Below are 903788 nucleotides of genomic sequence, written 5' to 3'. Positions count from 1 at the left end.
GCGCAGCGCCGGCGCCACGCTGCCGTCGCCGGCCTCGCGCGCGCTGACGGCATGGTCCACGCGCAACGCCTGCTGCGCGAAGCCGTCGCCGAGCGTTTCCACCAGCCGCTCGCCCGCCGCGGCGTTGCCGGCCAGGTCGCCGCCGCGATAGCGCCGCGACGGCCGGCCGTTGTGCGCGATCCGCAGCTCCACGTCGGGGCGTGCGAGTGCGAGCGAACGCAGCCACTCCTCGATGTGCCCGAGCTCGGTGCGTTCGGCGCGCAGGAACTTGCGCCGCGCCGGCACGTTGAAGAACAGGTCGCGCACCTCGACCGTGGTACCGACCGGATGCGCGCTCGGCGCGACGTCGCCGACCTGGCCGCCATCGACCTGCAGGCTGGCGCCGTGCGCCTGGCCTTCGCGCCGCGAGGTGATGGTGAAGCGGCTGACGGAGGCGATCGACGGCAGGGCCTCGCCGCGGAAGCCGAGCGTGGCCACCACTTCCAGGTCGTCGAGCGAGGCGATCTTGCTGGTGGCGTGGCGCGAGATCGCCAGCGGCAGCTGCGCTGGCTCCACGCCACCGCCGTCGTCGCGCACGCGCACCAGGCGCACCCCGCCTTCCTCGATGTCGATGTCGACGCGGCGCGCGCCGGCGTCGAGCGCGTTTTCGACCAGTTCCTTGACCACCGACGCGGGGCGTTCGATGACTTCGCCTGCGGCGATCTGGTTGACGAGGGTGTCGGGTAGCTGGCGGATGCTCAAGGTATCGGCGCCGGCCGCGACGCGTCCGGCTCTGTGGGCCAGACGCGATGATAAGCGAGCTTCAGCGGCTGCCGCCGCTCGCTGCCGCGGACGAAGCCTGGGCCGAGGCCACGCGCGCGGCGAACAGCGTGCCCGGCGGTGGCTGGCTGGTGAAGTAGGTCTTGACCCCGTCCAGCACCGCGCGCGCCACGTTGGCCTGGAACTGCGGGTCGATCAGGCGCTTTTCTTCTTCCGGATTGGAGAGGAACGCGGTTTCGACCAGCATCGCCGGTATGTCGGAGGTGCGCAGCACGGCGAAGTTGGCGCGCTCGATGTGCGGCTTGTGGTTGTTGCCGATGCGCTTGAGGCCGTCGAGGATGTGGTTGCCGGCATCTTCCGAAGCCTTCATCTGCCCGCTCTGGGTCAGGTCGAGCAGCACGTTGGTCAGCATGCTGTCGGACGTGGGCAGCTTGCCCCCGCCGATCAGGTCGGCGGCGTTTTCCTTGTCCGCCAGCCAGCGCGCGCGCTGCGAGGACGCGCCCTTCAGCGAGAGCACGTACACCGACGAGCCCTTGGCGTTGCGGTTTTCGGCGGCATCGGCATGGATGGAGATGAACAGGTCCGCGCCTGCGGTGCGCGCCAGCTGCGCGCGGCGGTTGAGCGGGATGAACACGTCGGCGTCGCGCACCAGGTGCGCCTTGAGGCCGGGCGTGGCGTTGATCTGCCGCGCGAGCTCGCGGGCGATGGCCAGGGTGATGTCCTTCTCGCGCTTGCCGGTCGGGCCCACGGCACCGGGGTCCTGGCCGCCATGGCCGGCGTCGATCGCGATCACCAGCGGTCGGCCAGCGGCGGCCGGCTGGGGCTTGTTCGCGGCCGCCGCGGCGGTCGTCGCGTTGGCCGACGCGACGCGCGCGGGCACGCCGGTGGCGACCGTGGTCGGCACGGACGGCGCCCCGGGGCGGACGCCCGCAGGCGGTGCGGAACGTGCCGGATTCGATTGCGCCCGGGCGACAGCCGCGGGCGGCGGCGTGTCGACGGGCGGCAGGCCCGCGATCAGTCGCGAAGTCGCGGCCGCTGACGCCGCGGACGGGTCGGGTGCGGGCGGCGACGCCTGCGGCGCCGCGCCGTTGTCGCCTGCACTGGCCGCGGGCTGGACCGTACCGCCCTGCGCGGCCGCGGCGATCCTGGCGATCGGGTCGTTCCCCATGTCCCCCGGCCACTCCAGAACCAGGCGGCTGCCGTCGCCCGCGGCCTCGAGCCGCGGGTTCAACACCACCACCGGGGACGCCAGGTCGAACACGATGCGCGTGGTGCCGGGCACCGGCTGGCCACTGCGCACCGCCTTCACCACGCCCACCGCCGCCGGCAGAGAAAACCCGCGCGCCAGCCCGCTGCCCGGCAGGTCGACGACCAGCCGGTCCGGATTGGCGAGGTTGATGAGCTTGAATTCGGCCTGCGTGTCCAGCTGCAGCTCGGCACGCGTGCCGGTGGGGCCGGTATCGACGCGCAAGCCCTTGATTTCGGCAGCGTGGGCAAGGTTCCACAGCAGTGCGGCCAAGAGGGCCGCACCGAGCAGGATCTGCTGGAGGTTGATTCCCCGGGCGCGCATGGCAATCAGTCAATCACCATAACGGAATGTTTGCAACCTCTTTTCCCTTTGTAATCCGTGGCCTGCCCCACCTTCCTATGGGCACGGTTCAGGAAAGAACGGCAACCCGGCATCCAGCGCGGCGAGCCAGGAGGTCCCGGCGTCCGTGGCCGCGTCAAGACGGCAACGTCGCCCCTCGCCCTCCACCGCCAGCGAGACCACCAGATCCGCGCGCGGCAGTGCCGCCAGCCCGCGCTCCGGCCATTCCACCAGCCACAGACAGGCGTCGCTGTCGTCCAGGCCGAGGAACTCGAGCTCGCCGGCGTCCCCGATCCGGTACAGGTCCAGATGCAGCGCCTCGCCGCCGCCGGCCAGCGGATAGCGCTCGACCAGCGTGTAGGTGGGGCTCCGCACCGCGCCGGTCACGCCCAGCGCGCGCAGCCAGGCGCGCGCCAGCGTCGATTTCCCGGCGCCGAGATCGCCATGCAGGTGGACCACCGCACGCGGCGGCTGCGATGCGGCCAGCGCTGCAGCCAGCGCAGCGGTCGCCGCTTCATCCGCCAGGTGCAGCTCGCGCATCGCCGTGCTCATGGATTCACGCTCCGCCGCAGCGCGTCGATGAGGTCGGATGGCAGCAGCCCACGCGCCCCGCCCTCGGCAGCGGCGCGATCGCCGGCCACGCCATGCAGCAGCGCGCCAAGGGCGGCGGCATCGGCAGGCACATGTCCCTGCGCGCACAGGGCGGCGACGACCCCGGTCAGCGCATCGCCCATGCCGCCAACCGCCATGCCCGGATTGCCGGCATCGATGACCATGATGTCGCGTCCTGGCGCAGCGACCAGCGTGCCCGCGCCTTTCAGCACCACCACGCAGCCCAGCCGCTCACGCAGCGCGCGCACGGCGCCGAAGCGGTCGCCCTGGACATCGGCGGCGGTACTGCCTAGCAGCCGCGCGGCCTCGCCGGGATGCGGGGTGACGATCGTGGACGGCGGCAGCACGCGCGGCGCTTCCGCAAGCAGGTTGAGGGCGTCGGCATCGAGCACCAGCGGCGTGCCGGAGGCGAGCGCCACGTCGAGCAGGCGGCGCGCCCACGCCGTCCGGCCAAGCCCGGGGCCGACCGCGCACACACTCGCTGCCGCGCACAGCGCGGACCATGCGTCCGGATCATCGCCGCCATGCGCCATGGCCTCGGGCGCGCGGGCCAGCAGCGCCGATACGTGCGCTTCGCGCGTGGCGACCGACACGAGCCCCGCACCGGCCCGCAGCGCCGCCGCGGCCGCGATGATCACTGCGCCACCCGTGCCGTGGTCGCCGCCCACGACCAGCACGTGGCCGGAATCGCCCTTGTGGGCGTTGCGGCGGCGCGGCGGCAGGGCTGCCGCAAGCACGTCCGCCGTGGGCGACAACAGGCGCGCACAGGCCTCGACGCCGCTGCGCACCTCACCGGGAATGTCGAGGGTGGCCAGCGCCAGCGCGCCGGTGTACTCCAGCGCGTGCCCGCTGCGCAGGCCGGCATGCTCGGCGAGGAACTGCAGCGTGCGCGTGGCGTGGACCGCGGCGCCTGCGGCATCGCCGCGGGCGGCGTAGATGCCCGAGGGCACGTCGAGCGACAGCACGTCGGCATCGAGCGCGTCGATCGCTTCGAGCAGCGCCGCAGTGGTGGCATCCGGGGCGCCGCCGAGACCGATGCCGAACAGCGCGTCCACCACCAGGTCGCACCCCGGAAGCACGTCACCGGCGACATCGACCCGTCCACCGGCGGCTTCGTAATCGGCCCGCGCGCGCAACGCCAGCGGACTTCGCGCTTCGTGGCCGGCGGCATGGAGCACGCGCACTTCGCGACCGGATTCCAGCGCATGGCGCGCGAACACGTAGCCGTCGCCACCGTTGTTCCCCGGCCCGCACAGCACCAGCACCCGCTGTGCCTGCGGCCAGTGGCGCAGCGCGAAGCGCCAGGCCGACACCCCGGCGCGGCACATCAGCTCGAAGGCGTCGCCGCCCAGCGCCGCGATGGCCCGGGCCTCGAGCAGGCGCACGGCCGCGATGTCGTGCAGGGGCGTCCCGGCGATGGTTGCAGGGGCATCCATGGCGGGGATTCTATACTTGCGGCACCGTGATCCTTCCCCCACCACCGATAGCCGCGCGCGTGCACCAGCCCGCCTCCGCACCCGACGCGCTGGCGCTCGCTGCGCGCATCCGCGGCCTTGTGCGCGAGGCCGGCTTCCAGCGTTGCGGCATCTCAGGCGTCGACCTCGGCGCCGACGAAGGCCACCTGCGCGAGTGGCTGGGGCGCGGTTTCCACGGCTCGATGGACTGGATGGCGCGCCACGGCGACAAGCGCTCGCGGCCGCAGGAACTGCTGCCGGGTACGGTCAGCGTGTTGTCGGTGGGCCTGGACTACGGCCGCCGCGACGACCAGGAGGCGTGGGCGACGCTCGCCGATGGCCAACGCGCCTATGTCGCCCGCTACGCGCTCGGTCGTGATTACCACAAGCTGATGCGCAACCGGCTGCAGGCGCTGGCCGATCGCATCGCCGCCGAAGTCGGCCCGTTCGGCCACCGCGTGTTCGTCGATTCCGCGCCGGTGCTCGAACGGGCGCTGGCGCGCAACGCCGGCCTCGGCTGGATCGGCAAGCACACCTGCCTGATCGACCGCGACGGCGGCTCGTGGTTCTTCCTCGGCGAGATCTACCTCGACCTGGCATTGCCGGCCGACGCGCCGGCGACCGCGCACTGCGGCAGCTGCGTGCGCTGCATCGAGATTTGCCCCACGCAGGCGATCGTGGCCCCCAACGTGCTCGACGCGCGGCGCTGCATCAGCTACCTGACCATCGAGCACGACGGCGCGATCGACGAAGCGCTGCGGCCGCTGATGGGCAACCGCATCTTCGGCTGCGACGACTGCCAGCTGGTGTGTCCGTGGAACAAGTTCGCGCGGCGCAGCGACGAGCCCGACTTCCGCGCGCGCAACAACCTGGACGAGGCGACGCTCGCCGAGCTGTTCGCGTGGACCGAGGACGAGTTCCTGACCCGCACCGAAGGCAGCGCGCTGCGCCGCAGCGGCTACCGGCGCTGGCTGCGCAACATCGCCGTGGCGCTGGGCAATGCGCCGACCGCGCCGGAGGTCCTCGCGGCGCTCGCCTCGCGCCGCGACATCGCCGACCCGGTGGTGGCCGAGCACGTGGAGTGGGCACTGGCGCAACACGACCTGCGTGCCGGCGTGGCGGGTGCCATCCCGCTGCGCCTCATCCCCGCGCCCTGATCTCCTCGACCAGTGCGCGCGTGACCGCGTCCGATGCGGCGGATTCGCCACGCAGCGCGGGCAGCACCTCGCCGGCCAGGCGCTTGCCCAGCTCCACGCCCCACTGGTCGAAGGCGTTGATGCCCCACAGCACGGACTGGGCGTACACGCTGTGCTCGTACATCGCCAGCAGCGCGCCCAGCGCATGCGGCGTCAATGCATCGAGCAGCAGCAGCGTGGACGGCCGGTTACCGGCGTGGGCCTTGTGCGGATCGGCATCGGCATGGCCATTGGCCAGCGCCTCGCTCTGCGCCAGCAGGTTGGCGAGCAGCACTTCATGGTGTTCGCGATACGGATGCGCCGGGCGCACCACGCCGATGAAATCGGCCGGCACCACGTCGGTGCCCTGGTGCAGCGCCTGGAAGAAGCTGTGCTGCGCACCGGTGCCGGCCGCGCCCCACAGCACCGGCACCGTGGCCACGCCGGGCGGCTGGCCATCGGCACGCACGGATTTCCCCAGGCTCTCCATCACCAGCTGCTGCAGGTATGACGGCAGCAGCGCGAGGCGCTGGTCGTAGGGCAGCACGGCCTGCGTCGGCAGGCCGAGCGCGTTGCGGTTCCACACCGCGACCAGCGCGTGGCGGATCGGCAGGTTGGCGTCGAATGGAGCCTCGACCGCGTGCGCATCCATCTCCGCGGCGCCTGCCAGCAGCGCGTCGAAGCCGTCCATGCCGACCGCCAGCGCGATCGCGAACCCGACCGTCGACCACAGCGAATAGCGGCCTCCCACCCAGTCCCATATCGGCAGCACCCGTGACGCGTCCACGCCGAAGGCCTCGGCGCGCGCGACATTCGCGCTCACCGCATACAGGCGTTCGCCGCCGCCCAGCCAGTCGCGGATCACCGCGCCGTTGAGCAGGGTTTCCTGGGTGCTGAAACTCTTCGATACCAGGATCGCCGCGGTGCGCGCCGGGTCCAGCCCGCGCAGCACGTGCTGGATCTCGCTGCCGTCGACGTTGCTGACGAAGTGGATGCGGAAGCGGCCGTCGTGCAGGTCCTTCAGCGCATCCACCACCAGCCGCGGTCCCAGGTCGGAGCCGCCGATGCCGACGTTGATGATGTCGGTGACGCCCGAGTCGCGCAGCCCGGCCACAAGCGCCGCCATCTGCCCCCGCGCGGCCAGCGCCGCGGCGCGCGCATCACGGGCGACGTTGCTGCGCCCGATCGCCGAACGCAGCGCGGTGTGCAGCGCCGGGCGGCCTTCGGTGGCGTTGACGGTGGCGCCGTCGACCAGCGCCCGCAGCGCCAAGGACAGCCGCACGTGGCCGGCCAGCGCGCCAAGCGTGGCGAGCGTGGGCGCATCGAGGCGCTGGCGCGCGAAGCTCGCGTACAGCGGGCCGACGCGCAGCGCCAGCGCCTGTGCGCGGCCAGCTTCGACCGCGACGAGGTCGGCGATGCACGCCGGCGCGAGCCGCTCCGCGTGGGCCAGGAGTTGTCGGACCAGCGCTTCGCCGGCCATCCCCTCAGGCGGCCTGTGCGGGGATGGCGTCGTTGGTGTGCGTCATCCGGTTCTGCCGGTCGACGTACACCAGGCTCGGCTTGAACGCCGCCGCCTCGGCCTCGTCGCAGGCGCCGTACGCGCAGATGATCACCAGGTCACCGGTCTCGGCCTGGTGCGCGGCGGCACCGTTGACGGAAATGATGCCGCTGCCTTCTTCGCCGCGGATCGCGTAGGTCGCGAAGCGCTTGCCGTTGTTGATGTTGTAGATCTCGATGCGCTCGTACTCGCGGATACCGGCGAGGTCGAGCAGGCGGCCGTCGATCGCGCAGGAGCCTTCGTAGTGCAGCTCGGCGTGGGTCACGGTGGCGCGGTGGATCTTGGCTTTGAGGAGCGTCAGCAGCATGGTCGTCGGGCCGTGGGGCCGTTCAGGCGGGGATGGGGCGATTCTACAAGATGGTGGTTTCACACCTGCGGGCGCCCTGCGGAAGCCGTTCACGCGTCCAGGCTGAATTCCAGGTTGTCGATCAGCCGCGTGCGGCCCAGCCGGGCCGCCACCAGCGCGACGCGCTCGCGGCCTTCGTCGTCATCGGGCTCGGCGAGCAGTGGCGTACGCACCACGGCGTAGTCCACGGCGAACCCGGCCTCCGCCAGGCGCGCCGCACCGAGCGCCTCGACCTCGCGCCACGGCATGCCGCGGCGCAGTGCGTCGCGCATCGCCAGCAGGCCACGGTGGATTTCCGGAGCCAGTGCCCGCTCGTCGGCGCCGAGGTACTGGTTGCGCGAACTGCGCGCCAGGCCGTCGGCCTCGCGCACGATCGGTGCCGGCAGCAACTCCACCGGGAACGCCAGGTCGCGGACCATGTGCCGGATCACCGCAAGCTGCTGGTAATCCTTGCGACCGAAGGCGGCAACGTCGGGCTGCACCTGGTTGAACAGCCGCGCGACCACCGTGCACACGCCGTCGAAGTGCCCCGGACGATGCGCGCCATCGAGCACGTCGGTGATACCCGGCACCTGCACGCGCACCGCGCGCGCCAGGCCGAGCGGGTACATCACGTCTAGCGAAGGCATCCATGCCAGGTCGCAGCCGGCGGCCTCGAGTCCCGCCACGTCGGCTTCGGGCGTACGCGGATACTGCGCATAGTCTTCGTCGGGCCCGAACTGGGTGGGATTGACGAACACGCTCGCCACCACCCGGTCGGCATGCGCGCGCGCCAGCTGCACCAGCGAGTGGTGGCCCGCATGCAGGTTGCCCATGGTGGGCACCAGTCCGACGCGCAGGCCTTCGCGATGCCAACCGGCCACGCGCGCGCGCAGTGCATCCAGGGTCGTTGCAACCTCGATCATGTGCTGCCCTGCCCTGTCCTTACGCGTACGAGTGCGCGGCGTCCGGGAAGCTGCCGTCCTGGACGGCGGCGATGTAGGCGCGCGCGGCGCCTTCGACCGAGCCGCCCTCGGCGAGGAAATCCTTGACGAATTTCGGGCGGCGATGGCCGGAATCGAGGCCAAGGAAATCGTGCATCACCAGCACCTGGCCGTCGCAATGCGGGCCGGCGCCGATACCGATCGTCGGCGCAGCGCTGTCGCGGGTGATGTCGGCGGCGAGGTGTGAGGGCACGCCCTCCAGCACCACCAGCGTCGCGCCGGCATCGACCACCGCGCGGGCATCGGCGCGCAGCTTGGCGGCGGCGGCATCGTCGCGGCCCTGCACCTTGAAGCCGCCGAAGCGCAGCACCGACTGCGGCGTCAGGCCGAGATGCGCGGAGACCGGGATCTCGCGTTCGGTGAGGAAACGGATCACATCGAGCTTGTGGTCGGCGCCTTCCAGCTTGACCATCTGCGCACCCGCCTGCAGCAGCCGCGTGGACGCGTCCAGCGCGCGCTCGGGCGTGGCGTCGGCCTGGAACGGCAGGTCGGAAACCAGCAGCGCATGGCGCAGCACGCGCGCGACGCAGGCGGTGTGGTAGGTGATGTCGTCGACGGTCACCGGCAGCGTCGAGTCGCGGCCCTGCACCACCATGCCCAGCGAATCGCCGATCAGGATGAGGTCGATGCCGGCGGCGTCGAAGACGCGCGCGAAGCCCGCGTCGTAGGCGGTCAGCATCGTCAGCTTGCGGCCCGCGCGGCGCGCGTCGGCAAGTCCGGGGACCGTCATCGGACGGCGTTGTTCAGTTGTGGCCATTGCGGATCATTGCAACCGGAAACCAGGGGGAGCGGCCATGTTACGCCGACGCCCCGCGCGGGGGTTCCAGCGCCACCACGCCTTCGGCATCAACGCCTGCCAGCAGCGCGCGCACGGTACCGTGGCCAGGCACCTCCATGTCGGGCGCGATCTCCGCCAGCGGCACCAGCACGAAGGCACGCAGGTGCAGGTGGGGGTGCGGCAGTACCAGGCCCGGCGCGTCGATCACCGCATCGCCATGCACCAGCAGGTCGAGGTCAAGCGTGCGCGGGCCCCAGCGACTGCCGTCCGCCGCGCGCTCGCGCCCATGGTCGCGCTCGATCGCCAGCAGCGCATCAAGCAGCGCGCGCGGCGCGAGCGTGGTCTGCAGCGTGGCCGCGGCATTGATGAAGTCGGGCTGGGACTGCAGGCCCCAGGCGGGCGTGCGGTAGCTGCGCGAAGCGCGCAGCAGCCGCGTGCCGGGCAGCGCGTCGAGCGCCGCAAGCGCCGACGCGAGGGCCTGGCCGACGTCCCCGACGTTGCCGCCAAGACCGACCGCCGCCGTGACGGCTGTCGCGGTCATCCCGCCTGTGCGGGCCGCGGACGGCGGCGACGACGGCGCGGAGCGGCCGCCTCGTCGTCTGCTTCGAACGCCGAGCTGATGGCGATCGCGTTGTCCGGGTCGAGCTGCGCTTCGCGCCAGAACGCGATGTCCTCGGCGTGGTCGTCGGACGCCGCCTGCCTGGCCAGCAGGAAATCGAACGCAGCGCGGAAGCGCGGGTGCGCGATCATCCGCGTCACGCGCTTGCGCTGGCGCTGGCCGAAGCGCGACTGCATCAGCCAGATCTCCTGCATCGGCACCGAGAAGCGGCGCGGCAATGCGATCGCCTCCAACTGGTGCACGGTGACGCGGTCCGCGGCGCGGCGCTGGGCATCGGCGGCATGCACATCCTGCGCCTGCAGCGACATCAGGGTGCGGCAATAGGCCGGCCACAGCAGCAGTGCGAACAGGAACGACGGCGAAACCGGCTCATCGGCGGCGACGCGCGCATCGGTGCCGCGCAGGCCTTCAATCAGCACCCGGCGCAGCGCGCCGCTGCGGTTGGCGGCCAGCGCCGCCGCGCTTTCAGGCAGCAGCGCGCGCAGCAGTCCATGGCGTTCGAGGCCTTCGAAACTCGCGACCGCATGGCCGGACAGGAACATCTTCAGGCATTCCTCGAACAGCCGCGCGGGCGCGGCCTCGGCCAGCAGCGGCGCCAGCGCATGCAGCGGCGCCGCGGTGGCATCGTCGATGCGGAAGCCGAGCTTGGCCGCCAGGCGCACCGCGCGCAGCATGCGCACCGGATCCTCGCGGTAGCGGGTCTCCGGGTCGCCGATCAGGCGCAGCACCCGGTTCCGTACATCCTCGAACCCGCCTACGTAATCACGGACCGAGAAGTCGTCGATCGTGTAGTACAGCGCGTTGGCGGTGAAGTCGCGCCGGATCGCATCGTCCTCGACGCTGCCGTACACGTTGTCGCGCAGCAGCCGGCCACCCTCGTGGGTCTGGCGGTCGCCGCTGCCGTCGTCGACGTTGGCGCGGAAGGTCGCGACCTCGATGATCTCGCGACCGAACACCACGTGCGCCAGGCGGAAGCGGCGGCCGATCACGCGGCAGTTGCGGAACAGCGCGCGCACCTCGTCCGGCGTGGCGCTGGTGGCGAGGTCGAAATCCTTTGGATTCCCGCCCACCAGCAGATCGCGGACCGCGCCACCTACGAGGTACGCATCGTGGCCGCATTCGCGCAGGCGGTAGAGGACGCGCAAGGCGTTGGGACTGATGCCCTTGCGGGAAATGCAGTGCTGGTCGCGGGGGATGACCCGCAGGACTGGGAAGTCGGTTGTTATGTCGTTGGGCATCTGAAAAAAGTTCGGGCCGGGCTGCCAAACGGCGCCCGCAGCTGGTTATACTAGCAAGCCACGCTGCGTTGACGACGCTGTCGTGGGCCGGTCGTCCAACCGGTGCCGCCCCTCCGGGTCGGCGATGCAACATCCAGCTCCCTTCGTCTAGAGGCCCAGGACGTGGCCCTCTCAAGGCTAAAACACGGGTTCGAATCCCGTAGGGAGCACCAATCCAGCAGGGCCCGCAGCCGGCGACGGACGCGGGCCCTGTCTTTTTGCGGAGGCCATGCGCGGCCAGTCGCCGCCCCGCTGGCGCTACAATGGCGGGCCTCAACGGACCCCGCGCGCATCATGCCCTTCGTCGTCACCGAAAACTGCATCAAGTGCAAGTACACCGACTGCGTCGAAGTGTGCCCGGTCGACTGTTTCCACGAAGGTCCGAACTTCCTGGTGATCGATCCGGACGAGTGCATCGACTGCACGTTGTGCGAGCCGGAGTGCCCGATCGGCGCCATCTATCCGGAAGACGACGTGCCCGCGGGGCAGGAAGGCTTCCTGGCGCTGAACGCCGAGCTGTCGAAGGAGTGGCCGGTGATCACTACCCGCAAGGACGGCCCGGCCGACGCCAAGGAATGGGAAGGCAAGCCGAACAAGCTGCCGCTCCTCGAGCGCTGAGCGCCTCCATACGGACCGGATCCGCACAGCAACACGGCCCGTTTCCGGGCCGCGTCTGGACACATGGCGCATGCGCCGGGCGATGCCCGGCGGCGCTTACTCCGCCAGGCCGGCCTTCAGGGCCTCGATGACCTTCACCGCGCCTTCGCCGGTGGCGGCCAGTCCGCGCGGATCGACCGCGGACACGTAGGTACCGCCATCGACCTTGGTCACCCGCACCAGGAACTTGCTGTCGGCGAAATCGATGTCGTAGGTGCCCAGCACCTGCGCCTTGCTGACCACGGTCACGCCGTCGATGCCCTGCAGCAGGCCTTCGACGCGCTGGAACACCACGTCACGCTCGGCCGCCACGGTGAAGCCGTTGCTGGCGGCGGCGGTACCGGCCGCGGCAGGCGCCGACATGCTCGAACGGCTCACGCTGCCGGCTTCGGGCATGCGCAGCGCCGAACTGGTGTCGGGGCGGTCGAGGTCCGGCGGCACTTCGAGCGGGCGGTTTTCGGGGCTCTGCGCGTACAGGGCGTTGTCCTTGCGCAACCAGCTGCAACCGGCGGTGGCGACCAGTACGACGGCGAGCGCGGCGACGGTGGTCGAGCGAAGGGCTGTGCGGGAAAGCGGCATGGGGATCTCCTGGGAAAGCGGTTCAGGCCGCGAGTGCGTCGCGGCAGGATTGTTCGAGGGCCTCGAGGCCGGCGGCAATGCCGTCGGCTGCGGCGGCGTGTGCGTGGGACAGCGGCAGCAGCGGCAGGCGGATGCCGTCGCGATGGCCAAGGCCGCGCCGTGCAAGCAGCGCCTTGACCGGGATCGGGTTGGATTCGACCCCGCAGAACGCGACCGTCTCGCCAAGCCGCGCATTGAGCGCGGCGGCAGCGACGGCGTTACCGGCGCGGGCCAGGTCGCACAGCAGGCGGAACGCCGCGGGCGCCGCGTTCGACGCCACCGACACCACGCCGTCGGCACCGGCCAGCATGTCACGCACCGCGGTGGGATCGTCGCCGCTCAGGATGCTGAAGCCGGGGCCGCGCAGGCGCAGCAGGGCCTGCATGCGGTCGGCGTCGCCACGCGCTTCCTTGATGCCGATGATGGCCGGATGCGTGGCCAGCCCCGCCACCGTTGCCGGCAACATGTCGCAGCCGGTGCGCGGCGGCACGTTGTACAGCACCACGGGGAGCGCGCCGTCATCGGCTACGGCCCGGTAATGCGCCACCAGGCCGGCCTGTGTAGGTCGCACGTAGGGCGGCGTGACCACCAGCGCCGCATCGGCACCGCATGCGGCCGCGCGGCGCGTCTGCGCGATGGTGCGCGCGGTGGCCGACTGCCCGGTGCCGGCCAACACCGGTACACGCCCCGCCACCTGCGCCACCGCGGCACGCAGCAGCGTCTCGTACTCGTCATCGGTCAGCGCGGCGGCTTCGCCGGTGGAACCGGCGACGACGAGTGCCTGGGTGCCCGCCGCCAGCTGCGCGTCGATCAGGCGCTGCCAGGCGTCGAGGTCAAGGTCGCCGGACGCCGTGAACGGGGTCACCAGCGCGGTGATGCTGCCGGAAAGATGCAAGCTGGGCCTTCGAGGGGAAACCGTGCGGAATGCGGCGCAAGTATGCGCGCGGCGGGTCGATCTTACTTGCGGGCTCGAAGCGCGGGCAAGTATGCTGGCCGCAGCCTCCGGGCGCCCGCGGAGCCTGCGTTCAGGCCACCGGCGGGAAGCGGCTCCCCGGGTCTCCTTCGCCATCGCCGCTCCCGTGGAACCCGCCTTGACCGACACCGATACCACCGCGCGGCCCGCGCCGACCGAAAACCACCTGCTGATCAACGCCTATACGACGCATCCGCGCTCGCCGCTGCTGGCGGTGTCGCGACGCATCGCCGACAGCGGCTGCAACCTGGTCGACACGCGCCTGTCCACCGTGGGCCGCGATGTCTCGGTCACCGCGCTCGCCACCGGGTCGTGGGACGCGGTCGCCAAGCTCGAAGCCATGCTGTCGCGCCTGGAGCGCGAGGAAGACCTGAAGCTCGTCTGGTACCGCACCGGCCCGAAGCCCATCCAGTCCAACCTGCTGCCGTACATCGTCGAAGTGGTGGCGTCGGACAAGCCGGGGATCCTGTTCCAGCTGGCGGATTTCTTCGACCACCAGAACATCACCATCGAGAGCCTGCACTGCTCGCGCTACCGCGCCATGCAGACCGGCGCCGACATGTTCTCGGCGCAGATCACCATCGGCGTGCCGGCCGACATGCACATCGCCGCGCTGCGCGACGACTTCCTCGAGTTCTGCGACCACCTGAATCTCGACGCCATCATGGATCCGATGAAGTTCTGACGCGGCCGCCGACAGCAGACCGATGAACGAAGCCGACACGATCGACCGCGCGACCCGCGACCTGCCGTTGCAGCTTTCGGGCGGCACCACGACCACGCTTGGCGCGTATGCCGGACGCTGGCTGGCGCTGTACTTCTATCCCAAGGACGCCACGCCCGGCTGCACCACCGAGGGCCTGGACTTCAACGCCCTGCTCCCCGAATTCGAAGCACTCGCCGCCGACGTGCTCGGCGTCTCGCGCGACACGGTGAAGTCGCACGACAACTTCTGCACGAAACAGGGGTTCCGCTTCGCGCTGGTGAGCGACGCGGAAGAGGCCCTGTGCCGCGCGTTCGACGTGATCCGCGAGAAGAACATGTACGGCCGCAAGGTGATCGGCATCGAGCGCAGCACCTTCCTGGTCGATCCCGGCGGCCGCATCCATCGCGCCTGGCGCAAGGTGCGCGTGCCCGGGCATGCCCAGGCCGTGCTCGACGCACTGAAGGACGCGCGCTCCCGGTGAGCCGCCCCTGCGCCGCGTGGCTTCCCCGCCCTCCCGCGCACTCCCCGCCGGCCTGCCGCCGCGCGCATCCACTTGCCACCCTCACCTGACGGGACTGGAGTCCTGATGATCACAGACGCCAAGCTGATCTACGTGCTCGACACCAATGTGCTGATGCACGACCCGACCGCGCTGTTCAAGTTCGAGGAGCATGACGTCTACCTTCCGATGCAGGTCATCGAGGAGCTCGACAACGGCAAGAAGGGCACGACGGAAGCGAGCCGCAACGCACGTCAGGCCAGCCGCTTCATCAACGAGCTGATCGAGGCGCAGGGCGCCGACCGCATCGCCTCGGGGCTCAGGCTCGAGCGCCCGGGCGGGCTGCAGCTGCGCGGCACCGGGAGTTCCGGCTGCCTGCGCTTCCAGACCACCGCGCCGAAAGAGGATGCCGGCTCGTTCGCGGTGACCGGGCCCGACAACCGCATCCTCGGCGCGATCCTGGACCTGCGCCGCACCGAGCCCGACCACCCGGTGGTGTTCGTCTCCAAGGACATCAACCTGCGCATCAAGGCCGCCATCGCCGGCCTGGCCAGCGAGGACTACGAGAACGACCGCGCGCTCGACGATTTCAGCCTGCTCTACACCGGCGCCACCGCGCTGCCGGAGGATTTCTGGCAGCGCCACGGCAAGGAGCTGAAGTCCTGGACCGACAAGGGCCGCACCTATTACGAGCTGCGCCGCACCGATGACGATGACTGGCATCCCAACCAGTACCTCTACCTGCCCGGCGACGAAGATGCCGAGCTGCGCGTGGCGAAGGTGGAAGGCGACCGGGTCACGCTGCAGATCGTCGACGACTACCGCAGCCACCAGCATGCGGTGTGGGGCATCGTGGCGCGCAACCGCGAGCAGAACTTCGCACTGAACGCGCTGATGGACCCGGAGATCGATTTCGTCACGCTGCTCGGCACCGCCGGCACGGGCAAGACATTGCTGGCGCTGGCCGCGGGCCTTGCGCAGACGATGGATGCGCAGCGCTACCGCGAGATCATCATGACGCGCGCCACCATCAGCGTGGGCGAGGACATCGGTTTCCTGCCGGGCACGGAGGAGGAAAAGATGACGCCCTGGATGGGCGCGTTGACCGACAACCTGGAAGTGCTGATGCCGCACAACAAGGACGGCGGCAGCTGGGGCCGGGCGGCGACCAACGACCTGCTGGCATCGCGCATCAAGATCCGCTCGATGAACTTCATGCGCGGGCGCACGCTGCTCGATCGCTGGTTGATCCTGGACGAGGCGCAGAACCTCACGCCCAAGCAGATGAAGACGCTGATCACGCGCGCGGGCCCGGGCACCAAGATCGTGTGCCTCGGCAACGTGGAGCAGATCGATACGCCGTACCTTACCGAGACCACTTCCGGGCTGACGTACGCGGTGGATCGCTTCAAGCACTGGGCGCACAGCGCGCACGTGACGCTGCGCCGCGGCGAGCGGTCGCGGCTGGCGGATTACGCGTCAGAGGTGCTGTAGCGGGTTTGGTCGCGCCCGCTGTGGCCCTGTGGGTTGGGGCCTCGCGGGGCTGTGGTCGCACGAGGTGCTCGGTAGCGGGCGAGCCGCCCCTCAATCGTCCTGCGGTGCCTCGGCGCCCTTGCGCGTGGCCTGCGTGTAACGCAGCGCGGACGCGAGGTCCTTGAAGTAGCTGGCGGGATCGTCGCGACGGATGATGTCGGCGCGCAGCAGTTTGCGCAGGACGCCGAGGTTGGCGCCGCTGAGCAGCACCTGGATGCCGCGTGCGCGCAGGCCGGTGATCGTGGATTCGAGTCGCTTGAGACCGGTGGCGTCCATGAAGGGCACGCGGTCGAGGCGCAGCGCGACGTGGCTCGGCGCGGTGCGCGACCAGGACAGGGCGCGCTGCAGCGAGTCCACCGAACCGAAGAAGAACGGGCCCTCGATCGCGTACACCAGGACGTCCTCGGGCAGGGCTTCCATGCCGGCCAGTGCCAACTCCTGCTGCAGGCTGGCCTGCCCGTGCTGGACCACTTCGACCGAAGCGCTCATCCGGCGCATGAACTGGAACATGGCCAGGATCACGCCGATATTCACTGCCACCACCAGGTCGGTGAGGAGCGTGAGGGCGAAGGTCACCAGCAGGATCACCACGTCGGCGCGCGGCGCCTTGCGCGCCATGCGCAGGAACCGTCCCGCTTCGCTCATGTTCCAGGCGACGACGAACAGGATCGCCGCCAGCGCGCACAGCGGGACCTTGCCGGCATACGGCGCCAGCACCACCAGCACCAGCAGCAGGGTGATCGAGTGCACCACGCCGGCCAGCGGACCGGTCGCGCCGTTGCGGTGGTTGGTGGCGGTGCGCGCCAGCGCGCCGGTCGCGGCGATACCGCCGAACAGCGGCGACAGGATGTTGGCGATGCCCTGCCCCACCAGTTCCTGGTTGGAGTCGTGGCGGGTGCCGCCCATGCCGTCGGCGATCACCGCCGACAGCAGCGATTCGATCGCGCCGAGCATGGCGATGGTGAACGCCGCCGGCAGCAGCAGGGTCACGGTGTCGAAGTCCATGTCCGGCCAGGCGAACGACGGCAGCTGGCGCGGGATCGCGCCGAACGCGGATTCAATCGTGGCCACGCCCTGCGGCGCGAACGCGACGTTGAACACGGTTGCGGCCAGCATTGCCAGCAAGGGACCCGGCACCTTGGCCAGGTACGGCAATCGCGGGCCGAGGACCGCCAAGGCCAGACTGCCCAGCGCCAGCAGCGTGGTCGGCAGGTGCAGGCCCGGCAGCGCCTGCAGCAGGCCCCAGGCCTGGCGGTAGAACGCGCCTGCGGCCGGCGCGGGCAGGCCGAAGAAGTACTGCCACTGGCCCACCCAGATGATCACCGCGATGCCGGCAGTGAAGCCCACGATCACCGGGTCGGGAATGAAGCGGATCACCCCGCCCAGGCGCGCCAGGCCCATCAGCACCAGCATCACGCCGGCCATCAGCGTGGCCACCAGCAGCCCCTGCACGCCGAACTCGGCCACCACCCCGGCGAGGATGACCACGAAGGCGCCGGTAGGACCCGCGACCTGGATGCGCGTGCCGCCGAACAGCGCCACCGCCGCTCCGGCGATGATCGCGGTGTACAGGCCCTGCTCCGGCTTGACCCCGCTGGCGATCGCGAACGCCATCGCCAGCGGCAGGGCGACGATGCCAACCACGATGCCCGCGGTGATGTCGGCGAGCCAGCGCTCACGCTTGAACAGCCCGGCGCGCCAGGCTTCGACGGCGGCGATCATGCGGTGGGGGCCTCGGCCTCGATCGGGAACTGCCCCATCATAAGCAGCCGGCAGCCGGCACAATAGGCGCATGTCCAAGACCATCGTTTCCGCGCTGACCATCGCCGGCTCCGACTCCGGCGGCGGCGCCGGGATCCAGGCCGACCTCAAGGCATTCGCCGCGCACGACGTGCACGGGCTGTCCGCGATTGCCGCACTGACCGCGCAACACACCCGTGGCGTCACCGCGGTGCACGTGCCGCCGGTGGCGTTCCTGCGCGCGCAGATCGATGCCTGCTTCGACGATTTCAACATCGGCGCGGTCAAGCTGGGGATGCTCGCTTCGGCCGAGGTGATCCACGCGGTCGCCGATGCGCTCGAGGTGCATCGCCCCGCCTGGCTGGTCGTCGACCCGGTCATGGTCGCCACGTCCGGCGCGCGCCTGCTGGAATCCGACGCGCTCGACGCCATGCGCACGCGGCTGCTGCCGATGGCCGACCTGCTGACGCCCAACATCCCGGAAGCCGAGCTGCTGCTCGGCGCGCCAATCGCCGACGCAGCAGCCGCAGCGGACGCGCTTGCGGCGCTGCGCGCGATGGGCGCGCGTGGCGTGCTGCTGAAGGGAGGTCATCTCGCCGAAGGCGACACTGTCGTCGACCGGCTTTCCGAAGGCGCCGGCGTCCGCGAATTCCGCCAGCCGCGCATGGATGTCGACGGCCACGGCACGGGCTGCACCCTGGCGTCGGCGATCGCCGCGAACCTCTGCCTCGGCCGCTCCATGGCAGACGCGTGCAGTGACGCCGTGGCCTATGTGCACCGGGCACTGCAGCTCGGCATCCGCCCGGGGCGCAGCGACGTGCTGGTGCTCGGCCACATCGCAGCGCGCCCGCGGTGAGTGGTGCCGACGGGGCGCGCGTGATCGCGGTCGAGGCTGCCGATGGCCACCGCTACGAGCTGCTCGCCCGCATCCCCGCGCAGCCACGCCGCAGCCTGCTGTGGCTGCCGGCGCTCGGCATCGCGGCGCGCCATTACCTGCCATTCGCCGAAGCGCTTGCCGCGCGCGGCATCGCGGTGTTCATCCACGAATGGCGCGGCCACGGCAGCAGCAGCCTGCGCGCCAGCCGCGCCGTCGACTGGGGCTATCGCGAACTGCTTGAACGTGACATTCCCGCAAGTGAAGCGGTGATCGATGCGACCCTGCCCGGCCTGCCGCGCGTGGCCGGCGGACACAGCCTTGGCGGGCAGCTTGCCTGCTGCCGGCTCGCGCTCGCGCCGGCAGCGGCGGGCACGCTCTGGCTGGTCGGCAGCGGAGCACCATGGTGGCGCGCCTTCCGCCTGCGCGAGCGCTTGTGGCTGCCGCTGGCGTACCGCTTCCTGCCGTGGCTCGCGGATCGCGCCGGTGCACTGCCCGGCCGCCACATCGGCTTCGGCGGCAACGAGGCGCGCGGGCTGCTGCGCGACTGGGCCGCAACGGCCATCAGCGGTCGGTACGCCGCGATCGGTCTTGGTGACCTGGAGCCACGCATGGCCGCGGTGGACGTGCAGGTGCGTGCCGCGCTTCTGGAACGCGACTGGCTGGCACCCGCGTCATCACTGCAATACCTGCTGTCCAGACTTCCCCGGGCGCAGGCCGAGGTCACGGTCCTCTCCGCTTCCGCGCTGGGCGTGCCCGCGGATCATTTTGCATGGATGAAGTCGCCGCACGCGATCGCCGCCTGGCTCGGCAGCTGAATCAGCGCGGCTGAACGGAACACCAGACGCGGGCCGCTGACCGGGCGCGCTTCGATTTGCCGTTGTTACTGGCAATCCGGTTCCGTGGAAGTGCAGCACATGATCGTGTTCCGACTGATCACCACTATCGCGCTGGCGGCCCTGCTGGGCGCATGCGCATCGTCCCATGGCAGCGTCGATGCCCCTCCCGACCAGCCCCGCGCCGCCGTCGGCGAATACCTGATCGGCGTCGACGATATCGTCCAGGTGACTGTGTGGCGCAATCCTGAACTGGGGATCACGGTTCCCGTTCGTCCCGACGGAATGATCTCGGTGCCGCTGGTGGGTGACGTGGTGGCCGGTGGCCTCGCGCCTTCGGCCGTGGCCGCCAACATCCAGGAGAAGCTCGCCGCCTACGTGCGCGACCCGCAGGTGGCCGTGATCCTGACCGACCTGCGGAGTCATGAGTACCTGTCGCGCGTGCGGGTGACCGGGGCCGTGCGGCAGCCGATTTCAATCCCGTACCGCCAGGGGATGACGGTGCTCGACGCGGTGCTGGCAGCGGGCGGTGTCAACGAGTTCGCGGCGTCCGACCGTGCCGCCCTGTACCGCCGCAACGACGACTCGACCACGACCTATGCCGTGCGCCTGGACCGTATCCTCGACCGCGGCGACCTGACCACCAACCACCGGGTGGCACCGGGCGACGTGATCACGATCCCGGAGCGCGCATTCTGATGGCTTCCAACGCCCTGGCCGCGCCACGTCGTCCCGGCCTCCCGCTGCCCAGCACCTCCGAGCTCGCGCCAAACGAGTTGCTTCCCATCCTGCTGCGCGAAGTGCGGGCACGTATCGTGCCCCTGGTTTCGATATTCACCGCGATCGCCCTGCTCACCCTTGTCGTGGGCCTGTTCGTGATCCCGCGCATCTACACCGCCTCGGTCACGATCCTCGCCCAGGACAGCGACATCATCCAGCCACTGCTCGAGGGCCGCGCCGTTCCCACCGGCGTTGCCGACCGTGCCGGCATGGCGCGCCAGATTGTCTACGGCCGCAAGGTCCTGTCAGCAGCGATGGCTGTCGGTGGTTGGCTTGATGCAAGTCCCAGCCCGCTCGAACAGGACCGGCTGATGGAGGAGATCCGCAACCGCACGCTGATCGAGAGCCCGCGACCCGAACTGGTGCAGATCAGTTACCGCGACCGCGACCCCGAACGCGCCTTCCGGATCACCGAAGCCTTTGGCTCCATGTTCATGAGCGAAGCCGCGGCGGCCAAGGGACGCGAGAGCCGCGAGGCCTACGAGTTCATCGACAGCAAGGTGCAGGAGTACCACGCCAAGCTGTCGAGCGCCGAGGGCAACCTGCAGGAATACCAGTCGCGCAACGTCGACGCCCAGCCCGGCAGCGCCGCAGATGCCACCACCCGGATCGGTGCACTGCGCACCCAGCTCGAGCAGACGCGGATGGCGCTGCTGGAGCAGGAATCGCGCGAGTCGTCGATCGAGGCGCAGCTGTCGGGCGAGTCCGCGGTGACCGCGGTGCAGACCCGCGAGGGCCTGTACCGGACGCGCCTGATCGAGCTCCAGTCCGAGCGCGACCGCCTGTTGCTGACCTACACCGAGCAGCATCCCGACGTGGTCCGCCTCCGCCACCAGATCGACGACATCAACCGGATGCTCGCCGACGAGCGCAGCCGCCGCGAATCACCCGGCGGCGCCGGCAGCCTGTCCGACGAAGCGCAGGCCAACCCGCTCTACCAGGAACTGCGCAGCCAGCTGGCACAGGCGCGGCGCGAGACGGCGGCCACACGCTCGCGGCTGCAGATCGCGCAGTCGCTGCTGGACGACGAGCTCGACCGCAGCCGGCGCATCGCGGCCTCCGAAGGTGCGCTTGCCGAACTCACCCGTGACTACGAGGTCAACCGCGAGATCTACCAGGACCTGTTGCGTCGACGCGAGAATGCGCGGGTATCGATGGGCCTCGACCAGGAAAACCGCGGCCTCACGCTGCGCATCCAGGATCCCGCGACCATGCCGCTGCGCCCGACGGGACTGCGCTTCATGCATATCGCGGCCGCCGGCCTGCTGGTTGCGATCGCGCTGCCACTGGCCCTGGTGTTCGCGGTGGTGCGCTTCGACCCGCGGGTGCGGTCGCCGCACCTCATCGTCAAACACTCCCAGCTGCCCCTGCTGACCACCGTGCCTGCCTATCCCACTCCCGGCGAGCGCCGGCGCGAGTATGCTTCGATGGCGCTCGCCATCGCGATGGTCGGCTCGGTGGTGCTGGTCTATGTCTTCACCTACGCCTACAAGGTGGTAGTCGCATGAGTGCCGCATCGGTGATCGACCCGCACCCCACCCGCGACACCCCGGAGGGCGCCGCCAACGCCGCGAAGCCGCGCCATGAAGGTTCGCGCAACCTGGCCCGCGTCCAGCAGACGCCGCTGACCCCGCGCGCACTCGAGGAGCGCCGCCTGATCCACCGGCAGGACTCGGTCCGCGTCCAGGCCGACGCATTCCGCGACCTGCGCACGCGGCTGCTCAACCTGCGCGGCAACCAGAACTTCATCACCCTGGTGGCGCCGGTCGGGCATGGCTGTGGCGGCAGCTTCGTTGCCCGCAACCTCGCGCTCGCATTCGCCTTTGACGAGGCCAAGACCGCCCTGCTGGTCGACTGCGATGCGCTGCATCCAAGCCACCACATGGCACTCGCTGCCGGCAGCGACAACCGCGGGCTGATGGACTACCTCGGCGGCGGCATCGATGACCTTGCGGAGATCCAGTACCCGACCGGCATCCCGCGACTGCAGCTGATCCCCAACGGCAGCGTGCGCGAGATCGCCGGCGAGTACTTCACCTCCGCGCGCGCGCGCACCATGATCGACTCGCTGCGCGCCGCCGACCCGAACCGCTACATCATCCTCGATGCACCCTCGGCCCTGAACTCTCCCGACGCGCGCATCCTGTCCGACCTGGCCGACGTCGTCGTGCTCGTCGCCGGGTACGGCAAGGTGACGCTCGACGCGATCGACAAGGCCGCCGCCAACTTCGACCCGGACAAACTCGCGGGCATCGTGTTCAACGACAACCACTGATCGCCAGCGGAGGGGGATTGCCATGGGAAGGTCCCGCATACGGACTTCGTTGATCGCCGCCGCCGTGGCCGTGGCGCTCGCGGCACCGGTCGCCGCGCACGCGGCCCGCATCAGCTACGTGGTCGATGCAGGCGTCGAGCACGACGACAACGTCCGCCTGGACGCGGTGGAACCGGACAGCCAGGTGATCATGCGCGCCGGGGTCGGCTTCGTGGCCACCCAGGAAGGCTCAACCGTGCAGGCGGTGGTCACCGGCCGCGCCGACTACCGCCACTTCGAAGAAGGCGTCGACAACGGCGTGGAAGGCGTCCTGTCCGCCTACCTGAACTGGGTCATGGTTCCCGAACGGCTCAGCTTCGCCATCCAGGACGAACTCGAGCTGCAGGCGATCGACCGCTTCGCACCCGACTCGCCCGACAACCGCCAGCAGGTCAACGTGCTCTCGCTGGGCCCGAACTTCCTGTTCCACGTGGGCGACACCCTGCAGGGCCGCCTGGAAGCGCGCTACATCGACACCCACGCCGAGGTGACCGACGAGTTCAACTCGAACCGCATCGGCGCCGCGCTGCGCGTGGCCAAGGCCTTCGACGAGAACAGCAGCCTGGGCGTGAACGCGCAATGGACCGATGTCGATTACGACCAGGACCTCGTCGCGCGCGACCACGAACGGATCGACCTGTACGCCCACTACGTCCGCGTCCTCGCCAACACCGACTACGCCATCGACGCCGGCTACTCGCGGCTGGATTACGACGACGGCGAGCGACGCACTGGCCCGCTGCTCCGTTTGGAGGCGGGCTGGCGGCCAGGCGAGCGCACCCGCCTGTCGCTGGCGCTGGTGGACCAGTTCTCCGACGCCGCCGACACGGCGCTGATCGAAGGTGTCGCCGACAGGTCCGCGGCCAGCATCCCCGAAGGCGTCCTGGTCGACGACAGCGCGGTCATCGCGTCGGCCTACCGCGAACAGCGCGTCAGTTTCGCATGGGCCTACAGCGGTGAGCGCCTCGGCTGGCGGGTTCAGCCGTATGCGCAAAGGCTCCGCTACATCGATGCGCAGCAACCCGACGAGGAGGTCCAGGGCGTGCTGCTCGGCCTGGACTACCGCTTCCGGCCCGACCTGACGTTGCGCGCCTGGGCCGGCGGCGAACGCGTCGACTACACGCTGCTCGATGCGCAGGAAGACACGCGCCGCGCCGGCCTCACGCTGGAGAAGCACTGGACGCGGCACTGGAGCACGTCGCTCAGCTATTTCCGCTACGAGCGCGACAGCGACATCCTCGCCGACGTCCACCAGAACATCTGGTACATCTGGATGTCCTACAGCAACCGCCCGCGATGAGGCCACCGGACGTGGGCATGACGACGTGAACGCACTGGCGGCACTTCGCCACTGGACGCGCACCTCGGCCCACCCCGCGGCTGCCGCCGCGCGGCGTGCGAGGGGGATCGGCCGCGGCCTGACCCTGCCGGCACCGCGCATCGTGGTGCGGCCTTACCTCTGGCTGTTCCTGGCCGCGCGCGGCACGCTGTTCTTCCTGCGCCGCATCCTCGTGGCCGAGCCGCTCTTCAAGGCGTACTGCACCCGCGTCGGCCGCGGCGTGACCACCGGCATCTACGTTCCCTGGGTGCAGGGCAGCGGCGAACTCGTGGTCGGCGACCACGTCCACGTCAGCGGGCAGATCTCGATCAACTTCGCCGCGAGCTTCAGCGATCGCCCACGCCTGGAGATCGGCGATCATTCCGATATCGCCCACCTGACCCGTTTCGTGGTCGGGCGCGAGATCCGCATCGGGCGTCACGTCCAGGTCGCAGGCGGCGTGACGTTCCGAGACTCGGGCGGGCATCCCACCGATCCCGAGCGCCGGCGCCTCGGCGGCGCGCCGGACCCGGAAGACGTCAAGCCCATCGTGGTCCACGACCACGCATGGATCGGGACCGGCGTGCTGGTCATGCCGGGCACCGAGATCGGCGAGGGTGCGATCGTCTCCGCACACGCCGTGGTCTCCGGCAAGGTGGCGCCGTACAGCATCGTCGCCGGCAACCCGGCGCGCCGGATCGGCATGGTCGAGCAGTCAGCCGCCGCCTAGGTGGCGCCAACGGCCGGCGGCGCGCGTCAGACCAGTGCTTCGGCCACGTCGGGATGGCCGAGGAAGGCACGCGGGCTCGCGCTGCGCCCATAGGCGCCGGACTGGAAGACCACCACAAGGTCGCCGGGTTGCGCGACGCCCAGCTCCATGCGGTCGCCGAGCAGGTCCAGCGGCGTGCACAGCGGCCCGACGACACTGGCCGTCTCCACCGCGCCACGGCGGCCGTTGACCATCACGGGATAGTTGCGGCGCATGACCTGGCCGAAGTTGCCGGAGGCCGCGAGATGGTGGTGCATGCCGCCGTCGACGACCAGGAACACCTGCCCGCGCGAGTGCTTGCGGTCGACGACGCGCGACACGTAGATCCCGGCCTCGCCCACCAGGTAGCGGCCGAGCTCGATCACGATGTGCGCGCCGGGCGCATCGCCGCGCAGCCGCGCGGTCAGCGCGGCGAGGTTTGCCACGACCGGCGCCAGGTCGAGGTCGCTCTCGTTGGGCGCATAGGGGATGCCGAAGCCGCCACCGAGGTTCAGGCTGCGCAACGGCGCCGGCAGCAGGCCTGCCCACTCCATCGCCAGTTCGTAGCTCCGCGTCTGCGCCTCGACGATCGCCGCGGAGCGCAGGTTCTGCGATCCGGCGAACATGTGGAAGCCCTCGAACGCCAGTCCCGCCGCACCGATGGTGCGCAACGCGGCCGGGATCTCCTCGGCGTCGATGCCGAACTGGCGCGCGCCGCCGGTCATCTTCATGCCCGACGCCTTGAGTTCGAACGGCAGGTTCACGCGCAGTGCGACGCGCGCCGGCGTGCCCGTGGCCTCGCTCGCGCGGGCGAGGATGTCGATTTCACGGAACGATTCGATGTTCACCAGCACGCCGGCCGCTTGCGCCTGGACAAGCTCGGCGTCGGATTTCCCGGGCCCGGCGAAGCTCACGTGCTCCGGGTCCGCTCCTGCGTCCAGCGCCACGCGCAGTTCCCCCGCCGAGGCGACGTCGATGCCGTCCACCAGCGATGCCATGTGCGCGACGAGGGCGGGCATCGGGTTGGCCTTCATCGCGTAGTGCACGCGCACGCCGGCAGGCAGCAGGGCGCGAAGGCCGTCGCTGCGCGCGGTCAGGCGCGCGCGGTCATACAGGTAGCAGGGCGTGGAGCCCACGGCCGCGACCACGCGCGACAGCGGCTTGCCGCCCACCAGCAGTTCCCCGGCGGCGTCGGTAGGCCATGCCATCACCGGATTGCCGGCGTTGCTGGAGTCGTTCACTGGATGGCCTTCCGCGCGGCAAGCGCATGATGGAACGCGATCAGTTCCTCGATATTGTTGCGCCATTGCCGGTGGGCGGCGATATAGCGGCGCGCGGCGGCGCCTACCCTGGCCAGGACCGCGCGGTCGCGGCTCCGCGCCAGGACACTCGCGACCGCGGCATCGAGGTCGCCGGCCTTGAACATCCAGCCCGTCTCCCCCTCCACCAGCACTTCGCGGATCGGCTCGAAGTCGGGCGCGACCGGCGGCACGCCGCAGGCCATGAACTCGAACAGCTTCACGGGCGACGTGTAGTCGCCGGCGCTCGGCAGGACGGCCATGTCCATCGCCGCGAGCAGCCCGGGCACCTCGTCATGCGCCACGCGCCCCGTCATCACCACCTGCGACGACAGCCCGCGGGACTCGACCAGCGCACGCAGCGCGGGATAGGTGGCCCCATCGCCCACCAGCAGCAGTTTCAGGTGTGGCGCCGCCTCGAGGTGGTCCGCGATGCGGTGCACGAAGCGGTCGATCGCATGCCATGGCACGAACCCGCCGAGGTAGCCACAGACCACGTGGCCGTCCAGCCCCAGGCGCGCCCGGGTGCCCTCGCGCTGCTGCTCGCTGAAGGTGAACTTGGCGATGTCCGCGGCGTTCGGCGTCACGATGGCCGGTGCCATGGCCCCGTGCGCCGCCAGCGCGCGGTCGCGGAAGATGCCCGACACGAACACCAGCCCGCTGGCATTGCGGAAGGCCAGGCGCTCGATGGCCATCGCCAGCCCGCGGAACGCCAAGGGCCGCACCCGTTCGACGGTGGCCGAGTCGTTGACCTCCAGGATGATCGGGATCCGGCGCAACCGCGCCAGCCAAATCGGCGCGTACATGAACAGCGAATAGCGCTCGTAGATGAAGTCGACGTCGCGGTTGCGCAGCAGCCAGGCGGCGATGCGCCAGCCCGCGACGACGTTGTAGGCGAGCTCGGCAAGCTCGAACAGCGGCTCGGGCAGGCCGGTCACCAGCTTCATCCACGGCCTCGCCTGCCGGGTCGGCGACATCGCGCGTGGCGACGAATAGGGATCGGCGCCCGGCAGCGAGATGATGTCGACCGCGACCCCCTTGGCACGCAGGGCATCGGTGATCCCGCGGATGTGCACGCCCTCGACGGCCTTGCCCTGCGTGCGATGGTGGTAGAGCACCTTGCGGACCGACTTGCGGCCCGCGTGGCCAATGCTGTCCATTCCGTCCGTTCCTCTGTTCAATCCAGCGCGACCAGGGCGTTCTCCAGCAGGTTCGTGCCCTGCTGCCGGCGCGCCAGCTTCGCCAGCAGTCGCTCGCACGACGCCAGCGGCCCGGCTTTCCGCACGTCGATCCAGTGCAGGCGGCGCGAACGCGTCGCCATGCGTGTCTTGTAGTCCTGGGTCCCGGCGAGGAAGTCGAATTCATCGCGCCCCTCGCCCATGGCCTGCTCGATCGCCGCGTGCAGCGCGGCGACGCCGGGGCGATCGCCCTTGTGCAGCAGCCCGTAGTTGAGCCCGCAGTTGTAGAAGTAGACCCGGTTGCGCCAGCACAGGTTGTAGAGGTAGCCGACGAGGCTGTCGCCGGCGGTGACCCTGGTGATGCGGGTGTAACCGGCTTGCGTTCCCGTGGCTACGAGGTCGCGATGGAAGCGCCCGAAGAACGGGCTGGCGAAGGACCCTTGCTTGCCCCTGGAGCGCCAGTACCGCGTGTGCAGCACTTCAAGTCCGCCGAGCCACTGCAAGGCGGTGCCCGCCTCCGCGGCAACCTCGCATCGGATCGGCCCAAGTCGCGCGTACGCGCGGGCCGTCTGCCTGAGGCTGCTGCGGCTGCTCGCACCCAGTGTCGCGACGTAATCGCCACCAGCCGCCCGCACGGCGCCGAGGTCCACGTAATGGGAGCTCTGCGCCTCGATGCTGACCGCGTGCATCGACCGGGGCAGCGCGGCGAGGATGGCACCGCCGTGCGTCGTCGCCACGATGCGCAGGCGACGCCAGCCGGGCCGGAAGGCACCGAGCGCTTCGAACAGCGCGGCATAGGCACGCTGCTCGGCGCCCCGGCGCGCCAGCAATCCGGAGTACTCGACGGTGATCTCATCGAGCTCGGCGTCCGCGGTTTGCTGCAGGTGCAACGAATGCCTGCCGAACACGCGGCTCGCACCGCGTTCCGCCGCGAGCACCAGCAGGCCAAGTCCGGCCGGGCCGGCGTCGTCATGGGCCCGGAACACCAGCGGCCTGACGTCGGCGGGAAGATTGCGCAGCCAGGCGGCGATCCAGGGCCACGTCGTGAAAGGCGACCCGTCCGCCTCCGCCTCCAACCGCAACCACTCGGCCTCCAGGCCATGGCACGTGGCCAACGGCACGATCTCCCCTCGCATGTGTGCGGGCATGCCCTACCCGTCCTGTTCGAGATCGGTGAAACGCAGGGCCGGGGGCTCTGCGGCGAGCGCCGCGTCGAACCACCTGCCGTAGACGTCCTGGCGGCCGCGTTCCGCGAAGCGTGCCGCGAACCAGGGCGCCTGGCCCGCGCTGTCCGTGCACAGCGACAGGCTCACGGTCGCCCTGCCGTCGCACCATGCCTGTCGCAGCAGCGCGCGGACCTCGTCCACGGAAGGCCGCCCGCCAGCGCCGGCACGCGACCAGAAGTCGAGCACATTGAGGATGTGTGGCCATCGCGCATCGACCTCGCAAGCGAACCAGCAGCACGCCTCGCCGCGATCGTCGCTGAGCACGAGGTAGCGCACCGCGGCGCCCGCGGCACCGTCGAAGCGCCAGCGCAGCATGTCCGTTCCCCGCTCCGAAGTCAGGGCCTCGCCATGGCCGCCCTGCATCCAGAGCCGATCCATGCGTGCATCGCAGGCTTCGACCCACTCCCGGCGCAGCGTCGGCGCGCGCCATGCGGCAGGCACGTCCAGCAGGGCCTGGCCACGGTCGACCAGCCAGCCCGCGACCAGGGCCAAGGGCTTCGGCAGCTTTCGCGCGAGATAGGGCCCGTGGCGGATGACGCGTACCAGCCGCAGCATCTCCCCGACCGGTCGCAGGCCGGCGCGACGCAGGGCGGCACCCGCGCTTTCGCTGTTGCGCGGGATCCCATAGACCAGGTCGAAGCGGCCTGCGGCCTGGGCCAGCAGGCTCTCGAGCAGCATCAGTGCCGGCCCCAGCGACCTGTGCCCGTGATGGATCGCGAAATGCGCGAGCACGGCGGCACGGACCTCCCGGCCGCGGACGACCATGCGCCGCGGAGCCAGCGCGGCAACGCCCACGAAGCGGCCGGTGGCCACGTGTCGCACCAGGTGCATCACCGGCGCGCCGAACGGCGAACGTTCGCACAGCGCTTCGTAGCGCTGCTCGAGCATGTCGTCCGGGCCCAGGGTCCCGCTCCACGCTTCGATCGCGCCGGCGCGGAGATCAGTCTCCCCGGCGCCAACGACCACGTAGGCCGGCAAGCAGGTGGCGCCCTCCATGTTCACGCGGTGCAGGCCTGGTCCGGCTCGCCCATCAGGACCGGCGGCGCATGCAGGTAGCGCGTCGTGCGGCGCTTGTTCTCGATGTCGGCGTAGATCGCCGCGGCGCGCGCCGGCTCGATGCCCAGCGCGTGGCCGAGCTCCACGGCGTCGCGGCCGTGTTCGAGCGCCCACAGCGCGAGGTCCATCTCGCGGTAGCCGAGCGCGAAGTAGAACTCGTCCTGGCCCTGGGACAGGCTGTAGGTGTCGGTGGTCGGCACCGCGTCGCACAGCCGCGCGGGGAGCCCGAGGTGCCGCGCCATCGCGTAGACCTGCGACTTGTAGAGATGCGCGATGGGTTTGACGTCCGCGGCACCGTCGCCGTTCTTGACGAAGAACCCCTGGTCGTACTCCAGCCGGTTCGGCGTGCCGACCACCGCGTAGTTGAGGCGATCGGCATGGAAGTACTCCAGCGCCTTGCGCAGCCGTTGCTTGAAGTTGGTGGCGGCCACGATCTGCAGGTAGTCGGCGAGACCCAGGGTGCGCTCGTGGCGGCTTCCATCGGGGGCCTCGGCGAGCAGCCGGAAGATGTTGATCCGCCCTTCGGAGCCGCCATCGATGGCGATCTTGAAGCGCCAGCCCTCGCCATACGCGGGCAGCGCCCGGCGTACCGCCGCATCGCGCTGCTCGTAGCAGCCGATCGCGGCGAGCGCGGGAGCGATGTCCTTGGTCTCGCTGCGGATGCCGAGATGCTCCACCAGCAGCCTTGCGCGCGCTGCGCTGTCTTCGGCCGAATCGCGCTCGGGGAGGATCAACGCGAACACGCGTTCCGGACCGAGCGCACGCACCGCCAACGCGGCGCAACAGGACGAGTCGATGCCGCCGGACACGGCGACGACGAGCCCGCGGCGATGGAGTTCGCGCGCCGTGACGGCGCGCAGCCTGGCGGCGATGCGGTCGGCCTCGGCCTCCAGGTCCATGTCCAGCACATCGTGGCCGAGCGCGCTCATGACAGCACCCGCTCGGCGATCCGGTCGCCAAGCTCGACACGCCGCACCTTGCCGGAGGCGGTTCTGGGCAGCTCGCTTGCGAACTCGACCAGCCTCGGCACCTTGTGCGCCGCGAGCCTGGCGCGGCAGTGCGCGCGCACCGCGTTCGCGTCGAGCGTGCGCCCGTCGCCGACCACGTAGGCCTTGACCACCTGCCCCAGCACGTCGTGATCCACGCCGACCACGGCCGCCTCGACGACGCCCGGCAGCTCGATGAGCACTTCCTCGACTTCCAGCGGATGGACCCGATGCGCACCGGTCTTGATCATGTCGCTGCGGCGCCCGGCCAGGAACAGGAAGCCTTCGTCGTCGAGGTGACCCATGTCGCCAGTGCGCAGCCAACCCTCATGCAGGACCGCGGCGCTCGCCATGGCGTCGTTCCAGTAACCGGACATCACGTTGTCGCCCTTGGCCCAGACCTCGCCTGCCCTGCCCGGCGGCAGCGGCGCGCCGGCCTCGTTGCGCACTTCAAGGGTGACGCCGGCGATCGCCTGGCCGGCCGAGCCGGGCTTCTCATCAAGCCGTGCCGCAGGCAACCACGCCAGTCGCGACGTAGCCTCCGTCTGGCCGTACATCACGATCAATGCCGCACCCGGCAGCGCTGCGCGCAGGCGGCGCGCGAACGCGGCGGGCAAGGCGCCGCCGGCATTGGTGAGGTAACGCAGGCTGGACAGGTCGTGCTCGGGGCGCGCCAGGTGGTCGAGGAGCAACGCATAGTTCGAAGCGACGCCCGAGAACCCGGTGGGGCGCTCGCGCACCATCGACTCCACCAACAGGTGCGGGAACATGGAATTCGTCTCCAGCACCACGCGCGCGCCGGCCGCGAGGTGCGTGTGCAGAACGGACGCGCCGTAGGCATAGTGGAACGGCAGCACCGACACCACGCTGTCCGCCGCGCAAAGCCCGAGGAACCCGTTGATGGCGTCGACGTTCGCCGCGAAGTTCGCGTGCGTCAGCGTCACTCCCTTGGGGCTGCCCGTGGTGCCGGAGGTGTACATGATCGACGCCATGGCGCCGGCCGCACGCGATTCGGCCAGCGGCGCGACGCGCATCGCGTCGTCCCAGCCTGTCGCCACGGCGCTCGGCGGGCGGCCGCCGGACACGATCCGGACCAGCGGTGGATCGCAGCGATCCGCTGCACCTTGTGCATCGGCGTTGTCCGGCTCGTGCACGATCATGCGCGCGCCGGCATGCCGCAGCAGTGCATGCAACTCGCGCATCCGCGACTGCGGCGCCAGCGGAACCGCGATGCAGCCGGCGAGCCAGCAGCCGTAGCAGGCCACCACCGCCTCGATGGAGTTGGGCAGCACGATGGCCACGCGCTCACCGCTGCGGATTCCCTGCGCAAAGAGCATCGCTGCGAAGCGCTGCACCTGGTCGGCGAGGCCGGCATAGTCGAGGCGCTCCACGCCGGAGGCGATCGCGACCGCATCGGGCGTGGCACGCGCTGTCATCAGCAATCGTTGGGCCAAGGCGATCACGGCGGGCTCAGGCGGTCGTCTTGCGCTGGAGGAATGCACTGATGGTGTCGATGGAGTCGAAATTGCCCGGCACCATTTCTTCCGCGTCGATGCGGATCCCGCAGGTGGCTTCGAGAAACTCGATCAACTCCAGGATCCCCGTGGAGTCGACGATGCCGCCGCGGATCAGGGATGAATCGTCCGCGACAGCGGAGGCGTCGTCGGTGAACAGGAAGTTGCCCAGGATGAAAGGTTTGACGATCGTCTTGAAGTCCATCTGGCTCGCGTTGCCCCTGTCGGTTGGCGATGGGCATCCCGCAATGCAAACCTGCCCCTCTTGCATCCAGAGAACGGGGAATGCGGTGCAAACCGGCCCTGGGCAAGCGTGCACGCAGTGCCGCTACGCGATCGATGCGGCTCCCGTCGCCGCGTCCGGACGCCTCTGCCCCAGCAGTTCCTCGCAGGCGGCCAGGGTGTCGGCGGCGACTGCATCCCAGCCACGGCTGCAGTCGGCCGACATCGCGGCAGCATCCCAGGTCCTCGACATGGCCTCTGCCAACGCGCGCTCCAGCGCCCCGGCGTCGCGCGCCGGCACCAGCAGTCCATTGCCCGCATGGATGATTTCCCCCGCCCCGCCGACGTCGCTGGCAACCACCGGGCAGCCACACGCGATCGCCTCGACGACGACGTTCGGATAGCCCTCCGACCAGCTCGGCAAGGCCAGCACGTTCGACGCGGCGATCCATTCCGCCACCTGCCCCGGTTCCAGGCCGCCGGGCATGTGCACGCGATCCTGCAGCCCCGCAGCGGACACCATGGCGACCAGCTGCGAGCGCATCACGCCGTCGCCGACGAGCGCGAGCGAAACATCCGGGTCGCGCGCGGCCAGCGCGGCAAACGCCGCCAGCAGCTCGTGCATGCCCTTGGCTTCGACGAAGCGGCCGACGTATGTCACCAGCCTGGCGCGCGCATCGATGCCAAGCAGGCTTCGCATCCGGCCGCGGTCCCTCGGCCGGAACACCGCGGTATCGATGCCGTTGACGATCGTGCGCACCTTGTCCGGCTCCACGCCGTAGTCGCCGATCGCCGCGCGGCGCATCGCCTCGCTGACGGTCAACACCGCGTCCGCGCCCCGCAGTGCCCGGCGCGTGAGGTGGCGGCTGATCCCCGACCGCACGTGGATGTCGGACCCGCGCGCGCCGATGATGCAGGCCAGCCCGAGCCGTCGCGCGGCCATCAGGGCCGCATAGCCATCCGGGTACACCCAGTACGCCAGCACGACATCGGGCGCGAAGGCCCGCAGCCTGGGCGCGAGCGCCCATGCCCCGACCACGCCGTTGCTAGCACGCGAGATCCCGGGCAGTCCCGGATAGGTGTAGGGCTCCAGGTCGATGCCGTCGAGGCGGTAGTCGCCGCCGACGTGGCCCTGCAGGAAACTCCTGGGCGCCAGGCCGGGGATGCGCGGGTACCGCACCTGCGGGAAGAACACCCTGACCGTCGCCAGGCGCGACAGCGCGCGTGCGGTCTCGTGGATGTAGCGCCCGCGCGTGAGGTCGTGCGGAACGGGAAGGATCGGCGTGACGATGGCGATGCGTCGCGCTGGCGGCCGTGCACGTGCGTCGATGGTCATAGTCTCGCCAGAAGCACCTTGAGGATGAGGTAGAACACGACCACCGCCACCCCCGAATACAGCACCCAGCGCACGAGGTCCTGCCTCAGCCGGAACGGGACCACGTCGGGCCAGCGCTGCCGGACGTCGGTGAAGTGCGCGACCACCACGGCCGCCAGCAGGTAGAACAGGATCAGGTAGCTGCGGCTGAGGAAGAAGGCGCAGGTGGCGAAGCCGGCCAGCGACACCAGCAGCGTCCACGCAATCGCGCGGTCGGTCGCCCATGATTCCGCGGCCACGATTTCGTTCGCCACGTCGTCGGCGTCATCGCCATCGCCATCGCCATCGCTGTCGCCGTCGCCGTCGGCAAGCTCGGGTGAATGCCGCACCACCCTGAGCATCATCCAGAAGCAGTAACCCACGAACGCCAGCCAGGGAATGAACCCGACCAGGCCGTTCTCCGCCAGCACGAGGATCAGCGAGTTGTGCGCGGTCAGCGTGTGGTACTCCTCGAAGCTGCCCGTCCCCACGCCGAACAGCGGGTTCTCGACGAACATCCGGAAGCCTTCGTACCACGCCTCTACCCTGCCCGTGGCCGAACCTTCCTGGACATCGAGGTCCGTGAGCCGCGACGGCATCAGGCGCATGGTCGTCAGGCAGCCCGCCGCGATGAGCGCGGCCAGCATCGGCCCCCGGCGCAGCCAGACGTGAGCCCCCGCCATCACCACGACCGCGAGCATCGCGCCGCGCGAATTGGTCAGGTAGACGCCGTAGAGGAGGAACGCCCCGACCGCGACCCACAGCAGGCGTCGCATCCCCATCATGCCGCCGCGGCTGCCCATGTAGACCGTCATCGGCAGGCAGATCACGAACAGCAAGCCCAGGTCGTTCGGATCGCTGAAGATACCCACGTACTGGATGCGTCCGTCCTCCACCAGCGGCATCCCGGTCCAGCCCACGCCGAGCGCCGACTGCTCGACGCCATGCCAGGCCAGCAACAGCGCGCAGAGGATGAAGACCACCATGACCTGCTCCGTCCGCCGCCGGGTGGTGATGGCATTGGCCAGCAGCACGAACGCGACCAGCGTGGGCATGAACTGCTTGTACTGCTCCACCGCACCGCCCAGCCAGCCGTTCACCGCCACCGAAATGCCCGTGGCGACGGTGAACAGCACCAGCAGCGGGTACTGCGGCTCGTCGAAGCGCTTGTTGCGCGAAGCGAGCCACGCCAGCACCGCGAGGATCAGCGCCACCGGCAGGAACGGCACGCCGGAATCCGCCCAGCGCGGATACTCCTGCGGGCGGATCAGGACAAGAATCAGGTAGGCGACGATGAATACGAAGGCGGGCATGGGTGGTTCCCGCTCACCACAGGCGGGTCGCGTCGCGGCGCGCGAACGCGATCGCCGCTTCCGCGGAATAGAGGTTCATGTGCAGGAACGCCGACAGCAGCCGGACCGGGAGCGATCGTGACAGCGCAGGCAGCACGCGGGCGAGCAGCAGCAGGAACCCCGCGGCGAGTGCCAGCCACAGGCACGCCTGGTAGAAGGTTCCGCGCGTGGCCAGTACGCAGGTAGCGGCGAGGAGCACGAGGATCGCCCATGGCGCCACCAGGCGCAGCAGCTTGTGGCTCACGAAGCGGAACCACAGCGGGTTGGCGGACGGGTCCAGCAGCCAGGGCGCCAGCTGGAGCAGCTGGAAGTTTCCGGCCAGCGTCCTGACCTTGCGCGCACGCTCCTGGGCCGGCGACGGCGATGCACGGTCCCAGGCGATGGCACGTTGCTCGAACACCACCCGGAACCCGCGCGCCGCGACCCGCATCGGCACCAGCACGTCGTCCAGCACGGTGCCTTCGGGGAGGGGTTCGAACAGGTTGCGCCGCAGCACGTACAAGGCGCCGGTGACACCGACCACCGAGCCACTCCGGCTCTCCGCCAGCCGCAGTATCTTCTCGTAGCGCCAATAGGCGTCGACGCTGCAAGCGAAACCCGATTCCGGGTCCTCGAAACACAGCTCGCCACTGGCCGCGCCGACGGCGGGATCGGCGAGGCGCGCGACCAGTGTGCGCAGCGCCTGCGAGTCCACCCGCTGGCGCACGTCGACCATCAGCAGCACCTCGCCGCGCGCCACGGCCACCGCGTCGTTGAGGCACGCGGCCTTGCCGCGCCTGGCGTTGGATTCGAGCACGTGCACGCGTGGGTCGCCAACCGCGCGGCATGCCTCGGCCGTGCCGTCGGTGCAGCCGTCGCATGCGACCACGATCTCGAGCCGGTCCCCCGGCCAGTCGAGCTGGAGAAGGTTGTCGAGCTTGGCGCGCACCAGCCCCGCCGCATCACGCACGACCAGGACCACGGTGACCATCGGCTCCTGCGCGGACCGGGCCTCGGGCAGCGGACGCAGGCGCGCCAGCAGTCGCATCAGCAACGGGTAACCGGCATAGGTGTATGCCAGCAGCACGACGCAGGCCCAGAACACGCTGCTCACGGCGCTGCCGCGTACGCAGGGCTGTCGGCCCGGTCGGCGGTCAGTTGCGGGCGGATGGGCATCGACATGGCCTTCGGCTGCGGACGTGGCATTCCGTGCAATGACAACGCGCGGAATGTCTGCAACCGGCCATGGCCAGGCGCGAACGGCAGCCACGTGCGGGTCGCTGGAATGTTCCGCTACTATCCGGCGGGGCCATCGCCAAGGGTGAGCACATGGGCAATGAAGCGTACCTGCAGCCGCGCGTCGTCGAGGACTTCGCCACGCGTTCCGCACTCACGCCCGCGGAAGTCGCCGCGCTCGGTGAAGCCTGGCCGCTGGTGCGCGGCGACGTGCTCGATGTCGGCGTCGGCGGCGGGCGCACCACCGGCTACCTGCATGCGCTCGCGCGCAGCTATCGTGCGCTCGACATCTCGCCGGGCATGGTGGACGCGTGCAGGGCCAGGCATCCGGGGGTCGACATCCGGCTGGGCGATGCGCGCACGCTCGAGGGCATCGGCGACGGCAGCTGCGACCTGGTGCTGTTCTCGTTCAACGGCATCGACTACATCGCATACGAGGAGCGCGCGCAGGTCCACCGCGCGGTGGCGCGCGTGCTGCGCCCGGGTGGCGCCTTCGTGTATTCGTCGCACAACATGCGCATCCTCGGCGGCGCGTTCCCCCCGGTCTCGCTGCCCGGCGTCAAGGTCACCGCCAACCCGCTGCGACTCGCGGTGCGGATTGCCAGGGCCATGGCCGCGCGCAGGACGCGCGAGGCCAACCGCAGGCGCCTGGCCGGGGACCAGGTCATGGCGCAAGGCCACGCCGTGGTCAACGACGAGGCCTACGACCACTCGTCGCTCACGGTGTACGTGGACCCGGCGCATGAACTGGAAGCGCTGGCCGCGGCCGGCTTCGTCGACGTGGTGACCATCGCGGCCGACGGCCGGCGTGGCCTGGACGTGCTTGACGACCCCTGGATCTATTACGTCGCCTACAAGCCGGGCTGAGCTTCGCCTGGCGCGTTCAGCGCACGCCCAGGCGCGCCAGCGCGGCCAGCAGCCCGCAGGCGCGCGGAAAGCGCGTGGTCAGCTGGGCCAGCATCTCCAGGTCCTGCGCGCTCCACGACTTGAACAGGAACGAGCAGACGACCATGGCGACCGCATAGACCATCGCCGCCACCAGGCCGATCCAGGGGCCATCGCCCGCCCACCACACCAGCGCCGCCAGCGCGGCCGCGACCATGGCACAGGCGAATTGCCTGCCGATTGCCCGCCACGGCAGGCGCACCTGCATCGTGCGCGTCGCGGTGAGCACGATCGTGGTGAACATGACCATCTTCGCGATCAGGTGCGCGGCCACCGCGCCGTTCAGTCCGTAGCGGGGGACCAGCGCGAAGGCGAGGATCGCGCTCACCGTGACCGCCGCGATGGTGAGGATGACGCGCAGGCGCTGGTGGTCGGTCGTGGTCAACAGCGCGTTGAAGGCCCCCTCCATCAGGGTGAGGCCTGCGACAACCACCATCGCGCGGAACACGTTCACCACCGCCGCGTACTCGGGCCCGTACAGCAGCCTGATCGCCAGCTCCGCGCAGAGCACGCCGACGCCAGCCAGCACCAGGCCCATGAACAGGAAGTAGCGCACCGAGTTCGACAGGATCGGGTTCAATCCGGCGGCACCGCCACGGCCGTAGGAGTGCGCCATCGCCGGGATCAGGACCGCGGTGAGTCCGTTGACCAGCAGGTCGGCGCCGCCGCGGGTGATCGTGGCCGCGATGATGAAGAAGCCCACGGCCTCGGCGCCGACGGTCTTGTTGAGGAGGAAGGTCTCGACAGTGCGGTTGGAAAAGGTGGCCAACAGCACCAGCAGGACCGTCCAGGCCAGGTGGATGCGCAGGCGCCTTGCCATTGCCTGCTCGATGGGGCCCCGGGCGGGACGGATGGCGGTCCGCCGGATGAAGAAGAAGGTCAGCAGCGCATGGCAGATGCTCAGCACCACCAGCAGTTCGAGATAGGAATCCAGGGGCCGGCGCGCGACCACCAGGCCGATGGTGGCGACCAGGCCCACCATGCCCAGGATATTGGTGGTGTTGGCCTCGATGCTGAAATTGCCGTAGCCCTTGGCGACCGACGAATGCAGGAGGTAGAACGCCTTGGCCATGCCGCTGGCGAGCACGATGATGGCGAACAGGCCGATGCCGCCCTCCCAGCCGTCCGGCAGGGTGAAGCGCGCCAGGACCAGGAATGCGAGGCACGCCGCCAGCGTCGACAGCATGAAATAGCGCCGCAGCAATCCATAGATACGCGCGGCTCCCTCGCTGTCGTCGCGACCGAGGCACTCGGCGACGAACTTGATTCCGGTCGTGGTCAAGCCGTTGGTGCAGCCGACCACCACCATTCCCGACAACCACACCACGTAGGAGTAGCGGCCGTAGTCCGCGGGCCCGAGGCCACGCGCGGCCAGCATGCTGATCACCAGGCCGGTGACGTAGGTGACGTAGGTGGCGCCCGTGACGATCAGCGCGGAGCGGATCAGGGCATGGCTGCCGAAGGCGGACTTCATCCGCGACCGCCCGCCCACGCTCCTGCCGTGCGCCTTCGCCCCGGCGCGTCCTCGAGCACCTCGACGACGAGATCTCCCAGTGCACCGGCCTGCCGCTCCGCCACGAAGCGGTTCCGCGCTTCCCATGCGACATCCTTCAGCTCGGCCATCCGCGAACGGTCGGACAGCTGGCGATGCAGGTCGTCCGCGGACGAGAACGTGACCAGGGCTCCGTGATCGCGGAGATAGCTCTTGGAGGCCGCGTATCCGTGCCGCGGCAACGCCACCGGCGTCCCGCCCAGCACGCTGGAGATCAAGCGATCGGGGACAGTGAGATCGAAGCGGTCGGTGCGGCTGCACGCGTCCAGGTTGTAGGCGACCAGGCTGGCATCGAAGGCCGACATCCCCTCCATCAGCTGCAGGTTGGACAGCGGCTTGAACTGCACGCGATTGGGATGACCGTCTTCGGTCTCCGGGGAATAGGCATGGTGAAGTTCGATGCCCGCGTCGAGCAGGCTCCCCATCAGTTCGCGGATGTCGTCGGCGCCATGGACGGTTTTCCCGGAGAGGTCGGTGCGCCCGACGTACACCAGGTTCGGCCGCGAGCGGCCCGGTTCCACCCGCTGCGTGGGACGGACCGCGTCCGGCCAGCACGGCGCGACCACGCCGACTCGCGTGCGATGCCGGCCCAGGACGCGGCGCTCCAGGTACGCCGCCATCTCGGGCGTTGGACAGATCAGCGCGTCGATGCCCGGCAGGCAGCGGCGCAGCACCAGGTTCTGGCGCGCGATCCCGGCCGCCGACAATGCCAGCGGAAAGCACAGCAGCATCAACATGGTCCTGAGCGCCGGCCGCGCGCGCCTGATGGCAACGATGTCCGCCAGCGGCAACGTGCCCCAGTGGAACACCAGCACGTCGGCGCGGCTCGCGTCGATGGCGTCCAGCACATAGCGCATCCAGGACGGGTCGCGCGTCCCCCAGGCGATGTCCATCGCCCGCGCCACGCGGCCGCGGCGGTCGCCGCCGTCGCGCGAGAGGAAGGTGTGGGAGTCATCGGCGCTGGCTGCCTCGATCGACAGCGCCGAGAACATCGCCAGCAGTGCCTGGCGGTGGAGGATGTCCGGGCCGATCACGCAGGCACGTATGCCGGCCAGGCCGGGGCGCGTCGGCATCCGCTCACTGACCATCGGCATCCGGCACCTCCCCGGCGTGGTCCTCGCGCACCATGGGCACGCCGTCTATGCTCGCCCGATGGAACCCTCCCGGAAACTCGCGGTCATCCACGTCGTCGATTCGCTCGACCTCGGCGGCCTGGAGCGCGTGGTCGCCGACCTGGCCATCGCCCAGACCGCGCACGGCCACCGGGTGACGGTCTTCAGCATCAACGACACCGCAGGATTCCGCGCGGAACTGGAAGCGGCCGGCGTGCCGGTGGTCATCGGTGGCAAGCGCCGTCCGCTTGATGTCGGCGTGCTGCGCGCCCTGCGCTCCAGCGCGCGCAGCCTGCGGGCGGACATCGTGCACACGCACAACTTCGTGCCCAGCTACTACGCGGCGCTGGCGATGCTGTTCAACCGCCACGCGACCCTCGTCAACACCTGCCACAACATGGGCGGGAGGCTGTCGAACCGGCGCCTGCGCATGCTGTATCGCTGGTCGCTGGCGCGGACGCGGCGCATCGCGATGGTGGGCCAGCAGGTCCACGACCAGCTGGTCGCGAACGGCACGGCGCGCGCGCAGCTGGCGGAGGTGGTTCACAACGGCATCCCGATCGTCCGCCATGCCGATCCCGTGGCCGCGCGCGTCGATGCACGCAGGGCGCTGGGCCTGTCCGAGCACGACGGACCGGTGATCGGCTGCGTCGGGCGGCTGGTGGAACTCAAGAACCATCGCATCGTCCTGGAGCAGGTGCCGGCACTGCTCGCGAGCTTCCCGCGCCTGAAGGTCGTGCTGGTCGGCGAAGGCCCGCTTTCCGCCGACCTCGAGGCACTCGCCGACCGGCTGGGAATCGCCGACCGGGTGTTGCTGTCGGGCCCGCGGAACAACGTGCAGGCGCTGCTGCCCGCCTTCGACGTCTTCGCGCTGCCGTCGCTCACCGAAGGCCTGTCGATCGCCCTGCTCGAAGCCTGCGCCGCCGGCCTGGCGGTCGTGGCCGGCCGCGTCGGCGGCAATGTCGAAATTGTTTCGGATGGCGACAACGGCCGCCTGTTCGCCCCCACCGACGGCCTGGCGCTGCAGGGCATCCTGCACGAACTGCTGCGCGACGACGCGCTGCGCGGCCGGCTGGGCGCGGCGGCGCGGCATCGGGTGGAGTTGCACGGGTCGGTCGATGTCATGCGGGCCAGTTACGATGCGTTCTACCAGAGGGCGCTGGGCGGGACGGAAGCTGCGTTGCCGCAGGGCCTCACGCGCTAGGGCGGCTTGCCGGCCAGCGCTTCGAACGTGCGCGCAAGCCCGTCCTGCGTCGGAACCCGTTGCCGCCAGCCCAACGCCTTCAGCGCCGCGTTGGAATGCCGGAACGGACGGTACATCGAGCGCACCACGTAAGGGGTGAATACGGCCGGAAGCTGGCCCTTCGACACGCGGTTGTAGCGCACGAGCCAACGCGAGCCGAGCAGGAAGAGCCAGTAAGGCACCGCCAGCACGCGCAGTCGCCCGACCCTGGCCTGGTAGCCGCGGAGGTACTGGCTGCAGCTCGGCAGCTCGTCGTCGACGACGTTGTAGGCGCGGCCATCGACGCCGTTGAGCGTGGCCTGTGCCACCGCATCGGCGCAGTTCTCGACGAACGTCAGCGGCAGCTCGGCGCCGCGACCAAGGCTGAAGAACACGCCCATGGCGCGGATACCCACCCGCGACGAGAACGCGCCGCCACCGGGGCCGTAGATGACGCCGGGCCGCAACACGATGGTCTCGAATCCGTACCTGCCGCGGTATTCGGCCAGCAGATGCTCCTGGCGCGTCTTGGCGTGGGCGTAGGCTCCCTTCTCGATGCCGACGTCCTCGATCGGGACGGATTCGTCGTGCACCGCGCCCCGCGGCAGCGACTCGGTGCGGTAGACCGAGAATGACCCGACCATCACCACGCGCCTCACGCCAGCCCCCGCGGCGGCGTCGAGCAGGTTGCGCGTGCCGACCACGGTGTTGGCGAACATGTCGGCGGCCGAGCCGCGCATGCCCGCCGCCGCGTGCACGATGCACTCCACGCCCGCGACCAGCGCCGGCAGGTCGCGGGCATACAGCAGGTTGGCCGCGGAAGCCTCGATGCGCGCACCCGGGTGGCGCCGACCCAGGTCCTCGAGCAGACCGTGGGGCGGGTCACCGCGGAAGTGCAGGCGCAGGTCGTCGATACCCGCCGCGAGCAGGCTGTCGGCCACGCACCGGCCCAGGAACCCGCCCGCCCCCGTCAGCAGGACCTTCATGGCCGCTGCGCCAGGGCGTCGACGATGCCATCGATGATCGCGGCCACGCGCAGGATCTCCGCCTGCGGCACGGGGTCCTCGCCGCGCCCCTCGATGGCGTCGTAGAAGCGGGTCAACAGCACCCGCATGCACTGGAAGTAATGGAACTCGTGGCGACCGAAGGCACCCAGGTTGCGCACCCCGCAGCGCGCGTACCGCCAGGCCTGCACCCAGGCCGGGAACAGGCGACCCACGGCACTCGGCTGGTCCTGGCGGGCGCTGCGCACCAGCGTGCGCGCCGCGTAATCCAGCTCCACCGTGTCGCGGGTCCCGTACACCTTCATGGCATGGCCGATCGGCCGCGCATGCGAGCCGACCATCGCCGACACCGTCCTGCCGTCGCGGTCCTTCAGCAGCAACCTGAGCTCATCGGGCATGGCGTCGACCACCGCGTCGCCGCTCGCCGGGCGCATGCGCCGCGCATCGGCGCACACCACGACCGGTTCGGACAGCATCGGCACGACCTTGGCCAGCACGTGGTCGATCACGTTGTGGAACAGCTTGCCGGGCAGCCGGTGCACCCAGTGCGCGGGATCGGACATCACCGCGATCCCGTAGTCCCCGGCCAGGTTGTAGCCGTAGCAGGTCTCCACGTGCACGACCTCGCCCAGCGCGCCGTCGGCCAGCAGCCTTCCCAGCTCGAGCGCGGGTGATTCGAAGTTGTAGAGGTAATTGACGCTGACGCGCCTGCCAACCGCGTTCGCGCAATCGAGGATCCTGCGCGCACCCTCGCCGTCGAGCGCGAAGGGCTTTTCCACGAAGACATGGCAACCCATTTCCAGCGCGCTGCACGCCAACGCCACGTGTGAATCGGGCGGCGTCGCCACGTGCACCACGTCCAGTCGCTCCCGCAGCACCATCTCCGCCATGTCCGCGTATTGCGCCAGGCCACCCCAGCGCTGCGAGAACTGTTCGGCCATGAGCGGCTCACGGTCGCAGGCCGCCACAAGCTGCGCGCGCCCGATGGCGCGCAGCTGTTCGGCATGGCCATCGGCGATCTTGCCGCAACCCACGATTCCAACCCTCATCCCTTTCCCCCTGTGGCCCCGTGATCCCGTGGTCCGGTCACGGAGTAAGCGCCGCGCGCTCTCCGACGGTGCTCGTGGCCGCCGCGCCGCGCCGCGGCCGATAGTGGGGACGGGGAATGGCGTGGTCGCGGTACATGCCAGGGTCGCCCTGCAGGCCGGCCTCCGCGGCCTTGGCGATGTTGTAGGCCTCGCGCGCGCTGACGTAGTGCAGCTTCCATTCGCGACCATCGTTGTAGCGCGACTCCAGGTACGAGTGCGCCTGGTCCATGGCAGCGCCCAGCAGCGTATCCATGTCACGGTCCTCGGCTCCGTGGGTGTGGATCTTGACGAAGATCCACTCCGGCCGACCTTCGACGTGGATCCCCGTGCGCACCCAGGCATCGATGCGGTCGGTGGTGGGCGGCGCCACCGCGCGGACGTCGGCGTTCTCGATTCGCGGCACCAGGCCGAACTTGCGGCTCCGCCAACGGAATCCCAGCGGGCCCTGTATGAGCATCAGGTCGCCCTCCGCGGAACCGCCCACGCGGACGCGCGGACCGCGATCGTGGGACTTCGGCCGGCATGGATCGTCCTTGGCGTAGTAGATGCGGTTGATGGCGCGCGTCTGGCACGGGTCGGGAGCCGCGGGGAAGGTGAAGTCCGCGTAGCAGCCCTCCTCCCGCAGCACGACCAGTTCGTTGTCGACGCCGCAGTGGCGGCCCGACGGGTGGCTGTTGTCGAGCGCCCAGTTGCCGTGGATGAAGGCCCACCGCGGCTGGCCGGTCACGGGATCGCGCGGGAGCGCATCGTGGTCGCTCGCCAGCAGCTCGGTGAAGCGCGAGAGCTTGCGGCGCAGCTCGGCTTCGGTGTCGTTGTCGTGGTGGAGGTGGATCTCGATCTCGCCGAGCCCCATCCGGCACAGCGTCGCGAGCGCATCCAGGTGCTCGGGCCGGTACTCCTCCTCCGGATAGAAGAACGTGTGCATCGGCGGACGACCTTCCGAATCGCGATGGCTGGCGCACAGGCGGGGCAGCTCTTCGAGCCAGCGGGCGACGCGCGCATCCTCGCGCGCGCGTCCGGGATTGCCCCAGGCGGGCTCGTAGTGGTCGACGAAACAGAACATGAGGTGCCGGGTCGTTCCGTGCGGGACCGGGGCGCGCCAATCCTGCCGCAGGTAGGCGGCGAGCCAGTCCGTGACGTTGCGCCGCCGCACCAGGATTGCGCCGGCGACCATGGCCAACAGTGCCAGCGCGGCAAGGAGCGCCGCGCCGATCGCGGGCAACAGCGTCGTGATACCGCGCCCGCCCGCCAGCCATGCGAGCGGAAGGACCGCGGCGGCGACCATGGTCTCCGCCTGCGCAGTGGCCGGCGCGTCACCGCCACCCGTGCCCGCTCCTCCGGCTGCGGGCACGGCCACCGGCACCTGCACGTGGTACGCGCCAATGGTCTGCGCGCCATCGCGGCGCGCACCCTCGATGTCATCGGAAACGCCGTCGACCGGCACGCCGGCACCGATGGCCGCGCTGCCGGCGCCCGGCCGCCCGTCGGCATCGAGCGCGAAATCGGCCGACACGCTTCCCGCCTCCGTGCCGCTCGCCAGGCGCCATGCCGGCAGCGACAGCGGAAGCGCGATCGAGCCCGGACGGGCATCGCGCAGCAGGCAGTCCGGTGCATAGCCGTTGTGGTCGCTGTGCGGCCAGCCGGTGAGGCCGGACAAGCCACCGAGTTCGTCGGAATGGCGGATCTCGAAACAGCGGCCGCCACTGCCGCGCACCAGGTTGTTGCGAAGCGTCGCATTCACGCTCGGGGGACGCCCACCGTCGGGATCCCAGTCCTGGAACGGGATGCCGAAGTACAGTGCGGCATGCCCGACCCGGGCGGCGTTGTCGATCGTGTTGTTCACCACCACGGCGTCCTTGGCCGCGTACAGGCCGATGCCCGCGTAGTTGGTGTTGCGCACCACGTTGTTGCGCACCACCCCGCGGATCGACTCGTGGTATTCCGGGTTGAGCGCGGTATCGAAGAATTCCAGGCTGGTGTCGAACCCCACCAGGATGCCCGCCATCCCGGTGTCCTCGATGCGGTTGCGCTGCACCACCACGTCGGCCGCTCCACCCTTGAAGTACAGGCCGGTCGTGGCGATATCGTGGATGTAGCTGTCTTCCACCACCATCCCCGAACCGTTGACGTTGTCGATGCCGTCGGCGTTCATCTCTTCCAGCGGCGTGCCGGGCGCGTAGATCGCGCCGGTGTCGCGGATCTCGGTGCGGCGGATGGTGATGTTGTCCGACTTCGGGGTGATCTTGATGCCGTCACGCCCCGTGTCCCGGATCAGCAGGTCCTCGAGGACGATGTCGGAGGCGCCCCGCTCGGCCGGCGCGGCCTCCTGTTCCCAGCCGGTCTGCATCATCACGCCATAGAAGCGCCCGCCGCTGATCTCCAGGCCGCTGACGCGGCTCCCGGAGGCCGGGGGATCGATCTGCACCGCGACACTGTCCGGGGTGGCGATGTCGCAGTGGATGTGCGCGCGCTCACCGGGGTGCGACCGCAGCACCAGCCTGACGCGCAGGCGCACGTCGCACTCGGAATAGGTGCGGTTGCCCTCGGGCGCGCGCAGGGTGACGGTGTCGCCATCGCGGACCAGCGCGCTCTCCGGCGACAGCACGTGCCCGATCGTCCGGAAGGGGCGCGCCAGGGAGCCGTCGTTGCTGTCGCTGCCCCCGGTCGAGACGAACCATTCGCGGGCGTGTGCGGGTGCTGCGAGGCCCGCCAGCGCGACCAGGATCCAGCATGCCGCCAGTCGCTTGCCGTGCGGTGAGCCACCGGTGTAAACGCTGTACCGGGGTGGCACGCTATGTCGATGCATGTTGACTGCTTTTCCAGATGGCTGGTTGCGACAGCATTTGCCGTTGGTAAGGGACAACGGATATCCGGCCGGTAACAGGCCGCGCATGTGGGGGCATGGAATGATGAAACGGGACATGGCTGCGAAGGTCTTGGCAACACCGGGCATGCGCCGCCTGGTGGCCGCCGCGCTGCCTCACGATGGAGTGCTGGTCCTCAACTACCACCGCGTGGGCGACAGCAGCCGCTCGCGGTACGACCGTGGGCTCTGGAGCGCGACGGCCGAGGGTTTCGACGCCCAGGTCAGGTTCCTGAAGGACAACTGCGACATCATCGGCCTGGACGACATCGCCGACGCGCTGCGCCGTCCAAGTGGCCGCTACGTGGCCATCACCTTCGACGACGGCTATCTCGACAACCATGACATCGCCCTGCCGGTGCTGAAGCACCACCGCGTGCCCGCGGCGTTCTTCATTGCAACCGGCTTCATAGACCGCAACCTCCTGCCCTGGTGGGACGCGATCGCCATGCAGGTGCGCGAGAGCGCCAGCGGCACGCTCGACCTGTCGCCCTGGATTGCCGGGCGGATCGCTCTCGGCAAGGACCGCGAAGCCTGGATACGGCGCATCATCGCCGCCTACAAGGACCTGCCCTTCGGGCAGACGCTCCCGTTCCGCGCCCGCCTCACCGAGGAGACCGGGCTCGAGCCACCGGACACCGTGGAAGGCCAGTGGATGGACTGGGACATGGTCCGCGCACTGGCCCGGGCCGGCATGACGATTGGCGGCCACACCGTGAACCACCCGATCCTGTCGAGCCTTCCGGTCGAAGAGCAGCGCGCGGAAATCGAGGGTTGCGCCCTGCGCCTGCGGGAGGAACTCGGGATCGACATGACGCACTTCGCCTACCCCGTCGGCGGCCCCACCGCGTTCGACGACAACACCATGCGCCTGCTGCGCGATGCCCGCGTGGCGCAGGCGTTCTCCTTCTACGGCGGGGTGGCCCGCGCCTCGTCCGCACCGCTCGACCTGCAGCGCGTCCCGGTGTCCAAGGAGACGGGACAGGACCTGTTCCGGGCCATGGTGCAGCTGCCGCACATGTTCTGCCGTCAGCTGGCCGCCTGAAGCCGCTGCCCCGGCGATGAACCATGCGACCGACTTCGCAAGGCTCTATGCCGAGCTCGGCGTCTCGCCGCAGTGCGGCCTGCACGCGTTCAAGCAGGCGTACCGCCGCCGCGTCGCGGAGCTGCATCCCGACCGGCCCGCCACCGGACCGCGCGATCCCGACAGGCTCATCGCGCTCAACCTGGGCTACGCCGCCGCGCTGGACTTCCATCGCGCGCGTGGCCGGCTGCCCGGGGCTCCGGCGCACGCCGCCGGCACCACCGCGCAGACCGCGCCGCTGCAACATGGCAGCCAGTGGAACGGGCGGCACATGCAGGCCCGCACCGCGTCACCCACGGCGCAGCTGCCCCCCTCGGCCACACGCCATGCAATGTGGATGCGCTCGGTGCTGACGGTGCTGATCGTGGCGGGTGCAACCTGGCACTGGCTGCCGGCCTCCGAAGAGCCAGCCGCGCCGGCCGCCGAGTCTCCGCAGGCCGCGCCTTTCGCGGAAGCCCCGATGGACGTACAGCTCGTACCCGGCATGGACCGCCGCACCGTCGCGGTCCTGCTCGGCGAACCCATGGTGCGCGACGCCAGCGACTCGCTCTGGATGTATGGACCGTCCTGGGTGCACTTCGAGTGCGGGCGGCTGGCGGACTGGCACAACACCCCGCTGCATCCACTGCCGGTCGCCACGCAGCGCCCGCAGCACGCGACAGCGGGCGGGGCCAGACGCACCGCCAGCGCACGGCCGCGCGCCTGCGCGGACCATGCGGCCATGACTGCAGACGTCGCGCCCCAGGCCCACGGGGACGACTGACCATGTGCGGGTTGGCCGGCTATCTGGGGGCCGGCATTGCCGCGCACGATGCGCGCGCGGTGCTGGCATCGATGATCACCACCCTCGCCCATCGTGGTCCCGACGGCTACGGCTTCCACGTCAGCGAGGGCGTGGGTCTCGCGCACGCGCGCCTGTCCATCATCGACCTCGCCACCGGCGCCCAGCCGATGGCCAGTCCGGACGCCCAGGTGTGGATCGTCTTCAACGGCGAGATCTTCAATTTCATCGAACTGCGAGCCCGGCTCGAAGCGCAGGGCCACGTGTTCCACACGCGGTCGGATACCGAAGTAATCGTGCATCTGTACCAGCGGCACGGAGATGCGTTCGTCGACCACCTCAACGGCCAGTTCGCCATCGCCCTGTGGGATGGCAGCCGGCGCCGGCTGGTGCTGGCGCGCGACCGCCTCGGCATCCGCCCGCTGTACTACACGCGCGCGCGCGGCGCGCTCTGGTTCGCCTCCGAGGCCAAGGCGCTCTTCGCGGCGCTGCCTGGACACGCATGCATTGATCCGACGGGCCTCGCCCAGGCGCTGACCCTGTGGGCGCCGCTCGATCCCGACACCGTCTGGCAAGGTGTGGCCACGCTGCCGCCCGGCCACCTCCTGACCATCGAGGCCGACGGTCGTGAGCGCCTGCGCCGCTACTGGGACTTGACCTTCCCGGACGCGTCCGACCCGGCCCGTCACTGGCATGACATCGACCAGGCCGCGGGCGAACTGCGCGAGCGGCTCGTGGATGCCGTCCGGCTGCAGCTGCGCGCCGACGTACCGGTGGGCGCCTACCTCAGCGGTGGCCTGGACTCGTCGGGCATCGCCGCCCTGATCCGCACCGCCACGAATACGCCGGTGCGCACGTTCTCGGTGGCGTTCGCGCAGCGCGAGTTCGACGAGAGCCGGCACCAGCAGGCCATGGTCCGGCACCTCGGGACGGACCACACCACGCTGCATGTGGGAGCCGCCGACATCGGCCAGGCATTCCGGCGCTTCATCGCGCATGCCGAAACCCCGGTGCTGCGCACCGCGGGCGTGCCCCTGATGCTGCTTGCCGACGACGTGCGGCGCCAGGGGTATCGCGTGGTGCTGACCGGCGAAGGCGCCGACGAGGTCTTCGCCGGCTACGACCTGTTCAAGGAAGCCAAGATCCGCCGTTTCTGGTCACGCCAGCCCGGATCCAGCGCGCGTCCCCGCCTGCTCGGACGCCTGTACGGCTATCTCGCCAATTCGCCATCGTCCAATCCCGCGTTCGCCGCGGCGTTTTTCGGGCAGGGCATGGAGCACATCGACCGGCCCGTGTTTTCGCACGTGCCGCGCTGGACCACGTCGGGGCGCGCGCTCCGGTTCCTGTCACCCGAACTCCGCACCGCGGTCGCCGGCTTCGACCCGCTGGCGCTGGTGGAGTCCCGCCTGCCAGCCGCGCTCATGCGCTGGACGCCGCTGGCCCGCGACCAGTACGTGGAGGCGAAGACGTTGCTCGCCGGGTATCTGCTGGCCAGCCAGGGCGATCGCGCGGCGATGGCGGCCTCGATCGAGGGCCGCTATCCCTTTCTCGACCACACCCTGGTCGAGTTCGCGAACCGCCTGCCGCCGCAGTGGAAACTGCATGGGTTGTCCGAAAAGCACGTGCTGCGCAAGGCCTTGGCCGACCTGTTGCCGGCCGACATCCTCAGCCGCACGAAACAGCCCTATCGGGCTCCCGACAGCGAATGCTTTTTCGTCGACGGAAAGCCGCTCGACTACGTGGCCGAAGCCTTCGATCGCGACGCGATCCGCGCCGATGGCATGTTCGACGCCGACGCGGTGTCGCGCCTGTACGAGAAAGCGCGTGCCGGCAACGCGGGAGGCTTCGCCGACAACCAGGCCTTCGTCGGCATCCTCTCCACGCGCCTGCTGCAGGGCATCCACGCCGCCGGCGGGCGGCGGCGCGAGGAAGCAGCGGCCGGGGCCGCCTGACCCGGGCGTCCGTGGCGGCTCAGGCCTCCGCGGCCTGGCGCCCCTCGGCTTCGGCCTGGAGTTCGCTGCGCCGGATCTTGCCGGTGCCGGTCTTGGGCAGCGATTCGCGGAACTCCACCGTGCGCGGCACCATGAACTCCTCGAGGTGGGCGCGGCAGTGCGCGATAACCGCGCGCGCGTCCAGGCCGGGATCGTCGACCACCAGCAGCGCCTTCAGCGCATGGCCGAGCACCGGATCGGGAACACCCACCAGTGCGGCCTCGCGCACGCCGTGCATCGCATACAGCACGTTCTCGACTTCCTTGGGGCTGACCTTCTCGCCACGCGACTTGAGGATGTCGTCCTTGCGGCCGACGAAGTACAGGAACCCCTCGGCATCCATGCGGAACAGGTCACCGGTGTGCAGCACCCGCTCCCAGGGGTAGCGGCCGGGGCGCAGCGCGCGCGCGGTGGCTTCGGCATTGTTCCAGTAGCCCTGCATCACGTGGCCACCGCGCACCACCAGTTCGCCGACCTCGCCCGCAGGCAGCGGTCGCCCGGCATCGTCGGCCACCCAGGCCTGCGTGCCGGGGATGGCGATGCCGACGCTCTCCGGGCGTCGCGCAAGCTCCTCCGGCGGCAGCCAGGTGCAGCGCTTGGATTCGGTCATCCCATACATCGAATACACCCGCGCGGCCGGGAACAGGTCCTGCAACCTGCGGATGTGCGCGGGCGGCAGCGCAGCGGCAGTGTTGGTGAGATAGCGCACGCTGGCGGCCCAGGCCGGGTCGAAGTTGCGCAGCTGCACGATCAGCGCCGCCATCGTCGGCACGAGCGGGAACGCGGTCACGCGCTCGCTGGCCAGCAGCGGCAGCACCTTCTGCGGAAACGCGAAGGACGTCTCCAGCACGAGGGTGGCGCCCAGCTTCACGCACATCAGCAACTGGTACAGGCCGTAATCGAACGCCAGGGGAAGCACGCTGAGCACGACGTCGTCGCGGCTGGCCTGCAGGTAGGTGGTGATCGACGTGGCCGCGAAGCGCACGTTGGCGTGCGTCATCATCACGCCCTTGGGATTGCCGGTCGACCCCGATGTGTAGACCAGCATCGCCAGGTCGGTATCGATGCCGACCTGTGGCGGCAGGCAGGCCGGGTCGGACGCGGCGAGGAAGCGCCGGTACCCGATGGCCGCGCCATCAACGCCATCGCCATCGGCATCGACCACCACGATGCAGCGAACGCTGGGCGCTCGCGCCGCCGCCGACTGGGCGACCGGCAACAGGCTGGCCTGGGTCAGCAGGACCGTCGCACCGCAATCCGCGAGCACGAACGCCAGCTTGTCGGCCTTGGTGGTGGGATTGATCACCGAGAACACGCCGCCGGCGCGCAGGGTGCCGAAAACGCCGACCGCGGCTTCGACCGAGTTGTCCATGAACACCACGCAGCGCTCGCCGTCCTCCAGGCCGACGTGTTGTGCAAGCGCGGCGGCGAAGCGTTCACTCTCGGCGTGGAGCTCGGCGTAGTCGACGCGGCGGTCGCCGCGGACGATCGCCGACTTCCCGGGCTGGTGCGCGGCCGCCCGCGCCAGCCAGCGCTCGCAACGTGCCGTCACTCCGCCAGCTCCATCTCCTGGAGCTTGCGCGCGACGAAGGCATCGATGGCGGCGATGCTGTCGAGGTTTTCCGGCAGCACTTCATCGTCGTCGACGATGAAGCCGAACTCCTGCTCCAGCCAGGTGACGAGCAGCAGCACGCCCATGGAATCGATGACGCCCGATTCAAGCAGGCTCAGCTCGGCCGCGGGCGGCCCGCCGGGACCCGCCGGGGGGAAGTTCTCATCGATGAATGCGCGGATGCGCGTTTCGTGCTGGCTCACTGGATCATCCGTTCGAGGGTCTGATCAGTTAACGGAATCCGCGGCCGCATGCGGCCGGTCTAGCGCGCACCGCGCCGGAACAGCACGACTTCCACGGTCTGCAGCAGGATCATGAAATCGAACACGAGTCCCTGGTTCTTGACGTAGAAGAGGTCGAACTTGAGCTTCTCGTGGGCATCGCTGACCGATGCGCCGTACGGATAGCGCAATTGCGCCCAGCCGGTGAGCCCGGGTTTCACGGAGTGGCGCACGTTGTAGTAGCGGATCTCGCCGTTGAGCTGCTGCACGAACTGCGGCCGCTCCGGCCGCGGGCCGACAAAGCTCATGTCGCCTGCAAGCACGTTGAACAGCTGGGGCAGTTCGTCCAGGCGGGTCTTGCGGATGAAGCGCCCCACGCGCGTGGTGCGGTTGTCGTCACGGCTCGCCCATCGCGCGACGCCATCGCCTTCGGCGTCGGCGCGCATGCTGCGGAACTTGGCCAGCTCGAAGCTGCGCCCGCCCTCGCCCACCCGCACCTGCCGGTAGAGCACGGGCCCGTCGCCTTCGATGCGCACGGCCAGCGCGACCAGCAGCATGGCCGGCCACGCCACCAGCAGCAGCGCCGTCGCAGCGGCGAGGTCGAAGCAGCGCTTGCTCAGGCGTCGCATCAGTGAATGGTCGAAGCCGCCGGAGAACACCAGCGAAGACGGATCGGCCGCCTCGAGCTTGATCATGCCCGCCTCGCGCTCGAAGAACATCGGGATGTTGACCACGGAGATGCCACGCTGTGCGCAGGCCAGGATGTCATCCATCGGCAGGCCGCCGCGACGCTCGTCCGGGGCCAGGACGATCTCCTGCACGCTCAACTCGCGGGTCAGGGAAACCAGGTCGAGCGGGCTGCGCACGAGGAGGTCGGCGGCCACCACGACCCGCTGGCCGGGGGCCGGCACGAATCCGACCACGCAGAATGCCTGCCGGTCGGCCCGGCGGCGCATGCGGCGGTTGATCAGGTCGGCTTGCTCGCCGGCACCGTAGACAAGCACGCGGCGCTTGTAGGCAGCGCCGCCCGTCAGGCTGCGCGCGCCCCAGCGCAGGGCGGCAACCGCCACGAACCCGAGCGCGAGGTTGATCGAGAGCAGGCCGCGTCCCATGTAGGTCTGCGGCAGCACGTAGTAGGTCACCAGCAGCCCGACACCACCGAAGGCGAACGCCAGCACCATGCGCAGCAGCAGTTCCGAGGGGTTGTGGCGCACGTGGGACTGGTAGAGCCCGAATGCCGCCATCGCCATGGTGACGTACATCGGTACCAGGATCGCGGGAAAGGGCACCATGGCCAGGTGCAGGCTGCGGCCATCGGGATCATCGGAAAACCGCAGGCAGATCGCCGCCACCGAGGCGAGCAGCAGGGCCAGCGACTCGAGCAGCCACTGGATGCGCACGAGGCGCTGGGCACGCCCGCCGAAGGCCCCGATCACGGGACCAACCCATTGCATCTGAACGACAACATGCCGACCCCCGTGAGCGATCGCGGCCACTGGACATGGGCGCCGCATGGCGGTGCCCATCCAGAAAAACTCCGATCACGCTGCAAACCGGCCAAAAAAAAAACGCGGCAGGCCGCGTGGGGTGTGGTCGACGGGGCCGGGGCCTGGCTGCCGCCCGGGACGGGCGGCAGCCAGGTGACACTCAGTCGGCGGAGAGCTTCTGCTTCGCGCCGTCGATCCAGCTGCCCACCGTCTTCCATGCGGCGGCGGCCGGCGACGTGATCACCACGTCGGACGCTGCCTCGGCCGGTGCGCTCGTGGTGAGCGTCGGGTTGCTGATGCCGGGACGCGCCGGGGTGCGCGCCGGAGGCGTACCGGTATCGACCGGACCACGGAGCCGCGGGCGCGGCGGCGTCGCCACCGGCGGCAGGGTGGCCGTCGGCGTCTTCAGCCGGTTACGACGCGGCGGATTGGTCGTCGGCGGCGGGGTCGTGCCGCCGGCGAGCTGATCGGCACCGATGTCATTGCTGGTGCCACGGACGTGCATGTCGATGTCGTGCACCACCTGGGACAACGGAATGCCGCCGCCGATGGCCGGGCTGCCCGCGGCGATGTGGCCGGTGGCGTTGACCGAGAACGCGGCCAGCTTGCTGTTCGCGTCCTGGCCGGTGGCCGACCGCCACTGTCCCAACGTGCCGGCCGTGGTCAGGCCACTGCCGGGACGCGAATCGCGGAACGTGCAGCTCGCGTTGTGGAAGCCGTTGTAGTTCGAGTTGGCCGAACCGCTGAGGCCGGAAAGCCCGCCAAGTTCACCGCTGTAGCGGATATCGATGCAGTTTCCGCCGTCCTGGATCACGAGGTTGTTGACCAGCTTCGGGTTGACGCTCGCCGGACGGCCCGCCAACGGGTCCCAGTCCTGGAACGGCACGCCGAAGTACAGGGCGCCGTGGCCCTTGCGCGCCGCGTTGACGATGGTGTTGTTGGCGACCAGCGCATCCTTGGCCGCATAGAGGCCGATACCCGCGTACTGCGTGTTGCGGACGACGTTGTTGCGCACCGTGCCGCGGATCGACTCGTAGTACTGCGGATTGAGCTGCAGGTCGAAGAACTCGGTGCTGGTGTCGAAGCCCACCAGGATGCCCGCCATGCCGGTGTTCTCGATGCGGTTGCGCTGCACCACCACGTCCGCCGCTCCGCCCTTGAAGTACAGGCCGGTGGTGGCGATGTCGTGGATGTAGCTGTCCTCGACCAGCATGCCGGAGCCATTGACGTTGTCGATGCCGTCGGCGTTCATCGCATCCGGCGACGTGCCGGCCGGGTACATCTTGCCGGTGTTGCGGATCTCGACGCGACGGATGGTCGCGTTGTTCGACTTCGGGGTGACCTTGATGCCGTCACGGCCGGTATCGCGGATCAGCAGGTCTTCAAGCACCACGTTCTCGGCGCCCTTGTTGCTGGACGGGCCGCCCTGGTACCAGCTGGTCTGCAGCATCACGGCGTAATAGCGCCCGCCACTGATCTCGAGGTTGCTGAGGCGGCTGCCCGAGGCACCCGGATCGATCTGGATGGTGACGCTGTCGGGGGTGTTCACGTCGCAATGGATGTGCGCGCGCTCGCCGGGATAGGAACGCAGCGTCAGCGGCTTGCGCAGGCGGACGTCGCACTCGTTGTAGGTGGCGCCACCGCGCAGCGTGACGGTGTCGCCCGCCGACACCACGCCATTGGTGGTGGAGAGCACGCGCTTCACGGTGCGGAACGGCGAGCCGATGCTGCCATTGCCGCTGCTGTCGTTGCCGGTGGGGGAGACGAACCACTCGGCGGCGTTGGCCGGGGCGGCCACGAAGGCCAGCAGGAGTGGGGTCGCGGCGAGGGCGGCGAGGCCGCGGTGCCGCTTGGACGAGGAAGGCGCGCTATGCGGCCGGGTGGAATCTGTTGCGGAGTGTTGCGGGTTGGAGATGACGGTGGTGGCGGGTAAGCCCGGTAACGGGCGCAGGATTGGTAAACGTAAGCTCGAACGCATGGGTGACTCCGGGTATGCAACAGCGCCCCTGTTCGCCGTGCGTGGATGGTTACAGCCGGCGCAGATTAGCCGCGACGCCCACGCACGAAAGCGACCGCGATCACAGTTGTCCCAGCTGGAAAAGCTGGCATTCATCGGCGCAAACCCGGAACCATCCGCGTAAAACACGAACGCCAGCGGCGGGCCGCTGGCGTTCGTGCACCACATGGTGCGCCCTGAAGAAGGTCCCACCTCCGCCCGACCCGGGTGCGTGGACGGTGCCTGGGGGACGGCACAGGCCGGTGGCGATCGGGTCAGCCGGCAGGCCTCGGCATCTCGTTGATTCTCAGGCCATTTCCCCACATCCCGCGGGCCAGCGCGGGCAAAACGACGCACCATTCCTTGAACTTCGTCACACTATTTCGGCGCTGATCAAGCCGTCGCCGCGGGTCGCGTGAACTGCTCGCACCAGTCGCCGAGGCTCGACAGCACGTGATCGCGATCGGCGGGCGACATAAGGGTGTGGTCGAACGCTGGCCAGTACGTGGTCGTCAGGCCCGCATGCCGGCAGGATTTGCCGAAGGTGTCGTCAAGCTGGCGGCGATCCAGCATGTACTTCGACACCCCACCCGTGTACATCGCCAGGATACGCACACCGCGCGAGAGCAGGTCGGTGGATTGCCGTCGGAATGCCTTCGGCTCGGGCCAATCGCGAATGACGGCGATATCTGCCGCGTACACCCCTTCTTCCGGACGCAGGCCGCGGAGCAGCCGCCAGGCCAATCCCGGCCATTGCCACGGCGGTCGACGCAGTGCCTTTCGTACGCGCGCAAGGCGGAACCACCGGCCCCGATGGGCGAACCCGTCAAGCAGCCAGACGCCCGCGATTCGTGGATCGTCCTGCGCGATGTGCCAGGCCATGTCGGCCGCACTGCAGATGCCGCCGATGACAAAACACCTGGAACCGACCTCCCGCTCCAGCGCATCCAATGCCGCCGCCACCATTGCATTGACCGACACCCCCGCCGCAGGCCCGTCGCCGACCCGCGGCAGGTCGAAGCGGAAGACATCCACGCCACGCGTGGCAAGGTATCGGGCGATCGCAACGTAACCGCGGAACGGCCCGACCCGATGCGTCAGGCCCGCGTTGAGCAGGACCAGGGTCACCGGCGTCGCCCGACGCCTGGCGGGGGTGAGTATCCCGTAGCCGAACCCCGGGATGTCGATCACTTCATCCATGAGCCACCGTCCGGCGGCGCTGCGGCAGGTCGAGCAGCAGCGCCTGCACCACCGGCTCGGCGTCGCGAAGGTGGATGACGCTGCGCAGGTCGAGTTCGTCGACCCAGTCGGAAGCGACGTCCGGCAACACATGATGGGTGCCGTCGGCAAAGGCCACCGGCATGGTGCCCGGGCCTGTCACGACCGCCACCGGCAATCGCGTACCGCCCGCCACCACGCAGCGCGAGGCGAGCTCCCTGCGAAACCCCGCCGAGGTGCGGAACCCGACCAGCTCGTCGCGTTCGGCCGGCACCGGCAGTGCGCGCAGCGGATAGCGGCGTGGATCGGTCCGCGCAGCGAGGTCCTGGGCTTCCAGCGATTGCACGTGGGCACAACCGTCCACCACCGGCAGCCAGAGCCACAGCGCATCGGCCCGGGCGGGATTGGCGGCATGGAATGCCAGTGGCGCGGACGCGCGGATTCCCATCAGGACCAGCGGATGGTCGCCGGCGCGCCGGCGCAGCTCGGCGGCAGCGCAGGCGATGTCCGCAAGCGCCAGGTCCGGGCTGAAGTCGGCGTCGTCACCTTCGGCGTCGCCGGTTCCGTGGTAGTCGAAGCGCAGGCAGGCGACGCCGTCGGCCGCCAGCCGATCGGCCATCTGCGAGAAGAAGCGATGGCTGCGCGCGTGCTCGTGCAGCAGCGGCGGACACATCAGCACCAGGGCGCGCGGCGTGCCCACTGCGGGATGCAGCACGCCGAACAACCTTCGCTCCTGCGCGAAAAAGTGGAAAGGCTGCATGCTCATGAGAGTGGCGGCGGAAGCTCCCGGCTTCCCGGCACAACGGAAGTGGCGACAGCGGCCGGTCAGCCTCGTGCCGACGCAGAGCCGAACAAACGTTTGACGCGCCCTACCAGGCGGCCGCCGGAGCTGCGCGCACCCGGCGCCACGTCGTCCGGCAGGTCGGCAGCAATTTCGCCCAGGCTCTGCACCGCGAGCTGCATCAGCTTGATGCGCACGCCGGTCTCCTTCGAAACGCGTTCCGACATCTGTATGGCGAGCATTGAATTTCCACCGATGTCGAAGAAGTTGTCCGACGGTTGCACGTCAATGTCCAGCAGCTCCGACCAGATCCCGACCAGATAGGACTCGCGGGACCCGGCGGCCGGGGGCTGGACACTGGTCGCGGTGTTGTCTTGCATGGAGTTCTCCCCCCGTTGAAGCGGCAATCATTCCAACGTCGATTGCGGTGGTGAGCGGCCGGATCCGCGCCAGGCCCGCGTAACGCAGTCCCCGTCGGCGTCGGATTCAGGCGGATTCCGTTCGGTTCTGCTACGCCAGCCCGCCGGCGTCGCGCGTGGCCAGGCCCGCGAGCGCCCCGACGCTGCGCGCGGGGTCGTCGGCGATGGCGCGCAGCAGCGCCATGTAGCACGCGCGCAGCCGGAGGATGCTCTGTTCGAACAGGATGTCGGAGTTGTAGATCAGCCCGCCGGCCATCCCGCCGCCATCCTCGACGAACCACAGGCCCAGGTCCTCGGTCGCACCGGGCTGGAAGACCTCGATGCGGCTGTGGTCGAGGTCGCCCCAGCGCACCACGCGCTGGCGGATGTCCTGGAACGAGAACAGCGCCTGGTACAGCATCGTGCCGCCGCCCTCGCTGCGCAGGCTCAGCTCGCGGGTCAGGTCCTCGAGCCGGATGTCGGGCGCGGAAAAACTGTCCAGCACCACGTCGCGTACCTTGCGCACCAGCTCGGTGAACGGCCGCGCCGGGTCGATCTCCATGCGCAGCGGCAACAGGTTGGTGAAATAGCCCATCAGGCCCTCGACTTCCGACGAGTTGCGCCCCCGCACGGGGGTACCGATCACCATGTCGCGCTGGCCGGCATGGTCGGCAAGCAGCAGCGCGTACGCGCTCAGCAGGGTCACGAACAGGGTCACGTCCATGTCGCGGCTGCGGGCATGCAGGGCCGCGGTGAGGTCTCCCGGGACCAGGACCTTGCACGACGCACTGTTGCCCGACATTCCGCGCTTGCGCGGCTTGTCCGTTGGCAGGGCCTGCGGCCGGCCGCCCTGCGAGTTGGGTGCACCCAGCCGCTCGCGCCAGGACACCAGTTGCTTCGCGTACTCCGGGCCCTTGACCCATTCGTTGTGCCAGGCCGCGTAGTCGCCGTAGGTCACCGGCAGTTCCGGGAGCCGTGGCGCCCGTCCCTCGACCAGCGCCGCGTAGCTCTCGGCGATGTCGGAGTACAACAGGTCGAACGACCAGCCGTCCCAGATGATGTGGTGCGGCATGAAGAACAGGGCGTGCTCGTGTTCGGCAAGCTTGAACAGCTGCGCCCGGAACAGCGGCGGCCGCGACAGGTCCTCGAAGGGCGTCTCCACCATCACCTGCATGCGGCGCGCGACTTCGGCTTCTCGCTCATCCTCCGGCACCGTGCTCAGGTCCTGCACCTGCAGCAGGCCCGGATCGATCTCATCGTGGATGACCTGGACCGGCTCGCCACCCTCGGTGGCGATCGTGGTGCGCAGCACGGTCTGCCGCTGCGCGACTTCGCGGAACGCGCGGTCCAGCAGGGCCACGTCGAGCGGGCCACGCAGGCGGTGTCCGGAAGGCGTGTTGTAGGACAGGATGCCGGGATTGAATGCCTCCAGCATCCGCAGCCGCTCCTGCACCAGCGACAGCGGTGCGCGACTCTGGTCCTCGCGTCGCACGATCCGCGGGCGCGGCGTCGCTTCTCCTGCTTCCTGCTCGACGACCTCCGCCAGCCTGGCCACCGTGGGGCAATCGAACACCGAACGCAGCGACAGCGCCGCGCCGAGGTCGCGGTTCAGTCGCGTGGTCAGCTGCGCGGCCAGCAGCGAATGGCCGCCGAGCGCGAAGAAGTCGTCATGCACGCCGATGTCCGGCACGCCGAGCACGTGCGACATCGCCTCGGCGATCGCACGCTCGGTCTCGTTGCGGGGCGGCACCAGGTCGCTGGCGACGCGCGCCGCCAGGTCGGGCGCCGGCAGCGACTTGCGCTCGGCCTTGCCGTTCGGCGACAGCGGAATCGCGTCCATCGCGATGAAGTGCTGCGGCACCATGTAGTCGGGCAACACCCTTTTCAGATGCGCCGCCAGCCGGGCCGGATCGGCCTGGGCACCCGGTCTGGCGACCACGTAGGCCACCAGCCGGACGTCGCCGGGCCGATCCTCGCGGGCGATGACCACCGCCTGGGCGACCGATTCATGCGCCGCCAGATTGCTCTCGATCTCGCCCAGCTCGATCCGGAAACCGCGCAGCTTCACCTGGAAATCGTTGCGGCCCAGGTATTCGATGTTGCCGTCGGCACGCCAGCGCCCGAGGTCACCGGTCCTGTACATGCGCGCATCCGGTTCTCGCACGAAGGGATCGGGCAGGAAGCGCTCGGCGGTGAGCGCGTCGCGGTTGAGGTAACCGCGGCCGACCTGCACACCGCCGATGAAGATCTCGCCGGACACGCCGATCGGCACCGGCTGGCCGGACGCATCGAGGATGTAGATGCGGGTGTTGGCTATCGGATGCCCGATCGGCACGCTGGCCGCTCTGGCGCCGGCACTGCACGCCCACGCGGTGACATCCACCGCCGCCTCGGTCGGCCCATACAGGTTGTGCAGTTCGACGCCCGGCAGTTCGCGCCCGAATGCCTCCACCAGCGATGCAGGCAGTGCCTCGCCGCTGCAGATCACCCGTCGCAGGCCCGCGCAGGCGCGACCCACGCCGGGATGCTCGAGGAACGCATGCAGCATCGATGGCACGAAATGCATCGTGGTCACGCCACGCGCCTGCACGGTGTCGGCCAGGTAGGCCGGATCCTTGTGGCCGTCCGGCCGCGCCATCACCAGGCGCGCGCCCGACAGCAGTGGCAGGAAGAACTCCCACACCGAAACGTCGAAGCTGAAGGGAGTCTTCTGCAGCACCGTGTCGCCAGGGCCGATGCGGTACTCGTCGCGCATCCACAGCAGCCGATTGACCACGCCGCGATGTTCGTTCATCGCGCCCTTGGGCATGCCGGTCGAACCGGAGGTGTAGATCACGTAGGCGAGGTTGGTCGCGAGCGCAACGGGCGCGGGATCGGTGCCTGGCTGCCCCGCCCACTCGGGCTCCGCGGCATCGAGCACCAGCCGCGGCAGTGACGGGGCGATGCCCGCCAGCGTCCCTGCCAGCGCCTGCCGGGTCAGCAGCACCGATGGCCGGCAATCGCCGAGCATGTAGGCGAGGCGATCGGCGGGATAGGCCGGGTCCAGCGGCACGTAAGCGGCACCGCTCTTGAGCACCGCCAGCAGGCCCACCACCATGTCCAGGCTGCGGTCGACGCACACCGCGACACGGTCATCGGGTTTCACGCCGATGCTGCGCAGATGGTGCGCCAGGCGATTGGCCGCCGCGTTGAGCTCATCGAAGCGCAGGCACGCGCCCTGGTGCTCGACCGCGATCGCGTCGGGCGTGCGCCGCACCTGCTGCTCGATCAGTTCCTGGATGCAGCAGTCACGCGGATAGTCGACCTGGGTGTCGTTGAACTTCTCCAGCACCAGCCGGCGCTCGGTCTCGGCCAGCAGCGGCAGCTGCCCGAGTGCCCGCGAATCGTCCTCGACCATCGCCTCGAGCATCGTGCGCCAGTACGCCATCCAGTGGCGGATGGTGGCGGTATCGAACAGGTCGCGGCTGTACTGGCACTCGAGGCGCAGCCCGTCCCCCACCTGGACCGCGTTGATGAACAGCTCGAAGTTTTCGAACGTGCGCGCGTTGCTGGCGAAGTCCATCTCCAGGCCTGGAAACGCGGCGTGTTCGCGACCCAGCGCCTGGTCGATGTTGAACATCACGCTGATCAACGGCAGCCGCGACGGATCGCGGGCGACCTTGAGCTTGCGCAACAGCGTGCCGAAGGTATAGCGCTGGTGGTCGAGCGCATCGAGCAGGGTCGCCTGCGCAGCGTCGATGGCCGCGGCCACCGGCTGCGCGGGATCAAGGTCGAACAGCAGCGGCAGCGTGTTGACGCAGTGCCCGACCAGGTGATCGTGCCCGTCAACGGACTGGCCCGCGGCGGGGATTCCGACCACGACCTGCGACTGGCTCGACAGCCGGGACAGCAGCGCGGCGAAACTGGCCAGCAGGGTCGCGAACAGGCTCACGCCACGGCGCGCGCCCATCTTCCTGATCGCTGCGACCACCTCGCCATCGAGCACGTAGTCCTCGCGCGCGGACGCGAAGCCGCGGCGCGCGGGGCGCGGCCGGTCGGTGGGCAGGTCGAGTACCGGCGTTTCGCCGGCGAAGCGCGACAGCCAGTAGGCCTCGTCCTCCGCGAAGGCGGCATTGGCATGGCGCGTGGCCTCGGCCAGCGCGTAATCGGCGAAGTCATCCGCCGGCGGCAGTTCGGACGGCGTGCCCAGCCGCGCTGCGTACAGCGCGGCCAGCTCGCGCGTCAGCACCCACCACGACCAGCCGTCGCAGACGATGTGGTGTGCCGTGAGCACGAGCAGGTGGTCATCGTCGCCCAGGCGCAGCAGTTCGGCGCGGAACAGGCGGTCGTGCTGCAGCGCGAACCGGGTTTCCACCGCCAGCCGCAGGCGCTCGGCGACGGCTGCTTCGCGCGCGGCATCGTCCAGCTTCGAATAGTCGAACGTCGGCAGCGCCAGCTCCACGCAATCGAGCACGCACAGGGTGTCGCCCTCCGGCCCGAGATTGCCACGCAGGGCGCCATGCCCGTCGAGCAGGTCCTGCAACGCGCCGTGCAGCGCGGCGGCGTCCAGGCGGCCCTTGAGCCGCATCGTCACCGACTCGTTGAACGCCAGCGAGGCGTCCCTGCCGAGCTGGTCGGCCAGCCAGATCTCGCGCTGCGGCTCGGTGGTGGGCACCACGCGCGCGACTGCGCCTTCGGCGAACGGATCGTATTCGACCGCGGCTCCCGCATCGGGGACTGGCTTGACTGCGGACATCGTCAACCTACCTTGAGGAACTTGCCGGGGGCATCGGGATTGGGCACGAACCAGGCAGGGCGACCGTCGGGGTCGCGGCCGAGGCGCGCGCCGGGCACCGCCGGCCGCGCCGGATCCATCACCGTATGCGTGGTGGCGACGCGACGCGGCAGGAACCCGGACTCCTGCAGTTCGGTGATCGAACCCGTGAACGCCTGGATGATCTTCCCGAAATCGGCCTCGCTGTGCGCCGTGGTCAGGAAGCACGGGAAGTTGTCGAGGATGTGCACGCCGCGACTGCGCATCATCGCGAACAGCAGGTCCTGCAGCGGGTGGTCCTCGAGGAAGAAGGTCTTCCACACCGAGGCGAAGTGGCGAACCTCGACCGGCGCGCCGACCTCGGCGCAGAAGGCGTTGAGCTCCTCCACCATCGTAGTGGCCCGGGCGTTCAGACGCTCCTGCATCTGGCCGCCCTGCGCCTTGACGTGCTCGAGCACCGCCTTGGCCGCGGCCAGCGCCAGCGGGTGGCGGACAAAGGTGCCGGCGAAGTAGGTCACGCCCACGGTCGGCACCGAGTCGTCGCCGAACTGCCATTGGCCGCCGTCCAGCGCGTCCATGTACTCGCGCTTGCCGGCGATCACGCCGATCGGGTAACCGCCGCCGACGACCTTGCCGTAGGTGCCGAGGTCGGCCTGGATGCCGAACAGGCCCTGCGCGCCGGCAGGATGCGCGCGGAAGCCGGTCACGACCTCGTCGAATACCAGGAGCGCGCCGGCCTCGCGGGTGACCTCGCGCAGCTCCTTCAGGAACCCGACCGGGCGGAAGTCCGGACGCCGGCTCTGCACCGGCTCCACCAGCACCGCGGCGATCTCGTGCGCGCGCTCGCGGATGACCTGCATCGCCTCGGGCGTGCCGTAGTCGAGCACCAGCACGTGCTCGGCCGTGTTGCGCAGGATGCCCGGTGCCGCCGGCACCGCGCGCAGCTTGCGCGTGCCACGCACGATCATCTCGTCGACGATGCCGTGGTAGGCGCCAGTGAACAGCACGACGGTCTCGCGCCCGGTCACCGTGCGCGCGATGCGCAGCGCGCCCAGGACCGCCTCGGAACCGGTGTTGCACAGCGCCGCGCGGTCGTGGCCGGTGACTTCGCACACCAGCCGGGTGACGTCGCCGGCCAGCGGATGCTGCGGGCCGATCTCGTAGCCGAGATCCAGCTGCCTGCGCACCGCGTCGAGCACGAAGTCCGGCTGCCAGCCGAACAGGCTCATGCCGAAGCCGTTGAGCGCGTCGACGTACTCGTTGCCGTCGAGGTCCCACAGGTGCGAGCCCTTGGAGCGCTCGACCACGATCTGGTAGGTCATTTCCTTGAGCAGCGGCTTGAAGCCGTTGACCACCCGCGGGTCGGCCATGTGGGCCCGGTTGGCCTGGGTGTAGTCCTTCGACTTGCGGGTGCGCGCGACGTAGCGCTCGATGAAGGCGTCGAGCTTGCGGCGCTGGTGCAGGCCCAGTTCGCCGGATGCGGACCTGTCGATCCGGGCGATGGCGCCGAAGGCCTTCCTGACGTCATAGGTGGTATGGGCGAGCGCCGCTTCCTCGTCGTCCACCGCCTGCGGCGCGGCATCACTCGCCGGCTGCACCGACGGAGCAGCGGCGGCAGCGGTAGCGGGCGCCGGTGCCGTGGCCGTCTGGGCGCCGGCGCTCGACAGCAGTGCGAGCTGCTGCGCCATCAACTGCATCTGCTGGTCGATGACCTGTCGCACGTAGTCGCCGCCCGCCGGAGGCTGCGCCGACAGCGCCATCGCCGGCGCAACCATCGGCGCGGCCGGCGCGGCAGCGGCCGCCGGCTGCGGCGCGGGCGCCGCCTCCGGCGGGAGCTCCTCGTCCAGACGGGCGGCGAGCCGGTCGAGCGAGGAGCATTCGCCCATCAGCTGGCGGAAGCCGATCCTGCAGGTGAACGCCTTCTGCAGCTGCAGCGCGACCTGGGTCAGCATCAGGCTGTCGAGTCCGAGTTCGATGAAGTTGGCGCCCGTGTCGGCGTCGTCAAGGTCGAATCCCGCGACATCCTCGAACAGGTCCTTGAGTTTGGCGATGAGGCGCGGTTTGCGATCCATGGCGGCGACCGGTTGTGCTTGCGTGGAAGGAGAAGGCGGTGGCTGGAGCGGCTGCGGCGCGACCGCCGCGGGCACGGGGGGTGCCGCGACGGTGGGAACCGCCGCAACCGCATCGACCCAATGCCGCTTGCGTTCGAAGGGATAGGTGGGCAGCCGCACGCGGCGGCGCGAGACGCGGTTGTCGAAGACCGACGGCCCGATCGCCACGCCCTGGCACCAGAGCTGGCCGCCGGCAAGCCGCAGCAGCGCGATCTCGCGATCCGGCGCATCGGCCAGCGTCGCGACCGCGCCCACCTGCTGCTTCTGCGCCTGCGGATGCTGGCGGGCGAGCGTGCACAGCGTCGTGCGCGGGCCGACCTCCAGCAGCGTGCGCGCGGAGCCGTCGAGCACGTTGCCGAGCGCAGTGGCGAAACGCACCGGCTCGCGCAGGTGTCGTGCCCAGTAATCGGGGGAAACCGCGCGCTCGGCATCGAGCGGATCGCCGCTGACCGTGGAGATGATCGGCAGGCGCGGCGCGTTGCGCGCAACCGCCTCGACCTGGGCGCGGAACGGCGCGACCACCGGATCCATCATTGCCGAATGGAAGGCATGCGAGGTCCGCAGCATGCGGCAGGCGATGCCCTCGCCCTCCAGCTGCGCCTGGAACGCCGCGACGGCGTCCAGCGGCCCGGCGACCACGCAGCTGCCCGGCGAATTCTCCGCCGCCATCGACAATCCCGGGGGCAGGCGCTGTTCGATGGCCTCGAACCCGGCGCGCACCGACAGCATCGCGCCGGCAGGTTGCGCCTGCATCAGCTGGCCGCGGCGCGCGACCAGGCGCATCGCGTCGGGCAGCGCGAACACGCCGGCCAGGGTCGCGGCGACGAACTCGCCGACGCTGTGGCCGATCATCGCCACCGGCTGCACGCCGAGATGCATCCACAGTCTCGCCAGCGCGTACTCGATCGCGAACGTCGCCGGCTGCATCACCGCTGTCGGCAGCAGCGCATCGGCATCGTCGCCGAATACGGCCTCGCGCAGCGCCTGCCCGCCCATGCCGCCGACGCCGCCGGCGTCCAGCGCGTCCATGCAGTCGTCGAAGGCCTGGCGGAACACCGGCTCGGTCGCATGCAGTTCGCGCCCCATTCCGGCGTAGACGGCGCCCTGCCCGGGGAACAGGAACACCACGTCGCTGTCGCGCGCCGGCCTGCCGCGCGCTGCGGTCGCCGCGGCTTCGCTCCCGCGCAGCTGCGCGGCCGCGTCCGCCGGATCGGCGGCCACCAGCGCCAGGCGATGGGCGAACGCGGTGCGGCCCACGGCCAGCGTCCACGCCGCGTCGGCCAGGTTGATGCCCGGCGTCGCGGCGAGATGCTCGCCCAGGCGCGTGGCGGCCTGCGCCAGCGCGGCCGGCGTGCGTGCCGACAGCACCAGCAGCTGCGGCCCCTGCGCCGGTTCCGAAGCCTCGCGCGCGGGCGCCTGCTCCATCACAACGTGTGCGTTGGTGCCGCCGACGCCAAACGAGCTCACGCCCGCGCGGCGCGGCGCGGCGCCGTCCGGCCATGGAGTCATCCCGCTGTTGACCACGAACGGGGAGCCGGCGAAGTCGATCGCCGGGTTCGGCGCCTCGAAATGCAGGCTGGCGGGAATGCAGCGCTGCTGCAGCGACAGCGCGGTCTTGATCACGCCGGCCGCGCCCGCGGCGATCACCAGGTGGCCAACGTTGCTCTTGACCGAGCCGATGCGGCAGAAACCGACGTCGTCGGTACCGCGGCGGAAGGCCTTGGTCAGCCCTTCGATCTCGATCGGGTCGCCGAGCGGCGTGGCGGTGCCGTGCGTTTCCACGTAGCCGATGCTGCGCGGGTCCACGCGCGCGTCGTCGTGCGCCATCGCGACCAGCGCCGCCTGCCCCGCGCTGCTGGGCGCGGTGAAGCTGGCCTTGTCGCTGCCGTCGTTGTTGACCGCGCCGCCGCGGATCAGCGCGACGACCTCATCCCCGTCCACGAGCGCGTCGGACAGCCGCTTGAGCAGCACCACCGCCGCGCCGTCGCTGAACACCGTGCCCTTGGCGCCGGCATCGAAGGTGCGCGTGCGGCCGTCCGGCGACAGCATCGAACCCTCCTGGTAGAGATAGCCGCTGTTGGGCGGGCAGGTCACCGACGCACCGCCGGCCAGGGCCATGTCGCAACGGCCGGCGCGCAGGCTGTCGACGGCCTGGCAGATCGCCACCAGCGAGGTCGAACAGCCGGTATGCACGCTGATCGCCGGCCCGGTCAGGTTGAGCTTGTGGGCCACGCGCGTGGCGATGTAGTCCTTCTCGTTGCCCAGCATCACCTGGAACGCGCCGACCTTGTCGATCAGGTCCGGATGCCGCGTCACGTGGCGCTGGAAATAGGTCGCGTTGTACATGCCGGCGAAGATGCCGACCGGGCCGCGCGATTCGCCCGGCGCGTGCCCGCCGCGCTCCAGGCACTCCCAGCACAGCTCGAGGAAGATGCGCTGCTGCGGATCCATCAGCTCGGCCTCGCGCGGGCCGATGCCGAAGAAGGCGGCATCGAACTGGTCGACGTCGTCGATCACCCCGCGCGCCGGGACGTAGGCCGGGTTGGCACGCTCGGCCGCGGTCACGGCCGGGTCGAGGGTATCGGCGTCGAAGTGCGTGATCGTGTCGCGCCCCTCGCACAGGTTCTGCCAGAACGCCTCGACGTCGGCGGCGCCCGGGAAGCGCCCGGCCATCGCGACGATCGCAATCGGCTCATCGGCCGCGTCGCCGCCGCGTTCGCGGCGGCCGCGGGCGACGCGGGTCGCGTCGATGGCGCCGTCGCCGTGCCCGCCGCGCAAGGCCACGGCCAGCGTCGCAGGGGTCGGGTTGGCGAAGATCGCGGTGACCGCGAGTGGGCCTGCGTGCCCGGATATGTGGCGAATGCGTTCGGCCAGTTTCGTCGCCAGCAGCGAGCTTCCGCCCAGTTCGAAGAAATTGTCGTGGCGGCCGACACGGTCGATGTCCAGCAGTTCCGCGCAGGCTTCAGAAACGGTCCGCTCCAGCGCATCGACAGCCGGCTCGAACGCCACCGCCAGCTCCGGACGCGCGCGATCGGGTACCGGCAGCGCACGGCGGTCGAGCTTGCCGTTGCCGGTGACCGGCAACGCGTCGAGGCGCATGTAGCGCGCAGGCAGCATGAACTCCGGCAGCGACGCGGCCAGGAACGCGCGCAGCCCCGGCGCCGACGGCACCGCGCCCTGCGCCACGTAGTAGGCGACCAGCCGCTTCTCCCCGGGATGATCGGCGCGCGCGAGTACCGCGCACGACGCCACGTTGGCGTGCCGCGCCAGCGCGGCCTCGATCTCGCCAAGCTCGATGCGGTAGCCGCGGATCTTGACCTGCTGATCGCCGCGGCCGACGAATTCGATGGTGCCATCGCCGAGGTAGCGCACGCGGTCGCCGGTGCGGTACAGCCGCTCGCCTTCGGCCGCGAACGGATCGGGCACGAAACGCTCCGCGGTAAGTTCGGGCCGGCCGAGATAGCCGCGCGCCACGCCCTCGCCGCCCACGTACAGCTCGCCGATCACGCCCACCGGCACCGGCTCGCGGCGCGCGTTGAGGATGTACACACGCGTGTCCGCGATCGGCCGGCCGATCGGGATCGAGGTGGCGTCGTCCGGCAGCCGGTCGGGGACCGGATGGGTACAGGTGAAGGTGGTGCACTCGGTCGGGCCGTAGCCGTTGTGCAGGGCCACGCCCGGCGCCGCCTCGCGCATGCGCCGGACGTGGTCGACCGACAGCGCTTCGCCACCGGTGAGCAGCGTGCGCAGGCCGGACAGCTGCCGCGGATCCTCGTCGACCACCGCGTTGAACAGCGCCGCGGTCAGCCACGCCGTGGTTACGCCGTGGCGGTCGATGGTCGCCGCAAGCCCGGCGCCCGTGGGCAGCGCTTCGTCGTGGACCACGACGCAACCGCCGTTGAGCAGCGCGCCCCACAGCTCCAGCGTCGAAGCATCGAAACCCAGCGGCGCGGCATGCAGCATCCGCGTGTCGGGGCCGAGCTCGATGAAGCCGCCGTCGCAGGCCAGGCGCAGGATCGAGCGGTGGCGGATCTCCACGCCCTTGGGCGTTCCGGTCGAACCCGACGTGTACATCACATAGGCCAGCGCGTCGCCGTCGACACCACCATCGTCCACGACCACTGCCGGGTCGTCGGACGCGGGCATGTCGTCGACCACAACGCGCGGGATCGAATGCCCGGGCAGCGTCCCGCGGTGCGCGGCATCCACCAGCAGCACGCGGGCCGCGGCGTCCTCGAGCATGAAGGCCAGCCGACCCTGGGGCTGGGCGGCGTCCAGCGGCAGATAGGCCGCGCCGGCTTTCAGCGTAGCCAGCACCGCGACCACGGCCTGCACCGAGCGCTCCATGGCGATGCCGACCACGTCGCCGGGTACCACGCCCGCCGCCCGCAAGCGAGCGGCAAGGGACGCGGCACGGCGGTCAAGCTCGGCATAGCTGAGCGATCCGGCCGCATCGACCGCCGCGGGCGCGCCCGGGTTGCGGTTGCACACCGCGGCAAAGCGGCCATGCACCGTGTCGCGCAGCGAACGCGGGCGCGCGGTGTCGTTCCATTCCAGCAGCTGCCTCCTGCGCTGCGCGGGGTCGAGGATGTCGATGTCGGCGGTGGAACCCTCGCGCCCAGCCAGCAGCGCGGCCAGCACGCGCGACACGGCCTCGGCCACCAGCCGCACCGCCTGTTCGCACAGCGGCGCGCGGAACGTGGCCACGAGCTTCGGCGCATCGCCGTCCAGCACGACGCTCCACAGCGACAGCGCCGCATCGTCCGCAACGACGCGCGCGGCCGCGTCGGCCAGCACCGCCCAGGTCACCGGCGCGGGCGCGTCATTCGCGAAAAGCGCGCCGGCCTGCCGCAACAGGTCCGCGACCTGTCCCTCGCCGGGAGTCGCGAGCGTCGACTGGCGGACGCCACCGTCGACGACAAGGGTGGCGACCACTGCATCGAGGCCGGTCAGGCGGGACTCCGCGATCGCCAGCGCGGCGCAGAGCAGCGTGTCCCGATCGCCGTCGGCGAGCGCATCGTTCCAGGCATGTGCAAGCGCCGGCGCGAAGACGAATTCCGCGCGAGCCGCGCCGCCACCGGCAACCGCCTGCGGCAGCACGTCCAGCAGCTCCATGCCGTCGCACGGCGCGGGTGCCGACCGACTCACGAGTTCGGTACCTCGGCGAACCGGGGTGGCGCGGACCGCCTGGCCAGCAGCGAGAGCATGCCGTGGACCGCCGTGTCGAACACGGAATCGTGCGCGACCGCGGGCGGCGTGATCCTGGCGCGGCGGATCAGCGCATGCGCCTTGTGCAGCCGCGCATCGCGGCGCGTGGCATCGGTGTAGTAGGTGAAACTCGCGGTGATCGAAGGCTCATCCCCGTTCTCGACCATGTGCGGACTGGTCGACGGCATGTACGCGCCCTGCCCAGGTTCCAGGTCAAAGATGCGCGCGCGCTCGCGGAACTCGTCGCGCCAGCGCAGCAGGTAGCGCTCATGGCTGAGGTGGAACAGGTCGCGCGCGTGCTCGCTGGCGACGACCTGGTCGCGGTGGTCCCAGACATAGATGCGCTTCTTCCCGTGGATCTGCAGGATGAAGTTGTGTTCCTTGTCGAAGTGGAACGGCGTGACCGTGTTGGGCGAAGTGACGAAGATCCAGCCGGCGCGGTGGCACATGCCGGGGTCGCGCCGCTCGACCTGCGGCCGGGCACCTTCCAGCACCTCGTCGACGAGCTCGCGGTAGACCGGGTCGGTCTGCACGTTGAGCAGGGAGGTCCAGGCCTTGGCGTCGCGGATCGCGCGCAGGGTTTCCGCCGCGGACTTCGGGTTGGGGAACAGTTCCTGGGCCGAGTTGAACGGCGTCCCGGCCTTGGCATTGTTGGTATGGCTGCGGATGCTGCCGCGCGCCTCCAGCCGCTCGCCCAGCGTCACCAGCGCATCGGGCTGCAGCAGCGGATGCGTGGACAGGCGGTGGCTGACGGCCATGATCCGCCATGGATCGAACGCCGCGTCGTCGAAGTCGATCCACGGCCCTGCGCCGCGCGCCTGCTCACCGGATATCCCCACGGTTTCTCTCTTGACGGCGTTCATGCTTCCCCGCTGCCCATTCACTGACGGAGTAGAAAACGCGTAGCGCATCGCGACGCGGCCAGTGGCCCGCGGCGTTCAGGACCGGGGCGACAGCCAGGCGCTGGCGATCCCGCCCGGCAGGCCGGCGACCGCCGCGAGGCAGCGGTCGCCGTCGTCGAACACCCGCAGCATCGCCGCACCGGCGATCCCGCCGGGCAAAGCGAGCATCCTGCCGACGGGTGCCCGGAATGCGTCCATCCCGACCGCCATCCCGATCCCCGCGGCCTTGAGCAACGCTTCCTTGCGCACCCACAGCGACAGCAGCGCGCGCGCGCGGGCGGGTTCCGGCAGCCCGGCCAGCGCGTCGAGTTCATCCGGGTGGCACACGCGCGCCGCGATCTCCGGCATGTCCGCGGCACGGTCCGCCGGCTCGATGTCGACTCCCACCGGGCCGCTGCCCGCCACCGCCAGCGCGATCAATCCATCGGCATGGCTGAGGCTGGTGCGGATGCTCTCGCCGTGCAGCGTGGGGCAGCCCAGCCCGTCACGGCCCAGCGGCACCTCGCCGGGCGGGCATCCCAGCACCTGCGACAACAGCAGGCGATGGCAGGCGTAGGCGAGCGCGGTGGTTTCGCGGTCGTGGTCGCGCCGCTTCCGCTGCACGCGCCCGCGTTCCTCGGCCGACAGCAGCGCCATGGCTTCCGGCACCCGGGCCGGCCACGCGTCGGTGGCGACGAACGCGACCAGGATGCCGCGCCGCGCCGCAAGCGGCCATGCCGGTGACGGCATCGCATCGATAAACGCGGCTTGCAGGTCCATCGTCGGTCGTCGGGTGGCGCCTGGAGGGTGCACGATAGCCCGGCGAGCGCGGCCGTGGCGTTCCGGGCATGTCGGCGGGCGCCGATGGATCCATGTCCCCGCCGGTCCGCGGATGCCGTTGAACCGTTCAGACCACGACGGACGGATTCCCCGGAAAACGCATGTCCTCCCCGCCGAACACGATCCGTACCCTGCTCGGCCGTGGCGGCCTGTACTTGATGGAATTGCCCGCCCTGCGCCCGATTTCCGAACGCATGCGCCGCAACCTCTTCAGGCGCCCATACCGCGTGGAGAATGATTACTACGGCGTCTACCCCACGTTCGCCGCCGCGCAGGAAGCCGCGAATGCGCTGTCAACGGCGTCGATACCCGCGTCCTACGACACCGAGGCGGCGGGGCGCCTGTACCGCGGCCACATGCGCCGCATCCGCGCAAGCGACTATCCGCTGGTGTTCTGGCTGGGACGCCTGCTCGCCGACGGCCGGCGCCGTGTTTTCGATCTCGGCGGGCACATCGGCGTGAGCTACTACGGATTCAGCGACTACCTGGACTATCCGTCCGATCTCACGTGGACGATCCACGACGTGCCCGCGGTGATGGCGGCCGGACGCAAGTGGGCAGACGGGCACGATGCCCGGCGCCAGCTGTCCTTCACCGACGACCCCGCTGGGGCCGACGGACAAGACGTCCTGGTCAGCACCGGGGCGCTGCAATACCTGGAGTACACGCTACCGGAACTCCTGCAGCGCCTGCGCGCAAAACCGCCGCACGTCCTCGTGAACCTGACCCCCATGCATCCGAGCCGCAGCTTCTTCACGCTGCAGAACCTGTCCATCGCGATCTGCCCCTACAGGGTGATGTCCGTCGTCGAATTCACCGAGGGCATGCAGGCGCTGGGCTACCGCGTCGTCGACCACTGGCAATCGCCCGAACGCCACCTGCGCGTGCCGTTCGAACCCGGCTGCACGGTGGACAGCTACCACGGCTTCCACTTCGAACTGCAGGCCTGAGGACGGGAAGAACGGCGAATCGCCAGGCATTGCATCGTTCATTGGCGGACAAACAAAAAGGCCAACAACCGCGAGGTCGTTGGCCTTCATGCTTTATCCATGGTGCGCCCGGAAGGATTCGAACCTCCGACCCCCAAGTTCGTAGCCTGGTGCTCTATCCAGCTGAGCTACGGGCGCGCTAGAAGCGGAATTCTGCAACAACACGCCAACTTCGTCAACGCTTTGAAACTGGCGGAGAGTGAGGGATTCGAACCCTCGATGGAGTTTTAAGCCCCATACTCCCTTAGCAGGGGAGCCCCTTCGGCCACTCGGGCAACTCTCCGGGATGAAACACCACGCCGGCCTTCAGGCCGGCGTGGGAGCGAAGGATACCGGCTTGCAGCGCAGCCGGCAAACATCAATCCGGTTCGGCCTCGCCCTCACTCCCGGTCGCGCCCTCGCCGCCGTGGATCCGCTGGTAGATCTCTTCGCGGTGGACCGAGACATCCTTCGGCGCGGTGATACCGATGCGGACCTGGTTGCCCTTGACGCCGAGCACCGTCACGGTGACCGAGTCACCGATCATGAGCGTCTCACCGACCCGCCTGGTCAAAATCAACATGTGGGGTACTCCATGTCCCGGCCATCCGAATGGCCGGGGCGACTGAGGAGCCGTGACGTTGTCACCGCATCCAAGATTGTTCACGTAGCTGAAACATGATACCGGCCGCATGTGCCCCGACGTGTAGGTCAAAGGTAATGCCCTGCGTCGTTTCAGACCACGCGGTCTGCTACCCACCCCGCCACCCCGGCGAGCGCTTCAACCAGCGCCGGCCCGTCGGGTCCACCGCCCTGCGCCATGTCGGGGCGGCCGCCACCCTTGCCGCCGATCCGGCCCGCGACATGCGACAGCAGCTCGCCGGCCTTGACCTTGCCCTGTGCGGCGCCGCTCACGCCGGCTACCAGGGTCGCCTTGCCGTCCGCCGTTCCCGCCAGCACGACCACCGCATCGCCGAGCTGCTGCTTGAACCGGTCGAGGGCATCGCGCAGCGCGCGCGCGTCGAAGCCCTCCAGCCGCGCCGCCAGCACCTTGAGTCCGGCCACGTCCACCGCGCCCGAGGCGAGGTCGGCGGTGGCGCTGCTGGCTTCGCGCGCCTTCATCGTCTCGAGCTCGCGCTCCAGCTTCTTCTGCCGTTCCAGCAGCGCGCGCAGCTTGTCGCCGACCTCCGCCGTGGTGCCGCCCAGCATCCGCGCGGCGTCGGCCAGGCGCGTTTCATCAAGCGCGACCTGCTCCAGCGCCGCCTGTCCGGTCAGCGCTTCGATGCGACGCACGCCCGATGACACGCCACCTTCGGACACCAGCTTGAACAGGCCGATCTCGCCGGTGCGACCGACATGGGTGCCGCCGCACAGTTCCACGGAATCACCCATGGCCACGACCCGCACGCGCTCGCCGTACTTCTCACCGAACAGGGCGATGGCGCCGGCGTCGATCGCCTCGTCCATCGCCATCTCGCGGATCGCCACGCCATGGTCGGCGCGGACTTCCTCGTTCACCCGGCGCTCGACGTCGCGCAGCTCGGCGGCGGTGATCGGCTCGAAGTGCGAGAAGTCGAAGCGGAGGCGGTCGGGTGCGACCAGCGAGCCCTTCTGCGCCACGTGCGTGCCCAGGCGCTCGCGCAGCGCGCCGTGCAGCAAGTGGGTCGCGCTGTGGTTGAGCACGATGCTGGCGCGGCGCGCGGCATCCACGCTGCCCAGCATGTGGTCGCCGACGCGCAGCACCCCGTCGCGCATGCGGCCGACGTGACCATGGAACTGGCCGGCGAACTTGCGCGTGTCGTCCACCGCGAAACGGATGCCCTGCCCGTCCAGCTCGCCGATGTCGCCGACCTGGCCGCCGGACTCGGCATAGAACGGGCTGCGGTCGAGGAACACGATCGCCTCGTCGCCGGCCACCACCTCCTGCACCGGGCGGCCGTCGCGCAGCAGCGCCACGACTTCGAGGCCACCCGCCTGCACGTGCTCGTAGCCGAGGAACGCGGTGGGCGCCATCTGCGCCACCAGTTCCGCGGGCAGCGTGGTACCGCCGCCGAATTTGCCGGCGGCACGCGCGGTCTCGCGCTGCTGGGTCATGGCCGCGTCGAACCCCGCCATGTCCACTGCCATGCCGCGCTCGCGCGCGATGTCGGCGGTCAGGTCGACCGGGAAGCCGTAGGTGTCGTACAGGCGGAACGCGTCGCTGCCGGGGATGGTGACGCCGTCGCTGCGCGCGGCGACCTCGTCGAAGATCCGCATGCCGGAATCCAGCGTCTCGGCGAAGCGTTCCTCTTCGGCCAGCAGCGCGCGTTCGACCAGCACGCGCTGCGCGCGCAGCTCCGGATAGGCGTCGCCCATCTGCGCATCCAGCGTGGCGACCAGCTTGTGGAAGAACGGCTGGCGCACGCCCAGCATCCAGCCATGGCGCAGCGCGCGGCGGATGATCCGGCGCAGCACGTAGCCGCGCCCCTCGTTGGACGGCAGCACGCCGTCGACGATCAGGAAGCTGCACGCACGGATGTGGTCGGCGATCACCCGCAGCGACTTGTTGTCCAGGTCCGCGCCGGTCAGCGCGCCAGCCTCGGCGATCAACGCCTGGAACAGGTCGATCTCGTAGTTGCCGTGCACGCCCTGCAATACCGCCGCCAACCGCTCCAGGCCCATGCCGGTGTCCACGCAGGGCGCGGGCAGCGGCTGCAGGCTGCCGTCCGGCTGGCGGTCGTACTGCATGAACACCAGGTTCCAGATCTCGATGAAGCGGTCGCCATCCTCGTCGGGCGAACCCGGCGGGCCGCCGGCGATGTGCGCGCCGTGGTCGTAGAAGATCTCGGTGCAGGGGCCGCAGGGGCCGGTATCGGCCATCTGCCAGAAGTTGTCCGACGCGTAGGGCGCGCCCTTGTTGTCGCCGATGCGGATGATGCGCTCGGGCGGCAGGCCGATGGCGTTGTGCCAGATGCCGTAGGCCTCGTCGTCATCGTGGTAGACGGTGACCAGCAGGCGATCGGCCGGGATCTTCCAGACCGTGGTCAGGAGCTCCCAGGCCCACGCGATCGCGTCGGTCTTGAAGTAGTCGCCGAACGACCAGTTGCCGAGCATCTCGAAGAACGTGTGGTGGCGCGCGGTGTAACCGACCTGGTCGAGGTCGTTGTGCTTGCCGCCGGCGCGCAGGCAGCGCTGCACGTCGGTCGCGCGCACGTAGCTGCGCTTCTCGGCGCCCAGGAACACGTCCTTGAACTGCACCATGCCGGAGTTGGTGAACAGCAGCGTGGGGTCGTTGCCCGGCACCAGCGGCGCCGACGGCACCACCGTATGGCCGCGGCCGCTGAAGAATTCCAGGAAATCGCGGCGGATGTCCGCGGTGGTTGGACGGGGGGAGTCGATGGGGTTGGGCATCTGCGCTTGAGGCTGGCGGGCTGGGGGGCGGCACCGCACCAGGTGCCGCAGGCTCCGCGCAGCGCGCGAAGGCGACATCCGGTGGCGTTCCGATGCCGCTAGGTTAGCAGGCCGCACGCGGCCCGCAGTACCCGCGCCCCCTCCCCCGGCTCAGTCGTCGTCAGGATCGAAGGCGGTCGCGGCACGAACCGTATCGCCACCGAAGCCCCGCCGGAACAGCAGTTCGGCGGCCTTCCGCCGCTGCACCAGGTCGCCCTCACGCGCCAGACCCAACCGCCGCCCGACCAGCCTGCGGGCACTTGCCAGCCAGTCGTCGTCGCCGCTCTCCGCCAGGTCGACGAAGGCTGCCTCGATCACTTCGGCCGCCAGGCCGTGGGTGCCCAGCTCGGCGCGGATCCGAAGCGGCCCGTAAGCAGTGGCCGCCCGCATGCGCGCAAGGCTGATGGCGAACCGGCGGTCATCCTGCCAGCCGCCCTCGACCATCCGTTCGATCGCCACCTCGGCTTCGTCGTCCGCAACGCCTCGCGCCTCGAGCTTGCGACGCAGCTCCTTGCGCGAATGCTCGCGGCGAACCAGCAGCCCCAAGGCCCGCTGCGCCGGCGTGGGTTCCGGGCGACGGCGGCGCTTGCCGCCGCCATCGTCCTTGCCCGGAACCTGGCCGTCCTGCTCCACGCCGCGGTGCGAGGCCGTCAGGCCTCGGCCGCCTTGGCCCGCGACTTGGGCTTGTCCTTGGTTTCGGCCTCATCCTCGGCGTCTTCAGCCGCCACGACCGGCGCCACCACCGGCGCCAGGCGCGCGCGCAGCTCGGATTCGATGCGCTGGGCCACGGCGATGTTCTCCTTGAGGTACTGGCGGGCGTTCTCCTTGCCCTGGCCGATGCGCTCCTCGCCGTAGCTGTACCAGGCACCGGCCTTCTCGACGATCTTGGCCTCGACCGCCATGTCGATCAGCTCGCCTTCGCGGCTGATGCCCTCGCCATAGAGGATCTCGGTGATGACCTGCTTGAACGGCGGCGCCATCTTGTTCTTGACCACCTTGATGCGGGTCTGGTTGCCGATGATCTCGTCACCCTTCTTGATCGCGCCGATGCGGCGGATGTCCAGGCGCACCGAGGCGTAGAACTTGAGCGCGTTGCCGCCGGTGGTGGTCTCCGGGCTCTGGCCGGGCATCATGATGCCGATCTTGTGGCGCAGCTGGTTGATGAAGAACACCATGCAGTTGCTGCGCTTGATGTTGCCGGTGAGCTTGCGCAGCGCCTGGCTCATGAGCCGCGCCTGCAGGCCGGGCAGCTGGTCGCCCATCTCGCCCTCGATCTCGGCGCGCGGGGTGAGCGCGGCGACCGAGTCGATCACCACCATGTCGACGGCATTGGAGCGCACCAGCATGTCGGCGATCTCCAGCGCCTGCTCACCGGTGTCCGGCTGCGACACCAGCAGGTCATCGACGTTGACGCCGAGCTTCTGCGCGTAGGTGGGATCGAGCGCGTGCTCGGCGTCGATGAACGCCGCCACGCCGCCGAGCTTCTGGCATTCGGCGATGGTCTGCAGGGTCAGCGTGGTCTTGCCCGAGGACTCCGGGCCGTAGATCTCGATCACGCGGCCGCGCGGCAGGCCGCCGATGCCGAGCGCGATGTCGAGCTGCAGCGAACCGGTGGGGATCACCGGAACCACTTCGGCGACGCGGTCACCCATGCGGATCACCGAGCCTTTGCCGTACTGCTTTTCGATCTGGCCCAGGGCCGCTGAAAGCGCGCGCTTCTTGTTCTCGTCCATCGTGGTCGTCCTCGGATCAGGTATTCGGGATGTGTGCAGTGTGTCCGCCGCCGGTCGCAGGGACTGCGACTTCGGCGCGGGGAATCGAAACTAGCCGGTGGCGCGGGGCGTCGGCAGCGGCCATGGCCCGGCAGAACGGTGGGAAAACGCCGCCACCGGGGATCGGCGCGCGCAGGTCACGGGGCAGCCTCACCGGTTCGGCCTCACCAGGCCGCAGTACAGGCCCTCGATGGCGAACTCCTGCCCCGGCTCGACCTCGATCGGCGCGTAGTCGGGATTGCGCGGCAGCAGGCGGATGCGGTCACGCCCGATCTTGAGCAGCTTGACGGTGATCGTGTCGTCGATGCGGGCGATGACGATCTGCCCCGAGCGCGCATCGCTGGTGCGGTGCACGCCGATCAGGTCGCCGTCGAAGATGCCCTCGTCACGCATCGAGTCGCCGCGCACGCGCAGCAGGTAGTCCGGCGCCGGCGAGAAGAACGCCCGGTCCATCAGCACCATCTGGTCACTGCCGATATCGGCGCCGATCGGCAGCCCGGCCGCGACCTGGCCCAGTACCGGCAGCTCCAGCACATCGGCGTTGCCGGCCAGCGGCAACGCGCCCTGCGCCGGGCGCGCCGCCTGCAGCACGCGGATGCCGCGCGCGCGCCCGGGCACGCGCTCGATGGCGCCAGCGGCCTCGAGGGCTTCCAGGTGGTACTGCGCGGCGCGCACGCTGCTGAAACCAAAGGCGCGCGCGATCTCCGCCTGCGAGGGCGGCACGCCTTCCTCGGCGATGCGCTCGGCGATCAGGTCGAGGATGGACTGCTGGGTGTCGGTCAGTTGCATGGTTAGTAGTATTACTACTAACGCCCTTCGCCGTCAACGCCGTCCGCCGCGGTCAACGGTGGTGGCTGCCCTTCCAGATCGAATAGACGATCCAGACCCCGGCGGCCGCAGCGCCGACGAAGCCGAGCACGCCGAGCGCCATCAGTCCGCGATTGCCGACGCCGCCGCCGACGCTGTTCATCACGATCGACGAGCCGATGATCAGCGCCGCGGTGATCACGCCGATCGTGAGCCGGCTGGCCGCGCGGTCGACCTGGTCGCCAAACGACTTCAGCTCCGGGACATCGATCCGCGCACCAACCCGGCCACCGCGCGCGGCGCGCAGCAGCCGGCGCAGGTCGCGCGGCAGCTCCGCGCCCAGCTCCACCAGGCCCGCCAATCCGCGACGCCCCCGGCGCGCCAGCATCGACGGCGCGTAGCGTCGCAGCATCACGCGCTCCAGCCACGGCCTGGCCTCGCTGGCCATGTCGAAATCCGGGTCGAGCTGGCGCGCAAAGCCCTCCAGCGTCAGGAACGCCTTGACCACCAGCGCCAGGTCCGGCGGCAGCACCAGGCCATGGTTGCGCAGCAGGCCGGCGGCGTCCGACAGCATGGTGCCCATGCGCAGGTCCTTGAGCGGGACGCCGCGATAGCGGTCCACCAGCGCCGAGGTGTCGGCCTGCAGGCGCTCCTCGTCGACCTCGGCGCTGCCGCTCCAGTCGAGCAGGATGTCGGCGACCGCTTCATCGTCCTGCACCACCATGCCGTGCAGAAGGCGCGCGATTTCCAGGCGCCGTCGTTCGCCCAGGTGCCCGACCATGCCGAAATCGATCAGCGCAATGGCGCCGGAGCGCAGGAAGAAGATGTTCCCCGGGTGCGGGTCGGCGTGGAACAGGCCGTCCTCGAGCACCATCTTCAGCACGATGCCGGTGCCGGCGCTGGCCAGCGCGGCCCGGTCGAGTCCGGCCGCGTCCACCGCCGCCAGGTTTCCGGCGGGGATGCCGTCAATGAAGTCCTGCACGTTGAGGCGCTCGCTGGTCCACTGCCAGTGCACGCGCGGCACCACCACGTCCGGGTCGTCGGCGAAGCTGGCGGCAATGCGTTCGGCATGGCGGCACTCGGCGGCGAAGTCGAGTTCGCTGCGCAGCGACGTGCGGAACTGGCGCACCACCTCCACCGGCCGGTAGCGGCGCAGGTCGGGCACCTGCGATTCCACGATCACCACCAGCCGCGCGAGCAGACGCAGGTCGGCCTCGACGGTGTCGGTGATGCCCGGGCGGCGCACCTTGAGGATCACGGCGGTGCCGTCATGCAGCCAGGCACGGTGCGCCTGGGCGAGCGATGCCGCGGCCACGGGGATCTGCTCCACCCGCGCGAACACCGCCTCGGGCTCGGCGCCGAGATCCTCGACCAGCTGTGGCCGCACCGTGGCCCAGGGCAGCGCCGGCACCTCGTTCTGCAGTCGGCTGAGCTCGGCGATCCACTCCGGCGGCAGCAGGTCCACGCGCGTGGACAGCACCTGGCCGAGCTTGACGAATGTCGGGCCGAGTTCCTGCAGCGCGCAGCGCAGGCGCTCCGGCGGGCGCATCGCGTGGCGTTCCTCGACATGCTCCCAGCGCAGCAGGCGCCCGGCGCGCTCCAGCGCCCCGGCCATGCCGCTGCGGCGGACCAGGTCGCCGAACCCGTGGCGCACCAGGACGCTGGCGATCTGGTGCAGCCGCCCGAGGTCACGCACGCCGGCCAGCCGCTCCCACATCATCGTGCGCTCCGGCCGCTCAGAGCAGGCGTTCGAGGCCGCGCAGCGCCTCGCCGACCGTCTGCCGGCGCACCGCGTCACGGTCGCCGTCGAAGTGGAAGAGCTCGGCATGCGGATAGCCGCCGCGACGTTTCCAGGCGATCCACACCGTGCCCACCGGCTTGTCGTCGGTGCCGCCGCCGGGCCCGGCGATGCCGGTGACCGCGACCGCCACCGACGCACCGGAATGGACCAGCGCACCGGACACCATCTCGATCGCGGTGTCACGGCTGACGGCGCCCTGCTCTTCGAGCGTCTGCGCGCGCACGCCGAGCAGCGCCTGCTTCGCCTCGTAGCTGTACGCCGCGAGCCCGCAGTCGAACCACGTCGACGAGCCGGCGACATCGGTCACCGTCTTGGCGATCCAGCCGCCGGTGCAGCTCTCCGCCGTGACCAGCCTGTCGCGCGCGGCTTCGAGCCGCGCGCCAAGCGCTTGCGCAAGGTCCGCCAACAGGGCGTCACCCGGAACATCCATTGCGTCTTCACCGTCTGGAAAGCGGCCAGTATCGTCCCTGCCCGCCGGGCTTGTCGCGCCGGAACGGAAACGGCCCGCCGAAGCGGGCCGTTCCAGGCTCACGATGCCGTGTCCGGGCTCAGAAGTAGTTGAAGCGGACGGTCACGCCATAGGTCCGCGGCGCGCCGAGGAAGGCATTCCACGAACCGGACTGGATCGGCGCGTCGATGCCGACCTGCTTGTAGGTCTCGTCGGTGAGGTTCTGGCCCCACAGTTCGACCAGCCAGCGCCGGTCCTGGCTGCCGAAGCCCAGGCGTGCATTCACCAGCGCGTAGCCGTCCTGCATCTTCTGCACGTCGAGGTCGGAGCCGGTGTTGTACTCCGACATGTACTTGGCGCCGACGTTGAAACGGCCGATGTGGTTGGCGCCCAGGCCCCACTCGTAGGTGACCGAGGCGTTGCCCGACCACTTCGGTGCGAAGCTCATCTGGTTGCCGGGCAGCAGCGCCAGGTCGGCGTCAGGCAGCAGGTCGTCGCCGTATTCCGTCTCGGCGTAGGTCAGGCCACCCTGCAACATCAGGCCCGGCACCGTCGTCTGCCACATCAGGTCGGCCTCGAAGCCCATCGACACCACCTGGGGGATCGAGCGCACCACGAAGCTGGTACCAAGGAAGCTGTTGAGCTGGAAATCCTCGTAGTCCTGGTAGAACAGCGCCGCGTTGAACAGCAGGTTGCCGCCGGCCCAGTTGGTCTTCAGGCCGAGCTCGTAGCTGTTGACGAACTCGCCCGGGAACGACGTGTCATCCACCGGGGTGATGCCCTGGATGCCGCTGGACAGTCCGTTGGACGACTGCACGCGGTCGAGGTTGAAGCCGCCGCCCTTGTAGCCACGCGCCGCCGAGGCATACGTCATGACGTCGTCGGTCCAGTTGTAGGCGGCCTTGAACGTGCCGGACCATTCCTTTTCGGTGCGCGACTGCGACACGACGCGGCCGTCGTGCAGGGCGTTCGCCCAGGGCAGGCACATGAAGCCCACCACGCTGGGCGCGACCGCCGGCACCAGGCCCGCCAGCAACTGCTGCTGCAGCGCGGGCGGGAGGCTGGCGAAGCCGTTGATGCGCGCCGCCAGCGCGCCACCGACGCGGGCAGCCGGGTTGGACAACGCGGAGCCGCATGCCAGGCTGCCGTTCGGATTGCTGTACACCGAATCCAGCTCTTTCTTCTCGTGCGTGTAGCGGAGGCCGAGCGTGAAATCGAGTGCGTCGGTGGCGTGGAAGGTGTTGTTGCTGAAGATCGCGGTGCTGCGCGCGTTCTGGTCGTGGCGGTCTAGCGCGCCGAGGCCGGTGTAGTTGGTCCCGAACGGCCGGCCGCTGACCTGCGACAGGAACGTCGCCGGATTGCTCTGGTTGACGGTCAGCCCCATCGGCGCCAGTTGCGCCGCGACGCCAGCCAGCACCTGGCTGCCGACCAGGGTCGACAGGTAGGGCTCGTAGGCGCTGCCGAACCGGTACGAATCATTGCGCGTCAGGTCTTCGTCCGAATAGAACACGCCCACCATCCAGTCGAGGCGGTCGGTGGAGCCGGTCAGGCGCAGCTCCTGGGTGAAGGTCTCGAAGCGCGTCAGCGACTCGTTGTCGTCGGGTGCGCGGTACAGGATGTCCGCGGCGCTGTAGTCGAAGTCGAGGCCGTTGATCGCCTGCCAGTCGCGGAACGCGGTGATCGAGCTGAGCGTGGCGCCGTCGGCCCAGGGCGTGGTCCAGTCGACCTGCGCCGACATGCCCTTGTCCTTCAGGTCCTGCTCGGTCGGCCGGTTGCTGTACGCCAGGCGCCGCTCGGGGTCCGCCACCGGAATCACGCCTTCGCCGCCCGGGGTCAGCGCGTTGATGATGGCCGCGGTAGGACCGCGATGGGTGGTCACGGTAACGCAGCAGTTCTCTTCGCGGCTGCTGTAGTCGGCCACGAGGTTGATGTCGATGGTGTCGGTGGGCTCGATGAACAGCTGGCCGCGGACGGTATGGTAGTTCTGGTCGCCGTCGTCGGTTTCCTGGCGCGGGCCGGCGCCGACGCGGACCTCATCCACGCCATCGCGCTTGCGCTTGGCGGCATAGACGCGGAACGCGGCGTTTTCGCCAAGCGCGTCGTTGTACGCGCCGGACACACCAAGCAGGCCGTAGTTGCCGGCCGTGATCTCGGCTTCCGCGCTCTGCGAGTAGCTCGGCTTGCGGGTGATCACGTTGATCACGCCGGACGACGTGTTCTTGCCGAACACCGTGCCCTGCGGGCCCTTGAGCACCTCGATGCGCTCCACTTCGCCCAGGTCGCCAAAGCCGACGCTGTTGCGCGAGCGGTACACGCCGTCGATCACGATGCCGACCGAGGACTCCAGGCCGGCGTTGTCGCCCACCGTGCCCACGCCGCGGATGCGCGCGGTGGTCTGCGCCGCGCTCTGCGTGCTGGTGACGGTCAGGCCGGGCACCAGGACCTGCAGGTCCTTGATGTCACGGACGCCGGTATCGAGCAACAGTTGCTCGTCGATCACGTTGATCACGATCGGCACGTCCTGCAACGCCTCCTCGCGCTTCTGGGCGGTGACCGTCATGGTGGCGAGGGTGGTCGGCTGGTCTGCCGCCGGCTTGGTGGCCGGGGCATCCTGTGCACGGGCCACCTGTGCGATGGACATTGAAGCGAGTACGGCGAAAACAGCTGTCGCGAGCGCGTGGCGCTGCGGGTGGCCTTGGACCATTGGTTGTCCCCCTAAACCGGATGTTGGATGAGCGTCATTGACACGGATGCGACCGCCGCCATGGATCCCATGACGGTTCGCGCCGGGCCAGCGTGGGGGACGGGCCTGACGCAGCGGTATCGCAACCTCGGCGGGACGCTAGCACATTTCCGGACGCATACGTATGTGACTGGCGAGGTGCGGAAACCGGTGCCCGGCAAGGCCTTGGCAAAGGTTCCCGGATCGCGACTGGTCCACAATAGCCGCCATGGATGTCCACTCCCTCCCGACCCTGCCGGAACGCGCACGCGCGCAGGATCCACGGCTCGCCGCGCACTGGCTGCGGGCGCTCACCGCGATCACCCCTGGCGCGCGCGCCCTGTTCAACCACGCCGCCTCGGCAGCGGCCCCGCTGCTGGCCGAACATTTCTACGGCGAGATGCTCGATGACCCCCGGGCTGCGCGGTTCCTGTCCCCGGAGCAGGTCCGCGACCGCCTCAAGCCGTCGCTGCAACGTTGGCTGCTGGAACTCCTGCGCGCCGGGCCCGACGACGTCGATGCCCTGGCCGCCACCCAGGAAACGGTCGGCCTGGTGCACGCGCGCATCGGCATCCCCGTCGACCTGGTGGGCCGGGGTGCGCGCATGCTGAAGGGCGAGTTGCAGGCGGCGATCCGCACGGCCGGTGCCGTGGGTCGCGCGGACGATGTCATCGATGCGATCGTCGGGGTGGATGCGCTCATCGACCTGGCCCTCGAGGCCATGACGCGCGCCTATGACATCTCGCGTGAGCAGGCCGGCACCATCGACGCCTCCTACCGGTTGTTCTCGCTGATCCAGAACGTCGGCACCGAGCGCGAGCGCCAGCGCGCGCTGCTGCTCGCATGGGAGAACACGCTGCTGTACGCGCTCAGCCTGGAGCAGCCGCCGGCAGCGGCACCGTTGCTGCTGTCGCGCTCCGAGTTCGGCCTGTGGTTCACGCACAAGGGCATGGCGAGTTTCGGTGAAACGCCGGAGACGCGCCGCGTTGCGGAGCTGGTCGAGACCGTCGACACCGGCCTGCGCGATGGCCTGCCCCACTCCGGGGATCCTGCGCTGCGGCGCGCGCTGGTCGACGACACGCGCGCCGTCGTGGCCGAGATCCGCAACCTGCTCACGATGATGTTCGACGGCATCGGCGACCTCGAGTCGGGGCGTGATGCGCTCACCCGGCTCCTCAACCGGCGCTTCCTGCCGACCGTCCTGCGCCGTGAGATCCAGCTGCAGGCGAACACCGGCCGCATGTTCGCGGTGCTGATGATCGACCTCGATCACTTCAAGGCGATCAACGACGGCCACGGCCACGAGGTCGGCGATCGCGCGCTGCAGCATGTCGCGGCGCTGCTGGTGCAGAACACGCGCGGCAGCGACTACCTGTTCCGCTACGGCGGCGAGGAATTCGTGGTGGTACTGGGCTCGGTGGGCGCCGCCGAGGCGCTGGCAACCGCGGAGGGTCTGCGCAGTTGCGTCGCCGGCGCCCCGGTGGCGCTGGCCAATGGCGAAAGCCTGATGGTGACCGCCAGCATCGGCCTCGCGCTGCAGGACGGGCATCCCGACTACGAACGGATCCTCGCCCGCGCGGATGCCGCGATGTATGCCGCCAAGCGCGGCGGCCGAAACCGCGTTGTCGTCGCGACCGACGACCTTCCCGATCCGCCAGGCGTGGTGCAGCTCAGGCAACGCTGAGTCGCATGTGGACAGCACCGGACACCAGGACCCCATGAAGTCGGAAGCAAGACCCGAACACACCCCTTTGATGAAGCAGTTCTTCGCCGCCAAGGCGGAGCACGCCGACGTGCTGATGTTCTTCCGCATGGGCGACTTCTACGAGCTGTTCTTCGATGACGCCCGCAAGGCGGCGAAGCTGCTCGACATCACCCTGACCCAGCGCGGCTCGTCCGCCGGGCAGCCGATCCCGATGGCCGGCGTGCCCTACCACGCAGCCGAAGGCTACCTGGCGCGCCTGGTGGCGCTGGGCGAGTCGGTGGCGATCTGCGAGCAGGTCGGCGACCCGGCCACCAGCAAGGGGCTGGTGGAGCGCAAGGTGGTGCGCATCGTCACGCCCGGCACGGTCACCGACGAGGCATTGCTGAGCGAGCGCCGCGACACGCTCCTGCTGGCGGTGGCGCGCGGCAAGTCGGGCTACGGCCTGGCGTGGGCGGACCTCGCCGCCGGCCGCTTCCTGGTCAACGAAGTCGCCGGCGACGACGCGCTCGAAGCCGAGCTCGCGCGCCTAGATCCCGCTGAGCTGCTGCTCCCCGACGACGACGGCTGGCCGGCGTTCGCGACAACCCGCGGTGGCGTGCGCCGGCGCGCGCCGTGGCTGTTCGACGCCGACGCCGGGCGCCGCCAGCTGCTGCAGTTCTTCGCGCTGCACGACCTGTCGGCGTTCGGCATCCAGGACCGCCCGCTGGCGATCGCCGCTGCCGGCGCCCTGCTCGGCTACGTCGAGGAGACCCAGAAGCAGCGCCTGCCGCACCTCACCGCGATCGCGGTGGAATCCAGCGACGGCGCGATCGCGATGAATGCCGCCACGCGCCGCCACCTCGAACTCGACACCCGCGTCGACGGCGAGCAGAAGCACACCCTGCTCGGCGTCCTCGACAGCACGGTGACGCCGATGGGCGGGCGGATGCTGCGCCGCTGGCTGCACCGCCCGCTCCGCGACCGCGGCGTGGTCGGTGAGCGCCAGCATGCGGTGGGCGCGCTGCTCGACAGTGGCATCGAACGCGACCTGCGTGAGCGCTTCCGCGCGCTTGGCGACGTGGAGCGCATCCTGTCGCGCATCGCGCTGCGCTCGGCGCGCCCGCGCGACCTCGGCACGCTGCGTGACGCGCTCGGCATGCTGCCGGAGGTGCGCGCGATGCTGGCGCCGCTGGATTCGCCGCGGCTCGGGGCGCTGGTGGCCGAACTCGGCGAACACGACGTACAGGCCGCATTGCTGGCCACGGCGCTGGTCGAACAGCCGCCGGTGCTGGCGCGCGACGGCGGCGTGTTCGCCGATGGCCACGACGCCGAGCTCGCCGAGCTGCGCCGGCTGTCCACCCACGCCGACCAGTTCCTGGTCGACCTGGAGCTGCGCGAACGCGAGGCCAGCGGCATCGCCACGCTCAAGGTCGGCTACAACCGCGTGCACGGCTACTTCATCGAGATCGGCAAGTCGCACGCCGCCAGGGTGCCCACGCACTACAGCCGCCGGCAGACGCTGACCGGGGCGGAGCGCTACATCACCGAAGAGCTGAAGGCCTTCGAGGACAAGGTGCTGTCGGCGCGCGAACGCGCGCTGGCGCGCGAGCGGCTGCTGTACGAAGAACTGCTGGATGCCCTCAACACCGACCTCGAATCGCTCAAGCGCTGCGCCGCCGCGCTGAGCGAACTCGACGTGCTGGCCTGCCTGGCCGAGCGTGCATTGGCGCTCGACTGGGCACGGCCGGAACTGGTCGAGGACGCCTGCCTCGAGGTCGAGCGCGGGCGCCACCCGGTGGTCGAGGCGGTGCGCGACGCGCCGTTCGAACCCAACGACCTCGACCTGCATGCCGATCGCCGCATGCTGGTGATCACCGGCCCGAACATGGGCGGCAAGAGCACCTACATGCGCCAGAACGCGCTGATCGTGCTGCTCGCCTACATCGGCAGCTTCGTGCCCGCGCGCGCGGCGCGCATCGGCCCGATCGACCGCATCCTGACCCGCATCGGCGCCGGCGACGACCTCGCCCGCGGCCAGTCGACCTTCATGGTCGAGATGAGCGAGACCAGCTACATCCTCCACCACGCCAGCGAGCAGTCGCTGGTGCTGATGGACGAGATCGGCCGCGGCACCTCGACCTACGACGGCCTCGCCCTCGCCGATGCCTGCGCGCGCCACCTTGCCGCGCACAACCGCTGCTACACCCTGTTCGCCACCCATTACTTCGAGCTCACCGCGCTCGCCGAGCCCGGCAGCGGCATCGCCAACGTGCATCTCGACGCGGTCGAGCACCGCGACAAGAACGGGGGCGACACGCTGGTGTTCATGCACGCGGTCAAGGACGGCCCGGCCGACCGCAGCTTCGGCCTGCAGGTGGCCGCGCTGGCCGGCCTGCCGAAGCCGGTGCTGCGACAGGCGCGCGCGCGCCTGGCCGAACTTGAACGGCACGGCCATGCCGCGTCACCGCCGCTGTCGGCCGAGACGCTCGATGCGCCGCAGCAGTTCGGCCTGTTTTCGCCGGCGTCGGCGGCTCTCGACGCGCTGGCCGGCATCGACCCGGACGAGCTGTCACCAAAGCAGGCGCTGGAAGCGCTGTACCGGCTGAAGGCGCTGGGGTGAAAGGGGCCAGGCGCGGGCCGACCGCGCGCCGATGCGTGCTGTCGCCGGCCGGTCCGAAGCGTAGGATCCGGGGCACACACTGGAGATGCCCTCATGGCCATGTTGACCGACGACCTCCTCGCGCAGCTGCAGGGCGCACCTGCGCAGCGGCTGGCCCAGCAGCTGGGCCTCACCCCGTCACAGACCTCGGGTGCGATCAGCGCGGCCCTGCCCCTGCTGCTCGGCGCCCTCGGCCGCAATGCCAGCCAGCCGCAGGGCGCGCAGGCGCTGTACGGCGCGCTGCAGAAGGACCACGCAGGCATGGATATCGGCAGCGTGCTGGGCGCGGTGCTTGGCGGCGGAGGTGGCCAGGGCGGAGCCATACTCGGCCACATCTTCGGCGACGGCCAGGAACGGGCCGAAGCCGGCGTGGCCCAGGCGACCGGCCTCGGCCAGGGCACGGCCGGCCAGTTGCTGAAGATGCTCGCGCCGATCGTGATGGCCTACCTCGCAAAACGCGCCCTGTCTTCCGGACAGGCGCGGCCGGCCGATGGCGCCGCGGCGCTCGGTGGCCTGCTCGGCCAGGAGCAGCAGCAGATCCGCCAGGAAGGCGGCCTGGGCGGCGGGCTGCTTGGTGCCGTGCTCGACCAGGACGGCGACGGCCAGCTCGGCCTCGGCGATCTCGCAGGACTCGGCGGGTTGTTCGGGCGGAAGTAAGGCGATCCGACGTCCTGCCCGCGTCTTGGTCGCAGGTCAGCTCAGGTCGATGTCGCCAAGCGCCCGGATCAGGCGGCGCGCGCGCTTGTCGGGGCGATGCTCCGGCGCGCGATAGCCGGCCTGTGCATCACGGCGTGCAAGGCGTGCCTCGTCGCGCGCCCTGATCGAGTCCGCGTGCTCGCGGTACAGGGCCTGGGCGACCGGGGCCGGACCGCGGGAATCGGATAGACCCGCCACCTCGACCACGAACACCTCTTCGCCGCGCGCCACGCGCAAGGTGTCGCCTACGCGCACCGCACGCGAGGCCTTGGGCCGCTGTCCACCCAACTCGACCTTGCCGTGCTCGACCGCCTGACGCGCGAGTGTGCGGGTCCTGAAGAAGCGCGCCGCCCACAGCCACACGTCGATGCGGATCGAGGCAGGCGCAGCTTCATTGGCGGCGGAATCGGGTGCGGACATGCGTCGATTCTAGTCCCTCCTCCGCACCGCTCCTGTCACGCCGGGGCATCGCGCGGCGCCATCCTGAAACGCGAACGGCCACCTTACGGTGGCCGTCGTGTGTCGCGCCTTGCGGCAGCCGGTTACTCGGCGGACGACTCGGCAGCGGCGGCGGCCTGCGCGGCGGCCTTGGCCTTGGCGTTGCCGGCCAGATCCTCGCGGATACGCGCCTTCTTGCCCTGCAGGCCACGCAGGTAGTACAGCTTGCCGGCGCGCACGGCGCCGCGGCGCTTCACCTGCACCGAATCGATCATCAGGCTGTGGGTCTGGAACACGCGCTCGACGCCGAAGCCGTGCGAAATCTTGCGCACGGTGAAGGCGGAGTTCAGGCCGGCGTTCTTCTTGGCGATGACCACGCCTTCATAGGCCTGCACGCGCTCGCGGTTGCCTTCCTTCACCTTGACGTTGACGATGACGGTATCGCCGGGGCCGAAGACGGGCAGCTCGCGGGTGGTCTGCTCGGCTTCGAAATTCTGCAGCAGCGTGTTGATCGAGGGCTTGTTCATGGTGGGTCTTCGCTTGCCTGTTGGTAGTGCCCCTTTTTGGGGCGTGTTGTAGCGCGAGTGCACGTGGACCCGCGTCTTGGCGTGTTTACAGCTAAGCCGGACATTATACGGGCAAGTTTCCCTTGCGCGCTAGGGGCTTACGGGCCGTCGCCGAGCGCGTCCCCGTCGGCAGCCAGGAATTCGTCCAGCAGACGCGCGTCGGCCTTGGACAGGGCGCCGCGGTCGATCAGCTCCGGCCGGCGCTGCCAGGTGCGGCCGAGTGCCTGCTGGCGGCGCCAGCGGGCGATGGCGGCGTGGTTGCCGGACAGCAGTACCGGCGGCACCTCGCCGTAGGCGTGCTCCAGCGGCCGCGTGTAGTGCGGGCAGTCCAGCAGCAGCGGCCCCGCTCCATCGGCCGACGGCTCGAAGCTGTCCTGCGCGGCCGACTCGACATCATTGAGCGCACCCGGCAGCAGCCGCGCGACCGCGTCGACGACGACAGCGGCGGCCAGCTCGCCGCCCGAAAGCACGTAATCGCCGATCGACAGCTCCTCGTCCACCTCGGCGGCCAGCAGGCGCTCGTCGACGCCCTCGTAGCGACCGCACAGCAGCACCAGGCGCGGCTCCAGCGCCAGCGCACGGGCGCGGGCCTGGTCGAATGGCCTGCCCTGCGGGCTCAGATAGACCACGCGCGCAGGCTCCGGTGCCGCGGCGCGGGCGGCGGCGAGCACCGCGCGCAGCGGCTCCACCATCATCACCATGCCCGGGCCGCCGCCAAACGGGCGGTCGTCGACGCGCCGGTAGCTGCCTTCGGCGAAATCGCGCGGGTTCCAGCCGTGCACCGACAGCAGTCCACGCTCGCCCGCTCGCCCGACCACGCCATGGCCGGCGACCTGGGTGACGAACTCGGGAAAGAGGCTGACAACGTCGATGCGCATGGCGGCTGCGGGATCCGGGTGCCCTAGAACTCGGGATCCCAGTCGACGGTGACCAGGCCCGCCTCGAAATCGATCGACACCACGTAGTCCGGCACCACGAACGGGATCATCCGCTCGCGGTCTCCGCGCGCGACCAGCACGTCATTGGCGCCGGTGGAGAACAGGTGCGACACGGTGCCGAAGTCGCTGCCGTCGACGTTGCGCACGCGCAGGCCTTCGAGGTCGACCCAGTAGTACTCGCCGGGCGCCGGCGGCGGCAGCGATTCGCGCGCCACCCAGACCTCGGTGCCGCGCAGTGCCTCGGCGGCGTCGCGGTCCTCGACACCGGGCAGGCGCGCGACCAGGCCCTTGGCCGTTTCGCGGCCAGTGGCACCTTCGGCCACGCGCTCGACGCCCTGCGCATCGCGCAGGGTCCAGGGCTGGTAGCCGAGGATGGCGCGAGCCGGCTCGGTGAAGGACTCGAGCTTCAGCTCGCCACGCACGCCAAAGGCGCCGTGGACCCTGCCCAGCAGGATGCGGCGCCCGGTGACGTCCATTGCAGGAGCTGGGCCGCGCACGGGGCGCGGCCCGCGCGTCAGGCGGCCGTAGCCGTCGGGGCGGCCTTGCCGGCTTCCCGATACAGGTTGCGGACCTTGTCGGTCATCTGCGCGCCCTGCGTGACCCAATGGTCAACGCGGGCGGTGTCGAGCACCACGCGCGACTCGGCGCCGGTGGCGACCGGGTTGTAGTAACCCACGCGCTCGATGTTGCGGCCGTCGCGCGAGCTGCGCGAGTCGGTGACGACGATGTGGTAGAAGGGGCGCTTCTTGGCGCCGCCGCGGGTGAGGCGGATCTTGACCATGGTGTTTTCCGTGTTGCCCAGTCGCCAGGGTGGCGAGGTAAGCGGCGAATTGTAGCGGATCCCCCGGCGGGGAGGAAGTCGCCCCAGCCGACCGGTTCAGATCGCCTGCCAGGCAATACCCTCGAACGCAGCCCGCACATCCGCCACCAAGCGCGGATCGCCGCGGAAGGCATGGCTGTCGATCGACGCGATCTCCTGCAGCCCCCGAGAATTGGCGGCGAACGCAAAGTCGAAGGCTCCCAGCGCATCCAGCCGCACCGGGCCAGCCTGCTGCCCGATGCCGACGTCTGCCAGGCGCGCCTGCAGCAGGCGTTCGGTCACGCCTCGCAATGCGGGCGCGACGGGCCAGGTGATTCCGTCGCGCCCGCCCAAGCCGATGTTCCAGAAGCTCCCTTCCGCCACAAGTCCGTCGTTGTCGACCAGGAGCGCATCGTCGAACCCTTCCGCCTGCGCCTCGCGACGGGCTGCCAGCTGGGGCGCGAGCGCGAGGTGCTTCAGCTGCGGATCGACGCGCAGCATGCGCCGCGACTGCAGCCGCAATGGACGGGCGCCGGGTTCGCGCGGCGCTTCGATCTCGATGCGCGACACAGGTGCACCAGCGGCATCGGCGTCGCCCTGCGCACCTGCGACCTGCGCCCGGGCAACCACCACGCGCACGGTGCAGGCCTGCGCGGCGTCGCCGGCGATCGCCGCGCGGATACGCATCCGCAGGTCCGCAAGATCCAGGCTGGAGCCGAACATCGCCCGGGTCGCGTCATCGAGACGCGCGAAGTGCAGGTCCAGCCCGCGCACCGCGCCGCGCCGCACCTGGAACGTGGTGAAGTGCCCCGCCTGCACCGACGCGTCCATCAGGCTCGCCGCGGTGCCTGCCTCAGCGGAACGGCATCGCGCCGCGCCCGCCCATCATGCCCTGCAGGCCGCGCATCATGCCCTTCATGCCGCCACGGCCCAGCTTGGCCATCATCTTTTCCATCTGCTGGTACTGCTTCATCAGCTTGTTGACGTCGGCGGGCGTGACGCCGGAGCCGGCGGCGATGCGCTTGCGGCGCGAGCCGTTGAGCAGCGCCGGGTTGCGGCGCTCCTTCTTGGTCATCGAACCGATGATCGCGACCATGCGCGGCACTTCCCGGCCGGTGACCTGGTTCTTGACCTCGTCGGAGATCTTCGCCATGCCCGGCAGCTTGTCCATCAGGCCGTGGATGCCGCCCATGCCCTGCATCTGCTCGAGCTGGTCGCGCATGTCGTTGAGGTCGAACTTCTTGCCCTTGGCGACCTTCTCGGCGAGCTTCTGCGCCTTGTCCTTGTCGACCTGCCCTTCCACCTGCTCGACCAGCGACAGCACGTCGCCCATGTCGAGGATGCGGCTGGCGATGCGGTCCGGGTGGAACACGTCCAGGCCATCGACCTTCTCGCCGGTGCCGATGAACTTGATCGGCTTGCCGGTGATGTAGCGCACGCTGAGCGCGGCGCCGCCACGGGCGTCGCCGTCGGTCTTGGTGAGCACCACGCCAGTCAGCGGAAGTGCTTCGCTGAAGGCCTTCGCGGTGTTGGCGGCGTCCTGGCCAGTCATCGCATCGACGACAAACAGGGTCTCGACCGGATTGACGGCGGCGTGGAGGGCCTTGATCTCGGCCATCATCGCTTCGTCGATCGCAAGGCGGCCGGCGGTATCGACCAGCAGCACGTCGATGAACGACTTGCGCGCGTCGTCGATCGCCGCGCGCACGATGTCCACCGGCTTCTGCGAGGCGTCGGAGGCGAAGAAGCGCACGTCGACCTGTTCGGCCAGCGTCTTCAGCTGCTCGATCGCGGCCGGACGGTAGACGTCGGCGCTGACCACCATCACCTTCTTCTTGCGCTTTTCCTTCAGCAGCTTCGCCAGCTTGCCGACCGTCGTGGTCTTGCCCGCGCCCTGCAGGCCGGCCATCAGCACCACCGCAGGCGCCGGCACGTTGAGGTTGAGGTCCGAAGCCTGCGCGCCCATCACCGTGGTGAGCTCGTCGCGCACGACCTTGATCAGCGCCTGGCCGGGCGTCAGCGACTTCAGCACTTCCTGGCCGACCGCGCGCACCTTGATGCGTTCGATCAGCGCCTGCACCACCGGCAGCGCGACGTCGGCCTCGAGCAGCGCGATGCGCACTTCGCGGGTGGCTTCGCGGATGTTCTCCTCGGTCAGTCGCCCGCGGCCACGCAGGCGCTCGATGGTGCCGGACAGGCGCTGGGTGAGGGACTCGAACATGGAATGCGACCGCGTGATCTGAGGGCCGACCAGTATACCGGCACGCTGCGGGCCCCCAGGATTGCCCTACACTTGCGCGATGACATCGCTTCTCATCGCGGCCCTGCTCTACGCCATTGCGACCGCGCTGCTGGTCCGCTCACTGCGCCGGGGCCCGTCGGTGGGGCGCGGCTGGCTACCCTTCGCGGCCGCGGCGGTGATCGCGCATGCCGTCACCCACGCCGCCGAGTGGCACGCCGTTGGCGGCGTGGACCTGCATTTTTATGCCGCGCTGTCACTCGTCGGGCTGGGCATGGCCGCGCTTACCGCAGGCTATGGCGCACGTGGCCGCATGGCGGCGCTGGGCGTCGTGGTGTTTCCGATCGCGATGGCGTCGCTGCTGGCGTGGGCCAGCCAGCGCGGCGGTGGCCTGGGCGCGTCGCAGCTCTCGCTCCCGCTGCGCCTGCATGCCGGCTCGGCACTGCTCGCGTACGCCACGCTCGCCGTCGCCGCGGTGCTGGCGATCATGCTCTGGCTGCAGGAACGCAGCCTTCGCCGGCGCGAATTCCACGGCTGGCTGCACGTGCTGCCGCCGATGGTCGAACTCGAAACCCTGCTCTTCCGCACCATCACCGTCGGCTTCGTGCTGCTCACCGCGACCCTGCTCACCGGCCTCGTCTTCGTCGACGATTTCTTCGCCCAGCACCTGGTGCACAAGTCGGTGCTGAGCGTGCTGTCGTGGCTGGCCTTCGGCGCACTGCTGGTCGGCCGCTGGCAACGTGGCTGGCGCGGCGCGGTCGCCGTGCGCTGGACGCTGGCGGCGATGGTGCTGCTTGTGCTGGCGTTCTTCGGCAGCAAGTTCGTGCTGGAAATGGTCCTCGGCAGGCGCTGACGCCCGCCCGACTATTCGGAAGCGGCGGTGATCGCGTCCGACAGCCGCTCCACCGCCACCACCTCCATGCCCTTGTAGGCAGCCGCGCGCGGCGCATTGGCCTTGGGCACGATCGCCCGCTTGAAACCGTGCGTGGCGGCTTCCTTGAGGCGCTCTTCGCCGTTGGGCACCGGGCGGATCTCGCCTGACAACCCGACCTCGCCAAACGCGATGGTCTTGTCGGCCAGCGGCTGGTCGCGCAGCGACGACAGCACCGCCAGCAGCACCGGCAGGTCGGCCGCGGTCTCCTGCACCCGGATGCCGCCGACCACGTTCACGAACACGTCCTGGTCGCCGACCATGACGCCGCCGTGGCGGTGAAGGACGGCCAGCAGCATCGCCAGCCGGTTCTGCTCCAGGCCCACCGCCACGCGCCGCGGGTTGGACAGCGGCGAGGAATCGACCAGCGCCTGCACCTCGACCAGCAGCGGCCGCGTGCCCTCGCGCGTGACCATCACGCAGCTCCCCGGCTGCCGCGTGGCACCCGACAGGAAGATCGCGGACGGATTCGGCACTTCCTTCAGCCCCTTGTCGCCCATCGCGAACACGCCGAGTTCGTTGACGGCGCCGAAGCGGTTCTTGAACGCGCGCAGCACGCGGAAACGGCTGCCGCTGTCGCCCTCGAAATACAGCACCGCGTCGACCATGTGCTCGAGCACGCGCGGGCCGGCGATGCCGCCCTCCTTGGTGACGTGGCCGACCAGGAACACCGCGGTCCCGGTTTCCTTGGCGTAGCGCACCAGGCGCGCGGCGGATTCACGCACCTGGCCGACGGATCCGGGCGCGGCGGTCATCGATTCCGTCCACAGCGTCTGCACCGAATCGGCGACGATCACCCGGGGCCGCAGCTTGGCGGCATGGCCGAGGATGTTCTCCACACCGGTTTCCGCCAGGGCGCTGAGGCCGTCGAGCGGCAGGCCCAGCCGCGCGGCGCGGCCGGCCACCTGGGCCAGCGACTCCTCTCCGGTGACATACAACCCCGGCAGCGTGCCCGACATGCTGGCCATCGCCTGCAACAGCAAGGTGGACTTGCCGATACCCGGATCGCCACCCACCAGCACCACGGCACCTTCCACCAGACCACCGCCGAGCACGCGGTCGAACTCACCAATGCCGGTGGAGACGCGCTCGTCCTCATGGTGGCGCACGTCCTTGAGCGCCGTGACCTGCGGCGCCTCGACCTTGCCGGCCCAGCCGCCACGGCGCGCGGGCGACGACGCCTTGGCCGCCGACGCAGGCTCGAGCACGATCTCCGACACCGTGTCCCACGCCCCGCAGGCGCCGCACTGGCCCTGCCACTTGCTGGAATCGGCGCCGCATTCGGTGCAGACGTAGGCGGTGCGCGCCTTGGCCATGGACATCCCGGGGGTGTTGGAGAGGGCGCAGGATAGCGGCCACCGGTCGCGTCGGGCGAGACGCGACGCCCCTGCGCCCTTCCGCTTTGACCGTATGCGCCCGCTCGCCCTACAATGCGCGGCCACGCCGGAATAGCTCAGTTGGTAGAGCGGCGCATTCGTAATGCGTAGGTCGTAGGTTCGATTCCTATTTCCGGCACCAGTGACGCAGAAAGGCCGCCCTCGGGCGGCCTTTTTGTTGCGCGAGCCAGGCCGGGGTGGCCCGGCCGCCCTACTCCACCAGCCGCAGGCGCAGTTCCTTGGGCAGCGCGAACACCATGTTCTCCGGCTCGCCGGACAGCTCGCGGATGCCTACGGCGCCCAGCTCGCGCAGGCGCGCCAGCACGCCTTCCACCAGCACGTCCGGCGCCGAGGCGCCGGCGGTCACGCCGATGTGGCGGCGGCCTTCGACCCAGCGCACGTCGATCTCCTCGGCACCGTCGATCAGGTAGGCCTCGACACCATCGCGCTCGGCCAGCTCGCGGAGCCGGTTTGAATTGGAGCTGTTCGGCGAACCGACCACCAGCACCAGGTCGCACTGCGACGCCAGCGCGCGCACAGCGTCCTGGCGGTTCTGGGTGGCGTAGCAGATGTCGTCGTTCTTTGGCCCCTGGATCGCCGGGAAACGCAGGCGCAGGGCCTCGATGACGCTGCGGGTGTCATCCACCGACAGCGTGGTCTGGGTGGTGTACGCCAGGTTTTCAGGCTGCGAGACCTCGAGCACGGCGACATCGGCGACGTCCTCGACCAGGTAGATGCGTCCGGTGCCACGTTCCTTGTTCCACTGGCCCATGGTGCCTTCGACTTCCGGATGCCCGGCATGGCCGATCAACACCACGTCGCGCCCGGCGCGGCACTGGCGCGCGACCTCCAAGTGCACCTTGGTCACCAGCGGACAGGTGGCGTCGAACACCTTCAGGCCGCGCCGGTCCGCTTCCTGGCGCACGGCCTGCGAGACGCCGTGGGCGCTGAAGATCACGGTGTTGCCATCGGGCACCTCGTCGAGCTCCTCGACGAAGATCGCGCCGCGCTTCTTCAGGTCATCGACCACGTAGCGGTTGTGGACCACCTCGTGGCGCACGTAGATGGGCGCGCCGAGCGTCTCGATGGCGCGCTTGACGATCTCGATGGCGCGGTCCACGCCGGCACAGAAACCACGGGGGTTGGCGAGCACGATATCCATGATGGCCATTCTACCGCCCCGGCAAGGGCGCCGCCCTTCCCGGGCTGCGGGAGGAGCGGCGCGCGTTTATGCCGGCTTCGGCTTGCCTGCGATCAGCCCGAACAGCGCGATCCCGATCGCACCGCCGACGATCGCGGCATCGGCGATGTTGAACGCCGGCCAGTAGTAATCGCGCCAGTGCCACTGGACGAAATCGATGACATGGCCATGCACGATCCGGTCGATCACGTTGCCGATCGCGCCGCCGATCACAAGCGCGAACGGCAGCGCCGTGCGCCAGTCACCACGCGGGGTGCGCGAAAGCCACACCGCCAGCAGGCCGCTGATGCCGAACGCCAGGATGCTGAAGAACCACTTCTGCCAACCACCGGCATCGGACAGGAAGCTGAACGCGGCACCCGTGTTGTAGGTGCGGTACCAGTTCCAGAATCCGTCGATCACCGGGATCGCCGTGTACTCCGGCAGGCTGGTGAGTACCCACTGCTTGCTCAGCTGGTCGAGCACGATGACCAGCGCGGAAAGCAGCAGCCAGGGCAACGCATTGCGGGCGGGCTTCAGAACCATTGGCGATCCTCAGTGTTGCCTTCGACGTTGCCCGCGCAGCGCGTGCACAGCAGCGGATGCGCGGCGACGGTGCCGATGTCGCCGCGGTGCTGCCAGCAGCGCACGCACTTGGGCTTGGTGGTGGCCGTCGCGCTGACGCCGATCTCGGTGGCGCCATCGGCGACCACCAGCGCGACATCGCCGCTGATCAGCAGGAAGCGGAGTTCGTCGAGCAGCGGCGACAGCCGGTTCTGGTCGGCGACGCCGCATGCGAGCGTGATCTCGGCTTCCAGCGCGGCACCGATCACGCCGCTCGCGCGCATCGGCTCGAGCACCTTGGCCACCTGCTCGCGCAGGCGCAGCAACTCGTCGAACTCGCGCGCCGACATCGCGGCGTCGTCGGCCATCGGCGCCAGGCCGTCGTACCAGGTGGCGAACAGCACGTTGTCCTCGCGCGTGCCCGGCAGGTGGCTCCACATTTCGTCGGCGGTGAACGCCAGCACCGGGGCGATCCAGCGCACGAAGGCCTCGGTGATGCGGTACATCGCGCTCTGCGCGCTGCGCCGGCCGCGCGAGTCCTCCGGCATGGTGTACAGCCGGTCCTTGGTGACATCGAGGTACAGCGAACCGAGGTCGACGCTGCAGAAATTGAGCAGCGCCTGGATGATCTCCGCGAAATCGTAGCGCGCGTATGCGGCGACGATCTTTTCCTGCACTTCCCACGCGCGGTGCACGATCCAGCGGTCCAGCGCCACCATGTCGTCGAGCGGGCGCAGGTCGCGCACCGGGTCGAACCCGTGCAGGTTGCCGAGCAGGAAGCGCGCGGTGTTGCGGATGCGGCGGTAGGCATCGGCGTTGCGCTTGAGGATCTCCTTCGACAGCGACATCTCGTTGCTGTAGTCGGCCGACGCGATCCACAGGCGCAGGATGTCCGCGCCCAGCGTCTTCATGATTTCCTGCGGCTCAATGCCGTTGCCGAGCGACTTCGACATCTTGCGGCCGTTCTCGTCGACCGTGAAGCCGTGCGTCAGGCACTGCCGGTACGGCGCGGCGCCGTCGATCGCGATACCGGTGAGCAGCGACGACTGGAACCAGCCGCGGTGCTGGTCCGAGCCTTCGAGGTACAGGTCGGCCGGCTTGCCGATGCCGCGCGCGGCCAGCACGCACTCGTGGGTGACGCCGGAATCGAACCAGACGTCGAGGATGTCGGTGATGCGGTCGTAGTCGCCCGCCTCGTCGCCCAGTAGCTCGGCCGGATCGAGGTCGTACCAGGCATCGATGCCGGCAACCTCGACGCGGTCGGCGGCAGCGCGCATCAGTTCGCTGGAGCGCGGGTGCGGCTCGCCGGTCTCGCGGTGCACGAACAGCGCGATCGGCACGCCCCACGTGCGCTGGCGCGAGATCGTCCAGTCCGGGCGGCCCTCGACCATGCCCGCGATGCGCGCTTCACCCCATCCGGGAAACCACTCCACGCCCTGGATCGCGGCGAGCGCGTCGCGGCGCAGCCCCGCCTGGTCCATTGAGATGAACCACTGCGGCGTGGCGCGGAACACGACCGGCGTGCGGTGGCGCCAGCAGTGCGGGTAGCTGTGCTGCAGGCTGGCATGCGCGAGCAGTGCGCCGTTGGCACGGAGGACTTCAACAATCGCGTCGTTGGCCTTCCAGATGTGCGTGCCGGCGAGCGCCACGCCGTCCGCCGCCGGCGTCGAGGGCAGGTACACGCCGCGTCCGTCGACCGGGTTGAGCTGCGCCGCTGTGTACTTCTCGACCAGCCCGTAGTGCCGGGCCGCCACGAAATCCTCCTGGCCATGCCCGGGGGCGGTATGCACCGCGCCGGTGCCGTCTTCGGCGGTCACGTGTTCGCCGAGGATCAGCGGAATGTCGCGCTCGGGGTAGAACGGGTGCGCAAGCAGCTGGCCTTCGAGCGCGCTGCCCGGGGCGTGGCCGTGCACGGTCACCTCGTCCACCCCGTAGCGTGCAAGCGCCTTCGCCTCGAGCCCCGAGGCCAGCACCAGCCAGCGGCGTCGGCCGCCATGCGCCGGCCCTTCGACCAGCGGGCCCTCGACAAGCGTGTAGTCCAGCCCCGCGCCCAGCGCCACCGCCAGCGATGCCGGCAGCGTCCACGGCGTGGTGGTCCAGATCGGCACCGCGATCTCGACGCCTTCCGGCACTTCGGTGCCGAAGGCCCGCGCCAGCGCCTGCGCATCACGTGCCGGGTACGCCACGTCGACCGCGGTCGACTGCTTGTCCTGGTATTCGATTTCCGCCTCGGCCAGCGCCGAGCCGCAATCGAAGCACCAGTAGACCGGCTTCACGCCGCGCACCAGGTGGCCGTTGTCGACCACCTTGGCCAGCGCGCGCATCTCGTCGGCCTCGAACTTCGGGTCGAGCGTGAGGTACGGGTTGTCCCAGTCGCCGAGCACGCCCAGGCGCTTGAAATCGCGCATCTGCAGTTCGATCTGCGACAGCGCGTAGTCGCGGCAGGCCTGGCGGAACGCGGTGGCATCGAGCTTCACCCCCACCTTGCCGTGCTTCTTCTCGATCGCGATCTCGATCGGCAGGCCATGGCAGTCCCAGCCGGGGATGTACGGCGCATCGAAACCGGCGACGGTCTTCGAGCGGACGATGATGTCCTTGAGGATCTTGTTGACCGCATGCCCGAGGTGGATGGCGCCGTTGGCATACGGCGGACCGTCGTGCAGCACGAACTTCGGCCGACCCGCGGCGTGCGTGCGCAGGCGTGCGTACAGGCCCTCGCCCTCCCAGCGCGCCAGCGTGTCCGGCTCCCGCTTGGGCAGGTCGCCGCGCATCGGAAACGCGGTCTCGGGCAGGAGGATGGTCGGCTTGTAGCGCTGGCTGTCGTCGTCGGTCACGCGGTCGCTCGCTGCGGGGGCTGCATCAAAAGGTGGCGCGCCTGCTCGGCGTCGCGCTGCATCTGCGCGACCAGGGTCGGCAGGTCGGGGTATTTTTCCTCGTCGCGCAGGCGCGCGACGAACTCGACCTCGATGCGCCGACCATAAAGGTCGCCGTCGAAGTCGAACAGGTGGGCTTCCAGCAGCGGCTCCACGCCGTCCACGGTGGGTCGGGTACCGAAGCTCGACACCGAGGGCCAGGGCCGGTCACCGACGCCGTGCACGCGGGTGGCGTAGATGCCCTGCAAGGCCGGCACCTTGCCGCCGAAGCGCAGGTTGGCGGTGGGGAAACCCAGCGTACGGCCGAGTTGGCGTCCACGCACCACGCGCCCGGCGATGGCATAGGGCCTGTCGAGCAGCCGCGTGGCGGCGGCGAAGTCGCCTGCCGTCAGCGCGGCGCGGATGCGGGTGCTGGACACGCGCTCGTCGTCGAGCAGGACCGGAGCGATCTCGCCGGCGGCGAAGCCGAGTCGCTGCCCCGCCTGGCGCAGGGTGTCGAGGTCACCGGCGCGCCGCTGGCCGTAGCGGAACCCGGGGCCCACCCAGACCTCGCGGGCAGCAAGGCGTCCGGCCAGTACCGATTCGGCGAACGCATCCGGCGACAGCGCCGCGAATCCGGCGTTGAAGCGCAACAGGCCGACGGCATCGGCACCAAGCGCGCACAGCCCTTCGAACTTTGCCCGTGGCAGCCCCAGCCGCGGCGGTGGAGCGACAGGCGCGAAGAATTCCCGCGGCAAGGGTTCGAAACTCAGCGCGACCAGCGGCAAGCCAAGGGCGTGGGCGCGCCCGGCCGCGTGGCGCAGCAGCGCGCGATGGCCGAGATGCAGGCCGTCGAAGGCGCCGATGCAGGCCACGCTGCCCTCGGGGCACAAGGGCCCGCCGTCGACGTCGCGGAACAGCTGCTTCATGGGGTCCTGGGTGGAGAGGTGCGGCCGCCACCGGCGCCGCGACCGCGTGGGGTCGACCGCAGAGTATAACGGCGGCGCTCCACCCCCGGCCTCAGTGGCGCAGGTGGCGGGGCCGCAGGCCCAGCACCAGCAGGGCCAGGCCGTAGGTCGCCGCGCCGGCGGCAATGGTCGCCAGCAGCAAGCCGGCACGCGCTTGCCAGCCCTCGATGGCCGTCCAGTCGCCGATCCAGCCGCGCATCGCCAGCACGGCCGCCGCCATCGCCGCGCACGCCAGCAGCAGCCGCAGGCCGAATCGGCCCCAGCCCAAGGCGGGCACATAGACCCCGCCGCGGCGCAGGTAGCGCCACAGCAGCCAGGCGTTGGCCACGCCGGCAAGACCCGTGGCGAGTGCGATGCCACCGTGCGCGCCCGGCGTGTCGTGCAGCCACATCGGCGTGGTGAACGCGATGGTCAGCGCCACGTTGATGGCGACCGTCAGCAGGGCCGCGCGCATCGGGGTCTTCATGTCCTGGCGGGCGTAGAACGCCGGCGCCAGCACCTTGCTCAGCATGAACGCCGGAATGCCGATGCTCATGGCGGTCAGGCTGAGCGCCGCCATGCGCGTGTCCACCGCGGTGAACGCGCCGTAGTTGTAGACCGTGGCCGTCACCGGCTCGGCCAGCAGCAGCAGGCCGAGGCCCGCCGGCATGCCGGCCAGCAGCGCCATGCGCAGCGCCCAGTCCAGCGAATGGTTGTAGCCGTCCGCGTCTTCGGCCGCATGCCGGCGCGACAGGTGCGGCAGGATCACGGTCCCCAGCGCCACGCCGAACAGCCCCAGCGGAAACTCGACCAGGCGGTCGGAGTAGTACAGCCAGTCCTGGCTGCCATCGGCCAGCAGCGACGCGAATGCCGTGCCCACCAGCAGATTGACCTGCGCCACCGAGGACGAGAACAGCGTCGGCAGCATCAGCTTGCCAACCCGGCGCACGTCCGGATGGCGGAAGCCGGGGCGCAGGCGCGGCCGCAGCCCCAGCCTGCCGAGCGCCGGCCACAGCAGCACCAGCTGCAGGAAGCCGGCGACCAGCACGCCCCAGGCAAGGCCCACCGGCTGCACCTCGAAACGCGGTGCCAGCCAGAACATGGCGGCGATCATCGTCAGGTTGTGCAGCACCGGGGTGAACGCCGGCAGCGCGAAACGCCCTTCGCTGTTGAGCACCGAGCCGGCCAGCGCCATCATCGAAATGAACAGCAGGTACGGGAAGGTGATGCGCAGCATCAGCGCCGTCTGCGAGAACTTCTCCGGTTCGTCCAGCGCACCTGGCGTGAACAGAGCGGTGATCACCGGCGCCAGCAGCACGCCGGCGGCGCAGACCACCAGCACCACGGCACACAGCGCGCCGGCCATGTGGTCGATGAAGTCCTTGAGCGCCGCGCGGTCGCCGCGTTCCTTGATCTCGTTGAGCACGGGCACGAAGGCCATCGCCATCGAACCCTCGGCGAACACGCGGCGCAGGAAGTTCGGGATGCGGTAGGCGACAATGAACGCACTCATTGCGCCGCCGGTGCCGAACAGCGTGGCCTGCAGCATGTCGCGCACGAAGCCGGCGATCCGCGACAGCAGGGTCATCGCACTGAACACCGCGGTCGAACGCATCAGCCCACCCCGCGGGCGGCGACCTCCGGGACCGGGGGCGACTGGCCCGCTTGCCGAAGCGGCAGACGGCGCAGCCGCGGCCGGATCCGGGCTGTCCAGGCCCGGTGCCGGGGCGGACCCGGTCACGCCCGCAGCCCCGCGTGGCGGGCATTGTTGACGCAAGCCCCTGATTCACCCATAATTTCCTGCTTGCTCGACCCCAAACTCATCTCTACCCCAGTTTCCAGGATCCCATCGTGGCCAACATCAAGTCCTCCAAGAAGCGCGCCAAGCAGGCTGTCGTGCGCAACCTGCGCAACAACAGCCAGCGTTCGCAGCTGCGCACCGCCGTCAAGAAAGTGCTCAAGGCGCTCGACGCCAACGATGCAACCGGCGCCCGCGAGGCCTTCAACGTCGCGCAGCCGATCCTCGATCGCTTCAGCGCGCGTGGCCTGATCCACCGCAACAAGGCCGCCCGGCACAAGAGCCGCATCAACGCCCGCATCAAGGCGCTTGCTGCCGCCTGAGGCCGTTGTACCGGCGCTTCCCGAAAACCCGGCCTCGGCCGGGTTTTTTGCGTCGGCTGGGCGGGGTGCCAGGGCAAAGGCGTTCCTGGCCACGGATTTGCGCGGATTTACCCGGATCTGTCCGAGGCGAGCGGACAGGTCACGCGACTGGCCGGGGCTTTGTTGTGGTTGTTGCCCTTTATCCGCGCTGATCCGCGCAAATCCGTGGCAAAAAAACGCCCCTGCCCTTTCCACCCCGCCCACCTCAGCCCCCGGCCGGGGCTGCCGGGGCTGCCGGAGCGGCGGCATCGGCTGCATCCGCGGCTTCAGCGGCCAGCAGGGCCTGTTCGTCGAGGAACGCCTGGACCTTGAGCATCACGTCGCGGGTGCCCGTGTGCGCGAGGCCCGAGACCACGAACCAGGGCTGGGTCCAGCCGAGTTCGGACACGATGCGCTCGGCCAGAGCGCGTGCGTCGTCGACCGGCAACAGGTCGGCCTTGTTGAGCAGCAGCCAGCGCGGCTTCTCCATCAGGCCGGCATCGAACTTCGCCAGTTCGTGCTCGATCGCGCGCACCTGCGCAACCGCATCGGAGCCGTCGAGCGGCTCCACTTCGACCAGGTGCAGCAACAGGCTGGTGCGCTGGATGTGGCGCAGGAACAGCGCGCCGAGGCCGGCGCCATCGGCGGCACCCTCGATCAGGCCCGGGATGTCGGCGATCACGAAACTCCGCGCCGGCTCCACGCTGACCACGCCGAGGTTCGGGTACAGCGTGGTGAACGGATAGTCCGCCACCTTCGGCGTGGCCGCCGAGACCGCGCGGATCAGCGTCGACTTGCCCGCGTTCGGGAAGCCCAGCAGGCCGACATCGGCGAGCAGCTTCAGTTCCAGGCGCAGCGCGCGCTGCTCGCCTTCGCCGCCCGGCGTGGCCCGGCGCGGGGCGCGGGTGATCGAGCTCTTGAAGTGCATGTTGCCCAGCCCGCCCTGCCCGCCGCGCGCGACCAGCAGGCGGTCGCCGTCGTTCACCAGGTCACCGATCACCTCGTCGGTGTCGATGTTGAGCACCTGGGTGCCCACCGGCACGGTGATCACCGTATCGGTGCCGCCCTTGCCGTAGCGCTGCTGGCCCATGCCGTCTTCGCCGCGCTGGGCGCGGAACGCCTTCTGGTGGCGGAAATCGACCAGCGTGTTGAGGTTGCGCGTGGCTTCGATCCAGACGTTGCCGCCGTCCCCGCCATCGCCACCATCAGGTCCGCCGAGCGGGATGTATTTTTCGCGCCGGAAACCGACGCAGCCATTGCCGCCGTTGCCGGCGGTCACGGTGATTTCGGCTTCGTCGACGAGTTTCATGTCTGGATCCGCTGCTTGATTGGGGGGATTACAACAAAAAGCCCCGCCGGAGCGGGGCCCTTGCTGGATCGTGGCGCCAGGCTCAGGCCTCGGCAACCACGCTCACGGTGCGACGCTTCTTCGGGCCCTTGACCGCGAACTCGACCTTGCCGTCGATCAACGCGAACAGGGTGTGGTCGCGGCCGAGGCCGACGCCCGCGCCCGGGTGGAACTGGGTACCGCGCTGGCGGATGATGATGTTGCCGGCATCGATCGCCTGGCCACCATAGATCTTCACGCCGAGGTATTTCGGGTTGGAGTCGCGGCCGTTGCGCGAGGAACCTACGCCCTTTTTATGTGCCATGGCTGCTGCTCCTTACTTCTTGTCGCCACCGGCGATGCCGGTGATCTCGATTTCGGTGTAGTGCTGCCGGTGGCCCATCTGCTTGCGATGGTGCTTGCGGCGGCGGAACTTCACGATGCGCACCTTGTCGGCGCGGCCGTGGGCCTTGACGGTGGCGGTGACGGTGGCGCCCTTGAGCGCGTCGCCGATCTTGATGCCTTCGCCATCACCGAGCATGAGCACGTTGTCGAACGTGATCTCGTTGCCCGCCTCGACGTCAAGCAGCTCGACGCGGAGCGTCTCGCCTTGCATCACGCGGTATTGCTTTCCGCCTGTTACCAGGACTGCGTACATGACCAAGCTTCCTATGTAGTTATTGTGGTCTCTGTCACCTTTGCGGCAGACAGGAGCGGAATTGTAGGCGATTCATGAAGTTAGCGTCAAATCAACCTGAATACAGCCAATACGGTTGCGTGCGGGGTGCTGCATCAAGTAGCGTCGGGTGACGGTAGCTTCAGGGGGTTGCCGCATAGGGAAGTCAAGACTGCGTGCGGAGCCCGGTGGCTATGGACTCCGCGATGGATGAATGTCTACGGGGGCCTCTGTTCGTGCAAAGCGAGACCAGCGCCAAGTTGGCCAGCGATGGCTGCGCGCCCCCGACCCTGCCCCGCCAGCCAGCGCATCCGCCCGCGGCGCGCCTCATCGACGCCCTTGCCCGGCGCCCCTCCGTATACAGCCTTCCCACACGTGCCGCCGACGCAAACCGTCGCGCCGCGGGCAGGCCTGCAAGTTCCACTGCGGTCGCACCAGCAACTCTGTGGATAGGGCCGACGCCCTGAAAAGCGCTCGGATCGATAAAAGGGAGAGAGGATCGAAATGACACGACGCACTCGCAGCACCACGACAACGACCGCGCTCGCGGTGGCCATTGCAGCCGCACTGGTCGCAGCACCCGCGGCCTACTCGGCTGGCAGGCAGCCCGCCAAGACCGCCAAGGGCCCGGTGTTTTCCAAGCCGGCCCAGGCCTACGGGACCAACCTCAAGGCCCCGACCAACGAAACCCACGACGGTTTCATCATCAGCTTCCAGAAGGGCGCCAAGCCCAGCGCGGCAGCCCTCCGTGACCACCTCCAGGCCGTCGGCAAGAGCCTGGGCATCCAGATCGCGGTCGACCGTGACCTGGCCACCGGGGCAAAGCTGGTCCGCACCAGCCGTGCCCTCGACCGTGACGGCCTGAAGCAGCTGACCATCGAGCTGATGAAGAGCCCGATGGTCCGCGCCGTCGACCCCAACGGCCGCATGTACCGCGCGTTCACGCCGAACGACCCGCTGTTCGCCGAGCAGTGGCACTACCAGGGCGGCGGCATGGGCATCAACGCCGTCGAAGCCTGGGATACGGTGGACGGCGCCGGCTACATCGTCGCCGTGCTCGACACGGGACAGGTGAACCATGCCGACCTCGCGGGCCAGTTCATCGCCGGCTACGACTTCATCAGCGATCCGGCCAACGCCCGCGACAACGATGGTCGCGACGCGAACCCGAATGACGAAGGTGACTGGGACGACAAGTACGACAGCTCCTGGCACGGCACCCACGTCGCCGGCACCGTTGCCGCACTTACCGACAACAACGTCGGCGTCGCCGGCGTAGCACATGGCGCCAAGGTCCAGCACGTGCGCGTGCTTGGCAATGCCGGTGGCACGTTCGCCGACATCAACGACGCCATTGTCTGGGCGTCGGGTGGCACGGTGGCCGGTGTTCCGACCAATGCCACCCCCGCGAACGTCATCAACCTCAGCCTGGGTGGCACCACGGTCTGCCCGACCGCCATGCAGGATGCGATCGACATCGCCATCGCGAACGGCACCGTCGTGGTCGCCGCGGCCGGCAACTCCAGCGCGAACGTGAGCGGGTTCTCCCCCGCTGGCTGCAATGGCGTGATCGCTGTCGCGGGCACCGGGCCGAACAACACCGCCTATGCGTCGACCAACTTCGGTACGCGCATCAACGTGGCGGCTCCGGCCGGCAGCGGCTCGCAGCCGGCCACCAACCAGGTGCTTTCAACGCTGAACGCCGGACTCGAAGGCCAGGGCGCGGACTCGTACGCCTGGTATGCGGGTACGTCGATGGCGGCACCGCACGTCGCGGGCACCATCGCGCTCATGATGGAGGCTGCGGACGAAGCATTGCCGCCGGCCGAGGTCGAGACCATCCTCGAGAACACCGCGTTCGCGGCGAACGGTCTGGTCGCGGGCTGCAACAACGCCGAGCGCTGGTGCGCCAGCATGATCGACGCCGGCCGTGCCGTCGCGGTCGCCAGGGGCGAGGAGCCTCTGCCCCCGACCCCGCCGGCACCGCCGGAGCCGCCGCCGCCGACCGTACTCCAGAGCGGCGTGACGGTGGACCTGCCGGACATGGTGGCCAACGACAACCTGTACTTCGTGCTGGACGTCCCGGCCGGCCAGGGTCAGCTGAACTTCAACCTCGGCGCCGGCACCGCGGGTGACTCGGACATCTACGTCCAGTACAACCAGCGTCCGACGAACTCGATCTGGCAGTGCCGTCCCTGGACGGGTGGCACGGTGTCGGAGCTCTGCTCCTTCACTGCGCCCACGGCAGGCCAGTGGCATGTCCGGGTGAACGCGTACACCGCGTCCGCCGGGTACACGCTGACCGGCACCTACACCGAGGAAGGTCCGCCGCCGCCGACGACGACCGTGCTCCAGAACGGCGTCACCGTGTCGGGCCTCAGCCTCGCGACCAACCAGGAGCTGTTCTTCGTGCTCGACGTGCCGGCAGGCGCGACCGACCTCAAGTTCCAGATGACGGGGACGAACGGCGATACGGACCTGTATGTCCGCCGCGGCAGCCTCCCGACCGACGCGGCCTACGATTGCCGTCCATGGCTGTCTGGCAGCAACGAGACGTGCACCATCGCCGCGCCCGAGGCGGGTCAGTGGTTCGTCCGCCTCGACGGCTATGCCGCGTCGACGGGCGTGAGCCTCACCGGCAGCTTTGTCGGCGGGCCGGCCGGCGAGCCGCCCACCAACGTGTCGGCAGCCTATGCCTTCGCGCTCAAGGCGTTGCGCGTCCGAGTGCCGCTGAAGTGGGAAGGTGGCGGCGAGCAGGTGGACATCAAGCGCAATGGCGCGACGGTGGCCACGGTGGCCAACAGCGGCTACCTGCTGCACACGTTCACTGCCAGCGCCCCCGGTGCCGGCAGCACGACGTACGAGGTCTGCAATGCCGGGACCGCCGAGTGCGCCTCGACCACGGTGAACTACACCGCGCGTCGCTGATCACCCGGTAACACGCTGTAATCAAGGGGCCCGGTTCGCCGGGCCCCTTTTTGCTGCCCCGGGCAAGCCGCGCCGGCACGCCGCCAGGCGCTGGCAATCCGCGGATTTGCCCCCAAATACCCGGCTCGGTAGGCTGCCTGATTGCCCTGCCCGTCCTGTCCCACTCCCCCTGCCCCACCCGGACCCCACCCGATGGCGATGGACTACATCCGCATCCGCGGCGCACGTACCCACAACCTCAAGAACATCGACCTCGACCTGCCGCGCGACAAGCTGATCGTGGTCACCGGCCTGTCCGGATCGGGCAAGTCGTCGCTCGCGTTCGACACCATCTACGCCGAAGGCCAGCGCCGCTACGTCGAGTCGCTCTCCGCGTATGCGCGGCAGTTCCTGAGCGTGATGGAAAAACCCGATATCGACCACATCGAGGGCCTGTCGCCGGCGATCGCGATCGAGCAGAAGTCGACCTCGCACAACCCGCGCTCCACCGTCGGCACGATCACCGAGATCTACGACTACCTGCGCCTGCTGTACGCGCGCGTGGGCCAGCCGCGCTGCCCCGACCACCACTATCCGCTGGAAGCGCAGATCGTCAGCCAGATGGTCGACCAGGTGCTGGCGCTCGATCCCGACCGTCGCTGGATGCTGCTTGCCCCGGTGGTGCGCGAGCGCAAGGGTGAGCACGCGCAGGTGTTCGAGCAGCTGCGCGCCCAGGGCTACGTGCGGGTGCGCGTCGACGGCGCACTGTACGAGCTCGACGCCGTGCCGCCGCTTGCGCTGCGCCAGAAGCACACCATCGAAGCGGTGATCGACCGCTTCAAGGTGCGTGACGACATCGGCCAGCGGCTGGCGGAATCGTTCGAGACCGCGCTCAAGCTCGGTGACGGGATGGCCGAGGTGCGCGCGCTGGACGGCGAGGACGTCCCGCCGCTGCTGTTCTCGTCGCGCTACAGCTGCCCGGTGTGCGACTACGCGCTGCCGGAGCTGGAGCCGCGCCTGTTTTCGTTCAACGCGCCCGCCGGCGCGTGCCCGACCTGCGACGGGCTCGGCGTGAGCCAGTTCTTCGACCCGGTGCGCGTGGTGGTGCATCCGGAGCTCAGCCTCGCCGCCGGCGCGGTGCGCGGCTGGGACCGCCGCAACCACTACTACTTCCAGCTGATCGCGTCGCTGGCCAGGCACTACGGCTTCGACGTCGACACCCGCTGGCAGGAGCTTCCCGAAGACGTGCGCGAGGCGGTGCTGTTCGGCAGCGGCAAGGACCTCATCGGCTTCACCTACGTCACCGAAGGCGGCGCGCGCAGCCAGCGCCGCCACCGTTTCGAGGGCGTGGTGCCCAACCTCGAGCGCCGCTACCGCGAGACCGAATCGGCGGCGGTGCGCGAGGAGCTGTCCAAGTACATCAGCGAGCGCGCCTGCCCCGACTGCGGCGGCGCGCGCCTGAACCGTTCGGCGCGCAACGTGTTCGTGGCCGAACGGCCGCTGTCGTCGCTGGTGGTGCTGCCGATCGACGAGGCGCTGCGCTTCTTCACCGGCCTGGAGCTTCCGGGCTGGCGGGGCGAAGTGGCCAGCCGCATCGTCAAGGAGATCCGCGAACGGCTGGGCTTCCTGGTGGATGTCGGCCTCGACTACCTGACCCTGGAGCGCAAGGCCGATTCGCTGTCCGGCGGCGAGGCCCAGCGCATCCGTCTGGCCAGCCAGATCGGTGCCGGCCTGGTGGGCGTGATGTACGTGCTCGATGAACCCTCCATCGGCCTGCACCAGCGCGACAACGAGCGACTGCTGGGCACGCTGGTGCGCCTGCGCGACCTCGGCAACACGGTGATCGTGGTCGAGCATGACGAAGAAGCGATCCGCCTGGCCGACCACATCGTCGACATCGGCCCCGGTGCCGGCGTGCATGGCGGCGAAGTCGTCGCCGAAGGGAGCTACGCGGACATCCTCAAGGCGCCGCGCTCGCTGACCGGGCAGTTCCTGTCAGGCAAGCGCCGGATCGAAGTGCCCGCGCTGCGCCACAAGGCCAATCCGAAGATGCTGCTGACGCTGCGCGGCGCGTCCGGCAACAACCTGAAGGACGTCGACCTGACCATCCCCTCGGGGCTGTTCACCGCGATCACCGGCGTGTCCGGCTCCGGCAAGTCCACGCTCATCAACGACACCCTGTACGCGCTGGCCGCCAACGAGATCAATGGCGCCTCGCACACGCCGTCGCCGGTGCGCGAGGTCCAGGGCCTGGACCTGTTCGACAAGGTGGTCGACATCGACCAGTCGCCGATCGGGCGCACGCCGCGCTCCAATCCGGCCACCTACACCGGCCTGTTCACGCCGCTGCGCGAGCTGTTCGCGCAGGTGCCCGAGGCGCGCGCGCGCGGTTACGGCCCGGGGCGCTTCAGCTTCAACGTGCGCGGCGGCCGCTGCGAGGCCTGCCAGGGCGACGGCCTGATCAAGGTCGAGATGCACTTCCTGCCCGATGTCTACGTGCCCTGCGACGTGTGCGGCGGCAAGCGCTACAACCGCGAGACGCTGGACGTGCTCTACAAGGGCCACAACATCCACCAGGTGCTGGAAATGACCGTGGAGGCCGCGCTCGACCTGTTCCACGCGGTGCCGTCGATCGCGCGCAAGCTGGAGACGCTGTCCGACGTGGGCCTGAACTACATCAAGCTGGGACAGTCGGCGACGACGCTCTCGGGCGGCGAGGCGCAGCGGGTCAAGCTGTCCAAGGAGCTGTCGCGCCGCGACACCGGGCGCACCCTGTACATCCTCGACGAGCCGACCACCGGACTGCATTTCCACGACATCGAACACCTGCTGGGCGTGCTGCACAAGCTGCGCGACGACGGCAACACGGTGGTGGTGATCGAGCACAACCTGGATGTCATCAAGACCGCCGACTGGGTCATCGACCTCGGCCCCGACGGCGGCCATCGTGGCGGCCAGATCATCGCCCAGGGCACGCCGGAAGAAATCGCCGCAATGCCGCAGTCGCACACCGGGCGCTTCCTCGCCCCGCTGCTCGGCGCGCACGCACACCTGCCGGCGGCGGCCACCGGCGACAAGCCCGCCCCCCTCCGTTCCAGGGGTCGCACCGGCACGCCGACCCGCGGCCGCAAGACAAGGAAGACGACATGAGCCAGGCTTCCGGCGAACACGGCAAGCTGCTCCATCGCATGCCCATCGAACTGCGCTGGCGCGACCTCGACGCGTTCAACCACGTCAACAACTCCAACTTCATGACCTACCTCGAAGAGGCACGGATCCGCTGGTTCGAGACGCTGGGCCAGGAATGGGTGACCGACGAGGTGGCGCCGCTGCTCGCGGCGGTGCAGATGAACTACCGCCAGCCGATTCCCTATCCGTCGTCGATCGTGGTCGAGCTGACCGCCGACCGCGTGGGTACCAGCAGCGTCACCCTCGGCCATCGCATCACCAGCGCCGACGGCGACGTGCTGCACGCCGACGGCCACGTGGTGATGGTGTGGGTGGCGCGCGCCAGCGGCCGGCCCACGGCGCTGCCCGAGGGCGTGCGCAACGTGGCGAGCGGCTGACGGCGCGACGGCGTTCAGCCCGTTCCGGCGACGTCCAGCCTGCTGCCGCGCAGGCCGTGCCGGATCATCAACCGGTACAGCGTGACCCGCGAGATCGCCAGGTCGCGCGCGGCCGCCTGCAGGTGGTGGCCGTTGCGCAGCAGCGCGCGCTCGATCGCCATGCGCTCGCCCTCGCAGCGCGCTTCGGACAGGGTCGTCGGCTCGCATGCCCCGGTGTCGAGACGGAGGTCGCGCGCACTGATCCGTGGCCCCTCGGACATCACCACGGCCTGGCGCACGCGGTTGACGAGCTCGCGCACGTTGCCCGGCCACGCATGGTCGTGGAGCGCGCGCAGTGCGTCGCGGCTGAAACCGCGGGTGCGTCCACCCCCTTCGCGGCCGTGGCGCACCAGCGCCCAGCCGGCGAGCAGCGCGATGTCGGCGCCACGCTCGCGCAGCGGCGGCATGTCCAGCTCGATCACGCGCAGCCGATGGTAGAGGTCCTCACGGAAGCGCCCGGCGGCGACCGCCGCCACCAGGTCCACGTGGGTCGCGCAGATGATCCGCGCGTCGGTGGGAATGTCGTCGTGGCCGCCGAGCCGCTGCAGCGTGCCCTGCTCCAGGAAGCGCAGCAGCGACGCCTGCGATTCCAGCGGCAGGTCGCCGATCTCGTCGAGGAACAGCGTGCCGCCATTGGCCAGCTCGATGCGCCCAAGCTTGCGCTGGTTGGCACCGGTGAAGGCACCGCGCTCGAAGCCGAACAGTTCCGACTGCACCAGGCTTTCCGGGATCGCCCCGCAGTTGATGACGACAAGCGGTCCGGCGTGGCGCGACGAATGGCGATGGATGGCGGTGGCGGCCAGTTCCTTGCCGGTGCCGGTCTCGCCGCTGATGTACACCGGCGCGTCGGTCATGGCGGCACGCTGCATGCGGCGGTACAGCGCCTGCATCGCGGGACTGTCGCCGATCATGCCTTCCGGCCGCGGCGCCACCGGCTGGCCCACGCCGCCGCAGTCACCCAGCCCCGCCATGCCATACGCGTGGCCGAGCACCAGGGCCAGCAGTTCGTCGTGGCAGGGAAGCACCACGTAGTCGTGGCAATGGTCGAGCACCAGCCGCCGGATGCGGTCCAGGTGCAGCTGGCCCTCGGAGATGCCGGCCACCCAGCCGACGCCGCCACAGGCGAGCGCGGGCAGGATGCGGCTGAAGCCGCGCTCGCCAAGCCGGTCGCAGTCGCGCAGGTCGATCAGCCCGACCTGGCAGCGCGGACTGGCGTTGGCCAGGATCCCCAGCACCTGGTCGGGCTCGGTCACCTGGCGCGGTTGCCATCCGCGCTCGACCACGCCCGCTGGAAAACCGTGGTCGTCTCCACCACCCGCGACGACCCAATGGAGAATCTCGCGCACCTCCGCGCTTTTCGGCATGCAATCGCTCCGTACCCGCCCCCCCGGGTCACGCCTCGTTCCCAGTCCACAGCAGTCAACGCGCGCCGTGCGCGCGACCGGACATCGGGCCGCACATCCGGCCCGATGACATTGCCGGTCTAGAACGTGACCGGCAGCCGCAGCGTCAACGACACGTCGGGCGTGTCACGCGTAAGACCGGCGCCGAGCGCGAAGTTCAGGCTGGTCCGGTCGCTGAGGCGGTAGGTGGCGCCGAGCAGCAGCGTGCCCAGCACGACGCGCACCGAACCGGGCATGTCGTGCCCGTTCTGGCGCGCGCGGCCGACGATGCTGTGGTCATAGCCGATGCTGATCGCGGCCTTCTCGTTGAGCGCCAGCCCCATGCCGATGTTGAAGCCGAGGATGTCACCCGGATCGACCTCGCCGATGAACTCCGTCGTGGTCTGCGGGAAGCCCTCCGGTGCGCCGCTCAGGACCGTGCGCGAGAGGTCATCGCGCGCGAAGTTGTGCAGGTAGCTGAGGCTGCCGAAGAACACCACCGGATCCGACGCATACACCCAGGTGACGCCGGGTTGCAGGGCGGCGAAACCGCTGCCGGTCGGCAGCTCCAGCGGCAGGCCGGTGCCGGTGGCGTTGGACACGCAGCGCGTCACGCAATCGGTGACCACGTCGAACACATCCTTGCCGGTACGCGTCTTGTAGCGCAGCCACAGCACGTAGTACGGATGTTCAGGGCCGCGGTTCGCCAGCTGGTAGCGCGCGCTCAGCTCCACGTCGCCGATGCCGCGGCCGTCGGAGGTGAACACGCTGTCCTGCGCGGTGCCGGTGAAGATCTCGCGGCTGACCGTATCGCCCTTGATGTAGACATACGGCACCCGGGCTTCGACCTCGAAGCGCTTGCCCAGGCCATAGCGCGCGCCGAGCGTCGCGGTCACGCTGGTGGTCTTCACCTGGCGCACGTCGATCAGGCCGATCAGGATCGCCGGGATGATGGTGTACCCGATCAGCGCCACGCGGTCGTTGGCGTAATAACCCGTCTGCAGCGACGGCTCGAGGATCAGCTTGCCCTTCGGCGTCAGCACGCCGGGCTGGTCGAAGATCTGCGCCACCTCGGGCGGCCGGTCGTAGCTTTCCGGCGCCTGGCCCACGCGTGTGTCGGACGGATCGTCGCCGCGCGCCGCTGTCGCGTCCTGCGCCGCTCCCGCCGGCGCCGCCTGGCCTGCCGCGCCGCGGGCGCGGAGGCCATCGAGCGCCAGCGCGTCGACCCCCGAAGCCGCCGCATCCCAGGCGGCCTGCTGGTTCATCACCTGCGTGCGCAGCGCATCGATCTCCCGCGCCTGCGCCTCGACGCGCGCTTCCAGCGCCGAGAGCCTGGCGTCATTGCCGCCCACCGGCGCCGGATCCTGTGCGCGCGCGGCCAGCACCGGCACCAGCGCCAGTGAAATCGCCGCGCTCAGCACAAAACCGCCACGGCGCCGCGGCGCCCGGATCCCAGTCCGCATGTCCATGCCTTGCACTCCCCGATGCCTCACGGTGTACCGATCGCGCCGATGCCGGCGTTGCCCATGGCTTCGCCGAAATTGACCGCCTGCAGCATCCCCAACGCCGTCGTGCCTGCATTGATCGTCGTCATCACGCGGATATCGGCGCCATCAAGCGAGTTCTGCAGCACGAGGCCGGCGCCGCCGCCGCTTGCGACCACGTTGCCGGCGCCCACCTGGACCAGCTGGGTTTCACCCAGGCGCGCGAGCTCCTGGGCCTGCTCGGCCGTGATGTTGGCCACGTCCGGCACATCGATGTGCAGCGATGACACCAACTCGCCGTTGACCCACGCCATGCGCTCGAACCCGAACGACACCAGCAGCCCGGAGGGCAGCACGTACCCGCCGCGCAGGGCATCCAGCCGGTCCGCCTCAAGCGGCGTCCATCCCTCGGGCATGCCATCGGCGGATGCCGCCGGCGGCGACCAGCCGATCGCACCGGTGGCGAGCAGCGCGGTGACCAGCAGATGCCAGAGCCAGCGCCTGGTCGTGAAGGTCTTCATGGCTAGATGTCCCCGGGTCCGCGACGGCTCATCACCACGTCCTGCAGTCCTTGCCGCTGCACGGCGAGGGCGATCGGTGCCAGCGGCGCCGCGCGCCAGTCGCGTGAAGCGTTGAATGCCGCCAGGTCGCGGCGGTTGTGCACCACGAACAACACACGGTTGTCCCACAGCCGCTCCAGGTCGCCCCGCTTGAGCAGCCGCGTGCCGCGTGCCGGGTCGCCGAGCAGGACGCGCCCTTCGCGCATGCCCTTGACCACCACGAAGTGGCGGTAGCCGCGGTCGTTGATGAGGATGATCGCCGGCAGCCCTTCTTCGAGCAGCTTGTCGAGCGGCAACTCGAAGCCGTCGGCCTGGAAGCCCTGCGCGTGCAGGTACTCGCGCATGTCGAGCAGCGAAAAGCCTTCGCGACGGATGCGGGCCTGGTCGCCGGCCGCGTACATCGCCTTGAACACCTCGGCCTCGCCGACCGGCTGGCCGTACTGGAAGGTGAGCAGCGTCGCCACCGCGGCCGAGCCGCAGCTGAAGTCGTATTGCTGGCGGATGGTGGTGCGGTAGCGCGCCTCCTTGAGGCTGGTGACGCGAACCGCGTAGCTGCCGCCATGCGGCACGCGGATCTCGGCCGGGGAGCCTGCCGCGGCGCACGGTGCCGCGACCTGCAGCATGCAGGCAGCTGCCAACACGAGCCCCGGGGCGGCCGCGCGCGGCGTCACGGCGCGGGTCCGCCAAACTGCACGTTGACCGCGGTGCCGTTCTGGATGAGCACGTTGTTGCCGCTGTTCTGGATCACCGTGATGATGCCCGCGGCGTTGCCGAACGCGCCGCCGTCGACCACGTTCTGGCCCGTCACGTTGTCATGCGCGACGTTGCCGCTCACGGTGCCGGCGTTGTCGACTTCGACCAGGATGCCCGGATCCAGGCCGACGTTGCCCGATTGCATCTGCAGCGCGTCGCCGCTGACAGCCGGGCCGAGGCCGGCTACGGCAGCCGCATCCGGTGCCGGTGACGCCAGCGCAACGGCGCCGGCCATGATCAAGATCGTGATTGCAGGCATGAGGAGTGCTCCTGGGCGCAGCGCGGGTGCGCCGCGGTCATGCCGCGGCGCACACATCCGGTCACACGCTCAGGTCACGGACCGGCACCACCGCCCACGCTCAGGTTGGCCTGCACCGTCACGCCCTGCTGGATCAGCGAGGACGCGCCGCTGTTCTGCGCCATCACCATCAGGCCCGCGGCTGCATTGGCCGTGCCGTCCATCGAGTTGGACATGTCGAACGAGCCGGCGTCGGCCCAGGCGTTGCCGCCGCTGCCGCCGTCGCCACCGTCGCCGCCGCTGCCGTCGCCGCCGTTGCCCGCGCCACCGGTGCCGCTGCCGCCGTTGCCGCCAGTGCCCGACGTGGTGCTCGCGTTGCCGCTGCTGCCGGCGTTGCTGGCCGTGGTGGCGCCGCCGGTGGCGGTGGCATCCGCGGTCGCGCTGCTGTCGGACGTGGCCGACGAGTCGGAACTCGCATCGCCGTCCCCGCGCTCCCGCGTGCGCGCGCGGGAATCGGCAGTCGAATCGGAATCCGAGTCGCTGCCCGCGCCGTTCAGGCCGATGGCGCCGGAATCACCGTCGCGCCCGCTGAAGGCAAGCCCGTCACCGCTGTCGCCACCGCTGCCGCCGTCACCGTCGCCGCCGCTGCCGCGCCCACCGTAGCCCTTGCCACCGTCACCGCCGCGCGCGCCATTGGCGTTGCCGCTGTTCTCGGCGTAGTTGCCGATGCCGTACACGAGATTGCCGGTCACCGTCCCTTCCAGGTAGGTCTTGGCGATCGCGCGGTTGCTGTTGAACGAACTGTTGATCTCGGTGGTCGCGCTGCTGTTGTTGACGGCCGATGCGTTGGACAGGCCAAGGCCCAGCGCTGCGTCTGCGTGGTCGCGGTTGTTGCCGCTGCTGTTGTCTTGTTCGTTGATCGCGTTGTTGTCGCCGTCGCCGGCCTCGCTCTGGTCCTGGGCCCAGGCGGACGTGGTCATGCCGATACCCAACAACACCGCCACTGCCATCATGCTCTTACGGATGCGCATCTCGTTCTCCTTGGGGGATGTCGCGCCGTCTCGCGTGGGGAGGTCCGCGTGGATGACGCCACGGACCATCCTTTGCAGGATTGGTGCCAACTGCCCAAGGCAAGATGCAAGGCCATGATTATCATCGGGTTCTTGGCGGCGTACGCGGCGCACGCATGGTCGCAACCGATGTCGGGCGCGCCACGGCGAGCGGAATGTTCCAGTCCTGAAGCACGCGCCGCGTGGCGCGGCCGGCAAACGGCGCGGGGCGGCACGCCAAGAGGCGGAACGTGCCGCATACAACGGCGCGCCGTGCGAGTCCGACGGCATGTTCCACATCCGTACAGGCCCCCGAAAAGGGCCGCCCTTGAAAGCGCGTGCGCCGCCCATCCGCGGCCCATTCAGCGTGTGACGGGCGCCCGGACCTCGAATACGCCCTCGACGGTTCGACCGTCCGCGAGCGTGAACCGCAGCACGGCGCGCTCACCGGTCACCGGCGTGGCAGCGGGTCGCATGAGCATCAGGTGCAGGCCGCCAGGCTTCAGTACCGCCTCGCCACCCGCTGCGATCGCAAGCGACGGCACCGCGCGCATGCGGCTGACGCCGTCGACGAGCGTGGTCTCGTGGATCTCGACGCTGCCAAAGCCTGCTCCCGAGGCCGCAACCACCTGCACCGCGGTCGCACAGGGATTCTCGATGCGCGCGAAGCCGGCCAGCATGGGCATCGGCACCGGTGGCGGCCGCAGCCAGCCTTCGACCACGCGCGGCAGGCAACCGGCGGCGGCGTCCCGCGCCGATGCGGAGGGTGCGAGTGCAAGCAGGGCGAGCGCGAACGGCAGGGTGCGAAGCATCTTGTCCATGTGCCTATGATATCGGCCCGTTCCAACATGAGCATCCGCATGCCGGCCATCATCGACAGCATCCGCCACGACGGCGCCATCATCGAACTGCGGCTTGCGCGGGCGCCGGTCAACGCGCTCAACCCCGAACTGTGCCGGGCGATCGCGGACGCGGTGCCGGCGGCCGTCGCCGCGGGCGCGGCGGGCATCGTGCTGTCGGGCGGGCCGAAGGTGTTCTCCGCCGGGCTCGACGTGCCATACCTGATGTCGTTGCAGTCGCCGGAAGAGGTTGGCGCGGCGTGGACGGAGTTCTTCGCCGCGGCGCGCGCGCTCGCGCAGTCGCCGGTGCCGGTCGCCGCGGCGCTCGCCGGGCACGCGCCCGCCGGTGGCTGCGTGCTGGCGCTGTGCTGCGACTACCGGGTAATGGCGAGCGGCGGTTATCGCATCGGCCTCAACGAGACCCAGGTCGGACTGGTCGCGCCGGAGGGCATCCAGCGACTGCTGCGCCGCGCGGTGGGCATCAACCGCGCCGAACGGCTGCTGGTGGGCGGCGAGCTGGTGGAATCGGAGCGCGCGCTGCAGATCGGCCTGGTCGACGAACTGGCGGAGATCGACGAGGTGGTCGTGCGCGCCCGCGCATGGCTGGAGGCGCTGCTGCAGCTGCCGCGCGAACCGGTGCTGCGTACGCGCGCCATCGCGCGCGCCGACCTGCTCGCGGCGCTGGAACCGGAACACATCGGCCTGGATGGTTTCATCGAGGCCTGGTACGCGCCCGACACCCAGGCCGGCCTGCGCGCGCTGGTCGAGCGCCTCGGCAAGAAGTAACGCTCAGCCGGGGCCGGTCGCCACCGGCCGCGCCGGGTCCTCGATCCAGCCGCTCCACGAGCCGGTGTAAAGGCCGGCACCGTCGAGACCGGCATGTGCCATCGCCAGCAGGTGGTGGCAGGCGGTCACGCCTGAGCCGCACATCGCGACCACGTCGGACGGCGGGCGCCCGTCCAGCAGCGCTCCGAACTCGGTCGCCAACCGGGTGGAGGACTTGAAACGGCCGACCTCGAGGTTGTCCGCGTAGGGCCGGGAGCGTGCGCCCGGAACGTGGCCGGCCACGCGGTCGATCGGCTCCACGTCGCCGCGGAAGCGTTCGCCGGCGCGCGCATCGAGTACCAGACCGCCGGCGGCGAGATGCTCCTGCACGCGCGCGGCATCGAACAGTCGGCTGCGGTCGAAGGCAAACGGTTGCGACTGCGTGGTGGCGACAGCCGGGGACGCGGCATCGAGCGGCAAGCCCTGCGCGCGCCACGCGGCAAGGCCTCCATCGAGCACCGCTACCGCGGCATGCCCGGCGAGGCGCAGCAGGCACCACGCGCGCGCGGCGAACGCGCCGTCGGCGGCGTCGTAGACCACCACCTGGCTGTCCTTGACGATGTCCCACCCCGCCAGCGTGCGCGCGAATGCCGCCTCGTCGGGCCACGGGTGGCGACCGGCGCCAGGCGCGTGCGCTGCCGACAGGTCGCGTTCGAGGTGCGCGTAGTACGCACCCGGAATATGCGCCTCGCGCCAGTCGTCCTCGCCCGAACCGGGTCCGGCTGCGGCTGCGGCTGCCAGCGCGAAGCGCGCATCGAGCACCACGAGCCCGGGCGCGCCCAGGCGTGCAGCGAGCTGATCTGGCGAAACAAGCGTGGTCCAGCTGTCGTGCGGGTTCATCAGCGGCCTCCGGCGGCCTGCAGGCGCTGCCGCAGGTTGTACAGGATGGACGCGGTCGCGCCCCAGATGCGCTGTTCGGGCGCCCGCTGGTGGCGGCGGTATTCGAACACCGCCCGCGCGCGGCCGCCGAACTCGATGGCGATGCTGTCGAGGTTTTCCGGCGCCATCAGCCAGTCCAGCGGCACCTCGAACACATCGGCCACCTCGCCCGGCTGCGGCCGCGGCTCGAAGCCCGCAGGGATGCGCGCCACCACCGGCAGCACGCGGAAGCCGGTTACGGTGGCCAGCGGATCGAGATAGCCGAGCACGCGCGCCTGCGCCGGCGCCAGGCCGATCTCTTCCTCCGCCTCGCGCAGCGCGGCGGCCACCGGGCCATCGTCGCCAGGGTCGACCCGGCCACCGGGGAAGCTGACCTGTCCGGCGTGGTGGCGCAGCCCGTCGTGTCGACGGGTGAGGATGACGCCGGTGTCGCGGTCCCCGATCAACGGCACCAGCACGGCCGCATCGACCAGGCGCACGTCGGCGGGCAACAGGTCATGCAGGTCGTGGAGGTTCCAGGCAGGTCCCGCCGGCACCGCGCCCAGCGGATTGAGCGCCGCCTGCAGCAGGGCATCGGCGGAGGCGGCATCCATCAGCCGCGGCGCGCCTCGCGCGCGGGCAGGACGTCTTCCATCAGCCGCAGGCGCTCGTCGTCGCCCATCGCAAGCCATCCCGCGATCTCGTGGCCGGTGCGGTGGCAGCCGTCGCAATAGCCGTCGTCGGCCATCGTGCAGACGCCGGTGCAGGGACTCAGGACGGCACGGAAAGCGGTGGTCATCGGGATTCCGGGTCTCGGGTCACGCGCGATGCGCGCTGCCCACATGCGAACGCGCCGGCACGAAGGCCGGCGCGTCCAGGTTCACTGCGCGGCCTGGGCCGCGCGTGTTGTCGCCGGGGCGTCGCCGCCCCGTGGCACTTACTTGACGCTGACCAGCTTGACGTCGAACACGACCGCCTGGTTGGCCATGCGGCCGGCGCGCATGTCGCTGCCGTAGGCCTTGCTGCCCGGGATCACGACTTCCCAGCGCGCGCCGGAGGGCATCTGCAGCAGCGCCTCGCGCAGGCCGTCCAGCGGCACCTGGCTCACCTTGAGGGCGACCGGGCCCGGGGTCTGGCCGGCCGGCGCCTGGCTGGTGTCGACCAGCACGGTGCCGTCGGGCAGCGAGCCCTTGTAGGTCAGCTGCACGTCGCTCGCCTGGGTGGGCTTGGCGCCGCTGCCGGCTTCGATGACGCGGTACTGCACGCCGCCCGGGAGTTCCTTGACGCCGGCCTTGGCCTTGTTCTGGGCCAGGAACGCATCGCTGGCGGTCTTGTTGGCGCTGCTCAGCTTGGCGAACTCCGCCTCCATCTTGGCCTGCTGGCGCTTCTGCATGTTCTCGACCGCCACGCGCAGCTGGTCGACGGGGACCGTCGGTTCCTTCTTGGCGTAGGCATCCTGCATGGCCTTGATCACGGTGTTGACGTCAAGCGCCTCGCCGCGCGCGGTGAGATCTGCAAGCTCGGCGCCGGTGTTGTAGCCGATCGCGTAGCTCAGCTTCCCCTTTTCCGAGGTGGTGTCCTGTGCGGCGGCGGAACCGGCGACCAGGGTAAAGGCCGCGATGGCGGCAGCAAGCAGGCGCAACTTCATTCGAGGGACTCTCCGGGATTCGATCTGGTTGGGTCCGAGGCAAACCGGGGCGGTCTGGCCGCCGCGGTGGACACGGTAGGATACTGGGCGCAGTGCTTAACCGCCACTGACGACCTTCCGATCCGACCACGCCTGCGGCGTCGAGTTCCCACGCCCGCAGTGCCGCCGCCAGAGACCCCCGCATGACCGATTCCCTGCTCCTGACCTCCAACCACGGCGCCGTGCGCGTGATTGCCGTCAACCGCCCGGAAAAACTGAATGCGCTGAATCGCGCCACCATGGAGGCGCTGCACGCTGCATTCGACACCGCCGCCGCCGATCCTGCCGTGCGCGCGGTCGTACTCACCGGCAGCGGCGCCAAGGCGTTCGTGGCCGGGGCGGACATCGCCGAGATGGCGGCGCTGAGCGCGGTCGAGGCGCGCGAGTTCTCGCTGGTCGGCCAGCGCCTGATGCGCCGCATCGAGCGCATGCCCAAGCCCGTCGTGGCCATGGTCAACGGCTTCGCGCTGGGCGGTGGCCTGGAGCTGGCGATGTGCTGCCACCTGCGCATCGCCGCCGACAGCGCCAAACTTGGCCTGCCCGAAGTCACGCTCGGCCTGCTGCCCGGCTTCGGTGGTACGCAGCGCCTGCTGCGGCTGTCCGGCCGCGCCGCGGCGCTGGAGCTGACGCTTGGCGGTGCGCCGATCGACGCCGCGCGCGCGCTGGCGCTGGGCCTGGTGAACCGCGTGGTGCCGGCGGCCGAACTCGAAGCCGAAACCATGCAGTTCGCCGCCAAGCTCGCCACCGGCGCTCCGCTGGCCATGCGTGCCATCCTCGACGCCATCCACGTCGGCGGCGAGTGCGCGATCGACGACGGCCTGGAATACGAGAGCGCGCAGTTCGGCCTGGTGTTCTCCACCGACGACGCACGCGAAGGCATGACCGCCTTCCTGGAACGCCGCAAGCCGGCGTTCGAAAACCGCTGAGGCGCGGCGTGTCGGCGGGCACAGGCGACGACAGCAATCCGGGCGCCCGCGCGGTGGATGCGCGCGAGCTGTTGCGGCTGGTGCGGGCCGACGAACTGGATGCCGCCATCGAAGCAGGCCTGGCCCGTTTCGTCCCGTGCGCGACGTTGATCGCCAGCGAAAACGCCGAGCTTGCCGCCGCGCGCGACCGCCTGGTCGTCGCCTGGGCCGCGCGTGAGCGTTACCACGCCCGCGCCGCGCGCCTCGCGCGCCGCGCCGCCGAGCGCAAGGCCGCGCGCGCCGCGCCGCCGCCGCCGTCGCCGGACGCATCGACCGCTGCGCTGCCGGCCGATGGAGAGCAGCCAACGTCGCCGCCCGCACTTCCCGCAGCCGCGGCCGCGGCATTGGCACGCGCCCGTGCGCGCATGGCGGGCAAGCCTTGAGCCCGCCGGAGCGTCGCGGCCGCGTCATGCCCACGACGGCGGTCGGCGAGATGTTCGCGCGGCTGCGGGAACTGAACCCGAAACCGGTCACCGAGCTCGAATACACGACGCCCTACGAGCTGCTGGTCGCGGTGACGCTGTCGGCGCAGGCCACCGACGTGGGCGTCAACAAGGCGACGCGGCGGCTGTTCCCGGTGGCCAACACCCCGGCGGCGATCGCCGCGTTGGGCGAGGACGGACTGAAGCCGTACATCAACACCATCGGCCTGTTCAACGCCAAGGCCGCCAACGTGGCGGCGATGGCGCGGCTTCTGCTCGAGCGCCACGGCGGCGAGGTGCCGCGCACGCGCGAGGCGCTCGAAGCACTGCCCGGCGTCGGCCGCAAGACCGCCAACGTGGTGCTCAACACCGCGTTCGGCGAGCCGACGATGGCCGTCGACACGCACATCTTCCGCGTCGCCAACCGCACGGGACTCGCGCACGGCAAGGACGTGCGCGCGGTCGAGGACCGGCTGCTGCGCCGGGTGCCGCGCGAGTACCTGCACGACGCCCACCACTGGCTGATCCTGCATGGCCGCTACGTGTGCAAGGCGCGTCGGCCCGAATGCCCTGCGTGCGTGTTGCGCGACCTGTGCACGTATCCGGACAAGACGCCCGGGATCGCCGGCTGAAGGGCTACCGGCGGCGCGCGGTCAGCGCGCGGCCTGCGACACCAGCGTGACCCGCGGATCCAGCGGCAGCACGGTCTTGCTGGAGAAGCGCTGGTCGTCCGGCCCGGTCCAGCTGCAGGCCTCGGGCGTCGAATGGGCGCCGAGGTAGCAGACCGGCCACAGCAGCGTCGCCGCCACCGGCGCGCCGCCCACCTCTTCGGTGGCGAACCGCCACTGGCGTGATGCATTGACCGCAGCCGTGGCCATCGCCCGCGACACCGAGCCGGTGGCCGCGTGCACGTCGGCGGCGCGCACGCGGCCGTCGGCAGCGACCTCGAGCTTCAGCACCACCATGCCCTCGTGCCCGGCAAGCTGGTCGCGCATCGGATAGTCCGGCGCAGTGGTCGCGGCGAGCGCCGGACCGGTGGTCGCCGACACCACGCTGTAGCCGCCGGGTTCGCCCTGTGCGTCGTCCACGACCACGCGCAGATAGGTGCGGGCGGCGGCGCCGGCCTGGTCGACCGGGCCCGGATGGAACACCCAGGCGCGGATCTCGTCGGCCAGCGCGTCGGTCACCGCACCGGGCACGGCGCCATGCGGCGCGAGCCGGGTGATGTGGCCGTCGGCATCGAGGTCCAGCACGAAGGTGTGGACCTGCTGCGCGGCGTGCGCGGAAGCGACCGGCAGGACCAGGGCGAGGAGAAGTGGAATCGCTGTGCGTTGCATGTTGGTGCTCCCGCGCCGCAGCGCATCGGATGAATGCACCCGATGACACTATGTCCGCGCCCGCAGTGGGTTACACCGTTATGACAAGCCCTGTTTGTGGCGATGGACGGCATCGTTCCGCCGACAGGCGGTCAAGCAGCGTCATGCGTGGCGGCCGATGCGCAGCCATTTGGTTGCCACCCACTTCTCGCCCTCGACCACCGGCGCGCCGCCGTGCAGCGTGCCCGTCATCGGGTGCGGCCGATCGTAGGCGAAGAACACCGCGTTGCCCTTGACCGCAGCGACCTCGAAGCGCGCGTCGGGAAACGTGGTCGCGCCGCCGCGCGCCGGGGTGTTGAGGTACATCACGATCGAGGCCACGCGCTGGCCGCCGCGCGCCAGTGCCACGTGCGCGCCCGGGGTGGCGGGGTCGAAATAGTCGTAGTGCGGGCGGTATTCGGCACCCGGGCCATAGCGCAGCAGCTGCAGGCCTTCGCCATTCTCCAGCGGCCAGTCGACCAGTGCCGCGAGGCGCTGCTCGATGCGCGCGCACAACGCGTTCTCCCCACGCCGGAAGAACATGCCTTCGCTGGTGCGCGCCGGGTGCGCCTGGTCGGCGCCGGTCTCCGGGTCGAACACCGGCGAGGGCGCCAGCCGTTCGCGGCCCAGCGCCACCAGCGCATCGCATTCGTCGTCCGACAGCACGCCGCCGAACACCACCACGCGCGGATGCAGCAGGTTGGCCAGCACCGCGACCTCGCGGTCGCCCGCATCGATGAGCGACGGCCCGTTGAGGACGATCGGCGACGGCACCTTCTGCGGCAGTGGCAGTCCGTGATCGAGCGCGTGCGCGTCGAGGTGGCCGCGCATCGCGTCCTCGATCGCCACCGCCGCCGCATCGCCGTCCCAGCCGCGCCCGACCATGTTGTCGAGGACGTCTTCCGGCGAGGCGCCGCAGCGCACGCGATCCAGCAGCCACTGCACGAGTGCGGCGTCGACGACGGGTGTGTCCATGGCTTCGTGATGTTCGGGGCGGTGGCCTCCTAGGAGGCCGTGGAGATGTGACGGAACGATGACGCGGAGCGAACCGACTCACGACCCGGACGCAGCGCGCAATGCGAAACCAAGACAGCCGCATGAATGAAAGAAAGCTGTCATCGACGCTGCCTATCTTGGCCTCCGATCCGTCCGCCCCGCAGCGGCGCGACGACCCGCGACACAACGCGCGCCGCCAGGCTCGCCCGCCTTCGCCAGCGTCAACTTCCTCCCGGAGAGAACCGATGTCCATGCGCCAAAGCTCCAAGGCCCTTCTCACGACTTTCGGCGCGGTGCTCGCGCTCAGCGCCTGCGGAGGCGGTGCCGACCGCGTCGCCTCGCCGGGTGAGGGTGCGTTCCCGCCGCCGCCGCCGACCGCGCCGCCGCCGCCGCCGACCACCCCTCCGCCGCCGCCGCCGACCGGTGGCCCCGCGGCCGACTGCCCCACCGGCTTCACCAACATCGGCACCGTCGCCGACGGCGCGCTGCGCGCCTGCCGCCTGCCCGAGCGCATCGTCGGCAACCTGCTGGTCCCGGAGCGCGCCGGCACCGTGTACGCCATCAGCGGCCGCGTCGCGGTCGGCGACGACCAGGGTGGCGACATCAACAACGAAGCCCCCGGTGCCCAGGAAGGCGTGCTCACCATCGAACCGGGCGTGACCCTGTACGGCTCCGCCGGCGCCGACCTGCTGGTCGTCAACCGCGGCTCGCAGATCTATGCCCAGGGCACGGCCACCAAGCCGATCACCCTCACCGCACGCGCCGACATCGAAGGCCAGACCAACGCCAATTCGATCGGCCTGTGGGGCGGCCTGGTGCTGCTCGGCCGCGCGCCGATCAACGCCTGCCCGGGCACCACGGTCTCCGGCACGCCTGAGTGCCAGGCGACCATCGAAGGCACCGACGGCTTCTACGGCGGCAACGCGCCGCGCGACAACTCCGGCATCGTCAAGTACCTGCGCGTCAAGCACTCGGGCTTCGAGGTCACGCCGAACAACGAACTCAACGGCATCACCCTCGGTGGCGTGGGCGACGGCACGGTGTTCGAGTACGTGCAGGTGCACAACAGCTCCGATGACGGCATCGAGTGGTTCGGTGGCACGGTCAACGGCCGCTACATCGTGGTCACCGGCGCCGACGACGACAGCCTCGACACCGACACCGGCTGGAACGGCTCGCTGCAGTACGGCATCGTCATCCAGCGCGCCACCGGCGGCGACCGCATGAACGAGTGGTCGAGCATCCGCCGCGAGCCTTACTCGAACCCGAAGGTCGCCAACTTCACCTACGTCGGCCGCGCCGGCGGCGGCGCCGCGATCACCCTCAACCAGGGCACCCAGGCCGCGTTCTACAACACCGTGGTCACCCGTCCCGCCGGCGGCACCGGTGCCGGGCTGCAGTGCCTGAGCATCTCGGACGAAAACACCACCGGCACCTTCGGCTCGGTGTTCTTCTCCTGCCCGACGGCGTTCGCCGACGCGCGCGCCGAGACAGCGTTCACCTCCGGCACCGGCAACGTGGTGGGCACTTCGAGCCTCGCCAACGTGTTCGTCAACGGCGCCAACGAGACCGCAGTCGCGGCCTACCAGGGCCTGACCTCGGTGGACAGTTTCTTCCAGCAGGTCGACTACATCGGCGGCGTCCGCAACGCCGGCGACACCTGGTGGCAGGGCTGGACCTGCGGCCTGACGGCCGACACGTCCTGCTGACGGACTGATGCCACACCGCATCACGTCGACCCGGGGCGGCCATGACGGCCGCCCCGCGTTCCATCCAGGCCGCAACCGGCACCGCACAGCGAAGGTCACCACATGAAACGCACCCCGTCACGCAGCGGCCTGTCCGTCGCGATCACCACCCTGCTCGCCTGCCAGGTCGCGTGGGCCCAGCAGCCTGCCCCGCCACGTGGTGACGCCGCCGCCATTCCGGCGCAGGCCACCATCGTGCAGGCCACGCTCGCGCAGGCGGCCGGCACGCAGGACGCGGCCGCGCAGGCGGCGTCCACGCCGGCCCAGCTCGACGCGGTCGAGGTGCGCGGCGAATACATCCCCGAGCCGATGCTGCAGACCGCGGAAGTCGCCTCGTTCATCACCCGCGACGACTTCGAACGCACCGGTGACGGCGACGCCGCCGCGGCGCTGGCGCGGGTTTCCGGCGTGAGCATCGTCGACGACAAGTTCGTCTATGTGCGCGGCCTCGGCGAACGCTACTCCTCGGCGCTGCTCAACGGCTCGCCGCTGCCCAGCCCGGAGCCGATGCAGCGCGTGGTGCCGCTGGACCTGTTCCCGGCCGAGGTGCTGCAGGGCATGACCGTGCAGAAGACCTATTCGGCGAAGTACCCGGGCGAGTTCGGCGGCGGCATCATCGACCTGCAATCGCTGACCATCCCCGATGCGCCGTTCTTCAAGGTGAGCGTCGGCGGCGGCGGCAACAGCGTCACCACCGGCGAGAAGGGCCTGACCTATTACGGCTCGGAGGATGACTGGTCGGGGTATGACGACGGCACCCGCAAGATGCCGCGCGCGCTGCAGGATGCGATGGCCACCGGCCAGCGCGTGGACCTGGGCAATTTTAGCCGCGAGGACATCCGCCGCATCGGCCGCAGCTTCCAGAACGCCAACCTGAACCTGCTGCAGGAAAACGACAGCATTGATCCGGACGGCAACGTCGGCGCCAGCGCTGGCTACACGGCCGAGATGGGCGAGGACGCGCGCATCGGCTTCATCGCCGTGGCCGGGTTCGAGAACGAATGGCGCACCCGCTTCGGCGACCAGCAGCAGGGCGTCTTCGTCGGCGACGTCGTCGAGTACGACTCCGACTACGAGTTCCTCTCCACCCAGAACAACGCACGCACCAACGTCATGCTCGGTGCCGGCTACGAGTGGGGCGGCAACAGGATCGGCCTCACCAGCCTGTACGTGCACGACACCATCAAGGAAGCGCGCAGCCGCTTCGGCGCGGACAACCTCGCCGGCTTCGAGGCGCGCGACGACTACACCGAGTGGTTCGAGCGCGAGCTGCTCAACCACCAGCTCACCGGCAGCCATGCCTTCGGCGAATACGACGACCTGAAGGTCGATTGGCGCGCCGCCACCGCGCGCGCCACGCGCGACATGCCCTACGAAAAGGGCATCCGCTACGAGAACGTCGACGGCTTCTGGAGCCACGACGCCTCGCGCGTGCAGAACTACACCCGCTTCAGCGCGGTCGAGGACACCGTCGACAGCGCCGGCGTCGACGTCACCTGGCGCCTGCCGGTCGAGCGCGACCTGACGCTCGGCTTCGGCGGCGCGTACATGGACAACGAGCGCAACGCCTGGGCCCGCGAGTTCAAGTTCCTCGCCCTCGACGGCGCCCTGCCGTTCCACAACCGCTACCAGCGCCCCGACTACCTGTTCTCAGACTACAACCTCAGCCAGGACCTGCTGCGGCTGCGCGAGACCACCGGCGGGTTCGGCGCCTCGGCCTATGACGCGTCGCTCGAGGTCAAGGCGCTGTACCTGCAGGCCGAAGGCGAGATCACGCCCAACCTGCGCGCCACCGTGGGCGTGCGCTATGAGGACGCGACCCAGTCGGTGACCCCGTACGACGTGATCACCGGTGTCGCCCAGGCCTCCCCGGCGCCGCTGGAGAACGATTACTTCCTGCCGGCGCTCACCCTGACCTGGAACATCGCCGACAACCGCCAGCTGCGCTTCGGTGCCTCGCGCACCATCGCCCGCCCGCAGTTCCGCGAGATGGCGCCGCAGCAGTACAGCGATCCCGACAGCTTCCGCCAGTACTACGGCAACCCGTACCTGGTGGACAGCGAGCTGACCAACTTCGACCTGCGCCATGAGTGGTTCTTCGGCTCCGGCGAGTACTTCACGGTCGGCGCGTTCCACAAGACCATCGACAAGCCGATCGAGACCAACATCAACGTGGGCGGCGGCGGCACCATCTTCCAGAGCTTCCTCAACGCACCGGAGGCCACGGTCTACGGCGCCGAGGTGGAGTTCAAGAAGTACTTCGACGACGTGTTCGCCGCCGACTGGTGGGGCGCGAACCGCCTGTACCTGGCGACCAACTACACCTGGTCGCAGTCCGAGGTGAATGCCGACGAAGGCGACACGGTGCAGCCCTTCGGCTACCCGGCGCCGGTGGACGCACGGCTGTTCGTGCGCGACGGCAGCGACATGCAGGGACAGTCCGAGCACATCGCCAACCTGCAGTTCGGCGTCGAGAACGAGGCCACCGGCCTGCAGGCCACGCTGATCGCCAACCATGTCAGCGAGCGCGTCTCCGCGCGTGGCCGCCCGGGCCAGCCCGACTACATGCAGGAGCCGGGCACCACGCTCGATTTCGTGTTGCGCAAGGGCTTCAACCTCGGCGACACCGCGATGACCCTGGGTTTTGCCGCGCGCAACATCCTCGACACGGAGTTCGACGAGTACCAGGAGCGCGGCGGGCAGAAGGTGCACGTGCTGCGCTACGACCCGGGCGTGACGTATTCGGTGAGCCTGTCCGCCGAGTTCTGAGCACTGCATCGCCTGACAGGGGCGGGGCCGCGAGGCCCCGCCCTTTTGCGTTTCCTGCAGGCTTGCGACGGTTTCGTGTCAGTTGAAACCGGATTGTCACCAAACGTTCGCATGATCTGACCATCGCGCGGATTCGCCGCGCCGCCGAGTCCGTCATTGGCCACGCCGTTCGCCCTCCATGCACCGCATGCACTGCTCGCCCGCGCCCGCGATGCCGGGCTGCTGCGCCGCGTGGTCACGGTCACTGTCGTCGCCCTGCTGGCCGTGCAGGCCGCGCGCCTGGCGTGGCTGTTGCTCGTGCCACCGGCACCCGTCGGCGCGCCGCCCGCGCCAGCGCGCGCAGCCATGGACGCGACGCGCCTCGAACGCCTTGCCATCGATGCGTTCCATCCGGCGCAGGCCAGCGTGCAAGTCGCGGCCGACAGCTCAGGGCTCCGGCTCCACGCCGCGCGCCCGGCGGCGGATGCCGGCTCCGGCGCGGCGATCATCGCAGGCAAGGACGGCCGGCAGCGCGCGTTCGTGGTCGGTGACGAAGTCGCGCCCGGCGTGGTGCTCGCCGCGGTGGCGAGTGACCATGTGACGCTCGCCGCGTCCGGTGCGCGCAGCGAACTGCGCTTCGCGTTGCCGCCGGGCGGAGCGCCCGCGCCTGCTCCACGCGAGGCGTCCGCAGGGCTGCCCGCGGCGCGCGCGCCATCTCCCACCGCAGGCACAGCCCGCGTCGATCCCGCCCAACTCCTCGCCCAGGCCGGCCTGCGTCCGGTGCAGGCCGACGCCGGCCAGCCCGCCGGCTACAGCGTGATCCCGCGCGGCGACGGCGCGGTGCTGCGCCAGGCCGGCCTGCAGGCCGGCGACGTGCTGCTGTCGATCAACGGCCAGGCGCTCACCCCCGAACGTTATGCGGCACTGCCGGCCGAGTTGGCCGGCAGCCGAACGATCACCTTCACCTACGCGCGCGACGGAACGACGCACACCACGACCTTGCAGGCAGACACTCCGTGAAACAGCGACTCCTCGCCACCGCTCTCGTCATCGCGCTCGCGCTGCCGCCGCCGTCCGTCGCACTGGCGCAGGCCAGCGGCGCCGGCGCCGCCGTGACCGCGCAGGACGCCGACATCCGCGCCTTCATCCAGGACGTCGCACGCGCCACCGGCACCACCTTCATCATCGACCCGCGCGTGCAGGGCACGGTCAGCGTCACGCGCGACCGCGCCATGGACGAGGCCGAGCTGCTCGGCGTGCTGCTGGCGGTGCTGCGCGCCAACGGCCTGCTCGCGGTGCCGGCGGGCAGCGGCGCCTACCGCGTGGTGCCCGACGACATCGCCGCGCAGCAGCCCGGCGCGGGTTCGGGCGGCTCCGCGTTCACCACCCAGGTGCTGCCGCTGGCGATGGTGGATGCACGTATCGCCGCCGAGACCTTGAAGCCGCTGGTCGGCCGCGGCGGCGTGGTGGTACCCACGCCGCAGGGCAACGCGCTGTTGGTCGCCGATTACGCCGACAACGTGCGCCGCATCCGCGGCCTGGTGGCGCAGATCGACAGCGACACCGCCAGCATCGACACCATCACCCTGCGCAACAGCTCCGCGCGCGAGGTCGCCGCCACCGTCGGCGGCCTGTTCGCCAGCGGCGGCGAAGCGCGCAACGGCCAGCTGTCGATCCTGCCGGTGGAAGGCAGCAACTCGATCGTGGTGCGCGGCGATCCGCGCGTCGTGCAGCGCGTGGTGCAGACCATCCTCGAGCTCGACCGCCGCGCCGAGCGCACCGGCAACGTGCGCGTGGTCAAGCTGCAGCACGCCAGCGCCGAACAGCTGCTGCCCGTGCTGCAGCAGCTCGTCGGCCAGGCCACCGACGGCGCGGACGGCAGCGCCGCCCCGGCGACCGCGCAGGCGGGCGATGCCGCCACCGCCACGGTGATCACCGGCAGCCAGGGCAAGCGCCCCACGATCGTGCGCTACCCGGGCTCGAACTCGCTGATCATCAACGCCGACCCGGAAACCCAGCGCCTGCTGGCCGAGGTCATCACCCAGCTCGACACCCGCCGCGAACAGGTGCTGGTGGAGGCGATCGTGGTGGAGATCTCCGACAACGCCGCGCGCAGGCTGGGCGCGCAGCTGCTGATCGCGGGCAAGGACGGCAGCAACATCCCGGTGCTGGCCACCCAGTTCCCGGGCGCCAACCCGCAGATCATGCCGATCGCCGGCGGCGTGGCCGCGCAGCGCGCGCGCATCCGCGGCAATGACGATGACGACTCCGTGCTCGACATCGCGCGCAACGTCGCGGTGCAGTCGCTGCTCGGCCTCAACGGCGCGCTCGGCGGCATCGCCGGCGGCAACGACAACGCCACCTTCGGCCTGATCATCGACGCGGTGAAGAGCGACACGGCGTCCAACCTGCTGTCCACGCCGTCCATCCTCACCCTCGACAACGAGGAGGCGCGGATCCTGGTCGGCCAGGAGGTGCCCACCACCACCGGCGAAGTGCTCGGCGACAGCAACAGCAACCCGTTCCGCACCATCCAGCGCCAGGACGTCGGCATCCAGCTCGAGGTCACGCCGCAGATCAACGCCGGTGGCGGCATCACGCTCACCCTGCGCCAGGAGGTGTCGTCGATCGCCGGGCCGGTGAGCGAGGACTTCTCGGAGCTGGTGCTCAACAAGCGCGAACTGGAGACGCGCGTGCTGGTGGACGACGGCGCGATCGTCGCGCTCGGCGGCCTGCTCGACCAGAGCGAGCGCAGCACCGTCGACAAGGTGCCGCTGCTCGGCGACATCCCGATCATCGGCAACCTGTTCCGGCACAAGTCGCGCGCCAGCGACAAGACCAACCTGATGATCTTCATCCGCCCGACCATCGTGCGCAGCGCGCGCGAGGCGCAGGCGATGACCGCGCCGCGCTACGACTACATGGTGCGCAGCCAGGGGCCGGTGGCCGGCGAACGCGAGGCGGCGCTGGAAACGCTGGTGCGCGACTACCTGCGCACCACGCCGCCGACGTTGCCGGCGCCTGCCGCCGCGACTGACGCCGCGCCACCGCTCCCGGCCCCGACGACGGACGCCGCGCCACTGCCCCCCGGGACCGGATCCGCGCGATGAGCGAGCCGCTGCCCGCCTTCAGCTATGCCTACGCCAAGCGCCACGGCGTGCTGCTGCTCGGCATCGGCGCGGCGAGCGCGCGCGTGGGCCTGTGCGACGACGCCGACCCCGTTGCACTGCTCGAAGCACGCCGCAGCCTCGGCCGCGCGCTCGAGGTGGAGGTGCTGCCACGCTCCGCGTTCGACCGCCGGCTGTCGGAGCTCTACGCCGATGCCGCGCTGGCCGCCGGCGCGGGCGAGCTCGACCTGCCCGGCAACCTCGACGCGCTCGCCGACGACATCCCGGCGAGCGCCGACCTGCTGGAAGCGCAGGACGACGCCCCGGTGATCCGCCTGATCAACGGCCTGATCGCCGAGGCCGCGCGCAGCGGCGCGTCCGACGTGCATGTCGAGCCTTTCGAGTCCGCGCTGGTGGTGCGCATGCGCGTCGACGGCGTGATGCGCGAGGCGCTGCGCCTGCCTGCGCGCATCGCGCCGCTGCTGGTGTCGCGCGTCAAGGTGATGGCACGGCTGGACATCGCCGAGAAGCGCGTGCCGCAGGACGGCCGCATCGGCCTGACCATGGGCAGCAAGGCGCTGGACGTGCGCGTGTCCACCCTGCCCGCGCGCGGCGGCGAGCGCGTGGTGATGCGCATCCTCGACAAGGACCAGGGCGGCCTGCCGCTCTCCGAGCTGGGCATGCAGCCGGACGTGCTGGACGCGCTGCAGCGCGCGCTGCGCGTGCCCAACGGCATCATCCTGGTCACCGGCCCCACCGGCGCCGGCAAGACCACCACGCTGTACGCGGCGCTGGCCACGCTCAACGACGGCCGCCGCAACATCCTCACCGTCGAGGATCCGATCGAGTACGCCATCGACGGCGTCGGCCAGACGCAGGTCAACGCGCGTGTCGGCATGACCTTCGCCGCCGGCCTGCGCGCGATCCTGCGCCAGGACCCGGACGTGGTGATGGTCGGCGAGGTGCGCGACCCGGAGACCGCGCAGATCGCGGTGCAGGCCAGCCTCACCGGCCACCTGGTGCTGTCCACCGTGCACACCAACGATGCGCCCGGCGCGGTCACCCGCCTGCGCGACATGGGCATCGAGCCGTTCCTGCTCGCCTCCACCCTGCGCCTGGTGCTGGCGCAGCGCCTGCTGCGCCGCCTGTGCCGGCACTGCCGCGAACCCGTGGTGGCGGATGCCGCGACCGCGCGCCTGCTCGCCGCCGACGGCCAGCCGGATGCGACCGGTGCTGTGGTGTTCCGCGCGGTCGGCTGCGCGCACTGCAGCCACGCCGGCTATGCCGGACGCATCGGCATCCACGAAGCGCTGACCGTCGACGAACGCATGCGCCAGCTGATCGGCGCCGAGGCCGACGAGGACGCGCTGGCCGCGGCCGCGTTCGCCGGCACCGGCCGCCTCGGCGACGCCGCGCGCGCCGCGGTGCTGCGCGGCGAGACCACGCTCGAGGAAGCCATGCGCGTCACCCGCCAGGAGTCCGACCATGCCGGCGTTTGACTACGCCGCGTTCGACGTCGACGGCCGCAGCCGCGAAGGCGTGCTGCAGGCCGACAGTGCCGCCGATGCGCGTCGCCTCCTTGAGCGGCGTCACCTGCTGCCGGTGCGCGTTGAGGCAGCCGCCAGCACGCCTGCGACGACCGCGCCAGGCCGCGGTCGCTTCACCGCCAAGGACCTGACCCTGCTGACCCGCCAGCTCGCGACCCTGGTCGCGGTGGCACCACTCGAAGAAGCGCTGCGCACCATCGGCAGCCAGGCCGAGCGCCCCGCGGTGCGCCGGGTGGTGATGGCCACCCACGCCCACGTGCTGGAAGGCTTCCGCCTCTCCGATGCGATGGCGCGCCAGGGCAAGGCGTTCCCGCCGCTGTACCGGGCGATGGTCGCCGCCGGCGAGGGCACCGGCGCGCTGCCGGCGATCCTCGAGCGCCTGGCGGACCTGCAGGAGCACGAGCAGCACGTGCGCGGCAAGCTGGTCTCGGCGCTGGTCTACCCGGCGGCACTGGCCGTGACCGCGGTGCTGGTGGTGATCGCGCTGATGGCGTTCGTGGTGCCGCGCGTGGTCGAGCAGTTCGAATCGATGGGGCGCGCGCTGCCGCTGCTGACCCGCATCGTGATCGGCATCTCCGACGCGATGGCGGCGTGGGGCCTGCCGCTGCTGGTGCTGCTTGCGGTGGCGGGCGTGGCCGCGGCGCGCCTCCTGCACCGGCCGGGACCGCGGCGTACGTTCGATGCCACGGTGCTGCGGCTGCCGCTGCTCGGCCGCCTGCTGCGCGACGTCCACGCCGCGCGCATGGCACGCACCCTGGCCACCATGGCCGACAGCGGCATGCCGCTGATCGAGGGCCTGGCGATCACCGCACGTACCGTGGGCAACAGCGTGCTGCGCGAAGCCACGGAGGCCATGGTCGAGGTGATCCGCGAGGGCGGCAGCCTGTCCGGCGCGATGAAGCGCGCCGGCGTGTTCCCGCCGACCCTGCTGTACATGGCCACCAGCGGCGAGGACAGCGGCCGCCTGGCGCCGATGCTCGACCGCGCCGCCGACTACCTGGAACGCGAGTTCAACACCTTCACCAGCGTGGCGATGAGCCTGCTCGAACCGCTGATCATCATCGTGCTGGGCGCGGTGGTGGCGGTGATCGTGCTCGCGATCATGCTGCCCATCCTGCAATTCAACGCCCTCGTGGCCGGCTGACCGGAGACCCGAACATGCACCGCCCCCGCAGCACCATCCGTCCCATGCGACGCACGCGTCCCGAGCGCGCGTCCGGCTTCACCCTCGTCGAACTGATGGTCGCGATCGTCATCATCGGCCTGCTGTCGACGGTGGTGATGATCAACGTCATGCCGAGCCAGGACCGCGCCATGACCGAGAAGGCGCGCGCCGACATCTCGGTGCTTGAGCAGGCGATGGAGACCTACCGTCTCGACAACCTCGCCTACCCGACCACGGCGCAGGGCCTCGACGCGCTGCTCAAGGCGCCGGCCGGGCTCGCGCGGCCGGAACGCTACCGCAAGGGTGGCTACATCCGCCGCCTGCCGACCGATCCCTGGGGCAACGCCTACCAGTTCCGCCAGCCGGGCCGCGACGGCAGCTTCGACGTGTTCTCGTTCGGCGCCGACGGCGTCGAGGGCGGCGAAGGCGACGGCGCCGACATCGGCAACTGGGGCTGAGTGGACGCCCTGGTGCGCATGCACGGCTTCACGCTGGTCGAGCTGATAGTGGGGCTGGCCGTGATCGGGCTCGCCGGCGCGGCCGTGGCGCTGACCCTGCCACCCGGCGAGGACGTGCTGGTCGCGGAGGCCGACGCGTTCGGCGCGCGCCTGGCGCACGCGCGCGACGAAGCGATCCTCGGCATGCGCAGCATCGAAGTCGGCGCCACCGCGCACGGCTATGAATTCCGGCGCCGGCGCTTCGACGGCTGGCAGCCGCTGGACGGCAAGGGCTTCACGACGGTCGCGTGGCGCCCGGGCACGCGCCCGCTGCTGCCGCAGGGCCACGACCGCGCCAGCGTGCGCTTCGACCCCACCGGCGCCAGCGAGCCGGTGACGCTGGTGCTGCAGCGCGAAGGCCGCAGCGCGCGGATCAAGGTCGATGGCAGCGGCGGGATCGACGTCGATGCCGGCGCGCACTGAGCACCTGGCGCGCCGCCCCTGCGCGCGCGGCTTCTCGCTGATCGAGATGCTGGTCGCGCTGGCGGTGTTCGCGCTCGCCGTGCTCGGCCTGCTGAACCTCGCCGGCGAGAGCACGCGCACCGCGGTGGCCATCGAGGAGCGCGTGCTGGCGGCGGTGGTGGCCGACAACGTCGCGGTGGAGGCGATGACGATCGACACGCGCCTGCTCGGCGATGACGCGCACGGCAGCGAAACCGCCGGCGGACGCGACTGGCGCTGGACGCGCACAGTGGCGGCGACCGCGGACGCGTCGCTGCTGCGCGTCGACATCACCGTCATGCCGCCGGGCGAAGAGCGCGTGGCCGCCGAGCTGGCGCTGTTCCGGGGTGTGGCCGAATGAGCGCCTCGCGTGCGGCGGTTCGCGACGGCGGCGACGCGCGGCAGCGCGGCTTCACCCTGCTCGAAGTAATGGTGTCGCTGGCGATCTTCGGCCTTATCGCCGCCGCCGGCGTCGCGGTGATGGCCTATGCCGCCGACAGCCAGCAGGTGCTGCGCGAGCGCATGGCGCGGCTGGGCGAGTTCCAGCGCGCGCGCGCCCTGCTGCGCACCGACCTGTCGCAGGCGGCAACGCGCCTGGCGCGGCGCAGCGACGGCTCGCCCGCGCGCGACGCCTTCATCGGCGGCCGCCCCGGCGAATCCGGGCCGCTGTTCGCGTTCGTGCGCCGCGGCCACGAGAACCCGGACGGCGCGCCGCGCGCGTCGCTGCAGCACGTGGAATACCGCATTGTCGACGGCCGCCTCGAGCGCAGCGCGCGACCCGCGCTGGACGGCACTGCCGCGGCGCCGGCACGCGTGCTGCTCGACGGCATCACCCGGGCGCGCGTGGCGTATTTCGACGGCGACGCCTGGAACGACGGCTGGCACGGCGGCGCCGCCAGCCTGCCGCGCGCGGTGGAGCTGGAACTGGTGCTGGACGATATCGGCGATGTCCGCCAGCGCTTCCTGCTGCCGGGGACCACGCCGTGAGCGCCGCGCGCGAACGCGGCGCCGCCCTGCTCACCGTGCTGCTGCTGGTGGCGGTGATGACGGTGCTGCTGGTGGCGGTGATGGACGACATCCGCTTCGGCCTGCGCCGCACCGGCAACGCGCAGGCGCTGGCACAGGCGCAGTGGTTCGCACTCGGCACCGAGGAGCTCGCGCGCGGCCGCATCCTGCAGCTGGCCAGGCCCGACGGCCGCACCACCCTCGAAGGCGGCTGGAACGGCCGCCCGTTCGTGTTTCCGATCGACGACGGCGCGATCCGCGTGCGCGTGGACGACGGCACCGCCTGCTTCAACCTCAACAGCGTGGTCGAGGGCGCGGTGGGCCAGTGGTCTGTGCGCGAAGCGGGCGTTCGCCAGTACCTCGCCTTGCTGAAGGCACTCGGGTTCAACGCGGCACAGGCAGGCAGCATGGTCGACGCGCTGGTCGACTGGATCGACAGCGACAACCTGCCGCGCGCGTCCGGTGCCGAAGATGCCGCCTACGCCGCGCGCGTGCCCGCCTACCGCACCGCAGGCACCCTGCTGGCCGAGGTCAGCGAGCTGCGCGCCGTCGCCGGCCACGATGACGACGCCTACATGCGCCTGCGCCGGCACGTCTGCGCCCTGCCCGATGCCGCGCTCGCGCCGGTCAACCTCAATACCCTCGAGGACGACGACGCCGTGATCCTCGCCATGCTCACCGACAACGCGCTCGACATCGAGGCGGCAAGGCGGGTGATCGCCTCGCGCCCGGCGGACGGCTGGCGCGACATCGCCGCGTTCTGGGCGCAGCCCGCGCTGGCCGCGGCCGTGGCACTCGACCCGGAAATCCAGCAGGTGCGGCTGCGCACGCGCTACTTCACGCTGCGCTCGGAGGTCGAGCATGGCGGCGCCGAAGTGGTGCTGAGCGCCCTGTTGCAACACGACCCCGGCGGCCCGGTGCGGCTGCTGGCACGACGATGGACCCACGACGAATGAGCACGCGCATCCTGTGGTTGCCAGCGGACCCGCTGGCGGACGCCACCTGTTTCCATCTCGGCGACGACGGCCGCGTGCTGGCGCGCACCGCGCTTGTGCCTGCCACGCCGCCGGATCCGCCCTCGTTCGACGGGGCGCAACACACGGTTCTGGTGGTGCCGGGCGCGGAGGTACGCATCGACTGGCTGGAGCTGCCCGCGCGCAGCGGCGCACAGGCGTTGGCCGCCGCGCGTGCGCTGCTCGCCGCGCGCCTCGCGCGCCCCGACGACCTGCACGTGGCGCTGGCGCCGGATGGCGGCCAGGCCACCCGCATGGCGGCTGCGCTGGATCCACGCCTGATGCACGAGTGGCTGGCACGCGCCGCGGCGCTTGGCATGCACGCCGATGCCGTGGTGCCGGAACAGCTGCTGCTGCCGGTACCCATCGCGGGCGATGACGCCGACACCGACATACGCGTGTTCGACGCCGGTGACCGCTGCCTGGCGCGCGGCACCGCGCTGGCGTTCAGCGCCGAGCCTTCGCTCGCCGCGCGCGTGCTCGCCGGGCGCGCGCAGCAAGCGCTTCCCTCGGATGGCATCGACAGCCTCGTCGCGCGTGCCCTGCAGCCCGAAATCGACCTGCTGCAGGGCAGGTTCGCGCCCGCCGCAACCCGCGCGCGCCCTGCCAACCGACGCCGGATGGCCTGGCTGCTGGCGGCGCTGCTCGCGTCGCCGCTGCTGCTGGTGGCCGCGCAGGCGCTGCGCCTCGAGCTTGCCGCACGCGGCCTGCAGCAGCGCGCGGCGGAGACTGTGCAGCAGGCGCTGCCGTCCGCCGCCGCGGCGAGCACCGATTCCGCGGCGCTGCGGGCGCAGCTCGACGCCGCGCGTGCTCCGCAGGCCTTCGTCGCCGCATCGGGCGCACTGTTCGCCGCGGTGGCGTCGCGCCCCGGTGCCTACCTGGCTTCACTCGACTACCAGCGCGGCGACCGGCTGCGCGCATCCCTGTTCCACACCACGCCCGACGACCTCGAAGCGATCCGCGGCGCGCTTGCCGCCGATGGCTGGCAACTGGTGGAAGGCACCGGCAGCGACGCGCCCGGCGGCCTGCTGACCGGCATCACCCTGGAGCCCGGCGCATGACCACGACCACGCAACTGGCCGCCTGGTGGCACGGACTGGCGGCGCGCGAGCGCGCCATGGTGGTGACCATGCTGGCACTGCTCGCGGCGTTTGCCTGGTGGTACGGGCTGCTGCACCCGCTGCGCACGCTGCGCGACGGCGCCGAAGCCCGCTATGACCAGGCAGCCGCCGCGCTGCTTGCAGTCGAAGCCGAAGTCGGCGCGCTGGCGCAGGTCGGCACCCCTGCCACGCCCGCCGTGCCCGGACTCGAAGGCATGCAGCAGCGCGTGCTGGACAGCACGCGCGTCGCCGGACTTGCGCCCGGCAGGCAGCGCACCGCCACCGACGGCACGTTCGGGGTCGAATTCGACCGCGTGGCCTCTCCCGCGCTGTTCGCGTGGCTGGGCACGCTCGCCGATGCCCACGGCATCGCACCGGCCACGCTCCACGTCGAGCGCGCCGACGGCCAGCTGCGCGCCGAGGTCGGCTTCGCGGAGGTCGCGCCATGAGTCCACGGCGCGGCCTGGCCTGGGCGTTTGCCGCGTTCGCGGTGGCGATGCTGCTGCTGGCGCCGCTGCAGCTGGTGCTGCCGCGCATCGGCCTGCCGGCGGGGCTCGGCGCGCTCGAAGCCCGCGGCAGCGTCTGGAACGGGCACCTGCGCGCAGCGCACTGGCGCGGCCAGCCGCTCGGCGACCTGCAAATCGGCCTGGCGCCACTGCCACTGCTGGCGGGACGGCAGCAGCTGCACCTCCAGGGCGGCAGTACGCGGCTGCTGCTGTCACGCGGACGCAGGGCGGGGCTCGCCGCGGGCGACGGCGTGGTGGCGCTGCCGCCGATCGCCGGCGTCGGCCTGCGCGCGCTGCTCGACGACGCCCGCCTGCTGTTCGATGCCGGGGGTTGCCGCGAGGCCCGTGGCCGGGTGCGCGTGGAACTCACTGCCGCTGGATGCGCTGCCGCCGATGATCCTGTCCGGAACCCCGGTCTGCGACGGCCGCGGCGGACGCCTGGTCCTGCTGCCGGAGGACGCCAGCGGCCCGCTGGCACTGGAGGCCACCCTGGACATCGAAGCCGACGGCCGCTACCGGCTGCAGGCCCTGGCCCGCGGCGACAATCCGGCCCTCCGCCGCGCACTGCAGGCCGCGGGCTTCCAGGCCGCGGCCGGGGGCATGAGCCGGGTCGACGAAGGCACCCTGAACTGAGGCGGCGCGCGGGCTGCAGTGTTGCGGGCAGGGGGGGAAGGCCTTGCGTAAACTGGGCGGTCCCCCGATTCCAGGTTCCTGCCATGACGCGCTCCCTGCTTGCCCTCGCCCTCTTGTCCACCGCGACCATCGCCTCACCGGCGCGCGCGGAGGTACCGCTGGGCACGGTGGCCGGCTCCGACGTGGCGTTCGAGGGCATGTTCCAGGTCGACGGCAACTGGTTCGACAACGACCGCGCCGACCTCGACGGACGCGCCGACGGTCGCGACCGCGCCACCGGCATCCGCCGCTTCGAGCTGGTGCTCAAGGGCAGCGGGCCGGGCGGCTTCGGCTGGGTGGTGGGTTACGACGTCGAGAACGAGAGCTACCTCGACAACAACCTCAGCTGGCGCTTCGGCGGCGATGGCGCCCCCAGCCACACCCTGGTGCTGGGCCAGGCCAAGCAGCCCAGCGGCCTCGAGGAGCTGTCTTCCAGCCGCAACAACGACTTCATCGCCAAGGCGGCCGCCACCAACACCTTCGCCCTCGGGCGCCGGCTTGGCGCGTCCTGGGCCTATGACGCCTCCGATTACGGCGCCACCGTGGCCTGGTTCGGCCGCGAGCTGACCAGCGATGGCGCCCATGGCGCGGGCTACGGCGCGCGCGGCTGGTGGGCGCCGCTGCGCACCGACGGCCAGGTCCTGCACCTGGGCCTGAGCCACGTCGACCGCGACACGCCCGATGACAGCCTGCGCCTGCGCACGCGGCCCAACGCCGATCTGTCCGCGGTCCGCCTGGTCGACAGCGGCACCCTGCCCGACGCCGACCGCGTCGCCACCACCGGTCTCGAAGCGATGTGGATCACCGGCCCGGTGAAGCTGCAGGGCGAGTACTTCCTGGCACGCGCCGATCGCATCGGCACCAGCGGCTACGACGCCGGCGGCGGCTACGCCAGCGCCATGTGGAACCCCGGCGGCACGTCGTGGGGCTACCGCGGCGGCCTGCCGCGCACCACGGTCGGCGATGGCGGCCTGTGGCAGCTCGGCCTGCGCTACGACCAGCTCGACCTGGACGACGGCGGCGTGCGCGGCGGTCGCATGGATGCATGGACCGTGGGCGTGAACTGGTACTGGCGCTCCAACGCCAAGCTGATGCTGAACTACGTCGACGTGGCCAGCCGCCGCACCGATGCCGTCAGCGGGCTGCGGATCCACGACGACCCTTCGATCGTCGAGGCACGCGTCCAGCTGCACTGGTAAACGCTGTCACGCCACCGTCAAGCAGTTGCAACAGGCGCGACACCGCATCGGTCCAGGCTGCTCCTCAAACGGGAGCAGCGCATGCACTACGCGATCGTCAGCGAAACCTACCCGCCGGACATCAACGGCGTGGCGCTCACCGTGCAGGACCTGGAGCGCGGCCTGCGCGCCCGCGGCCACGCGGTCGACGTGGTGCGCCCGCGCTGTCCGGGAGACGGGGCACCCGCCACGCATGAACTGCTGACGCGCGGCGCCGCACTGCCGGGCTATGCGGGCCTGCGCTTCGGGCTGCCGGCGGCCGCGCGGCTGCGCCGGCACTGGCAGCGGCAGCGCCCGGATGCGGTGTACATCGCCACCGAAGGTCCGCTCGGCTGGTCCGCGCTGCGCGCCGCGCGCGCGCTGGGCATCCCGGCTGCCACCGGCTTCCATACCCGCTTCGACCAGTACGTGGTGGACTACGGCGCCGCCTGGCTGCAGCGCCCCGCCATGCGCTGGATGCGGCATTTCCACAATGGTGCCGATGCCACCCTGGTGCCGACGCACGAGCTGCAGGATGCGCTGGCGCGCGGCGGATTCGCGCGGCCGACGCTGCTGTCGCGCGCGGTCGATACCGAACGCTTCGACCCCTCCCGACGCAGCCCCACGCTGCGCGCCGCGTGGGGCGTCGACGACGACGGCCTCGCGGTGGTGCACGTCGGGCGCATCGCCAGTGAAAAGAACCTCGCGCTGGTGGTGCGCGCCTTCCGCGCGCTGCAGCGCGAGCGCCCAGGGGCGCGCATGGTGTGGATCGGCGACGGACCGCAGCGCGCGGCGCTGGCCGCCGAACATCCGGACTTCGTGTTCAGCGGCATGCGCCGCGGCGACGACCTTGCGCAGCACGTCGCCAGTGGCGACCTGTTCCTGTTCCCGAGCCTGTCGGAGACCTTCGGCAACGTGACGCTTGAAGCCATGGCCAGCGGCGTGGCCACGGTCGCGTTCAACTACGGCGCCGCGCGCGAGCACCTGCGCCACGGTCTGCACGGCGCGGCGATCAGCGCCGGCGACGAAGACGGGTTCATCGGCGCGGCGTGCCGGATCGCGCTCGAAGACGACGCACGCCGCGAGATGGGCCGGCGCGCACGCGCCGCCGTGGCGCCGCTGCGCCCGGCCAGCGTGGCCGCGGAGTTCGACGCCATCCTGCAGCGCATCGGCAAGCACCGGGAGACGCCACATGCCACAAGCGCCAACGCCCTCGCCTGAGGCCGCACGCGGCGGCGACCTTGCCTGGTGCCTGCGCGCCAATGGCTGGTGCGCCAGGGTGCACGTGTTGCGCGTGTTCGCCACCATCAGCCGGCTTGGCGACGGCGTGGCCTGGTACGTGCTGATGGCGGCCCTGGTGGTGATGGATGGCATGCAGGGGTTGGCGGCATCGGCACACTTGGCAGCCACCGGCGTGGTCGCGCTGCTGCTGTACAAGGGCCTGAAGCGCTGGACGCGGCGCCCGCGCCCGTTCGCCTCCGACGTGCGCATCCGCGCCTGGATCGCGCCGCTCGACGAGTTCAGCTTTCCCTCCGGGCACACGCTGCACGCGGTGGCCTTCACCGTCGTCGCGCTCGCCTATTACCCGCAGCTGGCGTGGCTGCTGTTGCCGTTCACCGCGCTGGTGGCGCTGTCGCGCGTGGTGCTGGGCCTGCACTACCCCAGCGACGTGCTCGCGGCCACCGCGATCGGCGGCGGCCTCGGCGCCCTGTCCCTCTGGATCGGGGCGCCGCTCCTGCAGGCCTAGCTTGGCGACACTCCACCTGGCTCCGCGACCTGCCCGTCATCCGCCGGGGCGATCAGGGTCCGGCAGGTGCGGAACCAGCTTGTTGCGCCTGGCATTGAGCTGACCACGGACCTCGCCGCCGGGAAACGTGGTCGAGTGCACATTGACGTAGGCCACGCTCACCTGCGGGCCACGGCGGACAGCTGGTACCAGTCGACCCGCCGCGTCACCACCATGATCGCCGCCAGCACCACGAACAGCAGGCCGGCGCCGAGCACCAGCGCGTTGTCCTCGGACACCAGCAGGCCGTAGAGCGCGGCGTAGAGGGTGGCCAGCATTGCCGCGAACGCCGCACCACGGAGCACACCACCCAGCACCGCCGCGAGATAGAAGCCGATGAGGCCGATGCAGGCCGCGGCCGCCGACAGGTAGGCGAACCCGAACGGAATGTGTTCTCCGAGGCTCACCAGCAGCAGGAAGAACAGCGCGATCGCGAGCCCCACCAGGCCGTACTGGATGGGGTGGATCGGCTGCTGCCGGATGAGTTCGAACATGAAGAAGGCCACGAAGGTCAGCGCCACGAACAGCACGCCGTATTTGGTCGCGCGCTCGGCCTGCAGGTAGGTGTCCACCGGGTCGATGAGCGCCACGCTGACCGCACTCGTCGCCCACCCGTCGGTGCCGCCTCCTTGGCCGGCGGAATCGGGCGCGTGGCGGTATTCGCGCTGCGCGCCGGTGGCCAGTGCCGCCACCTGCCAGCGCGCGCGGAAGCCGTCGTCGCCGATGTCGTGCTGCGGCGAGAGGCCTTCGAATTTCGGATGCCGCCACGACGACTGCAGGCGCAGGTCGTTGCTGCGCGCCACCGGCAGCATGGCGAACGATTCGGTGCCGCGCAGCTCCAGCGCCAGCGCGGTGGCGAAGACCAGGCGCTGGCCCGCACGCGGCGCTGCCAGGCGCGCATGCAGGCCCGGGCCATCGGCATGGCCCAGGCCCTGCGACAACGGCAGCGCCGCGCCGTCCAGCGTGAACACCGGCAGCTCGCGCAGCCCGCGCACGTCGGCAATGCCGTGCGCCAGCCACGGCCGGCCGATGCGCCGCACCCTGGCGCCGTCGTCGGGTATGCGCGCGTCGAAGCGCGCACGCAGCGAGCCCGACCACTGGTACACCCGCACCTGGTGCAGGCCGCGGCGGCGCGTGTCCGGCGCCAGCGCGCCATCGACCAGCAGCGTTTCCGGGAAGAAGGTCCACTGCCGCTCGCGTGTGCGCGTCACCTTGTGCAGGACACCGGCCGCATCGCGCACGTCCTCTTCGACGTCCTCCACGTACGGCACCACCAGCACCGGCCCCGCCAGCAACTGGGCACCGCCGAAGCCCGCCACCACGCTGGCCACCGCCTGCGCGCGATGCGCCTGGCGCTCGTCGATCACGCCGCGGACCATGGCCAGCGCCACCAGGATCGCCAGTGTCATCGCCGCGACCATCACCACCTTGAACCAGAGCCGCATGTCGCCCTCACCCATGGAGAAGAGAGCGGACAGGCTGCCGGCGGCGAATGGCGGCACGACGGCGCCACGATGAAGCGAGGGTGAAGCGCGCGGCCTGGCGAGCGCCCCCGCGCCACGCGCTGCACGAGCTGCAGGCGTTACCTGGCCGGCTGCAGCGGCAACAGCAGGCTGGCAACAGCACCGAGGCCTTCGCGGTTGCGAACGGCCGCGCGCCCGCCGTGCAGCGCCGCGACCTCGGCGACGAAGGTCAGGCCAAGCCCGCTGCTGCGGCCGCGGTCGCCCGGTCGCGGCAGCGAGTAGAAGCGCTCGAAGACGCGGCCCGCCGCGTAATCGGGGATACCCGGGCCGTCATCGGCAACCGCCACCTCCACGTCGCCGTCCACGTGTCTCAACGTCACCAGCACGCGGCCGCCGGCGGGCGAGAAGCCGATCGCGTTGTCGACGAGGTTGGCCAGCGCCTGGCGCAGCAGGAACGCGTCCCCCGCCACCACCGCAGGCAGCGGCGAAGCCTCGACCTGCAGCGCCAGGCCGGCCGCGGCCATCCGCAGGATCGCGTCATCGCAGACCTCGACGACCAGGGCCGCGAGGTCCACCGGCAGCGGTGCGTCCAGCTGCTGCCGATGCTCCACCGCGGCCAGCGCCAGCAGCATGTCGATCATCGTCGCCATGCGCGTGCTCTGCGTGCCGATGTGCCCGGCGAAGCGCGCACGGTCGGCATCGGGCAGCGGCGATTCCAGCAGCTCGGCCGCGCCGCGGATCGCGGCCAGCGGCGCCTTCAGTTCGTGGGTGAGCGTGTGCACGTAGCGCTCGACGTACTGGCGGTCTTCCAGCCGCAGGCGCATCGACTCGATCGCGCGGCCGAGGTCGGCGAACTCGCCGGCGGAATCGGGCAGCACCGCGCGTTCGCCGGCGGCGGCCGCGTCCGCATAACGGCGCAGGCCACCGAGCTGGCGCGCCAGCCACCACGCCGCCAGCAGGCCGACCAGCAGCGAGGTGCCCAGCAGCACCCAGCCCCAGCGCATCACCACCGCCTGGCTGCGCGCGATGAACGGTGCCATCGCCTGGTTGGGCTTGGACACGGTGAGCACGCCGGCAATCCGCGCGCCATCCATGATCGGCGCGGCGACATGCATCACCGAGCTGGCGTCGTCGGCCGGGTCGCTGCGCGTGGAGCGCGCGCCGTACTCGCCGCGCAGGGTGCGATGCACGTCGTTCCACCGCGAATAGTCGCGCCCAAGGTCGCGGCCGGCGGAATCGAACACCACGATGCCCTCGGCGTCGGTGACCGTGATCCGGTAGCTCACCGCGTGCTTGTCGAAGCCCCAGATGCGGGCGGCGGGGTCGCGTGCGGCCAGCGCGCGCACGCGCGTGGCGAAGCGGCCGCCGTCGATGCGCCCGGCCAGCAGGTCGTCGGTGGCCAGCTCCGCCAGCACGTTGGCGGTGTCGGCGAGGGTGTCCTCCATCGCCTGGCGCACGCCGGGCTTCACCTGCTGCACGAACACGCGCCCGAGCAGCAACGCGGCCAGCGCCACGATCACGAAGTAGCCGAGCAGGATCCGCAGGCCGATGCGCATGCCGGCTCAGCCGACGTCGAGCGAATAGCCCACGCCGCGATGGGTGCGCAGCGGGTCGGCCGCGGCATCCACGGCGCGCAGCTTGCCGCGCAGCGTCTTGACGTGGGTATCGATGGTGCGTTCGCCGCTTTCGCCGGCGTCGTGCCAGGCGCGGTCGAGCAGCTGGGCGCGGCTGAGGATCGCGCCGGGCCGTCGCAGCAGTTCCGCCAGCAGCGCGTATTCGTAGCGGGTGAGCTCGAGCTGCACGCCGGCGAACGCGATGCGCCGTGCCTCGGGATCGTGTTCGAAACGCCCGCTGCGCCGCACACCATCGCTGCCGTCGCGGTCCGCGACCGGATGCCGGCGCAGGCGCGCGCGCACCCTCGCCACCAGCTCGCGCGGCGAGAACGGTTTGGCGATGTAGTCGTCGGCGCCGAGCTCCAGGCCCAGCACGCGGTCGAACTCGTCGCTGCGCGCCGTCAGGAACACCACCGGCAGGGCGCTGAACGCCCGCAGCCGCCGGCACACTTCAAAGCCGCCCACGTCCGGCAGCCCGACATCCAGCAGCACCAGGTCGATGCCGCCGGCGCGCACGCGCTCCGCCACGCCGCCGCCCAGCAGGTGGTGCTCGACGGCGAAGCCCTCCGCGCGCAGCGGATAGAGGATGGTCTCCGCGATCGCCAGGTCGTCCTCGACCAGCAGCACGGTGGAGCGGATGGCGGTATCGGCGGTCATCGCGGCAAAGCATACCCGCGGCCAAGGGCCCGCCCGCGTATCCTTGGCGCGATGAACTACCGCCACGCCTTCCATGCCGGCAACCACGCGGACGTGCTCAAGCACGTCGTCCTGCTGGCGCTGTGCGACGCCCTCACCGCCAAGCCGGCGCCGCTGTTCGCGCTGGACACCCACGCCGGCCGCGGTCGCTACCGGCTGCGCGCCGACGCCGCGCTGCGCACCGGCGAGGCCGACGAAGGCATCGAGCGCCTGCTGGCCGAGGATCCGCGCGTACCCGCGGTCACGCGCTACCTGGCCGCGGTGCGCGCCTGCCGCAAGGCGCACGGCAGCGATGCCTACCCCGGGTCGCCCTGGCTGCTGGCGCACGCCCTGCGCGAGCAGGACCGCATCGCCTGCTGCGAGATCCAGCCGGCCGAGTCCACGGTGCTGGCGGAAGGCTTCGAGCACGACCGTCGCGTGCGCGTGCTGCCCACCGACGGCTATGCGGCGATGCGCTCGCTGCTGCCGCCGCGCGACGGCGACGCGCGCATCGGCCGCGGCCTGGTGCTGATCGACCCGCCCTACGAAACCCAGCTGGCCGAGTTCGACGACGCGCTGGCCGCGATCCGCGAAGGCCTGCGGCGGTTCCCGCAGGGGGTCTTCGCGCTGTGGTATCCGATCAAGCTGCGCCGCACCCTGGGGCCGTTCCAACGTCGCGCGGCGGACCTGCCGGCCAAGTCGGTGCTGGTGTCCGAGCTGCTGGTGCGGCCCGACGACTCGCCGCTGCGCATGAACGGCAGCGGCCTGGTGGTGGTCAATGCCCCCTGGAAGTTCGACGCCGCCCTGACCCCCGCGCTGGCCGCGCTGGCCGGTGCGATCGGCGGCAAGGGTGCCTCGTCGCGCGTGCAGTGGCTGCGCGGCCCGGAGTGATCGGCCGGCCGCCGCCGGCCATGTAAAAAAGGGCTTCACTTCGACCGTGCGAGCATCCGCCCATGGTCGCTCGCAACCGTCTCCCGCCCTGGCACGAGGAAGTCCGCCTCGCCAACGGCCGCAACATCGTCATCCGGCCCATCCGGCCCGACGACGCACCCGCGCTGCGCGCCGGCTTCGAGCTGCTGCAGCCGGAAGAAGTCCGCCAGCGCTTCCTCGACGACGTGCCGGAGATGACGCCCGAACTCGCCCACCGGATGACCCACCCCGACACCCGCAGCGAGTTCGCGCTGGTGGTGTCCGAGCCATTGCCCCCGGGCGAGGCATTGATCGGTGGCGTGGCCCGGGTGGCGGTGGTGCCGGGCACGCGCGATGCGGCGTTCACCGTGCTGGTCAGCAGTTACGTGGCCGGCATGGGCCTGGGCCGCCACCTGATGCGACGCGTGGTGCGCTGGGCGCGCGGCAAGAAGCTCGACAGCGTGTACGGCGAAGTGCGCGAGGACAACGCACCGATGCTGGCCCTGCTCGACTCCATGGGCTTCAGCCGCACCCCCGGCAAGACCGACGGGCTGGTGCAGGCGGTGCTGGATCTCACGCCGCCCGCCACCAACGGCGCGGCTGCCGCGCCCGCCGAGGCTGGACCCGGCGAGGGCGGAGCCGCCGACCGCGGGTAAACTGGTCGGCCTTGCGCTGGAGCGGATCGACCGCTCCGGCGCTGTCGTTGTTCTGAAGTGCCGATGACCGACAAGCCCCAGCCCAGCTCCCTCCTCCCCCTTCTTCCCGTCCCGCCGCTGCCCGGCCCCGGCCGACCGCGCGCCTGGTGGCGCGCGCCGGCGTCGCGCTCCGCGCTGGCCTGGTTCGTGGCCGGCGCCGCGCGTGCCCATGGCGGTGTGCTGCTCGCCGTGGCCCGCGACAACCACGCGGCGACCCAGCTGGAGGCCGACCTGCACACCCTGCTGGCTGGCGACGAGGGGCTGCCGGTGCTGGCGTTCCCGGACTGGGAAACCCTGCCCTACGACCGCTTCAGCCCGCACCCGGACATCATTTCCCAGCGCCTGGCGACCATGCGCCGGCTGCCGACGCTGGCGCGCGGCATCGTGGTGGTGCCGGTGCAGACGCTGATGCAGCGCCTGCCGCCGCTGTCGTACGTGGTCGGCAACAGTTTCGACCTGCGCGTCGGCCAGCGCCTCGACCTCGACGCCGAAAAGCACCGCCTGCAGGCGGCCGGCTACCGCAACGTGCCGCAGGTGTTCGACCCCGGCGACTTCGCGGTGCGCGGCGGCCTGCTCGACGTATATCCGATGGGCGCCGCCGCACCGTTCCGCATCGAGCTGTTCGACGAGGACATCGACACCATCCGCGCCTTCGATCCCGAGAGCCAGCGCTCGCTGGACAAGGTCGACGCGGTGCAGCTGATGCCCGGCCGCGAAGTGCCGCTGGACGAGGCCGCGACCACGCGCGCGATGGCCGCGCTGCGCGAGCGCTTCGACATCGACACCCGGCGCAGCGCGCTGTTCCAGGACCTGAAGGCCGGGCTGGCGCCGGCCGGCATCGAGTACTACCTGCCGCTGTTCTTCGACGAGGCCGCCACCGCCACGCTGTTCGACTACATCGGCGACAAGGCGCTGCCGCTGGTCGACGACGGCGCATCGGCGGCGGCCGATCATTTCTGGGCGCAGGTGGGCGAGCGCTATGAGCAGCGTCGCCACGACATCGAGCACCCGGTGCTGTCGCCCGACACGCTGTGGCTGCCGCCCGACGACCTGCGCGCGCGCTTCAACGCCCGCGAACGCGTCGACGTGGCCGGTGCCGGCCATGCGCGCGCCGCCGAGGCCGCGCCGCTCGGCGACCAGCCCGCGCCGGAGCTGCCGCTGTCCGGACGCCACGAGCAGCCGGCGTCGGAGCTGAAGGCGTTCCTCGGCAGCTATCCGGGTCGCGTGCTGGTGGCCGCCGATACCGCCGGCCGCCGCGAGGCGCTGCTGGAAGTGCTCGACGCCGCCGACCTGAAACCGAAGGTCGTGGCCGGCTTCGGCGAGTTCCTGGCCGCGGGCGGCCCGGCGTTCGCGATCGCGGTGGCGCCGTTCGATGACGGCTTCGCGCTTGACGGCCCCGTGGCCGGCGGCACGCCGGTCACCGTCCTCACGGAGCGCCAGCTGTTCCCCGAGCGCGCCGCGCAGCCGCGGCGCCGCAAGCGCGCCGGGCGCGAGCCCGAAGCGATCATCCGCGACCTCGGCGAACTCACGGAAGGCGCGCCGATCGTCCACGAGGACCACGGCGTCGGCCGCTACCGCGGCCTGGTGACCTTGCACGCGGGCGGCATCGCCGCCGAGTACGTCGAGATCGAATACGCCAAGGGCGACCGCCTGTACGTGCCGGTCGCGCAGCTGCACCTGATCAGCCGCTACTCCGGCGCCTCGCCGGAAACCGCGCCGCTGCATTCGCTGGGCGGCGAGCAGTGGACCAAGGCCAAGCGCAAGGCCGCCGAGAAGGTCCGCGACGTCGCCGCCGAACTGCTGGAGATCCAGGCCCGGCGCCAGGCGCGCGTGGGCCTGGCGATCGACCTCGACCGCGCGATGTACGAGCCGTTCGCGGCGAGCTTCCCGTTCGAGGAGACCCCCGACCAGCACGCGTCGATCGAGGCCGTGCTGCGCGACCTGCAGTCGGCGCAGCCGATGGACCGCGTGGTCTGCGGCGACGTCGGCTTCGGCAAGACCGAGGTCGCGGTGCGCGCGGCGTTCGCGGCCGCGGCCGGCGGCAAGCAGGTCGCGGTGCTGGTGCCGACCACGCTGCTGGCCGAGCAGCACTACCGCAACTTCCGCGACCGCTTCGCCGACTGGCCGCTGCGCGTGGAGGTGCTGTCGCGCTTCAAGACCGCCAAGGAGATCAAGGTCGAGCTGGAGAAGGTCGCCGAGGGCGGCATCGACGTCATCATCGGCACCCACCGCCTGCTGCAGAAGGACGTCGCCTTCAAGGACCTGGGGCTGGTGATCGTCGACGAGGAGCAGCGTTTCGGCGTGCGCCAGAAGGAGGCGCTGAAAGCGATGCGCGCCAACGTGCACCTGCTCACGCTCACCGCCACGCCGATCCCGCGCACGCTCAACATGGCCATGGCCGGGCTGCGCGACCTGTCGATCATCGCCACCCCGCCCGCGCACCGCCTGGCGGTGCAGACCTTCGTCGTGCCCTGGGACGACCAGCAGCTGCGCGAGGCGTTCCAGCGCGAACTCGCGCGCGGCGGCCAGCTGTACTTCCTGCACAACGACGTGGAGTCGATCGGGCGCATGGAGCGCGAGCTGCAGGAGCTCGTGCCGGACGCGCGCATCGGCATCGCCCACGGCCAGATGCCCGAGCGCGAGCTGGAGCGGGTGATGCTGGACTTCCACAAGCAGCGCACCAACGTGCTGCTGTGCTCGACCATCATCGAGTCCGGCATCGACATCCCCAATGCCAACACCATCATCATCAACCGCGCAGACCGCTTCGGCCTGGCGCAGCTGCACCAGCTGCGCGGCCGCGTCGGCCGTTCACACCACCGCTCGTATGCCTACCTGGTGGTGCCGGACAAGCGTTCGATCAGCGCGGATGCAAAGAAGCGCCTGGAGGCCATCGCGTCGATGGACGAGCTGGGCGCGGGCTTCACCCTGGCCACGCACGACCTGGAGATCCGCGGCGCCGGCGAGCTGCTCGGCGAAGACCAGAGCGGGCAGATGGCCGAGGTCGGCTTCAGCCTGTACACGGAGCTTCTGGAGCGCGCGGTGCGCTCGATCAAGCGCGGCGAGCTGCCCGATGTCGACGGCACCGCGGCGCGCGGCTCCGAGGTCGAGCTGCACCTGCCTTCGCTGATTCCCGACGACTACCTGCCCGACGTGCATACGCGGCTGACGCTGTACAAGCGCGTGAGTTCGGCGCGCTCGGTCGATGACCTGCGCGAGCTGCAGGTGGAGATGATCGACCGTTTCGGGCTGCTGCCGGATCCGGCCAAGCACCTGTTCGCGGTCGCGGAGCTGAAGCTTGCGGCGACGGCGCTCGGCATCCGCAAGATCGATCTGGGTGCGAGCGGCGGCCGCGTGCAGTTCACCGAGAAGCCGTCGGTCGATCCGATGGCGGTGATCCGCATGGTGCAGGGCCAGCCAAAGGCCTACCGGATGGACGGCCCCGACAAGCTGCGCATCACCCTGGAATTGCCGACGGCGGAAGAGCGCATCAAGGCGGCGCGCGGGTTGCTGGCGGTGCTTGCGCCCGGAGGATGACCGCGCGCCCAGCGCGCACGCATCCACTCGGATTGACGTGGCAAGCGCGCATGCGCATGATGCGCGCGCCCACGAACGGGCGACCTACTTTCAGGGAACACGGATCAACATGAAGAAGCACCTCATCCTGGCCTCCGCGCTGGCGCTGGCTGTCATTTCTCCTGCCGCCATGGCGGTCGACGGCGGCGCCGGGTTCATCCGCGCAGAAGTGGGCCAGAGCGATGTCGAACTCGACTACGCCGGCTTTTCGGAGAGCGAAACCGACACGTCGGCCACGTTCGGCGGCGGCTACTGGTTCAACCGGCACTTCGCGGTCGAAGGCCATATCGGCACGCTGTACACCGAGTACCTCGGCAACGACACCGACATCGATCTCGTGTCGATCGGCATCGGCGTGGCTGCGAAGCGCAACTTCGGTGCCGACGGGCACGGCTTCTTCGTCGGCGGCCGCGTCGGCATGGCGCGCCTGACCGCGCAGGTGCGCGAGGACGACTGGGACGTGGTGGACGACGCGCATTCCACCAAGCCGTATTTCGGCGCCAGCGTGGGCTACGACTTCAACCGCCGCTGGGGCGTGTCGCTCAACTGGGATCGCCGCCAGGCCGATTTCGAGGGCGTGGACGTGGACGTGGACACGATTGCCGTCGGCGGTGAATTCCGTTTCTGAGCCTGCCCATCGGGTCCAGCACGCGGCCGCCTCCGGGCGGCCGTTCTGTTTCCGGTCAGAAGTTGAAATGGCAGACGGTGATGTCTTCTTCGGGGTCGAAGCCCGGATAGATGCGCTGCATTTCATGCAGGAGCCCTTCGAGGGTCCGGCACTTCGGATCATGCTCGAACCGGAGGTCGCTCTCCGACAGCGCCGAGAATTTCTTCAGCGCCGTCTCAAGCGGCATCGGCGGGGAGAGGCTGCCGTCGCGCAGGCGAAGCCGGGCTTCCGGAACCGAATGCCAGCGGTCGCCGCGGCGGATCGTCGTGTTGCGCCCGGGGTGGAAGGTCGGCGTATCGAACTCGAGTATCGGAATCATTCCTGGGACCGCTTCACCGGAGCCGAGGCCTTGGCGGCGGAATCCGCGATGCGCCACAGGTACATGCCGGCGTGGGTGCGGAACGGGCCCCAGCGCTCGCCACGCGCGGCCAGCTCGCGCGGCGTCGGCATCGCGTCCGCGCGGTCGAGGAGCTGCGCGCCCTTGCGGATGCCGAGGTCGTCGACGGGGAGCACGTCGGGGCGGCCGAGGCGGAACATCAGCATCATCTCCACTGTCCAGCGCCCGATGCCGCGGATCGGCACCAGCGCCGCCACGATGCCGTCGGCGTCGAGGGTGGACATCCGCCGCAGGTCGGGGATCTCGCCGCGTGATTCGCGTTCGGCGAGGTCGCGCAGCGCACGCGCCTTGTTGCCGGACACCCCGCACGCGCGCAGTGCGGCGTCATCGATGCACGCCAGCGTGTCGCAATGGAAACGGGTACTGCCGATAGCAGCTTCGACGCGGCCGACGATCGTCGCCGCGGCCTTGCCGCTCAGCTGCTGGTAGAGGATGGCGCGCGCCAGCGCGTCGACCGGATCGAAGGACTTGCGCCAGCGCGCATCGGGCTCGATCGGACCCAGGCGGCGGATCCAGGTGCCCAGCTTGCGGTCGCGGCGCGACAGCCAGGCCTCGGCCTCGGCGGTGTCGTAGCCGCGGGCGTGTCGGGCCACGCGCTCAGTCCCGCAGCGCCGCGGTGGCGTGCAGCAGCCAGCCGGCCATCATCAGCACGCCACCGAAGGGCGCGAGGCGCGTGGGCAGGCCGTAAAAGTGCGCGCCGGCCAGCGAACCCGAGAACAGCAGCACGCCGGACAGCAGCATGCACAGCGCGGCCAGCGCCAGGCGACCGGGCGTGCGTGGCGCCAGTGCGGCCAGTGCAAGCCCGTGGCCGAACGCGAACACCGCGGCGAGCATCAGCCGCGATCCCTCTTCCGCGGCGGCGACGTGCGAGGCGTATGCGGCCAGCGCCACGGACGCCGACGCGAGGACCGCGCCACTGGCCGCGAGTGCCCGCCCCAAACGCAACGCGCCGCATCCTGGGATGCGGCGCGCGGCAAGACCATTCACTGGAACGTTCGTCCGTGCGTCAGCGCTTGAGCACCCAGCGCACCTCGAACTCGCCGTCGGCGGTGAAGGCCTGGTCGATGCCGTTCTTGTAGAGCTCGTACGGGCGGCCGATGACTTCCTCGCCCTGGGTCAGGGTCCAGGCGCGCACGGCGTTGCGTACGTTGTCCAGCTCCGCCATGTAGCCGACGTAGTCGCCGGTGGCGACGCGGGTCGCTTCGCTGTGCACATAGCTCACCGGGCCCATGAGGTTCAGGCCTTCGAGGGCTTCGGTCGCGGCGACGGCGGGAGCGGCCTCGACAGGCTCGGCGGCGGCAGCCTGGTCGGCCGCCGCGGCGTCGGCGGCAGCAGCCGGCGCGGAAGCCGCAGCGCCCGCGGCACGGCGACGCACCGGCTGGACCACGTCAAAGGTGTAGGTGTCGCGCGCGAACTCGGTGCTCACGATGCGCAGCGGACCGGCCGCGACCAAGCCGTTGGCGTCCATGGTGCGCTTGATCCACTCGGCGTTGGCCTTCATCGAGGTCTTGATGATCTCGTTGTTGCGCTCGACCGCGCCGGCGTTGACCACCAGCAGGTGCTCGGCCGGGACGTCCACGAACTCGAGGCCGCTCAGGCGGACATCCGCGGCGCGGTAGTCGATGTTGGGCACCGAAGCGAGCATGTTGCTCAGCCGGCCGAGGCCCAGCTTGATGCTGTCACCGATGTTGCGGCTGACGTACAGGCCCGCGTAGCGGCCCAGCAGGTCCCAGCCGTACTTCACGTCGTAGGTCTGGGTGATCTCGACGTTGCGGTTGTTGCGGCCCGTGGGCTTGAGGCTGAACTCGCTGCGCTTGTCATTGCCGCGCTTCTCGTCCTGGATCGCGTAGACGACCCGCTGGTCCTCGTCGGACTCCACGATTTCCCAGCTGCCGCTGGCGACTTCCGACTTGTAGTCGATCCGCGCGCCCACGCCCGAATCGGGCCCCGAACGGTTGAGCTTGACGTTGCCCAGTGCGAGGGGATGCCAGTCGTCGAAGCGACGGAAGCTGTTGAGCGTGTCGTACACGATCGAGAGCTTGCGATTGGTCTCGACGCTCTCGGAGAGGTGGCGGCTTGACGGCAGCAACACGCCGACGATCACGAACAGCACCGCGACGATCGCGATGGAAATCAGGAGCTCGAGCAAACGGGTCATACAGGGTTCTCCGGGACCAGGACCGGCCGGGGCCGGGGCGCAGACCGCCAATCCTATCAAGATTGCCCGCGCGGCTGCGAGCGATCCGCGCGGCAAATGTCAGACGAGCTGCAGTTCGAAGGCCTTGAGCACCGCGCGGGTGCGGTCGCGGACGCCCAGCTTGCTGAGGATGTTGGAGACGTGGTTCTTGATGGTGCCCTCCGCCACGCCCAGCGAATTGGCGATTTCCTTGTTGGAGAAGCCCGAGGCCATCAGTCGCAGGATCTCGGTCTCGCGGTCGGTCAGCGGGTCCGGGCGATCGAGGCTGACGAACTCGTTGCGCATGTGCTCGAGCCCCGACAGCAGCCGCTGGGTGACCGCCGGCTGCACCAGCGAGCCACCCGCGGCCACGGTGCGGATGGCGCCCACCAGCTGCTCCAGCGACACGTCCTTGAGCAGGTAGCCCTTGGCGCCGGCCTTCAGCCCGGCCAGCACCAGCTGGTCGTCGTCGAAGGTGGTCAGGATGATGGTCGGCGGCAACGTCCCGGCCGCGGACAGCGCCTGCAGGGCCTCCAGGCCGGACATCATCGGCATGCGCATGTCCATCAGCACCACGTCCGGGCGCGACTCGGGGATCACCGTGACCGCATGGCGGCCATCGATGGCCTCGGCCACCACCTCGATGCCGTCATCCAGCGCCAGCAGCGAGCGGATTCCCTGGCGGACCAGGGTCTGGTCATCGACCAGGCATACCCGGATCGGCGGCGGGCGGGTCTCGGTTTGCGTATTCATGTCGACTCCGGGAGGGTCTGGGAGGGGCCCGGCCCGGACGGGTCGAGCACTGGCCTGGCGATATCGGTGGCGTCATCGAGCGGCAGCCGCAGGCGCAGCACGAAGCCCTGGCCCGGCGATGTCTCGGCGGCGACCTCGCCACCGTACGCCGCCAGGCGCTCGCGCATCCCGCGCAGGCCGTTGCCGGCGGTAAAGCCCTCGGCCCCGCGTCCGTCGTCACGGGCTTCCAGGCGCACTGCGCCGCGCTCCACCTGGTACCTCAGGCGCAGGATGCTCGCCTGCGCATGGCGCACGGTATTGGTGATGATTTCCTGGGTGCAGCGCAGCAGCACGTGCGCGCGCTCGGGATCGTCGAGCAGGAACGGCCGCGGCAGGCTGATGTCCACCGTGAGCCCGGGCACGTTGTCTGCCAGCGGCAGCAGGGTGGCGGCCATGTCGATGGCCTCGTTGCCGCGGATCTGGCTGACCGCTTCGCGGACGTCGCTCAGCAGCAGGCGCGCCAGGGTGTGCGCCTGCCCCACGTGCTCCTGCGCCTTGCCGCTGGTGAGGTGGTTGGCCACCTCCAGGTTCAGGCTGAGCGCGGTCAGGTGGTGACCCAGCAGGTCATGGAGTTCGCGCGAGATGCGGGTGCGCTCGTTGACGCGCACGCTTTGCGCCAGCAGCGCGCGGGTGGCGCGCAGCTCGGCGTTCAGCCGCCGCTGCTCGTCCCGCGCCTGCGCCTGCTGCCGGGCCACCAGCCCGGTCACGAACGCGAAACCGGTGAACCCGACGTACAGGCTGGCCTGCAGCACCGCTTCGCCCCACGAAAAATCGAAGCCGCGCACGTACACCGGCACGATCACGAATTCGCACAGCACCAGCATGGCGACGCCCTGCCAGACCGGCAGCAGCCACGGCAGCACGCAGGCCACCACCATCAGCAGGATGCTGCCCAGGCCGCTCTGGCTGTAATAGCTGATCGCGATCGCGCTGCCGGCGAGACACGCCAGCAGCAGCTTGTCGAGCAGGGTCACCCGGCGCTGGCCGAGCGCGCGCGTCAGCCATCCGTAGCAGGCACCAAACGCCATCCACGCCAGCCAGGCCAATCCGCCGCCGGTGGCTGCCACCACCTCGCCCGCCTCCAGCGCGCCGCGGTCGGGCTGCGGCAGGGTCAGCAGCAACAGCGGCAGCCCGATCACCGCCCAGGTGAACAGGCCTGCATAGCGCAGCAGGCGATTGTGGTCGAAGCGCGCGAGCATGGCCCCATGGTAGGGGCAATCGGCCGCGCCCGAGCCGCCCGGAAGTCATGACGGACGTGGTGCGGCTCCGGTCGCCCGCCGCCGGCGCACCATGCGATAATCCCGCCGTCGGCAGCAACCGCCGTCGATGGCCCCCTCGGCCCCGGCACCGCGTTGCCAGTACATGTTTTCTTCCACGGAGTCTGGAATGTCGATTGTCATCCGCGACGTGCGCGAGCACGAGCTGGATTCCGTCCTTGCCCTCAACAATGCCGCCGGCCCTTCGATCCTGCCGCTCGATTCGGGACGGCTGCGCCGCTTCTACGAAACCGCCGAATATTTCCGGGTCGCCGAGCGTGACGGCACCCTGGCCGGGTTCCTGGTCGGCTTCGGCTCGGCCAGCGACCACGCAACCAGCAATTTCCACTGGTTCGCCGCGCATTACCCGCACTATTTCTATATCGACCGGGTGGTCGTCGCCAGCCGCCGCCGCGGCGGTGGCGTGGGCCGCGCGTTCTACGCCGACGTCCAGAGCTATGCCGAGCTCCGCTACCCGGTGCTGGCCTGCGAGGTGTTCGTGGAGCACGACAGCGACCCGGCGCGCATCTTCCACGGCAGCTTCGGCTTCCGCGAGGTCGGCCAGCACGTGATGCCCGAGACCGGCATCCGCGCGTCCATGCTCACCAAGGACCTGTGCAGCTACGCCTGGGTGCATTCGCACTACGGCGACGCCCTGCCCGACGAGCCGTGGCTGCTGCAGCCGCGCGTGGTCGGCGAGGCGCAACTGGCCACGGGTACTTGATGATGGCCCAGGCGCACGACGCGGCAGCGGCCGGATTCGAACCCGCAGGTGAACTCAAGATCGGCCAGGTCGGCATCGCCAACCTGCGCATCCGCACGCTCGACATCGACCGTCTCGCGGCGGAAATGCGCGAACGCGTGCTGCGCGCGCCCAAGCTGTTCGAACGCGGCGCCGTGGTCGTGGATTTCGGCGGCCTGCCCGGCATTCCGGATGCGGCTACCGCGCGCGCCCTGATGGACGCGCTGCGCCAGGCCGGCGCACTGCCGGTCGCACTGGCCTGGGGCAGCAGCGAGAACGAGAAACTCGCGGTGGAGCTCGGCCTGCCGGTGCTGGCCCGGTTCCGCGCCCAGTACGAATCCGCCGGCCAGGCCGGCGCGCAGGCGCCCGCCGCACCCGCGCCCGCCCCGGCACCCGCCGAGCGTGCGCCGGCGCGCAAGCGCGCAGCCGACGAGCCCGCCGCCGCTCCTGCGACCTCCGGCGGTGCCGGCCTGATGCAGACCACCGCGGTGCGTTCCGGCCAGCAGGTGTATGCCGCGGACCGCGACCTGACGGTGCTCGCCGCCGTGGGCGCGGGTGCCGAGGTCATCGCCGACGGCTCCATCCACATCTATGGCGCGTTGCGCGGGCGTGCGCTCGCGGGCGCCCAGGGCAATCCCCGCGCCCGCATCTTCTGCCGCGAGTTCCATGCCGAACTCGTCGCCGTCGCGGGCCACTACAAGGTGCTGGAAGACATCCCCGCCGAACTGCGCGGCAAGGCCGTGCAGGTCTGGCTCGATGACGACCAGCTCAAGATCGCAGCGCTCGTCTGAAGCGCGCACACATCCACAGGAGAGAGACGTTGGCCGAAATCATCGTAGTCACATCCGGCAAGGGCGGCGTCGGCAAGACGACCACCAGCGCAAGCCTCGCCTGCGGTCTCGCACGGCGCGGCAAGAAGGTCGCGGTCATCGACTTCGACGTCGGCCTGCGCAACCTCGACCTGATCATGGGCTGCGAGCGCCGCGTGGTGTACGACTTCGTCAACGTCACCCAGGGCGAGGCGACGCTGAAGCAGGCGCTGATCAAGGACAAGCGCTTCGACACGCTGTTCATCCTCGCGGCGTCGCAGACCCGCGACAAGGACGCGCTCAACAAGGAGGGCGTGGAGAAGGTGCTCAAGGACCTCGCCGCCGATGGCTTCGACTACATCGTCTGCGACTCGCCGGCCGGCATCGAGAAGGGTGCGTTCCTGGCCATGTACTACGCCGACCAGGCCGTCGTGGTGGTCAACCCGGAGGTCTCGTCCGTGCGCGACTCCGACCGCATCATCGGCCTGCTCGACTCCAAGACGCACCGCGCCGAGAACGGCGAACCGGTGAAGTCGCACCTGCTGGTCACCCGCTACAACCCGGCGCGCGTGGGCGACGGTGAAATGCTGTCGATCACCGACGTCGAAGACGTGCTGGGCCTGAAGACGGTCGGCGTGATCCCCGAATCGGGCGACGTGCTGAACGCCTCCAACAAGGGCGAGCCGGTGATCCTGGACATGGAATCGCTCGCGGGTCAGGCCTACGACGATGCCGTCGCCAGGCTGATGGGCGAGGAGCGGCCGATGCGCTTCACCCAGCTGGAGAAGAAGGGTTTCTTCAGCAAGCTGTTCGGGGGTTGAGTCATGGGCATGTTTGATTTCCTGAAGCCGAAAGCCAAGAACACCGCGTCGATCGCCAAGGAGCGATTGCGCATCATCGTCGCCCAGGAGCGCAGCACGCGCGGCGCGCCCGACTACCTGCCACTGCTGCAGCGCGAGCTGCTGGAAGTGATCCGCAAGTACGTCAGCGTCGATGTCGAAGCGGTCAAGGTGGACCTGATCAAGGACGGCGACCATGACGTGCTCGACATCTCGGTGGCGCTGACCGACGAGCGCGCCGCCGCCGGCTGAGCCCGCCGTGGCCGCTCCGCATTCCCCGCCGGAAATCCCCGCGGGGCCCTCACTCGCGGCGGACGTCCTGCGCCTCCGCGACATCGCGTTTTCCGACGCCGCCTCCCTGCTCGCACGCCACGGCCTCGCACTCGTGGCGGTCGATGACGGCGCGCCGATCCCCGGCAGCTACTGGGGCGACGACGAAGCCGGGATCATCGGCGGCACCGTGTATGCGCGCGGCGACACGCCGGTACACTCGCTTCTGCACGAAGCCTGCCACCTGGTCGTGCTGCCGCCCGAGGCCCGCACGCGGGTACATACCGACGCCACCGACTCGATCGCCGAAGAAGACGCGGTCTGCGTGCTGCAGGCGCTGTTCGGCGACGAGCTCCCGGGCGTCGGCCGCGAGCGCGTGCTCGCCGACATGGACACCTGGGGCTACACCTTCCGCCTCGGCTCGGCGCGCGCCTACTTCGAACACGATGCCGAGGCCGCCTGGGCGTGGCTGCAGGCGCGCGGCCTGGTCACCGCCACGCGTGGCCTGGCACCGGCCGGTTCCGCACTTGCGACGCCCGCGGCCGCGCTCTAGCCTCGCACCCTGCCCCACTCCGACCAGGAACCTCCGCCGTGACCACACGCCACGCCCTGCTTGCCCTCGCGGTCACCGCGAGCCTGACGCTCGCCGCGTGTTCGCGCGCCCCCGAACAGACGCCCGCCGACGGCCGGCTGTCGCAGGCCGAACTCGACAAGGAAACCGCCGACGAGTTCGTCGCCCGGGTCAACCGCGAGCTCGCGGAGCTGATGCCCGAATTCACCGCTTCGCAGTGGATCTCGTCGACCTACATAAACGACGACAGCCAGCTGCTCGCGGCCAAGGGAAACGAGCGCTTCCTCGCCCAGACCAAGGCCTGGGTGGAACAGGCGCGGCGCTTCGAGGGCAAGGAGATGTCGCCCGCGACCCAGCGCGCGATCAACCTGCTGCGCCTCGGCACGTCCATGCCGCCGCCGCGCGACCCGGCCAAGCTGTCCGAGCTCACCCGCCTGGCCAGCAAGATGGAAGGTGCCTACGGCGCCGGCACCTACTGCAAGACCAAGGGCGATGCCAAGGATTGCCGCCAGCTCGGCGCGCTCGAAGACGTGCTGCGCAACGACCGCGACTACGACGCCCAGCTCGACGCCTGGCAGGGATGGCATGGCGTAGCGGCGCCGATGCGCGGGGACTACACGCGCTTCGTGGAGCTGGTCAACGACGGTGCGCGTGACCTCGGTTTCGCCGATACCGGCGAACTGTGGCGCGCCGGCTACGACATGACGCCCGCGGAGCTGTCGGCCGAGACCGACCGCCTGTGGAACCAGGTCGAGCCGCTGTACGAACAGCTGCACTGCTACGCGCGTACGCGCCTGGAGGCGCAGTACCCGGGGCGCGGTTCGGTCGATGGCATGCTGCCCGCGCACCTGATGGGCAACATGTGGCAGCAGGACTGGAGCAACCTCTGGACCACTCTGGCGCCCTACCCGCAGGCCGGCAAGCTCGATATCAGCGGCGCGCTGGAGCGGCAGTACCAGGCCACGCTCAACGACCACCTGGTGCGCGAGAACGCGCTGATCGATACCGACCAGCGCGTCGAAGTGGCGCGTACCGCGCAGACCGAGCACGCGCGCGAGATGACCCGCCGGGCCGAGGAGTTCTACACCTCGCTGGGCATGCCCGCCCTGCCGGAGAGCTACTGGACCAAGACCCAGTTCATCAAGCCGCGCGACCGCGAAGTGGTCTGCCACGCCAGCGCCTGGCCGATGGACACCACCGGCACCGACGTGCGCACCAAGATGTGCATCAAGCCGAACGAGGAAGACTTCACCACCATCTACCACGAGCTCGGCCACGTGTATTACTACCTGGCCTACGGCAAGCAGCCGCCGCTGTTCCAGGGTGGCGCGCACGACGGCTTCCACGAGGCCATCGGCGACACGATCGTGCTGGCCATGACCCCGGGCTACCTGCAGTCGATCGGCCTGGTGGACGCGCAGCAGGCCGGCCAGGAATCGCTGATCAACGCGCAGATGCGCATGGCGCTGTCGAAGGTCGCGTTCCTGCCCTTCGGGCTGATGATCGACCGCTGGCGCTGGGGCGTATTCGACGGCTCCATCACCCCGGACAACTACAACAAGGCGTGGTGGGAGCTGAAGGCCAGGTACCAGGGCGTGGCCCCGGCGACGGCGCGCGGCGAGGAGTTCTTCGACGCGGGCGCCAAGTACCACGTGCCGGGCAATACGCCATACACGCGCTACTTCCTCTCGCACGTGCTGCAGTTCCAGTTCTACAAGGCGCTGTGCGACTCGTCGGGCTACCAGGGTCCGCTGTACGACTGCAGCTTCCACGGCAACAAGGCCGCTGGCGAGAAGTTCTGGTCGATGCTGTCGAAGGGCAGCAGCCAACCCTGGCAGCAGACCATGAAGGAGCTCACCGGCACCGAGAAGATGGATGCCAGCGCGGTGCTCGAATATTTCTCGCCGCTGCAGGAATGGCTGGTGCAGCAGAACGAAGGCAAGACCTGCGGCTGGGAAGCCGCCGCCGCGGCGCCCAAGGCGCCGACCGCGCCTGCGGCGCCCGCGCAGCAGGGCTGACGCGCCGACGCTGTTCCAGTCCCTGGCATGCCGCAGGTCGTGACCTGCGGCATGCATCCGCGCGCCGTGATCGTTTCGTGAACGCATCGCGCACGGTGAGGCCGTATCGTCCCTGAGCGGATCCAGCGATCCGGAAAACCAGGGGGACAGGACCAGTGACGCAGACAACGCAGGGGCGGCGCAGCGCCCCGGGCGGAGACATCGCCGTGGACGATGCCGGCGACCCGATGCGGATGATGCTGTCCGCCCTTCAGGCGGTCGCGCAGGGCGATTTCAGCGTCGAGTTGCCCGGCCATTGGGAAGGGCTTGAAGGCCGGCTGGCCGACGCGTTCAACGCGGTGGTGCGCGGCAATCGCGGGCTGGCGCACGAACTCGCGCGCGTGGGCCAGAAGGTCGGCCGCGAAGGCCTGACCCGGCAGCGCATCGCCCTGCCCAACCGGCACGGCTGCTGGGGCGACATGGAAGACTCGGTCAACGAACTGGTCGACGACCTTGTGCGCCCGGTCGCCACCATCACCGAGGCCATCGCCGGTGTGGCCAAGGGCGACCTCACCCGCAGCGTGCCGCTGGAAGCCGACGGCCGCCAGCTGCAGGGCGAGTTCATGCGCTCGGCGACCATCGTCAACCGCATGATCGAGCAGATGGGCGAGTTCAGCTCCGAGGTCACGCGCGTGGCGCTCGAGGTCGGCACCGCCGGCCGCCTGGGCGGCCAGGCCAAGGTGGAAGGCGTGTCCGGCGTCTGGAAGGAGCTCACCGATTCCGTCAACCAGATGGCGTCCAACCTCACCGCGCAGGTGCGCAACATTTCCGAGGTCACCATCGCGGTCGCCAACGGCGACCTGTCGCGCAAGATCACCGTGGACGTGCGCGGCGAGATCCTGCAGCTGAAGGAGGCCATCAATACGATGGTCGACCAGCTGCGCGGCTTCGCATCCGAAGTCACGCGCGTGGCGCGCGAGGTCGGCACCGAGGGCAAGCTCGGCGGCCAGGCGATCGTGCCCGGCGTCGCCGGCACCTGGAAGGACCTGACCGACTCGGTCAACGCGATGGCGTCGAACCTGACCAGCCAGGTGCGCAACATCGCCGAGGTCACGACGGCCGTGGCCCGCGGCGACCTGTCGCGCAAGATCACCGTGGACGTGCGCGGCGAGATCGCCCAGCTCAAGGACACCATCAACACGATGGTCGACCAGTTGAACGGCTTCGCCGCCGAGGTGACGCGCGTGGCGCGCGAGGTCGGCACCGAAGGCAAGCTCGGTGGCCAGGCGCAGGTACCGGACGTCGCCGGCACCTGGAAGGACCTCACCGACCACGTCAACTCGATGGCGTCCAACCTCACCAGCCAGGTGCGCAACATCGCCGAAGTGACCACCGCGGTGGCCAAGGGCGACCTGTCGCGCAAGATCACCGTGGACGTGCGCGGCGAGATCGCCGAGCTCAAGGACACCATCAACACGATGGTCGACCAGCTCAACAGCTTCGCCGCCGAGGTGACGCGCGTGGCGCGCGAGGTCGGCACCGAAGGCAAGCTCGGCGGCCAGGCGCAGGTGCCCGGCGTCGACGGCACCTGGGCCGACCTCACCGACTCCGTCAACGCCATGGCGTCCAACCTGACCAGCCAAGTGCGCAACATCGCCGAGGTCACCACGGCCGTGGCCAAGGGCGACCTGTCGCGCAAGATCGCGGTCGACGCGCAGGGCGAGATCCTGCAGCTCAAGGACACCATCAACACGATGGTCGACCAGTTGAACGGCTTCGCCGCGGAGGTGACGCGCGTCGCGCGCGAGGTCGGCACCGAGGGCAAGCTCGGTGGCCAGGCGCAGGTGCCGGGCGTGGCCGGCACCTGGAAGGACCTGACCGACAACGTCAACTCGATGGCGACCAACCTCACCACCCAGGTGCGCAACATCGCCGAGGTCACCACGGCGGTCGCCAAGGGCGACCTGTCGCGCAAGATCGCGGTGGATGCGCAGGGCGAGATCCTGCAGCTGAAGGACACCATCAACACGATGGTCGACCAGTTGAACGGCTTCGCCGCGGAGGTGACGCGCGTCGCGCGCGAGGTTGGCACCGAGGGCAAGCTCGGTGGCCAGGCGCAGGTGCCGGGCGTGGCCGGCACCTGGAAGGACCTGACCGACAACGTCAACTCGATGGCGACCAACCTCACCACCCAGGTGCGCAACATCGCCGAAGTGGCGACGTCGGTGGCGAAGGGCGACCTGTCGCGCAAGATCGCGGTGGATGCGCAGGGCGAGATCCTGCAGCTCAAGGACACGCTCAACACCATGGTGGACCAGCTCAACGGCTTCGCCGCCGAGGTGACGCGCGTGGCGCGCGAGGTCGGCACCGAGGGCAAGCTGGGCGGCCAGGCGCAGGTACCGGGCGTCGCCGGCACCTGGAAGGACCTCACCGACAACGTCAACTCGATGGCCACCAACCTGACCGCGCAGGTGCGCGGCATCGCCAAGGTCGTCACCGCGGTCGCCACCGGCGACCTGCAGCAGAAGCTGACGGTGGAAGCCAAGGGCGAGATCGCGGAGCTGGCCGACACGATCAACGGCATGACCGACACGCTGGCGATCTTCGCCGACCAGGTGACCACGGTCGCGCGCGAGGTCGGCGTCGAAGGCCGCCTCGGCGGCCAGGCCAACGTGCCGGGCACCGCCGGCATCTGGAAGAACCTCACCGCCAACGTCAACCAGCTCGCCGCCAACCTCACCACCCAGGTGCGCGCCATCGCCGAGGTCGCCACCGCGGTGACCCAGGGCGACCTCACCCGCTCGATCACGGTCGATGTCCGCGGCGAACTCGCCGATCTGAAGGACAACATGAACCTGATGATCGGCACCCTGCGCGCGACCACCGAAAGCAACAGCGAGCAGGACTGGCTGAAGACCAACCTGGCGAAGTTCAGCGGCATGATGCAGGGCCAGCGCGACCTGCTGACGCTCGGCCAGATGCTGCTGTCGGAGCTGGCGCTGCTGGTCGACGCGCAGCAGGGCCTGATCTACGTGGTCGAGGCCGACGACGCCAGCCACCATCCGCGCCTGCGCCAGCTGGCGCGCTACGCCGACGCGCCCGGCGCGCCGCATCCGGGCACGCTCGCGTTCGGTGAAGGGCTGGTGGGCCAATGCGCTGCCGAGGGCCGGCTGATCCTGATCGAGGACGTCCCGCCGGGCTCGGTGCAGATCGCATCGGGGCTGCTGAGCGCGGTGCCCAAGAGCGTGATCGTGCTGCCGGTGCTGTTCGAGAAGCAGGTCAAGGCAGTGCTGGAACTCGCTTCGCTTTCCGGGTTCACGCCGTCGCAGCGCATCTTCCTCGAGCAGCTCTCCGGCAGCATCGGCATCGTGCTCAACACCATCGAATCGACGATGCGCACCGAGCGGCTGCTGTCGCAGTCGCAGCAGCTCGCCGGCGAGCTCCAGGTGCAGCAGGACGAACTGCAGCAGACCAACGAGGAGATCGCGCTGAAGGCGCAGATGCTCGCCGAGCAGAAGGCCGAGGTGGAGCAGAAGAACCAGCAGATCGAACACGCACGCCGCGAACTCGAGGAAAAGGCGGCCGAGCTTGCCCTCACCTCGCGCTACAAGTCCGAGTTCCTGGCCAACATGTCGCACGAGCTGCGCACGCCGCTGAACTCGATCCTGATCCTCGGCCAGCAGCTGGCGGAAAACCCCGAAGCCAACCTCAGCGGACGCCAGGTGGAGTTCGCCAAGACCATCCACGCCGCCGGCACCGACCTCCTCAACCTGATCAGCGACATCCTCGACCTGTCGAAGATCGAATCGGGCACGGTCACCGTCGACAGCGAGGCCGTGCGCTTCGCACACCTGCGCGACAACCTGATGCGCGCGTTCCGCCACGAGGCCGAGCGCCGCGACCTCGAGTTCACCATCGAGCTCGACCCGGCCCTGGGCCCGGTACTGAGCACCGACCCCAAGCGCCTGCAGCAGATCCTCAAGAACCTGCTGTCCAACGCCTTCAAGTTCACCCAGCAGGGCAGCGTGCGGATGCGCGCGTACAAGGCCACGGCGGGCTGGTCGCACGAACACGACGTGCTCGTCGATGCCGGCACCGTGGTCGCGATCGAAGTCAGCGACACCGGCATCGGCATCTCCGCCGACAAGCAGCGGATCGTGTTCGAGGCCTTCCAGCAGGCCGACTCCGGCACGGCGCGGCAGTTCGGCGGCACCGGCCTCGGGCTTGCGATCAGCCGCGAGATTGCCGGCCTGCTCGGCGGCGAGCTGACGCTGCAGAGCGAACCCGGCACCGGCAGCACGTTCACCCTGTACCTGCCGCTGCACTACGCCGGTGCCGACCGCGCCCACAGCGTGCGCGCCGCGCAGGCCCTGCGCGGTCCGTCCGGCGCGGTGGAAGCCCCCGTGGCCGCGCCGGAAGCGGTCGCCGACGACCGCGACTTCGAGGCCGACGGCGCGCCGGTCCTGCTGCTGGTCGAGGACGACGCGCGCTACGCGACGGTGCTGCGCGACCTCGCCCGCAAGCAGGGTTTCCACGTGCTGGTCGCCGGGTCCGGGGCGGAAGCGCTGCAGCTGGTGCACGCCTGCCAGCCGACCGCGATCTGCCTGGACATCTTCCTGCCGGACATGCTCGGCTGGACGTTGCTGGCGCGACTGAAGCAGGATGCAGGGACCCGGCACATCCCGGTGCAGATCCTCACGATCGAGGAAGGCCGCCACCAGAGCCTCGAGCGCGGCGCCTTCGCCTACCTGGCCAAGCCCGCCACCACGCAGACGATCGACGCCTCGCTGCAACGGATGCGCGAGTACGCGCTGCCGCGCGTCAAGCGCCTGCTGGTGGTCGAGGATGACACCAACGAGCGCCTCGGCATCGAGGCCCTGATCGGCCACGACGACGTCGCCATCGACACCGTCGACAGCGGCGAGGCAGCGCTCACCGCGCTGGCCGGCGGCGCCTACGACTGCGCGGTGGTCGACCTGCGCCTGCCCGACATGGACGGCTTCGAACTGCTCGACCGCATCCAGGAGCAGCCGCAGCTGCGCGACCTGCCGATCGTGGTGTTCACCGGCAAGGAGCTTTCTGCAGAGGAGATGCAGCGGCTCCGGCACGCGGCCAAGAGCGTGGTGCTCAAGGACGTCGAGTCGCCTGAGCGGCTGCTCGACGAGACGGCGCTGTTCCTGCACCGCGTGATCGCCCACCTGCCGCCGGACAAGCGGCGCATGGTCGAGCGCCTGCACGCGTCCGACGAAGTGCTGGCCGACAAGCGCGTGCTGGTGGTCGACGACGACGTGCGCAACATCTTCGCGATGTCGAGCGTGCTCGAGCGCCACGGCATGGACGTGATCACCGCCGCCAATGGCCAGGAAGCGGTCGAAAAGGTCGCCGGCGACTCCACCATCGGCCTGGTATTGATGGACATCATGATGCCGGGCATGGACGGCTACGAGACCATGCGCGCGATCCGTCGCCTGCCCGAGTCACGCGCCCTGCCCATCGTGGCCATCACCGCCAAGGCGATGAAGGGCGATCGCGAGAAATGCCTGGAGGCCGGCGCATCGGATTACCTGGCCAAGCCGGTGGTGACCGACGAACTGCTGGGAGTGCTGCGGCAATGGCTGCATCGCTGAGCCCTCCGACCGCGCCTGCGGCGATGCGCCATGGCGCGCGCGCACCGGCCGACGAGCCGGTGCGGATCCTGCTTGTCGACGACCAGCCCGGGCGCCTGCTCACGTACGAGGCGATCCTGGAGCCGTTGGGCGAGCACCTGGTGCAGGCGAGCTCCGGCCGCGAAGCGCTGGGGCTGCTGATGCAGGACGACTACGCGCTGATCCTGCTCGACGTGAACATGCCGGACATGGACGGCTTCGAGACCGCGAGCCTGGTCCACCAGCACCCGCGCTACGAGAAGACGCCGATCATCTTCGTCACCGCGGTCAATGTCACCGACATGGACCGGCTGCAGGGCTACCAGCTGGGCGCCGTCGACTACGTGATGGTGCCGGTGATCCCCGAGATCCTGCGCAGCAAGGTCGAGGTGCTCGTCGAGCTGTACCGCAAGCGGCGCGAACTGCAGTTGCTCAACGCCAGCCTGGCCGCGCAGAACCAGGCCCTGCAGCGCGAGAAGTCGCGCGAACTGCAGGCACTGAATGAATCGCTGCGCCTGGCCAACGAAACCCTCGCCAGCCGCAACATCGAACTGCAGAACGAGGTCTCCGAGCGCGCGCGCGCCGAAGAGCGGCTGCACGACATGGCCCAGCGCAAGGATGTGTTCCTGGCGACCCTGGCGCACGAGTTGCGCAACCCGCTGGCGCCGCTGCAGAACGCCCTCGCCATCCGCCGGCTCCAGGCCGACGGCGCCGCCGACCCGCTGCACGCCACCATGGAGCGGCAGCTGGCGCTGCTGGTACGCCTGATCGACGACCTGCTCGACATCGCGCGCATCGCCCAGGGCAAGTTGACGCTGCGTCCGGCCAGCGTCGCGCTTGCCGACGTGCTCGATTCCGCGGTGGAGATCGCGCAACCGCTGCTCGATGCCGGCCAGCACCGCTTCCACGTGGCACTGCCGGCGCAGGACGTGCTGCTGCACGCCGACCGCGTGCGCCTGGCCCAGGTTTTCGCCAACCTGCTCAACAACGCCGCCAAGTATTCCGACCCGGGCAGCAGGATCGACCTCGAGGCGCGCCTGGATGATGCCCGCGACGAAGTCGTGGTCACCATCCGCGATACCGGCATCGGCCTGGCCAAGGACCAGATCGAAGCGGTCTTCGATGTGTTCCGCCAGGTCGACACCACCATCGAGCGCGCGCATGGCGGCCTCGGCATCGGCCTTACCCTGGTGGAGAAGATCACCGCCATGCACGACGGGCGGGTCGAGGTGGAAAGCGCGGGACTCGGCCAGGGCTGCACGTTTCGCGTGTGCCTGCCGCGGCAGCGGGCGGCACTGGCCGGCGCGCTGGAGGCGTCGGTGACCAACGCGGCGGCGGCCGACACCGACGTCACCGATGCCTCCCGCCGGGGCACCACCCGGATCCTGGTGGTCGACGACAACCGCGACGCCGCCGATACGCTGGCGATGATGGTGCGCGTGCTCGGCCACGAGGTGGCGCAGGTGTACGACCCGCTGCAGGTGGAGGCCGAAGTGGAGCGCTTCGCGCCCGACCTGGTCTTCCTCGACGTCGGCATGCCCGGTCGCAGTGGCTACGACATCGCCCGCAGCCTGCGGCAACGTCGCGACGCGCGGGCGCTGGGCATCGTCGCGGTCACGGGCTGGGGACAACCGGAGGACCGCGAGCGCACCCGCGCCGCCGGCTTCGACGAACACCTGGTGAAGCCGCCACAGCTGGATGCGATCCGGCGGCTGTGCGCCGGCGCCGGCCGGGATGCCGACACATGAGCGCGCCCTCCGCCAAGGCCTGGATGGACCGCCTCGCGCACGACCTGCGCGGGCCGCTGTCGCCGATGCAGACCGCGGTCTACCTGCTGCGCGATCCGGGCCTGGGCAACGAGCAGCGTGAAGAGCTGTTCGCGGTGCTGGAGCGCCAGATCCAGCGCCTGGGCGGGATGATCGACGAGTTCAGCGACCTGGGGCGCGCCGAACAGGGCCGGCTGAAGGTTCGCAGCGAGCCGATCGACCTTGAACTGCTGGTCATGGACACCGTCGCCCGCCTGCGCGAGGTGCCGCCACGCGTGGAGTTCGCCGGCGACGCGCGAACCCTGCGGATCGATGGTGACGTGCAGCGTGTCGCCCAGCTGTTCCATGCCCTGCTCGGCCTGCAGCTGTCGCGAAGCAGCCCGGTCGCCGTACAGGCGCGCATCGAGTGCCACGACAACCGCCTGCGCATGGTCTGCACGGTGCATTGCCGCGATGCGTCGGACGCCCTGATCGCGTCGCTGCTCACCGCGCCGCACCCGGACCCGCCGGACGACGCCCTCGGGCTCGGCCTGGTGATTGCCGCTGCGATCGCCGACGCGCATGGCGGCGGCCTGCACGGTCGTGCCAGCGGCGACGACACGCTGGAACTGGTGCTGGAACTGCCCGCCGCCCCCTAGGCTGGAGGTTCGCGCAAGCGACGCGCCCCGGTCAGACCGGCTCGGCCGGATCCGGCATCCCCGGCTCGCACGGCCCGGCCGGCAGCTGCTTGATGCGATGACGCTCCAACCGCCACACCAGCCAACCCGCGAGCGTGAACACCGCGGCGGCCACCGCCAGCGTCACCATCGAACCACTCACCAGCGGCGACAGCACGCCCGCCACCACCGCATTCAGCGCGAGGCTGGTGAAGGCCTGCAGCGATGACGCCGACCCGCGCTGGCGCGGGTACATGTCCAGGATCGCGAGCGTCAGCACCGGGAACACCAGCGCCACGCCGAAGGCGTTCACCGCCGCCGGCAGCACCGCCCAGGGCACCGTGGGATCGGTCACCAGCAGGCCGTAGGCGACGTTGCCCAGCGCACCCAGCCCGCAGCACACGAAGCCGAGGTTCACCTGCATCGCGTGCGGGATGCGGCCGGCCATGCGCCCGGAGGTGAAAGCGCCGAGCATCATGCCGCCGATCATCGGCGCGAAGAACCAGGCGAAGCTGCGCTCGTCGAGCTTCAACAGGTCGAGCACGAACGCCGGCGCCGAGGCGATGTACAGGAACAGCGCCGCGAAGTTCAGGGCGCCCGCCGCGGCCAGGCGCTGGAAGCGGCCGTTGGTGAAGATCGCCACGTAGTCCCGCAACAGCCGCCGCGGCAGCGGTGCGATGCGGTTCTGCGCCGGGTGCGTCTCCGGCAGCCAGGCCCAGGTTGCCGCCAGCAGCAGCACGCCGAAGCCGACCAGAAACCAGAAGATGTCGTGCCAGTGGCCCCAGCCGAGGATCCAGCCGCCGATCACCGGCGCGATCGCCGGGGCGATGCCGAAGATCATCGACACCTGGCTCATCAGCCGCTGCGCGTCGTCGCCGTGCAGCACGTCGCGGATCACCGCGCGGCCGACGATCAGGCCCACGCCCGCCGACAGCCCCTGCAGCGCGCGGAACGCCAGCATGGTCGGCAGGTCGTCGGCCAGGGCGCAGCCGACCGAGGCTGCGATGAACACCACCAAGCCGGACAGGATCACCCGCCGTCGCCCGAACGCGTCCGACATGGGGCCATGCACCAGGCTCATCAGCGCATACGCCACCAGGTAGACGCTGATGGTCTGCTGCATCGCCAGCTTGTCGGCGCCCAGGCTCGCTCCCATCGCCGGGAAGGCGGGGAAGATGGCGTCGATCGAGAACGGGCCGAACATCGACAGCCCGGCCAGCAGCAGGGCGAGCCGGCCGGTGGATTTGGGGAGATGGGGGGACATCAGGGACAGGATACCGGGGCGGAACTGCGACCGGGCTATAATCGCCGCGTGAAACCCTCCAGCGGGAGAAGCCGCCCGGTTCGACCGGTCCGGCTGCCGAAGGCGCAACGCCCGTAATCGCTCAGGCCCACGTACCGCCGGCGGGAAAAAACTCTGGAGAGACCGGTCAAACCCGGCGCCGAAGGTGCATGGATGGGGCTCGCGCCCGTCCCGAACTCTCAGGCAAAAGGACAGAGGGGCGCCCCGCGTGCATGCACGCGGCCCACCCGCGCCCGCCAGAGTCCATTGCCATGTCAAAGCCCGCTTCGCTCCGCTCGCTCGAGCACCATGACGCGTTCGTGTCGCGCCACATCGGCCCCAACGACGCCGAGGTCGCGCAGATGCTGCGCGTGGTCGGCCATGACTCGCTGGAGTCGCTGACCGACGCCATCGTGCCGGGCGCGATCCGCTCCGGGCAGGGCCTGGCGCTTTCGCCGTCGATGACCGAGGTCGACGCGCTCGCGCGCATCCGCGCCATCGCCGACCGCAACCAGGTGTTCCGCAGCTTCATCGGCCAGGGCTACTACGGCACGCACACGCCGAACGTCATCCTGCGCAACATCCTGGAAAACCCGGCCTGGTACACGGCGTACACGCCCTACCAGGCGGAGATCTCGCAGGGCCGCATGGAAGCGCTGATCAACTTCCAGACCATGGTCGCCGACCTGACCGGGATGGAAATCGCCAACGCCTCGCTGCTCGACGAGGCCACCGCCGCCGCCGAGGCGATGACGCTGGCCAAGCGCATGTCGAAGTCGAAGTCGAACGTGTTCTTCGTGTCGAAGCACGTGCATCCGCAGACGCTGGAAGTGCTGCGCACGCGCGCCGACGGCCTGGGCATCGAACTGCACGTCGGTGACGATGCCGACGCCGCCACCGTCGACAGCTACGGCGTGCTGCTGCAGTACCCGGACACCTTCGGCCGCATCGGCGACCACCGCGCCGTGGCCGACGCCGTGCACGCGCGCAACGGCGTGGTGGCGGTGGCGGCCGACCTGCTGGCGCTGACCCTGATCGCCGCCCCCGGCACCTGGGGCGCGGACATCGTGGTCGGCAACAGCCAGCGCTTCGGCGTGCCGTTCGGGTTCGGCGGCCCGCATGCCGGGTTCATGGCCTGCCGCGACGCGTTCAAGCGCTCCATGCCCGGGCGCCTGATCGGCGTGTCGGTGGACGCGGAAGGCAACCCCGCCTATCGCCTCACCCTGCAGACCCGCGAGCAGCACATCCGCCGCGAGAAGGCGACCTCGAACATCTGCACCGCGCAGGTGCTGCTGGCGGTGATGGCCTCGATGTACGCCGTCTACCACGGCCCTGAAGGACTGACCCGCATCGCGCGCCGCGTGCACCGCCTGGCCGCGATCCTGGCCGACGCGCTGCGCGGCGCCGGCGCCACCGTCGGTGGCGAATTCTTCGACACCCTGCACGTCAGCGGCATCGATGCCGCGGCCGTGCACGCCCGTGCCCGCGACGCGCGCATCAACCTGCGCGCGCTCGATGCCGGCAGCGTCGGCATCAGCCTCGACGAGACCACCACCCGCGACGACGTGGTGGCGCTGGCGGCGCTGTTCGGCGCCACGGTCGGCGACATCGACGCGCTCGACGCCGCCACGGCCGACGCCCTGCCCGCCGGGCTGGCGCGCGACACCGCGTTCATGGCGCACCCGGTGTTCAACACCCACCACAGCGAGCACGAGATGTTGCGCTACATGCGCGCGCTGGCCGACAAGGACCTGGCCATGGATCGCACCATGATCCCGCTGGGCTCGTGCACCATGAAGCTCAACGCCACCGCCGAGATGATCCCGATCACCTGGCCCGAGTTCGCCGACATCCATCCGCTGGCGCCGGCCGACCAGACCGAAGGCTACGACGAACTGATCACCGGCCTGGAAGCGATGCTGGTGGAGATCACCGGCTACGACGCGGTCAGCTTCCAGCCGAACTCCGGTGCGCAGGGCGAGTTCGCCGGCCTGCTGGCGATCCGCGCCTACCAGCAGTCGCGCGGCGAGGGTCACCGCGACATCTGCCTGATCCCCGAATCCGCGCACGGCACCAACCCGGCGTCGGCGCAGATGGTCGGCATGACCGTGGTGGTGACCCGCTGCGACAAGGACGGCAACGTCGACGTCGACGACATCCGCGCCAAGGCGGAGAAGTATTCCGACCGCCTGGTCGCGATCATGATCACCTACCCGTCCACGCACGGCGTGTTCGAGGAGGACGTGGTCGAGATCTGCGAGATCGTCCACGCCCACGGCGGCCAGGTGTACACCGATGGCGCCAACATGAACGCGCTGGTCGGCGTCGCAAGGCCCGGCAAGTGGGGTTCGGACGTCAGCCACCTCAACCTGCACAAGACCTTCTGCATCCCGCACGGCGGCGGTGGCCCCGGTGTCGGTCCCTGCGCGGTGAAGTCGCACCTTGCACCGTTCCTGCCGCGCGCGTTCAACGCGGATGCCGGCGCCACGGCGACCGGCGGCATGGTCTCCGCCGCCACGCATGGCTCGGCCTCCATCCTGCCGATCAGCTGGATGTACATCGCGATGATGGGCGCCGACGGCCTGCGCCGCGCCACCCAGGTCGCGCTGCTCAATGCCAACTACGTGGCCAGGCGGCTGGAGCCGCACTACCCCACCCTGTACACCGGCCGCAACGGCCTGGTGGCGCACGAGTGCATCCTCGACCTGCGCCCGCTCAAGGACGCCACCGGCATCGGCGCCGAGGACGTGGCCAAGCGGCTGATCGACTTCGGTTTCCACGCACCGACGTTGAGCTTCCCGGTCTCGGGCACGCTGATGGTCGAGCCCACCGAGAGCGAGTCGATGCACGAGCTCGACCGCTTCATCGACGCGATGATCCAGATCCGCGACGAGATCCGCGCGATCGAGAACGGCACGCTCGACCGCGAGGACAATCCGCTCCTCAACGCCCCGCACACCGCCGCACAGGCCAGCGCGAGCGAATGGACTCACGCCTATCCGCGCGAGCTGGCGGTGTTCCCGCTCCCCGGCCTGCGCCAGCAGAAGTACTGGCCGCCCGTGGCGCGCGTGGACAACGTGCACGGCGACAAGAACGTGTTCTGCAGCTGCATCCCGATCGGCTCGGCGGAAGACGAGCCGGAGGCGTTCAGCGAGCCCGACGTGGTCTGACCCCCGACAGCCGTGGCGGTCCTGCCGCCGCGGCGACAGGGGCAACGCGGCCATAACCCCGCTTCACACGCGTGGCGCTAGGCTGCGCGCATGCCCTCCGTCCAGGCATCCATCGCAGCCCCACCGGCCGCCATTGACGACGGCGCGCCGGACCTCCGCGCGCGCTTCGTCGCCGTGCGCGCGCGCACCTGCGCGCTGGCCGCGCCGCTGTCGGCCGAGGATGCGCAGCTGCAGAGCATGGCCGACGCCAGCCCGGCCAAATGGCACCTCGCCCACACCACCTGGTTCTTCGCGCGCTTCGTACTGGGGCGGCGCGGCGAGCCGCCCATTCCCGACGGCTGGGACTACCTGTTCAACAGCTACTACGTCGGTGCGGGCGCGCGCCATCCGCGCGCCAGCCGCGGACTGGTGTCGCGCCCGACGCTGGCCGAAGTACTGGCGTGGCGCGACGCGATCGACGAGCGCGTCATCGCGCTGCTCGACGCAGGCCACCTGGATGCGGGCGCGCGCGACGTGCTGCTGCTCGGTACCCACCACGAACAGCAGCACCAGGAGCTGCTGCTGACCGACATCAAGCACGCGTTCTGGTGCAACCCGCTGGCGCCCGCATACCACCCCGGTGCCGCGGCATCCGCACCCCGCGCACCCGCTGCAGCAGCGGGTCCAGTTCGCTGGCTTGCGCGTGACGAAGCGATCACCGAGCTCGGCGCCGCGCCGTGGCCAAGCGGGGCTTTCGCCTTCGACAACGAGACGCCGCGCCACCGCGCGCTGGTGCCCGCGCACGCGCTGGCCAGCCGTGCGGTGAGCAATGCCGAATTCGCCGCATTCGTGGACGACGGTGGCTACGCCACGCCCACGCTCTGGCTCAGCGACGGCTGGGAGCTGGCCGCCCGCGAAGGCTGGCAGCGACCGCTGTACTGGCATGCCGACGGCGCGCGCGAGTTCACGCTCGCGGGCTGGCAGGAACGCCACCCGCACGCCCCGGTGTGCCACCTGTCGCATTACGAGGCGGATGCCTTTGCGCGCTGGGCCGGGGCGCGCCTGCCCACCGAAGCCGAGTGGGAGCTCGCCGCGGCCGGCCTCGCGGTCGAAGGCGACTTCGCCGATGGCGCCGCATTTCACCCGCGCGCGCAGGACGCCCACGGCGACGGTCCGCACGGCATGTTCGGCGGCACCTGGGAATGGACGTCGAGCGCCTACGCACCCTACCCCGGCTTCCGCCCGCTCGCCGGTACGCTGGGCGAATACAACGGCAAGTTCATGAGCGGCCAGCTGGTGCTGCGTGGCGGCAGCTGCGCCACGCCGCGCGACCACGCGCGCGTCAGCTACCGCAACTTTTTCCCACCGTCCGCGCGCTGGCAGTTCAGCGGCGTGCGCCTGGCCAGGGACCCCGGGTGAGCGGCGACCTGCCAATCACCGACCTGCACCCCACGCCCGACGACATCGCCGGCGACGTGCTGCGCGGACTGGCCGCGACGCCAAAGCGGCTGCCGTCGAAATACTTCTACGACCGGCGCGGCTCCGAGCTGTTCGAAGCCATCACCCGCCAGCCGGAGTACTACCCCACGCGCATCGAGCTGGCGCTGCTGGCCGAATGTGCCACGCGGATCGCCGCCGCGGTCGGCCCGCGCGCGCACGTGGTCGAGTACGGCAGCGGCAGCGGGCGCAAGACGCGGCTGCTGCTCGACGCGCTTGATGACCCGGTGGCGTACACGCCGATCGAGATCTCGCGCTCGGCGCTCACCGCCAGCGCTGATCGCCTGGATCGTGAATTCGGCGACGTCGAAGTGTTGCCGGTACTGGCCGACTTCACCTGCCCGGTGCCGTTGCCTGCGCCGTCGCGCGCGGCCGGGCATGTGCTGGTGTTCTTCCCCGGCTCCACGCTCGGCAACTTCACCCGCGAGGAATCCGTGCGCCTGCTCGCGGCGATGCGCGACACCATGGGCGAGCGCGGCAGCGCGCTCATCGGCATTGACCTCGAGAAGGACCCGGCGGTGATCGAAGCCGCGTACAACGACGCGGCCGGCGTGACCGCGGCGTTCACCCTGAACCTGCTGGCGCGCCTCAACCGCGACATCGGCAGCGATTTCGCGCTCGACGGCTTCGCGCATCGCGCGCGCTACGTGCGCGACGAGGGCCGGATCGTGACCACGCTGGAAAGCCTGCGCCAGCAGGTGGTCACGGTGGATGGCCGACGGTTCGCGTTCGCGGCCGGCGAGCAGATGCACGTCGAGCAGAGCCAGAAGTACAGCGACGCGCGCTTCGAGGCGCTGGCGCGTGACGCCGGATTGCACGTCGTCGAACGCTGGAACGACCCGCTCGACTGGTTCGGCCTGCGCCTCCTGCGCCGCGACCGGCTGCCCGCGCAACGGCCCACGTAAATACGGGCGGGATGCGATCCCCACGTCGGCTTTACATCACGGGGCAGACCATGGCGCTCCAATCCAGCCGCGGAACGCCCCAATGGCCAGATCCAAGACGCCAACCGCCACGCCGCCCGGCAAGCAGCCCCCGACCGCACCCAAGGCGCCGGCCCCCAAGCCGGCCGGCAGCATCGGCCGCCGCGCCGGCGCGGATCCCGATGCCGATGCCCCGCGCGGACATGGCGACGAGCTCCAGCAGCAGGCCGGAGACACACATCCGCAGCTCACCACCAACCAGGGTGTGGTGGTCGCCGACAACCAGAACTCGCTGCGCGCGACGCCGAAGGGGCCGACGCTGCTGGAAGACTTCATCCTGCGCGAGAAGATCACCCACTTCGACCACGAGCGCATTCCGGAACGCATCGTGCACGCGCGCGGTTCCGCCGCGCACGGGTACTTCGAACTCACGAAATCGCTGGCGAAGTATTCGCGCGCGAAGCTGTTCACCCAGGTCGGCACGCGCACGCCGGTATTCACCCGCTTCTCCACCGTGGCCGGCGGCGCCGGCTCGGTCGACACACCGCGCGACGTGCGCGGCTTCGCGGTGAAGTTCTATACGTCCGAAGGCAACTTCGACCTGGTCGGCAACAATATCCCGGTGTTCTTCATCCAGGACGCGATGAAATTCCCGGACGTCGTGCACTCGGTGAAGATGGAGCCGGACCGCGCGTTCCCGCAGGCGGCCAGCGCGCACGACACGTTCTGGGACTTCATTTCGCTCACCCCCGAATCGATGCACATGATCATGTGGGCGATGAGCGACCGCACCATCCCGCGTTCGCTGCGCACCATCGAAGGCTTCGGCGTGCACAGCTTCCGCCTGCTCGACGAGGCCGGCAACAGCACGTTCGTGAAGTTCCACTGGCGGCCGAAGCTCGGCATCCAGTCGACCGTCTGGGACGAGGCGCTGAAGCTGCAGGCCGCCGACAACGACTTCCACCGCCGCGACCTGTTCGAGAACATCCAGGCCGGCAACTACCCCGAATGGGAGTTCGGCGTGCAGCTGTTCACCGAGGGCGACGCCGAGGCGTTCCCGTTCGACCACCTCGACCCCACCAAGATCATCCCCGAGGCGCTGGTGCCGGTGCAGATCGTAGGCCGCATGGTGCTGGACCGCTGGCCGGACAACTTCTTCGCCGAGACCGAACAGGTCGCCTTCTGCCCGGCCAACATAGTGCCCGGCATCGACTTCAGCAACGATCCGCTGCTGCAGGGCCGCCTGTTTTCCTACCTCGACACCCAGCTGATCCGCCTCGGCGGGCCCAATTTCAACCAGATCCCGATCAACCAGCCCAAGTGCCCGTTCGCCAACCACCAGCGCGACGGCCACATGCAGATGCAGGTGCACAAGGGCCGCGTGAACTACGAGCCGAGTTCGCTTGAGGACGACAGCCCGCGCGCCGATGCGCAGGCCGGCTTCCGCAGCCACGCCACGCCGCCGGATGACGGCGCCAAGGGCCGCATCCGCGCCGAGAGCTTCGCCGACCACTACACGCAGCCGCGCATGTTCTTCCGCAGCCTCGAGGCGCCGGAGCAGGCGCACCTGGCGTCGGCGCTGGTGTTCGAACTGTCCAAGGTGGAGACGCCGAAGGTGCGCGAGCGCACTGTCGGGCATCTGCGCCACATCGATGAGTCGCTCGCGCAGCGCGTGGCCGATGGCCTGGGACTCGACACCCTCCCACCGGCACCCGCCGCGGCGGTACCACCGCGCGACATGCCGCCGGCGCCGGAGGTGCGCATCATCGGCCGCATGAAGGACACCCTGCAGGCGCGCTGCGTCGGCATCCTCATCGACGACGGCAGCGATGCCGCAGCGCTGAAGGCCCTGCGCAAGGCAGCCGAATCCGCCGGCGCGACGGTCAAGATCGTTGCGCCCAAGCTCGGCGGCGCCGTGCTCTCGGACGGCAGGAAGCAGCCGGCCGATGGCCAGCTTGCCGGCACGCCTTCGCAGGTGTTCGACGCCGTCGCCGTACTGTTGTCGGCGGACGCCGGAAAGAAGCTCGCCAGGGAGTCTGCCGCCGTGGACTTCGTCGCCAACGCCTGGGTGCACCTGAAGGCGATCGCCTCCGACGCCGGGGCGGCGCCGCTGCTGAAGGCCGGCAACGTCGGCAAGGATCCCGGCATCGTGGACGCCGCCGACAGCAAGGGGTTCGTCACTGCCGCCAGCACGCGGCAGTGGGCGCGCGAGCCGAAAGTGCGGACGCTGGCCTGACCGTGGCCTACGTCGGCAGCTACGCGCCCGAAGCGAAAACCCGCGACGAGGTCGACGCGCTTGCCGGCGCGACGGTCCTCGAGTTCGGCACCGACTGGTGCGGCTTCTGCAAGGGCGCGCAGCCGGCGATCGAAGCCGCGCTGGCCGCGCATCCGGACCTGCGCCACATCAAGGTCGAGGACGGCAGCGGACGCCCCCTCGGCCGCTCCTTCCGCATCAAGCTTTGGCCGACGCTGGTGCTGCTGCGCGACGGCGAGGAAGTCGCCCGCGTGGTGCGGCCGTCGACCCGTGGCGAGGTGGACCGCGCACTCGAACTGCTGGACCCGCCGGCCTGACGCCGGCGCCCCGCAGGCAGGCGGCCCTGCTCAGGCGCTGCGGATGTGCGCGACCTGCGGCTGCAGCATGATCCGGGCGCCCTTGAAGTACAGCATGCGCAGCTGCCTGCCGCGCGGCGACCAGCCGATGAAGTGCGCGGCGGGCTCCTGCTCGTACATGTCCTGGTAGCGCACGCTCATCGCGTCGTTCTGCAGTTCGATCATCACGCCCACCGACTCCGGCTGCGGCAGCGACGCGTTGTACGCCTCCAGCGTCTCCCGCGCGCGCACCAGGAACGGCATGGTCTGCTTCATGCCGCGGTGTGAGGCCGCGAAGAACTGCCGGTACAGGTAGGTCGGCTGCCCGAACGACGGCACGATGCCCAGCACCGCGGTGCCCACGCTCCAGATCTGCCCGTCTTCGTCGCGGCCCACCAGCACGGCCTGCGTGGCGCGATCGGCCGCCTTGGTCGGATCCGGGATGGCGTTGTTGCGCGCCCAGAACGCGATCAGCTCCGATGCCAGCGCCGGCGTGACCTGCTTCCAGACCGGAATCATTTCCAGCGCCATTACGACCGGCCCCGCTGTGGTGATGCCTGTTTCATCGCGTCCACTCCCTGCGTTGGTTGGTCCCGATCATGGCGCATGCCGTCGCCGCGCCGCAATCCGATGGCGAGGGGCCGGCATGGCAAGGCCGACGCCTAGAATGTCCCGTCACCCGGGAACCCGAGGCCCGTGCCCCCGTCCATCCTTGCCAGCCTGCTGCGCGGCATGTTCGAAGTCCGCCCGATGCCGCCGGACCGCCTGCGCTTCTCGCTGCGCGCGGCCGGCTGCATGGGCACGCCGATTCTGGTCGGCTGGCTTGCCGGAGACATCCCCGCGGGCCTGATGGCCTCGATCGGCGGATTCACCGCGCTGTACGGGGGTGGTCGCGCCTACCTGCACCGGGCCGCGCAGCTGGCGTCGATCGCCCTCGCCTTCGCGCTGGCCACGTGCCTCGGCCTCTGGGCGGCACCGGACATCGCTCCCGTTGTGGCGGTGGTGGCGCTGGTGGCGATGGCGGCCACCTGGATCGGCAACGCGCTGCGCATCGGCCCGCCCGGTGCCTACATGTTCGTGCTGGCCTGCGCCGCGGGGAGCGCGATGCCTGCCGGACACCTCACGCCGTTGGACGCCGGACTGCTGGTGGGCGCAGGCGGGCTGTTCGCCTGGGTGGTTCACATGTCCGGCGCGCTGTTCGGCTTCCGCGGGCCGGAGCGCAAGGCGGTGGCCGCGGCAGGCAAGGCGGTCTCCGTGTACGTGGCCAGCATCGGCACGCCGGGCGAATCCGCGGCGCGGCAGCAGGCCGCCTTCGTGCTGCAGAACGCATGGTCGGTGCTGGTCGACCAGCAGCCCGGACAGGCCCGCGGCAGCGCCACGCTCGGGCGGCTGCGCACCGTCAACCGCGGCCTGCACCTGTGCTTTGCCGAAGCGATGGGCGCCGCCAGCCGCGGGCAGGCGCCGAGCGCCGACCTGCTGGCGCGCACCACCGAGTTGAAGGACGCCATGGCGCGGCTGGAGACGGTGGATGCGACCGCACACGATGCCGTGCCGCTCGGCCATCCGCGCGCCTGGTCGCGCCTGCGCGAGGCGCTTGCCCTCGGCTCGGACGCGCAACGCATCGTGCTGCGTGTCGGCGTGGCCGCGTTGGTCGCCGGCACGCTGGGCGCGTGGTTCCACTTCGAGCGTGCCTACTGGGCAGTGGCGGCCGCGGTGCTGATGCTGCACCAGGGCTTCGACTGGCTGCGCATGCTGCAGCGCAGCCTCGAGCGCCTGCTCGGCACCTGGGTTGGCCTGCTGCTCGCCGGCGCCCTGCTCTGGCTGCACCCGCAGGGGCTGTGGCTGGTGCTGGCGGTGATGGCGCTGCAGTTCACCATCGAGATGGTGGTGCTGCGCAATTACGCATTGGCGGTGGTGTTCATTACCGCAGCCGCGCTCACCATCGCCAGCGGCGGGCGCCCCGTCGATGCCCTCGGCAGCTACCTGCTGGCACGCGGCCTGGACACCCTTGCCGGCTGTGCGGTCGCGTTGGCCGTGTTCCGCCTGCTGCCGCCGCGGGCGGCCAGCGCCGCCATCCCCGAGCGCATCGCCGCCGCACTGGCTGCGGTCGAAGCGCTGGTCCCCATCCTCGCCAGCGGCGAGGTCACCGCTCGCAGCGCCCGCCACGCACGCGACCAGGTGCTGCAGGCGAGTTTCGCCGTGGTACGCGCGCACCAGCAGGGACTGGCCAGCTCCCGCCGCCAGCGCCGCGCCGCCGACGAGGCCTGGCCCACGGTGGCCGCCACCGAGCGCCTCTGCTACCGCGCGCTGTCGGCGTGCTGGGCGCTGGAGCGGCTGGGCGGCGAAACCGCCGGCGAGACCGCCGCCGCAATGTTCGCCGGCGGCGGCGCATCGCGGCTGCGCGCCACGCTCGACACACTTGCGGCTGCGGCGATCGCAGGCCACGCGCCGCAAGGACTCCCCCCGCTGCCGCATGTGCTGGAAGCCGAGGTGCAGGGCGTCCGGGAGTGCATGGCCCGGCAAGCCGCGCCGCCCGCGGCAGACCCGGCGAGTTGACGGCGCGCGACGTCAGCCGCGCCGGTACCAGCGCTCGACCTGCGCCGGCAGCAATGGCGTGACATCGATGCCGAGCTCCGAGTAGGCATCCAGCACGTCGCGGACGTGTGCCTGCGCCGGCGTGGATCGGGCGACGCCTTCGAGTTCATCCACCGTGAGCTGTGCCTCGGCCCAGTCGTGCAGCTGGTCGCTGCGCGCCAGCAGCGCCTCGCGCAGCCACGGCCGAAGCGCATGCACCGTGTACCCGTCGATTCCGAGCGCGGCCACCGCCGCATCAAGCTGCGCGCCCGCGCCGCGATACCACTCGGTGTGGCCTCCGGCCTCATGCCGCGCGGTCAGCGGCGCCGGGGCGTTGTGCTCGACGAGGCGCCGGCGCAACGCCAGCTCGAGGTCACGCGCGTCGCGGACGGTCTCGGTCTCCACCAGCCAGCCGCGATCCAGGTCGAAGAACTCGAACCAGCGGCGATGCAACTGGCGCAGCCTGGCCAGGGGATCGCGCGAAAATCCGAGCTTGCACTGGTCCTCCCAGTGGCAGGGAAACACATACAGATGGCAGCGGCCGGCCATCAGCGCGGGCGAACGCGGAACACCACGCTGATGCGCGCGCCCACCGGGCGCGTTGTCTTTGGGATGCCGTGCTCGTGGCTCACCTGCGAGGCGTGGCTCATCGCCAGCAGGCTGCCGTGGTCAAGCTCCACGGTCAGCCCTTCGCGCCGGCCCGCCTTGGCGCGGATGCGCATGCGCCGCGGGTCGCCCAGGGACACCAGGGCAATCGGGTGCCCGGGCACCAGGGTGTGCAGCTTGTCGCTGTGCATGGCCACGCTGTCGTGGCCGTCGCGATAGAGGTTCAGGCCAACGCCGGTATACGGCGCCGGCACTTCGGCCTGCACGCGCGCGAGGATCTCCGCCAGCGGCAGTGCCGGCGGCAAGGCGTCGGTGCGGTAGGACGCAAGCAGCCGCGGCACGTCGACCACCCGGTCGTACATCGGGCGGCTCTCGCTGTGCCAGTCGGCATCGCGCCGCAGGGCCTCGAACCAGGCATCGGCGATGTCCGCGGCGACAAAGTCCGGCCAGTACCGGATGCCGCCTTCGGCGTCGTCGATGAGCACCTGCGGCGGAGAGGCGAACAATCCCATCCCCGCAAGCATGCCAACGCCGGGTCTCACCCCGTGTGACGCTTGCACCTGCCGTCTGGACAGCGTTGTCGACTGGCAGCCGCGCGGGCGACTAGCGTAGTGGCTGGCTGGCGGTTGGTACGAGGGCGCCGGTGGCTGGCCGGCTGGCGGGTTGGTGGGTACTCCGCGGGCGACCCCCGTTTGGATCGCTGGGTGTTTCCTCGGGGCTTTGGTCGCAGCGAGGGTCTTTATGCCCACTGCGCACCCACCAACCCGCCATGGCGCGCATCAGGCGGCCGCGGTGAGAGCACAGCCGCGCAGCCCTTGCATTCGTCAGCCGCGAGAAAGACTCGATCTTCGCGACGCTTTCCCTCAAGCCGCAGCGCCGGTGGCAGCGGAGGGTGTACGGGTACGCAGCCGGCCTAAAGGGCCCGCGCTGCGAAACCGCCGCGCAGAACCCGCCAACCTCCCGACCAGGCCAAGGCCCATGCAGCGGGGACCAGCCGGCGGAGTACCCGTACACCCTCCGGACCCGCCAACCAAGAGAAGGCCCGGAGTACCCGTACACCCTCCGCCAAGACCAACCAGGAGAAGGCCCGGTCAGACGGCCCGGAACACCAGGGTCGCGTTGGTGCCACCAAAGCCGAAGCTGTTGGACATCACCGTGCGCAACGGTGCATCGCGGGTTTCGCGGACGATCGGATAGCCCTCGGCGCGCGGATCCAGCGACGTGATGTTGGCCGAAGCCGCCACGAAGCCACCCTGCAACATCAGCAGGCTGTAGATCGCCTCGTGCACGCTGGCCGCGCCGAGCGAATGCCCCGTCAGCGCCTTGGTCGACGACAGCGGCGGAACCGCATCGCCGAACGCAGCGCGCACCGCCTCCAGCTCCACGATGTCGCCCAGCGGCGTCGACGTGCCGTGCGTGTTGAGGTAGTCGATAGTCCCCACGCCCTGCCCGTCCAGGCCCGCCATCGCCATGCGCATGCAGCGCGCGGCGCCCTCGCCATTCGGCGCCACCATGTCGGCACCGTCGGAGGTCACGCCATAGCCGACCAGCTCCGCATGGATCCGCGCACCACGCGCCACCGCATGCTCGTAATCCTCGAGCACCAGCATGCCCGCGCCGGAACCGATGACGAAACCGTCGCGCGCCTCGTCGTACGGACGCGACGCCTGCTCCGGCGCCTCGTTGTGGTGCGTGGACAGCGCGCCCATGGCATCGAACTGGCTGGTCATGCCCCAGTGCAGCTCCTCGCCGCCACCGGCGAACATCACGTCCTGCACACCGTGGCGGATCATGTCGGCCGCCGCGCCGATGCAGTGCGCGGATGTCGCGCACGCCGCCGACAGCGAGTAGCTCACGCCGCGGATGCCGAACGCCGTGGCCAGGTTGGCCGACACCGTCGAGCACATCGTGCGCGGCACCATGTACGGACCGATCTTGCGCACGCCCTTGTTGCGCAGCAGGTCGCCGGTTTCGATCTGCCACTGCGGCGAACCGCCGCCGGAGCCCGCGATCAGGCCCGTGCGCGGATCGCGCACCGCCTCGTCCGACAGGCCGGCATCGGCGATCGCATCGCGCATCGCCACGTACGAATACGCCGCCGCGTCGCCCATGAAGCGCCGCAGCTTGCGGTCGATCGCGGCTTCAAGGTCGATCGTGCAGGTGCCGGCTACATGGCTGCGCAGGCCGAGCTCGACCTGCTCCGGCACCACGTGCAGGCCGCTGCGGCCCTCGCGCAGCGCGGACGCCACTGTCTCCTTGTCGTTGCCAAGCGGCGACACGATGCCCATTCCGGTAACAACCACGCGTTTCATCAGAAGCCCTCCACGGACTGGAACAGGCCGACGCGCAGTCCGTCGGCCTCATAGATCAGGCGGTCGTCGACATAGGTGCGGCCATCCGCGATGACCAGCGCCAGGCGGCCACGCATGACGCGCTTCACGTCGATCTCGTAGCGCACCACCTTGGCGGTAGGCAGCACCTGGCCGGTGAACTTCACCCCGCCGACGCCGAGCGCGCGGCCGCGGCCGGGCTCGCCGAGCCACGGCAGGTAGAAGCCGGCCAGCTGCCACATGGCGTCCAGGCCCAGGCAGCCGGGCATCACCGGGTCGCCTTCGAAATGGCAGGCGAAGAACCAGAGGTCGGGGCTGATGTCGAGCTCCGCGACGATCTGGCCCTTGCCGAAGCCACCACCGGTGTCACTGATGTGCGTGATGCGATCGAACATCAGCATCGGCGGCGAAGGGAGGCGCGCATTGCCGGGGCCGAACATTTCACCGCGGGCGCATTCGAGCAACTGGGATTTATCGAGTGAAGCAGGCCGTGACATGGACTGGACCGTGTGGGGAAACCATGTAGTTTGCCTTACTGCACGGATGTCTCGCTGACTGCGGTCAAGAAAACTCCGTCCGCTTGCGTATGGAAAGTTCGAAATCGCCCCCTAGTAGCGGTAGTCCACGCGCACCCACGCGGTGCGCCCCGGCTCGCTGATGCGCACCGGATCCGCCGGGTAGCCGAAGTCCGCGTTGCCGGCGAGGTTCAGGTGCTCGCTGAAGGCGCGGTCGAAGGCATTGTCCACGCCGGCAGTGAGCTGCAGGCTGGCACTGAAGCGGTACCCGGCATTGAGCGCGAGCGTGGCGAAGCCGCTGCTGGCGTCGAAGTCCTGGCCGACCACGTTGCCGTAACCGGGTGCCACGCGGTCCTGGCCGTCGACGGCGCGCAGCAGCGCGCCGGCCGACCACGCGCCGTTGTCCCAGGCCACGCTGGCGCGCGCCTCCAGCGGCGGCATCTGCGGCAGCGGACGGCCGCTGTCGCGGTCCTCGCCGCGCGCATGGGCGAGGCTGCCGCCGAACGTCCATTCCGCGAGCGGCCGATACTCCACGCCCAGCTCCGCGCCACGGATGTCGGCCGTGATGTTGGACACCCGGCTCATGCCGTCGTGCATGCCGCCGCTGAGGTAGCGGAACTGGATGAAGTCGTCGACGCGCCCGGCATAGGCCGACACCCAGGCGTGCAGCACCTTGCCGCGGTACTGCAGGCCGGCGTCGAGCTGCGTGGTCTTCTCCGTGTCCACGACGGCAAAGGCGTTGGCCGCGCCCATCGGCCCCATGTCCGCGGAGAACAGCTCCCAGTAGTCGGGCATGCGTCCGGTATGGCCCAGCCCGGCGAACCACGTCACCGGCGCGTCCGCCACGTCGTGCTCGAAGCGCAGGAATCCCGCCTTCAGCGCCTCGCTGCGGGTCTGTCCGGCAGTCGGGTTGGGCATCGCCATGCCGCCGTGCCCGCCGGACACCGTGGCACGTTCGTCGGTGGCTTCGGAGCGGTCGATGCGCGCGCCTGCCACCCAGCGGCTGCGATCGCCCTGGAACAGCGTGCCTTCGGCAAACGCGCCCAGCCCTTCGAAGCGCGCGTCCGTCATCCAGGGCCGGGTGGCATAGGTGCCGCGCCCTATCGCGCTGCGGCGCCGGTGGCGGCTGTCCTGCAGGTCCATGCCGGTGACCAGCTCGAAGCTGTCGCCGCGCCAGGTCGCCGCCACGCGACCGCCTTGGGTCCGGCGCTCCACGTTGGACGCCATCGCCATCGGCATCGGGCCATCCGGATTGGGCTCGCGCAGACTGTAGTTGTCCATCACATGGTCGGCGCTGTTGCGGAATGCGGTCGCCTCGAGCTTCGCGAGTCGTTCGCCGATGTCGGCCTTCTCGAAGCGCAGGTTGTAGTTGTTGCGCCTGAAGCGGGCGCCATCCATGCCGCGCGTCGCGTAGCGCGCCTGGCCGTCGCCCGTGCCCACGCCGAGCTCGAGCAACGTGACCTCGTCCGGCGTCCAGCCGAATGCCACGTCGGTGTTCCACTTCTTCCAGGCCGAGCCGACCGTGCGCCCGTCGCCATCCCGGTAATCACCCGACTCGGAGCGGTTGGCGGTCAGCCGCGCATAGCCGGGGCGCGCACCGTACAGGGCATCCAGCACCTGGTCGTTGCGTCCGAAGCTGCCGCCCAGCGCACTGGCCGACACCTTGAGCGCCGGATCGGTGAAGTGCTCGCGGTCGCGCTCGAAACGCACCGTGCCCGCCGACGCGCCCGGCCCCCACAGCACGGTCTGCGGTCCCTTGGTGACCACCAGCCGGTCGTAGGTGTCGGGCGCGATGTACGACATGGCGTTGTCCATGCGCGACGGGCACGCGCCGTGCATCGCGCCGTCGTTGGTCAGCAGGTTCAGGCGCGAACCGAACATGCCGCGCAGCACCGGGTCGCCGTTGCTGCCGCCGTTTCGCACCGCGGTGAAGCCGGGAATGGTCTTGAGGTAATCGGCGCCGTCGCTGGCCGGGATCGGCTGGCGCGGGATGCCGGGATCGGTTTCATAGGTCAGCGCGGACACCGGCGCGGCGGCGGTGACGACGACGGCATCGAAGTCGACCGTGCGCGGCGTATCCGCCGACTGGTCGGGACTGGCAAGGAGCGCGGGGCTGGCCAGCGCGGCCGCGATGGCCACGAACAGGCAGCAGGGACGGACCACACGGCAACAGGGGATCGTCATGGCAGGATTCCATGGAAACAGCAGGCTTCAGATGCGCGGCGCGGCCTGCGCCGGCGCGCGGGGGCGACGATCAGCCGTGGAGCGGCGGGCCGCGCGAGCCGAGTCCGTTGGGATGCAGCCAGCGCAACCGCAACGTGCTGCGCGGCCGGGCAGCCTCGGCTGCCACGGCGGTTGTCGCAGGCAGGCCTGCATGCGACAGGACGGCAATCGATGCCAGCAGCGTGCAGTAGTCGCAGTCCTGGTTGTCGGCCGCCGGGAGCGCGGGAGCGTCACCCTGGTCGCCTCGCGCGCGGTGCTGCGCGCCTGCCGCGTGGCGATGCGCATCGTGTGCGGCGTGCTCCGCGGCGCGGCCTGTTGCGCCGTTTGCCGCTGCCTGCAGCAGGCGTCCCGTCGTGGGCACGAGCAGCAACAACAGCGCTGCCGCCAGTCCGAACCGGGCCATCCAGGGCTGCACTGCGCGACGCTTCATGATGGTGATGATTATCCGCGGCACGCCACCGGCAACCCTGACCCAGGTCAAGGGCGTGCATCGCGGTCCGCACATTCGTGCACGGCGCAAGGCGCGCGGAGCACGCATTGCACGAAGGGGTCATCGCCCAGTCACACCGCATGCGACGACGCCGCCGACAATAGGCGCCATGCAACCGATGATCGAACTCCATCCCCGGGCCGATGCCCTCCGCGGCCTCGGCCTTCCCGCCATTCCCTACCCGGTCGCGCTGCCTGCGTTCAAGGCGGCGGTGGCCAACGACGGCGCGCTGCCGCTGGCCGACATGCTGCACGGCCTGCAGCTGCGCGCGGCGCACGCCAACGCCAACCACGACCGCCTTGAGCCCGCCATGGCACGGCTCGCCGAGCTGCTCGCAGCGGATGACGGAGGTGACGTGACCATCGCCGCCGGCGACCACTGGTGGCTCGAAGTGGGCCCCGTGGACCTGGATGGCCCGGTCGTGACCGTGCAGCGCGGTGATTCACTGCTCGCCGCACTCACGCCGCGCAGCGACGGCAGGCTGCGCGTTGCGGCCTATCGCCCGCTCGATGCGCGCGCCGCCGGCCTGCTGCTCGCGTTCGCGGCCGGCAACGGCTGGCAACGCGCACTGGACGCCGCTGCCGGCGTGGGGCAGCGCTTTGCGGGCATCGAGGGCGCGGCGTACATCGCGTACTGGGAAGGAGGTATCGGCATCGGGCCCGACGGGAGTGCGCTGCCGGAATGGCACGCCCAGCGCACGCTGCCCGCGCGCCGCGCCGCGCACGTCGCCGCCGAGTTGGACACCTGCCACGCATTCGGGCTTCGCGCCACGCGATAGCGCCTCACTGCGCCCGCAGCGCGCGCTCGATGTCTGCCAGCGGCGAATTGGTGAGCGTCTTGCCGATCTCGGCGATGAGGCGCTGCTGCACCTCCTTGTGGAGCAGCGGGCGGATGCGCCCGAGCGTGCCTGGATCGGCGATCAGCACGAGGTGCTCGAACTGCTGCTTCAGCGCGGCCTCGTTGAGGGCCAATGCCAGCTGCTTGGTGAACGTGGCCTCGTCGACCTGGCTTGCGGTGGACTCGTGCGGCATGCTGCCCGACGGCCCGTCGTCATCCATGTTCATCAGCTCCAGCATTTCAAACTGATGCAGCGCGGGCGCGCGTTCATCGCCACGATTGAGGAACACGCGCGCGCCTGCGCCGTCGGCAACGACAACCAGTGTGTCTGCGGGGATCAGGGTCATGGAGGGCTCCGTTCAAGGGGTGGCCCCACCTTCAGGCAATGCCGATCAACACAGCGTGACCCGTGCGCAGGGCACGCACCGGGGCGCCAGCGCAGGATGTGACGCCGCGTTAACGCGCCAAAACCTAACGTGCGCGGTCAGTTCAGGGGGAATCCATGTCGTCCAACCAGTCGCCCGCGCCACCCGTCGACCTGGCGGATGAACCGCGCCAGTTCGCGATGCTGCTGAATTCGGTGATCGACTACGCGATCTACATGCTCGACGCCGAGGGCTATGTGCGCACGTGGAACCCCGGCGGCACCCGCATCAAGGGCTACCAGGCGGACGAAGTCATCGGCACGCACTTCTCGCGCTTCTACACGCCGGACGATGTGCGCGAGGGTGTTCCGATGCGCAACCTGCGCACCGCTGAAACCGAGGGGCGCTTTTCCGCAGATGGCTGGCGCGTGCGCCGCGACGGCAGCCGTTTCCTGGCCAGCGTGGTCATCGATCCGATCTGGAACGAAGGCCGGCTGATCGGCTTCGCCAAGATCACCCGCGACATCACGGAAAGGCACGAAGCAGAACAGCAACTCCAGGCCACCCATGTCGCCCTGTTCCAGGCGCAGAAGATGGAAGCCATCGGCCTGCTGACGCTCGGCCTGGCCCACGACTTCAACAACCTGCTGACGGTGGTCATCAACAGCCTGGACGTCATTGGCGGCAGGACCGAGGACAAGAAGATCGCGCGCGTGCTGGAAACGGCCATGCGCGCGGCCGACCGCGGCGTGCTGCTCACCCGGCAACTGCTGACCTTCGGGCGTGGCCAGGCGCTGATGGCCGAGACCATCAACCTCAACGACCTGATCCTCGACAACCGCGACCTGCTGCGCAGGGCGGCCGCCGACCAGGTGGACTTCCACATGGACCTGGCGGCGGACCTGCCGCAGGTGGCCATCGACCGCGGCCAGTTCGAGGCGGCGATCCTCAACCTGGTGAGCAACAGCCGCGACTCGCTGCCGGACGGCGGACGCATCAGCATCCGCACCTTCCTCAGGCACACCCGGCTTCCGCAGGAGCCACCACAGGTGGAGCGCCCGTACATCTGCACCGAAGTCACCGACAACGGGCCCGGCATACCTGCCGAGCACCAGGCCCGTGTGTTCGAACCGTTCTTCACCACCAAGGACGTGGGTCGCGGCAGTGGCCTCGGGCTGAGCCAGGTGTTCGGCTTCGCATCGCAGTCCGGTGGCTTCACCGAATTGCACAGCCCGCCCGGCGGCGGCACCACTGTCTGCATCTGCCTTCCTGTCTGCGAGAACCCCTGATGCCTCCATCCCGCCTGCTGCTTGTCGAAGACGAAGACGACCTGCGCTTCCTCATCTGCGATGCACTCTCCGACCTCGGCTACGAAGTCACCACCGCGTCGAACGGCAAGGAGGCGATCGCGGAGCTCAACGGCGAATCGCGCTTCGACCACGTGGTCACCGACGTCAGCATGCCCCACGGCATTTCCGGCCTGGATGTGGCGGCGGAAGCGGCCAAGGTGCAGCCCCTCGCCAGGCTTGTGCTGGTGTCCGGCTACCAGCGCTCGCAGCTCCCGCAGATACCCGAAGGCACGCGCTTCCTGCCCAAACCGTATCGCATCCACCAGCTGCTCGGCGTGCTGCAGGATGAGGAGGCCTGACCCGGCGCTTCCTATGCGTGCTGTGTCGCTAGCGCGCCCAGCTGCTGCCGCACCGCGGCCCGCAGCTCTTCGATGGCGTAGGGCTTGCGCAGCACCGGGATATCCAGCGCCTGCGCCTCGGTTCCGGTGGATTCCGCGAATCCGCTGGTCAGCAGCACCGGCAGGTCGGGCCTGCGACGGCGTACTTCCCGCGCCAGTTCGATGCCGTTGGTGCCCCCGGGCATCATGATGTCCGAGAACACCAGGTCGATCCTGCGCCTGTCGGCGAGCGCACCCAGCGCCGCCTTCGCGCTCAGCGCGTGCACCACGTCGTAACCGATGACGCGCAGCATCTCCTCGACCAGCGTGGCTACCTCTGCATCGTCCTCCACCAGCAGCACGCAGAGGTCGGGTGCCGATGCGGAGCTGTCCGTTTCCGGCACGTGGGCGGCGTCCGCCGTCGCGGGCTGCCGCGACCTGGGCAGCAGCAGCGTGATCGCGGTGCCCTGCCCGACCGCCGAATCGATGCTCACCCGCCCACCCGACTGCTTGGCAACGCCGTAGACCTGGGCAAGCCCGAGCCCGGACCCCTTGCCGACGTCCTTGGTGGTGAAGAACGGTTCGAACACGCGCGCCTTGACCGCCTCCGACATGCCGGCGCCGCTGTCGCGCACCACCAGGCGCACCAGCTCCGTCGCAACGCCGTCGTCGTCGTGTTCCACCACGTTGTGGCCGGCAATGGTGATCCGGCCGCTGCCGTCCATCGCATCGCGCGCGTTGACCGCCAGGTTGAGGATGGCCAGCTCGAACTCGCCGGCGTCGACGAACACCGGCCACAGGTCCGCGGCCAGCTGCACGTCCACGTCGACATCGCCGCGCAGGCTGCGGTCGAGCAGCTCGCGCATGTTGCCGATCAGCTTCGCCAGATCGATGGTCTCGGGCCGCAGCGCATGGCTGCGCGAGAACGTCAGCAGCTGCCGCGTCAGCGCTGCGCCGCGCCTGGACGCGTGGCGCATGGCCACCATGAAGCGTTGCCGGCGTGCCGGATCCTGCTGCAGTTCCAGCATGTCCAGGCCGGCGGTGATCACCATCAGCAGGTTGTTGAAATCGTGCGCCACGCCGCCGGTCAGCTGGCCCAGCGCTTCCATCTTCTGCGCATGCCGCAGCGACTCCTCGACGCGCGCGCGCTCGGTCATTTCGTCGCGCAGGCGCGCGTTGAGGTGGAGCAACTCGGCCGTGCGGTCCTGCACCTGTTCTTCGAGGTTTGCCGCAGCCGCCTCGCGTGCTTCAAGCAGCGCGCGGACCTCCTGCTGGCGCTTGCGCGCGCGCAACGCGGACTGCATCACGCTCACCAGGGTGATGGGCTGCACCGGCCGTTCGATCAGCGCCACGTTGCCAAGGCGTTCGACCTGCTCCTGGCGCCACGCACCCACCTTCGGATGGCCACGCTGGCTGGTGAGCATGACGAACGGCAGGTCGGACCAGGGCGGCTGGCGCTTGACCCAGTCGGCCAGCGTGTCCAGTGGCTGCCCGATCAGGCCTTCCTCCGCTACGAACACCGCCGCCGCCGAGTCCAGCCCGGCGACGAGCGTCGCGTAGTCGGCGCAGATGCGCGTGGGGATACCCGCGCGTTGCAGCAGGTCGGCGGCGGCGCCCGCGTCGCGCCCGGTGGGCGCGAACACCAGCACGGGCTGCACGGCGGCTTCAGTTGGCGCCACTGTCGTCGCCAGGCAGGAGGGGCGCGCTGCCGCCGGTGTAGATCGGCATGCCGGACAGCACGCCGCTGAACTCCGTCAGCGGCGGGCCAAGCACCACCCCATGGCGGCCCAGCTGGAACTCGCGGATGGTCTGCTCGTGGAAGCCGCTGCGCTTCTTCACCACCGACAGCGCGCGCCGCACCCTGCCGGCGTGCTCGAAGTAGCGCAGCATCAGCACGGCATCACTCAGGTAGCTGATGTCGAGCGGCGTCTCGACCGGCCCGACCATGCCGTGCTGGGCCAGCACCAGGATGGTCACCACGCCCTGCTGGGCCAGGTAGGTGAGCAGCTCGTGCATCTGCAGGATCAGGAAGCGTCCGTCCGGCATTGCGTTGAGATAGCCGTTGAGGCTGTCGATCACCACCATCCGCGCGCCGTCACGCTCGACGCGCCTGCGCACGATGGCCGCGAACTCGCCGGGCGACATTTCCGCGGGATCGATCTGCTGGAACACGACCATGCCGCTGTCGATCGCCGACGCCAGGTCGAGGCCCAGTGCCCTGGAGCGCGCTTCGATCGTGCCGCGCCCCTCGTCGAAGGCGAAGATCGCGCTGCGCTCGCCGCGCTCTGCCGCCGTGATGGCATAGGTCAGCGCCAGCGAAGACTTGCCCACGCCGGCGGCGCCGATCAGCAGGGCATTGGTACCGCGTTCCAGGCCGCCGCCAAGCAGCTTGTCCAGCTCACCGTTGCCGCTCGGCGTGAAATGGCCGGAGAACTCGGTCTGGTGGTCGGACGCGACCAGCCTTGGATAGACCTCGATGCCGCCCCTGACGATCTTGATGTCGTGGAAGCCGCCACGGAACTCGATGCCGCGCATCTTGATCACGCGCAACCGCCGGCGCTCGGCGCCGTAATCGATGGCCAGCTGCTCCAGCAGCACCACGCCGTGCGAGATCGAGTGCAGCTGCAGGTCGTTCTGCTGCGAGGTCATGTCATCCAGCAACACCACCGTGCAGTTGCGGTTGGCGAAGAACTGTTTCAGCGCCAGCACCTGGCGCCGGTAGCGCAGCGAACTCTGCGCGAGCAGGCGCAGTTCCGACAGGCTGTCGATGACCAACCGGCTTGGATTCAACGCGCTCACCTGCTCGAGGATCAGGCGCGTGGTCTCGCCCAGTTCCAGCTCGGCGGGGTGCAGCAGGGTGATCTCCTGGCTCTGGTCGAGCATCGCTTCCGACGGCACCAGCTCGACGACCTCCACGCCGGTCAGGTCCCATCCGTGGCGGCGGGCGACGAGCTGCAGCTCGCGCTCGGTTTCCGACAGCGTGATGTACAGCACGCGCTCTCCGCGCCGTGCGCCATCGATGAGGAACTCGAGTGCCAACGTGGTCTTGCCCGCGCCGGGCCGGCCTTCGTAGAGGTACATCCGATCGGCGTCCAGCCCGCCACCGAGGATGTCGTCAAGGCCGGCGTTGCCGGTGGAGACGCGCGCGTCGTTGCAGTCGGTGGAAACTTCTGGTTTTGGCATTGACATTGACTGGCCCCGGGATTGCGAATTCCGTGTGCGCCAGACTATGAACAGGCAAGCGTGAAAACCGCATTGACCAGGAGAATGCGGGCGTGTGCGGGTTCAGCGTTGTCTACATGACGTGAGTCGGCCGGGTCTTCCATACTGGCCCTCCTCCCGACCGTCCTGCTGCAGCCCGCCTCCCTCCATGCAACCGCTCAAGTACCTCGCCGGCTACCCCCAGCACCTGCAGATCCAGGTGCGCGAGCTCATGGACCAGGACCGTCTGGGCCCCCTGCTTGCCGGCAAGTACCCCGAGCCGCACGCCGTCCGCAGCGATGGCCTGCTCTACGACTACGTGCAGGCCCTCAAGGACCGCTACCTGCGCAAGTCAGCGCCGCTGGGCAAGGTGCTCTACGACAACCGGCTGCAGGTGCTGAAGCAGGCGCTCGGCACGCACACCACCATTTCCCGCGTGCAGGGCAACCGGCTCAAGGCAAGCCGCGAGATCCGCATCGCCAGCGTGTTCCGCGATGCACCCGCGGCGTTCCTGCGCGTGATCGTGGTGCATGAGCTGGCGCATGTGAAAGAGTCCGACCACGGAAAGGCCTTTTACCAGCTGTGCATGCACATGGAGCCGGACTATCACCAGCTCGAGTTCGACATGCGGCTCTACCTCACCCACCTGGGGTCGGTGCGCGTGGCAAGGGCGTAGGATGCGTTTGGGGATCACGAAACGGACACACGGCATGCAAAGCGGGCTGGCGGACTTCATCGAACAACGCGCCGAAACCATCGTCGAGCAGGCCATCACCTTCGCCAGATCGATCGACGTGGACACTCCACTCGACAGCGTCACGTTGCGCGACCACCTCCCCGAGATCATCCAGGCCATCGTCAGCGACCTGCGGACGGCGCAGACGCGCGCCGAGGAGATCGCGAAATCCGAGGGCAATGCGCCGATGCAGGCCGGCCATTCGAGGTCGGCGGCAGCCACCCACGCGCTGCATCGCGCGCACAGCGGTTTCAGCATCTCGCAACTGGTAGCCGAATACCGCGCGATGCGCGCGTCGGTGCTGCGCTCGTGGGCCGCGGCATCCGATGACCAGTTCGCTGCGGCCGGTGAGATCACCCGCTTCAACGAGGCGATCGACGAGGCGATCGCCGAGTCGGTCAGCCATTACGCGGACGAAGTGGAACGCTGGCGCAACATCTTCCTGGGCGTGCTGGGCCACGACCTGCGCAGCCCGCTCACCGCGATCATGCTGACCTCGGAACACATCGCCGGCCTGGCGGTGGATGCCCCGCTGGCCAAGGCCGCGCAGCGCCTGATCCGCAGCGGCGAGAGCATGAACCAGCTGTTGGACAAGCTGCTGGTTTACAACCGTTCGCAGTTCGGGATCGGCTTCGAGATCACGAAAGAAGACATCGACCTCGCGCAGGCATGCCGCGACGAGATCGAACAGCTGCAGGCCGCGATGCCGGCAACGCGCATCCACTTCGATGGGCCGGACACCATGCGCGGCCTGTTCGACGCCGGCAGCATCCGCGAGGCCTTGGCCAACCTGGTGGTGAACGCCCGCAAATACGGCGCGGAAGAAGCGGAAATCCGCGTGGTACTGCGCGAGGATGGCGCCCATGCCGCGCTGGCCGTCGCCAATGCGGGCGACCCGATCCCGCGCGAGACGCTCGACCTGATGTTCGAGCCGCTGCGGCGCGGTGGCGTGTCCGGCGGCGAACTTGAACAGGCAAGCCTGGGGCTTGGGCTGTTCATCGTGAGCCAGATCGTGAAAGCCCATGCCGGCAGCATCCGCGCGGAATCCGTGGATGGAACCACCACCTTCAACCTGCAGCTGCCGCGCGGCATGCCGCAGTAGCGGCGGGACGCGCCACCGCACATAGAGAGGCCCCGCAAGCGGGGCCTCGTGGTTGCTGCGGATCGGCTGGTGAAGCCGACGCCGTGGATCAGCGGCCGTCGCCGTCCGCGTCGCCCGGGAGGGCGCGCTCGACGCGATGCCAGGCAGCACGCGTGGCGTGCTTGGCGTCGTTCCATTCCAGACGCGAGTTGCCCTTGGCCTGCTCGTACTCCGAACGCAGGTTGTTCTCGACCTGGTCGAAGCTCTGCCCGGCATAGCGCGAGCGCGCTTCATAGCCGGTGCGATAGGCGGGCTGGTAATCCTCATAGCCGTACTGCTTGTTGTTGTACGGCTCGCTGGAATAGTTCTCGCGCCAGTAGGCGTCTTCGACGGTCGGGTTCACCGCTTCACCGGCGGCCTTGCCGCCAAGTCCGCCGGCCACCGCGCCGACCGCGGCGCCCACCACGGTGCCGATGGGGCCCGCGACGGAACCGACGGCTGCGCCGGCCACACCGCCGGCTGCGGCGCCGAGGCCGGTACCGACCGGATGTGCACCGGGGGTGCCGGTGATCGGGTCACGGTTGGCATCGTGCTTTTCGTTGCTCATTTCATGCTCCTTTGGGGGGGTCGGCCGGTTGCCGGTCACCAACATGCGCCGCACTTCGTGACGCGTGCGTGTTCCAGCACGGCTGAACGCGCAGCGGAGCTGTACGGTTCATGGACGTGGAGAGCGCGTGCAGGATTCTCTAAAGGTTGGACTCGTCCGGCGGCGTGTCCAAGGCAAGCGGGGCCGCACCCGCGCTGATTGCACTGTCCGGCGGACATGTCGCGCCTACCGTATACGAGGTCATCGACAACGATCCGTACGCGGCGCCTTCCACCAGCACATCCGCGCCCTTGCCCGATGCCGCCGCGATGCCGGCGAGATACAGCAGCGGCAGGAAGTGCTCCGCCGTGGGAGCCGAAGCCGCGTAGTCCGCATGTTCGATGAGCGCAGCGGCATCACCCGGGCGCTCCGCCAGCACCTGCATCGCATCGGCGTCGAATCGCTGGTTCCAGTCAAACCCGGAGTCCGGCTGCTTCCAATCGATCGCGCGCAGGTTGTGCACCACGTTGCCGCTGCCCACCACCAGGATGCCGCTGGCGCGCAGCGCCGCCAGCTTCGCGCCGAGCGCGACATGGAACTCCGCCGGCTTCTGCGCGTTGATCGACAGCTGCACCACCGGAATGTCGGCATCGGGGAACGCGTGCACCAGCACCGACCAGGTGCCATGGTCCAGGCCCCAGCCGTCGCGGTCGGCGCCCACGTAATCGGGATGCGCCACATCGGCCACTTCCTCGGCCAGTTCCGGCAGCCCCGGCGCCGGGTACTGCACGTCGAACAGCGCCTGCGGGAAACCGAAGAAGTCGTGGATGGTGCGCGGCCGCGGCATCGCCGTCACCGCGGTGGCGTTGACGTACCAGTGCGCCGACACCACCAGGATCGCGCGCGGGCGCGGCACCGATGCGCCGAACGCGCGCCAGGCTTCGGTGAACCGGTTGCGCTCGAGCGCGTTCATCGGGCTGCCGTGGCCGAGGAAGGCGGCGGGCATCAGGGGCGCTGCGGACATGGCGGGTTCGCTCCAGGAAGGCCGGATCACCCGAGTCTATGCCTCCGCCAGGCGCCTGCGCAGGAACGCCAGCACTTCGTCGCGCGCCTCGATGGTCGGCTCGCCGGCCGCGTCGATGAGGTGCGCGGTCAGCACGCTGTGCGGGCTGCCGACGACATGCTTGAAGAACGGTGGCGGTTCGGGATTGGCCGCTGCGTCTGGCAACACGCGGGCGATGAAGCGCGGGCCGAGTGCCGACTGGTAGGCGGCGAAGCGCTCGGCGCGGCAATGGCGATCGCCCTCGAAGCGGTACGCCAGCACCGTCAGGTCGTCGCGCTCCAGGCGTTCGCGTACCGCAGCCAGTTCCGTGGCGCTGCTTTCAACGCCGGCCGGGTCATCCAGCGGCAGCGATGGTTGTGCCAGCACCGGCGCCAGCATCACCGGCTCCAGCATCATGGACAGCGCGAAGTTGCCGGTGAAGCACATGCCGATCGCGCCGACGCCCGCGCCGCCGCATTCGTCGAGCGACTGCCGCGCGAGCGCGCGCAGCCATGCCGTGACGGGGCTCGCGCCCTTACCCGCCAGCGCATGGAACTCGGCGCTGACGCAGGCCCGGCGCATGATCGCCAGGCCCTCCTCCGCCTGCGGAAAGGCGCCGTCGGTTCCGAACAGCGATGGGATGTAGACGGTGAAGCCGGCGTCGCGCACCCAGCGGGCGAAGCGCGCCACGTGCGGGCTGATGCCGGGCATTTCCGCCATGACGATGACCGCCGGGCCGGCGCCCGCGACTAGCACGCGCTTGGCGATGCCATCCAGCGTGTACATGCGTGCCTCGAAGTCCTGCAGGGCATCGTCCTGTGGCGGGTGGTCGTCGATCGACATCGTGGCTCCTTCGCGGTGGCGGTTGGTGGGCGTCCCGGAGCATTGGACCCTCGACGGCGTCGCCGGCGCAGTGTCCAATGCGTCATCTTCCGGGCGGAAACGGACATGAAGGATTTCGAGATCCTGGTGCTCGAGGGCGCGTATCCGAGCAGCGTCTCGATGAGCCGCGACATCCTCGATGCCGCCGCGCGGATGGCGGCGATGCGCGGCACGCCGGTGCCGACCTGGGGCCTGTACTCGATCGGCGGAGGCCGGGTGTCGCTGCGCGATGGCATCAGCGTGGAGACGACGCGACTGCCGCCGCGCAGGCCGGGGTCACGCGCGATCTGCGTCATCCCCGGGCTCGGCGCGGATCCGAAGGACGTGTTGGCGCAGATGCGCACGCCCGATGGCCTTGCGATCGCACGCCGCCTCGCCCGGCATGTCGCGATCGGTGGCCAGGTGGCCGCCTCGTGCTCCGCTGTCTTCGTCCTGCATGCCGCAGGGCTGCTCGATGGCCGCCGGGTGACGACCACCTGGTGGCTGGCCCCCGCCCTCGCCCGCATGGCGCCCACCACCACGGTCGACGCGGACCGCATGGTCTGCGCCGATGGCCCGGTGGTCACCGCCGGCGCGGCGTTCGCGCACGCGGACCTGATGCTGCACCTGCTGCGCGAACGCTTCGGCCCGCGGCTGAGCGAACAGGTGTCGAAGATGCTGCTGCTGGAGCCGCGGCACTCGCAGTCCACGTTCGTGGTGCCCGAGGTGCTCGCAAGCGGTCACGCCCTGGTGGCGAAGCTCACGGCGCGCCTCGAGAGGTCACTGCCCGACGTACCACCGGTGTCCGCGCTGGCCCGCGAGCTGTGCGTGTCCGAACGCACCCTGGCGCGCCATGTGCGCCACGCAACCGGCAAGAGCACCAGCAGCCTGGTGCAAAGCGTGAAAATGCGCCGCGCACGGGCGCTGCTCGAGAACAGCCGGATGACGATCGACCAGGTCGCGGCGGCGGTCGGTTACCAGGACGCGACCGCGTTGCGGCGACTGGTGCGCAAGGCCGCGGGCGTCAGCCCGGCGCATTTCCGCGCGGCGGCGAGTGCGGGCCGGTAGCAACGCTAGCGCGCGAGGCGCTCGCGCACCGCGTCTTCCAGCCCGCGCAGCCCCCAGCGGCGCCCTTCCTCCACCGCGGCGTCCGCATCGGCGCCCTGCAGCCATGCCGCGCGCAGCGCCGCCAGTGCGCCCACACGGTTGCCGCTGGCGCAGTGCACGAGCGTCGGCCCGTCGGCGGCCCGCAGCAGCTGGTCGAATGCCACCACGGCCTCGCGGTCCAGGTCAGCGGGGCCGGCGATGGGCAGGTTGTCGTAGCGCATGCCGGCGGCGCGCACTGCGTCGGCTTCGTCGAAGCCGGGTGTCTCGGAATCCTGGGTCAGGTCGATGACGTGGCGGATGCCAGCGGCGTGCAGCGCCGGCAGGTCGTCGGCGGTGATGCGGCCGCCGGCGTGGATGCCTTCGGCGGGCGTAGTGAAGCGTTCGAGCAGTGTGGATTGCATGGTCACCTCGTCTTGTGCCGGCGCGGCCGGCACGCTTTCGGTCGTGGTGCAGGCTGGGAGTGCGAGGGCGAGCGCCATCGATAGTGCGGCGGCCGCCGGCAGCATGCGGGATCGTGCGGACATGGTGGACTCCAATGGCTGCGCAGCGCGGGATCGTGGACCAGGTGGTGATGATGCGCTGTCGCGCCCCGGCGAGACGCGAAAACTATTAGCCCAACGCCTTCGCACACCGCCTTGACTACCGCGTGCTCCTGTCGGGGCCACTGGCTGGGGAACCCTGAGGAGCCCCTCAACTGCAACGGTTTGAAAGCGATACCGCACTCCGCGGGTCGACTGATCGCAGGGTGACGCGGCAGCTGCGCCCGTCGCCTCCGGTGTATCCGATGGACTCGCCGCTGCGCAGGAACTTGCGACCGGACTCCCCATCCCTCGATACCACCGACACGTAGGCGCCGTTGGAAGAGATGGACTGCACGCCCACCTCGGACTGCGCGTCCAGGGACATGCCGGCATCCGGCGTCAGGATGATGTCGAGCCCTTCCGGAAGACCGACCACCTGCGACATCCTCGCGTTCTCCGCAGTTGCCAGGGTCAGCCGCGCAATCAGTCCGCTGTTCAGATGCCTGATCTCATCCACGGCGCCCTTGACCTGGGACATCGCGTCGCGGTTTCCACTACCGACCGAAGCGGCCAGCGCGTCGAGGCTGTCCTGAAGCTTGCCGAAGGACTCCGCCTGCTGCTGCTTTATGCCCTCCAGCCCCGGATCCGACGGCACGACCATTCCGCGGACGTACTGGTAGGCCTCGGCACCCAGCACGCCTACGACGACCAGCGCCAGCGCGATGAACGTCCGGCTGACCGGATTCCCTTTTTCGCCCTCGTCCCGCTTGCCCCAGTACCAGTGGAGGCAGCGCACGATGAAATTGGGTCGGCTTGCCACCGGAGCTGCCGCATCCTGTCCGCGTGCATCCTGCTGCGTATCCATGCTCTCCCCTCATCTGGCGTCGGCCGCCCCCGCGGCCCAACGGGCCCAAGTATGCCGAACAGCTCCCGCGCGTGCGACGCGTCACATCTGGCGAGCGCACTCAGCTTCCGCACCGCCCCGCCAACGCCAGAAACGGAGAGCCCCGCTCGGGGCGGGGCTCGGTTTCCAAACGGGAGCAGGCATCAGGCAAACGGATCCTGCAGCACCATCGTGTGCTCCCGATCCGGCCCGGTGCTCACGATGCTCAGCGGGCACCCGGCCAGCTCCTCCAGCGCACGCAGGTACGCGCGCGCCGCGGGCGGCAGCTTGTCCCATTCGGTGATGCCGTGGGTGTTCTCGGTCCAGCCGGGAAATTCCAGGTACACCGGCTCGCATTCGGCCCAGCCCTGGGCATCGAGCGGGGCGTACTCGGTCTGCTTGCCGCGGTACTGGTAGCCGATGCACATCTTCAGCTTGTCCAGGCCGTCGAGCACGTCGAGCTTGGTGATGCACAGGCCGCTGATGCCGTTGATCGCCACCGCGCGCTTGAGCGCGACGATGTCGATCCAGCCGCAGCGCCGCGGGCGGCCGGTGGTGGCGCCGTATTCCTGGCCGCGGTCGCGCAGGCGCTGGCCGTCCTCGTCGTCGAGTTCGGTCGGGAACGGGCCGCCGCCGACGCGCGTGGCGTAGGCCTTGCAGATGCCCAGCACGTAGTCGATCGCGTCCGCGCCCACGCCGGTGCCGGCCATCGCGCCGCCGACGGTGGTGTTGGAGCTGGTGACGTAGGGATAGGTGCCGTGGTCGATGTCGAGCAGCGAACCCTGCGCGCCTTCGAACAGCACCTTCTTTCCCTGCTTGCGCAGGTCGTGGAGGATGCCGGCCACGTCCGACTTCATCGGCTCGACGTAGTCGCCGAAGGCCAGCGCTTCGTCGTAGGTCTGCTGGAAGTCCACCGCCTCCGCGCCCAGGTACCGGGTGAGCACGAAGTTGTGGTAATCCAGCGCGGTGCGCAGCAGCTCTTCGAGCTGCTTGGGGTAATGCAGGTCAGCGACGCGGATGCCGCGACGCGCCACCTTGTCCTCGTACGCCGGGCCGATGCCGCGCCCGGTGGTGCCGATGGCCTTGCCGCCGGCGGCCTTCTCGCGCGCCTGATCCAGGGCGATGTGGTACGGCATGATCAGCGGGGTGGCCGGGCTGATCTTCAGCCGCGAACGCACCTCGACGCCGGCTTCCTCGAGCTCGCCGATTTCCTTCATCAGCGCCGCGGGGCTGAGCACCACGCCGTTGCCGATCAGGCACAGCGCGTCATCGCGCAGGATGCCGGAGGGGATGAGGTGCAGCACGGTCTTCTTGCCGCGGATGACCAGCGTGTGGCCGGCGTTGTGGCCGCCCTGGAAGCGCACCACGGCGCCGATATCCGTCGTCAGCAGGTCGACGATCTTGCCCTTGCCCTCGTCGCCCCACTGGGCGCCCAACACCACGACCGACTGGCCCATCGCTACTTGCTCCTGAACATGGAAAAAGCCGGCGGTCCGCGCTGCGTTCAGCGGGCCCGTCCGGCTTTTGTGCATTCTCCGGGTTTCCGGCCCCCGGGGCCAGCCCGGTGATCAACCCGGCGTCGGGGATTCAGCCTTGGCGCAGGAACCAGAGCGCCATGAGACCCGCGCCGAGCACCAGACCGCCGATGACCCGCAGCTGCCGGTCAGGCGTGGCCAGCATCTGCGCCATGGCCCGCTTCCAGGCGCCGGGGGCCGCGAACAGCAGCAGCCCCTCCAGCACGGCAACCAGGCACAGTGCCGCCCACAGGTCGCTCATCGCGTGCGGCCGCGGTCAGCGGTCGCTGCGCAGGTACTGCAGGAACGGGTCGTCGCGCTCCAGCACGATCACCGCGTCGCCATCGTTGAACGAGCGCCGATAGGCCTCCAGGCTGCGCTGGAACGCGAAGAACGCCGGGTCGCGGTTGGCGGCCTGGCCATACAGGCGCGTGGCCTCGGCATCGCCTTCACCGCGCAGCTTCTGCGCGTCGCGCTCGGCCTCGGCCAGAAGCACGGTCTGCTCGCGGTCGGCCTCGGCGCGCACGATACGTGCCTGCTCCTCGCCTTCGGCGCGCAGCGCACTGGCCACCTGCTGCCGCTCGGCGCGCATGCGGTTGTAGACCTGGTCGATCACGTCGCTGTCGGTGGGCAGGTCGATCTGCTTGAAGCGGATGTCGACGATGTACATGCCCAGCGTCCGGGCGCCCTGGTTGATGCCCGGCAGCAGGCGCTCGATCACTTCGCTGCGGTTGCCCGACACCAGCTCGGTCAGCGTCTGCGTATTGATCTCGTTGCGCAGCGATTCCTTGATGATCGGCGCGAGGCGGTCGGTCACCAGCACCTCGTTGCCGCCGGTGGCGCGATAGAAATCGCCGGCGTCGACGATGAAGCCGATGGCCACGAAGTCGACGCTCACGTCCTTGCGCTCGGAGGTCAGCGAACGCTCGGGCGGGAACTCGTTGGCCTGGAAGCGGCGGTCGAACACGCGCGCGCTCTCCACCAGCGGGATCTTGAAGTGCAGGCCGGGGCCGATGTCGGTGCGCGCCACGCGGCCGAGGTTCAGCACCAGGCCGACCTGGCCTTCGCGGACCACGTACACCGAGCCAAGCAGGCCCAGCAGCACGACCACGACGATCGGGATGATCAGGTTGAGTCTCATCGGGTGGCTCCCTCGCGGGTCGGACGCGGCAGGCGGCTGGCCGCCGGTTCGCCGTTGGTGGTGGCATTGACGGTCGGCGACACGAGCTCCGGCGTCAGCAGCGGCGGCGCGGTGCCCGCACCCTGCCCGGCCATCGGCACGTAGATCAGCTGGCGGCCGTCACCACCGACGACCTTGCGGTTGTCGGCCAGCACCTGCTCCACGGTCTCGAGCCACAGGCGCTTGCGGGTGACCTCGGGGGCATTGCGGTATTCGTCGACCTGCAGCGTGAAGCGCTGCGCGTCACCGGTGGCGCGGGCGATGGCGGCGGTCTTGTAACCCTCGGCGGTGGTGCGCACGCGCGCGGCCTGGCCGCGGGCCTCGGGCACGATCTTGGCGGCATAGGCGCGGGCCTCGTTCACCAGGCGCTCGTTCATCTGCTGCGCGCTGTTGACCTCGTCGAACGCCGGCTTGACCTGCTCCGGCGGTCGCGCGTCCTGCAGGCTGAGCTCGGTGACGACCAGGCCGGTGCGGTAGGCATCCAGCGAGCCCTGCAGCGAGGTCGCGGCGGCCGCCGACAGCGGGCCGCGCGCGTTGAGCGCGGAGTCGAGGTTGGAGCGGCCGATCTGCTCGCGCACGGCGCTCTGCGCCACCTGCTCGAGCACGCGGTCGGCATCGCGCGAACCGAAGAGATACATCTGCGGGTCGCTGATGCGGTACTGCACGTTGAACGACACGGTGACGATGTTCTCGTCGCGGGTCAGCACGGGCAGGCTGTTGCTGAAGGTGCGCACGCCGGTGGTGTTGAGCTTGGTCACGCTCTCGACCGGCCACGGCGCCTTGAAGTTGGGGCCGGGCTGCATGACGCGCGCGAACTTGCCGAAGCGCAGCACCACGCCGCGCTCCTGCTCGCCGACCAGCACGAAGCAGTTGAACGCCAGCCACAGCACCAGCGCGATGCCGATCCAGCGCAGCGGATTGCCGCCACCACCGCCGAACATGCCGCGCAACTGGTCGAGGATGCCGTCGAAGGGACCACCACCACGCCCGCGCCCGTTGCCACCGCTGCGACGCGGCGGCCAGGGGTTCTTGCGCTGGTCGTCGCGGCCCGAACCGCGGTCATCGTTGTTCTTGCCGGGAATGTTCCAGGCCATGCTGGCTCCAATCGTGAGGTACGCGGCGCCGGCGGACCGGCGGCGAGCGCACATTCTACAAGGTGTGGCGTTCCATGCAGCCGCCGGTCACTCGGCGGGCAGCAACGGCCTCAGGGGTGTGCCGTCCGCGAGGGCCGCCAATCGGCGCGCATCGGCCAGGGGAATGTCGAGGTCCAGCAGCCAGCCGTCCTCGTCGTGCGACTCGCCGCGGATGGCATCGATCTGGTGCAGGCGCGCGCGAAGGCGGCCGGCTTCCGGCGGCAGGCGCAGCTCACCATGCAGGCGGCGCAGTCCTAGGCGCTGGCCCAGCGCCTCGCGCAGCAGGTCGATGCCGAGGCCGTCTCGCGCCGAGATCCACACGCGCTCGCGTGTCGCCACCTCGTCGAGGTGGTCGCCGGCATGCGGGCGGTCGTGGCGCGGCTCGACATCGAGGCGGTCGATCTTGTTGTAGACCAGCAGCTGCGGGATGTCCCCGGCGCCGATTTCGGCCAGCACGTCGTCCACCTGCGCGATGCGCTCCTCGCGCAGCGGGTCGGCGGCGTCGATCAGGTGGATCAGCAGGTCGGCCTCGCGCGCCTCGCTCAGGGTGGAGCGGAACGCGGCGACGAGTTCGTGCGGCAGGTCGCGCACGAAGCCCACGGTATCGGCCAGCACCACGTTGCCGCCGGCCAGCGCGACCTTGCGCACCGTGGGATCCAGCGTGGCGAACAGCTGGTCGGCGACGTAGGCGTCGGAGCCGGCCAGGGCGTTGAACAGCGTCGACTTGCCGGCGTTGGTGTAGCCCACCAGCGCCACGCGCGGCAGTTCGCTGCGCACGCGCGCGCGGCGCATCTGCGTGTTCTGCACTTCCACCTTGCCGAGGCGCTTCTGCAGCATGTCGACACGCTTCTGCAGCAGCCGGCGGTCGGTCTCGAGCTGGGTTTCGCCGGGGCCGCGCAGGCCGATCGAACCGCCGCGCTGGCTGTCCAGATGGCTCCAGCCGCGCACCAGGCGCGTGGCCATGTGCCGCAGCTGGGCCAGTTCGACCTGCAGCTTGCCTTCGTGGCTGCGCGCGCGCTGCGCGAAGATGTCGAGGATCAGCCCGGTGCGGTCGACCACGCGGCGCTCGAAATACTTCTCGAGGTTGCGCTCCTGGCCGGGCGACAGCGGGTGGTTCACCAGCACGAGATCCGCGCCGGTGGCTTCGGCCACGGCCTTGAGCTCCTCGAGCTTGCCCTTGCCCAGCAGCATGGCCGGGTTGGGACGGTCGATGCGCGCGGTGGCGACGTGGGCGACGGCGGCACCGGCCGAGCGCGCGAGTTCGCCGAATTCCTCAAGCACGCCTTCATCGGGCGGGCCGCCGGCGTGCGGCTGGATCAGCAGGGCGTTCTCGCCCTTGCGCGAACGTTCAAACAGCTGGGTCGGCATTCGGTCTGCGGTCTCGGGTCAGGCGTCTGACATGGGGCCGGCAGGGCGCCGTCGCAAGCCTATCCGGCGTCGTCGTCACCCTCGCCGTGCGGCCCGGACTCGGCCTCGCCGTCTTCAGGGGACTGCACGTAGCCGCCACCCGGGCCGACGCGGACGTTGCGCGCGGGGACCACGGTGGAGATGGCGTGCTTGTAGACCATCTGGCTGACGGCGTTGCGCAGCAACACCACGAACTGGTCGAACGACTCGATGGTGCCCTGCAGTTTGATGCCGTTGACGAGGTAGATCGAGACCGGCACGCGTTCGCGGCGCAGAGCGTTCAGGAAAGGATCCTGCAAAGACTGTCCCTTGGACATGGTGTTCCCCAACTGGTTCTTGTTGTTATGAGGTGCCTGGCACGCGGTGGCCAGTGTCGCCTGTCCGCTCCCCGGCGGCGACTGCCCGATCTTATACGACCCGGGACCCACCGAGGAAACCGGCGACCGCGCGTGCGATGCCGGCAGCGTCGGTCGCGGGGTCGAACCAGCGCGCGTCGAGTTCGCCGCGCAGCCAGGTGAGCTGGCGCTTGGCCAGCTGCCGGGTGGCGGCGATGCCGCGCGCGCGGAAGGCTTCGGCATCGCAGGCGCCGTCGAGGAACTCCCAGGCCTGGCGGTAGCCGACGGCGCGGATCGCCGGCAGGTCGAGCGGCGCCGGATGGGCCTGCAGCGCGGGCAGCGCGCGCAGCGCCAGCACTTCGTCGAGGAAGCCGGCGGCGAGCATGGCGTCGAAACGCGCGGCGATGCGCGCGTGCAAGGTGTCGCGCGATGCAGGCGCCACCACGATCTTCAGCACCCTGCAGGGCAGCCGCGCGGACGCGGCGGCTGGCCGCGCCTGCCACTCGCTGATCGCACGCCCGCTGGTGCGCCAGACTTCAAGCGCGCGCTGGATGCGCTGCGGATCGTTGTGGCCAATGCGCGCCGCGGCCACCGGATCCACCGCCGCGAGGTCGGCGTGCAGCGCGGGCCAGCCGCGCGACGCGGCGTCCGCCGTGATCGCCGCGCGGACATCGGGATCGGCGGGCGGCATCGGCGCCAGGCCGTCGAGCAGCGCGCGGAAGTACAGGCCGGTGCCGCCGGCGAGGATCGGCAGCCGGCCGCGCGCCACGATGTCGGCCACCGCCGCACGCGCGTCACGCGCGAAATCGGCGGCGGAATATGTTTGCCAGGGGTCACGCAGGTCGAGCATGTGGTGGCGCACGCGCGCCTGCTCGAGGGCATCGGGCTTGGCCGCGCCGATGTCGAGCCCGCGGTAGACCAGCGCCGAGTCAACGCTGACCACTTCGCCGCCGTAGCGCTCCGCCCACTCGAGCGCGAGCGCGGTCTTGCCCGAGGCGGTCGGGCCCATCAGCGCGATCGCCAGCGGTCGCGCGTCCGTCATGTCGCGCCGGGGAGCCATGGCAACCGCCTAGTGGCCATTCTCGCGCAGCGTCAGCCGCACCTGGCGGTGGGTCGCCTGCACGTCGGCCGGGGGCGCGCGCCCCAGCAGGCTCACGACCACGATCGCGATGCTGGCGGCGATGAAGCCCGGCACGATCTCGTACAGCGCGCTGCCGGTCTGCTTCCACAGCACCACCACCAGCGCGCCGGTCAGCATGCCGGCCAGCGCGCCGTTGCGGGTCATGCGCTGCCAGACCAGCGACAGCACCACCACCGGCCCGAACGCGGCGCCGAAGCCGGCCCACGCATACGCCACCAGGCCGAGCACGCGGCTCTCCGGGTTTCGCGCGATGAAGATCGCCAGCAGCGCCACCGCCAGCACCATCGCGCGGCTGAACCAGACCAGCTCCTTCTGCCCGGCCTTGGGACGCACGAATCCGCGGTACAGGTCTTCGGTGAGCGCGCTCGAACACACCAGCAGCTGGCAGGACAGCGTGCTCATGATCGCGGCGAGGATCGCCGACAAGAGCACGCCTGCCACCCACGGATTGAACAGCTGCTGCGCCAGCGCGATGAACACGCGCTCCGCATCCGCCGTCACCGGCCCGGCGGCAGCCGGATGCGCGCTGTACCAGGCAATGCCGAACAGGCCGACCGCCATCGAGCCGAACAGGCACAGCGCCATCCACGTCATGCCGATGCGCCGCGCCGCCGGGATGGTCTGCAGCGATTCCGCGGCCATGAAGCGCGCCAGGATGTGCGGCTGCCCTACGTAGCCCAGGCCCCATGCCAGCGCGGAGATCACGGCCAGCAGCCCGCCGGTGCCGACCCAGTCCAGCCGCGCTGGATCCACCTGCTCCACCAGCGCGAGGCCCTCGCCCACGCCGCCCACGCCAATCAGCACCATCACCGGCACCAGCAGCAGCGCGAAGATCATCAGCGTGGCCTGCACGGTGTCGGTCCAGCTCACCGCAAGGAAGCCGCCAATGAACGTGTAGAGGATGGTCACCGCTGCGCCCCACCACAGCGCCTCGCCGTACGGCAGCCCGAACACGCTCTCGAACAGCTTGGCGCCGGCGACGATGCCTGACGCGCAATACACCGCGAAGAACACCAGGATCACCAGCGCCGACAGCATGCGCAGCAGGCGTTGGTCATCGGCGAAACGGTGGGTGAAGTAGTCCGGCAGGGTCAGCGCGTTGCGGGTGCGCTCGGTGTAGACGCGCAGCGGGCCGGCCACGAAGCGCCAGTTCGCCCAGGCGCCGATCAGCAGGCCGAACGCGATCCACGACTGCGACACGCCGCCCAGGTAGAGCGCGCCCGGCAAACCCATCAGCAGCCAGCCGCTCATGTCCGAGGCGCCGGCCGACAGCGCGGTGACCACGCTGCCCAGCGAGCGCCCGCCGAGGATGTAGTCGTCGAACGTCTCGGTGCGGCGGTAGGCCCACAGGCCGATGCCGACCATCAGGACCAGGTAGGCGGCGAAGGTGATGACGAGCGGCGCGCTGGCGGTCATGCGGTGTCCCCGGGCCCGGACGCCGGGCCTCCCCGGGGCGCAGCTTACGCGAGCGGCCGCTTACTCGGGCCAGCTGATCGATGGTGCCTGGCCCTTCGGGCGCGGCATGGGCACCGCGTCGACCGCCAGCCACACATTGATCGCATCGATGGTCGCGGCGACGTCGTGGACACGCAGCAGCATCGCACCGCGCTGGGCGGCGATGAGGTGCGCGGCGACCGAGCCGTGCACGCGATCACGCGCCTCCTCGCGGCCGGTGATGTCGCCGATCGTGCGCTTGCGCGACAGCCCGGCCAGCACCGGCACGCCGAGCTCGGTGAAGCGCTGCAGTTGGGCAAGAAGCGCCAGGTTGTGCTCGCGCGACTTGCCGAAGCCGAAGCCCGGGTCGGCGATGATGCGCTTGCGCTCGATGCCGGCCATCTCCGCGGCGAAGATGCGCTCGGCCAGGAAGCGATGCACTTCACCGACCACGTCGTCGTAGTCCGGCGCATCCTGCATCGAACGCGGCTCGCCGAGCATGTGCATCAGCACGACCGGCACGCGCAGCTCCGCGACCGCATCGAGCGCGCCTGCGCTGCGCAGCGCATTGATGTCGTTGACCATGCCGGCGCCGGCCGCGACCGCGGCGCGCATCACCTCCGGCCGGTAGGTGTCGATGCTGATCGGCAGCGTGGTCTCGCGCGCCAGGCACTCGATCACCGGCACCACGCGGCGCAGTTCCTCTTCGACGCCGACGCTGTCGGAGCCAGGGCGCGTGGATTCGCCGCCGATGTCGAGGATGTCCGCGCCCTCGGCCGCGAGCTTCAGGCCGTGGGCGACTGCCGCATCGGTGTCGGCGTGTTCGCCGCCATCGGAGAACGAATCCGGCGTCACGTTGACGATGCCCATCACGCGCGGTCGGTCGAGCCGGAGCATGCGGCCTGCGCAGTCGAGTTGGGGCACGGTGTCGAACATGGGGCGGCTCCATCGGGCGTCCCATGATAGCGACGCCGGCTCAGTCCAGGCGCGCGAGGATCTCGCGGTAGCGCGGCAGGTCGCGCAGGTTGGCCAGGTCGGAATCGTGTTCGATCCAGTCGCGGAACCCCAGCCCGGCGGCGACCGCCCGTTCCAGCAGGTCGAGGGCACGGTCCGGCTCAAGTGCCTGGGCATAGAAGCAGGCCGCGTTGTACAGCGTGTCGAAGTCCGCCGGGCGCAGGCCGAGCGCCACCTGGATGAGGCGATGCCCGCCGTCGACATCGCCCTTGTGCAGCAGCAATCCGGCGGCCAGGTAATGCGCGCGGGCGTTGTCCGGATCGATCTCGACCTGGTGCAGGCAGGCCTCCAGCGCAGCGCGCATCAGCCGTTGCATGCGCGTGGTTTCACCGGCCGCCTCCGCCGCGTTGACCGCGAGCGCCAGCGCCTGGAATTCCCCCGGGTCGGCGGCATGCGCGGATTCGAACAGGTCGACCGCCCGCGCGAACGCGCCCTGCGCGAAGCAATGCCTGGCGAAGTAGTAGTGCGCGACATACAGCGTGGGATCCAGTTCGAGCGCACGCTCGAAGGCGGTCGTTGCGGCATCGTGCCGCCCGTCCAGCGACAGCGTGTGCGCGTAGGCGACGTGCGCTTCGGCGAGTTCCGGCGCAAGTTCCAGCGCCCGGCGAGCCGCGGCGCGGGCTTCGTCCAGCACACGATGCGGCGGTTCCAGGCGCCATAGCGCCAGTTCGACCAGCGCATCGGCCAGGCCCGCATGCGCATGCGCGTAGCCGGGATCGATCTCGATCGCCTTGCGGAACATCTGTGGCGCCTGGCGCCAGCTCAGCGTGGTGGTCCGCTGCTCCAGCTGCCGGCCGCGCAGGTAGAACTCGTAGGCGCGCATGTCGCGCGGCGCATAGCGCTGCAGGTCGAGCTCGACCGTCGGCTTCAGCGACGGGCGCATCAGCTCGACCACCTTGCGCGCGATTTCCTCCTGGATCGCGAAGATGTCCTCGAGCCGGCGATCGAAGTTGTGCGACCACAGGTGGTAGCCGGTGCCCGCGTCCACCAGCTGCGCGGTCACGCGGACCTGTTCCCCGGCCTTGCGCACGCTGCCCTCCATGATCGCGGCGACCCTGAGCTGGCGGCCGATCTCGCGGATGTCGGTGGCGCCGTCGCGGAAACGGAACGAGGACGTCCGCGATGCCACGCGCAGGCCGCTGACCCGGGTCAGCGCGTTGAGGATCTCCTCGGCCAGCCCGTCGCAGAAGAAATCCTGGTCGTGGGTCTCGCTGAGGTCGGAGAACGGCAGGATCGCCACCGAGGCTTCATCGGCTGGGACGCCCGCGGCCTCCGGGGCCGCGTTCGCGACCGCAGCGGACGCTGCCAGCGGCGATGCCGGGGCCGCACGCGTATCCCGCGACGGCTGCGGGCCGGGGCCCGGCGCGGGCAGCGAGGTGCGTTCGATGCCCCTGGGCCCGATGTCGTAGATCCACGCCAGCGCGCAGGCGAGCACGAAGCCCAGCGCGAGCAGCACGATCAGCAGCCGTGTCGACCATTCCGGCAACGCCAGCGGTTCGAACGTGGCGTCGGCCACCTGGACCAGCAGCCAGGCGACCACGAGATAGACGGCCATGACGCGGAACACGCGACGCCGCCGGAATTCGGCCAAGCCGCGCCTCAGCGATGCGGTCCAGTCGGACATGCGAGAGCGGCCTCTCCGCGCGGTTGCGGGTCGGCGCGGGTCCGGGCACGACACGGCGTGCGTGTCCGAGGCTGGCACCGCTACCCAGCAGAACGCACGCAGCGGCGACGATCGGCCGCTGCACCGGATCCGGGCCTTGGCCCGGGCGCCCGGGCCCGCCTCAGGTCTGCGCGGCGGGCCCTGCGATCGGCGGCATGGGCTGCGGGTCGCCCTTGCCGTCCTTGCCGGAACCTGCCGACTTGTCCTTGTTCCAGCCGATTGGCGGCGGCGGGTCGCGGCCTTCCATGATGGCGTCGATCTGCGGCACGTCGATGGTCTCGTACTCGAGCAGCAGTTTCGCCATGGCGTGCAGCTTGTCGATGTTCTCTGTGAGGATGGCCTTGGTGCGGTTGAACGCGTTGTCGAGGATCTCGCGAACCTCCTCGTCGATCCTGCGCGCGGTCTCGTCGGACACGCTCTTGTGCTGCGTGACCGAACGCCCGAGGAACACCTCGTCCTCCTCCTCGCCATAGGCGATCGGGCCCAGCTCGTCGGACAGACCCCACTTGGTGACCATGTTGCGCGCCATCTTGGTCGCGCGCTCGATGTCGTTGGACGCACCAGTGGTGACCTTGTCCGCGCCGAAGATCAGCTCCTCGGCGACGCGGCCGCCGTACAGCGTCGCCAGGCGGCTGTGCAGGCTTTCGCGGGTGGAGCTGTAGCGGTCGCCCTCGGGCAGGAACTGGGTCACGCCCAGCGCGCGGCCGCGCGGAATGATCGTGACCTTGTAGACCGGGTCATGATCCGGAACCAGGCGCCCGACAATGGCGTGGCCCGCCTCGTGGTAGGCGGTGTTGGTCTTCTCTTCCTCGCTCATCGCCATCGAACGGCGCTCGGCGCCCATCAGGATCTTGTCGCGCGCCTTGTCGAAGTGGTCCATGCGGACTTCCTTCGCGTTCTCGCGCGCCGCGAACAGCGCCGCCTCGTTGACCAGGTTGGCGAGGTCCGCGCCGGAGAAGCCGGGCGTGCCGCGCGCGACCACCATCGGCTCGACATCGTCGGCCCGCGGCACCTTGCGCATGTGCACCTGCAGGATCTGCTCGCGGCCGCGCACATCGGGCAGGCCCACCACGACCTGGCGGTCGAAGCGGCCCGGGCGCAGCAGCGCCGGATCGAGCACGTCGGGGCGGTTGGTGGCGGCGACCACGATCACGCCCTCGCCGCCCTCGAAGCCGTCCATCTCGACCAGCAGCTGGTTCAGCGTCTGCTCGCGCTCGTCATGCCCGCCGCCCAGGCCGGCACCGCGGTGGCGGCCGACGGCGTCGATCTCGTCGATGAAGATGATGCACGGCGCATGCTTCTTGGCCTGCTCGAACATGTCGCGCACGCGCGACGCGCCCACGCCGACGAACATCTCGACGAAGTCGGAACCGGAGATCGAGAAGAACGGCACCTTGGCCTCGCCGGCGATGGCGCGCGCCAGCAGCGTCTTGCCGGTGCCGGGCGGGCCGACCATCAGCACGCCGCGCGGGATCTTGCCGCCGAGCTTCTGGAAGCGCGACGGATCGCGCAGGAACTCGACCAGCTCGGACACTTCTTCCTTGGCCTCGTCGCAGCCGGCGACGTCGGCGAAAGTGACCTTGACCTGGTCCTCGTTGAGCAGCTTGGCGCGCGAACGGCCGAAGGACATCGCGCCCTTGCTTCCGCCCTGCTGCATCTGCCGCATCATGAAGAACCAGAAGCCGATGATCAGCAGCACCGGCAGGAAGTTGAGCAGCAGCGACCACAGCGTGACGCCCGACTCCGGCGGCGCCTGCTTGATCTCCACGTTGTGGTTGATCAGGTCGTCGACCATCTTCTCGTCGCGGCGCGGCGCGGTGGTCGCGCCCTGGCTGCCGTCCTTGCGCTCGAACTTGATGGAGCGCTCGTCGCTGGAGATGTCCACGGCCTTGATGCGGTCGTTGCGGACGTCGGTCATGAACTGCGAATAGATCACGTCCTGGTCGGCTGCCACCTTGGGGCTGAAGCTGTTGAAGACCGCCATCAGCACGACGGCGACCACCACCCACAGCATCAGATTCTTGACCAGGTCGTTCATTCTTTTTTCGCTCCGCGGCAACGCCGCTACCTTACTTGATGTGTGCCAGCTTGCCCTGCGCCAGGGCATAGACTTCCGGCGAACGCTTGCGCGATGCCGCCGGCTTGCGGATCGCCACCTTGGTGTATCGCCGACGCAGCTCGCGCACGTAGTCGTCGAATCCCACGCCGTGGAACAGCTTGATCAGCAGCGCGCCACCGGGACGCAGGTGCTGGTCGGCGAACTCCATGGCCAGCTCCGCCAGGTGCATCACCCGCGGCTGGTCGACGGCGTCCATACCACTCTTGTTGGGGGCCATGTCGGACAACACAAGGTCGACGGGCTCGCCGCCCAGCATGGATTCAAGCTGCGAGAGCACCACAGCGTCCCTGAAATCGCCATGAAGGAAGTCGACGCCGGCGAGCGGCGGCATGTCCAGGATGTCGAGGGCGACCACGCGGCCGCTGTCCCCGAGCGCCTGGCGGACCCACTGCGACCAGCCACCCGGGGCGGCGCCGAGGTCGACCACGGTCATGCCGGGCTTCAGCAGGCGGTCGCGGGCGACCAGCTCCTCGAGCTTGTACGCCGCGCGCGAGCGCATCCCCTCCGCCTGCGCCTTCTTGACGTAGGGATCGGAGAAGTGTTCCTTGAGCCAGCGCTGGCTGCTCTTGCTGCGGGTGGCCATCGCGTCGGGACTTGCGGCTGCCGGGCTGCAGCGGGCCGCCATGATACCCTGCGCCTCCCGAACTCCATGCCTCTCACATGAACGTCGACCTGACCTCCGCCCAGACCCGTTTCCTGCGCGGCCAGGCCCACGACCTGAAGGCCATGCTGCAAATCGGTGGCAAGGGCCTGACCCCTGCCGTCGTGGCCGAACTCGATGGTGCCCTCGAGCACCATGAACTGATCAAGGTGAAGGTGGCCGCTGCCGACCGCGAGTCGCGCGACGCGCTGATCGCCGACCTTGCCAGGCAGAGTGGTGCCGCGCTGGTCCAGCGCATCGGCCACGTGGCCGTGCTTTACCGCCCCAGCCGCGACAAGCGCCAGATCGTGCTGCCGCGCGGCTGAACAACACCACGTTGTAGCCGCCATGCAGATCGCCCACGAACTTCCCGATTTCGACTTCGTCCTGCGCGGCGCCGACGGCCGCTCGGCGCTGGTCAACGAGCTGCGCCTGGAGGCGAGTTTCATCATCACGCCCAGGCAGCTGATCACCGGCTGGGCGGCCACCGACGTGGCCAGCCTGGAGCCGGAGATGCTCGAGCCGCTGCTGGCGCTCGATCCCGAAGTGGTGGTGCTGGGCACCGGCGAGGCGCAGGGCTTTCCGCCGCCGCGCACGCTGGCGGCCTGCCTGCGCCGCGGCGTGGGCCTCGAGGCGATGACCAATGCCGCAGCGGCGCGCACCTACAGCGTGCTGGCCAGCGAAGGCCGCCGCGTGGTCGCGGCGTTCATCATCAACGCCTGAGCAAGCGCAGGCGCGGCAGGTCCGCCTCAGCGCGTCGGCAGGTAGCGCAGCGGGTCGACCGGCTTGCCGTTGTAGCGGATCTCGAAGTGCAGCATGTCGCGATCGGCCCCGGTACGGCCCATCTCGGCGATCTGCTGCCCGGCCTTCACGCGCTCGCCTTCGGCGACCATGCGCCGGCGGTTGTGTCCGTAGGCCGACAGCCACTGCTCGTCATGCTTGACGATCACAAGTTCGCCGTAGCCGACCAGGCCGGAACCGGAATACACCACCACGCCGTCGCCGGCGGCACGCACGGGCTGCCCCGCCCGGCCGGCAAGGTCGATGCCCTGGCGGGTGGGATCGCCGGCCACGTAGCGGGCCACGATGTTGCCGTCCGCGGGCCAGCGCCAGCCGATGGCGCTGGTCGCCGGCGCGGGGCCGGTGGGCTGCGGCGGTGCCTGGGTCGGCTCGACGCGACGGCCGCTGGCGCTGGTGGGCGGCCGCGCCACCGTGGTCGGGGTGCCGGTGGCGACGCGCGCGCCGTCCGAACCCGCGGACGGATACAGCCGCAGCCGTTGTCCGGGATAGATGGTGTAAGGCGGCTGCACGCTGTTCCACATCGCCAGGTCGAGCGGGCTGATGCCGTTGTTGAGCGCCAGCCGGTAGAGGTTGTCACCCTTTTGCACGGTGACCGACTGCCCATGCTTGGGGGCCGACACCCGCGGCGCCGACGTGCCGCCTTCGCGCACCACCTTGCTGCTGCCGCAGGCCGCGAGCACGACCGACAACACGCACGCGACGGTGATGGCGACGAGGGGGCGCGTTGCGCGGAAGTGGCTGGTCATGCGCTGTGGTGTGCTCCGTTCCGGGTCGCGGCCGCTCATCCGGCCATCCGCTGCATCAGCTCGCGGATGGCCAGGCCACCACCGCCGATCAGCACGCTGAAGTACGCGACCGTGCCGATCGTGGCCAGGTGTCCCAGCAGGACCGCGCCGCCGTCGCGCTGGATGAAGCCGACAGCGTAAAGCAGCAGCGCCAGCGCCGGCAGCGTGTTGCTGAATGGAACGAATCCGAACGGCGCCATCAGCAGCAGTGCCGCGAAGATGAAAGCAAGGTTGTTGAATGCCTCCGCCGCACGGCCGTCCACCACGCCGCGCATGCGATGCGGACGACTGACGCGTTCCAGGCGCCGCACCCAGGCCATGCCCGCGGTGAGCGCCGGGCGCAGGCGGTCGGCCGGCAGTGCACGCGTGCGCAACCGCGCCGGGATCCATAGCGGGCGCCCGGACAGGCGACTGATGCCGACCAGCAGGATCGCCGCGCCGAACACCGTGCTCACGCCGGGGATCGACACCGGGATCAGGAATACCAGGGTGAGCAGGATGGCGATCACCAGCAGGCCTTCGTCGCCCAGCACCTCGAGCAGGCTGCCGAGCGTCATCTCGCCTGCTGGCAGCCGCGCGATGACCGCGGACAGCTGCTCGCCAAGCGAGCCTGTGTCTACCGGCTCGCCGGCTTGCGGCGGACCGTACGTGCCGCCGCTCAATCGATCATCCCCGACAGCAGCGGCACGAACGCGACGTTGGCCAGCACGTCCTGCACGACATTGCCCTCGGCATCCTTGCGCAGGCGCAGCAGCGACTGCGCACCGCCCATCCCGACCGGCGCGACCAGCACGCCGCCGGGCGCAAGCTGCGCGGTCAGCGCATCGACCAGCGCCGGCGCGCCCGCGGTGACCAGGATGCCATCGAACGGCGCTTCCTCCGGCCAGCCGATGCGGCCGTCGTCATGCTTGCTGCGCACGTTGAGGCCCAGCGAGCGGAACCGCTTGCGCGCAACGCGCAGCAGCTCGCCGATGCGCTCGACCGTGAACACCTCCAGGCCAAGCGCACCGAGGATCGCCGCCTGGTAGCCGGAGCCGGTGCCGATCTCCAGCACGCGCCTGGGCTGCACGCCGTCGGCGAACAGGGCTTCGGTCATGCGCGCCACCACCCACGGCTGCGAAATGGTCTGGCCGTGGCCGATGGGCAGTGCGGTGTCCTCGTAGGCGCGGGTGGCGAGCGCCTCGTCGATGAACAGGTGTCGCGGCACCGTGCGGATCGCGTTGAGCACGCGCTCGTCGACGATGCCGTGGCCGCGCAGCCGCTCGATGAGCCGGTCACGCGCGCGCTGCGAGGTCATGCCGACGCCGATCGCTTCGGGCTGCAGGCGGATGCGCTGGATCATGCGCCACTCCCGTTGCGCAGCGCGGCTTCAAGCCCGCCCACCCATGCAGCCACCTGTTCCAGCGCCTGGTAGCGCGTGAGGTCGACCTGGATCGGGGTGATCGCGATGTGCCGGGTGCGCACGGCGTGGAAGTCGGTCCCGGGGCCGGAATCCTGCTCGGGACCCGCGGCGCCGATCCACCAGAACCGGCGGCCGCGCGGATCCTGCACCGGAATGCAGGGTTCGGCGCGATGGCGGTTGCCGAGCCGGGTCACCTCGAAGCCTTCCACCTCGGCCCACGGGATGTCGGGCACGTTGACGTTGAGGATGGTGTCGGCCGGCAGCGGGTCGGCCTTGAGCCGCGCCACGATCTCGACCGCGGCGCGGGCGGCGGTCTCGTAGTGGAGGCCCACGTGGTCACGCGTGGCCAGCGACACCGCCACCGCGGGCAGGCCCAGGAAGCGGCCTTCCATCGCTGCGGCCACGGTGCCGGAATAGATGACGTCGTCACCGAGGTTGGCGGTGTTGTTGATGCCGGACACCACGATGTCGGGCTCGACCTCGAGCATGCCGGTGATCGCCACGTGCACGCAGTCGGTGGGCGTGCCGTGCACGCGCCAGGTCTCCGCGTCGACCTGCACGACCTGCAGCGGCAGGTCGAGGGTCAGCGAATTGCTGGCACCGGAGCGGTCGCGGTCGGGCGCGACGACGATGACCTCGTGCCCGGCGGCGCGCAGCCCCTCGGCGAGGGCGCGGATGCCGGGTGCATCGACGCCGTCGTCGTTGCTAACGAGGACTCTCATGGCCTTCCAAGCGCGCTGAACCTTCTGATGTCGCCGCGTCGCGGTGGGCCAGACATCATAGCGGATGGCGACGCAGCCGGCCCGCGCATGCGCCGTTCGCGGACGCGTTACGCTTCCACCATGGCCAAGCGAGACCGACCCGAAGCGCCCACGCCCGACGACCACGGCGTGGTCGACGATGCCGCCCTGTTCCGCGCGGCGATCGGTGACGTGCGCGAGCTTCCGGGTGCGCCGCTGCCACCGGCCAGGCCGCGCCCACGTCCGCGCGCGCGCATGGCCGAACAGGACGAGGCGCAGGCGCGCGAGGATTTCCGGCTGGGCCGTGGCGAGGCCTTCGTGCTGGACCGCGGTGACGCGCTTTCGCATCGCCGCGACCAGGTGCCGCCGCGGACGCTCAAACGCCTGTCACAGGGCCTGTATGCCGCGCAGGACGAGCTCGACCTGCACCACAGCGACGCCGCCACCGCCGAGGCGCTGCTGCGCCGCTTCCTCGCCGAGGCGCGCGATGCGGGCTTCGGCTGCGTGCGTGTCGTGCACGGCAAAGGGCTCAACTCCAGCGACAGCCTGCCGGTGCTGAAGAACGTGGTCGACCGGATCCTTCGCCAGCGCGCGGACGTGCTGGCGTTTCATTCCGCACCCGCCGCACAGGGCGGGACGGGCGCGGTGCTGGTGTTGCTGGCAAGGCGCTGAACTACTGCGCGGAGCCGCGCGGAAGCCGCTTGAGTGGCGGAGCAATCCACTGCACGTCCACGCCACGGCGGCGCGCGACTTCTTCGACATTCGCCATGTAGGCCGTGTCGGTCACCAGGACATCGCCAGTGGGGACCGAGGCGACGCCACCACCGCTTGCGCAACCGGCAAGCGCGAGTAGCGCCAAGGCGCCAAGCCCACTCCGAAAGCAGGTATTCATGACTGTCTCCCGTCGCTGCCGCCCGGTGGCGGCGTGCAGGACCGGTGTATACCCGCCATCCGGGGCCAGCCAGTGCCGACCAGCGGTTTCCGACGGACGGCTCAGCCGCGCCGGCTGGCGTCTTCGACCACGCCCAGTTCGGCCAGCACCGTGGTCGCATACGTGCCTGGAGGAAGGTCGAAGCGCAGCTCGATGCCATCGTCGCCGAGGTCCTGCCAGGCGAGGTCGCCGGGACGCAGGCGCGTGGCGCGCCGCTCCTGTTTCAGGCCCGCCGCCTCCAGCCCCGAGCGCAGCGCCAGGCACTCATCGTCTTCGAGCGCGGCCAGCTCGACGGCGCGTGCCTCGCCTTCGCTGCGCAGCTCGCCACGCCCCCACAGCGGCGCGCTTGGATGGATATCGAAGTCCGCCAGCCGCGCGGCAAGGGTGTCGTCCCACGGCAGCGGACCGAACACGCTGCGGCTGCCATCGAGCATCCAGGCCTCGCCCTCCAGGCCGCGGTCCCAGCTGGCCGCCGCGACGCGCACGGCCAGCACGCGGTTGAACAGCGCCGAGCGCGCCGCCGACAGCAACAGCGTGCGCTCGTCGCGCCGTACCCGCTGCCCCGCGAACATGCGCAACGCCTTGTCGACGTTGCCACCGCCATAGCCGAAACGCTGTTCGCCGAAGTAGTTGGGCACGCCGCGCGCCGCGATCGCCTGCAGCCGCGCCTCGATCGCATCGCGATCGCCGGCCACGTTGCGCAGCCGCAGGACGAAGCGATTCCCGGCCAGCGCGCCACGCGGCAGCTTGCGCGAGTGCCAGGCGTGGCTGGTGACATGCAGCGATTGCCCGCTTTCCGGCTCCTGCCAGTCGAGGGCGGCGATGTCCGGCGCCTGCCTGCGCGGCAGGTGCACGGTGAAACGCTGCCGGGTCACCGCGTGGCGGTCCTTGAGCCCGGCATAGCCGATCGCCGCGATGTCCACGCCCGCCCAGTCCGCCAGCCGCTGTGCGACGTAGGCGGTGTTCATGCCGCGCTTCTCGATACCGAGCAACAGGTGCTCACCTGCCCCACTGGCCTCGAAGCCGTGCAGCTCGGTGACGTCGAAGTCCTCGGCCACGCTGCGCATCGCGGCGCGCAGCACCGGCGCGCCGTGGGCGCGCGGCGACGCCTCGCTCATGCCCTGACGAGCAGGCAGGCGACCTGGGCGGCGATGCCCTCGCCGCGGCCGATGAAACCGAGCTGCTCGCTGGTGGTGGCCTTCACGCTCACCGCGTCCAGGGCGATGCCGAGGTCGGCGGCGATCGCTTCGCGCATGGCCAGCGCATGCGGCCCGACCTTGGGCCGCTCGCAGATCACCGTGGCGTCGGTGTTGCCCACCGCCCAGCCGCGCGCGGCCGCCAGCGCCACGCAACGGCGCAGCAGCACGCGGCTGTCGGCACCCTTCCAGCGGTCGTCGGAGGGCGGAAAGTGCACGCCGATGTCGCCCAGCGCCAGCGCGCCGAGGATGGCATCGCACAACGCGTGCAGGATCACGTCGCCGTCGCTGTGCGCCACCAGGCCACGGTCGTGTGGCACGCGCACGCCGCCGAGCATCACGTGGTCGCCGTCGCCGAAGGCGTGTACGTCGTAGCCGAAGCCGATGCGCACGCTCACGCCCTGCCACCGCGCGCGCGCAGCGCGACCAGGTATTCAAAATAGGCCAGGTCCGCCGGCGTGGTCACCTTGATGTTGTCGTCGGCGCCCTCCACCAGCAGCGGACGCAGGCCCTGCTGCTCCATGGCCATGCTCTCGTCGGTCGCCTCGACGCCGGACGCGGCGACCGCTTCCAGCGCGCGGCCGAGCTGCAGGCGCCGGAACAGCTGCGGTGTCTGCGCGCGCCACAGGCGCTGGCGCGGCTCGGTGCCGTCGATGCCGCCATCGTCGCCGGCACGCTTGAGCGTGTCGCGCACCGGTGCGGCGAGGATCGCGCCCACCGGATCCTCGCGGCCGCGCTCGAGCAGTGCCTCCAGGTCGGCGAGCCGCAGGTTGGGGCGCGCCGCATCGTGCACCAGCACGAACGCATCGGGTCGCACGGTGTCGGGCAGCGCGGCCAGGCCGGCCAGCACCGATCCGGCGCGTGAATCGGCACCGGTGCAGGTGACCAGCGGACGGCCTTCGAAGTCGGTCCAGCCCGGCCAGAAGGCGTCATCAGCGGCAACCACCACCACCGCGCCCTCGACCCCGGGATGCGCGAACAGCGCGCGCAGGCTGTGCGCCAGCAGCGGCTCGCCGGCGACCTCCAGGTACTGCTTGGGGACGTCGCCGCCGAAACGCGCGCCGCGGCCGGCAGCGGGCACCACCGCCCAGGTCACGGCGTGACCCCGGCTTCGGGCTCGCGCGTGCGCGGCGGCGCGCGGTCGACCACGCGGTAGAAGGTCTCGCCGGGACGGATCATGCCGAGCTCGCCCCGGGCACGCTCCTCGATCGCCGCCTCGCCCGACTTCAGGTCGGCGACCTCGGCGGCCAGCGCCTCGTTGCGCTCGTGCAGGCCTTCGTTCTGCCGCGCCTGCTGCTCCACCTGCGCGACCAGCGCCGCGACCTCGTGGTTGCCGCCGCTTCCGAACCACAGCCGGTACTGCAGCCACGCCAGCAGCGCGACCAGCAGCACCAACACGATCCGCAGCGTGCGCATGGCGTCGGGCTCAGCGCTTCAGCGAGACGAAGGCGTCGCGGCCCGCGAAACGCGCGTCGGCACCCAGCGATTCCTCGATGCGCAGCAGCTGGTTGTACTTCGCCACGCGGTCGCTGCGGCACAGCGAGCCGGTCTTGATCTGGGTGGCGGTGGTGGCCACGGCGATGTCGGCGATGGTGGTGTCCTCGGTCTCGCCCGAGCGGTGCGACACCACCGCCGCGTAGTTGGCCGCATCGGCCATGGCAATCGCTTCCAGCGTCTCGGTCAGGGTGCCGATCTGGTTGACCTTGATCAGGATCGCGTTGGCGGTCTGCGACTCGATGCCCTGGCGGAAGATCAGCGGATTGGTCACGAACAGGTCGTCGCCGACCAGCTGCACGCGGTCGCCGAGGCGCCGGGTCAGCAGGTTCCAGCCGTCCCAGTCGCCTTCGGCCATGCCGTCCTCGATGGTGACGATCGGGTACTGGTCCGACCACGACGCCAGGAACTCGGTGAACTGCTCGCTGGAAAGGCGCTTGCCCTCGCCGACCAGATGGTACTTGCCGTTGTCGTAGAACTCGCTGGACGCGACATCGAGGCCGAGCAGCACGTCGTCACCGGCGCGGTAGCCGGCCTTGCCGATCGCCTCGAGGATGGTGTCCAGCGCCTCCACGTTGCTGCGCAGGTCGGGGGCAAAGCCGCCCTCGTCGCCCACCGCCGTGGAAAGGCCGTGGCCCTTCAGCACCGACTTAAGCGCGTGGAAGATCTCGGTGCCGGCGCGCAGGCTCTCGGCGAACGAATCGAAGCCCACCGGCAGCACCATGAATTCCTGCAGGTCGACGTTGTTGTCGGCGTGCGCACCGCCGTTGATGATGTTCATCATCGGCACCGGCAGCACCGGCGCGCGGTCGCCGGCGAGCAGCTTCCACAGCGGTTCGCGGCGCGAGGCGGCCATCGCGTGCGCGTTGGCCATCGACACGCCGAGCAGTGCATTGGCGCCCAGGCGGCCCTTGTTGTCGGTGCCGTCGAGATCGATCAGGCGGCGGTCCACGCCGGCCTGGTCCGAGGCATCCGCACCACGCAGCGCCTCGGCGATCGCGCCGTTGACGTTGGCGACCGCGTTGCGCACGCCCTTGCCCATGTAGCGCGTCTTGTCGCCGTCGCGCAGTTCCACCGCCTCGCGGGTACCGGTGGACGCGCCGGAGGGCACCATCGCCCGTCCGAAGCTGCCATCGGCCAGCGTGACCTCGGCTTCGAGCGTGGGATTGCCGCGGCTGTCGAGGATCTCGCGGGCGTGGACTTTGGCGATCGTGGTCATGGGGCTCGGTCGTAGTTGGACAAGGGTCGTGCGATTGCAGCCGGCGGATGCCGGCGATGGATCAGAGGTCGCTTTCCAGGAACCCGGCGCGCTTGGTGACGGCGTCGAGCTCGCACATGGTTTCCAGCAGCGCGCGCATGCGGTCGAGCGGCCAGGCATTGGGGCCGTCGCTGAGCGCCTTGGCGGGATCAGGATGGGTTTCCATGAACACGCCGGCCACGCCCACGGCGACGGCGGCGCGCGCCAGCACCGGAACGAACTCGCGCTGGCCGCCGCTGGAGGTGCCGTGCCCGCCCGGCAGCTGCACCGAGTGGGTCGCGTCGAACACCACCGGGCAGCCGGTGTCGCGCATCACCGCCAGCGAGCGCATGTCGCTCACCAGGTTGTTGTAGCCGAAGCTCGCACCGCGCTCGCAGACCATGATGTCGTGGTTGCCGGTGGCCTTGGCCTTCTCGACCACGGGCTTCATGTCCCACGGCGACAGGAACTGGCCCTTCTTGATGTTCACCGGCTTGCCGGCGGCGCAGACCCTGGTGATGAAGTCGGTCTGGCGCACGAGGAACGCGGGCGTCTGCAGCACGTCGACGACGCTGGCCACTTCATCCATCGGCGTGTACTCGTGCACGTCGGTCAGCACCGGCACGCCGATCTGGCGCTTCACCTCGGAGAGCACGCGCAGGCCTTCCTCCATGCCCGGGCCGCGGAACGCGGTGCCCGAGGTGCGGTTGGCCTTGTCGAAGCTGGACTTGAAGATGAAGTTGATGCCGAGCGCCGATGTGATCTCCTTCAGCTTGCCGGCGACGTCGAGCTGCAGCTGCTCGGACTCGATGACGCAGGGCCCGGCTATCAGGAAGAACGGCTGGTCGAGGCCGACGTCGAATCCACAGAGTTTCATTCAGAAGCCTTTTCTTGCCAAAAGATGCTCATGCCGTGGCGTCCTTCAGCAGCTTCCCGCCCGCCTTGCGCTCGCGCGCGGCGCGGATGAAGCCGATGAACAGCGGGTGCCCGTGGCGCGGGGTGGACAGGAACTCCGGGTGCGCCTGGCAGGCCAGGAACCACGGGTGATCCGGCAGCTCCACCATTTCCACCAGCAGGTCGTCCATCGACTTGGCGGACACCACCAGGCCGGCATCCTCGAGCTGCGTGCGATAGCGGTTGTTGAACTCGTAGCGGTGGCGGTGGCGTTCGGCCACCACGTCCTTGCCGTACAGCGCGCGCGCCAGGGTGCCGGGCTTCAGCCGCTGCTCCTGCAGGCCCAGGCGCATGGTGCCGCCGAGGTCGCCGTCTTCGCTGCGGCGCTCCACTTCGCCCGCCTGCGTGCGCCATTCGGTGATCAGGCCGATCACCGGGTGCGGGGTCTGGCGATCGTTCTCGGTGCTGTTGGCGCCGTCCAGGCCGGCCATGTGGCGGGCCACGTCGACCACCGCGGCCTGCATGCCGTAGCAGATGCCGAAATACGGCAGGCCGGTCGCGCGCGCATGCTGCGAGGTGAGCACCTTGCCTTCGAAGCCGCGGTCGCCGAAGCCGCCCGGCACCAGCACGCCATCGACGCCGGCCAGCACCGCCGCGGCACCGTCGCGCTCGATGTCCTGCGATTCCAGCCACTTCAGGGTGACCCGCGTGCGCTGGCGGATACCGCCGTGGCGCAGCGCCTCGCCGACCGACTTGTAGGCGTCCTTGTGGTCGACGTACTTGCCGACCACGGCGATGGTGACCTCGTCGATCGGGTGTTCGGTGGCGTCGACCACCGCGTCCCATTCCGCCATGTCCGGATCGGCCGAAGCCTTGCCTTCAAGGCGCAGGCGCTCGAGCACGATCTGGTCGAGGCCCTGCTCGTGCTGCCACAGCGGGATCTTGTAGATGTTGTCGAGGTCGACCACCGAGATCACGGCCTTTTCCGGCACGTTGGTGAACAGCGCGATCTTGCGGCGCTCGCTGTCGGGCAGCGGCTGCTCGCTGCGGCACAGCAGCACGTCGGGCTGGATACCGATCGAGCGCAGTTCCTTCACCGAGTGCTGGGTGGGCTTGGTCTTGAGCTCGCCGGCGGCGGCGATATACGGCACCAGGGTCAGGTGCAGGAAGATCGCCTTGTCCGGGCCGCGTTCGGTGCGGATCTGGCGGATGGCCTCGAGGAACGGCAGCGACTCGATGTCGCCCACCGTGCCGCCGATTTCCACCAGCCCGACGTCGAAACCCTGCGTGGCCGTGTCGATGCAGCGCTTGATCTCGTCGGTGATATGCGGGATCACCTGCACGGTGGCGCCGAGGTAGTCCCCGCGGCGCTCCTTGCGGATCACGTTCTCGTAGATCTTGCCGGTGGTGATGGAATTCCTGCCCGACAGGCGCACGTTGACGAAGCGCTCGTAGTGGCCCAGGTCGAGGTCGGTTTCGGCGCCGTCGTCGGTCACGTAGACCTCGCCGTGCTGGAACGGGCTCATCGTGCCGGGATCGACATTGATGTAGGGGTCGAGCTTCATCATCGTCACGCGCAGGCCGCGGGCTTCGAGGATGGCCGCCAGCGAGGCCGCGGAAATGCCCTTGCCAAGCGAGGACACCACGCCGCCGGTGACGAAAATCAGGGGAGTCATGATGGGGCTACCGCAGGAAAGCCATAGTCTACCGGTTGCCCGTGACCGCCGCGACCGCTTGACATCGACCGCCCGCGCGGCCGGGGCACCGCTCAGTGCGCGCCGCGCAGCCCCTGGACCACGCGGGCGAACAGGCCCGCGGCCGGCGGCGGGACCGGCGCGGCGGCCGCGCCGTCGCGCGCCTTGAAGGTCTCGATCACCACGGCCATCGCCTGCCGCCAGCGCGCCATCAGCGCGTCATCGGCCTCCGGGTCGGTCTCCGCGACCACCGCCAACAGGCTGTCGATCCAGCCCTGGTACATCCCGGTTGGCACCGGGCAGCGCCCGTGGCTGGCGTGCACCGCGCCCATTTCGTTGATCCCGCGCTCCACCACGGCGCTGCCACCGGCGTGGAAGATCGCCATGGTGATCCCGCGCCGCAGGGCCATGCGCTGCTTGCTGAAGTCGGTGTGCGCGAACATCGGCGGCACGTCGGGGTTGCTGGCCAGGAACACGTCGTAGAAGCGGCCGATGAAGTCCTTGTCGCGCAGGCAGCGGCCGTAGCTCTGGTGCAGGTCGGCGTAGGGGTCGGCAGCGTTCATGGCGGGTCTCCGGGTTGCGCGGCGCAGGGAGCGGGATGGTCGCCCGCGCGCGCGCCGCGCCTATTGACCGGCGTCAATGCCTGCCTTGACCGGTCCTGCCGGCGCCGCCATTCTGGCCGGCTCCCCCTTGTCCTCCCGGCCGCCCCACACATGAGTTCCCGCTACGACGCCGCCGATATCGAAGTCCTGTCCGGCCTGGATCCGGTCAAGCGCCGGCCCGGCATGTACACCGACACCACGCGCCCGAACCACCTGGCGCAGGAAGTGGTGGACAACGCCGTCGACGAGGCCCTCGCCGGGCACGCGCGCGAGATCGAGGTGACCCTCTACAAGGACGGCAGCTGCGAGGTTTCCGATGACGGCCGCGGCATGCCGGTCGACATCCACCCCGAAGAGAAGATCCCCGGCGTCGAACTGATCCTCACGCGGCTGCACGCCGGCGGCAAGTTCAGCGGCAAGAACTACACCTTCTCCGGCGGCCTGCACGGCGTCGGCGTCAGCGTGGTCAATGCGCTGTCCACCGTGCTCGAGGTCCACATCAAGCGCGACGGCAACGAATACCGCATGGGCTTCCGCGACGGCGACCGTGCCAGCGAGCTTGAAATCACCGGCACGGTTGGCAAGCGCAACACCGGCACGCGGCTGCGTTTCTGGCCCGACCCGAAGTATTTCGACACGCCCAAGTTCAGCCTGCGCGCGCTGCGCCACCTGCTGCGCGCCAAGGCGGTGCTGTGCCCGGGCCTGACCGTCACCCTGTTCGACGAAGCCACCGGCGAGCGCGACCGCTGGCACTACGCCGACGGCCTGCGTGACTACCTCGCCGGCGAGCTCGACGGCCGCGAACTGCTGCCGCCGGAGCTGTTCCTCGGCCACCTGCGCAAGGACACCGAGATCGTCGACTGGGCCGTGGCCTGGGTGCCGGACGGCGAACTGGTGCAGGAGAGCTACGTCAACCTGATCCCCACCGCGCAGCACGGCACCCACGTCAACGGCCTGCGCACCGGCTTCACCGATGCGCTGCGCGGGTTCTGCGACTTCCGCAACCTGCTGCCGCGCGGCGTGAAGCTGGCGCCGGAAGATGTCTGGGACCGGGTGTCGTTCGTGCTCAGCCTGAAGATGACCGACCCGCAGTTCAGCGGCCAGACCAAGGAGCGGCTGTCGTCGCGCCAGGCCGCGGGCTTCATCGAAGGCGCCGCGCACGACGCGTTCACGCTGTGGCTCAACCAGCATGTGGAATTGGGCGAGCGCATCGCGCAGCTGGCCATCGACCGCGCCAGCGCGCGGCTCAAGACCGAAAAGCAGATCGTCCGCAAGAAGATCACGCAGGGCCCCGCCCTGCCCGGCAAGCTGGCCGACTGCATCAGCCAGGACCTGTCGCGCACCGAGCTGTTCCTGGTCGAGGGCGACTCCGCCGGCGGCAGCGCCAAGCAGGCGCGCGACCGCGATTTCCAGGCAATCCTGCCGCTGCGCGGCAAGATCCTCAACACCTGGGAAGTCGCATCGGGCAGCGTGCTGGCCTCCGACGAAGTGCACAACCTCGCCATCGCGATCGGCTGCGACCCGGGCAAGGACGACATCAGCGGCCTGCGCTACGGCAAGGTGGTGATCCTGGCCGACGCCGACTCCGACGGCCTGCATATCGCCACGCTGCTGACGGCGCTGTTCCTGAAGCACTTCCCGGCGCTGGTCGACGCCGGCCACATCTTCGTCGCCATGCCGCCGCTGTTCCGCGTGGACGTGGGCAAGCAGGTGTTCTACGCGCTGGACGAGGAAGAAAAGCGCCTGCTGCTCGACAAGATCGCGCGCGAGAAGATGAAGGGCGCGGTCAACGTCACCCGTTTCAAGGGCCTCGGCGAGATGAATCCGTCGCAGCTGCGCGAATCCACCGTGCACCCCGATACCCGGCGCCTGGTGCAGCTGACCGTCGATGACGAGGACGGCACCTCCTCGCTGATGGACATGCTGCTGGGCAAGAAGCGCGCCGGCGACCGCAAGGCCTGGCTGGAAGACAAGGGCGACCTGGCGACGCTGGAGGTCTGAGCGGAGCGGCGGCCGGGCCGCCGCTCCGCGGTCGGTCAGGCCGGATCCTGGACCGTGAGCACCACGCGGCTGATGCCGGCACCCGGCGGCAGCTCGCAGCTGTAGGCGATCGCGCGCAGGCTCCATGCGCCGGGGGCGGGGCTTTCGAACGCCATCCAGGTGCCATAGCTGCTGGCGGGCAGCTCCATGGTTTCCGTGAAGTACATGGGTGAGTTGGCGCCGACCACCAGGGTGCAGCTCACGCTGACGGGCGCCGCCGCCACGTTGAGCAGGTACAGGCCCACCTCGGTCGGGCTTTCGTCGAAGTCGCTCTGCTGCGCGCAGCTGACGAACGCACTGGCGGATCCCTCGTTCTGGACCCCGCGCGGCCTGCTGCGGATGTTGCCGTCGAAAACCGGCAAGGCACTCTTGCATGTGCCTGCCGCCGACGTCTGGTATTCGGCCGCCGCCGTGGCGCCCATGCCGCCCAGGGCGGCGGCTCCGGTTGCCGCGGCAACCACCAGGATCCATGCCTTCATCAATGCGCTCCTCGTCCTTCCCGGGATGGGTCTGGAGGCAAACGCGGTGGGCGTGCCCGATCGGCCAGGCGCAGCTGGGCGCCTTACGCCAGGCAGGTCTCCAACAGGGTGTGGAGCACGGGCTGCAGGCGCGCGGCGGCAACCGGATTCCAAGCATGCGTCGCTTCGTCCATGTAGCAACGCTGACTGACCTCGAGCTGCACGGCATCGATGCCGAGTTCCGGACGGCCGTAGTGGCGGGTGATGTGCCCGCCCTTGAAGCGGCCGTTGGCCACCCAGCCGTACTCGCCCTGCCCGGCCAGCGCCAGGCCCAGGCGCTCCTGCAGCTCGGGCGAGCAGCTCGCGCCACCGGCGGTGCCGAGGTTGAGGTCGGGCAACAGGCCCTCGAACAGGAACGGCAGCACACCGCGGATGGAGTGCGCTTCCCACAGCACCACGCGGCCGTGGGTCGCGTGCACGCGATCGAGCTCGGCGCGCAAGGCCTGGTGATAGGGACGCCAGTAGCGTTCGACGCGTTCGCGCACGTCCTCCGGCCCCGGCTCCATGCCGTCGCGGTACACCGGACTGCCGTCGAACTGGCGCACCGGACACAGCCCGGTGGTGTTCTGCCCGGGATAGAGCGACACGTCGTCCTCGCCACGGTTGAGATCGACCACGTAGCGCGAATGCGTCGGCACCAGAACCGATGCACCGAGTTCGCGCGCGAAAGCGTACAGCCGTGCCACGTGCCAGTCGGTGTCGGGCACGCGTCGGGCGCTGTCGGTGAGGCGCGCCATGATGGCGTCGGGCACATGCGTGCCGTCGTGCGGCAGGCTGACCAGGAGCGGCGCGGTGCCGCGGTGCAGGGTGAAGGTGTCCATGGCCCGCGATGCTACATGGCGGCACGTTTCCGGCGGGAACGCCTCAGCGCAGCAGCACGATTTCTTCGGCGCTGGTGGGATGGATGGCCATCGTGTCGTGCAGGTCGGCGAGCGTTGCACCCATCTTCACCGCCACTGCGAAGCCCTGCAGGATCTCGTCGGCGGCCTCGCCCACCAGGTGCAGGCCGACCACGCGCTCGTCGGGCCCGGTGCAGACCAGCTTGAACATGCTGTGGCGCTGCACGTCCGCCAGCGCGTGCAGCATCGGCCGGAACGTCGTGCAGTGCACGGTGACGTCAGCGCCGAAGCGCGCGCGCGCCTCGGCCTCGGTGAGTCCCACCTTGCCCAGCGGCGGATGGGAGAACACCACGGTGGCGACGTTGTCGTGGTCGACGCGCGCGCCAGGCTGGCCGCCGAACAGGCGGTCCATCAGGCGGCGCGCCTCGGCGATCGCGACCGGCGTGAGCGCCAGCCGGCCGGTGACGTCGCCGACCGCGTGAACGCCTTCGGCGCTGGTGTCCTGGAACGCATCCACGACCACGTGGCCGTCCTTGCCGATGGCAACGCCTGCCTCTTCCAGGCCGAGACCCGCGGTATGGGCTGCGCGTCCGGTGGCGAAGATCACCGCATCGAAGGGATTGCCGGCATCGCCGCCCTGTTCGCGCAGGCGTACGCCCTCGCCCGCCTTTTCGAGCGCGGCAAGGCGATAGCCGAAATGAAGGGCGATGCCGTCCTGGTGCAGGTTGGCCTGCAGCCGCGCGGTGACCTCGTCGTCGAAGCCCGAGAGGAGCCGCGCGCCGCGCACGAACATCTCCACCTGGCTGCCCAGCGACTGCAGCAGCGACGCCAGTTCCACGCCGATGTAGCCGCCGCCGATCACCGCCACCCGTGCGGGCGCCGCGGTGAAGGCGAAGAAATCGTCGGAATCCAGCCCCAGCCCGGCGCCCGGGATGTCCGGCCGCTGCGGCCGCCCGCCGGTGGCCAGCAGGATGTGCGGTGCACGCAGCCGCGCGCCGTCGGCGCATTCGACCACGCCACCGCCGGCCAGGCGGCCGCGCACCGGCAGGGTCACGACGCCCGCTTCGTCCAGGCGGCGCCGGTAGCTGGCGTGGATGTTGGCGATGTAGCCCTGGCGGCTGGCCACCAGCGTCGGCCAGTCCACGGCCACCGGCGCCACGGGCAGCCCCAGTCCGTGGGCCATGCCGATGCGCCCGACCAGATCCGCGGCCAGCCACATCGCCTTCTTCGGCACGCAGCCGAGGTTGACGCAGGTGCCGCCGAACTCGCCCGGCTCCAGCAGCGCCACGCGCGCGCCGTGCTGGGCTGCGCGGAAGGCAGCCGCCAGACCTCCGGAGCCGCCGCCGACGACGATGAGGTCGAAGCCCAGCGCGCCGCCGCTCATGCGAACCGCGCCGGTGAATACGGCGCGGGATCAATGCGCGGCGCACGGCCGCACACCAGGTCCGCCATCAGCTGGCCGGTCGCCGGACTCATGCTGACGCCGAGCATGCCGTGGCCGGTGGCCACCCAGACATGCGCCTGGCCGGGCACACGACCGAGGATCGGCACGTCATCCACGCTCAGCGGCCGCCAGCCACACCATTCCTCCTGCTTCACCGCGCCGAACGGCTCGTGCAGGTACTCGGCGGCGCCGCGCTCGAGCGCGTCGAGCCGGCGGCGGTTGAGGGTGGCGTCGTAGCCGGAGAATTCCATCGTGCTGCCCAGGCGGAAACCGCTGTCCCAGACCGTAACGCAGACGCTGCGCTCGTGCAGGACCACCGGCCGCTGCGGCACCAGCCGCGGACGCTCGTAGGTCATGGAATAGCCCTTGCCCGGTTGCACCGGCAGCGCGCCCAGGCCGGCGGACTTCACCAGCGTCGGCGTCCATGCACCGGTGGCGATGACCACCTCGCCGGCCACGACGTCACCGCCGCTGCCGCGCACGCGCACGCCATCGGCCTCGCGCACGATGCCCTCGACCTTGAAGCCTTCGTCGATCACGCCGCCCAGCGCGCGCAGCGACGCGGCCAGCCCGTCGACGTAGCGATCCGGGCGCAGGCGCGCATCGCCCGGGTAGTGGATCGCCGCGAACACGCCGTCCCTGAATGCCGGATTGGCGCGCAGGTACTCGGCGCCCGGCACGGCCTCGGCGGCGATGCCCAGCGCGTGCAATGCCGGCATTTCCGCGGCCATCAGGTCGAAATCGGACTCGGTGCGGAACACGCAGTCCGCGCCCTCTTCGGCGTATTCGGCCCCGGGCGCGTGCCGCGCGACCCAGTCGGGGAACGCGGCGCGCGAGGCATTGAGGATGGTCGCGCGCGACGCCATGGCGCTGTGCCAGTCACGCGCGTTGCAGCGCCGTGCAAAGCCGAACAGCCAGCGCCACAGGGTGGGATCGAAGCGCGGTGCAACGTAGAACGGGGCATCCGGGGTCAGCATCCAGCGCATCGCCTTGGCGATGGTGCCCGGCGCGGCCAGCGGGCCGGCGTGGCTGGGCGTCAGGGTGCCGCAGTTGCCGTGCGAGCTGCCGCTGCCCATCGTGCCGGCTTCCAGCAGACGTACGCTGCGCCCGGCCTCGACCAGGCACAGCGCGGTGCACAGCCCGATGACCCCGCCACCGACCACCACCACATCGACGCGTCCACCCATCGCTGGAGTGTAGCGGCGGGGCCGTGGGTCAGTGGTCGTGACCGCCGTCGCCGTGCACGTGGCCGTGTTCGATCTCGACTTCCTGCGCCTCGCGGACCTCGATGATCTCGACGTCGAAGTGCAGCTGCTTGCCGGCCATCGGGTGGTTGAGGTCCACGTCGACCACGCTCATCCCGACCTTCTGCACGGTGACCGCGCGCGGGCCGAAATTGGTGTTCAGCACCACCTGCATGCCGGGGACCAGCTTCTGGTCCTTGAAGTGCTTCTTGGGCACGCGCTGGGTCAGGCCGTCGCTGCGCTCGCCATAGGCGTCCGCAGGCGCCACGTCCACGGCGAAGGACTCGCCGGCCTCGCGCCCGTCCATCGCCTTCTCCAGGCCCGGGATGATGTTGCCGTGGCCGATCAGGATCGCCAGCGGTTCGCCGCCATCCTTCGAGCTCTCGAGCGGCGCCTGGCCGGCCTCGGAGACGGTGTAATGGAAGCGGACGACGCGGTCTTTCTCGATCTTCATGGGCAAGGCGCTCGGTGGTGCGGCACGGGGCCGCTTGTCAGGAATCGGGGGGGTCGGCCAAGATGCCGGCCGTGAACAGTGCCGCGCATTATCCAGTCTCGACCCGCCGCACGCCAATCGCGGCGGCTGTCCTCGTGCTCCTGCTGCTGGCGACGGGGTGCGGGCGTGAGGCCGTCCGGCCCGCCGCCCAGCGCCCGGCGGTGGTCCCGCAGCGCGACTGGCCGCAGGTCGCGCCCGCCGACCCGGCGGCCGCGAACTCGGTGCTGATGCGCGCCATCAGCCTGGTCGGCACCCCGTACCGCTATGGCGGCAACACGCCCGAAGGCGGCTTCGACTGCTCCGGGCTGGTCAACTACATCTATCGCGACATGCTCGACCTGAAGCTGCCGCGCACCTCGCGCGACCTCGCCGCGTACCAGGGGCCCAGGATCGCCCCGGAGCGCCTCGCCACCGCCGACCTGGTGTTCTTCGGCAGCGGCGGCAACGTCTCGCATGTCGGCATCTATATCGGGGAAGGCCGCTTCGTGCATGCCCCGAGCAGCGGTGGAACCGTGCGCCTCGACCACCTCGACGGCAGCTACTGGCGCAAGCACTACAGCGGCGCCAGGCGCGTCCTGCAGTGAAATTTGTGAACGGAATCACGCACTTCGCTGAACCATGCTGACGCGTCCTTAACATTCCGCCGGTCGGCATCCGGCACCATCACGCCCTGCTGACACAAGTGAAAGCCGCGTGACGAAACCAGCAAACACCCATTTCGAGCCGCGCCGCGCCCTCCGGGCGTACCGCCTTCTCTTCTCCGGATTGCTCCTGGCCGCCGCCGCCCCGGCATTTTCGGCGCCGATGCTCTCCGCCGATTCCGCCGACCAGCAGCGCATGCCCTCGACCAGCCAGGCGCTGGCGGGCACCGACATCCTGGCCGAGCGCGCCATGCTTTCAGCGGCCGACGTCAACATGCTGATCGAGGCCAGTGATGCGCTGGCCGGCGGCGAGCCCGCCGCGCAGGGCCGGGTGCAGACCCTCCTGCAGCGCGCCATGACCCTGCTCGGCACCCCCTACCGCTGGGGCGGCACCTCGCCGGATTCCGGCTTCGACTGCAGCGGCCTGGTGGGCTATGTATTCCGCACCGCGCTGGGCATCGAGCTGCCGCGCGTCTCCCGCGAGATGGCCGGCAACGGCCAGAAGGTCGAGCGCGCAGCGCTGGCCGCCGGCGACCTGGTGTTCTTCGGCCGCCGCGGCAAGCGCGTCGACCACGTCGGCATCTACATGGGCAACGGCCGCTTCGTGCACGCGCCGCGCACCGGGCGCGACGTCACGGTGTCCAACCTCGACGACGGCTACTGGGCGGGCAAGTTCCTGCAGGCGCGTCGCGTCGAAGGCCTGAACGGCTGATTCGCGGGCGCCTCACGGCGCCGTGGGGTACTTCGCCAGTGCGTAGGCGCGCACCCTGCCGGCCAGCCGCACGCCGCCGTCCCAGGCGGCTTCGGCCCAGGCCTTGAATCTCGCCGCATGGCGCCTTTCGACCAGCACGTGCACCGCGTGCGACGCCACCAGCACCAGCGCCAGCGTGCCCCAGAACACGACATGCGTGTTCGCGGGCCAGGCGAGGTTGAAGAGCATGAAGCCGATGTTCTGGTGCAGCAGGTACAGCGGATAGGTCAGCGCGCCCAGCGCCACCCAGCGCCGTGCGCCGAACGCGCCGGTGAGCCGCAGCGACACCAGCAGCATGGCCACGAAGAACGCGCTGATGATCGCGACCAGCACCCGCATGTCCAGCGTCGTCCCGTAGTGCGCCTCGAACTGCGGCACCCAGCGGGCGGTCTGGAACACCGCCAGCGTCCATGACGCCAGCAGCATGGCCACCCTTCCCCGCGACGGGCCGTTCGACCACATGAGGTAACAGGCCGCACCGGCAACGAAATACGCCGCGGAGTCGGTCGCCAGCAGGCGCCGCAGCGCTTCGACGGGAAACAGGGTCAGCGCCAGCGACGCCAGCAGCCACGCCACCATGAAGGCCGGCGCCTGGTGGATGCGGCCCAGCACCAGCAGCAGTGCGACCATCGCGTAGAAGCGGATCTCCACGAACAGCGACCAGTACACGCCATCGATCGATTCGACGCCGATGAATTCGCTCATCATGGTCATGTTGGCCAGGTACTGCGGGAGCGTCACGCTGAAGCGCGTGCCGCCGATCGCCAGGGTCACCAGCACGGTGAGGGTGCAACAGGCCCAGAAGGCCGGATAGAGGCGCACCACGCGTGACACCACGAACGCGCGCAGGCTACCGCGCGCCGCCGTCATCAGGATGACGAAGCCGCTGATCATGAAGAACAGCTGCACGCCGAGGAACCCGTAGCGCGCCACCGGCGCCAGCGCGGGATATCCCATGAGCGACATGTCGTCGGCGGCAACTCCGCGGAACGCGTAGTGGAAGAACACCACCGCAAGCGCCGCGACGAACCGCATCAGGTCGATCTCGTTCAACCGGCCTTGCGACATGGCGGACCCTCTAGGCGCCGGCAACGGGCCGGCCCTTCCGGGAGCAACGGCGGCGGCTGGCGGCGTCGGCCACGCCGGCGCCCGCGCTGCTTGCCACGATGCCCGGCGTTGCGCGTGCCTGCCCGAGCGGCGATCCTGCGGCGTCCCCCGTCCGGGGCGACGCGACCCGGAGGGATGCATGGAATCGACGCTGCTGACCAGCCTGCTGCTGCCACTGGCGCTGGGCGTGATCATGCTGGGGCTCGGCCTGGCGCTCACCCCGGGCGATTTCCGGCGCGTGGCTCGCTACCCGCGAGCGGTGCTCACCGGGCTCACGCTGCAGGTGCTGGTGTTGCCCTGGGTCGCATTCGGTCTCGCCCTGGCGTTCCGGCTGCCGGCGGAGCTCGCAGTGGGCCTGATGCTGCTGGCGGCGTCACCCGGCGGCGCCACCGCCAACATCTACAGCCACCTGGCGCGCGGCGACGTTGCGCTCAACATCACCCTCACCGCGATCAACAGCCTGCTGTGCCTGCTGACCCTGCCGCTGATCCTCGACCTGGCGCTGCAGTACTTCATGGGTTCCGGGCAGTACGTGCCGCCGCCGGTGCGCAAGATCGTGGAGGTCGCGGTGATCATCGTGCTGCCGGTGGCGCTGGGCATGGTCATCCGCCGCTTCGCGCCGCGCTTCGCGGCGTGGTCGGAAAAGCCGCTGCGCATGCTGTCGGTACTGGTGCTGGCGCTGCTGGTGGTCGCGGCCGTGGTGCAGTCACGCGAGGTGCTGGTCGCCTATTTCGCGGTGGTCGGGCTGGCCTGCCTGCTGTTCAACCTTGCCAGCATGGGCATCGGCTACGCCGCGCCGCTCGGGTTGCGCCTGCCACGCCCGCAGGCGATCGCGATCGCCATGGAAATCGGCATCCACAACGGCACGCTGGCGATCTACGTCGCGCTCAACGTGCTCGGCAATCCGGCGATGTCGATCCCTGCGGCGGTGTACAGCCTGGTGATGTTCTTCACCGCGGCGGCCTTCGCCATCTGGCTCAAGCGGCCGCGCGCGGTGCCGGTGACCGCGTAGGGGACAACCCGCGGGCCGCCCCTGCCGCGCTACTGCCCGGCCTTGAACACGCCCCACGGCGCCAGCTGCTCCGAGACAGCGCCACCGTCGCCGACCACGATGATCGACTGGCGCTCCGGGGTGAAGTACTTCGCCGCCATCGCCTGCAGTTGGGCCGCGGTCACGGCACGCACCTTGGGCACGTACTCGCCGAGGTACTCCGGCGGCAGGCCGAGCAGCCAGTTGCCGGCCAGCGTCTGCGCGACGGCCGCCTGCATCTGGTTGGAGATCAGGTAGCCGCCCGCCACATAGCGCTTGGTGTCGTCGAGCTCGACCGTCGGCACCGGCTCCTTGCCGATGCGCGCGTATTCCTTGAAGAACTCGCTGAGCGCCGCGCCGGTGACCTCGTTGCGCACGTCGGCGCCGCCCTGCACGTAGCCGCCCTTGGCGGACGCGTTCAGTCCGGCCCGGGCGCCGTAGGTGTACCCCTTGTCCTCGCGCAGGTTCTGCATCACCCGGCTCGAGAAGCTGCCGCCGAGCACGGTGCCCGCCAGCTGCAGCGGGATGTAGTCGGGATCGGTCGCCGACACCGCCGGGCTGCCCAGGCGCAGCGTGGACTGCACGCTGCCGTCGCGCTGGACCAGCACGCGCTGCGCCACCGCGTCGCGCCGCGCCGGCGGCAGGTCGGGCACGTCGGCGCCGACCGCCTTCCAGTCGCCGAACGCCTGCTCGGCCATGCGGAACGCGTCCTCCGGCGCGATGCGTCCGGTCACCACCAGCAGCGCGCGGTCGGGGTGGAAGCGGCGTGCGTGCTCCTTGCGCAGGCCCTCGGGCGTCACCGCGTTGATCGAGGCCTCGGACTGCTGCGTACGTGCGTAGGGATGGTCACCGTAGGTGGCGGCGAGCAGCGCGCGGTTGGCCTTGAACGCCGGCTGCGCCTCGGCGGCCTTCAGCGCCTGCAGCGCGTTGGCCTGCGCCAGCTTGACCTCGCCATCCGGGAACGCCGGCGTGCGCGCGACCTCGGCGAGCAGCGACAGCATCGGCTCCGCGTTGGCGGCCAGCGCGTTGGCGAACACCATCGCGCCATCGTTGCTGGCGGCGGCGCCGATCGCGCCACCCTGGCCCTGCGCGAACTCGGCGATCTCGCGCGAGCTGCGCGTGGCGGTGCCCTCGCTGAGCAGGCCGGTGAAGAGCGTGGCGAAGCCCGGCATGTCCCTGGCATCGGCGGCAAGGCCGGCGTTGCGCACCGCGAGCACGAAATCGACGCGCGGCACGCCGTCGCGCGGCACCACCCAGACTTCCAGCCCGTTGGCCAGCGTCTTGCGCTCGATCTCGGGGATCGGCAGCGGCTTGTCGGCCGCGTACGGCGGCAGGTCCTTGGGCAGGTCGGCGGCTGGGCCGGCGACGGCGGCGCCGGCGGCGAGCGCGGAGACCGCCAGCGCGAGGAGCGTGTGCTTGAAGAAGATGGTCATGGTGGTGTCCTCAGTCCTGGCCAGCGGCAGGAGCAGCGGTGGGCGCCTGCAGCATCGCTTCCGGCTTGCGGTCGATGACGGTGCGGTTGGCCTGCGTCAGGTAGGTGCGCGCGGCGCGCTGGATGTCGGCCGAGGTCACGGCCTCGATCCAGCCGGGGATGCGGTTGGCGACGGCGGCATCGCCCCACATCAGCTGCAGCTTCGCCAGGTTGTCGGCGCGCGACAGGAACGACTCCATGCCGTCGTACCAGTCAGCCAGCATGCCGGTCTTGACGCGCGCGAGCGTCGCGTCGTCGACGCCGTCGGCGACCACCGTGGCGATCTCCGCGTCGATCGCCGCCAGCACTTCATCGGCCGACGAGGTCGGCTTGTACAGCGCGAACACGGTGAACAGCGTCGGGCCGTCGTACTCCCACTCGCTGGTCAGGCCGTAGAGCGAGTCGACGTTGAGCGCCAGCTCGCGGCCCTTCACCAGCCCCTGGTACAGGCGCGAGGCGTCGCCATTGGCGAGCAGCGCGCCGAGCACCGCCATCGGCGCCTGGTCCGCGCTGCCGCGGTCGGGCATCTTCCACGCCGCCGCGATCGCCGGCACCTGCGCCAGCTTGTCGCCCTGCTGCAGGCGCTTTTCCTGCGTGTTCAGGCCTTCGCTGAAGTCCGGCGCCGGCGGCGTCGGGCGCGCCGCGATGTCGCCGAAGTACTTCTCGGCCAGCGCGAAGCCCTCGGCCGGCGAGATGTCGCCGGCCAGCGACAGGATCGCGTTGTTGGGGCCGTAGTAGTCGCGATGGAAGGCCTTCACGTCGTCGAGGTCGGCGTTTTCCAGGTCCTCGAAGCTGCCGTAGCCGTCGTGGTTGTTTTCCCACTTCTGGAACGCATGCTGGCCGATGTCGATCCACATGAAGCCGCCATACGGCTGGTTCTGCACGTTGTTGCGGATCTCTTCCTTCACCACGTCCTGCTGGTTCGCAAGCGTGCTCTCGCTGAAGTCCAGCAGGCGCATGCGGTCCGCCTCGAGCCACAGGATCGGCTCGATAGCGGACGACGGCGCGATCTCGATGTAGTTGGTGAAGTCGGCGCGGGTGGAGCCGTTGTTGCGGCCGCCGCCGCCGGTGATCACGCGGTCGAACACGCCTTCGGGTGCATTGACCGAGCCCTCGAACATCAGGTGCTCGAACAGGTGCGCGAAGCCGGTGCGGTTGCGCGGCTCGAGGCGCATGCCGATGCCATACACCACGCTCACGCCCACCACCGGCGCGCTGCGGTCTTCGGAGACGACAACCGTCAGGCCGTTGTCGAGCTTCTTCACGGCCACCGGAATCTCCCAGCGGTCGGTGTCGGCGGCGAAGGCCGGCGCCACGAACAGCAGCGTCGTCAGCCATGCCAAATGTCTGTGCAGCTTCATAGGTTCCCCGTTGTCTCCGTGGACAGCGTCACACCATACCGTCTGGCCAAGCGGCCGCTGCCGGCCAGAAGTCATGGCCGCGGAGGCGGCGTGCATGCGACGCGAGCGGCGATACTTGGCCTCCCGTCTCCGGCCCGCCACCACACATGTCCGCATTCGCGCCTACCGTTTCCGCCCTCGCCTTCGCGTTCTTCGCTGCCGGCCCCGTGTCGGCCGCCGAGCCCGTGCTGCCGCAGCTCAAGGCCTATACCGTCCACGACAGCTGGCGGCAGCCGGTCGCGCCGGTGAGGATCGCCGACAACACCTGGCACATCGGCACCGCCAACCTCAGCGCGATCCTGGTGAAGACCGCGGAGGGCGCGGTGCTGATCGACGGTGGCATGCCGCAGGCGGCCGACATGCTGCTGCGCCACATGGCGGACCTGGGCGTGGCACCGGCCGACCTGAAGCTGATCCTCCTCAGCCAGGCCCACGCCGACCACGTTGGCCCGCTGGCCGAGCTGCGCCGGCGCACCGGTGCACGCGTGGCCGCCAACGCGGAATCCGCGGTGCTGCTGGCGCGCGGTGGCAGCGACGACATCCACTTCGGCGACGCCATCGTCTACCCGCCGGTGCAGGTCGATCGCCTGCTGCTGGACGGCGAAATCGTCGAGCTCGGCGGCATGCGCTTCACCGTGCACTTCATGCCCGGGCATACGCCCGGCAGCATGGCCTGGACGTGGACCGACCGCGAGGGCGCCCGCCCCGTGCGCATCGCCTACGCCGACAGCCTGACCGCGCCGGACTACCGGCTGGTGGACAACCCGCGCTACCCGCGCATCGTCGACGACTATCGCCGCAGCTTCGAGGTGGTCCGCGGCCTGCCCTGCGACGTGCTGCTGACGCCGCATCCCGGTTTCAGCGGACAGGATTACGCGAATCCGGCGGCATCAAAGCCGATCGGGTGCGCGACCTACGTCGAGCGCGCCGAGCGCAGCTTCAATGAACAGCTCGAGGCCCAGCGCAAGGCTCGCACGCCCTGACAGGGTGGCCGCATGACCGGGCTACGCCCGGCCGCTGCGCTCCGCCACCGTCGCCGTGTCCCCATCCTCGATGCCGACGTTGCTCGACGCGGCGTCGTACACCGCCTGGTCGAGGATCCCGGTCTCCTTGGCCACCAGCACCGGCACCAGCACCTGGCCGGTGACGTTGGTCATGGTGCGCATCATGTCGAGGATGCGGTCGATGGCGACCAGGTAGCCGATGCCTTCCAGCGGCAGGCCGGCCGCGCTCAGCACCAGGGTGACCATCACGATCGCGGTGCCGGGCACGCCCGCGGTGCCGAAGCTGCCGAGCACCGAGGCCAGCAGGATGATGAAGTACTGCGACACGCTCAGGTCGATGCCGAAGTACTGCGCCACGAACACCGCGGTCAGCGCCGGATAGATCGCGCCGCAGCCGTCCATCTTGACGCTGGCGCCGAGCGGCACGGCGAATGCCGCGTAGTCCTTGTCGACGCCGAGGTTGTGGGTGGCGCTGCGCAGGCTTGCGGGCAGCGCCGCGAAGCTCGACGACGCCGCGAACGCCACCTGCATCGCCGGCGCCGCGCCGCGGAAGAACTTCAGCGGGTTGAGCCCGTGCGCAAGCAGCAGCCCGCCGTACACGAACACGATGTGCAGCCCGCACGCCAGGTACAGCGCGCCGATGAAGCCGAGCAGCGGCAGCAGCTTCTCGAAGCCATACGCCCCCACCAGCGCCGCGATCAGGCCGAAGGTGCCGAGTGGCGTGAACTCCAGCACGAAGCGCGTGACCTGGATCATCGCCTCGCTGCCTTCGGCCATCAGCGCGCGCAGCCGCGTCGCCTTGTCGCCCAGCTTGACCAGCGCGAAACCGAGCAGCGCGGCGAAGAAGATCACCTGCAGGATCTTGCCTTCGGCCAGCGCGCGGAACGGATTGGACGGCACCACATCCACCAGCACCTGCACCGGGCCGGGCACATCGCGCACCACGTAGTCCGGCGCCATGGCCAGCGCGGCCACGCCCTCGCCCGGCTTGAACACCAGGCCGACCGCCAGGCCCACGCATACCGCCAGCGCAGCCGTCGCCGCGAACCAGGCGAAGGTGCGCCCGCCCAGCGACACCATCGATTTCTGCCCGTGCAGGCTGCCGATCGCGCTGGTCACGGCGAAGAACACCAGCGGTGTGGCGATCATGCGGATCAGGTTGACGTACACGTCGCCCAGCGGCTTGAACCAGATCGCCGCCGCGGGCCCCACCAGCCAGCCGGCAAGCGCGCCCAGCACGAAACCGGCCGCGACACGCTGCCAGAACGGAATGCGGAACCAGGCTTTGACGAACGTCATTGGTGAGCACGCGGGAGGGAATGAGCCACCTTAGCCGAGCAGCCAACGCGCGGCGATGCCCATGGCGGAACGCCGGCGTGTCATGGGCGGGATACCGACGAACGGCATAATTGCGCATTCACCTGACACGAAGCAGCACATGACCGGTCCGTCCCGCGCCACCCTCGCCGTCCCCCTTGCCATCGCCTGCGCCACCCTGGTCGCCTGCGCGTCCGCGCCCGCGCCACGCATCGATGCCGCGTCTGCGGCGGTGGTGGTCGACGTGCCGGCCATCGCCCGTCCCGCGGGCGAAACTCCGGCCTGGTGGTACCGCAGCGGCGCCGCGCGCGCCGCCGGCAACGGCGCCATGGGCGGGCGCGCGAAGAACGTGATCGTGTTCCTCGGCGACGGCATGAGCCTGACCACGGTGGCCGCGGCGCGGATCTTCGCCGGCCAGCAGGCAGGCAATCCCGGCGAGGAGCACCTGCTGGCGTGGGAGCACTTCCCGGCCACGGCGTTCAGCAAGACCTACAACACCGATGCCCAGACCCCGGACTCGGCCGGCACCATGACCGCAGTCGCCACCGGCGTGAAAACCCATATCGGCGCCATCGGCGTCAGCGCCGGTGGCCACAACGACTGCGCGCAATCGCGCGGCAACCGCCTGCAGGGCTGGCTCGCGCTGGCCGCCGATGCCGGCATGGGCACCGGCATCGTCACCACCGCGCGCCTGACCCACGCCACGCCCGCCGCGACCTACGCCCACGTGCCCAACCGCAACTGGGAGAGCGACGCCACGCTGCCGGACGCGGCGCGCGCGGCCGGCTGCACGGACATCGCCAGCCAGTTCATCGACTTCGTACGCGACCGCGGCGCCCCGCAAGTGGTGCTTGCCGGCGGCGCCCGTGCGTTCCTTCCCGCTGAAGAAGTGCTGCCCGGCGTGCGCGGCAAGCGCAGGGACGGCCGCAACCTGGTGGCGGAATGGCAGGCCCTGCATCCCGAGGGCGCATTCGTGCACGACACCCGGCAGTTCGAGGCGGCGCGCGGCGCCTCGCCGGTGCTCGGACTGTTCGAATCGAGCCACATGCAGTACGAGCACGATCGCGACCGCGGCCCCGAAGGCGAACCGGACCTCGAGGCCATGACCCGCTTCGCGATCGAATCGCTGGCGCGCAACGACGCGGGCTACGTGCTGCTGGTGGAGAGCGGCCGCATCGACCACGCCAACCACGAAGGCAACGCCTACCGCGCGCTCGACGAAACGGTGGCGATGTCGCGCGCGGTACAGGCCGCGGTCGACATGACCTCGGCCGACGACACGCTCATCGTGGTCACCGCCGACCATTCGCATGTGCTGAATTTCGCCGGCTATCCGCGGCGCGGCAACCCGATCCTCGGCAAGGTGCACGAGAAAGGCGACGGCCCCGCGCTGGATGCCCTCGGCCTGCCCTACACCACGCTGAGCTATGCCAACGGCCCCGGCTATCCCGGCGCCAGCGCCACCCAGCCCGAGGGTCCGAAGCGCCACTACCATGCTGCGAAGGGTGTCGTGGCCGCGGCCGGCCGCCCCGACCTCTCCAGCGTCGACACCACCCATCCGGACTACATGCAGGAAGCGTTGGTGCCGCTGGAGTCCGAGACCCACGGCGGCGAGGACGTCGGCATCTGGGCGCGCGGCCCGGGCAGCGCCGCGTTCCGCGGCACGCTGGAGCAGAACGTCATCTATCACGTGATCGTGCAGGCCACGCCGGCGCTTCGCGAGCGCCTGTGCGCCATCGGCAACTGCGACCCGGCGGGCGTACCCGTGGAGCTGCCGTCACTGGAAGCGGGGCGTCGCGGGTCCGTTCCGCGATAACGACCAAGGCATCGCAGCTTCCGGCGCCTCCGGCTCAGATGCCGAGGACGACAGGGTGCGCATCCGCGGTGACTTGATGCGCGGGTGCCCTGGACATTGCAGCCAGGCCCGGCGCCTCCAGTCCCTGCAGTCGACGCAGCGACTCGGCCGGCGACGTGGCCAAGGCGTCCGCGACGGACAACGAAATCCGGTGCTGAGCTGGATCGTCCAACCGGCCCTGCACCACGACCATGCGCGCCCCGCGCGACGCACCGGCGGCGGACTGTGCGAACAGGACATGGTCGGCCGATGAGAGGCCCTGCTGCGCCGCGCGGCCGGCCAGTGCGAGTGCCAGGCGCTCGCCGTCGGCATCGGGCATGTCACCGAGCCTGGCCCCGTTGTTCCGGAGATGGTCGCGGATCTGATCCAGCAGACGGAATTGGCCGCGCGGCAACCCGGGTGGAGACATGGAATCAAGGACAGGCGGCGGCAGCGCCGGCCTGCCCAGTGCGATGTCGAGGGCAGCGCGCCAGGTCGGCGGGTCGATGTCGCCGGTCGGTGCCAGGCTGTTGGCCTGCTGGAACGCGAGCACGGCGCCCTGCATCGACAGGCGATAGACGCCATCGACCGCAATCGGGGCGTCGCCAACCGCGCGGTAACCGCCCGCCACCAGGGCGCGCTGCACCATCGAGACCCGCTCGCCGGACTCGCCGACACGCATGACACCATCGTCCAGAACCGGGCGCGGCTCGATGCCGGCACGGTGCGCTGCCGCCACGGGCAGGCGGCCCTCCACGAGGTCGCGGACGTAGTGGTCGAACTGCTGGTAATGGCGCGTGTCCATCTCGATGTGGACATGCTTGCCCGCCGAACGCGGCAAGCCGATGTTGTTCTGCGTGCCCAGCGCTTGGCCGTAGGCGATGTGCTCGCCCACCTCGACCGCGATCGGGCCGAGATGGCGGATGCGGACAATCAACGCCCGGTCAGCCGGATCGAGGATGTCGACCACGCCGTTGCGCGCATCGACGCGGCCGACGATGCCGGCCGCCGGCGCAGGCACGTCCACGCGGCGGCTGTCGTCCACCGTGGGATCGTCGAGGATGAAGTCCTTGATCAGGAGGACCTGGTCGGGAGCCACGGAACGGTATTGCTTGTCCGTCCGCAAGGATTGCACTTCCTGCAGCTCAGCCCCGATGACGGCGTACGAGCGCTTGTCGGCGTGCTCCACGTCCTTCGGAACGCCATCCAGGAATTGGCCTCGCCTGTTGGCACGCGGGTGGTGCGTGACAAGACTCTCCAGATCCTTCACTCCGATGTTCCGGGGCGGTCCCGCGGGATCAGCCAGCGCGTACTGCGTCACCTTGTACGTCTTCGGTTCGATTGCAGGCATGCGACATCCTTGTCCGAGCCATGATCATTTGCAGCGGATATAGACCTCGGCGCGCTCGCCATTGGTGACTGCGAGCGTGTCCATCTTGAGAACATAAATGGTCGCCTCACCAACATCATCGGAAGGGTCCAGACTGGTCGTGGCGACAACCCGCCATGTCATCGGTGCCGTCGCCACCCGCTCGATCGACACGAGCGTATCGGTGTCTTCATAGTTTCCGCGGACGTGCTCGCTGATCGTGAAACGCATGTCGCTGTCGGACGGCTCATCCGCGACGCAGGGCATGGGATAGGCATCCCAAACGCCGCGGAGTTCGTGAGGAAACGTGGCCCCCGCTGCTGAATCCGTGGCTGTCGCAGGGGACAGCTGGCAGGCAGCAAGCATGGCAATGGCAACAGCGCAGGAAACTCGCATGACGTCCTCCATGACCATGAGCAGCCCGGATCCTAGCACCGCGCGACGCCCGGGAAAGTAGGAGATTGCCCACCGCCCGCCGCGATCCGCCAGCCGCCATCCGTGGCTCAGAACGGCTTCGCGAGCACCAGATACACAATGCCGAGCAGCACGAACACCGGGATCTCGTTGACCCAGCGCAGCGCGCGCGTCGACGGCAGCACGCCGCCGGCTGCGCTGCGCTTCAGCCAGCGCCCGCAGGCGATGTACAGCGCGAACAGCAGCGCGACCAGCGTGAGCTTGGCGTGCATCCAGCCGCTGCCGGCGGCGACCATGGTCGGGAACCCCGGGATCACCCGGTAGCCCAGCCACAGCACCAGGCCCAATACCGCCGCCAGCCCGAACATCACGTGGCCGAAGCGGTACAGCCGGCGGCCCATCAGCACCAGGCGCGCGTGCACCGATGGCTCGCCACCCGCCTCCACCAGGTTGATCAGGATGCGCGGCAGGTAGAACGCCGCGGCCACCCAGGCCATCACCAGCACGATGTGCGCGGACTTGATCCAGAGATAGGTTTGCATGGTCACCCCGTGTCGATTCGCCGCACAGGATCGCACGGCGCGCGCCGGAGCCGGTATCGTGCGCGCCCATGGACAACAAGACCTATGACCGCGACTACTTCGACCGCTGGTACCGGGGCGGCGGCATCGGCGGGCGCCAGCGGCTGGCGCGAAAGGTGGCGCTGGCCGTGGCCACGGCGGAGTACCACCTCGAGCGCCCGCTGCGCACGGTGCTCGACATCGGCTGCGGCGAAGGCGCATGGCGCGCGCCGCTGCTCAAGCTGCGTCCCGCGGTGGAATACCTCGGCTTCGACAGCAGCGAGTACGCGATCGCCCGCCATGGCCGCCGTCGCAACCTGCACTTCGCGCGCTTCGGCGACTTCGCCTCGCTGCGGCCGTGCGCGCCTGCCGACCTGGTGGTCTGCAGCGACGTGCTGCACTACCTCGAAGTCCGCGAGATCGATCGCGGCCTGCCCGGCCTTGCCGAGCTGTGCGGCGGCGTGGCGTTCCTGGAAACCTTCGCGCGCGAGGATGAGGCGGAAGGCGACGACCATGATTTCCGCCGCCGTCCCGGGCGCTTCTACCGCCAGCGTTTCGAGGCCGCGGGCTTCCGTGCACTGGGTTCGCACTGCTGGCTGTCGCCGGGCCTGGTGCCGGGGGCGACCGCGCTGGAGCTGGCCTAGCCCCCCCGTCCGCGGCCGCCGATCGTCGCTGGAGGGGCCTGCGGCCGGCATACCGCCCTTGCACACGGCCTGCGTTATGCTGCGTCGCAGCACTTACAGACCGGGCTTCCGACAATGCTTTACCAGCTCCACGAGCTCAACCGCACCTGGATGGCACCCTTCACCGAACTGGCGCGCGCCAACGCGCGGATCTTCGGCACCGACGGCACCTGGCTGTCGTCGCTGCCGGGTGCCGATCGCGCGTCGGCCGCCAACGAGCTGCTGTACCGCATCGGCAAGGACTACGAAAAGCCGCCGTTCGCGATCCACCAGGTGGTCAAGGACGGCCACGACGTGCCGGTGGTGGAGAAGGTCGCGCTGGACAAGCCGTTCTGCCGCCTGCTGCGCTTCAAGCGCTACACCGACGACGCCGCCAACATCCTCGGGATGAAGGACCAGCCGACCGTGCTGGTGGTGGCGCCGCTGTCCGGCCACCACGCCACGCTGCTGCGCGACACCGTGCGCACCCTGCTGCCCGACCACAAGGTGTACATCACCGACTGGGTCGACGCGCGCATGGTCCCGACCGAAGCCGGTGCGTTCACCCTGGACGACTACGTCGCCTACATCGAAGAGTTCATCCGCCACATCGGCGCCCAGCGGCTGCACGTGATCAGCGTCTGCCAGCCGACAGTGCCGGTGCTGGCAGCGGTATCGCTGATGGCGGCGCGTGGTGAACCGACGCCGCGCTCGCTGGTGATGATGGGCGGGCCGATCGACACCCGCGAATCGCCGACCGCGGTCAATACGCTGGCCACCCAGAAACCGCTGTCTTGGTTCAGCGGCAACGTCATCCACACCGTGCCGCAGGACTATCCCGGCCAGGGCCGCCGCGTCTATCCGGGCTTCCTGCAGCACACCGGCTTCGTGGCGATGAACCCGGAGCGCCATTTCATGTCGCACTGGGATTTCTACAGCAGCCTGGTGCAGGGCGACCTCGACGACGCGTCATCGCACCGCCGCTTCTACGACGAGTACAACGCCGTACTCGACATGCCGGCCGAGTACTACCTCGACACCATCAGCGTGGTGTTCCAGCAGCACCTGCTGCCGCGCGGCCTGTGGGACGTGGCCGGAGAGCGCGTCGATCCGTCGGCGATCACCGGCACCGCATTGCTGACCATCGAAGGCGAGCTCGACGACATCTCGGGCCAGGGCCAGACCCGCGCCGCGCACGTGCTGTGCACGGGCGTGGACGATGCGCACCGCGAGCACCTGACCGTCGAGGGCGCCGGTCATTACGGCATTTTCAGCGGCCGCCGCTGGCGCACCCAGGTGTATCCGCAGGTACGTGACTTCATCGCGCGGTACGCCGCGCCGCCGATGGCGCAGGCCGCGCCGTCCGCACCGGTGCCTGCGGCGCGCAAGCCGCGCTGACGCCGCGCCGGCGCCGCCCCGCGGTGGCCGGCGGGCCGCGCTCGCTCAGGCGTACTGCGCCGACTTCACCAGCAGGTGCTTCGCGAAGCGTCCGTGCAGGCGGCCGACGCCGCGCGCCAGGTGCAGCGTCGCGAACAGCAGCAGCACCCCGGCCAGCGACACCAGCGGCAGCAGCCACGGCGCTTCGGCCGGCAGGTCGATGCCGAACATCCACACATTGAGTTCAAAGCCCGGCAGCAGGGCCAGCGGGGCCGCGATGAAGCCCAGGGCCACGCTGCCCAACGTCGCCGCGACTGAGAAATACAGGATGCCAAGCGGCAGCATCAGCAGCATGTAGAGCATCGTGCTCCAGGTGCGCGGATCGCTGAACATGTCACCGATGCGCCGCCAGATGCTGCGCCCGCGCGCACTGTAGAGCGGCCGGCGCGGCATGCGCTCGCCGAGCATCACTTCCACGATCCGGCCTTCCACCAGCGACAGCACCCGTACCGAGCCGAAGAACAGGATCACGAACGGGATGCCGATGATCAGCACCGCCAGGCCCGCCGACATCGACAGGCCGGCCACCACCCAGGTGAAGTAGAAGATGCCGGTGGCCAGCGCCAGCACCATGTAGAACAGCGACGCATACGCTCGCGGGTCGGCGGCCACGCCGAAGAAGCGGCCTGCCAGCGACTTGCGCTGCGGCGGCGGCGGCGCACGCAGGGCGGTCTCCACGGTGGCCTCGGTGTCGCGGTAGATGTCGGCAACCTCGTCCGGGTCGCCATAGCTGGACGCCACCGCGGCGATCACCTCAGCCTCGGACATGCCCGGGTTTTCGGCGAGCTCCGAGCGCAGGTATTCCTCCGCGTCGTACAGCGCGTCATGCACCAGCGCGGGGTCCGCGCCCGCAAGGGAGCGGCGCAGGTGCTCCAGATAGGCGGGAATGCTTGTGGGCAGCGCGGTGTTCATGGAATCCCCTCCAGGACGGTGTCGACGGAATCGCGGGTCGCATGCCAGGCGGCGGCCCACGCGCGCAGGGCGTCGCGCCCGGCGTCGGTGATGCGGTAGTAGCGGCGTGGCGGCCCGGCCATCGACGGTTCGACGTGGCTCGCCAGCAGCCCGGTGGCCTCGAGGTTGCGCAGCACTGGATACAGCGCGCTCTGCTTGCCGCTGAGCACACCCTCGCCGAAGCGCTCCAGCGTCTTGGCGATCTGGTAGCCGTACATCGGCTCGCCGGAGCGCGACAGCACCGCGAGCAGCGCCAGCGACACCGTGCCGGCGCTCAGTTCGCGCTGGAACTTCCTCAGGGTGGCGTCGGCATCGACCATGGGCACAGACTAGTGTCCAGTTATGTATAGCGAGCGTGCCATTAGTCACCGCGCACGTCGGCAGCGCGGCGCCACTTCGGCAACAATCGGGGACACCTTCCAGGAGCCCGCCGTGCACCCGATCCGATCCTTGCCGCCCCTCGCGCTGCTTGCCGCCGCCTGCACCCTGTGGACGGCCACCGCGGCCGAACCCGTGTCCACCGATGCCGGCGCCGGCAAGCCGAAGACCACCCAGGAGCTGCTGGACGCCTCGCGGCCCGGCGACTGGCGCACGCCGGATCCCGCCAGCACCCTGTACCTCGACCTCGCTGCCGGCCGGGTGGTGATCGAACTCGCCCCCGACTTCGCGCCGGAACACGTCGCCAACATCCGCACGCTGGCGAAGGAAGGCTTCTGGAACGGGCTGACGCTGTACCGGTCGCAGGACAACTTCGTGGTCCAGTTCGGGGACATCACCGAGGAGGGCGTGCCGGGCAGGCCGATCGGCACGGCCAAGCCGAAGCTCCCGGCGGAGTTCTCGCGCGCCGCCGAAGGTCTTGCGTTCCACGCCCTGCCCGACCGCGACGGCTGGGCGCCTGAGACGGGCTTCGCCGCCGGCTTCCCGGCCGCGCGCGACCCGCACGAGGGCCAGGCCTGGCTTGCCCACTGCTACGGCACGCTGGGCGCCGGACGCGACATGGCGGCGGACTCGAGCAACGGCACGGAGCTGTACGTCGTCACCGGCCAGTCGCCGCGCCAGCTCGACCGCAACATCACCGTGGTCGGCCGCGTGCTGCAGGGCATGGAACACCTGAGCGTGCTGCCGCGCGGTACCGGTCCGCTCGGCTTCTACGAAGATCCGGCGCAGCGCACCGCGATCACCGCGATCCGGTTGGCGTCGGAGGTGCCGGCTGCCGAACGCACGGCGCTCGAGGTGCTGCGCACCGACACGCCGCTGTTCGACGCCATGGTGGAATCGCGCCGCAACCGCCGCGACGGCTGGTACCTGCGCCCGGCCGGCCACATCGACCTGTGCAACATCAGCGTGCCGGTGCGCAGCCCGCCCGCAATGTGACGCGCGGCGCACGCGCCGTCACGCGGCGTTGGCCCGCGGCTTCCTAGCCTGCGGGCATCCCCCTGCGTTCGTCCGAAGGATTTCCGATGGCACTGCTCCGCATCCTCCTCACCAGCTCCGACGCCACCGCACGCGCGGTGATCAACCTGCTGCAGAGCGTCGAAGGCATCGAGCACGTCGAGGAGGTCTCCGACCTGATGCCGAGCCTCGACGATGCCGATTCCAGCTCCGCTGGCCTGAGCGACGTTGCCGGTCCGAAGATGCACGCCATCGAGATCGAGGTCCCCAACGAGTCCACCGGGCGCAAGGTGCGCGAGGCGGTCGAGGCGCTGTCGTTCGACCTCGACGCGCTGGTGGAATTCGAGGAAGACGACGAGGCCTGACCCGCAAATTCCCGCCAGCGGCGGTCAGCCCTTGCGGCGGCGGCGCCAGCGACGCAGCAGCACCAGCAGGATCCCGAGCACGGCCACGAGTGGCAGCAGGAACGCCGCCGCGCGGATCGTCCACGCCGTGCCGGTTGCCAGGGTGGCGCCGATGTCGCGCACCGCGAGCGCGACCTCGTTGCGTCCCTGCTGGGTGCGGGTGGCCTGGAAATTGATCGTCAGCAGCTGGGTGTCGATGCGCCGGCGATGCTGTGCGGCTTGCTGCTCGATGGCTTCCAGCGCGGCCTCGGTCTCGGCCAGCCGCTGCGACAGCGCGATCATGTCGGCCACCGCCAGGTCGCGGCGCGCCTGGAACTCCTGCAGCCGCGCACGCTCGTTGCGCAGGCGCTCCGCGGCCAGCGCGTTGTCGCGCACCACCACGGCGAGATCCTCGGCGTGGGTGCTGCGATGGCCGAGCTCCGCGCCCGCGCTGGCCAGCGCGATCATCGGCTCCACGCCTTCCGGCACGATGCGCACCCCCAGGCTGGCGCTGGGATAGTCGCCGCCCTGCTGCGACAGGTTGAGCACCACGCACGCACCGAAGCGCCCGTCGTTGCATGCCGCCTGTGCCTCGCGCAGCCGCGGCTGGATCGCGTCGGGGGCCAGCGAGATGCCGGCGCTGTGCTCGTAGGCGAGGAATTCCTGCCCGCCCGCCGCGGGCGCTGCAGCATCCGCCATCGGTGCCGGTGCCGAGGCGGCGCCGTAGTCCATCGCCTCCGACCGTGACGCGTCCTGCGCACCACAAGCCGCGAGCATCGCGACCAGGGGCAACGCCAACCAGCGCACTCGCCTGGAATCAAGCAGGTTGCAGCGTGCCGTCATCGTCCTTCTCGCTCGTCCGTGGAGCCGCCACCATATGGCATCGCCGTGGCGGCCGCGCCCTCGCCGGTTGGGAGATGCTTCCCCAGGAACGCGAACACCCGGCGGTAGTACTCCCTGCGTGCGGTGTCCGAGAAGAATCCGTGCGTTTCCTCGCGCGGCAGGTACACCTCGTACGCCCTGCGGGCGTCATCCAGCGCGCGCCGCATCTCGCGCAGGTGCTGTGGCGGCACGCGTTCGTCGCGACCACCCTGCACCAGCAGCAGCGACACCTGGATCCGCGCGGCATGCTGCGTGGGCGAGTTTTCGACCAGCGCCGCGCCGTCCCGACCCAGGGTCGTTTCAAGCCGGCCCTTGCCCCAGCGCGAGCGTCGGGTATCACCCCACGCGTACATGGTCGGCAGGTTGTAGGGCCCGGAGACCCCGATGGCACAGGCGTACATGTCCGGCTGTCGCACCGTGGCCATGACCGCCGCGTACCCTCCGTAGCTCGCTCCCCAGATGCAGGCACGGCGCGGATCGATGCCCGGCTGCGACTGCGCCCACCGCGTTGAATCGCTCAGGTCGTCCTGCATGCGGCCACCCCATTGCCGGTAGCCGGACTCGATGAAGGCGCGGCCGCGACCGCCGGAGCCACGGAAATTGACCTGCAGCACGGCGTAACCGCGCGCCGCGAGCATCTGCACTTCCTCGTCGAAGCCCCAGGCGTCGGAAACGCCGAAAGGACCGCCGTGGACCAGCACCACCAGGGGCGCGTCGGCGGCGGCGAGGGGTCGCGTGAGGTAACCGTGCAACACCACGCCGTCGCGCGCCGGGATGGTGACCGGCACCTGTCGCGCGAGCGTGTCGCGCTGCAGCCAATGGCGGCTGCGTACCAGCAGGCTGAGGTCACCGGTGGCGACGTCGAGAAGGTGGAAGGTGCCCGGCTCGCGGTCGCCCGAGACGTGGACGACGGCCTTCCGACCATCGCGCGTGGCGCTGCTCACCAGCACGCGGTCTTCCGGGAATGCGCTGGCAAGCTCGCGATACAGCTGCGCGTGCGGATGCGTCTCATCGAAGAAGCGCAGCGCGGGCACGCCCGTGCCGACCTGCACGCCGATCACTTCGCTGCGGTCGAACGAATGCACCAGCATGGCCGGGGTCAGTTCTGGGTCACTGGCCACGACGTCGCGGGCCCCGGTTTGCAGGTCGATCCGCTCGATGACATCCGGCCCCGCCAAGCGCTCCGACCACAGGTAACCATGGCGCAGGTCGTGGCTGGCGCCGATCGGAAACACCTCGACCCCGGAGGTGGACTCGTCGTTGACCGCGACCCACGCATCGCCGCGACGCAGGAACGTGCGCTGGATGTCGTCATCATCGGTGGCATGGGCGAAGATCGGCCGCCCGGTCCGGTCGGTGACGAAATTCGCATCCGGCACCGGGCCATCCACGATGTCGCGCAGCTTGCCGCGGCCGGTCGTGCTGGCCTCGCGCAGGCGGGTCTGGCACGCGCCACTCAAGACCTTGACGCACTCCGCCACCAGCACGCGTTCCTGGTCGTGGACCATCGGATCGACCACGCTGCCGTGGAATGCACGACGATTGCTGCCGTCGACGTCGATGCTCTGCAACGACCACATGCTGTAGGGCTCGGCCACGTTGCCGAACTTGCGGGACCACGTGGCAAACAGTCGTTCGTCGCCCACCCAGGCGGTGGCATCGACGTAGCCCTCCTTCCCGGGGTCGATCGTGGCGGTGGTGGTGCCATCGGCGCGGCGCACGATCGCGAGCACGGTGCGGTCATCGAACGGCAGCCGCATCGCCAGGTAGTCGCCGCGCGGCGAGATCGTGACGTCGAGATATTCGGCGCGGCGCAGCAGGGCTTCGTCCGTCGGCGGTACCGCGGTGGCTGCGCCGATCGGCAGCACGACCGCCAGCACCGCGCGCCACGCCCCCGCCCGACGCCGGGCAGCGACGCGCCCGCCCCGCGATCGCCTGTTCGTTCCCCCCATGGCCGCTCCCCTTCCCTGGCGCCAGAAGGTAAACCATCGGCTGATGCGCGTCGCGGGTCGGCAGCCTTATGCTGCCCAACTTTGCCGCCCCGAGGTCCACCGCATGTCCCGTCCGCTGCTTGCCACTTCCCTCCTCGCCCTGGCGCTCGCCGCCTGCCAGGCCCCGGCGCCCTCGACGCCCATCGGCACCGACGCCGCCGCCACGCAGGCCACCAGCAACGCCCAGGACGCGGCGTTTGCCGCGCTGTCGGCGCGCTTCCTCGACGAGGGCATGGCGCTCAGCCCGATCTCGGCGACGCAGGTCGGCGACCATCGTTTCGATACCGAGGTCGACGACCTCAGCGCCGCGGGCCGCCAGAAGTCGATCGACTGGGCACGCGCGCTGCTCGCCGACCTCGACAAGGTCGATGCCTCGGCGCTGTCGCGCGAGAACCAGGTCGACGCGCTGATCCTGCGCAACGCGCTGGAAGGCACGCTGTGGGACATGGAAACCATGCAGAGCTGGGCCTGGGATCCGCAGGTGTACAGCGGCCTGGCCGGCGGCGCGATCTACAACCTGATGGCGCGCGAGTTCGCGCCGATGCCCGAGCGCCTGAAGTCCGCCGCCGTGCGCATGGAGAAGATCCCCGTGCTGCTGGCGCAGGCCCGCGAGAACCTCGACCCGGCACGCGTGCCGAAGACCCACGCGGAAACCGTGGCGAGGCAGAACAAGGGCGTGCTGACCCTGGTCGACACCTTCATCACCCCCAACGCCGACCAGCTCGCCGGTGCCGACCGTGCGCGCCTGGACGCCGGCGTCGCCACGCTGCGCAAGGCGGTGGAGGAGCACCAGAAGTGGCTCGACGGCACGCTCGTGCCGAACGCGAAGGGGGAGTTCCGCATCGGTGCGGAGCGCTACGACCAGAAGCTGAAGTTCTCGCTCAACTCCTCGCTGTCGCGGCAGGAGATCCACGACCGCGCCACGGCGGAGCTCGCACGCGTGCGCGACGAGATGTACGCCATCGCCCAGGTCGTGCTGAAGGACAAGCCCGGTGCGCCGGCCACGCCGGCCGCGCCCGATGACGACCAGCGCCAGGCCGCGATCGAGGCGGCGCTGGAGTTCGGCTACGCCGACAAGCCGGCGCGCGACGAGGTCGTGGACTTCGCCAAGTACACGCTGGATGAAGCCACGAAGTTCGTGCGCGCCAAGGACCTGGTCACGGTGCCCGACGATCCGGTGAAGATCATCCTGATGCCGGAGTTCCAGCGCGGCTTTTCGGTCGCCTACTGCGACTCGCCCGGCCCGCTCGACAAGGGCCTCGACACCTACTACGCGATCTCGCCGATCCCCGACGAGTGGAGCGACAGCCAGGTCGATTCGTTCCTGCGCGAGTACAACAAGCGCCTGATCCACGTGCTCAGCATCCACGAGGCGATGCCCGGCCATTACCTCGAGGGCGCGCACTCCGCCAACCATCCGTCGACGCTGCGCGCGGTGATGCGTTCGGGTCCGTTCGCCGAAGGCTGGGCGGTCTACACCGAGCGCGTTGTTGCCGACGCCGGCTACCTCGACAACGACCCGCTGTTCCGCCTCATGCAGCTGAAGTTCTACGCGCGCGCGGTGGCCAACGCGATCCTCGACCAGGGCGTGCACGTGGAGAACTGGACGAAGGAGCAGGCGATGGACCTGATGGTGCGCCAGACCTTCCAGCAGCAGAGCGAGGCCGACGGCAAGTGGATCCGCGCCCAGCTGTCATCCACGCAGCTGGCGACCTACTTCGTCGGCGCGCAGGAGCACTTCGACATGCGCCGCGCGGTGGAAGCGAAGGAAGGCGACGCCTTCGACCTCAAGCGCTACCACGACCGCGTGCTCGCCCAGGGCGCGCCGCCGGTGCGCTTCGCGCGGCAGCTGCTGCTGGACGAGCCGATCCAGTAACGCGATGACATCGAGTGCCCCCTGCTCCGGGGGCACTCGGCAGTGTCGTGGCCTACTTTCCCGCGACCGGCACCAGCCGCAGGTCGTGGAAGTCGAAGCTGAAATCGGTCAGCGGCGACACGGCTTCCATCCGCACCTCGCGCACCTTGCCGTCATGGTCGAGGCTGAAGTCGACGAAGGCGTCGGCGTTGAGGGCGCGGTCGTGCCAGCGCACGATGTACGTGTCGTGCTGCCAGTGCTCCAGGGTGCCGACCAGCTGCGGGGTCTTCGCGAAACGCAGCTCCAGGCCCTTGCGACCCTCCGCGACGACCACATCGCCGTACCACGGGTCGCGATACGTCGCGGCATAGCCGCGCAACGGCAGTGACGGTCTGGACGTCGCGTCCCGTGCCGCGAGATGCTTCTTCCAGTCGTCGTCCGCACCGCCGCGCGCCTTCTCCACCGCCGCGGCATACGCGGCGATCCAGTCGGTTGGTGGCGCTTCGAGGTAGGCATCCAGCACCTGCATGGTGACCGCGTTGAACGCGGCACCGACCTCCTGGCTGGTCAGCACCACCACGCCCAGGCCGAGCTCCGGCACCAGCGTCAGCCGCGACACCATCCCCGGCCAGCCGCCGGTGTGCCAGACCAGCTTGCGGCCGCGGTAGTCGCTGACGCTCCAGGCCTCGCCATAGCCGGAAAACTGCGGCGTGGCGGCGGCAAGCTCCGGCACCGCCGGCGGGCGGATGGTGATCGGCGTCACCAGCGACCACATCTCGCGCTGGCGCTTTTCACTGAACAGTCGCGTCGCGCCGTCGCCCTCGCCCGCGAGCACCCCGCCGGCAAGCTGCACGCGCATCCACTGCGCCATGTCGCGGGCGCTGGAATAGATGCCGCCGGCCGCGGAGTTGTTGGCCCACGCCATGCGCGGCACCGGCACCGGCGCACCTTCGAAGCCGGGGCGTGCGTGGCCGCTGGCGACGTTGCGGTCCGATGGCCGCAGCGCATCGCTGTTGATGCGGCTGGCGTGCATGCCCACCGGTGCGAACAGGCGCTGCTGGACGAAATCGCCATACGCCTGCCCGGACACCTCTTCGATCACCAGCTGCGCCACCGCGTACAGCACATTGTCGTAGGCGTAGCGCTCGCGGAAGCCGCCGCTGATCGGCACGTGCGCCAGGCGCTCCACCACTTCGCGCGTCGCGTACTGCGTGGGCGGCCAGAACAGCAGGTCGCCCGCGCCCAGGCCCAGGCCGCTGCGGTGCACCAGCAGGTCGCGCACGCGCATCTCGCGGGTGATGTAGGCATCGGCCATGCGGAACCACGGCAGGTGGTCGATGACGCGGTCGTCGAGCGACAGCTTGCCCTCGTCGGCCAGGATCGACAGCGCCGCGGAGGTGAAGCCCTTGGTGATCGAGGCGATCGCGAACAGGGTGTCGCCGTCGACCGGCTCCGGCTTGCCCACCTCGCGCACGCCATAGCCGCGCACCAGCACGACCTCGCCGTCCTTGACCACCGCCACCGCGATGCCCGGCACATCGAAGCGCTTGCGCACCGCTTCAACATGCGCATCCAGGCCTGCGATCGGCGCCGCCGCATCGGCGGCGTCCCGGGCGTGCGTGCCAGGCACGGAGAACAGCAGCAGCGAGAAGAGGACGATGGTGGACTTGCGCATTCATGGACACCGGCATGGACTCGCGCCAGTATCGACGCCGACGTCGCGCAAGGCCACAGGATGGACCTGTCCCCCGACAACGCGATCACGCCGGTCGACGGCATCCGCACCGGCATTGGCGGCTGGACGTACGCGCCATGGCGCGACAACTTCTACCCCAAGGGCCTGGTGCAGCGTCGCGAGCTGGAGTACGCCAGCCGCCAGCTGTCCGCCATCGAGGTCAACGGCACGTACTACGGCGCGCAGAAGCCGGCGACGTATGCGAAATGGCGCGATGAAACCCCGCCCGGGTTCGTGTTCACGGCCAAGGCGCCGATGCGCATCGTGCAGTCGCGCACGCTGGCCAAGGCGGGTCCCCAGATCGAGGATTTCATCGGCGGCATTGCCGAGCTCGGCGACCGCCTTGGCCCGCTGCTCTGGCAGTTCGACCAGGGCAAGCCCCGCGACCGCGACGATTTCGCCGCGTTCCTCGCACTGCTGCCGCGCGAAACCGGTGGCCGCACGCTGCGCCACGTGCTCGACGTGCGCGACCCGGACTTCGTCGACGACGGCTACATCGCGCTGGCGCGCGAACATGGCATGGCCACGGTGTTCACCGACTCCGAAGAACACCCCTCGTTCGCGGACGTGACCGCCGGCTTCGTCTATGCGCGATTGATGCGCGCGCGTGCGGAACTGGCCACCGGTTATCCGCGCGCCGAGCTCGTGCGCTGGGCGGCGCGCGCGCGGGAATGGGCCGCCGGCGGCGAGCCCGATGACCTTCCGCGCATCGGATCCGCGGGCGGCGCGGCGGTGCGGCGCGAGGTCTTCGTGTTCTTCATTGGCGCGGCCAAGGAACGCAATCCGGCTGCGGCGATGGCGCTGCACGCGCTGCTTGCACAAAGCTGACCCGGGCGCGCGCCTGCCGTCCGCGCGCCTGCAGTGACCGATGGGACTGGCCGCTGGATGTGATTGGCCGATCCTTTGAAAGCATCCGGGCACAGCCCGCACCGCAGGAGAAGTCGATATGCCATCCCGCCGCGAATTCCTGTCCGCCGCCTCGCTCGCCGCCACCGGCCTCGCACTTGCGCCGCTGGTCGCCTGCAGCCGCGACACCGGTGCAGGCGCAGGCACCCCGGCCAGGGGCACGGCGCAGGGCGCTGCCGCTGCAGCCGGCGCCATGCTCGCCCGCCCCATTCCGTCCACCGGCGAACTGCTCCCCGTGATCGGCGCCGGCACCTCCGGCAGCTACGAGGTGCCGCTCGCGTCGCCGGAATACAGCGCGCTCAAGGAGGTCGTGCGGATCTTCTTCGAAGGCGGCGGCAGCGTGATCGACACCTCGCCCAACTACGGCAATGCCGAAGACGTCGTGGGCGCGCTGCTCGATGAAGGCGGCTGGCGCGAGCGCTGCTTCCTCGCCACCAAGCTCGCCGCCGACACCCGCCCCGCGCTCGAAGCGCAGTGGGCGGATTCGCTGCGCCGGCTGCGCACCGGCAAGGTGGAGCTGCTTGCCATCCACAACCTGCGCAACCTGGCCGAGGCCATGCCGTTCGCACGCGAGCTCAAGGCGCAGGGCCTGGTGAAGTACATCGGACTCACCCATTTCCAGGACAACCGCCACGCCGACCTGCTGCAGGCGATGACCGCCGAGAAGCCGGACTTCATCCAGGTGAACTACTCGGTCGGCTCGCCGGCCGCGGCGTCGACGCTGCTGCCCGCGGCGCGCGACCAGGGCGTCGCGGTGATGATCAACCGCGCCTTCGAGGACGGAAAGCTGTTCGCCGAGGTGGGCGGTCGGGCGCTGCCGGGCTGGGCGGCGGAAGCCGGCGTCGACTCGTGGGCGCAGATGTTCCTCAAGTTCGTGATCAGCCATCCGGCGGTCACCGTGGTCATCCCGGCCACCGGCAAGCCCGAACGCCAGGCGGACCAGCTCAAGGCCGGGCACGGCGCGCTGCTGACGCAGGCGCAGCAGGACGAAGTGGTCGCGATCTTCATCTGATGGCGGCGCCCATCGCCCGCTGGCTGGGCCGTGCATTCGACGTGCAGGAGGACGAGGCCGGCGCGGTGATCGCCGGCTTCGCGCTGTTCTTCCTGCTGTTCGCCGGGTATTTCATGCTGCGGCCGGTGCGCGAGACCATGGGTATCGCCGGCGGCGTGCGCAACCTGCAGTGGCTGTTCACCGGCACGTTCGTGGCCACGCTTGCAGTGATGCCGCTGTTCGGCTGGATCGCGGGCCGCGTGCGGCGGCGACGCATCCTGTACTGGGTGTATGGCTTCTTCACCGCCAACCTGCTGCTGTTCGCGCTCGCGTTCGCGCTGTGGCCGGGCGATCCGTGGATCGCGCGTGCGTTCTACATCTGGCTGTCGGTGTTCAACCTGGTGGCGATTTCGGTCGGCTGGAGCGTGCTCGTCGATGTGTTCACCACCGCGCAGGCCAAGCGCCTGTTCGCGCTGATGGCCGCCGGCGCCAGCCTGGGCGGACTGGTCGGGCCGCTGGCGGGCGTGTTCCTGGTCGGCGTGCTGGGTCACTCCGGCCTGGTGCTGGTGGCCGCGCTGCTGCTGCTGGCATCGACCGTCGCGGCACGCCACCTGCATCGCTGGCGCGATGCACGCCCGCTCGACGATGCGTCGGACCTGCAGCGCCAGCGCCCGCTCGGCGGCAGCCCGCTGGCAGGCGCCACCGACGTGTTCCGGTCGCCGTACCTGCTCGGCATCGCGGTGTTCGTGGTGCTGCTGGCCAGCGTCACCACGTTCCTGTACTTCGAACAGGCGCGGCTGGTGGAAGCTCGCTTCCCCGACCCCACCGACCAGACCCGTGTGTTCGGCATCATCGACACCGTGGTGCAGGCGCTGGCGATCCTGTCGCAGCTGTTCATCACCGGCCGCGTGGCGCGCACCCTGGGCGTCGGCGCGCTGCTGGTGGCGGTGCCGGTGGTGGTGGCCTTGGGCTTCCTGTGGCTGGCCTTCGCCCCGACGTTCGCGGTGCTGGCGGTGGTGATGGTGGTGCGCCGCGCGGGCGAGTACGCGTTCGTGCGCCCTGGCCGCGAAATGCTGTACACGGTCGTGCCGGCGGAGGCCAAGTACAAGGCCAAGAACTTCAACGACACCGTGGTCTACCGCGGCGCCGATGCGGTCAGCGGCTGGGTCAAGGCGGGCATCGACATGGTCGCGCAGCAGCCGGCGGTGGCGATGGTGCTGGGCACCGTGATCGCCCTCGCCTGGAGCGCCAACGGCGCGTGGCTGGCGCGTGCGCAGCGCCGCCTCGCCAGCTGAGCACTTCTCGCGCACACTGCCCGACCCCACTCCGCCGCCCGTTTCCGATGACTCCCAGCGCCAAGGCCCACTGGCAGATCCACCTCTGTGTCCTGCTGTGGGGCTTCACCGCGATCCTCGGCAAGGTGATCACGCTGCAGGCGCTGCCGCTGGTGTGGTGGCGGATGCTGCTGGTGGCCGCGACCCTGCTGCTGGTGCCGCGCGTGTGGCGCGGGCTGCGCGCCATGCCGCGCCGGCTGCTGCTGTCGTATGCCGGGATCGGCGTGCTGGTGGCCCTGCACTGGCTCACGTTCTACGGCGCCATCAAGCTGTCGAACGCGTCGGTGGCGGCGACCTGCATGGCGTTCGCCACGGTGTTCGTGGCGATGATCGAACCGAAACTCGCACATCGGAAATTCTCGCGCGCCGAACTCGCGCTCGGCGTCGCCGTGCTGCCGGGCGTGGCGCTGGTGGTCGGCGGCATCCCCGACGACATGCGCATCGGCGTGCTGGTGGGCGCGGTGTCGGCGCTGTTCGTGGCGCTGTTCGGCTCGCTCAACAAGCGCCTGGTGGACCATGCCGACCCGCTGACCGTGACCGCGGTGGAGCTGGGTGCCGGCACCATCGCGCTGACCGTGCTGGCGCCCTTGATGCCGCTGGTGTTCCCGGCGCTGGCCGGGCCCCTGTTCGTGCTGCCCGGCGCGCACGATGCCGGCTACCTGCTGCTGCTGGCCTTCGCCTGCACGCTGTTCCCGTTCGCCCTGTCGCTGGTGGCGCTGCGCCACATGAGCGCGTTCTCGGCGCAGCTGGCGGTGAACCTGGAGCCGATCTACGCCATCATGCTGGCGATCGTGCTGCTCTCCGAGCAGCAGGAGCTGTCGACGCGCTTCTACGTGGGCGTGGCGATCATCCTGGCCGCGGTGCTGGTGCACCCGCTCATCGCGCGGCCGCGGCGGATCCGCCATGCGGAGACGCTGGCCACCGGCGAAGCGCGGGACGTGACGGAGTAGGCATGTACCTCGCGCACTACGGACTCACCGAGCCGCCGTTCTCGATCACGCCTGATCCGCGCTTCGTGTTCCTGGGCGAGCGCCACCGCGACGCGCTCGCGCACCTGATGTTCGGCATCACCCAGGGCGGCGGCGGCGGCTTCGTGCAGCTGACCGGCGAGGTCGGCACCGGCAAGACCACGCTCAGCCGGCTGCTGCTCGGGCAGCTGCCGGACAACGTGCGCGTGGCGCTGGTGCTCAATCCGCGCGTCGATCCGACGCAGCTGCTGGAAACGGTGTGCGAGGAGCTGCGCATCGACCTCGACGGGCGCCGCGGCAACGCCAAGGCGCTCATCGACGCACTCAACGCCCACCTGCTCGACGCCTACGCACAGGGCCTGCGCGTGGTGCTGGTGGTGGACGAGGCGCAGGCGCTGTCGGTGGACACGCTGGAGCAGGTGCGCCTGCTGACCAACCTCGAGACCGACACCCAGAAGCTGCTGCAGGTGATCCTGATCGGCCAGCCCGAGCTGCGCGACATGCTCGGGCGCCCGGACCTGCGCCAGCTGGCGCAGCGCATCACCGCGCGCTTCCACCTCACGCCGCTGGATGCCGCGGGCACCGCCGACTACCTGCGCCATCGCTTCCGCATCGCCGGTGGCCAGCATTTCCCGTTCGACGCCGGCGCCGTGCAGCGCATCCACCTGCGCAGCGGCGGCATCCCGCGGCTGGTGAACGTGATCGCCGAGCGTGCGCTGCTCGCCGGCTACGCGCGTGACCGCGCCACGCTCGATGCCGCGCTGGTCGAGGAAGCCGCGCGCGAAGCGTTGCCACCGCCGGTGCACGCCACAGCCCGATCGCGCCGCTGGATGCTGGCGGCCGCAGGCGTGGGCGCCGCGGCGGTGCTGGCGATCGCGCTGGGCGCGCTGCTGCCGCGCGCGGATGCACCGCGCGCGGTCAACGCGGCGGACGATGCTTCGCGTGCATCGGGCACCGTCGCCATGGCCGCCGACGTGGACGGCGCGGCGTCGCCGGCGGCAGCTGCGGGCGCCGCGGCCGTGGCGACGGGCGTCTCCGCCAACAACGCATCGGCTGCGCGAATCGCCGCGCAAGGCGCGGATGCGGCCACGCTGGCCACGTACATCGCGGATGCAGCCAGCAGGCGCGCGGCAGAAGGCGCCGACGGCGACACGGAGACAGCTGGCACCGGCAGCAGCGACGAGCGCGCGTGGCAGGCGCTGCTTGCCGCCTGGGACCTGCCCACCACGCTGGACGACGCGCGCGCGGCGTCGGCCTGCGCGCGGGTGATCGCACCCGGCACCTACTGCGTGCGTGGCAATGCACACCTCGACCGCCTGGTGGCGATCGGCCGGCCGGCACTGCTGCAGCTGGAAGCCGACGGCCGACAGGCGTGGGCGCTGCTGCAGGCGTCCGACGGCGGGAGGGCGCGCCTGCTGCTCGACGGCCGCACGCTGGATGTCGACCGCGCAACCCTGCAGCAGGCGTGGAATGGCCGCTACGCCGCGGTCTGGCGCGCGCCGGCGGCGCTTGCCGATGCGCCGGAGCAAGGCCAGCTGGGCGCCGCCGTCGACTGGCTGCGCGCACAGCTCGTGACTGAAGGCGTGGCCGCCCAGGCAGCGGACGGCGCGGCGTTCGATGCCGCCCTGGCCGCATCGGTGCTGCGCTTCCAGCGCGCGCGTGGCCTCGCAGTCGACGGCGTGGTCGGGCCCGAAACACTGTTCGCGCTGGCCGCGAACGATGCCGGCCCGCGCCTCGCGCGGACCCTGGATTGAGGGCGCGCCGATGTCGCTGATCCTCGAAGCCCTGCGCAAGTCCGAAGCCGAGCGCCGCCGCGGCGAAGTCCCCGGGCTGCGCGTCGAACTGCCGCCGCTGGCGCCGCGCGCGCGTCGCGGCATGCCGGCGTGGGCCTGGTTTGCGCTCGCCGGTGTCGCTGCCGCCGCGGCGCTGGCGTTCGTGGTGCTGCATGACGTCGATCCGGCACCCGCTGCGGAGGACCTTTTCGCCCGGGGCGATACACGCCCGGCAGCCGCTGCGGCGACGCCCGACGTCGACGCCGGCACGGACACCCTGCCCCGCGTCGAGCGCATCGTCGCGCCAGCGCCCCGGCCCGCGCCCGCACCCGTACCGGCGCAGCCACAGGCAGTCGTTGCCGCAACGCCGCCACCGGCACCGGCACCGACACCAGGCGCCACGCCACGGGCAAGCACGGCAGTAGCAGACATCCCGCGCGCTTCCGCACCACCGGTTCCGGCACCCGCGGATCCGCTGCCGCCACGCCCCGCAGCTGCAACGGCCACGCCCGCCCACGACCTGCCGCGCATCGCCGAACTCCCCGCCAGCCAGCGCGAGCGCCTGCCGGCGCTGAAGATGACCATGCACATGTGGAACGCCGATCCGGCTCGGCGCTTCGTGATCGTCGACGGCCAGCGCCTGGTGGAAGGCGACCGCGTCGGCGAGGCCACGGTGCGCACGATCGATGCCGATGGCGTGGTGCTGGACCTTGACGGACAGCCGCTGCGCCTGCCCCTGCGCTAGGGCGTGACAAACCCGACGGTGCGGCGAACCACCCCGGTGTCACGCATGATCGCGGCCGGAGCCGCACGGGAATGGACAGCATCGCCAGCACGCACGCCACCGACGCCGACGCCTTCGCCGCGCTCCTCGACCGCCACCGCGGCATCGTCTTCAAGGTTGCCGGCACCTACGCCCGCGGCGCAGACCGCGACGACCTCGCACAGGAGATCGCCGCGCAGCTGTGGCGCGCGTGGCCGCGCTACGACGCGTCGCGGTCGTTCTCCACCTGGATGTACCGGATCGCGCTGAACGTCGGCATCTCGTTCCTGCGCGGCGAGGGCCAGCGCCGCCGGCACGCCGTGCCGCTCGACGACGCGCTGCACGACGTCGCCGACGACAACGCCCACGACCCGGTGCGCGACGACGGGCTGCGCCTGCTGCACGGCTTCATCGCCGCCCTCGCGCCGCTCGATCGCGCACTCCTCCTGCTCTACCTCGAGGAGCGCGGCACGCGCGAGATGGCCGACGTGCTCGGCATCTCCGACAGCAACGTCACCACCCGCCTTTCCAGGCTGCGCCAGCGGCTGCGCGAGCACGCCGCCAACCAGGGACACCACTGACATGACCGCTACCGACATGGGCAGGACGATGGAACTCGACGACCTCAAGCAGGCCTGGCAAACGCTCGGCAGGCAGATGGAACGGCAGCAGGCGCTGGACCTGCAGCTGCTGCGCGAATCCCGGCTGGAACGCGCGCGCCGCGGCCTGCGCCCGCTGGTCATCGGCCAGCTGCTGCAGCTGCTCCTCGGCGTCGCGCTGGTGGTGCTGGGCGTCGCGTGCTGGACGCGCAACACGGAGGTCGCCGGCCTGTTCGCCAGCGGCATCACCGTCCACGCGTTCGGCGTGCTGACGGTGGCGCTGGCCGGTATCACGCTGGGCCTCGTCGCCAGCATCGACTACTCGGCGCCGGTGCTGCGCATCCAGCAGCAGATGGCACGGCTGCTGCGCTTCTATGGCGTCAACTCGAACCTTGCCGGCGCGCCGTGGTGGGTCATGTGGGTGCTGGTGGTGGTCGCCGTATCGGGGCTGGGCGCGGCCCCCGTGCAGGCCGCAACCCCGGTGTGGATCCAGGCGAGCCTCGCGATCGGCGTGCTCGGACTGCTGGGCACCTGGCTGTACGCCTGGCGCTCGCGGCGCGCGCGGGCAGCGTTGGATGTGGCGACAGATCCGGACGCACATGCCTGCGTCGCCGACGGCGGCGACGGCATCCGCCGCGGACAGCGCATCCTCGACGAGATCGCGCGCTTCGAACGCGAGTGACGCGCGCTCAGAACAGCGCGGTCAGCACCATCAGGATGCCGAGCAGCGAGATCCCCCAGATCAGGCTGCGCACATAGGGAATGCCGGCCGCGTATGCCGGGATGTAGGCGACGCGCGCCCAGAAGTAGACCTGCGCACCGAGCACGGCGCGCTCCCCGCCCTGCCCCGACACGACCACCGCCAGCACCGCGGCGGCGAACATCGGAAAGGTCTCGAGAAAGTTGCTGAAGCTGCGGTTGACGCGGCCCGCCACGCCCTCGAGCGGCGGCATCGCGCCGTCGCGGGGGCCGGTGTTCCAGGCCAGTCCGCGCTGCGAGGTCTTGAGCGTGGCGTCGAGGAACAGGTGCACAAGGCCCAGCACGATCGCCCAGCCCAGGATCTGCAGTTCGGTGGTCATCGCAGCGTCTCCTCCCCCCCGGCGGCGTGCCGCGGCTGACGGCAGGGTAACGCCGATGGCGGCCCGGTTGCGCTAGGCTCGCCACTTTCCGAAAACCAGCGCCGGACCGCACATGCCACGCATCGAATTCGAACTCCAGGGCGAGCACGTCGAGCTCAACCAGCTGCTCAAACTGGCCGGGCTGTGCGACAGCGGCGGCGCCGGCAAGGCGCTGGTGGCCGCCGGCGCGGTACGCGTGGACGGCACCGTGGAAACCCGCAAGACCGCCAAGATCCGCGCCGGCCAGTACGTGCTGCTGGGCGATACCGAGATCGCGGTGCTGGCGGGCGACGCGCCGTGACCGCCGCGGTCGTCGCGCTGCTGCTGCTGGCGGCGGCGCTGGTCGCGTGGGGGGTGTTCGCCTTCAACCGCCTCGTGCGCCTGCGCAACCAGGTGAAGACCGCCTGGGCGGATATCGACGTGCAGCTGCAGCGCCGCCACGACCTGGTGCCGCAGCTGGTCGCCGCGGTGCGCGGCTATGCCGGGCACGAGAGCGCCCTGCTCGAAGCCGTCACCGCGCTGCGCGCGCAGGCGATGGCGGTCGCCAGCCCTGCGAAGCTCGGCGCGCTCGAGCAGGCGCTCGAGCAGGCGGTCGGCCGCCTGCTGCTGCTGCGCGAGGCCTACCCCGACCTCAAGGCCAACCAGAACTTCGCGCAGCTGCAGCGCGAACTGGTCGAGGTGGAAGAGCAGCTGCAATACGCGCGGCGCTTCTACAACGGCGCGGTGCGTGACCTCAACGACGGCGTGCAGCGCGTGCCCGACCTGGTCGTGGCGCGCGCCTTCGGCTTCGGCGATGCCGAGTTCTTCCAGGCCGCCGAAGGCGGTCGCGCGGCACCGGTGGTGGAGCTGTCGCGATGAGCGGCGTGGCGTCCACGCTGCGCGCGCTGCTGGCGGCGGCGCTGCTCGTCGTCGCTGGCGCCGCGACGGCACAGGAACGCATCCTCGCCTACGACAGCGAAGTGCAGGTCAACGCCGACGGCAGCCTCGACGTGGTCGAGCGCATCCGCGTGCGTGCCGAGGGCGACAACATCCGCCGCGGCATCTACCGCGACTTCCCGACGCGCTACAAGGATCGCCACGGCAACAACGTCGTGGTCGGCTTCGACGTGGTGGACGTCGCGCGCGATGGCGCCGCCGAACCATGGTTCACGGAGCGCGTCGGCAACGGCGTGCGCATCAACACCGGCAACGACGACCTGCTGCCGGTCCCCGCCGACTACACGTACACGCTGCGCTTCCGCACCACGCGCCAGGTGGGCTTCTTCGCCGGGCATGACGAGCTGTACTGGAACGCGATCGGCCACGGCTGGGACTTCGCCATTGAAACCGGCAGCGTCGAAGTGCGGCTGCCCACGCCGGTGCCCGCGGGCGACCTGGTGGCGGAAGGCTACTCGGGCGCATACGGCACGCAGGGCGGTGATTTCGAGGCACGCATCGTCGCGCCCGGCGTCGCCCGCTGGACCTTGACCCGCCCGCTGCCGCCGCGCGAAGGGCTGACCACGGTGCTGTCGTTCCCCAAGGGCGTGGTGGCGGCGCCGACGCGTTCGGACACGCTGTGGTGGCTGCTGCGCGACAACCTGTCGCTGCTCGCGGCGTTCGCCGGGCTGTTGCTGCTGGCGGCATTCTGCTGGCGGCGCTGGAACCGCATCGGCCGCGATCCCGCGACCGGCGTGGTGATCGCCCGCTACGATCCGCCGCGCGACGAATCGCCGGCGGCGCTGCGCTACATGGTGCGCCGCAGCTACGACAACCTCTGCCTGTCGTCGGAGCTGCTGGCCTGCGCGGTCAAGGGCGCGCTGACCATCGAGCGCGAGGAGCGCACGCTTGGCGACGCCTGGACGCTGCAGCGCAATCCCGGCCCGGCACCGATCGACAACGCCGACGAGCGCCGCCTGCTCGAAGCACTGCTGCCCGGCAGCGCCGGAAGGCTCGCGCTGAAGAAGGAAAGCGCCACGCGCATCCAGGCGGCCATCGCCACCCACAGCAAGGCGTTCGCCAAGCGCTTCCAGCCGGCGATGTTCTCGCACAACGGCGGCAGCATCGCGATTGCCTGCGTCCTCTTCGCCGTCACCGTGGCGGCCACCCTGGTGCTGACCGCGATCAACGATGGCGGCGGCATGCCGTGGGCGCTGGTACCGCTGGGCCTGGCGCTGGTGGTGCTGATCACGTTCTGCATCGTGATCGGCGCGCCCACGCCCGAGGGACGCAAGCTCCTCGACGAGATCGAAGGCTTCAAGCGCTACCTGTCGGTGGCCGAACAGGACGACCTGGCGCGACTGGACGCGCCCGCGAGCGCCGGCGGTGCGGGCCCCGAGCCCCAGCTCGACGCCGCGCGCTTCGAAGCCCTGCTGCCGTATGCGGTGGCGCTGGGCGTCGAGGACGCGTGGACGCGCCGGTTCACGCTCGCGGTCGGTGCCGCGGCCGCCGCCGCCGCCACCGCGGCCATCGCCTGGTACCAGGGCGGCAACTTCGGCAGCGTCGGCAACTTCACCAAGTCGGTCGGCAGTGCCCTGGGCACGCAGATCGCGTCGGCGTCGTCACCGCCGGGCAGCGCGTCGGGTGGCGGCGGAGGCGGCTTTTCCGGCGGCGGTGGTGGCGGTGGAGGTGGCGGTGGCCGCTGACGACACGCGCCGCGGCCTGCTCGGCTGGTTCGAACGCAGGCTGGATCCGTTCCCGGACACCCCGCCGCGCCAACCGCCGCGCACGCTGATCGCGTTCTGCATGCACTACACGCGCGGCGCCGGCCCCTGGCTGGTGGCGCTCGCCCTGCTCGGCGCGGCCATCGCCGCCGCGGAGCTCGCGCTGTACGTGTACCTGGGCGCGCTGGTCGACCGGCTGGGGGCGCACACGCCGGCCACGTTCCTGGCCGTGGAAGGCCCGCGGCTGGCGTGGATGGCGGGGCTGGTGCTGGTGGGCCTGCCGCTGCTGGTGCTGCTGGATTCGATGGTGCAGTTCCAGGCGCTGCTCGGCAATTTCCCGATGCGCATCCGCTGGAACGTGCACCGTTACCTGCTGCGGCAGTCGATGGGCTACTTCCAGGACGAGTTCGCCGGGCGCATCGCCACCAAGCTGATGCAGACCTCGCTCGCGGTGCGCGAGACCGTGGTCAAGCTGCTCGACGTCGGCGTGTACATCGTGGTGTACGTCACCGGCGCGACGCTCGCCGCCGCCGCGGCCGACTGGCGGCTGATGCTGCCGTTCGCGGGCTGGATCATCGCCTACGCCCTGCTCATGCGGTACTTCGTGCCGCGCATGGAGCGCGTCTCGCGCGAGCAGGCCGACGCGCGCTCGGACATGACCGGGCGCATCGTCGACAGCTACACCAACATCGCCGTGGTCAAGCTGTTCTCGCACTCGCGTCGCGAGCAGGCCTACGCGCGCGAGGCGATGCAGGGTTTCCTCGGCACCGTGTACCGGCAGATGCGCCTGGGCACGCGGGTCAGCGTGGCCAATTACGCACTCAACATGCTGCTGCTGGCGTCGGTGGCCGGCGTGGGCGTGTGGCTGTGGCTGGGTGATGCGATCAGTGCCGGCGCGGTCGCGGTGGCGGTCGCCCTGGCGTTGCGCATGGTGGGCATGTCGCAGTGGATCATGTGGGAGCTGTCGGCGCTGTTCGAGAACATCGGCACCGTGCAGGACGGCATCAGTTCGATCTCGCTGCCGCCGACGGTCGACGACGCGCCCGGCGCGCCGGAGCTCGGCGCGGTGGCCGGCGACATCCGCTTCGAAGGCGTCGGCTTCCACTACGGCAAGGGTGCCGGCGTGATCGACCACCTCGACCTGCACGTGCGCCCGGGCGAGAAGATCGGCATCGTCGGCCGCTCGGGCGCCGGCAAGTCGACGCTGGCCAACCTGCTGCTGCGCTTCCACGACGTCGAGAGCGGCCGCATCCTGGTCGACGGCATCGACATCGCCAGCGTGCAGCAGGACACGCTGCGCGCGCGCATCGGCGTGGTCACCCAGGACACCTCGCTGCTGCACCGCTCGGTGCGCGAGAACATCCTCTATGGTCGGCCCGATGCCAGCGAGGCCGAGATGGTGGAAGCCGCGCGCCAGGCCGAGGCGCACGACTTCATCCTCGAACTCGGCGATCCCGAAGGCCGCCACGGCTACGACGCCCAGGTCGGCGAGCGCGGCGTCAAGCTGTCCGGCGGCCAGCGCCAGCGCATCGCCGTGGCGCGCGTGCTGCTGAAGGACGCGCCGATCCTGGTGCTGGACGAAGCCACGTCCGCGCTCGACTCCGAGGTCGAGGCCGCCATCCAGGGCAATCTCTACCGGCTGATGCAGGGCAAGACGGTGATCGCCATCGCCCACCGCCTGTCGACGATCGCGGCGATGGACCGGCTGGTGGTGATGGACCAGGGGCGCATCGTCGAGGAAGGCACGCATGCCGAGCTGGTCGCCAGCGGCGGCCTGTACGCGCAGCTGTGGCAGCGGCAGTCGGGTGGTTTCCTGGCCTGAAACCAGGTTCCGCGCGGGATCGCCAGCCGGCGGGCGCGCTCAGTGCGTGCCGCTGGCGCCGGTATCGGTGCTCTCGCCGCGGCGCTGGTAGAACGCGCTGCGCACGGCGTCGAACTCGCTCATCGGGCTGTCGTCGGGACAGGCCTCGTCGGGGAAGCTGAAGGAGTCGCGCAGCGCCAGGCCGCAGCTGTTGAGTTCTTCGATGTCGGTGTCGGGCGCCTTGCACTGGCGGTCGAAGGCGCGCTGGAAGCTGTCGCGGCGGCGCACGAAATCCGCGCCGCACTTGCGCATCAGCTTCAGCCGGTCGAGGTCGTCCTGGGCCGGGTTGGTGCCGTCCAGGCCGTATTCCTGCAGCTCGGTCGCGCTCAGCACGCGCAGGTTGCGGTTGGGCACCGACATCATCAGGTCGGCCACCGCCACCGCCACGCCGTTGCGCTCCAGGTATTCCTTGACCCGGCCGTAGACGGCCTGCAGTTCGGAATTGAGCTCGGCGCGCGTAGTAGCGGTGGAGCTCATGCGGATGATGCGGTGGATGCCGACCGGCCCCGAGATCATGCGCACGTCGCCGGCGCCGAGGATCAGCACGCAGGCGCTGTGGCAGGCGGCGCCCTCGCGCACCCAGACGGTCCAGCCGGAAGCGCCGATCGCGTCGCCCGCCTTGATGGCGTCTTCCACCTGGCCGCCGCTGGAATCGATGTCGAGCACGCGCTTGCCGATCTCCATGCGGTCGGCGATCACCGCCACCCGCTCCACCAGCGCGTGGAAACCGGCGTTGATCTTGCCGTCGTAGCGCAGGCGCACCAGGCCGCGCTCCTGGCAGGGCTTGAGCGTATCGACCACGTTGAAGAACGACAGGTCGGTGAGCGCGTCGCCGTCACCGGCGCCGGCATAGTCGAGCTCGCAGCTGATCGAGGCGATGCCGTCCACCAGCGCCACCTGCGGCCAGTCGGTGCCCTTGCGCACGTCGTAGGCCTTGGGCACGACTTCGACCGGGGCGGAAATGAATTCGCCGTCGTTGGCCTCGGCTTCCACTTCGATCGCCTGCTGCACGGGAACGACGTCCTGCGACGGCGCGCTGCAGGCCGCAAGCAGCAGGCACAGGACGGACGCGCGGAAGGGGAGCGACATGCAGGCGGCTGCGGGGTGTTGGACGGCTGCCCAGTCTAGTGGCTGCCCATGCCGGCGGACGAACGCGAGGTGAACCGGGCTCAGCGGAAATCGCGCGACTCCGAACGCAGGCCGCCGAGCAGGGCGGACAGGTCCTCGAGGTGGCCGGCGATCAGGTGCTCCACGCCGTCCACGCGCTCCCAGCGCCCGCGCACTTCCAGCAGCGTGGCGCCGAGCAGCGCCTTGCGCCCGCGCTCGGCCACGCGCGGCCACACGATCACGTTGACCATGCCGTCCTCGTCCTCGAGGGTGACGAAGATCGTGCCGCTGGCGGTCTGCGGCTTCTGGCGCTGGGTGACGATGCCGGCCACCCGCACCGCGCTGCCGTGGTGGCGGCCGCGCAGCTCGCGCGAGGCCAGCAGCCGCCGCGCGCGAAGCCGGTCGCGCAGCAGCGCCAGCGGGTGCGCGCCCAGGCTCAGGCCCAGCGCGCGGTAATCTGACAGCACGTCCTCGCCGGCGCCGGGCGCCGGCAGCAGCACCGCGTCCTCGTCGGGGCTGCCCGGCAGCAGCGGCCGCTGGCGTTCGATGCCGGCCACCTGCCAGCGCGCGTCGTGGCGATGCCCGGCCAGCGACGCCAGCGCCCCGGCCTCGGCCAGCGCGCTGCGCGCCTTTTCATCGAGCGCGGCGCGGCGGCAGAGGTCGGCGATGTCGCGGAACGGGCGCTGGCTGCGCGCTGCAACGATCGCCCTGGCGACGGCTTCGGAGAGACCTGCGATCTGGCGCAGGCCGAGGCGGATCGCGGGGGCCGCCATCAGCCCCGCCACGCCCTCGCCTTCCAGCGTGCAATCCCACGCGCTGCACGCCACATCCACCGGCAGGACGTCCACGCCCGCGCGCGCGCCCTTGCCGCGGCGCGCGTCCTGCACGATCTGGCTGGGCGAATAGAAGCCCATCGGCTGCGCGTTGAGCAGCGCGCAGGCGAACGCCGCCGGCTCGTGGCGCTTCAGCCAGCAGCTGGCGTACACCAGCTTGGCGAACGACGCCGCGTGGCTCTGCGGGAAGCCGTACGAGCCGAAGCCCTTGATCTGCTCGAAGATCTGGTCGATGAACTCCGACGAATAATCCTTGGCCTCCATCAGTTCGCGGATGCGCACGCGGTGCGGCTCCATGTCGCCGCCGTGGCGCCAGGCGGCCATCGAGCGGCGCAGCTTGTCGGCCTCTTCCGGGGAGTAGCCGGCGTGGATCACCAGTTCCATCACCTGCTCCTGGAACAGCGGCACGCCGAGCGTGGGCCCGAGGATCTCCTCGATGCCCGGCGACGGATACGACACCGCCTCCTGGCCCTGCCGGCGCCGCAGGTAGGGATGCACCATGCCGCCCTGGATCGGCCCCGGGCGCACGATCGCCACCTCGATCACTAGGTCGTAGAACGTCTTCGGCTTCAGCCGCGGCAGCATGGTCATCTGCGCGCGCGATTCGATCTGGAACACGCCCACGGTGTCGGCCAGCTGCACCATGTCGTAGGTGGGCGTGTCCTCGTTGGGGATGGTGGCCAGCTCCAGGTCGCGGCCGCGGTGCGCGCGCACAAGGTCGAGCGCCTTGCGGATGCAGGTCAGCATGCCCAGCGCCAGGCAGTCGACCTTCAGCAGCCCCATCGACTCCAGGTCGTCCTTCTCCCACTGGATGATGGTGCGGTCGGCCATGGCCGCGTTTTCCACCGGCACCAGCTGCCACAGCGGCGCATCGGAAATCACGAAGCCGCCGACGTGCTGCGACAGGTGCCGCGGCCGCCCGCGCAGCATGGTGGTCACCGCCAGCACGCGCGCGATAAGCGGGTTGTCGATATCGAAGCCGGCATCGGCCAGGCGCACCTCCATCGGCGTCTCGCCGTTGCCCCAGCCGAAGCAGCCGGCCAGCAGCGCCACCTGGTCGGGCGGCAGGCCGAAGGCCTTGGCGACATCGCGCACCGCGCTCCTGCCGCGGTAGCGGATCACCGTGGCGGCCAGCGCGGCGCGGCTGCGCCCGTACTTGCCGTACACGTACTGGATCACCTCCTCGCGGCGCTCGTGCTCGAAGTCGACGTCGATGTCCGGCGGCTCGTTGCGCTCCTTCGACAGGAAGCGCGCCATCAGCAGCCGGCTTTCCGCGGGATCGACCGAGGTGATGCCGAGCGCGAAGCACACCGCCGAGTTCGCCGCCGAGCCGCGCCCCTGGCAGAGGATGTCGCGGCTGCGCGCGAAGCGCACGATGTCCTCCACGGTGAGGAAGAACGCCTCGTATTTCAGCTCCGCGACCAGCGCCAGCTCGTCGTCGATCTGCCGCGCCACTTTTTCCGGCACGCCCATTGGCCAGCGCCGGCGCATGCCCGCTTCGGTGAGCTTGCGCAGGTGGCTGGTGGGCGTTTCGCCGGCGGGCACCAGCTCGGCCGGATAGTCGTAGCGCACCTCGTCGAGCGAGAACGTGCAGCGCCGCGCCAGCGCCACGGCTTCGGCCAGCAGCGCATGCGGATGGATGTTGCCCAGCGCGCGGCGGCTGCGCAGGTGGCGCTCGCCGTTGCGGAACAGCTGCGCGCCGCAGTCGGCCAGGGCCAGGCCGTGGCGGATCGCGGTCACGGTGTCCTGCAGCACGCGCTGGCGGCGCGTGGCCATATGCACGTCGCCGGTGGCGAGAGGCGTGAGCCCGGCCTGCGCGGCCAGCGCCAGCAATGCGCCGAGGCGCGCCCCGTCGTCGTGGTCGCGGTGCAGCTCCACGGCGAGGAAGGCGCGTTCGCCGAACGTTTCGCGCAGCCACGCGCCTTCTTCCGGCTGCCCCGGCAGCCAGAGGGCGAACAGGCCGGTGTTACCGGCGTCGAAGGCGTCGCGCGCCAGGTCGTCGCGGCCCAGCTGGTAGGCGCCCTTGCCCGCCGCACGGCGCGCGGTGGTGATCACCCGGCACAGCTGCGCGTAGCCGGCGCGGTTCTCGACCAGCAGCACCAGGCGCAGGCCGTCGTCGAGGGTGAACTCCGCACCGACCACCAGCTTCACCCCGGTGATGCGCGCGGCATCGCGGGCGCGCACGATGCCGGCCAGCGAGCATTCGTCGGTGATCGCCAGCGCCTCGTAGCCGCACAGCGCGGCGCGTTCGAACAGCTGCTCGGCGCTGGCCGCGCCGCGCAGGAAGCTGAAGTCGGACAGGCAGTGCAGCTCGGCATAGGCGGGCGCGTCGATGCCGTGCGGCTCGACGCCGACCGACGCATCGTTGGCCGCGCCCAGGCCGGGGACCACCAGCGCCCTGCCGCGATCCGCGCCACCCAGCGCCAGCTGCATCTGCTGCTGCATGCGCACGCTGCGTGGCGGCCGCGCACCGGGCGTGTCCGGCGCGACGCCGGGCGGCAGGCCGTGGTCGTCGTCCCAGTTCATGCGAACCAGCCGTGCAGCATCCAGTTGCCGAGCTCGCCCGGCGCGGCGAACGCCCAGGCGCGCTGGCCCTGCGCGGTTTCCAGCACGTAGTAGTCGCGGCGCGCGTCGTCGCCGTCCCACCAGCCGCTTTCCAGGCGCTCCGGCCCGGACACGATGCGCACCCGCCCGCGCAGCGGCAGCGGGCGCGGCAGCAGCCACGCCGGGCGCGCCGGGCGTGGCGGCGCGGGCTGCAGGCAGGCCGCGTCATCGCCCGCGGCCGCCACGCGTCGCCATGCGCGCTCCGGGCGCGGATCGCCGCTGGGCGCGATGCGGTGCACGGCCTCGTCGCCGAGGCGTGCACGCAGGCGTTCGCGCAGCTGCGGCCACGGCACCGCCTGCGCCGGGCGGGTATCGAACAGGTCGCGCGCGGCCGGCACGAACGGCGGCAGCTCGCGCGCCAGCAGCCGCATCGCCACCACCGGCGCCGGCAGCGCCACCTGCTCCAGTCGGTTGCGGGTGAGTTCGAACAGCAGGGTGGCCTCGCGTTCGGCGGCCAAGAGGCCCACCGCCACGTCGGTATGCGCCGGCGCCGCCACGCGCTCCATGTCGGCGGCGTGCGAGGGCAGCGCATGGCTGCGCTCGTGCTCCAGGCGCAGCGTGAAGCGCTGCACCCCGCCGTCGCGCGCCGAGAGATACGTGGCGAGGTCGGCGATCATCCGCCGCAGCGGGAACAGCAGCGCCTGGTGGCTTTCCACCTCGAAGCCGAGCTCGATGCGCGCGTCGAAATGATCCGGCGGCGCGTAGCACTCCAATGGATCGTCGACATCGCCATGCAGGCGGCCGAGGTGCTCCAGCAGCTCCACGCCGAAGCGCCGGCGCAGGCCGTCGCGCGGCAGCGCACGCAGCGCGCCCAGCGTGCGCACGCCCATCGCATGCAGGCGCGTGCCGGCGGTTCCCGGCAGCGCCGCACGGCGCACCGGCACCTGCGCCAGCGCCTCGTGCATCGCCGGCAGCGAGGTCACCGCGAATCCATCCCGCAGCCATGCGAACGCCAGCGCCGCGCGCGGCGTGGGCGCCAGCGCGATGCGGTGGTTGAAGCCGAGCCCGGCGAGTTCCTCGCGCAGCCGCGCCTCGAAGCGCGGCCACGGCCCGAACAGCCGGAAACTCGCGCGCGCCTCCAGCACGATCGCGCCCGGCCATTGCGTGCTGACCAGTGAGCTGTGGCGATACGCCCACGCCGCCAGGAACCGCTGCCAGCGCTCATCGGCGCTGGCGTCGTGTTCGACCAGCGCCACCGTGCTGCAGAGCGCGTGCGCGGCGGTCAGGCGCATGCCGGGCTTCAGCCCGGCGGCGGCGGCGGCGGCGTTGACCGCGTGCAGGCTGCGCAGCTGCGCCGGCCCGCCGACCAGCGCCAGCGGTTGCGACGGATCCGCCGTACGCCGGAGGACGGCGTCCAGCGCCAGCCGCGGCAGCGCGATGCAGGCCCAGAGCACGCCGATGCCCTAGGGAGCGACGGGGGCGAAGGCGACGCGCCCGCAGGCCGCGACGGCGTTCGCACCCGCAGGCCTGAAGCCCTGCGCCGGTGGATTGGCGCCACGGCACTTGCGGACGTACCACGCGCCCTCGCCCGCCGCGGCGAACTCCAGCCGCAGCGCCGCCGGCGACGGATTGGCCGCGTGTTTCGCATCGCGGAACGCGAAGCCCAGGCAGTCGCCGCTGTCGGCCGCCACCTGCAGCCGGCGCAGCGCCTGCGCATCCGCCTGCAGCGGCCAGCCCAGCACCGCCGCGCAGGCCGCGCTGCGCAGGCACTGCTCGAACGCCCACAGCGCACCGCGCGCATCGGCCTCGATGATTTCCAGATGGCGCAGGTCAACGCCCGCCGCCTGCCACGCCGGCGCATACGGCAGGTACGGCGGCGCCACCAGCGCCACCACGCCACCGGCCTGCGTCAGCCGCGCCAGCGTGGGCAGCAGCAGCGCCAGCTCGCCCACGCCATCGGCCGGCAGCAGCAATTCGGTGAGCGCCGCGCGCGGCCAGCCGCCCTGCGGCAGCAAAGCATCCAGCGCGGCATGCCCGCTCGGCTCGCCACCCGCGGCCACCGCCGGCGCACGCCCCGCGCGCCACACCGTCTGCGCCGAGAGCATGGCGTCGAGGCTGGGCAACACCGCGATGGACGCGACCGCGTTCATGCCGTGCGCACCAGCCCGCAGTACAGGCCCTCGATGGCGAAGTCGCTGCCCGGCGGCACCTCGATCGGCGCGTAGTCCGGATTGCGCGGCAGCAGCCGCAGCCGCGTGCGCGTGCGCTCCAGGCGCTTGATGGTGATCTCGCCGTCCACGCGGGCCACCACCACCTGGCCGTTGCGCGCGTCGCTCGCCCGCTGCACCGCCACCAGGTCGCCGTCGAAGATGCCGTCGTCGCGCATCGAATCGCCCTTCACCCGCAACAGGTAATCCGGCTTGCTGGTGAACAGCGCGCGGTCGAGCAGCACATGGCGCTCCACGCCAGCATCGGCACCGATCGGCGCACCCGCGGCCACGCGGCCGAGCACCGGCAGCTCGAGGCGGTCATCGCGCAGCTTCAGCCGCGTACCGGGCACGTGGCGCGCACGCCCTGCCCGGCCGCCGCCGGCCTGCGCCATGCCCGCGACCACGCGGATGCCGCGCGCCTCGTTGGGCCGCACTTCCAGGTAGCCCGCGGCCTGCAGCCGGCGCACGTGCTTGTGCGCCGCGCAGGCCTGGCGGAAGCCGAACGCGTCGGCGATCTGCTGCAGCGTGGGCGGCGCGCCCTCGGCCCCGGCATGGGCCTGGATGAAGCCGAGCACGTCGCGCTGTCGGGGAGTGAGGTCGTCGGTCATGGGTAAAAATCTATTTACCTTGGCGGACATAAGCAAGCCCGGCGGTCGGAAGATTCCAGCGCCGGGCGGTCTCAGGAGATGAGAGGGGGTTTCAGATCAAACGCTTGCGGCGGACTCTGCAGCCGCGTCCTGCGCTTCGCGCTCGGCCACTACGACGACGCACGCTTCACTGGCGCGCGGTCCGTGCGCGTTTTCCATCGTTGCGTTGCGTAGCCGCGCGACCTTGCGCGAACTCGGGGAATGTTTCCGCGATCGACGCCGCATCCGGCAGGATGTAGAACACCCCGCCCCGCTCGAACGTCGGACGGATGATCCGCTCGTAGAACTCGGGCGAGACGTTGATGCAGCCATGCGTGACGCGGTTGTCGTCAGGCGTGGGCGATGCAAGGCGTTCGGGGCGCCGCTCGGCCGGGACGCCGGTCGCGGTCGGGTGGATGGAGACCGCGGACTCGTAGTCCACCCACAGCACGCGCCCGGCATCGATCGACGGACCGTAACCGCCGACGAAGCGGCCAGCCGGCGTGGTGCGATCGCGGCCCGGAATCTCGCGAAGCGCGAGACCGGCGATGCCGGGGGCCGTGTGATCGCCGACCGCCGAGCCGAAGAGCCCGGGGGCCGCGCCGCGAAGCCGGCCGTCGCCACCGAACACGAAGATCTGTGCGGCGGCCTTGTCGATGACCGCGAACGGATAGCCCTGGCTGTCCTTGGCTGCGACAACCCAGCCCGCAAGCTCGATCACCGTGCCGGACACATCCTGGCCTGGTGGAAGCTGGTCGACGGGGGCGACCGGTTGCGCGGCGGCGTCCTCGGCGCTGGCCACGTCGAAGCTCGCGAACGCCAGCACAAGCGCCAGCGCACCAATGACGGCCCGGGCCGCAGGGTGTGTGCACGTAGGGATGGGAAGGTTCCTCGGAACGAAGACTGGATGGAGACAAGGAGACCGGTGGCCAGCAAGGCCACCGGGTCACGGCTCAGGCCGTTCGTCGCGGTTTGCGCAAGTAGAGATTAACCGCGCGGCGCGCGGCGCGGCGCTGCTTCAAGCTGCTGGACGCGGCTTTCCATTTGATCCAACCGCTGGTTGGCCTGCTGCGCGGACTGGTTGGCGGACTCTGCGCTCTGGGCCGCGCTCTGCACCTTCGTGTCGAGTTGATCGAGGCGTGAGTTGATCCCTGCAAACTCGTCATCGTAGGTGGCACAGGCGGCAAGGCTCAGGGTGGCGACGATCGCCAGGCCGAGCGTACGCGCCATCACCAGATGTTTTTTGGTCAGAAACATTTCAATGCTCCTTCGTCGGGGGGATATCGGGGCCAGTCTGGCGTTGGAATACGTAGATGGATTGTGAAGAGCACTTTACGAGATTTGCGGCCAGTGGATAAGCTCTCGCGACGCGTTCGCGTATTCAGGGGAAAGGGGAAGAGATGACGATTCGAAGCATGGCGCTGCCGCTCGCGGCGGCGGTTCTTGCGTGCGCGTGCGGTGCCGCGCACGCGGCGAACGAAAGGCCGCAGGGCCACGATCCGTCGCAGGACGAACTGCTCGCGGGCATGGCAGTGCATGCCGTCGCCGCGCATGACCGGCTCAAGAGCCAGATCACCTACGGGTTCATCAACGTGGGCGGCACCGTTGTCAACGCCACGAACAACCTGTACACGAGCACCCCCGGACTGTCGTACGGCAGCGCGGCTGCCGCTGGCCTCGCCGGCGGCCTGATCGCCTCGGCGCTCATCAATGCCGAGGCCAAAGCCTCAGCCAAGCGCCAGGTCCGGGATGCGAACGCGGAGTTCGAACGTGCCCAGTGCAAGCTTTCGAACACCGACGCACTGTTGGGTGCGATCGAGCGCAGCGTTGGTGGCACGCCATGGGGTGCGGGACGAAGCGTCCAACGGCATGTGCTCGCGCCAGATCGTTCGGTGGACGACCTGGTGCCGCAGGACGAGCCGCGCTACGAGCTGGTGGCGACCTACAGCATGACGCCGGACTATTCCGCGCTGGTCACCTCGGTCGCGCTGGCCGCGTATTCGGCGCAACTGCCAGGGGCGACGACGCGCTGGCAGAAGAAGCCAGCGTGGAGCAACGACCTTGTCGTGGTGTCTGACGTCGTCCCATTGGCCGGGAAAACTCCGGCGGACATTCAGGCCGCGATCTCACGCGAGACCACGCGCTACGCGGACAGTGGCGTGCACAAGCTGATCCAAGCCGCCAACGGGGGCGACCGTACAGCCCGCCGCGCCGCCAGCGCATTGCTCAGGACCCACCAGGCGCGCATGCGCGAGGCCAGGGGAACGGAGTGGACACCGCGCGAAGCAGCTGCGGCGCGCGCGCGCGCATGGACGGCCGACGACTGCAGCCTGGTTCGTTCGGCGCTCACGCAAGGCGCGACCGACATCGAGACGCTGCTGAACGGCCTGTTTGCCGGCTCACTCCCCGCCCGCGCAGAAGCGGGTGTGACGGAGGTGCCACTGCGCGACGATACCGATCGTGTCGTACAGGCGCTGCCAGATGGACAGTACGTCGCACGCGCGGTCGATGCCGACGCGCCACTCGGTTGGCGCTACTCGTGGTATCCCGAGGAAGAAACGCCGGACGAGGCGTCGGCGGAGTAAGCCGGGGGCAGGGCCCCGCACGCGCGGGGCCCTGCGTGTTCCGTCCAGGGTCGGCTCTCCGCCGATCTTGAAATCCGCTTGATATGGCAGCGCCATCCTGTCCCTCCCCGGATACGACTGGAACCGCCATGTCCCGCCTGCCCCTCACCTGCCTGCTTGCCGCCCTCCTGCTGTTGCATCTCCCGTCCGCGTTCGCCCGCGACACCGTCCTGGTCGTGCTCAGCGGTGAAGGTCGCGATGCCGGCAAGACCCGCCCCGGCTACGAGTTCGACGAACTCTCCCAGGCCTGGCTGATCTTCAAGGCCAACGACCTGGCCGTGGAGGTCGCAAGCCCGCAGGGCGGTGCGATCGAGGCCGACAAGTACAACCCCGACGAGCCCTTCAACGCCGCGCTGCTGGCCGATGCGGACGCAATGCGCCAGCTGGCCGACACGCGCCGCATCGACGCGCTGCGCGCCGAGGATTACGCCGCGGTCTACGTGGTCGGCGGCAAGGGCGCGATGTTCGACCTGCCGCGCAATACCGACCTTCAGGGCCTGCTCGCCCGGGCCTGGGACAACGGCGCGGTGCTGGCCGCGGTCTGCCACGGCCCGGCCGCCCTCGCCGACGTCCGCCTGGCCGACGGCAGCCCGCTGGTGGCCGGCCGGCGCATGACCGGCTTCAGCAACGAGGAGGAGACGGTGTTCGGCAAGAAGTGGGCATCGCAGTTCCCGTGGCTGCTGGAAGATGCGTTGCGCGCGCGCGGCGCGGCCTGGGACGAGGCGCCGCTGATGATGCCGAAGGTGGTGGTCGATGGACGCCTGGTCACCGGCCAGAACCCCTACTCCACCACCGCGGTGGCGGAAGCGATCGTGCGCGCCCTGGGCCGCACGCCGGTCGCGCGCACGCCGTGGCGCGACGAACTGAGCATGGCGTTGGTGGAACGCCTGCGCAGCGGCGACAGCGCCGGCGCGACGGCGGCGCTGCAACAGGAGCCCACGCGCTACCACGTCGAACTCATTGGCCTGCTCGGCTATTACCAGGCGCAGGTCGCCGGCGACGATGCCGCCCAGCTGCGGCCCGCGCTGCAGACGATGCAACTCGCCCTGCCGCACATGGCCGAGCCGCAGCTGAAGCTAGGTGCCGCCGAAGCCCACCTGCGCCTGGGCCAGAGCGCGCAGGCGCGCGCCCTGGTGCTCCAGGTACTGGAAGCGGCGCCACAGATGGAAGAGGCTGTCACCCTCCTGAAGCGGATCGACGGCTGAGCCATGCACCTGCCCGCGCTGCGCATCCTGGTGGTCGAGGACAACCCGGTGCTGCGCGGGAACCTGGAGGCGATGTTCGCCGACAGCGGCATTGCTGCCAGCTTCGCCGCCGACGGCCTGAGCGGGCTGCAGGCGGCGCTGGCCGATCCGCCCGACGTGCTGGTGCTCGACCTCGGCCTGCCCGGCCTCGACGGCCTGCGCGTCTGCGAGCGCCTGCGCGCGCAGGCCGATCGCCACATTCCCGTGCTGATGCTCACCGCACGCGATGCGCTGGACGACAGGCTGCTGGGCTTCCGCAGCGGTGCCGACGACTACCTGGTCAAACCGTTCGCCGGCGCCGAACTGCTGGCGCGCTGCCTGGCGCTGTCGCAACGCCACCGCGCCGGCACCCCGCACGTGCTGCGCATCGGCAGCCTGGGCATCGACCGGCGCAGCGGCGTGGTGCAGCGCGAAGGCCGCACCCTGCACCTGCAGCAGACGGCGCACCAGCTGCTGCTCGCACTTGCCGAGGCCTGGCCGCGCACGCTGACCCGCAGCGAGCTTGTCGAACACATCTGGGGCGACGCCCCGCCCGACTCCGATCCGCTGCGCACGCACCTGTACATGCTGCGCCAGGCACTGGACCGCCCGTTCGCGGTGCCGATGCTGAAGACGGTGCATGGCGTCGGCTTCCGCCTGGAGGCCGACACGTGAGCAACACGACGCGTCCGCGCCGCCGGCTGCGCCACCGGCTGATGGTCGCCTTCGGCGGATTCGCCCTGTTCGTGGCCGCGCTATACGGCTTCTACGTGGTGCTGTTCGTCTACGTGGTCGAAGACCGTTTCTTCCATGGCCTGCTGCAGCAGGAAGCGCAGGCGCAGCTGGCGCACCACGCCGCGCACGGCGAGTGGACGCGCCCGCAGCTGCACTTCATCGCGGTGCATGCCGATCCGGCCACCCTGCCCGACGGGCTCGGCACGTGGCTGGCCGAGGAGCCTTCGCGTCGCGAGTTCCCCGGCAACGACGGCCGCCACTACCACCTGCAGGTCCTGCAGCCAGCGGCGCCGGCTGCACCGGCGTGGCTGGTGGCCGAGGTCAGCCAGCAGCTGGCGGTGCGGCCGATGCGCAGCGGCATCCTGCAGTGGCTGGGCGTGTCCAGCCTGGCGGTGCTCGCGCTGGCGCTTGTGCTCGGCGCCTGGCTGGCCCGGCGGATGACCGCGCCGCTGTCGCGGCTGGCTGCACTGGTCGATGAGGCCACGCCGTCGCGGCTGCCCGCTGGATTCTCGGATGCCTTTCCCGACGACGAGGTCGGCACGCTGGCGCGCGGGCTGGAGCGCCTGATCGCGCGCATCGACGACTTCGTTGCGCGCGAACGCGAGTTCAGCCGCGACGCCAGCCACGAACTGCGCACGCCGCTGGCGGTGATCCGCAGCGCCTGCGAACGCCTGGCTGCGCGCGACGGCCTCGATGTCGAGTCACGGCTTCAGCTCGAGCATGTCCGCCAGTCCGCACACCAGCTCGAGCAGACGGTCGCCACGCTGCTGGCGCTCGCGCGCGAGGAGCACAGCGCCGAGGCCGCCAGCGATGTCGCCGTGCTGCCCCTGCTGGAGCGCGTGATCGTCGACCAGGCGCCGCTGCTGGATGGCCGTGCGGTGGAGGTGCGGCTGGATGTAGCGACCGGCACGCGCGCGCACTTGCCGGCGACCGTGCTGCACATCGTGCTGTCGAACCTGGTGGGCAACGCCTTCGCCCACACCCGCGACGGCCAGGTCGTGATCGACGTGGACGGCGACTGGCTGCGCATCGCCAACCCCGGCGATGGCATCGCGGCAGATGCGTTCCAAGCCTTCGCCAAGGGCGAGGCCAGCGCCGGCTTCGGGCTGGGCCTGGCCATCGTGCGCCGGCTGGGCGAGCGCCACGGCATCGCCCTGCGCTTCGACACCGATGGCGAGGGCACGGTCGCCCGGCTCGCACTGACTGCTCAGCCCTCACCGCGCCCGAACGAGAACAACTCGGCCAACGGATGCCTGCGCCGCTCGATCAGCGCGCGCACCAGCCCGGCGCCGATCATCGAATAGGTGATGCCGTTGCCGCCGTAGGCCATGGCGAACTGCACGCGCGGGCCGTGCTGCGGGTGCGGACCGAAGAACGGCAGGCCGTCGCGGGTTTCGGCGAAGGTGCCGGCCCAGGAGAACGCCGGCCGCAGCGGCAGGTGCGGAAACAGGGCCGCGGTCTTGTCCAGCAGCTTGCGCGCCTTCTTCTCCACGCGTGCGTCGCGTCGCGCCGGCACGTCGACGCTGTCGTCCTCGCCGCCGACCAGCAGGCGCCCGTCGCCGGTGCTGCGCATGTACAGATAGGGGCGCGCCGTCTCCCAGACCATGGTGTCGACCAGCGGGCCCAAGGCGTCCTTGTCGATCGGGTCGGTGATCACGGCGTAGCTGCTGCGATCGGCGGCGACGCGCTTGCGCAGCCACTTCTGGCTGGCGTAACCCGCGGCGATCACGACGTGCCCGGCACGCACCGCGTGGCCCTCGGCGGTGGTGAGGAGCACGTCGCGCGAGCGCGGCTGGATGCTCTCGATGGTCGTGCGGTCGAACACCGCGCCGCCACTCTTGCGGAGCCGCGCGAACAGGCGGTAGGCCATGCGGTAGGGATCCATGCGCGCGGCCAGCCGGCTGAGGATGGCGGCAGGCGCCTCGAAGCCGAACTGCTCGCGCACCGCATCCGCCTCCAGCCACGCCACGTCGAAGCCGTGGCGCTGGCGCAGCGCGAATTCCTCGCGCAGCGCGCGTGCATCGCGGCGACGGCTGGCGTAATACAGGCTTTCGGCGCGCGCGAAATCCACGTCGCGCACCTCCGCCGCCTTTGCCTGCAGCATCGGGATGGCCTCCGCGCAGGCGCGGTAGGCGAGCACTGCGTTGTCCTCGCCGTAACGCCTGGCCAGGTCGACCATGTGCGTGTCGATCTCGTACTGCAGCAGCGCCGTGCTGGCGGCGCTGCTGCCCCAGCCCACGTCACGCTGCTCGAACACCGCCACGTCATGCCCGTGCGCGGCCAGCTCGTCGGCAAACAACGCCCCGGTGATGCCGCCACCGATCACCGCCACGTCGCAGCGATGGTCCGCCTGCAGCGGCGGGAACGCGTGCAGCAGGCCGTTCTTGACCGCCCACCAGGGGTAGCCGCTTTTCAGGTCCATCGGGGTGCAGCTCGCAGTCGGGATGCCGGGGCGTCCATGACTGCATGGCCGTGCGAGAAGAACCGGTGAACTCGATCTCCAGACCAGGCCTGCGACCCTTCCATATTGCGAGCTACCATCCGCGGATGACGGACGACCTCACTACGATGCTTCGCCAGCGCCTTGGGCTGGCCGACCCTGTCCCTGTGGAATTCCAGCGAGGCGACGCTACCGAGGCCGACGGATTCACCCGTGAAAGGATCGAATACCGCGGACTCGAAGGTGATCCCATCCCGGCGTTCCTGTTCACGCCCAACGGGCGCGGCACGCTCGGTGGCGTGGTTGTCTTCCACCAGCACAACGGCGAATTCCACTTCGGCAAGAGCGAGGTCGCCGGCGATGTGGGCGACGCGTTCCAGGCCTTCGGGCCGGCGCTCGCGCGCAGGGGCGTCGCGGTCCTGGCCCCGGACGCCATCACGTTCGAGGATCGACGGGGCGCAGTTCACGGGGTGGAGCCGGATTACTACGACTGGCTCCAGCACTACAGCGCCATGAGCTACCGGCTGCTGGATGGCGACCTGCTGATGAGGAAGTGCTTGGATGACGCCCAGCGCGCCCTGAGCGTCCTGCTCCAGGCCGCTGACGTGGACGAGCGACGCGTGGGCGTGGCTGGGCATTCGTACGGTGGCTACACGGCGCTCTACCACGCGGCCGTCGATTCGCGATGCCGGTTCGCATGCATCAGCGGTGCCGTATGCAGCTTCGAGACCCGCCGCCGGGAGAACACCGGGATCACCCTGTTCGAGGCCGTGCCCGGGCTCGCCCGCCAGCTTGAAACGCACGATCTCCTTTCAGCCATCGGACCCCGGTCGACACTGGTCGTATCGGGTACCGGCGACAAGTACTCACGCGATGCGGACCAGGTCGTGGCCAAGGTCACCGGCGACTTCATCACCGAGCTCCGCGTGGACAGCGGGCATGCGCTTGATCAGGAGAGGTTCGATGCGATCGTCGAGTGGATTTTCGAACGCGTATCCGACACCTGAAGAGAAACACCTAGCGTCCACGAGCGGACATCACGTTTCGGCACACCACAATGAGCATGTGGAACGCCAGCAATATCAGACGTTTGCGTTAGAGGCGCTCGCAGGGGTTTCGGTACAGGGCGGGGACTCGTCACCACCTGCTGCGCAAGCGAGGGGGCACGGGGGGAGGCCGCAGCGTCCGCTTGATTGATGCCGCTTCGGATTTTTGTGCGAGCTCGGGCGCCTCTTGCCCTTGAATACGTTCCAGGCGACCCCCAAAGCCACTTCTTGGGGAGTAATGCAAGAGGGGGCCGCGGCTGGCGCGACTCGCGCCAAGACTCTCGTTCAGATGCGGAAGTTGGCTTTATTCGATCATTTAGTGTTCGATGTCTTCTTTGGCCACTACATGTTGTGGTGCCTAAAATGCTAATGAACGGATTCTGTGGTAGCCTGAGATTGTGCGTTCCATTCCAGTTTGAACCTCAGAAACGAAAACGCCCTGCACATGGCAGGGCGCTCGCTACAGCTCACCAGCAATGGAGGTAGACCCGCAGACCAATCCAACTGATCACGGTGTCCGACGAATCGGACGGTGGAAGACCTTCAGAGCTGCTTTGTCTTGGCAGACGCGGAAGTATAGGCCTACTAGGGCCGCTTTCGCAAAAAGCAATCTGCGGGTCTTCCACCTCTCCGGCCTCACGGCCGCTTCCCGCTCCCTCTTTGGGTGAGGGGAGTGATTTCGTTGGAGTTGCAATGACTTCCAACAACAGAGGTAACGCCAATGGCTGACAAGAAGATCACTCAGTACCGCAGTGCCGAGTCCGGCGAGTTCGTAACCAAGCAGTACGCCGAGCAGCACAAGTCGACCACGGTCAAAGAGCGCAACAGTGCTCCGAAGCCGTCACCGTCGAAGCCAAGCGGGAAATGAGTAAGCCGGGGGGCGGCCGCGAGGCCGCCCTCCGTCCATCCGTAGATTGCTCGAAGGAAAAACAACAACCATGAGTGCGATTCCCAAGTTCCCTCCCCAGATCCACCACGACACTCCGCCTCGCCTGTCCGTGCCCACGGCCGCGCGATTCCTGCGCCTGCCTGCCGTCGAACAGTGGAACATGCTGCGCGAGCAGAAGTATCCCAAGCGGGCACCGCAAGTTTTCAAACGACAGTTCTACGGCGTTGCACGCCAGGGTATTCGTCGGATGCTCGACGATGGCATGGCGGGCTTGATCCAAGCTCGCGCCGCCGCGGAAAGCATTCCTGAGGCGCCGCGCCGAGAACATACCTTGCGGGTGCTGGAGAGCTTTGCGTCATCGGGCCACATGGCCCGTCAGTTGCGCATCGCGATCAACAGGCAGTACCAGTTCGATGTAAATGGTTTGGAGCTCAGGCTGTCTCCGGACCTTTTTGCATACGAGGGAGACGAACAGCGTTTCATCTACTTCAATCTCAAGGCGGAGCAGTACGACCCTGAGGCTGCAAAGATGACGCTAGAGATCGCGCATTGGCTGTTGGAGCAGGTGGGCGTGAAAATCGCGCCTCGGCAGATTGAGTTCGTCGACCTCTTCACCGGCGTGCTCTACAAGATCAGTCGCCGACGCAGCAGGACGATCAAGCTCTTGAGCGATAACGCGAAGTTGATTGAGCGGATGTGGCCCGCGATCGAACCTTGACCTGATCCGCGACGTCAACGCGCCCCGAAAGGAGTCGGGGCGCGTTACGTAGGTGTACTAGTCAGGTGTACTAGATGTCTTCGCCAGCACTTTCGTAAATGCGTGATTTGCAAAGCGAATCTAAGATTGGTGTCGGAAATAGGATTCGCCCATTCCCTTTCGAGCCCACCTCGGGTCGTAAGCGGACAAAGCATTCTCACGTTGCAATGCAGCGGGAAAGAAGTTGCCCCACCTCGACCGGGCCATCCCTAACCCTTGACGCACACCACCTGCCGCAAGGTATGCACCACCTCCACCAGATCCGCCTGCGCCGCCATCACCGCGTCGATGTCCTTGTAGGCCGCAGGCGACTCGTCGATCACGCCCTGGTCCTTGCGGCATTCGACATGTGCCGTGGCCTCGCGGTGCTCCTTCAGCGTGATGCTCGCGCGCGCCGCGGTCCGGCTCATCACCCGCCCGGCACCATGACTGCAGCTGTGGAAGCTGTCGTCATTACCCAGCCCGCGGACGATGAAGCTCTTCGCGCCCATGCTGCCGGGAATGATGCCGAGCTCGTCCCTGCCCGCCCGCACCGCACCCTTGCGCGTCACGAACATCTCCTCGCCCCCGTGCACTTCCTTTTGCACGTAGTTGTGGTGGCAGTTGACGGCCATCGCCTGCAGCTTGAACTTCGGAAGCTCCGCACGCATCGCGTGCAGCACGCGCTGCATCATCGCCTCGCGGTTGGCGCGGGCGTAGTCCTGCGCCCAGCCGACGGCCTCCACGTAATCGTCGAACAGCGCCTCGCCTTCCATGAAGAACGCGAGGTCCTTGTCGGGCACGTGGTAGCCGAGCACGCGCTTGCCCAGCTCCTCGCGGGCCAGCTGGATGAAGTACGTGCCGATCAGGTTGCCGGTGCCGCGTGAGCCCGAGTGCAGCATCACCCACACGGCTTCGCTCTCGTCGAGGCAGACCTCGATGAAGTGGTTGCCGCCGCCGAGCGTGCCCAGCTGCTGCTCCACCTTGTCGAGGCGGATCCGCGGATGCCTGGCCTTGATGCGCTCGAGCCGCTGCCACAGGCCGGAGCCGGCCAGCGCCGACTCGACGCTGTCGGGCGTCTTGCGGTGGTTGCCGCCCGGGCCGTTGCCGACGGGAATCGCGCGCTCGATCGCCGAGCGAAGCCGCGCAAGTGAATCCGGCAGGTCGCGCGCGTTGAGCGTGGTGCGTACCGCGGCCATGCCGCAGCCGATGTCGACGCCGACCGCGGCGGGGATGATCGCGCCGCGCGTCGGCACCACCGAGCCCACCGTGGCGCCGATGCCCAGGTGCACATCGGGCATCACCGCGACCCACGGCCCCACGAAGGGCAGGCTCGCGATGTTGCGCAGCTGCTCATGCGCCTTGTCTTCCAGCTGCACGCCGCGGACCCAGCCCTTGATGGGGGTCTCGCCTTTGCGGTGCAGCCATTGGTAATTCGAAGTGTCCATGTGGTCCATTCCTTGAAGGACCCGCGCGCCCGTCCATTGGGCGCGCGGGTGTTGTTACTTCAGCGTCACGAGTTGCTTGACGACGCCATCCAGGCCGCCGAACACGGTCAGCCGGTCGATCTTTTCCGTCACCTTTTCCAGGGCTTCCAGCTCCTTCAGGCGCATCAGCACCGGGCTTTCCTCGATCAGCTTCGCGGTGTTGAGCAGCGAGCGCGTGGCATTCGCCTCCTCGCGGCGGCGGATCACGTTGGCCTGCGCCAGCTTCTCCGCCTGCACCACACCGTTGAGGATCTCGCGCATCTCGCCCGGCAGGATCACGTCCTTGACGCCGACACCCAGCACCTCGATGCCGAGCGCCTCCACGCGGCCACGCACATGGCCGAAGATCTCCGCGTCCAGCGTGGCCTTGTCGCCGAGCAGCTCGTCGAGCGTCTTGGCGGCCACGGCCTTGCGCAGGCCGTACTGCAGCTCGCGGTACACGTAGTCGCTGTACTTGGCCACCCGCGTACGCGCGGCGACCGGGTCGGTCACGCGCAGCGAAGCAGCCAGGTTCACGCGCAGGCTCACCTTGTCACGGGTCAGCAGTTCCTGGCCGGAAACCTCCATGGACTGCACGCGCAGCTCGATGGTCTCCACCGCCACGTTCTTCTGGAAGTTCCAGAAGGCGTAGCTGCCGGCGCCGAGCACCTGCTCCAGCGTGTTGTCGACGAACACCAGGCCCGCAGACTCCACCGGCACATCGAGCACCACCGCCACGCGGCCCAGCATGCCGAGCTGGCGCAGACGGCGCGTCACGTCGGGCGCGACGCGCAGGCCTTCGGCAAGCGAAGCCTTCTCGACCTCGACCTGCACCAGGCCAAGCCAGTGCAGCTTGCGCAGGCCCGGCGGCAACACGTCCTCGAGGCGGCCGTTCCTCGACACCAGCCCGACTTCGTCCATGCCGATGTCGGCCAGCACGAAGGTCCCGTCCAGCCTGGTGCCGAGCGCGGCGATCAGCGCATCGACGTCGTCGCCGGCGTAGTCCGGCTTCCGGATGTCGTGCACGACCACGTCCAGCTGGTCGCGCCACGCGAACAGGCGATGCACGCCCGGCGCGAGGACGCGCTCGAAACGACGGTTGCGATACACCAGGCCGCGCTCAGCGTCGCCGATCACGACCCGACGGGTCCAGTACATCATGGGTTTTCTCCTTGTACGGCCGGCGGAAGAAGTGGGAACGCCCCTGGCAGGTAGCGGGCGGGCGGCCGATGCTTGCGATGGCGTCTGCCGTGGATCCATGGCCGCGCCCGTATCGGCACGCGCCCGCTTTTCCACGTTGTCTGCCACCGCCAGGACGCGGTGCCGGCGCGTTACCCGCTGCGTGCTTCGTTGCGCATCGCGATCCACTGCGACGCATGGCGGAACAGGCACGGGACGTTCCCGGTTTCGGGCTTGCGCCCTTTTGCTGATGACAATCAGCGATCGTTGGAGCGGGATTCGAACCCGCGACACGTGGAAACAAAATCCACTGCTCTACCCGTCTGAGCTATCCAGAGGTCAACGTGCGGGACTCGCACGTTGTCGCAGTCGCCTCGAACCGGCATCGGCATGCGCCACGGCAATGCCGCGCGCACCGGACGGGACACAAGCCCGTACCGCTGTCACCGATCGAGATTCGACTGCGCATTGCCGCCTCTTTCGAAACGGCAATTCATTTGCGTTGCCCCGCTACCGCGGTGCCCGCGTGTGTTGGACGTCCTTTGCGAACGCAGAAACGAAAATGCCCCCGGCATGGAGTCCGAGGGCATTCGCAGTGCCTCGGAAGATCGGGGTGACCGATCTCCCGTGGAGGAGTCGGTCAGGCCTGGTATGCGCCTTCGTACGCGAAACGCGCGCGCCGGCCCGCATCGCGCTTTGGCAGCGATGGCAGCAGGCGGTCGGCTATGCGGTTCTGCGTGGACATGATCGAAGTACGACTCGAATGAGGGAACGGGTTGCGTGGCTACGCAACGGGAGCGCACCTTACTCGCGGCAGTGCACGCGCGCAAGCGAAATGATGACATGACGACGAACGGTCACCATCCGCAACCAGGCGGTGGGCGCAGCCCGCTATGCAGACACCTCGCCATCCACATACACCCAGCGCCCATCGACGCGCTCGAAGCGGCTGACCTCGTGCATGCGGACCGCCGGCCTGCCGTGCACCTTGTAACGCGCCACGAGCTCCACGATCGCGGTGCCGTCGCCGTTGTCGACGTGGCGCTTCACGTCCAGCCCAAGCCAGCGCAGGCCGGGTGTGTCATCAAGGTCGAGTTCCGCAGGTCGCGTCTCGGGATGCCAGCTGTGCAGCAGGTAGTCGCGCAGGCCGAACACATACGCGCTGTAGCGCGATCGCATCAGGACCTCGGCGGTGGCGGCCGGCGCGCGGCCGTCGTGGATCGGCTGGCAGCAGGCCGCGTATGTGGCGCTCGGGCGGCAGGGACAGGCTTGCGACGACGCTGCACCCACATCGGCGCCCGGCTTCAAGCGTTTCATGCATCGGCCCGAACATTGGAGATGACGGAAGAATACGGCGAACACGCGCCCGCAGCCGACCGGATTCACCACGGCAAAACCCCCGCGGAGGCAGACTTCCGGCTCCCCCGCCCCAGGACTCCCCCATGGCCAAGCGCATCGCCATCCTCGCCACCAATGGCTTCGAGCAATCCGAACTCACCGGTCCGCGCGATCGCCTGTTGGCCGCCGGTTTCGACGTCGACATCGTCGCTCCCGAATCCGGCGAGATCCGCGGCTGGAAGGACAAGAACTGGGGCGACACGGTGGATGTCGATGTCACGCTCGACAAGGCCTCCCCGGACGACTACGCCGCCCTGGTCCTGCCCGGTGGCGTGATCAATCCGGACAAGCTGCGCATCAACAAGGCGGCGGTGGCTTTCGTGCGCGCCTTCGACGCCGCCGGCAAGCCGCTTGCCGCGATCTGCCATGGCCCCTGGCTGCTTGCCGAGTCCGGCGCGGCCAAGGGCCGCGAACTCACATCGTGGCCGTCGGTGCGCACCGATCTGGAAAACGCCGGCGCACGCTGGAAGGATGCGGAGGTCGTCACCGACGGCCACATCATCACCAGCCGCAAGCCCGACGACATCCCGGCCTTCAGCAATGCGGTGATCGCCGCGCTGCGTTGACCGGTTCGCCCAGGAAATCGCGCGGACGGAAGTTGTAGTCTGCCTCCGGCCCGGCTCGCCTCCAGAGCCGGCGCCTTGCGATTGACCTGCAGGCAACCCGGCAAGCGCGCCTGCTCCCAGGCCGCCCGGGATTCACCGCAAAGGAGCAATGCAATGAATCCGGACGAAACGATGGGCATGCTGCAAGCCGCCGCCGGCTTGTTCACCTTGGCGGCTCTTGGCGGCCTGGCGATGGCCGCGATCCGCTTCGGCGGCACACGCAATCCGCCGGCGTGGCTGGCGATGTTGCACGGATTGCTGGCTGCCGCAGGCATCACCTTGCTGGCCTATGCCGCGCTGATGGGCGATGTGCCTTCCTCGGCTCTCATCGCCTTGCTGCTGTTCCTGGCGGCGGCGGGTGGCGGCTCGGTGTTGAGCCTGGCCTACAAGTGGAAGCAGCTCCTGTTGCCGTCGTGGCTTGTGCTCGCGCATGCACTGCTGGCGGTGGTCGCATACGTCCTGCTGCTGCTGGCTGTATTCGGAAACGCATCGGCGACAGCAGGCAGCTGACCCCGCTGCGTGGCGGGTAGCGACGGCGCGGGGGCCGGCAATCACCGGCCCCTTACACGACGGCGCGAAAAATGGCGGCTCGGCATGTGCGCAGAGCAGTGGCCAAAGCGGCCATCCGTACTGCCCGGAGCAGACGATGAAGACCTACAACGTGGGATACCTGATCGGCAGCATCGCCAAGGACTCGATCAACCGTAAGTTCGCCAATGCGCTGTTCAAGCTGGCCCCGTCCCAGCTCAAGTTCGCGGAGATCTCCTACCGGGACCTGCCGATCTACAGCTACGACTATGACGCCGACTATCCTGAAGCCGGCCGCAAGTTCAAGCAGGCGATCAAGAGCTCGGACGCGATCCTGATCGTGACGCCGGAGTACAACCGCTCCATTCCCGGCGGCCTCAAGAACGCCATCGACTGGGCCAGCCGCCCGTGGGGCACCAACTCCTTCGCCAACATTCCGTCAGGCGTGATCGGCACCTCGCCAGGTGCGATCGGCACGGCCGTGGGCCAGCAGCACCTGCGCAGCATCCTCGGCTTTCTCAACTCGCCGCAGATGAACTCGCCGGAGGCCTACATCCAGTTCAAGGACGGGATGATCAACGACGCCGGCGAGATCGCCGATGCATCCACGGCGAAGTTCCTGGGCGACTACCTGGAGGAATTCCACCAGTTCATCGCGCGTGTGTTGACGGTACTGCCGCGCGACGCCTGACGCATCAACCGAGCAGCTGCGGATTCATGCGCCACGCGGCATGGTTGAGGAACGCAGCGAACGTGACCCATGCGAGATACGGCAGCATCAACATGCCGGCAAGCGGCCGCACGCGCCAGAACAGCCAGGTGGTGGCCGCGATCACCAGCCACAACAGCACGATGTCGGCGAACGCCAGCCCGCCCATGCGCCAGGCGAAGAAGCACCACGTCCACAACGCGTTGAGCACCAGCTGCACCAGGTACAGCGTCAACGCGACGCGCGCGCCCTGCCAGCCCGCGCGCCGCCAGACCATCCACGCCGCCAGCGCCATCAGGATGTACAGCAGCGTCCACACCGGGCCGAATACCGAGGCCGGTGGCGCCCAGGTGGGCGTCGCCAGCTGGGCGTAGAAATCGTCGGAGCGCACCGACGCCGCGCCGCCGATGGCCGCGGTGGCGAAGGTCACGGCGGCCCAGCCTGCGAGGCCGGTCCAGGGATGCTGCGTACGTTCGGTCATGGCGTGGTGGCTCCGCTGTGGTGACGCGCGACGCTACGCGATGCGCCGTGGTGCGCGGGTCAAGGCGCATTCACGGCAAGCACGCCACCGGCGCATGCCACCCAGTGGCGCGCGTCGTCCAGCCGCTGGCCGCCGGTGAACGCGGAAAACGCCGGCAGCACCGACTGGTGCGCGTCGAGCGCGAGCGCGGGATGGCGCCCCGGCAGACCCGGCAGGCGCGCCACGGGATGCACGTGCCCGCACAGCACATGTCCGGCCGCGGGCCCGGGGACGTCGAGCGGATGGTGGCGGAACCGGAACGGGCCATCGCGCACGTCGTCGGGCAGGCGCACCACGCCCACGGAATCTGCCAGCAGCGATCGGTCGTGGTTGCCGGCCACCACCGCGGCCACGCAGCCGGGGTGCGCGGCAAGCAACGCGCGCCAGGCGGCGTCGACCTGCGGCTGGTGCCGCCCATGCAGGAAATCGCCGAGGATCCACAGCTCGCGCGCCTCCGAGCGCTGCAGCAGCGCGTCGATGCGCGCGAGGTCGTGCGCGGTGCCGCCGCTGGGCACGGCGATGCCGGCCGCGCGCAGGATGTCGCCCTTGCCGAGGTGCAGGTCGGCGATCAGCAGGCGGCTGCGCGCCGGCCAGTACAGCGCGCGGTCCGCGTACAGCCGCATCGGCTCGCCGGCGATGACGAGTTCAAGCACGTCGGGCATGGCGCTTCTCGAGCTGTGCCGCGGCGCGCTGCACGCGCGTGCGCCAGTCCTCGCTGCTGAGCTGGCCGCGCATGGCGTCCGCCCACAGCGGGAACGCCAGCGGCGTCAGGCTGCGCGGGGTGCGCAGGTCGAGCGTGCGGTCGCGACAGCGGCGCAGGGTGTCGCCGAGGCGGCGCACGTCGAGCTGCGCCTCCAGCACTTCGCGTTCGGCCTGCGCCAGCAGCATGTGGCCCGGGTCGTGGCGGCGCAGCACGTCGAACAGCAGGCCGCTGGACGCCTGCAGCTGGCGCAGCGAGCGGATCGCGCGGCCCGGCAGTGACGGCGGCAGCAGGCCGGCGACGCGGGCGATGTCGCGGAACTGGCGGCGGGCCAGCTCGGCGATGTTGAGGCTGGCGTGCAGGTCCTCGAGCAGGCCATCGGGCGAGAGCATGCGCGCGAGCAGCGCAGCGTCCGGCCAGGCTTCGGCCTGCGCGCTCAGCACCAGGCCGTAGTCGTTCATCGCCCAGGCGAAGGTGTTGGGTGCCTCGCGTGACCAGCGCAGCGCCAGCAGCGGCGCCAGGCCCTCGTGCACCGCGCGGCCGGCGAACGGAAACACGAACAGGTGCCAGCCCTGCCGCGTCTTCACCGCTTCCACCAGCAGCGTGTCGGGCGTGGGCAGCGCAGAGAGACGTGTCTGCAGTGCCAGCAGCGGCGACAACGCGCGCATCTCCGGACTCGCCGGTGGCTGCGCCAGGGTCGCTTCCACCTCGGCGGCCAGTTCGCTGGACAGCGGCATGCGCCCACCCTGCCAGCGCGGCACCATGCCGTCGTTGCGCGTGGCCAGGCGCACGTAGGCGGTCATGTCCTTCAGCTGCACCAGTTCCAGCGTGCGGCCGGCGAACTGGAAGCGGTCGCGCGGCCGCAGGCGCGACACGAACGCCTCTTCCACCACGCCCAGGTGCCCGCCTTTCATGTAGCGCACCTGCACGCTGCCATCGCTGGTGATGGTGCCGATGGACAGGCGGTGGCGGAACGCGACGCGGCGGTCGTGCACGCGGTAGCTGCCGTCAGCGTCGCGCAGCACGCGGCGGTAGTCGGGGTAGTGCTCGAGCGCACCGCCGCCGCGCACGACGAAATCGAGCACCGCCTGCCAGGCCACGTCCGGCAGGTCGGCGAATGCATGCGTGCCACGCACTTCCGCCAGCAACGCGTCTGCATCGAAGCCGCCGCCCAGCGCCAGGGTGACGCAGTGCTGCGCCAGCACGTCGAGCGACAGCCGTGGCGGTGGGCGCGCTTCGATGCGGCCGCCGGCGAGCGCATCGCGTGCGGCGGCATATTCGGCGAGCTCCAGCGCATGCGTGGGCACGCACACCACGTGCCCGGCCTCGCCCGGCCGGTGCCGCGCGCGGCCGCCGCGCTGCAGCAGGCGCGCCATGCCCTTGGGGCTGCCGACCTGCAGCACCTGGTCCACGGCCGGGAAGTCGACGCCGAGGTCGAGGCTGGAGGTAGCCACCACGCAGCGCACGCTGCCGTCGCGCAGGCCGGCCTCGGCGGCGGCGCGCAGCGAGGCGTCGAGCGAGCCGTGGTGCAGCGCGAGCGTGGCCGGGTCGTCCAGCCACACCGCCTGCAGCGCGCGGTGCCAGAGCTCGGCCTGCGAGCGCGTGTTGGTGAACAGCAGGCTGCTGCGCGCGCGCTGCAGCACCGCGGCGACGCGCTGCAGCTGCGACAGGCCGAGGTGGCCGGCCCAGGGGAAGCGCTCGCCCTCGGCCGGCAACAGGGTTTCCAGCGTCATCTTCCTCGGCCTGGGCGCGGACAGGATCGCGGCGCCCGGCGCATGCGGCAGCAGCACGTCGCGCGCTTCGTCGAGGTTGCCGAGCGTGGCCGACAGCCCCCAGGTGCGCGCCGCGGGCGCCAGCGCGCGCAGCCGCGCCAGGCACAGCTGCAGCAGCACGCCGCGCTTGTTGCCGAGCAGTTCGTGCCACTCGTCCACCACCACCGCGCGCACGCCGGCCAGCAGCGCGCCGGCATCGGGATACGACAGGGCGAGCGCGAACGATTCCGGCGTGGTGACCAGCACGTCGGCGAGGCCCTGGCGCGCCAGGCGCCTGTCGCGCGCGCTGGCGTCGCCGGTGCGCATGGCCACCGTCCACGGCACGCCGAGCGCGGCGATCGGTTCGCGCACGGCGCGCACCGTGTCCACCGCCAGCGCGCGCAGCGGGGTGATCCACAGCACGCGCAGGCGCGGCGTGGCCGGCACGCCGGGGCGCGCGCGCTTCGGTGCGGTGGTGTCGCCGAGGCGCAGCGCTTCGAGCAGCGGCCCGCCGAGCGCGGCCAGCGTCTTGCCGCTGCCGGTGGGCGTGACCAGCAGGCCGGATTCCCCGGCGAGGTAACGCCGCCAGGCCTCGCGCTGGAACGCCGCCGGCCGCCAGCCCTGCGCGGCGAACCACGCCGACAGCGGCGCGTCGGCGCGGCTGCGTGCAGGCGTCTTCGCGCGCATCGGCGGCGAACGCGCTGCGTCCGCCGTCATCGCGCCAGCGCCCGCAGGCTGTCCAGGGTGTCGGCCTCGCGCGCCAGCTTGTCCTCGCGCCAGCGCAGGATGCGCGGGAAGCGCACCGCGATGCCCGACTTGTGCCGCGCCGAGCGGTTCACCCCCTCGAAGCCGAGTTCGAACACGTGCATCGCCTCCACCGAGCGCACCGGCCCGAAGCGCTCCAGCGTGTGCGCGCGGATCCAGCGGTCGAGGCGCAGGATCTCGGCGTCGTCGAGGCCCGAGTACGCCTTGGCCACCGGCACCAGCGCGTCGCCGTCCCACAGGCCGAAGGTGTAGTCCGTGAACAGCGTGCTGCGCCGGCCGTGGCCGGACTGGGCGTAGATCAGCACCGCGTCGATGGCGAGCGGATCGATCTTCCACTTCCACCAGTCGCCGCGCTTGCGGCCATGGCGGTAGGGCGAATCGGCGCGCTTGAGCATCAGGCCTTCGACGCCGCGGTCGCGCGCTTCCCCGCGCAGCGTGGCGGCATGCGTCCAGTCGTCAGCCACGACGCGCGGTGACAGCGCGAGGCGCGCCGGATCGGCGTCGGCCAGCACCCCGGCGAGCAGCCCGCGACGCTCCGCCAGCGGCCGCCCGCGCAGGTCCTCGCCCTCCAGCTCCAGCAGGTCGTACGCCAGCACCCGCGCGGGCGCGGCGGCCAGCGACTTCGGCCCCGGCTTGAGCCGCTGGATGCGGGTCTGCAGCGCACTGAACGGCATCGGCTCGGCACCGCCGGGCTGCCAGGCGAGCAGTTCGCCGTCGATCACGCAGTCGCGGCCCAGCGCGGCGGCCGCGGCCTCGATCTCGGGAAAGCGCCCGTCCATGCGCTCCTCGCCGCGCGACCACAGCGCGACCCCACTGGCGCGGCGGATCAGCTGCAGGCGGATGCCGTCCCACTTCCACTCCAGCAGCCAGTCGTCGATGACGCCAAGCGACCCGGCCTCGGCCTCCAGCGGCGACGCGAGGAAAAACGGATACGGCAGCGCGGCATCACCGGGCTGCGCGTCCGGCGACAGCAGGCCTTCGAGGAACGCCGCCGACGGCGCCCAGCGCCCGAGCATGCGCTGCGCGATGAGCGCGATGTCGACGCCGGAAAACTCCGCCAGCGCCTGCTGCACCAGCCCCTGCGACACGCCCACGCGCAGCGCGCCGGTGAGCAGCTTGTTGAACACCAGGCGCTCGCCGAAACACAGGCTGCGCCAGGCATCCACAACCACCTCGCGCCGCGCCTCCGGTGTGTCGTTGGCGATCGGTGCGAGGCGCAGCTCGATCCAGTCGGCCAGGGCGATGTCGCCGCCGCCCTGCGCGCCCGCCGGCGGATCGTCCAGCAGCAGCGCCAGCGTTTCCGCCAGGTCGCCGACCTGGTGGTGGCAGTCCTCGACCAGCCAGTCGGGCGTTCCGCTCTCCTCGCCGATCCACGCGCGCAGCTCGCCGGTGGCGGCGATCTTCGCGCGCGCGCCGCCGATCTTGCCGCCGGCCAGCAGCCAGATCGCCCATGCGGCATCGCGCGGCGGCGCATCGCGGAAGTAGTCCGCCAGCGCGCGGCGCTTGTCACCGGTGCCGGTGCTGCGGTCGAGCCGCTCGTAGAGCGCGGCGAAGCGGCGCATCAGTCGTCCTCGCCGTAGCCCGTGGCGAACACGCCGGTGTGGATGCCGCGGTCGTTGAGCACGCGCACCAGCGCGTCGGTGTCGCCGTGGGTGGCGATCACCCGGCGCGCGCCGGTCTCGTGCGCGGTGCGCAGCAGTGCCGGCCAGTCGGCGTGGTCGGATACCACGAAGCCGCGGTCGTAGTTGCGCCGCCGGCGGTTGCCGCGGATGCGCATCCAGCCCGACGCGAAGCCCTGCTGCGCGCGCTTGAAGCGTCGGATCCACGGGCTGCCCGCTGCCGACGGCGGTGCCAGCACCAGCTCGCCGGCGAACGCCGTGCCGCGCGCCTCGTCGGCCACGCGCCGGGTGTCGAGCATGGCCACGCCGGCCTCGCGGTAGACCTGCACGCCCGCATCGATCGCGCCGTGCACGAAGGCCGGGCGATCGGTGTGCGCGGCGAGTTCGGCCAGCACGCGCTGCGCCTTGCCGAGTGCGTAGCAGTACAGGATCGCGGCCTCGCCGTTGGCCGCGCACTCGTCGCGCCAGGCGACGATGTCGGCGGCGACGTCGGCGGCCGGCGTCCAGCGATAGATCGGCAGCCCGAACGTCGCCTCGGTGATGAACACATCGCACGGCACCACTTCGAACGGCAGGCAGGTCGGATCCTGGTCGCGCTTGTAGTCGCCCGAAGCGACCCAGGTTTCGCCATCGACTTCGATGCGCACCTGGGTGGAGCCGAGCACGTGGCCGGCGGGATGGAACGACACCAGCGCGTTGCCGATGCGCACGCGCTCGCCCAGTGCGTGCACGCGGTAATCCTGGTCACCCAGCCGCCAGCGCAGGATCGGCAGGCCCTGCTCGGCCACGTGGTAGGTGCCCATGCCGCTGCGCGCATGATCGCCATGGCCATGCGTGATCACCGCGCGCGGCACCGGGCGCGACGGATCGATATGGAACCCGCCGGCGGGGCAGTACAGCCCCTCCGGCGTGGAGACCACCAGGTCGCCGACCGGCATCGCGGCGCCGGCTCAGCGCAGGTCGATCTCGCCGACCTTGTCCTTGTAGTCCTTCTTGGGATCGACGCCGAGCATCATCTTGACGCCGGCCAGCATGCTGGAGGCGTCGATCCAGACTTCCGCGTCCTCGGCGTCCAGGCGCAGGAGGCGCAGCTCGGGGTCGTCCTTGCCTTCATACCAGGCGGCGACGAAGGGATTCCAGAGGCGATCGACCACGGCGCGGTCGGTGTCGACGCGCAGCGTGCCGCGGATGCTGGCGAACAGGTCATGGCCCTTGGAGGCGAAGCCGGCGATCGCGCGGCCGCCACCGTCGCCGAGCTGGCGCACCAGCGCGTTGTGGCTGGATGTGAAGAACCACAGCGGCGCGCGGCGGTTCTCGGCCTGCGCGGTCATGGGACGGGCGTGGCCGTCTTCCATGCCGTCCAGCCCCAGCATGAGCGTGCGGTCGCTCTCGAGGGCCTTCCAGAATTTTTCTTCAAGCTTGTGGGCATCGGTCACGGAGTGCTCCTTGGGTGTCGCCGGGGGATGCGTCGAGAACGCGGTTTAACACCGCGAAAGTGACAGCGGCGTATGAACGCGCACCGCTGCGCGTCGCCGGCATGACGCTGCTTGAACACCGGTGCGCGGACACTCCGCCTGTCGGTGCGCCAGCGTGCGCCGCCGCCCCCATTCCACCCCCGGAGACTCCAGACATGACTGCCAACAACAAGGCCAAGAATGAATTCAAGGCCGTCGCCCGCGAGGCGGCGCAGCTCGGCGCACGCTTCGTGGGCGTGACCCGCGACTGGTTCGACAACCGCAGGCAGGAGGCAAACCGCCCGTCCGGCTCCAGCCGCTACGTCACGCCCGGCCGCCCGGCCGATGACGACGAGCGCACCTACGGCCGCGATGAGCATGCCGGGACTGCATCGAGCGGCACCGCGGGCCGGCGCAGCGGTTTCCGCGGCATCGGGCCGCGCGGCTATACGCGCACCGACGAGCGCATCCGCGAGGACGTGTGCGAAGGCCTGTGCGACAGCGACGACATCAATGCCGCCGACATCAACGTGGATGTCAGCGGCGGCGCCGTGCGCCTGTCCGGCACCGTGCCCAACCGCGCGATGAAGCATCTTGCCGAGGACATCGCCGAATCCTGCAGCGGCGTGCGCGACATCGAGAATTCGATCCGCGTGGCCGGAGTGGACCCGGTAGGCGGATCGCATGCGTATGGCAGTAGCGGCGCGCGCGGCGCCAGCGCGGGCGCGGGCACTTCGTCCGCGAGCTACGGTGGCTCCACGGGCGCGTCGGCGTCCGGCTCCGCCGCGGCCGGCGGCGGCGGTTCGGCTGCCGGAAGCACCACGGGCCATGTCTATGGCGCGCCGGGCACCGTGACGCCCGGCCATGACACATCCCCCGGCGCTGCCGGCAGCGGCACGGCCAGTGGCGCCGGCAGCGTGGGCGGCCACCGCCCCGACCGCGCTGTCTGATCCGGGCGTGATACGACGGCGCGGCACGCATGCGAATGCGGCCGCGTCCGTCATGTCGGCGGGTGGTCGCGCGCTACCGTCGCATCGTCGGCCATCGCCTCCAGCAGGCTGCACAGACTGCGCAGGTCCTGCGCGTTGTGCAGGCCGACGCGGCGCAACTTGGCGGCACTGCCGCCGCGCAGGTACGACAGCCACGCCGCCGGCGCTTCCGAGCCGGGCAGATCGTCCTCGCGCACCACGCCCAGCAGTTCGCGCTCGATGGTGGCGAGCCTGCAGTTCGCCCACACACCACGGTAGCGGCGACGCACCGGATGCAGCAGGTCGACGTGTCCGCGACCGAGCACGGGATCGGCCAGCCGCGCCAGGCGATAGCGCGTGGACAGCAGCGGACGGTCGTAGCTCTTGCCGTTGTAGCTGACCAGCACCGTCTCCGGCGCCAGCCAGCCGGCGAACGTGCGCAGCATCGCCGCCTCCGCACCCAGCGTGGTGATGCACAGCTGGCGGATGCGCAGCCCGCCGTCGCGCCAGTCCGCGGCACCGATCATGAACGCGCGCGTCCCCGTGCCACCGGCAAGTCCCGTGGTCTCGGTGTCGAAGGCGAGCAGGTGTCCGCGTGCGATCGCCCCTTGGCCCATGCCGTGCAGCGGCAGCACGTCTTCGCCTGGCGACCATGGCGTCCACTGTTCCAGGTAACGCAGGCCCGGCGCGATCTCGTCGCCGGGCAGGCCGCGGTCGGTCGCGCGCGGCAGCATCGCGGGCGCGGGCGTGCGGATCTTCAGCAGGGTGCGCAGCTGGTTGATGGTGGCCTGGCGCGTGTCCGCGGCGCGCGGCGCGACCGCGTTGTCGCGTGCCCGTTCAACCGTCGTGCGTAGCACGCTGCCAGCAGCGCGAACCGCGACAGGGTTTGCCGGCTCTCCACCCGCTTCCCCGCGCAGCCGCGCAAGCTTCACCGCAAGCGCGCTCATTCCGCCCCGGCGAGCAGGTCGAGCACGCGCAGCGCCAGCGCGCGCGGCGCGAGGCTCGCGGTCTCGTCGGCTGCGAGGATCGGGCCCACGCAGGCCGGGCAACCGGCGCCACAGTCGCAACCTGCCACCAACGTGCGTGCCTGCGCGAGCAGCGCCGCGTGGCGCTCGAACAGCGGCGACGACAGCCCCACGCCGCCGGGGTAGTTGTCGTACAGGTAGATCGTGGGCGTGAAGCGGCCCAGCAGCTCGATGGCCGTGTCGGGCGTGCCATCCCCGCTGCGCAGCTGGCCGCGGCCGCGGCTGTCGGCGGTGGCGAACCACGCGCCATCGCCGCTGCCCACCGACTTCAGCAGGTCGCGGCTCTCGGCCATCACCGCGACCTGCGCCACCAGGTGCAGTGCGTAGGCCGCGCCCAGGAACCCATCCAGCGCCTCGTGGCGCATGGCGAACGCGTCCTCCAGCGTCGCCTGCGGCAGTTGCCACCACACCGCGCTGGTGTGCAGCTCCTGGTCGGGCAGGTTCACCGGCCCGTAGCCGATGTTCTCGTGGGTGTGGAAGCGGATTTTCTTGTAGCCGGACACGCGCCGCACCACGTGCACCTCGCCCAGGTGCGCCGAGCCCTGCCCGGCCGTGCTCTGCTCGGCGTCATCGAGCACCTTGAGCTTGGTGTAGTCGATGGCGTCGGTGTAGTAGTCGACGCGGGTGCGGGTGACGAACGCCTTGCGCCCCTCCCAGTCGAGTTTCTCCACCTGGAACGGCTCCGACTGGATCATGTGGATCGCGCCCTCGTACAGGGTGAGCGCGGCGGCGGAATAGTCGACCTCGGCCACGATCACCTGGCGGCCGTCGGTGCGGTCGACGACCACGAAGTTGCCGTCGGCCACCGAGCGCAGGTTGACCGCCTGCGCCGGGTAGCTGTCGGCGATCCATTCCCAGCGCTCGCCCTCGCGGTGCAGTACGCCGCTTTCGGCCAGCACCTCCAGCCACGCCGCCGGATCGACCGGACCGAAGCCGTCGCCGTCGTGGAACGGCAGCTCGAACGCGGCGCAGCGGATGTGGTCGAGCAGGATCACCGGCTGGTCGGCCTCGATGCGCGCGTGCTCGGGGTTGGCGTCGGCGAAGAACTCCGGGTGGCGCACCACGTACTGGTCGAGCGCGTCGGAGCCCGCCACCAGCACGCCCACAGACGGCTGCTGGCGGCGCCCGGCGCGGCCGAAGCGCTGCCACGTGGCGGAGATGCTGCCGGGATAGCCGTTGAGCACCACAACGTCGAGGCTGCCGATGTCGACGCCGAGCTCCAGCGCCGAGGTGCTGACGATGCCGTCGATGCGCCCGGCACGCATGTCGCGCTCGACCTCGCGGCGCTCGGTGGGCAGGTAGCCGCCGCGATAGCCGCGGATGCGCTTGGGCTTGCGCGGGTCGTGGTCGAAGACTTCCTTCAGGTACTTGGTGAGTACCTCGACCATCAGCCGCGACTGGCAGAACACCAGCGTCTTCAGCCCGGCGCGGATCGCCAGGCGCGCGATGCGGTTGGACTGCGAGCGGGCCGAAGCGCGGATGCCGAGGTCGACGTTGACCATCGGCGGATTCCACAGCAGCACGTGCTTGTCGCCGCGCGGCGCGCCGCTGTCGTCGACCAGCGCGATGTCCTCTTCCGCGGCCTCGATCAGCGCACGCCCGTGTGCGCCGGCGTTGCCGATGGTCGCCGAGCACAGGATGAACTGCGGGCTGACGCCGTAGAAGGCGCACACGCGCTTGAGCCTGCGGATGACGTTGGCGACGTGGCTGCCGAACACGCCGCGGTAGGTGTGGATCTCGTCGATCACCACGTAGCGCAGGTTCTCGAAGAACTGCGCCCACTTGGTGTGGTGCGGCAGGATGCCCTGGTGGAGCATGTCCGGGTTGCTGACCACGATGTCGCCGCTGAGGCGGATCGCCTGGCGCGCATCGCCCGGCGTGTCGCCGTCGAAGGTCGCCGCGCGCAGGCCGAGGCCGCCGGCGGCATTGAGCTCCAGCAGTTCGGCCACCTGGTCCTGCGCCAGCGCCTTGGTGGGAAACAGGTACAGCGCCTTGCCACGCGCCTTGAGCGCACTGGCGACCACCGGCAGCGTGTAGCAGAGCGATTTGCCCGACGCCGTGGGCGTGGCCACCACCACGTGGCGGCCGGCCTGCGTTTCCGTCCAGGCCTGCGCCTGGTGGCTGTACAGCCGGTCGATGCCGCGCGCATGCAGAGCGCGCACCAGCGGCTCGGGCAGGTCGTCGGGCAGCGGCGCGTAGCGGCCGTCCTGGCCCGGCAGCAGCAGGCTGCCGGTGACGCGCGCGGGATACTTCTCGGCGAGGCGCGCGGCGAGCGTACCGCCGGCGCCCGGGGCGACCAGCGCCTGCGCGGGCTTGGGGATGGCGTTCAGGGCGGGCTCCTGCATGGCGGGGGCCGCCAATCTGCGGGAGGGCTGTCTCACTCCATGCGACGTGGCCTGGCCGCCTCAGCCGTCGCTGGAACCGCGACTGTCGGCGGGAGGGCTGGCGTCCAGCCGTCGCAGCTCCGACTCGATCAGATTGCGGAGCGCCGGCACCTCCTGGGCCCCCATCTCGATCGCCTCCCGGTAGAGCTCGCGCGCACGAACGGGATCGACCGGCATGCCCTCGCCGTTCACATGCATGCCGGCAAGGCTGCGCAGGGCATGCGCGTTGCCGAGATCGGCGGCCTGCCGATAGAGCGTCGCCGCCCTGGCGGAATCCTGCGCCACGCCGTCGCCCGTGGCGTACATCACCGCCAGCGAGACCATGCCATCGGGCCAGCCCGACGCGGCCGACTGTGCAAACCAGAGCACGGCCTGTGCGCCATCCTGCGCGCGCTCCTCGCCGCGCACCCAGGCGATGCCTATGCGCCACTGCGCGCGGGCCTCGCCCTGTGCAGCGGCCTTCTGGTACCAGTCCAGCGCCGCGCCCATGTCGATCGGGCCGGCCCAGCCATATTCATGCGCGCGTCCCATGTCGTATTCGGCCGCGGGCTCGCCGATATCGGCCGCTTCCTGGATCATCGCGATGCCACGGGCCATGTCCGCTGGCTCACCGCACTCGCCCAGCGTGGTCGCGACGCCCATTGCATGCGAGATGTGCGGCCGCGCCTGCTGGTCACGGGCGAGCTGCCTGAAGAGTGCGCAGGCGCGATCGACATCGCGGGCCACGCCGTCCGTGCCGTAGTACAGCCGCAGTGAATAATTGAGCTGGGCGCCGGTTTCGCCCGCGTCGACGCCACGCACGAGATAGCCGATCGCGACCTCATCGTCGGCCGGAACGCCCCAGCCGTTGGCGTGGATCATCCACAGCAGGCTCCAGACATGCGGACTACCGAGCGCGGCGGCACGCTGCGCGTGTTCCAGCGCGGGCTGGATGGCTGCAGTCGCGATATCCGCGGGCTCCACGCCTTCGATCGCCAGCCGCATGTGTGCCATTGCGAGTTGGAACGCGACGTCGGGGTGGTCAGTGCCGGCGTACGGCGCCAGCACCGCGATGACCTCGCGCGGATCCCCTTCTTCGAGCATCCCGGCCCTGGACAGGGCTTCGTCGAGCCCCGCGGGAGGCGTTGCTGACGCCGGACCCGACCAGGCGAAGAACACGACAGCAAGGAAATTCAGCGCAATCCGTTTCATGGTCGAAGTCCTCTCCAATGGTCTCCGCGGGAATGTACCGTTCCTGCGGGCCCCGGGCCCACCAGGCGGATGTTGCACAAGATTGTCCACGGGCCAAAGACCGAATGCTGCGATCATGGCGGCATGGACACATCCCTCGCTTTCTCCACCCTTTCCCTCCCGCCCGCCCTGCTGCTCGGGGTGGAGGCACTCGGCTACACCGCGATGACGCCGGTGCAGGCGCAGTCGCTGCCGCCGATCCTCGAGGGCCGCGACGTCATTGCCCAGGCCCCGACCGGCAGCGGCAAGACCGCGGCGTTCGGGCTCGGCCTGCTGCAGCGGCTCGACCCGACCGCGGTGCGCACGCAGGCGCTGGTGCTGTGCCCCACGCGCGAACTGGCCGAGCAGGTCGGCGGCCAGCTGCGCAGGCTCGCGCTGGGCGTGCCCAACGTGAAGGTGTCGGTGCTGTGCGGCGGCATTCCGCTGGCGCCGCAGCTGGCCTCGCTCGCGCATGCACCACACGTGGTGGTGGGCACGCCCGGCCGCATCCAGGAGCTGCTGCGCGGCGACGCGCTGCAGCTTGGCGGCGTGCTCGGCTTCGTGCTGGACGAGGCCGACCGCATGCTCGACATGGGCTTCGAGGACCAGATCCGCGACATCGCGCGCCGCATTCCCGCCGGCAGCCAGCGCCTGCTGTTCTCGGCCACGTTCCCGGAGGCCATCCGCACCCTGGCCAAGGCCACGCTGCGCAACCCGGCGGAAGTCAGCATCCGCGGCGCCGCCGACGCGCCGGCGATCAACCAGGTGGTGGTGGAGGCCGACCCCGAGCGCAAGGCGCCGCTGCTGGCGGCGCTGCTGCTGGAGCACCGCCCCGAATCCTGCGTGGTGTTCTGCAACATGCGCCGCGACGTGGACGAAGTGGCGGCATCGCTCGCCCACTACGGCTTCGACGCGCTGGCGCTGCACGGCGACATGGAGCAGCGCGACCGCGCCGAGACCCTGATGCGCTTCGCCAACCGCAGCTGCAACGTGCTGGTGGCGAGCGATGTCGCCGCGCGCGGCCTCGACATCGAGGACCTCGCCGCGGTGGTGAACTACGACGTGCCGTCGGATCCCGACACCTACCTGCACCGCATCGGCCGCACAGGCCGCGCCGGGCGTGGCGGCATCGCCATCACCATCTGCACGCCGCGCGAGGTGCCGCGCATGAACGCGATCGAGGACCACCAGTTCCGCACCCTGCCGCGTGACCGCGCGCAGCCGGTGACCGGCAAGCCGAAGGGCGTGCCGCGCGCCGCGATGGCCACCCTGCGCATCGATGCCGGCAAGACCGACAAGCTGCGCCCGGGCGACATCGTCGGCGCGCTGACCGGCGATGCCGGGCTGGCGGTGGCCGCGATCGGCAAGATCGACGTGCTGGCCACGCGGTCCTACGTGGCCATTGCCCGCGCTCAGGCCGCCAACGCGCTGGCGCGGCTGCGCGAGGGCAAGATCAAGGGACGGAAGTTCCGGGTCAGCGCGTTGTAGTTGCGCCGTCCGGCGGTCCGAGCCCTGTGCCATGCTCCGAAGGCGCTGTCTCGTCAGGATAATCGTCCGGGTAATACCAGGAGAGAGGCTTCCCATCGAACGTGAAGTGGACGCCCGTCAAGGACAATCCCAGATCGTTCTCCACGAGCCAAAGAACGCCCGTCGCGATGACATGCAGGCGATCTTCAAGTGCGGCCGTGACATGGTTCACGCCCGTCGGCAGGAACGCAGCGGACAGATCCACGATCACCGTGTTTTCCGACCGGTCCAGGCGCAAGCCATTGAGCATCCGTGCACTGGATTCCAGTTCAAGGCGCTCGCGAACCTGATCCTCGATCAACGTCTCCAGGTCTTTACGCTGCTCGGCACCCAGCTCTGATGCCTTGACACGTTTCAGGGCAGGCGTTGCCGTCGAGCAGATCCCAGCGAGTGTTGCCGCAAGGCAGACCGCCAGGATCGTTCTCCACCAGACGTTCGACTGACTCATCGCCTCTGTCCTTCTTGTCGTGACTCCCGCTTGCGGAATCCTTCAAGAGTCATCCTAGCGTCACGCGCCGCAGTTGACGGAGACATCCGGCCCGCCCGGCAACCGCGAATCGGGCGAACTCCCGTTAGCCGGCGATGTGCAGCCGGCGTTGACGCACGCGCCGATCGGCGGGATGGTGCGGGGACGCCCAATCCGGGAACCCGCATGCGCATCCTGATTACCGGCGCCACCGGCCTCGTCGGCCAGGGCGTGCTGCGCGAATGCCTGGCCGCCGATGACGTGACCCATGTCGCGGCACTCGGCCGCCGCGCCTGCGGCGTCACCGATGCCAGGGTGGAGGACATCCTGGCGCCCGACTTCGCCGACCTCGATGCCGTGGCCGCGCGATTGCAGCCCTTCGACGGCTGCCTGTACTGCGCCGGCGCGCCACCACTGGGCACGCCGGAGGCCGAATACCGCCGGGTCACCGTCGACCTCACCCTCAACGTCGCGCGCACCCTGGCCGAACGCAACCCGGGCATGACCTTCGTGTACATCTCCGGCCTTGGCAGCGATCCGCGTAGCCGGGTCATGCAGTTGCGCGTCAAGGGCGAGGCCGAACAGGCGCTGGCCGCGTTGCCGATCCGCACCGTGATGCTGCGCACCGGCGGCATCCAGCCAGTCGGCGGCGAACACTCGCCACATGCCGCGCTGGCCGCCGTGTACCCGGTCCTTGGCCCGTTGATGGGCCTCGGCATGCGTGTCCTGCCCGGCCTGGTGACGGATACCCGACGCGTCGGGCGCGCGATGCTGGCCGTGCTGCGCGATCCGGAACCGCCGCCGGTCCTGGAGAACGCGGAGATCAACCGCCTCGGCCGCTGAAACAACACGCGTCGCGCGTACGGAGCCGGCCGCGGGCCCTGGTCAGCGCAGCACGTCGACGCGGTCGCCGCGGCGCACCGTCCCCGCCGAGCGCGGCAACAGCAGCTGCCCGAAGGCCACGCCGTCCGGCGTACGCCGGTAGCCGATCAGCGTGCGCAGCGGCTCGCCGCCGGGGTCACGCTCGCCACGCAGCGGGTCGACCGTGGTGAACACGCAACGCACGCAGGGCTCCGCCACGTCGAACTCCACCTCGCCGATGCGGATCCGCGCCCAGCCGTCCTCAGCGTGCGCGGGCACGCCATCGACCACCAGGTTGGGACGGAAGCGCTGCATCGACACCGGCGACGCCAGGCGTGCGTTGAGGCCGTCCAGCGATGCCTGCGACAGCAGCAGCACCGGAAAGGCATCGGCGAAGCTCACCACGTCGCCCGACATGGCCCGCGACGAGGTCACGGCGCGCGTCGCAGCGGCATCCATGTGCACCAGGCGCAGCGGCGTGCCGAGGAACGTCGACAGCCAGGCTTCGGCCTCCGCGCCGAGCAGCGGCGCGCGCAGCCTGCTGTCCCACACATCCACCGCGAGCGTGGCGGCGTCGACCGGCATCGCCGCATGCAGCCGCGGCATGCCGGGGGCTTCCAACACCAGGCCATCGGCCGCGGGCGTTGCGCGCACCAGGGTCAGACGCGGGAGTTCGCGACCGGTGACGCACTTGCCGGCGGCGTCGACGGCCATCCAGCGCCGGTCGTGGCGCAGGCCGCGACGCTCGACCACCGCGTCCGCGAGTTCGATCCCCGCCGCCGACTTCAGCGGATAGACGTGGATGCCGGAAAGTCGCATCGGTCCGTGCCGGTCCGCGGGCGGCGGCATGCCGCCGCTCAGCGCGCCTCGTCGACCGGCAGCTCGCCGCGCGCGCGCAGCCCGACGCGCGAGTGCCGGCGGCCATAGGCGAAGTACACCGCCGTGCCGACCAGCAGCCACACCACGAAGCGCACCCAGGTGAGCGTGGTGAGGTTGAGCATCAGGTAGAAGCACAGCACCGCCGAGACGATCGGCAGCACCGGCGAGAACGGCACCCGGAACGCGCGCGGCAGGTCCGGGCGCGTGCGCCGCAGCACCACCACCGCGATGCTGACCAGCACGAACGCCGACAGCGTGCCGATGTTGATCATCTCCTCGAGGATCTCGACCTGGGTGAAGCCGGCCAGCAGGGCGACCGCCGCGCCGCAGATCAACTGCAGCCGCACCGGCGTGCGGTGCGTCTCGGAGGTCACGCTCAGCCAGCGCGGCAGCAGGCCGTCGCGGCTCATGGCCAGCAGCACGCGCGACAGGCCCATCAGCAACACCATGATCACGGTGGTCAGGCCGATCAGGATGCCGACCGAGATCACCTGTGCCGCCCATCCCGCGCCGACCGCGACGAAGGCCGTCGCCAGCGACGGGTTCTCGGCCTCGGCCAGCACCGTGTACGGCACCATCCCGGTCAGGGCCAGCGCCACCAGCAGGTACAGCACGGTGACCAGCGCCAGGCCGCCGAAGATGCCCAGCGGCAGCGTGCGCTGCGGGTTCTTGACCTCCTCGGCGGAGGTGGCCACCACGTCGAAGCCGATGAAGGCGAAGAACACCAGCGCCGCGCCCGACAGCACGCCGGGAATGCCGTACTTCGCCGGCACGGCGCCCGTGGCCCACGAGAACAGCGACTGCGACCAGACATCCGCCGCACCGCCGCCGGTGGGCGCGGACGGCGGAACGAACGGGGTGAAATTCTCGAGCTTCAGGTAGCTCAGGCCGACCACGATCACGAACAGCACGATGCCGATCTTGATCAGGGTGAACACGTTGTTGACCCGCGCCGACATCTTGGTGCCCTGGATCAGCAGCGCGGTGAACACGCCCACGATCACCAGCGGGCCCCAGTCCATCGACAGCCCGAACAGGCTGACCGTGGTCGGGATGTGTATCTCGAACAGCTCGAACACCATGCCGAGGTAGATGCCCCAGTACTTGGCGATCACCGCACCCGCGGTGAGCAGCTCCAGGATGAGGTCCCAGCCGATGATCCACGCCAGGAACTCGCCGAGCGTGGCGTAGGTGTAGGTGTAGGCGCTGCCCGCCACCGGGATGGTGGAGGCGAACTCGGCGTAGCACATGATCGCCAGGCCGCAGGTCACCGCCGCCAGCACGAACGACAGCATCACCGCCGGGCCGGCGAAATCACCCGCTGCGCGCGCGCCGACCGAGAAGATGCCGGCGCCCACCGCCACCGCCGCGCCGAGGATCATCAGGTCCCAGGCGGTCAGCGAGCGCTTGAGCTGGCGGCCGGGTTCGGCGGCGTCGGCGATGGACTGCTCGATGGACTTGGTGCGGAGCAGGCTCCGGAACGGACTGGCCTTGGCGGCGGCTTCGCGGGACATTCGACGGCTCGTGGGGACGACCGGCCACACTACGCCGCCGCGCCGAGCCCGGGCAATGGCCCAGGTCACAAGGGCCGGGGGGTCAGGTGATCCGGAACATCTGCCGGGCGACGCGTGCATCGCGCAGCGGTCCTGGCAGGTAGTGGCTGCGGCCGTAGCCGTGGTGCGGGTCGCGACGGCGCGCCAGCGTGCCGTGGACCGGCGTGGAATGCGGCGGCGGCATGCCCGTCTGGATGCGGGTGATGCGGCTGGCGGCCTGCGCGGTGCGGGCACGCATGGACCGGCTGCGACGGTGGCCGGCGGGGATCAGGGACAGGAGCGTTTGCTTCAGGTAGTTTTTGATTGTTTCCTCCATAAATTCAATGTTTACAACGACTTGCGGTGCGCATTGTAGCACGGACGGCGATTTATGAATAGGGACATGGCGGTCGGCAGGCTGACTGCTGCGCGCTTGACCCCGATCAGGGGCACGCGCTCCATAGCGCCTAACATCCGTGTGCGATCTTTCTCCACCGGAGCCAGCCATGAGACACGTCCTTGCCGCCGCCACGTTGGCCCTCGCCCTGGGCCTGGCCCTGACTCCCGCCGCCGCCGCGGCGCAGGACCGCCACGATGGCCATGCGGCGCATGCCACGCAGGGCCGCCCCGCCGCGCACGATGCCCATGCGGCCGACGCAGCCACCGACGTCCCCGCCGGCCACGTGCAATGGACCCCGGACGCGCCGCTGATCGAAGGGATGGCACGCGTGCGCGAAGCGATGACCGGTCTCGCGCATCACGAAATGGGGCACCTGGGCGAATCCAACGTGCTCGTGCTGGCCGGCGACATCGATGACGCGATCGAATACATGTTCGCCAACTGCAAGCTGGACGCGGAGCCCGACGTTGCCCTGCACGGCATCCTGGCGCGGCTGATGGCGGGCACGCAGGCCCTGCGCGCCGACCCGGCCAGTGCCGCGCCGGTGGCCGACATGCGCGCCGCGGTGGCCGACTACGCCCGGCTGTTCGACGACCCGGAAGCCGCCGCCGACGACGGCGGGCACGGCGACGACGGCCTCGACTGAGCGCAACGCCGGCGCGCGGCGCGGGGCTTGGGTTTTGCGCGACCAAGCCCATCTCCCGGGGCTGTCTCCACATGCAGCACGGACCGCCATGACCGATACCACCGAAACCCGCCCGTTCGAAGCCGAAGTCGCCCAGGTCCTGCACCTGGTGACCCACTCGCTGTACTCGCACAAGGAAGTGTTCCTGCGCGAGCTGGTCTCCAACGCGTCGGATGCCTGCGACAAGCTGCGCTTCGAGGCGATCGCCGACCCGGACCTTGCCGCCGGCGACGGCGAGCTGCGCATCGAGGTGAGCGTTGACCGCGCGGCGCGCACCATCACCATCGCCGACAACGGCATCGGCATGGGCCGCGACGAGGTGGTCGCCAATATCGGCACCATCGCCAGCTCCGGCACGCGCCGGTTCCTGGCGGCGATGGCCGCCGAGCAGAAGGCCGACGCGCGCCTGATCGGCCAGTTCGGCGTGGGCTTCTACTCGGCGTTCGTGGTCGCCGACCGCGTCACCGTGCTGACCCGCCGCGCCGGCGCGGATGCGGGCGAAGGCGTGAAGTGGGAAAGCACCGGCCAGGGCGAGTACACGCTCGATACCGTGGAACTGCCGGCGCGTGGCACGCGCGTGGTGCTGCACCTGAAGGACGGCGAGGACGAGTTCCTCGACAGCTGGCGCATCCGCTCGCTGATCCAGCGCTACTCCGACCACGTCGCCTTCCCGATCCGCATGCCGGCGGACAAGACCGGCGACGACGCCGAGACAGCCGAAGCCACGTGGGAGACCGTCAACTCCGCGTCCGCGCTGTGGACCAAGCCCAAGGCGGAAATCAGCGATGAGGACTACCAGGGCTTCTACAAGTCGCTCGGCCACGACTTCAACGACGCGCTGGCGTGGAGCCACAACCGCGTCGAGGGCAACCAGAGCTTCACCACCCTGCTCTACCTGCCCGCGCAGCCGCCGTTCGACCTGATGATGGGCGGCCGCGACGAACGCAAGGGGCTGAAGCTCTACATCAAGCGCGTGTTCGTGATGGACGCCGCCGAAGAGCTGCTGCCGAACTACCTGCGCTTCGTGCGCGGCGTGGTCGACGCCGACGACCTGCCGCTCAATGTCAGCCGCGAGCTGCTGCAGCACAACCGCCAGTTCGAGCGCATCCGCGCCAGCTGCGTGAAGCGCGTGCTCGACCTGATCGAAGGCCTGGCGCGCACCGACGCGGCGAAGTTCGAGACCTTCATCAAGGCCTTCGGCAACACGCTCAAGGAAGGCATCGCCGAAGACCATGAAAACCGCGAGCGCATCGCGAAACTGCTGCGCTTCGCCTCGACCCGCGGCGAAGGCGCGGCGCGCAGCGTGGCGCTGGACGACTACGTCGGGCGCATGGCCGCGGGCCAGGACACCATCTGGTACGTCACCGCAGACAGCCACGCCGCCGCCGCGGGCAGCCCGCAGCTGGAGGCATTCAACGCACGCGACATCGAAGTGCTGCTGATGTCCGACCGCATCGACGAATGGATGCTCGGCTACCTGCGCGAATACGCCGGAAAGACGCTGCAGAGCGTCGCCAAGGGCGAACTGCCGCTGGACGACGCCGCCAGGAAGCAGCAGGAGGAAGCCGGCAAGGCCGCCGGTCCGCTGGTTGCGCGCATCAAGGCGCTGCTGGGCGAGCGCGTGGCCGACGTGAAGGTGTCCGCGCGCCTCACCGATTCGCCCTCATGCCTGGTGCTGTCGGATCACGAGGTGGCTCCGCATTTCGCGCGCCTGCTGCGCGAGGCGGGACAGGACGTTCCGGAGAGCAAGCCGACGCTCGAGGTGAATCCCGGACACGCGCTGCTCGCCCGCCTGGGAGCCGAGGCCGACGACGGCAAGGCCGCCGACCTCGCCAACCTGCTGCTCGAGCAGGCCGAGATCACCGCCGGCGCGCAGCTGGATGACCCGGCGGCGTTCGTGCAGCGGATGAACCGGGTGCTGCTGGGCGCGCCCGCCTGAGCGTCGCGGGCCGGGTGACTCACTGCGCCGCCGGGACCTCCGGTGGCGCCGCGGATGGCGGGGCGGAACGCAGCCACACCACGTCCACGCGGTGCGTCGCCCGGTCGTCCACCAGCGGGAAACGCAGGCCGTCCTGCGCCACGCCATCCAGCCACAGGCCGGGCGCTGCGGCCCCGGGTTCCGCATCGACCTGGCGCACGTCGATCAGATACCTGCTCTCGCCGTAGCGGTACTGGATGCGATAGCCGGGCCAGTCGGCCGGGATGCACGGGACCAGCCGGATGCTGTCTCCACTGCGCCGCAGGCCGAGCAATGATTCCACCAGCAGCCGGTACATCCAGCCCGCGGACCCGGTGTACCAGGTCCAGCCACCGCGGCCGGTGTGCGGCGCGACGCCATAGACATCGGCGGCCAGCACGTAGGGCTCCACCTTGTAGAGCGCGGCTGCTTCGGCATCCAGCGCGTGGTGGATGGGATTGATCATGCGTGCCAGTTCCCAGGCGCGCGCGCTGTCGCCAAGTTCGGCGAACGCCATCGCCGCCCAGACCGCGGCGTGCGTGTACTGGCCGCCGTTTTCGCGCACGCCGGGCACGTAGCCGCGGATGTAACCCGGATCCTTGCCGGTCTTGTCGAACGGGGGATCGAGCAGCTGGACCAGCCCGGCATCGCGCCGCACCAGGTGCCGGTCCAGCGCGTCCATCGCCTTGCGCGTGCGCGCCGCCTGCGCCGCGCCCGACAGCACCGACCAGCTCTGCGACACCGCATCGATCCTGCACTCGTCGCTCTGTGCCGAGCCGAGCGGCGTGCCGTCGTCGAACCACGCGCGGCGATACCACTCGCCATCCCAGGCGTGCAGCTCCAGGTTGTCGCGCAGGCGTTGCGATGCCGCCACGCAATCGTCGGCGAAGGCGGCGTCACCGCGCGCGCGCGCCACGCCGGCGAACTGCGCGAGCGCATCGAACAGGAAGAAGCCGAGCCACACGCTCTCGCCCTGCCCGCCGTCGCCGACGCGGTTCATGCCATCGTTCCAGTCGCCGGAGCCCATCAGCGGCAGGCCGCGCTCGCCCAGCAGGGCCATGCCGCGCCTGAGCGCGAGCACGCAGTGTTCGTAGAAGGTCTGCTGCTGGCCCGAGATCGCCGGAAGGTCGTAATACGATTCCTCGTCGGCGTTGACCAAGCGGCCTTCGACGAAGCGCACGCGCTCGTCCAGCACGGTGTGGTCGCCGGTGACCTGCAGGTAGCGGCAGGCGGCCAGTGGCAGCCAGAGGTAATCGTCAGAGCATCGCGTGCGCACGCCGCGCCCCTGCGGCGGGTGCCACCAGTGCATCACGTCGCCCTGCGGGAACTGATGGGCGGCGCTCAGCAGCAGGTGCTCGCGGGTCAGCGCCGGTGCCGCGTGCACGGTGGCCATGGTGTCCTGCAGCTGGTCGCGGAAGCCGAACGCGCCGCCGGACTGGTAATAGCCGCTGCGCGCGGTGTAGCGACAGGCCAGCGCCTGGTATGGAAGCCAGCCGTTGACCAGCGTGTCCACCTCGGGTTCCGGCGTCTCGACGCTGATCGCCCCCAAGGTGTGCCGCCAGTGCACGCGCACGGCATCGAGCGCATCGTGCGCAGGGCCGCTGCCCTGGATGCGCTTGGCCAGCTGCATCGCCGCCCGGTGGTCCGCGCCGGCGCCGAGCCGGAACACCGTTTCGAAGGCCTCGCCGGGCGCCAGTGCGACCGGGACCTGGATCGCAGCGCAGGGATCCATCCCCACACCGAGCTTCCCGGACAGCGTCACGCGTCGCATCGCCGCCGGGCTGCGCAGGCTGCCGTTGCGGCCGATGAATTCACTTCGATCGGCGGTGAACGACCGCACCCCGCCATCGACGTCGAAAAAGGCGACCAGGCCACCCCATTCGGAGTTGTAGGGATTGCGCGCGGTCAACGCCCCGCTGTCGCCGTCGAGTTCGCTGACCACGTGCATCCGCGACCTGGACCGGATATCACCCAGCACCCATTCCACGTAGCCGGTGGCGGACAGTCGCCGCGCACGCCCGGACAGGTTGCGCAGCCTGAGCACCGAGTATTTCACCGCGTCGTCGAGCGCTACATAGACCCACAGCTCGCTGGCGATGCCGTCCTCGACGTGCTCGTAGACGCTGTAGCCGAGGCCGTGCCGCGTGCGGTATGCGCCCGTGCCGCGCCATGGCAACGGCATCGGCGACCACACGCTGCCGGTGTCCTCGTCGCGCAGATAGAAGGCCTCGCCGCCGGTGTCGGACACCGGGTCGTTGTGCCAGGGCGTCAGCCGGAACTCGTGCGCGTTCTCGAACCAGGTGTATCCGGGCGCACTTTCGCTGACCACCGTGCCCAGCTGCGGATTGGCCATGACGCTGGCCCACGGCGCCGGCGTCGCTTCGCCTTCGCGCAGCAGCACCACGTACTCGCGGCCGTCCGCGGAGAAGGCGCCGGTGCCGTTGTCGAACAGGAAGGTGTCGGCCACCGGCTCGAACGGCCACGGATCCTCGCCGTGCGCCAGCGGCACGGGGGGCGGCAATCCCGCTGTCGCCGCATCGGCTTGCGGCGGCGCCGGGCGCGTTCCGTGCGCGGCCGATGCGCCAGCGGGCAGCAATGGCGCCATGCTGCGCTCGGCCGGCTCGTGCCGGGTCACCTGCGCGGCCAGCGTGCCGTGGCGGTCGCTGACGACCACGCGCGCCACCGACTGCATCAGGATGCGGTCCTCGTGCGACATCTGCTGCGACTGGCGCACGAAGATGCCGCCCGGCCGGTCGAGCACGTTGCCCTCGGGGCCCGCCGAGACCAGGCCGAGGATCTGTTCCTGCAGGTGCTGCCGGTAGCCGCCCTGCTCCTCGTTCCAGATCACCAGGTCGACATTGAGGCCTTTCAGCCGCCAGTACGCGTGCGCCTGCACCATCTGCCGCACCAGCGCGATGTTGGCGGCATCGGCGATCGTCAACAGCACGATCGGCAGGTCGCCGGAAATGGAATGCCCCCACAGCCCGGATTGCCCGCGCCGGTTCTGCAGCAGCACCGCGGCGTCCGCGCGCATGAACGGGTGCGCGTAGACCATCAGGCCCGCCAGCCGTTCGTAGAGCTGCGCATCGGCCTGCGACGCGTCGATCTGGCGCCTGACCACCTGGCTGTGCGTCCACGCCAGGTCGAACACACGGTCGGCCAGGCGCCGGTCGCGGTACTTGTCGATCAGCGCCGCGCAGGCCGCGCGGTCGCCGCCCACGCCGGTGACCATGTCGATGATCGCGGTCTGCTCGGGTGCGAGCACGATGCGGGTGCGGATCGCGATGATCGGGTCCAGCACCGAACCGGCGGTATCGGACAACGCCCCCGACCCCGCACCACGGGCGGTCATCGCCTGCGGGCTGCGCGGCGTGTTGCCGCGGCCGAGGAAGCGCGCGCGGTCGGTCTCGTATGAAATCGCGCCGATGCTGGCGTCGTGCACCGCGACCAGGTGGAACATCCACGGCGGCACCTCGTCGTGCGAGCGCGGCCGGCGCGTGCACAGCAGCGCCTGCTTGTCGCGCACGATCTCGGTCTGCACGAACAGGTTGCTGAAGGCGGGATGCAGTTCGTCGGAGAGCGATGACGCCAGCACCACCTCGGCATAGGTGGTCACCTCGATCGTGCGCTCCCGCCGCGAGCGGTTGCTGATATGCAGCCGGCGCAGCTCGATGTCGTCCTCGGCCGAGATCGCGATCTCGAGGTGGGTTTCATAGCGCTGCTTGCGGCCTCGAAACTCGGCCTTGGCGTCGGAGAAGATCGCCTCGTAGTGCTCCACCGGCACGCAGGTGGGCTGGTGGGTGGCCGACCAGAACTCGCCGCTTTCGACGTCGCGCAGGTAGCAGAAGCTGCCCCAGTGGTCGCGGGTGCCGTCCTCGCGCCAGCGCGTGATGGCCATGTCGCGCAGGCGGCTGTAGCCGCCGCCGGCGCTGGTCAGCAAGCCGTGGTACCGGCCGTTGGAGAGCAACTGCACCGGCGAGCGGCCGGCATCGGGATCGTGGAAGACGCGCAGCCGCGTTTCGGCGGCGGCCGGCGCCACGCGCGGGCCCTGCTCGGCTTCGTGCGGGTGGAATACGCCGGTGCGCGGCACGCGCTCCTGCAGCAGCAGCAATGTGGCCTGGAACTCGGCATCGGCGACGAACCGCTTCTGCATCGGCTGGTCGCGCAGCAGGTAAGCCAGCGACAGCAGGCTCATCCCCTGGTGATGCGCCATGAACGAACGCACCAGGGCGTGGCCCTGTCCGCGGGGAACGCGCGACGGCGTGTAGTCGATCGCTTCGTACAGCCCGAAGCGTCCGGCGAAACCGGCCTCGGACAGCCGCTGCAGGTTCTGGCACGCCGCTTCCGGCGCCACCATCAGCGCCATCGCGCTGGCATAGGGCGCAACCACCAGGTCCTGGCCCAGCCCGCGCTTGAGGGCAAGGCCGGGCACTCCGAACGCGCGGTACTGGTAGTTCATCCGCGCATCGACCGTGTTGTAGCCGGACTCGGAGATGCCCCACGGCACGCCATGTTCGCGACCGTGCAGGATCTGCGCGTGCACCGCGCGCCGCGCGGCCTGGTCGAGGAGCGTGTCCGGGTAGCTGGGCATGACCAGCTGCGGCATGAGGTACTCGAACATCGAGCCGCTCCAGGACAGCAGCGTTACATCGCCGTCGACCTCGGTCAGCAGGCGACCAAGTGCGAACCACGTCTCCTGCGGCAGCTGCCCCTGGGCGATCGCCACGAAGCTGCCGAGCCGCGCCTCGGATGCGAGCAGGTCGTAGTGGCCGGGGTCGATGCGGCGCTCGTCGGCGTTGTAGCCGATCGTCAGCAGGTGGCGGTCTTCGTCGTAGAGGAACCCGTATTCCATCAGCGAGAACTGGCCGGCGATATGCGCCAGGCGTTCCAGCAGATCGAGGCGCTCGCGTGCGCGTTCCTGCACCAGCCTGTCGTGCGCGGGCGAGCCCGAAACATGCTGCTGCAGCGCGCGCAGGCCCGGAATGCCGCTGGCGGCTGCATCCCCTTCCGCGCTGTCCTCGACGAACTCGGGCCCGTCCAGCCACGGCGCGAAGTGCAGCAGTTCATCCTGCGCGGAGCGGCAGGCGTCGAGCAGTGCGGTCGGCCAGTGCCAGGGGTCGGGATGCTGCAGTCCGGGCGGCTCGGGCCAGGCAGACGCGAGCGCCTGCGCCTGCACGCACAGTCCGGCCAGCGCGCGCGCGGCGTCCGCCGGCGATGCAGGCGGCTGCGCGCGAACCGCGTTCAGGTGCGCGCGGAACGCGAGCAACGCCGTTTCCACCGCGCTGTCCTGGATGCCGGTTGCGCGGTGGGCGTCGTCCGCCGCGCCGAGGGTGTCGGCAAGCCCCTCGAAGGTCGAAGGCGCGAGCACCGGGGCGTCGCCCAGCGCCAGCAGCCCCTGGCGCAGCGTCAACAGGTGTCCGGCGAGATTGCCGCTGTCGACCGTCGAGATGTAGCGCGGCGGCAGCGGCTCGAGCGTGGCGGTGTCGTACCAGTTGTAGAAGTGGCCGCGATGGCGCGGCAGCACGTCGAGCGTGTCCAGCACATTGCGGGTGCGCTCGAGCAGGCCGCCCACCTGCAGGTAGCCGAAATCGTATGCCGCCAGGTTCGCCAGCAGCGACAGGCCGATGTTGGTCGGCGACGTGCGGCGTGCCACGACGAGTGCCGGGTGCTCCTGGATGTTGTCCGGCGGCAGCCAGTGGTCTTCGGCGCGGACATGGACTTCGAAGAACGCCCAGGTACGGCGCGCCAGCCGGCCCAGGAACGCCAGCTGCGCGCGGGAAAGATCGGTGCGCCGCTGGCTGGGCGGACGCCCGAGCCACGCCATCAGCAGCGGCGACGAGGCCCACAGCAGCAGGAGCGGCGCCGCGGTCCACAACGCGCCCGGGTTGACCCGCCACAGCACGGACGCGACGGCGGCGGAAAAGGCCGGCGCGAACCACATGCCGCGCAGCTCCGCGCCGATGCCGCTGCCCAGCTGCCGCTCCACTTCGCTGGATGGATTCCATTGCAGCAGGTGACGCCGGCTGACCGCGACCCGCCACAGGCTGCGCACGATCGCGTCGAGGCTGAAGCCTGCCTCGTAGGGCAGGCAGGCCAGTGTGGAGGCCGCGCGCTGCAGCTGGCGGGTGGTGGATTTTGCCGACTGCACCAGGTGCGCCTCCGGCGTCATGTCGGCCGGCCGGGCCAGCAGGTCCCAGAGCGCCGGCACCAGCACCGGCAGCAGCCACAGGCCGAGCAGCGCCAGCGTCCACGCCAGCGGCTGTGGCAGCAGCGCCCAGCCCAGCACCAGCAGCGCGGTCGCGGCCACCGGCACCAGGCTGCGGCGCAGGTTGTCGACCAGCTTGCCGCGCGACAGCCAGGACAGCGGGTTGCGCTCCAGCCCACCGCCCGCCCGCGGCACCCAGGGCAGTACCCAGGGCAGCAGTTGCCAGTCGCCGCGGATCCAGCGGTGGCGACGCTTGACGTCGGCCGCGTAGCGCGACGGGTATTCCTCGAACAGGCGCACGTCGCTGACCAGTCCGGCGCGCGCGTAGCAGCCTTCGAGCAGGTCGTGGCTGAGGATGCGGTTCTCCGGGAAGCGCCCCTGCAGCGCGTACTCGAACGCGTCCACGTCGTAGATGCCCTTGCCGATGAACGAGCCTTCGCCGAACAGGTCCTGGTAGACATCGGACACGGTGCGCGAGTACGGATCGATGCCTTCCTCGCTGCCGTACATGCGCGCGTAACGCGTACTGCGTCCGCCACCCATGCTGTTGCCGACGCTCGGCTGCAGGATGCCGTAGCCGCGGGCGACGCGATGGCGCTGCCCATCGAAGCGCGCCGCGTTCAAGGGGTGCGCCAGGGTTCCGACCAGGCCCCGCGCGGCATCGCGTGGCAGCCGCGTGTCGGTGTCCAGGGTGATCACGTAACGCACGCCCTGCAGCACGGCGGTATCGCCCACCACCGCCAGGAACGCATCCTGCGTGCCGCCGCGCAGCAAGGCGTTCAACGCCGCCAGCTTGCCGCGCTTGCGCTCGAGCCCCATCCACGTGCGCTCGCGCGCATTCCACACGCGTGGGCGGTGGAAGAGGAAGAACAGGTCGTCACGCCCGGGCGCGTAGCGCGCGTTGAGTCCTTCCACCTGGCGCCTGGCATGCGCCAGCAGGGCTTCGTCGCCGGGCAGGACGGCCGCATCGGCGTCGAGGAAATCGGTCAACAGCGCGAAGTGCAGGTGGGGATCGCGATTGGCCAGGAAGCGCACTTCCAGCCCCTCGACCAGCGCATCCACCGCGTCCTCGCTGCCGAGCATGCCCGGCACGACCACCAGGCTGCGCGCATCGGGCGCAATGCCCTTGGAATAGTCCAGCCGGGGCAGCGGGTTGGGCGCGACCAGCCTGGTCGACGTCCAGTTGACCAACGCGATGCCCAGCTCGCTGAAGGCGATCACACCCAGTATCCCGAGCAGCCAGACGAGCGCGGACGGCAGCAGCGCGACCGGCTCCTGCGCCTGCGCCAGCAGGTACCAGGTGGACATGGCCGCAAGCACGGCGATCGGCAGCAGGTACACGGCAAGCGGTATGCGCCGCGAGCGCATCCGCACCGGCTTGCGCGCGCCGACCGACGCGGCGACCGCTGCCCGGGTACGGGCGAGGCCGTCGTCGACCAGGTAGTAGCCGACGTGCGCCTCGATGTCCGACGTGGTGGCGTGCGATCGCGCGAGCTCGAGGACCAGGCCGGCGACCACCGGTTCAGGCGCGCCGCTGAGCCGCGCGATCTTTTCCACCACGTGCCGGTAGATATCGCGCGTGCCGAAATCCATCAGCGTGTAGATGCCGGCGGGATCCTCGCGCAGCGTTCCGTCGACCACGCTCATGGCCTCGACGAACTCGCGCCAGTCCATGTTGGCGAGGAAGCGGAGGCTGCCGATGCTGTTGCTGATCGACACCTGGTCGGCGGCCTGCTGCTGGCTCTCGGCGTGCACCAGCGCCTCGATGCTGTGCCCGCCGTCCGCCACCCACTGTTCGATCCAGCCCATCGGCATGGCCAGCGCCGCGCTGCGTCCATGCAGGCCGCGCGTAAGCCCGGCCACGAACGACCCCGACAGCGGCGGCTCCGAGCGCGCCATGTCGGCGACCACCAGCACCACGTTCTTCGGATCCTTGTCGGCGGCGTCGTTGAGCAGGCGCGCCCAATCGCCGGCCAGGCGGTGGTCCTCGCCATTGCGCATCACCTGCGTGGCGACGCGCCGCAGGTTCTCGATCAGCGCCAGCCGCAGCATGATGGGGATCGCCCACAGCTCGCCGAGCTTGAGCGGCGTGAGCGACTGGTAGGCGGCGATGAAGCGGGTCATCGATTCGCCATCGATACGACCGTCGCCATGCGCGATGGCCTCCATCGCCAGCGCGTAGACGCGCGGCAGGCCGGCGGAGGGTCCCGCGCTCAGCGAGGGCAGTTCGCGGCTGTAGCCCTTCGGAAGGTGCCGCCGTGCGGTGCGGATCTGCTCTTCGACCAGGTAGTAGTTGTCGAGCAGCCACTCGCCCGCCGGGGTCACGCGCACGTCGTCCTGCACCATGCCGGTGAGCAGCGTGCTGGCGCCGTCGAGGACGCTTTCGTTTTCCCTCAGCCGGCCGAGCAGCAGGTCGGAACCACCATGCTCGTGCACGCGGTGCGCCTGCGCCAGCGACCGGCCGTGCGCCTCCATCTGTTCCGCGCTGAACAGCTGCGAACGCAGCGGCGGCTCCGCAAGCCACGGCTTGCCGGCGGCCGTGCGCCCCCAACGACCGAGCCGACGGCGCAGCCGCAGCCATTGGCCGAGAACGCGCCAAGCTGGGAGCATGCGTGACTCCGTGGCGCCCCGGGAGGCGGGACGCGGATCATTGCATCGCGACGGGTACGCGGCCGTGAAGCGCCGACAGCGGTCGCAGCGGAAACTGCTACAGCATCGGCAGCTTCAGGCCCTGTTCCCTGGCGCAGGCCCTGGCGATCTCGTAGCCGGCATCGGCGTGGCGCATCACGCCGGTGGCCGGATCGTTCCACAGCACGCGCGCGATGCGGTGATCCGCTGCCTCGCTGCCGTCGCAGACGATCACCACGCCGCTGTGCTGCGAGTAGCCCATGCCCACGCCGCCGCCGTGGTGCAGCGACACCCAGGTGGCGCCGCCGGCGACGTTGAGCATGGCGTTGAGCAGCGGCCAGTCGCTGACGGCATCGGAGCCGTCGATCATGGATTCGGTCTCGCGGTTGGGCGAGGCGACGCTGCCGCTGTCGAGGTGGTCGCGGCCGATCACCACCGGCGCCTTCAGCTCGCCGTTGCGCACCATCTCGTTGAACGCCAGGCCCAGCTTGTCGCGCAGGCCCAGGCCGACCCAGCAGATGCGTGCCGGCAGGCCCTGGAAGGCGATGCGCTCGCGCGCCATGTCCAGCCAGTTGTGCAGGTGTGCGTCGTCGGGGATCAGTTCCTTGACCTTGGCGTCCGTCTTGTAGATGTCCTCGGGATCGCCGCTCAGCGCCACCCAGCGGAACGGGCCCACGCCGCGGCAGAACAGCGGACGCACGTAGGCCGGCACGAATCCCGGGAAGTCGAACGCGTTGGCGCAGCCTTCGTCGAACGCCATCTGGCGGATGTTGTTTCCGTAATCGAAGGTCGGGATGCCCTGTGCCTCGAACGCCAGCATGGCCTCGACGTGCACGCGCATCGACTTCTTGGCTTCGTCGCGCACGCGTTGCGGATCAGCCGCCTGCGCCGCCAGCCACTGCTCCACCGTCCAGCCGATCGGCAGGTAGCCATGCACGGGGTCGTGCGCGCTGGTCTGGTCGGTGACCGCGTCCGGGCGTACGCCGCGGCGCACGAGTTCCGGCAGCACTTCGGCCGCGTTGCCGAGCAGCGCGATGGATTTCGCCACGCCGGCATTCGTGTAGTGCACGATGCGCGCCAGCGCGTCGTCGAGGTCGGTGGCCTGCTCGTCGACGTAGCGCGTGCGCAGGCGCATGTCGATGCGCGACTGCTGGCACTCGATATTGAGGCTGCTGGCACCGGCGAGCGACGCCGCCAGCGGCTGCGCGCCGCCCATGCCGCCGAGCCCCGCGGTGAGGATCCACTTGCCGGTGAGGTCGCCGGCGTAATGCTGACGCCCCATCTCCACGAAGGTCTCGTAGGTGCCCTGCACGATGCCCTGCGAGCCGATGTAGATCCACGAGCCGGCGGTCATCTGGCCGTACATCATCAGGCCCTTGCGATCGAGCGCGTTGAAGTGCTCCCAGGTGGCCCAGTGCGGCACCAGGTTGGAGTTCGCAATGAGAACGCGCGGCGCGTCGGCATGCGTGCGGAAGATGCCGACCGGCTTTCCGGACTGCACCAGCAGCGTCTCGTCGTCACCGAGCGTGCGCAGCGACTCGAGGATGGCGTCGTAGCAGTCCCAGTCGCGCGCCGCGCGGCCGATGCCGCCGTAGACGACCAGCTCCGCCGGGTTCTCGGCCACCTCGGGGTCGAGGTTGTTCTGCAGCATCCGGTACGGCGCCTCGGTGAGCCAGGAGCGGCAGGCGAGTTCGCTGCCACGTGGCGCGCGGATGTTGCGGGAGGGGTCGTTGCGGTTCGACATGGTGTGCCCGTGCTGCGTGGAATGCGCCGGATTATGGCCGCAAACGGAAACGCCCGGCACGTGGCCGGGCGTCGTTGTCGGGCAGGGTAACCGTCAGCGGATCGACGGATCGAGCTTGCGCAAGGCGTCCTTGATGTCGACCGAGCCGGTGCGGTCGATGTCCTCGCGGGTGTAGACGCGACCACCGGCCGCCACGCACTCCTTCTCGTCGGACTTCGAGCGCGCATTGCGCGCCGCGACGATGCGCGAACCGGTTTCCTGGATGCAGAACCGGTCGTCGCTCTTCTTCGGCTTGGCGCGGGACTGGCTGGCCTCTTCGGGCTCGTCCTGGGCGTGGACCAGCATCGGTGCGGACGCGAACGCCATGGCCATGAGCGCACCGGCCATCACTGTGGATTTCATCGGATCACCTCATCGGGCGGGGGACTCCACCGCGTACGATACGCTCCCGGCCGCGCACCGCGGGTCGTCTCCCGCCCGGCGTTCACCGCGTCGTCAGCTGTCCGGGAGCCGCGGCACGTCGGCCGCCGGCAGCAGCCGCGCGCGGTAGCGGCGCTCGGCGAAGTAGCGGATCTTGCGGCAGCGCACCGGGTGCGGCAGCCCCTCGTAGAGCAGGATCTCGCGCTGTGCGCCCATCGCCTTGAGCTCCTGCGGCAGCATCAGCGCGCGGCGCTCCTCCGACTCGCTGCGCGACACCTCCGCACGGCTCCGCCCACGGGTGAGGTTGCGGCGGCGCACCGTGGTGTAGCCCAGCATTTCCGAGTAGTCGTTGGCGTCGTGCTGCTCGCGCGGCGCGAACACCACCTGCATGGCGTGGTTGGTGAGGATGGCGCGCGCGACGTCCTTGCCGTAGGTGGCATCGAGCTGCGCCATGCTCTGGATCACCGGCAGCAGGCGCAGGTTGTAGCCGGCCATGTAGGCCATGGCGCTGGCGATGATGTCGATGCGGCCGATGGCGGTGAACTCGTCCATCAGCAGCAGGCACTGCTGGCGCAGGCTGGAGTCGTCCTTCGGCAGCACGCGTGTATTGAGGTTGATCAGCTGGCTGAAGAACAGGTTGAGGATCGCCCTGCCCTCCGCCAGCCGGTTGGGCTGGATGCCGACATAGATGGTCATCGGCCGGCGGCGCACGTCGTCGAGGATGAAGTCGTTGCCGCTGGTGGCCGCGTCCAGCGCCGGATCGATCCACGCATTGAGCGGCTCTCGGAAGCTGCCGAGGATCGACGCGAACGTCTCCTCGGCCTGCGACAGCAGGTTGCCGAAGGCGCGGCGCGCGTGCTCGCCGAGGAACGGCCGGTCCGCCAGGTCCTGCACGTGCGCGCGCGCCGGTTTTCCCTCCGCCGACGACAGGCGGAACAGCCTGCCGATGGTGGGAAACACGTGGTATTCCGGCGGGAAGCCCTCGCGCGCCTGCGCTTCGTAGTTGTCGAACAGGAACAGCGCAAAGGCCATGAACGCGTTGCGTGCCTGGCTTGTCCAGAACTTCTGCTCGGCGCCGGCATCCGGGTACAGCATGGCGGCGATGCCCTGCAGGTCGGAGACACGCTGCAGCGGCTCGGTGGACACATAGGCCAGCGGGTTCCAGCGATGCGTGCGCCGGTCCTCGGCAAACGGATTGAACAGGAACACCTGCTGCCCCTGCGCCGCGCGCCAGCCGCTGGTGAGCTGGAAGTTCTCCTGCTTGATGTCCAGCACCACCACCGAACCGCGGTAGTCCAGCAGGTTGGGCACCACCACCCCGACACCCTTGCCCGAGCGCGTCGGCGCGGCCAGCACCACCGACTGCTGGCCGGCCAGGCGCAGCAGGCGCCCGCGGTAACGTCCAACGACGATGCCTTCGCCGGACGACGTGAACAGGCCGTGCCGCAGCAGGTCGACAACGTTGGCGAAGCGCGCCTTGCCGTGCATCGCGCGCCGCGACGGCCGCAACAACAGGAAGACCGGCACCGTGGAGGCCAGCAGCGGGAGACCCAGCCCCAATGCGCCGGCCAGGCGTATGCGGCCTGCGAATGGCGCGAGTGCGGGGATGTCGATGGCGCGCAGGTAGGCCGGCCAGGTGTCGAGGCCTGCGCTGAGATCACCGAGACCGAGCAGCCTCAGCACCAGCCACCCCGACAGCCACAGCCCCGCGACAAGCGCGAAGCCCACGCACGAAAGCGCCAACGCGCCCCTGGTCCTGTCCATGTCCACCTTCCCTGGTGATCCGCATCCCGGCCGCAGCGCGGCTTTTGCCGCCCTGCCACGTGCCCGTCCCGGGCGCGTCCGAGCTTAGCGTAAGCTCGGGATGCTGGCCCAGCCTGGAGGTTCGGTGACGATGCACTGGCCTGGCTTCAATGCTGAAGGCGCGCTGCTGCTGCCGCTCGAAAAGCGCGAGCTCCTCCCCGCGGACATGCCGCAGCGGCTGAGGCTCGACGGCCTGGTGCTGGAGCAGAAGCACGAGCTGCACGTCACCCTGCTCAACCGCGCCACCGCCACCGCCGTGCTCGAGCGACTCGATGCCGCCGCAGTCGCTGACGCCTTCGCCGCGCTCGACTGGCAGCACATCGCCACCCGCCGCTTCGCGCTGGTGCACAAGACCAAGGACGAGTGGGACGGCCCGCTGCAGGCCTGGGCGGTAATCGAGCACCTGCAGATGCCGGCTTTCGCCGCGTTCCGCCACCGGCTGGCGCAGGCAACCCGCCTGCCGCTGGACTGCGGCATTCCGCACGTCACGCTGTATGTCGCGGGGGACCCCGCCGGCATCGGGCTGCCGGACCTGGCCACCTGGCGTGCGTGCTTCGTGCGCGAGGTCGGCGCCGATGAGGTGCGCAGGTCCGAGGTACTACCGACCGCGCCGCGCGGCCCGGCATCCTGAGCTGCGCCGGCCTGCCGCGGACACGAAAAACCCGGCACGCGGGCCGGGTTTCGTTCCTTCGCCACTGAAGTCCGTGAAATCAGGGACTTGAGTGGTGGGCGGTGAGGGTTTCGAACCCCCGACCCCTACCATGTCAAGGTAATGCTCTACCACTGAGCTAACCGCCCGAAGGGAGGCGAATTCTAGCGGCTGCCTGCGGCGGCGGCAAGCCTAGCGGAATGCGAGCATCGCCTCCTTGAGGCGATGGATCTCGTCGCGCACCCCGGCGGCGGCCTCGAACTCGAGGTCGCGGGCATGCTGGTACATCTGCTGCTCCAGCGCCTTGAGCCGGGCGGCGGCCTTGGCCGGGCCCAGGCTGGCGTAGTCCTCGGGCCGCTCGGCCACCGCGCGCACCTTGCCGCGACCACCCCGGCCGGCCTTGGATTCGGCCTGCTCGCTGCGGGCGCCTTCCATGATGTCCATCACCGGGCGCGCCACCGAACGCGGGGTGATGCCGTGTTCCAGGTTGTATTCGACCTGCTTGGCGCGGCGGCGGTCGGTCTCGTCGATCGCGCGCTTCATCGAGTCGGTGACGCGGTCGGCATACAGGATCGCCTTGCCGCGCAGGTTGCGGGCGGCGCGGCCGATGGTCTGGATCAGCGAACCGGTCGAGCGCAGGAAGCCCTCCTTGTCGGCATCGAGGATCGCCACCAGCGACACCTCGGGCATGTCCAGGCCCTCACGCAGCAGGTTGATGCCCACCAGCACGTCGAACTTGCCCAGGCGCAGGTCGCGGATGATCTCGACTCGCTCAACCGTGTCGATGTCGGAGTGCAGGTAGCGCACGCGCACATCGTGCTCGGACAGGTACTCGGTGAGGTTCTCGGCCATGCGCTTGGTGAGCGTGGTGATCAGCACCCGGTCGCCCATGGCCACGCGCGCGTGGATCTCGCCGAGCACATCGTCGACCTGGGTGGCCACCGGGCGGATCTCGACTTCCGGATCGATGAGCCCCGTGGGGCGCACCACCAGCTCCACCATCTCGCCTTCGCAATGCTCGTACTCGTACTTGCCCGGCGTGGCGGACACGAAGATCATCCGCGGCGCGCGCGCCTCCCACTCCTCGAAGCGCAGCGGCCGGTTGTCGAGCGCCGACGGCAGCCGGAAGCCGAACTCCACCAGCGTTTCCTTGCGCGCGCGGTCGCCGCGGTACATGCCGCCGATCTGCGGCACGGTGACGTGCGATTCGTCCACCACCAGCAGCGCATCGGGCGGCAGGTAGTCGAACAGCGTGGGCGGCGGCGCGCCTGGCTCGCGCCGGGTCATGTGCCGCGAATAGTTCTCGATGCCGTTGCAGTAGCCGACCTCGGCCATCATCTCCAGGTCGAACTGGGTGCGCTGCTGCAGGCGCTGCGCCTCGACCAGCTTGTTCTCCGCGTACAGCTGCTCCAGTCGCTCGCGCAGCTCGACCTTGATGGTCTCCACCGCGGTGAGGACGCTCTCGCGCGTGCTGGCGTAATGCGTCTTGGGATACACGGTGAAGCGCGGCACCTTGCGCTGCACTTCGCCGGTGAGCGGGTCGAACAGGCTGAGGTTCTCGACCTCGCCGTCGAACAGTTCGATGCGCAGGGCTTCAAGCTCCGACTCGGCCGGGTGCACGTCGATCACCTCGCCGCGCACGCGGTAGGTGCCGCGGCGCAGCTCGGTGTCGTTGCGGGTGTACTGCAGCTCGGTGAGCTGGCGGATCAGCTGGCGCTGCTCGATGCGCTCGCCGCGCGCCAGGATCAGGCGCAGCTTCAGGTAATCCTCCGGGTCGCCGAGGCCATAGATCGCCGACACCGTCGCCACGATCAGCGCATCCGGCCGCGAGAGCAGCGCCTTGGTCGCCGACAGCCTCATCTGTTCGATGTGCTCGTTCATCGCGCTGTCCTTGTCGATGAACGTGTCGGACGACGGGATGTACGCCTCGGGCTGGTAGTAGTCGTAATAGCTGACGAAGTACTCGACCGCGTTATGCGGGAAGAACGACTTGAACTCGCCGTAGAGCTGCGCCGCCAGCGTCTTGTTGGGCGCCATGACGATGGTCGGCTTCTGCACCGCCTCGACCACGTTGGCGATGGTGTAGGTCTTGCCGGAGCCGGTCACACCGAGCAGCGTCTGCCGGGCCAGGCCGGCCTCGAAGCCGTCGATGAGCCGCTTGATGGCCTGCGGCTGGTCGCCGGCGGGCTGGTAGGGCGAGACGAGCTGGAACGGCGTATGGGTGGCGGATTTCATCGCGCCATTGTAGGCGCGGGCGTCAAACGCCCTGCGAAGGCCGGCGGTTGGCTGACAGATGCGCCGGTCGCTCGCCGACCGGCACCGGCCCTCCCCGCCTACCCTGCGCCGGGTCCCCGGGCGACTGACCCGACGGACGCCATCGCCTAGCGTGGTTCGCCCGTGATACCGGCAAGGAGGCTGGGCATGGCAAGGCACGACGCGGTCGGCTTCACCCTGATCGAGGCAATGGTGGTGGTGGCCGTCGCCGCCGTCACTCTCACCCTCGGCCTGCCCTCGTTCAACGGCACGCTGGAGCGGCATCGCGTTTCGGCGAGCCTGCACCTGCTGTCGGCCGACATGGCGATGGCGCGCAACAGCGCGATCCTGCGCCGCGAACAGGTGGTGGTGTGCCCGGGCGCGGCAAATGCCGGCTGCCGCGGCGACCACGACTGGAGCACGGGATGGCTGGTGTTCCGCGACCCGGACGGCAACCGCCGGCCCGATGCCGACGGCGACCTGCTGCGCGCCACGGATGCGCCTGCAGGCGGGGCGGACCGCCTGCGGCTTGCCTCCACCCGCCCGTTCCTGCGCTACCAGGCCAGCGGCATGAGCGCGCACAGCAACCTGAGCGTGAACGCCTGCGTACGCGGCCAATTGCGCGGCAAGGTGGTCGTGAACCGGCTCGGGCGGGTGCGCGCGGAGCGCCCGACACGCGAAACCGCGTGCCCGTGAGCCGTTCTCCTTGACCGCGGCCAGTTACGCTCTAAAATACCGGTCCCCGCCCGAATAGCTCAGCCGGTTAGAGCACTTGACTGTTAATCAGGGGGTCGTTGGTTCGAGTCCAACTTCGGGCGCCATTCTTTCTGTTGCATGCGCGGACCATCGTCCGCAGTGTTCTGGCTGAGTCCACTCCAGCCCCTGTCCGCCCGCTGCGGCGGATGCTTCACTTCCCTGCGATGCCCCTGCTCCCAAGGTGTCCACACCACCCTGACCGTGTGCGCGCGGCGGTGCGACCGGACGCCGAACCGAGGGAGGCAACATGCCGCGCGGCAAGACCCTGAAGCTGGCCACGTTCAATGTCAACGGCATCGCCACCCGCCTGCCTCAGCTGCTCGCGTGGCTCGAGCAGGAAAAGCCCGACGTGGTGGCGCTGCAGGAATTGAAGGCGCTGGACGAGACCTTTCCCGTGGATGCGCTGGAGAAGGCCGGATACGGCGCGATCTGGCAGGGTCAGCGCTCCTGGAACGGCGTGGCCCTGCTCGGACGGGACACGGTGCCGGTGGAGAGCCGCCGCGGCCTGCCGGGCGACCCCGCCGACGCGCAGAGCCGCTACATCGAAGCGGCGGTCCACGGCATCGTGGTGGCGTGCATCTACCTGCCCAACGGCAATCCTCAGCCCGGCCCGAAGTTCGACTACAAGCTGGAATGGATGGCACGGCTCGCCCGGCACGCGCGGACCATGGTCGGTCTTCCGCATCCGGTCGCGATCATCGGCGACTTCAACGTGATCCCGACCGACGACGACGTCTACGACGACAAGGCCTGGCGCAAGGACGCGCTGATCCAGCCCGAAACGCGCGAGGCGTACTTCGGCCTGCTCGAACAGGGCTGGACGGACAGCCTGCGGCACGTGCATGGCGAGCAGAGGATCTACACGTTCTGGGATTATTTCCGCCAGCACGCCGAGCGCGACCGCGGGCTGCGCATCGACCACCTGCTGCTTAACCCGGTGCTCGCCAAGCGCCTGAAAGGTGCCGGCGTGGATCGCTGGGTGCGGCTGCAGGACAAGGCAAGCGACCATGCACCGACGTGGGTCGAGATCGCGGCGACGGGGTGAGGCGCGCTGCGCCTTGGGCACGCGCGCAGTCGAGCATGCTGATCGCGTCGCAGTGCTGCTCCGCGGGCTCCGAGCGTTCCGCGGCAGGCAGGGCTGCACGGGGGCAGTCCTGCCTGCATGGTGGGCGAGCATGCCGACGCAGGCGGCGACTAATTGCCGGCCTTCTTCGCCGGCACCCGGCCAGCGTCGCGGTTGGTCTCGCCCTCGGCAAGCATGCTGAGTTTCTCGTCCGTGGCTTTTTCCTCGGCCAGGGTTTCGTGCAGCAGCTTCACCGCGTCCGCGTAGCCCAGCTGCTTGCCGAGCGCACACAGCGTGCCGTAACTCGCGATCTCGTAGTGCTCGACCTTCTGCGCGGCGTTGATGAGCGCGGCATCGCGCACCGGGCCCTCTCCCACCTCGTCGATCGCCTCCTTGCCTTCCTCGACCAGGCCTTCCATGGCGGCGCACTTGATGCGCTTGAGCTTGATTTCCAGCAGCTCGACGACGCGGTCGATGCGTTCGATCTGCCCTTCCGTCTCGCCGAGATGCGTCGTGAACGCATCCGCGAGCTTCGGATTCGCGGCGGCCTTCGCCATCTTGGGCAAAGCCTTGGTCAACTGCTTCTCGGCGTTGTACATGTCGGAGAGCGCATGCACGAACAGGTCTTCGAGTGTCTTGACAGCCATTTTCTCGATCCTCAGCGTTGAATGGTGGACTTCGACGGGACTTGCCCGCGAAACGCTAGGACTGCGGAGATGCGCCCGATGTGAAAAGAACCGGCGATGTCGCCGGGGCAGTGTCTATTCAGGCACACCCCGCGCGCGGCCATGGCGCCCTGCGCATCGTCGCGACCCGCGCACGCGCGTGAGCGTTGCCTTGACGCAGCGGACGCTAGCGTAGCGCCCATGAACGACCCCTCGAGCGGCAGCCTCGCGCGCAGCGCGCGCATCCTCGGCTTTCTGATGAAGTACCGTCGCGCCGGCATATTCGCCAGCGCCGATGCCGATCCATCGCCGACCGCCCCCGACCCGGCCGTGGATGCCGACGGCGACACCGGTCCGGAAACATTTGTCCGCGACCTCGAAGCGCTTGGTCCCACCTTCATCAAACTCGGCCAGGCACTGTCCACGCGTCCCGACATGGTGCTGCCCGCCTACCTGCCCGCGCTGGAGCGGATGCAGGACGAGGTGAGCCCGATCCCGTTCGATGCCGTGCGCGGCGTGGTGGAAGCGGAGCTCGGCGTACGCCTGGGCAAGCTGTTCGCTGAGTTCGACGAACAGCCACTGGGCAACGCATCGATCGCGCAGGTGCACCGCGCGGTGATGAACGACGGCCGCGAGGTGGCGGTCAAGGTGCAGCGCCCGGACGTGGAGGCCGAGATCCGCCGCGACCTGGACATCCTCGCCGGCATCGCGGCGCGGGCCGACTTCGTGACGCGCATAGGGCGCCGCCTGCATTTCGCCGACTGGGTGCGCGAGTTCCGCAAGACCCTGCTGGCCGAGCTCGACTACCGGATCGAAGCCGACAACCTGGAACGCTTCGGCAAGCATTTCGAGGCCTACCCGTTGTTGCTGGTGCCCCAGCCGATCTGGAACCTGACCACCGGCCGCGTGCTGACCATGGATCTGGTGCGCGGCACCAAGGTTACCGCGCTCGGTGGACTGCGCCGCACCGAGCACGACTACCAGCCCCTGGCCGATGCCCTGGTGCGCGGCTACCTCGACCAGACCTTCGTGCACGGCGAGATCCACGCCGACCCGCACCCCGGCAACATGCTGGTCACCGACGACCAGCGCCTCGCGATCTTCGACCTCGGCATGGTCGCCCACGTGCCGCCAAAGCAGCGCGCCCGCCTGCTGAAGCTGCTGTTCTCCGCGGTCGACGGCAGTGGCGAGGAAGTGGCCGAGGAATCCATCGCGCTGGGCGTGCGCCTCGAGGATTTCGACGAGGACCGCTACGTCCGCGAGATCGGCCAGCTGGTGGCGCGCTATGCAGCGCACGGCTCCAAGACCATGACCGAAGGCTGGCTGATGCTGGAGCTGGCACGCATCGGTGCCGACTGCGGCCTGCGCACGCCGCCGGAACTGCAACATCTCGGCAAGACCCTGCTGCATCTGGAAGGCGTGTGCCGCGCGCTGGACCCCCAGCTGGACATGCGCCAGGTGGTCGAAGGCCACCTGCAGCAGATGCTGCGCGAGCGCCTGCGCAAGTCGTTCTCGCCGGCGAGCCTGGCCAGCGAGGCCATGGAGATGCAGGCACTGCTGCAGGACGCCCCAAGGCGCGTGTCGACCCTGCTGTCACTGCTCGCCGAGAACAAGATGCAGGTGCGGTTGACGGGATTGCAGGAGTCGCGGCTGACCGAGAACCTGCAGAAGATCGCCAACCGCGTCGCCACCGGTGTGATCGTCGCCGCGCTGATCATGGCGAGTGCCACGTTGATGCGTGGCGATGTGGTGGGGCCGCGGTTGTTCGGCTATCCCGCGATCGCGATGGGGATGTTCCTGCTCGCGTCGGCGCTGGGGCTGGGCATCGTGGCCAGTGCGTTGTTCAGTGATCACAGGTCGCAGGATCGCGGTGAGCGAGGGCCCCGTACGTGAGCGATGCGGCAACCGGTCCGTCGGCACCCGGCTCTGCAGAGGGAGCGGATTGATGTCACCCGACATCGTGGGCTGGGCGGCATCGGCGATCCTGCTGGCCACCCTGATTCGGCAGATCGCCGCGCAGATGCGCGACCCGGATGCACGCGGGGTATCGCGCTGGTTGTTCATCGGCCAGAGCGCGGCGTCGATCGGATTCATCGTCTACAGCGTAATGGTGGACAACCTGGTGTTCATCGTGACCAACAGCTGCATTCTTGCGACCGCACTTGGCGGGCAGGCGAGCCTCTGGTGGCGGCGAAGCCACCAGGGTAAAAAGACGCGCGCCTCGTAGGCGCGCGTCTATCAGGGGCCCGTCAACCCAAACCCGCACTCGGTGTCATTTCCCGTGGTGTGCCATCTCGAGCCGGCCTGGTTGATCGTGAGGACGCCGCACCGATCAGTGGCTTGCGCGGTGCCTGCCACCGGGGTTGCGGTCGCCGTGAAGGTGGCGCCACCTTCAGGCACGTTCAGGCCCAGCACATAGGACGCGGTGCCTGTCGCGGGGGAGTTTGTAGTGATGAGCGTAAAGCCCCCATACGTACTGTTGACCGTGCGATAACGCTCGGCTTGTTGCGCCACATCCACGAGATCTGCTTTCGCCTGTCCACGGCGCCCCTTCCGCACTGACTCCTGGTAGGACGGCAGCGCGATGGAAACCAGGATGGCGACGACCGCCACCACAACCATCAGTTCGATCAGGGTGAACCCGCCCAGCTGCGAGCGCGTGAGGCGTCCAGGCCTCGTCAGGCACGTATGCGAACTCATTTCAGCTGCCTCCAGGATTGGCGACCACACGGCCTCGGCAATACGAACCCGCCCGGGTAGATCACAACTTCGCATTGCTCGAACGAGGCGCAGCTCGCGCCTACGCAGGTCGGGTCGACCAGCGTGACTGGATTGATCGCCACGACGCCGGTGCCCATGACAGGCGGCTGCGCCGCCGGGGTTCCGCTTGCGCCCTGCGACCCGATGGCGACCGCGCCACATTGGCCTCCCGTGCAAACCGGAGCACCGCCTTCAGTCACGCGGACATCGGACAGGGCACCAGCCCCGGACAGCAGGTCCAGACCGTAGACGAAGTTCAGACCGCCCGGGCTGCAGCTGTCCTCCAGCGGCGTGTACGTGGTGAAGAAGACGCGCCCGCTCTGGATGCGCGGAGTCGCGATGAACCGCTCGCCTACCGCATTCAACACGGGACTGGTGGGGCCACCGGTTTCCACCGCGAGATCCATGTACCAGCCACGACGCGCGCCCGGCCCGTAATAGTTGACGACGTTGCGCGTGATGTTCCGCACGACCTGGCCGGCATCCGTGGTCAGCTGTCCCGACACAACCTGCCTTGCCAGCGACCCTCGCCCACCGACGTTGGTCTGCGACGGAATGGCGGCGTCCAGGTTGTCGAAGATGCCGTAGAGCGATTGCAGCTGGGGATTGGTGACGACGGTATTGTCCTGCTGGTACTGGTAGCGACCCGTGCCGAAGAACACCATCACACCCGAGCCCGGCCCCGCCGACACGCGGATGCCGCCCGTGACCGGCTGACGCTCTCCAGCCACCTCCGCGGTGAACAATGGCGCGCCGGCGTAAGCGACGCCCCAGTTGCTCGCATCGGCATCGGAGAGGTCGAACTTCCAGAGGTTGCCCTGCAGGTCTCCGCCATAAACCGCGTCGATCCGCCCGTCACCGTTCTTGTCGATCGCCGTGATCTGGCCAAGACCGTTGAACGGGTCGATCTTGAGCGCACACGTCAGGCCCGTGGTAGTGCAGATCCAGTCCGACACGGTGTTGACGATCGAGGCCCGATGACCGTCGTTCGCCGTGATCTTGCTGATCACTGCACCAGTGAAGGCGTCGAGGACGTATAGCGCAGGGTCACTTGTATTGCCGCCGTACCCATTCCCGAACAACACGCCCCAGCGACCATTCTGGAGCGGCACGACCAGTGGCCGTCCTTGGAGGTACCCAATGTCGCTATCGATGCTGCTGTTGCGCTCCCAGAGCACGTCTGACGCCGAGAAGCCATTTGGATCGGTCACGTCCAGCGCGAAGATCGAACGCCCGCCCGCCCCGGTGGTAGCTGCGAGAACTGTCTTCCAGGTGGTTCCCTGCTTGGCATCGCTTATCGCGATCTGCCCATCCACATGGTAGCGATGGTCAAAAAGATCGTCCGGAAGTGGCAGTTCACCGAGCTTGCCCAGCACGCCATTGGGTATGAAAGCGAAGACTTCGGAGCCCGCCCCGGATGCGGCACAAGTCTTGGTGATGTCTCCAGTGCACGGCTGCGTGTTGCCGTTGAACGCATGCAGCATGCCGTCATTGGCGCCTACATAGACGAAGGTGTTCTCCGTGGCGCGCTTCTGGGTCAGGAACGTTCCATAGCCATTAAACATCGAGTTGCTGTACATCGCGTAGCCGAAGTTCGAACGCGGGGACCCGATCACGGGTTCAGAGTTGATGATGCTGCCCAGGACCGAACTGCGCCTGCGCAGCGTGCCACCGCTTCCGGCCTCCAACTGCTGGTTGCCGCGCAGGTACTCGATGAACTGCAGCGGCGTGTAGTTGCCACCGTACCGCGAGGCGACCTGCGGCGGATTGATGCCCAGCAGCCTGAGCTTCGCGTCGCTGTCGCCAGGCAAACCGACATCGGTGAACGCGGACTTCCCGACCGTCGTGGAGGTGCCGCTGCCCATCGTGTGGATCGTGAAGATGTCGCGCGAAGCATGCCCGGGAATACCGGCAGCCGCATTCCAGATGGCGTCGCCAAGCGTTCCGTCGGCGTTGACGCCGATGGCAGCCAGGTCTCCGACCCAGTCCTTGCCGTTGCGCTCGCGCTTGAAGCTCGGCTGCAGGGTGAACGACGCACCGCCGCCACCGACGCGCGCTCCACTGATGCTCTGGCTGCCCAGTTCGAGATCCAGTGAAGCCGCGCTGTCGAATGCCTTGGCCAACTGCTCACGCATGGTGAGTGGATTGGTCACGAGGAAGTAATTGTCGGGCTCGCCATCACCGTCTTCGTCGGGATTGATGCCGGCGGGCGTGCCGTACTTCGCGGCATACCACAGCGGATCATTGAGCTTGTCACCCACGCCCGCCGTGCCGACAGTGAAGGTACGAGTTGAATTGAGTGTCAGGCCCGCATTGCATGGCGCCGAGCCTGTGACGCCGATGCAACCGCCCGCCCAGACGTTTGCAGGCGTGTTCAACTCGTAGACCGAGGTGTTCTGCGCGCTGTCGGTGTCGCGCACTTCCAGGTAAACGCCGTCGCGCGTGGTACCGGAGATCACGTAGCCGATGTTCTGGTTCGCCGAGCCGGCTGCGTATTCGGACGCCAGAGCCACGGTCACGGACTGGTTCGCATTGGCAGTGATCGTGTAGCGCACGATCGCGTCCATGTCGTGGTCGTTGCCCTGCTCGACGTCTTCGTAGTTGATGCGGAACACCGCGTACGGACGCCCGCCGTTGATATTGGCGTTGCTCGCCCCGCCCGGGAAATTCACCATCTCCTGGACGAAGAAGTCGACGATGGTGTTCACCGGCTTGCGCGCGGCACCGCCGAAGGTGCCACTCACCGTCTTGGCGAACGGCAGCAATTCAACGACGCGGTCACCGATCGGAATCTCCATCCGCGGAAGCGGCGAAGCCAAGGCGACCGAATACGTGGTGAGGTATGGATAATCGGCACGCGAGTTCAGCGCGGTCCTCGCGCCATGCCGCGCCACGGACGCGGCATAGTACGTGCCGCCCTTGGTGGGCTCTTCCGGTGCCAAGCCGCGGATGTTGCCGAAGCTCGAGGCGACCTTGGCTGTCGGCGCACCATCCGTGACGCCATTCACTTCGCCAATGAATACGCTACGGGTGCCACCAATCTCCTCGTTCCAGATCGTCTGGCCGATGGTTGCAGCATTGAAACCGGGCAATGAGGGATCTGCTGCGACGTTGGCGAACGCGCTTCCCGGCAGATCACCGTCATAGCTCGGGTTGATGTCGCTGATCACCGTCATCACCGGGCGCGAGCACGCCGGATAGCCACCACCGGCAGGTGCGCCACGATATGGGTCGCGCCATGTCGGACTCGACAGACCAAGACGCGTGTCTTCGGCCTGACCTTCCGTGCTTCCGCCGGTCGTGAAAGTAGACGTACCGCCAGTGGCGCCGGCGAAGTAGCGCACTGCTTCGAACATCATCTCGGCGATCGGGTTACCCCACATCCGGCACTCGCCGTTGCCGACCATGCGGTCGCCCTGCGATACGCAATTGCCCCCCAGCCCACCTTCGCTGTTTGCCCAGTTCCAGTTCTTTCTGGCCGAGATGTTGTCACCGCCACCGTTATATGCGCCACCGATCATGCGCAGGCGGTCGATATTGCGCACCACTCCCTCCACGTCGGTATTGAAGACGCCAGTCAGGGAGTTCACCTCGTCGGCGAAGTTCTCGACGTTGCGGCGCAGCACGCCGCCCTGCAGGTTGTTCCGCTGCGTTCCGGTAATCAGGCCGAAGTACATCTTCTGCCCCTCGCCGTAGTCGTGCAGGATCCCAACAGGCTTGAAGCTGCCGCTTGGATAGGTCTTGCACGATGTGTCGCGATGCCGCACATCGGCCGGGCACGCCTGCACGCGGACATAGCGATCGGTATCGAACGACGCACCACCGGTCGTCCGGACGAGGGAATAGACGCGCCTGCTCAGACCATGTAAACCCGTGACGTTGTTGCCACCCGATGCCGGGATCGTCTGCCAGGCGCCCCAATTGTTGTTGTTCGTGTTCTGCACGCGATAGCGCAGGACATAGCTGGCGTCGCCGTCTCCCTCTTCATGCCGGAAACTAATTGAATAGTTGCCGCCGGTGTTCAGGACGACGTTGCCGGACGCGTGGTCATTCTCACAGCCGCTACCGTTGCCATTGTTGGGCGGCGTGCAAGCGCCATGGCCACCGTACCAGCCAACCTCCCCGTTTGTGATGGAGGTTCCGTTGGTCTGCGTGATCCGGAAGTCCACTGCATCATCGCCGACTGCGGCGAATTGAAAGGTACGGGTGGCGCGGCTGCCGTCGGTCGCAACACGGAACTGGCCTGCGATGACCGTAAGGAAGTTGTCCACCTGGGTGCCACCGCAATTGGCGGTGCACTCGACGGTCGTGGGCGTATCCGCGTAAAGCTGGTTCGCTGGAAGCGCCCAGTCGGTGACGCGTTGATTGAACTCGGCGCGATCGTTCGGATGGCCCGGGAACGGCGTCGTGGTTCCGCCGCCGGTGCACGATGTCCCCTGCTGGAAGCAGTGGTCACCCGCGACAGGACCTTCCATGGCCACCCAGTTCCACACGCGCGCCGTTGTATTGCGCAGGACGCGGAACATGGGCGCCTGGTAGGCGGGGAACGTGGCGAGGTTGCCCGAACGGGTCGTCACGGCAAACAGGTGGTAGCGGTCGTTCTCCGGCAGCGACAGCGGCGTGTAGTTGCGGATGTCGTAACCGTCGCGGGCAATGCTGAAGTACTCCTTGCCCCAGCTATGCGCGTCCTGGGGGAAGAACGCGCCCTGCAGAACCGTGCGATCGGATGTATCGGTCGCGCGGAAGCCGCCGTAGAGCACGCGCCGCAGCGTGTCCATGCGCGACATCGTCGCGTAGTTCAGGAAGTCGCCACTCCACAACCCGGTACAGGTCTTGGTGGTCGTCCGATCGCCTTGCGGCACGAACTCGTTTCCATTCCACGAGTAACAAAGGAACGAGTCGAAGTAGCCGAAGTAATCGATCTTGTAGGGCGAGGCCCCATCAGTCGGCGCCGGGCTCTTGAGCTCCCAACCCCGATAACCGACATCCAGCACACCATCGCCGTTGAGGTCGGACGCGTCGTTGTACGCCTCGTAATAGATCTTGTGGTCCTTGCCCATCACCAGCATGTTGAGCGGAGGCACGGCATCGCGCATGTACAGCGGCGATTGCGCCGGCACGGGCGTATCGCCTGCGAAGAACACGGGATCTGACTTCACCGCGACCGTGGCGACAATGGCCGCAGCCGCGACTGCACCTACGGTACCGAGCCGGATCTTGGTCCTGCGATTCATGCCTTGACTCCCGTTGACGCCGTTCATGGGATGAACACCGTGTCGACCACGGACTCGGAGCTGGAGAACACCGCGCGATCTTTTGCGAATGCGGTGACCTGGTAGATCTGGTCGGTGCGCTCTGCCTCGTCGCTGGGGTAATCCATCCCACCCCAGGAGAAACAGAGGTCCAGACGCCGCACATACGGGGAGGCCGAACTCCAGCTGGCGGCGTCATGCGCCGTCGTGCAATCCGTGGGCGGGACGTTGGTGGGTGGCAACAGCTGTGCGAGCACGTCCGACTTCAGGCCCGATTCCTGCTCGCGCGCCGCACCCTCGGCATTCTGGAATGCCATGTTGGTCGCCTGATAGTTGGATGCCATGCGCTCCTGCTGACCCGCGACCTGCATCGCGACAATGCCGATCAACGTGAGGAGGATGAGCATGATCAGCGCGACGTAGAGCACGGCGCCTGACTGCTTGGCTGGATGGGATCGTGGCATGGCTTGTTTTCCAGTCAGTTGCCGAACAGTCGATTGCGAAGCGCAATCGAATCTTCGTAAACCGTGCGATAGAAGGTGTCGGATGGCGCGGTGACGGTAACGCCCAGCGCGGAGAGCGGCGGCGTGACGGCCGAAACGTCGCGCTGCCCTGCGGCGGCAGGCTCCGAACTCCTCGCAATGAGTCCGAGCTGTACCAGGCCGACGCGGCGCCAGGCGTCTTCCCAGTTCGCGCCGACCAGTTCGTCCGCGACCGCGCTCTGGCCAATATTCCCGGACGGCCGCTCACCCGCCCCGGTGAAGCTGTCCTGGCCAAACCGGAGCTGGATGGATTCGATGCCTTCCACCAGTTCCTCGTTCACGGCCTGGACCGCACCTGCGGCAGTCATCAGGTAGCGCAGGCGGTACATGGCCGGAACGTCTTGGGCGTTGAGGCCCACGTAGTACACGAGGCTGTCCGCGCGATAGAGCATCGCCTGCCCGGCCGCCAGCGGAAGCGTGCCCAACGGCGTTACGTTGCCCGCGCCGCTGGCAACCGTCATGCTCCCGGCGCCCAACGTGACGTAGTCGGCCTTGAACACCGCCGCGCCCATGCAGTCCGCCAAGGCAAGCAGGTGCGGCTCGGCCACGCCCTCGGAAAGGCGCACGGAGTGCGCGGCCTCGAAGAGGATCGTCGCGGGGTCTCCGGCGGTGAACGACGTGACCTGCGCACCCGTGGGCGAGAAATTCCGCAGGATCAGGATGTCGCTGCCCGGCACCGGCCGATTGAGGTCAGTGAACAGCTGCGCAGGCAACGCCGGCGACCACTCGCCCGACGTGAGCGCCGCGGTGAACGTCGCGGGAAGCACAAGGGTATCGCCGGTGGCGGTCCCGACGGCTTCGTACGCTTCGATCGCCTTGTCGAAGCGAAGAGCCCCGTGCAAGCCCGGTTGCGCGTAGTTGCCGGAAGCCTGGTTGGCCGCCGTCAGGAAGGTGGAGACCAGTGCCGGGCGGGAGGGCGTGATGTTCTCGGGCAGGAAGCGCGCCTGATCGTTCACACACCCCGAGTGCCCCGCCATGCGCACGTCGCGCTGCAGTAGGTCGAGGGCGAACCGCCCGTTTTCCTGCGCGCGTGCCAGGCCGGTTGACAGCTGGTAGGCGGTACGCGAAGCCGCGAATACCTGTACCAGGCCCAGGATCAACAGCGAGCCGATCGCGAGAGCGATGAGAAGTTCGATCAGCGTGACGCCCGCCTGGGGACGCTTCCAGTTCATAGCACCGTCTCCAGCGTGATCTCCGCACCATCGGCCAGCAGTGGAAGGTTGTCTTCGGACCAACGCAACTGCACCCGTACCGTCGATCCGGCCACCACGATCGCACCGGTGGCCTCCGGCCCGAGCGCCTCCTTCACTTCGCACATCCAGCGCGCGATATTGCTTGCGGCGTCAAGTGCCGCATCGCGACTGCAGCCGCCAACGGGGTCGACATCGGCGAAATCGGCGTCATCGACGACGTAGGCCGCCACCTCGCTTCGATTGGTCCGCATGGTGTCCAGAATGGCGCTGGCAAGGTTGACCGCCTTGGTGCGCTGCTCCGCACTCTTCGTGTAGCGCAGATTCATCGTCTGCAGCAATGCAAGGCCCAGCAACCCGATTGCCAGGATGACGAGCGCTATCAGGACCTCGATCAGCGAGAAGCCGCCTTGCGACTGCTGTCCCGCACGGCGGATGTGGCCGATGTGCCTCATGGGCATGCTCCCTTCAGCGTCTTGGTCTGCCCGACAACGGTCATCTGGATGCTTCGCACGAACTCGCTGCCGGTTGGGCAACTGCCGGGGGTCAGCGTCCAGGCAAGTGGCATGGCGGCGGCAATCGGCCGGCCTCGCGTATCGAACCCGACGCCAGTCACCGCCACTCCGCCGATGTCGACCAGGGCGACGTCGACCCCTTCGCGCGCATTGACGTGGCGCACGATGACGTCGGTTCCTTCGTCAAACGTGGCCGGCGTTCCGCCCTCCACGTCTTGCCAGACGATCCAGCCATTGCTCCACGTGCCATCGCATTCCGTCCCCTGCGAGCTTGCGCAGATGCCGCCCCCGCGCACGCTGCGAATCGCCTCCGAGCGGACCAGCGACAGACTTGCCAGCAGTTCGTTGTTCGTCCCCGCCACGCGATTGGTGCGCAGGGAGCCCTGGAAGCTTGGAAACGCGATGGCGATGAGGATCGCGAGGATCGCGATCGTGACCAACAACTCGACGAGCGTGAAGCCCCTGGCGCGCATGATCGACCCATCCTCCCCGGAAGGTGCCAGCCTACTGCGCCCCCCCGCTGGCGCAAGCGCCCGGCGGACCAACGGTCAGATCACGGACATGAGCGTCCGGCGGGATGGACCCGCGGGACCAACCGCGCAAATCTGTCGATGCCATTGCGTGAGGTCCGTCACGCCTGCTTTGAGCGGTCGACGCAGCCCCTCACGTCACCACCTCATAACAAGGCCGGTACTCCCCGCTGATCTTCATCCGCCGCTGCTCCACGAACGCCCGCAGCAACGCATCCAGCGACTCCATCATGTCCTTGTCGCCGTGGATCTGGAACGGCCCGAACGCCTCAATCCGCCGCATGCCGTCTTCCTTCACGTTCCCGGCGACGATGCCCGAGAACGCCCGGCGCAGGTCAGCGGCCAGCTCGTGCGGCTTGCGGCCGTGGTGCAGGTCCAGCCCCGCCATGGCCTCATGCGTCGGCACGAACGGCTGCTGGAACGGCAGCGGCACCTCCAGGCCCCAGTTGAAGTAGAACGAATCCTTGTGCGCGATGCGCGAGCTGCGCACGCGCTTGACGCCTTCGACCATGCGCCGCGCGACGGTCTGCGGGTCGCCGATGATGATCTCGTAGCGCTCGGTGGCGGCGTCGCCGAGGGTGAGGCGGATGAAGCGGTCGATCTGCTCGAAGTACGGCGCGGCGGCGACCGGGCCGGTGAGGATCAGCGGGAACGGCAGCTCCATGTTCTCTTCGCGCAACAGCAGGCCGAGCAGGTAGAGGATCTCTTCGGCGGTGCCCACGCCACCCGGGAACACGATGATGCCGTGGCCGATGCGCACGAACGCTTCGAGGCGCTTCTCGATGTCCGGCATGATCACCAGGTTGTTGACGATCGGGTTGGGCGATTCGGCGGCGATGATGCCAGGCTCGGTGATGCCGATGTAGCGCGGGCGGCGCTGGCGCTGCTTGGCATGCGCGATATTGGCGCCCTTCATCGGGCCCTTCATGGCGCCGGGGCCGCAACCGGTGCAGATATCGAGGCCGCGCAGGCCGAGCTCGTAGCCGACCAGCTTGGTGTACTCGTATTCGTCGCGTCCGATGGAGTGGCCGCCCCAACACACGACCAGGTTGGGATCGGTGGGATACAGCAGGCGCGCGTTGCGCAGCAGGCCGAACACGGCATCGGTGATGCCGGCCGACGATTCCAGGTCCTTGGCGTACTCGGGGCCGAGCTCGATCGACATGTAGGCCAGGTCGCGCACGGTGGCGAACAGCAGTTCGGCCACGCCGCGGATGATCTCGCCGTCCACGAAGGCCATGGCCGGGGCGTTGCTCAGTTCAATGCGCACGCCGCGGTCCTGCTGCGCCACCTGGATGTCGAAGTCGGGGTACATCTCCTGGGCGGCGCGCGGGTCGTCCGACGCGCTGCCGCTGGTCAGCACGGCAAGCGCGCAGCGCCGCAGCAGGTCGTGCAGGCCGCCGGCGGAGGCGTCCTTCAGGCGTGCGACTTCCTCGCGCGAGAGCACGTCGAGGCCGCCACGCGGGTAGATGCGCGCATCGACGGTGGGAAGGATGCTCTCGGGCTTCAAGGTGTCATTCATGGGACCTCTCTTTCTTATTGTTGTCGTCGTCGTTCAGGGCGAAGACTCTAGCGCAGGCGATGGCGCAAACGGAAACGGCCGGGGCAAGCCCGGCCGTTCCGAATGTCACGCGTGGTGTCGCTGGATCAGAAGTCGTACCTCAGACCCACGGTGACCGACCACTGCGAGATGCCGTTCGTCTGCGAGTCCGCATCGGTCGGGACGGCAAGCGCCGAAGCCTGGCCGAACTCCGTGCCGCTGCGGTAGCCGTAGACGTACTTGCCTTCGTGGATGCCGACCAGGGTGGCGGCGGCGACGTTGCCGTTGAAGCCGTAGTCGACGATGTGCCCCCAGTCGTCATTGATCAGGTTGCCGATGTTCTGCACGTCGACCCACAGCTGCGACTTGTGGCCCTTGAAGAAGCCCGGCAGTTCCTGGCTGAAGCGCACGTCGAACGTATTCACCCAGCCAGCGCGGAAACCGTTCTCCGGCGCATAGGTGCCGCTGTAAGCCTGCAGGCCGTCCTGCGCACCGAGCCACGACCAGAACGCAGCCTCCATGGCGGGATTCGCGGTGAAGACGCCGGTCGTGGAAAGCGCGCCGAACTTGACGTCGCCCGGGCCCGACGGCACGTAGAACAGGTCGTTGAACGTGCGGTTGTCGCCGTTGGCGTCGCCCGCGAAGATGTAGCTGTACGGGCGACCGCTGCGGCCCTCGTAGAACATGCCGACCTGCGTCTTGTAGTCGCCGAAGAACGCATGGCTCCAGTTGAGCGAGCCGCTGAAGCGGTCCTTGATCTCGTAGCGCGCGGTGGTCGCCGAGGGCTCATTGATGTTGAAGCCGTACTGGCCGCCAAAGCCGGAACTGGCGGTCGAGCTGGTCAGCGCGCCCACTTCCTCGGCATTCGTGTAGGTATAGCCCAGGCTCCACGACCAGTCGCTTTCCTCGCCGAACGGCTTGGCCAGCGACACGGTGAACTGCTGGCCACGGCCCTCGTCGGTGTTCTCGAGGAGGAAGGCATCACCGAAGAAGCTGTTGTTGTTGTAGCGCGCCGGGTTGGCCGGGTTGGCCGCAGTCGGGTTGGCGGTGTTGCCGAACGGGCGCACGCTGTTCGGGTTCCAGTACAGCGTACGGCCGTCCGGGCCGGTGAAGCCCGGACCCACGTTCAGGCTGCGGTAGAACAGGCCGTTCTTGACGCTGCTGACCAGCAGTTCCGCCGACGCCACAAGGCCGCCCCACGGCAGTTCGTGGTCGATCGCCAGGTTCGCCTTCCACACCGACGGCAGCTCGAAGTCGGGATCGATGACATTGATGTTGCGGTTGGCGCTGGCCGACGGCGGGATGGTCGGATTCAGGCCATCGGGGTTGAACGGCGACGTCAGGCACGTGGCGTTCGGGCCCGAGGGCGCCGGGCCCGTGTAGGCGCAATTGCGGTAGTTCGAATAGGCGATGTAGTTCAGGCCGGTGCTCTGGTAGGCGTTGCTCACCCACACCTGCGGCGCGTCACCCTGGAACAGGCCCACGCCACCGCGCATCTGTGTCGGGCGGTCGCTGTCGAAGGTGTAGTTGAAGCCGAAGCGCGGCTGGACGATGAAGTCGCCGTTGTAGGTGCGCGAGTTGTCGAGCCCGAAGCCGCCGGTCCAGCGACCGGTGACGGGATCGATCGTCTGCGGGCCGGCGAACACCTGATTGAAGGCCGGCTGCGGGCTGGCCGACGGCTTGTCCGCACGCACGCCAAGGGTCAGCGTGAGGTTGTGGTTCACGTACCAGGTGTCCTGCAGGAACAGACCGATGTTGCGGTTGCTGTACTGCGCCGGCACCGAGCCCGGGGCGGTCTGGTACTGGAGGTCGTAATCGAAATACTCGCCACGGATAAGCGCGCCGTAGTCACGCACGCCGGCGGCGTTGCGCGACGGCAGGTAGAAGCTGTAGTTGCCCCACGAATCCTGCAGGAAGTAGTTGTAGATCTCGTTGTCGCTGTACTCGCCGCCGAACCGGATGTCGTGGTCGCCCACCGTCCAGGTGGCCGCGCCGGAGTAATCCCAGGTGTTGGTGAGCAGCGCGTTGCCCATCGAGCTGCGCTCGGTGCCCAGGCGGATGAAGTCGCCCGCGGTCGGGAAGTTGCTCGGGTTGCCGTCCTCGAAATAGACCTGGATGGCGGGTGCCGTGGTCGGCGTGACGCGGATCGCCGAATAGTCGCGGTGCGAGACCTTGAACTCGGTCGAGAAGGTGTCGCTCCAGTCGCTGAACACCTGGCCGACGACGCTCTCGACGGTCTTGTTGTGGGTGAACCAGTTCGAGCTCAGGGCCAGCGCGGTGGAACTCGAGCCCTCGGGCCGCACCTTGCTCTGCTCCAGCTTGCTGTAGCGGACGTTGGCACGGTGGTTTTCGTTGATGTTCCAGTCGAGCTTGATCGCATATTCCTCGAGCTCGGTGTCACCGTTGCCGGTGGTGCCGCCCGGCTCGAAGCCCCAGATGTCGCGCGCGATGCGCTGCACTTCGGCCAGGTCGTCGGCGTCGAAGTCGCCGTCGGTACGCATGACCGGGTTGTTGGCGAGATCCGGGCTCGGCTTGCCGCGCTGGGACTTCTCGTAGTTCACGAAGAAGAAGAGCGTGTCCTTGACCAGCGGGCCGCCGAACGTCGCGCCGAAGGTGGATTCTTCGGAGAACTCGGAGAACTCGGCACCGGTGAGCGGGTGCTCGCCGAACCAGTCGCCGTCGCGGTAGTAGCCGTACACCGAGCCGCGGAAATCGTTGGTGCCCGACTTGGTGACGGCGTTGATGTTCGCGCCGGCGGCGCCGGACAGGCTCACGTCGTAGCTCGACAGGTTGATGTCGAGGGCTTCGATGGCTTCCATCGACACCGGCTGGCGCTGGGTCGGCATGTTGTTGCCTTCCAGGCCGAAGGTGTCGCTGGCCGACACGCCGTCGATGGTGATCTTGTTGAAGCGCGGGTTCATGCCGCCCGCGGTGATGCTGCCCGAGGCGCGGTCGGTGAACGCGATGCGCGGATCCAGGCGGATGTAGTCCTGGATGTTGCCGCTCGCCGACGGAAGGGCCTTGATCTGCTGCTGGCTGACCGAGGTGCCCGAGCCCATTTTCGAGGCGCTGAACACTTCCGAGCCGACGCCGATCGCGGTCACGGTGCCGAGCGTGGTGACGTCGCCGGTGAGCGCTGCGTTCACCGTGCCGATCTGGTTCAGCGCCAGGTAGACGTTGTCTTCCGTCTTGGTGCCGGCGCCCGCCTTGGTGATCGTGACCTCGTACGGACCACCGACGCGCAGGCCGCGCGCGTTGTAGCGGCCGCTGGCATCCGTGGTGGCACGGCTCACGGTGCCCGATTCGATATGCGTGATGACCACTTCGGCACCGACCACCGGCTGGCCGTCGCTGCTGGTGACCAGGCCGCCGACACCGGCGGACGTGCTCTGTGCGAAGACAGGTGCAGCGGCAAGCACGGCGATCAGGCCGAGCGACAGTTTCGACACACGGAAGGCATTGCGACGGGTCATGGCTGGACTCTTGGTAGGCAAGGAAATTTCGGCCCGTAGACCGGGCACGGCAGGCGAAAGATGTAGAGGGTCCCCACACGCCGAGGGCCGCTGCGGCGGCCCACGGGTTAACAACAGATTAACACGTTAGCTGGCCGTGATGACAGTCATATGACGCTTTCGCCCGGCGCGGCCGGAGCACAAGTTTCCAGCTCAAGCAATGACTTAGCCTTGGCCCGCAAGTGATTGAGCGAACGTGAGGCTCAGCCGCCCGGCAGGCTGGCCAGGTAGCTGCCCACACCGTCCAGCAGCATCTGCACCGAGATCGCCACCAGCAGCATGCCCATCAGGCGCTCGACCGCGATCAGGGCACGGATCCCCAGCAATTTGTAGAGATAGGTGGCCGAAAACAGGATCGCTGCCGTTGCCGCCCATGCAAGGAACAACGCCAGGCTCCATTCGCCAAGGCGATCGGGTTCCCGGGTGCCCATCAGCATCACCGCCGCCATGCCCGAGGGGCCGGCGACCAGGGGGATCGCCATCGGCACGATGAACGGCTCGCCGCCCGGCAGCTCCCCCATCAGTCCTTCCGGCGGCGGGAAGATCATCCGCAGGCCGATCAGGAACAGCACGATGCCGCCAGCGATCGACACCGACTCCTGGCGCAGGTGCATCAGTTCCAACGCGTACTTGCCGCCCCACAGGAACATCATCAGCACCGCCAGCGCGATCAGAAGCTCGCGCGCCAGCACCACCCGCTGGCGGTGCGGCGGGAGCGTCCGCAGCATGCTCAGGAACACCGGGATGTTGCCCAGCGGGTCGAGGATCAGGAACAGCAGCAGCGCCGCAGAGGCGATGGTCATGGCGTCGGCGCCCAGACCTGGCCGCGATGCGCGACGCCCGCGGGCGCGAGCAGGTGCACGCAGGCGTCGGCGTAACGCGCCGGATCGCGCGCCCGCAGGTCCTGGTCCTCGACGTAGGCCCGCGCGCGCAGCGGAGTGCGCATCGGGCCCGGGCGCAGGGCGGAGACCCGCACCGGTGAAGTCGCCAGCTCGGCGTGCAGCGTGGCCAGCAACGCAAGCTGGGCCTGCTGGGCGATGCCATAGGCGCCGCGATAGGCCGCGTCGGGCGCGGCATCGTCGACCACGAACACCACGGCGCTGTCGGACGCCTGGCGCAGCATCGGCAGGCAGGCCTGGGTGAGCCACCAGCGCGCGGTGAGGTCGACGTGCAGGGCGCGCGCGAATGCCGCCGGGTCGGTGTGTTCGAGCGGGGTCAGGCCGGCGAAGTCGGCGGCGCAGTGCAGCACGCCATCGAGTCGGCCGAGCTGGGCCTGGATGCGCGCGGCCAGTTCCGCGTGGTCCTCTAAGCCCGCCCCGGCAAGGTCGAAGGGGTAATTCACAGGTTCCGGAAGCCCGGCCGGGTCATTGGCGATGGCGTCGTACACGCGGTTGAGCTTCGGCACCTTGCGGCCCAGCAGCACCACGCTCGCGCCCGCGCGCGCGCAGGCGTGCGCGGCGGCCGCGCCAAGCCCACCGGCGGCGCCGGTGACCAGCACCACGCGGCCAGCCAGCGCGGCGGGCGCCCCGTCGTCGGCCGCGTGTGCGCTCACGCCTTCTGCGTTTCCGCGACCATGCGTGCCAGCTCGCCGGACTCGTGCAGTTCGAGCGTGATGTCGCAGCCGCCGATCAGCTCGCCGTGGATGAACAGCTGCGGGAAGGTCGGCCAGTTGGAGAAGCGAGGCAGGTTGGCGCGGATCTCCGGCTCTTCCAGCACATTGACCGTGTGCAGCGCCGCCATGTCCGCACCGGCTGCGCGCAGGGCGCCCACCGTGCGGCTGGAAAACCCGCACATCGGAAACTGCGGGGTGCCCTTCATGAAGAGCACGATGGGGTGGCCGTCGATTTCGGCCTGGATGCGTTCAATGATCGCCATGGTGGCTCCGGCAATGCGCTGCAGGCCGCGCGGGCCCGCATGCGGGGGACTGTGATCGCGGTATTGTAAGGCCATGCCCATCGAACTCGCCGCCCTGCCCTTCGACCGCACCGCGCTCGAGCCGCATATCTCGGGCGAAACGCTGGACCACCACCATGGTCGCCACCACCGCGCGCACGTCGATGCGGTGAACTCGCTGGCACCCGCGGCTGGCATGGCCGAAGCCACGCTCGAGGAGATCGTGCGCGGGGCGCAGGGCCGTCTGCAACAGCATGCCGCACAGGCCTGGAACCTCGCATTCCAGTGGCGCTGCATGAAACCGGCCGCGGCCGGTGGCGGCGGCGAGCCGCGCGGCGCGCTGGCCGACGCCATCCAACTGCGTTTCGGCGACGTGGCCCGCTTCCGCGAGCGCTTCGCAGCGCTTGCGACTTCCACATTCGGCTCGGGCTGGCTGTGGCTGGTGCAGCGACCGGACGGCAAGCTGGCGCTGGTGCAGACTGCCAACACCGCCTCGCCGATCACCGGTGACGACCGCCCGCTGCTCGCCTTGAGCCTCTGGGAACACGCCTATTACCTCGACTACCGCGACGCCCGCGGCAAGTACATCGAAGCGTTCTGGAACGTGGCGGATTGGGGTTTCGCGGCGTCGAACCTCAAGTAAGGAGGCGCGCGACCACCGGCGCCACCTGGGTTTCGCGACCGAGCGCCGCGCCTACGCGGATGAGCGCCTGGGCGAGGTCTTCCGTGTCATCGGAGCGCAGGGTTGCATGCCCGACCTTTCGCCCCGGGCGTGCCTGCTTGCCGTAGTCGTGCCAATGGCCGCCGGCTTCGGCCAGCACGGCCTCGCAAGGCGGCATCTCGCCGACCCAGTTGAGCATGCAGGCCTGCCCCAGCGCGCGGGTCGCGCCGAGCGGCAGCCCGAGCACGGCACGCAGGTGGTTGGCGAACTGCGAGGTCTCCGCGCCTTCGATGGTCCAGTGGCCGGAGTTGTGCACACGCGGCGCCAGCTCGTTGGCCAGCAGCACGCCGTCGCGGCAGAACAGTTCCAGCGCGAACACACCCACGTAGTCGAGCGCTTCCGCCAGTGCGCGGGCATGCGCGACGGCCAACGCCTCGATCGCCGGCGCTACCGACGCGGGCGCCAGGCTTGCCGAAAGCACGCCGTCGACGTGCCAGTTCTCGGTGAGTGGCCAGGTCGCGAAAGTGCCGTCGCGGCCGCGCACGGCGACCACGCTGAGCTCGCGTTCGAACGGCACGAAGGCCTCGAGGATCAGGCCCACGCTGGTCGCCTGCGCACCGAGCACCTGCCAGGCCGCGTCGGCATCGCTGGCGGCGCGCATCCGGTACTGGCCCTTGCCGTCATAGCCGAGGCGCCGGGTCTTCAGGATGCAGGGCGCGCCGACGGTCGCGATGGCGGCGTCAAGCTCGTCGCGGGTCGCGACAGCCACGAAGGCGGGCACCGGGATGTCCAGCGCGCGGAACAGGGTCTTTTCCGCCAAGCGGTCCTGGCTGGTGCCGAGCGCGCGCGGATTGGGGAACATCGGCACGCGCTCGCTCAGCCACTGCGCCGAGGCTGCGGGAATGTTCTCGAAATCGAAGGTGGCGACATCGATGCGCGCGGCGAACTCCGCGAGCGCGGCCTGGTCGCGGTAGTCGCCGACCACCAGCGGCGCGAACTGCCCAGCGCAGGCGTCGGCGCTGGTGTCCATCACGGAAAAGCGCAGGCCCAGCGGCGCGCCGGCCAGCGCCATCATCCGCGCCAGCTGCCCGCCGCCGAGGATGCCGACGGTGGTCATCGCGCCGGCCGCGCGGCGCCGTGGCGTCGGGCGCTCATTGCCGCGGGTCGTCGTTGGACGCGACGTCGTCGGTCTGGCGCTGGCGGAACGCGTCGAGCGCCGCCGCCACAGCGGTATCTCCGGCCGCTGCCAGCATCGCCGCCGCGAACAGCGCGGCGTTGGCGGCACCGGCGTTGCCGATGGCAAACGTCGCCACCGGAATTCCCGCCGGCATCTGCACGATCGACAGCAGCGAATCCATGCCGTTGAGCGCCTTCGACTGCACCGGAACGCCCAGCACGGGTACCGGCGTCTTGGACGCCAGCATGCCGGGCAGGTGTGCGGCGCCGCCGGCCCCGGCGATGATCGCCTTCAGGCCGCGCGCGCGCGCGCTGGCGGCGTATTCGAACAGCACGTCCGGGGTGCGGTGCGCGGACACCACGCGGACCTCGTGGGCGACGCCCAGTGCTTCGAGCCGCTGCGCGGCGTGCTGCATCGTGTCCCAGTCGGAACGCGAACCCATCACGATGCCCACGACGGGCGAGGTGTGGATGGCGGTCATGGCCGTCCCCCGTGGCAAAGACGTATTCTAGCGGGCCCACGCCGAGACGTATCGCCATGGATCGCAAGCTGCTCGACATCCTGGTCTGCCCCGCCACGCGCCAGTCGCTGGCGCTGCTGGAGCCGGCAGGCCTGGAGTCCCTGAACCGCGCCATCGCCGCCCGCGCGCTGCTGCGCGGCGACCAGTCGCCGCAGGCCGAGCCGTTGCGCGAGGCCCTGGTCACGCGCGACCGCCGCACGGTGTACCGCATCGACGACGGCATTCCGGTGCTGCTGGTCGAGGAGGCCATCGCCACCGCCCAGGCTGCGGATTTCCCGAAGGCATGAGTGCTGGCGTGCGCTTCGATCCGCCGCCGGCCGACGTGGTCGCGGCCGACGTCGCACGCGCGCTCGCCGAGGACATCGGTGCCGGCGACGTCACCGCCGCCCTGCTGCCCGACGCACCCGAAGTCGCCTACCTGCTGTGCAAGGAGGACGCCGTGGTTTGCGGGCGGCCGTGGTTCGACGCCTGCCATCGCGCGCTCGATCCCGGCGTCGCCATCGACTGGCGCGTGGCCGAAGGCGACCATGTCCGCGCCGGCACGGTGCTCGCCACGCTTGCCGGTCGGACGCGCGCACTGGTCAGTGCCGAACGCAGTTCGCTCAATTTCCTGCAGACCCTCGGCGGCACAGCGACCACGGTCGCCGCACACGTGGAGGCCGTGCGCGGCACGCGCGCGCGCATCCTCGACACCCGCAAGACGCTGCCGGGCCTTCGCCTGGCGCAGAAGTACGCCGTGCGTGTGGGCGGCGGCGAGAACCACCGCATGGGGCTGTACGACGCGGTGATGCTGAAGGAAAACCACGTGCGTGCGGCCGGCTCGATCGCCGCGGCCATCGCCGTCGCGCGCGCAAGCCAGCCACAGTTGCCATTGATCGTCGAGGTCGAGACGCTTGCCGAACTGGCTGACGCGCTGGCCGCGGGCTGCGACCGCATCCTGATCGACGATTTTGACGCCGCCACCCGCCGCGAGGCGGTGCGGATCACGGCCGGCCGGATCCCGCTGGAAGTATCAGGCGGCGTTGACCTGGCTGCGCTGCGCGCGATCGCCGAGGACGGCGTCGACTGCATCTCGATCGGTGGCCTGACCAAGCACGTACGCGCGGTCGACCTTTCGCTGAAGCTCGGGCCGCCCCCCGCCTAGCGCAGGAGCAACACCAGCGCCGCCACCGCGCCCAGCACGGCGAACACGGCCATCCACGGCCATGCCGAAGTCTTTGAGGGCGTTTTGCGCAACGGAGCCGGCTGTGCGCCAACCGCCCCCGGCGCGACCACGCGGAAGCGCAGCACGTCGAAGCCGAGCTCGTCGCCATGACGTGCCCAGGCGCGCTGCTGAACCACCTCGTTGAGCAGCCAGCCATTGGTGGAACCGAGGTCCTCCACCAGCAGTCCTTCACTGGTCGGCGTCAGCCGCACGTGCTGCCGCGACACACCCGGGTGATCGAGGTGGATTCCGCAATCGGGCGCGCGCCCCAGCACGGTCGGGCCTACCAGCGCGAATGTGCGGCCGAAGCCCGCGCCCCCGACGCCGCGCAGCACGAAGCGTGGCAGTGCCGGTCGCACCACAGTGGCAAGCGTGGAGTCGCCATCGCCGGTTGCGATCGCCAAGGAGGTGGGGGACATGTCGACTCGGCGGATGGTATTCATGGGGCGCAAACTGCGGCGTCATGCGTGAAGCCCACGCAAAGGCTTGCTCAAAGCAAGGGCTTGCCCCAGATTGCGAAGCTATGCCCAGCCTGATCCTGCTAATGATAGCCGGCGCGTTCGCCTATGCGTGGTGGAATGCCGGCCGCGCCGCCAGCGAGCGCGCCATCGACGTCGGCCGCAACGCCTGCCACGCCGCCGGCGTGCAACTGCTCGACCAGACCGTCCATGCCATCGGCCTGCGCCTGCGCAGGCGCGATGACGGACGACTGGGCCTGGAGCGGACGTTCCGCTTCGAATACTCCCACGAGGGCAGCGACCGCAATCGCGGCCGGATGGTATTCCACGGCGAACGCCTGGTGGCGTTCACCGGACCGAGCCGCGCGGTCGTGGAAACCCTGCAGCAGATGGACTGATCTGCGCCGGCCGAGCGCTCCGCCCGCGACTGGCGCGGCTACTTCACCACGCGCAGGTGGCCGCGCCGCGGTGGCGCACTTCCGCCATCGGACGGTGGACGTCCGTCGGGGTCATCGTCGGAGGTGTCGCCCTGGTCACTCGCGCCGAGGCCGTTGTCGTCCGCGTCGTCGGCCGGCGGGGTGCCGGCGACATCCTCGGGTAGTGCCATCCCCTGCCCGGTCTCGCGCGCGTAGATGGCCAGGATTGCGGAAATCGGCACCAGGACCGGATGGCTCACGCCTCCGAAGCGCGCGGTGAAACGCACTGCGTCGTTGTCCATCTCCAGGCGCGACACCGCCCGATCGGCGACATTGAGCACCACCCGACCTTCCTTGACGGTGTGCGCGGGTACGCGCACGCCCGCCTGCATGGCATCGACCAGCAGATGCGGCGTCATGCCGTTGTCGGCGATCCATTCGTAGAGCGCCCGCAGCAGGTACGGGCGGTGGCTGGTCATCACGGGTGCGTCGTTACTCATGCGCGCAGTTTACCGCGCGCCATCGACCTCAGGTCGGCAGGTCGCGCAGGTGGCGTTCCTGCGGCGTGAGGCTGCGCGCGAAACCCGGGTTGCGGAAGATGCGGTTGCCGTAATCCTCGATCGCCTTGCCATCCTTGGGCAGCGGGATGTCCAGCGCCTGCAACCGCCAGATGATCGGCGCCATCGCGCAGTCGGCGAGGCTCATCTCCGGGTTGAGGAAGAACTTGCTGGCCTGGAACAACGGCACGGACGCGGTCACCAGCTCTTTCAGGCGCTTGCGGGCGGCATCGGCCTGCGCCTTGCTTCCCACCTGGATGGCCTGCACCTGGGGGACCCAGTCGTGCTCGATGCGCAGCATCGCCAGGCGGAGCCGGGCTCGCGAAAGCGGATCCACCGGCATCAGCGGCGGGTGCGGATACCGTTCATCGAGATACTCGGTGACCACGCTGGAGGCGTACAGCACGAGGTCGCGCTCGACCAGGGTCGGGACCGAGTGGTAGGGGTTGAGGTCCAGCAGGTCCTCGGGAGGACTCTGCGGATCGACCATGATCAGGTCGTAGGCCACGCCCTTGGCCGCCATCACCAGGCGGACACGGTGGCACAGGACGTCGTCGGCGGAAGAAAACAGCGTCAGGGCGTTACGCATGCGCGGACTCGCAGCCATCATCGGATCTTCTCCCGCGACCGGATTCCGCCGGCCGCAACGACGCCGCCTGCCCCTCGCAGGCGGTCGCCCGGTTTCCTTCCCGTCAGTGCACGTCCCGCCAGTATTCCTTCTTCAGCAACCAGGCGAGGAACGTGAGCAGCGCAAGGAACAGCATCACCCATACACCGATGCTCTGGCGCTTGAGGGCGGCGGGCTCGCCGGCGTACTCGAGGAAAGCGGTGATATCGCGCACGGTCTGGTTGAACGCCACGCCATCCTGGCTGCCCGGGGTGGACACCTCCAGGCTGGCAATGGTGGGCTCGCCGGTGGCCGCGTCGCGATCGCCGTGGATGGGGCGCTGGATGCCCTGCAGCTCCCACAGCACGTTGGGCATGGACGCGTTCGGGAAGACCGTGTTGTTCCAGCCCAGCGGACGCGACTCGTCGATGTAGAACGACTTCAGGTAGCTGTAGATCCAGTCGCTGCCGCGCACGCGCGAAATCACGCTGAGGTCGGGCGGCGCGGTGCCGAACCAGCCGCCGGCTTGCGCGGCCGGCATGGCGGTCAGGATCTGCTCGCCGAACTTGGCGCCGGTGAAGTTGAGGTTTTCCATCACCTCTTCCTCGGTCAGTCCGAGGTCCTCGGCCATGCGCGAGTAGCGCATGTACTTCAGCGAGTGGCACGCGGAGCAATAGTTCATGTACAGCTTGGCGCCGCGCTGCAGAGAACCCTGGTCGCCCAGGTCGGTACCTGCCTGCTGCACCGGGCCACCGCTGGCGGCCAGCGCGGAGAACGACAGCAACATGGCGCCCGCGAACGCGGCGGCGCGCCCGAGCAGGGTGGCAATCGGCTTAGTCATGCGTCGTCACCCGTTCCGGAACCGGCCTGGTGCTGTCGATCTTGGTCCACAGCGGCATGGTGATGAAGAAAGCGAAGTAGAAGAAGGTCAGCACGCGGCCGATGATGGTTTCCACCGGGTCGGTGCCGGGACCGGCGCCGATCTTGCCGAGCCACACGAAGCTGATCGCGAACAGGCCGAGCAGGACCTTCGACATCAGCCCGCGGTAGCGGTACGACTTGACCTTGCAGCGGTCGAGCCACGGCACCAGGAACAGGATGGCGATCGCACCGAACATCACCAGCACGCCGGAAAGCTTGTGCGGCACCACGCGCAACATCGCGTAGTACGGCGTGTAGTACCAGACCGGCTTGATGTGCGCGGGCGTCACCAGGCGGTTCGCCTCGGTGAAGTTGTCATGCTCGAGGAACCAGCCGCCGAACGCCGGGGCGAAGAAGATGATGAAGGCGGCGATCATCAGGAAGAAGCCCACGCCCACCAGGTCCTTCACCGTGTAGTACGGGTGGAACGGGATGCCGTCGGCCGGCTTGTTGGGATCCCAGCGGTTGCCCTTGGGTCCCTTCTTGATGTCGACGCCGTCGGGGTTGTTGGACCCGACCTCGTGCAGCGCGCCCAGGTGCAGCACCACCAACAACAGCAGCACCAGCGGCAGGGCGATCACGTGCAGGGCGAAGAAACGGTTGAGCGTGGCATCCGAGGGCAGGTAGTCGCCCATGATCCACTCGGTCAGCCCGGTGCCGATGACGGGCACCGCGCCGAACAGCGAGATGATCACCTTGGCGCCCCAGAACGACATCTGGCCCCATGGCAGCACGTAGCCGAGGAAGGCTTCGGCCATCAGCACCAGGTAGATCAGCATGCCGAGGATCCACACCAGCTCGCGCGGCTTCTGGTAGCTGCCGTACATCAGCCCGCGGAACATGTGCAGGTAGACCACGATGAAGAACAGCGATGCGCCGGTGGAGTGCATGTAGCGGATCAGCCAGCCCCACTCCACGTCGCGCATGATGTATTCCACCGACGAGAAGGCCTCGGCGGCGGACGGCTTGTAGTGCATCGTCAGGAAGATGCCGGTGACGATCTGGTTGACCAGCACCAGCATGGCCAGCGAGCCCATGTAGTACCAGAAGTTGAAGTTCTTCGGCGCGTAGTACTCGGTCATGTGCTTGCGGTACATCGGCATCATGCCGGGCGCGCGCTCGTTGACCCAGTCCATCACGTTGTTGGCGGTGCGCGTGATCACGTTCGACATGGCTTACGCGGCCCCCTGCGGGTCGACACCGATGACGATGGTGTTGTCATCGGTGAAATGGTGCGGCGGCACCACGAGGTTGGTCGGCGCCGGGACGCCCTGGTACACGCGGCCGGCCATGTCGAACTTCGACTTGTGGCAGGGACAGAAGTAGCCGCCCTTCCAGTTGGCGTCGAACGGCGCGGGGCGGATCTCGGCGACCATTTCCGGCGAGCAGCCAAGGTGGGTACACAGGCCCACGAGCACGGAGATCTCCGGCTTGAGCGAGCGCAGCTCGGGATTGGCCGCGCGGATGTACTCCGGCTGCTGTTCCACGTTCTCCGACTGCGGGTCGCGCAGCTGGTCATCAAGGGTCGGCAGCGCGGCGAGGATGGCCTGCGAGCGCTTGACGATCCAGATGGGCTGCCCGCGCCACTCCAGGATCAGGCGCTGGCCCTCGGCGAGCGCACTGATGTCGGCGGTCACCGGCGCGCCGGCGAGCTGGGCTCGCGCGCTGGGAAACCACGACTTGATGAACGGAACCGCGGTGACGCCCGCGCCCACGGCGCCGACCACTGCAGTGGTGGCTGTCAGGAAGCGGCGACGGCCGTGATCGACCGAGCCCCCCTCGACAGGATCCAGAACCCCTTCATTGCCCATCCGCCACTCCGAAAAACCGTCTGGTCGCTGATCAATTGGCTGCCACTGCACGACGCTCCACGAAGGGAACGCCGGCCACAAAGACAGTGAAGTGTAGCGGAACGCCGATTCAGGGGACAACGCCGGCGACGGCGAAACCCGGAATCAGTTGGCCGCGTGGCCGCGATAGCGGTCGGCCAGCACCGCGACGCGTTCGACGTAGCGGCGCGTCTCGTTGTAGGGCGGCACGCCCTTGTGGCGATCCACCGCGCCCTCGCCGGCGTTGTATCCGGCCGCGGCAAGGGTCAGGTCACCCTTGAAACGCTTGAGCAGCCACGAGAGGTACTGCACGCCGCCGCGGATGTTCTGCTGGGGATCGAATGCATTGACCACGCCGAAGCGCTGCGCCGTGGCCGGCATCAGCTGCATCAGCCCCTGCGCCCCGACCCGCGACAGCGCATTGGGATTGAAGGCGGATTCGGCATGCATGATCGCGCGGATGATGGCGACCTCGACCCCGAACTCGCTGGCTGCGGCCTTGATTTCCGCGTCGAAGGCCTGGGTGTTGAGGCGCAGCGTGCCGAAGTTGACGCCCGGGGAACCGCAGGCGTAGCAGGTCTCGAAGAAGCTGTAGCGGATCGTGCGCAGCGCGGTGGCACCGGTGCTGCCCTTGGGCCTGCGACTGGTGTAATGGCGCACGCCGTCCTGCACGTAGGAGTACACCTCCCCCTGCACCAGGCGCCGCTGGCTGCTGCTGGCGGCCGGGGCCGCAGGCGCGCTGATCATGACTGGAGCGGCGGCGGCGCCTGATCCACCCATGAAGGTCGCGGGCGCATTGGCATTCAAGGACACCGGCGACCCTTCGACAACGGTGGAGGCGGTCACGCCACCCACTGCCGCGGACACCTGCGAGGGCTTGCTGGGAGATGAGGGACGGCTCGGGCGGCTGCCGCTGTAGGTCGTGGCCACCGTGCAGGCGGCGCCCTGGATGCGCTTGCTGACGTAGCTCTGCACGCCGTCGCCCACGTCGCAGCGATAGATCGTGCCGGCCACGGCAGGCGCTGCCGCCAAGAGGCAGGCAAGACCCAAGATTGCCCCGACGTGCTTCATCCCTGCCCCTCCATCGCGTCGCAGTCTCCTACCTTCAGGTGGGCTTGCCAAGGGCCCGGAACGTGACGGCCGGCGAGGATCCGCGCTCCGCGAAGCCCGCGCGGCCCCGCCGGCGCCATTTGCGTCGACGTAACAGCAAACGCGCCCGCGCGCGCGCTCCGGACGCCGGCGCTACACTTTGCCGCCCCCCCGCCCCCTCCGGCCCGGACTCATCGCCGCGCCCCGGACACGCCATGACCCAGTCCCCACCCCCGCCCGCCGCCACGACCGAAGACAGCCCTCGCCTGGCCGGCAAGCTCTTCATCGAGACCCACGGCTGCCAGATGAACGAGTACGACTCGGCCCGCATGGCCGACGTACTGGCCGCGTCGGACGGCCTGGAGCTCACCACAAATGTGGACGAAGCCGACGTGATCCTGGTCAATACCTGCTCGATCCGCGAAAAAGCGCAGGAAAAAGTGTTCAGCCAGCTGGGTCGCTGGAAGCGGCTCAAGCACGGCGACCGCCCGGTGCTGATCGGTGTCGGCGGATGCGTCGCCAGCCAGGAAGGCGCGGCGATCGTGAAGCGCGCGCCGCACGTCGATCTGGTCTTCGGCCCGCAGACCCTGCACCGCTTGCCGGACCTGATCCGCGGCCGCCGCGAGAGCGGCCTGCCACAGGTCGACATCAGCTTCCCCGAGATCGAGAAGTTCGACCGCCTGCCCGAGCCACGCGCCGAAGGACCCAGCGCCTTCGTGTCGATCATGGAAGGCTGCAGCAAGTACTGCTCGTTCTGCGTGGTGCCCTACACCCGCGGCGAGGAGGTCAGCCGGCCGTTCGAGGACGTCCTGGTCGAGGTCATGCAGCTCGCCGCGCAGGGCGTGCGCGAGGTCAACCTGCTGGGCCAGAACGTCAACGCCTACCGTGGGCCGATGGCGCCTGCCGAAGGGGATGACGGCGCGGCTGCGGGCGAGCCGCAGTTCGCGGACCTCGGGCTGCTGATCCGCACGATCGCCGAAATCGACGGCATCGACCGCATCCGCTTCACCACCTCGCATCCGCTCGAGTTCTCCGACTCGCTGGTCGAGGCCTACCGCGACGTTCCGCAGCTCGCGAACTACCTGCACCTGCCGGTGCAGTCGGGCTCGGACCGGATCCTCTCGGCAATGAAGCGTGGCTACACCGCGCTCGAGTTCAAGCAGAAGATCCGCAAGCTGCGCGCGGTGCGGCCGGACATCTCGATCTCGTCCGACTTCATCGTCGGCTTCCCGGGCGAGACCGAAGCGGACTTCGAGAAGACCATGAAGCTGATCGAGGACGTCGGTTTCGACCAGTCGTTCTCCTTCATCTACTCGCGCCGCCCGGGCACGCCGGCCGCCGACCTCGAGGACACCGTGACGGGCGAGGAGAAACATGCCCGCCTGTCGCGCCTGCAGGCGCACATCAATGACCACGCCGCCGGGATCTCGCAGGCGATGGTGGGCAGCGTGCAGAAAGTGCTGGTCACCGGCCCGTCGCGGAAGAACGCCGACGAACTCACCGGCAAGACCGAGAACATGCGTCCGGTGAATTTCGCCGGGCATCCGCGGCTGGTGGGCCAGTTCGTCGACGTGGTGATCACCGAGGCGCTCAGCAACTCGCTGCGTGGGCGCGTGGCCACCGCCGAAGCGCCTGCCGCGGCCTGACCGCGACGCGCTGCATGGAGCGCCCGCCGCCCATGGCCGCCCCCGCGCGCAGGTGCCGCGTCGACCCGCTCGGCCTGTGGTTCTGCAGCCTGGCCGCGCTCGGCCTCGCGCGCGCCTGGCTCTACCTGGTCCGCGATGGCGGCGATGCCGGTGCGGTGGGCTGGGCATGGCTCGGCGGCTCGCTGCTCCTGGCCTGCCTCGGCGTGGGGATCGTGCTGCGCGGTCTCCGGCGCCCGCGACCGGACGCCAGGCCGCAGTTCCCACCGCGCGCATAGCTCCTGCCGCTCAATCGAGCCGCTTGCGGAAACGCGCGATCGCCAGCGCCATGGTCACCGTGGTGAACACGACCAGCGCCAGCACCGCCGGCCACAGCTCCCAGAGGCTCGCGCCGCGCAGCATGATGCCGCGGATCAGGCGCAGGAACTGCGTCATCGGCAGCAGCTCCGCGCCCCACTGCACCACTTCGGGCATGCCCGCGAACGGGAACATGAAACCCGAGATCAGGATCGACGGCAGGAACACCAGCATGGCCACTTGGATCGCCTGGAACTGCGTGCGCGTATGCGTGGAGATCAGCAGGCCCATCGACAGGTTTGCGAACACCAGCAGCATCGACGCGAGATAGACGTCGAGCAGGGTGCCGCGCAGCGGCACGTCGAAGAATTCGAAGCCCAGCACCAGGATCAGCGTTGTCTGGATGAGTCCGATCGCCGCGTATGGCAACACCTTGCCGATCATCAGCGCGCTGCGGCTGAGCGGCGTGGCGATCAACAGCTCCATGTTGCCGCGCTCGCGCTCGCGCACCGCCGCCATCGCGGTGAACATCATCATGGTCATGGTGAGGATCAGGCCGATCAATCCCGGCACGATGCTGACCGCTGAACGCCGCTCCGGGTTGTAGAAGCTCACCACTTCGATCTGCGGCGCGCGCGGCGCCGCGCGCTGGCCGCCAGGCAGCTCGAGCGGCAGCTGCGCGAGCTGGTTGGCAGCCGCCTGCACCACGGTGTCGGTGCCGTCCACCATGACTTGCACAGCGGGGCGGCCATCGGCGAGCCGGCGCTCGTAATCCGGCGGTATGACGATGCCGACGCCGGCCTGGCCGCGGCGCAACATGTCCATCAGCTCCTGCGGCGTATCGGCCACGCGGCGGATGTCGATGATGCCGGTGGCAGCCATGTCCATCACCGCCGCACGCGAGGTCGAAGTCATCGCCTGGTCCGCCACGGCGGCATGCAGGTTGCGCGGGTTGTAGTTGATCGCGTAGCCGAACAGCAGCAGGTCGACCACCGGGATCGCCACGATCATCACCACGCTGATGCGGTCGCGGCGCATCTGCCTCAACTCCTTCAGCGCCACGGCCCACATGCGGCGGAGGTTCTTCATACGCGCCCCTCACGATCGCTGCGCCCGCGGGTGGCGGCGACGAACACGTCCTCGAGATTGGAGCCGACCGGAGCCACGTCGGCCTGCAGCCCGGCGCCACGCAGCGCGCGGCCGATCGCGTCGGCCGCATCCTCGCCCGGTGCGGACAGCACGCGCAGGCTGTTGCCGATCTGCGCCACGCTGAGCACGCCCGGCAATGCCGCCAGCACGCGCTGCGCCTGGCGCGGGCGTGCGGCCCGCACCTCCACACTGCGGCCGCGCAGGTCGCCTGCCAGCTCGCCGGGGGCGCCGTCGGCCACCAGCACACCCTGGTCGAGGATGGCGATGCGGTGGCAGCGTTCGGCCTCGTCCATGTAGTGCGTGGAGACCAGCAGCGTGGTGCCGGCATCGGCGAGCTCGAAGAGCTTTTCCCAGAAATCGCGGCGCGACTCCGGATCCACCGCGCTGGTGGGTTCGTCGAGGAACAGCAGCTCGGGCTTGTGGATCACCGCGCCGGCCAGCGCCAGGCGCTGCTTCTGGCCGCCGCTCATGGTGCCGGCGAGCTGCTTCTCGCGGCCTGCAAAATGATAGAGCTCGACCAGCTCATCGACGCGCGCGCGCGTTGCGCGCCGGTCCAGGCCGTAGACGGCGGCAAGGAACTCCAGGTTCTCGCGCACCGTCAGGTCCTCGAACAGGGAGAACTTCTGGGTCATGTAGCCGATGCGCAGGCGCAGGGCGTCGGCTTCATCGGGAATGCGCAGGCCGAGCACCTCGATCACGCCCGCCGTCGGCGTGAGCAGCCCGCAGAGCATGCGGATGGTGGTCGACTTGCCGGAGCCGTTCGGACCGAGGAATCCGTACACATGCGCGCGCGGCACGGTGAGGTCGACGTGGTCGACGGCAGTGAGGTCGCCGAAGCGCTTCACCATGCCGCGCGCGCGGATCGCGGGCTCGCCCTCGCCTGCCGTCGGCGACGGCGACGGCGGCTGTGGTGGATCAACGGCCGCCATCGAACACCACGCGCAGCGGCAGGCCAGCGGGCAGGTCGCCGGCGTCCTCCAGCTCGACTTCCGCCAGGTAGCTGAGACGCGCGGCGTCCTCGCCGGCCAGCGCGTAGTACGGGGTGAACGCGGGCTCGTTGCGGATCATGCGAACGCGTCCCGCATGCCGGCGTTCGCCGTTCGCGCCGACCAGCACGGTCGCGCGGTCGCCGACCTCGATGCCCGCGCGCAGCGGCTCGGGCACATGCACACGGGCGAACGGCGCCTCGCCAACCAGCATCACCGCGAGCGGCGCACCCACCGGCGCCTGGTCACCGAGGCGGTAGGGAAGGCTGTCGACGCGGCCTGCACGCGGTGCGACGACGTCCAGCCTGCCGGTGGCGAATGCCTGTGCCTGGAGCCTCGCCTCGGCCGCTACGAGCGCCGCCTCGCCTTGCGCGACCTGCTCGGGGCGCACGCCGTTGCGCAGCTCCGCCAGTGCCGCCCGCGCTGCCGCCACCTGCGCCTCGGCGTTGCCGGATGCGGCGCGTGCGCGATCGACATCCGCCGCGGACGCCAGTTGCTGGCTGCCCAGCGGCCGAAGGCGCTGGAAATAGGCGCGGGCATCGCGCGCCTGCGCTTGCGCTGCGGCCACGTTGGCGCGCGCCTGGTCGAGGGTTTCCGCGCGCGCGCCGTTGCGCAGCTCGTCCAGTGCTTCGCGCCGGTTTGCCACCTCCGCGCGCGCGGCCGCCAGCTCGGCGTCTCCGCGCACATGCTCAAGGCTCAGGATGCGGGCGCCGGCTTCGACACGCTCGCCCTCGCGCACGGCGATGTCGACGATCCGCTCGGCCGCGGGTGCGGGAAGCGTGATGCGGTCGTACTCGAGGGTGCCGAGGGCGTAGTCGGGTTCCGCGGTGCAGGCGGCAAGCAGCAACAGGAGCAGGGCCGCGATATGCGGGCGAAGCTGCAGCCGGCAAGCGCGTGTGCCGGAGCGGTCATTCATGGGATGTCTCCAGGCCGCGCTCAAGCAATGCGAGCGCATGGCGGCGGATGTCGTCGATGCCGAGGTCGTCGGCGTCCAGCAGCGGCCGCCAGATCGGCAGCCCGGCAGCGGGGAACAGGGTGAGCCCGACCAGCGACACCATCAGCAGCCGCGGGTCGAGCCCGGGGTTCAGGCGACCGGCCGCCTGCTCTTCGGCAATGCGCGCGGCCAACAGACGGGAGAGTCCTGGCGCAAGCTGGGTGCCCATCCAGTCGCGCAGGCCGCCGCCTTCGCTGACCACCTCGCGGATCCACAGCGCAGGCAGCCAGTCGTGACGCGCCACGAGCTCGCACATGCGTTCGACGAAGGCGACGAAGATGTTGCCCGGTGCCGGTTCCCCGCGCTGGACGAGCAGCGCCTGCGCCTCTTCGAACACCGGCAGCAGGCGTTCGGCCAGCACCGCGTCGCGCAAACCTGCGGCATCGATGAAGTAGTAGTGCAGCGAGGCCGGGGTGACGCCGGCATCGGCGGCGATGTCACGCAGCGAACTCGCGGCGATCCCCTGCCGTGCATAGCGCGACAGGGCGGCATCGAGCAGGTCGCCGCGGCTGCTGCCCGCGCCAGCAGTTGGGCGTCCACGCGCACGGCGTGCAGGCGCTCGTTTCGTAACCATCGCGGCCCTCCGGAGTAACAGGCGCATATTTAATTCAATGATCAATTAAAGCGGTGTGAACGGCCTGCAGGGACGCGCGCTGCCGCAGCGCGCTACCCTTGCCCACCTATGTCGAACCAACACCAGCGCGACTTCACGCTCGAGCCCGCCGACACCGAGCGCCTCGCCAACCTCAGCGGCCCCTTTGATGGCCACCTGCGCCAGGTCGAGCTCGCGCTTGGCGTGGAAATCGCAAACCGCGGGAATATCTTCCGCGTCAGCGGGGCGGACGCCGAGCGCGTCGATGAAGCCGAGCGCCTGCTTCGCGACCTCTACCTGGAAGCCGCCACCGAGACCTTCGACGGCCAGGCGATCCACCTCCGGGTCAGCGCGTCGCGCGCCGCGCGCGATGATGTCGAGGCCACGCGCCGCGTGGCGCGGCAGCGGCAGGCGGAACCGGGCTTCGTACCCCAGGACGTGGCCATCCGCGTCAAGCGCGGCACCATCCGTGGCCGCGGCGACAACCAGCAGAAATACCTGCATGCGATCGCCACCCACGACATCAACTTCGGCGTCGGCCCGGCCGGCACGGGAAAGACGTTCCTGGCCGTGGCCAGCGCCGTGGAAGCGCTCAACGAATCGCGCGTGCAGCGGCTGATCCTGGTGCGCCCCGCGGTCGAGGCCGGCGAGAAGCTCGGCTTCCTGCCCGGCGACCTGTCGCAGAAGGTCGACCCCTACCTGCGGCCGCTGTATGACGCGCTGTACGAAATGCTGGGCGTCGAGAAGGTGCTGAAGCTGCTGGAAAAAAACGTCATCGAGATCGCGCCACTGGCCTACATGCGCGGGCGCACGCTCAACGACGCCTACGTGATCCTGGACGAGGCGCAGAACACCACCATCGAGCAGATGAAGATGTTCCTGACGCGCCTGGGCTTCGGCAGCACGGCGGTGGTCACCGGCGACCTGAGCCAGATCGACCTGCCCAAGCACATGAAGTCCGGGCTGCGCGATGCGGTCGAGGTGCTGCATGAGGTGGACGGCGTCAGCTTCACGTTCTTCGAATCCCGCGACGTGGTGCGCCACCCGCTGGTCGCCAGGATCGTCAATGCCTACGAACGCCGCGATGCCGACAACGCCAATGCCGCCCCGTCGGCAAGCGAGGCATCGCCGTGACCAAAGGCCCAGTCCGCCTTGATGTCGCCGTGGGCTACGCGCTGCCGCGCGCGGGCCTGCCGGCCGCGGTGAGCTTCCGGAAATGGGTCGCCGCCGCGCTGGCCGGCCGCATCCTCGAGGCCGATCTCGCCGTCCGGATTGTCGACGAAGCCGAGGGGCGCGCACTGAACCGCCATTACCGCGGCCGCGACTACGCCACCAACGTGCTCAGCTTTCCCGCCGAACTCGATGAAGGCATCAAGCTCCCCAAGGGCGTGCGCATGCCGCTGCTCGGCGACGTGGTGCTGTGCGCTCCAGTGGTCGCACGTGAAGCCGGCGAACAGGGCAAACGGCTGGTGGCCCACTACGCCCACCTGACCGTCCACGGCACCCTGCACCTGCTTGGCTGGGACCACGGCGACGAGATCGAAGCCGAGGCCATGGAGAAGCTCGAGCGCGAGATCCTCGCCGGCCTGGGCATCGACGACCCTTACCGCGACGCCTGACAGGAGTCGCCAGCTGGCTCGCGCGCTTCACAGGCAATCGATGAGCCCGTCGTAGAGCGTCCGCGAGCTGCCCGGCAAGGCGGCATGCAGCGGTTCATCGCCCTGCAGTGCATCCAGCAATCCCTCGATGGTCGTGCCCGGCACCAGCGGCGACAGGCACAGCCACGCCGGGGTCTGCGCGGAAATGCGGCCGCTGCGTCGCGCCACCGACTCTTCGCTCGCGGCGAAACTCCATGCGCAGCTGCCGATCCGGCCACTGACGCGGTGCACCGAGCAGACATAGCGCAGCGACTGGATGTTGCTGAAGTCGCCCTCGCAGAACGTGTCGCCACAGATGGCGTCGAAATTGCGATACAGCTGGTGGCGAAGCATCAACCAGGCCTCGTAGGCGTCATCGCTCTGCAGGTAGGCCGAAACCTCGACATAACTGCCCGGCCGCAGGCCGGGGTCGCTCCTGGCAGGTGAAAGGACGGCGCAGAGGAGCAGGCCGAGGATGGATGTGGTGGCGCGGAGCAGGCTGGGGCGTGGCATAGGGGCTCTCCTTGGCTCGAGGCACTTGCGGCGGGCGGCTCGCGGTAGCGTCCTGCGACGTGTCCAGCATGTGCACCGCGCCTGGCATCTGCCGTCGGCTGACGCCACGCCGCGTCACCAGCCAAGCGTGACGCCCCGTATCGGTGCTTTCCCCTGCCAACGCGCCTTCGCGGCCGCCACGCCCCGGACGGGGTAAACTGCGGTGGCCGCCCCTCCCCCCGGGGCGACGATGCGAGCGAGATGTCCGAGGACGACAGTAGTCAAAGCCACGCGCCGGACCACCCGGAGCGGCGGCGCAGCTGGCTGGAACGCCTGAGTTGGGCGATTTCCGGCGATCCCAGTTCACGCGACGACCTGGTCGAGTTGCTGCGCGACGCGCAGGCCAACGGCCTGATCGAATCCGACACCCTGCGGATGATGGAAGGCGCGATCTCCGTGTCCGACATGACCGTCGGCGACGTGATGGTGTCGCGTGCGCAGATGGTCGCGCTGCCGGTGGCGGCGCCCTTCCTGGAGCTGCTGAAGCAGGTGGTGGAATCCGGCCACTCGCGCTTCCCGGTGCACGGCGACGACAAGGACGAGATCCTCGGGATCCTGCTGGCCAAGGACCTGCTGCGCGGCGTGGTTGCCGACAACGGCCCCGGCACGGTGCGCGAACTGCTGCGCCCGGCGGTGCTGATCCCCGAATCCAAGAAGCTCAACGTGCTGCTGCGCGAGTTCCGCCAGTCGCGCAACCACATGGCGATCGTGATCGACGAGTACGGCGGCGTGGCCGGGTTGTTGACCATCGAGGACGTACTGGAGGAGATCGTCGGCGAGATCGACGACGAGCACGACGACGCAGAAGACCCGGAGGCGCTGATCGCCGCACAGGCCGATGGCCAGTACGTGGTCGACGCGCTGACCCCGATCAGCGATTTCAACAGCCGCTTCGGCGCGGATTTCGACGATGACGAGTACGACACCGTCGGCGGCCTGGTCACAGCGGCCATCGGCCACCTGCCCGAAGCCGGCGAAGAGCTGACGCTCGGCCGCTTCTCGTTCCGCGTCGCCAGCGCCGACGCCCGCCGCCTGCACGCCCTGCACGTCGCGATCCATGCCGAATAACCCGCAGCACCCCGGCCGCCGCTGGTCGCTGGCGCTCGTCCTGCTCCTGCTGTTGTGTGCCTTCTGTGCGACTGCGGTGGCGGCGCCACGCATCGGCGTGGCCACCATGCAGCCTGGCGAAGTCTTCTTCGAGCGTTTCGGCCACAACGCGATCGTGGTCGACGACCCGGCAGCCGGGCCGCCGATCTCCTACAACTTCGGCTTCTTCGACCCCGACGAGCCGGACTTCGTGGCGCGGTTCGTGCGCGGCGACATGCGCTACCGGCTGGCCGCGCTGCCGCTCGCCGACGACCTCGCCTATTACCGCGATGTCGGACGCGGCGTGTCGATCCAGTGGCTCGACCTCGACAACACCGCGGCCACCGCCCTCGCCGCCCGCCTCGCCGACAACGCGCGCCCCGAGAACGCGCACTACGCCTACGACTACTTCACCGACAACTGCTCGACGCGGGTACGCGACGCGCTGGACGCCAGCCTTGGCGGCGCGCTGCGCCGGCAGATGCAGGGCCGCTCGCAGGGCAACACCTTCCGCAGCGAAGCCGTGCGCCTGGCGCGCCCCGCGGCGTGGATGGCGCTGGGCTTCGACCTCGGCCTCGGGCCGGCGTCCGATCGCCCGAACGCGCTCTGGGAAGACGCCTTCGTGCCGATGCGCCTGGCCAGCGCGCTGCGCGACATGCGCCATGCCGATGGCCGCCCGCTGGTGGCGTCCGAAGAGGCGCTGCTGCCGCACCGCATCGCGCCCGAGCCCGAGCCGCGCCGGGTGGCGTGGATCCCGTGGCTGGTCGCCGGGCTGGTGCTGGCGGCGCTCGCCTGGTCGCAGCGCCGGCGCCCCGGCGTCGTGGCGTGGGCGGCGATCGCGACGTGGCTGGCGTGCGCGCTGCTCGGCGGGCTGATGCTGTACCTCTGGCTGGGCACGGCGCACCGCTTTGCGTGGGCCAACCACAACCTGATCCTGTTCAATCCGCTTTGCCTGTTGCTGCTGCCGGGCGCCTGGCGCATCGCCCGCGGCGGTGACGGCGGCAAGGTGTTCCGCGTGCTGCTTGCGGGCATCGGCGTCCTGGTACTGCTGTCGCCGTTCCTGCTGTGGATGCCGCTGCAGTCGCAGCGCAACGGCCACTGGATCGCGCTGATGCTGCCGCTGCAGCTGGCGCTGGCCGCGGTGCTCTGGCGCCCGCGGCGAACAGGCGCATGATGCGGCCATGACCGCCCCCGCCCCGCCCCTTCCCGCCTGCGTCGTCAACTGCGCCGCCTACGACCGCGAAGGCCGGCGGCGCAACATCAGCCTCGACGAAATCAGCGACGTCCTCGGCGTCGACGACGGGAGCTTTGTCTGGGTGGGGTTGTTCGAGCCGGACGAGGCGGTGCTGGCCAAGCTGCAGGAGGAATTCGACCTGCACGCGCTTGCGGTCGAGGACGCACACCACGCCCACCAGCGCCCGAAGCTCGAAGCCTACGGCGACTCGCTGTTCGTGGCCGCCAACACCGCGCAGGTGGTCGACGAGCGCATCCGCTATGGCGAAACCCACGCCTTCCTGGGCGCGCGCTACCTGGTGACGGTGCGCCATGGCGCATCGGTGTCCTATGCCCCGGCCCGGGCGCGCGTGGAGCGCAATCCGGGGCTGCTCGCGCTGGGGCCCGGCTTCGCGCTGTACGCGGTGCTCGATGCCATCGTCGACGACTACGTGCCGATCGTGGACGAGTTCAAGGCCACCCTGCTGGCGCTGGAGCAGGACATCTTCCGCGACACGTTCCACCGCGGCATCGTGCGCCGGCTGTACGACCTCAAGCGCGAGCTGACCTACATGCGCGTCGCGCTCACGCCCATGCAGGACGTGCTTTCGCAGCTGCTGCGCAGCAACACCCTGCTGCTGCACGACGAGATCCGCCTGTACCTGCGCGATGTCCTGGACCATTCGGTGCGGATCAACGACAGCATCGACATGCTGCGCGACATGCTGGGCACCGCGCTGAGCGTCAACCAGGCGCTGGTGACGCTTGCCCAGGGCGAGGTGGTGAAGCGCCTGGCCGGCTGGGCTGCGCTGCTGGCCGCGCCTACCCTGATCGCCAGCTGGTACGGCATGAACTTCGTGCACATGCCGGAGCTCGCCGGCCGCTGGAGCTATCCGGTGCTGGTGGGCGTGGTGGTCGTGGTGGTGGCCGCGCTGTACGCGTACCTGCGCAAGGTGCGCTGGCTCTGAATACGGCCTGCGGCCTGCGACCAAAGTCTTAGACCGCATTTTCCCGCATTGCAGCACCTGCGATTGACCGCGCCGGGCCATGGGTAGAACCTTGGCGGAGCCGGCACACAGACGGGGAATCGCATGAAAGGTGGACTCGGGAAGGTGGCATGGGCGGCGCTCGCCCTGCTTGGCGCGTTCTGCCTTGGCACCGTGGCCCTGCGCCGCGGCGAACCGATCAACGCGCTGTGGATCGTGGTCGCGGCGGTGTCGATCTATCTGGTTGCCTACCGCTTCTACGGGCTGTACATCGCCGACAAGGTGCTGGGACTGGACCCGACGCGCGCGACGCCTGCGATCCGCCGCAACGACGGCCTCGACTTCGTCCCGACCAACAAACACGTGCTGTTCGGTCACCACTTCGCCGCGATCGCAGGCGCGGGCCCGCTGGTCGGGCCGGTGCTGGCGGCGCAGATGGGCTACCTGCCCGGCACGCTCTGGCTGATCGCCGGCGTGGTGCTGGCCGGCGCGGTGCAGGACTTCATGGTGCTGGTGGTATCCAGCCGCCGCGACGCGCGTTCGCTCGGCGACCTGGTGCGCGAGGAGATGGGCCAGGTGCCGGGCACCATCGCGCTGTTCGGTGCGTTCCTGATCATGATCATCATCCTCGCGGTGCTGGCGATGATCGTGGTGAAGGCGCTGGAAGGCAGCCCATGGGGCATGTTCACCGTCATCGCCACCATCCCGATCGCGATCATGATGGGCGTCTACATGCGCTACGTGCGCCCGGGAAAGATCGGCGAGATCTCGGTGGTGGGCATCATCCTGCTGGTCGGCGCGATCTGGATGGGCGGCAAGGTCGGCGCGCACCCCACATGGGGCCCCGCGTTCACCTTCACCGGCACGCAGATCACCTGGATGCTGATCGGCTACGGCTTCGTGGCCGCTGTGCTGCCGGTGTGGCTGCTGCTGGCGCCGCGCGACTACCTGTCGACGTTCCTCAAGATCGGCACGATCCTTGGTTTGGCGATCGGCATCTTCATCGTCATGCCGGAGCTGCGCATGCCGGCGCTGACCCAGTTCACCGACGGCACCGGCCCGGTGTGGAAGGGCAGCATGTTCCCGTTCCTGTTCATCACCATCGCCTGCGGCGCGGTGTCGGGCTTCCACGCTCTCATCGCCTCGGGCACCACGCCCAAGCTGCTCGCCAACGAGGGTCACGCACGCTACATCGGCTACGGCGGCATGCTGATGGAATCGTTCGTGGCGATCATGGCGATGGTGGCGGCATCGGTGATCGATCCCGGCGTGTACTTCGCCATGAACAGCCCGGCCGCGATCATCGGCACGGACCCGGTGGCGGTGGCGGAGATGGTGTCCAGCTGGGGCTTCGTGGTCACGCCCGACGTACTGGTCGCGACCGCCGCCGACATCGGCGAGAACTCGATCCTGTCGCGCGCCGGCGGTGCGCCGACGCTGGCGGTGGGCATCGCGCAGATCTTCCATGCGGTGATCCCGGGCGAAGGCATGATGGCGTTCTGGTACCACTTCGCCATCCTGTTCGAAGCGCTCTTCATCCTCACCGCGGTCGATGCCGGCACGCGCGCCGGGCGCTTCATGCTGCAGGACCTGCTGGGCAACTTCGTGCCGGTGATGCGCAAGACCGAATCGTGGGGGCCGAACCTCATCGCCACCGCCGGCTGCGTCGCGCTGTGGGGCTACTTCCTCTACCAGGGCGTGAACGATCCGCTGGGCGGCATCAACATGCTGTGGCCGCTCTTCGGCATCGCCAACCAGATGCTCGCCGGCATCGCGCTGATGCTGTGCACGGTGGTGCTGTTCAAGATGAAGAAGGACCGCTATGCGTGGGTGTCGATCGTGCCGACCGTGTGGCTGCTGCTGTGCACGCTGACCGCCGGCTGGATCAAGATCTTCGACCCCACCCCTGCAGTCGGCTTCATGGCCCAGGCCAACAAGTACCGCGATGCGCTGGCGGCGGGCGAGCTGATCGCGCCGTCCAAGGACTTCGGCGGGATGCAGCAGATCATGATCAACAACTACGTCAACGCCGGGCTCACCGTGCTGTTCATGCTGGTGGTCGTGGCGGTCCTGGTGTACTCGATCGGCGCGGTCCGCAAGGCGCGACGCAGCGACGTGCGCACCGATCGCGAGACGCCGTATGTCGCGCTGACGCCCGAACAGCAGAAGATGTGGCTCTGATGGCCGGCGCACTGGTCCCGCTCGAGTACTACGCCACGCACCGGCGTGTGTGGCGCAGGCTGGTGCAGACCGCGCGCCTCTGCTGCGGCATCCCGGACTACGACAACTACGTGCGCCACATGCTGGAGACGCACCCGGACCGCGACGTCATGGACTATCCGACGTTCTTCCGAGAGCGCCAGGATGCGCGCTATGGCGGGCGCGGCGGGTTCCGCTGCTGCTGAGCGGGCCCGTTCCCGCCCAGCGATGCAAGCGAGGCAATGGCCGCCAGCACTGCCAGCGGGAACGCCGGCTGCAGGTAATCGACGCGGATCGCGGCGAAGGCCGACATGTCCACCAGCGCCAACAGCCCCACCCGTGCGGCCACCAGGCACCAGGCGACCGCCGCCAGCAGATACAGAGGCGCCACCCGCCTGCTGCGCACCGCACTCGACGTTGCCCACAGGAATGCCAGCAGGCCGGCGATGGCCAGCCACGGCAGGACATACTCGTGCACGCGCCAGACGACATGCCGGGCGGCGCGCGGCCAGGCATCCTCGCGCGCGGCGCGTGGGATGCCCTCGAACACGGTGTCGATGTTCAGCGTGCCGGAACCCAGGTTCACGGCCCTCGGCGGCGCGGCGAGTGCCATGAGCGGGACGGAAGCCCCACCCGTGGTGGATTCGAACGCGCAGCCCTCGAGGGTCGGGAGCACGACATTGAAGCGGTTCATGCCCGCAGCTGGATCGCCGAAATGCAGGGCGATGTCCGGGCTCGGCTGGCGCGTGACCTCGACGCGCCCGTCCGCACCGGCGCAGCGCACCGCCAGCCAGCCCGGCCGGGTGTCGTGGAACCAGCCGACCACCTGCACGCCCAGCGCGGCGGCCGGGTCGCGCACCGGCGGACTTCCGACAAAGCGCCACATCGCGCGCACTCCGCTGGTCGCCGTGTCGCTTGGCGGCTGCCCGCCACCGATCCCCTGCCAGGTGAGCAGCGTGGTGGCCTTGGCGACGCGGGCCGGCAGGGTGCTCCACTGCGCCTGGTCCACGGGCGGGATGCTGGCGGCGAGCCGGCTCGTGCACGCAAGCCGCCCGTCGTCGCAGGCCGCGTCCACTTCATCTGCGACCTGCCGGAAATAGGCGTCGGCGGCGGGCGCGGAACGGTACTCGCCGATCGACGCGGCAGCCGCGCGGAGTGCCCAGAGGAACCAGCCGCCGCTGTAATCGCTGCACGCATGCGGAGGAAGCCGGCAGGCGTCGCCACCGCGCTGCGCGGGGTCTTCGAGATAGGGCCGCAGGCGGGCAAACGCCGGACTGGCGACGTAGACCGCTTCCCTCACGCGTTCCGGCACGGGTACCTGGGCGACCGGGGGCCCGACCCTCACCCGCTGCAGCGTCGACAGCGCGTCGCGGTACGACGTCGCCCGGGTGTCGACCGTTGTGAACACGCCGTACTGGACCAGGTTGGCGCCGGCCACCAGCGACAGCCAGGCAGCGAAGGCCAGCGCCATGAGCGCCAGCCCCACGCCGAGGCGCCGGCGGCCGGCCCGCTCGCGCCAGGCGGCCGCGGCATGCGCGAGCAGCAGCAGGGCGACGCCCGGCAGCACCCAGATCCCGTCCTCGCGCGTGGACCACAGCCATGCGAACGCGAACCCGGCAAGCAACGCCCATCGCCATCCGCGCTTGCCGGCGCGCGGGGCGTACAGGAAGTACAGCAGGCAGGCGAGCGCGATCAGGATCTGCGCGCCGCCGATGTTGTCGCGGATCACCCGGTTCCAGCCCAGCGCCGCCGGATGCCACTGCAGGGCGATCACCAGCAGCATCGCCAGCAGCGGTCGCCCGCTCATGCGGTACACGGCTCCACCCAGCAGCAGGCAGGCCAGGGCGTAGAGCACGGCCTGCATCGTCGTCGCCGGCAGGCCGAGGACGTGGCTGGCGGCAAGGAACAGCGGATAGCCGGAGCCCTTGATCAGGGTCATGTGGTCGAATGCGCCGAGCCACCGCCCGGCCGCGATGCCTTCCGCGCGCTGCCAGAACCACGCATCGTCATAGCTGGCACCAGCCAGGATCGAGACCGGCAGGTGGTGGACCAGGGCAATGAACAGGAGCGACGACAGCGCGAGGGCGACCGCGATGCCTCGCGCTTGCCAGGCGTCGATGCCAGGCCTAGCCGGCATGCGCGGCGTCTCCGCGCGGCGCAGCCATCAGCGTCGCCTGCGGCCGTCGCGCGACCAGCAGCAGGTTGCTGGGCCATCCGAGGAGCGCCACGCTGTCGATCCGCCACTCCGGCAGCCGCGCCTGCGCGCAGGCGTCGTCGAGTTCACGCCGGCCGAGCAGGTTGAGGTTCTCCTCGCGCGACAGCTCGCGATGCCCGAGGCGCCGCAGCAGCGCGCGGAACCACGGCTTCGGCAGCCAGTGCACGACCGGCAGCACGGTGTGGAACTCGACGGGGAACCAGCGGTTGGGCGTGGTGAGGAAGACTCCTTTCCTGGAGACGCGGTGCAGTTCGGCGACGAACCGTGCCTGCTCCTGCGCCGACCCGACGTGCTCCAGGACCGCGCTCGAATGCACCCAGTCGAAGCTCGCATCGGGGAACGGCAGGTCCTTGCCGTCGCCGCGTACGAACGTCATGCCCGGGTACACATCTTCCAGGAACGATGCGTCGTCGATCCCGCACGCCGTGATCAGGTCCTTGCGCGGGTGCCACGCCTCCAGGTAGTTGGACGCCAGCTGTGCGCGGTCGCTGGTCACGCCGACGTCGAGGATGCGGTCATCGTCCGCCACGCCGGCGGCCATGAAACGCGCGTACATCTTGCGCCGCATGTGGGTGGACACGCGATCGGTGAGCCCGCCACCGCGCGCCGCGTTGTACTGCGCGCCGATGCGCCGCTCGCGGCTCACCTGGGCGCGTCCGGCAGGCGCAGCGCCTCCAGGAAAAACGCCGCCAGGCCGACCTGGCCGCCCACGCCCATCAGCGTGACCGAGGGGATCACCCAGCGCATGGTGGCACTCGGGTCGAGCACGCCGAAGTCGCGCGCCGCCCACAGGTAGACGGCATGGAGCGACATCGCGATCCCGGCGAGGAACATCAGCGCCGCGGCGACCAGGCAGCGCTCGAGCGTGAACGCCGACAGCAGCCCCCTGCCCCGGCCATCGGCCGGCAACCAGCCGTGGCGGATGCCCATGGACGTGGTCAGCACGGCAAACAGCAGCATCTGCACGCCGAGCACGATGGCAGCGCCCGCGTAGGACAGGGTGTGCACGTCCAGGTTCAAGGCGCCGATGCTCACGCTGCGCACGCCGATGACGGCCATTGCCGCGCCTCCCACCGCCACCAGCACGGAACCCGGCAGCAGGAACAGCCAGCGCGGGCTGTGCACCAGCAGGAAGCGCAGGTGCCGCCAGCCGTCGCGCCAGGTCCGCAGGTGCGGTGGCCGCGAACGCCCGTCGGGCCGCAGCGTGGTCGGCACCTCGCTGATGCGACACCCGGCGAGCGATGCCTTGACGACCATCTCGCTCGCGAATTCCATCCCCGGCGCCACCAGCCCGAGCGCGGCGATGCGGTCGCGGTTGAAGCCGCGCAGCCCGCAGTGGAAGTCGCGCACCTGCACGCCGTAGAACAGCCTTCCCAGGAAACTGAGCACGGGATTGCCCAGGTAGCGGTGCAGGAACGGCATCGCACCGGGCGCGATGCCGCCGCGGAAACGATTGCCGATCACCAGGTCGCTGCCCGCGCGGAGCGCATCGAGGAACGCATCCAGGCGCGAGAAATCGTACGACGCGTCGGCATCGCCCATCACCACGTAGCGCCCGCGCGCCGCGCCAATCCCGGCCGCAAGCGCCGCGCCATAGCCGCGCTGCGCCACATCGACCACGCGCGCGCCTTCGCGCTCGGCGATCCGCTGCGAGCCGTCGGTGCTGCCGTTGTCCGCCACCAGCACCTCGCCGCGAACGCCGGATCCGGACAGGTACGCGCGTGCCATGCGGATGCACGCCGCGAGCGTCTCCGCCTCGTCGAGGCAGGGCATGAGGATGGTGAGCTCCAGCGACGCCGCGGCCGCCGAACTGCCGTCCACGTCCGGCAGCGGCCCGTGGTTCATGCGCCCGCCATCGCCCGCAGGGTGATGCCGACGATGTAGGCCAGCACGGTTCCCGTCGCATAGCCCAGCGCACCCAGCAGCGCACCGACCGGGGCCAGCGAGGGATGGAACACCGAGGCGACCACCGGCGCCGAAGCCGGGCCGCCGATGTTGCTCTGCGAGCCCATCGCGAAGTAGAAGAACGGCACCCGCAGCAGCTTCGCCAGCCCCCACAGCAGCGCGATGTGCACCAGGATCCAGATCAGCCCGAGCGCGAACAGCCACGGCCGGTCGGCGAGCGCGAGGATGTCCATCTGCATGCCGATGCAGGCGATCAGGTAGTACAGGAACAGCGTGCCGATCTTCGAAGCCCCCGCGCCGTCCAGCGTGCGCGCGCGGGTGAAGCTCAGGCCCAGGCCGATGAACGTCGACAGCACCACCACCCACACGAACGGCTCATGCAGGCTGGCCGTGCGCGCCCACGACACGTTGGCGCCGAACCACGCCGACGCGGGCCCCGCGATCGCATGCGACAGGCCGACCGCGCCGAACGCGACGCCGACGATGATCATCAGGTCGGAGAGGCTGGCGACGCGCTCATGCTCCTTCTGGTAGTCCTCCAGCCGCGTCTTGAGCGACTCGATCGCAGCCGTGTCGGCACCGCTGCGCGCGTCGATTGCATTGGCGCGACCGGCGAGGAAGATCAGCACCGCCATCCACACGTAGCCGACGCCGACGTCGATGACCACGAACTGGCCGAACGTGGTCTCGTCGACCGCGAACACCTCCTTCATCGCCATCATGTTCGCGCCGCCGCCGATCCAGCTGCCGGCGAGCGCGGCCATGCCGCCCCAGGTGTCGCCGGCGACGGTTTCCGGATGCAGCACGCCCATCAACCAGAATGCGGCGAACGCACCGAGCATGACGCTGACGGATGCCGCCGCGTACATCGCCAGCAGCTTCGGCCCCAGGCGCAGCACGCCCTTCAGGTCGATGGTCAGGGTCAGCAGCACCAGCGCCGCCGGCAGCAGCACGCGGCTCGCCACCGGGTTGTAGAGGCTGCTGTTGGCACCGTCGATCAGCCCCACGCTGTTGTAGATGCCGGGGATGAAGTAGCACAGCAGCAGCGCCGGCACGTAGGTGTAGAACTTCTTCCAGGGTCCGCTTTCCCGCGACGCGGTCCAGAACACCGCGCCCAGGGTTGCCGCGATCAGTCCGAACAGCACGATGTCGTTGCTGATCAATGCCGTCGCCGGTGCAGAGGGGTCCATCGCCATCGGTACCTCGGTCTGTTGCGCACGCGCGTCCGCGGCCGGCGAATGCCGGCCGCGCGCATGAGGTGGGTCAGTCGCCGATGTGCTGCTTGAGCCAGGCGTTGACGGTGTCGTGCCAGAGCACGCTGTTCTGCGGCTTCAGCACCCAGTGGTTCTCGTCCGGGAAGTACAGCAGCTGCGACGCGATGCCCTGGCGCTGCAGGGCGGTGAACGTCGACAGACTCTGGTCGAGGGGCACGCGGAAGTCGTTCTGGCCGGCCACCACCAGCATCGGCACGCGCCACTTGTCGATGTGCCGCGCGGGGTTGTAGCGCTCGTAGGCCTCGGGCTTCTCGAACACGGTGCCGCCGTTCTCCCACTCGCTGAACCACAGCTCCTCGGTCACCAGGCCCATCGAACGGGTGTCGAACACGCCGTTGTGGTTGACCAGGCACTTCCACGGCGCGTTCCACTGGCTGGCGATCCAGTTGACCATGTAGCCGCCGTAGCTGGCGCCCAGCGCGCAGGCATTGTCGCCGTCGAGGAAGCCGTACTGCTTCTGTGCCGCGGCCCAGCCCTTCTGCAGGTCGACCAGCGGCGCATCGCCCCAGTCGCCGCTGATGGCATCGGTGAACGCCTGGCCGTAGCCGGTGGACCCGTGGAAGTCGATCATGACCACGGCATAGCCCTGGCCGGCATAGGTCTGCGGGTTCCAGCGGTAGCTCCAGCCGTTGCCGAAGCTGCCCTGCGGCCCGCCATGGATCAGGAAAGCGACCGGATAGGTCTTGCCTTCCTCGAAGTTCCACGGCTTGACCACGTAGCCGTGCACGGTCGCGCCCTTGGCGCCCTTGAACGAGAACTGCTCGTAGGCGCCGAAGTCGACACCCGGCAGGCGCTCGGTCGCGGTCGGCGTGATGGCGCGCAGCGCCTGCGCATCCAGCGTGGTGGTGTAGATCACGTCGCCGGTCGCGATGGTGTTGCGGCCGATGGCCAAGGTGTCACCGGCGAGAGCGAACGACGACACCGTGCCATCGCCCACCAGCTTCGCGACGTCGCCGCTGGCCACGTCGATGCGGAACAGCGGGTAGTCGCCGGTGTCCTGTGCGGCCACGTAGAGCGTGCGGCCATCGGCGGAAGGCACCAGCTGGCTCGGCGAGCGGTCCCAGTTGGGGGCGATCTCGCGGCGTTCGCCGCTGGCCAGGTCGAGTGCCATCAGCGCGTAGCGGTCGGCCTCGAATCCCGGGCGCTTCATGGCGCGGTAGAACAGGGTCTTGCCATCGGCGCTGAACACCGGGCCGGCATCCCAGGCGGGGTTGTCGGCGGTGAGGTTGACCGGCGCCGCCTGGCCGTCGACGGCCAGGCGATAGAGGTCGAAGTTGGTGGTCCACGGCTCCTCGCGTCCCGCGACCTTGACGCTGGCCACGACGCTGCCGCCGTCGGGCGCCCAGCTGTAATCCTCGGCGCCGCCGAACGGCTTGCCGGGGACGTCGCCATCGAGCGCGCCGCTGATGGCCACCGCGGTCGCGACCGGGCCGGCCTTGCCGGTCGGCAGGTCGGCCACGAAGAGGCGGTTGCGGCGGCCGTCGTTCCACGTGTCCCAGTGGCGCACGAACAGCTGGTCGTAGAGCACGCCGGACGTCTTGGCCGCCTTGCGCTCGTCGAGGCGCTTCTGCGTGCAGGCGAAATCGGCCGCGCAGTCGCCGAAGGTGTCGGCGCTGAACGCGATGCGGCGGCCGTCGGGTGACACGTGGTAGGTGCCGACGTCGAGCGCGAAACCGGTGAGCTGGCGCGGCGCGCCGCCGTCCAGGCCGATCGCGTACAGCTGCTGCGACCCGTTCTTCGCGCTCAGGAAGTACACGGTGGCGCCATCCGGCGAGAAGCCCGGCGAATTGACGTTCCAGCCCTCGGGCGTGAGCCGCCGCGGCGGCGCGTTGTCACGCGTCACCAGATTGCGCGCGTACAGCGCCGTGGTCGACGTGTTGGCGGCCAGGTCGACCGAACGCTGCGCGAACACCAGCTGCGTGCCGTTGGGCGACAGCGTGGGCGAGGACACGCGATCGAGCGCGACCAGGTCGCGAGCCTCGAGCCCGCGGGCGTCGGCCACCACCGGCAACGCGGCCAGCAGGCACAGGGGCAACAGGGCGGTTCGCAGCATGGATCGGGACTCCGGAACGGAAAGGCCCGATGGTAGGCGGCGGCGGCGGCCGGCGCAAAGGCCGGACGTCGCACGCCGCGCGCACCCGTGCGGCCTGGCGCGCACCCGCCGGTGCCAGTCAGACGGGTCCGGGCTCCACCGGCGCGGCCGTGGTGTCCTGCCTGGCGCCGCTGCGGTAGAGCAGCCAGGCCACCACCGCCAGCACCGCCAGCCCCACCCACTGGTTGAAGTGCAGCGCCTCGGACACCGCCAGCACGTCCGCGCGCTCCGTGACCACGATAGGCACTGCGATGGCGATGCCCATCAGCGCCTCGCCGGTGATCAGGCCGGCGGCGAACAGCGTGCCCGGGCGGTGGATCCTGTCGCGCGCCGCCTCGTCGTGCGGATGCACGCCGTGCTTGTTCTCCACCAGCCAGGCCAGCACGCCGCCGAGGAAGATCGGCACCATCAGCTCGATCGGGAGGTAGATGCCGATGGCTGCCGCCAGCACCGGCACGCGGAAGGTCGAGGCGCGCGACTTCAGCCACTCGTCGAAGGCGATGATCGCCGCGCCGACGCCCGCGCCGATCGCGATCATGTCCCAGGGCAGCTCGCCGCCGAACATGCCCTTGGCCACCGAGGCCATCAGCGTGGCCTGCGGCGCGGCCAGCGACTGCGGCTGCTCCGGAGTGGGCGCGCCGATGCCGTAGGCCTGCGCCAGCAGGTTGAGCACCGGCGCCATGATCAGCGCGCAGGAAAACGCACCGATGCCGAGCATCAGCTGCTGCTTCCACGGCGTCGCGCCGACGATGTAACCGGCCTTGAGGTCCTGCAGGTTGTCGCCACCGACCGCCGCCGCGCAGCACACCACGGCGCCGATCATGATCGCCGCCACCGCGCCGACCGGCGAGTCGCGGCCAAGCAGGATCACCAGCACCGCCGCCGCGAACAGGATGGTGGCGATGGTGATGCCCGAGACCGGGTTGTTCGACGAACCCACCAGGCCCGCCAGGTACGCCGACACCGACACGAACAGGAAGCCGGCCACGATCATGATGATCGTCATCGGCACGCTGACGAACCAGTTGCCGACGATGGCCTGGTACAGCACCAGCAGCGGGATCACGAACAGGAGCAGCGCGATCAGCATCCACTTCATCGGCAGGTCGCGGTCAGTCTCGGCCACCGCCTCGCCACTGCCCTTGCGCGCGGCGGCGATGCCGCTCTTCACGCCCGACAGCAGCGACTTGCGCAGCGAGAACAGCGTCCAGATGCCGCCGATCAGCATCGCGCCGACGCCGAGGTAGCGGATCTTGGTCGACCAGATGGCGCCGGCCGCGTCAGCCGCCGATGCGCCCGCGAGCTGCGCGGCCAGCACCGGGTCGCTGCCCAGGAAGAACGCGTGGTAGATCGGGATCGCGATGTTCCAGGACAGGATCGCGCCCGACAGCACCACGATGCCGATGTTGAGGCCCACGATGTAGCCCACGCCCAGCAGCGCCGGCGACAGGTTGGTGCCCATGTAGCCCAGGTATTTGCCCATGAAGCCCGACGCCACCGCGTTGTCCGGGATCATGCGCATGCCGCTCTCGGCGGCGACCTTGACCAGGGCGCCGATGCCCGCGGCCATGGCGAGGATCCTGAGCCCCGGCCCCGGGTTCTCGCCGGCCTTGAGCACCTCGGCCGCGGCCTTGCCCTCGGGGAACGGCAGTGGATCCTCGACGATCATCGTGCGCCGCAGTGGCACCGAGAACAGCACGCCGAGCAGGCCGCCGAGGCCGGCGATCGCCAGCACCCACCAGTACTCGAACGTGTCCCAGTAGCCGAGGATGATCAGCGCCGGAATGGTGAAGATCACGCCCGCCGCGATCGACGAACCGGCGGAGGCGCCGGTCTGCACTATGTTGTTCTCGAGGATCGTGCCGCCACCGAGTAGGCGCAGCACGCCCATCGACACCACCGCCGCCGGGATCGCGGTGGCGATGGTCAGGCCCGCGAACAGGCCCAGGTAGGCGTTGGCGGCCGACAGCACCACGGCGAGGATGATCGCCAGAAGCACCGCGCGGAAGGTCAACTGCGGGACGGCCCCGTGCTTGTGTTCGCCCATCTGGCTGGATTCTCCATGCGAAGTCCTGCCACGCTACTAGGTGCACCGGTTCGGCGTCCAGCGGCGTCCAGCGGCGTCACTCCGCCGTTGCCACGTCCCTGCCTTCGCCGATATGCCTGTCGAGGAACGCCAACAGCCGCTCGTAGAATTCCCGGCGATGCGCCTGGACGTAGAACCCGTGACCTTCGGACTTGTAGTAGAGCGTTTCCACCGGCACGCCCGCTTGCTTCAGCGCACGCTCCATCAGCCTGGAATGTTCGATGGGCGCACGCTCGTCCTCGCCACCGGCGGCAAGGAACACCGGGATCTTGATCCTGTCGGCGAGGCGGCTCGGCGAGACCGCCGCGAGCGACTCCGGGTCACCTATCCATTCGCGCAGGTAGGTCTCGCCGGAACCGCGCCGCTGCATGTCGCCACGCGCGTGCATCATCGGCAGGTCGTAGACGCCGATGTAGCCCACCGCGCATCTGTAGAGGTCAGGCTCCTTGGCCGCACCCATGAGTGCCGCATAGCCGCCGTAGCTCGCGCCGTAGATGCAGATGCGGGCGGGGTCGGCAATGCCCTGCTGGACAGCCCAGCGGGTCGCGTCGGTGAGGTCGTCCTGCATCTTGCCGCCCCACTCGCGCGCGCCGGCCTGTTCAAACGCGCGACCGTGGTTGCCGGAACCGCGGAAGTTGATGCGCAGCACCGCGTAGCCCGCCGCGGCCAGCAACTGGCTGCCGTCGTGGAACTGCCACTCTTCATGGATGCCGAACGGACCGCCATGCGGCAGCACCACCATCGGCAGCGCGTTCCCTTCGGAACCTGGCGGCAACGTCACGTAGCCCGTGAGCCGCAGGCCATCCCGGCTGGCCAGCGTGATCGGCCTGGACTCGGCCATCGCGGCGGGATCCAGCCATTCGCGCCGGCTGATGATGCGCGCGGCGTCCTTCTTTACGGTATCGAACAGGAAGTAGTCACCCGGGTTCCGGTCGCTCACCACGCGCACAAGCGTGTAGCGGCCGTCCCGGGTCTTCGAGGTGATGATCGGCGACTCGCCCGGGAACGCCGCTTCGAGGCCTCGGTACTGCCGCGCATCGGCGCTTTGGGCGTCGAAGAATTCCGTGCGCGGCTTGCCGTCCAGGTAAAGCGCGCCGACCGGCTCGTGCGTGGCAATGCTGTAGATGATCTCTTCCGGGTCGTGCACGTCGTCCACCAGGAGCGTCTTGCGCTCCGCGGTGGCAACGTCGTAACTGACGATCCGGTCCGGCCCGGTCGGATGCTCCGCCTGCAGGAACAGTTTGCTGCCGTCATCGGAGAATCCCAGCGGGAACTCGATCCGCTGGCTGGTGGCTTCGTCGTTGAGCAGCTTCCATTCATCGCCGCTGCCGCTGCGCAGGTAGAGCTTGGAGACATTGTCGATACCTGCCCCGATGACGGCCCGTACCTGGCCCGCCTTGTCGGCCACGAAGGTGCCGCGCGGCACCGGGGCAAGTGCCACACGCACGCGCCGCCCGCTGTAGATGTCGAGGCGCTCGGCGGTCGTGAACGGGTCCTCGGTGAACTTCTGTACCGAGATCAGCACTTCCCTGGGATTGTCCAGCAACGGATCGACGAGGAACGCGGCGACATGCTCCATCTTCCGGGGCTTGATGTTGCTGCCGGTCTCCTTGACCTGGAGACTCTGGCCCACCAGGATCTCCGCGCCCTTGCCATCCGCGCTCACCGCGTACAGGTCGCCGGTGAGGCGTGGCGCGTCGTGTGCGCCGATCTTTTCCGAACCGCTGAACACGAGGCGGTCGTCGGTCGCCCACCAGAAGCCGGCGACATGCCTGTTCCGGCCCAGGTTCGCACCGCCCACGGGCTTGTGGTCGGACCGCTGGAGGATCACGAGCACGGTGCGGTCTTCCAGCGGAACCGTCGCGGCCAGGTACTCACCCGTCGGGGAGATCTTGATCTGGTGGAACGCGTCGGTGCGGACGAAGGCGTCGAGGTCGACGGCCGTCGCCGGCATGCACACGAACAACAGGGCGACCGCAACCACGGCCGTCTTCACGAATCGAATCATTGTTTCCCCCGATTTTTTTTCATCTTGCGCGCTTCCATGCGTACGCCCGGCCGCTCCACGCGGCCGGGCGTCAGCCGATTCCGCGGACTACTTCGCCCCGGCCGATGACGGTCCTGCCGTGGCACCTCCCAGGTGCGCGCCAAGGAACGCGAGCAGCCGGGTGTAGTACTCGCGCCGATTCTCCTCGACGTAGAAGCCGTGGCCCTCGGTGGCGTAATACAGGGTCTGCACTGGAACGCCTGCGGCCACCAGCGCCTTTTCCATCCTGCGGCTGTGTTCGATCGGCGCGATCTCGTCCTCGCCGCCCGCCGCCAGGAACACCGGCACCTTGATGCGGTCGGCGATGCGGTTTGGCGACGCCGCGGCCAGCGCCGCGGCATCATCGCCCACCCAGTCCTTCGACCAGTTGCCCAGCCGCTTGCTGTCGCGGCCGTCCGCGGCCTGCATCAGCGGCAGGTCGTAGACACCGACGTAGCCCGAAGCGCACCTGTACAGCGACGGTTCCTTTGCCACGCCCATCAGAGCGGCATAGCCACCGTAACTGACTCCGTGGATGCAAACGCGGTTCCCGTCGGCGATGCCCTGCGCCACGACCCAACGGGTGGCGTCGGTCAGGTCGTCCTGCATCTTGCCGCCCCATTCACGCGCGCCGGCCTGCTGGAAACTACGGCCGTGGTTGCCCGAACCCCGGTAGTTCAGGCGCAGGACGGCGTAGCCCGCGGCCGACAGCAGCTGCGTGTCGGTGTCGAAGAACCAGCTTTCGTATATGCCGTACGGACCACCATGCGGCATCACCACCATCGGCAGGTCCTTGCCGGTCGAGCCGTGCGGGATGCTGACGTAGCCGGTCAGCGCCAACCCGTCGCGTGCCTTCAGCGTGATCGGGCGCACCTCGGCCATTTGCTCCGGGTCGACCCCGGCACGACGGCTCAGGACGTGCGCGGCGGTCTTGCCCTCGGTGTCGAAGAGGTAGTAGTCACCCGGGTTGCGGTCGCTGGAGACCTGCACCAGGGTGAGCTTGCCGTCCTTGGTCTGCGACGTGACCAGCGGCGAGTGGTCGGGGAACGCGGCTTCCAGGCTGCGGTACTGGCGGGCGTCGCTCGAGGCCGGATCGAAGAACGCGGTACGCGCCTTGCCGTCCTCGTACAGCACGCCGACCGGCGCATCGTTGGTGATGCTGAAGATGATCGACGACGGATCGCGGTTGTCGTCGCGCAGCACCTCCTTGCGCGCGCCGCTGGCGACGTCGTACGCGACGATCACATCCGGGCCGTCGTCGCGCTCGGACTGCAGGTAGAGGGTGAGGTTGTCGTTCGAGAAGCCGATCGGCCAGTCGATGCGGTTGCTGGTCGTCTCGTCGTTGACCAGGGTCCACTCATCGCCCTTGCCCTTGCGCAGGTACAGGCGCCGGGCATTGTCGGTGTGCAAGCCATTCGCCACGCGCACTTCACCGGCGTGGTCGGTCAGGAAGCTTGCATTGCGCACCGGCGCCCTTGCCACCGGGGTGCGGCGCCCGGTCACGATGTTCATCCTGTCGACGCGCGTGAAGGGATCCTGTGTGAACGGCTGCACCGAGACCAGAACCTCGGTTTCGCTGTCGCGCAGCGTGTCGACCATGTGCGCTGCGACCCGCTCGATCTTCTTCGGCCTGATGTTGCTGCCGAGGCCCATCACCGCGACGCTCTGCCCGACCAGGATATCGGTCTTGCCGTTGATGCTGGTGGCATAGATGTCGCCGGTCGATTGCGGCCGGTCGAGCTCGCCGATCTTCTCGGCGCCGCTGAACAGCACGTAGCCGTCACTGGCCCACCAGAAGTTCGCCACGTGCTTGTTGCGGCCCAGGTTGGCGCTGGCAAGCAGCGCATTGTCGCTCCGGCGCAGGATTACGAGCGCGGTGCGATCGGCCATCGGCACGGTGGCGGCGAAATACTCGCCCGTCGGCGAAATCTTGATCTGGGTGAAGGCGTCGCGCTTGATGAAGCCGTCCACGTCGACGCTGCGCGTGGTGGCCCCGGCCAGCGACGACGCGGCCATCAGCGTGACCGCGATGCAAGCGGCCCTGGCGAATCTGATCATGGTGCAGTCCCCTGTGGTGTTGACCGCGCACGCCTCCGGCGCCGCGACGGCCGTGCTCCCCACGACCGCGACACATCGTCCCGCACTCAGGACGCGCTTGCCACCATTTCGTCGAGAACCGCGTCAAGCGCGTGCCTCCAGTCCGGAAGTGCGATGCCGAACGCGGCGCTGAATGCGGCCGTGTCCAGGCACGACCACGCAGGGCGGCGGGCCGGCGTCGGGTAGTCGCTGGTGGTGATCGCGGTGACGCGCGGCATGGCCTTCAGCAGGCCCCGGGCGTACGCGCCGGCCACGATCGCCTCGGCGAATCCGTGCCAGCTGGTCCGCCCCACGGCAGTGAGGTGATACAGACCCGAGCTTCCTGGCACCGCCTGGAGCGCGCGCGCGGTAGCCGCGGCGATCAGGCGCGCCGACGTCGGCGTGCCCACCTGGTCGCCAACCACGCGCAACTCATCGCGTTCGGCCGCGAGCCGCAGCATGGTGCGCATGAAATTCTGCCCGTGGGCGCCGTAGACCCACGCGGTGCGCAGCACCAGGTTCCGGCCGCCCGCGGCACGCACAGCGTGCTCGCCTGCAAGCTTGCTTTCTCCGTACACGCCCAGGGGCGAGGTGGCATCACCCTCGCGGTAGGGCTGCGTGGCGGTGCCGTCGAACACATAATCCGTGGAGTAATGGACCAGCAGTGCACCACTGCGCGCGCAGGCCTCCGCCAACGCACCCGGAGCTTCGGCATTCGCGCGGAACGCGATGGCGGGTTCCTGTTCCGCGCGATCGACCGCGGTGTAGGCCGCCGCGTTCACCACGACATCCGGCGCAAGCCGCGCGACCAGTGGCGGCAGTGACGCCGGGTCGTCGAGGTCGGCGCGTTCCGCCGGCGTTCCATCGGCAAGCGTTCCGCTGCGCGTGGTGCACACCAACTCGCCCAGCGGCGCCAGCGCGGTGCGCAGCGCATGGCCCACCTGCCCGTTGGCGCCGAGCAGCAGCAGCCTCACGGTGCGTAGACCGGGAGCCGCTCTTCGGCAACGTCCGCCAGGAACGGCGCGCGCGCGTCCTTGTCCGACAGCACGGGTTCCGACACCGGCCAGTCGATCGCGAGCGTGGCGTCGTTCCAGCGGATGCCGGCATCGGCGTCGCGGTCATAGGTGGCGGTGCACAGGTAGGTGAACACGGCGCGCTCGCTCAGCGTCACGAAGCCGTGTGCGAAGCCCTCCGGAATCCAGAAGTGGCGCCGGTTCTCCGCGCTCAGCAGCACGGCGGTCGACTGGCCGAACGTCGGCGAGCCGCGGCGGATGTCCACCGCCACGTCCCACACCTCGCCTTCGATCACCGACACGTACTTGCCCTGCGGCTTGGGCCACTGGTAATGCAGGCCGCGCAGCACGCCGCGCGTGGACGACGACACGTTGCCCTGCACGAACGCGGGCTTGAGCCCGTGCGCTGCGAGCTTGTCGCTGTTGAAGGACTCGAAGAAGAATCCGCGCTCGTCGCCGAACACCTGCGGCTCGAACACGACGCAGCCCGGCAACGGGGTCTCGATGACCTTCACCGCACTACTCCGCGCTTCGCCAGCGACAGCAGGTACTGGCCGTAGCCGTTTTTCGCCAGCGGCGCGGCAAGGCGCTCGAGGTCGGCATCGTCGATCCAGCCGTTGGTCCAGGCGATCTCCTCGGGGCAGCACACGCGCAGGCCCTGGCGCGCCTCGACGGTCTCGATGAAGTTCGAGGCCTCGATCAGCGACTGGTGGGTGCCGGTGTCGAGCCAGGCATAGCCGCGACCCAGTTGCTCCATGTGCAGGGCGCCCTCGTCGAGGTAGCAGCGGTTGAGGTCGGTGATCTCCAGCTCGCCACGCGCAGACGGCGTGAGCGACGCCGCGAAATCGCTCGCGCGGCCGTCGTAGAAGTACAGCCCGGTGACTGCGTAGTTGGAACGCGGCTTGGCCGGCTTCTCCTCCAGTCCCACGACCTTGCCGTCGGCGTCGAAATCGGCCACGCCGTAGCGCTCCGGATCGCTCACCCAGTAACCGAACACCGTGGCGCCGTGCTGGCGCGCGTCGGCGCGCTTCAGGACCTCGGTGAAGCCGTGGCCGTGGAAGATGTTGTCCCCCAGCACCAGGCAGCTCGGCTTGCCGCCGACGAAGTCGCGGCCGATCAGGTAGGCCTGCGCCAGTCCGTCCGGGCTCGGCTGCACCGCGTAGTGGATGTCCATGCCCCACTGCGAGCCGTCGCCGAGCAGCTGCTGGAACAGCGCCTGCTCGTGCGGGGTGTTGATGATCAGCACCTCGCGGATCCCGGCGAGCATCAGCGCGCTCAGCGGGTAGTAGATCATCGGCTTGTCGTACACCGGCAGCAGCTGCTTGCTGATCGCCTGGGTGATCGGATACAGCCGGGTGCCGGATCCGCCGGCCAGGATGATGCCGCGGCGCGACGTCATGCCGCGGCCCCGATGCGCTCGAGGCGGTAGCTGCCGTCGAGCACGCGCTGCACCCAGGGCTGGTTGTCGAGGTACCAGTCGACCGTTTCGGCGATGCCGCGCTCGAAGCTGTAGGCAGGCGTCCAGCCCAGTTCGTCACGCAGCTTGGAAGCATCGATCGCATAGCGGCGGTCGTGCCCGGGGCGGTCGGCGACATAGGCGATCTGTGATTCACGCGGCTCGCCGTCCGCGCGCGGGCGGCGCTGGTCGAGCAGCGCGCAGATGGTCTTCACCACCTCGATGTTCTGCTTCTCGGCATTGCCGCCGACGTTGTACGTCTCCCCCACGCGGCCCTTGGCCAGCACCGTGCGGATCGCCTCGCAGTGGTCGGTGACGAACAGCCAGTCGCGCACCTGCTTGCCGTCGCCGTACACCGGCAGCGGCTCGCCGGCCAGCGCCTTGGCGATCACCAGCGGGATCAGCTTCTCGGGGAAGTGGTACGGCCCGTAGTTGTTGCTGCAGTTGGTGGTCAGCACCGGCAGCCCGTAGGTGTGGTGGAACGCGCGCACCAGATGATCCGATGCCGCCTTGGTCGCCGAATATGGCGAATTTGGCGCGTAGGGCGTGGTCTCGGTGAAGAGCCCCGTGTCGCCCAGCGTGCCGTAGACCTCGTCGGTGGAAACGTGCAGGAAGCGGAACGCGTCCTTCGCCGGGCCGTCCAGCGCCTTCCAGTAATCACGCACCGCTTCCAGCAGCGCCAGCGTGCCGACGACATTCGTCTGCACGAAGGCGGCCGGGCCGTCGATCGAGCGGTCGACGTGGCTTTCCGCGGCGAAATTGACCACCGCGTCGGGCCGGTGCTCGGCGAGCAGGCGCGCGACCAGCGCGCCGTCGCCGATGTCACCCTGGACAAAGGTGTGTGCCGGGTTGTCGTCGAGCGACGCCAGCGTGTCGAGGTTGCCGGCATAGGTGAGGACGTCGAGGTTGACGACGCGCACGCCGGCCGCGACGGCCTCGAGCACGAAATTTCCGCCAATGAAACCGGCGCCGCCGGTGACAAGCCAAGTGGTCACGCTGGTGGTTCTCCTGGAAGCGGGCGGGGGACGCCGGACTGGTTCAGAACGGGATGTCGTCGTCCGAGAAATCGTCATTGAACGGCGCCTGCGCGCCAGCACCGGCACCGGCCGCCGCCGGCGGACCCTGGCGACGCGGTGCGTCCCCCTGCTCCTGGCGCTGCGGGCGCGGGCCACGCTCGCCACCACCGCCCTCGCCAACGCCACCCATCATCTGCATCTCGCTGGCGATGATGTCGGTGGTGTAGCGCTCGACGCCGTCCTTGCCGGTGTACTTGTCGGTGCGCAGCGAACCCTCGATGTAGACCTGGCGGCCCTTCTTGAGGTATTCGCCGGCGATCTCCGCCAGGCGGCCGAAGAACTTCACCCGGTGCCACTCGGTGCGTTCCTGCTGCTGGCCGGTCTGCTTGTCCTTCCACGCCTCGGTGGTCGCCACGCTGATGGTGGTGATGGTGGAGCCGCTCTGGGTGTACTTCACGTCGGGGTCGTTGCCGAGGTTGCCGACGATGATGACCTTGTTGATGCCGCGGGCCATGGGTCTGGTTCCTTGCGCTCTCCGCCGGGATTGGCGGACGGAAAGGGTGAGTATACCCGTGGCCCCGCGGCCATCCGACCGACCCCCGCGCCCGGGTGGGGAAACCCCGCGTGGCCGCGGCAGGGGGACGGGCCGCCTATAATGCGCGACCTCCGCAGCGCCCACGACATGGACTCCAAGCCAACCCAGGCCTCCCCCGAAAACGCCCTCCCCGCCCTGCCGTTGCCGGCCATCCAGGCCTTCGCGGCCGCGGACATGGCGGCGGTGGACGCCCTGATCCGGCGCCGGTTGGCGTCCGACGTAGTGCTGGTGAACCAGGTGGCCGAGCACATCATCGCCGCCGGCGGCAAGCGCCTGCGCCCGATGTTGCTGCTGCTCGCCGCGCGTGCCCTGGGCCACCAGGGCGCGGATGCCCACCAGCTGGCCGCGGTGGTCGAGTTCATCCACACCTCCACCCTGCTGCACGACGATGTGGTCGACGAATCCGACCTGCGCCGCGGCCGCAGCACCGCCAACGCGGTCTGGGGCAACGCCGCCAGCGTGCTGGTCGGCGATTTCCTGTACTCGCGCAGCTTCCAGCTGATGGTGGAGCTCGGCTCGATGCCGGTGCAGGAGATCCTCGCCGACACCACCAACCGCATCGCCGAGGGCGAGGTGCTGCAGCTGCTGCACGTGCGCAACCCGGACGTGGACGAAGCCGCCTACCTGCACGTGATCGAGCGCAAGACTGCGATCCTGTTCGCCGCGGCCACGCGCCTGGGCGCGTTGCTGGCCGGCACCGGCGACGACGTGCAGCAGCGCCTGCACGACTACGGCCTGAACCTCGGCCTGGCCTTCCAGATCGCCGACGACGTGCTCGACTACAGCGCCGACGAGGCCACGCTGGGCAAGCACCTGGGCGACGACCTCGCCGAAGGCAAGATGACCCTGCCACTCATCCACGCCATGGCGCATGCCGATGACGCGCTGCGCGCGCGGCTGCGCACGATCGTCGAGCACGGCGACGTGGCGGCGCTGGAAGACGTGGTCGCGGCGATCCACGCCAGCGGCGGCCTCGAGTACAGCATCGACCGCGCCCGCGTGTACGCCGCGCGCGCCGAGGCGGCGCTCGCCGGCCTCGAAGACAACGAAGCGGTCGCCGCACTGCGCGGCCTCGCCCGCTACGCGGTGGACCGCACCACCTAGGCCGCGTTGCCCGCGGCGATGCCGAGTCCCGGGATGGCGGTGATCGCATCCGGATCGAAACCCGCCAGCCGCGCGAAGTCGCGGCCACGCTCGGTGTAGTCGCGGTACGCGCCGAAGCTCGGCGCACCGGGCGACAGCAGCACCACGTCGCCACTCGCAGGCCGTGTGCTGAGCGAAAGCCCCGCGCGCGCCTGATCCATCGCGGTCGCGAGATCGGACGCCTGGCGCAGGTCGAAGCCGCCTTCCACGGCCACCTCCGCCAGCAGCGCGTGGATCCGCGGGCCGTTCGCGGCCATCGCCACGACCACCGCCGGCGCGCGCGTGCGCATCACGGCGGCGAAGTCGGACCAGTCGAGGCCGCGGTCATGGCCGCCGACCAGCAGCGCGACGCGGCGATCGCGATAGACCTCGAGCGCGGCGAGGCTTGCGTGTGGCGTGGTGCTGATCGAATCGTTGACCCAGGTGGCGCCGCCGCGCTCGCCGAGCAGCTGCAGCCGGTGCGGCAACGGGCGGAAGCCGCGCGCCGCACCGGCCAGCGCGACCGCGTCGAAGCCCAGCGCCTCGACCGCCGCCAGCGCCGCGCACAGGTTGCCGAGGTTGTGGCGGCCCGGCAGCGGCACGTCGCGCCCATCCAGAACTGCCGCCTCGCCGCGATGCACGACATCGCCGCGCAGGTGCCAGCCGTCGGCGCGCCCGTACCAGCGCACCTCGGTGGCCGGATCGAGCCGTGCGCCGACTACTGCCAGCCGCGGATCGTCGGCATTGAGCACCGCCACGCGCGGCCGCGCCTGCATGACGAGCGTCAGCTTGTCCTCGATATAGCGGTCTTCGCTGCCGTGCCAGTCGAGGTGTTCCGGAAACAGGTTGGTCACCACCGCCACATCCGGGCGCACGCCGCTGGCGGCGACGTCGCGCGTCTGGTAGCTCGACAGCTCCACCGCCCACGCGTCGGCGCGCGCGTCCAGCAGTTCCAGCAGCGGCACGCCGATGTTGCCGGCCAGCGCGGTGCGCGTGCCGCCGGCGCGCAGCAGGTGCGCGAGCAGCGCGGTGGTGGTGCTCTTGCCCTTGGTACCGGTGACGCAGGCCACGCCGCGTGCGATGCCGCTAGCGCCAGCCTGCTCACCGAACCACAGCGTGGTGCCACCGATGAAGGCGGTGCCGGCGTGCGCGGCGACCAGCGCCTCCGGACGGTAGGGGCTGATGCCGGGCGACTTCACCACGACATCAAAGGACGCGAGGCGGCCCGCACTGGCGTCGGTCTCGACCGCAAGCAACGGGTCGCCCGGCGCGGTGGCCGCAGCGACTTCGGGCGCCTCGCAGAACAGCGTCAGCGCGAGTCCGGGCAGGCGGCCGCGCAGCGCCTGGTACGCGGCGCGGCCTTCGCGGCCCCAGCCCCAGAGCGCGACGCGGCGCCCGTCAAGCTGCGAAATGCGCATGCAGGCGGCTCCAGACCGCGTCGGGAATGCCGTGCTCGCTGTCGGGCACCAGCTGCGGTTCGATGGCCAGTTCGCGCGCATCCAGCCGCGGCAGGATCTCGCTGCGGAAGCGTGCCACCACCGCGTCCTCGCGCCACTCCGGCCGCGCCGCCAGCGCCGCCATCGCCGCGCGGGACTCACGCGCCTCGCCTACGCACTCGAACGGTTTGTGGTCGTGGTATTCCATCAGCGCGTCGTAACCGGGGATCTGCGCCGGATCATCGAGCAGGTTGCGCCCGAGGATGCCGACCAGCCGCGGCTTGGGCATGAACGGCGCCAGCGCCAGGAACACGAAGTGGCACTTCGGGCACACCCCGCACCAGCGGCTGGTGGGGCGCTCGCCGAGCAGGTGGAAATTGCGGTTGCAGCTGGAGAACCAGGCGTCGTAGCGGTCGATGCGCGCGAACTGCCGCGCCACGGCCAGCTCCGACAGCGGGCGCAGCAGCGAGTAGTAGCGCAGGTCGGCGGCGACGTGTCGGGTGAGGTACGCGGCAAAGGCCTGCTCGAACGCCCAGCCCTTCGACCACTGGTGGTTCACCTCGCCGGTGCCCTCGATCAGGCTGCCGTAGCTCGCCGAGCGCTCGTTGGAGAACACTACCTGGTCGGCGTCGAGCACCAGCGCGGACAGCGCCAGGATCGCCGAGTTGATCGCGGTCACCGGGATGTGGCCGTTCCAGGCGCCCTGGCGGTTGTACTCGAACAGCTCCGGCGCCAGCTGGCGCTGGATGTTGAGCGTTGCCAGCCCGGTGCGCTCGGCGCAGGCGCGGATCAGCTGCGACCCGCCCACCCAGGACACTGTCTGTTCGACGCCGGCGGCGCGCAGCGCTTCGATGGACACCAGCGAATCCTTGCCGCCGCCGATCGCGACCAGCGCGTGGCGGCGCAGGCCGACCGCTGCCGCCGCGCCGCCGGCATCGGACGTCCGTGGAAACCGGATCCTGCCGTGCAGGTCGAGGCCGTTCCGGTACGCGAACTCGCCGAGCCCCTGCAGGTAGATCTCTTCGAGGAGGCTCGCAGTGGCGTCGTCGATGCCATAGCCGTCGATGCGGATGTCGTCCGGCACCGCGGCCTTGTAGTAGCTCACGCCGGCGACGAGGTGCAGCAGGCGCAGCGCCTTCTCCACCGCCTCCGCGCGCGCCGCGTCAAGCGCGAACGGCGCGCCCGGCAGGGTCACGGTCTCCACCAGCTCCGGACCGTCGTCGAAGGCATAGCGCAGCCTTGCGATGCCGGTGGCCGGATCGAAGCCACAGCCGACGAAGCGGAAACAGCGCACCGCTGCGCGATCGAACACGACACTCATTGCTTGCTCTCCGTCAGCACCACCTCGGTGGGCAGTGCGCGCAGGTTGTAGGTATTGGCCATCGCCATGCCGTAGGCGCCGGCATCGGACACCAGCAGGATGTCGCCGGGCGCGGTGCCGCGCGGCAGCAGGCGCCGCTCGCCGAGCACGTCGCCGGATTCGCAGATCGGCCCGACCACGTCGCACTCGACCATGTCGGCGGCGTCATCGCGCGACAGGTTGTGGATGTCGTGCCAGGCGTCGTACAGGGTGGGACGCATCAGCGCGTTCATGCCGGCGTCGGCGCCGACCCGGCGGATGCCGCCCTTCTCCACCAACTGGGTAGTGGTGAGCAGCAGCACGCCGGATTCGGCGACCAGGAACCGGCCGGGCTCGATGGCCAGGCGGTAGCCGGGGTACGCGGCCTTGACCTCGGCCAGGCCCGCGCTCCACGCGTCGAGGTCGAACGGCTCCTCGTCGTCGCGGTACGGCACCGGCAGCCCGCCACCGATGTCGATGGTGGCGATGCTGCCGATGCGCCCGGCAATGCCGCCGAGCTCGTCGCAGACCGCACGCCAGTGGCCGGCGGTGTCCACGCCGCTGCCGAGGTGCGCGTGCAGGCCGGTGACGCGCACGTCGAGCGCACGCGCCGCGGCGAGGAAGGCCTCGATGCGCTCCACCTGCAGGCCGAACTTGGAGGCGATCCCGCCGGTGCGCACCTTGGCGTGGTGGCCTTCGCCGCGCCCGAGGTCCACGCGCAGCCACAGCGCACGCCCGCGGAACACCTCCGGCCAGCGCTCCAGCGCTTCCACGTTGTCAAGGGTGACCGTGGCCCCCAGTTCGAATGCGGTCGCGTATTCCGTCACCGGCGCGAAGCTCGGCGTGAACAGCACGCGCGCCGGATCGAGCCCGGGCACCGCGGCAAACACGTGGGCCAGTTCGCCGGCCGACACGCATTCCAGGCCAAAGCCTTCCTCGACCAGCAGCCGCAGGAGCTGCGGATGCGGATTGGCCTTGATGGCGAAGTAGCGAAGGTCGACCGGCGCCACCGCGGCGAGCGCGCGGGCACGGGCGCGCACCGTGTCCGCGTCGTAGACATAGCGCGGCGTGCCCTGCGCGGCCTGCGCGAGCAGCTCGGCGCGCCGCGAAGCCCACCATGGCACCGGGCGCCGCCTCAGCGTGCCGTCGAGCTCGCGCCAGCGCGGCCCGAACACACCGGGCTCGCGCACCGGCATCGCACCGCTGGCGATCAGGGCGTCATGCAGTTCCTGCAGCAGGCCCTCGGCATCAGCCTCGTCGATGACGAAGGTCAGGTTGAGGTCGTTGGACGACTGCGAAACCAGGTGCACCCGCTCGCGGCCGAAGGTGGCCCAGACGTCCGACAGCTTGTGCAGCAGCGAACGCATGCCGCGCCCGACCAGGGTGATCGCGGTGCACGGCGCGATCACCTTCAGCCGGCAGCTGCGCGCGAGGTCTTCGGAGAGTCGCGCGATCACGTCGGTGCTGACCAGGTTCTCGCTCGGGTCCAGCGACACGGTGACGTTGGTCTCCGACGAGCCGATCAGGTCGACCGACAGGCCGTGGCGGCGGAAGCACTCGAAGATGTCGGCGAGGAAGCCGACCTGCTGCCACATGCCCATGGTTTCCATCGACACCAGCACCACGCCGTCGCGGCGGCTGATCGCCTTGACGCCCGGCACGGTGGCGGCACTGCCGTCGATGCGCGTGCCCGGGAGTTCGGGGCGCGAGGTGTCCAGGATCGCCATCGGCACGCCGGCATCGCGGCAGGGCTTGATGGCGCGCGGGTGCAGCACCTTGGCACCGGTGGTGCAGATTTCCTGCGCCTCGGCGTAGTCCAGGCGCGTGAGCAGGCGCGCATCGGGCACCTCGCGCGGATTGGCGCTGAACATGCCGGGCACGTCGGTCCAGATCTCCACGCAACTGGCGCCGAGCAGCGCGCCGAAGTGCGCGGCGGAGGTGTCCGAGCCACCGCGGCCAAGCACCGCGGTACCGCCATCCTCGTGGCGGGCGATGAATCCCTGGGTGAGCAGCATCGCGCCTGGTTGCGCGGCGAATCGCTTGCGCCAGTCGCCGCCGACCTCGCGCCGGCAGGTCACCGACAGCCGGCGCGCCCACTCGTTCTGGTTGGGCAGCGCGACCGCCTGCAGCCAGTCACGCGCATCGCACCAGCCGAAGTCCAGGCCCTGCGCGCGCAGGTAGGCCGCGCCCAGCGTCGACGACAGCAGCTCGCCCTGGGCCAGCAGCTCGGCCTGCCAGTCCAGCGGACGGGTGCTGGCACGCTGCTCGGCAACCAGCGTGCGCAGTGCGCCAAGGCGGTCGGCGAGCACGGTGTCGGGATCGAGGCCGAGCGCCACGGCGAAATCGCGGTGGCGGGCTTCCAGCGCTTCCAGTTGCGCAGCGGCGTCGGCCGTACCGTCGGCGATCGCGGCGAGCGCATTGGTCACGCCGGACAGCGCCGACACCACCACCAGCACGCGGCTGTCCGTGGCGGCGTGCTTGCTGGCCAGGCGGCCGATGGTGTCCCAGCGCTCGCGGCGCGACACCGAGGTGCCGCCGAACTTGAGCACGATCCAGCGGGCGGATTCGGGAATGTTGGGCATGGCGGTGGGCTTGCCCGGGACGGCGGGCGCGATCCGCGATTCTAGGCGTTGGTGGCGGGTGCGGCCACGCCGGCGCGGACAGGTGGTTGCACGGGGCCGCAGCTACACTGTCGCGCCCCGCGCAGGATCCACCCATGTCCGTACGCCGCTACGTCCAGCTCGACGTCTTTGCCGACCGTCCCGGTGCCGGCAATCCGCTTGCCGTCGTGCTCGACGCGGACGGCCTGGACGACGCGGACATGCAGGCCATCGCGCGCTGGACGCGGCTGCCGGAAACCACGTTCGTCTTCCCGTCGCCGTCGCCGACCGCGGACTACGGCCTGCGCATCTTCAGCCCACGCCGCGAAGTGCCGTTTGCCGGACATCCCAGCGTCGGCACCGCACACGTGCTGCTTGATGCCGGACTGGTCGCCCCACGCGACGGGCTGCTGGTGCAGGCCGGCGCCGCCGGCGAACTGCCGCTGCGCGTCGATGGCGAGGGCCCCCGGCGCACGGTCGCCGTACGCACCCCGCGCGCACGCGTGGTCGACGTGGCCGATCCCGGCGATGCGCGCCTCCATGCCGCGCTGCAAAGTCTCCCGCTCGGACCCTTGCCGCCGGTGCTGATGGATGGCGGCCGGCGCTGGTGGCTGGCCGAGCTGCGCGACGAAGCCACGCTGCGCGCCGCCGAACCCGACTGGGCGGCGATCGCCACGCTTGCCGAGGCGACCGGCAGCATGGGCCTGTGCATGTTCGCGCGCAGCGCCGATCCGGTCTACCACCTCGCGGTGCGCGCCTGGGTGGGCGCGCCCGCCCCGTTCGAGGACGCCGCATCGGGCGCGGCCAACGCCACGCTCGCGGCGTGGCTGGCCGAACGCGACGCCCTGCCCGGCGACGACGGCTTCTACCGCATCAGCCAGGGCCGCGAGGTCGGCCACGACGCGATCATCGAACTGCGCGTGGACGCGGACGGCGAGGTCTGGTCCGGCGGCCGCGCGCGCGCCATCGTCAGCGGCACGATCGACTGGTAGTTGCCGGCTTCAGTCGGCGGCGGCGCCCGTCTCCGTCGCCGACCCATGGACGGGTCGGCCGTCCACCCAGGTCGAACGCACATGGAGCGTGTCCAGCTCACTGCCGGACACCGCCAGTGGATCCTCGGCGAGGACCACGAAATCCGCGCGCAGGCCCGGAGCCAGCCGCCCCGCCTCGTCTTCGTCGAACGCTGCCCACGCGGCGCCCGCGGTGAAGCCGTGCAGCGCCTCGGCCGCGGTCAACGCCTGGTCCACACGCCAACCGCCGGGCGGTTGGCCATGCACGTCCTGTCGGGTCACCGCCGCATGCAGGCCGAGGCGCGGATCGGGCAACTCGACCGGAAAATCGGAGCCGAGCGCCAGCGGCACCCCGGCCTGTACGAAGCTGCGCCAGGCGTAGGCGCCTTCAAGGCGCGCCTCGCCCAAGCGCTCGCCGGCCCAGGGCATGTCGGAGGTGGCGTGCGTGGGCTGCATGGATGCCACCAGATGCAGGCCGGCGAAACGTTCGATGTCGGCAGGCACCAGCACTTGCGCGTGCTCGACGCGCCAGCGGTGGTCGCTGGACGCCGCATCGCCGAGCACCCGCTGGTAGGCGTCGAGCACGATGCGGTTGCCGCGGTCGCCGATGGCATGCGTCGCCACCTGCAGCCCGCAGCCCTTGGCGCGCAGCGCCGCGGCCTCGAGCGCTTCTTCGGTGAGCAGCAGCAGGCCGCGGTTGCCCGGGTCGTCGCTGTAGTCGTCGATCAGCGCCGCGCCGCGGCTGCCGAGCGCGCCGTCGACCATCAGTTTCACGCCGCGCATGTCCAGGCGCCCGGAGGCGTGGCTGTAGGCGCCATCGCGGCACCGGTCCGCAACCAGGTCGCTGTCGCCGAGCGCGTAGGCGCGCACCCGCAGGCTGAGCGCGCCGCGGTCGGCGAAGCGCTGCATCACCTCGAACTCGCTGCGCGAGGTGCCCATGTCGTGCACGCCGGTCAGGCCGAGGCTGGCGACGTGGCGCAGCGCGCGCTCCATGGCGCGGTCCTGCCAGGCGTCATCCGGGGCCGGCACGACGTCGTAGACCAGCGATGCGGCGGTATCGATGAACACCCCGGTGGGACGTCCATCCTGGCGCAGCACCAGCCCGCCCTCGGGCTGCCAGTCACCGGCGAGGTCACGCCGGGTCGCGCGCATCGCCGCGCTGTTGGCCCAGGCCGCATGGCCATCGATGCGTTCCAGCACGACCGGGCGCTGCGGGAAGGCGGCATCGAGCACCGCCGCTGTCGGGAACGCCTTGTCGGGCCAGAGGTTCTGGTCCCAGCCGCGACCGATCAGCCACGCATCCTCCGGCAGAGACTGCGCGAACGCCTGCAGCCGCTCGACGATCTCGCCTGTGCTGCGCGCGCCCACCAGGTCGGCCTGCATCAACGCATGGCCGAGATCGACGAGGTGCACGTGGGCGTCGATCAATCCCGGGATCACCGTGGCGTCGCCGGCGTCGATGCGTTCGGCGCCGGGATGGCGCGCGGCCAGCTCGCCGGCGTCGCCGACGGCGAGGATCCGGCCGTCGGCACTCCACACCATGGCGGTGGCCACCGGCATGGCCGGATCCGAGGTGTGGATGCGTGCGGCGGTCAGCAGGCGTTCGCCGTCGGCGGCGTGCGTGGCGCCGGCCAGCGCGAGCAGCACGCCGGCGGCGACCGGTGCGAAAGGATGGAAAACGATTCGGCGCATGCAGCAGGCTCCCCGTGACGGACCGTGCCGACTATGTCGGCGATCGCATCGCGGGGCAACGCCCGGGCGGTCGGCGCGCTGCCGACCTCCGGATGGCGCCCTATTCCGGACGCACGTCCACGCGCACGCGGATGGTGTCGCCAGGGTGGTAGGCGGTGCGCGTAGTGTACTGGCGCCCGCCGTACTCGTAGGTGACGTCGTACGCGTTCACGCCGCCGTAGTTGTTGTCCGAAACCTGGTAGGAGCGGTCCGGCACCGGGTCGCACACCGTCACCCGGCCATGGCGCGCGCCGCGGTTGCGTTGCGTGGCCTCGTAGATCTCGCGACCTGCCATGCCGCCGACCATCGTGCCGATCGCCGAGGTGGCGTAGCGGCCGGAGCCGCCGCCGACCTTGCTGCCCAGCACCGCGCCGACCAGCCCGCCGACCACGGTCGCGACCATCCGCCCGTTCTCGCTGCCGCCCTGGTAGCCGCCGTTGTCGCGGCCGTCGTAACCATCGCGCGCGTAGGGATCATTGCCGTAACGGTCGCCATAGCCGTAGCCATCACCGGCGTAATCGCCGGCGTAGTAGTCGTCGCGGCTGTAGCAACGCTGCTGTTCCGAGGTGGGGTAGCCGCGGGCGTTGTCGAACACCGGGTCGACGCGCAGCACGCGGGCCTCGTCGTAATAGGCGTCCTGCTCCTGGCCGTAGCGGTCGGCCTGCGGATATCCAGGGTTGTAGCCGAGCGACTGCGCGGATGCGGCGCCGGAGGCGACGGCCAGGGCGACGGCGAGGACAGTGGCGGCGGAACGACGCATGGCAGGCTCCCACGCCAGGATTGGCGCATGGGTGCAACGCTAGTGCGTTACCGTTGACGGCTTGCTGAACCCGGAGCCCCCGCAAGCGGCCACGCGCGCGGGGTTTAGCCGGCCGACAGCCTGGATGCCGACGGCCCCCGGCATCAATCCAGCAGTTCGGCTTCCAGCGTGATCGGCACGGCGCTCAGCGCCTTCGATACCGGGCAGTTCTGCTTGGCGTCATCGGCGATCGCACGGAACTTCGCCGCCTCGATGCCCGGCACCTTGGCCTTGGTGAACAAGCGGATCGCACTCAGCGTGGGTCCGCCTTCCATCGACAGGTCGACCTCGGCGCGGCTGTCGACGGACTCGGCGACATGCCCGGCTTCGGCCAGCGCATTGGCCAGTGCCATGGTGAAGCAGCCGGCGTGCGCGGCGGCGATCAGCTCCTCCGGGTTGGTGCCCTTCTCGTCGCCGAACCGGGTGTTGAAGCCGTAGCGGGTGCCATCCATGAGACCACTCGCCGGCGTGCTGATGGTGCCGCGGCCGCTCTTGAGGTCGCCCGACCAGTGTGCGGTCGCCTTGCGCGAAATACCCATATCGCCTGCTCCAGTGTGTGCATGCATCGGTGTGCACGCGGCCCAGCAGGCTAGCGCCGTGGCTGTTACGCCTGCGTGGCCGCGCCCATGCTGCGTCGCAACGCGACGGCCCGGCGCGGGCCGCGCTACTGTTCCAGTCCGCCATGACCGCCCGCCGCATGCAGGCCCGGTCGCGATACGCGACGGACAGCCATGACGTCCCTTCAACCCGACCCTGGGAGAACGGACTCATGTCCTACAGCACCCCGCAGATCCGCAACGTGGCCCTGGCGGGCCACCCTGGCGCCGGCAAGACCACGCTCTTCGAAGCCCTGCTGCATGCCGGCGGCGCGATCCAGGCGGCAGGCACGATCGAACGCGGCAGCACCGTGTCCGACACCGACCCGCTGGAGCGCCAGCGCGCGCACTCGATAGACGCCGCGATCGCCAGCCTCGACCACGCCGTGGACGGCGCCGCGCGCGTGCACGTCAACCTGCTGGACACCCCCGGCTATCCCGATTTCCGCGGCGCGACGCTGTCGGCGCTGTCGGCGGTCGAAACCGTGGCGGTGGTGGTGGATGCCGATGCCGGCATCGGCCACGGCACGCACCGGATCATGGCGCACGCCGGCGAACGCGGCCTGTGCCGCGCGATCGTGGTCAACCGCATCGACCACGAAGCGGCCGACTGCGCGCGGCTGCTGGACGAGCTGCGCGACGCCTTCGGACCGGAGGTGCTGCCGGTGAACCTGCCTGCCGACGGCGGCCGCCGCGTCGTCGACTGCTTCGCCGGCGACGGTGGCGACAGCGATGTCGGCCCCGTGGCCGACTGGCACCGGCGCATCCTCGACCAGGTGGTCGAGGTCGATGAGTCGGTGATGGACCATTACCTCGACCGCGGCGAGGCCGGCCTGAGTGGCGCCGAGCTGCACGCCGCGTTCGAACAGAGCCTGCGCGAGGGGCACCTGGTGCCGGTGTGCTTCGTGTCCGCGCGCACCGGCGTGGGCATCGCCGAACTGCTCGATGTCATCGCCACGCTGTTCCCGCACCCCGGCGAAGCCAATCCACCGCCGTTCCAGCGCGGCATCGGCGAGGCATCCACGCCGGTGACCTCGACGCCCGATCCGGACGCGCACGTGATCGCCGATGTCTTCAAGATCATCAACGATCCCTTCGTCGGCAAGCTCGGCATTTTCCGCGTCCACCAGGGCACGGTGCGCCGCGACGGCCAGCTGTTCGTCGACGACGGCCGCAAGCCGTTCAAGGTCGCGCATCTGTTCCGCATCTTCGGCAAGGACCACATGGAGATCGAGCAGGCGGTGCCGGGGGACATCGCCGCGGTGGCCAAGATCGACGCGCTGCATTTCGATGCCGTGCTGCACGACAGCCACGACGAGGACACCCTGCACCTGGCGCCGATGGCCTACCCGAAGCCGATGTTCGGGCTTGCGGTGGAGGCGGCGAGCAAGGGCCAGGAGCAGAAGCTCGCCACCGCCCTGCACAAGCTGTCGGAAGAGGATCCGTGCTTCCAGGTCGAGCACGATGCCGAGACCGGCGAGACCGTGGTGCGCGGCCTGTCGGAACTGCACCTGCGCGTCCACCTCGAGCGCCTGCGTGAGCGCCACGGCGTGGAGGTCACGAGCCGGCCGCCGCGCATCGCCTATCGCGAAACGATCGCCGCGGCGGCTGAAGGCCACCACCGCCACAAGAAGCAGACCGGTGGCGCGGGCCAGTTCGGCGAGGTGTTCCTGCGCGTGGAACCGCTGCCACGCGGCACCGGCTTCGAGTTCGTGGACGCGGTGAAGGGCGGCACCATCCCCGGCCAGTTCCTGCCCGCGGTCGAGAAGGGCGTGCGCCAGGCATTGGGTACCGGCGCCATCGCGGGCTACCCGATCCAGGACGTGCGCGTGATCGTGCATGACGGCAAGCACCATCCGGTGGACAGCAAGGAGGTCGCCTTCGTCACCGCCGGCAGGAAGGCCTTCCTCGATGCCGTGTCGAAGGCCGCGCCGCAGGTCCTCGAGCCCATCGTCGACCTGGTGGTGGTGGCGCCGGAGGACTGCATGGGTGACGTGAGCGGAGGCCTCGCAAGCCGGCGTGCGCGCATCCTGGGCACCGACAGCGCACGCGGCGGCGACATCGTGGTCAAGGCGCAACTGCCGCAGTCCGAGCTCGAGGGCTATGCACCGGAGCTCAAGTCGGCGACCGCCGGGCGCGGCCGGTATTCGCTTGATTTCAGCCATTACGAGCCGGTTCCCGCGCAGCTGCAGCACACCCTGGCGACGGCATGGAAGCCCCGCCAGGAGGACGACTGAGCTTCGCGGCGCATGCCGGTCGCGAAAAAAAGCCGGATTCCCCGTGCTTTCCACTTGGCGCGGCCCCGGGCATGCCCTACATTGCGTTTGCCGACGGGGTCGGCCCGACAACCCATCTACGAACAACGGAATCACACACACATGGCGAAGAAAGCTACCAAGGCGGTGACGAAGGCCGCCCCGAAGAAGGCCGCTGCGAAGCCGGCCGCCGCTCCGAAGCCGATCAAGGAAGCCCTGACCAAGTCGGGCCTCGTCGCACACATCGCCGAGGCGACCGGTGTTGCGGCGAAGGACGTGCGCGCAGTCATGGGCGCCCTCGAAGGCGCGGTGCACGCGTCGGTCAGCAAGAAGGGCGCGGGTGCATTCACCCTGCCTGGCCTGCTGAAGATCACCTCCGTCAAGGTTGCTGCCAAGCCGAAGCGCAAGGGCATCAACCCCTTCACCAAGGAAGAGCAGTGGTTCGCTGCAAAGCCCGCCTCGATCAAGGTCAAGGTGCGCCCGCTGAAGAAGCTGAAGGACGCCGCTGCCTGACCGGCACGCGCCATCGTGGTACCTGCTCGGGACGGCATTCGCCGTCCCGAGTCGTTTCCGGGCCGGCAACATTTTCGCAACGACCTGTCGCGCATCCTCGGCGCAGTGCCGGCGACGTGCCGGCATCCAACGACATGCACGATCCAGGGAACGACCAATGAACCTGCAAGGCTTCCTCGAACATCTCCTCAAGTCCGAATCCAGCGGCTCACCGGCCACCGGTGGCCAGTCGTCGGCCCGCAGCCTGCTCAATGCCGACTTCGGCAAGGGCGCCATCACCGGTGGTGCGCTCGGCCTGCTGCTCGGCAAGAACAAGTCCACGCGCAAGCTCGCCACCTACGGCGGACTCGCCGCCGTCGGCGTGATGGCCTACAAGGCCTATGGCGATTACAAGGCGCAGCAGGGCCCGGGACAGCCGGCGCCGCAGACCGTCGACCGCCTGCCGCCAGCGCAGGCGGCCGTGCACAGCGAGGCGATCCTGCGTGCGCTGGTGGGCGCGGCCAAGGCCGACGGCCACATCGACGAACGCGAGCGCGGCGTGATCGAAGGCGAATTCGCACGCCTCAACCCCGGCACCGAGGTGCAAGAGTGGCTGCACGCCGAGCTCGCCAAGCCGCTCGATCCCGCCGAGGTCGCGCGCGCGGCCACCACGCCGGAGATCGCGTCGGAGATGTACCTCGCCAGCCTGATGGCGGTCGACGAGCAGAACTTCATGGAGCGCGCCTACCTCGATGAACTCGCGCGGCAGCTGAAGCTCGACGACGAACTGCGCCAGCGCCTGGCAAGCGAACTCGAACGCGCCTGAGCATGCGCGCGCTGGGTCGCCTCGCCGCCTGGCTGTTCGTGCTGGCGGCGCTGGCGGCCGTGGCGCACTGGTCGTGGCAACAGCCGTTCATGGCAAAGCCGCGAACGCTGTGGGAGCTGTCGCGCATGCCGGCGCCCGAGGTGCTGGCCATGCCGGTCGCAGGCGTGCGCGCCGCGCGGGTCGCGGATACCTTCGGCGCGCCACGCGGCAGCGACCGCACGCACGCCGGGGTGGACATCTTCGCGCCACGCGGCACTGCGGTGAGCAGCGCCACGCGCGGCATCGTGGCATCGGTGCGCGAAGGCGGACTTGGCGGCCGCCAGGTCTGGGTGCTCGGCCCGGCTCGCCAACGCCACTATTACGCGCACCTCGAGGACTGGGCGCCTGGCCTTGCCGAAGGCGACATTCTGGTCGAGGGCAGCGTGCTTGGCCGTGTCGGCGATACCGGCAACGCGCTCGGCACGCCGCCGCACCTCCATTACGGCGTGTACGACAGCGAAGGGGCGATCGACCCGCTGCCCATGCTGCGCGCGGGCGAAGACGGGAAGCAGGCGGACGCCGCGGCGCGATGATCGACGCCGCGACGGCGCGGCGCTAGGCTTCGCGTGTCGCGCGGCGTCACCGCGCGGAAGGACGTAGCGACGGCATGGACAAGCGCTTCTTGATCTGCGGGATCGTGGTGGCCGCGGCCGGGCTCATCCTCGGCTTCGCCGTGCACGGGCTGCTGCTGCGCGCCGACTACCAGGCGCTGGCCCCGCTGTACCGCACCCAGGAACAGGCGAATGCGCAGGCGGTGTGGATCCTGCCCGCCTACCTGCTGCTCGGCCTGTCGATGACCTGGCTGTACCGGCGCATGCCGGCCAGCGACGGCGTCGACCTTGGCCGCGGCGCGCGCTTCGGGCTCGCGATCGCGCTGGTGTCGTACGTGCCCTGGCACATCTTCGCCTTCGTCGCACAGCCGCTGCCGATGTCGCTGATGCTGCGCCAGGTGGCGCTGGACCTCGTCGCCATGGTGCTGCTCGGCATGCTGCTGGCGTGGCTGCAGCCACACCGCCGCGTGCTCACCGATCCGCCGTGAAGCATGCTGACGGCACGTTCATCGCCGCTGCGTATGGTCGTGCGTCGCCCGCCCCCTCCGCCTCCGCCATGACCGGTTTCCGCCTGCTTTCCTGCCTCCTCGTGTTGGCCCTCGCCGCCTGCGGCGATGACAACGACGCTGCGCCCACCCGTGGGTCCACGGACGAAGACCTCGCAGCGCTGCCCACACCCGCGCAGTCCGGTGGCTCGGTCACCGGCATGCCCGACGCACCCGGTCCCGGAAACGTGCCGCTGGGCGGCCTGCGCCCGGCGGCCTCGGACGGGATCGCCATGGTCGTGCCGATCCCCGGCGCCATGCCCGGCGATGGCGGCCTGCCGCCACTCGAGGACAACCCCGAGACCGGCCTGATCGGCGTGGTCGACCTGTCGGCGACGACCGCGACGACAGCGACGGCTCCGACAGTGACGCCAGTGACGCCAGTAACGCCCGTGATGTCAGCGCTCGAACCGGCAGCCGCCGACGCCGTCGCCTTGGTCCGCGACTACTACGCCGCGATCGCGCGAGGCGATCACGCGCGCGCCTACGCGATGTGGTCGGACGGCGGCCGCAGCAGCGGCCAGACGCCGGAACAGTTCGCGGCGGGTTTCAGCGGTACGCGGACGGTGGTGCAGCCGGGTGAGCCGGGCGTGGTGAGCGGCGCAGCCGGCGCGCGCCTGGTCGAAGTGCCGGTCTCGGTCACCACCACCCGGGCCGACGGCAGCGAGCAGCGCTACGTCGGCGCCTACGTCCTCCGGCGCGCCACGGCCGACGGCAGCGGCGCATGGCGCATCACCGCGGCGGAGCTGCGCGAATACCAGCCCTGAGCGGCCTCACAGTTCGAAGCGGTAGCTCAGTTTGACCAGCAGCTGTTCGTCGTCGCGCAGGTCGAAGCTGTCGCGCAGGCCCCGCAGCGGCGTCTCCGCGAACGGTTCCTCGAGGTAGCCGCCGCGCGCATACACGACATAGAGATACGACAGCGGCGCCAGCTCGTAACGGTAGCGGACCTGGAACCCCAGCGTTCGCACACTGAAGTCGTCCACCGGGTCATCCACCGGCACGGCGCGGCCCGACTGCTCCACGCGCCAGGCCTGCCGAAGCCGCGCGTCGATGGCCAGCGCCTGCAGCTTCACCCGCAGTTCCTGGCGCGCGCCGATCGACCAGTCCAGGCCTGCGTTGAAGGCGAGCTCGCGCCCGTCGAACCCGCCAACCAGGTTGCCGCCCTGCCACAACAGCCAGTCCGGCCGATGGATGGCCGAGCCACCGGCGTGCAGCCGCAGCGCATCACTGGCGAACCAGGACGGCTCGACGCTCAGTGCATAGCCGAGCCGGTCGTTGCCCGCCAGGCCGTGGCTGAAGACTTCGGCGTCCATCTCGTACGCCCAGCGCCCCTTGCGCGGGCGTCCGTACTCGAAGTACGCGCTGAAATTCGGCGGCAGGCGGAGCACGCCGTTGCCGCGGGTCAGGCGGTCGTCCATGCCGGCGCTGTTGACGTTCACCTGTGCGTATTCGGAGCTGCCATCGCGCAGCTGGCTGTCGCGGCTCATGCGGAACTGGTGGCTCAGGCGCTGGCCGTGGTCGTTGAAGGTGGAGCTCGCGCGCCAGCGCCAGTCCTTGGATGCGTAGCGCGATTCCCCGGGCAGCGAGGTGAAGCGCCGCGAGACCTGCCAGTGGCCGTAGTTGAGGTTGTTGCGCGCCAGGTAGCCCATGTCGTTGATCTCCAGCGCGTCGCCGAAGTGCATGGCGATCCACTGCTGGCGCCAGCCGTGCTCCATCTCGTAGTCGGCCCAGACGGTGGCGCCAAGGTCCTCGCTGTCGCCGGCGGGCTGGCCGATGCGGCTGCCGAAGACGCGGCTGCGCACGTTCCAGCGCGCGCTGGGACGCCAGTTGTGGTCGACGCCCAGCACGGTGGCTTCCCGGTCCAGCCACGGCCGCTGCACGCGGGTCAGCATCATGCCGACGTCCTGGTTGCTGAAGTCGCGCACCAGCCGCAGCGCGGCGAAGCTGCGCCCGGCCTCTCCCGATTCCTCCGCGGCGAACAGGCCGTATTTCGCGGCGCCCAGGCTGCCGTTGAGCTTGAGCGCGGCGTCGATCTCGCTGGACCCCATCCCATCGTCCGCCGGGCCGCCGATGCGGCGCGTGTACAGCAGCTGGCTGTAGTCCGACGGCGTGGTGTATTCGAACAGGCCCTGGTTCTCGGTGAAGAACGGGCGCTTGTCGCTGATGAAGGTCTCGGTGGCGCTGAAGTTGACCACCAGGTCGTCGCTCTCGACCTGGCCGAAATCCGGCTTGATGGTGGCGGTGAGCTGGAACTGGCCGTTCGGCTTCCAGAAGATGTCGACGCCGGCGTTGCCGTCGCCGTGGCCGCCGACGTTGTCGTACAGCCCGGACACGAACGGCGTGACGGCGAGCAGCGACTGGCTGTACAGCGGCACCTCCAGCGCGGCGAAGTCGGACAGGAAGCGCGCGCGCTGGTAGCTCGCGGCCGGCCAGCCCACGCGCTCGCCCGTGGTGCCCACCACGCGATCCAGGTAGACCTTGAGCGTGCGCACGCCATCTGCGCCGCTGCGCATCGGCGCGATGTACCAGGGGATCAGCATCTCCACGGACCAGCTGTCGTCGTCCTCGGAGACCGCGTGCTGCCAGTGGCCGTCCCAGTCGTCATTGAACTGGTTCTGGTTGGTGATCACCGAGTCGCCGACGCCTCCGGTGGAGGCGACCACGAAGTCATAGCCGGTGCGGCCGTCGCCGTCGAAATCGACCATCAGGTTGACCCGGTCGACCTGCTCGTCGAAGTCGCGCTGGACGCGTTGCCGCGTGCGAGGAACCGAGGCGGGCTGCTGGTTGCGGAAGGCCACGGCCAGCCCCTCCGGGGTCGCCAGCACCCAGGCTTCCGTGGCCAGCGAGGCCGGCTCGCCCGACAGGGGCTGCACCTTGCGGAAGTCGGTGACATGCCGGGCACCCGCCCATTCGGCAGGATCGATGCGGCCATCGACCTCGATCGCGGCCGCCGGCGCGGCGATGACGGACAGCAGGGAAAGGAGCGCGAGGCGACAACGGGTCATGCGGAATCCGTAGCGGGTACATCCGACCCGCTTTGTACGCGGATCGGTGCCCGCCACCGACCGGCACAAGTCATGCAAACCTTCCGGCCGCTTCGCGCATCGACGCCACCCCGGGCGCCGGGCGCGGGCAGCTGCCTCAGCGCTTGGGCTGCAGCATGGTCCCGGTGCAATCGGGCGCGCCGCAGCGGCAGCCCCAGAGCTTCTTGAGCTTCGCGGTATGGCGCTCGTCCAGGACGATGCCGTAGTTGTAGGTCAGCTCTTCGCCTGGCTTGATGTCGCGCATCGCCTCGATGAGCACCTTGTCCTTGTGGCGACGGTCCCGGTCGTCTTCTTCGATCACGGCTTCGCAGTTGGGCGCGCAGCTGTGGTTGATCCAGCGCGCCACGTTGCCGTCGACGTTGCCGTCGATGACGTATTCGTCGTTGAGCGTGAACAGGAAGGTGTGGCCGTCCTCGTCGAGGTCGCCGTATGCGCTGTCGACCTCGTCATGGGTGCGCAGCGCGCCCTTGTAGCGCACCACGCGCTCGCCCTTGGCGATCGGGGCGATGGCGAACACGCCCTTGCCGTGGATCCCGGACTCGCGCGCCTCGATCTTGCGGACCTTGGCGCTGGCTTTTTCCTTCTTCGACATCTGGTCTTCGCCGGCAAAAAAACCATTGTGGTGCAAGCGCGGCGGTTCTGCCATGGCAGCTGAACGTGCCAGCTTGGACCGCGCGCGGGCAAAGAGTACAATTTCGGTCCTGATTGAGGATCGCCCATGCTCCGCGTCACCCGCCTGACCGACTACGCCACCGTGGTGCTCACCGTGCTCGCCGCGCGGCCCGGCCGCGTGCTGAGCGCCGTCGAGCTGGCCGAGCAGGCGGGTCTCGAACCGCCGACGGTCAGCAAGGTGCTGAAACCGCTGGCGCAGGCCGGCCTGGTGGACGCCTTCCGCGGCGCGCATGGCGGCTACCGCCTGTCGCGCCCGGCCTGCGACATCAGCCTGATCGCAATCGTCGAGGCCATGGAAGGTCCGCTGGCGATGACCGAATGCAGCCTCGACGACACGAGCTGCGGCATCGCCAGCCAGTGCGGCGCGCGCGCCAACTGGCGGCGCATCAACGACGTGGTCGCCGACGCGCTGCGCGGGGTAAGCCTTGCGCAGATGCTCGACACCCCGCCCCTCCCCGACACCCCACCCGGCACGTCGAGGCGCATCCCCGCGCGCCTCGCCGTGACCTGAGTCCACAGGCAGCCCCCATGGCCACCCAGATCGCACCACAGGACGAGGTTCTCGCCAACCGCGAGATCCACGAACAGCTCGGCCGTCGCTACGACGCCGGCTTCATCACCGACATCGAGTCCGATTCGCTGCCCATCGGGCTGGACGAGGGCACCGTGCGCGCGCTTTCGGCCAAGAAGGACGAGCCCGAGTGGATGACCGAATGGCGCCTGGCGGCCTACCGCCACTGGCTGACCATGCCGGTGCCGCACTGGGCCAAGCTCTCCATCGCGCCGATCGACTTCCAGGCGATCAGCTACTACTCCGCGCCCAAGGGCCCGAAGTACGCCTCGCTCGACGACGTGCCCAAGGAACTGCTCGACACCTACGACAAGCTCGGCGTGCCGCTGCACGAGCGCGCCCGGCTGGCCGGCGTGGCGGTGGACGCGGTGTTCGACTCGGTCTCGGTGGGCACCACGTTCCGCAAGGAGCTGGCCGAGAAGGGCGTGATCTTCTGCTCCATGTCGGAAGCCATCAAGGACCACCCGGAGCTGGTGAAGCAGTACCTCGGCACCGTGGTGCCGACCGGCGACAACTATTTCGCGGCGCTGAACTCGGCGGTGTTCTCCGACGGCTCGTTCGTGTTCATCCCCAAGGGCGTGCGCTGCCCGATGGAACTCAGCACCTATTTCCGCATCAACGCCGGCCACACCGGCCAGTTCGAGCGCACGCTCATCATCTGCGAGGAGCGCGCCCAGGTGTCGTACCTGGAAGGCTGCACCGCACCGATGCGCGACGAGAACCAGCTGCACGCCGCGGTGGTTGAGCTGGTGGCGCTGGACGATGCCGACATCAAGTACTCCACGGTGCAGAACTGGTACCCGGGCGACGAGAACGGCGTCGGCGGCATCTACAACTTCGTGACCAAGCGCGCCGAGTGCCGCGGCGCGCGCAGCAAGGTCACGTGGACGCAGGTCGAGACCGGCTCGGCGATCACCTGGAAGTACCCCAGCTGCGTGCTGCTGGGCGACGACTCGGTCGGCGAGTTCCACTCGGTGGCGCTCACCCACCACCGCCAGCAGGCCGATACCGGCACCAAGATGATCCACGTCGGCAAGCGCACCAAGAGCACCATCGTCAGCAAGGGCATCAGCGCCGGCCACGGCCAGAACACCTACCGCGGCCTGGTCAAGATCGCCGCCGGCGCCGACGGCGCGCGCAACCACACGCAATGCGACAGCCTGCTGATCGGCAAGACCTGCGGCGCGCACACCTTCCCCTACATCGAGGTGAAGAACCCGGGCGCCACCGTCGAGCACGAGGCCACCACGTCCAAGATCAGCGACGACCAGATGTTCTATTGCCGCAGCCGCGGCATCAGCGAGGAAGACGCGGTGAGCCTGATCGTCGACGGCTTTTGCAAGCAGGTGTTCAAGGAGCTGCCGATGGAGTTCGCGGTGGAAGCCAAGAAGCTCCTGGAAGTCAGCCTTGAAGGCTCCGTCGGCTGACCGCCGGCCCCTGCGAACCTCCCACACCGGACCACATACATGCTCAAGATCACCAACCTCCACGCCGCCATCCCCGGCGGCCGCGAAATCCTCAAGGGCCTCTCGCTCGAAGTGAAGCCCGGCGAAGTGCACGCCATCATGGGGCCCAACGGCGCCGGCAAGTCGACGCTCGGCAACATCGTCGCCGGCCGGGACGGCTATGACGTCACCGAGGGCGCGGTCGAATTCGAAGGCGCCGACCTGCTCGCGCTGGAGCCCGAGGCGCGCGCCGCCGCCGGCGTGTTCCTCGCGTTCCAGTACCCGGTCGAGATCCCCGGCGTAAACAACACCTACTTCCTGCGCAGCGCGCTCAACGCGCAGCGCAAGGCGCGCGGCGAGCAGGAGCTGGACTCGATGCAGTTCCTGAAGGTGGTGCGCGAGAAGCTTGGCGTGCTGCACCTCGACGACCAGCTGCTGCACCGCGGCGTCAACGAGGGCTTCAGCGGCGGCGAGAAGAAGCGCAACGAGATCTTCCAGATGGCGGTGCTGCAGCCGAAGCTGGCGATCCTGGACGAGACCGACTCCGGCCTGGACATCGATGCGCTGCGCCAGGTCGCCGACGGCGTCAACGCGCTGCGCTCGCCGGACCGCGCCTTCCTGGTGATCACCCACTACCAGCGCCTGCTCGACTACATCAAGCCGGACGTGGTGCACGTGCTCGCCGACGGCCGCATCGTGCAGAGCGGCGGCCCGGAACTGGCGCTGCAGCTCGAAGCCCAGGGCTACGAGTGGATCAAGGACCGCGTGGCGCCGGAGGCCGTCGCCTGATGGCCGCACTGCTCGACTCGCTTGCCGCCGGCTTCAGCGGCGCGGCCACGCGTCGCGCGGCGCTCGATGCCGCGCTGCGCGACGGCCTGCCGGGCGCGCGCAGCGAAGCCTGGAAGTACACCTCGCTGCGCGCGCTCGAGCGCCGCAGCTTCTCGCCGGCGCCGCTGCTCCACGACGCGATCGATCCCGCGCTGTTCGCCGACATCCCGGCGCCGCGGCTGGTGTTCGCCAACGGCCGCTACCTCGCCGCGGACTCGGACCTGACCGGATTGCCTGAAGGCGCGCGGCTGCTGCCGCTGTCCGCCGCACTCGCCGACCCCGACCCGCGCGAAAGCAACTTCCTCGACAAGGCCTACGCGCGCGCCGACGAGGTCTTCGCGCGCCTCAACGCCGCGCTCGCCGATGACGGCGCGGTGTTGCGCGTGGCCGAGGGCGTCGCGATCCCGCTGCCGGTGCACCTGGTGTTCGTGGGCGCGCCGGCCGGGGGCGACGTGGCCTGGCATTCGCGCCACTTCATCGAGCTGCGCCGCGGCGCCAGCGCAACGGTGATCGAACACCACATCGCCAGCAGCGAGCACGCCCACCTCGGCAATACGCTGAGCCACGTGCACGTCGCCACTGGCGCGGTGCTGCGCCACGCGCGCATCCAGGACGAGGCGCCGCGGGCCACGCTGTTCACCCGGACCGACGCGGTCCTCGCACGCGATGCCACCTATCGCCGCCTCGACCTCGAGCTCGGCGCCGGCCTGTCGCGACACGAGCTCAACGTGCGCCTGGAAGGCGAGAACGCTGAACTGGTCGCCAACGGCGTGATGCTGGCCTCCGCCCGCCGCCACCTCGACACCCGACTGGGCATCCAGCACATCGCCCGCGACACGCGCAGCCAGCTCGGCTGGCGCGGCATGGCGGCGGGCCGGGGCCGCTCCGTGTTCCATGGCGGCATCGAGATCCGCGAAGGCGCCGACGGCAGCGATGCGCGCCTGTCGAACAAGAACCTGCTGCTGTCCGACACCGCCGAGATCGACACCCAGCCGGTGCTGGTGATCCACGCCGAAGAGGTCCAGGCTGCGCACGGCGCCACCGTCGGCCAGCTCGATCCCGACGCGATGTTCTACCTGCGTTCGCGCGGCCTGGCCGAGCCCGAGGCGCGCGCCCTGCTGACGGCCGCGTTCGTGCGCGAGCCGCTGCTGGCCGTGGTGACCACGCCCGCGCTGCGCACGCTGCTGGAGGCGGTGCTGGACCGCGCGGTGCAGTCCCAGGCGCTGGCATGAACGGTCCAGGCCAGCCGCATCCCCATCCTGGCCCCGCCGCACGGGCGCTTGCGGCGGACGCGGTTGACTGGGCGGCGGTACGCGCCGATTTCCCGCTGCTCGCGCGCGAGGTGCACGGCAAGCCGCTGGTGTACTTCGACTCTGCAAACACCGGCCAGAAGCCGGCCGCGGTGATCGACGCGGTCGACGCGTTCTACCGCCACCACAACGCCAACGTCAGCCGCGCCGTGCACCAGCTCGGCAGCGAGGCGACCGAGGCCTATGAAGGCGCGCGGCGCAGGATCGCGCGCTTCACCAACGTGCGCCCCGACGACCTGGTGCTGTGCAGCGGCACCACGTTCGCGATCAACCTGGTGGCGTATTCGTGGGCGCTGCCGCGGCTGGGGCCGGGTGACGTGATCCTGCTCACGCGCATGGAGCACCACGCCAACATCGTGCCTTGGCAGCTGGTGGCGCAGCGCACCGGCGCGCGCATCGAGGTCGTGGAGCTGCTGCCCGACGGCAGCCTCGACCTCGACATGCTGCGCGACAAGATGACCGGTGCCGTCAAGCTGCTGGCCGTTACCCACGTCAGCAACGTGCTGGGCACCGTGAACCCGGTGGCCGGGATCTGCCGCGAAGCGCGGCGCCGCGGCATCACCACCGTGGTCGACGGCTCGCAGGCCTTGCCGCACCGTCCGGTCGACATCGCCGCGATCGGCTGCGATTTCTACGCCTTCACCGGCCACAAGATGTGCGGGCCGACCGGCACCGGCGCGCTGTGGGCGCGCCGCGAGCACCTGGCAGCCATGCCGCCGTTCCTCGGCGGCGGCGAGATGATCACCGAGGTGCGCCTGGACGGCACGGTGTTCGCCGACCCGCCGCGCAGGTTCGAGGCCGGCACGCCCAACATCGCCGGCTTCATCGGCCTCGGCGCGGCGGTGGACTATCTGGACGCGCTCGGCATGGCCAACGTGGAAGCGCGCGAGCAGGAGTTGCTGGCCCACTTCAATGAAGAGCTGCGCAAGGTCGACGGCCTGCGCATCCTCGGCGCCGCGCCGGGCAAGGCCGCCGTGGTGTCGTTCGTGGTCGATGGCGTGCATGCCCATGACCTGGCCACCCTGCTCGACCTCCAGGGCGTCGCGATCCGCTCAGGCCAGCACTGCGCGCATCCGCTGCTGCAGTGGCTGGGCGTCACCGCCACCTGCCGCGCCTCGCTGGCGTTCTACAACACGCACGACGAGATCGAGGCCTTCGTGGCCGCGCTCGGCAAGGTCCGCCGCCTGCTGGCCTGAGCGTGCCCGCGCGCCGACGGACAGGCGGTGCTGCCAAAATGCCGGCATGGACACCACCGCGCCCGCCCTCCGCTTCCGCCCCGCCACCGACGACGACGTCGATGCCCTCGTCGCGCTGGTGACCTCCGCCTACCGCGGTGACGCCAGCCGCGCCGGCTGGACCACCGAGGCCGACCTGCTCGATGGCGAGCGCATCGACGCCGGCGTGCTGCGCGGCGACATCGGCCGCGCGCGCAGCCAGGTCGTGCTCGCCGAACATGCGGGCCGGCTGCTCGCCTGCGCGCACGTCGCCGACGACGACGGTCGCGGCTACTTCGGCATGTTCGCGGTCGATCCGCGGCAGCAGGGCGGCGGCATCGGCCGCGCGCTGCTGGCCGAATGCGAGCGCATCGCGCGCGAGCGCTGGGGCCTGGCGACGATGCGGATGACGGTGATCGACGCCCGCGACGAGCTGATCGCGTGGTACGAGCGCCGCGGCTATCGGCGCACCGGCGAGCACAGCCCGTTCCCGTATGGCGACACCCGGTTCGGCATCCCCCGGCGCGATGACCTGCGCTTCGAATACCTGGAGAAGGCGCTGTGACCGACACCTGGACGTTTGTCTGCGCCACCGGCGCGCTGCTGCCCGGCGAAATGCACACCGTGTTCGACGAGGTGACCGGCACGCCGATCCTGGTGGTGAACCTGGATGGCGAGCTGTACGCGCTGGAGGACCAGTGCAGCCACGAGGACTTCGAGCTGTCCGCAGGCACGCTCGACGCCGGCGAGGCGACCATCGAATGCGTCCTGCACGGCGCGAAGTTCGACCTCCGCGACGGGCGCGCGCTGTGCGCCCCGGCATACGAACCGGTGGCCAAGTTCCCGGTGAAGCGGGACGGCGACGGAATCTGGACCCGCGACGACCGGGACTGAGATCCGCGTAACGGGCCGGCTTCGCCGATCGCGGAGGCCTGGCCGCCAGTGTTTACAAATGCCAATCACTCTCATTAACATTCGCATCCGGTCCGGCCCCACGCCTTGACGAGCCCCTCTGATGCGCTTTCCGTCGCTCCCCCCACGCCCCCTCGCCATCGCGCTTCTTGCCGCCCTCGCCCCTCCTGTGCTCGCCTCCGGCGGCGCCGGGGCACAGTCCACGCCCACCGACCTGGACCGCATCGAGGTGCATGGCGAGCGCCCTGCGCCCTACGCAGTCGAAGCGACCACCAGCGCCACCCGCACCAGCACCCCGCTGCTCGAGACGCCGCAGGCGATCAGCATCGTCACCCGCGAGCTGATGCTCGACCAGGGCATGAACTCGCTGGCCGACACCGTCCGCTACCTGCCCGGCGTGACCATGGCCCAGGGCGAGGGCAACCGCGACACCACGGTGATGCGCGGCAACAGCTCGACCGGCGACTTCTTCGTCGACGGCTTGCGCGACGACGTGCAGTACATCCGCGACGTCTACAACATCGAACGCGTCGAAGCGCTCAAGGGCCCGAACGCGATGATCTTCGGCCGCGGCGGGTCCGGCGGCGTCCTCAACCGCGTCACCCGCAAGGCCGACTGGGGCGAGCACCACGAGCTCACGGTGCAGGCCGGCTCCTGGAACCGCAGCCGCTTCACCATCGACCAGGGCCAAGCGCTGGGCGACGGCGCGGCGTACCGGGTCACTGCCATGGCCGAGGACTCGGACAGCTATCGCGACGGCATGACCGTCGAGCGCTACGGCATCAACCCCACCCTGGCCCTGCGCCTGGGCGAAGCCACCACCGCCACGTTCGGCTACGAACACTTCCGCGACGACCGTGTCGCCGATCGCGGCGTGCCCTCGCGCGGTGGCCGGCCGCTGGCGACCGATCCGGAAACGTTCTTCGGCAGTCCCGAGCTGAGCCCGGTGTGGGCGCGGGTCAACGCCTTCGATGCGGTCCTGCAGCACGACTTCGCCGGCGGTGCCTGGCTGCGCAACGCCACCCGCTACGCGGTGTACGACAAGTTCTACCAGAACGTGTTTCCCGGCAGCCTGCGCGGCGACCTGGTTTCGCTGGGCGCCTACAACCACCGCACCGACCGCGAGAACCTCTTCAACCGCACCGACCTCGGCTTCACCGTCCAGGCCGGCGGTACCACCCACGCACTGCTGGCCGGCATCGAACTCGGTCGCCAGGTAACGGACACCTTCCGCCAGACCGGCATCTTCCCGGCCAACAGCAGCTGCCTGCCGGGGACGCCGGCGGTGACCAGTTCGTTCTGCGTGCCTTTGGACGACCCGCGCTACCGCGGGCCCATCGGGTTCGCGCAAAGCGCGAGCGATGCCGACAACCACAGCGTGGCCAAGGCCTCCGCGCTCTACCTGCAGGACCAGATCGAGTTCTCGCCACGCTGGCAGGCGATTCTTGGCTTGCGCCTGGACCGCTTCGAGATGGACCTGCGCAACCTCCGCAATGGCGAGCGCTTCGGTGCCGAGGACAACCTGCTGTCGCCGCGCGCCGGCCTGGTCTACAAGCCCGCCGAAACGGTGTCGCTGTACGCGAGCTATTCGGTCACCCACGTGCCGCGCTCGGGCGACCAGCTGTCCTCGCTCAACGCCGACAACCGCGCCCTGGATCCGGAAGAATTCCGCAACAAGGAGGTGGGCGTGAAGTGGGATATCCGTCCCGGCCTCGCGCTGACTGCCGCCGCGTATCGCCTCGACCGCACCAACGTGGCGGTCGCCAACCCGGCCTACGACCCGGTCACCAATCCCGATGCCCCGACTTCGATCCTGGTCGACGGCCAGCGCAGCGAAGGGCTCGAACTGGGCATCGCCGGCAACGTTTCCGAGCGCTGGCAGGTGATGGGCGGCTACGCCTGGCAGGACGGCGAGAACCGTGTGGATGGCCGCGACCTGGCCAACCTGCCCCGCCACACCGTGTCGCTCTGGAACCGCTACGACTTCACGCCCGCCTTCGGCATCGGCCTGGGCGCGGTGTACCGCGACGACATGTACGCAGCCGCGGACAACGCGGTGGTCCTGCCGGGCTACACGCGCCTGGATGCGGCGGCGTTCTACACCGTCAACGAGCGCTTGCGGCTGCAGCTCAACGTCGAGAACCTGACCGACCGCGAGCACTTCGCTTCGGCCCACAACAACAACAACATCACCCCGGGCACCCCGCGGGCCTGGTACGTCGGCCTGCGCCTGGCGTTCTGATCAGCGGGCAAGGCGGCACGTGCCGGAGCCGCACGCGGCCTGCCGTACTGGTCGATGCCCCCTGCAAATGCGAACCAGTTGCGATATGGAAATGGTTCTCATTACAATTGATGGGCAAGCGGCCACCTGGCCACCGGACAGCCAAGCGAAGCGAGCCCTCCGGCACCCGCCCCTCTTCCAGAGACTCCATGCAGCCGCAGCCCTCCCCGCGCGCCCGTTCGCGCCTTGTCCCGCTCGCCCTCGCCCTCTCCGCCATCCTCTCCTCCCCAGCCCTGTACGCCGGAACGGCCGCGGTCGGTGACCCGGTGGACCTCGACCGCGTCGTGGTGACCGCGACCGGCTTCGAGCAGAAGCTCGCCGAAGCGCCGGCCAGCATCAGCGTGATCACCCGCGAAGAGCTTGCCGCGCGCCCCTACACCACGCTGGTCGACGCGCTGCGCGACGTCGAGGGCATCGACGTGGGCATGGAAACCACCGACAAGAACGGCCAGGGCAGCATCAGCATGCGTGGCCTGCCCTCGGAGTACACCCTGGTGCTGATCGACGGCCGCCGCCAGAGCAATGTCGGCCAGCTGTACCCGAACAACTTCGGCGGCGGGCAGTTCAGCTTCATGCCGCCGCTGGACGCGATCGACCGCATCGAAGTGGTGCGCGGGCCGATGTCCACGCTGTACGGCTCCGACGCCATGGGCGGCGTGATCAACATCATCACCCGCCGCATCGGCCGGGAATGGACCGGCTCCTTCACCCAGGGCTTCACCCTGCAGCAGGAGGACGAGTTCGGCGATGCGCGCACCACGGACGTGTACCTCAGCGGCCCGCTGGTGGAGGACGTGCTGGGACTCACCGTGCGCGGCAGCTGGTACGACATCGACGAGTCGATGCCCGAATGGGATCCGCTGCCGCTGCCCGACGGCAGCCTTTGGGAGCGCACCCTGGGCTTCGGTGGCGGCGGCAAGCAGGTCGCCAACACCAGCTGGAACTCCGGCATCCGCCTGTCGCTGACCGCCGATGAAAACCACGACCTGTGGCTCGACTACGACATCGCGCGCCAGAAGCACGACAACACCCGCGGCCAGACCGGCACGCTCGACGGCATCGACAGCTTGTGGCGCAGCGGCAACGCGACGCTCGCCGACGGCAGCAGCCGCCGCGTCGTGCAGCCGCGCGTCGGCTACACGCCGTACCAGCGCTACGAACGTGACCAGCTCGCGCTGACCCACGTCGGCCGCTGGGCGTTCGGCAGCAGCCAGACCAGCCTGACGCGGCATACCACCAGCAACCTCGGCCGTTCACTGCCGTTGACCATCGCCGAGCGCGGCGAGCTGCAGGACCTGTGGAACGATGTCTGCGCGCGACGCGCCCAGGCCGCGTACTGCAACAACGGCACCGGCGCGGCGGGCATCGCCTCGAGCGGCCTGACCGCCGAGGAGCGCGCGCGGCTCGAGGCGTTCCTGCCGCGGCCGATGCGCGTCATGGAGCTGGACGGCCACGTGCTCGACACCCGCCTGGACATGGGCTTCGGCGACCACCAGGTCACCGTCGGCGGCCAGTACAACGACACCGATATGGAGGACGGCGTGTTCGGCATGGACGGCGCCGGCTTCCGCGACGGCACCACCCAGACCCATCGCCAATGGGCGCTGTTCGCCGAGGACAACTGGGCGCTGACCGACCGGCTCACCGCCACCCTCGGCGTGCGCTACGACCGCCACAACATGTTCGGCAGCCAGGTCAGCCCGCGCGCCTACCTGGTGTGGGCCGCCAACGAGCGCTGGACGGTCAAGGGCGGCGTGAGCACCGGTTACAAGACCCCGCGCCCGGACCAGCTGTTCCCCGGCATCACCGGCTTCGGCGGCCAGGGCGTGAGCCCGTTCGTGGGCAGCCCGGACCTGCAGCCCGAGACCAGCCGCAACTACGAACTGGCCGTGTACCACGACGCCGGCCGCTACGGCTTCGACGCCACGCTGTTCTTCAACCGCTTCGAGGACAAGATCGCCAGCGGCGACAACATCCCCAACTGCGAAGTGGCCCCTGCGGGAGGCGGCTACTGCGTGGACATCGGCCCCGGCTGGGCGGCGCTCGGCTACAACACCTTCAGCCAGTCGATCAACATCGCGTCCGCCGAGACGCGCGGCGTGGAACTGGCGGGCCGCGTGGACCTGTCCGAGCGCTGGCTGCTGCGCGGCAACTACACCTGGACCAGGAGCGAGCAGACCAGCGGCGACGACCGCGGCAATCCGATCGCGGGCAACCCGGCCGAGCACATGCTCAACGCCAACCTGGGCTGGCGCGCAACCGACGCCCTGACGCTGTCGCTGATCGGCGAAGGCCGCTACGACCGTTATCGCGACACCCTGCTGCCCGGCGTCACCAGCGTGTCCGAGCGCACCGTGCGCCATTACGACAACTACACCGTGTTCCACCTCGGCGCCAACTGGAAGGCCACCGATGCGCTCACCTTCAACGCGCGCATCAACAACCTGACCGACAAGGACTTCGTTTCGCAGAGCTGCCTGCTGGCCACCAGCCAGGCCGAATACACCTGCGTCGACGACTACGCGGTCAAGGAAAAGCGCCGCAGCCTCTGGCTGTCGGTGAACTACCGCTTCTGATGCGACCGCCGATGACCGCACCCGCCGAACGCTCCATCGCCCAGGCGCAGCGCCGTGGCTTCTGGTTGCGCACGCTGCACCAGTGGCACTGGATCAGTTCGGCGGCGTGCCTGGTCGGCATGCTGCTGTTCGCGGTCACCGGCATCACGCTCAACCACGCCAGCAGCATCGAGGGCAGCCCGACGGTGGACAACCGCCAGGTGGCGCTGCCGTCGACGCTCTTGCCGCTGCTCGCCACGCAGGAAGACGGCAAGGCGGCATTGCCCGCCGGGCTCGCCGCGTGGCTCGGCGATGAACTCGACATGCCGGTCGCCGGCCGCGAAGCAGAATGGTCTGCGGACGAGGTCTACCTGTCGCTGCCGGGGCCGGGCCGCGATGCCTGGCTTGCAATCGACAAGACCAGCGGCGAGGTCGAGTACGAGCGCACCGACCGCGGCTGGATCTCATACCTCAACGACCTGCACAAGGGCCGCAACGCCGGGCCCGCGTGGGGCTGGTTCATCGACGTGTTCGCGATCGCCTGCATCGTGTTCACCGTCACCGGGCTGTTCCTGCTGCAGATGCACGCGCGCCAGCGGCCCGGAACCTGGCCATGGGTCGGCCTGGGGCTCGTGGTCCCGGTGCTGCTCGCGCTGCTCTTCATCCACTGATCCCGATTGCGCGAGGCCTTCCCATGCGCATGACCCTCACCATCGCCCTCGGCGGCCTGCTCGCCATGCCTCTGCACGCGGCGGAGATGACCGTCGACATAGAGATCCCGCAGATCAAGGTCGCCGAATACCACCGCCCCTACGTCGCGGTGTTCGTGGAAGGCCCCGATGGCAAGGCCGCGGCCACGCTCGCGGCCTGGTACATGATGAAGGACACCGACGAAGGCCATGGCACCAAGTGGCTGCCCGACCTGCGCCAGTGGTGGCGCAAGGCCGGCCGCACGCTCGATGTGCCGGTGGACGGCGTGACCGGACCGACGCGCCCTGCCGGCCGCCACGCGCTCAAGGTCGATGCGCGCGATCCGCGCCTGGCTGCGCTCAAGCCCGGCCGCTACACGCTGGTGGTCGAGGCGGCGCGCGAAGTCGGCGGACGCGAACTGCTGAAGATTCCCTTCCAGTGGCCGGCGACGTCGGCGCAGTCCGGGAAGGCACAGGGCATGAGCGAACTCGGCGCCGTCGCGCTGGCCGTCAAGCCCTGAGCCACCCGACCCCATTCCCGACATCCCGGAGACCGTCCCGATGAAGAACACCCTCGCGCTTGCCCTCGCGCTCGCCGCCGCCCTGCCGCTCACCGCCCACGCCCACAAGGCGTGGCTGCAGCCGTCGCAGACGGTGATCGCCGGCACCAACCCGTGGATCACGGTCGACGCCGCGGTCTCCAACGACCTGTTCCATTTCAACCACGTGCCGTTGCGCACCGAGAACCTCGCGATCACCGCGCCTGACGGCAGCCGCGCGGAGGCGCAGAACCCGGCCGCCGGCAAGTACCGCAGCGTGTTCGACCTGGAACTCACGCAGCAGGGCACGTACCGCATCGCCGTGGTCAACGCGGGACTCACCGCGAGCTGGCAGCAAGAAGGCAAGCCCAGGCGCTGGCGCGGCAACGCCGCGAGCTTCGCCGCCGAAGTACCGAAGGACGCCGCGGAGCTGAAGGTCACGCAGACCGTGAGCCGCGTGGAGACCTTCGTCACCAACGGCTCGCCCAACGACACCGCGCTGCAGCCGTCGAACGAAGGCCTCGAGCTCGTCGCCATCACCCACCCCAACGACCTGTTCGCCGGTGAAGAGGCGCGCTTCCGCATGCTCGCCGACGGCAAGCCGGCCGCCGGCATCGAGTTCGAGATCACCCGCGGCGGCACGCGCTACCGCAATGCGCAGGAAGAGATCCTGGTGACCACCGACGCCAACGGCGAGTTCGCGGTCACCTGGCCGCAGGCCGGCATGTACTGGCTGGAAACCTCGCTGCAGGACGACAAGCCGAGCCTCCCGCAGGCCGGCGCGCGCCGCCTCGGCTATGTGGCCACGCTGGAAGTGCTGCCGCAGTAATGACGGTCGCGGGCACCGTGGCCGCACCCGCGTCGGGCCTGGTGGTCCACGCGCTGGGTGGCGAGAGCATGGGCACGCGCTGGCAGGTCAGCCTGGCGGCCGCGGCCGGTGCCGACCTGCATCCCCTGCACGCCGGCATCCAGGCGACGCTGGACCGGGTGGTGGCGCAGATGAGCAGCTGGGAATTCGACTCGGACCTCTGCCGCTACAACCGTGCGCCGGCCGGCAGCTGGCAAACGCTGCCACAGCCGTTCTTCGAGGTGCTGCGCGCATCACTGCGCGTGGCCGAAGCCAGCGACGGCGCCTGTGATCCGACCGTCGCGCCACTGGTCGACCTGTGGGGCTTCGGCCCGTCGGGCGGCGCCGGCCGAATCCCGGATGCGGCCGCGGTCGCTGCCGCGCGCACGCGCGTCGGCTGGCGACGCGTGGTGCTGGATGAAACCGGGCAGCGCGCGCTGCAGGCGGGCGGCGTGGCGCTCGACCTGTCGGGCATCGCCAAGGGCCATGGCGTGGACGCGGTGGCCGCCTGGCTGCGCGCGCAGGGTGTGCCCGCGGCGCTGGTCGAAGTCGGCGGCGAACTGTACGGCTATGGCCGCAAGCCCGATGGCCGCCCGTGGCGCGTGCTGGTTGAAGCCTGGCCCGACGAGGGCGACTGCGACGACGACCGCGACGCCCTGCCTCCCTGCGTGCTCGCGCTCGACGGCCGCGCAGTCGCCACATCGGGCGACCACTGGCATCGCTTCGCCCACGACGGCCGCGTGTTCGCGCACAGCATCGATCCACGCAGCGGGGCGCCGGTGGCGCACGCACCGGCTGCCGTCACCGTGGTGGCCGATGACGCCCTGCACGCCGACGCCTGGGCGACGGCGCTGACGGTCATGGGTGCAGACGCCGGCTTCGACTTCGCCACGGCACGCGGCATCGCCGCGCGCTTCGTCATCAGTGGTGGCGATGACGCCGGCGGCTCCGGTGCGGCTGGCGGCAACACGGCAAGCGTCCGCGCCACCGCAAGCTTCCTCGCGGTGCTCGCGCAGTGAGCGCGCGGGGCGCAATGCAAGGCGCGACACGCGACCGAGGCCGCCTCGGCAACTGGCTCGCGCTGTTCGTGCTTGCCGGCATCGCGCTGGCGCTGCTGCCGCTTCACGACGACCGTTGGTGGATCGCCGCGCCGTCCACGGCACGCGGCTGGCTGGCCGTGCTCGCGGCGGTGGCCTACGTCGGGGCCACGGCGGGCATCCTGTGGCGCGCGCGACGCACGGCACGCACGCGCCAGGCAGCCGATGCCGCGTCGGAGGCAAGCGCCGGCGACAGCGACTGGCTGGTGCTGCACGCCAGCCAGACCGGATATGCGGAGGAGCTCGCTGCCCGCACCGCCGCTGCGTTGCGCAGCGCCGGCCAGGGCGCGCGCCTGCGTGGACTCGCGCAGGTGGACCTGGCCATGCTCGCGGCCGCGCAGCGCGTGCTGTTCATCGCCAGCACCACCGGTGAAGGTGATCCGCCCGACCCGGCGCTTGCCTTCGTCCGCGACGTGATGCAGCGCGCGGCCGCCCTGCCCGGCCTGCAATACGCCGTGCTCGCGCTGGGCGACCGCAGCTATCGCCAGTACTGCGGCTTCGGCCACCAACTGGAGCGCTGGCTGCGCGCCGCCGGCGCCAGCCCCCTGTTCGACCTGGTGGAAGTCGACAACGGCGATACCGCCGCGCTGCGCCACTGGCAGCACCACCTGGGCGTCGCAGCGGACGCCACCGGACTCCCGGACTGGTCGCCCGTCAAATATCAGGCCTGGACACTGGCGGGGCGCGCCGAACTCAACCCCGGCAGCATCGGCGCGAGCGTGTACGAAGTGCGCCTCGCTCCGCGCGCCGGCGCACCGCCGTCGTGGCGCGCGGGCGACATTGCCGAAGTCGGGCCGCGCCAGTCGCCTGCGAAGGTAGCGGCGTTGCTGGCGGCGCTGGATCTCGACCCGACCGCCGAGGTCCACGCCTCCGCGACCGCAGGCACGGCGGATGCCACCGGGACCACCGGCACTGCCGACACCACCTCGGTTGCCGACCTGCTGTCCCGCTCGCACCTGCCCGAGCCCGCCGACGTGGCCGGCCTCGACGCCGCCGCGTTGGCGGCACTGCTGCAGCCGCTCCCGCACCGCGAATACTCGATCGCCTCGATCCCCGCAGAGGGCGACATGCGCCTGTTGCTGCGGCGCATGCTGCAGCCGGACGGCACGCCGGGCATCGGCAGCGGCTGGCTCTGCGACCACGCAGCGATCGGTGGCCCGGTCGCGCTGCGTATCCGCACCAACCGCAACTTCCGCGGCCCCGGCACGACGCGGCCGCTGCTGCTGATCGGCAACGGCACCGGCATTGCCGGCCTGCGCGCGCACCTCGCCGAGCGCATCGCAGCTGGCACGCAACGCAACTGGCTTCTGTTCGGCGAACGCCACGCCGATCGCGATTTCCACTTCGGCGAGGAGATCGCCGCGTGGCTCGAGGCCGGTGACCTGGCGCACCTGGACCTGGCGTTCTCGCGCGCCAGCAACGGCGCCGCGCCCGTATTGCCCGCCGGCGCGCTGGAAGACGGCCGCGCCGACGTGCACGACGGCTATGTGCAGCATGCGCTGCAGGCACAAGCGGCGCGGCTTCGCGCATGGGTCGACGAAGGTGCAGCGGTGTACGTGTGCGGCAGCCTGCCCGGCATGGCCCCCGGGGTGGATGGCGTGTTGCGCGAGGTCATCGGCAGCGCCGGCGTGGACGCCATGCTTGCCGACGGACGCTATCGCCGCGACGTCTACTGAGCGTCGGCTGGCGGCTCGAACCGCACCAGCAGCACCTCGCCGCCACCGTCCAGCACATGCCGGCCGCGCTGCGCGCCGGCGCCAAGCAAGACCGTGTCGCCCATCGACAGCCGCAGCGGCGCCCCCACGCTGCCCGACACCGTGGCCTGGCCGGCAATCAGGTAGACCACCCAGCAGCTGCCGGGATCGACGAACACCACCATCGGGCCCACCAGCGGCCGATGCCACAGCTGCGCGCTCACCGCCTGCGGGCGCCACATCAGGTTGAAGACTTCGGCACGCGTGCCCAACAACCTGCAGTGCGCCAACCGCCCACCGGAAAAGCGCAGGCGACCATGCGGCGGCAACAGCACATGCGGACCCGGGTCGCTGCCGTCGAACGCCAGCTGCAGGCCGTCGCCGGACAGCAGCACCTGCTCGCGCTCGACGCCGGGAAACACCGAGTAATCGCCGTCGGCCGCGATCTCGGCGATCGACAGCCGCCAGTCCCATGCTTCGGATGCCTCGCCGCCACCGCGCCCCGTGGCGTGGATCTCGCGCGTCCAGCCTGCGCCGTTGTGCCAGCGCACACGGCGGTACTCGTTGGCGGGGAGATGCCGCGCGTGCGCTGCTGGGGGCTGCATGGGCGCAGTGTAATCGCCGCGCCCGCCACTGGCCGCCGCCCGGCGCGCGTCCCTGCGGCCGGGTGGCGGAACCGCGTGCAGGCAGCGCGCCTGCCGGCGGGGTGACGCGTGCCCCGCCGCCGCCACATCGCGTCCCTGCGATGCGGGCAGTGCTTGCCGCGCCGATCAGCGCTGCGCGGCCGCCGGCTTGGCTGCGACGGGCCTGGCTGCAGCTGCAGGCTTGGCGGCCGAGGCGGCCGTGGCGGCCGGCTTGGCTGCGGCGCCGCCACCCACCACGATGCGGTCGCGGTTCTTCTCGATGGTCTTCAGGCCCACGCCCTTGACGTTGGCGAGCTCGTCGGCGCTCTTGAACGCGCCGTGCGCCTTGCGGTGGGCGACGATGGCCTCGGCCTTGGCCATGCCGATGTTGACCAGCACGCGTTCGATGGTGGCGGCGTCGGCGGTGTTGATGTTCACCTTGTCGCTTGCGAAGGCGCCGCCGGCCAGCAGCAGCGACAGCAGGACCGGGGCAAGCACGTTTTTCAGCAGGATCATGGCGTTCTCCTTGGGTGTTGGAATCCGTTCCGCCGGGCCTTCCTGGCACCGGCAGCCGCAGTGTCGGGGGCCGCGGACGTGCGTTCCCATCGCCCGGAGGCACGCGCGGCTGCGGGGCGGCCTCCCGCCGTGGCGTGCGGAAAGTCCCACCCGGCGCGCGGGAGTAGAATCGTGGTTTTCCACCGCAAGGCCCGAAATGGACGCCAGCAGGTTCGACCCCGCGCTCGTCGAGCGCCATGTCTCCGCCAAGTGGGATGACGAAATCGTCCCGCAGCTCGTCGAGTACATCCGCATCCCCAACAAGTCGCCGATGTTCGACACCGACTGGGTGAAGAACGGTTTCATGGACGATGCGGTGAAGCTGATGGAAGGCTGGGCGCGTCGCCAGGACATCCCCGGCATGCAGCTCGAAGTGGTGCGCCTGGAAGGCCGCACGCCGCTGATCTTCGTCGAGATCCCGGCGTCCAACGGCGGCAATGCCGACGACTGCGTGCTGCTCTACGGCCACCTCGACAAGCAGCCTGAAATGACCGGCTGGGACGACGACCTCGGCCCGTGGAAGCCGGTGCTGCGCGACGGCAAGCTCTACGGCCGCGGCGGCGCCGACGACGGCTATGCGATCTATGGTTCGCTGACCGCGATCCTGGCGCTGCACGAGCAGAAGATCCCGCATGCGCGCTGCGTGATCCTGATCGAGGCCTGCGAGGAATCGGGCAGCTACGACCTGCCGGCGTACGTCGATCATCTCGCCGACCGTATCGGCAAGCCGTCGCTGGTGGTCTGCCTGGATTCCGGCTGCGGCAACTACGAGCAGCTGTGGTGCACCACCTCGCTGCGCGGCCTGGCCGGCGGCAACTTCTCCGTCCAGGTACTGGACGAAGGCGTGCACTCCGGCGACGCCTCGGGCGTGGTGCCGTCCAGCTTCCGGCTGCTGCGCCAGCTGCTGTCGCGCATCGAGGACGAGGACACCGGCCGCATCCTGCTCGACGGCCTGCACGCCGACATCCCCGCCGACCGCCTGGCGCAGGCGCGCAAGTGCGCCGAGGTGCTGGATACCGCGGTGTTCGACAAGTTCCCGTTCCTGCCCGGCATGACGCCGATGAACGACGACCTCACCGAGCTCGTGCTCAACCGCACCTGGCGCCCGGCGCTGTCGGTGACCGGCGTCGACGGCATGCCGCCACTGGCTTCGGCCGGCAACGTGCTGCGCCCGCACACCGCGGTGAAGCTCTCGCTGCGCCTGCCGCCCACGCTCGACGGCAAGCGCGCCGGCGAACTGCTGCAGGAGGCCTTGCTGCGCGATCCGCCAAACGGTGCCAAGGTGACCCTGGACCTGGAGAAGGCCTCGACCGGCTGGAACGCACCGGCCATGGCGCCGTGGCTTGAAAGCGCGATCGATGCCGCCAGCCAGGCCTTCTTCAAGCGCCCGGCGATGTACATGGGCGAAGGCGGCTCGATCCCGTTCATGGGCATGCTCGGCGAGAAGTTCCCGGGGGCGCAGTTCATGATCACCGGCGTGCTCGGCCCGCACTCCAATGCCCACGGCCCGAACGAGTTCCTGCACATCGAGATGGGCAAGCGCGTCACCGCCTGCGTCGCGCGGGTGATCGCCGAACACCAGGCCGCCAGCGCGCGTGGCGAGACCACCGGCGGCGCGGCCATCGCCGACAGCGGCACGCGCCACGGCGACCACGGCTGCTGCTGAGGGCAGGACGACACCCGCATGGCGGGGCTGGCGCACCGCCGCCGGCCCTGCCAAGCTCGCCATTCATCCACCAGGTAAAGGGGAGCTCATGGAAGGTGTATTCGGCGGCGACAGCTGGCTTTGGATCATCCTCGTCGGACTGGTCGTTGGCGTGCTCGCGCGCCTGATCAAGCCCGGCAAGCAGAACATCGGCATCATCCTGACCATCGTGCTGGGCATCGTCGGCGCGCTGCTCGCCGGCTGGGTCGGCCGCATGCTGGGCTGGTACGGCGAAGGCGAGAAGGTCGGCTTCATCGCGTCGCTGATCGGCGCGGTGGTGCTGCTGTTCATCGCGGAATTCATCAACGGCAGGCGCCGCAGGCGCTGACGCCACGCACCCAGGCATGAAGAAGAAAGCCGGGCACATGCCCGGCTTTTTTCATGTCAGTCCAGCAGCATCGCGATCACCCGCTCGGCCAGGCGCTCGGGCGGTTCGGCCATGGTGTCGAGCACCAGCTCCGCGTGCTCCGGCGGCTCGTAGGCGGAGTCGATGCCGGTGAAGTGCGGCAGCTCGCCGCGGCGCGCCTTGGCATACAGGCCCTTGACGTCGCGACGCTCGGCTTCGGCCATCGGCGTGTCCACGAACACCTCGATGAACTCGCCTTCGGCGAACAGCTCGCGCGCCGAGCGGCGCTCGGAGCGGAACGGCGAGATGAAGCTCACCAGCACGATCAGGCCGGCATCGGTCATCAGCTTGGCCACGTGTGCCACGCGGCGCAGGTTCTCCACTCGATCCTCGTCGGTGAAGCCGAGGTTGCGGTTGAGACCATGGCGCACGTTGTCGCCATCGAGCAGGTAGGTGTGGCAGCCGCGCGCCAGCAGGCCGCGCTCGACCAGGTTGGCGATGGTCGACTTGCCGGCGCCAGACAGTCCTGTGAACCACACGCAGCGCGGATGCTGGCCCTTGAGTGCGGCGCGCGCGTCACGGTCCACGTCCAGCAGCTGCCAGTGGATGTTGTCGGCGCGGCGCAGGCCATGGCGGATCATGCCGGCACCGACCGTGGCGTTTGTGAGCGGGTCGGCCAGCACGAATGCGCCGAGCACCGGCTCCTCGGCGTAGGGCGCGAAGGCGGCCATCGCGTCCAGCGACAGAGTCACCTCGCCGATGTCGTTGGCCTGCAGGCGCTTGGCGGCCAGCGGCTGCAGCGACTCCGGATCCGACAGGTGCCGGATCTCGCCGATGCGGGCGCCGAGCACGCGGGTGCCCAGCTTGATCAGATAGCGGCGGCCGGGCAGCAGCGGCGCCGTGTCGAACCACAGCAGGTCGGCGCCGAACTGGTCGCTGACCGCGAGTGGCACCGCCGCCGCGCTGAGCACGTCGCCACGCGCGGCGTCGACATCCTCGGCCAGGCGCACGGAGATGGCGTCGCCGGCATGGGCGACGGTCGCCGCGACGCCGGCGCGATGCAGCGCCGCCACCGTCGCCGCAACGCCCGCGGGCTGGACGCTCAGCGCGTCACCGACCCGCAGCGTGCCGGACGCCAGCGTGCCGGCGAGCCAGCGTTCGCCACCGTGACCGCGCAGCACCACCTGCACGGGGAGCCTTGCCGGCAGCTGCGCGCCGCGCTGCGGCACGTCGACGTTGTGCAGGTGCTCGAGCACCGTGGGGCCGTCGTACCACGGCATGCTGGCCGCTGGCGTGGCGACGTTCTCGCCGCTCGCGGCGGCCAGCGGGATCGCGGTGACGCCGGTGATCCCGAGCTTCGCCGCATGCGCGCGGTACGCGGCGGCGATCGCCTCGAACACCGCGCGGTCGTGGCCGACGCGGTCCATCTTGTTGACCGCCAGCAACACATGGCGGATGCCGAACAGCGCCGCGATCGCGGTGTGGCGCAGGGTCTGCGGCAGCAGCCCGCGGGTGGCATCCACCAGCACGATGGCGAGGTCCGCGCGCGAGGCGCCGGTGGCCATGTTGCGCGTGTACTGCACGTGGCCCGGGCAGTCGGCGATCAGGAAGCGGCGACGCGCGGTCTCAAGGTGCCGCCAGGCGACATCGATGGTGATGCCCTGCTCGCGCTCGGCGTCCAGTCCGTCGAGCAGCAGCGCGTAGTCGATGTCGTCGCCGCGAGTGCCGTGGGTCGCGCTGGCGCGTGCAAGCGCGGCGCGTTCGTCGTCGGGCACGCGGCCCGCTTCAGCCAGCAGGCGTCCGATGAGCGTGCTCTTGCCGTCGTCGACGCTGCCGCAGGCGACGATGCGCAGGACGTCATGCGCCATCAGAAATAGCCCTCGCGCTTCTTCTTTTCCATCGAATCCCCGTCGGCGTGGTCGATCAGTCGCCCGGCCCGCTCGGACTGCGTGCCCGCCTCCATCTCGGCGATGATCGCGTCCAGGTCACCGGCGTCGGATTCCACCGCGCCGGTCAGCGGATAGCAACCAAGCGTGCGGAAGCGCACGCGGCGCAACACCGCGTGCTCGCCGGGTGCCAGCGCGAAGCGTTCGTCGTCGACCATCAGCAGCGCGCCATCGCGCTCGACGATCGGACGCTCGGCGGCGAAGTACAGCGATACCACCGGGATCGCCTCGCGGCGGATGTAGCGCCACACATCGAGTTCGGTCCAGTTGGACAGCGGGAACACCCGCATGCTCTCGCCCGGGCCGACGCGGGCGTTGTACAGGTCCCACAACTCCGGGCGCTGGCGGCGCGGATCCCAGCGCTGGTTGGCGTCGCGGAACGAGAACACGCGCTCCTTGGCGCGCGACTTCTCCTCGTCGCGCCGCGCGCCGCCGATCGCGGCGTCATAGCCGCCGGCGGCCAGCGCCTGCTTGAGCGCGAGGGTCTTCATCACCTCGGTGTGGCGGCTGGCGCCATGGCTCTGCGGGCCGATGCCCTCGCGCAGGCCGTCGGGGTTCACGTGCACGCGCAGCTCGACGCCGGTCTCGGCCGCGCGCCGGTCGCGGAACGCGATCATCTCGCGGAACTTCCACGTGGTGTCCACGTGCAGCAGCGGGATCGACGGCCGCGCCGGCGCGAACGCCTTCAGCAGCAGGTGCAGCAGCACCGAGCTGTCCTTGCCGATCGAATACATCATCACCGGGTTGCGGCACTGGGCCGCAACCTCGCGGAGGATGTGCAGGCTCTCCGCCTCGAGGCGGTCGAGGTCGCGGTCTTGGCTTGCCGTGCTCATGAGCGCCCGTAGACATCCTCGTAGCGGACGATGTCGTCCTCGCCCAGGTAGTCGCCGGACTGCACTTCGATCAGCTCGAGCATCTCGGTGCCCGGGTTCTCGAGGCGGTGCTTCGCACCGAGCGGGATGTACGTCGACTGGTTGGCGTGCAGTTCGAACACGTCGTTGTCGCGGGTCACGCGCGCGGTGCCGCGCACCACGATCCAGTGCTCGGCGCGGCGCGTATGCGACTGCAGCGACAGACGTCCGCCCGGCTTGACCTTGATGCGCTTGACCTGGAAACCGGCGTCCTGGTCGATCGAGTCGTAGCTGCCCCATGGGCGGTGCACCTCGCGGTGCAGCACGGCGTGGCTGCGCTGCTCCGCCTTGAGCAGGGCCACCACGTCCTTGACCTGTTGCACGCGGTCCTTGTGCGCCACCAACACCGCGTCGTCGGTCTCCACCACCACCAGGTCATCCACGCCGACCAGCGCCACCAGCCGCCGCGCATAGGCATAGCTGTTGCGGCTGTCGACGGCGATGACGTCGCCATGGTGGGCGTTGCCTTCGGCATCCTGCTCGCTCACCTGCCACAGCGCCGACCACGAGCCGACATCGTTCCAGCCGATGTCGACCGGCAGCACCATCGCGCGGTCGGTGTTCTCGAACACCGCGTAGTCGATCGAATCCGACGGACTCGCCGCGAACGCCTCCCTGTCGAGGCGCACGAAATCGCCGTCACGGGCGGCGCCGGCAAACGCCTTGCGCACGGCCGCGAGGATGTCGGGGCGGAAACGGCCCAGTTCCTCCAGGTAACGCGAGGCGCGGAACAGGAACATGCCGCTGTTCCAGTAGTAGCCGCCCGCGTCCAGGTACTGCTGCGCGGTGGCGGCGTCGGGTTTCTCGACGAAGCGCCGCACCTGGCGCACGCCGTCGCCGGCCTCGGCCTGGATGTAGCCGAACCCGGTTTCCGGTGCCTCGGGCACGATGCCGAAGGTGACCAGCGCGCCGGCTTCGGCGGCCGGCATGGCGGCCTGCACCGCGGCGCGGAACGCCTCCGCATCGCGCACCACATGATCGGAAGGCAGCACGAGGAGCAGCGGATCGTCGCCGCCTTCGCTCGCCTGCAGCGCGGCGGCGGCGATCGCCGGCGCGGTGTTGCGCCCGATGGGCTCGAGCATGATCGCGGCCTCGGCCATGCCGACCAGGCGCAGCTGTTCGCCGGCCAGGAAGCGGTGCTCCTCGTTGGCGACCACGATCGGCGCGCGGCTGGCGAGCGGCGCGACCCGCAGCCAGGTGTCCTGCAGCATGGTGTGCTCGCCGGCCAGGGCCAGGAACTGCTTGGGATAGGCCTCGCGCGACAGCGGCCAGAGTCGCGTCCCGGAACCACCGGACAGGAGCACGGGTTGCAGCTGGGTCATCTCGCCTCGATTCGCATGCTGTCGGACTGGAAGCGCGGAGTTTACCCTGTGGGCCCCGCCGCCCTGGACCTCCCCGAGCCCGCATGACCCTCGATCCCGACGACCTTCGCGCAGCGCAGCGCCTGGACTGGGCGCGCGCCGCCAGCGGCGATCCCGCCCTGCGCCTGGAGCGCGCCTCCACCGATGCCGGCTTCCGCAGCTATTGGCGCGCGACCGGCGCCGACGGCGCGACCACCATCGTCATGGACTCGCCGCCGGACAAGGAAGACGTGCGGCCGTGGCTGCGCGTGCTGGCGCTGCTGGTCGGCGGCGGCGTGCGCGTGCCGGTGGTGCTCGCACGCGACCCGGAGCAGGGTTTCCTGCTGCTCGAGGACCTCGGCGCGGACACCCTGCTGCAGGTGGTCGACGCCGGCAATGCCGACGCGCACTTCGACGCCGCCATCGAACAGTTGCTCAAGCTGCAGGCGATCCCGGTCCCCGACGAGCTGCCGCGCTACGACGAAGCGCTGCTGCGGCGCGAGCTGCGGCTGTTCGACGAATGGTTCCTGACCCGCCATCTCGGCGCGGCACTTGGCGACAACGACCTCCGGGCGCTGGACCGCATCTACGCGCTGCTCGTCGCCAGCGCGCTGGCGCAACCGCAGGTCCTGGTGCACCGCGACTACATGCCGCGCAACCTGATGCCGGTCGAGGACGGCCCGGCGGTGCTGGATTTCCAGGACGCGGTCGCAGGCCCGGTGGCGTACGACGCGACCAGCCTGTTCAAGGATGCGTTCCTGAGCTGGCCGCCCACGCGCGTGGATGCATGGCTGGCCGATTACCACGCGCGCGCGCGCGCCGCCGGCGTGCCGGTGCCCGCCTCGCTCGCGCAGTTCCGCCGCGATGCCGACCTGATCGGCGTACAGCGGCATCTCAAGGTCCTGGGCATCTTCGCGCGGCTGAAGCATCGCGATGCCAAGCCGAAGTACATCGCCGATGCGCCGCGCTTCCTCGCCTACCTCGACGAGGTCATTCCGCGCTACCCGGAACTCGCGCCGCTGGCGGGCGTGCTCGAGCGCCACGTGCGTCCGGCGCTGGCAGCCGCCGTGCAGCCATGAGCGGCGCGCGATGAAGGCGCTGGTGCTGTGCGCCGGCCTCGGCGAGCGCATGCGCCCGCTGACGGACACGACCCCCAAGCCGCTGCTCGCCGCCGGCGGCAAGCCGCTGGTCGCCTGGCACCTGGAAAAACTGGCCGCCGCCGGCGTGCGCGACGTCGTCATCAATACCTCGTGGCTGGCGCCGCGCTTCCCCGAGATGCTCGGCGACGGTGCGCAGTGGGGCCTGCGCATCGCGTATGCCTACGAGGGCGCGGTGCCGCTGGAGACCGGCGGCGGCATGCTGCACGCGCTGCCGCTGCTGGGCGACGCGCCGTTCATCGCGGTCAATGGCGACATCTGGTGCGACCACGACTTCGCGCGCCTGCCTGCGGAACCCGCGGGCGAGGCGCATCTGGTGCTGGTCGACAACCCCACGCACCATCCGGGTGGCGACTTCACGCTAGCCGGCGACGGCCGGCTCGTTGCCGGCGGCGGGCACGCGTTGACCTTTGCCGGCATCGGCGTTTACCGGCCTTCCCTGTTTGCCGACTGGCGCGCCGCCATCGGCGACGAGGCCGGTGCCGACAGCGTGCCGCCGCGCTTCAAGATGGCGCCCCTGCTGCGTGCCGCAATGGCACGCGGTGGGGTGAGCGGCGAACACCACCGCGGGCGCTGGACCGATGTCGGCACGCCCGCGCGGCTCGCCGCGCTGTCGGACGCGCTGTCGGACACACCAGGCGACGCGGCCCACGGCAGCGACCCGTAGCGGAGCATTTCCACGCCGGATCGGGCCCGGCGTGGCGAGTGCGCTCGCGCAGGCTGCGACGCGTATGCTGCCGGCGTCTTCCGCAGGTCTCCGCCCCCATGCAGCTGCCCCCTTCTCCTGCGCCGCGCGCTCGCGGCGCGGCCATGGCCTTGGCATTCGTCGCGACGGCGTGCCTGCTGGCCGCCTGCGCGGGTACCGATGTCGTCGATACCGCTGCAGGCGCGGCCGCGCCGCTTGCCTTCATCGTGGTGCGCCACGCGGAAAAGGTGGATGACTCGCGCGACCCGGACCTCTCCGCCATTGGCAAGGCCCGGGCCGATGCCCTGGCGGCGCAGCTGCGCGACGTACCGCTGGTGGCGGCCTGGACCAGCGCATTCGCGCGCACGCGCCAGACCGGACTCGCCGCGGCGACGGCGCACGGGCTCCAACTGCACGAGTACGACGCCGCGATGCCCGCCGCCGACCTGGCGGCGATGCTGCGCGACGCGCACAGCCACGGCACGGTGCTGGTGGTCGGACACAGCAACACCGTTCCCGGCATCGTCGCCGCACTGTGCGACTGCCACGTCGATCCCATCGACGACACCATCTACGGCGGCCGCTACGACATCGACCACGACGCCGACGGGCGGCCGCACCTGCGCATCGGCGCGTTCTGATGGCAATGCCCACGGACCACGAGGATCCCCCGGACCTGGCGTCGCTGCCATCCGCGGCCGCCGGAGAGCTTGAGCTGCGCGACCGTTTCACGAAGCCGCTGCGCACCATCGCAGGCTTCCATGCCCGCGCCGAGGACGATGGCGCCACCGTGCGCGGGGCCGCGGTGCTGCTCGACGCCGACACGCTGGAACTCATGGCCGGCGAGGTCGTGAGCCTCGGGTTGCCGGGAGGTGCGGACCGAGCGTCCTTCGACGCGCTGCCCGTCCTGCTTGCGGCGCTCAAGGCGCTGCCACGCCCTCCCGATCTCGCATTCATCCATGGCCACGGCGGCGCCCATCCGGACCACGCGGGCATCGCCACGCGTTTTGGCGTCACCGCCGACCTGCCCTGCATCGGCGTGGCCGACACGATCGTCGCCGGCGGCGGTCCGGAGCCACATGAGACGCGCGGCGCCTACACCGCCCTGCGCAGCCAGGTACGCGGTCCGCAGATCGGCTGGCTGCTGCGCAGCAAGCCCGGCAGCGCGCCACTGGTAGTCTCCGCCGGGCACCGGGTGGCGATGGCGTCGGCCGCCGACCTGGTGATGCGCTTCACCACCACGCATCGGCAGCCCGAGCCCACCCGGCTGGCGGAGCGACTGGTGGCGCGCCACCCGCCAAGCTGACGCGCGTACGCTGCGTTGCAGCGGCGAGGCGGCCGGCGCCGTGGCAACCTGCGATGCTGGCACCAGTCGATTGCCATGGAGGCACTGCATGACCCTCGTCATCCGTCCGCGCGAACACGACCTTGGTGGCGGATTCACCGTGCGGCGCGCCGTTCCGACGATCGAAGCGCGCAGCGTCGGGCCGTTCGTGTTCGCCGACCACATGGGCCCGGCCGTGTTCGAGCGCGGCACCGGCCTCGACGTGCGCCCGCATCCGCACATCGGGCTGGCCACGGTGACCTACCTCTGGTCCGGTGCCATCAACCACCGCGACACGCTCGGCTTCAACCAGGACATCCTTCCCGGCGACGTCAACTGGATGACGGCGGGGCGCGGCATCGCGCATTCCGAGCGCACGCCGCGGGCAGTGCGCCAGGCCGCCCACCCGATCCACGGCATGCAGACCTGGGTGGCCCTGCCGAAGTCGGACGAGGAAGCGCCGCCGGCCTTCCACCACCACTCGGCGGCCAGCCTGCCCACGATCACGCTGCCCGGCGCACGGCTGCGGGTGATCGCGGGCCGCGCCTGGGGAGAGGTGTCGCCGGTGCATGTGTTCAGCGAGATCCTCAACGTCGCGATCGATCTCGCGCCGGATGCGGAGCTGCGCATCGCGGCCGACCAGCCTGAGCGCGCGCTCTACATCCTCGAAGGGGACGCACAGCTGGACGGCGTCGACATACCCGCACGGCACCTGGTGGTGCCCGATCCAGGCCGCGCCGCGGTGCTGCGCGCAAAGACGCCGCTGAAGGCGATGCTCCTGGGTGGCGAGCCGCTCGACGGCCGCCGGCACCTCTGGTGGAACTTCGTGTCTTCGTCAAGAGAACGCATCGAACAGGCCAAGGCCGACTGGCTGGCAGGGCGCTTCGGCGAGATCGAGGGCGACAACGAGTTCATCCCCCTGCCAGAACGGTGACGCAAGTCACAGAATGACAAGTCCCCCCCAAGGGAGTATCCAGAGGCTGCAGCGCCTTGTCCTGCGCTGCCCGGGGGGGACCACCATGAAAACGATCTTGCTGGCTTCGGCGTGCCTGCTGATGTCCGGTGCCGTGCACGCGCAATCCGGCGGGGGCTGTCCGGCCCTGCCAGCCGACAGCGGACTGGCCTGGGAAAAGCTCGAGGGCAGCGGTTACACCTTCTGCAAGGCCATCCGGGCCAGCGACGGTGGCCAGGTGCTGGCGGTGATGCTCAGCGCGGAGGCGCCGTTCAAGCCACGCCGTGGTGATCGCGTGCAAGAGACCGTGATCGACGGGCAGTCGATCTGGTGGTACCGGGGCGAGCTGTCCAGCACGGCCGGCGTCGAAGTCAGGGAAACGATCGTCGAGCTGGGTCGCAACCAGGTTGCCCACATCTCGCTGCGCGCGGGCAACGCCCAGGAAATGTCGCAGGCGATGTCGGTGGCCGAGTTGCTGCACTTCGGCGACGTGCGAATTTCCAGCAACTGACCCCGCCGGGCGCCTTAACAAAGGGCGAACACACCCGGGCGTGCGCGCGGTTAGCGTGCACGTCGGGGGCGCGGCCGCCACGGCCGCCCGATGTGAGGGGACGACATGATCAAGAAACTCGCGGCCGAGTTCCTCGGCACGTTCTGGCTGGTGCTTGGCGGTTGTGGCAGCGCGGTGCTGGCCGCGCATTTCGGCGGTGATGGCAATTCGCTGGGGATCGGGTTTCACGGCGTCGCACTGGCGTTCGGCCTGACGGTGCTCACCGGTGCGTACGCGTTCGGCCACATCTCTGGAGCGCATTTCAACCCGGCGGTCAGCGTGGGACTGTGGGCCGGCGGCCGCTTCCCGATCTCCGAACTGGTGCCGTACATCGTCGCCCAGGTGGCGGGTGGCATCCTCGCGGCCTGGATCCTGCTGCTGATCGCCAGCGGCAGCGCCGGCTTCGCGATCGACCCGACTGCCGCCGGTGCCTTCGCGACCAACGGCTTCGACGCGCTGTCGCCCGGCGGCTATTCGATGGCCGCGGCCTTGCTGTGCGAAGTGGTGCTGACCGCGATGTTCGTGGTGGTGATCATGGGCGCAACCCATGGTCGCGCACCGGCAGGCTTCGCACCGATCGCGATCGGCCTGGCGTTGACCCTGATCCACCTGATCAGCATCCCGGTCACCAACACCTCGGTGAACCCGGCGCGTTCGACCGCAGTGGCGCTGTTCGCCGGGTCCGGCGCACTCGGCCAGCTGTGGCTGTTCTGGGTGGCGCCGATCGTCGGCGCGATCATCGGCGGCGGCCTTTACGGCTGGCTGGGCCGCGAGGACGCGCCGGTCACCGGCACGCCCTGAGCATCCGCGCGGGGCGACGCTCGGCGCCGCCCCGCGCGTGTCTCAGAAGCGGCCTTCCTGCAGGTCCACGAAGGCCTGCATCAGCTCCTCGCGGGTGTTCATCACGAACGGCCCGTGGCGCGCGACGGGCTCGCGCAGCGGGCGGCCGGATACCAGCAGCAGGCGCGTGCCCGCCGCGCCGGCCTGCACGCGCAGCAGGTCGCCGCCGCCGAGGATGCCGAGTTCGTGCGCGACGAGCTGGCGCGCCTCGTCGCCGCTGCCGAGCAGCGCATCGCCCTCGAACACATAGGCGAAGGCGTTGTGGCCTTCCGGCAGGCGGTGTTCCCAGGCGGCACCAGGCGCCAGCGACGCATCGAGGTACATCGGATCGGTCGCCGGCTGCTCGATCGGGCCACGCACGCGCACGCCATCGTCGCCGCTGACCTCACCAGCCACCACGCGCACCTCCACGCCCTCGGCAACCGCCACCAGCGGGATGCGCTCGGGCGCGAACTCCTGGTAGCGCGGCGCGGTCATCTTGTCCTTCGCCGGCAGGTTCACCCACAGCTGGAAACCGCGCATGCGGCCCTCCTGCTGCTCGGGCATCTCCGAGTGCACCAGGCCGCGGCCCGCGGTCATCCACTGCACGCTGCCGGGCACCAGCAGGCCTTCGTTGCCGTGGTTGTCGCGATGGCGCATGCGCCCGTCGAGCATGTAGGTGACGGTCTCGAAGCCGCGATGCGGATGGTCGGGAAACCCGGCCAGGTAATCCTCGGGGCGATCGGTGCCGAACTCGTCGAGCAGCAGGAACGGGTCGAGGTCCGGGAGCTCCTGGCCGCCGATCACGCGCGTGAGCCTGACGCCCGCGCCGTCGGACGCGGCGCGGCCGCGCACCTTGCGGACGACGCGGGTGGAATCGAAAGGGGTGGCCGGGGACATGGCGTGGCTCCTGGATGTGTCTGCCCACATCATCGGGGCGGCGCGCGCGCATGACAGCACCGCTGTTGCAACGCTGCGATGCCCGCGCTCCGCATCCCTGCGGGGGACTCCCTGCGGCGGCCAGGGCCGCTCCCGTGCCTGCCCGGATTACACCGTCCTACGAACGCCGCCGCAGCCGCCACGCGCGATGGATGCGCGGATTGCGGGCGAAGTCCTGCGGGATGGTCGCGGCACTGATGTCCTCGCACTCCGCAAATGCGGCCACCGCTTCGTCGTCGAGGCGGAAGCGCCGGTAGTTGTTCGAGAAATACAGCACGCCCTCGTCCGACAGCCGCTCCACCGCCGCGCGCAGCAGGCGCACGTGCTGCGCCTGCATGTCGAAATCGTCGGCGCGCGCGGAGTTGGAGAACGTCGGCGGGTCGCAGAACACCAGGTCGTACAGGCCGTCGTCGGCTTCGAGCCAGGCGACGGCATCGGCCTGCACCATGCGGTGGCGGCTGCCGCCCAGCGGGCGGCCGTCGACACTGTTGCCGCGCAGGTTGTCCGCGGCCCACTGCAGGTAGGTGGCCGACAGGTCGACGCTGGTGGTGCTGGCCGCGCCGCCGACGGCCGCCTGCACGGTGGCCGCGCCGGTGTAGCAGAACAGGTTGAGGAAATGCTTGCCGCGGGCTTCCTGGTACAGGCGTCGGCGCAGCGGACGGTGGTCGAGGAACAGGCCGGTGTCGAGGTAGTCGAACAGGTTCACGCGCAGCCGCGCGACGCCTTCGCGCACCTGCAGGAACTCGCCGCGGCGGTCGAAGCCATCGGCGTACTTGCTGCCGCCCTTGCCGCGCGCCCGCACCTTGGTGGCCACGCGCTCGCGCGGCACGCCGAACACTTCGCGGGCCGCGGCCAGCACCTCGCCGAAGCGGCGGCGCACGTCGGCCTCGGGAATGTCGGCCGGCGCGGCGTACTCCTGCACGTGCAGCCAGGTGGCATCCGGGTCGTCGGCTTCGGTGTAGACATCGATCGCCACGGCGTACTCGGGCAGGTCGGCATCGTAGGCGCGGAAGCAGTCCACGTCCTCGCGCGCGCGCCACGCCTTCAGCGCGCGCAGGTTCTTGCGCAGGCGGTTGGCGAGCATCTGCGCGCCGGGTGTCAGCGCGCGCGGCGTGGCGTCCTCGCGTACCGGCGGCAACACGGGGTCGCTGACCAGCAGGCTGCATTCCAGCGCGCCGTTGAACAGCTGGTAGACCTTCTGCGCGCGCAGGTTGGTGGCGCGGGCGAGATCGGCGCTGCCGCAGAGCAGGCTCGCGCGCCAGCCCGGCGCGATCCGTCGCAGGCTGTCACCCAGGGTGCGATAGAGCTGGGCATCCGCGAACAGGCGCGCGTCGTACGGCGGATTGCAGACCACCAGTCCGCGTGGCTGCGCCATCGGCTGCAGCGCGGCGACCTGGCGCTCGTCGAAGGCGATGGCGTCGCGGAATCCGGCGGCGGTGGCGTTCTCGCGCGCCGCGCGCAGCGCCGCGGGATCGAAATCACTGCCGAAGAACACCTGGCGCAGCGCGCCGCGGCCGGCGCGTTCGCGCTCAAGGGCATCGGTGCGCAGGGTCGCCCAAGCCGCGGTGTCGAAACCGCTCCAGCGCGACGGCAGCGCATCGCCGTGGCGCAGCAGGCCCGGAGCCACGTCGGCGGCCATCGCGGCGCCTTCGACCAGCAGCGTGCCGCTGCCGCACATCGGATCCAGCAGCGCGCCGCCGTCGGCATACACCTGCGGCCAGTGGCCGCGCAGCAGTACCGCCGCGGCCAGGGTTTCCTTCAGTGGCGCCTCGCCCTGTGCGCGGCGCCAGCCGCGGCGATGCATCGGCCCGCCGCCAAGGTCGACGGACAGCACCGCGCGGCCCTTGCGCACCACCAGGTTCAGGCGCAGGTCGGGTGCATCGAGGTCGACGTCGGGGCGGTCGCCGGTGTCGGCGCGCAGGCTGTCGACCACGCCGTCCTTGACCCGCTGCGCGGCGAAGCGTGCGTGGGTGATGCCGGTACCCGACACATGCGCATCCACGGCCAGCGTGAGCCCGGGTGCGAGATGGCTGGCCCACGGCAGCGCAACCACGTTGCGATACAGGGTGTCCTCGTCATCGCAGGGGAACTCGATCAGCGGCCAGAGCACACGGCTGGCGAGGCGCGACCAGAGCACCGCGCGCTGCGCGTCGACCAGGTCACCGTCGACGTGCGCCCCGGCCATCGTCGCGGTGGCACGCGCGCAGCCGAGCGCGACCAGCTCGTCGGCGAGCAGGTATTCGAGACCCTTGCCGCAGCTGGCGAAGAACCTCACGGCGCCACCGCGGCGAGCAGGTCGAAAAACAGCGCGGCCGACGCCTCGACGTGCGAGGACAGGCGATGGCCGTCGTCGACCAGCAGCAGGCGATCGTGGCGCTCGCCGGCCCAGCCGACGACATCGGCGACCGGGATGAGTTCGTCGTGCCAGCCGTGGATGATCGCGGTGGGCACGCGCGCCGCATCCAGCGGATATTCGGCGTTCAACCGCACCGGTGGCGCCATCAGGAACAGCGCGCGCACGGGCACCCGCAGCGACACCTGCCCGGAAATCCACGCACCCAGGCTCGAGCCGGCCAGCACCAGCGGGCCCTGCGTCGCGCGCGCTTCGGCCAGCGCCTGCAGCCGCGCAAGGCGTTGTGCCACGTCGCCAAGCCGGCCGAGTTCGCTGCGTGCATCGAGATCGGTGTAGTCCGGACGCTCGTGGCTCCAGCCCAGGCGCTCCGCGGCCTCGGCGAGGGCGGTGACCTTGGTGGCATCGGGGCCGCTCTCGAAGCCGTGCGAGAGGATGCAGTGGCCGCGTACGGTCATGGGAGGCGAAGGATCGGCGGCGACATGCGTGAATGCTAGCATCGCCGCGACCTCGCCCTTGGCCATGACGTGCGCCTGGACCCGCTGCCCTACGAGCACCTGCTGGACACGCGCCCGCTGTCGCAGGTCGATCTTGTCGTGATCCACTGCACCGAACTTCCCGACCTCGCCACCGCGCGCACGTACGGCGAACGCGTGCTGTATCCGGCGTCGGGCACCGGCAACAGCGGCCACTGGTACATCGACCGCGACGGCGACACCGTCCGGTACGTCGCCCACGACCGCATCGCCCACCACGTGCGTGGTTACAACGCGCGCGCGGTCGGGATCGAGCTGGTCAACACCGGGCGCTGGCCACACTGGCTCGATTCACGGCACCAGGCCATGGACGAGGCGTATCCCGAGGCGCAGCTCGCCGCGCTCGACGTGCTGCTCGCCACGCTGGTGGCCGACCTGCCCGCGCTGCGCTGGATCGCCGGCCACGAAGAGCTTGATGCCGGAACGGTGGTGGCGAGCGACGATCCCGCCGTACTGGTGCAGCGCAAACGCGACCCCGGGCCGTTGTTCCCGTGGGCGCGCGTGCTGCGCGCCACGCGGCTGCAGCGCCTGCCGCAGTCCTGATGCCGGGGCGGCGGCCCGTATAATCCGCGGATGCCCAACCGCCCTGCCCCCGCCTCCGAACTCGTCGACCTCCTGTCCCTGGAGCGCCTCGAGGACAACCTGTTCCGCGGCCAGAGCCGCGACATCGGCACCAAGTACGTGTTTGGCGGCCAGGTGCTGGGCCAGGCGCTGTCGGCGGCCCACGCCACGCTCGAGCAGCCGCGCGATGCGAACTCGCTGCACGCCTATTTCCTGCGCGCCGGCGACGTGGATTCGCCGATCGTCTATGACGTCGACCGCACCCGCGACGGCGGCAGCTTTTCGGTGCGCCGGGTCACCGCGATCCAGCACGGCAAGGTGATCTTCTTCTGCGCCGCGTCGTTCCAGCAGCACGAGGACGGCGCCGAACACCAGCTGTCCATGCCCGAGGTGCCGGATCCCGACGACATCGAGCCGGCGCCCGGCGTACCGCCCGCGGTGCTGGCCACGCTGTCCACCAAGGTGCAGCGCTGGCTCGACCGCAGCGGCCCGTTCGAATTCCGCCACGTGTACCCGCGCGACGAACTCAACCCGCCCAAGCGCCCGCCCTACCAGCAGGTCTGGTTCCGGCTGGCGGAAAAAGTCGGCGACGCGCCGGAACTGCACCGCGCGCTGCTCGCCTATGCGTCCGACTTCCACCTGCTCGGCACCGCCACCTTCCCGCACGGCATCAGCTACTACCAGCCGAACGTGCAGATGGCCTCCCTCGACCACGCGCTCTGGTTCCACCGCCCGTTCCGCGCCGACGACTGGCTGCTGTATTCCATCGACAGCCCCAGCGCGCAGGGCGCCCGGGGCCTGGCGCGCGGCCTGATCTACGACCGCGCAGGCCGGCTGGTCGCCAGCACCGCGCAGGAAGGCATGATCCGGGTGGTGGCCGACGATCGCGCGGGCCCCCTGCGGGCCAAGGACTGACCCCGTGCGCCAGCTGTTTTCCAGCCCGCGCATCGAGAATGTCGAGGCGGTCGCCAGGCTGCTCGAGGAGGCCGGCATCGAGGTGCGGATCAGCAATGGCCGCTCCTACCGCGGCGCGATCCGCGGCAATTTCAGCTACCGCGACGGCAGCGACAGCGCGCCGCGGCCGGCAGTGTGGGTGCTGCGCTCCGACCAGCAGCCCGAGGCGCGGCAGCTGCTGCGCGATGCCGGCCTGCTGCAGGCCGCGCCAGTGCGCGGTGAAAGCTTCCTGCCGCCCGCAGCCATCGCCGGCGGCGATCGCAGCCCGCTGTCCGCGCGCGGCGGCGGGCGCTTCCGCTACGGCCTGCTGATGGGAATCGCGGTGATCGCGGCGGTGGTGATCGTCAATTTCAGCAGCGGCGACAAGCCGCTGCCGGCGGATCCAGCGCCCACGGTCGCGGCTGCGCCTGATGCCGGACACGCATCCGCGTCTACCGCGACCGGCGCCCCGGGTGCGGCCGGCCTGGACATGCTCGCCACGCTTCCGGAAGAGGTCCATCGCGTTCCCACGCCGCCGCTCCTGGCCGCGACCCTGGTGCGCGACGTGCTCGACGACCGCGCAGGCAGGCGTGCCTGCCTCGCGATCGATGACGCCGACCCGGCGGCCAGCCTGATCGAAACCCTGGCCGCCGACGGCCTGGACGTGGTTCCCGCATCGTCGGCACGCTGCGACGAAGCGGACCGGACCCGGGTCGAGGTGCGGGACTACCGCACCGATGGTTCGGGCTCGGGCAGCGTCCAGCTGGCGGTGGCCGGCGAGGCGGCGCGTGAGCTCGCGGTCAGGCGCGACGGCAGCGACTGGCAGCGCGTCGACGGACCCTGAGTCGCCGCCCGGTCACATCCGGGTGCCTGCGCGCGTCCCGGTACCATTGATGCGGCCCCGATGCGCCGCCATGAGCCGCCCATGTCCACCACCGCGATCGACGCCCTCATCCACCGCGACCTTCCGGCCGCCGCGAACGGCTGCGAGCACGCCTACGGTCGGATCATCGTCGCCAGCCAGAACACCGTGACCGCGGTGGCGCTGGCGATCACCCGCGACGTGACCGCCAGCGAGGACATCGCCCAAGAGGCGTTCCTGTCCGCCTGGCAGAACCTGAAGCGCCTGCAGAACCCGGCGAGTTTCCTGCCGTGGCTGCGGCAGATCACCCGCAACCTGGCCTATGACCACCTGCGCAGCCAGCGCAACCGCAACGTCCATGGTGAAGCCGCCGAGCTGGCCATCGCGCATGCCGCCGATCCCTCCGCACTGCCAGACGAGCGCCTGCTCGACGCCGAACGCGAGCAGCTTGCCGCCGACCTGATCTCGGAACTGCCCGAGGAAAGCCGCGAAGTCCTGCTGCTGTACTACCGCGAGGGCCAGAATTCGCGCCAGGTCGCGTCGCTGCTCGGCCTGTCCGACGCCGCGGTCCGCAAGCGCCTGTCCCGGGCACGCAAGAGCGTGCGCGCAGACCTCATCGGCCGCTTCAGCGAGTTCGCGCGCGGCAGCGCGCCAGGCACGGCGTTCGCCGTCGGCGTGGTGGCGCTGCTGGGCGTGGCGCGGCCGGCGGCTGCGACGGGGTTCGCCAAGGCGGCGCCCGCGGTGCTCGGCGGCCTGCTCGGCAAGAGCGTGCTCGGCACCGCCGGCGCGCTCGGTGGCGGCCTTCTGGCCACGCTGATCACCGCCTGGCTGTGCCGTCGGATGCTGCTCGGCTATGCCGAGAACGAAGCCGAGCGCGAGGAGGTCATCCGCGTCTACCACAGCTATCTCTGGACATCGCTGGTCGCGGTGGGCGCCACGCTCGTCGCGGCGCTCGCGTTCGACAGCATGGTGCCGGCGTCGGCATTGGCACTGGCGGCGATCGCGGTGCTGAACTACCAGCTGCTCGGCCCGATGCAGAAGACCATGGCGCCGCTGCTGCGCCGCGATGCGCAACGCCATCCGGGCGGGGCGAAATGGCGGCAGCTCGGCTACCGCCTCACCTTCGGCACCAGCGGCGTGCTGGTCAGCAACATCGCGATCATCGGCGGCATCGTGCTGCTGTACCTGCACGGCTGACGCGACGTGACGCGGGGCGCCGGGTACCAAGGCCCTTGAGGGCTCATGTCCCCCGGCGATGGCCTGCGGCCATCACCTCCTCCTTGACTTCCCCCTCAAGGGCCTTGGCACCCGGTACGCCGCAGTACGCGGTGGTTCAAAGGCATACCCCGCGATCTGGTGCTTGGTTCTCCGGTGCCTGCAGCCGCGGCCCAGCCCCGAAGTGGCCGGGAGGCCTTCGCGGGGAAGTAAAGGAGGAGGCATCCGCCGCCAGGCGGATCCGGGGGACATGAGCCGCGAAGGCCTCCCGGCCACCACAGGGGCCTCCCGGCCCAAAAAATGGCCCGCGCCTTGCAGCGCGGGCCACCGGCGCCGGGCATCCCGGCGCCACCCCGTCAGCGGTTCAGCGGTGCGAGCCGGCCTGCAGTTCGGCCTTGCCCAGGAATCCGTCGCGGTTGTCGTCCATCCACGCGAAGCGCTTCGCCAGGCGCGGCATCTTCTCGTCCACCTCGACACGGCTCAGCTTGCCGTCCTTGTTGAGGTCGGCGGCCGTGAACGACTCGCTGAAATGGCGCTCGCGTTCGCTGCGCATCTGCGCCTGCATGCGCTCGCCGTGCGCCATCGCCTCGGTGCGCACGATCTGGCCGTCCTTGTTGGTATCGACGGCGTCGAAATCGATCGCCATGCGCGGGCCGCGGAGCTTGCCCGCCTGCGGTGCGGAGCCATCATGACCATCGTGGCGCGATCCGCGACGCGACGACCCGGCCTTTTCGGCCTCCGGTTTCGCGGCGGCACGCGCTTCACGTGCAGCGGCGCGCGCGGCCTGGCCCGCGTCGAATTCGGCGCGGCTGACGCGGCCATCGCCATCACTGTCGAATCGTTCGATGCCGCCTCCGAAGCCCATGCCCGGACCGTGTCCACGACGCGCGTGGTGGCCGTGGCCGCCGCGCTGCGGACGCTTGCCGGCATCGGCCGGTTTGGCGCCGTCGGACTGCGCCTGGGTGCTGCGCGCCGGAGCGTCGGCCTGCGCGCTGGCGACGGACGCCGCGCCCAGGGCAGCGACGGAGAGGGCGGTAGCGAGAAACAGGGCATGACGCTTCATGCGTGACTCCTTTGCGCGCAGCGACATTGCTGCATGTGCACCGGTCAACGCCCGGCGCGCCGCCGGGTTGACGCCGCGCCCGGCGCGTTCAGCCGCCGGTCGGTTCGCAGCCACTGCGACGCGCGGCGGTATCCTGCACGCATGCACCGCGCCCGCCATGCACCGCCGCAGCCGGCCCGCCACCATGGTTGAGTCGGCATCCATGCGCCTGTTCCACACCGCGGAACATCCTTGCGGCTACTGGCCCGAGCGCGAAGCGCGCGACCTGGTGCTCGACCCGGGCGATCCGCGCCTGCCCGCGGCCTATCCCCGAGCGCTGGAACGCGGCTTCCGGCGCTCCGGTGATCTGGTCTATCGCCCGCACTGCCACGGCTGCCGCGCCTGCGTCGCGGTGCGGATTCCGGTGGCCGGGTTCACGCCCGATCGCAGCCAGCGGCGCTGCTGGACGCGCAACGCCGACGTCGAGGCACGCATCACCACGCCGGGCGAGACCGACGAGCGCTTCGCGCTGTACCGCCGCTATCTCACCGGACGCCATGCCGGCGGCGGCATGGATGCGCACGGCAAGACCGAGTTCGACCAGTTCCTGGTCGGCAGCTGGTCGCAGGGGCGCTTCCTCGAACTGCGCATCGACCATCGGCTTGTCGCCGTGGCGGTCACGGACCTGGCCGATGATGCGCTGTCCGCGGTGTACACCTTCTACGACCCCGACGAGGCCGCGCGCGGCCTCGGCACGCTGGCGGTCCTGCACCAGCTGGACTGGGCGCGCCGCGACGGCCGCCGCCACCTTTACCTTGGCTATTGGATATCGGGACACCGGAAGATGGATTACAAGCGCAGGTTCCAACCCCTCGAACGCTTCGACGGCCGTGGCTGGCAGGCGTTTCCGCAGGAAGGCGGCGCATGAGCGCGTGCGTGCCTGCGCGACCGTGGGCCATGCTGCTGTGCTGCGCGCTGATTGCCGGCTGCGTGCGCGTGAACGTCCACGGCGACCCCGGACAGGCCATGACCCGACCCGACACCCTGCGCATCGCCAGCTACAACGCCTCGCTGTATTCCGACGACGCCGGTGGCCTGCAGCGGCGGCTCGCGGCCGGCGACGCCGATGCGCGCAAGGTGGCCGCGGTGCTGCAGCGCGTACGCCCGGACATCGTGCTGCTCAACGAGTTCGACCATGACCCCGATGGCCATGCGGCCGACCTGTTCCAGCGCGATTACCTCGAGCAGCCGCAGGCCGGCGGCGGCGAAGCGCTGCGTTACCCGTACCGCTATTTCGCACCGGTCAACACCGGCGTGCCCAGCGGCCTGGACCTCGACCGCAGCGGCACGGTCGGCGCAGCGTCCGCGGTGCCCGGCGAAAGCCCGGCCGCGCGCCGCGAGCGGGGCAATGACGCCTGGGGCTACGGCCTGCACCCGGGCCAGTACGGCATGCTGCTGCTGTCGATGCATCCGATCGACGCCGCCGCGGCGCGCACGTTCCAGCTGCTGCGCTGGAGCGCCATGCCGGGTGCGGCACGGCCGCTCGACCCGGCAACCGGCCTGTCCTGGCATCCCGACGCCATCTGGAGCCAGCTGCGGCTGTCATCCAAGTCGCACTGGGACGTGCCGGTGCGCACGCCGCTGGGCGTGGTGCACGTGCTGGCCTCGCATCCCACGCCGCCGGTGTTCGACGGCGCCGAGCGCCGCAACAGCGCGCGCAACCACGACGAGATCCGCCTGTGGAGCGAATACCTCTCGGCAGGCAACGCGGACTGGCTTTGCGATGACCAGGGGCGCTGCGGCGGGCTGGCGGCCGGCGCGCGCTTCGCCATCCTCGGCGACCTCAACAACGATCCTGTCGACGGCGACGGCCGCCACGAGGCAATCGTCGAACTGCTTGAGCATCCGCGGGTGCTGCGCATGGCCACGCCGCGCGGCGATGGCGCCCCTTACGCCGCGGGTGCCGACAAGCCCGGGCGGCGCGGTGCGGTCGTGCATGCCACCGGCGATTTCGGCGCGCGGGTCGGGCCGCTGCGGCTGGATTACGTGCTGCCGTCGACCGGGTTCCGCGCGGTCGACAGCGGCGTGTTCTGGCCCGCGCCAGGCACGCCCGATGCCGCGATCATCGACGGCAGCGACCACCGCCTGGTGTGGGTGGATCTCGCGGAGTAGATCCGGCGCTGCGCGCGTGCCGACGCGCGGAGCGTCTCAGGGAGACGGCTTGTTGGCCGCGGTGCTGCCTGTGGCATCCGCCGGCGCGCCTGCCACGTCGGTGCCGACATCGGGACCCGTCGTCGCTGTCGCCTCTACCGCACCGACGTCCGGACCGGCATCGGGCACCGCATGCGCGGGAGCCGCGGCAGGCGGGGCCGGCGCCGCAATAACCGGCAGCACGGTAGTCGCCTCGTCGTACGTGCGCGGTCCGAAGCCGAACAGGCCGCCGCTCTGGCGCGACACGACCATACGCACCATCGACGCCGGCACCATCATTTCCAGCGTCACGTCCTCGCCGGTGGGCATGCGGCCCTTCATCGTCATTTCGATCAGGCCGCCGCCGGTGTCGATCTCGTCGCAGGACAGATGCTGGCCAACCACCGGGTTGTCCTGGATGTAGGGCTTGATGGCCTCGCCAAGCGCTTCGAGCGCCTGCGGGAAGAAGAACACGGCATAGCCGTCACGGCCTTTCATCGCGGGTCGGTTCCTGTCGGTTGCCTGGTGGCCATCATCGCAGCTCGACGGTGAGCGCCGCAGCAGCGTCGCGCGCGGTCGCACGGGCGGTGTCGATGTCGGCTGCGCGCGCCAGGGTCACCGCGACGCGGCGCTGTCCCTCGACGCGCGGCTTGCCGAACAGGCGCAGCGCGGTGTCGGGCGCACGCAGCGCGGCATCGACGTTGCCGAACTCCGGCACGCCATGGCCTTCGGCCAGCACCGCGCACGACGCCGACGCCCCCCACTGGCGGATCACCGGAACGGGCAGCCCGAGGATCGCGCGCGCATGCAGCGCGAACTGGCTGAGCTCCTGCGAGACCAGGGTGACCAGGCCGGTGTCGTGCGGTCGCGGCGAGACTTCCGAGAACCAGACGTCGTCGCCCTTCACGAACAGCTCCACGCCGAACACGCCCCAGCCGCCAAGATCGTCGGTGACCGCGCGCGCGATCGCCTGCGAGCGCGCCAGCGCCGCGGGCGTCATCCGCGGCTCCGGTTGCCAGCTTTCGCGGTAGTCGCCGTCGCGCTGCAGGTGCCCGATCGGCTCGCAGAACGTGGTGCCGGCCGCGTGGCGAACGGTCAGCAGGGTGATCTCGTAGTCGAAGTCGACGAAGCCCTCGACGATCACGCGGCCGGCGCCGGCGCGGCCGCCGCGCTGCGCGTAGTCCCAGGCGGCATCGATATCGGCCTCCACGCGCAGCGTGCTCTGGCCCTTGCCGGACGACGACATCACCGGCTTGACCACGCAGGGCAGGCCGATCGCGGCCACGGCCTCGCGGTACTCGGCGTGGGTGTCGACGAAGCGGTACGGCGATGTCGCAAGGCCCAGCGTTTCGGCGGCCAGCCGGCGGATGCCTTCGCGGTCCATCGTCAGCCAGGCCGCGCGCGCCGTCGGCACGACGCGCAGGGCGCCGGCCTCGCCCACCGCGGCGGCGGATTCGCGCTCCAGCTCGACCAGCGTCCGGGTGGCGATAGCCTCGAGCTCCGGCACCACGATGTGCGGCCGCTCGCGGTCGATCAGCTTGCGCACCGCGTCGCCATCGAGCATGTCCAGCACGTAGCTGCGGTGGGCGACCTGCATGGCCGGCGCGTCGGCGTAGCGGTCGGCGGCGATCACTTCCACCCCCAGCCGCTGCAGTTCGATGGCGACTTCCTTGCCGAGTTCGCCCGAACCGAGCAGCAGGACGCGGGTGGCATGGGCGGACAGCGGCGTACCGAGGCGGATCATCCGGATTCCTGGCTGGGAGGGGACGATAGTGTATGGGGCACAATCGACCCCTGATCGCCGCATCCCCACGCCAGAGGATCCAGATGACCTCCATCGACGCCCGCCGCCCTGCCCGTCTCCGCCGCGCTGCACGCTTCGCCGTCGCCGGCTTCGTTGCCAGCCTGCTGTTGGCCACCACGGCCTGCGCGAAGCCCGCCGCGCCCGTGAGCGACGACGAGGCGGTCGCCATCGCCACGCGCTTCCTCGACCTGTTCGATGCCGGCCAGGTGGAAGAGGCGCACGAAGCATTCTCGGTGGAGCTGCGCAACACACTGAGCGTGGAGGACCTGCAGGCGACGCACGCCGCCTACGCGCGCCGCGCGCCAGAAAGCACGCGCGGGGAGCCGCGGGTCGAGCGGATCGGGGACGCCGCGGTGGTGGAAGTACCCGTCCAGCGCGGCCAGCTGGTGATGCAGGCCTCGATCACCGTGGGGCCCGACCGCCGCATCGAAGGCCTGTTCTACAGCCTCGATGAAGGCCCGCAGGCCAAACCTGCGCCCGCCGCGGACGATGCCGACGCGCCGCATGCCGACCCCGAAGCCGCGCCCGACGCGCTGCCCGATGTCGACACCGACGCCGACGCCGGCGTCGCCGCCTAGGCCGCACGCATGCGCCGCGGCAGCGACCGGATCCTGCTCAATACCCCGGATATCGAACTCTGGCCCGGCGGGGTGCTGCGTGCGCGCGGCAATCGCGACGCCCGCGCACTGGCCGGCGCGCGCACCGTGCTGCGCCGCAAGCGTGATGGTGCCCTGCTTGCCGCGGAGCTTCCCGAAGGCCTGCTCGCGCTGGTGCCGCGGCTGGCGCGCGAACCCGGCATCGATGCCGCCCTGGATGCCCTCGCGCATCCTGTCCACCATGAGCGCGCCGGCCTGGATGCGGTCGCCACGCTCCCCGTGCAGCGGATCGAGGCAAGGCTGGAGGCGCTCGGCATCGACGGCCACGCCTACGCCGCGCGCACCGGCCTGGCGCTGGTGCCGGAACCCGCGTGGCTGGCCCACGCCGGCCACGACCGCTATCGCCGCGCGCTGTGGCTGCGCGCCGACGCTGCCCGCGCCTGGCGCAGCATGGCCGCCGCCGCGCTGCGCGACGGGATCGTGCTGGAAGCGATCTCCGGCTACCGCAGCCACGATTACCAGCTCGGCATCCTCGAGCGGAAGCTGGCGCGCGGGCTGGCGCTCGACGCGATCCTTGCGGTAAACGCCGCACCCGGCTGGTCCGAGCACCACTCAGGCCAGGCGCTCGACATTTCCGCCCCCGGTGAGCCCGCTGCCGAGGAATCCTTCGAAGCCACCCCGGCGTTCGCCTGGCTGGCGACCAACGCGGGCGGACACGGCTTCACCATGAGTTATCCGCGCGACAACCCGCACGGGATCGTCCACGAACCCTGGCACTGGTGCTTCCAGGGCTGAGCGGCACCGATTGAGCTCGCCGCCGGCTCCCGCTACAGTGGAGTCCAAGGAAATCATTGCCGCCGACCATTCCGCGCCCCGGGGCCGACGCCAGTCGACCCGGGGCGTCTTGCTGGCGGCAGGCCCACATGCAGGAGAAGCACGCGTGGAAACCCGACCCAAGATCATCATGTCCAGCCTGGACGCCGAGCGCCTGGAAAGCCTGCTCGAATCCCTCCCGGACGGCACCTTCCCCGGCCGCGCGGCGCTCGAGGCCGAGCTGCTGCGCGCCGAAGTGGTCGGCCCGAAGGACGTGCCGCCGACCGTTGTCACCATGAATTCCACCGTGCGCTTCCGCGTCGGCCCGGAAGAAGACTTCAAGCTGACCCTGGTCTATCCGCGCGATGCCGACGGCAGCGCCGACCGCATTTCGGTGCTGGCCCCGGTGGGCAGCGCCCTGCTCGGCCTGTCGCAGGGCGACGAGATGGAATGGCCCAAGCCCGGCGGCGGCACGGTCAAGGTGCGCATCGAAGAAGTCACCTACCAGCCCGAACGGGCCGGCGAGTACCACCGCTGAGCGGCACCGGCGCCTAGGCGGCGTCGGGACCCAGCACCTGGCGCAGGAACGGCACCGTCACCCGCCGCTGCGCCGCCAGCGATGCCCGGTCCAGGGCATCGAGCTGCGCCGTCAGCCCGACCAGGTCACGCCCGGTCCGCCTCAGCAGCCACGCGATCGCCGCCTCGTCGAACTGCAGCCCGCGTCGCCGGGCGCGCAGCCGCAGCACTTCGGCACGCCCATCGTCATCCAGCGGCTGCAGCGTGATGCGCACGCACTGCGACAGCCGCGACCGCAGGTCCGGCAGCCCCGGTGGCAGCGCATCCGGCGCGGCGCGCGCGGCATAGAGCACCTGGCTGCCGGCGGCGCGCGCGCGATTGTGGAAATCGAACAGCGCGATCTCGTCGTCTCGCCCGCCGGCGACGGCTTCCAGGCCGTCCAGCGCGACCAGCGCCATGCCGTCCAGCGCCTCCAGCGCGTCGCCCACGCGACCCGCGGCCGCGGCCAGCGGCAGATACGCGGTGCGTCGGCCCTGCGCTTCGGCTTCGGCGCAAGCCGCAAGCGCGAGATGCGTCTTGCCGGTGCCGGCGGCGCCGGAGAGGTACAGCCAACCGCCGTCGCCCAAGGCCAGCGCGCGCACCTGGTCGAGCGCACCGGCCGGCGCGCCGACGAATGTGTCGAATCGCTGGTCCGGCGGATAGCGCAGCGCCAGCGGCAACTGCCTGGTCACGCGCCGCCGCTGTCCTTTCCGGCCTGGCCGTCGGGCGACACGATCACCGACCTTGCCGGCGCAACCACGATCGCAGGTGCCTGGCCCGCGTACAGGCGGCTTGCCGTGTAGCGCTCATGGGCAAAACGCAGCAGCACGTTCGCCACCGCCGCGGCGGGCAGCGCCAGCAGCATGCCCAGGAACCCGAACAGCTGGCCGCCGGCCAGCACCGCGAAGATCACCGCCACCGGGTGCAGGCCGATGCGGTCGCCCACCAGCTTGGGCGTCAGCCAGTAGCTTTCGATCACCTGGCCGATGCCGAACACCACCAGCACCCCGGCCACGTGCTGCCAGTCGCCGAACTGCACCAGCGCCGCGATCACGCCGAGCACGATGCCGCTGGCCGGGCCGAGGTACGGCACGAAGGTGAGCAGGCCGGCGATCAGGCCAATCAACACGCCAAGCTCCAGGCCGACGCCCCACAGCCCGACGCCGTACATCACGCCGAGGATCAGCATCACCAGGAACTGTCCGCGCAGGAAACCGCCCAGCACCTCGCTGGAGTCGCGCGCGAGCCGTGACACCGTATCGAGATGGTCGCGCGGGATCATCGCCGCCACGCGCTCGACCATGCGGTCCCAGTCGCGCAGGAAAAAGAACGTGATCACCGGCAGCAGCACCAGGTTGGTCACCCAGCCGAGCACCGCGAAGCCCGACCGCGACACGTAACCCAGCGCGGTGGCAGCGATCCCGCCGGCGCGCTCCCAGTGCTCGCGGACGTAGGCCGCCAGGCGCTCCGGGTCGAGCCAGCCGAGGATGTCCAGCCCGGTGCGCGCTTCAACCCAGGGCAAGGCGGTCTGCAGGATCCAGTCGCCGTAGCCGGGCAGCGAGTCCACCAGCGTGGACACCTGCCGCACGATCATCGGCACCAGGATCACCAGCGCCAGCACCAGTACCAGCAGCATCGCGGAGAACACCAGCAGTACCGCCACGTTGCGCGAGCGTCCGCGCGCCTCGAGCCGGTCGACCAGCGGATCGCCCAGCCAGGCCAGCATCGCGGCGAGCACGAACGGGGTCAGCACCGGCGCGAGCAGCCAGACCAGCCAACCCAGCGCAAGCAGCAGTGCCGCCCGCTGCAGGCGCACCAGGAAACGCGAGATCACCGCATCGGGCCCGTCGGGCGAGGAAGGATTCATCGCAGGATGAACACCGGCGGCGCGCCTTCGATGTTGTCCGGAGACTCGGCCAGCACGTCGCCGTCCAGCACGCGCCGGAAGCCGGGCAGCCCGGTCAGCAGGTCGAGCTCAAGCTCGAGCGAGTTGGCCGTGGCGCGCACCGGGCGCATGCCGCGCACCACCGAGTTCGACTGCAGCCACGACGACAGGCGCACGAAATCATTGGCGCCGTTGATCCCGGTGATCACCACGTGCTGCACGCCCGGCTCGCCGACGGCATTGGCCTTGGCGTAGCGCCGGACGAGCGCATCGGCGGCGCCGTCGGCACCGCCAGCAATCGCGCGGCGGGCGCTGGCTTCCTCGGTGGTCCACTTCGACAGCACGCGACCGCCGTCCACGAATACCCAGTCGGCCTTCCAGCCGCCGGCACCGCGGTAGAGCTTGCCGATCAGCTGCATCGGCGGGTTGTAGCGCGCGGAAAGGCGTGCGATCGCCGCGGTGTCGCCACGCCAGATGGCGCCGACCGCGGCCTGTTCGGCGGCGCTGCCGTTGGGCAGGCCGAGGCGGTAGCCGCGCTCGATGGCGCGGTCGAGCACCGGCCGCGCCACGGTGTTCTGCGCCAGCGCCACCAGCCGCGGGCCGCTGCCGTCGTCGATCGCCAGCCACAGCACCGGCTTCGGGCGCGGCTCGGGCCACATCGGCAGCCCCAGCGCCCCGGCGATGGCGTTGACATCGTCCTCGCGGAACCGGACCACCAGGGTGGTGGTGTAGGTGGGCGCGCCCGCGGCGGAACGGCCCTCGTCCTGGCGGTAGTCGTAGCCGGCCACGAAATCCCCGGCACGGCGCAGTTCGCGCGCCACGCCCGGGCGGCTGGCGACGCTGCGGTCGCCGGAAAGTTTGCCCAGCACCTGGGCCAGGGCGCGCGAATACGCCGACTGGCGCGCGCCTTCAGCCTGGCTGGCAACCGTCACCTCGGCCTCGTAAAGCCCTTGCGCGCCGGCGCGATCGCCTTCCATGCGCTGCGCCTGCGCCCATCCGGGAACCAGCAGTGCGACCAGCAACACCAGCAGCCACGCCTTCGACATCGTCGTTTCCAGGATCCGGTTCATGGCGAAATGGTGCCGCAGTGGGCGCGTGGCGTCCATGAAGGCCTGTCCGGGACTGCTAAAATCGCCGTTTCCCCGTTCCGGCGAGCCATCGTGACCACCCCTACCCCGCTGACCTACCGCGACGCAGGCGTCGATATCGATGCCGGCAATGAAGTCGTCGAGCGCATCAAGCCGCTGGTGAAGCGCAGCTTCCGTCCCGAGGTGATGGGCGGGCTGGGTGGCTTCGGCGCGCTGTTCGACCTGTCCGGCAAGTACCGCGAGCCGGTGCTGGTCTCGGGCACCGACGGCGTGGGCACCAAGCTGAAGCTCGCGCAGCAACTCGGCCGCCACGACACCATCGGCATCGACCTGGTGGGCATGTGCGTCAACGACGTGCTGGTGCAGGGCGCGGAACCGCTGTTCTTCCTCGATTACTTCGCCACCGGCAAGCTCGACATCGACACCACGGTGGCGGTGGTCGGCGGCATCGCGCGCGGCTGCGAGATGGCCGGCTGCGCATTGATCGGCGGCGAGACGGCGGAAATGCCCGACATGTACGCGCCGGGCGACTACGACCTGGCCGGGTTCACCGTCGGCGCGGTGGAGAAATCCGAACTGCGCGACGGCGGCCGCGTCCAGGCCGGCGACCTGCTGATCGGCATCGCGTCCAGCGGCCCGCATTCCAACGGCTATTCGCTGGTGCGGCGCATCTACGACCGCGCCGGCCGTCCCGGCGACCTCGACCTCGGCGGCACCCGCCTCGACGATGCGCTGATGGCACCGACCGCGCTGTACGTGAAGCCGATCCTCGAACTGCTGCGCGGCGCCGAGGGTGATGCCGTGCACGCCATGGCGCACATCACCGGCGGCGGACTGACCGAGAACATCATCCGCGTGGTGCCCGACGGCCTGGGCCTGCGGATCGACGCGTCCAGCTGGACGATGCCCGCGGTGTTCGACTGGCTGCAGCGCGAAGGCGCGGTGGCGCGCGAAGAGATGTGGCGCACGTTCAATTGCGGCATCGGTTTCGTGCTGGTGGTGTCGCCGGGGCGCGCCGCGGCGATCGAGGCGCAGCTCGACGGCCTTGCACTCGCCCACTGGCGCATCGGCGAAGTCGTTGCCGCCGGCGATGCGCCGCGCGTGCTCATCGGCTGACGCCCCATGGCCGCGGCCACGCCGGATGCAGCGGCCGCGCCACCGCGACTGGTGGTCCTGGCATCGGGACGCGGCAGCAACCTGCAGGCGCTGCTGGACGCCATCGCCGACGGTCGCCTGCACGCACGCATCGTGGGCGTGCTGGGTGATCGGCCGAAGGCACCTGCGCTGGCGCGCGCGCGCGACGCCGGCATTGCGGCACTCGCCCTGCGACCACGCGACTTCGCATCGCGTGACGCCTTCGATGCCGCGCTGTTCGCCGAGGTCGCCGCGCTGCAGCCGGACTTCATCGTCTGCGCCGGCTACATGCGCCTGCTGGGAGCCGACGTACTGGCGCCGTGGGCAGGCCGCATCGTCAACATCCACCCCTCGCTGCTGCCGGCCTTCAAGGGCCTGGACACGCACGCACGCGCGATTACGGCCGGCGTGGCCGAGCACGGCGCAAGCGTGCATTTCGTCACCGCCGACCTCGACGGCGGCCCGGTGATCGCGCAGGCGCGGGTCGCGGTTCAGCCGGATGACGACCCCGCGAATCTCGCCGCACGCGTCCTGGTGGTCGAATACCCCCTGCTGGTGGCGACTTTGGAGCTGCTCTGCAGAGGCCGTCTCACGCTGCAGGGCAATGTTGTCCGCCTCGACGGCGTACCGCTGGACACACCGCTTCAGCTGGCAGCCAACCGCCTGACAGCATGATGGCCGCCCGATGAAGACCTCTCCCGCCCTGTTGGCGATGTGCCTGTTCCCGCTGCTGCTTTCGGCCGCGTCGGTCGAAGCGCGGCGCGTGCAGGATGCGGGCCCCGTTGAAGCGCCCGTTGACGGCGAGCGCCCGGCACTGTCGCCTTTTGTCGCGACCTACGACGCGCGCAACGCCGGCAAGCCCGCAGGCACCGCCAGCATGCGTCTGGCGCGCGAGCCTGGGCACTGGCGCGTCGAACTCGACATCACCGGCAACCGAGGCATGGCGCGCCTGGTGCAGCTCGACATCGACCAGGAAACGCTGTTCGACGAACGCGACGGGCAGTACCGACCGCTGAGCCAGAGCACGGTGCGCAAGGCGCTGTTCTTCGGCCGCAAGGTGCATGGCAGCTACGACTGGGGCAAGCGCGAGGCGCGCTGGACGGGCGACATCAAGGAGGAGCGCCGCGCGCCGGTGGCGCTGCACGAGGGCGACATGAGCGGGTTGCTGATCAACCTGGCGATCGTCCGCGATGCCGCGCCGGGCCGCACGCTGCATTACCGCTTCGTCGACGGCGGGCGCGTGCGCGATCACGAGTACGCCGTTTCCACCGACACCGAAAACGTCGTGGTCGACGGCCTCGCATACGACACCATGCGTGTTTCACGCACCAATGGCGGCAATGATGAAACGATCTTCTGGGTGGCACGTGGCGTTCCCACGCCCGTGCGCATCCTGCAGCGGCAGGATGGCGAAGACGCCATCGACCTGCAGCTGACCGCTTACCAAGGAGTGCAATAGATGCCGATGTCCAACCGCCGAAAGCCCCTCGTCGCGGTCGCTGCCGCGCTGGTCGCCATGGCCAGTGCGCCGGCACTCGCGATCAAGCCGTTCTCCGCCGACTACGCGGCCAACTACATGGGCATGGAAGCCAAGGCGACGATGAGCCTCGCCAGCAAGGGCAACGAACGCTGGGAGTACCGCCTCGACCTCGCCGGCATGGGCGCCGAACTCGCGCAGAGCACCGTGTTCGAAGTGCATGACGGACAGTGGCGGCCGATCTCCAGCACTGACAGCCAGCGCGGCACCAACGGCCTGGCGGCCATGCTGGTGAAGCGCAAGGCCGTCACCGCGAATTACGACTGGAACCAAGGCGTCGCGCGCTGGACCGGCGACGTCAAGCCCGAGCGTGCGGGGCCGGTGGCGCTGCAGGCGGGCGACCTGGACGGCATGCTGATGAACCTGGTGCTCGTACGCGACGTGGCCGCCGGCAAGCCGCTCGACTATCGGCTGGTCGAGGACGGGCGCGCCAGGCGCCAGCAGTTCACGGTTGCCGGCGAGGAGACGATTGCGATTGCCGGCAAGTCGCACAAGGCGACGCGCGTGGTGCGCAAGGACGGCAAGCGCGAGATCATCGCCTGGGTGGTCGACGGGCTTCCGGTCCCGGCGCGCGTGCTGCAGCGCCGCGACGGCAAGGACGACATCGACCTGCGGCTGACCGCGGTGAAGTGAAGCTCTTTTGGCGCCAACACGAAGCCCCGCATTGCGGGGCTTTTTTTTTGGGCCCAGCGCGCCCTGCGGCGTACCGGGTGGTACCCGGCACGAGCGGGAAAGGACCCTGCTGTCGTGCCGTCAGTCGATCCGGCGGATCCGCGCGCCAAGCCCGGACAGCTTGCGCTCGATGTGTTCGTAGCCGCGATCGAGGTGGTAGATGCGGTCGATGAGCGTCTCGCCGTCGGCCACCAGGCCGGCCAGGATCAGCGAGGCCGACGCGCGCAGGTCGGTGGCCATCACCGGTGCGCCGCTCAGCCGCTCGACCCCGGTGACGGTGGCGCGGTGGCCTTCGATATGGATTTCCGCGCCGAGCCGCATGAGCTCGTTCACGTGCATGAAGCGGTTCTCGAAGATCGTCTCGTCGATCGTCGCCACGCCTTCGGCGATGCAGTCCATGGCCATGAACTGTGCCTGCATGTCCGTGGGGAACGCCGGATGCGGCGCCGTGATGATGTCGACCGCGCGCGGGCGCCGGCCACGCATGTCCACGCAGATGCGGTCGCCGTCGATGCCGATGTCGGCGCCGGCCTCGGCAAGCTTGGCCAGCACCGCATCCATGGTGTCGGCGCGCGCGTTGGTGGCGGTGACGCGGCCACCGGTCATCGCCGCGGCCACCAGGAAGGTGCCGGCCTCGATGCGGTCCGCGACCACGTCGTGGTGCGCGCCATGCAGGCGCTCCACGCCGCGCACGACGATCCGCGACGTGCCCTCGCCTTCGATGTCGGCACCCATCGCGCGCAGGCACACGGCCAGGTCGACGATCTCCGGCTCGCGCGCCGCGTTGTCGATCACCGTGGTGCCATGGGCGAGCGTGGCCGCCATCAGCACGTTCTCGGTGGCGCCGACGCTGACCATGTCGAACGCCACGTTGCCGCCGCGCAGGCGGCCGGCATTTGCCTTGATGAAGCCGTGCTCGACCACGATCTCGGCACCCAGCGCCTCCAGCGCGCGGATGTGCAGGTCGACCGGACGCGAACCGATCGCGCAGCCGCCGGGCAGGGACACCTCCGCGGCACCGTAACGCGCCACCAGCGGACCCAGCACCAGCACCGAGGCACGCATGGTGCGCACCAGCTCGTAGGGCGCGACATGGCTGTCGACGCTGCGCGGGTCGACGACGATATGGCTGCCGTCGGAATCGTGCGTCACGCCGGCGCCCAGCCCCGCCAGTACGCGGGTGGTGGTGACCACGTCGTGCAGGTGCGGCACGTTGCCGATCGTCACCGGCTCGTCGGCCAGCAGCGTGGCGCACAGGATCGGCAACACGGCGTTCTTCGCCCCGGAAATGCGGACGTCACCCTCGAGGGCCACGCCGCCGGTCACTTCGATCTTCTGCATCAGGCGGTCCGCTGTTCGTCCGGGGTATGGGTGCGCAGGGCGAGCGCATGGATCTCGTTGCCCATCAGTGCGCCGAGCGTGGCATAGACCATGCGGTGGCGGGCCAGCGGCATGCGGCCGGCGAAGTCCGGATGTATCACCACGGCTTCGAAATGCACGCCGTCGTCGCCGCGGACGTCGACCTGGGCACCAGGGAGACCCTGCTCGATCAGCTTGCGGATGGTCTCTGCGTCCAAGGCGGTCGCTCCGGTAATGAAGGGCACGTGAGTCGGTTGCCGGAGGCAGGCGCGGCGTGTCGCCGGCCGCGGGGCAATCCGCGTAATATGAACACGATAGCGTAGCGGAAAAGGCCCCGCCCCGGAAATGCCCGACAGCAGCAACCAGACTCCCGGCGCGCTGGCTGCGCACGGCTTCGCAGCGAGCGGACGGCGCGTGTTCGCCATCGAACGCGATGGCCTGGCGGCGGTCGCCGCGCGCATCGACGGCGAGTTCTCGCGCGCCTGCGCGCTGCTGCTTGCCTGCCGCGGCCGCGTGGTCTGCACCGGCATGGGCAAGTCCGGCCACATCGCGCGCAAGATCGCCGCCACCCTCGCCTCCACCGGTACGCCTGCCTTCTTCCTGCACCCGGGCGAGGCCGGCCACGGGGACTTGGGCATGGTCACCGATGTCGACGTGCTGCTCGCCCTGTCCTACTCCGGCGAGTCCGACGAAGTGTTGATGCTGCTGCCGGTCCTGAAGCGCCAGGGCAACGCACTGGTGTGCATGACCGGGCGCCCGCAGTCCACCTTGGCGCTGGCCGCCAACGTGCACCTCGACGTCAGCGTGCCGGACGAGGCCTGCCCGCTGCACCTGGCGCCGACCGCGAGCACCACCGCTTCGCTGGCGATGGGTGACGCGCTGGCGGTCGCCCTGCTCGAGGCGCGCGGTTTCACCGCGGACGACTTCGCACGCTCGCACCCGGCCGGAGCGCTCGGACGGCGCCTGCTGCTGCATATCGCCGATGTGATGCATGCCGGCGACGACGTGCCGCGCGTGCACGGCGACGCCACCCTCGGCGACGTGCTGGTAGAGATGAGCCGCAAGCGCCTGGGCATGAGCGCGGTGGTCGACGACGACGGCCGCCTGCTGGGCCTGTACACCGACGGCGACCTGCGCCGCACGCTCGCCGCTCCCGGCATCGACGTGCACGGCACGCGCATCGCCGAAGTCATGACGCGTTCGCCGGTGACCATCGATGCCGACGCGCTCGCGGTCGAAGCGGCGCGATTGATGGAGACCCACAAGATCAGCGGACTCATGGTGGTCGACCGCGAAGGCCGAGTGGTTGGCGCCTTGAATATTCACGACCTGTTGCGCGCGCGCGTGGTCTGATCCGGCGCCCATGCCTCCCGCGTCCCCCGCCCCTGTGTCCACCGAAGTGCTCGCACGCGCCGCACGTGTGCGCCTGGCGTGCTTCGACGTGGACGGCACCCTGACCGATGGCCGCCTGTACATCGGCGACGACGGCCGCGAGACCAAGGCCTTCCACGTGCACGATGGCATGGGCCTGTCGCTGCTGCGCCGCGCCGGCATCGCGGTCGCGTTCGTCACCGCGCGCGACAGCCGCGCCGCGGAACACCGCGCGCGCGACCTCGGCGTCGACGTCCATGTGGGCGTGAAGGACAAGCGCGCCTGCATCGAATCGATGCGCGAGCGGCTGGGCCTGGCTGCGGACCAGGTGGCGTTCATGGGCGACGACCTGACCGACCTCGAGGTGCTGGCCGCGGTCGGCTTCGCGGCGGCGCCGGGCAACGCCCATCCGTCCATCCTCGGCCATGTCCACTGGCAGGCCATGCGGCGCGGCGGCGAAGGTGCGGCGCGCGAGTTCTGCGACCTGGTGCTTTCCGCGATCGGTGCCGGCGGTGGCGCTGCCGGCGACATGCCGCAATGACCTGGCGCACGCCCGTCACCCTGGTGCTGCTGGTGGCCGCGCTGCTGAGTGGCTGGTCCGCCTGGCGCCAGCGCGCCGGCGACGCACCCACGTCCGTCGCCAGCCACCGTCCCGACTATGTGCTGCAGGATTTCGAACTGGTCTCGCTCGACAACGCCGGCAAGGAGGCCTTCACGCTGCGCGCGCCCTCGCTCAAGCGCGACCCGCGCGACGAGACCATGGCGCTCGAGTCGCCGGTGTTCCTGCTGCCCGAACGCGACGGCCTGTACTGGGACCTGCGCGCGCGCACCGGCTGGATCAGCGCCGACAGCGAGGAAATGCGCCTGCGCGGCGACGTGGTGGCGGTCACCGACCCGGCCGGCGCGCGCGACATGCGCCTGGAAACCGAAGAACTCGATGTCTTCCCGGGCACGCGCCGGGCCCGCTCCAACGTTGCCGTGACCGTCAGCCAGCCCGGCACTACAATGCGCGGCACCGGTATGGAAGCCGACCTGGCCGGGAAGCGCTTCCAGCTCACCTCCAAGGTAAAGACCCGCTATGTCCCCACGCGCCGCTAGCCTCCTGACGGTCCTCGCCTTCGCGTGCGCGGGCTCCGCTTGGGCGAAATCCACCGACCGCAACCAGCCGATGGACATCGATTCCAGCAGCATGGACTGCTCGGTCGAAGATACCGGCGGCCCCTGCGTGTTCACCGGCAACGTGCGCATCGTCCAGGGCACGCTCGACATCCGCGCCAGCAAGGCCGACGTGCGCCGCGGCGGCGACGACATCCAGAAGGTCATCCTCACCGGTGGGCCGGTGCGGCTCAAGCAGCAACTCGACAGCGGTGGCGCGATCGACGCCAGCGCCCAGAACGTCGACTACGACCTGCGCACCGAGACCGTGGTCTTCACCGGCAACGTCGAACTCGTGCAGCCCGGGCGCGGCACGATGAGCGGCGCGCGCATCACCTACAACATGCGCACCGGCCATGTGCAGGGCGCGGGCAGCGCGACCGGCGGCCAGATCCGCACGCGCATCCTGCCCAAGGCTGCGCAACCCGCGCCGGGCGGCGGCTGATGCTGGTCGCCGAGGGCCTGCGCAAGCGCTACGGCCAGCGCGAGGTCGTGCGCGAGTTCGGCCTGACCCTCGACGCCGGCGAAGTCGTCGGCCTGCTCGGGCCGAACGGCGCCGGCAAGACCACCTGCTTCTACATGATCGTCGGCCTGGTGCCGGCCGACGCCGGACGCATCGTCCTCGACGGCCGCGACATCACCGGTGAGCCGATGCACCGGCGCGCGCGCCTCGGCGTCGGCTACCTGCCGCAGGAACCGTCGGTGTTCCGCAAGTTGAGCGTCGCCGACAACATCATGCTGGTGCTCGAGCTGCGCGACGACCTCGACCGCCAGGGCCGCGAGGCCGAGCTGGCGAAGCTGATGGACGAACTGCAGGTGGGCCACGTTGCCGGCCAGACCGGCGCCAGCCTGTCGGGCGGCGAGCGCCGCCGCGTCGAGATCGCGCGGGCGCTGGCCGCCAAGCCCCGGCTGATGCTGCTCGACGAACCGTTCGCCGGCGTCGATCCGATCTCGGTCGGCGAGATCCAGCGCATCGTGCGCCACCTCAAGAACCGCGGCATCGGCGTGCTCATCACCGACCACAACGTCCGCGAGACCTTGGGCATTTGCGACCGCGCGTATATCCTCAGTGATGGTGGCGTGCTCGCGCAGGGGGCTCCGGACGCGCTGCTGGCAAATCCCGACGTGCGCCGGGTCTATCTGGGGGATGCGTTCCGCCTGTAGCCGTCGCGCGTCGCCCGCCATGAACCGGGGACGCCGTGAAGCCTCGCCTGCAGACATCGTTGGGACAACAGCTGGTGCTCACGCCCCAGCTCCGCCAGGCGTTGCACCTGCTGCAGTTGGCGACGCCCGAGCTCGAAGCCGAGATCAACGCGGCTGTCGAAAGCAATCCGCTGCTCGACTGGGAAGAGCCCGCCGCGACCGGCGATGGCGATAGCGATGGCGGCGAGCAGCACCACGACTCCCCTGGCAACGACACCGAAGCCGCGCGCGATGACGACCGCGGCGACGACTCCTGGCAGGACGATGGCGACGGCGCGTGGTCCGGGAGCGGCGGCAGCGGCGGCAACGATGACGGCGATGGCGACGGCGACGCGTCCGAGCGCATCGCCCAGTCGGAAACGCTGCGCGACCACCTGTCCTGGCAACTCAACCTGAGCCACCTGTCGCCGCGCGAAGTCGCGGTCGGCGAAGCGATCGTCGATGCCATCGACGATGACGGCTACCTGCGCGAGCCGCTGGCCGCGATCGCGCAGGGCCTGGCACCCGAGATCGAGTGCAGCGAAGCCGAGGTCGCCTGCGTGCTGGGCAAGGTCCAGCGCCTGGATCCCACCGGCGTGGGCGCGCGCGACCTCGGCGAATGCCTGCTGCTGCAGCTGGCCGTCCTGCCCGCCGACACGCCAGGCCTGGACGGCGCGCGCCGTGTCGTGTCCACGCTGATCGACCGCCTCCCGCGGCTCGGCGTGTCCGGGCTGGCAGATGCATTGGGGTGCGACGCGGCGGACGCCGAAACCGTCCTGCACCTCATCCGCAGCCTCGACCCGCGCCCGGGCGCACAGGTGGGCGGCATGCCGCAGGACACCTACGTGGTACCCGACTGCAGCATCGTGCGCCGCAACGGCATGTGGCGCGTGGTGCTGGCCGGTGGCAGCCACTCGCGGCTCACCATCCACCGCGGCTACGAGCAGATGCTGCAGCACGCCGCCGGCGCCGATGCCGGCTACCTGCGCGGCCGCCTGCAGGAGGCGCGCTGGCTGCTGAAGAACATCGAGGCGCGCGGCGAAACCCTGCTCAAGGTGGTGCGCTGTCTGGTGCGCGAGCAGTCCGGCTTCCTCGAGTTCGGCGCCCAGGCGCTGCGTCCGCTCACCCTGCGCGAAGTGGCGGCGCAGATCGGCATGCACGAGTCGACGGTCTCGCGCGCGGTATCGCGCAAATACGTGCACACGCCGCGCGGCACCTTGCCGCTGCGGGCGTTCTTCGCATCCGGCATCGACACCGGCTCCGGAGGCGAAGCGTCCAGCACCGCCATCCAGGACATGATCCGCCGGCTGGTGGAAGCCGAGGACCCGCGCAAACCGCTGTCCGACGCGCGCCTGGCGGCAAGCCTGAAGGCCAGCGGCGTGCCTGTGGCCCGGCGCACCGTGGCCAAGTACCGCGAGGCGCTCCACATCGCCTCTTCGCACGAGCGCGTGCGTATCGCCTGAACCGCGATGCAACCTTTCCGGCCCTCCGGCCGTGGGTTAACCTGTCCATGACCACCGCGCCATCGACTTGCGCGATGCTGGGTTCCCACCGAACGAGGAGGTTGCCGATGCGTATCGAGACCCATGGCCAGCAGATGGATGTCACACCTGCCCTGCGCGACTACGTCGAGACCAAGCTCGGGAGGCTGTCGAGACTCTACGATCCGCCGCTGGAGATGCGCACCCAGCTCAGCATCGACAAGCCCGACCACCTCGCCGAGGTCACCGTCTCGGTGTCCGGCAAGATGCTCCACGCCGACGCCCGCGCGGTCGACATGTACGCGGCGATCGATCTCCTGGCCGACAAGCTCGACCGCATGCTCGTCAAGGAGAAGAAAAAGCTCATCGACCAGCACCGCCGTGGCGGCAACCCGCTGCGCGAAGAAGCCGGCTGACGCCGAGACAGGAAGGACCCGGGGGGCATGCCTTACACCGACCTGCTGGCCGCGGAGCGCATCGTGCTGCTGGCCGCGCCCGGCAGCCGCGACCAGGTGCTCGACGCCGCCGCGCGCCTGCTCTGCGACGCCGACCCCGGGTCCCGCGCGGCGCTGGCCGCAGGCCTGCGTGAACGCGAGGCGGTCGGCAGCACCGCGATCGGCCACGGGGTGGCCATCCCGCACTGCCGCAGCGGTGCCCACGCCGCCAGCGCGGCGTTCCTGAAACTGTCGCCCGCCGTGGACTTCGGCGCGCTGGATGGCGCACCGGTCGACCTGGTGTTCGCCATGGGCGTACCGGTCGGCAGCGCGCAGCAGCACCTGGACACCTTGTCCGAACTCGCCGCGCGCTTTGCCGACGCCGAATTCCGCGACGCGCTGCGCGCCGCGCCCGACCTGCCCGCCCTGCGCAGCGTATTGCTGCGCGACGCCGCAGCGCCCGGGAGCGGCAGCGCATGAATGCCGCGATCACCGCGCGGGAGCTGTTCGAGCAGCTGCGCGAACGCCTCGGCCTGCGCTGGCTGGCAGGCCAGGGGGGCGCGGCCCGACAGCTGGAGACGGTCGACACCGTCGCGCGGCGCCCGTCGCTCGCCGGCTATCTCAACATCATCTACCCCAACAAGGTGCAGATCCTGGGCTCGGAGGAGCTCGCCTGGCTCGACGGCCTTGACTCGCGGGCGCGCTGGGAGACGCTCGAGCGGATCCTGCAGTACCGACCGCTGGCGCTGGTGGTGAGCAAGGACCAGTCCTGCCCCGAAGACCTGCGCAAGATGGCCGAGGAATCGGGCACGCCGCTGTGGTCCTCGCCGCGTCGCGGCCACGAACTGCTCAACATGCTGCAGTACCACCTCGCCGGCGCCCTCGCGCCGCAGGTGACGCTGCATGGCGTATTCATGGAAATCTATTCGGTCGGCGTGCTGATCACCGGCGAGTCCGGCACCGGCAAGAGCGAGCTGGCGCTCGAGCTGGTCACCCGCGGGCACCGCCTGGTCGCCGACGACGCCCCGCAGTTCGCCCAGATCGCGCCCGATGTGCTCGACGGCACCTGCCCCGAACTCCTCCAGGACCTGCTCGAACTGCGCGGCCTGGGCGTGCTTAACATCCGCGAGATGTTCGGCGACACCGCGGTCAAGCGGAACAAGTACCTGCGCCTGGTCGTGCACCTGGCGCGTCCGGACGCCGCCGCCGAGGCGCAGGACGCCAGTGGCATGGTGCGCCTCACCGGCGACCTCGGTTTCCGCCGCGTGCTCGACCTGGACGTACCGATGATCACCCTGCCGGTAATGCCCGGCCGCAACCTCGCGGTGCTGACCGAAGCGGCGACCCGCACGCACATGCTGCGTGCCAAGGGTGCCGACCCGGCGGTGGCATTCCTCGCACGCCATTCCAGGTTCCTCGAGGGCTCGTCATGAACGATGCCGGCCACTCGCTGCTGATCGTCAGCGGCATGTCGGGCAGCGGCAAGACCGTCGCGCTGAATACCTTCGAGGACATCGACTTCTACTGCGTCGACAACCTTCCGGCCGAACTGCTGCCGGATTTCGTGCGCAGCGCCACCCATCCTGAACGCGCCTCGCAGAAGCTTGCGGTGGGCATCGACGTGCGCAGCCGCGGCGACCTCGCCAATCTCCCCGAGTGGCTGTCGGCGGTCGGGGCGATGGGCCTCGACCCGCGCCTGGTGTTCTTCGATACCCGAAACGAGGTGTTGCTCAAGCGCTACTCCGACACCCGCCGCCGCCATCCGTTGACCCGCCTGGGGCTGGCGCTGAACGACGCCATCTCGCTCGAGCGCCAGGTCCTGAAGCCGCTGCGCACGCAGGCCGACGTGATCATCGACACCAGCGAACTCAACGTGCACCAGCTGCGCCGGCGCGTGCTGACCGAGCTCGGGCTGGCCATGGATTCGTCGCTGTCGCTGCTGTTCGAATCCTTCGCCTACCGCCACGGCGTTCCGCCGGACGCGGACTTCGTGTTCGACGCGCGCGCCCTGCCCAACCCGCACTGGGACGCGCGCCTGCGCCCGCTGTCCGGGCGCGACGGCGGCGTGCGCGAGTACCTGGAGGCGCAGCCTGACGTGTTGGAGTACCGCAAGCACGTCTCCGATTTCCTCGACATCTGGCTGCCGCGCATGCGCTCGTCGACGCGCAGCTACGTCACCATCGCGTTCGGATGCACCGGCGGCCGCCACCGCTCGGTCTACCTGGCCGAGGCGATGGCCGCGCACGCCCGGGCGCAGGGCTGGCACGAGGTCGCCACCCACCACCGCGAGCTGGATTGAGTCGTCCGGCGAGCTATCGGCCCGCCGGCGCTTCCTGACGGTCATCCGCCTCTGTTAATTTGTGCCGATGGCTGTCGGCATACTCCTGGTCACCCACGAAGGCATCGGTACCGCGCTCGCCGCGGTGGCGACCACCCTCTTGCGCACCCTGCCGTTGCGCGTCGAGGCGTTCGAGGTGCCGTTCGAGGCCGATCCGGACGTGTTGCTGCCGCAGGCGAGTGCGGCGCTGCGCCGGGCCGACGGCGGCGACGGCGTGCTGGTGCTGACCGATGTCTACGGCGCCACGCCCAGCAACATCGCCGCGCGCCTGGCGCGCCTGGGCACGCCCGTGCGCCGTGTGTCCGCGCTGAGCCTGCCGATGCTGCTGCGCGTGCTCAACTATCCCGAGCTCGCGCTCGACGACCTGCCCGCGGTGGCCGCCGCCGGCGCGCGCAATGGAGTGGTCCACGATGACGCATGAGGCAAGGCAGCCATGATCGAGCGCGAACTCCTGGTCGCCAACAAGCTGGGGCTGCACGCCCGTGCCACCGCCAAGCTGGTGCAGGCGCTGTCGGGCTACGGCTGCAACGTCACCCTCACCGCCAAGGGGCGCGAGGTCAACGCGAAGAGCATCATGGGCGTGATGCTGCTCGCAGCCGGCCCCGGCACCACCGTGGTGCTGCGCACCGACGGCGTTGACGAGGAAGCGGCGGCAGATGATGTCGCCGCCCTGTTCGAGCGGCGTTTCGACGAGGACAGCTGATGCGCAGGGAGTTGCCCGGGCACGGTGCATCCAGGGGCAACGCCCTCGGCCGCGCCCGGGTCCGCCAGCCGCACGCGCTGGAAGTCGCCGAAGAACACATCCGCCTGGCCGACGTGCCCGGCGAGCTCGCGCGCCTGCACCAGGCGCTCGACGCGGTGCGCGAGGAGCTGCGCATGATGCGCTCGCGCCTGCACGGCGCGCTGGCCCAGGAAGTCGGCGAGTTCCTCGACCTGCACGCGCTGCTGCTCGACGACCCCGAGCTCCTGCAGGGCCTCGACGACCTGATCGCCAAGGGACTGTACGGCGCCGACTATGCCTTGCGCCTGCAGCGCGACCGCCTGGCCGCGGTGTTCGAGGGGATGGACGACCCCTACTTCCGCAGCCGCATCGAGGACATCGACCACGTCATCCGCCGTGTGCACGCCGTGCTGCACCAGCACGATGCCACCGTCGAGGGCGTGGCCGGCGAGATCCTGGTCAGCGACACGCTCGCGCCGTCGGAAGTCGCGCGCCTGCAGTCGCAGGGCGTGCTCGGCATCGTCACCTCGGGTGGCAGCACGCTGTCGCACAGCGCCATCCTCGCCCGCAGCCTGCACCTGCCGCTGGTGGTGGGCGCGGCGCATGCACTTGGCCAGGTGAACGACGGCGACGTGCTGCTCATCGACGGCACCACCGGCCAGGTCATCGTGGACCCGGATGGCGACGACCTGCTCGCCCATCGCGCACGCGTGCGCGAGGGCAAGCGCGAGCGGCGCCAGCTGCACCGCCTGCGCCGCGAGCCCACGCGCACCCGCGACGGCATGGACGTGCGCCTGTTCGCCAACGCCGAATCGCGCGAGGACGTGGCCGAGGCGCATGCGCTCGGCGCGGCCGGCGTGGGCCTGTACCGCACCGAGTTCCTGTTCCTGCAGCGCAACGAACTCCCCGACGAGGACGAGCAGTTCCTCGCCTACCGCGACCTCGTACTCGGCATGACAGGGCGCATGGTCACCATCCGCACGCTCGATGTCGGCGCCGACAAGGCCGACCGCAGCGGACTGGCGCTGGTCAACGAGCCCAACCCGGCCATGGGCGTGCGCGGCGTGCGCCTGGCGCTGCGCCGGCCCGAGGTGATGGAGACGCAGCTGCGCGCGATCCTGCGCGCGTCCGCCTACGGCCCGCTGCGCATCCTCGTGCCGATGGTGACCTGTCGCGAGGAGGTCATCGCGGTGCGGCGCGCGGTACGCCAGGCCACCCTGCGCCTGCGCCGCGAAGGCCACGTGGTGGCCGACGGCATCGCGCTCGGCGCGATGATCGAGGTCCCGGCTGCGGCATTGGCGCTGCCGTCGCTGATCGACAAGCTCGACTTCATCTCCATCGGCACCAACGACCTGGTGCAGTACCTGCTGGCCGCCGATCGTGGCAACGACGCGCTCGACGCGCTGCACAGCCCGCTGCATCCCGCGGTGCTGCAGCTGCTGCAGGCCGTGATCGCCACCGCGCGCGCGCACGACACGCCGGTAGCGGTGTGCGGCGAGATGGCCGGCGATGCGATATTCACCCCGCTGCTGCTCGCGCTCGGGCTCGAGGAGTTCAGCCTGCATCCGGGCACCCTGCTCGAAGTCCGCCGCGCGGTGCGCGCGCATGACCTGGGCGACCTGCAGCGACGCGCGCCGGCGTTGCTGCGCGCGCGCGACCGCGCCGGCATCGTCCGGTGGCTCAGGCAGTGCGAAGGCGGCATGTGAGCGACGGCGCGGTACCACCTGCGATCGTGGCACCGGCCGTGGCCGAAGCGGCGGATGCGGTGCGCGCGCGGTTCACCGCCGCACGACCGTTCGCGCACTGCGTCATCGACGGCTTCTTCGATGCCGCGTTCGCCAATGCGCTGCTGCGCGACTTTCCCGCCTTCGAACGGGGCAACCACCTCAACGAGCATGGCACCGCGGGTGGAAAGTCCGTGGTCGAGCGCATCCGCGGCCTGGGCGACGCCTGGCGCGCGCTCGACGACTGCGTGCAGTCCGCCGGATTCCTCGGCCTGGTCGGTCGCATGACCGGCATCCCGGACCTGCTGTATGACCGCGATTACTTCGGTGGCGGCAGCCACGACAACCGCGATGGCCAGAGCCTCGACGTCCATATCGACTTCAACCACCACCCCGGCACCGGCTGGCACCGTCGGCTCAACCTCATCGTGTACCTCAACCACGAGTGGGAGGCGGGCTGGGGTGGCGCGCTCGAGCTGCATCGCGATCCGCGCGATCCGGCACGCGACGAGGTCGTGTCGGTACTGCCGCTGTTCAACCGCTGCGTGATCTTCGAGACCACGGAGCACAGCTGGCATGGCTTTTCTGAAATCCACCTGCCTGCCGAGCGGGCCGCTCTGTCACGGAAATCCGTGGCGCTGTATTTCTATACCCGCGAGCGCCCTGCCGATGAGACCGCGCCGCGCCACTCGACGGTCTACGTGGACCGGCCGCTGCCGGCACACCTGCAGCCCGGGCATGTGCTGCACGCGGACGACGTCACCGCACTGCATGAACTCCTCGCGCGACGCGACCAGCACAACCTGCGCCTGTACCGGGAACTCGAGGCGTTGCAGGCTAGGCTGGACCAGTCCGCTGTCGGGCGGCTGGCCGGTCTCGCCCGGCGCGCCGCCGGACGCCTGCGACGCACGCGCGGATAACGCACGCACACGGCGGTGGGCAAGGCCCGCCATGCGGGCGATAATGCGCGCATGAACGCCTGACCCTGTCGCGCACTCCGTCGCGCGACGCTCCCCGGAAGCCCGCCATGGCCGAAGCCGTCCGCCACGACAAGACCGCGCGCCAGCTGCGCCTGCTGTCGGACGCCATCGACAGCGGCCGCCTGGGCCCGGTGCGGCGGCTGGTCAACACGCTGGCGCCGGCCGAGATCGGCAACCTCCTCGAATCCCTGCCTCCGGGCCGCCGCATGGTGGTCTGGGGCCTGGTCGATCCCGAAGACGACGGTGAAGTGCTGGTCCACGTCGGCGACGAAGTGCGCGAAAGCCTGCTCGCCGACATGGACACCGATGAAATCGTGGCCGCGGTCGAGGACCTCGACATCGACGACCTCGCCGACCTGGTGGGCGACCTGCCCGGCACGGTCATCGAGGAAGTCCTCAAGTCGATGGACCGGGAGAACCGCGAGCGCCTCGAACAGGTGCTGTCCTATCCCGAGGACACCGCCGGCCGCCTGATGAACCCGGACGTGGTGACGGTGCGCGCCGACACCACGGTGGACGTGGTGCTGCGCTTCCTGCGCCTGCGCGGCGAGCTGCCCGAGCACACCGACCACCTGTACGTGGTCAACCGCCGCCACCAGCTGATCGGCTGGGTGGCGCTGCAGGACCTCGTGACCCATGAGCCTGCGAGCCCGATCAACCGCCTGATCGATGATGCGTTGACGGCGATCCACGTCGACGAATCCGCCGAATCGGTGGCGCGCCAGTTCTCCGACCATGACTGGGTCTCGGCGCCGGTGGTCGACGAGGGCAACGTGCTGCTTGGCCGCATCACCATCGACGACGTGGTCGACATCATCCGCGACCAGGCCGAGCACCAGGCGCTCGGCGCCGCCGGCCTGGACGAGGACGAGGACCTGTTCTCGCCGGTGCGACGCGCGGTGCGCGGGCGCATCGTGTGGCTCACGGTCAACCTCGCCACGGCGTTCCTCGCCGCCTGGGTGATCGGCCGCTTCGAAGGCACCATCGAGCGGATCGTGGCGTTGGCGGTGCTGATGCCGATCGTGGCCGGCATTGGCGGCAACGCCGCCATGCAGGTGCTGACGCTGATCGTGCGCGGCCTGGCGCTCGGCCAGGTGGGCGCGAGCAACGCGCGCGTGTTGCTGTGGAAGGAGCTGCGCGTGGCGCTGATCAACGGGCTGCTCATCGGCTCGTTCGTGGGCCTGGTGGCGTTCGCGTGGTTCCACGACTGGTTGCTCGGCGTGGTGATCGCCGTCGCGCTGGTCATCAATTTCTGCGCCGCGGCGCTGGCCGGCGTGCTGGTCCCGCTGGCCATGAAGCGCGCCAACATCGATCCGGCCGTCGCCGGCGGCGTGGTCGTCACCGCCGTCACCGACGTGATGGGCTTCTTCAGCTTCCTCGGCCTGGCGACGGTGATCCTGCTGCGCTGAGGCGCGGCACCGCTCAGGCGAGCAGCGCTTCCAGCACGGCCATGCGGATCGCCACGCCATTGCCGACCTGGCGCAGGATCAGCGACTGCGCGCCGTCGGCGACCGCGTCGTCGATCTCCACGCCGCGGTTCATCGGCCCGGGGTGCAGGACCACTGCATCTGGAGCGGCGCGCAGCAGGCGTGCCGTGGTCAGCCCGAAGTCGCGGTGGTAGGCCTCGAGCGACGGCACCAGGCCTTCGACCATGCGCTCGCGCTGCAGGCGCAGCATCATCACCGCGTCCACGCCGTCGAGCGCGGCGTCGAGGTCGTCGCCGACCACGCAGCCGGCGAGCGTGTCGTCATCCGGGAGCAGCGCGCGTGGGCCGCAGGCGCGGATCTCGCCGATGCCGAGCGTGCGCAGCGCATGCAGGTCGGAGCGCGCGACGCGCGAATGCCTGATGTCGCCGACGATCGCCACCTTGAGCCGCGCGAAATCGGCGCCCTTGGCCTGGCGCAGGGTCAGCATGTCGAGCAGCCCTTGCGTGGGATGCGCGCTACGGCCGTCGCCGGCGTTGACCACAGCGGTGCCGGGCTGCGCGGCGGCGGCAAGCGCAGCGGCAGCGCCGTCGGCGTGGTGGCGCACGATGAAGCCGCGCACACCCATCGCCTCGATGTTGCGCAACGTGTCGAGTGCGGTCTCGCCCTTGCTGGTCGACGAGGTGGACGCGTCGAAATCCAGCACGTCGGCCGCCAGGCGCTGCGCGGCACGCTGGAACGACAGCCGCGTGCGCGTGGACGGCTCGAAGAACAGCGTGCACACGGCGCTGCCTGCGAGCGCGCGCGGGTCCGCCGCGCCCTGGCCGTCGACGAACGCCTGCGCGCGGTCGAGCAGGGCCACCAGCGTCGGGCGCGTCAGCCCTTCCAGGGTCAACAGGTGGCGCAGCCGGCCGTCGTCTTGGGTCTGTACGGGCAGGGGCGGCCGCGCGACCGGTTGCTGCGATGCGGTCATGGCGTCACCGCCACCGCATCCTGCGGCGCCGCCAGCCAGCGTTCGATGATCACCGCAGCCGCCACCGCATCCAGCGCCGCGGCATCGCGCCGGCGACGGCGGCCCTCTGCACGGTCGAGGGCGAACCGCTGCGCGGCCTCGATCGAACTCGAACGCTCGTCAACCAGCACCACCGGGATCCCGTAGCGCACCGCCAGCGCGTGCGCGAACGCGTGGGCGCGTGCGCGGATCGGCTGGTCGCCGCCCTCCAGGGTCAGCGGATCACCGACCACGCAGCCGTCCGGGCCCCACTCCTTCCTGATCCGGTCGATCGCCGACCAGTCCACCGCGTCGCCGTGCACGTCGACCACTTCCAGCGCGCGTGCGCCGTGGCCGAACGCGCTGCCAACGGCCACCCCGATGCGGCGCGAGCCGACATCGAAGCCGAGCACCGTGCCGTCGCTGCGGATCGTGCTCATCAGGCGTGCCCGGAGTAGTCCGCCATGCGCGCCATGTCGACGCCGATGCGGGCGGCGGCGGCCTGCCAGCGCGATTCCAATGGTTCTTCGAACAGCAGCGCGGCGTCGGCGGGCACGGTGAGCCAGCTGTTCTCGGTGAGTTCGTGCTCCAGCTGCCCGGCGCCCCAGCCCGCGCAGCCCAGCGCCATCGTCACGTTCGCCGGGCCTTCGCCAACGGCCATCGCCTCGAGCACGTCGCGCGAGGTGGTGACGAACAGGCCGTCGGCGATCGCCAGGCTGGAATCCCAGCCACGATCGCCGTCATGCACCACGAACCCGCGCTCCGGGTGCACCGGCCCGCCGGCGAGCACCGGCACCGCGCACAGCGCCTCGTCGGCGCAGGCGATGCCCATCTGCGAGAACACGTCGCCGAGCGCGTAATCGGACACCCGATTGACCACGATGCCCATCGCACCCTGGGCATCGTGCTGGCACACCAGCGCCACGCTGCGCGCGAAATGCGGATCGGAAAGCGCGGGCAGCGCGACCAGCAGCTGGTTGGCGAGCGGGGACATCGACATGCCGCCATTCTAGCCAGTGGCGGCCGACCTCGCCTGTACCCGCGCAGGCATACTCGCCGCACCGACGACCGCAGGATGCAAGCCGATGACCGTGGACACCCCGCTGCCCAGGAACGAACGCGCGTTCATCGTGCTGCTGGCCGTCCTGCAGGGCGGACTGATGTTCATGGCGCAGAAGGGCGACGCCGCGGGCTGGTGGCCGTTCGACGCCCTCGGCGGGCGCGTCTGCTGGTACACGCTGGTCCTCTCGGTGCCGACGATGATGGCGCTGAGCGTACGGCGCCTGCGCGACGCGCGGTTCTGGCAGCACGCGATCGCGACCACGGTGGTGGTCGCCGCGCTCGCGGCCTGGGCGGCCTGGAACGCCACCGGCGGGCCCGGTATCCGCGCCTCCGAGGTGCTGGCGCCGTTTGGCGTGTCGATGGCCATCGGCCTGTTCGTGATCCTGCCCTGGCTGCAGTGCCGGCTGGCAGACGGGCACTGGCGCGCCGCCTACCCGGCGCTGGTCGAACACGCCTGGCAGAACGCGCTGACCCTGGCGCTGGCCGCGCTGTTCACCGCCATCTGCTGGGCGGTGCTTTACCTGTGGGCGGCGCTGTTCGCGCTGGTCAAGATCACCTTCTTCCGCGAGCTGTTCCGCGAGGACGCGTTCGTCTATCTCGCCACCGGCGCCATGGCCGGGCTCGGCGTGCTGATCGGCCGCACCCAGGCGCGCGCGGTGCAGGTCGCGCGCCAGGTGCTGTTCGCGATCTTCACCGGCCTGCTGCCGCTGCTGGCCTTCATCGCCGTGCTGTTCGTGGTGAGCCTGCCGTTCACCGGGCTCGCGCCGCTGTGGGAGCGGGCGTCGGCGGCGACGATCCTGGTCAGCGTGGTCGCCCTGCTGGTGGTGTTCACCAATGCCGTGTTCCAGGACGGCGAAGGCACGCCGCCATACCCGGCCTGGCTGCGCCGCGTCGTGGACGCCGGGCTGCTGGTGCTGCCGCTGTACGCCGTGCTCGCGCTCTACGCCCTTTGGCTGCGCATCGCGCAGCATGGCTGGACCAGCGCACGCGTCTGGGCGGTGCTGCTGGTGGTCGTGGTCGCGGCTCACGCGTTCGGTTACGCATTCGCCGCGCTGCGCGGGCGCGGCCACTGGCTGGGGCCGGTGCGCGGCGTGAACCGGGTGATGTCCTGGGTGGTGGTGGCGCTGGTGGTGCTGGCGAATTCGCCGGTGATCGACGGCCAGCGCATCGGCGTGGCGAGCCAGATGCAGCGCCTCGCCGATGGCCGCACCGCGCCCGACGACTTCGACCTGGCGTGGCTGCGCTTCGACAGCGGACGCCGCGGCTACACGGCCGCGCTGTCGCTGCGCGACGATCCGGCGTTCAACGGCGACCCCGCGCGCCTCGCCGAACTCGAGCGGGTGCTGGCCCGGCCATCACGCTGGGGCGGGTTGGAGCCGGGCGATGACAACAGCAAGCGCGACGCGGGCGCGCTGCGCGCCGGCCTGCAATTGGCAAGCAACGCCGTCGCGCCCGAGGACGGCTGGTGGCAGGCGCTCGCCACCGGGCGCCTGGGGGCCGAAGAATGCCTGCGCGAGGGCTCGGACTGCATCCTGCTCACCCCGGACCTGGACGGCGATGGCACGCGCGAAACCCTGTTGTGCGTGATGCGCGAGGACATGGGCGGCGACTGCACGCACGCCACGCCCGGTGCCGATGGCGCCTGGCGCGTGACCGGCAGCCTGGGCCTGTGGCAGCAAGCCGATGGCGGGCGCGCGGGCCGGCGGGAACTGCGCGCCGACCTGCTTGCCGGGCGCATCGCCCCCCAGCCGCGCCACTGGCCGGACGTGCGCATCGGTGATGGCCCGGTACGTGAATTCCACGACACCCGGAACGAGGCCACGGTCGAGGCCGACGCCAGCACGGGGCCGTGCATCGACTGCGGCCTCTGAGCGCTCGCTGCCGCTCGGCGCAACCTGGGTTCGTTTGCCTCAGCCGAGACCGAACTGCACCTCGTCCGGCGTAGGCACGCGCACCGAAAGCACTTCGACTTCGGCGCGGAACGCGCGCCCGGCCAGCGGGTGGTTGCCGTCGACGGTGATGCCGTCAGCGGACACCGCGGTCACCACCACTTCGAGCGGTCCGCTGGCGGTGGTGGTCTCGAGCTTGTCGCCGACCCTGGGCTCCGATGACGCGCGCCACATCGCGCGCGGCAGGGTCTGCACCAGCGCGTCGTGGCGCTGACCGAAGCCATCCTCCGGCGCCACCACCACCTCTAAGCGCTCCCCGGCCTTGCGTCCCTCGAGCGCCTGCTCCAGCCCGCGCGCGATGCCGCCGCTGCCGTGCATATAGGTCAGCGGTTCGTGGCCGCGTGTGCTGGTGATCGCCTGGCCGCTGGCTGCGTCAGTGAGCGTGAAGTGCACGGTGGCAATGCGGCGGTCTGCGATATCCATCGGCGGCGCGGTCCTGGAAGGGTGTCGCCGCAATCCTCGCCAGCGTGGCGCCGTGGCGCAACCCCGGGCGCGCCCGGGCGTGATGAGCAACTGTCGTGATTCCTCACAATGGAGGAAGAGCGTTGCGCTGATGCGGGCGCCGGGTACCAAGGCCCTTGAGGGCTCATGTCCCCCGGCAATGGCCTTGCGGCCATCGCATCCTCCTTGACTTCCCCCTCAAGGGCCTTGGCACCCGGTACGCCGCAGTACGCGGTGGTTCCCGGAGCACAGCCCGCGATCCCGTGCATTTGCTCTCCGGCACCAGCGACGCGCGCAGAGCACCAGAGTGGCCGGGAGGCCTTCGCGGGGAAGTAAAGGAGGAGGCAGCCGCCGCAAGGCGGATGCCGGGGGACATGAGCCGCGAAGGCCTCACGGCCACCACGGGGCCCTCGAGGCCAAACAAGAAAAACCCCGCATTGCTGCGGGGTCTGTCGGTTCGGAGCCACTATCCCCGGCACTGCCGGGGAAGCGCGCGCGGCTCAGCCCGCGATGGCTTCCTGGTAACGGCGCTCGACTTCGTTCCAGTCGACCACGTTGTAGAACGCGCCGATGTAGTCCGGGCGGCGGTTCTGGTACTTCAGGTAGTACGCGTGCTCCCACACGTCCAGGCCCAGGATCGGGGTGTTGCCGGAACCGATGCCCTTCATGAGCGGGCTGTCCTGGTTGGCGCTGCTTTCAACCAGCAGCTTGCCGGCCTTGTCGGTGGACAGCCACGCCCAGCCGCTGCCGAAACGGGTCAGTGCGGCCTTGGTGAAGGCTTCCTTGAACGCGTCGAAGCCGCCGAGGTCGCTGTCGATGCGCTTGGCCACATCGCCCACCGGATTGCCGCCACCCTCATGCGACATCACCGTCCAGAACAGCGAATGATTGGCGTGGCCGCCGGCGTTGTTGCGCAGCGGGACGCGCTTGTCCTCGGGCAGCTTGTCGAGGTTGGCGATGATCTCTTCGGCGCTCTTGTCGGCCCACTCCGTGCCTTCCAGCGCGGCGTTGGCGTTGTTGATGTAGGTCTGGTGGTGCTTGGTATGGTGGATTTCCATCGTCTGCGCGTCGATGTGCGGCTCGAGCGCGTCGTAGGCGTAGGGCAGCTTCGGCAGGGTGAAGGCCATGGGGATCTCCGGAAGGTTGGAACGGCCGATCATTGTCGCCGCTGGAAGGTAAAAAGTGCGCAAACGCGAAGGGCGCCACCAGGCGCCCTTCGCGGAACACGTGAAATGCTGCGTTTCAACGCACCTCGGCGACCTCGACCCCGTCCAGCCCCTGCGACAGCGTGCGCGCGTCGCCACCCTGCGCCAGCTTGATGCGCAGGCGCACCTCGTTGGCGGAGTCGGCGTAGCGCAGCGCATCCTCGTAGGAGATCTCGCCGGCCTGGTAAAGCTCGAACAGCGCCTGGTCGAAGGTCTTCATGCCGAGGTTGGTCGACTCCTTCATCACTTCCTTGAGCTTGTGGATCTCGCCGTCGCGGATGTAGTCCTGCACCAGCGGCGTGCCGAGCATGATTTCCATCGCCACGCGCCGCCCCTTGCCGTCCGGCGTGGGAATCAGCTGCTGCGCCACCACGCCCTTGAGGTTCAGCGACAGGTCCATCAGCAGCTGGCCGCGACGGTCCTCGGGGAAGAAGTTGATGATGCGGTCCATCGCCTGGTTGGCGTTGTTGGCGTGCAGCGTGCACAGCACCAGGTGGCCGGTTTCGGCGAAGGAGATGGCGTGGTCCATGCCCTCGCGGGTACGCACCTCGCCGATCATGATCACGTCGGGCGCCTGGCGCAGGGTGTTCTTGAGCGCGTTCTCCCAGCTGTCGGTGTCGATGCCGACTTCACGCTGGGTGATGATGCAGCCCTCGTGCTTGTGCACGAACTCGATCGGGTCCTCGATGGTGATGATGTGCCCGGTGGAGTTCTGGTTGCGGTAGCCGATCATCGCCGCCAGCGAGGTCGACTTGCCGGTGCCGGTGGCGCCAACGAACAGGATGATGCCGCGCTTGGTCATCGCCAGGGTCTTGATGATCGGCGGGAGGTTGAGCTCCTCGACGGTCGGGATCCTGGTTTCGATGCGGCGCAAGACCATGCCCACCTGGTTGCGCTGGTAGAAGCACGACACACGGAAACGGCCCACGCCCGAGACGCCGATGGCGAAGTTGCATTCGTGCGTGCGCTCGAACTCCTCGCGCTGCGGCGGCGACATCACGTTGAGCACCAGGTCGCGCGCCTGCTGCGGCGTGAGCGGGTTCTGGGTGATGGGCGAGATCTTGCCGTGGACCTTCATCGACGGCGGCATGCCGGCGGTGATGAACAGGTCCGAGGCCTTCTGGTGGGCCATCAGTTTGAGGAACGAGGTGAAATCGATGGCGCTCATGTGGTGCTCCGGTTACTCGAACAGCCGCTTGTCCTTGGCGTAATCCTTGGCCTGCGGCCGCGTGACCATGCCGCGCTTCACCAGGTCCTGGAGATGCTGGTCGAGGGTCATCATGCCGTGCTGCTGGCCGGTCTGGATGGCTGAATACATCTGCGCCACCTTGTCCTCGCGGATCAGGTTGCGGATGGCCGGGATGCCGACCATGATCTCCCAGGCCGCCGTGCGCCCGCCGCCCACCTTCTTCAGCAGCGCCTGCGAGATCACCGCGCGCAGCGATTCCGACAGCATCGAACGCACCATCGGCTTCTCGCCGGCGGGGAACACGTCGATGATGCGGTCGATGGTCTTGGCCGCCGAGCTGGTGTGCAGCGTGCCGAACACGAGATGCCCGGTTTCCGCGGCGGTCAACGCCAGGCGGATGGTCTCCAGGTCGCGCAGCTCGCCGACCAGGATGTAGTCCGGGTCCTCGCGCAGCGCCGAGCGCAGCGCCTCGTTGAAGCCGTGGGTGTCGCGATGCACCTCGCGCTGGTTGATCAGGCACTTCTGCGCGGTGTGCACGAACTCGATCGGGTCCTCGATGGTGAGGAGGTGCCCGTATTCGGTCTTGTTGATGTGGTCGACCATGGCCGCAAGCGTGGTGGACTTGCCGGAGCCGGTGGGACCGGTGACCAGGATCAGGCCCTGCGGCTGGTCGATGAGCTCCTTGAAGATCCGCGGCGTGCCGAGGTCTTCGAGCGTCAGCACCTCGGAGGGCACCGTGCGGAACACCGCGCCCGCGCCGCGGTTCTGGTTGAAGGCGTTGACGCGGAAGCGCGCCAGGCCGGGAATCTCGAACGAGAAGTCGACCTCGAGGAATTCCTCGTAATCGCGGCGCTGCTTGTCCGACATGATGTCGTACACCAGCGAATGGACCTGTTTGTGGTCCAACGCCGGGATGTTGATCCGGCGGACGTCGCCGTCGACGCGGATCATCGGCGGCAGGCCCGCGGACAGGTGCAGGTCGGACGCCTTGTTCTTGACCGAGAATGCCAGCAGTTCAGCGATATCCATGCATGCTCCCCAGCGGCATTGCATCAGTAAAAAATCGAGTGGCCACGCCACCCCGCGGCTGGCGCCAGACTACTCCCCGCAGGCAGTATAGCCCCGTATCCGCGTCACAAATCCACGGTGGCCAGGGAGGCGGACCGATGTCATCCGGACGGCTCGAACGCGTACTTCGCGACATTGAAAACGCATCCCGCGACGCCGGAAGGCCATGCGCGCGGCTGGTCGCGGTGGGCAAGACCCGCGACGCCGCCGAGCTTGCCGCGCTCGCTGCGGACTGGGCGCGGGCGAAGCCGGGCGTGGTGCCCGCGTTCGGCGAGAACTACGTCCAGGAGGCCGCGGCCAAGATTGCGGCGCTGGAAGGTGCCGGGATCGAATGGCATCTCATCGGCCACCTGCAGTCCAACAAGGCCACGCAGGCCGCCGCGCTGTTCGACTGGGTGCAGTCGGTGGACCGCCTGAAACTGGTCGACGCGCTGGCCGCTGCGCGCCCGGCCGACCGGGCTCCGCTTTCGGTGCTGGTGCAGGTGAACATCGACGACGAGGACAGCAAGCACGGCTGCGCCCCGGGCGACGTGCCCGCGCTGGCCGATGCGATCGCCGCCCGTCCGCGGCTCGCGCTGCGCGGATTGATGGCCATCCCGGCGCCGCGCCCCGACGCCGGTGCGCGCCGCGCGGCATTCGTCGCGATGCGTGGGCTGTTCGACACCTTGGCTGCGCGCCATCCCGGCGTGGACACGCTGTCGATGGGCATGAGCGCGGACTTCGCGGAGGCGATCGCCGAGGGCGCGACGATGGTCCGTGTCGGCACCGCGCTGTTCGGCGCGCGCACCTGACACCGCCTCGGCGACAATGCCGCCGTCCCTCGCCATCCGAGACCGCTGCCATGCCCGCACACGCACCCGCTCCCGCCGACATCGGCACCACCGCCTTCATCGGCGGCGGCAACATGGCGCGCAGCCTGGTCGGTGGCCTGGTCGCGCGCGGTGTCGATCCCGCGCAGATCCGCGTCGGCGAACCGGTCGTGGCGCTGCGTGATGCGCTGGCGCGCGACTTCGGCGTGCAGGTGTTCGAGCACGCGCGCGATGCGGTGGCGGGTGCCGGCACCTGGCTGCTGGCGGTCAAGCCGCAGGTGATGCGCGAAGTCTGCGAGGACCTGGCCGCCACCGCGCGCGCCGCGCGCCCGCTTGCGATCTCGATCGCCGCCGGCATCACCGCGGCACAGCTGGAGCGCTGGCTGGGCGGCGATGCGGCCGTGGTCCGCGCCATGCCCAACACCCCGGCGCTGCTCGGTGCCGGCGTGACCGGACTGCACGCCAACCACCATGTCGATGGCGAGGGCCGCACGCGCGCCGAAACGCTGCTGGCCAGCGCCGGCGCCACCGTGTGGATCGACGACGAAATGCTGATGGACGCGGTCACCGCGGTGTCGGGCAGTGGCCCGGCGTACGTCTTCCTGCTCGCCGAAGCCATGGAAGATGCCGCGCTTGCGCAGGGCCTGCCCGCGGACGCCGCCCGCACCCTGGTGCTGCAGACCATCCTCGGCGCCGCGCGCATGCTGGCCGAGTCCGGCGAGGCGCCGGCCGAACTGCGCCGCCGCGTCACGTCGCCCGGCGGCACCACCCAGGCAGCGGTCGAAGCCTTCGAGTCCGGCGGACTGCGCCCGCTGGTGGCCGCCGCCATCGACCGCGCCACCGTGCGTGGGCGCGAACTGTCCGCCGCCAATGACTGATCACGCCATGACCCCGCGTCTGCGCCTCTCCGCCCTGTTGGCCGTTTCGCTGGCAGCCGCGCTGGCCGCCTGCGGCAACGGCCCCGCGCCGTCAGCGCCGCCGAATGCGGTCGAACCTCCCGCCGAACTCCGCGTCGGCGACCGCGTGTTGCGCGCCAGCCTGGTGCCCGCGGGTGCAGTGGGTGCGGCGATGGCCCGGGAATACGGCGTCGATCGCGAAGCCGGCGGCATGGTGCTGGTGATCGGCCTGCGCACCGGCGCGGACGAGACATCGCTGCCGGCGCGCGTGGAGGCGCGCGCCAGCGACCTGCTCGGCCGCGGCCAGCCGATCGCGCTGCGCGAGGTGCGCAGCAATGGCTACATCGACTACGTCGGCACCCTGCGCGTGAAGCCGCCCGAGACGCTCAGCTTCGACATCAGCGTGGAGGCCGCGGGCGCCGCGCCGATGACCCTGCGCTTCAGCCGCGACATCCTGCCCTGAGCGCGGCGATCAGCGCTCGTTGATGCCGTAGCGGCCGGGGCCCAGCAGCATGATCGCCACCGCGGTGGCGAGGAACATGCCCTGCAGCTCCAGCGCCCAGCCGCCCTCGCCGTTGAGCTGGCCGAGCTGCCCCATGTGCGCCAGCACGATGGCGAACAGCATGTTGATGGCGACCAGCGCCGCACCGAGGCGTGCATGGAAGCCGAGCAACACCATCAGCGGCGCCAGCACCTCGCCGACGAGCACGCCGTAGGCCAGCACGCCCGGCAGGCCGTTGGCCTCGACCAGGCGCTCGATGCCGGACATGCCTCCGCGCAGCTTGGCCACGCCGTGCAGCAACACGAGCACGCCGAGCGTGATGCGCAGCAGGAGGCGGGCGGCATCGTGCATGGCGGCCTGGTTCATCTCGGTTCTCCTCGGTGGTGGCGGATCATCGCAGAGCGCGCGCCGCGCGTCAGCCCCGGCCGCGCGCGCGTTCGCGCTGCGACCAGCCATGCACGATCGCGGCCAGCGCGCGCACGCCGTCGGTCAGCGCGGCCGGACCCGGCTGCAGGATCAGCGGCGACTTCACCTCGTGCAGCTCGCCGTCGCGGACCGCCGGGATCGCGTCCCAGCCGGGCCGTGCGGCGACCCTGTCGGGGCGGAACTTCTTGCCGCACCACGAGCCGATGATGATGCCCGGCGCCCGGCGCACCACCTCGCCGGCGTCGGCGAGGATGCGCTGCTTGGCCAGCGGCTCGGCGGCGAGCTCCGGGAACACGTCGTCGCCGCCGGCGATGCGCAGCAGCTCGGCGACCCAGCGGATGCCGGTGATCGGCGGGTCGTCCCATTCCTCGAAGTACACGCGCGGGCGGCGCGGCAGCGTGGCCGCCCGCGCCGCGACCTCGTCGAGACCGCGCTGCAGGCTGTCGGCATACGTGTTCGCGCGCGCGGGCACGCCGACCAGCGCGCCGAGCCGGCGCACGTAATCGACGATGCCGTCGACGCTGCGGTGGTTGCTGATCCACACCTCCACGCCGTTGCGCACGAGCTCGGCGGCGATGTCGGCCTGGATGTCGGAAAAACCGATCGCCATGTCGGGGCGCAGCGCCAGGATCGCGCCGATCTTCGCACTGGTGAACGCGCTCACCTTCGGCTTTTCGCGACGCGCCTCGGGCGGCCGCACGGTGAAGCCGCTGATGCCGACGATCCGGTCCTGCTCGCCCAGGGCGTACAGCGTTTCAGTGGGCTCCTCGGTCAGGCAAACGATCCGCCGTGGTCCATGCAAGGTGACCGCGTCGCTCACGGGTACAGCATCCGCTTGCTGCAATCGCCGGCGTGGTCGCATTCGTACAGCCAGCGTTCGTGCAGGCGATAGTCGGCGCCGTACCAGAACTCGATGCGGTCGGCGCGCACGCGCAGGCCGTTCCAGCGCGGCGGACGCGGCACCTCGCGGCCGTCGAACTGCTGCGCATACTCTGCCAGCCGGCGCTCGAAGTCCTCGCGCGCGTCCAGCGTCTCGGACTGCAGCGACGCCCAGGCGCCGAGCTGGCTGCCGCGCGGCCGCGTGGCGAAGTAGGCGTCGGCCTCGGCCTCGTCGATGATCGCCACGGGGCCTTCGATGCGCACCTGCACGCCCTGGCGCACCCGCGGCCAGTGGAACAGCAGCGCGGCACGCGGATTGGACTTCAGCTCACGACCCTTGCGCCCGTCGAGGTGGGTGTAGAACACGAAGCCGCGCGCGTCGTGCGCCTTCAGCAGCACGGTGCGCGCGGAAGGCCGGCCGTCGGGCGTGGCGGTGGCGAGGGTCATCGCGGTGCGGTCGGGCTCACCGGCATCGCGCGCCTCGTCGAACAGCGTGTCGAAGGTGGCCAGGGCCTCGGCGTACAGGTCGGTCATCGCGGCGGAACTCCACATGGTCGGCGCGCGCACGGCACGCGCCGGCGCTGCGCTATCGTTGCACGCATGGCGACGCCCTTGCATCCGCGCAGCGGTTTCAGCGACGACGTGGTGGCCGCGGTGCTGGCCGACGTGGTGGCGTCCGGCGCGCGCGTGTTCGCGATCAGCGGCGTGCAGGGCAGCGGCAAGTCCACGCTGGCCGCGCAGCTGGCGCAGGCCGCCGACGCCCACGGCCTGCGCACCGCGGTGCTGTCGATCGACGACGTCTACCTCGACCGCGACATGCGCCAGGCGCTGGCGCGCGATGTGCATCCGCTGCTCGCCACCCGCGGCCCGCCCGGCACGCACGACCTGCCGCTCGCGTTCGCCACGCTCGACGCGCTGCGCGACAGCGGAGCAGCCCATCTGCCGCGCTTCGACAAGCTCGGCGACCAGCGACGGCCGCGCCGCGAGTGGCCCCGGGTCTCCGGCATCGACCTGGTAGTGCTGGAAGGCTGGTTCATCGGCACGCCCGCCGAGGACGAGACCGCGCTCCGCGCCCCGATCAACGCGCTTGAACGCGACGAGGACCGCGACGCCACCTGGCGCCGCTGGTGCAATGCTGCGCTCGCCCGCGATTATCCGGCGCTGTGGGCGCGCATCGACCGGCTGCTGTTCCTGCAGCCGCCGGGATTCGACATCGTGCCGGAGTGGCGCTGGCAGGCGGAACGCGCGCTGCACGCCGACACGCCATCAGCCACCGCGATGGACCGCGCCGGGATCGACCGTTTCGTGCAGCACTACGAGCGCGTCAGCCGCCAGGCGCTGCGCACGCTGCCGGCAATCGCCGACACGGTGCTCGCCCTCGATGCCGCGCGGCGGCCGACCACGCCGGCGCCGGTTGCTACTCGACCACGAACGTCACCCGCAGGTTGACGCGCCACTCGGTGATGTTGCCGCCGCCGTCGGTGACCACCTTGATCTCGTTGATCCAGGCGCCACGGATGTTCTTGACCGATTCCGCGCATTTGGCGAGGCCACTGCGCACGGCATCCTCGACGCTGGTGGGCGAGGAGGCGTTGACTTCGATGATCTTGGCGACGGTCATGGCTTGCATCCCGGTGGGCGGCGACAGTGCCGCTGCCTGCATCCTGGGAGGGGGGATGTTAAGGGCGCGCCGTGGGCCACCGGCTGCTAGCATCGCGAGGCATGAATCCAGCCCCCAACCTCGTGCTCGTGGGTCCCATGGGCGCCGGCAAATCCGCGATCGGCCGCCGCCTCGCCGAGCGCTTCGCGCTGCCCTTCGTCGATGCCGACCGCGAGATCGAGCTGCGCACCGGCACCAGCGTGGCGACGATCTTCGAGTGTGAGGGCGAAAGCGGTTTCCGTGCGCGTGAACGCGAGGTGCTCGCCACCCTGCTGGCCGCCACGGGCTGTGTCGTCTCCACCGGCGGCGGGGCCGTGCTCGACGCCGGCACCCGCGAACTGCTGCGCGGCCGCGGCTACGTGGTGCACCTGCTGGTCGACGTGGAGGCGCAGCTGGCGCGGCTGGCCCGCGACCGCAGCCGCCCTTTGCTGGCCGGCGGCGATCGCGAAGCGGTGCTGCGACGGCTGGCCGAAGTGCGTGACCCGCTGTACGCCGCCGTTGCCGACATGCAGTTCGACACGCGCGCGCTGAGCGCTGCCGACGCGGCCGTACGCCTCGGACACGCGCTCGACGCGGCCTGGCAACGCGGCCTGGAGCTGGCGTCGTGAGCGCGGTGCGCCACGTCGACGTTGGCGGTGACGCCCCGTATCGCATCGTCATCGGCAAGGGGCTGCTCAGCGACGGCGCCGCCCTCACCGCCACGCTGCGCGGCCGCCAGGTACTGCTGGCCAGCGACAGCAACGTCGCGCCGCTGCACGCGCAGGGCGTGGAAGACGCGCTGCTGGCCGCGCGCCCGGATCTCCGGATCGCGCGTTTCGTGCTGCCCGCCGGTGAAGCGTCGAAAACCCTGCAGGGTTTCGCCGGCGCCATCGACGCGCTGGCGGCACTTGGCGCCACCCGCGACGCCTGCGTGTTCGCGCTCGGCGGCGGCGTGGTCGGCGATCTCGCGGGTTTTGCCGCGGCCTGCTGGATGCGCGGCATCGACTGCGTGCAGCTGCCGACCACGCTGCTGGCGATGGTGGACTCCTCGGTGGGCGGCAAGACCGCCGTCGACCTGCCCGCCGGCAAGAACCTGGTCGGCGCCTTCCACCCGCCGCGCGCGGTGCTGGCCGATACCGCCGTGCTCCGCACCCTCCCCGATCGCGAGCTGCGCGCGGGGCTGGCCGAAGTGGTGAAGTACGGCGCGATCGTCGACGCGCCCTTCCTCGACTGGCTGGCCGGACACGCCGGCGCGCTGCTCGAACGCGAGGACGCGCCGCTCGCCGAGGCCATCGCCCGCAGCTGCGCGCACAAGGCGGCAATCGTCACCCGAGACCCGTTCGAGCGCGGCGAGCGCGCCCTGCTCAACTTCGGCCACACCTTTGCCCATGCCATCGAGACCGAACAGGGCTACGACGGCCTGAACCACGGCGAGGCGGTGGCGGTGGGCATGGTGCTGGCCGCGCGGCTGTCCACGGTGCTCGGCATGGCCGGCAGCGACGATGCCGACGGCCTGCGCAGGCTGCTGGCGCGCTTCGGGCTGCCGGTCGACCTGCCGCGCGGGCTGCAGCCCGCCGCCCTGCTGGAACGCATGCGCCTGGACAAGAAGGCCCAAGCCAGCGGCCTGCGTTTCGTGCTCTGGGAGGGCGCTGGCCGCGCGTGCGTCGTGTCCGACGTACCCGAAGCCGCGGTACTGGACGTCCTGCGCGGGTAGGCGGCCGGCGGCGCCCGCGACCCGCTGCCGGCTACAATCGCGGGATGCGCCTGCTCCTGCAACAACGCCCCGAAGGCCGCGAACCGCCGCGCTTCGTGCAACTCATGCTCCAGCCCGACCTCCTCGGCGGCTGGGCGCTGGTGCGCGAAACCGGGCAGATCGGCGGCCGCAGCACGGTGCGGCGCGAGCAGTTCCTCGACCAGACCAGCGCCATGAACGCGCTGGAGCAGGCCCGCGACCAGCAGATCAAGCGCGGTTTCCAGCTGATGTTCGCGCAGGGCGCGGACATGCCGAAGCCGTGACCCTGCCCCGCGGGCCGTTACCAGGACCCAAGACGTGCCCCAGCCCCTGAAGAACGACCGTTTCCTGCGTGCCCTGCGCCGCGAGCCCGTGGACCACACCCCGGTGTGGCTGATGCGCCAGGCGGGCCGCTACCTGCCCGAGTACCGCGCCACGCGCGCGAAGGCCGGCAGCTTCATGGGCCTGGCCACCAACCCGGAGCTGGCCTGCGAGGTGACCCTGCAGCCGCTGGCGCGTTTCGAGCTCGACGCCGCGATCCTGTTCTCGGACATCCTCACCATCCCGGACGCGATGGGCCTCGGCCTGTATTTCGTCGATGGCGAAGGTCCGAAGTTCAAGCACCCGGTGCGCGACGCCGCGGCGATCGCGAAACTCGGCGTGCCGGACATGGAAACCGACCTGCGTTACGTGATGGACGCGGTGCGCGTGATCCGCCGCGAACTCGACGGCAGCGTGCCGCTGATCGGCTTCTCCGGAAGCCCGTGGACCCTGGCCTGCTACATGGTGGAAGGCGGCGGCAGCAAGGACTTCGCGCGCATCAAGGCGATGGCGCACAACGACCCCAAGGCGCTGCACGCGCTGCTCGACGTCAACACCCGCGCGGTGATCGCCTACCTCGCCGCGCAGCGCGCGGCCGGCGCGCAGGCGCTGCAGGTGTTCGACACCTGGGGCGGCACGCTGTCGCCGGCGATGTACCGCGAGTTCTCGCTGCCGTACATGGCGCGCATCGCCAGCGAACTGGACCGCGGCGAAGGCGCCGAACGCACGCCGCTGATCCTGTTCGGCAAGGGCAATGCGAGCCACCTGGAGGCACTCGCCGACACCGGCGCAGAAGGCATTGGCGTGGACTGGCTGATCGAGCTCGGCGACGCCGCGCGCCGCATCGGCGACAAGGTCGCCATCCAGGGCAACCTCGACCCGACCACCCTGTTCGGCAGTCCCGATGCGATCCGTGGCGAAGTGCGCCGCGCGCTCGACAGCTACCGCGACGGCAACGGTGGCTCGCGCGAGGGCCACGTGTTCAACCTCGGCCACGGCATGTCGCCGGGCATGGACCCCGAACACGTGCGCGTTCTGGTGGACGAAGTGCACGCCTACAGCAGGCGCTGACCTTCGGCCGCGGCCTGCTCAGCCCAGGCCGTCCCGCGACGGCGCCAGGCGGCCACCGCGATCACTGGGCGCGCCTGCAGGCGCGCGGTACTCGAAGCGGATTTCACGATGTCCCGCGGGCACCTCGGGATTGTGCGGCTCGGCACCCACGCAGCCTGGATGGAGGCGGTTGTCCAGGCTCATCGCAAGCAAGGCCAGGGCCTGCGCCGCGGCGCTCGACGGATCGCGTGCCAGCACGCGGTCGGCCACCAGGTAGGCGCTGTCGCCGGCATCGGATTCGATCGCAGCCCGCGACTCCCCCGGCGCTGCGGCGCCAGCGGGCAGCGCTTCGATCCGCGCCGGCGACCAGCAGCGTCCGGTGCTGCCGATGTAGGTGCCGCGGACCAGTTCCGCGACGAAACTTTCCAGCTCGCTGCGGACCTTGCCGCGGCGCATCGCCGTGGCGGCCACGCTGTAACGGCCCTTCACGTAGTACATCCGGTCGACCAGCAGCGTCATTGCCGAGTGCCAGGCGCCGCCTTCGCGCAGCAGGCGCATGTCGGCCGATCGCGCGGAGAGCGGTTTTTCGTCGTCCCCATCGCCTGTCACCACGTGGAAGCTGCGCAAGGCCCCGAATTCGGCCGACGTGTAGCCTCCGGGGACGCCAACGCCCGATCCGATCTCCTGCAGCGTGGCCCGGGCGGCCTCGTCGAGGTGCGAGTCCGGTACCACGCCGACGGGATAGAAATAGATGTCGATCCAGCGATCGAGGCTGCCCCCGGATCGATACCGCACCGACGCTCCGAGCTCGGCGACGTCATAGAGCTTTTCACCAACGGCTTCCCAATCGCCGACGCGCAATGGGTAGACGATGCGCGTCTCTGCCAGGAATCCGCCGAGGAACGGCTGCGGCGCGTTGTCCCCGCCCTGGCCTGCATCCGGGACATCGGCCGCCGCGGCCCCGCCCGTTGATACCAGCAGCACCGCCGCCATGACCGCCGCCCAACGCCCACTGCCTGTTGTCGCCATCACTCGTCCTCCCTGGATTGCAGCGCAGCGATCGCATCGGCCAGCAATGTGCCGGTCACCGGCTTGCGCAGGAACAGGTCAAACCCGGCCGCGCGCGCCGCGGGCTCGGCGTCGGCATCCGCGCGCGCGGTGACCGCCATCAGCGGCGCGGTGAATCCCCGCGCATGCAGCTGGCGCGCCAGCGCCAGGCCGTCGATGCCGGGCAGATCGAGGTCGAGCATGGCGAGATCGAAGCGGCTGGTGGTGGTTTCGGCCAACGCGGCGAGCCCGTGCGGCACGTGCACCACGCTGTGCCCCTGCGCATGCAGCAACCCCACGATCACCTCGGCAACGGTGGCATCGTCCTCCACCAGCAGGATGCTGCGCGGCCGCTGTGCCGGGCGCGGCGGGCGGATGTCCACGGGCCGCGCCTCGGGTGCCTGCGCGCCGGGCAGCGGCAGGTCGACGGTGAAGTCGGTGCCGTGCCCGGGCGTGCTGTCGAGCTCGATGCGGCCGCGCATCGCCACGGCAAGCTCCTGGCAGATCGCCAGGCCCAGGCCGCTGCCGCCGTAACGTGACGCGGTGCGGATGCCTTCGGCCTGCTCGAAGCGCCGGAACAGGTACGCCTTCTGCTCATCGTTGAGCCCGGGCCCCGTATCGGACACCACCAGGCGCACGCCCGCGCCGGCCATGGGTGCCGCCTGCAGCGTCACGCTGCCCGCCTCCGTGAACTTGATGGCGTTGCCGAGCAGGTTGAGCAGGATCTGCCGGACGCGCCCGGCATCACCCAGCAGCCAGCGCGGGGTCTCGACATCGATGTGCCGCCGGAACGCCAGGCCACGCTGGCGGGCCATCGGCTCCACCATCCCGGCGACCTCGTCGAGCAGCGCCACCAGGTCGAATGGCTGCGCATCGAGCTCCAGCTTGCCGGCTTCGATGCGCGCGAGGTCGAGCGCGTCGTTGACCAGGCGCATGAGGTGTTCGCCGGCGCGGCGGATGGCGTCGGCATAGCCGCGCTGGCGGGGCTCCAGCTCCGTGCCCAGCAGCAGCTCGCTCATGCCCAGCACGCCGGTCATCGGCGTGCGCACTTCGTGGCCCAACGTGGCCAGGAACCTGGTCTTGGCCAGCGACGCCTGTTCGGCCAGTTCGCGTTTCTGCTCGCTGAGCTGCCACGCGTGGCGACGCTTCAGGCGGCCCCGGTACGCATGCCCGATCCACAGCACGCACAGCGCCGCCAGCGCGATGAACAGCAGTTGCGCCCAGATGGCCTGCCACCACGGCGGCTGCACATCCAGCACCAGCTGCTGCGATGGCGACCACGCGTCGTCGGCGGTCCGCGCCTGCACCTGCAGCCGATACCGGCCAGGTGCAAGTTTCGGGAAGACCCGCTCCCCGGCGGCGCCGGTTTCCACCCACCCGGCATCGTCGCCTTCCAGCAGGAAGCGGTAGCGATGCGCGTGCGCATCGGTGAACGACAGCAGCCGCGCCACCACGCGCAGGTCGCGGTCGTCGTGGCGCAGCCGCAGCTCGGTGGCCAGCGGCGACATCGACACGCGCTCGTCGCCGCGGCGCAGGTCGACCGACTCCACCGCCAGCGTCGGCGTGCCCTGCGTCCATTGCACCTGCCGCGGATGGAACAGCAACAGTCCGTCGGCGGTGCCGGCCGCCACGTAGCCCAGCGGCGACATCTGCATCGGGTATTCGCTGAACTCATGGCTGGGCAGGCCATCGCGCACGCCGTACAGACGCAGCCGGCGCGTGTCCGGGTCGAACCGGACCAGCCCGCGTGCCGTGGTCATCCACACCACGCCGACGTCGTCCACCAGCACGCCTCCGGGAGCGACAGTCGGCAGGCCCTGGGCGGCGTCGACCGTGTCGAGGTGATGCAGCGTGGCTCCATCCCAGCGATACGCCGACAGCACACCGTTGCCCGCCAGCCAGATCCGGTGGCCGTCGGGCGCGGGCTCGATGGCCACGCCATGCAGCGCGATCCCGGGCGCGCCGGGAATCGGCTCGAACCTCCGCAGGCCGGCATTCCACGCGCGCAGCCCGCCGCTTCCGACCAGCCACAGGCCGCCATCCGGCGCGCGCGCGAGTTGTTCGACCGAGTCGGTGAACCCGAGGCCACGGCCGTCGCCGCGGTGCAGGGTGTCCAGCACGCGACCGCCGGCGTCGCGGAGCTGGACGCTGTGCAGCGTGGCCAACCAGAGCGTGTCGTCCTGCAGCTGGACGAAATGTGCGATCCGCCCGGCTGGCGCGGCGTCCGCATTGCCATCCGCATGCCAGCGGCGCGCCGCCCGGGTCACCGGATCGAACCGCACCAGCTGGTCCTGGCAGCCGAGCCACACGCCGCCGTCGCGCGTCTCGAGCACGCCGGTGACCAGCAGCGAACCGCAGATTTCAGTGAAGCGGTGCTCGATGCTGCCCGTTTCCGGATCCATCCAGTCGAGCACGCCGCCGCTGCCGACCAGCCACAATCCCCGTCCGCCGCCGGCGGTGGCCGGTGCCACGCCATAGACGAACGCGTTGGCCGGCGACGACGGATCGTTGAGGCGCCGCTGCAGCACGGTGAAATTCCGCCAGTTGGCTGGCAGGTGCCAGAGGCCGGCGTCGGAGCTGGCGAACCACAGGCCGCCCTCGCGGTCTTCGTAGGCGCTGGACCAGGCGGGACGCACCAGGCCGCGGCTGGTGGTGCTGTACAGCGGCACGTTGTCGACGCGGCCATCGCGCTCCCAGGCCAGGCCGCTGCGCGTATCCAGCCAGCGGGCGCCCTGCGAATCCTCCAGCAGCATGTGCAGCGCCGGCTGGCCGAGCACCGGGTCCATCCACGGCAGCCGTTCGATGCGGCCATCCGCGCGGCGCACCATGCCGGCGCCATGCATGCCCATCCACACGTCACCGCCGTCGTCCACGGTCAGCCCGTCGATCAGCAGCGACTCCAGCGCATCGCCCGGCAGGCGGGCGAAACCCGACCCGGTCCAGCGCGCCACGCCGCCCTTGGTGCCGACCCACAGCGTGCCGTCGCGCGGGTCCACGCCGAGGTGCGACACCCCGTTGGACGGCAGGCTGTCGGCCCTGCCGGGCTCGTATGCGTAGTGGCGCACGCGGCCGTCGGGCGACAGCCGGTGCAGGCCTGACTCGGCGGTACCGAACCAGACGTCGCCATCGGGCGTACTGGTGACCGACCAGACGTCGTGGCCGGCGATCGCCGCATGCGAGTTCCGGTCGTACCAGGTGAACGCTTCGCGCTCCACGTCGAGCATCGCCAGGCCGGCGGTCTGGGTGCCGATCCAGACACGGTCCTGTGCATCGACATGCACGGACCAGATGAAGTTGTCGCGCAAGCCGTCGCCCACACGCCAGATGCGGAAACCCACGCCGTCATAGCGCGCCAGGCCGTCACGGGTGGCGATCCACAGGTAACCCTGGCGGTCCTCGGCGAGCGCGTTGACGCGATTTGACGGCAGTCCGTCGAAGACGCTGATCTGGCGCGGCTGTGGCAGCTGCGGCACCGCGGCCACGGCGACGCCCGCCAGCAGCCCGCACAGGCAGAGGCCGATCCATCTCGCCAAACCTCGCATGTATCTCCCCGGACATCCGCGGCGGGCACGTGCCCACCCACCCCCGCGCATCCTCGCAACGCACCGTATCGGGCGCAAGTTGCGTGGGGCCCGCGGCCTGCGCCTAGAATCCCGCATCGGCGCAGGGCGTCGTTCGCAGGGAGCCGCTGGACGCCATGGCGCGAACATTCCGCTTGCCGCAACTCTTGGTGCCCGCGCTGGCGATGTTGCTGGCGATGCTGGTGGCCGCCTGCATGCCGGCGGTGTCGCGCGACGCGGCGGACGTGGCCGATGCCGCGGGCGCGATACCGCCTGCGGCACAGGCCGACACCGCCAGCGGAATCGAAGGCGATGCCGACAGCTATGCGCTCGACCCGGTGCATACCCGCGTTGCGCTGGCCGTCGACCACGCCGGCTTTTCGCGCGCCATCGGCACCGTGTCCGGGACCACCGGCCAGCTGCGCTTCGCTCCGGGCGACTGGAGCGGCGCATCGGTGGTCGCCGAAGTTCCGCTGGCCAGGCTGGACTTCGGCGATGCGGACTGGAATCGCGCCGTCGCCGCGCGCGGCCTGCTCGACAGCGAACGCCACCCGGTGGCGCGCTTCGCATCCACGCGCATCGAGACCGTCGACGATCGACATGCACGCATCCACGGCACGCTGTCGCTGCGCGGCGTGACCCGGGACGTGGTGCTCGACGCCACCCTCAACGGCCATCGCCGCCACCCGCTGCCGCCGTTCCGCCGCACGATCGGCTTTTCCGCCACCACCACGCTCAGCCGCGCCGACTTCGGCAGCACCGCGTGGGGCTCGGTGATCGGCGATGCGGTCGAGCTGCGCATTGAACTTGAAGCCGTGCGCTCGCGCGACGACACGCCCCCGCCCGCCACCGCCACGCCGCAAGACGAGGACACCACCCCGCCATGACCCTCAAGAACATCACCCGCTGGGGCGCCGTCAGCCAGGCCTTCCACTGGATCATCGTGCTGCTGCTGCTGGTGGTCGCCGTGGTCGGCCTGACCATGGGCGAACTGCCGCGCACGCCGAAGTATTTCTGGGTCTACACCGCGCACAAGTCGATCGGACTCACGATCCTGGCGCTGGCGCTGCTGCGCCTCGGCTGGCGCCTGTACGCCGGCGCACCACCGCCGGTCGCGGGCACCCCGCGCTTGCAGGCGATGGTCGCTTCGGTGACCCACTGGGCGCTGTATGCGCTGATCTTCGCGATGCCGCTCAGCGGCTGGCTGTACGACTCGGCCAGCGGTCTGCGTCCGTTCCGCTGGTTCGGCCTGGCCGAGGTGCCCAAGCTGTCGCCGCCGAACGAAGGCCTGGCCGACCTGGCCAACGACGCGCACGAAACCATGTTCTGGGTGCTGGTGCTGCTGGTGGCGGCGCATGCCGGCGCCGCGCTCTACCACCACATCTTCCGGCGCGACGACACCCTGCGACGCATGCTGCCCGGCCGACGCGCGCGCGGCTGAGCGGAGCCCCGGTCAGGGCGCGAGGAATCGCCGCAGCGCCGCGGCGTCGAACGGCCAGTCGAGCTCGCGCCCTCCGGCGGCATCGCGCAGCACCGGCACGCGCACGCCGTAGCGCTCCTCCAGCGCGTCGTCGCCATCGATGAACACGCTGTCGAACTCCGGCGCGCGCGCCTCCGCCAGCACCGCGATGGCGAGGTCGCAGAGGTGGCAGTCGTCGCGCTGGAACAGGGTGAACGGCATCGATCGGGGCCTTGGAACGGGCGGCCCGCGCAGGGGTGGCGCACCGGCGCGGCTATGATAGCGGGCATCCGCGCGCGCCTTTCGCGCCGCCTGGACCCGGCAGCCTCCGGGACACCCGGATCACCATGGCCGTCAGCACCTTCGACCTCTACAAGATCGGCATCGGGCCGAGTTCGTCGCACACCGTGGGCCCGATGCGCGCCGCGGCGCGCTTCGTCGAGCACCACCTGGCCGACGCCGGCAAGCTGCAGGACGTCGTGCGCGTGCGCGCCGAAGTGTTCGGCTCGCTCGCACTGACCGGACGCGGCCACGGCACCGACAAGGCCGTGCTGATGGGCCTGGAAGGCAACGTGCCCAACCTGATCGACCCCGACATCATCCCCGGCGCGCTGCTGCGCATCCGTAGCGAACACCGCGTCAACCTGGCCGGCCGCCATTCGGTGGCGTTCGAGGAAAAGCGCGACCTGGTGATGAACAAGCGCCAGAAGCTGCCGTTCCACACCAACGGCATGCGCTTCACCGCGTACGACGCCAACGAGGAAGTCGTCGCCAGCCGTGACTATTACTCGGTCGGTGGCGGGTTCGTGGTCAACCAGGACGAAGCCGCGGAGGACCGCATCGTGGCCGACACGACGCCGGTGCCCTACCCGTTCTCCAGCGGCGATGCGCTGCTCGCGCAGGCGCGCGAACACGGCCTCAGCATCGCGCAGATGATGATGGCCAACGAGACCTCGTGGCGCAGCGGCGACGAGGTGAAGGCCGGCCTGCGCGAGATCTGGCAGGCCATGCAGTCCTGCATCCAGCGCGGCATCGCCAATGGCGGCACCCTGCCCGGCGGCCTGCACGTGTCGCGACGCGCGCCTGCGCTGTACGCGGAGCTGTCGTCGAGGCCGGAAGCCGGCATGCGCGACCCGCTGACGACGCTCGACTGGGTCAACCTGTACGCGCTCGCGGTCAACGAGGAAAACGCCGCCGGTGGCCGCGTGGTCACCGCGCCCACCAACGGCGCGGCCGGCATCATGCCCGCGGTGCTGCGCTACTACGAACGCTTCTGCCCCGGCAGCACCGAACAGGGAATCTTCGACTTCCTGCTCACCGCGGCCGCGGTCGGCATCCTCTACAAGGAGAACGCCTCGATCTCCGGCGCCGAAGTCGGCTGCCAGGGTGAAGTGGGCGTGGCCTGCTCCATGGCCGCGGCAGGCTTGACCGCCGCGCTCGGCGGCACCCCCAGCCAGATCGAGAACGCCGCCGAGATCGGCATGGAGCACAACCTCGGCCTGACCTGCGACCCGATCGGCGGCCTGGTGCAGATCCCCTGCATCGAACGCAACGCGATGGGCGCGGTCAAGGCCATCAACGCCTCGCGCATGGCAATGCGCGGCGACGGCAAGCACAAGGTCAGCCTGGACAAGGTCATCAAGACCATGCGCGACACCGGCCGCGACATGCAGGACAAGTACAAGGAAACCTCGCGCGGCGGCCTGGCGGTGAACGTCATCGAGTGTTGAGCGGCCCGCAACGCCGAAGGGAGTTCCCCATGCCGAAGCCATCGACCCCGGCCATCGTTGCCGCCGCGCTCGCCTGCGCCTGGAGCGCATGCGCCGGCGCCACCGACCACCCCGTCTACGGTCCACGGCTGCAAGGCTTCGATTACCCGCATCCCGTGCAGACGTTCGCCTTCGACAGCCAGCGCCAGGCACTGCAGATGGCCTACCTCGACGTCGCGCCGACAGGCGCGCCGAATGGCCGCACCGTCGTCCTGCTCCACGGCAAGAATTTCTGTGCCGCGACCTGGGACGCGGCGATCGCGGCGCTTGCCGGGGCCGGGTGGCGCGTCGTCGCTCCCGACCAGGTCGGCTTCTGCAAATCCGACAAACCCGCGCACTACCAGTTCTCGTTCGCGCAACTGGCCGCCAACACGCATGCACTGCTGGCTTCGCTCGACGTCGAGCGCAGCGTGGTGGTGGGACATTCCATGGGCGGGATGCTGGCGACCCGCTACGCACTGCAATATCCCGACGCGGTCGAGCAGCTGGTGCTGGTGAACCCGATCGGCCTGGAGGACTGGAAGGCCCTTGGCGTGCCGTGGCGCGACGCCGCCGACTGGTATGCCGGCGAGCTCAGGACGTCGTTTGATTCCATCCGCGCATACCAGCTCGATGTCTACTACGGCGGCCAGTGGAAACCCGCATACACACGCTGGGTGACCATGCTCGCCGGCATGTACGCAGGGCCGGGCGGCGAGCGCGTGGCCTGGAACCAGGCACTGGCCTCCGACATGGTCTTCAACCAGCCGGTCGTGCACGAGTTCGGCGACATCGCGGTGCCGGCCACGCTGTTCATCGGCCAGAAGGACCGCACCGCCATCGGCCGCGACCGCGCGCCGGAAGGCCTCAAGGCCCGGCTCGGCGACTACCCGGCGTTGGGCCGGCGCGCCGCGGCCGCCATTCCGGGCGCAACCCTGGTCGAGTTCGACGATCTCGGCCACTCGCCGCAGGTCGAGGCCCCGGAACGCTTCAACGCCGCACTGCTCCAGGCGCTGTCGACGACGCCAGCCGGCAAGGCGGACTGACCTCGCCCTGCCCCGACGCCGGCGCACCCAGCGCCGAGCGCAGGATCGCGTCGATGCGCTGACCTCCCTTCAGGAACGCATCGTGGCCGTGCGGAGAGCGCAGCACGCGCAGGCGTGCCGGGCCGCCGATGGCTTCGACCAGGTCGACCGCGTCGGAAAGGGGGACCAGCTGATCGCCATCCACCGCGACCACGGTGGTGGGCACGCGCACCGATGCGGGATCAAGACGATGCAGCTCGGTCGACTCCGAGAGTCGCTGCTGGCCCGCGGGATACGCGCGATGCGCTCCGCTCACCGCTACCAGGCATGCGAGGCGACCGCCGTGGCGCACGGCGAACTGCAGGCCCACCATCGCGCCGTACGAATAGCCGACGAACGCGTGCAGGCGCGCGATGCCGAGGGCGTCGAGCAGCAGCGCCGAGGCATCGGCCTGGTCGGCGGCGTCGATCGGGGCGTCCAGGCGGCCATCGGCACCGACATGGTCGAACGCGAGCAGGCGCATCCGCGCGGGGTCAAGCGCGGTTCCGGCACCGGCTACCGCGTCGGCCCAGCCACGCGCGGGGAACGTCGCGCAGGACACCAGGTGGCGATCGGCGGAGACGCCGCCGGCCACCAGCACGACCGGCGCGTCCACCGCCCCCTGTAGTTCGTAGGCCAGCCGCAGCCGGCGCGGGTCGGCGTGGCGCATCGGCAGCACCACCTCCACTTCGCCACGGACGGCGACGCAGCGCGTGGCCGTATCCGCTGCAGGCGGCGCGGCATCCGCCGCGTCGTGGTGCGAAGGCGTGGATGCGAAGGCGGGCGTGGTGCGTTCGACGAGGCTCATGGCAAATCCGGAAGGGGACAAGGCCATCGACGCCAACGGGGCATGCCGGAGATGTGCCGCGCGCTTCGCAGCGCGCAACGCCACGGATGCCGCATGGGCGATCCGCAACCATCTTCCGGTGGACACACAGGTCCCCGCAGGACTTGGCACAGCGGACGGAGCTTGCGCTCCATCCAGTTGCCCCGGCGTCTTCGGGCCTGTCCCTCGGCCGGTCACGATGGATGGCGCGCAGGTTGCCAGCGCCCGCGCGGCTTGTCAATCGCTTCATGCGGATAGAGAGATGGATATATTCGCCCGCAATGCGTGGCGAGCGATCGCCGGTCGCGCGCCGCTGCCGCATAATCCCGCGATGCGAAACACACTCCTCGCCGGCGCGTTCGCCGTGCTCCTGTCCGCCTGCGCCACACAGGCCCCGCAGCCCCGGATGCAGCCCCCCGTGGCGCGTACCACCGCCGCACCCGCAGCCGCGGGCGTCGTGCTGGTCCAGGAAGCGTGGGTTTCCGCCGAAGTGCGCGGCGAGGAGCTGGACTCGCTGGCAACGTGGAGCTCGGAAGACGGCCGCGTCTGGCTGTTCGCCACCGGCAAGTCGAGCCATCGCCTGTCGCTGTTCGACGGCGACAGCGGTGCCGTGCTGCGCACCGTCGGCGAACGCGGCGACCGGCCCGGCGCCTTCAACCGCCCCAACGGTGTCAGCGTGTTCGGCGACCTGCTGTTCGTGGTGGAGCGCGACAACCGCCGCGTCCAGGTGCTCTCGCTGCCCGGCTTCGAGCCGATTGGCGCCTTCGGCCAGGACCAACTGCGCAGCCCCTACGGCATCTGGCTGAACGAAGTCGCCCCCGGCGAACTCGACGCCTACGTCACCGACAGCTTCATGTATGGCGCGCGTTTCGACGAGCTGCCTGCCGACCAGGAACTCGACCAGCGCGTGCGCCGCTACCGCCTGGATGTCGGCGACGACGGCCTGGACGCGCGCTACCTGGGCGCCTTTGGCGCCACCAGCGGCGCCGGCAAGCTGCACATGGTCGAGTCGATCGCCGGCGACGCCGCGCATGATCGCCTGCTGATCGCGGAGGAAGACCGCAACCGCCCGTCCAACCTGCGCGAATACGACCTCGCCGGCCGCTTTGCCGGGCGCAGCCTGCCGGAGGGCACGTTCGACGGGGAGGCCGAAGGCGTGGTGCTGTGGACCTGTGGCGTGGACAGCGGCTACTGGATCGCCGTGGACCAGCAGGCGCCGCGGACGCACTTCCATGTCTTCGAGCGCGCTGGCCTGGTGCCCGTCGGCAGCTTCCACGGTGCCAGCGTCGCGCGTACCGACGGCATCGCCCTGCACGCCGCGGCCACCGCGCGCTTCCCGGCGGGTGCGTTCTACGCGGTCCACGACGACCTGGCGGTGGCGGCGTTCGATCTCGGCGACCTGGTGCAGGCGCTGCAGCTGGACCCGGCCTGCCTGCACTGACCACGATGCGCGCGTTCGCCGCCTGCCTGCTGCTGCTGGCGACCGCCAGCGCATCGCCCCAGACGCCGGCAGCGCTGGCCCGCCTGGTCATCGAGGATCGCGGCGCCGGCCACGAAGCCTGGGCCGAGAACCTGCTCGCGGGCCCGATCGAGGTGGTGCTGCGTGTCGACGGCGGGCCTGCACCCGCGGCCCGACCTGCCCTGCCGGCGCGCGCGACCGTGCCCGCCCGCGGCCGCGTGCTGGTGGCCCGCGTGGCCGCCGCCGATGCGCGCCTGCGCCTGGAGGCGGTGCCCGGCCATCCGGCGGCGCAGGTGCGCGACATCGAGTACGCCTGGCCGCTGGCGACCGCATCGCTGCGCATCGAACAGGCCTGGGGCGGTCGCTTCAGCCACGCCGACGACGAGAATCGGCACGCTGTCGACTTCGCGACGCCCGTCGGTACCCCGGTGCTCGCCGCACGCGAGGGCGTGGTGATGCAGCTCGAAGGTGGATTCGCCGAAGGCGGACTCGACCGCCCGGAGGACATGGCGCGTGCCAACTTCATCCGCATCCTCCACGACGACGGCACGATGGCCGTGTACGCGCACCTCGCCGCCGACGGTACGGAGGTCCGGCCGGGCGAACGGGTCCGCCGTGGCCAGCGCATCGGCCGCTCCGGCAATACCGGCTACAGCGGCGGCCCTCACCTGCACTTCGTGGTCCAGGCCAACCGCGGCATGCGTCTGGTGTCGCTGCCGTTCCGCATGTTCGGCCCGGGCGGCATCCTCCGCTTCACCGAGGCTGCCGCCGGCGACTGAAAGGCCGGACCTTGAGGGCCCGCGGTGGCCGGTACCGCGACCGTGCGCCAGATCGCGGGCTGTGGCTTTGCTCCTCAAACCACCGCGCAGTGCGGCGTACCGGGTGCCAAGGCCCTTGAGAGCGAAGTCAAGGAGGAGGTGATGGCCGCAGGCCATCGCCGGGGGACATGAGCACTCAAGGGCCTTGGCACCCGGCGCCCCCGCGCGCACAGCCACCGCACCGTATAATCGCCGGCTTCCCGCACACTCCCGGCGCCAGCGCGGCGCGTATCGCCATGCCTGACGTTTCCACCGAAGCCGCCCGCCGCCGCACGTTCGCGATCATCTCGCACCCCGACGCCGGCAAGACCACGCTCACCGAGAAGCTGCTGCTGTTCGGCGGCGCCATCCAGATGGCCGGCTCGGTGAAGTCACGCAAGACCACCCGCCATGCGACGTCCGACTGGATGGCGCTGGAGAAGGAGCGCGGCATCTCGGTGACCAGCTCGGTGATGCAGTTCCCCTATGAGGGCTGCGTCATCAACCTGCTCGACACCCCCGGCCACGCCGACTTCGGCGAGGACACCTACCGCGTGCTGACCGCAGTGGACAGCGCGCTGATGGTGATCGACGTCGCCAAGGGCGTGGAGGAACGCACCATCAAGCTGATGGAGGTGTGCCGCATGCGCGACACGCCGATCATGACCTTCATCAACAAGCTCGACCGCGAAGGCAAGGACCCGATCGACCTGCTGGACGAGGTCGAGACCGTGCTCGGCATCCAGTGCGCGCCGGTGACCTGGCCGATCGGCATGGGCAAGCGCCTGAAGGGCGTGGTGCACCTGATCACCGGCGAAGTGCACCTGTACGAGCAGGGCCGCAACTTCACCCGCCAGGATTCCACCATCTACTCCTCGCTCGATGCACCGGGGCTCGCCGAGCGCATCGGCGCGGACATGCTGGCGCATGTGCGGGACGAGCTGGAGCTGGTGCAGGGCGCCAGCCATGCCTTCGACCTCCAGGAATACCGCGCCGGCCGGCAGACCCCGGTGTTCTTCGGCTCCGGCGTGAACAACTTCGGCGTGCAGCCGCTGCTGGATTTCTTCATCAAGCACGCGCCGTCGCCGCAGCCGCAGCCCACCACGACGCGCCCGGTCGCGCCATCCGAACCCAAACTCACCGGCTTCGTGTTCAAGATCCAGGCCAACATGGATCCGCTGCACCGCGACCGCGTGGCGTTCATGCGCGTGTGCTCGGGCCGCTTCGAAGCCGGCATGAAGGTGTTCCAGGCGCGCACCGGCAAGGAACTCAAGCTCGCCAACGCGCTGACGTTCCTCGCCAGCGACCGCGAGATCGCCGCCGAGGCCTGGCCGGGCGACGTGATCGGCATCCACAACCACGGCACGATCTCGATCGGCGACACCTTCACCGAAGGCGAGCAGCTCGCGTTCACCGGCATCCCCAACTTCGCGCCGGAGCTGTTCCGCCGCGCGCGCCTGCGCGACCCGCTCAAGCTCAAGCAGCTGCAGAAGGGCCTGGCGCAGCTGTCGGAGGAAGGCGCCACGCAGTTCTTCAAGCCGATGATGTCCAACGACATGGTGCTGGGCGCGGTCGGCGTGCTGCAGTTCGACGTGGTCGCGTACCGGCTGAAGGACGAGTACGGCGTCGACGCGATGTTCGAGCCGGTCGGCGTGGCCACGGCGCGCTGGGTGCGCTGCAAGGACGCAAAGAAGCTCGAGGAATTCCGCGAGAAGAACGCCACCAACCTCGCCATCGACGGCGCCGGCGAACTGGTTTACCTGGCGCCCACGCGGATCAACCTGCAGCTCACCACCGAGCGCTGGCCCGGGGTCGAACTGCTCGCCACGCGCGAACACGCCACGGCCCGCACCGACGGCTGACAGGCACGCGACATGGCGGGGGATTAAGATCGTGGCCTCGCCGCCACGGTCGCCCGCCATGACACCTCGCACTGCCCACCCGACCGTGCTCGCGGTCGCCATCACCCTGATGTGCGTGCTTGCGGCCTGCGGCCCGCGTTCCACCGGGGACGACGACAAGCAGGTGGCCGCCGCCGACGCGCCGGACTCGCCGGGCGAGGTCGCGGGCCCGAATGCAGGCGGTGCCCCAGGCGACGCGGCCGCCACCCCGCCGGCCGCGGGAGACGACGACGTGCTGAGCGGCGTTCCGCAGTCCATTCCCCTGCCCGCGCGCACGACCCCCACTCCACCGCTGCCGGACGACACCGAGGTCACCTACCTGTGCGCCGACGGCAGCGACCTGCGCGTCCGCTATGCCGCAGGCCTGGCCAGCGTGACCCTGGGCGTCGACAAGGTCGCGACCCTCGCGCTTTCGCCCGAAGCCAGTGCCGAGCACGGCGGCGAGGTCTACGTGGGGCAAGGCCAGGGACTGCGCAGGATCGGTGGCGTGGTGGAATTCGACCCCGGCAAGGGCGAAGACGCGATCCGCCGCTGCGGCGAGGCGTCCAGCACCGCCTGAGCCGCCACGCCGCGTCTGGTGGGAGGCGGCGTGCAGGCATGTGCATGTCATCATCACCCCTCGGACCTGTCCCCCGGAGGCCGCGTTGAACACGATGAGCCTGCGCCAGAAGCGCGAAGAACTGGCCAGTGCGCTGACCCACGGCCTCGGCGCCTCGGCGGCGCTCGCCGGTGGTGCGGTGCTGGTGACGCTGGCGGCGATGCGTGGCGACGGTTGGCAGCTCGGCGCCGCCATCGTCTTCGGCACTTCGCTGCTGCTGCTCTACGTCGCGTCGACCCTCTACCACGCGTTCCGCGATCCGGTGCTGAAGGGTCGGCTCAAGGTGTTCGACCACTGCGCGATCTACCTGCTGATCGCCGGGACCTACACACCGTTCACCCTGATCGGCCTGCGCGGGCCGCTGGGATGGTGGATGTTCGCCGCGATCTGGACGCTGGCACTGGCCGGCGTGGTGTTCAAGCTGTTCTACACCGGGCGTTTCAAGCGCCTGTCCACGCTCGTCTACGTGGCCATGGGCTGGATGGTGCTGGTCGCGATCAAGCCGGTGCTGGCGGCGCTGGACACGTGGACCTTCGCCTGGCTGGTGGCCGGGGGCGTGGCCTACACGCTGGGAACGTTGTTCTACCACCGCGAGTCGCTGCCTTACTCGCACGCGATCTGGCACATGTTCTGCGTCACCGGGAGCGCCTGCCATTACATCGCGGTCATGGCCCAGGTGGCGGTTCCGGTCGCCTGAACATGAAGGCCGTGTGCACCGGCAGTGGGAGATTCACTCCCGTTTGATGTTCCTCGGCGGAAGGTGGCGGCCTGACCGCAACCGGGCCGCGCATGCCTCCTGAAACCCCGCCACCTGCCGCGTCGCCCCCGCGGGCGCCACGGCCGCGTGCGCTCGACGCGGTCATCGCGCACCCGTGGAGGAGCGCTGCCACCGCACTTGCGGTGGCGATCGTGGTCCTGGTGCTGCTCTGGGACTGGAACTGGTTCAAGGGACCGGTGGAGCGGATCGTCTCCGCGAAGACCGGTCGCAGCTTCGACATCGGTGGCGACCTCGATGTCGATCTCGGGCGCATCACGGTGGTCCGCGCCGGCAAGCTGCGGCTAGGCAACGCCGACTGGTCGGACGAACCGATGATGGCCAGCGCCGACCAGCTTGAACTGCACGTGCGCCCGTTCACGCTGCTGCCCGGGCGCCAGGCGCGCATTCCCGAACTGCGCCTTTCGCGGCCCGACCTGCTGCTGGAGAAGGGCGACGCGGGCGGCAACTGGGTGTTCCCCGGCATGGATGGCGATGGGCCGGGCCCGGTGTTCGAGCGCCTGTGGGTGGATGACGGCCGCCTGCGCTTCATCGATGCCGCCGGGGGCACCGACATCGATCTCGCGGTGGCCAGCCGCGCGCCCAAGGACACCACCACCGCACCGCCGATCACCGTCAAGGGCAGCGGCCACTGGCGCGGCGAAGCATTCACCCTGTCGGGTGCCGCGGCGTCGCCGCTGGCCTTGCAGGCGAGCGAGCGCCCCTACGCCATCGACCTGCGCGCCTCGGCGGGCCCCACCCGTGCCCACGCACGCGGCACGGTGACGGACCCCATCCGGCTGGCCGACTTCGACCTGCGCATGGCGCTGTCCGGTCGCAACCTGGACGACCTCTATCCGCTGATCGGCGTGGCCCTGCCGCCCACCGCGCCGTATTCGCTCGACGGCCGCTTCACCCGCGATGGCGCCACCTGGAACTACGACGATTTCACCGGCAAGGTCGGCGACAGCGACCTGGCCGGCTCGGCCAGCGTCACGACCGGCGGAGAGCGGCTCATGTTGCGCGGCAACCTGCATTCCGCGCGCCTGGATTTCGATGACCTCGCGGGCTTTGTCGGCGCTGCACCGCAGTCCGGCGGCGACGAGACCAGCAACCCCGAGCTCAAGGCGCAGGCCGCAAGGCAGGCGGCGAGCGGGCGCCTGCTGCCGGACACTCCCTACGAACTGCACAAGTTGCGGGCGATGGACGCCGACGTGCGCTGGAAGGCCGCGCACATCGAGGCACCGGGCTGGCCGCTCGATGACATGGACGCGCACATCAAGCTGCAGGCGGGCCTGCTGCGACTGGACCCGCTCGATTTCGGCGTGGCCGACGGCACCATCCGCTCGACGATCCGCATGGACGCGCGCAAGGATGTCATCCGCACCGACGCGGACATCCAGGCGCGGCGCCTGGACCTGGCGAAGCTGTTCCCAAAGGTCGCACTTACCCGCGACGCCGTGGGTCGCGTCGGCGGCAACATCAACATCGCCGGCAACGGCAATTCCATCGCGAAGATGCTCGGCTCCGCCGACGGCGACATCGCACTCGGCATGGGCCGCGGCCAGATAAGCAACCTGCTGATGGAACTGGCGGGCATCGACATCTACGAGGCGCTGAAGTTCCTGATCGGCAAGGACCGCAAGGTCGCCATCCGCTGCGCGTTCGGTGACTTCGGCGTCAAGGACGGATTGATGACGTCGCGCGCGCTGGCGTTCGACACCAGCGACACGATCATCATCGGCGAAGGCACCATCGACCTCGGCGATGAGCGCCTGGACCTGCTGCTGAAGCCACGGCCCAAGGATCGCAGCATCCTGTCGCTGCGCTCGCCGCTGGTGCTCGACGGCACGTTCCGCGACCCCCGATTCCGCCCCGACATGGGCCGGCTCGGGCTGCGCGGTGCCATCGCCCTGGCGCTCGGCAGCATCGCGCCGCCGGCGGCATTGCTGGCGACGCTGGAACTCGGCGGCGGCGAGGACAGCGGCTGCGGCGGCGACTACGCGAAGTAGCCGTCAGGACGTGATGTAGCGCTGCAACTGGTCGAGTTCTTCCTGTTGTTCCTCGATCACCGCCTTCACCAGGTCGCCGATCGACACCACGCCCAGCACCGCGTCGCCATCGACCACCGGCAGGTGGCGGATGCGGCGCTCGGTGACCATGCGCATGCACGCCGAGGCGTCGTCTCCGAGGCCGACGGTCACCACGTCGGCGGTCATGATGTCGCGCACAGGCGTGTCCTTCGACGAGCGCCCGGCCAGCACCACCTTGCGTGCGTAGTCGCGCTCCGAGAGGATCCCGACCAGCCTGCCACCGTTGCCGAGCACCAGCAGCGCGCCGATGCTCTTTTCCGACATCAGGCGGATCGCATCGATCACCGGCGCGTCCGGGCCGATGGCGTGGACTTCAGGTGCCTTGGACTCCAGCAGATGCCTCACCGTGCGCATGGCGGCTTCCCTCGATGTTGGATGGCACGCCCGAGCATACCCCGCCCGCCGGATGCCAGGCGTCGACCAGGTACAGCGGACGCTGCTTGGACTCTTCGTAAAGCCGGCCCAGGTATTCACCGATCAGCCCCAGCGCCACCAGCTGCACCCCACCCAGGAACAGGATGATCGCCATCATCGTCGGCCAGCCTGCGACCGGGTCACTCCACAACAACGCCTTGATGATGATCCACAGGCCATAGGAAAAGGCGACCAGCGCGGTGGCCACGCCAAGGTAGGTCGCCAACCGCAACGGCGCGGTGGAGAAGCTGGTGATGCCCTCCAGCGCGAAGTTCCAAAGCTGCCACAGGTTGAACTTGCTCTTGCCCGACAGCCGCGCGTCGCGCAGGTACGGCACGCTGATGCGGTTGAAGCCGATCCAGCCGAACAGGCCCTTCATGAAGCGGTGGCGCTCACGCAGTTCACGCAGGGCAGCGAGCGCCCGCGGCGACAGCAGGCGGAAGTCGCCGGTGTCGGCCGGCACCGGCGTCTTCGACAGGTGCTGCATCACGCGATAGAACGCATGCGCCGACCCGCGCTTGATCCAGCCTTCGCCCTCGCGCGCCAGGCGCGTGCCGTGGACATCGTCGTAGCCCTCGCGCCAGCGCGCGACGAACTCGGGGATCAGCTCAGGCGGATCCTGGCCATCGGCGTCGAGGATGAGCGCGGCACCCTGCGTCACCCGGTCCAGGCCCGCGGTCAACGCCGCCTCCTTGCCGAAATTGCGCGACAGGCGCAGCAGCGACACCCGCGCATCGGCGGCCGCCAGCGCCTGCATCACCTGCCAGGTGCCGTCGCTGCTGCCGTCGTCGACATACAGCACGCGACCCTCGACGCCGCTGGTCGCGGGCAGCGCGTCCAGCACCACGGCCAGGCGGCGGTGCAGCACAGGCAGCGGCTCCGCCTCGTTGAAGGCGGCCACCACCACGGTCAGGCGATCGGGTTCCATGGCGGCATCGTAACGCGCGGGCTTACTTCAGCGCCTCGCGCCACGCCGGGCCATCGAGGTTGCGCATGTTGCGTTCGATCCAGCGTGCGCGACGCTGCACGTAGGGTCCCGGCCGGTGCGCGCTGTAGCGCTTCGGGCTGGGCAGCACGGCCGCCAGCCGCGCGCTCTCCGACGGCCCGAGGCGAGCCGCATCCTTGCCCCAGTAGCTGCGCGCCGCCGCCTGCGCGCCGTAGATGCCGTCGCCGAACTCGGCGACGTTGGCGTACACCTCGATGATCCGGCGCTTGGGCCAGAGGGCCTCGATCAGCAGCGTGTACCAGGCCTCGGCGCCCTTGCGCACCCAACTGCGCCCGCTCCACAGGAACAGGTTCTTGGCCAGCTGCTGGCTGATGGTGCTGGCACCGCGCGTGCGCCCGCCGCGGGCGTTGTGCGCGCGCGCCTGCTCGATGGCCTTGAGGTCGAAGCCGCGGTGGGCGAGGAAGTTCTGGTCCTCGGCGGCGACCAGCGCCAGCGGCAGCGTCGGCGCGAGCTGCTCGAGGTCGCGCCAGTCGTAGGCGATGCGGAAGCCGGTGTCGCCCGCGCGCAACGCGTCGAACTGGCGGATCGCCATGAACGCCGTGAACGGCGGATCGACGAAGCGCAGCGCCAGCACCTGCACGACGCTGAGCACGACCAGCAGGAGCGGCAACTTCCACAGCCAGTGCCAGCGGCTGCGGCGCCGCGCCGGCTCCGTCGGTGGCGGTGACAGCCTGTCCTTGTCACGCGAAGCGATCATCCCCATCTCCCCCGGTCTCCCGCAGCGGGCCGGAACCGGCGATTATCCGCCCCCGACCACGCCCGGCAATGCACCGGAACCCCCATGACCCATCCAGACCGCGACCATCTCACCCGTTTCCTCCTGCCGCGCGCCGGCGTGCGCGGCGTGCACGTGCACCTCGATGCCACCTGGCAGTCGATCGCCTCGAGCGACGACTACCCACCGATGGTGCGCGCCATGCTGGGCGAATCCGCCGCGGCCTCGGCGCTGTTCACCGGGCACACCAAGGTCGACGGGCGGCTTTCCGTGCAGCTGCGCGGCACCGCCGGGCTGCGCACGCTGTTCGCCGAGTGCACTGCCGCCGGCACGCTGCGCGGGATCGCCCGCGTGGCTGACGGCGCGGGTGACATCGCCGGCCTGCATGCCATCGGCGAGGACGCGCTCCTGGCGATCACCATCGAGAACCCGGGTATCGGCGACCGCGAGCCGGTGCGCTACCAGAGCCTGGTGTCTCTGGATGCGGCCGACCTCTCGGCCGCCTTCGAGGCGTACTTCGTGCAGTCCGAGCAGTTGCCGACGCGTCTCCTGCTGGCCGCCGACAGTGACGCCGCCGTGGGACTCATGCTGCAGAAGCTGCCGGGCGACAGCGTCGCCGACGTCGACGGCTGGGACCGGGCCAGCGCACTTTTCGCCACCCTGCGCGCCGGGGAACTCCTCGAGACCGGCGTCGCCGAGCTCCTGCACCGCCTGTTCCACGAGGAAGATCCGCAGATCGTGGGTGGCAGGCCGTTGGAGTTCGCCTGCTCATGCTCGCGCGGGCGGGTGGAGGCCATGCTCGCCTCCCTCGGGCGGGTCGAAGCCGAAGCCGCGTTGGCCGATGGCGTCGCCTCGGTGCGTTGCGAGTTCTGTGGCCAGGCCTATACGTTTGACACGGCCGGAATACACGCGATCTTCACGGAAGACAGGCGCCCAATGGATGCCCCGCCCCGTCTGCAATGAGACGTGGCGCGGTATTCAGGGGATTGTTAAGGAAACATAAATCCACTAGAGTCCGGCTTGAACGGGCAGGGAACTTCCGCCCGGAATTAGGGGTCGAAAGCGGGCCATGAAGCTGCGCATTGCACAACTGTCGCTGTCCCTGCTGCTCGCCTTCGGCGTGGCGGCTGGCGCGCATGCCCAGTCGTCCAAGCGCGACCAGGCGGTGCTTCCGGTCTGGAACCAGTCCAGCGGCAAGGTCGAGGCGGTGTTGCTGCTCGAGCCCACCAACAACGAGGCGGGATCACGGCTGCGCTTCGGCGACAGCACGCTGGACGCCGCGTTCGGCATCGAAGCCGGGAACTCGCTGGGCGTGTTCTGCGACCGCGAAACCGGCCTGGCAAGCGCGCTCGGCAACCTGGCCAACAATTGCATGCTGGCCAGCTTTGGCGACGGTGAAAGCCGTCGCGCCAGTGGAACCGCCGCGTTCAATGCCGGCAACAGCCGGGTCGGCCTGACCGCGGGCACTGGCACCGGCACCCTGCCCGGCTGGCTCAGCCCCGGAACCCGCGTCGGCGCCAGCAAGATCGATGTCAACGACCTGACGGTGTTTGCACAGCGCAACATCGGCCGCGAGGGCGTGGTGTCGATTGCCGGCACCATGGCAAAGGCCACCCTGATGACTCCCGCCGAAGCCACGAGCCTCGGCCTGTCGGACCAGTGGACGTCGCGAACCCTGAGCATCGGCGGCGGTTTCGGCCGCTTCGGAGCCAACATCGTCGGTCACGTGGTCGACACGCCCGGCCAGCCGAAGTGGGAAGGCCTCGGCCTCGGCCTCACCTGGCGCACGCCGTGGAGCGGCCAGCTCACCGTGGGCGCGGACAACCTCGTGACCCGCGGCAAGAATCCCTTTACCCCGACCATCGACGGGCGTGAAGACGAGGGCACAGTGCCCTATGTGCGCTACGAGCAGGATCTCTAAGCGCCTGATTTCATTACGCTTCCTGCAACGAAGCACTCGGCTTTTAACAACACTTTAATTTTCTCTCCGTCGGGACTACTATCGGTCCCGGCCTTGCTGGCATTGGCGTCTCCTTGACGTCACCGGTGGGGTTCCCATGGGATTTACCCAAGACTCACTTGGAGAGAGAGAGATGACCCTTAAGACCACAAGGCTCCGCGACGCGATTACTTTCGCGATCGCAACGGGCGCCACGGCCCTCGCGGGCACTGGCATCGCATATGCCCAGGACGCCACCGACCAGACCACAACGCTTGACCGCATCGAAGTGACCGGCTCGCGCATCAAGCGCACCGAAGTCGAGACCTCGCAGCCGGTCTTCACCCTCAGCCGCGAAGAGATCCAGGCCCAGGGCCTGACCTCGGTCGGCGACGTGATCCAGAACCTGTCCGCCAACGGCTCGGCGCTCAACAGCACGTTCAACAACGGCGGCAACGGCGAGACCCGCGTCAGCCTGCGCAACCTCGGCTCGGCCCGCACCCTGGTGCTGGTCAACGGCCGTCGCTGGGTTGGCGGCACCGGCCTGGGTGGCGCGGTCGACCTCAACACCATTCCGACCGCCGCGGTCGAGCGCATCGAAGTCCTGAAGGCCGGCGCGTCGTCGATCTACGGCTCCGACGCGATCGCCGGCGTGGTCAACCTGATCCTGCGCACCGATTTCCAGGGTGCCGAAGGCAATGCGTTCCTCGGTGGCTACGACAAGGGCGACGGCTTCCGCGAGTCGTACGACCTGACCATCGGCACCTCCGATGATCGCTTCACCGCGATGTTCGGCGTCGGCTACGTCAAGGAAGAGCCCGTGATGGCGGGCGACCGCCCCGAATCCGCCGAGCCCTACTACAAGACCGGCAACCTGCTCGGCAGCTCGACCACCCCGAACGGCCGTTTCGCGATCTGTACCGGCGTGATCAACCCGATCAGCGGCGCGTGCTCGGTCACGGAAACGCGTCCGAACGGCACCGGTGGCCAGTTCACCTACGACCCCGGCCAGTCCGGCACCAACTGGCGCAACTACGCCGGTACCGATGCCTACAACTTCGCCCCGCTGAACTACCTGGTCACGCCGCAGGAGCGCAAGTCGATCTTCGGTCGCGCCAGCCTGGCGCTCACCGACAACACGTCGGCGTTCGTCACCGCGACCTACAACAACCGTCGCTCCGAGCAGCTGCTCGCCGCGATGCCGATCGTCCTCGGCACCGGCCCTGGCGCCGGCGTGCAGGCGCGTACCGTCAGCATCAGCGAGTTCAGCCTGTACAACCCGTTCGGCGAGCCGGTGAGCCGCATCCAGCGTCGCGCCAACGAGACCGGTGGCCGCTCGTTCGCCCAGAACGTCGACACCTTCGGCTTCAACGGCGGCCTGGAAGGCAGCCTGGAGCGTTGGGGCAAGTTCATCACCTGGGATGCCGGCTTCAACTACGCCCGCAACGACCAGAACGACACCACCAACGGCCTGTTCAACATCCCGGCTCTTCGCCAGGCGCTCGGCCCGTCCGAGCTCCGCAACGGCATTCCGGTCTGCGTGACTGCCCCGGGTGGCGCGGTCATCGCCGGTTGCGTGCCGATGAACCTCCTCGGTGCGCAGGGTTCGATCACGCCGGAGATGCTCGCGTTCTCGAGCTTCGTCGCGCATGACGAGTTCGGCTACAAGATGAAGCAGTACTACGTCAACGGCTCGATGGAGCTGTTCGACCTGCAGGGCGGCACCGTCGCGATCGCTGCGGGCCTCGAGCACCGCGAAGAGTCTGGCTTCGACCAGCCGGACGCGCTGATCAACTCCGGCAACACCACGGGCAACGCGCGTACCGCCACCAATGGTGCCTACAAGGTCGACGAGGCCTACGTCGAGCTCGCGATCCCGGTGCTGTCCGACCTGCCGTTCGCCGACCTGCTGGAATTCAACCTCGCCTCGCGCGTGTCGGATTACAGCAACTTCGGTGACACGGTCAACTCGAGCTTCGGCTTCAAGTGGCAGCCGATCGAGGACCTGCTGGTCCGCGGCAACTGGGCCCAGGGCTTCCGCGGTCCGTCCATCGCCGAGCTGTTCCAGGGCGTCTCGGATTCGTTCCCGAGCATCTCGGACCCCTGCTCGACCACGTTCGGCGGCGTGTACAACCAGCTGACCCCCGAACAGCAGGCGCGCTGCCATGCGCAGGGCGTCCCGGTCGGTGGGTATGACCAGGGCAACACGCAGATCCGCATCAGCGTGGGTGGCAACACCGAGCTGATGCCGGAGACCTCGGTCACCAAGACCCTGGGCATGGTGTGGAACCCGGGCATGATCGAAGGCTTCGACGTGTCGCTCGACTGGTGGAAGATCGATCTCGAGAACACCATCACGTCGTTCAGCGGCCAGTTCATCCTCGACCAGTGCATCGAGGAAGGCATCAGCGCGTTCTGCAACTACACCCGCTCTGCTGGCGGCAACATCGACACGCTGCTGTCGGGCGGCCTGAACGTCGGCGCCGCCGAAGTCGAAGGCTGGGACCTCACGCTGAACTACCGCATGCCGGAAACCGCATGGGGCAAGTTCTCGTTCACGTGGGACACCACGTACATGTCCAGCTTCAAGACGGACAACGATGCCGACGGCGACATCGACCAGGATGACGGCGGCAGCGTGGTGGGCGAATACTTCGACCGCGACAACAACTGGCGCATCCGCAGCAACCTCATGACGCGCTGGGAAATGGGCGACATGGGCGCGACGCTGTTCACGCGCTACTACTCGCGCCAGGAAGAGGATTGCCCGTTCTATTACAACGACTACGGCTTTGGCGAGCTCTGCAATGACGCCATCACCGACGTCGACGGCATCAACCAGGCGGGCTCGCAGAACCAGATCGGCAGCCGCATCTATCATGATGCGACCGTCTACTGGAACGCTCCGTGGAACGCCAAGATCACCCTGGGCGTGAACAACCTGGCCGACAAGACCCCGCCGCTGGCCTACACGGCCTTCGCCAACAGCTTCGATCCGCAGTACGAGATCGGCGGCCGGTTCTTCTACCTGCAGTACAACCAGCGCTTCTGATCGTTTCACCGCTGGTTTGAAATCGACTACGGCCCCTCACGGGGCCGTAGTTTTTTGTGGATCGTCGTCGGGACAGCCGCTTCAGGCGCTCTGGCAACCACCGTCCGCAAGTGCGTCAACCAACGGCTGCAGTTCGCGCGCATATGGCGTCCATGCCCGGCCACGGTCGCGCCGGAACCCTTGCCGGGCAACGTTCGCGCTCGGAGTGGACACCACGCCGGTGCTGCGCTCGATGTCGACCATCGCCGGCTCGAACACCAGGCCACAATGCGCGGCCACGCGCCTGGCCATCGCCTCCGGCTGTTCGACGAGGGCGTCGTAGGACACATCGAGCACGCGACCGGGCAGCACGTCGTGCCAGTGGGCCATCATGCGGCGGTACAGCAGGTAGAAGCCCGCGAGCTCCGCCTGGTCATACGAGTAAAGCGCCGCGCCGGAGAACAAGGTGCGCAGGTTGGAGAAGCAGGTGTCCACCGGGTCGCGGACCAGATGCAGGAACCGCGCCTGTGGCAGTGCCTTCGCGATGAACCCGACGTTGAAGAAGTTCTGCGGCAGTTTCTCGGTGAACCATGGGCGCCCGCGCGACAACCAGCGCGCGCTCTCGGCATAGCCCCGCGCCACGTCATCGAACCCGACCCCTGCGGCGGCCCGCACGAAGTCCGCGTTCGGCCCGGCAGGCGAGGCGATATCCGTGGCGAGTTCCATCTGTGCATGGAACGCGGACGTTTCACCGGCATCGCCGACGTCGCGGTGGCCGGCGAGCATGCGTTCCAGCAGGGTGGTCCCCGAGCGATGCATACCGACGATGAAGATCGGCACGGCAGGCTGCTCGATCGCGCTGGTTTCCGCCAGGAACGCGGGGGTGCAGATCCCCTCCAGGTTCGCGACCAGCCGCGAGTCGTCGTCCAGTTTGTAGTTCACCTGCCCGCGCTTCGTTCGGCAGGCCCGCTGCAGCGCGGCCCAGGCGCCCGCATGGTCCTTCAGGTCGTGCAGCTCCTTGAACAGGGCGTAGGCAAGGTAGACCTCGCCTGGGCCGCCCGGCCGCGCCTGGGAGAGTTGCTGCCGCAGCCTGGGGACATGATTGCGCTCTGGCGTCTGGGTCCGCATGTTGGCGAGCATCAGCGCGTTCTGGAACAACAGCGGATCCTTGCGCAGCGACGCTTCGTAGTGCGGTTCGGCGGCGTCGGGGTCACCGCGAAAAACCTGGAAGTTCCCCCAGACATGGAGCAGCGCCGCATTGTCGGGCGTGCGCTCCAGGCCGCGCTCGACAAGATCGCTTGCCTGCTGGTGGGCGCCGATGGAGCTCAGCATGACGGCCGCGCGCGCCAGTACGTCCGCAGGCGCGCCGTCGGCGAATTCGGGCCAGGCCAGGCACTCGGTCAAGCGGCGGAACTCGTGGAAGTAGCGCAGCCGTTGCGCCACGGCATAGACCAGCGGCGGCTGCACGGGCCGGGCATCGAACGCGCGCAACGCCGCCGCATGGGCGTCCCGGTGTGCGCGACGCCGCGTCAGCATCGTGGACAGACCGATCAGTGACGCGGCATGCGTGGGCTGCGCACTGAGCGCCTCGCGGTACAACGCCTCGGCCGCAGCGAACTCCTTGCGGTCGGCAGCCGCCTCCGCGCGCAACCAGAGCTGGTCGGGTATCAAGGGCATCTCCTGCAGGTGGTCATGGGCGGCGCGATGCCGTGCTGGCAGCGGCCATCAACCGCCTATATTGCGCGATGGTGGGCCTCGAGTGCCCACGCTTCGTCTGCCAGCGCAGGGCGGACGAAGCGCTGGAACCAGTCCAAGGCCTGCCCGACTTCCCGCTCGTGTGCCTGGCGCAGCGCCGCGGCATCCCGGCGGCGGCGGTCCGGCCCGTAGCCATGGGCCACGGCCTTGGCATTCTGGCGCACGACGCGTTCGACGCGGCCCGCCAGCAGGTCCGGCGGTATCCCCAGCCGCAACCATGCGTTGCAGCGCAATGCGACGCCCGCGACGTCGGCAAGGAAGGCGGACGCATCCAGCACCCGCAACTGTTCGCCACGGGTGTCGAGGACCCGCGTGCAGAGGTCGCGCTGCGCGGCCCACTGCAGCGTGGCCGCCGCCGAGAGATCGGGAGGCTGCAGCGCGGCGGCGGGCAGGCGCGACGCCAGGCCTCCCGCACGCAGGGCGCGTTCCGCGAGCTCCGGGATCTTGAGCCGGGTCTCCGTGGTCTTCTTGAGGTTCGAGACCACGAAATCCTCGAGCGACGACGTCAGCACGATGCCGCGGCTTGCGGGCGCGCTCGCCATGAGGTCTTCGGCGACGTTCAGTGCGGCGTGTGTCGGTTTCACGACCACCGCGGCGCCCGGGAACCAGGGCCGCGACAGCAGTGCGACCGATGCCTCGAGCAGTCCGTCCAGCGGCCACCCCGCATGACGGGCGTCCGCCAGGCGACGCAATACCAGCGGCTCCTTCAGGGACGTCGAATACGGCGGGACATGCAGCGCCCTCGCCAGCAGGGTCGAACAACAGAACGACGTGTGGAACAACCACGCCAGCGCGGGCGCCACAGCCGGACGCGGCAACGTGTCGGCACGCACGGCGAGGGCCTCGCCGAGCGGCGCAGGGATGCGACTGTCCAGGAACACGGCATCCTCGAGGCACGCCACGTCCAGCGGGAGGAACCCGAAGCTGCGCTCGGGCACGTGCAGGTCGACCGGGAACCAGCGGGCATCCGACAGGTCCGGCGACGGCCGGGACTGCGGAGCAGCGGGTTCGATCATGGCGCTGGCGCGCCCCGCGGGCCAGCCGGCTCCAGCCTCGACACGGTTTCCTGGTGCGCTGCAGTCAGCCGCGGCGGCATGCGCTCGCCGAACGTCGCGAGGAAGTCGCCGATCGTTCGCATCTCCTCCCGCCAACCGGCGCGGTCGACCGCGAGCAACTCATGCATCGTGTCGGCGTCGACGCCGACGCCCGCGAACGCGTGGCCCTGCGCCAGCGGCAAGCGACCGATGGCCGTGTCTTCCGCATCGGCCCGTCCTTCCACTCGCGCGACGATCCACTCCAGGACCCGCATGTTCTCTCCGAAGCCCGGCCACATGAAGCGGCCATCGGCGTCCTTGCGGAACCAGTTGACGTGGAACACCTTCGGCAGCTTCGCACCCGGCGTGTCGAACGACAGCCAGTGCGCGAAATAGTCGGCGAAGTTGTAGCCGCAGAAGGGCTTCATCGCCATCGGGTCGCGGCGCATCACGCCCACCTGCCCGGTGGCCGCGGCGGTGGTCTCGGAGCCCATCGATGCACCGACCAGCACGCCATGCGCCCAGTCGCGGGCCTCGAACACCAGCGGCACGAGCGAGGCGCGGCGACCGCCGAAGACGATGGCACTGATCGGCACGCCCTGCGCATCCTCCGCGTGCGGCGACCAGCTCGGGCACTGCTTCGCGCTTACCGTGAAGCGTGAGTTCGGGTGCGCGGCCGGTCCGTTCGCGGGCTCGTAGGGACGCCCCTGCCAGTCGAGCGCCGGCACGCGATCGTCCAGGCCCTCCCACCACGGCTGGTTGTCAGCGGTGACCGCGACATTGGTGAAAATGGTGTCGTGCTGGAGGCTGGCCAGGGCGTTGGGATTCGACTTTTCCGACGTGCCCGGGGCCACGCCGAAGTAGCCGGCTTCGGGATTGATCGCCCACAGCCGTCCGTCCTCGCCAGGCCGCATCCAGCAGATGTCGTCGCCGACCGTCCACACCTTCCAGCCTTTTTCTCGATAGGCCTCGGGCGGGACCAGCATCGCCAGGTTGGTCTTGCCGCAGGCGCTGGGGAACGCGGCGGCGATGTAATGCACTTCGCCCGCGGGATTCTCGATGCCGACGATCAGCATGTGCTCCGCCAGCCAGCCTTCGTTGCGCGCCTGGTGCGAGGCGATGCGCAGCGCATGGCACTTCTTGCCGAGCAGGGCGTTGCCGCCGTAGCCGGAGCCGTAGGACTTGATCGCGAGCTCTTCGGGGAAATGCATGATGTAGCGGCGCGCCGGGTCGAGCTCGCCGGTGGAGTGCAGGCCGCGTACGAAGATGTCGCCCTGCTCGCCACGCGCAGCCCGCTCGCTGCCCTCGCGCTCGATGCGCGCCAGCGCGGCGGCGCCCATGCGCGTCATCATCCGCATGTTGACGACCACGTACGGCGAGTCGGTGAGCTCCACGCCGCAGCGCGCCAGCGGCGAATCGATCGGGCCCATGCAGTACGGCACCACGTACATCGTGCGCCCGCGCATGCAGCCGTCGAACAGGGCGTCGACCTTGGCATGCGCCTCGGCCGGGGCCATCCAGTGGTTGTTCGGGCCGGCATCGGCCTCGTCCTGGTGGCAGACGAACGTGAGGTGCTCCACGCGGGCCACGTCTTCCGGGTGCGAGCGGTGCAGCACGCAGCCGGGGTGGCTGTCCTGGTCGAGTTCCAGCAGGGTGCCATCGGCGAGCATTCCGGCCACCAGCGCGTCGCGCTCGGCTTCGCTGCCATCGCACCAGTGCACGCGGTCGGGACGGGTGAGCGCGGCCATGTCGTCGACCCACTGCTGCAGCACGGCCAGACGGGAACCTGAGATAGGCGCCTTGGCCTGCTGGGGAACTGCGTTCATTGGCTTGCGACTCCGGGCTGCGCCAGTACTGGAAAGACCGCGCATTTTAGCCGTCGGAAGCGGGTGACGCGTGCCGCAGTGCCGCATCGTCCACCGCGCGCGCGGCGAATACGTACCTCAGCCCGGTACCAGCGTCCTGGCAAGGTGTTCCACGTAGTCCTCGAACTCGTCCTGCGGCATGCGCGGCTGCTGCAACTGCAGGTTGAGCTGCAGGAAGCCGACGTAGGCCGCATAGGTCAGGCGTGCGCGATGGCGTGCTTCGTTGCGGCCGAGCCCAGTCTGGCGGAACGACGCGGTCAGGTATTCCAGGCGGCGCGCGGAGACGCGGTTGATCACCGGCTGCACCGCGGGATGGTCGAGCGACTTCAGCAGCGCGCTGTAGACCACGTGCGACTTGAACTCGTGCGCCACCAGCTGGAACAGCGCGCGCAGCCGTGCGCGGGGGTCAGGCACCGCTTCGAGCTTGCCGAACACGTCTTCCTGTTCGACCGCCTCCCAGCGTTCCAGTGCCGCCTGCAGCAACGCGTCGCGGGACGGGAAATGCCAGTAGAAACTGCCTTTCGTAACGCCCAGGCGGCGCGCCAGCGGCTCGACCGCCACGGCGGACACTCCCTGCTCGGCGATCATGTCGAGCGCGGCTTCCGCCCAGTCATCGGCGCTGAGGCGGGTGCGTTCGGTCTTTGCGGGGGGGCTGTCCATCCTCCGAGTGTATCCATACGCCCGGGTGCGGAACAGTATCTGCAGACGCGTTGACACGCGCTCGCGGCAGTGTCCATACTGCAAAGTATGGTCAATGTTCCGGCGCCGTCATGGCCGGTGCACACTGGCCTCGTCCCGACCCCAGGCGAGCCACGCGCTCGCGGAGCCCACGCCATGAGTATCCTCGCACCGTTCCTGGTCCTGCTTCTGGCCGGCGCCATTGCCGCCTATCACCGCCTGCGCCTCGCCACCTGGGTGGCGATCACCGCCGCCGGACTGGTGGCCTGCGCCCTGCTCGGCGCCAGCACCGCAGCGACGGTGATCGCAGCGCTTCTGCTGGCCCTGGTCGCGGTACCGCTGCTGGTGCCGCAGATCCGCAAGCCGTTCATCACGGCACCCGCGCTGAAGTTCTATCGCAGGATCCTGCCGCCGCTGTCGCAGACCGAGCGCATCGCGCTGGAGTCGGGCTCGGTCGGGTTCGAAGGCGAACTGTTTTCGGGCAAGCCGGCGTGGGACATGTTGCTGTCGCAGCCGAAGCCGCAGCTGACCGCCGAGGAGCAGGCGTTCCTCGACGGGCCGGTGGAAGAGCTGTGCCGGATGACCAACGACTGGCAGATCACCCACGTCGATGCCGACCTGTCGCCGGAGCTGTGGCAGTTCATCAAGGCCAACAGGTTCTTCGGCATGATCATTCCCAAGGCCTACGGCGGCCTCGGCTTCTCGGCGCTCGCCCACCACAAGGTCATCCAGAAGGTCTCCTCGATCTCGTCGGTGGTCAGCTCCACCGTCGGCGTGCCCAATTCGCTCGGTCCCGGCGAGCTGCTCATGCATTACGGCACCGAGCAGCAGAAGGATTACTACCTGCCGCGCCTTGCCGACGGCACCGAAGTCCCGTGCTTCGGCCTGACCGGGCCGTTCGCGGGCTCGGACGCCACCTCGATTCCCGATTTCGGCATCGTCTGCAAGGGCGATTGGGGCGGCGCGCAGGTGCTCGGCGTCAGGCTCACCTTCGACAAGCGCTACATCACGCTGGCACCGGTCGCCACGCTGATCGGCCTGGCGTTCCGCATGTACGACCCGGACGGGCTGCTCGGCGACACCCGCGATATCGGCATCACCCTGGCGCTGGTGCCGCGCGACGTCGAAGGCATGGAAATCGGCCGTCGCCACTTCCCGCTCAACTCGCCGTTCCAGAACGGCCCGCTCCGCGGCAAGGACGTGTTCGTGCCGCTCAGCCAGATCATCGGCGAGGAAAACGGCTTCGGCGAGGGCTGGCGCATGCTCAGCGAGTGCCTGTCGATCGGCCGCTCGATCACGCTGCCGTCCACCGCCAGTGGCGGCGCCAAGATGGGCGCGATCACCACCGGCGCCTATGCGCGCATCCGCAAGCAGTTCGGCCTGTCGATCGGCCGCTTCGAGGGCGTGGAGGAGGCGCTCGCACGCATCGGTGGCAAGGCCTATGCGATCAGCGCGCTCTCGCAGGCGACGGCGGCGGCAGTCGACCGCGGCGACGTGCCCGCGGTGCCGTCGGCAATCGCCAAGTACCACTGCACCGAAATGGGCCGCCAGGTTGCCAAGGACGTCATGGACGTGATCGGCGGCAAGGGCATCATCCTCGGCCCGCGCAACTTCGCCGGCCGCTCCTGGCAGGCGTCGCCGATCGCGATCACGGTGGAAGGCGCCAACATCATGACGCGCAGCCTGTTGATCTTCGGCCAGGGCGCGATCCTCTGCCATCCTTGGGTGATGAAGGAAATGAAGGCGGCTCAGGATCCCGACGTGCAGGCCGGGCTGGACGCGTTCGACCGCAGCCTGTTCGGCCATGTCGGCTTCGCGATCTCCAATGCCGTGCGCTCGCTGTGGTACGGGGTGACCGCGGCGCGCTTCGGCAAGGCGCCGGGCGACGACTACACGCGGCGTTTCTTCCGCAAGCTCGATCGCCACTCAGCCAACCTCGCGCTGATGGCCGACGTTTCGATGCTGATGCTGGGCGGCAAGCTCAAGTTCAAGGAGTCGCTGTCCGGGCGCCTGGGCGACGTGCTCAGCCACCTGTACATGACCAGCGCGATGCTCAAGCGCTACCACGACGATGGCGCGCCGGTGGCCGACCAGCCGCTGCTCGCGTGGGCCTTCCACGACAGCATCCACCAGATCGAGACCGCGCTGTCGGCCGCGCTGCGCAACTTCCCGATCCGCCCGGTGGGCTGGCTGATGTGGGCGCTGATCTTCCCGCTCGGCCGTCGCGCCGAAGCGCCCGGCGACCGCCTCGGCCATCGCGTCGCCGCGCTGCTGATGACGCCCAACGAGGCGCGCGACCGCATCGCGCACGGCGTGTTCACCACGCCCTGCGAGAACAACCCCGCGGGCCGCATCAATGCGAGCCTCGCGGCGGCGGTCGCGGCCGAACCGGTGGAGCGCAAGTTCCTCAAGGCCCTGAAGAACAAGGGCATCGAGGCGCTGGACTTCGCGTCCCAGCTCGACGAGGGCGTGCGCGAGGGCTGGATCAGTGCCGAAGAGCGCACCCAGCTGGAGGAGTTGCGCGAGCTGACGCTCGACGCGATCACCGTCGACGACTTCGACGTCCATGAGCTGCGCGCGGCGACCTATCGCGACGCCTCGCAGCCGGCGTCATCGCGCGAAGCCGCCTGACGCAGCAACAGCCCCGTCGCGCCTGCGCAACGTCGCAGGCGCGGGAGACGCGCATGCAAAACCGCCTCATCGCGCTGCATCGCCGCTTCAGCCGCTGGCCGGGCGGGCGCTGGCTGTTCTCGCGCCTGGTGTGCCTGAAGGCGCCCTACTTCGCCAGCATCTCGCCGCTGGTGGAACGCCTCGAGCCCGGTCGCTGTGAAGCGACGTTGCGCCACCGCCGGCGCGTGAGCAACCACATCGACACCGTGCACGCGATCGCGCTTTGCAACCTCGCCGAACTCAGCGGCGGGCTGGTGACCGACGCCAGCCTGCCGCCATCGATGCGCTGGATTCCCAAGGGCATGCAGGTGGAATACCTGAAGAAGGCGGTGGGCACGATGCGCGCGGTGGCAACACCGGCGCAGCCGGTGGTGGGCGCGGACCAGGGCTATGCGCTGCCGGTGGACGTGGTGGTCAGCGATGCCGCGGGCGACCCGGTATTCCGTGCGCGGATCTCGATGTGGCTTTCGCCACGCCCGATGGGCGCGCCGAATCCCTGAGCGCGCGCCTCAGCGGTGTGCGTGCCAAGCCTGGAGTACCTCGGCCTCGCGTTGCGGCGACAGCCCGGCCTTGGGCTGCGCCTTGCGCTCGTCCGGCAGCGAGTGCCAGTACTCCAGTGTCGCGGCCACCGTGTCGTCCAGCGGACGCGTGCGCAATCCCAGCGCCTGCGCGCGTGCCGTGCTGATGCGTCCGAAACCGGCGTAGTCGCCTTCCGCGGGAATCCACGCCGGCATGTCCTGCCAGGCGGACACGCCCTGCGCCTCGAGGAATTCGGCCGCCACCCAGGTCAGCGTCGAATCGTGGCCCGGCGGCTGCGGACACGGCGCGCGCACGCACTGGATGGTGTTCATGCGACGCGATACCTCCTGGCAGGTCGCCAGCAGCCGGCCCATGGTGATCGAACCCGCGGGCGCGTCGGCGTTGACGATGCCCGTGTGGCGCTGCTCGAGCGCCAGCAGCAGGAAATCGGCCAGGTCGCGCACGTCGATGAACTGCGTCGGATCGTCGGTCGAACCCGGCGCGAGGATTTCGCCGCCGCGATCGGCGCGCGCCGGCCAGTAAGTGAAACGATCGGTGGTGTCGCCGGGACCGACGATCAGGCCGGGGCGCACCACCATCGTGCGGCCCGGCAGCTCGGCTTCCGCTGCGCGCTCGCACAACGCCTTCAGCGCGCCGTAGGTCTCACCGCTCACTTCGGTCACCGTCGGGTCGGCGAGCGTCGCCAGCGGCGCGTCTTCGCCCTGCCCCGGCGTGTCGGTCTTCGCGTACACCGAGATCGAAGAGACGACCAGGTAGCGGTCCACCCGCTTCGCCAGCAGTCGCGCCGACCGCGTGACGTCGCCCGGTATGTAGGCCGAAGTGTCGAGTACCGCGTCCCAGCGGCGCGTGTCGCCAAGCGCCGACAGGTCGACCTTGCGGTCGCCGCGCAGCTGTTCGATATCGGCGAACTCTTCACCCTCGAAACGGCCCGGGTTGCTCTTGCCGCGATTGAACAGGGTCAGCGCATGGCCGCGCGCACGTGCGGCGGCGACGAAATGCGGGCCGAGGAAGCCTGTCCCACCCAGCACCAGGATCTTCAGCGGCGTGCCGCCGGCGGGCGCGGCATCCCTGGCCGCGGTACGCGCGCACGCCGGCAAGGCGGCGGCTACGGCACAGGCCAGGCCTGCCTTCAACAGTTCACGTCGACTTGCCATGCTCGGGCTCCACGCGGGTGTCCTGCGGGAGACTGCGCTCGGCGCGCACCACGCGCCATGCGCCGTAGGTCATGCCCAGGGCGATGCCCAGGCCGGCCATGAACACCACGTGCGACCCCAGCGCCGACAGCGCCTTGTGCGCCCAGACGAAGGTCAGGTCACCGCCCCGGTAGATCGCCGTGTCGATCACCGCCTTCGCCTTGTAGCGCTCCTCGCGGTCGACGCGCGTGTACACGGTCTCCCGTGCCGGCTTGGCGAGCGAGAACTCGCTCGCCCGGGTGACGATCTGCACCATCGCCACCAGCACCGGCAGCGGCGACGCCGACAGCAGCGCGAAACCCAGCACGATCGCCAGCGCCGGCAGAAGCAGCAGCGGTGCGATGCCGTAGCGCTGCAGCAGGAACCGGGTCAACAGCAGCTGCACCAGGATGGTCAGCAGGTTGATCGCGCCGTCGATCATCGAGTAGTACGCGGTGCGCGCCTCGGCGGTCGCGAACGCGGCGCGCGCGATCGCCGCCTGCTCGTTGTAGAGGATCGTGCCCACGCCGACCCCGAAGAACATCAGCACGGCCAGCGCGCGCAGCAGCGGACGCTGCCAGACCAGGCGCAGGCCGGCGAGCACGGACCCGCCCATCGGCCGGCCGTCGCCGTTGCCCTGCGCCTGCTCGCGCCGCTTCGCCCACGGCCGCAGCTTGTAGATGCACAACAGGCACACGCAGAGGAAGCCGGCGGAGACCAGCAGCAGGTTGGCCACGCCCACCGGCTCCACCAGTACCCGGGTGATCGCCGGACCGAGCAGCGCGCCCACCGTGCCGCCGGCACCGATGTAGCCGTAGACCTGCTTGGCGTGTGCGTTGTCGAACACGTCGGCCATGAAGCTCCAGAACACCGTGACCGCGAACAGGTTGAACACCGCCACCCAGACGAAGAACAGCGCGCCACGACCGGCGGCGCCGCTGTCGAACGCCCACCAGAATCCGAGCAGGCAGCCGATGAAGACCAGGTACACCGCCGGCAGGAACACGCGGCGCGGGAAGCGCGACACCAGCGCGCCGTACAGCGGCTGCAGCAGGACCATCGCGATGAACGTGGCGGTGAACAGCAGCTGCAGGGTGAAGTCGCCGACCGCGAAGCCGTGCCGTTCGCCAAGCGCGATCAGTCCGCGCGGGAACACCGCCGCCGCATCGGCGGACGATCCCATGGCGTCGCGCACCGGGCGCAGCACGTAGTAGCCGCAGAGCAGGCAGAAGAAATACAGCATCGCCCACCACAGCTGCGGCGATGCTCCCAGCTCGGCGCGGAAACGCCCAAACCGCCGGGTGTCCCCGGCCGTCACCTTGCTCATTGTTGTGCTGCCATCTGGCGGATCGCTCAGCCGTGCTCGAGCATCGGTGGCAGCGGGCAGTGCAGCACCGCGCAGATCGTGCGCAGCAGCTCCGCCTCGGCCACCGAGATGCGGCCATCGTGGCTGGCCGCCGCGGTCACCGCCTCGACCATCATCTGCTTGGCAAGCGGCTCCAGTCCGTCCAGCGCCGGCCAGACGTCATCCAGGGCCAGCACGCCATCGGCCGGTGGCGCGTACGGCAGGTGGTCACGCGGCAGCACGCGCTGCAGGCCGGCGAGATAGGCGCGCTGGGCCTCGGCGCGATCGTCGGGATTGCCGGCCTGCGCGACAACCGCGAGCAGCGTGGCGAACTCCTCGCGCAGGCTGTCCGGCTTGCGGCGGCCGAAGCGCGCGTGGCGGCGCGGATCCAGGGACTCGCGCAGCTGCACTTCGAGCAGTCGCGCCATGCAGTATTCGAACAGCGACACGCGTCCATCGCAGTGGACCATGGCGTGCACGGTATCGAGGATCGACTCCAGCTCCGGGCGCGGCCTGCGGCGCAGCACGGGGAAGGCGATCGCGGCCAGCGGCAGGCGCAACATCGGGTGCAGGCCGGCCAGCTCGCCGCGCTGCAGCGCCATGGCGGCATCGGCCACGACGTGGCCCAGGCGCGCGCTGGCCTCGGTGGCCTGGCGCGTGCGGATCGTGTCATCGGCATCGAGCAGCAGCCCGATCAGCAGCGGCACCACGGTTTCGCGCGACTGCGCCAGCGCGCGCAGCGGCGCCGGCAGGCTGCGCGCGATCGCGTCGGCGCGCAGGTAGTCGCCGGGCTCGGGGTTGGCGACCTGGGCGGCCACCATGGGCGGGGTGATGTTGATGCGCGCGTCGCGCGCCGGAAGCCCACCGGCCTGGCTGTCGAAGCCCAGCCGCACGTCTTCTTCCAGCCCCGACGGCGGCGCGACCATCCACTGCGCGCGCAGGTGTTCGAGCTGGTCGGCGCGGAACGACGGCTCCAGCGCCTGGATCCGCTCGAGCAGCGGCGGATGCGTGGCGAACAGTCCGCTCAACCCCACGCCGTCACCGAACAGCATGTGGCTGGCCTCCTCGGCGTCGGCGCGGTCGTTGAGGCGCGCGCCGGCCGGCAGCCCGGCGATCTTCTTCAGCGCACCGGCGAGGCCGGAGGTCTGGCGCGTGAACTGCACCGCCGAGGCATCGGCCAGGCGTTCGCGCGTGCGGCTGACGCTGGCCTTGATCATGCGGCCGAACAGCAGGCCGATGCTGCCGACCGCCAGCGCCACCAGCGCGGCGACCATGATCGCGGCGCCGTTGCGGCTGCGGCCGCCACCGAGCCACAGGATCTTGCGGCCGATCAGGCTGATCATGAGGATGCCGAACAGCACGCCGATCAGGCGGATGCTGAGGCGCATGTCGCCGTTGAGCACGTGGCTGAACTCATGCGCGATGACGCCCTGAAGCTCGTCGCGGTTGAGGCGGTCGAGCGCACCGCGCGTGACCGCGATCGCGGCGTCGGACGGCGAGTAGCCGGCGGCGAAGGCGTTGATCGCCGTTTCGTCCTCGAGCACGTAGAGCTTGGGGACCGGCACGCCGGAGGCGATCGCGATCTCCTCGACCACGTTGCGCAGCCGCCTGAGGTTGCGGTCGCTGGTGTCCTCCGGCACGGGCACGCCACCGAACTGCAGCGCGACCGCGTCTCCCCCGCCGCGCAGCGACGCCATCCGGTACAGCGAACCGAGACCGATCACCGCCAGCGTCGCCAGGGTGGTGAACCCCAGCACGCCCCAGTGCGCGCCGAAGAACACGAGCACCGCCAGATCGACGGCCAGCACGATGCCGGCCACTGCCAGCGCGAACAGGATGACCAGGCGGCTACTGGTGCGCCTGGCCCGGGCCTGCTGCTCGAAGAAGTTCATCCCGCGTCAGAACTGGACCTTCGGCGCCTCGCGGACCTCGGCCTTGTCGGCCGGGATCTCGAGCAGCGCCGCGTGCTGGAAGTTGAACATCCCGGCCAGGATGTTGGACGGGAACACCTCGCGCCTGTTGTTGTAGGCCATCACCGAATCGTTGAAGGCCTGGCGCGCGAAGGCGACGCGGTTCTCGGTCGACGTCAGCTCTTCGGTGAGCTGCATCATGTTCTGGTTGGCCTTGAGGTCCGGGTAGGCCTCGGCGACCATCAGCAGGCGACCAAGCGCGCCGTTCAGCGCGCCCTGCGACTGCGCCAGCTCGGCCATCGCCGCCGCGTCGCCGGGATTGGCCTTGGCCGCCGCGAGCCCCGACACTGCCGCGCCACGCGCCGCGATCACCGCTTCCAGCGTCTCGCGCTCATGCGTCAGGTAGCCCTTGGCGGTCTCCACCAGGTTGGGGATCAGGTCGAAGCGGCGCTGCAGCTGGACATCGATCTGCGCGAAGGCGTTCTTGAAGGCGTTGCGGGCCGCGATCAGGCCGTTGTAGATGCCCACGCCCCACATCAGCGCGACCACGACCAGGCCGACAATTACCAGCAGGATCAGCAAGCTGGACATCAAAGCTCCCCTTGTTCATGCAATCGCGGAAGCAGGCGAATATGATCGGCCTGCCGTCGCAGCATACGCAGGGGATTCGCCCGATGAAAGGCATAGCACGCAGCCCGCGCCGACTGATCGCCGGGGCCGGCCTGCTCGCCGCACTGGTCCCGGTCGCAGTGGGTTCGGCCGCACAACCACTGGCCTGGAACGCGGCCTCGCCGCCCGCCACCACACCCACCACGACCGCGGTGGCCAACAACGTCGCGCCGCTGCTCCCGCCCGGCGTCAAGGCGATGCCGCTGGCCACCGATTTCGACGTCGCCCGCTTCGAGGCGATGGCGCAGGCGATCGTCGCCAACCAGCGCGTGCCGGGCCTGGCGATGGCGATCGTCCACGACGGCAAGGTGCTGAGCGCGCGCGGCTATGGGATCACCGACGTGCGCGCCGCCGAACCGGTCGACGCACATACCGTGTTCCGCCTGGCCTCGCTGTCCAAGGCCTTTGCCGGCACCGTCACCGGGCTGCTGGTCGCCGAGGGTGCGCTGCGCTGGGACAGCCACGTGGCCGACTACATGCCGTCGCTGCGGTTCTCCGATCCGCAGGCGGCAAGCCAGCTCACCGTGGCGGACGTGCTGAGCCATCGTGTCGGCCTCGGCCGCAACACCTTCGACCGCGACCTCGAGCGCAATGCCGACTACCGCACCCTGGTGCAGCAGCTGGCCAGCGCGCCGATGACCTGCGGCGTCGGTGACTGTTACAGCTACCAGAACATCGCCTTCAGCCTGGTCGGCGACGTGGTGTTCGGTGCCACCGGCCAGTTCTTCAGCGAAGCGGTGGCCGGGCGGATCTTCAAGCCGTTGGGCATGAACGATGCCAGCTACGGCCTCGAAGGCATCCAGGCGAGCCCGCGCTGGGCACGCCCGCACGTGCGCGCCGGCGGCGGCTGGACTTCGCTCACACCCAAGCCCACCTACTATCGCGTCGCGCCGGCTGCGGGCGTCAACGCCAGCATCAGCGACATGGCGCAATGGCTGCTCGCGCAATCCGGGCGGCGCCCCGACGTGCTGCCGGCGCCGCTGCTTGCCACGCTGCAGCAGTCGCTGGTGTCCACGCCCGGCGAACTGCGCAGTTCGTCATGGCGGCGCCAGCGCCTGAACGAAGCCGGCTACGCGCTCGGCTGGCGGGTCTACGACTATTCCGGCCATCGCGTGGTCTTCCACGGTGGCGCCGTGCAGGGTTACCGCGGACTGATGGCGATGATTCCCGAGCGCGACCTCGGCGTGGTGCTGCTGTGGAACAGCGACAGCAGCGTGCCATCGGGGCTGCTGCCGACGATCCTCGACAGCGCCATCGGGCTGGCGCCGCAGCGCTGGCTGGACGTCGACTTCGAGGCGGTGGACGAACTGCTGCAGGCGGCGACCGACACCGGCAGGCCCGCGCAGCCTCACGCTGCGACTGGGGACGTGCGTCCCGGCAGTGGCGGCGCGGCGGCATCGGTCGCCCGCCCCGAATAAGGCGCGGCACCGGCGCAGCGCGCTCCGCCACACCCCGCAAATGAAAAACCCCTCCCCCGCCTGGGCTACGGGAGAGGGGTCGCGTCTTACGACAATCGGATTGCTTACATCAGGGGCGCGGGCGCCGCGGGGATCGCGACAACCGGAGCTTTGGCCTTGCGGGCCGGCTTCGCCTTCTTGGTGCTGGCCTTCTTCGCGGCCTTCTTTGCAGGTGCCTTCTTCGCCGCCTTCTTGGCCGGGCGCTTGGCAACCTTGGTCGCCGCCTTCTTCGCGGTCTTCCTGGTGGCCTTCTTCGCCGTCTTCTTGGCCGCCTTCTTGGCGGTCTTCTTCACCGCCTTCTTGGCGGTCTTCTTGGCGGCCTTCTTCGCCGTCTTCTTCACCGCCTTCTTGGCGGTCTTCTTGGCGGCCTTCTTCGCGGTCTTCTTCACTGCCTTCTTGGCGGTCTTCTTGGTGGCCTTCTTGGCGACCTTCCTGGTGGCCTTCTTCGCGGTCTTCTTGGCGACCTTCTTGGCTACCTTCTTCTTGGCGACCTTCTTCGCGACCTTCTTGGCAGCCTTGCGCGCCGGTGCCGCCTTGCGGACGGCCTTCTTGGTCGCCTTCTTGGCGGTTTTCTTCTTCGCGACTTTCTTCGTGGCCATGAGATGGCTCTCCTCGTCAGTGGGTCTTGCAGGTACTACTGCCCAGTACGAAACACACCGCGGGTATCGGACCCGCGGTCAACCGCCGACGCGCTTGGCGCGTCGGGACGGATCACATCGACCGGCCATCGCTGGCCCGGTCCCGCGACGTGGACATGTCGTCCCGTCGCATCGAAAGCTGTTGGCGCGACACGAAAAAACCCGCTGCGCTTGGCGCCGCGGGTCGCGTGTCGTTGCCCACCTGGAGGTTTCGCGAGGGAGACAACTCCTGAGTCCACCATGACATCCTTGCGGGCGGAGGACTGTGTTGTGTTGCATGTTGTCGCCGGGTTCGCACTCACTCGCTGATGTGGCCAACTGTTGTTGTGGCGAAACCTAATCACGGTTTTTTTCGCTGTCAACACCCTGATCGCGGCCGCATCAGGCGAACGCACCGCGCCGAGGGAAGGCGCGAGGCCGACAAGCTGCAGCCGGGACCATGTCGTTCCCGTCGCGCGGAGTTGACGCATGCATCGTGCTGTCACGAAAGCACTTGTTTTAAGCGCTATTGCGATTGACTCAAGAGTGTCGCCCGACCCTGCGCGGGGAACGCGTGCGATACGGACCTGCCATCGGGCAGCGCAGTGACACGGGTGAACGCGGCGTGCACGCGCACCTACCCTGATCGCCGTGCGAGGTAGCGCGGATGTCCGATTGCGCCAAAGTGCGCAAACTTCCTGCCGCGTCCGGCGACCTGCGAGAGCCAAAAAAAACGCCGGGCGATCGCCCGGCGCTGTGTCGACCTGGCATCGCCGGCATGCCGCCGGCGCGCCGTGGACAACCGTTACTCGTCGGCTTCGATCAGCTCTGCGTACTCGTCGGGGCCGAGCAGCTCCTTGAGCTGCTCCGGCTCGTCCATCTCGATCACGAACAGCCAGCCTTCTCCGAACGCATCCTCGTTGATGGTCTCGGGCTTGTCGGCCAACGCGGTGTTGACCGCGACGATGGTGCCCGACACCGGCGCATACACATCGGACGCCGCCTTCACCGACTCGACCACCGCCGCGGCGGTACCGGCTTCGGCACGGTCACCGACACCCGGAAGATCGACGTACACCAGGTCACCGAGCAGGCCCTGGGCATGATCCGAGATGCCGACGGTCACCTTGCCGTCGCCCTCGATGCGGGTCCATTCGTGGGACTTCATGAACATGAGGTCGCCTGGGATATCGGTCATGGCTAGTACTCCGGATGCGGCGTGACAGGGGAATGGGGGGCTAGTTTAGCGAAGCCGGGCGTGCGCGCATCAAATCCCGTCGCGCGCCTTGCCGTCGCGGACGAACGGGAACTGCACCACCCGCACGGGCACCTCGCGGCCGCGGATGTCGACGCGCACCTCGCCCGGCTCGCCCGCCGGCACCCGTGCGAACGCGATCGCCTTGCCCAGCGTCGGGGCGAACGTGCCGGACAGGATCTCGCCCTCGCCGTTGCCGGCGACCACCTTCTGGCCGTGGCGCAGCACGCCCTTGTCGTCCATCACCACGGCGATCATCTGGCGGGCGTCGCCGGCGTCGCGCTGCGCCTCGAGCGCGGCGCGGCCGATGAAGTCGCGGCCCTCGTCGAACGACACGGTCCACGCCAGCGCTGCTTCCAGCGGGGTGACCGATTCGTCCATGTCCTGGCCATACAGGCCCATGCCCGCTTCAAGGCGCAGCGTGTCGCGGGCGCCGAGCCCGGCCGGCGCCACGCCCGCGGCGAGCAGCGCGTCCCAGAGCGCCACCGCGTGCTCCTGCGCCGTCACCACTTCAAAGCCGTCCTCGCCGGTGTAGCCGGTGCGTGCAACGAACAACCGCGCACCCGACGCCGCGCGCACGTTGCGCGCCGCGAACTTGGCAAGCTTGGCGACCGCCGCGCGGTCCGCCTCGTCGATGAGCCCCAGCACCTTGTCGCGCGCGTTCGGGCCCTGCACCGCGATCATCGCCAGGTCGTCGCGCTCGCGGACCTCGACGGCGAACGGCTCGGCCTGGCTGCCGATCCACGCCAGGTCCTTGTCGCGGGTCGAGGCGTTGACCACCAGGCGATAGAAGTCGTCGCCGAGGTAATAGATGATCAGGTCGTCGATCACCCCGCCCTGGGGGTTGAGCATGCAGGTGTAGAGCGCCTTGCCGGTCACCTTGAGCTTGTCGACCGAGTTGGCCACCAGGTGGCGCAGGAATTCCTTGACGCGGGCACCGTGCAGGTCGACCACGGTCATGTGCGAGACGTCGAACATGCCGGCGTCGCGCCGCACCTGGTGATGCTCGTCGATCTGCGAGCCGTAGTTGAGCGGCATGTCCCAGCCGCCGAAGTCCACCATCCGCGCACCGGCGTCACGGTGGCTCTGGTTGAGGATCGTCTTGCGGGTCATGGCGCGGCTCCTGGACAGTGGTCGGCCATTATCCCCGCCCCGGCTGGATAGTTCACTCCGCCAGCAGCACCTCGAGCACCATTCCGTCGCTGCCGACCACCCGCACCATCGTGCCCGCGGGCAGCTCAACGCCGCGGACGACCCAGTAGGCATCGTCGATCTTGACCCGCCCGCGGCCACCGACGATGGCGTGGTCGAGCGGCACCACGCGGCCGACCAGCTGGTCGGCGCGCCGGTTGAGCAGCGGGCGGTCGCTCGGGCGCTCGCGACGGCGGAACCATTTCCGGTACGCCAGCACCGCGACCACGCTGAGCGCGACGAACAGGATCACCTGGGCCAGGACGCTAAGTCCCGGCACCAGCAGCACGACCAGCCAGACCAGCGCCGCGGCGATGCCCATCCACAGCAGGAACGCGCCCGGCATGAGGGTCTCGGCGGCAATCAGCACCAGCGCGATCGCGGCCCAGACGGTGGCATCGGCAGCCCAGCGCATGGCTCAGGCCCCGCCGCGCTTGGCGTCGATCCGCGCACGCGTATCGACCTGCTGCTTGCCCAGCGCCTCCTTGCCCAGTTCGGCGATGCCGGCGATCGAGCCGATGATCCCGCTGGTCTCCATCGGCATCATCACGAACTTGGCGTTGGGCGCGGTGGCGAGCTCGCGGAACGCCTCCACGTACTTCTGCGCGATGAAGTAGTTGATCGCCTGCACGTCGCCGGCGGCGATCGCGTTGGACACCATCTCGGTGGCCTTGGCCTCCGCCTCGGCCAGGCGCTCGCGCGCCTCGGCCTCGCGGTAGGCAGCCTCGCGCTCGCCCTCGGCCTGCAGGATCGCCGCCTGCTTCTCGCCCTCGGCGCGCAGGATCGCCGAGCTGCGATGGCCTTCGGCTTCCAGGATCACGGCGCGCCGGTCGCGCTCGGCCTTCATCTGCCGGCCCATGGAATCGATCAGGTCACGGGGCGGCTGGATGTCGCGGATCTCGATGCGGGTGACCTTGATGCCCCAGGGGTTGGTGGCGTGGTCGACCACATTGAGCAGCTGCGCATTGATGGTCTCGCGGTTGGACAGCGACTCGTCGAGGTCCATCGAGCCGATCACGGTGCGGATGTTGGTCTGCACCAGCGCGATCGTGGCGACCTCGAGGTTGGACACCTCATAAGCGGCCTTGGCGGCATCGAGCACCTGGAAGAACACCACGCCATCGACCTTCACCACGGCGTTGTCCTTGGTGATGACCTCCTGGGATGGCACATCGAGAACCTGTTCCATCACGTTGACCTTGCGGCCGATCGCCTGCATCACCGGGATCAGCAGGTGCAGGCCCGGCGACAGCGTGTGCGTGTACTTGCCGAAGCGCTCGACCGTCCACTCGAAGCCCTGCGGCACGATGCGGACCATCTTGAAGAAGAAGACGATGAACGCGACCGCCAGTACCGCGGCGATGAAGGTCCCTCCAGCCATTGCACACACTCCCCAGTTGTTGATCTGGAGTATAGACGGCGCCTGGAGACCACCTGTGACCCTTACTTGGTGAGGATCAGCTTGTCGTTGCGGGTGTGGCGCAGGCGATAGACCTCGTTGCCATGGCGGATCAGCACTTCGCGCTGGCCATGCAGCAGTTGCACGCTTTCGAGCGACTGTATTGCCATGGGTGCGGCATACGGCGCGTGCGCGGACAGCGTGTCCACGACCTGGGACGTGTTGGGCTCGTACTGGGAGGCAAGCATTGCAGGGCTCCGTCGCGATGTGAGCCAGCAATGCTAATGATTCTCATTTGCGTGTCAACAGGAAGATCAGCGCGCGGTGACCGCCTCGGCACGCGCGAACGCGGCGTCGTCGAGTTCACGGGCCAGTGCCAGTGCACCCAGGTTCTCGAGCAGCTGCGCAACCCGGCTCGCCCCCAGCAGCACCGTGGACACGTGCGGGTTGCGCAGGCACCAGGCGATCGCCAGCGCGGCTGGCGCCACGCCCAGCTCCGCGGCGAGCGCTGCGAACCGCTGCGCACGCGCGACTCGATCACCCTCGCCTTCCTCGCCCTCGATGACCATCCGCGCCAGGTCGGCATCGCGCCCCAGCCGACTGTCCGCCGGGATGCCGGCGCCATACTTTCCGGTCAGCAGCCCCGAGGCGAGCGGCGACCACACCGTGGTGCCCATGCCGAACTCGGCGTACAGCGGTGCGTACTCCAGCTCCACGCGGCGGCGGTGCAGCAGGTTGTACTGCGGCTGCTCCATGGAAGGCGGGTGCCAGTGGTGGGCACGCGCTACCGCATGCGCCTCGCGCACCAGCGCGGCCGGCCACTCCGACGTCCCCCAGTACAGCACCTTGCCCTGGCGGATCAGCGCGTCCATCGCCGCGACCGTCTCCGCCACGGGCACATCGGGATCCGGGCGATGGCAGAAATAAAGGTCGAGGTAATCGACGCGCAGGCGCCTGAGCGCGCCATGGCATGCGTCGTGCACGTGCTTGCGCGACAGCCCGCGCTGCATGGGCAGCGGATCGGCGGCGGATCCGAACATCACCTTGCTCGATACCGCGAACCCGTCGCGCGGCAGGCGCAGGTCGGCGATCACATCGCCCATCACGCGCTCGGCCTCGCCGTTGGCGTAGCCCTCGGCGTTGTCGAAGAAGTTGATGCCGTGGTCCCAGGCGGCGGCCACCAGGTCCCGCGCCGCACCACGTCCGATGCCGGAACCGAACGTCGTCCACGCGCCCAGCGACAGCGCCGACAGCGCCAGTCCGGACGCGCCAAGCCTTCGGTAGTCCACCCGCCTGCTCCAGTCCTTGTCGAGCGCCGCAGTGTACGCGCGGCGCGGCGCGCTATCCTGCGGGCCGGACGTGGGGACACAGACCGATGCACGCCAGTGAAGGCCGGATCCGCGACACGCTGCAGCGCCTGCTGGCGCCGCCGGACGAACTCATGCGCGAACTCGGCGCATCGGGTGAGCGCCTGGTGGCCAAGGTACGCGCGGTGCTGTCGGCGCTGATCCTGCTGCTGCCGCTGGTGGCGGCGATCACCGGGGCCGGTACGCCACAGGTCCTGCTTGGACTCGGCGCGGCCGTGCTCGCCAATGCCATGGCGATGCTGTGGCTTGCGCTGGCGCGGCACGCGCGCCGCTGGCCGTGGCTGCCCTACGCCACCGGCGCCTGGGACGTGACCCTGACCACCGCGGCGCTCGTGCTGCTGGCGCTCGATGACCCCATGGCCGGCCTCCACACCGTGGTGGCCTGGTGCTTCTACCTCATCGCCATCTGGTTCACGGCACTGCGCAACAACGGGCGCGTGACGCTGTTCGTCGGCGCGCTGGCGATCGTGCAGTACGCGGTGCTGGTGGGGGTGCTGCTGGCCACCGCGCCGGTGCACGACGCGCTGCTGTCGCCGGAACACGGTGCGGTCGGCATCGGCGGACAGGTCTCGCGGATGGCGCTGCTGGTGCTCGCCACCGGCCTGGCGGCCACCCTGGTCCACCGCATGCAGCGGCTGGTCGAACTGTCCGGGCACGACGGCCTGACCGGCCTGCCCAACCGCTCGTGGCTGCTGCAGCGCATGCCCCACGTGTTCGCCACCGCACGCAACGCGGGCGCGTCGCTGACGCTGGTGCTGCTGGACATCGACCGCTTCAAGCGCGTCAACGACGAGGCCGGGCCGCAGGTGGGCGATCGCGCCCTGCGCCACATCGCCGCGACGATGAGCGGCGTCCTGGCCGCCGACGAACACCTCGCGCGGATCGGCGGCCAGGAATTCGTGATCGTGTTGCAGTGCCCGGTGGGCAGCGCCTGGGAGCGCCTCGACCGCCTGCGGCGTGACCTGGCGGAGCGCCCGTTCCTGCCGGAGCGCGGCTCCGACGCCTTCGCGTTCACGTTCAGCGCCGGGCTGGCTGCGTGGCCGCACGACGGCGGCAACACGTCCGCGCTGCTGGGCTGCGCCGACCGCCGGCTCAAGCAGGCCAAGGCCGCCGGCGGCAACCGTATCGCCGCCCGCGACGCGTGACCGCGGTTGCCGGCACCGCCGGCGTGCACTAGTCTGCCCCGTCGCCGCGCACCCGCGGCTGTCCGGGGAACGGGGTCAGGATGGAAGTATTGTCGCGCATCGGCTTCGGCCTGTTCGGACTGGTCGTGCTGATCGCGGTCACCTGGCTGTTTTCCAACAACCGCGGACGGGTCGACTGGAAACTGGTGGTGACCGGCGTGACGCTGCAGATCGCGTTCGCCGCGCTCGTGCTGCTGGTACCGGGCGGGCGCGAGGTCTTCGACTGGCTCGGCCAGCTGTTCGTGCGTGTCCTCGGCTTCGTGAACGCCGGCTCCGCCTTCATCTTCGGCAGCCTGATGGACACCCAGACCTACGGCTTCATCTTCGCCTTCCAGGTGCTGCCGACGATCATCTTCTTCGCCTCGCTGATGGCGGTGATGTACCACCTCGGCATCATGCAGTTCGTCGTCCGCATCATGGCGCTGGCCATCACCAAGGTGATGCGCGTGTCGGGCGCCGAGACCACCAGCGTCTGCGCCAGCGTGTTCATCGGCCAGACCGAGGCGCCGCTTACCGTGCGCCCCTACATCTCGCGTATGACCGAGTCCGAGCTGATCACCATGATGATCGGCGGCATGGCGCACATCGCCGGCGGCGTGCTCGCGGCCTACGTGGGCATGCTCGGCGCGGGCGACCCGGCGCAGCAGGCGTTCTACGCCAAGCACCTGCTCGCGGCATCCATCATGGCCGCACCGGCCACGCTGGTGATCGCCAAGATCCTGATCCCCGAGACCGGCGAGCCGCTGACCCGCGGCACGGTGAAGATGGAGGTCGAGAAGACCACCAGCAACGTCATCGACGCCGCCGCCGCTGGCGCGGGCGACGGCCTGAAGCTGGCGCTCAACATCGGCGCGATGCTGCTCGCCTTCATCGCCCTGATCGCGATGATCAATGCCCCGCTCACCTGGATCGGCGAGATCACCGGCCTGCAGGGCGCGATCGGCAAGCCGACCGACCTGGCGGCGATCTTCGGCTACGTGCTGGCGCCGGTGGCCTGGCTGATCGGCGTGCCGTGGGCCGATGCCGGCACCGTCGGCTCGCTGATCGGACAGAAGGTGGTGATCAACGAGTTCGTCGCCTACCTGCAGCTCGCCGACATCGTCAACGGCCGCGTCGAAGGCGTTTCGCTCAGCGGCGAAGGCCGGCTGATCGCGACCTACGCGCTGTGCGGCTTCGCCAACTTCAGCTCGATCGCGATCCAGATCGGCGGCATCGGCGGCCTGGCCCCGGATCGCCGCCACGACCTGGCGCGGTTCGGCCTGCGCGCGGTGCTCGGCGGCACGGTGGCCACGCTCATGACCGCCACGATCGCCGGCGTGCTGACCCACATCGGCGCCTGAGGACGCGGCCGTGGCGAGCGTCGTCGTCGTCGTCGGCTCGTTCAACGTCGACCACGTCTGGACCTGCGACGCCCTGCCGAGGCCGGGCGAGACCCGCGCCGGCGCCTACGCCAGCGGCCCAGGCGGCAAGGGATTCAACCAGGCCACGGCCAGCGCGCGCGCCGGCGCAGCCACCACCTTCATCTGCGCGCTCGGCGACGATCCGGGCGGCGCGCTCGCGCGCGGCCTGGCCGCCGGCGACGGCATCGACCTGCGCGCACAACACGCGGCTGCGCCTACCGGCACCGCCGGCATCTACGTCGACCGCGATGGCCGCAACAGCATCGTCATCGGCGCCGGCGCCAACGGCGAGCTTTCGGCCGCGTTCGTCTCCGCGCAGGGCGCGGCGATCGCGGCCGCCGCGGTGGTGCTGGCGCAGCTGGAGTCCCCGGTCGACAGCGTGCTCGAAGCGCTGCGCATCGCACGCGCGGCGCGCGCCACCACCCTGCTCAACCCCGCGCCGGCGAATGTATCGGCGCCACGCGAACTGCTGGCGGCGGCCGATGTGCTGACGCCGAACGAGACCGAGTTCGCCGCCCTGCTCGCCCGCCACTGCGACGACGACATCGACGCCGACGCGGTGGTGCGCAGCGACGACGCGCAGCTCCATCGCCTGTGCCGCGCGCTGCTGCCGCGCGGCACCGTGGTGGTCACGCTGGGCGCCGCCGGCGCCTTCGTCTCGCACCGCGAAGACCAGCTGCGTGGCGACGCGCTGGCCTTCTACCGTTGCCCCGCCACGCGCGTCGAGGTGGTCGACACCACCGGCGCCGGCGACGCGTTCAACGGCGCGTTGGCGGCATCGCTGGCGCGTGGCGCCGCGACGCCGTTCGCCGCCCACGTGGCCTTCGCCTGTCGCTACGCCGGCGAGGCCACCCGCCTCCCGGGCGCGGCATCGGCCATGCCGCGCCTGCCCGCGGACGCCTGAACGCACACGAGCGCGCGCCTGCCGCCGCGGCGGCAATCGGCGACAATGCCCGCATGCGCATCGGGCCCTACAGCATCGCCCCGAACGTGGTCCTGGCGCCGATGGCGGGGGTCACCGACAAGCCGTTCCGGCTGCTCTGCAAGCGCCTGGGCGCGGGCCTGGCGATGTCGGAGATGACCATCTCCGACCCGCGCTTCTGGAGCACGGAAAAATCTCTGCGGCGCATGGACCACGCCGGCGAGCCGGATCCGGTCGGCGTGCAGATCGCCGGCACCGAACCCGCGCAGCTGGCCGACGCCGCGCGCTACAACGTCGACCACGGCGCGCAGATCATCGACATCAACATGGGCTGCCCGGCGAAGAAGGTGTGCAACGCCTGGGCCGGCTCCGCGTTGATGCGTGACGAGGCGCTGGTGGCGCGCATCCTCGCGGCCGTGGTCGCCGCGGTCGACGTGCCGGTGACGCTGAAGATCCGCACCGGCTGGGCCGCGGGCCAGCGCAACGCCGTGGCCATCGCGCGCATCGCCGAGGACGCCGGCATCGCCGCGCTCGCCGTGCACGGGCGCACCCGTGACCAGCAATACACCGGCACCGCCGAGTACGACACCATCGCCGAGGTGAAGTCGCGGCTGGCCATTCCAGTGCTGGCCAATGGCGATATCGACTCCCCTGAAAAGGCCGCCGCGGTCCTCGCGCACACCGGATGCGATGCGGTGATGGTCGGGCGCGCGGCGCAGGGCCGGCCGTGGATCTTCCGCGAGATCGCGCATTTCCTGGCGACCGGCGAACATCTTCCGCCACCCACGTTGGCCGAGGTCGGCCGCATCCTCATCGGCCACCTCGAAGCCCTGCATGCCTTCTACGGCGAGCCGTCGGGCGTGCGCATCGCGCGCAAGCACCTCGGCTGGTATGCCAAGGACCGCCCGGAGAACGCCGCCTTCCGCGCTGTGGTGAACCGCGCCGAGACCGCAGCCGCGCAGCTGGCGCTGACGCGCGACTACTTCGACGCGCTGTCCGCTGGGAGCACGCCCTCGCTGTACGAAGCGGCCTGACACGGCGGCGCGCACGCGCCGGGGTCCTGCCAGATGCGCTGCCACGTGGCGCCCCAGGTGCCACCCAGATCCCGCGGCGCGCGCAGCTGGCGCGGCGGGATGGCATGCCAGGGACTGCCACGGCGCGCGACGGCGAAGTTGAAGAAGTAGTCAGGGTCGTTGCCCATGCGCAGGTCGCTGAGCACCAGCTCGCCGTCGACGTCGCGCGCGCGCATGAAGCCGTGGTTGAACCAGGCGAGTCGCGCCACGGCCGGGATATGCGACGCCTCGGCCAGCGCCTGCACGTTGGAAGCATGTCCTTCGAAGCGCATCGCGCCGTCATCCGCGGCCAGCGAACGGAAGCCTTCGACATAGCCCGACGGCGTCATCGCCACCACCCGCCACAGCAGCGTGGTGAACGGCATCGGCACCGAGAAGCGCGGTGCGTCGCCCAGGCCCATCGCCGCAAGCGCGCGGTCGGCTTCGCGTTCGACCATCGCCTTGGCGGCCAGCGACCAGCCGAGGTAGGCGGTGCTCAGCACCAGCCCGGCGACCAGCGCGCGCTGCGCCGCCGCGCGCTCGCGCAGGAAGAACGCCGCGACGCAGGCCAGCAGCAACCAGACCGTATACAGCGGGTCGATGATGAACACGCTCGACCACATCACCGGGGGCGTCGCCAGTGGCCACAGCAGCTGCGTGCCGTACACGGTGAAGGCATCCAGCAATGGATGGGTGACCAGCGCCAGCTGCATCGCCCAGAACCAGCGCGCCGGTGACTCCGCCACGCGGCCGCCGCGGTGCTTGAACAACGCCCAGATCGCCCAGCCCAGCAGCGGCAGGATGAACAGCGAATGGCTGGCGCCGCGGTGCAGGGTCATCAGTGCGACCGGATCGTCGGTGAGCAGCGCGATCGGCAGCGAGTCGAGGTCCGGCAAGGTGCCGAGCGCGGCGCCGGCAAGCAGCGCCGCGCGACGGTGGCGCGCAGGCGCGACGGCGGCAGCGACAGCGGCGCCAAGAACGATCTGGGTCAGCGAATCCATTGCCGGATGCTAGCAGCGCAACAGGCTTGACCTCGTCGCCCGACATGCCGGCAGAATGCCGCGGACGCTTCCGGCGTGTATCATGCCGGCCATCTTTTCATCCGAATCAAGGGATATAAGCGATGTCGAGCACCCTGTTCACCTCCGAATCGGTCTCCGAAGGCCATCCCGACAAGATCGCCGACCAGATTTCCGACGCGGTCCTCGACGCCATCATCGGCCAGGACAAGGGCGCCCGCGTCGCCTGCGAGACGATGGTCAAGACCGGCGTGGCCATCGTGGCCGGCGAGATCACCACCACCGCGTGGATCGACCTGGAAGCGCTGACCCGCAAGGTGATCCTGGACATCGGCTACGACTCCAGCGACGTCGGCTTCGACGGCGCCACCTGCGGCGTGCTGAACCTGATCGGCAAGCAGAGCCCGCACATCGCGCAGGGCGTGGACCGCAAGAAGCCCGAGGAAATGGGTGCCGGCGACCAGGGCCTGATGTTCGGCTACGCCACCAACGAGACCGACAGCTTCATGCCGGCGGCGATCCACCTGTCGCACCGCCTGGTCGAGCAGCAGGCCAAGATCCGCAAGAAGAAGAACTCGCCGCTGCCGTGGCTGCGCCCCGACGCCAAGAGCCAGGTCACCCTGCGCTATGACGATGGCAAGGCGACGGCGATCGACGCCGTGGTGCTGTCGACCCAGCACGCGCCGGGCATCAAGCAGAAGGACCTGATCGAAGCCGTGCGCGAGGAGATCCTGAAGCCGGTGCTGCCGGCCAAGTGGCTGCACAAGGGCACCAAGTTCCACATTAACCCGACCGGCCGCTTCGAGATCGGCGGCCCGGTGGGCGACTGCGGCCTGACCGGCCGCAAGATCATCGTCGACACCTACGGCGGCTGGGCCCGCCACGGCGGCGGCGCGTTCTCGGGCAAGGATCCGTCCAAGGTCGACCGCTCGGCCGCGTACGCCGCGCGCTATGTCGCCAAGAACGTCGTGGCCGCGGGCCTGTCGGACCGCTGCGAAGTGCAGCTGAGCTACGCCATCGGCGTGGCCGAGCCGACCTCGATCTCGGTGACCACGTTCGGCACCGGCAAGGTCGGCGACGACGTGATCGAGAAGCTGATCCGCAAGCACTTCGACCTGCGCCCGTACGGCATCATCAAGATGCTCGACCTGATCCACCCGATCTACCAGCGCACCGCCAGCTACGGCCACTTCGGCCGCAAGCCGCAGGAAGTCAGCTACACCGGCCCCGACGGCAAGCTGCAGAAGGCCACGGCGTTCTCCTGGGAGAAGACCGACAAGGCGGACGAACTGCGCCGGGCCGCGAAGCTGAAGTAATCCGCGACAACGCGTGCGACAGGAAAACGGGCCGCAATCGCGGCCCGTTCTTTTTTCGGTTCCTCTCCCCGGCGCCGGATGCCAAGGCCCTTGAGGACTCATGTCCCCCGGCGATGGCCTGCGGCCATCGCCTCCTCCTTGACTTCGCCCTCAAGGGCCTTGGCACCCGGTGTGCCGGCTTACGCGTTGGCCCGGGAGCACACAGCTCACAGCCCAAAGCCCGGTCTCGCGAATGCTTGCGCTACCCGCGGCGAGCACTAAGCCCCGAAGTGGCCGGGAGGCCGTCGCGGGGAAGTCAAGGAGGAGGCATCCGTCGCAAGCGGATCCGGGGGACATGAGCCGCGACGGCCTCCCGGCCACCACAGGGCAGGTCTCGTTACGGACTTGCCGCAGCCTCCACTTCGCTCCCCGCCGAACGCGGCGGCGCGTTGCGCACGTACGTCTCCAGCCAGTCATTGGTCTCCGCCAGCATGTGCAGGATCGACTCGCGCGCCCGGTAGCCGTGCGACTCGTTGGGCAGCATCACCAGCCGCGCCTGGCCACCGAGCCCCTTGATCGCCGAGAACAGCCGCTCGCTCTGCATCGGGAAGGTGCCGGAGTTGTTGTCCTGCTCGCCGTGGATGATCAGCACCGGCTCGTCGATGCGGTCGGCGTGGTCGAACGGCGACATCGCCTGGTAGGTGGCGGTGGCCTGCCAGTAGCTGCGCTCCTCGGCCTGGAAGCCGAACGGCGTGAGCGAGCGGTTGTAGGCGCCGCTGCGCGCGATGCCGGCGCGGAACAGGTCCGAATGCGCCAGCAGGTTGGCGGTCATGAACGCACCGTACGAATGTCCGCCGATGGCGATGCGGTCGCGGTCGGCCACGCCACGCTTCACCACTTCATCCACCGCGGCCTGGGCGCTGGCCACCAGCTGGGCGATGTAGCTGTCGTTGGGCTCGGCGTCGCCCTCGCCGACGATCGGCATGGTCGGACCGTCGAGCACCGCATAGCCCTGCGCCAGGTAGGCCAGCGGCCCCCAGTAGCTGATGCGGTTGAAGCGGTACGGCGAACCGGTGACCTGGCCCGCGGCATCGGCGGACTTGAACTCGCGCGGGTAGGCCCAGGCCAGCATCGGCAGCGGACCGTCGCGATCGGCCTGGTAGCCCGGCGGCAGGTACAGGTTGGCGGTCATCTCCACGCCGTCGGCGCGGGTGTAGCGGATCTGCTCCTTGCTGACATCGCGCAGTTCCGGCGTGGGATGCGCGATGTCGGTCAGCGCAACCGGCGCCGCGCCGTTGCCGAGCGCGCGCAGGTGCACGTTGGGCGGCGATGTCGGCGACTCGCGCGTGGTCAGGATGCGCGCGCCCGCGGCGTCGAGCACCGCGATCGGCACCTCGTACCCCGGCGCTTCCGACTGGAACAGGCGCTCCGTGCCGGCGCGAACGCCGAGTTGCTGGCGATCGAGGAACGGACGGTCGCCTTCTGGCGAGGCCCCTTCGCCGATGCGGTAGATGCCTTCGCCATCCGCGGTGGTCAGCAGCCGCTGGAATCCGCGCGCGTCCGCATGCGTCACCGGCTCACCCGGGTCGGCGTAGCGGTCTTCGCGCGAACCCTCGCGCAGCAGCACCGGCGCGCTTCCGGCATCCGGCGCCAGCCGCCATTCGCGCAGCTGGCGGCTCTTCCACCAGGACTCGGTGAGCAGCGCCAGGTCGCCGCTGCCCCAGTGCACGCCGGCATAGCGCATCGACAGGTCGGCCAGCACCTGCGGCTTGCCCTTGAACGGCGCCGCGTGGGCGAACACGCGGTCGCGCACCGCGGCCGCGCGGGCGGGATCACCGCCGTCCTGCGCCTCCGCCCAGACCAGGGTCGCGGGCGCGTCGGCGCGCCATGCGATGCGGCGCACGCCCGGAGCCACCGCGTCGTTGCCGGTGGGCAGGCCTTCGACCAGCGGCAGCGTGGCCACGGTGTGCAGCAGGCGACCATCAAGGTCGATCACGTCGATCCGGCGCGGGAAGCGCGAATACGGCACCAGGTACGAGAACGGGCGTTCGATGCGCTGGCGCAGCAGATGGCGTCCGTCGGGTGAGACCGCGGCGCCGACGTGCATGCCCGGCGCGGCGATCGGCGTCACGCGACCGTCGAGCCCGACGCGCGCCAGTTGCGTGGTCATGTAGTGCGCGAACACCTCGGTGTCCTGCGGATTGCGCAACAGGTCCTGGTAGGTGCGCAGGCTCTGCACGCGGCCACCGCCGTCGGTTTCCTGGATGCTCGGGCCGCGCGGCACGCCGTCGCTGGCGGGCGCCGCGCCCTGCTCCTGCGGCCGCAGCGTGGCGAGCAGGCCGGACCCGCCCGGCAGCCAGTCGAAGCCTTCACCGACCACCGTGCCAAGCGCCTGTTCGGTCAGCCGCCGTGCACGGCCCGCGGCCACGTCGACCAGCCACAGCTCCACGCGCCCGGCGCGCGTGTCGACGTGGCTGAAGGCGATATGGCGCTGGTCGGGCGACCACTGCATCGCGGCCAGCGCCAGCGGCTGCGGAAGGCCGGCAATGCGGCGCTCCGCACCGCCATCCACTGCCTGCAGCCAGAGGTCGTCGACGAAGCTGAAGGCGCTGGAGGAATGGGTGCGCGGATGGATGCGCAGCCCGCCGAGCCTGAGCTCCGGCTGGGCCACCACGTCGATGCCCGGCAGCGACGGCACCTGCATGTAGGCGATCAGGTCGCGCCGTGGCGACAGCGACAGCCGCGGTGCCTGCGGCGCGTCGACCAGCGCGCGCAGCGCCGGCGGGGGCAGGCGGTAGCCCGATTCGGCGGCGGCTGCCGCGGCAACCGGGGTGTCGCGCGCGTCGGCGGGCACGGGTGCCCACAGCAGCGTAGCGACCAGCAATGGAGCGGCGAGATGCCTGAGGGCGAGTGTGGCCAATGCGGGGATCCTGTACAGATGCGACCCACCAGCCTAGCCCGCCCCGAGGCGCCCGTACCGTGGCGAGGGTCATGGAGATATAATCCGCGGCTCCGCCGAGGGGCGCTGCGACCGTGGAACCAGCACGGCCAGGCTCGGCGGAATACACCCCAACGGCGCCCGGTTCCCCACCCACCCTCTCCCCGAGCGGGACAGGGAGCAGAAACCGGAGCTTCCGCATGAACGCACAGGTCAAGACCAGCTCTCAGAGAGCATTCTCCCAGGAAGGCGACTACAAGGTCGCCGACATTTCGCTGGCCGACTGGGGCCGCAAGGAACTCGACATCGCCGAGCACGAGATGCCCGGCCTGATGTCCATCCGCCGCAAGCACGCCGCCGACGCCCCGCTCAAGGGCGTGCGCGTGACCGGCTCGCTGCACATGACCATCCAGACCGCGGTGCTGATCGAGACGCTGAAGGACATTGGCGCCGACGTGCGCTGGGCCTCGTGCAACATCTTCTCCACGCAGGACCACGCCGCGGCCGCGATCGCCGCCACCGGCACCCCCGTGTTCGCCTGGAAGGGCGAGACGCTGGAGGAGTACTGGGACTGCACGCTCGAGGCGCTCTCCTTCCCCGACGGCAAGGGCGGCTTCCTCGGCCCGCAGATGGTGGTCGACGACGGCGGCGACGTGACGCTGCTGATCCACAAGGGCTACGAGCTGGAACAGGGCGACGCGTCCTGGGTCAACGGTCCGGCCTCGAGCCATGAGGAGCAGGTCATCAAGAACCTGCTCAAGCGCGTCGCCACCGAGCGCCCGGGCTTCTGGACCATCGTGGTCCGCGACTGGAAGGGCGTCTCGGAAGAGACCACCACGGGCGTGCACCGCCTGTACCAGCTGGCCGAAGCCGGCCAGCTGCTGGTGCCGGCGATCAACGTCAACGACTCGGTCACCAAGTCGAAGTTCGACAACCTGTACGGCTGCCGCGAGTCGCTGGCCGATGGCCTGAAGCGCGCGCTCGACGTGATGCTGGCCGGCAAGGTGGCCGTGGTCTGCGGCTACGGCGACGTCGGCAAGGGTTCGGCGGCGTCGCTGCGTGCCTACGGCGCGCGCGTGATCGTCACCGAGATCGACCCGATCTGCGCGCTGCAGGCGGCGATGGAAGGCTACGAGGTGACCACGATCGAGGACACCCTCGGCCGCGGCGACATCTACGTCACCACCACCGGCAACAAGGACATCATCACCGTCGCGCACATGCAGGCGATGAAGGACCAGGCGATCGTCTGCAACATCGGCCACTTCGACAACGAGATCCAGGTCGACGCGCTGTACTCGCTCGCCGGCGTGGAGAAGACCAACATCAAGCCGCAGGTCGACAAGTTCACCTTCGGCAACGGCAACAGCATCTTCCTGCTCGCCGAAGGCCGCCTGGTCAACCTGGGCTGCGCCACCGGCCACCCGAGCTTCGTGATGTCGAACTCGTTCGCCAACCAGACGCTCGCGCAGATCGACCTGTGGGCGAACAAGGACAGCTACGAGAACAAGGTCTACATCCTGCCGAAGAAGCTCGACGAGGAAGTCGCGCGCCTGCACCTGGAGAAGATCGGCGTGAAGCTCACGAGGCTCACCACGGAACAGGCCGATTACCTCGGCGTGTCGCCGGACGGCCCGTACAAGGCGGAGCACTACCGCTACTGATCGGCCGCGCCGATCGATGCAGCAGCAACGGGCGCCGCGAGGCGCCCGTTCTGTTTGGCGGCGACGACGTCAGCTCGCTATTTCGATGCAGTGCCCGCGTCCAGCCGAGCCAATACCGTGGCGGTCATGCGATCGCAGCGCGGCCCCAGGAAGGGGAATGCATCGGACAGGGTTGCCGACAGCGTGTCGTGCAATGCCGTGCGCAACAGCCGGCGCGCACGGTGCAGGCGCGTCTTCACGGTCTCCGCGCGCAGGTCCAGGGCCTGCGCGGTCTCTTCGACGGAACACTCTTCGAGCTCGCGCATGATGAACACGACGCGGAAGGGCTCGGGCAGCTGTTCGATGGCGTGTTCCACCACCCTGCGGATCTGCGCGCGCGCGGCGGCCGCGGCGGGATCCTCGCTGCCGAACTTCGAAGGAAACGCGAGCACGCGGTTGGCCTCCGGCGCCGCCGCGTCGACCCGGTCGACATCGACCGTTGGGCGTCGCCGGCGCAGCCGGCCGTAGGCTTCGTTGAGCACGATCCGCGTCAGCCAGGTGAGCAGCGACGCGTCGCCGCGGAACGCGGTGAGTTTTTCGTATGCGTGCACATAGGCCTCCTGGACCACGTCCTCGGCCTCCGCTTCATCGTTGAGGACCGCCCGCGCCACGCGGAACAGGCGCTGGTTGCTGCGCTGCATGACGTGGCGGAACGCTTCGCGATCGCCATGCAGCACCTCGTGGACCAAGGCAGCCTCGTCCAGCGCTGCGTAGTCACGGGCCGGGGAATGGTCGGAACGGATCATGGTGTCCCCGACAATACCGCGAGCACGTCGCGCCGCCAGGGCTCCTGCGCGAACTGCCCCAGCGTGTGCCGCGTCACCATCGCCACGCCCTGCATGCCGATCCCGCGCGATGCGATGCAGTCGTGCGTGGCGCGGATGACCACCGCGACGCCGCGCGGCCGCAGCACCTGCTGCAGCGTTTCGGCGATCTCGGCGGTCAGTCGCTCCTGGATCTGCAGGCGCCGGGCGTAGGCGTCGACCAGGCGCGCGAGCTTGGAAATGCCGACGACGCGCTGGTCCGGCAGGTACGCCACGTGGGCCACGCCGCGGATCGCCGCCATGTGGTGCTCGCACACCGAGCGCACGGGGATGTCGCGCAGCAGCACCATGTCGTCATAGCCGGCGGGGTCGAAGCTGCGCCCGAGGATCCGCCCGGGATCGAGCGCGTAGCCACCAAACCACTCCTCGTACGCGCGCACCACGCGCGCCGGCGTGTCCTCGAGCCCTTCGCGCGCGGGCGTGTCACCGGCCCAGCGGATCAGGGTGCGCACCGCGGCCTCCGCGTCCTGCCGGCTTGGGCGGGCATCGCCGGGTTCGGGATGGGGCACCGATGGCAAGGGCGAAGGTGGCGGGATGCATTCGACGAGTGGCCGGCGGGCGTCAAGCATGGCGTGGTCTCCAGTCAGGGCACCACTACAGATGCAGCAGTGCGCCCGAGGTTCCCGCGGCCGCCGATCGGGACACGACGCCGGGCAGGAACCTGCACGTGCCCGCCTGCATCCAATGCCTGCGCGCAGGGTGACCATGCACTCGCGGCCGCGCCACAGGAGTCGCACGAGATGGCACAGACCGATACCCCACCCCCCGGCCCCGACCTGGCCAGGGGCGTTCCATTGGCCAGCGTTCCCGACGGCGGCATGCTCGCCGGCCACGTCGATGGTGCGCCGGTCCTGCTGTCGCGGTTCGAGGACGGCGTGCATGCGGTCGGCGGCAGCTGCAGCCACTACGGCGCCCCCCTGGGCGAAGGGCTCGCAGTGGATGGCGAAGTCCACTGCCCCTGGCACCACGCCTGCTTCAGCCTGCGCACCGGCGCCGTGCTGCGCGCGCCCGCATTCGCGGCGCTGCCGAGATGGCACACGGAGATCGTGGGCGGCATGGTGTTCGTCCGCGCGCAGGACACCACCGCGCTCCCGCCACCGTCCGCGCCGCGCGGGCAGCCCGGACGCATCGTGATCATCGGCGGCGGCGCCGCGGGATTCGCCGCGGCCGAACGCCTGCGCGGCCTCGGGTTTGCAGGCGCGCTGTCGGTGCTGAGCGCCGACGACGCCGCGCCATGCGATCGGCCCAACCTGTCCAAGGACTACCTGGCGGGCACGGCGTCCGAGGACTGGATCCCGCTGCAGGGGCCCGACTTCTACGCGAGGCACGCCATCGACCTGCGGCTGGGCTGCGACGTGGCGGCGATCGACATCCGGGCACGCCATGTGCTGACCGCCACCGGCGAACGCGTCGCCTGGGACGCCCTGCTCATCGCCACCGGCGCGGAGCCGCGGCGGCTGTCCCTGCCCGGGTTCGATCATCCGAAGGTGTTCGCCCTGCGTTCCCTGGCGGATGCGCGCGCGATCATCGCCGCGTGCGCGGATGCGTCGTCGGTCGCGTTCATCGGCGCCGGCTTCATCGGCCTGGAGGCCGCCGGCGCGCTGCGTACGCGTGGACTGGAGGTGCACGTGATCGCGCCGGAGGCGGTGCCGATGGGGCGCGCCCTCGGACCCGTGGTCGGCGGATTCATCGTCGGCCTGCATCGCGAGCAGGGCGTCGTGTTCCACCTGCGCGCCGGCGCAAAAGCTTTCGACGGCCGCGCGATCATCCTGGAGGACGGCCGCCGGATCCATGCCGACGTCGTGGTGGTGGGCGTCGGCGTCTCGCCGCGCACCCGGCTCGCCGCGGACGCCGGGATCAACGTCAAGGACGGCATCGTGGTGGATGCGTGCCTGCGGACTTCGGTCGCCGGCATCCACGCTGCCGGCGACGTCGCGCGCTATCCGCATGGCGGCGGCCACATCCGCGTCGAGCACTGGGTGCACGCGCAGCGGCAGGGCCAGGTGGCGGCGACGAACATGCTCGGCGGCATGCACGCGTTCACCGACGTGCCGTTCTTCTGGACCCACCACCAGGGCGTGGACCTGCGCTTCACCGGGGTCGCGCAGGGCTGGGACGGCATCCGCATCGACGGCGAACCCGCGCGGCGAAACTTCACCGCGCGCTACTACCGCGGCGACGAGCTCATCGCCGCGGCGTCGGTCGGCCGCGATCTGGAGAACCTCACCATCGAGGCCGGGCTGCGGCGCCGGGAACACGCCGGCCGCGGGCACGTCGCGCATCCGGAAAGCGCATGAACCCGCAGCCCGCCGCGAAGACCGCGTTCGTGCTCGCCGGCGGCGGCAGCCTCGGCGCGGTGCAGGTGGGCATGCTCCAGGCGCTGGCGCAACACGGCGTGGTGCCCGACTTCGTGGTCGGGGCGTCGGTGGGCGCGCTCAATGGCGCCTGCTATGCGGCCGACCCCGGCGAGGCTGGCATCGCACGGCTTGAACGCATCTGGCTGCGGCTGCGCCGCGTCGACATCTTCCCGTTGACGCTGCGTGGCATGGCCCTGGGCCTGTTGGGCCGGCGCGATCACCTCGCCCGACCGGACCGGCTGCGCGCACTGATCGGATCCGGGCTTCCCTGCCAACGGCTGGAGGACACGCGCCTGCCGTGCCACGTCGTCGCCACCGACGTGCTCGACGGCACCGAGGTGGTGCTGTCCTCGGGCGACGCCACTGCGGCGCTGCAGGCGAGCACGGCACTACCGGCGGTCTTCCCGCCGGTCACCATCGCCGCGCGCGCGCTGATGGACGGCGGCATCGCCAGCAACACACCGATCGCCGCGGCGCTGGCGCTGGGCGCCACGAAGATGTTCGTGCTCCCGACCGGATCCTCCTGCGCGCTGCCGGCACCGCCGCCGGGCGCGCTCGCCATGGCCCTGCATGCGCTGAACCTTCTGGCGATGCGCCAGCTGCTTGCGGACATCGACCGGTTCGCCGACCGCTGCGAGCTGGTCGTCATCCCGCCGCTGTGTCCGCTCGCCGTCCATGCCTACGATTTCTCGCAGACCGCCACGCTGATCGCCCGGGCCGAAGCGGCGACCCGCGAGTGGCTGGCCGCCGGGACACGCCATGAGGATCCGCGCTGGGCGCTGCTGCCCCATCGCCACCACCCGGCAGCGGCGACCGGCTGATGCCGCGTGCGCGATGCACGTCCGCCGGCGCGGTCTTACCATCCATCGCGATATAGAGATACACTCCGCCATCCTTGCCGGAGCGGTTTTCGATGACCCCGATCAGCTTCGAGTTCTACCCGCCGAAGAACGACGAGCAGCGCGCGCAGCTCGAACGCACCGCCGCCAGGCTCGCGCCGCATGCGCCGGAATACGTGTCCTGCACGTTCGGTGCCGGCGGCTCCACGTTGAGCTACACCGGCGACACCATCCGCGGGCTGCTGGCGCAGGGCTTCGACGCGGCGCCGCACCTGTCCTGCGTCGGCGGCACCCGCGATGAAATCGCCGCACTGCTTGTCGAGTACCGGAGCGCCGGCTGCCGCCGCATCGTCGCGCTGCGCGGTGACCTGCCTTCGGGCATGGGCCATCCCGGCGACCTTCGCTATGCGTCGGACCTGGTGGAGTTCATCCGCGCCGAGCACGGCGACCATTTCCGCGTCGACGTCGCCTGCTATCCGGAGACCCACCCGCAGGCCGAGGATGCGCTGGCCGACCTGCGCCACTTCAAGGCCAAGGTCGATGCCGGCGCCGACGGCGCGATCAGCCAGTATTTCTACAACGCCGATGCCTACTTCCGCTTCGTCGATGCGGTGCGCAAGCTGGGCGTGGAGGTGCCGGTGGCGGCCGGCATCATGCCGATCTCGAACTTCAGCCAGCTGCGGCGCTTCTCGGAATCCTGCGGCGCGGAGATCCCGCGCTGGCTGGCCAAGCGCATGGTGGCCTATGGCGACGACGCCGAGAGCGTGCGCGCGCTGGGCGCGGACTTCGTCGCCGACCTGTGCCGGCGGCTGGTGGACGGCGGCGCGCCATCGCTGCATTTCTATACGCTCAACCTGGCGCGGCCCACGCTGGCCGTCCTCGACGCCATGGCCTGAACGGCAGGCGACGCGCAAGACGTCGCGCACCGCTCCGTGACCTCCTGCGCTATCGGCGCGGGCCGCGGCGGCGGTAGGCTTGGGGCATGTCGTATCCGATCCAACGCGTGGCCGCCGGCGCGCTGTCCGTCGCCTTCGTCCTGGCGCTGGGCCCCACGCTCCCGGCCATCGCGCAGGTGCACCGCTGCACCACCGAAGACGGCGGCACGCTCTACAGCGACCGCCCCTGCGCCGCCTTCGGCGCGACCGAGAACATCGCACCGGCCGCAGGCGCGGCGGCGCCCGGCACACGCTACCGCGGCGGCTGTTCGCGTCGCCTGCAGGACCTGGTGTTCGAGGTGACCACCGCCATCGAATCCGGCGACACCAACCGCCTCGCGGCCAGCTACCACTGGCCCGGCCATTCCACCCGCGGCGGCAACGCCACGATCGACCGCCTCGATGCCATCGTCCGCCGCCCGCTGCTCAACATCACCGCGCTGCGGCCGGCCGAAACCGTGGTCGTGGCCGACCCCGCGACGATGGCGCACGCCGGCACCGGTCCGGCCGCGACCGGCTGGTCGCTGTCCGGCACGTCCGCCGACGCGGCCGCGGCCGAAGCGGCGCGCCTCGCGGCCGACCACGCCACGCTGCGCGCCCCGCAACGCCCGGTGGCGCTGCGCATCGACCAGGTGCTGGCGGACGGCATCACGCCATCGCGCACCACGTTCGGGCTGCGCCGGCACATGGACTGCTGGTGGGTGACGCTGTGAGCGCGCCACGCCGCGGGTTTGCGGCAAAATGAACGCCCAAGCGCAGCGGAGCAGCGGCATGCAGCAGTACCCCGAATGGATCTGGCAGAACGGCGCCATCAAGCGCTGGGCCGACGCCACCACCCACGTCATGTCGCACGCCCTGCACTACGGCTCGTCGGTGTTCGAAGGCATCCGCGCGTACAGCACGCCGTCGGGTACGGCGATCTTCCGCCTGAACGACCACACCCGCCGCCTGCACGCGTCGGCACGGATCTACGAGATGGCCATCCCCTACACCGCCGACGAGATCAACGCCGCCTGCCACGAGGTGATCAACCGCAACAATCTGGAGCGCGCCTACCTGCGCCCGGTGGCGTGGCGCGGGCTGGGCGGGTTCGGCCTGTCGGCGGAAACGCCGATCGACGTCGCGGTCGCCGCCTGGCACATGGGTCCCTACCTCGGCGAGGGCGCGCTCACCGAGGGCATCGATGCCTGCGTGTCCAGCTGGCAGCGCTTCGCGCCCAACACCATTCCGGCCGGTGCCAAGGCCGGCGGCAACTACCTGTCCGGGCAGCTGGTGGCGCGCGAGGCGCGGCGTCTCGGCTTCGGCGAAGGCATCGCGCTGGCGTCCACCGGGCTGCTGAGCGAGGGCGCCGGCGAGAACCTGTTCCTGGTGTTCGACGGCGCGCTGCACACCACCCCGGTGAGCGCCGCGCTGCTCAACGGCATCACCCGCGACTCGATCATCCGCCTGGCGCGCGATGCCGGCATCGAGGTGATCGAACGCGACCTGCCGCGCGAATACCTGTACCTGTGCGACGAGCTGTTCATGTGCGGCACCGCCGCCGAAATCACCCCCATCCGCTCGGTCGACGGCCGCCAGATCGGTGCCGGTCGCGCCGGCCCGGTCACGCTGCGCCTGCAGGAGCTGTTCTTCGGCCTGTTCGACGGCCGCACCCCGGACCGCCACGGCTGGCTGCAGCCGCTGCAGTCCTGAGCCACGGCGTGGGCGCACTCAGGCGCGGGCGTCCTCGCCGCTGTCGTCGCTGAAGCGCAGCGTGGCGACCACGCCGCGCTCCGCGCCCGGCACCACCCGCACCTGCCAGCCATAGAGCCGGCACAGGCGGCGCACGATCGAAAGACCGATGCCGCCGCCGTGCGTGTGTTCGGCATGGCTGCCGCGGTAGCCGCGCTCGAACAGCCGTGCCGCATCCTCGGCGCTGAGGCCGGGGCCGGAATCGATGACGTCGATCGCGTCGTCGTGCAGCCGCGCGACCACCTCGCCGGAGTTGGTGTACTTGATGGCGTTGCCGATCAGGTTGCCCAGCGCCACCGACACCGCGGACTCGGGTGCGTCGACCACCAGGCGCCCCGGCCCGCCCTCAAGCCGCAGCACCAGGTCCTTGCCGCCGAGCTGCGCGCGGTGCGCATCGAGCAGTTGCTCGGCGACGCGGCAGACATCGGTGGTGCCGTGGCCGCGCTCGGCGCGCGACAGCAGCAGCAGGGCGCTGATCAGGTCGGTGCACTGCTGCTCGGCGCGCTGGATGCGCTGCAGGCGCGCCCGGGTCTTGTCGTCCAGGTCAGGGCGTGACAGCAGCAGTTCGATCGCGCCGCGGATCACCGCCAGCGGCGTGCGCAGCTCGTGGCTGACGTCGGCATTGAACTCGCGGTCGCGCTGCACGACCTCGGTGAGGCGCGCAGCGTAGTCGTCGAGCGCGGTGGCGAGTTCGCCGACCTCGTCATCGGGAAAGTGCGGCGCCAGCGGCCCGGGCCGCGCGCTGTCGCCGGACACGTTGAGCCGGTTCGCCAGCTCCGACACCGGCCGCATCACCCGCGACGCCGACCACCAGCCGATCAGTCCGGCCAGGATGGTGAACGCGATCACCGCGGCGATCAGGATCAGCTTGATCCGCGCGCGCACCTCGGCGGTGTTGGTCATGTCCTGGGCGAGGAAGAACCAGTAGTCGGCATCCTTCTTCACCACCAGGCGGTAGACGAAGGACTCGCCGCCCTCCTCGCCGGTGATGTTGTACACGCCGGTCTCGAGTTCGGCCCAGTCCGGCGGCACGTTCTGCAGCTTGCCGGGCCCGTAGACGATGGCGCGCACGTTGCTGAGCGGCGCCCATTCGGCGGAGCGGTCGACGTAGAAGCGCTGCGCGTATTCGTCGACGTTGCTCTTCAGCACGCTGCCGACCGCCTGGTCTTCGACCACCGCGCCGACGTAGGCGGCGGCGATCGCGAACATCGCCGTCAGCGCCAGCCCGAGCAGCGCGAACGACAGGATGATGCGGCTGCGCAGGCGGCGGCGATAGCGCCGCGGACCGCCCGCCGCCGGCGCCTGTACGGCGCCCTCAGGTTGCGACATCGGGCGCGGCGATCCGGTAGCCGATGCCGTGGCGCGTCTGCACCAGCTGGGTGGGGAACGGCTTGTCGATCACCGCGCGCAGGCCGTGGATGTGCACGCGCAGGCTGTCCGAATCCGGAAGCTCCTCGCCCCAGACACGGGTCTCCAGCTCCTGGCGGGTGACCACCGCCGGCGCGGCCTCCATCAGCGACTGCAGGATCTTCAGCGCGGTGGGGTTGAGCTGCAGCAGCTTGCCGCCGCGACGGACTTCGAGAGTATCGAGGTTGTATTCCAGGTCGGCGACGTCGAGCACGCGCGTCTGCACGCCCTTGCCGCGGCGCGCCAGCGCGTTCAGGCGCACCTCGACCTCCTGCAGCGCGAACGGCTTGACCAGGTAGTCGTCGGCGCCCGAATCGAAGCCGGCCAGCTTGTTGTCGAGCGTGTCGCGGGCGGTGAGCATCAGCACCGGGGTCTGCTTGCGCGCCTCGTTGCGCAGCTTGCGGCAGACCTCCAGCCCGTCCATGCCCGGCAGGTTGAGGTCGAGCACCACCGCGTCGAAATCGTGCACCACCGCCAGATGCAGGCCGGTGACGCCGTCGGCGGCGAAATCGACCGTATGCCCGCGGTCCTCGAGGTAGTCGCCGAGATTGGCGGCGATGTCCTGGTTGTCTTCGATCACGAGGATGCGCATGCGTGGGTCCTGTACTGGGCTGTGCTTCGACCGCCCGGATGCGTGGGCGTTCCCGGGGCAGCGGCGCTGGGACCCGGATTCTTGCACAGGGAAGCGTGAACCCCGCGCGTCGGCCGTGCCGCCGCGGGAAAGAAAACAGCCCGGGCAAGGAGATTGCCCGGGCCGAACTGTGTTGCCCCAATGACCGCGATCCACGACTGACGACTGGAGGTATCCAACGCACGCACAAGGATTCTGGCCAGCCCACGCTACCCGCGGCGCGATTAAAGAGGCGTTAAACCATCCGCTAAGCTTCCGTTAAATGACCCTTCGGACGGCGGCGTGGCGAAGGCGCAGGCCGGTCCGAGGCCGCCGCTGCTGCAACGAATTCGATGATCCGACCCGCGACATCAACACCACTGGAACGTTCGATGCCTTCGAGGCCCGGCGAGGCGTTGACCTCGAGCACCAGCGGGCCGCGTGCCGACAGCACCAGGTCCACCCCGGCCACCCCAAGTCCCAGCCCCTGCGCGGCACGCACCGCCACGTCGGCCTGCTCGGCGGTGACCTCGACCGCCTCGGCCTCGCCGCCGCGGTGCAGGTTGGCGCGGAAGTCGCCGACGGGCGCCTGGCGGCGCATGGCCGCGACCACCTCGTTGCCCACCACGAAGCAGCGCAGGTCGGCGCCCTCGGCCTCGGCGATGAATTCCTGCACCAGGAAGTTCGCGTACAGGCCACGCAGCGCCTCGACCACGCTGCGCGAGGCCGACGGCTTCTCGGTAAGCATCACGCCCGCACCCTGGGTGCCTTCGTTGAGCTTGATGACGTGCGGCGGCGGGCCGAGCATGGCGAGCAGGTCGACGGTGTCGTCCGGGTTGTCGCCGAACACGGTGACCGGCATGTCGATGCCCTTGGCCGCCAGCAGCTGGTGGCAGCGCAGCTTGTCGCGCGCGGCCATGTTGGCGGCCGACGGATTGGGCGTGTGGCAGCCCATCAGTTCGAACTGGTGCAGTACGGCGTTGCCGTAGCGGTTGATCGAGGTGCCGATGCGCGGGATCACCGCGCCGTAACCGGCCAGCGGCCGGCCCTTGTAGTGCATGGTGAAGCCGTCCACGCCGATGCGCATGTAGCAGCGCAGCGGATCGAGCACGCGCACGCTGTGGCCGCGCAGGCGCGCGGCCTCGACCAGCCTGCGCGTCGAGTACAGCTTGCCGTTGCGCGAAAGGATGGCGAATTTCATGGGGGTGGCCGGAGCGGCCCGGGACTGGAGCGCGGGATTGGAGCGGGTGAAGGGAATCGAACCCTCGTCAGTTGCTTGGGAAGCAACAGCTCTGCCATTGAGCTACACCCGCAGGGCGCCCAGTCTAGGACTCCGGTCGCGTCATTGGCAACGCCGCGCGACATGGCCGCGCGGCATGGAGCCGGTTGCTCAGAAGCCCGCGCCGACCGTGGCGAACACCATCGCGTGCTTGCCGCCCTTCTGGCCGATGTTCAGGCTGCTGCCGATGTTGGCATCGAGGCCGAACAGTTGCGTGCGCGCACCGAATGTCAGCGTGCTGTAACTCTGGTCGTAGTCCACGCCGGGCACGGCATACGCCAGCGAACCGGCGATCGACTGCGAGCGCGCGAACGCCTGGGCCGCGGCGTCTTCGAACTCGCGGTCCACGGTGAAGCGCGCATACGGCTGCAGGTGGTTGGTGATCGCGTAGGAGACCTGCCACCCGGCGCTGCCGACCAGCGAATCGAACGACTGGTCGGGGTACGCCAGCGAGGTCGACAGGCCGGGGTCGCTTTCGGCGAAACCGTCGATGTCGATGCGCTGCGCGGTCACGCCCAGCACCGGGCCGTGGCGCAGCGCGCCTTCGCCGAATTCCCAGCCGCCGTGCACGGCGAGCGTGAGGTTGCTGCCATCGGTCGACGCCGTGTGCGTGCGCAGCGCCGGGCCGAGCGGCACCTGGCGCTCGATGTCGAAATCGATGCGCGTGTAGCTGAGCTGGCCGTTGACCCAGGCGCCGGACTCGCCGAACCAGCCGGCAAACCCGCCCAGGCTGGCTTCGGACTGGTCCCACTCGCCGCGGCGGCCGCCCCAGTCGTTGCCCTGCGCGCCGTAGCCCGCGAACGCGCCATACACCAGGTTGCCGCGCGTCCAGTCCAGCCCCACCGTCAGCGCCGGGCCGGTGCCGTCGTAATGGTCACCGTGGCCGTAGCGCTGGAAGTCGCCGCGCAGGTCGGTCCACCAGCGGCTGCCGTCGCCCTCGGGCTTCACGCCGATCTGCGCCGCCACGCGCTCCGCGCGGTTGCGGCCGGTGCCGGCGGCCGAATGCGGCAGCACGGCCATCTGGCGCGGGCCTTCGATCGCGGCGACAGCGAGGTCGGCGATCGCGCGGTGCGCGCCGCTGGCCGGATGCACGCCGTCGGCGAACAGGTAGCTGTTGGGCGCATCCGGGCTGACCAGGCTGGTCGGGTTGCAGGTCAGCGACTGCGCGGTGATCTGCGGCATGCACGCGGTGCCGGTGACATTGCTGATGCCGAACATGGCCGGGTTGGCGACCACTTCGCGCAGGAAATTGAAGCTGTCGACCGGGATCACGCTCAGGTTGTTGGCCGCGAGCGTGGAGAACAGCGCATCGTTGTACATCGTTGCCAGCGCGGTGCCCTGCGCCTGCGCGGCGGGCCCCTGCGCACGCTGCGCGGGGGTCAGGCCGAGGTCGGGGATGGTGGGTACCAGGATGTAGCGCGCACCCGCCGCCTGCAGCGTGCCGATGATGCCGACCTGCGCGGCGACCGCGCCGCCGATGATCGCCTGGGCATTGCCGGGGTTTGCGGCCACGGCGAACAGGTCGTTGGCGCCACCCCACACCGTGTACAGGGCGTTCGGATCGGCGCGCCCGCCATTGGCGGCAAGGTAGCGGTTGGTCTGGGTGGCCAGCGACGGGATGAAGCCGAGCGCGCCGGTCACGTCCACGCCGTTGCGGGCGCCGCCTGCCGCGTAGTTGCTGCCGCTCTGTCCGTTGCCATTGGCGCCTGCGCTGGTGCCGTAGAAATCGGCCAGCCACTGCGACCAGACCAGGCCCGGGTTGGTGGTGAACTGGCCGGTCACGGCCTGCACGTTGGCGGGCAGCAGCGGCCGGAAGTAGCCGGCGTCGGTCAGGCTGTCGCCGAAGAACACGGTCTGCGAGAACGGCTGGTCGTGTGCAAGGGCGGGCAACGCCGCCAGGGCGAGCGCAGCGGCGAGGACGGTGCGGGCGGGGCGGGTCAGCGACATGGAGTCCTCCGGAGGACGTGGCGTGCCGAGGCCCGTGGGAATCGGCAAAGGGCGCGCATCGTTCCATGAACGGCGGTTCCGGCTCAAGCTGCAACGCCGCACGGCGCGGTGCGGGACATGCATTCAGGGCCACTCTTGGCGACAATGGCGCCATGGACATCCTGTTGAACGGCGCCCCCTGCGCACTGCCCGGCCCGGCCACGGTGCTGGAACTCCTCGAACGCGAAGCACTCGCCGGCCGCAAGGTCGCGGTGGAGGTGAACGGCGAGATCGTGCCGCGCAGCCTGCACCCCACGCACCTGCTGGAGGCCGGCGACCGCGTCGAGGTCGTGCACGCGCTGGGCGGAGGCTAAGCCGCCGCAGTTGCGCGATAATGCGGCGATGACAAGCCCAGACACTTTTGGCGACGACGCCCTCGTCATCGCCGGCAAGCGCTACCGCTCACGCCTGCTCACCGGCACCGGCAAGTTCGTCGACCTCGACGAGACGCGTCGCGCCACCGAGGCCGCCGCCGCGGAAATCGTCACCGTCGCCATCCGCCGCACGAACATCGGGCAGTCGCCCGGCGAGCCGAACCTGCTCGACGTGCTGCCGCCCGACCGCTACACCATCCTGCCCAACACCGCCGGCTGCTACACCGCCGAAGAGGCGGTGCGCACCTGCCGCCTGGCGCGCGAGCTGCTCGACGGCCACAACCTCACCAAACTCGAGGTGCTGGGCGACCAGCGCACGCTGTTCCCTGACGTGGTGCAGACGCTCAAGGCCGCCGAACAGCTGGTCGCCGACGGCTTCGACGTGATGGTCTACACCAGCGACGACCCGATCCTGGCCAAGCGCCTGGAGGAAATCGGCTGCGTGGCGGTGATGCCGCTGGCCGCACCGATCGGCTCGGGTCTCGGCATCCAGAACCGCTGGAACCTGCTGGAGATCGTCGAGAACGCCAAGGTGCCGATCATCGTCGACGCCGGGGTGGGCACCGCGTCCGATGCCGCGATCGCCATGGAACTCGGCTGCCATGGCGTGCTGATGAACACCGCCATCGCCGGCGCGCGCGAACCGGTGCGCATGGCCACGGCGATGCGCCTGGCCGTCGAGGCCGGGCGCCACGCGTTCCTCGCCGGGCGCATCCCGCGCAAGCGCTACGCCAGCGCCTCGTCGCCGGTCGACGGCCTCGTCGGCTGACCGGTGGATCCGTTCTCGAGCCCGGGCGCCAAGGCGCCGCCGAAACCGTTCACCGTGGAGGACGGCAACCGCCGCGTGCGCAGCTTCGTGCTGCGCCAGGGGCGGTTCACGCCGGCACAGCAGCGCGCGTTCGACGCGCTGTGGCCGCGCTTCGGGCTTGACTACAGCGCGGCACCGCGCGACTTCGATGCCGTGTTCGGGCGCAAGGCGCCGCGCATCCTCGAGATCGGCTTCGGCAACGGCGAGGCGCTGCGCTACTCGGTGGCCCACGATCCGGCGCGCGACCACATCGGCATCGAGGTGCACGCCCCGGGCGTGGGCCGCCTGCTCAACGCGCTCGCCGGGGACGGCAACGGCAACGTGCGCCTCTACCACCACGACGCGGTCGAGGTGCTCGAGAACGAGATCGCCGACGGCAGCCTCGACGAAGTGCGCATCTACTTTCCCGACCCCTGGCACAAGAAGCGCCACAACAAGCGTCGCCTGGTGAACCCCGAGTTCGCCGCACTGCTCGTGCGCAAGCTTGCGGGCAACGGTCGCTTGCACCTCGCGACCGATTGGCAGGACTATGCCGAGCAGATGTGGGACGTGCTCGACGCCACCGTGGGACTGCACAACCGCGCCGGTCCACGCGGCCACGTGCCGCGTCCGGAGTGGCGCCCGCAGACCCATTTCGAGACTCGCGGCCAGCGCCTGGGACACGGCGTCTGGGACTTGCTGTACGACAGGGACGGGAGCTGACGCCGGCACATGGAAACCCTCGCCCTCACCACGGACATGAAGCTCGTCCTCGGGCTGGTCGCGATGGTGATGGTGCTGTTCCTGTTCGAGCGCGTGCGCGTCGACCTGGTGGCGCTGGTGGCGCTGGTGGTACTCGGCCTGACCGGACTGGTGGCGCCCGAGGACATCTTCAACGGCTTCTCGTCCAACGCGGTCATCAGCATCATCGCGACGATGATCCTCGGCACCGGCCTGGACCGCACCGGCGCGCTCAACCGCCTCGCCGCCTGGCTGCTGCGGCGCTCCAAGGGCGTCGAGAAGAAGCTGCTGCTGTACACGTCGGCGGTCGCCGGCCTGAACTCGTCCTTCATGCAGAACCCGTCGGTGATGGCGCTGTACCTGCCGGTCGCGTCCCGGCTGGCGTCGCGCACCGGGCTCGGCCTGTCGCGCTTCCTGCTGCCGATCGCCGCCGCCATCGTGATGGGCGGCGCACTCACCATGGTCGGCAACTCGCCGCTGATCCTGTTGAACGACCTGCTGGTCGCGGCCAACGCCAACCTGCCGTCCGGCGTGGCCACGCTGGAGCCGCTGCCGATGTTCGCGCCGCTGCCGATCGGCCTGGCGCTGCTGCTGATCGCGCTGGCCTACTTCCATTTCTTCGGCGATCGCCTGCTTGGCGACAGCATCAAGGGCGACGGCAGCGTCACGCCGGCGCGCACCGAGAGTTACTTCGCCCGCGCCTACGGCATCGAGGGCGACGTGTTCGAACTCACCGTCAGCGCCGACAGCCCGCTGGTCGGCATGGCGCTGGGCGAGGCCGAGACCGTGCACGGCGCGCCGCTGCTGCTCGCCCTGAAGACCGGCAACGATTCGCGGCTGGCGCCGCCGGCCGACGCGCGCATCTGGGTGGGCAGCGTGATCGGCGCGATGGGCGCGCGCCAGCAGGTCGCGGACTTCGCGCAGAACAACATGCTGCGCATGTCCACGCGGCTGCGCGAGTTCGGGGACCTGTTCAACCCGAGCCGAGCCGGCATCTCCGAAGCGGTGGTTCCGCCAACGTCGAAGTTCATCGGCAAGACCCAGGCCGAGCTCGCGCTGCGCAAGAACTACGGCATCAGCCTGCTGGCGGTGAACCGCGACAAGGACGTGCTTCGCGACAACATCCGCAACCTGCCGCTGCGCGCCGGCGACATGCTGGTGCTGCACAGCATCTGGCAGGACCTGGCGCAGACCGCGGCCAACCGCGACTTCGTGGTGGTCACCGACTATCCGAAGGGCGAGCAGCGCCCGCACAAGTTCAAGATCGCGATGGCGATCTTCGCGGTGACCATGCTGATCGCGCTGGGCTCGAAGCTTCCCACTTCGATCGCGCTGATGACCGGCGTGGCCGGCATGCTGGTCTGCGGCGTGCTGAAGATGGACGAGGCCTACAGCGCCATCAACTGGAAGACCGTGTTCCTGATGGCCTGCCTGATCCCGCTGGGCTGGGCGATGGACTCCAGCGGCACCGCGGCGTGGATTGCCGGCCACACCATCGAACAGCTGCCGGAAGGACTTCCGGTGTGGACCATCCAGCTCACCGTCGCGCTGCTGACGGCGGCGTTCTCGCTGGTCATCAGCCACGTCGGCGCGACCATCGTGATGGTGCCGCTGGCGATCAACCTGGCGCTGGCGGCGGGCGGCGACCCGACCGCGTTCGCATTGATCGTGGCCCTGTCGGCCTCCAACAACCTGGTCACCCAGTCCAACCCGGTGATGTCGATGATCGCCGGCCCCGCCAACTACACCGCGCGCGACCTGTGGCGCGTGGGCGCCCCGCTCTCGCTGGCGTACATCGCGGTGGTGGTGGTGATGGTGAACCTGATCTTCTGACCACGCGTCCCGCCGCCGGCTCAGTCGGCGAGATGGACCATGCCGTCGCGCACCACCACGGCCACCGCGCGCAGCGATTCGCCTCGGCAGGGCCCGGCAGTACATGCGCCGCGGACGGTCTCGAACGTGGCGCCATGCACCGCGCACACCAGCTGTCCGTCCTTCGCCTTGAGGAACTGCCCCGGCGCCCAGTCGAGCCGGCGGCCGGCGTGCGGGCAGATATTGAGCCAGGCGCGCACGCCGTCGGCGTCATCGCGGTGGAGGATGATCGAATCCATCTCGCCGTCCACCAAGCCCTCGCCCTCGGCAAAGCCGCCTGGCGCGATCGAGGCCAGCGTGCGCAGCGCGGTGGCGTGCCCTGCAGCGGATCCGATTAACGCTTCGCTTACATCTTTCGACATCGTGCCGCCGATACTCGTCGCATCTTCATCGCATCGCATTCTGGCATTACCGCATGATCAACAGCACCTTCCGCAGCGCCCACGCCCGTTTCGACGCCAGCCAGTTCCGCGACCTGTTCGCACCGCGCAAGCCCAGGCATCCCCTGCTGCGCGTGGCGCTCGGGCTGCTCGGCGTGGCATTGCTGCTGGTCCTGCTGGCGGTGGGCGTGGTGGTCGGTGGCGCCATGCTCGCCATCGGGCTGGCACGCCGGGTCTGGCTGCAGCGCGGCAAGCCACAGGCCCGTGGCGGCCGCGTGGTGGATGCCGAATACCGCGTGATCGACAAGCCCGCCTGAGCCCGGCCGCCGGCCGCTGGCTCGCCACCCACTGACGGATATCCCATGACCGACGTGATTCCCGCGCCTGCCCAGGCGCGCTTGGCCGTGCGCGGCGGCGGCACTTTCCCGGTGCGGCGCGTGTACTGCGTCGGCCGCAATTTCGCCGACCACGCCCGCGAGATGGGCGCCGCGGTGGCCGCCTCGAAAGCCACGCGCGGCCAGCCGGTGTTCTTCATGAAGCCGGCCGATGCACTGGTCACCGGCGAGGTGGTGCACTACCCGCCCGCCACCGCCGACCTGCACCACGAGGTGGAGCTGGTGGTGGCGCTGGCCCGCGACGCCCCGCCTGGCATCCTCGATCGCGAGCAGGCCGCACAGCTCGTGTTCGGCTACGGCGTTGGCCTGGACCTCACGCGCCGCGACCTGCAGTCCGCGGCCAAGCAGGCCGGGCTGCCGTGGGATACGGGCAAGGCCTTCGACGAGTCCGCACCGGTCAGCGAACTGGTGCCCGCGGCTGCGATCGGCGAGCTCGCGTCGCGCCGGCTGTCGCTCGCCGTCAACGGCGAAGAGCGCCAGGCAGGGCTGCTGTCCGACCTGGTCTGGGACGTGCCGGACATCCTCCACGAGCTCTCGCGCCTCAACGCGCTGCGCGCCGGCGACCTGGTGTTCATGGGGACGCCCGCGGGCGTGGCCGCGCTGCACCCCGGCGACGTATGCGAGGCGCGCCTGGACGACGCCATCGTGCTGCGCTGCCGCATCGCCGCGGCGCGTGTACCCTGATCGCGGCACCCGCCGTAACCATCAGGAGACCGCAATGGGGATGATGTCCGAGTTCAAGGAATTCGCGATGCGCGGCAACGTGATCGACCTCGCCGTCGGCGTGGTGATCGGCGCGGCGTTCGGCAAGATCGTGACCGTGCTGGTCGAGGACGTGATCATGCCGCCCATCGGCCTGCTGATCGGTGGTGTCGACTTCTCCAGCATTGCGATCACGTTGAAAGCCGCCACGGTCGACGCGGCCGGCGAGGTGGTGCCCGCGGTGCAGATCGGCATCGGCAATTTCATCAATGCGCTGATCACCTTCGTGATCATCGCGTTCGCGATCTTCATGGTGGTCAAGGCGATCAACCGCATGAGCCGCAAGCCGGAAGCCGCGCCGGCGGAGCCGAGCGAGGAGATCCTGCTGCTGCGCGAGATCCGCAACTCACTGCAGAGGTAGCCAGCGCGGCGCAGGCCGGTACCTGCGGCACATCGGCACGGGGCCACGGGTTGCTAAGCTCGTGGCCCTGTTGTTTTCACGATGTGGAGCGCCATGCGCCTGGTTCCGTTGTTGCTCGCCGCGGCCATCACCGCGGTCACCGCCCTGCCCGCCGGGGCCACCACCGGGCCCGTGCCGACACCCGCCACGACGCGTATCGACGACGCGGCGATGGCCGTCGCCGCACAGCTGCGCGCGCAGGCGCTGCAGAGCACCCTGTCGTGGGACATCACCGAGTCGTTGACCACCGAGATCGGTCCGCGCCTGGCTGGCAGCGAGGCCGACGCGCGCGCGGTGGAGTGGGCGAAGGCGAAATTCGCCGAGCTCGGCTATGACCGCGTCTGGACCGAGCCCGTGACCTTCCCGAAGTGGGAGCGGCGCAGCGAGCGCGCCGAGGTTCTGGGCGCCAGCGCGCAGCCGCTCACCATCACCGCGCTCGGCGGCAGCCCGGCGGGCACCGTGGATGCCGAGGTGGTGCGCTTCGCCGACCTGGCCGCGCTGGAGGCCGCGCCCGCCGGCTCGCTCGCCGGCAAGCTGGCGTTCGTCGACTACCGCATGGAGCGCGCGCGCGACGGCAGCGGCTACGGCCCGGGCGGACGCGTGCGCAGCCGCGGGCCTTCGGCCGCGATCCGCGCCGGCGCCGTGGGCTTCCTGATGCGTTCGGCCGGCACCGATTCGCACCGCAACCCGCATACCGGCATCACCCGCTTCGACGACGGCCTGGCACCGGTGCCCGCCGCCGCGCTGTCGGTGCCCGACGCCGACCAGCTCGCCCGCCTGCTGGCTCGCGGCCCGGTGCGCCTGCGCCTGGCGCTGGACTGCGGCTGGGACGGCGAATACACCTCGCAGAACGTGATCGGCGAGATCACCGGGCGCAGCCTGCCTGATGAAGTGGTGCTGCTTGGCGCGCACCTGGACTCGTGGGACCTGGGCACAGGCGCCGTCGACGACGCCGCGGGCATCGGCATCACCATGGCCGCGGCGAAGCTGATCGCGGGCCTCGGGCAGCGTCCGGCGCGCAGCATCCGCGTGGTGGCCTTTGCCAACGAGGAGCAGGGCCTGCACGGCGGCAAGGCCTATGCCACGGCGCATGCCGCAGACATCGCGCGCCACCAGCTGGTGGCCGAAAGCGACTTCGGCGCCGGCCGCATCTACGCCTTCAACACCGGCGCCCCGGCGCACGCCGACGCCGCCGAGGCGCGCATCGCCGAAGCGCTGGCGCCGCTGGGCATCGAACGCTCCGACAAGGGCAGCCCCGGCCCCGACGTAGGCCCGATCGCGGCGCAGGGCGCAGCGTGGGCGTGGCTCGGGCAGGACGGCAGCGACTACTTCGACTACCACCACACGCCCGACGACACGCTCGACAAGATCGATCCCGCGGCACTGGCGCAGAACACCGCGGCATGGGCGGTGATGGCCTACCTCGCAGCCGAGGCGGAGGGTGGTTTCGGCAGCGCGCCCAGGGTGCCCTGATCGGCCCCGCCCGCGCCGGCGACAACGCGCTGTCGCCGGTGCAGCCGGCTCAGCGTGACTGCCACCAGCGTGCCAGCAACACCGCGGTCGCCGCCGACACGTTGAGGCTTTCCACCGCCGCCGTGCCCGCGATCGACAGGCGCTGGTCGCAAGCCGCGGCGAGTGCCGGCGACATGCCCTCGCCTTCCGCACCGATGACGAATACCAGGCGCTGCGGCAGCGTCGCCTTGAAGACATCATCGCCACCGCGCACGACGGTCGCCGCCAGCGCGAAGCCGGCGCCGCGCAGTTGCGCGATCGCGTTGTCGTCGCGACCCAGGCGCACGAACGGCACCGCCTCGGCCCCGCCTTCGGCGACGCGCGCGGCGGCACCGGACAGCGCCAGCGGCGAGGTTTTCGGCAGCAGCACGCCGGCCACGCCGAAATGCGCCGCCGAGCGCAGGATCGCGCCGAGGTTGTGCGGGTTGCCCACGCCGTCCAGCCACAGCGCGCACTGCGGACCGGCAGGCAGCGTCTCGAGCCACGCGGCCAGCGACAGCGGCGGCTCACGCAGCACGTCGGCCACCACGCCCTCGTGGTGGGCGCTTGCGGCCAGCCGGCGCAGGTCGTCCTCGGCGACGATCCGGTAGCCGATGCGTTGCGCCGCGCACCATTTCAGCAGCGGCTGCAGGCGCGGGATCATCGCTTCGGCCAGGTAGACCTTGCGGATCGCGTCGGGGCGACGCGCGAACGCCGCCTGCACGGCATTGAAGCCGTAAAGGCGCAGCTCGCCGGTGGCTTCCGGCGGCGGCGCGGACGCATCGTCGCCGGTAGCTGCCGGGATTGCGGGCGCACGCTCCTCGCGCGGGCCGCCACCCTTCCCGGGCTTCGGCTCCGCGCGCCAGGGGCTGTTGCGCCCCGGGGGTCCGCTCCCGCCAGGCCAGCGACTCGTCATGTCAGCTCCTGTTGCGCCAGAAATCGGCGTTGGCGATGCCGACGGCGTCCGGGTCGAACACCGGATCGAGGCCGAGCTTCTTCTGCCGCTCGTAGTCGCGCAGCGCGATCAGCGCCGGCTTCTGCAGCAGCAGGATGGCGATGATGTTGAGCCAGGCCATGATCCCCACGCCGATGTCGCCGAAGGTCCACGCCAGGTCCGCGCTGCGCACCGCGCCGAACACCACCATGCCGAGGATCGCCACCCGCAGCAGCCCGGTGGCCCACGGCCGCGTGCGGTGGCCGTTGAGGTAGGTGAGGTTGGTTTCGGCCATGTAGTAGTAGGCCATGATGGTGGTGAAGGCGAAGAAGAACAGCGCCATCGCCACGAAGCCCGCGCCCCAGCCGGGCAGCACCGACTCGATGCCGTGCTGCGCGTATCCCGCGCCGGCCTCGATCCCGGGCAGCGCCTCGTGCAGCATGCCGCCGTTCGGGTCGACCACGTTGTACATGCCGGTCGCGAGGATCAGGAACGCGGTCGACGTGCACACCAGCATGGTGTCGAAGTAGATCGCGAACGCCTGCACGTAACCCTGCTTGGCCGGGTGCGAGACCTCGGCCGCGGCCGCCGCGTGCGGGCCGGTGCCCTGGCCGGCCTCGTTGGCGTACACGCCGCGCTTGACGCCCCACTCCACCGCCAGGCCGAGCATCGCGCCGAACCCGGCATGCATGCCGAAGGCACTGCTGAAGATCGTGCGGAACATGCCCGGCACGAGCTCGTGGTTGATGATCATCACCACGACGGCCATGAGGATGTAGGCCATCGCCATGAACGGCACCACGATCTCGGCGAACATCGCGATGCGCTTCACGCCGCCGAAGATGATCACGCCCAGCAGCAGCGCGACCACCACGCCGATGCCGCCCTTGAGCGCGAGGCGCGAGTCCATGCCGAACCAGGTGCCCGTCAGGTCACCGCAGAGCGCGCCGCCCTGGCAGGCATTGGCGATGCTGTCGGCAATGGCATTCGCCTGCACGCCCGGCATCAGCAGGCCGGCGGCGATGAGCGTGGCCAGCGCGAAGGCCAGCGCGTACCACTTCATGCCCAGGCCTTTCTCGATGTAGTAGGCCGGGCCGCCGCGGTAGCGTCCCTCGTTGTCCTTTTCCTTGTAGATCTGCGCCAGCGTCGACTCGATGTACGAGGTCGAGGCGCCCAGGAAGCCCATCACCCACATCCAGAAGATCGCGCCGGGCCCGCCGAAGGCGATCGCGGTGGCCACGCCGGCGATGTTGCCGATGCCGATGCGCCCGGCCATCGACATCGACAGCGCCTGGAACGACGACACGCCGGCCTGCGAACTCTTGCCGCTGAAGGTCAGCTTGACCATCTCGGTGAAGCCGCGGATCTGCATGAAGCGCGTGCGGATGGTGAAGTACAGCCCGGCGCCCAGGCAAAGGATGATCAGCAGCGGGCTCCAGACCAGCCCGTTGATGGTGGTGACGATCTGTTCCACTCGCGACTCCCCGGTTCGATTGTCGGCCCGCCGGAAAGCGGGCACCCGGGGATTCTCACTGATTACGCGTCGATCGCGAAACGCTCCGTCACGCGTGCCCGCCCACCGGCGGCACCTGCGACTGTTCGCGCTCGAGCTGGCGCGTGACGGCATCCGGCGAGCGCGTGTACGGCGCCAGCAGCGAGTAGAACGCCGGCACCACGTACAGCGACAGCAGGGTGGAGAACGCGACGCCGGCAATCACCACCACGCCGATGGTGGCGCGGCTGGCCGAGCCAGGGCCGCCGGCCAGCACCAGCGGCAGCGCGCCCATCATGGTCGAGATCGCGGTCATCAGGATCGGCCGCAGGCGCACCACCGACGATTCCACGATCGCCTCGGCGATGCTGCGCCCGGAGTCGCGCAGCTGGTTGGCGAACTCGACGATCAGGATGCCGTTCTTCGCCGCCAGCCCGACCAGCATCACCACGCCGATCTGGCTGAACAGGTTCAAGGTGCCGCCGGTCACGGCAAGCCCGATGAACGCGCCGAGCACGCCCAGCGGCACGGTGAGCATGATCACGAACGGATGTACGAAGCTCTCGAACTGCGCCGCCAGCACCAGGTACACCACCAGCAGTGCAAGGGCGAACGTCAGCAGCACCGCACCGCCGGCCCTCTGGTACTCGCGCGACTCGCCCTTCCAGTCGACCTGCGCGTAGTCCGGAAGCTCCGTGCGCACCACCTCGTCCAGGAACGTGAGCGCCTCGCCCATGCTGTAGCCCGGCGCGAGGCCGGCGGTGATGGTGATGGCGCGCATGCGGTTGAAGCGGTTGAGGCTGCCGGCTTCGGCCAGCTCGCTGAGCGTGACCACGTTGGACAGCGGCACCAGCGCGCCGTCGCGCGTGCGCACCTGGATCGCGGTGAGGTCGGCGGGCGCGGCGCGCCCGGCGCGGCCGGCCTGCACCAGCACGTCGTATTCCTCGCCTTCCTGCACGAAGGTGGTGACCTGGCGGCTGCCCATCATGGTCTCGAGCGCACGCCCGATCGAGGTCACGCTGATGCCGAGGTCGGCGGCGCGCTCGCGGTTGATGTTGACGCGCATCTGCGGGCGCGTCTCCTTGTAGTCCGAGTCGACCGAGAACATGCCCGGGTTGGCTTCCATGCGCTGCATGACGAGGTCGCGCCAGCGCGCGATCTCCGCGTATTCCGGCCCGCCGAGGACCAGCTGGATCGGCTGCCCGCGGCTGCCCACCAGGCCACCGCCGACGCGCGGCTGCGCGCGCACGCCGCTGAGCTGGTCGAGCTCGGTGCGCAGCGACTCGGCGACCTGGGCCGTGGACTGGTCGCGTTTGTCCCAGTCCTCGAGGAACACGATCACGTTGCCGGTGTGCATCTCCTCGCCCGCGCCCCAGCCACCGGGCACGCGGCTGTTGAAACGGCGGATGGCGTTGTCCTCGCCGGCCACGCGTGCGGCGAACACCTTCTCCACCTCGCGGATCTGCTCCACGGTGTAGTCGTAGCCCGCGCCCTCGGGGCCGACGATCGACACGAAGAACGAGCCGCGGTCCTCGGCGGGTGCGAGTTCCGACGGCACCAGCTGGCCGAGGCCGACGATCGCGCCCACGCACAGCGCCATGACCGCGAGCATCAGGCCCAACGTCGACCGCGGACGCATGCCGCCGAGCCGCTGCAGCTGGCGCTGGTAGCCACTGCTGACCGCCTCGAGGCGACGGTTGAACCAGCGGTTCACGGGGTTCGACTTTTCTTCCGAATGCGGCCGGACCATCTTCGAGGCCATCATCGGCGTCAGGGTGAGCGCCACGAACGCCGACAGCGCCACCGCGCCGGCCAGCGCCACCGACAGCTCGCGGAACAGGCGCCCGGTGTTGCCTTCCATGAACCCGACCGGCAGGAACACCGCGACCAGCACCGTGGTCGTCGCGATCACCGCGAACGCCACCTGTTTCGTGCCGCGCACCGAGGCGACCAGCCGCGGCTCGCCCAGGTCGACGCGGCGCTGGATGTTCTCCAGCACCACGATCGCATCGTCCACCACCAGGCCGATCGCGAGCACCAGCGCCAGCAGCGTCAGCAGGTTGATCGAGTAGCCGAACAGCAGCAGCGGGATGAACGCCGCCAGCAGGCACACCGGCACCGTGACCGCGGGAATCAGCGCCGCGCGGAAACTGCCGAGGAACAGCCAGATGACCAGCAGCACCAGCGCGATCGCTTCGGCCAGCGTCCAGTACACGCGCTTGATCGATTCCTCGATGAAGACCGTGTCGTCGTAGGCCACGAAGATGTCGGTGCCCTCGGGCAGCGACTTCTGGATCTCGACTGCCATCGCGCGCGCCGCGCGGGTCACGTCCAGCGCGTTCGCGGTCGAGGTCTTGATGATCCCCAGGCCGATGTTGGGCGCGCCGTTGCTTTGGTAATACGCGCGCCGCTCGGCCGAGGCCAGCTCGATCTCGGCCACATCGCCCAGCCGCACCACGTAGCCGTCGTCGCCCTTGCGCAGCGGGATCGCGGCGAAGTCCTTGGGCTCGGTGTAGCCGCGTTCGACGCGCAGCGTGAAGTCGCGGGTCTCGGACTCGATGCGTCCCGCCGGCAGCTCCACGTTCTCCGCGCGCAGCACGGTCTCGACGTCGGCCGGGGTGATGCCGCGCGCCGCCATCGCCGCGCTGTCCAGCCAGACGCGCATGGCATAGCGCTGGCGCCCGCCGATGCGCACCTGGGCCACGCCGTCCAGGCTCGACAGCCGGTCGACGATGTAGCGGTCGGCGTAGTCCGACAGCTCCAGCGTGTCCATCTTGCTGGAGCTCATGTTGAGCCAGATGATCGTGTCCGAATCGCTGTCGGCCTTCTCGACCTCGGGCGGGTCGGCTTCGTCCGGCAGGCGGTCGGCGACGCCGCTGATCGCGTCGCGCACGTCGTTGGCCGCGGCCTCGATGTCGCGCTGCAGGGTGAACTCCAGCGTCACCGCGGAGCGCCCGTTGACGCTGCGCGACTGGATGGTCTCGATGCCCTCGATGCCGGACAGCGCGTCTTCCAGCACCTGGGTGATGCGCGTCTCCACCACCGCCGCCGAGGCGCCGGGATAGGTGACATCCACCGAGACGATCGGCGGGTCGATCGCCGGCAGCTCGCGCAGGGTCAGGCGCGAGAACGCCAGCACGCCCAGCACCATCAGCATCAGGCTCATCACCGTGGCGAACACGGGGCGGCGGATCGACAGTTCGGACAGGCTCATCGCGCTTAGGTCCCGGCCGGTGCCGCGGCGGCGGGATCGCCGGCTTCCGTGGATCCAGCGGGCTCGGCGGCGCGTGCCGGCGTGGCGGACGCCGGCGCCGCCTCGCGGACGGCGAGCCCGGGGCGCAGCTTGCCGGTGCCGTCGACGACGATGCGGTCGCCGGCGGCCAGCCCGCTGGTGACTTCGGCGTAGCCGGCGTCGCGCGCGCCGATCCCGACGATGACCTGCTCGACGGTGTCATCCGCCTTCACCCGATACACGAACGAGTCGCGACCCACCTGGACGATGGCGATCTCGGGGACCAGCAGTGCATCGCGCGACGGTCGCTCCAGCTCCACCTGCAGCAGCATGCCGGGGCGCAGCAGGCGTTCGGCATTGGCGAAGTCGGCGCGCACGGTGACGGCGCGCGTCGCCGCGTCGACGCGCGAATCGACGATGCTCACCGCACCTTCGAACGCGCGGCCAGGCCATGCGCTGCTGGTGCCGGTGACGCGCTGTCCTGCCGCCACGTGCCCAAGCTGCGCCTCGGGCACCGGGAAGTCGACGTGGACCCGCGCGATGTCATCCAGCGTGGCGATCACCGTACCGGGCGTCACCAGCGCGCCGGGGCTGACCCGGCGGATGCCGAGCACGCCGGCGAACGGCGCGCGGATCACGCGGTCGCGCAGGTTGGCTTCGATCTGCCGCACCTGGGCACGCGCGCTGTCGCGCGTGGCGCCCTGGGTATCGAGCGAGGCGCGCGCGATGAGCTGCTGCGCGGCGAGTTCCTGCTGGCGGCGGTACAGGCGGTCGGCCTCGTTGGCGGTGGCGCGCGCGGCTGCCAGCGCGGCGTCCTGCTGTTGCCCGCTCAGCGTCGCCAGTGGCGCACCGGCGGCCACTTCATCGCCGCTCTCGAAATGCACGCGGTCGACCGTCTCGCTGACCTTGGCGGTGACGTCCACCGATTCACGCGCATTGACGGTGGCAAGCGCACGGATGCGGTCGTTGAACGGCCGGATCGCCACGGTCGCCGTGGTGACCATGACGGCGGCCTCGGTGCGCGCCGCCGGGGCATCCTGCCCTCCGCAGGCAGCGAGGGCGAGTGCGAGCGCGGCCGGCAGCCAGCGCAGGAACGGCTTGGAAATCGGGGAACAGGGCATCTTCACGCACGACGGTGGGTCAATCGCGGGATTCTACGGGGTGCCGATGACCGGGACGTGTGCCATCAGACTTTCGCGCGGGCCGCGCTGTCGCTGTCAACCGCTGGCACGCCCGTGCGTTAGGGCGCACTCTGTGGCTGCATCGCGGGCCAGCGCTGCCGGCCCCGTCCCCTCCCCTCCAGGACGACGCCATGATCCACGACAGCATCCTCGACACCATCGGCAGCACTCCGGTCGTGCGGCTCAACCGCATCGCGCCTGGCAACGTCGACATCTACGCGAAAATCGAATCGTTCAATCCCGGCGGCTCGGTCAAGGACCGGCTGGCGATCGCCATCATCCTGGACGCCGAGAAGCGCGGCGTGCTCAAGCCCGGCGACACCGTGGTCGAAGCGACCTCGGGCAACACCGGCGTGGCCCTGGCGATGGTCTGCGCCGCGCGTGGCTACAAGTTCGTGGCCACCATGGCGGATTCGTTCTCGATCGAGCGCCGCAAGCTGATGCGCGCGTATGGCGCCAAGCTCATTCTCACGCCGGCCGCCGAGCGCGGCAGCGGCATGGTGCGCCGCGCCCGGGAACTCGCCGAAAAACACGGCTGGTTCCTTGCCAGCCAGTTCACCAACCCGGCAAACCCCGCCTGGCACCGCAACACCACCGCGGCCGAGATCCTGCAGGACTTCGCCGGCCGCCGGCTCGACCATTTCGTCACCGGCTGGGGCACCGGCGGCACGCTCACCGGCGTCGGCGAGATGCTGCGGCTCGCACGCCCTGAAGTGAAGGTCACCGCTTGCGAGCCGGAAGTGGCGGCGCTGCTGCAGGGCAAGGAATTCTCGCCGCACAAGATCCAGGGCTGGACGCCGGACTTCGTGCCCGAGGTGCTCAACCGCGATGTCGCCGACCAGGTGCTGTCGGTCGCCGACGCCGATGCCATCGCCACCGCGCGCCGGCTCGCCGCCGAGGAAGGCATCTTCGTCGGCATCTCGGCCGGCGCAACCGTGTCCGCGGCGCTCGAGGTGGCGAAGACCGCGCGCGACGGCGACGTGATCCTGGCGATGCTGCCCGACACCGGCGAGCGCTACTTCTCCACGCCTCTGTTCGAGGGCGTCAGCGAAGGATCGGATGACGAGTGGCTGGCGGGGCTGCCCTGAGCTCTCCTGCTCGACATATCCCGCGAAGCGTTTTCGCGATTCGAGCGAAAGCGCGGCGCTGATATGGGTGCCGGCTACCAAGGCCCTTGAGGACTCATGTCCCCCGGCGATGGCCTGGCGGCCATCGCCTCCTCCTTGACTTCGCCCTCAAGGGCCTTGGCACCCGGTACGCCGCAGTACGCGGTGGCTCAAAGGCACACCCCGCGATCCAGTGCAGTGCGCTTCGGCCTGGCCTTTGCTCTCCGGCGCCCACAGCGCCACCCAGCCCCGCAGTGGCCGGGAGGCCGTGGCGGGGAAGTCAAGGAGGAGGCATCCGCCGCCAGGCGGATGCCGGGGGACATGAGCCGCCACGGCCTCACGGCCACCACAGGGCCCAAGAAAAACGCCGGCGTGAGCCGGCGTTTTCTTTGAGCGAATGACGACCGGCGTCAGTCGTTGTCGCCCCACTGGCCCAGCGCCGCCAGGCCGTTGTCGCGGGCGCGGGCGAATACCGTCTGCTGGGCACTGGCGTAGTTGCCGGTGAGGTCCTTCGACCACAGCTGCAGCGCCGCCGACTGCATCGCGCGGCCGTAGGAGAACGACAGCGGCCACGGGTTCGGGCCCAGGCGGTTCATCGCGTCGAGGTGCGCGGTGGCGTCCTCGTCGCTCTGGCCGCCCGACAGGAACACGATGCCCGGAAGGATGGCCGGCACCGACGACTTCAGGCACATCAGGGTGGCTTCGGCGACATCCTCGACCGACGCCTGCTCTTCGCAATCCTTGCCCGGCAGCACCATCGACGCCTTGAGGATGGTGCCCTCGAGCGCGACGTTCTGGTTGTACAGCGCATCGAACAGCGCGCGCAGCGTGACCTCGCTCACCTCGTAGCAGGTCTCGATGTCGTGGTTGCCGTCCATGATCACTTCCGGCTCGACCATCGGCACCAGGCCCTGCTCCTGGCACAGCGCGGCGTAGCGCGCCAGCGCGTGGGCGTTGGCCTCGATGCAGGTGCCGGACGGGACGTCCTCGCCGATGTTGATCACCGCGCGCCACTTGGCGAAGCGCGCGCCGAGCTTGTAGTACTCCTCGAGGCGCGCGCGCAGGCCGTCGAGGCCCTCGGTGACCACTTCGCCCGGGAAACCGGCCAGCGCGTGGGTGCCCTTGTCGACCTTGATGCCCGGGATCATGCCGTTGTCGGACATGTACTTCGCGAACGGCACGCCGCTCTTGGTCGACTGGCGGATGGTCTCGTCGAACAGGATCGCGCCGCTGATGTGCTCGGACAGGCGCGGCGTGGTGAGCAGCAGCTCGCGGTAGGCGCGGCGGTTCTCTTCGGTGTTCTCGATGCCCACGCCGGCGAAACGCTTGGCGATGGTGGCGGTGGATTCGTCGATCGCGATGATGCCCTTGCCGGGGGCGACCATGGCGAGGGCGGTTTCGGCAAGCTGTTCGATGCTCATGGTGTTGGCGTCCTGCACGGGAAGGGCCGGCGATTATAGCCGTTCGCCACCCGCGGGGCCGCCGCGCGCGGCCTCAGAGCTCGCCCAGGCCCTCGGCGTGGCCCTGCTCGCCGACCTTCAGCAGGCGCAGGGTGTTGGTGGCGCCGTGCGTCTCCATGTGCTGGCCGCTGGTGAACACCACGCGCTCGCCCACCGACAGCAGGCCGGCCTCGACCAGCGCGCGCACGCTGCCGCGGCCGGCTTCGAGCGCGGTCTGGCCGCGGCTGTCGTAGCCCATCGGGAACACGTCGCGCATCAGGGTCATGCGCCGGCGCGCGCCATCGTGGCGCGAGAACGCGTAGATCGGCGCACCGGAGCGGTAGCGCGACAGGTAGCGCGCGGTACCGCCGGATTCGGTCATCGCCACGATCGCGCGCACGCCGATGTGCTCGGACAGGAACATCGCCGCCATCGCGATCGCCTGGTCGGCGCGTTCGAGGTTGCGCTGCGCCGCCTCGAAGTCGGTGTCGTGCGCGAACTGGCGCTCGGCGCCCACGCAGATCCGCGCCATCGCTTCCACCGCACGCACCGGGAAACTGCCGGCCGCGGTCTCGGCCGACAGCATCACCGCGTCGGTGCCGTCGATCACCGCGTTGGCGACGTCGAGCACTTCCGCGCGCGTCGGCATCGGGCTGTCGACCATCGACTGCAGCATCTGCGTGGCGGTGATCACGACTTTTCCGCGCGCCAGCGACTCGCGGATGATCTTCTTCTGCAGGCCCGGCAGCTCGGCGTCGCCGATCTCCACGCCCAGGTCGCCGCGCGCCACCATCACCACGTCGCTGGCATCGATCACTTCGCCGAGGTTCTCGATCGCCTCGGCGCGCTCCACCTTCGACACCATCGCCGCATCCGAGCCGTGCGCGCGCGCGATCGCACGCGCCTCGTCCATGTCGGCGGCGTTGCGGCAGAACGACACCGCGATGAAATCCACGCCGATGCCCGCGGCGACGGCGATCAGCTCGCGGTCGCGCTCGGTGAGCGCGCCCAGCGACAGGCCGCCGCCCAGCTTGTTCAGCCCCTTGCGGTCCGACAGCACGCTGTCGTTGAGCACCACGGTGACGATGCGCGGACCCTGGATGCGCTCCACGCGCAGCTGCACCATGCCGTCGTCGAGCATCAGCACGTCGCCGGGCGCAAGGTCGCCGGGCAGGCCGAGGTAGCTGACGCCGACCTCGTGCTGCGTGCCGAGGGGCGCGTCCACGCTGGCCAGCAGGTCGAAACGCGCGCCGGCAACCAGCGCCACGCGACCTTCGGCGAAACGCTCGACGCGGATCTTCGGCCCGGGCAGGTCGGCGAGGATGCCGACCTCGACGCCGGCACGCTGCGCGGCCTCGCGCACCGCCTGCGCACGCGCGGCCTGGTCGGCCGGATCGCCGTGCGAGAAATTCAGGCGCACCGCGTTCACCCCGGCCTGCAGCAGCGCGTCCAGGACACCGGGCGCGTCGGTCGCGGGCCCGAGGGTGGCGAGGATGCGGGTACGGCGGCGGTGGTCGGACATGCGGGCCTCTCGGGATGGATGGCACGGAACGCGTGCCGTCGCCCATCCTAGCCGAGCGGCGCGGCAGCCGGCCCGGCGTCAGGGATCCTCGACTTCGACATACGCCCGCCCTGCGCGGTACAGCGCCAGCCTGTCGCCGTAGCCGCTGCGGTCATCGGGCTGCCCGTCGTCGCGCTTGGGCAGCCCGTCGATCGCGCGCTGCTGGAGCACGACGGCCTGCGCGTGGTCGCCTGCGGCCGCGTGGCACGCGGCGAAGGTATCGACGAGGCCCGGGCGGGCGTCGGCAATCCGCGCCTCCAGTGCGCGCGCGACCTCGAGTCCGCGCCGGGCATCCTGCACGTCCGCGTGGCGCGACGTGCAGAACGCCCAGGCCAGGTTGTTGGCGGCCATGTCGTTGCCGGCCTCCAGCCCCTTCGTCCACCACGCGATCCCTTCCGCGCGTTCGGCGGCGGTTTCGCCGCCGTAGTACAGACCGCTGCCGAACTCCGCGTACGCGTCCGGGTCACCGGTGGCGACCGCGCGCTCCATCCACGCGCGACCGGCCGCCACGTCGCGCGTACCGAACACGCCGCGCAGGTAGCCACTGCCGAGGTAGGCCATCGACGTCACGTCGCCCGTCTCGGCGTCCACGAGCAGGAGCGCCTCGGCCTCGGCCGGCGCCTTGTCGGTGCCGATGCCGTCGATGAGCACCTCCGCGAGCATCTGGCGCGCCTCGGCCAGACCACCTGCTTCGCTGGCAAGCTCGCGGAGCATGTCGAGGGTGGCCGCGATGGTGATCCGGGTCACCGGCTCCGGCTGCGTCAGCACCATCCGCGCCAGGTCCAGCGCAGCCGGGGCGGAACCGCGGCGCATGGCCGGCAGCAACCAGGTCTCGGCCTCGCGCACCCGCCCCTGCCGGGCGGACACCATCGCGCTGTAGCGCGCGCCGCCGATGTCGCCACCGTGCGCCGCTTCGCGCAGCAGGGCCTCGGCGCGCGCCTGCCGCGCGTCGTCCAGCGGCACCTCGTCAACCAGTGCAAAGCCCAGTTCGGACTGCGCCTGCGCATCCCCGAGCGCCGCAGCCCGCTCGAGCCACGCGTCCGCGTCGCTTGCCCTGCTGGCCTGGCGATGATGCTGCGCCAGCAGGCGCGCAGCGCTGCCGGAGCTCTTGAAGGACGAGGCGGCAAGCCGCTCGGCAAGCCCTGCGGGCCACGTTTCGATCGCGGGCCCGTCGGCCAGGAAGGCCAGCACGGCCGCTGGCTGTCCTTCGCCCGCGAGCGCGCGGAGGCGTGCGCGCGACGCCTCCGCGACGTCCCCGTCCCGTGCGAGCGCACGCAGCGAGAGGTATTCGACCAGCGCGTCACCTGGGCGCGAACGACGATCTGCCGCGGCAAGCAGCGCATCCGCGGCGCCCTGGTCGGGCTCCATGCCGAGGCCCTCGGCGTAGGCCACGGCCAGGTGCACCATCGACAGCGACCGGGTGGCTTCGGCATGCGGGAGGATCGCGTCGACCAGGCCCTCGCCACAGCCGGGGATGTCCGCCTGCAGGCAGAGCACGATCCAGGTGCGGGTCGACTGGATGCCGCCGGCCGCCGCCGCGTCACGCACCGCCACAAGTTTTTCCGCCACGCCTGCTGCCTGCGACGCCAGCAGCAATGCCCGATGGTCGCGGGCGGCGACCTCGGCGGGTGCCAGTGCCTCGATCCACGCCTCCGCCAGCTCGACCCGCAGCAGCGGGAAACCGGCGTGCTCCGCCGCGCGGTCGATGTGGTAGCCGACGTCGATGAAATCGAAGACGAAATTCCGCTCGCGGCCCGCGGCTGCATCCCACGCCGCGACCCGCAGCGGGAAGTGGCGGCCGGGGACGAGGTCCTGGAAATAGGCATGGCGCACGTCCATGCCGGCGGTCTGGAACAGCGCGTAGGCGTCCTCGATGCGCACGATGCGGATCGGTGGCGACCAGTCGGCATCGCCCGCACTCGCGAAGGCCCGGCGCGCAAGCGCCGAGAGAGCGTCGGCGGCCACATCGGCGGCCTGGCTGTCACCGACGGCCTCGGCGCACAGCAGCGCGACGCGCTGCAAGGCGATGCCGACCGGCGCCGCCACGAGCGCGGCGTCCAATGCCTGCGCTTCGCGGCCGCATGCCTCCGCATCGACATGCTGACCGTCGTACGCAACTGCGGACAGGACCCCGTACGCGGGATGCACGACCGCAGCGTCACCCTCGGCGAGGAAGCGAACCCACGCCGCTTCGACGTCACGGGCAACAACGGCGGAAGGCGACTCCGCCGCCACCATCGGCGGCGAGGCGACCAGCGCCAGGAGTGCGGCGCACGCGCCGCGGCGAAGACTGCGCACCGGTGCCGACCTCATTGCCCGTCCTTCTTCATGGTGTCCTTCAACAGGGCCTCCAGCCTGCGGCGCCGCTCCGCCGACGCCTGCGCGGCCGGCGGCTGGAAGCGCAGGCGCGCCGACAGTCCGTCGCGCACCTTGCGCAGGCTGCCCACGTGCGTGCGCACCTCGCCGGGTTCGACATCGCGCCCGGCGACGTCGAGCTGGTAACGCAGGGCCGCCACGCCATCCAGCACGTCGACCTCGCGGCTGTACGCGAATCCTTCGACGGCCTGCACGTCCCGCTCCTGGCCGAAGCGCGCGCTCCAGCCTTCCGGCATGTGGAATTCGATGTCATGGCGATAGCGGCCGCGCTGGCTGGCGGCCAGTGGCCCGTGGCGCTGCATCACCGACGGCAGGCGGCTCGGCGAGTCCAGCGAGTCCGCATAGGTATCCATGGCGCGCGCGGCGCCTTCGGCTTGAAGCGCGTCCCTGAGCAGGTAGGTCTCGGTGACCGTGATGCGGTTCCGGTCGCGGTCATCGAGGATCACCGGCAGCGACACCGCGTCGAGCTCGCCGAAGCGCTTGCGGTAGTAGTCGGCATAGCGCCGGCCCCGCTCCTCGCGACGCTCCGTGGCGGCCCCGCGGCGCGCGCCATCCGCGGCATCGCCGCTGTAGACGGTCGCCACTTCGAGCGTGACGTGGGCGGCATCGGCGGCCGGGGCGTAGCGTTCGGTGACGTGCACGCCACCCGGGCCGACGGCGGGCGCCGCGATCTCGACCATCGCCGCGGAGCCGGCCACCAGCGGCAGCACCATGCCGTAGCCGCTCAGGTCGGCATCGCCCGCGGCACCGCCGCGGTAGGTCTGCGTGGGATCCACCCAGCGCACCTCGCGACCGAGGCGGACGCGCACGATGACGTGGTCGAAGTCGGACGCCGAGGGCACGAAGCCGGCGACCGCGCGGCCCCGGCCGACAGAAGCCAGCGCCGGTTCGGCGTGGATGTCGAGTCGGCGCAACAGCGTGACCAGCAGGTAGGACTTGTCCTTGCAGTCGCCGAAGCGGCGCTCCCATGTGACCCCGGGCGCGCTCGGCCTGTGGGTGTTCTCGCCCATCTCGACGCCGAAATAGCGGACTTCATCCTGGACCGCCCGCGCCACCGCGGTCAGCCGCTCCAGCGGGCTGCGGATCCTGGCCCACTCGCGCAGGCGCGCCTCCAGGTCCGCCGGCAGCGGCGGCGGCGGCGGATACAGCGGCAGGGCCCAGGCCACGACGTCCGCCCAGCTGCGCGCCGGTGCCACCTGCACCTGCGGAAACGGCTGGTGCCAGGCGGGGTAGTCGCCTTCGTCGAGCACGGCGGCCATCGCCGCGCTGGCCACGACCACTTCCACGCCGTCATCGCGCCGGGTGACCACGGCTTCGGCATCGGTGTGTTCGCGGTGGACGGCGGGCTCGGTGCCCGGGTCGTACAGCACGCGCAGGCGGTTGCCGAGCACGGGGTTGCGCCAGCCGAGCTGCGACCAGTCCGACACCTGCCCGGCGAGCACCGGATTGCTGCCCTTGATCGAATACGAGACACGCACCACGTCGCCCACGCGCACGTCGTCCAGCACCACCAGCGCCGACACCAGGCCGTCGGCGAGATCCTGTTCGAACCCGCGCTCGCGGCGCGCCAGCGAGATCCGCTCCGGCACCAGGCGGTCGACCCAGCGGCCGTCGCGGCGCAGCTCCACGCGGTGGAACGCCAGCGTCTGGTAGTCGGGGTTGAACGACACCTGGAACCGCCCCGCCTCCCCCAGCACCGAGGTGGCACGCGGTTCGAACACATGCTCCGCGTACTGGTGGTCGGCAGCGCCACGGCGGTCGGTCTGCGCGTCATGCCACCAGTAGCGCCAACGCGGCTCGTCGTGGCCGGGCGCGGCCGGGTCCCACTCCAGCGGAACTTCAACGCGCTGCACGAAGCCGGGCTCCGCTTCGATCGCGAACGCGAACTCGCCCCTCGCGTGCGTCACCTGCGCTGTCGCGGCAACAGGCAACAGCAGGCACGCCAATACGATCAGCCAACGCATCATCCATGCTCCCCCGGCCGGCCCCCCCGACCCCGTCCGGGAGCCTACACGAAGGCCACGGGGCGGCGAACGCTGCTCAGCCCGCGCGCTGCTCCAGCGCGGCAACCGCCGGCAGCACCTTGCCTTCCAGGAACTCCAGGAACGCGCCGCCGCCGGTGGAGATGTAGGAGATGTCGCCGGCAATGCCGTACTTGTCGACCGCCGCCAGGGTGTCGCCGCCGCCGGCGATCGAGAACGCAGGCGACGCCGCGATCGCGCGCGCCAGCGTCTCGGTGCCCTTGCCGAACGCATCGAACTCGAACACGCCGACAGGCCCGTTCCACAACACCGTGCCGGCCTTGGCGATCATCTCCGCGTAACGCGCGGCGGTCTCCGGGCCGATGTCGAGCACCATCTCGCCGTCGGCGATCGCGTCGACCGGCTTCACCGTCGCCGGCGCATCGGCCTTGAACGCCGGCGCCACCACGACGTCGGTCGGCACCGGTATCTCGGCGCCACGCGCGCGCGCCTTGGCCATGATGTCGCGCGCGGTGCCGAGCAGGTCGACTTCGTGCAGCGATGCACCGACACCGTGGCCTTCCGCGGCAATGAAGGTGTTGGCGATGCCGCCGCCGACGATCAGCTGGTCGACCTTGCCGACCAGCGACGACAGCAGCTCGAGCTTGGTGGACACCTTGGAGCCGGCGACGATTGCCAGCAGCGGACGCGCCGGCTGGTGCAGCGCCTTGGCCAGCGCATCCAGTTCGGCCATCAGCAGCGGGCCGCCAACCGCCTGCGCGGCATGGTGGATCACGCCGTGGGTGGACGCCTGCGCGCGGTGCGCGGTGCCGAACGCGTCCATCACGAACACGTCGCACAGCGCGGCATACCGCTTCGCGAGCGCTTCGTCGTCGGCCTTCTCGCCGACGTTCATGCGGCAGTTCTCGAGCAGCACCAGCTGGCCAGGGGCCACGTCGACGCCATCGAGGTAGTCGCGCACCAGCGGCACGTCGCGGCCGAGCAGCTCGGACAGGCGCAGGGCGACCGGCGCGAGCGAATCCGCTTCGCTCCAGCTGCCCTCCGTGGGGCGCCCGAGGTGCGACATGACCATCACCGCGGCGCCGGCGTCGAGCAGCGCGCGCAGCGTCGGCAACGACGCGGTGATGCGCTGGTCGGAGGTGACGCGGCCGGCGGCCACGGGCACGTTGAGGTCCTGGCGGACCAGGACGCGCTTGCCGGCGAGGTCGAGGTCGGTCATGCGGAGGATGGTCATGCGTGGCTGCCGTGGTTCCGGGGGCCGGTATTGTCGACGGGCCCTTCGGAGGATTCAAACTGTGGAAAAGCCCGTGGGCCCTGTGGTGGCCGGGAGGCGACTTTGGGTCACCCGAGAGCAAAGACCAAGCCGAGGAGCAAAGCCCAAGCCGGAGCGCAATGCCCGGGATCGCTGGGTGTGCCTTTGAGCCACCGCGTAGTGGGGCGTACCGGGTGGTACCCGGCACGGCCACAAAGAAAAACCCCGCTTTCGCGGGGTCTCCGGTCACGACGTCAGTGACGCTCAGCGATAGCCCGAGTCGTCCTTGTTGTGGATGATCCAGATCAGGTTGCCGCCGGTGCCCATCGACTCGCCGGCGAACACCAGCCGGCCCTGGCCCTTGTAGGCCATCTCGTAGCGGTAGCGGTCGCCGCCGAAGAAGAACGGGATGAACGCCTTGCCAGTGACATAGGCGCCCTGGTCGGTGGGATCGCCCACCAGATCGGTCACCTGCTTCATCGGCATGCCGATCTCGAGCTTGGTGAACTTGCTGCCCGCCGCCGGCTTGCCGGTGATCTCGCCTTCCCAGTCGCCCAGGCCGGTGACGGTCTCGCCATAACCCGCCTCGACCTTGGTCGAGTCGATGACTTCACCGTTTTCGTTCATCCACGCCGGCGTGCCCTTCTCCTTGCCGCCACGACGTGCTTCGGCGTCCCCCATGCCCAACAGGCCGACGCCCACGATCATGGCGACGGCCGCGGCCATACGCATGCTGCTCTGCATCTTCTGCTTCTCCGTCTGGTAGTTGCGCCCCGGTGTCTCGGCATCCCCTGCTGCGGGCGCGGCGCGCCACCCGGAGTCATGGATCAACTGTGTACCTGCCGGCACGCGCCACCGCAACCTGGGATTTCACCCACTCCGGCGTCGGAAAAGCAGCCAGGACACGAACAACATGACCGCCGGCGGTACCGCGTACGCGAGCCGGTAATCGAAGCGGTACACCGCCGCCAGCTTCACCGCCTGGGCCTGGAGCAGCCAGAACCCGAGCGCGAACACGATGCCGATGAACAGCCGCCTCCCCAGCCCGCCGCTGCGCAGCGAACCGAAGGCGAACGGAATCGCCGCCAGGCACAGCGCCAGCACGTTGAACGGATAGAACCAGCGACCCCAGTAGTGCTCCTGGAACTCGCTGGCATCCAGGCGGTTGCGCCGGCGGTACTCGATGCCTTCCGCCAGGTCGCGGGCGGGCATGTAGCGCGGGCGGAACGCGCTGCCGGCGCTGGCGGCGAGCGCGGCGGCGTCGAGCTGCGATTCCCAGTGCTCCTCGCCGATGCTCGTCGCGCTGACCTCGCGCGGCTCGAAGTACACGCGGCGCACGTCGCGCAGCAGCCAGCCACTGGCGCGATGTTCGGCCACGGCGGCGTCGGCGATCGATTCCAGTCGTCCGTCGTCGTCGAACTCGAACAGGCGGACGCCGTTGAGTTCCAGCCACGCATCCTTGCCGTCGCTGCGCTCCTGGCCGGTGCGGGCGTTGAGGAAGGTGTTGCCCTCGCGTGCCCACAGGCCCGAGTACTGCGCCACGATCATGTCCTTGGAGCGCGCCGCCGACTTCATGGCGTCGGCGCTGCGCTGGGCGCCCGGCGCGAGGGTCTCGCCGTTGAGCATCATCGCCACCGTCAGCAAGACCAGCGGCGCCGCGACCGAGAGGCTCAAGCGTCGCCGCGACACGCCCAGCGCGCGCAGCGCGGTGAGTTCGGTGGTGGCCGCCAGCTGGCCCAGGCCCATCAGCGTGCCGATCACCGCCGCGGTCGGGAACATCACGTAGGCGCGTCGCGGCACGGTATAGGCGACATAGGTGACCACGCTGACGAAGCCGTAGTCGCCATCGCCCATGTGCTTGATCTCCTGCACGCCGGCCAGCACCGCATCCAGGCCGACCAGCACCATCCAGGTCAGCAGCACGGTGACCGCCACGGTGCGCGCGGCATACAGGTCGTGGATCTTCGGGAACGGCATCATCGCGCCGCCTCCGCTGCCCGCGCCCGGCGCCGCGGCGCGGCCACGCTGCCGTCGCGGAAGTACATCCACGTGCCCAGCGCCAGCAGCGGCAGCACCAGCCACCACAGGCCCAGCGCCACCGGGATCTTGCCGTCGGCGATCCATTCGGTGCCCAGCAGCATCAGGTTGATGCCGATCACATACGCCAGGAAGCCGAGCACGATGCGGCCGTAGCGGGCCTGGCGCGGCGGGCTGCGCGCCAGCGGCACCGCGAGCAAGGCGAATGCCAGCGCCAGCAGCGGTGGCGCGATGCGCGCATGCAACTGCGCGCGCGCCTCGGGCCTGGCGTCGCCGAGCAGCGCCAGGGTGGAGTCGTATTCCGGGTTTTCGCTGGCCGGCCGGGTCTCGGCGTCGGGCAGGCGCATCTCGTTGCCGGCGTAGCGCATCATGCGGAAATCCAGGCCTTCGGCGAGCGGACCTTCGACGCGGAAGCCCTGGTCCAGCTTCAGGTAGCGCTCGGCGCCGTCGACCGAGAGTTGCCCGGTGCGCGCGGTCGTGACGTCCATGCGCTCCTCGTCCGAGCGGTAGACGAACACCCGCGCCAGCGCCGAGCCGTCATCGGACATCGCGCCCACGTAGACCACGCCGCCGCCGCCGGGCAGCTCGACGAAGCGCCCGGCCTCCAGCCCGGCCAGCAGCAGGCTGCGGTTGCCCTCCGCCACCATCCGCTGCGAATAGTCGTTGGCCCACGGGCCCAGCCACAGCGAACAGGCGCCGATGAAGCTGGCCACCGGCAGCACCAGCATCATCAGCGGGCGCAGCAGGCGCCGCGGGCCGACGCCGGTGGCGATCAGCACCGGCATCTCGGAATCGCGGTACAGCCGCCCGACGCCCAGCAGCAGACCCAGCATCAGCCCCAGCGGCAGGATCAGCGGCAGGTAATTCAGCACCTGCAGGCCCAACTGCGACAGCATCAGCCCGGCCGGCACCCGCCCGCGCGCGATGTCGCCCAGCACGTCCGCGAAAACCCCGCCGAGGCTGACGATCAGCAGCACGACCAGCGCCGCGAAGGTGGCCTGGGCGAATTCGCGGAACAGGTAGGTGTCGAGCTTCGGCATCCGGCAGCGGCCTTGCATTAGAATCGGGGGTTCGTCCATACACCGCATCGGCCGCGCCAGGACCTGGCGCTGCGGCGCATCCGCCGCATTCTAGAAGCGCCGATTGTAAGGAACACTTCACGAGAACCGCAGAACAGGATCCCATGAGCCTTCAACTTGCCCTGAACCAGACCCCACCCGCCGCCGCCCAGGTCGACTGCGTGGTCGTTGGCGCCTTTGCCGACAAGACCCTTGCGCCGTCCGCGCGCGCGCTCGACGAGGCCAGTGGTGGCCGCCTGTCGGCGCTGGCCGCCCGTGGCGACCTCGACGGCGCCACCGGCCGCAGCACGCTGCTCCTGGACCTGCCGGGCGTGGCCGCGCCGCGGGTGCTGGTGATCGGCCTGGGCGAGGCGGGCAAGTTCGCGGTGCCGCAGTACCTGAAGGCCGTGGCCGATGCCGCGCGCGCGCTGAAGACCGGTCCGGCGCGTTCGGCGCTGCTGACGCTGTCCGAGCTCGAGGTTGCCGGCCGCGACGCCGCCTGGGCGATCCGCCAGGCCGCCATCGCCGCCAGCCACGCCAGCTACCGCTACGTCGCCACGCTGGGCGAAAAGAACAAGAAGCGCGACGAGAAGGGCCTCGAGCGCCTGGAGATCACCGGCAGCGATGCCGCCGCGCTGGCCCAGGGCCAGGCGATCGCCGCCGGCGTCGAGTTCACGCGAGAACTCGGCCACCTGCCACCCAACATCTGCAACCCGGCCTACCTGGCGCAGCAGGCCGGCGATTTCGCGTCGCGCTTCGACAAGGCCAGCTGCGAGGTCCTCGAGCGCGAGGACATGGAGAAGCTCGGCATGGGCTCGCTGCTGGCGGTCGCCCGCGGCTCGGCCAATGCGCCGAAGCTGATCGTCCTGAAGTGGAACAACGGCGGCGACGCCAAGCCCTACGTACTGGTCGGCAAGGGCATCACCTTCGACACCGGCGGCGTGAACCTGAAGACCCAGGGCGGCATCGAGGAGATGAAGTACGACATGCTCGGCGCCGGTTCGGTGATGGGCACGTTCGTCGCGGCCGCGGGCATGGATCTCCCGATCAACCTGGTGGTGGTGGTGCCGGCGGTCGAGAACGCCATCGACGGCAACGCCTACCGCCCCTCCGACATCCTCACCAGCATGTCCGGCAAGACCATCGAGGTCGGCAACACCGATGCCGAGGGCCGCCTGATCCTGTGCGACGCGCTGACCTATGCGCAGCGCTTCGAGCCGCAGGCGCTGGTCGACGTGGCCACCCTCACCGGCGCCTGCATGGTCGCCCTGGGCAGCTTCGCCACGGGGCTGATGAGCAAGCACGACGACCTGTCGCAGGAACTGCTGGCCGCCGGCGAGCACGTGTTCGACCGCGCCTGGCGCCTGCCGCTGTGGGACGAGTACCAGACCATGCTCGATTCCACCTTCGCCGACGTCTACAACATCGGCGGCCGCTGGGCCGGCGCGGTGACGGCGGGCTGCTTCCTGGCGCGCTTCACCGAAGGCCAGCGCTGGGCGCACCTCGACATCGCCGGCAGCGCCAGCCACAGCGGCAAGAGCGGGCTGGCCACCGGCCGCCCGGTCGGCCTGCTGTCGCAATGGCTGCTGGACCAGGCGGGCTGAGCCCGCCCGTGGCCCGCGCCGACTTCTACCTGATCGCCAAACCGCGGTTCCGCGACGAACCGCTGCTGCTGGTCTGCGAGCTGGCGAAGAAGGCGCAGGCCGCCGGCCAGCCGATGCTGGTGCTGGCCCGCGACGCCGACCAGGCCGAACGGCTCGACGACCTGCTGTGGTCGTTCGACCCCGACGCCTACGTGCCGCACCAGATCGCCGGCGCCGGGTTCGACGATGACGACGACGGCGGCGAGGATGAAGCCGACGTGCTCATCGCCGCGCCCGGCAGCGACGTGCCGCTGCGCGCGCTGGTGCTCAACCTGCGCGATGCGCCGGTGGAAGGCGACTTCGAGCGCGTGCTCGAGGTGGTACCCGCCGACGACTCCGCGCGTGGCCCGCTGCGCGAGCGCTGGACGCAGTACAAGGCGCGCGGCCTGGACCTGAAGAAATACGACATGTGACGCGGGGGTCCGCCCCCGCCCTGCCCCGACCACGAGCCCCTGAATGACCCTCGCCACCGGCTACGACCCCAAGTCCTTCGAATCCCGCCTGTACGCGCAGTGGGAAGCCAGTGGCGTGTTCGCGCCCTGCGGCGACGGCCCCGCGTACTCGATCCTGCTGCCGCCGCCGAACGTCACCGGCACCCTGCACATGGGCCATGCGTTCCAGCACACGCTGCAGGACGCGCTGGTGCGCTACCACCGCATGCGCGGCTTCCGCACGCTGTGGCAGATGGGCACCGACCATGCCGGCATCGCCACCGAGATGGTGGTCGCGCGCAACCTAGACCGCGAGGGCCAGGGAGAAACCCGCGACTCGCTCGGGCGCGAGCGCTTCATCGACAAGGTCTGGGAGTGGAAGGGCCAGTCCGGCGACACCATCGCGCAGCAGATGCGCCGCGTCGGCACCTCCGGCGACTGGTCGCGCAGCGTGTTCACCATGGATCCCATCGCCTCCACGGCGGTGGTCGAAGCCTTCGTGCGCATGCATGCCGACGGCCTCATCTACCGCGGCCAGCGCCTGGTCAACTGGGATCCGGTGCTGAAGACCGCGATCTCCGACCTGGAAGTGGTGAGCGAGGAAGAGGACGGCTTCCTGTGGTCGATCGCCTATCCGCTCGCGGATGGCGCGCACTACGAGCACGTCGAGCACGATGCCGACGGCAACGAGACCCTGCGCGAGACCCGCGACTACCTGGTGGTCGCCACCACGCGCCCGGAAACCATGCTCGGCGACAGCGCGGTGATGGTGCACCCCGACGACACGCGCTATGCGCACCTGGTGGGCCGCAGCGTGACCCTGCCGCTCACCGGGCGCGAGATCCCGGTGATCGCCGACGCGTACGTGGACCGCGCGTTCGGCACCGGCGTGGTGAAGGTGACGCCGGCGCACGACTTCAACGACTACGCGGTGGGGCAGCGCCATGGCCTTCCGCTGCGCAACATCCTCACCGCCGACGCGCAGGTGGTGTCCGGCGATGACGCGATCCCGGCCGCGTACCGCGGCCTGGACCGCTACGACGCGCGCAAGGCCGTGCTCGCCGACCTCGAAGCTGCGGGCCTCATGGTCGAAACCCGCGCGCACAAGCTGCAGGTGCCGCGCGGCGACCGCACCGGCCAGGTCATCGAGCCGTGGCTCACCGACCAGTGGTTCGTGAAGATGGACGGCCTGGCGCAGCGCGGCCTGGCGCTGGTCGAAGGCGCGGACGGCGCGCCGGGCGATGTGAAGTTCGTGCCCGGCAACTGGATCAACACCTACCGCCACTGGATGGAGAACATCCAGGACTGGTGCATCAGCCGCCAGCTGTGGTGGGGCCACCGCATTCCGGCGTGGTACGCCGACGACGGCCGCATCTTCGTCGGCCGCGACGAGGCCGAGGCGCGCGCGCACGCCACCGAAGCCGGCTACAGCGGCACGCTCAGCCAGGACAGCGACGTGCTGGAGACCTGGTTCTCCTCGGCGCTGTGGCCGTTCAGCACCATGGGCTGGCCCGATGCCGACGCCATGCGCGAGCGCGGTTTCGAGCAGTTCATGCCGTCCAGCGTGCTGGTCACCGGCTTCGACATCATCTTCTTCTGGGTCGCCAGGATGATCATGATGACCGACCATCTCACTGGCCAGGTGCCGTTCCACGACGTCTATGTCACCGGCCTGGTCCGCGACAAGGACGGCCAGAAGATGTCCAAGTCGAAGGGCAACATCCTCGACCCGCTGGACCTGATCGACGGCATCAGCATCGATGCGCTGGTGGCCAAGCGCACCGCGGGGCTGATGCAGCCGAAGATGGCGGAGAAGATCGCGAAGGCCACGCGCAAGGAGTTCCCGGACGGCATTCCCGCGTTCGGCGCCGATGCGCTGCGCTTCACCATGGCCGCGCTCGCCGGCCCCGGCCGCGACATCAAGTTCGACCTCGCCCGCGCCGAGGGCTACAAGAATTTCTGCAACAAGCTGTGGAACGCCACGCGCTTCGTGCTGATGAACACCGAAGGCATGGCGGATGCGAGCGTCGTTGCGGCGGGCGACATGGCGGAACTTCCCCTCGCCCCGGTCACCGATCCCGAGAAGTGGATCCTTGCCCGCCTCGCCGCCGTCACCGCGCAGGCCGAAACGCACTTCGCCAGCTACCGCTTCGACCTGCTGGCGCAGGCGCTGTACGAATTCGCGTGGAACGAGTTCTGCGACTGGTTCGTCGAACTGGCCAAGCCCGCGCTGCAGGGCGACACCGGCACGGTCGAGGGCCGCGCCGCCGCCGACAGCACGCGCCGCACGCTGCTGCTGGTGCTCGAGCGCCTGCTGCGCCTGCTGCACCCGCTGGTGCCATTCGTCACCGAGGAGCTGTGGCTGCAGGTTGCACCGCGCCTGGGCATCCCCGCCGACACCATCATGCTGCAGCGCTATCCGCAGGCGGGCGATTTCGCCGGCCTGGACGTGGCGCGTGCCGAGGCCGACGTGGAATGGCTGAAGGCGATGGTGTCCGCGCTGCGCCGCATCCGCAGCGAGCTCGGCGTGTCGCCGGCCAAGTCGATCCGCCTGCTGCTGGCCGGCGGCAGCGCCGACGACGCCGCACGTGCGCTGCGCTTCGCGCCCGAGCTCAGGTTCCTCAACCGGATCGACGCGATCGAGGCGATCGCCGACGAGCCGCCACCGTCCGCCGCGGCCATGGTCGGCGAGCTGTGCCTGTACGTGCCGCTGGAAGGCCTGGTGGACCTCGACGCCGAGCGCACCCGGCTCGACAAGGAGTTGAAGCGCGTGGCGGGCGAGCTGGCGAAGTCGCAGGCCAAGCTGGCCAGCGAGACCTTCGTCAGCAACGCGCCGGCGGCGGTGGTCGAACAGGAGCGCACGCGCCTGGCCGACTGGAACGCGCAGCGCGACACGCTGTCGGCACAGCGCGCGCGGCTCTAGCGCCGCGCGTCAATCACTCCATCGGGTCGAACAGCTCGATCGCCATCACGATGGCGTCCTCGCGGCCCTGGTCGGCGGGGTAATAGCGCGGGCGGCGGCCGATCTCGTTGAAGCCCTCGTCCTCGTAGAGGGCGATGGCGTTCGGATTGGACGGACGCACTTCCAGGAACACGCGGCAGGCGCCGCGGCCGCGCGCCTCGCGCAGCAGCGCACGCAGCAGGTGCCGGCCGTAGCCGCGGCCCTGGCGGTCGGGGTCCACGCAGACGTTGAGCACGTGCGCCTCGTCGGCGGCGATGCTGAGCACGCCGTGGCCGATCAGCACGCCATCCAGCGCCAGCACCCAGGCGGGATAGCCCGAGCGCAGGCAGTCGCGGAAGATCCCCGCCGTCCACGGATAGGGGTAGGCGCGGCGCTCCACCACCATCACCGCGTCCAGGTCGGCCTCGCGCATCGGCCGCATGGTCGGCTGCAGCGCGGGCTCGACCGCGGCGCTCATCCCGGCGCGCCACCGCGCAGCGCGCGCAGCCGCGGCCACAGCGCGCGCTTGGCGCGCGGATCACCACGCAGCAATGCCAGTGGCGGCAGCGCACGCAGCAGCGCCGCGGCGCCCGGATCATCGATCGCCCGGCGCGCGGCGCGCAGCAGGGCGTGCGCGAGTGCATCGTCCGGGACTTCGTCACCCGGCACCGGCGCGCGCGCATAGACCTGGTGGCCGAGCGCCTCCAGCACCTCGCGCTGCCAGGGGTCCCAGCTCACGCCACGCCACCGCCGGTGCGCGTGCGGCGCAGGCGCCACAGCCACAGCGCCGGGCCGGACAGTGCGTACACGCCCAGCACCGCGAGCAGGGTCTTGGGCGGGTCGATCCACAGCGCGATCAGCGCTGCGACGATGAGCAGCAGCGAGAAGAACGGCACCCGGTCCGAGCCGGGTCCGCTGCCGCGGCCCTTGAAGCTGGTGTAGCGGAACTGGCTGACCATCAGCAGGCCGCAGACCACGGTGATCGCCAGCGCCGCATAGCGCATGGCCTCGCCGCTGAGGTCGAGCGTGTGGAAGGTCCACACCGAGCTGGCCATCACCCCGGCCGCGGCCGGGCTGGCCAGGCCGATGAACCAGCGGCTGTCGACCTTGCCCACCTGGCTGTTGAACCGCGCCAGGCGCAGCGCCGCGCAGGCGGCATACAGGAACGCGGCCAGCCAGCCGACCTTGCCCAGCGTGGTGCCGTCGAGCTTCATCGCCACCAGCGACCAGTGGTACATCACCAGCGCCGGCGCCATGCCGAAGCTCACCAGGTCGGAAAGCGAGTCGTACTGCACGCCGAAATCGCTCTGGGTATTGGTGAGCCGTGCCACGCGGCCGTCGAGGCCATCGAGGATCGCGGCCACGAAGATCGCGATGCACGCGGCTTCGATACGCCCCTGCGAGGCGGCGATGATGGCGAAGAACCCGCCGAACAACCCACCCGTGGTGAACAGGTTGGGCAGCAGGTAGATGCCGCGCGCGCGGCGCGGCTGGGGCGTCTGGTCATCCATGGGGGCAAGTGTACCCGCGGGGCGACCGGCACCGCCGCGCGCGCCGGTCACGGAACAGCGCCGCCGCGCTTGCGCCCGCCGCCGGCCGGTGCTGCAATCGCGGGCCAACGCCTTGACAGGCAGGAGACCCCGCATGAACCGCATTGTTCTCGGCATCGCCATCGCACTGGCCGCGATTCCCGCCGCCCACGCGCAGCAGACTGCCGGCGAGGTCTACCAGTGGAAGGACGCCAATGGCGTGACCCACTATTCGCAGACGCCGCCGGCCAACGGCCGCTACGAACAGCGCCTGATCAACTCGGCCGGCAGCGCCGCCCCGGTCGCCCAGGCAGCCGTCGCAGCACCGGAAAACGCACAGTGCAGCGCCGCGCGCGCCAACATGGCCGCCCTGCAGAGCGCCGGCGACGTGCAGCAGGACACGGACGGTGACGGCAAGCCCGACCAGGTGCTCGACCCCACCCAGCGCGCCAACCAGATGGAACTGGCGCAGGCGGCGATCAAGGCCTACTGCACGCCCTGACGGACACGCCGGCATGGACACCCGCTGGGCCGTGGTTGCAGGCATCGCCGCCGGGATCGCGGTGGCCTGGTGGGTTTCGCGCGAGCCCGAAGCGGCCCACGACGCACGCCGCGCACGTGCCGAGCAGGCCGCGGCCGCCAATGCCGAAGACGCACGCCCGGTGCTCTACCGCTGGACGGACGATGCCGGTGTTGTGCAGGTGACGCAGGAGCCACCGCCGCGCGGCCGGCGCTTCGAGAAAGTCGATATCCAGCCGCGCGACGGCATCGAAGTCGACGGCCGACGTCTCTGACGCCGCGCGCCGCGGCGCGCCGGATGCGGCCATGCCCGTGCTGCATGGCACAATCAGCGGCCTCGCCACGACCACAAGCCGCCAATGCGCCTGTCGCAGTTCCATCTCCGCACCGAAAAGGAAACCCCGGCCGAAGCCGAGCTGGTCAGCCACAAGCTGATGCTCAAGGCGGGGATGATCCGCAAGCTCGCAGCCGGCATCTACACCTGGTCGCCACTCGGCCTGCGCGTGCTGCGCCGCGTGGAAGCGGTGGTGCGCGAGGAAATGGACGCCGCCGGCGCGCTCGAGATGCTGATGCCCTCGATCCAGCCGCGCGAGCTGTGGGAAGAGACCGGGCGCTGGGAGAAGTTCGGCGGCCAGCTGCTGAAGATCCGCGACCGCAAGGACGCCGAGTACGCCTACGGCCCCACGCATGAGGAGGTCATCACCGACTTCGCACGCCAGGAGCTGGCCAGCTACAAGCAGCTGCCGGTGACCTTGTACCAGGTGCAGACCAAGTTCCGCGACGAGATCCGCCCCCGTTTCGGCGTGATGCGCGCGCGCGAGTTCCTGATGAAGGACGCCTATTCGTTCGACGTCGACGCCGAGGGCATGGCGCAGTCGTATGCGCGCATGCATGCCGCCTACACGCGCATCTTCAGCCGCCTCGGGCTGCGCTTCCGCGCGGTGCTGGCGGACTCGGGCGCGATCGGCGGCGACGCCTCGCAGGAGTTCCACGTGCTCGCCGATTCCGGCGAGGACGCCATCGCGTGGTCGGACACCGGACACAACGACGCGGCCGGCTACGCCGCCAACGTCGAGGCCGCGCGCGCCGCGGATCCGGCGCCGCGACCGGCCGCGTCCGAAGACATGCACGCGATCGCAACGCCCGTGCAGAAGACCTGCGCCGACGTCGCCACGCTGATGGGCATCGCCCTGCAGCGCACCGTGAAATCGGTGGCGGTGATGGGCGAGGACAGCGAAGGCCAGCCGCAGTTCGTGCTGGTGCTGGTGCGCGGTGACCACGACGCCAACGACATCAAGCTGGCCAAGGTGCCCGGCCTCGGTGCCTACCGCCTGGCCACCGAAGCCGAGATCCTCGAACACCTCGGCTGCGAGCCCGGCTTCCTCGGGCCGGTGGCGCCGGCGCGCCCGGTCCGCGTGGTCGCCGACCGCGACGTCGCGGCGATGGCCGACTTCGTGGTTGGCGCCAACCGCCCCGGCGAGCACCTCGCCGGCGTCAACTGGGGCCGCGACCTGCCGGAGCCGGAGACGGTCGCCGACGTGCGCAGCGTGGTCGACGGCGATCGCGCCGAAGACGGCGGCGTGCTGCGCATCGTCCGCGGCATCGAGGTCGGCCACATCTTCCAGCTCGGCGACACCTACGCGCGCGCCATGGATTGCAAGGTGCTCGACGACACCGGCAAGGCGGTGGTGCCGATGATGGGCTGCTACGGCATCGGCGTGTCGCGCATCGTCGCCGCCGCCATCGAACAGAACCACGATGCCGCCGGGATCATCTGGCCGGAAGCGATGGCGCCGTGGGCGGTCGCGGTGTGCGTGATCAATCCGAAGAACGACCCGGCCGTGCTGGCGGCGGCGACGGCGCTGCATGACGAGCTGGCCGCGGCCGGCGTCGACGTGGTCCTCGACGATCGCGGCCTGCGCCCGGGCCCGATGTTCGCCGACATGGAACTGCTCGGCATCCCGCATCGCGTGGTGGTCTCTGCGCGCGGGCTGGAGTCGGGCACGTTCGAATACCGCGCGCGCACCGCCGCCGAGGCCGAAAGCCTCGAACGCGAGGCGCTGTTCGCACGCGTGGCCGCGCGCCCGCACTGAACTGAAACCGGGCCGGCGCTGCGCCGCCCTCCGCTGCATTACAACCGGAGCACACGATGGCAATCGACCTGCAGAACCTTTCCGCAAAGGAACTGGACACCCTCATCAACAAGGCCAAGGCGCGCAAGACCACGCTGAAGAAGCGCAAGCCGATCACCACGGTGCGCGCGCGCATCAAGGCCGCTGCGGCCGCCGAGGGCTACACCATCGCGGAGCTGTTCGGCACCGGCGCTGCCGGCGCGGCACCTGCCGCCACGCGCAAGACCGGCAAGGCCGCCAAGCCTGCCAAGGCCGGCCGCACCCTCGGCAAGGTCGCGCCGAAGTACCGCAACCCGGAAAACCCGGCGGAAACCTGGACCGGCCGCGGCATGAAGCCGCGCTGGCTGGCCGCACAGCTGGCCGCCGGCAAGTCCGCCGAAGAGTTCCTGATCGCCAGCGAGTAGGCGTCCACGGGAGTTGCCGCGACCTGCCCCTCGGGCAGCTTCCCCCGCACGCGGGGGAAGGCGGCTACAGGTTGCGACGCGCCGGCAGCGCCAGGTTGCCGAAGATCAGGCCGGCGACGATCGCCAGCAGGATGTTGACCACGGCGAGTGCCGCGTCCTGGCCGGCCACCAGGTCCTGCTGCTGGATCGAGGTCATCAGCGTGCGCACGCTGGAGCTTCCGGGGACCATCAGGATGATGCCCGGCACGCGCACCACCGCGCCCGGGCGCTTGGCCCAGCGCGCGTAGCCGTTGCCGGCGACGGTCACCAGCAGGGCGGCCAGGAAGATCCCGACCTCGCTGCCCCAGGCGCCGCCCGCCAGCCGCGACACCAGGTACGCGCCCACCGCAGACACCATCACCAGCCAGTAATCGCGCGGCTTGGCGCGGAACAGCACGGCGAACGCGAACGACGCCAGCGCCAGCGCGCACCACTCGACCCAGTCGGGCTGCGGCCGCCACGCGCGCACCTGCGGCTCGATCCCGACCAGGTCGGCCGCGCCCAGCGCGATCATCGTGCCGACGGTGAGCATGATCATGGTCGCGACCGCGCCGGCGAACCGCGCGGTGCCGGACATCAGGTGCTGGCTGGTCAGTTCGTTGATCGCGTTGGTCAGCGCCAGCCCGGGCATCAGCACGATCAATGCCGAAATGATCACGGTATTGAGGTTGAGCGGCACCACCCAGGCGGCCACCAGGATGGTGATCGCAGCGGCGACCATGGCACTGACCGCATCGCCGGCTTCGCGCAGGCGCGGGCGGGTGCGCGCGGCCTTGTGCAGCATGCCGATCACCAGCCCGATTGCCGCCGTGAGCGCGATTTCGAGCCACGGCAGGCGCAGCAGCCCGGCCACGCCGGCCGCGGCGAGGCTGAAGCCCAGGACCTGCAGCGCGTTGCCGCGCTTGCCGGCCGGACGGTCGAGCGCGCGCAGCGCGGCATGGCCTGCGGCCACGTCGATGTCACCGGCGAGGACCTCCTCCGCGATGCGGTCGACGTCGCACAGCCGCGACAGGTCGGTCTCGCCGGGCGGCATGCGGATCACGCGCGTGGTGTCGCTGTCGCCGGGCGGCCGCATCGGATCGCTGAACGACAGCACCATGCCGGTGGGGTTGGCCGAGGGCTCGCATTCCAGCCCCAGGCGCTGCGCAACCTGCACCAGTGCGCCTTCCAGGCGCGGCGACGTGGTGCCGTAGGCATGCAGGTGCTCGGCCAGTTCGACCATGAAGGCGATGCGGGCGGCGTAGGCCTGCTGGGGAAACGGTCGGGACATGGCGTGAAGGATCGCATGCGCCGTCTTCACGGTGTTCGGTATCCTCCGTGCAACTTCGCGACGGCCCGCCCACGCACGATGCCAGCCCCCGCCACCACCGCGCCCAGCATGGCACCCGATCCGGACGACGCCGGGCGCTGGCGGCTTGCCGGACGCTGGACGCTGCGCAACGCCGAAATATTCACCGCCGCGTTGCGCGCGGCACCCGACGGCATTGCGGGCATCGACGCACGCGGCGTGGAGCGGCTCGACACCGTGGGCGTGCTGCAGCTGATGCGCTTCGCGCGCGCGCGCGGGCTGGAGCTCGAGGCCCTCGAATTCCACCAGGACCACCACGCGCTGGTGGCGGCGATCGAGGACGTGGTGGACGACCGCCCGCGCAAGCGCCGCGAATACGGCGTTGCCGCGGCCCTCGGGCGCCTCGGGTTCGCCGTGCAGGACAACTGGAACGAGATCGTCGCGCTGGTGAGCTTCCTCGGCGAGAACCTCGCCAAGATGCTGCGCATGGTGAAGGAGCCGCGCCGCTTCCGCGTCACCGCCACCGTGCACCACATGGAGCAGGTCGGCCTGGACGCGGTGCCGCTGGTGATCCTGCTGTCGTTCCTGGTCGGCGCGGTGATCGCCTTCCTGGGCGCCAACATCCTCGTCGACTTCGGCGCCACCATCTTCGTGGTGGAGCTGGTGTCGATCGCCTTCCTGCGCGAGTTCGGCGTGCTGCTGACCGCGATCCTGCTGGCCGGCCGCACCGCCAGCGCGTTCACCGCGCAGATCGGCGCGATGGTCAGCCGCGAGGAGATCGACGCCATGCGCACGCTGGGCCTGGACCCGGTCGACGTGCTGGTCATCCCGCGGCTGCTGGCGCTGCTGGTGATGCTGCCGCTGCTGACGTTCATCGCCATGATCGCAGGCCTGCTCGGCGGCATGGCGGTGGGTGCGTTCGAGCTGGGCATCCCGCCGCAGGCCTACCTGGCGCGCATGCACGACGAGATGGAGATCCGCCACTTCCTGGTCGGCATGTCCAAGGCGCCGCTGTTCGCGATGGTGATCGGCCTGATCGGCTGCCTGGAGGGGCTGCAGGTCAAGGGCACCGCGCAGTCGGTCGGCGAGCGCACCACCTCCAGCGTGGTGCAGACGATCTCGCTGGTGATCATCTTCGACGCGCTGGCCGCGATCTGGTTCATGCAGGTGGGCTGGTGAACGCCGACGAGCCGATCATCCGCGTGCGCGGGCTGTGCACCCGGTTCGGCGACCAGGTGGTGCACGACAACCTGGACCTCGACGTGCGCCGCGGAGAGATCCTCGGCGTGGTGGGTGGCTCGGGCAGCGGCAAGTCGGTGCTGATGCGCTCGATCATCGGCCTGCGCAAGCCCGATGCCGGTGACATCGAGGTGATGGGTGTCGACAGCGCGTCCGACGATCCCGCCGACCGGATCCATGTCGAGCGCCGTACCGGCGTGCTGTTCCAGGACGGTGCGCTGTTCTCGTCGTTGACTGTCGGCGAAAACGTCGAGGTGCCGCTGAAGGAGCACTACCCGGGCCTCTCCGACTCGCTGCGCTACGAGCTCGCGCTGCTCAAGATCAAGCTTGCCGGCCTGCCTGCCGACGCACTCGGCAAGCTGCCGTCGCAGCTGTCCGGCGGCATGCGCAAGCGTGCCGGCCTTGCGCGCGCGCTGGCGCTGGACCCGCCGCTGCTGTTCCTCGACGAACCCACGGCGGGGCTGGATCCGATCGGCGCGTCGGCCTTCGACCACCTCATCCGCACCCTGCAGCAGGCGCTGGGGCTCACGGTGTTCCTCATCACCCACGACCTGGACACCCTGTACGCTATCTGCGACCGCGTGGCGGTGCTTGCCGACCGCAAGGTGGTGGCGGTGGGGCCGCTGGCCGAGATCGAGCGCCTCGAGCACCCGTGGGTGCAGGAATACTTCAATGGTCCGCGCGGTCGCGCGGCGCAACGGGCGACACAGCGCGCCGCCGAGGACAATTGACGATGGAAACCAGGGCCAACTACGTGCTGATCGGCGCCTTCACCCTGGCCGCGGCGCTTGCGTTGCTGCTGTTCGGGCTGTGGGCCGCCAAGTTCTCCACCGACCGCAACTGGCGGAGCTACCACGTGGTGTTCAACGAGCCTGTCACCGGCCTGCTCGAAGGCAGCGTGGTGCAGTACAACGGCATCGCGGTGGGCACGGTCGACGCGCTGTCGCTCGCCCCGCAGGATCCGCGGCGCGTGGTGGCGCGCATCCGGGTGGAGGCCGACGTACCGGTGAAGATCGACACCCGCGCCAAGCTCTCGGTGACCGGGCTGACCGGCTCGACCTTCATCCAGCTGACCGGCGGCAGCCCGGACGCCCCGCACCTGGAGGCGCGCGAGAACGGTGCGATCCCGGTGATCCTCACCGAGGCCTCGGCGCTGCAGAACATCGCCGACACCGCCAACCGCCTGGTGGCGCGCCTGGACCTGGTGCTGAGCGAGGAGAACGTGGAGCGCATCGCGCGCACGCTGGAGAACATCGAAGGCATGACCGGCGCCGTGGCCGGCCAGCGCGAGGACCTGGCCGCGCTGATCGTCAATGCGCGCCAGGCCAGCGAAGACCTGGTGGTGGTGGTGGAGACCTCCAACCGCGCGATGACCGGACTGGAACGCGACTTCGTGGCCAAGCTGCCCGGGCTGGTGGCCGACCTGGAATCGACGCTGGCCAAGATGGATTCCGCCGCCAACAGCGCCGACCTGATCCTTGGCGAGAACCGCAACGCCATCAACAGTTTCGCCAACGACGGCCTGGCGCAGCTCGGCCCGACGCTGTCGGAGCTGCGCTCGCTGGTGCGCGACCTGCGCCGCATCGGCGACCGCTTCGATGCCAACCCCACGCGCTACCTGCTCGGCCGTGACGCGCCGAAGGAGTTCGAACCCGAATGAAACCGATCACCGCATCCGCGCGCCTGGCCATCGTGGCCGCTGCGCTGGCGCTCGGCGCCTGTTCGATCCTGGGCGGCGCCGGCGAGCGCGAACGCGCGGCCATCTACTCGCCCGACCCGCGCGTGGCCGCCGATCCCGCCTGGCCGCACGTCGACTGGCAGCTCGCGATCAATGCGCCGAGCGCCGCGCGCACCGTCGACACGTTCCGCATCGCGGTGCGTCCGTCGCCGGGCGAGCTGCAGGTGTATTCGGGCGCCAGCTGGGCGCGCTCGCCCACCGACATGGTCGAAGAAGTGGTGCTGCGCACGCTCGAGGATTCCGGGCACATCGCCGGTGTCGCACGCCGCGGCAGCGGCGTGGCGCCCGACTACCGCCTGCTGCTCGACCTGCGCCGCTTCGAGGCCGACTACGCCGGCCGCGCGACGCCGGCGGCCACCATCGAGCTGCACGCCAAGCTGCTGCACGCACGCTCGCAGGGGATCGTGGCGTCACGCACGTTCACCGTGTCCGAACTGGCGGCGGGCACCGATGTCAGCACGGTCGCGGCCACCTTCACGACCGCGCTGGAAACGCTCGGTCGCGACGTCGCTGGCTGGACCCTGGCCACCGGTGCCGAACACGCCCGCACCGCGCCCGCTCCGTCCACCGCTTCAAGGCGCTGAGCGGATCCTGCGAAACGTCAGGTTGATGCGCGGCCCCACCGCGCGCGCGGTGCGCGGCAGCGCATGGCGGTAATGGCGCTGGGTGTCGCCGGCCATGCACAGCAGGCTGCCGTGGCCGAGTTCCAGCGCCAGCTTCGACGGCACGGCACCCGAACCCGCGGCCACCGCCTCCTTCAGCACGAAGCGCCGCGTGGCCCCGAGGCTCAGCGATGCGATCACCGGCCTTGCGCCGAGCTCGGGCTCGTCATCGCGGTGCCAGCCCATGGCGTCGCGGCCGTCGCGGTAGAGGTTGGCGAGCACGCTGTTGAACTCCTCGCCGCAGGTTTCCGCAACGCGCGCGCGCAGGTCCGCCAGCGCCGGTGGCCACGGCTGCGGCTCGAACCGCGTGCCGGAATAGGTGTAGCCGGCGCCGGCGTCGCCGATCCAGCACGACAGCCGCGGCGAATCGACCAGGCGCCCGAACATGCGGATGCGGTGCATCGTCCAGGGCACGTCGGCGCGCAGCCGCTCGAACAGTGCGTCCGCTTCCGCGCGCGCGAGCCAGGCCGGATCGAACGCGAGATCTGCCCCTTCGAGCGTGACCGGGATGAGCGCCATGGCGCGCACGCTAGCACGCGGCTTCACGTCGGTTTGCCGCGCACCGCGCGAGCCGCGACAATCTACGCACTGCAACACGGGCCGCCCGCATGAACCAGCCAGCCGAACCTGCCACCACCATCGACGTGCCCGAGCCCGAGCGCGACGTCATGGAATACGACGTCGTGACAGTGGGGGCCGGCCCCGCCGGCCTGGCCTTCGCGATCCGCCTCAAGCAGCTGAATCCCGACATCTCGGTCTGCGTGATCGAGAAGTCGAGCACCATCGGCGCGCACATCCTGTCCGGCGCGGTGATCGAGCCCGGCCCGCTTGATGCCCTGCTGCCGGGCTGGCGCGACAACCCGCCGCCGATCTGCGTGCCGGCCGGCGAGGACGAGCTCTGGTACCTGACGAAGGACGGCGGCCGCAAGTTCCCGATCGTGCCGCCGGGCATGCGCAACCACGGCAACTTCATCGTCAGCCTCGGCGCGATGTGCGCGTGGCTGGCGCCGCAGGCCGAGGCGCTGGGCGTGGAGATCTATCCGGGCTTCGCCGCCGCGCAGACGCTGCACGCTGCCGACGGCCGCGTCACCGGGGTACGCATCGGCGACATGGGCGTCGCCCGCGACGGCTCCGAGAAGCCGGGCTACACCGCCGGCATCGACATCCACGCCAAGGTCACCGTGCTCGCCGAAGGTGCGCGCGGACACCTCACCAAGCGCCTGGTAAAGCGCTTCGAACTCGATGCCGACAGCGACCCGCAGGCGTATTCGATCGGCATCAAGGAGCTGTGGCAGCTGCCCGCCGGCCGCGTGACGCCGGGCAAGATCGTGCACTCGCTCGGCTGGCCGGCCGACAACGACACCTACGGCGGCAGCTTCCTCTACCACCTGGAGAACGACCAGGTGGCGCTGGGCTATGTCAGCGGCCTCGACTACAGCGATCCCGAATACCGGCCGTGGGAGGCCTTCCAGCAATGGAAGAACCATCCGACGGTCAAGCCGCTGCTCGAGGGCGGCACCATCCTCTCCGCCGGCGCGCGCGCCATCGTCACCGGCGGCTGGCAGTCGCTGCCCAAGGTGGAGATGCCCGGCGCGCTGCTGATCGGCGACACGGCGGGGCTCCTCAACGTGCCCAAGATCAAGGGCACCCACCAGGCGATCCGCTCCGGCATGCTCGCCGCCGAGCACCTCGCGGCCGCTGGGCTTGCGCCCGAGGGCTACGACGCGAAGCTGCGCGATTCCGATGCCATGCGCGAGCTGCGCGCGGTGCGCAACATCAAGCCCGGCTTCAAGAAGGGCCTGTGGTTCGGGCTGCTCAACGCCGCCTGGGAAACCGCTGTCGGCGGGCACTCGCCGTGGACGCTCAAGGTCAAGGCGGACTGGTCGTCGCTGGACAGGCTGGGCGGCCAGGGGCAGCCGGAACGCGACTACGTGAAGCGCGAGCTCGCCCCGCGCGACCGCCTCGCCGGCGTGTACTTCGCCGCCACCGAGCATGACGAGGACCAGCCCGTGCACCTGCTGGTGCACGACACCGAGGTCTGCGTGACCCGCTGCGCCGAGGAATACGGCAATCCCTGCACGCGCTTCTGCCCGGCCGGCGTGTACGAGATCGTCGAAGACGCGGCGGCCGCGCACGGCAAGCGGCTGCAAATCAATTCCGCCAACTGCGTGCACTGCAAGACCTGCGACATCAAGGATCCCTACGAGATCATCACCTGGGTGACGCCGGAGGGCGGCGCGGGGCCGAACTACCAGAACCTGTAGCCGACGCGCGCGTTCATTCGGCAGGTGCTGCGGACTGCGGAAGCAGCCCGGCGGCGCGGGCCAGTTCGGGATGGCGCGCCTGGAACCGCGGCGAGAACAGGTTCAAGCGGTGCTCGACGAGCATCGCCATCAGCGCCACGCGCGTGGCTTCCGGGCGCACGCAGACGTCGATGCCGACCGCGCAGCCCGCGGGCGGATGCAGCGGGTCGCGCGCCATCGCGGCCATGTCGCGTGCCATGTGCGCATAGGCGTCGCGGTGGCCCGGCACCTGTTGCCAGGCGTGCAGCGCCAGCGGCAGCTGCAGCAGGAACAACGCCGCACCGGCACCCCAGGCAAGCGCTCGCGCGCGGCCGCTGGCCAGCGCGCCTTCGGCAAGTGCCATCAACAGCAGCGCGACGATCCCGACCTGGTAGAACACCGAATAGCGCCCCTGGTCGAGGAATGCGGTGCCGCGCACGAACACGCGGCCGTAGAGGACCCCGGCGACCATCGCGTAGAACAGCAGCATCAGCGCGACCGCGAGGAACCAGGTGGCGCCCGGACGCAGGCGCCACGCCCGCCACCAGAACCATGCATGCAGGCCACCGACCAGGAGCGCCAGCGCGATGCGCGCGGCCAGCCAGCCATCGCCGAAGGTCGCGCGCAGCGCTGCGCCCGACGCCAGCCCCGCGCTGAGCGGCGTTGCCAGCCACGCCCATGCGTCGCGCCACTGCGCGGCCAGGCCGGCCACGCGCGCGGCCATGCCGACGTTGAAGTCGGGACTGGTGCTGCCGCGGATCTCGCCGAACAGCGCGTAGGCGCCACGGCAGGCAAGCAGCACCAGCACCAGCAGCGCAAGGATCCGCCATGCGCTGCGCACGCGTTGTTCGCGCAACCCGGCCAGCAGCAGCGCAGGCGCGGCCGCCGCGACCAGCAGGATCGCGGAATCGTCGCCGACGATGCCGCAGGCGGCCATCGCCAGCACCAGCGGCCACGCGCGCCCGCCGCGGTAGGCGTGCCAGGCCGCGGCCAGCACGACGAAGGCGAGCAGGTAGAACGCGTGCGCCATCAGCACCATCGGGTAGGCGTAGACATCCACGCTCGCCGGCGCCAGCTGCACCACCAGCACGGCAGCCATGAGGAACACGACCAGCGGCGTCACCGGCACTTCGCCCCGCTCGCGCAGCACCACCACGCAGAGCAGCGCCCAGCCGGCCACCACGCAGCCCAGCGCGACGCGGGCTTCGAACATGAAGTCGAGCCCGGCCCAGCGCGCGTTGGCCAGCATGAGCAGCTTGCCCAGCGGTTGCGCGTGGTCGACGCCCGCGCGCTTGACCAGGAAGTCGCCGAAGCCGGCGCCATCCTCCAGCGCCACCTTCAGGAAGGTTTCGATGAACGTCCAGTTGTCGGAGTACACCAGCGGATTGGCGATGCTGCCTGCGAGCGCGACGGCATGTACGGCCGCCAGCAGCGCGGGCAGCGCCAGCAGCCAGGCCAGGTGATGCGCGTGGTGCGGTGCGCCGGGTGCGCGCGCGGGGCTCGGGACCATGCATTCGGGGTCGGTGTTCGCCGCCCGCGAGTATAGCGGCGCGCACTGCCGCAGCCGGCGGCACGATGTCCATTGCCCGCGGCTTGCGGCACTATTGCCCGGCCCCTCCGCAGCGCCGCGACCCGATGCCCACCGCTCCGCCATCGCCACCCACGCTCAGCATCGTCACTCCGGTCTACGGCTGTGCGGGCTGCGTGGAGGAGCTGGTGGAGCGTTGCCTGCGCGCATTCGATGGCCACGAGCGCATCGAGATCCTGCTGGTTGACGACGCCAGCCCGGACGGCGCGTGGGCGCGCATCGAAGAACTCGCGCTGCGCCATCCGCAGGTGCGCGGACTGCGGCTGTCGCGCAACTTCGGCCAGCACGCGGCGATCTACGCCGGCCTCGAACACGCACGCGGCGCGCACGTCGCGGTGATGGACTGCGACCTGCAGGACGCGCCGGAGGCCATCCCGTCGCTGCTGGCGCGCGCGCGCGAGGGCGTCGACATCGTCCATGCGCAGCGCACCGGGCGCCGCGACACGCTCGGCAAGCGCTTGAGCTCGTGGTGCTTCTACCGCCTGCTGGGCTGGCTGTCCGGTGTGCCGCAGGACCACCGCGTCGCCAACTTCGGCGTGTATTCGCGCCGCGTGGTGGAACTGCTGCTGCGCATGCCGGAAAGCGAGCGCTGCTTTCCGCTGATGGTGCGCTGGACCGGGCTGCCATCCGATTCGCTGCCGGTGGTGCACGCCGAACGTGCGGTCGGCCGCAGTGCCTACGACCTGCGCAAGGCCGCCCGCCTCGCGCTCTCGATCGTGCTGTCGCACTCCGACAAGCCGCTGCGCCTGGTGGTCAAGCTGGGCATGGGTGTGTCGCTGTTTTCGTTCGCCGTGGTGCTGGCGGCGGTGTGGCTGTATTTCAGCGGGCGCACCGGGGTCGCCGGTTACACCAGCATCATCGCGTCGATCTGGCTGCTGTGCGGGATCCTCATGTTCTGCGTCGGCGTGGTCGGCCTGTACGTCGGCCAGGTCTTCAAGGACAGCAAGCGCCGGCCGGCCTTCGTGGTGGAGCGGGAAACCGGCGCGGAAGGATCCCTGGCCGATGCTTGAGCACGCCGGCCTCGCGCGCTCGGCGCCCGACAGCGCGCGCTTCGGTCTCGAGGTCTGGCGGGCCACGCGGCTTGACGGCGACCCCCTGCCGGCGCTGCTGGCCAGCGCCGCCGACGTCGCCATCTATCGCCTGCCGGTCGGCGACTCGCAGCGCGTCCGCGCGCTTGCCGGCCTCGGCTTCGAGGTGATCGACGCCGGCGTGCTGGTGTATTACACGGTCGACCTGCAGCGCCACGTGCCGCATGCATCGACGAATGCCGACGTCGACATCAGCCCGGCCACGCCGGCCGACGACGACGCCTTGGCCGCGCTGGTCGATGCCAGCTTCAAAGGCTATGCCAGCCACTACTTCGCCAACCCGCTGTTCGCACCCGATCTTGCCCTGGCCGGCTATCGCGAATGGGCGCTGGCCCACCGTGGCGGCGCGCGCACCTCGAGTTGGGTGGCGCGACGCGCCGGGCGCATCGTCGCGTTCGCCTGCTGCGAGGCCGACGCCGCGGCCGGCATCGCCAACGGCGGCATCTACGGCGTGCTGCCTTCGGAGTCGGGCAGCGGCCTGTTCGGCGAACTGATCCGCCACACGCAGCGCCACTACCGGGCGCTCGGCTTCGCGGAAATGCGCATGTCCACCAAGGTCGACAACTTCGCGGTGCAGAAGGTCTGGGCGCGCGAGGGTTATCACCTGTATGCCGCCTACGACACCCTGCACGTCAACGCGATGCTCGGTGCGCCGGGCGTGCGCACGGTATCGCGCGACTACGCCGCCGGCGCGCTGCGCGACCAGGCCGGCGGCTGGCCGCTGCCGGTCGCCGACATTGCCGCCCTGCTTGCCGACGCCTGCGGCGCGCATGTGCAGATCGACATGCTGGCGCAGCTGCCGCTCGCGGCGCTGGATGCACGCCGCGCGCATACGCTCGAACTCCAGAAGGGTTGGGCGTCGACGGCCGGCCTGCGCCGCGCCAATGCCTGGCTGCGCGACGATGCCGGACGCGCCTGCGCGCTGGTGCAGGCCGGGTTCCGTACGTGATGGGCGCACGCAGCGGCGGCTATGACGCGGCGTTCTTTCCGAAGCTCGCGGCGCTCGAAGCCGGCAACTTCTGGTTCCGCGCGCGCAACCGCCTGCTGCTGCGACTGCTCGCCCGCCACGGCAGCCACGTGCGTGATTACCTCGAGGTCGGCTGCGGCACCGGATTCGTGCTGGCGGCGGTGGCCGAGCGCTTTCCCGGCTGGTGCATCAGTGGCAGCGAGTTCCTCGCCGACAGCCTGCCCTACGCACGCGCACGCGTGCCGCGCGCCCACCTGCTGCAGCTCGATGCCCGCGCCCTGCCGTTCACCGCAGCCTTCGATGCAATAGGCGCCTACGACGTGCTCGAGCACATCGACGACGACGGCGCGGCGCTGCGCAGCATCCACCAGGCGCTGCGCGCGGACGGCATCGTGGCGCTCACCGTTCCGCAGCACCCGTGGCTGTGGAGCGAGCAGGACGTCGCCGCGCACCACGTGCGCCGCTATGCGCGCGGCGAGCTGGAGGCGAAGCTGCGCGCCGCCGGCTTCGCGATCACCTGGAGCGGCAGCTTCACCAGCGTGCTGCTGCCGCTGATGATGCTGTCGCGGCTGCGGTCGCGGCGCCCCGACACCGCCTACGACCCGCTCGCCGAACTGGCGCTGCCACGGCCGGTCGATGCGCTCCTCGACCTGGCGATGCGCATCGAAGGCGCGCTCGTGGCGTGCGGGATCCGCCTGCCGGTGGGCGGCAGCCGGGTCGTGATCGCACGCAAGGCGGTGCACGCATGAGCGCGTCCGGCATGATCCCCTTCAACCGCCCGCACATGACCGGCGGCGAGCTGGCCAACATCGCCGAGGCGCATGCCGCGGGCCACCTCTCCGGCGACGGCGCGTTCACCCGCCGCTGCCACGCCTGGCTGGAGCGCGAAACCGGCGCCAGGCGCGCACTGCTCACGCACTCCTGCACCGCGGCGCTGGAGATGTCGGCGCTGCTCGCCAACGTCGGCCCCGGCGACGAGGTGATCCTGCCCTCGTACACGTTCGTCTCCACCGCCAACGCCTTCGTGCTGCGCGGCGCCACGCCGGTGTTCGTCGACGTGCGCGCGGACACGCTCAACATCGACGAGCGCCTGGTCGAGGCGGCGGTGACGCCGCGCACGCGCGCGATCTGCGTGGTGCATTACGCCGGCGTCGGCTGCGAGATGGACGTGATCCTGGCCATCGCCGCACGCCACGGCCTGGTGGTGGTGGAGGACGCCGCGCAGGGGATCATGTCGCGTTGGCGCGGCCAGCCGCTGGGCAGCATCGGCGCGCTCGGCACGCTCAGTTTCCACGAGACCAAGAACGTGATCTGCGGCGAAGGCGGCGCGCTGCTGGTCAATGACCCCGCGCTGGTCGCGCGCGCCGAGATCATCCGCGAGAAGGGCACCGACCGCGGCCGCTTCTTCCGCGGCGAGGTCGATCGCTACACCTGGTGCGACCTCGGCTCGTCGTTCCTGCCGGGCGAGATCACCGCGGCGTTCCTGGCGGCGCAGCTCGATCACGCACGCGCGCTCACCGACGGCCGCCTGGCCCTGTGGGCGCGCTACCACGCGTGGGCACAGGCGCACGAGCAGGCCGGACGCGTGCGCCGGCCGGTGGTGCCGGCGCATTGCGAACACAACGCGCACATGTACTACCTGCTGGCGCCGGACCTGGCGTCGCGCACGCGCATCCTCGAGTCGCTGCGCGCCGACGGCGTGCTGTCGGTGTTCCATTACGTGCCGCTGCATTCCTCGCCCGCCGGGACTCGCCTCGGGCGCACGCACGGGTCGCTCGACGTGACCGATGACGTCTCCGCGCGCCTGTTCCGGCTGCCGATGTGGATCGGCCTGGACGCGCACATGGACCGCGTGCTCGAGGCCGCAGACCGCGCGCTGCATGCGCTTGGCTGACGTGCGGCAGCCGCAGGCTCGCCACTGGTCGATGCGCGCGCTGCGCGAGTTCGCACTGCTGCTCGCGGTCATGGCGGCGGTGTTCGCGATCGCCCGCGTGCACTACGCAGGCGAAACCCTGGCGCGCGGCCCGGACCAGGCCGACATGCTGCTGGCGTTCTTCAACGAGGCCAGCCACGCCATCGCCGAGGAAGGCGTGCTGGCGGCGATGTACAGCGAAAGCGTGAGGGCCGGCGAGTCGAACTGGTCCAACCCCAATTACCACATGCTCTACCCGCTGTACTTCAACTGGGCGGGCGCCGACGCCTCGCCGGCGGCCACGCTGGACCGGCTGAACTTCATCGCCATGCTGCACCTCGCGCTGCTCGGCGCGGGCGCCTGCGCGCTGGCCCGCGCCCTGGGCGTGCGCACGGCGCTGGCGTTGGCCGTTGGCCTTGCGCTGCCATGGTTTCCCGCGGTGCGCAGCGCGGCCGGCTGGCCACACATCATCGCCGGCATGGCGTGGCTGCCGTGGGTGCTGGCCGCGCAGGCGCGACTGTATGCGGGGGGATGGAGGGCGCAGGCACCGATGGCGGTCGCGCTGGCGCTGGCGGCAACGCTGCTGGTGTACGCGCATCCCGCGCAGAACCTGGTGTTCGCAGCGTGGGCGTCGGGCGTGGCCTGGCTGCTGGTCGCGGCGCAGACGGTGCTTGCGCGCGACAAGGACGGGCTGCGCGCGCTCGCAAACACCAGCGCCTGGCTTGCAGCTGCCGCGCTGCTGGTATTCGCCGCGACCTGGCCCTACCTCTCCGAGATCCTCGCCTTCCACGCGCGCGCGATCCGCTGGCTTGGCGAGGTCGGCGGCCACGTCACCGGCAACCAGGCCGTGCCGGTGGCAGCGCTGCGCCAGCACGCCTTGGCGCCGGCGGATGCCGGGCTGGTGCTGGGATTCGAGTATCGGCGCGGCATCGGCAATGCCTACCTGGGTGCCGCGATCCTGGTTGCCGCGCTGGCCGTGCTGGGCCGCTCGCTCCCGGCGCTGCCGGCAAGCCGTTTCGCGCGGGCGCTGCTCGCGGTCGCGCTGTTCGCGCTGCTGTCGTGTTTCGCAGCCATGGCACCGCTGCTGGCGGTCGTGCCGCTGGCGAACAAGGTGCGCGAACTGACCTGGTGGTCGTGCCTGGCGGTGGTGCTGCTGCTGCCGCTGGCCGCGCTCGGCCTGCAGTCGCTGCGGCTGCGCACGCCGCCGCCGCTCCTGCGCGATCCGTGGGCATGGCTGGGTGTGCTGGGGCTTGTGGCGATGATCATCGCCACGCTGGCGTCCACCGGCGCGTACCGCCCCGGCGCCCTGCTGGCCGCGCTGGCGGCATTCGCGGCACTGGGCTGGTGCATGCGTGCGCCGCGCGGCGGCTCCGGCGTGCTTGCGCTCGCCTGCGTGGCGCTGTTGGCGGGCAGTGCGTGGGCACCGTTCATGCACAACAAGCGCTTTGCCCACGACGACGCGATGCTGTTCCATGCCGACCGGGTGCAGGCGCACGCCGACGCCGCCGCCCTTGCGGAACGTCTGCCGGAGCGCGACCGGTACCGTTTCATGCTTGGCGGCAGCGTCGACAACGCGCACCTCCTCACCCACGCGTGGACGACGCACGGCTTCCGCTCGATCCACGGCGGCATCGGCCCCGCCGAGCACGCGAAGTACCGCCTGCTGTCGCAGGCGAGCCCGATGGTCGCCGCGTTGTATGGCGTTCGCTGGTCGCTGTGGCCCGAGGCCGATGCGCAACCGGGCGACGAGATCCTGCGACCCGGGCTGGTGTTGCGCACGCACGTGGACGCACTGCCGCGGCTGTACCAGCTGGTGGGCGGCATGGCCGTGGTCGCGGATCCGGTCGAGTCACTCCTCGCGCACGGCCAGGCGTCTCCGCTGCGCGCCCTGGTGCGCGCGGGTGACCTGCCCGCCGCGGTCGATGCCGCGCGTCACGCCGGCACGGGACGCCTGGATGGCGAGGTCACGCTGCACCACAACGCGCGCACGCTGCTGCTGGCGACGGTGGACGCGACAGGCCCCGGCCTGCTGATCCTCAACGAAGACCCGGCGGCGCGCTGGCGCGCGACTGTCGACGGACGCGCCACGCCGATGTTCCGCGTCAACGGCTACCAGGTGGCGCTGGAGATTCCGGCGCGCGGACGCCACGCCGTGCGCATCGAACGTCCCGGGCGGCTCCTCGGCCGGGGTGATGCGCTGCCGACGCCCTAGGGCCCGGCCGCTGCACCGCGGCTGGCGGCACACAGGTCACGGCCTGACATGCGCGTGCCGCGACCCTCGGCATCGAACGCCAGCACCGGCAGCGTCGGCTGCGCACAGGCATGGGCGGGCGGCGCCACCGTGACCCGCAGATCGTGCCGCGGCTTGCGGCCGCCCTGCGCGGGATTCCGGTAGCACGCCGTCTCGCCCGGGGCCAACACCAGCCAGCGCTGCTCGAAGCCGCGTTTGCGGGACAGATACACCGTGCCGTTGCCGCACCAGGGCGAGTTCTCGCCCAGCCCGTACAGTGCGACCAGCGGTGCTTCCTCCAGCCCGGCGCGCTGCTGCTCGAGGAATTCGAGCATGTGGCGGTTGACGGACTCGCCAGCCGCGTAGCGCCCGGCAAGCTCGAGCCGTGCGTCGTGGTGGAGCAGCGCCGCGCCCAGCGCAACCGCGGTCGCGGCGAGCGCGGGCACGGAGCGACGCACCATCGTCGTCGCGTGCAATGGAGCGCGCTGCGCCAGGTACGCCAGCGCGACCGCGACGATCGCGGCCATCCACGGCAGCCACGCATACGCGCGATACACCGGCATGTTGTTGGGGATGAGCGCGTACGGCACCGCGAGCGAGACCACGGTCGCCACCAGCCAGCACAGGCGAAGACGCAGCGCCGGCGCCGCGAACCACAGGGCGGCACAGGCCGCAGCCGCCAGCAGCGTCGCCACCCAGGTGTAGCCCAGGAACAACGTGGCAAAGGCGCGCAGCAGTGCCGCGGGCGCCAGCTCCACCGCATACGACGCACTGCTGCTGTCGGGCGTGAACAGCCCGGCGACGAAGGGGTTCCGGTCATAGGCCTGCCACGCCATCGAGCCGACGGCGATCGCGACGAACAGCATCGATACCGCGATCCGCGACGCACGCGACCACGGCATCGCGGCCGGCGGCACGCGCATCGCCGTGGCCCCGCTCGCCCACAACAGCGCGGCGAGCAGCAGCGGCGGCAGCACGAAGTCCTCCTTCGCGAACGCGCTGGCCACGTAGGCCAGTGCCGCCAGTGCGCAACGCCAGGCACTGGCGCGTCGCCAGCCGTGCCAGAGCAGCAGCAGGCAGGCCAGGCCGAAGCCATGCGACACCAGGTTGGTCATCAGCCCGAGGTACTTGCCGTGCTGCAGCGCGGCCGGATGGCTCGACAGCACGACGCCGCAGGCGACCGCCGCGAGCACGCCGGGGCGCACGCCGAACACGTCGCGCACCAGCAGCAGCGCAAGCCACGCCACCAGCACGGCCGACGCGTTGAGCACGACGTAGGACGCCAGCTGGCCGCAGGCGGCGACCAGGAAGATCACGTTGGTCGACACCGGGCGCTTCCAGTCCCAGCCCATGTCGGCGAGCGTGCCGGCGAGGAACGAGAAGTCGTCGGGGTGGTTCGGGAACGGGCTGTTCGGCGTCAGCAGGAAGTTGAACACCAGGTGCGTCGCCGACAGCACGAGCAGCAGCATCGCCGCGTGCGCGCCGTGGCGCCCGCGCGGGTCGGGACTGCGTAGCTCGATCGTCATCGTGGTGGTCCTGGCCTGCCCCGTGCGGCGGCCGATCATAGCGTGGCGCCGCCGCCGCCCGCCGCGGCGGGCGCCCGGCCGCGTTCTGGCAGAATGCAGGCCAACCGGTACCGCCGTGACGCATGCGCCCACCCCTTGTTCCCGTCAATTCGCTGGTGCGCCACGTGGCCGCGCTGCGCGTCGAGCTCGCCGCGGCGCTGGCCGACGTGGTGGACAGCGGGCATTACGTGTTGGGTCCGGGCGTCGCGGCGTTCGAGTCCGCCTTTGCGACGTACTGCGGCGTGGCCCACTGCGTCGGCGTCGCAAACGGCAGTGACGCACTGGAGCTTGCACTGAAGTCCGTCGGCGTCGTGCAGGGCGACCGCGTCGCCGTGCCCGCCAACGCCGCCATGTACGCCGCCACGGCCGCGCTGGCCTGTGGCGCGGAGCCGGTGTTCGTCGATGTCGACGCCGACGCCACGCTGGACCCGGCGCAGCTGGCGCGCGCCTGCGACAGCGACGGCCCGCTGCGCGCGGTGGTGGCCACGCACCTGTACGGCCGCCTCGCGCGGATCGACGCCATTGCCGACACCTGCCGCGCGCATGGTGTCGCGCTCGTCGAGGATTGCGCGCAGGCGCATGGCGCGCGCACCCCGGACGGTCGCCGCGCAGGCGCATTCGGCGATGCCGCCGCCTTCAGCTTCTATCCCACCAAGAACCTCGGCGCGCTCGGCGACGCCGGCGCCGTGGTCACCCGCGACGCCGCAGTGGCCGCGCGCGTGCGCGCGCTGCGCCAGTACGGGTGGGAACAGAAGTACGTCAACACCCTGCAAGGTGGCCGCAACAGCCGTCTCGACGAGCTGCAGGCGCGCGTGCTGTCGCTCAAGCTGCCGCTGCTGGACGGCTGGAACGGGCGCCGCCGCGACATCGCCAACCGCTATTCGCAGGGCATCCGCAATGCGCGCATCGCGGTGCCACCGGTCGCCGGCGACGAGTACGTGGCGCATCTCTATGTGGTGCACAGCGAGTCCCGCGATGCGCTGCGCGCGCACCTGGACGCGGCCGGCATCGCCAGTGACATCCACTACCCGCTGCCCGACCACCAGCAGCCCTGCTTCGGCGGGCGCTACGCGGGCCGGTCGCTGCCGATGACCGAACGCCATGCGCGCACCGCGCTGACGCTGCCATGCTTCCCGGAGCTGACCGATGACGAAGCCGAGAGGGTGATCGCCGCATGCAACCGCTTCTGACCCCCGCGCTTTCGGTGGTGGTGCCGGTGTACCGCAATGCCGGCTCCATCGCGCCGCTGCTCGACGCGCTGCGCGGGCTCGCGAGCGCGACGGAAGGCGGCTTCGAGGCCGTGCTGGTGGTCGACGGCAGCCCCGACGACAGCCACGCGCTGCTGCGCGACGCGCTGCCGACCGCGGGCTTCCCCGCGCAGTTGGTCGAGCTGACGCGCAACTTCGGTGCCTTCCCGGCGATCCGCGTCGGCCTGGAGCGGGCGCGAGGCCAGGTGATCGCGGTGATGGCGGCGGACCTGCAGGAGCCACCGGAACTTGCGCTGCGCTTCCTCGCCGCGCTGCGCGACGGCCGTGCCGACGTCGGCTTCGGCGTGCGCGACGGGCGCGACGACCCGTTCTTCGGCAAGCTGCTGTCCACGCTGTTCTGGTCGCTGTACCGGCGCCTGGTGATGCCCGACATCCCGCGCGGCGGCGTGGACATCTTCGCGGTCAGCGCCGATTTCCGCGACCGCCTGGTGGCCCTGCGCGAGTCCAACACCAGCCTGCTTGCACAGCTGTTCTGGCTGGGCGGGCGCCGCGTGTTCCTGCCCTACCAGCGCCGCCGGCGCGAGCACGGCCGCAGCGCGTGGACGCTCGGCAAGAAGCTCAAATACTTCTCCGACAGCGTGTTCGCCTTCAGCGACCTGCCGGTGCGCATCCTGTTCGCGACCGGCGCGCTGGCGCTGGTGGTGGCGGTGGCGCTCGCGGTGGTGGTGGTGGTGGCCAAGGTGTCGGGCCTGGTGACCGTACCGGGCTACGCGGCCACGGTGTTCACCATTCTGTTCTTCGGCGCCATCAACACGCTCGGCCTGGGCGTGGTGGGCAGCTATGCCTGGCGCGCGTTCGAGAACACCAAGGCGCGCCCGCTGGCGCTTGTGCACAGCGAACAGACCTTCGAGGGCGAGGCACCATGAGCCACTACGTGCATCCCAATGCGCTGTGCGAGAGCGACAGCATCGGCGCCGGCACGCGGGTGTGGGCATTCGCGCACGTGCTGCCGGGCGCGCGCATCGGCCGCGACTGCAACGTCTGCGACGGCGTGTTCATCGAGGGCGACGTGGTGGTGGGCGACCGCACCACCATCAAGTGCGGCGTGCAACTGTGGGACGGCGTGCGCCTGGGCGACGACGTCTTCGTCGGCCCGAATGCCACCTTCAGCAACGACATCTTCCCGCGCAGCCGGCAGCGCCCGGAGCGCTACGCGGAAACCGTGGTCGAGGACGGCGCGTCGATCGGCGCCAACGCCACCTTGCTGCCCGGCGTGCGCATCGGCCGCGGCGCGATGATCGGCGCCGGCGCGGTGATCACCCGTTCGGTACCGGCGAACGCCATCGTGGTCGGCAACCCGGCGCGCATCGTCGGCTATGTCACCGATGACGACGCCGGCCAGGTGCTCGCCGGCGATACGCGCGATGCCCCGCGCGAGTCCGCATCCCTGACGCCTGCCGGTACCGGCAGCGATCCGCTGCCAGGCACCGGCGGCGCGCGCCTGGTGCGGCTGCCGCGCTTCATCGACCTGCGTGGTTCGCTGGCGGTTGGCGAGTTCGCGCGCGACCTGCCGTTCGCGCCGGCGCGGTACTTCCTGGTGTTCGACGTGCCCTCGCGCGAGACCCGCGGCGAACACGCGCATCGCGAATGCCACCAGTTCCTGGTCTGCGTGCACGGCTCGGTGCGCGTGCTGGCCGACGACGGCCGCCACCGCCGCGAGTTCACCCTCGACGCACCCGAACTGGGCCTGCACCTGCCGCCGATGACCTGGGGCACGCAGTACCGCTATTCGCCCGATGCGGTGCTGCTGGTGTTCGCATCGCACGCCTACGACGCCGCCGATTACATCCGCGACTACGACACCTTTCTGGCGCTGGCTGCCGCCGCGCCCGGCGCATGAACAGGCTGCTGGCCGCGCTGCGCCACGACGGCACCGCCGCCACCTTCGTGCGTTTCGTCGCGGCCGGAGGCACCAACACGGTCGCCTGCCTGATCGTGTACTGGCTGCTGCTGCCGTGGATGGCGCCGCAGGCGGCGTACGCGGTGTGCTTCGTGGTCGGCGTGGGCCTCGGCTACCTGCTGCACACCCGCTACGCGTTCCGTGCGCGGCGTGGATGGCGCAGTTTCGCCGCCTGGCCGCTGGTGTGCCTGGCCGGCTGGGCGGTGGGCGCCAGCGTGCTGGAACTGGCCATCGGACCGCTCGGCATCGACCCGCGGCTGGCGCCGTTCCTCTCGGTTGCGGCCAGCATGCCGGTGACGTTCCTGCTCGGGCGGCGCGTGCTGCGGCCAGCCGCCGGGGCATGATGGCCGCCCCACCGCGGCGGCCAAGTTCGCGCCGCGGCCTCCGGCCCGCTAAAATCGCGGGTTTCCGCTCTACCCCCAAGGACGCACCGCAACGATGAAAATCCTCGTCGGCTACAAGCGCGTGGTGGACTACAACGTCCGCATCCAGGTCAAGCCGGACGGTACCGGCGTGATCACCGACGGCGTCAAGCTGTCGGCCAACCCCTTCGACGAGATCGCGCTGGAAGAAGCCCTGCGCCTGCGCGACAAGGGCATTGCCACCGAAGTCGTGGTCGCGACCATCGCGCCTGCCGACGCGCAGCCGCACCTGCGCAACGGCCTGGCCATGGGCGCCAACCGCGCCATCCACGTGGTCATCGACGCCGGCCAGGACGTGCAGCCGCTGGCCGCCGCGCGTGCGTTCCTGAAGCTGGTGGAAAAGGAACAGCCGGACCTGGTGATCCTCGGCAAGCAGGCGATCGACGACGACGCCAACCAGACCGGCCAGATGCTGGCCACGCTCTGGGGCCGCCCGCAGGCGACGTTCGCGTCGAAGCTCGAGGTTGCCGACGGCCGTGCCACGGTCACCCGCGAGGTCGACGCCGGCCTGGAAACGCTGGAAGTGGACCTGCCGGCGGTCATCACCACCGACCTGCGCCTCAACGAGCCGCGCTTCATCAAGCTGCCCGACATCATGAAGGCCAAGTCCAAGCCGCTGGAATCGATCCCGTACGCCGACCTCGGCGTCGAGGGCGGCGGCGCGCTCAAGGCCACGCAGTACGCCGCGCCGGCAAAGCGCAGCAAGGGCGTGATGGTCAAGGACGCGGCCGAGCTGGTTGCCGCACTGAAGGAAAAGGGGTTGCTCTGATGACCAAGGTCCTGATCGTCGCCGAACACCTCGGCGGCAAGCTCAACGCATCCACCGCCAAGTGCGTCACCGCCGCGCAGGCACTGTCGCCGGACGCCATCGACATCGTGGTGCTGGCGTCCGATCCCGCCGCCGTCGCCGCGGAAGCCGCGCAGATCGCCGGCGTGGCGCGCGTGCTCACCGTGGCCAACGCCGCCAACGAGCACGCCATCGCCCAGGTGCTGGCGCCGCAGGTGGCCGCGCTGGCCGCCGGCTACACGCACGTGTTCGGCCCCTCGACCACGTTCGGCAAGGACCTGATGCCGTGCGTGGCCGCGCTGCTCGGCACCGCGCAGGTGTCCGATGTCATGGCGGTCGAAGGCAGCCACGTGTTCAAGCGCCCGATCTACGCAGGCAACGCCATCGTCACCGTCGAAGCGGCCGCCGACCAGGTCGTGGTCGCCACCGTGCGCACCGCGTCGTGGAAGGAAGCAGGCAAGGGCGGCAGCGCCGCCATCGAGGCGGCCAGCGTCGACGCAACCCTGCCAGGCCATACCCGCTTCGTCGGGCTCGCCGCAGGCTCCACCGATCGCCCCGACCTGCAGTCGGCGCGCCGCGTGGTGTCCGGCGGCCGTGGCGTGGGCTCGAAGGAGAACTTCGAGGTGATCTACAAGTTCGCCGACAAGCTCGGCGCGGCGGTGGGCGCATCGCGCGCCGCGGTCGACGCCGGCTACTGCCCCAACGAGATGCAGGTCGGCCAGACCGGCAAGATCATCGCGCCGGAGCTGTATGTCGCGATCGGCATCTCCGGCGCGATCCAGCACCTCACCGGCATCAAGGACGCCGGCACCATCGTCGCCATCAACAAGGATGCCGACTCGGCGATCTTCGAAGTGGCCGACATCGGCCTGGTCGGCGACCTGTTCCAGGTGCTGCCGGAGCTGGAGGCGGCGCTCGGCGGTTGAGTCCGCCCGGCGGCGCGGCGCGGCCGCCAGCAGCAACGAAAGAGGCCGCGATTGCGGCCTCTTTCTTTTACGCCTTGCGGAACGGCACGCCGGTTTTCGCGCGCAGCGTGTCCTCGTCCACGCCCTCCGCGGCCTCGACGAGCCGCAGCCCGTCCGCCGTGACGTCGAACACCGCCAGCTCGGTGATGATGCGGCTCACGACGCCCACCCCGGTCAGCGGCAGCGTGCACTCGGGCAGGATCTTCGGCTCGCCATTCTTCGTGCAGTGCTCCATCAGCACCACCACGCGCTTCACGCCGGCCACCAGGTCCATCGCGCCGCCCATGCCCTTGACCATCTTGCCGGGCACCATCCAGTTGGCCAGGTCCCCCTTGTCGGTGACCTCCATCGCGCCGAGGATCGCCAGGTCGATGTGCCCGCCGCGGATCATCGCGAAGGAGTCATGGCTGCCGAAGTAGCTGGCGCCGGCGCGCGCGGTGACGGTCTGCTTGCCGGCGTTGATGAGGTCGGCGTCGAGCTCGTCCTCGGTCGGGAACGGGCCGATGCCGAGCAGGCCGTTCTCGGACTGCAGCCACACGTCCACGCCGTCAGGGATGTGGTTGGCCACCATGGTGGGCAGGCCGATGCCGAGGTTGACGTACATGCCGTCGGTGAGCTCGCGCGCGGCGCGCTGCGCCATCTGGTCTCGCGTCCAGGCCATCACTTGCCTCCTTCGCGCACGGTACGCTGTTCGATGCGCTTCTCAGGCGTGGCGTTGACCACGATGCGGTCCACATAGATACCGGGCAGGTGCACCTGGTCGGGATCGATGTCGCCCACCTCCACCAGCTCCTCCACTTCCGCCACGCACACATTTCCGGCCATCGCGCAGGCGGGGTTGAAGTTGCGCGCGGTCTTGCGGAACACCAGGTTGCCGGCGCGGTCGGCCTTCCAGGCCTTGACCAGCGACACGTCGGCGACCAGCGCGGTTTCCATCACGTAATGCTTGCCGCCGAACTCGCGGGTCTCCTTGCCATCGGCGACGATGGTGCCGTAGCCGGTGGCGGTGAAGAACGCCGGGATGCCTGCGCCACCGGCGCGCAGGCGCTCGGCCAGCGTGCCCTGGGGGTTGAACTCGAGCTCGAGTTCGCCGCCCAGGTACTGGCGCTCGAACTCCTTGTTTTCGCCCACGTAGGACGAAATCATCTTGCGGATCTGGCGCGTGGCCAACAGCTGGCCGAGGCCGAAGCCGTCGACGCCGGCATTGTTGGAGATCGCGGTCAGGCCCTTGGCGCCCGAATCACGCAGCGCGGCGATCAGCGCCTCGGGAATGCCGCACAGGCCGAAACCACCCACGGCGAGCGTCTGGTTGTCGGCAACGAGTCCGTGCAGGGCCGCTTCGGCGGAGGGAAACACCTTCCCCGACGGCGATCCAGCGGGCGGCGATGCGGTGCCGGCGTCCGGCGTGGCGGGATGGGACATGTCTGGCTGCTCCAGGGTCGTATCCCGCAAGTCTAGCGGGCACCCATGGGACGACAAGCGTCCTTTAGGACAGTCGGGCCTTTCGCACGACGTGTTCTTGACAGTCCCGCCCATTTGTCACAAACGCCCAGCTCTTTCCGCCCCCGGTATACTTCGCGGCCGTCATGCTTGACCGCGCCCTGCCTCGCTGAGAGATCGGGGACAGGATGCGCGAGGGACACCGGAAAGCGTTGTCGCACACCGAGGGAGTTTCCTGTGCCTGCGAGTCCTTCCAACCCCGAACCCACCTTCCGGGCCGGGCAGATCGCGTCCCTCGCAGCATCGTTGCATGCGCGGGTTGCCACGCGCCGCTGGCGCCTGGCGACGGTATTGCTGCTGGCATTTGCCGCGACCACTGTGTTCGCGGCCGCCTGGCTGCATACGCGCTCGACCGTGAAGTTCGAAGCAGAGGTTTCGGAGCCGACAAAGCTCCAGGTCTTCCATTCGGCGGATGGTGGTTTCACGGAGGACTCATCGGAGGTCGTCGGAATCCGGTCACGGAAGGAGAAGATCCGGCTGCGGCTCCCTTCAGGTGACGCAACGCACCTGAGAATCGACCCTGCCCCGGGGAGCGCTCCTCTGCGGCTCTGTGAACTCCGGGGCCGCGACGGCGCGAAGTTCCTCTACGACGTCATCGCTGCCAACGATGTGGAGATCCGGCACGAAGAGACCTGCATGGCGCTCGAGTTCTCCCGGCTCGCACCAGATCCTTTCGTGGTCCTCAAAGCACGGATACAGCCAGTCGCCCGCACATCCGCACTGTGGATTGCGGCAATGTCGCTCGCCGCGCTGACCGCACTGGCTGCACTTTCCGCGGCGCTGCGCATCGTGGACGGCGCACCGGGTGTATCGCGGGTCGCGACATCAACGTTTGCATGGTGCTGGCGTCGCGCGCATTGGCTCGCTTTGGTGCTCATGCTGGTGCTCGGTACGCTCATCCTCCAGGCACTGCCACCCAATGGCGTACCCGACGAAGCGGCCCATCTCAGCAAGATCGCCAAGATCGATGGCGGCGTTTGGCTGGGAGACTCGGGCTCCGTGCCGGTCGTCGATGTCTATGCGATGTACGGGACGCTCCGGGGCCGCGTCGAGCGACCCGGTGTGCTCGACGACGCAGAACTGCAACGGCTTCTGGAGCAGCCGCTGGCGTGCAATCGCGCGCCTCGGGCGCTGCCTACGTCCGCCGACCAGTACGCTCCGCACCTGTATGCCGTCCCGTCGCTGGTTCTGGCCGCCTCCTGCAGCGTCGGCACCACCTTTGACACGTTCCTGGACCTGGCCCGTTTCTTCAACCTGCTCATCGGGGCTTGCCTGGTCGCTTACGGCATCCGGCATGCGGCGTTCGGCAAATGGGCATTGTTCGCGATCGCGTTGCTGCCGATGACCCTCAGCCAGGTGGCGTCGATCAGTGCGGATTCGCTGGTGTTGTCGCTGAGTTTCTGCTTCCTGGGCGTGGTGTCCGGCGTTGCTGGCGGAACGTTTGCGCCGGAACGGGCGCGCCTGGTCCTTCCGGCGCTGGCCTTGATGCTGGCCCTTGCGAAGCCGGGTGCGGCGTGGATCCTGGCCGCCGTGCTGTTCTGCTACCCGGCATATCGCGTCGCTCGCGCCCGCTACGCCGAGCTTGCCATGACCGCGATGATCCTTCCCTGGATTTTGCACATCGCATGGACGATCTGGTCGGCAGGCAAAGTGCATCCGAGATCAGGCGTGGAGCCGGAAGCGAATCTCGCGATGCTGACTGAGCAGCCGATGATGGTCGCACGCATGGCTTACAACACGTTCTTCGGCGACGGCATGCTTGGGCTTTACCAATCCATGATCGGCCGACTCGGGTGGCTGGACATACCGCTCTCGAGTTGGGCCTATTCGGTCGCCGGAGGCATCCTGCTTGCAAGCCTGTGGACGAACCCTGATGGCACGCGCATCCCGGTGCTGACCCGGGTAGTCGCCATTGGAGCCGCGCTTGGCTCGCTGGCGTTGTTGGCCTTCCCCCTGTTCCTGGCATGGACGCTGCCGGACGCGTCGATGATCGAAGGATTGCAGGGTCGCTACTTCCTTCCCACGCTCGCCTTCGTGCTGGTCTTCTGCGCGCTGCGCGCGGGACCCGCCCTCAGATTGCTGCTGCTCGCCTGCGTGCTGTGCATGCCAGCGTTGACGTTTGATGCGCTCGCCAACATCCAGATGCGCTATCACGGATCGGCGTGGTGACGTTCGAGTCCCGCCTCGTATCAGGGTGCCCGGATCAAGGCGCCTGAATCAGGGCGAGTCGCGATGCCACGTCGGCGTGGGGCGTGGCGTCGACAAGCTCCGCGATCGCATCCCATACCGCCTGCGGTGAGAAGTTCGCGCGGATGAACGCCTGCCCGGCGCCCGATGCCTGCATCCATGCGTCGGCGTCGGTGGCCAGGCGGACGATCGCGGCGGCCATCTCGGCCGGCTGCGCGGCCACCACCAGGCCATCGGCGTCGCTCAAGCCCTGCGCACCGACCGGCGTGGTGACGCAGGGCACGCCGGCGTGCATGGCTTCCAGCACCTTGCCCTTGACGCCCGCACCGAACCGCAACGGGGCGACCGCGACCCGTGCGCGGCCGTAGGCGGCCAGGAGTTCGTCCTCGGTCACGGCCCCGGCGATATCGACGCCGTCGCCTGCAAGCGCGCGGATCGGCTCGCCGGGATCGGCGCCGACCACCACCAGCCGCAGCGCAGGCAGCCGCCTGTGCACCAGCGGCCAGACCTCGTCGGCAAACCAGAGGATGCCGTCGGCGTTGGGAGCGTGGGCGAAGCCACCCACGAACAGCACGCTGTCGCGCCCCGCGACGGCCTGCTCCGCGGTTCCGGGCAACGCCGGCGGCGGCTCATAGGCGAACAGCGGCACGGTGCGGGCGCGCCCTGGCGCGTGGTTGGCCCCTTGCCACTCGCTGACGCGTGCCGTCTCGTCCCGCGACGGGTAGAGAACCAGGTCGGCGGCACTCCAGATGTGCTGCTCCGTCGCCTGCAACGAGTCCGCCTGGATGGCGTCGTCATCCGTTCCGAGGACCGCATGCGCACCCTGCAGCCGCAGGTGATGCACATCGTGGCCGTAGTAAATGACCTTTGCCGCGGAATGCCGGCGCACGGCATCCAGCGCCTCCATGGCCACGTGCGGACGGCTGAGCACGACATAGTCGAGGTAGCGGCCGTTGTCCTGCATCCACGCATCGAACGCGCGACCGCCGTCGCCGTTGCCGACCATTTCGATGGCATGCATCGCCAGCAGGTCCAGGTAGCCCTGCTCATGCTCCGTGCGATGGCTCCAGAACTTGACGTCCAGGCCACGCATCCAGAGCAACCGCATCAACTGCCACATCGCCCGCGAGCCCGCGTCGCGATCGGTGTGCGGTGGAAGGTCATCCACCACCAACACCATCTTTTTCAGCTGTGCACGGCTACGCGCGAGGAACACGTGTTCGCCCGGAGGCAGCTGCGCGCGCGCCAGCTCGTGTGCCCAACGCTCGCGGAAGACCTCGCGGTTGCGCGCCTGCCACGCCTTGCCGCCAGCGTCCTCATCGGTTCCGTGCGACAGGCCTTCCTGGTGCACCACGACCGACCCGGGCTGGAAGTAGCTCACCAGCCCGCGCTCGCGCAGGCGGAATGCGAGATCGGTGTCTTCGTAATAGGCCGGCGTGTAGCGCTCGTCGAAGCCGCCGATGTCCCGGAACACCCGGGTGTGCAGCATCACCGATGCGCCCGACACATAGTCGACCTCGCGCACCGCGGCGAACTGTGGCCCGGATGGATCGCCGCCGCGCCCGAAATTGCAGCCCGATGCATCGGACCACACGATTGCCCCCGCTTCCTGCAGGCGGCCGTCGGGGTACACCAGCATCGAGCCCGCGATCCCGCAGTCGTGATAGATCGTGAATGTCCGGAGCAGTGCGTCCAGCCATCCCGGGGTGACAACGGTGTCGTTGTTGAGGAGGTGCAGGAAGCTGCCGCGCACCAGCGGCAAGGCGGCGTTGACCGAGCGCAGGAAGCCCAGGTTGGTGGCGTTGCGCGTGTAGACCAGGCCCGGGACGTGGGCGAACCGGTCCATCTCCACCTCGCCCGACGCGTCTTCGACGAGGATCACTTCGAACGCTACCTCCGCGCCGGCGTCGCGGATCGACTCAAGGCAGCGGCGGGTCTGTTCGAAGTGGCCGTAGGACGTGACCAGGATGGACACCAGCGGAGTGTCGTGCACGGGGAACGCGAGGCCGGCCACCGGCAGGTCCGCACGCGAAACGCGCTGAGCGAGCGCAGCCCTGCCGCCGGTACTCGCAGCGTCCGTCCCCGATACCAGCGCCGACCACAGGCGCTCCACTTCGGCTTCGAGCATGCCCGCCCAGGCGGCGTCTTCGCGGTCCTGCGCCTCCGCCGCGACCAGGAGCCTACGGACTTCCTCCAGCTCGCGGGACGTCGTCGCGGCCTGGGCATCGAGTTCCGCGATCCGCAGGTTGGCAGCGTGGTGGATCGTGGACAGATCCCTGAGCGCGTCGGTGACCTCCGCCGCAGCGCGGTTGCGGGCGTCGACGAGCGTGTCGTACTCGGCAACCGCATCGGCGAAGGCAGCCGTGCGCAGGTCCTCGAGGGCCGCCGGTGGCACCACCACGATGTCGTAGACCTCGTCGACCGGCAGCGACACGCGCGTGAGCTCGCGCATGCTGTCCACGTCGAAGACGACCACGCAGGCCGACGCGATGCCACCGGGCTCCGCGTTGCGGCTGCGGCTGAGGCCGGCATGCAGCCGGCCGCCGGGGCCGAACGCGAGCCCGCGGACATAGCCATCGAGCAGGAACGCGGCGTCCTCGCGAAAATCGCGGTAACACCGCAACGTGCGGGCTTCCGAATCACAGAGCCAGAGGCGACCTTCGTGCGACACCAGCGAGTGCGGTTGCGACAGTCCGTCGATCACGACTTCGCCCGACTCGACATCGAACACTTCACCGGCGCCAAGCGTCGCGCCCTTGTAGCCCCTGTGCGTGGCAAAGCGGCCGAACCGCGATGCGAGCAGTCGGCCCTCGTGCATGCACACGGAATTGATGTGCTGCGAATCCTCGTCACCGGGGAACGACCATTGGCGCAGCAGCGCGAAGTCGGGGCCCAGCTCGCGGATCACGTTGTGCTGCGTCGCGACGACATACAGGTGACCTGCGTGCCATTTGACGTCGTGGAGATCCAGCGACTCGGCCGCGAGGTTCACGCGCACGACTTCCCGGCCACGCAGCCAGCGCAGCTCCGCCAGGCCTTCGGCCTGGCGGGCCAGCACGGCGCCGGTCGGCACCAGCGCGACGCCGGTCGTATCCACCTTCGACCAGCGCTCGACCCCGTCCGGCCCGAGCAGGAACACTCCGCCCCCGTTCACCGACGACACCAGCAGCTGATCCATGGGCCCGGTCATCATCTCGTCATCCCATCGACTGGATCGCGCCGGCCTGCGCCTCCAGCGTGAATCCCGCTTCCATGTCGGCCACGCCTTCTGCGTGGTTCAGCTCGCCGGTGACGGTCAGGATCAACACGTCGGCCCTGCGGTCGATCGCATGGATCTCGTGGCCGTCCTCGTCGAGCTGCGAAACGCCCACGGTCACGAAGTACTGGCCCCGCAACAACGAGCAACGCAGGTCGAACTCCGCCACGGTCGTGGTGCCGGCATCGCACCGGTAGAGCTCGCCCTTCGACACCAGGGTGTTCGAGCTGTACACCACCGCGCCGGTGACGGTGCAGACGCGCAGGCCGAAGATCAGCCGGTCGAGCGCCAGCGGCGCGTGATAGCGGACGAGCAGCCGGAACGGCGAGCGCGCGGGCACCAGTGGCCCGTTGCCGTGATCGCCGACCACCATGCAATCAACGGTGCGCGCGCGGCCGTCGCCGAGCCGCGTCTCGTCGCGGTTGTAGCCGGGCCGCGTGGCCAGCAGCTCGCGCGCGCCGCCGGCCATGAATTCCGCGATCTCGTTGCGGTCCTGCGCGGCTTCGGCTTCGGCATCGGCTTCGGCGTCCGCACCGGCGGGCCCGGGTGGCGCGTCGGCGGGTTCCGGTTCCTGCTGCAGCTCGCCGAACACCACCTTGAGGTACTGCTTCACCGCCGGTTGCGCGTCGCCGTCGAACACCACGCGCCCGCCATCGAGGACGATGCCGCGGTCACAGAGCTGCAGCACCGAATCGATCGCGTGCGTGACGAACAGCAGCGTGCAGCCGTCCTGGCGCATCTGCTCGATGCGCTTGAAGCACTTGCGCTGGAAGTAGATGTCGCCGACCGACAGCGCCTCGTCCACGATCAGGACGTCCGGGTCGGTATGCACGGCGACCGCGAACGCCAGGCGCATGAACATGCCGCTGGAATACGTCTTGACCTGCTGGTCGACGTGGCTGCCGATCTCGGCGAACGCGAGGATGCCGCCCATGCGTTCGTCGATCTGGCGCTGGCTCAGGCCAAGAAGCGACGCGTTCATGCGCACGTTCTCGCGCCCGGTGAATTCGGGGTTGAAGCCCGCACCCAGTTCGAGCAAGGCCGCGATGCGCGCCGAGACCATCAGCTCGCCGGTCGTGGGTTGCAGGATGCCGGCAATGATCTGCAGCAGCGTGGATTTCCCCGAGCCGTTGCGCCCGATCACGCCGATGCTCTCGCCGCGGCGGATGTCCAGGCTGACGTCCCTCAGCGCATGGAACTCCTCGACGGGCCGCAGCCTGGGTGCCAGCACATGCAGCAGCTGCTGGTACGGCTTGTTGAACATGGGGAAGGCTTTGCCGACCCCACGCAGGCGGATGACCGGTTCAGAGGACATCGGCGAATCCACGGCTGGTGGCCCGGAACCAGGCATAGGAGGCGTACAGGATCACGATGCTGGCAACGCCGCGCCACGCCCACCCGATCCAGTCCGGCGGCCTGCCCCACAGCGCGACCTCACGCACCTGGTCGATGAAGAACGTCAGCGGGTTGAGCTTGAAGACCAGCTGGTACTGCTCGGAAAGCGCCTCCACGGGCACGATTGCCGATGACAGGAACAACAGCGCCGTCACGATCGCCGGGATCGCCTGGCTCAGGTCACGGAGATACACGCCCAGCGATGACGCCAGCCAGCCCACCGCCACCGCCAGCAACGCGAGCGGCAGCATCACCACCGGAACCAGCACGATGTATGGGGAAAACGTGCCCGCCAGCAGCTTTGCCAGCAGTGCGAACACCACCAGGTTGGCCAGCAGGGTGAAGCCGGCCGCGAGCATCACCGTCCACGGCAGGATATGCAGCGGGAACACCACGCGCTTGACGTAGTTGCTGTTGTCGACCATCAGCCGCGGCGCGCGTCCAAGGCATTCGGCGAAGAAGCCGTGCACCATGATGCCGAGGAACAGCACCACGCCAAACGGTGCGTCGGCGTTCGTTGCCTGGTTCCACCGGCTGCCGAGGATCTGGCCGAACGCGACCGTGTAGATCACCAGCATCATCAGCGGCCCGAGCAGCGACCAGAACAGGCCGAACGTGGCGCCGCGGTACCGCCCGAGGATGTCGCGCAGCACCAGCTCGCGGGTGAGGTCGGCATGGCGCCCGATCGCCGAAAACGGCGCGAGCAGCCTCCGCAACCGCTGCGCGCCCATCGCGCGCGCAGCCGTCTCAGGCACCATCGTTGCGGCCTTCGATCACTCGAGCACCAGCCGGGTGCCGAGGTCGCAGTACGCCGAGGTCGCCTGGTCCAGCACGATCACCAGGCCATAGCTGCCCGCGGGAACGGCGGCGAGGTCGATCTCCAGGTTGTAACCGGCCTGCGCGAGCGCCTCGCTGGCCAGGGCGGCGGCGACGTCAGGACGCTCCGCGCCTGCGACCAGCGGTACGGCATGGCTGTCGGCGCCGTTGGCCAGCACGAACAACGCATCCACCGGCACCTGGATCTCCGGGCTGGCGGCCCAGCCGCCGAACATCGCCTTGCTGCCCACCGGCACGGTCACCGACGGGGCATGGATCCCGTTCACCACGTCCAGCGCGCAATGGCCGACCGTGGGTGCGCCCGCCATCATCGCGTAAGGGACGGTGGCGGCGGCGACCGGGGCGACGACGCTTGCCTCTGGCGCAGACGCTGGAGCCGAAGCAGCCGGATCGGCCACCGCCGTGCTGTCGGCAGGGCGCTCGCCGCAGCCGGCAACGAGCATGCCCGCAATCAGGGCGGGTGCCATCAGGATCATCTTGTTCATGGTGTCTCCAGTCGTTGGAAGATCGTGGATAGGTCGTTGGGATTTCGGAATCGCGTGGGTCGCGCGTCTGTCTCAGCGGTCGAGCGCCCGCAGCGGCGGACCCGGCCACTGATCACGCGGCGGGTAGGCCAACTGGTACAGCTCGTCGTTGATGCTCAGGTTGCGGTTGTAGGCGGGATCGTACTGCAAGGCTTCGCCCCACCGATTACGCATGAAAACCACCTCGCCGTTGAAGCGTTCCATCTTCTCGGGGGATGTTTCGTAGCCACGCGTCGCGGATTCGTGGTGGTACAGCTCTGCGTACGGCGTCCACACATTGCGATAGCCCGCCTCGCGCAGCCGCAGGCAGAAGTCGACATCGTTGAACGCGACGCTCAGCAGCGGGTCGAGGCCACCGACGCATTCGTAGGACTCGCGGGTCACCACCAAGCACGCGGCCGTGACGGCGCTGAGCTCCTGGATCAGGCGTGCCCGGCTCATGTGCCCCGGGTAGCCACGCCCGTGGCCCGAATACGCATGCGCCGCAATGCCATGCGCGCCCAGGATGACGCCAGCGTGCTGGATGGTGTTGTTTGGGTAGTACAGCATGGTGCCCACCGCGCCGATGCCGGGCCGGCACGCGTGACCCACCATTTCCTCGAGCCAGTCCGGACTGATCACGGTGATGTCGTTGTTCATCAGGCACAGCACTGTGCCGCGCGCCGCGGCCACCGCGTGGTTGTTGATGCGCGAATAGTTGAACGGCGCGTCATACGCGATGACCTTCACCCGCGGATCGCCCCGCAGCGACGCGAGGTAGTCCAGCGCATCCTGCTGCGATGACTGGTTGTCGACCACGACGATCTCGTACGCCGGGTACGTGGTCTTTTCCACGATGGAGTCGATGCATGCCTTCAGCAGCTCGACCTTGTCGCGGGTCGGGATGATGATGCTGACCAGCGGCGCCGGGTCGGGTACGGCATAGCGGACGCGGTAGTTGCCATGCTGTCCCGGGATTTCCTCCACGCGACCCGAGGACGAGGTGCGCTCCAGGTGCCCGGCGATCGCGCGCAGCCCGGCGTGGTGCGCATAGCCCTTCTCCTGTGGCGCGAGCGCGGTGGATCCCTTGATCGCGCGCCAGTGGTACAGGACCTTGGGGATGTGCCCCACCTGGTCAGGGCGGATGCGCTCGATGCAGCGCAGTGCGAGGTCCCAGTCCTGGCTGCCCTCGATCCCCACGCGGAAACCACCCACTTCGCGCACCATGGCCGCGTCGTACGCGCCGAGGTGGCTGATGCAGTTATGCGACAGGAACAGGTCGTAGTTCCAGTCCGACTTCATGTAAGGGTCGAAGCGGACGCCGTTCTCGTCGATCTTGTCCTCGTCGCTGAAAATCAGCTTCCAGTGCGGGAAACGGTTGATCGCACCCGCCAGTTCGGCCAGCGCGCGCGGATGCAGTTCGTCGTCATGGTCGAGGAGCACCAGCCAGTCGCCCGAGGCCTCTTCGATGGCGCTGTTGGACGCGGCGGAAATATGCCCATTGCTGTCACGGTGGACCACCTTGATGCGCGAATCCTCGGCCGACAGTTCCGCGAGCAGCCTGCGCACGTGGGGTGAGGGCGAGGCATCGTCGGCCAGGCACAGCTCCCAGTTGCCATACACCTGCTGGCGGACGCTGGCCACGCACTTGCGCAGCCAGTGTTCCGCGGTGTCGTAGACCGGCACGATGATCGAAAACAGCGGCTGCACCACGAGCGCCGCGGCCTCGCGGCCAGCCGCTTCGAGCACTTCGGGCGAGCACGGATCGTAGAGGTCGATCCAGGTCTGGTAGCCGACGTTGGCGCTGCCCTCCGGGGCGCGCGAATACAGGGAGTACAGGCGCCCGGCAAACGCCGAGGCGCCGCCGGACAGCAACTGCCGCGCCAGGCTGGCCACTTGCCGCAGCTTCTCGCCGGCGCCGGTTGCCGGACTTCGGAGCACGTCGCGCAGCATCCCCCCGGCCGCTTCGCGCCGCCCCATCCGGCGCAGGCGCAAGTCGCCGAGGCGGAACTTGCACACCGCTACCGCCGGATCGAAGCGCAGGCGGTGGACATGGTTCGTGAAGAGGACGATCGCGCGCTGCCTCCCGTCACCGACGTCGCGCAGTGGCACGAACACCTTGTGGCGCTCAAGGTCCGGATCGCCGTAGTCGGGATAAAAATAGCTCCACAGCTGCGGGCCCTGCAGCAGGTCCAGCACCATGTCCACTTCGTACCAGCCGGGTGCGAGCCCTCCGGCAGGCAGCGCGCAGTGAAAGGCGGGGTCGTTGCCGACCGCTTCCCAGGTGTTGACGTCGGCGCACATGCGCAGGTGGCTGCTCGGCTGCAGCGGCAGCGTCACAATCGCACTCGCGGAGCTGCGAGCGTCGTCAGGTTCCATCATCGGGTTGTCCAGGATCGTTCAATGGCGGTCGCCGCCGGCCGGGCCGCGAGCACGTGCCCGAGCCAATGCCGCAGTCCGCGGCGGGGTGGGAACGCGAGTTCGTTCGCCGCCCCGTGGCCGAGCGAGAGGTTGGGGTTGTAGGCCGCATCGTCGTCGAGCATTCCGTTCCAGCGCTCGATCATGAACGCGACCTCGGAGTGGAACCTGCGCAGCTTCTCCTCCGTGTCCTCGCTGCCGCGGCTCGCGGACTCGTGGTGGTAGAGCTCGGCATGCGGCGTCCACAGGTTGCGGAGGCCGGCGCGGTGCAGGCGCAGGCAGAAATCGATGTCGTTGAACGCCACCATCAGCGATTCGTCCAGGCCGCCGACCCCTTCCCACGCGGACCTGGTCACCACCAGGCAGGCGGCCGTCACCGCGGTCATGTCCTGGACGAGTGCGGCACGGGCTTCCTCGCCCCTGCTGCCGCGCGGCTGGCGGGAATAGACGTGGCCGGCAACGCCGCCCAGACCCACCACCACGCCGGCGTGCTGGATGGTGTCGTCCGGGTAGTACAGCATCGCGCCGACCGCACCGATGCCGGGGCGCAGCGCATGCGCGACCATCTCGTCGAGCCAGTGCGGCGAGATCACCTCGATGTCGTTGTTGAGCAACGCCACGACTTCGCCCGCGGCCTGCCCGACGGCGAAGTTGTTGATCGCCGAATAGTTGAACGGCAGGCTGTAGCGCAGCACCCGCACCCGCGGCCGCGATTCCAGCGATGCGAGGTACTCGAGCGCTTCGGCGTCGCTGGAGCCGTTGTCGACCACCAGCAGCTCGAAATCCGGGTAGGTCGTCAGCGACAGGATGCTTTCGACGCAGAGGCGCAACAGGTCCACGCGGTCGCGCGTGGGAATGATGATGCTGACACGGGGCGGTTGCGCGGGCAGCGGCCAGCGCAGGCGCGCACCGTCCACCGCCGGTTCGACCGCAAGCACGCGGTCGCCGAGGTGCTCGCGCAGCGCGTTGCGGCGCGCCTCGGCATGGGTGGCCTGGTCGACGCCCGCGACGTCGGGCCAGTGCGACAGCACCATCGGCACGTGGACCGGCGTGGCATCGGCATGGCCAAGGCAACGCAGCGCCAGGTCGGCGACGAGGGCGGGGGCATGGTCGGCGCGGAAGCCACCGGCGGCGCGCGCCAGGCTGGCATCGAGGAGCAACGCACTGCCAAGGTAGTCACGCGCCAGGAAGAGGTCAGGGTTCCAGTCGGGGCGGAGGCTCGGCGAGTGGCGGCGCCCCGCGGCGTCGATCCGGTCGCAGTCGGAATACACGATGCCGGCCGCTGGATCGCTTGCCACCGCATGCGCAAGCGCCAGCAGTGCGTGCGGAGCGAATACGGGTGCGCCTTCGATCACGCCGATCCAGGCGCCCGCGGCGGACGCGAGCGCCAGGTTCCAGGCCGCGACATCGTCCGCTCGCCCCTCGATCAGGCGGACACGGCTGCTGGCTGCGACCGCCGCTGCGACGGTGTCGCGCATCGGGGCCGACAGCGCCTCTTCGTCGCAGACCAGCAGGAGCTCCCAGTCCGGGTAACACTGCCCGAGAAGTGATGCGATCGAGGCCCGCACGAGGTCGTGGCGCTCACCCGACAGCGGAAGCAGCAGGGACAGCAGGGGCCGCGCCGGCATCGTGCGCACGGCCGAGCGCAGGGCATCCAGCTCGGCCGAACCAAGCGAATCGTGCAGGCGGACCCACGCGGCATAGGACCCCGGCGGCTCGCGCAGGCGATCGGGGCCAGCGGCGAGCAACCATTCGCAGGCGTGCCGGTGGCCGGCCTCATCCGCCAGCGCCATGGCATGCGCGAGCACGGCGGCAGCCGAATCGGGGTGTATCGCCGCGTCGCGTGCGAGCAGCTCGAGCAGCAGGTCAGCCGGGGCGACACGCTCAAGCGCGACTGCGCCGAGGCGGAAGCGGCCGGCGCACTCGCTGGGGTCGAAGCGTGCCGGGCCCGCCAGCGCGTCCACGGATGCGACCGCGGCCCAGTGCCCGGGGCCGTCGAGCAGGAGCTCGACCCGTCCGGACTCGGTCCAGCCATTGCCGGAATCCAGGTAGATGCAGGGGCGCTGCAGATGCTCGCCGTCCAGCTCGACGCTGATGCGCAAGGTGCCGCCGTCGCGCGCCGCGGCGGGAAGCTGCACAAGGAAATACGGGTCATCGCCCAGGGCCAACCAGGCGCCGTCGTCGAGCGCCTGCAGCTGGTTGAGCGGCGCATACGCAAGCGGCAGCGGGCAATCCGCCTGCATGTCCGGCACTGCGTCCGTCACTGGCCGCCTCCGCGCAGGCGACGCAACCAGCGACGCCAGAACACGTTTTCGACCGAATGGGTCACGCGTTCCACCTGGCCCTGGAGCGTGAGCAGCAGTTGGCGAAGGCCCTCGTAATCGCTCGCGGTCGTCTCGCGGTCGGTCGCGGCGGCGGTGTCGCTCGCGGCCCGGACTGCGGTGGCGCGCTCGATGACAGGCACTAGCGCGGCCAGAGACTGTTCCGATCGCGCCAACGCGTCGACCAACGGGGCGAGCTGCAGCTCCATGGCGGCGACCCGCGCATCGCGCGCCGCGTCGGCGGCGGCGAACGCTTCGACGCGCTCAGCCAGGTTCGGGCCGGCCGCCCCGTCAACAGGCGTACCGATGGCGGCCGAAATGCCTTCGATGCGTGCGGACACCGTGGCAAGCGTGCGCGTCACCCGCGCGAAGTCCGCCCGGGTGGCGTCGCGCTCGCGGGCGATGGACGCCTGGACCTGCGCCAGCGCATCCGCCGCGACAGCGCCATCGGCGTCGCGACACAGCACCAGCTCAACGTGGCGCCCGGACGTGTCGCCTGCCAGGCCGCGCACGTCCAATTCCACCGCGGGACGACCTTCCATGCTCGTGAAGCGGATGCCGCCCCCGGCCGGCGCTTCGCCGAGGCAGGCATGTGCGGCGATCACGCGACGGCCAAGATCGTCGACCTCCCGGCCCGCGTAAACCATGCGCGGAATGCAGTAGTGCCCCGGGACGGCGGCAGGCTCGACCAGGATGAAGTCGACAGGCACGGCGGGCAGCGCGAAGCGCAGGGTGAGGCCCTGGTCGACCGCCACCACCTCGCCCGTCACGCGGCGGGCCTGTTCGTAGCCCTCGCCCGCGCGCCGATGCCCCAGGCGCGGCGCGGCTTCTCCCTCCGGGAGTACTCCAGCCACGGCAAAGGCCAGCGCCGAAGGCACGCCCAACCCGTAGCCGGATGCCGCGCCCGGAGGCTGCATCATGGAACGACGGTATCCAGCGCCGCCTCGATGTCAGCCAGCAGGTCGGCCACGTCCTCCACCCCGACGCTCAGCCGCACCAGCGCATCGCTGATGCCGAGCACCGCGCGGCGCTCCACCGGGATCGACGCATGCGTCATCACCGCCGGGTGGTTGACCAGGCTCTCCACCCCGCCGAGCGACTCGGCCAGGGTGAAAATCTTCAAACGCTCGCAGAAGCGGGTGGCACCGGCGAGGCCGCCCTTCACCACCACCGACACGATGCCGCCAAAGCCATCCATCTGGCGCGCGGCGAGCGCGTGGTGCGGATGCGACGGCAGGCCCGGGTAGATCACCTGTTCGATCGCGGGATGGGTCTCGAGCTTTTTCGCCAGCGCCAGCGCGTTGTCGCAGTGGGCGCGCATGCGCAGGTGCAGGGTCTTCAATCCGCGCAGCGCGAGGAAGCTGTCGAACGGCCCCTGCACCGCGCCCACCGAGTTCTGCAGGAACGCCAGCTGCTCGGCGAGCTCAGCGTTGTCGCCCACCACCACCATGCCGCCGACCATGTCGGAGTGGCCATTGAGGTACTTGGTGGCCGAGTGCAGCACCAGGTCGGCGCCGTGCTCCAGCGGGCGCTGCAGGATCGGCGAGGCGAAGGTGCTGTCGACCACCATCAGCAGGCCGTGCTTGCGGGCGATCGCCGAGATCGCCTTGAGGTCGACGACCTTGAGCATCGGGTTGGTCGGGGTCTCCACCCAGACCATCCGCGTCTGCGGGGTGATCGCGGCCTCGAACGCGGCGGGATCGGTCAGGTCGACGAAACTGAAATCCAGCGCCGCGGTGCGCCGGCGCACGCGCTCGAACAGCCGGTAGCTGCCGCCGTAGAGGTCGTCCATGGCGATGACGTGCGCGCCGCTGTCGAGCAGCTCCAGCACCGTTGCGCTGGCGGCGAGGCCGGAGGCGAACGCGAAGCCGCGACTGCCGCCCTCAAGCCCGGCCACGCAGCGCTCGTAGGCGAAGCGCGTGGGATTGTGGGTACGCGAATACTCGAAGCCCTGGTGCACGCCCGGGCTGGACTGCGCGTAGGTGGAGGTCGCGTAGATCGGCGTCATGACCGCGCCGGTGGAGGGATCCGGCGACTGCCCGGCGTGGATCGCCCGGGTGCCGTGGCCCCAACCGGAGGCGTCCGCGCCGCCGTGACCCTGGTCGTCGTGCATGCCTTCACATCCGCTTGAAAAGACTGCGGATTGTAGCATCGGGGCAGGGCCGCCCCGCCCGCCAGCGCGGCTCAGTTGACGCGGCGACGGAGCCAGTTCAGCAAGTCGATCCGGGTGATCAGGCCCAGGAAGCGTCCGCCGTCCATCACGATCGCCACCTGGCCGCGGTCGAACACCGGCAGCAGCGACTCGATGGGCGATTTGACGTCCAGTACCTCCAGCTTGCTGGCCATGGCGGTCGACACCGGGTCGCGGAACCGCGCCTCGTCGCCGTAGACGTGCAGCAGCACGTCGGACTCGTCGAGGATGCCGACCAGCTCGTCACCATCCATGACCGGCAGCTGCGAGATCTCGTACAGCTTCATGCGCTGGTAGGCGGTGACCAGCAGGTCGTTGCGCCCCACCACTACCGTGTCGCGCTGCGAGAACGGGCGCAGGATCAGGTCGCGCAGGTCGCCGTGCTGCTCGCGCTCGATGAAGCCGTTGTCGAGCATCCAGTAGTCGTTGTACATCTTCGACAGGTACTTGTTGCCGGTGTCGCAGACGAACACCAGCACCCTCTTCGGCGTGGTCTGCTCGCGGCAGTACTTCAGCGCGGCGGCCAGCAGCGTGCCGGTGGAGGAGCCGCCGAGGATGCCTTCCTTGGCCAGCAGCTCGCGCGCGGTCAGGAAGCTTTCCTTGTCGGTGATCGCGTAGGCCTTCTTCACCCGCGAGAAGTCGGAGATCGACGGCAGGAAATCCTCGCCGATGCCCTCCACCATCCAGCTGGCGGACTTGTCGCTCAGCGTGCCCTCGTTGATGTACTCGGCAAGGATCGAGCCGACCGGATCGGCCAGCACCATCTCCACGGCCGGCGCCTGCGTGGCGAAGCAGCGCGACAGACCGCTCATCGTGCCGGAGCTGCCGCAGCCGAACACGATCGCGTCGAGCCCGCCGACCTCGGCCATCTGGCGCAGGATCTCCGGTCCGGTGCCGTGTTCGTGCGCGGCCGGGTTGTCGGGGTTGCCGAACTGGTTGATGAAATACGCGCCTGGCGTCTCCGCGGCGAGCCGCTCGGCCAGGTCCTGGTAGTAGTCCGGATGGCCCTTGGCGACGTCCGATCGTGTCAGCACGACCTCGGCACCCATCGCCTTGAGGTTGAAGATCTTTTCCCGGCTCATCTTGTCGGGGACCACCAGCACCAGCTTGTAGCCCTTCTGCTGCGCCACCAGTGCCAGGCCGATGCCGGTGTTGCCGGCCGTGCCTTCCACCAGGGTGTCGCCGGGCTTGATGTCGCCACGCGCCTCGGCGGCCTCGATCATGCTCATGCCGATGCGGTCCTTGATCGAACCGCCGGGGTTCTGGCTCTCGAGCTTGAAATACAGCTCGCAACAACCCGCATCCAGGCGTTGCGCCTTGACGATGGGGGTATCGGCGATGAGTCCGAGGACGGAATCGTGGATGGGCATGCCTGGCAGCCTGTCGTGCAACGGGGCGGCGATTATCGCATCGCGCGTCGCCATCCGTTGCGCGGCCCCGGCATGTGGCACGTGTGCGGCGACGACCGACGAGGGTGGCCGCCACCGCACACGGTGGCCTTTACGCTGCGTGGGGGAGCGGGATCAGTGGGTCAGGGTATTGAACATCTGCGCCAGGCGGTCCTTGGCGACGAGTTTCTCGCGCTTCATCTGTGACAACCTGGTGTCGTCGATCGGCAGCACGCCGAGTTCCGCATCGAGCACTTTCTTGTCGAGTTCCTTGTGCCGGTGGTAGAGCTGGCGGAACTCCGGGTTGGACTTGAACAGCTCGTCCATTTCCGCCTGCGGTTGACCTTCGAACATGGAAACCTCCTTTCAGCTGTGACCCGCGCGACCCTCCGCGCGGACATGCAAAAACGCCCCGGACCTTGCGGCCCGAGGCGTGTCGTTTGAAGCTGGACCGGCGCGCTCCGGACGCCCCCTCGGGAACGTCCGCGGGGCCTTGCCCGCGGCGACATTCCCGTTGGAGTCGCACGATTCCGTCACGTCACCCTTCCGCTCCGCGAGGCGGCCTCACCGTAGGTGGTCGCCGCCTGCATGTTCGACCCTACTCCTCCGGATCGGGAGGGGCAAGGGTCCGCCGGGAGGCGCGGACAGGCGCCGGACAGGCGCCGGCGGAACCCGGTTTCAGGCCCCTGCCGGCCTCAGTGCGGGCGCCTGGCAGGTCCCGGCACGTCCCGCATGAGCTCGGCTTCCTGGCGCTTGAGCTCGGCCTCGCGCTGGCGCGCGGCGCGCAGCTTGGCGGCCTGCGCGCCGGCCACGTCATCCAGCACGCCTTCGACCTGCTGGCGGGCGCTGGATTCCTCCTCGGCCGCCAGGCGCAGGCGCTCGGCCTCCTCGGCCTGCACCTGGGCCTGGATGCGCAGGCGCTCGGCCTCTGCACGCGCGCGGGCGGCATCCTGGCGGCTGGCTTCCACCAGAAGTTCGCTGCGCTCGCGCTCGAGGCGGTCGAGCTCGCGACGGTCGACGGCGTTGGCTGCCGCGATCTCGGCAGTTTCGACCCGCCATTCAGCCACCTGGTGGGCATCGGTGCGCGCCTGGCCGCTCCTCGCGGCAGCCAGCGCATCCAGCGCCTGGCGGGCCTGCAGGCGCTCGTACGAGGCCAGCGTGTTGCGGGCGGGATCGATTTCGATTGCATGCAGCCGCGACTCCAGGCGCGCCAGGTCGCTGGCGGCCTGCGACTTGGCCGGCACCTGCCCGCGCGCCTGGGCCTGCGCCAAGGCCGGCGCGGCCAGTAGCGCGACTGCGATCGCCGCACTGGCGAGGAGGCGCGTCATGGCGTGCCCTCCACGCCGAGCCGCTGGCGCAGGCCGGCCACCTCGCTGCGGCGCTGGGCGAGCGCGGATGCGGTCTGTGCCTGCTGGCTGCGGGCGTTGGCGAGGTCGGCCGAAGCTGCCGCGAGCTGGGCCAGCACGCGCGCGTCACGCTCCTTGCCGATCGCCATCGCCGACTGCGCGCGGCTCAGCGCGGTGCGTGCACGCTCAAGTTCCTCGGGCGCGTACTGCTGGGCATCGGCAGCATCGGCGCGCGAAACCGCCTGCTGCGCGGCGGAGAGTTCGGCCGTGGGCGGCGGCAGGCTCGCGCAGGCCCCGAGAACGAGCACCGGAACGAGACACAGGCCATGCAGGGCCGTCTGGATTTGTGCGAAGCTTGTGCGCATAGGGGGTCGTGCCGATTGGGGGATCGCGCGGCCATTGTTATCAGCATCCGCGCGGTACGCAATGTGCCGGCGCGGCGCGACAGGGGATTTCGTCAATGGACATCGGCTATTTCCTCAAGCTGATGACGGAAAAGAATGCCTCCGACATGTTCCTGACCACCGGCGCGCCGGTGTACATCAAGGTCGAAGGCAGGCTTTACCCGCTCGGCAACACCGGCCTGCCTCCCGGCATGGTCAAGAAGATCGCCTACTCGCTGATGGACGAAGGCCAGGTGCCGCAGTTCGAGCGCGAGCTGGAGCTCAACATGGCGCTGTCGCTGGCGGACTCGGGGCGCTTCCGCGTCAACGTGTTCAAGCAGCGCGGCGAAGTCGGCATGGTGATCCGCTCGATCCGCAGCACCATTCCGTCGATCGAGGAGCTGCAGCTCCCGTCCGTGCTGAAGGAGATCATCATGGCCCCGCGCGGCCTGGTGCTCATCGTCGGCTCCACCGGCTCCGGCAAGTCGACCACGCTCGCGTCGATGATCGACTACCGCAACAGCACCACGTCCGGGCACATCCTCACCATCGAGGATCCCATCGAATACCTGCACCGGCACAAGAAGTCGATCGTCAACCAGCGCGAGGTCGGCATCGACACCCACGCCTTCCACAACGCGCTGAAGAACGCGATGCGCGAAGCGCCGGACGTGATCCTGATCGGCGAGATCCTCGACGCCACCACCATGGAGGCCGCGATCGCATTCGCCGAAACCGGCCACATCTGCCTGGCGACCCTGCACTCGAACAACGCCGACCAGACCATCGAGCGCATCCTCAACTTCTTCCCCGAGGCGGCGCACAAGAACGTGCTGATGAACCTGGCGCTGAACCTGCGCTCGGTGGTGTCGCAGCGCCTTGTCGTGGGCACCGATGGCCGCCGCATGCCGGCGACCGAAGTGCTGATCAACACGCCGATGATCCGCGACCTGCTGCGCCGCGGCCAGGTTCACGAGATCAAGCAGGCGATGGAGGAATCGCTGGAGGAAGGCATGGAGTCGTTCGACCAGTGCCTGTTCCGGCTGTTCAAGGAAGGCCGCATCGAGCGCGAGACCGCGCTGCGGGCGGCGGATTCCCGCGACGGCCTGGACCTGAAGTTCCGCCTGTCCGAAGGCGGCGACGAACACGACCCCTACGCCGACGTCTTCGACACCGGCCACGCCTCGCACTGAGGCGTCAGGCCATTTCCGGCGCGTCGGGCTGGCGCTCGGGGCGCGCGGCGTCGAACGCCGGCAGCTGCAGGCATTCGCGCTCGATGCGCGCGATGATCGGGAACGGCGCCATGTCGACGCCGAACCGCCGCGCGTTGTAGACCTGCGGCACCAGGCAGCAGTCCGCGAGGCCGGGCGCGTGGCCGTCGCAGTACTCGCCGGTCGATGGATTTCCAGCCAGCAGAGCTTCCAGCGCGCGGAAGCCTTCCACGATCCAGTGCTTGACCCAGACATCGCGCTCCGCGCCCGGCACGCCCCAGTCGCGCTCGAGGTATTGCAGCACGCGCAGGTTGTTGAGCGGATGGATGTCGCACGCCACCAGCTGCGCCAGCCCGCGCACGCGGACACGATCGCGCGCGGTGGCCGGCAGCAATGGCGGGGTGGGCCACATCTCGTCCAGGTACTCGAGGATCGCCAGCGACTGCCGCAGCATGCGCTGGCCGTGCTGCAGCACCGGCACCAGTTCCTGCGGGTTCATCGCCGCGAAGTCCGGCCTGTGCTGTTCGCCGCCGTCGCGCACCAGGTGCACCGGGGCGATGTCGTAGGCCAGCCCCTTGAGGTTGAGGCCGATGCGCACGCGGTATGCGGCGCTGGAGCGCCAGTACGAATGCAGGCACAAGGATTCTTTAACGGTCGCCACCTGGCCACTCCCCCTATCCGCCAAACCCATCCCGCCTGCGCGGGGCCCGCGCGCCGCTGACGCCGTCAGGGAGCGGCCTGGCGCTCGATCCGCTGCTCGATGGCACCGAAGATCGTCGCACCCGCGGCATCGAACATCTCGATGCGCACGCTGTCGCCAAAGCTCATGAACGGCGTGACCGGCTTGCCGTGCTCCAGCGCCTCGACGGTCCGCTTCTCGGCAAAGCACGATGCGCCCAGCGCGGTGTCCTCGTTGGCGATGGTGCCGGAGCCGACGATGGTGCCGGCCGACAGCGGCCGCGTCTTCGCCGCGTGCGCCACCAGCTGCGCGAAATCGAACTGCATGTCGACGCCGGCCTCCGGCGCGCCGAACCATTCGCCATTGACGTGGGTGACCAGCGGCCGGTGCAGCTTGTTGTCGACCCAGGCCCCACCCAGCTCGTCGGGCGTCACGAACACCGGCGACAGCGCCGAGCGCGGCTTGGACTGCAGGAATCCGAACCCCTTGGCCAGCTCGCCCGGGATCAGGTTTCGCAGGCTGACGTCGTTGACCAGTCCGATCAGCTGGATATGGCCGGCGGCCTGCTCGGGCGTGACCGCCATCGGCACGTCGTCGGTGATCACCACGATCTCGGCCTCGAGGTCGATGCCGTGTTCCTCGCTGGTCACGCGCACCGGGTCGCGCGGGCCGAGGAAACCGGCGCTGGTCGCCTGGTACATCAGCGGATCGGTGTAGAAGCTCTCCGGCACCTCGGCGCCGCGGGCGCGGCGCACGCGCGCCACGTGCGGGAGGTAGGCGCTGCCATCGAGGAACTCGTAGGCGCGCGGCAGCGGCGCCGCCAGATGCGCGGGCTCCAGGTCGAAGCCGCCGTCGGCGGTGCCGGCATTCAGCGCGTCGGACAGCGCCACCAGGCGCGGTGCGATGTTGGACCAGTCCTCGAGCGCCTGCTGCAGGGTCGGGGCGATCCCGGTCGCGCGCACGGCGCGCGCGAGGTCACGTGACACCACCACCAGCGTGCCGTCGCGGCCGCCCTCTTTCAAAGAACCCAGCTTCATCACTGCTCCGCGAAGTCGCAATCGGTCGATTGTAGCGGGGCCGTGGGTGGCGTGTGGGCAGTGCCCTCAATCCTCACCCTGGAACGCACCGGACCGGTAGGTCAGGACGAGGGTGTCGCGGTGGCCGATGGCATCGGCGGCGAGCGGCTGGATCGGGGTGGATTCGTGGATCACGCGGGTGTCGTCGAGCAGCAGCAGCGACCACGGATCCTCGAGCGTGAAGCGGTGGCCGTCGGGGCCGGCCGCATCGAAGACGCGGGTCTCTCCGCCCTTGATGCCGTGGCGCTCGACCACGAACACGGCGACGAAGTCCACGCCGTCGCGATGCGCGCCTTCCGGCGTCGGCCGGCCGATGCCGTCACTGGTGTCGATGCGGAACTGGTGCGCCTCGACATACCAGGGACGCGCGGCGCGGACCTGCGAGAACAGCGCGCCGAGCGACTCGAGCAGTCGCGACCAGGCGGGCAACCCGGTCAGGGTCGGAGACAGCGGCTGGTACATGCGCTCCATGCCGCCGTGCAGTGCGTTGTAGTCGAGCGACTGCCAGTGCGCGCGATGCGGGGCAAGCTGCGCGCCCTCGCCGCCGACGGTGAAGCAGGAATGCCGGCGCCGGCGGTAGCTGCCGCCATCGCGCAGGTAGCCGTCGAGCGGCAGGTCGTCCCAGCCGATCTGCAGGCCGGCGATGTCTGCCGGCACCATGCCGGCCATCGCTGCGACCATTGCCGGCGAAAGCACCGCATACCCGTCATCGCGCAGCGCGGCCAGCACGCCGTCCTCGGCGGTGTATGGCGGGGGAAAGGTCATGGCCATGTGCGGGCTCCGGCAGGCGGAAAGGACGAAGCCCGCACGTGGCGGGCTTCGGGCCTAGCTTGGATGTGGCAGCCCCGGAAGGATTCGAACCTCCGAATGCCTGAGTCAGAGTCAGGTGCCTTACCGCTTGGCGACGGGGCTATGGAGCAAATTGTAACGCAGGATCGCGCGAGGCGATCCTGAATACCTCGATCAGCGCTTCGAGAACTGGGTGGCGCGACGTGCCTTGTGCAGGCCGACCTTCTTGCGCTCGACTTCGCGTGCGTCACGGGTCATGAAGCCCGCCTTGCGCAGCTCGCTCTTCAGCGTCTCGTCGTACTCGACCAGCGCGCGGGCGATGCCCAGGCGGATGGCGCCGGCCTGGCCGGTGGTGCCGCCGCCGTGCGTGGTCACGTAGATGTCGAAGCTCTCGGTGTTCTTGGTCAGCTCGAGCGGCTGGCGCACGATCATGCGCGCGGTCTCGCGGCCGAAGAACTCGTCGAGCGGACGCTCATTGACGGTGATGGTGCCGGTACCGCGGCGCAGGAACACGCGGGCGGTGGAGGACTTGCGACGGCCGGTGCCGTAATTCTGGGTGATTGCCATGACTTAGATATCCAGGACTTGCGGCTGCTGGGCGGCGTGCGGATGTTCGGCACCCTTGTAGACCTTGAGCTTCTTGTACATCGCACGGCCGAGGGTGTTCTTCGGCAGCATGCCCTTGACCGAATGCTCGATCACGCGCTCCGGGTGGCGCTGCAGCGCCTGCGCCAGGGACTCGGACTTGAGGTTGCCGATGTAACCGGTGAAGCGGTAGTACATCTTGTCGGCCAGCTTGTTGCCGGTCACGTGGATCTTCTCGGCGTTGACCACGATGATGTAGTCGCCGGTGTCGACGTGGGTGGTGTAGACGGGCTTGTGCTTGCCACGCAGGCGGCGCGCGATTTCGGTGCTCAGGCGACCAAGGGTCTTGCCGGTGGCATCGACGATGAACCAGTCGCGCTGGACGGTCTCGTTCTTGGCAATAAAGGTTTTCATCGGGAACTCTCAGGGGTGACTGGTCGGGTTGGTTCCGAGGCCTCGGCCGGGAACTTCGCCACGCGTTTTCACGTTCCAGGAACGCAAGAGGCGGAATTGTACCGGCCGCCCGGGCTCGCCGCAAGCCGGGGGGTGGGCAGGCGGCGTCTGCCCGGTTGGCCGGCGCGAATCGCCGGGCGCACAATGCCCGCATGACCACGCGCACCCTCTCCCCGCTTGACCGCCTGCTGGCGGATGCCCAGAACGCACTGGAAACAGTCGCCGGACGGCCCCGTGCCGAGCGCCCCAATCCGGGCGCGGACCACGCCGAAGTCGTGCTGGACGAGTCCGAGCGCCGCCATGCCGCGGGGCTGATGCGCATCAACCACGTCGGCGAGGTCTGCGCGCAGGCGCTGTATGTCGGCCAGGCGACGGTCGCGCGCGACCCCGCCACCCGCGCGCACCTGCTCGAGGCGGCGCAGGAGGAGACCGACCACCTGGCGTGGTGCGACGACCGCCTGCGCGAGCTGGACAGCCGGCCCAGCCTGTTCAACCCGCTCTGGTATGCCGGCAGCTACGCGATCGGCCTGCTGGCCGGGCTGCGCGGCGACGGCTGGAACCTCGGCTTCGTGGTGGAGACCGAGCGCCAGGTGGAGGCGCATCTCGAGGAACACCTGCTCACCCTGCCCGGGGCCGACCTGCGCAGCCGCGCGATCCTCGAAGTGATGAAGGCCGACGAGGCGCGCCACGCCGACAACGCCGAAGCCGCCGGCGCACGCGTGCTGCCGCAGCCCATACCCGCGCTGATGGCGGTGGCATCGAAGCTCATGAAGACCGTCGCGTACCGCATCTGAGCCACGGCGCGCCGGCGCGGGCCGGCGCCGGGCGTTTCAGCCCGAAACCAGCTTCAAGCCCACCACGCCGGCCACGATCAGCGCGATGCACGCCAGCCGCGCCGGCGAGGCGCTGTCGGAAAACACCAGGATGCCGATGGTGGCCACGCCGATCGCACCGATTCCGGTCCAGATCGCGTACGCCGTGCCCACCGGGATGACCTTCAGCGCCTGCGTCAACAGCCACAGGCTGATCGCCGCGGTGGCCACCGTCCACACGCTCGGCCAGAGCCGGGTGAAGCCTTCGGTGTATTTGAGTCCGATCGCGAAGCCGATTTCGAACAGGCCGGCGAGCAGCAGGTAGATCCAGGCCATGGCGGCGTTTCCTTGGTCAGTCAAAAAAAGAAGCGGCCCGGAGCCTTCGCTCCGGACCGCCGTCGGTCTGTCATCCGCGGGACCCGGTCCCGCGCGCGGGTCGTCCCGCAGTGTTCAATCGTGGCTGGATCCTGGCACGTGCGCGCCGAACGCCGGATGACCCGGCGCCGCGGTCACTCCACCAGGTTGCGGCCGTGGAACAGCTCTTCGATCTCGCGCTTCAGCAGCGCCTCGATCTTCATGCGCTCCTTGAACGACAGGTTGCGCGCCTTCTCTTCGAACAGGTACTGGTCGAGGTCGAAGTCCTTCAGGTGCATCTTGGTGTGGAAGATGTTTTCCTGGTAGACGTTCACGTCGAACATCTCGTAGCGGGTCTTGATGTTCTTCGCCAGGTAATCCTGGATCGAATTGATCTTGTGGTCGATGAAGTGCTTCTTGCCCTTGATGTCGCGGGTGAAGCCGCGCACGCGGTAGTCGGTGATGACGATGTCCGACTCGAAGCTCTCGATCAGGTAGTTCAGCGCCTTCAGCGGCGAGATCACGCCGCAGGTGGCGACGTCGATGTCGGCGCGGAAGGTCGCGATGCCCGCCTGCGGGTGGGTCTCGGGATACGTGTGGACGGTGATGTGGCTCTTGTCCAGGTGCGCGACCACGGCGTCGGAGATCACGCCCTTCGCATCCGCCTTGTCGATCACCGGCTGCTCGGAGATCAGGATCGTCACCGACGCGCCCTGCGGATCGTAGTCCTGGCGCGCGATGTTGAGGATGTTGGCACCGATGATCTCGGCGACGTCGGTCAGGATCTGGGTGAGCCTGTCGGCGTTGTATTCCTCGTCGATGTACTCGATGTAGCGCTGCCGCTCTTCTTCGGACACCGCGTAGCAGACGTCGTAGATGTTGAAGGAAAGCGCCTTGGTGAGGTTGTTGAACCCCTGGAGCTTCAGGCGGGGGAGCGGCTTGACCACGGCATCGGATCCAGGTTCGGCGGAAAGTGCGCGATTATGCGGCATCGCGCCCCGGGGGGCGACCCGCAGGCGGGTTGTGGCCGTGTATCCGGGCGCAACCGGTTTGCCCGCGGGGGTCGAACGGCCTACTCTCCCTGAATCCCCCGTTCACCCTGCCCATGAATACAAGCCCTGTGGCCATCCTCAGTACCTATAGACGCCCCCTGCATCCACTCATGCCTTCGCCGGCGACGATCGAACGTTTCCTGGCGCACTGCCATCGACGCCGCTATCCGCCGCGCACGGAGGTGTTCCGCCCGGGCGACCAGGCCGGCACCATGTACTACGTCATCAACGGCTCGGTCAGCATCATCACCGAGGAAGACGACGGTCGCGAACTGATCCTCGGCTACTTCGGGCCGGGCGAATTCGTCGGCGAGATGGGCCTGTTCATCGAGTCCGACGTACGCGAGGTGATCCTGCGCACGCGCACGCAGACCGAACTCGCCGAGATCAGCTACGAGCGCCTCTACCAGCTGTTCGAAGGCTCGTTGTCCGGCGACGCCACGCAGATCATGTATTCGATCGGCGCGCAGCTCTCGCGGCGCCTGCTCGACACCAGCCGCAAGGCCGGTCGCCTCGCCTTCCTCGACGTCACCGACCGCATCGTGCGCACCCTGCACGACCTGACCAAGGAGCCCGAGGCGATGAGCCATCCCGACGGCACCCAGTTGCGCGTCTCTCGCCAGGAGCTCGCCCGCCTGGTCGGCTGCTCGCGCGAAATGGCCGGCCGCGTGCTGAAGAAGCTGCAGATCGACGGCAAGCTGCACGCCCGCGGCAAGACCGTCGTGCTGTACGGCACGCGCTGAGCCGCGCGTGCCGGCGCATTTCGAATCCCGCGGCACCCTGCCCGAGGCCGACCTGCGCAGCGCGTCGTCGATCGACGCCGACGACGTCGCCGCCCTGCTCTGCGAGATGGGCTATCCCTGCGACCGCGCGGATGCCGGGCGGCGCATCGCCGCGATCGTCGGCGACGACCGCCAGGCGCTGGTGGTCGCGCGCTGTGGCGGCGTGGTGTGCGGCCTGGTCGCGCTCGACTTCATGTATTACCTGCCGCTGGACACCATCACCTGCCGGATCACCGCACTCGTGGTGACCGCCGGTGCGCAGGGGCGCGGCCTTGGCCGCCAGCTGCTGCGCGAGGCGGAGCGCCGCGCCCGCGCCGCCGGGGCCGCGCGCATCGAGCTGACCAGCGGCTCGCAGCGCAGCGACGCGCACGCCTTCTACCAGGCCTGCGGCTTTGGCGACGGCACGGTGCGCTTCGTCAAGCGGCTCGGCGACGCTTGATCCGCGGCAACACCCGCCCCTGCCCCGCCCGTTATCCTGAGCCCCTGAACCACGCGCCAGGCGCGACGGGAGGTGCATGGACCTGCTAGGCGGCGATTTCGCGATGTTCGTGGCCATCGGCCTGTGCGCACAGCTGATCGATGGCGCACTGGGCATGGCCTACGGGCTGGTGTCGTCGTCGATCCTGCTGGCGATGGGCATGCCGCCGGCGGCGGTGAGCGCCAGCGTGCACACCGCCGAGGTCTTCACCACGGGCGTCTCAGGCGCGGCGCACGGCGCACTGGGCAACGTCGACCGCAAGCTGATGCTGCGGCTGGCGGTGCCGGGCGTGGTGGGCGGGGTGATCGGCGCATATGCGCTCAGCCGCATCGACGGCGATGCCATCAAACCGTGGATCTACGGCTACCTGCTGGTGCTGGCGCTGCTGATCCTGCTGCGCGCGGGCGGGCGCATGGTGCCGCGCAGCCGGGTGAAGCGCGTCGGCGTGCTCGGCTTCTTCGCCGGCCTGCTGGATGCCATCGGCGGCGGTGGCTGGGGGCCGATCGCCACTTCCACGCTGCTCGCCCGCGGCGGCGAGGCGCGGACCAGCATCGGTACCGTCAGCGCATCGGAGTTCATGGTGACCCTGGCGATCTCGGTGACGTTCCTGCTCTCCATCGGGCTGGAACACTGGAAGATCACCCTCGGCCTGCTGATTGGCGGGGTGGTCGCCGCGCCGATCTCGGCGCTCATGGTGCGCCACGTGCGCGAGCGCCTGGTGCTGTTCGCCGTCGGCGGCCTGGTGCTGTCGATCAGCGGCTTCCAGATCTACCGGGCGCTGTTCGGCGCCTGACTCGGCCGGCGCGCCATGCGCGCACGCCTGCTTCAGCCCTGCGCGGTCGCCACCGGATCGCCGGCACGCCCCGGGCAGCCCCAGTTGAGGATCGGCGTGCCGGCCGGAAGTTCGCGGCGGAACAGCGCCACCGCGCCGGGCTTGGGATTGACCACCACCGGCGCGCGCGCCGCGCGCAGCAGCGGCAGGTCCGCGCTGGAGTCGGAGTACGCGATATCGATGCCGCCCCAGCCGCGCTCGCGCAGCATGCGCATCTTCTCCTCGTTGTGGCAGTGGCGCACCGCGACCACCGCGCCCAAGCGCGGACCCGCGAGCGTGCCCACGACCGGCACGTCCTCCTGGGCGACGAACGCGAGGATCGCGCGCGCCAGTTCCGGGGGTGCGCCGGTCGCCACCACGACGCGGTCACCGCGCTCGCGATGCGCCTGGAACACCGCCAGCGCCGTCGGCAGCAGCCTGGCGCGGATGGTGTCGACGTGGCCGGCGACATAGGTGTCGATCAGCGCGTCGAGGTCGCGGCGCCGGTGGAAGCCGACCGTACCGGCCCAGACGAACGCCGAGATGCCGATGCGCCGCGTCGGCAGGAACGCCACCATCGGCGCGAACACCGGCGCCAGCAGCAATGCCAGCGCGGTGCGCCACGCACTGCGGCGGATCAGCCAGGCGAACAGGTGGCTTCCGGAGTCCCCGTCGTACAGCGTGTGGTCGAAATCGAACACCACCAGCGGCGCGTCCGCGCGCGGCACGCCACGAGCCGCGCCGGGGTGGGGACCACTGCTCATGCCGCGAACAGCGCGCGCAGCGCCTCGCCCGGGTCGTCGGCACGCATGAAGGCTTCGCCGACCAGGAACGCCTCGATGCCCGCCGCGCGCAGCCGCGCGACATCCGCCGTGGTCATGATTCCGCTCTCGGACACCAGCCGCCGCCCGGCGGGCACGCTGGCAGCCAGCGCTTCGCTGGTCTCCAGCGACACCTCGAAGCTGCGCAGGTCGCGGTTGTTGACGCCCAGCAGCGGCGCGCGGCCCTCGACCGCCGGCAGCCGCAGCGCGCGTGCGAATTCGTCCGCGTCGTGCACCTCGGCCAGCACGTCCATGCCCAGCGCGAGCGCCTGCGCGCTGAGCGCGGCGAGGCGCGCATCGTCGAGCGCGGCGACGATCAGCAGCACGCAGTCGGCACCGAGCACGCGCGCCTCGTCGACCTGGTAGGCATCGACGATGAAGTCCTTGCGCAGCACCGGCAGGCCGCAGGCGTCGCGCGCCAGCTGCAGGTAGGCATCGGCGCCCTGGAAGAAGTCGATGTCGGTGAGCACCGACAGGCAGGCGGCACCGCCGGCTTCGTAGCTGCGCGCGATCGCGGCGGGATCGAAGTCCGCCCGGATCACGCCCTTCGACGGGCTGGCCTTCTTGACCTCGGCGATCACCGCCGGGCGACCGGACGCGGCGACGCGCTCGATGGCCGCGGCGAAGCCGCGCACCGGCGGCGCATCGGCCAGGCGCGCGGCAAGCGCCTCGCGCGGCACGCGCGCGCTGCGCTCGGCGACTTCCTCCACCTTGCGCGCGAGGATGCGGCGCAGCACGTCGTGGCGGGGTTGGGTCATGGCATGTCGTCCTGTATCGGGGGCAGCGGCTGGCCGGGCCGCCAGCCCTGCGCGTGCAGCGCGTCGAGCAGGCGGACCACGCTGGCACGCGCGGAAAGTTCATGGACCGGCAGTGCGAGCAGGTCGCCGGCACGCGCCCATTCGAGCGGTCGGCGCGCGGCCTCGACCTCGTCGAGACGGGTCTCGATCGCGTCCGCGCCGACGCCCGAAGCAAGCAGCGTGGCACGCATGATACCGGCCACCTCGCCCGCGGCGCGGCCGCGCTCGTAGCCGCCGATGTCCTTCAGCACCACCAGCTCTGGGCGGTAGGCCGCCGCGGTCGCGGCCACCGCGCGCAGGTCGGCGTCTTCGCGGTTGCCGGCGTGGCCGAGGATCAACGCCAGGCGACCGCCACGTTCCCCGGCGCCGATCGCGCGCAGGAAACCGTGCAGGCCGTCGGGGTTGTGCGCGTAGTCCACGAACACGTCGAGCGTGTCGAAGCGCCAGTGCTGCAGGCGCCCGGGATTGTCGCCAGTGCCCGCGCCGAAGCGTGCGAGCGCGCCGGCAATCGTCGCCGGCGGCACGCCCATGGCGGACGCCGCGAGGCTCGCGGCGGCGATGTTGGCGACGTTGTAGGTGGCGCGGCCGCCCAGCGCGAGCGGCATGTCCGCCACCACGCCGAGGTCGTGGTCCTTGCCCTGCCAGTGCAGCTGCAGGCGACCGGCGCGCACGCCGCAGGTCGCCCCGCCGCGGGCGCGATGCGCCACCAGCCATGGCGCTTCCGCATCCAGCGCGAACCAGCCCAGCGAGCGGTCGCTGTCAGCGCCAAGTTCGCGCAGCAGTGCGTCATCGGCGTTGAGCACCAGCAGGCCGTCATCGGCCACCGCGCGTGCCACCGTGAGCTTGACCCGCGCTAGGTCGGCCAGCCCGTGCACGCCGTATTCGCCGAAGTGGTCCTCGCTGACATTGGTGACCACGGCCGCCCGTACGCGCTCCACCGCCAGGCCGCGGCGCAGCAGGCCGCCACGGGCGGTTTCGAGCACCGCGGCCTCGGCGTGGGGCTGGCGCAGCGCGGTGCGCGCGCCGGTCGGGCCGGAGTAGTCGCCGGATTCGAGTTCGACGCCGTCGAAGAACACGCCATCGGTGCAGCTGTGCGCGGTGGGCCAGCCGTGCGCACGCGTCATCGCCGCGACCAGGCGCACGGTCGTGGTCTTGCCGTTGGAGCCGGTGACCAGCGCCGACGGAATGTCGTGCAGCGCCGCCCAGTCGATCGCGTCGGCCGCCGGCAGCGCATGCACCGGCCAGGTGGCTGCGCCACGGCCGGCACCGACGGTGGCCTCGTCGTCGTCGAACAGGAACGGCAGGCCGCGCGCATGGGCGGCGGCGCGCAGCGCGACCAGCGCCGGGTTGGCTTCGGCCGCGGCGACCGCGCGCAGCGTGTGCAGCGCGCTGTCGGCATCGCGACAGGCCGCATGCCCCGGCGCCAGGTACGCGGCACCGGGGTCGCCGCTGGTGGACGCCACGGCGGCCGTCCACGCCCACTCGTTGACCTCGGTGGCGGCATACAGCTGGTCGAACGGAGCCTCGAACGCCAGCGAGGCGCCGCTGGCATGCGGGCGCACCAGCACCGCGCCGACAGGCCAGCCGAGCGCCGCGCGCGCCGCGGCGATGTTGCCGGCCCAGCGCGCGAGCGTCGCGGCGTCCGCCGCGGCACCGGCCGCCGCTTCCAGCGCGGCGCCGGGACCTGCGAAATAGACGTTGCCGCCGGTGAGCCGGCGCGAGTCCTCGAATGCGTCCGCCACGTCAGTACCCGCCGGTCATCTCAGTCGTTCTCTTCGCGCTCGAACACCAGGCCGCGCTCGTCGCGCACCACGCCGTCCATCGCCGCCACCGTGGCCGCGTCGTGCTCGGACTCCGAGAGCGTCGGCGGCTCCGCGCGCACCGGTGCGGGCGGCGCCTCGCCATCGGCGCGGAACTTGGTGATCTGCTTCCAGGTGCGGGTGAGCGCGTCGGCCAGCACCAGCACCAGGTCGCCGGCGCGGCCCATGCGCATCGCGGCGTCCACCGCGGCCTGCTCGTCGGCGATCACGCTGATCGCATCGTCGCCCACGCCGGCGGCGCGCAGCGCGTCGGAGATGATGCGCGGCACCTCGTCGCCGTCGCGGCCGCGCAGGCTGTCGTCGCGGCGCACGATGTAGTGGTCGAACTTCCCGGCGACGCTGCCGGCGATCGCCACCAGGTCCTCGTCGCGGCGGTCGCCCGGCCCGGCGACGACCACGATCCGGCGCCCGGCGACATCCAGCCGCTGCGCCAGCTCGGCCATCATCGCCACCGCGTGCGCGTTGTGCGCGTAGTCCATCACCACCTTGAACGGGTGCCCCTCGAACACGTTCATGCGGCCGGGGGCCTGGAAGAACGTGGAATCGAAGGTGCGCAGGCCCTGGCGGATGGCATCGAGCCTGATGCCCAGCGCATGGGCCATGGCGGCGGCGAACATCGCGTTCTGCACGTTGTGCAGCGCGCGTCCCTCGAGCGTCGCCGGGATCAGGTGCGTCCACATCAACGGCAGGTGCGCGCCCTTGTCGTACAGCGTGATCATCTGGCCGTTGACGCCCGCCTCCAGCGCGCAGGCGCCGCCGCCGGCGCGGATGTGTTCGCGCACCAGCGCGTGCGAAGGGTTCATGGTCACGTAGCAGATGCTGCGCGCATCGGTGTACGCGGACATGCGCAGCACCTGCGGGTCGTCGGCGTTGAGCACCGCGCACTCGCGCGCCACCTCCACCACCACGCGCTTGACCTCGGCGAGCTGCTCCAGCGTGTCGATGCCCTTCAGGCCGAGATGGTCGGCGGCGACGTTGAGCACCGCGCCCACGTCCACGTGGCGCACGCCCATGCCGGCGCGCAGCAGGCCGCCGCGCGCGGTTTCAAGCACCGCCATGTCGATCTGCGGGTCGCGCAGCACCATGCGTGCCGAAGTCGGCCCGGTCATGTCGCCTTCCACCGTGCGCTGGCCGTCGATGTAGACGCCGTCGGTGGTGGTGAGCCCGGGCGTGTAGCCGGCCATCTTGGTGATGTGCGCGAGCATGCGCGCGGTGGTGGTCTTGCCGTTGGTGCCGGTGATGGCCGCGATCGGCACGCGCGTCGATGCGCCGGCGGGGAACAGCATGTCGATCACGCGCCCGGCGGGATCGCGCGGCGTGCCCTCGCTGGGTGCCACGTGCATGCGGAAACCGGGCGCGGCGTTGACCTCGCAGATCGCCCCGCCGATGGTGCGATAGCTCTCGGCGATGTTGGGGGTGATGAAATCCACGCCGCCGACGTCCAGCCCGATCGCGCGCACCGCGCGCTCGGCCATGTCGCGGTTGTCGGGGTGGATGGTGTCGGTGACGTCGGTGGCGGTGCCGCCGGTGGACAGGTTGGCGGTGGCGCGCAGGTACACCACCTCGCCTTCGGCCGGCACCGAATCGGCGGCCATGCCCACGCGCTCCATCATCAGCACCGCGGCATCGTCGAGTTCCAGCCGCGTCAGCACCTTCTCGTGGCCCACGCCGCGGCGCGGGTCCTGGTTCACCACCTCCACCAGCTCGGCGATGGTGCTGCGGCCGTCACCCACCACGTGCCCGGGCGTGCGCCGGGTGGCGGCGACGAGCTCGCCATCGACCACCAGCAGGCGGTGGTCGTCGCCGGGCTGGAAGGTCTCCACGATCACCGAGCGCGCATGCTCGCGCGCGGCGTTGAACGCCTCGCGGATGGCGTCGTCGCCACTTACGTCGATGGTGATGCCGCGACCGTGGTTGCCGTTCCACGGCTTCAGCACCACGGAGCCGCCCAGCCGGTTCGCCGCCTTGATGGCATCGGTCTGGCTGCTGGCCATGACCTGCCGCGGCACCGGCAGGCCGAGTGCGCCAAGGATCTTGTTGGTTTCTTCCTTGTCGCTGGCGAGCTCAACGGCGATGTGCGAGGTGCGCCCGGTGACCGTGGCCTGGATGCGCTGCTGGTACTTGCCGTGGCCGAACTGCACCAGCGACTGCTCGTTGAGGCGCATCCACGGGATGTCGCGCTCCTCGGCGGCGCGCACCAGCGATGCCGTCGACGGGCCCAGCTGGCGTCGCTGCGCGTAGCGGATGAACGCGGTCAGCGCCTCGTCCCATTCCCAGCCATCGGGCACGCTGCCGGGCGTGCGCAGCTCCGCGGGCAACAGCGATTCCAGCAGCTTCAGCGCGAGCTCGCCGGCGGCGATGCCTTCCTCGCGCTGCGCGTACTCGTAGATCACCGCGTACACGCCGGGACGGTCGTCGTCGATGCCGCGGGTCTTGCCGAACGTGACGTCTTCGCCGGCGACGTTCTGCAGTTCGATCGCGACGTGCTCCAGCACGTGGCCGAGCCAGGTGCCCTGGCCTTCGCGCAGCCGGCGGAGGAAGCCTCCGGGCTCGCGGTACGAGCAGCCGTGCTCGGCCAGGCCCGGGAGCGCGGCAACCAGTCCATCGATGAAACCGGCGCCCAGGCGCGCGGTGGGCCACTGCTCCAGCAGGCCCAGGTCGAGCTCGAGGCGGATCACCGGGAAGTGCGCGTAAAGCGATGGACCGACGTAGACGGAACGGTTCAGGACGCGCATGTCATTCCCTTCATGGTGGCGTTTGGATCAATCGTGTGTGTCGGCCAATGTACCGGGCGACGCGCGGCGCGTATGCAGGTTGTAGGTGGCGCCCGCCACCAGGATGTGGACGGTGAGCCCGAGCAGGCACACCGGATCGTCCTGGCCCGCTTCGGCCATCGACGAGAACTGCAGGCCGCTGGCATCGACGACGGTGATCGAGCCGCTGCCCTCGACCTCGAGCGTATTGTCGGGGGCGATGAAGGCGGCGGTGTCCTCGTCCAGGCCGATGCCGATCGCGAACGGGTTGTAGGCCTGCGCCGCCACCAGCCGGCCAAGCCGGTCGCGTTCGCGGAAATGCTGGTCGATGATGAAGCGGTTGGTCAGCCCCAGCCCGGGCGCGAGCCGCACGCTGCTGGCGCGCGGCGACGAACCTTCCTTGCCGAACGCGATCATGTGCTCGCTGAGGATGCTGGCGCCGGCGCTGGTGCCGCCGACATGCACGCCGCTGGCGTTGCGTTCGCGGATCATGCGTGCGGCCGCGGTGCCGCCGAGGATGGTCGACAGGCGGAGCTGGTTGCCGCCGGTGATGAACACCCCGGTGGCCTCCTCCAGCTGGCGCAGGTAGGCATCGCGGCCACCGTCCTCGCGGGACGCGAACGGCACCGAACGCGCGCGCCCGGCCTCGAGCCTGTTGAACAGATCCTCGTAGCGCGGTCCGGTTTCGGCCAGGCGGCTTGCGGTGGGGATGATGGCGATGTCGGCATCGCGGCCGCCGCACAGCTCCACGAAGCGCTTGAGGATCCTGCGCCCGGTTTCCTTGTCCTCGGCCCCGCCGATGGGAACGATCCAGCCACGCTCTTCGCCGTCGGCGACCTTGCTCGGACACATGCAGCAAACACTCCCGGCCGCGCGCTCCCAGCGCAACGGCGAAATTCAATGGATGGCATCACGCGGATGCCACGGAGGCTGGAAAATAGCACGCGTCCGGCCAGGCAGGCCCCGCGCGCGCCGACCTCAGGCCGCGGCGGCCGCGATGGCGGCAGTCGCCGCAACGAATTCACGCAGCTTGGCCAGCGCCGCGCCCGAAGCGATGGTGGCGCGCGCCAGCACCACGCCCTCGGCGATCGATGCGGCCACGCCGGCGACATACAGCGCCGCGCCGGCGTTCAGCGCCACGATGTGGCCGGGCAGCCCGTCGGCGTTGCCGATCGCGTCCAGCACCATGTCACGCGACGCCGCCGCGCCATCGACCCGCAGGTTGCGGCTGGCGGCCATGGCGATGCCGAAGTCCTCGGGATGGATCTCGTACTCGCGCACCTGTCCATCGCGCAGCTCGCCGACCAGGGTGCCCGCACCGAGCGAGATCTCGTCCATGCCGTCGCGGCCCCAGACCACCAGCGCCCGTTCGGCGCCGAGCTCCTGCAGCACGCGCACCTGGATGCCGACAAGATCCGGATGGAACACGCCCATCAGGATGTTGGGGGCGCCGGCCGGATTGGTCAGCGGCCCGAGGATGTTGAACAGCGTGCGCACGCCCATCTCGCGGCGCACCGGCGCCACCACTTTCATTGCAGGGTGGTAGGCCGGCGCATACATGAAGCCGATGCCGGTGCGCGCGATCGACTCCGCCACGCCCGCCGGCGGCAGCTCGATGGTGGCGCCCAGCGCCTCGAACGCATCGGCGCTGCCCGAGGTGGACGACACGCTGCGCCCGCCGTGCTTGGCGACCTTGCCGCCGGCCGCCGCGATCACGAAGCTCGACGCGGTGGAGATGTTGAAGGTGTTGGCGCCGTCGCCGCCTGTGCCGACGATGTCGACCAGGTGGCGGCGGTCGGCCACGTCCACCTGCAGCGCCAGCCCGCGCATCGCGCGCGCCGCGCCGGTGATCTCGCCCACCGTTTCCTTCTTCACCCGCAGGCCGACGATGATCGCCGCGGTCATCAGCGGCGACACTTCGCCACGCATCACCTGGCGCATGAGGTCGACCATCTCGTCCTCGAAGATCTCGCGGTGTTCGATGGTGCGCTGCAGGGCTTCGTGGGGGGTGATGGACATCGCGTGCTTCAAACCTGTTCGAGGAAGTTGCGCAACAGCGCATGGCCGTGCTGGCTGAGGATGGACTCCGGATGGAACTGCACGCCCTGCACCGGATGCTCGCGGTGGCGCAGGCCCATGATTTCCTCGCGGCCGCCGTCGGCGTCGTCGGTCCAGGCGGTGACTTCCAGGCAGTCCGGGAGACTGCCCTGCTCGACCACCAGTGAATGATAGCGGGTGGCCTCGTAGCCATCCGGCAGGCCGCTGAAAACGCCGGCTCCGGTGTGGCGGATCGGCGAAGTCTTGCCGTGCATGATCCGCTTGGCGCGCACCACGCGCCCGCCATACGCCTGGCCGATGGCCTGGTGGCCCAGGCACACGCCGAGGATCGGGATGCGCGGGCCGAGCTGCTCGATCACCGCCAGGCAGATGCCGGCTTCGTTCGGCGTGCACGGCCCCGGCGACAGCACGATGTGCTCCGGCGCCATGCGTGCGATGTCATCCACGGTGAGCGCATCGTTGCGCTCCACGCGCACCTCGGCGCCGAGCACCTGCAGGTACTGCACGAGGTTGAAGGTGAAGCTGTCGTAGTTGTCGATCATCAGCAGCATGGCTGCATCCGTGCCGGCGGATCGATCATTTTCACCCAAACCGCGCGTTCGCGCCGGCTACAGCCCGCCCGCCGCCTGCGCCACCGCGCGGAACAGCGCGCGCCCCTTGTTCATCGTCTCCTCCCACTCCTTCACCGGGTCGGAGTCGTAGACGATGCCGGCGCCGGCCTGCACGTGCAGGCGGCCCCCCTGGATCACCGCGGTGCGGATGGCGATCGCGGTGTCGGCATCACCGTGCCAGCCGATGTAGCCGATGCTGCCCGCGTACACGTTGCGCTTGACCGGCTCGAGCTCGCGGATGATCTCCAGCGCGCGGATCTTGGGCGCGCCGCTGACCGTGCCGGCCGGGAACGTGGCGCGCAGCACGTCGGTATACGACAGCCCTTCGCGCAGGCGCCCGGTGACCTCGCTGACGATGTGCATGACATGGCTGTAGCGCTCGATCACGAAACGCTCGCCCATCTCCACCGTGCCCGGGCGCGCGACCTGGCCGACATCGTTGCGGCCGAGGTCGATCAGCATCAGGTGCTCGGCGCGCTCCTTGGGGTCCGCCAGGAGCTCGGCCTCGAGCGCGGCGTCTTCCTCGGCCGTGGCTCCGCGCGGGCGGGTGCCGGCGATCGGGCGCACGGTGACCAGGTCGCCCTGCTGGCGCACGAGGATCTCCGGCGAGCTGCCCACCACCTGGGTGCCACCAACGTCTAGGAAGTACATGTACGGCGACGGGTTCAACGCACGCAGCGCGCGGTAGACATCCACCGGGCGCGCGTGGAAAGGCACCGACAGCCGCTGCGACAGCACCACCTGGAACACGTCGCCGGCGGCGATGTACTCCTGGCAGCGCTTCACCGCATCGATGAAGCCGTCGCGGGTGAACCCGGAGACGAAGTCCGCTTCGTCGAGCGCCGCCGGCTGCAGCATCTCGGGGTACGCCGCGCCGCCGCTGCGCAGGCGATGCACCAGCGCATCGAGCCGACGGTTGGCGCGTGCCAGCGCCTGCGGCTCGCGCGGGTCGGCGTGCACCACCAGGTACAGGCGGCCCTTGAGGTTGTCGAACACCGCGAGGTCGTCCGACTCCATCAGCAGGATGTCGGGCGTGCCGAGCTCGTCCGGTTTGTCGGCACCATCGAGGCGCTGCTCGACATAGCCGATGCACTCGAAGCCGAACCAGCCCACCAGGCCACCGGTGAACCCCGGTAGCCCGGCGATGCGCGGCACAGAGTGCGCGGCGCGCAGGCGTTCGACCTCGGCGAAGGGATCGGCGACCTCACGCGTCTCCACCACCTCGCCGTGCTCGCGCACGCTGAGCACGTGGCCATGGAACGCGTACACGCGCGTCGCCGGCAGGCCGATGATCGAGTAGCGGCCAAAGCGCTCGCCGCCTTCCACCGACTCGAACAGATAGGTGTTGGGGCCATCGGCCAGCTTCAGGTACACCGACAGCGGCGTGTCCAGGTCCGACAGCACCTCGCGCAGCACCGGGATGCGGGTGTGGCCGGCGTCGGCGTGGCGCTGGAATTCTTCGGGGGTCATGGCGTGCCCGTACCGTTCGCGGAGAGCAGGGCGCAGCCGGCCGGCAGGTGCATGCGCAGGCGCCCGGCGACGCATTCGATGCGGAAGTGCGTGGCCGTGACGGGCTCGCCATCCAGGTTGAGCGTGAGCGGCGCGTCAGATGCCACGTCCACCCAAGGCAGGCGCGTGCGCACCGCGACGCGATCGAGCGCGGCATGCTTGCCGTCGGCCAGCAGCGTGGCCATCGTCGCGCCCACTTCGCCTTCGAGCGTGGGCACGATCGTAAGTTCGAGCAGGCCATCGTCGACCAGCGCGTCGGGGCACAGCGCCTGCCCGCCACCGGCCTGCGGACCATTGCCGATGCCGAGCGCGATGAAGTCACCGTGCCATTCGAAATCCGGGCCGTTGAAGCGCGCGGTGACCGGCTCGATCCGGCCCAGCCTGGCCATGCCCGTGACCACGTACGCCAGGCCACCGAGCAGCTTCTTCATGCCCTCGCTGGTCTCCACGGTGACGTCGGTGCCGAATCCGCCGCTGGCCATGTTCGCCGCCCAGTGCACCTCGCCGTCCGCGCTGATGCGCAACAGGTCGACGACCGCAGGTGGCTGCTCCAGCACCAGCGCCATCGCGTCGAACGGCGTGTCCGGAATGCCGGCCGCGCTCGCGAAGTCGTTGGCGGTGCCCATCGGCACCAGGGCGACCGACGGCAGGGCGTCGGCGGCGTCGGCGCGGTTCGCAAGCGCCGCCGCGACTTCGCTCAGCGTGCCGTCGCCACCGGCCGCGATGATCGTCGCCACGCCGTCGCTGATGGCTTCGGACACATGGCGCTCCGCATCACCTGCCTCCCACGTCACCCGCACGTCGAGCGCAACGCCGCGGTCGCGGATCGCGGTCACCGCATCGCGCAGCGCGTCGTCGCCGGCCGACTTGCCGTTGAGCACCAGCCTCCAGCACGGCGCGACCATCAGGTCCCCGCGGCGGCGTGCGCGCGCATGCGCGCGATGACCTCGGCGTAGTCGGGCTGGCTGAAGATCGCCGAGCCGGCGACGAAGGTGTCGGCACCGGCGGCGGCGATGGCGCCGATGTTGTCCGGCTTCACGCCACCGTCGATCTCGAGGCGGATGTCACGGCCGCTGGCATCGATGCGCTTGCGCACCGCGCGCAGCTTGTCGAGCGCGGACGGAATGAAGGCCTGGCCGCCAAACCCCGGATTGACCGACATCAGCAGCACCAGGTCGAGCTCGTCCAGCACGTAGTCGAGCACTTCGATCGGCGTGGCCGGGTTCAGCACCAGGCCCGGCTTGCAGCCGGCGGCGCGGATCAGCTGGACGGTGCGGTGCACGTGCGAGCTCGCCTCCGGGTGGAAGCTGATCAGCGTGGCGCCTGCCTCGGCGAAGTCGCCGACGATGCGGTCCACCGGCGACACCATCAGGTGCACGTCGATCGGCGCGGTGACGCCATGCTTGCGCAGCGCCGAACACACCAGCGGGCCGATGGTGAGGTTGGGCACGTAATGGTTGTCCATCACGTCGAAGTGCACCCAGTCCGCGCCGGCGGCGAGCACGTTGTCGACCTCCTCGCCGAGGCGGGCGAAGTCCGCCGAAAGGATCGATGGGGCGATGACGGTCGGTTGCATGGCGTATCCGGACAGGGGGAAGGATGCGGTGCGGCGGCCGTCCCGCGGTCAGCGCGATTTGCGCAGCGCGCGGATGCGGTCGTAGGCGCCGTTGATCTCGCGTGCGCGGCGCTCGGCCTGCTCGCGCAGCTCCTCGGCGGCGCCGCCGAGGCGGTCGGGGTGGTACTGCGCGATCAGCCGCCGGTAGGCGCGGTCGACGTCGGCGTCGCTGGCGTCCGGCCCCAGGCCCAGCACGCCATAGGCGTTGTCGGTCGGGCGCCGGAACCAGTCGCTGTCGAAGGCGTGGCCGATCAGCAGGCCGATCAGCCCGCCGGCCGGGTGGCGCAGCAGCAGCCAGCCGGCGATGAAGCCCAGGAGTTTTCCGTACCAGCGTGTCATGCGCGTGATTCTACCGTCCCCCGGCACCGCGACGCCGTCATCGCTACAATGCCCGCCCGACGGCTGCGACCCGACACGATGGCAACGACCCTGCTCGAAGCCCGCCTCCCCGGCCTCAACCTGCTCCACCGCGGCAAGGTCCGCGATGTCTACGAGCTGCCTCCCGGCTCCGGCCCCGAGGCGTTCGGCCCGCTGCTGCTGATCGTGGCCAGCGACCGGCTGAGCGCATTCGACGTGGTCCTGCCCGACCCGATCCCCGGCAAGGGCGAGATGCTCTGCCAGGTGTCGAACTTCTGGTTCGACAAGACCGAACACCTGATGCGCAACCACCTCACCGGCATCGACGTGGCCAGCGTGCTGCCGGCCGGCGTGGATCCCGCGCCCTACCTGCAGCGCTCGGTGGTGACGCGGCGCCTGAAACCGGTGCCGGTGGAGGCCATCGCCCGCGGCTACCTGATCGGCAGCGGCTGGAACGACTACCGCCGCACCGGCCGCATCAGCGGCATCACCCTGCCCGATGGCCTGCGCCAGGCCGAACGCCTGCCACAGCCGATCTTCACCCCGTCCACCAAGGCCGCCGCCGGCGACCACGACGAGAACATCGACTTCGACACGATGGTGCACAAGGTGGGCGCCGAGCTTGCCGAGCAGGTGCGCGACGCCACGCTGCGGCTGTACGCCTTCGCCGCGGAGCATGCCGCCGGGCGCGGGATCATCCTCGCCGACACCAAGTTCGAATTCGGCACCGACGCCGACGGCCGCCTGTACGTGATGGACGAGATGCTCACGCCCGACTCGTCGCGCTACTGGCCGGCGGATGCCTACGAAGTCGGCACCAGCCCGCCGAGCTACGACAAGCAGTTCGTGCGCGACTGGCTGGAGGCGCAGGGCTGGGACAAGACCGCGCCCGGGCCATCGCTGCCGGCGGACGTCATCGCACGCACCCGCGAGAAGTACGCCGAAGCGCTGCAGCGGCTGGCCGGGATCAGCATCGACGCGGCGGCCTAACCGAACGCGAGCCCGGCCGCACGCGTGGCGGCGCGGATCGCATCGCGCGCAGCCTGCAGCTCGGGGCTGTCGTCCACCAGCCGCGCGCGGCGGTCCAGCGTGCATGCCAGCCCCATCGCCACGAGCGTGGCGTGCGCATCGGTCAGCTGCGCGGCGGTCGCATCATCCAGCAGGCCCTCGCGACGACACGCCGCGATCAGCTCCGGCGTGGCGCGCGGCACCAGCAGCGCCGGACGCGCGGCAGCTTCGCGCAGCACCAGCGCCTGCAGCAGGAACTCCAGGTCCACCAGCCCGCCTCCGCCCTGCTTGAGGTCGAAACGGGCGGCGCTGCCGCGATCGAGCTCGCCGCGCATGCGCGCGCGCATCGCGGCGACATCGGTGAACAGCACCGCGGGATCGCGCGGCTGCGCCAGCGCCGCAGTGCGCACATGCTCGAACGCCGCGCACAGGTCGACATCGCCGGACACGCAGCGCGCGCGCACCAGCGCCTGGTGCTCCCACGTCCAGGCGCGGGTGCGCTGGTACTCGCCGTAGCTGGCCAGCGACGAGACCAGCAGGCCGCTGGCGCCATCCGGGCGCAGGCGCACATCGACCTCGTACAGGCGGCCCGCACCGGTACTGGTGCCGAGCAGCGCCACGACCTTCTGCGCCAGGCGCGCGAACCAGCGCCCGGCGTCCACGCTGCGTGCGCCGTCGGAATGGGCATCGGCCGGCGCCTCGTACAGGAACACCAGGTCGAGGTCGGAGCCGATGCCGAGCTCCTCGCCGCCGAGGCTGCCGTAGCCGATCGCCGCGAACCGCGCGCCGGCGATGTCGCCGTGCGCAGCCTGCATCTCGCGTCGCGCCAGCGCGATCACCACCGCCACGACCGCATCGGCGAGCCAGGACAGCTGGCGGGTGCTGTCCGGCGCCGGCTGGCGGTCATCGAGCGTGGCCAGCGCGATGCGGAAGCTGAGCGCCTGGCGGGTTTCGTTGAGCGCGAACAGCGCCGCCTCGATGTCGTCGCGCTGCAGCGCCACGCGGCAGGCGGCGTCGAGCTGCGCGCGCCCGGGCAACGGGCCTTCCACGCGTGCGTCCAGCAGCTCGTCGAGCAGCAACGGGTGCGCAGCGACGCGCTCGGCGAGGAATGCGCTGCGCGCCACCAGGCCGTTGAGGCGTGCGAGCGCCACCGGCTGCTCGTCGAGCAGCGCCAGGTAACTGGGACGTCGCAGGATGTTGTGCAGCAGCGCCAACAGGCGGCGCACCGCCTGCAGCGGGCGGTCGGCGGGCGCGCTGGCCTGCAGCAGCAGCGGCATGACCCGGTCGAGGCGTGCGCGCGCGGCATCGGACAGGTCGCGCACGCTCGGCGAACGTGCGAAATCGCGCAGCGCCGCGTCGACTTCGGCGGCATCGCCATAGCCGGCGGCGGCGAGCACATCGGCCGTGCCGGCATCGGGCAGCGCGCGCCAGTAGCCCGCGATGTCGCTGTCGACACCAGGCTGCGCGCGACGCTGCGCCAGCAGTGCGTCGAATTCCGCAGCGACGCGCGCGCGATGCGCCTCGAGCTCCGCGGCAAGCGCCGGCCAGCCGTCATGACCAAGCCCGCGCGCGACGCGCAGGCGGTCGAAGCCGTCATCGGGCAGGACGTGCGTCTGCGCATCGCGCAGCATCTGCAGGCGGTTCTCCACCCGGCGCAGGAACAGGTAGGCGTCGGCAAGGTCGGCGGCCGCCTGCGGGGCGACCTGCCGCGACGCGCACAGCGCCTCGAGCATCGGCAGCAGGCGGCGGCCGCGCAGCGCCGGTTCGTGGCCGCCGCGGATCAGCTGCAGCGCCTGCACCAGGAATTCGATCTCGCGGATGCCGCCCGGCCCGCGCTTGATGTCGTCGGCCAGATCCTTGCGCGCGACCTCGGCGGCGATCGCCTGCTTCATGTCGCGCAGGCCTTCCAGCGCGCCGTAATCGAGATAGCGCCGGTAGACGAACGGCCGCAGCGTGGCCAGGAACGCCTCGCCGGCGGCGATGTCGCCCGCCACCGGCCGCGCCTTCTGCCAGGCATAGCGCTCCCAGTCGCGGCCTTCGCGCTGGAAGTACAGCTCCATCGCCGCGAAGCTGAGCGCGATGCGCCCGGCGTTGCCGAACGGGCGCAGGCGCAGGTCGACGCGATGGCAGAAGCCGTCGCCGGTCGGCTCGTCGAGCAGCCTCGCCAGCGCTTGGCCCAGGCGGGCGAAGTAGTCCTCGGCCGCCAGCGGGCGCGCGCCGTCGCTCTCGCCGCCCGCCGCGTAGGCGTAGACAAGATCGACATCGGAGCTGAAGTTGAGTTCGCCCCCGCCGAGCTTGCCGAGCGCGTACACCACCAGCCGCACCGCGCGGCCGTCGGCGTCGCGCACCCGTCCGTGGCGCTGCTCGAACTGCTCTTCCAGCGCCGCCAACCCCAGTTGCAGGCAGTCCTCCGCCAGACGGGTGGTCGCCGCCAGGGTGTCGCCCACCGAATCCAGCCCGAGCACGTCGCGCCACACCAGCCGCGCAGACTCCGCGGTCCGATACCGGCGCAGCAGCGCCGGCCATTCAGCCTGCGCGCCTGCGACCAGGGCTGGCAGCGGCAGGGCGGGCGCATCCTGCGCGTCGATCAGCCGCGCCAGCACCTCGGGCTGCCTTGCGAACACCTCGGCCGCAAAGTCGCTGGCGATCGCCACGCGGCGCAGCGCATCGCCGCCGCGCTCGCCAAGCCCGTCCGGAAGGCGCGCCAGCAGGCGGTCGACATGGTCGCCAAGGCGCACGTCAGCAAGCATGTCGGAGACCGGGTTCACGCGGGGATTGTGGCATCGGCGCGGGCGGTACAAACGCCTGACCCTCTAGCGCCCTGTGGTGGCCGGCGGACATGAGCCCTCAAGGGCATTGGTACCTGGCGCCCGCGCGCAGGAGCGGAAACATAAAAAAGCCCGAAGCGGCGAACCGCTTCGGGCTTTGCTCCCTCCCCCACGTCGGGTGCAGGTCGATCGTGAAGGAAGCGTTATGCAACTTGCACGCTGCGCTGCAAAATGAAACCGGGCAGTTCATGAATTGAATGCCCGGGAAGCTTCAACCGGGGATGCGACGCCCCAGGTCGCGGGCGATCTCGCGCGCGGCATTGCGCCCCGGCAAGCCGGTCACGCCGCCCCCCGGATGCGTACCGGAACCGCACAGGTACAGCCCCGCCAACGCGCCACGGTAGTTGCCCTGGCCGAGCAGTGGCCGTGCCGCGAACAGCTGGTCGAGCCCCAGGCTGCCGTGGAAGATGTCGCCGCCCACCAGGCCGAAGCGGCGCTCGAGGTCCAGCGGCGTCAGCGCCTCGTAGCCGAGCACGCTGGCGCGGAAGTTCGGCGCCTGCGCATCGACGGTGTCGATCATCAGCCGCGCCACGGTGTCGCGGTGCGCGTCCCAGCCCCCGTCGACCTCCGGGTTCACGTGCTGGCAGAACAGGCTGGCGACGTGCGCTCCCGGCGGCGCGAGGCTGGCATCGAGCGTCGAGGAAATCACCAGCTCGACGATCGGTTCGCGCGCCCAGCCGGCATTGTGCTCCTTCGAGCGGGCGTCGAAGTAGGCCTGCTCGAAATAGCGCAGCGAGGGGCCAATCAGGATTCCGCTCTGGTGATGCGGCTGCAGCGCGGTGCCGGGTGCGGCGCTGAAGTCCGGCAGCTCCGACAGCGCCACGTTCATCCGGAACGTGCCCGACCCGCAGCGGTAGCGGGCAATGCGCTCGGCGGTGTCGTCGTCGAGGTGTTCGCGCGCGATCAGCCGGGTGTACAGCAGCTTGGGGTTGAGGCTGCTGGCGACCACGCGCGCGCGGAGCTCGCGGCCATCGGCCAGCGCCACGCCGACCGCGCGGCCCTGCTCCACCAGCACCTCGGCGACCTCGGCGTCGGTATCGACCACCACGCCGCGCGCCGCGCACTCGGCCGCGATCGCGTCGCTGATCGCGCCCATGCCGCCGATCGCATGGCCCCAGGCACCCTGCTTGCCGTTCACCTCGCCGAACACGTGGTGCAGCAGCACGTAGGCGCTGCCGGGCGTGTACGGGCTGGCGAAGTTGCCGACCACCGAGTCCCAACCCAGAGCCGCCTTCAGCGGTTCCGATTCGAACCAGGCATCGAGCAGCTCGCCCGCCGACTTGGTGAACAGGTCGAGCAGGTCGCGGCGGCCGCGCATGTCCAGCGATTTCAGGCGCCGCGCCACGGTCAGCGATGCCAGCCAGTCGGCCAGCACGAAGCCGTCGGATACGTTGGGTGGTGTTTCCAGCATCAGCTGGCGCAGCACCACCACCACGCGGTCGAGCATGGCGTAGTACCCAGGCAGCCGCTGCGCATCGCGCGCCGACCACTTCGCCACTTCGGCCGTGCCGTGCTCGCCGCCGAGGCGGAACGCGCGGCCATCGGGCAGCGGCAGGAAGTTGGAGTACGGCCGCTCGACCACGCGCAGGCCGTGCGCCGCCAGGCGCAGGTCGGCGATCACGCGCGGGTTCAACAGGCTGACGGTGTAGCTGGCCACCGAGTTGCGGAAGCCGGGATGGAACTCCTCGGTGACCGCGGCGCCGCCGACGATGCCGCGGCGCTCGAGCACGCGGACCTTGAGGCCGGCACCCGCGAGGTAGGCGGCACAGACCAGGCCGTTATGGCCGCCGCCGACGATCAGCACTTCCTGCGTGTCGGCGGCCACCGTGATCAGCCCCCCGCCTGCGTGCGACGGGTCGCGCTGTCGACGGGCGACCGCAGCAGCGCCTCGACCACATCCGCCAGGCGCGCGGCAGCATCGGGCCGGCCCAATGCCGCTGCCGCTGCGGCAGCGCGCGGCAGCGTCGCGGCATCCGCGAACAACTGCATGAGGCGCGCGGACAGGGTCTCTGCCGTGAACATGTCCGGTTCCGGCATGCTCCATCCGGCCCCCAGCCGCTCCAGCGCATCGGCATTGCCGCGCTGCTCCTCGCGCGAACCGCCCTGCGGGATCGGCACGAAGATCGCCGGGCGTCCGACCACCAGCAGGTCGGCGATGGTGGTGGCGCCGGCGCGGGTGAGCACGAGGTGCGCATCGCGCAGCCGCGCCGCCATGTCGTCGAAGAACGGCCGCACCTCGGCGTCGATGCCGGCTGCCTGCAGATCTGCGGCCACGGTGGCCGCATCGTCGCCGCGGTACTGCAGCGCTACCTGGAGGCGTCGGCGCAGCGTTTCGGGCAGCGCCAGCAGGGCCGCCGGCACCACGCGCCCGAACACGGCGGCGCCCTGGCTACCGCCAACGACCAGCAGGCGCAGCGGCGCCCCGGCATCCAGCGACGGATACGGTGCGCCGGCGGCGGCAAGGATCTCCGCGCGCACCGGATTGCCGGTTTCCACCACGCGCCCGGCGTCGATGCCGGCGATGCCCGGGAACGAGGTCGCCACGCGCGTGGCGAAGCGCAGCAGCTGGCGATTGGCCATGCTCAGCCGCGTGCCCTGCTCGTGCAGCAGCAACGGCAGGCCCAGGCTGCGCGCGGCCAGCGCCGGCGCGAAACTCGGATAGCCACCGAAGCCCGCGAGCAGGCGCACGCCGCGGCGCTTCATGTCGGCGCGCGCGGCCAGCGTGGCACGCGCGATCACTGCCGCCGCCGCCAGCTTGCCGCCTGCACCGCCGGCCAGGCTGCGCGCCGGCAGCACCACGTGCGGCAGGCCGTCGAGCGCGCGCGTGAACTGCGCGCCACGGCGCTCGGTATAGATGACGACGTCGTGGCCACGGCGCAGCAGTTCGCGCGCCAGCGCCTCCGCCGGAAAGAGGTGGCCTCCGGTACCACCGGCGGCAAGGCCGACAGTGATGCGGCGCGGCGCGTTGTGCGGATCGGGCATCGGATGCGGGATGTGGTGCGGGTGCCGACTATAGCTTCAGTGCGCCGGCTCCGGCGCCTTGCCGCGCAGCTTTCCGAACAGCGTCACCGCGCCCAGCACCAGCGCGCCGGCGGCGATGCCGACCAGCGCATTGCACAGCGCGCTGACGATCGCACCCAGCCAGCCGTCCGGCCCGAGGGCCTCGACCGCGTGGTGCAGCACGGGAATCGAGTGCACCAGGATGCCGCCACCGACCAGGAACATTGCCGCGGTGCCGAGCACCGACAGCGTCTTCATCAGCCAGGGCGTGGCGTACAGCAGGCCGCGCCCGACCATGCATGCGACCTTCCCGGGCTTCTTGGTCAGCCACAGGCCGACGTCGTCGAGCTTCACGATGCCCGCGACCAGGCCGTAGACACCGAAGGTCATGGCCAGCGCGATCACCACCAGCACCGTCACCTGCTGCGGCAGCGGCTGACCCGCCACCACGCCCAGCGACAGCACGATGATCTCGGCGGAGAGGATGAAGTCGGTGCGGATCGCACCGCGGATCTTCTGCTTTTCGCTGGCGAGCACGTCCGCCTCGTTCGGCGCGGCGGCCGCTTTCGCCAGCACCGCCTCGGCGCGCCGCTGCGAATCGTTGCGCGGCGGCGGCGCGTCCTCCTTGTGCAGGAACTTGTGGGCCAGCTTTTCCACGCCCTCGTAACAGAGGTAGGCGCCGCCGATCATCATCAGCGGGGTGACCAGCCACGGCAGCCACAGGCTGATCGCCAGCGCCGCCGGCACCAGGATCGCCTTGTTGAGCATCGACCCCTTGAACACCGCGAACACCACCGGCAGCTCGCGGTGCGCGCGCACCCCGGCCACCTGCTGCGCGTTCAGCGCCAGGTCGTCGCCGAGCACGCCGGCCGTCTTCTTGGCGGCCACCTTGGTGAGGATGGAGACGTCGTCGAGGATGGCGGCGATGTCGTCGAGCAGGAGGAGCAGCGAAGCACCGGCCATCGGAATCCAGCGAAATTCGGGTGGCGCGATTGTGGCATCCCGCCGGCAAGACCGGATGACGGCTGGCGACCCCCCGGAGTGGCTGCTACGGTGCGGGCTTGCGCCCAGGCGGGGAGGCCGGCGTGGTCGAAACGGATATCACTCAACTGCTTGCCGACGCGCGCAATGGCGAGCCCGAGCGCCTGGGTGCGGTGTTCGAAGCGCTGTACCCCGAACTCAGGCGCATGGCGCGCTCGCGGCTGCGCGGCCACGACGCCACCCTCAGCCCCACCGTCCTGGTCCACGAGCTGTTCCTGCGCGTCACCGGCAGCAACAACCTGCGCCTCGCCGATCGCCGGCACTTCTTCGCCGCCGCGGCCCAGGCGCTGCGCTGGATCATGGTGGAGAACGCCCGCAGCGGATCCGCGCAGAAGCGTGGCAGCGGCCTGGCCCACGTCGAGCTGGACGATCAGTTCCCGGCAGCTCCGGTCGCCGACACCGCCATCCTCGCCCTGCACGAAGGCCTGGAGGCGCTGGACGCGATCAGCACGCAACGCCGCCAGGTGGTCGAGCTTCGCTACTTCGGAGGCCTGGAATTCGCCGAAGTCGCCACCCTGCTCGGCATCTCCGAGCGCACCGCGCAGCGCGAATGGGAGCGCGCGCGGGCCTTCCTGCAGGCCTTCCTCGACGACGACCATGCCGATCGACCCGCGTGACCTCGACGACTGGCGCGCCGCCGACACCCTCTTCGACCAGTGGCTGGACCTGCCCGAAGGCGAACGCGCGGCCTGGCTCGCCGCGCAACGGCCCGACCCGGCCGTCGCCCATCGCCTGGAACAGCTGACCAACGCACACGTGCGCCCGCGCGCCTCGCTCGACCCGCTGCGCGGCGACCTGGCGGGCTGCAGGCTGGGCAGCTGGACCCTGGAGTCCGAGCTCGGCCGCGGCGGCATGGCCGTGGTCTACCGCGCATCACGCGACGACGGCATGGCGCGCCAGCACGCGGCGATCAAGATCCTGACGCTGGCCGCGCTGGGCGCCACCGGGCGTGAGCGTTTCCAGCGCGAGGCCGCCATCCTCGCCCGCCTCAACCACCCCAACATCACCCCGCTCACCGACTCCGGCAGCGCCGCCGACGGCACCTGCTGGCTGGCGATGCCGCTGGTCGAGGGCGAGCGCATCGACCGCTGGTGCGAAGCGCATTCGCCCGATGCGCGCGCGACCGTGCGGCTCTACCTGCAGGTCTGCGACGCCGTGGCCTACGCCCACCGCAACCTGGTGATCCACCGCGACCTGAAACCATCCAACGTCCTGGTCGAAGCCGGCGGCCACGTACGCCTGCTCGACTTCGGCATCGGCCAGTTCACCGACTCCACCGACGAGGCCACGCAGACCATGTGGCGGGCGATGACACCCGGCTACGCCGCACCGGAGCAGATGGACGGCGCGCCGCCGAGCACCGCGATCGACGTCTACGGCCTGGGCGCCCTGCTGCACCGCCTGCTCACCGGGCGCACGCCGCAGGCCGCCACCGGCGCCGGCACCACCACGCGTCCCTCGCAGCTGGTGCGCGACAGCCGCGACGCCTGCCACCGCCACTACGTGCCGCTGAAGAACGACCTCGACCGCGTCCTGCTCAAGGCGCTGGCCGAGCAGCCGGGCGCACGCTATCCATCCGCCGAATCCTTCGCCGACGACCTGCGCCGCTGGCTGGACGGCATGCCGGTGCTGGCGCAGGCGCCGGGCCTTGGCTACCGGGTTCGGAAGTTCGTGGCGCGCAATGCGCTTGGGGTGGCGGCTGGCGTGTTGCTGGCGGCCAGTCTGGCGGGCGGCATCGGGGCCACCCTGTGGCAGGCCAGCGTGGCAAGGAACGAAGCGGCGAACGCACGGGTGCAGGCGCAGCGCGCGATCCTCGTCCGCGATTTCCTGCAGCGCGTGTTCGCGTCGACCGAGCCGGCCAACGGCCGCGTACCGGATGCGCTGGAACTTCTGGGCGAAGGCGCGCAACGCGCGCGCTCTGAGGTCCTTGCGGATGATCCGCTCGCCGCGGCGGACATCCTGATGCTCACGGGCAGGGCGCGACTGGAGCTGGACCACGTCGATGAAGCACGCACCGACCTGGAGCAGGCCCGCGACCTGTTCGCGGTCCACGCCCCCGACGCGCACGCGGAACGCGCCCGCGTCGAGAGCGATCTCAGCCGTCTGATGCGCGATCGCGGCGAAGTCGATGCCGCGCTCGCGCACGCGCGCGCGGGCGTGGCGTTCGCGGAGCTGGCACTTGCGGGCGCAAATGATCCACGGCCGCTCCTCGAGGCGAAGACCACGCTCGCCATGGGCCTGTTCAGCAGCGACCCCCACGCCGCCAAGGTGATGTTCGAGGAGGTGCTGGAGGCCCTGCTGCAGCACGGACTGCAGGACACCGAGCTGCACCTCACCGCGCTCGGCGGCCTGGGCACTGCGATGAATGCAACGGATCCGGACGACACCGCGCGGATCGTCGCGCTCGCGGAGGAGGAAATCCGGCTGTCGCGATTGCTCGACGGCACCGACAGCGGCTGGCACGCCAGCGCACTTGCCAACCAGGTGCCCAGCTTCAGCCGGGCAGGCGACCATGCCCGTGCCGAGCAGATCGCGTTCGAAGCCGCCGCCATCGCCGACCGCATCTACACCAGGCCGCACTCGACCAGATCATCCGTGCATTGCCAGCTGGCCGCCTTCCTGCAGTGGCGCGGACGTCACGCCGAGGCACTCGAGCACTACGCGATCGCCAACGAGATCAACACGGCGCTCGAACGCAGCGACCTCCACGTCGAGGCCTGCTTCCGCTACAGCGGCTACGTGCGAGCCGCGCTGGGTGACCACGGTGCCGCCCTTGTCGACCTGGAGCGCAGTTGGCAGATCCTTGGCCAGCACGATTACCGGGCGTCAGCGACCGGATACGGCAGCTGCGGAGTACGCGCGAGCGTCCAGCTCCGGCTGGGTGACCTCGGCGGCGCGGCGCGGACGCTTGCCGGGTGTCCAATGGCAGACGGTGAGCCGCCGCAGATGATGCACACCCAGGCACACGCGGAGCTGCACCTGGTGCGGGGCGAGCTGGCGGAGGCGGCGAAGCTTGCCGCGGAAATGCGCGGCACGAGACCTCCGGAGACCGGCGACCGCTACTGGATGCGGCCGTGGATGCTGTCGCTGTTGCTGGCCCACCGGCAGGGGCAGCATGAAGTCCTGGCCACCCTGGAATCCGGCCTCGCGGCACATGCTGCGGCGGAGCCCCTGGCGCGTTGCCTGGCGCGCCCCAGCGAAGCGCACTGCCTGGCGCTCCCCTGACCCGGGCAAAGAAAAACCCCGCCTCGCGGCGGGGTTTTTCGTGGTGCGGTGTGACAACTGGAGACTGGCTTAGAAGCCCATGCCGCCCATGCCGCCCATGTCGCCGCCGCCCTGCATGGCCGGCTCGTCCTTCTTCGGAAGCTCGGCCACCATCGCTTCGGTGGTGATCATCAGGCCGGCGATCGAGGCCGCGTTCTGCAGTGCCGAACGGGTGACCTTGGTCGGGTCCAGGATGCCGAACGCGATCATGTCGCCGTACTCGCCGGTCTGGGCGTTGTAGCCGTAGTTGCCGCTGCCGTCCTTGACCTTGTTCAGCACCACGCTCGGCTCTTCACCGCAGTTGGTGACGATCTCGCGCAGCGGGGCTTCCATGGCGCGCAGGGCGATCACGATGCCGTGGTTCTGGTCTTCGTTGGCACCCTTGAGCTGGCCGATGGCCTGCAGCGCGCGCACCAGCGCAACGCCGCCGCCCGGGACCACGCCTTCTTCCACCGCAGCGCGCGTGGCGTGCAGGGCGTCTTCGACGCGGGCCTTCTTTTCCTTCATCTCGATCTCGGTCGAGGCACCGACCTTGATCACCGCCACGCCGCCGGCGAGCTTGGCAACGCGCTCCTGCAGCTTTTCCTTGTCGTAGTCGGAGGACGTGTCCTCGATCTGCGCCTTGATCTGCTTGATGCGGCCTTCGATGCCCGAGCTCTCGCCCGCGCCGTCGATGATCGTGGTGTTTTCCTTGGAGACCTGGATCTTCTTCGCGCGGCCGAGGTCCTTGATGGTCGCCTTCTCGAGCGACAGGCCGACTTCTTCGGAGATCACGGTGCCGCCGGTGAGGATGGCCATGTCTTCCAGCATCGCCTTGCGACGGTCGCCGAAGCCCGGCGCCTTGACGGCGACGACCTTGACGATGCCGCGGATGGTGTTGACGACCAGCGTGGCCAGGGCCTCGCCTTCGACTTCCTCGGCGACGATCAGCAGCGGCTTGCCCGACTTGGCGACGCCTTCCAGGACCGGGAGCAGGTCACGGACGTTGGAGATCTTCTTGTCGTGCAGCAGGATGAACGGGTCATCCAGGTCCGCCGACATCGACTGCTGGTTGTTGATGAAGTACGGCGACAGGTAGCCGCGGTCGAACTGCATGCCCTCGACGACGTCGAGTTCGTTGTCCAGGCCCGAGCCTTCTTCAACGGTGATCACGCCTTCCTTGCCGACCTTCTTCATCGCGTCGGCGATGATCGTGCCGATCGACTCGTCCGAGTTGGCCGAGATCGTGCCGACCTGGGCGATCGCCTTGTCGTCGGCGGTGGGCTTGGACATGGCCTTCAGCTCGGCGACGGCGGCCTTGACGGCCTGGTCGATGCCGCGCTTGAGGTCCATCGGGTTCATGCCGGCGGCGACCGCCTTGGAACCCTCGCGGATCAGCGCCTGCGCCAGCACGGTGGCGGTGGTGGTGCCGTCACCGGCGTTGTCGGAGGTCTTGGACGCGACTTCCTTCACCATCTGCGCGCCCATGTTCTCGAACTTGTCGGCGAGCTCGATCTCCTTCGCGACGGACACGCCGTCCTTGGTGATCGTGGGGGCGCCGTAGCTCTTCTCGAGCACGACGTTGCGGCCCTTCGGGCCGAGGGTCGCCTTGACGGCATTGGCGAGAATGTTGACGCCGCGCACCATCTTTGCGCGCGCGTCCTCACCGAAACGGATTTCCTTGGCGGACATTGGAATTACCTCGAATTGGGATCAGGGGTGGAAGAAGTGGGGCGCGGGGCTCAGCCGAGGACGGCGAGGATGTCGTCTTCGCGCACGATCTTGTATTCGACGCCTTCCAGCTTGTAGGCGGAGCCGGAGTACTGGCCGTAGATGACCTTGTCGCCGACCTTGACCTTCGGCGCGCGCACGGTGCCGTTGTCGAGCGCCTTGCCCTCGCCGACCGCGACCACTTCGCCCTTGGTGGGCTTTTCCTTGGCGTTGTCCGGGATCAGGATGCCGCCGGCGGAGACTTCGTCGGCTTCGATGGGCTTGACGACCACGCGGTCGTAGAGCGGCTTCAGGTTCATGGCAATCCTCACAAGTTATTGATTGGGTTGAAGAAACGGGGGTATCGGGCGCGAATTCTAGCAGTCGGCCATGCCGAGTGCCAAAACCCGGGCCACGAAAACCCGGCAATGCCGGGATGCACGGAAGATGGGGCGGGGCGGGCCGGGATCAAGGCCCCGGCGGAACAAGGATGTGCGCCGGGCGGAACGCGCCCGGCGGGTGCGCTAGAAGCGCCAGCCGGCCACGAGCATGGTCTCGCCGTCATTGGGCGAGTTCAGGCTGGCATTGGAGATGTGGCGCACCAGCAGCGAGAACCGCTCCCAGCGCCAGCCGCCGGTGGTGATGAACTGCACGTCGCCCGACAGGGCGTCGGTCTCGCCCGCCTGACCGCCCACGCCGGCGCCCAGCGTCAGGCCGTTGTCGGTGCGCTCGTAGCGCAGGCCGACATGGCCCACCACCACGCTGTCGCCCAGGTCACGGCCCACCACGTCGCCGCGTCCGTCGACGTAGACAACGCCTGCATCTGCGCGCAGCACGGCGTTGTGCATCTGCATGAGCTCCGGCAGCCAGGCCACCGATGCGACCGGCGTGAACTCGCGGTCGGTGGTGTTGGACGCGCCGAGCGCGATCTCGATATCCGCCGCCTCGCGCGCGGCGACGGGCCCGGCGGCAAGGCCCAGGAGAACGACGACCAGGCCCGCAAGGGCCCTGGAGCTGTGGATCGGAGAGAACATCGATTCGGCGTGAATGCGGGGGAGTCATCACGATACGTGGACGGCGTCACGCCGGCGTGCAGGCAAATGGAAAGCTGCGTGCGCTTGCTATGGCAACCGTCATATGGGCGGGGTACGCTCGCCCGCTTTCACAGGGGAGTCACCTATGCGTCGTTCCACACTATCGGTCCGCTGCGCGATCGCGCTGGCCGCGTTCGCAGCACTTCCGGCTCACGCTGACGTCTTCGTCAACGAGATCCACTACGACAACGCCGGCACCGACGTGGGCGAGGCGATCGAGATCGTCGCCAGCGCGGGCGAAAGCCTGAGCGGCTACCAGGTCGTGCTCTACAACGGCAGCAACAACGCCAGCTATTCCACCACCGCGGTGCCCGCGGGCAACGTGGTCGCGTGCGGCGGCCAGGTGCGGCTGGCCACCATCAACTATCCGCTGGACGGCCTGCAGAACGGCTCGCCGGACGGCATCGCCCTGATCGACCCGCAGGGCAACGTGGTCCAGTTCCTGAGCTACGAAGGCGCGATGACCGCCAGCAACGGTCCGGCCGCGGGCTTGACCAGCACCGACATCGGTGTCTTCGAGTCCAACATGGCGCCGGTCGGCACGTCGCTGCAGCTGGGCGGCACCGGCAACACCTACGCCAGCTTCAGCTGGGCGGACTCGGCCACCCAGACCTTCGGCACCTGCAACAACAACCAGTCCTTCGGCGAGGCCGGCAACGCCGCGCCGCGCGTCACCACCACGTTCCCGGCCAACGGCGGCACCGACTTCCCGTACGCCGCGGACCTGAGCGTGACCTTCAGCGAGCCGGTGGTCGCCCAGCCCGGCGCGTTCGTGCTGGCCTGCGACGGCCTGCGCCGCCAGCGCCTCGACCTCGACCATGTCGCCCAGGCGACCACCTTCGCCCTCACCCCGGCCAAGCCGCTGGTGCCTGGCCAGGCGTGCTCGCTGCTGGTTGACGCGACGCACATCGCCGACCTCGACGGCGCTGCGCTTGAAGCCGACACCGACGTGGCGTTCAAGGTGAAGCTCCCGCTCGGCGGCGGCAACGGCGGTGCGGGCTACTACGGCCTGGTGAACACCTCCAGCCCCGGCCAGCTGCGCTGCTCGCTGCACGAAACCATCAACGGCCACGTGGCCTATCCGTACAGCGGCAGCGGCACCAGCACCTGGACGATCCTCGAGATCGCCGACGAAGACCCGAACGACGCCGGCAAGATCCTCGACGTGTACCGCAACCGCAGCTACACCAAGGGCACCGACCGCGCCGGCAGCGGCGGCAGCAACAAGTACAACCGCGAACACACCTGGCCGAACTCGCTCGGCTTCCCCAGCACCACCGGCAACAAGGGCTTCCCCAACGCCCCGTACACCGATGCGCACATGCTTTACCTGAGCGACGAGCTCTACAACTCCAATCGCGGCAACATGCCCTTCGACAACTGCACGCAGGCGTCCGGCTGCACCGAGCGCGTCACCGAGGCCAACAACGGCCGTGGCGGCGGCAGCGGCACGTATCCCGGCAACTCGAACTGGTTCAAGGGACCGAACGGCAACCAGGGTTCGTTCGAAGCCTGGGGCGCGCGCAAGGGCGACATGGCACGTGCGGTGCTGTACATGGCGATCCGCTACGAAGGCGGCGTGCACCCGACCAACGGCCAGGCCGAGCCCGACCTCGAGCTCACCAACAACCGCAGCCTGATCGTGGGCACGTCGTCGTCGCCGGCCTACATGGGCATGTTGTCCACCCTGCTCGACTGGCACGCCGGCGATCCGCCGGATGACGCCGAGCGCGCGCGCAACGAAGTGGTGGCCGCGTACCAGGGCAACCGCAACCCGTTCATCGACCATCCGGAGTGGGCGAGCAACGCGTTGTTCACCTCCACCACGCCGACGGTCTGCGAACTCGGCACGCCCGGTGGCGACACGCCGCGCAACCCGAAGCTGCGTCCGCCGTACCGTCCTTCCACGACGGCCACGCCGTCGAAGGTTGTCGCTGCACCGGCCAAGGTATCGGCACCGGCTATCCGCAGCGCTGTCCGCTGAGGCAAGGTTCCACCTGCGAGGGCCGGCCGATGTCGCCGGCCCTCGCATGGCATGCCGGCGGCAATCGCCGGCCTGCCCGATGCACGGGGAGCACGCAACTGTGTGTCCCAGGGGCCGCTCATCCCGACGCGCCGCCTGCCTGCGGGCCATGTCTCCGCTACCCTAGGCTGCCCTCCCCGCACCCGGCGCCCGTTGAACGCTCCCTCCATCACGTCTGCCGCCAGCTGGCGCCGCGCATGCCTGGCGCTCGCCCTGCTTTTCCTGCCATGCTTGGCCGTTGCCGCCGTCGACGTCGACGACCTGCTGCCGGTCGACGAAGCCTTCGTGCTGCGCGCCCAGGCGACCGACGCGGGGCGCATCGAGCTCGCCTGGACGATCGCCGACGGCTACTACCTGTATCGCCACCGCATGGGCGCCGAGCCCGTGGACGCCGGTTTTTCGGTGGATGCCCGCGGCCTGCAGCTGCCCGCCGGGCGCCGGCACACCGACGAATTCTTCGGCGAGGTCGAGACGTATCGCGGCCGCGTCGAGGCGGTGCTCACCGGGCAGGCCGGCGCTGCCGCCAGCACGCGCCTGAAGGTCCGCTACCAGGGCTGCGCCGACCTGGGCGTCTGCTATCCACCGCAGACGCGCATCGTGACCGTGGCCCTGCCGGCTGCGCCCTCGAGTGCGGCCCCTGACGCCGGCTTCGCCGCGCTCGGCCGCGCCCTCGGCGGCGGCGCACCGCAGCCCGGCGCGCCAGCCCTGTCCGCAGGCGGCAGGGCGGACGCGCTGCCACTGCCAGAAGCGCAGGCGTTCGGCTTCGAAGCGATTGCCGGCGACGGCAACACGGTGCTGATGCGCTTCACCCCGGCGCCCGGCTACTACCTGTACCGGGACCGCAGCAGCTTCCGGCTCGAGGCCGACGGCATCACCGCCGCGGCGCCGCGCTGGCCGCGCGGCGTGTCGCACCACGACGAACATTTTGGCGACGTGGTGGTCTATTTCGACCAGGTCGACGTGCCGCTGCCACTGCTGCGCAGGCACGGCGAAGCCCGCCAGGCCACGTTGACCGCCACGTTCCAGGGATGCCAGAACGACGGCATCTGCTACCCGCCGATGACGCGCAGCGTGCGCCTGGCGCTTCCGGCCGGAACGGTCACGCCCGCCGCGACGCCAGCAACGACGCCCGGCGACGCGGCCACGGCGGTTGGGGCCGACGCGGGCGTCCGCGACAACGCCGCCGGCGGCGGGGGTGATGTCGAAGCCGGCAGTGGCGACAGCGGCGCGGCGCGCTTGCCGACCTCCGGCACCGGCAGCGGCGTGGCCCCGGGCGGCGACGCCAGCGCGCCCGCGGCAACCCCGGACGCCACCAGCGACAACGCCGCGCGCAGCACGCCGCCGGCCGCGGCGGGCACCGGCGTGCTGGCCGCCCTGCTGCTGGCGCTTGCCGGCGGCCTGCTGCTCAACGTCATGCCCTGCGTGCTGCCGATCCTCTCCCTCAAGGTGCTCGGGCTGGCGCAGACCGGCTCCGGCCGCGCCGCCGCGCGCCGCCACGCGCTCTGGTACACCGCCGGCGTGCTGGCGGCGTTTGCGGTGATCGGCCTGCTGGTGATCGCGCTGCGCGCCGCGGGCCAGGCGCTGGGCTGGGGGTTCCAGCTGCAGCAGCCGGGCTTCGTGGCTGCGCTGGTCCTGCTGATGGCCGCCGTGGGACTGAGCCTGTCGGGGGTGTTCACCATCGGCGGCAGTGCCAACCTGGGCCGCGGACTGGCCACGCGCAGCGGTCCGCTCGGGGACTTCTTTACCGGCGTGCTGGCCTGCGTGGTGGCCAGCCCGTGCATCGCGCCGTTCATGGGCGGTGCGCTGGCGTTCGCGTTCGCCGCGCCCACGCCCGCGGCGCTGGCGGTGTTCCTGGCGCTGGGCCTGGGACTCGCGCTGCCGTTCCTGCTGGTCGGCTTCGTGCCGGGGCTGGCGGACCGGCTGCCCAAGCCCGGCGCCTGGATGGAGACGCTGAAGCAGGTACTTGCGTTCCCGATGTACCTGACCGCGATCTGGCTTGCGTGGGTGCTCGGCAAGCAGCGCGGTGTGGACGCGATGGCGCTGGTGGCGATCGGCGTGGCGCTGATGGCGCTCGCCCTGTGGTGGTTCGAGCGTGCGCGCATGCGCGGCGGATGGCGGCGCCTGCCGGCGCTCGCGCTGCTGCTGGTGGCGCTGGCCCCGGTGTGGATGGTCGCGCGCCTGCCGCCGCCCGAGCGGGTGCAGCAGCCGGCCGGTGAGGCCACCGTCGCCTACTCCGCCGCGCGGCTGCAGGCGCTGCGCGACGAAGGCCGGGTGGTGTTCGTGAACATGACCGCCGACTGGTGCGTGACCTGCAAGGCCAACGAGCGCGGCACGCTGACCAGCGACGCGTTCCGCGACGCGCTGGAGCGCGCCGGCGCCACCTACATGGTCGGCGACTGGACCAACGTGGATCCGGAGATCAGCGCGTTCCTGGCCGTGCACCGCGCGGTCGGGGTGCCGCTGTACGTCGTGTACCCGCGCGACGGCGGTCCGGGCGAAGTGCTGCCGGCGGTGCTCGACCGCGCGACCGCGGTGGCCGCCATCGAGCGGGCGGCGCGCTGATGCGCACGCGGACCGTGGTGCTGGCGGCGCTGGCCGCCGGGGTGCTGGGTATCGTGGCCGGCCTGGCGGTGAACGGCCCCGGCCCGCTGCTGCGCACCGAGCTGGGCCAGCGGGCGATGCAGGGCGCGATGTCCGCCGTCGCGCCGCCCGCGCCGGACGGCCTGCAGGTCGCGACGCGTGGAGAGCAGGTCCCGACGATCACCCTGCCCGGCCTGGATGGCGCACCGATCATCGTCCCGGGCGACTCCGCAGGCCGCCCGTTGCTGGTGAACCTGTGGGCCAGCTGGTGCGGGCCGTGCATCGAGGAGATGCCGGAACTGGAGCGCTTCGCCGTCGAACAGGGTGCCAACGGCGTGCAGGTCCTCGGCATCGCGCTCGATGACCAGGCCGCGGTGGAAGACTTCCTGGCGCGCATTCCGGTCAGCTACCCGATCGCGATCGATACGCCCGGCCCGCGCGACTCCGGCGTGCAGCTCGGCAATCCGCGCGGCGTACTGCCGTATACGGTACTGATCGGTGCTGACGGGCGCCTGCTGAAGCAGCGGATCGGGCCGTTCTCGCACGGCGAAATCAGCGGCTGGGCGGCCCCCTGAGGGCAGCGACTCAAACGGGCGCTTAAAACAGCGGTTTTTGGCGCAACTTCTGCGATCTGGACACGATCCGACGCTTGGCGCAGACTGGCCGCCGTTTTTGGCCACGGGCCGCGCAGCAGCGAATGGGCAAGCTCCTCGTCCTCCATGGACCCAACCTCAACCTGCTCGGCAGCCGCGAGCCGGAGATCTACGGCCGCGACACGCTGGCGTCGATCGACGCCGCGCTGCGCGCCCGGGTGGAGTCCGCGGGGCACGCGTTCGAGAGCCTGCAGTCCAACGCCGAGCACGTGCTGGTCGATCGCGTGCAGGCCGCCTCGGTCGACGGCACCGGCTTCATCCTGCTCAATCCGGCCGCATTCACCCACACCTCGGTGGCCCTGCGCGACGCGCTGGCCGCGGTCGCCGTGCCGTTCATCGAGGTGCACCTGTCCAACCCGCACGCCCGCGAGCCGTTCCGTCGCCAGAGCTTTTTCAGCGACCTGGCCGTCGGCGTGGTCTGCGGCTTTGGCGCCACCAGTTATTCGCTGGCGCTGGATGCGGCCCTGCCGCGCCTCGGCACCGCGCCCTGACTTTCCGCAACTCCCCATTCCCATCGCCTGCGCACCAGCGCGGACACCACCAGACGAGGCCCGCATGGACCTGAGAAAAATCAAGAAGCTGATCGACCTGCTCGAGGAATCCAACCTCGCCGAGATCGAGATCAAGGAAGGCGAAGAGTCCGTCCGCCTGGCACGCGTGCCGCGCGGCACGGCGGCGATGTCCGCGCCGGCACCGGCGGACTACCACCGCGGCCCGCCGATGCCGATGCAGTCGCCGGTCGACGCCGCCACCGGCGGGCGCCCCGCCGCCGCGGAGCCCACCGGCCCGGCCCTGCCCGACGGCCACGTCGTGCGCTCGCCGATGGTCGGCACGTTCTATTCGTCGCCGGCACCCGACAAGCCGGCCTTCGTCACCGTCGGCCAGGCGGTCAAGGCCGGCGAGACGCTGGGCATCATCGAGGCGATGAAGATGTTCAACCCGATCGAGGCCGACGTCGGCGGCACCGTGCTCGCCGTGCTCGGCGAGAGCGGCCAGCCGGTCGAGTTCGACCAGCCGCTGTTCGTGATCGGCTGAGGCGCGGACCATGCTCGACAAGGTCGTCATCGCCAACCGCGGCGAGATCGCGCTGCGCATCCTGCGCGCCTGCCATGCGCTCGGCATCCGCACGGTCGCGGTGCACTCCACCGTCGACCGCAACCTCAAGCACGTGGCGATGGCCGATGAATCGGTATGCATCGGGCCGGCACCGTCGCAGCAGAGCTACCTCGACATGGCCAGCATCATCGCCGCCGCCGAGGTCACCGATGCGCAGGCGATCCACCCCGGCTACGGCTTCCTGGCCGAGAACGCGGACTTCGCCGAGCGCGTGGAGCAGTCCGGCTTCGTGTTCATCGGCCCCAAGGCCGACACCATCCGCCTGATGGGCGACAAGGTGGAAGCCATCCGCGCCATGCAGGAGGCCGGCGTGCCCTGCGTGCCCGGCAGCGGCGGCCCGCTCGGCGACGAGCCCGAGGCCAACGTGAAGATCGCCCGCGAGATCGGTTATCCGGTGATCGTGAAGGCCTCCGGCGGCGGCGGCGGGCGCGGCATGCGCGTGGTGCACACCGAAGCCGCGCTGGTCACCGCCATCCAGACCACCAAGGCCGAGGCCAAGGCCGCGTTCGGCAACGACATGGTCTACATGGAGAAGTTCCTGGAGAACCCGCGCCACGTGGAGATCCAGGTGCTCGCCGACGGCCAGGGCAACGCCATCCACCTCGGCGAGCGTGACTGCTCCATGCAACGCCGCCACCAGAAGGTGGTCGAGGAGGCACCGGCGCCGGGCATCAGCGCCGAACAGCGCGAGGCGATCGGCCGGACCTGCGTGGAGGCCTGCATCCGCATCGGCTACCGCGGCGCCGGCACGTTCGAGTTCCTGTACGAGGACGGCCGCTTCTACTTCATCGAAATGAACACCCGCATCCAGGTGGAGCATCCGGTCACCGAAATGGTCACCGGCATCGACCTGATCCGCGAACAGCTGCTGATCGCGTCCGGTCGGCCGCTGTCGATCCGCCAGGAGGACGTGGTGTTGAACGGCCACGCGATCGAATGCCGCATCAACGCCGAGGACCCGGACAGCTTCCTGCCCTCGCCGGGCCTGATCCAGCACTTCCACGCCCCGGGCGGGCCGGGCGTGCGCGTGGACTCGCACATCTACGAGGGCTACCGCGTGCCGGCCAACTACGACTCGATGATCGGCAAGCTGATCGTGCACGGCGCGACGCGGGAGCAGGCGATCTGCCGCATGCGCGTGGCGTTGTCGGAGATGGTGGTCGACGGCATCAAGACCAACATCGCGCTGCAGCAGCGCATCCTCGCCGACCGCGGCTTCGAGGACGGTGGACAGAACATCCACTACCTCGAGAAGCGGCTGTCCGAGCGCAAGGACATGGCGCTCTCGATCCTCTGATGCATCGGGGGGCGCCCTGCGCCCCTTCTTTTCCCGCGGCGCAGCATGCGCCGGCGCACGTGGTTGACAGGCCCGGTTCTCGCATATGCTCGGACGTTCGTCGGACCGGGGGGGCCGACATCACGTTCAAGGGAGAGAGAACCGATGCGTCTTTGCAGGAAGAACGTCCTACCCGTCGTGATCGGCGGCTTGCTGGCGGCCGGCGTCGCCGGCACCACCGCCACCGCGCTCGCGCAGTCGCAGGCGCGCACCGCCGTCGACAGACCCGCGACGGGCGAAGTGCAGTCCAGGCCATGGGCCGTCGCCGGTGGCGACATCGGCATCCGCTGGAACAACGACCTTGCCGGCGACCTCGGCATCCGCATCCGCCCCGCTTCGGTGCTCGGCACGCGCGCCAGCGACGGCTCCGAGCGCTTCGCCCTGCAGCCGTTCTCGCAGCTGCGCTTCAACGTCGACAACGGCTATGCACGCGAGATGACCGGCGGCGCGCTGCAGGCGCGCGGCGGCTACCGGCTTGAACTGCGCGACGGCAGCATCGACCTCGACGGCTTCCGCCTGGTCCCGCGCAAGGTCGCGGCCGGTGCCGAGCCGGAGTTCGACCTGGTCGGCGCCGACGGCGTGGCCTGGTTCCATGTCGACCACGTGATGCACGAGCTGCTCGACGACCCGGCAGCGCTCACCATCGGTTCGTCCGACATCATGATCAGCGAGCGGCTGGCCAGGCGCATCGGCGCGCCGTATGCCGCCGGCTGGCCGATCGGCGAGGTGCAGCTGGACGCCACCGTGCAGGTGCGTGGCAGCGGCGGCGCGCGCCCGCTCGCGAACTACATCACCTGGCACGGCGCCCCGGCGCCCAATGGTGGCGTCTACGAAAACGACCTGTTCATGCAGAACACCACGCTGTACTACACGCGCTGCCGCAGCTGCACCGGCCCCAACGGCAGCGGCCAGGTGGTGTTCACGCCGTCGTCGACGCTGAAGAACAACGTCAACGAGGGCAACATCAGCGCCACCGTGCCCGGCGATCCGCTTGGCACCAGCACCGCGCGCTGGACCGCCACCATCCCGTGGTACCAGAAGTTCACCGCGCCGTCGCCGCCGTACCAGAACGACCAGCACCCGTACCTCATCTGGAACATGTACCGCACCAACGCCGACGGCAGCATCGAGCAGATCGGCCGCTCGGGCGTGAAGCAGGCCTACCTGACCACCAACGGCAGCTGCCTGGACAGCGGCGACCACCACGGCCACGCGCTCGGCCGCGGCTGTACCGACACCTACTCGGCCGGCAACAACGACTACACGCAGGGCCTGTCGCCGCGCAGCGAACTGGTGCCTTCCGCCGGACTGTGGGGCCGCTGCGGCTCGACCTTCGACACCAACTGCGACGGCGTCATGAACACCGGCCCGGGCGACGAGTACTGGGAGCGCCTGGTGGTGCGCGAATCGCAGATCGCGCCGTCGCTGCATCCCGGCGCCACCTGGATGTACGAGTCCTGGTACATCGCGCGCGACGACATCAACATCTACAACTCGATGTCGTCACGCCCGGTCACGCCCGCGTGGACCGGCTCCACCTGGAACGCCAGCAACGGCAGCGAACGCCTCGGCCCGGCGATCGACCGCTGGTTCGCACAGGGCAATACGCCGACCAATCCGCGCAATCCGAAGCTGGGCGCCCGCTTCGAGCGGACGCTGATGACCGAACTCGTGACCGAGGCATCGCGCGCCAAGGTGGCAGTGAAAGCCAAGCGCCTGCCGAACGGGCTGTGGCAGTACCACTACGCGGTGATGAACTTCGAGTTCGCGTTCGCCGACATCACCGGCACCAACCCGAACATCCGCGTGTCCAATAACCAGGGCTTCGACGCCTTCGCACTGGCCACCAGCGCCGGCGCCCAGGTGTCCGGCACGGTGTTCCGCGACGGCGACATCAACGCCGGCAACGACTGGCAGTTCAACGCCGGCGGCAGCGGCATCGAGTGGCGCGACGCGGCCGGCGGAAATTCGCTGTCATGGGGCGTGCTGTACTCGTTCACGCTGATGTCCACCAAGCCACCGGTGGACGGTGTCGCCATCCTGCGCGCCGACGGCGCCACGCGGCCGCGCAGCTTCCAGGTCGCCACCCTGGTGCCCGGCGCCTGAGGCAACGGCCGGCCCGGGCAGTCCCGGGCCGGCTTCCACGCCTGCAAGGCCGTACCATGCACGCCCCAGGTCCCGGTGGCGTGCGATGCCCTTCCTCGAACTGACCCTGCGCTGCCGCGAATCCGAGCAGGCCCGCTACGAGCACGCGCTCGACGACGTCGGCGCGCTGGCGGTGACCATGCTCGATGCCGATGCCGGCACCAGCAACGAACACGCGATCCTCGAGCCCGGCGTCGGCGAAACGCCGCTGTGGGACGACATCAGCCTGACCGCGCTGTTCGCCCACGACGCCGACGCGCTGCTGCTGCTCGCCGCGCTGGAAAGCTTCGACCCCGACCTCGACTGGGCACGCGTGGCGTTCCGCCGCGTCGAGGACCAGGACTGGGAGCGCGCGTGGATGGACCAGTACGAACCGCTCCGGTTCGGCAAGCGCACCTGGATCGTGCCGTGGAACCGCGAGCTGCCTGACGATGCCGCCGGCGGCGATGCCGCGGTGGTGCGCCTGGACCCGGGGCTGGCGTTCGGCTCCGGCACCCACCCGACCACCGCGCTGTGCCTGCGCTGGCTGGACGGGCTGGCGGCCGATGGCGTGCTGGCCGGCGCGCGCGTGCTGGATTTCGGCTGCGGCAGCGGCATCCTCGCGCTGGCGGCGCTGAAGCTGGGCGCGGCCGAAGCCACCGGCATCGACAACGATCCGCAGGCACTGCTCGCGACGCACGACAACGCCGCCCGCAACGGCGTGGATGCGCGCCTGGCAGTCTTCGCGCCCGACGACGCGCCGCCCGGCACCTGGCCGGTGGTGGTGGCCAACATCCTCGCCTCCGCGCTCGATGCGCTTGCCGACACCATCGCCGCGCGCGTGGCGCCGGGTGGACGGCTGGCGCTGTCGGGCATCCTCGACGGCCAGCAGGACGCGCTGCTGGCGCGCTACGGCACCTGGTTCGACGATCTCGACGTGGCCATCGACGGCGACTGGGTGCGTATCGACGGCGTGCGCCGCAGCGTGGCGTGAGCGCCCGGGTGCCTGCACGGCGTCCGCCGCGCATGCTTGAATAGCCGCCATGTTCATCAACTGCCCGTACTGCCGCGGCCTGATCGCCACCGATCCGGCCACCGACCTGCCGCCGCCGCGCTGCCCGCGCTGCGCGGCACAGCTCGATGCCACACGGCCGCCGGAGCAGGCGCATGACGTGCGCGGCCCCGACGCCGACGCGATCGAAGCCGCGCGCAGCGGCGTGGCCGCGGCCATCGAAGATGCCTTCGGACCCGCGCGCGATGCGGACGCGGAGCTGCTCGCGCGCCCGGCGATCTCGGTGGCTTCGCTGCTGCGGAGCGGCACCGATGTCGCAGAAGGCGACGTTGCGCCGCAGGATGCGGCGGCGTCGACAGCAGTCGCGGCGGCACCTGCCCCGTCGCCCGACCTCGCGAATGCGGTGAAGCTTGCTGACGGAGAACACGCGGCGAACGCGGAGGAAGCAAGCCTGGACACCGCGGGCCCTGGCGTTCTCCCGGATATCGCCGACGACGTACCCACACCCGCAGGCGACGTGCCCGCCCAGCCCGCCGCTGCGGACGCCTCCGTCATCGCGCCGACACCGGCACGCCGCACCGGCAAGCCGGCACCGAGCTTCGCCCGCGCGCGTCGCATCGCCGCCGATGTGCCGCCCGGGCGGCGCTGGGTCATGCCGGCCGCCATCGTCGGCCTGACCGCACTGCTCGGCGTGCAGTGGCTGCTCGCCGACCGCGCACGGCTGGCGGCCGACCCCGCCTGGCGTCCGGTCGTGGCCCGCACCTGCGCGCTGCTGCGCTGCACGCTGCCGCCGTGGCGCGAACCTGCCGCGTTCGCGCTGCTCGAACGCGACGTACGCCCGCATCCGCAACGCGCCGACACGCTGCGCATCACCGCCAGCTTCCGCAACAACGCCGCCTGGCCGCAGCCGTGGCCGGAGGTGGTGCTGACCCTGTCCGATGTCGACGGCCGCCCGCTGGGCACGCGCGCATTCGCGCCCGACGAATACCTGGGGCAGGCGCCGGACGGCGCGCTCATCGACAGCGGCGCGGGCGCGGTGATCCGCATGGACGTGCGCGAACCGGGCCGGGGCGCGGTCGCCTTCATGTTCGACTTCCGCTGAGTCGGCGCCAATTGGCTTGCCCGCCGGGCGCGCGCTAGACTCGTCCGTGATCCGCGCCGCCAGGGCGCGGTGCTTCCGGGACCCCTTTGAACGCTGCCGACCAATCCGAGCCGCCTGCGCGCGGCACGCCGCGTCCGCCGCTGCGCGAGCACGTCGCGAACGCCGTGCGCCGCTATATCCGCGACCTCGACGGCTGCGATGAAGAGCATCTCTACGAGATCGCCCTGCGCGAGCTCGAGATCCCGCTCTTCGTCGAGGTCCTGAACCACTGCGAAGGCAACCAGAGCCGCGCTGCGGCGATCCTCGGCATCCACCGCGCCACGCTGCGCCGCAAGCTGCGCGACTACGGCATCGTCTGAAGCCGCGGTGCGGGCCGGTGCTTCGGGCCCGGTCGTATAATTGCCGCTTTCCCGCTGCCCCCACGCATCCCATGACCATCGACCGCCTGCCCCTGCGCCGGGCCCTGCTGTCCGTGTCCGACAAGACCGGGCTGGTCGACCTCGCGCGCGCACTCGCCGCACGTGGTGTCGAACTCCTCTCCACCGGCGGTACCGCGCGCACGCTGCGCGACGCCGGACTGGCGGTGCGCGATGTCGCCGACGCCACCGGCTTCCCGGAAATGATGGATGGCCGGGTCAAGACCCTGCACCCGGTGGTGCACGGCGGCCTGCTCGGGCGCGCCGGCACCGACGAGGGGGTGATGGCCGAACACGGCATCGCGCCGATCGACCTGCTGGTGCTCAACCTGTATCCGTTCGAGCAGGTGTCGGCCGATCCGGCCAGCAGCCTGGATGACATCGTCGAGAACATCGACATCGGCGGCCCGGCGATGCTGCGCTCGGCGGCCAAGAACTTCGCGCGCGTCGCGGTGGCGACCGATCCGGCGCAGTACGCCGGCGTGCTCGCCGAACTCGACGCCCACGACGGCACGCTGTCGGCGAAGACGCGCTTCGCGCTGTCGGTCGCGGCGTTCAACCGCGTGGCGCAGTACGACGCCTGCATCAGCGACTACCTGTCGTCGATCGGCGACGACGGCACGCGCGGCGCATTCCCCGCGCAGGCGAACGGCAGCTTCGTGAAGGTGATGGACCTGCGCTACGGCGAAAACCCGCACCAGCGCGGCGCGTTCTACCGCGACCTGTACCCGGTGCCGGGCACGCTGGCGACGCTCACCCAGCTGCAGGGCAAGGAGCTCAGCTACAACAACCTGGCCGATGCCGACGCGGCGTGGGAATGCGTGCGCCAGTTCGACACGCCGGCCTGCGTGATCGTGAAGCACGCCAATCCCTGCGGCGTGGCCACGGGAGCGGGCTGCAGTGATGCCTACGAGCGTGCCTACGCCACCGACCCGACCTCGGCCTTCGGCGGCATCATCGCCTTCAACACCACGCTCGACGCCGCCACCGCCAAAGTGATCCTCGACCGCCAGTTCGTCGAGGTGCTGATCGCGCCGGACTACGACGCGGGCGCGCTGGATGTCGCGCGCCGCAAGGCCAACGTGCGCGTACTGCGCATCGCGCATGGCGCGGGCCGCAACATGATGGACGTGAAGCGCGTCGGCTCGGGCCTGCTGATGCAGGACGCCGACAACCGCGAGGTCACGCGCGAAGAGCTGCGCGTGGTCACGCAACGTGCGCCCGATCCGGCCGAGTTCAACAGCCTGCTGTTCGCCTGGCGGGTCGCGAAGTTCGTGAAGTCGAACGCGATCGTCTACGCCAGTGGCCAGCACACCGTCGGCATCGGCGCCGGGCAGATGAGCCGCGTGGTGAGCGCGAAGATCGCCGGCCTGAAGGCGGAAGAGGCCGGGCTCGAAGTGCCGGGTGCGGTGATGGCGTCGGATGCGTTTTTCCCGTTCCGCGACGGCATCGATGCCGCGGCCGCGGCCGGCATCCGCGCGGTGATCCAGCCCGGCGGTTCGATGCGCGACGCCGAGGTGATCGCCGCCGCCGACGAGCACGGCATCGCCATGGTGTTCACCGGCGTCCGCCACTTCCGGCATTGATGACTTCGCGCGTATGGCGCGAATCGCCCCCTGACTCAGGGGGCTATGCTCCCACCCAGTTGAACGGCGAGGTTGACGCATGAAAGTCCTGGTCATTGGCTCCGGCGGCCGCGAGCACGCGCTGGCCTGGAAGCTGGCGCAGTCGCCTGACGTGCACGACGTCCTCGTCGCCCCCGGCAACGCCGGCACCGCGACCGAGGGCAAATGCCGCAACGTCGCCATCGCCGCCACCGACCTGGATGCGCTGCTGCAGCTGGCGCGCGACGAGGCCGTAGCGTTCACGCTGGTCGGCCCCGAGGTGCCGCTGGTTGCCGGCATCGTCGATCGTTTCCGCGCCGCCGGGCTGCGCATCTTCGGCCCCACCGCCGCCGCCGCGCAGCTCGAGGGCAGCAAAGCCTTCGCCAAGGCCTTCCTGGAACGCCACCGCATTCCCACCGCGCACTACGCGGTGTTCACCGACGTGGATGCAGCACTCGCGCACGTACGCGCCCTCGGCGCGCCGATCGTGATCAAGGCCGACGGCCTGGCCGCCGGCAAGGGCGTGATCGTCGCGATGACGCTGGCCGAGGCGGAAGCCGCGGTCGCCGACATGCTGGACGGCAATGCGTTCGGCGACGCCGGCGCACGCGTGGTGGTGGAAGAATTCCTCGACGGCGAAGAGGCCAGCTTCATCGCCATCGTCGACGGCACGACCGCGCTGCCGATGGCCACCAGCCAGGACCACAAACGCGTCGGCGACGGCGACACCGGCCCCAACACCGGCGGCATGGGCGCGTATTCGCCGGCGCCGGTGGTCACGCCCGAAGTGCACGCGCGGGTCATGCGCGAGGTGATCGAGCCAACCGTGCGCGGCATGGCCGCCGACGGCACTCCGTTCACCGGCTTCCTGTACGCGGGCCTGATGATCGACGGCGACGGCATGCCCAAGGTCATCGAATTCAACGTGCGCTTCGGCGACCCGGAAACCCAGCCGGTGATGATGCGGCTGCAGTCGGACCTCGCGGCACTGGTCCAGGCCGCCATCGACGGCCGGCTGGCCGGCATGGAGGCGCGCTGGGATCCGCGGCCGGCGCTGGGCGTGGTGATGGCGGCCGAAGGCTACCCGGAGGCGCCGCGCACCGGCGATGTCATCAACACCTGGGACGTGCCCGACCTCGACGACACCCGTGTATTCCACGCCGGCACCCGCCTCGAGGGTGGCCAGGCGGTCACCGCCGGTGGCCGCGTGCTGTGTGTCTGCGCGCTGGGCGACAGCGTCGCCGACGCACAGCAGCGCGCCTATGCCGAACTGGCCGGCATCTCCTGGCATGGCGAGTTCCACCGCCACGACATTGGTTGGCGCGCGATCGCGCGCGAACGCGGCTGACGCAACAGGCGCTGCGCCATGGACTGGAACGAAGTGGTCCGAGCGCTCAGCGCCGCGCTCGGCATCGGCCTGCTGATCGGCGCGGTGCGCGAGCGCGCGCACACCGAAGGCACCGGCATCGCCGGCGTACGCACCCATGCGCTGCTGGGCCTGCTGGGCGCCATCGGCTACGGCTTCGGCATCGCCGCCTGGATCGCGGTGCTGCTGGCCGTCGCCGTGCTGGCGCATGCCGCCTACGTGCGCACGTGCAACGAGGACCCGGGCCTCACCGGTGAAGTCGCGATGCTGCTCACCGTGGCGCTGGGCGGGCTGTCGCGCGAATCCGCATCGCTGGCCGCGGGCCTGGGCGTGGTGGCTGCGCTGCTGCTGTGGGCGAAGGATCCGCTGCGGCGCCTGAGCCGCGAGCTCATCAGCGAGCGCGAAGTGAAGGACGGCCTGTTGCTCGCCGCCGCCGCGCTGGTGGTGCTGCCGCTGCTCCCCGACGTGCCGCTCGATCCATGGGGCGTGCTGCAGCCGTCGATGCTCTGGCGGATCGTGGTGCTGGTGCTGGCGGTGGGCATGCTCGGGCACGTCGCGCTGCGCGCGGTCGGCGCGCGCCGCGGACTGCCGGTGGCCGGCTTCTTCTCCGGCTTCGCGTCGTCCACCGCCGCAGTCGCGAGCTACGGCCGCCTGGCGCGCGACGAACCGCGGCTGTCGACCGAAGCCGCCGCCGCGGCGCTGCTGTCCAACCTCGCCTCGGTGCTGCTGCTGGCGGCGGTGATCGGCGCGGTCTCGCCGGGGTTCCTGCGCGCGGCGGCGTGGCCGCTGGGCGGCGCCGCGATCGGCCTGCTGCTGGTCGCCGCCACCGGCCTGCACCGGACCCGCGGTGACACCCCCGCCGCCCAGGCACCGCAGGCGCGCGCCTTCCACCTGAGCCACGCACTTGGGGTCGCGCTGCTGATTGCCGCGGTGATGCTCGCCGCCGAGGCCCTGCGCCGCATGTTTGGCGACGCCGGCGCCCTGGTCGGTGCAACGGTCGCCGCGCTGGCCGAACTGCAGGCCGCGGGCGCCACCATCGCGCGGCTGGCCGATCTCGGCGGCCTGTCGCACGCGCAGGCGCGATGGGGCGTGGCCGGCCTGCTCGCCGCGTCCGCGCTGACCAAGGTGGTGCTGGCCTTCGCCAGCGGCGGCGCGCGCTATGGCCGCATCGCCGGCGGCGGGTTGGTGCTGATGGTGGTGCTGGCCGCGCTCGGTGCGTGGCTGGCGCCGGACTGATCCTCCGACGCGGCGGCGCAGCGGAGCCGCTCAAAGCAGCCGCGGCAGGTCCGGCAGCTCGTTCTCGTCGACATCCCCCGTCATGCGGGGAAAGTGACGGATCAGGAGGCTCGTGACCGCGCCGACGCCGGCCATTGCGGCCGCTTCCGGCTCCCCCGCCGCGAGCCGTTCTTCCATCAGCCGGCATGCATCGCGCCACTGCGCGTCGCCGACCAGCCCGTCGAACCCGCGGTCGGCGACGATCTCGATCCGGTGGTCGGCCAGCAGCAGGTAGACCAGCACGCCGTTGTTGGCCTGCGTGTCCCAGACGCGCAGCTGCGCGAAGACGTCGAGCGCGCGCTCGCGCGCGATCATGCCCCGGACCACGCGCCACGCCGGCAGCGCCGGCTCCACCGCTAAGCACACCTCGCCGCGGTGGCGCTGTTCGCCCGCCGCCACGGCGTCCGCGATCCGCTGCAGGCTGGCGGCGGGAAACACGCCGCTCGCCTCGGGCGCGAACAGGTGCCGCAGCAGGCGCATCACCATCGCCATCACCAGCTCCCCGAGGCGCCACCGCCTCCGCTCATGCCGCCGCCGCCCGACCAGCCGCCACCACCTCCGCCCCCTCCGCCGCCGAAGCCGCCACCGCCCCAGCCACCGCCGCCAAACCCGCCCCAGCCGCCATGGCGCACGTAGCGCCCACCCGAGGCCTTGGACAGTCCGAACAGGAAGCCGATCACCGCGGCAATGCCGCCCAGTCCGAGCGCGGCCGAAAGCAGCCAGGCCGCGGCACCGGCGGCGCCGCCGGTGAACAGGCCACGCAGGAGCGCGGGTGCGCGCCCGAACACGCCGCGCACGATGGTCGCGACCACGAACGCGGCGAACAGTGCGCCCAGCCAGTTGCTTCCTCCGCCACCGCCACGATCACCGTCACCGCGGTGTCCTGCGATCGGCTCCGGCAGCGGCTCGCCATCGATCAGCCGCACCAGAACCGCGGTGGCATCGATGATCCCGCCACCGTAATCACCGGCCCGGAACTTCGGCGCCATGTATTCCTGGATGATCCGCCCGGCGGTGATGTCCGGGATCGCGCCTTCCAGCCCGTAGCCGGGCTGGATGCGCACGCGGCGATCATCCTTGGCGACCACCACCAGCACCGCATCGTCGACGCCCTTGCGCCCGGGCCGCCACTGGTCGAACACGCGCTGCGTGAACTGCTCGATCGATTCCGGCTGCGTGCTGGCGACCACCAGCACCTGCAGCTGGCTGCCCTTGCGCTGCTGCAGGTCCAGCGCCTGGCGTTCCAGCTGCGTGCGCTGCGCGGCATCGAGCGTGCCGGTGGTGTCGACCACCGGCGAGTCCAGCGCCGGCACCGCGGCGAGCTCCTGCGCGCGTGCGTGCTGCCCCGGCAGGCATGCCAGCACGAACGCCAGCAACAGGCCCGGCCACCATCCGCCGATCACCTCCGCGCGCCGGCGCATCGTGGCGCTCCGCGGCCGCTCAGGCCACCAGCTGCGTTTGCAGCTGCGGCTCGTTGGCCGCCGCCGCGCCAAAGTCGACCGCCGGCGCCTCCTGGAGTTCGCGCTCGTTCTCGACGTTGAAGTTGGGCCGCACCTTGTGGCCGAACATCATCGCGACCAGGTTCTGCGGGAACGAACGGATATAGGTGTTGTAGTCCTGCACCAGCTGGATGTAGCGGCCGCGGGCCACGGTGATGCGGTTCTCGGTGCCCTCCAGCTGCGTCTGCAGGTTGAGGAAACCCTGGTCGGCCTTGAGGTTGGGATAGTTCTCCACCACCACCATCAACCGCGACAGCGCGCTCGAAAGCTCGCCCTGCGCCTGCTGGAACTGCTGCAGCGAAGCCGGGTCATCGGCGTTGACGTTGATCTCGCCCACCTTGGCGCGCGCCTCGGTGACCGCGGTCAGGACCTGCTGCTCATGCGCGGCGTAGCCCTTCACCGTGGAGACCAGGTTCGGAACCAGGTCCGCACGGCGCTTGTACTGGTTGAGCACTTCGGACCAGCCGGCGTCGACCGCCTCGTCCTTCTGCTGGATCTGGTTGTAGCCGCAGCCGCTCAGCATCGCGGCCAGCACCATCAACAGGATGTAGCGCATCGCCCCGCTCCCATGGGTTTGTCGCGCGCATTCCAGCATCGCCAAGGGAAAGGCGCGATGAAGGCATCGCCGGCCATGCCGGATGGATGCCCGGGACATATCAAATCCCGTCATATGGGGTATCCCGCCATTCCAACGGGATACTGTGACGATGACCCTCACATGGATATTTGCCGGGTTATCGCTAAACTCGCGAATCCCCCGAACAAGGTATTGCCGGTGTCCAATCTCGCCTCGACTCTCAAGACTGAAATCTCGCGTCTTGCGCGCAAGGAAATCAAGACGCAGACCGATGCGCTGCGCAAGGCCAGCAGCGGTTACCGCCGCGACATCGCCGAACTAAAGCGCCAGGTGGCCGTCCTGTCCCGGCAACTGAAAAAGTCCGGCGCCAAGCAGGCGGTCGATACTTCCGGTGACGAGGATGAAACCAGCTCATCGCGCTTCTCCGCCAAGGGCCTGAAGTCGCTGCGCGCGCGCCTCGACCTGTCCGCCGCCGACTTCGGCAAGCTGGCCGGCGCCAGCGCGCAATCGGTGTACAACTGGGAAAACGGCAAGACCATTCCCCGCGCCACCCAGGTCGCGGGCATCGTGCCGCTGCGTTCGCTCGGCAAGCGCGAGGCGCAGGCGCGACTCGAGGCGCTGTCGAGCGCACCCAAGGCGAAAGCCAAGCCGCGTGCGAAGAAGGCCGCGAGCGCCTGACACGTCGGACGGCAAGCCACCTGCCTGTCGTCCGCACCGCGCAACAGGTCTGCTAGTCTCGCGGCCACTCGACCGGGGGCCGCATGCGCCACAGCCAGTTCGCACTGCTCAGCCAGCGCCGCTTCCTGCCCTACTTCGGCGTACAGGCGCTCGGCGCCTTCAACGACAACGTGTACCGGCAGGCGATCATCGGCCTGCTGTTCTACCTCGGCGTCGACAGCGAGCAGCGCACGCTCTACACCAACCTCGCGCCGGCGTTGTTCATTGCGCCGTATTTCCTGTTTTCGGCGATCGCCGGGCAGTTCGCCGAGAAGCTGGAGAAACAGCGCCTGATCCGCATCACCACGGCGATGGAGATCGGGATCATGTCGCTGGCCGGCATCGGCTTCCTGCTCGGCAGCATGCCGCTGCTGCTGGTGGCGCTGTTCGCGACCGGCATGCAGTCGACGCTGTTCGGGCCGGTGAAATATTCGATCCTGCCGGCGGTGCTCAAGCCTGAAGAACTCACCGGCGGCAACGGCCTGGTGGAGATGGGCACCTCGCTGTCGATCCTCGCCGGCATGATCTACGGCGGATTGATCTTCCAGGTCGCGGGCACCTGGGGCGCGGAAGCCGCGGCGGCATCGGTGGTCGCGCTCGCGCTCGCCGGCAACCTGGTCGCGCGCATGATCCCGCGCGTCGACGCCGGTGCGCCGGACCTCAAGGTCAACTGGAACCCGGTGCCGGAGTCGGTGCGCATCTGGAAGCTCACCCGGCGCACGCCGGCGGTGCGCAACGCGATCCTTGGCGTGTCGTGGTTCTGGTTCGTGGGCACGGTGCTGACCGCGCAACTGCCCAACTACGCCGAGCTGCACCTGGGCGCGGCCGAGCGCTCCACCAGCCTGTACATCTTCGGCCTGGCACTGTTCTCCATCGGCGTGGGCGTGGGCTCGCTGATGTGCGAGAGGCTCTCCGCACGCACGGTCGAGATCGGCCTGGTGCCGCTGGGCGCGCTGGGCATCAGCGCCTTCATGCTGGACCTGTATTTCGCGCGCAGCGGCCTGGCGCCGCAGGCCGGGCTCGACATCGCCGGGTTCCTGGCCGGTGACAACGGCTGGCGCATCGCGTTCGACCTCACCGGCATCGGCTTCTCCTGCGGGCTGTTCATCGTGCCGCTGTTCGCGCTGGTGCAGAGCCGCACGCCGAAGGACGAGATGGCGCGCGTGTTTGCCGGCCTCAACATCCAGAACTCGGCCTTCATCGTGGCTGCGGCGGTCATCGGTCTGGCGCTGCAGCAGGTGCTGGGCTGGAGCATCCCGCAGGTGTTCCTGGCGCTGGCGATCGCCAACCTGGTGGTCGCCACCTGGATCTTCACCATCGTGCCCGAGTTCGCGATGCGCTTCGTCAGCTGGCTGCTGGTGCGCACGCTGTACCGGCTGGAGCTGCACGGCATCGAACGCCACGTGCCCGATGATGGCCCGGCGCTGCTGGTCTGCAACCACGTGAGCTACATGGATGCGCTGATCCTGGCGGCGAGCATCCCGCGGCCGGTGCGCTTCGTCATGTACTACCGGATCTTCCAGATCCCGGTGATGCGCTGGATCTTTCGCGCCGCCGGTGCGATCCCGATTGCCAGCCCGCGCGAAGACCTGGCGATGATGGAACGCGCCTTCGACGCCATCGACGCGGCGCTGGCCGACGGCGAGCTGGTGCTGATCTTCCCCGAAGGGCGGCTGACGAAGGACGGCGCGATCGCGCCGTTCAAATCGGGCGTCGAGCGCATCCTCGCGCGCCGCCCGGTGCCGGTGGTGCCGATGGCGCTGCGTGGGATGTGGGCCAGCATGTGGAGCCGCCGCGGTGCCGCCGCCGCAGGCGGCCTGCTCGACCGCATGCGTGTGCCGCGCCGCTTCCGCGCGCATGTCGCAGTGATGGCGCAGGCGCCAGTCGCGGGCCATGAAGCCACTGCGGCGTCACTTGAAGCAGAGGTGCGCGCGCTGCGCGGCGACGCCGCCTAGTTCACCCAGCCGGCGACCACGAACAGCGCCAGGAGCGCCAGCCACGCCAGCAGGATGCGCCACACCAGCGACATCGCATCGCGCAAGGCCTGCGGCAGCGCGGCATCCTCCATGCCCTCTTCCAGCAGCTCGTGGCGCACGCTGGCGCGCCCGACCGCGGGAAGGAATCCGGCATCGAGCGTGAATCCGGCACCGCCGCCCGCCTTCCACGCCCCCACCACCACGTCGAAATTGCCGACCAGCGCCAGCGACAGCGCCATCACCTGCGCCGCCGGCCAGTCGAGCAGCGCCAGCAGGCGGCGGGCGCCTTCGACGAAGCCTGACGGCAGGTAGAGCGCGGGCTCGCCTTCGGCGGCGGTAGCCGTGAGCCGGTACAGCAGCGCGCCCACGGGGCCGAGCAGCAGGAACCAGAGCAGCACGCCGAACCAGCGCCGCAGCGCCGCGCTGAACACCCGGCCCACGGGATCGGCGGCGGAGGCTGCGCCCGCCGCGGCCGGCGGGCGCAGCAGGGCCAGTGCTTCGGAACGTGCGGTGGGATCCGGCGCATCGATGATCACGTCGACATCGCGGTCCAGGTCGCGCGGCCCCCACGAATAGAACAGCACCGCCACGCCGAACAGCAGCGCCGGCAGCCCGAACACCACGTCGCGCAGCGCCAGTTGCAGCAGGCCGACCACGAACAGCGGTGGCAGTAACGCCAGCAGGACGCCGCCCGGGCCGCGCCAGAAGCTGTCACCGGGAAAGCGGCCGTCCAGCCAGCGCAGCCAGCCGCGGTACCAGCCGTCATCACGCATGGCGGCGGCGAATGCGGGTGCGGCATGGCCGATCACCAGCGCGATCACGACAGCAAAGAGGGTGGCGAACATGCGCCGATTCTAGCCGCAGCCACGGCACCCGCGCGTGGCCGATGCCGGGCTCAGCCGGTGCCGGCGTACCAGCCTTCGATCAGCCAGCGCGAGATCGAGATCGACGGCGACAGGAGCAGTCCGTCATCCCCCGATTCACCGCGCAGCGCGGCGCCGACTTCGTCGCGATCGAACCAGCGCGCGTCCTCGAGTTCGTCGTTGCAGCGCGGGACATCGGGCTCGGCGTCGGCCGCGAAGCCGAGCATCAGCGACGACGGAAACGGCCACGGCTGCGACCCCAGGTAGCGGCAGGCGCGCACGCGCACCGCGCTTTCCTCGAACACTTCGCGGACCACGGTCTGCTCCAGCGATTCACCCGGCTCCACGAAACCCGCGAGCACCGAGTAGCGACGCGGCGGCCATGCCGGGCTGCGGCCGAGCAGCAGCCGCGCGCCATCGCTGACCGCCACGATCACCGCCGGATCAGTACGCGGGTAATGCTCCAGCGCGCAGCCCGGACAGCGGCCCAGCCAGCCGGCGCGGGCAAAGGTCAGAGTCGTGCCACAGGCGCCGCAATGGCGGTGGCGCGCGCGCCAGTGCAGCACCGCGCGCGCCTGCGCGAACGCGGTCGCTTCGAACCCGGGCCATTGCCCGGCCGCGGTGCGCAAGTCGACGCCGGGCGGCTCGCCGGATTCCACCGCCGAGGCGGCAGGCATGGCAAACCAGCCTTCATCGCCACGCAGGCCCAGGAACAGCGCATCCGCGGGCATCGGGCCGAGGCTTGTGCACGGTGGTGCCAGCAGCTGGCCCTGGTCGTCGGCCCAGGCGCGCCCCTCCGCGTCGACCACCAGCACGCGGCCATCCGCCCACAGGCGCGCGAGGGCTTCGGCATCGTCACGGAGGTGTTCGGCGCGGTCGAGCGGCGCGTCGATGAAGGCGAACGGCGCGGTGCGCCGTGCCGTCATGTGGTGAAGCTGCTGCCGCAGCCGCAGGTCGACTTGGCGTTCGGGTTGCGGATGGTGAACTGCGCGCCGTGCAGGCTCTCGCTGTAATCCACCGCCGCGCCCATCAGGTACTGCAGGCTCAGCGGGTCGACCAGCAGGGTGACGCCGTCGGTGTCCACCGCCAGGTCGTCTTCGCCACGGGTCTCGTCGAACTCGAAGCCGTACTGGAATCCCGAGCAGCCGCCGCCCTGGATGTACACGCGCAGCTTCAGCGCCGGGTTGCCCTCTTCGCTGATCAGCTCGCGGACCTTGGCCGCGGCGGCCGGCGTGAAATCGAGCGGTCGGTCCAGCCCGAGATAGTCGGGGGCGGCAAGATCGATGATGGTGTCCATGCGGACAGGATGGGGGGCCCGGCCCCGCGCTTCAAGCGTCGGGGCTGGAACGTGGCGTGGCTTCGCCTGCCGCCTCGGTCCACGGGAAGGACCCGTCGACCGCGGGCGCGCCGGCCGGCGCGAGGCGCACGTGGACCCGCAGCGGGGTGAATCCCTCGGGCAGCAGGATGTCGCCCTCGATCTGCTGGAAGTACTTGAAGGAATACTCCGCACCCATCGCGTCATCCTGCGGGCGCAGGTCGCTCCATTCGAGCCGCTCCAGGCTGCCGTTGCGCGAGCCTTCGACGGCCAGCGTCAGCCGCCCGCGGCTGACCGCGGCGCGGTTCAAGGTCTGGGTGAGGGTGGCGGTGAAGTGCCAGGCGCCCTCGCCCTGCGGCTGCAGGCGCAGGCCATGCACGGTCAGGCCGCGGCGCTGGCTGGTGGACCCGACCAGGCGTTCATAGAAGGCGACGTCGGCGCGCAGTGCGGAGACTTCCTCGTCGCGTTCGGCCAGGGTGCCCTGCAGGTCCTGGTTGGCCTCGCGGCTCACCTGGTCGGACCGTGCCAGGGTCGCCACCTGCTGGCGCAGGCCGTCGAGCTCCGAGCCGACCGCCGCGGACTCGCCACCGCGGCCGGAGACCACCGTCCACACGCCCCACAGGCCGAACAGCAGCGCGGCGGCGAGCAGGACCAGCAGCGCGAGATGCGCGCGCGGGTGTGGATGTTCCGGGAGCGTGGAATCGGGCATCGGCGCATGGTAGCGCGGGTCCTCGGCCGTGGCGCAAGGCCCCTATACTCCGGGCGTAAGACTCCGGGAGATGCGTGATGTCCGAAGCCCACCTGTTCGCGATCGGCGTGCTGCTGGCGTGGCTTGCCGGCATCCGCGTGTACATGACGGTGTTCGGCGTGGGCGTGGCCGGCGCGCTTGGCTGGCTGGACCTGCCACAGGCGCTCGAGGTCACCACCTCGCCGTGGGTGATGGGCATCTCCGGCGCGCTGGCGCTGGTCGAGTTCTTCGCCGACAAGATCCCGGGCGTCGACTCCGCATGGGACCTGCTGCAGACCCTCGCCCGGGTACCGGCCGGCGCCTTCCTGGCCGCCGCCGCGCTGTCGCCGGACGGCGACCTCTCGACCGGCATGCTCGCCACCGGCGCGGGCGTCGCGCTCGGCAGCCACGTGCTCAAGGCCGCCAGCCGCGCACTGATCAACACGTCGCCGGAACCGATCAGCAACTGGACCGCATCGGCGGCGGAGGACGTGGCGGTGGTCGGGCTGATGGGTCTCGCCTTCGCCTATCCCTGGCTGGCGCTGGGCCTGGCGGCGCTGATCAGCGTGCTGCTGGCGCTGGCGCTGTGGTGGATCTGGCGGCGCCTGTTCCGCCGCCGGCCGCCGCACGCCGCCGCGCCAGGCTCCTGACTGCGACGGCCCGCAGCGATCCGGGCGCGCGTTCGTTGTAGGCTTGACGGCCGGGGGGCGCGAGGCGTCGACCCTGTTTGGGGACCGACGAACGTGGCAAAGGCAGCAGCCGGCATCGACAACACCTCAGCGCGCGGCGCGGCGACCCGGGCGCGCGCGCATGCCGCCGGGATCCGCGCGGAGTTCCCGCCCCCGCAGTACTGGCGCCGCTGGTGCGCCGATGCCGGCGCGCCGCTTGCCGCCGCAGCCGACGCCCCGATCGTTGTACCGGTGCCCGCGCCGCAGCCCCAGGTGGGTGCGGACGGCAGCGTCGAGGCCCCGTACCGGGTGCTGGTGGTGGAAGACGACCTGAGCCAGGGGCTGTTCGCCGAGAGCGTGCTCGGCGGTGCCGGCATGGAGGCCGCAGTGGTTTCGGTGGCCACCGAGGTCATGGCGTCGCTCGAGAGCTTCCGCCCCGACCTGGTGCTGATGGACCTGCACATGCCAGGCATGGACGGCGTGGAACTCACCAACTTGATCCGTGGCCATGACGTGCACGGCCACGTGCCGATCGTGTTCCTCACCGGCGACCCCGATCCCGAGCGCCAGTTCGAGGTCCTCGAGGTCGGCGCCGACGATTTCCTGACCAAGCCGGTGCGGCCGCGGCACCTGATCGCCGCGGTGCAGAGCCGCGTGCGTCGCGCGCGCATGCTGGCCAGGCAGCGCGACGGCGGCGCGCGCCACCCGGTGACCGGCCTGTTCACCCGCTCGCACATGCTGCAGCTGCTCAATTCGGCGATCCCCGGCGACGGCCAGGGCGCGATCTACATGCTCGAGGTCGCCGGCATCGGCGCCCTGCGCGACCGCTACGGCTACGCGGGGCTGGAACAGCTGCTGACCGATGCCGGGGGCCGGATCGCCCAGGCCTCCAGCGGCAACGCCGTGTCGCGCCTCAGCGACAGCATCTACCTGATCCACGCCGCGGTCCTGCCCCCCGAGCAGCTGCCGGAAACCGCGCGCATCCTGCGCGATGCCCTGGGCCGTCACGTGTTCCCGGTCGGCGAAGAAACGGTGCGGCTGCAGGCCTTCGTCGGCTACACCACCCTTTCGCATGCCTATGGCGATGCCAGCAGCGCGCTGGCCGCCGCCGAACGCGCACTGCGCGAGGCCCGCGGCCTGCCGGCCTCGATCGCCGGGTTCCAGCCGCCGCCGCAGCGCAACCACGACCAGGCCGTGGTCGAGTCGGTCCGCCAGGCGCTGCTCGAAAACCGCTTCGAACTCGCGTTCCAGCCGGTGGTGGCCGTGGCCGGTGGCGACGATGCGCAGTACCAGACCCTGCTGCGCATGCGCGGCGAGGATGGCCGGCTGCACGCCGCGGCCGAGTTCCTGCCCGCCGCCGACGCCGCCGACCTGATGCACGAGGTCGACCGCCGCGTGCTGGAGCTGGCGGTGGACGTGCTCCACCAGCGCAGCGCGATGAGCCGGCCGGTGCGCCTGTTCGTCTCGCAGTCGGCGCGCACCCTGGCGCGCGAGCGCTATGCGGACCACGTCGTCGAAACCCTTGCCGCGCACGGCGGCGAAGGCGGCAGCCTGGTGATCGATGTCCGCCAGGACGAGGCGCTCATCCACACGCTGGCGCTAAAGGAATTCTGTGCTGCCATGGTTCCGGCCGGCATCCAGCTGTGCCTGAGCCAGTACCACGCCAGCCGCGAGGCCGATGCGCTGCTCACCCAGCTGCCGCTCGGCTACGTGCGCCTGGCCGCGCTCTACTCCAACCGCCTCGACGACACGACCGTGCGCGACGAGATGCGCCACGCCATCGAACGCGCGCATCGGCTCGGGCTGCAGGTCATCGGCCCGCAGGTCGAGGATCCGCAGGCGGCGGCCACGCTGTGGATGAGCGGGGTGGACTACATCCAGGGCAACCTGGTGCAGCAGGCCGCGGGCGGGCTGGACTTCGACTTCCACCATTCGGTGCTCTGACATGATCCAACGCACGCGCCCTACCGCCCTGATGATGCGCTGGCTCGCACTGGGCGCCGCGGCGGGCGCCGCGTTGACGCTGGCGCTGGACTTCATGGGCCTGGCCGGCCCGTGGCAGCACGCGGCCCTGGTGTTGGCGCTGCTGGCGGTGTTCGCGGTGATCGCCATCATCATCGTGCTGCGCAGGCGCGACCATGAGATGGAGGAGGTCGAGGAGCGCGCGCGGCGCGACGAGACCCTGCTCGCGCAGCTGCAGGCCGAAGTCGAACGCCATACTCAGCTCGAGCAGCAGTTGCGCCAGGCCAAGCAGGCGGCGGAATCGGCGGTGATGGCGAAGGGCGAGTTCCTAGCCACCATGAGCCACGAGATCCGCACCCCGCTGAACGGCATCGTGCCGATGCTCGACCTGCTGATGCACGCGCAGCTCGCGTCCGACCATGGCGAGCTGGTGCGCACCGCGTACACCTCGTCGCAGCAGATGCTGCGCATCGTCGACGACATCCTCGACTACTCCAAGCTCGAGGCCGACAAGCTCGACCTCGAAACCACCGCCTTCAACCTGCGCGAGCTGCTGGAAAGCGTGATGCAGCTGATGGAGCGCCCGGCGCTCGGCAAGGCGCTGCGCATGACGCTGCACATCGAGCCGGCGGTGCGCCTGGCGGTGCGTGGCGACCCGGTGCGCCTGCGCCAGGTGCTGGGCAACCTGGTCAGCAACGCGGTGAAGTTCACCGAGCGCGGATCGGTGTCGGTCACCGTGCGCCGCATCGGCGAGAGCGCCGCCCAGCACCAGCTGCGTTTCGAGGTCCGCGATACCGGCATCGGCATCGCGCCCGGTGCGCAGTCGCGGCTGTTCCAGGCGTTCAACCAGGCCGACGCATCCACCACGCGCCTGTATGGCGGTACGGGCCTGGGGCTGGCGATCTCCAAGCGCATCGTCGACCTGATGGGCGGCCGCATCGGCGTCGAGTCCGAGACCGGCCAGGGCGCCACGTTCTGGTTCGAGATCCCGCTGCTCAAGGCGCAGGGCGACATGCCGTCGCTGGCCGAGGACACGTCTTCCGGCGGCCGCCTGCTGCTGCTCAGCGCCGACCCGCGCCTGCGCCTGCGCCTGTCCATGCTGCTGCCCAACTGGGGCCTGCGCGTGAGCTCGGTGGAGACCACCCAGGAAGCGCTGGACCGGCTGCGCACCGCCGCCACGCAGGGTGCGCCGTGGGCGTATTCGCTGGTGCTGGCCGACCTCGCCGGCATGCGCAGCACCGCGGTCGCCCTGTACCGCAATCTCGGACGCCAGGCGGTCTACGGCGACCTCAAGCTGGTGTGCCTGTACGGCGACGACGCCGTGCCGGACGAACTGCAGCGCAGCGTCACCCTCCTCAGCCGGCAGGCCCCCGATGCCGATCTCCGCGCCGCCCTCATCGGCAGCACGGTCACGCAGACATCGGACATCGCCAGAGAGCCCGCCATGGACACTCGCGCCACCCTGCAAACCCCTTCGTTGCCGGTGCGCGCGGCACGCGTCCTGCTGGTCGAGGACAACCCCGTCAACCTGATGGTCGGCCAGCGCCTGCTCGCCGTGCTCGGCATCACCTGCGACACCGCCAGCAACGGCGAGGCCGCGCTGATGCGCATGTCGGCGTCGCGCTACGACATCGTGCTGATGGACTGCCAGATGCCGGTGATGGACGGCTACACCGCAACCCGCCGCTGGCGCGAAGGCGAGGAAGCCATCAACGACGGGCGCCGCGTGCCGATCATCGCCATGACCGCCAACGCCATGGCCGGCGACCGGCAGAAGTGCCTGGACGCCGGCATGGACGACTACCTGGCCAAGCCGGTCACGCGCAGCGAACTGGAACGCGCGCTGCACCGCTGGTGGTCGCCGGAACAGGCGGCTGCGGCGGCGCCGCAGATGGCGTTCTACGAAGTGGATCCGGTCAGCGGCGAAGCGATCGGGCCGGCGCCGGTCGCAGCGGCGATTCCGTCAGGCGACGAGGCGCAGGCAGCGCCTGAAGCGCCCGTTGCGGCGCCAGCGTCATTCGCGTCGCAACCTCTGTCGGCACCGCCGGCGGCCGAGGTGCCCGTGCTGCCGCCCATCCCGCACGCCACGCCCCAGCCGCCCGTGATCGACAACGAGATCCTGGAGGAACTGCGCGCCATGCTGGGCAGCGAAGTCGAGCACCTCATCGAGGTGTTCCTGGACGACACGCCGCGGCTGGTCACCGCGATGGAAAACGCCGCGGTCGGCCCCGACTACGACGGCCTGCGCGACGCCGCCCACTCACTTAAGTCGTCCAGCGCCAATCTCGGCGCAATGTCACTGTCGGCAGCGGCCAAGCGCGTGGAACTGGGCGCCCGCGAGCGTTCGCTGGAACGTCCGGCCGTCGCCGTGGCGCTGGTGGCCAACGAGTTCGCGCGCGCGCGTGTCGCGCTCAAGGCCTGGGCACCGGCGCAGGCCTGAAGGGCGTCGAATCCGACGGGCAGCCTCAGCTGCCCATCTTCGACTGCAGGTAGTTCTGCTCGCCGACGCGCTTGATCAGGTCGAGCTGGGTTTCGATCCAGTCGACATGCTCTTCCTCGGAATCGAGGATGTCCTTGAACAGGCGGCCGCTGGTGTAGTCCTTGACGCTTTCGCAGTACTCGATGGCGGTGCGCAGCAGCGGCAGGCCGTCGAGCTCGAGCGCGAGGTCGCATTCGAGGATCTCGCGCGGGTTCTCGCCGATGCGCAGCTTGCCCAGCGCCTGGAAGTTCGGCAGGCCTTCGAGGAACAGGATGCGGTCCGCCAGGCGATCGGCGTGCTTCATCTCGTCGATCGATTCCTCGTATTCGTGCTTGGCGAGCTCCTGGATGCCCCAGTTCTTGAGCATCTTGGCGTGCAGGAAATACTGGTTGATCGCGGTCAGCTCGTTGAAGAGCGCCTCGTTCAGGTATTTGATGACCTGGGCGTCGCCTTGCATGGGATGTCTCCGGCAGTAATCAGTCGCCGGGACTGTATCGCTATCGACGGCGCCTTGCCGGAACGCGAATCGTGCTCATCCCCGCTCAGGGATGGCAGCAAGATCAGGCGGCGTTTGCCATGGGCAATGCACGCGCGGCATCACGGGCGCGGGCTTCCTGGTCGAGGAGACCGACCGCGGTGTCGACGCACGACCCGCAGCTCGCACCGCAGCCGGTGCGCATGGTGAGTTCGGTCATGCCGCTGCAGCCGGCAGCGGCCGCCTGGCGGATATCGTGATCGGTCACGCCATTGCAGACACAGACGTACACGGTGGGCTCACTGGCAGATGGGACTGGTTCCCATTGTCATTGCGCATGAGAATGATTGTCAACACCGCTGGTCGCCGCCGCGCAGCCGGTTCAGCGGGAGGCGCCGTCGGGGCCCTTCGCGCCTTCCACCGCCTGCATCCGCGCGCCCACGACCCGCCCGCGCTGCGGCCTCTGCCGGCCGCGGCCGCGGGTCGCCTCCAGGCTCACGCTCGGCACCGCCTGCACGCCCGCGATCTGCCGCGCGAACGGCGCCAGGTGCTGCAGCGCCCGCTCGTAGACACCGCGCTTGAAGTTGACCACGTGCTCCAGCGGGTACCAGAAGTCGACCCAGCACCAGTGGTCGAACTCCGGCTTTTCGGTCAGGTCCAGGCGCAGGTCGGCCTCGCTGCCGGTGAAACGCAGCAGGTACCAGACCTGCTTCTGGCCAATGCACACCATGCGGTCGTTGCGGCGGATCGCGCGCGGCGGCAGGCGGTAGCGCAGCCAGCCAGGTGTCACGCCGGCCACGTCGACGTGGTCGGGCAGCAGCCCGGTTTCTTCGCGCAGCTCGCGGTACATGGCCTCGAGGGGCGTCTCGTCGGTGTTCATCCCGCCCTGCGGGAACTGCCAGCCGTCACGGCGCACCCGCCGCGCCCAGAACACGCGCCCGTCGGGGTGCATCAGGATGATGCCGACATTGGGCCGATAACCGTCCGGATCGATCACGATGCGGACTCCTGAAGGGGTCGACGCAATCCTGCGTCACTGCGACCGACTCTGCCACGGGTGGCCCGGAGGGACAAGCGCAGCGCCGGAAGATTTGACGGCGGACCGCCGGCCATGGACAATTCCCGGCTCGCCGCGCCCCGTGCGCGTGCCGAATGGCTATGTAGCTCAGCTGGTTAGAGCACAGCACTCATAATGCTGGGGTCGGTGGTTCGAGTCCACCCATAGCCACCAATGCAAGGCCCCGCCACCGCGGGGCCTTTTGCATTCCGCTCACCGCTCGCGCTTGCCCGCCGGAATCGTCAGCAGGATCGAGACGATCGCCACCGCGACCATCAGCAGGTTGAAGCCCAGCGCCACCATCGCGGCCTCGCGGATGGCGAGGTTGTCCTGGCGGCCCGCGAAGGTGATGACGCCCTCCAGCCAGCGGACGCCGGTATCGGTTGCGCCCAGCGCGGCGAAGATCGCACCCGAGATCGCCACACCCAGCGCGGCGCCCAGGGACGACGCCATCTTGTAGATGCCCGAACCCGAACCCGACTGGTCCATGGGCAGGCTCGACAGCGCAGCGTCGGTCGACGGCGTGGCGTAGAACGCCAGCCCCAGGCCGAACAGCGTGTAGCCGACGATGGCGACGACCCGGTACTGGTCGAGCATGATCTGCGTGGGCATCAGGCAGGCGATCGCGACGCCGGTGATCAGGCAGCCCCAGACCATCGGCTTGCGCGGACCGAACCGCTGCAGCAGCTTCTCACCCACGCGGATGAAGCCGATGATCGCGATGGCGTAGCCAAGGGTCAGCATGCCCGCCTGCTGCGCGCTCATGCCGCCGCCCATCTGCACCAGCTGCAGCGACACCAGCTGCATGCCCACCGTGGCGTTGATCAGGAAGTTGGAGATCGTCGCGCCGGTGTAGACGCGGTTGCCGAACAGGCGGAAGTCGACGAACCCGTGCTCGTTGCCCGACTCGATCCGGAAGAACGCGATGCCCGCGATGATCGTGGCGGCCGCCAGGCCCAGCACCAGCGGGCTGCCCCAGCCCAGGGTGCTGCCCTGGGTCACCACCACCTGCAGCGCCACCATCGCCACGCTGAAGGCGAGGATGCCGGCGAAGTCGAAGCGGTACGCGCCACCGCCGCCGGCCTTGCTCTCCGGCGTGCCGCGCACCAGCCACAGCCCCAGCAGGGCGACGGCCACGGAGAAAAAGAAGATCCAGCGCCAGCCCAGCGTCTGCGCCATCAGGCCGCCGAACAGCGAGCCCAGGCCGGCGCCGCCCCAGGAGCCGATCGACCACATGCTCACCGCGCGCTGGCGCTCGGCACCATCCCAGTACGCCTTCACCAGGGCGAGGCTCGCCGGCATGATGCAGGCCGCCGACATGCCCTGCACCGCGCGCCCGACCAGCAGCATCGGCGCGCTCAGCGCCCCGGTCGGCGCCAGCCCGACCATCAGTGAGCCGACGATGCTGAGCACGAAGCCGATGCGCAGGATCCGCATGCGGCCGAGGCGGTCGGCCAGGCCGCCCATCACCACGATCAGGATGCCGGAGAACAGCGCGGCCATCGCCACCGCGTTGTTCATGGTGCCCGCGGAGATCGCGAGGTCGCGCTGCATGTCCGGCGCGATGTTGAGCGTGGACTGTGCGAACAGCCAGAAGGTCACCACCCCCAGGATCATGCCGAACAGCAGGCGGTCGTTGCCGCGGAACCCGGTCTCCGGGATGTGGACATTTCCCATGACGGCGCTCATGCGGCATCTCCCTTCGTGCTGGTGGATGAAGGACACAACCACGCCGATGCCGCGCTGAGCATCGCCTGCAGCCCCGTCTTCAGTGTGGGGTCGAGCACCGGCGCGAAGCGTGGCGAGTGATTGCTCGGAATCCTGTTGAGCGTGCCTTCCGCCTTCGCCTTTGCATGGACATCGGGATCGGTGCCGCCGACGAACCAGAACACGTAGGGCACGCCCCAGGTGCGGCCGAACACGCTGAAGTCCTCGCTGGCGGCCATGCGCTTGCTCTCATGCACGGCGTCACCGAACTGCGCGCGGAACGCGTCGACGATGCGCGCCGTCGCCTCGCGGTCGTTGTCGGTGAGCGGGTAGCTGCTGAGGGTGGTGAACTCGGGCGGGCGCGGCGCGTTGGAGGCGTCGCATTCGGCGCAGCAGATGCGCTTGACCGCCTGCAGCATGTGCTCGCGCACGCCCTCGTCGTAGGTGCGCATGTTGAGCTTGATGGTGGCGTCGTCCGGGATGATGTTTTCCTTGGTGCCGGCCTGCAGCGAGCCGATGGTCAGCACCGCGCTTTCCTGCGGCCCGATCTCGCGCGAGACGATGGTCTGCAGGCGCATCACGGTGGCGGCGGCCATCACCACCGGATCGATCGATGTCTGCGGCTGCGAGCCATGCGATCCGCGCCCGAAAAGCTGCACTTTCAGGCTGTCGCCCGCGGACAGGATCACCCCTGCGCGGTAGCTCACCGTGCCCGCCGCGCCCACCATCACATGCTGGCCGAGCACCACGTCCGCGCGCGGCAGCCCGGCACCATCCCAGTCCGCGATCATCGCGTTGGCGCCCTCGGCGGTTTCCTCGCCCGGCTGGAACACGATCAACACGGTCCCCTGCCAGGCATCGCGATGCTCCGCCAGCACGCGCGCGGCGCCGAGCATCCAGGCCACGTGCAGGTCGTGGCCGCAGGAATGCGCCACGCCCACGCTGCGGCCCTCGGCGTCGGTCGCGGTCACCGTGCTTGCATACGGCAGGCCGGTGTCCTCGGCCATCGGCAGCGCGTCCATGTCGGCGCGCAGCATCACCGTGGGGCCTTCGCCGTTGCGCAGCACGCCGACCACGCCGGTGACGCCCACGCCGCGCGTGACGTCGTAACCGAGCGCCTCGATGTAGTCGGCGGCGATGCCTGCGGTGCGATGCTCCTGCATCGACAGCTCGGGATTCCGGTGCAGGTCCTTGTAGATGTCCAGGAGTCCGGGCGCGATGTGCGCGTAGACCGGATCCAGCGCGGCCGTCAGGGAGTTCATGCCTACCCTCCATCCTGGTTGTGCGCCGAGCGTACACCCGCCATGGACGCCGCACACGCGGCATCGAAAGGGGATCAGGCCGGACCCGGGACCCGCCCCGCGGCCTCCCGGCGCGCGTCGGAGACGATGCGCCCGTCGACCAGCGTGACCGTGCGGTCGCAGCTCTCCGAAAGCCGCGGATCATGGGTCACTACCAGCACCGCGCAGCCGTACTGCGCGTTGAAGCGGCGCAGCAGTTCGAACACTTCGGCGGCGGTCTTCGTGTCGAGGTTTCCGGTCGGTTCGTCCGCGAGCAGCAGCGCCGGGCGTGTCACAAGCGCGCGGGCGATCGCCACGCGCTGCTGCTGCCCGCCGGACAGCTGGTCGGGATGGCGGTCGGCGAATTTCTCCAGGCCGACGTCGGCCAGCAGGCCGCGGGCACTGTCGACCGTTTCGCGGTCGGGTTTGCCGTGCGCCACCATCCACGGCATCAGGACGTTGTCGAGCGCGGTGAAGGCGCCGATCAGGTGGTGGAACTGGAATACGAAGCCGATGTGCCGGCCACGCAACGCGGTGCGCGCTTCATCGTCCATCTCGCGCGTGGCGGCGCCGCGCAGGTAGAGCTCGCCCGCGGTCGGCGTGTCGAGCAGCCCGATGAGATTGAGCAGCGTGCTCTTGCCGGAACCGGACGGACCGACCAGCGCGGCGAAGTCGGCGCGGTCCAGCTGCAGGTCGATGCCGTGCAGCACCTCGACCTCGTTTGGCCGGCCGATGTTGTACGACTTGCGCAGCCCCTGCAGCCGCAGCACCTCGCCTGCTTCAGGCATGGCGGATGGCCTCCACCGGATCCAGCCGCGAGGCGCGCGAGGCGGGCACCAGCGCCGCGCCCACGCCGGCGATGGTGGCCAGCGCCATCGCCGCCGGCACCAGCGCGGCCGGCATCGGGATGATGAAAAGCCTCGGACCAAAGGTGTTGAACGCGGCCACCATGCCCCAGCCGGCCAGCGCGCCGAGCGCCGAGCCAATCAGCCCGAGCACCGCGCCCTGCACCAGGAACACGAGCAGCATCTGCCGCCGGCGCGTGCCCATCGCGCGCAGGATGCCGATCTCGCGCGTGCGCTGCGCCACGCTCACCGCGAGCACGCTGGCGATGCCCAGCGCCACCGACATCGCCACGAAGAAACTGATCATGCGCGTGGAGAGGCTTTGCGAGCTGAGCGCGTTCATCAGCTGCGCGTTGGACTCCATCCAGCTCTCCGCCTGCAGCCCGGTGAGGCCGCGCACGCGCGCCGCCACCCGGTCGGCGCCGAACAGGTCGTCGACGGTCACGTCGATCACCGTCACGCCACCCGGCAGCGCCAGCAGCGACTGCGCCTGCTTGAGGTCGAGGTAGACATAGCGCGCGTCGAGTTCGCGCACGCCGAGCTCGAAGATGCCCGCGACGTTGACGATCGCCTCGCGCCCGGCGCCGGCATCGAGTCGCAGCTTGCCGCCGAGACGCAGGCCGAGGTCTTCCGCGAGCTGGCGGCCGACCACCGCGTTGCCCGAACCCACGTCCAGGCGCCCCTCCACCATGTTGTCGTCGAGCGGGATCACGCGCAGGTAGCGCGCCAGGTCGATGCCCACCAGCGCCACCGATTCCACCGCCTCGCCGCGGCGCCCGAACGCAGGGCCCGACACCACCGGCGAGACCGCCGCCACGCCGGCCAGGCCGTCGAGCACGTCACGCACGTCGAGCCAGTTGTCGATCGGCCGCAGCGCCTGCGGGCGCGGATCCTCCAGCACCAGCTGCAGCGTGCCGGCCGGCGCCGGCGCGATGTGGTTGGCCTCGCGCGGCGCCTCGACGCGGATGTGCGCCTGCGTGCCCAGCGTGCGCGCGACGATGTTGTCCTGCAGCCCGGCGATCAGCGCGGTCACGAACACGATCACCGCCACGCCCACCGCGATGCCGAACAGGATCAGCAGCGTCTGCGCCCGTCCCTGGCGCATGAAGCGGACGGCGATGGTGGATTCGATCCACATCGCTCAGTCGAACTTCACCGGCAGCTCGCCGCGCGTGGCATGTCCGCTGTCCGGCGGCGGCTGGCCGGCCACGCGCGCGCGGCTGCCGTCATCGGGCAGGTCCGCGAGGTCCAGCGCGCCCGCCGCCAGCACGCGGTCGCCGGCGCGCAGGCCTTCGCGCACTTCGCTCATCGCCAGGCCACGCAGGCCGATGCGCACCGGCGTGCGCTGCACGCGGCCGTCGCGCACCAGCAGCACGGTGGCACCGTCCGATCCGGAGCCTGCATCGAGCAGCGCGTCGTTGGGCACGGCCAGCGCATCCTCGCGACGGCCGGTCAGGATGGTGGCGGTCACGGTCATGTCCTGGCGCACGAAGTCCGCGGCCGGGTCGATGCGCAGGCGCACGTCCACCGTGCCGCGCGAAGGGTCGATGCCGGGCGCCACGTGGTACACCGTGGCCGCGAACGGACGGTCGGGAAACGCATCGGCGATGCAGGTGGCGGGCTGGCCCAGCGCCAGGCGCGCGAGGTTCTTTTCATCCAGCGGCAGCAGGATCTCGCCCGGCGCATCGCGCGCGATCTCGAGCAGCACGTCGCCCGGATTCACGGTGTCGCCGGGTTCGACACCGCGCGTCAGCACGATGCCCGGCACGGTGGCGCGGATCACCGCACGCGCCAGCTCGGCCTCGGCGGCGCCCAGTCGCTCGCGCGCCTGCGCCTCGCGCGCGCCGCCGCTCAGCGCCGTGACGGCCACGCGCGCCTGATCCACCGCGGCCCGCGCGGCGATCGCCGCCTGCCCGGCCTGCTCCACGCTCTCGCGCGCCACCAGCTGGCGCTCTCCGAGTTCGCGGCGGCGCACGAGTTCACGCTCGGCCTGGGCGAGTCCGGCGCGCGCCTCGCGCAGGCGCGCCTCGGCGTCGGGCCGGTCAGCCTGGCGCAGGGTGTCGAGCGCCGCGCGGGCTTCGTCGCGTCGCGCCTCGAGGTCACGCGCGCGCAGCACCACCAGCACGTCACCGGGGGCGACGCGATCGCCGTCGGTCACGCGGCGCTCGAGCACCAGGCCGGCGATTTCCGCACCGACCTGCACGCGCGAAGGCGCCGCGATCCGCCCGGTGGCGACGACGCTCTGCACCAGCGGTCCGGCAACGACCTCGTAACCGGGCAGCACCGGACCGCGCCACCGCGCCAGCCCCCAGAGGAGCAGGAGCCCGACCACCACGGCCGCAACGGCAAGCATCCATGTCCGCCGCGGGGTCGTTCCGGTCATCGGTATTCCTGTGCAAAGGAGATGTTCAGCCGGCGGGCGCCGGCGCAGAGGTCACGCCTTGTCGTGCTTGCTCCCGCCCAGGCATGCGGGTGAATCCGGCGCCGCGCCACGCCCCGCCCACTCTTCGGGCGTCCAGGTATGCAGCGCAAGTGCATGGATCTCGCCCATCAGCCCGCCCAACACCGCATAGACCGCCTGGTGGCGGCGGACGGCGGTCTTGCCGGCAAATGCATCGCTGATCACCACGGCCTTGTAGTGCGTTTCCAGGCCCCGGCTGTGCATATGGCTTTCATCCAGCACTTCGAGATGCGTGGGCGAGAGCGCTTGCAGGGCGGCGTGGATGCGGTCGGCTTTGCGGGTCATGGCGGCATTATCGCGTGAATCGCCGGCGGCGGCCGCCCGGGGCCGGTCGCTCTACCGCTCCACGCCCACCGGCAGCGCCTCCAGCCGCCGCATCGCAGGGGTGTCGAACAGGTGCGGGTCGGCCAGGTACGCCTGGAACATCGCCGTGGCGTCCTCGCCCCAGAACACCTCGCCGTCCACGACCAGGCTCGGCACGCCGAACACGCCGTCGGCGATGGCGGCGTCGAAATTCGCGCGCAGCGCCTTCTTGACCGTGTCGTCGGCCATGGCTGCCTCCGGATCGGCGATGCCGAGCCTTGTTGCCAGCCCCGTCAGCGCTGCGGCGTCGTCGCCCGCGCGGCCTTCGCGCCAGACGTGGTCGAAGATCGCGTCGACCGCCGCGTGCGTCGCGCCGGCCGCCACGCACAGGCGCAGCACGGGCAGCGGATTGAACGGGTGTGCCGGCGGAAAGGTCAGCGGCACGCCGGCGCGGTCCGCGCGCCACTGCACGTGGCGGTAGGTGAACGTGCGCTTTGGCGCGATTTCCGCCGGCCCCTTGTGGCCGTGGTGCCGCAGCAGCCCGGCGAACAGGATCGGCCGGCAGTCGATGGTGACGCCGTCCATGCGCTTCACCGCCTGCCACTGCAGGTAGGCGAACGGCGAGATGAAATCGAAATACCAGCGCGCAACGCGCGGCCGCACAGCCTCTTCCATCGTGTTGTCCCCGGGTCCGTTGCCGCCGACTGTAGCGCTTCGACGGCCCGGAGGCCCCGGGGGGTGCGCGGTAGAATGGGCATCCACGCCAACGCCAGTCAGAGCCCCCAGCACGCCATGAACAACCAGCACCGCAAGCCCCTCCCCGGCACCAAGCTCGACTGGTTCGACGCCCGCGAGGCGGTCGAGGCCATGCAGCCCGGCGCCTGGGAGCGGCTGTCCTACACCGCGCGCGTGCATGCCGAGAACATCGTGCGCCGCGCCGAGCCCGGGCGGGTCGGCGACTTCCTGCGCCAGCTGGTCGAGCACCGCCGCGACCTCGACTTCCCATGGTTCCCCGCGCGCGTGGTCTGCCACGACATCCTCGGCCAGACCGCGCTGGTCGACCTGGCCGGCCTGCGCGACGCCATCGCCGACGCCGGCGGCGACCCCGCGCAGGTCAACCCGGTGGTGCCGGTGCAGCTGATCGTCGACCACTCGCTGGCGGTCGAATGCGGTGGGTTCGATCCGGACGCGTTCACCCGCAACCGCGAGATCGAGGACCGGCGCAACGCCGACCGCTTCCACTTCATCGACTGGACGAAGAAGGCGTTCAGGAACGTCGACGTGATCCCGCCGGGCAACGGGATCATGCATCAGATCAACCTGGAGAAGATGTCGCCTGTCGTGTACGTGCAGGACGGCGTGGCGTTCCCCGACACCTGCGTCGGCACCGACAGCCACACGCCGCACGTCGACGCGCTCGGCGTGATCGCGGTGGGCGTGGGCGGGCTGGAAGCGGAGAACGTGATGCTGGGCCGCGCGTCGTGGATGCGCACGCCGGAGATCATCGGCGTGGAGCTGGCGGGCAAGCCTGCGCCGGGCATCACCGCCACCGACGTGGTACTGGCGCTGACCGAGTTCCTGCGCCAGCAGAAGGTCGTGGGCGCGTACCTGGAGTTCCGCGGCGAGGGCGCCGCGGCTCTGACCATCGGCGACCGCGCCACGATCTCCAACATGGCGCCCGAGTACGGCGCCACCGCGGCGATGTTCTTCATCGACGACAACACGCTCGACTACCTGCGCCTCACCGGCCGCGAGGACGCGCAGGTGGCGCTGGTGGAGACCTATGCCAAGGCCGCCGGGCTGTGGGCGTCGGACCTCGCCAATGCGCAATACGAGCGCACCCTGCACTTCGACCTGTCGACGGTCGTGCGCAACATGGCCGGCCCGTCGAATCCGCACCGCAGGCTTCCGGTGAGCGACCTGGCCGAGCGCGGCATCGCCGGCAACCTCGCCGGCGCGCACGCGCAGGAAGCCGAAGGCCTGCTGCCCGATGGCGCGGTGATCATCGCCGCCATCACCAGCTGCACCAACACGTCCAACCCGCGCAACGTGATCGCCGCGGCGCTGCTGGCGCGCAACGCCAACGCGCGCGGGCTGGTGCGCAAGCCGTGGGTGAAGAGCTCGCTGGCGCCGGGCTCGCGCGCGGTGCAGCTGTACCTGGAAGAGGCGAACCTGCTCACCGAACTGGAGCAGCTCGGCTTCGGCATCGTCGGCTTCGCCTGCACCACCTGCAACGGCATGTCCGGCGCGCTGGACCCGGTGATCCAGCAGGAAGTCATCGACCGCGATCTGTACGCGGTGGCGGTGCTGTCGGGCAACCGCAACTTCGACGGCCGCATCCATCCGTATGCCAAGCAGGCGTTCCTCGCCTCGCCGCCGCTGGTCATCGCGTACGCCATCGCCGGAACCATCCGCTTCGACATCGAAAAGGACGTGCTCGGCGTGGATGCCGACGGCACGCCGGTGACGCTGAAGGACATCTGGCCCAGCGACGAGGAAATCGACGCGGTGGTCAAGGCCAGCGTCAAGCCGGAGCAGTTCCGCCGCGTGTACGAGCCGATGTTCCGCCTGGTGGTGGACGACGGCACGCGCGTCGATCCGCTCTACGACTGGCGCCCGATGAGCACCTACATCCGCCGCCCGCCGTACTGGGAGGGCGCGCTGGCCGGCGCGCGTGCGATGACCGGCATGCGTCCGCTCGCGGTGCTCGGCGACAACATCACCACCGACCACCTGTCGCCATCGAACGCGATCATGGCCTCCAGCGCCGCCGGCGAATACCTGGCGAAGATGGGCCTGCCGGAAGAGGACTTCAATTCCTACGCCACCCACCGCGGCGACCACCTCACCGCGCAGCGCGCGACGTTCGCCAACCCCAAGCTCCTCAACGAGATGGTGCGCAACGAAGACGGCAGCGTGCGCCAGGGATCATTGGCGCGCATCGAGCCCGAAGGCGAAATCACGCGCATGTGGGAGGCGATCGAAACCTACATGCAGCGGAAGCAGCCACTGATCATCATCGCCGGCGCCGACTACGGCCAGGGCTCGAGCCGCGACTGGGCGGCAAAGGGCGTGCGCCTCGCCGGCGTGGAGGTGATCGTCGCCGAAGGCTTCGAACGCATCCACCGCACCAACCTCGTCGGCATGGGCGTGCTGCCGCTGCAGTTCCTGCCGGGCACCGACCGCAACACGCTGGCGATCGACGGCAGCGAGACGTTTGACGTCAGCGGCGCACCGACGCCGGGCGCGACGCTCACCCTGGTCATCCACCGCCGCGGCGGCGAGGTGCTCGAGGTGCCGGTGACCTGCCGCATCGACTCCGACGAGGAAGCGTCGGTGTACGAGGCGGGCGGCGTGCTGCAGCGCTTCGCGCAGGATTTCATGGCCTCGACCGCCGCGTAACGCGGCTCGGGGTACCACGCGGGCTCCATCCGTCAGCGGAGAGAGCCCCCATGCCAGGTACCGTCACCCTGCACCGCGTCCTGCGCGCACCGCCGGAGCGCGTCTATCGCGCCTTCCTCGACCCGGACGCCCTGGCGAAGTGGCTGCCGCCGCACGGCTTCACCGGCAAGGTCCACGAGATGGATGCGCGCGTCGGCGGCGGCTACCGGATGTCGTTCACCAACTTCGGCACCGGCAAGGTCGAATCGTTCGGCGGCGCCTACACCGAGCTGGTCGAGAACCGGCGCATCGCCTACAACGACCGCTTCGATAACCCGGATCTGCCGGGCGAGATGCAGGTGGTGGTGGAGTTCGAACAGGGCATGGCCGGCACCGCGCTGCGGATCGTGCAGGCCGGCATCCCCGACGCGATTCCCCTCGATTTCTGCTACCTGGGCTGGCAGGAATCGCTTGCCATGCTGGCGCAGCTGGTCGAGCCGGAGATCCCGGACGGCGCCTGAGCACCCGCTTCGGCCGGTCAGGTGGCGCCGGCGCCATGGGACAATGACGCCCTGTCCGTTGCACCGAGCCCGCACCCATGGCCCCGAAGCCACAGCTCCGCATCCCCGCCACCTACATGCGCGGCGGCACCTCCAAGGGCGTGTTCTTCCGCCTCGAAGACCTGCCCGAAGCCGCGCGCGTGCCCGGCGCCGCGCGCGATGCGCTGCTGCTGCGCGTGATCGGCTCGCCCGATCCCTACGGCAAGCACACCGACGGCATGGGCGGCGCGACCTCGTCCACCAGCAAGTGCGTGATCATCGGCCCGGCCACGCAGCCGGGCCACGACGTCGACTACCTCTACGGCCAGGTGTCGATCGACAGCGCGTTCGTCGACTGGTCCGGCAACTGCGGCAACCTCAGCACCGCCGTCGGCCCGTTCGCGATCGCCAACGGTTTCATCGACCCGGCACGCCTGCCGGACAACGGCACGTTCGCGGTGCGCGTGTGGCAGGCCAACATCGGCAAGACCATCGTGGTGCACGTGCCGGTCGCCAACGGCGAGGTGCAGGAAACCGGCGACTTCGAGCTCGATGGCGTGACCTTCCCGGCCGCGGAAATCGTGCTCGAGTTCATCGACCCGTCGGATGACGGCGAGGCCGGCGCAATGTTCCCCACCGGCAACCTGGTCGACGATCTCGACGTGCCGGGCGTGGGCACGTTGAGAGCCACGATGATCAATGTCGGCATCCCGACGGTGTTCGTCAACGCGGCCGACATCGGCTATGCCGGCACCGAGCTGCAGGACACGATCAACGGCGACGCAAAGGCGCTGGCCATGTTCGAGGCCATCCGCGCGCACGCCGCAGTGCGCATGGGCCTGATCGACGACATCGCCGGCGCGGCCACGCGCCAGCACACGCCCAAGGTGGCCTTCGTGGCGCCGCCGGCGGACTACGTCGCCTCCAGCGGCAAGGCCATCGCCGCGCGCGACATCGACCTCAACGTGCGCGCGCTGTCGATGGGCAAGCTGCACCACGCGATGATGGGCACCTGCGCGGTCGCCATCGGCACCGCGGCGGCGATTCCCGGCACGCTGGTGAACCTGGCCGCCGGTGGAGGCACGCGCGAGGCGGTGCGCTTCGGCCACCCCTCCGGCACGCTGCGCGTCGGCGCCGAGGCGCGCCAGGCGGACGGCCGCTGGACGGTGACCAAGGCGGTCATGAGCCGCAGCGCGCGCGTGCTGATGGACGGCGCGGTGCGGGTGCCCGGGTAGAATCGGCGCCATGGACATCTTCAAGGTCTTCACCATCGAAGCCGCGCACCGGCTTCCCAACGTGCCCGAAGGCCACCAGTGCGCGCGCCTGCACGGGCACTCGTTCCGCATCGAACTCTGCGTCAGCGGCGAGCCCGGCGACGAGACCGGCTGGATCATGGATTTCGCCGACATCAAGGCGGCCTTCAAGCCGATCCACGCGCAGCTCGACCACTACTACCTCAACGACATCCCCGGGCTGGAAAACCCCACCAGCGAACGCCTCGCCGCGTGGATCTGGGACCGGCTCAAGCCGGCGCTGCCGCTGCTGAGCGAGGTCGTCGTGCACGAGACCTGCACCTCCGGCTGCCGCTACCGTGGCCCGCAAGTGGTTGATCCGGCTACGAACTGAACGGATCCCTGCCGTTCGTCGGATCCATGTTGCAACGCAACATCGGCTGCATTATGGTGCACTGCACAAACCGGCAATCCCTGCCGGACATCAGCAGGAACCCGCCATGTACCAGAACATCAACGAGCAGTTCAGCACCGCCGCCCGCCAGTTCGCCGACAGCACCTCGCAGATCAGCCGCCTGGCCCTCGAGAACGCGCAGAAGGCGTTCGGCCTGCAGCTGGCCACCTTCGAGCAGAACGCCACCGCCGCGTTCTCCTTCTGGGGCGAGCTGGCCGAAGTGCGTGACGCCGACGGCCTGAAGGCCGCCTGGCCGAAGGGCGCGCAGATTGCCCGCGAGAGCATCGAGCGCTCGGTCAGCGCCAGCCAGGAAGTGTTCGGCCAGACCGTCGCCACCAACGAGGCGATCGCCCAGCTGGCCAAGGGCCAGGTCGAGGCCGCCGCCGCCAAGGCGCAGGAAACCGTCGAAGGCGCCGCGAAGGCCGCCGCGGGCAAGACCCGCAAGTAAGCAGGCAACGGCCCCGGCAACGGGGCCGGGGCACCGCGCGACTCTCTCCCCGCACGGCGCCCGCACATGGACCCGGCAGCCCCACGCTGCCGGGTTTTTTAATGCCCGCGCAACAGGGGCAGCGCGCGCTCCAGCGGGAGCGCCGGCACCGTACCGCGATGGCCGCGCATCGTGTCCGCGCGGAACAGTGAATTGACGATGGCCTCTTCGGTTGCCTCGGCCACGGCGTCGAACAGCGGGGTCATCATGCCGTTGTCCAGCACCAGCAGGCGATGCCGTTCCGCACCCTGCTCCCTGCGCACCTCGTGCGCGGTCGAGAACGCGATCACGTAGTCCCCGGAGCCGTTGCTCATCGACGACCCGGTGCGACCGACGCCGAGCAGCGCGCGCGTCGCGAGCCGCCGCAGCAGGCGGGCGTCGAGCGGCGCATCGGTGGCGACCACGATCATGATGCTGCCGTCGCCGGTGGCGGGCGGTGCATCGCGCGCCTCCGGCGCGGGGGACGCGCCCGGCCGCAGCGAATCCAGCGCAACGCCCGCGATGGTCAGGCGACCGCCGAAGTTGCTCTGCACCAGGACGCCGACGGTATAGCCGCCCGCTGCCTGCGGGAGCTTGCGCGAACTGGTGCCGATGCCGCCCTTCCAGCCGAAGGCGATGGTCCCGGTTCCGGCACCGACCGCGCCTTCGTCGACGTTGTCCGTGGAAGCGGCGTCGAGTGCGGCGTGCACGTGTGCGGGGCGCAGCGCGCGCAAGCGGATGTCGTTGAGGAAGCCGTCGTTGGTTTCGCCCACGACAGGGTTCAACGAACGCACCTCCTGCATGCCCGGCTGCGCGAGTTGCCAGTCGACCAGTGCGTCCGCCGCGCGCCAGACGCCCAGCGTTCCGGTCAACAGGATCGGTGTTTCCAGCTCACCCAGCTCCTCGACCTGGGTGGCGCCCACCAGTTTGCCGTAGCCATTGCCCACCACGATCGCGGCCGGTACGCGGTCCCGGTACAGGTCGCCGCCGTGCGGCAGGATTGCGCTGACGCCGGTGCGGACTCCGGTTCCCTCGATGACCGTGGCATGTCCCACGGCCACGCCGGCGACGTCGACGATGGCGTTGCGGGGGCCCGTCGGCAGCAGCCCGATCACCACCCCCGCATCACGCGCGCGCGGCCGCTCGGCGGCGGCGACGCCCGCCTCGCGCGGGTGCGCCGTACCCGCCACCAGTACCAGCATCGCCGCGAACCCGGCGAGGCGTCGCGACCGCACTGCCTCGATCATCGAAAAGCTCCTGGATCGGCCCGTAGCCATTGTCGTAGGACGGCATGCGCAGCACGAAGCCGCGGCACTCAGTCGAAGAAGTTGATGAAGGTGGTGATGATCAGCGCGTTGCTGAAATCGATGAAGAACGCGCCGACCAGCGGCGCGACGAGGAACGCGCGTGGCGCGGCGCCGTAGCGCTCCACCAGGGTGCGCATCACCGCCATGGCATTCGCGGTGGTGCCGAGCATGAAGCCGATGAAGCCGCCACCCATCACCGCCGCGTCGTAGTCACGGCCCATCACCCGGAACACCACGCTGCAGAACGCGACCACCATCGCCAGCTGCAGCCCCAGGTTCACCAGCAGTGGCAACGCCAGGCCCGCCAGCTCCCACAGCTTGAGGTTCATCAGCGCCACCGCGAGGAACAGCGACAGCGAGACGTTGCCGATGAGGTCGGTGGTCGGCACCGACAGGCCGATCCACCCGGTCGCGTCGTCGAAGTTGCGGATCAGGGCGCCGACCAGCATCGCGCCGACGTAGGCGGGCAAGGTGATGCCGGTGGCCGAGATCCAGCCGCTCACCCATGCGCCGAGCCACATCGCCACCAGGATCACCACGATGCTCTTCAGCGCGCCGAACTCGCGCTGGGCCTCGGTCTGCGCTGCGCCGCTGGCTTCATCAACCGGTGCCGCATGGTCCTCGGGGCGACTGGAGACCAGGCCGAAGCGGCGGATGAGCACGGTGATCACCGGCCCGCCGGCCAGGCCGCCGAGCACGATCCCGCCCATGGCCGACGCCACCGCAATGGATTCGGCACCCTGCACGCCGGCCTCTTCGAACAGCGGCGCGAATGCCAGGCCCGTGGCGGGGCCGCCGGTCAGCGTGGTCGATCCGGCCAGCACGCCGAACAGCGGATCCAGGTCGAAGCCGACCGCCACCGCCATGCCCAGCAGGTTCTGCGCGACCGCGAACAGCGACGCCAGCAGCAGGAACACCACCACCTGCCGGCCGCTGATCCTGAGCAGGCGCAGGCTGGCATTGACGCCGACCGTGGTGAAGAACGCGATCATCAGCGGCGCCTGCAGCCCGGTGTCGAGTACGAACAGCGCCTCGCCGCGGCCGTGCGCGATCCAGGCGGCGATGGCGAACACCAGGCCGCCGATCACCGGCGGCGGCAGGTTGTAGCGCCCGAGCACCGGAATGGCCCTGCACAGCGCGTAGCCGAGGAACAGTGCGAGCCCGGCGAAGGCCAGGGTCTGGACGGCATCGAGCTGCAGCATGGTGGCTCCTGGTCAGTGCGTTCCCGCGGGTCGGCGGGCAGCAAGCGGACATCCGCCACCCCACAGCTGCGGCGATGCCGGCTGCAGCATGCCGTCGCGCATCGCCACCCCTCCGGCATGATCCTCGCGCAGCCACAGCGGCCCGTCGAGGTCGACGAACTCCGCGTGGCGTGCGACATGCCAGGCCGGCGCGATCGCCAGCGAGGAACTGATCATGCAGCCGACCATGATGCCGAAGTCCGCGGTCTGCGCGGCCTGCAGCAGGTCGAGCGCCGCGCTGAGCCCACCGGTCTTGTCGAGCTTGATGTTGACGACCTGGTAGCGGCCGCGCAGGCGCGGAAGATCCGCGGCGACGTGGCAGCTCTCGTCCGCGCACAGCCGCGAGACCGATGCGAAACCCTGCAGTGCATCATCCGCGGCGGCCGGCAGCGGTTGTTCGACCAGGTCGACCCTGGCTTCGGCGAGCACCGGCTGCATCGCGCGCAGCAGTTCGATATCCCAGCTCTCGTTGGGGTCCACGATCAGCCGCGCCGCGGGCAGTTCGCCACGGACCGCGCGCACCAGCGCGGCGGGATCGTTGGCGTCGACCTTGACCTTGACCAGGTCCAGGTGGCGCAACCCGGCCGCCGCGCGCGCCATGTTGGCCGGGGTGTCCAGGCTGACGGTCTGCGCGCTGCACAGCGCCGGCAGCGCGTCGGGCTGGCCGAGCATCGCCGCCACCGACATCCCGCTCCGCCGCGCCTCGAGGTCCCAGAGCGCGCAGTCCAGCGCATTCCGCGCCGCACCCGGACCGAGGAGCTCGCACAGCCTGCGGCGGTCCATGCCCGCGGCGATCGCAGTGCGCAACGATGCGGCCTGCGCGGTCACCGATTCCACGGTCTCGTCGTAGCGTGCATACGGCAGCGATTCGCCGCGGCCCACGTGATGGCCGTCGCTGGCGGTGGCAACGACGACCTCGGTGGACGTGCGCACCCCGCGCGAGATGCGGAATGGAGCGGAAAGCGGATGGACGGCGGGTTCGAGCGTCAGTCCGGGAAGCATGCCTGCAGCCTGTCGATGATCCGGCCGACACCATGGCGCACGGGGTCCTCTGCCGGAAGCCCGAGCGCGTCCTCGACGTGCCGGCAGATGCGCGTGGCTTCGTCGGGGTCGAGCCTGGCCGTGTTCAGCGCCACGCCAACTGCAAGCACCGCGGGGTTGGTGAGGCGGGCATGGGCGAGGTTGGCTTCGAGCGTGTCGCGCAGGGACGGCATCGGGAAATGCGGCAGGCCGCGCATGTGCGGGCGCCCGGGTTCGTCGCACAGCACCAGCGCGTCGGGCTGTGCGCCGTGCAGCAGGCCCAGCGAGACCCCGGCGAACGAAGGATGGAACAACGAACCCTGGCCTTCGATCAGGTCCCAGCCGTTGTCGTCGCGCCCGGGCGACAGCCACTCGATGCCGCCGGAGATGAAGTCCGCGACCACCGCGTCGATCGGGATGCCACGGCCGGACACGAAGATGCCGGTCTGGCCGGTGGCGCGGAAGTCGGCGGCGATGTCGCGCGCGCGCATTTCGGCCTCCAGCACCAGCGTGGTGTACATCTTGCCGCTGGAGCAGTCCGTGCCGACCGTCAGCAGTCGCCGGCCGGCGCGCTTGCGGCCGTTGCCGACCGGGTTCGGGGGCGGCGTGCGTGCGTCGAACAGGTGGCGGCCATTGCGAAGTGCGGCCTCGACGATCTGCGGATACGAGGCCAGCTTGTCATGCAGCCCGGATGCGACGTTCATGCCGGCATCGAGCGCCGCCACGACATGCTCGACCGCAGCCGGATCGAGGCTGCCGCCTGCGTTGGCCACGCCGATGATCATGGTGTTGGCGCCGGCGGCGCGGGCTTCATCGAAACCCATCACCGGCAGGTCGATGGTGGCCTTGCAGTCGGGTCCGCGGAACTGGCCCACGCACCATTGCGGGCGGAACTGCACGAGGCCACGCGCGGTCTTGCCCGAAAGTTCGTCCGGGGCGTTGCCCAGGTACAGCAGGTACGGCGGCGGCCAGCCGGCGGTGTCAGGTGATGCGTCGGGTGTCGGGGTCGGCATGGTGTGGTCCTGCGGGTGCTCGCTTGCGTCGGGTCGTGGCCATGTTCGGTGCTGCCCGCGGGCGGCGCTACGGAAAACGCGCCATGCACGCATAACCCGCGGCTATGGCCCGGGCATCGCCGCACGCGATCGGCCATCATGACGATCGCCCAACGGGATCGGACCATGCGTTTCCGCCAGATCGAGGTGTTCCACGCCGTCTATACGACCGGCTCGATCAGCGCCGCGGCCAGGCTCCTGCACGTCTCGCAGCCTTCGGTCAGCAAGGTGCTGAACCACACCCAGCAACAGCTGGGCCTGGAGCTGTTCCGCCTGGTGCGCGGCCGGCTGGTGGCCACCGACCAGGCGCATGCGCTGTTCGTCGAAGCGTCGGAGGTCTTCCAGCGCCTGACGTCGCTGCAGAAGGCGGTTGGCAACCTGAAGGATGTGTCCGCTGGACGCATCCGCCTTGCGGTGGTGCCCTCGCTCGGGCTGCATCTCGCGCCCCTGGCGATCACGCGCTTCCGCAAGACGCACCCCGACGTGCTCTTCGACGTGCAGGCGCTGCACCACGACGAGCTGTTCGAGGCGCTCTACGAGCGCCGCTGCGACATCGCGATCGCCTACGACCCGCCCATGCACCCGCGCATGAAGCGTCGCGACATCGACACCGCCGAGCTGATGCTGCTGTTCGACAAGGCCAGCCTGCCCGACGTCGGCGACAGCGTGCCGATGCAGCTGCTTGAAGGCCGCGACATGGTGGGCCTGACCATCGGCGGCCCGCTCGGCGAGCTGTTCAATCGCGAACTGCGCCGGCTCGACGTCAACGTGCGCGAAGTGGTCTCCAACCAGTCGTTCTATATCGCCGCCGCGTTGACGCGCTGTGGCGCCGGCATGGCGGTGGTCGACGAATTCACCGCGCGCGCCAGCGGCGACGCAAGCACCGGCTTCCGACCGTTCGCGCCATCGCTGCGCTTCAAGGTCCAGTCCGTGCACCTCGAGGACCGCCCGCCGTCGAAGGCGGCGGAACAGTTCCTCACGCTGTTCGCCAGGGTGCTGCGCGAGGCGCGCGCCACCGGCTGAAGCCGCAACCCGGCAGCGCACACTGCCGGGTCATCGCCTGCAGTCTTCGCTGCGCGGCGGTTTATTGCTGCTGCTGTCCTTTCCCGAGCCCCGGCAGCGGCTCGTCCATCTTGTCGCCCAGCACGCGGCGCACGCTGACGAAGAACACCGGGATCAGCAGCAGCCCGAGGAACGTCGCGAACAACATGCCGCCGATGACGCCTGTGCCCAGCGCATGGCGCGCATTGGCGCCGGCGCCGCTCGACAGCGCCAGCGGCGTCACGCCCATGATGAACGCGAACGACGTCATCAGGATCGGGCGGAAGCGCAGCCGCGCGGCCTCGACCACCGCCTCGCGCAGGGTCTTGCCGTGGGCGCGTTCCATCACGGCGAACTCCACGATCAGGATCGCGTTTTTCGCCGCCAGCCCGATCACCGTCACCATGCCGATCTTGAAGAAGATGTCGTTCGACAGGCCCGGGCGCAGCATGGTGAACACCACCGCGCCGAGGATGCCGAGCGGCACCACCAGCAGCACCGCCACCGGGATCGACCAGCTCTCGTACAGCGCCGCAAGGCACAGGAACACCACCACGACCGACAGCACCAGCAGCAGGGTCGCGGTGTTGCCGGCGATAATCTCCTGGTAGGACATGCCCGCCCAGTCGTAGCCGAAGCCGGCGGGCAACTCGTTGTCGACGATGCCTTCCATCGTCGCCATCGCCTCGCCGGAGCTGTGCCCGGGGGCCTGCGAGCCGACGATGTTCACCGCCGAGTAGCCGTTGTAGCGGGTCAGCGACGGCGTGTTGGTGCCCCAGTTGGCGTCCACCACGTTGGACAGCGGGATCATGGTGCGCGTGCCGTCCGCGGCGGCCGGGCCGGGCGTGTAGAAGCGCGCGAGCGACGCGGGATCCTTGCGGTACTCGGCATCGGCGCGCATGTTGACGCGCTTGATGCGGCCTTCGGAGAAGAAGTCGTTGACGTACACCGGCGCCAGCATCAGCTGGATCGCGCCGTAGATGTCGTTCACCGACAGGCCCATCGCCTGCGCCTGCACGCGGTCGACCTTGAGCTTCAGCTGCGGCGCGTCCTCGAGCGTGTTGGGGCGCACGCCGACCAGCGCCGGGTTCTGCGCGGCCGCACCGAGCAGCTGGTTGCGCGCCTGGGTGAGGGCCTCGCGCCCCATGCCGGCGCGGTCCTGCAGGTACATGTCGAAGCCGCCGAACTGCCCCAGCCCCTGCACCGTGGGCAGGTTGACCACGAAGATGCCGGCGTCGCGCACGCCGTACAGCGCCTTGTTGGCGGCCTGGATGAAGTCCTGCACGGTGCCGTCGCGGTCGCTCCAGTCCTTGAGCTTGATGAAGGCCATGCCGACGTTCTCGCCCTGGCCGACGAAGCTGAAACCGGCGACCTGCATCATCGACTGGTAGCCGTCGACCTGCTCGAGCGTGGAGCGCACCTCTTCGAACACCGCCTGCGTTCGCTGCAGGGTGGAACCGGGCGGCAGCTGCACGATCGCCAGCGCGTAGCCCTGGTCTTCCTCGGGGAGGAAGCTGCCCGGCAGGCGCGTGAACAGCAGGCCGCAGAGCACGGTCAACGCCACGAACACGATCATCCAGCGCGGCGCATGGCGCACCGCGCCGCCGATGTGGCGCACATAGGTGCCACTGATGCGCTCGTAGTACTTGTTGAAGGTGCGGTACACGACGTTCTGGCGCTTGGGCGCATCCGCGTCATGCTGCTTGAGGAAGCTCGCGCACAGCGCCGGCGTGAAGCCGAGCGCGAGGAACGCCGAGAAGCCCATCGCCACCGCGATGGTGATCGCGAACTGCTTGTAGATCTCGCCGGACGCGCCGCCCTGCAGCGCGCTGGGGATGAACACCGCCGCCAGCACCACGGTGATCGCGACCACCGCGCCGGTGATCTGGTCCATGGCCTTGATGGTCGCCTCGCGCGGCGGCAGGTGCTCCTCGGCCATGATGCGTTCGACGTTCTCGATCACCACGATCGCGTCGTCCACCACGATGCCGATCGCCAGCACCATCGCGAACAGCGTCAGCTGGTTGATGGTGAAGCCGATCAGGCTCAGGCCGAGGAACGTGCCCAGCAGCGCCACCGGGATCACCAGCGTCGGGATGATGGTCGCGCGCAGGTTCTGCAGGAAGATCAGCATCACCAGGAACACCAGCACCATCGCCTCCATGAGGCTCTTCACCACTTCCTGGATGGAGATGGTGACGAAGGTGGTGCTGTCGAACGGGCTGAACCATTCCACGCCCTGCGGGAAGCTGGGCGCCAGCTGGTCCATGCGCGCGGTCACGGCTTCGGCCACGGTCAGCGCGTTGGCGCCGGGCAGCAGCTGGATCGCGAACGCGCCGGTCGGCTGGCCGTTGAAGCGGGTGTCGAAGCCGAAGCCGGCCGCGCCGACCTCGATCCGCGCCACGTCCTTCAGGCGCACCGTGCTGCCCTCGTCATCGGCGCGCAGGATGATGTCGCCGAACTGCGCGGGCGAACTGAAGCGGCCTTCGGCCGACACCGTCGCGGTGAAGCCCTGCCCCTTGGGCGCGGGGTCGGAGCCGATGGAGCCGGCCGCGAACTGCACGTTCTGGCCGCGCACCGCGGCCAGCACCTGGGTGGCCGACAGCCCGTAGCCCTGCAGCTTGTCCGGGTTGAGCCAAATGTTCATGGCGTACTCGGAGCCGAACTGCTGGGTGCTGCCGACGCCGGGCACGCGCGCGATCTGCTCGAGCACGCGCGAGCCGATCAGGTCGTTGAGCGCATTGCGGTCGATCGACGGGGTCTGCGAGCGCAGGCCCACCACCATCAGGAAGCCGGCGTTGGCCTTGGCCACCACGACGCCCTGCTGGGTGACTTCGGTGGGCAGTCGCGGCGTGGCCAGCGACACCTTGTTCTGCACCTGCACCTGGGCGATGTCGGCGTCGGTGCCGGTCTGGAAGGTCAGCGTGACGCTGGCGCGGCCGGACGAACTCGAGCTGGAGCTGAAATACAGCAGGTTGTCGATGCCGGTCAGCTGCTGCTCGATCACCTGGGTGACCGCGCGCTCGGTGGTCTGCGCATCGGCACCGGGATAGCTGGCCGAGACCGTGACCTGCGGCGGCGCCACGTTCGGGTACGACTCGACACCCATGTTCAGCAGCGCGATCACGCCGGACAGCGAGATCAGGATGGAGATGACCCAGGCGAAGACCGGATGGTCGATGAAGAAACGGGGCATCGGAGGTCAGCCTTCGTCGGCCGCGGGGGCCGCAGCGGCCGGCTCCGCCGCATCCGTGGCATCAGGATCATCTGCGGGCGCGGCGGCATCGGCGGGCGCGGCGGCGGGTGCCGTTCCCGGTGCCGCAGCGGGCGCCGCACCCGGCGCGGCGGCGGGCTGCCACGGCGCGGCCTTGGCCGGCTTGCCGGGGATCGCACGCTGCAGGCCGGACACCACCACGCGGTCACCCGCGGCCAGGCCGCTGCTGATGATCCAGCGACCCGCATCGGCGCGGTCGGTCACCACGTCCTTGCGCACCACCGTGTCGTCGGCGCCCACCACCAGCACGTAGCCGCCGGCGGCGTCGCGCTGTACCGCCGCCTGCGGCACGGCGAACACGCCCTGCTGCACGCCGAGCGTCGCCACCAGGGTCACGTACGCCCCCGGCAGCAGCCGGCGCTCGGGATTGGGCAGCGTGGCGCGCAGCGACACCGCGCCGGTCTGCGGATCCACCACGTCGCCGGAGAAGTCGAGCGTGCCGGGATGGTCGTACACCACGCCGTCGGCCAGCAGCACCTGCACCGACACCGGGCCGCTGCGGTCGAGCTGCATGCGGCGGACCTCGTCGAGCTCCGACACGCCCATGGTGAAGTTGACGTACAGCGGGTCGACCTGGTCGATGGTGGTCAGCAGGGTCGCGGCACCCTGCCCGACCAGTGCGCCCTCGGTGACCTGCTGCTTGCCGGCGCGGCCGGAGATCGGCGCGCGCACGGTGGCATAGCCGAGATTGATGTTGGCGCTCTCCACCGCCGACTGCGCCGCCTGCACCGCGGCATTCGCGCTGCGCTCGGCGGCCTGCGCGTTGTCGAGGTCGGACTGCGAGATGAACTTCTCCGGTGCCAGCCGGCGCGCGCGCTCGGCGGTGGCGCGGGCGTTGGCCTGGCTGGCACGGGCCTGGGCCAGCGCGGCCTGCGCCTCGCCGGCGGCCGCGCGCAGCGGCGCCGGGTCGATGACGAACAGCACGTCGCCTTCCGCCACGTCGCTGCCTTCCTCGTACACGCGCCGCTGCACCACGCCGGGGACGCGGGCGCGCACGTCGGCGCTGCGGAACGCGGCCAGGCGGCCGACCAGCTCCTTGCGCAACGGCAGGTCCTGCGGCTGCACGGTCACCACGCCCAGTTCGGGCGGTGGCGGTGCCTGCTGCTGCTCCTCCCCTCCGCACGCCACCAATGCCGCGAGAAGAACCGGGATCAGGGCGATGCGGCGCATGGGACGTCCTTGGGCACGGGGGATTCTTGAACTGGCAAGTATGGCATTGCCTGCCGGCGGCAAACGTGCCTGAAGTCAGGGACCCCGCCTCGCGGGCGATGCCGGCGCGCGCACTTGTACGGGGGTGCCAGGGAGTTCAGGATTTCCCTTCCCCGCGGCAGAGGACTCCCCATGGCCACGTCCCGCCCCGCCCGCGAACCCTCTGCGCGCCGGCGCATGGTCTGGATGTTGCTGCTTACCGCGCTGGTGTTCGGCGGCGTGTTCGGTGCCAAGGCGGTGCTGAATGCCGGAATGAACCGGTTCTTTGACGACATGCCGCAGCCCCCGGTCGCGGTGACCGCGTTCGAGGCCAGGCAGGAACGATGGAGCGACAGCGAGGAGGCGGTCGGCACCTTCATCGCGGTCAATGGCACCGACGTCACCACCGAGGCCGGCGGCGTGGTGAAGGCGATCGAGTTCGAGGCCGGGCAGCCGGTGAAGGCCGGCGCCGTGCTGGTGCGCCTGAACACCGAGGGCGAACTGGCCGCGCTGCGCTCGCTCGACGCCGCCGCGAAGCTCGCCGTGGTCCAGCGCGACCGCTGGCGCGAACTGGGACGCGACCGCCTGGTGTCGAAGGCCGAGGTCGACCAGCGCGCCGCGGATGCCGCCAGCACCGTGGCCCAGGCCGACGCGCAGCGCGCGCTGATCGCGCAGAAGGTGATCCGCGCGCCGTTCGACGGCATGCTCGGCATCCGCCGCGTCAACCTCGGGCAGTTCGTCAATCCCGGCGACCCGATCGTCAGCCTGCAGTCGCTGGACCCGATCTATCTCGACTTCACCCTGCCCGAGCAGCGCATGGGCGCTGTTCTGCCGGGGACCGCGGTGCGGGCCACGGTCGACGCGCTGCCGGGGCAGACGTTCGAGGGCCGGATCACCGCCGTCGAGCCCGGCGCCGATGCCAGCACGCGCAACTTCCGCGTGCAGGCCACGTTCGAAAACCCCGGACGCAACCTGCGCCCCGGCACGTTCGCCCGCGTCGGCTTCGATGTCGGCGGCGTGCGCGACGTGGTGGTGATCCCGCAGACCGCGGTGAGCTTCAACCCCTACGGCAACGCCGTGTACGTGATCCAGGAGGCGCCGGCGGATGCCGAGGCCGACGCCGCCGCGAAGGCGGCCGCCGCCGAAAGCGGCCAGCCCGCGGGTCCGCGCCTGGTGGTCAAGCAGCGCTTCATCCGCACCGGCGCCACGCGCGGCGACCTGGTGGCGGTGACCGAAGGGCTGGCGCCGGGGGATCGCGTCGTCACCAGCGGCCTGCTGCGATTGCGCAACGACGCGATGGTGACCATCAACGACAAGGTGCAACCGACCGCCGAGGCCGACCCCACGCCCGAGAACCGCTGAGATGACGTTCACCGACATCTTCGTCAACAAGCCGGTGCTGGCCACGGTGGTCAGCCTGTTCATCCTGCTGCTCGGCCTGCGCGCGTTCTCCGAACTCAACGTGCGCCAGTATCCCGAGCTGCAGAATGCGGTGGTCACCGTCAGCACCACCTACTTCGGCGCCGACGCCGATCTCATCCAGGGCTTCATCACCACGCCGCTCGAGCGCGAGGTCGCCAGCGCCGAAGGCATCGACTACCTGGTGTCGAGCAGCGCAGCGGGCGCGAGCACCATCCAGGCCTACATCCGCCTCGACGCCGACGCCAACGAGGCGCTGACCCAGATCGCGGCCAAGGTGAACAAGCTGCGCGGCCAGCTGCCGGAGGAGTCGGAGGACCCGGTGATCGACCTGCAGCAGGGCCAGCAGGTGGCGGCGATGTACGTGTCGTTCGCCAGCGACCGCCTCAGCGACAACCAGATCACCGACTACCTGACCCGCGCCGTCGAGCCGCGCATCGCCACCATCGAAGGCGTGCAGCGCGCCGACATCTACGGCTCCGGCGCCTTCGCCATGCGCGTGTGGCTGAAGCCCGACCGCATGACCGCGCTGCAGGTGACGGCCAGCGACGTGCAGGCCGCGCTGCGCTCGAACAACGTGCTCTCCGCACTGGGCTCCACCAAGGGGCAGATGGTCAGCATCGACCTCACCGCGCGCACCGACCTGCGCACGCCGGAGGAATTCCGCGCGCTGGTGGTGCGCGAGGAGGGCGATGCGATCGTGCGCCTGGGCGACGTGGCCGATGTCGAACTCGGCTCCGAGAACTACGGCTCCTCGGTGCGTATCAACGGCGATGCGGCCACCTTCATGGGCATCTTCGTCTCGCCCGACGCCAACTCGCTCGACGTGATCGCCGAGGTGCGCCGCGTGTGGGACGAGGAGATCATCCCGCAGCTGCCCGAGGGCATCGAGGGCACCATCCCCTACGACAGCACCGAGGCGATCCAGGACGCGATCAACGAGGTCATCACCACCATCGTGGAAGCGATCGTCATCGTGATCGTGGTGATCTTCCTGTTCCTCGGCTCGTTGCGCAGCGTGCTGATCCCGGCGGTAACGGTGCCGCTGTCGCTGGTCGGCGCGCTGTTCCTGATGCTGCTGATGGGCTTCACCATCAACCTCCTGACGTTGCTGGCGATGGTGCTGGCGATCGGCATCGTGGTGGACGACGCGATCATCGTGCTCGAGAACATCCACCGCCACATCGAGGAGGGCATGGCGCCGAAGGACGCCGCGCTCAAGGGTGCGCGCGAGCTGGCCTGGCCGGTGGTGGCGATGACCACCACGCTGGTCGCCGTGTACCTGCCGATCGGCTTCCAGGGCGGCCTGACCGGCGTGCTGTTCACCGAGTTCGCGTTCACGCTCGCTGGCGCGGTGCTGCTGTCGGGCGTGATCGCGCTGACGCTCACGCCGATGATGTGCGCGAAGATCCTCAAGCCGCACGGCGCGGGCGGCAAGGGCCGGCTCGAGTCGTGGCTGGACACCCGCTTCGAGCGCCTGCGCCACGGCTACCAGCGGCGCCTGCACGGCGCACTGGCTACCAGGGGCGTGATCGCGGTGTTCGGCGCGATCGTGCTGGTGTCCTGCGTGCTGCTGTACGTGGTGGCGCCCAAGGAGCCGGCGCCGGTCGAGGACGAGGGTTTCATCTTCGCCATCGGCAGTGCAGACGCCTACACCACGCTCGACTACGTGGAGCGCTACACCGAAGAGATGACGGCGATGGCACGCGATGTGCCGGAAGTCGGCGACTTCTTCCTGTTCAACGGCGGCTTCGGTGGCGGCGGCGGGGCCAGCAACAGCGCCATCGCGGGCTTCGTCCTCAAGCCCTGGAGCCAGCGCGAGCGCTCGACCAACCAGGTGCTGCAGCAGGACCTGCAGCCGAAGCTTGCCAGCGTCACCGGCCTCAACACCTTCGCCGTCATCCCGCCCTCGCTGCCGAGCGCGGGTGGCGACGGCGGCGGTGAATTCCTGGTGTCGGGCATCGGTTCGCTGGAGCAGCTGAAGGAGTTGGCCGATGCCATCGTCGAGCGTGCCAACGCGAGTCGCCGCTTCATCTTCCTCGACACCGACCTGAAGATCGACAAGCCGCGCATCGAGGTGCACATCGACCGCGACAAGGCCGCCACGCTCGGCATCGACATGCGCACCCTGGCCGCGGACATGTCGGCGATGCTGGCAGGCGCCTACGTGAATCGTTTCGCGATGGCGAACCGCTCATACCGTGTGATCCCGCAGGTGCAGCGCAGCGACCGCCTCAATGCCGAACAGCTGGGCAACTACTACACGCGCACCCGCGACGGCCGGCTGATCCCGCTGTCGACCATCGTCACGCTCAAGGAGAGCACGCAGCCGCAGTCGTTGAAGCGGTTCCAGCAGCTGAACTCGGTGGGCATCACCTTCGCGCCGCGCCCCGGCGTGAGCAAGGGCGAGGCGCTGCGCGTGCTCGAGGACGCCGCGGCCGAGGTGCTGCCGCAGGGCTACAGCGTCGACTTCGCCGGCGAGTCGCGCCAGTTCAAGCAGGAGGGCGCCACGATGCTGGTGACGCTGGCGTTCGCGCTGATCGTGATCTTCCTCGTGCTGTCGGCGCAGTTCGAGAGCTTCCGCGACGCGCTGATCATGCTGATCACCGTGCCGATGGCGATCTGCGGTGCGCTGCTGGTGCTCAACGTGCTGGCGATGGTGGCGGGCATCCTGCAGTTCTCGGGCATCGAGGCCTTCCCCGGGATGAGCATCAACATCTACACCCAGGTGGGCCTGGTCACGCTGGTCGGCGTGATCTCCAAGCACGGCATCCTGATCGTCGAGTTCGCCAACAAGCTGCAGGCCGAGCGCGGCCTGTCGAAGCGCGAGGCGATCGAGGAGGCCACGGCCATCCGCCTGCGCCCGGTGCTGATGACCACCGCCGCGCTGGTGTTCGCGATGATCCCGCTGCTGATCGCCAGCGGCCCGGGCGCGTCGGCGCGGTTTTCCATGGGCGTGGTGATCGCCGCGGGCATGACCATCGGGACCACGTTCACCCTGTTCGTGCTGCCGGCGTTCTACCTGTACCTGGCGCGCGACCACCGCGCAGGCGCTGCCGCGCAACCCGATGCGGCGGGCGACGCGGGCATGCAGCCGCTGCCGCATGAGGCCTGATGCAGGCGCCGCGGGTCAGTCGCCGGCGACGGCGGCGGCCGCGGCGTGCAGGCTGCCCGCCAACACGCCCGGGTCCGGCACCGCGCCAGCGTGCGGCACCACCCCCAGGCACGGCACGGGCAGCGCGTCGCGCAGCAGGTCGAGATAGTCGTCGCCGCGGGCGAACCCGGGATCCACGGCGCAACCCACCCAGCCGAGCAGCCTGCAGCCGTCGCCGATGATTGTCCGGGCGCTCAGCCGCGCATGGCTGAGGCAGCCCAGGCGCAGCCCGACCACCAGCAGCACCGGCAGCTGCAGCGCGCGCGCGAGGTCGGCATGCTCGATGCCGTCCGCCAGCGGCGAGAGCCAGCCACCGGCGCCCTCCACGACCACCACGTCGGCCTCCGCCGCGAGCCGCGCGTAGGCCGCCACGATCGGCGGCAACGCGACCCCGACCCCCGCCGCGCGTGCCGCCAGCTGTGGTGCGGTCGGCTCGGGCAGCGCCCACGGGTTCACGTCGGCGTAGGCCGCGGGCGGGTCGCTGGCGGCCTGGAGGACCAGCGCATCCTCGTTGCGCAGGCCGTGCGGTGTTGCATCGCAGCCGGCGGCCACCGGCTTCATGCCGCGTACGCGCAGCCCGCGGGCACGCAGCGCATGCATCAGCGCGACGCTGGCAACGCTCTTTCCCACGCCGGTGTCGGTGCCGGTCACCAGCACACGGCGCGCTACACTCGCTGTCATGTTCACCTCGCAGATTCTAAGCGGCGACAAGCCGGAGCAGTACGCGCAGCTCGTCGCGCAGGCACGCGCACTGCTGGCCGGCGAACGCGACCGCATCGCCAATGCCGCCAACCTCTCGGCGCTGGTCTACCACGCGCTGCCGGACCTCAACTGGGTCGGGTTCTACTTCTTCGACGGCACGGAACTGGTGGTCGGTCCGTTCCAGGGGCAGCCGGCCTGCGTGCGCATTCCGCTCGACCGCGGCGTGTGCGGCGCCGCGGCGCGCACTGCGCTCACCCAGCGCGTCGACGACGTCGAGGCCTTCCCCGGCCATATCGCCTGCGACGCCGCATCACGCTCGGAGCTGGTGGTGCCGCTGTTCCACGACGGCGCGCTGGTCGGGGTGTTCGACCTCGACAGTCCGGTTCCCGGCCGGTTTGACGTTACTGACCAGAGGGGACTCGAGGAGATCGCCGCCGTGTATCTGGAAACCATGGGGCAATGAGCGCGCCACCGCCGCTCAAGATGCGCAACATAGGCCCGAAGTCGGCCGCGTGGCTGCGCCAGGTCGGGCTGCGCACTCCCGAGGACCTGATCGCCGCCGGGCCGCTGGACGCCTTCATGCGCATCAAGCGCGCCGGCTTCAAGCCCAGCCTCAACCTGCTGTATTCGCTCGAGGGCGCGCTGTGCGACTGCCACTGGCAGGACGTGCCGGATGCGCGCCGCGTGGAGCTGGTGGCGGCCGCCGAAGAGGCGATCGCGCAGCTGCCTGCGCCGCGCAACCGCCCGCCGGCGGGGCCGGTGACCACCACGGTGATGCAGGACGACGACGGCGCGATGCCGTAGACTGCGCGCACTTTCTGGTGACCCGCGGGGCTTCCCCCAACGGTTGAAACGGGAAGCCGGTGACCTTCCGCCCGCCACCAAGGCGTGCGAAGCACTCCGGCGCTGCCCCCGCAACGGTAAGCGTGGAACACCCCGGCAAACCGCCACTGTGCATCGCACGGGAAGGCGCCGGGGCTGGAGCGGCTGCATCGCTCCGCCCGCAAGCCCGGAGACCGGCCCGAAAGACGACTGGTTGTGACGCGGAGGGCGTTGCGGCGGCAGTGCGCCGTGCCTCGCCACGTCTCCTTCCGTCCCCGCTCCCTGCCCGCAACCTCCACGACACTGTCGCGCGGGCGTGCGCGACGCATGGAGACACGCATGAAACCGCAGTACCGGATCTCGACCCTTGCCGTTGCCCTGGCCCTGTCACCCGCGGCCTTCGCCGCCGGCGCCATCCAGTCCACCGACCTCGACACCATCGTGGTCACCGCCACCCGTACCGCGATCAACGCCGAGGACAGCAACGTGCCGGTGCAGGTGCTCGACCGCGCCGCCATCGAGCGCAGCCAGGCGACCTCCCTCCAGGAACTGCTGCGCGGCCGCGCCGGCATCAACCTCGCCAATCAGGGTGGCCCCGGCAAGCTGTCGTCGCTGTTCGTGCGCGGAACGGAATCCGACCACGTGCTGGTGCTGGTGGACGGCGTGCGCATCGGCTCGGCCTCGGCCGGCATGGCGTCGTTCCAGGACCTGCCGCTCGACCAGATCGACCGCGTGGAAATCGTGCGCGGCCCACGGTCCAGCCTGTACGGCTCCGAAGCCATCGGCGGGGTAATCCAGGTGTTCACTCGCCGCGCCGGCGCCGGCACGCGCAGCAACCTCAGCCTTGGCATCGGCAGCAACCACCTGCGCCAGGCCAGCGCCGGCATCGGCCATACCGGCGAACGCGGCTGGTTCCAGGCGCAGGGCGCGTGGCAGCGGACCGACGGCATCGACTCCTGCCGCGGCACCGCCGCCGGCTGGGGCGCGGGCTGCTATGCCGACGAACCCGACCGCGACGGCTACCGCAACGCATCGCTGAGCGTGCGTGGCGGCGGCACCCTCGGCGAGACCGTGGAGCTGGAAGGCCACGCGCTGGTCGCCGACGCCTTCAACGAATACGACGGCACCGTGTTCGGCGGCAACGAGGCCGACAACCGCCAGCAGGTGTTCGGTGCCCGCCTCGGCTGGCGCCCGGACGCGCGCACCGACGTCAACGTGCGAGTCGGCCGCGCCGAGGACCTGGCCGAGAGCCACTTCTTCGACCACGCCACCGATACCCGCAGCTTCGCCAGCACCTTCGAAACCCGTCGCGACACCGCGTCGGTGCAGGGCGACCTCAGCGTGGCCGAAACGCACCTCGTCAGCGCCGGCGTCGACTGGATGCGCGACCGCGTGACCGGCAGCACCGGCTTCACCGTCGACAGCCGCGACAACGCGGGCCTGTTCCTCGCCTACCAGGGCGGGAGCGGCGCGCACAGCTACGAAGCGAGCCTGCGCCACGACGACAACCAGCAGTTCGGTGGCCACGCCACCGGCAGCGTCGGCTACGGCCTGAAGTTCGCCAACGGCATGCGCTTCACCGCCAGCGCCGGCACGGGCTTCAAGGTGCCGACCTTCAACGACCTGTACTACCCCGGTGGCTGGGGCAACCCGGACCTGGAGCCCGAGGAATCGCGGACGGTGAACCTCGGGCTGGCGCAGTTCGGCGAGGGCTGGAACTGGACCGTCAACGCGTTCCAGACCGACATCGAGGAGCTGATCGGCTACGACACGGCGTTTGCCCTGGTGAACGTCGACGAGGCACGCATCCGCGGCGCCGAGCTGACCGGCTTCATGTCGCTGGCCGGCTGGGACCTCAACGCCGAGCTGAGCCACATCGACCCGCGCAACCGCAGTGTCGGAAGCAACCACGGCAACCTGCTGCCGCGCCGCTCGCGCAACACCGCGCGCGTCGACATCGACCGCGCGCTGGGCGCGTTCCGCATCGGCATGAGCGGCTTCGGCAACGGCGCGCGCTACGACGATGCCGCCAACAGCGCGCGCCTCGGCGGCTACGGCACCCTCGACCTGCGCCTGGAATACGCGATCAGCAGCGAGTGGACGCTGCAGGCGCGGGTGGCCAACGTGTTCGACCGCGAATACGAAACGATCGCCTGGTTCAACCAGCCGGGGCGGGAATACGGGCTGACGCTGCGCTACCAGCAGCGGCCCTGACCGCGGGTTGCCGCGGGGTTGCCGTCAGCCGCGGAGCGCGAGCAACCCCTCCAGACCATCCAGAACCGCCACCGCGCCCGCGCGCTCCAGGTCGAAGTCGCGCGGGTAGCCGTGGCGCAGCAGCACCAGGTCCATGCCGGCGGCCTGCGCGGCGCCGGCATCGGCCTCGGAGTCGCCGACCATCAGGCATTCGTCCACACGCCGGCCGTGCTGCGCGGCCAGGTGCAGCAGCGGCAGTGCGTGCGGCTTGCGCTCGGCAAGCGTGTCGCCGCCGACGATGCCGTCGAAGCGGTGGGCGATGCCCATCGCCTCGAGCAGCGGACCCACGTAGCGCTCGGGCTTGTTGGTGCAGATCGCCATGGCCACGCCATCGGCGTGCAGTGCGTCAAGCGTCTCCACGGTGCCGGGATACAGGCGCGCCTGCAGCAGCAGGCAGTCGCCGTAATGGCGCATCAGCCGCGGCAGCACCTCATCCACCGGCGTGCGGCTGGCGACATGCTGCAGCGCGCTCTCCATCAGCACGCGCGTGCCGAGGCCGATCCAGCTGCGCACCATAGCTTCCGGCTGGCGCGGATGGCCGAGCTCGTCGAGCGTGCGGTTGACCGCTTCGGCGATGTCGGCGGCGCTGTCGACCAGCGTGCCATCGAGGTCGAACAGCACCAGGGGCCAGGCGAATTGCATGTCGCGCACCTCGCCGGTTGGGGGGCCGACGCAGCACCGAAGCCTACACCGCGCCGGACGGCACCCGTGACGCGCCCAGATCCAGGCGGGCGGTGGTGCCCTCGCCGGGGCGCGAATCGATCGCGAGGCCCCAGCCCAGGTGCGCGCACAGCCGGGTGATCAGGTCGAGGCCGATGCCGCCGCCATCGCGCGTGCCGCCACGCGCGGCGCGCGCGTACACGGCACTGATTTCCTCCGGCGACATGCCCTGCCCGGGATCGTCGATCTCGACCACCGCGTCCGCCCGCAGCCGGATGTGGATCACGCCGCCACCGCTGTTCTCGATGGCATTGCGCAACAGGTTGCCGATCGCCGCCTGCACCACCGGAGCCGGGGCCAGCAGCTCGCACGGCGGCGCCTCCACGAGCACCAGCTGCAGGCCCTTGGCCAGGGCCATGGGCCGGTGGTCCTCGACGATTTCCGGAAGCAGCTCGCCGAGCGCGATGCGGTCGTTGGCCCGCGCCAGCCGCGCCGGCTCCTTGGCCAGCACCAGCAGCAGCGACACCAGCCGCTCCATGTCGCGGGTGGTGCGGTGGATGCGCTGCAGCTTCTCCAGCGCCTTGGGCGGCACGCCCGGCTGCGCCGACGCAAGCTCCGCCGCGCCGGCGATCACCGCGATCGGCGTGCGCAGTTCGTGGCTGGCGCTGTCAATGAACGCGCGCTCGCGCTCGACGAACTCGGCGTTGCGCGCGAGGTAACCGTTGACCGCGTCGGCGATCACCACCAGCTCGCTGGTCGCCTCGTCCGGCACCGTGACCCGTGCTTCCGCGCGCCCCGGGCTCAAGCGGGCGATCTGTCCGGCAAGGTCGGCCAGCGGCCGCACCAGCCGACCCGCGCCCCACGCCGCGAACACCCCCAGCAGCATCGCCACCAGCAGCGCGGAGGCCAGCATGCTCATTCCCAGCTCGCGCTCGCGCCGCTCCAGGTCGGTGATGTTCAGCGCAAGCGCCAGCCGCCTGCCGCCGATGTCACGCACCATCAGCACGTGGTCGACACCATCGAGCTTCACCTCGTCGTGCACGCCGGGCTCCAGTGCCGCCAGCTCCGTGGGCAGCGGCCTGGCCGGCGCTTCGTACAGGGACAGCGTGTCGGTGTCGTTCCAGCGATAACCCGGATCGCCGCTGCGGGCGATGAGGTGATCGAACTCCGCCTCCAGCAGTGATTCCCAGACCAGTGCTTCGGCGCGCTCGTTGACGACCAGCCCGTGCGCCAGCACCGTCAGTGACAGCAGCAGGACGTAGCCGACCAGCGACCAGGTCAGGCGACTGCGCAGGCTGCTGCGCGCCGTCATCCGTCACCACCTTCTGCCGGCAGCTCGGCGATGCGATAGCCGACGCGCGGCAGGGTATGGATCAGCTTGCGCTCGAACGGTTCGTCGACGCTGCGCCGCAGCTCGTAGACGTGCGAACGCAGCATGTCGCCATCGGGCGGATCGTCACCCCAGAGCGCGTGCTCCAGGCGGTCCCGGGTCACCGCCGCGGGGCTGGCGCGCATCAGCACTTCCAGCAGCTTGCGGCAGGCCGGGTAGAGGTGCAGCACGCGGCCACCGCGCGTGGCCTCCAGCGTGGCAAGGTCCAGCTTGAGGTCGGCGACCTCGAGCACGCGCCTGCGCCCGCGGCCGGTGGCACGCGCCACCAGTGCCTCGAGGCGCACCTCGAGTTCCGGCAGCGCGAACGGCTTGGTCAGGTAGTCGTCGGCACCGGCGCGGAAGCCGATGATCTTGTCGGGCAGTTCGTCGCGCGCGGTCAGCATCAGCACCGGCACGTCGCTGCCGTCCTCGCGCAGGCGGCGCAGCACTTCCGGCCCGTCGAGGCGCGGCAGCATCCAGTCGAGGACGATGGCGTCGTATGCGTGGTGCCCGGCCAGGTGCAGCCCGGTGGGGCCATCGGGCGCCGCGTCAAGCATGTGGCCGCGGGCTTCGAAATAGTCGAAGAGATTGGCGACCAGGTTGCGGTTGTCCTCCACGACCAGCAGGTGCATGCAGAGCTCCGGAAATCAGGCGAGGCTGCGCGCCGCGACGTCGGAGCGGCGTCGGAACGCCGCGATTCCGACGATTCTCCCACGTGTCGGCGGTAGCATCCGCGGCATGCCGCCATTGCCTCCCGCCCCAAGACACGCGCGCACCTGGCTCCTGGCCCTGCTGATCCTGCTCGCGCTCGGCGCGGGAATCGGCCTGCGCGATCCATCGCCCCCGGACGAGCCGCGGTTCGCGCTGGCGGCACGCGCCATGGTGGACAGCGGCGACTGGCTGGTGCCGCGCCGCGGCCACGAAGCCTACGCCGAGAAGCCCCCGGTATTCATGTGGATGCAGGCCGCCAGCTGGACCGTCGTCCGCGACTGGCGCGTGGCGTTCCTGCTGCCGTCGCTGCTCGCGGCACTGGCGACGCTGGCGCTGGTACATGCCGCCGCCGGGCGGCTTTGGTCGCGGCGGCACGCGCCGTGGGCAATGGGCGCGCTGTTCGTGTGCCTGCAGTTCGGCCTGCAGGCCAAGCGCGCGCAGATCGACATGGTGCTGGTGGCGCTGACCACGCTGTCGCTGTGCGCCCTGCTGCGCCACCTGCTGGCAGGCCGCGACCGGAGGTGGCTGGCAGTCGCCATGTTCGCCGCGGGACTGGGCACGGTGACCAAGGGCGTGGGCTTCCTGCCGCTGCTGGTGCTGCTGCCGTGGCTGGGGGTCCGGCGGCGCCAGACGCATCTCCCTACCAGGCGCGTCGCGGGTGATGCCGCGCTCGCGCTTGCCGCGTTCGCCGCCGGGGCGGCGGTGTGGCTGGCACCGCTCGGCCTCGCGCTGCTGCGCAACCCGGATCCGGCGCTGCAGGCCTACGCGCACGAGCTGCTCTTCCGCCAGACCGGCGAGCGCTACGTCAACGCCTGGCACCACGTGCAGCCGCCCTGGTACTACGCGCAGACCATCGCCACGCTGTGGCTGCCGGGCGCCCTGCTGCTGCCTTGGCTGCTGCCGGCGTGGTGGCGGCGCCTGCGCCGCGGCGATCCGCGCTACGTGCTGCTGCTGGGCTGGGCGGCGCTGGTGCTGCTGTTCTTTTCGCTGAGCCCCGGCAAGCGCGAGGTGTATGTGTTCCCGGCGCTGCCGGCGCTGTGCCTGGCCGCGGCACCGCTGCTGCCGGCGCTGCTGCGCCGCGCCGGCGTGCGCCGGCTGCTGTGCGGCTGGCTGCTGCTGGTCGGTGCGTTGTGCCTGGGCGCCGCGACGAGCGGCCTGGCGGACGCCGCCTGGGCCGCGCGCCTCGCCGCATCGCGTGGCATCGAACCCGCGGACATGCGCACGCTGCTGTGGGCGCTCGGTGTGCTCGGCGCCGGTGCCTGGGTGCTGGCCGCGGTCTTCCGCGGGCGACGCATCGCGCTCGCGCTCGTCCTGTTCACGGCGATGGTATGGATGACGTACGGGCTGGCGCTCGCGCCGGCGCTGGACGCCTCGAGCTCGGGTCGCGCGCTGATGCAGCGGGTGGACACGCGGATTGGCGCGGACGGCGAACTCGGCGCCGTGGCATGGCGGGAACAGCATCTCCTGCAGGCCAGGCGCCCGATGACCGAGTTCGGGTTCAAACGTCCCTGGCACCTGCAGTGGCGCGACGCCGCGGCGTGGGCCGCCCAGGCCCCCGAACGGCGCTGGCTGTGGCTGCCAGACGAAGCACTCAACCCTTGCGTGGACCGTGGCCGGGCCCTGCGCATGGGCCGCGCCAGCCGCCAGGACTGGTGGCTGGTAGCGGGCACGGACATCGACCCGCACTGCCAGGCGCCACCGTTCGCCCGGGATGGCGATTAACGAAGCCCGAACTTAACTCCCACGCCTCTCCGACAAGCGCGCCGCGATCATCGTCGCAATTCACATTGATGCCAGCGATGCGCCCCGACTTCCTCACCATGCCGACGCCCGTGAGCAGCGCGTACGCCAGCCGCGCTCCGGGCGGCTGGGCGCTCCTGCCGTGGGCGGTCGTTCCGGCGTTGCTTGCGATCGTCGCGCCGAGCGGCCGCCGCACCGGGCTCGCCATCGGCGTGGCGATCGGCCTGGTCTTCGGCATCGACCAGCAGCTGCGCGGTGCCCACTTCCTGTCGCACGACCTGTGGTCGTTGGCCCTCTGCTGGGCCGTCGCCGTGACCGTGGCCGCACTGTGGCCCACGCCGGCGGAGCGGGTGGCGTGAGCGTTGTCGCACTGCCGCTGCGCCGCAGCCACGACGTACTTGGCCGGCTGCGCACCTGGCGGCCCCTGATCACGGTGGAATCGCTGGCGCTGTGGGCCAGCCTGTACTTCGTGCTGGCGTGCAACGGGCCGTTCTGGCATGCGGTGTTCGCGACCGGGGCGCTGGCCGGCGCATCCGGCGCGCTCGCGGCGGCGTGCCTGCTGGTGCTGGTGTTCGCGCTGCAGGCCTTCCTGTTCTGCGTGCTGCTGCATGGCCCGCTGGCGAAGCCGGTGCTCGCGCTGCTGCTGCTGGCGGGCGCCGCGGCCAACCACTACGCGCGCACGTACGGCATCTATTTCGACACCGACATGGTGCGCAACGTGCTGCATACCGACGCCCGCGAGGCGGGCGAGCTGCTGGCCTGGGGCCTGCTGCCGTCGTTGGCGCTGCATGCCGGGCTGCCACTCCTGGTGCTGTCGCGCATCCGGCTGCGCCGCCGCACGCCCGCGCGTGCCGGCTTGACCCGCCTGGGCTGGCTGCTGGCGCTGGCGCTGGTTGCCGCCGGCAGCGCGCTCGGCGGGTTCCAGGACCTCTCGGCACTGATGCGCAACAACCGCGAGCTGCGGCACCTGATCACGCCCGGCAACCTGGTCGTCGCGGCGGCGACCATCGCCCGTGGCGATGGCGCCATGCAGGGCCCGCGCCGCGTGCTCGGCGGCGACGCCGTGCTTGCCGCCCGCCCGCCCGAAGCGCGGCCGCGCCTGCTGGTGCTGGTGATTGGCGAGACCGTGCGCGCGCAGAACTGGGGATTGAACGGCTACGCGCGGCAGACCACGCCGCGGCTGGCCGCGTCCGACGCGATCAATTTCGCCGACGTCGACGCCTGCGGCACCAGCACCGAAGTCTCGCTGCCGTGCATGTTTTCGCCGGACGGTCGCGACGGTTACGACAAGGCGCGCCTGGCGAATTCGGAATCGCTGCTGCATGTGCTCGAACACGCCGGCGTGCACAGCACCTGGCGCGACAACCAGTCCGGCTGCAAGGGCGTCTGCACCGGCCTGGCCTACGAGTCGATGCATGACACGGCCGCGGCGACCTGCGGCGCGCACGAATGTCATGACGAGGTCCTGCTGGATGGTCTCGATGCGGCCATCGATCGCTGGCCCGACGACCAGGTGATCGTGCTGCACCAGGTTGGCAACCACGGCCCCGCCTATCACCGCCGCGCGCCGGAGCGCCTGCGGCGCTTCACGCCGACCTGCGACACCGACGACCTCGGCCTTTGCAGCCGCGACCAGGTGGTGAACAGCTACGACAACGCGGTGCTCGCCACCGACGACCTGCTGGCGGACACCATCGCGCTGCTGGCCCGCCGCGACGATCGCGACAGCGCACTGCTGTATGTCTCCGACCACGGTGAATCGCTGGGCGAGAACGGCCTCTACCTGCACGGCCTGCCGTACGCCATCGCACCCGACACGCAGAAGAAGGTGCCGATGCTGGCGTGGCTGTCGCCGGGCATGGCGGTGGCGCGCCACCTGGACCACGCTTGCCTGCGCCGGCGGGCCCATTCACCGGCCAGCCACGACGACCTGTTCCATTCTGTGCTCGGATTGCTCGAGGTGCGCACCGCGCTCTACGATCGCCGCCATGACGTGTTCTCGGAGTGCGTCGCATGAATATGAACCTTCCTCCGGCACGCGGCCCGTGGACACCCACGCTCAGCGTCGTGGTGCCGGCGTTCAACGAGGCCGCCAACCTGCCGGCGCTGATCGACGAGATCGACGCGGCGCTTGCCACCGCCGTCAACAGCTACGAAATCATCTGCGTCGACGACGCCTCCGACGACGGCACTGACACCGCACTGGCCAGGTGCATGGCGACGCGCCCGCACCTGCGCGTGCTGCGCCACCGCGTGCGCAGCGGGCAGAGCGCGGCGCTGCGCAGCGGCGTCAGGGTCGCGCGCGCGCCCTGGGTGGCGACGCTCGACGGCGACGGCCAGAACGATCCCGCCGACCTGCCGCGGCTGCTGCAGGCGCGTGCCGCCGCCAACGACGACGTGCGCCTGTTCGCGGGATGGCGCGTGAAGCGCGAGGATTCCGCCAGCAAGCGCGTGGCCTCGCGCATCGCCAACGCGATCCGCGCGCGCCTGCTGAATGACGCTACGCCGGATACCGGCTGCGGCATCAAGCTGTTCGCGCGCGATGCGTTCCTGGACCTGCCCGCGTTCGACCACATGCATCGCTACCTGCCGGCGCTGATGCAGCGCGCCGGCTGGCGCACCCTCAGCGTGCCGGTGGGCCACCGCCCGCGCCTGCACGGGCACAGCAAGTACGACAACCTCGGGCGCGCGCTGGTCGGCATCAGCGACCTGCGCGGCGTGCTCTGGCTGCTGCGGCGCGGCGCCTGCGCCGTCGCCGACGAACGCGCAACGCAGGACTCAGGAGTGATGCCATGAACGAGACCATTGCCGCACTGGCGTGGACGGGCGTCGTGGTGACGCCATGGAAGCTGATCGGCCTGATAGGCGCCATGCTGTTCGGCGCGCGCTGGCTGGTGCAGTTCGCGGCCTCGCGGCAGGCCGGCCGCGCGGTGGTGCCGCGCAGTTTCTGGATCATCAGCCTGTGCGGCAGCGCCATGACGCTGTCGTATTTCCTGTTCTCGGAAAAGCAGGACGCGGTGGGCGTGCTGCAGAACCTGCTGCCGGCGCTGACCGCGGCGTACAGCCTGTGGCTGGACCTGCGCCCGCGGCCGCCGCGCGGCGAGCTCAGCGCGGATCGAACAGCGCCGCCTGGCGCGGCAGAACCCCGGGCTCGCGGAATCCGCCGAGGCCTACTCCGACCAGCCGGTAGCGTGTCGACGCGGGCAGGTCGACGCGTTCCCGCAGGGCAAGCGCGAACGCCGTGAATTCGGCTTCGGTGGCCGGGGGCGATTCCGGCGTGTAGCTGCGCGTCAGGATGCGGAACTGCGCGGTCTTGAGCTTCAGCACCACCGTGCGCCCCACGCGCTCCGTCTTGCGGCTTGCCGCCCAGGCCTTGGCCGCCAGCGCGCGGATCGCGGGCTCGAGTTCCTCCAGCGGCAGGTCGGTGGCAAAGGTGTCCTCGGCGGAGATCGACTGCACCGGCTGGTCCGGCTCCACCGGCCGCTCGTCGATGCCGTGCGCACGCCGGTGCAGGCTGGCGCCGAAGCTGCCGAAGCGCAGCTGCAGTTCCTCGACCGCGAATGCACGCAGGTCGCCCATGGTGGCCACGCCGATCGCGGCAAGCTTCGCCTCCATCACCTTGCCCACGCCCGGAATGCGCCCCACCGGCAGTGGCGCGAGGAAGGCGTCGACCTGCGACGGGCGGATCACGAACTGGCCGTCCGGCTTGTTCCAGTCCGAGGCGATCTTGGCCAGGAACTTGTTGGGCGCGATGCCGGCCGACGCGGTGAGCGCGGTCTCTTCGCGGATCGCCGCGCGGATCATGCGCGCCGATTCGGTGGCGCTCGGCGAGGCGATCTTCGGCGCGGTGACGTCGAGGTAGGCCTCGTCCAGCGACAGCGGCTGCACGAGGTCGGTATGGCGCAGGAAGATCTCGCGCACCTGCCGGGAGACCGCCTTGTAGCGCGCGAAATCCGGCGGCACGAACACCGCGTCCGGGCACAGCCGCTCGGCGCGCACCGCCGGCATCGCCGAGCGCACGCCGAACACGCGCGCCTCGTACGACGCCGCGCATACCACCGAGCGCGCGCCGCGCCAGGCCACGACCACGGGGCGCCCGCGCAGGGCGGGATCGTCGCGCTGCTCCACCGATGCATAGAACGCATCCATGTCGATGTGCAGGATCTTGCGCATCACACGGTCATCCACCTGGCGTCACGTGGGATGCACCCGGTCCCCATGCGGTACCGGAAGCGTGACCAGCATGACCGTGGCGTCGTCCGGATCCGGCACCACCCTGAAGCCGAGCTGCCGGCACATGCGCAGCATGGTGCTGTTTTCGCGCAGCACCTGGCCCTCGATCACCTTCAGGCCCATCCAGCGCGCGACCTCCACCATCTCCTCCATCAGCCGCCAGCCCAGGCCGGCGCCCTTGAGGTCGGAGCGCACCATGATCCCGTACTCGCCGCGGTCGTAGTTGGCATCGGCCAGCAGGCGCACTGCGCCAAGCATCTCGCCGCTGCCGGCGTCGACCGCCACCAGCGCCATCGAACGCGCGTAGTCGAGCTGCACCAGGCGGGCGATGAAATCGTGGCTGAAGTCGCGCACCGCGCGGAAGAAGCGCAGGCGCAGATCCTCGGCGCTGACCTTGTCGAAGAAGTGCCGGAACATCGCGTCGTCCTCGGGGCGCACCGGGCGCACGAGCGCCTCGCGTCCGTCGGCGAGCGTCATCGTGCGCTCCAGCTCCTTCGGATACGGGAACACCGCGAAGCGCGGGTGGCCGCGGCCCTTGTGCAGCTGCCGCGACACCGACACCGCCACGCGCGCGTCCAGCGCCAGCACGCCGTCGGCATCGACCAGCAGCGGGTTGATGTCGACCTCGCGCACCGCCGGGATGTCGGCGGCCAGCTGCGCCAGCTTGACCAGCACCAGCGCCAGCGCGCGCTCGTCGGCGGCGGGTACGTCGCGGTAGGCCTTGAGGATGCGCGATACGCGCGTGCGGCCGATCATCTCGTGCGCCAGGCGCAGGTCGAGCGGCGGCAGGGCGAGGGTCTTGTCGTCGATCACCTCGACCGCGGTGCCGCCGCGGCCGAACACCACCACCGGCCCGAACACCGCATCGTCGGCGATGCCGGCCAGCACTTCGCGCGCCTTCGGCCGCAGCGCCATCGGCTGCACCAGCACGCCCGCGATGCGCGCCTCGGGCCGCCGCGCCGCCGCGCGGCGCATCACCTCGCCCGCTGCCTCGCGCACCGCGTCCTCGCTGGCGAGGTTGAGGCGCACACCGTCGACGTCCGACTTGTGCGCGATGTCCGGCGACAGCACCTTGACCGCCACCTTGCCGCCGGCGGCCAGCATCGGTGCGGCGATGCGCGCGGCGGCGGCGGCATCCTCCGCCGGCAGCGCGCGCGCGAAGGGAATGCCGTAGGCCTCGAGCAGCGTCGCGACCGCACCGGGCGCAAGCCACTCCTCGCCGGCGTGCAGCGCGGCGGCCACCACCGCATCCGCCGCGCCGCGGTCCACCACGAAGTCCTCGGGCAGGCTCGGTGGCGTCTCCATCAGCGCCTGCTGCGCTTCGCGATGGCGGACGAGGTACATGAAGCCGCGCACGGCTTCGGCCTCGCTGGCGTAGCTGGGAATCCCGGCCTCGCCGAGCTTCGCCATCGATTCCGGGTCACCTCCCATCCACACCGCCAGCGTCGGCTTGCGCACCAGGCCGCGCGGGCGCGCGGCGAGCGTGCGCACCACGGCGTCCGCGGCCTCGCCAGGATCGGAGAGCACGGTCGGCGCGTGCATCACCAGCACCGCGTCGTTTCCGGGATCGGACAGCAGTGCGTCCATGCCGGCCGCGTAACGCGTGCCGTCGGCGTCGCCCAGCATGTCCACCGGATTGTTGCGCGACCAGCCGAGCGGATACGCGCGGTCGAGCTGCTGCACGGTCGCGGGCGACAGCGCGGCCGGCTGGCCGCCCAGGTCGATGAGGCGGTCGAGCGCCAGCATCCCGGCGCCGGCACCGTTGGTGAGCACCGCCAGGCGCTTGCCGGGCACGTCGCCGAGGTGCGACAGCGTCTCCACCGCGGCGAACAGCTCGTCCAGCGCGTGCACGCGCAGCAGGCCGGCGCGGCGGAACGCGGCTTCATACGCGGCGTCCGGCGTCGCCAGGCGCGCGGTGTGGGTCTGCGCGTGCATTGGCGCTGGCACGTGCCGGCCGGGACGCACCACGACCACCGGCTTGCCGCGTGCGGCGGCGCGCGCCGCGGTCACGAACTTGCGCGCGTCGCGGACTTCCTCGAGGTACAGCAGGATGGCGCGCGTATGGCGGTCGACCGCGAAGTAATCGAGCAGGTCGGCGAAGTCGACGTCGATCGCGTCACCCAGCGACGCCACCGCCGAAAAACCGATCCCGCGCGGATGCGCCCACTCCAGCACGCCCGCCGCCACCGCGCCGGACTGCGACAGCAGCGCCAGGTCGCCGGCGAGCGGACGATGCGCGGCAAAGCTCGCGAACAGCCCGGCATGCGGCGCCACCACGCCCAGGCAATTGGGTCCGACGATGCGCAGCCCGAGCGGGCGCGCCACCGCTTCGAGCGCGGCGTTGTGCGAGCCCGGGCCGGCGCCCATGCCACGGGTGAGCACGATCGCCGCACGGGTGCCGCACGCAGCCGCGGCTGCCACGACCGCGGCGACCTCGCCGGGCGGCGTGGCGATCACCACCAGGTCGGGTTGGAAACCGAGGGCATCGATCGACGGCGCGGCTGCCACGCCCTCGATCTCGCGGTGGAACGGGTTCACCAGGCCCACCGGGCCGGAAAACCCGCCTTCGCGCACCTGCTGCAGCACCAGCCGGCCGAGCGACCGCTCGCGCGGGCTGGCGCCCACCACGGCGACCGAACGCGGCGCGAAGACCGCGTCGAGCGCGTACGTACTCACGGAAACACGCCCGCGACGAACCGCTTCAACAGGTCCACCAGCACCCGGGCGGTGCCTGCCTTCGCGCGCGCAGCTGCCATCGGCCGTCGGTTCCCTCGTTCCAGGACGGCACCATGATCGCGCAATCCGGCGTGAAGGGCGCCGGCCCGGGACACTGCCCGGGCGCGGCGCACGCACCGCGTTTACCAGATGACGATCTGGTCGTTCCCGGCGCGGATCATCGGCGAGCCCGCCTCGCACGACCACGCCGCGGCGAACGCCGGCAGGTTCGACGGTGCACCGACCGCGCGGAAATTCGCGGGTGCGTGCGAGTCGGTCGCCAGGCGCACCGCCAGTTCCTCGTCGGTGAAGTTGCGGCGCCACACCGTGGCCCAGTTGGCGAAGAAGCGCTGGTCGCGGCTCAGGCCGTCGGTCATCGGATCCGCACTGGCGCCGGCGGCCGCCTTCATCGCGTCGTAGGCCACTGCCAGGCCGCCGAGATCGGCGATGTTCTCGCCCAGCGTCAGCTTGCCGTTGACGAACTTGCCGGGCGCCGCCTCGTAGCCGTTGAACTGCGCGACGAGCTGGTCGGTGAGCTGCTTGAAGCCGGCCGCGTCGGCGTCGGTCCACCAGTTCTCGAAGTTGCCGGTGGGCCCGAAACGGCTGCCCTGGTCGTCATAGCCGTGGATCATCTCGTGGCCGATCACCGCGCCGATGCCGCCGTAGTTGAGCTCGGGCGTGGCCGCCGGGTCGAAGAACGGCGGCTGCAGGATGCCGGCCGGGAACACGATCTCGTTGGCGCTGGAGCGGTAGTAGGCGTTGACCGTCTGCGGGCTCATGCCCCACTCGCTGCGGTCCACGGGCTTGCCGATCTTGCCCATGTTCCAGGCGTAGTTGAACGCGTTGGCGGCCTGCACGTTGCCGATGAAGCTGTCACGCGAGGTGGCAAGGCCGGTCCAGTCGCGCCACACGTCGGGGTAGCCGATCTTGGGCGTGAAGCTGGCCCACTTCTCCATCGCCTTGACCTTGGTGGCGTCGGACATCCAGGCCAGGTTTTCGATGCGCACCTTCAGCGCGTCGCTGAGGTTCTTCACCAGCGCTTCCATCTGCGCCTTGGACTCGGCCGGGAACGCGACCTTCACGTACATCTGGCCCAGCGTCTCGCCGGCCACGCCGTTGAGGGCGTCGAGCACGCGCTTGCCGCGCTCCTGCATCTCCTGCTGGCCGCGCAGGGTCTTGGCGTAGAAATCGTAGTTGGCCTGCACGAAGTCGTCGCCGAGGTACGGCGAAGCATCGTCGACCGCGTGGAAGCGCAGGTAGGACTGCCAGGTCGCCACCGGCACATCGGCCAGCATGGTGCCGACCTCGGCGTGGAACGCCGGGATGGCGAGCGAGAACATCGCAGGCGCGGCCACGCCCTGGGCTTCGAAGAACTTCGCCCAGCCAAACGCCGGCGCGAGCTTCTCGGCGTCGGCCAGCGACACCGGGTTGTAGCGCAGCTCGGCGTCACGCGAGAGCTCCACGCGCGACTTGGACACGCCGGCCAGGCGCTTCTCGAACGCCACCACGTCGGCAGCCTGCTTGTCCGCCGCTGCGGTATCCACGCCCGACAGCGCGAGCACGCGCGCGACGTGCTGCTGGTAGGCGGCGAGCTTGTCGGCGTGCGCGGCGTCGAAGTAATAGCTGCGGTCCGGGAGGCCCAGCCCGCCCTGCATGGCATAGGCGATGTTGGTCGCCGAATCCTTGAAGTCGGGGCCGGCGTAGAAGCGGAACAGCGCGTTGTTGCCGCTGGCGGCGCTGCTGTGCAGGTAGCCGGCGAGCGCGTCGGCACCGTCGATCGCGGCGATCGCGTCGAGGTCGGCCTGCAGCGGGGCGAGCCCCTGGGCGTTGATCGCCTCGGCGTCCATGCCGGTGGCCCACAGGTCGCCGACGATCTTCTCGGTCAGGCTGGCGTCGGTGAGCGCTGCGGCCTGTTCGGCCAGCTGGCGCTGGATCTGCTGCGAACGTTCGGTCAGCACCTCGAACGAGCCCCACGACGTGCGGTCGCCCGGAATCGCGTTGCCGGCAAGCCACGGTCCGTTGACGTGCGCGCCGAAGTCCGTGCATGCGGCGACCGCGGGGTCGACGTCGGCCGCGGAGAAGCGGTTGACGGCCTGCAGCTGCGACTCGTCGAGGGTGACGCGCGCGGCTTCGGCGCTGGCGGCGGCGGCCGCGGTGCCGTCCTGGCCGGAACATGCGGCGAGCGCGGTGGCGACGGCGACGGACAGCAGCAGGACGCGGGGATTCTTGGAATTCACAGTGACTCCGGGAGCGTGGAAGACGTTTGCCCGGTGCGGGCGATCGTCCACCTTAGGCGAAGGCGCGCCGCCGCCCGGGTGTCGAAGGTCATGGCCGGGCGTCGGCGATGATCTGGAAGGAACGGTGGCGCAGCGCCGGATCGAAGATGTCGGATACCACCATCAGCTCGTCGGCCGCGGTGCGCTCGACGAACGCGCGCATGCCGGCGCGCACCGTGTCCGGGCCGCCGATGATGCTGCAGGCGAGCATCTGCGACGCCTGCACCTTCTCCTGCGGCGACCAGTAGGCCTCGATGTCCGCGATCGGCGGCTGGGTGAGGTTGCGCACGCCGCGGAACATGTCGGCAAACGACATCTGCTGCGAGGTGGCGAGGAAGCGCGCTTCCTCGTCGGTGGGCGCGGCGATGATGTTCACGCCGACCAGCGCGTAGGGCTTGTCGAGCTGCGCCGACGGCTTGAAACGCTCGCGGTACACGCGCAGCGCCTGGTCCAGCGCCTGCGGCGCGAAGTGCGAGGCGAAGCCGTAGGGCAGGCCCAGCTCCGCCGCCAGCTGCGCGCCGAACAGGCTGGAGCCGAGGATCCACAGCGGCACTTCGGTGCCGGAGCCCGGCACCGCTTCGATGCGCTGGCCTTCGCGCACCGGGCCCAGCCAGGCCTGCAGCTCCTGCACGTCCTGCGGGAAGTGCTCGCTGCTGGCGGGATCGCGGCGCAGCGCACGCAGCGTCAGCTGGTCGGTGCCCGGCGCGCGGCCGAGGCCGAGGTCGATGCGGTCCGGGAACAGCGTCGCCAGCGTGCCGAACTGCTCGGCGATGATGTACGGCGCGTGGTTGGGCAGCATGATGCCGCCGGCGCCGACGCGGATGGTGCTGGTGCCGGCCGCGACATGCGCGATGACCAGCGACGTCGCCGCGGTGGTGACCGCCGGCATGTTGTGGTGTTCGGCGATCCAGAAGCGCGTGTAGCCGAGCGATTCCGCATGGCGCGCCAGGTCGCGCGCGCCGTCCAGCGCGCTGCGCCGGTCGGAGCCCTGGCGCACGCGTCCGAGTTCGAGGATGGACAGGGCGATATTGCCGCCGGCGCTGGGCATGGGGGAGGCTCCATGCGCGACGGCGCCAGCGGCCCGTATGCCGCTGCGTCCGCGCGCATCACGATGATACAAGCGGGTGCGCGCGACCCGCGGGCATGGCTGGCACGCAGTGTCCGACCGGCTGCCGGACCATCCTTCAGATCACGTAGAGATCGACGTAGGCGTGCACCGGCATCGCCTCCAGCGTGGCCTGGTCGAGGCTGGCGGCGAGGATCGCCCGCTGCTGCGGCTCGGGGAAGCGCCGCGCCAGGTTGGTGCGGAACTTGGCCTCCAGCAGCGGGATGCCCTCGTCGCGCCGCCGTGGGTGCCCCACGGGATATTCAACCGCGACTTCGGCGAGCCGCATGCCGTCGTTGAATTCCACGGCCAGCGCGTTGGCGATGCTGCGCTTGCCGGGGTCGTGGTAGTCGGCGGTGTAGCGCGGGTCCTCGACGCAGGTGATCTTCGCCCGCAGCCGGTCGATGCGCGGGTCCGCGGCCACGTCGTCTTCGTAGTCGCCGGCGGTCAGGCGCCCGAACACCAGCGCCACCGCGACCATGTACTGGATGCAGTGGTCGCGATCTGCCGGATTGTCCAGCGGACCCTGCTTGTCGATGATGCGCATGCACGCCTGCTGCGTGCGGATGGTGATCGCGGCGATGTCGTCGACGCCCCTTGCTGCCGCCGCGAGCTGCCCATGCAGGAGCAGCGCCGCCTCGACCGCGGTCTGGCCATGGAACTCGGCGGGGAAACTGATCTTGAACAGCACGTTCTCCATCACGTAGCTGCCATAGGGGCGCTGGAACCGGAAGGGTTCGCCCTTGAACGAGACGTCGTAGAAGCCCCACGTGGGCGCGGTCAGCGCGCCGGGGTAGCCCATCTCCCCGGTCGCCGCGATCAGCGCCAGGCGCACGGCGCGGCTGGTGGCGTCGCCCGCGGCCCAGGATTTGCGGCTGCCGGTGTTGGGCGCGTGCCGGTAGGTGCGCAGGCTCTGCCCGTCCACCCACGCCAGCGACACCGCGTTGAGGATCTGCTCGCGCGAGAGGCCCAGCAGCCAGGCGACCACCGCGGTCGATGCCACCTTCACCAGCACCACGTGGTCCAGGCCGACGCGGTTGAAGCTGTTCTCCAGCGCGATGCAGCCCTGGATCTCGTGCGCCTTGACCATCGCCGCCAGCACGTCGCGCATTGCCAGCGGCGGCCTTCCGGCGGTCACCGCGGTGCGGCTGAGCCAGTCGGCCACCGCGAGGATGCCGCCGAGGTTGTCGGACGGATGCCCCCACTCGGCGGCCAGCCAGGTGTCGTTGAAGTCCAGCCAGCGGATCATCGCGCCGATGTTGAAGGCCGCCTGCACCGGATCGAGCTGGTGCTGCGTACCGGGCACGCGCGCGCCATCGGGCACCACCGTGCCGGGCACCAGCGGCCCCAGCAGCCTGGTGCACGCCGGGTACTCCAGCGCCTCGAGGCCGCAGCCCAGTGTGTCGATCAGGCAGTTGCGCGCGGTCTCCCAGGCGAGCGGCGAGTCGATCACGTAACCGGTGACGTAGTCGACGATGTCGACCAGCACCTGGTCGGGTTCGGGACGGACGTTGCCGGCATGCGAGGACATGGCCTGCAGCCTTACTCCACCGTGACGCTCTTCGCCAGGTTGCGCGGCTTGTCCACGTCCGTGCCGCGCGCAAGCGCCACGTGGTACGCCAGCATCTGCACGGGAATCGTGTGCACGATCGGGCTCAGCACGCCGACGTGGCGCGGCGTGCGGATCACGTGCACGCCTTCCGACTCCTCGAAGTTGCTGTCGGCGTCAGTGAACACGAACAGCTCACCGCCGCGGGCACGCACTTCCTGCATGTTGGACTTCACTTTTTCCAGCAGCGAGTCCTTCGGCGCGATCACCACCACCGGCATGTCGGCGTCGACCAGCGCCAGCGGCCCGTGCTTGAGCTCGCCGGCCGGGTACGCCTCGGCGTGGATGTAGGAGATTTCCTTGAGCTTGAGCGCGCCCTCGAGCGCGATCGGGTAGTGCACGCCGCGGCCGAGGAACAACGCGTGGTCCTTGGGCGCGAAGCGCTCGGCCCACAGCGCGATCTGCGGCTCGAGGTTGAGCGCGTGCTGCACGCTGCCCGGCAGGTGGCGCAGTGCCTCGATGTAGTCGCTCTCCCTGGCTTCCGGCAGGCGGCCGTTGAGCTTGGCGAGCGTGACGGCGAGTGCGAACAGGCCGACCAGCTGGGTGGTGAACGCCTTGGTGGAGGCGACGCCGATCTCCGCGCCGGCGCGGGTGTAGAACACCAGCCGGCTGGCGCGCGGGATGGCGCTCTCGGGCACGTTGCAGATCGACAGCGTGTAGTCGTGGCCCAGCGACTTGGCGTACTTCAGCGCTTCCATGGTGTCGAGCGTTTCGCCCGACTGCGAGATGGTGACCACCAGGTGCTTCGGGTTGGCGACCGCGGTGCGGTAGCGGTACTCGCTGGCGATCTCGACGCTGCACGGCAGGCCGCTGATCGCCTCGATCCAGTAGCGCGCCACGGAGCCTGCGTAGAAGCTGGTGCCGCAGGCGAGGATCTGCATCCCTTCGACGTCGCCGAGCACGGCAGCCGCGTCCTTGCCGAACAGCTCCGGCTCGAACCCGCCGGCGTCGATGATCGCTTCCATCGTGTCCGCCAGCGCGCGCGGCTGCTCGTGGATTTCCTTCTGCATGTAATGCCGGTAGGGACCGAGCTCCAGCGACGCCAGCGAGACGTCGGACAGGTGTTCCTCGCGCATCACCGGCTGGTCGTCGGCACCGAACACGCGCACGCCCTCGCGCGTCACTTCGGCGGTGTCACCCTCTTCCAGGAAGATCACCCGGCGCGTGGCCTGCAGGATCGCCGACACGTCGGAGGCCACGAAGTTTTCGCCGTCGCCCAGGCCGACCAGCAGCGGGCAGCCCATGCGCGCGCACACCAGGCGCCCCGGCTCCTTGTGGCTGACCACGGCCAGCGCATAGGCGCCGTCGAGTTCCTTCACCGCGCGCTGCAGCGCGCCCAGCAGGTCGTCGCCGTCCTGGAGGTAATGGTGGATCAGGTGCGCGATGACCTCGGTATCGGTCTGCGATTCGAAGGTGTAGCCGAGGCCCTTCAGGCGCTCGCGCTGCGCTTCGTGGTTCTCGATGATGCCGTTGTGCACCAGCGCCACGCCGTGGCTGACGTGTGGATGGGCGTTGGATTCGGTCACGCCGCCGTGGGTGGCCCAGCGGGTGTGGCCGATGCCGAGGCTGGCCTGGAAGCCCTCGCTGGCTGCGGCGGACTCCATCTCCGCCACGCGTCCGGTGCGGCGCACGCGGCGCACGTCGTCGCCGTCGACGACCGCGATGCCGGCGGAATCGTAGCCGCGATATTCAAGCCGCTTGAGTCCTTCGATCAGGACCGGAACCACATCGCGATCCGCGATCGCGCCGACGATGCCACACATGTGCTGGAACCCCTTCCTCTGGAATCCCAAGTCTAACGGGGAAAGGCCCCTGGGCCGTCCGCGCGGACGCCGCGGCGTCCGGGCGGACACCCGGACAAGCCCGCAAATCCCTTCACTTTCAAATGCTTGCGGTTGGCACGCCACTTGCGTCAATCCGTCATGCATCCACCCGCACACGACAGACCGCCCGCCATGGACCAACGCTCCCGCATCCGCGACACCGCCAGCCAGGACCAGGTGCTCGCCACGCCGCGCGGCCCCCTTGGTGGCCGCAAGCCATGGCTTGTCGGCGGCGCGGTCGCGATCGCGCTGGTCGCGGCAATCGCCTGGCTCGCCACCGGCTGGTCGTCGGGCGGGCGTTCCTACGACGCGTCGCGCCTGCGCGTGGCCGAAGTCACCCGCGGCGAACTGGTGCGCGACCTGTCCGCCGACGGCCGCGTGATCGCCGCCAACAGCCCCACCCTGTACGCGATCGCCGCCGGCACCGTGGCGCTCAAGGTGGTCGCCGGCGACGTGGTGAAGCAGGGCCAGGAGCTGGCGGTGATCGACAGCCCCGAGCTGCGCAGCCGCCTGGTGCAGGAAGAGTCCGCGCTGGCCGGCATGGAGGCCGAGGCCAGCCGCGCGCTGCTCGACGCACGCCTTGCGAAGTCGGATGCGCGCAAGCAGCTCGACCAGGCCGGCATCGACCGCACCGCGGCCGAGCGCGACCTCGAGCGCTACCAGCGCGGCTTCGATGGCGGCGCCGTGCCGCAGGTCGACGTGGCCCGCGCGCAGGACGCGCTGAAGAAGGCCGACCTCGGCCTCTCCGCGGCGCGCCAGGAATTCTCGCTGTCGGCGCAGGGCGCCGAGCTCGACGCGCGCAACAAGCGCCTGATGGCCGACCGCCAGCGCGCCGTTGCCGCCGAGCTCGCCCGCCAGGTCGATGCGCTCACCCTGCGCGCGCCATTCGACGGCCAGGTCGGCCAGGTGCAGGTGCCGCAGGGCACCAGCGTCGCCGCCAACGGCCCGGTGCTCGGCGTGGTCGACCTGTCGGTGTTCGAGCTTGAGATCAAGGTGCCGGAAAGCTTTGCGCGCGACCTGGCGATCGGCATGCCGGCGCAGGTGACCAGCACCGGCAAGACGTTTCCTGCGGAGGTCTCCGCGGTGTCGCCGGAAGTGGTCAACGGCGAAGTGAATGCACGCCTGCGCTTCGCGGAAGGCAGCCAGCCGCCGGGCCTCCGCCAGAACCAGCGCCTGTCCGCGCGCATCGTGCTGGACACGCGGCCGGACACGCTGATGGTCGAGCGCGGCCCGTTCCTCGAACAGGACGGTGGGCGCTTCGTCTACGTGGTCCAGGACGGCAGCGCCGTGCGCCGTCCGATCCAGACCGGGGTCAGCAGCCTCGGTGCGGTTGAAATCCTCTCCGGCCTCGAGCCGGGCGAACGGGTCGTCGTGTCCGGAAGCGACCAGTTCGGCAGTGCGGAACGCGTCCGGATCTCAGGAGACTGACATGGCCACTTCGAACTTCGCCTTCCACTTCCCCAAGGCCTGGGACGCCCAGGACCTCGCCAACGCCGTGCCGCTGCGCCTGTCCGAGCTGCCGGCGTTCGATGCGCTTGCCGACGGCCGTGGCGGTGCCTCCGCCAACGGCGCGGCGCGTGTTCACCACGTCGCACCGGAGAGCTACCTGCACAACCCCGACCTCCCCCCCTTCCACATCGGCTGACGCCGAACACACCGTGTGCGTCGCCCAAGCGACGCGTGCCACCGACCATCCAAGGATCTCCCATGCTCAACATGCGCGGCGTCACCAAGGTCTACCGCACCCAGCTCGTCGAGACCCACGCCCTGCGTTCGCTCGACCTGCACGTGAAGGAAGGCGAGTTCGTCGCCGTCACCGGGCCGTCGGGCTCCGGCAAGACCACCTTCCTCAATATCGCCGGGCTGCTGGAGACCTTCACCGGCGGCGAGTTCAGCCTCGACGGCGAGAACGTCAAGGACCTGAACGACGATGCGCGCAGCAGGCTGCGCAACCAGAAGATCGGCTTCATCTTCCAGAGCTTCAACCTGATCCCCGACCTCAACCTGTTCGACAACTGCGACGTGCCGCTGCGCTACCGGCGCATGCCGGCCAGCGAGCGCAGGCTGCGCATCGAGGACGCGCTGGGCATGGTCGGGCTGGGCTCGCGCATGAAGCACTTCCCGGCGGAGCTGTCGGGTGGCCAGCAGCAGCGCGCGGCGATCGCGCGGGCGCTGGCGGGCAGCCCGCGCCTGCTGCTGGCGGACGAACCCACCGGCAATCTCGACTCGCAGATGGCGCGCAGCGTCCTGGAGCTGCTCGAGGACATCAACCAGCAGGGCACCACGATCGTCATGGTGACCCACGACCCGGAACTGGCGGCGCGTGCGCAGCGCAACGTGCACATCGTCGATGGCATGGCCACCGACCTGTCGGTCGAGCCGAGCCTGGTGCGGGTGGCGCAGTCCACGCGCGGCATCGCCGAAACCAACATCTGAGGGACTCGCCATGTCCACGCTCACAGACCGGCTGTTCGGCGACAGCATGTTCGGCTACTACGCGAACCTGGCGTTGCGCAGCTTCCGCCGCAACCGCGTGCTCACCGCGCTGATGGTGCTGGCGATCGCGCTGGGCATCGGTGCCAGCATGACCACGCTCACCGTGTTCCACGTGCTGTCGGGCGACCCCATCCCGCAGAAGAGCGGCAAGCTGTTCTACCCGCAGCTCGACCCGCGCTCGATGAACGACTACACCGCGGGCGAAGACCCCGCGGAGCAGGTCACCCGGTTCGATGCCGAAACCATGCTGCGCGAGAAGCGCGGCGACCGGCAGACGATGACCACCGGCGGCAGCGCCAGCATCGAGCCCGAGGTGCAGGGGCTGGATCCGTTCCTGGTGGATGCGCGCTACGCGACCAGCGACTTCTTCCCGATGTTCGACCTGCCGTTCCTGCACGGCAGCGGCTGGCCGGCGAGCGCGGACGACAACCGCGAGCGTGTCGCGGTGATCGCGAAGTCGCTCAACGACAAGGTCTTCGGCGGCAGCAACAGCGTCGGCAAGACGCTGCGCATCGACAAGGAAGCGTTCCGCATTGTCGGCGTGATCGCCGACTGGCGGCCGACGCCGAAGTTCTACGACATGAACAGCGACCGCTACGGCGAGCCGGAGCAGGTGTTCGTGCCGTTCTCCACCTCGCGCGACCTGAAGATGGGCCGCAACGGCAGCATGGACTGCTGGGGCGATTCCGGAAGCGACCCCGAGGGCAGCACCGGCGTCAGCGCGCCCTGCGTCTGGATCCAGTACTGGGTGGAACTCGGCACGCCGGAGAAGGTGGCCGAATACCGGCAGTACCTCGCCAACTACTCGGCGCAGCAGCGCGCGGCCGGCCGCTACGAGCGTCCGGACAACGTGCGCCTGAGCAACGTCATGGAATGGCTGGACTTCAACCGCGTGGTGCCGGGCGACGTGCGCCTGCAGGTGTGGCTGGCACTTGGTTTCCTGCTGGTGTGCCTGGTCAACACCGTGGGCCTGCTGCTGGCGAAGTTCCTGCGCCGCAGCAGCGAGATCGGCGTGCGCCGCGCGCTCGGCGCCTCGCGTTCGGCGATCTTCACCCAGTGCCTGGTCGAGGCCGGTGCGATCGGCCTGGCCGGCGGCATCCTCGGACTGGGGCTGGCGCAGCTCGGGCTGTGGGCCGTGCGCCAGCAGCCGGCGAGCTACGCCGAGCTCGCGCGCCTGGATCCGATGATGTTGCTGGCGACCTTCGTGCTCGCGGTCGTCGCCAGCCTGCTGGCGGGCATCCTGCCCGCATGGCGCGCGATGCAGGTCACCCCGGCGATCCAGCTCAAGACCCAGTAGCCCTTCGTCCGCCCCCGCGGCGGGCACCCCGACTTCCGGAGCATCTCCATGGACATCCGTCCGATCCTCTCCACCCTGCTGCGCCACAAGACCGCCGCGGCGCTGATCGTGGTCGAGATCGCGCTCTCGTGCGCGATCATCTGCAACGCGCTGTTCCTGATCGGCAACCGCGTCGATCGCATCAGCCTGCACAGCGGCATCGCCGACAACGAACTCGTCCGCATCCAGATCACCGGCATCGGCGAAGACGAGAACGCCGCCGCGCTCACCCGCGCCGACATGACCGCGCTGCGCGCACTGCCGGGTGTCAAGGCCGCGGTCGCGACCAACCAGGTCCCGTTCTCCAACTCGTCCTGGAACACGTCGGTGAACCTGCAGCCCGACCAGCAGCGGCCCACCGCCGGACTCACGATGTACATGGGCGACGAGCATTTCCTGCCGACGTTCGGCCCGACGCTTGTCGAGGGCCGCAATTTCAACGCCGACGAGATCCAGGAGTGGGACGTGATCGACGCGCCCGGCGCCGATCTCGCGCCGCCCGCCGTGATCATCACGCGCAAGGCCGCGGAGAAGCTGTTCCCGGGCGGGTCGGCACTGGGCAAGCAGGTGTACATCAGCCGCGACAAGCCGACGCCGGTGATCGGCGTGATCGACCACCTGATCCGTCCCAGCGACCAGGGCGGCCCTGCGGAAAAGGAGTTCTCGATGATCCTGCCGATTCGCCTGCCGTACACGGTCGGCAGCAACATCATGCTGCGCACCACGCCGGAGCGCCGCGCGGAAGTGCTCGCCGCCGCGAAGGAAGTGCTGAAGGCCAACGGCCCCAACCGCATCATCCTTGAAGACAACACCAAGACCGTCGCGGAGCTGCGCCAGGAGTACTACCAGGCCGACCGCGCCATGGTCTGGCTGCTGGTGGCGGTGTGCATCGCGCTGCTGGTGGTCACCGCGCTCGGCATCGTCGGCCTGGCCAGCTTCTGGGTGCAGCAGCGCACCAAGCAGATCGGCGTCCGCCGCGCGCTCGGTGCCACGCGCGGACAGATCCTGCGCTATTTCCAGGTCGAGAACTTCCTGCTGGCGACCGTCGGCATCGTGATCGGCATGGTGATGGCGTACGCGATCAACCAGCTGCTGATGGGCCGCTATGAACTGCCGCGACTGCCTCTGGCGTACCTGCCGATCGGCGCGCTGGCGCTGTGGTTCCTCGGCCAGGTCGCGGTCTACGGGCCGGCGCGGCGGGCGGCGATGGTGCCGCCGGCGGTTGCCACGCGCAGCGTATGATCGGCGCCCATGCCCACCGTCCTGGTCATCGATGACAACCCCGCGGTTGCCACCGCGCTCGACGTGCTGTTCTCGCTGCACGACATCGACACGGTGGCCGCCGAATCACCCGATGATGGCCTGGCCCGGCTGGCCGCGGGTGGCATCGACCTGGTGATCCAGGACATGAACTTCCTCGCCGACACCACCTCGGGCGAGGAAGGCACCGCGCTGTTCCATGCCATCCGCGAACTGGAGCCGGACCTGCCGGTGGTCCTGCTGACGGCGTGGACGCACCTGGAGTCGGCGGTCGACCTGGTCAAGGCCGGCGCCGCCGACTACCTCGGCAAGCCCTGGGACGACCGCAAGCTGCTGGCGACCGTCAACAACCTGGTCGAGCTGTCCGAGGCGCGCCGCGACCTCGCCCGCCACCGCAGCGGCGAACGCCGCCGGCGCGACGCGCTGGCGCGCGACAACGACCTGCGCGGCATGGTCTATGCCGACCCGGCCAGCGAGCGCCTGCTGGCGTTGGCCTGCCAGGTCGCGCGCTCCGAGCTGCCGGTGCTGGTGACCGGACCCAACGGTGCCGGCAAGGAGAAGATCGCCGAGATCGTGCATGCCAACTCACCGGTCGGGAGTGGCCCGTTCGTCGCGCTCAACTGCGGCGCGCTGCCGGCGGAGCTGATCGAGGCCGAGCTGTTCGGCGCCGATGCCGGCGCCTACACCGGCGCGGGCAAGGCGCGCGAGGGCAAGTTCGAGGCCGCCGACGGCGGCACGCTGTTCCTCGACGAGATCGGCAACCTGCCGGCCGCCGGCCAGGTCAAGCTGCTGCGCGTGCTGGAGACCGGCCGCTTCGCGCGCCTGGGTTCCAACCGCGAACGCCAGGTGCGGGTGCGCGTGGTCAGCGCCACCAACGCCGACCTTGCGGCGATGATCGCCAGCGGCCGCTTCCGCGAGGATCTGTACTACCGCCTCAATGCGATCGAACTGAAAGTGCCGCCGCTGGCCGAGCGCCGCGACGACATCCTGCCGCTGGCACGCCTGTTCCTGCCCGCCGGCAGGCAGCTCGGCGCCGACGCCGCGGCCGCGCTTCTGGCCCATGCCTGGCCCGGCAACGTGCGCGAGCTGCGCAACGTGGTGCAGCGCGCGGCGCTGCTGTCGGCGGGCGAGGTGATCGGCGCGGACGCGTTGGGCCTGCCGAAGCCTGTCCCGGCCAACGCCGCGGCGGTGCCTGCCGGCGGTGGCGACGAGCCCGACCGCGCGGCGATCGAGGCCGCGCTGGCGCAGGCCGGCGGCGTGCTGGCGCAGGCCGCGGCGGAGCTGGGCATGTCGCGCCAGGCGCTGTACCGCCGCCTCGAGCGCCTCGGCATCCGTCGCGACTGATGGCACGCCGCCGGCTGCCACTGTGGCTGGCGTTCACCGCCGCGGCGTTCGTCTACATGCTGGTGGCCGCGACGCTTGCGCTCGCCTTGCGCCATTGGCTGCAGCTCGCGCCGTGGCTGGCGATCCCGTCGGCGGCGCTGCTGCCGCTGCCGCTGCTGGCGTACCACGTGCGCCGGCTGCTGCTGCCGGCGCGCGCGCTGTTCCGCGCGCTGTCGGGCAGCGTGGCGGCGTATCGCGATGGCGACTACAGCTTCGGCATCGCCTGGGACGGCAGCGGTGAACTCGGCGACCTGGTTGCCAGCCACCGCGCGCTCGGCGATACCCTGCGCGAGCAGCGCCTGCGCCTGGTGCAGCGCGAACTCCTGCTCGACACCATGGTCCAGAACACGCCGGTGGCGATGGTTCTGGTCGACGCCGGCGGCCACGTGGTGCTCGGCAACCTGGCCGCGCGCAGGATGCTGGGTGATGGCCGCAGGCTGGAAGGCCTGTCCTTCGAGGCCCTGCTCGCACTGGGGCCGGCGGCGCTGCGCGAGGCGATCGAGCGCGGCGGCGACGGCATGTTCACCGTGGGCCGCGACGATGACGAGGACATCTACCACCTCTCGCGCCGGCTCTTCCGCCTCAACGGCCGGCGCCACGAGCTGGTGCTGCTGCGCCAGCTGACCGCCGAGCTGCGCCGCCAGGAAGTCCAGACGTGGAAGAAGGTGATCCGCGTGATCAGCCACGAACTCAACAACTCGCTGGCGCCGATCGCATCGCTCGCGCACTCCGGTGCCGAGCTGCTGCGCCGCGGCCAGCTCGAGCGCCTGCCGGCGGCGCTGGCGACGATCGAGGAGCGCGCGCGCCACCTCGACGGCTTCCTGCGCGATTACGCGCGGTTCGCGAAGATGCCGGCGCCGCGCCTGGAGACCTTCGACTGGCCGGGCTTCGTGGCCCGGCTGCATGGCCAGGTCGGTTTTGTCACCGAGGGCTCGCCCGAAGGCCACGGCCGCGCCGACGTGCCGCAGCTCGAGCAATGCCTGCTCAACCTGCTGAAGAACGCGCACGAATCCGGCTCGCCTGCCGAAGACGTGCGGCTTGCGCTGCGGCGCCTGCCCGACGCCTGGCGCATCGACGTGCTCGACCGCGGCGGCGGAATGAACGAGGCGGTGCTGTCGAACGCGCTGCTGCCGTTCTATTCCACAAAGCGCCACGGCACCGGCCTGGGCCTGGCGCTGGCCCGCGAAATCGCCGAGGCGCACGGCGGCCGCATCGCGCTCGCCAACCGCGAGGGTGGCGGCCTGTGCGTGAGCATCCACCTGCCGGCCTGAGCCGCGCTTGCGCCTCAGGTGCCTCCGCGCGGACGCACCGCGCGCCGGGCTTCAGCCCTTCGGCGCCTTCACCGGCCGCTGCCAGCCCTCGATGCTGACCTGGCGCGCGCGCGCCACCGTCAGCTTGCCCGCCGGCGCGTCGCTGCCGATCACCGAGCCCGCGCCGATCGTGGCGTCGCGACCGATAGTCACCGGTGCGACCAGCGCGGCATTGGAGCCGATGAAGGCGCCGTCCTCGATGGTGGTGGTGGCCTTGTTGGCGCCGTCGTAATTGCAGGTGATGGTGCCGGCACCGATGTTGACGCCGGCACCGATGCGCGCGTCGCCCAGGTAGCTCAGGTGGTTGGCCTTGCTGCCGACGCCAAGCGTCGCGTTCTTGGCTTCGACGAAGTTGCCGACGTGCACGCCGTCGGCGAGCACCGTACCCGGGCGCAGGCGCGCGAACGGGCCGATGTGCACCGCGCCTTCGGTACGCGCGCCGTCGATGTCGCAATGCGCGCGCACTTCGCTGCCGGGTCCAAGGTCGGCGTTTCGGATCCGGCAGAACGGTCCGATGCGCACGCCATCGCCCAGCACCACGCGGCCCTCGAACACCACGTCGACGTCGATCTCCACGTCGCGGCCCACGACCACTTCGCCGCGGATGTCGACGCGCGCGGGATCGACGAAGCGCGCGCCCTGCTCGCACAGCGCGCGCACCAGCCGGCGCTGCATCGCACGCTCCAGCTGCGACAGCTGCCAGGGATCGTTCGCCCCTTCGGTCTCGACCGGATCGTCCACCTCCACCATCTCCGCGGCGCTGTACTCGGCGGCCGCCATCGCGAACACGTCGGTCAGGTAGTACTCGGCCTGCGCGTTGTCGGCCGACAGGCGCGCCAGCCAGCCCTTCAGCGCGGTGGATTCCGCTGCCAGCACGCCGGTGTTGACGATCGCGATGCGGCGCTGCTCCGGCGTGGCGTCCTTCTGCTCGACGACGGCGCCGACATTGCCTTCCGGATCGCGGACCACGCGGCCATAACCGGTCGGGTCGTCGAGTTCCGCGACCAGCACGGCCAGCCTGCCACCGGTGGCGAGCAGGCGTTGCAGGGTGGCGGTGGTGATCAGCGGCACGTCGCCGTACAGCACCACCACCTGTGCGCCGTCCGGCACGCCGGGCATGGCTTCGCGCACCGCGTGCCCGGTGCCGAGCTGGAGCGCCTGTTCGACCCACTGCAGGTCGGTCTGCTCGGCGAACGCGGCCTGGACCTGGTCGCCGCCATGGCCATGCACCACGTGGATCGCCGCCGGTGACAGCCCGCGCGCGGCGGCGATGACATGCGCCAGCATCGGCTGCCCGGCGATCTTCTGCAGCACCTTGGGCAGGCGCGACTTCATGCGCTTGCCCTCGCCCGCGGCCAGGATCACCACGTGGATGTCGGGGGTCGGCTGGTCCTGGGTCGGCATCTCGCGTCCTGCTGTCGAAGTCCGGGCCATTCTAATCGGCGGGCTGATAGCATGCGCGCGATGTCGCGAGCCGTTCCGACGGGGGCGTCCCCGAACACCTTGCCGCCGCACGCAACCGCCAGCCGGTGGCGGTCGCTGCTGCTCTGGGCCGGGCCCGCTGCCTGCATCGCCGGCATTTTCATCCACGAGCTGTTCGCCGAATGGGTGCCGTCGCGGAGCACGGCGCTGCTGGTGATCATGCTCGCTGCGCTGGCGTTCGCCGGCGTGCTGCGTCGCATTGCGGGCCTTGCCTGGGCGCACGGCCTGCTCGTCGCCTGGCTGCTTGCGCTGTTGCTGTTCGCCGGTCCGCTGCCGGTGCTGGCGACGCTGGCCTGCGCCGCCACTGCGATCGCGCTCGGCCTCTGGCTGCTGCCCGGCGCGGGCATCGCGGCGGCGTGCACCGTCGGCCTGGCGCTGGGGGCGGGCGTGCTCGGCTGGCTGCTGCCGCTGCCGATACACGGGCGCTGGACCTACCTTGCCGTGATCGTGGTGGTGCTCGCGCTGCGCCGCCGCGATGTCGGCAGCGCGATCCGGCAGGCATGGGATGGCTGGCGTGGCGCGGTTGCCGCCGCGCCAAGGGCCGCGGCCGCCGCGGTGCTGGTCGCCGGGCTGGCCAGCACCGGCTGCTGGGTTCCCACCGTGCAGTACGACGACGTCGGCTATCACCTGCTGCTGCCGTGGATGCTGCAGCTCGACGGACGCCACGCGCTCGATCCCGAGGTGCACGCCTGGGCCTTGGCGCCGTGGACGGCGGACGTGGTGCAGGCGCTGCCGCAGGTGCTTGCCGGCATGGAGGCGCGCGGCGCGGTCAACGCGCTGTGGCTCGCGTTGACCGCGACCGCGCTGTGGCAGCTGTGCGCCGCGCTCGGCGGCGATGCACGCCAGCGCTGGTGGACCGTGGCGCTGTACGCCAGCCTGCCGCTCACCGCGGTGCTGGCGATGGGCATGCAGACCGAGATGCAGACCACCGCGCTGCTGGCCTGGGCCGCGGTGCTGGCGCTGCGCCCGCCGTCGGTGCGCACGCTGTGGGCGGCATGCGCCCTGCTTGGCGCGCTGGTGGCGACCAAGCTGGCGGCCGCCGGGTTTGCCGCGATCCTGCTGCCGTGGCTGCTGTGGCGGCAGCGCGCGGTGCTTGGCTTGCGCAACCTGGCCGGAGGTCTGGTGCTCATCGCCGGCCTGGGCGGCAGCAGCTACGCCTACGCCGCTTACGTGGCCGGCAATCCCGTGCTGCCGCTGCTCAACAGCGTCTTCGGCTCGCCCTATTTCGCCACGCAGGATTTCGATGATCCGCGCTGGCATGCCGGCGCCGGACCGGACCTCGCCTGGCAGATCACATTCGATACCGGGCGCTACCTGGAAGCGTTCGCGGGAGGCGGCGGCTTCGTGCTGGTGGCGCTGGCCGGTGCCTGGCTGCTGGCGCTGGTGGCGCCGCGCACGCGCGCGCTTGCGGCGCTGGCTCTGGCGATGACCGTCGCGCCGCTGCTCGCGACGCAATACCTGCGCTACGTGCAGCCGGCGCTGGTGCTGGTGCTCCCGGCACTGGTGCTGGCCGCCAGCGCCGCGGCGCCGCGCAGCGCGCACCTGCTGCTGGTGGCCACGTGCGTCGCCAACCTGCTGTTCCAGGCCAACGGCCACTGGATGCTGCGCACCGGCATCGTCAAGGAGACGGTGATGGCGGCCGGACGCGACGCGCCGGTGTGGATGGAATACGCCCCCGAGCGCGTGCTGGCGATGCAGGTGCGCGCGCGCCGCGCGGCGGAGGGAGGGCACGGCACCGTACTCTCGCTCGCGCCTTCCGCACCAATGGCCGCCGAGTTCGGCGCGGCGGCGCGCACCGTCGGCTGGTACGACCCGTCGCTGCAGGCGGCGGCGCAACGCGCCGACCACGATGCCAGCGGCGGGGCCTGGGCCGAACTGCTGCGCAGCGAAGATGTCCGTGACGTGTTGCTGCGCCCGTCCGAATTGCCCGCAGTGCGCCAGGCGGGGCTGCTTGCCGCCGGTGCGCGGCGCGAGGCAGTCGCGGGCGCGGCGGAATGGTGGCGCCTGCCGCCGCGCGACGCGGTGGCTGCGCCATGAGCCTGCTGCGCCAGGGTCCGCGCTTCCTCGCCATCGGCGGCATCCAGTGGCTGCTCGACTGGGGCGTGATGGTGGCGCTCAGCCACTTCGGGCTGCGCATCGGCCTGGCCAACGTGTCGGGGCGCGTCTGCGGCGCGCTGGTCGGCTTCTGGCTCAACGGCAAGATCACCTTCACCGGCGAGGAGCACGGCATCGGGCGCCGGGCGCTCGTGCGCTTCATCGTCACCTGGCTGGTGATGACCCTGCTCAGCACGGTGGCGATCGAAGCGATCGACGACGTGCTCGGGCGCAAGTGGGCGTGGCTCGCGAAGCCGCTGGTCGAAGCGGTGCTCGGCCTGTTCGGGTTCCTGGCTTCGCGACACTGGATCTACCGCCGCTGACGCCACACGGCGCACGCACGCGCCGCCTCGGCCACAGCCAGCCACCCGCAGCCACATGCAAAAAGCCCCGCACATGGCGGGGCTCCTGCGTCAGCGCGGCGGCGGGAGCGACCCGCCGACCGTCGCGGTCAGTGCTTCAGGTTCTTGCGCAGGCGCTCGAGGGCCTGCAGCTGCGCCGCGATTTCCGCCATCTTCTTCTGCGCCTCGGCGATGTCCATCGCTTCGCCGCGGCCGGCCAGCACGCGCTCGGCCTCTTCCTTGGCGGCACGCACCGCGGCTTCGTCGATCTCGTCGGCGCGCACCGCGGTGTCGGCGAGGATCGTCACCACCTGCGGCTGCACCTCGAGGATGCCGCCGCTGATGGCGAAGTCGAGCTTCTCGCCGTTGGCCAGGGTGACCACGACCTTGCCGGGCTTCAGGCGCGTGATCAGCGGCGCGTGGCGCGGCGCGATGCCGAGCTCGCCGATCTCGCCGGTGGCCACCACCATGGTGGCCTCGCCGCGGAAGATCTCCGCCTCGGCGCTCACGATGTCACAACGGATGGTCGGGGCCATGGCTGTTTCCTCAGGCCTTTTCGGCCATCTTCGCGGCCTTCTCGACCGCTTCGTCGATGCCGCCGACCATGTAGAAGGCCTGCTCCGGCAGGTGGTCGTACTCGCCGTCCACGATGCCCTTGAAGCCGCGGATGGTTTCCTTCAGCGGCACGTACTTGCCCGGCGAGCCGGTGAACACTTCGGCCACGTGGAACGGCTGCGAGAAGAAGCGCTCGATCTTGCGCGCGCGCGACACGGCCTGCTTGTCTTCTTCCGACAGCTCGTCCATGCCGAGGATGGCGATGATGTCCTTCAGCTCCTTGTACTTCTGGAGCGTGGACTGCACGCGGCGCGCGGTGTCGTAGTGCTCGTTGCCGATCACGTTAGGATCGAGCTGGCGGCTGGTGGAGTCGAGCGGATCGACCGCCGGGTAGATGCCCAGCGAGGCGATGTTGCGGCTCAGCACGACGGTCGCGTCGAGGTGGGCGAAGGTGGTCGCCGGCGACGGGTCGGTCAGGTCGTCCGCGGGCACGTACACGGCCTGGATGGAGGTGATGGAGCCCGAGCGCGTCGAGGTGATGCGCTCCTGCAGCACGCCCATCTCCTGGGCCAGCGTGGGCTGGTAACCCACCGCCGACGGCATGCGGCCGAGCAGCGCCGACACTTCGGTACCGGCCAGGGTGTAGCGGTAGATGTTGTCGACGAACAGCAGCACGTCCTTGCCCTTGCCCGACGCGTCCTTCTCGTCGCGGAAGTACTCGGCCATGGTCAGGCCGGTCAGCGCGACGCGCAGGCGGTTGCCCGGCGGCTCGTTCATCTGGCCGTACACCATCGCCACCTTGTCGAGGACGTTGGAGTCCTTCATCTCGTGGTAGAAGTCGTTGCCCTCGCGGGTACGCTCGCCCACGCCGGCGAACACGGACAGGCCCGCGTGCGCCTTGGCGATGTTGTTGATGAGTTCCATCATGTTGACGGTCTTGCCGACGCCGGCGCCGCCGAACAGGCCGACCTTGCCGCCCTTGGCGAACGGGCACATCAGGTCGATGACCTTGATGCCGGTTTCCAGCAGCTCGTTGCCCGAGGACTGTTCCTCGTACGACGGCGCCGCGCGATGGATTTCCCAGGTGTCGGTGGCGTCGACCGGGCCGGCCTCGTCGATCGGGCGGCCCAGCACGTCCATGATGCGGCCGAGCGTGCCCGCGCCTACCGGCACCGAGATGCCGCGGCCGGTGTTGGTGGCCAGCAGGTTGCGCTTCAGGCCGTCGGTGGAGCCGAGCGCGATGGTGCGCACCACGCCGTCACCGAGCTGCTGCTGCACTTCCAGCGTGATTTCGGTGCCTTCGACCTTCAGTGCGTCGTACACCTTCGGCACTTCGTTGCGCGGGAATTCCACGTCGACGACTGCGCCGATGATCTGAACGATCTTGCCCTGACTCATTGCCGTATTCCTCTGGAAGTATTTTTCTTGCCGCTCAGACGGCGGATGCGCCGCTGACGATCTCGGAGATTTCCTGCGTGATCGCAGCCTGGCGGGCCTTGTTGTAGACCAGGTTCAGGGTGTCGATCAGCTTGTTGGCGTTGTCGCTGGCGGCCTTCATGGCCACCATGCGCGCGGCGTGCTCGGAGGCCACGTTTTCCATGACCGCCTGGTAGACCAGCGACTCCACGTAGCGCGTCAGCACGTGCTCGAGCACGCTGGCGGCGTCGGGTTCGTACAGGTAGTCCCAGTCGTGCTTGACCAGGACCTCCTCCGACGCCGGCAGCGGCAGCAGCTGGTCGAACGTGGCGCGCTGCGTCATGGTGTTGACGAAGTCGTTGTAGGCCAGGTACACGCGGTCCAGCGAACCTTCGGTGTAGCCGTCCAGCATCACCTTGACGATGCCGATCAGCTGCTCCACCTCGGGCGCGTCGCCCAGGTGGCTGACGCTGGCGAGCATCTTCACCTTGAGGCGACGGAAGAACACCGTGGCCTTCTGGCCGATGGTGACCACGTCGACCTCGACGCCCTTCGCATGCCATCCGGCGATCTCGCCGAGCAGCTTGCGGAACATGTTGTTGTTCAGGCCGCCGGCCAGGCCGCGATCGGACGACACGATGATGTAGCCGACACGCTTCGGGTCCGCGCGTTCCACCAGGAACGGATGCTGGAACTCGGAGTTCGCCTGCGCCAGGTGGCCGATCATCTGCTTCATGGCGCGCGCGTACGGGCGCGACGCCTTCATCCGCTCCTGGGCCTTGCGGATCTTGGATGCCGAGACCATCTCGAGCGCGCGCGTCACCTTGCGGGTGTTCTGCACGCTCTTGATCTTGGTTTTGATTTCCCTGCCGCCTGCCATCTCTTTCTCCGTGGGCCCTGGTCCGTCAGCCGCGGTGCACGGGCGCCTGCGCGCCCGTGTCCGCCGGCGTGCGGCTTACCAGCTGCCGGTCGCCTTGAAGTCGCCGATGCCCTGCTTGAACGCGGCTTCGATCTCGTCGTTCCACGCACCCGAGGCGTTCACCTTGGCGAGCAGCTCGCCGGCGGTGTTCTCGAAGTGCGCGTGCAGGCCTTCCTCGAAGGCGCCGATCTTGGCGACCGGCACGTCGTCGATGTAGCCCTCGCTGGCCGCGTAGATCGACAGCGCCTGCAGCGCCACCGACATCGGCTCGTACTGCTTCTGCTTCATCAGTTCGGTCACGCGCTGGCCGCGCTCGAGCTGCTTGCGCGTGGCCTCGTCGAGGTCCGACGCGAACTGCGCGAATGCCGCCAGCTCGCGGTACTGCGCCAGCGCGATGCGGATGCCGCCCGACAGCTTCTTGATGATCTTGGTCTGCGCGGCGCCACCGACGCGCGACACCGAGATGCCGGCGTTCACGGCCGGGCGGATGCCGGCGTTGAACAGGTCGGTCTCGAGGAAGATCTGGCCGTCGGTGATCGAGATCACGTTGGTCGGCACGAACGCGGACACGTCGCCGGCCTGGGTCTCGATGATCGGCAGCGCGGTCAGCGAACCGGTCTTGCCCTTCACTTCGCCCTTGGTGAACTGCTCCACGTACTCCTCGGACACGCGCGCGGCGCGCTCGAGCAGGCGGGAGTGCAGGTAGAACACGTCACCCGGGTAGGCTTCGCGGCCCGGCGGGCGGCGCAGCAGGAGCGAGATCTGGCGGTACGCCACGGCCTGCTTCGACAGGTCGTCGTACACGATCAGCGCGTCCTGGCCGCGGTCCATGAAGTACTCGCCCATGGTGCAGCCGGAGTAGGCGCTGATGTACTGCATCGCGGCCGATTCCGACGCGGTCGCGGCGACCACCACGGTGTGCGCCAGCGCGCCGTTTTCTTCGAGCTTGCGCACGATGTTGGCGACGGTCGAGGCCTTCTGCCCGATCGCCACGTACACGCACTTGATGCCGGTGTCCTTCTGGTTGATCACCGCGTCGATCGCCAGCGCGGTCTTGCCGGTCTGGCGGTCACCGATGATCAGCTCGCGCTGGCCACGGCCGATCGGGATCATCGAGTCGACGGCCTTGTAACCCGTCTGCACAGGCTGGTCGACCGACTTGCGCCAGATCACGCCCGGGGCGACGCGCTCCACCGGAGCGGTCTGCGCGGCGCCGATCGGGCCCTTGCCGTCGATCGGCTCGCCGAGCGCGTTGACCACGCGGCCGAGGAGTTCCGGACCCACCGGCACTTCGAGGATGCGGCCGGTGGTCTTGGCCACGTCGCCCTCGCGGAGGTTCTGGTAGTCGCCCAGCACCACGGCGCCGACCGAGTCGCGCTCCAGGTTGAGCGCGAGCGCGAACGTGTCGTTCGGCAGCTCGATCATTTCGCCCTGCATCACGTCGGCCAGGCCGTAGATGCGCACGATGCCGTCGGACACGGACGTCACCGTGCCCTCGTTGCGCGCTTCGGCGGCCAGCTTGACCTTCTCGATGCGGCTCCTGATCAGTTCGCTGATTTCAGAGGGGTTGAGCTGGGTGCTTGCCATTTCCGGGATCCTCGGGCGCACCGGTTTGGGTGGTGCGCGATAAGTGGAACTTTGTGGTGGGCGCGGCGCGCAGCGGTGCCTGCTGGCGGCTGCCGCGTCCGGTGCTTACTGGCTGAGTGCCGACTGCAGGCGGGAGAGCTTGCCGCGCAGCGAACCGTCGATGACCACGTCACCGGCGCTGATCACCGCGCCGCCGATGAGCGCGGCGTCGACGGCGGTCTGCACCTCGACGTCGCGACCGAACCGGCGCTTGAGCGCACCGCGGATCGCCTCGAGCTCGGCGACCGGCAGTTCCGTCGCCGAGGTCACCGTGGCGCGCACGACCTGCTCGGCGTCCGCACGCAGTTCTTCATAGAGCGCGGCGACTTCGGGCAGCAGTGCCAACCGGCCATTGCCGGCCAGCAGCGCCAGGAACGCGGCGAAGTCCTGCGGCACGCTGTCGGCCGAGAGCAGCGCGACGGCCTCCGCGTCGGCGAACTCCGGGTGGCCCAGCAGCGGGCGCACGCGGGGATCGGCCGCGACGTGGGCGGAGAACGCCAACGCCTGCGACCACGGCACGAATGCGCCGGCGTCGCGGGCGATGCCGAACACGGCACGCGCGTAGGGGCGGGCGAGGGTGATCTCCTGGCTCATCGGCTTCAGATCTCCGCGGCGAGTTCGTCGAGCAGCGCCTTGTGGACGCCGGCGTCGATCTCGCGCTTCAACAGACGCTCGGCACCGGTCACCGCAAGCGCGGACACCTGGCGACGCAGGTCCTCGCGGGCGCGGTTGGCGGACGCCTCGATCTCGGCCTCGAACACCGCCTTCTGGCGGATGGACTCGGTCTGGGCCTCGACGCGCGCGGCATCCACGATCTGGGTGGCGCGCTGGTGGGCCTGGTCGATGATCTCGTTGGCCTTGGCACGCGCCGCCTTGAGTTCCTGGTTCGCCGTGTCCTGGGCCTGCGCAAGCGCGCGCTGGCTGTTGTCCGCGGCGGCGAGGCCCTCGGCGATCTTCTGCTGGCGTTCTTCGATGGCCTTGAGCAACGGCGGCCAGACGAAGGTCGCGATCAGCCAGATGAGCGCCGCGAATGCGAGCGCCTGGGCGATCAGGGTGAGATTGATGTTCATGGCAATGCCTGTCCTGGTGGTCGGGGCATGCGGTGCATGCCGGCTTTCACGCCATGGCGTGGACGGTCAACCCGTCCACGCCCGGCGTGTCGACGCGATCAGGCGCCGGCCTGCGCCAGCAGCGGGCCCAGGAACGGGCTTGCGAAGGCGAACAGCAGGCCGACGGCGACGCTGATGATGAACGCGGCGTCGATCAGGCCGGCGGTGATGAACATGCGGACCTGCAGCACCGGGATCAGTTCCGGCTGGCGCGCGGCCGACTCGAGGAACTTGCCGGACATGATGGCAAGGCCGAGGCCGGCGCCGAGGGCGGCGAGGCCGATCATGATGCCGATGGCAAGGACCGTGGAGGCCTGGACCTGGGCGAGTGCGGTGATGACGATTTCCATGGTGTTCTCCGAAACGGACTTTACGAGGGTTTATTGGAAGGGTGGAACGTGTCAGGGCGACGCGGGCCTCAGTGGCTGTCCTCGGACAGGCTGAGGTAGACGATGGACAGCATCATGAAGATGAAGGCCTGCAGCGGCACGACGAGGATGTGGAAGATCATCCAGCCGAAGCCGAACACCGCGCCGCCGATCAGGCCGACGATGCCGGCACCGCCAAGCACCCAGATCAGCAGGAAGACGATCTCGCCGCCGAACATGTTGCCGAACAGTCGCATCGCCAGCGAAATCGGCTTCGACAGCCATTCGACGATGTTGAGGATCAGGTTGAACGGCATCATCCACTTGCCGAACGGCGCCGTCAGGAATTCCTTGGTGAAGCCGCCGATGCCCTTCGCGCGCAGCGCGAAGAACAGCATCAGGAAGAACACGCTGATCGACATGCCGAGGGTGGCGTTGACGTCGGCGGTGGGCACCGGCTTCCAGTACTCCACGCCTACCCACGACAGCGGGATGGCGAAGAAGTCCGCGGGGATGAACTTCAGCATGTTCATCAGCAGGATCCAGAAGAACAGCGTGATCGCGATGGGCGTGACCAGCTTGCTGGAGCCGTGGTACGTGTCGCGCGCCTGGCGATCGACGAACTCCAGCATCATTTCCACCACCGCCTGCCACTTGCCCGGAACGCCCGCCGTCGCCCGGCGCGTACCCAGCCAGAACAGGAAGGTGATCAGCAGGCCCATCGCCACCGAGCTCACCAGCGTGTCGACGTTGACGGTCATGAAGCCGCCCTCGCCAACCTGCGCGGTGAGGTTCTGCAGGTGGTGCTGGATGTAGCTGGTGGGGGTCAGATCCGACTCAGCCGCCATGTTCAATGCTTCCCGTTTCGAGTAACGCCGGCCATTGCCAGCATCTGTACCACCAGGGCGACCACGACGCCGGCCAGCGCCGCGAGCGCAGGCAACCGCGCCACGCCTACCGCCAGAACCAGTGCCGCGACCACCACCACCCACTTCACCGCCAGGCCCAGCACCATGCGCATCAGCGCACCGGTCGCCGGCCCGACTCCTCCGCCCAGCGCCAGCGCGCCGGACAGCGCGCCGCCGATGGCGATGGCGCCACCCCCGGCCAGTGCCGCGAGGCTCCAGGCCGCCCCCACCGGGAGGAAGGCCAATGCAAGCACCGCGACCGCAACCACCTGCCAGATGAGTGCGCGCCGTACCAGCCGCCAGCCCTCGGCAACGGAAGTCAACACATGGGATCCTGTGGCTGTGGAGCGGGACCGCCAACAAACGGCCCCATCGAGCCCCGAAAGTATACCAGCCCCGGTGATCCCGAGCACCACCACCCCGTTCCGGAAGCGTGACCCGGCCCCGGATGCCGCTATTCAGTAAATTCATGCCGGAAAGCCCGGAACCTTCGCGAGGCACCGCTGTCCATCTTCTGCGCGTGGCCTGTGCACTCCTCGTCGATCCGTGCAGACCTCCGCCCGAAGCCCCGGCTGCTACCGGGGCTTCGCTTTTCTGGCGCCACCGGCCCGTGCCGGCCCCGGAACGGCGAAGCCCCGGCTGACGCCGGGGCTTCGGATTGCTGGCACGGTGGTTTGCAGACTCAGTTACGGGCCTGCACGTCGTCGATGTAGACGTTGAGGTCGTAGCTGGTATTGGCGTGGTACAGCCAGATCGCGTCGAGATGGACGCTGGACCCGGTGATCGCACCGTTGGCGTTGCCGACCCACGCGTCCCACTGCGCGGCGTCGGTGAGGCTCCACTGCACGTAGGTCCAGGTGTTGGCCGGCACGCTGCGGCTCACCGAGCGCTCGGTGCCGTCGCTGTCATCGACGCCGACGCCGACAGTCAGCCCGCTGCCCGCGGAAAACACCCAGAACCCGACCGAGCCGTTGGCGCGGGTGATCGCGGTGTTGCTGCCCGGGTTGCCGGAGCCCGACAGCAGGCGGACCGCCCAGCTGGCTGACGTCGCGGTGTTGTCCTTGAGCAGCACGCGCAGCGAACAGCTGCCGTTTTTGCGTGTGGCGCAGTCGCGGGTCGCCGTGGACGCCGCCGAGATCCCCGTGGTGCTCCCCGAGTACGCCGGGCCGGTGTTGAAGTGGCCGACGTTGCTCTCGAAGCTGTCGAGGATCCGCGTGGTGCCGCCGCTGCCGGGATTCAGGCGCGTGTAATACCCCGCCCAATTCCAGTTGATGCCCGGATCGGTATGCGTCTGGCCGGTGAAGTGCTGGTGACCCTTGACCTTGACGCTGGTGGGCAGAACGTTGATGCCGCTGCTGGGCGCGCCGCGGTACGCGCTTGCGCAGCTGATGGCGCTGTACTTGGCGCAGAAGTCGCGCACCAGCGCCGCCGACGCGTTGTACATCGCCGTGGTGTACCAGGCGCTGTTGTTGACGTAGCCCTCGTGCTCGATGCCCAGCGTGTAGCTGTTCTGGTTGCGCACGTGCCAAGCGGTGTGGGCGTTGCGCACCATCTGCGTGACCTGGCCGTCGGAACTGCGGATCACGTAATGGGCGCTGACACTGGACGTGGAGTTCTTGAACCAGCTGATGGTGCCGGCGTAGCTGCCCTGCGCGGTATGCAGCGTGACGGCGCTGACCGCGGCGGCGCGCGAGGCGTTGTAGTTGCTCGAATGCGCGGGGTCCCAGATCGCCGGGCCGTAGTCGGTACTCGCCGCGCCCACGTCGCCGCGCGCCGCGGCCGCATCCTTGCGCACCAGCTGTTCGCTGACCGGATCGATCGCAAAGGCATCGGTCTCGATGCGGTCGTTCTCCACGTCCAGGCGCACGAACGGCGCGTTCAACCGCGCCAGCTGCGTCGCCGGGAACGCGCGCTCCCAGGCGATCGCGCGCTGCGGCACGACCATGCCCTTCTCGTCGACGCCGCGGTCCATCGCCAGCAGCACGTCGAAGGCGAAGCTGGCGCGGGCGTAGTCCTCGATCGCGCCGCTGCCGGGCGCCTGCGCGAAGCCGGCATAGGCGGCCAGCACCGGCGCCAGCGCTTCGGGCGCGCGCACGTCGTGGCCGCGCAGGGCGCGGTCCAGCAGCACGGCGGCGGCCATGACGTTGGTGGCGGGATCGCGCTTCACGCGCCCGCCGCTCACGCCGAGCAGTGCCGCAGCCTCTGCCACCTGGTCGGCGAAGCCGTTGCCGGCGTACAGGCCCATCAGGCCGTGGGCTTCGGGCATGTGGTGATCGGCCATGGCGGCATCGGCCGCGGGCTGCACGTTGTGCCAGCGGCTCTGCACGAACGCGAGTGCCTCGAGCGTCCCGCGCGGGATCGCCGGATACGCGGCATAGGCGCGCGCGAAATACCCGGGATAGGCGGCGCGTTCCACGCGCAGGCGCGTCTCCTCATGGCGCAGGCGCGTTTCGAGCGCAGCTTCCTCGCGCTGCGCGGCCGCGTCGGCCAGCGCGTCCGCGCCGGTCACGGGCGCGCGCGGCACTTCGCGGGCAGCCGCGCTGCCGGCGGCCATGGCGCAGCACAGCACCCCGGCCGACAGCGTGGCCGCGGACAGTGCCCGTTTGCTTCGAATGCTCATTCTTTCCACCCCTCATGGCTGCGCTTGCGCGCGTTGACCCTCGTTCCCGATGCGGGAACCGCATGCAGGCGTCGCCGCCGGCGTCCCGAGTGGGCGCGCCGATGGCGGATGGCAACAGATGGGGCTGGCCCTAAGGCAGGTGGAACCGCGACGGCCGTCGCGTGTCGGCGCGCTGGCGGTCACGCAATGCGGTCCCGGGCACGCCGGGACCGCGCCGGGACATGCGCGTCAGCGCTTCTTCGGCAGGTACAGGTCGGTGATGGTGCCTTCGAAGATCTCCGCAGCCATCGCCACCGATTCGCCCAGCGTGGGGTGCGGATGGATGGTGTGGCCGATGTCGGCGGCTTCGGCACCCATCTCGATCGCCAGCGCGACTTCCGAAATCAGGTCGCCGGCGCGCGGGCCGACGATCGCGCCGCCGACGATGCGGCCGGTGGGCTCGTCGAACAGCAGCTTGGTGAAGCCCTCGCTGCGGCCGATGCCGACCGCGCGCGCGCTTGCCGCCCACGGGAACTTGCCGACGCCGACCTTCAGGCCCTTGGCCTTCGCCTCGGTCTCGGTCACGCCCACCCAGGCGATTTCGGGATCGGTGTAGGCGACGGACGGGATCACCCGCGCCACCCACTCGCGCTTCTCGCCGGCGGCGACTTCAGCCGCGAGCTTGCCTTCATGCGTCGCCTTGTGGGCGAGCATCGGCTGCCCGACCAGGTCGCCGATGGCGAAGATGTGCGGCACGTTCGTGCGCATCTGCAGGTCGACATCGATGAAGCCGCGCTCGCCGACCTTCACCCCGGCCTTGTCGGCGCCGAGCTTGCCGCCGTTGGCGCTGCGGCCCACCGCGACGAGCACGCGGTCGAACTGGTCGCCCGCGGGAATGCTCTCGCCTTCGAAGCTGCAGGAAATGCCCTGCTTCCCGGCCTTGGCCTCGACCACCTTGGTCTTCAGGTGGATGGACACGCCCTGCTTCTTCAGGCGGTCGGCCAGCGGCTTCACCAGGTCCTTGTCGGCACCCGGCATCAGCTGGTCGGCCAGCTCGACCACGGTGACCTCGCTACCCAGCGCGCGATACACGGTGGCCATTTCCAGGCCGATGATGCCGCCGCCGACCACCAGCAGGCGCTTGGGCACGTCGGCCAGCTGCAGCGCGTCGGTGGAATCCATCACCCGCGGGTCGTCCCACGGGAAACCCGGCAGCTTCAGCGCCTGCGAACCGGCGGCGATGATGCACTGGCCGAAGCGCAGCAGCTGCGCCTTGCCGTCGGCGCCGGTGATCTCGAGTTCGTTGGCCGACACGAATGCGCCGCTGCCGGTCACCACGCGCACCTTGCGCTGCTTCGCCATGCCGGCGAGGCCCTTGTTGAACTGCGCGACCACGCGCTCCTTGTGACCGCGCAGGCCGTCCAGGTCGATCCTGGGCGCGCCGAAGCTGATGCCGTAGTCGGCCGCATGCGCGGCCTCGTCGATGACTTCGGCAGCGTGCAGCAGCGCCTTGGACGGGATGCAGCCGACGTTGAGGCACACGCCGCCGAGCTGTGCATAGCGCTCCACCAGCACCACGTCGAGCCCGAGGTCGGCGGCGCGGAACGCGGCGGTGTAGCCGCCGGGGCCGGCGCCCAGCACCACCAGCGCGCATTCGATGTCGGCGGTGCGGCCGCTGGCGGCCGCGGCCTGCGCCGCCACGGGCTCGGCCGGGGCGCGATGCGAACGCGTGACCGGCGGCTTGCCGGGGCCGGCGCCGGACGATGTGCTCGCGGGTGCGGGAGCAGCGGCAGCCGGCGGAGGCGCGGACGCGCCCGCTTCGCCCGCGGCCTCGATGATCGCCACCACGCCGCCCTCGGAAATCGTGTCGCCGACCTTGACCTTCAGCTCGCGCACCACGCCCGCCGCCGACGACGGCACTTCCATCGTCGCCTTGTCGGATTCGAGCGTGACCAGGCCCTGGTCCAGGGCAACCGTGTCGCCGACCGCGACCAGCACCTCGATCACCGGCACGTCGTCGTAGCCGCCGATGTCGGGGACCTTGACCTCGACCCGGCCTGCCACGGCGCTCACAGCAGCACCCGGCGCATGTCGCCGAGCACCTGCGCCAGGTACGCGGTGAAGCGCGCGGCGGCGGCGCCGTCGATGACGCGGTGGTCATAGGACAGCGACAGCGGCAGCACCAGGCGCGGCTGGAACGCCTGGCCGTCCCAGACCGGCTTCATCGCCGACTTCGAAACGCCAAGGATGGCGACTTCCGGCGCGTTGACGATCGGCGTGAACGACGTGCCGCCGATCCCGCCGAGCGAGCTGATCGAGAAGCAACCGCCGCTCATCTGCGCGGGACCGAGCTTGCCGTCGCGCGCCTTCTTCGCCAGATCGCCGGTCTCGGCGGCGATCTCCAGCAGGCCCTTGCGGTCGCAATCGCGCACCACCGGCACCACCAGCCCGTTCGGCGTGTCGGCGGCGAAGCCGATGTGGAAATACTTCTTGAGCGTGAGGTTCTCGCCCGACGCATCCAGCGAAGCATTGAACTCGGGGTACTTCTTCAGCGCAGCCACGGCGGCCTTCATGATGAAGGCAAGCATGGTCAGCTTGGCGCCGGACTTCTCGTTTTCCTTGTTGAGCGCGACGCGCAGCGCCTCGAGCTCGGTGACGTCGGCATCGTCGTGCTGGGTGACGTGCGGAATCATCGCCCAGTTGCGCGCGAGGTTGGCGCCGGAGATCTTCCTGATCTTCGACAGCGGCTGCACTTCGATCTCGCCGAACTTGCTGAAGTCGACCTTCGGCCACGGCAGCAGGTCCAGCCCGCCGCCCGCGCCGCCCGACGCGGGACCCCGCTGCAGCGCCGACTTGACGAACTGCTGCACGTCCTCGCGCACGATGCGGCCGCCGCGCGCGGTGCCGCTGACCTGCGACAGGTCGACGCCCAGCTCGCGTGCGAACAGGCGCACGGCCGGGCTGGCGTAAGGGAGCTTGCCGGGGATCAGCGCGTCGCCTTCGAAACGCACCGCCGGCTGGCCGCTGACCGACGGCGTCTTCGCGGCCTGGCTGTCGATCGACGCCTGGGCGATGTTGTCGGGCTTGGCCGCTACCGCCACGGGCGCGACCTGGTCGCCGGTTTCCACCGCGGCCGTGGCGCTGGCGGCCGCGGCTGGCTGGGCGCGCCCGCTGTCGGCGGTGGCGTCGGCGCTCTTCGTGCCTTGAGTTGCGTCGTCAGCCTTCGCCTCCGCTTCGCTCGGCTCGATCAGCGCCACCACCCCGCCCTCGGAGATGGTGTCGCCCAGCTTGACCCTGAGCTCCCGCACCACGCCGGCGAACGGCGCGGGCACTTCCATCGTGGCCTTGTCGGATTCCAGCGTGACCAGGCCCTGGTCCTTGGCGACCGTATCGCCCACGGCGACGAGCACCTCGATGACCGGCACGTCGTCATAACCGCCGATATCCGGCACGCGCGCTTCCTGGGGACTGGCCATCCGGCACTCCACGATCTGGGGAGGGGCTATTGTGGCCCCGCTGCCGGAATGCGCCAACCTCGCCAAGCCCTTAGGGCGTCAACCGCCAGCCGCGCGGCTCCCGGTGTCCACCCGGTGCAGATCCAGCGCGCGCCCGTCCGGCAGGCGGAACTCGAGCGCGTCGTCGATCGCATCCAGGGCTTCCATGCGCCGGCACAACGCCTGCGCATCGGCCTCGAGCGCACGTGCGCGCGGCTCCACCAGCGCCTCGATCTCGGCATCCAGGGATTCCAGGCGCTGCAGGCGGCTGGCGTCGCCGCTGAACGCGGCGCGCAGCGCGCCGCCGACGATGTCGCCGACCAGCGCCGGCACCGCCTGGGCGACGGCCGCTCCGATGGCGTCGTTGAGCTGCTCGCGGTTGAAACGGCTCGGGGTCACCGACGCGGCGAGCGCGGCATCGAGCTCCCTGCGCACGCCGGCGAACTTCTGCCGCGCCGCATCCGGATCGCTGCCGAAGCCGGCCGCCACCTCGCCCAGCACCTCGAAGGCAATGCCGGCGGCCTGGCGCGCGACTGACGCGGCCAGCGGCATGGCCGCACGCGCCTCGCGCTCATAGTCCACCAGGCGTCGCGCGTCGGCGTCGGACACCTGCACCCAGCGGTCGTCGATGAACAAGCGCCCCTTGCGCACCAGCACGGTGTGCGGCGACGCGCCCCTGTCGAGCAGGATCACGCTCTTCTCGCTCAGGTGGAAGTCGTAGTCGCTGTCGATATCGCAGTCGACGGAGACATCAGCGGCGGCGACGCCGCCGCAGGCCAACATCAGGGAAGCGGCGATGGCGATCTTGCGCATGTGGGCCTGGACGCGGGGTTCGGGGCCATGAATCTAGCGAATCGGGTGCCTCGCCGATACCTGCCATTCGCCGCCGTGACCAAGGTCATCCCGTTCACGTTGGTCGCCGCCCGGTGCAGGGCCTGAATCCGATGTGTGGAAGTTCCCTTCCGCCCGCCGCGTCGACAAGCGCGATTCATCGACGCGTCGCTACCGTGGCTGCGCCCCACTCCCCGGGGCATACATGTCCTTAAAGAGGAGACCTCCCCCAATGTCCCCCAAGCAGAATATTTCCCGCGTTGCCAAGCTGGCCATTCCCGCCGCCCTGGCGCTCGCCATCGTGCCGGCGGCCTTCGCCGCGGACGGCGCCGGCAAGCATGTGTCGGTCGTGGGCGGCTATTCCATGGTCGAACCCACCCGCAACCCCGAAATCGCCGGCGCGCGCACCGAGTTTGCCGGTGAAGGCACGCCGACACTGGGCGTCACCTGGCACGCCACCGACAACATCGGCGTCGAAGCCTGGGGTGCCGACGGTTACGGCCAGCGCGTGACCTCCGGCGGCCAGAAGGTCGGCAGCGTCGACGCCCAGCCCTATTCGCTGAGCGGCCAGTACCGGTTCGGCACCGTGGAAAGCACGGTGCGCCCGTTCGTCGGCCTGGGTTACCACCAGACCAACTACAACAAGGAGTCGGCCACCCCGGCCGGCGACCGCGTTGGCGTGGAAACCGCCGAAGGCGCGGTCGCGACGGTCGGCATGGACGTCAACATCAGCCCGACCTGGTTCGCGCGTGCCGACGCACGCTATTTCCAGAGCGATTCCGACGTGAAGATCAACGGCGTCAAGGCTGGCGATGCCAAGCTCGACCCGGTGATGGTGGGCGTCGGCATCGGCGCGCGCTTCTGATCCATCCGGCCACGGCCGCAGGGTCACCGATGTAAACGGAGCGGGCCCGCAAGGGCCCGTTCCGCGTTTCAGGCGCTGCCAGGCGGGACCGGTGGAGCGACGCCGCGCACCACGCGCTCGCGCCGCATCAGGTACAGGCCGCTGACCACGATGATCGCGGCGCCGAGCCAGGTCATGGCATCCGGCAGCACCTGCCACAGCACCACGTCCAGCAGCACCACCCAGACCAGCGCGGTGTACTCGAGCGGCGCCACCAGAGACGCCTCGCCGAGCCGGAAGGCGTGGGTGAGAGCCACCTGGCCGAGCGTGCCGAACAGCGCCACGCCCCCGAGCAGCCAGCCGTCCACCGCGCGCAGCGGCACCCATTGCGGCCAGGCCAGCAGCCCGGCGCCGATCGCGACCATCGCCAGGAACCAGAACACCAGCGCCTGGGCGCTGTCGCGCTGCGCCAGCATGCGCACCGTGACCACCGAAGCCGCGTAGCAGACGGTCGCCCCCAGCACCAGCAGGCCGGCGCGCGTCATCACCCCCTCGCCGCCCGGGCGCAGCACCACCAGCACGCCCAGCATGCCCACCGCGATCGCCGTCCAGCGCCGCGGCCCGACGTGCTCGCGCAGCAGCGGCACCGCCATCGCCGTCACCAGCAGCGGGCCGACGAAGCTGATCGCGTACGCGGTCGACATCGGCAGGTCGCGCAGCCCGGCCACGAAGCACGACAGGAACACCACGCCCAGCACGCCACGCAGCAGGTGCAGCGGCCAGTGCACGCGCAGCAGCGCCGGCAGGCCGATGCTCGCCGCCGCCCAGGCCAGCACCAGCGGCAGGCCGACCATGCCGCGCAGCGCCGCCACCTGCATCGGCGGGTAATGCCCGGCGAGCTGCTTCATGCACGCGTCCATCGCGCACAGCACCAGTACCGCGAACAGCATCGCGATCACCGCGTGGCGGTGCTGGCGGTCCCCGGCGGCAGCCGCGGCCGCGATGGCGTCGGGCGCGATCTCCACCCGCGGCTCAGGCTGCGCCGAAGCTGGCGGCGTCGATCACGAAGCGATAGCGCACGTCGCTGCGCAACATGCGTTCGTAGGCGTCGTTGATGTCGGCGATGTCGATCAGCTCGATGTCCGACACCACGCCGTTGGCCGCGCAGAAATCCAGCATCTCCTGGGTCTCGCGGATGCCGCCGATCAGCGATCCCGCCAGGCGCCGGCGCGCCATCACCAGCGAACCCGCGCCCACCAGCGTCGGCTCCGGCATGCCCAGCAGCACCATGGTGCCGTCGACCTTCAGCATGCCGAGGTAGAGGTTGTAGTCGTGCGCGGCGGACGCGGTGTCGAGGATCATGTGGAAGCGGCGCGCGAGCTTCTTGCCGGCCGCCGGATCCTTGCCCACCACCTCGAACGCGTGCGCGCCGAGCGCCTGCGCGTCCGCGCGCTTGCCCTCCGACGTGCTGAGCACGGTCACGTTGGCGCCCAGCGCCACGCCCAGCTTCACCGCCATGTGCCCCAGCCCGCCGAGGCCCACCACCGCCAGCTCGTCGCCGGCCTTGAGGCCGAAATGCTTCAGCGGCGACCAGGTGGTGATGCCGGCGCACAGCAGCGGCGCCGCGCGGTCCAGCGGCAGCCCCTCGGGAATGCGCAGCACGTAGTCCTCGTGCACGGTGATGCGCGTGGAGTAGCCGCCCTGGGTGGGCTCGCCGGTGCTGCGGTCGCGACCGGCGTAGGTGCCGACCATGCCCTCGGCGCAGTACTGCTCCTCGCCGGCCTGGCAGTGTTCGCAGGTGCGGCAGGAATCGACGAAGCAGCCGACGCCAACCGCATCGCCCACCTTGTAGCGGCTGACGCCCTCGCCGACCGCGGCGACGTGGCCGACGATCTCGTGGCCGGGCACCAGCGGGTAGTCCATCGGGCCCCAGTCGCCGCGCACGGTGTGCAGGTCGGAATGGCAGACCCCGCAGTAGCGGATGTCGATCAGCACCTCGCCGGTGCGCGGCGCGCGGCGCTCGAGCGTCCACGGGGCGAGCGGCGACGTGGCCGACGTGGCGGCATAGGCGGCGGTCTTGTGCATGGGGGGCACCTGGGTCTGAGGGGGGAGCCGCCATGATGCCGCGCGGCGGGCCGGCGTGCGCGGTGCGGTACCCTGTCGGCCCCCGGAACCCGCCAGAAAAAAGCCATGCCCTCCTTCGATATCGTCTCCGAAGTCGACACCCACGAGCTGACCAACGCCGTGGACCAGGCCAACCGCGAACTCGACACCCGCTTCGACTTCAAGGGCGTGGAGGCGACGTTCACGCGCGAGGACAACGTGATCTCGCAGTCCGCGCCCAGCGAGTTCCAGCTGCAGCAGATGACCGACATCCTGCGTGCCCGCCTGGCGGCGCGGAAGATCGACACCCGCTGCCTCGAGTTCGGCGACGTCGACACCAACCTCGCCGGCGCGCGCCAGAAGATCACCGTCAAGCAGGGCATCGAGCGCGAGATGGCGAAGAAGATCGGCAACGAGATCAAGGCCGCCAAGCTCAAGGTCGAGACCCAGATCAACGGCGACAAGCTGCGCGTGACCGGCAAGAAGCGCGACGACCTGCAGGCCGCGATGGCGCTGCTGCGCAGCAAGGAATTCGAGCAGCCGATCCAGTTCGACAACTTCCGTGACTGAGTCCACCGGCACCGGGGCGGCGCCCGACGCGCCCGACTACCTCGGCGACACCTCGCGCTGGCTCGAGCGCGCGGTCATCGGCCTCAACCTCTGCCCCTTCGCCAAGGCGGTGGTGGCCAAGGGCCAGGTGCGGATGGTACTGAGCGAGGCGCGCGACGCCGCGAGCCTGCTGGAAACGCTGGGCGCGGAGCTGCTGCACCTGCGCGACACGCCGGCCGAGGCCACCGACACCACGCTGATCGTGCATCCGCACGTGCTCGCGGATTTCCTCGACTACAACGACTTCCTGGAACACGCCGACGCGCTGGTCGGCGAACTCGACCTGGAAGGCGTGCTGCAGGTCGCGAGCTTCCACCCGCACTACCAGTTCGCCGGCAGTGCGCCGGACGACATCGCCAACTTCACCAACCGCTCGCCGTGGCCGACCCTGCACCTGCTGCGCGAGGACAGCGTGTCGCGCGCGGTGGACGCATTCCCGGATCCGGACGCGATCATCGAGCGCAACGTCCGCACGCTGGAAGAGCTCGGCCACGCCGGCTGGCGCAAGCTGCTCGACTGATTACGGCGCGGGCGTCGTGCCGGCGCCACCCACCGCGTACAGCTGCGCTCGGTCGCCGTCGTCCAGCAGCCGCCACGCGCCTTCGGGCAGGTCGCCGAGCGTCAGCCCGCCCACCTGCGGCCGGTGCAGTGCGACCACGTGGTTGCCGACCGCGGCGAACATGCGCCGCACCTGGTGATAGCGGCCCTCGTGCAGGGTCAGCCGCGCGCGGTCCGGCGCGAGCACCTCGAATCCGGCGGGCAGCAGCGGGGTCTTCTCGGATTCGAGCATCAGCGTGCCGCTGGCGAAGATCGCCGCCTCGTTGCCACGCAGCGGCTCGGCGAGCGTGGCCTCGTAGACCTTGGGCAGCCCGGCCTTGGGCGAGATGATCCGGTGCAGCAGCTGGCCGTCGTCGGTCATCAGCAGCAGCCCGCTGGTCTCGCGGTCAAGGCGGCCGACGGTGGACAGCGTGGGCGAGCGCAGCGCGAACCGCGGCGGCAGCAGGTCGTAGACCAGGCGCCCGCGATCCTTGGCGGAACAGGTATGTCCGGTCGGCTTGTGCAGCATCAGCAGCATGCCGGGCGCCGGGTCGAGCGGCTCGCCGTCCACGCGCACGTCGTCGCGCTCCGGCTGGTCATCGGCGTACAGCACCTCGCCCGCGGCGTCGGTGACGCGGCCCTCGCGGAACATCGCGGCGACCTCCTTGCGGCTGCCGTGGCCGAGGTTGGCCAGCATGCGTACCAGCTTCACCGCCAGCGCGCCTCGCGCTCGGGGCGCACCGGGCGCGCGGGAGGCTTGGGCAGGGACTTCACCGCTTCCACCACCTTGAAGCCATCGTGCTGCGCGACCAGGCGCACGGTGCCGAAGCCGGCCCCCAAGGCCTCCTCATAAGGAAGGTGGCGGTTGGCCACCAGCCACAACCGGCCGCCCGGCTTCAGCGCCTGCGCGGCGCTGGCGATGAAGGCGCGGCCGATGTCGGGCCGCTCGGCGCCGCCGGGCACGTGGAACGGCGGATTGCTCACGATCACGTCGTACTGGCCGGGGACACCGGCGGTGACGTCATGCCAGTGGAAGCCGAGCGCCACCCGCGGCGAGAACCCCGCGAGGTTCTCGCGTGCCAGCTGCAGCGCGCGCGCCTCGGCTTCGAAGGCGTCGAGCGCGGTGATGCCCGGGTTGCGCGCCAGCAGCTCGCCGGCGAGATAGCCCCAGCCCGCGCCGAAATCGGCGACGCGGCCAACGAGGTCGGCCGGCAGGTGGTCCGCCAGCAGCTGCGATGCCGGATCGATGCGGTCCCAGGCGAACACGCCGGGCCGGCTCACGAAGCGGTCGCCGGCAATGCGCCGCGGCGCATCCAGCGTGCGCCACTGCGCCGCCAGCGCGGCATCGCCCCGGCCGTCGGCACGGGCATGGAACACGCGGCACTTGTGCTTGCTGCGCGTCACCACGCTGCCGGCGATGCGGGCGAAATCGGCTTCCGCGGACTTCGCACCGGCGTCATTGGCGACGCTGGCAATCACCGTGCCACCGGGGGCGACCCGCGCGAAGGCCTCGGCGAACAGCGCGCGCGCCTCGTCGCGCTGGCGCGGCGGCAACAGCAGCACCAGCGGCCAGCGGCGGGCGTCGCCGGACGCGTCGGCGGGATCGCGGACGCTGAACCCGGCGCTCGCCAGTGCGGCGGCATCCGGGCGATAGCCCTGCTCGCACACCAGTCCGGGTCGGTCCTGCGCCTGCAGGGCCGCGCCGGCGCGCGCACGCAGGAACAGTGCGCCGTCCGCCGGCCAGGCGAGTTCGCCTTCGGCAAAGGGCAGCAGCAGCGCGTCGAGCGCGGGATCGCCGTTGGGGCCTGGCATGGGGGTCGGTTCGCGGGGGAAGGGACGGCGATTCTACGTGAGGGGCACCGGCGCGCCGGTTTCATCGCCGTTGAACGCCGCAGCGGCGAGGATGACTGCAGACCCGAACACCCTGGAGGCACCATGCGCCTGCTTTTTGTCGGCGGCCCCGTGGACAACACCGAGATCGCGTACGACGGCGGCGAGCCGCCCGCCCACTACCCGCCCGACACCGGCAGCGGGCATTCGCGGTATCGGCTGCACCTGGTCGGCCGCGCCGGGGGCGCACCCGTCTACGCCGTGTACGGGGCGCCGGATCTCGCCGCGTCCGAGGTGAACGGCACCGCGGCCGAGCGCGATTACGCGCGCCGGTTCAGCGTCGACGAGGAAAGCGCGCCGACCTGAGCGGAGCTCAGGCGGCCGCGTGGCCGCCCTTGCCGCGGTGACCGGGGTTGCCGCCGCGCAGCCCGTCGATGCCCCACGACACGACCGCGCAGGCCGCAGCCACCAGCACCCAGCGCAGTGCGTCCTCGCCGAGGAGGGCCACCGACGCCTGCCACCAGCGCATGCCGAACAGCACCAGCACCGCAGCCAGCGCCACGGGCATCAGCGCCAGCAGGATGCGCAGCAGCACGCGCTCCAGGCGGCCGTCGGGCACCGCCCGCGCTTCACCACGGACGAGTGCAGCGACCTGCACCGCGAAATCCGCCGGCAGCTCCGGCGGCGACGCGTGGCGCGCCGCGGCGGCCACCGGCCGGTACGCCGCCACCAGCGGATCGTCGTGGGGCGCCGCAGCGCGGCCGTGGTGCATCGCGCGCTCCTGGGCCTGCCATTCGCGTTCGTCGATCGGGGGATGCGGGTTCATGCGGCGACTCCAAAGCGAAGTTCCAGCACCGCGCGCAGGGCTTTGCGCGTACGGAACAGGTGGCTCTTGATGGTGCCCTCGGCGAGTCCGGTGATCGTGGCGATCTCCGCGATCGGCAGCTCTTCGAGGTGGTACAGGGTGAGCAGGGTGCGCTGCAGCGGCGGCAGCGCGTCGATCGCCGCGTGCAGGTGGCGCGCCTCGTCCGCTTCGGCGTGCGCCGCGGCGAGGTCGAACGCATCCGCCACGCGCTCGGCCGGCGCCAGGGCATCGCCATCGATCGGCTCCGCCAGCGGGATCCGGCGGCGCTCGAGGTGGCGCTTGGCCACCGAGTACGCCACCTGCGCGATCCATGCCTTCAGCGGCGCGTCCGCGCGGTATTGCGGCAGGTAGCGGTGCACGCGCAGGAACACCTCCTGGCACAGCTCGCGGGTGTCCTCCGGGTGCCGCACCATGCGCTGCACCACGTGCCACGCCAGCCGCTGGTAGTCGCGCACCAATGCTTCGAACGCACCGGGCGTGCCCGCGAGCACCGCGGCGACGCGCTCGGCGTCGTCGCCGCACGCGTCATCTGGCGCCAGGTTGGCGCGGCCAGCGGTAAACACGGGATCCATGTGCACGGGATACGCCTGGCAGGCCTGCGGTTGCAAGCGATCGCGCAGTGATCCAGCTGCAACCGGCGGCGCGGCCCCCGTATCCACTCCAGCAAGCCGCCGATCCGCGCGGCATCACCAACCCAGGGACCCTGCCATGAACTTCGAAGTCTTCATCCCGATCGTGCTCTTCGCCTGCATTTACCTGTCGATCAAGGCCGTCGTCGACGCCCGCACGCGGCGGGAGATGGTCGCCAGCAACGGCTCGGAAGCCATGGCGCGCTCGATCCTCGAAGGCGAGGAGGCGCGCCGCCGCCAGGCCTCGCTGCGCTGGGGCACGGTGCTGGTGCTGCTGGCCATCGGCTTCGCGGTCATCGAGGCGATGGGCTGGCGCGAAGCCACGCCCGGCGCGTTCGCCGTGCTGCTGGGCGCCACCGGCCTCGGCAACCTGGCGGCGTACTTCATCGCCAAGCGCGTCGGCTGAGGGTGGGGCCGCGGCCACACGGCCCCGGCCTCCAGCCCCCTTCAGCCCTGCAGTTCGCGCAGGGTCACCGCCGGGGGTGCATCCAGCACCCGGCGCGTGGCGAACAGCCCGGCCACCAGCGCCGCCGCCACGCCGACCGCCGCGCCGATCGCCACCATCGCCAGGTCCGGCTGCCACGGCAGGTCGAACACGCGCTTGGCGATCACCCCGGCCAGCACCGACGCGGCGATCGCCGCCACCACCCCGGAAATCAGGCCGATGGCGGCGAACTCCGAGGCCTGCGCCAGGCGCAGCTGCCAACGGCTGGCGCCGAGCACGCGCATCACCCCGCCCTCCAGCAGGCGCTCGTCCTGGCTGGCGCTGATGGCCGCCAGCAGCACCAGCACGCCAGCTGCAAGGGCAAACCAGAACACCACTTCCACCACCGTCGACACCTGGTCGGCGGTGGCGCGCACCTGGTCGAGCACCGCGTCGACATCGATCACCGAGACGTTCGGGTACTTGCCGACCAGTGCGCGGGTGAACGCGGTGTCGCCGCGCGGCACGCCGACCGCGGTGATCCAGCTGGCCGGGTAGGAGTCGAGTGCGCCGGGCGAGGCGAGCACGAAGAAATTCGGCTTGAAGCTCTCCCAGTCCACGCTGCGCAGCGAAGTGACGGTGCCCTCCATCCGGCGCCCTGCGATGTCGAACGCGATGCGGTCGCCAAGCTGCCAGCCCAGTGATTCGGCAAAGCCCTCCTCCACAGACAGTTCGGTGGCGGCCAGCGGCGCCGCGCCCCAGAAGCGTCCCGCGGTGACGCGGTTGTCGTCGCCCAGCACGGACGTGGTGGACAGGTTGAACTCGCGTTCCGCGCGGCGCTGCGCGCGCCGCCCGTCTTCCGCGTCGTCGGCGGACGCCGCGATGTCGGCGGTGTCGACCGCCTCTCCGTTGCGCGTGGCAAGGCGGCCACGGACCATCGGATACAGCACCGGCTCGCCGAGCCCCTGTTCCGCCAGCAGCGCGCGCACACCCGGCATCTGCTCCTGCTGCACGTTGATCACGAAGCGGTTCGGCGCGTCCTCGGCCAGTGATACCCGCCAGCGGTCGAGCAGGTCGGTGCGCACGAAGGTCAGCAGCAGCAGCGCCATCAGGCCGAGGCCGAGCGCCGAGACCTGCGCGATGCTGGTGCCGGCGCGGCGGCTGACGTTGGCCAGGCCGTAGCGCAGGCTGCCGCGCAGGCGCGTGCGCAGCCGGCGCACGACCAGGATCAGCAGCCAAGCGAGCGTGGCCAGCACCAGCAGGGTCACGGCAATGCCCGCCAGCATCGCCAGGCCGAGCGTGGCCGAGCCGGCCTGCCACCACAGCAGCGCCGCCATGCCGCCCAGCCCGGCCAGCGCCACCAGCCAGGCGCTCGGCTCTGTGGCATCCAGGTCGCGGCGCAGCACGCGCAGCGCGGGCACACGGCGTAGCGCCAGCACCGGCGGCGCGGCAAACGCCAGCAGCACCACCATGCCGACGCCCATGCCCTGCAACGCCGGCAGCGGGCCGGCCGGCGGGATGCCGATGCCGAGCAGACCCGCCAGCCACGCGCCGATCGCCCACTGCAGCCCATAGGCGATCGCGATCCCGACCGCACAGGCCAGCAGCCCCAGCAGCATCAGTTCGCCGACATGGATCACCACCAGCGTGCGCTGGCTCGCACCCAGGCAGCGCATCACCGCCGCGCCCTGCAGGTGGCGCGCGCTGTGCCGGCGTGCGGCCATCGCCACCGCCACCGCCGCCAGCACCACCGACACCAGTGCGGCGAGGCCGAGGAAGCGCCCCGCGCGGTCGAGCGCGGAGCGCACTTCCGGACGCGCATCCGCCGCCGTTTCCAGGCGCTGGCCGCGCTGCAGGCCATCGCGCGCAGCGCTGGTGAACCGGTCCACCGCCGCCGCGTCGCCGGCCACCACCAGGCGATAGCGGATGCGGCTGCCTTCCTGCACCAGCCCGGTGGCGCCGAGGTCGTCGAGGTTGAGGAACACCCGCGGCGCGACGTTGAAGTAATCGAGTGCCGCGTCCGGCTCCTGCACCACGATCGCCGCCAGCCGCAGCCGCGATTCGCCGATGCCGACTTCGTCGCCGATACCTGCGCCGAGCGTTTCCGCGCCGGCGCGGCCCATCCACAAGGTGCCCGGCGCGGGCACGCCGGTCGCGTCGCGCTCGATGCCGTCGGCACCCGCGATGCGGAAGCTGCCGCGCAGCGGGAAGCCCGCGCCCAGCGCGCGCAGCTCGCCAAGCTTCAGCTGCGCGGCTTCGCCCTCTCCGACGCGGATCATGGTGTCGAGCCCGACGGTGTCGGCATGGCGCAGGCCGGGCGCGCGCGCGGCCTCGCGCAGCGGCCCCGTGATCGGCGCGTCGCCGCGCAGCACGGCGTCGCCGCCGAGCAGGCGGTTGGCTTCGATCGCCAGCGCGCGCGCGGCGCGGTCGGTGACAAAGCCGACCGCGGTCACTGCGACGACTGCCAGTACCAGCGCCGCCAGCAGGATGCGGATGTCGCCGGAGGCGAGGTCGCGGCGCAGCTGCCGCGCGGCGAGTGCGAGCGCCCTCATGCCGCGGCGCGCGCGTCGTCGGCGACCAGGCGCCCGCTGTCGAGGCGCAGCGTGCGCCGGCAGCGGTGCGCGAGGTGCTCGTCGTGGGTCACCAGCACCAGCGTGGTGCCGAGGTCGGCGTTGAGCGCGAACAGCAGCTCGATGATCGCCTGCCCCGTGCGCGTGTCCAGGTTGCCGGTGGGCTCGTCGGCGAACAGCAGCGACGGCCGGGTGACGAACGCGCGCGCCACCGCCACGCGCTGCTGCTCGCCGCCCGACAGCTGCCGCGGGTAGTGGCCCAGGCGCTCACCCAGGCCGACGCGCAGCAGGATCTCGCGCGCCGGGCCTTCCACGTCGCCGTCGCCGCGCAGCTCCAGCGGCAGCATCACGTTTTCCAGGGCGGTGAGTGACGGCAGCAGCTGGAAATTCTGGAACACGAAGCCGACCTTGGCGCCACGCACCTTTGCGCGCCCGTCCTCGTCGAGGGTCGACAGCGGCGCGCCGTCGATCCGCACATCGCCGCTGCTGGGCGTGTCGAGCCCGGCGAGCAGCGACAGCAGCGTGCTCTTGCCCGAGCCCGACGCGCCGACGATCGCCACGCTGTCGCCGGCCGCAATCTCGAAGCCGACGCCGTCGAGGATCACCAGTTCGCCGGCCGGCAGCATGACGCGCTTGCCGAGGTGCGTGGCTGAGAGCGCAGGCAGCGCGGCGGACGGGGTTACGGTGGAATCGGGCATGGATGGAGGACCTTCGTGGGGGCATGATGTCCGGCCGGGGCGCGTGGCGCGCCGCGGGCAGCCGGATCGGAGGAATGGATGGCGACAGGATATTGGGCGATGTGCCGCCAGGTCCAAATGGCGTTGGGTTTGTGCATCCTGCTCCTGGCAGGCGTCGCCCAGGCGCAGGGCCGGCCGGCGGCCACCGCGCCCGACGACGCGCGCGACGATGCGCCGGCGCGCACGGTGCTGGTGATGGGCGACTCGCTGTCGGCCGCCTACGGCCTGCGCGCCGACCAGGGCTGGGTGGAGCTGCTGGCGCAGCGCATTTCCGCCGAGCGCCCCGGCTGGCGCGTGGTCAACGCCAGCATCAGCGGCGAGACCAGCGCCGGGGGGTCGTCGCGCATTGCCCGCGAAGTGGTGCGCCAACAGCCGGCGGTGGTGGTGATCGCGCTCGGCGCCAACGACGCGCTGCGCGGGCTGCCGCTGGCGGAGCTCAAGCACAACCTGGCGCGCATGATCGGCGCCTCGGAGCACGTCGGCGCGCGCGTGCTGCTGGTCGGCATGCGCATGCCGCCCAACCTCGGCCCTGAATACACGCAGGGCTTCGAGCGCACCTACCGCGATCTCGCCACCTTCTTCGACATCCCGCTGCTGCCGTTCCTGCTCGAACCCATCGCCGCCGACCGCGGCAACTTCATGGACGACAACCTGCACCCGGTTGCCGAGGCGCAGCCCGCCATCCGCGACCATGTCTGGCCCGCGCTGGCGCCACTGCTGCGCTGAGGGGCCCCGCGGCGGGCGTCAGGGTGTCTTGCCGGTGAACACCGGGAAGGGGTCGATGGCGGTGCCCTTCCACCACTGCTTCTCCGGTCCGAGCGCGAAGATCGCAAAGTGCAGGTGCGGCCCCGCAGGATCGGCGTTGCCGGTGCTGCCGACGTAACCGATGACCTGGCCCTGGCGCACCTGTTGCTTCTCGGCCAGTCCCGGCGCGTAGCGGTCCAAGTGCGCGTAGTAGTACGCATAGCGGCCACCGGGCTCGAACTGGTAGATGGTCAGCCCGCCCTGCCTGCTGTCGAACAGCTTCTCGACATGGCCATCGGCCACCGCCAGCACCGGCGTACCGGTAGGCGCCATGATGTCGATCGCCTCGTGCACCCTGCCTTCGCTGCGCGCATCCTCGAACGTTGGCGACAGCTGTGCGGGCGTCACGCCCTGCACCGGCACCACGAGCCCCGATGGCAAGGGCTCCGGAGCGGCGACGCGCGGTTCGGCGCCGGTGTCGACGGGCAGCGTCGGCGCGGGCGCGGGCGCAGGCGTCGGTTGAGACGTCGAGACCGGGCGGACAGCACGCTCGCCGGGCACGGCGTCGGGCATCGCGGGATCCGCGGCCGCGACCGCCGGCGCCGGCGTGATCCGCAGGATCCGCGCGCGTTCGGCGCGCGACATCCCCGCCAGGTGCACGAGCGCCGCCAGCAGCAGGCCGGCAAGGACCATGGCGACGTATTTCATGGACTATTCCTGCAGGATCGCTGGAACGCCCGGCTTCACCGCGGCGGCCAGCGTCAGCACGTTCCAGTTGCTCAGGCGGATGCAGCCGTGCGAATCGGTCTTGCCGACATTGGCCGGTACCGGCGTGCCATGGATGCCGTAGTGCTCCTTCGACAGATCGACCCAGGCCACGCCGACCGGGTTGTTGGGACCCGGCTGCAGCGTCGCCTTGGCGTGCGCGGGATCGGCATCCCAGAACAACTCCGGGTTGTAGTGGAACGTCGGGTCGCGCGCGACGCCCTTGATCGTCCACTCGCCGATCGGCAGCGGGTCGTGCTTGCTGCCGGTCGAGGCCGGGAATTGCGCCACCACCTTGCCGTCGGCCGCCACCAGCTGCACCACGGAATCGGACTTGTCGACCACCACCTTGGCGATCTCCGGCAGCGGCGCGGCGCCGGACACGTTCGGCACCACGATGCGCGTGCCTGCGGCGGCCAGGTCCTTGCCGGGATTGAGGCGCTGCAACAGCGTGGGGCTGGCGTGGAACTTCTCGCCCAGCGCCTCGGCGGCGCTCTCGAAGCCCAGCGTGTCGAGCTTCGACTTCTCCATCATGTCTGTGGGCAGCTTGCGGAACGGCCCGGCGACGTCGGCGGCGGCAATCGCATGCTCCACCAGCACCGGCGCGGTATCGGCGTTCAGCGCCTTCCAGGTGGCTTCGTCAAGCGCGCCACTCGCCTCGAGGTCGCGGCTGCGCTGGAACGCGGCGATCGCGCGCCGTGTATTCGAACCCCCGCGGCCATCGATCTCGCCGGGCGAGAAATGCGCGCGATCGAGAAGCACCTGCGCGCGCAGCATCGCGTCGTTGCCCGTCGTGGTCGTGGCGACGTTGGCGGGATGGTCGGCGCCGGCTGCCTGCGGCTGGACGGTCGCATCCGGGACCTTGGCGGCGGCGGGCACGACCGGCGTCGCGCCGGGGGGCAGCGCCGGCTCCTGCGCGGCGACAAGCGGCGACGCGCTGAAGAGGATCGCGCACAGCGCGAGGGCAAGCGGCTTCGCTGGAGTCATGCGGACGTCCTTGGTGTGCAGGGTCCGGCGATGCTGCGCGAGCCGTCGGCGATGCCGCGTGAAATCAGCGCGCTGCGCGCGCCTTTCGTTCAGCCCGGGGGCAATGCAGGAATCGCGACCCGTTCAACCAGGACGCGTCGCGGGCGTATGCGAACACCAGCTGGCCGTCGCGCAGGTCGTCGATCACCGCGCGCGCGACCCCGGCACGCACCGCCGGACATCCCCAACTGCGCCCCAAGCGGCCCTGCCTGCGGGCCTGTGCCGGATCTACATAGTCGGCGCCATGCATCACCAGCAACCGCTCGCGCGCGGCATCGTTGATGCCGGGCTCGAGCCCGTCCATGCGCAGCGAATAGCCGTTCTCCCCCATGTAGGTCTCGGCGGTGGCGAACAGGCCCAGGCTCGACTGGTAGCTGCCTTCGACATTGGAGAAGCGCGTCGCCATGTTGTCGCCGCTGCCGCGGCCGTGCGCCACGTGCTCGGCGTGCAGCAGCGCTCCGCGGTCAAGGTCGAATATCCAGAGCCGCTTTTCAGTCGACGGCAGCGTGTAGTCGATGACCGCGAGGCGCTCGGCGCCGGAGCCCGCGACACCCGCCGCGCGCGCGCAGTCGCGCGCCTCCAGTGCAAGCGCCAGGACCTTGCGGTCGAGCCCGGGCGCCGCGGCCGACAGGCGCGCCAGCAGGTCCTGGGCGTGCGCCAGCGGCGCGGCCGCGAGCAGCAGCGCAAGCAGCATGCCGGGCAGGCGCGCGGGCGGTGGATGGAGGTGGCGGCACGAGAGGTTTGGCATCAGTACAAGGTGCAGCCGCATGACCGGCTGCACAAGGCGCCGCACAGGAACGCCCGGAAACGCCTCGACTCGATGCGTTCCATCGGGTTTGCCGCGGCCATTGCGCGCGCGCAGAATGCCTGCAGACATTCGACGGAGCCTGCCATGGCCACGCTCGCACGGATCATCGTCCTCGTGCTCGCCACCCTGTTCGCGAGCCACGCCGAAGCCCGCTCGACCAACGTCACCGACGCCGACTATCCGCGCGCGCTCGAAGCGGAGGGCCCGGTTGCCGTGGCATGGACCAATCCGGAGCAGTTCACCGAGGTCCGCTACAGCCGCAACCGCTTCGAAGCCGTGCGCGGCGATTGGGTCCGCGACCTCGCCGGGTACCTGCGCACGACATCCGCCGCGGCGCTCGCCGACGGCGAGCGGCTGGACGTGGTGATCACCGACATCGACCGCGCGGGCGACTACGAGCCGGCGATGCACCGCCTGGCAGACGTGCGCGTGGTGCGCGACCTGTACCCGCCGAGCATCGCGCTGCGCTTCACCCTCCACGATGCCGGCGGCCAGGTGCTTGCCGAGGGCGAACGCCGGCTGACCGACCTGGGGTTCCTGAGCTCGTCGGTCGGCATTCCGCTGTACACCGACGCGCTGCGACACGAGAAGCGCCTGCTCGAGCGCTGGGTGCGCAACGAGCTGCGCGCACCGCGGCGCTGAGACGCGAAGCAGTGGCGGTGTACGTGGATGACGCGGTCACGCTCTGGCGCGGCCGGCGCTGGGCGCACCTGATGGCCGACACGCTGGCGGAGCTGCATGCGTTCGCCGACGGCCTCGGCATGCCGCGCCACGCGTTCCAGGACAAGACCAGCGGCGCGCACTACGACGTCACCGCGGAACTCCGCGAACTCGCCATCGCACGCGGCGCCGTGCCGATCTCGCGCCACCACGACCGCGCGCGGCTGCGCCAGGTCATCGCCAACGCGCGCGCGCAGGGCCGGCGCAAACCCGATTGAATGCACACCATCCCCCGGAGCAGGCCATGACCACGTTCGACCTCACCCCGCCCAGCGACGACGCGCGCAGCGCCATCAGCCGCACGCTCGACGACGACGCGCGCCGCGTGATGCTGGCGCACGGCACGGAAGCACCGTTCTGCGGCGCGTTCCTCGACAACAAGCGCGACGGCACGTACTGCTGCGGCTTCTGCGGCCTGCCGCTGTTCCGCTCCGATGCCAAGTTCGATTCCGGCACCGGGTGGCCCAGCTTCTTCGCGCCCTACGATCCCACGCACATCCGCTACATCCGCGACAGCAGTCACGGCATGGTGCGCATCGAAGAAGTCTGCGCGCGCTGCGGAAGCCACCTTGGCCACGTGTTTCCGGACGGCCCGCCACCCACGGGCGAGCGCCATTGCCTGAATTCGGTATCCCTGCAGTTCACGCCGCGCGGCGAGCTGCTGCCCGACATCCTCGGCCGCGGCGAGCGCGTCATCGCCGACTGAACATCGCGGGCCGGCTGCAGGGCCCGCCCGCGCCGCGTATCCTTTGCCGCCGCGCGGGACTGCCGCGCGCACCATCGCACCAGGACCGCCACGCCATGACCGACACCCCGCCGGACCGCCTCAGCAACGACCCGCGCAGCGCGCACCACGACGATGCCGCCATGCAGCGCGGCGTCGGCATCCGCTTCAACGGCGAAGAGCGCACCAACGTCGAGGAATACTGCGTCAGCGAGGGCTGGATCCGCGTTGCCGTGGGCCGCGCGCTGGACCGCCGCGGCAACCCGATGACCATGAAGATCAACGGCAAGGTCGAGCCCTACTTCCGCGACGAAGCCTGAGCCGGGTGTCGCGGGACGCCAAGGCGCCCCGCGGCCGATCAGTCCCGGGCCTTGCCGACCACCTCGCCGGTGGCCGGATCGAGGGTCAGCTTGAGGTCCTTGCCGCTGGCGTCCTCGGCCTCCGCCGTCCACACGCCGTCGTCGAACTCGACATCGTGCACGTTGCCGTACCCAGCCACGGCCAGTTTGGCGCGCACGTCGTCTTCGCTGAGCGTGGCCACGCTGTCTTCCGGGAACACCTTGCCGGTGGCCGGATCGATGCGCAGCTCGACACGCTGGCCGTCGGCGCTGCGCGCATCGGCCTTCCACATTCCATCGTCGAACTTGACGTCGTTGACCTTGGTGTAACCCTGGGCCTCGAGCGCCGCGCGCACCTGCGGCGCGGTCATCGTGTCGTCCGCCGCGGCGACCTGGCCTGCACCGAAAGCGAACGCAAGCGCGATACCGAGCGTAGTCAGTCTGTTCATGGGTTGCTCCTGTGAGGGGGGCCGAGTATTGGCGGCACGATGCGAATCACCGATGAAGGCGGCCGCCACCGGTATGGATGCGTTCATCGGCAACGCTGCTTTCCACCCGGACCCGAGGCTTGCGCGACGTCGCCGGTAGAATGGCGATTGCGCGTGTGTGCGCGCAGCCAGGAGCCCCGCCGCTGTGACCGACCGTATCCTCAACCCCGCGCTGCGTGAACGCCTGAAGTCGGCCGACGAGGCCGCTGCGATGATCCAGCCGGGCATGACCGTGGCGATGAGCGGATTCACCGGCGCGGGCTATCCGAAGGCAGTGCCGCTGGCCCTGGCTGCGCAGATCGAGCGCGCCAATGCGGCCGGCGGGCGCTTCCGGATCAAGGTCCTGACCGGCGCGTCGACCGCACCGGAACTCGACGGCGCGTTGGCCAAGGTCGACGGCATCGAGATGCGCCTGCCGTTCCAGTCCGATCCGATCGTGCGCGGGCAGATCAACGACGGCAGCCTCGACTACATCGACATCCATCTCAGCCATGTCGCGCAGCACGCCTGGTTCGGATTCTTCGGCGACATCGACATCGCCGTGATCGAGGTCACCGCGATCAACGCCGACGGCACGCTGGTGCCCTCGTCCTCGGTCGGCAACAACAAGACCTGGCTCGACCTCGCCGACAAGGTGATCATCGAGGTCAACCGCTGGCAGCCGTCCGAGATGGACGGCATGCACGACATCTATTACGGCACGGCGCTGCCGCCCGACCGCAAGCCGATCCCGCTGGTGGCACCCGGCGACCGCATCGGCGAGCCCTGGCTGCGCGTCGACCTGGACAAGGTCGTGGCCGTGGTGGAGACCGATGCACCCGATCGCATCGGCGCGTTCGCGCCACCGGACGAGGCATCGGAACGGATCGCCGGCCACCTGCTGGAGTTCTTCGCCCACGAGATCAGTCGCGGCCGCCTGACCGACCACCTGCTGCCGCTGCAGTCGGGCATCGGCAACGTCACCAACGCGGTGCTCTCGGCGCTGGCCAAGGGCGGCTACAAGGGCCTGTCTGCGTTCACCGAAGTCGTCCAGGACGGCATGCTCGAACTGGTCAGCGAAGGCGTGCTGTCGATGGTGTCGGCGACCTCGTTCTCGCTCAGCCCGGCGGGCACCGAGGAGTTCAAGCGCAACGTCGACTTCTACCGCAAGCACATCGTGCTGCGGCCGCAGGAGATGTCCAACCATCCCGAACTGATCCGTCGGCTCGGCTGCATCGCCATGAACGGCATGCTCGAGGCGGACCTCTACGGCAACGTCAACTCCACGCACGTCGCCGGCACGCGGATCATGAACGGCATCGGCGGCAGCGGCGACTTCGCGCGCAACGCCTACCTGTCGGTGTTCATGTCGGCCAGCACCGCCAAGGACGGGCGCATTTCCAGCATCGTGCCGATGGTCAGCCACGTCGACCACACCGAGCACGACACCATGGTGGTGGTCACCGAGCAGGGCCTGGCCGACCTGCGTGGACTGTCGCCCAAGCAGCGCGCGCGCCTGGTCATCGAGCGCTGCGCGCACCCGGACTACCGGCCGATGCTGCAGGACTACTTCGACCGCGCCTGCCGCGACAGTTTCGGCAAGCACACGCCGCACCTGCTTGGCCAAGCGCTGTCGTGGCACCAGCGGCTGGTCGAATCCGGCAGCATGCGGCCCGCCGACGCTTGACCCGCGCCGCCGGTGGCTCAGTCCTCCGGCGGACTTCCGTAGCGCAGCCAGAGCCCGGCGATGCGTTCGTCGGAGAACACGCGCGCCTGGAACCCGGCCTGGGTGGCCGACAGTTCGCAGTGCTCGATCTGGTCCAGGCCATTCGGCTTGACGTGCGCGATGCGCATGCCTTCCAGCCCGCTGCCCACCAGCATGGCCACCAGCGACTGCCAGTCCTGCGCGGTCAGCGCGGGGCCGCGCAACTCATCGACGAGCATCAGGTGCCGCGCGGGTTCGCGGGCGACCTCGGCGACGATGGCGCGCCAATAGGCCATGGTGGCCGCCAATGACGCCGGGCCGCGCACATGGGTGCGCACCGTCGCCCCCGGCTCGCGGGCGATGACGATCGAGAGTTCATCCATTTGACCGCTGGCCCGCCCTGCGTGCTGGATGGCCAAGCTAACGCCTAAGTCGGGAAAGCGAGGCCAGCCGGCTGCAAGTGAGCACCTGGTCACACTTGGCATGCCAATTGCTTTGCACTTTGGCGATGCGTCGGGCGGGGGCCCGGGGCGCGATGACCAAAGGGGAGCAGCTGGATGAACACCATTCGAAACCGCAAGGCGCTGGCAGGGGCCATCACGCTGGCCCTGGCCTCGACCACCGCCCTGGCGCAGGATCCGCGGATCGTGTCCGTGGTGGTGATGGACGACCTGGACGCCTTCGTGGTGCTCGGCGAGAACCTGCAGCAATCGGTGGCGCGGTCGCGCATCACGCTCGGCGATGTGGGCGACATCACCCGCCACTGCATGCGCTCGCGCGGCCCGGACAGGCTGACGATGATGACCTGCACCCTGCCCGGTGGCCTGCCGCCCGCCGGCGACTACATGCTGACCATCGAGCACTTCAACAACAACGGTGTCACCCAGTCCGACTACGGCCTGACCATCGGTGCCGTCGGCCCGCGGGGCGCGACCGGCCAGGACGGCGCACGCGGTCCGGCCGGCGCCCAAGGCGCTGCCGGCGCAACCGGCGCGACAGGCCCGCAGGGTGCGGCCGGAGCTGCAGGCGCGCAGGGCGAGCGCGGCCAGGACGGCGCGTCCGGAGCAGCCGGTGCGCAGGGCGAGCGCGGCCTGGACGGCGCGACCGGCCCGCAGGGTGTCGCAGGTATCGCCGGCCCTCAGGGCGAGCGCGGCCTCGACGGTGCGACTGGTGCAACCGGTGCGCAGGGCGAACGGGGCCTCGACGGTGCGGCCGGAGCGCCCGGTGCCACCGGTGCGCAGGGCGAGCGCGGCCTGGACGGCGCGACCGGCCCGCAGGGTGTCGCGGGTATCGCCGGTCCTCAGGGCGAGCGCGGACTCGACGGTGCGGCCGGAGCGCCCGGCGCCACCGGTGCGCAGGGCGAGCGCGGCGCGGACGGCGCGACCGGTCCTCAGGGTGTCGCAGGCATCGCCGGCCCGCAGGGCGAGCGCGGTCTGGATGGCGCGACCGGCTCGCAGGGTGAGCGCGGTCAAGACGGTCAAGACGGTCAGGACGGTGCAACCGGTGCCGCCGGTCCGCAGGGCGAACGTGGACTGGACGGCGCGACCGGTCCGCAGGGTGTCGCGGGTATTGCCGGTCCTCAGGGCGAGCGCGGACTCGACGGTGCGACTGGTGCAACCGGTGCGACTGGTCCGCAAGGCGAACGTGGTCTGGACGGCGCGACCGGAGCAACCGGTGCGCAGGGCGAGCGCGGCCTGGACGGCGCGACCGGCCCGCAGGGTGTCGCGGGTATCGCCGGTCCTCAGGGCGAGCGCGGAATCGACGGTGCGACTGGTGCAACCGGTGCGACTGGTCCGCAGGGCGAACGCGGTCTGGACGGTGCAACCGGTGCGCAGGGCGAGCGCGGTCAGGACGGTGCGTCTGGCGCGCAGGGTGTCGCAGGTATCGCCGGTCCTCAGGGCGAGCGCGGAATCGACGGTGCGACTGGTGCAACCGGTGCGACCGGTCCGCAGGGCGAACGTGGTCTGGACGGCGCGACCGGAGCAACCGGTGCGCAGGGCGAGCGCGGCCTGGACGGCGCGACCGGCCCGCAGGGTGTCGCGGGTATCGCCGGTCCTCAGGGCGAGCGCGGCCTCGACGGTGCGACTGGTGCAACCGGTGCGACTGGTCCGCAGGGCGAGCGCGGCCTGGACGGCGCGACCGGCCCGCAGGGTGTCGCGGGTATCGCCGGTCCTCAGGGCGAGCGCGGACTCGACGGTGCGACTGGTGCAGCCGGTGCGACTGGTCCACAGGGCGAACGTGGTCTGGACGGCGCGACCGGAGCAACCGGTGCGCAGGGCGAGCGCGGCCTGGACGGCGCGACCGGCCCGCAGGGTGTCGCGGGTATCGCCGGCCCTCAGGGCGAGCGCGGCCTTGACGGTGCGACTGGTGCAACCGGCCCGCAGGGTGTCGCAGGTATCGCCGGTCCTCAGGGCGAGCGCGGCCTCGACGGTGCGACTGGTGCAACCGGTGCGCAGGGCGCCGCAGGCATCGCCGGCCCGCAGGGCGAACGCGGCCTGGACGGTGCCGCCGGCCCGCAGGGCGAACGCGGTCTGGACGGTGCCGCCGGTCCGCAGGGCGAGCGCGGACTCGACGGTGCGACTGGTGCAACCGGTGCGACTGGTGCGATTGGTCCGCAGGGCGAACGCGGCCTGCCCGGCCAGGACGGGGCGACCGGGGCGACCGGTGCGACCGGCGCGACCGGTGCTGACGGCGCACAGGGACTCCCGGGTGCCACGGGTGCGGCCGGTGAGGCGGGCCCGATGGGTCCGCAGGGTCCGGTCGGTGCCTCCGGCCTGTCGAACATGCGGTTCGTCACCAGCCCGATCAACATCCCCGCGCGCGAGCTGCGCCGTGGCGTTGCGCAGTGCGCCAGCAACGAGATCGCCTTCAATGGCGGCATGTACGTCAACAACCACGGCCACTCGAACTTCAATCTCTCGAACGTCGACGGTGTCTACGTCAATACCAGCGGCGTCGGCGGTTCGGCGCGCGAATGGGTGGTGATCGCCACAAACGTCCGCAACATCACGCCGCAGAACGTCACTTTCTGGATCGCCTGCGCGCAGAACGGCACGGCGGCCGCCGGATCCGCGCGCCAGGCCGAGACCCGGTGGAGCGTCGACGGCGCCAAGCTGGCGGAATAAGCGGGACCAGGGCGGGCGGGCAGGACGCCCGCCCTGCCCCATGGAAAGCAGGAAGGCGCGCCTCGGCGCGCCTTCCTGTTTCTGGAACCGGTCCGTGCCCCGGGAGCACGCGGCCGGCGGTGGCCGCGCGGGCCGTCAGGCCAGCAGCGGGTTCGGCGTGTCCACGGCGATCTTGTACTGCTTGATCGCACGTGAAACGTCCTTCGGGGTCATCTTGCCTTCCGCCGCCAACGCCGCGATCGCGGCATGGGCGATGTGGAAGCGGTCGACCTCGAAGTGCCGGCGCAGGTTGGCGCGCGTGTCCGAGCGGCCGAAGCCGTCGGTGCCCAGCACCGTGTAGTGCATCGGCACGAAGGCGCGGATCTGGTCGGGGAACGCACGCACGTAGTCGGTCGCGGCGATCGCCGGGCCCTGGCGTCCCTCGAGCAGCGTGGTGACATACGCCTTGCGCGGCGCCTTGGCTTCCGGGTTGAGCCGGTTCCAGCGCTCGACGTCGAAACCGTCACGACGCAGTTCGGTAAAGCTCGGGCAGGACCAGATGTCGGCGGTGACGCCGAAGTCCTTGTCCAGCAGCTCCGCCGCGGCGATCGCCTCGCGCAGGATGGTGCCCGAGCCCAGCAGCTGCACGCGCAGCTCGCCCTTCTTCGCCTTGCCGGCGTCCTTCAGCAGGTACATGCCGCGGATCACGCCCTCGGCCGCGCCCTCGGGCAGCGCCGGGTGGGCGTAGTTCTCGTTCATGAGCGTCAGGTACCAGTACTCGTCCTGCTGTTCGTCGAGCATGCGCTGCATGCCGCGCTGCAGGATCACCGCCACCTCGCCGGCGAACGTCGGGTCGTAGGCGCGGCAGTTGGGGATGGCGCCCGCCAGCAGGTGGCTGTGGCCGTCCTCGTGCTGCAGGCCTTCGCCGTTGAGCGTGGTGCGCCCGGCGGTGGCACCCAGCAGGAAGCCCCGCGCGCGCATGTCCGCGGCCTGCCAGGCGGCATCGCCAATGCGCTGGAAGCCGAACATCGAGTAGTAGATGTAGAACGGCAGCATCGGCAGGTCGTTGGTGCTGTAGCTGGTCGCCGACGCCATCCACGATGCGAACGCACCGGCCTCGGAAATGCCTTCCTGCAGCACCTGCCCGGTGGCGTCCTCGCGGTAGTACATCAGCTGGTCGCGGTCGACCGGCTTGTACTTCTGGCCGTCAGGCGCGTAGATGCCGATCTGCCGGAACAGGCCTTCCATGCCGAAGGTGCGCGCCTCGTCGCAGACGATGGGCACGACCCGCGGGCCGACTTCCTTGTCGCGCAGGATGATCGCCAGTGACTGCACGAAGGCCATGGTGGTGCTGATCTCGCGCTCGCCGGTGTCCTTGAGCAGGCGCTCGAACACCTCGACCTTTGGCGCCACCAGCGTCTGCGTGCTCTTGCGGCGGCGCTGCGGCAGGTGGCCGCCGAGCGCGGCGCGGCGCTCGAGCATGTACTGCACTTCCTCGGACTTTTCGCCGGGGTGGTAGAACGGCACCGCGCCGTCCTTCAGCTGGTCGTCGCCCACCGGGATCTTGAAGCGGTCGCGGAACGCGCGCACGGCGTCGTCATCGAGCTTCTTGGTCTGGTGGGTGGGGTTGAGCGCCTCGCCGGCGCTGCCCATGCCGTAGCCCTTGACCGTCTTGGCCAGGATCACCGTCGGCTGGCCCTTGGTCTCCACCGCGTTGCGGTAGGCCGCGTACACCTTGTGCGGGTCGTGGCCGCCGCGGTTGAGGCGCCAGATGTCGTCATCGGACAGGCTGGCGACCATCGCCGCGGTTTCCGGATACTTGCCGAAGAAATTGTCGCGCGTGTACTTGCCGCCGAACGCCTTGCAGTTCTGGTACTCGCCGTCGACGGTTTCCATCATCAGCTTGCGCAGGATGCCCTGGCCGTCGCGTGCCAGGAGCGGATCCCAGTAGCTGCCCCAGATCGCCTTGACCACGTTCCAGCCCGCGCCGCGGAAGTTGCCTTCCAGCTCCTGGATGATCTTGCCGTTGCCGCGCACCGGGCCGTCGAGGCGCTGCAGGTTGCAGTTGACCACGAACACCAGGTTGTCCAGGCCCTCGCGCCCGGCGATCGAGATCGCACCCAGGCTCTCCGGCTCGTCGGTTTCACCGTCGCCGAGGAAGCACCAGACCTTGCGGTCGGATTTCGGCATCAGGCCGCGGGCCTCGAGGTACTTCCAGTTGCGCGCCTGGTAGATGGCGGCGATCGGGCCAAGGCCCATCGACACCGTCGGCGTCTGCCAGAAGTCGGGCATCAGCCACGGGTGCGGATAGGACGAAATGCCGCGGCCGTCGACCTCCATGCGGAAGTTGTCGAGCTGCGACTCGCTGATCCGGCCCTCCAGGAATGCGCGCGCGTACACGCCCGGCGAGCTGTGGCCCTGGATGTAGAGCAGGTCGCCGGGATGGTCGGCGGACGGCGCGCGCCAGAAGTGGTTGAAGCCGACGTCATACAGGGTGGCGCCCGAGGCGAAGCTGGCGATGTGGCCGCCGAGGTCACCGGGCTTGCGGTTGGCGCGCACCACCATCGCCATCGCGTTCCAGCGCACGATCGAGCGGATACGCCACTCGAGCGTCTGGTCGCCGGGGATGTGCGGCTCGAGGTGCGGCGGGATGGTGTTGATGTACTCCGTGGTCGGCGAGAACGGCAGGTGGCTGCCGGCGCGACGCGCGAGCTCGACCATGCCTTCCAGCAGCTGGTGCGCACGCTCCGGACCGTCCGCATCGATCACCGCCTTGAGCGACTCCATCCACTCGCGTGCCTCTGCGGGATCGGGATCGTTGTGCAGGACGTCGTTCAGCCAGTTCATTGTGTGCTCCGCCACGGCGCATCGGCCGTGCTGGTTCGTGGGTCGATAGCCCCCGATTCTACCAGCCCCCCCGCCGCCGCAGGTTTGCCAGCCGCGCCGCCATCCAGCATCATCCGGCGACATGCCAGCCTCCCTGCAGCAACGCGAACACGCGCGCTGGCGCCTGCCGTTGCTGGCGCTGACCGTGCTCCTGATCGTCCTCGTGCCCTTCCTGCTGCAGCGGGTGGCGGACCGCCGCGTGACCGAGGCCGCGGCGATGGTGGTGCATACGCTGGAGGTGGAGAACACGCTGCAGATGCTCTCCGCGGCGATCCGCAACCTCGAGGGCGCGGGCCTGGCGAAGGCCGCCGGCGCCACAGCGCCGATCCTTGCCGAGCGGGTCGCCTACAGCGAGTCCCAGGTAGGCCCGCTGCTCGACCACGCGGAGGAGCTCACCCGCGACAACCCCCGCCAGCAGGTGCGCATGGGCGCGCTGCGCGCCAGCCTGGAGCAGCGGCTGGTGCAGATCGATCGCGTGCTGGCGGCGACCCCCGCCGAGCGGCTGGGTGAAATCGAGCGCCTGGTCGAGAACTTCCCCGTGCAGGCGCCGATCTCCACCCTGATCCAGACCGAGCGCGAGATCCTCGCCGAACGCAACGCCGTCGCCGCGCGCGTCCAGCGCCAGGCCCGCGTGCTGGCGTGGGGGTCGCTGGGCGCCCAGGTGCTGCTGATCTTCGGCCTGGCGGCCCTGGCCCTCCGCGACGCCAGCCGCCGCACCGCCGCCGAAGTGATGTCGCGCCGCGCCGACGCCAGGGCCAGCGTGGTCCTCGACACCGTGCGCGAGCCGATCGTGCTGGTCGACGCGGGACTGCGCGTGGTGATGCACAACGCCGCGTTCGCGGAGCTGTTCGGAATCGAGGGCGACGTGCGCGGCACGCCGCTGGGCGAGACCGGCGAGGCCTGGCGCGACGAGGAAACGCTGCGACGCCTGCGCGACGTGCTGCTGCGCCAACGCGAGCTGTGGGACTTCGAGCGGCGCCAGCGCACCGTCGACGGCGTCGAGCGGGTGATGCTGATCAACGCGCGCAGCATGGAGCTGCCCGACCGCGACGACGTGGTGGCGCTGGTCACGGCCAGCGACATCAGCGCGCAGAAGGCCAGCGAAGGCCACATCCGCGAGCTCAACCGCCAGCTCGAGGGCAAGGTGGACCAGGTGTCCGACGTCAACCGCGAGCTCGAGGCATTCAGCTACTCGGTGTCGCACGACCTGCGCGCGCCGCTGCGCCACATCGCCGGGTTCGCCGACAAGCTCGGGCGCCACCTCGGCGACGGCATCGACGACAAGGGCCGCCATTACCTCGACGTCATCGGCGGCTCGGCCAAGCGCATGTCGGCGCTGATCGACGACTTGCTCGTTTACTCGCGGCTCGGGCGCAGCGCGCTGCGGCTGCAGACGGTCGACATGCAGTCGATGGTCGAGGAGACCCGCGCGATGCTCGATGCCAACAACGGCATCGACAACCCCGGCCACCACGTGCAGTGGCGCATCGCGCACATGCCGATCGTGATCGGCGACGACAACATGCTGCGCCAGCTGTGGACCAACCTGCTGGGCAACGCGGTCAAGTACAGCGTGGGCAGCGAGCCGGCGGTGATCGACGTCGACCACCGCCTCGGCGACGAAGGCCTGCACCATTTCTCGGTGCGCGACAACGGCGCCGGCTTCGACATGGCCTATGCCGGCAAGCTGTTCGGCGTCTTCCAGCGCCTGCACGCCGCCAGCGAGTTCAGCGGCACCGGCATCGGCCTCGCCAGCGTCAAGCGGGTCGTGACCCGGCACAATGGCCAGGTCTGGGCGGAATCCGCGCCCGGCGAAGGCGCCACCTTCCACTTCACCCTGCCTGCCAACCCCGACGCCCGCCAAGGAGCCAGCAACACATGACCGCGATCCGCACCATCCTCCTTGCCGAAGACAGTCCGCACGATGCCGAGATGGCCATCGACGCGCTGCGCGATGCGCACCTCGTCAACCCCATCGTGCACGTCGAGGACGGCGTGGAGGCGCTGGACTACCTGTTCCGCCGCGGCAAGTTCGCCAACCGCCCGGAAGGCGACCCGGCGGTGCTGCTGCTCGACATCAAGATGCCGCGCATGGACGGCCTGGAGGTGCTCAACCAGCTGCGCGAGCACGAGACGCTCAAGCGCCTGCCGGTGGTCATCCTGTCGTCGTCGCGCGAAGAGAACGACCTGGCGCGCAGCTGGGACCTCGGCGTCAACGCCTACGTGGTCAAGCCGGTCGACGTGGACCAGTTCTTCGAGGCGGTGAAGACGCTTGGCCGCTTCTGGGCGGTCCTCAACGAGGCGCCCAGCGACCCTTGACCGCCATGGCCGCCATCCGCGTACTGATCGTCGACGACAGCAATGACGACGCCGAGCTCACCGAGCTGGCGCTGCGCGAGGCCGGCATCCAGGTGGAGTGCCGCCGCCTGTACCGCGAAGACGCCCTGCGCGAGGCGCTGGCGGGGTTCGATCCACACCTGGTGGTCTGCGACGTGAACCTGCCCGGCTATTCGGGCCGCGAGGCGCACGCGCTGGTGCTGGCGCATGCGCCGGGCGCGCGCTTCGTGTTCATGACCGGCGCGCTGGCCGGCGACGAGACGCTCCCGGTCGCCGATGGCGTCCTGCTCAAGGACGACCTGGCGCGCCTGCCGGCGCTGGTGCGCCAGCTGCTCCCGAACTGACCGCCGCGGCGGTCAGACCTCCGCGCCCGCGCGCTGCAGGGCGCGGATCTGCGCTTCGACCGCGGTGATCGCGGTCATGTTGACCAGGCGCCGCGGCGTGCTGGTGGAGGTGAGCACGTGCGCCGGGTGGTCCACGCCCATCAGGATCGGCCCGATCGCCACGCCGTCGGTCATCACCCGCACCAGGTTGTAGGCGATGCTGGCGGCGTCGATGTTGGGCAGCACGAACAGGTTGGCGCGGCCCTTGAGCGTGGTGTTGGGGAACATGCGCTCGCGCAGCATGCTGTCCCAGGCGGTGTCGGCCTGCATCTCGCCATCGATGTTCAGCCGCGGCGCGCGGCGCGCCAGGATCTCGCGCACGCGGCGCATCTTGGCCGCGCTCGGGTTGTCGTGGCTGCCGAAGTTGGAGTGCGACAGCAACGCGATGCTGGGCTCGATGCCGAACAGCTTCAGGCGGTAGGCGCCCTGCAGCGTGGCCTCGGCGATCTGTTCGGCGGTGGGATCGACCTGGACATGGGTATCGAGGAAGAACCACACGCCGGCATCGTTGATCACGCCGGTCATCGCCGAGGTGCTGCTGACGCCCGGGTCCAGCCCGAACACGCTGCGGATGTAGCCGAGCTTCTTGTGGAAGCGGCCCACCAGGCCGGAGATCAGTCCGTCGGCCTCGCCACGCTGCACCATCAGTGCCGCGATCAGCGTCGGTCGCGAGCGCACCAGGTTCTTGGCCGCGTCCGGGGTCACGCCACGGCGCTCGGTGAGCGCGTGGTACTGGCGCCAGTAGTCGCTGAAGCGCGGGTCGTCGTTGATGTTGGTGAGCTCGAAATCCTCGCCGACGCGCAGCCGCAGGCCGAGGCGCGCGATACGGGTTTCGATGACGTCCGGCCTGCCGATCAGGATCGGACGCGCCAGCCCCTCGTCGACCACGGTCTGCACCGCGCGCAGCACCGTCTCCTCTTCGCCTTCGGCGTAGACGATGCGCTGCAGGTCGCTGCGGGCGCGGTCGTACACCGGCTTCATGATCAGGCCGGAGCGGTGGATGAACTGCCCCAGCTTTTCGCGATAGGCGTCCATGTCCTCGATCGGGCGCGTGGCCACGCCGGAGTCCATCGCGGCCTTGGCCACGCACGGCGCGAGCATGGTCAGCAGGCGCGGATCGAACGGCCGCGGGATGATGTAGTCCTCGCCGAACACCGGCACGTCGCCGCCGTAGGCCGCGCCGAGGTCGGACGATTCCATCTTCGCCAGGCCGGCGATCGCGCGCACGCAGGCCAGCTTCATCTCTTCGTTGATGCCGGTGGCGCCGACGTCCAGCGCGCCGCGGAAGATGTACGGGAAGCAGAGCGCGTTGTTGACCTGGTTGGGGTAGTCGGAGCGGCCGGTGGCGATGATGCAGTCCGGGCGCACCGCCTTCGCGGCTTCCGGCAGGATCTCCGGATAGGGGTTGGCCAGCGCGAGGATGATCGGGCGCGCTGCCATCTTCGCCACCATTTCGGGCTTGAGCACGCCGCCGGCGGACAGGCCGAGGAAGATGTCGACGCCTTCGATGATGTCGTCGAGCGAACGCTTGTCGGTATCGCGCGCATAGCGCTGCTTGTCCGGGTCCATGTTGCCGCGCCCGGTGTACAGCACGCCGTCACGGTCGACGGCGAGGATGTTCTCCGGCTTCATGCCCAGCGCGACCAGCATGTCCAGGCAGGCGATGCCCGCGGCACCGGCGCCGGCGGTCGCCAGGCGCACGTCCTCGATGCGCTTGCCGGCCACTTCCAGCGCGTTGGTGACCGCGGCGCCGACGATGATCGCGGTGCCGTGCTGGTCGTCGTGGAACACCGGGATCTTCATCCGCTCGCGCAGCTTGCGCTCCACGATGAAGCACTCCGGCGCCTTGATGTCTTCCAGGTTGATGCCGCCGAACGTCGGCTCCATCGCCGCGATGATCTCGACCAGCTTGTCGGGGTCGCGCTCGTCGAGCTCGATGTCGAACACATCGATGCCGGCGAACTTCTGGAACAGCACGCCCTTGCCTTCCATCACCGGCTTGCCGGCCAGCGGCCCGATGTCGCCCAGGCCCAGCACCGCGGTGCCATTGGTGATCACCGCCACCAGGTTGCCGCGCGCGGTCAGCGAGCTCGCCTCGCGCGGGTCGGCCACGATCGCCTCGCAGGCGTGCGCCACGCCCGGCGAATACGCCAGCGCCAGGTCGCGCTGGGTCACCATCGGCTTGGTGGCGACCACCTTGATCTTGCCGGCCGGCAGGGCGCGGTGGTAGTCGAGCGCCGCCTGTTCGAAGCTGCCGCTCTGGTCGGCCAGGCTCAGGGGGGCGGGATCGGCAGGCTTGTCGGACATCGGTTCACAGTCGGCGGGCGGGACATCGATTCTAGCCCGTCCGGCCCGGGGCGTCGGACCGCTGACCGGAACGTTGCAGCACGCCGCGCCTCAGTCGTGCACGCCGGTGCCCACCTTGTCGAGGCGGATCCGGTTGGCGAACACCGAGAACGCCAGCGTCCCCGCCAGCCCGTTCGCGCGCGACACCCAGCGCGGCAGCCAGTGCGGCGGCGACAGCGTGCCGTCGTCGAACAGCGGCTCGAACGCCACCACGTCATCGAGCGTCATCTTGCCGGCGAACAGCAGCCTGCACAGGCGCAGCCGCCCGCCTGCCAGCGCCTGGCGGAAGAACGTGTGCACGCCGACCAGGCCGCGCAGGTACACGCTGTCCTTGGTGAACGCCGCGCCGCCGCAGGTCGGCACGCCGCGGAACACGCGCTGCGCCGACGAGAAGCTGTCCACCTCGCCCTGCCCGGCATCCAGGAAGTAGCGGAACACGTCGATGAAATCCGCGCCCTCGAGCGCCATCGCGATCGCCTCGGTGCGCAGCGACACGCGCTTCATCCGCTCGATGTCGATGCTGCCGGTGGCCAGCTCGGCAAACGTGGCCAGGCCTTCCTGGGTTTCGGTGCTGCGCGGCGAAGACAGCGCCAGGCTTCCCAACAGCGCCTGGCGGCGGCCGTTGAGCGCGCTCAGTGAATGCACGAAGGCCTCGTGCTGCAGCAACTGGCCGCGGTCATAGTCGCTGAAGGACGCGCCGCTGCGCAGGCGGATGCGCGTGGCGCCGGCGGCGGCCTTGGCGACCAGGTCGGGGTCGAGCACCACCTCGACCACGCGCGCGTCGAAGAAATCGTCGAGGTCGGCCTGCAGCTGCAGCTGCAGCGCGGTGGCCGAGACCTGCACCTGCTCCTCGGGCGCGAGCAGCTCGCGGTCGAGTTCGTCCGCGATCGCGATGAAGTGCCGCGCGGCGTCGCGCGTGGTCGGCCCGTTGCCGGGCAACGGCGCGTCCGGGCGACCGAACAGGCGCTCCGAGTGCGTACCCGCGGCGGCGGTGCCGAGCGACTCGAGGAGCTCCGCGGCAATGCCCCAGCTGCGCGCGGAATCCACCAGGTAGGCGCCCAGCGGGTGCTGCGGATCCGCGGCCGCGGCGATGGCCGCCAGCTCGCGGCGCGTATCGCCGAAATCATGGCGCGGATAGGCGTACTGCGGCGGGCGCGCATCGCCGGTGGCCCAGCGCGCGAGGAATGCGTGCTGCACCGATGCCGGCCAGCTCGCCAGGGTCAGCAGGCGGATGTCGCGCGCGGCCTGCACCATGCGCGCATCGAGCGCGGCGTGGTGGGCGATGTCGGCGTTGGCGTGCATGGCGGCGAACTCTCCCCGTGGCGCGCGCCGGCGCGCGCTCAGCGACGGCCCGGCTTCGCCTGCGCCTGCGCCAGGCGGCTGGCGAGCACGCTGGCGGCACCGGCGACTTCGTCGCGCAGCTTCAGATAGTGGGCGAAGCGCGCGCGGTCCAGGGTTCCGGCGTCGATCGCCGCGCGCACCGCACAGCCAGGCTCGCGATCATGCTTGCAGTCGCGGAAACGGCACGCGCCGGCCAGCGCCTCGACTTCGGCGAACCCGCCCTCGGCGATGTCCTCCTCGCCGGTGGGCTTGAGCTCGCGCATGCCCGGGGTATCGATCAGGCAGGCGCCGGAAGCCAGCGGCACCAGCGCGCGGTGGGTGGTGGTGTGGCGGCCACGGGCGTCGTTCTCGCGCACAGCGCCCGTGCGCATGCGCTCGTGGCCGACCAGCGAATTGGTCAGCGTGGACTTGCCCGCGCCGGAACTGCCCACCAACACCACGGTGCGGCCCGGGCCGAGCCACGGCGCCAGCGCCGCGACACTGGCGGGGTCGCGCGCGTTGACCACCACCACCGCCAGGCCGGCGCGGATGCTGTCTTCCAGCTCGGCCAGCGCGCCATCGACATCGACGCCCGGTTGGTCGGCCTTGGTGAGCACCAGCACCGGCTCCACGCCGCCGCCCTGCACCAGCAGCAGGTAGCGCTCGATGCGGCGCGGGTTGAAATCACCATCCAGGCCGCAGACCACGAACGCGGTGTCGATGTTGGTCGCGATGATCTGCTGCTTGTAGTGCTCGCCGGCGGCCGCGCGCTTGACCACGCTGCGCCGCGGCAACAACAGGGCGACGACCTGGCGGCCCTCGACCAGCAGCCAGTCGCCGACCGCGGCGCGCTGCTCCGGCGGACACTTCGGGCGCTGCCATTCGGGCAACGACTCCACGCCGAAACCCTCGCCGGGACCTACGGCAACCACGTATTTGGTGCGGTGCTGCTCGACCACGCGCACCGGCTGCGCGGCGGGGTGCGCGGCCATCAGCGCTGCCCAGCCGCCCGTGGCCGGCAGGCCCTCGTACGGCCAGCCGATCGCGCGCAGGGCGAGGATCTCGGGACTCAAACGCGGGCGGCGGTGTTCGACATGCGCGGATTCTATCCCCCTGCCGCCCCGGCCCGGCGGCCGGGCGGCATTTCCGCTAGGCTTTGCGGCCCCCCGCCGCACGCCCCGCACCGATGTCCGAGCCCCGCCTGAAGACGCGCGAGCGCCTGTCCGAAGTCCGCTACGAGATCCGCGGCGAACTCGCCCGCCGCGCCCGCGACCTCGAGGCGCAGGGGCACACCCTGATCAAGCTCAACATCGGCAACCCGGGCGCGTTCGGATTCCGTGCGCCCGAGCACCTGCAGCGCGCGATCGCCGACCACATCGCCGGCACCGACCCGTACACGCACCAGCAGGGCCTGCCCGCCGCGCGCGAAGCGGTCGCCGCCCAGCACGCCGCGCGCGGCACGCCCGGCGCCTCGGCCAACAACGTGTTCATCGGCAACGGCGTCAGCGAGCTGATCGACATCGCCCTGCGCGCACTGCTCAACCCCGGCGACGAGGTGCTGCTGCCGTCGCCCGACTACCCGCTGTGGTCGGCGGCCACGATCCTCAACGATGGCCGCCCGGTGTACTACCGCTGCAAGGAGAGCAACGCGTTCCTGCCGGATCCGGATGAACTCGAGGCACTGGTGTCGTCGCGCACCCGTGCCATCGTGCTGATCAACCCCAACAACCCGACCGGCGCGACCTACCCGCGCGCGCTGCTCGAGCGGATCGTCGACATCGCCGCGCGGCACGGCCTGCTGCTGATGGCCGACGAGATCTACGACGGCATCCTGTACGACGGCGCCACGTTCGAACCGCTGGCGCCGCTGGCCGGCGACGTGCCCTGCCTGTCGTTCGGCGGCCTGTCGAAGGTGCACCGCGCCTGCGGCTGGCGCGTGGGCTGGGCGATGCTGTCCGGCGACGAGGCCGCCACCCGCGACTACCGGCATGCCATGGACCTCCTCGGCGCGCTGCGCCTGTGCGCCAACGTGCCGGGGCAGTTCGCGGTGCCGGCGGCGCTGTCGGGGCTCGACACCATTGGCCCGCTTTGCGCGCCCGGCGGGCGCCTGTACGAAGCGCGCCGCGCGGTGATCGAAAGCTGCGCCGCCAGCGCGCACCTCAAGCTGCACGCGCCGGCCGGCGCGCTGTACGCGTTCCCCGGCGTTGAAGGTGCCGCCGCGCAGGGATTCGACGACCACGACTTCGCGCTCGAGCTGATGGAGACCGAGCACGTGCTGGTGGTGCCGGGCTCCAGCTTCAACGTGCCCTACCGCAACCATTTCCGCGTCACGCTGCTGCCCGAGCCGGACCAGCTGCGCGAGGTGTTCCGGCGCATCGAACGCGTGCTCGACCGCCGCGCCGAAGCCGCCGCCAAGGTGGTGCTGATCACGAGCGCCGCGCGCGCGGCGACGGCCTGACCCCCGCGTGGCGCTCCGCTACCTCGCGCTCGGCGACTCGTACACGATCGGCGAAGGGGTCGCGCCGGCGGAACGCTGGACGCACCGCCTGGCGCATGCGCTGCGCGCGGAGGGCATCGCGCTCGACGACCCGCTCACCATCGCCGCCACCGGCTGGACCACCGACGAGCTGGCGGCCGCCATCGATGCCGCCGAGCCGCAGGGCCGGTTCGGGTTCGCCAGCCTGCTGATCGGCGTCAACGACCAGTACCGCGGCCGCGATGTCACCGATTACCGCACCGGTTTCAGCGCGCTGCTCGAACGCACCATCGCCTTTGCCGACGGCCGCGCCGACCACGTGCTCGTGCTGTCCATCCCCGACTGGGGCGTGACCCCGTTCGCTGCGGCAAGCGGCCGCGACCTGGCGCAGATCGTCCGCGAGCTGGATCTCTACAACGCCACCGCGCGCGCCACCTGCGACGCACGCGGCGTCGCCTTCGTCGACATCACCGCCGTCAGCCGCGAACGCGGCGCCGAACCGGACATGCTGGCCGACGACGGCCTGCACCCCGCCGCCGCCATGCATGCCGAATGGATGCACCTGGCCCTGCCGGCCGCCCGCCACCTGTTGCTGCAGCGCCACGCAAGGACGCCATGACCCGCTCCGCCACCGCCCCGTTCCCGCCCCACGAAGCCCGCGCCATCGCCCGCGCGTTCCTGCCCGCGCACGTGCTCGGCAACCGCTACGACTATTTCTACACGCTGTCCAAGCTGCGCAGCGACCCGCTCTACCCGGGCGTGCTCGACGCGCTGCGCGGCACCACCGCGCCGGTCCTCGACCTGGGCTGCGGGCTGGGCCTGCTGCTGCACGCGCTGCGCCTCGACGGCCAGGCCATGCCGTACCACGGCGTCGACATCGACGCCGACAAGATCCGCCGCGGAACGCGTATCGCGGCCCAGTGCGGCTTCGAACACGACGCGCGCTTCGCGGTCGTCGACCTCGCCCAGGGCTGGCCGCCGCACGCCGGCAGCGTCGCGATCCTCGACGTGCTGCAGTACCTCGATGCCGACGCGCAGCGCGCGCTGCTCGCCGACGCGATCGCCATGCTCACGCCCGGCTCGAAGCTGGTGATCCGCAGCGGCCTGGGCGACGACAGCCGCCGCGGCCGCACCACCCGCGTCACCGATCGCCTGGCGCACCTGTTCGGCTGGATGCAGGAAACCCCGAAGTGCTACCCGACGCGCGAGGGCCTGCAATCCCAGCTCTCCGCCGCCGGCCTGCACGTCGACTTCCGCCCGCTCTACGGCAACACGCCCTTCAACAACTGGCTGATCGTCGCGGGGTAGTTTCGCGAGGCCACACTCCGGCCAGGGCCGTACGCCCGCAAGCTTCGCTGGCGTTCCGAGGCGTGGTTTCGCTCGGCCACGGTCCGGCCGGAGGCTGCAGGCCGCAAGCTTCGCTGGCGTTCCGAGGCGTGCGCTTGCGGCCTGCAGCCTCCAGCCTCCTCGTGATCCTGCTGCAGTGGGGAGGGTGGCAAGGACGGGGCAGCGCTCTTGGCGTGATGGAGTGGGGAATCCCGCGCATCCACAAGCCACCGTAATTTTGCGCGTTGCCGGCAAGCCGGCGCAGCTCAACACAGGCTGGCCGCGCATGTCGGCACGCGCACGCCTCGGAACGCCAGCGAAGCGGGTCGGCATGCGCGGGCAGCCTCTCGTGAAACCGCAAGGCGCACCACAACCCGCCACAGCCCAACGCAGGCTGACCGCGCATGTCGGCGCGCGCACGCCTCGGAACGCCAGCGAAGAGCGTCGGCATGCGCGGGCAGCCTTGCCGCGACCGCCTCAGTCGGCCGGCAGCACCGCCCGATAGCCTGCGGCGTCGACCGCGCGCAATACCTCCGCGATCACCTCGACGCTGCGCCCGTGCGGCGCTCCTTCGTGCAGCAGCACGATCGCACCGGGGGCTAGTTCGCGCGCAATGCGCTGCGAGATGCGGGCCGGATCGGCTTGCACCGCGTCATAGCCACGCGCACTCCACGCCACCCGCGACAATCCGGCCTCCCGCAGCGGCGCATGCACGAACGGATTGGCGTGGCCCACGACCGCCCGGAACCAGCGCGGCGCCTGCCCGGTGATGCGCGCCAGCGTCGCCTGGCACTCGAGGATCTCGCGCCGCATCGCGGCCGGACCCAATGCCCAGAAGCGCGCCTGCGGATGGCGCTGGCTGTGGTTGCCGATGCCGTGCCCGCGCGCCGCGATCTCGCGCACGAGCTCCGGCCGCGCCTCGGCACGCGCGCCGACCAGGAAGAATGTCGCGCGCGCCGCATGCGCCTCCAGCAGGTCGAGGATCGCCGCCGTGTCGTCCGACGGCCCGTCGTCGATCGTCAGCCACACCTCGGGTGAGCCCGCAGGCAGGCGCCGCAGCACCGGCCCGAACAGCCGCGAACCGGGCCGCAGCGTGCCCCACACGAACGCCAGATGTACCGTCAGCAGCGCCGCCAGGCCCCAGGTCCACCCCGCGCGCCACCAAAGCCAGGCCACAAGCCCGTGTGCCACAAGCGCCAGCCACAGCCACCCATGCGGACGGCGCGGAACACGATGCAACGGGGGCGGAGGCGGCGCAGGCATCGCCGCATGATGACATGCGTCAAGGCCGCCGCCGGAGGCGAAGGGGTACCCTAGAGGGCCCCTCTCTACGCAGTTGCCGCCATGTCCCTCGACCCCCAGCTCCGCCAGCGCATCGAAGACCTGCTGCAGGCCAACCGCATCGTGCTGTTCATGAAGGGCGACCCGCGCGCCCCGCAGTGTGGCTTTTCGGCCAAGGCTGTCGCCGCACTGACCGCGCTTGAAACCCCCTACGCGCACGTCAACGTGCTGGCCGACCCCGAGATCCGCGAAGGCATCAAGGCCTACGGCGACTGGCCCACCATTCCCCAGCTGTACATCGACGGCGAACTGGTCGGCGGCAGCGACATCATCGAGCAGATGTCCAACTCCGGCGAACTGCACAGCGCCCTCGGCCTGCCCGCGCCGGACCGCAGCCCGCCCACCCTCACCGTCACCCCCGCCGCGCACGCCGTGCTGCGCAAGGCGATCGACGACGCCGGCGGCGACCTCGTGGTCAAGCTCGACATCGATCCCAACTACCGCACCCGCCTCGCCCTCGCCCAGCCGGAAGCCGCCGCCATCACCGTCGACTGCGACGGCGTGCGCGTGCAGGTCGACGCCCCGGCCGCCCGCCGCGCCGACGGCGTCACCATCGACTGGGCCGACGACACCCGCGGCCGCGGCCTGGTGGTCGACAACCCCAACGCCACCCCTGCCGTGCGCCCCATGTCCCCGGTCGACGCCCAGGCCCGCACCAGCGACGGCACCGTCCGCCTGGTCGACGTGCGCCCCGCCGACGAACGCGCACAGGCCGCCGTCACCGTTCCCTTCATGACCCTCGACGACGGCCCCGCCGCCCTCGAAGCCCTCCCGAAGGACACCCCGCTGGCCTTCCTCTGCCACCACGGTGGCCGCAGCGGCCAAGCCGCCGAACGCTTCCGCCAGCTCGGCTTCCGCGAGGTCTACAACATCGAAGGCGGCATCGACGCCTGGAGCCAGCACGTCGACAGCACCATCCCCCGCTACTGAGGGCTTTCGCGAGGCCCCCGCTCCGGCCCCACTTGCGCACCCGCAAGCTTCGCTGGCGTTCCGAGGCGTGCGCTTGCGGGTGCGCAAGCGCGGCCTCCTCGCGATCCTGCTGCAGTGGAGAGTGGCGGAGACGGGACGGCGCTCTTGATTGGCCGTTGCCAGCAACCCGCGACAGCCCAACACAGGCTGACCGCGCATGTCGGTACGCGCACGCCTCGGAACGCCAGCGAAGCGTGCCGGCGTGCGCGGGCAGCCCCGCTATGAACCGGCACGCCAACCAACACACGACGGCCATCAAAGGCTGACCGCGCACGTCGGTATTCGCACGCCTCGGAACGCCAGCGAAGAATGCCGGCGTGCGCGGTCAGCCCCGCCGGATCCAGGCGCCGCGGCCTAGAACCCGCCGCCAGCCTCCAGCCAAGCCACCTCGGCTTCCGTACTCACCCGCCCCAGCGCCCGATTGCGATGCGGAAACCGCCCGAACTCCGCGATCACATCCCGATGCGCCACCGCGTACTTGAGCGTCTCCGCATCCAGCGCACGCGACAGCTCCACGCAGCGCTCCTGGTCGGCCAGGTCCTCCGAATGCTCGAACGGCAGATAGCAGAACACCCGCAGCGCCGGATCCACCTCGATATCGAACCCCGCATCCACCAACCGCGACGCGTAATGCAGCGCCAGCGAATCGCACGCATACGCATGCCCGCTGTTGCGGAAGATGTTGCGTGGCACCTGGTCGAGCAGGATCAACAGCGCCAGCGCACCCTCCGCCGACGTCATCCAATCCTCGAACTCCCGCCGACCCGCTGCGAAGTGCGCCGCCTCGAAGCGCGCGCGCAGCTCCGCATCGAACACATCGTCGCGCGCGAACCACTTCGCCGGCCCCGCCGCGCGCCAGAACGCGACGACCTCGCCGGGCGTCGGCACAGTCACTCGTCGAACCGCATGTGGCGCACCGACTTGCCGTGGCGCCGGATCAGGCGCAGCGCCTCGATGCCGACCTGGATGTGGCTCTCCACGTACTCGATGCTGACGCGCGCATCCGACGCCTCGGTCTTCACCCCTTCCGGGATCATCGGCTGGTCGCTGACCAGCAACAGCGCTCCGCAGGGAATGCGGTTGGCGAAGCCCGCCGCGAAGATCGTCGCCGTCTCCATGTCGATCGCCATGCAGCGCATCGCCCGCAGCCGCTCCTTGAACGCCTCGTCGTGCTCCCACACCCGCCGGTTGGTGGTGTAGACCGTGCCGGTCCAGTAGTCGAGGCCGAGGTCGCGGATCATCGTCGAGACCGCGCGCTGCAGCGCGAACGCCGGCAGCGCCGGCACCTGCGGCGGCAGGTAGTCGTCGCTGGTGCCCTCGCCGCGGATCGCCGCGATCGGCAGGATCAGGTCGCCGAGCTGGTTCTTGCGCTTCAACCCGCCGCACTTGCCCAGGAACAGCACCGACTTCGGCTTGATCGCCGACAGCAGGTCCATCATGGTCGCCGCGTTCGGGCTGCCCATGCCGAAGTTGATCATGGTGATGCCGTCCGCCGTGGCGCTGGGCATCGGCCGGTCCATGCCGACCACCTCGGCGCCGGTCATGCGGCTGAAGTGGCCGAGGTAGCCACCGAAGTTGGTCAACAGGATGTGCTCGCCGAACTGGTCGAGCGGCACGCCGGTGTAGCGCGGCAGCCAGTTGTTGACGATCTCGTCCTTCTCTTTCATCGGATGCTCCTTTTTGCGCAGCATTCTTGCACGCGCGGCGAAGGCGGACGGCAGCCCCCAACTTTCGCACATTGCGGCACGACGCGCGGGCCGGCTAGGGTGGGCGACCATTCGGGGGAGAGCACGATGAAGCATCCGATGCACGCCGCGCTGGCCGCGGCGCTTGCCGCCGCGCTGGCCGCGGGCTGCGCCAGCACCAGCGCCGCCGGCCCGCGTGACGGCGCCGCCGCCAGCCCCACAGGCGACGCCTATCCGGGCACCTACCGCGCGATCGCCAGTGCGCCGGTGCTGGTGAGCGGCGCGACCGTGCTCACCGGCACCGGCGAGCGCCTCGACGGCGCCGACGTGCTGATGCGCGACGGCCGCATCGTCGCCGTGGGCCGCGGCCTCGACGTGCCCGCCGACGCGGTGCGTGTCGACGGCAGCGGCAAGTGGGTCACGCCGGGCATCATCGACGTGCACTCCCACCTCGGCGTCTACCCGAGCCCGGGTACGCGCTCGCACAGCGACGGCAACGAGATGACCTCGCCGGTCACCGCCGCGGTGTGGGCGGAACACTCGGTGTGGCCGCAGGATCCCGGCTTCCATGCCGCGCTCGCCGGCGGCGTGACCAGCCTGCAGATCCTGCCGGGCTCGGCCAACCTGGTCGGCGGCCGCGGCGTGACGCTGCGCAACGTGCCGGCCACCACCTACCAGGGCATGAAATTCCCCGGCGCGCCGCACGGCCTGAAGATGGCCTGCGGCGAAAACCCCAAGCGCGTGTACGGCCAGAAGGGCGGTCCCGCCACGCGCATGGGCAACGTGGCCGGCTACCGTGCCGCGTTCATCGATGCCGCCGACTACCGCGCCAAGCAGAAGGCCGGCGGCGACAAGGCCGGCAAGCGCGACCTCAAGCTGGAGACCCTGGCCGCGGCGATGGACGGCGAGATCCTCGTGCACATCCACTGCTACCGCGCCGACGAGATGGTGACCATGCTCGACCTCGCCGACGAGTTCGGTTTCAAGGTGGCGGCGTTCCACCACGGCGTGGAGGCCTACAAGATCGCCGACCGGCTCGGCGCCGACGGCGTCTGCGGGGCGCTGTGGGCCGACTGGTGGGGCTTCAAGATGGAGGCCTTCGACGGCATCCAGGAGAACGTGGCGATCGTCGACCGCGCGGTCAACGGCTGCGCCATCGTGCACTCCGATTCCGAGGAGGGCATCCAGCGCCTCAACCAGGAGTCGGCCAAGGTGATGGCCAGCGCGCGCCGCGCCGGCATCGACATCGCGCCGGAGCGTGCGATCCGCTGGATCACCCGCAACCCGGCGCAGTCGATGGGCATCCTCGACCAGACCGGCACGCTCGAGGCCGGCAAGCGCGCCGACGTGGTGCTGTGGAACGGCAACCCCTTCAGCTCCTACGCACTGGCCGAACAGGTGTGGATCGACGGCGCGCGCATGTACGACCGCCATGACCCGTCGCGCCAGCCGCGCTCGGACTTCATGCTCGGCCGGGGCGCGGCTGCGGGAGGTGGCCGATGAGCGCGCGCCGCGGCATGCGCCGCCTCGCGCCGCTCGCGGCCCTCGCGTTGCTGCTGGCCACCGCGCCGGCGCTGGCGCAGGACCTGCTGATCCGCAACGCCACCGTGCACACCGCCACCGCGCGCGGCACGCTGCAGGGCGCGGACGTGCTGGTACGCAACGGCCGCATCGCCGCGATCGGCACCCGGCTGGATGCCGCCGGCGCCACCGTGGTCGAGGCCGACGGCAAACCGCTCACGCCCGCGCTGTTCGCCGGCATCACCGCGATCGGCATCGACGAAGTCTCCGGCGAGGACGCCACCACCGACACCACGCTCGCGCTCGGCGCGGGGTCGAAGGAAATGGTGGTGCGGCCCGAGTTCGACGTGACGCTCGCCTACAACGCGGACTCGCTGCTGGTGCCCGTGGCGCGCGTGGAAGGCCTCGGCTTCACCGTGCTCGCGGCCGGCACCGGCGAAGGCGGCTCGATCATCGGCGGCCAGGGCGCAGTGATGCGCCTGGACGGCAGTGACCAGCCGGCGGGCCCGAAACTGCTGTTCGTCCAGCTTGGCGGCGGCAGCGCCGCGGGCCTGGCCGGCGGTTCGCGCGCCGCGCAGTGGATGCTGCTCGACCAGCTGGTGGATGAAGTGCGCGGCCGCATCCCGGCCGGGTCGAACGCCGCGCTGCTCACTCCGGCCGGCCGCGACACGCTGAAGCGCTACCTCTACGGCGGTGGCCGCCTGGTGGTGGGCGTGGACCGTGCCGCCGACATCCGCCAGCTGCTGCGCTGGTCGAAGCGCCACGGCGTGCAGGTCGCCATCCGCGGCGGTGGCGAGGCCTGGCGCGTGGCGTCGGAACTCGCCGCGGCGAAGGTGCCGGTGTTCGTCGACCCGCTCGACAACCTGCCGTCGAACTTCGACCGCATCCACGCCACGCTGGAAAACGCCGCGCGGCTGCGCGCCGCCGGCGCGATCGTCGGCTTCAGCCAGGCCGGCGACAGTTCGCACAACGCGCGCAAGATCCGCCAGCTGGCGGGCAACGCGGTGGCGCACGGCCTGCCCTGGGAAGACGGCCTGGCCGGACTGACCCGCGTGCCGGCCGAGGCGTTCGGCGTCGGTGGCGAGCTGGGCGGCATTGCGCCGGGCATGCGCGCCGACCTGGTGCTGTGGGACGGCGACCCGCTCGACGTCGCCAGCCTCGCCCGCCAGGTGTGGTTCGACGGCCGCGCGATCCCGATGCACTCGCGGCAGACCGAGCTGCGCGACCGCTACCTGCGGCCCGCGCCGGACGCCACGCGCGGCGACCTGCCGCGCGCGTACTCCACGCCGGCGCACTGATGGCGGCAGGCGCGGGCTTGCGGCCGGCGCCCGGCTACCGTGCGGATGTCGATGGCCTGCGCGCCATCGCCGTCCTCGCGGTGGTCGCGTACCACGCGTTCCCGCGCTTGCTGCCCGGGGGATTCGTCGGCGTCGACGTGTTCTTCGTCATCTCCGGGTTCCTGATCACCGGCATCCTGCGCGACGGCCTGGCGGCCGGCACCTTCGGGTTCGCCGGTTTCTACGTGCGCCGCATCCGCCGGCTGTTCCCGGCGCTGGTGGTGGTGCTGGCGGCGTGCCTGGTGGCCGGCTGGTGGCTGCTCGTGCCGGCCGACTACGCCGCGCTCGGCCGCCACGCCGCGGCCAGCGCGGGCTTCATCGCCAACCTGGCGTTCTGGCACGACACCGATTATTTCGCCGCCGCGGCCGAGACCCTGCCGCTGCTGCACCTGTGGTCGCTCGGCGTGGAGGAGCAGTTCTACCTGCTGTGGCCGCCGCTGCTGGCGCTGGCGATCACGCGCGGCGCCGACACCCGCCGCCTGGTGCTGGTGGTTGGCGTGCTGTCGCTGGCGTACTGCCTGTGGTTGACCGCGCGCGATGCCAGCGCCGCGTTCTACCTGCCGTTCACGCGCTTCTGGGAGCTGCTGGCCGGCGCGTGGCTGGCGCAACGGCTGGGCAGCACCGCGGCGCCCGCAGCGTCGGAACGCACGCGCATCACCGCCGAGCTGGCCGCGTTCTCCGGGCTCGCCTTGATCATCGCCGCCTGCGTCGGCCTCAGCGACCAGTCGCCGTTCCCGGGCTGGCGCGCGCTGCTGCCGGTCACCGGCACCGCGCTGCTCATCGCGGCGGTGCCGGCGACGCGCTGGGCGCAGCGCCTGCTGTCGCTGCGCGCGCTGGTGTGGATCGGCCTGGTCAGCTATCCGCTCTACCTGTGGCACTGGCCGTTGCTGTCGTTCGCGCGCATCCACGCCACCGGCGAAGTGGCGCCGGGCCTGCGCGTGGCGCTGGTGGTGCTGGCCGTGGTGCTGGCGGGCCTGACCTGGTGGATGGTGGAGCGCCCGCTGCGGCACCGCATGCCCGCGCGCCGCGCGCTTGCGCTGCTGCTGCCGGCGATGGCGCTGGTGCTGGTGGCGGGCCTGGCGCTGTGGGCGCTGCAGGGCGTTCCGTCGCGCGCCGGCGAACCGGTGCGGCAGTACGCCAACTACGGCTACGACTGGCGTGCACCCTCGCGCGAGGGAACGTGTTCGCTGGTCGGCGCGCCGGGCGAACCGGCGGAGTTCCCCGCGGAATGCGTCGACGCGCAGACCTCGCCGCCGCGCCCGCTGCTGGTGCTGTGGGGCGATTCGCATTCCGCGCTGCTGTACCCGGGCATGCGCGAGGTGACTGACGGCCGCCTGCGCCTGGCGCAGTTCACGCGCAGCGGCTGCCGGCCCTATCTCGATCCCGGCAAGGAACCGTGCCGGAGCGACAACGCGCGCGTGCTGCAACGCATCGCCGCGCTGCGCCCGGACTACGTGCTGCTGTTCGCCTACTGGAACGGGCGCGAATACCAGGACCCGGCGCAGGTGCTGCGCGACCTGGAGCCCGGCATCGCCGCACTGCATGCCGCCGGCGTAGGCCAGGTGGTGGTGCTCGGCCCGGCGCCGCGCTGGCGCGCCTGGCTGCCGGCGCTGCTCGTGCAGCGCCATGCGCGGCAGCCCTTCCTGCAGGTGCCACAGCGGCTGCGCGGTGAAACGCTGCCCGAAGTGCACGCGCTGGACGCCGCGCTGCGCAGGGCTCTCGGCGGTCGCGACGACGTCACCTACGTCTCGGCGCTGTCCGCGCTGTGCGACCTGCGCGGCTGCCTCACCTACGTCGACGATCCCGCCGAACTCACCACCTGGGACTACGGCCACTTCGGCCCGCGCGCGTCCGCGCTGGTGGCGTCCACCGTGCTGGAGGCGCTGGAGACACCGCGCAGACCTTGATCCCGGTCAACAACCGCGGGCCGGCGACGGCCGATGATCGGGTCACACAGAGGGAGGGAGTGCCATGCATCCGGTTTTCGTCGAGCTTCTTGCCAGGCCCGTCGGCTGGCTCACGATCGGTGGCGCGCTGATCATGTTCGGAATCACGATCGGCGTGCCGTTGTTCATCCGCAGCCGCGAGCGCGCCGAGGCGCGCGAGAAGGAACGCAATCGCGGCGGCACGCCGTAAGGCCGCGGCGCGTGGCGCGGGCACGCCGGACTCACGCCGTCGCCCGCTAAGCTGGGGCAACGCCACCCTCCGGAGACGCCCATGTCCACGCGCTATCTCATCGCCCTTCCCGATCCCGAGCGCACCCGCGCTTCGGGCGAGTTCGCGTTCACGGCGCAGGGTGCCGAGGCCTTTGCGCGCGAGCTGCAGGATGCGCTGCGCGGCGACGGCCTGTTCCAGCGCTGGCGCACCACCCAGGACGAGCCGGACGACGTGGATCCCGCGCTCGGCGCCACCGATCCCGCCGCCACGGTGACCGGCACGCAGCGCGAGACCCGCGTGGAGCTGGTGGCCGACACCGTGCTGCCCGGCGCGGTGTTCAAGCACCGCATGCGCCTGCTGGCCGGCAGCGCCTGGGAACTGCGCGACGTGCGCGCGGGCTGAGCCCGATGACGCCGCGGCCGCCCGCACTGCTGGCCTGGAGCGGCGGCAAGGACGCGGCCTGGGCGCTGCACGTGCTGCGCCAGCGCAGGGAGGTCGACGTGGTCGGCCTGTTGTCCACCATCAATGCGGACGATGAGCGCGCGTCGATGCAGGGCATCCGCGTCGACGTGCTGCGCGCGCAGGCCGCGGCCGCCGGGCTGCCGCTGCTCGAGATGCGCATCCCGGAACGCTGCGACAACGCCTGCTACGAAGCCGCCTTAGCCGCCACGCTGGCCGAAGCGCAGGCGCGCTGGCCCGGCATCACGCGCATCGCCTTCGGCGACCTGCTGCTGGCCGACATCCGCGCCTGGCGCGAAGCGCTGTGCGCGGGGCTGGGCTGGACCGCGCTGTTCCCGCTGTTCGGCGCGAACACCGCGGCGCTGGCGCGCGAGATGGTCACCGGTGGGCTGCGCGCGCAACTGTGCTGCATCGACACCACGCAACTCGACGCCAGTTTCAGCGGCCGCGACTTCGACGCCGTGCTGCTGGATGCGTTGCCGCCCACGGTCGATCGCTGCGGCGAGAACGGCGAATTCCACACCTGCGTCAGCGCCGGCCCGATGTTCACCGCGCCGCTGGCGCTCGCCCGTGGCGACCCGGCCCTGCGTGACGGCCGCTTCGCCGTCACCGACTACAGGCTCGGCGACTGAGCGAGCGCCGCCCTCTCACCCGCCCCGCAGCGCCTTGGCATGGTGCGCGATGTGCTCGCCGATGAAGCTCGAGATGAAGTAGTAGCTGTGGTCGTAGCCCGGCTGCATGCGCAGCTGCAGCGGATGGCCGGCGGACGCGCACGCGGCCTGCAGCAGCTGCGGGCGCAGCTGGGTGTCGAGGAACTCGTCGGCGTCGCCCTGGTCGACCAGCAGCGGCAGCTTCTCCTGCGCCGACTTCACGAGTTCCACGGTGTCGTGCTGCTTCCACGCTTCGCGGTCGTCACCGAGGTAGGCCGCAAAGGCCTTCTCGCCCCATGGCACCTGGCTCGGCGCCACGATCGGCGAGAACGCCGACACGCTGCGGTAGCGGCCGGGGTTCTTCAGCGCGATGGTCAGCGCGCCGTGGCCGCCCATCGAATGGCCGCTGATCGCGCGCGCGTCGCTCGCTGACGGATCCGCCTCCACCCACGCCGGCAGCTCATCGACGATGTAGTCGTACATGCGGTAGTGCGCCGCCCATGGCGCCTGCGTGGCGTTGACGTAAAAGCCCGCGCCCTTGCCGAGGTCGTAGCCCGGCGCGTCGGCGACGTCATCGCCGCGCGGGCTGGTGTCGGGCGCGACGATGATGATCCCGTGCTCGGCGGCATAGCGCTGCGCGCCGGCCTTGGTGATGAAGTTCTGCTCGTTGCAGGTCAGGCCCGACAGCCAGTACAGCACCGGGCAGGGGCCGTCGGCCGCCTGTGGCGGAAAGTACACGCCCACCGTCATGTCGCAATCGAGGACCTCCGAGCGGTGGCGGTATACGTCCTGCCAGCCGCCGAAGCTGGCGCGGTGTTCAATGCGTTCCATGGTGGGCCTCAGTAGTGGATGACGGTGCGGATCGACTTGCCTTCGTGCATCAGGTCGAAGGCTTCGTTGATGCGCTCCAGCGGCAGCGTGTGGGTCACGAACGGCGCCAGCTGGATGTCGCCGCGCATCGCGTCCTCCACCATCCCCGGCAGCTGCGTGCGTCCCTTCACCCCGCCGAACGCCGTGCCCAGCCACTTGCGGCCGGTGACCAGCTGGAACGGACGGGTGCTGATTTCCTGGCCTGCGCCGGCCACGCCAATCACCACGCTCTGGCCCCAGCCGCGGTGCGCGCATTCCAGCGCCGCGCGCATCACGTTGACGTTGCCGATGCACTCGAACGAATGGTCCACGCCCCAGCCGGTCATCTCCACGACGACCTGCTGGATGGGCTTGTCGTGGTCCTTCGGGTTCACGCAGTCGGTGGCGCCCATCTGCGTGGCAAGCTCGAACTTCGACGGATTGGTGTCGATGGCGATGATCCGCCCGGCCTTGGCCTGCACCGCGCCCTGGATCACCGCGAGGCCGATCGCACCGAGGCCGAACACGGCCACGCTGTCGCCTTCCTGCACCTTCGCCGTGTTGTGCACAGCGCCGATGCCGGTGGTCACGCCGCAGCCGAGCAGGCAGGTGTGTTCGGGGTTCGCCTCGGGGTTCACCTTGGCCAGCGAGACCTCGGCGACCACCGTGTACTCGCTGAACGTCGAGCAGCCCATGTAGTGGTAGACCGGCTCGCCGTTGTAGCTGAAGCGGGTGGTGCCATCGGGCATCACGCCCTTGCCCTGGGTCGCGCGCACGGCGACGCAGAGGTTGGTCTTGCCGCTCTTGCAGAACAGGCACTCGCGGCACTCGGCGGTGTACAGCGGGATCACGTGGTCACCCGGCTGGACGCTGGTCACGCCCTCGCCCACTTCCACCACGATGCCCGCGCCCTCATGGCCGAGCACCGCCGGGAACACGCCTTCCGGATCGTCGCCGGACAGGGTGAAGGCGTCGGTGTGGCACAAGGCGGTGTGGGTGATCTTCACCAGCACTTCGCCCTTCCGGGGCGGGGCGACGTCGAGCTCGACGATCTGCAGCGGCTGGCCTGCGGCAAAGGCGACGGCGGCACGGGATTTCATGGCGATACTCCTGTCGAATCAAAGTCTGTAACGAATGCACGCGGCGCCGTTGGCTTCCGGTGCGGATCATGTGGCGGCTTCACTTGAGATAGGACCGGATCAACCCGGTCATCTCGGCGACGCGGGCATCGCGATCGCTGTCGTCGCCCGCGGCCTGGCCGAACTGCTCGCGCAGATGCGCTTCCAGCACCTCGCTCATCAGCCCGTTGACCGCGCCGCGGATGGCCGCGATCTGCTGCAGCACCGGCGCGCAGTCGGCGCCCGCCTCCAGCGCGCGATCGAGCGCGTCGCACTGGCCGCGGATGCGGCGCACGCGGGCGAGGACCTTCTTCTTTTCCTCTGGCGAATGCGGCACGGCAGGCAGCCCGAATGATAGTGGGGGGGAGTATACCAGCGGCGCTTGACCCGGAGCACGGCCGCGGAGAACGATGCCCGCTCTCCACGGCAACCGAGCCCCGCATGGCCACCGACCAGCACTTCCTCGACTACGTCGCCGAACAGGCCGGGCTCGGCGAGCGGCTGACGTGCAAGAAGCTGTTTGGCGAGTACGCGGTCTACGTGGACGGCAAGGTCGTGGCCTTCGCCTGCGACAACAGCCTGTTCGTGAAGCCGTCGGCCGCGGTTGCGCGCCTGGCGCCCGGCCTGCCGCTGCGGCCGCCCTATCCCGGCGCGAAGGGCTATCCCGTCGCCGACGAACTCCTGGACGATGCCGAAGCGCTGCGGCGGCTCCTGCTCGAGACCGCCGCGCTGATGCCGGAGCCCAAGCCCAAGCCCAGGCCGAAGGCGAAAAAGCCGGGTTAGCCCCGCGCGGGCATCAGCGCGTTGTCCAGCGCCTGCGCACGCTGGTACGCCGGCCGGGCGCGCAGGCGTTCGGCCCAGGCGGTGAACGCCGGACGTTCCGGAATCGACTTGAATCCGAGGCCGAAATCCACCTGGCCGCCGACATAGACGTCGGCCGCGCTGAAGCGTTCGCCCAGCAGCCATGGCGAAGTCGAGGCCGCGGCCTGCTCCAGCGCGTCGACGGTGTGCTCGTAGCTGCCGTAGCCGACCATGCCGGCTTTCTCTGCGGGTGCCAGCAGGCCCATCGCGCGCGCACTGACCGCGGCCTCCACCGGGCCCGCGGCGAAGAACAGCCAGCGCAGGTATGTCCCGCGCAGCGGGTCGTCCAGTGCCGGCGCCAGGCCGGCCTGCGGGAAGGCATCGGCCAGGTAGGCACAGATCGCCGCCGCCTCGGTGACCACCAAGCCGCGGTGCTGCAGCGCCGGCACCTTGCCCATCGGGTTGATCGCCAGGTACTCGGCGGACTTCATGCTGCCGCCGTACTCCTGCACCACCGTGCGGTATTCGACGCCCAGCTCTTCGAGCATCCAGCGCACGATGCGCCCGCGCGACATGGGGTTGGTGTGGAAGACGATCTCTTCGCGCGGTGCGGACAAGGCGGCAGTTCCGTGGACGGGACCGGCGAAGTCTAGCGCCTGTCAGCCGGTATTCTGGATCCCCGCCGCGATGCCGTTGACGGTGGCGAACAGCGCGCGCAGCGTCTCGTCATCCGCGCAGCCGCCTTCGCGCCAGCGGCGCAGCAGCTCGACCTGCAGCAGGCTGATCGGATCCACGTAGGGATTGCGCAGGCGGATCGACAACCGCAGGCGGTAGTCGCCAGCCAACAGCCTGTCGGTGCCCTTGATGGCGAGGAGGCTGTCGCGCGTGCGCGCGAATTCCGCGGCGATGCCCGGGAAGAACACGTCATGGGCGCCGCCGGCCAGGCGCGAGTAGCGCTCGAAGATGGCGAGGTCGGACTTCGCCAGCAGCATCTCCACGTCGTCGAGCATGGCGGCGAAGAAGTGCCAGTCGCGCGCAAGCTCGGCCATCGCAGCAAGGCCATGTACGTCGATGCCGCGCTGCAGCGCATGGCCCACGCCATACCAGCCGGTCAGCCCGGAGCGGTTCTGCGACCACGCGAACACCCAGGGAATGGCGCGCAGGTTGGCGATGCCGCCATCGCGCCGCCGCGACGGCCGCGAGCCGATCTGCAGGCGCTCGATCACATCCACCGGCGTCGCCGCGCGGAAGTAGGCGTTGAAGCCCGGATCCTCGTGCACCAGCGCGCGGTAGCAGGCGCGCGAATCGGCGGACAGGCCGTCGGCGATCGCGCGCCAGGCCTGCACGCGCGGCTCCGGCGGGCGCGGGCGCAGGCTGGCGCGCAGCACCGCGCCGGTCATCTGCTCGAGGTTGCGCAGCGCGAGTGCGCGGATGCCGTACTTGCGGTGGATCACCTCGCCCTGCTCGGTGACGCGCAGGCGGCCGTCGACCGTGCCGCGCGGCGCGGCGATGATCGCGCGCTCGGTCTTGCCGCCACCGCGGCTCACCGAGCCGCCGCGGCCATGGAAGAACACCACGCGCACGCCGGCCTCGCGGGCGATCCGCATCAGGTCCACCTGCGCACGCTGCAGTGCCCAGCGCGAAGCCAGCAGGCCGCTGTCCTTGGCGCTGTCGGAGTAGCCCAGCATCACGATCTGGCGGTCGCCACGGGCTCGCACGTGCCGGCGGTACACGGGGTCGTCGAACAGCGCGCGCATCACCCCGGCGGCGGCATCGAGGTCGTCGACGGTTTCGAACAGCGGCGCCACGTCCAGCGGCACCTCGCCGGCGCCGTCGCCCTCGACACAGCCGGCGATGCGCGCCAGCGCCAGCACCGCGAGCGCATCGGCGGCACTGCGGCTCATGCTGACGATGTACGGCCCGAACGCGGCGTCGCCGTAGCGCGCGCGCGCGGCGGTCACGGCACGGAACACATCGAGCGAGGCCGCCGCCGCATCGGCGTCCGGCACGCTCGGCTGCGGCGCATCGATCAGCGCATGCAGGCGCGCGAGCCGTGTGTCGAGCGGCTGCGTGGCCCAGTCGTCGTCGCCTTCCAGCGCCGCCAGCGCGGCGTCGTGCGCGGCGGAATCCTGGCGCAGGTCGAGCGCGGCGAGGTGGAAGCCGAAGCTGCGCACCCGCCGCAACAGGCGCCGCAGCGCGAACAGGCCGGCATGCTCGCCGCGGTGGTGGGCGAGGCTGGCGTCGATGAGCTCGAGGTCATCGAGGAATCCCTCCACGCCCGCATAGGCCGCGCCGGCCGGCGCGCCCTCATCGGCCGCGGTCGCCGCCAGCCGCGCCGACATCAGCTCCATCAGCTGGCGGTAGGGCATGTCCGCCTGGCGCGCGCGCAGGCGCGCGGCGGCTTCCGGCATGAGCGCCTTGTACTCCGCAAGCCGCGCGTCGACCGCGTCGTCCACGCCGGCACGGTCGCGGCTCTGCGTGAGCACCTGGCCCAGCGCGGCAAGCTCCGCTCGGTACTGCGCCAGCACCTGCGCGCGCTGCGCGGCGAGCGCGGCTTCGATGGTGGCGGCGCCGACGTTGGGATTGCCGTCCATGTCACCGCCCACCCAGGTGCCGAAGCGCAGCACGTTGGGCAACGCGATGCGCTCGCCCCAGATGGCCTCGACGGCATCGGCGAACACTTCATAGAACGCCGGCAGCACCCGGAACAGCACCCCGAGGTAGTGGCCGATGTGTTCGACCTCGTCGGTCACGGTGGGCTTCAACGGCGGCGCTTCCGATGTCTGCCAGGTGGTGGCGAGTGCCTGGCGGATGCGCGACTCGTCGCTGCGGCGTTCGTCGGGCGTGCGCGTGCGGTCGATGTCGGCCACCAGCCGCTCCACGATCACCGATTCCTTGGCGAGCAGCGCGCGACGCACCGCTTCGGTGGGATGCGCGGTGAACACCGGCTCCACCCACAGCTCCGGCAGCAGCGCCTGCAGCTCGTCGAGCGTGACCCCATCGGCATGCAGCGCGCCCAGCACGGCTTCCAGCCCACCCGGCTGCGGCCCTTCGTCGCCGCGCTGGTGGTCGCGACGGCGGCGGATGCGGTGCACGCGCTCGGCCAGGTTGATGGCGCTGAACCACGCCGAGAACGCCCGCACCAGCGCATCGGCATCGTCCAGCGACACCGCGGCCAGGTGGCCGGCCATTTCGTCGACGGGCGCGCCCGTCTCCCGCCGCGCAATCGCCGCGCGGCGCACCGCTTCCACCTGCGCCAGCAGCGCCGGCGACACCTGCTCGGAGAGCATGTCGCCGACCATCGCCCCAAGCCTGCGCACGTCGTCGCGCAGCAGCGTGTCGGTGTCGGCGAAATCAAGCTGCTCGCGCAGCGGCGAAGCGATTGCGGCGGGCGTCGGGTTCATGGCCCAAGGCTACACGCGCCGCCGGCCAGGCGGATCAGGTGGTCAGTAAGCGAACTCGCTGAACACGCGGTCGATGTTGCCGCCCCACTCGCCGTGGTACAGCGCAAGCTTGCGTTCGGCCGGGGTTTCGTTGGCCATGACGTATTCAACCAGCGGTTCGAGGAAACGGCTCTCGTCCTGGCCGTCTTCGTTGAGGCGCGCGCGGCGCGCGAGGCCCGCGGACGCGATCTCCAGCGCGCGCTGCGCCAGGTCGCGCACGGTGCCGCCGCGGAACGGCAGCTTGAGCGCGTGCTTCGGCACGCCGTCACGCAGCACGTGGCGTTCGTCGCGGCTGAAGTCCTTGACCAGGTCCCAGGCCGCATCGAGCGCGGCATCGTCATACAGCAGGCCCACCCAGAACGCCGGCAGCGCGCACAGCCGGTTCCAGGGACCGCCATCGGCGCCACGCATCTCCAGGAAGCGCTTCATGCGCACTTCCGGGAACGCGGTGGTCATGTGGTCGGACCAGTCCTGGATGGTCGGCAGCGCGCCCGGCAGCGCCGGCAGGCGGCCGTCCATGAAGTCGCGGAAGCTCTGGCCGCTGGCGTCGTGGTACACGCCGTCGCGGTAGCTGAAGTACATCGGCACGTCGAGCAGGTAGTCGACGTAGCGCTCGTAGCCGAAGCCGTCCTCGAACACGAAGTCGAGCATGCCGGTGCGGTCGGGGTCGGTGTCGGTCCAGATGTGCGAGCGGTAGCTCAGGTAGCCGTTGGGCTTGCCTTCGGTGAACGGCGAGTCCGCGAACAGCGCGGTGGCGATCGGCTGCAGCGCCAGCGCCACGCGGAACTTCTTCACCATGTCGGCTTCGCTGGCGAAGTCGAGGTTGACCTGCACCGTGCAGGTGCGCGTCATCATGTCCAGGCCCAGGTCGCCGACCTTGGGCATGTACGACTTCATGATGCGGTAGCGGTCCTTGGGCATCCACGGCATGTCGGCACGCGCCCACTTCGGCTGGAAGCCCATGCCGAGGAAACCGAGGCCGAGTTCGTCGGCGACGGTCTTGACCTCGCGCAGGTGGCTGCCCACTTCGCGGCAGGTCTCGTGGATGGTCGACAGCTGCGCGCCGGACAGCTCCAGCTGGCCCGCGGGCTCCAGGGTGACCGAGGCGCCGTCCTTCAGCAGCGCGATCACCTGGCCGTGCTCGGTGACCCGCTCCCAGCCGAAGCGGCACAGGCCGTCGAGCAGCGCGCCGATGCCCTGCGGGCCGTCGTAGGTCGGCGGGCGCAGGTCGTCGAGGCGGAAGCCGAACTTCTCGTGCTCGGTACCGATGCGCCAGTCGCCGGGCACGCGCGCGCCGCCGGCGATGTAGGCGACCAGGTCGTCACGCGAGCGGATGGGGGTAGTGGCGCTGGGCAGTGGGCTGGACACGTGGCGGGCTCGCAGGACGCTCGATGGTGCGGTCCGGGCCGGCTTCCGCATGGTCGGCCACTATATCGCGCGGCCATGCGCCACCTTGCCACCACTGCCGGTCCGCAGCGTCGCCCCCCGCGCTGCAATCAGCTCAGGGTGCCGGCATGTCCAGCCAGCCGCAGATCACCTTGCGCGCTTCGTCCACGCCGAGCTTGGACTCGCCGGAAAACGTCTGCACGCCCACGGTGTCACCGTAGGTGGCGGTCAGGTCACGGCGCACCGCCAGCAACGTGGAGCCGGCGTTGCCCTTCGACAGCTTGTCGGCCTTGGTCAGCAGCACGTGCGCCGGAATGCCGCGTTTGGCCGCGTAGTCGAGCATGTGCCGGTCGTAGTCCTTCAGCGGGTGGCGGATGTCCATCACCACCACCAGCCCGCGCAGCGCCTGGCGCGCCTGGAAGTAGCGGTCCAGGAACGCCTGCCAGTGCGCCTGCAGCTCGCGCGGCACCTTGGCGTAGCCGTAGCCCGGCAGGTCCACCAGGTAGCGGCCGGTATGCGGCGGCAGGTCGAAGAACACCAGCTGCTGGGTGCGGCCGGGGGTCTTCGACACCCGCGCCAGCGCGTTCTGCTGGCACAGCGCGTTCAGCGCGCTGGACTTGCCGGCGTTGGACCGGCCGGCAAACGCGACCTCGAAGCCGTCATCGGGCGGGAGCTGACGCGGGTTGTGCGCCGCCAGCAGGTACTGGGCGCGTGCAAGGGGATTGGCCATGCGCACAGGATCGCATGGGCGGGTCCGCGGCGGGCCCGCGGGGCGGTTTGACCGTTCCAACGCGCGCCCTAGATAATGGCAGGCCTTGCGGGCGCCTTCCGGCGCCAGCGCGGCGCGGGCGCACAACGCCCCGCCAGACCGATCCACGGAGCCCAGCAAGATGCGCCACGCCCGCAGCTACGCCCTCGTCGGCCTCACCGCCCTGGTGATCGGCGCCGTCGCCTTTGCCCAGACCACGGTTGCACCGCTGGAAGAAGCCGAGCCGGTGGAGACCCTGCCGCTGGAGTCGGTCGACGCGCTTGCCGAGCTCGCCAAGACCGTGCCGGGCAACGCCCAGAACGGCGCCACGCTCGCCGGCACCTGCGCGGCCTGCCACGGCCTGGACGGCAAGAGCACCATCCCGGAGGTCTACCCGAACATCGGCGGCCAGAGCGAGCGCTACATCTCGCAGCAGCTGGCGCTGTTCAAGAGCGGCGAGCGCGCGAACGCGATCATGCAGCCGTTCGCGTCGATGCTGTCCGCGCAAGACATGCGCGACGTCGGCGCGCACTTCGCCCACCAGGCGACGTCGGCCGGCATTGCCGACGACACCGAGGTCACCGAAGGCACCTACGCCGGCATGAAGTTCTACGAGATCGGCGAGCAGCTGTTCCGCCGCGGTGACTTCGCGCGCGAAATCCCGGCCTGCATGGCCTGCCACGGCCCGACCGGCGCCGGCAACCCCGGCCCCGCGTACCCGCACGTCGGCGGCCAGCAGTCCTGGTACACCGCGCGCCGCCTGCAGGAATACCGCGCCGGCACCACCACCGCCCGCGATACCGCCCACTTCGACATCATGGCCAGCATCGCCCGCCAGCTGACCGACGAGGAAATCGGCGCGCTGTCGAGCTACATGCAGGGCCTGCACACGCGTCCCGACGCCGCCACGCTGGCCGCCATCGCCAAGCTGCCGCCGCCCGCCCCGGCGCCCGCGCCCGCGCCGGTGGAAGCTGCCCCGGATGGTGCCGCGCCGGAAGGCGAAGCGCCGGCCGATGAAGCGCCCGCCGCCGCGCCGGAAGCGGACGTCCAGCAGGCTGCGTGAACTCGCGCCGGCCGCCGCGGTCGGAGTCTTCACAATGCCTGAAGCGCAGCGCCGGCCAGACTCCTGTGCCGGCGCTTTGCTTTCCGCCCCCGCCACCGAGCCCCCGCCGATGACCCTGCGCCTCCTGCTCCTCACCCTGCTGTTCGCGCTGTGCGCGGCCGCTCCCGCGTTCGCCCAGGACAGCGACGGCCTGGTCGAAGGCCGCGACTACGTGGTCATTGCCGGCGGAGCGCCCCTGCAGGCGACCAAGGGCAAGATCGAAGTGGTCGAGGTGTTCGCCTACTGGTGCCACGTCTGCAACGACTTCCAGCCGCTGGTCGATGCCTGGACGAAGAAGCTCCCGCGCGACGTCGCCTTCCGCTACCTGCCGGCGGCGTTCAGCCCCACCGATCGCCTGGCGCGCGCGTACTTCGCCGCCGAATCGATGGGCAAGCTGGCACGCACCCACAACGCCACCTTCCGCGCCATCCATGACGAGCAGAGCCTGCCGGCGCGCAACGCCAGCGTGGCCGAGATCGGCACGCTGTACGCCAGCCTCGGCGTGGATGCCGACCGCCTGGCCGCGGCCATGCAGTCCGAAGCCACCGATGCGCGTATGCGCGCCGCGCGCGAGTTCATCGTCGGCGCCGGCGTGGAGGGCACGCCTTCCATGATCGTCAACGGCAAGTACCGCGTGATCGGCCGCAGCCTGGCCGACATCCTCCGCCACACCGACCTGCTGGTTGCGCGCGAGCGCGCCGCCGCCAAGGCACGTTGATCCCTTTCCGTTCGCTCTTCGAGTCCATGCCATGAACAAGCTGCTCTTCGCCCCCCTGCTGCTGACCGTGCTGCTGGCTGCCTGCAGCCGCGACGAAGCCCCGGCCGCCGACACCGGCGCCGCCCCCGTCGCCACCGAAGCCGCCACGCCGGCCGCGATCCCGGACGAGCCCGCGCTCGACCCGTCCGCCCCGGCCACTGAAGCTGCCGGCGACGCCGCCGCCCCCGCACCCGCGGACGCGCCCGTCGCCGCCGATCCCGCGGCCGATGCAGCCGTCGCCGCCGCGGCGCAGGCCGCGCAGCAGGGCCCCGGCCCCGTGGCCGGCACCGACTACATCGAGATCCCCGGCGGCCAGCCGTTCGCACCGCTCGCGGGCAAGATCGAAGTGGTCGAAGTGTTCGCCTACTCCTGTGGCCACTGCGCCGCATTCGACCCGCTGATCACCGCGTGGAAGAACAAGCTGCCGGGTGACGTGCGCTTCAACTACCTGCCGGCCGTGTTCTACGACCAGGACAACTTCCCGAAGGCGTTCTTCGCCGCCGAGGCCATCGGCGCGCTGGACAAGGTGCACGCCAAGACCTTCAACGCCATGCACATCGAGCGCAGCCTGCGCCCGAACGCCAGCAGCGACGACATCGTCAAGTTCATGGCCAAGCAGGGCGTCGACGCCGCGCAGCTCAAGGGCACGATGGACAGCTTCGCGGTGAACGCCAAGGTAGGCCGCGCCAAGCAGTTCGCCGTGCGCAGCGGCATCGACTCCACGCCCACCGTGGTCGTAAACGGCAAGTACCGCGTGCGCGGGCGCTCGCTGGACGACGTGCTGCGCATCACCGACCAGCTGATCGCGCGCGAGCGCGCCACCATGCAGGCCGGTGGCAGCCAGTAACTCCACACCCCTTGACGCGGCGCCCGGCGAGGCGCCGCGCCAGGACGTGGGCGTGCAGCGGCTGAAGCTGCTGAGCGCCAACATCCAGGCGGGCTCCAGCACCCGCCGCTACAGCGATTACGCGACCCGCAGCTGGTCGCACGTGCTGCCGGCCGGCAACAAGCGCGGCATGCTCGACACCATCGCCAAGCTCGCGGGCCGCCACGACATCGTGGGCCTGCAGGAAGCCGACCCCGGCAGCTGGCGCTCCGGCTTCACCAACCAGACCCACTACCTCGCCGAACGCGGCGGCTTCGACTACTGGACGCACCAGCCCAACCGCCGCATGGGGCAGTTCGCCTCGAGCGCCAACGGCCTGCTCAGCAAGTTCGAACCGACCTCCATCAGCGACTACCCCCTGCCGGGCCGCATCACCGGCCGCGGCGTGCTGCTGGCGCGCTTCGGCGAAGGCGACGAAGGCCTGACCATCGCCGTTGCCCACCTCTCGCTTGGCGCGCAATCACGCGCCTCGCAGCTGTCGTTCATTGCCGAACTGCTGGCCGACTCGCCGTATGCGGTGCTGATGGGCGACTTCAACTGCACCGTCGACCGCCCGGAAATGGCGGCCCTGTTCCGGCAGACCCGCCTGCAGCCACCGGCATGCATGGTGCACACCTTCCCCAGCTGGAAACCGCAGCGGGCGATCGACCACATTCTTGTGAGCGACAAGCTTGCGTGCCGTGACTTGCAGGCATTCCCGGCGGCGTTTTCGGACCACCTGGCGTTGTCGGTGGATCTGGAAGTGCCGGATGTGGCGCTGCGGCGGTAGCGGTTTACGGGCGCGCCAACGGCGTGGCCTGATGGATGTGCCTTGAGCGGAGAGCTCGGTATATACCAGCGAACTTGCAGCGGTACTCGCTACCGCCCAAAAGATGGGCTCTAATCCGGCATTACCGCCCCGTTGATGGGGTGTAATTAGTTGTTAGGCCTCAGGGGGAAGTTTCGTGCGGCGACCGCGTTCAATCATTCTGCTAATCGTCTGGTTCCTTTGGGCCACGGGCAAAGACCTCGATGGCCTTGCTCGCTTCGGTACCACCGCTGACTACTACATCTTCGCAAGTGTCGGCGCCGCGTGGGCATACTTCGCCTTCGCTGGTGTCGTGTTCCTGTTCAACGCAGCCGCGGTCTTTTACTTGTTTCGGCCACAGCTAGTCGGGTATGGAGTTTTGCTTGGCGCCTTGGCGGCCGGCATAGCTCAGAACTTGGTCACAACCCTATTGGCAGTCCGGGACATCCAGGGCGTTCGCGAGGCCTACGAGATCGGCCGTGAGCTTCGTGGCTTGCCGGTGCGGCAAGAAGCCATGGACATGATCTTCAAGCCTTCCGCTCTTTGGCTTGCGGCTGGGCTTGCAGTTCTCGTGTACGTTGCTCTTGCGTTGCTTGTTCGCCGCAATCGTTCGCACTTCGTGGGCCCGGCAGCGTATGCAGCTGAGGCCTAACAATGCGTTCAAGCCGACACCGCATCGGGGCGCAAACCACATGGCAGATACAGCTTGCCATGCGCTTCACTCCCCGCTGCGGCGCGGCTTAACTTAGGCGTTAGGGCTCATGTCGAAGATTCTCGGTGTCTGGGCGCTCATCTTAGGAATACTGGCAGCGGCCCCTGCCTGGGCGTGCCGCGGCAACTCTCAGGTTCCGCCGCACGGAGACGCGGCAGGCCACGACGTTCTTGCAGTTGAGGTCACAGGTGTCCGCCTCACGTCCTATGAGTGGTACCGCGCAGCTACCCTCAAGCTTCAGCCATGGCCTGAATCGTCGAGCGGCGAGCAGTGGCTCTACCCCACCAGTTCAACTCCAACCTTTCGCGTCAACGTGCTGGTGCACGACTCGACTGCGGCGTCAGGCGAGCTCTTTCGCGAGTTCTCCCTTGGCGGGTGCGGCGTTCGCGTGCCAGTACTGAAAGAACTCGGCCTGTTGTTCTTGGGCCCAGACGGATCAGTCGGTGTCGTGTGGGCGGATCGTGGGGCAGAGTACCAACGCTGGCTCACGGAGCTCGGCCTGCGTCCGTCGGCTGAGCCCTAACAATTCATTCAAGCCGACACCGCTTCGCGGCGCGGCTTAATTCTGGCGTTAGGGCTCACTCCAACGTGAAATCGCTCATCGCAAGAATCGTAACCATCTCTTGGATCGCAATGCTCTTGGCAGGATGTGCTGAAGACAATGCGATGCGTTGTTCACTCTCTGGGCATGTCGATACAGGGCACTGCAGTACTTCGATACTAAATATCGCGGTGGCGCCAGAATCTTACGACCATGAGCAGGTGTTAATCAGCGGATTCGTCGGAGACATCATTAATGATCCTGATGCAACAGTCTTCTTGCTCTACCCGAACTTGATTGCTCGTTCTAATCTGGAGGACACCATGGCGGTAAAGGTGGAAACGTCCGGACGCAAGACGCAAGAATTTAGGTCTGCTGCTGGCACGATCCGCTCCGTTCACGTATATGGCGAGTTTGTGGCCAATGCTGGCCGCGGCTCACTTGGCACACTCACCTTCGATTGCGAATTTCACGGGGCCGCAGCGTGTGAGCCCTAACAATGCGTTCAAGCCGACACCGCATCGGGGCGCGAACCACATCGCAGGTAAAGCGTGCGATGTGCCTCACGCCCCGCTGCGGCGCGGCTTAACTTAGGCGTTAGGCCGCAGGTGATGCTTTGACGCACAACGTGCTCTTTGTCTGTGGCAAGAACCGTCTTCGTAGTCCTACCGCAGAGCAGGTGTTCGCGGACTGGCCGGGCGTCGAGACGGCTTCGGCCGGGACAGGGCACGACGCGGACTGCCGGGTCTCGGCTGAGCTCATCGCCTGGGCAGCTACGGTGCTCGTCATGGAGTCAGCGCACCGGGCCAAGATCGCGGCCAAGTTCCAGCTGCAACTACGCGGCAAGCGCGTAGTGGTCCTCGGCATTCCGGGCCAATACGAGTACATGGCACCGGAGGTTGTCCGGCTGCTCCAGCAAAAGGTTCCGCGCTACTTGCCGGCTCGCAGGGGCGCAGCTTAGTCTGCTGCCTAACAATTCGTTCAAGCCGACGCCGCTTCGTTACGCAAACCACATGGCAGTTAAAGCTTGCCATGTGCTTCGCTTCACTGCGCGGCGCGGCTTAACTCAGGCGTTAGGCCCATGCCATACATCCACGCGGTCATCCTCCTAGCGGCTCAGCTACTGGCATTCGGTGCAGTGGCCGAAGAGCCGGTCGTAGCCAGTTCCGGACGCGATCACGCTATCCGCGAGATCCTCGTGGACTTCTGGGGAAACGCCAGAGATGTGCATGGCAACCCGATTCAACCATCCTCCCAAGAGGATCGGCAGACTGTTCCAATTAGCAGGTCAGCCGCTTACCGGGCACTGGAAGCCGGCAACGTGTCAGGTCTCGCAGAGTGGTGCGGACTTGACTGGAAAACCCACTACTTCGCGCTCACCAAGGCGGCTCGCTCAATGGGCATGCTCGATAAGCAGGTGGCCTTCATTTCCGTCCTCCATGGCGCCGGTCAAGGCACAATGTTTCAGTCAAGGCGCGGTGAGACTTGTTCCCCGGAGCAGCGTGCACGAATTGAGACATTAGTTAGGGAGTCCAGGGAAACCGGTCTCCCACCCGACTCATTGAACGCTTGGTAGGCACTCGTATGGGCCTAACAAATCGTTCAAGCCGACTCCGCTTCGGGGCGCAAACCACATGGCAGGTAAAGCTTGCCATGTGCTTCGCGCCCCTGCGCTGCGCGGCTTAACTCTGGCGTTAGGCGCACTATGAAACATCTGGCTTGGCTGCCAATCTTGCTCTTGGCACTAATGACGGCTTGCGCAAGCACCAGCGGAAGTCTCGCTGACGAGCCTGCCGACCTAATTCCGCCAGGTGGCACCGTGCGAAGCCTGACCTCCTTGGGGTGGGAGATTTCCGCACCGGTGTCACTTGACGACCCGGAGCTTCCTAGTCACGACACTCCGTCGGGCGATGGCCGCACCTGGTCTGAGTTCTTGGCCGATGTCCGGCCTGGCGACGAGATTCGACCAGTGTGGAACAATGCTGGCGTGGGCTATGCGCGCTTCCGTGACGGCAGATATCAAGACCTCTACCTGTACGTGATCTTCTGAGGGGCGTGCGCCTAACAAATCATTCAAGCCGACGCCGCTTCGCGTCGCGGCTTAATTCTGGTGTTAGGCGCAACAATGAAGCTCTGCCGGGCCGCCAAGTTCTCGTTCATAGCCCTCGGCTTATATGCAGTGCTCTGCGCCCCGGCGATATTGATAGCCGAGCACTTCGGGTGCCCCCAATGGCCGTTCCATCTCACCCAGCTTATTGCTGTGGTCGGCTGCATCTCAGCCAGTGCCGTGTTCCTCTTCAGCACCCGCGGCAGCCCCTTTCATGGCATACGGTTGCTCGCCGCCGTCACCCTGATGGTTGCAGCCCTATGGGCAGCTTTTGTCGTGTACGTGCTGATGACAGTAGACTTTGGCTGGGACTGACCGAGGCATTGCATCGTGGTGCGTAACAGTTGGCTCTTGTCACAGGCTTGGGTGGCGCGTTGGCTCTAGCCGGACTTGGCTGCAGTTGCGCCTAACAATTCATTCAAGCCGACGCCGCTTCGCGGCGCGGCTTAATTCAGGCGTTAGGCGGCACGGCAACCAGGACTGCGGCCCATGAGTCACGAACAGCCAACACCATCGCTTCACGGCTCTTGTCACTGCGGAGCAGTCCGACTCACTCTTCCATTCCCGCCAAGCGAGGCCACGAGTTGCAATTGCTCGCTCTGTCGCCGGTCCGGACTCATTTGCGCCTACTACGAGCTAGGCACAGTGTCTATTCAAGGGCATCCCAAGAACACGGAGGGCTATGTCTGGGGTGACCGGACCCTGAGGAACGTGCGGTGCAAAACGTGCGGTATCTTCACTCACTGGGAACCACTGGACCCCAAACCTGGCGCTCGGCACGGGGTAAACCTGCGCAACTTCGAGCCAGATATCCTCGAGTCAGTGGTCGTCAAACGCTTCGATGGTGCAGATACGTGGACATTCCTCGATTGAACACTCTCAAGGCGGTGCCGCCTAACAATGCGTTCAAGCCGAACCCGCTTCGTTACGTGGCCCAGGCGGCAGGTAAAGCTTGCCACCTGGTCCACTCCACTGCGCGGGTCGGCTTAACTTAGGTGTTAGGCAGCGGGGGCAGAATGTCGCGATCCAGAACTACGATTACCGCTCTTGCTCTGCTTCTTGTGGCATCGAATGCACTATGGGCATACGCGCTGGTATTGGGCGACCCGCCCCAGGTCAAGCCCGAGTATCGATGCGACAATGAGGAGTTGCGTGCTGAACTCAACTACGAGGTGGTCAACCGCCTGACGGCAGCGATCACCGTGTCCGCAATGCCCGGGGCGTCGAAAGCGGACGTGGTTGCGGCTGCGAACGATCCAAGCCGTATTTGGACCGGTTGCATTGACAGTAGCTACGTAGTCGTAGCTCGTCGCGTTGGTCTTCGATTCGACGAGAATGGCAAGCTGGTCGGTGCGACAACTGGCGTATGCATTCCATAGCCGGCCGCTGCCTAACAATGCGTTCAAGCCGAAACCGCTTCGTTCCGCAAAACACATGGCAGGTACAGCTTGCCATGTGCTTCGCTCCACTGCGCGTTTCGGCTTAACTTAGGTGTTAGACCGCTTATGAAGATTCTCGCTAGATCCTTCTTCGCAGTTGTGTTGCTCTGCATGGCATCGACGCTACCGGCGCGCGAGCCTGTTCGGATCGATGCAACGACGGAGACCTCGTTCGACAAGTCCTTTGGGCAACTCGTCAAGTCACTCAAGGGTCGAGAGCGGCGTGTACTCGCTCTCGCGCTCTTTTCAGACCTCGCATCTCACGAATGCCTGAGCTCTGACACAATTCTCTATTTAACGTTTCAGCCGGTAACGCCAAAGGATTATCCACGTATCCGCCCGTGTCGCGAGCACCTTAATGGCAAGTCTTACCAGGACCTGATCGAGGCTGCTGAGTTTCAAGACATGGCGTTCTCGCCGGCGCGGCCTAACAATGCGTTCAAGCCGACACCGCATCGGGGCGCAAACCACATGGCAGGTAGAGCTTGCCATGTGCTTCACACCCCGCTGCGGCGCGGCTTAACTTAGGTGTTAGGGGGCAGCATGCGAATTCGCGGCTATTTGTTACTGGGGATAATTCTAGCCAGCCCTGCTGCATCGGCCATCTGCATCGATGTCCCACTTGAGCCGCAAATCACCAAGGCATCGACCGTGTTCGTGGCCACGATTACCGGTGCCAGCCTTAGACCGGCGCTCCCTAATCTTAGAGATCGACAGGCCTATACGGTCCACTACACATTTGCGGTCGCAAAGATCTTCAAGGGCGACCCCACTATGGTCGCAACGCTGACAACGGGTGCACGGTTTGACGACCCAACGGATGACATTTTCTGGACCTTTGCGGAGCAAAGTAGGTATGTTCCGGGCGACAGCATCCTTGTAGTCGCAGACGCCCCTGCGGACGTCGCGGTTAGTTCAATCGGTTGCACCGCCTCCCGACCGTGGAGCGACCACACCGCATCCGCTGTCCAAGCCATCCTAGGCCCAGCGCCCTAACAATGCGTTCAAGCTTAAATTGCATCGCTACGCCAGCCACATGGCACAAAAAGCTTGCCATGTGTCCGGCTACGCGCTGCAATTCGGCTTAACTTGAGTGTTAGGCGCTTGCTAGAAGACGTTCCGCGCACGCCACCAGCTGGGTGTCGAAGACTCGGGTCGCGGTCGGAGGGCTCTACAGGCTTCTGAGTGCGGGTGCGATGTGGCAGGCCGATCCGGTCTAAGCTGCCAATACGATGGCTTTGACATCGATGGGGATGCGCCAGCTAGATAAGTGGCTAAGCTCACATCATCTGCGCGCATGAGTTCGAGGGTGAGACACTAATGGTGGCAAAGACAACACAAGCGCCAAAGAAGCAATCGCAGCGGCCAGCGTCGAGAAGCTCCTCAGGTCATCGGTTTGAGCCGGCCAAGCTAGATTCCTTGTTCGTGGTCCTAGACGCCATTGCGTGGCTCGACAATCCTGGTGCAGCACAAATCGCTCAGTTCGCCGGAATCGATCCACGTACCGCAGGGAAATTGTTGAAGAATGCATCTCAGATTGGGCTAGCTGACGTAGTGAGCTCTGGTTACGCACTAGTACTCCCGTATCCCTATAAGGGAACGAAAGATCAAAAGGAAGCAGTGGTCAGGGAAGCTCTGGTACGGCTGCCACTTCTTACCGCCGTTCGTCAATTTCTGCGCCTCGGAGATAGGGCGGACGTGGCTCTGCGAAAGGCTGCCACCGTAACGGGAATCTCTCCATTTGTTCCATCTGATCTGAATCCGCTACTGGAATGGGCACACAAACTGGACGCGTTGCACCCCAATCTTTTGGCTGAGGATCTAGTTGATGCGGCGACCGAGATTAAGGAACTACGACATCAGCAGGATAAGGATCGCCGGATTGCGTTTCTTTCACACAGCTCTGTGGACAAGCCCTTCATCCGGCAGCTCGCAGCAGACCTCACCGCCAACGGTGTAGATGTGTGGCTCGATGAGCAGAGAATCCGTGTGGGCGATTCAATCCCTGAGAGACTAGCTCAGGGATTGGCTGGGTCGGACTACTTCCTAATCGCCATGAGCCGACACGCAGCGAGCTCCGCTTGGGTGCAGAAAGAGTTGAACAACGCCTTAGTCACGGAAGTACAAAAGCGTAAGGTCCACATTCTCCCTCTGCGCTTAGACGATACGCCCATGCCACCGATCATCGGCGACAAGAAGTACGCTGACTTCTCGCAGTCGTATAAGGCCGGACTGCATGAATTGCTCACCGCTTTGAGGGCTGACGTATGACCGCAAAGAACAAGACAATGCCAAAGGGCGGGAGGAAAGGCGGCAAAGTCTTTCCGCGAATAACCCTTACTGAGGCCGTTGGATATGCGAGAAAGCTAGTAAGCAAAACTCACACCGGCCCCCAATCAAAGGATGTTGTGTTAATGGGTGTCATCGGCTCAAAGCACGATAAGGGCGTAATAGGGATGTCCGCCTTGAAGCAATACGGGCTTATGACCGGTGATGCCAAATCGGGCTTCTCTGCAGCTGAACTTGCTAAGGCGATTGCATCAGCGCCAGCTGAAGAGGTCATGCCTCTGTACCGGACAGCCGCGCTGACGCCGCCGGTGTTCAAATCCCTGTTTGACACGTATCACGGTGACACGATATCGCGGGCGAAGCTTAGGCAGAGAGCAGCCGACTTGGCCGTGCACCCGGATGAGACGACGAACTGCGTAGAGTTATACGTAGGAACTATGAGCATGGCTGAGCTGGTGACGCTGGACGGCGATCAAGTCGCCCACGTTTCGGCTGCTGAAACAGCGGACGCCGCAGTCAAGGACGAGCCAACCGATCTGACCGAGAAGCCTGAGGAGGATCCTAGTCACGGAAATAGCAGTTACGACGCCGGCGCTGCCGCTCGCTCCCAAAGTGGGGATGGTGCCGCTGGGGGCGGCGCCGCGCATGTAAAGCAAAATGGTGACCGCCAGATCGAGGGTAACGGCGAACCGATTCCTCGCGCGATATTCAATGTCAACGTAACGCTGGATGCGAGTCTTGACGTTGAAAAGTTGGAGAAACAACTCGCTCTACTGCGGCAGTATGGTGCTCTCTAATGAAGCCGCGCGTCAGCAGTTCTCGAGACGTGATATCAGAATGATCACGTGGCTCCGTTCGGGATCGCAGCGCGGTTTTCTTGGCCAGCGCCTCGCTAAAGGCCAGCACCAGAAGCGAGTACTTGAGAGCGCCCTGCGTGCTTGATACTCAATCTACTGGGGTTCGCCATAGCCAGGCGCCTCACCCGCCTAACAGTTCATTCAAGCCGACACCGCTTCGCGGCGCGGCTTAATTCTAGCGTTAGGTGCCGCTGTTCGCGCTGGAGTTGTGAACAGCTGGGGCGAAGGGCTCTGAGCCCCGCGGCGCGGCTTAACTCAGGTGGCAGGCCCTTCATGGCATCAAGCATGACCCGACTCTTGTGGCTCACACTCCTCCTCTTGATGGCTTCAACCGCCAGCGCCGTCGTCATTCGACATGACGTTGATGACGCGAGGTATCGGGTTCCGGCCTCCGAGTTCCCGGCTCTCGTTGACATGCCCGGGGAGGGCCACGGTGTACTGATTGCTCCCCGATGGGTCATTACGGCCGCCCATACGATCCCGCAACATTCTGAGCCCCAGCAGGTCGTCATCGATGGGGTATCCAGGGACGTTGAGCAGGTGGTCGTGCACCCCGGGTACAAGACGCTGCCACAAGAGCTGATCGATCAAGCCATGGCCAGTGGTGAGGCAATGTTGATCGTGGCGTTTCTTGCTTCAAGTGACGACATCGCACTGGTCAAGTTGACGCAACCCGTTACGGATCTCGCTCCTGTCGCAATCTTCAGGCAAAGCGACGAACCAGGCCGGGTCGTCAAGATCCTTGGGAAAGGCGCCACGGGTTCGGGAGCCAACGGGCACGATCCCAGGGGCCCGAACCGGACGGAGCTTCGCCGCGCGTTCAACGAAGTCAGCAGTGCCTATGACCGCTGGCTTTGCTATGTGTTCGACGAGCCACCGTCGGCCCTGCCCCTTGAGGGTGTACTCGGTAACGGGGACAGCGGCGGTCCTGCGCTCATCCAGATTGAAGATCACTGGTTGTTGGCCGGGCTGGCCTCATGGAAAGTTGTCCAGGGGAACGTCATGACCGCCCGGCCCGGGCGCTACGGTCAGGTCGCCTGCAATGTGCGCATGAGCCATTACATCGAATGGATTGAAAGCGTGATGTCCGATCGGCCGCAGAATGCCGCTAGCACTCTTTGACTTCGACGGCACGATCACGACTCACGAGACCATGCCGGAATTCCTTCGGCGGTCCGTGCCGCGGCGACGGCTGCTTGCCGGCCAGCTCCTGTTTGCGCCGCTCGTCATCGGCTACAAGATGGGGCTCGTCTCGGGGACTTTCATTCGCAGTCTCATCGTGCGCTTCGGATACAGCGGCGTGCCCGTCTCGGTCGTGGAGGCTCGCGGTCTGGAGTTCGCCCGGAGCCATCTACCCGGTACTCTCCGGCCGGAGGCGCTGCAGCGTATCGCGTGGCACAGATCGCAAGGGCACGCGATCGTGGTCGTCTCGGGTGGGCTGGAGGCATACCTCCGTCCATGGTGTGAAGCACACGGACTCGAGCTCGTCTGCTCCGTCCTGGAGCAGCGAGACGGAATACTGACAGGCCGTTACGAGGGCCCCCAATGTGTCCTTGCGGAGAAGGCTCGGCGCGTCGGCGAGCGCTATGACCTGAAGGCCTATCCGGCCATCTACGCATACGGGGATACGGCCGAGGACCGTCACCTGCTCGGCCTTGCAACCGAGCGCTACTACCGTTGGCAGAAAGTTGAAGCCGCCGCTGGTCGCTAGCGAGTCGTGCAAGCCAACACCGCTTCGGGTAGTGCGCGCCTACGCGATATCTTCATGAATGCAGAGAAGGTTGCCCTCTGTGTCCTTGAACCAGGCTGCCTTTTCTGCACCAAGCACACAGACGTGGTCCACCGTCTTGAAGCCCGGGAAATCGTAGTCCTCGAACACCACGCCCGTCTTCTTCAATCCGGCAATGCCAGCGGCAATGTCCGGGACGCGGAAGCTGATGGCCGTATGTTCGGCCTTCGTCCCCTCCGGCTTGGGGAAGAGCGCGAGCGTGCTGCCGCCAACCTCATAGATGAACTTTCCGTCGGGCCGGAGGCCACTGGGCGTCAGTCCGAGGCATCGTTCGTAGAACGTTCTCGCTCGCGCCATGTCGATCACGGGGAGCATCGTCGTAACGGCGGCATTGGCTAGCATGTGCAATTCCTTCTCTCTCCGGCCTGCCTTGGCGCAACGTCCTTCGTCGCGGGCGACGGCCATGCAGGCAGGGCGCTCCATTTCACACGCCAGCCGCGACGCTGGAATCATCCACAGTGGTGCACGCCTGCTCCCCGGCTGAGGCATCATTCGCAGGTCAGATCCGGGCCCCAGGTGACGCGCGAGCACCGGCCCCTCGATCCGTAGCACGCCGCTGGTGATCGCCATGACCCGTGAAATACATCATTCGTTCCTGGTCCACGCGTCCGTAGAGACGGTCATGGACGCACTCACGAAGGAAGAGCACATCCGCAACTGGTGGACCAAGGAAGTCGAGCTTGCCGATGGCAAGGGGCGGTTCGGCTGGAGTGGCCACGGCTGGAGCGTGGAACTGGACATGGAGCACGACGTGACAGCGCGACGAGTGCGGTGGACATGCACGCGCTCGAACATGCAGGACACCCATGCGTGGGAAGGCACCACCATCTCCTTCGCCCTGGCACCAGAGAATCAAGGCACGCGCATCGCGTTCGCCCAAACGGGCTATCGGGAGTCGCCGTGTTTCGACGCCTGCGAGCAGGGGTGGGCGTACTTCGTAGGCGTCAGCCTCAAGCAGTACGTCGAGACCGGGAAGGGCATCCCCTACCCGGAGATGCAGGACACACGCCAGGAGCAAGGCGGCGCAGACGCTCGATCGCTGGCATCCCGCCCATGACCACCACGCAGATTCCACAGTTCCTGGTCGACCTTGAGGACCGCTTCAACGCGGCGATGGTGTCGAACGACGTCGCGCGCATCGCGGCGTGCGTCACCGACGACTGGATCCTGGTCACGCCGGAGGCCGGGCCCGTGCCGCGCGCGCGCATCCTCGATGTCGTGGCGTCCGGCCGGCTGACGCATGCGTCGATGACCAAGATGGCGACGCATGCGGCGGTCGTCGGAGACATGGCCTGGGTCACCGGCCGCGGACAGAACACCGGCACCTTCAACGGCGCGCCGATGCAGGCGGACGAATACATCACCGACATCTATCGCCGTGTCGACGGGACCTGGCTGTGCATGCTCACGCACCTGACGCCGGTGCAGGCGTAGCGCGTGAACGTGATGCTCAAGGAAGTAGGCGGCGTGACCATCCAGGCCCGGCACCGGGCCTCCTGCCACTGTGGGTTGGTGGTGCTCGAGCTCGACCTGCCGGACGGCATCGTCAACCCGCGCCGCTGCGACTGCTCCATCTGCCGTCGCAAGGGTGCGATTGTCGCGTCCGTGCCGTTGGCCGGCCTGCATGTCGTCAAGGGCGCGGAGCACCTGAAGCTTTACCGGTTCAACACCGGCGTCGCGAAGCACTTCTTCTGCGGTGCCTGCGGCATCTACACGCACCACCAGCGCCGCTCCAGCCCCGACGAATACGGCTACAACGTGGGCTGCCTGGAAGGCGTCAATCCCTTCGCCATCGCGGATGTCCCGACCAACGATGGCGTGAACCATCCCGCCGATCGCGGTGGTGCATGAAGATCGTTCTTCGGCTGCCGCGGACTCAGCGCTGTTCGGTGCGGATCAGGCGCGACGTGTCGTAGCCGAGCGCCTCGGCCTTGGCGACCAGCGTATCCAGGTCATCCTGTGCAATGGCCTTGTCGCGGGTGAGGAACCACAGATACTTCCGGTCGGGTGTGCCGACGATGGCCCACCGGTAGTCCGCGTCCAGGCCGATGATCCAGTAGTCGCCCCACACCGCCGGCAGGAACGACAGGAACGCCGGCGCAAACCGTACCTCGAGCTTCGAGGTGCTGCCGCCCACCTTCCTGGCGATGCCCCGCGCCTCGGTGCGCTTGCCCTTGACGTCGTCGCACTGGTTGACGACGTCGATGCGCCCGTCGTCGCGCAGGGTGTACTCGGCCGTGGTGTTGGCGACGCAGTTGCGCTGGAAGAACAGCGGCAGGTGTGCCTGCTCGTACCAGGTGCCGGCGTAGCGCGGCAGGTCGACCGAGGGCACGGCCTGGACGGCCTGCGCGCGTGCCGCGCCGGGAACGATTGCGAGGAGCAGCAGCGCGGTGACGATGGTGGTTCCCGATCGCATGTGGCTGGAGCCTTTTCGAGGAATTGCCGCGTGAGATCGCACATGGGCCGTGTCGGGGGCATGAAGTGCTGGCGAACGCGGCTCGCTACCGGCTCGGACTTGCGCTTTAATCCCGGCTGCTCGCCACCCGGTACTTCCGGGTCGCATCACCCCATCCAAGGGAACACCGCCATGCGCAAGGCACTTCACCTCATCGCGGCGACCATCGTCGGCCTCATCGTCGGCAGCGTCGTGAACATGGGCCTGATCAACCTGGGCGCCAGCGTCATGCCGATGCCCAGCGGTGCCGACACCACCACCGTCGAGGGGCTCAGGGCGTCGCTCCCGCTGTTCGAGCCGCGGCACTTCACCTTCCCGTTCCTGGCCCATGCGCTGGGTACGTTGGCGGGCGCCATCGTCGCCACCTTGCTTGCGCCTGGACGCACGTCGGGCCCGGCGTGGGTGGTGGGCGTGGCGTTCCTGGTGGGCGGCATCGCGAGCGTGATGATGCTGCCGGCACCGGTGTGGTTCAGCGCGCTCGACCTGCTGCTGGCGTACCTGCCGATGGCGTGGCTGGGGCATCGCCTGGTGGCCGCGATGTTCCCGGGTCGGCGCCGCGCCGCGGTTTGATCCGCACGCTCCGCTCCGGCCGGTTGGCTTGACTGATCCCCTGCCTCGTCTTGCAGGCGCCGCGATGCTGCGCCGGCTGGCGCCGTCGGACCTCGCCGCGTTCCAGGCGTATCGCCATGACGCGGAGCTCGGTCGCTACCAGGGCTGGGCGCCGGTGCCGGACGATGACGCCCGCGAGTTCCTGCGCCACATGGGCGCGGCGGAGCTGCTGCGGCCCGGCACCTGGTGCCAGATCGGCATCGCGCAGGCTGTAGACGCGGCACTGATCGGCGACATCGGCCTGTTGCTGTCCAGTGACGCCACGACGCTGGAGATCGGATTCACGCTGCGCCGCGAGTCGCAGGGCCAGGGGCTTGCGACTTTGGCAGTCGCCGAGGCGATCGCGATGGTCTTCGAACACACGCCCGCCCAACGCGTGATCGGGATCGCCGACGTGCGCAACCTGGCGTCGACCCGCCTGCTCGAACGGCTGGGCATGGCGAAGATCGAAACGCGCACCGTGATCTCCGCCGGCGAGCCGTGCACCGAACACGTCTACGCCATCGGCAGGCACCCTATTCACACAGATACATCCTCTCCGTCTTCATGATCGCGGTGCCGGCTGGCTGCGGGAGGCTGCGGAAGCTGGCCACGGAGCGCGTCCATGCCGAACGAGCCACCCGGGAACGAACCCTCCGACGCCAGCCGTCCAGGCACGCCGCCACCTGATGCGCAGGCGCACAAGACACCTCCTCCGCTCGAGCGCAGCCGCTTCGGCGGCACCGGGCGGCGGCCGGTTCGCCCGGACGACGACGACGCGCCGGTATCGCGCAGCGACCTCAGCAAGGGGCCGCAGGAGCTGCTGGAAACCAGCGCGGCCAGCATCAACTGGCAGGTGCTGCTGATCTCGTCGGCGGTGATCCTCGCCTTCTCGGCCTGGGCGATCCTGGTGCCGGCACACGCGCGCACCTCGATGCTGGCCGCCGTCAACTGGATCGCGTCCAGCCTCGGCTGGTACTACGTGGTCACGATGACGCTGGTGATCGGCTTCGTGCTGTGGGTGGCGTTCTCCAAGGAGGGCGACGTGCGGCTCGGCCCCGATCATTCGCGGCCGCAATACAAGCTCGGCACCTGGGTGGCGATGCTGTTTGCCGCGGGCGTCGGCATCGACATGCTGTTCTATTCGGTGACCGGGCCGGTGGTGCAGTACCTGTATCCGCCTTCCGGTGACGGCTCTTCGGCCGCCGCGATGCAGGATGCGGTGGTCTGGACGATGTTCCATTACGGCGTTGCCGGCTGGGCCATGTACGCGCTGCTGGGCATGGCGATGGGTTACTTCTCTTACCGCTGGGGCATGCCGCTGTCGATCCGCGCGGCGCTTTACCCGCTGCTCGGCAAGCGCGTGCGCGGCCCGCTTGGCGACGGCATCAGCATCATCGCGCTGGTCGGCACGGTGATGGGCGTGGCCACGTCGATGGGCATCGGCGTGGTGCTGCTGAATGTCGGATTTTCACTGCTGTTCGGGCTGGAGCAGGGCCTGGCGCTGCAGATCGCGCTGGTGGTCGGCGCGGTGGTGCTGACCATCGCCGCCACCACGTCGGGCGTGGACCGCGGCATCCGCGTGATCTCCGAGCTGAACCTGTGGAGCGCGCTGGCGATGATGGTGTACATCCTGGTCACCGGACAGACGGCGTTCCTGTTGAACGCGCTGGTGGAGAACATCGGCCGGTTCATCCTGACCTTCCCGGCGCGCACGCTGCAGACCTTCGCCTACGAACCCGGTGGCGCCGACTGGATGGGCGGCTGGACGCTGTTCTTCTGGGCGTTCTGGCTGGCGTGGGGGCCGTTCGTGGGCGTGTTCCTGGCGCGCATCTCGCGCGGGCGCACGCTGCGCGAGTTCGTGATCGCGGCGATCACCGCGCCGGTGCTGTGCGACTTCATCATCGTTTCGCTGTTCGGAAACTCTGCGCTGTACCAGGTGCTGCAGGGCAATACGGAGTTCGCCGCACTGGCCGTCGCCAGCCCGGAGCAGGGCTGGTATGCACTGCTGCAGATGTTTCCCGGGCCGATGTTCCTGGTCGGCCTGGCCACGCTGTCGGGGCTGCTGTTCTATCTGACCAGCGCCAACTCCGGCGCGATGGTGATGTCGAACTTCTCCGCCTCCATCCCGGACCCCTCGCACGACGGCCCGAAGTGGCTGCGCATCTTCTGGGCCGTGCTCACCGCAGTGCTGACCGTGGCGATGCTGCTGGCCGGCGGCGTGACCACGATGGAGTACGCGACGCTGATCTTCGCGTTGCCGGTGACGATCATCGCGTACCTGGTGATGGCGTCGTTCCACAAGGTGCTGCGCATGGAGCGCGCCGAACGCGAGGGCCAGGTGCTGCGCCGGCCGTCGATGGCGTCGACCGGCGGCCACGTGCCGGAACGCTCGTGGAAGCAGCGGCTGGAACAGATGCGCGCCTTTCCGTCGCTGCGGCAGGTCGCGCAGTTCCTCGAGCGCACGGTGCGCCCCGCACTCGACGACGTCGCCGCGGAGTTCGAGAAGCAGGGCTACCAGGTCGGGCGGAGCGCGGTGACCAACACGCACGGCATCGAGGAGCCGGTGCTGCGGGTGTCGATGGATGAGTTCCGCGACTTCCACTACCAGGCTGCCATCGTCGAAGCGCCGGTGCCGATGTTCGGCGGCCGCATGTCGCGCGAGACCGACGTCTACTACCGGCTCGAAGTGTTCACGCAGACCGGGTCCGGCGGCTACGATCTGATGGGCCTGACGAAACAGCAGGTGATCGACGACGTGCTCGAGCGCTACGAAGCGCACCTCGCGTTCCTCACCTTCTCGTCGGAGACTGCTACCGCATCGGTGCTGACACCGGCCATCCCGCCCAGGGACCAGGCGCCCGCGGCTCCGGACGACCCGCAATGATCCACAGGAGATGACGATGGCGAAGGTGACCGGAATCGGCGGTGTGTTCTTCAAGAGCAGGGGCGACAGCAAGGCGCTGGCCGCGTGGTATCGGCAGCACCTGGGCATGGCGCTCGAGGATTTTGGCGGCGCGGTGCTGCGCTGGCCGGATGACAAGGCCGACGATCTCGGCCTGACCGTCTGGCACGTCGCCGACCACGACAGCAAATGGTTCAGCCCGAGCGACTCGGCCTTCATGATCAATTACCGCGTCGACGACCTGGACGGGCTGCTCGCGCAGCTGCAGGCGGACGGCATCGCGATTGTCGGTGGCCCCGAGATGCACGAGAACGGCAAGTTCGCCTGGATCATGGATCCGGACGGCAACAAGGTCGAGCTCTGGGAGCCGAAGCTCTGGGCCTCCAGGGACGAGAGCGGGCCGCCGCAATGAAGCCCGACGACACGGCACTGCACGGGCTTGAGCTGCGCTCGCTGGCGACCAGCGAAGGCCAGCTGCGCCTGAGCCTGGAAGACGTCACGCTGGACGAGCCGGGCGCGGATGAGCTGGTGGTGCGGGTGGAAGCCGCGCCCATCAATCCCTCCGACCTCGGGTTGCTGATTGGTCCTGCCGACATGGCGACCGCGCGCAGCGAAGGCACGCCGGAGCATCCGGTGGTGGTGGCCGACATCCCGCGGCAGCGCCTCGGTGCGATCAAGACCCGCCTGGACCAGTCGCTGGCGGTGGGCAACGAGGGCGCCGGAACCGTGGTCAGGGCCGGCGGCAACGTGCAGCATTTCCTCGGCCGCAAGGTCGGGATGCTCGGTGGCGGCATGTACGCGCAGCTGCGCAAGCTGCCGGCACGCGATTGCATCCTGCTGCCGGAAGGCGCCGCCGCCGCCGATGGCGCATCGATGTTCGTCAATCCGCTGACCGCGCTCGGCTTCACCGAGACCATGAAGGCCGAGGGCCACAGCGCGATCGTGCATACCGCCGCGGCCTCGAACCTCGGCCAGATGCTCAACAGGATCTGCCTGAAGGACGGCATTCCGCTGGTCAACATCGTGCGCAGCCCGGCGCAGGCGGAGCTCCTGCGCGCAATCGGCGCGCAGCACATCGTCGACAGCACCTCGCCCGGCTTCCAGACGGAGCTCACGCAGGCCATCCGCGAGACCGGCGCCACCATCGCCTTCGACGCGATCGGCGGAGGCACGCTGGCAGGGCAGATCCTGCAGGCGATGGAAGCGTGCGCTGGTCGCAGCGGCACCGGCTACAGCCCTTATGGCTCCAACGCGCCGAAGCAGGTCTTCATCTACGGCAGCCTGGACATGGGGCCGACGGTGCTCAACCGCAGCTTCGGGTTCACATGGAGCGTTGGCGGCTGGCTGCTGTTCCCGTTCCTGCAGAAGGCCGGGCGCGACGTCGTGGCGCGGATGCGCCAGCGGGTGGTGGACGAGCTCACCACGACCTTCGCCAGCCGCTACACGCGCACCATCAGCCTGCGTGACGCGCTGCGGCTGGACATCCTGCGCGAATACGAGCGCAAGGCGACCGGCGAGAAGTACCTGATCGATCCTTCCCTGTAGCAAGGAGCACGGCATGAAGACCGATACGCTGCGTCGCGGTCATCCGCTGGCGGCGAGGCGCGCGTTTTCCGCCCTGCTCGCCAGCCTCCTCATCGCGTCCGCGCCAGCGGTCGCGCAGCAACGCCAGGCCGACGCGGCCCTGGAGCGCGAGGTACGCGCGCTCGACCTGGCGCACGCCGAAGCGATCTTCAAGGGCGATGCACAGGCGCTGGATCGCCTCATGGCCGACGACATCACCGTCAACCACCCGACCACGCGCATCGTCAACGAGAAGCAGGAGCTGCTGGCGCTGATCGGCAAGGGCGTGATCCGCTACACGCGCTTCGAGCGACGCCCGGAGCAATTCCTGTTCTACGACGACATGGTCGTGGTGATGGGCGACGAGACCGTGGTGCCCGCGGCGGGCGCGCCCAACGCGGGCAAGGTGCTGCGGCGGCGCTATACGAATGCGTGGATGCAGTCGGATGGACAGTGGAAGCTTGCGTTCCGGCACGCCAACAATGTGTGCGTGCCGTGCGGTGAGTAGCCGCGGGTGCTGAAGGACAACGGGCCAGCCGGCACGCATGCCGGCTGGCCCTGCCGCATCAGAAGTCCACGCCCAGGCGCGCGTACCAGAACCGCCCCGGCAAGTCGTACGTGGCCGCGTCATAGCCGTTGAGCGAGCAGCTCAGGCAGATCGGCGGATCCTTGTCGGTGACGTTGTTGACGCCGAGCACCACGCGCATGCCGCGCAGCCAGGCGTCGCTGTTCCACGACAGCTGCAGGTCGTGGTAGGTGGTGGCGCTGAGGTGGTTGATGTCGTTGTCGCTGTCGTCGCAGATCGGGAAGCCGTTGGCGCCGCCGCAGGATTCCGTCAGCTCGCTGATGTAGCGCATCGCCCACGTCGCCGCCCACGGCCCGCGGCTCCATTCGCTGGTCAGGCTGGACGTCCACTCGGGGATGGCGCTGTTGTTGAGCTCGACGCCCGGAGCGCGCGGCTCGGCCTGGCCTGACTCGTTGACCAGTTCGTAGTGCCCCACCTTCGTGGCCTTGGCGTCGAAGCGCAGCTGGCCCCAGCCCTGCTCCGGCAGCAGCCAGCCGACGCTGAAATCCCAGCCGTCGGTCTTGATGGTGCCGAGGTTGTCGAGGATGTCGTCGAAGCGCACGATCTGGCCGCGCGCGCTGCGCTCGTATGAGGCGCAGGCGACGGGATCGACCTCGAACACGCAGCGCTCGAGGATGGACTGCGCGTCCGGCGCCTGGATGGCGTCCTCGATGGTGTGCTTGTAGAAGGTCACGCCAAGGTCCAGGCGTTCCGACCACGTGGTATTGGCCGCCAGCGACGGGCTCCACACCGCGCCCAGCATCACGCTGCGGCTGGTTTCCGGCTGCAGGGCGGCGTTGCCCGAGGTCACCACCGAGATCTGCGGGTTGGTCTGCTCGTAGTCCGCCGGCACGCCCTGCGCCACGCATTCCGGCGTGACGGCATTGGCGGCACCGGAGCAGGGATCGACCAGCGTGGCGTCGAAGCGCGACAGCGTGCCGTAGAGCTCGCCGATCGACGGCGCGCGGAAGCCCTGCGCGAACGAGCCGCGGAACACCAGCTCATCGACCAGCTGCCAGCGCAGCCCGAGCTTGCCGGTGCTCTCGCCGCCGAAGGTCGAGTAGTCGGAATAGCGGCCGGCGATGCTCATGTCGAGCGACTTGCCGAACGCGGTGTCCTTCATCAGCGGCACGGCGAACTCGAGATACACCTCGTTGACGTTGTAGTCGCCCGACGTGGGCCCGGACGGCACGCCGTTGTATTCGCCGGCGACGGTGATCGGGTCGGGCTGGTAGCTGCCTTCGTACTTGCGGTATTCGTAGCCCGCCGCGAACGCCAGCGGGCCGGCGGGCATGTCCAGCAGCGCGCCGGTGACGTTGGCCGAAGCGAGGCTCAGCGTGTTCTCGCTGCGGTCGCGCACCACCGGCTGGATGAAGGCCAGCATGGCCGGGGTGATCGTGCCTTCGCCGCCGAAGATGTTGAGCGGCACGCAGCCGCTGATCGCGGCGCAGGCCGCGGGATCACCCAGCGCTTCGTTGATGCGCCGCAGGTTGTAGCTGCCGGTGTTGGTCTGGTCGGCCTGGCTCTCGCTGCGCACCAGGTTCACATCCCAGTTCCAGGCGCGTGCGCCTACGTTGAACGTGCCTTCAAGCCCCGTGGCCACGTACCAGGTCTCGACATCCTGCTCGTAGCGACGCGGCCCGCCCTCCACCGGCCGGCGGCCGAGCAGGAACAGGTTGGCGTCCTCGCCCACCGTGGTCAGGTCGAACCCGAAGGGGTTGTACGGATTGAGCGCGGAAATAACCAGCGTGCGTTCGGCGAAGTCGTTGTAGACGCCCGCGTCGGTGCCGAGGAACAGCGGCTCGGGCGCGGCCTGGTTGGCGGACGTGCGTTCGTTGTACAGCGCACGCACGTAGCCGCCGATTTCAGGCGTGAACTCGAAGCGCGCCTGGCCGAATACGGTCTTGCGCTCCGACGGCGTCAGCAGCAGGTTGTAGGGCGCGAAGTTGAAGCGGTCGGCGGTGGTGAAGCAGTGGTAGTCGTCGGTGCGCACGCAACCGGTCTGCGTGGGGTCGAACACCGGTTCGGTGATGCCGGTGTTGGGCGTGATGCTGTAGTTCGCGCCGGTGTTCGGGTCTTGGAACACGAAGCGGCCCTGCGGCGTGGCCGAGCTGCCGTTGGAGAGCCCCGTCCCGGGCACCGGCAGGCTGGCCGGGCCGTATTCGGACGAGGCGATCTCGTCCTGGCGGAAGTACGACGCGCCAAGGAACCACTGCAGGCGCTCGCTGGCGCCGCCGAACGACACGTCGGCGCCCCATGTGTCGCCGCCGTAATGGTCGCGTGTGCCGTAGTGCACTTCGACGCTGCCGCCTTCGGCGCCACGGCGGGTGATGATGTTGACCACGCCGGCGATCGCGTCCGAGCCGTAGATCGATGAAGCGCCGTCTTCCAGCACTTCGATCCGGTCCACCAGTGCCAGCGGAATGGTGTTGAGGTCCACCGCCGAGCCCACGCCCGAACCGGACGATTCATTGACCCAGCGGATGCCGTCCACCAGCACCAGCACGCGCTTGGGGCCGAGGTGGCGCAGGTCGACCGTGGCCGCACCCGCACCGACGCCGCCGCCATCGGGCGGGAAGCCGAAGTTGCCGCTGGAATTGAACTTGGTGTTGAGCCCGGCGCCGCTGGCGCTCAGGTTCTGCACGATGTCGGACACGGACTTGTAGCCGCTGCGATCGATGTCCTCGCGGGTCAGGACCTGCACCGGCACATGCGTCTCCAGCTCGGCCTGCTTGATGCGCGAGCCGGTGACGGTGACGGTGTCGAGGGTGGTGGCCGGGTCCCGCGCGTCCTGCGCGAGGACGAGGCCGGGGATGGCAAACAGCAGCAGCGCTGACTTGATCGCAGCCGAAAGCGTACGCGGGGCAGGCATGGCCATGGAACTCTCCTCGGAGGGATAGTGCCGACGTTGCCCCCCGGCCGTTCGACGGCCTCTTGTAAACAAAACGTAAAACCGCCGCAAGTCCCCTGGGGTTTACCCGGGCTGCGGCTGCCTACAGCACCAGGCTGAGGCCCACGGCCACCAGGAACGCCGCGAAGATCCGCCGCAGCGCCGGCCCGCTGATGGCGTGCGCGATGCGCGTGCCGAACGGCGCCGCGATGATCGAGGTCAGCGCCACGCCGATTGCCGCCGGCAGGTACACATAGCCCACCGCGCCCTGCGGCAGCGCGGCACCCTGCGGCGCATTCAGCGCGTAGCCGAGCGCGCTGCCGACGGCGATGGCGAACCCGCAGGCTGACGAGGTGCCCACCGCGCGCACCGCGCGCACGCCGCGCCAGACCAGCAGCGGCACGGTCATGCTGCCGCCACCGATGCCGACCACCGCCGACAGCGCGCCGATGCCGAGCCCCGCGGTGGTCATGGCCGGCCCCCTCGGCACCACGCCTGCTGCGCCGGCATCGTCGCCGCGGGCGCGGCCAAAAGCCATCTGCGCGCCGGCCAGCAGGCAGTACCCCGCCACGATCCAGCGCAGCACGTCGCCCTCCAGGCTGACGGCGAAGCGGCTGCCGAGCCAGCCACCGACCAGCAGCCCGGGCACCATCCAGTACACGGTCGGCCACAGCACGCCGCCACGGCGATGGTGCGAGTACGCCGACGACAGCGACGTCATCACGATGCTGGCCATCGAACTCGCCAGCGCCGCATGCATCGCGAGGTCCGCCGGGACGCCCTGCAAGGGCAGCAGCCAGGCCAGCGCGGCGACCAGCACCAGGCCACCGCCGATACCCAGCAGGCCGGCCATGACGCCGGCCACGATGCCCAGCAGCGGGAAGATCCACAGGCCCTCGATCACGCGCGCGACGCCAAGAGTCGTACAGAAACCATCCGCTATAGTCCCGCCATGCCAGACAACAAGACGCCCATCGTACTGGTCGCCGCGCTTCTGCTGGTCGCAGCGACCACCGCGTGCGCCCAGGCGCAGCCCGACGACGACCTTGCACGACGCGCGCTCTCCGCCGCCGAGATCGGCCTGCCCGCGCCCACGCCCGCGCTGCGCAACGACCACCCGCTGCAGGGCTGGATCGACTACGCACGCCTGCGCCGCGACATCGACACGCTGCCGGCCACGCAGGCGCAGGCGTTCGTCCAGCGCCAGGCCGGACAGCCGGTGGAGCTGGCGTTCCGCGAGGCATGGCTTGCGTCGCTGGCCAAGCGCGGCGACTGGTCCGGATTCCGTGCGGCGTGGTCGCCGCGCATCGCGTCGACCGCGTTGCGCTGCCACGAACTCGAGGCACGCGCGCAGACCGGTGCCGTGGACGCGAAATGGACGAGCGAGGTGCAGGCGCTGTGGCGCGGCGCTGAGAAGTCGCTGCCCGACGCCTGCGATGCGCCGATTGCCGCGCTGGAACGCAGCGGCGGGCTGGCGCCGGCGCTGCGCTGGGAGCGCATCGACAAGGCCATCGCCGCCGGCCAGCCGGGGGTGGTGCGCGCCGCGGCGCGCGGATTCGCCGGCGACGAACGCGCGCTGGCCGAGGCCTACGCCGCCTATCTCGACAAGGCCGGTGACCGCGCAGTGGCGTGGCAGCCGACCGTGCGCAGCCGGCTGGTGGCATCGCACGGACTGGCGCGGCTTGCCAAGACCGACCCCGGCGCGGCCGAAGCACTGCTGCCGCGCATCGCGCGTGCGTTGGCCTTCGGCGATGCGGAACGCAACCGCGTGCTGTACGAGATCGCGCTGTGGACCGTGGCCTCGTACGACCCGGGCGCGACGCGCCGCCTGGCCGCGGTGCCCGAGGCCGCGTACGACGCACGCCTGCACGAATGGCGCGTGCGAGAGGCGATGGCGCGTTCGGACTGGCGTGCCGCGTTGGCGGGGATCGCGCGCATGGGCGACGCGCAGCGCCAGGACTCGCGCTGGAGCTACTTCGCCGCGCGCCTGCGCGAACTCACCGGCGACCGCGCCGGCGCGCAGCCGCTGTATGCCGCCGCCGCGCGCACGCCTGAATTCCACGGCTTCCTGGCCGCCGACCGCGGCAAGCTTCCGTATGCGTTGTGTCCGCTCGAGCACGCGTCCACGCCGGCGGCGAAGGCGGCCGTCGCCGCCGACCCGTCGCTGCGTCGCGCGATGGCGCTGTACCGCATCGAACGCGCGGCGTGGGCGGAGCGCGAATGGCGCGCCGCACTGGCGGGCTTCAATGACGACCAGCGCCGGCTGGCGGTGGAGATTGCGCAGGACAACGGCTGGTTCGACCGCGGCGTGTTCGGCCTGGTCAACGCCGGCGGCGAGCGCAAGCCGGACGAACTGCGCCTGTACGCGCTGCGCTTCCCGCTGCACCACGACGCGCTGATCCGCGCCGAGTCCGCGCGCAACAACCTCGATGCCGCGTGGGTGGCGGCGGAGATCCGCGCGGAGAGTGTGTTCAATCCCAAGGCGCGTTCCGGCGCCAACGCGCGCGGCCTGATGCAGGTCCTGCCGGAGACCGCGGCAAGCGTGGCCGCGCGCCTCGGAATGCCGTGGTCCGGTGCGGAGAGCCTGTACGACCCGGCCACCAACATCCGCATCGGCACCGCCTACCTGCGCGAGATGAAGGACAAGTACGCGCTGCCGTACGTGGCGATCGCCGCCTACAACGCCGGGCCCACGCCCACCGCGCGCTGGCAGTCGCAGCGCCCGGGCATGGATGCGGACTTCTGGATCGAGACGATCACCTACAAGGAAACCCGCGACTACGTGGCGCGCGTGCTCGCCTTCAGCGTGATCTACGACTGGCGCCTGGACGGCAAGGCGGTCGCGGTCAGCGACCGCATGCATGGCCGCAGCGGCGGCGCGCGCAAGCCGTTCGCCTGCCCCGCGGCCTGATGGAGACCTGGCTGGTCGGCGGTGCGGTGCGTGACCGGCTGCTCGGCCTGCCGCCGGGCGACCGTGACTTCGTCGTGGTGGGCTCCACGCCCGACGCGATGCTCGCGGCCGGCTTCAAGGCCGTGGGCCGTGATTTCCCGGTGTTCCTGCACCCGCGCACCGGCGAGGAGCACGCGCTGGCGCGCACCGAGCGCAAGTCCGCGCGCGGGCACCGCGGCTTCGTGGTGGACGCGCATCCTTCGGTGACGCTGGAGGAGGACCTCGGCCGCCGCGACTTCAGCATCAATGCGATCGCCGAAGGCACAGATGGCCGACTGGTGGATCCGTATGGCGGGCAGCGCGACATCGCCGCGCGCGTGCTGCGCCACGTGGGCCCCGCATTCGCCGAGGATCCGCTGCGCGTGCTGCGCGCGGCGCGCTTCATGGCGCGCTTCGCGTCGCTCGGCTTCCGTGTCGCCGACGACACCATGGCGCTGATGCGCGACATGGTCGCTGGCGGCGAGCTGGCGGAGCTGGTGCCCGAACGGGTCTGGCAGGAGCTGACGCGCGCGCTGCGCTCCACCACGCCGTCGGCGTTCCTGCGCACATTGCGCGACTGCGGCGCACTGGCCGCGGTGCTGCCCGAAGTCGACGCGCTGTACGGCGTGCCGCAGCGCGCCGAATACCACCCCGAGATCGACACCGGCGTGCACGTCGAGATGGTCTGCGACATGGCCGCGCGGCTGGCGCCGGGCGACGACGAAGTGGGCTTTGCCGCGCTCGTGCACGATCTCGGCAAGGCGCTCACGCCCGAGGCCAAGCTCCCGGCGCACGTGATGCACGAACAGCACGGCCTCGAGCCGGTGCGCACGCTGTGCACGCGCCTGCGCGTGCCGGCCGCGCACCGCGACCTGGCACTGATCGCCTGCCGCGAGCACCTCAACGTGCACCGCCTGGCGGAGCTGCGCGACCCCACCGTGCACGATCTGCTGGCGCGCTGCGACGGCTTCCGCAAGCCCGACCGCATCCGCCGCCTGGCGACCGTGTGCGAAGCCGACAAGCGCGGCCGCGGTGGCGCGGCGGAGGACGCCTATCCGCAGGCCGCGGAGCTGGTGCGGCTGCGCGATGCGGCGGCCGCGATCACCGGCGCCCACGTGGCGGCCAAGGATCTTGATGGTCCGGCCTTCGGTGCGGCGCTGCGCGAAGCGCGGATCGCGGCGATCACCGCGGCGCGCACGCTGCGCGCCAGGGCCTGACGCGCGCCGTCAGGCGTTCGCGCGCCCGCGCGTGTCCCAGCGCAGCAGCACGTCCTTCATCGGCGTGAGGCGCGTCAGCAGGCCGGCCATCACGCCCAGCGTGTTGGCCAGCGCGTCCCAGCGGTCGGCGATGCGGGTGCCGGTCAGCACTTCCTGGCCGTGCTCGAGGCCGATGCCGAGCAGCACCAGCCCGAGGCCCGCGCCGAACAGCGCCGGCCAGCGCGCGAACAGCTGCACGGCACTGGCGGCGAGCGCGAAATAGGCGATGAAGTGGTGCAGCTTGTCGCTGCCCGGCGCGTCCGGCAGGTCCGCCGCAGGCAGCAGCGAGAACACCACCACCACCGCAATCGCCAGGCACCACAGCGTGGTCCACGCCAGCGGATGGGCCAGCGGCTTGAGCGAACGTCCGAAGCGGATCCGGCTCACAGGCGGAAGCTCAGGTCGCCGGCCAGGAACGCGGCCTCGAACGCCACGCCGTGTTCGAAGCCCATCGCCTGGAAACGCTCGCCCATCGCGCCGGGCATGGTCAGCTGCTGCACCTGCTGGCGCAGCGAGAAGCGCGCGCGGTCGCTGGGTGCATTCGCTTCGTGCGCGGCCAGGCGCTGCTCAAGACCGTTGCCAAGCAGGAACGCCGCCTGCGAGCAGTAGCCCGCGAACTCGAAGCCGGCGCCGGTGCCGGCCTCGGCCAGCGCGGTGAAATCCACCGAGGCGGTGATGTCCTGCAGGCCGACGCGCGCGAACACGTCCTGCACCACGTGGTGGCGATAGAACGCGCGCAGCGTGCCGTCGGGGCGGTTGTCGGCGTAGTACTCGCGACGCGGGTGGCCGTAGTCGATGAACAGCATGGCGCCGGCCTGCATGGCGCCCATCACCGCCTGGATCCAGTACGGCAGCTGCGGCAGCAGTTCGGAGCGGTATCCATCGCGGAACGCGCCGTCGCCGCGCTGGTGCTCGACGTGGCGCACCGCCGCGGTCATCAACGCATCGGCCGGCACTTCGACCAGGCGGAAACCGCCATCGGATGCGCTGGCCACGCCTTCTTCCATGACCTCGCCGTTGCGGATCACGAAGCGCGGCGTGGGCAGCGCGTCGATCACCTCGTTGGCGAACAGCACGCCCTGCCACGATTCTTCGCGCGGACGGTCCAGCCATTCCACGCGTTCGAACAGCGCCGCCGGCAGCCGCTGCTGCAGGCGCGTGCGCTGGCGCTCGCGCAGGTCGGCGCTCGGTTCGAGGATCGCGTAGCGCACCGGCAGCGCGTCCAGCGCGGCGAGGTGGCCAAGCGCGACCTCGGCGAACGCGCCGCTGCCGCCGCCGATCTCGACGAAGTCGGCGCCCTCGCCGAGCTGGCGCAGCACCGGCGCCAGCGCCTCGACCACGCATTCGGCGAACAGCGGCCCGAGCTCGGGCGCGGTGACGAAATCGCCGGCGCGGCCGAACTTGGTGCTGCCGGCGCTGTAATAGCCGAGGCCCGGCGCGTACAGCGCCAGCTCCATGAAGCGCGAGAACGGCACGGCACCGCCGGATGCGGCGATGTCGGCGTGGATGGCTGCGCGCAGGCGATCGCTGTGCGCCTGCGCATCGGGGTCTGGCGGGGGGATGGGCATGGGGGATTCCGCTGCGGACCTGCACAGGATACGGAACTGTCCGCGCCCGAGGGACAGCGGCAGCTGAAGGCGCGTCGTGCGCAACGCGCTATCGTGGGCGCCCCGCAGCCCGGAAGCCACGCATGGCCGGACAACGCCCCGTCGCCCTCGTCACCGGCGCCGCGCGCCGCCTCGGCGCGGCCATCGCCCGCCGCCTGCATGCCGAAGGCCACGACCTCGCGCTGCACTGGCGCAGCTCCGGTGCCGAAGCACATGCGCTCGCCGCCGAGCTTGAAACCGCGCGGCCCGACAGCGTGCTGCTGCTGCAGGCCGATCTCGCCGAGTTCGATCGCCTGCCGGAGCTGGTGGCGCGCACCATCGGGCGCTTCGGCCGGCTGGACGCGCTGGTCAACAACGCCTCCGCGTTCACTCCCACCGCGATCGGCAGCACCACGCCGGCCGAGTGGGACGTGCTGTTCGCATCCAACGCGCGCGCGCCGTTCTTCCTGGCCCAGGCCGCGGCGCCGCACCTCGCCGCACGCGGTGGCGCGATCGTCAACATGGTCGATGTGTACGCCGAGCGCCCGCTGCGCGGCCACGCGGTGTATTCGATGGCAAAGGCGGCGCTGGTGATGGCGACCCGTGCATTGGCGCTGGAGCTCGCGCCGAAGGTACGCGTGAACGCGATCGCCCCCGGCGCGATCCTGTGGCCCGATGACGGCGAACCCGACACCGTGCGCCAGCGCGCGCTGCTGGCTCGCACGCCGCTGGCACGCACGGGCACCCCGGAAGAAGTCGCCGAGGCCGTGCACTGGCTGATCGCCCATGCCGGCTACACCACCGGCCAGGTGCTGCGCCTGGACGGCGGCCGCCTGCTCGAGGACTGAGCGGCGGCCGCGCCCGGCGTTCAGCGCTTCGGCGCGAACACCGTGGCCAGCTGCGTGCCCTGGAAGGCGGCCGGCGTTTCGTGCGCCACCGCATAGCGGTACAGCACGGCGGAATAGATGCCGGTCAACGCGGCCTGGTAGATCCCCAGCACGATCACGCCGACCGCGCAGGTCACGCCCACCGCCACGGCGAGCACCACCGACGCCTGCGCGGCCAGCACCACCAGCCCCACCGACAGCAGCACCGCGCCGGCGGTCAGCAACCCGAACGCGGCACCGATGCCGACCTGGCCCACGGCGTTCTCGCCCCAGGTGCGCTTGAGCAGCGCCAGGCTGTCCTTGAGCGCGTCGATCGGGCCGACATCGCGGCTGACCAGCACCGGCACCACCAGGAACGCGGCCAAGGTCCACGCCGCGCCCAGGCCGCTGCCGAGCAGCCGCACCAGGAAATTGTTCTCCTGGTTCTTCATGCCCTGCAGCAGCACGCCGACGGTCGCGGCGATCGCCGCGTAGCCGAAGATCGCGCCCAGCCGGCCGCGCGCCGCCGCGAAGCCGTCGGCCAGCGTCGGATCGCCGCCGTCGAGGCGGATCATCGCCGCGCCGACCAGCGCGCAGTTGAAGAAGATCACCACGCTGTACATGCAGAAGTAGAAGGCGAAGCCGCCAATGACCGCGCCGATGCCGAAGCCGCCGCTGAACATCCGCAGCGCGAGCGCAGGCACCAGGAACGTCGCCAGCACCACCAGCGTGGCCAGGCCGGACAGGATCGGGAACAGCATGAGCTCCCTGTCGGAGCGCAGCACTGCCGCGCTTGCCTTCACCATCTCCCAGCTGCGCGAAACCTTCTCGAACATCGCCCCATCCTCCGCTACCGGCGCCGACCGCGGCCGGCGGCCGCGGCGTCGAACGCCATGTGCTGCTAGACCGCGGCAGCCGGCGGAGTGTGACCATCCCCGGCCGCAGCCTGCAATGCCGGCAGCGCCACCGCGTGCATGGCCACGCCGCGCTCCGGCGACTCCGCCCACAGCGCCGCCAGCGTCCGCCGCGACACCGGCTCCACGACCTCCGGCGCGATCTCCGCCAGCGGCCGCAGCACGAACGCATGGCGCAGTTCGCCGCGCGGCAGGCGCAGGTTGCCGGGCCCGCTGCACACCAGGTCGTCGAACAGCACGATGTCGATGTCGAGCGTGCGGTTGCCGTAGCGCGGGCCGTTGCGGTCGCGGCCGTGGGCATCCTCGAGCGCATGCAGCCAGAGGTTGAGCGCGTGCACGTCGAGATCGGAGTCGATCACGGCCGCGGCGTTGACAAAATCGGGGCCGTCGAAGCCGATCGCCGGCGTGCGGTAGGCCGCCGAGGCGAGGATGTCGCCGAAGCGCGCGCGCAGCGCCGCGAACGCAAGCGCGACGTGACGCTCGGGATCGACGTTGCTGCCCAGGCTCAGGCAGGCGCGGCTCATGCGCGTTCGTCCGCGACGGGTGGCGGCGCAGCATGCAGGCGCACGTCGACCGGCGCATCGCTGTGCGCCTGGAACACGCGCAGGCCGAACTCCGGGAGGATCGCCAGCAGGTGGTCGAAGATGTCGGCCTGGATGCCTTCGTAGACCGCCCAGCGCACGTCGTTGCTGAAGCAGTAGATCTCCAGCGGCAGGCCGGCATCGGTCGGCTGCAGCTGGCGCACCATCAGCGACATCTCCTGGTGCACGCCCGGGTGGTTGCGCAGGTACTGGTCGACGTAGGCGCGGAACGTGCCGAGGTTGGTAACGCGGCGGCGGTTGACCGGCTCGGCGCCGTGGCCGGCCAGCTTGTCGTTCCAGTCGCGGATCTCGCTGGACTTGCCGTCGAGATAGGCATCCAGCAGGCGGAAGCGGCGGAAGCGCGCCACCTCGTCCGGCTCCAGGAAGCGCGTGCTGTGCTGGTCAAGGTAGATCGCGCGCTTGATGCGGCGCCCGCCGGACTCGCTCATTCCGCGCCAGTTCTTGAACGAGTCGCTGATCAGCTTCTTGGTCGGGATGGTGGTGATGGTCTTGTCGAAGTTCTGCACGGTGACCGTGTGCAGGGCGATGTCGATGACATCGCCGTCGGCATTCTGGCTGGGCATCTCGATCCAGTCGCCAATGCGCACCCGGCCGTCGCCGCTGATCTGCAGGCTGGCGGCGAACGACAGGATGGTGTCCTGGAAGATCAGCATCAGCACCGCGCTGGCCGCGCCCAGGCCGGTCAGCACGTGCAGCAGCTTGACCCCGGCGAGGATGGCGATGGCCGACAGCACCGCAAGCGCGAACAGCACGATCTTGGCGACCTGCAGGTAGCCCTTGATGGGCTTGTCGCGCGCGTCGGGGCGGCGCTCGTAGATCTCGTTGGCGTGGTCGAACGCGTGGCCGATGGCCAGCACCACGGTGAACACGATGAACACGTTGCACAGGTTGCGCACGAACAGCGCGATCTCGACCGGCAGGCCCGGCACCAGCGTGATGCCGGCGGAGATCACCAGCGCCGGCACCACGTTGGCCAGCCGCGGCACGACGCGCAGGCGGATGCCCGGACTGGCGGCATCGCCGCGCACCGCGGGCAGCATGCCCAGCACGCGCCGCACGCCGCGCAGCAGCACCTTCTTGGTGACCAGGTTGGCCAGCCATGCCAGCAACAGCAGCGCGGCCAGCATCACCAGCGTGTAGGCCCATGGCCAGGGGGACAGCGCGTCCTGCAGCGCCTGCAGCATGTCTTGCATGTCGGATCCGGTTGCGGGGGAAATCAGCCGCGCGTGCGCTCGATGCACACGCCTACCGCGCGCGCACCGCGCACCGCGCCCGGCTTGCTGAGTTTCAAGCGTAGCCAGTCGACCTTGAACTCTTCGAGCACGATTTCCGCGCAGCGCTCGGCCAGCGTCTCCACCAGGCCGAAGCCGGACTGCGAGACATACTCCACCAGGCGCACGCTCACCGCCTTGTAGTTGAGCGTGTCGGCGATGTCGTCGCTGGCGGCGGGCACGCGGTTGTCGAAGCCCATCTCCAGGTCGAACACCAGGGTCTGGCGAATCCGCCGCTCCCAGTCGTAGATGCCGATCAGCGCCTCGATCTCGAGGCCCTCGATGAACACCTTGTCCATGGCGGCACTCACAGGGCAGGCAGCCCGGCCATGTCCCAGCGCGGCACGACGTGCACGGCGGCGGGCTCGCGCTGCCCGGCCTCGAGGCGCAGCGCGCCGGCGAAGGCGATCATCGCGCCGTTGTCGGTGCACAGCTCCGGGCGCGGATAGCAGGCACGGCCGCCGCGCTTCGCGGCCATGGCCTGCAGGCGCGCGCGCAGGCGCTTGTTGGCGCCCACGCCGCCCGCCACCACCAGCACGTCGCAGCCGGCGTCATCCAGCGCGCGTTCGCACTTGATGGCCAGCGTATCGACCACCGCGTCCTCGAAGCCGCGCGCGATGTCGGCGCGGGTGGCGTCGCTCTGGTCGCTGTTGCGCCAGGCCAGCATCACCTGCGTCTTCAGGCCGCTGAAGCTGAAATCCAGCCCGGGCCGGTCGGTCATCGGCCGCGAGAAGCGGAACCTCCCCGGCGTGCCCTGCTCGGCCAGCCGCGCCAGCTCCGGCCCACCGGGATATGGCAGGCCCATCAGCTTGGCGGTCTTGTCGAAGGCCTCGCCGGCGGCGTCGTCCAGGGTCTCGCCGAGCAGGCGGTACTCCCCGATCGCCTCCACCGCGACCAGCTGGGTGTGGCCGCCGGAGACCAGCAGGGCCACGAACGGGGGCTGCGGCGGGTCGTCTTCCATCAGCGGGGCCAGCAGGTGGCCCTCCATGTGGTGCACGCCGACCGCCGGAAGCTCCAGCGCCCAGGCCAACGAACGCGCCACCCCGGCGCCGACCAGCAGCGCGCCGACCAGGCCGGGACCGGCCGTATAGGCCACCCCGTCGAGGTCGCCGACGCCCAGGCCGGCCTCGGCCAGGGTCTGGCGCACCAGCGGCAGCAGCTTGCGCACGTGGTCGCGGCTGGCCAGCTCCGGCACCACCCCGCCATACTCGGCGTGCAGGGCGATCTGGCTGTAGACGGCATGGGCGAGCAGTCCGGCCGATCCCGCCCGCGCCGTGTCGTACACGGCCACGCCGGTTTCGTCGCAGCTGGTTTCGATTCCGAGGACTTTCATGGGCTTGCAGGCTCCTGGCCGGTGCCATTTGCGTGCACGCGAACCTTGCCGCTATCATACGCGGCTCGCCGGACGGAATCCGGTGTTCAGACATCCCAGAGATCCCATATGCCCAGCGTCAAAGTCCGCGAAAACGAGCCTTTCGAGTTTGCCCTCCGCCGCTTCAAGCGCACCTGCGAAAAGGCCGGCGTGCTTGCCGAGACCCGCAAGCGCGAGTTCTACGAGAAGCCGACGCAGGAGCGCAAGCGCAAGGCCGCGGCTGCCGTGAAGCGCCAGTCGCGCCGTACCTCGCGCGACGTCACCAAGCGCCAGCGCCTGTACTGAGCCCGGTCCTGCCGGCGCGTCACGCGCCCGGCGACCGACTGCGGCACCACTGAAGCCGGCACGCGCAAGCGTAGCCGGCTTCACGTGTTCCCCGAACCGGAGAAACCAACGATGAGCCTCAAGCAGCGCCTCACCGACGACATGAAGACGGCCATGAAGGCCGGCGACAAGGCCAACCTGGGCGTGATCCGCCTGATGCTCGCCGCGATCAAGCAGCGCGAGGTCGACGAGCGCGTCGAGCTCGACGACGCCAGCGTGCTCGCCACGCTCGAGAAGATGCTCAAGCAGCGCAAGGACTCGGTGTCGCAGTTCGAAGCCGCCAGCCGCGAGGACCTGGCCGCCATCGAACGCGCCGAGATCGAGGTGATCCAGCGCTACCTGCCGGAGAAGCTCGGCGAGGCCGAGGTGATCTTCGAGATCGACGCCGCCATTTCCGAATCCGGCGCCGCGGGCCCGGCCGACATGGGCAAGGTGATGGGCCTGCTCAAGCCGCGCCTGGCCGGCAAGGCCGACATGGGCCAGGTCTCGGCGCTGCTGAAGGGCCGCCTGGCCGGCTGAGCCACACCGCGGTCGCCGGCCACGGCGACATCGCGTGCACGGCGCCTGCCTATGCTGGCGCCATGCCCCGATTCATCACGTCACGCCTCAAATCCCGTTTCGAGCGCCTGCAGCAATCGCTGCCCTACGCCATCGCGCAGCGCTTCGTCGAGATCGACATCCTCACCCACGCGGCGTCGCTGACGTTCTTCGCGCTGCTGTCGCTGGCGCCGCTGCTGGTGCTGCTGCTGTGGCTGACCGCGTCGCTGTATCCGGCGGCGCAGGACGCGCTGCTCGTGCAGATCCAGGGCATCGCCGGCAGCGGCGCGGGCGAGGTCGCCAGTACCGTGCTCGAGAACGCGCGCACCGAGCCCGATGTCGGATCGCTGGCCGGCGTGTGGAGCACGCTGCTGCTGCTGTTCGGCGCCACCGCGGTGTTCGCGCGCCTGCAGGGCACGCTCAACGCGATCTTCCACACCGCCGGCGACAGGCTGCGTGGCGGGCTGCGCGCGTGGCTGCGCAAGCGCGTGTTCTCGTTCGGCGTGGTGATGGCGCTCGGCTTCCTGCTGCTGGTGTCGGCGGCGCTGACCACGGTGCTGGAGATCGCCTTCGGCGGCTCGCCCACCCTGCCCGTGCTCGGCAACCTGGCGGCTTTGGCGCTGTACGCGTTCGCGTTCGCGCTGATGTACCACTACCTGCCCGACCGCCGCGTGCGCTGGCGCCAGGCGCTGCTGGGCGGGCTGCTGACGGCGGTGCTGTTCGTGCTGGGCCGCTGGGGCATCGGCCTGTACATCGCCGAGGCGGCGCCAGGCAGCGCCTACGGCTCAATGGGCACGCTCGTGGTGCTGCTGGTGTGGCTGTACTACGCGGCGGTGGTGTTCTTCGTCGGCGCGATGATCACCGCGGTGATCGACGAGCGCTGGCGCTTCGGCGACGTGCAGCGGCGCCTGGATGCGCGCGCGGCCCGGCGTGGCCTGCCACCCGTGGCGGAGCTGCCATCCACCAGCGCGGCGGCTGGCGCGCGCCAGCCGGAACGCACGGCCGGCTAGCGACGCGCGTGCGATCATGGCGGGAGCCATGGCACGCCTTTCAGACGCTTTCATCGACGACCTGCTCGCCCGGACGGACATCGTCGAGGTGATCGCCGCGCGCGTGCCGCTGAAGCGCCAGGGCCGGGAATATTCCGCGCGCTGTCCGTTCCACGACGAGCGCTCGCCATCGTTCACGGTGTCGCCGACCAAGCAGTTCTACCACTGCTTCGGCTGCGGCGCGCACGGCACCGCGATCTCGTTCCTGATGAACTACGACCGCCTCGAGTTCCTCGACGCGGTGGACGAACTGGCGCGCCGCGCCGGCATCGAGATCCCGCGCGAAACCCGCCAGCACAACGAGAACCCCGACACCCGCGACCTGTTCGCGATCCTCGACGAGGCCGCGCGCTTCTTCCGCGGCGAACTGGCCGGCAACGCCGAGGCCAGCGCCTACCTCGACCGCCGCGGCGTGGATGCCGAGGTGCGCGAGCAGTTCGCCATCGGCCATGCACCGGCCGGCTTCTCGGCGCTGAAGGACGCGCTGGGCAGCGACCCGCGGCGGCTGTCGCTGCTCGAGCGCGCCGGCCTGCTGTCGAAGAACGAGCGCGGCCACAGCTACGACAAGTTCCGCGATCGGGTGATGTTCCCGATCCACGACCGCCGCGGGCGGGTGATCGCGTTCGGCGGCCGCGTGCTGAAAGCCGACGACTCGCCGAAGTACCTGAACTCGCCGGAGACGCCGCTGTTCCACAAGGGCCGCGAACTCTACGGCCTGTGGCAGGTGCGCCAGGCCAACCAGAAGATCGCGCGGCTGATCGTGGTCGAGGGCTACATGGACGTGGTGGCGCTGTTCCAGCACGGCATCAGCCAGGCGGTGGCCACGCTGGGCACGGCCACCACGCCCGACCATGCCGAGCTGCTGTTCCGCAACGCGCCCGACGTCTACTTCTGTTTCGACGGCGACGCCGCCGGCCGACGCGCCGCCACGCGCGCGATGGAGTCGGTGCTGCCGCGGATGAAGGACGGCCGCCAGGCGTTCTTCCTGTTCCTGCCCGACGGCGAGGATCCGGACACCATCGTGCGCAACGAGGGCGCGGCGGGGTTCGACGCACGGCTGGCGGACGCCACGCCGCTGTCGCAGTTCCTGTTCGACAGCCTGGCCGAGGACGGCATCAACCTCGCCACGCTGGACGGCAAGGCGCGGCTGGCCGAACGCGCCAAGCCGATGCTGGCGCAGCTGCCCGACGGCGCGTTCGCCGACCTGATGCAGCAGCGCCTGACCGAACTCACCGGCGTGGGGGCGCGCAGCAGTGCGCCGCACGTGCACGTGCCCACCCAGCGCGCGCACCGCGCGCCGGCCAGCACCGCGCCGCGCCGCAGCCTGGTGCGCAGCGCCATCGCGCTCCTGCTGCAGAAGCCGGCGCTGGCGCTCGACATCAGCCCGCCGTACCGCTTCGTGGCGCTGCGCCAGCCCGGCGTGCCGCTGCTGACCGAACTGATCGCGATCGTCAGCGCGCGCCCGGACATCGGCACCGGCGCCCTGCTCGCGCAGTTCGAAGGCCGCGAGGAAGCGGCGGCGCTGCAGAAACTCGCCAGCCAGACCCTGCCCGGCGACGAGGCCGGCTGGCACCTCGAGTTCCTCGACGTGATCGCCCAGCTCGACCGCCAGACGCTGCTGCAGCGCACCGACGAGCTGCAGGCCAAGCAGCGCGAGGAAGGCCTGGACGCCGTGGACAAGGCCGAACTGCGCGAGCTGCTGCTGGCGCGCGGCCGCAACGTCGGCTGATCGCGCGCCGCGCGCTGTCCTCCGACGGGCATCGAACGCAGGGGTTTTCCCCAATGGTGGCGCCGGCCCGCGCCGCGTAACGTCGTCGCGACGGTGGACGCCACCGCCTGCGCAGCACGCCATGTCGCTTGAAACCCATCACCTGCTGGTTCCCATGCCGCCGCCGCAGCCCTGGCGCGGCCTGGAAGCATTCCTGTCCGGCGCCCAGGGCGGAAAGCCGGCGACGCTCGATCCGGCCCTGCTCGATGCGGCACCGGGCGAAGTCAGCTTCGACCTCGATGCCGGCAGCGTGCGCATCAGCGACGAGAAGACCGGCCAGCACAGCACCACCTACAGCGCCGACGGCGACATGACCGTGCGCGGCCCGGACGGCGCCACCACCGGCGTGCCGCTGCGCTACGAGGCCAGCCTGCGCAACGCCGACGCCACGCCCGCGGCGATGCAGGCACTCAACCCCTTCGACCCGGCCACCATTCCGCTGCGTGCTCGCATCGAGGTGCATGGCGCCGATTACACCGGCACCGCGCTCGAGCCTGCCTTCCGCAACCTGGCCGATGCCAACGGCCTGGCCTCCATCGACGACCTGCGGCTGTCGCTGGAAATGACCGAGAAGGGCCAGCTGCGGGTGATGACCGGCTCCGAGCAGCTGTTCGACGCGCCGCGCGACGGTGGCCCCGGCTCCGACGCGCTCGACCGCCAGGACTTCACCCGCCACACCACGATGCTGTCGGACCCGGCCGGCGCCGACCGTGCCGAGTACACCCGCATGCTGCTCACCGGCCAGGTGCCCGGCAGCACCGTGGTCCTGGCCGAGGACGTGGCGCCGGGCGAAGTGCGTGGCACGGTCACCGAAGCCGGATCGGGCGAAGTGAACGACATCACCTGGTCGCTCGATGCCGAGGGCCGGCCCACCGGTGCCGAGGCGGTGCTGACCTGGGAGCCATCCAGCAAGGGCCGCGACTCCGACCGCATCGAGACCAGCGCGCAGAGTCGTTTCCGCACCGACAACGACATGAAGGGCACGCCCGACGACGTCGGCCACGTGTTCGCCTACCGCTTCGCCAACGGCCACGGCGAGGTCAACATGTTCCCGCAGTTCGGCCTGTTCAACCGCGGTGCCTACGCGAAGATGGAACAGGAGTGGAGCGACTGGCTGGGCACCGGCATGGAGGTGCGGATCGACATCGACCTGGTGCGCAACGGCGGGCATCGCCCGGAAGAAGTGCACGTCGACTACGAAGTCATCGATCCGGCCACCGGCACCGTGGTCTACGACCCCGCGCTGATCGCATTCGCCAACGCCGACGGCCAGTCGTTCGACGCCATCGCCGCGAAGCAGATGCCCGGCATCATCGACAGGGCCAATGCCTGACGGCAGACTGCCCCGCATGCACGCAGCCCCCGCGGACCGCAATGAACTGATCGCCCGCATCGGCCGGCTGCTGGTCGCCGACCCGGCGGTCTCCGACGGCCTCTGGCACGGCTACGCACTCATCGTGCGCTACGGCGACGGTGCGATCGCGCGCCGCATCACCGGCTTCCGCTATGCCGCCGACGGCAGCCACCAGGCCGCCACGCCGGGGGGCGACGCGCTCGGCCCCGCCTTCGACGACCTGCGCGATGCCACCCGTGTGCCCGGCAAGGCGCCCTGGGGCGCCTGCGTGCTGCGCCTGTGGCGCGACAGCGGCCGCATGGCAGCGGAGTTCGAGTACGACGCGCCGGAGCAGTGGGACATCACGCCGGCCACGCTGGCGCGCGTCGCCCAACAGGCAAAGCCGGACGACGCGGAGGACCGCACCGCCTGACCTGCCGCTGCTCGCCATTGCGCCTGCGCGGACGCGACGATACCGTGCCGTGCAATGGCGCAAGGGAGTACAGGGAATGTTCCGTTTCGTTCTGGCCACCATGCTGGCCTTGTCCGCAATATGGGCCCCCGCACAGGGCGCCCGAAAGAGCGTCGCCGGGTTCGAAGTTTCGATGCTCGTTACCGGTGACCTCGACATCGAGACGGATGGTTCGGTGTCCAGGCACACGATTGACCGCGCGGAGAAAATTGCTCCCTACGCCGTCAACATCATCCAGCAAGCCATCAGCGGCTGGCGCTTCGAGCCTGTCGTTGTAGACGGCAAACCCGTCCCCGCGCGTGCGCGCATGACACTGCGGTTGCTCGGCACCCCGATGGAAGACGGCGGCCTCGCGGTCAGGCTGGCTTCGGCCACGTTTGGCGAGCGCGGCGAACATGAAAGCGACCGTGTCTCTTCGATCAAGATGACACCCCCGCGGTACCCGCGGGCCGCGCTCCACATGGGCGCAACCGGGACGGCCTATCTGATGCTGAAGATCGGCCCCGACGGCAGTGTTGCCGATGCGGTCGCGGAGCAGGTGAACCTGCGGTTCGTCTCCGATGCCATGACGATGACGGCTGCGAGGAAGGAGTTTGCGTCGACGGCCATCGCTGCGGCCCGGCGCTGGACGTTCGCACCGCCGACGACGGGTGACGACATGGACGGCCCTTGGACAGTCCGTGTTCCAGTCACTTTCGCCATCAATTCGGAAGCAACCGAGGAGGGCACGCATGGAAAATGGGTCGCCTACATCCCCGGTCCGCGCCGACCGGCGCCTTGGGCGAAGGATGAGTCGGAGGGCAACGACGCCATCGCCGACGGATCCTTCCATCAGGCCGGAACCGGCTATCGCCTGCTGACGCCGCTGCAGTCGGAGAGTTGACCCTCCGCCACGTGTTCGCTACCCCACCCGCTGCAGCTCGAACAGCGGCAGCGGCTGCAGCCAGGGCAGCAGCCAGTGGTCGACCAGCAGGAACGCGAACAGCGCCATCAGGTACACGACCGAGTAGTTGAAGACGCGCATCGGGAAGAAGTCGTCCGGCGGATCCATCAGCCGCCACGCGTACCAGAGGAACACCAGGCCCAGCACCAGCGCGCCGCCGAGGTAGAACAGGCCGCTCATGCCCACCGCCCACGGCAGCACGCTCACCACCAGCAGCAACACCGTGTACAGCAGGATCTGCCAGCGCGTGTACTGCACGCCGTGGGTCACCGGCAGCATCGGCACCAGCGCGCGCGCGTAGTCCTCGCGGCGGAAGATCGCCAGCGCCCAGAAGTGCGGCGGCGTCCACACGAAGATGATCAGCACCAGCAGCAGCGCGTGCGCCCAGTCCCACTGGTTGTGCATGCCGGTGACCGCCGCCCAGCCGAGCAGCGGCGGCGCGGCACCGGCTATGCCGCCGATCACGATATTCTGCGGCGTGGCACGCTTCAGGAAGCCGGTGTAGACCACGGCGTAGCCGATCAGCGACGCGAACGTCAGGACCGCGGTGATCGGATTCACCAGCGCGATCAGGATCGTCATCGACGCCGCGCCCAGGAACACGGCGAACGCCAGCACCTGCGCCGGGTTGAGCGCGCCGGTCGCCAGCGGCCGCTGCGAGGTGCGCACCATCAGCCGGTCGATGCGCTGGTCGATGAGGTGGTTGATCGCCGCCGCCGATGCCGCCGCCAGCCAGATGCCGAGCAGGCCGAAGATCGCCTGCCGCGCCGGCGGCAGGCCGGGCACCGCGAGGAACATGCCCACCAGCGCGGTGAACACGATCAGCGCCACCACGCGCGGCTTGGTCAGCTGCCAGTACTGGTCGAAGGGTGCGCGCATGTCAGTCCACCGCGCGCAGGCGCGCGAGCAGCGAGACCAGCACGAACAGCAGCAGCACCGCGCCTGCGTTGTGCATCACCGCCACCGAAAGCGGCAGCGCCAGCTTGACGTTGAGGATGCCGAGGCTGACCTGGGCGACGGTCAGCGCCACCAGGGTGCTGCCCCAGCCGCGCAGGCCGGGCGTGCGCAGCGCGCGCACCGCGGCCCACAGCAGCGCGGCGGCCGCGACCACCGCCATCATCCGGTGCGCGAGCTGGATCGCGATGCGCGCCGCGCCGTCGAGCACGCCACCCTCGTAGTCCACGCCGATGCCGCGCCAGAGCACGAAGCCCTCGGCGAAGTCGGTCGGCGGTACCCACAGGCCCACGCATTTCGGGAAGTTGTCGGCCGACCAGCTGCCGGCGCCGCATGAAAGCGCCGCGTAGTTGGCGCTCACCCAGCCACCCAGCGCGACCTGCACGCCGAGTGCCGCCAGCGCCACCCACAGCACGCGGCGCATCGCCTGCGCGTCGGCCAGCACGATCGGACGATCGGTGGCGCGCCAGGCCATCCACGCCAGCAGCGACAGCGTCAGCAGCCCGCCCAGCAGATGCCCCATGACCACCAGGGGCTTCAGCAGCCAGGTGACCGTCCACATGCCCAGCAGCGTCTGGAAGATGATCACCGCGAGCGTGATCGCGGATGTTCGCGCCAGATCGCTGCCGGCGCGGCGCAGCGCCGCGAACAGCAGGATCGCCTCGCCGAGGATCGCCAGCACCGAGGCCGCGACGTGTTGCCCCTGCATGTACAGCGGGATCGCCAGCGCCACCAGCGCCGCGGCCAGCACGATGCGCGCGATGCCCCACGCCTCGCGGCGCGCGGCCAGCAGCGCCAGCACCAGCACCAGCACGCCCAGCGTCGCCGCGAGATGGCGGTGCAGCTGCTCGCGCCAGGCCTTGTGGGTTTCGAACGGACGGATCGCGGAGGCCGCGTGGTCGGCCACCTGGTGCGCGGCCTGCGGCCACGCGGCGCGGCCGTAGCAGGTCGGCCAGTCCGGGCAGCTCAGGCCGGCGTTCGACAGGCGCACGAACGCTCCGAACACGATCACGCACAGCGCCAGCCCGACGGCCAGCCAGGCGATGCGATGGAAGTGGCGGTGGACGGAGCGCGGCCCTGGGCGCGCGGATTGCGTGGCGGTCATCACTTCAGCTTGAGCAGGCGCGCCATGTCCTGGCGCAGGTGGCCGGCATCGAAGCCGGGCGCGTAGCGCAGGATCACGAAGCCGTTGGGGTCGACAACATACACCGGCACGCCGTCCGCGCCGCCGACGTCCACGCCGGGCAGTGCGGCCGAGAGCTGCTGTGAGGGCTGCAGCACGCGCCATGCGCGATTGCGCTCGACGCCCTCCGGCGGCGTGCCCACCCACAGCACGTGCACGTGGTCGGCTTCGCGCCCGAACAGGCGCCAGACCGTGTCGAGGTCGCGCGACAGCGTGACGCAGGCGTCGGTGCAGCTCGCCGGCGGAGCGACCAGGATGCGCCAGGTGCGATCGACCGGGTTCCAGGCGTACTCGCCGCCATCGACCAGGATCGGCGCCGCGCCGCGCAGGTCACCGGGCGGCTGCAGCAGCTCGCCGTGGTTCTTCATGCCGGCGGGCCGCCAGCCGGAAAAGCGCAGTGCACCGGCCGCCAGCACGCTGCCGATGAAGATCACCACGATCGCCACCAGCATGGTGCGGTTGCGCCTGCGCGTGGGTACGAAGTCGGGGTGGTCGGGAGCGGGCATGTTCATCGGCGGGTCCTGCGGAAACTGAGGATGAGCGCGATGACCAGCATCGCGGCGGCCAGCGCGAACCACTGCACCGCGTAGCCGAGATGGCGTTCCGGCGGCAGCGTGTTGGCGAGCATGTCGAGGTCGCGGGCGTAGCCCAGCGGCAGGTCGGGATCGAGGCGCAAGACGCGCGCGGCGAGCCGCGGCTGGCCGAGCGCCGCGGCCAGTCCGGATGGCGCGAGCCCGACCGCCACCAGGGCGTCGGCGTTGCCCGGCGCCGGCGCCAGCGCCGTGCCGCCAATGCCGAGCGAGGGCGGCGGCGACAGCATGCCGGCGACATCGATCTCGCCATGCGGACGCGGGACCTCCGGCATGCTGCGGTCACCGGGCACCGGCAGCCAGCCCAGCTCGACCAGCAGCGGCGTCCCGGCGTCGGGAATGAACACGCGGTAGGCGCGCACGCCGCTGCGTCCGTCGCGTTGCTGGTTGTCGAGGAGGACGGCCGGCGCCTCGGCGAAATGTCCCCGCCCGCTGGCCCAGTCATAGCCCTGCGCGCGTGCCGTGTCGGCCGCGACCGAGAGTGGTTGCGCATTGCGCGCGGCAAGGGTGGCGGCCACCGCGTCGAGCGTCGCCTGCTTGTCGTGCTGGCGCCCCAGCTGCCAGGTGCCGAGCATGGAGAACGCGGCGATCACCAGGATCGCGAGCAGCCAGCCGACAACCGCCCATGTCGCGCGGCGGCTCACCGCGGCGCGCCTACCGGCTGCGATAATGCCGGCGACAATCCCGGCCCACTGGAGGCCAGCATGAGCGATTCCCTCAAAACCCTGCTGATCATCGCGTTCCTGATCCTGATCGTGTGGAACCTCGGTGCCGGCCTGTACTACATGCTGGTCGACCGCGGCACCACCAAGCGTACGGTGAACGCGCTGACCAGGCGCATCGCGCTGTCGGTCGCGCTGATCCTGCTGGTGGTCCTGGCCATCTGGATGGGCTGGATCACGCCGCACGGCATCAACGGCTGAACCGCTGCGCGCGGCCCTGGCCGCGAGATGAAAAAGCGACGGCATGCCGTCGCTTTTCTTGTTGCGTCGGCCCGCGCCAGGCGCGGCCCGACACACGCAGTGCCCGGGTCAGAGCACGTAGACGAACAGGAACAGGCCCAGCCAGACCACGTCGACGAAATGCCAGTACCAGGCCACGGCCTCGAACGCGAAATGGTCGTCCCTGCTGAAGTGGCCCCTGGCGCAGCGCAGCCAGATGATCGCCAGCATCAGCGTGCCGAGCGTGACGTGCGCGCCGTGGAACCCGGTCAGCATGAAGAACGTCGAGCCGTAGATGCCCGAGCCCAGCGTGAGGTTGAGCTCACGGTAGGCGTGGATGTATTCCTCGACCTGGAAGAACAGGAACAGGCAGCCGAGCAGCACGGTGACGCCGAGGAACCACATCAGCGGCTTGCGGTGGCCGGCCTTCAGCGCATGGTGCGCGATGGTGAGCGTGACGCCGGACGACAGCAGGATCAGCGTATTGAGCAGCGGCAGGCCCCACGCCGGGATGGTCTGGAACACGCCACCGACATTGCCGGGGCCAGCCGACGGCCATGCCGGTGTGTAGCCCTCCCACAGCAGCACGTTGGTCATCATGCCGTCGCCGGCGCCGCCCAGCCACGGCTGCACCAGCATGCGCGCGTAGAACAGCGCGCCGAAGAAGGCGCCGAAGAACATGACCTCGGAGAAGATGAACCACACCATCCCCATGCGGAACGAGCCGTCGACCTGCTTGTTGTAGTAGCCCGACACCGACTCGAGGATCACGTCGGCGAACCACTTGAACAGGATCGCCGCCAGGCCGGCGATGCCGACGAAGAACATGGGGCGGCCCCAGTCGACCTCGTTGAACCAGCTCGCCAGGCCGAACATGGTGACGAACAACGCCGCCGACGCGAACAGCGGCCACTTGCTGTGGTGCGGGACGAAGTAGGCGTTGGGGTCGTGCTGCGTGGCGTGGGCCTGTGCCATGTCGGTTTCCGTTGTTGCCTGATCAGGGTGCCGCGCGCGGCACGTGGGCCGACGCCGTGCCCGCGACTTGCTCGCGCGCGGTCAGGACGTCGTTCTTGAAGAAGGTGTAGGACAGCGTGATCGTCTTGACGTCCTTGGGCAGCGACGGGTCGATGATGAAACGTACCGGCATGTCGCGTGTCTCGCCGGCGTGCAGCGTCTGCGCGGTGAAGCAGAAGCATTCCGTCTTGGCGAAATAGCCCGACGCGCGCGCCGGCGCGACGGACGGCGTGGCACTGCCCACCACCGTGCGGTCGCTGTTGTTGTGCGCGTAATACGTGGTCTCGTACTGCTCGCCCACGCGCACCTGCATGGTGAACTGGTTGGGACGGAACGACCACGGCAGCTTGGAATTCACGCCGCCGTCGAACTCCACCGTCACCACGCGCGCCTCGGCGCCCGCACCGCCGGTGGCATAGGCGCCGGCATCGACCGCGGTGTTGTCCAGGCGGATGCCGAACACCTTTTCACAGGCAATGCGGTACAGCGGCACCAGCGAGAAGGTGAACGCGAATGCCGCCAGCGAGGCCAGCAGCATCTTGGCGATGCCGGAGGTCTTCTTGCTCATCGCCCGATCACCCCGGACAGGATGAAGCCGACGTACACGACCACCGCGACCAGCGCGAGCGCCAGCGCGGTGCGCATGGCGCGGCGGCGCTGTGCCGCCACGCGCGGATCGCCAGCCTGCGGGTCACGCTTCGCGGACATTGCTCTGCCGGGCCTTGTCGGCGTGGGCGCTCGCATCGTCGTAGTCGAGGTGCTCGAAATCGCCGTGCGCCAGGTCGCCCGGGCGGATAACAGGCGGGGTCTGGAAGGTGTGGTGCGGCGCCGGCGACGGCACGGTCCACTCCAGGCCCAGCGCGCCTTCCCAGGCGCGGGCCGGTGCGATCGCGCCGCGCTTGAGCGAGTGGTACAGGATGCCGAACATCAGGAACGGCGTGATGAACATGCCGAACGCGCCGATCGAGCTGACCAGGTTCCAGTCCGCGAACACCACGTTGTAGTCCGGGATGCGGCGCGGCATGCCGGCCAGCCCCAGGAAGTGCTGCGGGAAGAACAGCACGTTGGCGAACACCACGCTCCACCAGAAGTGGAACTTGGCCAAGCCCTGGTTGTACATGCGCCCGGTCCACTTGGGCCACCAGTAGTAGACGGCGGCGATGATGCCGAACAGCGCGCCGGTCACCAGCACGTAGTGGAAGTGCGCGACCACGAAGTAGGTGTCGTGGTACTGGAAGTCGGCCGGCACGATGGCCAGCATCAGGCCCGAGAACCCGCCGATGGTGAACAGGACCACGAACGCGATCGCCCACAGCATGGGCGCCTCGAACGTCAGCGACCCCTTCCACATCGTGCTCGCCCAGTTGAAGACCTTCACGCCCGTGGGCACGGAGATCAGCATGGTCGCGAACATGAAGTAGATCTCGCCACCCAGCGGCATGCCCACGGTGAACATGTGGTGCGCCCAGACGATGAACGACAGGAACGCGATCGCCGCGGTGGCGTACACCATGGCCTGGTAGCCGAACAGCGGCTTGCGGCTGAAGGTCGGGATGATCTCGGAGACCACGCCGAACGCCGGCAGGATCATGATGTAGACCTCGGGATGCCCGAAGAACCAGAAGATGTGCTGGTACATCACCGGGTCGCCGCCGCCGGCCGCGTTGAAGAACGAGGTCGCGAAGAACTTGTCGGTCAGCAGCATCGTGACCGCGCCCGCCAGCACCGGCATCACGGCGATCAGCAGGAACGCGGTGATCAACCAGGTCCAGGCGAAGATCGGCATCTTCAGCAGGTCGACGCCGGGCGCGCGCATGTTGAGCACGGTGGCGATCACGTTGATCGCGCCCATGATCGAGCTGATGCCCATCATGTGGATGGCGAAGATGGTGAACGCCATGTTGGAGCCGCCCTGCAGCGACAGCGGCGGGTACAGCGTCCAGCCGCCGGCGGGGCCGCCGCCGGGCAGGAACAGCGTCATCAGCAGCATCGCGAACGCGAACGGCAGGATCCAGAACGACCAGTTGTTCATGCGCGGCAGCGCCATGTCCGGCGCGCCGATCTGCAGCGGGATCATCCAGTTCGCCAGGCCCACGAACGCCGGCATGATGCCGCCGAAGATCATCACCAGCGCGTGCATCGACGTCATCTGGTTGAAGAAGTGCGGGTTGACGTGCTGCAGGCCGGGCACCGCCAGCTCGAGGCGGATCACCACGCTCATCGCCGCGCCGATGATGAACATCACGAAGCTGAAGAGCAGGTAGAGCGTGCCGATGTCCTTGTGGTTCGTGGAGAAGAACCAGCGCTCGACGAAGCCCTGCTTGTGGTCGTGGTGCTCGCCGTGGACGGCGACGGTTGCGGTATCGGTGGCCATGGACTGCCTTGCCTCGTGAAGTCGTTCGATCAGCCGGCCGCGGGTGCGGCGACGGCGGAAGTGGTCTGGGCGGTGGCGGGCGCGGCTTCCTCAGCGGCGTCCGGGGCGACTTCAGGCGTGGGCACCGGCACGGCGACGGGCGCCGGCGCGGTCTTGGCCTTCTCGGCCGCCAGCCAGTCCTGGTACTCAGCCTTGGGCACCGCGCGCACCACGATCGGCATGAAGCCGTGGTCCTTGCCGCACAGCTCGGCGCACTGGCCGCGGTACACGCCGGGCTCGGAGATCTGCGTCCAGGCTTCGTTGACGATGCCCGGGATGGCGTCCTGCTTCCAGCCCAGCGCCGGCACCCACCAGGAGTGGATGACGTCATCGGCGGTGATCACGAAGCGGATCTTGGTGTCCACCGGCACCACCAGCTCGTTGTCGACCTCGAGCAGGTAGTACGGGTGGACGGCCGGGTCGGGGCGCTCGCCGCTCTGCCGGATGCGGTCATGCTCGCGATCCATGCGGCTGGTGATCGAGACGTCCTCGCCGAGGTAGTCGTACTTCCACATCCACTGGTAGCCGGTGACCTTGACCGTCATCTCGGACGCGCGGGTGTCGTACATCGCGATCAGCTTGGTGGTGGCCGGCCAGACCATGATCACCAGCAGGATCACCGGGATCACCGTCCAGATGACCTCGGCCGTGGTGTTGTGGCTGATCTGCGACGCCACGGCACCCTTCGACTTGCGGAACGCGAAGATCGAATAGGCCATGGCGGCGAACACGATCACGCCGATGACCACGCACACCCACAGCGCGAACATGTGCGCGTCGTAGGCGTTGATGGACGTCGCGGTCACGCCCCGGCCCATGTTCAGCTGCCACGGCTTCGCGTCGCCCGCCTGCGCCAGCGCCATCATCGGCGCCGAAGCCAAGGCCGCCATACCCCACCGCAAGAATCGCGCCTGCATCATGCGTGCAACCCCAAATGTCGTCGATCTGCGGCCGTGTGCCGCCAGCTGGAACGGTTGATCGGAGATCGATGTTCCGGGGAACAAGGACCGGCCACCCCCGATGACCGGGCGGGCAATCATGCGGATGGTAGCCGTCGCCAACCTTGACCGGCAAGCTGAAGCGACGCGAGCGTCCGCTGGCGGGCACGCGCGGCACCGCGGCCAGCTAGAATCTCAGGTTCCCGCCGATACCCGCCGACCCGCCGTGACCGACCTGCCCCTGGGCGCCCTGCCGCCGCCGCCCGCACCGCTGCGCGCGGCCATCACCGCCCATTGGCTTGCCGACGAAAGCGATCGCGTCCGCTCCCTGCTCGATGCGGCGCGCCAGCCAGCGGACGCCAACGTGGCGATCGCCGCGACCGCCACCGACCTGGTGCAGCGCGTGCGCCGCCGCGCCAGCGACCAGGGCGCGATCGAAGCCTTCATGCGCCAGTACGACCTGGGCAGCGAAGAAGGCGTGCTGCTGATGTGCGTGGCCGAAGCGCTGTTGCGCATCCCCGACCAGGACACCGCCGACCGGCTGATCCGCGACAAGCTCGGCGAAGCCGACTGGAAGCGCCATGTCGGCCAGTCCGATTCGGTGCTGGTCAACGCATCCACCTGGGGCCTGATGCTGACCGGCCACCTGGTCGACATGGCCGATGACACCAAGCGCGACGTGCACGGTGCATTCAAGCGCCTGGTGGGCCGCGTCGGCGAGCCGGTGATCCGCCTGGCGGTGCGCCAGGCGATGAGGATCATGGGCCACCAGTTCGTGATGGGGCGCACCATCGGCGAGGCGCTGGCACGTGCGCGCAAGGGCCGCAACGCCGCCTACCGCTACTCCTTCGACATGCTCGGCGAAGCCGCACTGACGCAGCGCGACGCGGACCGCTACCTGGAGGCCTACCGCAGCGCCATCGACGCCATCGGCCGCGATGCCGGCCAGCCGGCGGACGCCATCGTCGCGCCGTCGATCTCGGTCAAGCTGTCCGCGCTGCATCCGCGCTACGAGCACGCCAAGCGCGCGCGCGTGCTGGCCGAGCTCGCGCCGCGCCTGCTGGACCTGGCGCAGCGCGCGCGCAACCACGGCATCGGCCTGACCATCGACGCCGAGGAAGCCGACCGCCTGGAGCTGTCGCTGGACGTCATCGAAGCGGCCTGGCTGGATCCGTCACTGGCCGGCTGGGCGGGCTTCGGCATCGTGGTGCAGGCGTACCAGAAGCGCGCGCCGTTCGTGATCGACTGGATCGCCGGGCTCGCGCGCCGCGGCGGGCGCTGCATCCCGGTGCGCCTGGTCAAGGGCGCGTACTGGGACGCCGAGGTCAAGCGCGCGCAGGTCGAGGGCCATGCCGGCTATCCGGTGTTCACGCGCAAGCCCAACACCGACGTCAGCTACCTGGCCAACGCGCGCCGCCTGTTCGATGCCGGCGACGCGGTCTACCCGATGTTCGCGACGCACAATGCGCAGACCATCGCCGCGGTGCACCAGCTGGCCGCCAGTCGGCCGTTCGAGTTCCAGAAGCTGCACGGCATGGGTGACGACCTCTATGACGAAGTGATCCCCGCCGATCGCCTGGGCGTGCCCTGCCGCGTGTACGCGCCTGTCGGCAGCCACGAGGACCTGCTGCCGTACCTGGTGCGGCGCCTGCTCGAAAACGGCGCCAATTCCAGTTTCGTCAACCGCATCACCAACGAGTCGGTCGCCATCGACGACCTGGTCCGCGACCCGGTCGACGTGGTGTCGGCCTTCGCATCCATTCCGCACCCGCGCATCCCGCTGCCGGCCGACCTGTACCGCAGCCACGGCATCGAAAGGACCAACTCCATGGGCATCAACCTCGCAGACGACGACCAGCTGCGTGCACTCGCCACCGCGGTCCAAGCCGCGACCGCCGACTGGCAGGCCGCGCCGCTGGTGCCGGGCGCCACGCCGGGCGGCGCCTGGATCACGGTCAGCAATCCCGCCGACCGTCGCGAACGCGTCGGCCGCTGGCAGGCCGCGGACGCCGACACGGTGCAGCGCGCGCTGGCCAATGCGGTTGCCGCGCAGCCGGGCTGGAACGCCACGCCCGCGGCCTCGCGCGCCGCGATCCTGGAGCACGCCGCCACCCTGCTCGAGCAGCGCATGCCGCAGTTCATCGCCCTGTGCACGCGCGAGGCCGGCAAGACCATTCCCGACGGCGTGGCCGAGGTGCGCGAAGCGGTCGACTTCCTGCGCTACTACGCCGGCGAGGCGCGCAAGCTGTTCGCCCCCGAAGCACTCCCCGGCCCGACCGGCGAGAGCAACACCCTGCAGCTGGAAGGCCGCGGCGTGTTCGTCTGCATCAGCCCCTGGAACTTCCCGCTGGCGATCTTCGCCGGCCAGCTGGCGGCGGCGCTGGCCGCCGGCAACAGCGTCATCGCCAAGCCGGCCGAACAGACCAACCTGATCGCGCATGCCGCGGTCGAGCTGCTGCACGAGGCGGGTGTTCCGCCCGCGGTGCTGCAGCTGGTGCCCGGTGACGGCGCCACCGTCGGCGCGGCGCTGACCGCGGATCCGCGGGTGGCCGGCGTGGCGTTCACCGGCTCCACCGCCACCGCGCGCGCGATCAACCGCGCGCTGGCCGCGCGCGACGCCGCGATCGGCGTGCTGATCGCCGAAACCGGCGGCCAGAACGCGCTGATCGCCGACTCGTCGGCACTGCCCGAGCAACTGGTGAAGGACGCGCTCGGCTCCGCGTTCACCTCCGCCGGACAGCGCTGTTCGGCGGCGCGCGTGCTGCTGGTGCAGGCCGACATCGCCGACAAGGTGGTCGACATGCTGGCTGGCGCGATGGCGGAACTGGTGGTCGGCGACCCCGGGCAACTTTCGACCGACGTCGGCCCGGTGATCGACGCCGACGCCCGCGCGCTGCTCGACGAGCACGCCGTGGAGATGCGCGGTGCGCGCCTGATCGCCGCGGCGCACTTGCCGGAGGACACCGCGCACGGGACCTTCTTCGCCCCGCGCGCCTGGGAGATCGGCGCGCTCGACGAGCTCACCCGGGAAAACTTCGGCCCCGCGTTGCACGTGCTGCGCTGGAAGGCGGACGAGCTCGACGCGGTGGTGGATGCCATCAACGCCACCGGCTATGGCCTCACGCTGGGCATCCATTCGCGCATCGACGAGACCATCGACCGCATCGTGTCGCGCGCCAGGGTGGGCAACATCTACGTCAACCGCAACCAGATCGGCGCCGTGGTGGGCGTGCAGCCGTTCGGCGGCCAGGGCCTGTCGGGCACCGGGCCCAAGGCGGGTGGCCCCCACTACCTGCCGCGTTTCGCGACCGAAAAGACGGTCACCGTGAACACCACCGCGGCCGGCGGCAACGCCTCGCTGCTGACCCTGGGCGAGTGATGGCAGCCGCCGCCCCTGCCCCGATATAGTCGGTGCGCCGCCGGCCGGCGGCGCACGGGAGAGGGGAATGGGAACGATCCACACCGGCGCGCTCGCGTGCGCCGCACTCGCCGCCATGCTTGCGCCGACACAGGCCCCCGCACGGGCCGCCTTCCTGGACATGAAGGCGCAGGGCCCCGGCGTCTGCCAAGCGGCGCTGCCCGCGTTCGAGGGCCAGGTCCGGAAGCGTCCGCTGGCGCTGCAGAACGAGGGAACGGCGATCGCGTTCGTCTCCTGCGCGGTGCCGCAATTCACCGCCGCCGAACTCAACGATCCGGACTTCGGCGTCACGGTGACCTTCGTCAACAGCTCCGCCACGGCCGCCACGATCAACTGCACTGGCGTCAGCTTCAGCTACGGCGCGGGTGGGCTCACCATCGCGTACATCCCCAAGTCGGTCGCCGTCCCGGCCGGCACGCAGATCGATTCGCCCTACGCACTGAAGTGGGATGAGATCAACACGCCGGGCGCCGGCCCCTACACCACGGTGAGCTGCGCATTGCCGCCTGGCACGGGCGTCGCGGCGGTCCACTCCGCCAACGGCCTCGTGCTGATACCCGACTAGGCCCGGGCGCGGGATCGGGAACAACAATAAAAAAGGGCCCCTTTCGGGGCCCTTCATGCAACACATTGCACTGCGATCAGAAGCGGTATTGCGCCGAAACGCCGAACAGGTTGGCGTCGCCGGCGTAGGGGCCGGTGATGGTGCTGCCGCCGCTGGTGATGTCGACCTTCGGGTCCTTCGGCTTCAGATGGGTGAACGCGAAGTCCACGTCCATCGCATCGCTGACCTTCCAGCTGGCGCCGATCGAATACCAGTTGCGGTTGGCATCGGGCAGGCGCGGGGTGCGGTGCTCGATGCTGGTCGGGGTCTCGTCGTGCGCGACGCCGCCACGCAGGGTCCAGGCGTCATTGAGCTTGTACTCGGCGCCCAGCGACGCGAACGCCGTGTCCTTCCACTCGAAGGGCTCGACCGAATCCGGATCGGCGCGATCGAACTCGACGCGCACCTCGCGCAGCGACGACCAGCCGGTCTCGGTCCAGTTGGCCATCATCGCGAAGCGGTCGGTGAAGTCGTAGCGGGCAACGACGGCCAGGGTGGACGGCGTGGTCAGCTTGGCGCCGGCACCGCCGTCCTGGAACAGCTGTGCGGTGATCGGATTGCTGTTGAACACGGTGCGCACGTCGCCCGGCACGGTCCAGTCGGCGGTGCCGCGCAGCTCGTAGTCGATCTCGGACTGGTAGCTCACGCCGAGCGAGAGGCGGTCGGTCGGGCGCAGGTTGACGCCGGCGAGCCAGCCGAAGCCGGTGTCGTCGCCCTCGATCTCGGCGTGGCCGTCACGGGCCTGCGGGAGCGCGAACGGCAGCGGGCGGGTGGCCGGGTTGGAGAACAGCAGGGTGCCGAAGTCGACGGCCTTGGACAGGGTCACGTCGGCCTTCGAGTACACCGCGCCGATGCCGACCGACATGCGGTCGGTGACGTCGAGCGCCGCGGAGAAGGTCAGGTTGACGATCTTCACGTCGGAGGTGTCGGCGAAGTAGCGGCCCTGCCAGTCGTGGTCGTACTCGGTCTTGAGGCCGAACGGCGCGCTGACCATGGCGCCAAACGCCAGGCCGTTGTCGAGCTTGTGGATCACCGAGAACGCCGGGATCGGGGTCACGTCGCCGGCTTCGCCGCCGTCGCCGCCGGTCAGCGGACGGCCGAGCGCGTCGGTGCCCGAACCTTCAAAGCGGTAGCTCAGGTCGATGACCGACAGGTCGGCCTGCACGGTAGTGCCTTCGAACTGCGTCATCGTGGCGGGGTTGTTGACCACGACCGAAGCGTCGCCCGGGTTGACGCCGGAGCCGGCGAACGCGGAGCCGAGGCCCTTGACGCTGTTTTCCTTGAGCTGGAAGCCGGAGGCCTGCGCGGGCGCGAATGCCAGCGCGCCGAGGACGCCGAGCGCGAGGGCCGAAGCCCTGAACGTGTGGGGGATAGCCATTGCTTGAAATACTCCTGACGGATGGTTGCGACATCGCGCCCGCTGCGAACACGACGCGGCGCACTATACCGTGGCGTGTGGTTGGCGGTCCGCATCGGCATCACGTGTCTGAACGGGTATCTTGTGCCCCGCCCAACCCGGATCCCGCAGCGCACATGTTCGTTTCCATTCCGACGCGCTCACATCCATCCCGGCGCTGGGCCACGCCGCTGCTGTCCGTGGCGTTGTGGGCGGTCTACCTGTGGGCCAGCACGCGGCCCGAATCGGTCGAGCAGCAGCTGATGGCGCGCTGGGGCGCGCTCAGCGGCGGCCTGGCGCCCGCCGACCTGCTCGCCTCCTGGTCGGACGCGGAGCGCTGGCTGCGCTTGCTGAGTGCGCTGTTCGTCCACGCCGACTGGGCGCACCTGCTGGGCAACCTGGTGTTCCTGCTGATCTTCGGGCTGCCTGCGGAGCGGGTGATGGGCCCCTGGCGCTTCCTGCTGCTGTTCCTGATCGGCGGCGCGTTCGCCAACCTGGTGACGGTGCTGGCCATCGGCGCGCCCGACCAGCTGGTCATCGGCGCCAGCGGCGCGGTCTCGGCGCTGATCGGTGCCTACCTGGCGCTGTTTCCGCGCGCCCACCTGGGGGTGGTGCTGCCGCTCGGGCTGTTCCTGGAATTCGTGCGCGCGCCTGCCCCGCTGCTGATCGGCATCTGGGCCCTGCTGCAGGTCGTGTTCGCCTACATCGGCCCGGCGTTCGGCACGGTGGCGTGGTCGGCGCACATCGCCGGGTTTGCGTTCGGCGTGGTGTTCGCGCTGTTCTCGCGGCGCGCGATCGCGCGCCGGCTGCGACGGCGCAAGGGCTACTGAGCCGGCGCGGCGCAGGTGCCGCCGGCGACGATCGCGCGCAGGGTGGCGAACGCCGACGTCACCGGCGCTTCGCCCTCGAGCACGTCCCCGGCGCGGCTGCCGGCGACGCCCTCGCCGTCCGCCTCGAGGTGCCCGGGCAGCAGCGCTTCGACGAAACCGCTGGGCGCGGCACCGCCTTCGGGCTGCAGCACCACATCCGGCTCGATGCCGCGTGCCTGGATCGAGGTGCCGCTGGGTGTGTAGTAGCGCGCGGTGGTCAGCTTGACCGCGTCGCCATTGGACAGCGGCAAGACGGTCTGCACCGAGCCCTTGCCGAAGCTGCGGCTGCCGACGATGCAGGCGCGCGCGTTGTCCTGCAGCGCGCCCGCCAGCACTTCCGACGCGCTCGCGGAACCGGCGTCCACCAGCACCACCACCGGCCGCCCGCGCATGCGGTCGCCAGCCGTGGCGTTGAACGCGGTGTCGCCGGCGGTGATGCGGCCACGGGTGCTGACGATGCCGCCGCGCTCCAGCAGTTCGTCGGCGATCTGCACGGCCGAGGTCAGCAGGCCGCCGGGATTGCTGCGCAGGTCGATCACCAGGCCACGCAGGCCCTGGGTGCCGGCTTCCGCGTGCAGGCGGTCGAGGGTGTCCGCGAACGAGGCCGCGGTATCGGCCTGGAACACGGAGACGCGCACATAGCCGAGCCCGGGCTCGCGGATGCTGCCGCGCACGCTGGCGGTGCGGATGGTCTCGCGGCGCAGCTTGAGTTCCAGCGGTTCGGCCTGGCCTTCGCGCAGCAGCGTGATGCTGACTTCGGTGCCCGGCGGTCCGCGCAGCGGGCCGCGCCGGTCGTGGCTGGCCGGCGTCAGCGGGACGCCATCGACGGCGGTGATCACGTCGCCCGAGCGGATCCCGGCGCGCTGTGCCGGCGTGCCGTCCATCGGCGCGACCACGCGCATGCTGCCGTCGGGCAGCTGCATGACCTCGACGCCGATCCCCTCGTAGGCGCCGCTGGTGTTTTCGTCGAACGCCTCGGCATCGCTGCGTTCGAGGTAGGCGCTGTGCGGGTCCAGGTCGAGCAGCAGGCCGCGGATCGCGGACTGCATCAACTCGCGGTCATCGACCGGGTCGACGTAGCCGCCGCGCACGGCATTGAACACCAGCACGTAGCGGCTGATCTCGGCCAGCGGCACCGCGCTGGCGGGTACTTCGGCTTCGGCTTCCGCATCCTTCGACGCCTCCGATGCCTCGATCTCCGTGGACGGCACCGTTTCCTGCGGCGGTTCCTGCTCCTGCTCCTGCGCATGCACAGGCAGGGCCAGCAGGCTGGCGATGGCGAGCGTCAACAGGCATGCGCGCATGCGGGACTCCGTGGGGGTTCGGGGATAGGACCATGCAGAGCGTCGCAGGTTCGCGACGATGATGCGCCTGTCCGTGCCTGCGTTCAGCGCTTCTGCAGCCAGCTGGATGGATCGACCGGCTTGCCGTCGCGGCGCAGCTCGAAGTACAGCGCCGGCTGGCCCTGGCCGCCGGAGGTGCCGACGGTGGCGACCGCGTCGCCGCGCTTGACCCGGTCACCGGGCCCCTTCAACAGCGCGTCGTTGTGGGCGTACAGGCTCATGTAGGCGTTGCCGTGGTCGACGATCAGGATCATCCCGTAGCCCGTCATCCACTCCGAGAACACCACGGTGCCGTCGGCCACCGCCGTCACCGGCTGCCCGGCCGCGGCGGCGATCAGCACGCCCGAACTGCGGCGGCCGTCGGGCATGCGCCCGCCGTAGCCGGCCAGCAGGCTGCCGGACAGCGGCCAGCCGAGGCCGCCCACGGCCACCGGCGCGGCGCGTGCCACGCTCACCTTCGGCGCAGATGGCACCGGGCTGCGGGCCGTGCCCGCCCGGCCCGGCTCCGCGGTCGCGGTCTTGGCGCGTGCGGCGGCAGCGGCGGCGGCGCGCCGTTCGGCCTCGGCGCGGCGCGCGGCTTCGCGCAGCCGGGCCAGCAGGCGTTCCAGCGATTTGGCGTCGGCACCCAGTGCCTTCTCCTTGGCGCTGCGGTCGCGGTAGCGTGTGTCCAGCGCGGCCACGGACTCGGCGCGGCTGGCGCGCTCGCGCTCCAGCGCCGCAACCTGTGCACGCTGCGCCACCTGGCTGGCATCCAGCGCGGCGCGCTCGCTGGCGATCTCGCGTTCCATCGCATCCAGTCCGGCCAGCTCCTCCGACAGCGCGGCGATGCGTGCGCTGCGTCCACGCTGCAGGTAGCCGTGATAGGCGAGGCTGCGGTTGGCGGCGGCGACGTCGTCCTGCGCCAGCAGCAGCTTCAGCGGTGCGTGGTCGCCCACCGTATAGGCCGCGCGCAGCAACCCGGCGAGCTCCTTGCGCTGCGCCGACAGCGTGCCGGCCAGCGCGTCGCGCCTGGTGACCAGCGTGGCAAGCGCGGCCTGCTGCCGCGCCAGCGCGGTTTCGGTGTCGCGCAGTTCGCGGGCGACGCGCGCCACGCGTTCGTCGGCGCTGCGCAGCTCGCGACTGGCGGCGCCGCGCTGGCCTTCCAGCCTGCGGCGCTCGCTGGCCACGTCGCGCAGCTCGCGCTTGACCGTATCCAGGCGGCGCTGCGCGTCGCGGCTGCTCTGCGCCGCCGCCGGCGATGCGACTGCGAGCACCAGCAGCAGTGCCAACAGCGCCGACGCGGGCCGCAGGCGGATGGCCGCGATGCGCATCACGCCAGCAGGCTGCTGCCGGTCATCTCCGCCGGCTTCGCGACGCCCAGCAGGTCGAGCATGGTCGGCGCCAGGTCGCGCAGGGCGCCGCCGCTGCGCAGCTGCGCCCCGGCACGGTTACCGGCGTAGAGCAGGTCGACGGGGCCGACGGTGTGCGAGGTGTGCGGCTGCCCGGTTTCCGGGTCGCGCATCATCTCCACGTTGCCGTGGTCGGCGGTGACCAGCAGATCGCCGCCCTGCGCGGCAACGGCCGCGGCCACCTGCCCCAACGCGAAGTCCACGGCCTCGACCGCCTTGATCGCCGCGGCGAGGTCGCCGGTGTGGCCGACCATGTCCGGGTTGGCGAAGTTGCACACCACCGCATCGAAGCTCCCCGCGCCGATCGCCTCCACCAGTCGCGCGGTGACCTCCGGGCAGCTCATCTCCGGCTGCAGGTCGTAGGTCGCGACCCGCGGGCTGGGCACGAGGATGCGCTCCTCGCCCGGGAAGGGCGCCTCGCGGCCACCGTTGAAGAAGAACGTGACGTGCGCGTACTTCTCGGTTTCGGCGATGCGCAGCTGGGTGAGGCCGTTGTCGGCCAGCACCTGGCCCAGCGTGTTGGCGAGGTCGTCCGGCGCGAACGCCAGCGGCGCGGGTAGGTTGGCGTCGTATTCGGTCAGGCAGGTGAAGCGCGCCAGCGCCGGGCGCCGTGCGTGGAAACCTTCGAACACGGGTGCCACGAACGCCGCCGTCAGCTGGCGCGCGCGGTCGGCGCGGAAATTCATGAACACCACGGCGTCGCCGTCGCGCATTGGCGCGGCCCCGTCGATCACCGTCGGCAGCACGAACTCGTCGTTCTCGCCGCGCGCGTAGGCCGCGGCGAGCGCCGCCACGGCATCGGGCGCGCGATGCGCGGCGCTGGACTCGACGATCGCATCCCAAGCCTGGCGCACGCGCTCCCAGCGCTGGTCGCGGTCCATCGCGAAATAGCGGCCGCTGACGCTGGCAACGTGTGCATTGCCGTGGCGCGCACAGGCGGCCTGCAGCGCGCGGAGGCTCGGTTCGGCGGAACGTGGCGGCATGTCGCGCCCGTCGGTGAACGCATGCACCGCGACGCGGGCCACGCCGGCGCGCGCGGCGAGGTCCAGCATCGCCAGCACGTGCAGCTCGTGGCTGTGCACGCCGCCCGGCGACAGCAGGCCCAGGACGTGCAGGGTGCCGCCGGGCGCGACCGCGGCGCACGCGTCGAGCAGCCCGGCGTTGGTGAAGAAACTGCCATCGGCGATCGCGGCGTCGACCCGGGTCAGGTCCTGGTAGACCACCCGGCCGGCGCCGATGTTCATGTGGCCGACCTCGGAATTGCCCATCTGGCCGTCGGGCAACCCGACGTGGCGGCCTTCGGTATGCACCAGCGTGCGCGGCCCGGCCGCGTGCAGGCGGCGCCAGTTGGGGATGTCGGCGAGGGCCAGGGCGTTGTCGCGCGGATCCTCGCGATGGCCCCAGCCGTCAAGGATGAGCAGCACGACAGGCTTGCGGCGGACGGCGGGCATGGCGGATTCAGGCACGACGATCGGCCCCGTGACGTTGGACAGATGCGATTGTAGCGCCGCATCCGCCAGACTCGTCCGGCAGCTCCAGGCCGCGCATCGCGCCGCCGCGGCGCTGTCCCCGTCCTGTCGTCGAGCCCCGCCATGCGCCTGCATCGCCACACCACCATCCTCGCCTCCGTCCTCGCGCTGGCGCTTGCCGCGGGCGGCGCCCACGCCCGCCAGGACATCGACAAGGTCAACGGTTCGATCTCGGTCCCGGCCGGCGAGGTCCGCGGCAACCTGGAAACCGTCAACGGCAGCGTCCGCATCGGCGACAACGCGCAGGCCGGCGCCGCGGAAACCGTCAATGGCAGCGTCCATGTCGGCAACGACGGCAGTGCACGCAGCCTGGAGACGGTCAACGGCAGCATTCGCCTCGGCGAGCGCGTGCGCATCGAACGCGGCGTGGAAACCGTGAACGGCAGCATCTTCGCCGACCGCGGCAGCCGCGTCGGCGGCAACCTGGTGAACGTCAATGGCGCGCTCGGCCTGGTGCAGACGGAAGTGGCCGGCAACGTGGAGACGGTCAATGGCGACGTCACCATCGGCGTCCGCTCGCACGTCCGCGGCCACCTGCGCGTGCACAAGCCCAGCGCCAACTGGATGCCGGTCCGCGTGCGCCCGCGCGCGCAGCGCATCGTCATCGGCCCCGGCGCGGTGGTCGACGGCGACCTGCTGTTCGAGCGCGAGGTGCAGCTGTACGTGCACGACACCGCGCGCGTCGGCACGATTACCGGTGCCACCGCGATCCCGTTCTCCACGCCGACGGCACCGGCGCGCCAGCCGGACTGAGCCGCGGCCAACCCGGCCCCCGCGCGCCGCGGAACGCATAGAATCGGGGGTCCACTACCGCAGGACCCGATGATGCGAACCAGACCCCTCGTGCTTTGCCTTGCCATCGCGGCCGCGCTCGCCGCCTGCGACCGCGCCCCGGCGCCCGCCGCCGGCACCGATGCCGCCGCCCCCGCCGCGACCGTCGCAACGCATGCCTTCAGCGGCGACCTGAGCAAGGACGACTTCGCCGAACTGGTGAAGACGATGGCGTCCGACGAGTTCGAGGGCCGCGCCCCGGGTTCGCCCGGCGGCGAGATGACCGTCGAATACATCAAGGCGCAGTACGAGCGCATCGGCCTGGAGCCCGGTGGCGACAACGGCACCTACTTCCAGACCGTGCCGATGCTGGAAACCACCGCCGACGAATCCACCGTGCTGCGCATGGACGTGGCCGGCAAGCCCTCCGAGCTCAAGTTCGGCACCGACATGGTGATCGGCACGCGCACCGGCGCGCCGAAGGTCGCGGTGACCGACAGCGAGCTGGTGTTCGTGGGCTACGGCGTGGACGCGCCGGAGCTGGGCTGGAACGATTACGCCGGGCTCGACGTCAAGGGCAAGACCGTGGTCATCCTGGTCAACGACCCGGGCTTCCACGCCAAGGACGCCGCGCTGTTCGAAGGCGAGCGCATGACCTATTACGGGCGCTGGACCTACAAGTTCGAGGAGGCCGCGCGCAAGGGCGGCGCCGCCGCGCTGATCATCCACGACACCGCCGGCGCCTCCTACGGCTGGGACGTGGTGAAGAACTCCTGGTCGGGCCCGCAGTTCGACCTGCGCGCGTCGGACGATCCGGAACCGCGCCTGCCCGCGCAGGGCTGGCTGAGCGCCGAAGCCGCGACCACCCTGTTTGCCGGCGCCGGCCAGGACCTCAAGGCGCTGTATGCCGCGGCCAACAAGCCGGGCTTCAAGGCGGTGCCGCTCGACGCGCGCGTGTCGTTCGAGCTCGCCAGCACCACCAGCGAGAAGTCGTCGCGCAACGTGGTGGGCATCCTGCGTGGCAGCGAGGCGCCCGACGAAGCCATCGTCTACATGGCCCACTGGGACCACCTCGGCAAGCACGAAGGCGAGGGTGACCAGATCTACAACGGCGCCGTCGACAACGCCACGGGCGTGGCCGGCATCATCGAGATCGCGGAGAAGTTCAAGGCCGATGGCCAGCCGAAGCGTTCCGTGGCCTTCATCGCCGTCACGCTGGAGGAATCCGGCCTGCTCGGCTCCAAGTACCAGGTCGCGCACCCGGTGTTCCCGCTGGCCAAGACCGTGGGCGTGATCAACCTCGATGCCATGAGCGTGGCCGGCCCGGCGCACGACATGGTTGTGGTGGGCAAGGGCAGCTCGCAGCTGGAAGACGTGCTGAAGACCTACACCGATGCGCAGCAGCGCACCCAGGTGCTCGAAGGCAACCCGGCCGGCGGCTTCTACTTCCGCTCCGACCACTTCAACTACGCCAAGGCCGGCGTGCCGGCGCTGTACGCCAAGGGCGGCGACGACCTGGTGCTGGGTGGCAAGGACGCGGGCGCGGCGCACGCCAAGGCCTACAACGACGTCGCGTACCACAAGCCGGGCGACGAGTTCGACGCGGCATGGAACCTCGACGGCGTGCTCCAGGACCTGCAAGCGCTGTACGGCGTGGGCCGCACCCTGGCCGACGACGGCAGCTGGCCCGCCTGGTACGAAGGCAATGCGTTCAAGGCCGCGCGCGATGCGATGCGCGCCAACTGACGCCAGGCACAGGCGTTGAATGCACGACGGCGCCCTCGGGCGCCGTCGTCATTTGCGGGCTGTGCCGCGGCTGGCCAAGCGCCTGCGGCGCGGCCGCCGTCGGCTCAGCCGGCGGTGATCAACCGCACCCGCGCGAAGTTGCGCTTGCCGACCTGCAGCACGCCTTCGAAGCCGGGAACGAACGTCGCGCCCGCGTCCTCCACCACCTCACCGTCGACCTTGACCGCGCGCTCCTTGAGCTTGCGGCTGGCTTCCGAGTTGCTGGCGGTGATACCCGCGGCGGTGAGCAGCGCGGCGATGCGCAGGCCCTCGGCCGGCACCGCCACGTCCTGCAGCGGCAGCAGCGACGTGTCGCCCTGCCCGGTCACCGCGGCGTGCCAGCCGGCGATCGCGGTCTCGGCCGCGGCGGCATCGTGGAAGCGTGTCGCCAGTTCGCGCGCCAGGCGCAGCTTGACGTCGCGCGGGTTGAGCGCGCCGCCCTCCACGTCGGCGCGCAGCGCGCCGGCGTCCGCGGCGCCGATCTCGAACGACAGCAGCTCGATCCACTTCCACATCAGCGCGTCGCCGACCTTCATGGTCTTGTTGACGATGTCGATCGCCGGCTCGGCGATGCCGATGTAGTTGCCCAGCGACTTGGACATCTTGTTGACGCCGTCCAGGCCCTCGAGCAGCGGCATGGTCAGCACCACCTGCGGCGGCTGCCCGAAATGCTCCTGCAGCCCGCGGCCCATCAACAGGTTGAACTTCTGGTCGGTGCCACCGAGTTCCACGTCGGCCTTCAGCGCCACCGAGTCGTAACCCTGCACCAGCGGATACAGGAACTCGTGGATGGCGATCGGCTGCTGCGCGCCATAGCGCTTGGCGAAGTCGTCGCGCTCGAGCATGCGCGCCACGGTCAGCTGCCCGGCCAGGCGGATCATGTCGGCCGCGCCCATCGCGCCGAACCACTCGCTGTTGAAGCGCAGCTCGGTGCGTTCGCGGTCGAGCACCTTGAACACCTGGTCGGAATAGGTGAGCGCGTTGGCGTCGACATCCTCGCGGGTCAGCGGCTTGCGCGTGGCGCTCTTGCCCGACGGGTCACCGATCATCCCGGTGAAGTCGCCGATCAGGAAGATCACCGTGTGCCCGAGGTCCTGGAACTGGCGCATCTTGTTGAGCAGCACGGTGTGGCCGATATGCAGGTCCGGTGCAGTGGGATCGAAACCGGCCTTGATGCGCAGTGGACGACCGAGTGCGAGGCGCGCGGCAAGTTCGTCGCGCTTGAGGATCTCGTCGGCGCCGCGGGCGATGAGGTCGAGGGCGTTCTGGTGGGCGGTTTCGGTCACGATTCAGGTCCAAAAAGGCACCACGCATTCAAAAACGTGACGCCGTATGTGAAATCTTGTTAACGCGGAGTTAAATCATACGCTGAAGGAAACTCCTGATGCATCAAGCATTTGACGCATCCTCTTCGCGTGATTATCGTGCCCCGGTGACGCGTTCGTCACGCGGGCCGGGAGTCCGATTCGATGACATTGCCCGAATCCTCCGACTCACGGCAGCACCACCGTCGTGTCCGGCTTGGCAACCTGCGCGAAGTCGCGCGCCAGGCGATCGCCTCCTCGGCTGCCGGGCTTTCAGGCCCCGCCGACGATGCCGGCAACCGACGCTGGACCCGACGCCAGTGGGCGCATTCGAGCCTGCTGGCCACCGCAGGCGCACTGATGATCGCGCTGGTGCCGGGCATCTCGACGGCACTGGATGCGCCAAGCGCTACACCTGTTACCACGATGTCGCTCTCGCTTCCGGTGCGGTCACGACCGGCGCAGCCGCAGGCATCCGCGGCCGACTGGCAGTTGGCCGTGGTCGGCAAGGGCGAAACCCTGGGCACGATCTTCGAGCGCATGGGCGTCCCCGCCACCACCATGCACCGCCTGCTCGAACATCCGGGTGCGCGCCAGGCGCTGACCCGCCTCAAGCCGGGCATGGAGCTGGGCTTCGAATTCGCGCCGGTCGACGCCAACGGCAAGCGGGCCACGCTGCGCACGCTGCGCTACGACCGCGGCGAGACCCAGCGCATCGAACTGGCGCTGGCCGATGACAAGGTCACTGAAAAGGTCATTGAACGCCCGGTCGAGATCCGCACCGCGGTGATCAGCGGCAAGGTCGGCAAGTCGCTGTTCCACTCGGCGCGCAAGCTCGGGCTGTCGGGTGCGAGCATCAACAAGCTGACCGACGAGATCTTCAAGTACGACATCGACTTCACCTCCGACGTCACCCAGAACGACCGCTTCAGCGTGGTCGTCGAGCAGGTGTACCGCGAGGGCGAGCTGATCCGCACCGGCGACGTCCAGGCCGCGGTGTTCACTGCCAAGGGCAAGGCGTTCACCGCATTCCGCTTCGAGCAGGGCGGCAAGGTCGACTACTACAACGGCGAAGGCCGGCCGCTGAAGAAGAGCTTCATCCGCATGCCCATCGCGTATGCGCGGCTGACCTCGAAGTTCGGCTCGCGTCGCCACCCGATTGCCGGCAAGGTCCGCCAGCACAAGGGCGTCGACTACGCGGCCAGCACCGGCACCCCGATCATGGCCGCCGGCGACGCCCGCGTGCAGTCGATGGGCTGGCAGGGCGGCTACGGCCGCACGGTGGTGCTCGACCACGGCCGCGGCTACACCACGCTGTATGCGCACATGTCGTCGTTCGGCAACATCAAGAAGGGCCAGCGCATCAGCCAGGGCACCGTGATCGGCCGCGTCGGCAGCACCGGCCTGTCCACCGGCCCGCACCTGCACTACGAATTCCGCATCAACGGCGTGCACCGCAACCCGCTGCAGCACACCATGCCCGAGCCGGAGCCGCTCAAGGGCGCCGCACTGATCGCGTTCCGCGCCCAGACCGGGCCGGCCCTGGCGCGCATCCGCACCGTCGAAGACATCATTTACGCGCAGCTCCCGGCTGGCGCCGACAGCCAGCAGCTGGCCGCCAACAACACGCCCGCCACCGCGGGCCGCGGCAAGGGCTGAGCCCTGCCGGTACGGCCCGCCGCCTGGCGGGCCCCGTCGCACATGACGCCCGCCCGCTGCCACCTCGGCCTGATCTCCGGCACCAGTGCCGACGGCATCGACGCGGCGCTGGTCGATTTCGATGACGACACCGCAGCGGCGACGCCGCGGCTGCGCTTTGCCCGCACCTACGCCTGGGATCCCGCGCTGCGCGCGCGGCTGGTCGCGTTGGGCCAGCAGGACGCGATGCTGTCGCTCGACGACGTCGGCGAGCTCGACACCGCCATCGGCCGGGCGTTCGCCGCGGCCGCCCTGCAGGCGCTGGCCGATGCCGGCGTCGACCCCGCGACAGTCGCCGCGATCGGTTCGCACGGCCAGACCCTGCGCCACCGCCCGCACGGCGCCCTGCCCTTCACCCTGCAGCTCGGCTGCGCGGCGACGATCGCCGAACGCACCGGCATCACCACCGTGGCCGATTTCCGCCGCCGTGACGTGGCAGCGGGCGGCCATGGCGCCCCGCTGGTGCCGGCACTCCATGCGGCGTTGTTGCACTCCGCTGCAGAGTCGCGCGCGGTGCTCAACCTGGGCGGCATCGCCAACCTGACCCTGCTGCCGGCGAGCGGTGCAGTGCGCGGCTTCGACACCGGGCCGGCGAACGGCCTGATGGACGCGTGGTGCCTGCGCCACATCGGGGAAGCCTACGATCGCGGAGGCACGTTCGCCGCCAGTGGCCAGGTCGACGGCGCCTTGCTTGCGCGGCTGCTGGCCGAGCCGTGGTTCACGCTGCCACCGCCGAAGTCCACCGGCCGCGACCAGTTCCACCTCGGCTGGCTGGACGCGCAGCTCGCCACCGACGCCACAGCCGCCGACGTGCAGGCCACCCTGCTCGCGCTGACCGTGCGCACCGTGTCCGACGCGCTGCGGGTGCAGCAGCCCGGCACCGCGCGCGTCATCGCCTGCGGCGGCGGCGTGCACAACGCCATCCTGATGGCGGCGCTGGCCGCGGAACTGCCGGACATGCGCGTGGAAACCACCGCGGCGCACGGGCTGGACCCGGATGCGATCGAGGCCATGGCGTTCGCCTGGCTGGCGCGCGAAACCCTCGCCGGCCGCCCCGGCAACCTCGCCAGCGTCACCGGCGCGGCGGGGCCGCGGATCCTGGGCGCGATCCACCGCGCCTGAGCGCAGGCCGCGCCGGTGGCGCGCGCCTAACCCGCTGTCTCGGCGACCGGCAGCGCCGGGTCGATATCCGGGTCCTTGCCGCTTGCAGGCGATGCCATCACCCGGTCCTTGCCCTTGCGCTTGCCCTCGAACAACGCGGTATCCGCCGCCTTGATGCAGGCGTCGAGCAGGGTGCCCGGGCGGTACTCGCTGTAGCCCATGGTGAGCGTGATCGAGACCGGCGTGTCCTGCGGGCCGACCAGGATCGGCTCCGCCGACACGCGCTGGCGGAGCTTGTCCGCCAGGGACGCGGCACCAGCCGCGCGCGAATCCGGCAACAGCAGCAGGAACTCCTCGCCACCCCAGCGCGCGATCGAGTCCTGCTTGCGCACGGCGTCGCGCAGCCTGCGCGCGACCTCGCGCAGCACGGTATCGCCGGCGTCATGGCCGTGGCGGTCGTTGATGGCCTTGAAGTCGTCGAGGTCGGCCATCACCAGGCAGAACGTGCTGCCTCCGCGCTCCACGCGGTGCACCTCGACCTGCATCAGCTCCAGGAGGTGGCGACGGTTCGGCAACGCCGTCAGGTAGTCGGTGCGCGCGGCGACCGACAGCTGGCGTGAGCTGGAGATGCCGATCCGCAACCGGCTCCACAGCAGCAGCAGCAGGCCGGTGGCGAGCACGGCGGCAAGGATGCCGAGCTGGCTCACCTGGCGCTGCCGGCGCAGCTGGAGCGCGGACAGCTCGGCATCATTTCGCAGCGATTCGATCTCCCGCGCCGCCTGCGTGCTGTCGAACCTGTCCTGCAGCGCGGCGATGGCGCTGCGCTGGTCGGCATCGGCGGCGAGCGCCGCCAGCCGGCTGAACTCGCGCTGCGCCGCCAGCGCGGCGCGGAAGTCGCCACGCGCCTCGCCGAGCAGGACGCGCTGCGCGGCGACTTCCTTCTTCAGGTTGAAGGCGTCCTCGGGGATGAGTGCCTCGACCTCGTCGAGCGTGGTTGCCGCCGCGTCGCCTCGACCGGAGTGCGCCTGCGCCGACGCGATGCTGAGCAGCGAATTGATGGTGCCGTACAGGTCCCCGAGCTTGCGGCGTGCCGCGAGCGACGCGGTGTGGTGGGACAGCGCGGCCTTCGGCTGGCCAAGGCGGTCCAGCGCGAGACCGATGTTGCTGTCGGCGTACGCCACCCCGCGCAGGTTGCCCAGCTCCGCGAAGATCCCGCGCGCGCGCTCGTTGTAGCCGCGCAGCAGCAGGTGCTGCTCGCGGGCGCGGTCGGCGTCGTTTGCCTCCAGCGCCTTCAACCCCGCCTTGGCCGCAACCGAACCGAGGTTGACCAGGGTGCCGGCGATCCCCGGCTTGAAGCCGGTCGCCTCGAACCCGGCCAGCGAGCGGCCGTGGTAATCGCGCGCCAGGTCCAGTTCGCCGATGCTGTTGTAGAGGTTGCCGATGTTGCCGGCGGTCTTGGCCGAGCCGATCGTGTCGGCGGCGACGTCGCTGGCCTCCAGCGCGACCAGGGCGTGCTCGAGTGCCGGCCCGTAGGACTCCAGTTCCACCAGCGCCACGGAGAGCCCGCGATGCAGGAACGCGAGCTGCGCCGGCGTCCCGCTTCCGAGCATGGCGATCGCCTGCCGGTAGTCGCGGACGGCGTCGTGGTTGCGCCCGAGGATGTGCAGGTTGCTCGCGATGCCCCCGAGCAGCATGGCTTCGCCGGCGGGACACGGCGGCGACATCGCCTGCACGTCGGCCAGCAGCGCCTGGCCGCGTGCGACGCCCTGGGCGGGATCGGAGTCACGGGCTTCCGCCACCACGAGCGCCTCGGCTTCGATGTCGGCGCAGGTTGCCGCCAACGCACCTGCCGAAGCCGCCGCCAGTACGCAGCCCAGGAGCACGCGCATGCCGTGACGCCGCGTTCCGCGCGGGGCGCGGCTCGCTCCCTGCCTGACAATCGCCATTCGCGCTCCCCGGCAGGGCATGCCGCCGGCACCTGCGGGTGCAGGACCGTCGCGCCATCCCCTGTGCGGCGAGTGTAGCGAAGCGCCGCGCGCGCGCCGCCCGGTGCCGGTATCGCGTGCGCCCGGCTAGTCGCTCCGCCCGGGGTCCGGCGCCTGGCCGCCGGCATCCGGCGGCAACTGTCCGATCAGCGAATACACCCCGTCGGGCACGCCCTCCAGCGCCGCGATCGCCTGCTGCAGCACGTCCGCCTCGGAGTTGTCGAAGGACAGCTTGCCGTCGCCCTCGATCGCGAACAGCCCCTGCTCCAGCAGGTGCAGCAGGGTGCGCGACAGCGTCCAGCCTCGGCGATCGGCGACACGGCTGATGCGGTCGAGGAGGATCTCGTCGATGTCCTTGAGCACGATGTCTTTCATGGCCTGGATCCTGCGGCCTGCGTTTCGGCGCGGCGCCATTGTGATACCCGCTTGCGCGGACCGCCGCAAGCGCCGGCCGTGCGGCCGCTCATTGCGCGGCAGCGTCCGCCGCGAGCCGGTCGTCGGCCGCGGCCAGCGGCACGCGCCGGCGCAGCCAGAAGAACAGGCCCACCGCCGGCAGCGCCAGCACCGCCGACAGCACGAAGTACGCGCCATAGCCTTCGTTGGCTTCCACGATCGCGCCGGCGTAGAAGCCCAGCACCTTGCCGGGCAGCATGATCAGCGACGAGAACAGCGCGTACTGGGTGGCCGTGTAGCGCTGGTTGACCAGCGCCGACAGGTACGCCACCGCCGCGGTGCCCAGGAAGCCCTGCGCCAGGTTTTCGCCGGAGATCACCAGGGTCAGCATGCCGATGTCGCCGTTGGCGCCGATCAGCGCCAGGTACAGCAGGTTGCTGGCCGCGCCGAGCACGATCGCCACCAGCAGCGGCCACTGCACGCCCCAGCGCGCGACCGCCACGCCGCCGAGGAACACTCCGACGATGCCGATCCAGATGCCGTAGACCTTGGTGACCGCGGCGATCTCGGTCTTGCTGAAGCCCTGGTCGAGGTAGAACGGCCCGATGATGCCGCCGATCAGCGCCTGGTCGGAGATCTTCATCGACAGGATGAACAGCAGCAGCACCACGCCGATGCGGCCGCCGAAGCGGCGGAAGAAATCCGCGAACGGCTCCACCACGCCCTCGCGCAGGCCGGCCGCCCAGCCATGGGTGCGCGCGCGCAGCACCTCGGGCTCGGGCGCCAGCAGGCAGGCCACCACCGGAACCAGCATGCAGGCGGCCATCGCGCGGTACACGTTCGGCCAGATGGTGTGGTCGGCCAGCACCAGCGCCAGTGCACCGGTGACGATCAGCGCGATGCGGTAGCCCAGCGAATAGGTCGCCACCAGCGCGCCCTGCTGCGACGGCGGCGCGATCTCGACGCGGTACGCGTCCACGGCGATGTCGAGCGTGGCGCCGGCGAGCGCCACCGCCAGGGTCAGCGCCACGAACGGCGCCAGCCGCTCGGGCGTGAACACCGACATCGCCACCAGGCCCACCATCACCAGCAGCATCGCCAGCAGCAGCCAGCCGCGGCGCTGGCCAAGGCGGCCGAGCAGCGGCAGCCGCCAGCGGTCGACCAGCGGCGCCCACAGGAACTTGAACGAGTAGGCCATGCCGGCGCTGGCGATCATGGTGATCTCGCGCAGCTCGATGCCGCCCTCGCGCAGCCAGTACGCCAGCGTGCCGGCCACCAGCAGGAACGGCAGCCCGGATGCGAAGCCGAAGAAGAACATCGTCCACGCCGACGGCTGCGCGAACGCACGCCAGATCGAAGGCTTGGTCGTGCCGGCGGCGGGCGTGTCCGCGGCCGCGGTGCTCATGCGCGGTAGTCCACGATCAGCGGCGCATGGTCGGAGAAGCGCGGCTCGGCATGCACGCTGCAGGCGGCGACGCGCCCGGCCAGCGCGGGCGTCACGAACTGGTAGTCGATGCGCCAGCCGACGTTGTTGGCGCGCGCCGCGCCGCGGTTGCTCCACCAGGTGTATTCGGCCTCTTCGGGCCGCAGCACGCGCAGGGCGTCGCGCCAGCCGTTCGCCGGCGCCTCGCAGAGGCCGTCGCCGCAGGCGTCGGCCACCATGCCGTTGAGCCACGCGCGCTCGGGCGGCAGGCACCCCGAGTTCTTCTGGTTGCTGGTCCAGTTCCTGATGTCGTTGCGGCTGCGCACGATGTTCCAGTCGCCGCACAGCACGTAGTCGCGGCCGCTGGCCAGCCATTCGTCGAGGATCGGTTTGAGCCAGTCCATGACCTCGAACTTGAAGCCCTGGCGCAGCTCGCCGGACGACCCCGACGGAATGTAGAACGACACCACGCTGAGGTTGCCGAAACGCGCCTCGATGTAGCGGCCTTCGTCGTCGAACGGCGCCCAGCCGAGCGCGGTGCGCACTTCGTCGGGCTCCTGGCGGCTGTAGATGGCCACGCCGCTGTAGCCCTTCTTCGTGGTCGCGTCGCGGAACCAGGCCTTGTAGCCGGGCGGCAGGAACTCCGGACCGGCGAGCTGGTGCTCCTGGGCCTTGGTCTCCTGCACGCAGAGGACGTCGGCGTCCTGTGCGGCGAACCACTCGAAGAAGCCTTTCCTGGCGGCCGAACGCAGGCCGTTGGCGTTGAAACTGATGATGCGCATGGCGTGCCGGTGCGGATGACGGATGCGGCGGGACCAGGCCCGCCGCCGCGCAAGGTTAGCGCACCGCCGGCCGCATCGTCGGCGCCGTGCGGGTTGTTACCATGGCATTCCCGTCGCGATCGCTCCCGCCACGCCATGTCCGACCACCGCTCCCGGTTCCTGCAGCTGGCGCTCGACGCCGATGCCCTGCGCTTCGGCGGGTTCACGCTGAAGTCCGGGCGGGTGAGCCCGTATTTCTTCAATGCCGGGCGCTTCGACAGCGGCACGGCATTGGCGACGCTGGCCGGCTGCTATGCCGATGCCATCGACGCCGCGGGGATCGACTTCGACCTGCTGTTCGGCCCCGCATACAAGGGAATCCCGTTGGCCACCGCGCTGGCCTGCGAGTACGCCCGCCGCGGCCGCGACCTGCCGCTGGCCTACAACCGCAAGGAAGCCAAGGACCACGGCGAGGGCGGGACCCTGGTCGGCGCGGCGCTCGACGGCAAGCGCGTGCTGGTGGTCGACGACGTGCTCACCGCCGGCACCGCGGTGCGCGAGGCGTTGGCGCTGATCCGCGCCGGCGGCGGCACCCCGGTCGGCGTGGCCATCGCCCTGGACCGCCAAGAGGTCCTCGACGAATCCGGCGACCGGCGCTCAGCGGCCGAGCTGGTCGCCGCCAACGAAAGTGTGCCGGTGGTCGCCATCGCCGGCTTCGCGGACCTGCTTGCGTTCACCGGCGAAAACGCGAAACTGTCAGCCGAACGCGGGCGCCTGCTGGCCTACCGCGCGCGCTACGGCAGCGCGACCACCTGATTCGGCCGACCGGGGGGACGGACACGATGAAGACCACCACCACATGCCTTGCCGCAGCGCTGCTCGCGCTGCTGCCGCTGGCCACCGCCGCGCAAAAAAAGGCC

806 protein-coding genes, 10 tRNA genes, 10 pseudogenes and 4 riboswitches (2 of these 830 running past the window's edge) are annotated in these 903788 nt (G+C 70.0%); of the genes and pseudogenes, 382 read left to right on the top strand and 444 right to left on the bottom strand.

Translation table 11 applies throughout. The features are described 5' to 3' along the window. The 4 genes from mutL to JGR64_RS05115 all read right to left on the bottom strand — a co-directional run. Positions 1 to 741 carry the 5' end (the start) of a DNA mismatch repair endonuclease MutL gene (gene mutL, locus JGR64_RS05130; protein WP_199375480.1) on the bottom strand. It extends 1125 nt beyond the left edge of the window, so 741 of the gene's 1866 nt are visible here — the first part of the coding sequence; its start codon is at positions 739 to 741; the stop codon falls past the left edge of the window. 61 nt (positions 742 to 802) lie between these two features. After that, positions 803 to 2329: an N-acetylmuramoyl-L-alanine amidase gene (locus tag JGR64_RS05125; protein WP_199375478.1), complete on the bottom strand. Its 1527-nt coding sequence runs from the start codon at positions 2327 to 2329 to the stop codon at positions 803 to 805. 75 nt (positions 2330 to 2404) lie between these two features. Then, positions 2405 to 2887, bottom strand: a complete 483-nt coding sequence (gene tsaE / locus JGR64_RS05120) for a tRNA (adenosine(37)-N6)-threonylcarbamoyltransferase complex ATPase subunit type 1 TsaE (RefSeq protein ID WP_199375745.1) — start codon at positions 2885 to 2887, stop codon at positions 2405 to 2407. A gap of 8 nt (positions 2888 to 2895) precedes the next feature. Continuing rightward, positions 2896 to 4395, bottom strand: a complete 1500-nt coding sequence (locus JGR64_RS05115; protein ID WP_199375476.1) for an NAD(P)H-hydrate dehydratase — start codon at positions 4393 to 4395, stop codon at positions 2896 to 2898. Between the two features lie 59 nt (positions 4396 to 4454). On the opposite strand from JGR64_RS05115, the gene queG reads away from it, so the two are divergent. Further along, entirely contained in the window at positions 4455 to 5570 is a 1116-nt protein-coding gene (gene queG, locus JGR64_RS05110) for a tRNA epoxyqueuosine(34) reductase QueG (RefSeq protein ID WP_234447005.1), read from the top strand. Here queG and pgi read toward each other — a convergent pair. The 6 genes from pgi to pcnB all read right to left on the bottom strand — a co-directional run bounded on the left by pgi (position 5554) and on the right by pcnB (position 11110). Beyond that, a complete protein-coding gene (pgi, locus tag JGR64_RS05105; protein ID WP_199375474.1) occupies positions 5554 to 7068 on the bottom strand; it encodes a glucose-6-phosphate isomerase in 1515 nt (504 codons plus the stop codon). The two genes, queG and pgi, sit on opposite strands and share 17 nt — an antisense overlap. Positions 7069 to 7072: 4 nt before the next feature. Further along, positions 7073 to 7453, bottom strand: coding sequence for an aspartate 1-decarboxylase (gene panD / locus JGR64_RS05100; RefSeq protein WP_182821852.1), 381 nt, complete (start codon positions 7451 to 7453; stop codon positions 7073 to 7075). 89 nt (positions 7454 to 7542) lie between these two features. Beyond that, positions 7543 to 8397 (bottom strand): pantoate--beta-alanine ligase, encoded by an 855-nt coding sequence (gene panC, locus JGR64_RS05095; protein ID WP_199375472.1) that lies wholly within the window; start codon positions 8395 to 8397, stop codon positions 7543 to 7545. A gap of 19 nt (positions 8398 to 8416) precedes the next feature. Further along, positions 8417 to 9232, bottom strand: coding sequence for a 3-methyl-2-oxobutanoate hydroxymethyltransferase (gene panB, locus JGR64_RS05090; protein ID WP_199375470.1), 816 nt, complete (start codon positions 9230 to 9232; stop codon positions 8417 to 8419). A gap of 40 nt (positions 9233 to 9272) precedes the next feature. Further along, positions 9273 to 9794, bottom strand: coding sequence for a 2-amino-4-hydroxy-6-hydroxymethyldihydropteridine diphosphokinase (folK, locus tag JGR64_RS05085; RefSeq protein ID WP_199375469.1), 522 nt, complete (start codon positions 9792 to 9794; stop codon positions 9273 to 9275). After that, positions 9791 to 11110: a polynucleotide adenylyltransferase PcnB gene (pcnB, locus tag JGR64_RS05080; RefSeq protein ID WP_199375468.1), complete on the bottom strand. Its 1320-nt coding sequence runs from the start codon at positions 11108 to 11110 to the stop codon at positions 9791 to 9793. The genes folK (JGR64_RS05085) and pcnB overlap by 4 nt, the downstream gene beginning before the upstream one ends. Before the next feature lie 136 nt (positions 11111 to 11246). Here pcnB and JGR64_RS05075 point away from each other — a divergent pair. Continuing rightward, positions 11247 to 11322 (top strand) — tRNA-Glu (locus tag JGR64_RS05075). 121 nt (positions 11323 to 11443) lie between these two features. Beyond that, positions 11444 to 11767, top strand: coding sequence for a ferredoxin FdxA (fdxA, locus tag JGR64_RS05070; protein WP_199375467.1), 324 nt, complete (start codon positions 11444 to 11446; stop codon positions 11765 to 11767). 96 nt (positions 11768 to 11863) lie between these two features. Here the strand turns inward: fdxA and JGR64_RS05065 are convergent, their stop codons facing one another. Both JGR64_RS05065 and dapA read right to left on the bottom strand, forming a co-directional pair. Next, positions 11864 to 12385 carry a hypothetical protein gene (locus JGR64_RS05065; protein WP_199375466.1) on the bottom strand — a complete coding sequence of 174 codons (522 nt, stop codon included), beginning with the start codon at positions 12383 to 12385 and terminating at the stop codon, positions 11864 to 11866. 22 nt (positions 12386 to 12407) lie between these two features. Further along, the gene (gene dapA, locus JGR64_RS05060) at positions 12408 to 13319 is read right to left on the bottom strand and encodes a 4-hydroxy-tetrahydrodipicolinate synthase (protein WP_199375465.1); all 912 of its coding nucleotides are present in this window, start codon (positions 13317 to 13319) and stop codon (positions 12408 to 12410) included. A 196-nt stretch (positions 13320 to 13515) separates the two neighbouring features. Here dapA and JGR64_RS05055 point away from each other — a divergent pair, with 196 nt between their 5' ends. The 3 genes from JGR64_RS05055 (at position 13516) to JGR64_RS05045 (ending at position 16096) form a co-directional block, all read left to right on the top strand. Beyond that, positions 13516 to 14082: a glycine cleavage system protein R gene (locus JGR64_RS05055; RefSeq protein WP_233348389.1), complete on the top strand. Its 567-nt coding sequence runs from the start codon at positions 13516 to 13518 to the stop codon at positions 14080 to 14082. 22 nt (positions 14083 to 14104) lie between these two features. Further along, positions 14105 to 14584, top strand: a complete 480-nt coding sequence (locus JGR64_RS05050; protein ID WP_199375463.1) for a peroxiredoxin — start codon at positions 14105 to 14107, stop codon at positions 14582 to 14584. Positions 14585 to 14692: 108 nt separating this feature from the next. After that, positions 14693 to 16096, top strand: coding sequence for a PhoH family protein (locus JGR64_RS05045; RefSeq protein ID WP_199375733.1), 1404 nt, complete (start codon positions 14693 to 14695; stop codon positions 16094 to 16096). A gap of 90 nt (positions 16097 to 16186) precedes the next feature. Here the strand turns inward: JGR64_RS05045 and JGR64_RS05040 are convergent, their stop codons facing one another. Beyond that, complete coding sequence (locus tag JGR64_RS05040) at positions 16187 to 17857, bottom strand: SulP family inorganic anion transporter (RefSeq protein ID WP_199375462.1); 1671 nt, start codon at positions 17855 to 17857, stop codon at positions 16187 to 16189. A gap of 70 nt (positions 17858 to 17927) precedes the next feature. Between JGR64_RS05040 and thiD the strand changes: the two genes are divergently transcribed. The 7 genes from thiD to JGR64_RS05005 all read left to right on the top strand — a co-directional run bounded on the left by thiD (position 17928) and on the right by JGR64_RS05005 (position 24727). Further along, positions 17928 to 18731, top strand: coding sequence for a bifunctional hydroxymethylpyrimidine kinase/phosphomethylpyrimidine kinase (gene thiD / locus JGR64_RS05035; protein WP_199375461.1), 804 nt, complete (start codon positions 17928 to 17930; stop codon positions 18729 to 18731). After that, positions 18728 to 19567 carry an alpha/beta fold hydrolase gene (locus tag JGR64_RS05030; protein WP_234447004.1) on the top strand — a complete coding sequence of 280 codons (840 nt, stop codon included), beginning with the start codon at positions 18728 to 18730 and terminating at the stop codon, positions 19565 to 19567. Before thiD ends, JGR64_RS05030 begins: the two co-directional genes overlap by 4 nt. Before the next feature lie 99 nt (positions 19568 to 19666). Then, positions 19667 to 20284, top strand: coding sequence for an XrtA/PEP-CTERM system exopolysaccharide export protein (locus tag JGR64_RS05025; RefSeq protein ID WP_199375460.1), 618 nt, complete (start codon positions 19667 to 19669; stop codon positions 20282 to 20284). Then, the gene (locus JGR64_RS05020; RefSeq protein ID WP_199375459.1) at positions 20284 to 21873 is read left to right on the top strand and encodes an XrtA system polysaccharide chain length determinant; all 1590 of its coding nucleotides are present in this window, start codon (positions 20284 to 20286) and stop codon (positions 21871 to 21873) included. Before JGR64_RS05025 ends, JGR64_RS05020 begins: the two co-directional genes overlap by 1 nt. After that, positions 21870 to 22640, top strand: coding sequence for a CpsD/CapB family tyrosine-protein kinase (locus tag JGR64_RS05015; RefSeq protein ID WP_199375458.1), 771 nt, complete (start codon positions 21870 to 21872; stop codon positions 22638 to 22640). The genes JGR64_RS05020 and JGR64_RS05015 overlap by 4 nt, the downstream gene beginning before the upstream one ends. Before the next feature lie 22 nt (positions 22641 to 22662). Next, positions 22663 to 23979: a hypothetical protein gene (locus tag JGR64_RS05010; RefSeq protein ID WP_199375457.1), complete on the top strand. Its 1317-nt coding sequence runs from the start codon at positions 22663 to 22665 to the stop codon at positions 23977 to 23979. Positions 23980 to 24004: 25 nt separating this feature from the next. Continuing rightward, positions 24005 to 24727, top strand: a complete 723-nt coding sequence (locus JGR64_RS05005; protein ID WP_199375456.1) for an acyltransferase — start codon at positions 24005 to 24007, stop codon at positions 24725 to 24727. 26 nt (positions 24728 to 24753) lie between these two features. On the opposite strand, the gene JGR64_RS05000 is transcribed toward JGR64_RS05005, so the two are convergent. The 10 genes from JGR64_RS05000 to JGR64_RS04955 all read right to left on the bottom strand — a co-directional run bounded on the left by JGR64_RS05000 (position 24754) and on the right by JGR64_RS04955 (position 36024). Next, positions 24754 to 25986: a pyridoxal-dependent decarboxylase, exosortase A system-associated gene (locus JGR64_RS05000; protein WP_199375455.1), complete on the bottom strand. Its 1233-nt coding sequence runs from the start codon at positions 25984 to 25986 to the stop codon at positions 24754 to 24756. Then, complete coding sequence (locus tag JGR64_RS04995) at positions 25983 to 27203, bottom strand: glycosyltransferase family 4 protein (RefSeq protein WP_199375454.1); 1221 nt, start codon at positions 27201 to 27203, stop codon at positions 25983 to 25985. Before JGR64_RS04995 ends, JGR64_RS05000 begins: the two co-directional genes overlap by 4 nt. A 17-nt stretch (positions 27204 to 27220) precedes the next feature. Further along, on the bottom strand, positions 27221 to 28369 hold the full coding sequence (locus tag JGR64_RS04990; RefSeq protein ID WP_199375453.1) for a GNAT family N-acetyltransferase: 1149 nt from the start codon (positions 28367 to 28369) through the stop codon (positions 27221 to 27223). 3 nt (positions 28370 to 28372) lie between these two features. Next, the gene (locus JGR64_RS04985) at positions 28373 to 29449 is read right to left on the bottom strand and encodes a hypothetical protein (protein WP_199375452.1); all 1077 of its coding nucleotides are present in this window, start codon (positions 29447 to 29449) and stop codon (positions 28373 to 28375) included. Continuing rightward, positions 29446 to 30432, bottom strand: coding sequence for an NAD(+) synthase (gene nadE, locus JGR64_RS04980; RefSeq protein ID WP_199375451.1), 987 nt, complete (start codon positions 30430 to 30432; stop codon positions 29446 to 29448). The genes JGR64_RS04985 and nadE overlap by 4 nt, the downstream gene beginning before the upstream one ends. After that, positions 30429 to 31925 (bottom strand): AMP-binding protein, encoded by a 1497-nt coding sequence (locus JGR64_RS04975; protein ID WP_199375450.1) that lies wholly within the window; start codon positions 31923 to 31925, stop codon positions 30429 to 30431. The genes nadE and JGR64_RS04975 overlap by 4 nt, the downstream gene beginning before the upstream one ends. A 34-nt stretch (positions 31926 to 31959) precedes the next feature. Beyond that, positions 31960 to 32208 (bottom strand): acyl carrier protein, encoded by a 249-nt coding sequence (locus JGR64_RS04970; RefSeq protein ID WP_199375449.1) that lies wholly within the window; start codon positions 32206 to 32208, stop codon positions 31960 to 31962. Between the two features lie 123 nt (positions 32209 to 32331). Beyond that, entirely contained in the window at positions 32332 to 33561 is a 1230-nt protein-coding gene (locus JGR64_RS04965; RefSeq protein WP_199375448.1) for a glycosyltransferase, read from the bottom strand. Beyond that, a complete protein-coding gene (locus JGR64_RS04960; RefSeq protein ID WP_199375447.1) occupies positions 33558 to 34892 on the bottom strand; it encodes an O-antigen ligase family protein in 1335 nt (444 codons plus the stop codon). Before JGR64_RS04960 ends, JGR64_RS04965 begins: the two co-directional genes overlap by 4 nt. 13 nt (positions 34893 to 34905) lie before the next feature. Further along, on the bottom strand, positions 34906 to 36024 hold the full coding sequence (locus JGR64_RS04955; protein ID WP_234447003.1) for a glycosyltransferase family 2 protein: 1119 nt from the start codon (positions 36022 to 36024) through the stop codon (positions 34906 to 34908). Between the two features lie 215 nt (positions 36025 to 36239). On the opposite strand from JGR64_RS04955, the gene JGR64_RS04950 reads away from it, so the two are divergent. Further along, positions 36240 to 37013, top strand: a complete 774-nt coding sequence (locus JGR64_RS04950) for a class I SAM-dependent methyltransferase (protein WP_199375446.1) — start codon at positions 36240 to 36242, stop codon at positions 37011 to 37013. Positions 37014 to 37029: 16 nt separating this feature from the next. Here the strand turns inward: JGR64_RS04950 and JGR64_RS04945 are convergent, their stop codons facing one another. Together JGR64_RS04945 and JGR64_RS04940 are read right to left on the bottom strand one after the other, a co-directional pair. After that, entirely contained in the window at positions 37030 to 38565 is a 1536-nt protein-coding gene (locus JGR64_RS04945) for a polysaccharide biosynthesis C-terminal domain-containing protein (protein WP_199375445.1), read from the bottom strand. Beyond that, entirely contained in the window at positions 38562 to 39737 is a 1176-nt protein-coding gene (locus tag JGR64_RS04940; protein ID WP_199375444.1) for a glycosyltransferase, read from the bottom strand. The genes JGR64_RS04945 and JGR64_RS04940 overlap by 4 nt, the downstream gene beginning before the upstream one ends. A gap of 58 nt (positions 39738 to 39795) precedes the next feature. Here JGR64_RS04940 and JGR64_RS04935 point away from each other — a divergent pair, with 58 nt between their 5' ends. Next, positions 39796 to 40959 carry a glycosyltransferase gene (locus JGR64_RS04935; protein WP_199375443.1) on the top strand — a complete coding sequence of 388 codons (1164 nt, stop codon included), beginning with the start codon at positions 39796 to 39798 and terminating at the stop codon, positions 40957 to 40959. Here the strand turns inward: JGR64_RS04935 and JGR64_RS04930 are convergent. From JGR64_RS04930 to JGR64_RS04920, 3 genes are read right to left on the bottom strand one after another with little or no spacing between them, the layout of a single operon-like run. Continuing rightward, the gene (locus JGR64_RS04930; RefSeq protein ID WP_199375442.1) at positions 40956 to 41963 is read right to left on the bottom strand and encodes an NAD(P)-dependent oxidoreductase; all 1008 of its coding nucleotides are present in this window, start codon (positions 41961 to 41963) and stop codon (positions 40956 to 40958) included. The genes JGR64_RS04935 and JGR64_RS04930 overlap by 4 nt on opposite strands. Beyond that, positions 41960 to 43030, bottom strand: a complete 1071-nt coding sequence (locus JGR64_RS04925; protein ID WP_199375441.1) for a Gfo/Idh/MocA family oxidoreductase — start codon at positions 43028 to 43030, stop codon at positions 41960 to 41962. The genes JGR64_RS04930 and JGR64_RS04925 overlap by 4 nt, the downstream gene beginning before the upstream one ends. Positions 43031 to 43067: 37 nt before the next feature. Beyond that, on the bottom strand, positions 43068 to 45875 hold the full coding sequence (locus tag JGR64_RS04920) for a right-handed parallel beta-helix repeat-containing protein (RefSeq protein WP_199375440.1): 2808 nt from the start codon (positions 45873 to 45875) through the stop codon (positions 43068 to 43070). 115 nt (positions 45876 to 45990) lie between these two features. Between JGR64_RS04920 and JGR64_RS04915 the strand changes: the two genes are divergently transcribed. Genes JGR64_RS04915 through asnB form a run of 3 tightly spaced genes read left to right on the top strand, consistent with a single transcriptional unit; the run spans position 45991 to position 49749 of the window. After that, entirely contained in the window at positions 45991 to 46977 is a 987-nt protein-coding gene (locus JGR64_RS04915) for a polysaccharide deacetylase family protein (RefSeq protein ID WP_199375439.1), read from the top strand. Positions 46978 to 46993: 16 nt separating this feature from the next. Then, on the top strand, positions 46994 to 47779 hold the full coding sequence (locus tag JGR64_RS04910; RefSeq protein ID WP_199375438.1) for a J domain-containing protein: 786 nt from the start codon (positions 46994 to 46996) through the stop codon (positions 47777 to 47779). A 2-nt stretch (positions 47780 to 47781) separates the two neighbouring features. After that, entirely contained in the window at positions 47782 to 49749 is a 1968-nt protein-coding gene (gene asnB, locus JGR64_RS04905; protein WP_199375437.1) for an asparagine synthase (glutamine-hydrolyzing), read from the top strand. A 19-nt stretch (positions 49750 to 49768) separates the two neighbouring features. Here the strand turns inward: asnB and JGR64_RS04900 are convergent, their stop codons facing one another. The 11 genes from JGR64_RS04900 to JGR64_RS04850 all read right to left on the bottom strand — a co-directional run bounded on the left by JGR64_RS04900 (position 49769) and on the right by JGR64_RS04850 (position 71234). Continuing rightward, positions 49769 to 51340: an AMP-binding protein gene (locus tag JGR64_RS04900; RefSeq protein WP_199375436.1), complete on the bottom strand. Its 1572-nt coding sequence runs from the start codon at positions 51338 to 51340 to the stop codon at positions 49769 to 49771. Beyond that, positions 51337 to 51603: a phosphopantetheine-binding protein gene (locus tag JGR64_RS13860; protein ID WP_234447002.1), complete on the bottom strand. Its 267-nt coding sequence runs from the start codon at positions 51601 to 51603 to the stop codon at positions 51337 to 51339. The genes JGR64_RS04900 and JGR64_RS13860 overlap by 4 nt, the downstream gene beginning before the upstream one ends. Positions 51604 to 51662: 59 nt before the next feature. Then, on the bottom strand, positions 51663 to 53057 hold the full coding sequence (locus JGR64_RS04890) for a TIGR03013 family XrtA/PEP-CTERM system glycosyltransferase (protein WP_234447001.1): 1395 nt from the start codon (positions 53055 to 53057) through the stop codon (positions 51663 to 51665). Between the two features lie 211 nt (positions 53058 to 53268). Continuing rightward, positions 53269 to 54906, bottom strand: coding sequence for a right-handed parallel beta-helix repeat-containing protein (locus JGR64_RS04885; protein WP_199375434.1), 1638 nt, complete (start codon positions 54904 to 54906; stop codon positions 53269 to 53271). 591 nt (positions 54907 to 55497) lie between these two features. Then, positions 55498 to 56304 (bottom strand): hypothetical protein, encoded by an 807-nt coding sequence (locus tag JGR64_RS04880; RefSeq protein ID WP_199375433.1) that lies wholly within the window; start codon positions 56302 to 56304, stop codon positions 55498 to 55500. Further along, a complete protein-coding gene (locus JGR64_RS04875; RefSeq protein WP_199375432.1) occupies positions 56297 to 57037 on the bottom strand; it encodes an alpha/beta hydrolase in 741 nt (246 codons plus the stop codon). The genes JGR64_RS04880 and JGR64_RS04875 overlap by 8 nt, the downstream gene beginning before the upstream one ends. A 110-nt stretch (positions 57038 to 57147) precedes the next feature. After that, positions 57148 to 57483 carry an acyl carrier protein gene (locus tag JGR64_RS04870; RefSeq protein WP_199375431.1) on the bottom strand — a complete coding sequence of 112 codons (336 nt, stop codon included), beginning with the start codon at positions 57481 to 57483 and terminating at the stop codon, positions 57148 to 57150. A 130-nt stretch (positions 57484 to 57613) separates the two neighbouring features. Continuing rightward, positions 57614 to 62236 carry a non-ribosomal peptide synthetase gene (locus tag JGR64_RS04865; RefSeq protein WP_199375430.1) on the bottom strand — a complete coding sequence of 1541 codons (4623 nt, stop codon included), beginning with the start codon at positions 62234 to 62236 and terminating at the stop codon, positions 57614 to 57616. 2 nt (positions 62237 to 62238) lie between these two features. Then, positions 62239 to 69480 carry a polyketide synthase gene (locus JGR64_RS04860; RefSeq protein WP_199375429.1) on the bottom strand — a complete coding sequence of 2414 codons (7242 nt, stop codon included), beginning with the start codon at positions 69478 to 69480 and terminating at the stop codon, positions 62239 to 62241. Positions 69481 to 69509: 29 nt separating this feature from the next. Further along, complete coding sequence (locus JGR64_RS04855; protein ID WP_199375428.1) at positions 69510 to 70436, bottom strand: cupin domain-containing protein; 927 nt, start codon at positions 70434 to 70436, stop codon at positions 69510 to 69512. A gap of 75 nt (positions 70437 to 70511) precedes the next feature. Next, positions 70512 to 71234 carry a 4'-phosphopantetheinyl transferase superfamily protein gene (locus JGR64_RS04850; protein WP_199375427.1) on the bottom strand — a complete coding sequence of 241 codons (723 nt, stop codon included), beginning with the start codon at positions 71232 to 71234 and terminating at the stop codon, positions 70512 to 70514. Between the two features lie 161 nt (positions 71235 to 71395). Between JGR64_RS04850 and JGR64_RS04845 the strand changes: the two genes are divergently transcribed. Further along, positions 71396 to 72244, top strand: coding sequence for a TIGR04325 family methyltransferase (locus JGR64_RS04845; protein WP_199375426.1), 849 nt, complete (start codon positions 71396 to 71398; stop codon positions 72242 to 72244). A gap of 100 nt (positions 72245 to 72344) precedes the next feature. Here JGR64_RS04845 and JGR64_RS04840 read toward each other — a convergent pair. The 10 genes from JGR64_RS04840 to JGR64_RS04795 form a co-directional block, all read right to left on the bottom strand. Beyond that, positions 72345 to 72421, bottom strand: a tRNA-Arg gene (locus JGR64_RS04840). A 52-nt stretch (positions 72422 to 72473) separates the two neighbouring features. Then, a tRNA-Ser gene (locus JGR64_RS04835) sits at positions 72474 to 72566 on the bottom strand. A 75-nt stretch (positions 72567 to 72641) separates the two neighbouring features. Further along, on the bottom strand, positions 72642 to 72845 hold the full coding sequence (gene csrA / locus JGR64_RS04830) for a carbon storage regulator CsrA (RefSeq protein ID WP_199375425.1): 204 nt from the start codon (positions 72843 to 72845) through the stop codon (positions 72642 to 72644). Between the two features lie 152 nt (positions 72846 to 72997). After that, on the bottom strand, positions 72998 to 75640 hold the full coding sequence (gene alaS / locus JGR64_RS04825) for an alanine--tRNA ligase (RefSeq protein ID WP_199375725.1): 2643 nt from the start codon (positions 75638 to 75640) through the stop codon (positions 72998 to 73000). 162 nt (positions 75641 to 75802) lie between these two features. Beyond that, positions 75803 to 76324 (bottom strand): regulatory protein RecX, encoded by a 522-nt coding sequence (locus JGR64_RS04820; RefSeq protein ID WP_199375424.1) that lies wholly within the window; start codon positions 76322 to 76324, stop codon positions 75803 to 75805. 17 nt (positions 76325 to 76341) lie between these two features. Next, on the bottom strand, positions 76342 to 77424 hold the full coding sequence (gene recA, locus JGR64_RS04815) for a recombinase RecA (RefSeq protein WP_199375423.1): 1083 nt from the start codon (positions 77422 to 77424) through the stop codon (positions 76342 to 76344). Between the two features lie 189 nt (positions 77425 to 77613). After that, the gene (lexA, locus tag JGR64_RS04810) at positions 77614 to 78252 is read right to left on the bottom strand and encodes a transcriptional repressor LexA (RefSeq protein ID WP_199375422.1); all 639 of its coding nucleotides are present in this window, start codon (positions 78250 to 78252) and stop codon (positions 77614 to 77616) included. A gap of 52 nt (positions 78253 to 78304) precedes the next feature. Continuing rightward, positions 78305 to 79987 (bottom strand): AarF/UbiB family protein, encoded by a 1683-nt coding sequence (locus JGR64_RS04805; RefSeq protein ID WP_199375723.1) that lies wholly within the window; start codon positions 79985 to 79987, stop codon positions 78305 to 78307. 19 nt (positions 79988 to 80006) lie between these two features. Next, entirely contained in the window at positions 80007 to 80501 is a 495-nt protein-coding gene (locus JGR64_RS04800; RefSeq protein WP_199375421.1) for a CinA family protein, read from the bottom strand. A gap of 118 nt (positions 80502 to 80619) precedes the next feature. Then, entirely contained in the window at positions 80620 to 83160 is a 2541-nt protein-coding gene (locus JGR64_RS04795; protein ID WP_233348386.1) for a TonB-dependent receptor, read from the bottom strand. Between the two features lie 310 nt (positions 83161 to 83470). Between JGR64_RS04795 and JGR64_RS04790 the strand changes: the two genes are divergently transcribed. The 3 genes from JGR64_RS04790 to JGR64_RS04780 all read left to right on the top strand — a co-directional run bounded on the left by JGR64_RS04790 (position 83471) and on the right by JGR64_RS04780 (position 88241). Beyond that, the gene (locus tag JGR64_RS04790) at positions 83471 to 84925 is read left to right on the top strand and encodes a GGDEF domain-containing protein (RefSeq protein ID WP_199375419.1); all 1455 of its coding nucleotides are present in this window, start codon (positions 83471 to 83473) and stop codon (positions 84923 to 84925) included. Between the two features lie 34 nt (positions 84926 to 84959). After that, a complete protein-coding gene (gene mutS, locus JGR64_RS04785; protein WP_199375418.1) occupies positions 84960 to 87545 on the top strand; it encodes a DNA mismatch repair protein MutS in 2586 nt (861 codons plus the stop codon). Positions 87546 to 87638: 93 nt separating this feature from the next. Next, positions 87639 to 88241, top strand: coding sequence for a DUF937 domain-containing protein (locus JGR64_RS04780; RefSeq protein WP_199375417.1), 603 nt, complete (start codon positions 87639 to 87641; stop codon positions 88239 to 88241). Positions 88242 to 88277: 36 nt separating this feature from the next. Here JGR64_RS04780 and JGR64_RS04775 read toward each other — a convergent pair whose 3' ends face one another. From JGR64_RS04775 to ffh, 7 genes are all read right to left on the bottom strand, one after another. Beyond that, positions 88278 to 88700: a S4 domain-containing protein gene (locus JGR64_RS04775; protein ID WP_199375416.1), complete on the bottom strand. Its 423-nt coding sequence runs from the start codon at positions 88698 to 88700 to the stop codon at positions 88278 to 88280. 122 nt (positions 88701 to 88822) lie between these two features. After that, the gene (gene rplS, locus JGR64_RS04770) at positions 88823 to 89245 is read right to left on the bottom strand and encodes a 50S ribosomal protein L19 (RefSeq protein WP_199375415.1); all 423 of its coding nucleotides are present in this window, start codon (positions 89243 to 89245) and stop codon (positions 88823 to 88825) included. 137 nt (positions 89246 to 89382) lie between these two features. Next, the gene (gene trmD, locus JGR64_RS04765; protein WP_199375414.1) at positions 89383 to 90162 is read right to left on the bottom strand and encodes a tRNA (guanosine(37)-N1)-methyltransferase TrmD; all 780 of its coding nucleotides are present in this window, start codon (positions 90160 to 90162) and stop codon (positions 89383 to 89385) included. A gap of 23 nt (positions 90163 to 90185) precedes the next feature. Further along, the gene (rimM, locus tag JGR64_RS04760) at positions 90186 to 90698 is read right to left on the bottom strand and encodes a ribosome maturation factor RimM (RefSeq protein WP_199375413.1); all 513 of its coding nucleotides are present in this window, start codon (positions 90696 to 90698) and stop codon (positions 90186 to 90188) included. A gap of 38 nt (positions 90699 to 90736) precedes the next feature. After that, on the bottom strand, positions 90737 to 91003 hold the full coding sequence (gene rpsP / locus JGR64_RS04755) for a 30S ribosomal protein S16 (RefSeq protein WP_199375412.1): 267 nt from the start codon (positions 91001 to 91003) through the stop codon (positions 90737 to 90739). 96 nt (positions 91004 to 91099) lie between these two features. Next, on the bottom strand, positions 91100 to 91852 hold the full coding sequence (locus JGR64_RS04750) for an aminotransferase class IV (protein ID WP_199375411.1): 753 nt from the start codon (positions 91850 to 91852) through the stop codon (positions 91100 to 91102). Positions 91853 to 91874: 22 nt separating this feature from the next. Beyond that, complete coding sequence (gene ffh / locus JGR64_RS04745) at positions 91875 to 93242, bottom strand: signal recognition particle protein (RefSeq protein ID WP_182821960.1); 1368 nt, start codon at positions 93240 to 93242, stop codon at positions 91875 to 91877. 79 nt (positions 93243 to 93321) lie between these two features. On the opposite strand from ffh, the gene ccsA reads away from it, so the two are divergent. Then, entirely contained in the window at positions 93322 to 94113 is a 792-nt protein-coding gene (gene ccsA / locus JGR64_RS04740) for a cytochrome c biogenesis protein CcsA (protein ID WP_199375410.1), read from the top strand. 11 nt (positions 94114 to 94124) lie between these two features. Here ccsA and radA read toward each other — a convergent pair whose 3' ends face one another. After that, positions 94125 to 95507 (bottom strand): DNA repair protein RadA, encoded by a 1383-nt coding sequence (gene radA / locus JGR64_RS04735; RefSeq protein ID WP_199375409.1) that lies wholly within the window; start codon positions 95505 to 95507, stop codon positions 94125 to 94127. A gap of 126 nt (positions 95508 to 95633) precedes the next feature. Between radA and JGR64_RS04730 the strand changes: the two genes are divergently transcribed. Continuing rightward, positions 95634 to 95709 (top strand) — tRNA-Thr (locus JGR64_RS04730). A gap of 69 nt (positions 95710 to 95778) precedes the next feature. On the opposite strand, the gene ispH is transcribed toward JGR64_RS04730, so the two are convergent. From ispH to murJ, 5 genes are all read right to left on the bottom strand, one after another. Further along, a complete protein-coding gene (gene ispH / locus JGR64_RS04725; protein WP_199375408.1) occupies positions 95779 to 96729 on the bottom strand; it encodes a 4-hydroxy-3-methylbut-2-enyl diphosphate reductase in 951 nt (316 codons plus the stop codon). Between the two features lie 66 nt (positions 96730 to 96795). Further along, positions 96796 to 97293 carry a signal peptidase II gene (gene lspA / locus JGR64_RS04720; RefSeq protein WP_199375407.1) on the bottom strand — a complete coding sequence of 166 codons (498 nt, stop codon included), beginning with the start codon at positions 97291 to 97293 and terminating at the stop codon, positions 96796 to 96798. After that, positions 97284 to 100082 (bottom strand): isoleucine--tRNA ligase, encoded by a 2799-nt coding sequence (gene ileS, locus JGR64_RS04715; protein ID WP_233348423.1) that lies wholly within the window; start codon positions 100080 to 100082, stop codon positions 97284 to 97286. Before ileS ends, lspA begins: the two co-directional genes overlap by 10 nt. 59 nt (positions 100083 to 100141) lie before the next feature. Continuing rightward, positions 100142 to 101092 carry a bifunctional riboflavin kinase/FAD synthetase gene (locus JGR64_RS04710; RefSeq protein WP_199375405.1) on the bottom strand — a complete coding sequence of 317 codons (951 nt, stop codon included), beginning with the start codon at positions 101090 to 101092 and terminating at the stop codon, positions 100142 to 100144. A 91-nt stretch (positions 101093 to 101183) separates the two neighbouring features. After that, on the bottom strand, positions 101184 to 102725 hold the full coding sequence (gene murJ, locus JGR64_RS04705) for a murein biosynthesis integral membrane protein MurJ (protein ID WP_199375404.1): 1542 nt from the start codon (positions 102723 to 102725) through the stop codon (positions 101184 to 101186). Positions 102726 to 102961: 236 nt separating this feature from the next. Here murJ and rpsT point away from each other — a divergent pair, with 236 nt between their 5' ends. Beyond that, on the top strand, positions 102962 to 103231 hold the full coding sequence (gene rpsT / locus JGR64_RS04700) for a 30S ribosomal protein S20 (protein WP_199375403.1): 270 nt from the start codon (positions 102962 to 102964) through the stop codon (positions 103229 to 103231). 244 nt (positions 103232 to 103475) lie between these two features. Here the strand turns inward: rpsT and cgtA are convergent, their stop codons facing one another. From cgtA to rplU, 3 genes are all read right to left on the bottom strand, one after another. After that, complete coding sequence (cgtA, locus tag JGR64_RS04695) at positions 103476 to 104558, bottom strand: Obg family GTPase CgtA (protein WP_199375402.1); 1083 nt, start codon at positions 104556 to 104558, stop codon at positions 103476 to 103478. An 82-nt stretch (positions 104559 to 104640) separates the two neighbouring features. Next, complete coding sequence (gene rpmA, locus JGR64_RS04690) at positions 104641 to 104901, bottom strand: 50S ribosomal protein L27 (RefSeq protein ID WP_199375401.1); 261 nt, start codon at positions 104899 to 104901, stop codon at positions 104641 to 104643. Positions 104902 to 104913: 12 nt separating this feature from the next. Next, positions 104914 to 105234, bottom strand: coding sequence for a 50S ribosomal protein L21 (rplU, locus tag JGR64_RS04685; RefSeq protein ID WP_199375400.1), 321 nt, complete (start codon positions 105232 to 105234; stop codon positions 104914 to 104916). A gap of 522 nt (positions 105235 to 105756) precedes the next feature. Between rplU and JGR64_RS04680 the strand changes: the two genes are divergently transcribed. The 3 genes from JGR64_RS04680 to JGR64_RS04670 all read left to right on the top strand — a co-directional run bounded on the left by JGR64_RS04680 (position 105757) and on the right by JGR64_RS04670 (position 111725). Beyond that, on the top strand, positions 105757 to 108180 hold the full coding sequence (locus JGR64_RS04680; RefSeq protein WP_199375399.1) for a S8 family serine peptidase: 2424 nt from the start codon (positions 105757 to 105759) through the stop codon (positions 108178 to 108180). Positions 108181 to 108372: 192 nt separating this feature from the next. After that, the gene (gene uvrA, locus JGR64_RS04675) at positions 108373 to 111309 is read left to right on the top strand and encodes an excinuclease ABC subunit UvrA (RefSeq protein WP_199375398.1); all 2937 of its coding nucleotides are present in this window, start codon (positions 108373 to 108375) and stop codon (positions 111307 to 111309) included. Further along, positions 111306 to 111725: a thioesterase family protein gene (locus tag JGR64_RS04670; protein WP_199375397.1), complete on the top strand. Its 420-nt coding sequence runs from the start codon at positions 111306 to 111308 to the stop codon at positions 111723 to 111725. The genes uvrA and JGR64_RS04670 overlap by 4 nt, the downstream gene beginning before the upstream one ends. A gap of 14 nt (positions 111726 to 111739) precedes the next feature. Here the strand turns inward: JGR64_RS04670 and JGR64_RS04665 are convergent, their stop codons facing one another. From JGR64_RS04665 to JGR64_RS04635, 7 genes are all read right to left on the bottom strand, one after another. Then, positions 111740 to 113128, bottom strand: a complete 1389-nt coding sequence (locus JGR64_RS04665) for a sigma-54 dependent transcriptional regulator (RefSeq protein ID WP_199375396.1) — start codon at positions 113126 to 113128, stop codon at positions 111740 to 111742. A 119-nt stretch (positions 113129 to 113247) separates the two neighbouring features. Next, positions 113248 to 114615, bottom strand: a complete 1368-nt coding sequence (locus tag JGR64_RS04660) for an acetate kinase (RefSeq protein WP_199375395.1) — start codon at positions 114613 to 114615, stop codon at positions 113248 to 113250. Between the two features lie 20 nt (positions 114616 to 114635). Beyond that, positions 114636 to 115151, bottom strand: a complete 516-nt coding sequence (locus JGR64_RS04655) for a hypothetical protein (RefSeq protein WP_199375394.1) — start codon at positions 115149 to 115151, stop codon at positions 114636 to 114638. Positions 115152 to 115153: 2 nt separating this feature from the next. Next, positions 115154 to 115813, bottom strand: coding sequence for a C39 family peptidase (locus tag JGR64_RS04650; protein WP_199375393.1), 660 nt, complete (start codon positions 115811 to 115813; stop codon positions 115154 to 115156). Between the two features lie 44 nt (positions 115814 to 115857). Continuing rightward, a complete protein-coding gene (locus JGR64_RS04645) occupies positions 115858 to 116202 on the bottom strand; it encodes a hypothetical protein (RefSeq protein WP_199471952.1) in 345 nt (114 codons plus the stop codon). A 74-nt stretch (positions 116203 to 116276) separates the two neighbouring features. Continuing rightward, positions 116277 to 117212 carry a hypothetical protein gene (locus JGR64_RS04640; protein WP_199375391.1) on the bottom strand — a complete coding sequence of 312 codons (936 nt, stop codon included), beginning with the start codon at positions 117210 to 117212 and terminating at the stop codon, positions 116277 to 116279. 380 nt (positions 117213 to 117592) lie between these two features. Continuing rightward, entirely contained in the window at positions 117593 to 118051 is a 459-nt protein-coding gene (locus tag JGR64_RS04635; protein ID WP_199375390.1) for a copper chaperone PCu(A)C, read from the bottom strand. A gap of 27 nt (positions 118052 to 118078) precedes the next feature. Between JGR64_RS04635 and JGR64_RS04630 the strand changes: the two genes are divergently transcribed. Next, positions 118079 to 118855 (top strand): enoyl-CoA hydratase/isomerase family protein, encoded by a 777-nt coding sequence (locus JGR64_RS04630; RefSeq protein WP_199375389.1) that lies wholly within the window; start codon positions 118079 to 118081, stop codon positions 118853 to 118855. A gap of 3 nt (positions 118856 to 118858) precedes the next feature. Here JGR64_RS04630 and JGR64_RS04625 read toward each other — a convergent pair whose 3' ends face one another. The 3 genes and pseudogenes from JGR64_RS04625 to JGR64_RS04615 all read right to left on the bottom strand — a co-directional run bounded on the left by JGR64_RS04625 (position 118859) and on the right by JGR64_RS04615 (position 121400). Then, positions 118859 to 119734 carry a sulfurtransferase gene (locus tag JGR64_RS04625; RefSeq protein ID WP_199375388.1) on the bottom strand — a complete coding sequence of 292 codons (876 nt, stop codon included), beginning with the start codon at positions 119732 to 119734 and terminating at the stop codon, positions 118859 to 118861. Continuing rightward, positions 119734 to 120551, bottom strand: a pseudogene (locus JGR64_RS04620) (CoA pyrophosphatase). Before JGR64_RS04620 ends, JGR64_RS04625 begins: the two are co-directional and overlap by 1 nt. A gap of 138 nt (positions 120552 to 120689) precedes the next feature. Continuing rightward, positions 120690 to 121400 carry an FKBP-type peptidyl-prolyl cis-trans isomerase N-terminal domain-containing protein gene (locus tag JGR64_RS04615; RefSeq protein WP_199375387.1) on the bottom strand — a complete coding sequence of 237 codons (711 nt, stop codon included), beginning with the start codon at positions 121398 to 121400 and terminating at the stop codon, positions 120690 to 120692. Positions 121401 to 121582: 182 nt separating this feature from the next. Between JGR64_RS04615 and JGR64_RS04610 the strand changes: the two genes are divergently transcribed. The 3 genes from JGR64_RS04610 to nth are packed head-to-tail and all read left to right on the top strand — an operon-like array spanning position 121583 to position 123458. Further along, positions 121583 to 122365, top strand: a complete 783-nt coding sequence (locus JGR64_RS04610) for an enoyl-CoA hydratase-related protein (RefSeq protein ID WP_199375386.1) — start codon at positions 121583 to 121585, stop codon at positions 122363 to 122365. A gap of 53 nt (positions 122366 to 122418) precedes the next feature. Then, positions 122419 to 122787 (top strand): hypothetical protein, encoded by a 369-nt coding sequence (locus JGR64_RS04605; protein ID WP_199375721.1) that lies wholly within the window; start codon positions 122419 to 122421, stop codon positions 122785 to 122787. A gap of 26 nt (positions 122788 to 122813) precedes the next feature. Continuing rightward, positions 122814 to 123458 (top strand): endonuclease III, encoded by a 645-nt coding sequence (nth, locus tag JGR64_RS04600; protein WP_199375385.1) that lies wholly within the window; start codon positions 122814 to 122816, stop codon positions 123456 to 123458. A 21-nt stretch (positions 123459 to 123479) separates the two neighbouring features. On the opposite strand, the gene JGR64_RS04595 is transcribed toward nth, so the two are convergent. Continuing rightward, on the bottom strand, positions 123480 to 124163 hold the full coding sequence (locus JGR64_RS04595; protein ID WP_199375384.1) for a TonB family protein: 684 nt from the start codon (positions 124161 to 124163) through the stop codon (positions 123480 to 123482). Between the two features lie 141 nt (positions 124164 to 124304). After that, on the bottom strand, positions 124305 to 125156 hold the full coding sequence (locus JGR64_RS04590; protein WP_199375383.1) for a 2OG-Fe(II) oxygenase: 852 nt from the start codon (positions 125154 to 125156) through the stop codon (positions 124305 to 124307). Between the two features lie 266 nt (positions 125157 to 125422). On the opposite strand from JGR64_RS04590, the gene JGR64_RS04585 reads away from it, so the two are divergent. From JGR64_RS04585 to JGR64_RS04510, 17 genes are all read left to right on the top strand, one after another. After that, positions 125423 to 126886, top strand: coding sequence for a hypothetical protein (locus JGR64_RS04585; protein ID WP_199375382.1), 1464 nt, complete (start codon positions 125423 to 125425; stop codon positions 126884 to 126886). A gap of 102 nt (positions 126887 to 126988) precedes the next feature. Then, positions 126989 to 129694, top strand: a complete 2706-nt coding sequence (locus tag JGR64_RS04580) for a TonB-dependent receptor (RefSeq protein ID WP_199375381.1) — start codon at positions 126989 to 126991, stop codon at positions 129692 to 129694. A 156-nt stretch (positions 129695 to 129850) separates the two neighbouring features. Continuing rightward, the gene (locus tag JGR64_RS04575; RefSeq protein ID WP_199375380.1) at positions 129851 to 130693 is read left to right on the top strand and encodes a type II secretion system protein N; all 843 of its coding nucleotides are present in this window, start codon (positions 129851 to 129853) and stop codon (positions 130691 to 130693) included. Continuing rightward, positions 130690 to 132783 carry a type II secretion system secretin GspD gene (gene gspD, locus JGR64_RS04570; RefSeq protein WP_199375379.1) on the top strand — a complete coding sequence of 698 codons (2094 nt, stop codon included), beginning with the start codon at positions 130690 to 130692 and terminating at the stop codon, positions 132781 to 132783. The genes JGR64_RS04575 and gspD overlap by 4 nt, the downstream gene beginning before the upstream one ends. After that, positions 132780 to 134279 carry a type II secretion system ATPase GspE gene (gene gspE / locus JGR64_RS04565; RefSeq protein WP_199375378.1) on the top strand — a complete coding sequence of 500 codons (1500 nt, stop codon included), beginning with the start codon at positions 132780 to 132782 and terminating at the stop codon, positions 134277 to 134279. Before gspD ends, gspE begins: the two co-directional genes overlap by 4 nt. Continuing rightward, positions 134266 to 135471, top strand: coding sequence for a type II secretion system inner membrane protein GspF (gspF, locus tag JGR64_RS04560; protein WP_199375377.1), 1206 nt, complete (start codon positions 134266 to 134268; stop codon positions 135469 to 135471). Before gspE ends, gspF begins: the two co-directional genes overlap by 14 nt. A gap of 14 nt (positions 135472 to 135485) precedes the next feature. Next, complete coding sequence (gene gspG, locus JGR64_RS04555; protein WP_305067917.1) at positions 135486 to 135950, top strand: type II secretion system major pseudopilin GspG; 465 nt, start codon at positions 135486 to 135488, stop codon at positions 135948 to 135950. Positions 135951 to 135968: 18 nt separating this feature from the next. Further along, a complete protein-coding gene (locus JGR64_RS04550) occupies positions 135969 to 136412 on the top strand; it encodes a GspH/FimT family pseudopilin (protein WP_234447018.1) in 444 nt (147 codons plus the stop codon). Beyond that, on the top strand, positions 136396 to 136791 hold the full coding sequence (gene gspI / locus JGR64_RS04545; protein ID WP_199375375.1) for a type II secretion system minor pseudopilin GspI: 396 nt from the start codon (positions 136396 to 136398) through the stop codon (positions 136789 to 136791). The genes JGR64_RS04550 and gspI overlap by 17 nt, the downstream gene beginning before the upstream one ends. After that, positions 136788 to 137417, top strand: a complete 630-nt coding sequence (gene gspJ / locus JGR64_RS04540) for a type II secretion system minor pseudopilin GspJ (RefSeq protein ID WP_199375374.1) — start codon at positions 136788 to 136790, stop codon at positions 137415 to 137417. The genes gspI and gspJ overlap by 4 nt, the downstream gene beginning before the upstream one ends. Further along, the gene (gene gspK, locus JGR64_RS04535) at positions 137414 to 138391 is read left to right on the top strand and encodes a type II secretion system minor pseudopilin GspK (RefSeq protein WP_255531428.1); all 978 of its coding nucleotides are present in this window, start codon (positions 137414 to 137416) and stop codon (positions 138389 to 138391) included. Before gspJ ends, gspK begins: the two co-directional genes overlap by 4 nt. Beyond that, complete coding sequence (gene gspL / locus JGR64_RS04530) at positions 138388 to 139509, top strand: type II secretion system protein GspL (protein WP_199375373.1); 1122 nt, start codon at positions 138388 to 138390, stop codon at positions 139507 to 139509. Before gspK ends, gspL begins: the two co-directional genes overlap by 4 nt. Continuing rightward, positions 139506 to 139997, top strand: coding sequence for a type II secretion system protein GspM (gene gspM, locus JGR64_RS04525; RefSeq protein ID WP_199375372.1), 492 nt, complete (start codon positions 139506 to 139508; stop codon positions 139995 to 139997). The genes gspL and gspM overlap by 4 nt, the downstream gene beginning before the upstream one ends. A 450-nt stretch (positions 139998 to 140447) precedes the next feature. Continuing rightward, entirely contained in the window at positions 140448 to 140687 is a 240-nt protein-coding gene (locus tag JGR64_RS13855; protein ID WP_233348385.1) for a hypothetical protein, read from the top strand. Positions 140688 to 140770: 83 nt separating this feature from the next. Next, complete coding sequence (locus tag JGR64_RS13850) at positions 140771 to 141925, top strand: porin (RefSeq protein WP_233348384.1); 1155 nt, start codon at positions 140771 to 140773, stop codon at positions 141923 to 141925. A gap of 81 nt (positions 141926 to 142006) precedes the next feature. Next, positions 142007 to 143164 (top strand): glycosyltransferase family 1 protein, encoded by a 1158-nt coding sequence (locus tag JGR64_RS04515; RefSeq protein ID WP_199375370.1) that lies wholly within the window; start codon positions 142007 to 142009, stop codon positions 143162 to 143164. After that, entirely contained in the window at positions 143136 to 143690 is a 555-nt protein-coding gene (locus JGR64_RS04510) for a phosphatase PAP2 family protein (RefSeq protein WP_199375369.1), read from the top strand. The genes JGR64_RS04515 and JGR64_RS04510 overlap by 29 nt, the downstream gene beginning before the upstream one ends. Before the next feature lie 36 nt (positions 143691 to 143726). Here JGR64_RS04510 and JGR64_RS13845 read toward each other — a convergent pair whose 3' ends face one another. The 4 genes from JGR64_RS13845 to creB form a co-directional block, all read right to left on the bottom strand. After that, positions 143727 to 143846, bottom strand: coding sequence for a CHRD domain-containing protein (locus tag JGR64_RS13845; protein ID WP_234447000.1), 120 nt, complete (start codon positions 143844 to 143846; stop codon positions 143727 to 143729). 2 nt (positions 143847 to 143848) lie between these two features. Continuing rightward, entirely contained in the window at positions 143849 to 145231 is a 1383-nt protein-coding gene (gene creD, locus JGR64_RS04505; RefSeq protein WP_234446999.1) for a cell envelope integrity protein CreD, read from the bottom strand. Between the two features lie 80 nt (positions 145232 to 145311). Further along, the gene (creC, locus tag JGR64_RS04500) at positions 145312 to 146748 is read right to left on the bottom strand and encodes a two-component system sensor histidine kinase CreC (protein WP_199375368.1); all 1437 of its coding nucleotides are present in this window, start codon (positions 146746 to 146748) and stop codon (positions 145312 to 145314) included. Positions 146749 to 146754: 6 nt separating this feature from the next. After that, positions 146755 to 147462, bottom strand: coding sequence for a two-component system response regulator CreB (gene creB / locus JGR64_RS04495; protein WP_199375367.1), 708 nt, complete (start codon positions 147460 to 147462; stop codon positions 146755 to 146757). A gap of 51 nt (positions 147463 to 147513) precedes the next feature. Here creB and rlmJ point away from each other — a divergent pair, with 51 nt between their 5' ends. From rlmJ to JGR64_RS04475, 4 genes and pseudogenes are all read left to right on the top strand, one after another. Then, positions 147514 to 148371 carry a 23S rRNA (adenine(2030)-N(6))-methyltransferase RlmJ gene (gene rlmJ, locus JGR64_RS04490; protein ID WP_199375366.1) on the top strand — a complete coding sequence of 286 codons (858 nt, stop codon included), beginning with the start codon at positions 147514 to 147516 and terminating at the stop codon, positions 148369 to 148371. Positions 148372 to 148433: 62 nt separating this feature from the next. Next, a pseudogene (locus JGR64_RS04485) lies at positions 148434 to 148964 on the top strand (GNAT family N-acetyltransferase); the annotation flags it as partial. 144 nt (positions 148965 to 149108) lie between these two features. Then, positions 149109 to 152621, top strand: a complete 3513-nt coding sequence (gene mfd / locus JGR64_RS04480; RefSeq protein ID WP_199375364.1) for a transcription-repair coupling factor — start codon at positions 149109 to 149111, stop codon at positions 152619 to 152621. A 109-nt stretch (positions 152622 to 152730) separates the two neighbouring features. Further along, positions 152731 to 153288 carry an outer membrane beta-barrel protein gene (locus tag JGR64_RS04475; RefSeq protein ID WP_199375363.1) on the top strand — a complete coding sequence of 186 codons (558 nt, stop codon included), beginning with the start codon at positions 152731 to 152733 and terminating at the stop codon, positions 153286 to 153288. Between the two features lie 55 nt (positions 153289 to 153343). On the opposite strand, the gene JGR64_RS04470 is transcribed toward JGR64_RS04475, so the two are convergent. The 6 genes from JGR64_RS04470 to JGR64_RS04445 all read right to left on the bottom strand — a co-directional run bounded on the left by JGR64_RS04470 (position 153344) and on the right by JGR64_RS04445 (position 157891). After that, the gene (locus JGR64_RS04470; RefSeq protein WP_199375362.1) at positions 153344 to 153646 is read right to left on the bottom strand and encodes a hypothetical protein; all 303 of its coding nucleotides are present in this window, start codon (positions 153644 to 153646) and stop codon (positions 153344 to 153346) included. Beyond that, a complete protein-coding gene (locus tag JGR64_RS04465) occupies positions 153643 to 154317 on the bottom strand; it encodes a DNA-3-methyladenine glycosylase 2 family protein (RefSeq protein WP_199375361.1) in 675 nt (224 codons plus the stop codon). The genes JGR64_RS04470 and JGR64_RS04465 overlap by 4 nt, the downstream gene beginning before the upstream one ends. A 4-nt stretch (positions 154318 to 154321) precedes the next feature. Then, positions 154322 to 154669, bottom strand: coding sequence for a DUF423 domain-containing protein (locus JGR64_RS04460; protein WP_233348383.1), 348 nt, complete (start codon positions 154667 to 154669; stop codon positions 154322 to 154324). Between the two features lie 61 nt (positions 154670 to 154730). Further along, positions 154731 to 155882, bottom strand: coding sequence for an SRPBCC family protein (locus JGR64_RS04455; RefSeq protein ID WP_199375360.1), 1152 nt, complete (start codon positions 155880 to 155882; stop codon positions 154731 to 154733). A 99-nt stretch (positions 155883 to 155981) separates the two neighbouring features. After that, a complete protein-coding gene (locus JGR64_RS04450; protein ID WP_182822075.1) occupies positions 155982 to 156653 on the bottom strand; it encodes a response regulator transcription factor in 672 nt (223 codons plus the stop codon). Next, on the bottom strand, positions 156650 to 157891 hold the full coding sequence (locus JGR64_RS04445) for a sensor histidine kinase (RefSeq protein WP_199375359.1): 1242 nt from the start codon (positions 157889 to 157891) through the stop codon (positions 156650 to 156652). The genes JGR64_RS04450 and JGR64_RS04445 overlap by 4 nt, the downstream gene beginning before the upstream one ends. Positions 157892 to 158078: 187 nt before the next feature. On the opposite strand from JGR64_RS04445, the gene JGR64_RS04440 reads away from it, so the two are divergent. The 9 genes from JGR64_RS04440 (at position 158079) to JGR64_RS04400 (ending at position 171225) form a co-directional block, all read left to right on the top strand. Next, entirely contained in the window at positions 158079 to 158672 is a 594-nt protein-coding gene (locus JGR64_RS04440) for a GNAT family N-acetyltransferase (RefSeq protein ID WP_199375358.1), read from the top strand. 2 nt (positions 158673 to 158674) lie between these two features. Next, positions 158675 to 159481, top strand: a complete 807-nt coding sequence (gene minC / locus JGR64_RS04435) for a septum site-determining protein MinC (RefSeq protein ID WP_199375357.1) — start codon at positions 158675 to 158677, stop codon at positions 159479 to 159481. A gap of 29 nt (positions 159482 to 159510) precedes the next feature. Beyond that, complete coding sequence (gene minD, locus JGR64_RS04430; RefSeq protein ID WP_199375356.1) at positions 159511 to 160320, top strand: septum site-determining protein MinD; 810 nt, start codon at positions 159511 to 159513, stop codon at positions 160318 to 160320. Between the two features lie 3 nt (positions 160321 to 160323). Next, positions 160324 to 160590, top strand: coding sequence for a cell division topological specificity factor MinE (minE, locus tag JGR64_RS04425; protein WP_199375355.1), 267 nt, complete (start codon positions 160324 to 160326; stop codon positions 160588 to 160590). 7 nt (positions 160591 to 160597) lie between these two features. Next, positions 160598 to 161161, top strand: a complete 564-nt coding sequence (locus JGR64_RS04420) for a hypothetical protein (RefSeq protein ID WP_234446998.1) — start codon at positions 160598 to 160600, stop codon at positions 161159 to 161161. 38 nt (positions 161162 to 161199) lie between these two features. Then, positions 161200 to 163197, top strand: a complete 1998-nt coding sequence (locus JGR64_RS04415) for a M2 family metallopeptidase (protein WP_199375354.1) — start codon at positions 161200 to 161202, stop codon at positions 163195 to 163197. A 155-nt stretch (positions 163198 to 163352) separates the two neighbouring features. Beyond that, positions 163353 to 168803, top strand: a complete 5451-nt coding sequence (locus JGR64_RS04410) for a HAMP domain-containing protein (RefSeq protein WP_199375353.1) — start codon at positions 163353 to 163355, stop codon at positions 168801 to 168803. Continuing rightward, the gene (locus JGR64_RS04405; RefSeq protein WP_199375352.1) at positions 168788 to 170569 is read left to right on the top strand and encodes a response regulator; all 1782 of its coding nucleotides are present in this window, start codon (positions 168788 to 168790) and stop codon (positions 170567 to 170569) included. Before JGR64_RS04410 ends, JGR64_RS04405 begins: the two co-directional genes overlap by 16 nt. After that, on the top strand, positions 170566 to 171225 hold the full coding sequence (locus tag JGR64_RS04400; RefSeq protein WP_199375351.1) for a HAMP domain-containing histidine kinase: 660 nt from the start codon (positions 170566 to 170568) through the stop codon (positions 171223 to 171225). The genes JGR64_RS04405 and JGR64_RS04400 overlap by 4 nt, the downstream gene beginning before the upstream one ends. A 31-nt stretch (positions 171226 to 171256) precedes the next feature. Here the strand turns inward: JGR64_RS04400 and JGR64_RS04395 are convergent, their stop codons facing one another. Next, positions 171257 to 172507, bottom strand: coding sequence for a multidrug effflux MFS transporter (locus JGR64_RS04395; RefSeq protein ID WP_199375350.1), 1251 nt, complete (start codon positions 172505 to 172507; stop codon positions 171257 to 171259). A 143-nt stretch (positions 172508 to 172650) separates the two neighbouring features. After that, positions 172651 to 172751: riboswitch (glycine riboswitch) on the top strand. A gap of 46 nt (positions 172752 to 172797) precedes the next feature. On the opposite strand from JGR64_RS04395, the gene gcvP reads away from it, so the two are divergent. From gcvP to JGR64_RS04375, 5 genes are all read left to right on the top strand, one after another. Next, entirely contained in the window at positions 172798 to 175695 is a 2898-nt protein-coding gene (gcvP, locus tag JGR64_RS04390; protein ID WP_199375349.1) for an aminomethyl-transferring glycine dehydrogenase, read from the top strand. A gap of 90 nt (positions 175696 to 175785) precedes the next feature. After that, positions 175786 to 177093, top strand: a complete 1308-nt coding sequence (egtB, locus tag JGR64_RS13840; protein WP_233348382.1) for an ergothioneine biosynthesis protein EgtB — start codon at positions 175786 to 175788, stop codon at positions 177091 to 177093. Further along, on the top strand, positions 177090 to 178076 hold the full coding sequence (gene egtD / locus JGR64_RS04385; RefSeq protein WP_234446997.1) for an L-histidine N(alpha)-methyltransferase: 987 nt from the start codon (positions 177090 to 177092) through the stop codon (positions 178074 to 178076). Before egtB ends, egtD begins: the two co-directional genes overlap by 4 nt. Positions 178077 to 178248: 172 nt before the next feature. After that, positions 178249 to 180330, top strand: coding sequence for a catalase (locus JGR64_RS04380; protein WP_343225150.1), 2082 nt, complete (start codon positions 178249 to 178251; stop codon positions 180328 to 180330). A 2-nt stretch (positions 180331 to 180332) separates the two neighbouring features. Further along, positions 180333 to 180665 carry a thioredoxin family protein gene (locus JGR64_RS04375; protein WP_199375346.1) on the top strand — a complete coding sequence of 111 codons (333 nt, stop codon included), beginning with the start codon at positions 180333 to 180335 and terminating at the stop codon, positions 180663 to 180665. 30 nt (positions 180666 to 180695) lie between these two features. Here the strand turns inward: JGR64_RS04375 and JGR64_RS04370 are convergent, their stop codons facing one another. Next, the gene (locus JGR64_RS04370; RefSeq protein ID WP_199375345.1) at positions 180696 to 181202 is read right to left on the bottom strand and encodes a hypothetical protein; all 507 of its coding nucleotides are present in this window, start codon (positions 181200 to 181202) and stop codon (positions 180696 to 180698) included. A 177-nt stretch (positions 181203 to 181379) separates the two neighbouring features. On the opposite strand from JGR64_RS04370, the gene JGR64_RS04365 reads away from it, so the two are divergent. Further along, the gene (locus JGR64_RS04365; protein WP_199375344.1) at positions 181380 to 183239 is read left to right on the top strand and encodes an FUSC family protein; all 1860 of its coding nucleotides are present in this window, start codon (positions 181380 to 181382) and stop codon (positions 183237 to 183239) included. Between the two features lie 12 nt (positions 183240 to 183251). Here JGR64_RS04365 and JGR64_RS04360 read toward each other — a convergent pair whose 3' ends face one another. The 6 genes from JGR64_RS04360 to JGR64_RS04335 form a co-directional block, all read right to left on the bottom strand. Then, a complete protein-coding gene (locus JGR64_RS04360) occupies positions 183252 to 183806 on the bottom strand; it encodes a GIY-YIG nuclease family protein (protein WP_199375343.1) in 555 nt (184 codons plus the stop codon). Continuing rightward, positions 183806 to 184375, bottom strand: a complete 570-nt coding sequence (locus tag JGR64_RS04355; RefSeq protein WP_199375342.1) for an alpha-ketoglutarate-dependent dioxygenase AlkB — start codon at positions 184373 to 184375, stop codon at positions 183806 to 183808. Before JGR64_RS04355 ends, JGR64_RS04360 begins: the two co-directional genes overlap by 1 nt. Positions 184376 to 184954: 579 nt before the next feature. Then, positions 184955 to 186175: a beta-ketoacyl-ACP synthase I gene (gene fabB / locus JGR64_RS04350; protein ID WP_199375341.1), complete on the bottom strand. Its 1221-nt coding sequence runs from the start codon at positions 186173 to 186175 to the stop codon at positions 184955 to 184957. Next, positions 186175 to 186690: a 3-hydroxyacyl-[acyl-carrier-protein] dehydratase FabA gene (fabA, locus tag JGR64_RS04345; RefSeq protein WP_199375340.1), complete on the bottom strand. Its 516-nt coding sequence runs from the start codon at positions 186688 to 186690 to the stop codon at positions 186175 to 186177. The genes fabB and fabA overlap by 1 nt, the downstream gene beginning before the upstream one ends. Before the next feature lie 111 nt (positions 186691 to 186801). Continuing rightward, positions 186802 to 188892, bottom strand: a complete 2091-nt coding sequence (locus tag JGR64_RS04340) for a TonB-dependent copper receptor (protein WP_199375339.1) — start codon at positions 188890 to 188892, stop codon at positions 186802 to 186804. A 70-nt stretch (positions 188893 to 188962) separates the two neighbouring features. Then, entirely contained in the window at positions 188963 to 189361 is a 399-nt protein-coding gene (locus tag JGR64_RS04335) for a DUF2946 family protein (protein WP_199375338.1), read from the bottom strand. A gap of 169 nt (positions 189362 to 189530) precedes the next feature. Here JGR64_RS04335 and JGR64_RS04330 point away from each other — a divergent pair, with 169 nt between their 5' ends. After that, on the top strand, positions 189531 to 190199 hold the full coding sequence (locus tag JGR64_RS04330) for a hypothetical protein (protein WP_199375337.1): 669 nt from the start codon (positions 189531 to 189533) through the stop codon (positions 190197 to 190199). Positions 190200 to 190203: 4 nt separating this feature from the next. Here the strand turns inward: JGR64_RS04330 and JGR64_RS04325 are convergent, their stop codons facing one another. Further along, a complete protein-coding gene (locus JGR64_RS04325) occupies positions 190204 to 190605 on the bottom strand; it encodes a host attachment family protein (RefSeq protein ID WP_199375336.1) in 402 nt (133 codons plus the stop codon). A 155-nt stretch (positions 190606 to 190760) separates the two neighbouring features. Between JGR64_RS04325 and JGR64_RS04320 the strand changes: the two genes are divergently transcribed. Together JGR64_RS04320 and JGR64_RS04315 are read left to right on the top strand one after the other, a co-directional pair. After that, a complete protein-coding gene (locus JGR64_RS04320) occupies positions 190761 to 191912 on the top strand; it encodes a PAS domain-containing sensor histidine kinase (protein ID WP_199375335.1) in 1152 nt (383 codons plus the stop codon). Further along, positions 191912 to 192271: a response regulator gene (locus JGR64_RS04315; protein WP_199375334.1), complete on the top strand. Its 360-nt coding sequence runs from the start codon at positions 191912 to 191914 to the stop codon at positions 192269 to 192271. The genes JGR64_RS04320 and JGR64_RS04315 overlap by 1 nt, the downstream gene beginning before the upstream one ends. A gap of 11 nt (positions 192272 to 192282) precedes the next feature. Here JGR64_RS04315 and JGR64_RS04310 read toward each other — a convergent pair whose 3' ends face one another. Both JGR64_RS04310 and JGR64_RS04305 read right to left on the bottom strand, forming a co-directional pair. After that, a complete protein-coding gene (locus tag JGR64_RS04310) occupies positions 192283 to 193968 on the bottom strand; it encodes an ATP-binding protein (protein ID WP_199375333.1) in 1686 nt (561 codons plus the stop codon). Continuing rightward, positions 193955 to 195472: an ATPase domain-containing protein gene (locus JGR64_RS04305; protein WP_199375332.1), complete on the bottom strand. Its 1518-nt coding sequence runs from the start codon at positions 195470 to 195472 to the stop codon at positions 193955 to 193957. The genes JGR64_RS04310 and JGR64_RS04305 overlap by 14 nt, the downstream gene beginning before the upstream one ends. A gap of 187 nt (positions 195473 to 195659) precedes the next feature. On the opposite strand from JGR64_RS04305, the gene JGR64_RS04300 reads away from it, so the two are divergent. Together JGR64_RS04300 and JGR64_RS04295 are read left to right on the top strand one after the other, a co-directional pair. After that, the gene (locus JGR64_RS04300) at positions 195660 to 196166 is read left to right on the top strand and encodes a YgjP-like metallopeptidase domain-containing protein (RefSeq protein ID WP_199375331.1); all 507 of its coding nucleotides are present in this window, start codon (positions 195660 to 195662) and stop codon (positions 196164 to 196166) included. Positions 196167 to 196200: 34 nt separating this feature from the next. Continuing rightward, complete coding sequence (locus JGR64_RS04295; protein ID WP_199375330.1) at positions 196201 to 197328, top strand: sensor histidine kinase; 1128 nt, start codon at positions 196201 to 196203, stop codon at positions 197326 to 197328. 88 nt (positions 197329 to 197416) lie between these two features. On the opposite strand, the gene JGR64_RS04290 is transcribed toward JGR64_RS04295, so the two are convergent. From JGR64_RS04290 to JGR64_RS04280, 3 genes are all read right to left on the bottom strand, one after another. Beyond that, positions 197417 to 197914: a hypothetical protein gene (locus JGR64_RS04290; RefSeq protein ID WP_199375329.1), complete on the bottom strand. Its 498-nt coding sequence runs from the start codon at positions 197912 to 197914 to the stop codon at positions 197417 to 197419. Positions 197915 to 198053: 139 nt separating this feature from the next. Next, entirely contained in the window at positions 198054 to 198917 is an 864-nt protein-coding gene (gene ygiD, locus JGR64_RS04285) for a 4,5-DOPA dioxygenase extradiol (protein WP_199375328.1), read from the bottom strand. 36 nt (positions 198918 to 198953) lie between these two features. Beyond that, positions 198954 to 199778 carry a dienelactone hydrolase family protein gene (locus JGR64_RS04280; RefSeq protein ID WP_199375327.1) on the bottom strand — a complete coding sequence of 275 codons (825 nt, stop codon included), beginning with the start codon at positions 199776 to 199778 and terminating at the stop codon, positions 198954 to 198956. 105 nt (positions 199779 to 199883) lie between these two features. On the opposite strand from JGR64_RS04280, the gene JGR64_RS04275 reads away from it, so the two are divergent. Beyond that, positions 199884 to 200864: a helix-turn-helix domain-containing protein gene (locus tag JGR64_RS04275; protein WP_199375326.1), complete on the top strand. Its 981-nt coding sequence runs from the start codon at positions 199884 to 199886 to the stop codon at positions 200862 to 200864. Between the two features lie 5 nt (positions 200865 to 200869). On the opposite strand, the gene JGR64_RS04270 is transcribed toward JGR64_RS04275, so the two are convergent. From JGR64_RS04270 to rlmE, 14 genes are all read right to left on the bottom strand, one after another. Further along, the gene (locus JGR64_RS04270; RefSeq protein WP_233348381.1) at positions 200870 to 201427 is read right to left on the bottom strand and encodes a sulfur transferase domain-containing protein; all 558 of its coding nucleotides are present in this window, start codon (positions 201425 to 201427) and stop codon (positions 200870 to 200872) included. Positions 201428 to 201593: 166 nt separating this feature from the next. Continuing rightward, positions 201594 to 202289, bottom strand: coding sequence for a hypothetical protein (locus tag JGR64_RS04265; RefSeq protein ID WP_199375325.1), 696 nt, complete (start codon positions 202287 to 202289; stop codon positions 201594 to 201596). A 182-nt stretch (positions 202290 to 202471) separates the two neighbouring features. Then, complete coding sequence (locus JGR64_RS04260) at positions 202472 to 203764, bottom strand: adenylosuccinate synthase (protein ID WP_199375324.1); 1293 nt, start codon at positions 203762 to 203764, stop codon at positions 202472 to 202474. Between the two features lie 130 nt (positions 203765 to 203894). Then, positions 203895 to 204083: a DUF2065 family protein gene (locus JGR64_RS04255; protein ID WP_199375323.1), complete on the bottom strand. Its 189-nt coding sequence runs from the start codon at positions 204081 to 204083 to the stop codon at positions 203895 to 203897. 15 nt (positions 204084 to 204098) lie between these two features. Continuing rightward, the gene (hflC, locus tag JGR64_RS04250) at positions 204099 to 204962 is read right to left on the bottom strand and encodes a protease modulator HflC (RefSeq protein WP_199375322.1); all 864 of its coding nucleotides are present in this window, start codon (positions 204960 to 204962) and stop codon (positions 204099 to 204101) included. Further along, the gene (gene hflK / locus JGR64_RS04245) at positions 204959 to 206095 is read right to left on the bottom strand and encodes an FtsH protease activity modulator HflK (protein WP_199375321.1); all 1137 of its coding nucleotides are present in this window, start codon (positions 206093 to 206095) and stop codon (positions 204959 to 204961) included. The genes hflC and hflK overlap by 4 nt, the downstream gene beginning before the upstream one ends. An 87-nt stretch (positions 206096 to 206182) precedes the next feature. Continuing rightward, a complete protein-coding gene (gene hflX / locus JGR64_RS04240) occupies positions 206183 to 207490 on the bottom strand; it encodes a ribosome rescue GTPase HflX (RefSeq protein WP_199375707.1) in 1308 nt (435 codons plus the stop codon). Positions 207491 to 207561: 71 nt separating this feature from the next. Beyond that, complete coding sequence (gene hfq / locus JGR64_RS04235) at positions 207562 to 207858, bottom strand: RNA chaperone Hfq (RefSeq protein ID WP_199375320.1); 297 nt, start codon at positions 207856 to 207858, stop codon at positions 207562 to 207564. A 91-nt stretch (positions 207859 to 207949) separates the two neighbouring features. Next, a complete protein-coding gene (miaA, locus tag JGR64_RS04230; RefSeq protein WP_199375700.1) occupies positions 207950 to 208918 on the bottom strand; it encodes a tRNA (adenosine(37)-N6)-dimethylallyltransferase MiaA in 969 nt (322 codons plus the stop codon). Positions 208919 to 208945: 27 nt separating this feature from the next. Further along, positions 208946 to 210433: a sodium/proline symporter PutP gene (gene putP, locus JGR64_RS04225; RefSeq protein ID WP_199375319.1), complete on the bottom strand. Its 1488-nt coding sequence runs from the start codon at positions 210431 to 210433 to the stop codon at positions 208946 to 208948. A 60-nt stretch (positions 210434 to 210493) separates the two neighbouring features. Continuing rightward, on the bottom strand, positions 210494 to 211387 hold the full coding sequence (gene folP, locus JGR64_RS04220) for a dihydropteroate synthase (RefSeq protein WP_199375318.1): 894 nt from the start codon (positions 211385 to 211387) through the stop codon (positions 210494 to 210496). 40 nt (positions 211388 to 211427) lie between these two features. Further along, positions 211428 to 213089 (bottom strand): tetratricopeptide repeat protein, encoded by a 1662-nt coding sequence (locus tag JGR64_RS04215; protein WP_199375317.1) that lies wholly within the window; start codon positions 213087 to 213089, stop codon positions 211428 to 211430. Between the two features lie 160 nt (positions 213090 to 213249). Then, on the bottom strand, positions 213250 to 215166 hold the full coding sequence (gene ftsH, locus JGR64_RS04210; protein ID WP_199375316.1) for an ATP-dependent zinc metalloprotease FtsH: 1917 nt from the start codon (positions 215164 to 215166) through the stop codon (positions 213250 to 213252). A gap of 31 nt (positions 215167 to 215197) precedes the next feature. After that, positions 215198 to 215830, bottom strand: coding sequence for a 23S rRNA (uridine(2552)-2'-O)-methyltransferase RlmE (rlmE, locus tag JGR64_RS04205; RefSeq protein WP_199375699.1), 633 nt, complete (start codon positions 215828 to 215830; stop codon positions 215198 to 215200). Positions 215831 to 215907: 77 nt separating this feature from the next. On the opposite strand from rlmE, the gene yhbY reads away from it, so the two are divergent. Then, positions 215908 to 216213: a ribosome assembly RNA-binding protein YhbY gene (gene yhbY, locus JGR64_RS04200; protein ID WP_199375315.1), complete on the top strand. Its 306-nt coding sequence runs from the start codon at positions 215908 to 215910 to the stop codon at positions 216211 to 216213. A gap of 22 nt (positions 216214 to 216235) precedes the next feature. After that, complete coding sequence (locus JGR64_RS04195) at positions 216236 to 216610, top strand: Mth938-like domain-containing protein (RefSeq protein WP_199375314.1); 375 nt, start codon at positions 216236 to 216238, stop codon at positions 216608 to 216610. A 26-nt stretch (positions 216611 to 216636) separates the two neighbouring features. Here the strand turns inward: JGR64_RS04195 and JGR64_RS04190 are convergent, their stop codons facing one another. The 4 genes from JGR64_RS04190 to surE are packed head-to-tail and all read right to left on the bottom strand — an operon-like array spanning position 216637 to position 219597. After that, on the bottom strand, positions 216637 to 217473 hold the full coding sequence (locus JGR64_RS04190; protein WP_199375313.1) for a peptidoglycan DD-metalloendopeptidase family protein: 837 nt from the start codon (positions 217471 to 217473) through the stop codon (positions 216637 to 216639). After that, the gene (locus JGR64_RS04185) at positions 217470 to 218135 is read right to left on the bottom strand and encodes an exopolysaccharide biosynthesis protein (RefSeq protein ID WP_233348380.1); all 666 of its coding nucleotides are present in this window, start codon (positions 218133 to 218135) and stop codon (positions 217470 to 217472) included. The genes JGR64_RS04190 and JGR64_RS04185 overlap by 4 nt, the downstream gene beginning before the upstream one ends. Continuing rightward, a complete protein-coding gene (locus JGR64_RS04180; RefSeq protein ID WP_199375312.1) occupies positions 218132 to 218815 on the bottom strand; it encodes a protein-L-isoaspartate(D-aspartate) O-methyltransferase in 684 nt (227 codons plus the stop codon). The genes JGR64_RS04185 and JGR64_RS04180 overlap by 4 nt, the downstream gene beginning before the upstream one ends. Next, the gene (gene surE / locus JGR64_RS04175; RefSeq protein ID WP_199375311.1) at positions 218812 to 219597 is read right to left on the bottom strand and encodes a 5'/3'-nucleotidase SurE; all 786 of its coding nucleotides are present in this window, start codon (positions 219595 to 219597) and stop codon (positions 218812 to 218814) included. Before surE ends, JGR64_RS04180 begins: the two co-directional genes overlap by 4 nt. Positions 219598 to 219717: 120 nt before the next feature. Here surE and JGR64_RS04170 point away from each other — a divergent pair, with 120 nt between their 5' ends. Then, positions 219718 to 220287 carry a Smr/MutS family protein gene (locus JGR64_RS04170; RefSeq protein WP_199375310.1) on the top strand — a complete coding sequence of 190 codons (570 nt, stop codon included), beginning with the start codon at positions 219718 to 219720 and terminating at the stop codon, positions 220285 to 220287. 321 nt (positions 220288 to 220608) lie between these two features. Here the strand turns inward: JGR64_RS04170 and truD are convergent, their stop codons facing one another. The 8 genes from truD to JGR64_RS04130 form a co-directional block, all read right to left on the bottom strand. After that, positions 220609 to 221664 carry a tRNA pseudouridine(13) synthase TruD gene (gene truD, locus JGR64_RS04165; RefSeq protein WP_199375309.1) on the bottom strand — a complete coding sequence of 352 codons (1056 nt, stop codon included), beginning with the start codon at positions 221662 to 221664 and terminating at the stop codon, positions 220609 to 220611. Further along, complete coding sequence (ispF, locus tag JGR64_RS04160) at positions 221661 to 222140, bottom strand: 2-C-methyl-D-erythritol 2,4-cyclodiphosphate synthase (RefSeq protein ID WP_199375308.1); 480 nt, start codon at positions 222138 to 222140, stop codon at positions 221661 to 221663. Before ispF ends, truD begins: the two co-directional genes overlap by 4 nt. Continuing rightward, complete coding sequence (gene ispD, locus JGR64_RS04155) at positions 222137 to 222838, bottom strand: 2-C-methyl-D-erythritol 4-phosphate cytidylyltransferase (protein ID WP_199375307.1); 702 nt, start codon at positions 222836 to 222838, stop codon at positions 222137 to 222139. The genes ispF and ispD overlap by 4 nt, the downstream gene beginning before the upstream one ends. Beyond that, positions 222835 to 223158 (bottom strand): cell division protein FtsB, encoded by a 324-nt coding sequence (gene ftsB / locus JGR64_RS04150; protein WP_199375306.1) that lies wholly within the window; start codon positions 223156 to 223158, stop codon positions 222835 to 222837. The genes ispD and ftsB overlap by 4 nt, the downstream gene beginning before the upstream one ends. Positions 223159 to 223168: 10 nt before the next feature. After that, positions 223169 to 224455, bottom strand: coding sequence for a phosphopyruvate hydratase (gene eno, locus JGR64_RS04145; RefSeq protein WP_199375305.1), 1287 nt, complete (start codon positions 224453 to 224455; stop codon positions 223169 to 223171). 61 nt (positions 224456 to 224516) lie between these two features. Beyond that, positions 224517 to 225350, bottom strand: coding sequence for a 3-deoxy-8-phosphooctulonate synthase (kdsA, locus tag JGR64_RS04140; RefSeq protein ID WP_199375304.1), 834 nt, complete (start codon positions 225348 to 225350; stop codon positions 224517 to 224519). Between the two features lie 28 nt (positions 225351 to 225378). Continuing rightward, positions 225379 to 227043 carry a CTP synthase gene (locus JGR64_RS04135; RefSeq protein ID WP_199375303.1) on the bottom strand — a complete coding sequence of 555 codons (1665 nt, stop codon included), beginning with the start codon at positions 227041 to 227043 and terminating at the stop codon, positions 225379 to 225381. Positions 227044 to 227135: 92 nt separating this feature from the next. After that, entirely contained in the window at positions 227136 to 227624 is a 489-nt protein-coding gene (locus JGR64_RS04130) for a globin (RefSeq protein ID WP_199375302.1), read from the bottom strand. A 150-nt stretch (positions 227625 to 227774) separates the two neighbouring features. Here JGR64_RS04130 and parE point away from each other — a divergent pair, with 150 nt between their 5' ends. After that, positions 227775 to 229664, top strand: coding sequence for a DNA topoisomerase IV subunit B (parE, locus tag JGR64_RS04125; RefSeq protein WP_199375301.1), 1890 nt, complete (start codon positions 227775 to 227777; stop codon positions 229662 to 229664). Between the two features lie 35 nt (positions 229665 to 229699). Here the strand turns inward: parE and JGR64_RS04120 are convergent, their stop codons facing one another. From JGR64_RS04120 to JGR64_RS04100, 5 genes are all read right to left on the bottom strand, one after another. Continuing rightward, complete coding sequence (locus tag JGR64_RS04120) at positions 229700 to 230182, bottom strand: hypothetical protein (protein WP_199375300.1); 483 nt, start codon at positions 230180 to 230182, stop codon at positions 229700 to 229702. Positions 230183 to 230265: 83 nt separating this feature from the next. Further along, positions 230266 to 231042 carry an N-formylglutamate deformylase gene (hutG, locus tag JGR64_RS04115; RefSeq protein WP_199375299.1) on the bottom strand — a complete coding sequence of 259 codons (777 nt, stop codon included), beginning with the start codon at positions 231040 to 231042 and terminating at the stop codon, positions 230266 to 230268. Positions 231043 to 231085: 43 nt separating this feature from the next. Further along, on the bottom strand, positions 231086 to 232444 hold the full coding sequence (gene gorA, locus JGR64_RS04110) for a glutathione-disulfide reductase (protein ID WP_199375298.1): 1359 nt from the start codon (positions 232442 to 232444) through the stop codon (positions 231086 to 231088). Further along, entirely contained in the window at positions 232441 to 233691 is a 1251-nt protein-coding gene (locus JGR64_RS04105; protein WP_199375297.1) for an FAD-dependent oxidoreductase, read from the bottom strand. The genes gorA and JGR64_RS04105 overlap by 4 nt, the downstream gene beginning before the upstream one ends. Before the next feature lie 28 nt (positions 233692 to 233719). Beyond that, positions 233720 to 234202: a peptidylprolyl isomerase gene (locus tag JGR64_RS04100; RefSeq protein ID WP_199375296.1), complete on the bottom strand. Its 483-nt coding sequence runs from the start codon at positions 234200 to 234202 to the stop codon at positions 233720 to 233722. 62 nt (positions 234203 to 234264) lie between these two features. Here JGR64_RS04100 and JGR64_RS04095 point away from each other — a divergent pair, with 62 nt between their 5' ends. Both JGR64_RS04095 and JGR64_RS04090 read left to right on the top strand, forming a co-directional pair. Then, complete coding sequence (locus JGR64_RS04095) at positions 234265 to 234825, top strand: C40 family peptidase (RefSeq protein ID WP_199375295.1); 561 nt, start codon at positions 234265 to 234267, stop codon at positions 234823 to 234825. 109 nt (positions 234826 to 234934) lie between these two features. Then, entirely contained in the window at positions 234935 to 235594 is a 660-nt protein-coding gene (locus JGR64_RS04090) for a C40 family peptidase (protein ID WP_234446996.1), read from the top strand. Positions 235595 to 235606: 12 nt separating this feature from the next. Here JGR64_RS04090 and JGR64_RS04085 read toward each other — a convergent pair whose 3' ends face one another. Beyond that, positions 235607 to 236701: an acyltransferase gene (locus tag JGR64_RS04085; RefSeq protein WP_199375293.1), complete on the bottom strand. Its 1095-nt coding sequence runs from the start codon at positions 236699 to 236701 to the stop codon at positions 235607 to 235609. A 178-nt stretch (positions 236702 to 236879) separates the two neighbouring features. Here JGR64_RS04085 and JGR64_RS04080 point away from each other — a divergent pair, with 178 nt between their 5' ends. After that, positions 236880 to 237752 (top strand): bile acid:sodium symporter family protein, encoded by an 873-nt coding sequence (locus JGR64_RS04080; RefSeq protein WP_199375292.1) that lies wholly within the window; start codon positions 236880 to 236882, stop codon positions 237750 to 237752. A 29-nt stretch (positions 237753 to 237781) separates the two neighbouring features. On the opposite strand, the gene JGR64_RS04075 is transcribed toward JGR64_RS04080, so the two are convergent. Together JGR64_RS04075 and JGR64_RS04070 are read right to left on the bottom strand one after the other, a co-directional pair. Beyond that, complete coding sequence (locus tag JGR64_RS04075; RefSeq protein ID WP_199375291.1) at positions 237782 to 239203, bottom strand: pitrilysin family protein; 1422 nt, start codon at positions 239201 to 239203, stop codon at positions 237782 to 237784. 10 nt (positions 239204 to 239213) lie between these two features. Continuing rightward, the gene (locus JGR64_RS04070) at positions 239214 to 240584 is read right to left on the bottom strand and encodes a pitrilysin family protein (protein ID WP_233348379.1); all 1371 of its coding nucleotides are present in this window, start codon (positions 240582 to 240584) and stop codon (positions 239214 to 239216) included. Positions 240585 to 240748: 164 nt separating this feature from the next. Between JGR64_RS04070 and bla the strand changes: the two genes are divergently transcribed. Then, the gene (bla, locus tag JGR64_RS04065) at positions 240749 to 241624 is read left to right on the top strand and encodes a subclass B3 metallo-beta-lactamase (protein ID WP_199375289.1); all 876 of its coding nucleotides are present in this window, start codon (positions 240749 to 240751) and stop codon (positions 241622 to 241624) included. Between the two features lie 21 nt (positions 241625 to 241645). On the opposite strand, the gene JGR64_RS04060 is transcribed toward bla, so the two are convergent. Then, positions 241646 to 242944 (bottom strand): dicarboxylate/amino acid:cation symporter, encoded by a 1299-nt coding sequence (locus JGR64_RS04060; RefSeq protein WP_199375288.1) that lies wholly within the window; start codon positions 242942 to 242944, stop codon positions 241646 to 241648. 139 nt (positions 242945 to 243083) lie between these two features. Between JGR64_RS04060 and JGR64_RS04055 the strand changes: the two genes are divergently transcribed. After that, entirely contained in the window at positions 243084 to 244778 is a 1695-nt protein-coding gene (locus tag JGR64_RS04055) for an alkaline phosphatase (RefSeq protein WP_199375287.1), read from the top strand. Between the two features lie 34 nt (positions 244779 to 244812). Here the strand turns inward: JGR64_RS04055 and JGR64_RS04050 are convergent, their stop codons facing one another. The 3 genes from JGR64_RS04050 to JGR64_RS04040 form a co-directional block, all read right to left on the bottom strand. Beyond that, on the bottom strand, positions 244813 to 246117 hold the full coding sequence (locus JGR64_RS04050; RefSeq protein WP_199375286.1) for an XVIPCD domain-containing protein: 1305 nt from the start codon (positions 246115 to 246117) through the stop codon (positions 244813 to 244815). A 54-nt stretch (positions 246118 to 246171) separates the two neighbouring features. Next, the gene (locus JGR64_RS04045) at positions 246172 to 246561 is read right to left on the bottom strand and encodes a hypothetical protein (RefSeq protein WP_199375285.1); all 390 of its coding nucleotides are present in this window, start codon (positions 246559 to 246561) and stop codon (positions 246172 to 246174) included. Between the two features lie 107 nt (positions 246562 to 246668). After that, entirely contained in the window at positions 246669 to 247121 is a 453-nt protein-coding gene (locus JGR64_RS04040; RefSeq protein ID WP_199375284.1) for a CopD family protein, read from the bottom strand. A 68-nt stretch (positions 247122 to 247189) separates the two neighbouring features. Between JGR64_RS04040 and JGR64_RS04035 the strand changes: the two genes are divergently transcribed. Beyond that, positions 247190 to 247783 carry a class I SAM-dependent methyltransferase gene (locus tag JGR64_RS04035; RefSeq protein ID WP_199375283.1) on the top strand — a complete coding sequence of 198 codons (594 nt, stop codon included), beginning with the start codon at positions 247190 to 247192 and terminating at the stop codon, positions 247781 to 247783. Between the two features lie 114 nt (positions 247784 to 247897). Beyond that, complete coding sequence (gene phaZ / locus JGR64_RS04030) at positions 247898 to 249199, top strand: polyhydroxyalkanoate depolymerase (protein ID WP_199375282.1); 1302 nt, start codon at positions 247898 to 247900, stop codon at positions 249197 to 249199. A gap of 45 nt (positions 249200 to 249244) precedes the next feature. Here phaZ and JGR64_RS04025 read toward each other — a convergent pair whose 3' ends face one another. Together JGR64_RS04025 and JGR64_RS04020 are read right to left on the bottom strand one after the other, a co-directional pair. Beyond that, positions 249245 to 250150: a sensor domain-containing protein gene (locus JGR64_RS04025; protein ID WP_199375281.1), complete on the bottom strand. Its 906-nt coding sequence runs from the start codon at positions 250148 to 250150 to the stop codon at positions 249245 to 249247. Next, entirely contained in the window at positions 250147 to 250509 is a 363-nt protein-coding gene (locus tag JGR64_RS04020) for a PadR family transcriptional regulator (RefSeq protein ID WP_199375280.1), read from the bottom strand. Before JGR64_RS04020 ends, JGR64_RS04025 begins: the two co-directional genes overlap by 4 nt. A 193-nt stretch (positions 250510 to 250702) precedes the next feature. On the opposite strand from JGR64_RS04020, the gene JGR64_RS04015 reads away from it, so the two are divergent. Together JGR64_RS04015 and JGR64_RS04010 are read left to right on the top strand one after the other, a co-directional pair. Next, positions 250703 to 251563, top strand: a complete 861-nt coding sequence (locus JGR64_RS04015; RefSeq protein ID WP_234447017.1) for a peptidylprolyl isomerase — start codon at positions 250703 to 250705, stop codon at positions 251561 to 251563. An 86-nt stretch (positions 251564 to 251649) separates the two neighbouring features. After that, the gene (locus JGR64_RS04010; RefSeq protein ID WP_199375278.1) at positions 251650 to 251946 is read left to right on the top strand and encodes a hypothetical protein; all 297 of its coding nucleotides are present in this window, start codon (positions 251650 to 251652) and stop codon (positions 251944 to 251946) included. Positions 251947 to 251970: 24 nt separating this feature from the next. On the opposite strand, the gene JGR64_RS04005 is transcribed toward JGR64_RS04010, so the two are convergent. Both JGR64_RS04005 and JGR64_RS04000 read right to left on the bottom strand, forming a co-directional pair. Then, entirely contained in the window at positions 251971 to 252807 is an 837-nt protein-coding gene (locus tag JGR64_RS04005; protein ID WP_199375277.1) for a DUF4349 domain-containing protein, read from the bottom strand. After that, a complete protein-coding gene (locus JGR64_RS04000) occupies positions 252804 to 254714 on the bottom strand; it encodes an alpha/beta fold hydrolase (RefSeq protein ID WP_199375276.1) in 1911 nt (636 codons plus the stop codon). Before JGR64_RS04000 ends, JGR64_RS04005 begins: the two co-directional genes overlap by 4 nt. Before the next feature lie 187 nt (positions 254715 to 254901). Between JGR64_RS04000 and JGR64_RS03995 the strand changes: the two genes are divergently transcribed. Further along, the gene (locus JGR64_RS03995; protein WP_199375275.1) at positions 254902 to 256713 is read left to right on the top strand and encodes a DUF885 domain-containing protein; all 1812 of its coding nucleotides are present in this window, start codon (positions 254902 to 254904) and stop codon (positions 256711 to 256713) included. A gap of 52 nt (positions 256714 to 256765) precedes the next feature. On the opposite strand, the gene JGR64_RS03990 is transcribed toward JGR64_RS03995, so the two are convergent. Further along, on the bottom strand, positions 256766 to 258367 hold the full coding sequence (locus tag JGR64_RS03990) for a serine hydrolase (protein WP_199375274.1): 1602 nt from the start codon (positions 258365 to 258367) through the stop codon (positions 256766 to 256768). 60 nt (positions 258368 to 258427) lie between these two features. Here JGR64_RS03990 and JGR64_RS03985 point away from each other — a divergent pair, with 60 nt between their 5' ends. The 8 genes from JGR64_RS03985 (at position 258428) to JGR64_RS03950 (ending at position 266442) form a co-directional block, all read left to right on the top strand. Then, complete coding sequence (locus tag JGR64_RS03985; protein ID WP_199375273.1) at positions 258428 to 259255, top strand: DUF72 domain-containing protein; 828 nt, start codon at positions 258428 to 258430, stop codon at positions 259253 to 259255. 118 nt (positions 259256 to 259373) lie between these two features. Then, positions 259374 to 260345 carry an aldo/keto reductase gene (locus tag JGR64_RS03980; RefSeq protein ID WP_199375272.1) on the top strand — a complete coding sequence of 324 codons (972 nt, stop codon included), beginning with the start codon at positions 259374 to 259376 and terminating at the stop codon, positions 260343 to 260345. After that, complete coding sequence (locus JGR64_RS03975; RefSeq protein ID WP_199375271.1) at positions 260345 to 261619, top strand: MFS transporter; 1275 nt, start codon at positions 260345 to 260347, stop codon at positions 261617 to 261619. The genes JGR64_RS03980 and JGR64_RS03975 overlap by 1 nt, the downstream gene beginning before the upstream one ends. A gap of 47 nt (positions 261620 to 261666) precedes the next feature. Continuing rightward, on the top strand, positions 261667 to 262608 hold the full coding sequence (locus JGR64_RS03970; protein WP_199375270.1) for a DMT family transporter: 942 nt from the start codon (positions 261667 to 261669) through the stop codon (positions 262606 to 262608). Positions 262609 to 262610: 2 nt separating this feature from the next. Continuing rightward, on the top strand, positions 262611 to 264380 hold the full coding sequence (locus JGR64_RS03965) for an ExeA family protein (protein ID WP_199375269.1): 1770 nt from the start codon (positions 262611 to 262613) through the stop codon (positions 264378 to 264380). Positions 264381 to 264390: 10 nt separating this feature from the next. Beyond that, a complete protein-coding gene (locus tag JGR64_RS03960; protein ID WP_199375268.1) occupies positions 264391 to 265143 on the top strand; it encodes a general secretion pathway protein GspB in 753 nt (250 codons plus the stop codon). A gap of 71 nt (positions 265144 to 265214) precedes the next feature. Beyond that, a complete protein-coding gene (locus tag JGR64_RS03955; RefSeq protein WP_199375267.1) occupies positions 265215 to 265742 on the top strand; it encodes a sigma-70 family RNA polymerase sigma factor in 528 nt (175 codons plus the stop codon). Between the two features lies 1 nt (position 265743). Beyond that, complete coding sequence (locus JGR64_RS03950; RefSeq protein ID WP_199375266.1) at positions 265744 to 266442, top strand: hypothetical protein; 699 nt, start codon at positions 265744 to 265746, stop codon at positions 266440 to 266442. 7 nt (positions 266443 to 266449) lie between these two features. Here the strand turns inward: JGR64_RS03950 and JGR64_RS03945 are convergent, their stop codons facing one another. Continuing rightward, entirely contained in the window at positions 266450 to 266839 is a 390-nt protein-coding gene (locus JGR64_RS03945; RefSeq protein ID WP_199375265.1) for an MAPEG family protein, read from the bottom strand. A gap of 112 nt (positions 266840 to 266951) precedes the next feature. Between JGR64_RS03945 and JGR64_RS03940 the strand changes: the two genes are divergently transcribed. From JGR64_RS03940 to JGR64_RS03930, 4 genes are read left to right on the top strand one after another with little or no spacing between them, the layout of a single operon-like run. After that, complete coding sequence (locus JGR64_RS03940) at positions 266952 to 267179, top strand: RNA-binding S4 domain-containing protein (protein ID WP_199375264.1); 228 nt, start codon at positions 266952 to 266954, stop codon at positions 267177 to 267179. Continuing rightward, positions 267176 to 267736 (top strand): LemA family protein, encoded by a 561-nt coding sequence (locus tag JGR64_RS03935; protein ID WP_199375263.1) that lies wholly within the window; start codon positions 267176 to 267178, stop codon positions 267734 to 267736. The genes JGR64_RS03940 and JGR64_RS03935 overlap by 4 nt, the downstream gene beginning before the upstream one ends. Next, positions 267733 to 269499, top strand: a complete 1767-nt coding sequence (locus JGR64_RS13835) for a DUF2207 domain-containing protein (protein ID WP_233348378.1) — start codon at positions 267733 to 267735, stop codon at positions 269497 to 269499. Before JGR64_RS03935 ends, JGR64_RS13835 begins: the two co-directional genes overlap by 4 nt. Positions 269500 to 269515: 16 nt before the next feature. After that, positions 269516 to 271339, top strand: coding sequence for an ABC transporter ATP-binding protein (locus JGR64_RS03930; RefSeq protein ID WP_233348405.1), 1824 nt, complete (start codon positions 269516 to 269518; stop codon positions 271337 to 271339). Positions 271340 to 271378: 39 nt separating this feature from the next. Here the strand turns inward: JGR64_RS03930 and JGR64_RS03925 are convergent, their stop codons facing one another. The 7 genes from JGR64_RS03925 to JGR64_RS03895 form a co-directional block, all read right to left on the bottom strand. Further along, entirely contained in the window at positions 271379 to 272467 is a 1089-nt protein-coding gene (locus JGR64_RS03925; RefSeq protein WP_199375261.1) for a hypothetical protein, read from the bottom strand. An 80-nt stretch (positions 272468 to 272547) separates the two neighbouring features. Beyond that, positions 272548 to 275844: an error-prone DNA polymerase gene (locus tag JGR64_RS03920; protein WP_199375260.1), complete on the bottom strand. Its 3297-nt coding sequence runs from the start codon at positions 275842 to 275844 to the stop codon at positions 272548 to 272550. Further along, positions 275841 to 277316: a DNA polymerase Y family protein gene (locus tag JGR64_RS03915; RefSeq protein ID WP_199375259.1), complete on the bottom strand. Its 1476-nt coding sequence runs from the start codon at positions 277314 to 277316 to the stop codon at positions 275841 to 275843. The genes JGR64_RS03920 and JGR64_RS03915 overlap by 4 nt, the downstream gene beginning before the upstream one ends. Before the next feature lie 9 nt (positions 277317 to 277325). Then, positions 277326 to 278012 (bottom strand): translesion DNA synthesis-associated protein ImuA, encoded by a 687-nt coding sequence (gene imuA, locus JGR64_RS03910; RefSeq protein ID WP_199375258.1) that lies wholly within the window; start codon positions 278010 to 278012, stop codon positions 277326 to 277328. Next, positions 278009 to 278680 carry a transcriptional repressor LexA gene (gene lexA, locus JGR64_RS03905; protein ID WP_199375257.1) on the bottom strand — a complete coding sequence of 224 codons (672 nt, stop codon included), beginning with the start codon at positions 278678 to 278680 and terminating at the stop codon, positions 278009 to 278011. Before lexA (JGR64_RS03905) ends, imuA begins: the two co-directional genes overlap by 4 nt. Positions 278681 to 278846: 166 nt before the next feature. Further along, a complete protein-coding gene (locus tag JGR64_RS03900) occupies positions 278847 to 279533 on the bottom strand; it encodes a L,D-transpeptidase (protein ID WP_199375697.1) in 687 nt (228 codons plus the stop codon). Between the two features lie 152 nt (positions 279534 to 279685). Beyond that, positions 279686 to 279955: a hypothetical protein gene (locus tag JGR64_RS03895; RefSeq protein ID WP_199375256.1), complete on the bottom strand. Its 270-nt coding sequence runs from the start codon at positions 279953 to 279955 to the stop codon at positions 279686 to 279688. 158 nt (positions 279956 to 280113) lie between these two features. Here JGR64_RS03895 and JGR64_RS03890 point away from each other — a divergent pair, with 158 nt between their 5' ends. The 4 genes from JGR64_RS03890 to JGR64_RS03875 all read left to right on the top strand — a co-directional run bounded on the left by JGR64_RS03890 (position 280114) and on the right by JGR64_RS03875 (position 284584). Then, positions 280114 to 281283 (top strand): hypothetical protein, encoded by a 1170-nt coding sequence (locus JGR64_RS03890; protein WP_199375255.1) that lies wholly within the window; start codon positions 280114 to 280116, stop codon positions 281281 to 281283. A gap of 128 nt (positions 281284 to 281411) precedes the next feature. After that, a complete protein-coding gene (locus tag JGR64_RS03885; protein WP_199375254.1) occupies positions 281412 to 282527 on the top strand; it encodes a type 1 glutamine amidotransferase domain-containing protein in 1116 nt (371 codons plus the stop codon). Between the two features lie 3 nt (positions 282528 to 282530). After that, a complete protein-coding gene (locus JGR64_RS03880) occupies positions 282531 to 283220 on the top strand; it encodes a response regulator transcription factor (protein ID WP_199375253.1) in 690 nt (229 codons plus the stop codon). Then, positions 283217 to 284584, top strand: coding sequence for a HAMP domain-containing sensor histidine kinase (locus tag JGR64_RS03875; protein ID WP_199375252.1), 1368 nt, complete (start codon positions 283217 to 283219; stop codon positions 284582 to 284584). The genes JGR64_RS03880 and JGR64_RS03875 overlap by 4 nt, the downstream gene beginning before the upstream one ends. Here the strand turns inward: JGR64_RS03875 and JGR64_RS03870 are convergent. Next, positions 284488 to 285702: an FAD-dependent oxidoreductase gene (locus tag JGR64_RS03870; RefSeq protein WP_199375251.1), complete on the bottom strand. Its 1215-nt coding sequence runs from the start codon at positions 285700 to 285702 to the stop codon at positions 284488 to 284490. The genes JGR64_RS03875 and JGR64_RS03870 overlap by 97 nt on opposite strands. A gap of 125 nt (positions 285703 to 285827) precedes the next feature. Here JGR64_RS03870 and JGR64_RS03865 point away from each other — a divergent pair, with 125 nt between their 5' ends. The 3 genes from JGR64_RS03865 (at position 285828) to JGR64_RS03855 (ending at position 288373) form a co-directional block, all read left to right on the top strand. Further along, a complete protein-coding gene (locus tag JGR64_RS03865; RefSeq protein WP_199375250.1) occupies positions 285828 to 286727 on the top strand; it encodes a prolyl oligopeptidase family serine peptidase in 900 nt (299 codons plus the stop codon). A gap of 760 nt (positions 286728 to 287487) precedes the next feature. Further along, positions 287488 to 287634 (top strand): hypothetical protein, encoded by a 147-nt coding sequence (locus tag JGR64_RS03860; protein ID WP_199375249.1) that lies wholly within the window; start codon positions 287488 to 287490, stop codon positions 287632 to 287634. Between the two features lie 70 nt (positions 287635 to 287704). Then, entirely contained in the window at positions 287705 to 288373 is a 669-nt protein-coding gene (locus JGR64_RS03855; protein WP_199375248.1) for a hypothetical protein, read from the top strand. A gap of 248 nt (positions 288374 to 288621) precedes the next feature. Here the strand turns inward: JGR64_RS03855 and JGR64_RS03850 are convergent, their stop codons facing one another. The 4 genes from JGR64_RS03850 to JGR64_RS03835 all read right to left on the bottom strand — a co-directional run bounded on the left by JGR64_RS03850 (position 288622) and on the right by JGR64_RS03835 (position 292353). Continuing rightward, positions 288622 to 289839, bottom strand: a complete 1218-nt coding sequence (locus JGR64_RS03850; RefSeq protein ID WP_199375247.1) for an RtcB family protein — start codon at positions 289837 to 289839, stop codon at positions 288622 to 288624. Between the two features lie 54 nt (positions 289840 to 289893). Continuing rightward, positions 289894 to 291015, bottom strand: coding sequence for a slipin family protein (locus JGR64_RS03845; protein WP_199375696.1), 1122 nt, complete (start codon positions 291013 to 291015; stop codon positions 289894 to 289896). A 288-nt stretch (positions 291016 to 291303) separates the two neighbouring features. After that, positions 291304 to 291371, bottom strand: a tRNA-Gln gene (locus tag JGR64_RS03840). Between the two features lie 556 nt (positions 291372 to 291927). Beyond that, a complete protein-coding gene (locus JGR64_RS03835; protein ID WP_199375246.1) occupies positions 291928 to 292353 on the bottom strand; it encodes a YchJ family metal-binding protein in 426 nt (141 codons plus the stop codon). A 125-nt stretch (positions 292354 to 292478) separates the two neighbouring features. Between JGR64_RS03835 and JGR64_RS03830 the strand changes: the two genes are divergently transcribed. The 3 genes from JGR64_RS03830 (at position 292479) to JGR64_RS03820 (ending at position 294258) form a co-directional block, all read left to right on the top strand. After that, positions 292479 to 293000 (top strand): type 1 glutamine amidotransferase domain-containing protein, encoded by a 522-nt coding sequence (locus JGR64_RS03830; protein WP_199375245.1) that lies wholly within the window; start codon positions 292479 to 292481, stop codon positions 292998 to 293000. A gap of 75 nt (positions 293001 to 293075) precedes the next feature. Next, positions 293076 to 293549, top strand: a complete 474-nt coding sequence (locus tag JGR64_RS03825) for a hypothetical protein (protein ID WP_234446995.1) — start codon at positions 293076 to 293078, stop codon at positions 293547 to 293549. Positions 293550 to 293685: 136 nt separating this feature from the next. Next, the gene (locus JGR64_RS03820; protein WP_199375243.1) at positions 293686 to 294258 is read left to right on the top strand and encodes an NADPH-dependent FMN reductase; all 573 of its coding nucleotides are present in this window, start codon (positions 293686 to 293688) and stop codon (positions 294256 to 294258) included. Between the two features lie 4 nt (positions 294259 to 294262). On the opposite strand, the gene JGR64_RS03815 is transcribed toward JGR64_RS03820, so the two are convergent. The 6 genes from JGR64_RS03815 to JGR64_RS03790 are packed head-to-tail and all read right to left on the bottom strand — an operon-like array spanning position 294263 to position 301067. After that, positions 294263 to 294757, bottom strand: coding sequence for a TspO/MBR family protein (locus JGR64_RS03815; RefSeq protein WP_199375242.1), 495 nt, complete (start codon positions 294755 to 294757; stop codon positions 294263 to 294265). Positions 294758 to 294816: 59 nt separating this feature from the next. Next, the gene (gene pdeM / locus JGR64_RS03810; RefSeq protein WP_199375241.1) at positions 294817 to 295458 is read right to left on the bottom strand and encodes a ligase-associated DNA damage response endonuclease PdeM; all 642 of its coding nucleotides are present in this window, start codon (positions 295456 to 295458) and stop codon (positions 294817 to 294819) included. After that, positions 295442 to 297934: a ligase-associated DNA damage response DEXH box helicase gene (locus JGR64_RS03805; RefSeq protein WP_233348402.1), complete on the bottom strand. Its 2493-nt coding sequence runs from the start codon at positions 297932 to 297934 to the stop codon at positions 295442 to 295444. The genes pdeM and JGR64_RS03805 overlap by 17 nt, the downstream gene beginning before the upstream one ends. 26 nt (positions 297935 to 297960) lie before the next feature. Next, positions 297961 to 299574 carry an ATP-dependent DNA ligase gene (locus tag JGR64_RS03800; protein WP_199375239.1) on the bottom strand — a complete coding sequence of 538 codons (1614 nt, stop codon included), beginning with the start codon at positions 299572 to 299574 and terminating at the stop codon, positions 297961 to 297963. Continuing rightward, positions 299574 to 300569 carry a ligase-associated DNA damage response exonuclease gene (locus tag JGR64_RS03795; protein WP_199375238.1) on the bottom strand — a complete coding sequence of 332 codons (996 nt, stop codon included), beginning with the start codon at positions 300567 to 300569 and terminating at the stop codon, positions 299574 to 299576. Before JGR64_RS03795 ends, JGR64_RS03800 begins: the two co-directional genes overlap by 1 nt. 12 nt (positions 300570 to 300581) lie before the next feature. Further along, complete coding sequence (locus JGR64_RS03790; RefSeq protein ID WP_199375237.1) at positions 300582 to 301067, bottom strand: pyridoxamine 5'-phosphate oxidase family protein; 486 nt, start codon at positions 301065 to 301067, stop codon at positions 300582 to 300584. A 194-nt stretch (positions 301068 to 301261) separates the two neighbouring features. Here JGR64_RS03790 and JGR64_RS03785 point away from each other — a divergent pair, with 194 nt between their 5' ends. Continuing rightward, positions 301262 to 302035, top strand: coding sequence for a BON domain-containing protein (locus JGR64_RS03785; RefSeq protein WP_199375236.1), 774 nt, complete (start codon positions 301262 to 301264; stop codon positions 302033 to 302035). A 50-nt stretch (positions 302036 to 302085) separates the two neighbouring features. Here the strand turns inward: JGR64_RS03785 and JGR64_RS03780 are convergent, their stop codons facing one another. The 3 genes from JGR64_RS03780 to JGR64_RS03770 all read right to left on the bottom strand — a co-directional run bounded on the left by JGR64_RS03780 (position 302086) and on the right by JGR64_RS03770 (position 306653). Continuing rightward, on the bottom strand, positions 302086 to 302910 hold the full coding sequence (locus JGR64_RS03780) for a ribonuclease H-like domain-containing protein (protein WP_343225148.1): 825 nt from the start codon (positions 302908 to 302910) through the stop codon (positions 302086 to 302088). An 86-nt stretch (positions 302911 to 302996) separates the two neighbouring features. Further along, entirely contained in the window at positions 302997 to 305423 is a 2427-nt protein-coding gene (locus tag JGR64_RS03775; protein WP_199375234.1) for a DEAD/DEAH box helicase, read from the bottom strand. A gap of 60 nt (positions 305424 to 305483) precedes the next feature. Then, entirely contained in the window at positions 305484 to 306653 is a 1170-nt protein-coding gene (locus JGR64_RS03770) for a tetratricopeptide repeat protein (RefSeq protein ID WP_199375233.1), read from the bottom strand. 123 nt (positions 306654 to 306776) lie between these two features. On the opposite strand from JGR64_RS03770, the gene dbpA reads away from it, so the two are divergent. Continuing rightward, complete coding sequence (dbpA, locus tag JGR64_RS03765) at positions 306777 to 308159, top strand: ATP-dependent RNA helicase DbpA (RefSeq protein ID WP_199375232.1); 1383 nt, start codon at positions 306777 to 306779, stop codon at positions 308157 to 308159. Here the strand turns inward: dbpA and JGR64_RS03760 are convergent. Then, a complete protein-coding gene (locus JGR64_RS03760; protein WP_199375231.1) occupies positions 308146 to 308646 on the bottom strand; it encodes a hypothetical protein in 501 nt (166 codons plus the stop codon). The genes dbpA and JGR64_RS03760 overlap by 14 nt on opposite strands. A 204-nt stretch (positions 308647 to 308850) precedes the next feature. Between JGR64_RS03760 and JGR64_RS03755 the strand changes: the two genes are divergently transcribed. After that, complete coding sequence (locus JGR64_RS03755; protein WP_199375230.1) at positions 308851 to 309507, top strand: NAD-dependent epimerase/dehydratase family protein; 657 nt, start codon at positions 308851 to 308853, stop codon at positions 309505 to 309507. A gap of 42 nt (positions 309508 to 309549) precedes the next feature. Here the strand turns inward: JGR64_RS03755 and JGR64_RS03750 are convergent, their stop codons facing one another. The 3 genes from JGR64_RS03750 to JGR64_RS03740 form a co-directional block, all read right to left on the bottom strand. Then, the gene (locus JGR64_RS03750) at positions 309550 to 310344 is read right to left on the bottom strand and encodes an MOSC N-terminal beta barrel domain-containing protein (protein ID WP_199375229.1); all 795 of its coding nucleotides are present in this window, start codon (positions 310342 to 310344) and stop codon (positions 309550 to 309552) included. 38 nt (positions 310345 to 310382) lie between these two features. Beyond that, positions 310383 to 311918, bottom strand: coding sequence for an amino acid permease (locus tag JGR64_RS03745; RefSeq protein ID WP_199375228.1), 1536 nt, complete (start codon positions 311916 to 311918; stop codon positions 310383 to 310385). 82 nt (positions 311919 to 312000) lie between these two features. Further along, positions 312001 to 312195, bottom strand: coding sequence for a hypothetical protein (locus tag JGR64_RS03740; RefSeq protein WP_199375227.1), 195 nt, complete (start codon positions 312193 to 312195; stop codon positions 312001 to 312003). A gap of 247 nt (positions 312196 to 312442) precedes the next feature. Here JGR64_RS03740 and JGR64_RS03735 point away from each other — a divergent pair, with 247 nt between their 5' ends. Beyond that, on the top strand, positions 312443 to 312982 hold the full coding sequence (locus tag JGR64_RS03735; RefSeq protein ID WP_199375226.1) for a DnrO protein: 540 nt from the start codon (positions 312443 to 312445) through the stop codon (positions 312980 to 312982). An 88-nt stretch (positions 312983 to 313070) separates the two neighbouring features. Next, complete coding sequence (gene htpG, locus JGR64_RS03730; protein ID WP_199375225.1) at positions 313071 to 314960, top strand: molecular chaperone HtpG; 1890 nt, start codon at positions 313071 to 313073, stop codon at positions 314958 to 314960. Positions 314961 to 314979: 19 nt separating this feature from the next. On the opposite strand, the gene JGR64_RS03725 is transcribed toward htpG, so the two are convergent. The 4 genes from JGR64_RS03725 to JGR64_RS03710 form a co-directional block, all read right to left on the bottom strand. Next, positions 314980 to 323658, bottom strand: a complete 8679-nt coding sequence (locus JGR64_RS03725; RefSeq protein WP_199375694.1) for a glucoamylase family protein — start codon at positions 323656 to 323658, stop codon at positions 314980 to 314982. Between the two features lie 232 nt (positions 323659 to 323890). Then, positions 323891 to 325555: a urocanate hydratase gene (hutU, locus tag JGR64_RS03720; RefSeq protein ID WP_199375224.1), complete on the bottom strand. Its 1665-nt coding sequence runs from the start codon at positions 325553 to 325555 to the stop codon at positions 323891 to 323893. Positions 325556 to 325648: 93 nt separating this feature from the next. After that, the gene (locus tag JGR64_RS03715) at positions 325649 to 325957 is read right to left on the bottom strand and encodes a hypothetical protein (protein ID WP_199375223.1); all 309 of its coding nucleotides are present in this window, start codon (positions 325955 to 325957) and stop codon (positions 325649 to 325651) included. Positions 325958 to 326050: 93 nt separating this feature from the next. Beyond that, positions 326051 to 327739 carry a type IV secretory system conjugative DNA transfer family protein gene (locus JGR64_RS03710; protein ID WP_199375222.1) on the bottom strand — a complete coding sequence of 563 codons (1689 nt, stop codon included), beginning with the start codon at positions 327737 to 327739 and terminating at the stop codon, positions 326051 to 326053. Positions 327740 to 327869: 130 nt separating this feature from the next. Here JGR64_RS03710 and JGR64_RS03705 point away from each other — a divergent pair, with 130 nt between their 5' ends. Then, the gene (locus JGR64_RS03705) at positions 327870 to 328409 is read left to right on the top strand and encodes a hypothetical protein (RefSeq protein WP_199375221.1); all 540 of its coding nucleotides are present in this window, start codon (positions 327870 to 327872) and stop codon (positions 328407 to 328409) included. 92 nt (positions 328410 to 328501) lie between these two features. On the opposite strand, the gene JGR64_RS03700 is transcribed toward JGR64_RS03705, so the two are convergent. Together JGR64_RS03700 and uvrB are read right to left on the bottom strand one after the other, a co-directional pair. After that, positions 328502 to 328576, bottom strand: a tRNA-Val gene (locus JGR64_RS03700). Between the two features lie 43 nt (positions 328577 to 328619). Further along, a complete protein-coding gene (gene uvrB / locus JGR64_RS03695) occupies positions 328620 to 330662 on the bottom strand; it encodes an excinuclease ABC subunit UvrB (RefSeq protein WP_199375220.1) in 2043 nt (680 codons plus the stop codon). A gap of 186 nt (positions 330663 to 330848) precedes the next feature. On the opposite strand from uvrB, the gene JGR64_RS03690 reads away from it, so the two are divergent. From JGR64_RS03690 to xth, 3 genes are all read left to right on the top strand, one after another. Further along, positions 330849 to 331376 carry a GspH/FimT family pseudopilin gene (locus JGR64_RS03690; protein WP_199375219.1) on the top strand — a complete coding sequence of 176 codons (528 nt, stop codon included), beginning with the start codon at positions 330849 to 330851 and terminating at the stop codon, positions 331374 to 331376. A 48-nt stretch (positions 331377 to 331424) separates the two neighbouring features. Next, positions 331425 to 331501, top strand: a tRNA-Asn gene (locus tag JGR64_RS03685). A 182-nt stretch (positions 331502 to 331683) separates the two neighbouring features. Further along, complete coding sequence (xth, locus tag JGR64_RS03680) at positions 331684 to 332481, top strand: exodeoxyribonuclease III (protein ID WP_199375218.1); 798 nt, start codon at positions 331684 to 331686, stop codon at positions 332479 to 332481. 149 nt (positions 332482 to 332630) lie between these two features. Here the strand turns inward: xth and JGR64_RS03675 are convergent, their stop codons facing one another. Continuing rightward, the gene (locus JGR64_RS03675) at positions 332631 to 333146 is read right to left on the bottom strand and encodes a ferritin-like domain-containing protein (protein ID WP_199375217.1); all 516 of its coding nucleotides are present in this window, start codon (positions 333144 to 333146) and stop codon (positions 332631 to 332633) included. Positions 333147 to 333365: 219 nt separating this feature from the next. Here JGR64_RS03675 and JGR64_RS03670 point away from each other — a divergent pair, with 219 nt between their 5' ends. Both JGR64_RS03670 and JGR64_RS03665 read left to right on the top strand, forming a co-directional pair. Further along, on the top strand, positions 333366 to 335057 hold the full coding sequence (locus JGR64_RS03670; protein ID WP_233348377.1) for an AarF/UbiB family protein: 1692 nt from the start codon (positions 333366 to 333368) through the stop codon (positions 335055 to 335057). A gap of 49 nt (positions 335058 to 335106) precedes the next feature. Beyond that, positions 335107 to 335391, top strand: coding sequence for a hypothetical protein (locus tag JGR64_RS03665; RefSeq protein WP_199375692.1), 285 nt, complete (start codon positions 335107 to 335109; stop codon positions 335389 to 335391). Between the two features lie 11 nt (positions 335392 to 335402). On the opposite strand, the gene JGR64_RS03660 is transcribed toward JGR64_RS03665, so the two are convergent. From JGR64_RS03660 to grxD (JGR64_RS03610), 11 genes are all read right to left on the bottom strand, one after another. Continuing rightward, positions 335403 to 335864, bottom strand: a complete 462-nt coding sequence (locus tag JGR64_RS03660; protein ID WP_199375215.1) for a type IV pilin protein — start codon at positions 335862 to 335864, stop codon at positions 335403 to 335405. Next, on the bottom strand, positions 335861 to 341185 hold the full coding sequence (locus tag JGR64_RS03655; RefSeq protein ID WP_234446994.1) for a PilC/PilY family type IV pilus protein: 5325 nt from the start codon (positions 341183 to 341185) through the stop codon (positions 335861 to 335863). The genes JGR64_RS03660 and JGR64_RS03655 overlap by 4 nt, the downstream gene beginning before the upstream one ends. Then, complete coding sequence (locus tag JGR64_RS03650; RefSeq protein ID WP_199375213.1) at positions 341182 to 341604, bottom strand: PilX N-terminal domain-containing pilus assembly protein; 423 nt, start codon at positions 341602 to 341604, stop codon at positions 341182 to 341184. Before JGR64_RS03650 ends, JGR64_RS03655 begins: the two co-directional genes overlap by 4 nt. 50 nt (positions 341605 to 341654) lie before the next feature. Beyond that, positions 341655 to 342890 carry a PilW family protein gene (locus tag JGR64_RS03645; RefSeq protein ID WP_199375212.1) on the bottom strand — a complete coding sequence of 412 codons (1236 nt, stop codon included), beginning with the start codon at positions 342888 to 342890 and terminating at the stop codon, positions 341655 to 341657. Next, entirely contained in the window at positions 342887 to 343363 is a 477-nt protein-coding gene (gene pilV, locus JGR64_RS03640) for a type IV pilus modification protein PilV (protein WP_199375211.1), read from the bottom strand. Before pilV ends, JGR64_RS03645 begins: the two co-directional genes overlap by 4 nt. Next, positions 343360 to 343896, bottom strand: coding sequence for a GspH/FimT family pseudopilin (locus JGR64_RS03635; protein WP_199375210.1), 537 nt, complete (start codon positions 343894 to 343896; stop codon positions 343360 to 343362). Before JGR64_RS03635 ends, pilV begins: the two co-directional genes overlap by 4 nt. Before the next feature lie 190 nt (positions 343897 to 344086). Further along, positions 344087 to 345475: a nucleotide 5'-monophosphate nucleosidase PpnN gene (ppnN, locus tag JGR64_RS03630; protein WP_199375209.1), complete on the bottom strand. Its 1389-nt coding sequence runs from the start codon at positions 345473 to 345475 to the stop codon at positions 344087 to 344089. A 125-nt stretch (positions 345476 to 345600) separates the two neighbouring features. Further along, positions 345601 to 348966 (bottom strand): TonB-dependent receptor, encoded by a 3366-nt coding sequence (locus JGR64_RS03625; RefSeq protein WP_233348376.1) that lies wholly within the window; start codon positions 348964 to 348966, stop codon positions 345601 to 345603. A 242-nt stretch (positions 348967 to 349208) separates the two neighbouring features. Beyond that, positions 349209 to 349808, bottom strand: coding sequence for a MarC family protein (locus JGR64_RS03620; protein WP_199375208.1), 600 nt, complete (start codon positions 349806 to 349808; stop codon positions 349209 to 349211). Continuing rightward, entirely contained in the window at positions 349805 to 350557 is a 753-nt protein-coding gene (locus JGR64_RS03615) for an SDR family NAD(P)-dependent oxidoreductase (protein WP_199375207.1), read from the bottom strand. Before JGR64_RS03615 ends, JGR64_RS03620 begins: the two co-directional genes overlap by 4 nt. Then, entirely contained in the window at positions 350554 to 350880 is a 327-nt protein-coding gene (gene grxD, locus JGR64_RS03610) for a Grx4 family monothiol glutaredoxin (RefSeq protein WP_199375206.1), read from the bottom strand. Before grxD (JGR64_RS03610) ends, JGR64_RS03615 begins: the two co-directional genes overlap by 4 nt. A gap of 73 nt (positions 350881 to 350953) precedes the next feature. Between grxD (JGR64_RS03610) and JGR64_RS03605 the strand changes: the two genes are divergently transcribed. After that, positions 350954 to 351541, top strand: a complete 588-nt coding sequence (locus tag JGR64_RS03605) for a Fe-Mn family superoxide dismutase (protein WP_199375205.1) — start codon at positions 350954 to 350956, stop codon at positions 351539 to 351541. On the opposite strand, the gene JGR64_RS03600 is transcribed toward JGR64_RS03605, so the two are convergent. Next, on the bottom strand, positions 351534 to 352676 hold the full coding sequence (locus JGR64_RS03600; RefSeq protein ID WP_199375204.1) for a 5-(carboxyamino)imidazole ribonucleotide synthase: 1143 nt from the start codon (positions 352674 to 352676) through the stop codon (positions 351534 to 351536). The two genes, JGR64_RS03605 and JGR64_RS03600, sit on opposite strands and share 8 nt — an antisense overlap. Positions 352677 to 352710: 34 nt before the next feature. Further along, positions 352711 to 353217, bottom strand: coding sequence for a 5-(carboxyamino)imidazole ribonucleotide mutase (gene purE, locus JGR64_RS03595; protein ID WP_199375203.1), 507 nt, complete (start codon positions 353215 to 353217; stop codon positions 352711 to 352713). Between the two features lie 56 nt (positions 353218 to 353273). On the opposite strand from purE, the gene JGR64_RS03590 reads away from it, so the two are divergent. Next, positions 353274 to 353543 carry a Trm112 family protein gene (locus tag JGR64_RS03590; protein WP_199375202.1) on the top strand — a complete coding sequence of 90 codons (270 nt, stop codon included), beginning with the start codon at positions 353274 to 353276 and terminating at the stop codon, positions 353541 to 353543. Further along, a complete protein-coding gene (gene nadC, locus JGR64_RS03585) occupies positions 353540 to 354400 on the top strand; it encodes a carboxylating nicotinate-nucleotide diphosphorylase (RefSeq protein WP_199375201.1) in 861 nt (286 codons plus the stop codon). The genes JGR64_RS03590 and nadC overlap by 4 nt, the downstream gene beginning before the upstream one ends. On the opposite strand, the gene JGR64_RS03580 is transcribed toward nadC, so the two are convergent. Then, positions 354397 to 354879 carry an FHA domain-containing protein gene (locus JGR64_RS03580; RefSeq protein WP_199375200.1) on the bottom strand — a complete coding sequence of 161 codons (483 nt, stop codon included), beginning with the start codon at positions 354877 to 354879 and terminating at the stop codon, positions 354397 to 354399. The two genes, nadC and JGR64_RS03580, sit on opposite strands and share 4 nt — an antisense overlap. A 104-nt stretch (positions 354880 to 354983) precedes the next feature. Between JGR64_RS03580 and JGR64_RS03575 the strand changes: the two genes are divergently transcribed. Next, complete coding sequence (locus JGR64_RS03575; RefSeq protein WP_199375199.1) at positions 354984 to 355316, top strand: DUF3301 domain-containing protein; 333 nt, start codon at positions 354984 to 354986, stop codon at positions 355314 to 355316. 53 nt (positions 355317 to 355369) lie between these two features. On the opposite strand, the pseudogene JGR64_RS03570 reads toward JGR64_RS03575, so the two are convergent. From JGR64_RS03570 to JGR64_RS03545, 6 genes and pseudogenes are all read right to left on the bottom strand, one after another. Then, positions 355370 to 355813, bottom strand: a pseudogene (locus JGR64_RS03570) (ClpXP protease specificity-enhancing factor); the annotation flags it as partial. 49 nt (positions 355814 to 355862) lie between these two features. Beyond that, a complete protein-coding gene (locus JGR64_RS03565; protein ID WP_199375197.1) occupies positions 355863 to 356498 on the bottom strand; it encodes a glutathione S-transferase N-terminal domain-containing protein in 636 nt (211 codons plus the stop codon). Positions 356499 to 356583: 85 nt separating this feature from the next. Then, positions 356584 to 357339, bottom strand: coding sequence for a cytochrome c1 (locus JGR64_RS03560; protein WP_199375196.1), 756 nt, complete (start codon positions 357337 to 357339; stop codon positions 356584 to 356586). Continuing rightward, entirely contained in the window at positions 357332 to 358591 is a 1260-nt protein-coding gene (locus JGR64_RS03555; RefSeq protein ID WP_199375195.1) for a cytochrome bc complex cytochrome b subunit, read from the bottom strand. Before JGR64_RS03555 ends, JGR64_RS03560 begins: the two co-directional genes overlap by 8 nt. A gap of 3 nt (positions 358592 to 358594) precedes the next feature. Next, on the bottom strand, positions 358595 to 359230 hold the full coding sequence (petA, locus tag JGR64_RS03550) for a ubiquinol-cytochrome c reductase iron-sulfur subunit (protein WP_199375194.1): 636 nt from the start codon (positions 359228 to 359230) through the stop codon (positions 358595 to 358597). Between the two features lie 144 nt (positions 359231 to 359374). Beyond that, complete coding sequence (locus JGR64_RS03545) at positions 359375 to 360319, bottom strand: lytic transglycosylase domain-containing protein (RefSeq protein ID WP_199375193.1); 945 nt, start codon at positions 360317 to 360319, stop codon at positions 359375 to 359377. Positions 360320 to 360609: 290 nt separating this feature from the next. Between JGR64_RS03545 and miaB the strand changes: the two are divergent. Continuing rightward, positions 360610 to 361983 (top strand): annotated as a pseudogene (gene miaB / locus JGR64_RS03540) (tRNA (N6-isopentenyl adenosine(37)-C2)-methylthiotransferase MiaB); the annotation flags it as partial. Between the two features lie 32 nt (positions 361984 to 362015). Further along, positions 362016 to 362258, top strand: coding sequence for a hypothetical protein (locus tag JGR64_RS03535; protein WP_199375191.1), 243 nt, complete (start codon positions 362016 to 362018; stop codon positions 362256 to 362258). 10 nt (positions 362259 to 362268) lie between these two features. Here the strand turns inward: JGR64_RS03535 and JGR64_RS03530 are convergent, their stop codons facing one another. The 4 genes from JGR64_RS03530 to JGR64_RS03515 are packed head-to-tail and all read right to left on the bottom strand — an operon-like array spanning position 362269 to position 365980. Then, positions 362269 to 363366: an ABC transporter permease gene (locus JGR64_RS03530; RefSeq protein ID WP_199375190.1), complete on the bottom strand. Its 1098-nt coding sequence runs from the start codon at positions 363364 to 363366 to the stop codon at positions 362269 to 362271. Then, positions 363363 to 364289, bottom strand: coding sequence for an ABC transporter ATP-binding protein (locus JGR64_RS03525; protein WP_199375689.1), 927 nt, complete (start codon positions 364287 to 364289; stop codon positions 363363 to 363365). The genes JGR64_RS03530 and JGR64_RS03525 overlap by 4 nt, the downstream gene beginning before the upstream one ends. Before the next feature lie 52 nt (positions 364290 to 364341). Continuing rightward, positions 364342 to 365328 (bottom strand): HlyD family efflux transporter periplasmic adaptor subunit, encoded by a 987-nt coding sequence (locus JGR64_RS03520; protein WP_199375189.1) that lies wholly within the window; start codon positions 365326 to 365328, stop codon positions 364342 to 364344. After that, entirely contained in the window at positions 365321 to 365980 is a 660-nt protein-coding gene (locus tag JGR64_RS03515) for a TetR/AcrR family transcriptional regulator (protein ID WP_199375188.1), read from the bottom strand. Before JGR64_RS03515 ends, JGR64_RS03520 begins: the two co-directional genes overlap by 8 nt. 108 nt (positions 365981 to 366088) lie before the next feature. On the opposite strand from JGR64_RS03515, the gene JGR64_RS03510 reads away from it, so the two are divergent. Both JGR64_RS03510 and ybeY read left to right on the top strand, forming a co-directional pair. Then, the gene (locus JGR64_RS03510; protein WP_199375187.1) at positions 366089 to 367132 is read left to right on the top strand and encodes a PhoH family protein; all 1044 of its coding nucleotides are present in this window, start codon (positions 366089 to 366091) and stop codon (positions 367130 to 367132) included. Beyond that, positions 367129 to 367617 (top strand): rRNA maturation RNase YbeY, encoded by a 489-nt coding sequence (gene ybeY, locus JGR64_RS03505; protein WP_199375186.1) that lies wholly within the window; start codon positions 367129 to 367131, stop codon positions 367615 to 367617. Before JGR64_RS03510 ends, ybeY begins: the two co-directional genes overlap by 4 nt. A 27-nt stretch (positions 367618 to 367644) precedes the next feature. Here ybeY and JGR64_RS03500 read toward each other — a convergent pair whose 3' ends face one another. Further along, the gene (locus JGR64_RS03500) at positions 367645 to 368148 is read right to left on the bottom strand and encodes a hypothetical protein (RefSeq protein WP_199375185.1); all 504 of its coding nucleotides are present in this window, start codon (positions 368146 to 368148) and stop codon (positions 367645 to 367647) included. 240 nt (positions 368149 to 368388) lie between these two features. Here JGR64_RS03500 and JGR64_RS03495 point away from each other — a divergent pair, with 240 nt between their 5' ends. The 5 genes from JGR64_RS03495 to JGR64_RS03475 all read left to right on the top strand — a co-directional run bounded on the left by JGR64_RS03495 (position 368389) and on the right by JGR64_RS03475 (position 373876). Continuing rightward, positions 368389 to 369255, top strand: a complete 867-nt coding sequence (locus JGR64_RS03495) for a transporter associated domain-containing protein (protein WP_199375184.1) — start codon at positions 368389 to 368391, stop codon at positions 369253 to 369255. Next, the gene (locus JGR64_RS03490) at positions 369245 to 370447 is read left to right on the top strand and encodes a DUF4105 domain-containing protein (protein WP_199375183.1); all 1203 of its coding nucleotides are present in this window, start codon (positions 369245 to 369247) and stop codon (positions 370445 to 370447) included. The genes JGR64_RS03495 and JGR64_RS03490 overlap by 11 nt, the downstream gene beginning before the upstream one ends. A gap of 7 nt (positions 370448 to 370454) precedes the next feature. Next, complete coding sequence (locus JGR64_RS03485; RefSeq protein ID WP_199375182.1) at positions 370455 to 371453, top strand: magnesium and cobalt transport protein CorA; 999 nt, start codon at positions 370455 to 370457, stop codon at positions 371451 to 371453. Between the two features lie 123 nt (positions 371454 to 371576). Continuing rightward, positions 371577 to 373652: a carbon starvation CstA family protein gene (locus tag JGR64_RS03480; RefSeq protein WP_199375181.1), complete on the top strand. Its 2076-nt coding sequence runs from the start codon at positions 371577 to 371579 to the stop codon at positions 373650 to 373652. Beyond that, on the top strand, positions 373652 to 373876 hold the full coding sequence (locus JGR64_RS03475; protein ID WP_199375180.1) for a CstA-like transporter-associated (seleno)protein: 225 nt from the start codon (positions 373652 to 373654) through the stop codon (positions 373874 to 373876). The genes JGR64_RS03480 and JGR64_RS03475 overlap by 1 nt, the downstream gene beginning before the upstream one ends. Here JGR64_RS03475 and JGR64_RS03470 read toward each other — a convergent pair. The 13 genes from JGR64_RS03470 to ssb all read right to left on the bottom strand — a co-directional run bounded on the left by JGR64_RS03470 (position 373843) and on the right by ssb (position 391343). After that, entirely contained in the window at positions 373843 to 375807 is a 1965-nt protein-coding gene (locus JGR64_RS03470) for a hypothetical protein (RefSeq protein ID WP_199375179.1), read from the bottom strand. The two genes, JGR64_RS03475 and JGR64_RS03470, sit on opposite strands and share 34 nt — an antisense overlap. Continuing rightward, positions 375797 to 376531, bottom strand: a complete 735-nt coding sequence (locus JGR64_RS03465; protein WP_199375178.1) for a class I SAM-dependent methyltransferase — start codon at positions 376529 to 376531, stop codon at positions 375797 to 375799. The genes JGR64_RS03470 and JGR64_RS03465 overlap by 11 nt, the downstream gene beginning before the upstream one ends. After that, positions 376528 to 377730: a glycosyltransferase family 2 protein gene (locus JGR64_RS03460; RefSeq protein WP_199375177.1), complete on the bottom strand. Its 1203-nt coding sequence runs from the start codon at positions 377728 to 377730 to the stop codon at positions 376528 to 376530. Before JGR64_RS03460 ends, JGR64_RS03465 begins: the two co-directional genes overlap by 4 nt. Then, the gene (locus JGR64_RS03455; RefSeq protein ID WP_199375687.1) at positions 377727 to 378980 is read right to left on the bottom strand and encodes a DUF819 family protein; all 1254 of its coding nucleotides are present in this window, start codon (positions 378978 to 378980) and stop codon (positions 377727 to 377729) included. The genes JGR64_RS03460 and JGR64_RS03455 overlap by 4 nt, the downstream gene beginning before the upstream one ends. A gap of 73 nt (positions 378981 to 379053) precedes the next feature. After that, positions 379054 to 381117, bottom strand: coding sequence for a S9 family peptidase (locus JGR64_RS03450; RefSeq protein ID WP_199375176.1), 2064 nt, complete (start codon positions 381115 to 381117; stop codon positions 379054 to 379056). 118 nt (positions 381118 to 381235) lie between these two features. Continuing rightward, positions 381236 to 383203: an oligopeptide transporter, OPT family gene (locus JGR64_RS03445; protein WP_199375175.1), complete on the bottom strand. Its 1968-nt coding sequence runs from the start codon at positions 383201 to 383203 to the stop codon at positions 381236 to 381238. A gap of 76 nt (positions 383204 to 383279) precedes the next feature. Beyond that, entirely contained in the window at positions 383280 to 385250 is a 1971-nt protein-coding gene (locus JGR64_RS03440) for a S9 family peptidase (RefSeq protein WP_199375174.1), read from the bottom strand. Positions 385251 to 385337: 87 nt separating this feature from the next. Beyond that, entirely contained in the window at positions 385338 to 387326 is a 1989-nt protein-coding gene (locus JGR64_RS03435) for a prolyl oligopeptidase family serine peptidase (RefSeq protein WP_199375173.1), read from the bottom strand. Between the two features lie 86 nt (positions 387327 to 387412). Continuing rightward, positions 387413 to 388318 (bottom strand): dTDP-4-dehydrorhamnose reductase, encoded by a 906-nt coding sequence (rfbD, locus tag JGR64_RS03430; protein ID WP_199375172.1) that lies wholly within the window; start codon positions 388316 to 388318, stop codon positions 387413 to 387415. After that, positions 388315 to 388872 carry a dTDP-4-dehydrorhamnose 3,5-epimerase gene (gene rfbC, locus JGR64_RS03425; protein ID WP_199375171.1) on the bottom strand — a complete coding sequence of 186 codons (558 nt, stop codon included), beginning with the start codon at positions 388870 to 388872 and terminating at the stop codon, positions 388315 to 388317. Before rfbC ends, rfbD begins: the two co-directional genes overlap by 4 nt. After that, positions 388869 to 389756, bottom strand: a complete 888-nt coding sequence (gene rfbA / locus JGR64_RS03420) for a glucose-1-phosphate thymidylyltransferase RfbA (protein WP_200649755.1) — start codon at positions 389754 to 389756, stop codon at positions 388869 to 388871. The genes rfbC and rfbA overlap by 4 nt, the downstream gene beginning before the upstream one ends. Further along, a complete protein-coding gene (rfbB, locus tag JGR64_RS03415; RefSeq protein ID WP_199375120.1) occupies positions 389753 to 390808 on the bottom strand; it encodes a dTDP-glucose 4,6-dehydratase in 1056 nt (351 codons plus the stop codon). The genes rfbA and rfbB overlap by 4 nt, the downstream gene beginning before the upstream one ends. A gap of 43 nt (positions 390809 to 390851) precedes the next feature. Next, on the bottom strand, positions 390852 to 391343 hold the full coding sequence (gene ssb / locus JGR64_RS03410; protein ID WP_199375119.1) for a single-stranded DNA-binding protein: 492 nt from the start codon (positions 391341 to 391343) through the stop codon (positions 390852 to 390854). A gap of 168 nt (positions 391344 to 391511) precedes the next feature. Here ssb and JGR64_RS03405 point away from each other — a divergent pair, with 168 nt between their 5' ends. Beyond that, the gene (locus JGR64_RS03405; RefSeq protein WP_199375118.1) at positions 391512 to 392528 is read left to right on the top strand and encodes a polyprenyl synthetase family protein; all 1017 of its coding nucleotides are present in this window, start codon (positions 391512 to 391514) and stop codon (positions 392526 to 392528) included. On the opposite strand, the gene murD is transcribed toward JGR64_RS03405, so the two are convergent. Genes murD through JGR64_RS03390 form a run of 3 tightly spaced genes read right to left on the bottom strand, consistent with a single transcriptional unit; the run spans position 392525 to position 397903 of the window. After that, positions 392525 to 393964, bottom strand: a complete 1440-nt coding sequence (gene murD / locus JGR64_RS03400; protein ID WP_199375117.1) for a UDP-N-acetylmuramoyl-L-alanine--D-glutamate ligase — start codon at positions 393962 to 393964, stop codon at positions 392525 to 392527. The genes JGR64_RS03405 and murD overlap by 4 nt on opposite strands. Further along, positions 393945 to 395303, bottom strand: coding sequence for a UDP-N-acetyl-alpha-D-muramoyl-L-alanyl-L-glutamate epimerase (gene murL, locus JGR64_RS03395; protein ID WP_199375116.1), 1359 nt, complete (start codon positions 395301 to 395303; stop codon positions 393945 to 393947). The genes murD and murL overlap by 20 nt, the downstream gene beginning before the upstream one ends. Then, the gene (locus JGR64_RS03390) at positions 395300 to 397903 is read right to left on the bottom strand and encodes a bifunctional aspartate kinase/diaminopimelate decarboxylase (protein ID WP_199375115.1); all 2604 of its coding nucleotides are present in this window, start codon (positions 397901 to 397903) and stop codon (positions 395300 to 395302) included. Before JGR64_RS03390 ends, murL begins: the two co-directional genes overlap by 4 nt. A 134-nt stretch (positions 397904 to 398037) precedes the next feature. On the opposite strand from JGR64_RS03390, the gene JGR64_RS03385 reads away from it, so the two are divergent. Next, positions 398038 to 398913 carry a PhzF family phenazine biosynthesis protein gene (locus tag JGR64_RS03385; protein ID WP_199375114.1) on the top strand — a complete coding sequence of 292 codons (876 nt, stop codon included), beginning with the start codon at positions 398038 to 398040 and terminating at the stop codon, positions 398911 to 398913. A 9-nt stretch (positions 398914 to 398922) separates the two neighbouring features. On the opposite strand, the gene JGR64_RS03380 is transcribed toward JGR64_RS03385, so the two are convergent. The 3 genes from JGR64_RS03380 to JGR64_RS03370 all read right to left on the bottom strand — a co-directional run bounded on the left by JGR64_RS03380 (position 398923) and on the right by JGR64_RS03370 (position 402000). Continuing rightward, positions 398923 to 400623 carry an amidohydrolase gene (locus tag JGR64_RS03380; protein WP_199375113.1) on the bottom strand — a complete coding sequence of 567 codons (1701 nt, stop codon included), beginning with the start codon at positions 400621 to 400623 and terminating at the stop codon, positions 398923 to 398925. Positions 400624 to 400723: 100 nt separating this feature from the next. Further along, a complete protein-coding gene (locus JGR64_RS03375; RefSeq protein ID WP_199375112.1) occupies positions 400724 to 401422 on the bottom strand; it encodes a glycine zipper 2TM domain-containing protein in 699 nt (232 codons plus the stop codon). Between the two features lie 143 nt (positions 401423 to 401565). Beyond that, a complete protein-coding gene (locus JGR64_RS03370; protein WP_199375111.1) occupies positions 401566 to 402000 on the bottom strand; it encodes an OsmC family protein in 435 nt (144 codons plus the stop codon). 230 nt (positions 402001 to 402230) lie between these two features. Between JGR64_RS03370 and fusA the strand changes: the two genes are divergently transcribed. The 6 genes from fusA (at position 402231) to JGR64_RS03340 (ending at position 407532) form a co-directional block, all read left to right on the top strand. Continuing rightward, positions 402231 to 404294 carry an elongation factor G gene (gene fusA / locus JGR64_RS03365; protein WP_199375110.1) on the top strand — a complete coding sequence of 688 codons (2064 nt, stop codon included), beginning with the start codon at positions 402231 to 402233 and terminating at the stop codon, positions 404292 to 404294. A 141-nt stretch (positions 404295 to 404435) separates the two neighbouring features. After that, the gene (locus JGR64_RS03360) at positions 404436 to 404825 is read left to right on the top strand and encodes an HU family DNA-binding protein (RefSeq protein WP_182823828.1); all 390 of its coding nucleotides are present in this window, start codon (positions 404436 to 404438) and stop codon (positions 404823 to 404825) included. Between the two features lie 157 nt (positions 404826 to 404982). Next, on the top strand, positions 404983 to 405630 hold the full coding sequence (locus JGR64_RS03355) for a tellurite resistance TerB family protein (protein ID WP_199375109.1): 648 nt from the start codon (positions 404983 to 404985) through the stop codon (positions 405628 to 405630). A gap of 2 nt (positions 405631 to 405632) precedes the next feature. Beyond that, positions 405633 to 406202 (top strand): M23 family metallopeptidase, encoded by a 570-nt coding sequence (locus JGR64_RS03350; protein WP_199375108.1) that lies wholly within the window; start codon positions 405633 to 405635, stop codon positions 406200 to 406202. 74 nt (positions 406203 to 406276) lie between these two features. Beyond that, entirely contained in the window at positions 406277 to 406708 is a 432-nt protein-coding gene (locus tag JGR64_RS03345) for a hypothetical protein (RefSeq protein WP_199375107.1), read from the top strand. 68 nt (positions 406709 to 406776) lie between these two features. Further along, positions 406777 to 407532 (top strand): nuclear transport factor 2 family protein, encoded by a 756-nt coding sequence (locus JGR64_RS03340; protein ID WP_234446993.1) that lies wholly within the window; start codon positions 406777 to 406779, stop codon positions 407530 to 407532. Positions 407533 to 407538: 6 nt separating this feature from the next. Here JGR64_RS03340 and JGR64_RS03335 read toward each other — a convergent pair whose 3' ends face one another. Together JGR64_RS03335 and JGR64_RS03330 are read right to left on the bottom strand one after the other, a co-directional pair. Then, the gene (locus tag JGR64_RS03335; RefSeq protein ID WP_199375105.1) at positions 407539 to 409770 is read right to left on the bottom strand and encodes a DUF5916 domain-containing protein; all 2232 of its coding nucleotides are present in this window, start codon (positions 409768 to 409770) and stop codon (positions 407539 to 407541) included. 136 nt (positions 409771 to 409906) lie between these two features. Then, on the bottom strand, positions 409907 to 410401 hold the full coding sequence (locus JGR64_RS03330; protein ID WP_199375170.1) for an SET domain-containing protein-lysine N-methyltransferase: 495 nt from the start codon (positions 410399 to 410401) through the stop codon (positions 409907 to 409909). A gap of 126 nt (positions 410402 to 410527) precedes the next feature. On the opposite strand from JGR64_RS03330, the gene JGR64_RS03325 reads away from it, so the two are divergent. The 14 genes from JGR64_RS03325 (at position 410528) to JGR64_RS03260 (ending at position 426445) form a co-directional block, all read left to right on the top strand. Beyond that, positions 410528 to 410992 carry an SUF system Fe-S cluster assembly regulator gene (locus tag JGR64_RS03325; RefSeq protein WP_199375104.1) on the top strand — a complete coding sequence of 155 codons (465 nt, stop codon included), beginning with the start codon at positions 410528 to 410530 and terminating at the stop codon, positions 410990 to 410992. A 17-nt stretch (positions 410993 to 411009) separates the two neighbouring features. Beyond that, positions 411010 to 412479, top strand: coding sequence for a Fe-S cluster assembly protein SufB (sufB, locus tag JGR64_RS03320; RefSeq protein ID WP_199375103.1), 1470 nt, complete (start codon positions 411010 to 411012; stop codon positions 412477 to 412479). Positions 412480 to 412518: 39 nt separating this feature from the next. Continuing rightward, positions 412519 to 413286, top strand: a complete 768-nt coding sequence (sufC, locus tag JGR64_RS03315; protein ID WP_199375102.1) for a Fe-S cluster assembly ATPase SufC — start codon at positions 412519 to 412521, stop codon at positions 413284 to 413286. Beyond that, positions 413286 to 414557, top strand: a complete 1272-nt coding sequence (sufD, locus tag JGR64_RS03310; RefSeq protein ID WP_199375101.1) for a Fe-S cluster assembly protein SufD — start codon at positions 413286 to 413288, stop codon at positions 414555 to 414557. The genes sufC and sufD overlap by 1 nt, the downstream gene beginning before the upstream one ends. Then, positions 414554 to 415831, top strand: a complete 1278-nt coding sequence (locus JGR64_RS03305) for a cysteine desulfurase (protein WP_199375100.1) — start codon at positions 414554 to 414556, stop codon at positions 415829 to 415831. The genes sufD and JGR64_RS03305 overlap by 4 nt, the downstream gene beginning before the upstream one ends. Positions 415832 to 415877: 46 nt before the next feature. Then, a complete protein-coding gene (locus JGR64_RS03300; RefSeq protein ID WP_199375099.1) occupies positions 415878 to 416414 on the top strand; it encodes a GNAT family N-acetyltransferase in 537 nt (178 codons plus the stop codon). Continuing rightward, positions 416411 to 416743, top strand: coding sequence for a non-heme iron oxygenase ferredoxin subunit (locus JGR64_RS03295; RefSeq protein ID WP_199375098.1), 333 nt, complete (start codon positions 416411 to 416413; stop codon positions 416741 to 416743). The genes JGR64_RS03300 and JGR64_RS03295 overlap by 4 nt, the downstream gene beginning before the upstream one ends. Before the next feature lie 187 nt (positions 416744 to 416930). After that, positions 416931 to 419003, top strand: a complete 2073-nt coding sequence (locus JGR64_RS03290; RefSeq protein WP_234446992.1) for a TonB-dependent siderophore receptor — start codon at positions 416931 to 416933, stop codon at positions 419001 to 419003. Positions 419004 to 419191: 188 nt separating this feature from the next. Then, positions 419192 to 421618, top strand: a complete 2427-nt coding sequence (locus JGR64_RS03285) for a TonB-dependent receptor (protein ID WP_199375096.1) — start codon at positions 419192 to 419194, stop codon at positions 421616 to 421618. A gap of 11 nt (positions 421619 to 421629) precedes the next feature. Continuing rightward, positions 421630 to 422268: a PepSY-associated TM helix domain-containing protein gene (locus JGR64_RS03280; RefSeq protein ID WP_199375095.1), complete on the top strand. Its 639-nt coding sequence runs from the start codon at positions 421630 to 421632 to the stop codon at positions 422266 to 422268. A gap of 23 nt (positions 422269 to 422291) precedes the next feature. After that, positions 422292 to 422807, top strand: a complete 516-nt coding sequence (locus tag JGR64_RS03275; protein WP_199375094.1) for a DUF2271 domain-containing protein — start codon at positions 422292 to 422294, stop codon at positions 422805 to 422807. A 40-nt stretch (positions 422808 to 422847) separates the two neighbouring features. Continuing rightward, the gene (locus JGR64_RS03270; RefSeq protein WP_199375093.1) at positions 422848 to 423654 is read left to right on the top strand and encodes a DUF4198 domain-containing protein; all 807 of its coding nucleotides are present in this window, start codon (positions 422848 to 422850) and stop codon (positions 423652 to 423654) included. Next, positions 423654 to 424691 carry an FAD:protein FMN transferase gene (locus JGR64_RS03265; RefSeq protein WP_199375092.1) on the top strand — a complete coding sequence of 346 codons (1038 nt, stop codon included), beginning with the start codon at positions 423654 to 423656 and terminating at the stop codon, positions 424689 to 424691. Before JGR64_RS03270 ends, JGR64_RS03265 begins: the two co-directional genes overlap by 1 nt. 14 nt (positions 424692 to 424705) lie before the next feature. Next, positions 424706 to 426445, top strand: a complete 1740-nt coding sequence (locus JGR64_RS03260; protein WP_199375091.1) for a flavodoxin domain-containing protein — start codon at positions 424706 to 424708, stop codon at positions 426443 to 426445. On the opposite strand, the gene JGR64_RS03255 is transcribed toward JGR64_RS03260, so the two are convergent. Together JGR64_RS03255 and JGR64_RS03250 are read right to left on the bottom strand one after the other, a co-directional pair. After that, entirely contained in the window at positions 426439 to 427068 is a 630-nt protein-coding gene (locus JGR64_RS03255) for a HutD family protein (protein WP_199375090.1), read from the bottom strand. The genes JGR64_RS03260 and JGR64_RS03255 overlap by 7 nt on opposite strands. A 165-nt stretch (positions 427069 to 427233) precedes the next feature. Then, a complete protein-coding gene (locus JGR64_RS03250; protein WP_199375089.1) occupies positions 427234 to 427602 on the bottom strand; it encodes a ComEA family DNA-binding protein in 369 nt (122 codons plus the stop codon). 196 nt (positions 427603 to 427798) lie between these two features. On the opposite strand from JGR64_RS03250, the gene JGR64_RS03245 reads away from it, so the two are divergent. Next, on the top strand, positions 427799 to 429307 hold the full coding sequence (locus tag JGR64_RS03245; RefSeq protein WP_199375088.1) for a M20 family metallopeptidase: 1509 nt from the start codon (positions 427799 to 427801) through the stop codon (positions 429305 to 429307). A gap of 88 nt (positions 429308 to 429395) precedes the next feature. Further along, positions 429396 to 429674, top strand: a complete 279-nt coding sequence (locus tag JGR64_RS03240) for a GlsB/YeaQ/YmgE family stress response membrane protein (protein ID WP_199375087.1) — start codon at positions 429396 to 429398, stop codon at positions 429672 to 429674. Positions 429675 to 429730: 56 nt separating this feature from the next. Here the strand turns inward: JGR64_RS03240 and cysC are convergent, their stop codons facing one another. The 3 genes from cysC to JGR64_RS03225 are packed head-to-tail and all read right to left on the bottom strand — an operon-like array spanning position 429731 to position 433871. After that, on the bottom strand, positions 429731 to 431560 hold the full coding sequence (gene cysC, locus JGR64_RS03235; RefSeq protein WP_199375086.1) for an adenylyl-sulfate kinase: 1830 nt from the start codon (positions 431558 to 431560) through the stop codon (positions 429731 to 429733). After that, a complete protein-coding gene (cysD, locus tag JGR64_RS03230; protein WP_199375085.1) occupies positions 431560 to 432471 on the bottom strand; it encodes a sulfate adenylyltransferase subunit CysD in 912 nt (303 codons plus the stop codon). Before cysD ends, cysC begins: the two co-directional genes overlap by 1 nt. Further along, on the bottom strand, positions 432468 to 433871 hold the full coding sequence (locus JGR64_RS03225) for a mannose-1-phosphate guanylyltransferase/mannose-6-phosphate isomerase (RefSeq protein ID WP_199375084.1): 1404 nt from the start codon (positions 433869 to 433871) through the stop codon (positions 432468 to 432470). Before JGR64_RS03225 ends, cysD begins: the two co-directional genes overlap by 4 nt. An 83-nt stretch (positions 433872 to 433954) precedes the next feature. Between JGR64_RS03225 and JGR64_RS03220 the strand changes: the two genes are divergently transcribed. The 7 genes from JGR64_RS03220 (at position 433955) to aqpZ (ending at position 439358) form a co-directional block, all read left to right on the top strand. Continuing rightward, positions 433955 to 434968 (top strand): phosphotransferase, encoded by a 1014-nt coding sequence (locus JGR64_RS03220; protein ID WP_199375083.1) that lies wholly within the window; start codon positions 433955 to 433957, stop codon positions 434966 to 434968. 10 nt (positions 434969 to 434978) lie between these two features. After that, positions 434979 to 435713 carry an N-acetylmuramate alpha-1-phosphate uridylyltransferase MurU gene (murU, locus tag JGR64_RS03215; protein ID WP_199375082.1) on the top strand — a complete coding sequence of 245 codons (735 nt, stop codon included), beginning with the start codon at positions 434979 to 434981 and terminating at the stop codon, positions 435711 to 435713. 143 nt (positions 435714 to 435856) lie between these two features. Further along, on the top strand, positions 435857 to 436372 hold the full coding sequence (locus JGR64_RS03210) for a phosphoglycerate mutase family protein (RefSeq protein ID WP_199375081.1): 516 nt from the start codon (positions 435857 to 435859) through the stop codon (positions 436370 to 436372). Next, complete coding sequence (locus JGR64_RS03205) at positions 436372 to 437037, top strand: endonuclease V (RefSeq protein WP_199375080.1); 666 nt, start codon at positions 436372 to 436374, stop codon at positions 437035 to 437037. Before JGR64_RS03210 ends, JGR64_RS03205 begins: the two co-directional genes overlap by 1 nt. A gap of 88 nt (positions 437038 to 437125) precedes the next feature. Further along, the gene (locus tag JGR64_RS03200) at positions 437126 to 437989 is read left to right on the top strand and encodes a pirin family protein (protein ID WP_199375079.1); all 864 of its coding nucleotides are present in this window, start codon (positions 437126 to 437128) and stop codon (positions 437987 to 437989) included. 85 nt (positions 437990 to 438074) lie between these two features. Continuing rightward, a complete protein-coding gene (locus tag JGR64_RS03195; RefSeq protein WP_199375078.1) occupies positions 438075 to 438518 on the top strand; it encodes a hypothetical protein in 444 nt (147 codons plus the stop codon). A gap of 105 nt (positions 438519 to 438623) precedes the next feature. Next, a complete protein-coding gene (gene aqpZ / locus JGR64_RS03190; RefSeq protein WP_199375077.1) occupies positions 438624 to 439358 on the top strand; it encodes an aquaporin Z in 735 nt (244 codons plus the stop codon). Positions 439359 to 439400: 42 nt separating this feature from the next. On the opposite strand, the gene JGR64_RS03185 is transcribed toward aqpZ, so the two are convergent. From JGR64_RS03185 to JGR64_RS03175, 3 genes are all read right to left on the bottom strand, one after another. Next, positions 439401 to 440276 (bottom strand): pirin family protein, encoded by an 876-nt coding sequence (locus JGR64_RS03185; RefSeq protein ID WP_199375076.1) that lies wholly within the window; start codon positions 440274 to 440276, stop codon positions 439401 to 439403. 157 nt (positions 440277 to 440433) lie between these two features. Then, positions 440434 to 442590: a bifunctional 23S rRNA (guanine(2069)-N(7))-methyltransferase RlmK/23S rRNA (guanine(2445)-N(2))-methyltransferase RlmL gene (gene rlmKL / locus JGR64_RS03180; protein ID WP_199375075.1), complete on the bottom strand. Its 2157-nt coding sequence runs from the start codon at positions 442588 to 442590 to the stop codon at positions 440434 to 440436. Beyond that, positions 442587 to 443123 carry a hypothetical protein gene (locus JGR64_RS03175; protein ID WP_199375074.1) on the bottom strand — a complete coding sequence of 179 codons (537 nt, stop codon included), beginning with the start codon at positions 443121 to 443123 and terminating at the stop codon, positions 442587 to 442589. The genes rlmKL and JGR64_RS03175 overlap by 4 nt, the downstream gene beginning before the upstream one ends. Before the next feature lie 69 nt (positions 443124 to 443192). On the opposite strand from JGR64_RS03175, the gene JGR64_RS03170 reads away from it, so the two are divergent. The 4 genes from JGR64_RS03170 (at position 443193) to JGR64_RS03155 (ending at position 446754) form a co-directional block, all read left to right on the top strand. Continuing rightward, positions 443193 to 443744, top strand: a complete 552-nt coding sequence (locus JGR64_RS03170) for an N-acetylmuramoyl-L-alanine amidase (RefSeq protein ID WP_199375073.1) — start codon at positions 443193 to 443195, stop codon at positions 443742 to 443744. Positions 443745 to 443774: 30 nt separating this feature from the next. Further along, entirely contained in the window at positions 443775 to 444677 is a 903-nt protein-coding gene (tesB, locus tag JGR64_RS03165) for an acyl-CoA thioesterase II (protein WP_199375072.1), read from the top strand. A 4-nt stretch (positions 444678 to 444681) separates the two neighbouring features. Continuing rightward, positions 444682 to 445539 carry a DUF2007 domain-containing protein gene (locus JGR64_RS03160; RefSeq protein WP_199375071.1) on the top strand — a complete coding sequence of 286 codons (858 nt, stop codon included), beginning with the start codon at positions 444682 to 444684 and terminating at the stop codon, positions 445537 to 445539. Between the two features lie 81 nt (positions 445540 to 445620). Beyond that, complete coding sequence (locus JGR64_RS03155; RefSeq protein WP_199375070.1) at positions 445621 to 446754, top strand: sigma-70 family RNA polymerase sigma factor; 1134 nt, start codon at positions 445621 to 445623, stop codon at positions 446752 to 446754. Between the two features lie 382 nt (positions 446755 to 447136). Here JGR64_RS03155 and JGR64_RS13830 read toward each other — a convergent pair whose 3' ends face one another. Further along, positions 447137 to 447418, bottom strand: coding sequence for a hypothetical protein (locus JGR64_RS13830; RefSeq protein ID WP_233348309.1), 282 nt, complete (start codon positions 447416 to 447418; stop codon positions 447137 to 447139). Positions 447419 to 447460: 42 nt separating this feature from the next. Between JGR64_RS13830 and JGR64_RS13825 the strand changes: the two genes are divergently transcribed. From JGR64_RS13825 to JGR64_RS03140, 3 genes are all read left to right on the top strand, one after another. Further along, on the top strand, positions 447461 to 447841 hold the full coding sequence (locus JGR64_RS13825) for a hypothetical protein (RefSeq protein WP_233348308.1): 381 nt from the start codon (positions 447461 to 447463) through the stop codon (positions 447839 to 447841). A 151-nt stretch (positions 447842 to 447992) separates the two neighbouring features. After that, positions 447993 to 448742, top strand: coding sequence for an arginyltransferase (locus JGR64_RS03145; RefSeq protein WP_199375068.1), 750 nt, complete (start codon positions 447993 to 447995; stop codon positions 448740 to 448742). An 8-nt stretch (positions 448743 to 448750) separates the two neighbouring features. Beyond that, positions 448751 to 449986 carry an endonuclease/exonuclease/phosphatase family protein gene (locus JGR64_RS03140; protein WP_234446991.1) on the top strand — a complete coding sequence of 412 codons (1236 nt, stop codon included), beginning with the start codon at positions 448751 to 448753 and terminating at the stop codon, positions 449984 to 449986. A gap of 36 nt (positions 449987 to 450022) precedes the next feature. Here JGR64_RS03140 and JGR64_RS03135 read toward each other — a convergent pair whose 3' ends face one another. After that, positions 450023 to 450502: a hypothetical protein gene (locus JGR64_RS03135; protein ID WP_199375067.1), complete on the bottom strand. Its 480-nt coding sequence runs from the start codon at positions 450500 to 450502 to the stop codon at positions 450023 to 450025. 34 nt (positions 450503 to 450536) lie between these two features. Beyond that, on the bottom strand, positions 450537 to 451748 hold the full coding sequence (purT, locus tag JGR64_RS03130) for a formate-dependent phosphoribosylglycinamide formyltransferase (RefSeq protein WP_199375066.1): 1212 nt from the start codon (positions 451746 to 451748) through the stop codon (positions 450537 to 450539). Between the two features lie 83 nt (positions 451749 to 451831). On the opposite strand from purT, the gene JGR64_RS03125 reads away from it, so the two are divergent. The 3 genes from JGR64_RS03125 (at position 451832) to rnk (ending at position 453755) form a co-directional block, all read left to right on the top strand. After that, positions 451832 to 452386, top strand: a complete 555-nt coding sequence (locus tag JGR64_RS03125) for a hypothetical protein (RefSeq protein WP_199375065.1) — start codon at positions 451832 to 451834, stop codon at positions 452384 to 452386. A 9-nt stretch (positions 452387 to 452395) separates the two neighbouring features. Further along, on the top strand, positions 452396 to 453199 hold the full coding sequence (locus JGR64_RS03120) for a M15 family metallopeptidase (protein ID WP_199375064.1): 804 nt from the start codon (positions 452396 to 452398) through the stop codon (positions 453197 to 453199). A gap of 145 nt (positions 453200 to 453344) precedes the next feature. Continuing rightward, on the top strand, positions 453345 to 453755 hold the full coding sequence (rnk, locus tag JGR64_RS03115) for a nucleoside diphosphate kinase regulator (protein ID WP_199375063.1): 411 nt from the start codon (positions 453345 to 453347) through the stop codon (positions 453753 to 453755). Between the two features lie 13 nt (positions 453756 to 453768). Here rnk and hda read toward each other — a convergent pair whose 3' ends face one another. Genes hda through JGR64_RS03100 form a run of 3 tightly spaced genes read right to left on the bottom strand, consistent with a single transcriptional unit; the run spans position 453769 to position 456703 of the window. Further along, a complete protein-coding gene (hda, locus tag JGR64_RS03110) occupies positions 453769 to 454464 on the bottom strand; it encodes a DnaA regulatory inactivator Hda (protein WP_199375062.1) in 696 nt (231 codons plus the stop codon). Next, positions 454461 to 455639: an AI-2E family transporter gene (locus JGR64_RS03105; RefSeq protein WP_199375061.1), complete on the bottom strand. Its 1179-nt coding sequence runs from the start codon at positions 455637 to 455639 to the stop codon at positions 454461 to 454463. Before JGR64_RS03105 ends, hda begins: the two co-directional genes overlap by 4 nt. Continuing rightward, a complete protein-coding gene (locus JGR64_RS03100; RefSeq protein ID WP_199375168.1) occupies positions 455636 to 456703 on the bottom strand; it encodes a DUF2066 domain-containing protein in 1068 nt (355 codons plus the stop codon). Before JGR64_RS03100 ends, JGR64_RS03105 begins: the two co-directional genes overlap by 4 nt. 114 nt (positions 456704 to 456817) lie before the next feature. Here JGR64_RS03100 and purM point away from each other — a divergent pair, with 114 nt between their 5' ends. The 4 genes from purM to JGR64_RS03080 are packed head-to-tail and all read left to right on the top strand — an operon-like array spanning position 456818 to position 460049. Beyond that, positions 456818 to 457861, top strand: a complete 1044-nt coding sequence (gene purM / locus JGR64_RS03095; RefSeq protein ID WP_234446990.1) for a phosphoribosylformylglycinamidine cyclo-ligase — start codon at positions 456818 to 456820, stop codon at positions 457859 to 457861. Between the two features lie 6 nt (positions 457862 to 457867). Next, on the top strand, positions 457868 to 458554 hold the full coding sequence (gene purN / locus JGR64_RS03090; RefSeq protein WP_199375059.1) for a phosphoribosylglycinamide formyltransferase: 687 nt from the start codon (positions 457868 to 457870) through the stop codon (positions 458552 to 458554). 10 nt (positions 458555 to 458564) lie between these two features. Further along, entirely contained in the window at positions 458565 to 459338 is a 774-nt protein-coding gene (locus JGR64_RS03085; protein ID WP_233348307.1) for a DUF3108 domain-containing protein, read from the top strand. Between the two features lie 6 nt (positions 459339 to 459344). Then, the gene (locus JGR64_RS03080; protein ID WP_199375166.1) at positions 459345 to 460049 is read left to right on the top strand and encodes a DUF3108 domain-containing protein; all 705 of its coding nucleotides are present in this window, start codon (positions 459345 to 459347) and stop codon (positions 460047 to 460049) included. A 120-nt stretch (positions 460050 to 460169) separates the two neighbouring features. On the opposite strand, the gene murA is transcribed toward JGR64_RS03080, so the two are convergent. Both murA and JGR64_RS03070 read right to left on the bottom strand, forming a co-directional pair. After that, complete coding sequence (murA, locus tag JGR64_RS03075) at positions 460170 to 461429, bottom strand: UDP-N-acetylglucosamine 1-carboxyvinyltransferase (RefSeq protein ID WP_199375058.1); 1260 nt, start codon at positions 461427 to 461429, stop codon at positions 460170 to 460172. Next, a complete protein-coding gene (locus JGR64_RS03070; RefSeq protein ID WP_199375057.1) occupies positions 461429 to 461665 on the bottom strand; it encodes a BolA/IbaG family iron-sulfur metabolism protein in 237 nt (78 codons plus the stop codon). Before JGR64_RS03070 ends, murA begins: the two co-directional genes overlap by 1 nt. A gap of 127 nt (positions 461666 to 461792) precedes the next feature. On the opposite strand from JGR64_RS03070, the gene JGR64_RS03065 reads away from it, so the two are divergent. The 15 genes from JGR64_RS03065 (at position 461793) to mgtE (ending at position 474242) form a co-directional block, all read left to right on the top strand. Then, entirely contained in the window at positions 461793 to 462800 is a 1008-nt protein-coding gene (locus tag JGR64_RS03065; RefSeq protein WP_199375056.1) for a KpsF/GutQ family sugar-phosphate isomerase, read from the top strand. A 10-nt stretch (positions 462801 to 462810) separates the two neighbouring features. Then, complete coding sequence (locus JGR64_RS03060) at positions 462811 to 463359, top strand: HAD-IIIA family hydrolase (RefSeq protein ID WP_199375055.1); 549 nt, start codon at positions 462811 to 462813, stop codon at positions 463357 to 463359. Then, a complete protein-coding gene (gene lptC, locus JGR64_RS03055; RefSeq protein WP_199375054.1) occupies positions 463356 to 463916 on the top strand; it encodes an LPS export ABC transporter periplasmic protein LptC in 561 nt (186 codons plus the stop codon). Before JGR64_RS03060 ends, lptC begins: the two co-directional genes overlap by 4 nt. Continuing rightward, positions 463897 to 464418 carry a lipopolysaccharide transport periplasmic protein LptA gene (lptA, locus tag JGR64_RS03050; protein WP_255527520.1) on the top strand — a complete coding sequence of 174 codons (522 nt, stop codon included), beginning with the start codon at positions 463897 to 463899 and terminating at the stop codon, positions 464416 to 464418. The genes lptC and lptA overlap by 20 nt, the downstream gene beginning before the upstream one ends. Further along, on the top strand, positions 464418 to 465137 hold the full coding sequence (lptB, locus tag JGR64_RS03045) for an LPS export ABC transporter ATP-binding protein (protein WP_199375052.1): 720 nt from the start codon (positions 464418 to 464420) through the stop codon (positions 465135 to 465137). Before lptA ends, lptB begins: the two co-directional genes overlap by 1 nt. A gap of 35 nt (positions 465138 to 465172) precedes the next feature. Next, positions 465173 to 466618, top strand: coding sequence for an RNA polymerase factor sigma-54 (locus JGR64_RS03040; protein ID WP_199375051.1), 1446 nt, complete (start codon positions 465173 to 465175; stop codon positions 466616 to 466618). A 107-nt stretch (positions 466619 to 466725) separates the two neighbouring features. Next, positions 466726 to 467052: a ribosome-associated translation inhibitor RaiA gene (raiA, locus tag JGR64_RS03035; protein WP_199375050.1), complete on the top strand. Its 327-nt coding sequence runs from the start codon at positions 466726 to 466728 to the stop codon at positions 467050 to 467052. A 27-nt stretch (positions 467053 to 467079) separates the two neighbouring features. Continuing rightward, a complete protein-coding gene (locus JGR64_RS03030; protein WP_199375049.1) occupies positions 467080 to 467550 on the top strand; it encodes a PTS sugar transporter subunit IIA in 471 nt (156 codons plus the stop codon). Further along, positions 467547 to 468503 (top strand): HPr(Ser) kinase/phosphatase, encoded by a 957-nt coding sequence (gene hprK / locus JGR64_RS03025; protein WP_199375048.1) that lies wholly within the window; start codon positions 467547 to 467549, stop codon positions 468501 to 468503. The genes JGR64_RS03030 and hprK overlap by 4 nt, the downstream gene beginning before the upstream one ends. Next, on the top strand, positions 468500 to 469369 hold the full coding sequence (gene rapZ / locus JGR64_RS03020; RefSeq protein WP_199375047.1) for an RNase adapter RapZ: 870 nt from the start codon (positions 468500 to 468502) through the stop codon (positions 469367 to 469369). Before hprK ends, rapZ begins: the two co-directional genes overlap by 4 nt. 67 nt (positions 469370 to 469436) lie before the next feature. Beyond that, positions 469437 to 469829 (top strand): PTS sugar transporter subunit IIA, encoded by a 393-nt coding sequence (locus tag JGR64_RS03015; RefSeq protein WP_199375046.1) that lies wholly within the window; start codon positions 469437 to 469439, stop codon positions 469827 to 469829. Between the two features lie 12 nt (positions 469830 to 469841). Beyond that, the gene (locus JGR64_RS03010) at positions 469842 to 470111 is read left to right on the top strand and encodes an HPr family phosphocarrier protein (RefSeq protein ID WP_199375045.1); all 270 of its coding nucleotides are present in this window, start codon (positions 469842 to 469844) and stop codon (positions 470109 to 470111) included. Beyond that, positions 470111 to 471835 carry a phosphoenolpyruvate--protein phosphotransferase gene (gene ptsP, locus JGR64_RS03005; RefSeq protein WP_199375044.1) on the top strand — a complete coding sequence of 575 codons (1725 nt, stop codon included), beginning with the start codon at positions 470111 to 470113 and terminating at the stop codon, positions 471833 to 471835. The genes JGR64_RS03010 and ptsP overlap by 1 nt, the downstream gene beginning before the upstream one ends. Beyond that, on the top strand, positions 471832 to 472773 hold the full coding sequence (locus JGR64_RS03000; protein ID WP_234446989.1) for a 2OG-Fe(II) oxygenase: 942 nt from the start codon (positions 471832 to 471834) through the stop codon (positions 472771 to 472773). The genes ptsP and JGR64_RS03000 overlap by 4 nt, the downstream gene beginning before the upstream one ends. A 107-nt stretch (positions 472774 to 472880) precedes the next feature. After that, a complete protein-coding gene (gene mgtE, locus JGR64_RS02995) occupies positions 472881 to 474242 on the top strand; it encodes a magnesium transporter (RefSeq protein WP_199375043.1) in 1362 nt (453 codons plus the stop codon). A gap of 13 nt (positions 474243 to 474255) precedes the next feature. Here mgtE and JGR64_RS02990 read toward each other — a convergent pair whose 3' ends face one another. From JGR64_RS02990 to JGR64_RS02980, 3 genes are read right to left on the bottom strand one after another with little or no spacing between them, the layout of a single operon-like run. Beyond that, positions 474256 to 475230, bottom strand: coding sequence for an aspartate carbamoyltransferase catalytic subunit (locus JGR64_RS02990; protein ID WP_199375042.1), 975 nt, complete (start codon positions 475228 to 475230; stop codon positions 474256 to 474258). Further along, on the bottom strand, positions 475227 to 475688 hold the full coding sequence (ruvX, locus tag JGR64_RS02985; RefSeq protein ID WP_199375041.1) for a Holliday junction resolvase RuvX: 462 nt from the start codon (positions 475686 to 475688) through the stop codon (positions 475227 to 475229). The genes JGR64_RS02990 and ruvX overlap by 4 nt, the downstream gene beginning before the upstream one ends. Further along, the gene (locus JGR64_RS02980; RefSeq protein ID WP_199375040.1) at positions 475688 to 476248 is read right to left on the bottom strand and encodes a YqgE/AlgH family protein; all 561 of its coding nucleotides are present in this window, start codon (positions 476246 to 476248) and stop codon (positions 475688 to 475690) included. The genes ruvX and JGR64_RS02980 overlap by 1 nt, the downstream gene beginning before the upstream one ends. A gap of 85 nt (positions 476249 to 476333) precedes the next feature. On the opposite strand from JGR64_RS02980, the gene JGR64_RS02975 reads away from it, so the two are divergent. Beyond that, positions 476334 to 478181 carry a DUF4153 domain-containing protein gene (locus tag JGR64_RS02975; RefSeq protein WP_233348306.1) on the top strand — a complete coding sequence of 616 codons (1848 nt, stop codon included), beginning with the start codon at positions 476334 to 476336 and terminating at the stop codon, positions 478179 to 478181. 39 nt (positions 478182 to 478220) lie between these two features. On the opposite strand, the gene JGR64_RS02970 is transcribed toward JGR64_RS02975, so the two are convergent. The 4 genes from JGR64_RS02970 to JGR64_RS02955 form a co-directional block, all read right to left on the bottom strand. Further along, positions 478221 to 478682, bottom strand: a complete 462-nt coding sequence (locus JGR64_RS02970) for a peptidylprolyl isomerase (RefSeq protein WP_199375039.1) — start codon at positions 478680 to 478682, stop codon at positions 478221 to 478223. A 518-nt stretch (positions 478683 to 479200) separates the two neighbouring features. After that, positions 479201 to 479827, bottom strand: coding sequence for a superoxide dismutase (locus JGR64_RS02965; RefSeq protein WP_199375038.1), 627 nt, complete (start codon positions 479825 to 479827; stop codon positions 479201 to 479203). Positions 479828 to 479942: 115 nt separating this feature from the next. Next, positions 479943 to 481073: a PilT/PilU family type 4a pilus ATPase gene (locus JGR64_RS02960; RefSeq protein ID WP_182822668.1), complete on the bottom strand. Its 1131-nt coding sequence runs from the start codon at positions 481071 to 481073 to the stop codon at positions 479943 to 479945. A gap of 12 nt (positions 481074 to 481085) precedes the next feature. Continuing rightward, positions 481086 to 482123, bottom strand: coding sequence for a type IV pilus twitching motility protein PilT (locus tag JGR64_RS02955; protein WP_199375037.1), 1038 nt, complete (start codon positions 482121 to 482123; stop codon positions 481086 to 481088). 137 nt (positions 482124 to 482260) lie between these two features. Here JGR64_RS02955 and JGR64_RS02950 point away from each other — a divergent pair, with 137 nt between their 5' ends. The 3 genes from JGR64_RS02950 to JGR64_RS02940 are packed head-to-tail and all read left to right on the top strand — an operon-like array spanning position 482261 to position 484330. After that, positions 482261 to 482953, top strand: a complete 693-nt coding sequence (locus tag JGR64_RS02950) for a YggS family pyridoxal phosphate-dependent enzyme (RefSeq protein ID WP_199375036.1) — start codon at positions 482261 to 482263, stop codon at positions 482951 to 482953. A gap of 50 nt (positions 482954 to 483003) precedes the next feature. Beyond that, a complete protein-coding gene (proC, locus tag JGR64_RS02945; RefSeq protein WP_199375035.1) occupies positions 483004 to 483849 on the top strand; it encodes a pyrroline-5-carboxylate reductase in 846 nt (281 codons plus the stop codon). 7 nt (positions 483850 to 483856) lie between these two features. Further along, positions 483857 to 484330: a DUF4426 domain-containing protein gene (locus JGR64_RS02940; protein WP_199375034.1), complete on the top strand. Its 474-nt coding sequence runs from the start codon at positions 483857 to 483859 to the stop codon at positions 484328 to 484330. Positions 484331 to 484339: 9 nt separating this feature from the next. Here JGR64_RS02940 and JGR64_RS02935 read toward each other — a convergent pair whose 3' ends face one another. From JGR64_RS02935 to pdxH, 3 genes are read right to left on the bottom strand one after another with little or no spacing between them, the layout of a single operon-like run. Continuing rightward, entirely contained in the window at positions 484340 to 484735 is a 396-nt protein-coding gene (locus tag JGR64_RS02935) for a DoxX family protein (RefSeq protein ID WP_199375033.1), read from the bottom strand. A 49-nt stretch (positions 484736 to 484784) separates the two neighbouring features. Beyond that, on the bottom strand, positions 484785 to 485615 hold the full coding sequence (locus tag JGR64_RS02930) for a cobalamin-binding protein (RefSeq protein ID WP_234446988.1): 831 nt from the start codon (positions 485613 to 485615) through the stop codon (positions 484785 to 484787). After that, complete coding sequence (pdxH, locus tag JGR64_RS02925) at positions 485612 to 486208, bottom strand: pyridoxamine 5'-phosphate oxidase (RefSeq protein ID WP_199375031.1); 597 nt, start codon at positions 486206 to 486208, stop codon at positions 485612 to 485614. Before pdxH ends, JGR64_RS02930 begins: the two co-directional genes overlap by 4 nt. Positions 486209 to 486274: 66 nt before the next feature. On the opposite strand from pdxH, the gene JGR64_RS02920 reads away from it, so the two are divergent. Then, a complete protein-coding gene (locus JGR64_RS02920; protein WP_199375030.1) occupies positions 486275 to 487123 on the top strand; it encodes a kinase in 849 nt (282 codons plus the stop codon). On the opposite strand, the gene JGR64_RS02915 is transcribed toward JGR64_RS02920, so the two are convergent. Further along, complete coding sequence (locus tag JGR64_RS02915; RefSeq protein ID WP_199375029.1) at positions 487092 to 487295, bottom strand: dodecin family protein; 204 nt, start codon at positions 487293 to 487295, stop codon at positions 487092 to 487094. The two genes, JGR64_RS02920 and JGR64_RS02915, sit on opposite strands and share 32 nt — an antisense overlap. A 101-nt stretch (positions 487296 to 487396) precedes the next feature. Here JGR64_RS02915 and JGR64_RS02910 point away from each other — a divergent pair, with 101 nt between their 5' ends. Genes JGR64_RS02910 through hemE form a run of 4 tightly spaced genes read left to right on the top strand, consistent with a single transcriptional unit; the run spans position 487397 to position 490437 of the window. Beyond that, positions 487397 to 487942, top strand: coding sequence for a shikimate kinase (locus JGR64_RS02910; protein ID WP_199375028.1), 546 nt, complete (start codon positions 487397 to 487399; stop codon positions 487940 to 487942). Beyond that, positions 487939 to 489027 carry a 3-dehydroquinate synthase gene (gene aroB / locus JGR64_RS02905; protein WP_199375027.1) on the top strand — a complete coding sequence of 363 codons (1089 nt, stop codon included), beginning with the start codon at positions 487939 to 487941 and terminating at the stop codon, positions 489025 to 489027. Before JGR64_RS02910 ends, aroB begins: the two co-directional genes overlap by 4 nt. A gap of 44 nt (positions 489028 to 489071) precedes the next feature. Further along, the gene (locus JGR64_RS02900) at positions 489072 to 489329 is read left to right on the top strand and encodes a WGR domain-containing protein (RefSeq protein WP_199375026.1); all 258 of its coding nucleotides are present in this window, start codon (positions 489072 to 489074) and stop codon (positions 489327 to 489329) included. Between the two features lie 34 nt (positions 489330 to 489363). Next, complete coding sequence (hemE, locus tag JGR64_RS02895) at positions 489364 to 490437, top strand: uroporphyrinogen decarboxylase (RefSeq protein ID WP_199375025.1); 1074 nt, start codon at positions 489364 to 489366, stop codon at positions 490435 to 490437. Positions 490438 to 490455: 18 nt separating this feature from the next. Here hemE and JGR64_RS02890 read toward each other — a convergent pair whose 3' ends face one another. Together JGR64_RS02890 and JGR64_RS02885 are read right to left on the bottom strand one after the other, a co-directional pair. Further along, complete coding sequence (locus tag JGR64_RS02890; RefSeq protein ID WP_199375024.1) at positions 490456 to 491445, bottom strand: hypothetical protein; 990 nt, start codon at positions 491443 to 491445, stop codon at positions 490456 to 490458. Next, a complete protein-coding gene (locus JGR64_RS02885; protein ID WP_233348305.1) occupies positions 491445 to 495005 on the bottom strand; it encodes an ATP-binding protein in 3561 nt (1186 codons plus the stop codon). Before JGR64_RS02885 ends, JGR64_RS02890 begins: the two co-directional genes overlap by 1 nt. Positions 495006 to 495160: 155 nt before the next feature. On the opposite strand from JGR64_RS02885, the gene JGR64_RS02880 reads away from it, so the two are divergent. Together JGR64_RS02880 and JGR64_RS02875 are read left to right on the top strand one after the other, a co-directional pair. Next, positions 495161 to 495910, top strand: coding sequence for a YceI family protein (locus JGR64_RS02880; protein WP_234446987.1), 750 nt, complete (start codon positions 495161 to 495163; stop codon positions 495908 to 495910). Next, positions 495907 to 496464 (top strand): cytochrome b, encoded by a 558-nt coding sequence (locus tag JGR64_RS02875; protein ID WP_199375022.1) that lies wholly within the window; start codon positions 495907 to 495909, stop codon positions 496462 to 496464. Before JGR64_RS02880 ends, JGR64_RS02875 begins: the two co-directional genes overlap by 4 nt. Before the next feature lie 12 nt (positions 496465 to 496476). Here JGR64_RS02875 and JGR64_RS02870 read toward each other — a convergent pair whose 3' ends face one another. Next, on the bottom strand, positions 496477 to 496704 hold the full coding sequence (locus JGR64_RS02870) for a glutaredoxin family protein (RefSeq protein ID WP_199375021.1): 228 nt from the start codon (positions 496702 to 496704) through the stop codon (positions 496477 to 496479). A gap of 125 nt (positions 496705 to 496829) precedes the next feature. On the opposite strand from JGR64_RS02870, the gene JGR64_RS02865 reads away from it, so the two are divergent. Together JGR64_RS02865 and JGR64_RS02860 are read left to right on the top strand one after the other, a co-directional pair. Beyond that, positions 496830 to 498212 (top strand): L-serine ammonia-lyase, encoded by a 1383-nt coding sequence (locus tag JGR64_RS02865; protein WP_199375020.1) that lies wholly within the window; start codon positions 496830 to 496832, stop codon positions 498210 to 498212. Between the two features lie 29 nt (positions 498213 to 498241). After that, positions 498242 to 499276, top strand: a complete 1035-nt coding sequence (locus tag JGR64_RS02860) for an alpha/beta hydrolase (protein ID WP_199375019.1) — start codon at positions 498242 to 498244, stop codon at positions 499274 to 499276. Between the two features lie 28 nt (positions 499277 to 499304). On the opposite strand, the pseudogene JGR64_RS02855 reads toward JGR64_RS02860, so the two are convergent. After that, a pseudogene (locus tag JGR64_RS02855) lies at positions 499305 to 500102 on the bottom strand (alpha/beta fold hydrolase); the annotation flags it as partial. Positions 500103 to 500207: 105 nt separating this feature from the next. Beyond that, positions 500208 to 500326, bottom strand: a riboswitch (SAM riboswitch). A gap of 125 nt (positions 500327 to 500451) precedes the next feature. On the opposite strand from JGR64_RS02855, the gene JGR64_RS02850 reads away from it, so the two are divergent. The 6 genes from JGR64_RS02850 (at position 500452) to JGR64_RS02825 (ending at position 507641) form a co-directional block, all read left to right on the top strand. Continuing rightward, positions 500452 to 501561 (top strand): phytase, encoded by a 1110-nt coding sequence (locus JGR64_RS02850; RefSeq protein WP_234446986.1) that lies wholly within the window; start codon positions 500452 to 500454, stop codon positions 501559 to 501561. Positions 501562 to 501566: 5 nt separating this feature from the next. Beyond that, positions 501567 to 502358 (top strand): M23 family metallopeptidase, encoded by a 792-nt coding sequence (locus tag JGR64_RS02845; protein ID WP_199375016.1) that lies wholly within the window; start codon positions 501567 to 501569, stop codon positions 502356 to 502358. 275 nt (positions 502359 to 502633) lie between these two features. After that, a complete protein-coding gene (locus tag JGR64_RS02840) occupies positions 502634 to 504238 on the top strand; it encodes a peptide chain release factor 3 (RefSeq protein WP_199375015.1) in 1605 nt (534 codons plus the stop codon). Between the two features lie 58 nt (positions 504239 to 504296). Further along, positions 504297 to 504836, top strand: a complete 540-nt coding sequence (locus JGR64_RS02835; RefSeq protein ID WP_199375014.1) for a hypothetical protein — start codon at positions 504297 to 504299, stop codon at positions 504834 to 504836. A gap of 85 nt (positions 504837 to 504921) precedes the next feature. Further along, complete coding sequence (locus tag JGR64_RS02830; protein ID WP_199375013.1) at positions 504922 to 505572, top strand: hemolysin III family protein; 651 nt, start codon at positions 504922 to 504924, stop codon at positions 505570 to 505572. Between the two features lie 92 nt (positions 505573 to 505664). Then, positions 505665 to 507641 (top strand): AsmA family protein, encoded by a 1977-nt coding sequence (locus tag JGR64_RS02825; protein WP_199375012.1) that lies wholly within the window; start codon positions 505665 to 505667, stop codon positions 507639 to 507641. Between the two features lie 3 nt (positions 507642 to 507644). On the opposite strand, the gene JGR64_RS02820 is transcribed toward JGR64_RS02825, so the two are convergent. From JGR64_RS02820 to mtgA, 3 genes are read right to left on the bottom strand one after another with little or no spacing between them, the layout of a single operon-like run. Then, the gene (locus tag JGR64_RS02820) at positions 507645 to 508076 is read right to left on the bottom strand and encodes a CBS domain-containing protein (RefSeq protein WP_199375011.1); all 432 of its coding nucleotides are present in this window, start codon (positions 508074 to 508076) and stop codon (positions 507645 to 507647) included. Next, positions 508036 to 509064 (bottom strand): glycosyltransferase family 2 protein, encoded by a 1029-nt coding sequence (locus JGR64_RS02815; protein WP_199375010.1) that lies wholly within the window; start codon positions 509062 to 509064, stop codon positions 508036 to 508038. Before JGR64_RS02815 ends, JGR64_RS02820 begins: the two co-directional genes overlap by 41 nt. Before the next feature lie 22 nt (positions 509065 to 509086). After that, entirely contained in the window at positions 509087 to 509839 is a 753-nt protein-coding gene (gene mtgA / locus JGR64_RS02810; protein ID WP_199375009.1) for a monofunctional biosynthetic peptidoglycan transglycosylase, read from the bottom strand. 84 nt (positions 509840 to 509923) lie between these two features. On the opposite strand from mtgA, the gene JGR64_RS02805 reads away from it, so the two are divergent. The 3 genes from JGR64_RS02805 (at position 509924) to JGR64_RS02795 (ending at position 514848) form a co-directional block, all read left to right on the top strand. Beyond that, positions 509924 to 510820 (top strand): Hsp33 family molecular chaperone HslO, encoded by an 897-nt coding sequence (locus tag JGR64_RS02805; RefSeq protein ID WP_199375008.1) that lies wholly within the window; start codon positions 509924 to 509926, stop codon positions 510818 to 510820. Between the two features lie 142 nt (positions 510821 to 510962). Then, positions 510963 to 511778, top strand: a complete 816-nt coding sequence (locus JGR64_RS02800; RefSeq protein WP_199375162.1) for a hypothetical protein — start codon at positions 510963 to 510965, stop codon at positions 511776 to 511778. A gap of 172 nt (positions 511779 to 511950) precedes the next feature. Beyond that, positions 511951 to 514848, top strand: coding sequence for a TonB-dependent receptor (locus tag JGR64_RS02795; protein ID WP_199375007.1), 2898 nt, complete (start codon positions 511951 to 511953; stop codon positions 514846 to 514848). An 81-nt stretch (positions 514849 to 514929) separates the two neighbouring features. Here JGR64_RS02795 and JGR64_RS02790 read toward each other — a convergent pair whose 3' ends face one another. The 4 genes from JGR64_RS02790 to JGR64_RS02775 all read right to left on the bottom strand — a co-directional run bounded on the left by JGR64_RS02790 (position 514930) and on the right by JGR64_RS02775 (position 520141). After that, on the bottom strand, positions 514930 to 516504 hold the full coding sequence (locus JGR64_RS02790; RefSeq protein ID WP_234446985.1) for a sulfotransferase: 1575 nt from the start codon (positions 516502 to 516504) through the stop codon (positions 514930 to 514932). Positions 516505 to 516560: 56 nt separating this feature from the next. After that, the gene (locus tag JGR64_RS02785; protein WP_199375005.1) at positions 516561 to 517598 is read right to left on the bottom strand and encodes a hypothetical protein; all 1038 of its coding nucleotides are present in this window, start codon (positions 517596 to 517598) and stop codon (positions 516561 to 516563) included. Further along, positions 517595 to 519442: a phosphoenolpyruvate carboxykinase (GTP) gene (locus JGR64_RS02780; RefSeq protein ID WP_199375004.1), complete on the bottom strand. Its 1848-nt coding sequence runs from the start codon at positions 519440 to 519442 to the stop codon at positions 517595 to 517597. Before JGR64_RS02780 ends, JGR64_RS02785 begins: the two co-directional genes overlap by 4 nt. 117 nt (positions 519443 to 519559) lie before the next feature. Beyond that, on the bottom strand, positions 519560 to 520141 hold the full coding sequence (locus JGR64_RS02775; protein ID WP_199375003.1) for a TetR/AcrR family transcriptional regulator: 582 nt from the start codon (positions 520139 to 520141) through the stop codon (positions 519560 to 519562). Between the two features lie 174 nt (positions 520142 to 520315). Here JGR64_RS02775 and JGR64_RS02770 point away from each other — a divergent pair, with 174 nt between their 5' ends. Both JGR64_RS02770 and JGR64_RS02765 read left to right on the top strand, forming a co-directional pair. Continuing rightward, positions 520316 to 522790 (top strand): acyl-CoA dehydrogenase, encoded by a 2475-nt coding sequence (locus JGR64_RS02770; protein ID WP_199375002.1) that lies wholly within the window; start codon positions 520316 to 520318, stop codon positions 522788 to 522790. A gap of 53 nt (positions 522791 to 522843) precedes the next feature. Beyond that, positions 522844 to 523329 carry a hotdog fold domain-containing protein gene (locus tag JGR64_RS02765; protein ID WP_199375001.1) on the top strand — a complete coding sequence of 162 codons (486 nt, stop codon included), beginning with the start codon at positions 522844 to 522846 and terminating at the stop codon, positions 523327 to 523329. Between the two features lie 9 nt (positions 523330 to 523338). Here JGR64_RS02765 and JGR64_RS02760 read toward each other — a convergent pair whose 3' ends face one another. The 4 genes from JGR64_RS02760 to JGR64_RS02745 are packed head-to-tail and all read right to left on the bottom strand — an operon-like array spanning position 523339 to position 528387. Beyond that, positions 523339 to 524523, bottom strand: coding sequence for an NAD-dependent epimerase/dehydratase family protein (locus tag JGR64_RS02760; RefSeq protein ID WP_199375000.1), 1185 nt, complete (start codon positions 524521 to 524523; stop codon positions 523339 to 523341). After that, the gene (locus JGR64_RS02755) at positions 524507 to 525868 is read right to left on the bottom strand and encodes an MFS transporter (RefSeq protein ID WP_199374999.1); all 1362 of its coding nucleotides are present in this window, start codon (positions 525866 to 525868) and stop codon (positions 524507 to 524509) included. Before JGR64_RS02755 ends, JGR64_RS02760 begins: the two co-directional genes overlap by 17 nt. A 26-nt stretch (positions 525869 to 525894) precedes the next feature. Continuing rightward, positions 525895 to 527778 (bottom strand): M48 family metalloprotease, encoded by a 1884-nt coding sequence (locus JGR64_RS02750; protein ID WP_199374998.1) that lies wholly within the window; start codon positions 527776 to 527778, stop codon positions 525895 to 525897. Positions 527779 to 527784: 6 nt separating this feature from the next. Then, positions 527785 to 528387, bottom strand: a complete 603-nt coding sequence (locus JGR64_RS02745) for a LemA family protein (protein ID WP_199374997.1) — start codon at positions 528385 to 528387, stop codon at positions 527785 to 527787. A gap of 83 nt (positions 528388 to 528470) precedes the next feature. Here JGR64_RS02745 and JGR64_RS02740 point away from each other — a divergent pair, with 83 nt between their 5' ends. Then, entirely contained in the window at positions 528471 to 529883 is a 1413-nt protein-coding gene (locus JGR64_RS02740; RefSeq protein WP_199374996.1) for a serine hydrolase domain-containing protein, read from the top strand. A 104-nt stretch (positions 529884 to 529987) separates the two neighbouring features. On the opposite strand, the gene JGR64_RS02735 is transcribed toward JGR64_RS02740, so the two are convergent. From JGR64_RS02735 to JGR64_RS02705, 7 genes are all read right to left on the bottom strand, one after another. Further along, positions 529988 to 530521: a hypothetical protein gene (locus JGR64_RS02735; protein ID WP_199374995.1), complete on the bottom strand. Its 534-nt coding sequence runs from the start codon at positions 530519 to 530521 to the stop codon at positions 529988 to 529990. Positions 530522 to 531344: 823 nt separating this feature from the next. Further along, positions 531345 to 531737, bottom strand: a complete 393-nt coding sequence (gene gcvH, locus JGR64_RS02730) for a glycine cleavage system protein GcvH (protein ID WP_182822746.1) — start codon at positions 531735 to 531737, stop codon at positions 531345 to 531347. Between the two features lie 69 nt (positions 531738 to 531806). Then, positions 531807 to 532907 (bottom strand): glycine cleavage system aminomethyltransferase GcvT, encoded by a 1101-nt coding sequence (gene gcvT, locus JGR64_RS02725; RefSeq protein ID WP_199374994.1) that lies wholly within the window; start codon positions 532905 to 532907, stop codon positions 531807 to 531809. Positions 532908 to 532959: 52 nt separating this feature from the next. Further along, on the bottom strand, positions 532960 to 533400 hold the full coding sequence (locus tag JGR64_RS02720; RefSeq protein ID WP_199374993.1) for an NfeD family protein: 441 nt from the start codon (positions 533398 to 533400) through the stop codon (positions 532960 to 532962). 3 nt (positions 533401 to 533403) lie between these two features. Then, positions 533404 to 534366 (bottom strand): SPFH domain-containing protein, encoded by a 963-nt coding sequence (locus JGR64_RS02715; RefSeq protein ID WP_199374992.1) that lies wholly within the window; start codon positions 534364 to 534366, stop codon positions 533404 to 533406. 62 nt (positions 534367 to 534428) lie between these two features. Next, positions 534429 to 534554 (bottom strand): hemin uptake protein HemP, encoded by a 126-nt coding sequence (locus tag JGR64_RS13995; RefSeq protein WP_343225085.1) that lies wholly within the window; start codon positions 534552 to 534554, stop codon positions 534429 to 534431. Positions 534555 to 534698: 144 nt separating this feature from the next. After that, positions 534699 to 535673, bottom strand: a complete 975-nt coding sequence (locus JGR64_RS02705) for an aldo/keto reductase (protein ID WP_199374990.1) — start codon at positions 535671 to 535673, stop codon at positions 534699 to 534701. An 86-nt stretch (positions 535674 to 535759) separates the two neighbouring features. Here JGR64_RS02705 and JGR64_RS02700 point away from each other — a divergent pair, with 86 nt between their 5' ends. The 4 genes from JGR64_RS02700 (at position 535760) to dusB (ending at position 540291) form a co-directional block, all read left to right on the top strand. Further along, positions 535760 to 536896 (top strand): GGDEF domain-containing protein, encoded by a 1137-nt coding sequence (locus JGR64_RS02700; protein ID WP_199374989.1) that lies wholly within the window; start codon positions 535760 to 535762, stop codon positions 536894 to 536896. An 80-nt stretch (positions 536897 to 536976) separates the two neighbouring features. Next, positions 536977 to 538275 (top strand): nucleoside transporter C-terminal domain-containing protein, encoded by a 1299-nt coding sequence (locus JGR64_RS02695; protein WP_199374988.1) that lies wholly within the window; start codon positions 536977 to 536979, stop codon positions 538273 to 538275. Between the two features lie 10 nt (positions 538276 to 538285). Beyond that, complete coding sequence (locus tag JGR64_RS02690; RefSeq protein ID WP_199374987.1) at positions 538286 to 539239, top strand: ribokinase; 954 nt, start codon at positions 538286 to 538288, stop codon at positions 539237 to 539239. Positions 539240 to 539292: 53 nt separating this feature from the next. Further along, complete coding sequence (gene dusB, locus JGR64_RS02685; protein WP_199374986.1) at positions 539293 to 540291, top strand: tRNA dihydrouridine synthase DusB; 999 nt, start codon at positions 539293 to 539295, stop codon at positions 540289 to 540291. On the opposite strand, the gene JGR64_RS02680 is transcribed toward dusB, so the two are convergent. Continuing rightward, positions 540237 to 541310 carry a metal-dependent hydrolase gene (locus tag JGR64_RS02680; protein ID WP_199374985.1) on the bottom strand — a complete coding sequence of 358 codons (1074 nt, stop codon included), beginning with the start codon at positions 541308 to 541310 and terminating at the stop codon, positions 540237 to 540239. The two genes, dusB and JGR64_RS02680, sit on opposite strands and share 55 nt — an antisense overlap. Positions 541311 to 541432: 122 nt before the next feature. Between JGR64_RS02680 and metK the strand changes: the two genes are divergently transcribed. Further along, positions 541433 to 542644 (top strand): methionine adenosyltransferase, encoded by a 1212-nt coding sequence (gene metK / locus JGR64_RS02675; protein ID WP_199374984.1) that lies wholly within the window; start codon positions 541433 to 541435, stop codon positions 542642 to 542644. Positions 542645 to 543020: 376 nt separating this feature from the next. On the opposite strand, the gene JGR64_RS02670 is transcribed toward metK, so the two are convergent. Then, positions 543021 to 545327, bottom strand: coding sequence for a prolyl oligopeptidase family serine peptidase (locus JGR64_RS02670; RefSeq protein WP_233348359.1), 2307 nt, complete (start codon positions 545325 to 545327; stop codon positions 543021 to 543023). A 307-nt stretch (positions 545328 to 545634) separates the two neighbouring features. Continuing rightward, positions 545635 to 545711: riboswitch (S-adenosyl-L-homocysteine riboswitch) on the top strand. 50 nt (positions 545712 to 545761) lie between these two features. On the opposite strand from JGR64_RS02670, the gene ahcY reads away from it, so the two are divergent. Then, positions 545762 to 547225 (top strand): adenosylhomocysteinase, encoded by a 1464-nt coding sequence (gene ahcY, locus JGR64_RS02665; protein WP_199374983.1) that lies wholly within the window; start codon positions 545762 to 545764, stop codon positions 547223 to 547225. A 77-nt stretch (positions 547226 to 547302) separates the two neighbouring features. On the opposite strand, the gene JGR64_RS02660 is transcribed toward ahcY, so the two are convergent. After that, positions 547303 to 548010 (bottom strand): RNA polymerase sigma factor, encoded by a 708-nt coding sequence (locus tag JGR64_RS02660; protein WP_199374982.1) that lies wholly within the window; start codon positions 548008 to 548010, stop codon positions 547303 to 547305. After that, the gene (folE, locus tag JGR64_RS02655; protein ID WP_234447016.1) at positions 548007 to 548597 is read right to left on the bottom strand and encodes a GTP cyclohydrolase I; all 591 of its coding nucleotides are present in this window, start codon (positions 548595 to 548597) and stop codon (positions 548007 to 548009) included. Before folE ends, JGR64_RS02660 begins: the two co-directional genes overlap by 4 nt. A 231-nt stretch (positions 548598 to 548828) precedes the next feature. On the opposite strand from folE, the gene JGR64_RS02650 reads away from it, so the two are divergent. The 5 genes from JGR64_RS02650 (at position 548829) to JGR64_RS02630 (ending at position 553911) form a co-directional block, all read left to right on the top strand. Then, on the top strand, positions 548829 to 550385 hold the full coding sequence (locus tag JGR64_RS02650; protein WP_199374980.1) for an FAD-dependent oxidoreductase: 1557 nt from the start codon (positions 548829 to 548831) through the stop codon (positions 550383 to 550385). Next, a complete protein-coding gene (locus tag JGR64_RS02645; RefSeq protein WP_199374979.1) occupies positions 550382 to 551266 on the top strand; it encodes a patatin-like phospholipase family protein in 885 nt (294 codons plus the stop codon). Before JGR64_RS02650 ends, JGR64_RS02645 begins: the two co-directional genes overlap by 4 nt. Before the next feature lie 92 nt (positions 551267 to 551358). After that, entirely contained in the window at positions 551359 to 552180 is an 822-nt protein-coding gene (metF, locus tag JGR64_RS02640) for a methylenetetrahydrofolate reductase [NAD(P)H] (RefSeq protein WP_199374978.1), read from the top strand. An 86-nt stretch (positions 552181 to 552266) separates the two neighbouring features. Then, positions 552267 to 552932: a DUF4124 domain-containing protein gene (locus tag JGR64_RS02635; protein WP_199374977.1), complete on the top strand. Its 666-nt coding sequence runs from the start codon at positions 552267 to 552269 to the stop codon at positions 552930 to 552932. Positions 552933 to 552990: 58 nt separating this feature from the next. Next, on the top strand, positions 552991 to 553911 hold the full coding sequence (locus JGR64_RS02630) for a branched-chain amino acid transaminase (protein ID WP_199374976.1): 921 nt from the start codon (positions 552991 to 552993) through the stop codon (positions 553909 to 553911). A gap of 18 nt (positions 553912 to 553929) precedes the next feature. On the opposite strand, the gene JGR64_RS02625 is transcribed toward JGR64_RS02630, so the two are convergent. The 5 genes from JGR64_RS02625 to JGR64_RS02605 all read right to left on the bottom strand — a co-directional run bounded on the left by JGR64_RS02625 (position 553930) and on the right by JGR64_RS02605 (position 559193). Beyond that, positions 553930 to 555279 carry a HAMP domain-containing sensor histidine kinase gene (locus JGR64_RS02625; protein ID WP_199374975.1) on the bottom strand — a complete coding sequence of 450 codons (1350 nt, stop codon included), beginning with the start codon at positions 555277 to 555279 and terminating at the stop codon, positions 553930 to 553932. Continuing rightward, positions 555266 to 555949 carry a response regulator transcription factor gene (locus tag JGR64_RS02620; protein WP_199374974.1) on the bottom strand — a complete coding sequence of 228 codons (684 nt, stop codon included), beginning with the start codon at positions 555947 to 555949 and terminating at the stop codon, positions 555266 to 555268. Before JGR64_RS02620 ends, JGR64_RS02625 begins: the two co-directional genes overlap by 14 nt. A gap of 286 nt (positions 555950 to 556235) precedes the next feature. Continuing rightward, entirely contained in the window at positions 556236 to 557168 is a 933-nt protein-coding gene (gene rimK / locus JGR64_RS02615) for a 30S ribosomal protein S6--L-glutamate ligase (protein ID WP_199374973.1), read from the bottom strand. A gap of 38 nt (positions 557169 to 557206) precedes the next feature. Continuing rightward, positions 557207 to 557280 (bottom strand) — tRNA-Gly (locus JGR64_RS02610). A gap of 77 nt (positions 557281 to 557357) precedes the next feature. Next, positions 557358 to 559193: an autotransporter domain-containing protein gene (locus JGR64_RS02605; RefSeq protein ID WP_199374972.1), complete on the bottom strand. Its 1836-nt coding sequence runs from the start codon at positions 559191 to 559193 to the stop codon at positions 557358 to 557360. 152 nt (positions 559194 to 559345) lie between these two features. On the opposite strand from JGR64_RS02605, the gene thiS reads away from it, so the two are divergent. From thiS to JGR64_RS02585, 4 genes are read left to right on the top strand one after another with little or no spacing between them, the layout of a single operon-like run. Then, entirely contained in the window at positions 559346 to 559546 is a 201-nt protein-coding gene (gene thiS / locus JGR64_RS02600; RefSeq protein ID WP_199374971.1) for a sulfur carrier protein ThiS, read from the top strand. Between the two features lie 28 nt (positions 559547 to 559574). After that, a complete protein-coding gene (locus JGR64_RS02595) occupies positions 559575 to 560375 on the top strand; it encodes a thiazole synthase (protein WP_199374970.1) in 801 nt (266 codons plus the stop codon). 3 nt (positions 560376 to 560378) lie between these two features. Further along, the gene (gene trmB, locus JGR64_RS02590) at positions 560379 to 561116 is read left to right on the top strand and encodes a tRNA (guanosine(46)-N7)-methyltransferase TrmB (RefSeq protein WP_199374969.1); all 738 of its coding nucleotides are present in this window, start codon (positions 560379 to 560381) and stop codon (positions 561114 to 561116) included. Positions 561117 to 561125: 9 nt separating this feature from the next. Then, complete coding sequence (locus JGR64_RS02585; protein ID WP_199374968.1) at positions 561126 to 562967, top strand: SLC13 family permease; 1842 nt, start codon at positions 561126 to 561128, stop codon at positions 562965 to 562967. Positions 562968 to 562987: 20 nt separating this feature from the next. Here JGR64_RS02585 and JGR64_RS02580 read toward each other — a convergent pair whose 3' ends face one another. Further along, the gene (locus JGR64_RS02580; protein ID WP_199374967.1) at positions 562988 to 563368 is read right to left on the bottom strand and encodes a Rieske (2Fe-2S) protein; all 381 of its coding nucleotides are present in this window, start codon (positions 563366 to 563368) and stop codon (positions 562988 to 562990) included. Between the two features lie 53 nt (positions 563369 to 563421). Between JGR64_RS02580 and JGR64_RS02575 the strand changes: the two genes are divergently transcribed. The 4 genes from JGR64_RS02575 to JGR64_RS02560 all read left to right on the top strand — a co-directional run bounded on the left by JGR64_RS02575 (position 563422) and on the right by JGR64_RS02560 (position 566416). After that, on the top strand, positions 563422 to 563703 hold the full coding sequence (locus JGR64_RS02575) for a hypothetical protein (protein ID WP_199374966.1): 282 nt from the start codon (positions 563422 to 563424) through the stop codon (positions 563701 to 563703). A 45-nt stretch (positions 563704 to 563748) separates the two neighbouring features. Beyond that, positions 563749 to 564465 carry a fumarylacetoacetate hydrolase family protein gene (locus tag JGR64_RS02570; protein WP_199374965.1) on the top strand — a complete coding sequence of 239 codons (717 nt, stop codon included), beginning with the start codon at positions 563749 to 563751 and terminating at the stop codon, positions 564463 to 564465. A 34-nt stretch (positions 564466 to 564499) separates the two neighbouring features. Then, positions 564500 to 564904: a large-conductance mechanosensitive channel protein MscL gene (gene mscL, locus JGR64_RS02565; RefSeq protein ID WP_199374964.1), complete on the top strand. Its 405-nt coding sequence runs from the start codon at positions 564500 to 564502 to the stop codon at positions 564902 to 564904. Between the two features lie 210 nt (positions 564905 to 565114). Further along, complete coding sequence (locus JGR64_RS02560) at positions 565115 to 566416, top strand: M28 family peptidase (protein WP_233348357.1); 1302 nt, start codon at positions 565115 to 565117, stop codon at positions 566414 to 566416. A 49-nt stretch (positions 566417 to 566465) separates the two neighbouring features. Here JGR64_RS02560 and JGR64_RS02555 read toward each other — a convergent pair whose 3' ends face one another. The 4 genes from JGR64_RS02555 to JGR64_RS02540 all read right to left on the bottom strand — a co-directional run bounded on the left by JGR64_RS02555 (position 566466) and on the right by JGR64_RS02540 (position 573213). Next, complete coding sequence (locus tag JGR64_RS02555) at positions 566466 to 567350, bottom strand: TrmH family RNA methyltransferase (RefSeq protein WP_199374962.1); 885 nt, start codon at positions 567348 to 567350, stop codon at positions 566466 to 566468. Between the two features lies 1 nt (position 567351). Then, positions 567352 to 568842, bottom strand: coding sequence for an alanine/glycine:cation symporter family protein (locus JGR64_RS02550; protein WP_234446984.1), 1491 nt, complete (start codon positions 568840 to 568842; stop codon positions 567352 to 567354). Between the two features lie 88 nt (positions 568843 to 568930). After that, complete coding sequence (locus tag JGR64_RS02545) at positions 568931 to 572074, bottom strand: efflux RND transporter permease subunit (protein ID WP_199374960.1); 3144 nt, start codon at positions 572072 to 572074, stop codon at positions 568931 to 568933. Between the two features lie 5 nt (positions 572075 to 572079). Further along, entirely contained in the window at positions 572080 to 573213 is a 1134-nt protein-coding gene (locus tag JGR64_RS02540; RefSeq protein WP_199374959.1) for an efflux RND transporter periplasmic adaptor subunit, read from the bottom strand. A gap of 191 nt (positions 573214 to 573404) precedes the next feature. Between JGR64_RS02540 and cysK the strand changes: the two genes are divergently transcribed. Continuing rightward, positions 573405 to 574361, top strand: a complete 957-nt coding sequence (cysK, locus tag JGR64_RS02535; protein WP_199374958.1) for a cysteine synthase A — start codon at positions 573405 to 573407, stop codon at positions 574359 to 574361. 428 nt (positions 574362 to 574789) lie between these two features. Here the strand turns inward: cysK and JGR64_RS02530 are convergent, their stop codons facing one another. The 8 genes from JGR64_RS02530 to lptF all read right to left on the bottom strand — a co-directional run bounded on the left by JGR64_RS02530 (position 574790) and on the right by lptF (position 586066). Then, positions 574790 to 575800, bottom strand: a complete 1011-nt coding sequence (locus tag JGR64_RS02530; RefSeq protein WP_199374957.1) for a class I fructose-bisphosphate aldolase — start codon at positions 575798 to 575800, stop codon at positions 574790 to 574792. Positions 575801 to 575873: 73 nt separating this feature from the next. Further along, positions 575874 to 577340, bottom strand: a complete 1467-nt coding sequence (pyk, locus tag JGR64_RS02525) for a pyruvate kinase (protein WP_199374956.1) — start codon at positions 577338 to 577340, stop codon at positions 575874 to 575876. 78 nt (positions 577341 to 577418) lie between these two features. Next, a complete protein-coding gene (locus JGR64_RS02520; protein ID WP_199374955.1) occupies positions 577419 to 579692 on the bottom strand; it encodes a sel1 repeat family protein in 2274 nt (757 codons plus the stop codon). Continuing rightward, entirely contained in the window at positions 579689 to 581719 is a 2031-nt protein-coding gene (locus tag JGR64_RS02515) for a DUF3857 domain-containing protein (protein ID WP_199374954.1), read from the bottom strand. The genes JGR64_RS02520 and JGR64_RS02515 overlap by 4 nt, the downstream gene beginning before the upstream one ends. A 76-nt stretch (positions 581720 to 581795) precedes the next feature. After that, a complete protein-coding gene (locus JGR64_RS02510; protein WP_199374953.1) occupies positions 581796 to 582971 on the bottom strand; it encodes a phosphoglycerate kinase in 1176 nt (391 codons plus the stop codon). 282 nt (positions 582972 to 583253) lie between these two features. Then, positions 583254 to 583670, bottom strand: a complete 417-nt coding sequence (locus tag JGR64_RS02505) for a hypothetical protein (RefSeq protein WP_199375160.1) — start codon at positions 583668 to 583670, stop codon at positions 583254 to 583256. Between the two features lie 189 nt (positions 583671 to 583859). Next, positions 583860 to 584969, bottom strand: coding sequence for an LPS export ABC transporter permease LptG (gene lptG, locus JGR64_RS02500; RefSeq protein WP_199374952.1), 1110 nt, complete (start codon positions 584967 to 584969; stop codon positions 583860 to 583862). After that, positions 584966 to 586066 carry an LPS export ABC transporter permease LptF gene (gene lptF / locus JGR64_RS02495; RefSeq protein WP_199374951.1) on the bottom strand — a complete coding sequence of 367 codons (1101 nt, stop codon included), beginning with the start codon at positions 586064 to 586066 and terminating at the stop codon, positions 584966 to 584968. The genes lptG and lptF overlap by 4 nt, the downstream gene beginning before the upstream one ends. A gap of 143 nt (positions 586067 to 586209) precedes the next feature. On the opposite strand from lptF, the gene JGR64_RS02490 reads away from it, so the two are divergent. From JGR64_RS02490 to JGR64_RS02480, 3 genes are read left to right on the top strand one after another with little or no spacing between them, the layout of a single operon-like run. After that, positions 586210 to 587688, top strand: coding sequence for a leucyl aminopeptidase (locus tag JGR64_RS02490; protein WP_199374950.1), 1479 nt, complete (start codon positions 586210 to 586212; stop codon positions 587686 to 587688). An 8-nt stretch (positions 587689 to 587696) separates the two neighbouring features. Beyond that, a complete protein-coding gene (locus tag JGR64_RS02485) occupies positions 587697 to 588140 on the top strand; it encodes a DNA polymerase III subunit chi (protein ID WP_199374949.1) in 444 nt (147 codons plus the stop codon). Between the two features lie 43 nt (positions 588141 to 588183). After that, complete coding sequence (locus JGR64_RS02480; protein ID WP_199374948.1) at positions 588184 to 591081, top strand: valine--tRNA ligase; 2898 nt, start codon at positions 588184 to 588186, stop codon at positions 591079 to 591081. 13 nt (positions 591082 to 591094) lie between these two features. Here JGR64_RS02480 and rimI read toward each other — a convergent pair whose 3' ends face one another. From rimI to pssA, 3 genes are read right to left on the bottom strand one after another with little or no spacing between them, the layout of a single operon-like run. Further along, entirely contained in the window at positions 591095 to 591577 is a 483-nt protein-coding gene (rimI, locus tag JGR64_RS02475; protein WP_199374947.1) for a ribosomal protein S18-alanine N-acetyltransferase, read from the bottom strand. Further along, complete coding sequence (locus JGR64_RS02470; protein WP_233348374.1) at positions 591574 to 591837, bottom strand: hypothetical protein; 264 nt, start codon at positions 591835 to 591837, stop codon at positions 591574 to 591576. The genes rimI and JGR64_RS02470 overlap by 4 nt, the downstream gene beginning before the upstream one ends. Then, positions 591834 to 592610 (bottom strand): CDP-diacylglycerol--serine O-phosphatidyltransferase, encoded by a 777-nt coding sequence (gene pssA, locus JGR64_RS02465; protein WP_199374946.1) that lies wholly within the window; start codon positions 592608 to 592610, stop codon positions 591834 to 591836. The genes JGR64_RS02470 and pssA overlap by 4 nt, the downstream gene beginning before the upstream one ends. Positions 592611 to 592743: 133 nt before the next feature. Here pssA and JGR64_RS02460 point away from each other — a divergent pair, with 133 nt between their 5' ends. The 4 genes from JGR64_RS02460 to JGR64_RS02445 all read left to right on the top strand — a co-directional run bounded on the left by JGR64_RS02460 (position 592744) and on the right by JGR64_RS02445 (position 595683). Further along, positions 592744 to 593130 (top strand): DUF4124 domain-containing protein, encoded by a 387-nt coding sequence (locus tag JGR64_RS02460; RefSeq protein ID WP_199374945.1) that lies wholly within the window; start codon positions 592744 to 592746, stop codon positions 593128 to 593130. A 13-nt stretch (positions 593131 to 593143) separates the two neighbouring features. Continuing rightward, the gene (locus JGR64_RS02455) at positions 593144 to 593422 is read left to right on the top strand and encodes a DUF4124 domain-containing protein (protein WP_199374944.1); all 279 of its coding nucleotides are present in this window, start codon (positions 593144 to 593146) and stop codon (positions 593420 to 593422) included. Between the two features lie 84 nt (positions 593423 to 593506). Next, on the top strand, positions 593507 to 595240 hold the full coding sequence (locus JGR64_RS02450) for a proline--tRNA ligase (RefSeq protein WP_199374943.1): 1734 nt from the start codon (positions 593507 to 593509) through the stop codon (positions 595238 to 595240). A gap of 56 nt (positions 595241 to 595296) precedes the next feature. After that, positions 595297 to 595683 (top strand): H-NS histone family protein, encoded by a 387-nt coding sequence (locus JGR64_RS02445; protein WP_199374942.1) that lies wholly within the window; start codon positions 595297 to 595299, stop codon positions 595681 to 595683. Between the two features lie 64 nt (positions 595684 to 595747). Here the strand turns inward: JGR64_RS02445 and JGR64_RS02440 are convergent, their stop codons facing one another. Then, positions 595748 to 596992, bottom strand: coding sequence for a threonine/serine exporter family protein (locus tag JGR64_RS02440; RefSeq protein ID WP_199374941.1), 1245 nt, complete (start codon positions 596990 to 596992; stop codon positions 595748 to 595750). Between the two features lie 108 nt (positions 596993 to 597100). Here JGR64_RS02440 and JGR64_RS02435 point away from each other — a divergent pair, with 108 nt between their 5' ends. From JGR64_RS02435 to JGR64_RS02420, 4 genes are read left to right on the top strand one after another with little or no spacing between them, the layout of a single operon-like run. Next, positions 597101 to 598189, top strand: coding sequence for an ABC transporter permease (locus tag JGR64_RS02435; RefSeq protein ID WP_199374940.1), 1089 nt, complete (start codon positions 597101 to 597103; stop codon positions 598187 to 598189). Continuing rightward, positions 598186 to 598980 (top strand): ATP-binding cassette domain-containing protein, encoded by a 795-nt coding sequence (locus tag JGR64_RS02430; protein ID WP_234446983.1) that lies wholly within the window; start codon positions 598186 to 598188, stop codon positions 598978 to 598980. The genes JGR64_RS02435 and JGR64_RS02430 overlap by 4 nt, the downstream gene beginning before the upstream one ends. A gap of 2 nt (positions 598981 to 598982) precedes the next feature. Next, on the top strand, positions 598983 to 599909 hold the full coding sequence (locus JGR64_RS02425) for an MlaD family protein (RefSeq protein ID WP_199374939.1): 927 nt from the start codon (positions 598983 to 598985) through the stop codon (positions 599907 to 599909). Further along, positions 599906 to 600571: an ABC-type transport auxiliary lipoprotein family protein gene (locus JGR64_RS02420; protein WP_199374938.1), complete on the top strand. Its 666-nt coding sequence runs from the start codon at positions 599906 to 599908 to the stop codon at positions 600569 to 600571. The genes JGR64_RS02425 and JGR64_RS02420 overlap by 4 nt, the downstream gene beginning before the upstream one ends. On the opposite strand, the gene JGR64_RS02415 is transcribed toward JGR64_RS02420, so the two are convergent. Continuing rightward, the gene (locus JGR64_RS02415) at positions 600560 to 601168 is read right to left on the bottom strand and encodes an alpha-ketoglutarate-dependent dioxygenase AlkB (protein WP_199375157.1); all 609 of its coding nucleotides are present in this window, start codon (positions 601166 to 601168) and stop codon (positions 600560 to 600562) included. The two genes, JGR64_RS02420 and JGR64_RS02415, sit on opposite strands and share 12 nt — an antisense overlap. 89 nt (positions 601169 to 601257) lie before the next feature. On the opposite strand from JGR64_RS02415, the gene JGR64_RS02410 reads away from it, so the two are divergent. After that, the gene (locus tag JGR64_RS02410) at positions 601258 to 602913 is read left to right on the top strand and encodes an electron transfer flavoprotein-ubiquinone oxidoreductase (RefSeq protein WP_199374937.1); all 1656 of its coding nucleotides are present in this window, start codon (positions 601258 to 601260) and stop codon (positions 602911 to 602913) included. A gap of 13 nt (positions 602914 to 602926) precedes the next feature. Here the strand turns inward: JGR64_RS02410 and JGR64_RS02405 are convergent, their stop codons facing one another. Continuing rightward, on the bottom strand, positions 602927 to 604441 hold the full coding sequence (locus tag JGR64_RS02405; protein ID WP_199374936.1) for a hypothetical protein: 1515 nt from the start codon (positions 604439 to 604441) through the stop codon (positions 602927 to 602929). A 125-nt stretch (positions 604442 to 604566) separates the two neighbouring features. Between JGR64_RS02405 and JGR64_RS02400 the strand changes: the two genes are divergently transcribed. The 5 genes from JGR64_RS02400 to JGR64_RS02380 are packed head-to-tail and all read left to right on the top strand — an operon-like array spanning position 604567 to position 610698. Continuing rightward, positions 604567 to 605529 (top strand): glycosyltransferase family 2 protein, encoded by a 963-nt coding sequence (locus JGR64_RS02400; RefSeq protein WP_199375156.1) that lies wholly within the window; start codon positions 604567 to 604569, stop codon positions 605527 to 605529. After that, positions 605522 to 606556, top strand: coding sequence for a GNAT family N-acetyltransferase (locus JGR64_RS02395; protein ID WP_199374935.1), 1035 nt, complete (start codon positions 605522 to 605524; stop codon positions 606554 to 606556). The genes JGR64_RS02400 and JGR64_RS02395 overlap by 8 nt, the downstream gene beginning before the upstream one ends. Further along, positions 606556 to 607323, top strand: a complete 768-nt coding sequence (locus tag JGR64_RS02390; RefSeq protein ID WP_199374934.1) for a class I SAM-dependent methyltransferase — start codon at positions 606556 to 606558, stop codon at positions 607321 to 607323. The genes JGR64_RS02395 and JGR64_RS02390 overlap by 1 nt, the downstream gene beginning before the upstream one ends. After that, positions 607320 to 608468 carry a dTDP-4-amino-4,6-dideoxygalactose transaminase gene (gene rffA / locus JGR64_RS02385; RefSeq protein ID WP_233348302.1) on the top strand — a complete coding sequence of 383 codons (1149 nt, stop codon included), beginning with the start codon at positions 607320 to 607322 and terminating at the stop codon, positions 608466 to 608468. The genes JGR64_RS02390 and rffA overlap by 4 nt, the downstream gene beginning before the upstream one ends. Further along, positions 608455 to 610698 (top strand): hypothetical protein, encoded by a 2244-nt coding sequence (locus JGR64_RS02380; protein WP_199374933.1) that lies wholly within the window; start codon positions 608455 to 608457, stop codon positions 610696 to 610698. Before rffA ends, JGR64_RS02380 begins: the two co-directional genes overlap by 14 nt. Here the strand turns inward: JGR64_RS02380 and JGR64_RS02375 are convergent. Further along, complete coding sequence (locus JGR64_RS02375; protein WP_199374932.1) at positions 610695 to 612242, bottom strand: hypothetical protein; 1548 nt, start codon at positions 612240 to 612242, stop codon at positions 610695 to 610697. The genes JGR64_RS02380 and JGR64_RS02375 overlap by 4 nt on opposite strands. 122 nt (positions 612243 to 612364) lie before the next feature. Here JGR64_RS02375 and JGR64_RS02370 point away from each other — a divergent pair, with 122 nt between their 5' ends. From JGR64_RS02370 to JGR64_RS02345, 6 genes are all read left to right on the top strand, one after another. Further along, positions 612365 to 613471 carry a DegT/DnrJ/EryC1/StrS family aminotransferase gene (locus JGR64_RS02370; RefSeq protein WP_199374931.1) on the top strand — a complete coding sequence of 369 codons (1107 nt, stop codon included), beginning with the start codon at positions 612365 to 612367 and terminating at the stop codon, positions 613469 to 613471. Further along, positions 613456 to 614415, top strand: a complete 960-nt coding sequence (locus JGR64_RS02365; protein WP_199374930.1) for a glycosyltransferase family 2 protein — start codon at positions 613456 to 613458, stop codon at positions 614413 to 614415. Before JGR64_RS02370 ends, JGR64_RS02365 begins: the two co-directional genes overlap by 16 nt. Beyond that, entirely contained in the window at positions 614412 to 615389 is a 978-nt protein-coding gene (locus tag JGR64_RS02360; protein WP_199374929.1) for a WxcM-like domain-containing protein, read from the top strand. Before JGR64_RS02365 ends, JGR64_RS02360 begins: the two co-directional genes overlap by 4 nt. Further along, positions 615386 to 615793: a GtrA family protein gene (locus JGR64_RS02355; RefSeq protein ID WP_199374928.1), complete on the top strand. Its 408-nt coding sequence runs from the start codon at positions 615386 to 615388 to the stop codon at positions 615791 to 615793. Before JGR64_RS02360 ends, JGR64_RS02355 begins: the two co-directional genes overlap by 4 nt. A gap of 94 nt (positions 615794 to 615887) precedes the next feature. Continuing rightward, entirely contained in the window at positions 615888 to 616640 is a 753-nt protein-coding gene (locus JGR64_RS02350) for an electron transfer flavoprotein subunit beta/FixA family protein (protein WP_199374927.1), read from the top strand. Beyond that, positions 616640 to 617584 (top strand): electron transfer flavoprotein subunit alpha/FixB family protein, encoded by a 945-nt coding sequence (locus JGR64_RS02345; RefSeq protein WP_199374926.1) that lies wholly within the window; start codon positions 616640 to 616642, stop codon positions 617582 to 617584. Before JGR64_RS02350 ends, JGR64_RS02345 begins: the two co-directional genes overlap by 1 nt. A gap of 67 nt (positions 617585 to 617651) precedes the next feature. On the opposite strand, the gene JGR64_RS02340 is transcribed toward JGR64_RS02345, so the two are convergent. Together JGR64_RS02340 and JGR64_RS02335 are read right to left on the bottom strand one after the other, a co-directional pair. Then, positions 617652 to 618284, bottom strand: coding sequence for a CoA transferase subunit B (locus JGR64_RS02340; RefSeq protein ID WP_199374925.1), 633 nt, complete (start codon positions 618282 to 618284; stop codon positions 617652 to 617654). Continuing rightward, on the bottom strand, positions 618284 to 619045 hold the full coding sequence (locus tag JGR64_RS02335) for a CoA transferase subunit A (protein ID WP_199374924.1): 762 nt from the start codon (positions 619043 to 619045) through the stop codon (positions 618284 to 618286). Before JGR64_RS02335 ends, JGR64_RS02340 begins: the two co-directional genes overlap by 1 nt. 255 nt (positions 619046 to 619300) lie before the next feature. Here JGR64_RS02335 and JGR64_RS02330 point away from each other — a divergent pair, with 255 nt between their 5' ends. Then, positions 619301 to 621292, top strand: a complete 1992-nt coding sequence (locus tag JGR64_RS02330; RefSeq protein WP_199374923.1) for a DUF2142 domain-containing protein — start codon at positions 619301 to 619303, stop codon at positions 621290 to 621292. 34 nt (positions 621293 to 621326) lie between these two features. On the opposite strand, the gene JGR64_RS02325 is transcribed toward JGR64_RS02330, so the two are convergent. The 12 genes from JGR64_RS02325 to JGR64_RS02270 form a co-directional block, all read right to left on the bottom strand. Continuing rightward, positions 621327 to 624500: a glycosyltransferase gene (locus JGR64_RS02325; RefSeq protein ID WP_234446982.1), complete on the bottom strand. Its 3174-nt coding sequence runs from the start codon at positions 624498 to 624500 to the stop codon at positions 621327 to 621329. Between the two features lie 7 nt (positions 624501 to 624507). After that, positions 624508 to 625881: an ABC transporter ATP-binding protein gene (locus tag JGR64_RS02320; protein ID WP_199374921.1), complete on the bottom strand. Its 1374-nt coding sequence runs from the start codon at positions 625879 to 625881 to the stop codon at positions 624508 to 624510. After that, on the bottom strand, positions 625871 to 626719 hold the full coding sequence (locus JGR64_RS02315; RefSeq protein ID WP_199374920.1) for an ABC transporter permease: 849 nt from the start codon (positions 626717 to 626719) through the stop codon (positions 625871 to 625873). The genes JGR64_RS02320 and JGR64_RS02315 overlap by 11 nt, the downstream gene beginning before the upstream one ends. Before the next feature lie 15 nt (positions 626720 to 626734). Continuing rightward, the gene (locus JGR64_RS02310; RefSeq protein ID WP_199374919.1) at positions 626735 to 627283 is read right to left on the bottom strand and encodes a hypothetical protein; all 549 of its coding nucleotides are present in this window, start codon (positions 627281 to 627283) and stop codon (positions 626735 to 626737) included. Between the two features lie 72 nt (positions 627284 to 627355). Continuing rightward, positions 627356 to 629683, bottom strand: coding sequence for a glycosyltransferase family 2 protein (locus JGR64_RS02305; protein ID WP_233348301.1), 2328 nt, complete (start codon positions 629681 to 629683; stop codon positions 627356 to 627358). Beyond that, complete coding sequence (locus tag JGR64_RS02300; protein WP_199374918.1) at positions 629680 to 631983, bottom strand: glycosyltransferase family 2 protein; 2304 nt, start codon at positions 631981 to 631983, stop codon at positions 629680 to 629682. The genes JGR64_RS02305 and JGR64_RS02300 overlap by 4 nt, the downstream gene beginning before the upstream one ends. Beyond that, positions 631980 to 632918: a hypothetical protein gene (locus JGR64_RS02295; RefSeq protein ID WP_199374917.1), complete on the bottom strand. Its 939-nt coding sequence runs from the start codon at positions 632916 to 632918 to the stop codon at positions 631980 to 631982. Before JGR64_RS02295 ends, JGR64_RS02300 begins: the two co-directional genes overlap by 4 nt. A gap of 38 nt (positions 632919 to 632956) precedes the next feature. Continuing rightward, a complete protein-coding gene (locus tag JGR64_RS02290) occupies positions 632957 to 634153 on the bottom strand; it encodes a cystathionine gamma-synthase (protein ID WP_199374916.1) in 1197 nt (398 codons plus the stop codon). Positions 634154 to 634224: 71 nt separating this feature from the next. Beyond that, entirely contained in the window at positions 634225 to 635601 is a 1377-nt protein-coding gene (locus tag JGR64_RS02285) for a pyridoxal-phosphate dependent enzyme (RefSeq protein WP_199374915.1), read from the bottom strand. A 153-nt stretch (positions 635602 to 635754) separates the two neighbouring features. Beyond that, on the bottom strand, positions 635755 to 635973 hold the full coding sequence (locus JGR64_RS02280; protein WP_199374914.1) for a YdcH family protein: 219 nt from the start codon (positions 635971 to 635973) through the stop codon (positions 635755 to 635757). Between the two features lie 341 nt (positions 635974 to 636314). After that, entirely contained in the window at positions 636315 to 636947 is a 633-nt protein-coding gene (locus JGR64_RS02275; protein ID WP_199374913.1) for a hypothetical protein, read from the bottom strand. Beyond that, entirely contained in the window at positions 636944 to 637330 is a 387-nt protein-coding gene (locus tag JGR64_RS02270; protein ID WP_199374912.1) for a DUF4398 domain-containing protein, read from the bottom strand. Before JGR64_RS02270 ends, JGR64_RS02275 begins: the two co-directional genes overlap by 4 nt. A gap of 95 nt (positions 637331 to 637425) precedes the next feature. Here JGR64_RS02270 and JGR64_RS02265 point away from each other — a divergent pair, with 95 nt between their 5' ends. After that, positions 637426 to 638541 carry a PilT/PilU family type 4a pilus ATPase gene (locus tag JGR64_RS02265; RefSeq protein ID WP_199374911.1) on the top strand — a complete coding sequence of 372 codons (1116 nt, stop codon included), beginning with the start codon at positions 637426 to 637428 and terminating at the stop codon, positions 638539 to 638541. A 4-nt stretch (positions 638542 to 638545) separates the two neighbouring features. On the opposite strand, the gene maiA is transcribed toward JGR64_RS02265, so the two are convergent. From maiA to rplM, 6 genes are all read right to left on the bottom strand, one after another. After that, complete coding sequence (maiA, locus tag JGR64_RS02260; RefSeq protein ID WP_234446981.1) at positions 638546 to 639220, bottom strand: maleylacetoacetate isomerase; 675 nt, start codon at positions 639218 to 639220, stop codon at positions 638546 to 638548. Positions 639221 to 639285: 65 nt separating this feature from the next. Next, positions 639286 to 640275 (bottom strand): fumarylacetoacetate hydrolase family protein, encoded by a 990-nt coding sequence (locus tag JGR64_RS02255; protein WP_199374909.1) that lies wholly within the window; start codon positions 640273 to 640275, stop codon positions 639286 to 639288. 66 nt (positions 640276 to 640341) lie between these two features. Next, positions 640342 to 641085 (bottom strand): 2OG-Fe dioxygenase family protein, encoded by a 744-nt coding sequence (locus tag JGR64_RS02250; protein ID WP_199374908.1) that lies wholly within the window; start codon positions 641083 to 641085, stop codon positions 640342 to 640344. Positions 641086 to 641151: 66 nt separating this feature from the next. Then, positions 641152 to 641226: transfer RNA gene (locus tag JGR64_RS02245), tRNA-Gln, on the bottom strand. A 51-nt stretch (positions 641227 to 641277) separates the two neighbouring features. Further along, a complete protein-coding gene (gene rpsI, locus JGR64_RS02240) occupies positions 641278 to 641670 on the bottom strand; it encodes a 30S ribosomal protein S9 (RefSeq protein WP_199374907.1) in 393 nt (130 codons plus the stop codon). A 3-nt stretch (positions 641671 to 641673) separates the two neighbouring features. Further along, positions 641674 to 642102 carry a 50S ribosomal protein L13 gene (gene rplM, locus JGR64_RS02235; RefSeq protein WP_182822926.1) on the bottom strand — a complete coding sequence of 143 codons (429 nt, stop codon included), beginning with the start codon at positions 642100 to 642102 and terminating at the stop codon, positions 641674 to 641676. Between the two features lie 191 nt (positions 642103 to 642293). Here rplM and coq7 point away from each other — a divergent pair, with 191 nt between their 5' ends. Further along, positions 642294 to 642935 carry a 2-polyprenyl-3-methyl-6-methoxy-1,4-benzoquinone monooxygenase gene (gene coq7 / locus JGR64_RS02230; protein WP_199374906.1) on the top strand — a complete coding sequence of 214 codons (642 nt, stop codon included), beginning with the start codon at positions 642294 to 642296 and terminating at the stop codon, positions 642933 to 642935. A gap of 36 nt (positions 642936 to 642971) precedes the next feature. Here coq7 and sugE read toward each other — a convergent pair whose 3' ends face one another. Further along, positions 642972 to 643289 (bottom strand): quaternary ammonium compound efflux SMR transporter SugE, encoded by a 318-nt coding sequence (gene sugE / locus JGR64_RS02225; RefSeq protein WP_199374905.1) that lies wholly within the window; start codon positions 643287 to 643289, stop codon positions 642972 to 642974. Positions 643290 to 643462: 173 nt separating this feature from the next. Further along, the gene (speD, locus tag JGR64_RS02220) at positions 643463 to 644254 is read right to left on the bottom strand and encodes an adenosylmethionine decarboxylase (RefSeq protein ID WP_199374904.1); all 792 of its coding nucleotides are present in this window, start codon (positions 644252 to 644254) and stop codon (positions 643463 to 643465) included. Positions 644255 to 644469: 215 nt separating this feature from the next. Between speD and crp the strand changes: the two genes are divergently transcribed. The 3 genes from crp to JGR64_RS02205 all read left to right on the top strand — a co-directional run bounded on the left by crp (position 644470) and on the right by JGR64_RS02205 (position 646412). After that, positions 644470 to 645102: a cAMP-activated global transcriptional regulator CRP gene (gene crp / locus JGR64_RS02215; RefSeq protein ID WP_233348299.1), complete on the top strand. Its 633-nt coding sequence runs from the start codon at positions 644470 to 644472 to the stop codon at positions 645100 to 645102. A gap of 7 nt (positions 645103 to 645109) precedes the next feature. Continuing rightward, positions 645110 to 645580 (top strand): GNAT family N-acetyltransferase, encoded by a 471-nt coding sequence (locus JGR64_RS02210; RefSeq protein WP_199374902.1) that lies wholly within the window; start codon positions 645110 to 645112, stop codon positions 645578 to 645580. Positions 645581 to 645656: 76 nt separating this feature from the next. Next, on the top strand, positions 645657 to 646412 hold the full coding sequence (locus JGR64_RS02205) for a sulfite exporter TauE/SafE family protein (RefSeq protein ID WP_199374901.1): 756 nt from the start codon (positions 645657 to 645659) through the stop codon (positions 646410 to 646412). Between the two features lie 32 nt (positions 646413 to 646444). Here JGR64_RS02205 and JGR64_RS02200 read toward each other — a convergent pair whose 3' ends face one another. The 11 genes from JGR64_RS02200 to JGR64_RS02150 form a co-directional block, all read right to left on the bottom strand. Further along, on the bottom strand, positions 646445 to 647194 hold the full coding sequence (locus tag JGR64_RS02200) for a haloacid dehalogenase-like hydrolase (protein ID WP_199374900.1): 750 nt from the start codon (positions 647192 to 647194) through the stop codon (positions 646445 to 646447). Continuing rightward, complete coding sequence (gene trpC, locus JGR64_RS02195; protein WP_199374899.1) at positions 647191 to 648009, bottom strand: indole-3-glycerol phosphate synthase TrpC; 819 nt, start codon at positions 648007 to 648009, stop codon at positions 647191 to 647193. Before trpC ends, JGR64_RS02200 begins: the two co-directional genes overlap by 4 nt. After that, on the bottom strand, positions 648006 to 649790 hold the full coding sequence (locus JGR64_RS02190) for a Mur ligase family protein (protein WP_199374898.1): 1785 nt from the start codon (positions 649788 to 649790) through the stop codon (positions 648006 to 648008). The genes trpC and JGR64_RS02190 overlap by 4 nt, the downstream gene beginning before the upstream one ends. Positions 649791 to 649810: 20 nt before the next feature. Next, positions 649811 to 652603: a cyanophycin synthetase gene (gene cphA / locus JGR64_RS02185; protein ID WP_199374897.1), complete on the bottom strand. Its 2793-nt coding sequence runs from the start codon at positions 652601 to 652603 to the stop codon at positions 649811 to 649813. Positions 652604 to 652630: 27 nt separating this feature from the next. Continuing rightward, a complete protein-coding gene (locus JGR64_RS02180) occupies positions 652631 to 653473 on the bottom strand; it encodes a cyanophycinase (protein WP_199374896.1) in 843 nt (280 codons plus the stop codon). A 126-nt stretch (positions 653474 to 653599) separates the two neighbouring features. Then, entirely contained in the window at positions 653600 to 654640 is a 1041-nt protein-coding gene (gene trpD / locus JGR64_RS02175; RefSeq protein ID WP_199374895.1) for an anthranilate phosphoribosyltransferase, read from the bottom strand. 8 nt (positions 654641 to 654648) lie between these two features. After that, complete coding sequence (locus JGR64_RS02170) at positions 654649 to 655230, bottom strand: aminodeoxychorismate/anthranilate synthase component II (RefSeq protein WP_199374894.1); 582 nt, start codon at positions 655228 to 655230, stop codon at positions 654649 to 654651. Between the two features lie 57 nt (positions 655231 to 655287). Then, positions 655288 to 656760, bottom strand: coding sequence for an anthranilate synthase component I (gene trpE, locus JGR64_RS02165; protein WP_199374893.1), 1473 nt, complete (start codon positions 656758 to 656760; stop codon positions 655288 to 655290). Next, positions 656757 to 657704, bottom strand: coding sequence for a lipid kinase YegS (gene yegS / locus JGR64_RS02160; RefSeq protein ID WP_199374892.1), 948 nt, complete (start codon positions 657702 to 657704; stop codon positions 656757 to 656759). Before yegS ends, trpE begins: the two co-directional genes overlap by 4 nt. Then, on the bottom strand, positions 657704 to 658375 hold the full coding sequence (gene rpe / locus JGR64_RS02155) for a ribulose-phosphate 3-epimerase (RefSeq protein WP_199374891.1): 672 nt from the start codon (positions 658373 to 658375) through the stop codon (positions 657704 to 657706). The genes yegS and rpe overlap by 1 nt, the downstream gene beginning before the upstream one ends. 48 nt (positions 658376 to 658423) lie before the next feature. Then, complete coding sequence (locus tag JGR64_RS02150) at positions 658424 to 658753, bottom strand: DnaJ domain-containing protein (RefSeq protein WP_199374890.1); 330 nt, start codon at positions 658751 to 658753, stop codon at positions 658424 to 658426. Between the two features lie 78 nt (positions 658754 to 658831). Here JGR64_RS02150 and JGR64_RS02145 point away from each other — a divergent pair, with 78 nt between their 5' ends. Continuing rightward, positions 658832 to 659761 carry a phosphoribosylaminoimidazolesuccinocarboxamide synthase gene (locus JGR64_RS02145; protein ID WP_199374889.1) on the top strand — a complete coding sequence of 310 codons (930 nt, stop codon included), beginning with the start codon at positions 658832 to 658834 and terminating at the stop codon, positions 659759 to 659761. Here the strand turns inward: JGR64_RS02145 and glnE are convergent. The 4 genes from glnE to JGR64_RS02125 all read right to left on the bottom strand — a co-directional run bounded on the left by glnE (position 659758) and on the right by JGR64_RS02125 (position 666570). Then, complete coding sequence (gene glnE / locus JGR64_RS02140) at positions 659758 to 662529, bottom strand: bifunctional [glutamate--ammonia ligase]-adenylyl-L-tyrosine phosphorylase/[glutamate--ammonia-ligase] adenylyltransferase (protein WP_199375153.1); 2772 nt, start codon at positions 662527 to 662529, stop codon at positions 659758 to 659760. The two genes, JGR64_RS02145 and glnE, sit on opposite strands and share 4 nt — an antisense overlap. A gap of 289 nt (positions 662530 to 662818) precedes the next feature. Further along, positions 662819 to 664438: an NAD(P)/FAD-dependent oxidoreductase gene (locus JGR64_RS02135; protein WP_199375152.1), complete on the bottom strand. Its 1620-nt coding sequence runs from the start codon at positions 664436 to 664438 to the stop codon at positions 662819 to 662821. Continuing rightward, complete coding sequence (locus JGR64_RS02130; protein WP_199374888.1) at positions 664438 to 665589, bottom strand: UDP-N-acetylglucosamine--N-acetylmuramyl-(pentapeptide) pyrophosphoryl-undecaprenol N-acetylglucosamine transferase; 1152 nt, start codon at positions 665587 to 665589, stop codon at positions 664438 to 664440. The genes JGR64_RS02135 and JGR64_RS02130 overlap by 1 nt, the downstream gene beginning before the upstream one ends. A 36-nt stretch (positions 665590 to 665625) precedes the next feature. After that, on the bottom strand, positions 665626 to 666570 hold the full coding sequence (locus JGR64_RS02125) for a DUF808 domain-containing protein (protein WP_199374887.1): 945 nt from the start codon (positions 666568 to 666570) through the stop codon (positions 665626 to 665628). A 122-nt stretch (positions 666571 to 666692) separates the two neighbouring features. On the opposite strand from JGR64_RS02125, the gene JGR64_RS02120 reads away from it, so the two are divergent. Both JGR64_RS02120 and JGR64_RS02115 read left to right on the top strand, forming a co-directional pair. Next, a complete protein-coding gene (locus tag JGR64_RS02120; protein WP_199374886.1) occupies positions 666693 to 667265 on the top strand; it encodes an ECF-type sigma factor in 573 nt (190 codons plus the stop codon). Continuing rightward, the gene (locus tag JGR64_RS02115) at positions 667246 to 669873 is read left to right on the top strand and encodes a serine/threonine-protein kinase (protein ID WP_199374885.1); all 2628 of its coding nucleotides are present in this window, start codon (positions 667246 to 667248) and stop codon (positions 669871 to 669873) included. The genes JGR64_RS02120 and JGR64_RS02115 overlap by 20 nt, the downstream gene beginning before the upstream one ends. 69 nt (positions 669874 to 669942) lie before the next feature. Here JGR64_RS02115 and groL read toward each other — a convergent pair whose 3' ends face one another. The 3 genes from groL to JGR64_RS02100 all read right to left on the bottom strand — a co-directional run bounded on the left by groL (position 669943) and on the right by JGR64_RS02100 (position 672635). Further along, complete coding sequence (groL, locus tag JGR64_RS02110; protein WP_199374884.1) at positions 669943 to 671583, bottom strand: chaperonin GroEL; 1641 nt, start codon at positions 671581 to 671583, stop codon at positions 669943 to 669945. 50 nt (positions 671584 to 671633) lie between these two features. Continuing rightward, positions 671634 to 671921: a co-chaperone GroES gene (locus JGR64_RS02105; protein ID WP_199374883.1), complete on the bottom strand. Its 288-nt coding sequence runs from the start codon at positions 671919 to 671921 to the stop codon at positions 671634 to 671636. Between the two features lie 204 nt (positions 671922 to 672125). Next, positions 672126 to 672635, bottom strand: coding sequence for an acyloxyacyl hydrolase (locus tag JGR64_RS02100; protein WP_199374882.1), 510 nt, complete (start codon positions 672633 to 672635; stop codon positions 672126 to 672128). A gap of 145 nt (positions 672636 to 672780) precedes the next feature. On the opposite strand from JGR64_RS02100, the gene JGR64_RS02095 reads away from it, so the two are divergent. The 13 genes from JGR64_RS02095 (at position 672781) to JGR64_RS02035 (ending at position 689263) form a co-directional block, all read left to right on the top strand. Beyond that, positions 672781 to 674679, top strand: a complete 1899-nt coding sequence (locus JGR64_RS02095) for an endonuclease (protein WP_199374881.1) — start codon at positions 672781 to 672783, stop codon at positions 674677 to 674679. 240 nt (positions 674680 to 674919) lie between these two features. Then, the gene (locus tag JGR64_RS02090) at positions 674920 to 677280 is read left to right on the top strand and encodes a protein-disulfide reductase DsbD (RefSeq protein WP_234447015.1); all 2361 of its coding nucleotides are present in this window, start codon (positions 674920 to 674922) and stop codon (positions 677278 to 677280) included. After that, complete coding sequence (locus JGR64_RS02085; protein ID WP_199374879.1) at positions 677280 to 677873, top strand: TlpA disulfide reductase family protein; 594 nt, start codon at positions 677280 to 677282, stop codon at positions 677871 to 677873. The genes JGR64_RS02090 and JGR64_RS02085 overlap by 1 nt, the downstream gene beginning before the upstream one ends. Before the next feature lie 122 nt (positions 677874 to 677995). Continuing rightward, complete coding sequence (gene aroQ, locus JGR64_RS02080; protein ID WP_199374878.1) at positions 677996 to 678442, top strand: type II 3-dehydroquinate dehydratase; 447 nt, start codon at positions 677996 to 677998, stop codon at positions 678440 to 678442. A 64-nt stretch (positions 678443 to 678506) separates the two neighbouring features. After that, positions 678507 to 678986 (top strand): acetyl-CoA carboxylase biotin carboxyl carrier protein, encoded by a 480-nt coding sequence (accB, locus tag JGR64_RS02075; RefSeq protein WP_199374877.1) that lies wholly within the window; start codon positions 678507 to 678509, stop codon positions 678984 to 678986. Positions 678987 to 678996: 10 nt separating this feature from the next. Further along, entirely contained in the window at positions 678997 to 680364 is a 1368-nt protein-coding gene (accC, locus tag JGR64_RS02070; RefSeq protein ID WP_199374876.1) for an acetyl-CoA carboxylase biotin carboxylase subunit, read from the top strand. Positions 680365 to 680508: 144 nt separating this feature from the next. Next, positions 680509 to 682509 (top strand): hypothetical protein, encoded by a 2001-nt coding sequence (locus tag JGR64_RS02065; protein WP_199374875.1) that lies wholly within the window; start codon positions 680509 to 680511, stop codon positions 682507 to 682509. Positions 682510 to 682594: 85 nt separating this feature from the next. Further along, entirely contained in the window at positions 682595 to 683521 is a 927-nt protein-coding gene (prmA, locus tag JGR64_RS02060) for a 50S ribosomal protein L11 methyltransferase (protein WP_199374874.1), read from the top strand. 49 nt (positions 683522 to 683570) lie between these two features. Beyond that, positions 683571 to 684641, top strand: a complete 1071-nt coding sequence (locus JGR64_RS02055; protein WP_199374873.1) for a DUF3426 domain-containing protein — start codon at positions 683571 to 683573, stop codon at positions 684639 to 684641. 86 nt (positions 684642 to 684727) lie between these two features. Then, entirely contained in the window at positions 684728 to 685000 is a 273-nt protein-coding gene (gene fis / locus JGR64_RS02050; protein WP_199374872.1) for a DNA-binding transcriptional regulator Fis, read from the top strand. A 71-nt stretch (positions 685001 to 685071) separates the two neighbouring features. Continuing rightward, on the top strand, positions 685072 to 686643 hold the full coding sequence (gene purH / locus JGR64_RS02045; protein ID WP_199374871.1) for a bifunctional phosphoribosylaminoimidazolecarboxamide formyltransferase/IMP cyclohydrolase: 1572 nt from the start codon (positions 685072 to 685074) through the stop codon (positions 686641 to 686643). Between the two features lie 79 nt (positions 686644 to 686722). Beyond that, positions 686723 to 688009, top strand: coding sequence for a phosphoribosylamine--glycine ligase (purD, locus tag JGR64_RS02040; protein ID WP_199374870.1), 1287 nt, complete (start codon positions 686723 to 686725; stop codon positions 688007 to 688009). 18 nt (positions 688010 to 688027) lie between these two features. Next, complete coding sequence (locus JGR64_RS02035) at positions 688028 to 689263, top strand: MgtC/SapB family protein (protein ID WP_199374869.1); 1236 nt, start codon at positions 688028 to 688030, stop codon at positions 689261 to 689263. Between the two features lie 30 nt (positions 689264 to 689293). Here the strand turns inward: JGR64_RS02035 and JGR64_RS02030 are convergent, their stop codons facing one another. From JGR64_RS02030 to JGR64_RS02020, 3 genes are read right to left on the bottom strand one after another with little or no spacing between them, the layout of a single operon-like run. Next, positions 689294 to 689782, bottom strand: coding sequence for a TPM domain-containing protein (locus tag JGR64_RS02030; RefSeq protein WP_199375151.1), 489 nt, complete (start codon positions 689780 to 689782; stop codon positions 689294 to 689296). Between the two features lie 11 nt (positions 689783 to 689793). Continuing rightward, positions 689794 to 690723: a TPM domain-containing protein gene (locus JGR64_RS02025; protein WP_199374868.1), complete on the bottom strand. Its 930-nt coding sequence runs from the start codon at positions 690721 to 690723 to the stop codon at positions 689794 to 689796. A gap of 19 nt (positions 690724 to 690742) precedes the next feature. Further along, positions 690743 to 691357 carry a LemA family protein gene (locus JGR64_RS02020; protein ID WP_199374867.1) on the bottom strand — a complete coding sequence of 205 codons (615 nt, stop codon included), beginning with the start codon at positions 691355 to 691357 and terminating at the stop codon, positions 690743 to 690745. Positions 691358 to 691369: 12 nt separating this feature from the next. Between JGR64_RS02020 and JGR64_RS02015 the strand changes: the two genes are divergently transcribed. Both JGR64_RS02015 and JGR64_RS02010 read left to right on the top strand, forming a co-directional pair. Further along, entirely contained in the window at positions 691370 to 692056 is a 687-nt protein-coding gene (locus tag JGR64_RS02015; protein ID WP_234446980.1) for a helix-turn-helix domain-containing protein, read from the top strand. 83 nt (positions 692057 to 692139) lie between these two features. Further along, a complete protein-coding gene (locus JGR64_RS02010) occupies positions 692140 to 694050 on the top strand; it encodes an MFS transporter (RefSeq protein WP_199374865.1) in 1911 nt (636 codons plus the stop codon). Here the strand turns inward: JGR64_RS02010 and JGR64_RS02005 are convergent. From JGR64_RS02005 to JGR64_RS01990, 4 genes are read right to left on the bottom strand one after another with little or no spacing between them, the layout of a single operon-like run. Next, a complete protein-coding gene (locus JGR64_RS02005; RefSeq protein WP_199374864.1) occupies positions 694047 to 694916 on the bottom strand; it encodes a hypothetical protein in 870 nt (289 codons plus the stop codon). The two genes, JGR64_RS02010 and JGR64_RS02005, sit on opposite strands and share 4 nt — an antisense overlap. 50 nt (positions 694917 to 694966) lie before the next feature. Beyond that, the gene (gene nudC, locus JGR64_RS02000; RefSeq protein WP_199374863.1) at positions 694967 to 695860 is read right to left on the bottom strand and encodes an NAD(+) diphosphatase; all 894 of its coding nucleotides are present in this window, start codon (positions 695858 to 695860) and stop codon (positions 694967 to 694969) included. Continuing rightward, positions 695857 to 696231, bottom strand: a complete 375-nt coding sequence (gene erpA / locus JGR64_RS01995; RefSeq protein ID WP_185114677.1) for an iron-sulfur cluster insertion protein ErpA — start codon at positions 696229 to 696231, stop codon at positions 695857 to 695859. Before erpA ends, nudC begins: the two co-directional genes overlap by 4 nt. Positions 696232 to 696262: 31 nt before the next feature. Beyond that, positions 696263 to 696958, bottom strand: coding sequence for a DUF6776 family protein (locus tag JGR64_RS01990; protein ID WP_199374862.1), 696 nt, complete (start codon positions 696956 to 696958; stop codon positions 696263 to 696265). A 77-nt stretch (positions 696959 to 697035) separates the two neighbouring features. On the opposite strand from JGR64_RS01990, the gene JGR64_RS01985 reads away from it, so the two are divergent. The 3 genes from JGR64_RS01985 (at position 697036) to JGR64_RS01975 (ending at position 702046) form a co-directional block, all read left to right on the top strand. After that, positions 697036 to 697626, top strand: a complete 591-nt coding sequence (locus tag JGR64_RS01985; RefSeq protein WP_199374861.1) for a DUF4126 domain-containing protein — start codon at positions 697036 to 697038, stop codon at positions 697624 to 697626. Between the two features lie 93 nt (positions 697627 to 697719). Further along, positions 697720 to 699588 carry an EAL domain-containing response regulator gene (locus tag JGR64_RS01980; protein ID WP_234446979.1) on the top strand — a complete coding sequence of 623 codons (1869 nt, stop codon included), beginning with the start codon at positions 697720 to 697722 and terminating at the stop codon, positions 699586 to 699588. 1 nt (position 699589) lies between these two features. Further along, the gene (locus tag JGR64_RS01975) at positions 699590 to 702046 is read left to right on the top strand and encodes a hybrid sensor histidine kinase/response regulator (RefSeq protein WP_199374860.1); all 2457 of its coding nucleotides are present in this window, start codon (positions 699590 to 699592) and stop codon (positions 702044 to 702046) included. A 25-nt stretch (positions 702047 to 702071) separates the two neighbouring features. Here the strand turns inward: JGR64_RS01975 and bfr are convergent, their stop codons facing one another. The 3 genes from bfr to JGR64_RS01960 all read right to left on the bottom strand — a co-directional run bounded on the left by bfr (position 702072) and on the right by JGR64_RS01960 (position 703557). Continuing rightward, positions 702072 to 702542, bottom strand: coding sequence for a bacterioferritin (bfr, locus tag JGR64_RS01970; protein ID WP_199374859.1), 471 nt, complete (start codon positions 702540 to 702542; stop codon positions 702072 to 702074). A gap of 103 nt (positions 702543 to 702645) precedes the next feature. After that, positions 702646 to 702852, bottom strand: a complete 207-nt coding sequence (locus JGR64_RS01965) for a (2Fe-2S)-binding protein (protein ID WP_199374858.1) — start codon at positions 702850 to 702852, stop codon at positions 702646 to 702648. Positions 702853 to 702942: 90 nt separating this feature from the next. Next, entirely contained in the window at positions 702943 to 703557 is a 615-nt protein-coding gene (locus JGR64_RS01960) for an RNA pyrophosphohydrolase (protein ID WP_199374857.1), read from the bottom strand. Between the two features lie 157 nt (positions 703558 to 703714). Here JGR64_RS01960 and JGR64_RS01955 point away from each other — a divergent pair. Beyond that, positions 703715 to 703791 (top strand) — tRNA-Met (locus JGR64_RS01955). A 39-nt stretch (positions 703792 to 703830) separates the two neighbouring features. On the opposite strand, the gene JGR64_RS01950 is transcribed toward JGR64_RS01955, so the two are convergent. From JGR64_RS01950 to JGR64_RS01920, 7 genes are all read right to left on the bottom strand, one after another. Further along, on the bottom strand, positions 703831 to 705306 hold the full coding sequence (locus tag JGR64_RS01950; protein WP_233348298.1) for an MFS transporter: 1476 nt from the start codon (positions 705304 to 705306) through the stop codon (positions 703831 to 703833). Continuing rightward, positions 705303 to 706586 carry an amidohydrolase gene (locus JGR64_RS01945; protein ID WP_199374856.1) on the bottom strand — a complete coding sequence of 428 codons (1284 nt, stop codon included), beginning with the start codon at positions 706584 to 706586 and terminating at the stop codon, positions 705303 to 705305. Before JGR64_RS01945 ends, JGR64_RS01950 begins: the two co-directional genes overlap by 4 nt. 74 nt (positions 706587 to 706660) lie before the next feature. Continuing rightward, positions 706661 to 707392 carry an ABC transporter ATP-binding protein gene (locus tag JGR64_RS01940; RefSeq protein ID WP_199374855.1) on the bottom strand — a complete coding sequence of 244 codons (732 nt, stop codon included), beginning with the start codon at positions 707390 to 707392 and terminating at the stop codon, positions 706661 to 706663. Beyond that, positions 707385 to 708587 (bottom strand): ABC transporter permease, encoded by a 1203-nt coding sequence (locus tag JGR64_RS01935; protein WP_199374854.1) that lies wholly within the window; start codon positions 708585 to 708587, stop codon positions 707385 to 707387. The genes JGR64_RS01940 and JGR64_RS01935 overlap by 8 nt, the downstream gene beginning before the upstream one ends. Before the next feature lie 3 nt (positions 708588 to 708590). After that, the gene (locus JGR64_RS01930; protein WP_199374853.1) at positions 708591 to 709832 is read right to left on the bottom strand and encodes an efflux RND transporter periplasmic adaptor subunit; all 1242 of its coding nucleotides are present in this window, start codon (positions 709830 to 709832) and stop codon (positions 708591 to 708593) included. A 51-nt stretch (positions 709833 to 709883) separates the two neighbouring features. Further along, positions 709884 to 710195 (bottom strand): BolA family protein, encoded by a 312-nt coding sequence (locus tag JGR64_RS01925; RefSeq protein ID WP_199374852.1) that lies wholly within the window; start codon positions 710193 to 710195, stop codon positions 709884 to 709886. Positions 710196 to 710246: 51 nt separating this feature from the next. Beyond that, positions 710247 to 710888, bottom strand: a complete 642-nt coding sequence (locus tag JGR64_RS01920; RefSeq protein WP_199374851.1) for a 2-hydroxychromene-2-carboxylate isomerase — start codon at positions 710886 to 710888, stop codon at positions 710247 to 710249. A gap of 117 nt (positions 710889 to 711005) precedes the next feature. On the opposite strand from JGR64_RS01920, the gene acnD reads away from it, so the two are divergent. The 5 genes from acnD (at position 711006) to JGR64_RS01895 (ending at position 716267) form a co-directional block, all read left to right on the top strand. Beyond that, positions 711006 to 713615, top strand: a complete 2610-nt coding sequence (acnD, locus tag JGR64_RS01915) for a Fe/S-dependent 2-methylisocitrate dehydratase AcnD (RefSeq protein ID WP_199374850.1) — start codon at positions 711006 to 711008, stop codon at positions 713613 to 713615. A 50-nt stretch (positions 713616 to 713665) separates the two neighbouring features. Next, on the top strand, positions 713666 to 714115 hold the full coding sequence (locus JGR64_RS01910; protein WP_199374849.1) for an SRPBCC family protein: 450 nt from the start codon (positions 713666 to 713668) through the stop codon (positions 714113 to 714115). A 77-nt stretch (positions 714116 to 714192) separates the two neighbouring features. Continuing rightward, positions 714193 to 715368 carry a 2-methylaconitate cis-trans isomerase PrpF gene (prpF, locus tag JGR64_RS01905; RefSeq protein WP_199374848.1) on the top strand — a complete coding sequence of 392 codons (1176 nt, stop codon included), beginning with the start codon at positions 714193 to 714195 and terminating at the stop codon, positions 715366 to 715368. A 10-nt stretch (positions 715369 to 715378) separates the two neighbouring features. After that, positions 715379 to 715759, top strand: a complete 381-nt coding sequence (gene queD / locus JGR64_RS01900; protein ID WP_199374847.1) for a 6-carboxytetrahydropterin synthase QueD — start codon at positions 715379 to 715381, stop codon at positions 715757 to 715759. Between the two features lie 106 nt (positions 715760 to 715865). After that, positions 715866 to 716267, top strand: a complete 402-nt coding sequence (locus tag JGR64_RS01895; RefSeq protein WP_199374846.1) for a phasin family protein — start codon at positions 715866 to 715868, stop codon at positions 716265 to 716267. A 98-nt stretch (positions 716268 to 716365) separates the two neighbouring features. On the opposite strand, the gene JGR64_RS01890 is transcribed toward JGR64_RS01895, so the two are convergent. The 4 genes from JGR64_RS01890 to dgcN form a co-directional block, all read right to left on the bottom strand. Continuing rightward, on the bottom strand, positions 716366 to 717532 hold the full coding sequence (locus JGR64_RS01890; RefSeq protein ID WP_199374845.1) for a P1 family peptidase: 1167 nt from the start codon (positions 717530 to 717532) through the stop codon (positions 716366 to 716368). A 68-nt stretch (positions 717533 to 717600) separates the two neighbouring features. Beyond that, complete coding sequence (gene gltS / locus JGR64_RS01885; RefSeq protein WP_199374844.1) at positions 717601 to 718794, bottom strand: sodium/glutamate symporter; 1194 nt, start codon at positions 718792 to 718794, stop codon at positions 717601 to 717603. Between the two features lie 12 nt (positions 718795 to 718806). Beyond that, entirely contained in the window at positions 718807 to 719835 is a 1029-nt protein-coding gene (dgcA, locus tag JGR64_RS01880; protein ID WP_199374843.1) for an N-acetyl-D-Glu racemase DgcA, read from the bottom strand. After that, entirely contained in the window at positions 719820 to 720866 is a 1047-nt protein-coding gene (gene dgcN, locus JGR64_RS01875; protein WP_199374842.1) for an N-acetyltransferase DgcN, read from the bottom strand. Before dgcN ends, dgcA begins: the two co-directional genes overlap by 16 nt. Before the next feature lie 165 nt (positions 720867 to 721031). Here dgcN and JGR64_RS01870 point away from each other — a divergent pair, with 165 nt between their 5' ends. Continuing rightward, a complete protein-coding gene (locus tag JGR64_RS01870) occupies positions 721032 to 721928 on the top strand; it encodes a LysR family transcriptional regulator (protein WP_199374841.1) in 897 nt (298 codons plus the stop codon). Between the two features lie 61 nt (positions 721929 to 721989). Here JGR64_RS01870 and JGR64_RS01865 read toward each other — a convergent pair whose 3' ends face one another. Both JGR64_RS01865 and JGR64_RS01860 read right to left on the bottom strand, forming a co-directional pair. Continuing rightward, a complete protein-coding gene (locus JGR64_RS01865; protein WP_199374840.1) occupies positions 721990 to 725142 on the bottom strand; it encodes a multidrug efflux RND transporter permease subunit in 3153 nt (1050 codons plus the stop codon). Between the two features lie 6 nt (positions 725143 to 725148). Then, on the bottom strand, positions 725149 to 726390 hold the full coding sequence (locus JGR64_RS01860; RefSeq protein ID WP_199374839.1) for an efflux RND transporter periplasmic adaptor subunit: 1242 nt from the start codon (positions 726388 to 726390) through the stop codon (positions 725149 to 725151). A 171-nt stretch (positions 726391 to 726561) separates the two neighbouring features. On the opposite strand from JGR64_RS01860, the gene JGR64_RS01855 reads away from it, so the two are divergent. Beyond that, the gene (locus tag JGR64_RS01855) at positions 726562 to 727770 is read left to right on the top strand and encodes an efflux RND transporter periplasmic adaptor subunit (protein WP_199374838.1); all 1209 of its coding nucleotides are present in this window, start codon (positions 726562 to 726564) and stop codon (positions 727768 to 727770) included. A 1-nt stretch (position 727771) separates the two neighbouring features. Then, entirely contained in the window at positions 727772 to 730942 is a 3171-nt protein-coding gene (locus JGR64_RS01850) for an efflux RND transporter permease subunit (protein WP_199374837.1), read from the top strand. Positions 730943 to 730957: 15 nt separating this feature from the next. Here the strand turns inward: JGR64_RS01850 and bioD are convergent, their stop codons facing one another. After that, entirely contained in the window at positions 730958 to 731662 is a 705-nt protein-coding gene (gene bioD / locus JGR64_RS01845) for a dethiobiotin synthase (protein WP_199374836.1), read from the bottom strand. Here bioD and JGR64_RS01840 point away from each other — a divergent pair. The 3 genes from JGR64_RS01840 to btuB all read left to right on the top strand — a co-directional run bounded on the left by JGR64_RS01840 (position 731661) and on the right by btuB (position 734719). After that, the gene (locus JGR64_RS01840) at positions 731661 to 732146 is read left to right on the top strand and encodes a GAF domain-containing protein (protein ID WP_199374835.1); all 486 of its coding nucleotides are present in this window, start codon (positions 731661 to 731663) and stop codon (positions 732144 to 732146) included. The genes bioD and JGR64_RS01840 overlap by 2 nt on opposite strands. Beyond that, on the top strand, positions 732143 to 732487 hold the full coding sequence (locus JGR64_RS01835; RefSeq protein WP_199374834.1) for a TfoX/Sxy family protein: 345 nt from the start codon (positions 732143 to 732145) through the stop codon (positions 732485 to 732487). The genes JGR64_RS01840 and JGR64_RS01835 overlap by 4 nt, the downstream gene beginning before the upstream one ends. Then, positions 732486 to 732723, top strand: a riboswitch (cobalamin riboswitch). Its footprint overlaps the gene before it by 2 nt. Before the next feature lie 121 nt (positions 732724 to 732844). After that, positions 732845 to 734719 carry a TonB-dependent vitamin B12 receptor gene (gene btuB / locus JGR64_RS01830; RefSeq protein WP_199374833.1) on the top strand — a complete coding sequence of 625 codons (1875 nt, stop codon included), beginning with the start codon at positions 732845 to 732847 and terminating at the stop codon, positions 734717 to 734719. A 24-nt stretch (positions 734720 to 734743) separates the two neighbouring features. Here btuB and gph read toward each other — a convergent pair whose 3' ends face one another. Genes gph through JGR64_RS01815 form a run of 3 tightly spaced genes read right to left on the bottom strand, consistent with a single transcriptional unit; the run spans position 734744 to position 737419 of the window. Further along, entirely contained in the window at positions 734744 to 735400 is a 657-nt protein-coding gene (gene gph, locus JGR64_RS01825; RefSeq protein ID WP_199374832.1) for a phosphoglycolate phosphatase, read from the bottom strand. Between the two features lie 43 nt (positions 735401 to 735443). Further along, complete coding sequence (locus JGR64_RS01820) at positions 735444 to 736730, bottom strand: HAMP domain-containing sensor histidine kinase (protein ID WP_199374831.1); 1287 nt, start codon at positions 736728 to 736730, stop codon at positions 735444 to 735446. Then, on the bottom strand, positions 736727 to 737419 hold the full coding sequence (locus JGR64_RS01815; protein ID WP_199374830.1) for a response regulator transcription factor: 693 nt from the start codon (positions 737417 to 737419) through the stop codon (positions 736727 to 736729). Before JGR64_RS01815 ends, JGR64_RS01820 begins: the two co-directional genes overlap by 4 nt. A gap of 106 nt (positions 737420 to 737525) precedes the next feature. Here JGR64_RS01815 and JGR64_RS01810 point away from each other — a divergent pair, with 106 nt between their 5' ends. The 5 genes and pseudogenes from JGR64_RS01810 to JGR64_RS01790 form a co-directional block, all read left to right on the top strand. Continuing rightward, the gene (locus tag JGR64_RS01810; RefSeq protein ID WP_343225145.1) at positions 737526 to 739220 is read left to right on the top strand and encodes a glycosyltransferase family 39 protein; all 1695 of its coding nucleotides are present in this window, start codon (positions 737526 to 737528) and stop codon (positions 739218 to 739220) included. 191 nt (positions 739221 to 739411) lie between these two features. Further along, positions 739412 to 739597 (top strand): annotated as a pseudogene (locus JGR64_RS13820) (hypothetical protein); the annotation flags it as partial. Beyond that, positions 739594 to 741255 carry a phosphoethanolamine--lipid A transferase gene (locus tag JGR64_RS01800; RefSeq protein WP_234446978.1) on the top strand — a complete coding sequence of 554 codons (1662 nt, stop codon included), beginning with the start codon at positions 739594 to 739596 and terminating at the stop codon, positions 741253 to 741255. The pseudogene JGR64_RS13820 and the gene JGR64_RS01800, both read left to right, overlap by 4 nt. Positions 741256 to 741257: 2 nt before the next feature. Then, positions 741258 to 742034 carry a glycosyltransferase family 2 protein gene (locus JGR64_RS01795; protein WP_199375147.1) on the top strand — a complete coding sequence of 259 codons (777 nt, stop codon included), beginning with the start codon at positions 741258 to 741260 and terminating at the stop codon, positions 742032 to 742034. Then, positions 742031 to 742327: pseudogene (locus tag JGR64_RS01790) on the top strand (lipid-A-disaccharide synthase N-terminal domain-containing protein); the annotation flags it as partial. The gene JGR64_RS01795 and the pseudogene JGR64_RS01790, both read left to right, overlap by 4 nt. A gap of 16 nt (positions 742328 to 742343) precedes the next feature. Here JGR64_RS01790 and dinB read toward each other — a convergent pair. The 6 genes from dinB to glmS all read right to left on the bottom strand — a co-directional run bounded on the left by dinB (position 742344) and on the right by glmS (position 752939). After that, on the bottom strand, positions 742344 to 743411 hold the full coding sequence (gene dinB / locus JGR64_RS01785; protein ID WP_199374827.1) for a DNA polymerase IV: 1068 nt from the start codon (positions 743409 to 743411) through the stop codon (positions 742344 to 742346). Between the two features lie 21 nt (positions 743412 to 743432). Further along, positions 743433 to 746147, bottom strand: coding sequence for a bifunctional acetate--CoA ligase family protein/GNAT family N-acetyltransferase (locus tag JGR64_RS01780; protein WP_199374826.1), 2715 nt, complete (start codon positions 746145 to 746147; stop codon positions 743433 to 743435). A gap of 182 nt (positions 746148 to 746329) precedes the next feature. Next, positions 746330 to 748423: a M13-type metalloendopeptidase gene (locus JGR64_RS01775; protein ID WP_199374825.1), complete on the bottom strand. Its 2094-nt coding sequence runs from the start codon at positions 748421 to 748423 to the stop codon at positions 746330 to 746332. 88 nt (positions 748424 to 748511) lie between these two features. Then, positions 748512 to 749510: an LLM class flavin-dependent oxidoreductase gene (locus JGR64_RS01770; protein WP_199374824.1), complete on the bottom strand. Its 999-nt coding sequence runs from the start codon at positions 749508 to 749510 to the stop codon at positions 748512 to 748514. Positions 749511 to 749646: 136 nt separating this feature from the next. Beyond that, positions 749647 to 751098, bottom strand: coding sequence for a bifunctional 2-methylcitrate dehydratase/aconitate hydratase (locus JGR64_RS01765; protein WP_199374823.1), 1452 nt, complete (start codon positions 751096 to 751098; stop codon positions 749647 to 749649). An 11-nt stretch (positions 751099 to 751109) separates the two neighbouring features. Next, the gene (glmS, locus tag JGR64_RS01760; RefSeq protein ID WP_199374822.1) at positions 751110 to 752939 is read right to left on the bottom strand and encodes a glutamine--fructose-6-phosphate transaminase (isomerizing); all 1830 of its coding nucleotides are present in this window, start codon (positions 752937 to 752939) and stop codon (positions 751110 to 751112) included. Between the two features lie 192 nt (positions 752940 to 753131). Here glmS and JGR64_RS01755 point away from each other — a divergent pair, with 192 nt between their 5' ends. The 7 genes from JGR64_RS01755 to JGR64_RS01725 all read left to right on the top strand — a co-directional run bounded on the left by JGR64_RS01755 (position 753132) and on the right by JGR64_RS01725 (position 760745). After that, positions 753132 to 754427, top strand: a complete 1296-nt coding sequence (locus JGR64_RS01755; RefSeq protein ID WP_199374821.1) for an efflux RND transporter periplasmic adaptor subunit — start codon at positions 753132 to 753134, stop codon at positions 754425 to 754427. 1 nt (position 754428) lies between these two features. Further along, on the top strand, positions 754429 to 754644 hold the full coding sequence (locus JGR64_RS01750) for a hypothetical protein (RefSeq protein ID WP_199374820.1): 216 nt from the start codon (positions 754429 to 754431) through the stop codon (positions 754642 to 754644). Between the two features lie 62 nt (positions 754645 to 754706). Then, the gene (locus tag JGR64_RS01745) at positions 754707 to 755435 is read left to right on the top strand and encodes an ABC transporter ATP-binding protein (RefSeq protein WP_199374819.1); all 729 of its coding nucleotides are present in this window, start codon (positions 754707 to 754709) and stop codon (positions 755433 to 755435) included. 46 nt (positions 755436 to 755481) lie between these two features. Beyond that, entirely contained in the window at positions 755482 to 756792 is a 1311-nt protein-coding gene (locus JGR64_RS01740; protein WP_199375146.1) for an ABC transporter permease, read from the top strand. A 48-nt stretch (positions 756793 to 756840) separates the two neighbouring features. Next, positions 756841 to 758073, top strand: coding sequence for an ABC transporter permease (locus tag JGR64_RS01735; RefSeq protein WP_199374818.1), 1233 nt, complete (start codon positions 756841 to 756843; stop codon positions 758071 to 758073). Positions 758074 to 758082: 9 nt separating this feature from the next. Next, positions 758083 to 759435: a sigma-54 dependent transcriptional regulator gene (locus JGR64_RS01730; protein WP_199374817.1), complete on the top strand. Its 1353-nt coding sequence runs from the start codon at positions 758083 to 758085 to the stop codon at positions 759433 to 759435. Beyond that, positions 759435 to 760745, top strand: a complete 1311-nt coding sequence (locus JGR64_RS01725; RefSeq protein WP_343225144.1) for a PAS domain-containing sensor histidine kinase — start codon at positions 759435 to 759437, stop codon at positions 760743 to 760745. The genes JGR64_RS01730 and JGR64_RS01725 overlap by 1 nt, the downstream gene beginning before the upstream one ends. Before the next feature lie 51 nt (positions 760746 to 760796). Here JGR64_RS01725 and glmU read toward each other — a convergent pair whose 3' ends face one another. Then, positions 760797 to 762188, bottom strand: a complete 1392-nt coding sequence (glmU, locus tag JGR64_RS01720) for a bifunctional UDP-N-acetylglucosamine diphosphorylase/glucosamine-1-phosphate N-acetyltransferase GlmU (RefSeq protein WP_199374816.1) — start codon at positions 762186 to 762188, stop codon at positions 760797 to 760799. 99 nt (positions 762189 to 762287) lie between these two features. Here glmU and JGR64_RS01715 point away from each other — a divergent pair, with 99 nt between their 5' ends. Further along, positions 762288 to 764303, top strand: a complete 2016-nt coding sequence (locus JGR64_RS01715) for a hypothetical protein (RefSeq protein WP_234446977.1) — start codon at positions 762288 to 762290, stop codon at positions 764301 to 764303. Further along, positions 764300 to 764683, top strand: coding sequence for a GtrA family protein (locus JGR64_RS01710; RefSeq protein WP_199374814.1), 384 nt, complete (start codon positions 764300 to 764302; stop codon positions 764681 to 764683). Before JGR64_RS01715 ends, JGR64_RS01710 begins: the two co-directional genes overlap by 4 nt. 128 nt (positions 764684 to 764811) lie before the next feature. Here the strand turns inward: JGR64_RS01710 and JGR64_RS01705 are convergent, their stop codons facing one another. From JGR64_RS01705 to JGR64_RS01645, 13 genes are all read right to left on the bottom strand, one after another. After that, the gene (locus JGR64_RS01705; protein WP_199374813.1) at positions 764812 to 765237 is read right to left on the bottom strand and encodes a F0F1 ATP synthase subunit epsilon; all 426 of its coding nucleotides are present in this window, start codon (positions 765235 to 765237) and stop codon (positions 764812 to 764814) included. Positions 765238 to 765247: 10 nt separating this feature from the next. After that, the gene (gene atpD / locus JGR64_RS01700) at positions 765248 to 766654 is read right to left on the bottom strand and encodes a F0F1 ATP synthase subunit beta (RefSeq protein WP_199374812.1); all 1407 of its coding nucleotides are present in this window, start codon (positions 766652 to 766654) and stop codon (positions 765248 to 765250) included. Between the two features lie 34 nt (positions 766655 to 766688). Beyond that, complete coding sequence (gene atpG / locus JGR64_RS01695) at positions 766689 to 767552, bottom strand: F0F1 ATP synthase subunit gamma (RefSeq protein WP_199374811.1); 864 nt, start codon at positions 767550 to 767552, stop codon at positions 766689 to 766691. 75 nt (positions 767553 to 767627) lie between these two features. Continuing rightward, on the bottom strand, positions 767628 to 769178 hold the full coding sequence (atpA, locus tag JGR64_RS01690; RefSeq protein WP_199374810.1) for a F0F1 ATP synthase subunit alpha: 1551 nt from the start codon (positions 769176 to 769178) through the stop codon (positions 767628 to 767630). Between the two features lie 105 nt (positions 769179 to 769283). Continuing rightward, a complete protein-coding gene (locus JGR64_RS01685) occupies positions 769284 to 769811 on the bottom strand; it encodes a F0F1 ATP synthase subunit delta (RefSeq protein ID WP_199374809.1) in 528 nt (175 codons plus the stop codon). A gap of 5 nt (positions 769812 to 769816) precedes the next feature. After that, positions 769817 to 770287: a F0F1 ATP synthase subunit B gene (locus JGR64_RS01680; RefSeq protein ID WP_182823120.1), complete on the bottom strand. Its 471-nt coding sequence runs from the start codon at positions 770285 to 770287 to the stop codon at positions 769817 to 769819. A gap of 98 nt (positions 770288 to 770385) precedes the next feature. Further along, on the bottom strand, positions 770386 to 770676 hold the full coding sequence (gene atpE, locus JGR64_RS01675; protein ID WP_199374808.1) for a F0F1 ATP synthase subunit C: 291 nt from the start codon (positions 770674 to 770676) through the stop codon (positions 770386 to 770388). 68 nt (positions 770677 to 770744) lie between these two features. Then, positions 770745 to 771542 carry a F0F1 ATP synthase subunit A gene (gene atpB, locus JGR64_RS01670; protein ID WP_199374807.1) on the bottom strand — a complete coding sequence of 266 codons (798 nt, stop codon included), beginning with the start codon at positions 771540 to 771542 and terminating at the stop codon, positions 770745 to 770747. A 2-nt stretch (positions 771543 to 771544) separates the two neighbouring features. Continuing rightward, entirely contained in the window at positions 771545 to 771928 is a 384-nt protein-coding gene (locus tag JGR64_RS01665) for a hypothetical protein (RefSeq protein ID WP_199374806.1), read from the bottom strand. A 356-nt stretch (positions 771929 to 772284) separates the two neighbouring features. Continuing rightward, complete coding sequence (locus tag JGR64_RS01660) at positions 772285 to 774222, bottom strand: peptidoglycan recognition family protein (RefSeq protein ID WP_199374805.1); 1938 nt, start codon at positions 774220 to 774222, stop codon at positions 772285 to 772287. A 228-nt stretch (positions 774223 to 774450) separates the two neighbouring features. Further along, positions 774451 to 776265 carry a dihydrolipoyl dehydrogenase gene (lpdA, locus tag JGR64_RS01655; protein WP_199375144.1) on the bottom strand — a complete coding sequence of 605 codons (1815 nt, stop codon included), beginning with the start codon at positions 776263 to 776265 and terminating at the stop codon, positions 774451 to 774453. Between the two features lie 5 nt (positions 776266 to 776270). After that, a complete protein-coding gene (locus tag JGR64_RS01650) occupies positions 776271 to 777677 on the bottom strand; it encodes a dihydrolipoyllysine-residue acetyltransferase (protein ID WP_199374804.1) in 1407 nt (468 codons plus the stop codon). Positions 777678 to 777755: 78 nt separating this feature from the next. Then, positions 777756 to 778508, bottom strand: coding sequence for a DUF2884 family protein (locus tag JGR64_RS01645; protein WP_199374803.1), 753 nt, complete (start codon positions 778506 to 778508; stop codon positions 777756 to 777758). A 250-nt stretch (positions 778509 to 778758) separates the two neighbouring features. On the opposite strand from JGR64_RS01645, the gene JGR64_RS01640 reads away from it, so the two are divergent. Continuing rightward, on the top strand, positions 778759 to 779391 hold the full coding sequence (locus JGR64_RS01640) for an OmpW family outer membrane protein (protein ID WP_199374802.1): 633 nt from the start codon (positions 778759 to 778761) through the stop codon (positions 779389 to 779391). A 68-nt stretch (positions 779392 to 779459) separates the two neighbouring features. Here the strand turns inward: JGR64_RS01640 and JGR64_RS01635 are convergent, their stop codons facing one another. Both JGR64_RS01635 and JGR64_RS01630 read right to left on the bottom strand, forming a co-directional pair. Continuing rightward, on the bottom strand, positions 779460 to 780320 hold the full coding sequence (locus tag JGR64_RS01635) for a DMT family transporter (protein ID WP_199375143.1): 861 nt from the start codon (positions 780318 to 780320) through the stop codon (positions 779460 to 779462). An 82-nt stretch (positions 780321 to 780402) separates the two neighbouring features. Continuing rightward, positions 780403 to 781455 (bottom strand): NAD(P)-dependent alcohol dehydrogenase, encoded by a 1053-nt coding sequence (locus JGR64_RS01630; RefSeq protein WP_199374801.1) that lies wholly within the window; start codon positions 781453 to 781455, stop codon positions 780403 to 780405. A gap of 105 nt (positions 781456 to 781560) precedes the next feature. On the opposite strand from JGR64_RS01630, the gene JGR64_RS01625 reads away from it, so the two are divergent. Next, positions 781561 to 782043, top strand: a complete 483-nt coding sequence (locus JGR64_RS01625; protein ID WP_199374800.1) for a YajQ family cyclic di-GMP-binding protein — start codon at positions 781561 to 781563, stop codon at positions 782041 to 782043. Then, positions 782036 to 782602, top strand: a complete 567-nt coding sequence (locus tag JGR64_RS01620; RefSeq protein ID WP_199374799.1) for a DUF1415 domain-containing protein — start codon at positions 782036 to 782038, stop codon at positions 782600 to 782602. The genes JGR64_RS01625 and JGR64_RS01620 overlap by 8 nt, the downstream gene beginning before the upstream one ends. On the opposite strand, the gene JGR64_RS01615 is transcribed toward JGR64_RS01620, so the two are convergent. Beyond that, the gene (locus JGR64_RS01615; protein WP_199374798.1) at positions 782603 to 783331 is read right to left on the bottom strand and encodes a pseudouridine synthase; all 729 of its coding nucleotides are present in this window, start codon (positions 783329 to 783331) and stop codon (positions 782603 to 782605) included. Then, positions 783328 to 784431: a class I SAM-dependent methyltransferase gene (locus tag JGR64_RS01610; RefSeq protein WP_199374797.1), complete on the bottom strand. Its 1104-nt coding sequence runs from the start codon at positions 784429 to 784431 to the stop codon at positions 783328 to 783330. Before JGR64_RS01610 ends, JGR64_RS01615 begins: the two co-directional genes overlap by 4 nt. A 123-nt stretch (positions 784432 to 784554) precedes the next feature. On the opposite strand from JGR64_RS01610, the gene JGR64_RS01605 reads away from it, so the two are divergent. Beyond that, a complete protein-coding gene (locus tag JGR64_RS01605) occupies positions 784555 to 784815 on the top strand; it encodes a hypothetical protein (protein WP_199374796.1) in 261 nt (86 codons plus the stop codon). A gap of 7 nt (positions 784816 to 784822) precedes the next feature. Here the strand turns inward: JGR64_RS01605 and JGR64_RS01600 are convergent, their stop codons facing one another. Both JGR64_RS01600 and JGR64_RS01595 read right to left on the bottom strand, forming a co-directional pair. Further along, positions 784823 to 785275 (bottom strand): hypothetical protein, encoded by a 453-nt coding sequence (locus JGR64_RS01600; protein ID WP_199374795.1) that lies wholly within the window; start codon positions 785273 to 785275, stop codon positions 784823 to 784825. After that, a complete protein-coding gene (locus tag JGR64_RS01595; RefSeq protein ID WP_199374794.1) occupies positions 785272 to 785886 on the bottom strand; it encodes an RNA polymerase sigma factor in 615 nt (204 codons plus the stop codon). Before JGR64_RS01595 ends, JGR64_RS01600 begins: the two co-directional genes overlap by 4 nt. Positions 785887 to 786022: 136 nt before the next feature. On the opposite strand from JGR64_RS01595, the gene JGR64_RS01590 reads away from it, so the two are divergent. Further along, positions 786023 to 786349, top strand: coding sequence for a DUF6249 domain-containing protein (locus JGR64_RS01590; RefSeq protein WP_199374793.1), 327 nt, complete (start codon positions 786023 to 786025; stop codon positions 786347 to 786349). A 41-nt stretch (positions 786350 to 786390) separates the two neighbouring features. Here JGR64_RS01590 and JGR64_RS01585 read toward each other — a convergent pair whose 3' ends face one another. Both JGR64_RS01585 and JGR64_RS01580 read right to left on the bottom strand, forming a co-directional pair. Continuing rightward, complete coding sequence (locus JGR64_RS01585; protein WP_199374792.1) at positions 786391 to 788919, bottom strand: FtsX-like permease family protein; 2529 nt, start codon at positions 788917 to 788919, stop codon at positions 786391 to 786393. Beyond that, complete coding sequence (locus tag JGR64_RS01580) at positions 788916 to 789635, bottom strand: ABC transporter ATP-binding protein (protein ID WP_233348297.1); 720 nt, start codon at positions 789633 to 789635, stop codon at positions 788916 to 788918. The genes JGR64_RS01585 and JGR64_RS01580 overlap by 4 nt, the downstream gene beginning before the upstream one ends. A 129-nt stretch (positions 789636 to 789764) precedes the next feature. Between JGR64_RS01580 and JGR64_RS01575 the strand changes: the two genes are divergently transcribed. Further along, on the top strand, positions 789765 to 790400 hold the full coding sequence (locus JGR64_RS01575) for an arylesterase (protein WP_233348296.1): 636 nt from the start codon (positions 789765 to 789767) through the stop codon (positions 790398 to 790400). An 18-nt stretch (positions 790401 to 790418) separates the two neighbouring features. Here the strand turns inward: JGR64_RS01575 and JGR64_RS01570 are convergent, their stop codons facing one another. The 3 genes from JGR64_RS01570 to JGR64_RS01560 form a co-directional block, all read right to left on the bottom strand. Next, positions 790419 to 791126 carry a M23 family metallopeptidase gene (locus JGR64_RS01570; protein WP_199374790.1) on the bottom strand — a complete coding sequence of 236 codons (708 nt, stop codon included), beginning with the start codon at positions 791124 to 791126 and terminating at the stop codon, positions 790419 to 790421. A 3-nt stretch (positions 791127 to 791129) separates the two neighbouring features. Beyond that, on the bottom strand, positions 791130 to 792170 hold the full coding sequence (locus JGR64_RS01565) for a L,D-transpeptidase (protein ID WP_199374789.1): 1041 nt from the start codon (positions 792168 to 792170) through the stop codon (positions 791130 to 791132). A gap of 64 nt (positions 792171 to 792234) precedes the next feature. After that, a complete protein-coding gene (locus JGR64_RS01560) occupies positions 792235 to 792903 on the bottom strand; it encodes a murein L,D-transpeptidase catalytic domain family protein (RefSeq protein WP_233348340.1) in 669 nt (222 codons plus the stop codon). A gap of 198 nt (positions 792904 to 793101) precedes the next feature. Here JGR64_RS01560 and JGR64_RS01555 point away from each other — a divergent pair, with 198 nt between their 5' ends. The 4 genes from JGR64_RS01555 (at position 793102) to JGR64_RS01540 (ending at position 794781) form a co-directional block, all read left to right on the top strand. Continuing rightward, complete coding sequence (locus JGR64_RS01555) at positions 793102 to 793659, top strand: DUF3016 domain-containing protein (protein ID WP_199374787.1); 558 nt, start codon at positions 793102 to 793104, stop codon at positions 793657 to 793659. Positions 793660 to 793670: 11 nt separating this feature from the next. Beyond that, entirely contained in the window at positions 793671 to 793955 is a 285-nt protein-coding gene (locus tag JGR64_RS01550) for a DUF4031 domain-containing protein (RefSeq protein WP_199374786.1), read from the top strand. A gap of 26 nt (positions 793956 to 793981) precedes the next feature. Then, the gene (msrB, locus tag JGR64_RS01545) at positions 793982 to 794443 is read left to right on the top strand and encodes a peptide-methionine (R)-S-oxide reductase MsrB (protein ID WP_199374785.1); all 462 of its coding nucleotides are present in this window, start codon (positions 793982 to 793984) and stop codon (positions 794441 to 794443) included. 95 nt (positions 794444 to 794538) lie between these two features. Continuing rightward, positions 794539 to 794781: a DUF3297 family protein gene (locus JGR64_RS01540; protein WP_199374784.1), complete on the top strand. Its 243-nt coding sequence runs from the start codon at positions 794539 to 794541 to the stop codon at positions 794779 to 794781. A gap of 38 nt (positions 794782 to 794819) precedes the next feature. Here JGR64_RS01540 and JGR64_RS01535 read toward each other — a convergent pair whose 3' ends face one another. Beyond that, positions 794820 to 795248, bottom strand: a complete 429-nt coding sequence (locus tag JGR64_RS01535; RefSeq protein ID WP_199374783.1) for a PepSY domain-containing protein — start codon at positions 795246 to 795248, stop codon at positions 794820 to 794822. Positions 795249 to 795432: 184 nt separating this feature from the next. Between JGR64_RS01535 and JGR64_RS01530 the strand changes: the two genes are divergently transcribed. Further along, positions 795433 to 796953 carry an acetyl-CoA hydrolase/transferase family protein gene (locus JGR64_RS01530; protein WP_199374782.1) on the top strand — a complete coding sequence of 507 codons (1521 nt, stop codon included), beginning with the start codon at positions 795433 to 795435 and terminating at the stop codon, positions 796951 to 796953. Positions 796954 to 796970: 17 nt separating this feature from the next. Here JGR64_RS01530 and JGR64_RS01525 read toward each other — a convergent pair whose 3' ends face one another. Beyond that, positions 796971 to 797354, bottom strand: coding sequence for a hypothetical protein (locus JGR64_RS01525; RefSeq protein WP_199374781.1), 384 nt, complete (start codon positions 797352 to 797354; stop codon positions 796971 to 796973). Between the two features lie 174 nt (positions 797355 to 797528). On the opposite strand from JGR64_RS01525, the gene JGR64_RS01520 reads away from it, so the two are divergent. Next, on the top strand, positions 797529 to 800096 hold the full coding sequence (locus JGR64_RS01520; RefSeq protein ID WP_199374780.1) for a collagen-like protein: 2568 nt from the start codon (positions 797529 to 797531) through the stop codon (positions 800094 to 800096). Between the two features lie 135 nt (positions 800097 to 800231). On the opposite strand, the gene aceE is transcribed toward JGR64_RS01520, so the two are convergent. Next, positions 800232 to 802922 carry a pyruvate dehydrogenase (acetyl-transferring), homodimeric type gene (gene aceE, locus JGR64_RS01515; RefSeq protein ID WP_199374779.1) on the bottom strand — a complete coding sequence of 897 codons (2691 nt, stop codon included), beginning with the start codon at positions 802920 to 802922 and terminating at the stop codon, positions 800232 to 800234. 121 nt (positions 802923 to 803043) lie between these two features. On the opposite strand from aceE, the gene JGR64_RS01510 reads away from it, so the two are divergent. Genes JGR64_RS01510 through JGR64_RS01500 form a run of 3 tightly spaced genes read left to right on the top strand, consistent with a single transcriptional unit; the run spans position 803044 to position 805642 of the window. Further along, positions 803044 to 804843, top strand: a complete 1800-nt coding sequence (locus JGR64_RS01510; protein ID WP_199374778.1) for an ATP-binding protein — start codon at positions 803044 to 803046, stop codon at positions 804841 to 804843. Then, on the top strand, positions 804840 to 805280 hold the full coding sequence (locus tag JGR64_RS01505) for a response regulator (protein WP_199374777.1): 441 nt from the start codon (positions 804840 to 804842) through the stop codon (positions 805278 to 805280). The genes JGR64_RS01510 and JGR64_RS01505 overlap by 4 nt, the downstream gene beginning before the upstream one ends. A gap of 5 nt (positions 805281 to 805285) precedes the next feature. Further along, positions 805286 to 805642, top strand: a complete 357-nt coding sequence (locus tag JGR64_RS01500; protein ID WP_199374776.1) for a response regulator — start codon at positions 805286 to 805288, stop codon at positions 805640 to 805642. A 12-nt stretch (positions 805643 to 805654) separates the two neighbouring features. On the opposite strand, the gene JGR64_RS01495 is transcribed toward JGR64_RS01500, so the two are convergent. From JGR64_RS01495 to rsgA, 3 genes are all read right to left on the bottom strand, one after another. Then, entirely contained in the window at positions 805655 to 807988 is a 2334-nt protein-coding gene (locus JGR64_RS01495) for an NADP-dependent malic enzyme (protein ID WP_199374775.1), read from the bottom strand. A 90-nt stretch (positions 807989 to 808078) separates the two neighbouring features. Next, positions 808079 to 809329, bottom strand: coding sequence for a flavohemoglobin expression-modulating QEGLA motif protein (locus tag JGR64_RS01490; protein WP_199374774.1), 1251 nt, complete (start codon positions 809327 to 809329; stop codon positions 808079 to 808081). 38 nt (positions 809330 to 809367) lie between these two features. After that, positions 809368 to 810420: a ribosome small subunit-dependent GTPase A gene (gene rsgA / locus JGR64_RS01485; protein WP_233348295.1), complete on the bottom strand. Its 1053-nt coding sequence runs from the start codon at positions 810418 to 810420 to the stop codon at positions 809368 to 809370. A 113-nt stretch (positions 810421 to 810533) separates the two neighbouring features. Between rsgA and JGR64_RS01480 the strand changes: the two genes are divergently transcribed. Genes JGR64_RS01480 through JGR64_RS01470 form a run of 3 tightly spaced genes read left to right on the top strand, consistent with a single transcriptional unit; the run spans position 810534 to position 813131 of the window. Further along, the gene (locus JGR64_RS01480; protein WP_199374773.1) at positions 810534 to 811805 is read left to right on the top strand and encodes a pyridoxal phosphate-dependent aminotransferase; all 1272 of its coding nucleotides are present in this window, start codon (positions 810534 to 810536) and stop codon (positions 811803 to 811805) included. Between the two features lie 7 nt (positions 811806 to 811812). Then, positions 811813 to 812442: an SGNH/GDSL hydrolase family protein gene (locus JGR64_RS01475; protein ID WP_199374772.1), complete on the top strand. Its 630-nt coding sequence runs from the start codon at positions 811813 to 811815 to the stop codon at positions 812440 to 812442. Further along, a complete protein-coding gene (locus JGR64_RS01470) occupies positions 812439 to 813131 on the top strand; it encodes a methyltransferase domain-containing protein (RefSeq protein ID WP_199374771.1) in 693 nt (230 codons plus the stop codon). Before JGR64_RS01475 ends, JGR64_RS01470 begins: the two co-directional genes overlap by 4 nt. A 495-nt stretch (positions 813132 to 813626) precedes the next feature. Here JGR64_RS01470 and JGR64_RS01465 read toward each other — a convergent pair whose 3' ends face one another. Beyond that, positions 813627 to 814412, bottom strand: coding sequence for a polysaccharide deacetylase family protein (locus tag JGR64_RS01465; RefSeq protein WP_199374770.1), 786 nt, complete (start codon positions 814410 to 814412; stop codon positions 813627 to 813629). 81 nt (positions 814413 to 814493) lie between these two features. Here JGR64_RS01465 and grxD (JGR64_RS01460) point away from each other — a divergent pair, with 81 nt between their 5' ends. After that, positions 814494 to 815420 (top strand): Grx4 family monothiol glutaredoxin, encoded by a 927-nt coding sequence (grxD, locus tag JGR64_RS01460; protein ID WP_199374769.1) that lies wholly within the window; start codon positions 814494 to 814496, stop codon positions 815418 to 815420. 393 nt (positions 815421 to 815813) lie between these two features. On the opposite strand, the gene JGR64_RS01455 is transcribed toward grxD (JGR64_RS01460), so the two are convergent. Both JGR64_RS01455 and JGR64_RS01450 read right to left on the bottom strand, forming a co-directional pair. Continuing rightward, positions 815814 to 816353, bottom strand: coding sequence for a DUF924 family protein (locus tag JGR64_RS01455; protein WP_199374768.1), 540 nt, complete (start codon positions 816351 to 816353; stop codon positions 815814 to 815816). Further along, on the bottom strand, positions 816350 to 817126 hold the full coding sequence (locus tag JGR64_RS01450) for an AMP nucleosidase (RefSeq protein ID WP_199374767.1): 777 nt from the start codon (positions 817124 to 817126) through the stop codon (positions 816350 to 816352). Before JGR64_RS01450 ends, JGR64_RS01455 begins: the two co-directional genes overlap by 4 nt. A 138-nt stretch (positions 817127 to 817264) precedes the next feature. Here JGR64_RS01450 and JGR64_RS01445 point away from each other — a divergent pair, with 138 nt between their 5' ends. The 6 genes from JGR64_RS01445 to JGR64_RS01420 all read left to right on the top strand — a co-directional run bounded on the left by JGR64_RS01445 (position 817265) and on the right by JGR64_RS01420 (position 823250). Continuing rightward, entirely contained in the window at positions 817265 to 818647 is a 1383-nt protein-coding gene (locus JGR64_RS01445) for an amidohydrolase (protein WP_199375140.1), read from the top strand. Positions 818648 to 818661: 14 nt separating this feature from the next. Further along, a complete protein-coding gene (locus JGR64_RS01440; RefSeq protein ID WP_233348337.1) occupies positions 818662 to 819963 on the top strand; it encodes an amidohydrolase family protein in 1302 nt (433 codons plus the stop codon). Beyond that, positions 819963 to 821909 carry an acyltransferase family protein gene (locus tag JGR64_RS01435; protein ID WP_199374765.1) on the top strand — a complete coding sequence of 649 codons (1947 nt, stop codon included), beginning with the start codon at positions 819963 to 819965 and terminating at the stop codon, positions 821907 to 821909. Before JGR64_RS01440 ends, JGR64_RS01435 begins: the two co-directional genes overlap by 1 nt. 64 nt (positions 821910 to 821973) lie before the next feature. Continuing rightward, positions 821974 to 822138, top strand: a complete 165-nt coding sequence (locus tag JGR64_RS01430) for a hypothetical protein (RefSeq protein ID WP_199374764.1) — start codon at positions 821974 to 821976, stop codon at positions 822136 to 822138. 81 nt (positions 822139 to 822219) lie between these two features. Further along, on the top strand, positions 822220 to 822561 hold the full coding sequence (locus JGR64_RS01425) for a hypothetical protein (protein WP_199374763.1): 342 nt from the start codon (positions 822220 to 822222) through the stop codon (positions 822559 to 822561). Between the two features lie 5 nt (positions 822562 to 822566). Then, complete coding sequence (locus tag JGR64_RS01420; RefSeq protein WP_199374762.1) at positions 822567 to 823250, top strand: ATP-binding protein; 684 nt, start codon at positions 822567 to 822569, stop codon at positions 823248 to 823250. A 15-nt stretch (positions 823251 to 823265) separates the two neighbouring features. Here JGR64_RS01420 and fghA read toward each other — a convergent pair whose 3' ends face one another. The 3 genes from fghA to JGR64_RS01405 all read right to left on the bottom strand — a co-directional run bounded on the left by fghA (position 823266) and on the right by JGR64_RS01405 (position 825572). Beyond that, complete coding sequence (gene fghA, locus JGR64_RS01415; RefSeq protein ID WP_199374761.1) at positions 823266 to 824099, bottom strand: S-formylglutathione hydrolase; 834 nt, start codon at positions 824097 to 824099, stop codon at positions 823266 to 823268. An 8-nt stretch (positions 824100 to 824107) separates the two neighbouring features. Then, entirely contained in the window at positions 824108 to 825217 is a 1110-nt protein-coding gene (locus tag JGR64_RS01410; protein WP_199374760.1) for an S-(hydroxymethyl)glutathione dehydrogenase/class III alcohol dehydrogenase, read from the bottom strand. A 79-nt stretch (positions 825218 to 825296) separates the two neighbouring features. Next, the gene (locus JGR64_RS01405) at positions 825297 to 825572 is read right to left on the bottom strand and encodes a metal/formaldehyde-sensitive transcriptional repressor (RefSeq protein ID WP_199374759.1); all 276 of its coding nucleotides are present in this window, start codon (positions 825570 to 825572) and stop codon (positions 825297 to 825299) included. A 104-nt stretch (positions 825573 to 825676) separates the two neighbouring features. Here JGR64_RS01405 and JGR64_RS01400 point away from each other — a divergent pair, with 104 nt between their 5' ends. After that, a complete protein-coding gene (locus tag JGR64_RS01400) occupies positions 825677 to 826018 on the top strand; it encodes a TfoX/Sxy family protein (RefSeq protein ID WP_199374758.1) in 342 nt (113 codons plus the stop codon). Here JGR64_RS01400 and JGR64_RS01395 read toward each other — a convergent pair. From JGR64_RS01395 to yihA, 4 genes are all read right to left on the bottom strand, one after another. Beyond that, positions 826015 to 826611: a glutathione S-transferase family protein gene (locus JGR64_RS01395; protein WP_199375139.1), complete on the bottom strand. Its 597-nt coding sequence runs from the start codon at positions 826609 to 826611 to the stop codon at positions 826015 to 826017. The two genes, JGR64_RS01400 and JGR64_RS01395, sit on opposite strands and share 4 nt — an antisense overlap. An 84-nt stretch (positions 826612 to 826695) precedes the next feature. Continuing rightward, positions 826696 to 829440 carry a phosphoenolpyruvate carboxylase gene (gene ppc, locus JGR64_RS01390; RefSeq protein ID WP_199374757.1) on the bottom strand — a complete coding sequence of 915 codons (2745 nt, stop codon included), beginning with the start codon at positions 829438 to 829440 and terminating at the stop codon, positions 826696 to 826698. 42 nt (positions 829441 to 829482) lie between these two features. Beyond that, positions 829483 to 830847 (bottom strand): glutamate--cysteine ligase, encoded by a 1365-nt coding sequence (locus JGR64_RS01385; protein ID WP_199374756.1) that lies wholly within the window; start codon positions 830845 to 830847, stop codon positions 829483 to 829485. A gap of 133 nt (positions 830848 to 830980) precedes the next feature. Next, positions 830981 to 831595: a ribosome biogenesis GTP-binding protein YihA/YsxC gene (gene yihA, locus JGR64_RS01380; protein WP_199374755.1), complete on the bottom strand. Its 615-nt coding sequence runs from the start codon at positions 831593 to 831595 to the stop codon at positions 830981 to 830983. A gap of 160 nt (positions 831596 to 831755) precedes the next feature. Here yihA and JGR64_RS01375 point away from each other — a divergent pair. The 12 genes and pseudogenes from JGR64_RS01375 to JGR64_RS01320 all read left to right on the top strand — a co-directional run. After that, positions 831756 to 832520: pseudogene (locus tag JGR64_RS01375) on the top strand (c-type cytochrome); the annotation flags it as partial. Between the two features lie 265 nt (positions 832521 to 832785). Further along, complete coding sequence (locus JGR64_RS01370; RefSeq protein WP_233348293.1) at positions 832786 to 833433, top strand: thiol:disulfide interchange protein DsbA/DsbL; 648 nt, start codon at positions 832786 to 832788, stop codon at positions 833431 to 833433. A 31-nt stretch (positions 833434 to 833464) separates the two neighbouring features. After that, positions 833465 to 834319 (top strand): thiol:disulfide interchange protein DsbA/DsbL, encoded by an 855-nt coding sequence (locus JGR64_RS01365; protein ID WP_199374752.1) that lies wholly within the window; start codon positions 833465 to 833467, stop codon positions 834317 to 834319. A 67-nt stretch (positions 834320 to 834386) separates the two neighbouring features. Then, a complete protein-coding gene (locus JGR64_RS01360) occupies positions 834387 to 835127 on the top strand; it encodes an endonuclease/exonuclease/phosphatase family protein (RefSeq protein WP_199375138.1) in 741 nt (246 codons plus the stop codon). Positions 835128 to 835302: 175 nt separating this feature from the next. Then, on the top strand, positions 835303 to 835797 hold the full coding sequence (locus tag JGR64_RS01355) for a hypothetical protein (RefSeq protein ID WP_199374751.1): 495 nt from the start codon (positions 835303 to 835305) through the stop codon (positions 835795 to 835797). A gap of 648 nt (positions 835798 to 836445) precedes the next feature. After that, entirely contained in the window at positions 836446 to 836895 is a 450-nt protein-coding gene (locus tag JGR64_RS01350; protein ID WP_199374750.1) for a hypothetical protein, read from the top strand. Positions 836896 to 837014: 119 nt separating this feature from the next. Further along, on the top strand, positions 837015 to 837359 hold the full coding sequence (locus tag JGR64_RS01345) for a phosphotyrosine protein phosphatase (RefSeq protein ID WP_199374749.1): 345 nt from the start codon (positions 837015 to 837017) through the stop codon (positions 837357 to 837359). 1164 nt (positions 837360 to 838523) lie between these two features. Beyond that, positions 838524 to 838820: a hypothetical protein gene (locus JGR64_RS01340; RefSeq protein ID WP_199374748.1), complete on the top strand. Its 297-nt coding sequence runs from the start codon at positions 838524 to 838526 to the stop codon at positions 838818 to 838820. A 2549-nt stretch (positions 838821 to 841369) separates the two neighbouring features. After that, on the top strand, positions 841370 to 842215 hold the full coding sequence (locus JGR64_RS01335; RefSeq protein WP_200649752.1) for a toll/interleukin-1 receptor domain-containing protein: 846 nt from the start codon (positions 841370 to 841372) through the stop codon (positions 842213 to 842215). Continuing rightward, a complete protein-coding gene (locus tag JGR64_RS01330) occupies positions 842212 to 843030 on the top strand; it encodes a hypothetical protein (protein ID WP_199374746.1) in 819 nt (272 codons plus the stop codon). The genes JGR64_RS01335 and JGR64_RS01330 overlap by 4 nt, the downstream gene beginning before the upstream one ends. A gap of 345 nt (positions 843031 to 843375) precedes the next feature. After that, complete coding sequence (locus tag JGR64_RS01325; protein ID WP_199374745.1) at positions 843376 to 844212, top strand: trypsin-like serine protease; 837 nt, start codon at positions 843376 to 843378, stop codon at positions 844210 to 844212. 31 nt (positions 844213 to 844243) lie between these two features. Continuing rightward, positions 844244 to 844801 carry an HAD-IB family phosphatase gene (locus JGR64_RS01320; protein ID WP_234446976.1) on the top strand — a complete coding sequence of 186 codons (558 nt, stop codon included), beginning with the start codon at positions 844244 to 844246 and terminating at the stop codon, positions 844799 to 844801. A gap of 39 nt (positions 844802 to 844840) precedes the next feature. Here JGR64_RS01320 and JGR64_RS01315 read toward each other — a convergent pair whose 3' ends face one another. After that, positions 844841 to 845284: a VOC family protein gene (locus JGR64_RS01315; protein ID WP_199374743.1), complete on the bottom strand. Its 444-nt coding sequence runs from the start codon at positions 845282 to 845284 to the stop codon at positions 844841 to 844843. Between the two features lie 163 nt (positions 845285 to 845447). Between JGR64_RS01315 and JGR64_RS01310 the strand changes: the two genes are divergently transcribed. From JGR64_RS01310 to JGR64_RS01300, 3 genes are read left to right on the top strand one after another with little or no spacing between them, the layout of a single operon-like run. Beyond that, entirely contained in the window at positions 845448 to 845936 is a 489-nt protein-coding gene (locus tag JGR64_RS01310) for an SRPBCC domain-containing protein (protein WP_199375137.1), read from the top strand. Continuing rightward, complete coding sequence (locus JGR64_RS01305) at positions 845933 to 846313, top strand: nuclear transport factor 2 family protein (protein ID WP_199374742.1); 381 nt, start codon at positions 845933 to 845935, stop codon at positions 846311 to 846313. The genes JGR64_RS01310 and JGR64_RS01305 overlap by 4 nt, the downstream gene beginning before the upstream one ends. 9 nt (positions 846314 to 846322) lie before the next feature. Next, positions 846323 to 846730 (top strand): GFA family protein, encoded by a 408-nt coding sequence (locus tag JGR64_RS01300; RefSeq protein WP_199375136.1) that lies wholly within the window; start codon positions 846323 to 846325, stop codon positions 846728 to 846730. A gap of 25 nt (positions 846731 to 846755) precedes the next feature. On the opposite strand, the gene JGR64_RS01295 is transcribed toward JGR64_RS01300, so the two are convergent. Next, positions 846756 to 847295, bottom strand: coding sequence for a lipocalin family protein (locus JGR64_RS01295; protein ID WP_199374741.1), 540 nt, complete (start codon positions 847293 to 847295; stop codon positions 846756 to 846758). Between the two features lie 171 nt (positions 847296 to 847466). Here JGR64_RS01295 and JGR64_RS01290 point away from each other — a divergent pair, with 171 nt between their 5' ends. The 6 genes from JGR64_RS01290 (at position 847467) to JGR64_RS01265 (ending at position 852898) form a co-directional block, all read left to right on the top strand. Continuing rightward, positions 847467 to 847904: a hypothetical protein gene (locus JGR64_RS01290; RefSeq protein ID WP_199374740.1), complete on the top strand. Its 438-nt coding sequence runs from the start codon at positions 847467 to 847469 to the stop codon at positions 847902 to 847904. Positions 847905 to 847968: 64 nt separating this feature from the next. After that, on the top strand, positions 847969 to 848493 hold the full coding sequence (locus JGR64_RS01285) for a GNAT family N-acetyltransferase (RefSeq protein WP_200649751.1): 525 nt from the start codon (positions 847969 to 847971) through the stop codon (positions 848491 to 848493). 54 nt (positions 848494 to 848547) lie between these two features. Next, positions 848548 to 850809 (top strand): choline BCCT transporter BetT, encoded by a 2262-nt coding sequence (betT, locus tag JGR64_RS01280; RefSeq protein ID WP_199374738.1) that lies wholly within the window; start codon positions 848548 to 848550, stop codon positions 850807 to 850809. A 16-nt stretch (positions 850810 to 850825) separates the two neighbouring features. Beyond that, positions 850826 to 851239 (top strand): VOC family protein, encoded by a 414-nt coding sequence (locus JGR64_RS01275; RefSeq protein WP_199374737.1) that lies wholly within the window; start codon positions 850826 to 850828, stop codon positions 851237 to 851239. Next, on the top strand, positions 851236 to 852372 hold the full coding sequence (locus JGR64_RS01270; RefSeq protein WP_199374736.1) for a zinc-binding dehydrogenase: 1137 nt from the start codon (positions 851236 to 851238) through the stop codon (positions 852370 to 852372). The genes JGR64_RS01275 and JGR64_RS01270 overlap by 4 nt, the downstream gene beginning before the upstream one ends. A gap of 13 nt (positions 852373 to 852385) precedes the next feature. Further along, positions 852386 to 852898: a nuclear transport factor 2 family protein gene (locus JGR64_RS01265; protein ID WP_199374735.1), complete on the top strand. Its 513-nt coding sequence runs from the start codon at positions 852386 to 852388 to the stop codon at positions 852896 to 852898. A gap of 58 nt (positions 852899 to 852956) precedes the next feature. Here JGR64_RS01265 and JGR64_RS01260 read toward each other — a convergent pair whose 3' ends face one another. Together JGR64_RS01260 and JGR64_RS01255 are read right to left on the bottom strand one after the other, a co-directional pair. Beyond that, on the bottom strand, positions 852957 to 855833 hold the full coding sequence (locus tag JGR64_RS01260) for a TonB-dependent receptor (protein ID WP_199374734.1): 2877 nt from the start codon (positions 855831 to 855833) through the stop codon (positions 852957 to 852959). 115 nt (positions 855834 to 855948) lie between these two features. Beyond that, positions 855949 to 856749 carry a sulfite exporter TauE/SafE family protein gene (locus JGR64_RS01255; protein ID WP_234446975.1) on the bottom strand — a complete coding sequence of 267 codons (801 nt, stop codon included), beginning with the start codon at positions 856747 to 856749 and terminating at the stop codon, positions 855949 to 855951. 48 nt (positions 856750 to 856797) lie between these two features. On the opposite strand from JGR64_RS01255, the gene JGR64_RS01250 reads away from it, so the two are divergent. Both JGR64_RS01250 and JGR64_RS01245 read left to right on the top strand, forming a co-directional pair. Then, positions 856798 to 858756 carry a lytic transglycosylase domain-containing protein gene (locus JGR64_RS01250; protein WP_199374733.1) on the top strand — a complete coding sequence of 653 codons (1959 nt, stop codon included), beginning with the start codon at positions 856798 to 856800 and terminating at the stop codon, positions 858754 to 858756. Then, a complete protein-coding gene (locus JGR64_RS01245; RefSeq protein WP_199374732.1) occupies positions 858756 to 859991 on the top strand; it encodes a multifunctional CCA addition/repair protein in 1236 nt (411 codons plus the stop codon). The genes JGR64_RS01250 and JGR64_RS01245 overlap by 1 nt, the downstream gene beginning before the upstream one ends. A 9-nt stretch (positions 859992 to 860000) precedes the next feature. On the opposite strand, the gene JGR64_RS01240 is transcribed toward JGR64_RS01245, so the two are convergent. Then, complete coding sequence (locus JGR64_RS01240) at positions 860001 to 860408, bottom strand: VanZ family protein (protein WP_199375134.1); 408 nt, start codon at positions 860406 to 860408, stop codon at positions 860001 to 860003. 5 nt (positions 860409 to 860413) lie between these two features. Beyond that, complete coding sequence (locus JGR64_RS01235) at positions 860414 to 861598, bottom strand: SAM-dependent methyltransferase (protein ID WP_199374731.1); 1185 nt, start codon at positions 861596 to 861598, stop codon at positions 860414 to 860416. A 122-nt stretch (positions 861599 to 861720) separates the two neighbouring features. Between JGR64_RS01235 and JGR64_RS01230 the strand changes: the two genes are divergently transcribed. Beyond that, positions 861721 to 862464 (top strand): pteridine reductase, encoded by a 744-nt coding sequence (locus JGR64_RS01230; protein ID WP_199374730.1) that lies wholly within the window; start codon positions 861721 to 861723, stop codon positions 862462 to 862464. Positions 862465 to 862484: 20 nt separating this feature from the next. Here the strand turns inward: JGR64_RS01230 and JGR64_RS01225 are convergent, their stop codons facing one another. From JGR64_RS01225 to tsaD, 5 genes are all read right to left on the bottom strand, one after another. Next, positions 862485 to 863318, bottom strand: a complete 834-nt coding sequence (locus JGR64_RS01225; RefSeq protein WP_199374729.1) for a DUF6159 family protein — start codon at positions 863316 to 863318, stop codon at positions 862485 to 862487. Between the two features lie 65 nt (positions 863319 to 863383). After that, the gene (folK, locus tag JGR64_RS01220) at positions 863384 to 863920 is read right to left on the bottom strand and encodes a 2-amino-4-hydroxy-6-hydroxymethyldihydropteridine diphosphokinase (protein WP_199374728.1); all 537 of its coding nucleotides are present in this window, start codon (positions 863918 to 863920) and stop codon (positions 863384 to 863386) included. Next, entirely contained in the window at positions 863917 to 865191 is a 1275-nt protein-coding gene (locus JGR64_RS01215; protein WP_199374727.1) for a mechanosensitive ion channel domain-containing protein, read from the bottom strand. Before JGR64_RS01215 ends, folK (JGR64_RS01220) begins: the two co-directional genes overlap by 4 nt. A gap of 23 nt (positions 865192 to 865214) precedes the next feature. Beyond that, the gene (gene folB / locus JGR64_RS01210; protein ID WP_199374726.1) at positions 865215 to 865568 is read right to left on the bottom strand and encodes a dihydroneopterin aldolase; all 354 of its coding nucleotides are present in this window, start codon (positions 865566 to 865568) and stop codon (positions 865215 to 865217) included. Between the two features lie 8 nt (positions 865569 to 865576). Continuing rightward, entirely contained in the window at positions 865577 to 866602 is a 1026-nt protein-coding gene (gene tsaD, locus JGR64_RS01205) for a tRNA (adenosine(37)-N6)-threonylcarbamoyltransferase complex transferase subunit TsaD (protein WP_199374725.1), read from the bottom strand. 108 nt (positions 866603 to 866710) lie between these two features. Here tsaD and rpsU point away from each other — a divergent pair, with 108 nt between their 5' ends. From rpsU to JGR64_RS01170, 7 genes are all read left to right on the top strand, one after another. Beyond that, positions 866711 to 866926: a 30S ribosomal protein S21 gene (gene rpsU / locus JGR64_RS01200; protein WP_182823286.1), complete on the top strand. Its 216-nt coding sequence runs from the start codon at positions 866711 to 866713 to the stop codon at positions 866924 to 866926. 111 nt (positions 866927 to 867037) lie between these two features. After that, on the top strand, positions 867038 to 867484 hold the full coding sequence (locus tag JGR64_RS01195) for a GatB/YqeY domain-containing protein (protein WP_199374724.1): 447 nt from the start codon (positions 867038 to 867040) through the stop codon (positions 867482 to 867484). 62 nt (positions 867485 to 867546) lie between these two features. Continuing rightward, a complete protein-coding gene (locus tag JGR64_RS01190) occupies positions 867547 to 868512 on the top strand; it encodes a YihY/virulence factor BrkB family protein (protein WP_199374722.1) in 966 nt (321 codons plus the stop codon). 28 nt (positions 868513 to 868540) lie between these two features. Further along, positions 868541 to 870280: a DNA primase gene (gene dnaG / locus JGR64_RS01185; RefSeq protein ID WP_199374720.1), complete on the top strand. Its 1740-nt coding sequence runs from the start codon at positions 868541 to 868543 to the stop codon at positions 870278 to 870280. Between the two features lie 121 nt (positions 870281 to 870401). Then, positions 870402 to 871652: a DNA/RNA non-specific endonuclease gene (locus JGR64_RS01180; RefSeq protein WP_199374718.1), complete on the top strand. Its 1251-nt coding sequence runs from the start codon at positions 870402 to 870404 to the stop codon at positions 871650 to 871652. A 16-nt stretch (positions 871653 to 871668) separates the two neighbouring features. After that, positions 871669 to 872085, top strand: coding sequence for a hypothetical protein (locus tag JGR64_RS01175; RefSeq protein WP_199374716.1), 417 nt, complete (start codon positions 871669 to 871671; stop codon positions 872083 to 872085). Between the two features lie 76 nt (positions 872086 to 872161). Next, complete coding sequence (locus tag JGR64_RS01170) at positions 872162 to 873007, top strand: TonB family protein (protein ID WP_199374714.1); 846 nt, start codon at positions 872162 to 872164, stop codon at positions 873005 to 873007. 18 nt (positions 873008 to 873025) lie between these two features. On the opposite strand, the gene cyoE is transcribed toward JGR64_RS01170, so the two are convergent. From cyoE to JGR64_RS01150, 4 genes are read right to left on the bottom strand one after another with little or no spacing between them, the layout of a single operon-like run. Further along, positions 873026 to 873946, bottom strand: a complete 921-nt coding sequence (gene cyoE / locus JGR64_RS01165; RefSeq protein WP_199374712.1) for a heme o synthase — start codon at positions 873944 to 873946, stop codon at positions 873026 to 873028. A 1-nt stretch (position 873947) separates the two neighbouring features. Beyond that, a complete protein-coding gene (locus tag JGR64_RS01160) occupies positions 873948 to 875126 on the bottom strand; it encodes a COX15/CtaA family protein (RefSeq protein ID WP_199374710.1) in 1179 nt (392 codons plus the stop codon). After that, positions 875126 to 875710, bottom strand: a complete 585-nt coding sequence (locus JGR64_RS01155) for a hypothetical protein (protein ID WP_199375133.1) — start codon at positions 875708 to 875710, stop codon at positions 875126 to 875128. The genes JGR64_RS01160 and JGR64_RS01155 overlap by 1 nt, the downstream gene beginning before the upstream one ends. Positions 875711 to 875712: 2 nt before the next feature. Beyond that, a complete protein-coding gene (locus tag JGR64_RS01150) occupies positions 875713 to 876438 on the bottom strand; it encodes an SURF1 family protein (protein ID WP_255531426.1) in 726 nt (241 codons plus the stop codon). A gap of 60 nt (positions 876439 to 876498) precedes the next feature. Here JGR64_RS01150 and JGR64_RS01145 point away from each other — a divergent pair, with 60 nt between their 5' ends. Continuing rightward, positions 876499 to 876717, top strand: a complete 219-nt coding sequence (locus JGR64_RS01145) for a twin transmembrane helix small protein (RefSeq protein ID WP_199375131.1) — start codon at positions 876499 to 876501, stop codon at positions 876715 to 876717. A 108-nt stretch (positions 876718 to 876825) separates the two neighbouring features. Here the strand turns inward: JGR64_RS01145 and JGR64_RS01140 are convergent, their stop codons facing one another. The 5 genes and pseudogenes from JGR64_RS01140 to coxB all read right to left on the bottom strand — a co-directional run bounded on the left by JGR64_RS01140 (position 876826) and on the right by coxB (position 881082). Then, positions 876826 to 877710: a cytochrome c oxidase subunit 3 gene (locus JGR64_RS01140; protein ID WP_199374708.1), complete on the bottom strand. Its 885-nt coding sequence runs from the start codon at positions 877708 to 877710 to the stop codon at positions 876826 to 876828. Positions 877711 to 877732: 22 nt separating this feature from the next. Then, complete coding sequence (locus JGR64_RS01135; RefSeq protein WP_199374705.1) at positions 877733 to 878317, bottom strand: cytochrome c oxidase assembly protein; 585 nt, start codon at positions 878315 to 878317, stop codon at positions 877733 to 877735. After that, positions 878314 to 878457, bottom strand: coding sequence for a hypothetical protein (locus JGR64_RS01130; RefSeq protein WP_199374703.1), 144 nt, complete (start codon positions 878455 to 878457; stop codon positions 878314 to 878316). The genes JGR64_RS01135 and JGR64_RS01130 overlap by 4 nt, the downstream gene beginning before the upstream one ends. Positions 878458 to 878506: 49 nt before the next feature. Continuing rightward, positions 878507 to 880123, bottom strand: a pseudogene (ctaD, locus tag JGR64_RS01125) (cytochrome c oxidase subunit I); the annotation flags it as partial. 29 nt (positions 880124 to 880152) lie between these two features. Then, entirely contained in the window at positions 880153 to 881082 is a 930-nt protein-coding gene (coxB, locus tag JGR64_RS01120; protein ID WP_233348292.1) for a cytochrome c oxidase subunit II, read from the bottom strand. Positions 881083 to 881326: 244 nt separating this feature from the next. Here coxB and putA point away from each other — a divergent pair, with 244 nt between their 5' ends. Both putA and JGR64_RS01110 read left to right on the top strand, forming a co-directional pair. Continuing rightward, positions 881327 to 884479, top strand: coding sequence for a bifunctional proline dehydrogenase/L-glutamate gamma-semialdehyde dehydrogenase PutA (gene putA / locus JGR64_RS01115; RefSeq protein ID WP_234446974.1), 3153 nt, complete (start codon positions 881327 to 881329; stop codon positions 884477 to 884479). A gap of 67 nt (positions 884480 to 884546) precedes the next feature. Then, a complete protein-coding gene (locus tag JGR64_RS01110; protein WP_199374697.1) occupies positions 884547 to 885083 on the top strand; it encodes a hypothetical protein in 537 nt (178 codons plus the stop codon). 76 nt (positions 885084 to 885159) lie between these two features. Here JGR64_RS01110 and JGR64_RS01105 read toward each other — a convergent pair whose 3' ends face one another. Then, positions 885160 to 886500, bottom strand: a complete 1341-nt coding sequence (locus tag JGR64_RS01105; RefSeq protein ID WP_199374696.1) for an outer membrane protein transport protein — start codon at positions 886498 to 886500, stop codon at positions 885160 to 885162. A 155-nt stretch (positions 886501 to 886655) separates the two neighbouring features. On the opposite strand from JGR64_RS01105, the gene JGR64_RS01100 reads away from it, so the two are divergent. Continuing rightward, positions 886656 to 887348 (top strand): rhomboid family intramembrane serine protease, encoded by a 693-nt coding sequence (locus JGR64_RS01100; RefSeq protein ID WP_199374694.1) that lies wholly within the window; start codon positions 886656 to 886658, stop codon positions 887346 to 887348. On the opposite strand, the gene JGR64_RS01095 is transcribed toward JGR64_RS01100, so the two are convergent. The 3 genes from JGR64_RS01095 to gpmI form a co-directional block, all read right to left on the bottom strand. Then, positions 887342 to 888691 (bottom strand): S41 family peptidase, encoded by a 1350-nt coding sequence (locus tag JGR64_RS01095; protein WP_199374692.1) that lies wholly within the window; start codon positions 888689 to 888691, stop codon positions 887342 to 887344. The genes JGR64_RS01100 and JGR64_RS01095 overlap by 7 nt on opposite strands. Before the next feature lie 83 nt (positions 888692 to 888774). Further along, positions 888775 to 890040 carry a peptidoglycan DD-metalloendopeptidase family protein gene (locus tag JGR64_RS01090; RefSeq protein WP_199375129.1) on the bottom strand — a complete coding sequence of 422 codons (1266 nt, stop codon included), beginning with the start codon at positions 890038 to 890040 and terminating at the stop codon, positions 888775 to 888777. After that, a complete protein-coding gene (gpmI, locus tag JGR64_RS01085; RefSeq protein ID WP_199374690.1) occupies positions 890040 to 891569 on the bottom strand; it encodes a 2,3-bisphosphoglycerate-independent phosphoglycerate mutase in 1530 nt (509 codons plus the stop codon). Before gpmI ends, JGR64_RS01090 begins: the two co-directional genes overlap by 1 nt. Positions 891570 to 891710: 141 nt before the next feature. On the opposite strand from gpmI, the gene JGR64_RS01080 reads away from it, so the two are divergent. Both JGR64_RS01080 and JGR64_RS01075 read left to right on the top strand, forming a co-directional pair. Then, positions 891711 to 892400 carry a hypothetical protein gene (locus JGR64_RS01080; protein ID WP_199374688.1) on the top strand — a complete coding sequence of 230 codons (690 nt, stop codon included), beginning with the start codon at positions 891711 to 891713 and terminating at the stop codon, positions 892398 to 892400. A gap of 72 nt (positions 892401 to 892472) precedes the next feature. Then, the gene (locus tag JGR64_RS01075) at positions 892473 to 894164 is read left to right on the top strand and encodes a M28 family metallopeptidase (protein WP_199374686.1); all 1692 of its coding nucleotides are present in this window, start codon (positions 892473 to 892475) and stop codon (positions 894162 to 894164) included. A 104-nt stretch (positions 894165 to 894268) separates the two neighbouring features. Here JGR64_RS01075 and tyrS read toward each other — a convergent pair whose 3' ends face one another. Then, positions 894269 to 895489, bottom strand: a complete 1221-nt coding sequence (gene tyrS, locus JGR64_RS01070; protein WP_199374684.1) for a tyrosine--tRNA ligase — start codon at positions 895487 to 895489, stop codon at positions 894269 to 894271. Positions 895490 to 895672: 183 nt separating this feature from the next. On the opposite strand from tyrS, the gene JGR64_RS01065 reads away from it, so the two are divergent. Beyond that, a complete protein-coding gene (locus JGR64_RS01065) occupies positions 895673 to 897166 on the top strand; it encodes a peptidoglycan DD-metalloendopeptidase family protein (protein ID WP_199374682.1) in 1494 nt (497 codons plus the stop codon). Positions 897167 to 897208: 42 nt separating this feature from the next. Further along, positions 897209 to 898327 carry an anhydro-N-acetylmuramic acid kinase gene (locus JGR64_RS01060; RefSeq protein WP_199374680.1) on the top strand — a complete coding sequence of 373 codons (1119 nt, stop codon included), beginning with the start codon at positions 897209 to 897211 and terminating at the stop codon, positions 898325 to 898327. Between the two features lie 26 nt (positions 898328 to 898353). On the opposite strand, the gene JGR64_RS01055 is transcribed toward JGR64_RS01060, so the two are convergent. The 4 genes and pseudogenes from JGR64_RS01055 to JGR64_RS01040 form a co-directional block, all read right to left on the bottom strand. After that, positions 898354 to 900195, bottom strand: coding sequence for a GGDEF domain-containing protein (locus JGR64_RS01055; protein WP_199374677.1), 1842 nt, complete (start codon positions 900193 to 900195; stop codon positions 898354 to 898356). A gap of 255 nt (positions 900196 to 900450) precedes the next feature. Then, positions 900451 to 900666: pseudogene (locus tag JGR64_RS01050) on the bottom strand (hypothetical protein); the annotation flags it as partial. A gap of 88 nt (positions 900667 to 900754) precedes the next feature. Continuing rightward, positions 900755 to 902089 carry an MFS transporter gene (locus tag JGR64_RS01045; protein WP_233348291.1) on the bottom strand — a complete coding sequence of 445 codons (1335 nt, stop codon included), beginning with the start codon at positions 902087 to 902089 and terminating at the stop codon, positions 900755 to 900757. Continuing rightward, positions 902086 to 902889 carry an exodeoxyribonuclease III gene (locus JGR64_RS01040; RefSeq protein WP_199374675.1) on the bottom strand — a complete coding sequence of 268 codons (804 nt, stop codon included), beginning with the start codon at positions 902887 to 902889 and terminating at the stop codon, positions 902086 to 902088. Before JGR64_RS01040 ends, JGR64_RS01045 begins: the two co-directional genes overlap by 4 nt. A gap of 135 nt (positions 902890 to 903024) precedes the next feature. Here JGR64_RS01040 and pyrE point away from each other — a divergent pair, with 135 nt between their 5' ends. Both pyrE and JGR64_RS01030 read left to right on the top strand, forming a co-directional pair. Beyond that, positions 903025 to 903684, top strand: a complete 660-nt coding sequence (pyrE, locus tag JGR64_RS01035; RefSeq protein WP_199374673.1) for an orotate phosphoribosyltransferase — start codon at positions 903025 to 903027, stop codon at positions 903682 to 903684. Between the two features lie 26 nt (positions 903685 to 903710). Beyond that, a protein-coding gene (locus tag JGR64_RS01030; RefSeq protein ID WP_199374672.1) for a hypothetical protein crosses the window boundary here: on the top strand, positions 903711 to 903788 show its 5' end (the start). The gene runs 567 nt beyond the window's last position; the window shows 78 of its 645 coding nt (coding positions 1-78); it begins with the start codon at positions 903711 to 903713; its stop codon lies off the right edge, out of view.

It is taken from the genome of Luteimonas sp. MC1572, from assembly GCF_016615815.1.
In the GTDB taxonomy this organism is placed as follows: Bacteria; Pseudomonadota; Gammaproteobacteria; order Xanthomonadales; family Xanthomonadaceae; genus Luteimonas.
The sequence above is the reverse complement of the archived record's forward strand: the minus strand, read 5'-3'. Positions and strand labels throughout refer to the sequence as shown.

What these genes read in the sequence shown, in the direction of transcription:
- JGR64_RS05040 (WP_199375462.1), bottom strand. Translation starts at nt 17,857, where the DNA reads ATGATCGCCGCCGTCGAAGCCTGGCGCGCCGGGCTGTTCAAGCGTGAG.
- JGR64_RS02990 (WP_199375042.1), bottom strand. Translation starts at nt 475,230, where the DNA reads ATGACCGCATCGCAGCAACCGGTCGCGCGGCCGCCCCTGCCCGTACAG.
- gltS (WP_199374844.1), bottom strand. Translation starts at nt 718,794, where the DNA reads ATGCTGCAGCTCGATGCCGTCCAGACCCTGGCCTTCGCCGGGCTCGCA.
- JGR64_RS04075 (WP_199375291.1), bottom strand. Translation starts at nt 239,203, where the DNA reads ATGACCATCTTCTTCAAGCACACGCTCCTCGCGCTGGCGGTCTCCGCG.
- JGR64_RS01660 (WP_199374805.1), bottom strand. Translation starts at nt 774,222, where the DNA reads ATGAGCATTCGAAGCAAACGGGCACTGTCCGCGGCCACGCTGTCGGCC.
- JGR64_RS01770 (WP_199374824.1), bottom strand. Translation starts at nt 749,510, where the DNA reads ATGCCCAGCGCCGGCGGCAATATCGCCCTGTCCATCCTCGAACTCGGA.
- JGR64_RS01975 (WP_199374860.1), top strand. Translation starts at nt 699,590, where the DNA reads ATGATCCAACGCACGCGCCCTACCGCCCTGATGATGCGCTGGCTCGCA.
- JGR64_RS03495 (WP_199375184.1), top strand. Translation starts at nt 368,389, where the DNA reads ATGTCCGAGGACGACAGTAGTCAAAGCCACGCGCCGGACCACCCGGAG.
- hutU (WP_199375224.1), bottom strand. Translation starts at nt 325,555, where the DNA reads ATGTCGAACCGCAACGACCCCTCCCGCAACATCCGCGCGCCACGTGGC.
- JGR64_RS01725 (WP_343225144.1), top strand. Translation starts at nt 759,435, where the DNA reads ATGGCACGCCGCCGGCTGCCACTGTGGCTGGCGTTCACCGCCGCGGCG.
- dusB (WP_199374986.1), top strand. Translation starts at nt 539,293, where the DNA reads ATGCGCATCGGGCCCTACAGCATCGCCCCGAACGTGGTCCTGGCGCCG.
- JGR64_RS03010 (WP_199375045.1), top strand. Translation starts at nt 469,842, where the DNA reads ATGATCGAGCGCGAACTCCTGGTCGCCAACAAGCTGGGGCTGCACGCC.
- JGR64_RS04860 (WP_199375429.1), bottom strand. Translation starts at nt 69,480, where the DNA reads ATGGAGCTGCTGGACGTGCTGCCGCAGGCGGTTGCCGGTGGCGGCGCG.
- JGR64_RS01865 (WP_199374840.1), bottom strand. Translation starts at nt 725,142, where the DNA reads ATGCCCCGTTTCTTCATCGACCATCCGGTCTTCGCCTGGGTCATCTCC.
- JGR64_RS04680 (WP_199375399.1), top strand. Translation starts at nt 105,757, where the DNA reads ATGACACGACGCACTCGCAGCACCACGACAACGACCGCGCTCGCGGTG.
- JGR64_RS03205 (WP_199375080.1), top strand. Translation starts at nt 436,372, where the DNA reads ATGGCAATGCCCACGGACCACGAGGATCCCCCGGACCTGGCGTCGCTG.
- JGR64_RS03845 (WP_199375696.1), bottom strand. Translation starts at nt 291,015, where the DNA reads ATGTACTGGACCCGTCGGGTCGTGATCGGCGACGCTGAGCGCGGCCTG.
- JGR64_RS02315 (WP_199374920.1), bottom strand. Translation starts at nt 626,719, where the DNA reads ATGGTGCCTGAGACGGCTGCGCGCGCGATGGGCGCGCAGCGGTTGCGG.
- JGR64_RS02970 (WP_199375039.1), bottom strand. Translation starts at nt 478,682, where the DNA reads ATGGATATCGCAGACCGCCGCATTGCCACCGTGCACTTCACGCTCACT.
- JGR64_RS02660 (WP_199374982.1), bottom strand. Translation starts at nt 548,010, where the DNA reads ATGATCCGTTCCGACCATTCCCCGGCCCGTGACTACGCAGCGCTGGAC.
- JGR64_RS01285 (WP_200649751.1), top strand. Translation starts at nt 847,969, where the DNA reads ATGCTGCGCCGGCTGGCGCCGTCGGACCTCGCCGCGTTCCAGGCGTAT.
- rimM (WP_199375413.1), bottom strand. Translation starts at nt 90,698, where the DNA reads ATGGACGTCACCGGGCGCCGCATCCTGCTGGGCAGGGTCCACGGCGCC.
- JGR64_RS02950 (WP_199375036.1), top strand. Translation starts at nt 482,261, where the DNA reads ATGTCATCCGGACGGCTCGAACGCGTACTTCGCGACATTGAAAACGCA.
- JGR64_RS02265 (WP_199374911.1), top strand. Translation starts at nt 637,426, where the DNA reads ATGGACATCGGCTATTTCCTCAAGCTGATGACGGAAAAGAATGCCTCC.
- JGR64_RS03255 (WP_199375090.1), bottom strand. Translation starts at nt 427,068, where the DNA reads ATGCAGCCCCCAGCAGCGCACGCGCGGCATCTCCCCGCCAACGAGTAC.
- JGR64_RS03135 (WP_199375067.1), bottom strand. Translation starts at nt 450,502, where the DNA reads ATGAAAGGCCGTGACGGCTATGCCGTGTTCTTCTTCCCGCAGGCGCTC.
- nudC (WP_199374863.1), bottom strand. Translation starts at nt 695,860, where the DNA reads ATGACGGCACGGCGCACCGCGCCGTTCGCCTTCATCGACGCGCCGCTC.
- JGR64_RS04865 (WP_199375430.1), bottom strand. Translation starts at nt 62,236, where the DNA reads ATGTCCGCAGTCAAGCCAGTCCCCGATGCGGGAGCCGCGGTCGAATAC.
- JGR64_RS03635 (WP_199375210.1), bottom strand. Translation starts at nt 343,896, where the DNA reads ATGCGCGCCAGGGGCTTCACGCTCGTCGAGTTGTTGGTCACGATCGCG.
- JGR64_RS01595 (WP_199374794.1), bottom strand. Translation starts at nt 785,886, where the DNA reads ATGGATCCCGTGTTTACCGCTGGCCGCGCCAACCTGGCGCCAGATGAC.
- cysC (WP_199375086.1), bottom strand. Translation starts at nt 431,560, where the DNA reads ATGGCGCATGACGTCCTGCGCATCGTCGCCTGCGGCAGCGTCGACGAC.
- grxD (WP_199374769.1), top strand. Translation starts at nt 814,494, where the DNA reads ATGTCCCTCGACCCCCAGCTCCGCCAGCGCATCGAAGACCTGCTGCAG.
- JGR64_RS03330 (WP_199375170.1), bottom strand. Translation starts at nt 410,401, where the DNA reads ATGTCGAAGAAGGAAAAAGCCAGCGCCAAGGTCCGCAAGATCGAGGCG.
- JGR64_RS01075 (WP_199374686.1), top strand. Translation starts at nt 892,473, where the DNA reads ATGCGAACCAGACCCCTCGTGCTTTGCCTTGCCATCGCGGCCGCGCTC.
- JGR64_RS02735 (WP_199374995.1), bottom strand. Translation starts at nt 530,521, where the DNA reads ATGGCCACGAAGAAAGTCGCGAAGAAGAAAACCGCCAAGAAGGCGACC.
- JGR64_RS03925 (WP_199375261.1), bottom strand. Translation starts at nt 272,467, where the DNA reads ATGTCGCTCCCCTTCCGCGCGTCCGTCCTGTGCCTGCTGCTTGCGGCC.
- JGR64_RS01635 (WP_199375143.1), bottom strand. Translation starts at nt 780,320, where the DNA reads ATGCTGTTCGCGGTACTGGTGCTGTGCGCGATGGACGCGTGCATGAAG.
- JGR64_RS02850 (WP_234446986.1), top strand. Translation starts at nt 500,452, where the DNA reads ATGCGAAACACACTCCTCGCCGGCGCGTTCGCCGTGCTCCTGTCCGCC.
- JGR64_RS02280 (WP_199374914.1), bottom strand. Translation starts at nt 635,973, where the DNA reads ATGTTCGAAGGTCAACCGCAGGCGGAAATGGACGAGCTGTTCAAGTCC.
- JGR64_RS01500 (WP_199374776.1), top strand. Translation starts at nt 805,286, where the DNA reads ATGGCCGCCATCCGCGTACTGATCGTCGACGACAGCAATGACGACGCC.
- hflK (WP_199375321.1), bottom strand. Translation starts at nt 206,095, where the DNA reads ATGGCCTGGAACATTCCCGGCAAGAACAACGATGACCGCGGTTCGGGC.
- JGR64_RS02395 (WP_199374935.1), top strand. Translation starts at nt 605,522, where the DNA reads ATGCTTGAGCACGCCGGCCTCGCGCGCTCGGCGCCCGACAGCGCGCGC.
- JGR64_RS04260 (WP_199375324.1), bottom strand. Translation starts at nt 203,764, where the DNA reads ATGGGCCAGTCGGTCGTGGTGTTGGGCGCCCAGTGGGGCGACGAGGGC.
- xth (WP_199375218.1), top strand. Translation starts at nt 331,684, where the DNA reads ATGCCGCGCGGCAAGACCCTGAAGCTGGCCACGTTCAATGTCAACGGC.
- JGR64_RS01815 (WP_199374830.1), bottom strand. Translation starts at nt 737,419, where the DNA reads ATGCACCTGCTGGTCGTGGAGGACAACCGCAACCTGGTCGCCAATCTC.
- nth (WP_199375385.1), top strand. Translation starts at nt 122,814, where the DNA reads ATGCCCACGACGGCGGTCGGCGAGATGTTCGCGCGGCTGCGGGAACTG.
- JGR64_RS01245 (WP_199374732.1), top strand. Translation starts at nt 858,756, where the DNA reads ATGGAGACCTGGCTGGTCGGCGGTGCGGTGCGTGACCGGCTGCTCGGC.
- JGR64_RS03375 (WP_199375112.1), bottom strand. Translation starts at nt 401,422, where the DNA reads ATGCGTCGTTCCGCCGCCACTGTCCTCGCCGTCGCCCTGGCCGTCGCC.
- JGR64_RS01535 (WP_199374783.1), bottom strand. Translation starts at nt 795,248, where the DNA reads ATGAACAGACTGACTACGCTCGGTATCGCGCTTGCGTTCGCTTTCGGT.
- JGR64_RS03555 (WP_199375195.1), bottom strand. Translation starts at nt 358,591, where the DNA reads ATGTCGAACGTGATCACGCGCACCGCCAACAACGTGATGGACTGGGTC.
- JGR64_RS02835 (WP_199375014.1), top strand. Translation starts at nt 504,297, where the DNA reads ATGACACCTCGCACTGCCCACCCGACCGTGCTCGCGGTCGCCATCACC.
- csrA (WP_199375425.1), bottom strand. Translation starts at nt 72,845, where the DNA reads ATGTTGATTTTGACCAGGCGGGTCGGTGAGACGCTCATGATCGGTGAC.
- rimK (WP_199374973.1), bottom strand. Translation starts at nt 557,168, where the DNA reads ATGAAATTCGCCATCCTTTCGCGCAACGGCAAGCTGTACTCGACGCGC.
- trpE (WP_199374893.1), bottom strand. Translation starts at nt 656,760, where the DNA reads ATGACCCCCGAAGAATTCCAGCGCCACGCCGACGCCGGCCACACCCGC.
- JGR64_RS02740 (WP_199374996.1), top strand. Translation starts at nt 528,471, where the DNA reads ATGAAAGGCATAGCACGCAGCCCGCGCCGACTGATCGCCGGGGCCGGC.
- JGR64_RS01315 (WP_199374743.1), bottom strand. Translation starts at nt 845,284, where the DNA reads ATGGCCGTCGCCCGCGACGAAGGACGTTGCGCCAAGGCAGGCCGGAGA.
- JGR64_RS04055 (WP_199375287.1), top strand. Translation starts at nt 243,084, where the DNA reads ATGACCGGTCCGTCCCGCGCCACCCTCGCCGTCCCCCTTGCCATCGCC.
- JGR64_RS02780 (WP_199375004.1), bottom strand. Translation starts at nt 519,442, where the DNA reads ATGAACGCAGTTCCCCAGCAGGCCAAGGCGCCTATCTCAGGTTCCCGT.
- JGR64_RS03670 (WP_233348377.1), top strand. Translation starts at nt 333,366, where the DNA reads ATGAACGACCCCTCGAGCGGCAGCCTCGCGCGCAGCGCGCGCATCCTC.
- JGR64_RS01950 (WP_233348298.1), bottom strand. Translation starts at nt 705,306, where the DNA reads ATGAGCGCCGTCATGGGAAATGTCCACATCCCGGAGACCGGGTTCCGC.
- JGR64_RS02370 (WP_199374931.1), top strand. Translation starts at nt 612,365, where the DNA reads ATGCGCCCACCCCTTGTTCCCGTCAATTCGCTGGTGCGCCACGTGGCC.
- JGR64_RS01215 (WP_199374727.1), bottom strand. Translation starts at nt 865,191, where the DNA reads ATGCAAGACATGCTGCAGGCGCTGCAGGACGCGCTGTCCCCCTGGCCA.
- JGR64_RS02510 (WP_199374953.1), bottom strand. Translation starts at nt 582,971, where the DNA reads ATGACCATCCTCCGCATGACCGACCTCGACCTCGCCGGCAAGCGCGTC.
- JGR64_RS01890 (WP_199374845.1), bottom strand. Translation starts at nt 717,532, where the DNA reads ATGATCGAGGCAGTGCGGTCGCGACGCCTCGCCGGGTTCGCGGCGATG.
- JGR64_RS01425 (WP_199374763.1), top strand. Translation starts at nt 822,220, where the DNA reads ATGTCCACGCGCTATCTCATCGCCCTTCCCGATCCCGAGCGCACCCGC.
- JGR64_RS13995 (WP_343225085.1), bottom strand. Translation starts at nt 534,554, where the DNA reads ATGGCAATACAGTCGCTCGAAAGCGTGCAACTGCTGCATGGCCAGCGC.
- JGR64_RS03985 (WP_199375273.1), top strand. Translation starts at nt 258,428, where the DNA reads ATGGACCTGTCCCCCGACAACGCGATCACGCCGGTCGACGGCATCCGC.
- gspL (WP_199375373.1), top strand. Translation starts at nt 138,388, where the DNA reads ATGAGCACGCGCATCCTGTGGTTGCCAGCGGACCCGCTGGCGGACGCC.
- JGR64_RS04945 (WP_199375445.1), bottom strand. Translation starts at nt 38,565, where the DNA reads ATGAAGTCCGCCTTCGGCAGCCATGCCCTGATCCGCTCCGCGCTGATC.
- JGR64_RS04325 (WP_199375336.1), bottom strand. Translation starts at nt 190,605, where the DNA reads ATGACCCTGATCCCCGCAGACACACTGGTTGTCGTTGCCGACGGCGCA.
- JGR64_RS02450 (WP_199374943.1), top strand. Translation starts at nt 593,507, where the DNA reads ATGCGCCTGTCGCAGTTCCATCTCCGCACCGAAAAGGAAACCCCGGCC.
- JGR64_RS03285 (WP_199375096.1), top strand. Translation starts at nt 419,192, where the DNA reads ATGCAGCCGCAGCCCTCCCCGCGCGCCCGTTCGCGCCTTGTCCCGCTC.
- JGR64_RS01505 (WP_199374777.1), top strand. Translation starts at nt 804,840, where the DNA reads ATGACCGCGATCCGCACCATCCTCCTTGCCGAAGACAGTCCGCACGAT.
- thiD (WP_199375461.1), top strand. Translation starts at nt 17,928, where the DNA reads ATGTCCAAGACCATCGTTTCCGCGCTGACCATCGCCGGCTCCGACTCC.
- JGR64_RS03530 (WP_199375190.1), bottom strand. Translation starts at nt 363,366, where the DNA reads ATGAAGAACCTCCGCCGCATGTGGGCCGTGGCGCTGAAGGAGTTGAGG.
- JGR64_RS02790 (WP_234446985.1), bottom strand. Translation starts at nt 516,504, where the DNA reads ATGCCCTTGATACCCGACCAGCTCTGGTTGCGCGCGGAGGCGGCTGCC.
- ahcY (WP_199374983.1), top strand. Translation starts at nt 545,762, where the DNA reads ATGAACGCACAGGTCAAGACCAGCTCTCAGAGAGCATTCTCCCAGGAA.
- JGR64_RS02680 (WP_199374985.1), bottom strand. Translation starts at nt 541,310, where the DNA reads ATGGATTCGCTGACCCAGATCGTTCTTGGCGCCGCTGTCGCTGCCGCC.
- JGR64_RS04400 (WP_199375351.1), top strand. Translation starts at nt 170,566, where the DNA reads ATGAGCGCGCCCTCCGCCAAGGCCTGGATGGACCGCCTCGCGCACGAC.
- JGR64_RS01250 (WP_199374733.1), top strand. Translation starts at nt 856,798, where the DNA reads ATGCCAGACAACAAGACGCCCATCGTACTGGTCGCCGCGCTTCTGCTG.
- JGR64_RS01420 (WP_199374762.1), top strand. Translation starts at nt 822,567, where the DNA reads ATGACGCCGCGGCCGCCCGCACTGCTGGCCTGGAGCGGCGGCAAGGAC.
- JGR64_RS03725 (WP_199375694.1), bottom strand. Translation starts at nt 323,658, where the DNA reads ATGGAGGCGCACGGCCGGTCGCTGGCGCAGGCGCACCGCGTGCACGAG.
- JGR64_RS04615 (WP_199375387.1), bottom strand. Translation starts at nt 121,400, where the DNA reads ATGAAGTTGCGCCTGCTTGCTGCCGCCATCGCGGCCTTTACCCTGGTC.
- JGR64_RS01750 (WP_199374820.1), top strand. Translation starts at nt 754,429, where the DNA reads ATGGCCACTTCGAACTTCGCCTTCCACTTCCCCAAGGCCTGGGACGCC.
- cyoE (WP_199374712.1), bottom strand. Translation starts at nt 873,946, where the DNA reads ATGCGCGCACCCTTCGACCAGTACTGGCAGCTGACCAAGCCGCGCGTG.
- JGR64_RS03340 (WP_234446993.1), top strand. Translation starts at nt 406,777, where the DNA reads ATGACCGGTTTCCGCCTGCTTTCCTGCCTCCTCGTGTTGGCCCTCGCC.
- JGR64_RS02585 (WP_199374968.1), top strand. Translation starts at nt 561,126, where the DNA reads ATGGAAACCCTCGCCCTCACCACGGACATGAAGCTCGTCCTCGGGCTG.
- murJ (WP_199375404.1), bottom strand. Translation starts at nt 102,725, where the DNA reads ATGCGTTCGACCGCGGTGTTCAGTGCGATGACCCTGCTGTCGCGGATC.
- JGR64_RS01290 (WP_199374740.1), top strand. Translation starts at nt 847,467, where the DNA reads ATGCGCAAGGCACTTCACCTCATCGCGGCGACCATCGTCGGCCTCATC.
- rpmA (WP_199375401.1), bottom strand. Translation starts at nt 104,901, where the DNA reads ATGGCACATAAAAAGGGCGTAGGTTCCTCGCGCAACGGCCGCGACTCC.
- JGR64_RS02915 (WP_199375029.1), bottom strand. Translation starts at nt 487,295, where the DNA reads ATGACCGTCGCCAAGATCATCGAAGTCAACGCCTCCTCGCCCACCAGC.
- JGR64_RS03280 (WP_199375095.1), top strand. Translation starts at nt 421,630, where the DNA reads ATGACCGCACCCGCCGAACGCTCCATCGCCCAGGCGCAGCGCCGTGGC.
- JGR64_RS02095 (WP_199374881.1), top strand. Translation starts at nt 672,781, where the DNA reads ATGCGTCGTTCCACACTATCGGTCCGCTGCGCGATCGCGCTGGCCGCG.
- JGR64_RS03250 (WP_199375089.1), bottom strand. Translation starts at nt 427,602, where the DNA reads ATGATCCTGCTGAAAAACGTGCTTGCCCCGGTCCTGCTGTCGCTGCTG.
- bla (WP_199375289.1), top strand. Translation starts at nt 240,749, where the DNA reads ATGTCCGCATTCGCGCCTACCGTTTCCGCCCTCGCCTTCGCGTTCTTC.
- JGR64_RS01325 (WP_199374745.1), top strand. Translation starts at nt 843,376, where the DNA reads ATGACCCGACTCTTGTGGCTCACACTCCTCCTCTTGATGGCTTCAACC.
- JGR64_RS02055 (WP_199374873.1), top strand. Translation starts at nt 683,571, where the DNA reads ATGTTCATCAACTGCCCGTACTGCCGCGGCCTGATCGCCACCGATCCG.
- JGR64_RS02420 (WP_199374938.1), top strand. Translation starts at nt 599,906, where the DNA reads ATGAAACCGATCACCGCATCCGCGCGCCTGGCCATCGTGGCCGCTGCG.
- JGR64_RS01305 (WP_199374742.1), top strand. Translation starts at nt 845,933, where the DNA reads ATGACCACCACGCAGATTCCACAGTTCCTGGTCGACCTTGAGGACCGC.
- gspF (WP_199375377.1), top strand. Translation starts at nt 134,266, where the DNA reads ATGCCGGCGTTTGACTACGCCGCGTTCGACGTCGACGGCCGCAGCCGC.
- JGR64_RS01680 (WP_182823120.1), bottom strand. Translation starts at nt 770,287, where the DNA reads ATGAACATCAATCTCACCCTGATCGCCCAGGCGCTCGCATTCGCGGCG.
- JGR64_RS03690 (WP_199375219.1), top strand. Translation starts at nt 330,849, where the DNA reads ATGGCAAGGCACGACGCGGTCGGCTTCACCCTGATCGAGGCAATGGTG.
- JGR64_RS02935 (WP_199375033.1), bottom strand. Translation starts at nt 484,735, where the DNA reads ATGAACCAGGCCGCCATGCACGATGCCGCCCGCCTCCTGCTGCGCATC.
- JGR64_RS13830 (WP_233348309.1), bottom strand. Translation starts at nt 447,418, where the DNA reads ATGGCGATCGATTTCGACGCCGTCGATACCAACAAGGACGGCCAGATC.
- JGR64_RS01625 (WP_199374800.1), top strand. Translation starts at nt 781,561, where the DNA reads ATGCCCTCCTTCGATATCGTCTCCGAAGTCGACACCCACGAGCTGACC.
- JGR64_RS04550 (WP_234447018.1), top strand. Translation starts at nt 135,969, where the DNA reads ATGCACGGCTTCACGCTGGTCGAGCTGATAGTGGGGCTGGCCGTGATC.
- JGR64_RS03880 (WP_199375253.1), top strand. Translation starts at nt 282,531, where the DNA reads ATGCACCTGCCCGCGCTGCGCATCCTGGTGGTCGAGGACAACCCGGTG.
- JGR64_RS04510 (WP_199375369.1), top strand. Translation starts at nt 143,136, where the DNA reads ATGCCACAAGCGCCAACGCCCTCGCCTGAGGCCGCACGCGGCGGCGAC.
- lexA (WP_199375422.1), bottom strand. Translation starts at nt 78,252, where the DNA reads ATGCAACTGACCGACACCCAGCAGTCCATCCTCGACCTGATCGCCGAG.
- JGR64_RS02410 (WP_199374937.1), top strand. Translation starts at nt 601,258, where the DNA reads ATGAACCAGCCAGCCGAACCTGCCACCACCATCGACGTGCCCGAGCCC.
- JGR64_RS02775 (WP_199375003.1), bottom strand. Translation starts at nt 520,141, where the DNA reads ATGGACAGCCCCCCCGCAAAGACCGAACGCACCCGCCTCAGCGCCGAT.
- JGR64_RS03575 (WP_199375199.1), top strand. Translation starts at nt 354,984, where the DNA reads ATGCCCAGCCTGATCCTGCTAATGATAGCCGGCGCGTTCGCCTATGCG.
- purH (WP_199374871.1), top strand. Translation starts at nt 685,072, where the DNA reads ATGACCATCGACCGCCTGCCCCTGCGCCGGGCCCTGCTGTCCGTGTCC.
- rlmJ (WP_199375366.1), top strand. Translation starts at nt 147,514, where the DNA reads ATGAACTACCGCCACGCCTTCCATGCCGGCAACCACGCGGACGTGCTC.
- JGR64_RS03470 (WP_199375179.1), bottom strand. Translation starts at nt 375,807, where the DNA reads ATGCCGGCTAGGCCTGGCATCGACGCCTGGCAAGCGCGAGGCATCGCG.
- gspG (WP_305067917.1), top strand. Translation starts at nt 135,486, where the DNA reads ATGCACCGCCCCCGCAGCACCATCCGTCCCATGCGACGCACGCGTCCC.
- JGR64_RS04255 (WP_199375323.1), bottom strand. Translation starts at nt 204,083, where the DNA reads ATGAGCGACCTGTGGGCGGCACTGTGCCTGGTTGCCGTGCTGGAGGGG.
- JGR64_RS02555 (WP_199374962.1), bottom strand. Translation starts at nt 567,350, where the DNA reads ATGACGAGTCGCTGGCCTGGCGGGAGCGGACCCCCGGGGCGCAACAGC.
- JGR64_RS02025 (WP_199374868.1), bottom strand. Translation starts at nt 690,723, where the DNA reads ATGCGCCGGCGCGCGGAGGTGATCGGCGGATGGTGGCCGGGCCTGTTG.
- JGR64_RS03560 (WP_199375196.1), bottom strand. Translation starts at nt 357,339, where the DNA reads ATGACTAAGCCGATTGCCACCCTGCTCGGGCGCGCCGCCGCGTTCGCG.
- JGR64_RS02355 (WP_199374928.1), top strand. Translation starts at nt 615,386, where the DNA reads ATGAACAGGCTGCTGGCCGCGCTGCGCCACGACGGCACCGCCGCCACC.
- dgcA (WP_199374843.1), bottom strand. Translation starts at nt 719,835, where the DNA reads ATGCTTCCCGGACTGACGCTCGAACCCGCCGTCCATCCGCTTTCCGCT.
- JGR64_RS03510 (WP_199375187.1), top strand. Translation starts at nt 366,089, where the DNA reads ATGTCGAACCAACACCAGCGCGACTTCACGCTCGAGCCCGCCGACACC.
- JGR64_RS01490 (WP_199374774.1), bottom strand. Translation starts at nt 809,329, where the DNA reads ATGCACGCCAACGCCGACATCGCCCACCACGCCGCGCTCGATGCGCGC.
- JGR64_RS03835 (WP_199375246.1), bottom strand. Translation starts at nt 292,353, where the DNA reads ATGAAACGCTTGAAGCCGGGCGCCGATGTGGGTGCAGCGTCGTCGCAA.
- accC (WP_199374876.1), top strand. Translation starts at nt 678,997, where the DNA reads ATGCTCGACAAGGTCGTCATCGCCAACCGCGGCGAGATCGCGCTGCGC.
- JGR64_RS01370 (WP_233348293.1), top strand. Translation starts at nt 832,786, where the DNA reads ATGACCCTGCGCCTCCTGCTCCTCACCCTGCTGTTCGCGCTGTGCGCG.
- btuB (WP_199374833.1), top strand. Translation starts at nt 732,845, where the DNA reads ATGAAACCGCAGTACCGGATCTCGACCCTTGCCGTTGCCCTGGCCCTG.
- JGR64_RS02115 (WP_199374885.1), top strand. Translation starts at nt 667,246, where the DNA reads ATGCCGATCGACCCGCGTGACCTCGACGACTGGCGCGCCGCCGACACC.
- JGR64_RS01310 (WP_199375137.1), top strand. Translation starts at nt 845,448, where the DNA reads ATGACCCGTGAAATACATCATTCGTTCCTGGTCCACGCGTCCGTAGAG.
- JGR64_RS01090 (WP_199375129.1), bottom strand. Translation starts at nt 890,040, where the DNA reads ATGCGCATCGCGGCCATCCGCCTGCGGCCCGCGTCGGCGCTGTTGGCA.
- JGR64_RS03370 (WP_199375111.1), bottom strand. Translation starts at nt 402,000, where the DNA reads ATGGGTATTTCGCGCAAGGCGACCGCACACTGGTCGGGCGACCTCAAG.
- JGR64_RS01175 (WP_199374716.1), top strand. Translation starts at nt 871,669, where the DNA reads ATGCACGCAGCCCCCGCGGACCGCAATGAACTGATCGCCCGCATCGGC.
- JGR64_RS02975 (WP_233348306.1), top strand. Translation starts at nt 476,334, where the DNA reads ATGACCGTGGACACCCCGCTGCCCAGGAACGAACGCGCGTTCATCGTG.
- JGR64_RS03355 (WP_199375109.1), top strand. Translation starts at nt 404,983, where the DNA reads ATGAACCTGCAAGGCTTCCTCGAACATCTCCTCAAGTCCGAATCCAGC.
- JGR64_RS02920 (WP_199375030.1), top strand. Translation starts at nt 486,275, where the DNA reads ATGGCGACGCCCTTGCATCCGCGCAGCGGTTTCAGCGACGACGTGGTG.
- JGR64_RS03245 (WP_199375088.1), top strand. Translation starts at nt 427,799, where the DNA reads ATGGACGCCAGCAGGTTCGACCCCGCGCTCGTCGAGCGCCATGTCTCC.
- JGR64_RS01925 (WP_199374852.1), bottom strand. Translation starts at nt 710,195, where the DNA reads ATGACCCGCAAAGCCGACCGCATCCACGCCGCCCTGCAAGCGCTCTCG.
- JGR64_RS02515 (WP_199374954.1), bottom strand. Translation starts at nt 581,719, where the DNA reads ATGCGTTGGCTGATCGTATTGGCGTGCCTGCTGTTGCCTGTTGCCGCG.
- betT (WP_199374738.1), top strand. Translation starts at nt 848,548, where the DNA reads ATGCCGAACGAGCCACCCGGGAACGAACCCTCCGACGCCAGCCGTCCA.
- JGR64_RS13855 (WP_233348385.1), top strand. Translation starts at nt 140,448, where the DNA reads ATGATCCTGTCCGGAACCCCGGTCTGCGACGGCCGCGGCGGACGCCTG.
- JGR64_RS01810 (WP_343225145.1), top strand. Translation starts at nt 737,526, where the DNA reads ATGCCGCCATTGCCTCCCGCCCCAAGACACGCGCGCACCTGGCTCCTG.
- JGR64_RS04105 (WP_199375297.1), bottom strand. Translation starts at nt 233,691, where the DNA reads ATGGGTGGACGCGTCGATGTGGTGGTGGTCGGTGGCGGGGTCATCGGG.
- JGR64_RS01430 (WP_199374764.1), top strand. Translation starts at nt 821,974, where the DNA reads ATGCATCCGGTTTTCGTCGAGCTTCTTGCCAGGCCCGTCGGCTGGCTC.
- JGR64_RS03360 (WP_182823828.1), top strand. Translation starts at nt 404,436, where the DNA reads ATGGCGAAGAAAGCTACCAAGGCGGTGACGAAGGCCGCCCCGAAGAAG.
- gspJ (WP_199375374.1), top strand. Translation starts at nt 136,788, where the DNA reads ATGAGCGCCTCGCGTGCGGCGGTTCGCGACGGCGGCGACGCGCGGCAG.
- JGR64_RS02540 (WP_199374959.1), bottom strand. Translation starts at nt 573,213, where the DNA reads ATGCCCTGTTCCCCGATTTCCAAGCCGTTCCTGCGCTGGCTGCCGGCC.
- truD (WP_199375309.1), bottom strand. Translation starts at nt 221,664, where the DNA reads ATGAGCGAGGCGTCGCCGCGCGCCCACGGCGCGCCGGTGCTGCGCGCC.
- JGR64_RS01065 (WP_199374682.1), top strand. Translation starts at nt 895,673, where the DNA reads ATGACATTGCCCGAATCCTCCGACTCACGGCAGCACCACCGTCGTGTC.
- JGR64_RS03100 (WP_199375168.1), bottom strand. Translation starts at nt 456,703, where the DNA reads ATGTCGAAGGCGTGGCTGCTGGTGTTGCTGGTCGCACTGCTGGTTCCC.
- JGR64_RS04775 (WP_199375416.1), bottom strand. Translation starts at nt 88,700, where the DNA reads ATGTCCGCACCCGATTCCGCCGCCAATGAAGCTGCGCCTGCCTCGATC.
- uvrB (WP_199375220.1), bottom strand. Translation starts at nt 330,662, where the DNA reads ATGAAATCCGCCACCCATACGCCGTTCCAGCTCGTCTCGCCCTACCAG.
- JGR64_RS01985 (WP_199374861.1), top strand. Translation starts at nt 697,036, where the DNA reads ATGTCCGAAGCCCACCTGTTCGCGATCGGCGTGCTGCTGGCGTGGCTT.
- JGR64_RS02885 (WP_233348305.1), bottom strand. Translation starts at nt 495,005, where the DNA reads ATGCGAGGTTTGGCGAGATGGATCGGCCTCTGCCTGTGCGGGCTGCTG.
- JGR64_RS04025 (WP_199375281.1), bottom strand. Translation starts at nt 250,150, where the DNA reads ATGAACACCGCGCTGCCCACAAGCATTCCCGCCTATCTGGAGCACCTG.
- ssb (WP_199375119.1), bottom strand. Translation starts at nt 391,343, where the DNA reads ATGGCCCGCGGCATCAACAAGGTCATCATCGTCGGCAACCTCGGCAAC.
- JGR64_RS03715 (WP_199375223.1), bottom strand. Translation starts at nt 325,957, where the DNA reads ATGAAATCCACAGTGATGGCCGGTGCGCTCATGGCCATGGCGTTCGCG.
- JGR64_RS04305 (WP_199375332.1), bottom strand. Translation starts at nt 195,472, where the DNA reads ATGCCAAAACCAGAAGTTTCCACCGACTGCAACGACGCGCGCGTCTCC.
- JGR64_RS01110 (WP_199374697.1), top strand. Translation starts at nt 884,547, where the DNA reads ATGGGAACGATCCACACCGGCGCGCTCGCGTGCGCCGCACTCGCCGCC.
- JGR64_RS02755 (WP_199374999.1), bottom strand. Translation starts at nt 525,868, where the DNA reads ATGAGCAAGGTGACGGCCGGGGACACCCGGCGGTTTGGGCGTTTCCGC.
- fabB (WP_199375341.1), bottom strand. Translation starts at nt 186,175, where the DNA reads ATGAAACGCGTGGTTGTTACCGGAATGGGCATCGTGTCGCCGCTTGGC.
- JGR64_RS04640 (WP_199375391.1), bottom strand. Translation starts at nt 117,212, where the DNA reads ATGCGCATCCGTAAGAGCATGATGGCAGTGGCGGTGTTGTTGGGTATC.
- JGR64_RS02360 (WP_199374929.1), top strand. Translation starts at nt 614,412, where the DNA reads ATGAGCCACTACGTGCATCCCAATGCGCTGTGCGAGAGCGACAGCATC.
- JGR64_RS03655 (WP_234446994.1), bottom strand. Translation starts at nt 341,185, where the DNA reads ATGAACGGCGTCAACGGGAGTCAAGGCATGAATCGCAGGACCAAGATC.
- JGR64_RS03300 (WP_199375099.1), top strand. Translation starts at nt 415,878, where the DNA reads ATGGACACCACCGCGCCCGCCCTCCGCTTCCGCCCCGCCACCGACGAC.
- surE (WP_199375311.1), bottom strand. Translation starts at nt 219,597, where the DNA reads ATGAGAGTCCTCGTTAGCAACGACGACGGCGTCGATGCACCCGGCATC.
- JGR64_RS01435 (WP_199374765.1), top strand. Translation starts at nt 819,963, where the DNA reads ATGGCGGCAGGCGCGGGCTTGCGGCCGGCGCCCGGCTACCGTGCGGAT.
- ftsB (WP_199375306.1), bottom strand. Translation starts at nt 223,158, where the DNA reads ATGCGCACGCTGCGGATCGTGTTGGTGCTGCTGGTCGCGCTGCTGGCG.
- JGR64_RS02545 (WP_199374960.1), bottom strand. Translation starts at nt 572,074, where the DNA reads ATGAGCCTGTCCGAACTGTCGATCCGCCGCCCCGTGTTCGCCACGGTG.
- JGR64_RS03660 (WP_199375215.1), bottom strand. Translation starts at nt 335,864, where the DNA reads ATGAGTTCGCATACGTGCCTGACGAGGCCTGGACGCCTCACGCGCTCG.
- JGR64_RS05125 (WP_199375478.1), bottom strand. Translation starts at nt 2,329, where the DNA reads ATGCGCGCCCGGGGAATCAACCTCCAGCAGATCCTGCTCGGTGCGGCC.
- JGR64_RS01510 (WP_199374778.1), top strand. Translation starts at nt 803,044, where the DNA reads ATGCCAGCCTCCCTGCAGCAACGCGAACACGCGCGCTGGCGCCTGCCG.
- JGR64_RS03030 (WP_199375049.1), top strand. Translation starts at nt 467,080, where the DNA reads ATGCCTTACACCGACCTGCTGGCCGCGGAGCGCATCGTGCTGCTGGCC.
- JGR64_RS01590 (WP_199374793.1), top strand. Translation starts at nt 786,023, where the DNA reads ATGAACTTCGAAGTCTTCATCCCGATCGTGCTCTTCGCCTGCATTTAC.
- JGR64_RS03475 (WP_199375180.1), top strand. Translation starts at nt 373,652, where the DNA reads ATGGCCGGCGCACTGGTCCCGCTCGAGTACTACGCCACGCACCGGCGT.
- JGR64_RS05050 (WP_199375463.1), top strand. Translation starts at nt 14,105, where the DNA reads ATGAACGAAGCCGACACGATCGACCGCGCGACCCGCGACCTGCCGTTG.
- JGR64_RS02770 (WP_199375002.1), top strand. Translation starts at nt 520,316, where the DNA reads ATGAGTATCCTCGCACCGTTCCTGGTCCTGCTTCTGGCCGGCGCCATT.
- JGR64_RS02940 (WP_199375034.1), top strand. Translation starts at nt 483,857, where the DNA reads ATGACCCCGCGTCTGCGCCTCTCCGCCCTGTTGGCCGTTTCGCTGGCA.
- JGR64_RS02405 (WP_199374936.1), bottom strand. Translation starts at nt 604,441, where the DNA reads ATGGTCCCGAGCCCCGCGCGCGCACCCGGCGCACCGCACCACGCGCAT.
- JGR64_RS04265 (WP_199375325.1), bottom strand. Translation starts at nt 202,289, where the DNA reads ATGGATACGCAGCAGGATGCACGCGGACAGGATGCGGCAGCTCCGGTG.
- JGR64_RS04960 (WP_199375447.1), bottom strand. Translation starts at nt 34,892, where the DNA reads ATGCCCGCCTTCGTATTCATCGTCGCCTACCTGATTCTTGTCCTGATC.
- JGR64_RS02365 (WP_199374930.1), top strand. Translation starts at nt 613,456, where the DNA reads ATGCAACCGCTTCTGACCCCCGCGCTTTCGGTGGTGGTGCCGGTGTAC.
- murA (WP_199375058.1), bottom strand. Translation starts at nt 461,429, where the DNA reads ATGCAGAAGATCGAAGTGACCGGCGGCGTGGCCCTCGAGGGTGACGTC.
- JGR64_RS02030 (WP_199375151.1), bottom strand. Translation starts at nt 689,782, where the DNA reads ATGCGCCTGCTGCGGCACCTGTTCGCGCCCGAGGCGAGCGGCGTGTTT.
- JGR64_RS03305 (WP_199375100.1), top strand. Translation starts at nt 414,554, where the DNA reads ATGAACGGTCCAGGCCAGCCGCATCCCCATCCTGGCCCCGCCGCACGG.
- JGR64_RS04795 (WP_233348386.1), bottom strand. Translation starts at nt 83,160, where the DNA reads ATGTCCATCGCACAGGTGGCCCGTGCACAGGATGCCCCGGCCACCAAG.
- JGR64_RS02890 (WP_199375024.1), bottom strand. Translation starts at nt 491,445, where the DNA reads ATGGCGACAACAGGCAGTGGGCGTTGGGCGGCGGTCATGGCGGCGGTG.
- JGR64_RS03335 (WP_199375105.1), bottom strand. Translation starts at nt 409,770, where the DNA reads ATGACCCGTTGTCGCCTCGCGCTCCTTTCCCTGCTGTCCGTCATCGCC.
- JGR64_RS04300 (WP_199375331.1), top strand. Translation starts at nt 195,660, where the DNA reads ATGCAACCGCTCAAGTACCTCGCCGGCTACCCCCAGCACCTGCAGATC.
- JGR64_RS02380 (WP_199374933.1), top strand. Translation starts at nt 608,455, where the DNA reads ATGCGCTTGGCTGACGTGCGGCAGCCGCAGGCTCGCCACTGGTCGATG.
- JGR64_RS01755 (WP_199374821.1), top strand. Translation starts at nt 753,132, where the DNA reads ATGGACCAACGCTCCCGCATCCGCGACACCGCCAGCCAGGACCAGGTG.
- JGR64_RS04045 (WP_199375285.1), bottom strand. Translation starts at nt 246,561, where the DNA reads ATGCGAGTTTCCTGCGCTGTTGCCATTGCCATGCTTGCTGCCTGCCAG.
- JGR64_RS02605 (WP_199374972.1), bottom strand. Translation starts at nt 559,193, where the DNA reads ATGTCGCTGACCCGCCCCGCCCGCACCGTCCTCGCCGCTGCGCTCGCC.
- JGR64_RS02375 (WP_199374932.1), bottom strand. Translation starts at nt 612,242, where the DNA reads ATGACGATCGAGCTACGCAGTCCCGACCCGCGCGGGCGCCACGGCGCG.
- rpsP (WP_199375412.1), bottom strand. Translation starts at nt 91,003, where the DNA reads ATGGTCAAGATCCGCCTCACCCGCGGCGGCGCCAAGAAGCGCCCCTTC.
- purT (WP_199375066.1), bottom strand. Translation starts at nt 451,748, where the DNA reads ATGATCCGCCTCGGTACGCCGCTGTCCGCCCATGCCACCCGCGTCCTG.
- JGR64_RS04085 (WP_199375293.1), bottom strand. Translation starts at nt 236,701, where the DNA reads ATGTCGCAAGGCCGGTTGAACGAGATCGACCTGATGCGGTTCGTCGCG.
- JGR64_RS02750 (WP_199374998.1), bottom strand. Translation starts at nt 527,778, where the DNA reads ATGAACTTCTTCGAGCAGCAGGCCCGGGCCAGGCGCACCAGTAGCCGC.
- JGR64_RS04020 (WP_199375280.1), bottom strand. Translation starts at nt 250,509, where the DNA reads ATGGTCGATGCCGACGCCACCCTGAGGAAGTTCCAGCGCGAACTGAGC.
- JGR64_RS03980 (WP_199375272.1), top strand. Translation starts at nt 259,374, where the DNA reads ATGCCATCCCGCCGCGAATTCCTGTCCGCCGCCTCGCTCGCCGCCACC.
- sufC (WP_199375102.1), top strand. Translation starts at nt 412,519, where the DNA reads ATGCTCAAGATCACCAACCTCCACGCCGCCATCCCCGGCGGCCGCGAA.
- JGR64_RS02345 (WP_199374926.1), top strand. Translation starts at nt 616,640, where the DNA reads ATGACCAAGGTCCTGATCGTCGCCGAACACCTCGGCGGCAAGCTCAAC.
- JGR64_RS01365 (WP_199374752.1), top strand. Translation starts at nt 833,465, where the DNA reads ATGAACAAGCTGCTCTTCGCCCCCCTGCTGCTGACCGTGCTGCTGGCT.
- JGR64_RS04215 (WP_199375317.1), bottom strand. Translation starts at nt 213,089, where the DNA reads ATGTCCGACTGGACCGCATCGCTGAGGCGCGGCTTGGCCGAATTCCGG.
- JGR64_RS03735 (WP_199375226.1), top strand. Translation starts at nt 312,443, where the DNA reads ATGAGACACGTCCTTGCCGCCGCCACGTTGGCCCTCGCCCTGGGCCTG.
- panB (WP_199375470.1), bottom strand. Translation starts at nt 9,232, where the DNA reads ATGGCCACAACTGAACAACGCCGTCCGATGACGGTCCCCGGACTTGCC.
- JGR64_RS02130 (WP_199374888.1), bottom strand. Translation starts at nt 665,589, where the DNA reads ATGCCCGATCCGCACAACGCGCCGCGCCGCATCACTGTCGGCCTTGCC.
- JGR64_RS02125 (WP_199374887.1), bottom strand. Translation starts at nt 666,570, where the DNA reads ATGGCCGGTGCTTCGCTGCTCCTCCTGCTCGACGACATCGCCGCCATC.
- JGR64_RS01260 (WP_199374734.1), bottom strand. Translation starts at nt 855,833, where the DNA reads ATGGCCATGCCTGCCCCGCGTACGCTTTCGGCTGCGATCAAGTCAGCG.
- folB (WP_199374726.1), bottom strand. Translation starts at nt 865,568, where the DNA reads ATGGACAAGGTGTTCATCGAGGGCCTCGAGATCGAGGCGCTGATCGGC.
- miaA (WP_199375700.1), bottom strand. Translation starts at nt 208,918, where the DNA reads ATGACGGACGCGCGACCGCTGGCGATCGCGCTGATGGGCCCGACCGCC.
- JGR64_RS03520 (WP_199375189.1), bottom strand. Translation starts at nt 365,328, where the DNA reads ATGAATGACCGCTCCGGCACACGCGCTTGCCGGCTGCAGCTTCGCCCG.
- purE (WP_199375203.1), bottom strand. Translation starts at nt 353,217, where the DNA reads ATGACCGCCATCCACACCTCGCCCGTCGTGGGCATCGTGATGGGTTCG.
- JGR64_RS02490 (WP_199374950.1), top strand. Translation starts at nt 586,210, where the DNA reads ATGAGCCTTCAACTTGCCCTGAACCAGACCCCACCCGCCGCCGCCCAG.
- JGR64_RS03770 (WP_199375233.1), bottom strand. Translation starts at nt 306,653, where the DNA reads ATGAAACGGATTGCGCTGAATTTCCTTGCTGTCGTGTTCTTCGCCTGG.
- prpF (WP_199374848.1), top strand. Translation starts at nt 714,193, where the DNA reads ATGGCCCCGAAGCCACAGCTCCGCATCCCCGCCACCTACATGCGCGGC.
- JGR64_RS02015 (WP_234446980.1), top strand. Translation starts at nt 691,370, where the DNA reads ATGGGTTTGTCGCGCGCATTCCAGCATCGCCAAGGGAAAGGCGCGATG.
- groL (WP_199374884.1), bottom strand. Translation starts at nt 671,583, where the DNA reads ATGTCCGCCAAGGAAATCCGTTTCGGTGAGGACGCGCGCGCAAAGATG.
- JGR64_RS04910 (WP_199375438.1), top strand. Translation starts at nt 46,994, where the DNA reads ATGAACCATGCGACCGACTTCGCAAGGCTCTATGCCGAGCTCGGCGTC.
- JGR64_RS03625 (WP_233348376.1), bottom strand. Translation starts at nt 348,966, where the DNA reads ATGACCCGTCGCAATGCCTTCCGTGTGTCGAAACTGTCGCTCGGCCTG.
- dbpA (WP_199375232.1), top strand. Translation starts at nt 306,777, where the DNA reads ATGGACACATCCCTCGCTTTCTCCACCCTTTCCCTCCCGCCCGCCCTG.
- JGR64_RS01170 (WP_199374714.1), top strand. Translation starts at nt 872,162, where the DNA reads ATGTTCCGTTTCGTTCTGGCCACCATGCTGGCCTTGTCCGCAATATGG.
- JGR64_RS03710 (WP_199375222.1), bottom strand. Translation starts at nt 327,739, where the DNA reads ATGGACAGGACCAGGGGCGCGTTGGCGCTTTCGTGCGTGGGCTTCGCG.
- JGR64_RS03755 (WP_199375230.1), top strand. Translation starts at nt 308,851, where the DNA reads ATGCGCATCCTGATTACCGGCGCCACCGGCCTCGTCGGCCAGGGCGTG.
- JGR64_RS01470 (WP_199374771.1), top strand. Translation starts at nt 812,439, where the DNA reads ATGACCCGCTCCGCCACCGCCCCGTTCCCGCCCCACGAAGCCCGCGCC.
- JGR64_RS01850 (WP_199374837.1), top strand. Translation starts at nt 727,772, where the DNA reads ATGACGTTCACCGACATCTTCGTCAACAAGCCGGTGCTGGCCACGGTG.
- JGR64_RS01855 (WP_199374838.1), top strand. Translation starts at nt 726,562, where the DNA reads ATGGCCACGTCCCGCCCCGCCCGCGAACCCTCTGCGCGCCGGCGCATG.
- JGR64_RS02785 (WP_199375005.1), bottom strand. Translation starts at nt 517,598, where the DNA reads ATGATCGAACCCGCTGCTCCGCAGTCCCGGCCGTCGCCGGACCTGTCG.
- JGR64_RS04970 (WP_199375449.1), bottom strand. Translation starts at nt 32,208, where the DNA reads ATGGACTTCAAGACGATCGTCAAACCTTTCATCCTGGGCAACTTCCTG.
- sugE (WP_199374905.1), bottom strand. Translation starts at nt 643,289, where the DNA reads ATGGCCTGGATCTACCTGCTGCTCGCCGGCCTGTTCGAAATCGGCTTC.
- JGR64_RS01080 (WP_199374688.1), top strand. Translation starts at nt 891,711, where the DNA reads ATGCGCCTGCATCGCCACACCACCATCCTCGCCTCCGTCCTCGCGCTG.
- JGR64_RS02200 (WP_199374900.1), bottom strand. Translation starts at nt 647,194, where the DNA reads ATGAGCAGTGGTCCCCACCCCGGCGCGGCTCGTGGCGTGCCGCGCGCG.
- JGR64_RS02285 (WP_199374915.1), bottom strand. Translation starts at nt 635,601, where the DNA reads ATGCCCATCCACGATTCCGTCCTCGGACTCATCGCCGATACCCCCATC.
- rapZ (WP_199375047.1), top strand. Translation starts at nt 468,500, where the DNA reads ATGAACGATGCCGGCCACTCGCTGCTGATCGTCAGCGGCATGTCGGGC.
- pilV (WP_199375211.1), bottom strand. Translation starts at nt 343,363, where the DNA reads ATGAGGCACATCGGCCACATCCGCCGTGCGGGACAGCAGTCGCAAGGC.
- metF (WP_199374978.1), top strand. Translation starts at nt 551,359, where the DNA reads ATGACCCCGATCAGCTTCGAGTTCTACCCGCCGAAGAACGACGAGCAG.
- JGR64_RS01525 (WP_199374781.1), bottom strand. Translation starts at nt 797,354, where the DNA reads ATGGATGAACTCTCGATCGTCATCGCCCGCGAGCCGGGGGCGACGGTG.
- JGR64_RS01330 (WP_199374746.1), top strand. Translation starts at nt 842,212, where the DNA reads ATGACCGCAAAGAACAAGACAATGCCAAAGGGCGGGAGGAAAGGCGGC.
- JGR64_RS04930 (WP_199375442.1), bottom strand. Translation starts at nt 41,963, where the DNA reads ATGAAGGTCCTGCTGACGGGGGCGGGCGGGTTCCTGGGCCGGTGCGTG.
- lptG (WP_199374952.1), bottom strand. Translation starts at nt 584,969, where the DNA reads ATGATGCCGTTCCCGAAGATCCACGACCTGTATGCCGCGCGCACCGTG.
- JGR64_RS03865 (WP_199375250.1), top strand. Translation starts at nt 285,828, where the DNA reads ATGACGGACGACCTCACTACGATGCTTCGCCAGCGCCTTGGGCTGGCC.
- cysK (WP_199374958.1), top strand. Translation starts at nt 573,405, where the DNA reads ATGATCCACGACAGCATCCTCGACACCATCGGCAGCACTCCGGTCGTG.
- JGR64_RS04340 (WP_199375339.1), bottom strand. Translation starts at nt 188,892, where the DNA reads ATGACGATCCCCTGTTGCCGTGTGGTCCGTCCCTGCTGCCTGTTCGTG.
- JGR64_RS03350 (WP_199375108.1), top strand. Translation starts at nt 405,633, where the DNA reads ATGCGCGCGCTGGGTCGCCTCGCCGCCTGGCTGTTCGTGCTGGCGGCG.
- rplS (WP_199375415.1), bottom strand. Translation starts at nt 89,245, where the DNA reads ATGAACAAGCCCTCGATCAACACGCTGCTGCAGAATTTCGAAGCCGAG.
- gspI (WP_199375375.1), top strand. Translation starts at nt 136,396, where the DNA reads ATGCCGGCGCGCACTGAGCACCTGGCGCGCCGCCCCTGCGCGCGCGGC.
- msrB (WP_199374785.1), top strand. Translation starts at nt 793,982, where the DNA reads ATGACCACGTTCGACCTCACCCCGCCCAGCGACGACGCGCGCAGCGCC.
- eno (WP_199375305.1), bottom strand. Translation starts at nt 224,455, where the DNA reads ATGACCACGATCGCCAAAGTCCACGCCCGCGAGATCCTCGACAGCCGC.
- cysD (WP_199375085.1), bottom strand. Translation starts at nt 432,471, where the DNA reads ATGAGCACGGCAAGCCAAGACCGCGACCTCGACCGCCTCGAGGCGGAG.
- JGR64_RS03945 (WP_199375265.1), bottom strand. Translation starts at nt 266,839, where the DNA reads ATGACCACCGAACTGCAGATCCTGGGCTGGGCGATCGTGCTGGGCCTT.
- JGR64_RS01055 (WP_199374677.1), bottom strand. Translation starts at nt 900,195, where the DNA reads ATGCGCGTGCTCCTGGGCTGCGTACTGGCGGCGGCTTCGGCAGGTGCG.
- JGR64_RS03815 (WP_199375242.1), bottom strand. Translation starts at nt 294,757, where the DNA reads ATGACCGAACGTACGCAGCATCCCTGGACCGGCCTCGCAGGCTGGGCC.
- JGR64_RS04280 (WP_199375327.1), bottom strand. Translation starts at nt 199,778, where the DNA reads ATGTCGATCGACGACCACCCGCCACAGGACGATGCCCTGCAGGACTTC.
- putP (WP_199375319.1), bottom strand. Translation starts at nt 210,433, where the DNA reads ATGACCGCCAGCGCGCCGCTCGTCATCACCTTCGCCGCCTACCTGGTC.
- JGR64_RS01440 (WP_233348337.1), top strand. Translation starts at nt 818,662, where the DNA reads ATGCGCCGCCTCGCGCCGCTCGCGGCCCTCGCGTTGCTGCTGGCCACC.
- JGR64_RS02875 (WP_199375022.1), top strand. Translation starts at nt 495,907, where the DNA reads ATGACCCTCAAGAACATCACCCGCTGGGGCGCCGTCAGCCAGGCCTTC.
- JGR64_RS03450 (WP_199375176.1), bottom strand. Translation starts at nt 381,117, where the DNA reads ATGCTGCGAACCGCCCTGTTGCCCCTGTGCCTGCTGGCCGCGTTGCCG.
- JGR64_RS03325 (WP_199375104.1), top strand. Translation starts at nt 410,528, where the DNA reads ATGCTCCGCGTCACCCGCCTGACCGACTACGCCACCGTGGTGCTCACC.
- JGR64_RS02870 (WP_199375021.1), bottom strand. Translation starts at nt 496,704, where the DNA reads ATGCCGTTCACCCTGTTCCAGCGCGACGACTGCCACCTCTGCGACCTC.
- JGR64_RS04625 (WP_199375388.1), bottom strand. Translation starts at nt 119,734, where the DNA reads ATGAACCCGCACGACAGCTGGACCACGCTTGTTTCGCCAGATCAGCTC.
- JGR64_RS02635 (WP_199374977.1), top strand. Translation starts at nt 552,267, where the DNA reads ATGTCGTATCCGATCCAACGCGTGGCCGCCGGCGCGCTGTCCGTCGCC.
- JGR64_RS04855 (WP_199375428.1), bottom strand. Translation starts at nt 70,436, where the DNA reads ATGAACGCCGTCAAGAGAGAAACCGTGGGGATATCCGGTGAGCAGGCG.
- atpA (WP_199374810.1), bottom strand. Translation starts at nt 769,178, where the DNA reads ATGGCAAGCACCCAGCTCAACCCCTCTGAAATCAGCGAACTGATCAGG.
- JGR64_RS02630 (WP_199374976.1), top strand. Translation starts at nt 552,991, where the DNA reads ATGCAGCAGTACCCCGAATGGATCTGGCAGAACGGCGCCATCAAGCGC.
- JGR64_RS04585 (WP_199375382.1), top strand. Translation starts at nt 125,423, where the DNA reads ATGTCCATGCGCCAAAGCTCCAAGGCCCTTCTCACGACTTTCGGCGCG.
- JGR64_RS03385 (WP_199375114.1), top strand. Translation starts at nt 398,038, where the DNA reads ATGTCCGTACGCCGCTACGTCCAGCTCGACGTCTTTGCCGACCGTCCC.
- JGR64_RS03605 (WP_199375205.1), top strand. Translation starts at nt 350,954, where the DNA reads ATGCCCATCGAACTCGCCGCCCTGCCCTTCGACCGCACCGCGCTCGAG.
- rpsI (WP_199374907.1), bottom strand. Translation starts at nt 641,670, where the DNA reads ATGGCAATCACCCAGAATTACGGCACCGGCCGTCGCAAGTCCTCCACC.
- JGR64_RS02100 (WP_199374882.1), bottom strand. Translation starts at nt 672,635, where the DNA reads ATGTTCTCTCCGATCCACAGCTCCAGGGCCCTTGCGGGCCTGGTCGTC.
- JGR64_RS01835 (WP_199374834.1), top strand. Translation starts at nt 732,143, where the DNA reads ATGAGCGCGCCACCGCCGCTCAAGATGCGCAACATAGGCCCGAAGTCG.
- JGR64_RS03445 (WP_199375175.1), bottom strand. Translation starts at nt 383,203, where the DNA reads ATGGGCGAACACAAGCACGGGGCCGTCCCGCAGTTGACCTTCCGCGCG.
- raiA (WP_199375050.1), top strand. Translation starts at nt 466,726, where the DNA reads ATGCGTATCGAGACCCATGGCCAGCAGATGGATGTCACACCTGCCCTG.
- JGR64_RS03225 (WP_199375084.1), bottom strand. Translation starts at nt 433,871, where the DNA reads ATGACCCAGCTGCAACCCGTGCTCCTGTCCGGTGGTTCCGGGACGCGA.
- JGR64_RS05015 (WP_199375458.1), top strand. Translation starts at nt 21,870, where the DNA reads ATGAGTGCCGCATCGGTGATCGACCCGCACCCCACCCGCGACACCCCG.
- JGR64_RS05065 (WP_199375466.1), bottom strand. Translation starts at nt 12,385, where the DNA reads ATGCCGCTTTCCCGCACAGCCCTTCGCTCGACCACCGTCGCCGCGCTC.
- JGR64_RS04270 (WP_233348381.1), bottom strand. Translation starts at nt 201,427, where the DNA reads ATGTCCGCACGATCCCGCATGCTGCCGGCGGCCGCCGCACTATCGATG.
- JGR64_RS03105 (WP_199375061.1), bottom strand. Translation starts at nt 455,639, where the DNA reads ATGAATCCTTCCTCGCCCGACGGGCCCGATGCGGTGATCTCGCGTTTC.
- JGR64_RS01705 (WP_199374813.1), bottom strand. Translation starts at nt 765,237, where the DNA reads ATGGCCCCGACCATCCGTTGTGACATCGTGAGCGCCGAGGCGGAGATC.
- JGR64_RS01910 (WP_199374849.1), top strand. Translation starts at nt 713,666, where the DNA reads ATGCCAGGTACCGTCACCCTGCACCGCGTCCTGCGCGCACCGCCGGAG.
- JGR64_RS04335 (WP_199375338.1), bottom strand. Translation starts at nt 189,361, where the DNA reads ATGAAGCGTCGCGCAGTGCAGCCCTGGATGGCCCGGTTCGGACTGGCG.
- JGR64_RS01235 (WP_199374731.1), bottom strand. Translation starts at nt 861,598, where the DNA reads ATGCCCATCCCCCCGCCAGACCCCGATGCGCAGGCGCACAGCGATCGC.
- JGR64_RS04395 (WP_199375350.1), bottom strand. Translation starts at nt 172,507, where the DNA reads ATGTCCCCCCATCTCCCCAAATCCACCGGCCGGCTCGCCCTGCTGCTG.
- murL (WP_199375116.1), bottom strand. Translation starts at nt 395,303, where the DNA reads ATGAGTGTCGTGTTCGATCGCGCAGCGGTGCGCTGTTTCCGCTTCGTC.
- JGR64_RS04790 (WP_199375419.1), top strand. Translation starts at nt 83,471, where the DNA reads ATGGATGTCCACTCCCTCCCGACCCTGCCGGAACGCGCACGCGCGCAG.
- JGR64_RS02445 (WP_199374942.1), top strand. Translation starts at nt 595,297, where the DNA reads ATGGCAATCGACCTGCAGAACCTTTCCGCAAAGGAACTGGACACCCTC.
- JGR64_RS03795 (WP_199375238.1), bottom strand. Translation starts at nt 300,569, where the DNA reads ATGCCGGTCGGCGACCTGGTGGTCTCCACGCCGGAGGGGCTGTACTGC.
- bioD (WP_199374836.1), bottom strand. Translation starts at nt 731,662, where the DNA reads ATGACAGCGAGTGTAGCGCGCCGTGTGCTGGTGACCGGCACCGACACC.
- JGR64_RS03860 (WP_199375249.1), top strand. Translation starts at nt 287,488, where the DNA reads ATGGCTGACAAGAAGATCACTCAGTACCGCAGTGCCGAGTCCGGCGAG.
- JGR64_RS01225 (WP_199374729.1), bottom strand. Translation starts at nt 863,318, where the DNA reads ATGTTCGAGAAGGTTTCGCGCAGCTGGGAGATGGTGAAGGCAAGCGCG.
- JGR64_RS03260 (WP_199375091.1), top strand. Translation starts at nt 424,706, where the DNA reads ATGCAAGGCGCGACACGCGACCGAGGCCGCCTCGGCAACTGGCTCGCG.
- htpG (WP_199375225.1), top strand. Translation starts at nt 313,071, where the DNA reads ATGACCGATACCACCGAAACCCGCCCGTTCGAAGCCGAAGTCGCCCAG.
- JGR64_RS01495 (WP_199374775.1), bottom strand. Translation starts at nt 807,988, where the DNA reads ATGTCCGACAAGCCTGCCGATCCCGCCCCCCTGAGCCTGGCCGACCAG.
- JGR64_RS04590 (WP_199375383.1), bottom strand. Translation starts at nt 125,156, where the DNA reads ATGGACACACCCGTCGTCGACGCCGCACTCGTGCAGTGGCTGCTGGAT.
- JGR64_RS04950 (WP_199375446.1), top strand. Translation starts at nt 36,240, where the DNA reads ATGGGCAATGAAGCGTACCTGCAGCCGCGCGTCGTCGAGGACTTCGCC.
- JGR64_RS02310 (WP_199374919.1), bottom strand. Translation starts at nt 627,283, where the DNA reads ATGAACAAGATGATCCTGATGGCACCCGCCCTGATTGCGGGCATGCTC.
- JGR64_RS04850 (WP_199375427.1), bottom strand. Translation starts at nt 71,234, where the DNA reads ATGGACCTGCAAGCCGCGTTTATCGATGCGATGCCGTCACCGGCATGG.
- JGR64_RS01275 (WP_199374737.1), top strand. Translation starts at nt 850,826, where the DNA reads ATGGCGAAGGTGACCGGAATCGGCGGTGTGTTCTTCAAGAGCAGGGGC.
- JGR64_RS03175 (WP_199375074.1), bottom strand. Translation starts at nt 443,123, where the DNA reads ATGACCGTACGCGGCCACTGCATCCTCTCGCACGGCTTCGAGAGCGGC.
- JGR64_RS02580 (WP_199374967.1), bottom strand. Translation starts at nt 563,368, where the DNA reads ATGTCGAAAGATGTAAGCGAAGCGTTAATCGGATCCGCTGCAGGGCAC.
- JGR64_RS01130 (WP_199374703.1), bottom strand. Translation starts at nt 878,457, where the DNA reads ATGTCCGCGAAGCGTGACCCGCAGGCTGGCGATCCGCGCGTGGCGGCA.
- JGR64_RS04320 (WP_199375335.1), top strand. Translation starts at nt 190,761, where the DNA reads ATGTCGTCCAACCAGTCGCCCGCGCCACCCGTCGACCTGGCGGATGAA.
- bfr (WP_199374859.1), bottom strand. Translation starts at nt 702,542, where the DNA reads ATGCAAGGCGACGCCCAGGTCATCAAATACCTGAACGAGGCGCTCTTC.
- JGR64_RS02010 (WP_199374865.1), top strand. Translation starts at nt 692,140, where the DNA reads ATGCGCCACAGCCAGTTCGCACTGCTCAGCCAGCGCCGCTTCCTGCCC.
- JGR64_RS04920 (WP_199375440.1), bottom strand. Translation starts at nt 45,875, where the DNA reads ATGCATCGACATAGCGTGCCACCCCGGTACAGCGTTTACACCGGTGGC.
- erpA (WP_185114677.1), bottom strand. Translation starts at nt 696,231, where the DNA reads ATGGACACCATCATCGATCTTGCCGCCCCCGACTATCTCGGGCTGGAC.
- acnD (WP_199374850.1), top strand. Translation starts at nt 711,006, where the DNA reads ATGAACAACCAGCACCGCAAGCCCCTCCCCGGCACCAAGCTCGACTGG.
- JGR64_RS04470 (WP_199375362.1), bottom strand. Translation starts at nt 153,646, where the DNA reads ATGATTCCGATACTCGAGTTCGATACGCCGACCTTCCACCCCGGGCGC.
- JGR64_RS01045 (WP_233348291.1), bottom strand. Translation starts at nt 902,089, where the DNA reads ATGAGCACCGCGGCCGCGGACACGCCCGCCGCCGGCACGACCAAGCCT.
- JGR64_RS01395 (WP_199375139.1), bottom strand. Translation starts at nt 826,611, where the DNA reads ATGTCGCGCGGGCGCATCGTGCGCTGGATGCTCGAAGAGCTGGGCGTC.
- aqpZ (WP_199375077.1), top strand. Translation starts at nt 438,624, where the DNA reads ATGATCAAGAAACTCGCGGCCGAGTTCCTCGGCACGTTCTGGCTGGTG.
- JGR64_RS03970 (WP_199375270.1), top strand. Translation starts at nt 261,667, where the DNA reads ATGACTCCCAGCGCCAAGGCCCACTGGCAGATCCACCTCTGTGTCCTG.
- atpB (WP_199374807.1), bottom strand. Translation starts at nt 771,542, where the DNA reads ATGGCGGCTGAGTCGGATCTGACCCCCACCAGCTACATCCAGCACCAC.
- JGR64_RS02570 (WP_199374965.1), top strand. Translation starts at nt 563,749, where the DNA reads ATGACCGACGTGATTCCCGCGCCTGCCCAGGCGCGCTTGGCCGTGCGC.
- JGR64_RS01570 (WP_199374790.1), bottom strand. Translation starts at nt 791,126, where the DNA reads ATGAAATACGTCGCCATGGTCCTTGCCGGCCTGCTGCTGGCGGCGCTC.
- JGR64_RS03590 (WP_199375202.1), top strand. Translation starts at nt 353,274, where the DNA reads ATGGATCGCAAGCTGCTCGACATCCTGGTCTGCCCCGCCACGCGCCAG.
- JGR64_RS01895 (WP_199374846.1), top strand. Translation starts at nt 715,866, where the DNA reads ATGTACCAGAACATCAACGAGCAGTTCAGCACCGCCGCCCGCCAGTTC.
- JGR64_RS01940 (WP_199374855.1), bottom strand. Translation starts at nt 707,392, where the DNA reads ATGCCTGAAGCAGGCGAGGTGCTGCGGCTGCAGGGGCTGCGCAAGTCG.
- JGR64_RS02455 (WP_199374944.1), top strand. Translation starts at nt 593,144, where the DNA reads ATGGACACCCGCTGGGCCGTGGTTGCAGGCATCGCCGCCGGGATCGCG.
- JGR64_RS04005 (WP_199375277.1), bottom strand. Translation starts at nt 252,807, where the DNA reads ATGACGGCACGCTGCAACCTGCTTGATTCCAGGCGAGTGCGCTGGTTG.
- dgcN (WP_199374842.1), bottom strand. Translation starts at nt 720,866, where the DNA reads ATGCCGACCCCGACACCCGACGCATCACCTGACACCGCCGGCTGGCCG.
- JGR64_RS02560 (WP_233348357.1), top strand. Translation starts at nt 565,115, where the DNA reads ATGGCCGTCGCCGCACAGCTGCGCGCGCAGGCGCTGCAGAGCACCCTG.
- JGR64_RS03990 (WP_199375274.1), bottom strand. Translation starts at nt 258,367, where the DNA reads ATGCGCAAGTCCACCATCGTCCTCTTCTCGCTGCTGCTGTTCTCCGTG.
- JGR64_RS02880 (WP_234446987.1), top strand. Translation starts at nt 495,161, where the DNA reads ATGGCGCGAACATTCCGCTTGCCGCAACTCTTGGTGCCCGCGCTGGCG.
- queD (WP_199374847.1), top strand. Translation starts at nt 715,379, where the DNA reads ATGGACATCTTCAAGGTCTTCACCATCGAAGCCGCGCACCGGCTTCCC.
- folK (WP_199374728.1), bottom strand. Translation starts at nt 863,920, where the DNA reads ATGAGCCGCGCCTGCCTGAGCCTGGGCAGCAACGTCGATCCCGAGCGT.
- murD (WP_199375117.1), bottom strand. Translation starts at nt 393,964, where the DNA reads ATGCGCATTTCGCAGCTTGACGGGCGCCGCGTCGCGCTCTGGGGCTGG.
- JGR64_RS01840 (WP_199374835.1), top strand. Translation starts at nt 731,661, where the DNA reads ATGTTCACCTCGCAGATTCTAAGCGGCGACAAGCCGGAGCAGTACGCG.
- JGR64_RS01450 (WP_199374767.1), bottom strand. Translation starts at nt 817,126, where the DNA reads ATGAAAGAGAAGGACGAGATCGTCAACAACTGGCTGCCGCGCTACACC.
- JGR64_RS04800 (WP_199375421.1), bottom strand. Translation starts at nt 80,501, where the DNA reads ATGGATGTTCCGGGTGACGCCCTGTTGGCGGACCTTGCGCAAGCGCTT.
- JGR64_RS01540 (WP_199374784.1), top strand. Translation starts at nt 794,539, where the DNA reads ATGACCGACACCCCGCCGGACCGCCTCAGCAACGACCCGCGCAGCGCG.
- JGR64_RS03820 (WP_199375243.1), top strand. Translation starts at nt 293,686, where the DNA reads ATGAAGACCTACAACGTGGGATACCTGATCGGCAGCATCGCCAAGGAC.
- gspE (WP_199375378.1), top strand. Translation starts at nt 132,780, where the DNA reads ATGAGCGAGCCGCTGCCCGCCTTCAGCTATGCCTACGCCAAGCGCCAC.
- coq7 (WP_199374906.1), top strand. Translation starts at nt 642,294, where the DNA reads ATGACCACGCGCACCCTCTCCCCGCTTGACCGCCTGCTGGCGGATGCC.
- JGR64_RS01190 (WP_199374722.1), top strand. Translation starts at nt 867,547, where the DNA reads ATGCCCCGATTCATCACGTCACGCCTCAAATCCCGTTTCGAGCGCCTG.
- purN (WP_199375059.1), top strand. Translation starts at nt 457,868, where the DNA reads ATGGCCGCGGCCACGCCGGATGCAGCGGCCGCGCCACCGCGACTGGTG.
- lspA (WP_199375407.1), bottom strand. Translation starts at nt 97,293, where the DNA reads ATGGTTCTGAAGCCCGCCCGCAATGCGTTGCCCTGGCTGCTGCTTTCC.
- JGR64_RS01480 (WP_199374773.1), top strand. Translation starts at nt 810,534, where the DNA reads ATGTCCGAGCCCCGCCTGAAGACGCGCGAGCGCCTGTCCGAAGTCCGC.
- petA (WP_199375194.1), bottom strand. Translation starts at nt 359,230, where the DNA reads ATGGGCAATGAAGGGGTTCTGGATCCTGTCGAGGGGGGCTCGGTCGAT.
- JGR64_RS03940 (WP_199375264.1), top strand. Translation starts at nt 266,952, where the DNA reads ATGCCACGCATCGAATTCGAACTCCAGGGCGAGCACGTCGAGCTCAAC.
- JGR64_RS02460 (WP_199374945.1), top strand. Translation starts at nt 592,744, where the DNA reads ATGAACCGCATTGTTCTCGGCATCGCCATCGCACTGGCCGCGATTCCC.
- JGR64_RS03785 (WP_199375236.1), top strand. Translation starts at nt 301,262, where the DNA reads ATGACTGCCAACAACAAGGCCAAGAATGAATTCAAGGCCGTCGCCCGC.
- mscL (WP_199374964.1), top strand. Translation starts at nt 564,500, where the DNA reads ATGGGGATGATGTCCGAGTTCAAGGAATTCGCGATGCGCGGCAACGTG.
- JGR64_RS13825 (WP_233348308.1), top strand. Translation starts at nt 447,461, where the DNA reads ATGACCATCGTGGCGCGATCCGCGACGCGACGACCCGGCCTTTTCGGC.
- rimI (WP_199374947.1), bottom strand. Translation starts at nt 591,577, where the DNA reads ATGAGCGCCGCGGTCGAGCCCGCGCTGCAGCCGACCATGCGGCCGATG.
- rpe (WP_199374891.1), bottom strand. Translation starts at nt 658,375, where the DNA reads ATGCAACCGACCGTCATCGCCCCATCGATCCTTTCGGCGGACTTCGCC.
- JGR64_RS04975 (WP_199375450.1), bottom strand. Translation starts at nt 31,925, where the DNA reads ATGACAGCGCGTGCCACGCCCGATGCGGTCGCGATCGCCTCCGGCGTG.
- murU (WP_199375082.1), top strand. Translation starts at nt 434,979, where the DNA reads ATGAAGGCGCTGGTGCTGTGCGCCGGCCTCGGCGAGCGCATGCGCCCG.
- JGR64_RS04915 (WP_199375439.1), top strand. Translation starts at nt 45,991, where the DNA reads ATGGCTGCGAAGGTCTTGGCAACACCGGGCATGCGCCGCCTGGTGGCC.
- JGR64_RS04190 (WP_199375313.1), bottom strand. Translation starts at nt 217,473, where the DNA reads ATGAGCGGCCGCGACCCGGAACGGAGCACACCACAGCGCATGACCAGC.
- JGR64_RS03060 (WP_199375055.1), top strand. Translation starts at nt 462,811, where the DNA reads ATGCCTCCCGCGTCCCCCGCCCCTGTGTCCACCGAAGTGCTCGCACGC.
- JGR64_RS04665 (WP_199375396.1), bottom strand. Translation starts at nt 113,128, where the DNA reads ATGCCGAAAAGCGCGGAGGTGCGCGAGATTCTCCATTGGGTCGTCGCG.
- JGR64_RS02530 (WP_199374957.1), bottom strand. Translation starts at nt 575,800, where the DNA reads ATGAGCATCGAACAGCTTGCCGAAACCGCCCTCGCCATGGTCGCCCCC.
- JGR64_RS01560 (WP_233348340.1), bottom strand. Translation starts at nt 792,903, where the DNA reads ATGCTGCTTGCGCTGCTGCTCGCGGCCGCGCCGCTGGCGCACGCCCAG.
- JGR64_RS02150 (WP_199374890.1), bottom strand. Translation starts at nt 658,753, where the DNA reads ATGACACGCTGGTACGGAAAACTCCTGGGCTTCATCGCCGGCTGGCTG.
- aroQ (WP_199374878.1), top strand. Translation starts at nt 677,996, where the DNA reads ATGGGCAAGCTCCTCGTCCTCCATGGACCCAACCTCAACCTGCTCGGC.
- JGR64_RS02400 (WP_199375156.1), top strand. Translation starts at nt 604,567, where the DNA reads ATGCCCACCGCTCCGCCATCGCCACCCACGCTCAGCATCGTCACTCCG.
- hflC (WP_199375322.1), bottom strand. Translation starts at nt 204,962, where the DNA reads ATGAGACTCAACCTGATCATCCCGATCGTCGTGGTCGTGCTGCTGGGC.
- JGR64_RS02435 (WP_199374940.1), top strand. Translation starts at nt 597,101, where the DNA reads ATGGCACCCGATCCGGACGACGCCGGGCGCTGGCGGCTTGCCGGACGC.
- JGR64_RS03580 (WP_199375200.1), bottom strand. Translation starts at nt 354,879, where the DNA reads ATGTCCCCCACCTCCTTGGCGATCGCAACCGGCGATGGCGACTCCACG.
- JGR64_RS01930 (WP_199374853.1), bottom strand. Translation starts at nt 709,832, where the DNA reads ATGACCGGAACGACCCCGCGGCGGACATGGATGCTTGCCGTTGCGGCC.
- JGR64_RS04295 (WP_199375330.1), top strand. Translation starts at nt 196,201, where the DNA reads ATGCAAAGCGGGCTGGCGGACTTCATCGAACAACGCGCCGAAACCATC.
- JGR64_RS04870 (WP_199375431.1), bottom strand. Translation starts at nt 57,483, where the DNA reads ATGCAAGACAACACCGCGACCAGTGTCCAGCCCCCGGCCGCCGGGTCC.
- JGR64_RS04635 (WP_199375390.1), bottom strand. Translation starts at nt 118,051, where the DNA reads ATGGACAAGATGCTTCGCACCCTGCCGTTCGCGCTCGCCCTGCTTGCA.
- JGR64_RS01145 (WP_199375131.1), top strand. Translation starts at nt 876,499, where the DNA reads ATGAGCGATTCCCTCAAAACCCTGCTGATCATCGCGTTCCTGATCCTG.
- JGR64_RS04630 (WP_199375389.1), top strand. Translation starts at nt 118,079, where the DNA reads ATGAGCATCCGCATGCCGGCCATCATCGACAGCATCCGCCACGACGGC.
- JGR64_RS01135 (WP_199374705.1), bottom strand. Translation starts at nt 878,317, where the DNA reads ATGAGCAAGAAGACCTCCGGCATCGCCAAGATGCTGCTGGCCTCGCTG.
- JGR64_RS02035 (WP_199374869.1), top strand. Translation starts at nt 688,028, where the DNA reads ATGGACTGGAACGAAGTGGTCCGAGCGCTCAGCGCCGCGCTCGGCATC.
- JGR64_RS01920 (WP_199374851.1), bottom strand. Translation starts at nt 710,888, where the DNA reads ATGGAAGAGGCTGTGCGGCCGCGCGTTGCGCGCTGGTATTTCGATTTC.
- JGR64_RS02720 (WP_199374993.1), bottom strand. Translation starts at nt 533,400, where the DNA reads ATGCGCTGGGCTGCCGATGCCACCGTCTGGGCCGCGATCGCGCTGGTG.
- JGR64_RS04035 (WP_199375283.1), top strand. Translation starts at nt 247,190, where the DNA reads ATGGACAACAAGACCTATGACCGCGACTACTTCGACCGCTGGTACCGG.
- JGR64_RS13835 (WP_233348378.1), top strand. Translation starts at nt 267,733, where the DNA reads ATGAGCGGCGTGGCGTCCACGCTGCGCGCGCTGCTGGCGGCGGCGCTG.
- JGR64_RS04095 (WP_199375295.1), top strand. Translation starts at nt 234,265, where the DNA reads ATGCCGGCCGTGAACAGTGCCGCGCATTATCCAGTCTCGACCCGCCGC.
- JGR64_RS03080 (WP_199375166.1), top strand. Translation starts at nt 459,345, where the DNA reads ATGTCCAACCGCCGAAAGCCCCTCGTCGCGGTCGCTGCCGCGCTGGTC.
- gph (WP_199374832.1), bottom strand. Translation starts at nt 735,400, where the DNA reads ATGCAATTCGCCTGGCCCCTGGTGCTGTTCGACCTCGATGGCACGCTG.
- JGR64_RS02170 (WP_199374894.1), bottom strand. Translation starts at nt 655,230, where the DNA reads ATGCTGCTGATGATCGACAACTACGACAGCTTCACCTTCAACCTCGTG.
- JGR64_RS03480 (WP_199375181.1), top strand. Translation starts at nt 371,577, where the DNA reads ATGAAAGGTGGACTCGGGAAGGTGGCATGGGCGGCGCTCGCCCTGCTT.
- ispH (WP_199375408.1), bottom strand. Translation starts at nt 96,729, where the DNA reads ATGGATATCGTGCTCGCCAACCCCCGTGGTTTCTGTGCCGGCGTGGAC.
- atpD (WP_199374812.1), bottom strand. Translation starts at nt 766,654, where the DNA reads ATGAGTCAGGGCAAGATCGTTCAGATCATCGGCGCAGTCGTCGACGTG.
- JGR64_RS03850 (WP_199375247.1), bottom strand. Translation starts at nt 289,839, where the DNA reads ATGGACACTTCGAATTACCAATGGCTGCACCGCAAAGGCGAGACCCCC.
- JGR64_RS02325 (WP_234446982.1), bottom strand. Translation starts at nt 624,500, where the DNA reads ATGACCGGGCCCATGGATCAGCTGCTGGTGTCGTCGGTGAACGGGGGC.
- JGR64_RS04780 (WP_199375417.1), top strand. Translation starts at nt 87,639, where the DNA reads ATGGCCATGTTGACCGACGACCTCCTCGCGCAGCTGCAGGGCGCACCT.
- JGR64_RS02620 (WP_199374974.1), bottom strand. Translation starts at nt 555,949, where the DNA reads ATGCGCATCCTCGTGATCGAAGACAACCAGGACATCGCCGCCAATCTC.
- kdsA (WP_199375304.1), bottom strand. Translation starts at nt 225,350, where the DNA reads ATGAAACTCTGTGGATTCGACGTCGGCCTCGACCAGCCGTTCTTCCTG.
- atpE (WP_199374808.1), bottom strand. Translation starts at nt 770,676, where the DNA reads ATGGAAATCGTCATCACCGCACTCGCCCAGGTCCAGGCCTCCACGGTC.
- rffA (WP_233348302.1), top strand. Translation starts at nt 607,320, where the DNA reads ATGAGCGCGTCCGGCATGATCCCCTTCAACCGCCCGCACATGACCGGC.
- JGR64_RS02695 (WP_199374988.1), top strand. Translation starts at nt 536,977, where the DNA reads ATGGAAGTATTGTCGCGCATCGGCTTCGGCCTGTTCGGACTGGTCGTG.
- creB (WP_199375367.1), bottom strand. Translation starts at nt 147,462, where the DNA reads ATGACCGCCGATACCGCCATCCGCTCCACCGTGCTGCTGGTCGAGGAC.
- rplM (WP_182822926.1), bottom strand. Translation starts at nt 642,102, where the DNA reads ATGAAAACCTTTATTGCCAAGAACGAGACCGTCCAGCGCGACTGGTTC.
- JGR64_RS03545 (WP_199375193.1), bottom strand. Translation starts at nt 360,319, where the DNA reads ATGAAGCACGTCGGGGCAATCTTGGGTCTTGCCTGCCTCTTGGCGGCA.
- folP (WP_199375318.1), bottom strand. Translation starts at nt 211,387, where the DNA reads ATGTTCGACACCGTGCCCCAACTCGACTGCGCAGGCCGCATGCTCCGG.
- JGR64_RS02505 (WP_199375160.1), bottom strand. Translation starts at nt 583,670, where the DNA reads ATGGGGGACGCCGAAGCACGTCGTGGCGGCAAGGAGAAGGGCACGCCG.
- JGR64_RS03775 (WP_199375234.1), bottom strand. Translation starts at nt 305,423, where the DNA reads ATGCAGGAGCCCGCCCTGAACGCCATCCCCAAGCCCGCGCAGGCGCTG.
- JGR64_RS04650 (WP_199375393.1), bottom strand. Translation starts at nt 115,813, where the DNA reads ATGCTGCAGGTCGCGGCACCGTGCGCCGCGGCAGGCTCCCCGGCCGAG.
- JGR64_RS02900 (WP_199375026.1), top strand. Translation starts at nt 489,072, where the DNA reads ATGCGCCTGCTCCTGCAACAACGCCCCGAAGGCCGCGAACCGCCGCGC.
- nadC (WP_199375201.1), top strand. Translation starts at nt 353,540, where the DNA reads ATGAGTGCTGGCGTGCGCTTCGATCCGCCGCCGGCCGACGTGGTCGCG.
- JGR64_RS03600 (WP_199375204.1), bottom strand. Translation starts at nt 352,676, where the DNA reads ATGACCACCGTCGGCATCCTCGGCGGCGGGCAGCTGGCGCGGATGATG.
- JGR64_RS04330 (WP_199375337.1), top strand. Translation starts at nt 189,531, where the DNA reads ATGCAACCGATGATCGAACTCCATCCCCGGGCCGATGCCCTCCGCGGC.
- JGR64_RS04120 (WP_199375300.1), bottom strand. Translation starts at nt 230,182, where the DNA reads ATGAAGGCATGGATCCTGGTGGTTGCCGCGGCAACCGGAGCCGCCGCC.
- JGR64_RS02520 (WP_199374955.1), bottom strand. Translation starts at nt 579,692, where the DNA reads ATGAGGTCGGCACCGGTGCGCAGTCTTCGCCGCGGCGCGTGCGCCGCA.
- JGR64_RS02700 (WP_199374989.1), top strand. Translation starts at nt 535,760, where the DNA reads ATGCACGCCAGTGAAGGCCGGATCCGCGACACGCTGCAGCGCCTGCTG.
- JGR64_RS02425 (WP_199374939.1), top strand. Translation starts at nt 598,983, where the DNA reads ATGGAAACCAGGGCCAACTACGTGCTGATCGGCGCCTTCACCCTGGCC.
- JGR64_RS05115 (WP_199375476.1), bottom strand. Translation starts at nt 4,395, where the DNA reads ATGGATGCCCCTGCAACCATCGCCGGGACGCCCCTGCACGACATCGCG.
- uvrA (WP_199375398.1), top strand. Translation starts at nt 108,373, where the DNA reads ATGGCGATGGACTACATCCGCATCCGCGGCGCACGTACCCACAACCTC.
- hfq (WP_199375320.1), bottom strand. Translation starts at nt 207,858, where the DNA reads ATGTCCAAGGGACAGTCTTTGCAGGATCCTTTCCTGAACGCTCTGCGC.
- JGR64_RS04805 (WP_199375723.1), bottom strand. Translation starts at nt 79,987, where the DNA reads ATGTGGGAGCGGCTGGCCGGCGTGCGTGACCTCGGGCGGCTGCACCAG.
- minE (WP_199375355.1), top strand. Translation starts at nt 160,324, where the DNA reads ATGGGCATGTTTGATTTCCTGAAGCCGAAAGCCAAGAACACCGCGTCG.
- JGR64_RS01745 (WP_199374819.1), top strand. Translation starts at nt 754,707, where the DNA reads ATGCTCAACATGCGCGGCGTCACCAAGGTCTACCGCACCCAGCTCGTC.
- purD (WP_199374870.1), top strand. Translation starts at nt 686,723, where the DNA reads ATGAAAGTCCTGGTCATTGGCTCCGGCGGCCGCGAGCACGCGCTGGCC.
- JGR64_RS01710 (WP_199374814.1), top strand. Translation starts at nt 764,300, where the DNA reads ATGAGCCTGCTGCGCCAGGGTCCGCGCTTCCTCGCCATCGGCGGCATC.
- lexA (WP_199375257.1), bottom strand. Translation starts at nt 278,680, where the DNA reads ATGACCGACGACCTCACTCCCCGACAGCGCGACGTGCTCGGCTTCATC.
- JGR64_RS04750 (WP_199375411.1), bottom strand. Translation starts at nt 91,852, where the DNA reads ATGGACGCGTCGGTGCAGGCGGGGCACTTCACCACGTTCCAGGTGCGG.
- JGR64_RS02845 (WP_199375016.1), top strand. Translation starts at nt 501,567, where the DNA reads ATGCGCGCGTTCGCCGCCTGCCTGCTGCTGCTGGCGACCGCCAGCGCA.
- JGR64_RS01640 (WP_199374802.1), top strand. Translation starts at nt 778,759, where the DNA reads ATGTCCCCCAAGCAGAATATTTCCCGCGTTGCCAAGCTGGCCATTCCC.
- radA (WP_199375409.1), bottom strand. Translation starts at nt 95,507, where the DNA reads ATGGCCAAGGCGCGCACCGCCTACGTCTGCACCGAATGCGGCGCCGAT.
- gpmI (WP_199374690.1), bottom strand. Translation starts at nt 891,569, where the DNA reads ATGCCCGCCGTCCGCCGCAAGCCTGTCGTGCTGCTCATCCTTGACGGC.
- JGR64_RS02415 (WP_199375157.1), bottom strand. Translation starts at nt 601,168, where the DNA reads ATGGCGCTCATCCCGGTCACGCTCGAAGGGGCAGATCTCGCGTTCGAT.
- JGR64_RS03120 (WP_199375064.1), top strand. Translation starts at nt 452,396, where the DNA reads ATGCGCCGCGGCAGCGACCGGATCCTGCTCAATACCCCGGATATCGAA.
- proC (WP_199375035.1), top strand. Translation starts at nt 483,004, where the DNA reads ATGCCCGCACACGCACCCGCTCCCGCCGACATCGGCACCACCGCCTTC.
- JGR64_RS02595 (WP_199374970.1), top strand. Translation starts at nt 559,575, where the DNA reads ATGACAAGCCCAGACACTTTTGGCGACGACGCCCTCGTCATCGCCGGC.
- JGR64_RS01410 (WP_199374760.1), bottom strand. Translation starts at nt 825,217, where the DNA reads ATGAAATCCCGTGCCGCCGTCGCCTTTGCCGCAGGCCAGCCGCTGCAG.
- JGR64_RS02205 (WP_199374901.1), top strand. Translation starts at nt 645,657, where the DNA reads ATGGACCTGCTAGGCGGCGATTTCGCGATGTTCGTGGCCATCGGCCTG.
- JGR64_RS04595 (WP_199375384.1), bottom strand. Translation starts at nt 124,163, where the DNA reads ATGCAACGCACAGCGATTCCACTTCTCCTCGCCCTGGTCCTGCCGGTC.
- rlmE (WP_199375699.1), bottom strand. Translation starts at nt 215,830, where the DNA reads ATGGCCACCCGCAGCAAGAGCAGCCAGCGCTGGCTCAAGGAACACTTC.
- JGR64_RS01870 (WP_199374841.1), top strand. Translation starts at nt 721,032, where the DNA reads ATGCGTTTCCGCCAGATCGAGGTGTTCCACGCCGTCTATACGACCGGC.
- cgtA (WP_199375402.1), bottom strand. Translation starts at nt 104,558, where the DNA reads ATGAAACTCGTCGACGAAGCCGAAATCACCGTGACCGCCGGCAACGGC.
- JGR64_RS04040 (WP_199375284.1), bottom strand. Translation starts at nt 247,121, where the DNA reads ATGCAAACCTATCTCTGGATCAAGTCCGCGCACATCGTGCTGGTGATG.
- JGR64_RS04445 (WP_199375359.1), bottom strand. Translation starts at nt 157,891, where the DNA reads ATGCTCGCGCGCTTCGACCACAATCGCCTGCTGCGCTATGCAGGCCTG.
- dnaG (WP_199374720.1), top strand. Translation starts at nt 868,541, where the DNA reads ATGGCACGCCTTTCAGACGCTTTCATCGACGACCTGCTCGCCCGGACG.
- JGR64_RS04290 (WP_199375329.1), bottom strand. Translation starts at nt 197,914, where the DNA reads ATGAGCAACGAAAAGCACGATGCCAACCGTGACCCGATCACCGGCACC.
- JGR64_RS04940 (WP_199375444.1), bottom strand. Translation starts at nt 39,737, where the DNA reads ATGCCGATGGTCAGTGAGCGGATGCCGACGCGCCCCGGCCTGGCCGGC.
- glnE (WP_199375153.1), bottom strand. Translation starts at nt 662,529, where the DNA reads ATGCTTGCTGACGTGCGCCTTGGCGACCATGTCGACCGCCTGCTGGCG.
- lptA (WP_255527520.1), top strand. Translation starts at nt 463,897, where the DNA reads ATGTCCCCACGCGCCGCTAGCCTCCTGACGGTCCTCGCCTTCGCGTGC.
- JGR64_RS03065 (WP_199375056.1), top strand. Translation starts at nt 461,793, where the DNA reads ATGCCCGACAGCAGCAACCAGACTCCCGGCGCGCTGGCTGCGCACGGC.
- JGR64_RS01295 (WP_199374741.1), bottom strand. Translation starts at nt 847,295, where the DNA reads ATGCGATCGGGAACCACCATCGTCACCGCGCTGCTGCTCCTCGCAATC.
- JGR64_RS03500 (WP_199375185.1), bottom strand. Translation starts at nt 368,148, where the DNA reads ATGCCACGCCCCAGCCTGCTCCGCGCCACCACATCCATCCTCGGCCTG.
- JGR64_RS03750 (WP_199375229.1), bottom strand. Translation starts at nt 310,344, where the DNA reads ATGCGACTTTCCGGCATCCACGTCTATCCGCTGAAGTCGGCGGCGGGG.
- JGR64_RS03145 (WP_199375068.1), top strand. Translation starts at nt 447,993, where the DNA reads ATGCACCGCCGCAGCCGGCCCGCCACCATGGTTGAGTCGGCATCCATG.
- JGR64_RS02825 (WP_199375012.1), top strand. Translation starts at nt 505,665, where the DNA reads ATGCCTCCTGAAACCCCGCCACCTGCCGCGTCGCCCCCGCGGGCGCCA.
- mgtE (WP_199375043.1), top strand. Translation starts at nt 472,881, where the DNA reads ATGGCCGAAGCCGTCCGCCACGACAAGACCGCGCGCCAGCTGCGCCTG.
- JGR64_RS04515 (WP_199375370.1), top strand. Translation starts at nt 142,007, where the DNA reads ATGCACTACGCGATCGTCAGCGAAACCTACCCGCCGGACATCAACGGC.
- JGR64_RS03705 (WP_199375221.1), top strand. Translation starts at nt 327,870, where the DNA reads ATGCACTGGCCTGGCTTCAATGCTGAAGGCGCGCTGCTGCTGCCGCTC.
- pyk (WP_199374956.1), bottom strand. Translation starts at nt 577,340, where the DNA reads ATGTCCGACCACCGCCGCCGTACCCGCATCCTCGCCACCCTCGGGCCC.
- JGR64_RS03195 (WP_199375078.1), top strand. Translation starts at nt 438,075, where the DNA reads ATGAAAACGATCTTGCTGGCTTCGGCGTGCCTGCTGATGTCCGGTGCC.
- JGR64_RS01555 (WP_199374787.1), top strand. Translation starts at nt 793,102, where the DNA reads ATGGCCACGCTCGCACGGATCATCGTCCTCGTGCTCGCCACCCTGTTC.
- JGR64_RS01160 (WP_199374710.1), bottom strand. Translation starts at nt 875,126, where the DNA reads ATGACCGCCACGCAATCCGCGCGCCCAGGGCCGCGCTCCGTCCACCGC.
- JGR64_RS01585 (WP_199374792.1), bottom strand. Translation starts at nt 788,919, where the DNA reads ATGAGGGCGCTCGCACTCGCCGCGCGGCAGCTGCGCCGCGACCTCGCC.
- rpsU (WP_182823286.1), top strand. Translation starts at nt 866,711, where the DNA reads ATGCCCAGCGTCAAAGTCCGCGAAAACGAGCCTTTCGAGTTTGCCCTC.
- JGR64_RS03220 (WP_199375083.1), top strand. Translation starts at nt 433,955, where the DNA reads ATGACCCTCGATCCCGACGACCTTCGCGCAGCGCAGCGCCTGGACTGG.
- JGR64_RS04845 (WP_199375426.1), top strand. Translation starts at nt 71,396, where the DNA reads ATGTCCTCCCCGCCGAACACGATCCGTACCCTGCTCGGCCGTGGCGGC.
- JGR64_RS04965 (WP_199375448.1), bottom strand. Translation starts at nt 33,561, where the DNA reads ATGACCATCGACGCACGTGCACGGCCGCCAGCGCGACGCATCGCCATC.
- yihA (WP_199374755.1), bottom strand. Translation starts at nt 831,595, where the DNA reads ATGGCCAATCCCCTTGCACGCGCCCAGTACCTGCTGGCGGCGCACAAC.
- JGR64_RS04995 (WP_199375454.1), bottom strand. Translation starts at nt 27,203, where the DNA reads ATGGACAGCATTGGCCACGCGGGCCGCAAGTCGGTCCGCAAGGTGCTC.
- JGR64_RS01340 (WP_199374748.1), top strand. Translation starts at nt 838,524, where the DNA reads ATGAAGCTCTGCCGGGCCGCCAAGTTCTCGTTCATAGCCCTCGGCTTA.
- JGR64_RS04100 (WP_199375296.1), bottom strand. Translation starts at nt 234,202, where the DNA reads ATGAAGATCGAGAAAGACCGCGTCGTCCGCTTCCATTACACCGTCTCC.
- JGR64_RS03800 (WP_199375239.1), bottom strand. Translation starts at nt 299,574, where the DNA reads ATGCGCCGCTTCGCCGCGCTCTACGAGCGGCTCGACCGCAGCACCGGC.
- JGR64_RS04135 (WP_199375303.1), bottom strand. Translation starts at nt 227,043, where the DNA reads ATGACTCCCCTGATTTTCGTCACCGGCGGCGTGGTGTCCTCGCTTGGC.
- JGR64_RS13850 (WP_233348384.1), top strand. Translation starts at nt 140,771, where the DNA reads ATGACGCGCTCCCTGCTTGCCCTCGCCCTCTTGTCCACCGCGACCATC.
- JGR64_RS03620 (WP_199375208.1), bottom strand. Translation starts at nt 349,808, where the DNA reads ATGACCATCGCCTCTGCGGCGCTGCTGCTGTTCCTGATCCTCGACCCG.
- JGR64_RS02005 (WP_199374864.1), bottom strand. Translation starts at nt 694,916, where the DNA reads ATGTTCGCCACCCTCTTTGCTGTCGTGATCGCGCTGGTGATCGGCCAT.
- JGR64_RS01600 (WP_199374795.1), bottom strand. Translation starts at nt 785,275, where the DNA reads ATGAACCCGCATCCCCCGATCGACGAACGCGAATGGCAGGCCCAGGAG.
- JGR64_RS02805 (WP_199375008.1), top strand. Translation starts at nt 509,924, where the DNA reads ATGACCCATCCAGACCGCGACCATCTCACCCGTTTCCTCCTGCCGCGC.
- gcvT (WP_199374994.1), bottom strand. Translation starts at nt 532,907, where the DNA reads ATGACCCGCAAGACGATCCTCAACCAGAGCCACCGTGACGCCGGTGCG.
- tesB (WP_199375072.1), top strand. Translation starts at nt 443,775, where the DNA reads ATGCCCAACCGCCCTGCCCCCGCCTCCGAACTCGTCGACCTCCTGTCC.
- JGR64_RS01140 (WP_199374708.1), bottom strand. Translation starts at nt 877,710, where the DNA reads ATGGCACAGGCCCACGCCACGCAGCACGACCCCAACGCCTACTTCGTC.
- ruvX (WP_199375041.1), bottom strand. Translation starts at nt 475,688, where the DNA reads ATGAGCACGATCCGCAGCGACGGCACGGTGCTCGGCTTCGATGTCGGC.
- JGR64_RS01100 (WP_199374694.1), top strand. Translation starts at nt 886,656, where the DNA reads ATGTTCGTTTCCATTCCGACGCGCTCACATCCATCCCGGCGCTGGGCC.
- JGR64_RS02270 (WP_199374912.1), bottom strand. Translation starts at nt 637,330, where the DNA reads ATGCGCACAAGCTTCGCACAAATCCAGACGGCCCTGCATGGCCTGTGT.
- rfbA (WP_200649755.1), bottom strand. Translation starts at nt 389,756, where the DNA reads ATGACGTCGCGCCGCGGCATCATCCTGGCCGGCGGATCCGGCACCCGG.
- JGR64_RS04080 (WP_199375292.1), top strand. Translation starts at nt 236,880, where the DNA reads ATGGAATCGACGCTGCTGACCAGCCTGCTGCTGCCACTGGCGCTGGGC.
- JGR64_RS03435 (WP_199375173.1), bottom strand. Translation starts at nt 387,326, where the DNA reads ATGATCAGATTCGCCAGGGCCGCTTGCATCGCGGTCACGCTGATGGCC.
- JGR64_RS01230 (WP_199374730.1), top strand. Translation starts at nt 861,721, where the DNA reads ATGGCCGGACAACGCCCCGTCGCCCTCGTCACCGGCGCCGCGCGCCGC.
- pdeM (WP_199375241.1), bottom strand. Translation starts at nt 295,458, where the DNA reads ATGCCCGACGTGCTTGAACTCGTCATCGCCGGCGAGCCGATGCGGCTG.
- JGR64_RS01105 (WP_199374696.1), bottom strand. Translation starts at nt 886,500, where the DNA reads ATGGCTATCCCCCACACGTTCAGGGCTTCGGCCCTCGCGCTCGGCGTC.
- JGR64_RS02440 (WP_199374941.1), bottom strand. Translation starts at nt 596,992, where the DNA reads ATGTCCCGACCGTTTCCCCAGCAGGCCTACGCCGCCCGCATCGCCTTC.
- fabA (WP_199375340.1), bottom strand. Translation starts at nt 186,690, where the DNA reads ATGTCACGGCCTGCTTCACTCGATAAATCCCAGTTGCTCGAATGCGCC.
- JGR64_RS03535 (WP_199375191.1), top strand. Translation starts at nt 362,016, where the DNA reads ATGGCCGCCCCCGCGCGCAGGTGCCGCGTCGACCCGCTCGGCCTGTGG.
- JGR64_RS03405 (WP_199375118.1), top strand. Translation starts at nt 391,512, where the DNA reads ATGGACTCCAAGCCAACCCAGGCCTCCCCCGAAAACGCCCTCCCCGCC.
- yegS (WP_199374892.1), bottom strand. Translation starts at nt 657,704, where the DNA reads ATGGTCGCGCCGTGCTGGAGGCTGGTGCTCAACGGCAAGTCGGCCGGC.
- fghA (WP_199374761.1), bottom strand. Translation starts at nt 824,099, where the DNA reads ATGGAACGCATTGAACACCGCGCCAGCTTCGGCGGCTGGCAGGACGTA.
- JGR64_RS02305 (WP_233348301.1), bottom strand. Translation starts at nt 629,683, where the DNA reads ATGATGGAACCTGACGACGCTCGCAGCTCCGCGAGTGCGATTGTGACG.
- JGR64_RS01520 (WP_199374780.1), top strand. Translation starts at nt 797,529, where the DNA reads ATGAACACCATTCGAAACCGCAAGGCGCTGGCAGGGGCCATCACGCTG.
- JGR64_RS03870 (WP_199375251.1), bottom strand. Translation starts at nt 285,702, where the DNA reads ATGGACCTGAAAAGCGGCTACCCCTGGTGGGCGGTCAAGAACGGCCTG.
- JGR64_RS02650 (WP_199374980.1), top strand. Translation starts at nt 548,829, where the DNA reads ATGGCACAGACCGATACCCCACCCCCCGGCCCCGACCTGGCCAGGGGC.
- JGR64_RS03890 (WP_199375255.1), top strand. Translation starts at nt 280,114, where the DNA reads ATGGCGCTGCCGCTCGCGGCGGCGGTTCTTGCGTGCGCGTGCGGTGCC.
- JGR64_RS04275 (WP_199375326.1), top strand. Translation starts at nt 199,884, where the DNA reads ATGAAGGATTTCGAGATCCTGGTGCTCGAGGGCGCGTATCCGAGCAGC.
- JGR64_RS02715 (WP_199374992.1), bottom strand. Translation starts at nt 534,366, where the DNA reads ATGGCTGGAGGGACCTTCATCGCCGCGGTACTGGCGGTCGCGTTCATC.
- JGR64_RS03210 (WP_199375081.1), top strand. Translation starts at nt 435,857, where the DNA reads ATGGCCTTGGCATTCGTCGCGACGGCGTGCCTGCTGGCCGCCTGCGCG.
- JGR64_RS01195 (WP_199374724.1), top strand. Translation starts at nt 867,038, where the DNA reads ATGAGCCTCAAGCAGCGCCTCACCGACGACATGAAGACGGCCATGAAG.
- JGR64_RS04355 (WP_199375342.1), bottom strand. Translation starts at nt 184,375, where the DNA reads ATGGGATTGTTCGCCTCTCCGCCGCAGGTGCTCATCGACGACGCCGAA.
- JGR64_RS01860 (WP_199374839.1), bottom strand. Translation starts at nt 726,390, where the DNA reads ATGCGCCGCATCGCCCTGATCCCGGTTCTTCTCGCGGCATTGGTGGCG.
- ccsA (WP_199375410.1), top strand. Translation starts at nt 93,322, where the DNA reads ATGACATCGCTTCTCATCGCGGCCCTGCTCTACGCCATTGCGACCGCG.
- pyrE (WP_199374673.1), top strand. Translation starts at nt 903,025, where the DNA reads ATGTCCGACCACCGCTCCCGGTTCCTGCAGCTGGCGCTCGACGCCGAT.
- JGR64_RS04475 (WP_199375363.1), top strand. Translation starts at nt 152,731, where the DNA reads ATGAAGAAGCACCTCATCCTGGCCTCCGCGCTGGCGCTGGCTGTCATT.
- JGR64_RS02180 (WP_199374896.1), bottom strand. Translation starts at nt 653,473, where the DNA reads ATGTGTCCGAGCAAGGTCGCCGACGGCGAAGAGCGTGGCTGGATCGTT.
- JGR64_RS03275 (WP_199375094.1), top strand. Translation starts at nt 422,292, where the DNA reads ATGCGCATGACCCTCACCATCGCCCTCGGCGGCCTGCTCGCCATGCCT.
- rplU (WP_199375400.1), bottom strand. Translation starts at nt 105,234, where the DNA reads ATGTACGCAGTCCTGGTAACAGGCGGAAAGCAATACCGCGTGATGCAA.
- JGR64_RS01685 (WP_199374809.1), bottom strand. Translation starts at nt 769,811, where the DNA reads ATGAGCCAGGAGATCACCCTCGCCCGCCCCTACGCGCGTGCCGTGTTC.
- JGR64_RS03855 (WP_199375248.1), top strand. Translation starts at nt 287,705, where the DNA reads ATGAGTGCGATTCCCAAGTTCCCTCCCCAGATCCACCACGACACTCCG.
- JGR64_RS04170 (WP_199375310.1), top strand. Translation starts at nt 219,718, where the DNA reads ATGGCCAAGCGAGACCGACCCGAAGCGCCCACGCCCGACGACCACGGC.
- JGR64_RS01765 (WP_199374823.1), bottom strand. Translation starts at nt 751,098, where the DNA reads ATGTCCTCGCATGCCGGCAACGTCCGTCCCGAACCCGACCAGGTGCTG.
- JGR64_RS03965 (WP_199375269.1), top strand. Translation starts at nt 262,611, where the DNA reads ATGTACCTCGCGCACTACGGACTCACCGAGCCGCCGTTCTCGATCACG.
- JGR64_RS04455 (WP_199375360.1), bottom strand. Translation starts at nt 155,882, where the DNA reads ATGACCCGTTTGCTCGAGCTCCTGATTTCCATCGCGATCGTCGCGGTG.
- JGR64_RS03345 (WP_199375107.1), top strand. Translation starts at nt 406,277, where the DNA reads ATGGACAAGCGCTTCTTGATCTGCGGGATCGTGGTGGCCGCGGCCGGG.
- lptF (WP_199374951.1), bottom strand. Translation starts at nt 586,066, where the DNA reads ATGCCGAAGCTCGACACCTACCTGTTCCGCGAATTCGCCCAGGCCACC.
- JGR64_RS02020 (WP_199374867.1), bottom strand. Translation starts at nt 691,357, where the DNA reads ATGCGCTACATCCTGTTGATGGTGCTGGCCGCGATGCTGAGCGGCTGC.
- JGR64_RS04880 (WP_199375433.1), bottom strand. Translation starts at nt 56,304, where the DNA reads ATGGATGAAGTGATCGACATCCCGGGGTTCGGCTACGGGATACTCACC.
- JGR64_RS03270 (WP_199375093.1), top strand. Translation starts at nt 422,848, where the DNA reads ATGAAGAACACCCTCGCGCTTGCCCTCGCGCTCGCCGCCGCCCTGCCG.
- JGR64_RS03960 (WP_199375268.1), top strand. Translation starts at nt 264,391, where the DNA reads ATGTCGCTGATCCTCGAAGCCCTGCGCAAGTCCGAAGCCGAGCGCCGC.
- fusA (WP_199375110.1), top strand. Translation starts at nt 402,231, where the DNA reads ATGTCCTACAGCACCCCGCAGATCCGCAACGTGGCCCTGGCGGGCCAC.
- gcvP (WP_199375349.1), top strand. Translation starts at nt 172,798, where the DNA reads ATGTCAAAGCCCGCTTCGCTCCGCTCGCTCGAGCACCATGACGCGTTC.
- trpC (WP_199374899.1), bottom strand. Translation starts at nt 648,009, where the DNA reads ATGACCCAACCCCGCCACGACGTGCTGCGCCGCATCCTCGCGCGCAAG.
- minC (WP_199375357.1), top strand. Translation starts at nt 158,675, where the DNA reads ATGGCCCAGGCGCACGACGCGGCAGCGGCCGGATTCGAACCCGCAGGT.
- JGR64_RS03240 (WP_199375087.1), top strand. Translation starts at nt 429,396, where the DNA reads ATGGAAGGTGTATTCGGCGGCGACAGCTGGCTTTGGATCATCCTCGTC.
- JGR64_RS03380 (WP_199375113.1), bottom strand. Translation starts at nt 400,623, where the DNA reads ATGCGCCGAATCGTTTTCCATCCTTTCGCACCGGTCGCCGCCGGCGTG.
- pcnB (WP_199375468.1), bottom strand. Translation starts at nt 11,110, where the DNA reads ATGCCCAACGACATAACAACCGACTTCCCAGTCCTGCGGGTCATCCCC.
- ffh (WP_182821960.1), bottom strand. Translation starts at nt 93,242, where the DNA reads ATGTTCGAGTCCCTCACCCAGCGCCTGTCCGGCACCATCGAGCGCCTG.
- atpG (WP_199374811.1), bottom strand. Translation starts at nt 767,552, where the DNA reads ATGGCAGGCGGCAGGGAAATCAAAACCAAGATCAAGAGCGTGCAGAAC.
- JGR64_RS01610 (WP_199374797.1), bottom strand. Translation starts at nt 784,431, where the DNA reads ATGCCAGGCCCCAACGGCGATCCCGCGCTCGACGCGCTGCTGCTGCCC.
- hutG (WP_199375299.1), bottom strand. Translation starts at nt 231,042, where the DNA reads ATGGACACCTTCACCCTGCACCGCGGCACCGCGCCGCTCCTGGTCAGC.
- JGR64_RS01820 (WP_199374831.1), bottom strand. Translation starts at nt 736,730, where the DNA reads ATGACGGCGCGCAGCAGCCTGCGCAGTCGCCTGACCTGGTCGCTGGTC.
- JGR64_RS03995 (WP_199375275.1), top strand. Translation starts at nt 254,902, where the DNA reads ATGTCCCGTCCGCTGCTTGCCACTTCCCTCCTCGCCCTGGCGCTCGCC.
- JGR64_RS04580 (WP_199375381.1), top strand. Translation starts at nt 126,989, where the DNA reads ATGAAACGCACCCCGTCACGCAGCGGCCTGTCCGTCGCGATCACCACC.
- JGR64_RS02350 (WP_199374927.1), top strand. Translation starts at nt 615,888, where the DNA reads ATGAAAATCCTCGTCGGCTACAAGCGCGTGGTGGACTACAACGTCCGC.
- JGR64_RS02275 (WP_199374913.1), bottom strand. Translation starts at nt 636,947, where the DNA reads ATGACGCGCCTCCTCGCCAGTGCGGCGATCGCAGTCGCGCTACTGGCC.
- JGR64_RS03885 (WP_199375254.1), top strand. Translation starts at nt 281,412, where the DNA reads ATGTCCCGCCTGCCCCTCACCTGCCTGCTTGCCGCCCTCCTGCTGTTG.
- crp (WP_233348299.1), top strand. Translation starts at nt 644,470, where the DNA reads ATGCCTTCGCCGGCGACGATCGAACGTTTCCTGGCGCACTGCCATCGA.
- JGR64_RS02815 (WP_199375010.1), bottom strand. Translation starts at nt 509,064, where the DNA reads ATGGAACCCGATCGCCTGACCGTGGTGGTGGCCGCCTTCAACGAGGCG.
- asnB (WP_199375437.1), top strand. Translation starts at nt 47,782, where the DNA reads ATGTGCGGGTTGGCCGGCTATCTGGGGGCCGGCATTGCCGCGCACGAT.
- JGR64_RS01465 (WP_199374770.1), bottom strand. Translation starts at nt 814,412, where the DNA reads ATGCCTGCGCCGCCTCCGCCCCCGTTGCATCGTGTTCCGCGCCGTCCG.
- ftsH (WP_199375316.1), bottom strand. Translation starts at nt 215,166, where the DNA reads ATGAACGACCTGGTCAAGAATCTGATGCTGTGGGTGGTGGTCGCCGTC.
- JGR64_RS01795 (WP_199375147.1), top strand. Translation starts at nt 741,258, where the DNA reads ATGAACCTTCCTCCGGCACGCGGCCCGTGGACACCCACGCTCAGCGTC.
- gspM (WP_199375372.1), top strand. Translation starts at nt 139,506, where the DNA reads ATGACCACGACCACGCAACTGGCCGCCTGGTGGCACGGACTGGCGGCG.
- JGR64_RS03185 (WP_199375076.1), bottom strand. Translation starts at nt 440,276, where the DNA reads ATGTCCCCGGCCACCCCTTTCGATTCCACCCGCGTCGTCCGCAAGGTG.
- JGR64_RS03745 (WP_199375228.1), bottom strand. Translation starts at nt 311,918, where the DNA reads ATGTCCCGCGAAGCCGCCGCCAAGGCCAGTCCGTTCCGGAGCCTGCTC.
- JGR64_RS01935 (WP_199374854.1), bottom strand. Translation starts at nt 708,587, where the DNA reads ATGTGGATCGAATCCACCATCGCCGTCCGCTTCATGCGCCAGGGACGG.
- JGR64_RS02145 (WP_199374889.1), top strand. Translation starts at nt 658,832, where the DNA reads ATGGCAACGACCCTGCTCGAAGCCCGCCTCCCCGGCCTCAACCTGCTC.
- JGR64_RS03645 (WP_199375212.1), bottom strand. Translation starts at nt 342,890, where the DNA reads ATGAACTGGAAGCGTCCCCAGGCGGGCGTCACGCTGATCGAACTTCTC.
- JGR64_RS04370 (WP_199375345.1), bottom strand. Translation starts at nt 181,202, where the DNA reads ATGATTCCGGTCTGGAAGCAGGTCACGCCGGCGCTGGCATCGGAGCTG.
- JGR64_RS03460 (WP_199375177.1), bottom strand. Translation starts at nt 377,730, where the DNA reads ATGAACCACGGGCCGCTGCCGGACGTGGACGGCAGTTCGGCGGCCGCG.
- JGR64_RS01735 (WP_199374818.1), top strand. Translation starts at nt 756,841, where the DNA reads ATGGACATCCGTCCGATCCTCTCCACCCTGCTGCGCCACAAGACCGCC.
- JGR64_RS03125 (WP_199375065.1), top strand. Translation starts at nt 451,832, where the DNA reads ATGACCTCCATCGACGCCCGCCGCCCTGCCCGTCTCCGCCGCGCTGCA.
- accB (WP_199374877.1), top strand. Translation starts at nt 678,507, where the DNA reads ATGGACCTGAGAAAAATCAAGAAGCTGATCGACCTGCTCGAGGAATCC.
- JGR64_RS02105 (WP_199374883.1), bottom strand. Translation starts at nt 671,921, where the DNA reads ATGAACCTGAAGCCGCTCTACGACCGCGTGGTCGTCAAGCCCATCGAA.
- JGR64_RS03565 (WP_199375197.1), bottom strand. Translation starts at nt 356,498, where the DNA reads ATGGCTGCGAGTCCGCGCATGCGTAACGCCCTGACGCTGTTTTCTTCC.
- sufB (WP_199375103.1), top strand. Translation starts at nt 411,010, where the DNA reads ATGGCCACCCAGATCGCACCACAGGACGAGGTTCTCGCCAACCGCGAG.
- JGR64_RS03975 (WP_199375271.1), top strand. Translation starts at nt 260,345, where the DNA reads ATGGCGGCGCCCATCGCCCGCTGGCTGGGCCGTGCATTCGACGTGCAG.
- mutS (WP_199375418.1), top strand. Translation starts at nt 84,960, where the DNA reads ATGAAGTCGGAAGCAAGACCCGAACACACCCCTTTGATGAAGCAGTTC.
- JGR64_RS03740 (WP_199375227.1), bottom strand. Translation starts at nt 312,195, where the DNA reads ATGCGTGCCCGCACCGCGCAGGCCGCCAGCCGCATCACCCGCATCCAG.
- JGR64_RS02340 (WP_199374925.1), bottom strand. Translation starts at nt 618,284, where the DNA reads ATGGCCTGGACGCGAGACCAGATGGCGCAGCGCGCCGCGCGCGAGCTC.
- JGR64_RS04315 (WP_199375334.1), top strand. Translation starts at nt 191,912, where the DNA reads ATGCCTCCATCCCGCCTGCTGCTTGTCGAAGACGAAGACGACCTGCGC.
- JGR64_RS01650 (WP_199374804.1), bottom strand. Translation starts at nt 777,677, where the DNA reads ATGGCCAGTCCCCAGGAAGCGCGCGTGCCGGATATCGGCGGTTATGAC.
- JGR64_RS03390 (WP_199375115.1), bottom strand. Translation starts at nt 397,903, where the DNA reads ATGCCCAACATTCCCGAATCCGCCCGCTGGATCGTGCTCAAGTTCGGC.
- lptB (WP_199375052.1), top strand. Translation starts at nt 464,418, where the DNA reads ATGCTGGTCGCCGAGGGCCTGCGCAAGCGCTACGGCCAGCGCGAGGTC.
- metK (WP_199374984.1), top strand. Translation starts at nt 541,433, where the DNA reads ATGTCGAGCACCCTGTTCACCTCCGAATCGGTCTCCGAAGGCCATCCC.
- ileS (WP_233348423.1), bottom strand. Translation starts at nt 100,082, where the DNA reads ATGCGCGGCGACCTGCCCAAGCGGGAGCCGGACACGCTGGCGCGCTGG.
- JGR64_RS03830 (WP_199375245.1), top strand. Translation starts at nt 292,479, where the DNA reads ATGGCCAAGCGCATCGCCATCCTCGCCACCAATGGCTTCGAGCAATCC.
- trmD (WP_199375414.1), bottom strand. Translation starts at nt 90,162, where the DNA reads ATGCGCATCGACGTTGTCAGCCTCTTTCCCGAGTTCGTCACCCAGGTC.
- JGR64_RS01400 (WP_199374758.1), top strand. Translation starts at nt 825,677, where the DNA reads ATGGCCACCGACCAGCACTTCCTCGACTACGTCGCCGAACAGGCCGGG.
- pssA (WP_199374946.1), bottom strand. Translation starts at nt 592,610, where the DNA reads ATGGATGACCAGACGCCCCAGCCGCGCCGCGCGCGCGGCATCTACCTG.
- phaZ (WP_199375282.1), top strand. Translation starts at nt 247,898, where the DNA reads ATGCTTTACCAGCTCCACGAGCTCAACCGCACCTGGATGGCACCCTTC.
- JGR64_RS02760 (WP_199375000.1), bottom strand. Translation starts at nt 524,523, where the DNA reads ATGGCAAGTCGACGTGAACTGTTGAAGGCAGGCCTGGCCTGTGCCGTA.
- JGR64_RS03440 (WP_199375174.1), bottom strand. Translation starts at nt 385,250, where the DNA reads ATGATTCGATTCGTGAAGACGGCCGTGGTTGCGGTCGCCCTGTTGTTC.
- JGR64_RS02670 (WP_233348359.1), bottom strand. Translation starts at nt 545,327, where the DNA reads ATGCAGGTGCCGTCGCTGCCGGGCATCGACGTGGTGGCCCAGCCGGAG.
- JGR64_RS04010 (WP_199375278.1), top strand. Translation starts at nt 251,650, where the DNA reads ATGGCACTGCTCCGCATCCTCCTCACCAGCTCCGACGCCACCGCACGC.
- JGR64_RS01180 (WP_199374718.1), top strand. Translation starts at nt 870,402, where the DNA reads ATGTCGCTTGAAACCCATCACCTGCTGGTTCCCATGCCGCCGCCGCAG.
- JGR64_RS03015 (WP_199375046.1), top strand. Translation starts at nt 469,437, where the DNA reads ATGGCTGTCGGCATACTCCTGGTCACCCACGAAGGCATCGGTACCGCG.
- JGR64_RS03950 (WP_199375266.1), top strand. Translation starts at nt 265,744, where the DNA reads ATGACCGCTACCGACATGGGCAGGACGATGGAACTCGACGACCTCAAG.
- JGR64_RS04130 (WP_199375302.1), bottom strand. Translation starts at nt 227,624, where the DNA reads ATGAACGCTGCCGACCCCTACGCCGACCTGCACCAGAGCTACGGCCGC.
- JGR64_RS04060 (WP_199375288.1), bottom strand. Translation starts at nt 242,944, where the DNA reads ATGACGTTCGTCAAAGCCTGGTTCCGCATTCCGTTCTGGCAGCGTGTC.
- JGR64_RS02390 (WP_199374934.1), top strand. Translation starts at nt 606,556, where the DNA reads ATGGGCGCACGCAGCGGCGGCTATGACGCGGCGTTCTTTCCGAAGCTC.
- JGR64_RS01730 (WP_199374817.1), top strand. Translation starts at nt 758,083, where the DNA reads ATGCCCACCGTCCTGGTCATCGATGACAACCCCGCGGTTGCCACCGCG.
- JGR64_RS02965 (WP_199375038.1), bottom strand. Translation starts at nt 479,827, where the DNA reads ATGGCCTTCACCCTGCCGAAGCTGCCCTACGCCTACGACGCGCTCGAG.
- glmS (WP_199374822.1), bottom strand. Translation starts at nt 752,939, where the DNA reads ATGTGTGGCATCGTCGGCGCGATCGCGGATCGCGATGTGGTTCCGGTC.
- JGR64_RS02820 (WP_199375011.1), bottom strand. Translation starts at nt 508,076, where the DNA reads ATGCGCACGGTGAGGCATCTGCTGGAGTCCAAGGCACCTGAAGTCCAC.
- JGR64_RS01445 (WP_199375140.1), top strand. Translation starts at nt 817,265, where the DNA reads ATGCACGCCGCGCTGGCCGCGGCGCTTGCCGCCGCGCTGGCCGCGGGC.
- JGR64_RS04360 (WP_199375343.1), bottom strand. Translation starts at nt 183,806, where the DNA reads ATGGCCGGCCGCTGCCATCTGTATGTGTTTCCCTGCCACTGGGAGGAC.
- sufD (WP_199375101.1), top strand. Translation starts at nt 413,286, where the DNA reads ATGGCCGCACTGCTCGACTCGCTTGCCGCCGGCTTCAGCGGCGCGGCC.
- JGR64_RS03515 (WP_199375188.1), bottom strand. Translation starts at nt 365,980, where the DNA reads ATGGTTACGAAACGAGCGCCTGCACGCCGTGCGCGTGGACGCCCAACT.
- ppnN (WP_199375209.1), bottom strand. Translation starts at nt 345,475, where the DNA reads ATGAATGACACCTTGAAGCCCGAGAGCATCCTTCCCACCGTCGATGCG.
- JGR64_RS03200 (WP_199375079.1), top strand. Translation starts at nt 437,126, where the DNA reads ATGACCCTCGTCATCCGTCCGCGCGAACACGACCTTGGTGGCGGATTC.
- JGR64_RS02255 (WP_199374909.1), bottom strand. Translation starts at nt 640,275, where the DNA reads ATGAAGCTGGGTTCTTTGAAAGAGGGCGGCCGCGACGGCACGCTGGTG.
- ygiD (WP_199375328.1), bottom strand. Translation starts at nt 198,917, where the DNA reads ATGTCCGCAGCGCCCCTGATGCCCGCCGCCTTCCTCGGCCACGGCAGC.
- trpD (WP_199374895.1), bottom strand. Translation starts at nt 654,640, where the DNA reads ATGTCCATCACCCCCCACGAAGCCCTGCAGCGCACCATCGAACACCGC.
- JGR64_RS03895 (WP_199375256.1), bottom strand. Translation starts at nt 279,955, where the DNA reads ATGTTTCTGACCAAAAAACATCTGGTGATGGCGCGTACGCTCGGCCTG.
- JGR64_RS04990 (WP_199375453.1), bottom strand. Translation starts at nt 28,369, where the DNA reads ATGCCCGCACACATGCGAGGGGAGATCGTGCCGTTGGCCACGTGCCAT.
- hprK (WP_199375048.1), top strand. Translation starts at nt 467,547, where the DNA reads ATGAATGCCGCGATCACCGCGCGGGAGCTGTTCGAGCAGCTGCGCGAA.
- cphA (WP_199374897.1), bottom strand. Translation starts at nt 652,603, where the DNA reads ATGCGCGTCCTGAACCGTTCCGTCTACGTCGGTCCATCGCTTTACGCG.
- JGR64_RS02320 (WP_199374921.1), bottom strand. Translation starts at nt 625,881, where the DNA reads ATGTCCTCTGAACCGGTCATCCGCCTGCGTGGGGTCGGCAAAGCCTTC.
- JGR64_RS03485 (WP_199375182.1), top strand. Translation starts at nt 370,455, where the DNA reads ATGACCGCCCCCGCCCCGCCCCTTCCCGCCTGCGTCGTCAACTGCGCC.
- JGR64_RS02955 (WP_199375037.1), bottom strand. Translation starts at nt 482,123, where the DNA reads ATGGATATCGCTGAACTGCTGGCATTCTCGGTCAAGAACAAGGCGTCC.
- gorA (WP_199375298.1), bottom strand. Translation starts at nt 232,444, where the DNA reads ATGAGCGGCGGCGCGCTGGGCTTCGACCTCATCGTCGTCGGCGGCGGC.
- lptC (WP_199375054.1), top strand. Translation starts at nt 463,356, where the DNA reads ATGACCTGGCGCACGCCCGTCACCCTGGTGCTGCTGGTGGCCGCGCTG.
- egtB (WP_233348382.1), top strand. Translation starts at nt 175,786, where the DNA reads ATGCCCTCCGTCCAGGCATCCATCGCAGCCCCACCGGCCGCCATTGAC.
- recA (WP_199375423.1), bottom strand. Translation starts at nt 77,424, where the DNA reads ATGGACGAGAACAAGAAGCGCGCGCTTTCAGCGGCCCTGGGCCAGATC.
- JGR64_RS03805 (WP_233348402.1), bottom strand. Translation starts at nt 297,934, where the DNA reads ATGCGCGCGAAGACGCCTGCACGCAGCCGCGCCGACGCGCCGCTGTCG.
- JGR64_RS02625 (WP_199374975.1), bottom strand. Translation starts at nt 555,279, where the DNA reads ATGTCGCAACCTGAGGGCGCCGTACAGGCGCCGGCGGCGGGCGGTCCG.
- JGR64_RS02335 (WP_199374924.1), bottom strand. Translation starts at nt 619,045, where the DNA reads ATGTCCCATCCCGCCACGCCGGACGCCGGCACCGCATCGCCGCCCGCT.
- JGR64_RS05020 (WP_199375459.1), top strand. Translation starts at nt 20,284, where the DNA reads ATGGCTTCCAACGCCCTGGCCGCGCCACGTCGTCCCGGCCTCCCGCTG.
- JGR64_RS02980 (WP_199375040.1), bottom strand. Translation starts at nt 476,248, where the DNA reads ATGTCGATGTCCCCGCTCGCCAACCAGCTGCTGGTCGCGCTGCCCGCG.
- JGR64_RS02860 (WP_199375019.1), top strand. Translation starts at nt 498,242, where the DNA reads ATGCCGAAGCCATCGACCCCGGCCATCGTTGCCGCCGCGCTCGCCTGC.
- tsaD (WP_199374725.1), bottom strand. Translation starts at nt 866,602, where the DNA reads ATGAAAGTCCTCGGAATCGAAACCAGCTGCGACGAAACCGGCGTGGCC.
- JGR64_RS02745 (WP_199374997.1), bottom strand. Translation starts at nt 528,387, where the DNA reads ATGTCCAGCTTGCTGATCCTGCTGGTAATTGTCGGCCTGGTCGTGGTC.
- JGR64_RS02840 (WP_199375015.1), top strand. Translation starts at nt 502,634, where the DNA reads ATGCCTGACGTTTCCACCGAAGCCGCCCGCCGCCGCACGTTCGCGATC.
- JGR64_RS04710 (WP_199375405.1), bottom strand. Translation starts at nt 101,092, where the DNA reads ATGAAGCAGCTGTTCCGCGACGTCGACGGCGGGCCCTTGTGCCCCGAG.
- JGR64_RS03760 (WP_199375231.1), bottom strand. Translation starts at nt 308,646, where the DNA reads ATGAGTCAGTCGAACGTCTGGTGGAGAACGATCCTGGCGGTCTGCCTT.
- JGR64_RS03955 (WP_199375267.1), top strand. Translation starts at nt 265,215, where the DNA reads ATGGACAGCATCGCCAGCACGCACGCCACCGACGCCGACGCCTTCGCC.
- pgi (WP_199375474.1), bottom strand. Translation starts at nt 7,068, where the DNA reads ATGGCCGGCGAAGCGCTGGTCCGACAACTCCTGGCCCACGCGGAGCGG.
- JGR64_RS01095 (WP_199374692.1), bottom strand. Translation starts at nt 888,691, where the DNA reads ATGCGCGCATGCCTGTTGACGCTCGCCATCGCCAGCCTGCTGGCCCTG.
- JGR64_RS03675 (WP_199375217.1), bottom strand. Translation starts at nt 333,146, where the DNA reads ATGGCTGTCAAGACACTCGAAGACCTGTTCGTGCATGCGCTCTCCGAC.
- JGR64_RS03265 (WP_199375092.1), top strand. Translation starts at nt 423,654, where the DNA reads ATGACGGTCGCGGGCACCGTGGCCGCACCCGCGTCGGGCCTGGTGGTC.
- JGR64_RS01630 (WP_199374801.1), bottom strand. Translation starts at nt 781,455, where the DNA reads ATGCACAAGACCGCCGCCTATGCCGCCACGTCGGCCACGTCGCCGCTC.
- panC (WP_199375472.1), bottom strand. Translation starts at nt 8,397, where the DNA reads ATGATCGAGGTTGCAACGACCCTGGATGCACTGCGCGCGCGCGTGGCC.
- JGR64_RS04935 (WP_199375443.1), top strand. Translation starts at nt 39,796, where the DNA reads ATGGAACCCTCCCGGAAACTCGCGGTCATCCACGTCGTCGATTCGCTC.
- JGR64_RS04610 (WP_199375386.1), top strand. Translation starts at nt 121,583, where the DNA reads ATGACCGATTCCCTGCTCCTGACCTCCAACCACGGCGCCGTGCGCGTG.
- prmA (WP_199374874.1), top strand. Translation starts at nt 682,595, where the DNA reads ATGCCCTTCCTCGAACTGACCCTGCGCTGCCGCGAATCCGAGCAGGCC.
- JGR64_RS04645 (WP_199471952.1), bottom strand. Translation starts at nt 116,202, where the DNA reads ATGCCTGCAATCACGATCTTGATCATGGCCGGCGCCGTTGCGCTGGCG.
- JGR64_RS01645 (WP_199374803.1), bottom strand. Translation starts at nt 778,508, where the DNA reads ATGCGCAAGATCGCCATCGCCGCTTCCCTGATGTTGGCCTGCGGCGGC.
- JGR64_RS02960 (WP_182822668.1), bottom strand. Translation starts at nt 481,073, where the DNA reads ATGAGCGCCATCGATTTCACCTCGTTCCTCAAACTGATGGCCCACCAG.
- JGR64_RS03920 (WP_199375260.1), bottom strand. Translation starts at nt 275,844, where the DNA reads ATGAACTGGGACGACGACCACGGCCTGCCGCCCGGCGTCGCGCCGGAC.
- creC (WP_199375368.1), bottom strand. Translation starts at nt 146,748, where the DNA reads ATGCGCATCGGCCTGCGGATCCTGCTCGGCTACTTCGTGATCGTGGCG.
- JGR64_RS01565 (WP_199374789.1), bottom strand. Translation starts at nt 792,170, where the DNA reads ATGACTCCAGCGAAGCCGCTTGCCCTCGCGCTGTGCGCGATCCTCTTC.
- pdxH (WP_199375031.1), bottom strand. Translation starts at nt 486,208, where the DNA reads ATGACCGACCTGTACGCCGAGGCCCTGGCCACCTTCGACACGCTGTTC.
- JGR64_RS02645 (WP_199374979.1), top strand. Translation starts at nt 550,382, where the DNA reads ATGAACCCGCAGCCCGCCGCGAAGACCGCGTTCGTGCTCGCCGGCGGC.
- JGR64_RS03455 (WP_199375687.1), bottom strand. Translation starts at nt 378,980, where the DNA reads ATGGACCCCTCTGCACCGGCGACGGCATTGATCAGCAACGACATCGTG.
- JGR64_RS01945 (WP_199374856.1), bottom strand. Translation starts at nt 706,586, where the DNA reads ATGAACTCCCTGACGGCCGCGCTGGATCCGGTCTACGCGCACATCGCG.
- JGR64_RS05010 (WP_199375457.1), top strand. Translation starts at nt 22,663, where the DNA reads ATGGGAAGGTCCCGCATACGGACTTCGTTGATCGCCGCCGCCGTGGCC.
- tsaE (WP_199375745.1), bottom strand. Translation starts at nt 2,887, where the DNA reads ATGCGCGAGCTGCACCTGGCGGATGAAGCGGCGACCGCTGCGCTGGCT.
- folK (WP_199375469.1), bottom strand. Translation starts at nt 9,794, where the DNA reads ATGACCGCGACAGCCGTCACGGCGGCGGTCGGTCTTGGCGGCAACGTC.
- ppc (WP_199374757.1), bottom strand. Translation starts at nt 829,440, where the DNA reads ATGAACCCGACGCCCGCCGCAATCGCTTCGCCGCTGCGCGAGCAGCTT.
- JGR64_RS03155 (WP_199375070.1), top strand. Translation starts at nt 445,621, where the DNA reads ATGTCCACCACCGCGATCGACGCCCTCATCCACCGCGACCTTCCGGCC.
- JGR64_RS05025 (WP_199375460.1), top strand. Translation starts at nt 19,667, where the DNA reads ATGATCGTGTTCCGACTGATCACCACTATCGCGCTGGCGGCCCTGCTG.
- JGR64_RS02290 (WP_199374916.1), bottom strand. Translation starts at nt 634,153, where the DNA reads ATGCACGACGACCAGGGTCACGGCGGCGCGGACGCCTCCGGTTGGGGC.
- gcvH (WP_182822746.1), bottom strand. Translation starts at nt 531,737, where the DNA reads ATGACCGATATCCCAGGCGACCTCATGTTCATGAAGTCCCACGAATGG.
- coxB (WP_233348292.1), bottom strand. Translation starts at nt 881,082, where the DNA reads ATGATGCAGGCGCGATTCTTGCGGTGGGGTATGGCGGCCTTGGCTTCG.
- JGR64_RS02865 (WP_199375020.1), top strand. Translation starts at nt 496,830, where the DNA reads ATGGCCGTCAGCACCTTCGACCTCTACAAGATCGGCATCGGGCCGAGT.
- imuA (WP_199375258.1), bottom strand. Translation starts at nt 278,012, where the DNA reads ATGAACGCGGTCGCGTCCATCGCGGTGTTGCCCAGCCTCGACGCCATG.
- aceE (WP_199374779.1), bottom strand. Translation starts at nt 802,922, where the DNA reads ATGAACTGGCTGAACGACGTCCTGCACAACGATCCCGATCCCGCAGAG.
- JGR64_RS01740 (WP_199375146.1), top strand. Translation starts at nt 755,482, where the DNA reads ATGTTCGGCTACTACGCGAACCTGGCGTTGCGCAGCTTCCGCCGCAAC.
- glmU (WP_199374816.1), bottom strand. Translation starts at nt 762,188, where the DNA reads ATGCCGACCCAGGACCAGCCGACCCCCGACATCCACGTGGTGATCCTG.
- JGR64_RS02575 (WP_199374966.1), top strand. Translation starts at nt 563,422, where the DNA reads ATGATCAACAGCACCTTCCGCAGCGCCCACGCCCGTTTCGACGCCAGC.
- JGR64_RS02250 (WP_199374908.1), bottom strand. Translation starts at nt 641,085, where the DNA reads ATGGCCATGACCTTTCCCCCGCCATACACCGCCGAGGACGGCGTGCTG.
- dinB (WP_199374827.1), bottom strand. Translation starts at nt 743,411, where the DNA reads ATGCGCAAGATCCTGCACATCGACATGGATGCGTTCTATGCATCGGTG.
- JGR64_RS01320 (WP_234446976.1), top strand. Translation starts at nt 844,244, where the DNA reads ATGCCGGAATTCCTTCGGCGGTCCGTGCCGCGGCGACGGCTGCTTGCC.
- ptsP (WP_199375044.1), top strand. Translation starts at nt 470,111, where the DNA reads ATGCGCAGGGAGTTGCCCGGGCACGGTGCATCCAGGGGCAACGCCCTC.
- JGR64_RS04180 (WP_199375312.1), bottom strand. Translation starts at nt 218,815, where the DNA reads ATGATCCAGCGCATCCGCCTGCAGCCCGAAGCGATCGGCGTCGGCATG.
- parE (WP_199375301.1), top strand. Translation starts at nt 227,775, where the DNA reads ATGAGTTCCCGCTACGACGCCGCCGATATCGAAGTCCTGTCCGGCCTG.
- JGR64_RS04660 (WP_199375395.1), bottom strand. Translation starts at nt 114,615, where the DNA reads ATGGACATGCGGACTGGGATCCGGGCGCCGCGGCGCCGTGGCGGTTTT.
- JGR64_RS04405 (WP_199375352.1), top strand. Translation starts at nt 168,788, where the DNA reads ATGGCTGCATCGCTGAGCCCTCCGACCGCGCCTGCGGCGATGCGCCAT.
- JGR64_RS04925 (WP_199375441.1), bottom strand. Translation starts at nt 43,030, where the DNA reads ATGAGGGTTGGAATCGTGGGTTGCGGCAAGATCGCCGATGGCCATGCC.
- JGR64_RS02085 (WP_199374879.1), top strand. Translation starts at nt 677,280, where the DNA reads ATGCGCACGCGGACCGTGGTGCTGGCGGCGCTGGCCGCCGGGGTGCTG.
- mtgA (WP_199375009.1), bottom strand. Translation starts at nt 509,839, where the DNA reads ATGATCGCTTCGCGTGACAAGGACAGGCTGTCACCGCCACCGACGGAG.
- thiS (WP_199374971.1), top strand. Translation starts at nt 559,346, where the DNA reads ATGGACATCCTGTTGAACGGCGCCCCCTGCGCACTGCCCGGCCCGGCC.
- grxD (WP_199375206.1), bottom strand. Translation starts at nt 350,880, where the DNA reads ATGGCGATCATTGAACGCATCCAGGCCGAAATCGACGGCCACCCCATC.
- JGR64_RS01265 (WP_199374735.1), top strand. Translation starts at nt 852,386, where the DNA reads ATGAAGACCGATACGCTGCGTCGCGGTCATCCGCTGGCGGCGAGGCGC.
- JGR64_RS01060 (WP_199374680.1), top strand. Translation starts at nt 897,209, where the DNA reads ATGACGCCCGCCCGCTGCCACCTCGGCCTGATCTCCGGCACCAGTGCC.
- JGR64_RS02065 (WP_199374875.1), top strand. Translation starts at nt 680,509, where the DNA reads ATGCGTCTTTGCAGGAAGAACGTCCTACCCGTCGTGATCGGCGGCTTG.
- JGR64_RS04670 (WP_199375397.1), top strand. Translation starts at nt 111,306, where the DNA reads ATGAGCCAGGCTTCCGGCGAACACGGCAAGCTGCTCCATCGCATGCCC.
- JGR64_RS01270 (WP_199374736.1), top strand. Translation starts at nt 851,236, where the DNA reads ATGAAGCCCGACGACACGGCACTGCACGGGCTTGAGCTGCGCTCGCTG.
- JGR64_RS02795 (WP_199375007.1), top strand. Translation starts at nt 511,951, where the DNA reads ATGACCCTTAAGACCACAAGGCTCCGCGACGCGATTACTTTCGCGATC.
- fdxA (WP_199375467.1), top strand. Translation starts at nt 11,444, where the DNA reads ATGCCCTTCGTCGTCACCGAAAACTGCATCAAGTGCAAGTACACCGAC.
- JGR64_RS01040 (WP_199374675.1), bottom strand. Translation starts at nt 902,889, where the DNA reads ATGCGCATCATCAGTTTCAACGCCAACGGCCTGCGTTCGGCCGCCAGG.
- JGR64_RS04195 (WP_199375314.1), top strand. Translation starts at nt 216,236, where the DNA reads ATGCAGATCGCCCACGAACTTCCCGATTTCGACTTCGTCCTGCGCGGC.
- mfd (WP_199375364.1), top strand. Translation starts at nt 149,109, where the DNA reads ATGACCGACAAGCCCCAGCCCAGCTCCCTCCTCCCCCTTCTTCCCGTC.
- nadE (WP_199375451.1), bottom strand. Translation starts at nt 30,432, where the DNA reads ATGAGCGCGCTCGGCCACGATGTGCTGGACATGGACCTGGAGGCCGAG.
- JGR64_RS02910 (WP_199375028.1), top strand. Translation starts at nt 487,397, where the DNA reads ATGAATCCAGCCCCCAACCTCGTGCTCGTGGGTCCCATGGGCGCCGGC.
- JGR64_RS01990 (WP_199374862.1), bottom strand. Translation starts at nt 696,958, where the DNA reads ATGCCCGATTCCACGCTCCCGGAACATCCACACCCGCGCGCGCATCTC.
- JGR64_RS01605 (WP_199374796.1), top strand. Translation starts at nt 784,555, where the DNA reads ATGCGCCTGCTTTTTGTCGGCGGCCCCGTGGACAACACCGAGATCGCG.
- yhbY (WP_199375315.1), top strand. Translation starts at nt 215,908, where the DNA reads ATGAACGTCGACCTGACCTCCGCCCAGACCCGTTTCCTGCGCGGCCAG.
- JGR64_RS02480 (WP_199374948.1), top strand. Translation starts at nt 588,184, where the DNA reads ATGACCCTCGCCACCGGCTACGACCCCAAGTCCTTCGAATCCCGCCTG.
- JGR64_RS04440 (WP_199375358.1), top strand. Translation starts at nt 158,079, where the DNA reads ATGTCGATTGTCATCCGCGACGTGCGCGAGCACGAGCTGGATTCCGTC.
- JGR64_RS03490 (WP_199375183.1), top strand. Translation starts at nt 369,245, where the DNA reads ATGCCGAATAACCCGCAGCACCCCGGCCGCCGCTGGTCGCTGGCGCTC.
- JGR64_RS04655 (WP_199375394.1), bottom strand. Translation starts at nt 115,151, where the DNA reads ATGAAGACCTTCACGACCAGGCGCTGGCTCTGGCATCTGCTGGTCACC.
- JGR64_RS03085 (WP_233348307.1), top strand. Translation starts at nt 458,565, where the DNA reads ATGAAGACCTCTCCCGCCCTGTTGGCGATGTGCCTGTTCCCGCTGCTG.
- JGR64_RS01580 (WP_233348297.1), bottom strand. Translation starts at nt 789,635, where the DNA reads ATGCCCGATTCCACCGTAACCCCGTCCGCCGCGCTGCCTGCGCTCTCA.
- JGR64_RS01155 (WP_199375133.1), bottom strand. Translation starts at nt 875,710, where the DNA reads ATGCCCGCTCCCGACCACCCCGACTTCGTACCCACGCGCAGGCGCAAC.
- JGR64_RS02765 (WP_199375001.1), top strand. Translation starts at nt 522,844, where the DNA reads ATGCAAAACCGCCTCATCGCGCTGCATCGCCGCTTCAGCCGCTGGCCG.
- panD (WP_182821852.1), bottom strand. Translation starts at nt 7,453, where the DNA reads ATGCTGCTGACGCTCCTCAAAGCCAAGATCCACCGCGCCACCGTGACC.
- JGR64_RS04450 (WP_182822075.1), bottom strand. Translation starts at nt 156,653, where the DNA reads ATGAATACGCAAACCGAGACCCGCCCGCCGCCGATCCGGGTATGCCTG.